Genomic DNA, 656,068 nt, shown 5'->3' with positions numbered 1-656,068 from the left:
CTGAATAGCCCCTAGTTTCTTAGACACCTTGGGCTTTCCAATTTTGCTGCCGTTCGAACTCGACGGGCGACAGCAGACCGTTGTTACCATGCTTGCGTTTTGGGTTATAGAAAAACTCGATGTAATCAAAGACGTCCTGCCGAGCTTCTGTGCGGTCCCGATACGTCCGTCGCCTGATCCGTTCCCGCTTGAGGAGCTGGAAAAAGCTTTCCGCGACAGCATTATCGTGACAGCTCCCCCGTCTGCTCATGCTGGCTTCCAGATTGTGGGTCTGCAGGAACTTCTGCCACTCATGACTGGTAAACTGGCTTCCCTGGTCTGAATGGATGATCACCTTCGATCTTGGTTTACGCCGCCAAACGGCCATTAGAAGTGCACTCAGAACCAGATCCATATGCATGCGGGACTGCATCGACCAGCCGACTAGGCGGCGAGAATAGAGATCAATCACGACAGCCAGATACAGGAAGCCTTCATGGGTCTTGATATAGGTGATGTGACGTAAACGTCTGCTTCGCAAGCCGTCACCCAGGTCTGATCAGGCCGCGCTGCATCAAACTGTTGCTACAAATGGTTGGGGGCCACGATTGCTGGCGATCCGCCATAGCTGCCGGGCCGACGACGGTAACCGACCTGTGCCTTGATGCCTGCCAGCTGGGTCAATCGCCATACCCGCTTCGGACAGCAGGTCTCGCCGATGGACCGCAGATCATCATGGATGTTGCGGTAGCCATAGACACAGCCGCTCTCAAGCCATACCTGCTTGATCAGGCCGGTAAGACGTCTGTCATCCTTGGCCCGGTTGCTCATCGGCGAGCGCAGCCAGGCATAGAAGCCACTATGCTGCACCAGCAGCACGCGGCACATCACGCGCACCCGGAAAAGGCCCCGGTGCGCTTTGATGAAGGCGTACTTTACTTGGCTTCTCTTGCGAAGTACGCCGTGGCCTTTTTTAGGATGTCCCGTTCCTCGGTAACCCGGGCCAGTTCCGCCTTCAGTCGGCGTATTTCGGCGGCCTCCGCAGCTTCCTGCCGGATCTGTCGCTCTGGCTTGTGATAGCACTTCTTCCAGTCATAGAGCGACTTGGTGCTAATCCCCAGCCCCGTCGCAACTTCCAGAACCGAATAGCCCCGATCAACCACCTGTGCGACCGCATCTCGCTTGAACTCTTCCGTATAACGAATACCTGACGACATACATCAACTCCTTGCTTCATTTTTACCAAGCAAGGTGTCTAGAAATCTAGGGGCTATTCAGAGACTAGGGCTATTCAGTTCGTCCGATCCGAAACACTCAGACTTGTGGCCAAGATGGCGAGATAGGTATAGGAAACCGCTGGCATCTGTAGCGAAAAATCAACTAGTGAATGGAGGCCAATTTGTATACTCGTAGTGATTCCCAGCAATATCAGTGGACGCGATTTGTTGGAAGACTTTAGAGCGCGAAACAAGCGGTACAAAATGTGGCAGACTAGCCAGAAGATAAGTATTGCAGCGGGGAGTCCTACTGTCATTACCAGTTCTAAAATGTCACTGTGGGCACGGTCAAAAAACGAATACATTTCAGGCGTGCGGAAAACCCTGAAAACATCGATGAAACTTCCGAAACCGTATCCTGATAGAGGTTGGTGCTTGATAGCATCCAAAATTAGAGGGTAGGCAAAAAACCGCTGGTCTGCATTATCAAGCTGTTGAAAACGACCAAGGATACTGTCGCCACTGATCTCGAGCATAAGGCCGACAACAAGCAGGAACAACGCCGAGCCAGTGATGGATCGTATCATTGAACGAGTTTGGGTCCCCGAATGCACAAGATATGCCACAAAATATATTGTGGTTGCAATAAAACTGCTTAGCATACCCGCCCTTGACCCGCTTAATATAAGAGCAGTAGCAGTAACGAATATAGCAAGGATCAGTATCGCTCCACTACCTGCCATTACTTGTAGAAAGGCAATCATGTGCGATCTAAAGCCGGCTTCGTTCGTTTCTCGGCTACAAAAAGCATAGGCGAGAAGGGCTTGCAGTCCAAGGCCGCAAAAGGCAGCGAAACTGTTTCTATTCACAAAAGTGCTGGTAAGGCTCTCGTGATACGCCCATTTCTCGTACCAGAGGACTGTGCTATTGCCAGCAAAATAGGCCACAAGACCATATGAGGCATAAAGCGCGCAAGTAATACCGATGAAGCGGACAATGTACTTAGCATCGCGGATGGAACGCGAAATATCGAAGATAACTGCAAACCAGATGGCGTGGGATAGCAGGAATAAAACAGATATTCCTCGATGGCCCGTAACAAACTCCAGCGATGTGCCGACCTCTGGTTTAGGTAGCGACACCGGCGGGGTGGCGGTAGTGCCCAGGACCATATCAGTCCATGTCCAGACAACGATTGCTATTGAGATTAGTAGAAAGGTTGCGACAAAGCCACTATTCTTACGTTCTGATGGACGCGTAAGTGAAAAATGCCAGAGAGATAGTATCGCTATATATATGACCCAGAACCACTGAAATACCGGCCGGTTGCTAGCAAGAGGAAAGGGCACAGCTAAAAGTAAAAAGTATAACATAAAAAAGCGGTAGCGTAATCCACCGACTGGACGTTTTGAATATGGCTGGTCAATCACTTGTCTATCCGTTAGCCGAGTGCTTTGTGAGTTGCCGCCCAGTCACCAACTGAACAGCCCTTAGGTGTCTAGTCATCATGCTCCGCAAAGATGGCTCACAGTATCCAAGCATATCATCAGGTGTTCGCCATAAAAAATAATTCCAACATGACATGGTGTTGCAAGTTGTTCCTTGGCGATTAAGGAAGCCACTTGACTAGAGATAAGTAGCAAATCGCTTCATAGTGAAATATGTCCGATTGCGAGCTGGAGCGAAGAACCGGCAGAAGCTCACGGGCATGACCGAGAGCTACCATATAATGGCGGACAAAGCCCAAAAAGCCAAAAACAATCCTCGAGAAAGACCTCCGCGTACCTCACGAAACGTACTGCTGGTCAGCAACTTGCTGATCCACCTGACATAATAGGATTATTGCAAGGAGCAATTAATGTATCATAAACGGAAAAAGTGCGTTCATTCAGGCAGCAATTGATTTAATGACAAGCGGTGAGCCCAGTGCGCGAGAAAGGCGAAAAATCTCTCTTTTTGTCATGCTCGCGTATCGCACCGGCATGCGTCGCACTGAACTCGTGAAGCTGCAATTGAAAGATGTGGAGAGCTCACAAGACTGTGTCATTTCGATCCGGGACAATCAATTCGGCAACAATAAATCGCGCGCTGGCCGGCGGCAGATAAACCTAGGCGTTTTCCTCGATGATAGGGAGATGGGTGAGTTTAAATCGCTGATGGCACAATATGCCAGAAAGACAAACCGCAACCTTCCTGTCTTTTCCTTTGGCAGCACAGGAGCGCCGTACCATGGAGGGCAAATTTCCAAAATGTTCTCCCAGGCAATTGAGCAAGTCACGGGTGATGCAGATGTCGTTTTTCATAGCCTGCGCCATAGCTGCTTGTCCTGCCTGCACGCAACGCTTGAGGGCGAGGCCGAAATTGCACACATGATTGCTGGCTTATCGGTGGAAAAAATGGAAGCAATTCGGAAATACTTGGTGGGTCACCTCGACAACCGCATGGGCCTTTATTACACACTCGCGGCCTTTGCCGGTCATGCTGGCCCCAGGGAGACGATGCTGAGCTATTTGCATCTCTCTGACCTAATCATTTTCTCCAAGCTTCAAAGGCAGCCGCTGGAAATTGGTACCGACAAACTGGCCCAAATCGCAGGTGTACAAGGTTCGAAGATCGCAGACCTCGACTCTACTGAGCGCCATCAATATTTGGTTCGGCACAAGGTACCCGCCATCGCTTCATCACATCCATTTGTGTTGCCCGCCGACCAGAAGCTTTTCTCAATTGGTTCAGAAGAGAGTCACACGACACAGGCCAAGCATGACTTAATGCTGGTTGATGAGATCTTACGCGCGCTGCAAGAAGGCTCCAAAGCGCGAGATCTGGCTTTCCAATACGACGTGGACAGGGAAGTGATCGAAAAGTGGCACCAAAATGCCATCGAGCTCCAATCCCTTAGAACGCGCCGCGGAAATTCTCGGCTGTTTGGAAAAGCCAAAGAAGCCTCCATTCGTCTCCGGGCACGGAACGATAATCGAGTGAAAACGGAACTCGACCGGGTTTGCCGTGGCATGCACGCAAAATTGGACTGCTGGTCAGCGAAAGAGATCGAAAGATTTATGAAAGCCATTCTGTTGGCATCATCGCCAGACGCACGATCATATCGAATTCATGATCCAATGTTTGCCGCCGAAATCGTCGAATTTTTCCTGCCCGAGATTCCCGTTGGGAGATGGAGAATGGAAATCGACATCCCCGAAGGTCCGGACTTCAAGGCGTCCAGGGACAGATGGAAGCTGCACAACCCATGGCTTTCAGAGAGCGACTTTAGATCACGTCCGCAAAAGATTTCTGCGCATCACCAGGATGGTATCGGGCTTTTGCGTCTAACCCACCCAGCCAAATCCGATAATTCCAGTCTCCCAAAGCTGGTCGCTTACCTGGTATCCGTTTCATATGACGAGGCCGATTAATTTTTGCTCGAGCTAGCCATATGTAAAGCCATTCTTATCAATATTGATATTGATATTTTTTGCGGTTGGACTTCCGCCCGTTAGGGTACTATTAAGTGACAAAAGGATGGGCAGCCCTGCGGAAAAATACGACGAGGCAGTTGTCCTGACCGGTGATGGCGGATAATCTGCGTTGGCACCGGGTCGGTTATATTTATTGATGGGGATTTAATAATGCAAAAGCAGGCTCTTGTCCTTGGAGCGGGCGGTTTTATCGGTAGCCACCTTGTAAAACGGCTGAAGGCTGAAGGCTTCTGGGTTCGCGGTGTCGACCTGAAGTTCCCTGAATTTGCCGAAACCGAAGCGGATGACTTTGTCATCGGAGACCTACGCGAGCAGTCGATCTGCCGCGAGGTCATCGACCGCCGCTTTGATGAAGTATACCAGCTTGCGGCCGACATGGGTGGCGCCGGTTATATCTTCACCGGCCAGCACGATGCCGACATCATGCACAACAGCGCGACCATCAACCTCAATGTAGTGGATCTCTGTCACAAGCGGAACATCAAGCGTGTGTTCTACAGCTCGTCCGCCTGCATGTACCCGGCCTATAACCAGGAAGACCCCGACAACCCGAACTGCGCCGAGGATTCTGCTTACCCGGCGGCCCCCGATAGCGAATACGGCTGGGAGAAGCTCTTCAGCGAGCGTCTTTACCTCGCCTACAACCGAAACTTCGGCATGCAGTGCCGTGTCGCACGTTTCCACAATATCTTCGGCCCCGAAGGCACATGGACGGGCGGCAAGGAAAAGGCCCCGGCGGCTATCTGCCGCAAGGTGGCGTCCGCGGCGCAAGGTGGCGAGATCGAAATCTGGGGTGACGGCACGCAGACCCGCTCCTTCCTCTTCATCGACGAATGTGTCGAAGGCATCCTGCGCCTGACCCGTTCCGATTTCGAAGGCCCGGTCAATATCGGCTCCGACGAGATGGTCAGCATCAACCAGCTCGTGGACATGGTGTCAGAGATTGCCGGCAAGCCGCTCAGGAAGCGGCATATCGATGGGCCGCTTGGCGTGCGCGGCCGCAACTCAGATAACCGCCTGATCGAAGAGAAACTCGGCTGGAGACCGAACCTGCCGCTTTCCGAAGGCCTGAAGCAGACCTACGCTTGGATCGAGCGTCAGGTCAAGGGCAACAGGTAGTCAAGGTTCAGCACGACCAACGACACAGTTCGGACCTAATTATCTGCACGTAACAGACCTAATACGCTTTTCAGGATTGTGAAAATATTCAAATAACCTCGCGACATTGCGTGCGTCATCAAGGGCCGAATGATGTCGGCCCTCGAAGGTCAGGTTGACCAGCTCCAAGGCCTTCAAAAGCCCGACCTGCCTGCCTTTGCGGATATGCTGTTTCTGGAACAGCTTCTTGGCATTCCGGTGTGGCGGCAGAGGAAGAACAAGGTTGGATCTTTTGATACTCGCGTCCAGTTCGAGCTGCTTCAGGTCATAGTTGCCCCAGGAATACCAGCAATCTGGCGACGCCGGTAAACCGGACAACCACCGTCGCAGTGCTTCCATCATGTCGGCAAAACCCGGTGCGTCAGCCAGCGTATGCGCCGTGATGCCGGTTACGTCCGTGCAGTAAGGAGAAACCTCGGTATATGCCGGTTTGACATATGAATGAAACTCACCAACACCTTCCCCGGCCTCATCAAGGGCAATCACGCCGATTTCGATCGTTTCCATATCTTCGACCGTAAGATCACGACCAAGGGTCTCCCTATCAAAGCAGGTAGCTTCCAAATCAATGCAGAGAAATGTTTTCATCTGGCTATCCTGTTTCATAGTCGCCAATTGGCTCATAAGTGAAGGGCAGAAAGTTGCGGTTTCGGTCCAACTCGATCCGCTGCTGAAGGTTCGCCTCAAACTCTTCGAGGGACTGGCCAATCTCAACCATGGTGAGCCGTCCATTTCTGAAGCCCGCGCCTGTATCCAGGTAGATTACGTTCCCCAAGCGCAAAATGGCGTTATTGGACGTATGGCCGACCAGTACGAGATCCACGTTGGCAACTGAAGTCTGATCCTTGTCCTTAATGCGCCTTCTGCCCCATAGGGTTTCCATGCGTGGTTGGCGCCCCTCTGCCGCGGCGTACCAATCAGTTGGGGCATCGGCATGCATGAGGCCAATCTGGGAACCGTCAGGCAGTATCAAGGTCATGCTGAGCGGTAAGCGCTCGACATAGTGGTCACAGAGATGTTGCACTTCTTCCTGCTGCTCTTCATTCAACAGATCGAACCAACCGCCCCCGTTGACGCGCCAGAAATGTTTATCGGAGCGAGGATTGACGGCATTGAGCATCATTTCATCATGATTGCCGAGCACGCTATGAAACCAGGGCTCGGCAAGCAATTTGACGCATTCATAATTCTTGATGCCCCGGTCCGTCAAATCGCCAAGAACGATAAGGTGATCCCGGGCTCTATCGAAGCCAGCATAATGCATTTCCTGCAGGAGCTCATCGTAGCATCCATGAAGATCGCCACAGACAAACGTTCGTCCATCCCCAGCTACAGATACTACCCGGTGGTTGGGGTGAATTTTGTTCGGTAGCTTCGGCATCGCAGGCCTCAATCTTCATACATATCTCAGAGCTCGCTGCGCCTAATAGAAATACATTGGCATCAATGTCCCAGCGAGTAAAACATCATGGCGCATGCATGAGAGATGAATACGAGCAGCCATAAATTCAACCCGAAGGTAGCTTGGCGGAAGACCCGAGAATTGGTTTCTTTCCAGTTGGAAGGTAGGGTCTGCCGCTGTGATGAGCCTGGAGGTAGCGCACGATCCAGAGAACGGAGGCTCGTCTCGCCTTGCCTTTTCCCCTTACCTTGGGGTTTATAGTGTAGTGACCCATTCGCTGGGCCAACCCCTCGCTTGAACTCTAGACATAGTCGTCGCCTTGGTTCTGAAAACGGCACCTGCTTCAGCTTTCGACCGAAGCAAGGTATCGAAATCGATACCTTTTTGTTGAAGGGTACCGAAAAGGATACCATACCAATACCATAACACATTCAAGGTATGGAAATCGGTACCAAGGAAGCTCTCAGACAAGGCATCGTAACCCTCATGTGGCATAAAGTTGGACATCTTGAGGAAGTTCCCGAAGGTGGCGCCGCATTCATATATGATGCCCACACACCTGAAATTTGCTGCTCGCTGCCCCGTAAGGTGGACCGCCATGCCTACCGTGCCAGTGTGCATCCAATTTTGAGTAACCTTGCACATGAATATACACAAGTATAACTATGTATAGTCCGCTTGCGATATACTTGGTTATACTTCGTTAGAAGCGATTGGGCTTAGCTCCATCGATCTGGGAGATTGCACGGCAGGCAGGACTGCCTCGCAATACTATTCGCAAATATTTGCAATCAATTGCCTCCTCGGGCCCTGCCACTGATTGGCGATAATTTCCTCAGTTGCAGTGCCTATCCTCGGCGGGCAACTCGGCCCAGAACGCGGATCATCACCAGAACATCAGCCATCAAAGTCGGTGTCAAGCACGCTCTCTATACGCTACAGCGCATATTTCTACTTTATACTCTATAGCGTATATTGAAAAAATATGCGCTGTAGCGTATATGCTGTCTTAACTGATCATATGAGGCAATTATGGATCATCAGCTTGTCAGGTCGGCCAAGGATATCGGGATCGCGCTCCGGCGTCGGCGTCGTAAGCACAATCTCACACAAGCAGCGCTCGCGCAGCGTGCTGGTCTCAGGCAGAGCACGGTCTCTCAGGTCGAGAACGGCCTCGAGACGGTAAAGCTCAGTACCATCATTGAGCTTATGCGCGTGCTTGATCTTGAAATCCAATTGCAGCCGCGCAGCAAAAGCACCCCCCAGGATATTGAGGACCTGTTCTGATGGCGCGGCAAAAAAGGACGTCCCGCCTCCTGGTCGCCCTCAATGGCCGACATATGGGCAATCTTGACCGCTCGAACAACGGTGCCGTCAGCTTCACCTATGCAGCCGATTGGCTTGCGGATATGCGGCGGGCTATCCCGGTTTCCCTGTCCTTGCCTCTTCGCGAAGAGCGCTATGTCGGCGCGCCCGTCTTGGCTTATTTTGACAATCTGCTGCCCGAGAACGATCCCATCAGACGCAAAGTTGCCGAAAGGGTCGGGGCTGAGGGCACGGACGCTTTCAGCATGCTTGATAAAATCGGCCGGGATTGTGTGGGAGCCCTGCAGTTCGTACCGGACGGAGACGATATTGCACCGCCGGGTCCCCCCGAAGGGGAACCGGTGGATGACGCAGCAGTCGCCGGCATCATCCGCAATCTGGCAACGGCGCCGCTTGGCATCCGCACAGACAAAGACCGCGACTTCCGAATCTCGCTTGCAGGGGTTCAGGAGAAGACGGCTCTTCTATGGACGAACGGATGGCAAATACCGAAAGGGGGCACACCGACCACCCACATTCTCAAACCCCAACTCGGTAAGCTGCCGAACGGCCTTGATATGTCGGACAGCGTTGAGAATGAGCATTTTTGCCTCACACTGTGCGCCGAGTTTGGCCTCGATGTGGCAGGTAGCCAGATAATCGATTTCGAGGACAAGCGCGTTCTGGTCGTGGAGAGGTTTGACCGGCGCCACACAAAAGATGGCCGGTTGCTGCGCTTGCCGCAGGAAGACTTCTGCCAGGCTCTTGGCGTGCCGGCGACCCGAAAATACAATAATGAAGGCGGACCCGGTATCGGCGAATGCCTGCATCTATTGGGCGGCAGCGACTATGCCGATGAGGATCGCCGGCATTTCCTCAAAGCCCAGATGCTTTTTTGGCTCCTGGGGGCAACTGACGGGCATGCCAAGAATTTCAGCCTGTATCTGGCGCCGGGCGGCGGATACCGGATGACTCCTTTTTACGACATCATGTCGGCCGAGCCCAATCTGGCACGGCATGAACTGCGCCGGCAGGAGATGAAGCTGGCTATGGCGGTTGGCGACAGACGGCATTATCCTATCGACACCATCTATCCTCGGCACTTTCTGCAAAGTGGCAAGGCAGCCGCGATGGACCCCGGCGAGATCGAGGAAATCTACGCATCGATACAGGAGGCCGCCGATGGCGCGGCCGAGCGCGCCAGGACAAAAATGCTACAGGACCTGCCTGAAGAAGTGGTGGTAAGAATCTCGGAGGCTGTTCAAATGCGGCTCCGCAGACCAATACAGGAACTATGAACACTGCATCGGTCGAATGAGGTGGGTCGGGTTCTTGATTGCAGGCGGTTCAGCACCGGAATTTTCCACAGACTGCTGGGTGTCAAAGCTCATCTCATTTGAGCCTCAGCTCTAGTTTGTATAGGTATCAAAACTTGAAATATCAAAATTTTTTCAATAAAAAAAATGGGACCATTTTTTAAACTTTTTTTATTTGGCAGCAAAATTCGAGACGGATCGGCGTTAACAGACCAAAAAAGTAAAATAATATTTATTCAATAAATTCAAAGCATTATATAATTAGAGTCGTTTAAAACCACTTCAAAACAATAGGCAACTTTACATTGGTATACACTGGCAGTGTAGAGGTCGTCGGTTCGATCCCGATCGGCTCCACCAAGATTTAAAGGGCTCAGGAAGCATTTCCTGGGCCCTTGTTCTTTTCCCCAAAAATTCGTGATTTTGGCCTATGCCAGATGCGGACAGCCTAGCGGCCCCAACAATAGCGCATTTCGCATCGGGGCTCGGCTAACGGCGAAGTGCTAACAGGTATCAGCGCTTGTTCTTCACCCGGTGATCATCATCCAGCGCGATCGACAGCAGGAATACGAGGAAGGGAGTCAGCAAAATGCTGATGGCAAACACCCCTGCGAATCCGAAGCGGCGGTGACGGCCGTAATAGGCAACAACGATACACAGGAACAGATAGATAACGAGAAGGAAGGGAAGCATGATATTCGCTCCTAGACTGTTGGATGTGAGCCCTGCTGAATAGGGGTTTGATTCTGAAATTTGCCGATTAACCAGCGCAGCTGGCTGCGACCGTGTGCCCTCGTTGATGTCTGTTGGGCTGGTCAGGCCATCGTTCTGATTCTTCTCCGCCAACATGCCGTCCGTATTTGTTGTGTCGGTCAACCCGTCAGCGACCTCATTTGGCGCAATGAGGCCATCGGCCTCAGCACTCGTGGCGTCAACCTTCTGCGCCTTTGTATGGCCTGCCCCCTCGGGCTGAGTTCCTGCCGGCTTTGTTTTTTTCGATCCGTCGCCTTCAACGCCAGTCGCTGGCTTTTGTACGCCGGTTGTTGAACTCTCATCTTCCGGGAAAAGTTGCGGCAGATTCTCAAAATCGAGCGCCGGTGCGTCTGACTCAGACATTGATTTGATTGGTGGTGCCTGCTGCAGGTTATGGATGTCGCTGCCGAGGATCAGCGGCAACTGCTTTTCACCTGAGCCGACAATTACGACTTTGGAGTTTGGCGATTTCGCCAGTTCCACAGTTGCTTCAATGCCGCGCCATGTCAGCAGGTTTTTGTTAAGCGCGCCGGAGACAATCGAATAGAAGTTTTGTACCCCAAGCGCCTTGATCCGAAGCCGCTCCGCCTCCTGCCGCTCAGCTTCGAGGCGGAAGGTGAAGGACGCAGCAACTTGTTCCTGCACCAGTTTTTCCTCGATAGAGTTCGCGATAGCTGGCGGAATGATAATTTCGCGGATGATGAGGTCTGTAAATTCAAAATACTGGGAATATTCAGACAGTTTCACAATCTGGTAGAGGTCATTTTCCAGCTGTTTGTAGTTGCTGGTATAGAGCTCAACTGAATTGTAGCGCGACAGTACTTCCCGCACCGCACCTGTTGTCAGCGGAATGACAACACGTTCGCGGTACTCTGGTCCGATACCCTGCAACAACTCACCAGCTTGGTCGCTTTTCACCCGGAAAAGCACTGACAGTTTCACACGGACTTCCATACCTTCGGCACTGAGCGCGAGAACTTCTTCATTTGCCGCCTGTACCCGGGTCTCGAAAACATAGATCCTGTTCCACGGCAGCTTCATGTGGAAGCCTTCACCCAGTTCCGAATAGACTTGGGTACCGCCAAAAAGCCAGCTGTAGAGAACGCCCACGTTACCGGGCAGAATGGTCACAAATATATAGCGCCAGAACACCAGCAGGAGAAACCCGATCGCCAGAATGGTGCCAATGACATGCACCATATGTTTCGGCGGTGATTTCCTGCGAGCTTTCTTGGCTGGCGGTGTCGGTGTGCTTGTCGCTTCGGCAGTCATAGAGAATTCTCGGTCTGTGTTGGCCCCGCCGGTTGCGGGCGGAGGTTGATAATCTGGTCAGCCATTTCTGTCAGGGCACCTTCACGGTGAACCGCCAGCACAACGGTTGTTCCTGCCTGCTTGAGGCGTGGCAGTATGTCGTTATGCAGCTTGTTTGTGAACCACTCATCCTGCCCGGCTTCAATATCGTCAAGAATAAGCACGGGCCGTTTTTGAACCAGGGCGAACGCCAGCATAAGCCGGCGCTTTTGAGCCGGTGAGAAGTGACGCTTGAGATCCGCGGCCGTGGCCACCAAGCCTTCATCAATACCAAGCTCAACCACTGTCTCGTAGAAAGCTTGCTTTTCCTCTTCGCTCACCCCGTAAAACCGGTCGAAAAGGTGGCTATCGAGAAAAACAGCGGCAAACAGGCTGCGGTAGGCGCTTCCTTGGTTCTCATGCAACTCTTCACCATCCACAAGCAGACGGCCACTGCCGGGATGAACAAGCCCGCAAATCAAACGCAACAGGGTGGTTTTACCGGATCCGTTTGGACCATTGACCGCGATGATCTGGCCCGGCTCAAATTTAACGGACACGGGGCCAAACCCAGGTACTCCCCCGCGCGGATCAAAGGATACCGTACAGTCTTCCAGCGCAATGGATTTGAAGCTCGCCAGCGCCGCAACATCCGCCCCATCACCTTGACGGGCATCGCGCAGGGTTGCTTTCACCTGTTCAAGCTCCGCCAACGCCTGATTGGCGCGCGAGAGCATGGGAATCGCACGCAGCACAATGTTCAGCGTCGCGATCTGGAAAATGGCGATGTAGGTGATTTTGCTGACCGTTTCCGCGCTATCGATATATTGAGGCACCGCGAAGACGATGGCGGAAACAAGAACATAAAAGCCGACATAGATCGTCATATAGGCTTTGCTTGAGGTACGGGAGGCGCTGTCTTTCTCCGCATGGGTTTTTGCAGCGGCTGCCGAGATATAATTGGTCTGCAGATCATCCCCCGCCCGACCGTTGAGCTTCACTTCCTTCAACCCATCCAGAAGCTGGATGAAGAGGTTCATGTAGGTACGTTCGGTGACCTGCGCCTTGTAGACGTCAGGCGCTGCACTCTCGATGTAGTAGCGCGCGACGAAGGCGGTCGCGGCGACCGTGACAATGATCACAATGAAGGTCAGCGGCGACAGGTAAAGCGTGTAGAGGCCAATGCAGGTGGTCACTCCGCCGGTGATCAGCGCAAATATGACAGGGGGTCCGGCTTCGGTCAGGATTGCCGTAGTGCGGTTCAACAGCCCATAGAGCTTGGTGGTGCTGAGAGCCTCGACCGTCTTCAGATCTGCGTAGCGGATCGCAAGCGCAAATTCGCGCCGCTGGATTTCGACGGCGGTTTCGCAAGTGTCAACCGTCAGACCGGTGACATTGAATTGACTGTAGATCAACACGGCCGCAATGATCAGGAACATGCCGAGCGACTGGAAATCGACACCATTTTCGGTGCCACCCGCGACGGTGGATGTGACGAGCGCAATGGTCGCGACACTTGAAAGCGCAGCCGCTAAAAGCCACGCGAGCAGATAAACTCTGTTGCGGTTATGCCGACCCAACAGCAGCGTTATAAAGCTGGTGGTAGGGGTGGCTGGCGTGTTTGCTGGAGACATTGTTTTCATTTTAAATCTGACGCGATCATCTGCTAAGTCCCTGCAACTCTGTCTCTTTTTCCACGTTATGCCAAGCGCTTTGAGGTGCCATCGTCGAATTTACCGCCATTTGCTCGCCCGTTGAGAGAGGCGATGAATTTTCGCCCATGGAGTAGAGCGCGCTGATCCGCCCCCGTTCTGAGGGACCCAAAACATATTGAAGGAGAGTGGCAAGCGTACCGCTGGGGCTGCAGTCAATGTAGCGCGGCCTGTTCAGGTCGGCTTCAACCTTTGAAACAGTTGTAGAGAAGTGAATGGGCGCTTCTACGATCCGCCAGAGATTTTCCACGTCCGGATACCATCTTTCACCTGCAAGGCTACAGCCGTACACCGGACATGCTGTACCGCCCAAGCTGATCTCACAGGCAATTGCATCAAATCCCGGCCGCATGGCCATGACTGCAGGACCATGAAATCCGAACGGAATATTCAGCAGGAACGCTGGCACACTGATTTTATCGAGCGCTGCACGGCAAGCCTCAATTGATGGCCGCGTACCGGACACCACGATATGCCGCTCAAAGTTATCCGCCGCGAGCGCACAGCCTTTAAAAATGTCCGGGTTCTCATGAAAAAACCCTGCACCCGCCAGGACAGTCATCATGCCGCCCGGCTCCAGGATTTTACTTGCCGCGCTGGCTTGGCCAACAATCAGGTCGAGAATATGCTCAAACGTCGCGGCTCCGGTATGCACAAGCGCCACAAATTCGCCTAGGCTGGCCCCTAAACACGCGTCAACCCGTACGCCCCGTTTTTTCAGGCTCTCCCCCGCCGCCCATTGCTGTGCGAAAATAGCCGGATGGGTGACGGCAATATCGTTCAGCCAGTCTTCGGACGGGCCAAAAATGGTCTCGATCAGGTTTACCCCGGTGCGGCGGCGCACGCAGCGATCGGCATAAAATAGCCTGTCCCGAAAAACGGGGTCCGCCTCAAATGCTGCTGACCCCATTTTCGGAAAATGACTACCTTGCCCCGCAAAAAGCAGAACTGTTTTAGCTGATGATTGCTGGCTCATCACCGGGGGACTCCCATCCTGTGCCCCACACCGCGTGACAAACCTTAAGCTTCAGCTTGTGGCTCTGCCGCAGGTTCGTCTTCGAATTCTTCATCCGCTGGCGCGAAGGCATAAAGGAAAATTGCGCCCAGAACCGGTGTGAACACAAGGCTCAGCAACAAAGTGCCGAGGAACCCCGCACGTGTTTCGCGACCATAAAGAGCAACCCAATAGGCCAGCCCGATATAGACCAACAGGAAAATGATTTGTGCCATGTGAATGCTTCCTCTCAAGCTTCAGGTTGAAGTAAGGATGTTTACGCACATACAAAACTGGTGGTGTCGAAACCGTGACCCCCTAGCAGCCGGATGCTAGCGAATGATGCCGCCGGAAACAAGGCTGGCGAGCTGTATCCCCCTGATTTTGAAGATAATACCCAAATTTGCCTTCGCGGATGAGGGTATTCTGCAAGCGCCGCCCAAAAGGCCGACACATGGCTCCCAAAAAGCGCAGAAAACCAATAGTTCAAGGGTGTTTCACCGGCGTCAAAACCGCCCTAAATTACTGTTCATGGTACACTTTTCGGCCCCGAAATCACCCTGAAGCCTAGGTCGGATTTGTTTCAGGTTTGAGTACTCTTGCCATCCTAAACCACTAGCATATTTGAGTAATTTTGCCTTTGTCTCCGGCTTTTAACCTCAATAAATACTTGAGGTTTGAGGGAGGACATGATTAGCTAAAATCCAATATGTTGTGCTTTTAGTCCTTAACATTGAGCCTTCAATCACACGGATATCAAACAATGGCTGACACTCAGAATATGACAGTGCTCTCGAACGGCGCTAAACTTGTAGGCGAATCTCTGCTACCTGGCGCGAGCCTGATGATGGACGGCAAGGTTGTGAACGGTGCGGCCCACGCAGTCGTTGGTCTTGGCGCAAAAGCGCTGCTTGGCCCGTTTGGCCTTGCGCTGGTTGCTGCTGACTCCTTCTCGAAGTCGCTGACCAACAAATACATCTGGGACCATGTTTCAGAAATCTACACGGACCAGAAAAGCCGTTACCACGCCAAGCGCGCAACCGCCGCGGAAATCACCGACGAAAGCGTGACAGTCGAGGCGCCGGCCAAAAAACCAGCAGCAAAACGGCCGGCACGTACCCGCAAGGCAAAAGCTGACTAGAAACCAACCGCGGTCGCGCCATTTTATGGCGCACTCAGTTGGTTGTTGCGCATTTTGGGGCGTGGTCATATCTGACCTCGGGGGAGACAGACGTTGCTTTGGTTTTTACTGCTTTTGGCACTTGGCTTGATTTATCTCGCGCTGACCCAGCGCCTTCGGGCGATGGAGGAGCGTGTTTTGCTTTATGTCGATAAGGCAAAATCAGCTTTTGAATTCGTGAAAGAAGACGTTCAGGACGTTGAAGCGGAGCTGAACGACGATGTCGTTGCCTCTGTTGAGGCTGAGCTTGAACGCGAAGTGATGAAACGCCGCCAATCTGGCGCTGATGCATCCGGCGCCGACAGCGATGCGAGCAACTCCGGACAAACAACTCATTAAAACTGGCCACCCTCCAACCCGGTTTGAACCATGACAGCAGCAGCTCTTAGAGATCGCCTTAATCTCTCGCTCACGTCGGTGACCGGTACTGGGTCCACGCGCCAACGGTGGCAGAGCCGCCACCTGATCGGCCGACCGGTCCTCGCCGCGCGGCTAAGCATGATCATGGGCGGCAAGGATGATGTTGGCCATGCCGAGGCAAATCCGCGGACCGGTCGCATACTGCTGCGCGATGTAAAGGTGCCCGCTGCGCAGATCGAGCCGGAAATCCGTGCTGCCCTGCACAAGCTGCTACTGGAGGAAATCCGCACCAAAATCACCATGGGGCCGGACGAACTCTCCACGGAACCAATCCAGCTCCTGCCTGCACTCAAGCAAGTCACGAATCCGCTGAAGGCCAACAGCCCGCAGGACGGCGCATTCCGTGAGCTGTTGAAACAGTTTCCGCCGGACAAACGTGAATTCGTCAAAGCGACATCCTATTCGCTTGGCAATACGCTGGTGAACTTCGCGCCGGAGCTCGCGCTTATTGCCATTGTCAACATCGTGAATGGCAAGAAAATTGGCCTTCTGACCAAGATCGGCTTGGGGACTATTCGCGGTCAGGTGTTGACCATGGGCTTGGCTGCGGGTGCAGCATTTGCGTTCGAGCTTTATGTCGAACGCAACAAACGCCGCAAGTGGCGCAACCTCGCCCGCATGATGGAACATGAAGTCAGGACCGAAACCTACGATCACCTGCAGCGCATGGATATGGCGCACATTGACCGCAAGAGTTCAGGCGAGCATTTGAACCTGCTGTGGGACGCGACAGGCAAGATCAGGACCTTCATGGAATCCGGCGCTGATGACATGCTACAGCGCATTTTTGTTGCCGTGATCATTGTCGCAACGCTTGGCTTTGTGTCACCGCTTCTGGCGCTGACCACCCTTGCGCCGCTGCCAATAATCATTGCGGGTTCGCGCTATGTATCCAAACGGGTCGAAGAACCCTATGCGATCCAGCAGAAATGCGAGGAACTTATCCAGAAGTTCCTGTCTGCAAATCTGATTGACCTTTCCGTGATCAAGAGTTTCACCGCGGAAGATATTGAAGCTGAGAAGCTGAACACCTTGAGCGCGCAGGTGCGTGATACGTCATCGATGGCGCATGAGACCAGCTCACAATACACTGACTTGATGCGCCTCCTGATCTCCGTGTCCTTCGCACTGGCTGTCATGATCGGCGGTTTCCTTGTGGCGCGCAAATCCATCACAGCCAGCATGTTCACGCTCATCCTCTTCTTCGTGCCAAAACTTCTGGTGCGCATGGAAGGCATGGGTGTGAGCTACGACCAGTACAAACTGGCCAACCAGTCCGCGCGCGCAATCCTTGATGAGCTGGGTGCGAGCGCTGAAATCCATTCCGGCCCTGTTCACCTGCCGCGTGAGAGCGTCGCTGGTGCAATCACCTTCCGCAATCTGGACTTCGGCTATAGCGCTGACAGGAAAGTGCTCGAGAATTTCAACATGGAGATCCCTGCGGGCTCAACCGTCGCCATCGTTGGCTCGACGGGAGCCGGCAAGTCTACTGTCATCCGCCTTATCAACCGCTTCTATGACCCACTGGATGGTGCCGTGGAGCTTGATGGCCTTGACCTCCGCGAGGCCAACCTGACTGATCTTCGCCGCAATATCGCAACCGTGAGCCAGGAAACTTTCCTCTTCGATATGAGTGTGCGTGAAAACATCCTGTTTGGCCGCCCGGACGCAACCGATGAAGAGGTGATTGAGGCAGCAAAGGCCGCCGAAGCACACGAATTCATCGTTGATCTCGCACAAGGCTACGAGACCAAAATTGGCGAGCGCGGAAAGGCGCTCTCCGGCGGTCAGCGGCAACGTATTGCGATTGCGCGCGCGATACTCAAAGACGCGCCCATCCTGATTTTCGATGAAGCCACAAGCGCGGTCGACAATGAAACCGAAGCCGCGATCCAGCGCTCCATCGACGCATTTGCAAAAGACCGCACCGCCATTTTGATTGCGCACCGCCTCTCGACCGTGCGCAATGCAGACTGCATTCATGTTATGAGCCACGGCAATGTTGTCGAAAGCGGCACCCACGATGCACTCATCAAACAAAACGGCATTTATGCCGAGCTGTGGCGGGTTCAGACCGGCGAGGCGGTGAATGCTTAGCCTTGTGGATGACACGGCCAGCCAGCTGTCCGGTGCCCAAATTTGGTCGGACACCCTTGAAGTTCTCGCGCTCAGCTGCGGATATAGCGACGCACGCACCGATCTAACCGGCCAGCTCTCGCTGGCGATGACAAAAGCCGATCTATCAGCACTGTCCCGCGCACAATCCGACTTTCTCGCGCCTGCTGAAGCACAGGCTTTGGCAGCCATGAAGCTCGACCGCCGCCGCACCAGTTTCCTGCGCGGCAGGGCTACCGCGAAAATAGCGCTCTGTAAGGCGTTTGGTGGTGCTCCCACAAAGTGGGACATCCGTAGCGGCGTATTCAATCAACCCGTTGCCGCTTACCGGGGCGGCGAGAAGCCCCCCGTGCATGTTTCCATCAGCCACAGCAATGAGGCAGGGGTTGCGGTGTCTTCCCCGCAAGAATGGCCGGTTGCGATCGATATTGAAACGGTATCCGCACAGAACAGGCCTGCCCTTGAAAGCCAACTCACAGCGCGGGAACGCGAATGGTGTGAAAATGCGCCGTGCGCCTTAAATGCGGCCACCGCGCTCTGGGCCTTGAAAGAGGCGGCATCAAAAATTCTCGGCGGCGGGCTGGCCCTTGATTTCAAGGCACTTGAAACGGTCCCAAGCCTCTCCGGCGACACCGTAAACTGCACATTCGTGAACGCGGGGCATCTTGCCGGCGAGGCTGTGCTAAAGGATGGCGTCGTTCTGGCGCTTGTTATGTCCTCCCAGTCAGTGCTGACCGACAGCAACTTCCTCTCGCGCGCTGCTAACATGCTTAGCTCTTCACTTGGCGCACGCAATATCTGTGGGGAGACGGAACCATGACAGTCTGGATGTTCCCGGGGCAAGGTGCCCAAGCGAAAGGCATGGGCGACGACCTGTTTGACCGGTTCCCCGTTGAGACCGCCCAAGCGGATGAGGTTCTCGGCTACTCAATTGCTGACCTTTGCCGCCATGACCGCGACGGTCTATTGCGGCGTACCGACTATACCCAACCTGCACTTTATACCGTTTGTGCGCTATCCGTGCTCGCGCGTCACGCGGACGGCGAGCCTGAGCCTGACTTTGTCGCAGGCCATAGCTTGGGCGAGTATGCAGCCCTGTTCGCAGCCGGGGTGTTTGACTTTGCCACAGGCCTGCGCCTCGTAAAAAAACGGGGGCAACTTATGGCCGAGGCGTCCGAAGGCGGCATGTTGGCCATCATTGGCCAGGATGAAGCGGCGCTAAAGCCGTTTCTCGAGCGTCACGGCTTCGGTGGTATCGATATCGCGAACCTGAACAGCCCCAAACAAACCGTACTGTCCGGCGTAAAATCCCAGATCATGGACTGTGCGAAAGTATGTGAGACTGAGGAAATCACAGCGATTCCGCTGAATGTATCCGCAGCCTTCCATTCGCAACTTATGGAAGACGCCGCAAAAGCCTTCGCTGATTTCCTGAAAGATACAAATTTTGCGCAGCCGCGCATCCCCGTGATCGCCAACGTGACCGCGAGACCCTATGGAAACGGCGACACGCAAGCCATTGTTCGCGAACTGCTTTCGCGCCAGATTGCCGGCACGGTACGCTGGCGGGATACCGTGGATTATCTGCACAGCATCGGCGAAAGGGACTTCATAGAAGTTGGCCCCGGCGTCGTGCTAACGCGTATGCTGAAAGACTTCCCGGCCCCTGCTGCGCCCACGCCCAAAGCCGCTGTCAGCGCGCCTGCACCAGCGCCAGAGATGAGGCCGAGCGCGAAAGTGGTTTCCATCGAGCCCAAAAAAGCCACGCGGCCTGCTGATACAGCCGCGACAGAAAGCCCCATTGGGGCACCATCATTCATGGAGCGTTATGGTCTTGAGCATGCCTATGTCACCGGCTCAATGTACCGCGGTATCGCGTCGTCTGACATGGTAATTGCCATGGCAAATGCAGGCTGTATGGGCTTCCTTGGCACTGGCGGCATGCCGGCGCGGGATGTTCAGGATAACATCGGGAAGATCAAAGCTGCCCTTGGCGCGAAACGCAACTGGGGCGCAAATCTGTTGAGCCACCCCGATGCCCCGCAGGCAGAGCTGGCGCTTGCAAAGCTTTATGTCGCGGAGGATGTACCGGTTGTTGAGGCTTCCGCCTTTGTAACGCTGAGCCGCGCGCTGGTCTATTACCGCTACGCGGGTGCAAAACGCGCGTCCGACGGATCGTTTCAAGGTGTGCGGCGGGTCATCCTGAAAGCGTCAAGGCCCGAAGTGGCGCGCCAGTTCCTCGCACCAGCACCTGCTGCCATGCTGGACAGCCTGATTGCAGACGGCCTTCTGGATCAGGAAGCCGCTTATGTGGCTGAGCACATGCCAGTGATAGACGACCTGACGGCAGAAAGTGATAGTGGCGGCCACACAGACCAAGCTTCGCCCTTCACACTGATCCCCACATTCCTGCGCGTTCGCGCGGAGGCGGCAAAAACATTTCCCGACCATCATATCCATGTGGGCGCTGCGGGTGGTATCGGTTCACCGGAGGCAATCGTCGCGGCGGTTGCGCTCGGTGCAGACTATATCGTGACTGGCTCCATCAACCAGTGCACCACGGAATCCGGCATGAGCCCGACGGCAAAAGACATGCTTCAAGCGCTGGATATTGGTGACTTTGCCTACGCGCCCGCGGGCGACATGTTCGAAATTGGCGCGAAGGCACAAGTCGTGCGCAAGGGAAGCTTTTTTGCCGCCCGCGCGGAGCGGCTTTACCAACTCTACCGCCACTATGACTCACTTGATGACTTGCCGCCGGACGTACGCACCCAAGTCGAGGATCGCTTTTTCATGCGCTCATTCGATGACGTATGGCAGGGCGTTGTCGAATGGCTTTCGCGTACCGACCCGGACCTCCTGGAACGTGCCAAGGCCCGGCCGAAGGTGAAAATGGCGCTCGTTTTCCGCTGGTACTTCAAATATAGCGCCGACCTCGCGCTAGATGGTGATGCCTCGGGCAAAGTGAACTACCAGCTTCATAGCGGCCCGGCACTTGCTGCCTTTAACTCATGGGCGCGGGAGAATAATCTCACCGACTGGCGCACCCGTCACTGCGCGGACATTGCGATGCGTTTGATGGGTGAGGCCCGCGCGCGTCTGTCGGGCAGCAAACATAGCGATAACAAGCTTGGGCAGGGAGCACCCTCGTGACTGAAGACCAATTGATCAAGGTAATGGTGGCGGAAATCAAAGACCTGCTGCCAGAACTTGAAGACACCGATATTTCCGGCACCGACAGCCTGGTCGAGCTTGGGCTTAACTCCATGGACCGCATCGATGTCATCATGGCCGCCCAGAATGAGGTTTCGGCCAACATCCCCATGACAAGCTTTGCGCCCGCCAAATGCATCGCCGATATTGCGCGCATCATTCAGGACGCCAACGCCTGATGCAAGACGCCTTGGGGGAGCTGGTTATTACAGGGTGCGGCGTGTTTGGTGCCGTTGGCACCAACTGCGCTGAACTGTCCGACCGCCTGCAAACCGCAAACCTTGACCACCTCACCCGGCGCACCGACCCACGCGTCCTGGAGCCGTGGATTGCAGGCATTATGCCTGATCCTGACCCGGAAACCGCTGCCAAATCCCTTTTTGACGACGACACCGCGAAAAAGGTTCGGCGGTTGACCCGTGCCGCTGCAAACGGCCCACGGGCGGGCCTCACCGCCGCGCTTCAGGCATGGCAGGATGCCGCGTTGCCCATGGGACCTGTCACGGAGGACGCCAGCGTATTTGTGGCCGGCCAGAATACGGCAAACGAAGTGCTTTTGTCTGCAAGTGAGGCGTTCACAAGTGAGGGCCGACTATCCGCTGGACGGCTGATGCAGATGGGGCACGACTCGTTTCTCGTGTCGCTCCTGAGCGCTGTATTCGGGATTGCTGGTGACGGTGCCGTTGTGGGCGGCGCGCAAGCCAGCGGCCATATCGCCATCCTGCAGGCGGTGCGCGCACTGCGGAGTGGCGAGACTGAATTAGCCCTTGTTGTGGGTGCGCCAACAATACTGTCGCCGCTCGAAGTCGCGGGATATCAAGCCTTGGGCGCACTGGCCAACGGTAGCGAAGACACACTTGCTGCCGGATGCCGGGCATTTGACACCGGCGCTGCGGGCTTCGTGCCGACAGAAGCCGCAGCAGCCCTCGTTCTGGAAACAGCAGCTCACGCACAAGCACGCAACGCCAAGGTAAAAGCCAGGATTTCCGGCTGGGCCAGCGCCATGCACCGCTCAGTTGAGCCGGGTCCCGACTGTGCAACAGCTGTGCGGGTTATGCGCAACGCCCTTGCCATGGCAGGTGCGCGCAAGCCTGATATGGTCAGCGCCCATGCAACCGGCACACCCGCTGGCGACAGTGCCGAGGCGGAGGCCTTGGCCGCAGTGGTGGATGCCCGCACACCGGTCACCGCCCCCAAAGCCGTCCTCGGGCACGGATTGACATCCGCCGGAGTGCTGGAGACCGTAGCCGCGATAGTGCAGATGGAGCAAGGTTTCCTGCACGGCAGCCCCGGCCTCCTTGAACCTATCGCGCCGCTGCTTGACCATGTGCGGGAAAGACGTGATAGCCTGTCCATTGGCCGGGTATTGAATAATGGCTTCGGCTTTGGCGGGTTCAACGCCGCCATTGTGCTTGATCAACCAGATTTGGGAGCATAAACGCGTGTCCGCCACTAACCGTGCCATAGGAATTGAATATCTGAATATATACGGCGGCCGTGCCTATGTGACCGTCGACGATATCTTCGATGCACGCGGGCTCGATAAATCGCGCGCTGCGAACCTGATGATGCGCTCAAAGGCGGTTGGCATGCCCTATGAGGACAGCGTCACCAACGCCGTCAACGCCGCAAAACCTATCATCGACCAGCTTTCAGATAGCGACCGCGATGCCATTGAACTGCTGATCACCGCTTCCGAGTCTGGCTTGGATTTTGGCAAAAGCCTTGCCACGTGGGTGCACAAGTACCTTGGTCTGTCGCCGCGGTGCCGGGTTTTTGAAGTCAAGCAAGCCTGTTATGGCGGCACGGCGGCCCTCCAGATGGCGGCGGGGCACCTGAAGAGCTCGCCAAATCCCAATGCAAAGGCGCTGGTGATCGCCACCGATATGGCACGGCCATCGGTGAAGCTCTCCTACGCGGAGCCGTCACAAGGCGTGGCCGCCGCTGCTGTGCTGGTGGGTTCCGACCCCGTCGTTCTGGATCTAGACCACGGCGCGACAGGCATTCATAGTTTCGAAGTCCTAGATACCTGCAGGCCTGACCCGGATGTGGAGACCGGCGATCCGGACCTTTCGCTGATGAGCTATATGGATTGCCTGAACGGCGCGGTTGCTGACTATATGGCCACCGTTGAGGGCGCTGACTTCAAGGCGAGCTTCGATTATCTTGCCTTCCACACACCATTCGCGGGCATGGTCAAAGGAGCGCACCGCAACCTCCTGCGCCGCACCTACAAGGATAAACCGGCCGATATCGATGCGGACTTTGATGCCCGGGTGACACCCTCACTGGGCTACTGCCAGGCGGTGGGCAACGCGTATTCAGCCACTATCTTTGTCGCACTTGCGAGCCTTATCGACACGGTTGGCGAAGTGGGGCGCGCCTATCGTGTCGGACTGTTTTCCTACGGCTCCGGCTGCTGCTCCGAGTTTTATAGCGGCGTCGTATCAGCGGAAGCCGCCAAACGGCAGGCTGGCTTTGATATTGGTGCACACTTGGCCGCGCGCGCGCAGCTACCTATGGCACAGTACGATCAAATCATCGATCTCAACAAAGCGTGGATCATGGGCGGAACAGGCACCTCGATGGAGTTTGGCGCGGCGCGGGATATTTACGACACCTCGTTTGCGGGATCAGGACTGCTGACCTTCATGGGGTTAAAGGGTTATGAGCGGCAATATGAGTGGGCATGAACAAACAGGCGCGCCTCTCACGCGCCACGATAGCGAGACGATGACCACGCTCATGCTGTCGCATGAAGCACTCAGCGTGGATCTGATGCACGGCCTCAAGGCCGAGATTGAGACACTGCGCGGCTCTGGCAGGCTTCTTGTGCTGCGTGGCAGCAACACCGTTTTCTGCCGCGGCATGGCCGTTGAAACACTAGCGGATTGGCCGAGCAGCGAGAGCACCCGGACACTTCATCAAAGCTTCCAGGACCTGCTTGTCACTATACAGTCCTATGATTCAGCGACGCTGGCGGCTGTTGAAGGGGATGCTTTTGGTGGCGGCGTGGCCCTCGCGGCAGCATGCGATTTCCTCGTTGCTACTGAGACCGCCCGCTTTGCCCTGCCGGAACTCCTGTGGGGGTTGTTGCCCGCAAATGCTGCGCCCTTTGTGGTGGGCCGCATGGGTATCGGCGCTGCCCGGCGCATGGCCCTGTTGACAGAACCGCTTGCGGCTGATCTGGCACATGCGCAAGGCCTCGTGGACTTTGTGGTCCCTTCTGGCGCCAAATTTGATGGCATTATCCGCCGACTTGCCCTCAGGGCGAAACGCCTGCCAGATGGTGCGGTCATCGGCGTGCGGAACCTGTTTCAGAAACTGCAGGAAGATCCTGACTCATACCCTCAATATGCCACCGATATCATGACGAACCTGACAGACGATCCGGTTTTCCGGCAGACTCTTTCGGAAAAATTCAAACAGATAGTGGAGCCCTGACGAATGGCTGACCCATTGAACGTAGCGCCCGATAGCCCCGCCAAGGTTGTGCTGGATGTGTGGGAAGAGATTTTCAACCAGCATAATCTGGAAGCCGCCGACCGTTTGGTCTCGGAAGATTATGCGCAGAACACCGAGGGTGTTCCGGGCGGCCGCGCAGGCTTCAAGGCCGCGTTTTCCATGTATCTGGAGATGTCCCCCGATTTGCGCGTCGAACCCAAATCCATTGTGACAGTGGATGAGGACATCGTCATCATCCGTGGCAAGGTATTCATGGACAACCCACCGCCGGGCTATACATCACCCATTGAGGTTGTGGATATTTTCCGTGTCAGGGACGGAATGATCCAAGAACATTGGGAAGTCTAAGCCCATTGTATTAAAATGCACTTAATGGTATAAAATATACATCTAATAGATGTGTTGTTGTATTCAGGACGTTTTTCACGGTGCGCAACCGGAAAAAAGTTGCCGCGCCAACTGACATTATCTAAGCTACTAATCTGGCTAGGTAAATTATCGCTTCCCAAACATATCAGCTACGAAAACCGCATTGGGTTAGCGACGGGGACGAAATGGGGGATGGCTTCCAGCACTTCCAGTGAGAAGCGCGGCGCCACGAATAAGGCGGCGCTAATCGGGCTGTCCGGCAGGTTCCCGGGAGCGCCGACGGCTGACACCTTGATCGAACGGCTCGAGGCAGGCTACGACGGCATCTCCGAAATCCCGGCAGACCGCTGGGACTGGCAGCAATTCTACAGCGAAAATCGTAAAGTCGCGAACAAGTCGGTCAGCCGATGGCTTGGCGTGGTGGACGACATCAACGCCTTTGATCACGGCTTTTTCGGCATTTCCGCCAAAAATGCCCGCACCATGGACCCCCAGCAGCGCTTGCTACTTGAGGAAGCCTGGCACTGCCTTGAAGATGCAGGCGTCTCCGCCTCGGAACTCGCCGCGGCGCGCACCGGTGTCTATGTAGGCGTCATGGCGACCGATTATCAGCAGGTGCTTTCCGACCCGCGCATGACCGTCGACGCAACCGCATGCCTTGGCACCTACGGCGGCATTCTGGCGAACAGGGTATCACATGAACTCAAGCTCAACGGCCCAAGTGTCACGGTAGACGCCGCCTGTGCTTCATCGCTCATTGCCCTTGACCAAGCCCGCCGCGCCATAGAGGACGGCATCTGTGACTTCGCGCTTGTCGCGGGCGTCAGCCTCAATCTAGACCCCTGGAAATACCTCAGTTTCTCGCGCGCGGGCATGTTGAGCGCGACCGGGCGGTGCCACACGTTTGATGTTTCGGCCGACGGTTATGTGCCGGGCGACGGCATTGTCACCGTGCTGCTTGAGCGCAACGACCTTGCGCGGCGAGAAAGACGCAGGATTTATGCCCTTGTGCAGGGTTCGGCGGTGAACCACTGCGGCGAGACAGGCGGCATCACCCGCCCCTCCAAACAGGCGCAAGCCGATGTGATTTCGCAAGCCCTTGGCGAGGCCGGTTTGGGCGCGCACGAATTGGGGTACTGGGAGGCGCACGGCACCGGCACCTCACTCGGTGATCCGATTGAGGTTGCAGGCCTTGCTGAGGTCTATACCCGCACCAAGCCGCGGTACGCCAAAGCATCCAAAACGCCACGCTACCTTGGCTCGCTCAAAAGCAACATCGGTCACCTTGAAGCGGCGGCTGGCCTTGCCGGCGTCGTCAAGGTAGCGAAGATGATGCAGCGCCGGCGTATCGTACCCACGGTTCAGCTATCCGAACCCAACCCGCTTCTGGACCTGGATGGCGCAAATCTTCACCTTGCACGGGACGCAACCCATTGGTGGCCGCTTGCCAAAGGTGAGCCGCTGCGCGCTGGCGTCAGTTCGTTTGGCATGGGCGGGGCAAACAGTCATGCCATTTTGCAGTCGGCAACCCGGCTGCCGACCCGGATCAAAGGGCCAAGGGCATCAGGCGAAGCATTGCCTTTCCTCCTGTCGGCCGCCAGTCCATCCGCGCTGGCCAACCTGCTGTCCGACTGGCAGGCGTTTACCAATACTGCCGATTTTGAAGCGCTGCCTCTCAAGGATATTTGCGGCACCCTGGCTGTTGGTCGCGAAGCATTGTCCCACCGCTACGTCACATGGGTGAAAACGCACAACGACCTGCGGGAAGCGCTGAAGTCCGCCGATCTCGCTAAAACAGGCCAAGCGTGCCTTGGCTTCTCGCTCCGGAACGAACCCCTCCCTGAGGCTGAGTTCAAAGCGTGGCAGAAGGTCCTGAAGCAGAAGGCAGAGCCTCGGAAACCGGTCATCGAACTTTGGTCTGAGTTACTGGATGCCTTCGCGGTCAAGGGGGCCACTGTGACAGCCTGGTCGCATGCGGCTGCCAACGTTGATGTCCTTGGTTCCAGCCGCCAAATTCTGTCGCCAGTTGACGGGAGCTACTATCCCGCAGTCGCACTGAACGCCGCCTACTTCTCGGAACTGAAAGCCCGCCTGGATGCTGAAGTGCCAGACCAGTTCGCCCCGCTCGTGAAGCGCGGCAAGGTTTTGCTTGGCCATCAGGTGACCTTCGGACGGTTCCTTGATGAATGGGCTGGGGCGTTGGCGCATCACGGGCTACCAACACCCCGCCAGCTTTTGACCGATGGCGATGCCCGCGGTACGCTGCTGCCACTGATCGTACTCGACTGCGTGACGAAACTTGCACTCAAATGGTCGCTGAATGCTACAGCTGAGCTCGACCTCACAGCGCACCGCGAAGTGGTCTCGCTTTTGCAACTTGGGTTGCTGGACCATGCGGCGGCGGTGGCTCTTTTGCTGGACGGTACTTTACCAGTTCTAGGCATGACCGATATCGCGATCAACGATTTGCCTCCCTTGGCAGCGCAATTTTCCAGAGAGACACAAGGCAAGAGCGACCTCGCATCCTGGGCCAGCCTTGAGCGTCCGACCATTGATGTCGTGCCGGTGGAAAGCCCTGCGCTTGACCATGCACTTGAAGCCTTGACAGCGGTGTGGCAGCGCGGTGCAGAGGCCAATTGGTCAGCCCTGTTTCCGAAAGGCAGTTACAAGGTCTGTTCGCTGCCACGCTATCCGTTCGAGAAACACCTGTTTCCGGTGTCAAAAGTGGATTTCCATCTGTCGGATTTCGGCGCGGTGCCCGCAGCAGAAACGGTTCCCGAAGCGCCCGTGACCGACGAGCCTGCCGCCGGGACACGAGCCATTAGTCACGACAGCATTGAAGCGCAGCTGATTGCTGACATCGCCGCCATCACTGAACTGAATGCCCTCGACATCGACACCACACAGAACTTTCTGGAGATGGGTATCGATTCACTTGAGCTGCAGGAATTCACTGACCGGCTAGACAAACAGTTTGTCGGCGTGTCGCAAACGGTACTCTATAATTACACAACCATCGCCGCATTGGCTGAGCATCTCGCGGGCCTTCCGCCCAAGGCGGACTATGCGGTCAAGCCAGCAGCAACGCCACCAGTGCCGAGCCTGAGATCATCCGCCGCGCCCACGCCACGCACTGCGTCGATCACAAATGACGGCGATATCGCCATTGTCGGCATGAGCGGACGGTTCCCGAAAGCACCTGACATCTGGGCATATTGGGACAATCTGGCTGGTAGGCGGGACTGTGTGGTCAAAGGCGGTGCCCCTGTCTGGAGCCGGGCACTGGGCGATGGGCCTAGCGGCCCCCGCAACCGGGACCGCTGGGGCGGTTATATTGAAGGCGTCGACATGTTTGACGCCATGCTGTTCAAGATTGCTCCCAAAGACGCCAATCTGATGGACCCACAGCAGCGCCTGTCCCTTGAATGTGCATGGAGCACGTTGGAGCACGCGGGCTATGGCCACGCGGAGGCGATGCGCGGCGCGTCTGTCGGTGTCTTCTGGGGAAGCATGTGGGGCGAATACAGCCTGTATGCAGCTGAGCAAGGCTATCTGCAGGGCGCTTATGGTGGCCCCGGCGCCATCAACTGGGCGATTGCCAACCGCATCAGCTATTTCTTCGACTTTACGGGACCGAGTCTCATGCTCGATACCGCGTGTTCTTCGTCGCTCACCGCGCTTCATATGGGCTGTCAGGCAATCCGCGCGGGCGACTGCGAAGCCGCGCTTGTGGGCGGCGTAAACCTCTCCCTCCATCCCGCAAAATACGACTATCTCTCTGAAGGCATGTTCCTGAGCGCGGAAGGGAAATGCAGAAGCTTTGGCGATGGTGGTGATGGCTATGTGCCGGGCGAAGGTGTGGGCGCGGTCCTTCTCAAGCCGCTTTCCCAAGCGCTGAGCGATGGCGATCATATTTACGGGGTGGTGAAAGCGAGTGCGGTCAACCATGGCGGCAACGCTGCGGGCTTCACGGCGCCCAACCCACGTGCCCAGCAGGCCCTGATTGAAAAGACACTTACGCGCTCCGGCCTCGAGGCCACCGATATTGGTTTAATAGAATGCCACGGCACCGGTACGGCCCTTGGCGATCCGATCGAGATTGAAGCGCTCACCGCCGCTTATGCGGGCGGTAGCAGCATCCCCATAGGCTCGGTCAAATCCAACATCGGCCACCTTGAAGCTGCCGCAGGTATTGCGGGGCTGATCAAACTGTTGCTTGCATTCGAGCAAGACTGGCGACCTGCATCGCTGCACCACGATCCGGTCAATCGCCGCCTCGATTTCAGTAAAACGCCGTTCCGGCTGCTGTCAGACGGGGAGCCATGGGCGCGGGAAGCGGGCACGGTTCGGCATGCCGCCATCAGCTCTTTTGGCGCAGGCGGCTCCAACGCACATGTCATCCTAAGCGGCCCCGAAGCTGCGCAACCGGCGACCATTGCTGCCAAAGTTCCAAGCCAGGCTGTGTTGAGTGCACGGTCGGAGAAATCCTTGCGCGCGCTCGCGCAACAATTGGCTGACGTGCTTGGCAAGCGGAACGATTGGCAATTCGCCGACGTAGCCCATTCGCTGGCCCGGCGGGCGACAGCCGCGTTCACGGCGGCAATACCGGCAGGAAGTCCGTCCGCGGTTCTTGCCCATCTGCGCGCGATTGCGAGCGGTTCACCGCAACCGACCGCACAGCATACAGATGTTCCGGTGGAAGCCGAACCGCGCCTACTGTCACTCCCACCCACGCCATTTGAGCGGCAGGCCTATTGGATACCAACGGTCACAACGCAGCACCAAAAGCAGGCGTCGCCGTTCCCGCTGCTTCGCCAAGCAGATGCGAACACTGTTGCTATTCACCTTGACGCAAACCAGCCATGCCTCCGCGACCATGAAATCGGCGGCGCGCCGGTGCTGGCAGCCGCCATGGGCATTGAGCTTGCCATAAGGGCACAGCGCATCATCAACCCTGCTGCATCGGCAAATGCGCACTTGAGCAAATTGAGCTGGGCGAAACCGGTTATTGCAAAAGATGCGGCAGAAATAGAACTGACAAGCGCCGGGCCTGACTTCAAACTCCAGGATGCTGGTGGCCCATCCATGCGTGGCTGCTGGAGCGAGGAAAGCGCCCCTTGGCCCAACCTGAACGTCAACCTGAGTAGCGCATCACTCGATATTGAAGCAGAGTACAGGGCGCTGGCTGCCGCTCGCATGAAGTACGGCCCATCGTACCGCACCATCAGCGAAGTGAAGTTCGACGGGCGCTTCATGGAAGCCCGTATCCGCGAAACCGAAGCGTCGAGCTGGACGCATGGCTCCACCTTGTCACCGGTGCTGGTGGATGGTGCGCTGCAGGCGCTGCTTATGGCGCTCAGGTCCAATAATACAGTTATTGCTGCGGTGCCCGTGTCCATCGAGCGGGTGCAATGGCGCGCTTCGCTACCAAACGAGATTCTCGTGCGCGCTCATATCGAACCTGCGGCGATGAAAGAGGTGTTCAAGGCTGACATCCTGCTTTGCGACCCGTCAGGCCCAGCCATTGCCATGCTGGGTGGTGTCATGCTGCGCAGCATTGATCCCCGCACTATGGTTCCGGAAAAAGCGACATCCGAAGCACGGCAACCCATCGCTTACCATAATCTCGTTTGGGCTGACCTTCCGGACGAAGCTGTCACAGACACCACTACCGTGCGCGCAGCGGAAGTACCCCATTGGTTCCAGAAGCTCAGCTCAGCCTTCCCTGTATGGCAAGGCGCGCAGCCAAACGGCGTGACTGAAACACTGATCCTGCCACTGCCTGACCCGGCAGGATCGTCAGCCCCTGAGTATCTGTGGCAAGCCGTCTCGGCTGTGCAAAAACATATCGCCGACGGTGCAAAACGTATTTTGCTCGTAGCGCCCCATGGCCTGCTGAGCGAAGCCGTTGGCGGCATGGTGCGAGCCATCCTCAAGGAACGCCCGACCTTGGAAATGCGGCTTCTGCTCACACTGGGTACGCCCGATGCCGGTGCTATAGCCGCGCAAGCGCGGAAGCGTTGGACAGGAGAGCCGGAAGTTCTGCTTGCAGGCTTGTCAGGCCAGCAGCGCATAGAGGCGCCCGTCCACGTTCCTGACGCACAGCAGTTTGCAGCCCGGGGTGCATGGTTGATCACCGGTGGCCTGGGTAAATTGGGCCTGCTCTTCTGTGAACATCTGGCATCTCTTGGTGCGCGGGAATTCCTGCTTCTTGGCCGCCGGATAACAGACCTGCCTGCGGACACAATGCACCGCATTCAGACCCTTGAGGAGAAGGGCATCGCTGTCACGCTCAAATCGGTCGATGTGGCCGATGAACCGGCGATGGCAGAGCTGCTGACGGAGTTTGGCAAGCCGCTAAATGGCATTGTGCACTGCGCCGGTGTCACCCGCGACAAGCTGTTACTCGGCAAAACAGAACAAGACTGCATGGATGTGGCGCGCGGCAAAGTGGTCGGCGCCGCAGTGCTCGATAGACTAACCAGCGACATGCCGCTTGATGCGTTTATTCTTTTTTCATCCATCGTGTCGGTGCGGGGGAACCTTGGGCAGAGCGACTATGCATACGCCAACCGCGCGCTGGACCTGTTGGCCGAAGAACGCCAGCACCTGGTGAGCGCGGGCAGGCGCAGCGGTATCAGCCTTTCTCTAAACTGGCCGCTTTGGGCAGAAGGCGGCATGAGTGTCGCGGAAGACCGCCTTGACTGGCTGGTGAAAAACCTGCGCTCAGAAGTCCTCTCGACGGAGGCGGGCATCCGAGCGTTTGACGAGGCTCTCTGTGCGCAGGCGGCGCAGGTACTGGTGACGGTACCACTTGCGGATGACATTCAGGAAACCGTGGATGCTGCTGCCAGTGAAAGCATCAACGTAGACGTGCTGAAGCCCCAGTTGCGCGACCATTTGATTGATATTCTCGCTGACGAAACAAATTTTGACCGCGGCCTGCTCGACAGCGCCACCAGCTTTGACAATTACGGTGTCGATTCCGTGATTTCTGTCGCCATCGTCAATCGGCTGGAAAAAGACTGCGGCAAACTATCAAAGGTCCTACTGTTCGAGCATCCGACCATTGATGCCCTGTGCGATTATCTCTGTGCGGAACACAGCGGCGCTGTGAGTAAAATGGTGGCACCGCAAGCTGGCACTGCGCCAGCCATGGCCGAGCGCACCCCACCTGCGCCAAGCAGGCAGAGCCCAACCTTGCACGAAGCCGCGCCAGAGGTGAGTGCCGCACCCTCAAGCTTACCGATACTGGATGATATCGCCATCATCGGCCTCGCTGGCCGGTACCCTGACGCAGAGGATATCGAGACTTTCTGGTCCAACCTCAAGGCCGGGCGGGATGCGACGGGTCCGGTACCAGCCGATCGCTGGCATACCGGCAGCCAGGTGCTTGGGCATAATGGGGAAGGTGCTTTCGGTGCTTTCCTCTCAGACATCGACATGTTCGACCCGCTCGTATTTGGCATTTCGCCAAAAGACGCACGGTTGATGGACCCCCAGACCCGACTGTTTCTAGAGGCGAGCCTGCATGCGCTTGAAGACGCGGGTTATGCTGGACGGGTCAAAGCGCAGAACGTCGGTGTTTATGCCGCTGCGATGTGGAGCCAATACCAGATGGCCGGTACTGGTGTTGCCGAAGGCGCTGTACCCAATTCCTCCTTCGCTGAGATTGCCAACCGCGTATCGCACTGCTTTGGCCTTTTTGGCCCCTCCCTGACTGTCGACACCATGTGTTCGTCGTCGGTGACTGCACTCCACCTTGCCTCTGACGCGCTCCGGACCGGTCAATGCGATATGGCACTTGCCGGCGGAGTGAACCTGTCACTACGCCCGGAGAAATACCGCCAGCTCATTGAAGGCAGCTTCCTGAGCGCAGACGGTAAATGCCGCAGCTTTGGTGATGGTGGTAGCGGCTATGTGCCAGGCGAGGGTGTTGGTGTGGTTGTGCTCAAGCGCCTCCGCGACGCGCGGCAAGACCGGGACCGCATCCTCGCTATCATCAAGGGGAGCGCTCTGAACCACGGCGGCGGCGATGGTGGCTTTACCGTACCGTCACCGGGTGCGCAGGCGCGGGTTATCTCGCAAGCGCTCAAGCGCGCACAAGTGCACGCTGAAGACCTCGGCTACATTGAGACGCACGGTACGGGCACATCGCTTGGCGACCCGATTGAAGTGGCAGGCCTCACCAAAGCTTTTGAGAGCGCGCGAACACGCGCACCGCACAAACGCTGGCCCATCGGCTCGGTAAAAAGCCAGATTGGCCACCTCGAAGCTGCTGCAGGCATGGCTGCACTCACCAAAGTAATTTTGCAATTTGCGCACAAAACCCTCGCTCCGTCCCTGCACGGAGATACTCTGAACCAGAATATCGATTGGGCAGCGGCACCTTTCGACCTCGTGCGGCAGGCCCGGCGCGCCGATGACATAGACACTGTACTGATTTCATCGTTTGGGGCAGGCGGGAGCAACTCGGCCCTTGTGGTCAGCGCAGCGCCCGCAAGCAGCGTGGGTAGGGTTGAGGCCGCGGTTGGCCCCTACCTGTTCCCGCTTTCGGCCCGAACCGAAGCATCTCTGAAGGAAAATGCAACCAACCTCGCGCGGGCACTGCGCGGTGCCAGCCCTGAAAGCAGCGCCATCAACCTTACGGAGCTGATTGCAGAAGTACTTGATGTTGAAGCTGATAGCATTTCCGATGATAGCCTCATTGAGGACCTTGGGCTGGATATGGTCGCGGCCCGCAGGCTGATTGAGCTTCTCGTGGCTCACACCGGGCAGCCAGTGCGCACCCATGATCTTTTTGGCCATCATACAGTTGGTGAGCTCGCGGCGGCCCTTGGGGTGGCACCGGAAAAACCAACGACCCAGCCTGATCTCGCCGCCACAGCATTCACACTTCAGGTCGGGCGCCTACCGCTGCAGAAACGCGCCGTCATCACCGCACACAGCACCGCGGAACTATTGGCAGCGCTTGATGCGCTTGCGGCTGGGGCCACACATCCCGCGCTCATGTCACCTGAAGGCTTCTCACAAAAAAGCCAAATGGCAGAAGACAATGGGCTAGACCCTTCGGCGCTTGCCGCAGCATGGGTCAGTGGTGCGCGCGTAGATTGGCTGCGTCTCTACAGGGCTGGCACACCGCGCCCCGTTGCATTGCCAGGCTATGCATTCGATAGAAAATCCTATTGGTTTGAAGCGAATACGGCTCAGCATACTGGAGCCGCGCCCGTCGCAACGGCGCCCTTTGTTGCAACCAGTACGCCCGCGCTTGCCGCGCCTGATGACTGGAAGCAGAGGGCACGCGGTTTCACACCATCGGTGGTCGACCTGACATTTGACGGCGGCATCGCGCTTGTTCGCATGCGCTCGAAGGCCCGCAACATGTTTGACGACGAACTGACACTTTCGCTCATTGCCACGTTTGAGAAAATTGCAGCTCATCCGGACGCGCGGGTGGTCGTGCTTGCCGGAACAAGCGAAGTCTTTTCCATGGGTGGCACCCCGGAAATGCTGAAAGCCATCGCGGCAGGTACTGCCAACTTTACCGATGTACCTTTCTATTTCCGTGGCCTTGGCGAATTTCCGCTGCCCGTGATCGCAGCGATGGAGGGCCACGCCTATGGCGGCGGGCTGCTGTTCGGGCTTTATAGCGATATTCCGATTCTTGCGCGCGAGTCGCTCTACTCCGCCGTTTTCGCGGATTACGGGTTTTCGCCCGGCATGGGTGCGACACAGCTGCTGCCGGAACGTTTCGGCACGACACTCGCGACCGAGATGATGTACAGCGCACGCGCCCTGAGCGGCGCGGAACTGGAGCGGCGCGGCGTTTCTGTCAAAATTGCTGACAAAGCATCGGTGCTCGGCGAAGCGATGCAACTTGCGCGCTCGCTCGCTCAAAAGCCCAAGGTCACGCTGGAGACCATGAAACGCGGCTTTGTGGAGGCGCGGCTTGCGACCCTGCCGCAGACCATTGCCGCCGAAGTTGCGATGCACGCCAAAACCTTCACCCAGAAGGAAGTACGCGAGCGACTGGATACCCTGTTCAAAGACCCTATGGTCACGACAAGCGCAGCAGTCACGCGCCAGGAGCCAAAACGGGTTAGTGAGCCAGTCAAGATCAGCGCGGCACCAGCGCAACCGGCGCATCCAACCAAGGTTACTCTCCGCCCGGTCTGGGGGGGGCAAAATACGTCCGCGGGCACAACGCAAACACTCGCCACCATTCGCGAAGCGCTGGCTCGTATCCTGATGACCGAGACGGACGAGATCGACAATGAAACCACCTTCCTTGATCACGGCCTTGATTCCATTGGTGCGACCGAACTGATCCGGGATTTGAACGCAAGCCTTGCAGCAAACTGCGAGGCAGCGAGCCTCTATGATTATCCGACGCCCGCACTGCTTGCCGGACTTTATGCACAGGAAGGTAGTTCAGTCGCGCCAACCAGGATCGCAACCCCGGCACAGGTTGCGGAGAAAGTACGGTTGCGCCCGCTTGATGCCGCGCGAGCTCACCCCGCCTTAAATATCAAGGCAACACCGGATGCGGGCGAACCAACCCTTCCACCAGCACCGGCACGGTCAGCTAGCCTGCCGAAGGGTGATGTGTTGGCGGATATCGCTGCAACAGTATGCAGGCTACTGCAGATGGACCGAGAGGACCTTGATGTTCATGAACCCCTCATGGACCAGGGACTGGATTCCATCGGCGGTGTGGAACTGGTTCGTGAGATTAATGGGCGCTGGCAATGTGGCCTGGAAGCCGCTGACCTGTATGACTATGCAACCATCGCGGCGCTCAGTGAGTATGTTAGCCAGAATACGGCGGCACATGTTGCCGTGGCCGCAGAGCCTGCCACCGCCGCAGCAGAGGAAACGCCACAAACCGCCGCCCCTGCCGAAGAGCAGCCCGCCCAAAGCGTAAGCGCTGAGAAAATTGCGATAATCGGCATGGCATGCCGTTATCCTGGCGCTGACGATCATATAGCGTTCTGGCGCAACATTATGGCAGGTGCCGACTTCGTTGACACCGTACCTGCTGACCGGTGGGACGCAGATGCCTTCTATGACGCTGACCCGGAAGCGGAAAACAAGTCCGTCACCAAAACTGGCGGCTTCCTGTCGGACATCAAACGTTTCGACGCTGATTTCTTCAAGATATCGCCACTGGAAGCGCGCGCGATGGACCCGCAGGCGCGCATCACGCTTGAGGAGTGCTGGCATGCGCTTGAAGACGCGGGGCTTGCACCGGAGAAGCTCAAGGGCGTGTCCTGTGGGCTATTCCTTGGCGCCGCCAACGGCGACTATGAAGACCTGCTCGCAAACGCGGAGGAAAGCTGGACAGCCGAAGCATTCACCGGCCTGTCGCCCGCTGTTCTTGCCGCACGTATTGCCTACCTGCTTGACCTCGTTGGCCCCGCTGTATCCATTGATACGGCCTGCTCGTCCTCGCTTGTGGCGGTGCATCAGGCGCGCCGTGCGATCCTTGGCGGCGACTGCGACATGGCAATCGCGGGTGGCGTGATCATTACCGCCACGCCCAAACTGATGGTCAAAAGCTCGAAGGCGGGCATGCTGAGCCCAACCGGGCGCTGTCGCCCTTTCTCCTCGGATGCAGACGGTATCGCGCTTGCGGAGGGTGTTGGCCTTGTTGTGCTCAAGCGGTTGGACGCGGCGCTGCGAGACGGCGACCCGATCCATGCCATTATCGAAGCAAGCGGGGTCAACCAGGATGGCCGCACGAACGGGATCACAGCGCCGAGCGCAAAATCCCAGGCTACGCTAATCCGCAAGGTTCAGACGGAGGCTGGTATCAGCGCAGACGAGCTGGACTATATTGAAGCGCATGGCACGGGCACCAACCTTGGGGATCCCATTGAGGTTAAAGCCCTGCGCGAATGTTTTGCGGAACGCAGAGCACTTGCCCCCCTCTATCTTGGCTCGGTGAAGGCCAATATCGGCCACAGCACGGTGGCCGCCGGTGTCGCCGGGCTGATCAAGGCGGTAAAAGTCGTACAAAGCGGCCAGGTTCCGCCGCAGCGCTATACAGAAAGCCTCAACCCCCGGCTTGGCCTGGACGGCAGCGCACTCACCATTTCGACCTGCGGTGAGCCACTGGCAACGTTGCAACGCCCTTACCGTGCGGCAGTCAGCTCGTTTGGGTTCAGTGGCACAAACGCGCACGTTATTCTCCGTGGCCCAGACGCGCCGCAGGTGGCACGGACCACAACTACCGAGCCCCTTTCCTTCCCGTTCACTGCAAAGAGCAAAAGTGCGCTGAAAGCCAGTTTTGCGCAGCTGGCGCATTGGCTGGAAAATGAGGGCAGCCAGCATAATTTGGCGGACATCGCTTACACCCTGTATCATGGCCGCCAGCATCATGACCATGTGGCGGTGGTCGTGGCCACGGATCACGCGACACTGATTGCAGCGCTGCACAAAGGCCCTGATGGCTGCATAACCACACTACCAACCGAACCTGTGACTGGCCGACGCGTGCACCTACCGGGCTACGTCTTCGAAGGGGACCAACACTGGGTAACGGCCGTGACGCGCGCGCCAGCTCCCACTGCGAAAACACAGACCGCTATTCTGGATACCGTGACGGTGCAGGACGGCATCATCACAACTGTCAGCCGCTTTAGCCAAAGCGAACCCATCATGGATGACCACCGTGGCCCCGACGGTGTGATCCTTGCCGGTGCATCCTACGCCGCGCTGGTGCTGGAAGCCGCTGCCCAGGCGCGGCTCGGCACATCCATCACACTCACTGACCTCACATGGCGGCTTCCGCTCGGTGCGCGGCCGGACGGCAAAATTCCAGACCTCGTGACCTTGATCCGCAAGATACCGGACCATGACGCCTACGGATTTTCGGCCTGTTCAGCAGAAGACGATCACGCTTTTGGCCGCATCCATGTCACGAATGAAGACGCACATGGCCTTGCGGCACCTGTAGACGTGGCGCGGCTACAAGACGGCACAAACCGAAGCTTTGGTCATGAGAAATTCTATGAGGCCTTTGCGGCAAAAGGCCTGATCCTGAAAGGCACATTCGCGCAGGTGGAATGTGTTTACGCGGCAGATGACTTTGCGACCGCAAAGCTGGGCCCGCCTATGGTCGAAAACTACGGTGTTTGTGACCCCGGCAGACTTGATTCCGCGCTGCAGGTCGTATCTGCGCTGATTGACCCCACGCTTGGAGGCACCACGCTTTACCTGCCCGTTGGTATCAAGAAACTAAGGCTTCCTAACGGCTCGCGGGATATCCAATATGTGGTCGCCCGGCGTGCCGAAGGCACTGAGGGTGCGCTGCTTCACACCTTTAACCTCGACTTCCATGATGGTAATGGCCACTGCGTTGGTTTCGCGCATGGCTTTACCCTGCAAGCGATAGAACGGAACCAGTCAGACACGACGGTTCTGTATGTACCACACTGGGAGCATGTTCCAATTGCCGAAAGTGCTGCACCACGGTCACGCACGGCGTTCCTTGCTGAGGCGAATGCCGCCACCCTCTATCATGAGCTCCGCACGCTGATTATTGCGGAAGCGGACAAAGGCGGACATCTGGTTCTCATCACAGACCAAGAAAATGCAGCCCATGCACTGGCGGGTTTCGCCCGGAGTTTCATGCTGGAAGACCCCCGCCTGCGTCTCTCCGTTCTGCTGAACGAAGGCCCGGCGGTGAATGAGGCCATACTTGGGACCATTGCGGCAAACTCCTGTCAGCGCCATTGTCTGTTTGATGCACGCGGACCCTTCCTCAACCGGCACACGCTTATACAAGCGCCGGCGCGCAACCCGGCTCAACCAGCCAAGGGACCAGTGTTGATAACCGGTGGGCTTGGCAATATCGGGCTTTTACTGGCGGAGCACCTCGCAAGTGAGGGACTTGAGACCATTCTCGTCACACGGCGTGCGCCAAGCACCGCCGAACAGCAACGACTGGATGCGCTGACACCAGCACCGCGTGTCATTATTGCCGACATTATGGACGCACAGTCCGTGCGTGGCGCGTTTGCGGACATACCTACGGTCGCGCGTGTCATTCACTGCGCCGGGGTGCTGCGTGATAGCCTCCTGATCAACAAATCTTCAGAAGATGCGTCGTCGGTCATCAGCACCAAGGTCGAGGGCCTTGAGAATGTGCTAGCCGCGCTCCCGAATGAACCGACAGGCGGCGTTACCTGCTTCAGCTCCGTGGCCGCAAGTTTTGGGCAACGCGGTCAAACCGACTATGCCTTTGCGAATGGTTGGCTTGACGGCACCTCAGGCGTCTCGTCCATCAATTGGCCCTGGTGGCAGAGCGGCGGCATGCCGATGTCGGAAGATGCGCAGGAAAGTGCCAAGCGCGAAACCGGTATAGCACCCCTCTCCACAGAGGCTGCCTTGCATGCTTTTCAGGCTGTTGCGGGCCTTGAGCGCGCAGTTGTCCTGCACGGAAATACACAGCGGATAGGCCGCTGGCTTTCCGAAGAGCAACCGGCGAGCACAGCCGATAAAAAAGAAGGGTATGCGCCATCTGGTGCCGGCACTGAGCAGGTGATGGCAGCGCTTGGTGATATCCTCATCGATGTGCTCAAGCTGAAACCCGATGGGCTGGCCCCTACCAAGCGCTTTGAAGACTACGGCTTTGATTCGATCACCCTGACCCGGTATGCGAACCGCATCAGCCGCCGCATGGACATTGCCCTGTCGCCCGCGGTCTTTTTTGAGGCCGATACTCTTGCTGGCCTGAGCCAACTGGTGGCGGACCGTTTCCCGCAAGCGACACTGCCAGACCAGAACCCAAGTAGCGCACCAGTTGCCAACACCCCTCCGAAGCTGCCCGAACAAGCACCCGCTGTAGAAGTCATTGCCAAGCCTCAGAGAAATGATCTCGACGGCGTTGCTGTTGTCGGCATGTCCGGGCGTTTCCCCGGTAGCCCTGATATCGCAAGTTACTGGAATAACCTTCTGGCGCAGGCTGATCTGGTCGGCGAAATTCCTGCCACGCGCTGGGACGCCGAAAAGTATTATGGCCCGATTGAACCGGGGGTCGAGCGCACCAATTCCAAATGGGGCGGCTTCATTGAGGATGTCGACCTGTTCGACGCCAAGTTCTTTGGCATCAGCCCGCGCGAGGCAGAACTGATGGACCCGCAGCAACGTCTGTTCCTTGAAACGGCGTGGCACGCGGTTGAAGACGGTGGCACGAACCCCCGGGATTTGGCGGGCAGCAACACTGGCATATTCGTTGGTGTGGCAACGTCGGATTATTGGGAGCTGGTGATGCGCGCCGGGCTGCCAATTGAACCGCATATCGCCACCGGCCTGAGCCATAGCATGCTGCCCAACCGCATTTCCTTCCTGATGGACCTGCATGGACCGAGCGAACCGGTTGACACGGCCTGTTCCTCATCGCTTGTGGCAATTTCCCGCGCGGTAGCAGCGATCCAGCACGGCGACTGTGATGCGGCCATTGCAGGCGGCGTCAACATCATGCTGTCGCCCACGCTTTATCTCGCCTTCGGGCAAGCGGGCATGCTGAGCCCGACAGGGCGCTGTCATACCTTCGACAAGGCGGCAGACGGCTATGTGCGCGGTGAGGGTGTTGGTGCCGTCTACCTGAAATCGCTCTCCCGCGCTGTTGCAGACGGTGACCCCATTCACGCGGTTATCAAGGGTATTGGCGTCAACCACGGCGGCCGCGCCAATAGCCTCACAGCACCAAACCCCAAGGCACAAGCCCAACTCATCCGGGATGTGATGGAACGGCATCGCATTTCGCCGCTGTCGGTCGGGTTTGTTGAATGCCACGGCACCGGCACACAGCTTGGTGATCCGTTAGAATTGATCGGTCTCTCGCAATCTGTCGCGGCAGAAGGAGGGCGGGAACACCCGGTGTTCCTGAGCTCAGTAAAAAGCAACATCGGGCATTTGGAAGCCGCCGCGGGTGTCGCGGGCATGATCAAGGCAGTGATGGCGGTGCGCGAAGGCATGATGCCAGGTCTTGTTCATTTCCATGAGATTAACCCGCACGCCCAGTTCGATGCCACGCGTTTGCAGCCTTTGGCTAAAACGCAGGCCTGGCCAACTGGGCAGTATCAAACACGGCGCGCCGGTGTCTCCTCATTTGCGTTTGGCGGCGCAAACGCCCACGCAATTGTCGAAAGTTTCGACCCCGCATTGCGGCATGGCTACCCCGAGCCGCGGCCACGCCTTACCCCAACCGCGTTTGAGCGCAAACGTTTCTGGGCACCGGGACTACAGAGTGTTGCGACATCACCAAAGGAACAGCAACCTGCAGCCCTCGCACCACCATCTTATGACGGACACCACTTCCGGATTGAATGGAAACCGGTAGAAGCAAATACGGGCGGCCCGACCCATGATGGCAATATTCTACTGGTTCGCGGGCCGAACGAATGGGATGCAGCGCTGTCGCGCTCGCTCACGGAACGACTGTCGGTGACCGTAAGGCAAGTGTCGCTTGATGACTGCGACCTCGATGCCTTCGGAGAAGAACATCTGGTGCTTGTGGCGCCCGCAGAGGGTGATGAAGGTGGGGCTGACGCATTCCTGCAGTCGTACGCAACTGTGGTGGAGCCTCTGCGGCAGCTACTACAGCGCCGTGCGGCGGCTAACAGGCCGCTCACCATCACCGTGCTTTATCAGGAAGGCAACGCACTGGGCGCCGCCTTGTCAGGTCTGGCGCAATCCGTTGCGCACGAAATGCCGGGTTGGACAATCCGGTCCATTGAACTGACGGGTGACCCATCGCCAGCAATTTTGGCGTCGGCCTTGAAGCCCACCGATGGTCACGGCGAGGTTCTGCGGCTTGACGGTAACGCGCTGCTTGAACGGTCCGTGGCGGCATTCCCTGAAACCGCGGAAGGCGCGGCCGACCTCAGTGGCAAAGTTGTTGTGGTGCTGGGTGGCTCAGGCGGCATTGCAGGCGCGCTGATTGATCCGATACTTGAACGCGGTGCGGGCGCCGTGGTGCTGATGGGTCGTCGCTCCATTGATCAGGACATCGCACACCGGTTGCAGATGATCAAACGCACCGGCTGCCGGGCGGAATATATCAAGGTTGACGCAACTGATGGTTCCGCGCTTCACCATGCCTTCCAGCGTACCCGCCTCAAAATTGGAGAACCCGGGCTTATCATCAACGGCACCATGGTCCTGAAGGATGCCGCATTCATAGACATGTCCGCCGAGGACTTCCGGAGCGTCTTCTATGCCAAGGCCCTCGTTGCCGCGAACCTCGAGAAAATCCTGACACAAGGTTGCTTCCATCCGGATGCCGTCCTGCATATGTCTTCGGTCCAGAGTTTGATCGGGAATGCGGGCCAGGCCAACTATGCCGCAGCCTGCAACTATCTGGATGCGACGGCCGCAAGAAGCCACTTCAACACAAGCGTCATCAACTGGGGTTACTGGGGTGAGGTGGGTGCCGTTGCCGACGAGCATCACCGTGCCCTGATGCAGGCCGCAGGTATCCAGTCAATTTCCATCGAAGATGGCATACGCGCCATAGACCGTTGCTTGCGTGAACGCATCCCGCAGCTGGTCGTCGCAAAAGGCAAAGCACAGGCGCTCGCGCGACTTGGTTTCGCTTCAGCCGACGCGACCGGAACTGCGCTTGAAGCGCTGGACCAGCTGACGGTTTGCGCAGTGGCCTCTGCGCTGAAGGCACATGCCGCCAATCCCCCTCACTGGGGCGATGTTGCGGCATGGCGAGACATGCTTGAAGTACAGCCAAATCAGGAAAAGCTGTTGCGCGCCCTCCTCTCCCATATTGAGAGCGCTCCCCACGATATCATCGCGCCTGATTGGGAAACGACACGCCAAAACCACCCGGAATTTTCTGGTCATGTCGCGCTACTGAAAGCAGCTGTCGCTGGCCTGCGCGATGTATTGAGCGGCGCGAAAGCGGGCGCCGACATATTGTTCCCGGAGGGTTCACCGCACCTGATTGAGGCCGTTTATCGCGGCAACGTGCTGGTTGAACACGCCAACACGCTTGTTGGTGAACATGCCAGAGCGCACAGAAAAGATGGGGCTGCGCGCCTGATCGAGATTGGCGCTGGCACCGGCGGAACCTCGCGCACGGTGTTGCGCGCCCTCAAGGACGCAGGCGGTGTTGATGAATACCGCTACACAGATGTGGGACAGAATTTTGTGTTGCGCGCCGAGGCTGAGCTTGGCGGGGAGTATGATTTCCTCAAAACATCCTTGTTTGACATCCGCCGCAATAGTGAAGCCCAAGGCATCGACAAGGGTGAGTACGACATCGCGATTGCCGCAAATGTACTTCATGCCCTGCCAGACGTGACGGAAGCCCTTCGCCAAGCAAATGGTGTACTGCGCAAGGGTGGCACCATCGCCCTTGTGGAGCTGACCGAAGTACTAGCGTTCAACACCGCCGTATTTGGTCTGCTGCCTGACTGGTGGTCGGCGACAGATACAGCACTTCGCATGCCACATAGCCCCCTTCTTTCAGGGAATGCGTGGCGCCAGTGTCTTGCTAATGCGGGCTTCGGTGATGTGGAAATCTCGAATGCCAGCGGCCCGATAAGCGTCATTACCGCGACGAAAAATACGGACGTGCGCGCGGTGCACGTTCCTGAAAGCAGAAATATCACACACCAAGCCACAACTGTAAAAACCGGTGCCGGTGCGCAAGGCGCCGTGCGTGACAAGGTTCGCGAGGTGTTTGCCGTCGTCCTCCGTATGGAGGCAGATCAGATTGACCTGCATACCTCTATCTCCGACATGGGGATCGATTCCATTCTGGCAGGGGAAGCCGCGCGGCGCCTTGGTCAGGTGTTTGACATTGAGGTCCGGCCGACAGAATTGTTCAACTATCCCAGCATCGAGAAACTGAGCACCCGCATCTCGGAACTCGCCCCCGCGCGCACAGTGACTGCGCAAGAAGACGTGGAAACCGAACACCACACGCCCGGCCTGGCAAAAGATGAAGACCCACTGATGGACCTGCTGATCGCACTTGAGGCTGAAAATGGTGACGATCTGGTGCCCCCTACGACTCTGAGGCAGGCCAATGAGTAGAACTCCTATCACCGCCAAGGAACTGAAGTCCGGCGGTACCGGGGGGCGCCGTGCCAGCTCGGGTCGTGCACAGGGCGCGCGCTCGAATACCGGTACGCGCGACCAGCTCGGCAGCCAACACATCGGCGCCGATGACATCGCCGTGGTGGCAATGGCAGGTCGCTTCCCGGGCGCAAATTCGGTCGATGCGCTTTGGCAGAACCTTGTGGACGGTGCGGACAGCGTCACAGAAATGCCGAGCGACCGCTGGGATGTCAGCGCCCTTTACGCGCCGGAGCCCGGTCCGGGACAAAGCAACAGTAAATGGGGCGGGTTCGTTGGCAACATCAAGGACTTCGACCCTCATGCCTTTGGCCTTTCCGCCAAAGAAGCCCTGCACATGGACCCACAGCAGCGCCTGTTCCTGATGGAAGCCATGCACGCGCTTGAAGAAGCGGGCTACGCTGGCACGGCGCTTGATGGCCAGTCCGTCGGGCTTTATGTGGGTACTGCCGAAAGCGGATATGCAGGCCTCCTCAAAGATGCGGGCAAGCTCTACACGCCACAGGCGTTTCTTGGCAATGCAGCATCCATCCTTGCCGCGAGGGTGTCGTATATGCTGAACCTGCGCGGTCCCGCCATCGCGGTCGAGACGGCTTGCTCCTCATCCCTGGTAGCCATCCACCTTGCGTGCGAAAGCTTGCGCCGCGGCGAAACGGATGTGGCACTGGCCGGTGGTGCGTACCTCCTTGTGACCCCACAACTCTACCAGCTTGCCACATCGGCGGGCATGCTTTCACCCACTGGGCGCTGCCATGCCTTTGGCGCTGACGCTGATGGGTTCGTGCCGGGCGAGGCAGTTGCTGTTGTGGTCCTGAAACGGCTTGCTGACGCGGAGGCTGACGGAGACCAGATCCTAGCCGTCATCGCTGGCTCAGGCATCAATCAGGACGGCCGCAGCAATGGCATGACCGCACCTAATGCGCACTCGCAAGCGGATCTCATCCGGGATGTCATGTCACGCTATGGCATCAATGAGAACAGCGTCGGCTATGTGGAGACCCATGGGACGGGCACCAAGCTCGGCGACCCGATCGAAGTTGAGGGGCTGAACGCAGCCTATGCGGAACGGACTACCGACACGCCCTGTTACCTCGGCTCCGTGAAAAGCAATATTGGCCATACGCAGTTATCTGCCGGTATCGCCGGTTTTATCAAGCTGGTGCAGTCCCTGCGCCATGGCTTTATTCCTCAGACCCTGCATGCCAGCCCCGTCAACGCCCTGCTGCCGCTTGATGAGCGCAAATTCCAGGTGGCGTCGCAGGCAATCAATTGGCCGGAGCCGACAAGTGGTGACCTGCGCCACGGTGCGGTCAGCGCGTTTGGCTTCAGTGGCAGCAACGCGCATGTGGTGGTGCGGGAGTATAAGCAGCCGCCGAATAAGGTGCCCGAAATACCAGCCACGCTGTTGCTGCTCTCTGGCCGCGACGCGGCCGACCTGGAGGACAAATGCAGTTCGCTCGCGGCGACGCTTGAAACCAATCCAGCACTCGATCTTGCCGATGTCGCCTACACATTGATGACCGGAAGGCCAGCACAAGCAGTGCGGCGCGCTATCGTCGCCAAGGATGCTGCGGACGCCGTCAAACAGTTACGTGCTAAACCTGCCCCGCCGCCGCGCCGCAAGGCACTGGATGATGAGCAGATAGGCTCGGTACTGGCCCTGATGCCTGCGCAGATGGAGGATATACGCGCCAGCTTCGCGATTGCACTATCGGTGCTGGCCAATGCCTTTGAACAAGGCTGCACGACCGACGAACGCTGGCTTGCCATATTCGTGAACCGGACTTTGCGCCGGGTAAAATTGCCGACAACACAATACCGAACCGAAGACTTCTGGGTAGGACCCGCAACCACGAGCCATGCGAAAGACCTCGTGTCCTTCGCCGCAGATGACCCTATTGCTTTTGAACACACGGTAGGGGGCAAGCCGCTATATCCGGGTACAGCCTTGCTGGGCGCGCTTATGGCAGCAACCGGCTCAACATGTTTGCGCGGCGTCTCATTTGAAACGCCGTTGCTCGCCCGTGCGCATTCGGCGGCAGCATTGAAGCTGGAAGCCGCAGGCGATGAACGCAGATTATGCACGGTGGACGGCACTGTCGTCCTCAAAGCGCTAAGCACACGTGAAGTACCTTCGTCCGGCACGCTCCCGGTTCTGGGCGAGACGGCCAAAACAATAGACACCGGGACATTCTACAAGCGTTTCAGTGATGCAGGCCTTGAGTATGGCCCCATGCTGCGCGGGCTTCGCGACATCAGGCGTGATGGCGATGCGGTGGAAGCCCGTATCGCGCTGCAACAAGCTGGCCACAGCAGGCCCGGCAGCTCGCTTGTGTCAGCCGAGCTTCTGGATATGGCATTCCAGTGTGTCGCGGCATTGACTGAGCTGGATGCGCCGCTTCCGCTGATGGTGCCTGTGGGATTAACACAGATTACGGTGTTGAAACCGCTGTTGACGACCGGTCGTGCCGTCATCCGCCGCAACGGTGCTACATCCACAGTACCCGGCATCAGCGTTGATGTTTGGGTGCTGGACGACAGCGGTGCGATTTGCGTGCTTGTGCAAGGCCTGACCTTCGCTGCTCTGCACAGCAAAGCTGCGGGCGATGGTCTGCTGCTGTTGCGCCCTGTATGGAAATCGCTGCCGACACCTGAGACGGTCAGTCTTGCTGGAGTCACCGTTCTGTCCAACGGCGAAGGCCCCGCTGAGGCGGCGGCGCTGTTACAAAGCGGCAAACGGCATTTTGTGCAACTTTTCCGCCCTGGCGATATCCTCTCAGCTGCGATGCGTGGGTTCTGGGCCTCAGCCGCCAAAGAGTATGGCGATATTCGTATCGCGCTTGTTGAAACAAACACACCTGACGCAGCTGCACAGGCTTATGGACTGACTGTTGCGGGCATTCCTGTCGTATTGCGCACCCAATCTGGCAACTGGTGCGAGCGCAAGCTTGAACCTACGGATGCAGCGCAGACTAAAGCCATTCGACTGGCAGCCGACGATGTAATCCTGGTCACTGGTGGCACGGGTGGCATCGGGCGCCTTCTCTGCCAGCACCTTGCGGATTTGGGTGCGGGTACCGTAATTGCTGCGGCACGCCGTGCACATACAGGCATGCAGGATGGTGCCAGCACAGAGTGGTCGTGTGACTTGACGAAGCTGTCCGACGTCGAGCGGATGGTCAGCGATGTAGAAAAACGCTTCGGCGTAATTACGGGCATCGCACACTGTGCCGGTGTTGCAGATGACCAGTTGATTACCGGGCTGGACACCGCGACTGTGGCCGCGACCGTGGAGGCCGACGTCAAAATCGCTGGCACGAACAATCTTGCAGCCTGCGTCGATGATAAAAGTTTGCGCTTCTTCCTGCTTTTTGGTGGCCTTGTATCAGAGGTTGGGAACCGCGGTCAGGCCCTATACGGCTATACCAACGCGTACCTGAGCGAGTTCGCAGAGCAAGCAAGCAACCGGCACTGCATTTCATGGCCACTCTGGTCAGACGGCGGCATGGCGATGCCTACCGATGTGCGCGAACACCTGGAACACACCACCGGCCTTAAGGCTATGCCCGCGGAAGTGGGAATGGCCGCGCTTGAAAGTGCAATCGCGAGCGGAAGCAACCAAAGCGTGGTGCTATATGGCGACACTGACAAGCTGCAGCACGCCATCGGACAACCGCGAGCAAAGGCGCAAAGCGCAGAGACCGGCGTAGACACACGCAGCGGCGCGCTCAGACAGGCTTTGGTCAAACCAGTGCTTGAGCTCTTGGCCAACTCGGTTTCCATGCAAGCGTCTGACATTGACGAGACCATGGCAACTGCCGACATAGACCTTGATTCTCTTACGGTCATGAGCCTCAAGGACGACCTGCACCAAAGCTTCGGCGTAGCGATCGCACCCTCCGCGTTTTTCGAATTCAGAACCATCGGCGCCATGATCGACCGGATCGCTGAACTTGGTGGATCCGCGCTTGCTGACCGCCTTGGCGTCGAGGCACGGCGCGTGCCTGCGCCGCCGATGCCTGCGCCAAAGACGCATGTGCCCCAACCCGCCGCGCAAGGTGAAACGTTTGAACCGGCTCGGGCAATTGTCCCGCACCCGAGCAGGCAGGAAGATATCGCCATCGTCGGCGTGGATTGCCGTTTCCCCAAAGCGGACGGCATGGAGGCATTCTGGCACAATCTGCTCAACGGTGTAGACGGCATCAGCCAAGTGCCCGATGAGCGGGCCGCTGAATGGCGCGCAGTACCCGAGAGTGTGCGCGCTCAGGCCGCCATGAACTGGGGTGGCTTCCTCACCGACATTGACCAGTTCGACGCCGCATTCTTCGGCATCTCACCTGCGGAAGCGAAACTTATGGACCCGCAACAGCGCCTGCTTTTGCAGTCGGTTTGGCGGGCGCTTGAAGCGGCGGGCTATGGCCCGAGATCGCTGGGTGGTAGTCGCACAGGTGTCTTCGTAGGGTGTGCGGGCTACGACTATGCCAATGTCATCCGGCAAGCTGGCGCAGCAATTGAGGCCTTCACGCCAACGGGCATTTCGCCATCACTCCTCGCGAACCGACTGTCGCACATTTTTGATTTCACCGGCCCCAGTGAAACACTGGATACCGCTTGCGCCAGTTCGCTCGTAGCGCTCGACCATGCTGTCGAGGCGATCCGCCGAGGCGCCTGCGAGGGTGCCGTAGTCGCGGCTGCAAACCTTATTCTACTTCCTGATCTTCATCAGGCATTTTGCCGTGCCGGGCTTCTGAGCACGTCAGGTGCCTGCCGAACGTTCGACGCCGATGCGGACGGTTATGTGCGTAGCGAAGGCGTCGCCGCACTTTACCTGAAGCCACTTTCGCGCGCGCAGGCGGACGGTGACCGCATTATGGGCCGCATTCTCGCGACCGCCGTAAATCATGGTGGCAAGGCAACATCGTTGACAGCCCCAAGCCCAAGCCAACAGGCAGCCGTCATCACTGACGCATGGCAGGCGGCAGGTCTTGAGCCCGACCAGATCGACTATGTTGAGGCTCACGGCACCGGCACGCGGCTGGGTGACCCGGTCGAGATCTCAGGCCTTAAAATGGCGCTCTCTGGCCCGCGCTGGACCCGTCGCCGCTGTGCGGACCAGCCACTTGTGGTCGGCGCGGTCAAAAGCGCTATCGGCCACACTGAGGCCGTCTCGGGCCTCGCTGGTGTTATCAAGGCACTGCAAGTGGTTTCAACTGGTGTAGTGCCGGCAAACCTTCACCTCGGTGCCCTCAACCCGGATATCGAAACAGCTGGTACGCCGCTTGAGCTCGCGTCAAGCCGGAAAACACTACGGGGCGAAAAACTGATAGCTGGAGTCAGCTCCTTCGGGTTCGGCGGTACCAACGCGCACGTTGTGATCGCGGGTGAACCTGCGCCACGCGCGACCGATAATACGGCCGACACAAGTGCCTATCTGATCCCCTTGTCCGCGCGGTCGAATGACGACCTGCGGCGGCGCGCTCAGGATATGCACACATGGCTTGAGATACATGCAGCCGACACGCCGCAGGCTATGCACCCGCCAGCGGTTGACCATGCCGAAGTGATCGCGCACATCACATCACATCTCTCTGACATGCTGCATATCCCTGAGAATGCAATAGACCCCGACGAGGCCTTCGCCGAACTCGGCCTCGATTTCCTTGAAATGCGTCAGCTGGTGCAGAAGCTGTCACAGACCTACCCGGGCGCCCTGTCGCGCGACCAAGTAACGGTGGAAAATACCGTACGTGATGTCGCCGCAGCACTCGCGAGCATGCACAAACCCCTGCACGCAGTGGCGGACCACAGACCCGCTGTCAGTTTGGCAGCGATTGCTTACACGCTTCAGACCGGGCGGGACGCCATGGCATGTCGCCATGCTTTTGTCTGCAGTTCGCTTCAGGAACTGAAATCAGCGCTTGCTGCCTTCCTTGGCGGTAAGGCCGAACAGTCTGGCAAGTCTTCCAACATACCTGCTTCCGTTCGCCGCTTGCTAAGCGGAACCAGTGGACCGGGTTTGATACGTTCCATGCTCGCGGATGGTGACCTCGGGTCTCTTGCTGCCATCTGGCAGGACGGCGTCGACATTCCGTGGCAAGCCCTTTGGGCTGACAAGCATCGCCCTCAGAAAATTGAACTCCCCGCCTACACTTTCACCGGCGCACGGTACTGGGTCGACCACCGCCATGATGCTGGCGCGCAAGTAGCCCCGTCACCTGACAGGCAAACCTACCTGCGACCAAGCTGGCATGCCCTGGCTGGCGCGACAGCTACACCCCAATCGCCCACAGACCTTGCAACCCAAAAGTCCCTCGGTGTGCTTCTGGAAGAAGTCGCCCGGTTGGCCTGTGCTGGTGAAGCGCGGCTATACCGAACTGCGGACCTGGCCACAGGCATGGCAGTCGCAGCACTTTTGCGTACTGCGGCCACTGAATTCGCCCGTGACTGCGGCAGTGTCCTTGTTGACGAAAGCACCATCTCAGAAGTGCACATACCGACCGTCAAGCCAGGGTCTGTACTGCGCAAACAAGCAACGGGTTTCGAGGTTCTCGGCCTTGAGGCGACGGACCTGCTTTCAGGCAAAGTAAAAGCCTACCAACAGGCGGTGATACTGGGCGGAGCAGGTGGACTTGGTCTCGCGCTCGCAAAACATTTAGCGCGCAAAGGCGAGGTGGCGCTGACCCTGGTAGGCCGTCGTCAGGAAGACGAGACACTACGGGACGCTCTTAACGCAGTTCGAGCACTCGGCGCAAAAGTCACCTACCGTTCGCAGAATATCGCCGATCCACAGGGCATGACTGCCCTGCTGCAGGATATTGAGGGGCACAGCGGCAGGATCGACCTGATAGCACACTGTGCAGGCATACAGGATGACCAGCTTTTATCGTCTGCTGACAGGCTCGCGATTGAGCGCGTGCTTGATGCCAAAGTTGGTGGTGTTGCAGCCTTGCGCACCGCCATCAAGAGCCTTGAACGCCGCCCACTGGTTGTGACCTTCTCATCCCTCGCGGCCTGGATGGGCAATCCGGGTCAGGCGACCTATGCCGCCGCAAATGCCTTTGAGGATGCTGTCGCCTTTGAGGAAGAGAACTGGAAATCGGTCGCGTGGCCCCTGTGGGACGGCATTGGCATGGCACCGCCTGCGGGTGAGCTTGGCCGCCTGGCTCGAAAAACAGGCCTCAAGGCACTTCCTGAGGCTATCGGGTTTGAAGCTTTTGACCGTATTCTCGCCTCCGGTGAAGCTATTGTTGGCGTGGCCTACGGCCCAGCGGATGCACCGCTCCTTCATCAACTGACCGAAACGCCTCATGTATTAGCCAGTGCGAACCGGGCCGAGGGCACCACCGCTGCAGACCTTCTCCTTGAAGCGCTGGAAGGCGATTCACATCCGGATGACGTAGATACGCTGGACGAAATTGGCTTCAATTCCTTGACTGCGGCGCGCCTTTCCCAGTTGGTCACCGAACGCACAGGTACGGAAGTCACCACGGCACGCCTTGTCGAATGTAAGACCGTCGGCCAACTGCGGACGCTTATCGACGGCCTGTTCGCTAGCCGCCCGGCCCCCAAACCAGAAGATGCGCCGGAACCCGCGCGCACAGATGGTCCACTTCTCGCCTCGCGACAACAGCTCCCAATCTGGCGGCATTACCGCCTGGCGCCGTCGTCGTTCGCATACAATATGCCCGTTTTCATTCGGTTTGGCACCAAGGTAGATATAGCGCAGCTGGAGGCCGCAATAGATGCACTGGTTGCCCGCCATGAAAGCTTGCACCACTGCTTTGACGAGGATGCGCAAGGCAATGTAATCAGGCGTTCTGTCGCTGCTCGCCCCGCGCTGAGAACTCTGCCGCTGCCCGCCAGTCGAGCGCAAGAAGACACCCTCGACGCGCTACGGGAACGGGTGCGTGCGCCCTTTGACCTGCGTGCCGAGGCCCCCTGCCGGTTCGACTATATCCCGGATTGGAATGGGCAGCCGCACCTCTTGTGTGTTTTCCATCACATTGCCATGGACGGTATCAGCCTGCGTATCCTGATGACCGAACTGGAGCAGCTGCTGGGCGGGCGCTCACTGGCGCCGCTTGACGCAAGCTATAGCGAGTTTGTTACAGACGAAGAGAACTACCGACAAAGTGGTACTGCAGATAGAGATCACGCCTTCTGGACACAGCACCTGCGGCGCGACGTAAGGCCGCTTGATTTGCCGTCGTGCCGCGCCAAAAAACCAAGTGCCGTGTATGAAGATGCGGCCACACACACGCGCACGCTATCGCCCGACTTGCGCAAGGGTCTACTGGCAAACGGCAAACCGGGGCAGTTGTTCGCGACTACCGCAACCGCGTGGGCATGGACGCTGGCACCATATGTGGAAGACCACTTTGTTGGCCTTATGGTCCCTTTTGCAGGGCGACACGCCAGCAAGTTCCAGGAAACCGTTGGCTGCCTGATGAACCCCGTCATTTTGCAAACTGACCTCGGCGTGCATGAGACCTTCAAGGATGCGCTTGCGGCTTTTGACGAAGGCTACAAACTGTCACTTGAGCATAGCAGGCTTGCCCTTGCTGATGTGCTTTCCGCGGTTGGCGCAGCCGGCAGGCCCGCCAATGCTGCGGCTAAAGCCCAATCTGCATTCTATTTCCAAAGCTGGCTTGGTGCCGCAACAGGTCATGCTGGCGACATTCAAATGGAACGGCTGGACCTTCTGCATCATGAAGGCGAGTACCCGCTCACTTTGGAAGTGGTCGATGACGGGTCACGCTTCGCTCTCAAGCTGAAGGTCGACAGCAGTTACTGCGACAGCGCTACAGCCGAGTTGCTGCTCGCTCGCTATGAAGCTGTGTTGTCGTCGCTCATGAGCGGTGACGACCCGGACCGCACGCCTCACACCGCGCAAGACCGTGAGATATATGATGCGTGGCAACATACAGATCTCGAGCCAGTGATTGACCGCTGCGTCCATCACGCCATATTTGAGCAGGCGCGCGCCACACCTGCAGATGCCGCTGTCATGGTTGCGGACGAGACGCAAAGCTATGGTGAACTCCTAGACCAGGTTGCGTGCATAGCTTCCGGGCTTCTGGGGGCAGGCGTGAAAGCGGGTGACACTGTCGCGGTTGTGCTTGAGCGCGGCATCTCCTTGCCTGCCACGCTGCTAGCCGTCATGTCGGTGGGCGGCACCTACCTACCGATGGACCCGGCCTTCCCGGCAGAGCGGAACCGCTTCTATCTTGAAGATAGCGGCGCCCAATTTGTCATCTGCTCCGAGCTCACTGACGCGGCCGACGCTACACAGCTTCTGCTGACTGACCTGCTGACCACCGAGCCTGTGCCCGATTGGGACCGCGCAACAACCGAAGCCGGCGACCCTGCCTACATCATCTATACTTCCGGCTCCACTGGCAAACCGAAGGGGGTTGTTGTATCCCACGGCGCGCTCAGCAATTTCATCATGGCGATGGTGGATGTCACCGGGCTTGACGCCTCTGACCGGCTGCTGGCTGTAACCACCGTCGCATTCGATATATCGGGGCTCGAGCTTTTCCTGCCGCTCTGGCAAGGCGCAAGCGTGGTCATCAGCACCGGATTTGAAAGCAAGGACCCCTACAGACTTTGGGATATGGTGGCCAAGCACAAGGTAACCACCTTGCAGGCGACCCCCAGCACCTGGCGCCTGATGATGCGGGCACATAAAGGCGGCGTCGGATTGAAGCGAATTCTTGTCGGCGGCGAAGCATTGCCTGCTGACCTTGCGCGTACGCTGTGTGCCGTCGGGGAAGACGTGATCAATGTCTATGGCCCCACAGAAACAACGATCTGGTCCACTGCCGCACACGTTGACGCGCGCGAACGTGTGCACATCGGCAAGGCAATCAAAAACACGCTTCTGCGTATCGTGAATGAGAGCGGCGAGGACTGCGCCATCGGCATGGCCGGAGAGCTTTGGATTGGCGGCCACGGCGTGGCAAACGGCTACTGGCAGCGCCCTGACTTAACCGCCGACAGGTTTGTTGAAACCACGAGCGGACAAAAGTTCTACCGTACAGGAGACCTTGTGCGCTTCCTTTCCGATGGCAACCTCCAGCACCTTGGGCGACTGGATACACAGGTAAAGTTGAACGGCTTCCGCATTGAGGTTGGTGAAATTGAGGTGCAGGTAGTTGAGAAACTCGGCTTCACTGACTGTGCTGTCATACCCGTGACAACCGAAGGCGGTACTGACGGTTTGGTGGCCTTTGTAACGGGGTCCGCGAAGGAGCAAAATACTGCCCCGGACTGGGAAGGCTGCAAAACTGTACTACGCACGACCCTGCCCGAATACATGGTGCCGGGCGCATGGGTACAGCTTGAGGCCCTTCCAAGCACCAACAACAACAAAGTGGACCGCCAGAAGCTCACCGCGCTTTATGCGGCGCAACAAGCCGATGCAAACATAAAACCTGAGCACGTGCACACCCCTGTGGATCAGATATCGCGCGACCTCAGGCAAATAGCAGCTGAGATCATAGGCCTGCCCGCGCAAGTGCTTGATGCGTTGCAACCGCTTAACCTGCAGGGCTTTGATTCGCTCGCCATCATCAAGCTGACAGAACAACTGAACGAAACCTTTGGCCTGCAGCTGTCGCCCGTCGACCTGTATAACGCACCTACCCTTCGGGAGATCAGTGCCCTGTTGCCAAGGGCTGCGACAGCAGCGCCCATAGCTTCAGCGGATATAAAACGGGGCCGTATACAGGACGGCGCTGTTGCCATCATTGGTATGGCTGGCCAGATGCCGGGCGCGAAAGACCTCGCTACCTTCTGGGACAACCTGAATGAAGGACGTGTGAGCATCTCAAATGTGCCGAGCGGGCGGTGGCAGGACACGGATGCAGCACAAAACCATAAAGCGGGTTTCCTGGAGGGTATCGACCTCTTTGATGCGCCCTTCTTTGGCATGACAACCCAGGAAGCGGCGAGTACAGACCCGCAGCAGCGCCTTTTCACCCTGAATTGTTACCGCGCTATCGAGGATGCCGGTATTGACCCGGAAAGCCTCAAAGGCCGGAAAGTGGGCGTTTATGCTGGTGCCGCGCTCGGCGATTATCAGCGGCTACTCGAACAGGCGGATGGTTTCAACGCCTTCAGCATGATTGGCATGAGCCCGTCGATCATTCCGGCGCGTATCGCCTTCCATCTCGACCTTAAGGGTCCGACTGAAACGGTGGATACTGCCTGCTCATCTGCCCTCGTGTCGGTACACAACGCGGTTAAGGCGTTGCAGGCGGGCGATATCGAGATGGCTTTGGCGGGCGGTGTTTACCTCATGACAACGCCGCTCGGGCAGATGATCTCGGCTCAGGCTGGCATTATAGCAAACGATGGGCGCTGCAAACCCTTCGACGGCCGTGCTGATGGTATCGTGATTGGCGAAGCCGTGGGGGTGCTGACCCTGAAACGGCTTGAGGATGCGGTGCGCGACGGCGATCCCATTCGCGCAGTCATTCGCGGAGTGGCCGTTAATCAGGATGGTCGCACAAATGGTATCACCGCGCCTTCCTCAAGCGCACAAGCCGCGCTGATCGGCAAAGCCACTGACGTCGACGGGCTCAGCGCAGACGATATCAGCTATGTGGAGTGCCACGGCACAGGCACCAAGCTTGGCGATCCGATCGAGATTGAGGGTCTTCGCCGCGCATCGCTTGGTGAAAATGCGCCCTGCTGGCTCGGCTCGGTGAAGGCGAATGTCGGCCACTGCTATCAGGCAGCCGGGGTCGTGGGCCTTATTAAAGCGGTCCTGTCGCTTGAGCATCAGCGCCTGCCTGGGCAACCAGACTTTGGCGAGGAAAATCCGCTCCTGAAGCTCGGCACCGGCGGCCTGCGGATACTGAAACAGGCACAGTCGTGGGATGTTACCGAAGGACGGAAGCGTGTTGCTGGTGTTAGCGCCTTCGGCTTCAGCGGTACAAACGCCCATGTGGTGGTGGAAGAATGGCCTGCCGCGGCAAGCTCACCACGCCCGAACAAACACCATGCGTTCAACCTCACGTCCTATTGGCCGCAGGTCTCACCGGCGGCTGCGCCGCTTGTCAGCAAACCCGCCGGAACAGGCGATACTTCGGACGCGCGGCGCATGGTTCTCATGGAACTGTCAGCGCTGAGCGGTATTCCGGCTGCCGATATTCCCGCTGACGCCAGCCTCGAAGCGGACATTGGAATGGATTCGATCAAGCTCATGGGCCTCATTGCGAAGCTTGGCCGCATGATCGACCTTCCCCAAATTGATGCAGCAGGCATCGCGCGCATCACAACCGTCGCAAGTTTGCTGGACCTGCTGCCAAAGGCGCAAAGCACAAACGGCGATGCCCTTCCGGAAGCGCATGCGTTGATCATGGCAGAGTTTGAGGCTTTGTCCGGTATTCCGGCGGCCAATATCAGCCGTGATGCCAACCTTGAAGCCGATATCGGCATGGATTCGATCAAACTGATGGGCCTTGTGGCGCGTCTCAGTCGGATCGCGGGCACAGCATCGCTCGAGGCTAGCAACATCGCAAAAATTGTTACCGTCGGCGACCTGTTGGACGCGATTTCGCTGTCGAGTGGCAGCACAGCTGCACCTTCTGCCACCCTTGAGAGCTCGCCTCATACAGCGACAGCTCAAGTCACCCACTGTGCAGACGGGCGCCTACCGATCAGCATTCCCTACGCAGGGTATCTCTTCTTGCTGGGGCATCACCTGATACGGTCAAGTTCACTTTGTTCATGGCTTAGGCTTGAGGGACCACTCGATACAGGGGCGCTTCAGGAGGCGTGGCAGCGTGTCGTTGATAGCCAGCCCGGTTGTCGCCTGATTTTCGAGCGTCGGGGCAGCAGCGAAACCTTCTCCGACTATCAGGGCGTACTGCTAGAAAACCCACAGGTGCCGCAGATTGCCGTTACTGACCTCAGTGCACTGACACCGGCTGAGCAGGACGATGCACTGCAGCAAGCCTTTGATGCCGCCCTGAACGCAGAATGGTCGCTAGAGAGCTGGCCACTGCACCGGTTTGATGTTTACCGCATGGGTCCAAACGAACACGCGGTCTTCCTCATTAACGAACACTGTGTCAGCGACGGCATCGGCAACCAGCGACTGCTCGCAGCCTTGATGCAGGCCTACAGCGAGGTACAACACGGTGATGCGGCAACCGCACCTGTCATAAGTGACGGCGAATTCGCGACACTCATGTCTCGTTTCAACGACGCTGCGGATAGTCTCTCCGAACCCATGCCAATATCTGAGGAGCATGGCCCATATTTCTGGAACCCGGTGGGCAGGGAGATAGAGAATTTCCAGCCGGACTTCACGGTAGGTGTCACAGTTAAATCGGGCGCTGAAACTGACACACTCATCAGCGCGGCGTCTAACCTTGGCATGTCGCTCAATCAGTTGCTGGTGCTTGCCATGGCGCGCGCCAGCCACACCACGTCCGGCGACGATCATGTCAGCGTACAAATGCCGACAGGCGGACGCACAATTGACGGCATTGATGCGCACGATCTCGTCTGCTGCCTCGCACAGAACCTGCCGGTCGATTTCAGTGCGGACCTCCTGTCTTCGAGCTGGGAGCTGGCTGGGCCGCTTTTCGCCGCAAAGCTCGCGCGCACACTTGCGGCAGAGAGCGATTGGCACGTCACCAAGGCAATGGCGACGACAATAGCGGGCGATATCCCGCTCGACCCTGATGCATTGAGGGGCGACCTGCGGCCACTCTTCAGGGGACGGTTGCGGTCCAATATCTACGTGCCCTATATCGGCGACACGGGTATCGCGACCACCTATAGCGACCTCAGGGTCACAGCCTACCGCGCAGGCACGGTGAATGGACCCGCAACAGTTGATGTGCTGCACGAGATTTTTGACGGTCAGTTGCATGGGTCGTGGAACTATGACCGCGGCTTCTTTACGCCTGACGAGATCATGCGCCTCCGCAGCGCATTTGAGCAGGAACTGGCGGAAGCAGTTGCTGCGGGTTCGAAGCACCGTGTCTCACGCGAAAAGACCGCCACCACGACCGAACTGCCGCCCGTCCTTGTTGAGGCGGTGCAGGCAGTACTGGGCCCTCACGTGAACAGCAGCGATGCTCATGCGCTAATTGACCGTGACTTGGGCCTCGATTCCCTGCAGCGCATCCGCATTCTCAGCAAACTGCCAGCGGTATACCGACGTGATGCCACCCGGCGTGCTGCGCTGTTGACCGCACCAACCTTGGCTGCCATGGCGGACTTGATGTGTGCGGACGACGGTGTCGATACGCCTGATACCGGGAGTGATGTGCCACCCACTGCGGGGGAGGAAGGCGCTAGCGCCGCTGCTTATGACTATGATGAGCTTCCGATCGACCGCATTATCAAACAAATGGCGGCAACACCCGATGCTGTGGCGGTCACTAGCGCAAATGGCCAGCTGACCTATGCCGAGCTTGATGACAAGAGCCACCGCATCGCCAGCTACCTGATTGAGGCAGGCTGTGAGCGCGGTGCACGCATTGGCATTCTGATGGACCGTGGGTGTGCTTTCATCGCTTCAGTAATTGGTGTGCTGCGGGCGGGCCTTGTCTATGTTCCCCTGGACCCGAGCTTGCCGACAGACCGCCTGGGCTATATCGCGGACCATGCGAAGCTCGCGCTTGTGCTATGTAAACCGGTTCACCAAAATCTACTGAACGGCAGCGCCGCAGGTGAAAGCGGCCAGCCAAAAGTGGCGTTGGTGTCCGAAGCGTTTGCCACATCGCCTGCACCCAAAAACACGCTGCCGACTGCGGCGCCAGAAGATGCCATGCTCGTGCTCTATACCTCAGGCTCAACCGGACGACCAAAGGGCGTACAACTGAACCACGCGGGCTATGCCAACAGGCTGGCATGGCACCAGAAACAGTTCGAATTGAAGCCGGGCGAGGGCGTGCTGCACAAAACCACAATTTGCTTCGACGTATCTGTGTGGGAGATATTCTGGCCCCTTATGTACGGCGGTATCCTGCATACTGTTGGGTCAGAGGTTGCGCGCGACCCTTGGGCACTCGCGCAGGCGATGCGGGACAAAAAAATCGCCGTGCTGCATTTCGTGCCCTCCATGTTTGGTGAATTTCTAAGCGTGCTTGACGCAGATGCACCGCACGCGCCATTCGACCATCTGCGCTGGGTTGTGCTTTCAGGCGAGGCCTTCCCCGTTGCGCAGGCCCGCAAATGGTTCGAGCTTTTTGGCAAAAGGGCGCGCCTCGCGAACCTTTATGGCCCGACCGAAGCCTCGATTGATGTGACCTGCCAAGTAGTGGCTGAGGCCCCGCCTGAAAACTGGGCGCGTGTTCCCATTGGCTGGGCAACCGATAACGTGGAACTGACCATCCTCGACGCAAGCCTGAAACCAGTGCCGGAAGGAGAAGACGGCGAGCTGTTCATCGGCGGTGTTCAACTCGCGGACGGTTACCTGCATGCTGAAGACCTCACCAGCAAAGCCTTCATGATGATCGACCCGGACGGCCATGGCGCCCGCCGGTTCTACAAGACTGGCGACCTTGTGCGCCGCCTGCCGGGCGGTGCCTATGACCACCTCGGGCGTCTGGATAGCCAGGTCAAATTGCGCGGCTACCGGATAGAACTTGGCGAGATTGAAGCAGTGCTGAGCGATCATGCCGATGTCAGGCAGGTTGCTGTGCTGGTCGAGAATGATGCCCTGGTTGCCCATATCGCGGGGAACGGAGAGGACCAGCAAAGCTATCTTGAACACTGCGCGAAAAAACTACCGCACTATATGGTGCCGCATAAGGTCACGCTGCATGCGCAACTGCCCATCAATGCAAACGGCAAGCTGGACCGGCGTGCAGTACAGGCTGGTGAATTTACCCCAACAGCAGTCGAAAGCTGCAGCCTTCTACCCGCACAAAGCTGGATGCTGCAGCATTTCCCGGCGCCCTACCGCTGGTGGGGTACCAGCCGGTTCACTGTAAACCGTGCCCTTGATATGGACCGCGTGAAGGCTGCTTTTGCGACCCTCGCCGCCCGTCATGATGCGCTCCGCACAGTGTATGCACAAAACGTTGACGGCAGCTGGCGCCGCCGCGTCATCGCGCCTTCGGAGGCTGGGTCGCTTGACCTGCGCATTATCGATGTTCAGGCCACCCCAGGTGACGAGCGCGAGGACATGATCGCCGAAACGATGCACAACTGCTGCATGGCATACGCCATTGACCGGCTGCCGCTTGATACCGCCGTGATCCTTCAGGAAGGACCGGCGCGCTATACCTTCTGCCTGGCAAACCATCATGTGAATGGTGATTTTGTCTCCGGTACCATCCTGTTCAAGGACTTTTGGGATCTCTACGAGGGCAAAGAACTCGCGCCCCCTGCACAGCAGCAGGGCGACATTGCCAAACTGCTGGAAGGCACAGACCTGAGCGCCGACCAGGCTTACTGGCAAAAACTTGCCGGCCGGGAAACCACACCTCCGGCACTGGTTACCGACCGCGGCATAGCGAACCTCGAACGCCAGGAGGTCGCGACAGAGAGATATCTCACTGCCAGCGAAACCAAAAGGCTGTCCACCACGGGGCGCGCCAATAGCGGCACCGCACTCTACCCGCTTCTGGCTGCGGCATTTTACATGGCATTGACTGAGCAATCCGGCAGGCGGGATGCGATCATAAGCCACCGCATGATGGGCCGCGTGCTGGGCAGCAACCTGCCGGACTTCACCGACACAGTGGGCAACTTCGCTGTGCATTTCCCGCTGGTGGTCAAAACTGGTGAAACCTTACCTCACACAGCCAAAAGTGTCGCCAGCGCGCTCGCAGAGGTACCGCATGGCGGTGTTACCTATGACTGGCTGGCGGCACAGGCACACGGCGCACCGTCGTTCCCGTATCCAGACGAGCAGGTGACGGCACTGCGGCTCAATTATCTCGGCCAAATATTGCCCCGCACAGATGGTGACTTTGAGTTCAACGCCAGCCAACTTAACCAGCGCTTTGCCCCGGATGATTTGCCTCGCTCCGCCGAAGTGGAGGTGCACCTGAGTGTTGAGAAGAGCTGCCTCAAGATACGCGCGAGCTTTGTTGAGGGTCGCCACAATGGCGCGCTGATCAACGAGCTCCTCGACCGCGTTAAAGTCATTTTGACCGAGCTTTAACACCCCCCGGCACGCCTATCACCTTAATATGTCACGGTACAATGGGTTGCCATTGCCCCAGCAGGTGCTATCGTACGAATTCATATGTGAAATGAGGTAGTTGCACACTTGTCCGTGCAGCACGGGGTTCACGGGCGCTGTCCCTGTTCATTTTTGGTTCAGCATGGGGCGGCCTTAATCGGATGACCTTTTAAGCGAAGTATGGGGGAAATCATGAACCAGTGGATGAAATGGTCAAAGGCCGCAATTAGCACTTTGATCCTTGTCACCCTTGCCGCATGTTCCAGTGGCAATGATCAACCAAGTGAAGATGACATCAAGAACGCCGTAGCCTTCACCCTGCCAAGTGGGCTTGAAGTCGCCGATGTGGAAATTCTGGTAACCGAAAATGCAGGCACGCAAGTCGAGCCACTGATCCGCAACCGGTCCAACATCACACTCGAATTCACCGACGATTTTGTCATGCCGGTCGCGCGCTATGACGACAAGGTGGTGCTGAAGAAACTCTATGAGAAGGGGCAGGAGCTTAAGGGCACGCTCATCTCATCGGCGCGGCTCAAAGGCGACAGCTGGACCGTCAGCTCTGACCGGTTCGACATCACCCGCGTGCAAGGCAATGCGCTCAGCCAATATGCCGAAGGCTCCTATGCCTTTGAAGGCACGGACGAGGCCGCGACCTTCAAGAAAGACTATGAAGACGCGCTGGTGAAGGCTGAGGAAGAACGCCAGGCTGCCATCGCCAGGGCCGCAGCAGAAAAAGCTGAGCGTATCGCTGCCTTCCGCAAGTTTCTCACAGGCACCTGGACGGCCTCCGGCCCGATGATGCGCAATGGCGGCGTGCATACCGGTCGTGACGGTAGGGCCACCGCCGGGCTTGAAATGACCTTCCCGGAAGGCGATGAGGCAACCGGCGTAGTGCCCATGACACTGTATGTGCAGGATAATCCGGTCGACAGCGTGCCTGTGAACGCTGGATTCACCGTGTCAGATGATGGGAAATCCGTCAAAATCCGCGCACGCAGCAACACCCACAAGGCGCTGAACATCTATATGAACGAAGTCTGGACCATGGGCGAAGACGGCGTTCTGCAAGCAGGCGGCCGCGACCGCTGGACTATCCAGATGGAGAAGGATGGTGAAGCAACTGCCGCCAAAAAAGCTGCCGTCGAGAAAATCACGGCCCATGACAATGCACTCCGGGAACTGGCGACCAAACACAGCGCAGGTATGGCACCAAGCCGCTTCCGCGACATGCGCATGAACCAGAACACCTACACCAATGTGATCCTTGAAGCGACACCACGTGAGGGCGCACGAGTCTTCGGCGCGGGCGAATATGACGAAGATTCAAACATTGCGCTCACAGCCATTCATGCAGGGGTGCTCAAGGAAGGCGAGGCAGGTGTCGTCAAGATTACCTACCGCCGCTACAAGGACCGCCCCTATATCCAGGGCACGACCGCGAACGGTGTAACGTCCGAGCGCTTTACCGACTATGGTCGTTACAGCATTGAGCTGGTCGAAAAGCTTAAATAGAGCAAAAGATTTGCCGGTGTCGCCACGTGCGGCACCGGTTCCCGCCAGCACCAATACCTATAGCCCGCCAAAATTCCGGTACGCCCACGCCGCACCAAAGGGCGACAGAAGCCAGACCAAAGCCGCGCAATTGATAAACACAGTGCCCCAAAAGGTGCTACGGAATGACCGCTTACGGGTTTTATGTCGCAAAAGCCGCTGCGCCAAAATAGCCCCCGGCCACCCACCGAGGATGCCAAACATATGAAGTGTATCCTCTCGCACCCGCCATCCCCTCCGGATCGCTGCCATCTTATCGAAGCCATAGACCAAAAAGGTCAACAGGCTGAAAGCGACGTATAGGCATGCGATTGCGACCAGCATTTTGTCATAAAATTCTGTCACGCAGTTCGCTCTAGCAGCGCTGAAACATAGTCCGCGATGGCGAGGCTCGAGGTCAGGCCCGGTGATTCAATACCAAACATATGGATCTGGCCGCGCGCGCCGTGCTCACTTGGTCCCGCAATGATGAAATCCTGTTCCCCGCCCCCCCGCGGCACGATTTTCGGGCGCACGCCGGCAAAAGCGGGCTGCAGCCGGTCCTCAACCACGCCGGGCCAGTAGCGCTTGATGGCCGCAGCAAACAGCGCCCGGCGCTCGGCTCTCACCACAAAGTCCGGCGTTTCGCACCAGACCACATCCGGCCCGAACCGGGCACTGCCCGCTAGATCAAGTGTCAGGTGAACGCCGAGGCCGCCGGGCTCCGGCAACGGATAAATGAGCCGCCCAAACGGCACCTTTCCGCTATAGGCGAAATAGTTTCCCTGCGCATAATATGCCTTTGGTATGGCCGCGCCCGGCATGGCATCAAATCTTGAAGCAAGCGCCTGTGCACCGAGCCCGGTCGCATTGATGACCCACTGTGAGTGCAACTCGATAGTGTCCGCCTCATCACCCGAACTGATGTGAAGAAGCGTGCCACCGCCCGTCGCCTCACCTCGCTGCACCTCGGCATGTTTCACAAAGGTGCCGCCTGCATTCTCGAAATCCGCCAGAAGCGAGAACATCAAGGCATGGCTGTCGACAATGCCTGTCGATGGGCTGAGGAGCGCGGCACGGGCCCCAAGGGCTGGTTCAAGCGCCACCACGTCATCTGGCGACAGGCGCTCAAGGTCATGCACGTTATTCGCTCTCGCTTTTTCGAGGATCAGGTCAAGCTGCGCGGCGTCCTGATCCTGGCCGCACACAATCAGCTTGCCAATACGCTGGTGCGGCACATGATGCTCACGGCAATAGGCGTAAAGCATGTCGCGCCCGCGTACGCACAGGTCCGCCTTCAGGCTACCCGCCGGATAGTAGATCCCGGCATGGATGACTTCGCTGTTGCGGGAGGAAATGCCGGTGCCGAAATCAGCCTCCTTTTCAAGGAGCAGCACCTCATGACCAGTGAGCGCAAGGGCGCGGGCAGTGGCAAGGCCCACAACGCCAGCACCGATGACAACACATTCGACCTGTTCCATGATTTTCCCCCGCCGGTCCCCCATGCTATTGCCACCGCTTCCGCGCCGCAAGAAATAGCCGATGCAAATCGATTAAATTTTATCATTTATTATCAGAACATTAGGCGAAAAAGCCGCGCAATCCTTAAGGCCACTTTTACCGGCACCGGTTAAGACTCGACGGTGAAAACACTCCCGATCAGGCAATTTGGAGACTAAAGATGCGCGTTATCGCCGTCACGTCACAAAAGGGGGGGTCAGGCAAAACCACCCTCACAGGTCACCTTGGTGTGGCCGCAGAACGCGCGGGCGCTGGGCCCGTCGCACTCATTGATACAGACCCGCAAGGCAGCCTTTCCGACTGGTGGGCCGAGCGCACGGAAGGCGGCCCGTATTTTGCGCGTGTGGCCATCGGCTCGCTGGCGCAGGACCTGCAGATGCTGCGCGAGCGCGGCATCAAGCTGGTGTTTATCGACACGCCGCCCGCCATCACCCGTTCTATTCAGGCGGTCATTCAGAAAGCCGACCTTGTGGTGATACCCACCCGGCCTAGCCCGCATGACCTGCGTGCAGCCGGCGCCACCGTTGACCTTGTGGAGCGTGCGGAGAAGCCGCTGGTGTTTGTGGTGAACGCCGCAACTGCACGGGCGAAACTCACGGGCGAGGCCGCCATCGCGCTGTCGCAGCATGGCACTGTCGCACCCACCATCATCCACAACCGGCAGGATTTTGCCGCCAGCATGATTGACGGCCGCACCGTGATGGAAGCTGCACCTGGCGGCAAGTCCGCGGAAGAAATTGACGCCCTATGGGCTTATGTGGACGACCGCATCAAGCGCCTGCCGGTCAAAGCCAGCTTCAAGGCAACGCCGGTACACCGCGCAGCATTTGGCACACGCGCCTTCAGTGCAGCACCGCAGTTTTAAGACGAAAGGGTCAAAGAATGACGATGGCATCCCTGAGCGCATCCCTGATCAGCCGCAACAGCACGCGGCAGGTGGAGCGCAAGGCGGGCGAACTGGTCCTTCTGCCGCCAAAAGTGAAAGCAACACCGCCCGCGCCGCCGAAGCCCATCCAGGTTTCAACCGTAAAAGCGAAAGCGCGTACAAGCGAGCAAGCGGCCCCAAAACGGTCGCGCACGGAGGGCCAGAAACCGGCACGCCAACGCAAGACCCTGCGGCTGATGCGCGAAACCCACCGCGCGCTGCGTACGCTTGCCGAAGAAAAAGGCGTGAGCCAACAGTCGCTGATGGAGGAGGCGGTCGAGAGCCTTTTGCAGCAGGAGAACAAGGACAGCGCCCGGCACTAGGCTGTGGCGTTATTCCTCGCGCGGGGGTTTGGCAAAACAGTCATGCCCCGCGCGCTTGAGCGCAACACAGTGGCGCACGGCCTCCTGCATGGAGGCGACGGGTCCGAACACCAGCCGGTAGAGCCCTTCCCTGTTCGCGTTATCTACCACGTCCGAGAACATATCCTGCACATCGGTCTTGGGGTTCGCGATAATCTGCGCCTGAAGCTTCTTTATATCTTCTTCATTCATCGCGAAGCCCACCTCAAGGTGCCAGACTGTGTTCCAGTCCTCCGGCTTCTCGCGTTTGTCGCGCGCTTCCTCATAAGTTTTTATGATGGTGTCCGCATCGTCCGTCACCAGCTCAAGCGCCAGCGGCTTGTCATCAAATCCGGTGACTGCAATCTGTTCTGAGTATTCGAGCGCCTTGGCGCGGGCATCGAGGCTGAGTTGCTCCCGCATCGCGGGTTCCGCCTCAAGCGCGGGCGCATATTGCAGCGCCGACGCGCGGTGCATCAGGCCGTAAGCCCGCACGGGGTCTGGCAATACGCCACCCTCGCCGTTCCAATAAACCATACCGAGGAGATACATGGCCTCAGCGTCACCCTCGAGTGAATATTGCTGCCAGATATCGATGGCCTCCTTGTAGTCGGCCTCGGTATCATTGCTGGTGCCCTCAAAAAACAGGATGTTAGCCAGACTAAGCGCCGCGCGTTTGTGACCAAGGCGCGCCGCAAAGCGGTAATACATAAGCGCCACTTCTTCCGATGCTTCCTTGCCGGCACCGAGGCGGTTGATCTCGGCCAGATGGAAAAAAGCGTCCGAGTTCCCGAGTTCACCAAGGCGGCGCAGGCGCTCGACCGCAGCATCAACCTGGCCTTCGCGCACAAGGGCGAGGGCATCATCAATTTCGTCTTGCTCGAGCGTTGGACCGGTCTGCACAGGCACCGGCGGCGGCGCATCATCCTCGATTTCCTGCGCGTGAAGTGGCAGCGTGAAAGACGCTGTCAGGAGCAGAATGGGTAGGGCAGCCTTGATCGCCATGGCAGATTTCTCGAATTTTAGCTAACTTTAGCGAAATTACACGTAAAAGAAGACGCGTCAATTAAAGCTTCCTTTAAAGCTGTCCGCTAGTCTTGCCTTTAGTAAATCAGGCAAACCACGCTGAAAAGCGAGACAGTTATGAGATATTTTGGATCCGCAAAGCGGCTTCTTCTGGGCAGCGCCATGGTTGGTTTGGCTGCCTGCAACGGTTCAGACCGCGACATTCAGGCAAGCATGCCGCAGGCTGCGCCCGCTCAGAACGGTGGCATTCTCGCCATCGCTGACGAACTTTCCGCAAAAGGTGACCATAGCGCCGCTGCCCCTCTCTACCGGCATGCGGCGACCACCACTGGCAACCCCTACGCGCTCACCGGCCTTGCCCGCAGCCTTGCGGCCCTCGGCCGCTATGACGAAGCTGAGAATATCCTTGAAGACCTCGCGCTGCGTGGCGGTATGGGCTTCGAGGGTTGGTACCTGCTTGGCAAAAGCCGCATTGCGCTTGGCAAATTTGATACAGCACTCATTGCACTTGATAGCGCCGCAAGCCTTGCACCCATGGACAGCCGTGTTGTTTCGGCCCGCGGTATATCACTCGCCGCCCTTGGCCGTGTGGGTGAAGCCATCGCTGCGTTCCAGAATAGCGCGGACGCCACCAGCCTCAGCAATATGGCGCTGGTGTTTGCCATGACCGGCAACCCGGAAGCGGCGGTCAATATCCTTGAGCCGCTCGCGCAAAGCAATAAAGTCACCGCGCAAGGCCGCCAGAATCTGGCCATGGCCTACCTGATGGCGGGGCGCGAGCGCGAAGCCCGCAACATGGCGCGCATCGACCTTGACGCAAAAAGCGTGGATGACACCTTCACCTTCTACCGCACGCTGGCAAGCCTGCCCGTTGAGCGGCGCATGCAGGCGCTGACCACCGGCGTGATCGCACCGGACTGGACCAAGGAAGAAGCTGGCAACCTGATGCTGGCGGAAAACAGCGACCGCGAAGCTGCGGCCGCGCGTATTGTGCAGCAGCCTGTCATAGCTGAAGTCGAGGAAGAAAAAGCCGAGACCGTCGTGGTTGCTGAAGCGCCGAAGCCGGAACCGGAAGCCAAAGTTGACGCTGCAAATTACGAGCTGACCGAACTGCCACCGCTTGTGGAGCCACATGGCTGGGCGCTGCAGATTGGTGCCTACCGCACGGAAAAAGCACTGATGCGGGGCTGGACCATCCTTTACCGCGCCAATGCGGATTTGCTTGACGGCATCCCGCCACGGCGCTCCGAAGTTGATTTTGGCGACCGTGAGGAAGGCAAGCCGCGCGGCTTCTATTACCGCCTGAACGCAGGGCCGCTGGGCAGCCTGTCGGAAGCGCGGGACCTGTGCCGTGAACTGCTCTCCCGCGGGACAGAATGCTGGGTCCGCCCGCCGGAAAAAAGCGAAGGCAAAGTGACCGCCCCTGCTGGTGATGACGACATGGTGCGCGACGTCAGCACCGCAAGTGCTGCAGAGCCGTCCGCGACAGATCGCTGAAAAGGCGCGATTTAACCTTGAATATTGGGCCGTCCATGCCCAGACTCTGGAATGCGGGTCGCCTCTCACCGGGGCCCGCATTTTCCGGTTTCGCTTGTTCAAGGAGACACCCGATGTCGCGTATGTCCATCTTCAACAGCCCTTTCCTCCTTGGTTTCGACCAACTTGAGGACGTGCTCGACAAAGTGTCGAAAAACGCGGGTGACGGCTACCCTCCCTATAATATCGAACAGATTGGCGATGCAGCCATCCGCATCTCGCTCGCGGTTGCGGGCTTCGCGCGTGAAGATCTCGATATCGCGCTCGAGGGCAACCAGCTCATTATCCGCGGCAAGCAGAAAGACGATGCCGGCGAGAAAGCCTACCTGCACCGCGGTATCGCGGCCCGCCAGTTTGTGCGCAAATTTGTGCTCGCTGACGGCATGGAAGTCTCGGACGCCTTCATGGAACACGGCCTTCTGCACATTGACCTTTCCCGCCCGCAAGCGCAGGAACTGGTGCGCACCGTTCCCATTCGGTAAGACCTCATGCGGCAGGCAACCACCAACATTCAGGTCAGCACTCGCGGCCTTGGGCTTTATGAGTTCACGCGGGAGCTGGCGGCCTGGGTTGTCGACACCGGCATGCGTGAAGGCCTGCTCACGCTTTTCATCCGTCACACCAGCGCGTCCCTGACCATTCAGGAAAACGCGGATCCGGACGTGCAAACCGACCTTCGGGATGCGTTTGACCGTCTGGCACCGATGAAACCCGCGTTATACCGGCATACCGCGGAAGGGCCCGACGACATGCCCGCCCATATCAAGGCAGCGCTCAGTGATGTGTCGCTGTCCATCCCGGTGATGGACGGGCGCCCAACCCTTGGCACATGGCAAGGGGTCTATGTGTTCGAGCACCGCACAAGCCCGCACCGCCGCACGGTCAGTTGCCACCTTCTGGGTGAATAGAGGCCATAAAAAAAGCCCGCAACTGCGGGCTTCTCACATCGCGTATCTACGCTCGATTAGAAATCATAGACCAAGGTTGCGCGCGTTGCAGTATCCCATGCCGATGTGCCGATAGGCGCAAGCGAATCGTATTTCACTTCAAACGACAGGCGCGCCTGCATGTGCGAATTGATGCGCGCGGAGAATTGCGCCCAGTTTTCAAGCGTTGTGGACTCCGTGCCGTAAATCGCCGAAACCCGGTCCTTGAACGACAGATTGTCCGTCAATTTCAGTTCATAGGTGCTCGACACACGGCCAAGGAATTCTTTCGATGTGTGCGCGGGTACCAGCACGCCGTTTTCAAGCGACGCTTCGACACCGCTGATCCGGATACCGGGGCCGCCTTCCACACGCAGGCTCTGGTTCGCGGAGCGGAACACCTCGGTACCGAGCGCGACGTTCTCCACCACGCGGTAATCAAAGCCGGAGAATTTATCGAGCTCAAGCTCGGTGAAATTCAGGAGAAACACATTGGTCCAGGGTTTCCACATCACTTCATATTGGCCGACAAAACGCTGGCGTGTCGTCACACCTTCCGAGCGGCCGAAATCAAATTTGAAGTTGAAGCTGTGGTTCCATTTGGGGCCGAAGGCACGCTCAAAACTGAGTGCGGCCGACAGGCCCTGCTCGTCACTGTCACCAGAGCTGGTGCTGCCACCAAGCTGGGCCTGACCTTCCCACAGTTTGGGATCGAGGTAATACATGATACCGCGGGCGCGTGATGCCGCCTCTGCGGCTTCCTCAGCCGCTTTTGCGGCAGCAAGCTCGTCAAGATAGGGTTGCGGCATCCATGTTTCGCTGATGGTGCGCGCGGACTTGAGGAGCGTGATGCGTTTCGATGGCCATGTCTTGAGCGCTGTTTCAAGGAGTGTGTCGAATGTATCCTTATCGTTGGCGGCAGCTGCCGTTTTGAGCATTTCCACCACACCTGCTGACGGATCGGTCGCCGCCACAGCCGGGAAAGTGGGAAGAATGCAGGCGAGCAAAGCAATTGCCGCCAGTTTTTTCGTCATCACATTGCCAAAAAGCCGCATGAAGGTAATATTCCTCAATAGACACACTGAACTTGCCTGTGCTTAACCGCTGGAGTCTGAAAACTCAAGCTTTGAGCGGATCTCCGGCAAAATTTGGGCAAAACAGTCAGGGAATAAATTATGCCAACCGCATTTGTCACCGGCGCCACCGGGTTTCTGGGCCGCCATCTCATTGATGTGCTGACCGAAGAGGGGTGGGATATCCACATTCTGGTGCGCGACCGCAAGGCCGCTGAGACGCTGTTTGGCAACCGTGTTTCCTATGTTGAGGGGCGGCTGTCACAACCCACCGGGTACGCATCAAAAGTGCCCAATAAAATCGAGGCCATCTTCCACCTCGCTGCCAATACAAGCACCTGGAAGGCGGAATCCGCCAAACAGCGCATTGTGAACGTGGACGGCACAGCCGCGCTTTTACAGATGGCGACCGACAAGGATGTGGGCCGCTTCATCCACTGTTCGAGCACCAGTGTGTACGGCATCCATCAAGAGCCTGTGAAAGAGGACACAGAGAAGCTGGGCGCCTCAAGCTGGGTATCCTATGTGCACACCAAAACCTTTGCCGAACGTAAAGTGAAAGAAGCCACATGGCGCGGCATGGACGCGGTGATCGTGAACCCAACCCATATTGTGGGCAAATACGACAGCCATAACTGGGCGCGGCTGATTATCCGCCACGCCAAAGGAGACCTGCCGGGCACGCCGCCAGGTGCCGGCAATTTCGCCAATGCGCGTGCCGTAGCCGAGGGCATTGTTGCCGCCTACCACAAGGGCCGCACGGGGGAGAATTACATCCTCGGCGGGCCTTATGCGACCATGTATGAATTCCTCGCCCTCGCATCCGAGAAGCTTGGCCTGCCGGAGCCTAAGAACCCCACACCCGCCTTCCTCCTCAAGCTGGCGGCGGAGTTTTTCTCACTTAAAGCCAGTTTCAGCGGCAAGCGGCCAACCGTCACCCGCGAAGAAGCGTATTTTGCCTGCGAGACCGTGGACGCGCTCAGCGACCGCGCGGTGGATGAGCTGGGCTACCGCATCGTACCGCTTGAAGAAAGCGTGGCAGAATGTGTCGACTATCTCAAAGCTGAAAATTTAGTTTAACTTTTTCGCAACCTGTGCTCTGGCATAGCTGGTATAGTGGCGCGGCTGCTTCTTCCCGGGATCAGGAGGGAGGAACTGCCCATATTGACTGCCTGCCTGAATTGGTTGACCATGCGCCGCAAGGCTGGGGTGTGATACGCGTAGAAGCGGTGAGAGGAGAGTTAGGTGTCGTTGAGCCAGAGCGTCCATTATGAAATCATGGGGCGACGCGGCACGCGATGGACAATTGTCGAAGTTGTGAACGACCGGAAAATCGCCGTTGAAAAGGCGGAAGATTTCTGGGGCTCCAAAAAATACAGCGGGGTCAAGGTTCTCAAGGAAAGCTACGACAAAGAATCCCACGAGTTTGCGAGCGTCGAGATTTACGCCCGCGGCGGCAACCGCAAGACCTCCAAATACGACCAGACCGGCAAGATCTCGCCTTGCCTGACACCCGATGACCTTTACCGCCCGGATGGCCGCCGCGCGATCTGGGAACTGCTTGGCAATACGCTCTCGGACTGGATGATCACACCGACTGAGCTGCTGCACAGCCTTGAGCATTATTTCAAGCTTTATAACGCTGGCACCAAACTGCAGAACGCCATTCAGCGCACCGCTGTCGCTTATGAGGACGACAACAGCTCCATACAGGAGCGCATGCGCAAGATCACCAAGGTGGTGGATACCGCCATTGAGATCATGAAGGCGAACCAGCCCACCGTGCCGTCGCTGGAGGTTGGGCGGCTGAAGCCCGTTATTGAGGTGCTGCAGGACAAGGGCAACAAACGTTTCCTCTTGACCTCCGCCATCACAGAATACCTGCGCCCCGCTGTCACCCTGTCGGACAAAATGGGCCGCCTGATCGCCATGCTCAGCGGCTCGCGCCCCGCATGGGTGCTTGAAATCCTTGACCAGATGATCGCCGAACTGTTCCTGCACCCCAGCATTCTGGGTCAGATGCTCGGTGAGCCAGAGGACCGCGGGCGCTTCATGATCTGGCTTTCCCACCTGCAGGCCGGTCGCCTCAACCTGATGGGTGAGGACGAACATTCGCCGGTCTTCTCGGATGAGATCCTGCGCCTCAACGGATTTCTGTCCGAAGGCAAGATGCCACAGGTTGCGCGCGCGCTCTTTAATCGCCTCAAAATCGAGATCGACCTGTCGAAACCGATTTGCCCGGGTGGGCTTGTGGCGCAGCTCAAAGGCCTTGATGAGCTCAAACGCGCGATAGACGCGCTGCAGAGTGATGTTGGCGCCATTGAAAGCCTTGAGGAAGCGCTGGCCTCACGCTCGAGCCGCCTGCTCAATAGCCAGGCCGTGGGCGAAATGCTCTATGATACCAAAAGCCCGATCGACCAGCTCAACGCGCTGCTGGACCTTGAAAAATATACCATCGGCCATTCAAACAAACGCATGGTGGCGAACTTCATGCTGCCAGTGCTGACCCGCCCTGAATACGAATCCATCTTTGTCGGCCTTGATGGCGGCCAACCCATGCAGCGCATGCATGACCTTGTGATGCTGCAAAAGCGTATCATGGAAGCCGACCTCACGGAGATGCACCGGCGCAAGATTGCCGAAAAGCTGGACGGTTTCTGCCGCGCCATTCTCGACAACACCCAAATCCTGAAAAAGCTGCACAACCTCAATATCAGCCTGCAGGACAAGGCCAAGAAAATCCTCGGCCTGCTGGCGGACGGTTATTTCACGGCCGGTGACTGCGCGACACGCGCCGATCATCAGGTACGGCTATATATGAAACAGCCGGGCTTCACCGAAGGGCTGATCACGGGCCTTGACCGCGCAGCAGCGGAAAAGGAACTCAAGGCGTTTCGTGACCTGCTGGAGCGCGCAGGCATTGCGCAAGGCCAGCAAGCCAAAGCGCCAGAGCACGAAGAGACTGAAGAAACCGAAGCTGCAGAAGATGCAGAAAGTTCAGGGGAAACGGGCGATGCGGCCGAGACGACAGAGCCTCAGGCCTGATCAGAAATCAGAGATGATGCCGTTCTTTTCCCAGTCGCCATAGCGGGTGGGTTCAGGGCCTTTGCGGCCGCCAACTTCCTTCGGTGCAGCGGGCTTGTCGGCTTTGTCCACATGCGGGGCGTCTGCCGTTTCGTCCTTCGCCTGACTTTGCTTGTCACTCATGCTGCATCCTCTCGCTGTTTGGGGCTGCCGGTCAGCCCTTCACGGTAAGCGCGCAACAACACATAAAGCGCAAAAAGCGCCACGACAAGCGGCAGCAGCACACCAAATTCACCCGCGTAGCGCCATGTGCCCTCATATTTGAGCGTGATGCGCTCAAAGAGGCTCAGGATGAAGATATTATGTGCCGCGTGCATCACCGCCCCGGTCCACAAGCTGCCGGATTTAACCCGCAGGTACCCCATGATCATGGAAATACCGACGCAGAGAAGGGTGAAATTGGCGATCTGGATGCCAAGGTCATTCGGGCCCGCGTTATATTTTGTGTAGAGGATGATGGGCACATGCCACAGGGCCCACATAAGCCCGGTGATGAGCGACGCCACAGGCAGGCTGAAAAAGCGCATCAGGGCAGGCGTTAGGAAGCCGCGCCAGCCGATTTCCTCGCCAAGGCCTGAGGCCAGATGCCATGTCATGCCCACAACAGCGAAAATGAAAATCGCCATCAGGAGGGTCGCATTCTCCGACCAGCCAACAAGGCCGAGGTGATAGCCCGCTTCTTCAATGAACTTGGGGTCAATGGCGGTCGCGAGCCCGGTGCCCCACAGAATGCTGTAAGCCGTCAATCCGTATAGGAGCGGTGTCAGATAAGCGGCGGCGTGCCAGCGCGCTTTACCCCAACCCCAGCCGAGGCTTGAGAGCGGGATACCCGCCGCTTTACAGGCAATCAGCGCACCAAGGCCGGGTGTCCACATCAGGAGCACCATATAGTGGCGCTTTATCCCGATATCGATCACCAGCATGGACGCCAGCGCTGCGAGGATGCCGGTTGCGACTACAAAGACGACAAGCGCCTTTGAAACCGTCGCTTTCGGCAGTATTTCCAGTTGACCTTCTCTCGACATCATCCTGTCTTCTTACTCGTATTTTGGGCTTCGGTCATCCGCCTGTCCCCATGTGCCCTGACATGCGATTTCACTTGAAGCCAACCCCCACGCTGCCCAAATATGACTTAATTCGCAAGTCAAACGCGACCAACCGACGGATGAATGAGCTATGATGAGTTACGCGCGTACTGCCCTTTTGATGGCTGCCATGACAGCACTTCTCATGGTGTTTGGCCTTATGCTGGGCGGCCAGGGCGGTATCATGATCGCCCTCATAATCGCCGCCGCGATGAACTTTTTCGCCTATTGGAACGCAGATAAAATGGTGCTGTCCATGCACGGTGCGCGGCAGGTGAACGAGCAGGAAGCGCCGGAACTGTTCGGTATCGTGCGCCGCCTTGCCCGCCGCGCGGAGCTGCCAATGCCGAAGGTCTATATTATCGAGAGCAACCAGCCGAACGCCTTCGCCACAGGCCGTAACCCGCAGAATGCCGCTGTCGCTGCCACCACCGGCCTCTTGCGTATCCTCAGCCATGATGAGGTTGAAGGTGTGATGGCACACGAGCTCGCGCACGTTAAAAACCGCGACACACTGACAATGACCATCACCGCCACCATTGCTGGTGCCATCTCCATGCTGGCGAACTTTGCGCTGTTTTTTGGCGGCAACCGCAACAACCCGCTTGGCATCATTGGCACCATCCTGATGATGATCCTCGCACCTATGGCTGCCATGCTGGTGCAGATGGCAATTTCGCGCACCCGTGAATACGCGGCTGACAAAGAGGGTGCCGAGATCTGCGGCAAGCCGCTGGCGCTCGCCAGCGCACTCGCACGCCTCCATCAGGGTGCCGCGATGAACGTAAACCCACGCGCCGAGGAAAACCCGGCCACCGCGCACCTCTTTATCGTGAACCCGCTCAAGGGCGGTTCGATCGACAGCCTATTCTCCACGCACCCGCGCATGGAAGAGAGGATCTCCCGGCTTGAGGCCATGGCCGCAAGCGGCGATTATACGCCCATGCCGCGCGCCACTGGCCGCCGCGTGTCAGGCGGAACCAGCGTGCCCACGACTGAAGCCGATGTGCACGAAGAAAGCCCCAGGAAAGGTCCCTGGGGCTGATACGCTTGCGTGGATTCGGGCTTAAAGTCCCAGGTCTTCCGCAGCCAGTTTCTTGAGGTTCACCTCAGGCCGGGCGCCGAGATGCGAAATCACCTCAGCGGCAGCAAGGCCACCAAGCCGCGCACAGTCTTCAAGGCTTTTGCCTGACGTATAGCCAAACAGGAAACCAGCCGCATAAAGATCACCCGCGCCTGTGGTATCGATCACCGAAGCCGGGTGGGCCGCTACTTCAACCATACCGTCCTGGCTCAGCACCACTGACCCCTTTTCGGACCGGGTGAGCGCCGCAAGCTTCACGTGCGGGCGCAGGCGTTCCATTGCTTCCTCGAACGTATCGGTCTGGTAAAGCGATTTGATCTCGGCTTCGTTCGCGAACAGGATGTCCACGCGGCCCTCCACAAGCTCAACAAACTCGGCGCGGAAACGGTCCACGCAGAAACTGTCAGAGAGCGACAGTGAGACAAGCTTGCCATGTTCGTGCGCCACATCCATCGCCTTCAGCACGGCTTCCTTCTGGTTGTCGCGGTCCCACATGTAGCCTTCGATGTAGGTAACATCAGCGCGGGCAACTACGCTTTCATCAATGTCGGCAAGCGCAAGCTCGCCGCAGGCACCAAGATAGGTGCTCATGGTACGCTGTGCGTCAGGGGTGACGAGGATCATGCTGGTGGCCGTGGGCGCACCCTCTGTTGCCGGTTCGGTTTCATAGTGCACACCGATGGCGCGGATATCATGGCGGAACACAGTACCAAGCTGGTCAGCATGCACTTTGCCCATATAGGCCGCGCGACCACCGAGCGAGGCAATGCCCGCCGCCGTATTGCCCGCCGACCCGCCGGAGCGTTCCACCGCGGGCGGCATGGCATCATAGATCCGCGCCGAGGTTTCTGCATCCACCAGCATCATGGAACCCTTGATGCGGTCATGGGCGTCGAGGAAATCATCCTCAACCCGGGCAAAAATATCGACAATCGCATTGCCGATACACAGCACCTGAAAATCGCTCAAATCATTGTCTCCTCAAGGGGCACACCCCATCTGTGCGCGCCGCTAAACCGTTCCCGGCACCATAGAAAAGCCATACCTTATTGCAAGCCTTGATCGCCTTTCCTATGTTTTAGGGACAGAAAAAGACGGCCTAAGGCCTGAAAAATAAGATCGGCATGGCCGAAACGCGAGGATGGAACCATGATAGGGCAGGCGCTTAACCGCACGTGGCAGCAGCTTTTACACCCCAAATTCAGAAGTGTGTTTTTCACCGGTGTTCTGGTGGCCTTTGGCACACTGGCGGGGCTCATATACCTTCTGAACATATATTGGCCGCAGGATTTTTCCTTTGGTTACAGCTGGCTTGAATGGCTGGACGAATTCGGCTTCTGGTCGGTTGCCATTATCGGCAGCTATATCCTGTTCCCGGCCATCTCCACCACCGTCATGGGCTTCCTGACCGACAAGATCGCGCTCGCGGTTGAAGAGGAATATTACCCCAACCGCATCGGCAGCCGGAAAGTCTCGGGGCTTGAGGTTGTGCTTGGTTCACTGCAACTGATGGCGATGGTCATCATCATCAACCTGATTGCGCTGATCCCCTATATCCTGCTGATCTTTACCATCGGCGGCACCTTCCTCTTGTTTGTTGCGGTGAACGGATTGCTTCTGGGCCGCGAATATTTTGAGATGGTCGCCATCCGCCATATGGACGCCCGCGAGGTACGCCGGTTCCGTAAACGCTATAGCGGCAAGATTTTTATCGGTGGTGCCATGATCGCGGTCTTGTTTGCCATCCCGTTCGTGAATATTCTGGCACCCATCGTCGGCACGGCGATGATGACCCATATATACCACAATCTAGCTAGTGGCCGTGCGTGAGGGGGCAAAGGAGAGAGAGTGAAAAAGCTGTATCACCGCTTGCCCCGCCCCTATGCCGCCGCCCTGCTGCCATGTCTGGCGCTTGGGCTACTCAGCGCCTGTGGTCCAACGGCCGAAACCGCGCCGCCTGAAAAAGTGGCCACACCCGCGCCTGAGCTGACGCCGGAGCCTGTGCCGCTCGCGGAAATGCACCCGCGTCCAGCCGCCGAGCCGCTGCGCCTGATGGGCCTGAGCCCGCACGATGTGCAAATCCTGATGGGCGACCCCACGCTTGTGCGCCGGGAAGACACCATGCAGGTCATGCTCTATGAGAATGCCGGCTGTGTTTTTGAGGTGGTATTCTATGAACCCACACTCGGCGAATATTTTGAAGCGCGCCATCTTGCCGCGCGCAGCCCAAGGGGCGAGAATGTCGATATCAAGGCATGCCTTGCCTCGCATCTACCGGGCGGGCACTGGCCCGATGAATAAAGCACGCATGAGCCAAGGGAGCTTTCATGAAACTTGACGCCGGAACCATCATCAAACTGGTGATCTACAGCTTCCTTGTGGGCGCATTCCTTTATTGGCTGAACTGGAGCCCGGGGGACGTGTATGGCTGGATAGCCAATCGCGTGGCCGAGGTATGGGATTGGCTCGTGGGCTCGGGGCTTAAGTATGTGCTTCTGGGCGCTACCATTGTTGTGCCTGTGTTCCTTCTCATGCAGTTCAGTAACCGGCGCAAAAGCTGATGGCGGGCTTCTTCGACCCACAGACGAAGGACGCCGGGAGCGACATTCGCCTGCACGCGCCTGCCACAGAGCGCAACCGCGGTGTGATCCTTGAGCTTCTGGAAGCCTGCATGCCAAAGGATGGCGTGCTCCTTGAAGTGGCGTCAGGCACCGGCGAACACGCGTCCTTCATGGCCCCGCGCCTGAAGCCGCTTCTGTGGCAACCCACCGATATCGACGACCGCCACCTCGCCAGCATCGATGCCTGGGCGGAGCATGTGGGCGCGGACAATCTGTTGCCCGCACGGCGCTTCAACGCGCTTGAGGATAGCTGGGCGTTTGACGGCCTGCCCGCGCGCGTCAGCGCCGTGGCGGCCATCAATCTTATCCATATTGCGCCGTGGGAAGTGGCGGAAGCCCTGATGAAAGGCGCAGGCAAAGCGCTGCAAACCGGCGATATCCTATACATGTATGGCCCCTACAAGCAGCATGGTGCTCATACGGCCCCTTCAAACGCCGCGTTTGACCTGTCGCTCAAACGGCAGAACCCGGATTGGGGGGTGCGGGACCTTGAAGCCGTGATGGACCTCGCGGACAACGCCGGTTTTTCAGGCCTCGATATCGTCGGCATGCCCGCCAACAATTTCTCGCTGATTTTCACCAAGGGCTAGGGCTCAGTAGAGCTCGTTCTTGAAGCCGTCGACGATGCGGTCGAGATCCTCGACCGGCATTTCAAGTTCCATATGGTCGCGGAACATCTCGCCCGCGCTCGCAAGCGCTGAACGCTCGGGCCAACTATCTGATTGCCAGAGCTTGGAGCGCAGGAACGCCTTCGAGCAGTGCAGGAAAGCGCTTTTCACCTCAACCGAGATGACCGAGAGCGGGATTTTGCCCTTGGTCTCGAAGCGCGCGCGCAGCTCCTCGTCCACGATAATGCTGGCACTGCCGAGCACCCGCAGGGTCTCAGACACATTGGGGATGAGGAATATGAGGCTCACATTCGGGTGCGCCAGAATGTTCGAAAGCGAATCGAGCCGCCGGTTACCCGGCCAGTCGGGCACAAGGATTGTGCTGTCACCCACCACCTGCACACTGCCCGGCGCGTCACCGCGTGGTGTCACGTCCACCTTGTCACCGTTTGTGGTGGCGAGCATGAGGAACGGCGACAGCTCAATGAAACGCTTGCAGTGCTTGTCGAGCGCGGAAAGTTCCTTCTCCACGCCCTTGTCACTCGGGTAGCCGTAATGCGCCCGGAGCGCCTCAATCGTCTCGATACGACCCTGCGCCATGGGCTTAAAGCGCCGCGGCCTGGGCGTCCGCCGTGTCGTTGGCTTCCGCGCCCATGTCATAGTGTTTGGAGTAGCGGCTGGCGATGCGCTCAACCGGCAGCAGGATGAACACATCCGTGGTGCCGAACTGCTTGTCCACCACCGCACCGTCACCGATGAAGCAGCCAATGCGCAAATAACCCTTGATGAGCGGCGGCAACGCGCGGCGAGCGCGTTTCACGTCAATCTCATCCGCCGGCATGGTGTTCATGTTCACGAACTGGCCATCAAGCGCCTTCACATGGAAATCATCGGCCACAAGGTGGTTGTGGTAAAGGTAAGCGAACGCTTCCTTGAATTCCTCGGGGTCGGTGCCTTCAAAGGACGCACAGCCAAACATATAGGCGATGTTGTGTTCCTTCAGGTATTCCGCGATGCCCTTCCACAGCATGTTGATGGTGGAAGTGGCGCGGTAATCCTTGTGCACGCACGAGCGGCCAAGTTCCAGCAGCTGGCGGCCTTCGCCCATCTGTTTCCGGAACGCGGGTGAGTTCATCGGCGTGAGGTCAAACTCACTACCGGAATAAAAACCGTTGTGCGCGTCAGCAATTTCCTGACGCAGAAGGCGGTAGGTGCCTACGACACGTTTGCCCTTCTTACGGTCATGGTCGATCACCAAGAGGTGGTCACACACGGCGTCATAGGGGTCGATGTCGCGCTTGGTCATGCGCATGCGCCAGTCGGGCTTGGCCTGCATTTCTTCGTAGAAAATCTTGTAGCGCAGTTTTTGCGCCCATTTGATTTCCTTGAACGACCGCGCGAGGCGCACTTCAAGGCTGCCCTGCCGCACATATGAAGGGGCACCGGCCAATGTCTGGGCTGCTGCCACCCGTGGGCGAATGCGTGCATATTTTTTCATAAGGCAATCCTAATAGGCGTGCACCGTGGCGATATTGTTACAAGTGCTTGAACAATCCATGACATAGACTTCATATGTCGGCCTTCCCATCGCCAGTTGCAAGGTTACCCGTTCCGACATCCTTTTTCCAGAGAATGAACAACAGGATAAGCCCCGGTAGCGCGACGGCTGTCGCATACAGGAAAAATTCCACCCAGCCAACGGCTTCCGCAACATATCCGCTTGGCGCGCCAAGAATTGTACGCGCCTGGTTACCGAGCGACGACATCAGCGCAAACTGTGTCGCGGTAAAATTGGCGTTACAAAGCCCGGCATAGTAGGCGATCACCACCGTGGTGCCGAGGCCAGTGGCAAAATTCTCGAACCCGATGGTGACAGCCAAACGCCAACCCTCCGTCGCCCCCATGGACAGCCACGCAAAGCCAAGGTTTGTCAGCATCATCAGGATGCCGGTGAACAGAAGCGCGGGGTATATGCCGATGCGCTTATATAGCACTGCCCCAAGCCCCACACCCACCATCAGCGTGATGAAACCCACGGTCTTGTTCGCGGTCGCGATATCAAGGTCGGAGAAGCCCATCTCAACAATCAGCGGGCCGGTCATGATGGCAGTGACAGCGTCACCCGCTTTGAAGAGGAGAATGAACAGCAGCACCAATAGCCAATAGTCGCGGCGGGAAAATTCCTTGAACGGCAGCCACACTGCTTCGCGCAGGCGCTCAAGCACCCGCGGCATCTTGCTGTTGCTTTGCCGCTCCTCGGCGAGGAAATCGCTTTCGTCCCGCGCCTTTGGCTCACCAATAAACAGGGCTGCCAGAAAACCGGGCAGCAGCAGCAGCGGCAGCAGGGATATCGCCAGCGCCCAACCATAGTAGTTGGCAATCAGCAGCACGCCCACACCCGCAATATAGTTTGCGGTGCGGTAGCCAAACACATAGGCAGCGGCGCTATAACCCTGTTCTTCGCGGTCGTCGATTATCTCGATCCGGTAGGCGTCAATCACGATATCCTGGCTCGCGGACAGGAAGGCGATGGCGGCACATAGCACTGCCACAGAATATAGCTGTGTCGAAGGTTCCAATCCGGCGACAGCAAAAATACAAACCGCCATCACCGCCTGAATGGTGAAAAGCCACCCCCTGCGCTGCCCAAAGAGCCGCGTGATAGGGCCAAGCGGCAGCCGGTCAATCGCGGGCGACCACAGGAATTTCCATGTGTAGAAGGTGGTGATAAGCGCAAAAAGCCCCACATCCGCCTTGCTGACATTCTCCCGCGAGAGCCAGATGCCCAGAAGCGAGATGACGAAAGTGAGCGGAAAGCCGCTCGACATGCCCAGCCCAAAGGTGGCAACGATACGGCGGTCACGGTACGGCTTGAGCGCGGCCCAAAGGTCTTGTGCTTTCGACAACCGCCTAACCCTCCGCTTTCACGCGCTCGGCGTCGACGACGATCCACAGGCCCTCGGCCTTGGCGACCATGTTGCCGTCTGCGTCAAACACCGCCGTGCCGCAGCGGCGCTTACGGCCTGAGCTGCCTAAGTCCCAGCCAATCACGGTGGCTTCGCCCTCGGCTTTCAGTTTGCCAGTAATCTCAGCCGTCAGGCGGCCAAGGAGCGCAGCCTCACCAGCCGCGCAGGCGAAATAGCCGGGGCAATCAAGTGCCGCCCACAGCATAAGGTCAGAGACATTGCCGTCTGCGTCCGCGAAACTCTCATGCAGCTGCCACTTGGCGGCGACCATGCCCGGCACACCTTCAACCAGTTTGGCGTGAATGCACAAGCCGTCCGGGTGGTTGCGGTCGTGACCACAGACAAAACAGGTCTCGAACGGCTCAAACTTCTTCGGCCGACCCGGCGCGTCGACCGGGTTGCCACCAAGAACAAGCGGCGTCGGCAGTGCGGGTACTTCGAGCGCAAGCGTGGCAGGCTTGGCGACACCAAGCACGGCATCACCCTGCAGCAGCGCGCTGCCGTCATCGGTCTTTTTGAGGCTGAGGTCGATATCAAGGGGTGGCGGTGCCTTGAGGCTGGCTTCCGCCGGGCCTTCAATCAGGCTCGCGAGCAGGCCGCACACATAACCGCCGTTGCCGCTGGTCGGTGGTCCCTTGAAGCGCGATGCAATCATCACTGTCTGGTGCATTATGTCCTCCCCGCGTATGTACCTTTTCCTCTAAGTAAGGGGCAAAATGGGCCATAGGCAAGGCAATCCTGCATACATGCGCGCTTTGCCTTTGCCTTCCGCCGCGCGCGGGGGTATGAAGCGCCATGATGAAAACGCCCAAAAACCCGGAACAGTCTGAGAAAACCCCAAGCGCCCGCCTCGCCGCGGTGCGTATCTTCATGGCTGTGACCCTCAAAGGCCGCCCCTTTGATGTGGCGCTTGATGATATCACCGAAGGCCTTGATGGCCGCGACCGCGCCTTTGTTATGCAGCTTGTGATGCTGTGTCTGCGCCGTCTTGGCTCCCTTCGCGTTTTGATGAGCGAGCTGATTGACCGGGGCTTGCCACGCAACGCCACATGGACGGATGCTGCGCTCCTGACCGGCCTCGCACAAATCCTGTTCATGCGCACCGCAGACCACGCGGCGGTGAATGAGACCGTGACGATGGTCAAAAACCTCTCGGGCAAGGAACGGGGTTTTTCCGGCCTCGTGAACGCCGTGCTGCGCCGCGCGGTGCGCGAACGCGATGCGCTAGCCAAGAAGCTTGACGCCATGCCCGAAGCAGACCTGCCGGACTGGCTGCAAAAAAGCTGGGCGAGGGCGTACGGGCAAGACGCGATGCAAGCCACCGCGCGCTGCCTGCAGACTGCACCGCCGCTTGATATCACGCTGAAGCCCGGCGAAGACCGGGCGGCATGGGCTGAACGGCTTGAGGCCACCATCATGCCCAACGGCACCCTGCGCCGCGCACTCACCGACGTGTCCGAGCTGCCGGGTTACACCGACGGCACATGGTGGGTGCAGGACATGGCGGCAAGCCTGCCGGTCATGCTGCTGGGTGATGTTGTTGGCAAACATGTGCTGGACATGTGCGCGGCACCGGGCGGCAAGACCATGCAGCTCGCGGCTGCGGGTGCTATCGTTACAGCCGTGGACCGCAACAAAAACCGCCTCAAGCGGCTTGAGGCCAACCTCGCCCGCACAAAGCTGGTTGCCGATGTGCATGTAGCAGATGCTGCCGCATTCACGCCCCAAAAGCCTGTGGATCATATCCTCCTTGATGCGCCGTGTTCGGCCACCGGCACACTCCGGCGCAACCCGGATGTGATCTGGACCAAAGGCCCGGCGGATGTTGAAAAGCTGGTAGCCCTGCAGGCCAAAATCCTTGACCACGCCTTCAGCCTGCTGCCCACCGGCGGCAAGCTCGTTTACTGCGTCTGTTCGCTTGAGCGCGCGGAAGGTGAAGACCAGATCACTGCTTTCCTTGACCGCCATAAAAACGCCAAACGCATGGCTATATCTGCCGATGAGCTTGGCGGCATGAGCGAGCTTATGACAGCAGAAGGTGACATGCGCTGCCTGCCCTCCATGATGGCAGACGCTGGCGGCATGGACGGCTTTTTTGCCGCGAGAATTGTAAAAGACTAACCAGCCCGGTATATGCGGGCTAACATGGCCCAAACGCTTGCGAGCTTTGGGTCAAACTGATATGGAAGCGCCATGAAAAAGCCTCTCAGAATCGCCCCTTCCATCCTGTCGGCTGATTTTGCCAAACTGGGTGAAGAAGTCCGTGCCGTTGACGCCGCTGGCGCCGACTATATCCACATCGACGTGATGGACGGCCATTTTGTGCCCAACATCACCATCGGCCCTGATGTTGTGAAGGCGCTCAGGTCCCACAGCGACAAGGTGTTCGACGTTCACCTGATGATCGAACCGGTGGACCCCTATATTGAGGCATTCGCCAAGGCTGGCGCCGATATCATCACCGCGCACGTGGAAGCGGGCCCGCACACCCACCGCACACTGCAGGCCATCAAGGCCGCGGGTGCGAAGGCAGGCATTTCGCTGAACCCGTCCACGCCCGAGAGCACAATCGACTATCTTTACGAGGAGCTTGATCTTATCCTCGTGATGTCGGTGAACCCGGGTTTTGGCGGCCAGAGCTTTATTTCCTCGCAACTGAGGAAAATCGAAGCCATCCGCAAGCGTATTGATGCGCTTGGCCTTGATATCGACCTTGAAGTTGATGGCGGCGTGAATGCGGCCACCATCCAGTCGGTCGTGGACGCGGGCGCGGATGTGGTTGTGGCCGGTAGCGCTACCTTCAAGGGCGGGCCGGACATGTATGCAGCCAATATCAAGGCGCTTCGGGTTTAAGCGGAACCGGTACCGAGATTTCAACAACCAAGGACAGGGAGCAGGCGGCGATGAACGCGGCCTTTGATCAGATCGCAGAATATGCAGCCAGAACGCCGATGTCGCGTTCCACGCTGAGACGCGATCAGAGCCCCCATCTTGTGCTGAACCTCCTCAAGCGCAGCGGCCAGAAGCTGCGCGAATGGGGCTATTCCACCTCGCTCTATAGCTACCGCCTGCGTGGCCGGCATCCGGGGCAGCTTCTTGGCAGCCCTGACGACCCGGCACCCGGTAATGCAACCCTCGGCTCCGCCATTTTTGGCGGCGACATGCTGCATGAGGGCGAACAGCATGTAATCAAGGAAGATTTCTGGCTGCGCATGGAAAATGCCAGCATGAAATTCCGCCGCTACGCGCACAGCTTCCACTGGCTGCAGGATCTGGCGCAAGTGAGCGACCAGGTGAAAGCGCGGGACGCGGCTGAAACCATGCTCGGTTGGTGGCTGCCCTACGGTGAAGACTGGTTCAAGGACGCGTGGGAGGCTGAAACGCTTGCGCGCCGCCTGATCAACTGGCTCACCCACGCGCCGCTTATCCTTTCAAGCGAAGACCTCGTATACCGCTCCAAGGTGCTGACAAGCTTCGCGCGCCAGACCCGGCATTTGATGCGGGTATGGAAAGACGCGCCCATGGGCCTGCCGCGGGTCTATACCACCACGGCGCTGACGCTGTGTGGCCTGCTGCTGCCCGGCGGCAACGGTTGGCTGAACCGCGGTAGTGCAGAGCTTGAGCGCACACTTTCCGCTTTCATCCTGCCGGACGGCGGGCCAATGAGCCGCAACACGGCGGACGCCATCCGCACCATGCAGCTTCTGATCCTCGTGCGCGGGGCGTACCAGGACCGCGGCAACGACCTGCCAGCATGGGTGCTGACCACCCTTGACCGTATCGCACCGTTCATCCGCGCCATGCGCCACGGTGACGGCAGTTTCGCACAGTTTGGCGGCGTCACCGCTGAAGGCGGGCATGGCACCAATGCCATCCTTGCGGCAAGCGAAGCCAAGGGTAAAGCGATCGAGAATGCGGCACACACCGGCTTCCAGCGTGTGGTTGCGGGCAAGGCCTGCCTCATTATGGACGCCGGGCCCCCACCACCCGCCGCGTTCGCCGCACGTGCGCATGCCAGCACCGGCGCCATCGAATTCTCCTGCGGGCAGGAACGCATTATCGTGAGCGTCGGCCCGGCCGCCAAACGTGGCCCGATGCCGCAGCTTGCCACGCTCGCGCGCACAACGGCCGCGCATTCGACCCTTGTGGCGGGTGACCGCAACTCGACACGGCTGATGGATGATGGCCGTCTTGGTGCTGGCGTTAGCGAAACACAGATGGTGCGCGAAGCCACGGAAGACAGCCAGCGTCTGCGCCTCACCCATGATGGCTACCTCAAGCGTTTTGGTGTGAAACACGAACGCCATATCGAGATCGCCGCCGACGGCAGCCGCATCAAGGGCAGCGACCGTCTGTTTGGCCCGAAAGCCGCAAAGCTGAAGGGGCAGGAAGTGCTGCTGCGCTTCCACCTGCACCCGCACATCCGCGCGATGAAAGCGCCGGACGGGCGTATCACGCTTGAGACACGCTCGGGCAAGACATGGATTTTTGACGCTGACGGCGGCAAGGCCGAGATTGAGGACAGCCTTTATCTCAGCCGACCCGACCGTCCGGAAGCCGCGAAGCAGATTGTTGTCAAACTTGCGCGCGGTTCGGGAAGCGGGGGACAAGAGCAACCCATTTGCAGTTGGGTTTTAAGCGAAATGGACCTCTGAGACGCACCTATGGCCTGATGGGTGGCCATGCGTTTCAGGGGTCTTCTATTTTTAGAGGCGACCAGGACTTATGGATAAAGTAACGATTAAACGCGCCCTTCTGTCGGTATCTGACAAAACGGGGCTGGTGGAGCTTGCAAAAGCGTTGGCGGACAAAGGTGTCGAGCTTCTCTCGACTGGTGGTTCCGCGAAGGCGATCCGTGATGCGGGCCTGCCGGTCAAGGAAGTGGCCGAGCACACTGGCTTCCCCGAGATGATGGACGGCCGTGTCAAAACCCTGCACCCCAAAATCCATGGTGGTCTACTCGCTCTCCGCGACAACAAGGAACACGTCAAGGCGATGACCGACCATGAGATCGGCGCCATCGACCTTGTTGCGATCAACCTCTATCCGTTTGAAGCCACCGTCGCTTCCGGCGCGGATTTCGAGACCTGCATCGAGAATATCGACATCGGTGGCCCGGCCATGGTGCGCTCAGCCGCCAAAAATCACGGCTTTGTCACCATCGTGACCGACCCGGCAGACTATGCCACTGTCATCGCGGAAATCACCGAGACCGGTGGTACCACGCTCGCGACCCGTCGCCGCCTCGCTGCCAAGGCCTACAGCCGTACCGGTTCCTATGACGCCGCAATCGCACAGTGGTTCGCCGAACAGAACGGTGAAACCTTCCCTGACCGCCTGCCGTTCGCCGGCGTGAAGGTGCAGGAATGCCGGTACGGTGAGAACCCGCACCAGGTTGCCGCTTTCTACAAGAACGCCGAGAACCGCCCGGGCATCGCCACCGCGACCCAGCACCAAGGCAAGGAACTTTCCTACAACAACCTCAACGACACCGACGCGGCGTTTGAGCTTGTGAGCGAGTTTGACCCTGCGGTGCCGACCGTCGCCATCATCAAACACGCGAACCCGTGTGGTGTGGCGCAAGGCACCAGCCTTGTGGACGCCTACAAGAAAGCGCTGAAGTGCGACCCGGTTTCCGCCTTCGGCGGTATCGTTGCGCTCAACGGCCTGCTGGACGCTGAAACGGCGGAAGAGATCATCAAGGTCTTCACCGAGGTGATCATCGCGCCGGAAGTGACCGATGAGGCCAAAGCCATCATTGGCGCGAAGAAAAACCTGCGCCTCCTGACCACCGGCGGCCTCGCAGAGCCGACGCAAGCCGCGAAAATGGTCAAGTCCGTTGCGGGCGGCTATCTGGTGCAGAACCGCGATACGGGCCGGGTGAGCCTTGATGACCTCAAGGTCGTCACGAAACGCGCGCCCACGGATGCTGAGCTTAAGGACATGCTGTTCGCCTTCCAGGTTGGCAAACATGTGAAATCAAACGCCATCGTCTATGTGCGTGACGGCATGACCGTTGGCATTGGCGCGGGGCAGATGAACCGCCGCGACAGCAGCCGCATTGCCGCCATCCGCGCCGGTGAAGCCGCTGAGATGGCAGGTGACGCTGAGAGCTTGGCCAAAGGCTCGGTGGTGGCGTCTGACGCCTTCTTCCCGTTCGCGGACGGCCTGCTGGCAGCGGCTGAAGCGGGCGCGACCGCCATCATCCAGCCGGGTGGTTCCATGCGCGACGAGGAAGTGATTGCAGCGGCAGATGAGGCTGGTCTTGCTATGGTCTTCACCGGCATGCGCCACTTCCGCCACTAGGGCGAGGTCCGCAATTAAATTGACACTGCGAATCAGCAAATGATATAATTTATATCAGCGGCTCCTGCTTTTTTCGAAGCCTTTAGTTCCACTAGGGGTAGTAAGTAGAAATTAGCGGGTGCCGCTATTTCTTTTTAGACGGAGCATCATGATTTATTCGAGAATCACTGGGAATAAATAGCCAGTGCCGATACTCGTGATGCCATCGATTTGAATACTCTCCCCTCACCCCCGTGCTAATACCAATGTTAAAATTGGCGTGAAATTTTCGAATGCGTTGAAGAACGTGCTTGTAGAGCTTCTCTTTAGCAATCGTTCTTTTTCCACGACGCCTTTGACCCTCAGGTATCGCCTTATGCATGTCGTTAAGTCGGAACTGCATCGCACCCAAAACAACGTCTGTTGCTTGCAATATCACGTGCCTTTTTGAATCTACATGCGTGATGTCTTCGCGGCTCAAGGTTAGATTCCTTGCGCGGAAGATTGGGTTCCTGCTTAGACCTGCCAGATAATCTTTAAATATTTCGTATTTCTCACTTTTGTCAGGAACATCGTCCAGAAACAGTGTCAAGTCAACTCGATCAGCATCGCTCTCAATGTAACGCAAGCCAAACGCATGCTTTATGAATTGGTAGTATAAGAGATAATATTGATTATCGACCTTATACTCTTCATCAATTTCAGGGACAAATCTGTTCTGAGTAAACATTATCCTCAGCTTTAATTTATCCTCCTCTAAAAGATCAAAAATCACATCTACAAATGCGATATACTTTTTAAGGTATCCCTCTGAGACTTTAGTCCATTTGATTTCACTGGTAAGCTGGACAGCCTCTCTACAAGCATTCAGCCGGTCTTCCACTTCGCGTTGGTAGTGAGAATCTAGTAACGCTCCCCCGTAAAAGTTAGAGAAGTATTTCCCCTTCTCAGCAGACTCATCGCAATAAATCAGGAAACGTTTTTTCATATCATTCGCAACACCCTTTTCTCGTAATAGTTTAAAATTGGTCAGAATATTTAATCAATAGACAAAAACGGGACTCTGCTCCGGCTTTTTTGTTTAGCGCGGCACAGTGCGCAGATGTTCGCGCAGGTGTTCAATACGGGCGCGTTTCACGTCTGCCTCATAGGGCACGGCGGGGGTTTTACCCCATATGGGGCCTGGCCACGCTGGGTCACCCTCATAGCGCGCGATGACATGGATATGCAGCTGCGGCACCATATTGCCAAGTGCCGCCACATTCATTTTGTTCGCGTCAAACGCCAGTTCCATGATGCGCGCGACCGCCGTCATCTCCCGCATCAGGGTTTGCTGGTCAGCTTCCGACAGCTCATGGATTTCGCGGATGCCCGCACGCTCCGGCACCAGAATGAGCCACGGGTAGGTGCTGTCATTCATCAGAAGCACACGGCAAAGCGACAGCGTCTCCACCCATTCGGTGTCCGCTGCCAGTTGTGCGTGCAGTGAAAATCCTGTCATAGTAGCGCTCCAAAGCTCGACCAAGGTAGTGTCATGACCTCATTCCATCGTACCCGTCTCGCCACCGAAGACGATATCTTTTTTATCCGCGCGTTGGAGATGGACCCGGCCAACCAATATGTGCATCAGTGGAATGAGGAACAACATGCAACTAAGTTGGCTGACCCGACTTATCGGTATCTCATTGCGGAGAATGTTGAAGGCAAGCCCATCGGCTTTGCCATCCTGAACTACAATAGTGCCGACCGGCTGGAGTGGCGGCGCATCATCGTTGCGCGCCGCGGCTTTGGCATTGGCCGCGCCTTCATGCGCGATGTGCTGGCCTATTTCGCGCAGGATGAAGCGCTTGAGACCATCTGGCTCGACGTTTACGCCCGAAACGAGCGCGCGGTGCATGTATACACATCACTCGGCTTCAAACAGACGGGTGAGGACCTCACCTCCGTGCCCGGCGAGCAGCTTCTGGTCATGGAGTACCAGCTGCCATAAAAAACCGCCCCGAAACCAAGGGCCGGGGCGGTGTTTTCATCAAGGCTGGACAATCAGAGCGAAGGATCTTCATCCTCGTCACTGTCATCATCATCCTTTTCTTTTTCTTTTTTCGCCTTTTTGTCTTTCATGTCCTTGGCATGTTTCTTGTGCTCTTTGGCCATGTCTTTGGCATGTTTTTTATGTTCTTTCGCCATATCCTTGGCGTGCTTTTTGTGTTCCTTGCCCATGTCTTTGGCGTTTTTCTTGTGGGCTTTGGCGATAGCCTTGTCGCACTTGGCCTGGGCTTTGGCTTTATCCTTATCAGACCCGCCTTCAGCCTTCTTCATCGCTTCGTCGCACTTGGCTTGCGCTTTTTCCATCGCCGCCTTGTGCATATCGTGCATCTCGCCCTTCTCACCCTTCCCGTGGTGATCAAGCGCCTGCGCGGCACCCATGCCCGCAACAGCAAAGCAGGCAGCAAAAACAGTGGTAATAACCGGGAGCTTTTTCATATTTGCCCTCCTCAAATGACCTTCAGAACTCTGAACAGCATGGCGGCCATGATAACGCACTTTAAAGCCCGCACCTATCGCTGAGCGCAGACGTTCACGCATTAGTGCTATTCGCCTGCCGAGCGCCGCATGAGTTTCTCGAAGAAGTCCACTTGGCGTGCGATTACGGCGATCGGCACGGCCTCATTGGTGCCGTGAATACGTTTGAGGTCTTCAGGTTTGAAGACAAAAGGCATGAAGCGGTACACGCCGTCAGCCACAATGTCATAATGCCGCGCGTCGGTGCCTTGCACCGTGAGCGTGGGTGCGATGGGGATATCGCCGAACTCGTCCGCGATGGTGGCTTCAATCGCCTTGTAACCCTCACCCATGGGGTCAGACATGCTGGTGGCTTCACGGCCACCGCCAAGGTTGGTGATTTTCACCCGCTCGTCATCCACGAGTGCGCGGGCGCGTTCGGTGACACTTTCAACCGTGTCGCGCGGGTGGATGCGGTAGTTCACCACCGCCTCGCCATACTGCGGCAGAATGTTGGTTTTGGTGCCCGATTTCATCATGGTGAACGCCGTGGTGGTGCGCATGAAGGCTGCCACCGTCGGGCTTTTCGCGAGTTCCGCTTCCATCAGCGGGCGCGTGAGCCAAAGGTTGGCGATCATCAGGCGGTTGATGAACGGCTGTTCGGGCGCGATGGCGAAGAGGAACTCCTCAAGGTGTTCATCGAGGATCGGCTCATAGGGGTTGTCCATCACAGCCACACCCGCTTTGGCGGCGAGGCTGGCGGCCGTGAACTCTTTCGGTGCGCTGGAGTGCCCACCTTCATCCTCAGCCGAGAATTTGAGCGTGACCGAGCCCTTTTCACCAAGGCTGACGAGCGCCACCGGGCTTTTGATGCCGGGCACAATGCCGTCGGTCATGGCCGAACCTTCGTCCATCGCCCAGGCAAGCTGCACACCGCGCGCCTTGAGGATTTCTGCCATCTTCACGGCACCATTGTCGCCGCCCAGTTCCTCATCGTGACCGAAGAGGAAATAGATATCGCGGTCTGGCGTGAAGCCCGAAGCCGCCATACGTTCCGCCGCTTCCATGAGGGAAATCAGGATGCCTTTATCATCGAGCGCGCCCCGGCCCCACAGCACACCGTCCGCATCAATCACACCGTGGAAGGGCGGGTGTTTCCAGTCCTTCAGGCCATATTCCGGCACCGGCACCACATCCATGTGCGCCAAGAGCGCGATGGGCTTTTTGCTGGCGCCTTCAGCGGCTGGCCAGCGGTACATGAGTGAGTAGTCTGAGACGACTTCTTTTTCCATCACCCTGTGGGCATTGGGGTAGGTGTCCTCCAAGAACTTGTGGAAGCCTTTGAAGGCCGCATCATCGGGCGCGGTATTCAGGTCCCGGCTGATGGTCTCATAGCGGATGGCGGCAGCGAGGTTTTCACCAATGCGGCGCACTTCTGTCTCATCCAGCGCCGCACTTTTCAGCACCCGCGCCTCACCCGCCGGCAGCAGCATGAAGGTACGCGTGACCATCACCGTGCCAATGATCACCACCGCCAGCAGCAGCAAAAGCCCAAGAGTTTTCAGAATACGCATTAGGGTCCCCCGATTGAATTTCGGCTAATATTAGACCGGACAGTCCAGTTGTCGAGCGATTTACGCGCGCGATATCGGAAGGGTCAGGGTACCGGGGGTAGATACGGCATCAACAAGTCTGCAATCAGCCTGCCTGCACGGTCTGACTTCCGTATGAGGCCTAGAGATCCACCCTGCTCCATAAGGTGAGCTTGCGAGGCTCCCGACCGGACATTCATTTCAACGAGGCAGCCATGGCCCCCATCAAATTCGTTCCACGGCAGGAACTCGTCTTTCACCTGCTTGCCGGTTTCGGTCTGCAACAGGGCAGCTACCCTCGGCCACAAATCATCGTGGGTATGCGTGACAGTCAATTGAGGCGCTTTGCCGTATCGATGCACCTTCCTTACCATCGTTCCGTCGGGCAACAGAAACAACTGCTGGGAAAAGGTTTCGCATGTTGCCTGATATGACACGCCATTCGCCCGTGCCCCCAAACCCGATACATCAGGCGTGGGGTTAGAAACACACCCCATCATGAGAAACGTCAGTAAAATTAGAAAACGCTGCTTCAAGTGTCTTTTCCTTGCACTGGCAGGTGTCAGCCCGCTGACATTTGGCTTGGTCTAGTTACGAGACTTTTGATCGAATGACTCCGCCAGTTCCCTGAAAATGTTCACTATCTCCCTACCAGCGGCATCATGTTTTTCTATACGCTCTTCGCAAGGCATCGCATCGAAATGATAGTAGGCCGTTTTCTCGCCAACCCGGACATAAAGATACTCGTATCCACCATCACAGATGGCATTCTCATCGGTCGTAAGGTCTAACGGCTCCTCGCCACCTTTTTCCTGCACAATCTTTGCCACGCGAAGCCACAAAGCTCGGTCGATGTATGTCCTTTCCTGACCAAGGCGCATGCTTGTTGTGCCTCCTTCATACCTGCGGTGCACAGTGCCTGAGGGATACACATAAATATACGGCCCGCCAAATAGCCAGCCAGTGCCATACCGCGCACCCTCAGTGGTTTGCCCAAGCGATTGTCGCGCTTCCCAACCGCCGGAACAGGCTGTCAGCAGCAAGAAGCCAACAAGCACAAGGTATCTGATCAAAGTGTCTTTTCCTTATAAAGGCAGATATCGGTGAGCTTGCATTTGGTGCAGTCGGGCTTGCGGGCCTTGCAGATGTAGCGGCCAAGCAGAATGAGCCAGTGGTGCGCGTGCAGGCGGAAGGGTTCTGGGATGACCTTTTCAAGCGCCAGCTCGACCTTCAGCACGTCCTTGCCGGGCGCGAGGCCGGTGCGGTTCGACACCCGGAAGATATGCGTATCCACAGCACAGGTCGGCTGGCCGAAGGCAATATTCAGCACCACATTGGCGGTTTTGCGGCCAACGCCGGGCAGGGCTTCAAGCTCCTCCCGCGTTTCCGGCACCTTGCTGCCGTGGTTCTCGATCAGCATGCGGCAAAGCTCGATCACATTCACCGCTTTGGAATTATAGAGCCCGATGGTTTTGATGTATTCCTTCAGACCATCGACACCGAGCGCATACATCTTCTCCGGCGTGTCCGCCACGGGCCAGAGGTTTTTGGTCGCCTTGTTGACCCCCACGTCGGTCGCCTGCGCCGACAGCACAACGGCGACGAGCAGTGTGAACTCGTTCACATAATCGAGCTCGCCTTCGGGATTTGGATTGTCGTCCGCCAGCCTTCTGAAAAACTCGAAAATCTGCTCCCGGTTCAGCTTTGAATATTTGCCCGCCATTATTTCAGCCCTTCCGCGAGGTTACTGACCACGCGCACGAGGCGCGCGAGGTCCACATCGCGCGACAGCCGGTGGTCGCCGCCGGGCACGAGGATGACTTCCGTGTCCTCACCCGTCAGGTTATCCGCGATACTGAGGGCCGTTTGCCACGGCACGTCAGGGTCCAAAGTGCCCTGAATGAGGCGTACGGGAATATCGAGATGGATCGGGCCGTGGTTCACGCGGCTCCTGTAGCCGTCCTCGAACAGGTCGCGGGTGAACACATAAGGGTCGGGGCCGTATTCGGATGGCACCAGCAAGCGGCCTTCCGTCATGATCGTTTCGCGTTCCGCGTCCGTCAGCGCATCCCAGTGCCAGAGCGTGAAATCGGGTGCTGCGGCGATACCGACGAGCGCCTTCACCCGCGCACGGCGCGCCTTGGCGGCGAGGAGGGCGATCCAGCCGCCCATGGAAGACCCCACAAGGATTTGCGGGCCCATGGTCAGCCGGTCAATGACCGAAAGCGCATCCTTGAGCCAGAGGCCGATGGTGCCGTCGGCAAACTTGCCGGACGATTGCCCATGCCCCTGATAGTCGAAGCGCACAAAGGCGCGGCCTTGCGCTCTAGCCCACTCCTCGAGCGCGAGCGCTTTAGAGCCTTCCATATCGCTCATGAACCCGCCAAGGAACACCACCCCCGGCCCCGCGCCATAGGTGCGGTGATAGGCGATACGGGTTCCGTGGTCGGTTTCAACGAATGATGGCTCAGCCATGCGCAAATTCCCCTCAGATGCAAAGTGTTGCCCGAGCGTGACCCTAGCAGGGGTCTTTTTACGCCTCAAGACGCATAAAAGCCAAGGCATTGCTTGACTTCCGCGCGGCGCATAGTTAACTCGCCAAGGTCTGTAAATTTGTTTGTTATATGGATAACGAGCAATCTGGAAAAACATTTTAGGAAACCCTACCGATGAACGAGAACGCGAGTGTCAAAAACCCGGTCAACCTGCGCCTGCCTGATGGCAGCGTGCGCACGTTTGATGGCCCGGTGACCGGCACTACACTCGCCTCGGATATCGGTCCGGGGCTCCTCAAGGCTGCGCTGGCGATCAAAGTGAATGGCGAGCTGTGGGACCTTGGCCGCCCGATCGAGGCGGACGCCGATGTTTCCATCATCACCAAGAAGGACGACGACGGCCTTGAGCTGATGCGCCACGACGCGGCGCACATCATGGCTGAAGCCGTGCAGGAACTTTTCACCGGCACGCAGGTCACCATCGGCCCCGTGATCGAGGACGGCTTCTTCTACGACTTCGCGCGCGACAAGCCGTTCACCGAAGAAGACCTTGAGGTGATCGAGAAGCGCATGCACGAGATCGTGGCGCGTGACGAGGAGATCATCCGCGAGGTTTGGGACCGTGACGAAGCCGTGGCCTACTTCAAGAAGATTGGCGAGCTGTATAAAGCCGAGCTGATTGAGGCAATCCCGGCAGGCGAGGCGGTAACAATTTACCGGCAAGGTGAGTGGCTTGACCTCTGCCGTGGCCCGCACCTGCCCTCGACCGGTAAACTGGGTGACGCGTTCAAGCTGATGAAAGTCGCGGGCGCTTACTGGCGCGGCGACAGCAAGAACGAGATGCTGACCCGCATCTACGGCACCTGCTGGCGCGACAAGAAGGAACTGAACGCCTATATCACGCGGCTTGAAGAAGCCGCGAAACGCGACCACCGCAAACTGGGCCGCGAGATGGACCTCTTTCACCTGCAGGAAGAAGCGCAAGGCAGCGTTTTCTGGCACCCGCAGGGTTACACCATCTGGCTGGCGCTTGAGAAATACATCCGCACACGCCTTCAGGGCGCGGGCTATGTGGAGGTGAAAACCCCGCAGCTTCTCGACAGCAAGTTCTGGGAGCAATCCGGCCACTGGGCGAAGTTCCGCGAGAATATGTTCGTGGTGCCGGACGAGATCCCGAACACCGAGGAAGACGGGCCAGTACTGTCGGGCGACGCCAAACTGATGGCGCTCAAGCCGATGAACTGCCCGGCCCACGTGCAGATCTTCAAGCAGGGTATCAAGTCCTACCGCGACCTGCCGATCCGCATGGCGGAGTTTGGCTGCTGTCACCGGAACGAGGCGCACGGTGCGCTGCACGGCCTGATGCGTGTGCGCCAGATGACGCAGGACGATGCCCACATCTTCTGCCGTGAGGACCAGATCACCGCGGAGACGATCAACTTCTGTAACCTGCTGTCGTCGGTCTACCGCGACCTTGGCTTCCCTGAATTCAAGGTCCTGCTGGCTACCCGCCCCGAAAAACGTGCGGGCACGGACGAGGAATGGGACAAAGCGGAAGCCAGGCTTGAGGCTGCGCTCAAGGAAACCGGGCTCGATTATGATTTCGCGCCGGGTGAGGGTGCCTTCTATGGCCCGAAACTTGAGTTCCACCTCAATGACGCCATCGGCCGTACCTGGCAGTGCGGCACGCTTCAGCTTGATCCGAATATTCCGGAACTCCTGGACGCGAGCTATATCGGTGAAGACGGTGCCAAACACCGTCCGGTGATGCTGCACCGTGCCATCCTTGGCACGCTGGAGCGTTTCATCGGCATCATGATCGAACACTATGCCGGCAAGATGCCGCTGTGGATGGCACCGACACAGGTTGTTGTGGCGCCCATCACCTCGGACGCTGACGGCTATGCCACCAAAGTGGCCGAAACCTTGAAAGCCAAGGGCATGCGCGTGAACACTGACCTTCGGAACGAGAAGATCAACTACAAGGTTCGCGAACACAGCCACGCCAAGGTGCCGGTGATCCTTGTGGTTGGCATGCGCGAGGCGGAAGAAGGCAAGGTGTCCATGCGACGCCTTGGCTCAAACGATAATACGGTACTGCCGCTTGACGAGGTGGCCGAGGCACTGGCCGCTGAGGCCCAGATGCCAACCGGTAACTGACAATTTGGCAACGGGGGTGTGCAAATCAGTGACACCTGTCAAAACCCCCCGTTTTCAAGGCTTTGCATAAGGCGCGTTTGCGGCTATAGTGACAAAAGTGCAAGGCGGACCCTGGGACATGGGTCCGCCACTTAACTTCGATAGGAGAATCGACCATACGTAAAGGGCAATTTGCGGCTCCGCCCAAACAGGAAGGGCCGCGCGTCAACGATCAGATCCGTGTCAAAGAGGTACGCCTGATCGGAGCTAATGGTGAAAACCACGGTGTCGTGACAGTCGGCCAGGCGAGGAATCTCGCGGATGAGGCTGGGCTTGATCTTGTCGAGATCTCGCCGAACGCGGAACCGCCCGTATGCAAGATTCTCGATTACGGTAAGTTCAAGTACGAGCAGCAGAAAAAAGCCAACGCTGCACGGAAAAACCAGAAAACCCAGGAAGTCAAAGAGATCAAGATGCGTCCCGGCATCGATGTCCATGACTACCAGACCAAGATGAAGAAAATTCACCAGTTCATCGAAAAAGGTGACAAGGTGAAGGTGACCATCCGTTTCCGCGGCCGTGAAATGGCCCACCAGGACCTGGGCATGGAAGTGCTGCAGCGTGTCGTGGGTGAAATGGAAGAGGAAGCCAAGATCGAGGCACGCCCCAAGATGGAAGGCCGCCAGATGATCATGGTCATCGCGCCGAAATAACGCCGCGCTTCACGTGGAACAATTAAGAAACCGCCCTCTCCGGGGCGGTTTTTTGTTTTGGGGTGAGGCGGTCGCGTGAGCAGGGGTGCGGGAAAGCCTCACCCCTTCGGGGAAAACCCTTCCGACCAGCGGTGTTATTTCACCGTATAGTCGCGGCCTTCAAGGCAGGCGCCGATTGCGCGGTCATAGTCGGCCGTCTTGACGGTGCGGTGCTGCTGGCTGGCGGTAAGGTCAGCCTCATAGGCCTGTTCCGCCTTCTTCTTGTCGCGCCGGTTCTTGAGGCCGGAGCCAAGCAAGCCGGCACCGCCGCCGATCAGCGCGGACTTGCCGATATCGCTGCCGGTAATTGCACCCACCGCCACACCAAGCGCCGCGCCGCCCACAGCACCGCGCAGCGGACGACCCCGACCATCTGTCTCAGCCGGGGGCACAGGCACATCAAGGCCCGCGCGACTTGGGTCAAAACCGGTCTGGCCCACGGCCCAGCTATGGCATTCATAGCGGTCCCGGTCCTGCTGCGCCTTGTCCTGCCCTGAATTGGGATAAATGAAGATATCACTGGCGGCGACCGGACCAGCGAGAGGGGAAAACGCGAGCGCGAGGGCAACAAAAGCACCAAGCAACTTTGCGGGGCGCGGGGCATGGCCCCGCACCATTGGGGGTGAAACAGTCATGGGAAAATTCCTTTTCGGCATAAACAATGTGTCTTTGCCTATTGGACGACACGTGCGCCGCCTCCATTCCCCACTAACCGCATAAAAAGTCAGTTGCGCACTTTCGCCAGCCGGCGGCGGATACGGTCGCGCGCTTCATGCCAGCGCTGCATTTGCTCTGGCGTCAGCCGGGTCTCCAGTTCGCCTTCCATACCGTCGAGCAGGATCATGAATTCCTGCTGCTGATACTGCACGAGGCTTTCCACCTCAAGACCCGTAGCCTCTAGGATGGCATTCACCTCCGTCGCCTGCTCGGGCTCTACCGGGCCGATCAACCGGCTGACATGGCTGACAAACCCGTCCGCGGTGCGCATATCTTTCAGCACTTCAAGCTTGCCGCGCAGCACCGCACCCAGCACCAGCGCACCCATGAGCATGCCGACAAGGAAAGTGGCCCCCAGCATGGCTGTAACTTTGAAGATTGGTTTTGGTGAACTCATGGTTGTCTTGTCCTTCAAAGCGAAAGTGCAGCGTCCGCGCCCGTGGGCACAAGCGCGAAGATGGCATCAATCAAATCATCCGGCGGGCCATAGGCACTGGTCTGGCTGACAGTGACATTATAGGCCGCCAGCAGGAAACAGAGCGCCACCGCAGGTACGGCCATGCGCCGGAACATGACCGCCATGGTCACGGCAATCAGATTGATGCCGCCCGGTACAGGAGCATTCGCCAACGCGTCCTCACGCACGCGCGCCATCACGCGGTCGGCAAAGCCCGGCGCGAAGTGTCGCGCATGATGGTCGGCCAACCTGCGGGCGAGCGGGTCATCCGTCTCTTTGGCATTATCAGTTGTGCGGTTGTCAGCCATTTTCATATCCCTCCAGTTGCGCAGCGAGGTGTTTCCTTGCCCGCGCCAGTCTTGAAAGCACCGTGCCCTCGGGCACATCCAATATCTCAGCGGTCTCAAGCGTTGAATGCCCTTCAATGAGACGGAGCACCACAACGCTGCGAAACGCAGGTTCGAGACTCGCCATCGCGCGCATCACCGCCTGCCGTTCCTCCGCCCGCCCGGTACGGTCCATGGGGTCGGGCTGCGCTTCATCCAGCGCATCGTCCATGGCTCGGAAGCGGCGGAAAAAACGTTTGCGCTTCTTCAGATGGTCGAGACAGCAATTGATGGCGATCCGGGTCACGAAGGTCTTGAGGCTCGCCTCATGCCGGAAGGTGCTGAGTGCACCATAAAGCTTGACCATCGCCTCCTGACCAACATCATCCGCATCGGCATCATGACCGAGCATGCCGTGCACCACGCCTGCGACCGTGCCCTCGAACCGCTCCACAAGCGTACGGAAGGCCAACCGGTCGCCCGCCAGCACACGGTCAACCAGCACAGTGTCGCCTGCTGGGTCGTCACCCGCCGTGGTCTCGTCCTTGCCGCCGCTCAATACCAAACCCTTCCTGTCCCGTTCGCGAGATGCATGACCCACTATAAACCGGTTTCAGGTCCGCCACGTCCCAGAAAGCACCGCTCCTCCAGTTCCGTGGGCGCTGGCCGCCATCCCGGCCGCGCAAGGACATAGAGAAGCCGTTCTTTGAAACCCTTGGCGTGCCATATGTCGCTCAGCATGCGCTGCCACTCATGGAAGGCGATACGCACGGGGTTCAGGTGATGGTGCGGCGATACAAGGCCGTATCGCGGGGCTTCTTCTTCGCGGGCGAATGTCCCGAACAGCCGGTCGAAGATGATGAGCACGCCGCCATAGTTTTTATCGATATACGCAAGGTTGGTTGCGTGATGAACACGGTGGTGGCTCGGCGTATTGAAAACCCACTCGAGGGGGCCCAGTTTGCCGATCAGCTCAGTGTGCAGCCAAAGCTGGTAAAAGAGATTCACAGCAAGCATCCCCACAATCAGGAAGGGCGAATAGCCCATGATGGCAAGCGGGGCAAAAAAGAAGGCTGCACCGGACAGCACGCCCGTCCAACCCAGCCTGTAGGCGACGGTCAGGTTCATATGGTTGGCGCTATGGTGCACACTATGGCTGGCCCAGAACCAGCGCACCTCATGTGCGGCCCTATGGTACCAGTAATAGCTCAGCTCAAAGACGAAGAAAAAAACCAGCGCGTCAAAAATGCCCCCAATCTCCCGGTCGGTCACACGCAGTTCATAAAACATGCCGAGGAGCGACATCGTAAGCCCCGCGCTCAGAAGGCCAGTCAGGCGACGACCGATGCCCACACCGAATGAGGCAATGCTTTCCGCCCATGGATACGCCTGACGGCGAACAAAGCGTATGTAAAGCGCTTCAAGGATCACGGCGAGAAGCACAAAAAGCGCAACCACAAGCGCCGCGCGGCCATATTCTGCTGGCATATCAGCCTCCCTCAAGCGCCGACTATCGGCACAATGTTTCGCATTCCTGTTTTTGACGATACGAAATTCGTGTTTATTCCCGCCGCGCCAAAAAAAATGCCGCCCGATGGGGAAGGCGGCATCAAGTCAACCCAGGTGGAAGTGTTCCATCACTTACGCGATTTGATATATTTCTTGAGCTGCTCGCGCCGCTCATCCTGGATGTCTTTATAAACCTTCATCTGGCTATCGCTCAGATGGCGCGAAAGCGCGGCTTCGGTGTCTTGCCGAACCGCTTTCATCTCCTTGGCGAGGGAAAGTTTCTCCCTCAGCGACAGGGACGGCTTGTTCCCGCGGCCAAAGCCATGCCGCTCAAGAATGGCAAGGCGCTTGTCGCGTGCGCTTTCAAGGATGGGTTCAACCTTGGCTTCCTGTTCAGCGCTCAGGCCAAGGCGGGCCTTGTTCTCCTCCGCGCGCTCCATCAGTGCTTCAAGGGTGGCGTCATCAATCTGCCGGTCTGCCGCATGAGTAGCAGCAGGCCCCATAAAAATGAGGATGAAGGCCACGAGGGCCAGTTTGCTTTTTAACACCGTACATCTCCGCTTCAGCGTGTCATTCGGGCATTTGACGCTGGCTGTGCGGAATTCATTCCCGGGCGGTGAAGATTTTTTTCAGTAAAGCGCGGCGCAGCTCATGCCGGCGTCGACCGCGATGTCCTGTCCGGTGATGGTGGTGGCGGCGCTGCTGGCGAGGAAAAGGCAGGTGCGGGCCACGTGGCTCGCGGGTACGAGGCGCCCCAGGGGCGCGCGGTCCCGCCACGAAGTGACACCTTCGGGCCAGCTTGTCTCAATGCCGTTCCGGGCCACAAGACCGGGTGACACGCTGTTGACCCTGATGCCATAAGGCCCAAGCTCCTGCGCGGCGGCGCGGGTGAACATCAATAGCGCAGCCTTGGCGCTGGAATAATGTGCCATCGCCGTTTGCGGGCTGTGGGCGGCGAGCGAGCCGATGTTCACAATCGCCCCACCACCCCCTGCTTTCATTGAGAGGGCGGCGCAGCGGGTCACGGTCACGGCACTTTTGAGATTGGCCTCAAACATCGCGCTCCAGTTGGGGGCAGAGAGCGCAACAAGCGGCGCCACCGAGTAGGCACCCGCATTATTGACCACAACATCCACCCGGGCGCCTCGGGTTTCCATATTGTAGAACATGCGGGCCACGCTGGCGTCATCCGTCAGTTCTCCCTGTACCGCGACGGCTGCGCCGCCCGATGCACAAATTGCCTCGACCACTGCCGCGGCACCTTCTGCATCATTCCTGTAGTGAACAAAAACCTTGGCACCTGAGGCGGCGAACAGCCGCGCGGTCTCAGCGCCGATCCCGCGCGACGCACCCGTCACCAGTGCCCGTCGCCCCCTCAGGTTGAGGCTGTAGCCGGCATCCGGGTCAGTCATACCGCTTCTTGCCACGGCGCATGATAGAAGCCGTCAAATGTCCGGCCTTCACGCACCACCACATCATGCAGGCTGCGTTCGTAAAATTTCACGGTGTAACCGCTCCGAAACACCACCAGATGTGGCTGGCAATGCGGCCCCATATCCTGCGCGTAACTAAACAGATGTTTGTGAATATCGCAGAAATCGGCAAAGCCTTTGCCAACAACAAAACCCACATGTTCAAGGCCCATGGGATAGTCGAACAGGTGCACTGGCGGGATCAGCTCAATCAGTGACGTTTCATGATCGGCATCAAGCTTCAGCGGTTCCTTCAACAGGATTTTGGAGATGGGACGACCACGCCAGACATTCTCCACATTGGCAACAGCCAGTGCTTCAAGGGCAGTGCGGGTCTTCAGATATTCTTCCCATGTCGCTGTACGGTAGGCCAGATGGCTGACCGGCATGGGCGAAATACCAAATCCCGCATCCCACAGGTCTTCAAGCTGGGCGGCAAAAAAGCCGCGATAGTCACCGATGATCTGTTCCATCCTGTCGTGCATTGGGTCCTCGCTTCTTTCTTTTTGGCTTGCTGGTTTGCTTTTTTGGCAACCATACGCAAATAAAAAGCTTGGAAAAGTATGTGAATTTGCAAAACTGTTTGAGAAAAACTCAAACACGGATGTTCACTATGGATAGCGTATCGCGCCTGAAGGCACTCCCGAACCTCACAGCCCTCAAGGCCTTTGATGCGCTGGTACGCTCTGGCTCAGTCAGCCGCGCGGCGGATGCGCTGGGCGTCACGCCGGGTGCCGTCAGCCGTCAGGTCAAGCAGCTCGAGGAAGAACTGGGCTTCGCACTTTTTGACCGTAGCGGCGGCAAGTTGACCTTGAGCCCTGGTGCAGATGATTTCGCCGCGTCCATCGCCGGGGCCTTTGACCAGATGGCAATGGCAACCACCACGCTCAAGGCCGAGGTCAGGCAGAACGAGCTGGTGATTGCCTGCTCCCCCTCCTTCCACTTTTGCTGGCTGCTGGCGCGCCTGCCGTCGTTTGAGGCCGCCCACCGCGATATCCGCGTTGTGGTGCATACAGCGCTTTCGACCCACGCTGCCACCACCCAGCCGGACGCCATCATTGGTGTGGGCCACTGGCCGACCGACGGCCGCCTGCGCCAGCGCGGTTTTATGGAACTGCATAGCGGGCCGGTGATGGCGCCAGCGCTGGCCGCCCGGATCTCGCCTGCAGGCCCACCACTCGCGAACATTCGGCATCTGCGGCTGCGGCGGGACAGCACCATCTGGCGCGACTGGTATGAGGATGCGGGTGTGCCGCCCGCTGACGCACCCGACGAGGCCGCGTTCGACCATCTGTTCCTCACCATTGAAGCCGCGCGCGCAGGCCTTGGTGCCGCCATCGCGCCCTATGCCTATGTGGCGGACGATATTGCCACCGGCCTTCTGGCCGCACCCTTCGGCTTCCTTGAGCGCAAAGTGCCCTACCATATTGCCTGGGCGGGCGGCATCGAGCCCAAAGCAGCGCTCCGCGTCTTCACGGAATGGCTGGTGGAAGAAGGTCGCCGCACGCCGCAGCCGAAAAAAAGCTGACAATATTCCCGAAAAGTCGGTTTATTCCGCTATATTCATCTGGCATTCCCGAGGTGACTTCAAAAGACTGTGCCGTGTTTTCAATGACCTAACGCCCGCAAAGGGCGGCAAAGGAGACCAACATGAAGTTTGGTGACTACTTGCGCGAAAAGCGTGAAAAACACGGCTGGACCCAGCCCGAGGCCGCAGCGAGGGCCCAGATCGAACAGTCCTATCTCTCGAAACTCGAGACCGGGAAATCCTACCCGTCGGAAGATATCTTCTCCCGGCTGGTGAAAACCTACGACATCGACTTTGAGGACATGAGCCGCACCGTCTTTGCGGCCGAACTTGATAAACTGCGTGAAATCAGCGCCGTTCGCGCGATGGTGCTGAAGCGCGGGCAATCGGAAGCCCGGTTCATGCGGGCCTGGCTTGTGGCGGGCCTTGTCATGATCATGCTGGGCGGCGGCATGTTTGGCCTTGCCGCCTCCATCCCGGCGGAGGGGCATTTCCATTATCTCTACCGCTCGGAAGGGGTGATCAAACCTGACGAATCGCCCATGCTCTTTGAGTTTCTCGCCGTTGGTGGCCCGGATGCCTCGGGCGGTAAACTTGGTGACCGGCTGGACTATAAGTATGAGACTTTGGACCAGAACAAAGGCCCAAGCTATATCGAGCAGGTTGAAGGCGGCTTCCGCAAATTCACCCTCTATGACACCGAGAAGCAGCACGCACCGGTCGCGATCAGTTGGCACTATAGCTTCGGTGCCATGTTCCTGATGGGGGGATTGGCCTGTTTCTACATCAGCCGTCGCTGGCGCTAAGACACCCCTAAAACCCGTGAAAGCTGCGCACAAACGTTGCGCAGCTTTTGCACATATCCCGCACAGTTTCCGCACACATTCTGCGTATTTGCCGCACAGGTTTTGCACACACGTGCGGCCCAAAAGCCGTTTTCTGTTGCGTATTTGCGAACACGATATAAGGATTGTATCCCGTCCCTTCAACCCGTGAGGAGTGTGATACACCATGGACCTTCAAGCCATCCGCACCTTCTGCCGCGCGGTTGAAACCGGCAACCTCACGGCGGCCGCCAAAGCCATGCATATCACCAAGTCCGTTGCCTCGCGCCGCATCCAGTCGCTTGAGGACGAGCTTGGCGTGCGCCTACTCGCGCGCACCACCAAAGGCGTGGCACCCACCGATGAAGGCACCCTGTTTTATGAACGCGGGCAACGTATCCTTGATGACCTTGAGGACGCGGCGCAGGCGGTGAAATGTACTGAGCAGGCGCTTGTGGGCACACTCCGCATCACCGCGCCGCGTAGTTTTGCTGACCTTTTCCTCGGTGAACCCTTGATGGAATTCATGAAGGCGAACCCGGACCTGAGTTTCGAGATGAACCTGACCGACGAGCGGGTAGATATCCTTGGCGGCGGCTATGACCTTGGCATCCGTATCGCGCGGGAACTCGATGACACCAGCCTCGTCGCCCGCAAGCTGGCCGACATGACCAGCCATATTGTCGCGAGCCCCGAATATCTGGCGAAAAACGGCACGCCCGAAAGCCCTGAGGACCTCCGCAACCACGACTGTGTTTTCTATTCAAACGTTGAAGCGGCCAAACAGTGGCGCTTTGGCGACGGCGCGAATGGCGAGTCGATCCGTGTGCGCGGGCGGCTGAGCTGTAATTCCGGCCAGATGCAGATGGAAGCAGCGCTGCGCGGTATCGGCGTCTGCACGCTCCCGCGCTTTTTTGTCCACGGCGCGCTCGAAAGCGGCAAGCTTGTCAGCCTGCTCGACGACTTTGGCACCCCGAAGATGACGCTTTATGCGCTCTACCCCGAAAAGCGCCTGCTGCCGCGCAAGGTGCGGGCGCTGATTGAGCATCTGGCCGACTGGTGCAGCCGGCAAAACGACGCCTGCGCCGAGCCAGGCGGCTGCCCGGAATAACCCCGACCTGCCGTCACACATCTGGCCCGTGTTCGATCTGACGCAACACAGGCTTGCCAAGGCTGTGCCTACAATCCGCCATCCCGATCGCCTACCTTAGTCCCAAGACAGCAACAGGATTTAAGAAAAAAGGAGGCAAATCATGGGTTTGCTCGTAGACGGCAAATGGCACGACAAATGGTATGAGACCAAGGACGGGCGTTTCAAACGCCAGGACAGCGTGTTCCGCCACTGGGTCACCAAGGACGGCAGCGCTGGCCCTTCCGGCGACGCCGGGTTCAAGGCTGAGGCTGGTCGCTACCATCTTTATGTCTCCCTCGCCTGCCCGTGGGCGCACCGCACGCTCATCATGCGCAAGCTCAAAGGGCTTGAAGATATGATCGACGTGTCCGTTGTCGGCATGCAGATGCTGGAGCATGGCTGGACGTTCGACAAGAAGGACGGCAGCACCGGCGACCCACTGTTTGGTGCCACTTATTTGCATGAGATTTATACCAAGGCACTCGCGGACTATACCGGCCGGGTGACCGTACCTGTGCTGTGGGATAAAAAGACAAACACCATCGTGTCCAATGAAAGCGCCGAGATTATCCGCATGTTCACGGAAGCTTTCGACGACATTGGCGCGAAGGACGGTGACTATTACCCGGAAGCCCTGCGCCAAGAGATCGATGCGGTGAACGAGCGCATCTATGACACTGTGAATAACGGTGTCTACAAGGCCGGTTTCGCAACTACGCAGGAAGCCTATGAAGAGGCTGTTCAGCCGCTGTTTGAAAGCCTTGACTGGCTTGAAGAACGGCTGGCCGAGAACCGCTACCTGATGGGTGAGCAGCTCACGGAAGCGGATATCCGCCTCTTTACCACACTCATTCGTTTTGACCCGGTCTATGTGGGCCACTTCAAATGCAACGTGCGCCGCATCGCGGATTACCCGGAACTGAGCGCCTATATGCGCGAGATTTACCAGATGGACGGCGTGGCCGGGACGGTCGATATGACCCATATCAAGACCCACTATTATGCGAGTCATAAGACCATCAACCCCACGGGCGTGATCCCGACGGGGCCTGTACTTGACCTCGACGCCCCTCATGGGCGCGACTGGCTTTGAAGGAGGCCATGATGACAACAGCACGCAAAATTGCTCACCTCTATCAGGCGGTTGCCACGCCGGAAGGTCAGGGTGTTACCGTCCACCGCACGATCGGGCGGCCCGACCTGTCGGTGCTTGACCCCTTCCTGCTGCTGGATGAGATGGAGCTGCCCAAGGAAGCCAAGGGCGCCGGCTTTCCCGAACACCCGCACCGGGGGTTCGAGACCGTGACCTATATGCTGACGGGCCGCATGGAACATGGTGACCGGGTCGGTAACCACGGCATCATCGGCCCCGGCGATGCGCAGTGGATGACCGCAGGTCGTGGCATCATCCACTCGGAAATGCCGGTGGCATCGGGTGAGGATGCCCGCGGCTTCCAGCTTTGGGTGAACCTGCCAGCCGCCAAAAAGATGATCGCGCCGCGCTATCAGGATGTCTCGAAGGACATCATCCCGACCGTGAAAGGGGAAGGCTATGAGGCGCAACTGGTAGCGGGTGAACTGTTGGGCCATGAGGGTGCGGTGAAAGAAATCGCGGCCAAGCCCTTCTTCGCGGACGTAACCCTGACGGGCGACGATGAAGTGACCCTACCAGTGGAAAGCGGCCATACCGCGTTCCTATACGGCATCAAGGGCGGTTTTGTTGTGGACGACCAGTCAGTGCCGACCCGCACGCTTGCGATCCTGTCGGACGGTGACTTCGTTAAGGTGCGCGGCAAGGCCGGAACCCGCTTCCTTCTGGTGGCAGGCCGACCCAACAACGAACCTGTGGCCCGCTACGGCCCGTTTGTGATGAACACCCGCGAAGAAATTATTGCGACAATCGACGACTGGAACAAAGGACGCTTCCTGAGCGCTACGTAACAGTTCCGCGCTGATAAAGTGCGTTTCCTTCTGAAGCTCTTCAAACCCCTTTTTGAGCTTCTTGCCCCGGGCTTTCTCCTCCCCCTAAGTCCTACTTGAGAGCCCGGGGTTCCCAATCAGAAAAGCAAAGAGGCCGCAAACGCGGCCTCTTCCTATTTCTGCTGTGTTGCTTCTGCTTAGCGCAGGATCGAGCGCAAGTGGCGGGTTGCGAAGCTGAGCTTTGCGACCGTGAGGCCGCCTGAGGACGCGAGGTCCTCAATCAACCGTTCGGCGCGGATGATCTGGGTTGCCTGGCTGGCAGCCCAGTCCTTCGTTGCCTGCTTGGCCGACTTTTCACCCGCTTCAAGGCAGACACGCTCCACGAGCGCGCGCTGCTGGTCGGCAAGGTCTTCAAGCTCGGACCGCACGGAAAGCACGTCCCAGTGGTTTTCCGGCTGGATACGGTCAGCCCGCTGGCGGAGCCAGTCGAAACCAAGCCGGTCACCGAGCGCGAAATGCACCGCAGCCACATAGTCCACGCGCTTACCGGCTTTCTCCGCCACCTCGATGATATCGGGGCCGGACGCCAGAACCTCAAACGCAGCAACAAAGGTTGCGAGGTCATGCCCCACACCGGCTTTCTTGAGCGCGTCGCGGCGGCTGACAAACACATCCTGCGCAGGCTCGGACAGGATTTCCTGCTTGATACCAAAGAGCTTTTTGACCGGGTCGGAGAAACGCTCCACCAGCGCGCTGACGTTGAACGGACGCGGCAGGTTGCGAAGCACCCACATCACCTGCTGTTTCATCGAATCCGAGACAGACTGGTGCATGTCGTACTGCACGGTCGCCGGGACCTTGTAATCAAGCTCGTTGATGGCTTCCCATTGGCCCTGCAGGCCGTAAACCTCGCGCACGATCACGAAGGCCGCAACGATATCTTCAACGCCAAGGCCGGTTTCTTCCTTCACCTCGTAAACGAAGGTCAGGCCGGCCCAGTTTACCACTTCGTTCGCGAGAACAGTGGCGATGATTTCGCGTTTCAGGCGGTGCTCTGAAAGGTCTTCACCGAACTTCTTACGGAGCTCGCTCGGGAAGCCCCACTCAAGCTCAGGCCTGAGGACCGGGTCTTCGATGAGCTTGCTTTTGACCAGAATATCGAGAAGCGACATTTTGGCATAAGCCATGAGGATCGCGATCTCAGGGCGGGTGAGGCCAAGCTCGTTGGCGGCAAGTTCCGCAAAACCCTCGTCTGACGGCAGGTTCTCGATATCGCGGTTCAGATTGCCGTCACGCTCCAGCGTGCGCATGAGGCCGAGGTGATATTCGCGGTTGCGGATGGCATTGGCTTCCGCAAGCGAGATTGCCTGCGTCTGCAAATAGTTGTCCGACAGCACGATGTCCGAGACCTCGTCGGTCATGGATTCAAGGAGCTTGTCCCGGTCCTCGGCTTTAAGGTTCTTGTTCTGGATCGCACGGGTCAGAAGGATCTTGATGTTCACTTCCTTGTCCGAGCAGTCCACACCGGCCGAGTTGTCGATAAAGTCAGTGTTGAGGCGACCGCCACGGCGGGCAAACTCAATCCGTGCCTTCTGGGTCATACCAAGGTTGCCACCTTCGCCGATGACTTTGACCTTCAGTTCAGGCGCGGTAACCCGGAGGCCATCGTTCGCGCGGTCACCCACTTGGGCATTAGTCTCGGTCGTGGCACGCACATAGGTCCCGATACCACCGAACCACAACAGGTCCGCTTCCGCCTTCATGATAAGGTGGATGAGGTCTGTCGGTGTCATGGCGTCGGCTTCGACCTTTAGCCATTCCTTGATCTCAGGCGTGAGCGGGATGGACTTCGACGAACGCGCGAAGATGCCGCCGCCCTTCGAGATCAGCTTCTTGTCATAATCTTCCCATGAGGAGCGCGGCATATCAAAAAGACGTTTGCGCTCTTTCCAAGCGGCTTTGGTGTCACCCGGGTTAGGGTCGATGAAGATGTGCATATGGTTGAAGGCAGCCTTCATGCGGATGGTTTTCGAGAGCAGCATACCGTTCCCGAATACGTCGCCCGACATGTCACCAACACCAATGACGGTGAACTCGTCCTTCTGGACATCGATCCCCATTTCACGGAAGTGACGCTGAACGGAAACCCAGCCACCCTTCGCGGTGATGCCCATTTTCTTGTGGTCGTAGCCGTTGGAGCCACCGGAGGCGAAGGCATCACCAAGCCAGAAACCATGGTCAACCGAAATGCCGTTCGCGATATCCGAGAAGGTGGCCGTGCCCTTGTCGGCGGCAACCACGAGGTAAGGGTCATCCCCGTCGCGGCGCACCACGTTTTTCGGCGGCACAACCTTATTGCCTTTGAGGTTATCGGTCACCGACAGCAGGCTGGAGATAAAGCTGCGGTACGCGGCGATACCTTCAGCCATATAAGCCTCACGGTCGCCCATGCCCGGCAGCTGTTTCGGGAAGAAGCCACCCTTCGCGCCTTGCGGCACGATCACGGCGTTTTTCACCTGCTGCGCTTTCACGAGGCCAAGCACTTCGGTCCGGAAATCCTCCCGGCGGTCAGACCACCTGAGGCCACCACGGGCAACCGGGCCACCACGCAGGTGCACACCTTCAACGCGCGGGCTATAGACCCAGATTTCCGCAAACGGTTTCGGCAGCGGCATCTCGTCCACCTGGCGGGAGCGGATCTTGAACGCAAGCGCGCGTTCGTCCACACCCTCAAGCACACCTGGCTGGTAGAAGTTGGTGCGAAGGGTTGCGCGCATCACATTGCGGTAAGCGCGCAGGATGCGGTCATGGTCAAGGCTCGACACACCGTCCATCAGACTGCGGATGTCAGTGACGATATTCTCAGCCATATTGTCGCGGTTTGCGGCTTCATAGGCCGGGTCAAACTGCGCCTTGAATAGCGCCACAAGTTGCGCGGCGATCTGCGTGTTCGCGACCACACTGTCGGCAATATAGTCCGGCGTATAACCCATGCCGAGCTGACGCAGGTATTTGCCGTACGCGCGCAGGAGCTGGATTTCACGCCAGTCCATCGCAGCCGTCAGCACCATTTCGTTGAAGCCGTCGTTCTCGACCGTGCCGGCCCAGACGCGGATGAACAGCTCCTCGACAATCGGTTTCAGACGCTCAAGCGCGAAGGGGCTACCCTCCGGGCGGTCAAGCGAGAAGTCGTGGATATAGCTCGTGACCTTGCCGGCAACCGAATAGGAATGCTCGGACAGTACACGGAAGCCCATGTTTTCAAGGATCGGCATACAGTTGGTGAGCGCGATGAGCTGGGTGCCGTGATAAATCTTGAGACGGTAGTGGTTGTCGCCGTCGTCACGGTGGCGGTAGAAGTCGACACGCACATCGTCTTCGCCTGCCACGTCCTCAAGCTTGTCCACATCATACGCGGCTTGGGCTGGCGTGAAGGTCTCACGGTAGGTAACGCTGAAACGACCTTTATAGAGGTGATTGAGGCGGCTGCCTTTTTCCTCACCGTGGTGGCTGATCAGTTCCGCATGCAGGCGGTCAACCCAGCCTTGCGCGGCTTCTGCGATTGCCTTGTTGATGTCTTCCACATCCGGCTTGCGCACATCACCCGGGAAGGTCCTGATGATGAAATGCCAGCGCGCCAGAGCTTCGTCCGTCAGGTTGGCGTAATAAACCGAAACCTCACCATTATAGGACTTGCAGAGGATATCCGCGACTGCTTGCCTGAGCCCCGAATGGTAGTTCTCACGCGGTACATACACCATGGCGGAGACAAAACGCTCAAACTGGTCCGGGCGCACAAAAGCACGCGGGCGCGGGCGCTCGGTCAGTTGCAGGATGCCGAGTGCGGTTTCGAACAGCCAATCCTCGTCCACCTGGAACAGCTCGTCACGCGGGAAGGTTTCCATGATGTGCGCGAGCGATTTGGCGGCATACGAGCGCTTCGCGAACTTGGAGCGCTTCATGATGTTGGCAACCTTGCCGCGGATAATCGGCACATCTGTCGCAAACTTGCGGTAGGAGAGCGACGTGAAAAGGCCGACAAAGCGGCGCTCGCCAACGGCTACGCCTTCGTCGTTGAAGATTTTGACGCCGATATAATCCATGTGCGACTGGCGGTGCACCATGGATTTCACGTTCGCCTTGGTGATGATGAGCGGGTCAGGCGAGGAGAGGAAGTGCCTGATCTCGGGCGACATGGGCGTGAGGCCCTCTTTGTCCCGAAGCACGTTCCGCTCAGGGTCGCGCAGGATGCCGAGGCCGGAACCGTCCACACGGTTGAAGTCAAACTTCGCTGGGTCGCCCTCAAAGCGATATTCCCGGAAACCGAGGAAGGTGAAATGGTCAGCGCCCAGCCAGCGCAGCAGGCGGATGGTCTCGTCCACCTCTTCCTGCTCAATTGGTGGCGGGTTCACGGTCAGGGACGCCACAGTCTCGTCGATCTTGGCGAGCATGGCTTTCCAGTCGGAGACAGCCGCGCGCACATCGGCAAGCGTGGTCGCAAGCGTGTCTTCGATTTCCTTGAGCACAGCCTTGTCGGACTGGGCATCAATCTCGATGAACATGTAGCTTTCGGTGACCTCGGTGCCTTCACCTTCCTTAACCCGGTTGCCCTTGTCGTCACGCCAGGTTTTGAGGATGGGGTGGTGCATCATATGGATGCGGCAGTGCAGGCTGACAGCCAGGCAGCCCGTGGTCGAATCCACAAGGAAAGGCATGTCGTCGTTGACGATCTGGAGCACGGTGTGCTTCGTCGACCAGCCGGACTTGCCGCCCCGCGGGTTCATCATCTTGATCTGCGGTTTGCCGGTTGGGCGTTTTTCCGCCATTTGCCACATATTGCGCGCGATCGCGAACAGGGCTTCAGGCTCAAACGCCATCAAGTCGTCCGGTGCCTGCTCATAGAACTGAGTCAGGAACTTGTCGAACGCTTCCCATTCTTCGCCCGACATGGTTTCGACCGCGCGGCGGCCGATCTCTGCCATGATCTGCTTATACTGCTCATCATTGGTCACTTTTTTGGTCCCTTCCAAACCTGGTCACCCGGTTTTTTTATAGCCTGGGGGTCTTTATAAATTATTGTTATCGGTCACTTTTTCTGGTGAAGGCGCCGGATGGCTGCTTCCACCTCGGTGGGCGGACAATCCGCCACGCCGATTGCCTCAAGCCCGCCGCCATCTGCGCGGCGTGCGAGCACGAGACAGAACTCATCGTCACTTGCAAGTGTGGTCAAATCGTGGGCTTTCGCTGCACGCATCGCCTCGGTGGCAGCGCGCTGCCGCTCTTCCGCCGGCGTACCCTTGCGCCCGCGCCGTGCGGCGCGCTCGGCCCGCACACAGCCTTTGATGCCGCCCGGTTGCGCGCGCAGGAATGCAGCGAGCGTATCGGACGTCTGGCCTTCGCGTACCGCAAAGGCGAGCGCGGATGCATATTCCGTCAGCCGTGTTTTGTCATAGTCGCGCCCGAAGGTGAGCTTGAGCACCGGTGTGTAGGGCGCGCGGGTTTGCACCTTCAAGCCGTTCGCAACGAGTAGTGCGTCATACGCTGCCGGATTGAGGCTCGCTTCTTCATAAAGACGAAGCGCGGCGGCCAGCGCGTGATAAAGGTTATCACGACCGCCGCCATCAAGGTGCGCGACCTGCGACACCGCCTCCTCGCAGGCATCAAGCGGGGCACGGAGCGCTTCTGCAAGCGCCGCATCCTCAGCAGCTTCAGCCGCCTCTTCAGCTTCAGTAGTGCCTGCACCTTCAGCGTCAGCGCCGTGGGTCGGGCTCCACTCCTCACGCTGGCGGAAGCTCACGACCACCATCAGGAAATTAGCGTCCTCGCCCGTGCGGCTCAGCGGCAGCATGATGCCCCTGCAATCAAGGAAGTCTTCGACAAATTCAAATTCTGCGGCCCGGGTGCGGGCTTCGGCATCTTCAAACTGGCCAAGCAGCGCGCTTGCGAACGGGGAATGCGGCAGATCCTCAAGCCGGGCGCCGGGTGTTACCTCTGTCTCCATCAGGCTGACAATACGGTCACCGGCGAAACGCACAGTGGCACCAAACACGCTGAACTCCAGCAGCAGGCTGTGTTTCTTGAAGGGTGCGAGGCCCGCCGGGCTCAGGTCTTTGAATAGGGGATAGGTGCGGTCACCCTTGAGCGCATGCCAATAATCGAAGGCGCGCAAATGCAGGCGGCGTTCGTGGGCGTCGGCTTCGGAGGTCGAAAAGTCGTCCGGACCACTTTCGGCGCGGGCGGTTTCTCGAATATCGTCAGATTGATCTTCTTGCGTGCCGTTCATGGCCAACAACCGTAATCCGTTTGCGCGTCAACACCGTGTCGCATGGCTCGGGTATGGCACCCTCATCCTGCACTTGCAAGAAAGATCGGGCACAAAGAGACAACTTTTTGTGAACGCACCACCACACGGGCTTTTGACAGCGCTGACAGCCATCTGCGCTTGCCCCCTCAACGATTTTGCGCCAAAAAGAGCGAACCCTTGGGAAGGGGGCATAAGTGGGAGAGACGACAAAATGCCGGACAAGCGTTGGCAAAGCCTGACCGCGATGTTTTTTGACCAAGCCGAAAAGCTTGGGGATAAGCCTCTTTTATGCGCGAAGCGCGGCGGCAGTTGGCAATCGCAGAGCTGGCGTGAAGTCGCGGAAACCATCACAAAACTGGCCCGCGCGCTCGAACGCCTAGGCGTTGAGCCCGGCGACCGCGTGGTGCTGGTCTCGGAAAACCGCCCCGAGTGGATGATTGCCGACTTCGCCATCATGGCGACAGGCGCGATCACGGTGCCGGCTTACGTGACCAACACAGCGCGCGACCATTTGCATATTCTCGAGAACAGCGGCGCCAAGGCGGCAATCGTTTCCACCAAACAGCTCGCGCGCACGTTCCTCAAAGCCGCGCACCAGTCAGACGAGCTTGAGCATGCCATCACCATGGAACCTGTGAAGCTGGAGCAGCAGGTCAATGTGGGTTTGCATCACTGGGACGAAGTGCTGGCCGCCGAGCAGGCCGATGTGGACCACTACCGCAAGCGCGCACAGGATGTTTCGCGCCACGATATCGCCTGCCTCATATATACATCCGGCACCGGCGGCGCACCGAAGGGTGTGAAAACCCACCACGGCGCTATCCTGCATAACGCCGAGGGTGCGATTGAGATTTTCCGAGAGCTCGGGCTTGAAGGGAACACCTTCCTCTCGTTCCTGCCGCTCAGCCATGCCTACGAACACACGGCCGGCCAGTGCTGGCCGCTGACCATCGGCGCTGAAATCTGGTACGCCGAAAACCTTGAAAAGCTGGCAACCAATATGGCGGAAGCCAAACCAACCGTGATGGTGGTGGTGCCGCGCCTATTTGAGATGCTGCGCACCCGCATCAGCCGTGCGATCGAGAAGGAAGGCGGCACCAAAGCCAAGCTTTTTACCCGCGCCATCAAACTTGGCACCAAGGTCGCGAAGGGCGAGCAGCTCGGCTTTTTTGAAAAGCTTGAGAATTTTTTCCTCACCCTCACTGTGCGGCGTAAAGTACGAGGCCAGTTTGGCGGTCGCATCAAGGCGCTCGTGTCGGGTGGTGCACCGCTCGCGCCCGATGTAGGCTATTTCTTTGAGGCGCTTGGCCTGCCGCTCCTGCAGGGGTACGGCCAAACCGAATCCGGGCCGATCATCTCGGTCAACCCGCCGGCGGCACCAAAGGCGCATACCGTGGGTCTTGTATTCCCAAATACCGAAGTGCGCATCGCCGAGGACGGTGAAATCCTCGTGCGTGGCGAACTGGTGATGAAGGGCTATTGGCGCGACGACCGCTCAACCGAGAAAACCCTCGTTGACGGCTGGCTGCACACCGGCGACATCGGCTGCTTCGATGAAGACGGCCACCTGATGATCACCGACCGCAAGAAGGACATTATCGTCAACGACAAGGGCGATAACGTGTCCCCGCAGCGGATCGAGGGCATGTTGGCGCTTGAGGACGAGATTGCACAGGCCATGGTATATGGTGACCGCAAGCCCCACCTCGTTGGGCTTATTGTGCCGGACGCCGAATGGGTGCGGGGCTGGGCGAAGGAAGCAGGCAAGAACCCGGACGGCATTGACCTCAGTAGCGATACCGATCTTCACCGCGCGATTGACAAGGCAGTGACCCGTATCAACGCGCGGCTCTCGAACCTTGAAAAGGTGCGCAAATTCATTGTGGCCGAAGAGCCGTTCTCTATTGAGAATGAACAGCTTACGCCGACACTGAAACTGAGGCGGCATGTGGTGGGCGGCGTGTACGGCGACAGGCTCGAGGCCCTTTATCACCGCGGGAAAGCGAAAGACGCATGACCGACAAACTTGACGAGCGTATCGCGGACCTTGAGGTGAAGTTTGCCTTCCAGCAGGAAACTATCGACATCCTCAATGATACCGTCACCAAACAGTGGGCGGCCATCGACCGGCTGTCCCGCGCGCTTGACCGTGTGCAAAGCGATGTGGCCGATATGGAAGCCGGGCAGCGGGACCCCAAGGGCGAACCACCGCCGCCTCACTATTGATGACCAGGACCTCTGCTGCATACTCGCGAAGCACTGATGAAGTGGCCAGCCCCTGCACAAAGGTTTGCAAGCTGGACCCAAGCGGGCAATATTGCACCGGTTGCTTGCGCACCCGGGATGAGATTGCCTGCTGGTCGAGCGCAAGCAACGATATGAAACGCGCCATCCTGAACCGCATCGCCGCGGCCGGTGGCGCGGGCAGGTAACCAGCTGGATTTTCGATGCGCCGTAGCAAAATATCCCCTCGCAAACGCATGATGACCGCACTGATCGGCCTGTCGTCCCTTGTGATGCTGGCCTTTGCGCTACCGCAACTGATGTCTGAGCTGTCACGCGTGCCGGGGAATGAAAGTGCGAAGTTGCTGCGAAGCGGCGCCGTGCCCGACCTGCCCACAATCGAGATGGTCGAAAGCACGCGCACAGCCGCGCTCGGCTTCGCTGATCGCCCCAAGTCGCGTATTGAGCTCGCCCTTGCCTTTCTAGCCAAAGCCCAAAGTGCCGAAGGTGATGAAGCCAAGGCCAAACTATACGCGGGTGCAGAGCGTGAACTGGTTCAAGCGCTCAGTATCGCACCCATCGATGCGTACGGGTGGCTTTTGCTGACCCGCGCACGATACCTGCAGGGGCCCGCGCATTATGCCGATGCGGTACAGTCCTGGCAGAAGTCCATCGAGGTGGCCCCCATGGCGCCCTACGCCATGTCAGAGCGGATCCATTTCGGCATTCTTCTTTATGACTTCATGACCGTGAAGGAGCGTGAAATCCTGAAAGAAAATGTTCGGTATGCCTTTAACTGGTATCCGCAAAAGCTTCGGGTATATGCCGATCGGAACAATTTGCTTAAGTGGTTGCAGTTCCTGAGCGAGCCGGATGCCGGCATGGTGCGCTACTTCACGCCGCGCTAATGGTTTGAAGACTTATGTTTTGAAAACTGCAGAAACACGAAAGGCCGCCCCGAGGGACGGCCTTTTCCGCATTTCCCCCGAGGGAGAAGATGGAGCGGGCGATGAGATTCGAACTCACGACCCTAACCTTGGCAAGGTTATGCTCTACCCCTGAGCTACGCCCGCTCATCGCGTAACAGCCTTGCGGCTGTAGGGGTAACAGGCGGCGGTGCCGTCTGCGTGGCGGGATAATAGCTATCCGCTTTCCCTTTGCAACACCTTTTTTTATTTTTTTATGAAATTGCGTCAACGCCATGAAATCATTTATGTTTTACTGGAAACCCGGTTCGGCTGACCACTATTTGATGGAAAAATTCGATGGAATCGCACCCTGACAAGCAGTCCCTTCTGGCCTTCCTTGACCAGCTTGGCATCCAGCACCTAACCTACCGTCACGACCCGGTTTTCACTGTCGAGGAGGCGCAGGTGGCACGCGTCAGCGCAGACGGCGGCATGCCCGGTGCCCACACCAAAAACCTTTTTGTGCGGGACAAGAAGAAGCGCCGTGCGCTTGTCACCATTGAAGAAAGCCGCAAGGTGGACCTTGCCTCACTTGCCGACGCCATCGGCCTGAGCCGCCTTTCGTTTGGCAGCGCGGACAGCCTGCAGGATTATCTCGGTGTAAAGCCTGGTTCTGTCACACCTTTTGGTCTTTTTAATGCGCGGGTAGAAGGCGGCGGGACGCCTCCTCTTGTCTTCGCCATAGATAGCGCCCTGCTTGATGCAGAGCTTATCAATATTCACCCGCTCCATAACGCCGCAACAACCGCGATCAAGCCTGATGATCTGATGACTTTTGTACGGGCCTGCGGCTATGAAGCAGTGCTCGTGAACTTTGACGGCGAATAAAGAAAGCGGCCCGGCGGCCAAGAAATTTTCATCATTCGCCACTAGAATTGACCGGCGCGACCGCCTATGGTCGCCAAAAGCGGGTATGGCCCGCCATGCTGTCACTGTTTAGCAAGAGTAGTAGAATGGAACCTATCGTCGGCAATGGGGCAATGGCCCCGGATACAGACATGATCAAGGATGCGGACATCCGCAGCTTCGGCGACGACGTTATCAAGGCGTCGCGCACCCGTCCGGTCATTGTCGATTTCTGGGCTGACTGGTGTGGGCCGTGCAAACAGCTGATGCCTGCACTTGAAGCCGCGGTGAAGGCCGCAGGCGGCGCTGTTGCCCTTGTGAAAGTGAATGCCGACGAAAACCAGACCCTATGCGCCCAGCTTCAGGTCCAGAGCCTGCCGACAGTGCTTGCCTTCTGGCAGGGCCAGCCGGTGGACGGCTTCCAGGGCGCTGTGCCGCCGTCACACCTCAAGCAGTTTATCGACCAGCTGGTGAAAATGTCCGGCGGTGCCGGTGGTGGCCAGGAGGAGAACCCGCTCGCGGAGGCTCTCGCGCACGCTGATGAGTTGATGGACGCGGGCGAATACATGCAAGCCGGCCAGCTTTACCAGCGCATCATGGAATATGATGAAGGCAATGTGCATGCCCTGATCGGTATCGCCGAAGCGTCGCTCAAACTGGGCCAGGGTGAGCAGGCCGGTGAAATCCTTGCATCGGTCGATCTAAATGCTGTCGAGGACGCTAAACTGAAAGAGCGTGTGGCGCGTATACAAACGGCGCTGAACCTCGCCGCGGAAGCGGAAGGAGCCGGTGACGCGGCCGCACTTGAAGCGGAGGTGGATGCCAATCCGCAGAACCATGAGGCGCGCTATAACCTCGCGCTTGCCTATCAGGGTCAGGGCAAGCTCGACAAAGCCGCTGAAGCGCTCCTAGGCATTATCATGCGCGAGCGTGAATGGAACGACGATGCGGCACGCAAGCAGCTCCTGAAGCTTTTTGAAGCGCAGGGACCTGCGGACCCCTTCACCGTGAAGTACAGGCGCCGCCTGTCTTCCGTATTGTTCAGCTAGGAGCCCGGTGTGACGGACCAAGAGCATAACTTTCCAGAGTTGCCGTCCGTCATCCCTGTTTTTCCGCTCTCGGGCGTTATGCTGCTGCCGGGCGCGAGCCTGCCGCTCAACATTTTTGAGCCGCGTTACCTTAAAATGGTGCGCGACGCGGAAAGCGGCCACAAGCTTATCGGCATGATCCAACCCCGTCACAAGGATGACGACAGCAAAAAGCCAGAGCTTTTTGACGTCGGCTGCGTAGGTATGATCTCGGAGCTCAAGGAAACCGGCGATGGCCGTTTCCTCATCCGCCTCAAGGGCATTTCCCGCTTCGAAGTGGAGGAAGAACTGAGCGTCACCACACCCTACCGGCAGGTGCGCGCCAACTGGGCTCCCTTCGCGGACGACCCATGGGGCGGCGGCAAAACCACGACTGTGGAGCGGGAGGAGCTGTTCACCTCGCTCAAGGCCTTCCTTGACCTCAAGGGGCTGGACGCTGATTTCAGCGCCATCGCCGAAGCACCTGATGATATCCTCGTCAACACGCTCTCGATGATCGTGCCCTTCAGCGCAGCGGAGAAACAGGCGCTCTTGGAGGCCGAAACGGTTTATATGCGCTCGGCGCTTCTCAGAAACCTGTTGACGATGGCAGCGACAAGCAGCATGAGGGGCGACGGCCCATCAGCCGCCCACTAGACGGAGCGAACCCATGAGCGAGCGCAGCAGCACCAACCCCAAGCTTCTTGAAATTCTTGTCTGCCCTGTCACCAAACAGCGTCTTGAGTATGACGCCGAACGCCAGGAACTTGTCAGCAAGGCCGCAAACCTCGCCTTCCCGATCCGGGACGGTATCCCGATCCTGCTGACCGACGAGGCGCGTGAGCTTTAAAGCCTGAAGGCTTTAGATCGTGCCTTCCCAGCCCTTGATGAGCATGGGGCCAAGCGGCTTGCCACCAAAGATGTGAATATGAAGGTGCGGCACTTCCTGGTGCGCGTGCTCACCCGCGTTTGCAAGCGTGCGGTACCCCGGCTCCACCAGCCCAAGCTCATCCGCCGTCTTGCCGACCGCACGCATGAAACCCACAACAAGCTCCTCCGGCGCGTGTGCCGTGAAATCCGCCATGGAGACATAAGGCCCCTTCGGGATCACCAGCACATGCACGGGCGCCTGCGGGTTGATGTCATGGAAGGCGAGCGCGAAATCATCCTCATAGACCTTCTTGCACGGAATCTCGCCCCGCAGGATGCGCGCAAAAATATTATTCTCGTCATACGCCATGAAATGCTCTCCGCTTGCTTGTCTGTTCTCGCCAGAAACTATAACGCCCCAATGCGCGGCGTCCACCGGGCAGTTGGGGCGTCATGAAACTTTCTGTGTGCCTTAAAGGATGAACTTCGAAAGGTCGGTGTCCTTTACCGCCATTTCACCCATGTTCTTGGTGACAAAGGCTGCGTCCACCTTGATGGTTGTGCCGCTCTGGTCGGATGCCGTGAAGCTCACTTCCTCCAGCACTTTTTCAAGCACCGTATGCAGGCGGCGGGCGCCGATGTTTTCGACCGTCTCGTTGAAGTGGGCGGAGATGCGGGCGATTTCGTCAATGCCGTCGTCGGTGAACTCAAGCGTCAGGTCTTCGGTGCCCATCAGCGCCACATACTGGCGGATGAGGCTATAGTCAGGCTCGGTGAGGATGCGCTTGAAGTCTTCTTCCGTGAGCGGACGGAGCTCGACCCGGATCGGTAAGCGGCCTTGTAGTTCGGGCAGCAGGTCCGATGGCTTCGCCAGATGGAAGGCACCCGAGGCGATGAACAGGATATGGTCTGTCTTCACCGCGCCGTATTTCGTGGAAACCGTGGTGCCCTCAATCAGCGGCAGCAGATCACGCTGCACGCCTTCGCGGCTCACGTCACCACCGCGCACGTCCTGCCGCGCGCAGATCTTGTCAATCTCATCGAGGAAGACAATGCCGTGGTTCTCCACAAGGCTGATGGCGTCGCGGGTCACAGATTCTTCGTCCACCAGCTTGTCGGCCTCTTCGGCCATCAGCACTTCATAGGCTTCCGCGACCTTCAGGCGTTTCTTCACCTTGCGGCTGCCCATGGCCTTACCGAACATGTCACCCAGATTGACCATGCCCATGCTGGCGCCCGGCATGCCGGGAATATCGAACTGGGGGAACGGGCTGGAAGTGTCTGCCACATCAAGCTCGATTTCCTTGTCCGCCAGTTCGCCCTCACGCAGCATCTTGCGGAACTTCTGGCGCGTGGCGTCACCCGCGCCGTTACCCACAAGCGCATCAAGCACGCGCTCCTCGGCGTGGATTTCCGCCTTCGCAGCCACTTCCTTGCGGCGCTTTTCCTTCAGCATCAGGATCGCATTTTCAATCAGATCACGAATGATCTGTTCAACATCGCGGCCCACGTAGCCGACCTCGGTGAACTTGGTGGCTTCAACCTTGATGAACGGCGCTTCGGCAAGCTTGGCGAGGCGGCGGGAAATCTCGGTCTTGCCGACACCCGTGGGCCCCACCATCAGGATGTTCTTCGGCAGCACCTCGTCACGCATCTGGCCGTCAAGCTGCTGACGGCGCCAGCGGTTCCTCAGCGCCACAGCCACGGCACGCTTCGCGTCCGATTGGCCGATGATGAAACGGTCGAGCTCGGAGACAATCTCCCGCGGGGAAAAATTGGACATAGTTACTCCTGACTGTCGGATTTCTTGGTGGTCGCGTCCATCGTCTCGACCACAATATTATTGTTGGTATAGACGCAGATATCGGCCGCGATCTTCATTGCCTTGCGCGCGATGTCTTCAGCGCTCAGGTCCTGGTCGTATAACGCGCGCGCAGCGGCAAGCGCATAATTCCCGCCGGAGCCGATGGCGACCACGCCGTGCTCGGGCTCCAGCACGTCACCATTACCGGTGACCACAAGGCTGGTGCCTTCATCAACCACGATCATCATGGCCTGAAGCTGACGCAGGTATTTGTCCGTGCGCCAGTCTTTCGCGAGCTCCACACAGGCGCGGGCAAGCTGGCCGGGGTGGCGTTCAAGCTTGGCCTCAAGGCGCTCGAACAGCGTGAAGGCGTCTGCGGTCGCACCGGCGAAACCGGCAATCACCTTGCCGCCCGCCAAATGCCGCACCTTGCGCGCATTGGCCTTCATTACCGTGTCACCAACCGACACCTGGCCGTCACCGGCGATCACAACCTTGTCGCCTTTGCGCACGCTGCAGATGGTGGTGGCATGCCATGTGGGGAGTTCCGAATTGAACTGGGTCATGGGAGATTAGTTTTCCTTTTGCGCTCTTTGTCTTTGCGAAAGGATATATGAACCGAACGGGGCGGTTACAAGCAAATAGGCGGAAAAGGCCCATAAAGCCTTGCGTTTCAGGCACTTTAACCCTAAAGGCATAGGGACTTGAAACCGGCGTGAAAACTGGTTTTCGCGCCTCAATACGCAATCGGAGCAAAGAATGCGCACGGCATCATGTGAAAGAAAGACCAAGGAGACTGAAATCTCCGTGACGGTAAATCTGGACGGTACGGGTTCGTACGATGTCCATACCGGCATTGGTTTTCTTGATCATATGATCGAACAGCTGTCGCGACATTCGCTGATGGATATCACCCTGCGCGCCAAGGGCGACCTGCACATTGACGGTCACCACACCACGGAAGACTGCGGCATCGTGATCGGTACTGCGGTTAAAAAAGCGCTGGGCGACATGAAGGGCATCACGCGCTACGCCAGTGCCTATATCCCGATGGACGAGACGCTTACCCGCGCTGCGATCGATATCTCCGGCCGTCCTTTCCTTGTATGGAAGGTGGACTTCAGCCGCGACAAGATCGGCGAGATGGATACGGAGCTCTTTGAGGAGTTTTTCCGCGCCTTTGCGTTCGCCGCTGGTGTGACGCTTCATGTGGAAAATCTTTACGGTGTGAATAATCACCACATCATTGAAAGCAGCTTCAAGGCGCTTGCCCGTGCGCTCCGCACCGCGACGGAGATTGACCCGCGCAAGGCAGATGCTGTCCCGTCCACCAAAGGCACGCTCGGCGGCAGCCTCTAATCTTTCGGGGACCAAAGATGACAGAAACCGTTGCCATCGTTGATTATGGCTCGGGCAACCTGCGTTCTGCCGAAAAGGCGCTGACGCGGGCTGCACTTGATAGCGGCCTTGACCGCAAGATTATTGTGACCGACCGGCCGGAACTCATCGCGAAAGCCGACCGTATTGTGCTGCCGGGCGTAGGCGCTTACGGCGACTGCCGCCGGGGACTTATGGCCATCGAAGGCCTCGCTGATACCATCGAAGAAGCTGTGCTGGAAGCAGGCAAACCCTTCCTTGGTATTTGTGTGGGCATGCAGCTTACAGCGCATGAAGGCCATGAACACGGGGTGCATGAAGGTTTTGGCTGGATTGACGGCGTGGTGGAACAGATGATCCCATCTGACCCCGCCCTCAAAATTCCGCACATGGGCTGGAACGAGCTGACGCTGACACCCGCGGGCGCCGCGCACCCGGTGTGCAAACACATCAGGCCCGGTGACCACGCCTATTTTGTGCACAGCTATCATATGAAGCTGACGACAGACGATGCGCTCCTCGCCACCACCGAACACGGCGGGCGAGTAACCGCCATCGTCGGGCGCGACAATATTGTCGGCACCCAGTTCCACCCGGAGAAGAGCCAGGCTGTCGGCCTCGCCCTTCTCGCAGCCTTTCTGGAGTGGCAGCCATGATCACGATTTATCCCGCCATTGACCTCAAGGACGGCAACTGCGTGCGCCTGTATAAGGGCGACATGAATGCCGCCACGGTCTTTAACGATAACCCTGCCGCACAAGCGAAGGAGTTTGTGGACGCGGGCTGCACCTGGCTGCATCTGGTGGACCTCAATGGCGCCTTCGCGGGTGAGCCGGTGAATGCGGCGGCTGTGGAAGCCATCCTGAAGGCCACAGACGTGCCCGTGCAACTGGGCGGCGGCATCAGGGACATTGCCACCATGGAACGCTGGCTGGAGGCAGGCATTTCGCGCCTTATCCTCGGCACTCTCGCGGTCAAGAACCCGGAGCTCGTCAAGGAAGCCTGCAAACTGTTCCCCGGCAAGATCGCGGTTGGCATTGACGCCAAGGGCGGCATGGTCGCCGTTGAAGGCTGGGCAGAGGCAAGCGAGCTGGAAGTCACCGAACTTGCGATGAAGTTCGAGGACGCTGGTGTTACCGCCATCATCCACACCGACATCGACCGTGACGGCACGCTGACGGGTGTGAACGCGGGTGCGTCATCCCTGCTCGCAAACGCGGTATCGATCCCGGTGATTGCCTCGGGTGGTGTGAAGGATATTGACGATATCCACGCGGTCAAATCGGCGGGTAACCTTGAGGGTGTGGTCACCGGCCGCGCCATCTATGACGGGCGGCTTGACCTGAAGGCCGCGCTGGGGGTCGCCAAATGCTGAAAGCCCGCATTATCCCCTGCCTTGATGTGAAGGATGGCCGTGTCGTCAAAGGCGTGAACTTCGTTGACCTTGTTGACGCCGGTGACCCGGTGGAGCAAGCCCGTGTTTATGACGCCGCGGGCGCTGATGAGCTTACCTTCCTTGATATCACCGCCTCATCTGAACGGCGCGATATCCTTCTGGATGTCGTCAGCCGCACGGCTGAAGCCTGTTTCATGCCGCTCACGGTCGGTGGTGGTGTGCGCACGGCGGAAGATGTACGCAAACTGCTGCTCGCGGGCGCGGACAAAGTCTCTGTCATGACCGCAGCCGTCAACCGCCCCGCGCTTATTGGCGAGCTGTCGGAGAAATTTGGCGCGCAGTGCATCGTTGTCGCTGTGGACGCCAAGGCGGTCGCGCCCGGCAAATGGGAAGTATTCACCCACGGTGGCCGCACCGCCACGGGCATTGACGCGGTGGAATATGCCAAGGAAGCCGCGCGGTTAGGCGCCGGTGAAATCCTGCTCACGAGCATGGACCGGGACGGCACCCGCGAAGGCTTCAACATTGAGCTGACGCGTGCAATCTCGGACGCAGTGCCAATCCCCGTGATCGCATCGGGCGGCGTGGGCACGCTTGATCACCTCGTGGAAGGCGTGCGGGACGGACATGCGTCCGCTGTGCTCGCCGCCTCGATTTTCCACTTCGGCGACTATACCATTGCCGAGGCCAAGGCCCATATGGCCGCGGCCGGCATTCCGGTACGGGAGACAGTGGCATGACACACACGCTTGAGACCTTGGCGAAGCTTGAGGCGCTGCTTGAGGAGCGCAAATCCGCAGACCCGGAAAAAAGCTATGTCGCGCGGCTTTACCATAAAGGTGACAAAAAGATCGCGCAGAAGGTGGGTGAAGAAGCGGTTGAGACAGCCATGGCAGTCGCCGCCAGTGACAATGGGGAGCTTGTTGCGGAAAGCGCGGATCTCCTCTTTCACCTGATGGTGCTCCTCCATGCGCGTGGCCTTTCGCTCGGCGATGTAGCAGTTGAGCTCGCACGCCGTGAAGGCCTCTCCGGCCTCGAAGAGAAGGCAAGCCGCACACCATAAAGGGAGACAGCACATGGCAAGCCGCTCAAGAAAACATCACCTCTTAGCTGCGCTTGCCTTTGTGCCCCTGATCCTTTCCGGCTGCGGTGAAAAAAGCAAAAGCGCGCCACCCCAAAACCCGAACGGCCTTGCCTTCCCTGTTGCCTGTACGCTGGGCGACGATTGCTGGGTCGCGCGCTATGTGGACCACGGCACGGCAGGTGAGGCGCGTGACTATCTGTGCGGTGCCCATACGCAGTCGGGCCACAAGGGCACCGATATCGCCGTGAATGACCTTGGCCGCATGCAAGAAGGTGTGGATGTGCTCTCGGTCCAGGACGGTCGCGTTCTGCGCCTACGTGACGGTGTGGATGATATTTCGGTGCGACAAACGGGTGATGACGCCGTCGAAGACCAGGAATGTGGCAACGGCATCGTAATCGCCCATGAAAACGGTGATGAAAGCCAGTATTGCCACCTCAAGAAAGGCAGCATCACCGTTCGTCAGGGTGACACCGTCACAAAAGGGCAGAAGGTCGGAGAAATCGGCCTGTCGGGCCAGACCGAATACCCGCACCTTCACTATACCCTGCGGCGCGCCGGTGACGTGATTGACCCCTTTGACAGTAGCCGCATGAATGACCACTGCGACGCCAGTGGCCCTATCCTGTGGGCCGTGGACATCCCTTACGAGCCCATCACGCTTTTTGACCTCAGCATCAACACAGCCCCACCCAGCAGGGAAACCGTTTGGGAAGCAGGAGTGGCGGAGGTTGACCACGATAGCCCCGCTCTTGTGATGACCGCCCGCGCCATGTTCACCGAGACCGGCGACACGTGGCACCTGCGCATCAAGGACCCCAAAGGCGAAATATTTGTGGAGCAGGAAGTAACACTCGATGACGGGAAGCAGTTTTACTACCAGTTCATCGGTCGCAAGCGCCCGGATGATGGCTTCACGCCGGGCATCTGGACTGGCGACCTGACCGTAACCCGGGAAGGCGAGGACGCCCGGAAACAGAAGGTGGAGTTTCGTGTGCGCTAGGGTGCATCAAGCCATGCGGCCTGTGCCCATGGTCAGGTGATGAAAACTGAAGGTGACCAGCAGTGCCATCACCACCGGTAGGCTGGCGGTAATCGTGAACGATGTGGGCCATGCCCCACCCGCGGACCAGTTTACAAATGCCAGATACGCAACACCGGCGAACCCGGCCAGCAGTGCAGAGGCAAAGACCTGTTTGGTCAGCAGCATGTTATAGCGCCGCCGCTGCCACAGCATGGCAAGGAACGGCCCCAAAAGCGCCGCGCGCGCGGCCCATGCCATCGGCGCCGGCATGAAAATCACAATGATAAGGGCGGCAGCCATGGCAAGGATGCCAACGATATAACGCAGACTTCTTGGCATGGTCAGAACTGGTCGAACATGACAACATTGCCGTCCGGGTCCTTGAGCACCGTATGGCACGGCCCCTCGTCACCTTCAGCACCCTTGTCGATGCTATAACCGGCTTCCCGCAGGGTTTTCTCAACTGTGCGGGCATCGAGCGGGTGGAAGGTGAGGATATTGTCCTCGAACATACCTTCAAACAGGCCGATCTTGGCGTCACCGTTGATCATGATCAGCCATTTTTGGGCTTCATCACCATGCTCGGCCTTGAAGCCAAGCGTTTCATAAAACTTGCGCGATGCGCCAATATCCTTGACCGCCAGGCTGACTGAAAAAATGCCCAGATCCATGGTGTTTGTCCCCCTCCGCCTGAAATATGCGATAGGGACAGTGTTGTCCAACACACTGTCCCTTTCAAGCGTAAACGGGCAAGACGCTCAGAAGGGCAACGCCGCCTGCAGCAGGAACGCATGATGCTGACCGGCCCTGTTCCCCGGGTTTTGCTGATAGAGCATATTTGCCCTGAGGGTGAACCCACTCTCCTGGGCAGCGAATTCATACATCAGTTCAAAGTCTTTCTGTCGGTCGTCTGGCGCGAGCTGACCAATCACACGTTCGTAGACAAGATCACCCGTTCGCCGGTCCTGCGACAGCGGCAAAAAAGCGGTGAAACTGCCGGAGGTAACGGCAAGCGGCTGGGATACCGACAGCACCAGCCGGTCCGCATAGGCCAACACACCCTGTTTCATGAGCTGCGCTGCAAATGCCTTGGTGCGAAGGGGCGTGACGGCTTCAACAAAACTGTCCTCTGCCATACGCGCGCTGGTGCTGCCAACAGTGTACCGCGCCCGCAGTGACCAACCGCCTACCCAGTGTTTTTCACCAGACGCAGAAACATAATAGCTTCTGCTGCCACTACTGAGCTTGAGTGCCCCACCAGAGCGAGAGGCGAGGAAACCTTCCGCTTCCTCCATCATGCCACCACCGAGTGCAAGCCGCCATGATGCCCCGCGCCAACCCAGTTCCTGCGCAACCGCAGCAGCTCGGGCGCGCGGGCTGCCCGCTGGTGTGAAGAGGGTCTCGCCGCCCTCACCCTGAGTTTCATACTGTGCAATGCTGGCGCTATAGGTCACACCCTTGCCCACTTGCCGGGTGAGTCCCAAGGCGCGGGACGAGCGGTAGAGAGTAGAGAAGGCATCCATAGATACGTCCGTACCGACAATGCTGCGCGCGGTGCGTGAACCGCCGGCCAATGGAAAAGCGCTGACACCACCACGGCCCATGCTGAATTTGATGTCGGTACGTGCATCCACCGATTGGCTGAAAGCGAAGCTGACATCACGAATTTCCTGCTGAGCAGTGCGTGCAGCATAGGGAAGCGCGTCCATAAGCGCGTGGTCCAGGCGCGCGGGCGCTGTGTAGGAGAAAGAGAACTGGCTATCATCCGAAAGCGAAACACGGCTCCAGCCATGACTGGCAACCTGATCCAGAAGACCGGATACATTGGGCCCGACCCGGCGGCTGGTGACAGCGCCCGCGAGGTTTTGCCGGTAAGCCCTTCTGTAGCTGTCGAGCGCGACCACCTGCAAAAGGGTTGGCATTTTGTCAAATGCGTCACCAAAAGCGGTGCTGGCCTCAATCATGGTGTTGGCCATTGTCACGGGCGAACCGGCGCGCGTCATGGCCGCAAGCTCGCCGCTGGGCTCAAAGGCTGCGGCGAGGTCGATCATGCCAAGGCCGTATATTTCATCCGTGCCGACAGCGCCAAGATCGCGCGCAGTTTCAAACAAAATCTCGGCGACTTCTGCAGCTGTGAGGTTCGGGAAAGCCTGCATCAGAAGCGCGGCCGCCGCGGCGACGTGCGGCCCTGCGAAGGAGGTGCCGTTTGATGTACCGGCCCATTGTGGCCGCCCCTCACCAATACCACGTGTTGGGGCCGTCGTCGTAACCCGGCTGGGTGCCACGACATAATAATCCTGTGCATAACCTGCGCGATTGGAGCGGTCATAAATCTGTTGTTCACGGTCCACCGAGCCCACAATGATGACCGAGCCCCGGTTCTTTTCTTCAAGGCCAAGCTGGGAAATGAAGGCGGTTGGCGCGCTGCCATACTCATTACCTGCGGGGATGACAATCAGCATGCCCGCGTCGATGGCGCGCTGGAAGGCCGCGCGGATAGGCTCGCGGTATTCTTGCGCGATATAATAGGCTTCATCGATCTGATGCTCGGCCCCGGCATACTGATTGGCGCTTTCGTCCCAGAATGCCCATTCTACCATCAGCACTTTGGCGTCATTGGCAATGGCGTGGTCAATGGCGTCCCCCACCGCCGCCTGGTTGAGGTCCTTGCCGCCCCATGACGCCAGCTCCGGCAGGTCCATGCGGAGCGCAAGAACCTGTGCCTCGGGCGCCACACCGTGCATGCCGGCACCGTTACGTTCAGCCACCATAATGCCAGCCACAGCGGTGCCGTGGATCACCGAGGTGATGATGTTCGGGTTTTCGCTGATGTCATACATGGTGTCGTCAAACAGTGCGCCACCGTTGCCGCCAAAATCACGGCTTTCAGGGTGGATATTGGCATCAAGATCAGGGTGCTGGTCGTCAATGCCGCTATCAAGCAGTGCAATGGTGACGCCGGTCCCGAAATATCCCGCTTCATAGGCACTGAGGGCCCCGATTTCCGCCAGCCCCGGATTACCCCGGAATTCCTCCGTGTTGTAATCAGGGGCTGGCGGCTCTGGTTCTGGTGAAGGGGGCGGTGCGACTACGGGTGGAGTCACTTGCCCATTGCCTCCCCCGCAGGCAGATACCAGAACCAATACCAGAAAAACCGAAACCACATGCCGATACCCCATAAACGCTCCCTCCAACGCTGTGTGTTGGCGCGATCAGACATGTCCGCGCCTGTTCGGGTCGTCCGAAAACATGAAATCGGTTATGGTTTTAAACCTAAGTTATGGACGCGGGGGGTCTGTTCCGCTGGTATGAAGTCTTATCAGGCGCGGGTGGGAGGAAAGAGGTGACACTGATCTATCTGGTGCTGGCATGTGTCAATGTGCTGCTCGGTATTTTCCTGACCGCATTCGCTGTCAAATTCCGGGCGCCCGTGGCAGTGCGTATCACCTTTGCGCTTGTTGCGGTCATCAGCTTACCCTTCCTCATCTTTTACATAACCGGCAATTCCGCAGGGCCTGTTGCCGCCTCACTGGTGCTTATGTGCCTTCACGGGCCTATCGTCTGGTGGCTGGTGCGCACCCAGATATCCGGTGCGACCGGATTGTTTTCACCGCTGCATCTGTTGCCTGCGCTGGTGCTTGTGCCAACGCTTGTATGGGCTTCGACCCAGCAGGTGCCCGCCATCGCCGCCCTCTGTTCCGCGCTGCGGCTCATCTATATGATTGCCGCTGCCGCAGCACTTGTGCAAAACCGCCATAGCCTCGCGGGTGAAGGTCGCCTGCTTTGGCTCTCGGCCGTCGTTATGGCAACCGCATCCGGGTCTGTGCTGAATATTCTAGGCTATATTCAGATGGTGTTAGGCATGCCGCTGCCGCCCGACAGCGCGGTTGATATCATCAAGGTCATCACTTCGAACGTTGTGACGCTATGCCTGATGTGGTGGGCGCTCATCCGCCCGGAAGTCTATCTCGACCAACGACCAGCCAGCGACAAAGCAACAGCGCCGGCAAGCGCATTCGACCGAGATGTGTTCGACCGTCTTGATGCATTGTTTCTGACCGATCGCCCTTTCCTTGACCCCACACTGAAGCTGGACACCGTGGCAGACATGCTGGCCGTCACCCCGCGGGAGCTCTCCAATGCCGTCAACCGGTGCGCGGGGAAAAGCTTCCGCGCCTATATGCGCGAATATCGCCTTGAAGAGGCCAAACACCTGCTTGCGGACCATGCCCGGGCGGACCAATCCGTCTATGACATTGCGATGGAGGCGGGCTTTGGGACCAAATCCACCTTCAATGACGCCTTCAAGGCCTTCACAGGCCTGACACCCTCAGCATTCCGTGAGACACAGCTGCAAAGCAGTGAACCAACACAAGGTTGATGTGCTATCCCGCTGCCGTCATGGCGATGTGCGGACTCATGCGACGGTAGGTGAGGGCTTCCGCGATGTGGTTGCCGGCGACATCTGCTGCACCTTCAAGGTCTGCGAGCGTTCGGGCAACGCGCAAAACCCGGTGATAGCCGCGGGCGGAGAGGCGCATGCGGTCGGTCGCACGTTCCATCAGCGTGCGGCCACTGGCATCAAGCGCCACGGCAGCTTCAAGGATTTTGCCGTCGGCGCGCGCATTGACCCGCACGGCGGCGGGCGCACCCAGACGCGTGTACCGCTCAGCCTGAATTTCGCGCGCGGCCAACACCCGCGCGGCCACATCGGCCGACTTTTCCGTCGGCGCAGGCAAGCTCAGGTCGCGGGCCGAGACCGCTGGCACATCCACATGCAAATCCATGCGGTCATAGAGCGGGCCGGATATTTTGGACTGATAATCCACCGCGCATTTAGGCGCACGACCGCACGCCAGTGCCGGATCATCCAGATAACCACACCGGCACGGGTTCATCGCCGCAATCATCTGGAAGCGGGCGGGATAGACCACATGGGCCTGCACCCGCGCGACAGCCGCCTCACCGCTTTCAAGGGGCTGGCGGAGCGCTTCAAGCGCGTTTCTATTGAACTCCGGGATTTTACGTTCTAGGACATAAGTCGTCCATTTTATCCGTGACTGGTGCTCAATTGTGCATCCTTTTGTTCGACTCTAATAAAGACCATCCTTCCGTCCCGACCAATTTCAGAAGAACAGCGAACGCAGCGGCAGTCAAGGTCGGTCAAAGACCGCCGCGAAGCGGTTACCTTGACAGAGCGAGTACGATGTTATTGTAAAAAAAGGCGGTGATACATAGACCAGTAGCTGGTTCTCTTATCCGGAAACGACCCACCGCGAACGATCTGATGGTTGGAGTAATCAAAGGTTGAGTAAACTGCACCAATGACTTGGCAACCGTGAGCTGAGGAAGTGATGGTGCTCGCCGCTTGCTATTGCACTTTCCAATGATCTGACCTCGTTTAGAACCACCCACGCGTTGTGAGCCGCGCGGGGCACGTAGGAAGAGTTGAGTTTCGCAAGGCGCTCCTCGACCGATGAGCAATGTTTACAGATCGGGCACAAGCAATTCTCCAAGAGCTCAATCTCTGCTTCGGTTAGCGCAGGACGAGTGTGTCGTGTCTTTATACCAGACTTTGTAGGAAAGCGTGCGGGGCGGCCGGGCAAATAAATTGTGCCAAAATTAGCAGCTGAGCGCCATCCGATAGAGTCCACGGAATTCACACCAAGCGCCATTAAAGATATAATTGTTGACGGTGCGCCTACACCAAAAGCATGAACGTTGTGTTCAGGAAACGCCTCTTTAGTCTGTCTGACTATTGAGGACACGTGTTCTCGGGCATGTCTTCCATCAGATAGCCGGCTATCATTTTTTTGCCGGAGCAGGGGCACTATTCCACCCACACCAACCCAAGCCCAAGAACTAGATCTAGCCTTTATCACATCAATATTTGCTGATACTTCATCAATCGTTCGCCCATGCACTACCGGAATTAGTTTCTCCGTTCCAAGCTCCTTGAGAAGAAACTCCAAATTCTCTTGAGTTCGTCTATATTTGTCTGATCGCTCCTGCTCCGTCTCGTCAAATCCAGGTGGAAAATCTAAGGAAATAAATAGATCTGCATCAGTACCTCGGTACACATCCGCTATAGTTTGAATTGGTAAAGCGCCGTCGGGGTTTGTCATCATGGTGAAGCCCCCTGAATCCAGCATCAATGGACCATCCACTCCAAACTGCGGCTTTAGTGGCTTAGAGAATATCTTTTGGAGGTATTGTGGCCTATGTACCGCCTCCCCTAGGCTCAGCATCAAAGGCTGACCTTTGAGTTCATCAAACTCTGCGCTTACAACGCGGGCGCGCACGCTTTGACCAAGCCACAACTGAAGTTTTTTTTCCTTTGAGTGCTTGGTGGGCGCATGCAAAAATTCAAACATAGGAGGGTGTCATTCCCGTGCGTAAACAAGCTGTTGGAGGTGATGACCTTATCGATAGACTGGGATAGTTCTTACCCGTAGCCCGTTCGGACGCTGAATTTTTTTAAAATGACCCTCCATGCCAAGAATGCTAACTAGGTCTCTGTATGGGCGAAAGCTCAAGCAATCTAGGGCCTCTTCATAAAAGCAATTTTTCAACAGCCGACGGCCCATAACCAGCATTCTATATAGGTCACGGACCCCCGTATCATACCTCATAACAATAGAATGCTCCCAGGTCTCCTTAGGAATAAAGCCGAGAGAAGTGACCACTACTTGATCATAATCTTCTAGGTCGTACCCTGCCTCAAATAGCCGACCCGTAAGATTCTTGTAGGTCGGCGATTGATGATAAGGGCGTTTTTTCCCGCACGGCAAAAGCAGAATCTTTTTGTTTTGCTGCTCAAGTGTTGGCACCTCCGCCTCAAATCGTCGGATGTCAGGGCGTAGATAAGAATGCCAATTGGAAAGAATTATTGGCTCGTCATATGAAGTTCTAACTTCCGAAATTGGATTTATTGGGCCTAATGATGCTTCGTCTATACGTTGAAGTGTCTCTGAAATTGTCACATCAACAGACGCGACGGCCTCAAGCAACAACCTTAATTGCCCATTTCTTTTCGCGGCCTCTATTTCATAAATGAGTGTTTCTTCTGTAAGCCCTGAGATGAATGGAACATATGTGTTGACATCAGTAGAGTTTTTCCAATCTAGGCCAAAATATTCAAATAGCGCCACCCAAGTCTTCGGAAAATTAATGAACTGAAAATTATCTGTGTTTTCTTTCATGCCCTGAACCGCGCGCCGAATAAAGCGAGACATGAGGTCGCCGTTTGCGTACCAATCTCTTCGTAGCTCCCGATAGTCAACCCGATTGAACGCGCTCAATTGGCCCCCCCCTAGATAGACAGCTTAATCTGCTTGTTGTCGTGATCTATTTGCCAACCATTTGCGTCTGGGGTTTTTCCAAGATGATAGATATATTGGTCTATACGATAGGTGATGTACCAATTGGGATCTGCTTTAAGCTTCTCCGCTTCCGCTTCTCGTGCAAGCCGCCAGTTCTTTACATTTGGGGTATTACTTCTCGTCAGCATTGAAAGGCTTGTCTCAAGCAGCGATTTCATTGAAAGGTCGAAGCAAATCTGAAATTGTTCCTCTTCATACTTAAAAAATTTCGCGGTTGTGCGCATGACACTTCTGTCCAATAGATACCGCGCCATTCCTGCATTGAAAGGAATAGCAAATACTTTTGGGCGTTTCATGTGAGGATGTAGATTCCAAATAATGGTAAGTTTTAAAAACTGACGTCGCATGCCCTTTGCCGCGAACCAACGAAACTTTTTCAAGTTGCTTTCCAGTTTCTTAGGACTACCATTACTGTACCAGAATCCCGTCGCTAGTTTCAGCGCCGAACCACTATAGTTTCGCCTGAGTTCGTCAACGGACTCATTTATAGATGTTGCAATCGCCTCTCTCCTCAACAAACCCGATATACCGCGCGTTTCGGTGCCTCCTATCGCTTCTGCAAGGGTGAAGGCGTAGCTTTTATCTTGCCAGATTGGGCTAGCAATGCCCTTGGAAGTGAACAAATCGCTATCAATTAGTGCCAAGGCACCAAGCTCTTGATAGAATGCAGTCCATTCCGTTTCCTTAAGCCATTGGTGCTCGTGCTGAAACCTCGCTTCAACAATGTGTCCGACGAATAGAATATTTGCGGCGACCTCATCGGTCAGCCCTTCAGGACGAATTGCGCGGTTGGGGTTGCTAGAACTAGTGACTAATACATCTATAATATTGCCCGCTACGCCTTCTATGTGATCGGTGTCGTTCGGGATGACTGCGGTGGCATGTTCTTTATACTCCGCATGCCATGACGCATTCGCCCACCCATAAGTATTTCGGGTCACGGCAAAACTGCCAAAAACCAGTCGTAGCAGCGCTGGTATGAACGCCAAGAAATCCAAGAGTGCAAAAATTAGCCACGCCAAAAAAATGCTCTGGAAGTGGTCATGTATAGATGCCGGAATTCCCAAAATACTTTTTTCAACAAGGCTAAACTCTTTGGCAAAATATATAACGGATGCCGCTGCCCCTGCTATATGAACTAACATAGTCAATTTGTATGGATATCGGTCAAGCACGCTAAAAAAAAGGCCCAATGATCCCAACTGCTGCTCTTGTTGCGAAGACCAGCTCAGCCACTTCCTTAAGGGGACTAAAGCTCGCCCCCCACCCCAGAATAGCTGGATTGCTGCGCTAAATATTGACACTGGAATCCCTCAACAATTTATTTGTTTATTTTTGCAACCTTTTATGGATCATTGCAAGCGTGCGTGCCAGAAAAAAGAACATAGGCGGAACATGCTGAAGTCCGTCCGATATTCAAGCTATTTCGATGATCTGAAATGCTGTTCTTGAAAGAGGTTATTACGAGTTTACAGGCATATCCGCTTGTGGCTCTAGGAACGTTCTTCTCTTCCATTGTCTTCGTCCGCTAGCGGACAGTATGCCATGGTACCACAACAGCTGTAATTATCTTTCCTAAGTGACTTGGTAAACTCTGTATCCAGCCGGCGGCGTTCGCTCTCGAGTATAATTAGCTGCTCGATGTCGGATCGGTGAGGACACGCGCGTCTGAGCTTATGTCTATGTGACTTATAGCAATTGCCCGCGCATTTCTGGATACCACAGCTATGCTTCTTAAATGGTGAGTGCAGTTGATGGCATTCGCGAGGGCACGGTGCCCGCCCGTTGACCAACTTCGAAGTTTTTTTCCTTAGTTTTGGCAGCTTTCCACCAAGCCACCCTTGGTGCCTGAAGATTCCCGAAAGAATTTCGTCGCGCCAACCCAGTCGATCAGCAATAGCCTCCATCTTCAGCTGTAATTCCGCAGCGCTTCCGTGGCTCAGCTGGGCAGTTATGGGCCACCTGCGGTGCTTATTGGCGTAATCCTGATTTACGAGGAAATCGCCCAAGGACTTCCACCAATCAACCGCTGGCTCCGGCCCCAGGATCGCAGCAGTTGAGCTGAGAAAGATGCAAAATGAACCCCCAGGATTGATGTGTCGTTCAGGGCAGCATTTCGGAAGCAATCGCTCACCTTCGCCTTCACGCACTGCCACTTTCCCCCCACTCGTTTCTGAAATCACCAGCGAATATTGCCGGGTGCTCGCCCCACTTGGCTTTGGCGGCGCAGCACGAAACGAAAGTCCTTTCTCACCTCGCTCAAGCGCAGAAACCCAAGGCGGTGCCGCATTCTGGAGAAATGAAATGGAGGTCATGAAATGTCGCAGTGCGCTCTCGATACATTTCCTGTATTTCGGGGAGGTGATGGAATATAGCTTGGCGCACTGATTTGCACCCCAAACGAACCCATGGCAGTTGCAATATCGTCGTATGTAAGATCTGAAGTCGAGCAATCACCATCAAATAGGTCCCGAACAGACGCTGGGATCAATAAACTCATCGCTGGGCCAACTCGCGTATCATTATGTCCACACTCACGTTGCATTTTTTCCGAGCGTGTTGTTGCGACGCTGGACGCCACCCGAACGGATCTTAAGCCTCGGATCCCTATTCGCGAGACCGGTGTCGCTCCGAACTCTAGGCCAATGGCTAGGCCGAGTGAGCTGAGTCCGGGCAAAGATGTTTGGCAAAGCTCGAAGGAAGAACGCAGCGCACCCGCACACTCTAGGCTTCGTTGCACACTAAGCTTGTCATCGGTAGTGGTACTGGAACCCTCCGCAAGCAGTGCATGGATGCAATCTCCAATAAAGCGTACCTTGCGTCCACCAAAGTCTTGCTCAATTACATTTTGGAACTCGGCGCGAATTACATAAAGCGCCTTTACAGCCAATGCGATGCTGTCTTGGGCAATCGCATTATCTATATAAGCTGTATAGCCGGATAGATCCGCAAATACCGACGCCAGCGGCATCCGGATTGAGTTGCTCGGTGACAACTCGCCATAATCAATATTTTTCAGGGGAGGCGCTTTGTAATGGAACGCAAAGCGAGCGATCACTGGGTCTGGCACATCGCGATTGGCGATCTCCTCTCTCCATTTCTCGACTATATTATCAGTTGATGGGCCGCTGCGAGGTTGTGCCCTCAAACTTAAGTCGCGTTCTTGCTGACGAGTAAGTACCCGCGAAATATCAAGATCACTAAGGGGTTTTTTATGCTCTAGGGCGCCTAGCTGCACTAAGCTCAGCCTTGCGCGTACCGCATCAGACACGAACACCCCGGGCTCAGTTCCCGCAGCCAGCTTTGCAGCATGATTGGCTGCGCTACCCAAGAACAACGGCTCCTGCTCGTTGCCAGTGCCATTGTTGATGGCAACGCATGGGCCAACATCAATCCCGACCCGAATTCTTGCGTCGAATTCATTCCTCGCAAGTTGACGATTTGCTTGTTCGGCCACTTTTTGAAAACGGAGCACAAAGGATAAGGCTTCTGCGATCGCCTCCTCTGGGTTGCTGTCCCCATTTTCATCAATAACCACAGCATGCATGCGGCTACCATGAAAGTCTACGCGTTGGGCGTCCGTGCCCTCTGTAGATCGATCGCATGCACTATAATACAGGTGTAGAAATCTTAAGGCGCGGTCATGAGACGATGCGGTCTCGGATCCGCTTTCTAGCCGGAAATCGTCGTAATTGGTAATGCAGATATAAATCTGAATGGTTTGAACCAGCACCGCGCTACTCTTGGGAAGGTTATGTAGTGGTGGCGCGACGGCCTTGCTCTCAGCTTGCAACATGGCTGCGCGAAGTTTGTAGTGAGGCAAATAGTCGTCCCTAAAATTCCGGACATCTACTGCAGGTGCCTCTCTTATCAGCTTGTCAATGCGCCTTTGCGCTACGTCTTTACGCCAAAGCAACGTGGCCTCCTTGGTTTTGCTAGCGCATCAAGCCCCCCCATCTATTCGCGCACCGATTCTTTTGAATGATGCTATTTTATAGTAGCATTGTATAAAATGTCAATATACTATTAATTGGATGTATTTTGGAGGCGTCATGAGCAGACTAGATGTAAGAGAGAATGTCCGACAACGATTTGAGTTTATTGAGTTCCAATTGAAGTGGGAAGGTGGCGTCGGCCGGAAGAAGCTGCAGGATAAATTTTTGATTTCGCCTCAGCAGGCCACAAAAGATTTGACCGCCTATGCTGACACTTGCCCTAACAACATGGTCTACGACCCAAGGCGAAAGACATATATTCCTACTGAACGCTTCGAATCCTGTTTTGCCGAGGGCACGGCAGCAGAGTACCTTCATCATCTCGACATGATAAGCCGAAGGCATGTTTCAGTTGATGAGACCTGGATTAATGAGATTCCGACTTTTGAAGCGGTGAATATACCATCACGCGAAATCAGGACAGACACCCTCGAGACGATATTAACAGCCATAAGGAACAAAGCTGGTGTTCGTGGCCGCTATGTCTCAATGGCTTCGGACAATACAGAATTTCGTACGCTTTTTCCTCACGCCCTAGGGTGCGATGGCCATCGTTGGCACGTAAGAGCTTTTGACTTTGAAAACGCGCGATATTCAGACTTTGTGCTATCTCGACTAATGGAAGTCGAATTAACAAAAGTTTTGGACAGGGAGCTTCCCGAGGACACTTCTTGGAATACTCATATCACGGTAATTCTTCGTCCAGATCCTAGTCTTCCCGCAGCAAAAGCACAACAACTGCAACTCGAGTATAATATGGAAGGTGGACAGCTTCACCTTTCGGTTAGACAGGCAATGCTATTTTACTATTTGAGAAACTTCGGATTTGACCCTCGCAAGGTGAAGGACGAGGTAATGAGAAACGAAAGCAGCTACCTGCTGACGATTGAGAATATCGAGGAAATTGAGAAATGTATTGGGCGCAGAGGCTAGCTCGAAAATTCGGATTCGCAACATCCAGAACTCATGAGGGCATGTTCGATCGAGATCATGGCGCCGAGCAACTCCTTCAAATCCTGTGCAAGAATAGAGCGGTTGGCGGTGATGAAGCTATCGCAAATCAGCTGATAAAAATTGGAGAACTGGCCCATTTTCAGAAGGGCGAGAAGCTTATTTCTCAAGGGCACCACGATACAGACGTATATTTCTTGATCGCTGGTGAGGTCGATGTGTTCGTAAAGTCTAAGCGCATCACCATACGCTCTTCTCCTAACCAAGTTGGTGAGATGGCTGCAATGGACTCTGGTCACCCTCGGACCGCAGATGTCTTCGTCAGGTCGGCGGAATTAACCGTGCTTCGCGTCCCTGGCGCAAAATTCAAACAGTTGCTAGATCAGTACGACGGCTTCTGTAAACGCCTCAATGAGGAACGTTTTAGCCGACAACGAGAGCAACTTGCAGCCAAGGCTACTGCTGAGGCAAATAATTCCTGGCAGTGGCTAGCGGGGGGGCTAGTTATAGGCCTATTGAGCGGCGTCCTAGCTGGGTGGCTGATGCCGATAGATTGGTCACTCGAGGCAAGAGTACTTGGGTCAATTACTGCGGGATTGCTAACCTTTATCATTGTGTTGTTTCACAACCCCGCGTACGCGTATCGGCGCTCATTCAACACTGCACTTTGTGCGACTATTGTTTTTATTGGGACCGACAAGTTCGTGCGCTTTGACGTCGATCACGGTATTACCAAATTAAATGTCGTAATAGATGCTACCGGAGGGGACTGGGCTTCGAGCTTGGTGGTGACAGCGCCGATCGTGCTCTTCGGATTGATGTGCGCCTATATGGACAGGCATATTAACTAGCGGCAAATGCACTTTTACCCATTTGAAACAGGACACCGGGAACAGAGCGGAACTCGCCCGACGACCGATCACATGGCCTTCAACCCGCTTTTTACTGGGAGCGGCCTGACGCCTCCACAGCGACTACTCCAGATCGATATATGCGGCATAAGGGTGCAATAATTAACCACCATGATAGGTTGAATTCACCTAGTCGAGAACCGCATCGATCATACGAAGTATTTTGTCTGGGTTAAAGCCGACTACTCTGGCCATGCGCACAAACTCAACAACATCAAGTCGGCGTTCCCCTGCTTCAACCTTCGAGATGTCAGCTTGCCTCCACCCCATTCCTTCCGCAACGCTTAGCTGAGATAGCCCTGCTTGAACACGAGCCGCCTTCAGGAGCTTTTGCAACTCCATCTGAGCAGGCGAGCGTAACGTCTTGATGCGGGACATTGGGCATTGGCTCCTTTCCCACACCTACTAATCGATATTGCGTTGTATTCGATTTTCGAATATTCTTACCTAATGACACGATATGATATGGCCACCGACCAGCGACAAACCGCTAATGCAATCAAGGATGCACTCCGGGTTTTGATTGAAACAGCACTTGTCAAAAACGGAACCTCGCAGGCGAATTGCATCCTTGCCGCATTCGTGGAGGTAAGCGCTGAGCTGGGTTTGAGTTGCGTTGGAAAAGCGCCAACATTGCGTGTGTTTCGCGAAGCCACGCGTCACATTCAGCACTACAAGGCACCGTCGCGACCAAGCACCCATTGAGTGGTTCGAACGCTATGACATATACGCTTAGGCGGGTTGCAGATGGGGCAGGCGATATTGGCGCTGTGTCGAAATTGCTGAAACGCGGTCCCGATGGCTCTACTCTTTCTAAGCACGGACGACCAGAACTCGGTTTTTGTGTTCTTGTGGGCGCTCAAAATGCGCGGACCTATCAGGTCCAAGATTATTGGATAACCACCCCTGTGGTGGAAATAATCGAGGATCGTGGAAATTACGTCCGATTTCGGACTGACAACTCGGTCTATGAATGGACCTGTGGCGTGGGCGATAATTAGTGCGCAAAGGACCGTTAACGTCTACTGAGGGGCGGCTGGTTTTCATAGATTTTGAGGCCTCCAGTCTGTCTCGTCATAGCTGGCCTATTGAACTGGGGTGGGCAGTTGTCGAAAGTGGAGTTGAATATCTCTCAAAGTCTCGCTTGATAAAGCCGGCTCCAACATGGGACCTGACTGACTGGTCTTCAGCTTCGGAAGAGCTTCATGGCATTACATTGGCCATGCTTGTGCATGAAGGCCGGACCGCTGATGCAGTGTGGCAAGAATTTCAAAGTGACTTGACCGGAGTAGACACTCTCTTTTGTGACGCTCCCGCTTACGATGGGTTCTGGTACCGGCGCCTAGCGGATGCGGCCGGAGCGACCGATCAAGAACTCTCCGCCCGACATTTTGCCAATCTATTTTCGGACATGAACCGTGCATTAAGGGAGTGGGCGAAGGTACTGCGGCAAAGCACAGCACATCGCGCAGGGCCAGACGCACTGCAGCTTGCGCGCTTTTACATTGGACACTCCGAACTGGCTGAGCACTTGCCACAGCTGACCACCAGCACTGTATGAAGTGGTATTCGCGGGCATATCTTTATTTCCGAGAGAGAACCTCGCGCCAACGGTTCATATTACTTCGGAGAACCTTTTTCCGGCACACCTTCTTTCCAAATTTAAAATCAAGTGAGGCAACTCCGGTTAAGAAACAAACTTCATCCCCCGATGACCACTGGATATTCGCGCAGTACTAGCCTGTGACAGAGGACCGGCGTCTTAATCGAGTATGCGCTTCATCTGAGACCTGCTTAAATTTGTACGGTGGTCACTGCTCAAATGGCACCCGAAATCCAACGCCGCAGCTAACCTTTGTTGTTGGTAGCATCGAAAGGTTACTTATATCGTAATAACTGTATAGATTCTTTTTTTTGTTCTTTATATGTTCTCATTTGTAATGAGGAGCCAGATCATGTGTGGACGCATGCAAAGCAAGAACCCACCGACCTGGGCGGAGATACACGCCTATTATAGCGCTTTCACCATCAAGAAGAGCCACCCGGACTGGCGACCGGGCGATATGAATCCGGGCGATCCTGTGCCCATTGTGGCGCTCCGGGACGGCGAGCGCCGCGTCACTACAGCGCGCTGGTGGCTGGTGCCCAGTTTCGCGACTGAGCTCAAGAGCCACTATAAAATGTTCAATGCCCGGGCGGACAATCTGATCGAGCAGTATCGCTGGTGGCAGGCCCTGCCACCCTCGCTCCGCTCGCATAAGGGTTCAGCCTATCTTGCTCCGTTCAAAGAAGGGCGGCGCTGCCTGATGCCGGTCAATGGCTATTATGAGTTCAAGAACGGCAAACCCTATCTGTTCACGCTCACCGACCAGTGGATATTCTCGGTCGCGGGCCTTTGGGAGTGGGCTCCTAAGGTGCGCACACCGGATTGGCCGAAAGGAGTGATTTCCTGCACCATGATCACTACGGAGCCCAATGCCATTGCGGCGCCCATTCATGACCGCATGCCCGTGATCATCAGGCCAGAAGATTATGATGTGTGGCTTGATCCCAAGCGTGACATGGAAGAGGTGATTGCCTTGATGCGGCCCTATGACGGAGACAACTTTGCGGTTCGGGCGGTCGCGCCACCCATGTCGCGCTATGACACCTTGCAGCCCAGCATGTTTTGAGCGCACAGCGTCCCAGCCCTTCTTGTCACCCAAACTATTTCTAGTTCGCGATTAAGGAGAGTTTTGCTACTATGCCGCCTTAGAGGGAGAAGGGGGCTAACGATGAACTCTCATGGTTTGCGGAATATTGTCCGTGGCTTGGCGCTGGCACTGACCCTGTCGGCATGCCAATCACTAGTTCATGCTCAAGCCATTCAAGTTAGGCAAGTATCGAGCGCATCCGATTTATCGACAACGCCGCCAGATGCTGGGCACTACCGTTTGCATCTGATTGACGTTGGAACCGGGCTATCGGTGCTCGTTCAAGGCCACGACTGGAATCTGCTCTATGACGCAGGGTCTGCCGACGATAAGTCTGGCAACCAATCGAGTGGTCGCAGCAAAAGTCGGGTTATAGCCTATTTGTATGCGGCGATAGGCCCATCTGGCGCTAAGAAATGTGTGCCGGATAGTGACCCCTGGCCGGTCGCAGACCTCCCGGAGCGCCGCATTGACCATATGGTGCTGTCACACCCCCACGACGATCACGGTTCCCTGATGGACGATGTATTCGACTGCTATGCAGTCGCGAATATGTGGGACAGTGGTGCCATCAACGACACCGTGTTTTATGACCGCATTATCGAGCGGGTCGCTGCAGAGCAGGGGCTCGCATACAACACAGCCCTGGCGCCGTCGCAGCCGCCTCAGATCAAGGTCCGGAAAAACCATGACCTTTCCGGCCACACCTGGCGGCAGTTTGCCGAGGGTGATGTGATCAAACTTGATGACACGGCCAGCTTCACCATTCTCCACGCCAACGGTCATGCAGGCGGTGACTATAACGAGAACTCCATCGTCATCCGCATGGACCTTGGTGCCAAGTCGCTGCTTCTGGTCGGGGACGCAGAGTCCGGCCCGCGCGAGTTGCCGTCTGCGGCACTTGGCGATGTGGAAAAGCATCTTGTCGAGCATTACCCGGCGCTCATTGACGTCGATATCCTTCAGGTTGGCCACCATGGAAGCAAGACATCCTCGCGAGCTGAGTTTGTGCGCCGGGTGTCGCCCGAGATTGCGCTGATTTCGGGTGGGCCAAAGAAGTATCAGACGGTTACGCTGCCTGACGCAGAGATCGTGTCGTTCTTGGAAGGTGAGGGGATTCAGGTTCTGAGAACGGATGTAAGCGATGGGACCGGCTGCGCCATTACCGACCGTTTTGGAAGGGACGAGGACAGGCCCGGCGGGTGCGATAACTACGTGCTGGAGTGGTAGTGTTATGGGACTAAATGAAGCCACAGCATCGGAAGACCTGCCGCCCGTAATCATTGACTTGCAGGGGCTAAATATACCCGTCGCAGCCGCTCAAAGCGCATTGGTGAGGTTCGCCTACCTATATCCGCAACATCAAGCAACCCTCGACCATGATATCGTTACCGTTGTGATAGGGAGCCAATCAGAGAGAAGCGAAATCGAGAAAGAGGTAAATTACCTCCTGTACCGCGAGATGATACGACTACGATATGAGAATCAGCGGGCGACACTTGTTCAACATCTATATGGAAAACGCCGGTGATACCGTTGCGTTTCAAAGATACGAGCCGCGGCGATGGGGACCTGATCTTTGTCGACGACGGTGGACAAAGCTTCCTAGCCAGTCAAAGCTTTCTGAACCGCTACATCTTTCAGAACTTGAACGAAAAGGATGTGGATTTTCTCCGCGCCGAGGGGTTTCCGGGATACTCAAACACTGGCCATCCGTCAGTTGCAAATGCATATCGCTATGCCCAGCGCCATCATTTGCCAAACACGATTGACTATTTCATCCTCGTACCTACGCTTCGGTGCAATCTAGCTTGCAGTTACTGCCAGGTTTCCCGGGTCGCGGAGAACGCGCAAGGTTTCGACTGGACCGCCCAGATTGCAGATGATGCGATCAAGTTGATTTGCACCACCGGTGCCCCAACAGTGAAGCTAGAATTTCAGGGAGGAGAACCCACACTTCGCCTCGACCTGATTAAACGCGTTATAGATTCAGTTGAAAAAACCGGTCGGAACGTAGAGGCGGTCATCTGCACGAACCTTGGCGAGCTTTCACCAGATTTGAGAACGCTCTTAGGCCGAGGCAATGTCTATATCAGCACTTCATTCGATGGCTCGAAGAAGAAGCACACAGTGCAACGCACGGGATCCGCTGAAGCAACGGCCCGTACGCTCAAAAACATCAAAGATGTGATTGAAAATTTCGGCCAATCCCGCGTTTCAGCATTGCCAACTATTGATGCCAATTCGCCTCCTGATGCGGATACGTTGATAGATGAATATCTTGCATTGGGGATGAACTCTATCTATCTCCGGCCCATCAACTTCCAGGGATTTGCCCGCAAAAAACATGACGCCGCGCGCACAGGTCAGGAGCGATGGTTCGACTATTACCTCGCCGTCGTCAGGCGCATGATCGAGCGAAATTTTCACGAAGGTAAAGCGCTGGAAGAATTCTACATGGCACATTGCCTGCGCCGCATTTTCCGTCCACGCGCCAACGGCCATGCCGATCTGCGGAATCCAAACCCTCTTGGTTTGGACTATTTTGTCATCGATCATGACGGCCGCCTTTTTCCATCAGACGAGGCTCGGATGATTGATCGGACTGGCGATGTAGACATGTCGATCGGGGACGTTCATTCCGGATTGGACGGATCGCAAGTGCTCGCTCTGTCGGAACTGGCTCTCAATGACTTCGATCCTGATTGCATTCACTGTGCGTATCAGCCGTTTTGCGGCAGCGATCCCATCGACAGCATTTCTCGCTACGGCCGCACAGACCAGCCTCGTCACGATCAATATTTTTGCCAGCAACAGACCATGATCTTCGACTTCCTTTTCGAGATGTTGGCGCAGCCAACTGCTGAGGAAGCGCATACGCTTGCGCTTTGGCTCGACCTGCCAGCGATACCGGATACGTTCCTGAAGGTGCACCATGATTGAGTTGCAGCTCCCACTTGAAGGAATCGACCCTAATGTTCCGGATTTCGTGGTGCGTCTGGCTGGCTCTAACTATGAGCAGTTGAGCGATTTTGATGCGGCTTTGGTCGCGCAGGATAGTGCGTTGTCCATATATCGCTATGGGGAGCATCAATTTGTCATTCGACAACAGTCAGGCGAAGACATGTTAGGCGATGTAGTACTGGTTTCTCCATCTTCAAAGACCGTTCATCGGTGGATAAGAGCTGGATCTCAACACAACACACTCCTTATAACCGAGCGCTGCGACCAGTTGTGTATCATGTGTTCGCAGCCGCCAAAGAAAACGCATGTCGATCAGTTTGAATATTTTCTGCAGGCCTGTTCTCTCGCACCAGCAAACAGCACGATCGGTCTATCCGGTGGCGAGCCAACGCTGTATAAGCAACAGCTTTTCGAGCTATTGCTTGCCATGCAGTCACACAGGCCCAGTCTAAAATTCCACGTCTTAACAAACGGCCAACATTTTGAGCCGTCCGACACCGCCACACTGGCTCAACTACGAAACGTCGTTTGGGGCATACCGCTATACGCATCTGATCGAGAGCTCCATGACAAGATAGTTGCCAAATCAGGCGCTTTCGCCCGGCTGATGGCGTCATTTGAGCTGCTGGGGGCCACTGGAGCAGCAATCGAACTTCGCACTGTTTTGACCAAACAAAATGGCGGCGTGCTGCCCAACCTTGCGCGGTTCGTGGTAGGCCACCTGCCATTTATCGACGTGTGGGCTATCATGCAACTGGAAGCAACGGGATTTGCCCGCCGGGCCTGGCGGGACCTTTTCTTCGACAGTTCTGTCGACTTTGACCCCATCAAGGAGGCGATATTACATGTCCAAACGTACGGACAGGATGTTGCCTTGTACAATTTTCCGCTTTGTACTGTGCCCTCATCATTCAGGGGCTATGCCGCCAGATCAATATCAGATTGGAAGAACCGATTTTCCAAAACCTGTGATCCCTGCACTTTGAAAAATGACTGCTGCGGCTTTTTTGAATGGCACCCGGACGATCACACCTATCAGGAGATCCGAGCGATATGAAATCTACACGCTACAGAAAAACCTGGGCCATGCTGGGCATCGGTACGATTGGCACTCATGCGGCATCGACAGACGCCCCACAAGCCCTTCTGCTGGAAGATCCATCAGGCCAAGACGAGGAGCCAGTCCTGGCAGACGTCATGCGGCTGGACCATGTTTATACTCTGGCGATGCACCGATCTCATTCCAGTCACCGTTCGCATTCGAGCCACCGGTCACATCGGTCAAGTTCTGGCGGATCACGACCCGTCTATACGCCACCTGCAGCACCTTCCCGAAATGAGAATAGCACGCCGGACCAGTCGGTACTGCCTTCCTCTCCCTATGTGGCCTTGAGACAAGAAAAGCAGGATTTCGAAGATCATATCGAAGTAGTGCAAAAGGTTCAGGCCCGGCTTTGGGTGGATAAGTTCTACACCGGAGATATCGACGGGCTTCCCGGTCCAGAAACTCAGGCAGCAATTGGCAAATTTGAAAAAGCCCACGGCATGCCGGTTACGGGGCGTATAACGGAAAAGCTGCTACGCGCTATGGACATCCGGCTGTCCCTGATATTCGACAAAGGAGGATATCTTAAGCAACTACCCGGCAACTCCGCAAAGTTTAGGCACATCGTTCAAGAGGTCCAGGTCGTCTTGTTTTTGTATGGCTACTACAAGGGAGTTATCGACGGCGTATTGGGAGTGCAAACACAGACAGCCATTAAGCAGTTCCAAGAGGATTTTGACATCATACCGTCGGGTATACTTGATGGCAGGACACTAGATGCACTTCGTATCCGCGCATCCTAAATCTGCCGCTGCTGCATTTCTCGCGCTTGGCATAGCCCTTGGTGTCGGCTTGCAGCCAGCCTACCGAATACTGCTGAGTGGCGTTACGCAAGATACATACTCAAAGCTTATGTATGATTGCGATCACTCCATGCGCACTCACTTGGTTGCCAAACTCGCTTTTGCTGAAAATGCGTCCGATCAGAAACTCGAGAATCTGCGCGCTGCAGAGGTCGGCCTATTGAGTTGCCAAGATTACGACCTTTACCAGAAGCGACTGATGCAGTTCGGGCTCAATGCGGAAGACCTATCACGCATGCGCCTTGTCGCCTTCGAGGAACGGGGCCAGGACCTTCTTGATGTGGTGAAAGAACATGAATTTCGGTACTAGGGTCAGTGTTATCGCCTCGTTGGTCGTGTTCTGTTCATGCGACAACCATGCAAGCCAGGACACACTTCGAGAGCGCATATTAAAGGACCGCGCAATCGAGTCAGGGCTCACTCCCGTTGAAGCTCTCACGCCAGCGGTCGATCCCGGACTCGCTGCGGCCGGTCAAAAACTGTTTGAAGCAGAGTATCTCAGCCTGAATTCGAAAGTCTCCTGCCGCAGTTGCCATCTTCCGCAATTTTCATCGGCCGATGGACTGCCCAATGCTATTGGCGTCAGGGGCAAAGGGGAAGGCATTTCTCGGCTATCGAGTGGCGGAGCCATTGTCCCCAGAAACACCTTGCCACTGTGGGGGCGCGGCAGTGTCGGCTTCGATACGTTCTTTTGGGATGGCAAAGTCGAGAGAAAGGCGTCGTCGGGCGTCATTGTGAGTCAGTTTGGCACTGTGTCTCCATCTGACGATCCGTTAGTTGTTGCCGTTCACTTGCCACCCGTCGAGTTCAGAGAAATGCTCGATGATCTACAGGCTGACGTTCTGGCTTATGAAACAGAAACGACGGAGAGCGCCGAGGCAATCTACCAACTTCTCGCAGGGAGAATTCGAGAGGACAAACCTCTTGCAACAGAGTTAGCCCACAGCCTGAATAAGGACCCTGAAGAGCTGAGCTTTGAAGACGCCGCCATGGCGATTGCTGCCTTTATCAGGACGGAATTCCGCATTCGAGAAACAGACTTTCATCGTTTTGTATTCGGGCAAGGAGAGCTTTCAGAAGATGCAATTGACGGCGGCCTCATTTTCTACGGAAAAGGCCAGTGTTCAATGTGCCATAACGGCCCCTTCTTTTCAGACCTAGATTTCCATGCAATACCAATGCCTCAGCTCGGGTTTGGCAAGAACGGGTTCGGCGTGGACTATGGTCGATACAATGTCACTTTTGCGCCAGCTGATCGGTATAGGTTCCGAACGCCTCCCCTGTATAACGTTCAACACACAGCGCCCTATTCTCACTCCGGCTCACTTTCACTTTTGCAAGACGTAATTGCCGCGCACCTTGATCCACTAGCACTACTGCAAACGCAAACCATGAATTCTAGTGAACGGCAGGAATTCTATGGGCGCCTTCTTGCTTGGTCTGGTGAGGCAGTCGAGCCGATTGCTCTGTCAGATCGTGAAATCGCAGACCTTGTCGCTTTTCTAAAAGCCCTCTCTTTCTGCGCTCCACCGGCACGTAGTTCTTGCACCGAGTAATTTCAAGCGCATTGTGGATGAGGCTTTTGCATGATGGAGATCTACAGAAGCTCTACCTTGGTAGGCCATTGATTTTCTATTTCCCTCCAGCCTCCTACTAACAGGTAGGCTGGTGTTGCAACGGAGATTGAAATCCTTCAAGTTGAGGCCAGCTGCATCACTTTAAACGAAGTGTGTTTAAGCATAGGCGCTTTCGAACGTGATCTCTTGCCAATATCGGGCGGGCTGATCAAAAACATGACCTTCCTGCAGAAAAGCCATGGTTGACCTTGCGTCATCTTCTGGCTCTTCCACATGGCTGGCAAACATCCACAAGTCGTCTTCAATCACGGCCTGCGGTGCCGCCTGTGGTGCGACGCCAAGTAGTTCCCCAAATTCGATTGGCTGACTACCCGCATTGAAGGCACCAATCTTCGCATTAAAATTCGAAATATAGGCCGCTATTTCTTCGCTGTCCGTATAGTTGTCATAGGTTGCCTGTTGGCCATAGTCGTCTAGGGTGATGCCGAAATCGCCATTCGTGAAACCTGTAATTGTCAGATCCAGATAGACCTCGCCCGGATCAAACGGAGAACTTCCTGGAATAGACCAGCCAACATAAACTTCTGGTCCCGGCCCCTCGTAGTAGGCGAGGTCCGCGTTTGCCCAATAGCGCCCAGGGTCATTGTAATAGGGGTCGCCTCCATCGTGTTCCCAAAGATTGATGCTGGGAAGAACCAGGTCGAAGAACGTTAAATCATTTGGTGCGAAACGCATTGCGCTCGATATCGGGAGGTACTCGTCGTCCCACGGGCTGAATGCCATGGCCATTCCGCCAATCAAAGGCATGAGTTCGGTACTGGCTTGCAGACTGGTCGCTCCGGGGTCGCGGGTTACGTATATGGAAGTATCGCTAACATCGTCCAACCCGACGAGTTCTAGTGCATCATCCCGTGGCAGGATGATGATATGCTCGATGCCGCTTACATTCACCACGGCATCTTGGTCTGTATCATAGATGATCAGTATATCTTCGCCGTCGCCGCCGTCGACGGTACAAGCCGAACCATTCATCAGCAACTGGTCATTTCCGGCCCTGCCAAAGAGATAATCCTCGCCGTCTCCGCCATCCAAGGTGTCGTCGCTGTCCCCACCCAACAGTGTGTCGTTCCCCGTGCCGCCTGAGAGAGAGTCCGCGCCCATCCCGCCGATCAGGACATTGGCCCCTGCGTTGCCTGTGAGCGTATCGTTATAGTCGCTCCCTATAACGTTTTCGATAGCTGCAAGGGTGTCCCCTTGTGCGATATCGCCGCTGACGGCGCCACCTGCCAAATCGACTGACACACCACTATTGCTGTTTTTGTATGAAACGCTGTCCTCTCCGGCGCCTCCGTCCATCGAGTCATTGCCGTCACCTCCAATCAGAAAGTCGTTGCCTGCGCCTCCGAGTAACGTGTCATCCCCTCCGACGTTTGTGGCTGTGCTGCCGTGACGCTGATCAATATTGCCAAAAATCAGATCATTCTGGGTGGTGGAGGTTCGGTCTACAGTGTGTTCATCCACCTCGGCACTGCTGCCTGGTCGTTGAGGGCCTTGTTCTGGTGCGGCGACCCATACCCAGTCCACCTCTTGCGTAAGGCTTCCAGTATAGCCGGCGGTCACTAAATCGGCGCTGTCTGAAGTTTCGAGCTCTGTGAACTCCGTTTTCAACAAATCGAAGACCTTGCGGTCCTCAAGCACATCTTTAAGCTCATCGACACCTTGATCACGGCCAATAGCGTAGAGATCCTGGTTCGCATTCAGCATTACGTTTTCGCCGTATGCTGTCTCATAGTCCTTTATCCACTGCTCATGTTTCGTGGCGACGCGGAATGCCAGCAATGCTTCGCCAACAGATGTGACATCAGCGGTTGCATCATCGAACAAGCCGAAAACTTCGCTCTCGACATACCGGCGTTTGCCTGCAACCCCGTCACCGTTCGAGCGGTAGCGAATTTCGAACCACGCCTCTGCACGGTCTGAATCGCTAAGAGCATCGTGCAGCGAAGGGCCGAGAAGTGGGTTTGCTGTCGACTGATTGTAGGTTAGCGATAGCAGCGCAGCGCGTTCGTCAGAAACAGGGATATTCGCAAAAAAGGTATCGATATCATTTTCAAAGTCCTGTTCATCGACAACTTGTGGGAACAGGTTGGTTATCTCGGCTTGGGTGAGGGTAAATGTATCCCGATTGGCGTCACCTACGTCAAGCGCGTCAGCCATCAGATTATTTACGTCGGTAAGGCTGACATTACCCTCCAAGATGTCCTCGATCTGAGTTGCAAAATTGCGGTCTTCCTCAATCACATCGCGTAGCGCAAGCGCATTAAATACCAGTTCGCGTATTGCGGATACTCGCAGGTTGAAGCCAATTCCGATTGTGGGTATTCCGTCGGTATCCAAATAGAGGTTCGATACTTTGCCTTCAAGTTGACCGATTAAATTGGTCGCAAACTCATTATATTCTCCATGGTTGTTTGTAGTACCCCAATTGGTTGTGCCGGTGGATGTACGCCAGTTGATCATTGCCTGATATCCTTTGCTGCCTGTGGTTATTGCTTGGGAAAGAGGTGGAACGTGCATAGCGGTTTTGTGCCGCCGCCGCGATCGAACCTAATACGCGAGTATCCAGTACCGTTATCGGAGGACATGTGGAGCGTCTGCTGCCAGAAGAAAATGTTNTTGCTGGANCGGTGACCTTGTCCCGCAACCAGGTTATCGAAAAGGCCCGGCGCGATCGTGGGTTCGTAATAATACATATAGGGACGGTCTGGGCCGGGGAGGCCTATATTCGTGCATGGTCTGGCGAATGAACGCGAAAGCGAGGACAGTACCTTTTGTCGTTCGCCTGTTTCNGTTTTTCTGTAGTGGCTCACACGATAAAGCGGGGTCATGCGGTAGAGCGTGTCGGGCAGGCCATCACCGTTGAGGTCAATGTGTGCGACAGCCAGTTCAGCCNTGAGAAGCTGTGCGTCAAGTTCCTCCGCAATCCCGTCCATGAGGCGGGCCCTTATNTCCGGCGGAATCTGGCCCGACCTGATGATCTCATTCAGTTCCGTAAACTTCAGTTGCCGGTCCGGATCGGCGGTGTTGATATCCAGGCTGTTCCAGAGNACAGCCGTTCGCATCAGCTCCTGGTGTTCAGACGGCTCAAGNGATTGCCATTCGGGGAATGAAAAATCCTCGGAGCCGGGAGGAACCGCGACACCGCAGAAGTTCAGTTTGGTGAGTTGAAGCGCTTCGAGCCCGCGGGCGATCTCGCTACAGAAGGGACCACCACCAAAACCGTCATAGGTTTGTTGCAGTTCAAACTTGTTCGGCGTGTTATCTGAATTCTGAGCGGGTGAACTCTCATCCGCGCCGGTGAGGTTGCAGGCCGTTGCGGCGGGAGCCATGGTAGCCGACCAAAAGCATATCGCCACGGACCACATGACGGCCTTGAGGCCGCGCCCTGTGCTTTCTGAAGTAAAGCCTGTCGTGCGCTGGAATGTTTTCATTACAGCATCTCTTCAAAATATGTGCCTGATGAACAGATGCTACCCAGCAGAACCACAATTGCAACTTACGAGGTTAATTTTAAGTAAATTGATAAACGCTGGTATACGAAAGCACCGACGATTTCCCGAGCTACCTTTGGCGCACACTAGTCCGCGCGAACTGCGCGAAAGGCAGATTCAGGGCATTTGCCAACTCACTGAGGAGGGCAGCTCGCAGGGTTCCTCATCCCACGCGCGACGACGAATATACATGCCCAATGACTGTGCCGTCCTGAATGCTGGGATTGATCTTTATTACCCACATTTCGTATGGCCCGAGGAAGCTCTTTCCATTTTATGGCATGAAGCTATGTTGACGCCTGACATCGAAAATTGCTTAACCACGAGCATGTTATGTCTTTGACCTACTTCGTTAGGTCATCACCACACAGTCGGAAGCCGTCGCCATGAGAATTTATCACTTCGATATCTTGGAGAAAGATCTCAATGTTATTTTTTGTGGTATAAATCCCGCTCCAATGTCGCACAACAAATCGAATAACTTCTCCAGCAAAAGCAACAGATTTTGGACCGTTCTGCACTTGGCAGGCTTCACGCCACACAAACTGGAGCCTCAACAAAGCTGTCCGCAAGAAAGTTTTCGAAGGCCCTTCTGCTAAACAGTACGAAAACAAATCAGCTGACCTTGTTCGAAACGCTTTGACCGGAACAAATCGAGCGGCATTCAGAGAAATCCTCCGGTGGGCACCTTTGATTGAAACTCACGTATATGCGTATGCGAATAATGTCTCAATGACGCTCGATAACATGCGAGAGGAAGTTAAATTCTTAAGCAAAGAATCGGCGGCGATACTTGGGGTTCGGTCGAGCGTTCATCATTGGCGCACACCAAGTATACCCACTAGTTTATACTGCGGGCAATTTGCCATGCCTGTAGGGCTGCCAAAAGCGCGCGCTACCATTTTGAGCCCATCATGCGCCGGTATTTCGTCTTGAGGGGAAGCTGCAATGAATGAACTCAATTTAGCGAGATAAAAAGCTCGACTGAGGTGCGATGTACCAGATAAAATTTCTCTTATGTCTTCAATGGTAATGCGTTTGTTTTTGCACCGTATTTGCAGTTAAAATATTAGTCGCCGATGCCCAACAGCTTCGTAGCTTTCTCCCACAAACCTTCTGGCTTCTCGCTATCGTTCGCTATGGATTCCCGACGAATAAATAAGCCACGTTGGTCCCTGTAAACGGTGTAACGCGTGCTCACATCGATCTCAGCATATGCACCACTTCCATATTCAGTGTCGGCAAAGAAGTTGTATTCCATCAAAAAATCCGGCACCGAACCTGCGATGCCAGTAGACAGATCATACGCTACCCTGGGCTGGGTATTTTCCAGAACGATGTCACTGTAACGGCCCGCAAACCTGTCCAACTTATAGTAGGCATCAAGCCCCAGAACGTTGGCCCAGGGCTTTAGTTTCACGAAATCGGCACCGATCTCCCACTGATCTCCACGAATAGGATATACTTCTGGCTCGGCATTCACCCTAGTTTGCAAATGTGCCTCGAATTCCATTTCACCCGTTTTGACAAAAGTAACGGTCGCGATAGGCTCTTCAAAGGTCAACCGGCTATATGTCTGCACCATGAGACCCAGGAGTCCAAATGACGTGAGGCAATAAAGCACCGAGAGTGCGAATGTCAGTTTTACAAGCTTCACCATGCTTTCAATCCCTCTGGTATCACTCTGTAGCTATTTCTTCACTCAAAGGCCATCTGACAATATCCAGGTTCGTCGCGGCCGAGGCAAAAACACCTGCACGTGACCAATGCTGGTAATGCCCAATGACATATATAACCTTCTTTGCTCGAGTGGCCGCGACATTCAGAATATTTGGTGTTCCACCCGCCCAGTTCCGAGAACCTCGCTTTTCCTCCGCCGAAGCACCAAGTACCAGGAACACCGCCTCTGCTTCCTTGCCCTGGAAGGTATGTACTGTCCCGACATGATCCTCCGCCCATTTTTTCTGGCTCCGGCTATCAATGCCCAGTGGGCCCAGCACCCCACTTTTAAGGATATAAGCCCGCAGTTTGTCCGCCACTTCGCGAAAGGGCGAGATAATATAGAGGCTGGGTTTGGAGATGCCCTGTTCAGCAAGCTTGTTCATTAGTGTTACGACGGCCTCGCCCTCCTTTGGGCTCCATTTCTCGGAACTCGAACGCACATCGATCCATGCGCTGCCGGGAAACCAAGATTGGAGCGCTTCGCCTATAGCAGAATATGGGTCCCCCGGCGCATGAACCATCAACCCGCCGTAAGCAATTTCGTTTGAGATAGAGAACATCGGGTCCTGGCATCGCCGATGAACAAGGAGCGGCAAACCGATCTCCCTCGTGGTCATGCCTTCGCCCAAAGCAGCCACCAAGTGGCTCGCTGCATCGGCCAGTGTTTGAACAGAAGCCTTTGGGGCCGACCAAATATCCGGGTGAACATCTCGACTGGTGCAAATCGCTCGAACGAGGCCGGTTGGCGCTGTCGCAACCGGTTCGATCTGCAGAGGGTCTCCGATGATCAATGCGCGCCGCGATCGCCACACAGCACCAACTCCGGACTGTGGTGTGGCCTGTCCCGCCTCGTCGACAATCAACCATCCAATGGCTTCCTGGCCTAGCCCATCGAGCAGCCGATCTACAGATGCGAAGGTGGTAGAAATTAACGGGACCATGAGAAAAAAAGTGTCCCAGAGATCACCAAGGTAAGCGTCGGCCCCAGAGGGAATACGCCGCCCCTTTATATGCTGCATGATCAGGCCCAGGTTCGACTTCAATGGCCAGGCTGCCGCATCAATGAAGGCGCGGTGAAGGTTGATTGCGGCTACAAACATACGATCGCGCGCAGCAGTAAACTTTTCGTCCATCCAAGGACTAGCCACGTGGATTTCCTCATGACTTCCATTCCAGAATTCAGATCCAATATGGACACCTGAGCACTCGAGCTGAGCTTCCGCCTCGACTTCCTGAAGCGCCTTCAGTTCCGTCTGTTTTTTCTCCAGAACTGATACCGCAGCCTGTGCATCGGCTTCTGCCTGACGCGCTCTTTCCTCGGCAGCTAGTCGTTCAACTTCCGCGTTCTTACGGTCAGAGACAGCGACGCCCATCTGCTCCAGTTTTTGTTCCTGGATCAGGCGCCATTTGCGGCCCATACCCAGCAACTGGAAAAAGGCATGCGGCTTGAGGGCCGTGTGACCATCAAGCATTAGCCGGGCGTCTTCCAATGCTTGACCTGCAGCGGCCAACGCTCGCTCCGCCGCGCTGTAAGTGGCTTTGGCAGCCTCGGAGCGAAGAGATGCTGCCTCCCAGTCGGATTGCGCTCTTGAGGCTGCCTGATGTGCCTCCGCGCTCGAGGATAATGCAATGCGGAACTGTTCCCGCATTCTGATCATCAAACCAACTTTGGTTCGGCTCTCTCTGTATTCCAGACGGGCCTGCTTCCATCGCTCCATTGCCGCGCGCTTGTTGGCAGGCGGGTCTTCTGCAGCAACGATGGCGGGCGGTTCCTCTCCCTCTTTCTTAGAGCGTCCACGGGTAATCGCGCCCAAGTATTTTTCAAGGCCCCAGTCTGAATGCCACCAAGCCTCTTCAATGAAATCTGAGCGGTTTTTCTGGTTACCGAGAACTGCTGCAATTAGCCCCCAGCAACTATTACGCCTGCCGTGAATATTGTCGGCCGTGCCAGCAAAAAACTTCAAATCTAATTCGCTGGAAACTGCATCAGCGCGCGGCAGTTCGGCGCTGACATTTCGAACTGCCCCGTTGTTTGATGAAGCCACAACCATACCAAACCCACGAAGCCGCGGATCCAGAGCACTGACCCGCGAGCGATAACCACCATCGGCCACGATATCTTTTTCTTCAAAGGCTCTTTCAGGGTGGCTGAACTCCGCCATCCGGTCAGCCCGTTCACAGATCACTGCTGCCACGATATCCCGAAGGAGTGTGGTTTTGCCTGTTCCCGGCGGCCCATTGACAGCCAGAAGGCCGCCGTCGGCCAGATCTTTTGTTGCCGCGTTCACAGCAGCCTGTTGCAATGTTACCAGCTTTGTAGGCATCGGCGCTGGCCAACGCGCCAACGGAAAGTTTCGCGGGGCAAGCAATTCTTCGAGAACAGTCTGATCGTTCAAGACATCTTTTTTGGCGGAGGGCAACGCCTGCGCCAGATACGCTTGTAGCGCTGCGCCCATGCAATCATCTGCGGTTGCCGCCTTCACTCGATAAAGGTCTCGGAGGTAAAAACTGTTGATGATGTCGACAGGGTCTTTTTCTGTGTCTCCAATTACACGGATCGCAACCCTTGGACGCTCAAGAATGTCTTTTGGTAGTCTCAAGACTTCCATGGCTTTTGCCATGCATTTCTTAAAGGCCTTCACACTTGTCGGAATCTGGAGCCCATCTTCTGCTGTTTCAACGAGAGTGTCGGCAATTTCCCGGCGGAGCTCTTCTTCTACCTCGTTGTAACGATGCAGTTCGTCGAGACTTCCCGCCAGAACCATCCCGCAGGCCCAGCCGAAGCTCGAGAGGATCAGTCCTGACGTCACAGGAAACCCTTTCTCATCGAAAGGCACCATGGCCAAAATGGATACGCCAGACGCAACCTCACGCTCAGGCCCCTCTGGCTCAAAGCCCGCGACCAGCATCTCAGTGGCTGGTTTCATCCGGATAAATGCTATCGGTAGGTACCATCTGATTTTGTCATCATCGGCCAGCCCGATGGATTGCCGATCACCGACCGTTGTATCCCACGGCATAACACCTGACGAAATATCGAATTCCACGCGCAGACGCGCTGGCACCTTTGCTGGCTTCTGGCGGCCGCGGCGGGGAACTTCATCTTTCAGTATGGCTTCCTGTTTGACAAAGGTTTGCGGCTGCAACGCCTCAATCGCCAACCATGCATCAAGAAGATTTGAGGGTTTTGGGGTATCCGGCATCAAGAGAACTCAACATTATTGCCACGCTGGGATTGGTGGTTTTCACACTGCGATAGAGTTGAGCTCAATACAATCCGAGAATGAAAAATGTCGTGTGGCAGTTCGCGAACCAGCTGCAGGTATGACGAATAGTCCTATAAGTGCTGCACAGATAGCTGCTTACTCACCAGTTTTATGAATTCGCGGAAACGCCTAGGTTCAGCGCCATAGCATATCCAAATGTAGAACGCGATGCTACGTAGCGCAGCATCCGCAATTGGCGGACCGACGACTGATGTATTCGAATGTCCGTTTCTGATCGCAAGCAGCCATTAGCAACCACAAGAAGAGAAAATGCTCTAGATCTCGTGGGCGAAGGAGTTCAAATGGTGGCGCGTATTATTTAGTGGCAATAGTCACGACTCTCAACAACTGCATTATTCGTTGGCACGCCGATACAGGGGGAATTGAAGCCTATATTCCAGCGATAAGACCGCCATCACTGACGAATATGCTACCTGTTACATACGGAGCTTCACTTACCGAGGCCAAAAGGACATAGAGTCCTGTGTGGTCCGCGGGCATTGATACGTACTTGAGCGGGATATGGGTTGCCATGGCCGATACGCGCGCCTTGTCCGCATTCATTTCGCGGTCGCGCTGTTCAAGAGCGGCGCTGCCTGAAAGACCGGTATCAGTCGCGCCCGGTGCAACGCCGTTTACCCGCACGCCGGGCGCCATCTCAAGCGCGAGTTGCTGGACAAGGCCCCGCAACGCGAACTTAGAGGCGGTATAGAGAACCCCGCCGCCGCCCGCACGAAAACATGCGTTTGACCCTGTCACGATGAAGGTGCCCCGCGATGCCAGAAGGGCTTCCGCCGCAGCATGAGCCGCAAAAAGTGGTGCCCGAAAGTTGACGCTCATGATGTCCTCATAGGCGGAGGCGAGTGTTTCAGAGGACATTTTGCTCAGGCGTTTATGAAAATCCCACACACCTGCGTTGGCAATGAAGGCGTCAAGCCCGTCGAAACGCTGCTTCGCCGCCTCGACCGCCCGTTTATTGGTGTCATAGCTCGCGACGTCGCCCACGATAATCTCCACATCGGGATGATCCCGAAGCTCCGCCAGGTCGGCATCATTGCGGATAACGCAGACAACCTGTGCACCCTCGGCGAGGAAACGTTCTACGATTGCCCGGCCGATCCCGCTGCCTGCGCCTGTAACAATCACTCTGCGTCCGGCCAGTCGTCCCATGTTCTGTCCCCTTAAAAAAAGACGTTCAGATTTTTGCTCATCAATGTGGATTGTTGCAGCAGGATAAGTCGACCTGCGATGCGGAAGTCGCCATTGCGAAGCCGTAATATGTCGCGTCGCCGACCCATGAGGTGGGAATCGTCGCGGTCGGACCGGTTGCGATAGAGATGAAAGACGGAATGAACCTCAAGGTCATCGTCTGTTTCACGGCAAAAGCATTCGATGTTGGAGACGCTATAGACATGGCGGGTCGGCGGGTCTTCTGACCAGACCATCCCACTTTCTACTCGCCCGAGCCTGAGGTTAATGGAGGCCTTCGTTTCATCGAATAGGGCCACGGAATCGCTCCGTATTTCCGCAGTTCTGTCGCGGCGGAAGCGGTTTTCACGCAAGGGGGCCCAGTAGCACAGGTCTTCATCAAGCAAGTCAAACCATTCCCTGAAACGCTCCTCGTCGAGCAGACGGGCCTCCATCGCGAGGAACTGGCTCACCCGGAACGCGAGAGCCAAATCCGTCATCGGGCCAGCCGCCCGGAGTTCAAGCAACTGTTCTTTTGTCACCATGTTATGGCCCCCTGGCTTAAGGGTTTGCTGATCGGGTCCAGCGGAATCTGGCTCCAGTCCTCCGCCATCATGAATTCAAGCCATCTCTTGTAGAAAAGCCGTTGGTTAGCATCATTGAGCTGGCCATGATGGACCCGTCCGGGCAGGACGCTGTCTTTTTCCTGTGCGCGGGGGGCCATGGTATAGCAAAGCTTCTGCTGCCGTGTGATCGCTCCTGCGTTGGCCGTGGTGGCGTGTTCCCAGTTTTCGCCGTCGTCCATCTCCAGGATTCCGCCCGGCGAGAAGGTGCGCATGGCGCCGATGCGCCAACGATCCTTCAGTTCATCCGAGACCGCGCTAGGTACAAGCGTCCAGGCGTGAAGTTCGATCTCGTGCGGTCCTTTCGGCTGGAACAGGCGGAAGGTAAAATATCCAGGCAGAAAGGCGAAGTTCGGGAAAATATTGGCAGACCCGACCGACCCCCACATTTTCGCCCTGACCTTGCCAAGGCGCTTCTCCATGGCTTCATATTCGCTGCGCATATACCGGACGATTTCCCGGTCCCCCATCGTGGCGGCATTGCCGAAGTTATTCTGCACCGAGAATTCCCACCCGTGCCCGTTCACGCTGGCCTGGTAGGAGGTGTCATTATCGACCTTTACGCCGCCGAATGGTCCGAGGGTGGGCTCAGCTCCGCCCAGATGGGTCCAGAGAGCGTGATAGATATCGCCGACAAAATTGTCCGCCGGAAATTTCCAGTTGGTTTTGAGGGCTGACCGCGTAGTGCCCGGCAGAAACTCAGTCCCGCCATCGGCGCAGTCCAGAATGGCATCAAGATACCAGCGGAAATCGCCGAGATAGTCGTCAAGCCCCGGCGCATCTGGGGCAAAGGTTGCAAATACCAAACCGCGATAGCTTGCTACCCGCGCCTTGTGAAGGCCCCAGTCCTCTTTTTTGAAACCGGGTGTATGGTCATAAAGCTCGTTGTTGGGCATCCCATTGAGCGCACCATCGAGGCCAAATGCCCACCCATGGTAATTGCATACGAAAGAGCGGATTTTCCCTTCCCCTGCAAAACAGACGCGGTTGCCCCGATGCGGGCAAGAGTTCAGCATCACATGGATATTCTTGTCCTTGCCTCGGGCCACGATAACAGCGTCTTCACCCATATAGGTTGTCACGAAATCGCCGGGATCCTTGACTTGGCTTTCATGAGCGACAAAAAGCCAGGCACGGGCAAAAATTCGTTCAAGCTCAAGTTGGTAGATCGTATCGTCCCAGAAAACGCGACGATCGATGATACCCTTCTCATGATCAATCAGTGCGGATAAGTCCTGCATTTTCAATCCTTTCTCAACATACGTATGCGTATGTAGGAGTCAAAAAACTACGCGTTCCGCGCTAACAGGAAACGGAGCGATTGGCGGTTGGCACCGGGGACGGCATGAAGCTGTTCAATCAGGTCCGCCCATCGTTCCGTCAGTCGCCGCTGATTGAGATATCCCTTGTCGGTTATCTCGCCGGTTGCGAGGCTCGGAAGGTCGGGTAGGATGCCGCAGCGCGCCACCTTTGTGCTGCTGCGCGGATGGTCACGGTTGTAGATATCGAGCGCCTGCTGTACGGCTTCACGGACCGTGGGAACGGCAAGCGCCTCCGCCGGTATATCGTCCGGGTTCATGACGGGTTTCAGTGCAGCGGGGTTGGGCACGAGCAGCAAACCGATATCGTGCCGGTTATGGCCGGTGACAACGGCATCCGTGAAATAGGGACGCAGCAGCGGGAGTATGCCGAGGCGTACCTTGTTCACATTGACCCACGTGCCGGACAGCAGCTTGAAATTCTCGGATAGCCTGCCGTTGAAGACGATGCCGTCGGCCGGCCGTTCCGCATTCAATAGTTCACCCGCATCTCCCATTCGGTAAAAACCATCTGCATCGAAGGCCTCGCGGGTGGCGGCGCTATTGCGCCAATAGCCGGGGGTAACATTCGGGCCTTTTACCGAGAGGGCAAGCTTTCCCTGATCTGGTGTCAGCTTAACCGAAGTTCCTGGGATGGGGATACCGATATTGTCAGCCCGATCGCTTGCGTCATGAACACAAGTGGAGAAGGGCGCTGTTTCGGTTGATCCCCACCCTGCGGAGAAGACAACCGGGCGTCCCGTCGCCTTGAGGCCCGCCTGCGCCACGCGGTCGCGCGTTTTTTGCGGCAGGGCTGCCGCGGCCACGAAGAAGACCTTGAGGTCGACAAAAAATCTTCGCGCAAACTCCGGGTCATTTTCCAGAAAGGGGAGCAGGGCTTCCACCCCGGCGGGGACATTGAAATGAACCGTTTGTGCAACATCGCGGAAATTCTGGACGCTGCGCTCGATCAGACCCGCCGCCGGTTTGCCGTCATCGATATAGAGGCTGCCGCCGTTGAAGATGACACTGTTCAGGCATACGTTGCCACCGAATGTGTGGCTCCAGGGTAGCCAATCAAGCAGCCGGGGAGGATGTTCAGCCAGAAAAGGCCAGACCTGCCGCAACGCAATCTGGTTGGACGACAGCATTCTGTGGGTATTCATCACGCCCTTGGGTAATCCGGTAGAGCCCGAGGTGAACAGAATCTTGGCAACAGAGTGTCCGTCGACCCGTGTGCGAGCAGCGGCGACAGAAGATGCAGGTGCTTTTTCAAGTGCATCAAAAGCTACAACCGCATTGGTATCGTCGTTCGTCGTGCCCAGTACCTGCAGCCCTGTTTTCGCCTTGATCGCTTCAACCGCGTCGGCAAAGGACGGGAGCGGATCGACATATATGGCGCCTGGCCCGAGAATCTCCACAAGCTGTAAAAGCCGTGCATAGTCGCCGCCTGCTGTGCCATATGCCGGCGAGATGGAAGACACGGGAATACCTACCATCATGCAGGCGAACATCGTGACCGCATGTTCAATACTGTTCGGCGCAAGGACCATCAGCGGACGATCGCCATTACAGTCAGCGTTCAGAAGTCGAGAGGCCCGGGCCTCAACACGAGACCAGAAATCCCCATAGGATGCCGAGCGCCACTCCCCGTCTCGTTTTTCGGCGAACAGGGTTGCGTCCGGCTGCTTTGCAACCCAGCTCTCCAAAACATCAACTACCGTGTCCGGCACGTCGGCGAGGGGCATCGTATTCTCGACCAGCATGGAGCCGTCGCATTGCCGCGATACTGTAACTGCCGCCGGTGCAAAAATTTCGTCCGCCGTATCATTATCGGCCATTCTTTATCCCTCCCGATCGTATCAGCGCTTGTACGGGCCTTTCCGTCCGTACCCGTCAACTCCAGTGCCTGAGCGCTTCCTGTGTCTGGAGAAGCCAGTTCCAGTCCTGTTTCAACCCGTCCACTACGCAGAAAAGATCTTCAATGGAAGTGGTGGCCCCGACGCCCTGGCCAGCGCCCCAAATATTTTTCCAGGCTTTCTGGTCGCCCTGAATATTGGAAAAATCTATCTTCTTCGTCTCGTCGACCTGGGAAAAGTCGAAGCCGCTCCGCTCAAGACTCTCGCGCATCCAGTTGCCCTTCACACCCGAAATCGCTGCAGTCGTAATGATGTCTTGCATGCGGGCCCGGATGAGCATCTGCCTGTAGTCATCCGAGACGAGGCTCTCCCGGCAACCGATAAAGCGGGTCCCCATATAGGCGCAGTCTGCCCCCAGATTGAGCATGGCCATAACGCCTCGGGCGTTTGACACCGCACCGCCAGCAATCAAAGGGCCATCCCAGAAAGACCGCACTTCCTCAACGAAGGCAAAAGCCGAGTAATTGCCTGTATGTCCTCCTGCGCCCGCACATACCAGCACCAGCCCATCGGCACCAGCATCAACAGCTTTGCGTGCCTGCTCGGCATTGATGACGTCGGAGAATACTTTCCCGCCGAACGCGTGCACCTTGTTCAGCGCTCGCTTCGGGCTGCCGAGGGCCGTGATGACGATCCGCGGTTTATATTCGGCCACCATCTCGATCTCCGCATCGAAGCGGTCGTAGGTGCCGTGAACGATCATGTTGATCGCCCATTGACCGGATCGGCCTGCGGTAGAAAGCTCGCCCTCGATGCGGCCCAGCCAGCCGGAAAGATCCTCAAGCGTCCGGGCGTTGGGGGCCGGAAACGCCCCCAACAGACCCGCCTTCCCGGCCGCGATAACCAGGTCAGGACCGGAAATGAGAAACATTGGGGCTACGACGACAGGAAGGCTCAAGCCTCTGTTAAGGTCGGTGATAACGGATGATGAGTTCATGCTGACGTCCTTCTGGCTGCGTTGACCGCTTACTCCGCCGGTGCCTGCGCACGAGGCGGGCGCTGGAAGCGATGCCCCCATGCCGAATTTTTCCTATGGGTCCTGATGTGCCACTCGTCTTCGTCAACCGCTAGGCCGCCCCAGCCGTATTCAATGTCGAACCCGGAGGGAGAGAGCACATAGAAGGACAGCATCTCATCGTTCGAATGGCGCCCAAGTGTGAAAGAAAGATGATGCCCTGCGTCGGTAGCGCGGTACATCGCCCGCCCAACCGCGTCCACATCGGTAACTTCGAGCATGAAGTGCACGAGTCTTTTCGGCAGTGGCACAGGTGCCAGCGCCAGTGAATGATGGCGCGCATTGCAACGCATAAAGCTGAGGGTAATGGGACGGCCAGGGATCACCTCCGTGTTGATATAATCGGACACCCTGAAACCAAGGATCGAGCGATAGAAATTTTCCTGCGCCTTGATATCCTTTGCGGTGAGTACAATATGCCCAAGCCCTTGGCTGCCTGTCTTGAAGGCAACACCATGCGGGCTTGCAAACGGCTTCTCCGTCAGTTGCAGAGGGCCGCAGAAGGCTTCGAGCTGCAACCCCTCGCAGTCGGTGAAGGAGAAGAGTTCGAGAGCACCACGATCTTCGGCGTGCGACGCGGAGGCCCAACGGACCTCGACATTCTGGTTCTGCAAATGCTCGGCGAGCAGACGGAGCTGTTCGGGTCCGGCCACCTCCCACCCGGCGAAGACGAGATCATCTTCCTCACCTTGAATCAGACGGATACGCCAGGCATAGCTATCGCAACGGACGTCAATGCTGCCGTCAGCCCGCGTGTGGCACGAAAGGCCGAGGATATTCTCGGCAAACGCTACCCAGGCATCAAGATTCCGGACAGACAGACCGATATAGCCGAGTGCTGAAATATACGACATTTTCACTTCCCCTTATCTTGCCTGAGTAAACTGCGCATATCGAAACCTGTATCCCGCAACAGGGTGGGGGATATATGAGCATCTGCGCGGATAAGGCGCATGGCGAGCCGTACCGCGTTAGGGTTGTTGATGCTGGCCGCACCGACGATCCGCCCGTCTTTCATCTCATAAGCAACGAGGCCCTTTGCTTCATTGCGCAGGATGGTCTCGTCGCCCTTCTTTCCGGCCATTTCCACATGCAGGTCGCCCTGGTCGGACCAGAACCATGGTATCGGCGTTTCAGGGACCGGCAGGCCCAATATCGCCCGGGCTGCTGCCATCCCCTGATGTTCAGCCGATTTCCAGTGCTGGTTCCTGCTATAAGTACCGGCGCCCAGATACAAGGAGGCAACATCGCCTGCGGCATATATGCGGGGGTGGCTGGTGCGCTGTTTTTTGTCCACAGCAATGGCTCCCGCCGCGAGCGCGAGCCCTGCCGAACGGGCCAACCGGGTATCAGGAACCATGCCGACACCGAGCACGACCATATCCACCGCTATACGCTCGCCATCCCCGAGCTCAAGACATACACCCCCCTGCGGGCTGTTGTCTCTTATCGCACCGATTCTGACATCCGTCCGTAGGGAGGCGCCCGCCGAGACATGATGGGCGATGAGATATTCGGCGATGGGCTGCGGCAGTACATGGGCAAGCGGCTGTGCAGCCCCGTCCAGCCAGCAGACTTCTTTCCCCAGCTTCAGGAACGATGCCACGGCTTCGGCACCGATCAGCCCGCCTCCGATCACCGCAATGCGCCCGCTGTCTTCGAGTTTCTCCCGGATGCGACGTGCGTCGGCTGCGGAGCGGAGGACATGCACCAGACCCCCGTCTCCACCGGGGACAGGCAGGCAACTGGCCTTGCCGCCGGTGGCAAGCAGGATGACATCGGCGTGAAGGGTCCTACCGTCCGTGAGTATCAACTCGCCGGTTGCTGCTTGAAGGTCGTCAACCCCGATTCCAAAATAGGTGGCTATATCGAGCGTCTGGCATTCGTCTGCGTTCAGGAGCTGGGCCGCAGAAAGATCGAAACTTTCCGCGAGAAGCATCTGCTTGGACAGGGGCGGGCGCTCGTAGCACCCGTCTGGATCCCGGTCGATAAGGGAAATTCGCCCCCGATAGCCTTCCTGCCGCAGGACCCTTGCGGCCGCCGCACCCGCGGCACTTGCGCCCACGATCGCCACGTGTGCAATGTCAGCCACGACTGATCTCGACATAGATATCGCCATCTATCAACTCAACCCGATGGGTTTTTACTGGAACGGTGGCGGGCGGGCAGCTTGGTTGGCCGGATTTGAGGCAGAAGAAAGCCATATGAAGGGGGCATTCAACTGCGTCTCCCTCCACGAAGCCTTCCGACAGGGAAGCATCCGCATGGGTGCAGGTATCATCAATAGCAAACACGTCGCCGCTTTCCCCCCGTATAACTGCCACCGGAGGCTGGACGTCCAGCTTGATCGCTCCGCCAATGTCGAGGTCGTCTAGCGCGCAAACCTTCATCCTCATGGCCTATGCTCCCTGACTGAAATGTCGTTTCGCCAGATCGATGAAATCTTTGGTTCGCTCGGCCTGTACCCAGTGACCGCATTGCGGAAACAGATGCAGTTCTGCCCTTGGCATATTGGTCGCGAGGCGCAGGGCCATTTCCATGGGGATGACCCGGTCTTCGCGACCCTGCAGCACCAGGGTCGGATGTCCAATCTGGCTGACAACCGCTTCCGGCATGCCGGAAAGAATGGTCTCTCCGTCGTCCGAGGGCTTGGCCAGAAGATTGCGCAAACCTTCCTGAGCGCCCGGAATAAGGCTGGCCTCATACCGCTCGCGCACGAGTTCGTCCGATACCGTGGCCGGGTTATAGGGAAAATGCATCATGACCGATTTCATGTTCTCGAGACCAGGCTCATAATCCCATCCGGCCCGCAGGCCCGCAGTCATGGCAAACTTGCCGCAAGGGGTGCCCATCAAACAGATGCGTTTGAACCGCTCTGGAAACCGGGCCGCCACCGCGAGCGCCAATGAGCCACCGAATGAATTGCCCACCACATGCACAGGGCCGAGTTCAAGGGCGTCAAGGAAGCCCAGTAGATGCTTGCCCCAGTTCTTGATGTCGTATGTGAAATCATCCGAACGTTCGGTATAGCCAAACCCGGCGAGGTCTGGTGCAAGTACATGAAACTTCTCCGCAAAGGCGGGCATGACCCGGCGCCAGTTGGTCCAGGCCGAAACACCGGGGCCGGATCCATGCAGCAGCAGCAAGGGCTCGCCGGAGCCAGCTTCAAGATAGTTGGTTTCAAGGCCAAAGGCCTTAACGCGCTTTCCGCGCCCACCTGCGACAGTTTCAAGAGACATGCTTTTCCCTCCGTTTAACCTTGGGATAATTCTTCACGAGATTTGATTATTGTCAATACGGTACCGTATGTTTTTTACATTTTTGGATTATATTGTTGCCTATTTCTTTGACTTTTTATGCGGGAGGCATTAGCTAGAGTGTAATGTTTTCAAGGCATTGAGAGGTGTTCGTGCGCAGGAGTAGCAAGACAATCGGCCCACTTGACACAAACAGTTGGGTGGATGCGGCAATGGATGTTTTGGCCAAAAAGGGCATTGATGCCGTGCGGATTGAGCCGCTTGCTCTCAAGCTCAAGGTCACGAAGGGGAGTTTTTATCATCATTTCAAGGATCGCCCTGCGCTGTACCAGGCCATCCTCAGCAAGTGGCGCCAGAAAGCCACAAGTCAGATTATTTCCCGGCTTAACAATGCACAACTTGGCCCGCAGGAACGACTACAGGAACTTCTGAACCTGCCTTACAGCAGCAAAAAGGCTAATGATGGTGCAGATATTGAACTCTCTATCAGGCATTGGGCGTCCCGCGACCCAATCGCCGCAGCCGCAGTGGCCGAGGTGGACACGCACCGGCTGTCATATATCGAGGGGGCGTTTCAGGACATGGGGGAAAGTCGAGAATCGGCGAGAGTACGAGCGTTCCTCACCTATTCGAGCCTGCTTGGGAGCGCAATGATCCGCGCTGCGGCGGCTGAGACGCTTGCCAAGAGTTCACAAGCCTACCTTCTGCGCCATCCCTAATAGGCCATCCCTAATAGCAAGTACACAAAAGATACGCTAGCGCATGCCAGTCCGCGAATCCAAATCAATCTGGTCATTCCGAGACTGAATGCCCTACGAATGTTGCCGAAGGCAGCTTGGCCTTTAGAAGCGTGCGCATCCATTTGTGCGCCGGGTCGGTGTGAACCATGGGCGGCCAGATCATCTTGTAGTCGAATGTACCCAGAGGCAGCGGTGGCTCATAGCATCGTATGGGAAGTTCACGTGCTTGCAGGCGAGCCATCCGTTCCGGTATTGTGGCGATGAGCTCCGACACCGCCACAAGCCTGGCCGGTGCCGAAAAGCCCCGGGTGGCATGTTGAACGGTGCGTTCCTGCCCCCTTTCTGCGAGCATCTCGTCAACCAGCCCGCGTCGCTTGCCGTTTGGGCTGATGAGAACATGTTTTTCCGCAAGATATTGCTCAAGGGTCAAGGAGTTCTCCCGCAAACGTGGGTGATCGGCAGCAGCAATCACAACAAATTTTTCCTGCCATAGGACAGCCTGATGGAATTGCGACGGCACTTTTTCAAACCGCCCGAAAGCCAAGTCCACCGAGCGCCCCATCCGGCCCAGATGATTGTCGAAGGTAGGTAGTGACACGATGTGGATGCCGGGTGCCGCCTCCGCCAACAACTTCACAATTGTAGGCATGCAAATCGCTTCTACATAGTCGGTCACCGCCAGGCGAAAGACACGATCTGAGATGAGCGGGTTAAAATTGCCGCTATTCCGCAGGGTCTCCCCCAGTACGGCCAGGGCAGCCCCTACAGGTTCAGCCAGTTCCAGCGCGCGGACGGTGGGCTGCATTTCATGCCCCACGCGTACAAACAGGGGGTCGTCGAATAGCCGCCGCAGACGGTTGAGGTTATGGCTCGTGGCCGACTGGGTGACCGACAGAAGTTTTGCTGCTCCTGAGACGCTGCGGGTTTCCATCAGCGTGTCAAATGTCACAAGAAGTGCCAAGTCTGCTCCATTAATTTTACTCATAGAATATAGAAATATATTAAATTTGACCAAGTGGCAGCCTTTTTTGATGCTCTGCCCCGTTTGTATAAAAGGGCGTCTCTCATGAAACTGGTTGCACTATGCACCTCGCTTTTGTTGGCTGCAGCCCCGGTGCAGGCCGAATGCAGCTTCAAAGATGAAGCCGGACTTGCGTCTGCAGCAGCAGATGAAGCCCACCGCTCACTCCCGCTGCTGCGGGAATTACTGAGTATTCCTAATGACGCACATTTCCCGGAGCAGATAGCGAAGAACATCAATTGGATTTCAGGGCAGTTCAAACGCCGGGGCTTTTCGATTCAGGAGATCAAGACGCCAGGCAGCCCCCTTTTGCTCGCGTCTCGTGAGATTGACCCACGCCTACCAGCCATCCTTGTTTACCTTCAGGCGGATGGGCAACCGGTGGATGAAAGCAAATGGGATCAATCGTCACCTTTCGAGCCGGTCCTCAAGGTGAGGGACGGAGCGGGGTGGCAGCAGAGATCCTGGCCCGAGGCAGGAGAAATCCTGGAGACTGAAGCCCGCATTTTTGCCCGTTCCGCCTCCGATGCCAAGGGACCGATCGCCATGTTGCTGGCGGCGCTGGACAGGCTGGCGGACTGCAAGCGGCAACCGAGTTTCAACCTGAAAATCGTGCTCGATTTTGAAGAAGAGCTGGGCTCGCCCAACCTTCCTCAAGTGGTGACGGACAATCCCGATCGCTTCGCGGCGGATCTGCTGCTCATTCTCGACGGTCCTCGTCACCACACTGACCGGCCCACACTGTTTTTCGGTGCCCGTGGTATAGCCCGGCTGACACTGACCACCTTCGGCCCTCTCTTCCCGCAGCATAGTGGCACGTTTGGCAACTATGCGCCCGACCCTGCCCTAGGTATGTCCAGGCTCCTCACCTCCATGAAGGACACGCTGGGGCGGGTCACCATTCCCGGTTTTTATGAAGGGGTTGACCTGACGGAGGCCGAGCGCGCGGTGCTCGCCGCCGTTCCGGACAACGAGGCAGATATCCTCGCGCATCTCGGTGTGAAAGTTCCTGACCGGGTTGCCACTTCCTATCAGGAAGCCATGCAATATCCCTCCCTTACCATTCTGGGCCTGCAGAGTGGATGGACGGGTGCGCAGACAAGAACCATCGTGCCTGCTACCGCCGTGGCAGAACTTGATATCCGGCTCGTTCCGGAAATACCGGCGGAGCGGCTGGTAGCACTGATCAAGGATCACATCAGGCACCAGGGGTTCCACCTGATTGCAGGCCAATACCCGACCCCGGAGGAGAGAGCCAGCCATGCCAATCTGGCAAGGCTTGAATATCGCGTTGCCTATAACGCGTTTCGTACACCACTGGCATCTCCGGCCGCTGCCTGGGCCCGGAGCGCCCTTACGCGCGCCTTCTCCGAAGAACCGGTCCAGATCCGGATGATGGGCGGATCAATCCCGATTGCGCCCTTTGTGGAAGCTCTTGGCATCCCCGCAATCGGCGTGCCGACGGTCTATCTGGAAAACAATCAGCACAGCCCGAACGAAAATCTCCGTTTTGGTAATTATGTCGAGGGAATCCAGACATTTATGTCCCTCCTGAGCGAACCGGTCACCTTCCGATGAAAAAAATTCTCCTTCCCCTGCTCACGCTTCTATTGGGCACATCCGGACACACACTTGTCCATGCTGAGGTTCAGCCGATTGAACTGCAGCCCTGCATGGGTGAACTGGACGGCGAGGTTGTGTGTGGCACGGCTCATGTGCCCGAAAGTCGCAGCAAAACCGGCAGCAGAACCATTGCGCTGAATGTGATTGTGGCCAAAGCCCTGAAGCCGCAGAGCCGTGTGGCAGACCCGGTTGTGTTTATCGCGGGCGGCCCCGGCATAACCGTGACCGACTCGGTTGGCTGGCGCACAAAAAGCTGGGCGCCCGCGCGCCAACACCGAGATCTCGTCTTTATCGATGCGCGCGGCACAAGTGGGCGAGACAAACTGGAGTGTGCTCTCACGCATGAGCCTGATGCGGTGGGTGCCTATGTTGGACAGAGCTGGTCGGTGGAACGTTTCCGCGCGTGCCATGAAGAGCTTTCCAAGCGGGCGGACCTTAGTCAGTATACCACTCCAGATATTGCCGATGACCTTATCGACATCCTGGGCAGGCTCGGATATCGCCCCGCCAACTTCGTCGGCTCGTCCTACGGCTCCCGTGTGCTGCTCGATCTCATGGCGCGGTATGGCTCGTCTGTCCGCTCTGGTGTGACAATCGGGCTTGCCACCTTGTCCGAAAGAGGTATCAGCGATATCGGGACCCATTTCCGGAACATTCTGGATTACCGGATGCGCCAATGCGAACAGGATGCTGAATGCCGGGATGCCTATCCCGGCTTCGCAGAGAAATTCCTGTCGATTGTCCGCAGGTTGGAAGACACACCCCTGCAGATGAAAGTTACGTCCCCTGCCTCGGGCGCAACGGAAACCCTGTCCGTCAACAAGGGAGCCTTCCTGCATGTGGTGCGCAGCCTTCTATACGATGCACAGCGTTCCGCCCTGCTGCCCGAGTTGACCGAACAAGTATACGCCGGCAACCATGCTGACCTGCTTACTGACCTCATCATTCGCACGGAGCGCGCTCAGGCCGCCCTCCTGAGTGAAGGTAGCTGGGCCTCCATCCAGTGTAGCGAGGATTTCCGCGGTACCGATATCAATGCTGCGCAGGCGGCCGAGGCCCGAAATCTTTATGGCATGGACCGGATCAGAAATATTTCCGAGATATGCTCATTCTGGCCGCAGGGCCAGGCGCCCACCGCCCATCTCTATCGTCCTTCATCGGACCGGCCGCTGTTGATCCTCAATGGCACAGCCGACCCGGCCACACCGCTGGCATGGGCACAGGATGCGCAACCGGGCCTGAAAAACAGCACCATTGTGGCAGTTCGAGACGGTTCCCACAGTCTTGGATTTGTCTGGGACACCTGTCTTGTTCCCCTCGCGACCGAGTTTTTTGACACTCTCCGCCCCAATGCTGTCTATCAGGAATGCTTGGAGGGGATTCCTCCCCCGCGGTTCCGGAAGCCTGACGGGCAAGGGGGCCAGTCATGAAAATATTCCTGACAGGCGCATCCGGTTACATTGGCCGACATGTCCGTTCCACATTCCTGCGTGCGGGATATCAGGTTGTGGCGCTTACCCGGCAAGCCTGTCCGCCGGATGCAAACACCAAAAATCTTGAATGGCTGCAGGCAGACCTGCGTGATCTATCGCGGCATCTCGAGGTGATGAAGCGTTGCGATGTCATTGTGCATACCGCCATGGAATATTCCGAGGACGGCGAGGTCGCTGGGGCTGATCTGCGCGCCTGTGAGGCGTTCAGCCACACGACGCTTCCCATTATCTACACCGGTAATCTGTTTTCCTCACTGTCCGGGACTGACGGCACCATTGCTGAAGCCGCCCTGTTCAATGGGCCGGAAAGGCTTTCGGATGTTGATGCCGGTTCCCGACATTGGCGCAATCAGGTGGAGCGGGTACTGCTGCGGCTGCCTAACCGTGTAGCCATTATCCGGCTCGGTTTTGTTTATGGCGGGATTGGGAGTCATCTGTGCGATATACTACCGCGCAGCAACAGTGGGGCCTATGTTTATTATGAGGGGTCACAGCATGAATGGCCTATGGTCCATATTGCAGATGTCTGCGCTCTCTATCTTGAGGCTCTGACCGCCGATGCGAATGGTATTTTCCACGCCGCGCAACCCGGCACCCTGATCAGCGATGTGGTGCAGGCTGCCGCAAGGCACGCGGGACGTAGCGCCGAAGCTCGAAACGCCGGTGACCCTGACCTGCGTGATGACGCCAGCGCGTTTCTTGAACGCTCAGTGACGGCGCACAACAGTCGTGCCCGGGCGATAGGATGGCAACCGCGCATCCAGTTTCCGGATTTTCTCGATTCCAGTCCGGATGTGGATTTTTCAGAGAGGAGACGGCACGCATGAAGGCGGCCCTATGCACCATTTCCCTGCTATTCCTCGCATGCACGCCTGTTTGTGCTGTCGCCGAGGAGGCAGAGCACCCGACCATCACGCGGCTGAAAGCCCTTCATGAGGATACAGACGACCTTGCGGTTGCCTATTACCTTGCGCGGGTTAATAACCTGGTGGGCCACGAAGGCGCTGCACTTGACTGGTTGCAATATCTGGTGGCGCAGAAGTGGCGCATGGGCGTCGACCCTACGGATTTTGTCTGGAAATCGCACGCCGCCGCCGCGGGCCCTGTCATTGATGACCTGCAGGAACTGATGCGTTCCGCAGCGTCCCCCGGAACAAGCGACACCAGCCTTGTTTTGCCGAATGAGACTCTGCTGCCCGAGAGTGTAGCCTTCGATCCGAGAACCGGAACCCTTTATGCCGGCAGCCTGAGAGAAAACCTGATCGAGTTTCTCCGGTTGGCGGATCCTTCTGGCCAGCCTGGTAGTTTGCAGCCGGCCGATGGCCGGGGAGTTTTCTACGGCCTCAAATATGCCACCGACACAGGTGACCTTTGGGCTCTCAGCAATCCCGTTGACCTGGCGGGGGACGTTCCGCCGGCGGTCATTATTGTAAATACGGCAGACAATACGGCTCGCTCAATCGATGGGCCGGTAGGTGCCGAGCTTAATGATCTGTGCCTGACATCCAGCCACGCTTTTGTAACTGACAGTCGCCAGCACAAGATATTTGTGGCGAGCAGGGAAAATCCATCCGCCATGTTGACGGAGCTATATTCCGACGAGGATATCCGTTACCCGAACGGCATAAGCTGCACGGTGGACGGCACCCGCCTTTATATCGGCGATTATCGGAGTGTCATACGCCTTGACCTGGCCGTTGGCTCGGACGGAGAGGTGGGAGCGCAGGGGCATGTACGCCTCAAGACCCCTGCCGGTATCTCACTCGGCGGCCTTGACGGACTGTATCTCTGGCAGGATACCCTTGTGGGAGTGCAGAATGCGCTTGGAGCCCCCAAGATCGTCGTGACCCAGTTGGCTGGCGACGATACGGTACAGGTGAAGAATGCTGAGCTGCATGACCTGTTTCATCCGGCATATCGCATTCCAACCACCGGCTTTATCGAGGGTGGTTGCCTTCACTATATCGCCAGTTCATCCATGGACGCCTTGAAACCGGACAGAAGCTTAGATCCCGATGTGGCAGCCCCGGTGCCGTCGACTCTCCTCGGTTTCAATCTGGGAAAGACCGGCAACAAATGCATATTGACCGTCCGCTAGACTTCGATAACCTGAGTATTCATTTCGTTCCTGCCATCTGGTGCTTCCTTAGCGACCGGTGGTCTTGGCAATGGACCGCACATGATTGATATCAATGCCATCCGAGCCGAAACCCCTGGCTGCCGTCATCTCCTGCATTTCAACAGCGCTGGGGCGGCACTGATGCCTCTACCGGTCTATGACACCGTCCGGCGCCACCTTGAAATCGAACGGGATTTCGGCGGATATGAAGCGGAGTTTCGCGCGAAGGAACAGCTTGAAAGTTTCTACACCGAATTTGCCGCGTTACTGAAAGTAAGCCCTGACGAAATAGCATTCGTGGAAAACGCCACTCGGGGGTGGGACATGGCATTTTATGGCCTGCCCCTTGAGCGTGGAGACCGCATTATCACCCACGCTTCCGAATATGCTTCCAATTTTCTCGCGTTTCTCCATCTTGCAAAACGGCGCGGCGTTGAGATCGATGTTGCGCCGTCGGATAGCTTTGGACAGATTGATGTGGTGGCCATGGAAAAATTGGTCACCTCGCGTACCCGTGTCATTGCGATCACCCATGTTCCGACACAGGGAGGGCTTGTGAATCCCGCTGCCGCTGTGGGGAAAATTGCTCGGAAACACGGTCTCGTCTATATTCTCGACGCCTGCCAATCGGTCGGGCAAATCGAGCTCAATGTTCCCGCTATCGGCTGTCACATCCTCACCGGCACCGGACGAAAATATCTGCGCGGGCCGCGCGGTACTGGCTTTCTGTATGTCAAACGGGAGCTGGCCGCGCAACTCGATCCTCCGTTCATCGATTTGCATGCCGCAAAATGGACGGGTGTCCGTGATTTTGAGCTCATGCCAGGCGCAAAACGGTTTGAAAACTGGGAAAGCAACGTTGCGGGTCGGGTAGGACTGGCGGCAGCGGTCAGATACGCCCGCACAATCGGTCTGAAGGCGATCGAGGAGCGGGTCACAACCCTGGCCGACCGGCTGCGCGGGGCGCTTGGTGAGATCCGGAGCATAAACCTGCACGACCAGGGACAACGCAAGTGCGGTATCACAACCTTCTCAAAAGATGGTAGGGACAGCCACGCAATTGCAGCGGCCCTACGGCAGCAGTCGATCGATGTATCTGTCTCTAGTGTAGAATACGCACTCCTTGATCTTGGCGCTCGGAACACCGGGCCGGTCGTACGGGCATCCGTCCACTATTACAACACAGAAGCTGAGGTCGAGCGCTTTGCAAGGGCTCTCGCTCGACTCTAGTCCGCCACAAAATATCCCCTCAGTTGCGGGATCAGGAAGTCCGGTCATACAAGGTTAAGCTTCGCGGGCAGGCTGGATGGGCCACCCGCTTACGGGTCGGCGCGGTTGCAGCCGCGACGAAGCGACCTGTGGAGGGGAACATGAAAGCGATCAGTATAATACTTTGGAGTGCGGCCCTGGTTGTTGGAGTAACGGTGACCAATAATGTCGTTTCCGTGCATGCAGAGCAAATTAGTCAGGTACAGGGCAGCAACGCCAGTGCCTATCCGCCCATTCTGGAAAAGGCATTCAAGACGAAACTCGTGAACGAAGTCGCACTGTCGCCGGACGGGGAAAAAATTGCAGCTGTCATCATCGACTACAGCCGGGAAACTCCGGGACGCTCCCTGCGGATTATATCAGGTAGCGGAAAGGCATCGCTGATTTATGGGCTGGGCGCGCCTTCTGCGCCTGCATGGTCTCCCGACGGTGACAAACTTGCTGTTATCAGTGCGGGTGCTCTCAAACTGATCAATCCCGCTGACGGCACCATCACAGCACTCGACCTTCCCTTGTCGGTTCGGGCCTTCAAATGGTCGCCTGACGGACAGACCCTGGCAATCGTGGCCTCTTCGCCCGAGAAACCGGCAAAAGAAGAGGCCCAGCAGCACAATCCGGATTGGCGCGCGCCTACTCCTCCGCTCAACGCTTTGTATATAGTGAACCTTGGAGCCCCCCAAGAAAGCCTGCGCAAGCTCTCCACCGATGAGCAGCATGTCGCACATGCCCTCGCGCCCGGTTTCGACTGGTCGCCGGACGGGCAGGCCATCGCTTTCTCCTGGACGGACGAAGCCTTGGCCAGCGCGTGGGGGCAGTCGCGCATTTCCATGGTCAATATTGCCACCGGCGAAACAAACACCGCGTCCGGGCTGGTGGCCGCCTTCAATCCGCTTTATTCCCCTGATGGCAAGAAGCTCGCCTTCCTGAAGGTGGATGACGGCCCAAGCTCGCACCGTATTCTGAGAACCCATATTCTGGATATTGCGTCGGGCGGGATTATTCCTTTTGCCAATACCCCTGACCAGATGCCCTACCTCCTGTCCTGGACCAGCGACAGCAGCGGTGTGTTCTTTGCTGAAACACATCGCACCCTTTCGACTTTCGGTATTGTGCGGGAAGGCGGCGTAAAACGCCTCGATATTGGAGAGAGACTTATTTCGTCTGTACACCTGATCCCGGTTGGACATCCTGTCGATATATCCCGGGACGGCACGCGCGCGGCATTGGTGCTTGAAAAAAGCAACCAGCCGCCGGAAATTTATGTGCACAGCTTGGGTGAGGGGCAGCCAAATCCTGTCAGTGAAATCAATGCAGCAGTTGTAAAAGAGGGCTATCCCAGTTCACAGACTGTCGAATGGCAAAACAGCGAAGGGGACATGATTGAAGGGCTATTGACGCTCCCCTTGGGTCATGTGCCGGGCACTCCGCTTCCTGTTCTGACTTTTGTCCATGGTGGGCCTCCGAACGTGTCGCAGGATGTATTCCTGTCTGCGCCACATATTTTTCCGCGCGGGGCGCTCCTTGAAAAGGGCATTGCCATCTTCAGTCCCAACTTTACCGGATCTTTGGGCTATGGCGGCGCTTTCCGCCGTCATCTGGCAGGTGCCCTTGGTCAGCGGGACATAGACGATGTGCTGACCGGCGTGCAGCATCTGGTGGACACCGGCATTGCCGATCCCGAGAAGCTGGCCATCGGTGGCTGGAGTTATGGCGGTTATGTCTCGAGCATGGCAATCCGGAGAAGCGACCGGTTCCTCGCCGCATCTATCGGTGCCGGCCCGTCAAACCTTGTCAGCTATATCGCAACCAGCGACTTCAGCCAGCTGTTTGAAGATTATTTCGCGGGCGCCCGACCCTGGCAGGCGGTCGAGGCGTTCTCAGAAGCGTCTCCTGTAGCGCACCCAGCCGCTGGTAAGTTGAAGGTGTTGATCCAACATGGAGAAAGTGACCAGCGTGTACCGTTCAGTCAGGCTATTGAAAACCTCTACTCCCTGAAGACCAGCGGTGCCGATGTGCGACTGAGTGTGTTTCCGGGACGGGGGCATGTGCTCTTCACGCCGGCCGACTTGCGCGTATCCTCGTGCGAAAATTACATTCTTTTCACGTCCGTGCTCCTGGCGGAAAATTCCACCGGGGACGCGATGAATTGCGGGAAGTAGCGATCGGCAACCCTGCGGCGGGGCTTTGGAAACCCTGCCGCCTTCACACAGACGACCGCGCCAGCCAGGCCTTGGCAAGCGCCACCCAGTATTGGGCGCCGTTCTCAAGTATGGCGTCATTGAAGTCATAGTCGCTGCTGTGGAGAAGGCATCCACCCTGCCGCGAGCCATTACCGATCAGCATGTAGCAACCAGGCCGCTCCTGAAGCATGAAGGCGAAGTCCTCCGACGCCATCTGAGCGGCGCAATTGCCATTGATACCGTCTGTACCGAACAGGTCTTGCGCGACCTCGCTTGCGAACAGGGTCTCTCTTTCACTGTTGATGGTAGCTGGGTAGGCAACTTCGAAACTAGATTCTATCGATACGCCGTAGGCCTCAGCTACACCCCGACACACGGCCAGCACACGGTCAATAATCGCAGTGCGTACCTCGGGGGTGAAGGACCGGATAGCGCCCTTGAGAGAGGCCGTATCCGGCAAAACATTATAGGTCTTTCCTGCCTCGACTGCGGTGACAGAAAGGACAGCCGCATCGGCAGGCGAAACATTTCTGCTGATGATGGTCTGCAACACGCTGATTAGGGCACCTGCTGCAACAATAACATCGGAGGAATTTTGCGGGAATGCGGCGTGACCGCCCCTTCCCGCTATTCTGATGTCAAAAAGGTCGAGCGCCGCCATGATAGGTCCTGTACGCGTGGCGAAGCTACCAGCTTCCAGCCCCGGGACATTGTGCAGCCCAAAAACGGCCTCCATGGGGAAACGATCGAACAAACCGTCGCGTATCATGGCGGCTCCTCCGCCCGCGCCTTCCTCGGCAGGCTGGAATATGAAATATATACGCCCATCCGGCTCCTCCCCGCTTGCCAGTTCGCGCGCGGCGGCAAGAAGCATGGCCATGTGACCGTCATGTCCGCATGCATGCATGCAGCCCTCTCTCTGGCTGCGATGGGGGAAATCATTGGTTTCGGTGATGGGAAGGGCATCCATATCGGCCCGCAGGCCGATCGCGCGATCTGTCAGGCCTTTCCCCAGAATCCCGACAACGCCGGTCTCTGCGATACCGGTATGCACGTCGCACCCGAACTCGCGCAGTTTCTCCGCAATGAAGGTGGCGGTATGCACCTCATCGAAGGCAAGTTCGGGTCTTGAATGCAGATATCTTCGCCAGGCAGTTATCTCATCGGCGGAAGGGAGGACGCGGTCAGACTGCATGGTTTTTGCGGTGAAGGACACCCGCTCCCAGAAAACCGCCATCCACCCCGAAAACCTGTCCGCTTATATAAGCGGCTTCCCGCGAGGCCAAGAAAAGCGCGGCGGAAGCAACCTCCTCCGGCGTGCCGTAACGGTCCATGGGAATGGCCTGGCGATAGACCTTGCGCGTCTCTGCCGAATGCATTTTCTTCACCAGGTCGGTTTCAATTGCGCCGGGAGCAAGGGCATTTGCCGTCACACCGTATTGGGCAAGCTCAACCGCCATGACCTTGGTGAGCGTAATGACACCACCCTTGGCTGCACCGTAGGCTGCGCGACCGGTGCCCCCGCGCACACCCGCCGTTGAGGCAAGAGTGACAATACGGCCGTAACCCGCATCAGCCATGACCTGCGCAACCGCCTGACATGTGATGAACGTGCCCGTGAGGTCGATATCGATCACGCGTTGCCAGTCCGAGAGATCGGTTCCAAGAAAACTCTTCTCGAGCCCAATGCCGGCGCTGTGAACCAGTGCGTCGAGACGTCCATAGTTTTCGCACGCAGCCGCAACAACCTGCTGAACCTGCTGGACATTTGTGACGTCCGCCGCGAGGAGCAGGCACCGGTTGCCGATCACGTCCTCAAGGCTGGCGGTCAAGGCCTCCATATTGCGGTCGATCGCCACAACATTGGCCCCGTTCTGCAGGGCACCGCGCAAAACGGCAAGGCCAATTCCGCTTGCTGCACCGGTAACCAACATTGTCTGGCCTTTGAAATCTATCATGTTTGCATCCGTTATTTTATGGCACCAAAACGGCGTCCAATCGCCGCAAACTGGTCGACCGCCCAATCCACGTCCGCCACGGTGTGCGCGGCAGACAGCTGTACGCGGATTCGAGCCATGCCCTGCGGCACGACCGGATACCAGAAGCCGACGGCATATAAACCCGCCTCAAGAAGCGCTGCCGACATTTGCGCGGCCAGCCTTGCATCTCCGAGCATGACCGGGCTGATGGGATGTTCGTTTCCGCCAAGCGAAAAGCCGTGCGCTGTCATTTCAGTCCTGAAGCGCGCCGTCACCTCCTTAAGATGACGCAGGCGCCAGTCCTCGGACACGAGCAGTTCAAAGGCTTTCAAGGTACTCGCCACAATGGGCGGGGGCATGGCGTTCGAGAAAAGGTAAGGTCGTGACCGTTGCCGCAGCAGCGACACAACCTCATGCCGCCCGGCAATGAAACCGCCACAGCCGCCCCCCAGTGCTTTTCCGAAGGTGCCAGCAAATATATCAACCCGCCCCAGGACGCCCTGATGCTCCGCCGAGCCGCGCCCTGTTGCTCCGATGACGCCGAGGCCGTGCGAATCGTCCACAAAAACCAGAGCGCCGTATTTTTCTGCCAGGTCACAAATGTCAGCGAGTTTCGCGATCTCGCCGTCCATGGAAAAAACACCGTCGGTGGCGATAACTTTGCGGCGACAGTCATCAGCGGCTTTCAGACATGATTCAAGCGCGTCCATGTCGCCTGACGGATAGCGATGGCGCTGCGCCTTGGAAAGCCGGATACCGTCAATGATGCTGGCATGATTGAGCTGGTCACTGATAACCGCATCTTCGCTACCGAGAAGGGTTTCAAAAAAACCCGTATTCGCATCGAAACAGGAATTATAGAGGATCGTGTCATCCACCTCGAGAAACTGGCTGACTGTCTTTTCAAGGGCAATATGCAGGTCACTGGTGCCGCAGATAAACCTGACAGATGCCATGCCGAGGCCGTGGCTATCGAGCGCGGCGTGCGCCGCCGCACGAATATCCGGATGATTGGCAAGACCGAGATAGTTGTTGGCACAGAAATTGAGCGCCGAACTCTGCCTGTCTGGCCCCACGGTAGAGACTGAACGGTCCTGTGGTGTCGTGATAACACGCTCTGTCTTGTAAAGGCCGTCGGCCTTGATGGCGTCGATCTCACGGCGCATCTCGGCCGCGAAGCTGCTTACATACATGGATGTTGCCTTTGGTCAAGATTTGGGCGGCCCGCTTTAAGTGGAAGTCGGGGGCGAGCCGCCCAAAGGGGGAGGACCCCGACTAGAACCGGTACGTCACGCTGACCCGGTAGGTTCGCGGCAGGCCATACCCGACAAATGTCCGGCCTGTACCCAGAAGGTCATCATTGACGGCACCGGTGATATAGTCCTTGTCAAAGATATTCTTCACGTCTAGCGAGACATCCCAACCGTCAAATGAGGAGAGCGTTACGTATCCGTTGGCAATCCCGTAGCTCGGCATATAGAGCCTGCTGAGGTTTTCCGGTGTCGTGAAGGACGACGCACGTGACTGGTATTCTGCCCTGAGCAGCAACTCAAAGGTTTCGCCAACCGGAGTGCTGTAATTGCCGCTAAACGCCGTTGTCCATTTGGGCGAATTGGGCAGTTCGTTTCCGGCGCAACTGGGCACAGCAGGCGTGCAGTTGGCGTACTCGTCAAATGTTGCATCCACATAACCGATAGCAGCATCGAAGCGGAACGAGGCTGAGGGCTGAAGCACCAGTTCAAGTTCTGCGCCCTTGATTTCAGCCTTGCCGGCGTTGGTAATCACGGTGCCGCCATTCAGGACACCCAGGAACTGGGACACCTGCAGGTTGCTATAGTCGGTGTAGAAGACTGCGAGATTGGATACCACCTTGCGACCTGCAAATTCAGCCTTCCAGCCGAGTTCGTAATTGATCGCCTTCTCGGGTTGGAACGCGAGGTCGTCGCCGGCGAAGACGCCGTCTCCATCCGGGCTGTTCACGGCACCGGCGATGAAAGAAGATCCGACGAAATCGGCGTTCCAGCCCCCGCTTTTGTAACCCCAAGTGACCTTGCCGTAGACGGTCATGTCCTCGTTCGGCTGATAGCTGAGGCCGACTAGGGGCGACAGATCATTGTCGCTGAGGCTGTCGGTGACACCCGGGATGGGTTCGAATACCGCTCCCGGCAGCAATGAACCGAGCTGGCTGTATTCAAGTGCTTTCTTCTCATGGGTATAGCGCAGGCCGGCCAAGAGGGTGAGCTGGTCCGTCAGGTGTACCTGAAAGTCACCATAGGCGGCGTAGCTTTTGGTGGTCACACCGCCAATGCTGTCGATATTAACGGGCGTTCCGCCTGTGAGAGGAAAATCCGCACCGAAGATGCCGCGGTGGAAGGCATTCGAGTCCTGCCACAGATAGAAAAGGCCAAGTGCATAATCGATAAACTGTTCCCCTGGGGAAACGAGGCGGATCTCCTGGGTGAACAATTCCTGCTCGTCTGCAAAGTCGGCAATCAGGATACTGGCTGCAGTATTGTCGTTGTCGTTTGCGGTGCGGTTCTCGTTCTTGCGGTAGCCTGTGATGCTCGTCAGTGTCGAGCCGTTGGCGAGTTCCAGGGAGCCTGTGAGACCAAGCCCTTGTATTGTGCGCTCCTCCACAGGGACATAGTCGTTGACGAGGCTGCGCGGGCCAGGAGCCGCAGGGTCGTCCAGCACTTCGGGGAAGGCCTGTGTGCGGTTCTCGTCCAGATAGTCGCCGCTCAGGTCGAAAGTCAGCCGCTCGTTAGGTTCAAAGCGAACCTGAACCCGGCCGCCCCAGGACCCTTCGTCGTTATATTTGTCGCCGTTCAAGACGTTTGTGACAATCCCGTCCCGGTCGCGCCCGTAGGCACTCACTCGTACCGCCAGCTTGTCGTCTACCACAGGCATATTCAGGGTTAGACTACCGGCAAGATTGTCAAAGCTGCCATACTCGGCCGAAACCTGCCCCCCGAACTCGTAATCCGGCTTCTTGGTGGTGATGCTGATGGCGCCGGCAATAGTGTTCTTGCCGAACAGCGTTCCTTGCGGCCCACGAAGGACTTCCACACGGTCGATATCGACAAAGTCTTGGTTAAAGCTGAGCGGTCGGCCCGTAAAGACGCCGTCCACATAAACGCTTACCCCGGATTCAAAGCCCACGTTCCGTGCATTGGTCGATATGCCACGAATCGTCAGGTTGGTATTGCTATTAGAGTTGGCCGCATCGGAAAGCGATACGTTAGGCACTAGCGCAACCGCATTCTTAACTCGCGCGACACCTCGCGCCGCCAGTCCGTCGCCTTGCAAGGCAGTCACAGAGATCGGAACATCTTGAAGGCTCTCTGCACGTTTGCGTGCGGTGATGACAATCTCCTCAAAGGAGAAACTGTCGTCAGTGCTGGACGCTGTTTCTTCCTCGGCAGACTGTGCATAGGCACCGGACAGGGAAATCAGGCTGCTCGCAGTGCCTGCCAACAGCGATAACCGAAGAAACTTTCTACCCGAGACAACGATCTTGCTCATGTTACCCTCCACTTGTTCCTCACCAGAGCGGGCAGTCGTCGTCCTGCCGCACTCCCCATGGGCCACGCTCGGCCCCTCCAAGAGGAAGTCTTTCATCAGGCGGGAGCGGTCGCATATCCCCAACTTAAGGGGGGTGGATAATGCTTTAACGTTATAGTTAGATTGTAACCTGTAGTGTAGCTTGGTTTGGCACTCAAGCGCGAGCGCAGGATGGAGGCTCATAGATGGACCAACAGCCACCAGAGCATAATTACACGCACGTCGGTCAAGGGCTTCCTGGCGAGGTGACCAAGATTCTGACCTCCATCCAGAATGTCGGTTTTCATGCTTTCATGTATTGTGTGAACAAAACCGATGAGACTGGTCTCGGTCTCAGCAACGCCCCTCAGTCGGTGTTGAGTTACGGTTTCCAGAAACTGTCGGCCCGCGACTGGGGCAAGGAGAAATACCAGCAGGACCCCATCCGCCGGCTGTTTGCAAACGGTATTCTCAAGTCGGGCACGACACTTCCTTTCGTCTGGGAAAACAATGATGGCCACCTTGATATCAGCGGGGAGCGGCTGAATGCCGATGAATATGCGTATCTGAAACATTGTTACGCCTGCGGGGTACGCACTGGCATCAATGTACCAGTCTACAGCCGTTTCAACAGGCTCGCCATCGTATCCTTCTATTCAGACCTGCCTGCCAAGAAGTTCCGAGACGATCCTGACTGCATGGCTCGGCTTTTCTATAGCAGTCATCATATCCACAATATGCTGGCCCATCAGGCGGGTAACGCAGACCGGAAAACAAACAAGCCCCTCTCGCCCCGAGAACTGCAATGCATGCAGTGGGCGGTGAAGGGCAAAAACTCGACCGAAATTGCGCAGATTCTGGGCCTGTCAAATTACACCGTTCGAGACCATTTCAAGAATGCCGCCCAGAAACTGGGTGCCTCCAATCGTGCACAGGCCCTGACCAAACTACTGCTGATGGGGGCGATCGAGCCCTGACCCCCCATCTGCGGGATGGCCCTCTCTGACGGCTCGCGTTCAATCTGTCTCCTCAGCAAGATATGCGAGGAGAGGTAGAGTGAAGATTGAAGTCAATGGTGTCCGCATCTTCTTTGATGTTGATGGGTTGCAATGGCCGGCTGACGGGCCACGCCTAAAAGAAAAACCCACTCTTTTGCTTGTGCACGGGGGACCCGGGTTCGACCACGCACCCTTCAAACCCTATTTCTCCCGATTCAATGATATTGCCCAGGTCGTTTACATGGATCTGCGCGCGAACGGTCGCAGCGAGAGTGGCCCGACCGAGAGCTGGACGCTGGACCAGTGGGCAGACGATGTGAGAGGTCTTTGTGATGCGCTGGACATTGTCTCGCCGATTGTGCTTGGAGTCTCGTTCGGTGGCTTTGTGACAATGAACTACGCACGCCGGCATCCGGGGCACGCCAAAGCCCTTGCTCTCATTAATACGGCCATCCATACCAACCTCGAACGAAAGCTCGACTGTTTCGAGAAACTGGGCGGCCCCGATGCACGGGCGGCGGCAGACGCATTCTGGCGCAAGCCCGAACCTGCTGCGGTCGAAAAATACATGCAGCTCTGCATGCCGCTCTATTCCCCTGCAGATCACGACCCCGAGGTTGCCGGGCGCGCCACCATGCGGCTAGAGTCCTTTTTCACCTTTGCAGGCGAAGAGAACGAGATGTTCTCCTATGACTACCGGGGCAAGCTGGATGATGTGACCTGCCCGGTTCTTCTTGTCTCGGGCGATATGGACCCGATTACACCGCCAGCCGACGCTGAGGAAATCGCGGCAAACCTGCCAAACGCCGCCACGCAGCTCAAGATTATCGAAGGGGCGGGTCATTCGGTCGAACGCGCCAAACCGGGAGAGTTTGAAAGCATACTTCGGTCATTCATCCATTTACTGGTCTAGTCCCTGAACTGAAGCGGGAGAATGCATTCGCAATTCCCGCTTCTTTTTTGCACGGTTTTCTTACCGGCCAGCCAGATCCAGCGCGACATCCACAATCATGTCCTCTTGGCCGCCGACCATTCGGCGTCTGCCAAGCTCGACCAGAATATCCCTGACATCCACACCATAATCCACCGCCGCCTTCTCGGCGTGTCGCAAGAAACTTGAATAGACACCGGCGTATCCGAGGCTGAGGGTCTCGCGGTCTACCCGGACGGGCCTGTCCTGCAGAGGACGGACCAGGTCTTCCGCGGCGTCCATGAGCTTGAATAAAGAACATCCATGCCGCCATGCCTTTTTGTCCGCTGCGGCGATGAAAACCTCAAGCGGCGCATTGCCTGCCCCCGCACCCATGCCCGCGAGGCTTGCGTCCACCCGGCACGCTCCTGCCGAAACCGCAATCATCGAATTTGCGACGCCAAGGGAAAGGTTGTGGTGGGCATGGACCCCCCGTTCGGTCTCCGGCTTGAGAACCCGGTCATATGCCTCAAGGCGCGCGCGATATCCGTCCATATCCAAGGCGCCACCACTATCGGTAACATACACACAGGTCGCGCCGTAGCTTTCCATGAGCTTCGCCTGTGCAGCAAGGGCATCCGGCTCGATCATATGGCTCATCATGAGGAAACCGACGGTATCCATGCCGAGGTCACGGGCAGCAGCAATATGCTGTCTCGAAATATCCGCCTCCGTACAGTGCGTCGCGATACGCACAGATCTGATCCCAAGACGATAGGCCTGCTTCAGGTCTTCGATCGTGCCAATGCCGGGCAGCAGAAGGGTGGTGACCACTGCCTTCTCCACCACATCGGCTGTGGCCTCGATCCATTCCCAGTCGGTACAGGCACCAAACCCGTAATTGAAGGACGACCCGTTCAGGCCATCGCCATGCGCGACCTCGATGGCGTCTACGCCGGCCTCATCAAGCGCTCGGGCGATCTTCATAACCGCATCGAGACCATACTGATGGCGCACGGCATGCATGCCGTCACGCAGCGTTACGTCCTGGATATAGAGATTTTGGTGAAGCGGATCGAAGGTCATTTTTCTACTCCAGCGGCGATGGACCGGCATGCTATCCTCTCAGCGGTCGCTAGCGCGGCCGAGGTCATGATGTCAAGGTTGCCTGCATAAGCTGGCAGATAATGGGCTGCCCCTTCAACCTCAAGAAAGACGGTGGTTTTCAAACCCTCGAACACACCGAGCCCTGGAATGCGCACGGGATTGTTGGACCCGAAACGCTCAAACTGAACCTTTTGCTTCAACCGGTAGCCCGGTACATAGGCCTGCACGCGCGTTACCATCCTTTCAACGGCAGCCGCAATACTGTCCTCATCCGCACCGGAGGAGAGCGCCATTACAGTATCCCTCATGATCATCGGAGGCTCAGCCGGATTCAGAACAATAATGGCTTTGCCCTTTTTGGCGCCGCCCACACTTTCGATTGCCTGCGATGTCGTTTCGGTGAATTCATCAATATTTGCCCGCGTGCCCGGTCCCGCGCTTTTGGAAGCGATAGATGCAACAATTTCAGCGTAGTGAACCTCAGCCACACTGGATATCGCCGCGACAATGGGGATCGTGGCTTGTCCGCCGCACGTCACCATGTTGACATTGGGTGCTGCGATATGCTCATCGCCGTTGACCACCGGCACCACATAGGGCCCGATGGCGGCCGGGGTCAGGTCCACCATTACCTTGCCGGCAGCCGTGACCGCGGCATTGTGAGCCGCATGGGCCGAGGCCGAAGTCGCGTCAAAGACAATATCGACATCTGCCCATTCCTTCATGCGGAGCAGGCCGTCCATTCCGCCCCAGGTAGTAGCCACACCCATGCGCTCAGCCCGAGCCAGCCCGTCTGACGACGGGTCGATACCCACGAGAACGGACATCTCAAGCAGGTCGGAAGTACGGATGATCTTGACCATCAGGTCTGTGCCGATATTGCCTGAACCCAGAATAGCGACCTTCTTCCTGGAACTGGTCATTGATTTTCCTCTTCGAAAGAGAAGGAGCAGGCGCCCAGCCCCCCAATCTGGGTGCGAACGGTGTCGCCGGTTTGCATGGCTATCATGGGCCCCAGGGCGCCCGTCAGGATGATATCGCCTGCCCTGAGGGTCTCGCCCCGCTCAAGAAGGGTGTTCGCGAGCCAGACCGCAGCGGCCATCGGATGCCCGAGACAGGCCGCGCCGGCCCCTATGGATGCCACCTTTCCGTTGACCTCGAGCACCATACCGCAACTATAAAGGTCAAGATTTTTAAGGGATCTACGATCTTCACCTAATACAAAAAACGCGGAAGAGCCGTTGTCGGCAACCGTGTCCGCGAAGGTGATCTGCCAGTTGCTGATGCGACTGTCGACAATCTCGATCGCTGCCACAGCGTAATCGGCCACCCGCAGGATATCGGCGATAGTGCAATGATCCTGGTCCAGATCCCTGGCCAGCACGATTGCAACCTCGGCCTCCGCCTTGGCTTGAATGACATCGCATGACCGAAGGACGCCGCCATCGGGGATGCGCATATCGCTGAACAGCACGCCGAAGTCCGGCTGATTGACCCCAAGCTGCTTCTGTACGGCTGTCGATGTGAGGCCAATCTTTCGGCCTACAATCTGTCGACCTGCCTGTTTCCAGTATTCGGTGTTCAGCGCCTGCACGGCATACGCGCCTTCGATATCATCAGGCGCGAGGCCATCCCGCAGGGGCGCAGTCCCTTTGGTGCCATAAGCTTCCCGCAGCCGTACCGCCAGTTGTTCAAGTGTTGTCATTCGTTGGTCCATTCCGTGATTTTGCGAAGTCACGCTAGGCAGCTTTTGCAAGATTCGCAATTTTCTGATCAAAGATATTCTCACAGTGTAAGAATCGCGAATAAGGATAGGCCAAGCGTAGCTGTCATGGCCATCCAGCAGAAGAGGGACGTGGTTTCATGACATCAACAGCAAAGGCAGTCGCCCTTTTTTCCCATATTGTATCGAATCCGGGTACTACCGTGGAAACTGCGGCGAAGGAACTGGCGCTGCCGGTGTCTACGGCATACCGTCTCCTTGTGCCCTTTTTTCGCGCCGGTCTTCTCGCGCGGCCGAAAAACGGCGAGGTCATGCCAGGTATCCCGCTCATGCTTTCGCTCTCGCAGGCTGATATAGCCGGCATATTGGGGGCCTTGGCCCGGCCTCATCTCGCCCGCCTCAGTAAAACACTGAAAATGACCAGCCATCTCGGCATCTTCGAAAATGATATGGTCACCTATCTCGTGAAAGTTCCACACGGGGAAGAGCAGGTGTTCACCCGGGAAGGCATGCAGCTTGAAGCCTATTGTTCCGCCATAGGCAAGGTTCTGCTGTCGGAATTGTCGACAGATAACCTCGCCGCTTATCTCGCTGGAGGGCCTTTTATCCGGTTGACTCCCCACACCGTAACCGATCCCCATCACATGCACAGCCACCTGATGGATGTATCGAGACAGGGGTACGCCACGGATATCGAGGAAATAAGCCTGGGTCTTCACTGCATGGCCATGCCGGTTTTCGGCCCGGCGAGACGGGCGCTTGCTGCGATCTCCGTTTCATGCGGGGATAAGGCGAAGTTGCTTGCTCCCTCGACTCGTGAGCAACTGAAACAGACTGCCGCCCAAATCAGCGGCGCCTGCCAGCCCGGCTTATAATCCCGCCGGGTATGGTGTGCTTATGTGCCCCGCAAGTGGGGGATTTCCCGCAGAGGCCTCAAGGCTAGCCTGATGCCATAGCAAACCGCATGAGGAAAGATGGGAGGTGGTGCTATGGTAGTTGCAGAAAAGGAATCGGCCTCAAGGGGCCATGTTGTCATTATCGGGGCCGGCATTGCCGGCCTTGCCAGCGCGCTCAAGCTGGAGGAGCTGGGCTTCCGTGCAACAGTGCTGGAAGCGACGGAGCGGCCCGGTGGCCGTATCCAGACCCTGCGGGTTTTCTCTGACAGTCTTTATGCCGAAGCCGGCGCCACCTATATCCCCGGCGTCCATGACCTGACGAACGATTATATCAAGCGATTTGAAGTCAAGCTCCATCCCATTCCCGAGGACAAGCTTTTCACATGTTGGACAATCGGCGGGCGCCGCGTCAGGGTCGGTTCCGTATCCGAAGATTGGCCGGTAGATTTAACGGAGGAAGAGCGTGCCCTTGGACTTGTGGGCATACTTGAAAAGTATGTCGGGGAAGTCGCTGCCGCGCTTGGCGATACGCGGGATCCGGCATGGCCCAGCGAGGATCTCCGCCCCTATGACGAAATGAGCTATTGCGATTTTCTCAGGAGCAGGGGCGCCTCAGACGGTGCAATCTCGCTTATCCGGCGAATATTCCCGGACATCCACGGAGAGGGTATCGAAAATGTTTCCGCGCTCTTTTGCCTGAGAGACTTCCTCAACGAAGGCGGTGGCTGGTCCCTGATCGAGGGTGGCAGCGAGACGTTTCCCAAGAAAATGGCCGCCGCACTTGAAGGACGCATTCATTACGGCGCTTCGGTCAAGGCTGTGGCACATGATGCAGAAAAGGCGACAGTTCACTATGAGCAGGGCGGCCAACACCGGGAGCTTACAGCCGATCGGGTGATCTTTGCACTGCAGTTCAGCGCCCTTAAAATGATCTCCGTCACCCCCGCTCTTTCAAGCGCCAAACAAACGGCAATAACCCAACTCGGCCATAGCTCGGTCACCCGTGTATTCCTCCAGATGAAGGAACGCTATTGGGGGGACAATGGACCGGAATATATGGGGATTTCAGATACGCCGGCCTTGGGGGTGCGCGACGCCACATTTGCGCTAAAAGGTCGCCGCGGCGTGCTTGAGTGCTACATCCCCGGGGTTGCCGGACGCCGCATTGCGGAAATGGATGCAAAACAGCAACTCGCTACTGCCCTCGAGTATATCGAGGCCGTGGTGCCAGGTGCCAGTGAGCATGTGGAACTCTCAGCGGTCAAAAGTTGGGATGCCGATCCGAATATTCGTGGCGGCTACGCCTATTTCCGGCCCGGCGAAATGTTCAGCCTCATGCCGCTGATCAATATTCCTGAAGGGGTGTTCCATTTCGCGGGCGACCATGCGTCCCCGTGGCCTTCCTGGATTCAGGGTGCTCTCCATTCTGCGCACCGTGTGGCAGACGAAATTGATGCTGCATTCAAATAAGTTCCCAACCGTGACAAAGGAAACCGACCATGACCAAATGGCCTGATGCCGATCCCGCCGATGTGAAATCCGTTGAGGCGGTGATCGCAGCATTCGATGACACACTCAGCTTTAATCCGGGTGCCTTCCTGTATAATGACGAGCGCCTGCGCTCGCTCTTTGTTCCAACTGCCAGCATTCTATGCCCGGCACCCTGGAACATCCAGCTAAGTCCACTTGAGTGGGGCGGTTTCTTCGCTCAGGCGGCAAAAGACCTTGGCTTTACCGAAACCGGTTTCGCCGAGAAAAATCATATCCGGAAGCTGACAACCATCGGCCATGTCAGCTCCGTCTATACATTCTACACGCTGCATTCACCGCCAGCCTCCGAGGCCGTGGGACAAGGGATCAATATGTGGCATATTGTGAACCTGAGCGGACGCCACGCGATTGCCAGCCTGATCTGGGAAGATGAGAGTGAAACGGCCGTCACACCCCCGGAACTGATGGCATAGGGTCCGCCAAGCGGAAGCGAAAAACTGGCAAAAGGCCCGCGTATTTTCTACTGCGGGCTTTTTCCGGCGGTGAGAATCGGCGGATGGGCGAGACTATTCCAACGGGCCGGGCAAGCTGCCGATTACAGCGCAAAGAGCCGCAAGGAATTCACCGCAGGCGAGGCCGTCAAGGGCGCGATGGTCCACGGTCAGCGATAGGCCCATGTAGGGCTTTGAGATCAATTCTCCATCAGTTCCCAGTTCCGGCTGCTTCCAGATTGCCCCTAGCCCCAGAATGGCCACCTGCGGCGTATTCAGAATGGGAGTGAAATACTTCACGCCCGTCATGCCGAGGTTGCTGATCGTGAAGGTGCCGCCTGTCATCTCCTCCACACTCAGCGCCCGAGCACTCGCACGCTCGATCAGGTCGCGCCTTGCAAGCGCGATATAGTCGACATCCTTTTCCTGCACGTTGAAGACCGCCGGTGCCATAAGTCCGTCCGGCGCAGCAATGGCGAAGGCGATATGTTGCGCATCCTGATAGTGAATGATGTTCTCGACCAGATGGGCATTGAATGCCGGAAAACGGCGCAGAACCTGGGACAGGCTTTTGCATATCAGGTCTTCGTAGGACACTCTCCGGCCCGCCTTTGAATAGGCTTCACGAGCCGTGATGAGGCTACTGACATCGCAGTCCATATGAAAACTGAGTTGTGCCGAACCTTGAAGGCTCTCCTGCATCTTGCGGGCAATAATGCCCCGGATACCCGCAAGCCTGACGTTTTTTGTGTCTGTCATGATCTATTGGTCAATCGTCGCGATGACCATGCCCTTTTTAAGCGGCACTTCGGCTTCCATCTCGATATGAATAACGCCCGAACAGGGCGCTTCTATCTCCATCTGAACCTTGGCGAGCATCATTTCCGCCACGACGTCACCTTCGGCCACTTCCGCACCATCATCCACGAGCCAGGCGGTAATGACCGCTTCGTCGTCACCCTGCCAGAAATCGTCTTCAATCTTGATCTGCATTACAGCTTCCTGCTTTTTAAACCGATACAACACTGTTCATCAGGCTGAGGACGGCCGCCTTCACCTTCTCCGCATTGGGCAACAGGAATTGCTCCATGGGACGGGCGAAGGGTACCGGTACATCCGGGTAGGCAATGCGACGCGCAGGGCATTTGAGCGCAATGCCGGCCTCTGCCACGCTGGCAATCACTTCACCTGTCCAGCCATAACTCAGGTGATCGTCATCGACTGCCAGAAGCCGCCCGGTTTTGCGCACCGATGCAAGAACGGTCTCCCGGTCAAGCGGCGCCAATGAGCGAAGGTCCACCACCTCGGCGGAAATGCCCTCCAGCGCCAGATCACGAGCCGCGTCAAGCGCATGGTGAACCGTATTGCCAAACCCTACCACCGTGATATCGCTGCCTTCCCGGGAAATGTTCGCCTTCCCGAGTGGCACTTCATAAACGGTTTCCGGCACATCCACGATGGCACCCTTGGCAGTGCCCAGCCACCCCATGCCCTGAAGGCTCTTGTGGAAGATGAAAATGACTGGATTATCGTCATTGATGGCCGCCGTCATCATGCCCTTGGCGTCATAGGCGTTCGAGGGCATCACTACCTTCAGCCCAGGGAGGTGGGCAAAAGTGGTATAGAGGCACTGGCTATGTTGGCCTCCGTCACTGTAGCCGCCGCCGGCAGAGGTCATGAGCACCATGGGAACGGCCTGCCGCCCACCGGAGAAATAGCTGTTTTTGGCGGCAAAATTATAGATAACGTCCATGCAGACGCCGAAAAAGTCGATGAACATCAGTTCGACAACCGGTCGCATGCCCATGACGGCAGCACCCGCAGCTGCGCCGATAAAGCCGGTTTCGGAAATCGGCGTATCGCGTACCCTGTCCGGGCCGTATTTGTCGAAAAGGCCGGTCGTGGTGCCAAACACGCCACCAAGCTTGCCGACATCCTCCCCCATGACAAATACGTCGGGGTTTGAGGTCATCGCCTGATCAATCGCCTCGGACATTGCCTTGGCGATTGTGAGTTTTCGTATTCTCTTTTTTTCGGCAGCCATCATATCGCCCTTCTCTCCACGGTTTAGTCGTGTCAGACAAAAACCTTTTCAAGCGCCTCTTGAACGGGCGCATAAGCTTCTGCTTTGGCAAAGTCGATAAGCTCTGCGACACAGGATTTTGCGTCTTCCTCAATCCATAAGAGGTCGTCACTGCTTGCGGCGCCAGCGTCGACCAGTTCCTGCCTGAACTTTGGGATTGGATCGCGGGCGAACAGGGCATCCTTTTCCCCCGCCGGCCTGTATGATTCTGCATCACCCATGAAATGCCCGGCAAGACGATAGGTCTCGATTTCGATAAGGCTGGGCCCCTTGCCAGCGCGGGCCCGCTCGATCGCTTCTCCTGCCACCTCGTAGATGCGAAGTGGATCGTTGCCCTCCACATGATAACCGCGGATACCGTAAGAAGCGGCCCGCACATCGTTATGCAGGACGGATGTCGCTGCGCCCTTGGGGACCGAAATGCCATAGGAATTGTCTTCAATGACGCAAACGAACGGCAGGTTCCATACGGCCGCAAGGTTCAGCGTTTCATGAAAAGCGCCCTGGTTCGCGGCACCTTCGCCGATAAAGGCGACAGCAATGCCATCTTCACCCCGCATCTTCCGTGCGAGCGCGGCGCCAGCCGCGGGGGCAAGACCCTCGCCAACAATGCCCGTACAGGCAAAATTGACGGCAGGATCAATCAGATGCATGTGCCCGCCGCGACCGCCCGCCAAGCCGGTCTGTTTACCGAAAATTTCCGCCGTCATTGCACGAAGGTTCACGCCTTTGGCAATTGCGATATGGTGTGGCCGATGGGTGGCTGTAACGACGTCGTGATCCAACAGATGCGCACAAACCCCGACCGCACAGGGCTCCTGGCCGTTGGAAAGGTGCATTTCTCCCGGGAGTGGTCCATTCGCCATATTGAAGAGCGGCTGCTTGCCCTCGAGATACGCCTCGGCAAGCGCTTCTTCGTAGCGGCGGCTGAGCACCATATGCTTGTACATCCAAAGCATCGTCTGAATGTCCGGTTTTCGTGACATCAACCAACCCTTCCCAGTTGTGCATTTTTCCCACCCTAGATGTCTGCATTAGAAGAGAATATCCCGCAGATGGTGGGGAGCGTATGTTCCTTACAGTGTCACTGATGTGGAAAGGCCGTGTTCGCGGGACCCGCCCTTTGACCTGCAACTCGCTTCGAAACAACATCATTGATCTAAAAATCAACGGGCACTAGCCCAACCATTTTGTCGAGAAGAACGCTTGAAACAATGGTACTTACGGCTTGGTTTTTTAGTTATTTTCACACAACACCCGACAGCAAAATTCAGCGAAGCGGAAATGCCTTGGATTAGCGTAAACGGGGTAAACTATGACAAATCAATATTATCGCCCATAAATAGTAGTGCAGAAGCGCAAACCTACATGCACAACCTCCATAAAGCTCATAAAAACATACTGCGAAAAAATAGTATTTTTCGCACAAGTTATTGATATTAAATACTTTTCATATATTTCAACGACTTATATTAAAATATAGGCTCCTGCGACATTGAAGTGGGTGCAGCTATAGAAATATCCCACCAACTCATCTACAGGTTGGATGAGTCGAACAATAATTGGAGGGATACATGGACAGTAGTTCTGCACTCGAACACAGGTTGAACCAACACTTACAGGACGTGATGACCGCGCTCGAGTTTCTTGATGAAGAGCAGGGCCGTATAGAAAAACAGATCGGCGATCTTCGGTCCAAGCTTTCGAAAACAGAAGATAAAAAAAAGATCCAGCAGATCCAACTGGAGACACTTGAAGCCCTCAGGGAGCCGGAGGACCTGCCTTCTGATGCAGACACACCAGCTCGCGGCAGATTGGGCCCGATGCAACAAGCTGCCCTGGATGCACTGCCGGAGCATCCAAACGCAGCGCTACCGGTTGCGACCCTGAAAGAGAAGCTGAACTCACAGGGGTATTCAATAAAAAGGACGCAAGACGTTCATAAGGTGCTCCTCAAACTGGAGGACCGGCACTTGGCCAACTACGTCAAAAGAGGGAGAGCACATTTCTGGTACAAAACTAAACCTTAACCGCCCAACTCATATGAGCAAAAAAGCCACTCGGAAATGGGGATTTCCGAGCAGCCTTTATGTTTAGTTCCGCAACCAATCTAAAGTGGAACTTCTCATAGCTTGCTCACTTTTTCAATCAAAACGTCGAATTTAATACGTTCGGCGAACGGAGAAGTTATGACTAAAATCCTTCTGCAATCAGAGTCCAAGGGACTCGTATTCGCTATTCTCTTTCGTATCCACAGGAAAAACACCGTCCAGATTGCGGACATAGCAGGATGCGCTAGATCCACAGTAGCTCGGAAAATGCGCCCAACACTGGCCAAAATTGACGGCATGAGCCCCGGGGAAAGCCGCTTGTTCAGAAGATGGGCGACGTCAATTTCTCAAAATGACCTTCTGGAGATCATCAGAAAGCCGGACCCAGCGCTATGGCACAGGCTTGGAGAGAGGCCTCCATCAACGGTGGCGTAGGTAGTCGGCAACAAACTGCTTAATTTCCGGCGCCGAATAGGTCGCATCTATATAAACGTAGAGGGACTGGGCAGACCGATGCCCGGTCCACTGCATGAGCTCCCGCTGAAGTGCCAGATTGTTTTGCAACGCTCTTGTAAACTCATCAGCGCTTTCAAATCTGTATCGCTCTCTTATCGCCACGAATATTTTCGTGATAAATCGATGCCTCAACAGGTGAGGAGACACCGCGCTCCTTAAGCCTGCGTGCCGCCCTAAATTTCTAAATTCTGCTGTGATTGTGTCCGTAGTAAGTTGGCGGCCTGTTCGCGCGTTCAAGAAGAGGAAGCCAGCATCCTCACCTTTAAACCCAAGTTGGCGTCTCAGTACACGACGGCTCACCTCAATATACTCGTCCACAAACTCCAGATCTGAGCGGTTCACTGGAATTTCGCGCATCTCGATACGATTACCGCCTTTCTTCAGTGAAGGAACCCGGAGCATGGGTTGCGAGAGCCGAAGCGCTCGCCGAATGTCGTGGGTCTTGATGCCGTTTAACTCCGCTCTTCGGCAACCCGTAACCTCAAGGAGCAAAATCATGGCGAGGCGCCGCATGAGTATAAAGTGGCTGCCGCCGCTGCATTCTATTGCGGCGGCCTTTAATGCTTCGAGTGAATCGGTTCCGATCGGTTTCTTATTATTTATCGGTTCAGGCGCAGGGAAGCTACGATGGTGCCATACAGCGCTCCACCCATGTCTCCTGCGGTCTTTTACCTGTCGAATTTCTGCATTTATTTTCCCCTGAGCTCCTACGAGAGGCGTGTCACACAGGTGTCGACCCAGAAAATCCAAAAACCTCAGTGCTAGGCGACCAATATTTAGAACGGTCGTCGCGTTTCTCTCGGGCACGGCGGGCTGGTGCGAGTTTCTTGAGAGTGAGAAGACAAAATCAGTGAAATCGTTATCGGTAAGGTCCAAAAAGTCCATGCCTCTCGAATAACAATACGTGACAAGATGGTTCACCTGAGAAGCGTAGGTGGTGATGGTACCTCCTCCGTCGATCGTCGATTTGTTATTCTCGATCAAATCGACCAAAAATGCGTTTGCAGCAAAACACCATCTGCCGTCGGGCCAATAAATTGGCGAAACTTTGCCGGCAAGAATAGTGCTAATAGTTCCGTCCGACCGTAATGCGAACGGGAGTTCAAAATTCGATTTAGCGCTTCTGGACATTTTTCAGGTCTACAACGTTGTCAAATCGGGCAAGCGCCTCATCCGTGCTAATGCCATGCATGAAAAGGGCAAGTAGCTCCCGTCGTAATTTTTGATAACGCGCCAGCTCCTTGCTGTCGCCACAACGCCTCACTACTTCCTCGAATTCACGCAAAATGCGCCGTATGCAATTGGTGGAGACCATCAGTTCGCCATGAAGGCTTTGTAATCTTTCCCGGAGCCGCGTGTTGGTTCGCTTCAGGTCACGAACGGTGTCTCGAGAAATGCCGGATCGAACATCGCGTTTTTTGTTCAAACGGATATGTACCGACCTGCGCAATTGCTCCAGCGCGAGAAACCCTCCCTCAAGCACAGCATCTGCCTGCCGTTTTAACGCGTTCAAGGACATCGCCATGTGGTGTTCGTTGGTAAAAGCCGCAAACTTTACCTGGGATGAAAGGGCATCAAGCACTGCTGTGTCATCAGTGTACTGATCAATCGAGTGGTTGATTGTCTCCAGCCACTCCTTGCGCGCAATAACGGCTTCTTTTCGCTGTTGAATTCTTGTCATACGCCGGCGTCCGACGGAGAGATTTTGACGCACATCCGGTATCTTTTCCCTCCTTCGCTCTCATAGAAGACCGGTTCGAGATCGACCGTACCATCTTCAAGCAGCGCCTCAAGATAGTCATTCAGCTCATTCTCGGTCAAAAGAGTAAACTTCTTCACGCCGAAACGCTGAAACATCAATGCTTCCAGGTCTTCTTTCCAAGGAGCGTCGTGCCCAACCATGGCACTAATCGTGCCCGCCTTGATTGTTCGCAAGACCTCGCCCGTCGTTTCCTCCGTGATATATCGGTAAAGATGTTCAGGATCGGTATGGGCAAGAAACCAACTCAAGGTATCCTCTCCGGACGGCGTGCCAGACCAGAAGAATGCCATCGCAAAAAAACGCCTGAGTTGGTGAGTGCGAATATAGTAGCGAGTTCCCGTACCATCGCCGGGCATGTCGAAAAAATCACAGAAGCGGTTGATGTGCACTTGAGATCTAACAGTAGCTACTGAAACAAGGCCAACACCTAGGACCTTGGGAACACAAAGAAACGGCACGTAAGCTGGCAAACATTCAAGCTTTATAAGCTCTGTCTGGAACTGCTTTATCTGTCCTATCATTTTGGAAACGATTGTCGGAACCGGCCTGATTTTTTTAGCCCGATATGGCCCAGCGCCAGATTTTCTGTTGTAGAACACGAGAAAGCTCTCGGTGGCATCGAGACAACGATCTACCGGCATGCTTAAAAACTCGGATATTCTGCGTGCCGATAAGGCACCGACTGTAATATGAATTGCGCCAAACAACACCTGAATCAGGTTTATCAGACCAGTCACTTGCTTCGGCTCGGCAGTTGTATGATGCGCTGTGGGTGACGTTCTATTGTCTAAAAACCAACCTGCGATAGCAAAATCAGACAAGCTATCAAAAGCCCCATCTTGTAGGGCAATCGCTAAAGCGTCATCATAGGAAAGGTCGGGCTGCTTTTTTCTTATCTTACAGCATAGGACATAAGCATTTAGCAGGTCAGACCCGTAGCGTAAGTAAAACTCCATGCCAGATCTCAACGCGTAGGTCACCACGCGATGTGGAACAGTCTTGAATCTACCAGTTTCGACCGCCTTGTTCGAAGCTACCTTCGTGGCGTCATCAATGTCTTGTTCTGTGATTCCCTCCAGACCCAGGTTCAAACGCACAAAAGCCCGGAGTGAAGCGGCATACCGGGCCAGCTCTTGTTTGAGCAACGGCCGCGCGCCTTGAGCTTTGACCGATACCGCGTCAAATCGTTCCACCTTGGGCATGGCCCGCCAAATTTCCAGCTCCGGCGGAGCGGGGTGATTAAATCCACCCTTGAATAATTCAGAGAAAACCCGATCTGCCAAACTCCTTCGCTTCACGGAGAAAAGCCGCTTAGGATCTCCGCGCTGACAATAAAGACCCATTGCCCAAAGGTACGCTCTGTAGGCGAAAATCTCGCCTTCGGACGAGGTCCACCAACGATCTTCCTCAGGTACCAAACCACTCAACAAAACTGGATGATCGCTTAAAATCCGATCCGCGTCGAAACCAACGATGCACCGATCAAGATAGCATTTCAGTTCGATCGGCCAGCGGTAAACGCTGAGACTGGAGCACGAGCTTCGGACAAGATCTTCCATCAAATTGCGAATGTCGTTGATACTTACGAGAGAGAGGCCAAACTTCGACAACTGAAATTGCTCGGCTCTAAGGAGAAAGTAGTCCATAAGCGCCAGTGTAGTAGAGATTTTCCTGTATCGAGACGTTCCCCTGAGTACGCCAACGTTGGTTTCACTTCGTTCAACTGCACTCACTATCCAATGCTTGAAAACATTGAGCAGGTCGAAATTTTGAGGCTCAAGCAGGCTACTGCCATCCTCCAGCCTCTTTCCGAAGTTAATTGACATCACACCTTGCTGACCCAGATCAATTATCCAATCATTGTCCGCAAACCTGCTGATCAACCAATTCGGTGATGGATCATTTTTGCCTGTGCCATTGACAAGAAACTCGATCTCTCGCTGAAATTTGATAGCTTCATTCATGACAAGAACCCTCGGATCAGAGATGGGCCCTTTTTATCGCGCACTGAAGCCAACATCTTCTGGATGTCCGGCCTCAAAAACTCGGCGCTTTCAATGTGCGAAATCAATTTATCTGCGAATTGGTGCCAGAAATGGAAAGTTCTGCCTGCAGCTTCCGCATCCGCCTCGGAGACCTGCGACAAGGCACAATAGATACCAAGTACGTCCTCATTGATGCCTACAACCACATTACCCACCTGACCGATAGTTTCATCGACGGTGATTTCTTCGTCTGGGAAAGTGATGGCATGGTTACGGAGAAATGCATCCATCTCCGCAACACTCTGAAAACCGGAAGCTTCCATTAAGTAATCAGAATCTTTCATGACTTCGCAAACGATCCCCAACTGAAAAATACGAACCCACCGTTCTTCAAAGAAACGCCGGATTGGCTCAGGGAGATAGTGGTCGATCAGTGCGGTCTTGAACTCTTTGTGGCCAAGGGCGCTTGCCATAGCGGAGATACTGGTTGTGCGTAAGTACTCAAGCGTTGCCGCGCTTGCTCTTAGGCGTGTCAGGGTAAAGGCATGAGCCAAGCGTTCGGTTACAGAGTTCGGAGCTCCAAGTTCTTTCATGTCCGCAGAAAATTCCCTGCGCAACTCATGGCGGTAGGAAATCTCATCATTTTTTATCGGCTTTGGCGGGGCAAAAGTGTTTCCCGATCCTAGAAAAAGGTAACGCCAGTTATCGTCTCCTTTCTTCCGCAAATAATCTCTTAGAGGCTGAGTTACTTGAATTGCTTGTTGTACCAATGCAGATGTGCGCTCATTTAACTGCGTTGATTTTTGTGCGTTGCTCGACCCCGCTCTGGGTTTATAGCTGATCAAAAACGCCTGTCCGTCTCGTTCTTGATATCCGGTCATATAGCCGTTCTTATCGTACAATTTCAGAGACAGAAGTGCTGACCGGGTGAGGGCTGGATGCTCAATTGTTAGAAGAGCGCAATATGCCAAAATAACCCTGGTGGATGGCATACCGAGCTCTCGTGCCGCCGAGACTCTATTTTCATATAGCTGCTGCAACCCCAAATCGTCGCCTGTTAGATATCCGTGCTCTTCAAATGTCGCGGCCATGTCGTTAGCAACATGAGGATTGGATGACGAACGCCGCCAAGTGTTCGGCATTGACCTCTCGACAGTATGGGACGACATGTGGCGTGGCAGAGGAATGGCGACGCCTGTTTCAGCCAAGCGTTTTCGGCGCACGACGTTGTCCCACACGGTGCCGGTTACAAATTCAGCCCAACTTCTTATCCAGCCAACATCTTTCTCAATACCGTCAAAGAGTATTTCAACGGCATTGCGATCTGTAACCTCCAGAGGTACCTCAGTAATGAGCTTTGCTTTTATTTTTTCGCCAGACGTGCTCACTCGAACATTTGTGTCAGCGCCGCGAATACGTTCTCCGCGGGGCATTGGAAATTCCCCTTCAGGGCGTGCCAGCAAACCGGCGGGTATAAGGTAATCCTGAATAAAAGTCCGAAACTGGCATCGCCATTCAATTGCAGCAGATGCATACTGTTTGGGATTTTCCGCATTCTTGGATTCCGAGAGGAATCGGACTAATAAGGTACGTAAAAAAGCTGCCGCGTGCTGTGGAGACTTCAAGTCTTCAAGCTTCCCCTCGGCACCCCATTCCGCATAGCCGTCTATCAGAGCTTGCCAGGTACCATGTAAGCCCCGTTGCCTAGTTCGAAAGAATTCATCCAACGTTGCATAGAGCTTCTTTGTGAAATCCTTTCCACATGTGGACAATACTTCTTGCAAAGGAAAATACCTTCGAGAGCCAGACTTAGAGACCGACGGCCAACCCTTCCAATATTCCAGCAACTCCAGATCGAAAGGCAAATCATGTAAATCCTGCGCAACCGCTTCACGATACTCATCGGGATACTTCAGTGACAGGCGAAGTGGACTGGTATCCACATAGTTTAGGGCGTTGGCACATTGGAGAAAATATCGTGCCATAAGCACGTTACCATACTCGCTCCGGTCAAACATTTTTCCCTGAAAAACCAACACGCAGTATTGCTCTACAATCTGCCTGTTTGATGCGGAATGCTTTGCTGATTTTTTCAGTGTTCGATCATATAGCTGACAGAAACACTCCAGCCCAATGAGGGCTAAAGACATGTTATCCGAAAACCAGGGTACAACGGTTGCTACGGTATTAATAAAGTCAGCGCGTACGTCCGCAGGGACGTTCTTGTATTCGTAATTACGTAGATCGTGGCGCTTGCCATTGATGATGCTCATAAGACCTCCAAAATTAAAAGGTCTACCCAATAGGAACATGTTTTTTGAAAAAGCAACACGTGCACCCAAAAAAGTGCGTTGCATGTGCCGAGCCGAAAAGAAAAAATGGACCATCGTCCATTTTTTTACTGCTGCTGGAATAAACTAATTAATTGCATTGTTTAATGTTTTTGGAGAATGGACGAGCGTTCAAAAACTTTAAAGTTCCAGCTCATCGAGGAAGAGCACCCCATTGTGCGCGAGCGAGACTTCGCCGGGTCGTGCTTTCTGCCCACCACCAATAAGTGCCGGTTGGCTTGCGCTATGGTGGGGCGAACGAAAGGGCCGTGCGCGGCTGATGCGCCCGTCCTTGAGGAGCCCCGCGACCGAGGCAATCATGCTTGTCTCCAGCGCCTCTGTTGGCGTCAGCGGCGGCAGTATTGAGGGCATGCGCGCCGCCAGCATGGACTTGCCCGAACCGGGCGGCCCACACATGAGCATATTGTGCCCGCCCGCCGCGGCGACCTCGAGTGCGCGTTTTGCGCTTTCCTGCCCTTTAATGTCGGCAAGGTCTGGCAGGTCACGCTTATCAAGCTCGGGCTTGGCCTTGGGTTTGGGCAACATCTGGTTGCCGCGGAAATGGTTGATCAGCGCCAAAAGGCTTGCGGGTGCGAGCAGATCATTGCTTCCAGCCCAGGCGGCCTCCGCGCCTACGGCTTCAGGGCAAATGAAAGCAGCGTCTCGTGCATTGGCGTGAATGGCAGCAGGCAAGGCCCCCGCCACCGCGCGAATGCTGCCATCAAGCCCCAGTTCCCCCATCACGACAGCACCCTCAAGCGAGTCGCTTGGCAGTACATTCATGGCGATGAGAGTGGCGAGGGCGATGGGCAAATCGTAATGACTTCCCTCTTTGGGAAGATCAGCGGGCGAGAGATTGACGGTGATACGTTCCGCCGGTAGCGCAAGACCAATGGCGGACAGCGCCGCCCGCACCCGTTCGCGCGCTTCGGACACAGCCTTATCAGGCAACCCTACAATGGTGAAAGACGGCAGGCCGCTTGCGATCAGCACCTGCACTTCAACGGGGCACGCCTCGATGCCCTCAAACGCCACAGTCTGCACAGATGCAACCATAAAGCCCCCACTTCCCTATGCTCGGTAGTGGAGATTAGAACAAACAGGAAACGAATGCCAGCCGAAAGAATCTATTCAGCCCGCGCGCGGTTGATCGGAGAGGAAGGCCAGCAGCTGGTCAAGCTCGCGGTCGGTCAGGCGGCCAATACGCTGGGCAAGGAGATTGGCGGCGCGGGTGGCGCGTTCGTCCATGCCGCTCGTATCGATCGTGACCTTGGGTTTCGAGAGCCGGGCAAGGTCATGCAACCGCTCGGCATCGTCCCAGATAAGGCCGAAATACTGGATCACCTTCTGCATAAAGGCCCACGAGGGTGCGCCGCGTTTGCCGTGCTCGAGCGCCGAGAGGTAAGCCGGGCTGACATCAAGCGCGCTCGCAAGCTCCGCCTGGGTCATGCCGCGCGCGTCCCGAAGGGCACGGAGTTTTTCACCAAACGGGGTCATGTGGACCGGTCCTTCCGGCTACCGGGCATACGCCGTCTGAGGATGACATAAAGCGCACCGTCACCACCATGGTCGGGCGACGCGGTGCCATAAGACTGGATGAAGGGTTTGAGGTCCGGCCCCTCAAGCCACAGCGGCACCATGCGCCTGAGCACACCGCCAAGCTGGTCAAAATCCGCTCGGGTACGGTAGGCCGCAGGTGTGGCGTCAAGCTGGTTGAAGCGCCTGCCACCTTTGCCCGTGACCACCAGAAGTGTTTTGTCGCCGCGCTTGATTGCGCCCTCAATCGTGCGTTTGAGGGTTGCAAACGCACGGTCCTGCGTCATGCCGTGCAGGTCAACCGACCGGTCCACCTCCTGCCGGCCGGTCGCGATCTGGCGCTGCATGCGGCGGTCAATGCTGTTGTCAGGCTTCGGTGAAGGGCGGGTGTGCCACTCCATCGGCAGGCTTCGTGTCTCTTCCTGAATGTAGATTTTCGGCAGCGGCGCGAGCGGCGGCGCATCACCACGCTTACCCAGCGGCTGTACACTCTCGGTTACCTTCTGCCAGATCTCCCGGTCCCGCGCGGATAGCGGGTCCTTCTTCCTAGCCACCGTTCTGGCTTTCAAGAAGCTTGGCGGCAAGCGGCGTGGGCAGCAGCAGCCAGTAGCGGCCCTTGTTGGCCATACGGCCGGCGATTTCCTCCGCCTCTGCGCCAAAACCCCAGAACACATCACCGCGGATTTCACCGCGGATGGCGCCGCCGGTGTCCTGCGCCACCATCAGGCGCTCAAGCGGCAGCGGTTCCGCCTCCCGGCTAGTAGGGTCTGGGTATGTGGCTGAAAGCCAGACGGGTACATGAAGCGCAAGGTGGCTCATGTCCACTGCGAGCGAGCGGCCAGCTGTCAGCGCCACATTGGCTGAACCAAACGGCCCGTCGCCGTCTTCAAGCAGGCGGAAGAATACGTAGGACGCGTTTGAGTTCATAAGTTCATCCACGCGGCCCGGGTTCGCTTCAAGCCACGCGCGGATTGCCTGCATGGACATCTCTTCGCGCGGGATGGCGCCCTCGGCAATCAGTTGCCGCCCAATGGCAGTATAGGCGTGACCGTTCTGGCTGGCGTAGCCCACACGCACGAGGCGGCCATCTTCCATCAGCACCCGGCCGGAGCCCTGAATATGCAGGAAGAACGCATCAACCGGATCATCGACCCACAGGAGCTCAAGGTCGCGACCATCAAGTGCGCCGGTGGCGATGGCTTCGCGGTCATAATAGGGCACAAGCCTGTCGCCCTGAACTCGGCCTGCGATACGGCGACCCTTGAGGTCGGACCGGAAGGCACCGAGGTCCACGCTCACAAGCTCTGGCGGTTTCACGTGAAGCGGCGTGCTGTAGCGCTCACTTTTCGCCATGCTGCCCTTGAGGAGGGTTTCATAATAGCCGGTGAACATGCCTGCCGTGTCACCGCCGAGCGAGACTTCAAGCGGCTGGAACGCACTTTCAAAAAAGCTGCGCAGGTCGCTTTCCGGCCCGGCGGAAAGGATAACCTCACACACCTCGGCCCAGTCGCCCATTGTGCCTGCAATCTTGGCGCCAGGCAGCGTCCGCGCATCCGGTTGGCGGCGCATGCTATCACAGCTTTTACGGAGCGCGGGCAAGGCTTCATGCAGGTCATCCGCACGCCAGCCCGGCAGCTCTGCAAAGGGCACAGCGCGGAAATGCAGCCCCTCGGGCTTTTTGTCCATCATCAGAAAAAGCGCCACCAGAAACGGTAGCGCTACAAGGGCGAGGATGCCGAGATATCGGAAAACGCGGCCGGCCATCGTTAGCCTGCGCGGGTGGCAACCAGAAGCCAGTTCGGGTCGCGGGATTTGGTGTCGCGCGCGAAGGTCCAACGGTCGTTGACTTCAACAGCGTCCGAGAGGTCACCTTCCACAAGATTGCCGTCCGCATCCTTGGTGACGGCGATCAGCTCGGCCTTGAAGTGCACAGTGATCTCGGCAGTGCGCCCTGTCAGCTGTGCCTTGATTATGTTGGCTTCGTCAATATCGATCAGCTTGTTTTCAACCCGGTAGCCGTTCTGCTCACGCGCATCAAGCGCCGCGGAGAACTGGTTGAAAACGCCGTCATCAAGGAATTCCTTCAGCGTGTCGCGGTCCCCGGCCCAGAAAGCTTCGAGGATCATCTCATAAGCTGCGCGGGCACCTTGCACAAAAGTCGGCACATCAAAATTGTGGTCCGCACGGCGAATATCCTGATAGCCGCGACGCAGGCCTGCGTCTTCTTCCATGTCGATGACGTTATCTTCGCGTGCCGGCGCAGTGCTGCGCTGGTTCGCTGCAGTACCGCCCTGTTCACCACCATGGGACGCACGAGGTGCGGCAGGCGGCAACGGTTCGTTGCCTGTCTTTTTACCCAGTTCCGAACGCAGCCGGAGGATAATGAAACCGGCAAGCATAGCGAGAAGAATGATGTCTAACATGATGTCCTGTCTATCGGGTTCAGCCTAAATCTTGTCCATTTAAGACAACATACTATTGAAGATGCGGCCACTTATGCCCTTATAGATAGGCGGAATTGAGAGAAAGAACAAGGAATGCCCTTACTCATATTGTTGTTAATTTTGGCGATCCCGGTCGTTGAACTGTCTATCCTCATTGATGTTGGCGGCGAGATCGGTGCCCTTCAGACGGTACTGCTGTGCCTTCTGACGGCGGCTGTCGGCCTCAGCATTGTGCGAGCACAGGGGCTTTCCACGCTCAGGAACCTTCAGGGGCAGCGTATCGGCACACAGATTGTGCACGCCGGTTTCCTTGCCCTTGCCGGGTTTTTCCTGCTGATCCCCGGTTTCATGACCGACTTCCTTGGCGCCCTTCTCCTCATTCCGCCGCTCAGGCTTTGGCTCGGGCGGGGTATTACGCGCTGGATGATGACCAACCGGTCAGACACCATACGGCGCAACAACATCATCATTGAAGGCGAGTTCTGGAGTGATGGGGAGCGCGTTCAGGACGTCGAGGTCCTGCCGCCGGAGAAAGCCGACACTGATAGGCATAACACAGACCGGCCAAAAAATTAGGAAATCCGCCACTTCCGGCATAATTGCTTATTGTTCAACCGTTCAAACCGTGCTAGCCGTTTGCCCAGATTCGCCAACCCAGGTGGTTTGGGGGGGTGGCAGACAAAAAAGAGTGACAAAATGGCTGATAATGAATTTGGGAATGACCAAACGCCAGTAGGCGGCCCGGCACCGGCTGGTGCGGAAGGCCCGCAAGCAGGCGTCATTGCACAATATGTAAAAGACCTTTCGTTTGAAAACCCGAACGCCCCGGCAAGCCTTCAGGCTCTCGCTGGTGCAAAACCGGCCATTGACGTGAACGTCAATGTCGGCGTTCGCAAAATGAACGATGAAGTTTACGAGGTTGAGCTGAAGATCTCCGCCAAAGCAACGGCACCAACCACCGACGGTGGCGAGCAAGTTGCTTTCGTGGTTGAGCTTGCTTACTGCTCCCTTTATGGCATCCGCAACGTTCCGGAAGAGGCACTGAAGCCCTTCCTGCTCGTGCAGGCGCCAATGATGATGTTCCCGTTTGCACGCCGCATTATTGCGGATGCAAGCCGCGATGGCGGGTTCCCGCCGCTCCTTCTGGAGCCAATCAACTTCGAAGCGCTTTACCGTGCCCAAACGGCACAGGAAGCGCAACAAGGCGGGTCAGCGAATGCTGGCGCGTCAAGTAGCGAAGACCCTGCCCCGATTAATCTCAATTAATCAGGCAGTAAATTTTCCGAAATGCAGGCCGGCTGATGGGTTTATCTCATCAGCCGGTTTTCGTTTGTGAAGGCCATCAGGCCGCAAAATTACCCACGGCTGCGCGCCGTCGGTCCAGCCGTTCGCGCATGATGGTACCGACCGCCGCGACGATCTCAGGCTCCGCTACATCAGGGTGACCACCAACAAAGGGCGGCGCCGGGTTATATTCAAGCCCGAGCTGGATCATCTTCGCCACCTGTTCACCCACAAGCTCTGCCGCGACGGAGATGGCAAAATCGATCCCCGCGGTCACGCCGCCGCCCGTGATACGGTTCCGGTCCTTGACCACACGGCCTTTGGTCGCGACCACGCCGAAGTGGGACAGCATGTCTACCGATGTCCAGTGCGACGTGGCTTTGTAGCCCTCAAGGAGCCCTGCCGCGCCAAGGATGAGCGAACCGGTGCAGACGGACGTGACATATTTGGCGCCGTCACCCTGCTTCTTGAGGAACGACAGGGTTTCTGTATCACTGAAAAGAAAATCCACATGCGGGCCACCGGGCACACAGAGCACATCAAGCTGCGGGCAGTCGGCAAACGTCGTGTCAGGTAGGAGCCGCAGGCCTTTGTCAGCCGTGACGGCATCAATGGACTTGGCAACAAGGTGAACCTTTGCGCCCGGTACTTGCGAAAACACTTCAAAAGGCCCGGCAAAGTCCAGGTTGGTCATGTCGGGGAATAGCAGGAAGCCAATGGTGATGCTCATGATCTTATCTCGCTGTTATGATCGGGATCTCTGAAAAGCTTACGCTTGATCCCTTTTGGCAGATATGACATTTTATTTATGATTTCTGCCAAAGGGCTAAAGCCATGAGCACCAAAAAGCTGGTTATTCTTTGTTTTGATCATGCCCAGATACTGGACGTGACCGGCCCCGCGCAGGTCTTTGCCTCCGTGAACAAAGCTTATGGCCGCGCGGAGTATGACATCACGCTGGCGAGCCCGGAGGGCACCTCCACCGCCATGTGCTGTGGCATCCGGCTTGAGACTGTGCCCTATACGGAGATAGCAGGCCCGGTACACACCTTCATTGTGGCAGGCGGTGACGGCATTCGGAAAGCCGCTGAAGACAACGCTTTGCGCGCATGGGTCAAAACCATGGCAGACGGGGCGGAGCGGGTGGCGAGCGTATGCACAGGCACATTCCTGCTTGCGGCGGCTGGCGTGCTTGCGGGCAAACGGGCGGCCACACACTGGCGCTCGACCCGCGCACTCGCGCGCCTTTACCCGGACATCAAGGTGGATGAGGAAGCGCTTTATGTGGAAGACGGGCGATTCTGGACCTCGGCTGGTGTGACCGCAGGTATCGACATGAGCCTTGCCATTGTGGAGCGCGACCATGGCCGCAAACTCGCCATGGAAATTGCCCGACGCCTTGTGGTTTATGCCCGCAGGCCTGGTTTCCAGAGCCAGTTCAGCGCGCTTCTTGAGGGACAAGTGAAAAGCACCTCGACGATTGCAAAGGCAGTAGACTGGATGAGCCAGAATATGGGCGGGAATATCAGCGTGACTGACGCCGCAGACGCTGCAGGCATGAGCGAACGCAGCTTCCACCGCAAGTTTGTCGCCGAGATGGGCACGACGCCCGCGCGTTACCTTGAGCGCCTGCGCCTTGATGCTGCCCGCGCGCTGCTGGAGAAGCCAGATATGCCGGTCAAATCCGTCGCCGCGTCATCTGGCTTCGGCTCGTCGGCCCGGCTTATTCAGGTGTTTGAAAAACGCTTCGGCCTCAGCCCCACGGCCTACCGCAAGCTGCACGGCATGCAGGCGTCAGTTTAATCCTTCAACCACGCCTGCCACTCAGGGCTTTCTTCCACAAGGCTTGCAACAAGCTCGTACCCCATCGCACCGGGGTGGGCACCGTCCGCAGCCATGGCTTCCTCGTGCCACATGGATGCGGCGTTCACGGCCTCAAAGATATTCACATAAGGCGTTTTATGAAGGCGCGTGAAGGTGATGAGCTGCCGCGCCATCTCGCCAATACGGGTGGTGGCCGCTTTGTCACCAGCGATGGGAAGCGGGCTCACGAACAGCACAGGTGCAACACGCGCCGCATCCACCATCAGGGTTTTGGCGATCTTGAGGCGGTCCACCTGCCCCACACGGATGCGCTTACGCTCGGTCAGCAAACAGTCATTGGCGCCAAAGGAGAATACAATACGGTCAAGGTGTGCGCCCTCGGCCTCACGCCGCCAGCGTGCGAGGATATCTTCCCCCGTGTCGCCGCCCACACCGAAGTTGATGGCGGTGATGCCCGCGCGCTCACACACGCGACCAACCCAGCCTTTGCCTTCAGGGTCGCCAATGCCAGCGATGAAACTGTCACCAAAAAAGCCGATGCGCATGGTCATTTCGCCGCCTTGGCGAGGCGCAGGAGCGCGCGCGCACAAATCACATCCGCCGGGTTGCCGGTGGTCTTGCAGTCAAGCTCGGCCTCAAGCAGGATTTCAAGCGCCATCTCGACCTTCCTTGTACCCCAGCGACTAACTTCGCCGACAAACCGGTCACGCTCACCAAAAAACACCGGCGGGCGCAGCTTGCCGACAGCATCGTTTGCGCTCATACCCTGTTCCATATAGCCACGCGCCAGATGGATACGCATCATGCGGTTCTGGAGCGTGCGGATGATGGCGATGGCACTTTCGCCTGCCGTCCACGCGCGCTCAAGGAAACGTTCAAGCTGCTTGAGGTTGCCTGCCGTCACCGCTTCCGCGATCTGGTTAAGGCCAAGCGCAGCCGTGTCGCCCACACAGGCCTTGGCATCCTCGATCGTTACCTGCCCACCGCCCGCGCCCATATAAAGCACCAGCTTGTCGAGCTCACTTCGCGAGACCATGCGGTCACCACCAAGGTTATCAACAAGGTAAGCCACCGCATCCTGTGTGGCACTGAGCCGTGCCTCTGAAAGCACCGACTGCACGAGGCCCATCAAGTCCTGCGCGCTGTCCTCGTAACAGGCGATGGCGATGCCGTTTTTGGCACCTTCCATGAGTTTCCTGAGGCTTGAAGTGGGCTTGAGGTCACCCGCTGTGATAACCAGAAGGCCATCACCGAGCTCACTATCCAGCACAAGCTTGACCGCATCTGTCGCCTCATTGCCTGCACCTTCAAGGCGGATGAGGCGCCTGCCGCCCATCATCGAAAGTGCGGCGACTTCGTCGAGCAGGATGCTCGGGCTTTCCTTGATGTCTGATGCTGTGGGGCGCGCGACCTGAAAGGGGTCAGAAAGGTCAGGCGTGATCTGCTTGCCGATCTTCTCGGCGCGCTCACGCACGAGGCCGTCATCCCGGCCGAAAATCAGCACCGCTCGAACCTTGGGGTCAAGCGACTTGAGGATCGCCGGTATGTCCCTTGGCTTCGGTTTCACTCTTCTGCGTCTGCTTTGCTGAAGTGGATGGCGAGGCGGCGGTGGATACGTTCCGCGAGCTCAAGCACAAGGCGGCGCGCGCTATCCTCACGCCGGGTCAGGATCGCATAGTCCGAAAGCACGAGGTCATAGGACGTGGTGGAGCGCATGTTTTCCTCAAATACCAGCCCCTCGCCGTTCAGGTCCACCAGTTTAACGGTTGCGAACATGGTCAGCTGTTCCTGCGTCGCGGCAGCGTCAGGGCGGATGCCGTAACCTTCGCTTTCCTGCGCGAGGCTGACCTCAAGCCGGTAACGCGGCACACCGCCGGTGTTCAGCCGGTCGAGAAGCCGGTTGCGCATCTGCTGGCCGAGGCGGTCCGGAATGGGTGCCACCTCGATACTGGCCAGATGCTCCTGCATTGCGCCCGAAGAACCGTCCGCCTCATAGAGCGGACGGAAACCGCATGCGGTCAGAAGAAGCAGGAGAGCAAACGCGCCAAGTTTTTTCATCAGCCTACCACGATGTTGACGATGCGGCCCGGCACCACAATGACCTTGCGGATCGTGCCTTCATCCGTGAACTTTTTCACATTCTCGGACGCGAGGGCGATTTTCTCAACCTCTTCTTTCGGCATGTCCTTGGGCACCTCAATGGTGTCACGCAGTTTGCCGTTCACCTGCACCGCCATCTTGACCGTGTCGTCCACGGTGAAAGCCTTCTCAGCCTTCGGCCACGGCGTGTTGGCAACCAGTTCCTTGTGACCAAGCTTCTTCCAAAGCTCTTCCGCGAGGTGCGGCATCATGGGTGCGACGAGCAGCACGAGCGCTTCAAGCGCCTCACGCAGTGCTTCGGGCGCGCCATCGCCGGTGCATTTGCCGCCCACGGCATTGGCGAATTCATAGAGGCGCGCAACGGCCTTGTTGAAGTGCAGGTTCTCGATATCCGCGGTCACACCTTCGATGGTCTTGTGTGTGGCTTTACGCAGATTTTCTGCCGTTTTCGAAAGCTCGGCAGGCGGTTTCACGCCGTACGCGCCAATCGGTGCCGGCGGCGTGTCCACAAGGCGGAATACACGCTGGGCAAAACGCCATGCGCCTTCAATGCCTGCTTCGGTCCAAAGGAGGTCCCGCTCCGGCGGGCTGTCCGAGAGCACAAACCAGCGCGCGGTATCAGCGCCGTACTGGTCGATGATGTCATCGGGGTCGACCACGTTTTTCTTCGACTTGGACATCTTCTCAATGCGGCCTTCGGTCACTTCAAGACCGTTATCCGACCGGTAGAGCGAGCCGTCATCCCGCGCACGCACCACTTCCGGGAACACCCATTCGTCGTCGCTGTCCTTGTAAGTGGCGTGAGTGACCATGCCCTGCGTGAACAGGCCGTCAAACGGCTCCGCGATATTGGTGCGGCCCACGTGCTTGAGCGCACGGGTGAAGAACCGCGCATAGAGGAGGTGCAGGATCGCATGCTCTACACCGCCAATATACTGTTTGACCGGGAGCCATTCGTTGACAACGTCGCTTTCAAACGGCGCGTCGGCGTCCGGCGTACAGAAGCGCAGGAAATACCAGGACGAATCGACAAATGTGTCCATCGTGTCGGTCTCGCGCACCGCTTTTTTGCCGCAGGACGGACATTTAGTGTGCTTCCAGGTCGGATGATGCTCGAGCGGGTTGCCCGGTTTGTCGAAGGAGACATCCTCCGGCAGTTTGACTGGCAGCTCGTCACTGGGCACCGGCACCACGCCGCAGTCGTCGCAGTGCACAAACGGGATCGGCGTGCCCCAGTAACGCTGGCGGGATACACCCCAGTCGCGCAGGCGGTAATTGACGGTACGCTCACCCCAACCTTCGGCTTCTGCCTTGTCGATCAGCGCCGCTTTGGCGTCCGCGGCATCCATGCCGTCGAGGAAGCGGCTGTTGAACATCTTGCCGGGGCCGGTGTAGGCCTCGGTGCCGATCTCATAAGTACTCGCGTCTTCGCCTTCCGGCAGCACCACCGGGATCACTGGCAGGTCGTATTTGCGGGCGAAATCAAGGTCGCGCTGGTCACCGGCAGGGCAGGCGAAAATCGCGCCCGTGCCATAATCCATCAGCACGAAGTTCGCCACATAGACCGGCAGCAGCCAATCCTTATCCAGCGGGTGGCGCACATGAAGGCCGGTGTTGAAGCCGCGCTTCTCTGCTTTCTCGATCGCCTCTTCCGTGGTGCCGGTCTTGCGGCACTCCTCGGCAAACGCCGCCAGTTCTGCGTTTTCTTCCGCCAGCTTCGCGGCAAGCGGATGGTCGGGCGCAATGGCACAGAAGCTCGCACCAAACAGCGTGTCGGGGCGGGTGGTGTAGACCGGCAGGGTCTCGCCGGTTTCCGCAATCTCGAAGCCGAATTTGAGGCCTTCCGAACGGCCGATCCAGTTTTCCTGCATCAGGCGCACTTTGTCGGGCCAGCGCTCAAGCGTCTTGAGACCATCGAGCAGCTCTTCAGCAAAATCGGTGATCTTGAGGAACCATTGGCTCAGTTTCCGGCGCTCAACCTGCGCGCCAGACCGCCAGCCCTTGCCGTCAATCACCTGCTCGTTCGCGAGCACGGTATTGTCCACAGGGTCCCAGTTCACCCAGCTTTCCTTGCGGTAGACAAGGCCCGCATTGAAAAAGTCGATGAAGATCTGCTGTTCTTTGCCGTAATACTCGGCGTCGCAGGTCGCGATTTCGCGGTCCCAATCAATCGCGAAGCCAACCTGCTTCAGCTGGTCGCGCATGTTGGCGATATTGTCATACGTCCAGTCAGCGGGGTGGACCTTGCGTTCCATCGCCGCGTTCTCCGCCGGCATACCAAACGCATCCCAACCCATGGGGTGCAGCACCTCATAGCCGTTTGCACGGCGGTAGCGCGCCACAACGTCACCTAGCGTGTAGTTCCGCACGTGACCCATATGGATACGGCCCGATGGGTAGGGGAACATCTCAAGCACATAATATTTGGGCTTGTCTGACTTGCTGTCCGTCTTGAAGGTTTTGCCCTCACTCCAGACTTTCTGCCATTTGGCTTCGGTGGCCTTAGCGTTATAGCGCGACATGTTTTTTGGTCTCGGTCAGGATGGCTGCCTGTGGTCAGGCGGCATGTTGTAAAACTGCAAGAGCCGGGCAAACGCCCGGCGCATGATGAAACTGGTATGGCCCGGCTGCGACCAGCCGGGGCGCAAGCCTTGGTTAGCCGCGTTTCGCGATGCGAAGCTGGCGGGCACGGGCGAGGATGGATTCCTCAACCTGAAGCTTGGTGGACGCCTGCACGGGCACCGTGAGCCACGCACCACCTTCTTCACGCTCCTGGCGCACGATGGAAACGCGGATCGCGTCCGAGCGCAGGTCTTCCGACAGGAACTGCACCGTGACTTTCACGCGCTCGTTCGGCGCATCAGCCGTGGAGTGCCAGTCGGTCGTGATAACACCGCCCGAAGGCTCAACCTGATCAAAAGGCATGAAGGACAGGGTGTCGAGCGTTGCCTGCCAGAGGTAACCGTTCACACCAATCGCTGTCGTGCGTGGGGCAAGCCCCGCGCCTTTGTCATCCTTGCCGCCAAACAATCCGGAACAGGCACCAAGCGCAAGTACAAGCGACAGCGCCATAACGGTCCGGGCAAAATTCTGCATGCTACACCCCGTAGATTCGTTTTTATCGTCACACGGGTGCTACACTCGAAATGTGGAGCAACCATGGCTTAATGCGGGTTATAGCGACCATAAAAGGCCCTGACCAGACAGAAAGTGGATGAAATAGTGGCAGCGAGGACACAGGCTGCCCTATTTTTGCCCAGCCATCTTGCATATTGGGGGCTAGAGTCCTTACCATGGAAGGAACGACGAGAGCGAGTCTCCCCAAGGTCATGAAGTACGTATTGAAATCGGTAATTGCCGCCCTGATGGTTTGCGGCACCTCAGTTGCCTCCGCAGCCGAGGATAAAGCTCGTTTTGAAGCGACCGGTTTCATGCAGAGCCTCGATCTCTTCATCGCCGAGCAGGTAGCAAAGATCCGCTCCACGGACGAAAAAGAAAAATCCGGTGAAATCAAGGACTTGGAACTGAGCCTGCGCGATACTTCTGGCGCGAAGGACAATGGTTTCTTTTACCTTCGCGACCGCAGCGCGCCGCAGCCCGGCATGGGTGTGATCGGTAATGCGGGCGAGCGCCCTGATTTCTCCTCGCTTCTCGCGCCTGACGGACTCGTGCGCGGTGCTTATGGCCAGGACCTGTTTGACGCGTCCTCGCGCACCGGGTTCAGCCTGCCGCTGAGCAGCAACCCGCATGCTGCCGGGCTTGAGATCTCGCTCGAGAGCAACTACCGGCTGTCGATGCAGGGTATCCCTTCGCTTTCGCCACTCGCGACCAGCGACATGGCGGAGCGGAACTATAATTTCGGCGTGACCGTTGGCTACTCCGGCTTCAATCTGGACGCGTCGATGATGCGCCAGGAAAGCCTTTTCGAGCGTGACATTTCCGGTTACGGCGTTGGCTTCTCCTACCAGGCGACAAGCTGGGCCGCGCGCCTCAGCCTCAATGAATACAAGGAAGGCGCAGACCTTTACGGCATTGAGAATGAAGCCCGCAACATCATCTCGGTTGAGCTTGGCGCGAGCTACCGCCTGTCCGGCAATATCGGCCTGCAGGGCGGCGTGCGCTACTATGACTATGGCAGCCGCATGATGCTGCACCCGGAAGCGGGCGAGAAGTCGCAGATGGTCTTCCTCGGCGGCAAGCTGAGCTTCTAAGCCCTTATTATCAATCAGATAATCCGTCTATCGCCGCAACACCGGCGAGACCTAAACCACGCAACACACGCCCTGTTCGCACGTTCACGCCACCGAGCGCAATGTGTGCGGAAAGTGTGCGGGATGTGAGCCGCGCATAACGGTGCGGGCCAAGGGTACGGGCATTCGCGTGGCTGCGCGTGCTAAACACCGGTGAAACAAGGATAAAATCCACGCCAAGCTGCTCCGCACGGCGCATGGCCAACTTGCCATGACAGGCCGCGGTCACAAGGCGAAAACCACTGAGTATGTGGCGCGCGCCAAGCATATACTCCGGCAGGTGAACACCGTCCGCGCCCACGCGCCGCGCCAGCGCCACATCGCCTGCAACCAGCAGAAACTGGCCATTTTTATGGGTGATGGCGCGCAGCTCACGCGCATAAGCCTCCCGGTCCGGATGCTCATAATCACGGCAGATAACGATGCTGCCCTGGGGCAGTTTTGCGATCACTTTGGCAGGGTCCGGCACGCGTGCGGCATCTGTGCAAAAGACGAGCATGTCCACACCCGCCGCTTTGGCGAGCGGATGAAAACGGAACTGCCGATTTTTTTCGCGCATGAACTTGACCATAGCCGTGTGGTAGCACATAGGGTGCATAAGCCAAATATGAACCTTATAGCCCCCGGGAAGGCCGCTGCCATGATGCCTGACATCAAAGCCAATATCGACGCTGTCCGCCACGAGATTGAACGCACTTGCAAACATGTGGACACCGCCATTAACCAGCCAAAGCTGATTGCGGTCTCCAAGGTGCAGCCGATCGAGAAAGTACGCGCCGCGCTTGAGGCCGGGCACCGGGTGTTTGGCGAAAACCGGGTCCAGGAAGCGGAAGAACGCTGGGGGGAGCTTAAGCCCGACTATAAGGATGTGGAACTACACCTGATTGGTGGCCTGCAAACCAACAAGGCCTCAAATGCGGTCGCACTTTTTGACGTAATCCACTCGGTTGACCGCCTCAAGCTCGCAAAAGCGCTCGCGGGCGAGATGGAGAAGCAGGGTAAAAAGCTGCCGGTCTATATCCAGGTGAATACGGGGCGTGAGGAACAGAAGGGCGGCTGCGCGCTTGAGGAACTGCCGGAGCTACTGGCAGGCTGCAAGGCGCTTGGCCTTGAGGTTGTCGGCCTGATGTGCATCCCACCCGCAAACGAGGACCCAACCATGCACTTCGCGCTTCTCAAGAAGCTGGCGAAACGCCATGGGCTGCCGCGCCTGTCAATGGGGATGAGCGGGGATTATGCCTTAGCTGCCGCCATGGGCGCGACGGACATCCGTGTCGGCACCGCCATCTTTGGCGCGCGCGACTACCGCTAACCGATTTTGAGGCTATCGTCAGGGCCGACCTGCCGCAGGAAGCGGGTGAGGTCTTTGAGGGTGAGCGCAACGCAGCCTTCCGTGGGCGTATAGCCTTCCCGCGCTACATGCATGAAAATGGCGCTGCCAAGGCCCTTGATCACCGGGCTGTCATTGTGGCCAATGACCACCACCACATCATAGACATCGTCATCGCGCCACATCTTCTCATGGCTTGGGCCGAAGGGCAGGCGCACGAGCCTGTTGTAGTGCGCACTTGAAGCGTCATCACACCAGCCATAGTCCGGCTTCAGCATACCAACCGGCACGCCTGACATGGGGCGTGGGACCTTGTCTGGCCGATAATAAACCTGCCGGAACGGATAGGTGCCCATGGGGCTGGCGCCGTCACCCTCGCGCTTGGCGTCCGCCGGGATCATGCCGGTGCGGCCAAGTGCACAGGGTGCATCATACATGGGGCCGATAAGCCGCCCGCGCCTTGGGTCGTCTTCACTTTGAATGACGGTCCAGACTGTCATGGCTTAAAGAAGATGCCCGGTGCGGGCCTTCTTGGTGGCGAGGTAATTTTCATTATGCGGGTTGGTGGGGAACTTGTGCGCCACACGCTCCGCCACTGTCACGCCAAAACGCTCAAGCCCCGCGACCTTGTCCGGGTTGTTGGTCATCAGCCGCACGGCTGGGAAACCAAGTGCCTTGAGCATCTCTGCCGCTGGCGCAAAAACCCGCTCGTCCACATCGAAACCGAGGCGCGTGTTGGCGTCCACGGTGTCATAACCCTGGTCCTGCAGCGCATAGGCCTTCAGTTTGGAGATAAGCCCGATGCCCCGGCCTTCCTGCGCGAGGTAAAGGAGCACACCACCGCCTGCTTCGCCAATCGCCTTGATGGCGCCGCGCAGCTGTTCGCCACAGTCACACTTGAGCGAGCCCAAGAGATCACCAGTGAAACATTCGCTGTGGATACGCATCAAGACCGGGTCATGCCGGTTCGGCTCACCAATCACGATGGCGATATGCTCAATGCCGCCCACGAGCGGACGGAAGGAAACAAGACGAGTATTCTCCGCCCCCGCAAGCGGCACACGGGCCGAGGCCACCTGCCGCAGCTTGGCGGCTTGCGTATAGTCCGCCTCAAGCGCCACCGTCGCGGGTACACTCAGGAAGCCATGTTCACTCGCGAAGCCAAGCGGCACTTCCGCCGCCACCACCGCCGGCAACAGCCGCGCCCATTTGACCAGCTTCACCGCCGCACGGTCCACCGCTTCATCCGGGTGATTGAGCCGCTTGAACGGGCCCTTGAGCGGGGTGGAAAGATCGAGCGTCGGGTCGGCCATCGCCACAATATCCGCCGCACTCATCCAGGCGGGGCGCGCGATACGCACCACCGGCCAGTCTTCGCCCGCCACCTTGAGGCTGGCGGCGCGGTTGTTGGTCAGCAGGATGAAGGAGCCCTCAGTGAACTCGTCAAAACGCGCGAGCGAAGGGGTGTTCGCAAGCTCCGCCGGGATCAGCGCAACCGCACGGCTGCCGTCCGACACCACGGCCATATAGCCGCGGCGCAGGTCGTCTGCGGCACGCTCAAGCGTCAGGAGGTCCTTGTCCAAATCTGTCATGCACCCTCATATAGGGGAAAATGCGACAATGTCAGTACTGGATTTCGCTTATCCGTCACGACATGATCAATCAAATGTGAGTGTGTGTGATGGTACGAAAGCTTTCGGCTTCTTATATAGGGCTGGTTAACGCATACTGGAAAATAATTTTCTACCCGCACGCGGAGGAGTGAAAAATATGGCTGTGAGGAAACTGCTTCTTGTTGATGACGACGTGGACCTTCGTGAAGGCCTTGCGGACCAGCTCGCGCTTTGTGATGAGTTTTCCACGACGGAGCAGGGCAACGCCGCCGACACGCTCGCCTTCCTCAAGGACAATCAGGTTGATATGATCATCCTTGATGTGGGCCTGCCGGACATGGATGGCCGTGAGCTCTGTAAACGTATCCGCAAGCAGGGCATCTCGGTGCCGATCCTGATGCTGACCGGCAACACGTCCGACGCGGACACCGTGCTCGGCCTTGACGCTGGCGCCAATGATTATGTCACCAAGCCGTTCAGCTTCACTGTGCTGCTCGCCCGCATCCGCGCCCATTTCCGCCAGTATGAACAAAGCGAAGACGCCACCTTCGACATCGGCCCCTACCAGTTCCGCCCCTCAGGCAAGATTCTCGAGGAAAAGGAAAACGGCAAGAAGGTGCGCCTGACCGAGAAAGAGACCGCGATCCTCAAGTATCTTTACCGCGCCAACGGCAAACCCGTGGGCCGCGAGGAACTGCTGACGGAAGTGTGGGGCTATAACTCGGGCGTCACCACCCACACCTTGGAGACCCACGTATACCGCCTGCGCCAGAAGATCGAACCGCAACCCAACCTTGCGCGCATCCTGATTACTGAGCCGGGAGGCTACAGCCTGCAGGGGCTGGGGGCTTAACGGCTACCCCAACTCAAACGTGGTGATGCCGAATATCTTCTCGTTGGCGATGTCGGGCATGCCCTTCTGGTACATGCGCGCGGTGGCGAAGACTTTTTCCATGCCGTAGCGGGTGGCGAGGCTCACTGCCGCCGGGTTATTTTCCGGCGTGTCGAGGATGATGAGCGCGCCTTTGATGTCCGCCTGCAGCGCATCGAAGAGCGCCCCCGCAATCTCCGCATCATCAGCGAACAGCGGGCCGACCTTGTAGCCCTCCCGGCACTTGCGGCGCACGGCATAGCCCTTCACTGCGCCGTCTTCCACATAAGCCACTGTGCGGGCTTCCTGTTGGCCAAGCCAGGCGTTCAGGAACGCGTCCCGGTGCGCAGGAAAACACTGGCGATCATAGGCGCGGATGGTGGCGAGGCTTGTGGGGCCGAGGTCTATGATAGCGGACGCGATAGCACCGCTTGCATTGGCTTCACCGTGGAAGCGGCAGTTCTCATAGAAGGCCGTGTAGCCGATGCGCTCGTAAATTTTCACATTCTCGAGCACGCCATCGATGCCCACATTGCGGTCGCCGCAGTAGGCGAGGCGGGCTTTTGTGAGCGCGAGGCCATAGCCCTTGCCGCGGTGTTCGGGGGCCACGATATAAAGCCCGCAGAAAGCGTAGCTGTCATCATAACAAACCGCACTGCCGGTCGCGACGGTCTCGCCACTCAGCACACCTTTGAAAAAGCCGGTCGGGTCAGCCTGATAGAAGCAGGCGGCGTCATTCAGGCCGGGGTTCCAGCCCTCACGCGCCGCCCATTCGATCGCGGTTTCCACGTCATCGCGGGTCATTGTTTCAATGTGGTACTCACCCGCCATGGCCTTGCTCGCTTGTTCCTAGAATTTGAAATCCACCAGTACCGGCGCGTGGTCGCTTGGCTTCTCCCAGCCCCGTGCGCCGCGCAGCACTTCCATATGCACCGGCGTGTGCTTCAGGCTGGGGCTGACCCACACGTGGTCGAGCCTGCGGCCTTTGTCAGCCGCATCCCAGTCACGCGCGCGGTAAGACCACCAGCTAAAGAGCTTCTCGGGCAGCGGGGTAAATTCGCGCATCACATCGACCCAGTCATGGGCTTTCATCATCGCGATCATGCCTTCGGTCTCGATCGGTGTGTGCGATACGACCTTGAGGAGTTTCTTGTGGTCCCACACGTCATTCTCGTGCGGCGCGATATTGAGGTCCCCCACCAGAATGCTGGGTTCCTTCAGTTCCTTCGACCAGGTGGTCATCTCTTCCACAAACTTCAGCTTGTGGGCGAATTTGTCGTTGATCAGCGGGTCCGGCTCATCACCGCCTGCGGGCACATAGAAGTTATGGAGCGTCGGCCCTTCCTTCAGCTTGATGGCGATATGGCGCGCGTCGCCCATGCCGCACCAGTCGATATGGAAGCTGTCATCAAAGGGTGCCTTGGCGACCGTGGCCACACCGTGGTGACCCTTCTGGCCATGGATGGCGAGATGGGGCATGCCCATATCCTCGAAGAAGCCGCGCGGGAACATGTCGGTCTGTACCTTGATTTCCTGCAGGCACAGCACGTCGGGGTTATACTCCTCGATGAGTTGGCGCACGATATCAAGCCGTGCCCGGACCGAGTTGATGTTCCAAGTGATGATGCGCATGAAGGCCTCCCCGCCAGAATGTGTTTTTGCCGAATTTTTTATCAGAATATCAGGAAACTATTGCCAATCACGCCGATAGGCCAGCGCCCTTTTTCAAAGAGCTGGAAGCGCAGCACAAAGGGATGATCCTCATCCGCACCCGTGATCGCGGCGAGCGTGGCCTGATACACAGCCTGAACGGCAGCGCCCGAGACCGCGCGCACAAACTCTTCGTCAAAGATGCGAAGCTCCTGGGCTGCTTCCATCGCTGCCTGCTCAATGGCCTCAGACGTTTCGGTCGCCACATGGGTCATGACCATCTCGAGCGTCTGCTCGTCAAGCACATCCAGTGCATCGTCGGTGAGGGCCGCGCGCAGTTGCTCTTCCGCTTCCCAGGCCGGGCTGTTGATTTCGGTATTCTCGGCGGCATCGGCGGCTTCTTCCCAGTCGGCGAGGAAAGCGGGGTCCGCTTCGGGGAAACCGAGCGCGTCGACGTAGGCGCGGGCGATGTCGACTGTGCGGCGGTCAGGGTCTTCACCAAGCGCCCTGAACCAGTGCACACTTGTCGCCAGCTTGAGGAAGGGTGCGACCGCCTTCAGCCCCGGCGATTCTTCAAAAAGCTCGGAAATATCGTCTTCTTCGATCGTCATTTTCAGCCTTTTTCCTGCATGATTCCCACGTGAGATATAGGCAAAGGCCTAGCCCGCACAAGAGGTGCGCGCAAGCGGAAATGCGGGACGAACGCGAAAGATCAGGCCAAAAGTCAGGCCAGAGATCACGGACGAACGCGGCGGCGTTTTGAAAGCCCGCGCGGGTCCTCGAAGGTCCAGAGCTTGTCTTCAATGTCCACATTGATCTGCGGGTCGCGGATTTCCACATAGGTCACCCGGTCCTCCGCGTCCACCACCGCCCAAGAGGTCAGCTGCAGGCCGCCCTTGGTGTCGTTGATCTTGCGGAAATAGAGCGTGATGGTGCCAAGCTCGGGCCGGTCGTTATCCTGCGCCGTCAGCGCAATCACGCCCTTGGCGCCCGCGGGCTCAAGCTCGATATGCGCACCAAGCGCGGCGAGGTCGACCGAGTTGCCGAGGAGCGCACGAAGCGGCGTGTCCTTGACCGGCCACTTGCTCACCTGCCCGATTTCATAGTCGACAAAATTGAGCGTCTTACCGTCCGCCACCACAAGGAAGGGTGTGTCGTCGGTATAGTCGAAGCGGATATAACCGGGACGCTCAAGGTATAGCGTGCCTTCCGCCACCGTGCCGTTAGGGCTGTGCTGGCGGAACTTGGCCTTGATGCTGGTGACCGCCTTCATATAGTCCTGAATGTCGCCAAGCGCGCGCAGGTTCTGGTCCCCCGGCAACACTTTTTCCTCGAGTGGCGGCAGCTCGTCCTCCACCTTCTGCTGCGCGGCGGCAGGCAGGCTGAGGGCCATCATGAGCGAAAACATCACGCCAAAGCGCATTCATCTATCCTTCACTGGAGAGGCGAAAAGGCCCCTCTTTTAAAATTCTTCGTCGCGGTCCGGCACCAGCACTTCGCGCTGGCCCTTATGGTTGGGCGCACTGATGACGCCTTGGTCTTCCATTTCCTCAATGATCGAGGCCGCCTTGTTGTAACCGATCTTGAGCCGGCGCTGGATATAGCTTGTCGACGCGCGTTTGTCGCGGATCACAATGGCCACCGCCTGATCATAGAGGCTGTTGTCATCATCACTACCACCGCCAGATGGACCGGGGATGAACGGACTGTCAAAGCCCTCTTCAGGTTCTTCGGTCACTTCCGAAAGATACTCGGGCGCGCCCTGTTTCTGCAGGTGGGTAACAACCTTTTCCACTTCCTGGTCGGCGACAAAGGCACCGTGCACCCGCGTGATGCGTCCGCCACCGGCCATGAACAGCATGTCCCCCATGCCCAGAAGCTGCTCCGCCCCTTGTTCACCAAGGATGGTGCGGCTATCGATTTTCGAGGTTACCTGGAAACTGATACGCGTCGGGAAGTTGGCCTTGATGGTGCCGGTGATCACATCCACCGATGGGCGCTGGGTCGCCATCACAAGGTGGATGCCCGCCGCCCGCGCCATCTGCGCGAGGCGCTGCACTGTGGCTTCCACATCCTTGCCCGCCACAAGCATCAGGTCGGCCATCTCGTCGATCACGATCACGATGAAGGGCAGCGGCTGGAAGTCGAACTCCTGCTGCTCCATAACCGGCTGGCCGGTTTCCTTGTCGAAGCCGGTTTGTACTTCGCGCGACAGCCGCTCGCCATTTTCGCGCGCTTCCTGAATGCGTTTATTGAAGGCCGCGAGGTTGCGCACGCCAAGCTTGGACATATTCCGGTAACGCTCTTCCATCTCCCGGACCGCCCACTTGAGCGCGACCACAGCCTTCTTCGGCTCGGTCACCACAGGGGTCAGGAGGTGCGGGATACCGTCATAAACCGAAAGCTCGAGCATCTTGGGGTCGACCATGATGAGGCGCAGGCTTTCCGGGCTATGCCGGTAGAGAAGCGACAGGATCATGGTGTTGATACCGACCGACTTACCGGAACCGGTGGTCCCCGCGACAAGGAGGTGCGGCATCGAGGCGAGATCCGCCACTACCGGCGCGCCGCCAATGTCCTTGCCGAGCACAACCGGCAGCCGCGCCTTGGTGGCTTCATAGTCGCGGCTCGCCAGCAGTTCCCGCAGGAAGACGGTCTGGCGGTCGCTGTTCGGTAGTTCGATACCAATGGCGTTCCGGCCCGGCACCACCGCCACACGGGCGGAGATGGCGCTCATCGAGCGCGCGATATCGTCAGCAAGGCCAATCACGCGAGCAGACTTGGTGCCGCGCGCGGGCTCTAGCTCGTAAAGCGTGACCACAGGGCCGGGGCGCACGTCATTGATGTCACCCTGCACGCCGAAATCATCCAGCACACCCTCAAGCATGCGGGCATTCTGCTCGAGCGACTCTTCGCTGATACGGCCCAGTTTCTCGGGCGGCGGCGGTGGTGCCAGCAGTTCAAGCGGCGGCAGGCCAAAGTCGCCCGCATCACCGAAATCGAGCACCGTTTGCGCTTCCTTGGTTTCGCGCCTGCCGCGTTCAGGCTTGGCCTGCGGTTTGACGCGTTTCTCCGGCACCACAGGCTTTTTCGCCTTGGGCCGGCGCGGTGCCAATGGTTCGCGGGTCTCATTCACCTCGAACGGCGGTTCATCATCGTCGATATAGTCTTCCCGCGCATCCGAGCGGCGGAAGACGGCGGAGAAGGTCGCCGCAACACCGCTCGCGATCATGCGGCCAGTCCACGCGAGGCCGCGCCCCATATTGGTGATCCCCCACCAAAGCGCGCGGCCAATACGCGCCCACTCTTCTTTTGTAAAAGCAAAAGTGAAGGCATAGGCCGGAATGCCAAGTACCGCGAACACAAGGCCATACACCCACGCCGGGATGACAAAACCGGCAAAAAGCTCAACAAGCAGCAGATAGAGCCGCTGGCCAAGCGCGCCGCCATAGCCCGCCTGCACGACAAAGTCAGGCGCGGGGGCAACCACACTTAGCGCGATAGCGATAAGGATAAGGCTGACCGGCACAAAGGTGAGGTTGAGCCAGAACTGCGGCAGCCACTTGAGCCACAAGAGCTTGAAGCCCCAAAGTGCGATGGGAAGCGGCAGCAGGTAAGCGGCAAGCGCCAATGTCTGCATCAGCACGTCGGCGATGTTGGCACCGTATGCACCAAGCCAGTTGGTGGCCTCCCGCGTGGCTTCATTATTGATGGTGGGGTCGGCCGGGTTATAGCTGATGAGCGAGACAAGCACACTGAGCGCAAAGGCGATGAGCGCGAGGCCGAGCGCACGCCATGCGGTGCTTTTGAGAAAGACGACAAAAGCCGGTGGCAACAAGGGTGCCTTGTCTTTTGCCGATTTAGCCGTTTTTGCCCCCGTGGCGGCTTGCCTACGCGCTGACACTGATCTGTTGCTCCCTCGGGCTTCACCCGTCTTGCCCGGCGCACCCCAAACAAAAAGAGAGCGGCCAGGGCAATGTTCTTGTCCTGTTCGCTGCACTTTAATGCGGGACAAGGGTCTAGGACAAGAGCGGCAATTTCATGGCAGCAATTTATCGGCCAAAAAGGTGGCAAAATCCTGTGCTGCGGCATCAGGTCCCTTTACAACCAGGCGCGCGCGGGCCTACATGAAGACCAAGGAGACAGGCTATGGCGGCGAAGAAAAAGCAGACGGAAATCTCGTGCGACGTGACCATCGTGGGCGGCGGGCTTGCGGGCCTGACGGCGGCCATCGGCCTCGCGCAGGAAGGGTTCGAGGTTGCGGTCATCGACATGGCACCGAAGGGCGACCTGACGGCGGTAAGCTATGACGGCCGCTCAAGCGCACTTGCCTATGCCTCCTGCCAGCTTTTTGAGGCGCTTGGTATATGGAAACATATGGAGCCCTTCGCACAGCCGATCCTCGAGATCCGCGTGTCGGATGGCCCGTCGCTCCTGCACCTGCATTTCGACAATGAAACACTTGGCGATGGCCCTCTTGGCCATATGGTCGAGAACCGGCACACCCGCCTCGCGCTTTTCAAGCGGCTTGAGGAGATGGAAGGCATCCACCTGCTCGCACCCGAGAAGGTCGCGAAGATCGAGCGCAACAGTGCCCGCGCGACCGTCACGCTCGAGAGCGGCACCGTGATCCACGCGCCGCTCCTGCTTGGCATTGACGGGCGCGGCTCGATTGTGCGCAAACACGCTGGCATGGCGGTGTCAAAAATCGATTACCAGCAGCACGGTATCGTATGCTCGGTTGAGCACGAGTTCAGCCACTGCGGCATCGCACATGAACGCTTCCTGCCTTCAGGCCCCTTTGCGATCCTGCCGCTCACTGGCAACCGGTCTTCGCTTGTGTGGACAGAGAAGAGCCATCTGGTTGAGACCATCATGGGCCTCTCCGAGCGCGCGTTTGAAAGCGAAGTAAGCCGCCGCATCCGTGACTTCCTTGGTGAAGTAAAAGTCATTGGCGGGCGCTGGGCGTACCCCTTGAACCTGCAGTACACACAAGAGTATGTCGCCGAACGCCTCGCGCTCGTCGGCGACGCCGCACACGGCATCCACCCCATTTCGGGGCAAGGCCTCAACCTCGGCATCAAAGATGTTGCGGTGCTCATTGAGGTACTGACCGACGCACGACGCGTGGGACTTGATATCGGCTCCACTGTCGTGCTGGAGAACTATGGCCGCTGGCGCACCACCGATAATGCCAGCGTCTACGCCATCACCGACATTTTCAACCGCCTGTTCTCGAACGACATCGGGCCGGTCAAGCTGGTGCGGGACCTTGGCATGGCCGCGATCAACGAAGTGACGCCGCTCAAGAATTTCTTCATGAGCCATGCACGCGGCACGGTGGGTGAGCTCCCGAAACTGTTACGCGGCGAGCGGCCCTGATTGCTGCTATAATGCGGTCATGGCAAAAACCCACGAGCATAACGACAGCCACCATGACGCCCGTGAGGGCGAAAGCGCGCCGCAGCCGAGGGCGCGGCGCTTGCATTTTGACGCCACGCTATATGCCCACCGCTCGCTGAAGAAAAAGAATTTCAACCGCATGATTGGCGTGCTGGCCGCTTTCTGTGTGTTTGCCGCCATCCGCTTCATCATGATTGGGGCCTGGCCGGTGGTGATTTTCGTTGCGATCGACCTAATTGCGCTGTGGCTGGCGTTTTTCCTAAACTACCGTTCTGCACAGCGCTTTGAGACAGTGCAGCTTACCGACACGGACCTGCTCCTCACCCGTGTTCACCCGAACGGCCGCTCTGAAACCTGGCGGTTCGAGCCTTATTGGGCGCAGGTGAAATTGAGAAAACTGGGCGGAGACGATAATGAACTCTCTCTGCGCTCTCATGGCGAACAGGTGGTATTTGGCCGCTTCATGCTCCCGGCAGAGCGCAAGGGGTTTGCACGTTCACTTGAAGGCGCGCTGGCGCAGTGGCGGCACCGTATTCCCATCGACGAGATCGTCTGATCAGTCTGCCTTGCAGTAAACCTGCGCGATGGTACGGTCCGCCCGCAAGCGGTTGCCTTTCTCTGCAAAGTTTTCCCGCGTTACACCGCCTGAGAGCGCGTGTTGCACATCGCCCCGTTCGGTGTTGAGGAAACCTGTGTCGCCAAAAACCCGCGGATGGGTGGTATAGACGCGGCCACGACGCGGCGCACCTGCTACCACAGTTCCCACCACAAAGCCCTCACTATCAAAAACCGGCCCCCCTGAGATGCCGCCAAGCGACCCGGCGAAGGCGGGTTTGCGCTCGCGCTCGACCCAGGCGATGACCGGTTCGCGCATGCGGTAGCGCCCCACCGAGCGCATTTCGGTTGCGCCAACCACTGTGGCGCGTACATCAGCGGGGCTACCTTGCGGGAAGCCCATCATAAAGCCGTCTTCGCCCCGCTTCGGGCTGCGGCGCGAGAGGGCAACATAATCCGGTTTCAAGCGGGCAGCGCGCACGACCGCGAAATCTCGGTTCTGTTCCGATGTTGCGGATGTGACTGGCTCTAGCGTGCGCGAACCCCGAACAAGGAACACTTTGCCGCACCCATCCACCACATGCCGGGCGGTGATGAAGGTGCCATTGCTGTCCACAGCGAAGGCCGTTCCGACACCGTTTTTCACCTCGGCATCCAATTCCACCACAACAGTACCACGGTCGTTACCTGGAAGGGGCTCTCCTTCTGGCACCAATACCGGCGTATCGGGCTCTGACGGCAGGCCGGGCGCGGGCCGGCGCGGGCCATCACCACCTTCCGCCGCGTAGCGGATGATGACGACAACAATGATCAGCAGATACAGGAAAACTTCCCGGCTCAGTCGCATTGGCCCACCCTAGGTCCGCTAACCCGCAATGGCGGCTGCGTTGATAAAGGCTGTCGCCAGCTTGAAGGAGACGAGAATAACCGCAGCCCCCATTTCACCCGCCTCAATACGGCGGGAGATGTCCTTGAGCACAAGGTCAACGATGCGGAAGGCAACAATTTGCAGCACAAAGGCGACAATGCCCCAGATAACAAGGTCCCAGAGCGTCACGGATGCCGCGAGCGAAAAAGCAATAGGCAGGGCAAGACCGACGATGGCACCGCCAAGCGAAAGGGCCGCTGCTACATTGCCTTCACGGATGAGCTTGATCTCGTCATGCCGCGTGAAGCGCATATAAATGGCTATACCAAGCGCCAGCAGCACAAGGCTGGTGGCTGAGTGCACCAGAAAGACAGGAAAGCCTTCCTGCAAGGCAAGCAGTGCTTCTTCCATTTTATTCCCCCTTATCTTGGCGGCCTAGAGGCCAAGCACATCCTTCATCGAATAACGCCCCGGCTTCTGGACCGCGAGCCACGCGGCCGCCTTGACGGCACCAGCGGCAAAAAGCCCCCGATTTTCCGCCTTGTGCGACAGCACGAGCCGCTCATTCGCGCTTGCGAAGATCACTTCATGTTCGCCGATCACGCTGCCGCCCCGAAGCGCTGCAAAACCGATTGAGCCTTCCTTGCGTTCGCCCGTGAGGCCCTCACGTGCAGGTGTGCGCACCTCGCCAAGCGGTTTGCCGCGCCCGTCGGCGGCGGCTTCACCAAGCATGAGCGCTGTGCCCGAGGGCGCATCCACCTTGTGGCGGTGGTGCATTTCAAGAATATCGATATCCCAATCAGTCCCGAGCTTTGACGCGGCTTCGCGCACCAGCGCCATCAGCAAATTGACACCAAGCGAATAATTGCCCGCCTGCATCACGGGTACTACCTCTGCGGCCTTATTGAGTGCCGCTTCGTCCGCACTGCTAAGACCCGTAGTGCCCACAACGATGCCCTTGCCGTGTTTGGCGGCCAGCGCTGCATGTTCAGCCGTCGCGCCCGGCGGCGTGAAGTCAATGACCACGTCGGCTTCCGCGAACACCTGAGCTGCGGCGGAGACAAGCGAAGCATCCGCACCCGGATATGGCTTGCCGACCTGCGTGTGGTCCGGACGGTCGCACACAGCCACAAGCTCCATGCCATCAGCCTCAATCACCTCGGCAGCAATTGCGCGGCCCATGCGGCCCATCGCACCCAGAATGCCAATTTTTACCAGTGCCGCCATCGCTCGCCCTTCCGTAAAATACTGTGTCTCTTTGCTATCAGGCAGTGGGGCAAAAGAAAAGGCCGGGCGATACCCGGCCTTCTGCATTTTTGCTTTTGCGCTGGTTTAGAAACGCGCGGTCAGGTCAATGCCCCACGTGCTCGGTTCCATGAGCGTAGCACGCGGTGCACCGAAGGTATCAACCGCCAACCCGCTCGCGCCACCACGGTAGCGGTGGCCAAAGATATTGCGGGCAAAGAGCGAGATGCTGAGGTCATCATCCGGGTTCGACCATGTCACACGCGCGTTGGTGAAGTTCCTCGCCTCACCGGTTTTCCATGTGACACCGCCCCACGTAACGGTGCCGCAAGTGCCGTCGCCGATACATTCACCGTTTTCACGGCGCGCACTGGTGTAGCTGTGGTCCGCATGGAAGGTGATGGCACCCACCGTGTCACCAAGTGACATGGTATAGTCACCACCGAAGGACACGCGGGTGGATGGTTCGCCGGTCGGGTCACCAACGGCACTATCACCGCAGCTTTCCGTACAGGTGATGTCCTGATAGCCGCCGTTCGCGAAGAAACGCAGGCCCGCGAGCGGAATCCAGAGCATTTCCACATCAAGACCCTTGCCGGAGACATCCTGGTTCTGGGTGACATATTGCGGCACGCTGGCGCCGTCTACGTCCACAAGACGGATCGACTGCTTGTCATTATACTTATACTTCCAGACAGCCGCGTTGAACCGCACCCGGTTATCGAACCACTGCGACTTGATACCAGCCTCGATGTTCCAGACTTTCTCATTGTCGAAATAGCTGTTCACCTCAACCGAGTTGAAGCCACCCGCCTTGTAGCCCCGCGCGTAGGACGCGTAGAACATGGCGTCGTCACTGAACTGATAGTCGATGGCGACACGTGGGCTCAGGTCATCCCAGCTGTCCTTCCTGGTGTAGTGAACGCCTTCAAGCCCGCCGACATCAAAGACGATATCGCCTGACGCGGTTGGCCCGAGGAACTGCTGGAAAATGCCCGTAAGGATCTGCTGGTGGATGTCAGCAAGATTACCCACACCGGGGATATCAAGCCGCTCGTAACCGGAGATTTCACGGCGGCCGTTGTACCACTCCCACGATTTTTCATCGCGCGTGTAGCGTACACCGGCGTTGACGTTGAACCGGTCTGTGACTGCATAGGTCACGTCCGCGAAGGCAGCGTATGCCTTGAAGGTGCCCTCACCATACATGGTTTCGGTCCATGTGCGGCCACTCATGGTGGTCAGACCAAGGTTGGCGATATCTTCAAGCGAGAGCGCCGGCAGGCTGCCGTCAAAGCAGTTGAGCGGCGTGTTGTTGAAGGAAATGAAGCCACCGAGCGAATCCAGGAACAGGCTCTCGCACGCGTTGATACCGTCCGTCGGGTCAAAACTGGCTGCCAGCACGCCCGGTGTGATGCCGATGTTATAGAGAACCGTATCGATGCTATCGAGCGTCGCATGGGTCTGGGACTGTTGCTTCGCGTTTTCCCAATAGTAGCTGAGGCCCGTGGTCCACGTGAGCGGACCGTTCACACCGTTGAGGCGCAGTTCCTGATAGAAATGCTCGTTCTCTTCCACGTTGTCGGTATCAAAGTAGAAATCCGGATCGGCGGTGCCGTCCTCGTCCTGCAGGTTGTTCGAGGTGAACTTCTTGAAGGCCGAAATAGATGTCAGGGTCGCCCAACCGAAATCATGGGTGATGTTAAGCGTGATGCCGTCAAGATCACGGTTTTCTTCGCCGTTACCGATATCGCTGGCGATGGGGCCAAACGGATTGGCACCGCCGACACTGCGTGCATCGCGGAAGAAATTCCAGTCCGCATTCGGGTTGGAAGGTGAGTAGCCAAACGCCCCAAAGCCCGCATAAATGGCGGGAAGCGGAATACCGTAGAGCACATCAAGCGGCGTTTCCTTGGTGATGGGCAAGCCGAATAGCGGCGCGACAGCGGCAAGGAAATCGCCGTGACCCGGCAGGTCGCCCACAGTTTCAGCGCCCACTGGCGCGCGCAGCTTGCCATTTGAGACACCAAGGATGGGTTGATCCTCATCCTGTTCGGTGTGGTCAAACTCATAGGCGAGATTGACGGCGGTTCGGTCGTTCGGTTCCCAGCGGAACTGCACCCGGCCGGTCACGTTGTCTTGACGGCCATAATCCTCGCCGGTAATCGCATCCTTGACGTAGCCGTCCTGCTTGTTGACCAGAAAGTTCGCGCGCATGGCGATGGTGTCAGTAAGCGGCAGGTTGATCATGCCGTCAAATTGGCGTTTGTCGAAACGACCATAGCGCAGACGCACCTGGGCTTCGGTTTCGTCCATCACCGGTTTTCTGGTGATGACCGAGATGGCACCCGCTGCGGTGTTACGACCAAAAAGCGTGCCTTGCGGGCCCTTCAGCACCTCAACGCGCTCAATATCCGAGAAGAAGACGATCGCCGCGCCCGAACGGGAGGCATAAACGCCGTCAACAAACAAGCCAACGGCAGGGTCGGTGCCCACACCGAAGTCGCTGGTTTCAACACCGCGCAGGCGGAAACGCGGCTGGGTAACACCGTCGATCTCGAGGCCTGGCGTGTAGGCGGTGATATCACGCAGGTCCTCTGCGGCGATGGTTTGTAGAAAATCGCCGGAGAAGGCGTTCAGGGTAATCGGCACATCCTGCGCGGACTGTTCGCGCTTCTGTGCGGTTACCGTGATTTCCTCAAGCGTGAAGCTGGTGTCGTCCTGTGCGGACGCCTGCATGCTCACGGCACCAAGCGCACCGGCGCTCGCGCTCAAAAGCAGCAGGCTTTTAAGGTAACTGTTGGTCATGGGCTCCCCTCCCGATATGGCGGCACTCTGGCAGGCCGCGATGATTTAGTCCCCTACAGGCGGACGCGCCCCCCACTTGAGCGCAGCGCCTGTTTCCTCACTGTTACTCAGTACTCCCTACTCGATACTGGCAATCCATTCCTTCAGAAGCGCGATGCCTTCCTCGTGCACCATGGTGCGTCCCACCTCAGGCATCATCACTCCCGGATCAAGCGACTGCAGCCGGTACACAAGGATCGACTGGTCGGGCTTGCCCGGCATAATGTCATAGTCAAGCCCACCGGAGCCGCGACCCGCAGCAACGGGCCGTTTTTTGTAGCCCCACTGGGTTTTGTTGGCCTCATCCCATGTGAGGAACAGGCCGGAGGTGCTTGCCGGGCCTTCAAGGCGGTGGCAGTGCGCGCAGTTCACATCAAGATAGGCGCGGGCGCGGGCATCAACAGGCGCACTGGCGTCAAGGAAATCAGGCACACGCGGCGCATCAGCGGGCGCTGGCGCACCTTCAAGCACGCCAACGCGCGACCAATGCGCAAGCTGGTTTTCGGACCCTGCGGGATATTTGTAATCCATATTCAGGTTCCGCGCCTTGGGGCCAATGGGGGAGAATTCCTTATTGTAGGTGTGGCAGCCTTTGCACTGGTTCTTGTTCGGCACCACATAATTGGTCGACCGCGCGTTGCCTGCTTCATCGGTCCATTCAACCGGCAGGGTTTTACCGGCGACCTTGAGGACCGCGTCCTTCAGCTCCTCATCATAAACATAAGCCCAGGCGTTCCAGCCCTTTTCCTGACGGATCAGCAGACGCGTCTCAATGATGCGGATGTCTTTTTCAGGGGCGCGGAAATCGGCGGGGTAGGCGAAGGTTTTCACCAGCACAGACCCAACCGGGAAGTTCATCACTTCCTTGGCGTCATAGGTGGCGTGTTCGCCCTTCGGCACATAAACAAAGCGGAACTTGTGTGCATAGTCGGTAAAAAGCGGCGTGATCAGCGCGTAGGGGACAACACCTTCAGCAGGCATCTGGTTCGCATAATCACTGAAAAGCCCGTATTCAGACAGTAGTTTAGCCGGCCGCGCCGCCAGAAGCGCAGCATCGTTGATCTCGGCCCGTGCCACCGCAGCGATGGTGGTCATACTCAAAAGGGCGGCGGCAAGAACACTCAAAACACGTCTGAACAAGGGCTTTCCTCCTATTCTCCTTATCGAAACAGCTTTTTATTTTTCCTGCGGCAGGGTAACCGCAGCACGCGACGGCAATTCGCCGGCATAGTCTTCAATATCGGTATCCACGGACGCACCCCACGGCAGGATCATGTCCTTGACGAACTGCAGGTTGGCGAATGTGGTGCCCTCAGGCTCGCTGATATAAATCGCGTTTTCATCATCGGGACCAAAGAACGCCGCCCAGATACCGTCCACCGCACCGTCCCAGACAATATGCGGTACCGGCGTGCCAGTGCGCGGTTCAATGATGTCTTTGACAGCCTGGTCAGGCGCAAAACCTGCTTTTCCGTGTTTGTTACCGTGCACATAAATGGCGCGCGGCAGCGGGTTGTAGGTGGGGTCATTATATTCGCGTGGGTAAGCGACCAGAAGAATGTTCGTTGACGCATTGTCAGAGAGTTCGTTGTCGAAAATCTCAACTTCACGGTTCGCCATCACCATGATGCCGGTGCCCATGGGCACGGTTGCCACGATATTGCCGGGAGGGGCAAAGTTCGGCGTATCGTTCGCAACTACCTTGTTATTATAAACCTTCACACTGTGGCCGCCCATTTGCGGCAGGTTGGGCAGGTCAAAGACCAGAATGCCGCCTGTGTTGTGGGTGGCGACATTGTTGTACACATCCGCGAAATAGCTGTTCTCGATCTCGATACCGGCCACGTTCAGTTCCGCACGGCTGTTGCGCACGATGATCTGCTGGCTTTGGCCCACATAGATGCCCGCGTCCGAAGCACCTTTGACCACACAGCCATCAATCAGCACGTTTTTGCTCTCGACCGGATAGAGGCCGTAAGCACCGTTTTCAGCATTCGGGCCACGGGTCCATTCCACGCGCACATCCTTGAAGGTGACGATATCAACACCCTTGGCCTTGATGCCGTCGCCGGGCGTATCTTCAACCGCCAGTGCTTCAACACGCGCGCCACCCGCGGTGATCAGGAGCCCTTCGGACCCCGAGGTCTGACCTGCAAACGACAACACAGTCTCGTTCATACCAGCACCGCGCAGGGTGATGTTTTCAACATCGAGGGAGAGACCACCGGTAAATTCATAGCGGCCGGCTTTAAGCTCGATCACGCTGCCGGGTTCGGCCATGATCAGCGCTTCCTGAAGCGCTTCCTGCACGCCTTCGCCAGGCTCGATCTCAATGACGGATTGCGCCAGCGCGAGCGGCGTGGCCACAACAGCAAAAATGACGGCCAAAAAGGCCTTCACGGTGTTTTTCATCATTTCCCCCTCCCGCTTCCATCACGCAGATGCAATGGAAGCCATTAAAACTTAAGTGCAGCATGCGCCCTTGTTTGTCATTCGTCAAGAAAAAGTGAAAGCGTTTCATTTTATCATTATTTGACGCCCCCGCTTTTGCAGCTAAGCTGCCGGGGATTGGGCGATGACCGGAAGGCGGTGAGGGGCACTTGAGAACACGACCACCAAAGAAGATCCCGACACAGGCGCGGGCGATCAAGCGGCGCAATGCCATTTTGCTTGGCGCGGAGAAGCTGCTTGTGGAGGAAGGACCGCTTGCGGTCACCACCACGGGTATCTCCAGCAAAGCGGGCGTACCCGTGGGATCGGTGTACCAGTATTTCGAAGACCGGGATGATATCCTGTCGAACCTTTATGACACCGCTTACAATGAGGTGGAGCAAAAGGTGGCTGAAGCGCTGGCCGCAACACCGCCCGGCCAGTCTGTCCGCATCACGCTGGAGGAGCTGATCCGCACCTTCTGGCTTGCCGCGCGTGAGCACCCGAGCTTTCGCCCGCTGACCCGCTGGGCCAACAGCCAGCGCTCGCTTTGGGAAGTGACACCGGGCCTCGACAGTAGCCTCGCAGCGATGGTGCGCAATATTCTCGCGGTCTCGGGGGTGAGCCTGCCGGACCACCGCGAAGCCGCCATGATGCGAACCATGGTAACCACGGTGTCCATCCTGGTAGATCAGGCGATTGAGGAAGACGACGAGGCGGAAGCCGACGCGCTAATCCTTGAAATCGCCCGGCTCTTGAGTGCTTATGTGAGCTAACCCCGCCTTTATGACCAACCTCAGTACATCTGTGTTTGTCATCGGCAGCCTTGCGCTGATTGCCGTCGCAATCCTGCTTGCGTCCCCGGTGACACGCTGGCTGCATGCCCGCCATCAGTGGAAAATGTTGCTGCTGACCTATATGGTCACCTGCACCTTCGTATTTCTGGTATGGGGTGGCATCACCTGGGCATCGCCGCTGCAGGTTTACCTTGGCATTGGCGCGGTCGCTTTTGCGCTCACCGTTGGTGCGGCAGCTGATATCATGCGGGCGGCCAACGGGCTGGGGCTGGTTCCCATGAATTTCGGGCGTGCGCTTCTGCTCCTCGTCATGGCTACGCTCTCTGCCGTATGCCTTGGTCGCACGGCGCTCGAACTGGGGTTTACCAACAACAGCCCGGTTTTTGAGCGCGATGTAACCACAGTTCAGTTCACGATTGTCTATGGTGGGCGCGAGATTCCGGCAACCGTTACGACGGTGGAGGAACGCGCGCTTGATGTGTGGGTGCAGCGGCATGAATTCTGGCCTCGCGTCGTGCCCTATGGCCGCGGTCAGCGTTTCCTTTTCCCGAAAATCGAGGCTGACCTGCCGTTTGACCTTTATCTTGCGACCACCAGCACAATCAAACAGCCGTCGATCAAAAATGGCCGGGTGGTCACCACTGTCTCGCACACCATCGGCGATGTGGCGCTGGTGACTTGCGCGCCGGACGCGGACAAATGTTTTGCCCTGCGCCCGATAGCGCAGGCATACCCTGAACGCACAAGCTCGCTCACCGACAGCGCTAAACCATACGAGCGGTTTACCTTTGCGCTCCATCTGCCCGAAGGGCTTGGCCTACCGCGTGAGAGCACACTCACCTTCAAGGACTTCTCCCTGCGCCCAGTGAAATCCGGCCCGCTTGTGGGCGCGCCTAAGGGTGGCAACATTTGGCTGCTGCGCGCGTGGGAATGGTTCCCGAAGCGCGTGCGTGAGCACTGCAACAACTGGGGAAAACTCGCCGAATGGCGGCTCTGTGATATCTCGTCCGACACATGGCAGGCCATTGAGGCCAACAAGAAAAAAGCCGCCCGATGAGGCGGCTTTTTATCGTTTGAACTCGTTAGACCGCTATTCGGTGAGGTCGTCCCACAGTTCCTTCACTTTCGAGAAGAAACCTTCTGAACGCGGGGAAACATTATCGCCGCTTTCAGCCGCGAACTCTTCCATCAGCTCACGCTGGCGTTTGGTCAGGTTCATCGGCGTCTCGACCTGCGTCTCGATGATCATGTCACCGGTGAAACCGCCGTTAAGCTCAGGCATACCCTTGCCGCGCAGGCGGAACTGGCGGCCACTTTGCGTGCCTTCCGGTACCTTGATGCGTGCACGTTTGCCTTCAATTGTCGGCACCTCGATGTCACCACCGAGGGTGGCTGTCGCCATCGGGATCGGCACCTGGCAATAGAGCATGTCACCGTCGCGTTTGAAGATGGGGTGCGGGCGGATGGAGAGGAAAATATAAAGGTCACCGGGGGGTGCACCGCGGGTGCCCGCTTCGCCTTCACCGGCAAGCCGGATGCGCGTGCCTTCTTCAACCCCTTGCGGGATTTTGACCTGAAGCGTCTTTTCCTTGCGTACACGACCCGCGCCACCGCAGGACTTGCACGGGTTGATTATCACGCTGCCGGTGCCTTGGCACGTGGGGCAGGTGCGTTCCACCATGAAGAAGCCCTGGCTCGCGCGCACTTTACCCGCGCCGCCACAGGTGCCGCAAATCTCTGGCTTGGAGCCCGGCTCCGCGCCGGAACCCGAGCACGGCTCACACGCCACACTTGTCGGTACCTTGATTTGGTCGGTCTTGCCGCGGAAAGCGTCCTCGAGCGTGATTTCCATGTTGAAGCGCAGGTCGTTGCCGCGGCCACTTGCCGCGCCACCGCCACGCCGACGGCGACCGCCGCCACCGCCCATGAAATCACCGAAAAATTCTTCGAATACGTCTGAGAAATCAAAACCGCCTGCACCCGCATGCCCGCGGCCACCGCCACCCATGCCATGCTCGAACGCGGCATGACCATAGCGGTCATAAGCGGCGCGCTTCTCCGCATCCTTGAGGACGTCGTAAGCTTCGCCGATTTCCTTGAACTTTTTCTCAGCTTCCGCATCGCCCGGGTTTTTGTCCGGGTGATACTTCATCGCTGCCTTACGGAAGGCAGCCTTGAGCACTTTTTCGTCCGCATCCCGCGCGACGCCCAAGAGCTCGTAATAATCCTGTTTTGACATAAGCGGCTCCCCGCGCTGTTTGCCTCGCCACACCGTGCCCGCTTTCCCTAAAAAGCGCGCCAGCCCCGGAAGTCAGACGCCGCCCGCCACAAATGTGGGAGGCGGCGCCCATGTTCCGGATGGCTTCAGGCAGCCATCTTATTTCTTGTCGTTTTCGTCGACTTCTTCAAAGTCCACGTCAACCACATCGTCACCGTCATCAGCTGCTTTCGCCGCCGCGTCGGCCTGTGCGGCGTCTGCTGCATCAGCGTCTGCGCCACCTGCTTCCTGGCCAGCTTTATAAATCTGCTCGCCCATCTTCATGGTGGCTTGAGCCAGCACTTCGGTCTTTTGCTTGATGGCGTCGACATCGTCGCCTTCAAGCGCGGACTTAAGGTCGGTGATCGCGGCGTTGATGGCACCCTTGTCAGCGTCGGACACTTTGTCCTTGTGCTCATCAAGGTTTTTCTCAGCCGAGTGGATCAGCGCTTCAGCCTGGTTCTTGGCTTCCACCAGCTCCTTACGCTTCTTGTCCGCGTCAGCGTTGGCTTCGGCGTCCTTGACCATCTTCTCAATGTCAGCGTCAGAGAGGCCACCAGATGCCTGGATGCGGATCTGCTGCTCTTTGCCCGTGCCCTTGTCCTTGGCGGACACGTTCACGATGCCGTTCGCGTCAATATCGAAGGCCACTTCAATCTGCGGTACACCGCGTGGTGCCGGCGGGATGCCCACAAGGTCAAACTGACCGAGCATCTTGTTGTCGGCAGCCATCTCGCGCTCACCCTGGAAGACGCGGATGGTTACTGCACCCTGATTGTCTTCCGCGGTGGAGAAGACTTGAGCCTTCTTCGTCGGGATCGTGGTGTTGCGGTCGATAAGGCGTGTGAACACACCGCCGAGCGTCTCGATACCGAGCGACAGCGGGGTCACGTCGAGAAGAAGAACGTCCTTCACGTCGCCCTGAAGAACGCCAGCCTGAATGGCGGCACCCATGGCAACCACTTCGTCCGGGTTCACGCCCTTGTGCGGCTCGCGACCGAAGAACTCTTTCACGACTTCCTGGATTTTCGGCATACGGGTCTGACCACCCACGAGAACAACATCGTCGATCTCGCCCGCGGCAAGGCCAGCGTCCTTGAGCGCTTTTTTGCAAGGCTCAAGCGTGCGTTTGATCAGGTCTTCCACAAGGCTTTCGAGCTTGGCGCGGGTCAGCTTGATCTGAAGGTGCTTCGGCCCAGACGCATCAGCGGTGATGAACGGCAGGTTCACTTCCGTCTGCGTGGAGGAGGAAAGCTCGATCTTCGCTTTCTCAGCCGCTTCCTTCAGACGCTGCAGCGCCATACGGTCGCCCTTGAGGTCGATGCCGTTTTCTTTCTTGAATTCAGCCGCCAGATACTCAACGAGGCGCATGTCGAAGTCTTCACCGCCGAGGAAGGTGTCACCGTTCGTCGACTTCACTTCAAATACGCCGTCACCGATTTCGAGAACCGATACGTCGAAGGTACCGCCACCAAGGTCAAACACCGCAATGGTGTGGCCGTCTTCTTTTTCGAGACCGTAGGCAAGCGCGGCTGCCGTAGGCTCGTTGATGATACGCAGCACTTCAAGGCCCGCGATCTTGCCGGCGTCTTTGGTTGCCTGGCGCTGCGCGTCGTTGAAGTATGCCGGAACGGTGATGACCGCCTGATCAACCGTCTCGCCGAGGTAGCTCTCTGCCGTTTCCTTCATTTTCTGAAGGATCATGGCCGAGATCTGGCTCGGGGAATATTTTTCGCCCTTGGCTTCAACCCACGCGTCGCCACCGTCCGCCTTCACAATATTGTAGGGGACCATGTCCTTGTCTTTTTGCGTGGTCGGATCGTCGAACGTGCGGCCGATAAGGCGCTTGATCGCGAACAGGGTGTCCTGCGCATTCGTTACAGCCTGGCGCTTTGCGGCCTGACCAACGAGACGCTCGCCACCGTCGGTGAAACCAACGATCGACGGCGTGGTGCGCGCACCCTCGGAGTTTTCAATAACTTTCGGCTTGGAGCCGTCCATGATGGCTACGCACGAGTTTGTCGTACCCAAATCGATACCGATTACTTTACCCATATTACCTTTTCCCTTCGTCAAGCCGACTGCCTGGGCCCTATCGGCACCCTTTTACAGCCTCTTTGGGTTCATGTTTTTGGTTCATCTGCTGGGCGCCAAAACGACCGGCCTCCAGCGTCTTTCTCGGCCTATATAGGTGTGGGTAAGGCACGCCGCAAGGGCGGAGGTGCATAAATTTTGCCTGATCCTGCAACTAAAAAGCTCATTGCAGAGAATATGTTGTCCCCTTACATAAAAGCCACAGGCAGGTTTCAAATCGCCGCACACCCCAAAGAAAGATTGAAAATGGGAAGGTGCGGGCTAAACTCGCTTTCAAATGGACAAAAGCCAGAACGATAAAAAATCCAAACTCCAAGGGGCGGGGACCATATGACAACCGACGCCAACAAGGCACCCGAGACTAGTCAGGCAAGCAGTAAGGCAGACGCGGAAGAGCCCGCGAAGAATGAGGCGCTCGTGCTTCTCAAAGACCTTGTTGTCATTGTTCTTTTCTACCTGATTTTCACCACCTTCGGCTGGGGTAGCTTCCACATTCCGTCAGGCAGCATGGAACCCACGCTTGAAGTCGGGGACCGGATTTTTGTTTCCAAACTGTCCTATGGCTATAACCGCTATTCCTTCCACTTCGACCCCGACTTCATCCCCGAAGGCCGCCTGTTTGACGACGCGCCGGACCGCGGAGATGTAGTGGTCTTCACGCTGCCCTACCGGGACCACAATGATTTCATCAAGCGGGTGATCGGCCTGCCGGGCGACACGGTGCAATTGAAACACGGCCGCCTTTACATCAACGGCACGCTGGTGGAGCGCACTTTCCTCCGTGATGTGAACTACACTGATTATAATGGCCTCGACCAACGCGTGAAGGAATATGAGGAAACCCTGCCAAACGGGGTCAAACACCGTATTTATGAGCGCACAGACAAGGGCGATTATGACGACACATCGCTTTATGTCGTGCCACAAGGCCACTATTTCATGATGGGTGACAACCGCGACGCCTCCAGCGACAGTCGGGTGCTCTCGAACATGGGGTATGTGAAACACGCCTATCTCGTGGGCCGCGCCGACATTACCACCTTCAGCCTGTATGACTGCGACCAAGGCAAGGATGTCTTCTGCCCCGCCGGTGTACCACTCGGCCGCTTCTTCACCCTGATCGACTAAAAGAAAAAGCCCCCGAACATTTCGGGGGCTTCTTTAATTCCGTTCACGCCGATGGACTAGACCATGCGGTGGAGCGCGCAAATCTTGTTGCCTGACGGGTCGCGCAGGTAGGCGAGGTACATTTTCTGGCCCGCACCCTCGCGTACACCTGGCGGGTCTTCGATCGCCTTGCCGCCATGCTTGAGCCCGGCTGCGTGCCACGCATCAACCATTTCCGGGCTGTCGGCAACAAAGCCGATGGTGCTGCCGTTGCCGCAGCTGGCTGGCTGGCCGTCAATCGGCTTCGAGAGGCTGAAAACGCCGGTTTTCTCGAAATAGAAGCAGCGGCCTTTTTGGTCCATCACGCCGGGGCGGTGCCCCAGCGTTTCCATCAAGGCGTCGTAGAATTTTTTCGACTGGGCGACATCATCGGCCCCCAGCATGACATGACTGAACATCTGCAGTCCCTCTCCTGACTTAAGTGATGTGTTGGTGGGGTTTATGTAAGGCTGAATGCGACGCGGTCAACGCGCCGTCATGCATTCCAGATGGCATCGCCGAGCTTGCCGACGAACGCCTTATGGGCTTCAAGTTCGGCCTCGCTCACGGTGAAACTGCGGGGTTCGCGCTTTTTCTTCTCGCGCACGATATGGCCAGTGCCGCTATCGACCGCGAGGTCAAGCCCCGCCTGCCTGCCGCCCAGAAGCTCGATATAAACATCGGCGAGGATTTCAGCGTCAAGGAGCGCGCCGTGGAGTGTCCGGTGACCGTTCGAGACCCCGAAGCGTTTACAGAGCGCGTCGAGCGAGTTGGCAGCACCCGGGAATTTATTGCGTGCGATGGCAAGAGTATCAACAAAGCGCTTCACATGGATGATGGGTTTGACCGCATTCTCCAGCTCCCAGTTGATAAAGCGCATATCGAACTCGGCATTGTGCGCCACGAGTACACTGTCAGTGCCAACAAACTCGAGAAACTCGTCCGCCACATCGGCGAAAACCGGCTTGTCACGCAGGAAATCCGTAGTGATACCGTGTACACGTACAGCAGATTCCGGCACGTCGCGCTCCGGGTTCACATATTGGTGATAGTGTTTGCCGGTCAGGACCTTATCAACCATTTCCACAAGGCCGATTTCGATTAACCGGTCACCGCTCATCGGGTCGAAACCCGTGGTCTCGGTATCGAAAATCAGCTCCCGTACGCTCATTGGTCCTGCTCCAGTTCTTTCACGATTTTTTCGACCTGCGCGAAGGCATGCTCAAGGCCTTTGTCCGTCTCGATGATATAGTCCGCGCCTGCGCGTTTGTCACTGTCCGGCACTTGCCGCGCAAGGATGTTTTCAAACTTTTCCACTGTCATGCCGGGGCGCGCCAGCACCCGTTCGCGCTGCACACCTGAGGGAGCCGAGACCACAACAACCTTGTCGCAGGCTTTGTTGCCGCCGGTTTCAAACAGAAGCGGCACATCGAGCACGACAAATTTGGCACCCGCTTTCTCAGCCGCGTCAAAAAACGCAATGCGGGCATCGGTGACCATGGGGTGCATGATAGCCTCAAGCCGCTTTTTGGCCAAAGGGTCCGCGAACACCAGTTCACCCAGTTTTGTGCGGTTGAGCACACCACTCTCAACCACCCCGGGGAAGGCCGCGTCAATGGCAGGGATCGCCGGGCCGTCCTTGACCTGCAGCTTGTGTACCTCAGCATCCGCATCAAAAACCGGCACACCAAGACGCGCGAACATCTTGGCCGTTTCCGACTTGCCCATACCGATGGAACCCGTAAGCCCGATGATTTTCATCTGAACACCGCCTCCAGCCGTTCGCGCAGCTCGTCGTCATACTCGGGCATGATATCAAACCACACTTTGAAGGCCGCGGCGGCCTGGTAGACCAGCATACCAAGGCCGGTTACGGTACGAAGGCCATGGGCTTCAGCGTCCTTGAGCAGCGGGGTCACAAGCGGCTGGTAGACGATATCGTACACAACCGTATCCTTCGCGCATTTGGATATATCGAGCTCAAGCGGATCATTGCCGTGCATGCCCAGCACCGTGGTGTTGACGATCAGCCCTGCGGTCAGCGCCACATCATTGCGCTCTTTCCAGTCGACCACCACCATACGGCCACGGCCGATTTCCTTGGCGATAACTTCCGCCTTTTCGCGCGTGCGGTTGGTAATGACTACAAAGGGCAGGTTTTCGTTCAACAGTCCAAGCGCCGCCGCACGGGCTGCACCACCGGCGCCAATCACCATGGCGGGCCGATCCTTCGGCCAGGACGGCAGGTTTTGCTGCAGGTTTGCCATCAGGCCAATGCCGTCGGTGTTGAAACCGGTTGTTTTGCCGTCCGGCTCGATTTTGACCGTATTCACCGCCCCCATGAGGCGTGCGAGCGGAGCCAGTTTATCCAGATGCGGGATAATGGCTTCCTTATGCGGCACCGTGATGTTGAAGCCCACAAGGCCCTCAGCTTTCATGGCTGCAAGCGCGTCGCCAATGCTGTCTGGTGCGACCGGGCGTTTTTCATAACAGCCGCTGATGCCGTATTTCGCCATCCAGTGATTGTGGATAACCGGCGACAGGGTGTGGGTCAGCGGCCAGCCAATAACGGCGGCTTTTTTGAAATCTCGTTCACTCATAACGGCAATACCTCCCGGCGACGGAGAAAGTCGAGCACCGGCAACAGCGGCAAGCCAAGCACGGTGAAATAGTCGCCGTCCACACGGGTGAACAGCTGCGCACCAAGCCCTTCAAGCTGGTATGCGCCAGCCGATGAATAAGCCGCTTCGCCAATCTGGTCCAGGTACCAGCTTATATAATCGTCCGAGAGCGGCCGCATGCTCAGTTTCACACTTTGCGCCGCACGCCAGATGGGCTGGCCGTCTTCATATATGACCGCAGCTGAAATCAGTTCATGCGTGCCGCCTGAAAGACCCTTAAGTGTGGCAATCGCATCCTCACGGTTTGTGGCTTTGGAATAAAGATCGCCGTCCTTCCAGATGACCTGATCGGACCCCAGCACCAGCTTGCCCATGTGGGCATAAGAGACATTCCGCGCTTTCACGTCCGCCAGCGCATCGGCAATATCGCGCGCGGGCGCACCGTCGGCAAGCAAGGCTTGTTTGATCGCATCTTCATCCACGGCCGGTCTGACCGCACTGAACGGCACCCCGGCAGACGTCAGCATATCGGCGCGGGTTTTACTGCCTGACGCCAGTATGAGCTCAGTCATGCGTCGGCGCACCTTCGGTCGGTCGGTCGAGCCACGCTGTATAGCGGCTGATGATGGCGGCGGCAGTTTCCTCAATCGACCGGCGGGTCACATCAATCGTGGGCCAGCCACGCTGGGTGCAATATTTGCGGCATTCCTTGATCTCCTCCTGAATGTGGGAGATGTCGGTATAGTCACCTTCCTCATCCTGATTGATCGACCGCAGCCGATTGGTACGAATGGCCACCAGTCGTTCGGCGCTTGTGGTAAGGCCGATGACAAATTTACCGCGGATTTCATCCAGTTCCCGCGGCATCGGGCAACCAGGTACAAAAGGCACGTTGATGGTCTTGTACCCCTTGTTGGCGAGATAAATACTCGTCGGTGTTTTGGATGAACGCGACACACCGACAAGAATGATATCCGCCTGCGGCATGTCCTGCACAAGCTGGCCGTCATCATGCGCCATGGTGAATTGAAGCGCGTCGATGCGTTCAAAATAGTGGGCATCCAATTTATGCTGACGACCCGGTTTGTGGGAGGCCTGCACACCGAAGTAGGACCCGAGCAGATTGATCACCGGATCAAGGATCGAGAGCACCGGCAAGCTGGCTTCCATGGCCTCCCGCTCAAGCGCTTCGCGGATCGGCACATTCACCAGCGTATACATGATGAGACCCGGCTGTTCGCGGATATCTTCCATCAGGCGGCTCATCTGCATGGCGGAGCGCACAAGCGGCCAATAATGTTTTTTAACATTCACCCCTTCAAACTGCACGAGCGCAGCCTGCACGATGGCCTCCAGGGTTTCACCTGTGGAATCCGAGACCAGATGCAGGTGAAATTCATCATCGCGGCTCGAAATGGCGCCTGCGGGCGAGACAGGATCGGGCATGTTTTCCTCGTTTGGCACGGGTGGAAGACTCATGGGAATAGCCTGTGGATAACTTGTTGATGGACCGGTTGAAAACGAGCCTAAGGCCTTTACCCCCAATTTGTGAAGTGTTTGTTCGACAAACTGTCAGGCTTGTGCACAGACGCGGGCTTACAGGGAAAAGCGATGCCAAAAAACACCAGATTTTGATGTTTTCCCCATAATCCACAGGCTATGTAGGGTCACAAATTCGCCATTTGTGTAAATATTCCCATGGTTTATACACAGGCTACGCGATGCAGTGCCGCAGGTGGCTTGTTTGTGTACAAGATTGTGGATAAATCGTTTTCCACAGGATTCACAGGCATTCACTACAACTACAAAATATATATACATATATTTATTAGTATGTTGTCTGAGCCTCGCAGGCCGACCGAGTATCAATAACAGGAAGCTTTCATGGCAAAAATTCTTCTCGAGACTCTCAAGGGAAACCCCTCTGACCGTGTCCCCTTCTGGTTCATGCGTCAGGCAGGGCGTTATTTGCCGGAATACCGTGAAGTGAGGGCAACAGCACCATCCTTCATGGATTTCTGTTACAGCCCGGACAAGGCCACGGAAGTGACCCTGCAACCGATCCGCCGGTTTGGGATGGACGGTGCCATCCTGTTTGCCGATATCCTTGTTGTGCCGGACGGACTTGGCCAGGACGTGTGGTTCGAAGCAGGCGTTGGCCCACGCCTCAACCCGGTGACAGACAAAGCATCCTATGATCGCCTGTCGCTGGGTGCTTTCCACGAAAAAGTGGGCAACGTGTATGAAACCTTGCGCCGCTTGAAGGTCGAATTGCCTTCAGATGTGACCTTGCTTGGTTTTGCAGGCGCGCCCTGGACGGTTGCCACCTATATGATTGAAGGCGCGGGATCTAAAGACCACGCAGCCGCCCGCCAGATGGGCTATGGCGACCCGGAGCTGTTTGGCAAGATCCTCGACCTTCTGGTGGACGCAACGGCGGAATATCTGATCGCGCAGATCGATGCCGGTGCAGATGCTGTGCAGATTTTTGACAGCTGGTCCGCCGCGATCCCGGAACCCATGTTCGAGAAATGGGTGATTGAGCCGACCCGCGCGATTGTGGACAAGGTGCGGGCGAAACACGCCGAGACACCGATCATTGGTTTCCCGCGGCTTGCTGGCGCCATGCTGCCGGAATTTGTTGCGCGCACCGGCGTGAACGCTGTGTCGCTTGATACCGGTGTGCCACTCTCGTGGGCGGCGGAGCATGTGCAAAGCCAGGTGTGTGTGCAGGGCAATATGGACCCGCATCTGGTGGTCGCCGGTGGCCAGCCCATGGTGGATGAAGCCAACCGTATCTTGGATAAGCTCAAGGGCGGCGCGCATATTTTCAACCTTGGTCACGGTTTTGTGCCGCAGACACCACCAGAGAATGTTGCGCTTCTCTCGGAAACCATTAAGAATTTCCGCCGGTAGAACTTCAGTTACCACATAAGGGGAAGGGTCAATGGAAGGCTATCTGGGCGAGTTTTATCTCTGGACCAAGGCGCTGCATATCGTCTTTGTCATCTTCTGGATGGCGGGCATGTTCATGCTGCCGCGTTACCTGGCCTACCACTGCCAGTGCGAGGTAGGGTCGGAAGAGGACCAGAAATGGATCGAGCGTGAACGCCGCCTGATGCGCATCATCATCAACCCGGCGATGACGATCACCTGGATTCTTGGCATCATGCTTGTTTTTAATATTGGTTTTTCGGCCGGTGGCTGGCTCCATGCCAAACTTTTGCTGGTGTTCCTGCTGTCCGGTTTCCACGGCATGTTATCCAAGCACCGCAAGGCTTTTGAACGCGGTGAACGGCCAAAGGATGAGCGTTATTACCGCCGTATCAACGAGGTGCCAGCGCTGTTTATTTTTGCGATTGTTCTTCTGGTGGTACCAAAAGCTTTCTGATTGTTTCCAATCATCCCGCATCGGGACCAAATGGCTTGACAGCTTAAGCCATCGTGATAGCCTGAAAATATCGAGGCGCGCTATCTCTGGCGCGTGTCTGCACAAATTCCCAAAAAATGCCGGATTTTGCATCGAGTATACCGGCTGATCAATTTCCGAAAGACTTGGGCGAAAAAGCCCCAATAATCTGGAAAACCTCCTTGAATAACAACAAATTGGACGATCCCATGCACTTACAGGATCTCAAGAACAAGACACCGGCTGATTTGCTTGCACTGGCAGAGGACGCGGGCGTCGAAAACGCGAGTAGCATGCGCAAACAAGACATGATGTTTGCGATCCTTAAACAACTGGCCGAGGACGATATCGAAATCTCTGGTGGCGGCGTGATCGAAATCCTCTCTGACGGATTTGGTTTCCTGCGCAGCCCCGAGGCGAACTATCTGCCGGGCCCTGATGATATTTATGTGAGCCCGAGCCAAATCCGCCGTTTTGCGCTCCGGACCGGTGACACGGTTGAAGGCCAGATCCGCGCGCCGAAGGATGGCGAGCGGTATTTTGCGCTTCTGAAGGTCTCCTCCATCAACTTCGATGAGCCTGAGAAGACCAAACACAAGGTTCACTTCGACAACCTGACGCCGCTTTACCCGGACGAGAAACTGAAGCTCGACCCCGATGATCCAACGGTCAAGGACAAGTCACCACGGGTGATCGACCTTGTCGCCCCGATCGGCAAAGGCCAGCGTGCGCTCATCGTCGCGCCGCCACGGACCGGTAAAACTGTTCTCTTGCAGAACATCGCGAAATCCATCACCGCCAACCACCCTGAGTGTTACGTGATCGTTCTGTTGATCGACGAACGCCCGGAAGAGGTGACGGACATGCAGCGCAGTGTGCAGGGCGAGGTGGTATCCTCCACCTTCGACGAGCCCGCATCGCGCCACGTCCAGGTTGCTGAAATGGTGATCGAGAAAGCCAAACGGCTGGTGGAGCACGGTAAGGACGTTGTGATCCTGCTTGACAGTATCACCCGTCTCGCGCGCGCCTATAACACCGTTGTGCCGTCATCGGGCAAAGTCCTCACCGGTGGTGTGGACGCCAACGCGCTGCAGCGCCCGAAACGTTTCTTCGGTGCCGCCCGGAATATCGAGGAAGGTGGTTCGCTTTCGATCATCGCGACCGCGCTTATCGAGACCGGCAGCCGCATGGACGAAGTGATCTTCGAGGAATTCAAAGGTACGGGTAACTCCGAGATCGTGCTCGACCGCAAGGTGGCCGACAAGCGTGTATTCCCGGCGATCGACATCCTCAAGTCCGGTACGCGGAAAGAGGAACTGCTCGTCGACCAGGGCACCTTGTCGAAAATGTGGGTACTTCGCCGTATCCTCACACCGATGGGCACTGTCGATGCGATGGAATTCCTCCTTGGCAAGCTCAAGGAAAGCAAAAACAACGAGGATTTCTTCACCAGCATGAACAATTAATTTCGCTGGGATTTGAGATCAAACCCGTTAGGGTAAAGGGCTTGCAGTTTTGCAGGCCCTTTTTTTATTTGAAGGATTTTCACGGTGGCAGAGACAGCCCTTTTGATCATCGACGTGCAGGAAGCGATTGACGACCCCAAGTGGGGCGCGCGCAATAACCCTGATGCAGAAGGCAATATCTCCAAGCTCCTGAGCTATTGGCGAAATGGCGGCTCGCCGGTCATTCATATTCGCCATGACAGTCAGGAACCCGGCTCACCATACCGCCCCGGCCAGCCCGGCCATGCTTTCAAGGATGTGGCGGAGCCCTTCGCCCATGAGACCGTGTTTGGCAAAAAGACCAACAACGCGTTTGTCGGTACTGGGCTTCATGATCATCTGTTTGATCATGATGTGGATACCCTGGTGATATGTGGCGTGCTGACACAGCATTCGGTCGATACCACGGCCCGTATGGCTGCAAGTCTTGGCTACAGGGTTGTTGTAGTGTCGGATGCGACCGCTGCGACCGGTGTTACCGACGCTCGCGGTCAGGTCTGGACGTCGGAAGATGTGCATGCCCTTACGCTCACCCATCTCGCGGCGGATTATGCCACCATCGCCTCAACGGAAGATATTCTCGCGGGCTTTGAGGTATGAAAATCATTGCCTATGAAGTGCGGTACAGGGATGCAGTGAGGGACCTGATTGTACCCATCCAGCGCGAGGAATTCGGCATTGATATCAGCTATGAGGATCAGCCAGACCTCGCTGATATTGAAGGTTTTTACCAGAAGGGCGAGGGCGGTTTCTGGCTCGCGATTGTGGATGATGCGGTTGTCGGCACCATCGCGCTTATTGATATCGGTGAAGGCCGGGTGGCACTGAGGAAAATGTTTGTGGCTGCTGAATATCGCGGGCGGGCTTACGGTACAGCGCAGGCGCTTCTCGACTATGTGACAGCCCGAGCGAAGGCACGCGGACTGTCTGAAATTCTGCTCGGCACAACGGCAAAGTTCCTCGCCGCACACCGCTTCTATGAGAAGAACGGCTTTGACCTCGTGGAAGCGTCAGACCTGCCGGACAGGTTCCCGCGCATGGCGGTTGATACCCGCTTTTACCGGCTAACGCTTTAGTCTTTAAGGCCTAGTGGACCCGTGCGTCTGACACGCCAAATTCCGGCGACCAGATAAAATGCTGCCGTTTCAGCTGGTGGTTTTCCCAGTGCAGGGGCTGCAGGTTATAACTGTCCGCCGAACCGCCGCGTGAGAGCGGGAGGATCGTGTCGATATTCCAGCCGAACTGGCTTTTTTTGCCGTGATCCATATAGCGGATCGTGCGGCCGCAGCTGTCCTGCCGGTAGATATCGGGGTCGTGGCCGGCGATTTTGCTGGCCTTATTCCAGATTTCGGACTTCAGCGCTTCACGTGCGTTACGGAACCGATAGCCGTCAAATTCACCATACATTTCCAAGCTCCTCAGACTAATTTGTCCAATTACCGGGTGCTCATCAACAAAGGCTGCCAATGACATCTATATCTTGATTTATCTAATATAAGATTAACAACATGTAGTGAGCTGCATTCATAAAGGATCGATAAAGATCGGGGATGCAGTGCTTGGGTGAGGGCAAGATCAGTGGCAGATATTCTTAAGAAGTGCGGCCATTTCTTCGGGTGCCTCGAGCGGGATCATATGGCCTGAGCCTTCGACAGGATGGAGCGTGATCTTGCCGCTTGACCCTAAAACCAGCTTTTCAATCGCCCTGAATGGTACCATAGCATCCGCCCTCGCCATGATGAAATGCACCGGCATATCAAGCGCGAGCAGTTCCGCTTTCACATTCGGCCGCTCGATGGGCGCGATCAGCTGGCGGATAAGCTCATTCTGCCCAAGGTCATGCTCCATCGCGAGGATGGTGCCACTGATGGCTTCATCATCCAGATGCGCTTCCGCCACAAACTGTTTGAGCCGCGCTTTCGACATGCCGCGGTAGGTGAGGCGGGTGAGCATCTCGGCATTGCGCTGCCTGAGCGCCTTCTCGTCATCGGACAAGCCGTAAGGCGAAGCGGCAATCACGGTCAGGCTTTTAAAACGCGAGGCTGCGTGGGTTGCGGCCATCATGGCGAGATACCCACCAAGCGAGAAACCAACCAGATGGCAGGGCTCGTTCGGCGCGCCGTCCATCACCTTCTCAAGCATGGCCTCCATGGTCTCCGACCCCGTATAGTCAGCATGTGCGACATTAGCGCTGTTCATATGCGGCAGCATGCGCCCCCACAGCCGGGCGTCACACATGGTGCCGGGGATCAGGTATAAGGGGGTATGAGCGCTCATGACGGCTCTCAGGGCAACAGGATCGTCTGACCGGTGGTTTCGCGTGCCTCGAGCGCCCTGTGGGCTTCCGCGGCATCCTTGAGCGCGTAACGCTGGTTGATATCCGCCTTGATGTGGCCTTTGGCGATGGCGTCGAACACGCGGCCTGTGCAAAGCTCCAGATCCTCGCGGGTGGCGACATAGTCCATCAATGTGGGACGCGTGATGTAGAGCGAGCCTTTTTGCGCGAGAAGACCGGGCGAGAAGGGGTCTACGGGGCCGGTCGCGTTGCCGAAGGTCACCAGCGTGCCGCGGCGCTTCAATATCTCAAGCGAACCCCGGAAGGTATCCTTGCCCACACTGTCATAGACAACAGGCACACCTTCACCCTTCGTGATTTCCATCACACGTGCGACAAAATCTTCGCTCGCATAATTGATGGTGTGGTGGCAGCCGTGTGCGCGGGCAAGTTCGGCCTTCGCGTCACTACCCACCGTGCCGATGGTGGTAACACCAAGGGCGTTGAGCCACTGGCAGGCAATCAGCCCCACACCGCCCGCGGCCGCGTGGAACAAAACGGTGTCACCGGGTTTCACCGCAAACGTGCGGAAGATGAGATATTCGACCGTGCAGGCCTTGAGCATGAGGGCGGCGGCATCTTCGTCCGACACTCCGTCCGGCAGCTTCACAAGTTTGGCGGCGGGGAAATTGCGTTCCTCCGCATATGCACCAACCGGCCCGGCGGGGTAGGCCGCGCGGTCACCCACCTTGAAGGTTGTGACACCCTCACCGACCGCTTCAACCACGCCAGCGGCTTCAAGCCCTGGCACGGCAGGCAGCGGTAGCGGGTAAAGCCCGGTGCGGTGATAGGTGTCGATGAAGTTGAGGCCAATGGCTGTTTGGCGCAGGCGCACTTCACCGGCGCCCGGACCGTCCAGCGACCGTGAGGACCATTTGAGAACATCCGGCCCGCCGGTTTTTTCCATCACGATCGCATGGCTCATGGTTTTAGCCTTTCAAATGGTTTTCAAAGAATGCACTGGTGCGGGTGTTGGCGAGCGTGGCTGCTTCACCGTCCCAGTTCACGCCGTCAGGGCGCGCGAAGGCATGGTCGACACCGGCATAGTCGTGGATCGAAACTTGGCCAACGCCATCAAGTCCCTTGTGTATTTTCGCCTGTGCGTCCTTGTCGACAAAACCATCTTCCTCGGCGATATGCATCAGGAGCGGTTTCTTGATATTCGCAGCTTCCTTGAGGAAGGTGTGGATGTTGACACCATAGTAGGACACGCAGGCATCGGCGTCCGTGCGGGCGGCGGTGAGGTAGGCGAGCAGGCCCCCAAGGCAGTAACCAACCGCACCCACTTTGCCGGTCGAACCGTCCATACCGCGCACCACATCGATGGTGGTTTTGATGTCTTCAACACCCTTGCCGAGGTCGAAGCCCTGCATCAGCTTGAAGGCCTTGTCCCACTCTTCCTGGCTTTTGTCGGTGATATCCACACCGGGTTCCTGGCGCCAGAAAAGGTCGGGGCAAATGGCGATATAGCCTTCCTTGGCGAGGTCATCACAGATCTGGCGCATGCCACCGTTGACGCCAAAAATTTCCTGGATCGCGACCACAGCCGGGCCTTTGCCGCCTTCGGGCTTGGCCACATAAGCCTTGAAACTGCCGCTGCCGTCCGCCGCCTTGATATCGATATAGTCTGCCATTTTGTCCCTCCTCGAGGCTTGGGGTTCCCTCAGTTATGTCTAGACTTAGTCAAGCGCGCCCGATGCTTCAAGCGCCTGGCCTTCTTCAACGCTCAAAGCGCCCTCAAGAACAAGTAGGGCGCGTTTGGTGTAGAGACCACCGTCACCGGAATATCCGCCAAGCTTGCCGGCGGACGCCACCACGCGGTGGCAGGGCACAAGGATCGGGATCGGGTTACGCCCGCACGCAGTGCCGATTGCTTGCGCTGCCGAGCCGATCTCTTTTGCCATATCGCCATAGGTTCGGGTTTCTCCATAGGGGATTTCGCGCATGGCCGCCCAGACCTTCTCCTGATGTTTGGTGCCCATGGCGGCAAGCGGCAGGTCAAACTCCGTCAGCTCACCGTCAAAATAGAGGTCGAGCTGGCGTTTGGCTTCAATGAGCAAGGGTGTGCTTTCCTGAAACGGACTCCATCCCCAGTCGAGCGAGACAATGGCGCCGTCAAACTCGGTGATGGTGATATCAATGACCGGGGTGTGCATGGAGAGTTGCGACATGAAAGCCCTCGCGATATGGATAAGCTGAACCTGAAAAATGATTGTCTTTCTTATAAGCCCATCGGGTGTGAGGATACCAGCGTGACCAGCCTGCATGACGACACAATTTTTGCGCTCTCCTCCGGCGCCGGCACTGCCGGGGTTGCTGTGGTGCGGCTTTCCGGTCCGCGCTCGTTTGCAGCACTAGAGGCGCTGACCGGCAAAGCGGTGCCCAAGGCACGCTATGCAGCCCTCCGTCTTTTGCGTGATCCTGAAAGTGGTGCGCGGCTTGATGAAGCGCTGGTGCTGGCGTTCAAGGGCCCGGCCTCATTCACCGGGGAAGATGTGGTCGAACTCCATCTGCATGGTGGCCGTGCGGTGGTTATGGGGGTCTTGGATGCGCTTGACCGTATCGAAGGGTTGCGCCCGGCCGAGGCTGGCGAGTACAGCCGCCGCGCGTTTGAGAATAACAAGCTCGACCTCACCGAGGCTGAAGGCCTCAATGACCTGATCCACGCCCAGACCGCGGCGCAGCGCGAACAGGCGCTCCGGCAGATGGACGGCGCGCTCAGGGAACTCTATGAGGATTGGCGCTCCCGCCTCGTTGGACACCTCGCGCATCTCGAAGCCGACATCGATTTCCCGGACGAGGACCTGCCGGAGGGTGTTGCAGGTGCTGTAAAACCAAATATAGCGGCTCTTTGCACGGAGATAACACAACATCTTGTGGATGGCCGCCGTGGTGAGGCTTTACGCGAAGGCTACCGCATCGTCATCATGGGTGAACCCAATGCGGGCAAGTCCACACTCCTGAATGCGCTGGCCAAATCCGATATTGCAATCGTTTCTGACGAAGAAGGCACCACGCGCGACGTGATCGAAATCCAGCTCGACCTTGGTGGCTTCCCGGTCCGGCTGATCGACACCGCTGGTGTGCGCGAAAGCACGGGCGCGATTGAACAGGAGGGTATCCGCCGTGCGCTCAAACGCGCCGAGGAAGCCGACCTTCGCCTCGTGCTGGTGCGCGCCGATGACTGGCCCATCCTGCCGACGTCGATGGAAAAATGGCTCGATGAAAAAGCCATGCTGGTGATCACCCAAACCGACAGGGCGGACATGTTTCACGTGAAACATGACAAGCTGCCGGGCAAGGTGATCGACGTGGCTTATGTCTCAGCCAAAAAATCACATGGCCTTGATGACTTGTTCAAGCGGCTTGAAGACCATGTGCGGGATGCAATGGCGCCGCGCGAGGCACCGTCACTCACGCGCGTGCGTCACCGGCGAGCACTCGAGGAAGCGGTCGAGCATCTCACCCGCTTCGATCAGAACGCAGGCTTCGATGCCGTGCTGGCGGCAGAAGATGTGCGCATGGCGGCGCGGGCGCTTGGCCGTATCACTGGGCGTGTCGGCGTCGAGGACATCCTTGACGTCATTTTCTCCGACTTCTGTATCGGGAAATGAGCTACCCGATGTTTCACGTGGAACATCGGATTTTTGGCCTGCGTCCTTAACTTTGACTTAAAGCTCATTCTCTATTATAGACACCGCAAAACAGGGGCTCTGACACGGGCCTCTTTTTGTGTTTCTATGCATCGGATGGATGAGCAGGCATATGACGGATTTTGATGTCATTGTAATCGGGGGTGGCCACGCCGGCTGTGAAGCGGCGGCGGCATCTGCGCGCATGGGTGCGAATACGCTGCTGATTACCCATAAGCCTGAAACCATCGGTGAGATGTCCTGCAACCCCGCCATCGGCGGTTTGGGCAAGGGCCATCTGGTGCGCGAGATTGATGCGCTTGACGGCATCATGGGCAAGGTTGCGGACGCCAGCGGCATCCAGTTCCGTTTGCTCAATCAGCGTAAGGGACCAGCGGTTCAAGGACCGCGCTGCCAGTCTGATCGCAAGCTTTACCGTGAAGCCATGCAGGCGACATTGAACGGTTACCCGTGCCTCACCATCGAGGGTGGGGCAGTGGAAGACCTGATGCTTGACCGCGCGGGCGACAAGCCGGTGGTGACGGGTATTGTCACCGCGGGCGGCAAAAAGATCACTGCTAAATCGGTGATCCTGACCACGGGCACATTCCTGCGCGGGCTTATTCACCTGGGTGAAAAGAAGATACCCGCGGGCAGGGTAGATGAAGCGCCATCGCTGGGTCTCTCGGATACGCTCGAAGAAATCGGCTTTGAACTTGGTCGTCTCAAGACCGGCACACCCGCGCGGCTTGACGGCAAAACCATCGACTGGTCGGTGTGTGAAGAACAGCCGGGCGATACGCCGCCGGTGCCGTTTTCGTTCCTGACAAGCGAGATCACCGTGCCGCAGATCAGTTGTTATATGACACGCACATCTGACCGCACGCATGAAATCATTCGTGAGAACCTGCACCGTTCGCCGATGTATTCCGGTCAGATCGAGAGCAAGGGCCCGCGCTATTGTCCGTCGATCGAAGACAAGATCGTGCGCTTCGCCGACAAGACAAGTCACCAGATTTTCCTTGAGCCCGAAGGCTTGGATGATGACACCGTCTACCCGAACGGCATCTCCACAAGCCTGCCGGAAGAAGTTCAGGACGAACTGATCCGCTCGATCCCGGGGCTTGAGAATGTACGTATCATCCGCCACGGCTATGCGATTGAATATGACTTTGTCGATCCGCGCGAACTAAAGGTGACGCTTGAAACGCGCCGCGCGCCGGGGCTTTTCCTCGCGGGGCAAATCAACGGAACCACGGGATATGAGGAAGCAGCGGCACAAGGCCTGATGGCGGGCGTGAACGCAGCGCTTCGGGCAAGGGGCGAGGGTGAGACCTTTGTGCTTGACCGCGCTGACGCCTACATCGGTGTGATGCTCGATGACCTTGTCACCCAAGGCACCCGCGAACCCTACCGCATGTTCACCAGCCGCGCGGAATACCGTTTGCTGCTGCGCGCCGATAATGCTGACCAGCGCCTGACCGGCAAGGGTATCGATATTGGCCTTGTGCATGACGAACGCGCAGAAGCTTATACCGCCAAGAAAGCGGCACTCGACGCTGGTCATGAAACGCTCAAGTCGCTGTCGCTGACACCAAATGAGGCCGCCAAGGTTGGCATCCAGATCAACCAGGACGGCGTGCGCCGGAACGGCGAAGCGCTGCTTGCATTCTCAACTATCGACTTCGACAAGCTGCGTGAAGTGTGGCCTAATGAGCTTGGCGGCATCGACCCTGATATCGCACGCCAGCTCGAGATTGATGCCATGTACGCTGGTTACCTTGAGCGGCAGGCGCAGGACGTTGCTGCCTTCCGCAAAGATGAAGCGCTCGAGATCCCGGAGGATCTGGACTTCGCAACCATCGTTGGCCTCTCGAACGAGATGCGGCAGAAGTTCGGTGACGCCCGTCCGGCCACACTTGGTGCCGCAGCACGAATCGCAGGTGTTACGCCGGCGGCACTTTCGCTGCTGCTCGCCCACGTCAAAAAACGCCGTGCGGCGTAAGAGGCTTTATGTATTCCGCTGACGATCTTGCCCGCGATCTCGATGTTTCACGTGAAACGCTGGACAAGCTGAAAATCTATGCCGGTCTTCTCGCCAAGTGGCAGAAGGCTAAAAATCTGGTGGCAAATTCGACACTCGATGCTATGTGGCAACGGCATTTCCTTGATTCGGCACAAATGGCGCCGCTGCTGCGTAAAGCTTATGGTGACCGTGACCTGACGATGCTGGACATCGGCTCTGGCGCCGGTTTTCCGGGTCTGGTTCTTGCGGTTATGGACGTTGGTCACGCGCATATGGTTGAGGCCAATGGCCGCAAATGCATCTTCATGAGCCAGGTTTCACGTGAAACATCGGCGACGGCCACGATCCATAATGAGCGAATCGAAGCGCTGGAGCCATTTCCCATCGATATTGTCACGTCCCGCGCCTGCGCGCGTGTGCTACAGCTTATCGAATGGGCATCACCGTTCCTTGGCAACACCACAGAAATGTGGCTCCTCAAGGGGGAAGGCGCGGATGAAGAATTGACCGAAGCGCAGGCTTGTTGGAAGATGGATGTGACAAAGCACAAAAGCCTTTCCGACCCCAACGGGGTTATCCTGAGGCTTTCAAAGCTCGAACGACTGTAAAAGTTGCATGGGCCTGCATCCTGTAGGCTCAAGAGGGGAGAGTGACGGCTATGCCGGTGGACCAGATGACGGGTGGGGCCCATATCATCGCAGTGGCGAACCAGAAAGGTGGCGTGGGCAAAACCACGACGACCATCAATCTTGCAACCGCCATGGCTGCGGTCAAAAAACGTGTCCTGATCCTTGATCTTGACCCGCAAGGCAATGCCAGCACCGGGTTTGGTATCGACCGTAAGGCCCGGGAAATCACGTCCTATGACGTGGTTCTGGGTGCGGCTCCGCTGGGTGACGCCATTGTACCAACCGAGGTACCCGGCCTTTCCATTGTCGCCTCCACCGTTGACCTTTCGGGCGCTGACCTTGAACTGGCAGAGCTTCCGCACAGGAATTTCCGCCTGCGTTATGCGCTCGAGAAGGCCGTCGCACGGCAGGAATATGATTATATCCTCATCGATTGCCCGCCGTCCTTGTCGCTCCTGACCATCAACGCGCTTGTCGCTGCTGATTCGGTACTAGTGCCGCTGCAGTGTGAGTTTTTTGCGCTTGAGGGCCTGAGCCTGCTTCTTAAAACCATTGAGCAGGTGCGCGCGAGCCTCAACCCGCGCCTCACCATCAATGGTGTGGTGCTGACCATGTTCGACAAACGCAATAACCTCTCCGAACAGGTGGCGTCGGATGTGCGCGAATACTTGGGTGAAAAAGTCTATAAAACAGTGATCCCGCGCAATGTGCGCATTTCGGAAGCGCCAAGCCACGGCAAGCCTGCGCTTCTCTATGATCACCGCTGTGTCGGTAGCCAGGCCTATATAAAGCTGGCAAGGGAGCTTCTGGGTCGCGATAAAAAAGTCGCGGCTTGAGGTAAAAATACAAATAAAAACAAACTGTTAGGTTGATTTCATGAGTAAAGCTGCACGTAAAGGCCTCGGCAAGGGTTTATCAGCACTTCTGGGCGATGACCGCCCGGTATTCGAGGACGGCCCCGAGGGCCCGGCACAAGCCGCAGGTGGTCAAGCCGGTGGCCGCCGCCTGTTGCCGATCGAGTTTCTGGAGCGTAATGCAGGCCAGCCGCGCCATCATTTTGACGAAGACGCGCTCGCTGATCTTGCGGAAAGCATCAAGCAGAAGGGCTTGTTGCAGCCGATTCTCGTGCGGGAGGTCGGCCCCAACCAGTATCAGATTGTCGCCGGTGAGCGCCGCTGGCGCGCGTCGCAGAAGGCTGGCATCCATGAGGTACCGGTGGTCGTCAAGGAACTGACCGACCGCGAAGTGCTCGAGATCGCGATCATCGAGAACATCCAGCGCCAGGACCTGAGCGCGATCGAGGAAGCGAGCGCCTACAAGAAGCTGATCGAGGAATTTGGTCACACGCAGGAAGTAGCGGCCGAGGTTGTCGGCAAGAGCCGCAGCCACGTGACCAACCTGCTGCGCCTGCTGAACCTGCCGGAATCGGTGCAGAAAATGGTCGATGACGGCAAACTCTCGATGGGCCATGCCCGTGCGCTCATTGGCGCTGAAGACCCGGCCGCAATCGCAAAACGTATTGTCGCTGAAGGGCTTAGCGTGCGCCAGACCGAAGCGCTGGCCGGTGAAGCCAAAGGCCGCAGCAAGCGTGAACCACGTCCGGGTGGCTCGGGCTCGTCTGGTGCCAAGAAAGACGCTGACACCGTCGCGCTTGAGAAGGACCTGACCGCGGCCATCGGCATGAAGGTGCTGATTGACCACGCAGGCGAGGGCGGCAAGGTCACCATCTCCTACGAGACGCTTGAGGAACTGGACGAGCTCTGCTCCAAACTGGGTGTCTGCGGCTTCTAAGCCATTCAAGATAAAAAAAAGGCCACGCACCGGTGATCGGGCGTGGCCTTTTTTGTGGGGGATCAGCGGTTTAAAGCTTGGCTTCAATCGCGTCCCAGATGTCGGCCTCCAGCTTCACGCCGTCAAAACGGTTCACCGCCTGCAGGCCGGTGGGCGAGGTGACGTTGATTTCCGTCAGCCAGTCGCCGATCACGTCGATACCAACGAAGATGAGGCCACGTTTCTTGAGTTCGGGCTTGAGCCGCGCGCAGATTTCCTCCTCGCGTGGTGTCAGCTTCGACGCCTCTGCCATGCCGCCCACGACCATGTTGGAGCGCACTTCGCCTTTGGCCGGCACCCTGTTGATGGCACCCGCTACCTCACCGTCGATCAGGATGATGCGTTTGTCACCATGGCGTACTTCCGGCAGGAACTTCTGCACCATGACCGGTTCGCGGCTCTGGATGAAGAAAAGTTCCAGCAGGCTTGCCAGGTTGCTGTCGTCTTCTTTCAGGTGGAACACACCGGCACCACCGTTACCGTATAGCGGCTTCACGATAATCTCGCCGTATTTGGCGCGAAACTCGCGCACGTCATCAGCACGGCGCGTGATCAGGGTTGGCGGCATCAGGTCGCGGAACTTGGTGACAAACAGCTTCTCCGGCGCATTGCGGACTTCTGCGGGGTTGTTGACCACGAGCGTGTCGGGGTGCACCAGTTCAAGCAGATGGGTTGCGGTGATATAGGCCATGTCAAATGGCGGGTCCTGCCGCATCCACACAACATCCATGTCGCTGAGGTCAATGCGCTCCGGCGTGCCGAACTCAAAGTGGCGGCCGCCGTCTTCTCGCTGCACCGTCATCGGGTGCGCGACGGCAGACACCTTGCCTTCATTATAGCTGAGGTCCTGGGGCAGATAGTGCCAGAGCTTGTGGCCGCGTGCCTGCGCCTCCAGCGCAAGCACAAAGCTGCTGTCGCCCTTGATGTTGATGCTGTGCATCGGGTCCATTTGAAAAGCGACTTTAAGCCCTTGTTTGCCCATGAAAAAACCTCGTTCTTAAACTGAATTCTTTAAAGCGTTGCTTGAACGTTTGCGCGCCAGGCGTCCTTGATATGGGACGGTAGGCGCGGCCATGCAATGGCAATCACATCAAAGCGAAGTGATAAGTGCTGTTTTTTGTGTTTTGCGACCCACAGGAGCGCGGCGCGCTCAATACGGCTGCGCTGTTTTGCGGTGATGGATTCAAGCGCGGCAGCCCTGGTTCTGCGCTGTTTGACTTCCACAAAAACCAGCGTATTGCCGCGCGTGGCGATGATATCAATCTCACCGACCGGGGCGCGCACACGTTCAGCCAAAATGCGGTAGCCCTTGAGGCGTAGAAGCGTGCACGCGATCAGCTCGGCCCGGCGCCCGCGTTTCTCCGCTGCTTTGCGCCCGCCTGCCAAGCCTAATCGCCCTTTGTGAGCTCAAGCGCGCGGCTATAGAGTACTTTTTTGGGTACGTCCGTTAGCTCGGCCACAAAAGCGGCGGCGGATTTGACACTCATATGCTTGAGCGCGGCCTTGAGTAGGGTTTCTGCATCCAGCGCGGTGCTGTCGCCCTCATCCCCGTGCGGAGGCGGCCCGATGACCACAACAATCTCGCCCTTGGGGGCTTCACCGGCGCCGTAGAAGGCGGCGAGACCACCCAAGTTGTCTCGCCTGACTTCTTCATAGCGTTTGGTGAGCTCGCGGCATACGGCACCCTGCCGGTCGCCGAGTACACTTGCCGCATCCGCAAGACAGTCGGCAACCCGTTTGGCGCTTTCGTAAAACACCAGGCTTGCTTTGGTGCGCAGCTCCGCACGGAACCAGTCCTGCCGCGCCTTGGTCTTGTTCGGCGGGAAACCCATGAACAGGAAACGGTCCGTCGGCATACCGGCGAGCGAGAGCGCCATGATGGCGGCACACGGGCCCGGCACGGCGGAGACATAATGCCCGGCGTCCTGCGCCTCAGCCACCAGCTTGAAACCGGGGTCTGAAATCAGCGGCGTGCCGGCGTCCGAGACAAGCGCGACCTTCGCGCCTTCCGCGAGGCGCGCCATGATTTTTGGCCGTGCGACCGGGCCGTTATGTTCGTGATAGGGCACCAGCGGCTTTTTGATCAGGTTCGCGGTCAACAGCTTGGCGGTGACGCGCGTGTCTTCGCAGGCAATCAGGTCAACTTGCCCTAGCACATGTTTGGCGCGCGGGCTGAGGTCCCCCAAATTGCCGATAGGCGTGGCGACCACATAAAGCCCCGGTTTCAAAATCTGCTGAGACCCGAATTCGGCCATTTTTCATTCCCATACTTGCACTTGTGGTTCAAAAAGCGTCATGCTTTGGCGAGGCGCCGATTTACAGCCGCATGAATTCGAACTAGGGTCAGCCATCGTTGGGCGATCCCCTTCTGGGGCCAGATAACACCAAGGTTGGATATGCTTGCAAGCCGCTTCTTCCATTACTGCCGAGCTTTAGGAGCGATTGCGCTAATTCTGGCCGTTGCCGCCTGCTCAAGCGACACGAGCACAAGCAAAACGCCGCGCACCCGTAGTGGCGATGTGCCGCCGCGCCCTGAAAAACAGGTAGACCTTGGTGAACAGCCACAGGCACCTATCCGCGACGGCATGACCGGCATGGAAAACGCCGAGAAAATCCGTATTGCGATCTTGCTTCCACTCACTGGCCCTGAGGCACAGACAGGCAATGCGTTGCTGCGCGCGGCCACCATGGCGCTTTTTGACGCTTATGACCCGCGTCTTCTGTTGATGCCGTTTGATACCAAGGCGGATTATGCCACCAGCGAACAGGCGGCACGCAAGGCGATAGAGGCCGGTGCGAGCGTTGTGCTTGGCCCGCTTCTGGGTGCCAATGTGAAGGCGGCCGGAGATGTGCTTGCGCCGGCAGGTATTCCAATGATCGGCTTCTCAAACGACCAGAGTGTTGCGGCCCCCAACCGCTATATCATTGGCTTTATCCCCGAAGGCGAAGTGGACCGGGTTGTGGATTATGCCATCGATACCGGCTACCGGCGTTTTGCGGCGCTATTGCCGGAGGGCCTATACGGCAACCGTGTGCGCACGGCCTTTGGTGACACCATCGCCGATAGTGGCGCGCGCATCACGGCGATGGAAAGCTATCCGCCCGACCCTGATCAGGTATTCGGGCCGGTTAAACGCCTTGGCAACTATGACGAACGCCAGCGTGCGCTCAAGGACGAGATCCGCTTCCTGCGCAGCCTGAATGACGACATGACCAACGAGGTCGCGGACCGGCTTGAGAAAGCCGAAGCGCTTGAGCCTGTACCGTTCGATGCCGTGATTGTGCCCGAAGGTGGGGAACTGTTGCGCACGCTCGCACCGCTATTGCCCTATTATGAGATTGACCCCAACAAGGTGAAACTTCTGGGTACGGGCCTCTGGAACGATGAAAGCATCCTCAGGGAGCCGCCGCTCCAGAACGCCTGGTTTGCAGCGCCCATGCCGGAAAAGCCTGCGGCGCTGCTCGCGCGCTACAAAGCCACCTATGACGAGGATGCCCCGCGGCTTGCCACTATCGCCTATGACGCCATGGCGCTTGTGGCCGCACTGGCGCGGGATGAGGGTGTACCGGCGGAATATCGTTTCTCGGCTGAGCGGCTGACGAATCCGTACGGCTTTGTCGGTACCGACGGTCTGTTCCGCTTCCTGCCCGACGGCACCAATGAACGCACACTCGCGATCCTTGAGGTGCACCAGAAAGGCTTCACCGTCGTGGACCCCGCGCCAACGGCCTTCCCAAGCTTCGGCTATAGCCTCCGCTCACACCGCCGGGACTATTGATCCGGCACCTAGCCTCGCGCTAGCCCTCAATCACTGACCCGGATCACGCCGCTTGGGCTCGCGGCCTCTTCGCGGTAGAGCGTTTTGCCGTTCACATAGTCGGTGATTTCAAGGGTCATGCGGAGGCCTGCGCGGCTGCTGGTTTCCGCGCCAATTTCGAAATCATGCATCAGGAATACGTCGAGATAGTCACGCCCGGCTACGTCCTGCGCGCTGTAGTATTTGATTTCAGTGCCGCTCCTGACATTGATGCCGCCGTCGCGGCCAAGGCACACATAAAGCGCACCAATGTTGCAGCTGAACCGCGCACGGTAGGGGTAAAGTTCTGCGACACGCTCGCGCTCGGCTTGTGCTTCAGCGGCGCGCTGCGTTGCAATTGTTGAGCGTTTCTCTTCAAAAAGCCGATGCCAGCTTGCGACGCGGTCTTTCGCCATCGCGAAATCCTGACCAGACAGGTTGGCTCGATAAAACGCCGATTTAGTGGGCTGTTTTTCATCAAGGCTTACAAAGGCCGCGCGTTTGAGGCTGACTGTCTGCGCGCCCGGGTCAATGCTGAAGGCAAGCACGAGGTCTGCCGCTTCAAGCACAGGCTTTGCCGCACGCGCGTCTGCGAGCGGGACCGGGATTTCCACACGTGCGGCGGCAAGGCCGTTGCCGGTCACAATTTCCGCCGTGAACACCTGCCGGTCTGCGTTATAGCTGATGTTCCGGGCATCAAAGCCACCCGTTGACGCGGCGATATAGTCATCAAGGTCGGTATAGTCCGGCGTGCCGTCATCTTTATGCGTTTCGTCATAGGCTGTTTTGGCCGCCGCGACGCGCGCGGCGTGCTGTGCTGTGGTTTCAAATTCGTCTTTGACGGGCGGTTTGAAAGCATCAGCGGCGGCGCGGTTGGCGGTGTTTTCATGCCAGGCGGCAAAGGCATACATAATGGCGTCCGCAAAGGTTTCGCCCTGCTCGGGGCGGAAAATCGTGCGGCCAGTGCCTTTGCTGACGGTGAAGCCGACTTCGATGCCACTAAACAGTGCTGCCGTGACTTTCTCCTCAAACGCTCCAGCCTCCGCGTCAAGTTTCGCCTTCGCGTCAGCCTGTGCTTTGGCCTTCGCTTCCGCATCCTCCGCTTTTGCCCGCGCTTTGGCCTCAGCAGCTTCTTTGCGGCGGGCCTCAAGAAGCGGGCGATCAGCCCTCGCGGCCTGACCGCGTTCCGCGCGGCTCATGCCAATGCGGGCATAGCCGCGGTCTGTAGTTTCTGCCATGAATTTCACGGCTTCGCCTACCATCTGCTGCCGGGTCGGGGTGAGTTTTGACAGGTCGACAAATTTGAACTGGCCAACACGGCCGTAGATCGCAATCAGTTCGGTACAAAGTTTGTTCTGCGTGTCGCCGGCATAATAGTCCGGCAGGGAATAAAGCCGGTCGGACGCTTCCTTGGCTGCGGCGTCGAACCAGTCAGCGATTGCTTCAGCATCCTTGTTGTTGCAATTCTTGTTCTTCGCACATGCGGGTAATTCAAGCGGGTTACGGTCATATTTCGCAAAATCGACAGTTGCGGCGCGGCAGAGTTCCGGTATTTGGAATGCAGCAAACGCCGATGTGGAAAAAAACGCGGAAAAAAGGGCAATGAATACTGCAGACAGCTTGAACGGCATGGAGAATTTCTTCGTAACAATTGGCGGGATAAACAAAAGTTAGAAGATAACTTATTGGTGTGGCAAGCGTTTTTGTTGCGCCGCCTTCAAGCCACCAGTTTACCGAGGATGAAGTTCAGAAGTGGGCGCCCTTGGCGTGTGAGCCAAATGCGGTCGTTCAGTTTATTGATATATCCACCCTGTATTAAGTCCTCGAGTGCATCTCGGTCGATGGTACTGTCCATCTGTGGGCGATCAGAATAACCGACGTTATACAAGCTGATACCATCCGAAAGACGTAGCCCCATCAACAGTCTCTCCATTTGATAGTCGGCTAAGGGAATGTCTTCGATTTGGTCTGTGCCGTGACCATGAAGTTCTACCGCTTCAAGCCAATTCTCAGGGCGCTTGATCTGTGAGTGGGCAAGTGTACCGTAATAATTATCCATAAGCCTGCCATGTGCACCTGGTCCGATTCCCAGGTAGAGCCCACCTTTCCAATAGGTAAGGTTATGTTTTGACTCCTCTCCTGCGCGGGCATGGTTGGAAATCTCATAGGCTGGCAGGCCCGCCGCCTCGGTCATGTCCTGCGTCAGCTCAAATAGCGCCGCAGCCTCATCCTCGTCCGGCAGTTTGAATTTGCCGCGGTGGAACTGGTGATAGAAGGCGGTGCCTTCCTCAATGGTGAGTTGATAGAGCGACAAATGGCTGGTACCAAAGCTGAGCGCTTCAGCGAGCTCTGCTCGCCAATCCTCAAGTGATTGTTCAGGCCGGGCGTAGATGAGGTCAAAGGACACACGCTCAAAGTTGGCTTGCGCGACTTTAAGTGCTTTCAGCGCTTCTTCCGCTGAATGCAGGCGGCCAAGGAATTTGAGCACATCATTGTTGAGCGACTGGATGCCTACGGAGATACGGTTGACACCCGCAGCCCGGTAGTCGCGGAAACGCGCGGCTTCCACGGAAGATGGGTTGGCTTCCAGCGTGATCTCGATATCCGATTGGCCCCAATGGTGGCGTACGCGGTCGATCACAGCCGCGACCGTTTCCGGTTCCATCAGGCTTGGCGTACCACCACCAAAGAAGATGGAGCTGGCCTCAAGGCTGGGGTAATGGGCGGCGAAGGTATCAATCTCGCGCACGAGGGCTTTGCGCCAGCGCTCGTGGCTCACCTCGTCGCGCACGTGGCTGTTGAAATCGCAGTAAGGGCATTTCTTGAGACAGAAGGGCCAGTGCACATAAATGGCGGCTGGCCCTTTGTAGTCACTCGGCGCGAGCGCCGGGACATCAGTTGGTTTTAAAGCAGGCATCGATCAGTTGCTTGAACGCGTGGGCGCGGTGGCTCATGGCGTGTTTGGCCGCGGGCTCCATCTCGGCAAAGGTGGTCTCGAAGCCGGTGGGCACAAAAATGGGGTCGTAGCCAAAGCCTTTTTCGCCGCGCATCGGCCATGTGACGGTGCCGAACACCTTGCCTTCAAAGCTTTCCATATGCCCGTCAGGCCATGCGAGGGTCAGTGCGCAGGTGAAGTTGGCGCTACGGTCAGCGGCGTCACCCATTTTCTCCACCACGTCTTTCATTGCGATATTGAAGTCCTTCGTCGGGCCTGCCCAGCGCGCGCTATAGATGCCCGGCTCACCGCCAAGGGCAGCAACTTCAAGTCCGCTATCGTCCGCCAGCGCAGGCAGGCCGGACGCTTTGGCAGCGGCCAAGGCCTTGATCTCGGCATTGGCGATGAAGGTCAGGCCGTCTTCAACCGGCTCATCAAGGCCAAGCGCACCGGCAGAAATGGTCTCCACGCCAAAAGGCTCCAAAAGTTCGCCAATCTCGCGCACCTTGCCCTTGTTGTGGCTGGCGATCACCAGCTTGTTGCCGTCAAACGAGCGTGCCATCAGCTTATTGCCCCAGCGCTTTGGCTTGTGCTGTCTTGATCTCGTCGCAGCCGATGCGCGCGAGACGCAAGAGGCGCAGGAATTCTTCTTCCGAGAAAGGCTCTTCTTCCGCGGTGCCCTGAATTTCCACAATGCCGCCCTTGCCGGTCAGCACGAAGTTGGCATCGGTCTCTGCTGCGCTGTCTTCGTCATAGTCAAGGTCCAGCACCGGGTTGCCCTGATAGATGCCACAGGAAATGGCGGCGATGCTGTCCGTGAACGGCATCTCTGTGATGTGACCTTCCTTGATCATCCAGTCGAAACACTGGTGCAGCGCCACATAGGCGCCGGAGATGGACGCCGTGCGCGTGCCGCCGTCAGCCTGGATCACGTCGCAGTCGATGCGGATCTGTTTTTCACCAAGTTTGGTGAGGTCAACAACGGCGCGCATGGCACGGCCGATCAGGCGCTGGATTTCCTGCGTGCGGCCAGACTGTTTGCCTTTGGCTGCTTCACGCGGCATGCGGCCATGGGTCGAGCGCGGCAGCATGCCATATTCTGCTGTCACCCAGCCTTTGCCGGTGTTACGCAGCCATGGTGGCGTCTGGTCCTCAAACGTTGCGGTCACAAGCACGTGGGTATCGCCGAATTTGACAAGGCAACTACCCTCAGCATGTTTGGCAAAGCCGGGGGTCATCTCGATCTGGCGCATTTCGTCGCTGGCGCGTCCGCTCGGTCGCATGGGCTGTCCTTCTATCTGTTCCTGACATTTGTTGGCTCCTTCTACTCCCTCTTGGGGGGCGAGGTCAAAGCTGTGATGGCGCCTTTGCACACCCGCCGCACACTTTTGAACGCAGAATGGCGGAAATGGCGGCTTTTCGGGCACACCCCTCCGCACACTTTCCGCACAGATGCCGCACAGTGTGCGGGCAATTGACGGACGGCGATCGCATACCTACATTCAGCCCTGTAGATGAGGGTAAAGTTGCATGTCGCTTGCTGAACTGAACGAACGCTCGAAAGCCATTTTCCGCCAGATTGTCGAGACTTATCTCGAAACCGGCGATCCTGTTGGCTCGCGCACGATCAGCCGCACGGCGGGGCTTGGCGTCTCGCCCGCGACCATCCGGAATGTCATGGCGGACCTTGAGGAGGCCGGGCTTCTGGCGGCGCCCCATACCTCCGCCGGGCGTATCCCGACCGACATCGGCCTGCGCTTTTTTGTCGATGGCCTCATGGAAATTGGCAACCTCACCAAGTCGGAACGGGAGGCCATCCGCGGCAAATGCTCGTCCACTGGCCGCGCGATGGAGGATGTGCTTTCCGAGGCAACCCGCGCGCTTTCCGGGCTTTCGCGCTGCGCGTCTGTCGTCATGGTGCCCAAGCAGGAACTGACGATCCGCCATATCGAATTTGTGCCCATCGCGCCTGGCCGCGCCCTTGTCGTGCTGGTGTCCGAGGACGGTAGCGTGGAAAACCGCATCATCGACTTGCCGCTCGGGCTCCCGGCCTCTGCACTGGTGCAGGCGGCGAATTATCTCAATGCCCGGCTTGTGGGCCGCACGTTTGATGAAGTTGGCAGCACCATTCGGGCTGAGCTTTCAGCCAGACAGGCCGAGCTCGACGCGCTTACCTCCAAGGTGGTTGAGGACGGTCTTGCGGTCTGGACGGGTGGTGACGCGCCGGCGTCGCTCATTGTCTCAGGACAGTCGAACCTGCTTGAGAGTGTGCAGGCCGCCGAAGACCTTGAGCGAATCCGCCGCCTTTTTGACGAGTTAGAACGCAAAAAAGACTTGATCAAACTCCTCGATCTCGCCAAAGACGGGCGCGGTGTGCGCCTGTTCATCGGGGCGGAGAACAATTTATTTTCGCTTTCGGGTTCTTCTCTCGTGGTTTCTCCCTATATGAATGGCGCGAACAAGATTGTCGGCGTGATCGGTGTGATCGGCCCGACAAGACTGAATTACGCCCGCATCGTGCCGATGGTTGACTATACAGCGCGCGTGGTGGGCCGCTTGCTCTAGGCAAAGCGCAAACAAGAAAACAGATTTGGGTAACGGACAGAAAATGAGCCAGGAAAACAAGACGAACGAACAGGCGGAAGAGCAGGAAGCCAAGCTTGAGCAGGAGTTCACGGCAGAAGAATTTTCTCCCGAAGAGCTCGCGGGCGGTGGTGACGAAGTCGCGGCCCTCAAGGCTGAAGTGGCGAACCTCAAGGACCGGTTGCTGCGCACCATGGCGGAGACGGAAAACGTACGCCGCCGCGCGGAGAAGGACAAAGCTGACGCTAGCGCCTATGCGGTGACGAACTTCGCCCGCGACATGCTGAACATTTCCGATAACATGCGCCGCGCGCTGGATACCATGCCGGAAGAAATCCCGGCTGACCTCAAGGCCTTTGTTGACGGCATCGAGATGACCGAGCGTGAGCTGCTGAACATTTTTGAGCGTCACGGCATCAAGAAAGTGGACCCCAAGGTGGGCGAAAAGTTCGACCACAAAGTCCACCAGGCCATGTTCGAAGTCCCAACGACCGAGCATGTGCCGGGCAGCGTAATGCAAGTGGTTGCTGCGGGTTATGTGATCCGCGATCGTCTGTTGCGCCCCGCCATGGTGGGTGTCGCCAAAGGCGAAGTGCAGAAAGTGGACACGGAAGTCTGACTTCGCACGGCGACCCGCACAAAAGTTTCAAAGCCCGGCTTTTCGCCGGGCTTTTTTGTTGCACTGTCACAGGAGTTTCATCACTGTCACGCTATGGCAAGGTGAGGAAACTTTGAGGATAATCATGCGGAATTCGGTTTTGGCTTTTGGTATTGCGGCAACCATTGCGGCGCCAGCGCTTGCGGATGTGGATTTTGTTGCCTTTGGTGACATGCCCTACACAAAAGACCAAGTCACCATGATGAAAAAGCTGGCGCATGATCCCAGGCTTGATGGTGCCGAATTCAGCATTTTCTACGGCGATACCAAATCCGGCGGCACGCGCTGCACGTTTGAGGAGCTAAGTGGCAACAAGAAGCTGATTGAAGACATGGTGGATGTGCCACTCTTTTTCACCCCGGGCGACAATGACTGGACCGACTGTGACAGGAAGGGCGATGACGAGCTCAAGATCCTCGATCAGGTTCTCATGCCGCTCTATTTCGCCAAAGACATGCGCCCTGAGGCGGACCCGCGCTCAAAGCCGGAGTGGAATATAACCCGGCAGGGCGGCCAGCTTGAAAATGCGCGCTGGTCCGCGGGCGGGGTGACCTTCGCCACCTTCCATATTATCGCGACCGGCAATGGCCGTGACGAGATTAAAATCGGCGACAAGGCGATGAACTATGCCCGCGTGGATGCGCGGGACGCCGCCAACCTCACATGGCTCGCGGAAAGCTTCCGTGCCGCAAATGAAGCTGGGTCGGAAGCCTTTGTGCTCGCCATGCACACTGACCCGACCAAAGTGCCGGGCGGCCTGCCGGTCTGTGATCAGACAGTGCACACAGACTGTGACCCCTACAAGCCGTTCCTTGATGCGCTGGCTGAGAAAGCGGCGGCTTTCGGCAAACCCGTGCTCGTGATCCACGGTGACACGTCGCCCTATTGTGAGCAGAAAGAATTCCTCGGCGTGCCTAACATGCAGCGGCTCAATGGTACCGGCGATTATGTGCCCGGCGTCACCCGCGTGCGCTACGCGGACGGGGCCTTCAGTTTTACCGTGGTTGGTCACAACCGCGCGCCCGAGGCAAGCTGCCCCGCCAAGGGCGAATAACTCCTACTGTAAAAACATAACGACTTTTTGTAAAGCTCGCTTGACAATGCTTGCTTGAATGTTTATGTAAAGTGTCATTGACATAATGTCATGGACGCAAGACAGGACGATGGCGATGAAACAAGCAGCTAAAACCTATTATAAAAACTTCTTCCTCTCGATGGCGCTCTACATGGTGACCATTCTGGCCACGGTGTATTACCTTCGGCACAACGAGGTCGCCATGTGGCTTCAGGTTATCCTCGTGCTGATACCGGTTATCCCGGCGCTCATGGCGCTGAAGGCCGAACTCACCTACTACCGCTCGCTCGATGAGCTGCAACGCCAGCAGGCGATGGAAGCGGTGCTGATCGCCTTCCTTGTTGTCGCCTTCGGCACCTTTGCATACGGCTTTCTTGAGGGCATCGGCTTTCCAAAGCTCGACACTATCTTCATCCTGCCCATCATGACGTTTGCGTGGGGTTTCGGTCGGGCACTGACAGCGAGGAAATACAAATGAAAAACCGGTTGAAAGTCCTTCGGGCCGAGCGGGACTGGTCGCAGGCGCACTTAGCCGATCAGCTTGATGTCTCCCGCCAGACGGTGAATGCGATCGAGACCGGGAAATATGATCCCAGCCTGCCGCTCGCCTTCAAGATCTCCGCGCTTTTTGCGCTCTCGATCGAAGAAATATTCATGCCGGACTAAAACCCGGCATTGCCCGAGTAATGACAGCGAAATATAAGAAAAAAGGCCGCCCTTATGAGGCGGCCTCTCATGTTTCACGTGGATCGCGCGGTTTTACGCGACCGCTTCACCCTTGATGGCCTTTTCCACCATCTCAAGCGTTTCCTTGATGCCGTATAGTGCGATGAAGCCACCCATGCGCGGACCTTGGCTCTGGCCGAGCAGTACTTCATAACAAGCCGCAAACCAGTCACGCAGGTTTTCAAACTGCGCGTCCTTGCCGGCGGAATAGACCTCGGTCATGATCACCTCGGCGTCGGTCTCGTTTGCATCCAGGTCCTCAAGGCGGCGCTTCAGGCTCTCAAACGCGGCACGTTCCTGCGGGTTCGCGAGGCGGTACGACTTGTTCGGCTTCACGAAGTCCTCATAGTAGCGGATCGCGTAACCCATAAGCTTGTCGAGCGCCGGGTATGTCTCGGCATTCGCGCCCTCGGCATAGCGGCCAACAAAGCCCCACAGCGCCTCGCGGTCCTCGGCATTTGCGGCCGACACGAGGTTGAGGAGCAGCGCGAAGGAAACCGGCAGCTTGGCTTCCGGTACCTTGCCGCCGTGGATGTGCCACGCTGGGTTCTTGTACTGGTCCGCCAGTTCCTGCTCGTGGAACTTCTCGACAAAGGTGTGATACTCGTCCACGGCCTTCGGGATCACGTCAAAATACAGGCGTTTCGCTTTCTTCGGTGCCTGGAACATATAGAGGGACAGGCTCTCCGGGCTGGCGTAGGACAGCCATTCTTCAATTGTCAGGCCGTTGCCTTTGGATTTGGAAATTTTCTGGCCGTTCTGGTCGAGGAAAAGCTCATAGTTGAAGCCCTCTGGCGGCTGGCCACCAAGGATACGGCGAATGATGGACGAGAGCTTCACGCTTTCAATGAGGTCGGCACCCGCCATCTCATAGTCAACATCAAGCGCATCCCAGCGCATGGCCCAGTCCACTTTCCACTGGCATTTCACCTTGCCACCGGTCACGAGCGTTTCAACCCGCTTGCCGCTGGCGTCCTCGAACGAGATCAGGCCCGTTTCCGGGTCCTCGATGCGCACTGGTACCTGCAGCACCTCGCCGGTTTCCGGGCTCAGTGGCAGGAAGGGCGAATAAGTCTGGCGGCGCTCTTCACCAAGCGTCGGCAGGATCACATTGATGATCTTGTCGTAGTTCTGGCAGATTTTGATGAGTGTTTCATCAAAACGGCCGGACTTGTAACACTCGGTCGCGGAATAGAACTCATATTTGAAACCGAACTGGTCAAGGAAGGCCTGCAGGCGTGCGTTATTGTGCGCACCAAAGCTCGGGTGCGTGCCAAAGGGGTCCGGCACGGATGTCAGCGGCTTGCCAATCGCCTTTTGCAGCAGTTCCTGGTTCGGTACGTTGGAAGGCACCTTGCGGAGGCCATCCATATCGTCGGAGAAGCAGACCAGCTTCGTCGGGATATCCGAGATTTCCTGGAAGGCGCGCATCACCATGGTCGTGCGCGACACTTCGCCAAAGGTGCCGATGTGCGGCAGCCCGGACGGCCCATAGCCGGTTTCAAAGAGCACATAGCCCTTCTCGGGTTTGCCCGATTTATACCGTTTGACAAGCTTCTCTGCTTCCTGGAAAGGCCAAGCTTTGCTGGAGAGGGCTAGATCAATATTACCGGTCATTATCGGTCACCTTAGATTGGAGGTTAAAAAACGCGCGGAAGCTAGGCTCTGCGCGCGGTTCCGTCAAGATATACTGCATTTGGCGATAAGCAACATATTCACCTGTTTTTTGTGAAACTCTGACGATATGCTCCCGCCCCATGGAAGATCTTGTTGTCAGTGCCGAAGCGGAAAGTACCGACCTCGACCGCCTGCCCGTGGCTGTCGTGGGGGTGCGGCACGTGCAGTTTTTGACCGAAGACGGCGCTTTTGAAGCTCTTGGGCTAGAGGAAGCCGCGGAGCGCATCAGCAAGACAACCCACCTTCTGGTGAACCGCGTTGTGGCGGCGCGCCGCTTGCGCCTCGGCTTTATTCGCGCTTTTGACGCGCTGGAGCTATACGCCTTCGTGCGGCCCGCGCGCTTCTGCCTGCCCACGGTGCAGGGCCTGAGGGACGCGCTGCATATCGACATGGCGCTGGAGTCGGATGAAGACCGCTGCCTTTGTGTACGCGAAATCGCGAAGCGGTTGATTGCCGACATGGAAGCGCAGACCTACCGCTATAGGGCCGGTGGCGCCAAGGTAGCCATGATGATGGCGCGCGCCGCATGGCCTTGGGGCCCGCTTGTGCTGCGCGCGATTGAGACGTATGCCGACCATAGCCGGGAGGATGGCCTTGCCGTCTGGTCCGCGCTTACGGAATGGGAAGATGGTGGCCCGCCGCCACAGCCGGGTGACGACGGTGTCGCGCCAGATGAGGCAAAAAGTCGTTTGGCCGAACTTTTGGGCGAAGGGTCTGAGAGCCGGGAGGGGCAGGTGCGGTTTGCTGCTGCCGCCACCCACGCCTTCCGTCCGCGTGAGTTTGAGGAAGGACCCAACCTTCAGCTTCTGGAAGCGGGCACAGGTACGGGCAAAACCCTTGGCTACATCGCGCCCGCGAGCGTGTGGGCACAGAAGAACGACGGTGCTGTCTGGCTTTCGACCTACACCAAAAACCTACAGCGCCAGCTTGATCAGGAACTGTCGCGCCTCTACCCCGACCCGCGCATCAAGGCCAAACGCGCGGTGATCAGGAAGGGGCGGGAGAATTACGCCTGCCTTCTCAATATCGAGGAAACCCTGCGCGCAGTGATGATGCGCGCGCAAGCTGGCCCGGGCGGGGAGCAGGACCGGCTGCTCATCGGCCTTGTGGTGCGTTGGGCGCGCTTCACCCGCGACGGTGATATGATTGGCGGGGATTTCCCCAGCTGGCTGGGCGGCCATTTTGGCGCGGGCCGTATAGCAGGACTTACCGACCGGCGCGGTGAATGCCTCTATTCGGCTTGTGCGCATTTCCGCAAATGTTACATCGAGAAAACGGCACGCAAGGCCAAACATGCCGAACTGGTGGTCGCGAACCATGCGCTTGTGGTGGCACAGGCAGCGACGCGGGCGGGTGACCCGGACCTTCCCAAACGCCTTGTGTTCGACGAGGGCCACCATGTGTTTGAGGCCGCAGACAGCGCCTTTTCCGTACATCTTTCAGGCCTTGAGGGGGCGGAGCTTCGCCGCTGGCTCAGGGGCAAGGAAAGCGGCGGCTCGACCCGCGCACGCGGCCTCAAGTCGCGCATCGAGGAACTGGTGGTCGATGACATGGACGCCAAGCGCCTTCTGGATGACGTGCTCGAGGCCGCGCGTATCCTGCCTTCCGATAACTGGGTCGGCCGGGTGACGGGTGCTGCGGCCATGACCCGGTTTGAAAATTTCCTAATGCTGGTGCGTGCGCAAGTGCTCGCGCGATCGGACGCACGGGGCCTCCATTCGCTTGAAGCCACCACCAATGACCCGATCGAGGGGCTGACGGACGCCGCCCATGCGCTCGCCGAGGCGCTCAAAAGCCTTGCGCTGCCGATGCAGGCACTGGCAAACGCGCTTCTGAGGCGCCTCGATGAAGACGCGGAGGTGTTAGATAGCGGCGCGCGTGGCAGGCTTGAGACCAGCGCGCGCTCGGTCAAACAGCGCGCGGATATGGTCGCCACATGGGCGGCGATGGCAGAAGGGTTCGGCGGGCCGCTTGATGACAGCTTTATCGAATGGCTGGAGGTTGACCGCTTTGATGGCCGCGACCGCGACATGGCGCTCTGCCGCCATTTTGTTGATCCAACCAAACCCTTTGCCGATGTGGTGCTTGATCAGGCGCATGGGGTGGTGATCACCTCCGCAACCCTGCGCGATAAGGCGGCGGACGCGGATGACTGGTCATCGGCGGATATGCGAACCGGCGCGCAGCACCTTCTTATTCCGCCCAAACGCCTGTCGGTACCGTCGCCTTTTGATTATAAGGCCAACACCAAGGTTTTGATCGTCGGTGATGTGAACAAACATGACCCCAAACAGGTGGCAGCGGCCTACCGTTCGCTTTTCCTTGCGTCTGGCGGAGGGGCGTTGGGGCTTTTCACCGCCATCAGCCGTTTGCGCGCGACCTATGAGCATATTGTCGGGCCGCTTGAAGACATGGACATCCCGCTCTATGCCCAGCATGTGGACCCGGTGGATACAGCCACCCTCGTGGATATCTTCCGCCACGAGGCGCATGCCTGTCTCTTGGGCACCGATGCTGTCAGGGACGGGGTGGACGTGCCGGGCGAAAGCTTGCGCCTGATTGTGTTTGACCGCGTGCCATGGCCGCGCCCGACGCTGCTGCACCGCGCGCGCCGCGCCGCCTTCGGCGGGCGGCAATATGATGAGATGCTGACGCGGCTCAAGCTCGCGCAGGCCTATGGCCGCCTTGTGCGCCGTGCCACGGACAAGGGGCTTTTCATCATGCTGGACGGCCAGACGCCGACACGGCTTCTGGATGCCATGCCTGAAGGGGTGGAGGTAGAGCGCGTGGGACTGGCCGAAGCGGTGAAAACCGTGTGTGAATTTTTCCCGCAAAGCGCTTGAGACAAAGCGCGTTTCGCCCTAACGTGAGGGCCAATACTTTAGAGGAAAAATCATGTCGACTATTAGCCCAGAAACCGCGCTTATCTACACGCTTGTTACCGTTTCCGCCTCAGACGACGAAATGACGGATACCGAGCTCAACCGCATGACCGGTATCGTTGGCTACCTGCCGGCCTTCCGCAACTATAACGTTGAGAAGCTGCGTTCGGATACCAATAGCTGTATCGAGCTTTTGCAAAGCGAAGAAGGGCTGGACGCCGTGATGGGCCTGATTGAGGAAGCCATCCCGGAAAGCCATTCGGACCTTGTGTACGCGCTGGCATGTGAAGTTGCAGCCTCAGACGGTGCGCTCAGCCAGGAAGAGCTGCGCCTCCTCGAGATGATCCGCCATGTGCTTGATATCGACCGGCTGACGGCGGCGGCGATCGAACGCGGTGCAGCGGCGCGGCAGAAAACTTTCGGCTAAGCCTACAACGCCGGAGCAAAAAGAATGGGCGCCAGATGGCGCCCTTTTTCATTGTGCGGCGTTATAATTCTCGAGCGGTTCGAGCGGGAACCGCGTTTCCATATCGCGCATGTCGGCGAGGTCCCGGAAAGCTGCTGTGCGCTCAACCGTGTCACGCGCGGCTTTTTTGTCATCGGCTTCGAGTGGGACAATGAGTTCCGCGAGGCGCGCGAGCATGATTTCCTCAGCCGCGTCATCGGGTTTGATCGCGAGTGTTGCGCGCAGCTGCTTCAGTGCTTCCTTGCGGTCGTCCTTACCGCCGCGCGCGAGGAAACGCACATATTCAAACCGGGTCCCCACCGAGCGCGGGTCAAGCTCAATTGCACGTTGGAAATAAGCTTCAGCGTCTTTCCTGCTGCCGCCCAGCGCGACACGGGCGAGGAAGCCTGCGTTGCTGACGGCAGAATGCCAACCGCCAAGCGCCGCGGTCACGAGCGGATCATCGGGATGGTGCGCGAGGCAATGCTCTAACCGCTCGCGCGAGGCCTTGATATAGGATGCCTTCTTGAGGCGTTTGCCCTCATACCCGAGCGCGAGCGCATAGCTGACGCTTGCGACAATATTGTGGGGGTCCATATGCAGGGCTTCGCTGCAGTCCTCAAGCGCGCGGTGGAGCGAGACGACGGATGCTTCGCCCGTTTGCTGGAAACCGCCGATGACAAGGCCGCTGCGGCAGGCAAGGGCAAGGCCGTCGGCAGTATGGCTTGCGGCTGCGCGCTCACGCGCGTTTTCAAATGCACCGGAGACAAAATCCTGCCAACCTGGCGTATCAGCGGGTTGCCAGCTTGAAAGGGCGAACATCAGAAAGACAGCGGTTTTCATACGCTCCAGACTATCAAATTCAACCTGAACGGCAGCCTAACGGAATTACCTTACGCACGCCAGAAGCGCGGTGAAAAAAGTACGAGTACTGAAAATACTTCAAGCCGCCCGATCAGCATACCGAAGGACATCAGCCATTTTGCCATGTCGGTCAGGCCGCCAAAATTGCCTGCAGGACCCACCTTGTCCCCAAGGCCCGGCCCCACGTTTGCCATGGCGGTGCCAGCGCTTGAAAGCGAGGTAATCCAGTCTTCGCCCGTCATCGCGATGCCAAGCGACAGCAGCAGGAAAATGACAAGAAAGAGCGTCATGAAATTCATGACCGAGGCGCGAACATCATCCGGGATGGGGCGGCCATTATAGCGCGCGATGAACACACCGTTCGGCTGCACCATACGTTCCATCCAGCTGCGCATGCATTTCAGCAGCACCTGAAAGCGGAAAATCTTGATCCCGCAACTGGTGGAACCGGCGCAGCCACCAATGAACATGGCGATGAAAAAGAGCGTGATGGCAAAGGCGCCCCACTGGCCATAGTCGGTCGAGGCATAGCCGGTGCCGGTAAGCACCGAGATGATGTTGAAACTGCCGTATCGGAACGCTTCCTCGAGTGTGAAGCTTTTCCAGACCATCAGCCAGATGGTGACACTGACACAGAGGAACAGGACAAGCGCGAGGAAACCGCGCGTCTGCTCGTCCCGCCAGAGCGCGAGGGGCCTGCCACGCAGAACCTGCAGGAACAGAATGAACGGCATGGAGCCGACAATCATGAAAATAAGGCATACTGTGTCGGTGCCTAGATGGTCATATTTGCCGAAAGAACTGTCCGAGTTCGAGAAACCGCCGGTAGAGATGGTGGTCATGGCATTGACGAGCGCATCAAAGGATTCCATGCCGGTCAGCATGTAACAGAACATGCAAAGCGCGGTGAAGGCGACATAGATGCCTGAGATCAGACCGGAGATTTGCGCGGCGCGCGGCAGGATTTTCTCGACCGTTTCAAAACTCTCGACCTTGAAGACCTGCATGCCACCGACCTGAAGCATGGGCAGCACAGCCACAGCCATCACCACAATCCCGATGCCGCCAAACCACTGCAGGAGCCCACGCCACAAAAGAATTCCCGGCGGCGCATAATCAAGGCCGGTAATGACCGTGGAGCCCGTGGTTGTCAGCCCGCTCATGGCTTCGAAATAGCCGTCGGTGAAGCTGAGGTCGAGCTCGGAGAAGGAGATCGGCATTGCTGCAAACGCGGGCAGGACGGCCCAGGCGCCAGTTGTCAGCAGGAATGCCTGCCTGAGGTTCAGATTGTCGCCGCTACCGCGGGTCGACAGCATGAGCATGCCGCCAATGAGCGCCGTGAGGCACATGGCGATGGCGAAGGTCTGCCAATCCGGGTTGCCGGCGACAAGGTCCACAATCATCGGCAGGATCATGCCCACAGCGAGGAGCACAATCAGCGACCCGAGGGTATATAGGACCGGTCTGAGATCGATCACCGGGCGTGCCTCAGTTGATGTTGAGCGAAATGTGTGGGCTGTCGAGCGAGAAGGCGGGGACCGTCGCGCGGAAAAGCACACCGTCCGCGCGCTGCATCTCATAAGAGCCGCGCATGATGCCCGATGGGGTGCTGAGCGGCGTGCCGCTTGTGTAGACAAAAGCATCACCGGGGTTGAGCACAGGCTGTTCGCCCACGACGCCCACACCCTTCACTTCCTGCGTGCCACCGACACCGTCCGTGATGATCCAGTGCCGGTTCAACAATTGCACGGTGTGGTCGCTATCATTGGTGATGCGGATGCGGTAGGCCCAGACAAATTGCTGGACCTCCGGCTTTGATTGCTCAGACAGGAAGTAGCTCTGAACGGCGATATGGATGCCTTCGGTGGTTTCCTCGAAGGTCAGGACCCCGTCGATCAGTTCATCGTCTACCATAGTGTGTTCATGCTCCCCACGCGCGGGCCGGATTACACTCCGGCCTTATCCAGCGCCTGGTTCACATCCTGAACGAGATCGTCACTATCCTCAAGCCCTACCGAGAAACGGATGAGGCCCGGCGTGATACCAAGCTCAAGCCGGCTTTCTTCCGCCAGCGCCTTGTGTGTGGTGCTCCAAGGGTGGGTGGCGATCGAACGGCTGTCGCCGAGATTGTTGGAAATATCCACAATCTCAAGCGAGTTCATGAACTTGAACGCCTGTTCGCGGCCGCCCGGAAGCTCAAACACGACCATGGTACCGCCGCGGGACATCTGGCTGAGGGCCAGGTTCTGCTGTTCAAAGCTCGCGAGCGCGGGGTGGCGCGTGTCGGTTACACGTTTGGCGATGGACGCGGCCACTTTCTCCGCATTGTCGCACATGGCGTGTACGCGCAGGCTCAGGGTCTCAAGGCCTTTCAGCATCACCCATGCATTGAACGGTGACATGGCACAGCCGGTGTGGCGGTAGAAGGGGTAGAGATGTTCTTCGTCAAATTCCTTGGAGCACAGCACAATGCCGCCAAGGCAACGGCCTTGGCCGTCAATATGTTTGGTGGTGGAATAGGCGACAATGTCTGCCCCCAGTTCCATCGGGCGCTGAAGCACCGGTGTTGCGAACACATTGTCGACCGCCAGAAGTGCGCCCGCATTGTGCGCAAGGTCAGCAAGCGCGCGCAGGTCCACGATCTCAAGCGTCGGGTTCGCTGGTGTTTCGGTGAAGAAGATCTTGGTGTTGGGGCGGATGGCGGCTTTCCATGCGTTCAGGTCAGTGCCGTCCACCACAGTGGTCTCAATGCCGTAGCGCGGCAGCAAGGTGTCCATCAGCCAGCGACAGGAACCAAAAAGCGCGCGCGCGCCGACCACATGGTCGCCCGCCTTGAGGCTTGCGAGCAGCGCCGCTGTCATCGCGGCCATGCCGGTGCCGGTCGCCCGGCCCACGTCCGCGCCTTCAAGAACCGCCATACGGTGTTCGAACATGGCAACCGTCGGGTTGGTCTGGCGTGAATAGGTGAAACCTTCCGCGCGGCCATCAAAGCGCGCTTCCGCTTCTTCCGCATTCTCATAGGCAAAAGCGGACGTGAGGAACATGGCTTCGCTCATCTCGCCATAGTTGGAGCGCATCGAACCCGCGCGTACCATCTGGGTCTGACGTGACCAAGTGGAAGTGAGGCTTTTGTCTAGGCCTGCGCGCTGTTTCATTTGTCTGTCTCCTGACGATAAACCAATTGCTTGCCCCGCATGAAAGGGGCGGCGCCACGTTGCTTTGCCCTGCGCCTGTCGTCAAGCCTTTCGGTGGCCTCGCGCGCTATCATTTCTTGCTTTTTCCAAAAGCTCTGTTAAATGCTTGGGCCTCAGTCGGGCGTGCGGGTGTAGCTCAATGGTAGAGCAGAAGCTTCCCAAGCTTAAGACGAGGGTTCGATTCCCTTCACCCGCTCCATGAGCCTGCCCGCGACTGCACCTCAGCCTTGCCGACGACATATTCACGCGCTAAACCCTTGGAAAAGTTCTAGATCAAGGGAGTTTAACCTATGAGCGTCACCATCTGGCATAACCCGCGCTGCAGCAAGTCGCGCCAGACCCTCGCCCTCCTTGAGGACAGCGGCCTTGAAGTCAATGTACGGCTGTATCTTGAGCATCCGCCAACGGCGGACGAGATCAAGCATGCTCTCAAGCTCCTCGACATGGAACCGCGCCACCTGATGCGCAAGGGCGAGGCGGAATACAAGGAACAGCAGCTCGATGAAAAAGAGGGCGATGCGCTCGTGGCGGCGATGGTGGCAACACCAAAGCTGATCGAACGCCCGATCGTTTTCAACGGGCACAAGGCTCGTATTGGTCGCCCGCCGGAAGGCGTGCTTGAGATCCTTTAAGCGCCAGATTGGCTAGTCGCCCGTGAGGCGACGTTCAATGCGGGGGTAATAAACTGCTTGCGCGAGCCCCCGCATACCGTTGAAGACCGCCATCGCGACCCAAAGGCCGACAAGCCCATACCGGTCCGTGAGCGGGTACAGCACCACCAGGAAGCAGAAGGCCGCCACGGCGACAGTGCCCAGCATGGCGCCGCCTGCGGTCGCACCAATATAGATGCCGTCATAAAGGTAGCACCAGAAGGCAACAACGGGCAGCAGCGCCAGCACGGGTAGTGCCTCAATAGCGGCGGCACGCACCGGCTCAATGTCGGTCAGCGCGCGAATGATCGGCGCGCCAAAGAGCGCGAAACCGGCGGTGTAGATCACCGCAGCGATGGCTGACCATATGAGGCCATAGCGCACCCACGCCCGAAACTCGCCGCGTGAATTGCGCCCGAATGCGGCGCCCGATAGCGCTTCGGCTGCATAAGCGAAACCGTCAAGCCCAAGGGCGATCAGGATAAGGAAGGTGCTGAGCACATGATTGGCGGCCAGTGGTACCTTGCCAAGCGCCGCCGCCTCGCGCGTCATCAGCGCAAAAGCAAGAATGAGCAGCAGCGTGCGCATAAAAATATAGCCGTTCACGCTCAGGAGCTTTTTCATCTTGGCCATATCATAGGTGACGCGGCTCATCGCGGCTTTGATGAGGGTGCCTGCGCCTAGCCCGCGCGCCACAAATGCGAGACCAACAAGCGCCGCCAGCCATTCGGCGATCAGTGAGCCGAGCGCCACGCCGCTGACGCCAAGGCCAAGGCCCAGCACAAACACGAGGTTCAGCACACCGTTCGTGATATTGAGCACAAGCTGCACATAAAGCGCTTTTGTCGCCTGCGCAGTGCCAATCAGATACCCGGTGATACAGTAAGCAATGAGTGCCGCTGGCACCGCCCAGACGCGAATATCAAAATAGGCTTCGAACAGACCGACCGTATCTGAGGGCGGGTCAATGGCACGCAGCACAAGATGATAGATCGGCCCCTGCAGGAGAACGATCAGGCTGCCGATCACCAAGGCGGTCAACAGCGCGCGGGTCATCACACGCGCGACTTGGTCGCTGTCGTCGCGCCCGTGGGCCTGCGCCACAAGCCCCGTGGTGCTCATGCGCAGGAAGCCGAATGCCCACGAAAGGTAGCTGAAGATCATCGCGCCCACGCTGACCGCGGCCAGATAGGCCGCGCCCGGAAGGTGGCCGATCACCCAAGTGTCTACGAGACCGACAAGCGGAGCGGCGCTATTGGCGATGATGGCTGGGCCAGCGATGGCCCAGATGCGTTTGTGGGGGTGTGCGAGCGCAACCCCTGCCGTCACGCGCCGCGCCCGATACCTGTGTAGCGGAAGCCGTGTTTCGCCGGGTCCGCCTTCGCATAGATGTTGCGCAGGTCGACCAGAACACCGTCTTTCATCAGGCCGCGTGCACGGTCGAAATCGAGCGCACGGAACTGGTTCCACTCGGTCAGGACCACAAGCGCGTCTGCGCCGTCCATCGTGCTATAGGGCTCGTCATGGAACGTAACGTTCTTGAGCATCTTGGCAGCTTCTTCCGCACCCTTCGGGTCATGGGCGTGGATTTCAGCGCCTGCGTCCTGCAGTGCCGGGATAATGTCGAGCGACGGGCTTTCGCGCATATCGTCGGTATTTGGCTTGAACGTCAGGCCAAGGATAGCGAGGCGTTTGCCTTTAACATCGCCGCCGCAGGCCTTGATAACCTTCTCGGCCATGGCGCGCTTGCGCGCTTCGTTCACTTCAACAACCGACCGCACGATCTTGAGCGGTACACCATATTCGTCCGCTGTGGACACCAGCGCACGGGTGTCTTTCGGGAAACAGCTACCGCCGTAGCCCGGCCCCGCGTGCAGGAACTTGCTGCCAATGCGGTTATCAAGGCCGATACCGCGCGCAACTTCTTGAACGTCCGCGCCCGCTACCTCACAAAGGTCAGCCATCTCGTTGATGAAGCTGATCTTGGTCGCGAGGAAGGCGTTGGCTGCGTATTTGATTACTTCAGCGGTTTCGCGGTTGGTGAATACAATTGGTGTTTCGTTGATGTAAAGCGGGCGGTAAAGCTCCTTCAGTACATCGTGCGCACGCTCGCTATCAACGCCGCATACAACGCGGTCGGGGCGCATGAAATCTTCAATGGCCGCGCCTTCGCGCAGGAATTCAGGGTTCGACGCAACATCGAATTTGTCAGCAGGCAGCAGTTCCGTCAGGCGCGCCTTGATGCGGGCGCCAGTGCCCACAGGCACGGTCGACTTGGTGACAACAACCGTATAGTCCTCGATGTAACCTGCAGCTTCCTCGACCGCGGCAAATACATACTGAAGGTCAGCGTGGCCGTCACCGCGGCGGCTGGGTGTACCCACAGCAATGAACACCGCTTTGGCGCCCTTCATTGCTGCCTTGAGGTCAGTGGTGAAAGTCAGGCGGCCGGCCCCAACGTTGCGGGCCACAAGGCTATCAAGCCCGGGTTCATAGATCGGCATGATGTTGTTCTCGAGCGCCTTGATCTTGCCTGCGTCTTTGTCGACGCACGTGACCTCATGCCCGAATTCAGAGAAACATGTGCCCGAGACAAGGCCTACATAACCCGTGCCAATGACCGCAATTTTCATAACCTAACCTTCAATTCTAGCCTTTGGCTTAATTGCGACTTTCGCCGCGCGCCAAATCCCATCAATATAATGACACCTGTCATACTGTATGACGCCACATGCGCATAGGCCGAAATTGTTTCGGTTTTATGTTTAAAACGAGGCGCGTGTGCGAAGGGTGCCTCACTCATGGTGCGTATCAGGTGCAGGTTGTTGAACGAAATGACATAAAAAACAAGAGTAGTGGTTTGGCGATTGAAGCTGAAGAACCGACGGACGAGGCCCTGATGGGCCGCGTTGCGACAGGGGACCGTACCGCCTTTGGCATGCTGGTCAGGCGGCATGCACTGAGGTATCGCGCCCTTGCGTACCGCTACCTCGACGACGTCGCCCGCGCGGAGGATCTGGTGCAGGAAGCCTTCACCAAGATATGGACCCACGCGGACCGGTTCGACAGCACAAAAGCCCGGTTTACCACTTGGTTCCACCGAATTGTGGTCAACCGTTGCCTTGACGAGAAACGTCGCCGCAAGGTGGACCAGTTGCCTGAAACATTTGACGAGGCGGACGACCGGCCCAACGCCGAAGCCATCCTCGGGGAAGAAAGTGGCAAAGCGCAGCTTCATGCAGCGCTCACCCGCCTTCCGGACAGACAACGTATCGCCGTGACGCTCAGCTATTTCGACGGACTGTCGAACATCGAAGCGGCAGAGGCGATGGAGATGAACCTGAAAGCCTATGAATCGCTACTGGTGCGGTCACGGGCAAAGCTCAGGGAGTTTCTCATGAATGACCGTGAGCAGCTTTTTGAAGCATTAGGATAGGAGGGCAAAAATGGTGCCCATGAATGAACAGGAATATGACCTTCTGCGCGCCCGCTTCGGCGCTGACAGTGCCAACTGGCCAGAGGCAGATGCCCGCCGCGCGGAGGCTTACCTTGGCTCGGACGCCGGGCAAAAGCATGCGCGGGCAGACGCAGCGCTGGACGCACTTTTTGCGCGCGAACATTCAGTGCCGGGTGACGCGGATGCGTTCCTCGCCCGCCTGATGGATATTCCGGCACAGGAGGCTGCGCGCCAGAGCAGTGAAGCTGACGGCTTCCTCGCGCGCCTTTTCAAAGGGTTTGGCGGTCGTGTGGCCTTCGCGTCGCAAGCGGCGGCTTATGTGATTGTCCTTGGCGTTGGTATCGCCATCGGCATGCAGGGCGAGGCGCCCGCGGGCGATACAGACGCCGAAGCCGTTGACCTCAGCGCACATTTCTTCGCAAGTAATGCGGAACTCTATCTGGAGGACGAGTAGAATGGCTTTCAAGGTAACCTGGGTACATGGTTTGCTCGCAGCGTCGCTGGCAGCCAATATCTTTGTGGGCGGCTATCTGCTTGGTAAGGAGATAAGGCCCGACCGTCCACACCGCGAACACCGCATGGGTGGCGGTAAGGAGCTTTTCAGCATGCGCCGCCTCGCGGCTTACCTGCCGGAAGAGAAGCGGGAGGAGCTCAAGGAGCTCATGGAGGGTCACCGCAATGACCTGCGGGGGAACTTCCAGGGCATTCGCGAAAGTGAAGAGAAGGTTCGCGCTATCCTGCTCGCGGAAACGGTGGACAAAAACGCCCTGCGCGCCGCACTCACGGACCTCGAAGCCAAAACCCGCATGCTGCATGGCCCGTTGAAAGCAATCCTCCTGGATATCGTTGCGGACCTTGACCTTGAAACACGTCAAAAGCTCGCGGAGGATATGTACAAGCGCCGCAAATGGCGCATGAAGCGCGAAGGTTTTGGCCGTGATGACGACGATATGCCGCCACCGCCACCACCGGGCGGTTTTGATGACGAAGGGCCAGAAGGCGGACCGGAAGAAGGACCGGGGAACCGGTTTTAACGCAGGCTTTTTGCTTGCATAAAAGCCCAGTAGGCAAAAACCGCGCTTTCCGCTAAAATAGGCCCATGACAAGCGCGGTTATATTGCCGTCCATCGGGCCGCCGCCCCCCGGGCTCAAACGCCCCGATGTGCCGGAAAATTTGAAACCGAAGCTGCCGGGCGCTGATAGTGGTGCCCCGGCAACCCCTCAGCCGCGCCCAGCGGCTACGCAGGAAGGCGCTGTTCAACCGCCGCGAAATTACCTGTCCGGCAGTACCCAGAATTTGGGTGGTGCGGCTGCTGTTTCCATTCAGGTTGACGAGGGGCGTATCCCGCCAGCGCCGGAGCCGACACCCGCAGCACCTGCAGAGGACACCAGCAAGGAAGGCCCCAAGCTTGCCAGTGAATTATCCGAAGATGAACGCGCGCAAGTGAGTGACCTTAAGGCGCGCGACCGTGAAGTGCGCGCCCACGAGGCCGCACATGCGGCAACCGGGCAAGGCTATGCTGGTAGCCCGCAGTTTGAATATGTCCGCGGGCCGGACGGCTTCCAGTATGCAGTGGGTGGTCATGTGAGCATCGATACCTCAAGCGTGCCGGATGACCCAGAAGCCACGATCGAGAAAATGCGGGTCGTGAAGGCGGCGGCGCTCGCGCCGGCACGCCCATCGGGTCAGGACCGGGCAGTAGCTGCGCAGGCGGAGGCTTCAATCCGTCAGGCGGAAGCGGACCTCAGCGCCAAACGGCAGGAAGAAGCGGGGGCCGCGCTTGAAGGCGGCCAAGCGCCGGAACGTGAGGCTGATCAAGCCGCATCAAGGCCTGATGCGGCCATCGGCGGTGGATTTGGTGAAGCTGCAAGTGCCGAGCTCAATCCGCGCACGACTGTGACGGATACCACGTCACTGCTGCGCCCACTCGTTGCAGCAGGCAGTGGTCTGAACCTGATCGCTTAAGCGTCAGTCCCAACAGCATCAGAAACCGAGCTGAAGCCGTCAGCCTTAAGGCGCGCGGTCAGGTCGCGTTTGATTTTGGTGACCAGGCCCGGCCCATCGTACACCAGCGCGGAATAGAGCTGCACAAGCGACGCGCCCGCACGAATTTTTGCATAAGCGTCCGCGCCAGAGGCGATACCGCCCACACCCACGAGCGGCACTTTGCCCTCTGTCGCGTTGTATACAGCTTTCAGGATTTCAGTAGATGGTGCCATGAGCGGCGCGCCAGAAAGGCCACCAGCTTCGCCTTTGTCTTTGCTCACGAGGCTATCGGGCCGTGCGATCGTGGTGTTGCTGACAATCAGGCCGTCGATGCCGCTTGAAAGCGCAATGTCGGCGATGTCGCGGATGTCCGCGTCCAACAGGTCTGGTGCGATTTTGACGAGGATAGGGATATAGCGGGCGCCCGCTGCAACCTTCGCTGTGCGCGCTTCAAGCACGCGGCCCACCAGTTCCTCAAGCGCCGCTTTTGACTGCAGTGCCCTGAGGCCGGGTGTGTTGGGGCTTGAGATATTGACGGTGAAATAGTCGCTCAGGCCATAAAGGCGCTCGATCCCCGTCACATAGTCTGCGGTGCGGTCGTCACTATCCTTGTTGGCGCCCACGTTCGCGCCAAAGACACCGCGTGTTGCCGGCAGGGCTTTGAGCCGATCTTCAAAATAGTCGAGGCCGCGATTATTGAAACCAAAGCGGTTGATGACCGCGCGGTCTGCGCTCAGGCGAAAGAGGCGCGGGCGCGGGTTGCCGTCCTGCGGCTTCGGCGTCACGGTGCCAGCTTCTGCAAAACCGAAGCCCATTTTGTGTGCCGCGGTGATGACTTCGGCGTTTTTATCAAAACCGGCCGCCAGGCCAACGGGGTTCGGGAACGACAGGCCAAAAGCGGTGGTGGCCAGCACCTTGTCATCGCTCGCGCGGCCAATCTGCCCCGTGAGGCCAAGCTTCAAAGCCTTGATGGTGGCATTGTGCGCGGCTTCGGGGTCGAGCGCGTGAACAAGGGGTTTCGCAATCGGGAAAAGGTCGATCATCGCGCCCGGTCTTTCGTTATTTCTTCTTTGGTTTCTTGTCGTCAAATATGAAGCGGAAATCGAAGCTGCCATCAATGCGGCGCGACAGCGAGAAACGTTCCCGCGCGCGTGACACATCAAGCGGTGCATAGAGGTGCGGGAACAGGGCACCACCACGCGACTTTTCCCACTTCAGATCGTCGCCAAAGTCCTCGGCGTCAAAGCCAAGCAGGTGGATTTTATCCGCGTCGGTGAAATGTTTTTCCGCTGTTTCGCAAACCTGATCCTTGGTGGAGAAATGCACATAGCCGTCGGCCACGTCCACCGGCGCACCGGCGAAGCTTTTGCTTTCAAGCGCTTCCGCCCATTCATGCGGACGCAGGATTTTGTAGATCATGCTGGACATGGCCTATTCTCTAGGCGCTTGCGCTCGGGCGTGCAAGGGCTATCCGATATTGCTTGCCGCTAAGGTCTCTCGCGCTAATCTCCTATATTCAAGGGGAGAGTATATATATGGCGATACCGTATCGGTTGTTTCACGAATATCTCGACAGTCATGCACGCGAATTCCAAAGCAAAGTGGCGATTGATTGCGGCGGGGACACAGTCACCTACGGCGCACTCGCGGCAAACAGCCACAAAGCGGCGGCAGTGCTGCAGGGTGTGGGGCTGAGGGCCGGTGACCGTGTCGTTTACCTTGGCCGGTCGAGTATCGCTTTTTTCGAACTTCTCTATGCCTCAACCCGGCTTGGGCTTTGTTTTGTCAGCCTCAATTGGCGCCTGACCGCGCGCGAAATCGCTGATCAGTTGGATGACAGCGCCCCCGGCATTATTTTCGCGGATCAGGCGTTTGTGGCGGGTGTGGAGAGCACCAAGCACAAAGCCGTACCCCTCGTTTGCCTTGATGAAGCAGGCACGTATGCTGCCTGGCGTGACGCTGATGTGCCTGCTGCCAATTACGGCGACATTGACCCCGGCGCGCCGGCGCTGATGATGTATACCAGCGGCACCACGGGCCGCGCCAAGGGGGTGGCAGTGTCGCAGCAGGCGATCCTCGCTTCACGTGAAACGCCGGAGGTGGACGGCCCCTGGAACGCATGGCATGCAGAAGATGTGCAGATGGTCCCCACACCGCTTTTCCATATCGCGGGCTGTGGCTGGGCCCTGATCGGGCTTTATTACGGCATGACAATAGTTGTGCTGCGCGACTTTATTCCGGCTGAGGTGATCAGCACCATTGCGGAAAAGCGCATTACCCGCACCATCTTTGTGCCCGCCATGCTGGCCTTCCTCCTGAAGGAGCCAAGCCTTGCCAGCACCGACCTTTCCTCGCTCAAATACCTGTCCTACGGGGCTTCTCCCATGCCAGCGCCGCTTCTCAAGGCCTCCATGGCGGCATTCCCGGATGCTGGTTTTGTGCAGCTATATGGCATGACGGAAACGTGCGGTTACGCAACTGCGTTGCCACCGGAGGATCATGGGGCCGCCCATGAATATCGGCGCGCCAGTGTGGGCCGCGCGTTCCACAATGTGGAACTGAGCATCCGCGACCGGGACGGTAATGCGCTTCCCATCGGCGAGTTTGGTGAAGTCTGGATCAAGACACCCAGCGTGATGAACGAATATTGGCGCAACGATGAAGCCAGCGCCGAAGTGCTGAGGGATGGCTGGTATGTGACCGGTGACGGCGGTTATCTCGACCAGGATGGCTACCTCTATCTCAAGGATCGCATCAAGGACATGATCATCACCGGCGGCGAAAACGTGTTCCCGAGCGAGGTGGAGGCGGTTTTTGCTCGCCACCCGGCGGTGGCGGAGGTTTCTGTCTTTGGTGTGGCGCATGATGTGTGGGGTGAGCAGGTGCAGGCGGCGGTAGTTTTGCGCGCGGGCCAGACTGCAACGGCGGATGATCTGATAGCCCATGCCGAGGCCGACCTCGCGGGATACAAGATGCCGCGGGCGGTGCATATACTGGAAGCGTTGCCGCGGAACTCTACTGGCAAAGTGCTGAAACGGGCGCTCAGGGACGAGTTTGAGGCGGTCTAGTGCCTAAGGCTTTTCCGAAGGATCGTCTTTCTCATCGCCCGGCGCATGGTCGATCATAGTGAAGCTGTCAATTCGGCAGGGCATGCCCGACCGGCTGACCACATCATCAAACTTGGCGCATAACATGCCGTTTACCGGCTGGTATGAGATATAGCCGTGGTAATGCAGCTGCGGGCAAACCTTGCGCAGCCTTGCGATTACGTCATGGTCCTTGAGTTCAAAGCGGATCAGTTCATCCGATATGGTATGATAGGCTTTGATGTCTTCGGCCATGATGCAGCGCCCGGCGGCGTCCTCCGGCAAGGGACGCTCGGATGGGTCTGCTTCCTGCGCCGTGGACGGCAAGGCAACCATGGCGGCAATAAACGCCGAAGCGGCAAAGGTTTGGGCGTGCATATCACGGGTCCCGGACGGATTTGACGATATTATCCCATCAGCATGATCGCTTGTGGCTTAACTGTCCATGAATGAAATGGGGTCAAGCACTTGTTTTTGCCACGCTAAACGACGACATTATGGAAAGCGGGGCGCACACCATAATTTGCGCGCGTGAGGACAGGGAGTGGGACAATGGCGCAAGAAATCTGGCTTTGGATCAAGGAAAAATTTGTGGCGTTTTTCGCCATGATCGGTCGTGGCCTGAAGGCGCTGTGGGCCTATTTCACCGGCTGGGTTGTGACTGTCTCTGGCAGCACCTGGCGCAAGGTGGCGGTCGCTATTCCGCTTGCTTTCATCCTCTACATCCTCATCGGCATGCCCATTGTGCACCGGGTTGACGACAACCTGAACCTGCCGACGGTGACCAAACCCGGTGGTTCGCGTGCGGTGACAGACCTCATCTATCTCGTGAAGCGGGAGACCGTGGACCACGGTTGGACGCCAAATGACCCCATCTTCCAGCCCGGCTGGTGGCTTGACAACACCCCGAACTACCAGAAAGGCATGATGGGCGCGCTGAGCCGTTTTGCCTTTGAACTCAGGGACCAGCTTGGCCGCACCCGTGGCTCAAGCGCGGAAGACGATGACCTCCTTAAAGCGTCCGGCAACCTCTCAAAGGAGCCAGATCGCTGGGTGATCGATTTCTCGACCTCCATCCTGCCGACAACGCCGTCTGACGCTTATTACCGCGAAGCAATCGAACAGTTAGAGCGCTATAACGCGCGCCTCGCCTCCGGTGATGCAGTGTTTGAGCGGCGCGCCGACAACCTGCTGGCGACCCTCGACCGCATCGCGCTTGACCTTGGTGCGTCTTCGGCGGCGCTCGAATCCTATATTGGCGAACATTCGGGCGGTGTGCTGCCGGATTTCGGCGCCGATGATCTCTTTTATCAGGTCAAGGGCCAAGTCTACGCCTATACCATCATCCTTGAAGCGTTGCGCGAGGACTTCTCCAACGTGATTGAGGGTCGTGAGGTGTCGGTACTATATGGTGAGCTTCTGAAAAGCCTGCGCGCGGCGGCCACGCTTGACCCTCTGATTGTTGCCAATGGCGCGATTGATGGGGTGCTCGCGAACCACCTGTCGATGCAGGGCTTTTACCTGCTGCGGGCGCGTACGAAACTGCGTGAAGTATCCAACATTCTCCTCAAATAGTGGCGTGCAAATAGGCTTGCCTACGGCGCATCATGCTGACAGAGTGACAGCTCAAGAGGGAAGAAAATCGTGGTTGAAACTGTAACGGAAGAAATCCACGGGCCTTTGCGTCCGGTCACCAAGCGGTGGCGCAAACTTCTGGTGGTCGTTGACGGCTCGCCAGAGTCGCAAGTGGCTATTCGCTTTGCGGCTGCACGTGCCGCGCACATCACCGGTGGCGGGCTTATTCTTTTCCACTGCATTCGCCCCGGCGAATTCCAGCACTGGATGGCGGTGGCTGACCGCATGCGCGAGGAAGCCTATGAAGACGCAACCCAGCTTCTGAAGGAAATGGGTGAGCGGCTGCATGCATACTGCGGCGTGAAGCCTGAGAAGGTTATCCTCGAAGGTGAACCGAAGGATGAAATCCGCAAGTTCATTGAGGAACGCAAGGATGTGTTCGGCCTTGTGCTTGGTGTCGGTTCTGAAGGTGGGCCGGGCCCGCTGGTGGATTATTTCACCCACGAGCTTGCGAGCAACCTGCCGTGCCCGCTGTTCCTTATTCCCGGTAACATGACGTACGAGCAGATCGACGCGATGGCCTGATCAGGTCTTGGTCTCAAACGCCACAAGGTCTTCAAGCGCGCTCTCAAATGTCGGGTATTTGAGCGTAATACCAAGCTCTTCCTTGATGCGCATATTCCGCACACGTTTGCTTTCGGCATAAAAGCTGCGCGCCATGGGGCTCAGGTCCGCGTCCGCGAGCGGAATCAGCGGTGGCACCTCCATGCCAAGACGTTTGGCCGCGATCTCGATAATATCCTGTGGCGCTGCGGGTGCGTCGTCGGCGAGGTTGAAGACGCGGGACGACAGGTCCGCGTTCATGGCGCGCCATACGGTTTCCTCGATGTCGGCCACATGTATGCGGCTGAAAAGCTGGCCTTCCTTGTAGATACGCTTGCCGCGACCATCGAGCATGGTGCGCACGGCGTTGCGGCCCGGGCCATAAATGCCGGCAAGGCGGAAGATGTGGAGTGGCACACCCAGGCTTTCAGCCAAAGCCAACCAGTTGTTTTCCGCCTCAACCCGCCGTATGCCACGATCAAGGTTTGGGCTAGCTGGCGTGCCCTCATCAACCCAGGCGCCGCCATGGTCGCCATAAACATTGGTGGAGGACAGGTAGCCGCACCATTTCAGATTATTAAGTTGTCCTGCACAACTTTTCAGGAAGGGCAATACGGGGTCGCCACCAGGCCCGGGGGCCACAGATGTCAGGATGTGGGTCGCGTCTGAAAGCGCTGATTTCAGTGCTTCCGGTTCCAGTGCAACAGCATTGTATCCCGCCTTGCGCAGACCATCGACTTTAGTGTCGTCGCGGTAACTTGCGCTGACGGTCCAGCCCTCGCTCAGCGCGCGTTGGCCGATATATCCGGCGGTGTAGCCGGGCCCAAAGATGAATAAATGCTCGTTTGCCACTACTGCCCTGTCTTCTGCCTTGAAATTGCCACGGCTTTTGCGCACTTTGCGCGCATGAGAATGACGCCAACATTACTGATTTCGCTCGCGATTGCCACCACCATGCTTTCACCCTTTCGTGTAAGCGCGGCAGAGGGCGGCGAGGAACGTTACCGGGCCTGTGTCGATATGATTGACCGCTCGCCTGATAAAGCCATCAACCTTGCGCTTGAATGGCAGGCAGCTGGCGGCGGTGTGCCTGCGCGCCACTGTGAAGCGCTTGGGCTGTTTCATTTGCAGGAATATGCCGAAAGCGCTGTGCGCCTGATGCGCATTGCCGAAGATATTCGGGTTGGCAAGGGCATGCCGGTACTCGGTAACCAGCGCCTTGTGGCTGACGGCGTGCTGATCGCGGATATGTATGGTCAGGCCGCGAACGCGTGGCTGCTGGCCGGCGAAATTGTCCGTGCGGAGGACGCGATTGAGCTGGCGCTCGCAGTCGTGCCAAGTGGCACCGCGCAGGAGCGTGAACTGCTGGTTGACCGCGCCCGCATAGCGGCGGCGGACCATGACTATGAATATGCGCTGCAGGACCTTGAGGCTGTGCTTAAGGCAGATGAAGACCGGGAGGATATCCTCCTCCTCATCGCGTCAGCCGCACGCGGTATCGGTAAGCTTGACCGCGCAGAAGCCGCACTTGCCCAGTACCGAAAGGCCTACCCGGGCGATATCGCCGCACTTCTTGAACTTGGCAACCTTCGTTTTGCGCAAGGCCGCAAGGATGAGGCACGCAAGGCATGGCTTGATCTGCTGCTGAAAACAGAAGAAGGCCCGGACGCTGACGCGGCGCGGGCCAATCTGCAAAAGCTTGATGTCAAAACAGGCGAGACCCCAGAAGGTTAGAGAAGCTGGGGGTTAGAAGCGAATCACCGCTTCATAAAGGTCCGGCAGGTTATTCTCGAAGAGTACCGCGTCGCCCGCATGCCAGTGCGCCTTCACCCATTCTTCCGCGTCGGCCTGTTTGTCATAGGTCATGACAGTGACCCTGCCGTCATTGGCCTTATTGAGCGCGTCCACAAAGGTTGGAATGCGGTTTGATGTCACCACCAGCACGATATCGCAGTGTTTGGCCGCAAGCGCGCCAAGGTTGGCGTGCTCTTCATCGTGTTTGTCACCCAGTTCGACCATGCCCGGGGTCACGAGAATACGGCGACCGCCTTCACTCACCAGCACATCAAGGCATTCAAGTGCAGCCTTGAAGCCAACAGGGTTCGAGTTGTAGGCATCGTTGATAATCGTCGGACCGCCCGAGGATTTGCTGACCTCAAGCCGGTGTTTGATTTGCGGCACAGACGCAAGCGCGCCTTTGATCGCAGCCCACGGCAGTCCAAGCGCCCGCGCGCTCGCCGCCGCCAGCGCTACGTTACCAGCCTGGTGGTCGCCGAATAACGGCGCCTTGAGGGTATGGCTTTCGCCCGCGTCATCGATGGTCACTTCAAGCCCCGAAGGTGTCATGCGGTAACCGGTGATCACCACGTCGCCCTCCGCACCCACGATGCGGTAATTGCCGGGCACATGCTCAAGCCGGTCGGCCAGCAGATGCGGCGCGATGCCGTCCCGGTTCACAACAACCTGCCCACCTTTTTCAAATACGGCTTCTGCCAGTTCGAATTTGGCGCGCGCGACGGTCTCAAGCGTTTTGAACCGTTCATAGTGCGCGGCGCCGACAGCAGTGATGAGGCCAACGTCAGGTGGTGTCAGGCGGCAGAGGCGCGCGATGGAGCCGGGACCATAGGCGCCCATTTCGACAATGAAAAACTGGTGTTTGTCGGTCAGCTGTTCGCGTATGACACGGGTGATGCCCATCTCGGTGTTCACACTGCCGGGTGTGGCAAGCGTGGGGGCCGCGGCACCGAGGATATGGCTGAGGATATGCTTGGTCGACGTTTTGCCAAACGAGCCGGTGATGGCAACCACCTTGGGCTGAAGCTTGGCAAATTTCTCAGTCGCTTCCGCGCGGAACTTCGCTTTCACTCGCTCTTCAGCGGGTTCAAGGATCTTGTTGGCGACCACCAGCATGAAAGGCGGCAGCTGCAGGTAAGGCAGCATCAGGATGGCTGCCAGCACAACCTGCCAATTATACGGTAGGCTCGCGAAGCCAATGCCGTCCATATCCACAGCGACAGCGTAGTGTGTGCCCTTGGGGGCAAGCACAGCAATGAGCAGTACCAGCAGGTAAAGTGCTGCCATGCCGGCCATGTAGACGGTCAGAATGCGTTTGACGCGCGGCGTCATGACAAGCGGCTTTTTGGACGCCAACCGGTTCGCGCGCGAAAGCATGGAGCCGTGAATGAACGCACCCGCCATCAGTGGCCATATGAGGAAGGCCGCCATGCCTGCGGCAGCGCCAAGGTTTCCGATCAGCGTGCTTTGCGAAATGAGGCCGATAACCACAGCAGCGAGGAGCCAGATGCTGGCGCGGCGGTCAAATGCCATGCTGGCTTTGTACCAGGCGAGGAAGCGCACATCGTCATACTCTTCCTGCTGGAAGATCATCATGAAGGTTTTGCCGCGTTCATAGGCGAACAGCAGCACCAGCGGCGCAAAGGCTATCGCAGGCCAGAAGTTGAGAAGAAAATCACTCATCCTTGAGGTCATCCATGAATGTCCGGATCAAAGCTTCACATTGGTAGGCACCGCGGCCGAGAATATCCCAGTGGTCGAAGCCTTTGACTTCAACAAAACGCGCGATGGGGATCAGGCTCTCATAGCGGCGGCCAATTTCTGGCGGTGCTTCCGTATCGTCCGATCCGTAAATCAGCAGCGCGGGGCAGCGTACGGTTTTAGCGGGCAGCGACAGGTCTTCATTAACCACGCGCACGAATGTGGGCCGAAGCGGCCCGGCGTTTTTATAGTCGGCGCTGCCGAAACGCTCCACATAGGCGTCGCGGAATTTGGTACCAAACAGGTTATCGAGTAGTTGCGCGGTCCGGCCCATGAGACGAAGGCAGCGCGCGCGGATTTTGAAGGCGAGCGAACGGCGGCGCTGCAGCCCCGCGCCGCCAATCAGCACAATGGCTTTCACCAGATGCGGGTGCCGCGCTGCCATCTGCACAGAAACACGGCCACCAAAGCTGTGACCAATCAGGATGTGCGGTGCGCCCGGCACATGCTCAAGCTCGCGCGCGAGCATATCGGCATAGTCTTCCGTGCCAGCGCCGTCCGCAAGTCGTGGCGTCTGGCCAAAACCGGGTTGGTCATACAGTGTGTTAGCGTGGGTCGTCTTGAACAGGCTCGCGAGGCGAAGGAGCGACGCATGCTCCATGCCCCAGCCGTGCAGCCATATGAGCGACTGGCCATTTGTGCCTTCAACCTTATGAAACCAGCGTTTTGTGGTCATGATGGTTTGACCCTCGGGCAACGTATCAGCTCCGCGAGAAGATGGTGGCGCCGCCGGTGGCGGTATCGGTGTCCCCAAGGCGGTCGCCGGACAAGCGGAAGCCTTCTTCAACCATTTCGCCCGAAAGTTTGAGGAAACTCAAGGGCTCGCTTGCTGCTTCCCAGAGGAAGTAGGCGAAGGAGCCCGGGATGGTGTTGACTTCATTGAGCCAAAGCTCGCCACTGTCGCCGTTACACAGGAAATCAACCCGCACACTGCCGGCAAGGCTGAGCGCATCAAAGATGCCGCTTGCGCTGCCGCGAATGAATTTGTCCTGCGCGTCTGTCAGCTCATCAGGGTTCAAGACGCGGTTGAGCGAGGCCATGCCTTCGCTGGGGCCGGTATCAAGCTTCGGCCCGCCGGGTGTGCCGCCTGCGAGATATTTGTTTTTGAAGTCCAGCAGTTCGGCGTCACGCAGCGGGCGCTCAATCGCCGATGTCACTGTCTTGCCGTCTGCGGTCTGGCGTACAGCGATGTTATATTCCACAAGGTTCGCGACAAATGGCTCCACAATCACTTCGCTGTCCATGCGGAAAGCGGTCATAAGCGCGGCTACAAGGCCGTCCATGTCGTCTGCTTTGCCAACACCGACACTGGAGCCGAGGTTGCAGGGCTTGACGATGAAAGGGAAACCAATTTCGCCAAAAGCCTCATGCAGTTGTTTCTTGAGCGCATCGGGGTCAAGAAACTCACCCTTTTTCGGACGCCTGAGCAGCAGTTCGGGCAACACCTTGATACCAGCTTGGGCAGCGACCTTCTTGGCAAATACCTTGTTCATGGTGGCGGCGGCGCCGAGCGTGCGGCAGCCGGCATAAGGGATGCCGGCAAAATCAAGCATGCCTTGAAGCGTGCCGTCTTCACCGTTAGAGCCATGGATCGCAGGGACCATCAGATCAAACGGGATGGTGGTGCGCTTTTCGCCCATCAGGCCCTTCGAGAAAGCCACAAGCTGCGGTCGGCCGCTCGCGGGTGTCGCGAGGTCCAGCATCACTTGTGTCAGGTCTTTCGGGCTGTCTTCAAGGGGATAGCGGCTGCGCCGGGTGAGCGGTGCGCCGGTCCACCACTGGCCAAGCGGGTCGACATAAACCGGGATACCGTCATACTTGCCGGGGTCAAGCGCCTCAAGGAACTGAAGGCCTGTCAGTACGCTGACATCATGTTCAACACTTCTTCCGCCGAAAATGACGGCAATGACCTTCTTTTGGGTCACGGGAGCTCCCTTCACCTGACTGATTGCGGCCTATTCATTCATGTAGCCAATTCGGGCGCGGACGGCAAAGGCAAATGCACCCTTGGCCGCACTTTAACGCACCAAGCATGGCAGCTTAAGGGCGAAGTGCGAGAAATTTGCCGCCGCACGGGTGTGCGGCGATCCCCTATGTGTCTCGCCCTTCAAGCAGTTGTCATTTGACGCCCCCTGCCACCACTTTAAACTGGCGTGCATTGGGGATGACATTTCAAACTTTAACGGAGCATGAATGATGATCATCAGGGGGGCGATGCTGGCGGCAATTCTGGCGGCAGGCAGTGCACAAGCGCAGGACAGCTGGGATCAGGTGCAAATCCGGACGGAGCCACTTTCCGGCAACATCCATATCATATACGGCGCTGGCGGGAACATTGGTGTCTCGGCAGGCGAAGACGGTGTTTTTATCGTCGATGACCAGTTTGCACCGCTGACTGAGCGCCTGAAGGCGACAATCGCGGGTATTTCTGACAAACCGATCCGCTATGTGATCAACACCCACTTCCACTATGACCATACCGGCGGCAATGAGAAGCTGGGCAGTTCAGGCACGGTGGTTGTGGCGCATGATAATGTGCGCCAGCGGCTGAGCGCGGGTTCCTTCATCAAGGCGTTCAATCACACCGAAGCACCGCAAACTGGGCCGGCGCTGCCGGTGGTGACGTTCAGCGAAGAAATGTCCTTGCACCTGAATGGGGAAGACGCGCGCATCATCCATATCCCCAACGCCCATACGGACGGGGACAGTATCATCCATTTCCGCACCTCCAATGTCATTCACATGGGTGACACGTTTTTCAACGGCCGTTTCCCGTTCATTGATACCTCCAATGGCGGCACCATTGACGGTGTAATCATGGCGGCATCTCGCGCTCTTGAAGCGGCAGACGAGAACACCAAAGTGATCCCCGGCCACGGTAAATTGACCGACAAGGCTGGCCTTCAGGCCTATCACGACATGCTGGTAGAAGCGCGCGCACGCGTGAAAGCAGCCAAGGATGCTGATGAAATTCTGGAGGACATCATCGCCGCAGGCCCCTTGAACGACATGGAAGGCTGGGTGAATCCGAAGGATGACGGCCCCACCAAGCTGTTCATCAAAACCATTTTCGACACGCTCGACTAAACTTATTAAAAAAGCCCGCACAAGCCATGCCTGTGCGGGCAAATGCCCCAGGATGAAGGGCGGGAAACGGTAGCCCTAATGCAGGGTGATTTTCTGTGCGCTGCCGGTGTCCGGTAGCTCAAAGGCGGCGTCGGTGAACTTGGGTGGGCCAAAGCGACCAACCGCACCGCGTGACATGCCGTATGGCTCTTGCGGGATGCCCATGAAGTTCTTGTTCAGCTCTCCATCGCTATCCATATCGTGAAAGACGGAAACCGCATAAGTGCCGGCATCAAGTCCCTTGAAGGTGTGGCTGACGCCGCCAGCATTCGCCTTCAGCTTCATGCTCACCTTCATGCCGCCATCGGCAAGGAAGCGGTCAGCCTTGTCATAGACGGCGATGAGGATATTCCCGCTTTCCGTCTTGATATTGCCGACATCTACCGTGAGGTCTGCTGCTGCCGCGCGGTCCGCCAGCCAAAGTGCAGCGCTGGCCATTGCAAACACCTTCCAGAAATTTTTCATCAGTTTATGCATACTATCCTCCTGTCGTGTCTCGGGCCGCATGGCTTTATGCTGTGCCCTGGTTGCTGTCGTCGTGATATTGGTGCCCGCTTTATTGTGGGCTTTTAGTTGTTGGTCTGTCCCAGCATGGCGGCGATGCCGTCCACATAGGTTTTGAAGGCTTTACTGCCGTCTTCTGTTATCTCGACCATGGTTTGCGGCTTGCGGCCGACAAAACCTTTCTCTGTTTTCACGTATCCGTGGTCCTCAAGTTTCTTGAGGTGGGTGCTGAGGTTACCGTCCGATACCTTGAGCACCTTTTTTAGTTCGGTGAACTCGGCCGCGCGGGCGGAAGCGAGGTAGGACATGATCGCAAGGCGTACCCGGGAATGGATCACATCATCGATGGTGCGGTAGTCAAAATCCGCCATGGTTATTCCCCGCTGTTGTAAAGCCGCCTCATCACAAAGCCCGGCAGGGTGAGGAGAAGCGCGCTCGCCGCCGCCATCACTAGCAGCATTTCGCCGTCATAGACCGTAAGCGAGGTGGCGTAGGCCAGCACCGCCCACCAGCCAAGCGCAATATATTTGAGCCAGCGCACGCCGGTCACAACCGCCGTCACCCAGTAAGCTCCGCCCATCAGCGCGGCCGACAGCAGGGTGATGGCCTTGGGATCAAATGTTTTCGTCAGCACCGACACCGCGAAATACACAAGCGTGCCGAGTCCCACCACGGTCCAGGCGGAAGAATGGGCCACAACAGCAAGGTTTGATGTCCGTGTGGGCGGCGGGCAGCGCCGCGCGAGCCAGAATTCAATACCCCAGCCGATGGCGAACATCGGTGCCCAGATCTCCACCATCATCGGCGGCAGGTAGCCATAGACGCTCAGGTACTGAACAAAAAACGCGATGGTCAGCAACATGCCCCACAGGATGAAGTGCACGCCGCTTACCGCCACACGGTCGCGGCCCGCTTCCATCATCTGCCGAATGAGGGCCAGATCATCTGCCGGGTTCATCGGCCGGTCGTCGTTCAGGTCATTTACCATCTTCATGTATCCTTTTTTGCGCCATGCAAAGTACTTTGAATTACAAAGTATGTATTTTTGTACATAAGTCAAGAGGGCAAATTCGGATGCAGTACTGACTCCTGAAAATGCGTGGGGCTGCCGTCTTTGATCATAGACAACAACCTTGCAACTGCTTCGCGCGCGCGCCATCTTCAATAATCACGTATTTCTGCCAACAGGAACATTCGACCGGTGACAACCGACCTATCGCCAGCGCAAAAACATGCCCTGCTCACAGATTTCGAAGAAGACGAGCTTCTGGCCGGGCACCAGGTGCTGGATTTTATCAACACCCTCACTGGTTGGTCGCTTGAAGAGCCCCTTGATCGGTTGGACAATTACATCCGGTTTGCCCAGTGGTCGGTCGTGGCAGGTGTGATGGAGCCGGAACTGGCCGATATCATTGCGATGAAAGCAAGCCTTGAGCCGGAAGAAGCGTCACAGGCGCTCACATTCGCAAAGAACCTGCGCGCGCTAATGCACCAGATTTTGGCGGCCTTCGCCGCAGGGCAGCAGCCAGATTATGACGATATGGTCGCCTTTGAAGCCTTCTGGCAGCATTCGGTGGCTGCACACAGGCTTGTGTTCCTTGATGACCATATTGAGGTGCAGCCAGTGGCGTTCACTGATCTTACCATCATCATGGATCTGCTGACCCGTGATGCGCTCGACCTGATGAAACGCCTGCCGGACAAACGACTCGCCGTGTGCGGCAATGAAGCTTGCGGTTGGCTTTATTTCAAGTCATCCCCGCGCGCGAAAGAACCCTTCTGTGGGGGTAGTGCGTGCGCGAGCCAAAAGCACCTCGCATAAAGAAAACCCCCGGCCAGCCGGGGGTTCTTATTCATCCAACAAAGCGCGTGGATTATTTTTCGTCGCCGAGGTCCAGCTTGATGTGGCGGGTTACGCCGCTTGGGCCAGGGAAGTCCGTGAACAGCGCTTCGGCGAGGTGTGGAACAACTTCCGGGATTGCGCGGTTGCGGGTTTCGGCTTCGGCGCGGCCCTCGAACAGCAGTTCACCGTCCGGCTTACGGATCTCGAGCCACAGGGTGGCGGTGTAGACCGTGCGAGTCACAAGGCGGTCATCGTAAAAATCGACGCCCACAGGGTAGACCGGGTGCCAGTAGCGGCCCCAGTACCAGTAATTGCGCCAGTAGAAGTCACTGCGCGCACCCGGCATGGCGGAGACTTTTTCGCGGCCGTCGCTGATCTGTACGTCAAAGCCGACAATCAAGTCAGGGTCCTTCTCGCCCGTGGCTTTATAGCCCTCATGGCGCAGGTGATTGGCAAGAATGGCCGCATATTGCTGGAACTCAAGGCTGTCCTTGCGTTCCTCATTCATGGGCACAAGCATCAGGCGCTCGCCCTCGGGCTGCGGAAGCTTGTGGAAGGTGGCGACATCGCTGCGGAACGTGCTGGAACATGCGCTCAGTGCAACAAGTGCCGCCGCAAGTACAATATTCTTGAGGGATTTTGCTGTCATCATGCTGGCCATCTGCGTGTTTTCCGTCCTTTTGCTGGCTCTTGACCGGGCCAGTGTATCAAGCCTCGCTCGCGCAGCAAGACTTGATCGCTGTTTCAAATTATCGCAGGCAGCATACAGGGCGAAGCCTGAACGCAGACTGAACGGCCTTAACGCATGAAGCCAATGGCATCCTTGACTTCATTGAGGATGGGTTCGGCGATCGCGTGGGCACGCTCGGCCCCCGCACGCAGGACGCTGTCGATGTACGCTTCGTCCTTTTGCAGGCGCGCCATTTCCTCGGTGATTGGCGCGAGGCGTGTCACGGCAACATCCGTGAGCGCTTTCTTGAAGTCGCCAAAGCCCTTGCCTTCATATTCCGCACACACAGCGTCACGGCTCATGTCCGTTAGGGCGGCGTAGATGGAAACAAGGTTCTGCGCCTCGGGGCGGCCTTCGAGCAGGTCAGCCTTGGCGGGCAGCAGCTCAGCGTCCGTCTTGGCCTTGCGGATTTTCTGCGCGATGGTGTCAGCGTCGTCATTGAGGTTGATGCGGCTATATTCCGACGGGTCGGATTTCGACATCTTGTTGGTGCCGTCGCGCAAGCTCATCACCCGGGTGCCTTCGCCCTGAATGATCGGCTCAACAACCGGGAACAGCTCAATGCCGTAATCGTTGTTGAACTTCTGCGCGATGTCGCGGGTCAGCTCAAGGTGCTGCTTCTGGTCCTCGCCCACCGGTACGTGGGTGGCTTTATAAAGCAGAATGTCCGCCGCCATCAGGTTCGGGTAAACATACAGGCCCGCTGATGCCTTCTCGCGGTTTTTGCCCGCCTTGTCCTTGAACTGGGTCATACGGTTCAGCCAGCCGATGCGCGCAACACAGTTGAAAATCCAGGCAAGTTCCGCATGGCCTGCCACACGGCTCTGGTTGAAGAGGATGGATTTGTTCGGGTCAACGCCCGCGGCTATATAAGCGGCTGCGGCTTCGCGCACTTGGGCGCGCAGGTCTGCCGGGTCTTGCCAGACGGTGATCGCATGCATGTCTACCACGCAGTAAATACACTCAAAGTCGTCCTGCAATTTCACCCAGTTGCGGAAGGCACCAAGATAGTTGCCAAGATGCATGTTACCGCTGGGCTGGGCGCCCGAAAAAACGCGTTTTGTCACCAGAATTCTCCATAATGACGTGGCGGACACCTTTGGACCGGGCCGCTTCCAGAAGCAGCGTTATGGCGTGCGGGCGAAAGCTGGTCAAGCGGGCAACGCGCCTAGCGCTTCATAATTTGCCGCAGTTCCGCAATGCGGATGCCGCCAATGGCGAAGGCGGTGGCGAGATAGGCCACACCGCCCGCAGCAATCAACCCAACCAGATGAAGGATGCGGTTCATGCCCGCGCTTGAGAAGGCAGGCGAATAGAAATGCAGGTACACGAGCAGTGCAGCCGCCATCACCGCGCAGGCCGCGGCCGATTTGAAAATTGCAATCCATGTTTTGCCTGTCAGACTGAAGGCGAAGCTACGGCGCAGGCCAAAATACAGCAGCGCCACATTCACCCAGGCCGCAACAGCGGTGGCGGCGGCCAGCCCCACATGGGCAAAATCCCAGATCAGCGCGAAATTGAGGGCGGTATTGACCGCAAGTGAGACCATGGCAAAACGCACCGGCGTTTTGGTGTCCTGCCGCGCGAAATAACCCGGCGTCAGCGCTTTGGCGACCACGTACGCGGGTAGGCCGAGTGCATAGATGCTGAGGGCGGCTGCGGTGGCTGCGGTGTCGCTCGCCAGAAAGGCCTCACGTTCAAAAAGTGTGGCAATGATCGGCGAGGAAATCAGTGCGAGCGCGACCGCAGCGGGCAGGGTGATGAGAAGCGTGAACTCAATGGCACGATTCTGCTGGCGCGCGGCGCCGGCGTCGTCCCCACCCGCGATCAGGCGGGAGATGCCGGGCAGCAGCACGGTACCAACGGCAATGCCGATCACACCAAGCGGTAGCTGGTTCAGCCGGTCAGCATAAAAAAGCCAGGACACGGAGCCCTCCGGCAAAAAGCGTGCTGCCAGCAAGGTATCCAGAAGTAGGTTTACCTGCAGAATGCCCGCGCCAAGGGCCGCGGGCCCGATCACGCGGAACAGCTCCTTGATCTCGGGGCTCAGGCGCGGTCGTGGCAGGCCCACGCGAATGCCTGCGCGCCTCGCGGCGACATAGACCCACAGAAGCTGCCCGGCGCCGGAGGTTGAGACAGCGATGGCAAGCCAGCGGGCTTTCTCCACCTCGGTCTCGCCCATGAACAGAAGCGCGCTGATCATGAAGATATTGAGGATCACCGGCGCGAACGCCGCGGCCGAGAAACGGTCCCATGCGTTCAGCATGCCGGTGAAAAAGGTCATCAGCGAGATAAGCGCGAGGTAGGGGAAAGTGTACCGCCCAAGCTCGACCGCGAAGTTGAATTTCTCGCTGTCACCATCAAATCCGCCGGAGAGACCAAACATCACCGGCACCATGGCCACTTCCATGCCGGCTAGGAACAGCAAGAGGACGGGTAATAGCCAGGAGATCACCTGACCCGCAAACGCGTCCGCCGCAGCTTTGCTCTCAGGCGTGATGTCCTTGCCAAGAAAACGGGAATAGAGCGGCACAAAACCAACAGTGAAGGCACCTTCACCAAACAGGCGACGGAAAAAATTCGGCAGCTTGAACGCGATGAAAAAGGCGTCAGCCGCCATGCCTGCGCCAAGGTAGCGGGCCACCAGCATATCGCGCACAAAACCAAACAGGCGGCTCAGCAGAGTGAAGCCGCCAACGGTGGAAATCCGCTTCGCGAGGCTCAAACCACCGTCTCCGTATGTTTGTTCTTATGGGTGAAGATGGGCTCGCCCTTGGCGGCTTTCAGCAGCTTTTCCTCAATATTCCTCAGCCTGATCTTGTTGCTGATTTTCTGGCCAACAAGGTCGCGCACATAAAATACGTCAATCGCGCGTTCGCCGTAGGTCGCCACATGTGCGGAGTAGATGGAAAGCTTCAGCCGGTAGAGCGCATAGGCGAGGTCGTAAAGCAGGCCGGGCCGGTCCTTGGCGTTCACCTCAATAACGGTGGACCAGTTCGATGCCTTGTTGTCGATCAGCACCACTGGCTCAACTTCAAAGGCGGCGTCTTTTTTGCCAAAGATGCGTTTTTCCTTCAGTTGCTCCTTGGGCCGCACATTGCCGCGCAAGGTCTCAAGGATGGTACTCTCCAGTTTCGCGAGTGCATGTTGGCTGTCGAACGCGCGGCCATCCATGTCCTGCACCGCAAAATTGTCCATCGCCATGCCGTCTTTGGAGGTGTGGATCTTGGCATCCATAATGGTCGCACCCGCAACACCCAGCGCGCCCACAACGCGGGCAAACAGGCCAGGGTGGTCGGCGGTATACACAGCCACCTTGGTCATGTCCTGGAAGGCTTCAACGCGGGCGGTCACGCCAAATGCGCCGCCACGGTCGTCGGTTTCCTTGATGAGGCGGGCGTTCTGTTCAATCGTATTCGGGCCTTCGGCAATCCAGTAAGCGTCCGACATGCGGTTGGCGTGACGGGCGAAGGTCTTGTCGTCCCAGTCCTTCAGCACTTCGCGCAGGCTTTCCTGCTTGGCTTTCACACGCTCGCCGCGGCCCACATTCACGTGGCCCGCCACCAGCACTTCTTCCGCCGCGTAATAAAGCTCGCGCAGCAGCTGGCCTTTCCAGCCGTTCCAGATGCCGGGGCCCACGGCGCGGATGTCCACCACGGTCAGCACCAGCAGAAGGCGCAGGCGCTCCGGGCTTTTCACCAGCTCGCAGAAATCATGGATGGTCTTGTGGTCAGAGAGGTCGCGTTTGAACGCGGTGTTGCTCATCAGCAAGTGCCAGCGCACGAGCCACGCGACGGTCTCTGTCTCAGCGGGTTTGAGGCCGAAACGCGGACATAGATATTCGCACACTTCAGCCCCGATGACCGAATGGTCGCCGCCGCGCCCTTTGGCGATGTCATGCAGAAGTACCGCCACATAAAGCACACGGCGTGAGATGACCTTCTGGATCACGTCGGTCGATAGCGGGTGTTCGTCCGCCAGTTCGCCAGCTTCGATCTTGGCCAGCAGACCAATGGCACGGATCGTGTGCTCGTCCACCGTATAGTGGTGGTACATGTCATATTGCATCTGCGCGACGACGCGGCCGAAGTCGGGGATGAAACGCCCGAACACACCGGCCTCGTTCATACGGCGCAGGTTGATTTCACCTTCCTTCTCGCTCGTCAGCACGCGCAGGAAGTCCTCGTTCGCACGCTCATCGTTTCTGATCTTGTCGGTGATGCGGTGCAGGTTCAGTTTGATCAGGCGAAGCGCGTCCGGGTGGATATCGAAGCCCTTGTCGTCAGCGACCGCAAAGATGCGGATCATCAGGGTCGGGTCTTCTTTCAGGTCGTCGGGTGAGCCGAAAGAAAGTCGTCCGGCCTCAATAACAAATTCCTGCAGCTTCTTGGTGCGGCGGAAGCGGGCGAGGAAGGTGCTTTTTTGCTGCCGCGCCTCAAGCACGGCGCAGAAGATGCGCGTCAGGTCACCCACCTGTTTGGCGACAAGGAAATAGTGCTTCATGAAGCGCTCAACCCCGCTTGCGCCGGGGTGGTCCTTGTAGCGAAGCTGGTCCGCAAGCATGCGCTGATAGTCAAACGTCAGGCGTTCCTCCGCCCGGTTCGCCATATAGTGTAGCGCCACCCGCACAGTCCACAGGAACGACTCGGCCTTACGGAACTGGCGGTTTTCCGTGGCGGTCAGCATATCCTCCGCCACCATGGTGTCGCGGGTGAGGCCGCCATATAGGTAATGCGCAATCCACCACATAGTCTGCAGGTCGCGAAGGCCACCCTTGCCGTCCTTGATATTGGGCTCCACCACATAACGGCTGTCGCCCATCTTTTTATGCCGGTTGTCGCGCTCCTGCAGCTTGAGGTCGACAAACTCCGCCCCGCTTGGCGCCACCACGCGGCGGATGAAGCGCTTGGCAGCGGTATGGAACAGCTCCTCCTCCCCCCAAAGGTAGCGGGCTTCAAGAAGCGCGGTGCGGATCGTCAGGTCTTCCTTGGCGAGGCGGGTACATTCCTCCGGCGTGCGGGTCGCGTGACCGACCTTGAGGCCAAGGTCCCACAGCACATAGAGCATATATTCCACTACATTCTCCGCCCACGGTGTCGATTTGTAGGGAATAAGGAACAGGAGGTCGATGTCAGAATAGGGTGCCAGTTCGCCGCGGCCATATCCGCCCGTCGCCACAAGGCATAGCTTTTCGGACGAAGTGGGGTTCGAAAGCGGATAAACATGGGTGGTGATGAAGTCATAAAGTGTGCGCAGCAGCTGGTCCATCACGTAGCAAAGCGACTTGGCGGCCGTGCGCCCATTCTCTGCCTCGTCGATGAAGCGGCGTTTCACCTCCTGCCAGCCCGCTTGGTGCGCGGTCTTGAGGATGCCGGTGGCCGCCAGTTGCCAATCGCCCTGCGGTTTGTTCTCCACCATTTCCGCAAGGGCTATGGTCAGCTCCTTGCGGTTGATAAGCGCGCGACGATTTTTGATCTGGCTCATAAAGCGGCTTTCTGGCGGGGCCTGATGTCAGCCCTCAAGTTCGTCTTTGAGACTATAAAGGATTTCAAGCGCTTCCCGTGGCGTTAATTGGTCCGGGTTGATATCACGCAGTTTTTCTTCCAAGGCGCTTGGGCCCTCTGGCTCTTTAACCCGTGAAACTGGTGCGCTTTGGAAAAGCGGCAAGTCGTTGATGAGGCCTGTGACCTTATCGCCCTTGTCGCTATTCTCAAGGTGGTCAAGCACTTGCCGTGCGCGGTCAATTACCCGCGTGGGCAGGCCGGCAAGCTTGGCGACCTGAATACCGTAGGAACGGTCCGCCGCACCCTGCGCTACCTCGTGCAGGAACACCACATCACCCTTCCATTCACGCACCTTCATCGAGCGCAGGCTGACAGCCTCAAGCGTTTCCTTGAGTGCCGTGAGCTCGTGATAGTGCGTGGCAAAAAGTGCGCGCGACTGGTTGATGTTATGGAGGTTCTCAACAGCTGCCCAAGCGATCGAAAGCCCGTCATAGGTCGCGGTGCCGCGACCAATCTCGTCAAGGATCACCAAGGACCGTGGCCCGGCCTGATTGAGGATGGCGGCGGTTTCCACCATCTCAACCATGAAGGTCGAGCGGCCATGCGCAAGGTCATCCGATGCGCCGACCCGGCTGAACAGCCGGTCCACCACACCTACCTGCGCATAATCCGCCGGCACATAGGAGCCCATCTGCGCCATGACGGCGATGAGCGCGTTTTGCCTGAGGAACGTACTTTTACCCGCCATGTTGGGGCCGGTGATCAGCCACAGGCGGTCATCGGGGCCGAGGTCGCAGTCGTTGGCGACAAAGGGTTTGTCGCTCGATTTCTTGAGCGCCTTTTCCACCACCGGGTGCCGCCCACCCTGAATGTTGAAGGCGAGGCTGTCGTCTACCTCAGGCCGGGTGTAATTTTCATTCTCTGCAAGAGTGGCAAGGCTTGTCGCCACATCAAGGTTCGCCAGCGCCTCGGCGGCGGTGGAGATAGGCTCGGCATGCGAGAGCACATCCGCCACAAGGCCCGCGAACAGTTCCTGCTCAAGCGACAGCGAACGGTCACCCGCTTCTGAAATCTTGCCCGCGAGCTTCGAAAGCTCGCTTGTCGAGAACCGTACGGAGTTCGCCAGGGTCTGGCGGTGGATGAAGGTTTCGTTCATCGGCGCGGACATCATTTTGTCCGCGTGCTTTGCCGTCACGTCCACGTGGTAGCCAATGACATTATTGTGCCGGATCTTGAGCGCGCTGATGGCGGTCAGGTCCTGATAGTCTTTCTCAAGCCCCGCGATCAGGCGGCGGCTTTCGTCGCGCAGCATGCGAAACTCATCCAGCGCGGTGTTGTAACCCTTCTGGATGAAACCTCCGTCACGCGCCAGAAGTGGCGGTTCTTCCACCAGCGCGCGGCCCAGTTCGTTGATGAGGTCCGTGTGCTCGCCAAGGTCGGTTGCGGCGTCGGCCACAAGGTCCGGCATGTCTTCAAGCGCGTCCTTGGGCGCGAGAAGATAGGATTTGACCGCGCGTGCGGCCTCAAGCCCGAGGCGCATGGCAAGTAAGTCGCGCGGGCCACCCCGGCCGAGTGACAGGCGAGCCAGCGCACGTTCCATATCCGGCGCAGCCTTGAGTGCGGCACGGATGTCCGCGCGCAGGTGCGGGCGTTCGATCATGTAGGCCACAGCGTCAAGCCGCTCGTTTACCCGCACGGGATCGGTGAGGGGTGCCGCAAGGCGTTTTGCCAAAAGGCGCGCACCAGCGCCCGTCACTGTGTTGTCGATCACGGAAAGCAGGCTGCCTGCTGTTTCCCCCGTTTGCGTGCGGGTCAGCTCCAGGCTCCGGCGCGTGGCGGCATCGATCATCATGGTGCCGTCAGCCGACAGGCGGCGCGGCGGGTAAAGCCGCGGCATCTTGCCCTTCTGGGTATCCTCCAAGTAGTCCACCAGCGCACCGGCGGCGGCGAGGTCGGCCCGGCTCAGGTTCGCGAAACCATCAAGCGTCGCGACATCGAATAGCTCCTTCAGGCGGCGGGTGCCGAAAGTGCTGTCGAAGCGGTGCGGCTCCATCGGACTTGTGATGCTGCGCCAGTCAAAAAGCGCGGCCGCGAGCTTTTCGTCTGACTGGATATCATTCGGCAGCAGCAGCTCACCGGGGTTGAGGCGCGCGAGGTCCGCATCCAGCCGCCCGGCCTTGGTGGGCAGGATGAAAAACTCACCGGTCGAGATCTCAACCACCGCAAGCGACAGGTCGGCCTGCGCGCGGCCAAGTGCGACAAGATAGTTCGCAGCGCGGGCGTCCAGCAGGTTTTCTTCCGTAATCGTGCCGGGCGTCACAAGCCGGATCACCTCACGGCGCACCACGGATTTGGAGCCGCGCTTTTTGGCTTCCGCTGGGTCCTCGGTCTGCTCGCACACCGCGACCTTGAAACCCTTGCGGATAAGGCGGGAGAGATACATCTCGCTTGCATGCACCGGCACGCCGGCCATGGGGATGTCTTCACCCTGATGTTTGCCGCGTTTGGTGAGCGTGATGTCGAGCGCTTCCGAGGCGCGTTCCGCGTCCTCGAAGAACAGCTCATAGAAGTCGCCCATGCGGTAGAAAAGCATGCAATCGGGATAGTCTGCCTTGATCTCAAGGAACTGTTGCATCATCGGGGTAATGCCGGGTTCACGCGCGGCGCGTGCCCACTTGTTGTCAGGCTTGCCGGCCATGCCTGGCGCCTGTGCACCCTCTGCTGTCGCGTTAGCCCCCAACTGCGCGCTACCTTCCATTTTGTAAACAAACTCCCGGTTAACTGCCCGATTTCAATTGTCAGCCGCTTTATGCCATAGTATGCCGCATAACATACCCCGCTTCTAAAGCATTCTTTAATCTGTCGCCACCCAAAGAAGACCAAAGATCAGAGGATTCCCCATGGCCAGCAAATCTTCCAAATTCACGGATGCGGAAGCTCTCCGGTTTCACTCATCGGGACGCCCCGGCAAGATTGAAATCACCGCCACCAAGCCCATGGCTACGCAGCGCGACCTGTCGCTTGCCTATAGCCCCGGTGTGGCAGTGCCGGTCAAGGAAATCGCGAAAGACCCGGATACGGCCTACGACTATACCGCCAAGGGCAACCTTGTTGCGGTTATCTCGAACGGTACGGCAATCCTTGGCCTTGGTAACCTTGGCGCGCAGGCTTCGAAGCCGGTGATGGAAGGCAAGGCGGTACTTTTCAAGCGCTTCGCCGATGTGGACTCGATCGACCTTGAGGTCGAAAGCGAGGACATTGATGAGTTCGTGAACTGCGTGCGTCTCCTTGGGCCGTCCTTTGGCGGCATCAACCTTGAGGATATCGCGGCGCCTGAGTGTTTCATCATTGAGCAGCGCCTGCGCGAAGCCATGGATATCCCGGTTTTCCATGATGACCAGCACGGCACGGCGATCATCACGGCGGCGGGTTTCATCAACGCGCTTGATCTGACGGGCCGCAAGCTTGAGAACACCAAAGTGGTGGCCATCGGCGCGGGTGCCGCATGTATCGCGTGTATTGAGCTCATTAAGGCCATGGGGCTGCCGCATGAGAATGTGACCATGGTAGACCGCACTGGCGTGATCTACGCTGGCCGTACCGAGGGCATGAACCAGTGGAAATCGGCCCACGCGATCAAGACCGACGCACGCACGCTTGAAGAAGCCATGGTGGGTGCTGATGTGGTCATCGGCCTCGCGGCCGCTGGTGCCATCACCAAGGACATGGTCAAGTCGATGGGCGAAAAACCGATCATCTTCGCCATGGCGAACCCGGACCCTGAGATCACGCCTGAGGATGCGCGCGAAGCACGCCCGGACGCGATCATCGCCACCGGCCGGTCGGACTATCCGAACCAGGTGAACAACGTTCTTGGTTTCCCCTATATCTTCCGCGGTGCGCTTGACGTTCGTGCGCGCACCATCAACGAAGAAATGAAGATTGCAGCCGCCCAAGCCATCGCAGAGCTGGCACGTGAAGATGTGCCGGACGAAGTGGCTGCAGCTTATGGTGGCCAGCAGCCACATTACGGCCCGGAATATATCATCCCGGCACCGTTCGACCCGCGCCTTATCCGCCGCATTCCGGTGAAGGTGGCACAGGCCGCGATGGACACCGGCGTTGCGCGTAAACCGATCGCCGACATGGAAGCTTATGAGAAAGAGCTCGCCGGTCGCCTCGACCCTACGGCAGACACGCTCTCGGCCATGTTCGAGGACCTCAAGCGCCGTACGCCCAAGCGTGTGGTATTCGCCGAAGCTGAGGAAGAGAAAGTCCTGCGCGCAGCCATTGGTTTCAAGAACGCTGGCTACGGTGTGCCGGTGCTCGTGGGCTATGAAGCGCCGATCCGCGAAAAGCTGCGTGAAATGGGTGTGGACGACCAGGCGTTTGAAATTGTCAATGCCGCCAATACCCCGCGCACCAACGACTATGTGGATTATATCTACGAGCGTCTGAACCGCCGTGGCTTCCTGCTGCGCGATGTGCAGCGCCTTGTCAAACGTGACCGGAACGTCTTCTCGGCGTGCATGGTGGCGACGGGTGATGCGGACGCGGTTGTGACCGGTGTGACCCGCCACTACTGGCGCGCGCTCAAGAACATCCGCCGCGTGATCGACCCGCTGCCGGGCATGCGCCCGTTTGGTATGTCGATCGTGGTGACCAAATCACGCACGGTCTTCATGGCAGACACCACGGTGAACGAACGCCCGGGTGCCGAAGACCTTGCCGACATCGCGCAGAATGCAGCTTATTTTGTCCAGCGCCTCGGCCACGAGCCACGGGTGGCGTTCCTGTCGTTCTCGAACTTCGGCAACCCGCCGTCGGACAAGACAAAACACATCCAACAGGCTGTAAACATCCTCAACGAACGCAACGTGGACTTCGAGTTTGACGGTGAGATGCAGGCTGACGTGGCACTCAACCGCAGCCTCATGGAACAATATCCGTTCATGAACCTCTCGGGCCCCGCAAACGTGCTTGTGATGCCTGCGCTCCATAGCGCCAACATCGGCTACAAGCTGCTGGCGGAACTTGGGGGTGGCCGGGTGATCGGCCCGATGCTTTTGGGCATGAGCCACTCGATCCAGATCGCGCGCATGACTGCGTCTGCGTCCGACCTTGTGAACATGGCAGGCCTTGCAGCCTCGACCGCGCATGCGCTTGAAGGCGTTCGCAAGGAACTGCTGGGCGAAGGCGAAGACGCATAAATACTGTAGAGCTCAGATCAAAGAGGCTGGACGGTAATCGTCCGGCCTTTTTCTGTTAAAGGGTCAGTGCTCACTCTCGCGTGGGGCGATAAGGCCGCGAGCGACGATCACCGCGTTCCGCACCGCGAAAAGCGCAATCACACACCAGAAAATATTGAGCGCGACCGAAGGGTAGGCGCCATAGTAGCCGCTATTGATGGCAATGCCCGCGGCGCCAAAGAAATTGAGCGCGGTTACTGTAAGCGTCCGGTCACGGAAGCGCGCATCTGTGCTGCAATAATAGGCGGTGAGCAGCAGGATGCTGCCAACAATACCGATGATGTTGATGATCAGTTCAAGGCTCATGCCCTGTCTCCGTAAATGGCGGCTGTCAGCGCCTTATTTTAGTTGTTCGGGTGACCTTGGGTTTGGGTGAGGCTCAGGCCTCCTCCCATTCCTTCAATTTGCGGTAGAGGGTTGAGGGGTTTACCTCAAGTTTTTTGGCGGCCTTGCGCACCTTGCCGCCCATCAGGCTGATGGCATGCTCGATAATGCGCCGTTCTGACACGGCCAGTGGTTCAATCTCTTCCGCGCTGATCGGCATGGCGGAAAAGGCGGCGGGGGCAGGTGCCGGGCGTGCGGGTGCGGCCTCGGGGATACCGGCTTCGGCGCGTAGGCGGCGGGTCGGCCCCATCAGCCGTTCCAGCATTTTGGTCGTCAGCACCGGGCCGTCATTGAGCACGACGGCAGAATGAATGACGTTGCCAAGCTCACGCACGTTGCCGGGCCAGCTGTGGGCCTTCAGTCGCGCTTCTGCTTCGGGCTCGATCTGGTCGAAGGTCTTGGCCTCTTCCGCGGCATATTGTGCCAGCAGGTGATGCGCGATCAGCAGCACATCATCGCCGCGCTCGGCCAGCGGCGGCAGGTGAATAGGCACCACATGCAGGCGGTAATAAAGGTCCTCGCGGAAACGCCCGGCCTCCACTTCTTCCCATGGGTTGCGGTTGGTGGCGCAAACAAACCGTACATTTACGTTGCGGGGTGTGTTGCTGCCCACCGGCACCACCTGGCCTGTCTGGATGAAGCGCAGCAGCTTGGCCTGCAAATCGAGCGGCATTTCGCAAATCTCGTCGAGGAACAGGGTGCCGCCGTCCGCTGTTACCGCTGCACCGTCACGGTCGGCGGTCGCGCCGGTGAAGGCCCCCTTCTTGTGACCAAAAATCTCGCTTTCGATCAGGTTGGCCGGGATGGCGGCGCAGTTGAGGGCGACAAAACGTTTGTCCTTGCGCGGGCTCTGGTTATGGACGGCCTCAGCGCACAGTTCCTTACCCGTACCCGAAGGCCCCATGATGAAGACGGACGCCTTGGAGGCAGCACAATCCTCAATCATGCGGTAAACCGCCTGCATCGCGGGGCTTGAGCCGATGAAGCGCTCGAACTTTTTGGCGCGGCCACCCGCGAACTGTTCCACAAGGCCGGACAGGCGGTGGATTTCAAGCGCGTTGCGGACAGTGGTAAGGATACGTTCGGCCGAGAAAGGCTTGAGAAGAAAGTCCGTCGCGCCTTCGCGCATGGCGTCAACGGCCACTTTGACCGAGCCGTGCGCGGTGATAACGATGACCCGCACATCACGTTTTTCGTCATGCAGTCGCTTGAGGATTTCAAGCCCGTCCATATCCGGTAGCATGAGGTCGAGGAGGATCACGCTCGGCAGTGCCGCATCGATTTTTTTGAGTGCCGTTTCACCCGTTTCGGCAATCTCCACTGGCAGGCCGAGCGGGCGCAGATATTCGCGGTATGTCAGCGCGAGTGTCGGGCTGTCTTCAACGATCAGGATACTTGAGCTGCGTTCCATTCTATCCCCGGCCATTGCCTGTAAGCCTGCGCGGATGCCGCACATTTCCCGCACAGTTTTCGCACACATTGCTGCATTTTGCGACACAGATTTCGCACATCGCGACAAAGGTAGCTTGGCGGGTATTTTCCTCAAATTGCATCTTGTTGGTGACGATTGATTCACATGTCATTGCTAGACTGACCCAATGATATCAGGCAAAATGCCAGCTCAGTCGTTTGAGAGGGCCTCCTATGGCACAGGAAAAACATGACACCCAGACAGATGCGGACCACCGGCGGCACCGGCGGCGGTCGGTCTTGTGGCCTGCCAAACTGACGGTCGGAAAACACACCGTTTCCTGCCAGATCTGGAACCTGTCGCTCGGCGGCGCACGTGTGCGCGTTGACCTTCCGCTCAAGGAAGGCTCCGAGATTACCCTCTCCGTCGCGGACCGCGGGGATATCCCGTGCGAAGTTGCCTGGGCGCGCGATGCCTCGCTTGGTATTTCCTTCAAGGTTCCTGAAGATCATATCCGCAAAATGTTCGCTGACCGGCTTCATGTGCTTGGCCTTGAAGAAGACGCCCTTTAGGCCATTCTCCCGCTTCCGCTTGACCTTAAACGTTCCCGGCCCTCATATGAGGGCATGATGGACGACCGGCTGCCGACAAAAATCTGGATCGACGCGCATGTGCGCACCTGCCATGCGCAGGGCTCCCCGGCCTTTGTGGTCGCTAAGGGTGATGAAGCGCGCGGCGGCATCCTGCTCAAGGTGAACCAGTTCGGCAAAGGTGTGCATCTCTATGAGCAGTCGCGCGATTTTGACGGCAACCGCATCTGGCGTCGCCTTGGCCCTGAAACGGGCGAGGCGGAAGCGGACGCAGACGCCCGCGTGCGCAAGAAGCGCCAGTTTGACAGCGACCTATGGGTTGTCGAGATTGAAGATATGCATGGCAGTTATAGCTGCGATGCGCCGGTTTCCGCGCTTTGATGCAGCTTTCGGCTTGACGGCAGGCATGTGCGTCCATAGGTAATGCGGGAACAGATAAAGCCTTTTGGAACTATAGCTATGGCCAAACTACCGATCATCAATGTGCCCGATCCTCTTCTGAAGACCATGTCCGACAAGGTTGGACAGGTGGATGACGATCTGCGCCGTCTGATGGATAACATGCTCGAAACCATGTATGACGCGCCGGGCATTGGTCTTGCCGCCATTCAGGTTGCGGTTCCAAAACGCGTGATCGTGATGGATACCGAGGGCGACGAAGATACAGGCCGCAAGCCCGTGTTCCTCGTGAACCCTGAAATCACGTGGGAATCGGAAGAATTCAGCGTCTATAACGAAGGCTGCCTCTCGGTGCCCGAGCATTATGCCGAAGTAGAGCGCCCGGCCAAGGTGAAGGTCAAATATTTCGACTATCACGGCAAGCAGCAGGAAGAGCTGATGGAAGGCCTGAAGGCAACCTGCGTGCAGCACGAGATTGACCACCTGAACGGCGTTGTGTTCATCGACTATCTGTCGAAGTTGAAGCGCAATATGATCATCAAGAAGGTTCGCAAGGCAACAAAGGACGTTGAAGTCCTTTAGCCGCCTGCGGCAGGAGCACGGCAGCATGCGCGTTGCATTCATGGGCACCCCGGACTTTGCGGTGCCAACCCTGAAAGCACTGATTGATGCCGGGCACGAGCTTGTTGGTGTCTATAGCCAGCCGCCAGCGCCTGCCGGGCGAGGCAAGAAACTGCGCCCATCACCGGTTCATGCTTTTGCGGAAAGCCATGGCCTGCCGGTGTTCACGCCAAAATCCATGCGGGACGCCGAGGCGCAGGCCGAATTCGCTGGCCTGAAGGCTGACGTTGCCGTGGTCGTGGCTTACGGCCAGATCCTGCCACAAGTGGTGCTGGATACGCCCAGGTTCGGCTGCGTGAATGTGCATGCAAGCCTGCTGCCACGTTGGCGCGGTGCTGCCCCCATTCACCGCGCGGTCATGGCTGGGGACACCAAGACCGGCGTGTGCATCATGCAAATGGAAGCCGGTCTTGATACTGGCCCCGTGTTGATGCGTGCGGAAACTCATATCGCAGCGCACGACACCACGCTCAGCCTGCATGATCGCCTTTCCGAGATGGGCGCGAGCCTTATTGACGCGGCAATCACCGGCCTCGCGGATGGCACACTCAGCGCAGAGGTGCAGGGTGAAGAAGGCGTCACCTACGCCAAAAAAATCGACAAAGCGGAAGCACGGACCGATTGGACCCGACCAGCGGTAGAGATTGATCGCCATGTGCGTGGTCTGTTTCCATTCCCCGGCGCCTGGTCCGAGATGGCGGGCGAGCGTGTGAAGATTTTGGCAGGTGAAATCGTTGATGCGGAAGGCGCAGCAGGTACCGCACTTGATGACGAACTCCTTATCGCTTGCGGCGAAGGCGCCTACCGCATCACGCGTGCCCAGCGCGCGGGCAAGGGGCCGATGGACCGCGGAGACCTTCTGCGCGGCTTCAAGGTGCCCAAAGGTACAAAAGTTGGCCTGGACGACTGATGCAGCGCTTCAAGCTCACCATTGAATATGATGGCAGGCCCTATGTGGGTTGGCAGCGGCAGGAGAACGGACCGTCCGTTCAGGCCGCGCTTGAGGATGCCTGCAAGGGCTTTGCGCCCAATGAGGACGTGAAGGTTATGGGCTCGGGCCGCACAGACGCTGGCGTGCATGCTACCGGCCAGGTTGCCCATCTCGATCTTGAGCGCCCGATGACGGCAGATGCCCTTCAGGGCGCGCTAAACTATCACCTTCGGCCAAACCCGGTTGCTGTGGTGGCGGTGGAACTGGTGGATGAGGAGTTTCACGCTCGCTTCTCAGCGCTCAAGCGGCATTATACTTATAAAATCCTCAACCGGCGCGCGCCGGCAAGTTTCCAGCGTGGCCTGATGTGGCAGGTGAAAACACCGCTTGATCATGAAGCCATGCATGAAGCGGCGCAGCATCTGGTGGGGCAGCATGATTTCACCACCTTCCGCCATGCGCATTGTCAGGCCAAAAGCCCGGTCAAAACCATGGACTACCTGACGGTGGAGCGCTTTGGTGAGGAAGTGCACATCCATGCAGGCGCACGCTCGTTCCTACACCACCAGATCCGGTCAATTACCGGAACACTCAAACTGGTGGGGGAAGGCAACTGGACGCCCGCTGATGTTAAAGCCGCGCTTGAAGCGCGCGACCGTACCCGGCTTGGGCTCAACGCCCCGCCGGATGGTCTTTATTTCCGCAAAGTGGAATTCTAGCTACGCTGCATTGCTCGTGGGTTGCGCCAGCATGGCGTAAAGCGCGCCAGCGTCTGCGGTTACACGCAGCTTGTTGAGCGTGTTTTCATCCCGCAGAAGGCGCGAAATACGCGCGAGCGCCTTCAAGTGGTCCGCGCCAGCGTCCACGGGGGCAAGCAGCATGAAAACGATGTCGACCGGCTGGTCGTCCACGCTGTCAAAGTCGATAGGGGATGCCAGCCGCGCGAACAGGCCGACAATTCGGTCAAGGCCTTCAATGCGCGCATGGGGAATAGCAACACCCTTGCCAACACCCGTGCTACCCAGGCGTTCGCGTTCCAGCAAACTTTCGAAAACAGTACGGGGGTCGAGGCCGAGCCCGTCGGCGAGCTTGCGCGACAGTGCCTGAATGGTCTGTTTTTTACTCGATGCTCTGAAGTCGGCGAGAACATTCTCAGCCGCAAGCAAATCTTCGATCTCCATGATCTCTCTCTTGTCCGGGCCCAGGACAGTCGGGCCCGGAAACCTTTCTGGCTTAAGTCCTATCAGTTCCGAAAGGCGCTAACTGCTGGCACCGGGGCTTATCCACCCGATATTGCCATCCTGGCGGCGATAGACCACCTCCAGCGTTTCGCTCTTACGGTTTCTAAAGACGAATGCGTTGGCGTCAGCCAGGTCCATCAACATCACAGCATCACCCACGGATACCCGCGGGATCTCCTTCTTGCTTTCCGCGATGATGATCGGCTGATCGTCATGCCCATTTACGGCCTGTTCGTTCCCGTCATCGTCTTCCTCCTCCGGCGCGATAATCGTATCGCGGGCCAATTCCATGGCCACTTCGCGCTGCGGAGTATGGTGGTGGTTCTTAAGCCGTCGTTTGTAACGACGCAACTGTTTTTCTACTTTCTCGGCTGCATCCTCGAAAGCAGCATAGGGATCATCGGCTTCGCCCCTTGCCTGGAGGCTGATTCCCTGATTGGCGTGGAGTGATATATCTACTCGGGTAAGGTGACCCTCCTTTACGAAGGTGGTTGTAGCATCAATGGTGCGGCTGAAATATTTATCTGCGATTGTTTCGAGGCGTTCTTCAACATGGCTGGTGAGTGCTGCGCCTACATTCATTTTCCGTCCGGTTACATTGATATCCATAGGTGCCAATCATCCTTTCTCTGGCTGCCGGGGAGGCAGCCTTCTTCGGTAACACGGGTCATTGCAACCCGCCTTGCGGCACATTGGTCCGATGCCTTTCCCCGTCCGACATCGGGGCCGCTGTCAGCTATTGCGGCTAACAAAAATAGCCTACCACAAAAGATGGTTTAAGTGTGGTTAATGGGGAATGATTTATGTCAAATTTTTGAAACTAAACGGCAATTGAAGGGCGCTCGGGCAGGGCGTTGGGGCATCGTGTGAAAACGACTCACGAACCCATGTTCTTGAGGCGGCGGCGTTGCACCGAGGACGGGATGCGCATCGCCTCCCGATATTTGGCGACTGTACGCCGCGCGATGTCGATCCCCTCGGCCTGCATCATGTCCACGAGCTTGTCATCGGAAAGGATCTTTTTCGGGCTTTCGGCGTCAATCAGTTCCTTGAGGCGGAATTTGACCGACTCGGATGAATGCGCGTCACCACCGTCGCCCGCGTTGATGGCGGATGTGAAGAAATACTTCAGTTCAAACATACCGCGCGGGCAGGACATGAACTTGTTGTTGGTCACACGTGACACGGTGCTTTCATGCATGCCGATCTCGTCCGCGATGTCCTTGAGCGTGAGCGGCTTGAGAAAGCGCACACCGTGCTCGAAGAAATGCGCCTGCGTTTTTACAAGTGCAGTCGAGACCTTGAGGATCGTCCGTGCCCGCTGATCGAGCGCCTTCACCAACCAGTTGGCCGACGACACACAGTCAGACACAAAGGTCTTCGCTTCCTTGCCGCTCGCGACTTCCGTAAGCTCCGACAGGTATTGCTGGTTCACCAGAACTTTGGGTAGCGTATCGGTATTCAACTCAACCACCCATGTGCCAGCGCGGCTTTTGTGGACAAAAATATCCGGCACCACCGGCTGAACCGACGCGGTGCCGAACGCGAGGCCCGGTTTGGGGTTCAGCGCGCGGATTTCCTTGACCATATCGGCGATATCGTCCTGATCCACACCGCACAGGCGCTTGATGGCTGCCATGTCGCGTTTCGCGAGCAGGTCGAGGTTATTGATCAGCGCTTCCATGGCCGGATCAAAGCGGTCCAGCTCACGCAGCTGGATCGCGAGGCATTCACCAAGGGTGCGCGCGAACACGCCCGATGGCTCGAGCGACTGGAGCACCGTGAGAATACGGTCTACCTCTTCGGCTGTCGCGCCCAGTTGCTCAGCAGTCTCGTCAACGGCTTCAGCACGAATGTAGCCAGCTTCGTCAACAAGGTCGATCAGGTGGGTCGCGATCATGCGCTCAATGGGGCTATGAAGCGCCACCACCATCTGACGCATCAGATAGTCCTGCAGGCTTTCTTCGCCTTCGAGGGTCTGGTCAAGACCGCGTTCATCGAAACCGCCGCCTGAGCCTTTGACCGAGCCGCCACCATCGTATGACAAGCTGCCAGATGACAGCCCTTCGCCGCCGTCGCCCACACGGTCGGAAACGGCATCGCTATTATAGATATTGGTTTCATAGTCGGCGTCGAGCGCGCCGTCATTGCCGGACGAAGTGTCCATCTGGCTTTCAAGGCCGCGGTCAGCCGCGATGATGCCGTCGCTACCGTCACCGCCCGCGTCGCCACCTTCGCGCAGGTAATCGTCTGTCGCGGTGCCGCCCTGTTCGCCGCTTTCTTGCGCGATGGGACCGTCGGATGGGTCGCCAACTTCCAGAAGCGGGTTGCGCTCGACTTCCTGGGCCACGTAGTCGGCGAGCTCAAGGTTCGAAAGCTGCAAAAGCTTGATCGCCTGCTGCAGCTGGGGTGTCATCACCAGCTGTTGGCTCTGTCTTAGATCAAGCCTTGGCGTTAAAGCCACGATACCCCCTCCTAAAGGCTGAAACTCTCACCCAGGTACACCCGGCGTACATCCGGGTCCTTGAGCACAGCTTCTGCGTTCCCCTCAAACAGCACATGCCCGTCATAGATAATGTAGGCGCGGTCGATGATATCGAGTGTTTCGCGCACGTTGTGGTCGGTAATCAGCACGCCAATGCCGCGGTCTTTCAGGTGGGCCGTCAGGTCGCGGATGTCCGCGATGGCAATGGGGTCGATGCCCGCAAATGGCTCATCCAGCAGCACGAAGCTTGGCCGTGCCGCCAGCGCGCGAGCGATCTCGCAGCGCCGCCGCTCACCACCCGAAAGTGCAAGCGCGGGTGTGTTGCGCAAATGGGTGATCGAAAATTCGTCAAGAAGCTCGTCGATCATGGAATCGCGCAGTGCGCGGTCCTTCTCCACCACCTCAAGGATGGCACGGATGTTTTCCTCAACAGTCATGCCGCGGAAAATGCTTGTTTCCTGCGGCAGGTAGCCGATACCAAGCCGTGCGCGGCGATACATGGGCAGATGTGTTACGTCATGGCCGTCAAGCTCGACACGGCCATGGTCGGGCGCGATCAGGCCTGTGATCGAATAGAAGCAGGTGGTTTTGCCGGCGCCGTTTGGCCCCAGAAGGCCAACCACTTCGCCGCGGTGGACGGAAAGGGACACATCCCTAAGGACCGGCCGCCCGCTATAGGCTTTGCCGATACCGCGTACATGCAGGCCTTCGCTCTCGCGCTCAGTGTTGCTGTTCGCGTTCGACGTTTGACTGCTTGCGCTGCCATTCACACTCATAAACCATCCCTTATTGCGGGCCTTCCGTGTCAGGTTTTCCCCGGCCTGATCACCCGCGAAGCTGTTTGGCTCATTTTATGCATGAGCTTTATCAATAAATCATGAAGATGGGCGCGATGCTAGAGAAAAGCAATGCCCGGACACTAAATTACCGGGGCTTTTGCCAGTGTAAAGAAGCGCTTAAGTGCGCCACCGTTCACTCTTGGTCGTCTTTTTTCTCTTTTTGACCGGGCACGCTGAACTGGCCGCGAACACGTCCGTCTTCGCTTGCCTTGCCGTCGAGTTTCGCGAGGCCGGACACCAGATCAAACTCCAGCCGGTCACCTTTGAGCGTGTTGTCACCCTGCTTGAAAGTCACGTTGCCACCGAGGGTAATGAGCCTGCGGTCAACATCATAGACACCCCAGTCGCCGGTCAGTGTTTCGCTATCGGACGCCAGTTTGACGGCGCCTTCCGCGTCAAGGCGGGAGATAGACGGGTTTTCGACGCCGTTTTCGGTCTGGTAAAAGACGGTCAGCGCGTCGGCATTCAGGGTCATATCACCCTGTTTGACCGAAACAGCCCCTTTGAAGATGGCGCGGCCTTCCTTTTGCTTCATCTCCAGCCGTTCGGCGGTGATGTCGATCGGCTGGTAAGTGTCATGGTTCTTGAGGACCGACTGCGCGGACACGGCGCCCGATAGCGCGAGACCGGTGGCAATGAAAAGCGGAAGGGTTTTTGCACGAAAAGTCATAACTTGCCTCACGAGCCCGCAAACTGGCTGCGGTGGTTATTGGGGTGGCTGGTCAGGCGCGGCGCCTTGGGGCCGTTTGCCTCAGGTCTGCGTGGCACAAGGGACATCTTGACCCCGCCCTCAAACACGCCTTCCTGTGTATCAACCAGAATTTCCATGGTGTTGGCCTGCAACTGGCCAACCTCTGATGCGCCGCGGATATTGCCGCTGCCAACCGCTTTGTGGGCTTTGAGGTCAATCTCCGCGCCGTCCATCTCAAGCTGGTAGCCGGCGGCGGACCTTAGCGACACACCGCCGATAAGAGAAAGTGTGCTGTCTTTCATGCGGTAAATGCCGGTGCGGGCATGCACAAATGCCGGGTTGCCAGGCTGCAGTTCCATTTGGGCACGGATGTCGCTCAGGCGAATGCGGGGAGAACTTGCGTCCTCCTGCCTGCCTGTCGTCGCTTCAACGCTGAAAAGCCGGTTGCCGGAATCAGTGCCCACATAACGCGGGTTGGTCATATGAATGACGCCGTCACTTTTTGCAACTTCCTCACGCGACAGGGTGAAGCTGACTTCTTTTTCATTAATGAACGGCCAAAGAATGGTCGTTGCGCCCACGATTACCGCAAGAACTGGCAATAGCACCCGCATCACCACGATGAAGCGGTCCCAGCTGTCACCTTGCGGCACAATTGGCAGCGGCGACAGTGCATCGCGGGCACGTTCACGTGCCGCGTCGCGACTGCTGAGATGGTCCTGTGCGGGCTGTGCCATGCGGTTCAGGGGTCCTTAGTGCGAAAAAATATCCATGGGTTCAAAACCCTTGAGGTCGAGATCTGCCCGTGTTGGCAGGAAGGCAAAAGCGGCGGCGGCCAGTTCGGTCCGGCCTTCGCGAGCCAGCATCATGTCGAGCTTCGCCTTGCACGCATGAAGGTATAGCACGTCCGAGGCGGCATATTCCTGCTGCGCGGAGGTAATCTCATCAGCGCCCCAGTCGCTGGACTGCTGTTGCTTGTCGAGATCAACACCCGCCAGTTCGCGCACAAGGTCCTTGAGGCCGTGCCGATCCGTATAGGTGCGTGCAAGCTTGGAAGCGATTTTGGTGCAATAGACCGGGCTGGTGTCGACGCCCAGGTACTGCTTCATCACAGCCACGTCAAAGCGCGCGAAGTGGAAAAGCTTGAGCACATTCTTGTCGGTAAGCAGGCGGCACAGGTTCGGCGCGTTATATTCGCCCTTCCTGAAGCGCACCAGGTGCGCATTGCCGTCGCCGCTTGAAAGCTGCACCACGCACAGCCGGTCGCGGTGCGGGTTCAGGCCCATCGTCTCGCTATCGATTGCCACAACAGAGCCAAGGTCAAGCCCGTCCGGCAGGTCGCCCTCATAGAGATGGATGGCCATATATACTCCTGAAACTTTCTAACCCGTTGATCTTGCACATATTCGGGCCGCCCGTAAACCCATGCACAAAGGCATCGTGTTGGTACCTGCCAGAATTTGACAGGCGGTGCGGCCATTATAAAGACCCTTGTGGCAGAAAAAAGGACTATATGCGAGGACTTTGCAGGCTATGTTTCACTGCAAGGGGGTCATACAGAAATGCATGCTTGTCGTGTGCAGACATGGGTCTATCTGTAGCGGTACATCCATGCAAACGCGGTCCCGCCCGAATGTATTTAGGAGTTATTATGCAGGAACGAAATTTCGCCGACATTCTGAATGACATCGGCGGCATCGACGCCCGTGCAGACCTGACCGAGGGCTGGACACAAGGACGCGCGGTATTTGGTGGCCTTGTCGCGGCGCTTCTCGCGCGAGGTATGACGCACACGCTCTCGGCGCCCAAATCATTGCGCTCACTTATGGTATCGTTCATTGGGCCAGCGCCTGCCGGTACTGTGCGGGTTCAGTCGGAGCTCCTGCGCGAAGGGCGTAATGTGACGCAGGCAACGGCGCGGCTTTATGACGGCGACGCTGTGTGCGCGCAGGCGATGGCGGCATTTGGAACTGACCGCGAGACCAAGGCTGTCGCGTCAGAACTGCCGTTTGCGCCAGAAGCGCGCGACAGTGTGCCGCCCATGGACAGTGCTGTGCGCCTGCTGCCTGCATTCCTCAAACATTTCGACGTGCACTGGACCGGTGGCGGCATTCCCATGTCGAACCAGAAGGCGCGGCGGCTTGGCAAATGGGTGCGCCATAAGGACGATATGTCGGCCATGCCGATGGAAGCGCTGGTTGCAGTGGCGGACATTCCGCCGCCCGTGATGATGTCGCACTATGACAGGCCGGTGATGGCAAGCTCGCTCAGCTGGTCGCTTGAATTTGTAACCCCTCCCGAGAGCGTGAAACCGGGATGGTTCTATCTTGATTATAGCCTTGAGGCTGCCGCGGGTGGTTATAGCCAGCAGTCCGGCCGCATCTTCACCGAAGGTGGCGACCTGGTGGCGCTATCGCGCCAGTGCATGGTCTATTTCGAATAGGGTACCCTATCAGCCCTGCAGTGGCAGCGTTTTATAGAGTTTTACCGGGATGCCGCCGTGTGAGAAAGCAGTAGTGCGCTTGACGAACGAAAGCCCGGTCGCCCGCACGAGGTCAGCCGAGTTGGTGACGATGCCGACACGCCAGCCCTTGAAGCGGCTATTCAGTGTGTTCCCCAAAGCCTGATAAAGCGGCATCAATTTTTTGGTGTCGCCAATGCGGCCGCCATAGGGCGGATTGACGATAATGAGGCCGGTTGGCCCTTCAGGGGGCGTGAGGTCGCTGATGGCCTGGCGTATGAAGTGGGTGTGGGAGCCGACGCTGGCGCGGTCCGCGTTTGCCACGCACATGGTAATGGCGCCCGCATCACGGTCAAAACCGTAAAAACCCTTGTCGCTTTCGCGGGGGCTCGTGTCTGCTTTCATGGCCTGCCATGCGTCTGCTTCAAAGCTTTTGAGGTCTTCAAACGCGAAGCGGCGGCTGCGGCCGGGATAAAGACCATGCGCAATTTCTGCTGCTTCAATTACAAAAGTGCCGGATCCGCACATGGGGTCGATCACTGGCTCGGTGCCTCTGTAACCACATTCCCTTAAAAGTAGCGCGGCCAGATTTTCGCGCATTGGCGCCTTGTTGACCGCTTCCTTGTGCCCGCGTTTGTGAAGCGGGTCACCGGAAGTATCGACACTGATGGTGCAGAGGTCATCGATAATGCGCACCTTTATGCACAAGTCAGCATCCGACGAAATGGTTGCGCCGGTGGTGGCAGCAATTGCCTTCTCAAAGCGTTCAGCGGCGGCCTTGTCGTGATAGATGCGGGACTTTTTGCAGCTGACTTCAACACGCACCGGTATATCGCCGCGCAAGGTGTCGGACCAGGGGAAACTGTGCGCGCGCTTGTCGAGCTTTGCCAGGTGTTGCGCACGGAACTCCCCGAGGCGGGCGAGCACGTGGCTCGCGCCGCGCACCATAAGGTTGGCGCGCCATACATCGGGCCAGCCGCCGCGAAAGCTCACACCGCCATGGGTGGGAGTCGCGCCTTCAAAGCCCTTTTCCTGTACTTCGGAAAGCAGCGGACGCTCAAGGCCCGGTACGGTGGCGAGGAATATTTCAAAGTCAGATGTGCTCATGTGCGCCTACTAGCTGGTTTTAAAGGGTCCGTCGACAGTTTCGGTGCTTCGCCACCGTTTATTCCCATTCGATCGACTCGTCGGCTGTCAGCAGGGTTTGTAGCTCCACCTTGCGGCGCGCGCTGTCTTCCCAGAAGGGCCTGAAATCTTCAAGCCATTCGGCGACGAGCTCCAAGGGGGCCGCTTCCAGTTTGCGCGGGCGGCGCTGCGCATCGGCGCTGGTGGTGACAAGACCCGCGGACGCCAGCACCTTGAGGTGTTTGGACAGCGCAGGCTGGGAAATGCTGAGTGGCTCCAGCAGTTCACTGACCGTCGCGTCCCCGTCGCGCAGGCGTGCGAGGATAGAGCGCCTCGTGGGGTCCGCGAGGGCAAAAAGTACGGTACTGAGCGCAGGTTCGGCCATGATCCACCTATATATCCAGGTGGTTATATTATTTGAAAAACCAGTGCTTTGACAGGGTTATTTAAGCGCGTGGTCAATATAGTAGCGCACTGCGTCCTGCACATGGCGGAAGCGGTCACCGCCCAGATGTTTGCCGCCATACCAGCGCGTGACCACAACGATATGATTGCGGATATCTTCGCGCTCCAGCATGCGCACGATCACCATGCCCGCGCCGCTTTCACCGTCATCGTTTTTCACCGGTTCATCGTCTGCAAGGAAGGCCCATGTATTATGGGTCGCCTTGGCGAACTTCTTTTTGCGGCAAAGCTCCTTGATAAACGCCTTGGCGTCGTCGGGGGTATGGCACTCGCCGCCCGAAACCGCGTATTTCGATCCTCGGTCTGTTATTATGCCTTCGAATATCTGCATGGGGTTTCTATGCTGCAGCAGCGCCTCGCTGTCAAATGCACGGCTTTAATGGATGGGCCAAAAAGCAAAAACCCGCCTGAAAGGCGGGTTTTGAATGGTGCCCAGAAGAGGACTCGAACCTCCACGTCCATACGGACACTAGCACCTGAAGCTAGCGCGTCTACCAATTCCGCCATCTGGGCACGCAGTAAATTGGTCGGCGGGATTTAGCGCGGGCGGGGGGTGGCTGTCAAGCGCTCACATTCAAAAAAGCATCATGAGCCTCATAATTTTGCCGCGTCATCTGGTCCCAGTGTTCGCGCGTATGCAGAATTGCCACATTTTTCGTGTGGGTTTAGACTGAATGGCGAAAAAAACTTCTACCCGGCACAGGAGGTTACAGTATGAAATCCCGGCATGTGACAGTGATTGGAGGCTCAGGCTTCATCGGGCGCTATGTGGTGGAGAAGCTGGCGGCGCGCGGCGATGTGATTCGCGTGGGGGTCAGGCGTCCCCATGAGGCGCAGTTCCTCAAACCCCTTGGTGACTTGGGCCAGATCGAGATTCTGGCGACCAATATCAAAAATGAGGCTTCCCTCAAGCGCGTGGTCAAGGATGCGGACTGTGTGATCAACCTTGTGGGCGTGCTTTATGAAAGTGGCGGCCAAACCTTTGATGCGGTCCAAAACGAGGGGGCAGGCATGGCGGCAAGGCTCGCCGCCGAGGCCGGCGTGAAGACTTTCGTACAGATGTCAGCGCTTGGCGCCGATGCGAGTTCGCCGTCTGTGTATGCCCGCAGCAAGGCCGCCGGTGAAGCAGCCGTGTTGGAGGCGTTCCCAACTGCCACAATCCTGCGCCCGAGTGTGGTTTTTGGCCCGGAAGACGGTTTCTATAACCGCTTTGCCTCACTCGCGGCCAAGCTGCCGTTTCTGCCATTCCCGGGGCTGAATACGAAGTTCCAGCCTGTCTATGTGCGGGACGTGGCCGAGGCTATCGTACGCGTGAGCCTGGGCGGCAAAGGGGTAGAAGGCCAGACCTTCTCGCTCGGTGGCCCGCAGGTGAAAACCCTGCGCGCGCTTCTGGATGAGATGATGGACTATACCGGCGTGCGCCGGCCCATGTTCAATGTGCCCATGGGCCTCGCGATGATGAAAGCAACATTCCTGGGTCTCCTGCCGAACCCGCCGCTCACACGCGATCAGGTCAAGCTTCTTGGCACAGATAACATCGTGCCGGAAGGTGCCAAGGGCATGAAAGACCTCGGTATCACGCCCACACGTATCAGCGCGGTGCTGCCCCTTTATATGGAGCATCACCGTCGCCACGGCCAATTCAAGGACGCTTGAGGTAAAGTGGCTGCACTGACGCGATGAAGCCGCGCTGGATTTTGCTGTCCACGCGCTCATCGCAGCGGGCAGTCGCGGCGTATATCAAGTTCGCGCGCACCAGCACCTTGATATAGCTGCGCTGGTGGCTGACCGATCCGAAGCTGTCGGCCGTCAGGCGCACCAGCATCTCGCGCCCCTTGATACCCTCGTTTGAAATGCTTACATCGCTCAGAATTTCGTCGTCGGCGCTATAGCTCTGGAGGAGCGCCCACTCAACCGCCTTCTCGGGATTGGTGAAAACGCGCCCATCACCGCCAAAAAACTCGGCCACGGTCAGGTTGAAGGTGCAGAAATTTTGCCCCGTGCCGTATTCGGTAAAGTCCCAGCCGGTAAACTTGCACTCGGGCACGTCCGGGCAGGCCTCTGTGGCTGTGTAGTCGGGCGTGTCCGGGAATGTTGCCGTGATGGCGAGCCGCGTGTCGGAGACCGTATATGGCTGTGCGGCCGCAGAAAAAGGCGTACCCGCAATAAGCCAGCCAGCGGCGGCAAGTGAAATCAGTTTTTTCAAGATAGTGTTCCCCACCGAAGAAACATTGCGATGGGGAAGAGTAGCGCGGCCCTCATGAACAGCAAGTGAATTCAGATGGTGCCTGCCGCGATGAGCGCGAACAGGAAAAGGCCGAGCGCCACGCGGTAAATCACAAAGATGGCCATGCTGGCGTGCGCGAGCCATTTCATAAGGAAGTGGATGGCGGCAAGGGCCGCGAGGCACGACAGGCCCGCCGCGATGCCAGCCTCCGCCCAGACGATGCTGTCACCGCTCGTGGCCACATCTTTGCCAAGGAGAACGGCCGCACCAATGATGGTCGGGATCGACAGGAGGAGCGAGAAACGCGCACTGTCCTGCCGGTTGAAACCAAGGTAGCGCGCCGCAGTCATGGTAATGCCCGAACGGCTGGTGCCGGGGATGAGCGCAAGCATCTGTGCGAGCCCGATAATCAGTGCTGGTTTGATTGCCATACGTTCAAGCGACTTTTCCGTCGCGCCCACGCGGTCCGCCCAATAGAGCAGAAGGCCAAACACGATGGATGTGGTGGCGATCACGGCCGCGCCGCGCATGAGGTCTACAGTGCCGGTCACCTTCAGCATGAAACCGACGATGACAGCGGGGATGGTCGCGATGACAATGGCCCAGAATAGCTTGCCGTAGATGGTGCCTTCTATCGCGCGGCGGGCGGGGGCGATGCCAATGCTGCCAAGGCCGGCGAGGAACAGGCCCTTGGTATCGTCCCGGAAATAAACCAGAACGGCCACAAGTGTGCCCACATGCACCGAGACATCCATCATCAGCCCCTGATCGGTCCAGCCGGTGAGAACCGGGATCAATACCAAATGGCCACTGGAGCTGATGGGCAGGAATTCGGTAATACCCTGAACAATCGCCAGGATGAAAAGATGCAGTGCCGTCACAGGCCGGTCCCTCCCCAAGAAAATATCGCATAGCCCTTATAACAAGTCCGCATTTTGGGGGCGATAGCCTATATAGTACAATAATGGTACTAAAAAACGCTGGAACGCCCCGAAAAGAATCGTTAAATTTAAGTGGCTTACAAAAAATAGGTCAGTATATGTTACCTATTATGCATTTTTTGCGTGAAATTTGGTATTTTTGAATTTATAATGCGCGGCATCGGAATCGCGGACAGCAAAATTTCTCGGCGACACAGAGTAACTTGCACGCCCCGACAAAGACTGGAGCCAAACTGGCTCACCATGATCTTTCGGGACCGTCACGCTACTGCGTTTGAGAACGCTGTCCATCGCTCCGGGCCAATAAAATACGGCTTGCAGGCCTTCGCCTGCGGGCTTCAACTGTCAGACTGAGAAGGGTGCCCTATGGCCGACGATCTGCTCAAATTTGTTTCGATCGACCAGAAAATGCCGGACAAGCGCAAAGCGGAAGAGCGCAAGCAGGACTTTTCGGAAGTTTATGCGCGCTACAATATCGACGGCGCCAAGGAACAATCCAGCCGCTGCAGCCAGTGCGGTGTGCCTTTCTGCCAGATTCACTGCCCGCTAGGGAACAATATCCCCGACTGGCTGCGCCTCACGGCTGAAGGCCGCTTGCAGGAGGCGTATGAAATCTCCTCCGCCACCAACAATATGCCGGAAATCTGTGGCCGCATCTGCCCGCAGGACCGCTTGTGTGAAGGCAACTGTGTGATCGAGAAGGATTTCGATTCGGTCACCATCGGCAGTGTTGAGAAATTTATTACCGATAACGCTTGGGATAATGGCTGGGTGAAACCCATCACCCCGCGCCGCGAACTTGACCAGAGTGTTGGCATCATTGGCGCGGGTCCTGCTGGCCTCGCAGCCGCCGAAGAGCTGCGGAAAGCAGGCTATCAGGTTCATATCTATGATCGGCACGATCGTGCTGGCGGCCTCCTTATATATGGCATCCCCGGCTTCAAGCTCGAGAAGGACGTTGTGGGTCGCCGCACCGGTCGGCTTGAGCAATCGGGCATCACCTTCCACCTTGACTTTGAAGTGGGCGACAAAGAAGGCCTGTCGGAACTGCGCGAAAAACATGACGCTATCCTGATCGCGACCGGTGTTTACCGCGCCCGCGGCCTCAAGGTGCCGGGTGTTGGTCTTGGCGGCATCCGCGAAGCGCTCGATTACCTGATCGCCTCCAACCGCAAGGGCCTTGGTGACAAGGTGCCGGAGTTTGAAAGCGGTGCCCTCGACGCCAATGGCAAGAATGTTGTCGTTATCGGCGGCGGTGATACCGCGATGGACTGTGTGCGTACCGCTGTGCGGCAAGGCGCCAAGTCGGTCAAATGCCTTTATCGCCGTGACCGGGCCAACATGCCCGGTTCTGTGCGGGAAGTGCAGAACGCCGAGGAAGAAGGCGTTGAATTTGTCTGGCTCTCGGGGCCTGAAGCTTTCCTTGGCGACAAGGAAGTTGAAGGCGTGCGCGCTTACGAGATGCGCCTCGGCGCACCTGACGCCACTGGGCGCCAAGCGCCGGAGCCCGTGCCGAACTCGTCCTTCACGCTTGACTGTGAGCTTGCGATTCTCGCGCTCGGGTTTGAGCCTGAGGACCTGCCCGCCCTCTTTGGTGCGCCCGAACTTCGGGTCACACGCTGGGGCACGGTCACGGTCGACCATAAAACCATGATGAGCAATCTGGATGGTGTGTTTGCCGCAGGCGATATCGTTCGCGGTGCGTCACTTGTTGTTTGGGCCATCCGCGATGGCCGCGACGCCGCCGACCAGATCAAAACCTACCTGCGCGAACGCGCAACTGTTGCCGCGTAAAGAAGGGAAGCCAGAAGATGCAGATGTATAACGAGCATGTACCGGGCCCCATCGGCCTCTATGACCCGGCGGACGAACATTCCTCCTGCGGTGTCGGCCTTGTTGCAGCCATGAACGGCAAACCCTCGCGCCGTGTGGTGCTGATGGGGATCGAGGCGCTTCAGGCGATCTGGCACCGCGGTGCGGTGGACGCTGACGGCAAAACCGGTGACGGCGCGGGTATCCACGTTGAAATCCCGCAGGAGTTCTTCAAGGAACACGTGCGCGCGACCGGCCACGTGCCCGCGGAGGGCCGTTTGGCTGTCGGCATGGTCTTCCTGCCGCGCGTCGACCTGTCGGCACAGGAAGTCTGCCGCACGATTGTGGAAAAAGAGATCCTTGCCTTTGGCTATACCATCTACGGCTGGCGCCAGGTCCCGGTCGATATCGATGTGATTGGCCAAAAGGCCGAAAGCACCCGCCCCGAGATTGAGCAGATCATGATCGCCAACTCGAAAGGTGTGGACGAAGAAACGTTTGAGCGTGAGCTTTATCTTGTGCGCCGCCGCATCGAATCCGCCGTGATCCGCGCGCAGGTGGGGGATTTCTACATCTGTTCGCTTTCGTGCCGTTCGGTCATCTACAAAGGGCTATTTCTGGCCGAACAACTTTCGACCTTCTACCCGGACCTTGAGGATGAGCGTTTTGTCTCCTCCTTCGCGATCTACCACCAGCGTTATTCCACAAATACTTTCCCGCAGTGGTGGCTCGCACAGCCCTTCCGCATGCTGGCGCACAACGGCGAGATCAACACCATCCGCGGCAACGTGAACTGGATGCGCAGCCACCAGATTCGTATGGCTTCGATCGCTTTTGGCGAAAACTCGGAAGATATCAAACCGGTGATCCCGAAGGGGGCGTCCGATAGCGCGGCGCTTGATGCGGTTTATGAAGTCATGGTGCGCGCGGGCCGTTCGGCACCCATGGTGAAAACCCTACTGGTGCCCGAGGCCTGGACCAACAAGGAAAGCATGCCCGAAGCGCACCGCGCCATGTATGCTTATACAAACTCGGTGATGGAACCATGGGACGGCCCGGCAGCACTCGCCGCCACCGATGGCCGCTGGGTTGTCGCGGGCCTCGACCGGAACGGCCTTCGTCCGATGCGCTTCACCGTCACCAATGATGGTTTCCTCGTGGTGGGGTCCGAGACCGGCATGGTGGTCGTGGACGAAGAAGATGTGATGGAAAAAGGCCGCCTCGGCCCGGGCCAGATGATTGCGCTCGACCTTCAGGAAGGCCAGTTCTATCACGACCGTGAAATCAAGGACAAACTGGCCGCCTCCCAGCCGTTTGAGGACTGGGTGCAGGATATCCGCGGTATTGATGAACTGCCGGGTTTCCGTGGCCCAGAGGAGCCTGCGTTTAAAGGCGAAGAACTGAAGCGCCGTCAGATTGTGGCGGGCCTCAGCCATGAAGACCTTGAGCTGATCCTGCATCCGCAGGTGGCGACGGCTAAGGAAGCCATCGGTTCGATGGGTGACGATACGCCGCTTGCCGTGCTGTCGTCCAAATACCGCAACATGTCGCATTTCTTCCGGCAGAATTTCAGCCAAGTGACTAACCCGCCGATTGACAGCCTGCGTGAACACAGGGTGATGAGCCTCAAAACGCGCTTTGGCAACTTCGCCAACGTGCTTGATGGCGGCCACACGCAGGCGGGAGCCATCGTGCTCGACAGCCCGGTGATCTCCAACCGTGAGTGGAACACGCTCGTTGAACACTTCGGTGACGCAGCCCAGGTGATCGACTGTACGTTTGACGTACATGGCGGCAAGGGCGCGCTCCGCGAAGCGATTGACCGTATCCGCCGCGAGGCTGAGGATGCCGTGCGCGCGGGCCGTGGCCACCTGTTCCTGACCGACGAGAATATCACCGAAGACCGCGCGCCGGTGCCGATGATCCTCGCGACCGGCGGCCTGCACACACACCTTCTCAACGAGGGTCTACGTACATTCACCAGCCTGAACGTGCGCGCGAGCGAATGCCTTGACCCGCACTATTTTGCCGTGCTGATCGGCGCGGGCGCTACGACCGTGAACGCCTACCTGGCGCAGGACGCCATCGCGGACCGTCACGCCAAAGGCCTCTTTGGTGACATGAGCCTCAATGACGCCATCTGGCGCGCATCCGAGGCCATTGATCAGGGCCTGCTGAAAATCCTCTCCAAGATGGGGATTTCGGTCATCTCGTCCTACCGGGGTGGTAACAACTTCGAGGCGCTTGGGCTCTCGCGCTCGCTCGTCGCGGAGTTCTTCCCTGGTATGCCGACCAAAATTTCCGGTATCGGCCTCGCCGGTATCCAGAAAAAAGTGCTGGAGCAGCACGCCAAAGCCTTTGCGGATGACGCGCTGGTGCTGCCGATTGGTGGCCTCTACCGCTATCGCCGTGGCGGTGAGGTTCATGCCCATGATGGCCAGCTTATTCACCTGCTGCAGTCAGCAGTTGGGCAGGACAACTATGCCAAATATCTCACCTACTCCCGCGGGCTTCACAAGCTGCCGCCGGTGAATCTGCGTGACCTGATGGATTTCCGCCGCCCCGAAAAAGGTATGCCGATCGACGAGGTGGAATCGATCACCCAGATCCGCAAACGGTTCATCACGCCGGGTATGTCCCTTGGCGCACTGTCGGTGGAGGCACACGAAACGCTTGCTATTGCCATGAACCGCATTGGCGCCAAGTCGGTTTCCGGTGAAGGGGGCGAGGACAGCAAGCGCTACAAGCCCTATGAGAACGGCGATAACGCCAACAGCCCGATCAAACAGGTGGCCTCCGGCCGCTTCGGGGTGACCGCGGAATACCTGAACGCGTGTGAAGAGCTTGAAATCAAGATCGCGCAGGGCGCCAAGCCCGGCGAGGGCGGTCAGTTGCCCGGTTTCAAGGTGACGGAGATGATTGCAAAACTGCGTCACTCCACACCGGGCGTGACACTTATATCCCCGCCGCCGCACCATGATATCTATTCAATCGAGGATCTGGCGCAGCTGATCTACGACCTGAAGCAGATCAACCCGCGTGCCAAAGTGTGCGTGAAGCTGGTGTCTTCGGCTGGTATCGGCACGATCGCAGCCGGTGTCGCGAAGGCGCATGCAGATGTGATCCTGGTAAGTGGTCATTCAGGCGGCACAGGCGCAAGCCCGCAAACCAGCATCAAATATGCCGGTACGCCGTGGGAAATCGGCCTCGCCGAGGTCAATCAGGTGCTGACGCTCAATGGCCTTCGCCACCGGGTGAAGCTCCGCACGGACGGCGGCATCCGCACCGGTCGTGACGTGGTGATCGCGGCCATGCTGGGCGCCGAGGAGTATGGCGTCGGCACGGCTTCCCTCGTGGCGCTTGGCTGTATCATGGTACGCCAGTGCCATTCGAACACATGCCCCGTGGGCATCTGTACGCAGGACGAGGACCTCCGCAAGAAATTCGACGGTACGGCGGAGAAGGTTGTGAACCTCTTCAGCTTTATCGCCGAAGAAACCCGTGAAATCCTCGCGGAGCTCGGCGTCGAGAAGCTTGATGACATCATCGGCCGTACCGACCTGTTGCATCAGGTCAGCCGCGGTGCGGAACACCTTGATGACCTCGACCTCAACCCGCTTCTCGTGCAGGTGGGCGGGCGTTCGCACCGCTCCGTCTGCACGCTTGAGGGCCGCAACGAGGTGCCGGATTCGCTCGATGCCCGCATGCTTGAGGATGCCAAGGCCGTGTTCACAAAAGGTGAGAAAATGCAGCTCACCTATTCGGTGCAGAACACTTTGCGCGCCATCGGCACACGCTTCTCGTCCGAGATCACGCGCACTTTCGGTATGTATGGCCTTCGGCCTGACCATGTGACCGTGCGGCTGCGTGGTTCGGCGGGCCAGTCGCTGGGCGCGTTTGCGGTACAAGGCCTCAAGCTCGAAGTCGCGGGCGACGCCAACGACTATGTGGGCAAGGGCCTCTCGGGCGGCACTATCGTGGTGCGGCCATCGAACCGGGCGTCCTTCAATTCGAAAGACAATACGATCATCGGCAACACTGTGCTTTACGGCGCAACCGCGGGCAAACTGTTTGCAGCCGGTCAGGCCGGTGAACGTTTTGCGGTTCGTAACTCGGGCGCGAGTGTGGTGATTGAGGGCTGTGGTGCCAACGGCTGTGAATATATGACCGGCGGCACAGCGGTGATCCTTGGCTCCGTCGGTGACAACTTCGGTGCTGGCATGACCGGCGGCATGGCCTTCGTGCTCGATGATGAAGGCACGCTTGAAGAACACATCAACAATGACACCGTGCTTTATAGCCGCCTTGCCAGCGAACACTGGGAGTCGGTGCTCAAGGCGCTCATTGAGGAACATGTGGCGGAAACCCATTCACGCTGGGGTGCGACCGTGCTCTCTAACTGGGACGCCAAAAAGGGCATGTTCTGGCAGGTTGTGCCAAAGGAAATGGTGAACCGGCTCGAGCATCCAATCAGCGATGAAGCGGTGGACGAGAAGCTGACAGCCTGACGCACAAAAATATATTGCACGCGTTACGCAAATTCCGAATTGGCGACCCCTGAAACATACGTTATGTAAGGGGTCGCCATGCCGACACTTTATCATCACTGGCTTAGTCCATCCGCTCGCTTTGTGCGCGTGCTTCTCGCCGAGAAGCGCGTCGATTTCACTTTGAAGCTGGAGCGGGAGTGGGAACGCAGGCCTGCCTTCCTTGCGCTCAACCCCGCGGGTGAAGTGCCGGTGCTGGTGATGGATGACGGCCACGCCTATTCAGGCACCATGGCAATTGCCGAATATCTTGAAGAAGTGATCCCCGAGCCGCCGATGCTGATCGGCGACGCGGATGAACGCTATGAGATCAGGCGCCTCGCCGGCTGGTTCCATTCCAAAGTGGGCACCGAAGTCACGCGCCATACGGTGTCGGAGAAGCTGTTCAAGCGTTTCCTTGGCATGGGGGAGCCGGATTCGGAAGCGATCCGCTGCGCGTCTCATAACCTCAAGGTTCACCTCAAATACATCACCTATCTGGCCGAACGCCGCCACTATCTGGCGGGCCAGCAGTTCACCATGGCTGATGCGGCCGCGGCGTCCCACATCTCGGTTGTCGATTATTTCGGTGACATCAACTGGGAACAGTGGCCGATGGTGAAAGAATGGTACGTGCGGGTGAAATCGCGCCGCTCGATCCGCGCGCTGCTCACGGATCGTATCACCGGCCTCACGCCGCCGAAACATTACCAGGAACTGGATTTCTAAGTGGCTGGGCCCGGCGATATCCGCGCCGAGCTTGAAGCCAAAGCGACCGAGCTCGGGTTTGATGCCTTCGGCATTACCGAGGCTGAATTGCGCGATGACGTGGCCGAATGGCTGCATGGTTTTGTCGCCGAAGGCCGCCACGGCACCATGGAATGGATGGAAACCCGCCTGCATCACCGTGCCAGCCCGCGCGCGCTGTGGCCGAATGCGAAGTCCGCCATCATGCTCGGTGTCAACTATGGCCCCAAAGATGACCCACGCCTGCTATTAGATGCGCCCGAATACGGCAACATCTCCGTCTATGCGCGCGGCAAGGACTATCACGACATCATCAAGAAACGCCTCAAGGCTTTTGCGCGCTGGATTGTGGAGACGTACGGCTGCGAGTTGAAGGTGTTTGTCGACACGGCACCGGTGCCCGAAAAACCGCTGGCGTCCGCTGCAGGTCTTGGCTGGCAGGGCAAGCACACCAATATGGTCAGCCGCGAGTTTGGCAGCTGGCTGTTCCTGGGGGCAATCTATACCGATATGGATCTGGCCCACGATAGCCCGCACCGCGACCAGTGCGGCTCCTGCCGCGCCTGCATCGAGGCCTGCCCGACGGACGCTTTCCCCGCGCCTTACCAGATTGATGCGCGGCGCTGCATTTCCTACCTCACGATTGAACACAAAGGCCCGATCGCGGAGGAATTCCGCCGCGCGCTTGGCAACCGCATCTATGGTTGCGATGATTGCCTCGCCGCCTGTCCGTGGAACAAGTTTGCGCAAGCAAGCCATGAGGCCGCCTTCCATGCCCGTGTGGAACTGGGCGCGCCTGCGCTCAGTGACTTGGTGGTGCTGGATGACGCAAGCTTCCGCGAAGTCTTCTCCGGCAGCCCAATCAAACGCATCGGCCGTGACCGTTTTGTGCGCAATGTGCTTTATGCCATCGGTAATTCGGGCAACACGGGCCACTTGCCAGCGGTCAACAATCTTTGCCATGATGCCAGCGAAGTGGTGCGCGACGCAGCCCTGTGGGCCAAGGCGCAGCTTGGGGGGAAGGCATGAAAGTACCGGGATGGCGGCTTGCGGCCGCGCTTTTGATTGTGGTGCTGGCAGCATGGTTCACATTCCGGCTGCCTGAAGTACCAACACGGGTGGTGACAGCCGAAGTGGTGTCGCTCGAGGATCTTGAGGGCGGTTGGCGCGCCATTACCGTCAAATTTAAAGACGGTAGGCTAGAGCGAATTGAAACGCTGACACCTTTCTTCTTCAAACCCGGCTATCCGGTCCATGTCGGTGTTTATGAACGGCTCCTCTTCGCCGATCATTATGACATCGTAGCCGAGTCCAAATACTCCGCTAATCCCTGATTAGCATCACCGGTGTCACGGCAGGTGGCTCCATCCCTTGGCGGATAGCGCCGCTCTCTCCGTATTTGGGCCACTGGCTTGCGGCAATATAGTAGATGCCGTGTTTGCCGCTGACACCAAGCGTAGGTTCATCCCAGCCCTCAAGCCCCTGCGCCAGCACCGTGGTGCCGGTGATGGCATCACCATCCATGTGTATCTCTATAATACGCTGCGGCGTAACGCCGTTCTGGATCGCGATCAGGCGGCCGTTATGAGCAACCAGCCCATCGATCCCAAGAAGAGATGTGTCTGCTGGGGTATCCAATAAAGTCGCCTCGCCTGACTTTTCATCAAGCTTCCAGATGCCGCGGCCATAGTCGGCCATATAGAGGCCTTTACCCGGCAGGTCGGCCATGCCCTGCGGGCTCATGAAACCCTTGTGGTTGAAGGCAGGCAGCAGTGTGTCACCTTCAACCCGGTATATCTTTTTACCCTGGGCGTCGCTCACGTAGATGGTGCCGTCTGATGTGATGGTCAGATCAGCGAGTTGTTGGCCTTCGGTGCCGTCCGGCAAGGTCCAGACGGTGATCACATCGCCCGTTTCCGGGTTGATTTTGGCAAGGCCTGTCTGGCCTTCGCCCGGTACAAAGCCGGGTGTCTGCTCGACCCGCGCGAAGGTCGCGTAAAGGCTGCCGTCATGCATGGCCATGCCAAAGAAGCTACCGAACTCATGGTCTCTGGCATCAACCACCATGGTCGCTTTATGGCCGTTCATGCGATAGATGCCGCCAGACACCACGGTACCGACATAAAGGGTGCCGTCCTCTGCCATGGCGATGCCTTCTACGAGGCGCAGGTCCGCGGGTAGCGGCGTGTCGATGTCAGCAGTTCCGATCGTACGGGTATTTCGGGCGAAGGCATCCTGGAGTGTTTGCCATGCATCATAGGCGACAGCTTCCTTCACTTTGGCCTGAATTTCATCACCAGGAACCAGGCCAAGCGCCGCATAGGCCCGCAGTGCTTCAGCCGCGCGCTGGCCGTCGCCGGTTGACGCTGCAAGATATGCCACATTGCCAAGAAGGCCCGGGTGTGTGGGGCGGAACGCCAGTGCTTCCTCCATCGCTTTGAGCGCGGCAGCCAGTTCACCAGCGCGGAAGGCCTCTCCGCCTTTTGCGCGGGCTGCTTGACTGGCTTCAAATGACGCTTCATCTTCCCCGGCGGCGGGCAGCGATGGTGCTGCGAGGCTTAGGGTAAGGGCTACGGCTAACCATTTGTTCATAGCTTGGTCCTATCTTGCACAGTCAACGGGGACTCGGGAAAGTCACATCAGTATGAAGCCAGAAGTGGGTGATAGCAAAGGCGCTTCGTCAAGCCGCTTGCGGCAGGACGATTATCAGGCGCGCACTCACGGTCTGGCAGACCTTGAGGCCAATAGCGCCGTTGATGCCGCGCTCTGCCGGTTTGAAAGCGTGACGCCCCTTTGGGCGGGTGGTGTAATACCGCCCAGAAAAGCACTCAAATTCCAGCATTTTGTTGGCTGGCATGCCCGTATGGTCGTGTCGGACCTGCTTGAGAATGGCGACCTTCGCTTCCGCATCATTGGCGACAGGGTGATGGACATGTTTGGCCGTCGCCTGAAGGCGGGCGACCTGTTTTCAGGTCTGCCGCATGTGACGTTTGATGATTATGCCGATTATTTCAAGGCGATCAGGGCGGGTGGGGCTTATGGCCGCTATTCGGGTGTTATCCCGTTCGAGGGGCAGGATCACCGGTCATTTGAAGTGCTTGACCTGCCTGCCGCAAACGAGGAAGGCCAGCCGGCCTTCCTGTTCAGCTTTTTCTTTTTAGGTCGCGCGCGCTAGTTAAGCGGAGCGACGCTTGAGTGGCTGGTTGCCGCCAACCTTCGCTTTGCGTGGTTTGCCAAATGCGGGCTTGCCAGCTTTGCTCATTGGCTTGCCTCCGGCTTTGCCAGCATGTTTCTTGGCTGCGCCCGGTTTGCCACCAGCGAAGTCACCAGCTTTTTTGCCGCCCTTGGGGCTGAATTTACCAGCAGGCTTCGAGAAGGTTTTGCCATCGTCCGACTTGCGGCCCTCGGCTTTGCGGCCTTCGCCTTTCCAGTCGCCATCGCGCTTACCTTCGGTTTTCCAACCGCCTTCACGCTTGCCTTCGGACTTCCAGTTGCCCTCGCGCTTGCCCTCGGATTTCCAGCCGCCTTCGCGTTTAGCTTCGGACTTGAAGTCACCGTCGCGTTTGCCTTCAGTCTTCCAACCGCCTTCACGCTTACCTTCAGCTTTCCAGCCACCATCGCGCTTACCGTCGGTCTTCCAATCGCCAGAGCGTTTGCCTTCGCCTTTTTTCGCGAATGGCTTGTCGCCAAACGGTTTGTCACCGCGTTTGCCTTTGCCGGCGCCTTTCGCAAAGTTGCCTTTGCCGAAACCGCCTTTGGCCCCGCGCGAACCCGGACGAGCTGAAGGCTTGAACTTCTTGCGCTCGATCACCAGCGGGAACGGGTTGTTCTGCTCAACCTCGATTTCCATCTTGATCAGGCGTTCGATGGCTTTCAGAAGGCCAAATTCGCCTTTGGAGCAGAAGGTGAAAGCTTCGCCAGACTTGCCGCCGCGGGCCGTACGGCCAATGCGGTGCACGTAGGATTCGGCTTCAACTGGTACGTCAATATTGAACACGTGGCCGATGTCCTTCACGTCGATGCCGCGCGCGGCAACGTCTGTCGCCACGAGGAAATCCGTGCGGTCGGTCTTGAAGGAGCGGATGATGCGCTCACGCTGACGCTGCTGTTTGTCGCCGTGAATCGACTGGGCGTTCAGGCCTTGCTCAAGCATATAGTCTGCCAGCTCATCAGCTTCGCGCTTGGTGCGCACGAAGATGAGCGACTTCGATACCTTGTGCTCTTCGATCATGTGGAGCAGGAGGTCATGTTTCTTGTCATACGGCACGAACAGGACCTTGTGGGTCAGGTTGTCTGCCACCGTTGCTTCGCGGGCGACCTCGATATGCTCCGGGTCGGTCAATAGGGAGCCAGCAAGCTCACGGATACGGTGATCCATGGTGGCGGAGAACATGACCGACTGGTGGTCGTTCATCATTTTGGCTGCGATACCGCGTACATCGTCAACAAAACCCATGTCGAGCATGCGGTCAGCCTCGTCGAGCACGAAATAGCTGGCTTCATCAAGATAGATGTTGCCTTGTTTCATGTGGTCAATAAGGCGGCCCGGGGTCGCGACCAGGATATCCACGCCGCGGCGCAGGATATGGGTCTGGGTGCGGTAAGGCGCGCCACCGAAAATGGTGCAGTTCTTGAGCTCGGTGAAGCGGGTGAGGGCTTTCACGGTCTCGGAAATCTGCAGGGCAAGTTCGCGTGTCGGCGCAAGGATAAGCGCGCGCGGCATGCCGCTTTTCGGCTTGTCTTCATAGGTCATCAGGCGCTCAATCATTGGCACGACAAATGCCGCGGTCTTGCCGCCGCCAGTTTGTGCGATACCAATAACGTCCTGGCCTGCCATCAAGGTCGGGATGGTGGCAGCTTGAATTTCGGTGGTGGTGGTAAAGCCGAGATCGTCAATAGCACGAAGTACCGGCGCGCTGAGGCCCAGCGTACTGAAGTCTGTCATAAATGTCCTAGCATCGGTTAAGGCCCCCATTCAGGGGCGTTTATCAAATGGCGGAACGCCTTTTCCTTAACCGCTAGTAGTAGGGACGGGGCTTTTTCGCCTATCCCGGGACACTTATGGTCTTGTGCGACTTCGCACGGAAACTTCGTTCATATGGGCCGGTCATCCGACCCCTTCGCCGCTGGCCCATCAGGGGCCGCGATCAATTTCGCCGCGCGCTCTATGACGGCTGAACGCGCAAATGTCAAGAAATCTGTGCGGGGTGTGTGTCGAATCTGTGCGGATAATGCGCGGGATGTGTGCGGGGTATGCGCGGAAAGTGCGCATGGTTTGTGTGGAGAAAGCCTAGTTGCTGAGCGACGCTTTGGTAACCATCTCGGGCAGCGCCATGCTGGCAGCACCGATGATGGGGCCGTGGCCATATTCATCATGAATGAGGATGGCGACATGGTCAGCGCCCGCCGCGCGACCCTCTTCAAGGTCAATGGTCAGTGACTTCGCTTTGCCGGACCAGTCCATGTCGATCACGTCGGACGCCCGCACCACATTGGTGTAATGGAGGCGGCGGCCCGCGTTTTCACCGTCGCCGATCTCAACCTCGGCATCGGCGAGATACCAGACTATGCGAACAGCAGCTGTGCTGTGCACCGCGCCGCCGGGTAGCGCGACCGCGAGGCTATCACCTGCGGCAGCAAGCTCAGGCGTAATCCACATATGATTGAGTTCACGCGCCTTGGTGATGGCGGTGCGGACTTTCTCGGGCTTCGAGCCAACACATTGCACACGACCGTCCACAATCATCTGCGGGGTGAAAACACCGCCGCGGCCAAGGCGTTTGTTGTAGGCAGCCTGGCGCATGGCGTTGTGGGGATGGGCAAAGGTGTCTTCCCAGCCGAGGCGATCCCAATAATCAACCGGCCATGAGAGGGTGAGCACGCCCGGACGGTCCCGGAGTGATTTGAGTGCAGCATCCGCAGGCGGGCAGGAAGAACAGCCCTGGCTCGTGAAAAGCTCCACGACCGTCAGGCGGTTGTCATCGTCCGCACGTGCGACACCCATGGCAGCTGTTATACTACCAAGAACAATAATTGCTGCTGTTAACCACTTTCTCATGTTTCTAGCTTACGAACTGTATAAGTCACTTGCCAATCACCTGTATGTGAGTATGGAACGCTATAACCGATGGACAGCCTGGATCTAACAAAAAAATCGTTCGGCGCAGTGACGGCAACCAATGACACGGGTGAAACCGCACCTGTGAAAACCGTGAAACGGGAACACGGCGAACTGCTTTACTACCCGCTTCAGGAAAAGTTGCCGCTCATACCTGCGTTTGACCCGATCATCAAACTTTATGGCCAGAAGCGCGACGGGTCCGTTATGCCCAGCCGCAAGGCCTTCACTTTCCAAGACCTGCGGGGCTGGCACGCCAGCTTCTTCCTCATCGACTTTGAAGACGACCTGTCGGACGGCAGGCTCTCAATACTCGGCGAGCTATACCGCACGCTTTTTACCGGCATTCTCAGGCAAAACATGCGGGTGTCCGAGATGAAGAGCGAGGCGCTCACTGGCGTCGAAGGTTATTTCCGCGAACTTTTGACGAGCCCCTGCATTGGTCGCTACCGCGGCAACATTCCCCATATGGGGCGTGAGCATGTGGGCGTGGATATCCTCGACCTGCCGGTCCTTGATGAGTTTGGCAAACCGCGCTACCTGATGTCGTTCGTGCGCGAGAACGTCAAACGCGGCAGCCTGCCGCGCCGCCTTGCGGTGGGCTAGAAACGCCAAGACCTTATTCTGACAAAAAAGGCGGCTCAACGGCCGCCTTTTATCGTTTGGTGTCGGTGGTTCAGAGGCAAGCTTTGCTTTTTCTGACCTTACCCCACATTTTCAGGACGTTGCCATTTGCCGACCAGGAGGGAAAACCCCTGACAATCTTGACTGTTGCCTGTTTTTCGGTTGCCGACTGCACCTGCATGATCATACTCATGCCGTCGTCTTTCAGAAGGCCAAGGTCAATCGGAAACAGCGGAATGCGCAGTTCGGGACTGGTTGCAAAATCGGAAACGCAATATTCGGCAATGTCCAATGATTCCGACGTGGCAGGATTCACCAGTTTCTGTGTGATGATCACCTGATTGTTGCGCAAACCTGCATAGTATAGCTCGACACTCAGGGCGCCCCCGTTTTCCACCTTGGTCGGTCGATATGGCGCAGCCGGGTCCAGCGTCCGCTTGTTGTTAAGGTCGTTGCTAAATACATAAATCTCATCAAATTTTTCATCCTCATCGACATCTCTGAGGCAAGAAAAATTGAATGGCCCGGTGAAGGGGTCGATATGCGTTTTGCGTTGGGTACAGAAAAAGGCTTCGCCCTCACTGACGCGGCGGACCAGCCTCTCTCCCGCAGGGACATCGTGATGGGTGAGAACGGTTCTGGCCTTGACTGGTGCCAACAGTTCCGCACCGTCAATCATGGCTCCGTTGCTTTCAGAATAGAGCAGATCGCCTTTCTCTGCTGTCACCAGTGTTTCGGCCGCTACACTCGCGCTGATCTGGCTTGAACTGATATCGAAGGTCCGCGATGAGCAGGCTGGCAGCGTGAGCATAAGAGCAAGCACGACGGTTGGTTTGATGAACGTCATATAATCCCCCAATCAAATCACGACTGTTTACGAACTAATCTCTGGCTCCTTTCGCTGCAACAAAAAAGGCGACCGTTTGGTCGCCTTTTGTCGCTTGATGTCTTTGGTGCCTCAGGACGCCAGACGGCGCAGCACATAGTGCAGGATGCCGCCGTTCTTGTAGTAGGCGACCTCATCTTCCGTATCGACACGGCAAAGCACGGTGATCTCTTTTTTGCTGCCGTCAGCATAATGGATCATCACTGTCACGTCCTGGCGTGGTTTGATCGTGCCTTCGATACCGGTGATATCGAAGGTTTCCGTGCCAACAAGGTTCAGGCTTTCGCGGTTATCGCCTTCCTTGAACTGCAGCGGCAGCACGCCCATGCCCACGAGGTTGGAGCGGTGGATACGCTCGAAGCTTTCCACCAGCACGGCCTTCACGCCAAGGAGATTGGTGCCCTTCGCCGCCCAGTCGCGGCTTGAGCCGGTGCCGTATTCCTTGCCGCCGATCACCACGAGCGGCGTGCCTGCTTCCTGATACTTCATCGAGGCGTCATAGATGCTCATCACCTCGCCCGACGGCTGGTGCGTGGTCCAGCCACCCTCAGTACCCGGCGCCATCAGGTTGCGGAGGCGAATGTTCGCGAACGTGCCGCGCATCATCACTTCATGGTTGCCGCGGCGCGAGCCGTAGCTGTTGAAGTCAGCGACCGCCACATTCTTCGACTGCAGGTACTGTCCCGCAGGGCTGTCCGGCTTGATCGAGCCCGCAGGGCTGATGTGGTCGGTGGTGATGCTGTCCCCCAGAAGAGCAAGCGGGCGCGCGCCGATGATGTTCGACGTGTCTGCCACATCCGTGCTCATGCCCTCAAAATAAGGGGGATGCTGCACATAGGTGGACTTACTGTTCCATTCATAGGTTTTGCCCTCGGCGACTGGGATGGCCTGCCATTCCGGCGTGCCGGTGAACACATCCGCGTAACGTTCGATGAACATGTCGCGGGTGAGCGAGGCGGCGATGGCGTCCGCCACCTCCTTGTTCGACGGCCACAGGTCACGCAGGTAAACGTCATTGCCGTCCTTGTCCTGCCCGAGCGGCTCTGTGGTGATATTGGTGCGGATCGAGCCAGCAATCGCATAAGCCACCACAAGCGGCGGCGAGGCGAGATAGTTTGCCTTCAGGTCCTGGCTCACGCGGCCTTCGAAGTTCCGGTTGCCAGAGAGCACACTCACGCAGACCATGTCATTCTCGTTGATGGTCTTGGAGATGGGACCGTCCAAGGGGCCGGAGTTGCCGATACAGGTGGTGCAGCCGTAACCCACAAGGTTGAAGCCAAGCGCATTCAGGTGTTCGGTCAGGCCCGCCTTGTCCAGATAGTCTGTCACGACCTGCGAACCGGGCGCGAGCGAGGTTTTAACCCATGGCTTGCGGCTCATACCAAGCTCATTGGCTTTTTTGGCCACAAGGCCCGCAGCAATCAGCACACCGGGGTTTGAGGTGTTGGTGCAGCTGGTAATGGCCGCGATGCACACGTCACCATTGTTGAGTTTGAAGTCTTCACCTGCAACGTCATATTCGCGGTCGCCGGTTTTGTCGAACGAGGCCAGTACCTCGTCAAACTCGGCAGCGGCGTTGGCAAGCTCCACCCGGTCCTGCGGCCGTTTGGGGCCAGCGAGCGACGGCTTGACGGTGGAAATATCCAGTTCCAGCGTGTCGGTGAACACAGGCTCGGGCGCGTTTGCGTCGCGCCACATGCCTTGTTCCTTGGCGTAGGCTTCCACAAGCGCGATGGTCTCTGCGTCGCGGCCCGTGAACTGCATATAATCGAGTGTCGGTTGCGAGATGGGGAAAAAGCCACAGGTGGCGCCGTATTCCGGCGCCATGTTGGCGATGGTGGCTTGGTCTGCGATCGTGAGCTGGTCGAGGCCATTGCCGTAAAATTCGACAAATTTGCCCACAACGCCGCGCTCGCGCAGCATCTGTACGACCGTCAGCACAAGGTCTGTCGCGGTGATGCCTTCTTGCAGTTTGCCGGTCAGCTTGAAGCCGACAACTTCCGGGATCAGCATGGACACGGGCTGGCCGAGCATGGCGGCCTCAGCCTCAATACCGCCAACACCCCAGCCCAGAACCGCAAGGCCGTTCACCATGGTAGTGTGACTGTCGGTGCCGACACAGGTATCCGGATAGGCGACCGTGCGGCCATTCTCTTCAGACGTCCAGACCGCTTTGGCGATATACTCAAGGTTTACTTGGTGGCAAATACCGGTGCCGGGCGGCACAGCGGAGAAGTTGTTCAGGCTGTTCTGGCCCCATTTGAGGAACTCGTAGCGCTCGGCATTACGTTCCATCTCAAGGTCCACGTTCTGCTTGAACGCCATCGGGGTGCCGAACTTGTCCACCATGACCGAGTGGTCGATAACAAGGTCACACTGCGCGAGCGGGTTGATCTTCTCCGGGTCGCCGCCCATGGCGGCCATGGCGTCGCGCATGGCGGCAAGGTCCACCACGGCAGGCACGCCCGTAAAGTCCTGCATCAGTACGCGGGCTGGGCGGTAAGCAATCTCATGGTCAGAACGCTTGTTTTTCTGCCAGTCGGCAAGCGCCTGAATGTCCTTGGTGGTCACAGACGTGCCGTCCTCGTACCGCAGCAGGTTTTCGAGCAGAACCTTGAGGGTATAGGGCAGGCGCGAGATGTCGCCGATCTGCTCGGCCGCGGCCTTCAGGCTGTAATAATCATATTCCCGGCCGCCCACAGTGAGGGTGCGGCGGGTCTTGAGTGTGTCATGGGAAACGGATGCCATGTGATCGATCACTCCACTTAAAAGGGTTAAAGTAGGTCGATTTTGCACTGAGGATAGGGCAAAAATTGGCCGAAACCTGATGTTTTTCAAGCCGAACCATCTTGCAAGCAAGGGGCTGTTGAAATAATATCCGCGCCGGCCCGCTTTTCCCTTGCTCAGCACTCCAGTCTGTGGCCCGGGTTTCAAGCTTCATCTAACACTTTTTGTCAGGATAGTCATGGGTTTGTACACCGAATATTTGAACGAGATCGAGACGCGCAAAAGCCAGGGGCTGAATCCGAAGCCTGTTGAGGATGCCGCGCTCGTTGAAGAAATCATCGCCCAGATCAAGGACGAGGGGAACGCGCACAGGAAAGCGTCCCTCGAGTTTTTCATCTACAACACGCTGCCGGGCACCACGAGTGCAGCTGGCGCGAAAGCCCGCTTCCTGAAGGAAATCATCCTCGGTGAGGCTGTTGTGGCTGAAATCACGCCGGACTTCGCGTTTGAGCTTCTCTCGCACATGAAGGGTGGCCCGTCGATCGGGGTGCTGCTTGACCTTGCGCTCGGTGATGACGCCGCGATTGCTGCCAAAGCAGCGGACGTGCTCAAGTCGCAGGTCTTCCTCTATGAAGCCGACACTGACCGTTTGGCTGCCGCCTATAAGGCAGGCAACGCGGTGGCGAAGGACATTCTCGAGAGCTACGCGCAGGCGGAGTTTTTCACCAAGCTTCCGGACATTGACGAGACCATCAAGGTCGTGACCTACATTGCTGCGGAAGGCGATGTGTCGACCGACCTCTTGTCGCCCGGCAACCAGGCACACTCCCGCTCGGACCGTGAGCTGCACGGCAAGTGCATGATCTCGCCTGCGGCACAGGCTGAAATTCAGGAACTGCAGAAAAAGCACCCCGACGCCCGCGTGATGCTGGTGGCTGAAAAAGGCACCATGGGTGTGGGCTCCTCCCGTATGTCGGGTGTGAACAACGTGGCACTCTGGACCGGCAAACAAGCCAGCCCCTATGTGCCGTTCGTGAATATCGCGCCAATCGTTGGTGGCACCAACGGCATTTCGCCGATCTTCCTCACCACCGTGGGTGTGACGGGCGGTATCGGCCTCGACCTCAAGAACTGGGTCAAGAAAACCGGTGCTGACGGCAAGCCGGTGCTGGACGCGAACGGCGACCCGGTGCTGGAGCAGGTCTATTCAGTTGAGACCGGTACGGTCTTCACCATCAACACCAAAACCAAAAAGCTTTATGACGCGTCTGGCGAAAAAGAGCTGGTGGACATCTCCTCCGCGCTGACGCCGCCGAAGGTGGAGTTCATCAAGGCTGGTGGCTCCTATGCTGTTGTGTTCGGCAAGAAGCTGCAAACGTTCGCGGCCACCACGCTTGGTGTGGATGCGCCGCTCGTATTTGCGCCGTCCAAGGAAGTGTCGCACGAAGGTCAGGGCCTGACGGCGGTTGAGAAAATCTTCAACAAGAACGCGGTGGGCGTTGCCAAGGGCAAGGTGCTGCACGCGGGTTCTGACGTGCGTGTGAAAGTGAACATCGTTGGTTCGCAGGACACCACGGGCCTGATGACCGCGCAGGAACTTGAAGCAATGGCCGCCACGGTGATTTCACCGACGGTGGACGGCGCCTACCAGTCCGGCTGTCACACCGCATCGGTGTGGGACGCCAAGGCGCAGGCCAACATCCCCAAGCTCATGAGCTTCATGAACAAATTCGGCCTTATCACCGCGCGGGACCCGAAGGGCGAATACCACGCGATGACGGACGTGATCCACAAGGTGCTCAACGACATCACCGTGGATGACTGGTCGGTCATCATCGGTGGCGACAGCCACACCCGCATGTCGAAGGGCGTTGCTTTTGGTGCGGATTCGGGCACCGTGGCGCTCGCGCTCGCAACCGGTGAGGCGACCATGCCGATCCCGGAATCGGTGAAGGTTACCTTCAAGGGCAGCCTTAAGTCGCACATGGACTTCCGTGATGTAGTGCACGCAACCCAGGCGCAGATGCTGAAAGAGTTCGGTGAGAACGTCTTCCAGGGCCGCGTGATTGAAGTTCATATTGGCACCCTCATTGCCGACCAGGCCTTCACCTTCACCGACTGGACTGCGGAGATGAAGGCAAAAGCCTCCATCTGTATCTCCGAAGATGCGACACTGATCGAATCGCTCGAGATCTCGAAAAGCCGTATCCAGATCATGATCGACAAGGGCATGGACAATGCGGCGGGTACCCTCAAAGGCCTGATCGCGATCGCGGACAAGCGTATTGCCGAGATCAAGTCCGGTACACGTCCGGCGCTGCAGCCTGATGCCAACGCCAAATACCATGCCGAGTTTGTTGTCGACCTCGACCAAATCGTCGAGCCGATGATCGCGGACCCTGACGTGAACAACGCGGACGTATCGCGCCGCTATACGCACGACACCATCCGCCCGGTTTCCTTCTACAAGGGTGAGAAGAAAGTCGACCTCGGCTTCGTGGGTTCCTGCATGGTGCACAAGGGCGACATGAAAATTGTCGCGCAAATGCTCCGGAACATCGAGAAGCAGAACGGCAAGGTGGAGTTCAAGGCGCCGCTCGTGATCGCACCGCCAACCTATAACATCGTGGACGAGCTGAAGGCCGAAGGCGACTGGGAAGTGCTGCAGAAATACGCGGGCTTCGAGTTTGACGACAACGCGCCCAAGAACAAGGCACGCACCCAGTATGAAAACACGCTCTATCTCGAGCGTCCGGGCTGTAACCTTTGCATGGGCAACCAGGAAAAGGCTGAGAAGGGCGACACCGTGATGGCGACCTCGACCCGCCTGTTCCAGGGCCGCGTTGTGGAAGATTCGGCTGAGAAGAAGGGCGAGTCGCTCCTCGCGTCCACGCCTGTTGTGGTGCTCTCCACCGTTCTTGGCCGTACGCCGAAGATCGAAGAGTATGAAGCCGCGGTTGAAGGCATCAACCTCACCAGCTTCGCACCGCCCCTTGGCAAGCCGCCAGTGACGGCGACGCACCACTAAGCGTCTGCAAAAACGAGAAATTTGGACCGGCAGTGCACCTCATGCGCTGCCGGTTTTCTTTTGTACCCACGCTTGACGCGCTGAAATGGCCGCGCCTGGAAAAGCGCACTGTGCGCCAAACTCACCCCATTTCCTTCACGTTCCTGCCTTATTGGCCGCCCACATTGGCTTCATCAAAACCAATAAAAGCAATGACGGGATCAAGAAATGACCGAATTCACGACCGCAGAATATCTCCTCTCCATCGCCCTTCTGGGTATTTCCTTCGCGGGTTTTGCGCTTACGCGCCTGCAGTTGGTGCGCGGCAAGGCATAACGCCACCAAACTGTCACTGCCCGCCATATTGACAAGGCCCCGCCACTGCCCCATTTTCGGCGCGATGACTGGTGGGGGTTCTTGTGGCAAAAGTATATATCTGTGATCCGTGCCTCGCGCACATGGGCGGGCATCCAGCGGTGTGGACCTCGCGTTTTGCGTCGCTTTTCCTCGGCACCGGGCACAGGGTTGCCATTCTCTCCCACGGCAATTTCCCTGAAAGCCAGATTGACGGTATCCCTGTCATCAAACACTTCACCCGCACGGCATGGCACAGCGACGACCGGACCGATCCGCTCGTCAACTGGGATAAATATTTCAAGAATAACGGCCGCATGGTTGAGGACATGGAACGCCTGCAAAAAGGCATTCACCTCACGCCCGATAACCGTTTTGCAGACCCACATGTGCCGCTGGAGCCGGAAGACCTGCTCATCTTCACCACCATCACCGAATATCAGATGGCGGGCCTTACCACATGGTATCGCGGCCTTGAGAAAGACCGGCGCCCGACCCTTATCTGTTCACTGATGGCCCCAAGCGGTTATGTGCTCGAGGGGGATAGCGGCGAGGGGCGAATTTACGCCTGGGATACTGCACGCTTTTACAAGCTTGCCTTCCGCAACGTTGAACCGGACGGTGACAAGGTACATTTCATCGCGCTTGGTCGCGCCCATGCCGCTCAGTACAGCTATCTCGCAGGCAAACCGGTGCCGCCGTACCCCGCGCTCAACACCGCCATCCAACCGGACGGGCCGCTCAGGGACACCCCGGGCAAAAATGTGCTGCTTTACGCGGGGGCAGCTACGCCGACCAAAGGCGCACATCACCTGCCAGATATTCTCGATATCCTGTGCCCACGCCACAGTGACTGGCAGTTCACGGTGCAAACCGGCAACGGGGTTGCCACCAAAGACAGCGTCGCGCTGGATGAACGCCTGCAGGTGGCGGACCGGAAGTATAGCAACTTCAACTATATCGACCACCGCCTGGACGACACGGCCTATTGCCAACTGTTCAACGACAGCGACCTTGTGCTGGTGCCTTATGACCCCGACTATTATTACAATCAGTCGTCAGGCCTTGTGTGGGAAGCCATTGCCACGGCGAACATGCTGGTGGTGCCGGAAAACTGCTGCCTTGAATGGGAAGCAAAAAGCCAGAACGCCGGTTTTGAAACATTCGAGAGTTTTACCCCGGCATCCATCGCTGAAGCGGTGAGTCGCGCGCTCGCCCCTGCAATTACCAGCCGCGCTACACGTCTTGCCAAAGCAAAACGGTTCAAAGCAGAAAACCACCTGGACGCGCTAAAGAAACTGCTGTTTTCAATGTGGAAAACTGGCTGACGCCTGCGCCAAATCTTCAGTATTCGCACAGTGCTTTACTGGAAATATTATTGGGATATTTACGCTGTTGGATTGTATTTCGTCCGCCAGACACTTTTGTTTTTTAACTTATTGTTGTAAAAGTAGACATATAAATATGACACGGCCTGTTTTCACGAATGATAAACAGGCGTCGTCATGCCGATTGGGATGGGGGAAGACAGATGGCACGAAACTGGGCCATAGTCCTTATTGTCTTGGCCTTGGCTCTCATGACCGGGGAGGTGCTCCTTGGTGACGGCTTGGTCACAGCTATCGGCTATAGCCTCATCGGATTTGCCTTTCTCCCCTTTGCGCACCGGATACGGTTGCCAGTATTTGCAACGATTGTGGCCCTTCTCATGTTCCGCAGTGTGATGTCGGCTGACGATCTTCAAAAGTATTTCGCGGTCCTCAATGTTTTCCTGTTCGCCACACTCATATTCTTGCACCGGCAACTGGGGCGCACCCATTCAAACCAGCTTGAACGTAGCAAAGCGCAACTCGATGCGCTTTGGTCCACCATCGTTGAAGGCCTTGTGGTGATTGATAAACGTGGCCGGATCGTTGCTGTGAACCCGGCGGCAGAACATATCTTCGGTTACACGGAATATGAACTGGTTGACCGCAACGTGAAGGTCTTGATGCCGGAACGGTATGCCCTCAATCATGATGGCTATCTCAAAAGTTACGTGCAGGGCGGCCAGGCGAAAATCATCGGTATTGGCCGTGAGGTGGAAGGGCGCCGCAAGGACGGCAGTGAATTCCCGCTCTATCTCGCCATCAGCGAGTTCGACGTTCAGGGAGAGAAGTTTTTTGGCGGTATCCTGCGTGACATGACCGCGGAAGCTGCAGTGAAACGTGAATTGGTGAACGCCAAGGAAGCGGCGGAGAACGCAAACCGCGCCAAAACCGTGTTCCTCAGTTCCATCAGCCATGAAGTGCGCACGCCGCTCAATGCCATTCTCGGCTTTGCACAGCTTTTTGAACTGGGCAGCAAGGAAGAGCTGACAGACAAACAGCGCGACTATCTGGGCCATATTCGCAGAAGCGGTGAAAACCTGCTGTCGCTGATCAATCAGGTGCTTGATCTCGCACAGCTTGAGGTGGGCGAAGTGCACCTCAGCATCGAAGGTATCTCAGTGCAGGGCATTCTCGAGGAAACCATTGAAATGCTCGCCCCTATGGCGGAGCAGTATCACGTTACCTTGGAACCCCTGCGCAGTATGGGCGAGGACGTCGCTGTGCGCGCGGACCGCGTGCGTTTCCAGCAAGCGCTTCGGAACCTGATTTCCAACGCCATTAAATATAACCGTGACGGCGGCAGCGTTGGCTTCGAGGTGAGCGAGCCGGTGCCCGGCATCATGCGTACCACTGTCATCGACACTGGCAGCGGCATCCCCGATGACCAGTGGGAGCAATTATTTGAGCCCTTCAACCGGTTGGGTCGCGAGGCCTCGATCATCGAAGGCTCGGGCATTGGCCTCACGGTTTCCAAAACAGTGATTGAGGCCATGGGCGGTAAGATCGGGCTTTCGAGCGAACTTGGCGTTGGCACACGCTTCTGGATCGACCTGCCGGTGGTGAAATCCAGGACCCGGCGCGACAAGCCCGAAGATCTGGTGTTTGAGCGCCGTGCACGGCGCAGCATGGCCCAGTCACGGCAGGGTGTTTCCACCATCCTTTATATTGAAGATAATCCGGCAAACTCGGACCTGATGCAGCAGTTCCTTGGTGACATCTCGGGCCTGAACCTGATTACGGTTCAGACGGCGGAGGACGGCATTGCGGTCGCGCGTGAACGCAAGGTTGACCTCATCCTCATGGACCTGAACTTGCCGGGCATGGACGGATTTGAGGCACAGGTCGCGCTCGCATCAGATGGCAGAACGCGTGAAATTCCGGTCATTGCTGTCAGTGCGGATGTAAACTCAAGAACCATCCAGCGCGCGATGAACTCAGGCTTCCGCCGCTTTATCACCAAGCCCTTCAATTTGAAGGAAGCGCATCAGGCCATTATCTCAATGCTGCCGCCGTCAGAAAGCGTGCACTAAGGCGTATCGGCCTTGATCGAGAGTGCATGAATGGGGCCTTTGAGCTCTTCCCTGAGGGCATCCATCACGAGGCGTTGGCGCGCAACCCGGCTCTGGCCTTCAAAAGCGCTTGAGCGAATCACCACACGAAAATGGCTCTCGCCGCCCTCTCTGAAGCCCGCATGGCCGCGGTGGCCCTCGGATTCGTCAATCACTTCAAGGTGAGTGGGAGCAAGCGCATCGCGCAGCTTTTTTTCGATGGTATTGGTGACTTCACCCATATTCGACATACTTTCCTCTGGTGTGCGACTGGCATGAATACGCTTGTGCGGCCTATGGCCACAACATTAAATGCGCTGTTTCATATTGACCCAGTCACTGGTAAACCCAAGATGCATTCCTTAGAATGGTTATCAAAAGTATTTTAACAAGAGGATAGAGTTGATGAGCGCTGCTGCGGCCGAAAAGCTTCCAAGCCTGACCCTGCCAGAGAAGAAAGTTTCCGTACGGGAGGTCTTTGGCCTTGATCTCGATATGGAAGTTCCCGCTTTCGGGGAGCGCACGGAACATGTGCCGGACGTTGATTCCACCTATGTGTTCGATCCCGACACCACGCTCGCTATCCTTGCAGGTTTTGCCCACAATCGCCGCGTGATGATCCAGGGTTATCACGGCACGGGTAAATCCACGCACATTGAACAGGTGGCCGCGCGCCTCAATTGGCCGACCATCCGTGTGAACCTTGATAGCCACATCAGCCGGATCGACCTTGTCGGCAAGGACGCCATCGTGCTCCGTGACGGTAAGCAGATTACCGAGTTTCAGGAAGGCATCCTGCCGTGGGCCCTGCAGAGCCCGACTGCAATTGTGTTTGACGAGTATGACGCCGGCCGCCCGGATGTGATGTTCGTGATCCAGCGTGTGCTCGAAGTTGAAGGCAAGCTCACGCTTCTTGACCAGAACCGCGTGATCCGCCCGCACCCGGCCTTCCGTATTTTTGCGACCGCCAACACCGTGGGCCTTGGTGATACCACGGGGCTTTACCACGGCACGCAGCAGATCAACCAGGGCCAGATGGACCGCTGGAACATTGTGGCGACCCTCAATTACCTGCCGCATGACACTGAAACCGACATCATCATCGCCAAGGAACCGGGCTATGACACGGACGAAGGCCGCAAGGCTATCGCCAATATGGTCAGCGTGGCGGACCTCAGCCGCACAGGCTTCATGGCGGGTGATATCTCCACAGTGATGAGCCCGCGTACGGTGCTCACATGGGCGCAAAACGCACGCATCTTTGGTGACATTGGCTTTGCGTTCCGCGTCAGCTTCCTCAACAAATGTGACGAGGCTGAACGGCCGATTGTGGCGGAATATTACCAGCGCGCCTTTGGTGAAGAACTGAAGGAAAGCGCCAGCAACCTCGTTGTGAATGCCTGAAGCATCATATCCCTGAGTATATAAGGTAGTCTGAATGGCCGACGGCAGCCAAAACCCCAAAGAAGCTTTTGAGCACGCCCTCGCCGCCACGGCGCGGGCGGTGGCGGAAGACAAGGCACTTGAGGTCAAGTTCACCGCTGACGTGCCAGGCTACGTACAGGGTGAAATGCGCATCTCGCACCTGCCGCACAAAGTGCGCATGAGCGATGTGGCCGAAGTGCGCGGGCAGGCAGACAGCTATGCGCTCAAGCACCGGCACCATGACGCCAAACTGCACGCCAAGCTCGCGCCCGGCGGTGCCATTGGCCGCGCCATTTTTGATGCGGTTGAGCAAGCGCGCTACGAGGCCATCGGCGCCCGCGCCATGGCGGGTGTCAAAGGCAACCTCGCTGCCGTGACCGAACGCCGCGCGCTTGAGGCAGGCCTCGCTCGCCCGTCCACGGACGACGAAGGTCGCCTGTCCCACGTGCTTGGCCTCTTGGTGCGCGAACGCCTGACCGGCGCGCCGCCGCCTGAAAGCGCGGTGGTGGCGGTCGAAAGCCAGCGCAAATGGCTTGAAGAAAGTGTCGGTCACCTCCTTGATACGCTTGAAGCGAAGGTGGAAGACCAGCGCGGCCTCGCGGTGATCAGCCGCACCATCATCTCTGAGCTGATTGGCGACGGCGAAGGCGACAAGCGCGACCGGGAGGACGAGGAAGACGCCTCGGACGACAGTGACGGTGGCTTGCCCGATAGCCCTGAAGGTGAAGCGGGAGAGGATGAGGACGGCGAATCCGATGGTGCAGAGGCGTCGGACGATCAGGACGGCGAAACCACCGAAGACGATGCTTCATCTGACGCTGCAATGGAAGAGGTGGACGACACCGAAGCCGAAGCAGGCGAAGGTAAACATGAGGGCACCATTCCGTGGCGCCCCAACCGCCCGCTAGACCAGTTGCCTGATACGCCTTTCTACAAGGTGTTCACCGAAGAGTTTGACGAAGTGCTGCGCGCTGAGGAGCTTTGCGACACCGAAGAGCTTGAGCGCCTGCGCAAATATCTCGACCAGCAGATGGCACACCTTTCGGGCGCCGTGTCGAAACTCGCGAACCGCTTGCAGCGCCGTTTGCTTGCGCAGCAGCGCCGACACTGGCAGTTCGACCTTGAGGAAGGCATTCTTGATGCCGGGCGCCTCGCGCGTGTCGTGTCCAGCCCGATGAAGCCGCTCTCCTACAAGCTTGAGAGCGAGACCGAGTTCAAGGATACGGTAGTGACGCTCCTTCTTGATAACTCCGGCTCCATGCGTGGCAGGCCGATTTCCATTGCTGCCATTTCGGCAGACATTCTCGCGCGCACGCTGGAACGTTGCGGCGTGAAAGTGGAAATCCTCGGCTTCACCACCAAGGCTTGGAAAGGCGGCCAAAGTCGGGAGAAATGGCTGCAAGCAGGACGGCCCAAGGCGCCGGGCAGGCTCAACGATCTGCGGCACATCATCTATAAAACAGCAGACGCGCCGTGGCGCCGGTCGCGACGCAACCTCGGCCTGATGATGCGCGAAGGTCTCCTCAAGGAAAACATCGACGGCGAGGCGCTGATGTGGGCGCACAACCGGCTTATGGGCCGCGCGGAAGAGCGCCGCATCCTTATGGTGATCTCGGACGGAGCACCGGTTGATGACAGCACGCTCAGCGTCAATTCGGGTGTTTATCTTGAGAACCACCTGCGTCAGGTCATTGGCTGGATCGAGGACCGTTCACCGGTGGAACTGATCGCCATTGGTATCGGCCACGATGTTACGCGCTACTACAAGCGCGCAGTGACAATCCTGGATGCGGAGCAACTGGGCGGCGCCATGACCGAGCAGCTTGCCTCCCTGTTTGCCGAGACGATACCCAGCCCCCGGCGCCTCCGGTAAAGCGTCATGTCGCGGCACTTTCCAAAACTTGTGATGCTGGTGACTGCGGCTCTCATGGTGACGGCTTTCACCGTGTATCGCGACCTTATTGGCAACAAGCCCGAAGAGGTGTTGGTTGCCGATGTGCCGGTCAAAATAACGGCGCGGCCGCTGCCGCTTCTTGAGACGGACCGGTCTGTTTTCATCGCAGGAAAACTGCGCTACCGGGCAGGTTGGGCGCTGACCGCTGACAACGAAAATTTTGGCGGCTTCTCCGGCCTTGTTGTGACGGCTGACGGCAAACTCGTCGCCATCAGCGATCGCGGCGACTGGCTTGAGGCGGAGTTCGACCCAAACAGTGACGCGCCGCTGACCGCGGCGCACATGCGGCCATTTTCCGCAGAAGCGCAGGGCATGAGCAAACATGCACTCGATTCCGAAAGTGTGGTTGCCTATGGGGGCGGCTATCTTGTGTCATTCGAAGGAGACCATCGCCTGCTTGAAGTGGCAGCTGACCGCACGGTGAGGCTGTCAGGCTATTCCGCGCACCTCGATGTCAGTGGTGTGAACCACAACAGTGGCTTTGAGGCCATCACACTGCTTGGCGATACGCTCGTTGCACTGCCTGAGCGAGGGGTCGACTACCACGGTAACATGCTAGGGCGCTTGGTGACGCCAAGTGGCAGCGATAGTTTCTATTTCCGGCCACCAACCAATTTTGCCCCCACCGATGCCGCCACCATGCAGAATGGCGATATACTGGTGCTGCTGCGCAGCTATTCGCTCCTGAACGGCGTGGCGGCCAAGCTGGTGCGCATCCCGGCCGGTGCGATCAAACCGGGGGCCTCTGTGACGGGTGAGGAGCTCCTGCATCTCGACCCACCCTATACGGTCGATAATATGGAAGGGCTGGATGTGATTGAGCGCGACGGTGAAGCACCGCTCATCGTGCTTATATCAGACGATAATTTCCGTTCCAGCCAGCGCACTCTCCTCCTTGTTTTCAGCCTTGAAACAGCCTAATCAACGGTCATGGACCAGAAACGCAACGATCAGGTAACGGCGTGCATTGCCCGCGCGGAGGAACTGCTGCTCAATGAAAAGCTGCAGGAGGCCTTTGCCCTCGTGAATGCGGCGGCGGACGAGCATGACCATGTGCGCCTGTGGCGGTTCAAGAAGCGTGTGCTTCTGATGATGGGTGAGGAAGAGGCAGCGCGCGAGCTGATGACGCGCATCATTGATGTGGTGCACCGGCCAACGCCGTCTGAGCTGTCGCTCGTAGGTTCGCCCAAGTCGTCTTTCACGCTTCTCAAGGACCGGAAGTTTTTTTACCTGCATGTGCCGAAATGCGGCTCCACCACCGTGAAGGATATGCTTTACCACATCCTCAAGGGCCGAACGGTGGAAGGGCATTCGCACACCAAAATGCTTGAGGAAGCGCCCTATCGCATCATCGATCGGGGCCGCCTGCAGCGCGACTTTAGCGACTGGTTCAAATTCCTTGTGGTGCGGGACCCGATCTCGCGCCTCAGGTCCTACTACCGCTTCAATCTGGTATTTGCGAATGATCTCGCGCAGGAAGTAGGCAAGCGCGAAAGCTATCTGGGCCTCAAGCTGCAGCCAAGCTACCACGAATTTCTCGAAAAGTTACCGGAGTACCGCCGGGTATTCCGCACCCTGCGCGCGCACACCAATGGTGTTGCCGACATCGCGGGCGACGATCCTACCGTCTTTGACTGGGTTGGCCCGGTGAAGGATATGGGCGTGCTGCGTGAACGGCTCTGTGAACTGACAGGCACTTCGATCCCGTCCATTCACAATTTCCGCTCCAAGGACCTTGTGGCGTTTGAACCAGCGGAAGACCTTGAAGACAAATTGCGCGCCAATTATGCGCGGGACTATGAAGTCTACGGCCGCTATTTCTAGGCGCTGCACCGGGCGCTTTCCATTTTACGCATACAAAAGCAAAACGCCGCGGCATCTCTGCCACGGCGTTTCTGAAACTTGCGCTTAAACTTCCGAGGAAGTTTTGCCCTTAGGCGTTAGCAGCCTGTTTCTTCTTGATTTCCCGCTTCAGCTTCAGTGCAGCAGCCGAAAGGTCTGCATCACGAGCTTTGAGGAGGAAGTTATCAAGACCGTCATTGTGCTCAACAGAGCGCAGTGCGTGGGTCGAGATACGCAGGCTTACAGAGCGGCCCAGCGTGTCAGAAATCAGAGTTGCTTTGGTCAGGTTCGGCAGGAAGCGACGACGGGTTTTGTTATGTGCGTGAGACACATTGTTACCAGTCATTACGCCTTTGCCAGTCAGTTCACATACGCGCGACATGTTCGTTATCCTTGTTTTTCTGCTCGAGGGTTTCCCCCCGGGAATCTTTATGATCCATGTTCGCTAAAGACCGTCATTGGGCAATAGCTGGCGCGGTAGGTAGACGATTCGCCTGCCCCGGTCAAGCGTTTTGACTCTCTAAAGGCAGCATTTGTGCGGCTTTGCGCCTTTTCACACGTCCCGGTTCAGGCTCTCGAGAAGCGTGGTGCGGTTGGCGTCGAAATTGGCGGCACGTTCAAGCAGGCGGCCAACGCCAATCAACTGGTCTTCGCGGAACAGGTTGCCCCACAGCGTGAAGCCGTATGGCACGCGGCGTTCGAACCCCAGTTTCTTGTCATCTTCGCCCGTGAGCGGGAAGGTCTGGCGCTTGATCAGCCCAAGCGGCAGCGAAAGACTGGGATGCCCGGTATAATTGGTGATCACCAGCATATCGCCCGCGAAATTGGGGCAGGCGATGAGGTCGACCTGCTCATAGATGCCGTCCATCATTTCCATGACCTGACGGCGGAACCGGTCCAGCTGCACATATTCAATAGCGCTATGGAAGCGTGCGGCGCGCAAAGTATTGGGCCACGCCTTGTCGCCCTGCCAGACGAGCGTGTCGTCCTGGTCTGAAAGCGTGAGTTCCTCGAACGCGGCGGCGGCTTCCACTTCCACGGTGGAAAGCAGCGTGGAATAGGGCAGTTTGGGCAGGGAAATCTCCGTGAGGGTGAAGCCCATGTCCTTGAGCTGGTCGAGCACCTGACGGTCAAGGTCTGTGGCGTCCTTGCCGGTGAACCATGTGGGGTCATAACCGATTTTGAGGTCTGCGGCGGCGGCTGATGTGCCGTCATAGGCAAAGCCCCAGTCAAGGGAGCCGGGGTCACCGGCGTCATGGCCGTTGATGGCTTCAAGTACCAGCGCCGTATCCTCGACCGTGCGGCAGATCGGCCCGATTTTGTCGAGCGACCAACAAAGTGCCATGGCGCCCGTGCGCGGCACGCGGCCAAAGGTGGGCCTGAGGCCGGTGGCGCCGCAGCGCGTGGACGGCGAGATGATCGAGCCCATGGTCTCGGTCCCGATGGCGAAGCTGCAAAGCGCGGAAACAGTCGCCGCCGCAGAGCCGGCGCTGGAGCCAGAGGCGCCCTCATCCAGATTCCACGGGTTGCGGACCACGCCGCCAAACCACAGGTCGCCGTATGCCAGCGCGCCGAGCGAGACTTTGCCAAGGAGCACGGCACCCGCGTCGCGCAGCAGTTTGGTCACCGCCGCGTCCTCCTCCGCCACGCGGTCCTTATAGGGTGTGGCGCCCCAGGTGGTTTTGATGCCCTTGGTATCAATGATGTCCTTGAGGCCATAGGGAATGCCATGCAGCGGCCCGCGGTAGCGGCCGGAGCGGATTTCAACATCCGCTTCATAAGCCTGTTCGCGCGCGACCTTCTCCGTCACCGTGATGAAGCTATTGAGCTTGCTGTCATACTTCTTGATGCGGGTGATATAGATGTCTGTCAGGCGGCTTGAGGTCAGCAGGCCGTTTTTGATCCAGTAGGCCTGCGCGCTCACGGGCGCGAAGGCGATACCCTCGTCACCCGGAAGCGGGCTCGGGTTTTCACGCGCGAGGCGCACCCCGCCGGACTGCACATCATAGGCTTTGCCGGGCAGGCGCGGGTCGAATGCCATGGCAGGCGCGTCCGAGTTTTTGAGTTTGACCCCTGCGCGCCGCCGCCTGAGGCGGTCCAGCATGTCCTCAAGCTCGTCAAGGATCATCGCACGTTCGTCAGGCGTGTAATGCACGCCCGCAATACGTTCGGCGATGGCAAGGTCTGCCGGGGTCTTTACCGGTGGGTTTGGGCTTTCGGGCACGTAGGCATAGGCCGCGCGCGCGGCCGCAATTCCACCTAATATGCCAGCACCTTTAAGGATTTGCCGCCTATCCAGTCTTGTTCCCGACATACACGCTCCCGTTTAATTGTGATTATAGGGTTTCACTTTCTGGCAGGGAACCGTTATCTAAAACTTTACTATTAAGTCACTGTTAGGCGTTTTTATGGCTGGCATCATCAAGGCGGTTCTTGGCCCCACCAATACGGGTAAAACCCATTATGCGGTGGAGCGTATGATGGGCTATGCCTCCGGTATCATGGGTTTTCCGCTCCGGCTTCTCGCGCGGGAGGTTTATGACCGCGTGGTCGCAGTGAAGGGCAAAAACCAGGTGGCGCTGGTGACCGGCGAGGAACGCATTGTGCCCCAGGGCGCGCGCTATTTCCTCTGTACCGCCGAAGCCATGCCGCGCCATGCGGTGGCGGACTTTATCGCGCTTGATGAAATCCAGATGGCGGCGGACCCGCAGCGCGGCCATATTTTCACTGAGCATCTTTTGCATAGCCGTGGCACACACGAAACGCTGCTCTTGGGTGCGGATACCATGCGCGACATTATCCGCCGCCTGATCCCGGAGGCGGAGATCATCTCCCGCCCGCGTTTCTCCGAGCTTAAGGCTGTGCGCGCGAACAAGCTGTCGCGCCTGCCGCGCCGCTCTGCCGTTGTGGGGTTCTCATCCGCCGACGTGTACGGCATGGCCGAGCTGATCCGCCGCCAAAAAGGTGGCGCGGCGATTGTGATGGGCGCGCTCAGTCCCCGCACACGGAATGCACAGGTGGAGATGTACGCATCAGGCGAGGTGGACCATCTTGTGGCGACCGACGCCATCGGCATGGGGCTCAACCTCGATATCGGTCATGTATCCTTCGCGGGGCTATCGAAGTTCGATGGCCGGACCTACCGGGAGCTAACAGCCGCCGAGGCTGCGCAGATCGCGGGCCGCGCCGGGCGCTATAAAAAAGACGGCAGCTTCTCCACGCTTCAGGGTGGCGAGCCGATGGACCCCCTCATGATCGCGCAGATCGAGGAACATCAGTTTGAGCCCGTGAGGCGGCTTTTCTGGCGGAATCACCGGCTTGAATTTACCACCGTTCCGCGCCTCATTCGCTCGCTTGAGGAGCCCACACGCACCGACGGCTTGCACCGCACGCGGGACGCGATTGACCTTATGGCACTCAAGCGGCTTGCGGCGGATGATGAGATATCAGGCCTTGCCGCGCATCCGGAGGCGGTCGAAAGGCTTTGGAATGTTTGCCAAATTCCTGATTTCAGAAAATTGTCACACGATGATCATATCTCTCTCCTGCGCCGCATTTTTGTCGACTTGATGGGCCCAAATGGCACAATCCCGCACGATTGGGTCGCCCGGCAGGTGAAGCGCCTTGACAATACAAGCGGCGATATAGATACCTTGGCCGGTCGAATTGCCAGTATCCGGATATGGACGTACGTCTCGCACCGGAAAGACTGGCTGAAAGATGCGGCCCACTGGGCCCATGTAACGCGCAGCGTGGAAGACAAATTGTCCGACGCGCTGCATGAAAAATTAACCCAGCGTTTTGTGGACAGGCGTACGGCTGTTCTCATGCGCTCGCTCAGGCATAGGGGCGAACTTAGCGTGAGCATTGATGAAGAGACAAACCAGGTTTCGGTCGAAGGACACGAGATCGGTGAACTGAATGGATTTTCCTTCCGCGTTGAACCGGGTGCTGCCCGTGACGACCAGAAGACCCTGAAGGCAGCAGCCGAAGCGGCGCTGCAGGTAGAGCTGACCCGCCGCGCGAAGCTGTTTGGCAACGTGGGCTACAAGACGCTCAGTTTCGATTTTTCGGAAGGCCTCGCTTTCCCGAAACTCGTGTGGGAAGGCGCGCCGATCGCGACCCTGCACGACAGTGGCGCCCTGTTTGCGCCGCGCGTGAAACTGGTGGCGTCCACGCTCCTCCATGGCGAGAACGCAGACCTCGTGCGCGACAAGGCGCAAGAGTGGCTCGACACCCGCATTGCGGAGAAGCTTGAGCCGCTCCTGAAGCTCGCGGGTGAGCTGAACGGTGACACCGAAGCGCCTGAGGGTGCGGCACCGCTTTCGGGTCTTGCCCGCGGCGTGGCGTACCGCCTTCTGGAGAACTACGGGGTTATCTCCCGCGCGCTTGTGGACGGTGACCTGCGGCAGCTTGACCAGGATGCAAGGAAGGGCCTGCGCCGCTTTGGCATCCGCATCGGTGCAAGCTCGCTCTATATCCCACTCATCCTCAAGCCGCACGCCAATGAGCTTCGTCTGATGATGTGGGCGATGGCCGGCAAGCTTTCCGCACTGCCGCCGCTGCCCACCCCGGGCATGGTATGGGTTGAGACCAAAGACTCTGCCCCGCGCGAATTCTATGAGATGGCTGGCTTTCAGGTTTGCGGCAAAAAAGCCGTGCGCATGGACATGCTTGAGCGCCTCGCGGACGCTGTGCGCCCCTTGGGTCAAGGCGGTGACTGGTTCGAAGTCACGCCGGAGATCATGGGCCTTGTCGGCCTTTCGGGCGAAGACTTTGCCGAGGTAATGGCAGCTGCGGGCTACAAAAACGAAGTCCGCAAGGTAGCACCACCCGCGAAGGAAGAAGCTGCACAGGAAGAAGCGAAACCGTCTGAAGGCGATGAGGCCAAGGCGGATGACGCTGCTGAAGCGCAAGCTGAAGCACCGGCTGAGGAAGCGGCGGCACCTGCCGAAGCGCCCACTGAAGAAGCTGCACCGGCGGAAACTACTGAGGGTGAAGTCGCGGAAGAAGAGCTTGTTGAGCGTTACTTCTTCGCGTGGGCACCGAAGCGCAAGGCACGCCCGGCTGGCGGCGAAGGCCGCAAAGGTGGCAAGCCGTTCGCGAAAGGTGAACGTGCAGGCGGCGAGCGGCCAAAAGGCGATCGTCCCCGCGGTAAGGGCAAAGGCCCGCGCGGCAAGGACGGCAAGCCGCAAGGCCCACGTGTGCATACTGCACGCCCACCCCGCCGTGAGAAAGAGGCTGACCCGGATTCGCCCTTTGCGGCGCTGGCCGGGCTCAAGGAAAGCCTCACGAAAAAGAAATAGCCGCACGCTATGGCTGAAAATACTGAAACCGGGCAAATCAGGCTGGACAAATGGCTCTGGCATGCCCGGTTTTTTAAGTCCCGCTCTATTGCCAGCACGGTCTGTAAGGCCCGCAAGGTGCGCATTGATGGCACGGTGGCTGAAAAAGCCTCTGCCACTGTGCGTCCCGGCCAGGTGCTGACCTTCCCGCAAGGCGCTTATATCCGTGTCGTCAAAGTGCTGGCGCCTGGCGTGCGCCGTGGCCCGGCCGCGGAAGCACAAAGCCTCTATGAGGACCTTTCACCGGTTGACGAGCAGAAGGAATCTGTTTTGGCAGAGAAAAAATCCGCCGTCGCCGTGCGCGAGACTGGCGCAGGCCGCCCCACCAAAGCCGAACGCCGCGCCACCGACAAATTACGCGGTCGTGACTAGCCAAGCCTGACAATTAAGTTAAAGTAACGAGACACGTGCGCCGTAAGTAAAACATTCTGTGCACATAAGAATCTATTGCAGATAAAGGCGTTGCGCCGGTTTTCGCTTTTCGGCATAAAGCCAGAGAACGTAATAAAGACGGTATCCGCCACTCGGGACCTGTCCGTCGCGGAACGAAGGAGACACTCATGACCTACATCGTCACTGAGGCCTGCATCAAATGCAAATACATGGACTGTGTGGAAGTCTGCCCGGTTGATTGTTTCTACGAGGGTGAAAACATGCTCGTGATCAACCCGAATGAATGTATCGACTGCGGCGTGTGTGAACCTGAGTGCCCGGCCGAAGCCATCCTGCCCGATACCGAAGACGGTCTCGAGGAATGGCTTGAGCTCAACACCAAATATTCCGAAGAGTGGCCGAACATCACCGTGAAGGGCGAACAGCCCGCCGACGCGGACGAGTGGAAAGACAAGGAAGGCAAAAAAGAGCTCTTCTCCCCGAACCCGGGTTCGGGCTCTTAAGGCGGAAAACGGCGCTTTTGCTGTAATATTCTTGCTTCTGCATCAAACGCTTAAATTGAAAGCCGGGCAATTTGTCCGGCTTTTTTCGTGCGGCGAAATGCCGCGAACATAAGCGTCAGCGCCAAATACAGCTAATTTCACTGTAAAATTCACGAAAATTGTGTTACAAGAGGAGATTGCGCGAGCCCCTCTCGTCTAATCACGGGCTGCGCTTGGTGGCTGGACCGCCAAAATTTGACGATGCTGATCTGAGGCCCGACTGTGCCTCCCTACACAGGGTGGTGCAAGGGTTTTTTTGACGCGGATTGAAAAGAAAAGCGTGTGTTGTGCTTTTCTCAAGGGTTTCCGCAGCCTTGGTGCGCCGGGTAATTTCCCCAGATGCGGAGCGAGGACCGTGCCCGTCGGGGACCCGAACGATTATGGCTGGCAAATCTCCCACACGGATTTGCCTGTTTTAGATAAGAAGGACATAGAACCACTATGGCAAAATCCAACAAGCATCCCTTTGCAGTCGGTGATTACATTGTTTACCCCAAGCACGGCGTGGGCCGTATCACGGAACTGGAAGTCCAGGAAATTGCTGGTCTGAAGCTTGAACTGTACGTGATTCGTTTTGAAAAAGAGCGTATGACGCTCCGGGTGCCGACCGGCAAAGCGGAAGCCAGCGGCATGCGCCGTCTGTCGAACGATGCCACGCTCAAGGAAGCGTTCACCACGCTCAAGGGCAAGGCACGCATCAAGCGTACGATGTGGAGCCGTCGCGCGCAGGAATATGAAGCAAAGATCAACTCCGGTGATCTTGTTTCCATCGCGGAAGTCGTGCGCGACCTTCACCGCGGTGCTGACCAGCCGGAACAGTCCTATAGCGAACGCCAAATCTACGAATCGGCCCTGAGCCGTCTTGCGCGTGAGCTCGCTGCTGTCGAGGATATCGATGAAGCAGCCGCTATGGTGAAGCTTGAGAAAGAACTGGCTGCCTAAGCCGCTCTTTTAAGCCTGAGCCTAAAAGCACTGAGATAAAAAGCCCGCCCCGAGCATATCGGGACGGGCTTTTTATTTGTTCGGGCTTTGAGGTGGCCGGCCTACCGGTCCTCAGGCTCTGTCGGCTCGCTTGCGCCCTTCTTGCGCAGGTATTCCGCAATATCGCCGTGCTCGTAGCGCAGTGCTTGGCCAAGTGGCGTGCGGTATTCGCTCTTGTTCCGGCTTTTGTAATAGTTGTCGCCGGTGCGCACACGCGCATTCACATCAGCGCCCTTGCCGGTGAGATATTCGACCACCTCCATATGGCCGCCACGGGAGGCGGCGATCAGCGGTGTTTCGTCACCAAGCACGAAGGCATTCACGTCTGCGCCGGCATCCACAAGGCGTTTGACCATGGCGAGGTCGCCAATGGCGGAGGCCATGATGAGCGCATTGCCATCACCCGGTGCGGCCTTGTTGACCTCGGCCCCGGCTTTGAGGAGCTTTTCCACCATCACCATGTCGGAGGCCTGAACGGCAGCCACGAGCGGTGTGCCGTCACCAGCGGAATAGCCGTTCACGTCGGCGCCTGCTTTGAGCAGCTTGTCGACCATTACGGTGTCACCACTGCGTGCAGCCACGAGAAGCGGTGTACCCTCACCCGGTGCGGCCTTATTCACACTGGCACCAAGCTTGATGAGTTGGTCAACCACCTTTGTCGCGCGGCGCTGTACGGCGGCGGTCATCGCGGTGCCGTCGCCGGGTGCTACCATATCAAGCTCAGCACCACCTTCGAGCAGCACTTCCATGATGGCAGGGCTGTCGCTGTCAATCGCGGCAAGGAGCGCAGTGCCGTCACCGGGCGCAACCTGGTTGACTTGTGCGCCAGCTTCCAGCAGCAGTTCCACCATCTCCTTGTCGCGGCTGCGGGCAGCGGCAATCAGGGCAGTACCGTCGCCGGGCGAATAAGCGTTCACATCGGCACCAGCCTTGAGAAGGGCTTCGACCATCTCCCTGTCACCACTGCGTGCAGCCACCAGAAGCGGCGTGCCGTCACCGGGGGCGACTTTGTTGATATCCGCGCCTGCCTTGATCAGAAGGTCGACCATTTCCCGGTCGCCGACCATCGCGGCCACAGAAAGTGGTGTGCCGTCGCCCTTGCGGTGATAGTTCACATCCACGCCAGCCTTGAGGAAGGCCTCCGCGTGGTCGCGCCGGCGCTCCAGAATCGCATCAACAAGGGCAGCGCCCTGCGCTTCCTTGAGCGGATCGACTTGTTCGCTATCCCCACCTGTATCCATGTCTGCGCTCACAAAGGTATCGAGCGCGACGGGGCTCGCTTTGCTGCCGTCCAGATACACGACTTGGGTTGCCAGTGTCGCCCATGCGGCAACACCGGTCAGGCTGGTGGCACCGAGCAGCAGTCCAAAGCCTGCCATACGGCGCGCGGGGCTCAGCTCCCGGCGGGCAAGGCGCGCAACCCGGTCCTTGAGCGGATGACGGGTATCACCGAACCAGGAGCAGCCTAGCGGTGCACGTTCACCCATAAGCTGGGACTTCAGCAGTGTTTCCGCATAGGCCCGGCGGTGTTTGCCGTGACTGCGCATCACCCGTTCGTCACACGCCAGCTCCTGATCAGTACGAAACAGGCCGTAAGCGACATAGGCAAGCGGGTTGAACCAGTTAAGGCTACGGATCGCGATGGCGAGCGCGTTGGTTTGCATATCACCGGCCCGAATATGGGCTTGCTCGTGCGCCAGAATAAGCTTGCGTTCAAGCGGGCTATAAGCGTCACGGAAGTCATGCGGCACCACAATGCGCGGGTTCAGGAAACCAAGCACCGCTGGCCCCACATCGGCATGGCGCGCCACACGGGATTTGCCAAGGCCGGGCTTGAGGCCATGGCGCTTCATGAAACGGCGTTGACCAATGGCAAGCGCACCAAGGCTGACGCCCGTGCCCGCAATCCAAAGGGCAAAGAGAAGCGGCGTTGGCACTTCAGGAAGCTGGAAGCTTGACTGTGTTTCCGTGCGCGCGACCGGTGCCGCTGTTTCCATATCGGTTGCGCGCGCTTCGGTTGAGATTTGGTCGTTAGTAGGCTGTGTAACAGGGCGGCTCAGGTCGCGTTCCACCGGTTCACGCACAACAAAGTCGGCGGGCAGCAGGCTCGCGACCATTGCGATGGGCACAAGCAGCCACAAGGCGTAGGCCGTGCGGGCGCCAAACGCTGCCAGCACGCGCTTGCGTGCCAGCATGACAAGGAGCATGGCGGCAGATGCGCCGAGCGCGCTTTGCGCCATCAGGAAAAGAATATCACTCGTCATCGTCCAGCTCCTTTATCAGTTTTTTAAGCTCGGCAATATCGTCGCCGCTCAGTTTTTCGTGCCGGGAAAAGTGGGTCAGAAGGGAGGAGACTCGGCCGTCAAAAAGACGGTCCAGCATGCCTTGCCCCTCTCGGGTCATATAGTCGTCGTGACTCAGGACCGGGCTATAGAGGTATCGCCTGCCGTCCTTCTCAGCCGAGATCGCGCCCTTGGACAGCAGCCGGTTGAGAAGCGTTTTGACGGTGCCAACGCTCCAGTTATGTTCAGTGGTGACATCGCCTGCGATGTCCTCCGCGGTGAGGGGATGGGCCCGCCATAGCGATTCCATCACCTTGCTTTCAGCTACGCTGATCTGTTTTTTATCCTCGCTCATGACTCAACGTTTACACATGTAATCGATAAAGGCAAGCATTATGTTTACATATGTAAACGTTAGTGGTTACAGCTGGGAATCCAGGCAAGCAGGGAGAATAGCTTGCCTGATCCTGCGGATTTTTGGGCCTCACACCGATTTTATCGGGTGCGTCAAAAAAGTTGCTGCAAATGACATTAAAACTCGTCATAATGCACAACATTAATCAAGGTCATTAAAAATTGGGAGGTGAGAGTGAGCCGAGGAAACTGGGCCACTGGGGAAGATCGCCGCTTGATTCGTTTCGCAATGCGTGCGCCGATGCTCGACCGGGAGGAAGAGGGCGAGCTGGCACTGGCATGGCAAATGGAACGGGACGAAAGGGCGCTCAACCGCCTGACAGAGGCGCACTTGCGTCTGGCAATCGCTGCAGCCAGCCGGTATCGGCACTATGGGCTGCCCGTAGCAGATCTTATCCAGGAAGGTACCGTCGGCCTGATGGAGGCCGCGTACCGTTTTGAACCGGAGCGCGATGTGCGCTTCTCAACCTACGCCAGCTGGTGGGTACGCGCCGCCGTGCAGGACTATGTTCTAAGGAACTGGTCCATCGTTCGCACCGGCACCACAAGTGCCCACAAGGCACTGTTTTTCAACCTGAAGCGCCTGAAGGCCCGTATGGGGGTAGACCCCGACCGGCCACTTTCGATGGGTGCGCGCAACCAGATCGCTGATGAGATGGGTGTACGCCTTCGGGATGTCGAGGCCATGGAAGGCCGTCTTTCCGGGGTTGACCGTTCGCTCAATGCGCCCGTCGCTGACGAAAGCGCACAGGAATGGCAGGATCTTCTGGTGAGCGATGTGCCCCAGCCTGATGAAATCTTCATGGAGCAGCATGACGGCAATAAAAAAGCCGCCCTCATCGAGAAAGCCATGGGCCAGCTCACAGAGCGCGAGAGCTATATCATCCGTGAGCGTCAGCTCAAGGAAGACGGTGTAACCCTCGCGGTTCTCGGCACCCAGCTCGGTATCTCGAAAGAGCGGGTTCGCCAGCTTGAAGCACAAGCGCTCCTCAAGCTGCGTCAGGCGCTGATGGCCGATGTGGGTGACCCGGTAATGGCAGGGCTCGCCGGCAGCTAATCGCGAGCGGATTATTCATAAAGTATGGAGCCAGCCTATTCGGGCTGGCTTTCTTTTTGTGGCTCGGCGTCAGCGATCACACGCACCTGTCCCGGCCCTTGCAGCAGAAGGCGCGGGCCCGACTTATTGTCAATCCAGCCGCGTCCCTCGAGGGTTTTACCCTTGAAGCTCTCGGGGTCGATGCTCAGTTGGCTGAATTGGCGCACCACAAGCGGTGGGATCTCGATGGTGAAATCCGTGCGCCAGTCTGCCCCGAAATTGAGATAATAGGTGCCGCGCACAATGCCCACATCCTGCACAGTGCCGCGCACGATCTGGAACCAGCCGGGTTTTACCTGCCCACTATCCGCCATAACGGTATTGAGGTTCTTGTATTTCCACAGGCCTTTGCCTGCCGCCTTGGCTTCTTCCTCAGCCTCATAAAGCGTCGAGAGGCCCTGCTTGCGGGTAGCGCCGGGGAAGACAAACACATGGCCTTCACGCACGAGCTCAAGCGCGAGCCAGCCGCCATCAGGCATGATCACATGGGCCACCAGTTCACCAAGCCGGTTGGTTTTTTGACCTTCGCAATAAAGCGTAACAGTCTTGCCGGCGACTTTTTCCTGCAGCGCCTTTTTGGCGTCAACCGCGTGCGGCCAGCTGGAATATTGCGCGCCCGGTTCCCAAAGTTCAGGTGCTTTCACGAGCGCGCTTTTGATAACCTGCCCTTCGGCTGACATGAAGCGCGCACCGCCGATAGCGTCACCTGCAACCGTTTCGCCGCAAGGTTTGAGGGTAGTGGTATCGAGCGCTTGCCCAAAGGCAGGCGTGGCTAACACTCCCAAAAACAGGATTGCAACACCCAGTCGCATGTTTCATCCTCCCATCCGTATGGTTCAGAGTCTCACCAACGCACGGATTTGACAAGAAAGAGAAAATATCTTGGCCCACGGTACCCATGACTATGTCGACGATCCTCGCAACCGCGATATCCTCATCAATATCGGCGGCGAGTTGTTCCCGCGCGAGGAAGCAAAGGTCTCTGTCTTTGATAGCGGCTATATTCTTGGCGACGGCGTGTGGGAGGGCCTTCGAGTCAAGGGCGGGGTGATCATGTTCCTCGATGCACACATGAAGCGGCTCTATGAAGGCGCGAAGGCCATCGATATGGATATTGGCATCAGCAAAGACGCGCTCAAGAAGCGGCTTTATGACACGCTTGATGCCAACAAGATGGTGGACGGCGTGCATATCCGCCTCATGGTGACACGCGGTATCAAGGCAACGCCGTATCAGGACCCAAGGGTGACCATCAGCCCGGCCACCATTGTCATCATCCCTGAATTCAAGGAAGCGATGAAACAGACGCTTGATCGCGGTATTCGCCTTTTCACCGCCCATGTGCGGCGCGGTTACCCGGATGTACAGGACCCCAAGCTCAACAGCCACTCCAAGCTCAACTGCATTACCGCGTGCATTCAGGCCGCCAAGGCGGGCGCGGATGAAGCCCTGATGCTCGACCCGCACGGTTTTGTTGCCACCTGCAACAGCACGCATTTCTTCATTGTGCGCGACGGCGAGGTCTGGACATCGACAGGTCGTTACTGTCTTGGCGGCATCACACGCGGCATGGTCATCAGCCTCGCACGCGAAGCCGGCATTCCGGTCTATGAGAAAGATTTCAGCCTGACGGATGTCTACGGCGCTGACGAGGCATTTGTGACCGGCACCTTCGCCGGTCTTGTGCCTGTGGGTGAGGTGGACGGCCGCACCATCGGCGAAGTTGGTGCCGCTATGCCCGGGCCCATGGTCAAGCGGCTGCGCGAGCTGTACCTCGCGCGCACGCAGGCGGAGGCTGAGAAAGGGCGCGGGCTATGACAGAGTGCATCCGCATCGCCATGTGGTCCGGCCCGCGTAACATCTCGACCGCGATGATGCGCTCGTTTGAAAACCGGCCCGACACCGTAGTGGTCGATGAACCGCTATACGCTTGTTACCTCGCCGACACCGGCATGCACCACCCGGGGCGGGAAGAGGTATTGGCCTCGCAACCCACCGACTGGGAGACGGTGACAAAGAATCTGGTCGGCAAGGTGCCGGATGGCGCCAAGGTCTATTACCAGAAACATATGGCGCACCACCTGCTGCCGCACATGGGCCGCGACTGGACGGAGAAGCTCACGCATGCCTTCCTCATTCGCGACCCCCGGCTCATGCTGGTGAGCTATGTGAAAACGCGTGAGGAGGTCACCCTGGCGGACCTCGGGCTTGAAGCCCAGCTTGAGATTTTTGAGCGCGAGGCAGACCGCCTTGGCACCGCCCCGCCGGTGGTTGAGAGCGCAGACGTGCTCAAGAACCCGAAGGCGAAGCTCACGGCGCTTTGTGAGGCACTCGGCATCCCGTTCGATGACGGCATGCTCAAATGGCCCGCGGGCCCGCGCGAAAGTGACGGCGTCTGGGCACCTTACTGGTACAAGAATGTAGAAGCCTCAACAGGCTTCAACAAGCCGGACGACAAAGCCGCGCCCAGCCTGGAGCCGCGCCTGCAGGCGATCGCAGATGAAGCGATGCCAATCTATGAGATGCTGCAGGAATTCAAGCTTTAGCGGCCAGTGGCGGCTTCACACATGGGGGTCATGGTCATAGAGCGGGAAACCGACGGTGACCTTGGTGCCCACGCCGGGCGTGGACTGAATGTCGAAGGTGCCGTCAAGTAAGTCGACAAAGCGGGTGACAAGCGGCAGGCCAAGGCCAGTACCCTTGTGGCTGCGGGTCATATTGTCGTGCACTTGTCCAAAGAGCGAGAGCGCAACCTCGATCTCGCTTTTGCTCATGCCGATGCCACTATCCTCCACAGCTATGGTATAAAAGCGGCCCTTGATCTTGCCGGTAACCGTTACCTTGCCATGGGGTGGGGTGAATTTAACGGCGTTTGACAGCAAGTTGATCAGCACTTGCCGCATGATACGTTCGTCTGACAGCACATCACCGGGCAGGCAGTCGATCTCAAGGTTCAGGTCTTTTTCCTTGGCGGCAGTTGCGACCATTTTGCCAGCCGCACGCGCCACTTCCCGCGGGTCGACCCGTTCGGCATAAATTTCGAAGCGCTCAGCCTCCAATTTGGAGATATCCAGAATGTCGTTGATGATCGACAGCAGGTGCTCGCCGCTTTCACGAATGAGCTGCAGATATTCCTTGTTTTTCTGACCTTCGACCTTGCCGTATAGCTCAAGCGAGATCAGTTCAGTGAAGCCGATGATCGAATTGAGTGGCGTGCGGATCTCATGGCTTGTTGACGCCAGAAACGCCGATTTTGCCTTGTTGGCCCGCGCCAGCTCTTCCACGAGGCGGCTCGCGCGGCGCACAAAACGGGTCATGGCAGCTGCGACAATCATGAGAAGGATAAGCGCTGGCACAATGAGGTAGCGGATCATCTCGGAGCCGGGTGCTGCCGCTGTCCAGGCCAGATAGCCCGCTGCGCGGTCGTTGGCGCCGGGGATGAGCTGGAAGGTGCCGCCGGCGGGTGCTTCGGTTTGGTAGGTCAATGCCCGGAGCGCATTGTTTTTACCAACGGCCTCAATGTCATCCGCACCAACGTCCGAGATGAAGACAATCGCGGGTAGGCGTTCAAGGTCGATGTCCGGCAGCTTGTTTGCGCCTGTAGCCTGTACCATGCTGGCACCAAAAGCGATCAGGCGCCCTTCAACTTGCAGGTATCCTGACCGCGTCAGCGGCACGAGGTTTTCCCTCGGGCCCATTGCCCGTACCACTTCGATGAGGCCTTCATCCAGTATGGCGTGCGGCGCTGGCAGGTCGGTCGCAAAATTGGCATAGGCCATTGTGCCGTCGGTGCGAATGACGAACACACCATCGACTTGACTGATGCCCATGACGGATTCACCGAGTGTGCTGTCGATCCAGGCAATATTCTCGGTGATATGGATATTTTCGACAGACGCATCCCACCAGGCGTTGTCCTCAACAAGAACAGCAAGCGCCTCATGGATGGCGCGCATTTCCTGCGCTACAACCTGGTTTTCAGCATCAAGCGAAGCAGCGTCCTGCCGTGATGCAGCAAAGACGACAAGCGCCATAAAGGCCGCGATACTGACCGCGACCGCCAAGAACACCGGCGCAACAAGTCTGCGAAAACTCACAGCTATTCCCTATGCGACCCCCAAGTCAGCATCGCGCCCATAAGACGCCCGAAAGGTTAATTAAGGATAAAATGATCCTGCCAAATACAAAAGGATTTTGGTGATTCAGTCGTTATTTGCGTGAGGGAAATGACATACCTTACGGCAGCAACTAAAATTCAATAATGCACTATTCTTCAGAGTCTACCGTAGGATCAGGGTTGTTTGTCCCGTTGGTTCCAATGAGTCAATATTGCGAAAAAAGATTTTTGTGCTAAAAGCGACGAGGCATTGCTCAGGCAATGGGGGCTAGCTCGGGCGGTGCCACGAAGGCCATTTTCATATAAAATATTGACAATAAAGGCTAAATCGGCCCCGTAGCTCAGCAGGATAGAGCGACAGATTCCTAATCTGTAGGCCACTGGTTCGAATCCAGTCGGGGTCACCAACATGCCAGTTCTTAGGTTTTTCGAGATACGATTCCCCGCCGCGCCACCGTACATAGCGGTGTCGGCACACCTCTTCGGTATGATGTTTTCTCGCTGATGTTCGTAAAGAGCTTTGCGTCCCGCCATTGAAATCTGTTCTGGAAAGGGATCAGAGTGACATCAAAACACAGGCAATATTTCATCGCGGACGTCTCTGTCGCTCTTGCCTGAATACCGCATGCTGAACGCGATAACTGCCCTGATGATGGGATGTTTTGGCGTGCGGGCAGTGTTGTGCGGTCTTGTGATTGCTACACGCGAATTCCGGGCACGTACATTTCTTGTCTTTGGCCTCGTCGGTTGACTGCCGTTTTTTGCCTTCAACGTCTATTTCTATCTTGCCCCCCAATGTTCACGCCATGGATGTTGCTGGATTTTGGCGGTAACATCGTCATTCTTGCAGCCGGGCTTTTCGGATACCTCCTTAAGCGCGCTGAAGTGCGCGCACTCGATTAAGCGTTGTCTAGTGCTTCTTCGATATGGGATTGCAAGCGCCTGGGGTGCACGATCCAACGACCGCGCGTATCTTCGTCAGACTTTATGAATGCAACCTGCTTGCCAATTGTTTCCTGAATCGAGGGGTGCAGCATGTTGAAGCGGGGTTCTGTCTGCATGACCATGAGGTTGGTGGGCGCCATGGCGAGATTATGGAGTGCTGAGCTATCGAGCCCGACAACAAGTTTTGCCTCTCGCAGGCGGTTGAGGAGAGCGGGAAGCGCGAGCTTGAGGGGGTCAAGCACCTTGCCACCCATATCTTCCACCGCCGCAATCAGCGCCTCCTCATTCGCTATCTCTCGCCCGGGCGCGGAGGTCAGCGCTGTGTGTTTGAGATAAACAAGCTCCGCCGCGGGCGGCGTTTTTTGCCAGCGCCGCAGATGGCCCCAGCCGTAGCTAATGGCCGAAAGTCTACGGAACATCTGCCGTGCAAAAGTGACCGGTAAGGTGCCTTTGTGGTGCTGGCTTAACGTTGTGGGCATCAGAAGGTGGCAGACCTCGAATATGTGCGACTTGTCCAGCTCGACAATCCTGTCCCGCGGCACGCCGTAAGCGGCAAGGAAAGGGTCCATCCATTTTGCGTGTTTGGGCAATAGGAAATGATCGATGGCGGCAACATCGTGGTTGGCGGCCAGGAGTTCGAGCCTTGCGCACATGTCGGTAATCCAGTGGCCATAGGTATAGGCGCCGGGAAAGCTGAGGAGCGCAGCTGTACCTTGAAGCGTCACCGAGTCATGCGCATGTATATCTAGCGCATAGTTGGTGTCTGCGGTCCGGCTGATATGTCCCATCTCAGCGAGATACTCGAACTGATCGTGGGTCCAGCCAAAGCCGCTGATGCTGTTTATGAGGAAAGACCCATCGTTAGGCAGCACGAGGCCCCAGTCGTCGGTCACGCGCACGTCGCGTGCTTCGAGGATACCAATGCGGATGTCGCTGGTGTTCTGCCGGCGATAATAGTCTGCCAGCCAGCTGTTGGTAAACGGTGAGTGCAGCAGCGTGAGCGCCTCTTGCCTTTCCGCCGTCGTGAGTGCAGGTGCCTGATAGGCGGGGCCATAGGGCTTGAAGCTCAACCCATGGGCCGCGCGGGCGGAGTCGAATTCCTGCGGTGTGTGGCATAGGTCGGGTTTGAGCGGCAATAACGTCATGGTCAGGCTTGGGATTTCAGAGTTTTCATGACTTCTATCTACCGCCAGCCCGCGCCCGCGCCAAGCCAAAAGAAAAGAGGCTACCTATTCGAATGGTGGTTCAGCGTCCCAATCGAGGCCCGGCACGGGGCCGTTTGATACTTTGTCCTTGAACTCTGGTTCGCGCTTTTCAAGGAAGGAGAGCACACCCTCGCGCCCGTCGTGCATGCTGGTGTGCAGCATGGTGCGGCTTTCGGCCTTGTGGGCTTCCATCGGGTGCGCGGCGCCCATCATGCGCCAGATCAGCTGTCTGTTGATCGCGACAGACATGGCACTGGTGCGCGCTGAATAGCTGTGCGCAAGCTCAAGCGCTCGCGCGATCAAGTTGTCTGGCTCAACTATCTCACTGATGAGGCCACCAGCCAATGCTTCCTCTGCCTTGAACACCCGCCCGCTCAAAGACCAGTCGAGCGCTTGTGCCACACCCACAAGCCGCGGCAGGAACCAGCTTGCACAGCTCTCCAGCGTGATGCCGCGCTCGGCAAACACAAAGCCGAACTTGGCGAAGGGCGACGCAATGCGCGCATCCATGGGCAACTGCATGGTGGTGCCCACGCCAACGCTCGCGCCGTTGATCGCGCCAATCACCGGTTTTTTCATACGGAAAAGCCTCAGCACCACACGCCCACCGGTGTCGCGGTTGTGTTCCATCTCGGGTGAGGCCGGGTCGATGCTTTCATCAAGGCCAAACACATTGCCCTCGGCAGACAAGTCCATGCCCGCGCAAAACGCCCGCCCGGCGCCGGTGACAACAAGCGCGCGGATGCTATCGTCCGCATCAACCTCGTCAAAGGCGGCGATCATCTCCTCCGCCATGGTGGGCGTGAAGGCGTTCATGCGCTCGGGCCGGTTGAGGGTCAGGATAGCAGTGCTGCCGTCCCGGTCCAGAAGCAGGGTTTCATAGGTCATGCTGGTCTCCGCAAAATCGTCTTGGCTTATGAACTAGCGCATGATTGCGCAGAGGGAAGGCCTGCATTCGCTTGACCAGCTGGACCCATCAGTCCATTTTATGCGGCAGGGGAATAACACCATTGGGGAGACACGGGATGAAAAACTGGTTTTATGAGCAGATGGCCATGTATTCGGCCTATCACCGCGACGGTCGCAACCAGGCCACGCACCATGTGGGCGTGCCGATGATTGTCTTCTCCGTGCTGGTGATCACCTCAACCATCCCGCTTGTAACGACAGTAGAGGGCCCCATCACCGTGGGTGCGGCGCTGATGGCACTTCTTGTGCTATTTTACATCATCGCCGCGCCGCTTGTCGGCACCATCGCAGCACTTCTTTATGGTGCGCTCAGCTTTGGCGCCGCACAAATTGCCGCGATGGGAGAGGGTATCCCGATGAAGGTGTTCCTCACGCTTTTCATCGTCGGTTGGGCCATCCAGTTCTGGGGCCACAAATATGAAGGCCGCAAACCCGCGCTTTTTGACAATCTGCTGCAGATTTTCATGGCGCCTTCGTTCCTGATTGCCGAAATCCTCTTCTCGCTCGGGTTAGAAGAAGGCCTGCAGGCCGAGATTAAATCCCGTATGGGCAAATACCTGCCGAAAGAGGGCTAGAGGTAAGGGCTCGCCAGCCAGAGCACGCGGCCGAAGGCACGTTGCAGGCGCGGGCGGGTGCGGAAATCTTCGCGGGTCATCTCGGTTGCGGCCTCGAAGCGGGGGTGTACCCAGTCTGACATCGCAGTCGCAAAGCCGCGATCATAGGATTCCACGTTGAATTCGAAATTGAGCTTCAGTGAACGTGCGTCCCAGTTCGAGGAGCCGAAGAACACCCAGTCATCATCGACAATCATCAGCTTGGTATGGTCAAAGGGTGGGGCTGAGAGAAACAGCCGACAGCCCGCATCCACCAGTTGCCGCGCGCCGGAAAGTGCGGTCAGCATGAATAGCGGCAGGTTGTTTTTGGCCGGCACCAGGATATCCACCTCCACACCCCTCAGCGCCGCCTGTTTGAGCGCGGTCACCAGCGCCTGTTCGGGCAGGAAATAGGGGGTGATCACCTGCACCCTTTTGCGTGCACTCGCAAGCGCACTTTCCATGATCATGGCCGAGCGTTGGCGCGGCTCGTCCGGCCCGTCGGGTACCGCGCGGGCGGGAATGCCGGCGCCAGTGGGCGAGACGCGCGGCAGCCATTTTTCTTCCGGCAGTTCTTCGCGTGTCGAGAAAGCCCAGTCGTCCGCAAAGGCTTCCATCATCTGGCTGACGATTGGGCCTTCAAGGCTGAAATGGGTGTCACGCACGCGCTGGGTGCCGTCCTCATTCTCAAGATGATGTTTGCGGATGTTCATGCCGCCCGCGAAGCCCTTGAGGCCATCGACAATCAGCAGTTTGCGGTGGGTGCGCAGGTTAAAAAACGCAAGACGCCACGACAGCCGCGCCGGGTTGAAGGTGGCGACCGGGATGTTGCGGCGGCGCAAGAGGTTCGACACGGGTTTGAGGCCATAAAGGTTGCCCACAGCGTCGACGAGCACACGTACCTCGACACCGCGCTCATGGGCACGGGCAAGGGCGCTGACGAACTTGCGGCCCGCCTGGTCGGCCTGAAAAATATAGGTGGTGAGCGCGATGGTATGTTCGGCCTTCTCGATGGCGTCGAGCATGGCGTCATAGGCTGCGCGGCCCCCCCCAAGCGGGGTGATCTTGTTGCCAAGCGTGAGCGGCAGCCCGGTCACGCGGCCCGCGAGGCGGCTGTGCGCATGCCAGCGGTTGGCGGCGTCGGGCATGGCGTCATAGAGCGTGGGGCCATCAGGGTCGGTGGCGAGGTCGCGGCGCGCGGGGCGGCCGCGGCGCATACGCGCGCGTTTCGCCTGCCGCTCGATGCGGTTGATGCCAAAGAGCAGATAGAAGATCAGGCCAAATACGGGCGCAAGCCACACAAGGCCGATCCAGCCCACGGCGGCGCGTACATCGTCCTTGTGCCGGAGGATGTGCGCGCTGGCGAGCATCTGGAGCACGAGGATCGCACCGGCGACCAGAAGGCCGCCCTGCCATATATTCGCATATTGATCCATAAGCCCCCATCAGCCTGCGCAGCCGGGATGCGCGTTGTCCCTTAATGATCATATAGGCATGTTTGCCCGCAAGTGAAGCTGCCATGCGCTTGTGGGCACATTATGGCGGCGCGCTGGCGTGCGACGCCGTGCCGCCCTGCGCTCCGCCGGTTTTGCTTGAGCGCGGCGATGCGAGCCGCTAGCTTAAGCCCAAGTTTTGCAACCCTTTATCCGGAAATCCGCCCGCTTATGACGGCCGACCATATACCGCGCTATAATGCACCGGCCCTTGTGGCCGATGGCCTCGCCACCACGCGGGGCGGCAGGCGGGTATTTGAGGGGCTGTCGTTTACCGTATCGAGCGGTGAGCTTCTTTACCTGCGCGGGCCGAACGGCAGCGGCAAGTCCACGCTCTTGCGGCTGATTGCGGGTTACGGCAAGGCCCATGCGGGCAGCCTGATGTTTGGCGACAGCGACTGGACGGAAGCGAGCCCCGCCTTTGATGGTGCGATGATCTATGCGGGGCATGAAAACGCGCTCAAACCGGTGTTGACCCTGCGGGAGAATGCAGCGGCCTACACGGGTGTGATGACCGGCCAAGCGCCAGATGATGCGCGGCTTATGGCGGGCGCGGCGCTTTTTGGCCTCACCACGCTTCTGGACCGCCCGGCGCGTTTCTTCTCCAGCGGGCAAAAACACCGCGCCAACCTGTTGCGCTTCACGCTTCTTGACCGCCCGCTCTGGCTCATGGACGAACCCACCGTGGGGCTTGATGCCGCCAACCGGGATGTGCTTGCGGACCTGATGAAGCGCCACCTGAAGGCAGGCGGCATGATCATCGCCGCGACCCATGACCCCATCGGGGTGGAAGGGCGAGAACTTGCGCTGGACGACTTTTCACCAAAAGTGGTGATTGACGAGGACTGGCTATGAGCGGCGGCGTCAATACCTCAGCCATCTTCCGCGCTATTTTCATGCGCGATGTTCGCCTTGCATGGTCGCAGGGTGGCACAGGCACCATGGCGCTCAGTTTCTTTCTCATTGCCGTCACGCTTTTTCCCTTCGGCGTCGGGCCGGAGCCGCAAACGCTGGCGCGTATCGCGGCGGGTGTCATCTGGGTGGTGGCGCTGCTTGCGTGTCTCCTCTCGCTCGACCGGCTTTATCAGGCCGACTATGAGGACGGCAGCCTTGATGACCTCGCGCTGTCGCCGCTGGGCTTGACCGGTGTGGCCGCGGCCAAAATCCTCGCGCACTGGGTCGCGACCATCCTGCCGCTTGTGGCGCTGTCGCCCATCCTCGGCATGCTGATGAACCTGGACGCGGGCGCATACGGCATGCTTGTGCTCTCGCTTCTTGTTGGCACACCAGCGCTCAGCCTTATTGGCAGCGTCGGTGCGGCGCTCACGGTCTCTGTCCGGCGGGGCGGTGTGCTGATGTCGCTGCTGGTGCTGCCACTTTATGTGCCGACCCTCATTTTTGGTGTGGGGGCGATTGATGCCGCCGCTGGCATGACAGACCCGCTGCCGCACCTCGCCTTCCTCGGCGCTGTCACCCTTGTGGCGCTTGTGATCGGCCCCATAGCGAGTGCTGCCGCGCTCAAGCTGTCGCTGGAGTAATGGCATGCGCATTTCCCGCACATATTTCGCACAGCTCTTGCGCACATGGGCGCGCGTGAGGCATCACGTCGCACTTGCCCGCCTGCGCGCTTCGGGATAGGAAATGCCCATGCACAGATTCGCCAATCCCGCTGAATTCAACCGCCTGGCAGACGCCATTCTGCCGTGGGCGAAAATTATCATGGCGGCGGCGTTTGCCTATGGCCTCTATCTGGCGCTTTTCACCAGCCCGCCTGACTATCAGCAGGGCGAAAGTGTACGCATCATGTATGTGCATGTACCGGCGGCCTGGATGTCCATGTTCACCTATATGGTGGTGGCAGCCGCCTCCTTCACCGCGCTTGTATGGCGGCATCCGGTTGCGCTGCTTGCGGGCAAGGCAGCGGCGCCGATTGGCGCGACCTTCACTGCGCTTGCGCTTATCACCGGCATGCTGTGGGGCAAGCCGATGTGGGGCACATACTGGGTGTGGGACGGTCGGCTGACCTCCGTTCTGGTGCTGTTTTTCCTCTACCTCGGCTATATGGCGCTGTGGCGCGGGCTGGATGAAGAGGACAAGGCGGGCCGTGCAGCTTCTATCCTCGCGCTTGTGGGTGTGGTGAATATCCCGATCATAAAATTCTCGGTCGACTGGTGGAACACGCTCCATCAACCATCCAGCGTCATGCGCATGGACGGGCCAACCATGCCCGCTGAAATGCTATGGCCGCTCCTGACCGTGGCGCTCGCGTTCAAGGCCTATTTCATTGTGGTGTTCCTTTACCGCATGAAACTTGAGATCAACTTGCGTAAACTGACCGTACTGAGCAGCATTGAGGCCCGTGGATAGATGACCGAATTCCTTCATATGGGCGGCTACGCCACCTTTGTCTGGACCGCATATGGTCTGACGGCGGCGGCGCTCATTGTGCTCGCGCTCAGCAGTATCCGCGGCGCGCAAAAGACACGCGAGCGCGTTGAAGCCCTGCGTCCGCGCAGGCGGAAAGGCGAATAGATGGCTGGCCTCAAGACACGCAAAAAACAGCGCCTCGTGGTTGCGTCCGTGGCCGTGGCCGCGGTAGCGGGCGCCATTCTCCTTGTGCTGTTTGCGCTGGGCGGCGATAGCCTCAGCCTTTTCCTGCAGCCGAGCGCCGTGCACGCCAAGGAAATCGAAGTGGGCAAACGCTTCCGCCTTGGCGGCCTTGTGGCGCCCGGCTCATTTGTGAAGGCAGAAGACGGGCTGACCTACAATTTCACCATCACTGACTGTGCGGCTGATGTCCCCGTAAGCTTCAAGGGTATCCTGCCGGACCTGTTCCGGGAAGGCCAAGGCGTGGTGACCGAAGGGCGCCTGAACGCTGACGGTACCTTTGTGGCTGATACCGTGCTCGCCAAACATGACGAAAATTACGCACCGCCCGGCACGATGCCGAAAAATGCTGAAGCCTGCACGCACCCGGAAGGGCTTGATAGCGGCTACGGCAATAGCTCGGGTTCGCGCTGATGATTGCCGAGCTTGGCCATTTTGCGCTGATGATCGCGCTTGCCTTTGCGCTATTGGGTGCTGTGGTGCCGCATATTGGCATCGCACGCGGCAATGCCCGGCTGGTAGCGGTGGCGGACAATGCGGCCATCGGCCAGTTCGTTATGGTGTTCATCTCCTATGCGGCGCTGACCTATTCTTTCATCATTTCCGATTTCTCGGTGATGGCGGTTGCGTCCAACTCACATACGGCCAAGCCGCTCCTCTATAAAATTTCGGGTGTGTGGGGCAACCATGAGGGCAGCCTCATGCTCTGGGTGATGATGCTCACACTTTTTGCCTGCGCGGTTTCCTTGCGCGGCAAATACCTGCCCGCGCGGTTCCGTGCCCGCGTTCTCGCGGTCCAGAGCGCGCTTGCGCTTGGTTTCCTGCTGTTCATCCTGCTGACCTCGAACCCATACCTCAGGCTTGATCCGTCACCGGTTGAAGGCAACGGGCTTAACCCGCTGCTGCAGGACCCCGGCCTCGCCTTCCATCCGCCGATGCTGTACCTCGGTTATGTGGGACTATCGGTGGCGTTTTCCTTCGCAGTAGCTGCGCTTCTTGAAGGGCAGGTGACGCCGCTCTGGGCACGCTGGGTGCGGCCGTGGACCTTGGCGGCGTGGGTTTTCCTCACCGGTGGCCTCGCGCTTGGCTCCTGGTGGGCTTATTATGAGCTCGGCTGGGGTGGCTGGTGGTTCTGGGACCCTGTGGAGAACGCGGCCTTCATGCCGTGGCTCGCGGCAACGGCGCTGCTCCATAGCGCGATTGTGGTCGAGAAACGCGACGCGCTCAAAAGCTGGACCATCCTTCTGGCCATCGTTGCTTTCTCCTTCTCGCTGCTCGGCACCTTCCTTGTGCGCTCTGGCGTGCTTACAAGCGTGCATGCCTTCGCGGTTGACCCCGCACGCGGTATTTTCATCCTCGGCTTCCTCGCTGTCGTGGTCGGCGGGTCGCTCACGCTGTATGCCTGGCGCGCACCGAAGCTGACACCAGGCGGCGTGTTCGGGCTCGTCAGCCGTGAAAGCGCGCTGGTGCTTAATAATATTCTTCTCTCCACCTTCGCGGCGGTGGTGCTTGTGGGCACGCTCTATCCGCTCTTTGTGGAAGCGTTCAACGCGGGGCAACTGAGTGTCGGCCCGCCGTTTTTTGAATATGCCGCTGCTGTGCTGATGAGCCCGCTTATCGTCGCCCTCGGCTTTGGCCCATTACTCGCATGGAAGCGGGGGCGAATTGGCCGGGCGGCGCAAATCCTGCTGCCCGCGCTTGGTGTGGCGCTTGTGGCTGCGATCACCATCTATTGGCAGTCCATCGGCGGTGCGGTGATGACCGCATTCGGCCTTGGCCTCGCCACATGGCTGACGGTCAGCGTGTTTCTTGAAATTGCCGAACGCATCCAGCTTTTCAAAAAGCCTGAAGGCGCGCTTTCCCGCCTGCGCGGCCTGCCGCGCGCGAGTTGGGGCATGAGCTTCGCGCATTTGGGCCTTGCCGTCATCCTGTTCGGGATCACCATTTCTGAAGCCTGGACCGAGGAAGATCTTGTGGTCATGGCCGCAGGCGACACGGAGGAAGTGGGCGGTTACAGCTTCACTTTCCGGGGCGTGGCGCCTGTGGCCGGGCCGAACTTCACCGCAGTGCGCGGCTTTTTTGACGTGGCGCGTGGCGGTAAGACCCTCACGACCCTGATGCCGGAAGACCGGCTTTATACCGACCCGGTGATGAATACGACCGAGGCGTCCATTTACCCGCTGGTGCGCGGCGACCTTTATGCCGTGATCGGTGAGGCCGCGGGCGCGGGGCGCTGGTCTGTCCGGCTCTATTTCAAGCCGTTTATATCCGGCCTTTGGATCGGCTCCCTGATGATGATGGTAGGCGGCCTTCTGTCGCTCAGTGACCGGCGGCTGCGAATCGGCGCCCCCAAAGCCAAACGGGCGGAGGGCTAAGCCATGCAACGTTTCCTGCCGCTGATTATTGTCGTCGCGCTTTTTGCCATCTTCCTCCAGATGATGACGGACGGTGACCGCAACCCGAATGAGATCAAAAGCGTGATGGTCGGCAAGCCTGTGCCCACTTTCACCTTGCCAGCTGTCGTGGACGGTGAGGGTGAACTTAGCGATGATTTCCTGAAGTCCGGCCGGCCGATGCTGGTGAACTTCTTCGCCAGCTGGTGTGTGCCTTGCCGCGCCGAACATGAGAATCTGATGAAGCTCGCGAACGAGCACGGCATCACCATTGTGGGCATTGCCTACAAAGACCGCCATGCTGATGCGCTTGCTTTCCTTGATGAGCTTGGCAACCCCTTCCGCCGCACGGCGCTTGACCGGGATGGCCGCCTTGCCATCGACTTTGGTGTGACCGGTGTGCCCGAAACCTTCGTGATTGATGGCAATGGCATGATCACCTACCGCCACTGGGGCCCCATTGTAGGCGACGGGCTTGAGGCCAAGCTTTTGCCAGCTTATGAGGCCGCGCAATGAGCCGCCTTTTCACAGCGCTGATCGCCTGCCTCTTGCTCACCGGCGTGGCCTTTGCCGTCGCGGTTGATGAAAAACCGCTTGAGGATCCGGTGAAGGAAGCCATGGCGCGGGAGCTGATGAAAGATATCCGCTGCCTTGTGTGCCAGAACCAATCGATCGAGGATTCGAATGCCGATCTCGCGCGTGACCTCCGGCAGATTGTGCGGGAGCGTATCGCCATGGGCGACAGCCCGGAGAATGTGCGCGCCTACCTTGTCGACCGCTATGGTGACTGGGTGCTTCTGGAGCCGCCGGTAAAGCCGCAAACCTATTTCCTGTGGGCCTCGCCCTTCCTGTTTCTGGCACTCGTGGCGGTCGCAGTCGCGCGCCGCCGCAAAGCCGCGCCGCCCGCGCCCCTGAGCGCTGACGAGGAAGCAGAGCTCGCGCGCATCATGAAAGAGAAAGGCGAGGACAAATGATCTGGCTTTTCCTTATCCTCATGCTCGTAAGTGCTGCGCTGATCCTGCTGCGCGGGGAACGCAGAACAGCGGCAGGACTTGACCCGGTCGCACACTATAAAGCGCAGCTTCAGGAGCTTGAGGCCGACCGCGCCCGCGGGGCGATTGACGACACATCCGCCGCTGCCGCCAAGGTGGAGATCGAACGCCGCATCCTCAAGGCCGCCCGCGCGGATAGTGACAGCACGCTGAAGGCTGGTGCGCGCAGCACGGTGATACCGCTTCTTGCCGTGCTTATCGGACTGCCAGCCACCTTTTATGCGCTTGCCGGCAGCCCAGACCTGCCCGCCAAGCCCGGTTTTATTGCCGAGGGGCGGCATATGCAGGTGGAAGAAGGTGGTCCGACGTTCGATGAGGCGATGGAGGCCATTCGCGCGCACCTGAAAGACAGCCCGGACGACAAGAAGGGTTGGGAAGTGCTGGCGAAAACGGCGCGCGCAGTGCGCGACTATTCGGTTGCCGCCAACGCGTTTGACCGGCTCGCGGAACTGGAGCCTGAGGATGTAAAGTGGCGCGTGCAGCAGTTTGAGGCCATGCTGGCCATGGCGGGCGGGCAGGTGACCCCGGCCTCGCGTCTTGTGCTCGCACGTGTGCTGAACGAGGAACCGGGCCACCCGGCGGCGCAATATTATCTTGGCCTCGCGTATGAGCAGATGGGCCAGCCAGACAAGGCCCGCGCCACATGGACAGCACTTGCCGATCGCTCGGCGCCCGATGCGCCGTGGATGGGCCCGCTCCGCGAAAAACTGGCGGGGCTTGGCGTGAACCCGCCCAAATTGAGCGCGGATGAGATGGCTGCGGTCAATTCCATGAGCGTGGAAGACCGCGAAGCCTTCATCGCCAGCATGATCGAGCGGCTTGCCACCCGGCTTGAAGAAAACCCGGATGATGCGGAGGGCTGGATGATGCTGGCGCGTTCACAAGCGTCGCTCGGGAATCGGGAGGCGGCGATTGCGGCACTTGAGCGTGGGATCAGTCTGATGGATCCCAGCAAGGCTGCGCCGCTGCAGGCCATGCTTGACAATCTGCGGGCAAGACCCAATCTTTAACACTCTGGTGACGATTTGCGTTTAGCATGTCACCACGATTCTGATCGTGGCCAGCGAAGAACTCTGCGGCCTTCAAGCGCAAAAAATTGCCCCAATCTGTTGTCAGTATTTTTGTGTAGTGATCGAAAACCATGGTTGAAATCAATTCAGGTAATTCTGGCCTTGGGGCCCAGTTGCAGGCTCAGCTTCAGGCAGGCAACAGCAAACGCGCCGCGCGTTCGGGCGTGGACCTGACGCCGCGCGCAACAGATGTTATCCGCGATCAGCTCAAGGGACGGCAGGGCATCCGCTCAGAAGCGGACCGGCAGGCACCAGCCCAGCGCTCCAGCCGCTCGGACGAGCTTTCGTCCTCCCGCGAACTGCAGGTGGCATCTGAGAAAGTGGCATCGCTGAATGCCAACAACCGGGAAGCGCCAGTGGGCCGCTTGTCCACGCAAGCGGGTGTGCAGCGTGACATCCCCCTCGGCCAGATTGTCGACATCCGCGTCTAGCCCCGCATTTTAGCGCTGGACCACACGCGGCCATGGCTTATCTTACTCCCTATGGTAAACGGTCCCGGCATCCCAGACACATTCAAACGGCAAGTCCCCGAGGGCGACGACCGCGAACGGCTGGTGTGCAGCGACTGCGGTTTCATCAATTATGAAAACCCGCGGGTGATTGCGGGCTCTGTCGTCGAACACGAAGGCAAGATCCTCCTGTGTCGCCGCGCCATTTTCCCGCAAAAAGGCCGCTGGACCATCCCTGCTGGTTTCCTCGAACTGGGCGAGGCCCCGCATGAAGGCGCGGCGCGTGAAGCCTATGAGGAGGCGACGGCGAATATCGAGATTATCGATCTGCTCGCGGTCTACTCTGTCCGGCATATTTCACAGGTGCATATGATGTACCGCGCGCGCCTCAGGTCGCCCGACATCGCGCCGGGCATTGAGAGCTTGGAGGTGGGGTTGTTCGCCTGGGATGACATCCCGTGGGATGAGCTCGCCTTCCCCAGTGTGCACTGGGTGCTGGGGCACTACCGTGAAGTGCAGGGCAAAACAGGCTTTGCCCCCTTCACCAACCCGGATGAGCGCTACTAGGCTTTCCCGCCGTCCTCGTCTTCGTCGGGCATATATTTCATCAGCATCGGCATCTGCGCGAGGATGAAAACAAAGGTCGCGCCCATATAGCCGAAGGTCTTGAAGTTGACCCAGAAGTCGTCCGACTGCGTGCGCCAGATCAGCTCGTTGAGCACGGCCATGACAGTGAGGAAAATCACATAGTTGCGCGTGAGCTTGCGCCAGCCGTCGTCGTCCATCTCGAACGCCAGTTCCATCACCATCTTGATATAAAGCCGCCCGGTCAGAAGCCCGCCCAGAAGCACAACAGCAAAAAGCGTGTTGATCACCGTCAGCTTCATTTTCACGAAGGTTTCGTCCTGCAGGTAAAGCGTCAAGCCGCCCATCACCATGACGATGACAAAGGTCACCTTCAGCATTGGCGCAATCTGGCCCGTCAGCACGCGGGAGGCGATCATCGCCACCACGCTGGCCACCATGAAGGCACCGGTCGCGACAAACATGTCACCCAGCTTGAAGCTCAGGAAAAAGACAAGGAGCGGACCAAAGTCGATGGCGAGCTTTACCCAGGGCGATGTTGCTTTTTTATCAGCCATTGTGATCACAAAACCTTTACTGGCGGGGCTCTGCGCCTATCGACACTTGCCGCACGGCACCTGCCGTGGCTAGATGGCTGCCCTCGCCGGACTTTATTCAACGGACCCCTGTTATGCTGCAGCTTCTGAAAGATCGCAACTTTCTCCTGTACTGGCTTGGCCAGTTTATTTCCGTTATCGGCGACCATGTTACCGTGCTTGCTTTCCCTTGGCTTGTTCTACAGCTTACGGGCAGCGAGCTTTTGATGGGCCTTGTGTTCGCGGCGCAAGGCTTGCCGCGTGCGGTGCTTATGCTGTGGGGCGGTGCGCTGGTGGACCGTACGGACCCGCGCCGGGTCATGCTCTGGACCAATATCCTCCGCCTCGCCTTTGTGATGGTGCTCTCATATCTCCTCTATATCGACCATGTGACCATTGAGCTGGTGTTCATCGTCGCCATCGCCTTTGGCCTGGCCGATGCCTTCTTTTATCCGGCCACCACCTCGATTGTGCCGAGCCTCGTGAAAAAAGACGACCTGCAGGCGGGCAACTCGCTGGTACAGACCACTATGTGGCTTGGTGTGATTATTGGTCCCGTGATCGCGGGCATCGTGATCGCGGGGGAGGCGTCAACCATGAGCCATGCTCCTGCAGACGCGGGCGGCAACTATCAGGAAGACCGCATGGGCCTCGCGCGTGCGTTTTTCCTTGATGGCCTCACGTTCGCTTTCTCCTTCCTCACGCTTCTGTTTGTGCGCATCCGCGCTTATGAGAAAGACGAAGAGGATAGCGGCCAGTCCATGGCGTCTGCCATCTGGCAGGGTATCCACTGGGCGTGGTCGAACCCCACTGTGCGGCTCGGTTTCATTGGTATCGCCATCCTTGAGACCTTCTTTCAGGCGCCGATTTTCATTGGCCTGCCGGTGCTCGCTGACATGCGGTTCGAGGAAGGCGCTTATGTTTACGGCCTTGAGATCGCAGCCTACGGCACCGGTGCGCTATTGGGTGCGACCGCAGGCGGCTTCTTCAAATGGCCGAAGCCGGAGAGCGTGGTGCGGGTAATGTTCCTCATCTTCTCCTTCTCGGGCGCGACCATCGGGCTTATCGTGCTTTACCCGCCTTACTGGTGGGCGATGCTGGTGTTTTTCATCGCGGGCTGCGGCGACAGTTACATCTGGGTGCATTTCACCACCTACCTGCAGCGCGCCACGCCGGAAAAACTGCTCGGCCGGGTGATGAGCATCCTGATGTTCATGGCCGTGGGGCTGTTGCCGATCGCCAGTATCGCGGCGGGTTTTGCCTTCCAGTGGAACCTTGAACTGTCGCTCCTCATCGCGTCAGCCATCCTTGTCACCTCCTGCCTTTTGGCAGCGGCGCATCCTTATGCTAAAGCAAAGCCCGAAGAAATCCGTGCGGGTGATCAGGACGTGAGCACGCCAGCACAAAACGCGGGAGATTAGGCAGCCAATGCGAGGCTATTTTGGTATCGGGATCGACGGGGTCTCAAAAGAAGGCAACATGGGCAACCTGATCAGGACGGCCCATGCCTTCGGTGCGAGTTTTGCGTTTGCCGTGAACCCCAAGGTGGTGGCGCACACCGGCGCACAGGTAACGGCAGACTTCGCCGACACGAGCAAAACCCACACGCAGATCCCCTTTTATACCTATGATAGCCCCGAGGCTGTTGAGGTGCCGCACGGCTGCAAGCTAGTGGGGATCGAGATCACCGATGACGCGATAGACCTGCCAAGCTTTCGCCATCCGACGCAGGCGATCTATGTTCTTGGCTCTGAACGTAAAAGCCTGTCGGACGAGATGGTGGCACGCTGTGACCACATCATCAAAATCCCGACAAAGTTCAGCCTTAACGTGGCGACAGCCGGTGCTATAGTGATGTATGACCGTTTGCGGGTGTTGGGGCGTTATGCCGAACGGCCCGTCATGGCAGGGCAGGAGCCGATTGAGCGGCCCGCCCATGTGCATGGCGGTATGTTCAGCAGGCTGGCGCGCCGCGCCAAGCGTGAAGCGGATGAAAGTTAAGGTGCGGGCATGGCTCACACCGCTCGGGTCGATGGGACGACAGTAGAAGAGGGACGTATGCGATTTTCACTTCTCCTTGCAGGATTGATGGTTGGCTCGGCAGTGCTGAGCGCGGGCGCTGAAGCACAGGGTAAACCCAAGCTTCTGGGCAGTTACCGCGATTGGGACGCCATGGTAGGGACCATGCCGGACGGCAGCAAAACCTGCTATATGATCTCAACCCCCAAGCGCAGCACCGCGAACAAGAAGAACGTGAACCGCGGCCAGATTTACATGACCGTTACGCACCGGCCCAAATTTGGTGTGAAGGGTGAAGTGAACGCTGTTGTGGGTTATCCCATCCGCAGCGGCAGCGAAGCCAAAATCTCGGTCGATGGCCGGCACAATTTCAGCTTCTTCACCGAAGGCTCCGGCGCATGGGCTTATGATCCGAAAGACGACGCCGCTGCGGTGAGCGCAATGAAGGCAGGCTCGAACCTTGTGGTGAAAGCCTCATCGTCACGCGGTACCGACACGACGGACACCTATTCCCTTTCCGGCTTCACCGCCGCCTATAACGCCATCAGCAAAGCCTGCTACTAGGCCCGAGCGACAGGAGCGCGCGTATGAAAAGCCTTATTGCCACCCTCGCGCTCTCGCTCATCGGCGGTGCGGCAAATGCGCAGGATATCAAGCTCTGCCATATCGCGAATTCGGGCTTCATGGCCGAGGGGCGCAACAGTGCGGTGCTTTTTGATGCCGTGCGGTTGAAGGACACCTTCGACGGTGACTATGCCATGCCGCGCAAGAAGCTGACGGGCAAGATGATCAGCGGCGAAGCGCCGTTTGATAAGGTCACGGTCGCGCTCGTGAGCCACAACCACAATGACCATTTTGACCCCGTTGGCACGCTCCGCCACCTGCGCAAGAATAAGTCCGTGCGCTATGTCATGCCGCCTGAGGCGTTTGAAATGCTGAAGGCCGGGAAAGCGCGGCCCGAGGACCTCGCGCGGGTGAATGTGGTGCTGCCAAGCGAAGACGCAGGCCCCATCACGCAGCAGATCGGCGATGTGACCATTGAGGCTTACCGGGTAAGCCACGGTGAGGGCGGGCCGCAGAATATCGGTTACCGGGTCTCGCTTGACGGTGTGCGCATTTTCCACACCGGCGATATCGCGGCGGACAAGAAAAGCCTGCGCCGCGCCGGCCTTCGCCACACGGAGGTGGACATCATGCTGATGCCCTTCTGGTACGGCCTGAATAATGCGGAGCAAAGCGAAGCCGCCGCCTTCGCATGGCAAATCGACACCGTTGTTCCCATGCACTTTGCCCCTAAGGAAGAAAAGTGGATGAAGGAATATGGCGGCTTCGACATGCTGGTGAAACATGTGCACGACCAGTGGCCAAAAAGCCGGAAGGTTCTGGGCGAGATGAAGTGCGAGCGCTTTAGCTACTGAAGGCCTGAACTTTCCCTACCCAACCGTTCTCAGCCGTCTTTGTTGCCATAACGAGCGCCACTTCAGTGTCGTCCATGATGGCGACCTGGTGGCCGCTCTCATCCCAGATGGCGCTGCCGCCGGGTGGGATATAATCGCCGCTCTGGGTCGCGTAATTTGCCAGCATCACCGCCATGCCGTGCTCTCGCGCATACCCTTCCAGCATTTTGGCTTCGCGGGCGTAGCCGTTCGTTGAAATGAGCGCGCTGGCGGCATAAATCTCCGCGCCGCAGTCGGCGGCTTTGGCGGCGTGGCTTGCATGGTTGAGGTCGGCGCAAATGGCAAGGCCGATGCGTGCGCCTTTATGTTCAATCAGCCCCACCTTGTCATCGCCTTGGAAATAGGGTGCCTCGCTCTCGTGCACATGCACCTTATTGTAGGTGACCGGGGAAGCGCCGCCGAAGATGATGGAGCCGATATAGGGTTTGCCACTTACAGCCTTGAGCGGCATGCCCACCATCACCCGCATGTCGTGTTGGGCAGCAAGCGCCTGCAAGGGCGCGAAGGCGGCGTCATGCGCGGTGGTCTGCAGCGCGTCGGCCAAGTCCATCTCATACCCGGTGAGGGACAGTTCGGGGAAAACGAGGAAATCCACACCGGCTGCTGCGGCCGCTTCGGTCATACGCAAATGGCTGTCCAGATTCGCGTGAATATCGCCGCGCCGTGCGGAATATTGCGCGCTTGCGATGGTGTAACCGGTGGGCACGGGCATGGGGTGTTCCTCGCATCCTTGATTGTTTGCCGGAGCTTATGGTGCGGCCCTCGCGCCGTCAATCGGTGCGCTTTACTTTATAGCCCATGAGGCGTATAACGCGCGCCAACATTGAACCCGCGCGGTGGTGGAACGCCCCGTGCCTGAAACGCCCTGGCGTGAGTGCGCTCACAAAAGGCAGGAGTTAAAAGATGCAGATCACCCCGAACGGCCATGAGCCGATCATCTCCCCGCGCGTAAATCTGGCCGCTGAAGGCAAACTTAACCTGCTTGGACTCGACCGCGAGGACCTCAAGGCCGCGATTGCGGGCATCGGTGTGCCCGAAAAGCAGGTCAAGATGCGCGCTGGTCAGGTCTGGCACTGGGTCTATCACCGTGGTGTGACATCGTTTGATGACATGAGCAATGTATCCAAGGACGTGCGCGCCAAACTGGCTGAGCATTTTGTCATCGAGCGCCCGCAGATTGTGGAAGCACAATATTCGAACGACGGTACACGCAAATACCTCATCCGCTTCGCGGACGGTAACGAGGCCGAGACGGTTTATATCCCCGAAGAAGACCGCGGTACGCTTTGTGTGTCGTCACAAGTGGGTTGCACGCTCAACTGCAAATTCTGCCACACCGGCACCATGCGCCTCGTGCGCAACCTGACGGCGGGCGAAATCGTGGCGCAGATGATGATCGCGCGGGATGATCTTGATGAGTGGAAAAACCCGACAGAAGGGCGCCGCGTTACCAACATCGTGATGATGGGCATGGGTGAGCCGCTTTATAACTTCGACAACGTCAAAAAGGCGCTTGAGATCATCATGGACGAGGAAGGCATCCAGCTTTCCCGCCGCCGTATCACGCTTTCCACATCCGGCGTGGTGCCGCACATGGAACGCTGCGGCAAGGAAATCGGCGTGAACCTCGCGGTCAGCCTCCACGCTGTGCGCGATGACGTGCGGTCGGACATCATGCCGATCAACAAGAAATATTCGCTCGAACAGGTGCTGACGGCCTGCGCCAACTACCCCGGCGCCCACAATGCCCGCCGCATCACGTTTGAATACGCCATGCTGAAGGGCGTGAACGACAGTGACGCTGACGCGCGTGAGCTTGTGCGCCTCATCCGCAAATACAAGCTGCCGGCCAAAGTGAACCTCATTCCGTTCAACCCGTGGCCGGGTACGGAATATCAGTGTTCGGACTGGGACCAGATCCAGCGTTTCTCCGATATTGTGTACGAGGGCGGCATTTCTGCCCCCATCCGCACACCACGCGGCCGTGACATCATGGCGGCGTGCGGCCAGCTCAAATCCGCGTCCGAGAAAAAATCCAAGGCGCAGCTCGCGCGTGAGGCAGCCGCAAACGATGCCCCGCACATGGAAGCAAGCGACAGCGCCCTCGGTTGGGTGACCGGTTAGGCCCGCGTCAGATATAAAATTGAAAAGCCCCTCCGCTGATGCTGAGGGGCTTTTTGTTTGGCCTAGGCCTTTTGCTCACGTTCTTTTGCAATCGCGCAGGCCTGCTGCATGAAGGGCCACAGGTCGGGGCTGAACGGAAGGGCCGGGCCATCCTTCGGCCAGGCATCCATGTTGTTGTATAGCTTGCCCGCGCTTTTGGATAGGTCCGGGTTGATGGACGTGAGCACGCCCACAAGCGCGTTCCACTCCCGGGCCACTTCCTGCGCCGCATCGCTCGCCGGGTCACCGCCCTTCAGCTTTTCGGCGCGGGCGATCACCGCCATCCAGCGCGCGTTATAGTCCTGCATCTGGTCACCACTGATCGCGTCCTTGGCGTCCCGCCATGCGGCTTGCTCGTCGTCGGTATAGAATTTGTCCCACACCTTTTGCCACTTTTCCTCGCTCATATGGTCTTCTCCTTGTTTGATGAGCTGACAGAGGGAGGACAAGTCGACCGGCGCACCCGCGTCCACCGCCTTGAGGGCGAGGGAGGTGGCCTCGATGGCGCGACCAAGCCGCGCTGCTTCCGCCTGCATGACCGTGAGCTGGGTGCTGAGAAGCGCACGCGCGTCCGGCCCCTTGCCTTTTGTCATGCTGCGGATGGCCGAGAGGGTGAAGCCCGCACGTTTGAGAAGCTGGATTTCCTGCAGACGCAGGATGTCCTTTTCCCCGTACACTCGCTGTCCTGACTCGGTGCGGGCGGGTGCCATAAGCCCCACCGTCTCATAATGCCTGAGCGCGCGCTCGGTCACGCCCGAACGCTTCGCCAGTTCACCGATCATCATTGTATGTGCGGGCTTTTTCACACTCGTCTCCTTGTCCGTGACAAAGGGCGTAAGGCCTGACGTTACGTCAGGGGCAAGCGCTTTTTCCAATTTTTTTGCGTGACGCCAAATTCTCCATTCCCAAAAACAAGTTTTTCTGCGTTAAAGTCCTAGAAAATAAGTCGTGAAGGCGATTGACCGGCGCGGTCGCGAACTTATACTCGCCCCCGCAAAATGCATTACCGGAGTTATTCAATGTCGGACCAAGTCAAAAAAGTTGTGCTTGCCTATTCGGGCGGGCTTGATACCTCGATCATCCTCAAGTGGCTGCAAGTGACCTACGGCTGTGAAGTCGTGACCTTCACCGCAGACCTTGGGCAAGGTGAGGAGCTTGAGCCGGCACGACGAAAAGCGGAAATGCTCGGCATCAAACAGATCTTCATCGAAGACCTGCGCGAAGACTTTGTCGCGAACTATGTGTTCCCCATGTTCCGCGCCAACACGGTTTATGAAGGCCTTTACCTTCTGGGCACCTCGATCGCGCGGCCGCTGATTGCCAAGCGCCAGATCGAGATCGCGCGCGAAGTGGGTGCGGACGCCGTGTGCCACGGCGCAACCGGCAAGGGCAACGACCAGGTACGGTTCGAGCTCGGCTATTATGCGCTGAACCCTGACATCAAGGTGATCGCCCCCTGGCGTGAGTGGGACCTGCATAGCCGTACGGACCTGATCGATTTCGCTGAGAAGCACCAGATTCCGGTTCCCAAAGACAAACGCGGCGAAGCACCCTTCAGCGTGGATGCGAACCTGCTGCACACATCCAGCGAAGGCAAGGCCCTTGAGGACCCGTGGGTGGAAGCTGAAGAATATGTCTACAGCCGCACCGACAGCCTCATCACCGCACCGAACGAGCCCGAGTATGTGGAGGTTGAGTTCAAACGTGGCGACGCGGTGGCCATCAACGGTGAGAAACTGAGCCCGGCTGAACTGCTGACCAAACTGAATGACATGGGCAAGCGCCACGGTATTGGCCGCCTTGACCTGCTTGAGAACCGTTTTGTCGGCATAAAGTCCCGCGGCATTTACGAGACACCGGGCGGCACCATCCTCCTGATGGCGCACCGCGGTATTGAACAGATCACGCTTGACCGGGGTGCCGCGCACCTCAAGGACGAGATCATGCCGAAATACGCTGAGCTCATCTATAACGGCTTCTGGTTCTCGCCGGAGCGTGAGATGCTTCAGGCGCTGATCGACAAGAGCCAGGAGCATGTGGAAGGCACCGTGCGCCTGATGCTCTATAAGGGCGCTGCCCACGTTGTTGGCCGCAAGAGCGACAAGAGCCTCTATTCCATGGCACATGTGACCTTCGAGAAGGACGAGGTTTACGACCAGCGCGATGCACAGGGCTTCATCAAGCTCAATGCCCTTCGCCTGCAGCTCCTGAAGCGCCGCGGCGCTGTGCCGGTACCACCGGCCTATGAATAAGGCGGCCTTCCATAGGCCGATAAGGAAAGCGGGGCTTTGTGGCTGATATCCTCACCATCATTGCCCCGGTTTTCCTGCTGATCATACTCGGGTATGGCCTTGGCCGTACCCGGCTCTTCCCCGAAGGCTCCAGTGCCATCCTCATTGCCTTCGTCTGGTATATTGCCATTCCAGCCCTTCTGTTTGGCTCCCTCGCCCCACGTGAGTTGCCGCACGCGAGCGAGCTTGTGCTTGTGGGCGCCTATTATGGCTCCCTCGCCGTACTTTATGGTCTTGCCATGCTGGTGGCGCGCTTTGTGTTTCGCCTGACACTCGGTGAGCAGGGTATCTTTGCGCTTTCCGCCTGCTTTGCGAACGGCGGTTTTGTCGGCATTCCGATCATCGAGGGCGCATACGGCGCCGAGGGGGTGCGCATGTTCCTTGTGCTCCTCAGTTTCCATTCGCTCACGCTCCTGCCAACGACCACCATCGTGATGGAACACGCAAAGGGGCGCGGCGAGGCTGGTTCGCACATTCTGGTGCGCACTTTCATGAGCATCCGGCATAACCCCATCATCCTCGCGCTCGTCACCGGGCTTACATGGTCCGCGCTCAGCCTGCCGTTTCCGGAGTGGCTCGAACGTCTTGTGGGTTTGCCGGCAGCGTCAGCGTCGCCGGTTGGGCTGTTTGCGGCGGGGCTCGCGCTTTCACGTGTGCAGATTTCGGGCGACCTGAAGCAGGCTGCTGTCGCCATGGTGCTCAAGCTTTTGCTGCTGCCCGTGGTGGTGTTCGCCGTTGCGCACTTCTGGCTTGCGCTGCCCGACATGTGGGTGGGTGTGGCAACGCTGATGGCGGCGCTGCCGTCGGGCATGATTGCCTATACCTTTGCCATGCAGCATGGCATCGGCTCACGCCGGGCGGCAACAACGGTGCTGATTTCAACCGGGGGCTCTGCGGTTACGCTGTCGGTGGTGCTGCTTGCCTTGCGCGCCTTCGGCTACTCGGACTAGGCCTCAGCCTTCCACACGCAGGAAGTAGGTATCCCGCCCAACCATATCAATGCGAATGATCTGGCGCGGCTTTTTCATGCTGACATACATGACATTCTCAGGTGTCGCGCCGCGCACCTCTACTCGGTAGGTGTCATAGATGCCTGCGGGCACTTTCACCCGGGCGCGACCATTTGTGCGCACGTGGATGCTCTCTGTGCGGTCTTCGGTGGCATTATACCAGTTGAGCTTGGTGGAAAAGCGGTCCTTGAGCGGCAGGGCAGCCACAAGGCCGAATACGGACATCCTTAGCGGTGCGTCGCTATCGTCCGTGCGGCGGATCTCATCCACCTTCTCACCCTCATCAAGGCTGCGGCGCATGATCTGCCCCTGGCGCATGCCGTCCGCCCAGCGCAGGTCCACATTCATCAGATTATCACCGCGCGTGTATTTGACCGCCACATTGTGCGGCAGGTAGCTGCGAGCATCAATGAGCGCGCTTGCGGTTTCAAGGATGTTGGGGGCCATGTGCGTGCGGTATTCGACAAGGTAACGACTGCCGATGCGGGTCCAGCCATATTCCATGGCGCCCACTTCAATGCCCTCATTGACCACAATCATTCGGAAAAGGCTCAGGTCGGCGTCCGCAAGATCTAACCCGTCGCGCCAATCATCGGCACGTGCGGCAGCGGAGGTGAACATGCCTGCAATCAAAACGACGGCAGCAATGCGCCAAGTCATAACCCTGTCCTACTAAAAGCCCATCTGACAGACTAAAACGCCCGGTTTCATCGTGAAAGGGGGACATTCGTTTAGCCACATGCCTCAGTTAAGGCAGTTCCTGACCAGCGGGCAAGAAAAAAGGCGGCCGAAGCCGCCTTTCCCAACTCACTTGCATGAGCAATTCTAGTACCGAAAGCGCAGGGTCAGGCCGTAGGTGCGCGGGTCACCCACATAGGCGTTGAGGCTGCCGCCCGGAATGGTCGAATCGAACGTGTCGAGGATATAGGCCTCGTTAAACAGGTTCCGTGCCCACAGTTGCAGCGACCATGCACCGTCGATGTCACCCACGCCAACACTTGCGCCCACCAGCATGTAAGCGTCCTGGAACTGACGCTCGTCCTGGCTGACGGAGAGGTTGGTGTAGCTGTTGTAGAACAGCTCGGTACGCAGGAAGCCTTCAAGGTTGTCATTGATGGCGCGGCGGTAGGTTGCCGTTGCGTTACCGGAGAACTTCGGCGTTTCCGACAGGCGTGAGCCGGTCAGGTTCTGCAGCGGACGCAGGATGCCGCCACCTTCAGGCGCTACGAACGTACAGCCCGAGGTGTCATGCGCAGGGCAAGGACCGTTCGGGAAGTTGTCGTATTCTGCTTCCCAGAGCCAGGTGAAACCACCGGTGAGCAACAGCTCAGGCGTTGCCTGGAACTTGCCGTCAAACTCGAGGCCCTGTGCTTTTGCATCCACGTTGCCCGGCACGAAGCTCGAACCTGTGAAGATGTTTTCCTGGAAGCCGTCCACCTTCTGGTCGAAGAGCGCGAAGTCGAGGCTCATGCGGTTGTCCATCAGGCGTGCCTTGAGGCCGAGTTCCCAGCTGGTGGAAACTTCTTCATCAAAGCGGAAGTCGCCAACCCGTGCTGCCGCACTATCAAGCGCAAAACCACCGGCCTTGAAGCCGCGGGAATAGCTTGCGTAAACGGTCAGGTTATCATCGAGCTCCATGTTCGCGATGATGTTGCCCGACAGGTTGTTGTCGGAGAAGCTGTCATTCACGTTCGCCGCAGGCGGGAAGAACTGGAGACCGGTGAGCCCGAGAAGCGGGTTATAATCCGGGTTGGTGGCCACAGCACTGGCTTGCGCCGTTGCTTGCGGGATCACCACGTTCTGGATCACTTCTGGCGGTACACCTTGTGAAGCTGCTTGTGCTGCTGCTTGCTGTACTGCCTGGCCCACGAAGATTTGTACGAAATCAAGCGCCGCGAACGGGTCGTTGATCACGATGTCCGAAACCATGGACTTCTTCTCGTGGGTATAACGGATACCACCCGTGAGGGTGAAGCGGTCGGTTACGTGCCAATCAAGCTGGACAAACGCGCTGTAGCTTTCGTTGTCCTGATTGAAGAGACCGCGCTGCTGGCCGCTGCCGTCAGCAAGGAAGGTCCCTGCAGGCACACCAAGACCAGCTTCAAGCTGGCTGATGGCGCCGCCCGTCAATACGTCCGCGAACGGACGCAGGCCCGGGCCCTGGATCGTCTGGTTATCAGCGGTCAGGTCCTGATTGTAGTAGTAAACGCCAGCCATCCACTCAACCGGACCATCGGTGGTCGAAGTGACGCGGATTTCCTGCGTGAAGGTGTCATAGTCCTGATCAAGGACACGGCGCTTGTTCAGCTGAAGGTCAGAGAAGTCAGCGTCGATGTCTTGCAGTTCGCGGTAGCCACGGAATGCGGTGATCGAGGTCAGGGTGAAGGTCTCGAAGTCGATGTCGACCTGACCGGAAACGCCGTAGCTCTCAAGGTTGCCAACAACGACTTCACCGTCGATTGCCGTCTGGCGGTCTTTCACGGCTGGTGCTCCAACAATGTCGGAACCCAGTACGGAAAGGGCCAGTTGCGACTGATCAGTGATCACATAGAAAGGTGCTGCGCAGCATTCTTCATTCAGGTCGCTATAGTCACCGATGATACGGACGCTGGTACGGTCCGACGGCTCCCACAGAATCTGGCCGCGAAGGCCGTAGCGGTCACGCTCGTTGAGCTGGCGACCGTCGAGGTTATCAATGGTGCCGTCGCGCTTGTTGACGTTCACATCAAGGCGCATGGCCAGTTGGTCTTCAATCAGCGGTACGTTGACCGCAGCCTTACCAACTTTGGCGTCATAGTTGCCGTATGTCAGCTCGCCTTCAACTTCAAAGTCGTAGTGCGGGGCTTTGGTGACATAGTTGATCACACCAGCGGAGGTGTTTTTACCGAACAGGGTCGACTGCGGGCCACGCAGAACCTCAATACGTTCGATACCGAGGAAGTCATTGACCGAGGCACCGTTACGCGAACGGTAAACGCCGTCCACGAACACGCCAACTGCCGGCTCGAGGCCGAAGTTGAAGGTCGAGGACCCGATACCGCGAACCGAGAAGCTGGTGTTCGATGCCGAAGCACGCTGAACGATCTGCAGGCTTGGCACAAGCGTTTGCAGGCTCGTGAGGTCACGTGCCTGAGCAAGCTCCATGGTGCTGCCGCCGATGGCCGAGACCGCGACCGGCGTTTCCAGAAGCGTGGCTTCCCGCTTTTGTGCGGTTACCAGAATTTCTTCGAGTTGATAGCCCTGACTAGAGCTTTCGCTTTCTTGTGCGAGTGCCGCACCGGTTGCCATCACCGCGGCAGCCGCCGTTGAAAGCATAAGTTGAGCGGAGCGCATGCGCGCACGCCGTCCATTGCTGAATTGCATACATCCCTCCCTTGGACCTTGGAACCGGATCGGGCTGGCACCCGTGACCACCGGTTTGGCGCAATAGTGCCTCCCGATTTACGTGCGCGTCAAGCAGCAGGTGTATCATATTTGGCTAATTGAACGCCCGGTGTCACCCTTGGGGCACACCGGAAAACCGGGCTTTCGCATCAATACTGTCCCCAAGGTCAAGATTCCGTAGCGTCAAATTATTTCAGCATTCTTGACCTATCGGGTGAGGGTGGATTGAAGGGCCGTTCAAAAAAAGTTTTGCGCGCGGGCTTTTTTCTCAGTGGCATGAGCGGGTTAAGATAATCGGTACCCATGGGCGCGTGTAATACGGGCAAATTGCGTCGCGCTCTACGGTGGTTTGCGCGAGTATCTGGCTTCAGGTGTTAGCCCGATGAAAAAAGGGGCGGAAAAACCGCCCCTTCTTCAATCTCTGACCATCTGGCTGGCTTAGAAAGTTGCAACCAGTTTTGCGTAGACCATACGGCCGCGCGGATCGTGGGTACGGCTTTCATAACCACCGTTCGTCGACACATATGGCGGTGCCTTGTCGAACGCGTTGATCACACCGAACTGCAGGCTTGTGCCATCCATGCTGTCGCTGAAGGCGCTCATTTGCAGGGTGTATTGTGCGTCAACCGTGGTCATGGAAGCTACGCGGCTCCCTGGGTTCTGGTCGTCGTCCATGCCGCTGATGTGGCGAACATAGAAGCGGGCATCGTGATGCTCGTTACCCCACGCAACACCGGTGTTGATACGCCATTTCGGCGTTGGGCTGCCGAAGTTGGCGAAGTTACGGTTACCCGCACCATCAACATTGCCCGCTTGCGGGTCATCAAGGTCATACTTCAGTACGTGGGTTGCTTCGAAGAACGGCATGAAGGTGCCCATGTCGGTGTCGATGTTATATTTGATCGACGTATCGAAGCCTTGTGTTTCCACGCTCGACGCGTTCAGGAAGTCCACAATCACCATGATGATGCTGCCAGACGTGCCGCCGGAACGGATAACGCGGTCCGGGTCCGTCGGGTTGGCATTCACCACAGCCTGATAGTTTTCCTGAATGATCACGTCGGAGAACTTGTAGTTCCAGTAGTCGAAGTCGATGTCGAGACCATCAACCGGCGACCAGGTCGCACCGAAGTTCCAAGCTTTGCCTTGTTCCGGACGGATGTTACGACCGCCAGTTGGAGCCACTGAGCGTACAGCTGCGAATGCGGTGCCGCCAAGCGGGTCCGTTACCTGGTTCAGCGACGTGCCGCCACCGGATACCTGAAGCACCGACGGTGCACGGAAGCTGGTGGAGTAGCTACCACGCAGTGCAAGGCCATCATTCGGGCGGAACAGCAGCGAGATTTTCGGGTCAGTCGTCGAACCGATGTCACCGCCATACATCTCGTGACGCAGTGCGAGCGAGAGGTCGAGTTTGTCGGTAATCGGAATGAGCGATTCGGCGAAGATGCCAACAGCGGAACGGTTTTCGCCGAAGTCGGCGTTACCGATCACAAACGCGAAGCCGTCAGCATTCGAGATATCGTCATAGTCGCGACCCCAGAACTCGTCCCGGATCTGCAGGCCAAGAGCAAGGCCGATATCGCCAGCTGGCAGCGAGCCGATGGTGCCCGAGAAGACTGCGTCATAAACGGTGGTTTTGGACGTACCGTCAATGATCTGCTCGCCGATCACATAATCGAGGACCGACTGGCTGTTTGGCGCTGTGGTGTAGCTGGTGGCAAACGGGTTGAAGAATTCACAGCCGTTTGCACCCGGAACACCAAGACCTGCCTGACAGTTCGCGCCGCCGAAGCCTGCGAGCGCTGCCTGGAAGTTCTGCGTGATCACGTCACGGGTTGCGATCTGGTAGCTGTTTTTCGCGTGTGTCATTGCGAAGTCGTAGCTCCAGGTGTCGCTCAGGTCACCGGTCAGCTCGATGTTGACGCGGTAGGTCTCGGAATTGAAGCGGTTGTTCGACACTTCGCCGCCGTTACCAATGGCACGGCCGAGGAAGCTTACGCCTTGGCCAAACGGGTTTTCCGGGTGGTAAGCCGGAACGCCAGCAGACCCGATCTGAAGATACGGGAAGGTTGGCGAGTTGCCGCGGATGGCGTTGGTGTCGGCCCAGCCGCCTTCGATACGGAGCTGGTGACCATCACCAAGGTCCTGCGTGAGCACGGCATAAGCCTGTTTGCGCTCTTCTTCCGGCACGAGGCTGTAGTAGCTGCCGAAGTCGAAGCCGCAGGTACCGATGTTGAGGCCGCCACCAAGCGGTACCGCAACGTTCGGAATACCGCCGAACTCTTCACAACCATATGGGTCGATCACTGGCACGGTCTGGCCAACGGCTGCGATAATGGACGGCACATAGTAGGAACCCGGATTACCGAGAACCGAGCTGTCATTTGCTGCGGTCGAGAAACGACGCTCAGCGGTGGTAAGCGGAGAACGGTCATAGTAGCTGAACGCGCCCATGATGTGCGTGTTCTCGCCGCCGAAACCGAACTTGGCTTCATAAAGCTGGTCGCTCTGGCTGCCTTCGTCGGTCACGGCCTGATACTTGGCGCTGACCTGGATGCCTTCAAACTGGTCGTCGGTGATGAAGTTCACCACGCCTGCCACTGCGTCCGTACCGTAAATGGCGGCAGCGCCGTCTTTCACGATCTCAATCCGCTGAACAGCGATTTGCGGCACCAGCGAGGACGTATCAACAAAGGCGATACCGTCGTTCGTCGTGGTACCCGCAACCACCTGACGGCGGCCATTGAGAAGCACGAGCGTTGAGGCCACACCGAGGCCGCGCAGGTTGAAGTTCGAGGTACCGGACGTGCCGTTCTGGGTGAAGGCGTCCGGGTTGTTCTGCGCACCGTTGTTGATGGTGAGCGTCTGAACAAGATCTGCCACGTTGCTGGCGCCGATCTGGCTCAGGTTCTGTGCACCGATCACAGCGATCGGCGACGGGCTGTTGAACTGGTTCTTACCTTTGAGATAAGTACCCGTGACCACGACTTCCTCGATTTCCATACGGGAATCGGCTTCGTCCTGGGCAAAGGCTGGGCTGACTGCAAACAAACTTAAACAACCGGCTGCAAGCGCGGTTGAGTTAAACAGGCGGTTCTGGCGCATGTTTCCCCTCCGTAATGTTAAAAGCAAAATGCTTTTCCTTCCCAACAGTAATTGGATAGGTCGAAAGCAATAGCCGTCAAGGAGGCGAAAAAGATTCTAATACGGAGGCATTAAGGTGTGGCATCGTTGCCACAGTTTTGGGCCGAAAACCGCCTCATAAAGCGGTTTTGACGAGGTTAGTTAGGATGGATGAGTGCTTGTTTGACAAACACTTCCGCCTTTCCTTTGCCCAAACGGTGCTCCAGATACGGAGTCAAATAGGCCTTTACGATGTCCGGATCGATGGGCCGATTGACGTTGAAGTGCTGCTGCGCGAGCACTGAAAGTGCCGTATTGAAGTCCGAGCGCACCTGAGGCAGGCGCGAGCGCACAAATTCGAAGTCGACAGTATTTTCCGTGACCAGCACAAGCTGCAGTGTTGCCTGACCTTCCACAACACCACGTTTGATGACCGAGAAGTTGAACGGCTGCATATCCAGCTGCGGCTTGCCGACGGTCTCCGCAGCTTGTTCCTCCTCCTCGCTTGCGGAGGCGGGCAAGCTTGCTGGAACCATAAGAGCCAGTGCAAGGGCGGAGAGGGATAGTCTGGATGCCATTTTCATGAGCCTATATTATATATAAAGTGCGAAACCGGTCGTCGATTGGCTGTATCATGACAGACCATGCTGAATGCGGGCTTAATATGCAAGGCATGGGCGCGGGAAATGTCTTTGGCATGACAAAGCGCACACAAGCAGATTTGTTGCTAAATGCAATAAATGTTGCATATTGCAGTAATAATATGTCTCTAAATGCGTCATTTTATATGCCAAAAGTTTATGTCTCGCGAGACATACGATTAAGTATTTGAAATTAAACAGATTTTTTTTGACCGATTTTTTGGCACGGCGCTTGTATATATTCAAGTACCTCTCGAGCAGGGGTGCGGGAATGGGTAATTTATTTACTCGACCCCCAATCGTGCACCTGTTCCCGCGAACCCCCGCCGAGAGGTCCTTATCTCCAAGAGATTCCTGTGAGCCGCGCAACCTTGTGCGGTTTTTTCTTTTCACGCCCCAAAAACAGCGGTCGACGCGCACCGCTTAGCAGCGCACAACCGGTTGGCTTCATCGCTTAAGGATGTTTCTGGCGTGTTTAGGCGAAAATGCTGAGGCTTGAGGACGACGCACCGCTTTGCAGCCGGGCAAGCCCGGTTTGCAGGTTAGCGAGCTGTGCCGCCTGATAGGGCGACGCAGAGCCTTTGTTGGCGTTGGCGTTCTTCAGTTCTTCAATCAGCGGGTTATAGGTCAGCGAGCGGTAGGCACGCTGCACCGTCGAGATCGCGCTATCAAGAAGGCCAAGCACATATTTGGCGGTCTGTTTGTCGTTGAGGTGGATCGCGCCGTCGATACCGAGCGCAAACACGCCGCCCACGTCTTCCTCAGGCGGGATGTCCTTGTCGGCGTCGGTTTTAATGTCGAAGACTTCATTCTTCGGCAGGATACGGCCCGGTTCAAGACCGATGCGCTGCAGCAGGTCGCGGCCTTCCTTGCCGGAGAAAAACTCAATCGGTACACCGTCATCAAGCGCGCTGATTTTCAGCTTCTCGCCTTCCGCGGTGGAGGACACTTCCACGTCCAGCTTGCCAAAACCAGCGATGCGCAGCTTGCGCGCCAGGTCCTTGAAGGTGTCGCCTTCGTCCAGCTCAATGCGCTTTTTGACGCCACCACCGACCGAGATATAGAAGAAATCATCTACCTTGGCGCTGGTTTGCGTCTGGATATCGCGTGTTTCATCAATCTGGACGGAGCCTTGCGGCAAGCCCAGTTTGGAAAGTACGGAATCACCTTTGCTGGTGAAGGCAACGCCACCCACATTGGTGCCTGCAAGGCCTTCACCGAACTGTTCGATATCTTCCACGGTGCCGGCGCTGCCGTCGATGCGCGCCACAAAGCCGTCGGTCGAGCCGCGCGACTGTTCGCCCGAGAAGGTGCCGCCCGTGGAGCCCGCCACATACACCTTACCGTCAGAGACGGTCACATCGGCAATGCGGTCGGTGTCGCTGGTGGCGAGATAGCTGGTGAAATCGGCACTCAGGCTGCTGCCCGACAGTGTCAGCCCGCTGACAAAACCGTCATAGCCGCCCGCGGTGGTGCCCACGGTGCTGGCGCTGCCGCCTGCATTGAGGCTGCCGTTTGTGGTGGTGCCGGCGATATAGACCTTGCCATTGTCGTTATCGATGGTGATGCCCTGGATGGCACCGCCGCTACCCAAGCTGCCGAAATTGACGCTCGCGGTCTGGTTCGAGAGGTCGCTGCCGTCAATGCGGCGCACAACGGCGCTGCCGTTCTCCTCGCTGGCGACAACAAGGTTGCCGCTTGCGTCAACCGCAAGGCCTTTGATGGCTTCATTGTCGCTGGTGCCGAAAACGGTGCTGTCCGTCAGCTGTCCGGAAGCCGACAGCTTGAGGATCAGTGCATCCTGACCACCCGAAAAGCCGGAGGTGGCGCTGATGCCGGATTTGGTATAGCCGCCAACAAAGATTTCACCGGCCGAGTTGACTGCCACGCCGGACGCACCGGTTTCACCGAAGGTATCCAGCTGGTAGCGGAATACTTCATCGCCGCGTTTGCTGATCTTTTGCACAAAAAGGTCGGTGCTGTTCACCACATCGCCGGATGAGAGCGCGCTGTCGGTCTGGCCAACAAGAATAACGTTGTCGTCCGCGTCTACCGTAATGCCCGAAACATTCGAGGTGCCGGACGTACCCAGAAGGCGCGAGAAGACCACATTGCCTTCGCTGTCAAACTTGGTCAGGAACACATCTTCGCCCGACGCGGTGTTGAGCTGGTGGCCAAAGCTGCCCGATGAGGTGCCCACAACATAGATGCCGCCTTCACTGTCGACCGCAACACGTTTGGCGCTTGTGTCGGCGTTCACCTTGTTGGCGCTATCGATATTGGTCAGCGACGACGCGTTGTCGGTGTCCTCGGCCTCATCAGTGTCTTCATCGTCCTTGGTGACACTCGCCAGCGCATCGGCCAGCATCTTGTCGCGCATCTCCTTGATCTTGGGGTCGACGTCGTCGTCTTCCTCTTCTTTCACAAGGCCTTTGATCGCGGTTGCTTCATAGTCGATCGCGGCGAAGGACGTGGTGTCGTCCAAGGTGATGGTGCCATCAAGGCCATTGAACTCGCTGATGCGGCTGGTGATGGCATAATCGTCATCAAGCTGTTTCACCGCGCTCGCCACATAAAGGGTGGGGGCGCTCGTTGCCGCAGACAGTTTCACTTCTTCCGTGATCGTACCGTCAATCTGCAGCGAGTAGCGGCCGGTGCTGCCGTCACGGCGCACGTCAAACCGGGTCTGGTTCTTGATATATTCTTCACCTTCATCATCAAGGGCCGTTACAGCCTCGATCTTGCTGTTCACAAAATCCTTGATGTTGTTGAGCGAGAGCGTGCCCGACATTTCACTGAGGTCGATGGTGATATCGTCCGTCGCGCCCGACTTGGTGATCGAGACGGTGAACACTTCATTGCCGGTGATGCCGTTCAGGGCGGCGTTGGGGTCGTCCGTCACGAGGCTCGCGTCATAGGACGTGCCGTTCTTGCCAAGGCGTGTCGATGTCTCGGTCTTATACTGTTTGTCACCGAGGAACAGTTCAAGCTTTTCGAGGTCCGCGGTCGACAGATAGTCCCGCACTTCCGACAGGCCGCTCTGGAACTGGTCATTGAGGCGCGACAGCGACGACGAAGACGTCGAATCGCTCGATGCATATTCAGCAAGAATGCGCAGGTTCGACAGCGCTTTGAAAAGCGCGAAGGTCGCCTGTTTGTCCGCGTTATCTGAAACGGATTTGAGGTCAGCAGCCTTGAGGTCGATGAATTTGGTAAGTTCGCGGACTTCGCGGATCTGCTGGTTGAGGGTTTTGGTTTCCTCAACCTGCTGCCACGGCGGCGTCACACCGTCGGTGGTGGAGCCGAAGTTATAGGCCGCGCGGTCTTGTGCCGACAGGGAAGCGATAGAGCGCTGCGTCAGCTTGGCATCAAAAGACGCGGAGATGAGTGAATAGTCCACCCCCACGATCTGGTACGAGCTGGTCTGCTGGCCGCCTAAGCCAAAAAGTCCGCCCGATGATGTGCCAAAAAACGCCATTTCTTCAGTCTACCAGCATTCTGCCTTGTCCAAAAGACCCACAACATCCAGCAACTGACCGGCAAATATTGCCGCATAGGCATTATTTTCCCCACGTTAATTCCGATATTGTCGAAAACGACTCGGAATCTGGGGAATTATTTGCCCTTCAATTGCTTTTTGTCGCAATTCTCCCTACATCTCTTGCAAGGAACGTGACAATTGCCGCAAAACAAAAGCGGCATGCAGAGGATAGATAGGGAACCACCGCAATGAATGCGCTTTTTACGCTTCTTGACAGCCTGCTCGGCTTTTATGCGCTTATCCTCATCATCAGTGTGGTGATGAGCTGGCTTGTATCCTTTGGTGTGGTGAACACCTACCAACCGTTTGTGCGTTCGGTGATGAATTTCCTCTATGCGGTGACGGAGCCTGCGCTCAGGCCCATCCGCCGGTTCCTGCCCAATATGGGCGGGGTGGATATATCCCCCATCATCCTCTGGTTTGTGATTTACGCGCTGCGCATTCTCCTCAAGCACGATATTGCGCCCATGTTTGGCGTGCATGTCTACTGACACACTGCCGGCCTATCTTGTGGCCGTGCCTGAAGGGGTGCGGCTCCTTGTCCGTCTCACGCCGAATGCCAGCAAGGACAGCCTTGATGGCCCTGCAGCGGCGGCAGACGGCGTGCGCCTGAAGGCCAGCGTCACCGCCATACCGGAAAAGGGCAAGGCTAATGCGTCCCTTGCAAAGCTGCTGGCCAAAAAACTCAGGTTGCCCAAGACTTCCATTCGCCTTATAGCGGGGGAGCAATCCCGGAATAAGACCATCCTGATTGAGGGTGAGCCGGAAGAATTGATGTCAGCGCTGGACGAAAAGCTGCGTGCGCTTGGGCTTTTGGGTTGAGCCTTCGCCGGTTGTGAGCGTCTCGGTGCTTCAAGGAGACGCCCATCCATGACCAGCATCCCTCAGGACAAGATTATTGACGGCAAGGCTTTTGCGGCAAAAGTGCGCGAAGGTGTGGCAGCCGATGTCACCAAGCTTAAGGCCAGCCACGGCCTTACCCCCGGCCTCGCGGTTGTGATCGTGGGCGAAGACCCGGCCAGCCAGGTTTATGTGCGCAACAAAGTGAAGCAGACCGCGGAAGTTGGCATGCTGAGCGTGCATCACGAACTGCCCGCCGACACCACACAGGAAGCGCTGGTCGCCAAGGTGCGGGAGCTGAACGCAGACCCTGCCATCCACGGCATTCTTGTGCAGCTGCCGCTGCCGAAACACATCGATGAAGCGGCTGTCATCGAGACCATCGTGCCGGAGAAGGACGTGGACGGTTTCCATGTGGTCAACTCAGGCCTTCTCGCCACCGGCGGCAAGGGCATGGTGCCCTGCACCCCGCTTGGTTGCCTGATGATGCTCAAGGACCGCCTTGGTGACCTCTCTGGCAAAAAAGCCATCGTGGTTGGCCGCTCGAACATTGTCGGCAAGCCGATGGCGCAGCTGCTTCTCGATGCCAACTGCACCGTCACCATCGCCCACAGCCGTACCGCGAACCTCGCAGACGAAGTGCGCGCCGCAGACATCGTTGTGGCAGCCGTTGGCCGGCCTGAGATGGTCAAGGGTGACTGGATCAAGGAAGGCGCCACGGTCATTGATGTGGGCATCAACCGCATCGACGCGCCCGAGCTCGGTGAAGGCAAGTCCCGCCTTGTGGGCGACGTTGAGTTTGCGGCGGCTGCCGATCGCGCGTCCGCCATCACCCCGGTCCCGGGGGGTGTCGGGCCCATGACCATCGCGTGCCTCCTCAAGAATACCGTCACCGCAGCCTGCCGCCAAAACGGTATCGACCCCGAAAGCCTTTAAGGCTAAGCTCTTACCCTCAGGGGATAAAATTGGCCGGTACGGCATGGGGTGAACGCCATGCCGCGCCGGGTAAAATGGGGACCAAGCCTTATGTATGAAGCTTTCATCGCCGCATTCATCGGCCTCTTTGTGATTGTCGACCCCATTGGCATCGCGCCGGTCTTTGCCGGGCTCACGCAAAACATGCCCAAGGCCGTGCAGCACAAGATGGCCATCAAGGGCACGGTCATTGGCACCCTTATCCTCATTTTCTTCGCGCTTGTCGGCAAGCCGTTCCTCAATGCGCTTGGCATCTCGATGGATGGTCTGCGGGTCGCGGGCGGTATCATGCTCTTCATCATCGCGCTTGAAATGGTGTTCGAGAAACGGACCGAACGGAAACAGGAATCGGCTGAAAAACTCGATGACTATTTCGAGGATATCTCTGTCTTCCCGATCGCGCTGCCGCTGCTCGCGGGCCCGGGTGCCATCGCCACCATCATGCTGACCATGACATCCTACGAGCATAACATCGAGGCGCAGGGCGCGGTGCTCGTGGCGCTCGCGCTTGTCATGCTCATCACACTTGTCGTCTTCTATACCGCAGGCAAGGTGATGGACCTTCTCGGCCCCACGGTGAACGCGGTCCTGACCCGGCTTCTCGGTGTCATTCTCGCCGCACTCGCAGCGCAATATATTCTCGACGGGCTCAAGAATACCTTCCTCGGCTGACACGGGGTAAAACGCGCACAGTTTCCGCGCAGGTTTTGCACAAAGCCCGCACATATCCCGCACAGCTTCAAGGACTTAAGCGGTGTTTTTCCGCACACTTTTCGGCCTGTCGCACGCACTGCACGGCCTGTGGCATGCGGCACCTGCCCGCGTTGACACCGGGGCTGCTTTCCGCCACTCTCCCCGCCATATTACACGATCAGGGGAGCTTTTTCGTGAAAAAACTGCTGACAGTTTCCGCGTTGGTGCTCAGCCTCGCCGCTTGTGGTGAGAGCGGGCAGAACGCTGGAAAAGAAGAACAAAATCAATCCTCTACCGGTTATGAGATGAGCGCTGATGCGCTGGCCGAGCACGTCAAGATCCTGGCATCGGACGAGTTTGGCGGTCGTGCCCCAGCCTCGCCCGGCGAGGAACTGACGGTCCGGTATATCGAGACCCAGTTCCGCGAAGCGGGCCTGAAGGGCGCAAACGGTGGCAGCTTCATTCAGGATGTACCGCTTGTATCGGTTGAAACCCTTGAAAACCCTGGGGTTACGCTCAAAAAAGGCGATGAGACAGTCGACCTTGCCTTCCGCAATGACCAGGTGATCTGGACCCGTCATCAGTCCGGTGAGGCCACCTCGGTCGCGGATAGTGAAATGGTGTTTGTCGGCTACGGCATCAACGCGCCGGAGCGCGGCTGGAACGACTATGAAGGCATTGATGTAAAAGGCAAAACCGTGGTCATCCTCGTGAATGACCCGGGCTTTGCGACCCAGGACCCGGCGGTGTTTGAAGGTAACACCATGACCTATTATGGCCGCTGGAACTATAAGTTCGATGAAGCCGCCCGTCAGGGTGCCGCCGCGGCCCTCATCATCCACGAAACCAAGCCCGCCGCCTACGGCTGGGGCACAGTCGACAGCAGCTGGACCGGCCCGCAGTTTGACATGGTCCGCGCTGACGAAGGCGCCTCGCTCGCAAGTGCTGAGGGTTGGATCACGACCGAAGCGACGGACAAACTGTTCACTCTCGCCGGTCTTGACCGCGCGGCGCTGAAAGAGGCCGCAGCCCAGCCCGGCTTCAAGGCTGTGCCTATGGGTGTCACCTTCTCCACCGCCTTTGATAGCAAGACTAACCACATCAATTCCCGCAACGTGGCGGGCTACGTGGAGGGTTCCGAGCACCCGGACGAGGTCTTCATCTATATGGCGCACTGGGACCATATCGGCACCGACCCGACCGCTGAGGGCGACGGCATCTATAATGGTGCGCTTGACAACGCAAGCGGTACGGCAGGCCTGATTGAACTGGCCCGTAAATACGCGCACGCGGCGGAAAAGCCGAAACGCTCCGTGCTGTTTCTTGCAGTCACGGCGGAGGAGCAAGGCCTTCTGGGTTCCGCCTTCTATGCAGCCAACCCCCTGTTCCCGCTGGATAAAACGGTTGGTGGCCTTAACATGGACGGCCTCAACTACTATGGCCCGACCCATGATGTGACGGTGATCGGCCTCGGCAATTCTGAGCTGGATGACTACCTCAAACAGGCCGCAGATGCGAAAAGCCGGGTGCTTATGGGCGATCAGGAACCGGAGAAGGGCTACTTCTACCGCTCCGACCATTTTGAGCTTTCAAAGCGCGGCGTGCCGATGCTCTATCCGGGTGCGGGCACTGACCATATCGAGAAAGGCCGCGCCTTTGTGCAAGGGCTTGAGGCCGAGTATCTTGAGAATCGCTACCATTTGCCAGCGGACGAATATGACGATAGCTGGGACCTCACGGGTGCGGTTGAAGACCTTCGGCTTTACTATGATACCGGCCGCCTGATTATCGATTCCACTGTCTGGCCAAACTGGCGAGAAGGCAGTGAATTCAAGGCGATGCGTGACGAACAGCGCGCCGGAAAATAGTCCCGAAACAGATAATGAAAAGGCGGCCTTGACGGTCGCCTTTTTTATCGCCTCCAGAAATTTGACATTTTTGTTACATTTTCGCCGCGCGCTGTTATAAGGCGCGAAAAGCGGCTAAGGGGGGTCTTGTGCCGCAAATTGGAAGGGCAAAGCATGGAAAAGCATAAGGTCAACGTAGACCTGGAGAAGCTGCAGGGCTTTCGGGCAGGTGCAAGGGAACAGGGGCGCCAGGTTGTCAATCTCGGCTTCGCAGTCGTTTTCCTCGTACTTGTACTGATTTACGCGGCAACCACACAGGCCGACAGTCCGACCGGCATCTTTGTGATCGCTGCGGCCGTCATCGGCGCCTATATGGCTATGAACATCGGTGCGAACGATGTGGCCAACAACATCGGCCCGGCCGTTGGTTCCAAGGCACTGACTATGGTCGGCGCGCTGTTTATTGCGGCCATTTTTGAAGCTGCGGGCGCGATTATTGCCGGCGGTGATGTGGTTTCCACCATCCGCAAGGGCATTGTTGACCCCGCCGCCATGGCCGACCAGATGACCTTCATCTGGGCCATGATGGGCGCGCTTCTGGCTGCTGCCCTCTGGCTCAACCTCGCCACATGGCTTGGTGCGCCGGTCTCCACCACGCACTCCATCGTGGGTGGTGTTGTGGGTGCGGGTGTCGCCGCCGCAGGCATGAACAGCGTGGACTGGGGTCAGATGTCGGCGATTGCCGCCAGCTGGGTGATCTCTCCACTGCTTGGCGGGGTGATCGCGGCAGGTTTCCTGTTCATGATCAAGAAGCTTATCCTTGCCAAGGATGATATGCTCGAAGCATCGCGCACCTGGGTGCCGGTTTTCATCGCGATCATGGCTGGCGCTTTCTCCATGTATCTGGTGATGAAGGGCCTGAAGAAACTGTGGTCGCCGGGCATTGGCCAGCTGTGGCTGATCGGTATTGGTGGTGCAGCTGTTACATGGGCCGCGACCAAGCCACTGGTGGCCAGAAGTTCCCGCGGGCTTGAAAACCGCCGCAAATCGGTGGCCAAGCTCTTTACCGTACCGCTCATTTGCTCTGCTGCGCTGCTCTCCTTTGCGCACGGTGCAAACGATGTAGCAAACGCGGTTGGCCCGCTCGCGGCTATTGTCAGCGCGGCGCAAAGTGTGGACATGGGCACGGGTAAAGTGGCCCTGCCGTTCTGGGTCATGGTGATTGGCGCGATCGGTATTTCGATCGGCCTGCTGCTGTTTGGTCCCAAGCTTATCCGCACCGTAGGTGAAAAGATCACCAAGCTTAACCAGATGCGCGCCTTCTGTGTCGCGCTGTCTGCTGCCATCACGGTGATTGCCGCCAGCTGGCTCGGGCTGCCGGTCTCCTCCACCCATATTGCTGTGGGCGGCGTGTTTGGTGTGGGCTTCCTGCGCGAATATCTGTCCACGCGTCCAAATGCGAAGATCAAAAGTAAAAGCGACAAGAAGAAGCGTGAGCGCCGCCGCCTCGTGCGCCGCCGCGAAATGCTGACCATTGGCGCAGCGTGGGTCATCACGGTCCCGGCGTCCGCGTTTCTGTCAGCGGCACTGTTTTACGTGTTCACGCACTTCCTTGCCTGATCTCATGGGGACAAGAATAGAAATGGGCGGCCCCAGGGGCCGCCCTTTTTTGTTTGTTTTATGCCCTACGCAGCGGCTTTTCTGGCCGGACCTTTGGTCATGCGGGCGAACAGGTTAGCGATCACCGCTCCTGACAAAATGATCAGACATAAGGGCAGCGGGTCAGCCGCGTGAATGATGCCCACTGCGCCTGAGAATACAAAGGAGAGCGAAAATTGCAGGCTGCCTGCCAGTGCACTCGCCGCACCCGCGCGCCGTGCTTCGCCTTCTAGCGCCCCCGCCATACCGTTGGGTGAAACCACACCAAGCGATGCGATATAGATGAACAGCGGGATGAGGAAGACCCACAGCGGTACGCCCACCACACCACAGATCGCGAGCGCGATGCCCGCGCCGAGAAGCACCTTGAGTGCCGTGTGGAAGATGACCTTGTAGCTGAAGTGCTTGAGGAGCCAACGGTTAAGCTGGCTCATGACAATGAAGCCCGCCGCATTGGCACCGAAATAGAATCCAAAATCCTCCTGCGCAACACCATAATAGTCGATGAGCACAAAGGCAGAGCCTGTGATATAGGCGAACATGCTGGAAAAGGCTGCGCCGCCTGCCATGGAATAGCCAAGGAAATGCCGGTCCTTGATGATGTCGCGGTAGGTGCTGAACGTGGCACTGAGACGTACGCCGGGGTTGGGCTCGCGCGTTTCAGGCAATAGGAAGCTGACCGACAGGATGTCGATAACGCACACCGCAGCGATCAGGTAGAAAATAGATTGCCAGCCAAAATTGATCGCGAGTTGCGCCCCAACGATGGGGGCAAGGATAGGCGCCACACCCATGACCAGCATCAAGAGCGAAAAGAATTTCGCGACATCAATGGGTTCAAACATATCCCGCACAATTGCGCGTGAGATAACACCGCCCGCACACATGCCAAGCGCCTGGAAAAAGCGGGAGATGACAAACAGTTCAACGCTCGGTGCCACCGCGCAGGCCAGTGACGTGACTGCCGCGATGGACAAGCCAATGATCAGCGGGATGCGGCGGCCGTATTTGTCTGCCAGTGGGCCATAGACAAGCTGGCCCAGCGCCACGCCAATGAAATAAACGGTAAGGGATAGTTCTACCTGCGACTGTACGGTGCCGAAATGAGCACCAATGTCGCTGAAGGCGGGGAGGTACATATCGATGGAGAGCGGCATAAGCGCCACTACGCTGCCGAGCAAGAGCGCAAGCCCGGCCGTATTTTCTTTGCTCAGGTGCATAAAATGCCTCGCTGTCTTTATGAGGCGGCGCCGGAATAAATCGCGCCGTCAGAAAAACGCGGCCGAGTTTGGGGAGGGCCGTGCGACCGGTAACATGAGCCTGAAACCGTGCTTAGGCAAGGCCTGTTAAGGATTTGCCGGGAAAAAAGTTAACAGAAGGTCGTCAATAAGTGGGTGCCAATTGTCCCACTCATGGCCGAAGGGTACCTCGGTATAAGTCACATCATAGCCCTTGCGCTTGAGTACCTTATGAAACTTGCGCGCTTCCTTGGTGTTATCGTTTTTGGTGCCCGTGGAGAAATACATTTTGAGCGGCAGTTTGTCCTGCTTGCCGTACATATCCGCCAGCAGCTTGAGGTGTTCGCCGCTTGCGGGCGAATGCATGCCGATATTGGCAAAACTGTCTGGTATCATCAGGCCAAAGCAGGCGGCGTTCAGTCCGCCGAACGATAGGCCCATGATCAACCGTTCTTCGCGGGTTTTGCCAACGGGGAAAGCGGCCTCTACTGTCGGGATCAGTTCATCCCGGTAAAACTGCGCGTAGGTGGGGTTGCACATGAACTGGTCGTTGCGGCGATTGTTCTTGGGGTTCCCTGGCTCGCCGCTGTCGACAAAGATCGCGATCACCGGCTTCAGGCGGCCGGCTGCAATCTCGGCATCCAGCACCTCTGCCATTTGGCCGTCGCCAAGATACCACTGGCCGTCGGATACAAAGACCACCGGCAGGCTGTCATCCTTCTTGGTGCCTTCAGGAATATAGGCGCGGAACTGCATCTCGTAGCCAAGGATCTGGCTGTCGAATCTTATGTTGTCCGAGAGGGTGCCAGCAGCAAATGTAGGTAGGCTAATCATCAGTGCAGCAAGCGTCGCGGTCCAGATGTTCTTCATACAAATCCCCTTAATCCCCCACAAACCAGTATGGCCAGCGGGCGTGGGGTCGTCACTTCACAAAAGCGTTGGCGGCTTAGTGGGCTTCCTGCCAGTTTTTGCCGGTGCCGCAGTCCACATCAAGCGGCACAGAAATCTCAAGCGCTGGCAGGGCCGCGTTTTCCATGGTTTCCTTGATAACCGGGATGGCTTTTTCCGTCAGCCCCACGGGCGCTTCGAAGACCAGTTCGTCATGCACTTGCAAGAGCATGCGCACGTCAGAAAGGCCAGCGTCCTTCAGTGCACCCGGCATGCGGATCATGGCACGGCGGATGATGTCAGCCGCCGAACCCTGAATGGGCGCGTTGATCGCCGCACGCTCGCCAAAGCCGCGCTTCATCGGGTTCTTGTCGGTCAACGCCGAGATATGGCACTTGCGGCCAAAGAGCGTGGTGACATAGCCGTGTTCTTTCGCGAACTCGACAGTCTCATCCATATAGTTGCGGATGCCGGGAAAACGCTCGAAATAGGCGTCGATATAGCCCTGTGCGTCGCCGCGGCTGATGCCCAGCTGGCGTGCGAGGCCGAAGGCCGAAATGCCGTAGATGATGCCGAAGTTGATCGCCTTGGCCTGACGGCGCACCATCGGGTCCATGCCTTCAATGGGCACGCCGAACACTTCAGAGGCCGTCATGGCGTGAATGTCCGTGCCGTCGGCGAATGCCTGCTTGAGCGTGCCGATGTCCGCGATGTGGGCCAAGAGGCGAAGCTCGATCTGGCTATAGTCAGCCGCGATCAGCACATTGCCTTCGTCGGCGATGAAAGCGCGGCGGATCTTGCGGCCTTCCTCGGTACGGATCGGAATGTTCTGCAGGTTCGGATCGTTTGACGACAGGCGGCCTGTGGTGGTGCTTGCCAAGTGGAAACTCGTGTGCACCCGGCCCGTACGCTTGTTCACTTCGTTCTGGAGCGAATCCGTATAGGTGCTCTTGAGCTTTGAGAACTGGCGATATTCCATCACCTTCGCGGGGATTTCATGTCCTTCGGCGGCCAGTTTTTCAAGCACGTCCACATTGGTTTGCCACGCGCCGGTTTTCGATGACTTCTTGCCGCCCGGCAGGCCCTGTTCGTCGAACAGGATTTCGCCAAGCTGCTTGGGCGAATTCACGTTGAACGGCCGCCCGGCCATCTCCTGGATTTCCTTATCGAGCCGCTCGATGCCCGCGCCAAACTCGTTCGAGAGTTTCCGAAGCACGGATACATCAACCTTGATACCCTCCCGCTCCATGGCGGACAGCACAGGGACGAGCGGACGCTCGAGCGTTTCATAAACGGTTGTCACCTTCTCAGCCGCAAGGCGGGGCTTGAGGATACGCCACAGGCGTCCGGTGATGTCCGCGTCCTCGGCGGCGTAGTGGGTGGCTTTATCAAGTGGGACCTGATCGAAGGTGATCTGGTTCTTGCCGGTGCCCGCCACTTCCTTGAACGAGACCGGCGTGATGTCGAGATGCAGGCTAGAAAGCTCATCCATGCCGTGGCCATGTTTGCCTGCGTCGAGCGCGTAGGACATCAGCATGGTGTCGTCGATCGGGTCGATCATGATGCCCTCGCGGGCGAGGATCGACATATCGTATTTGAGGTTCTGGCCAACCTTGAGCACGCTCGGATTCTCAAGCATCGGCTTGATCGCCTTGATCACAGCCGCCTTATCGAGTTGGTTGGGTTTTTCGGCCAAGAGGTCAGCGCCGTTTGCCGCGTGGCCCACCGGGATGTAACAAGCCTTGCCCGGGTCGACAGAGAGCGAGATGCCGACAAGGTCGGCTGCTGCGGTGTTCAGAGATGTGGTCTCGGTATCCACGGCCACGAGGCCGTTCTGTTCCGCCATCTTGATCCAGCGCTCAAGCGCGGCCAAGTCGGTCACGCACTCATACTCGGTTTCTTCAACCGTGAGGGCGTCGGTTACCGGGTCAGCGCCGACATCGACACCGTAATAGTGCGTTGCCTTGACCTTGAGCGAACGGAAGTTCTGCGTATCGAGGAACGCCATCAGGGGTTCAGGTGCCGGGTCCTCAAGCTGCATGTGCGTGATCTCGAACTCAACCGGCACATCCTTGGCGAGGCTCACAAGCTTGCGGCTGATGCGTGCCATCTCGGCATGCTCGATGAGGCTCTCGCGCCGCTTGGGCTGTTTGATCTCGCCCGCGCGTTCGAGCAGCGTGTCCAGGTCGCCATATTCGGTAATCAGCTGTGCGGCGGTCTTGATGCCAATGCCCGGCACACCGGGCACGTTATCCACACTGTCACCGGCAAGCGACTGCACATCCACCACGCGCTCGGGCGGCACGCCGAATTTCTCGACCGCGCCCTCGGGCCCGAAGCGTTTGTTCTTCATGCTGTCGAACATGTCGGTGCCATCGTCAAGGAGCTGCATCAGGTCCTTGTCGGAGCTGACGATGGTCACGCGCCAGTTTTTCTCCCGCGCCTGATGGGCGTAGGTGGCGATGAGGTCATCAGCCTCATAACCTTCCATCTCGATCGCGGGCACACCAAAGGCGACAGCTGCGTCACGGATGATGGAGAACTGCGGTACAAGGTCCTCTGGCGCCGGTGGGCGGTGGGCCTTGTAGTCGGCATAGATATCGTTGCGGAAGTTCTTGCGCGCGGCGTCGAAAATGACCGCAAGGTGGGTCGGTTTCTCGCCGTCGTTCAGGTCCTGCAGCAGTTTGAACAGCATGTTGGAGAAGCCGTATACGGCGTTCACCGGTGTGCCGTCCGCGCGGGTCATGGGCGGGAGCGCATGATAGGCGCGGAAAATGTAGCTGGAGCCGTCAATCAGATAAAGATGCGGCTCTTTGCCGTTTGCTGCGGACATGAAAAATCCCGGAATTGAATTGTGTCGGACCTGAGGAGCTTAAGCTAAAAATTCCTCAGGCGTGAGTTTAGAAAAAAGCCGACACATTCACTTGTTTGTGTCTGACGGGCCGCCTTGCAAAATGTAAAGTCGGTCACAATATGGGCACTCTACCTTCCCGTCGTGGTCCATGGTCAGGTAAACGCGCGGGTGACCGAGGGCGCCCTCATCGCCATCACAGGCGACTTTTTTAGTGGTAACCAGTTTGGTTTCAGGAGCTTCTACCGTCATGAGGCTTCTCTTTTTGGAAATTGAACGCGTGCATTTGAAATTTAGCCTTATATAACCAAGCGAGGCAGCGTGAACAAGCACCTTAGGATGCCATTGTTCGCGTGATTTCCCGCTTCGTGGTATTTTAAGCGCGACAGTTAAAGATTGGGTTGAAGCAGTGGCAAAAAATGCGATCGAGATCAAAGGCCTGAAGAAAGTCTACAAGGGCCGTGGCGGCGCGCCGGACAAGCTGGCGCTCAAGGGCATTGACCTTGAAATCCCGCAAGGGTCCATGTTCGGGCTTCTGGGCCCCAACGGTGCCGGCAAATCAACCACGATCAATATCCTCGCGGGCCTTGTGAATAAAACCGAGGGCAGCGCCAGCATCTGGGGTTTCGATATTGACGACAACCCCCGGAACGCGCGCGCCAATATCGGCATTGTACCGCAGGAACTGATGTTCGACGCTTTCTTCACCCCGCGCGAAATGCTTGAGGTGCAGGCCGGCATGTACGGCGTGAAGCCCGAAGAACGCCGCACGGAGGAACTGCTCAAAGCAGTGCATCTGTTTGATAAGGCGGACGCTTATTCGCGCACGCTCTCGGGCGGCATGAAACGGCGTCTTCTCGTGGCCAAAGCCATGGTGCATAACCCGCCGATCCTGATCCTTGATGAGCCGACCGCCGGTGTGGACATCGAGCTTCGTCAGCAGCTTTGGGATTATGTGCGCGAGCTTCATCGCCGCGGCACCACCATTGTGCTGACCACCCACTACCTCGAGGAAGCGGAAGAGCTCTGCGACACCATCGCCATCATCAACCATGGTGAAGTGGTCGCTTGTGAACCCACCAAACAGCTCCTGAAACGCATCGACGAGAAGGAAGTGATCATCGAGGTTGCGGAAACGCTCGACGCTGTGCCAGCGGCGCTCGCCTCCTTCACTGCCGACGTTCGGGACAGGAACAAGCTTGCCGTGCAGCTGTCGCAAGCCACCGGCAATGTGGGGCAGGTACTGCGCGCTGTGCAGGACGCGGGCCTGACGATCAACGATATTTCCACTAACGAGACCGACCTTGAGGATATCTTCCTACAGCTCACGAGCGACAAGGCGGCAAAGAAGGACGCGGCTGAATGAGGCGCACCTATGACGTTGTCATCGTCGGAACCGGTGCCGCGGGGCTGACCGCCGCGCTCAAGCTCGCGCCGCACATGCGGGTGGCAGTGCTCTCGAAGGGGGAACTGTCTGGCGGCTCGACCCGCTGGGCGCAGGGCGGCATTGCCGCGGTGCTTGAGGCGACAGACACCATCCAGTCTCATATCGATGACACACTTGTCGCGGGTGCCGGCCTATGTGACGAGGAAGCTGTCCGCTTCATGGTCGAGCGCGGCCGCGACGCCATTGAAGAACTGATCAACCGCGGGGTCGAGTTTGACCGCGTCAATCAGGCGCACGAGGACGGATACGACTATCATCTCACGCGCGAGGGCGGCCACAGCCACCGGCGTATCATTCACGCAGCTGACGCCACGGGCAAGGCGGTGCAGAACACACTCAATGACCGCGTGCTCGAAGAACCCAATATCGACGTCTATGAGCACCACATGGCCATTGATGTCATCACCAACCGCCACCTCAAGAGCCCGGCCTCCTATAACGACCAGGCGCACGGCGTTTATGTGCTGAACCTCGAGAAAGGCCGCGTCGAGACCTTCACCGCGCGCGCTACTATCATCGCGACCGGTGGCGCCAGCCGGGTGTATCTCTATAGCTCGAACCCCGATGCTTCCACCGGTGACGGCATCGCCATGGCGTGGCGCGCGGGTTGCCGGGTCACGAACATGGAGTTTAACCAGTTCCACCCCACCTGCCTTTATCACCCTGACGCCAAAACCTTCCTGATCACGGAGGCTATGCGCGGTGAGGGTGCGGTACTCAGGGGGCGGGACGGCGAACGTTTCATGCCGGATTATGACGAACGTGCCGAGCTTGCACCGCGGGACATCGTCGCCCGTGCGATCGACGCCGAGATGAAGCGCAAAGGCCAAGACTGTGTGTGGCTTGATATCACGCACAAGGAGCCGGACTTTGTCATCTCCCACTTCCCGACGATTTATCGGCATTGCCTTACGCTTGGCATCGATATCACCAAGGACATGATCCCCGTGGTGCCGGCGGCGCACTATACCTGCGGCGGCGTGCACATCGACCTGCATTCCCGTACGGACCTCGACCGCCTTTATGCGGTGGGTGAATGCGCGCACACTGGCCTGCACGGTGCCAACCGCATGGCGTCCAACAGCCTCCTTGAATGCCTTGTGATGGGGAACGCCGCAGCGGACGACATCCTTGAGAACATTGGCGGCCACCCCGCGGCCACCATTGTGCGCGACTGGGACGAAAGCCAGGTAACAGACTCGGATGAAGAAGTTGTGGTTACCCACAACTGGAAGGAACTTCGCCGTTTCATGTGGGACTATGTGGGCATCGTGCGCACCGACAAGCGCCTCGCCCGCGCCAAACGCCGGGTTGACCTGCTGGCTGCCGAAATTCAGGAATATTACGGCAACTTCCGCGTGACCGCGGATCTGCTCGAACTCCGGAACCTTGTGACGGTAGCGGATCTCATCGTGCGGTCGGCCCAGATGCGCAAGGAATCGCGCGGTCTGCACTATACCGCCGACTATCCGGACCTCGCAGACGAGGCGCGTGATACCACGCTCATACCCTTTGGGCGTGCGGTCTCTGATCGGGTCGCCTAAACACAACGATACTCCTGAACGAAAAAGGCCTGCACGAGCGATCGCGCAGGCCTTTAATCTTGTCCGCTCGCGGGTGCGATTAACGCAGCGACCACTCAAGCGGCAGGATGAAGCTCAGGTCGCCCTGGCCTGCGGGCAGTGCCGGCAGCGGGTTCAGTTTGGCAACGAGTTTGGGGATCTCGCTGTCCAGAACTTCTTCACCGGTGCTTTCCACGATTTCGTGCGCGGTGATCGAACCGTCAGCAGAAACTACAAGACGGACTTTTGCTTTGCCTTCGATTTCACGAACCTGTGCGGACCGGGGGTATTTCTGGTTCTTCACGAGTTTCGCGGTAACAGCCTTTTTCCAGCTGTCCATGTCGTCAGCAAAAGCCGGGGTCGCGATGGAGGAGAAAATGGCACCAGCAACGAGTGCGGCAATCAGGGAGGTCTTTTTCATAATATTCAAACTCTCGAGGGGGTTAATTCTGCGGCAAGCATATGCGCTAAATAGATTAACCAATGGTTACCGTCAGTTAGCTAAAATTTTAACAATATTTCAGCGCTAAAATAACGCGGAAATCAGCCATTTTTACGGGGTATCAGCCGGTCGCCCTTTCCGCTACGGAACTGGGGATATTAGGCCGGATCGAAGTGTGTTGTGATTCGCTCAGAAGTTTCTCTCTGCGCAAAGAAAAAGCCCCGGCGATATGCCAGGGCTTTTCTACTCGTAACGAATGGGATGGTCTCGAAACTGGAACCGTTAGTTGAGCGACCAGGTGAGCGGCAGCAGGAACGACAGTTCCGTCTGACCACCCGGCAGTGCGGGCAGCGGGCTCAGCTTTTCAACAAGTTTCGGGATCTCGCGGTCGAGAACGTCTTCACCAGTAGGCTCGACCACTTCGTGGCTGGTGATCGTGCCGTCAGCGGCAACAACGAGGCGTACTTTTGCCTTGCCCTCAATTTCGCGGGCAATGGCGGAACGCGGGTAGCGTTGGTTTTTGGCAACGGCCTTGATGACCTCAATCTGCCAATCTTTCATATCATCAGCATGAGCGGGCGCACTTGCGGCCGTGAAAACAAAAGTGAGCGCGATCAGGCTGGCGACGAGGGCGTTAAACTTCTTCAACATGTTTCCCATCCAATTTTCTAGGTGGTTTTAATTTGTCGCGGAAGGTGGGCGGGCCAGACTACTGCGCGACCCCCAGCGCAACACTTTTCAAGGGTTTATAAGGGATAGGCCCTTAATCATAGGTAATTAATTCGCTAAAATTTTATCTATATAGGGCGCGAAGGCGTAATTTGTTGATTTAAAAGTATAAATTTTTTGAAGTTTATTCGCATTTGTCGGCGACACGACGCTTTCGGTTGCACGGATGTAACCGGTGTCAGGGTGGGTGTGACCGCGCCGCGCGCGACCGGCAAGCGCCGGGTCTTTCAAGCGAACACTGATCGCTTGTAACCCCGGGGCGCAATTAGGCTTGCATGGCTGCCAGTGCACGTGTACTGTCCGCGCCGAAATCCGGCCCTGCCGGACAGCGGGCGATCCCATCGCCCAGCCTGCACATTTTGGCTCAGGCACCCGTAGCTCAGCTGGATAGAGCGCTGCCCTCCGAAGGCAGAGGCCAGGGGTTCGAATCCCTTCGGGTGCGCCATTTTTCATTAAATATTCCAATGATTATGCGTAACACTCAGATTATTCGGCGTGGTGTCGCATGGTTTTTGGGACAGTAGGACAAAAATGATTGGTTGGCGCAAATTCCAGAAAGTAGATTCCAGGTTCACCGACTGACAGTGCCGTGAGCCGCATCAAAGCCCTCCCGGCCCTGTTAGGCCACATCATCCGAGCGCCTTAGACCAGAAAATTCTCTTCAAACTTGGGTGGTCGACCCGTCGTGGCACCATTGGACAACCTATCGGATCGTCACCGCTGGCGAACCTCCATACCTCCGGACCGTGGAACATTGGCCATCCCGCCTTCAACCGAATTTGTGGGATACAAGGAAACCTTATGGAAAGGGCGACCGTGAAGTCGCCCCTTGCTGTCGTTTCTCCGTGCCATGGTCAGAATGTGACCTGCGCGCCGGACAGTTCATCCAGGTTAATGCCCGCGATAAACACACTTTCGCCGCTCCCCAAGTCGATCAGCACACCGTCTGTGCCGTTCTGGCTTGTCGCTGTTGCGGCTGCAACCAATTCATCCGAACTGTCAAAGCGGCCGTAGAATTCCAGTGCATCTACTGTCACGTCGAAGTCGGTGATGGTGTCGTTCCCCACCGTTGCGCCAAAGACGAATGTATCCGAGCCGCCGCCGCCCGTTAGTATATCATCGCCTACACCGGCCCATAGGCTGTCATCGCCCGAGCCGCCATCAACAGTGTCATCGCCGCTACCGCCATAGAGAACGTCATCTCCATTACCGCCTAATAGGCTGTCATTGTCGTCGTTCCCAAAAAGGGTATCATTACCGCCCAACCCCTTCAGTGTATCAATACCGGAGCTGCCGCCGATCAGATCACCTCCGCCAGAGCCCGCCGCGATGTCCTGGCCGCTACCGGCCCAGATGCGGTTTTGATCAGGATCGGTCTCAACCTCTTCACCGTCGGTGTACCACCCATCATCGCTGACAAGGTCATCGTTCCAGCCGCCGCCAAGGATAGTATCATCACCCGAGCCGCCAAGGATGGTGTCTGAGCCACGATCAGTCGGATCGCTGTCTTCATCAAGCGACTGACGTGTTGCCCCATCAGTTGCACCACCACCCACGACAAAGTCATTACCGCCGCCAGCGTTGATACGGTCGTTGCCCTCACCGCCCACGATGATGTCTTGGCTGTCATCGTCATCATTTTGCATGATCACGTCGTCGCCAGCGCCACCATTGAGTTGGTCGTTGCCCCCGCCACCCATAAGGGTGTCAGCGCCCGTAGAGCCGCGCAGCGTATCACTTCCTGTACCACCGTTCTGCGTAGTACCGCCCTCATTTACAATATTGATGATCGGAACTTTAATGAATGCAGAACTATACAAGCCCTCCTCGTCACTGGCGGAGATGCGCACGGTGACCGAGGTCTGGCTTTCATAGTCGAACGAAGTGCCGCTTGAAAGGTAAAGCCTGTTGCCATCAACGCGGAACCGGCTGTCGTTCACAAAAAAGGTGACAGGACCACCTTCCGGGTCAATCGAACTCAGGGTACCAACAAAAGCACCAACATCATTTTCCGTGACGCCACTTGTCTGAAGGCGTGGGCCCGACGGTGCGTCATTGCTACTTGAAACATCCAGCGACATTACCACAGGTGCCGCACTCCACTCCGTCCCATCGTTGACACTGAAGGTGAAACTGCGTGTAGCATCGTCATCATCTACTGGTGTGTATGTCAGGTTCGGAATATTGGCGACAGATATCACCTGTCCTGCGGTTACCGCCACACCGGACAACCGAAGCACACCCACCGAAGGCAAGGTCTCAATTCGGATAGCCTGTAGACTGTCCCCCGTATCCGCGTCGGTGAAGGCAAAATCGGAGGCCGCAAAGGCTGTCGCCTCTCCCTCTGTCGCTTCGACACTGCCGCCAGCAGACTGCGGTGCATCGTTGACACCGGTGATGGTAATGGTGATGGCCTGTGTGGTGCCATCCGTCGAAGAGACAGTGACCGTGTCACCGAGCGTATCACCAGCACCAAGCGCCTGCACGTCAGTTTCATCATTGTTGAGTGTATAGACCCAGTCGCCTCCGGTATTAATCGTGAGGCTACCATAGGTCCCATCAAGCGTGTCTGCACTGAAGTTTGCTTCGCCGCTGTCCACATCGGCAACGGACGCTGTTCCGCTTACGGTGGTGCCATCTTCCACGACACCACCCGAGAGTGTACCACCGAATGACGCCACATCATTTACACCAGTGATGGTGATCGTGATGCTCTGCGTCGTGCCATCGGCAGAAGAAACGGTGACCGTGTCATTCAGCGTGTCTCCCGCGCCAAGCGCCTGGACATCGGTCTCGTCGTTATTCAGTGTGTAGACCCAGTCACCATTCGCAGCAATGGTCAAACCGCCGTAAGAGCCATCGAGCGTGTCAGCACTGAAGCTGGCTTCGCCACTGTCTGTATCCGAAACGGAAGCAGTACCGGCGACCGTCGTGCCTTCTTCCACCACGTTGCCGGTAAGGGTGCCACCAAAGCTGGCGGCGTCGTTGACGCCGGTGATCGTAATCACGATGTCCTCGCTTGTGCCATCCGCCGAGGAGACCGTAAGCGTATCGCCAATAGTATCGCCGGCGTTAAGCGCCTGCACATCCGTGTTCGCCTCGTCAAGGTCATAGACCCAGTCGCCATTCGCTACGATTGTAAGGTCACCATAGGTGCCGTTCACGGTCGTTGCATTGAAGATGGCTTCACCGCCATCGACATCGCTCACCGTCGCGGTACCGGAAACTGTATTCGTATCCTCATTCATATTGCCGCTGAGCGTTCCGCCAAAACTCGCGCTATCGTTCACGCCGGTAACGGTGATGGTGATATCCTGCGTGGTGCCGTCGGCAGACGAAACCGTGACGGTGTCATTGAGCGTATCGCCTGCCCCTAGTCCCTGAATGTCGGCCTCATCATTGTTCAGGGTATAGACCCAGTCACCATTCGCGGCGATTGAGAGACTACCGTATGCGCCGTCAAGAGTATCAGCGTTGAAGCTGCTTTCGCCGCTATCGGTGTCTGACACCGAGGCGGTGCCACCAACTGTGGCGCCTTCTTCCAAGATATTACCCGTGAGTGTGCCGCCAAAGGTGGCCGGGTCATTTACGCCGGTGATGGTAATGGTGATATTCTGGCTGGTGCCGTCGGCCGATCGTACTGTCAGGACGTCGCTGAGCGTACCACTGGCACCAAGTGCCAGTACGTCCTCATTGCCGTCATTCAGGTCATAGACCCAGTCACCGTTTGCAGCAATCGTCAGGTCGCCATAACTTCCGGTTACCGTATCAGCATTAAAGGTGTCAGCCCCGTCAACGTCTGACACGGTCGCTGTACCACCAATCGTATCTGTGCTTTCACTCACACTACCGGCAAGGGAACCGCCAAAACTCGCTGCATCGTTCACACCATTTATGGTGATGGTGATGGTTTGTGTTGTGCCGTCCGCCGCAGATACCGTCAGCGTGTCACCAAGGGTGTCACCCGCTGCAAGTGCCTGCACATCCGTGTTGGCCTCATCAAGATCATAGACCCAGTCGCCGTTCGCCGCGATGGTCAGGTCGCCATATGTGCCATTGACAGTATTGGCGGTGAAACTGCTTTCACCGGTATCGACGTCACTGACAGTAGCGGTACCGCCGACCGTATCCGTATCCTCCGTGAGGCTGTTGGAGAGCGTGCCCCCGAAAGACGGCGTATCATTGACACCGTTGATGGTGATGGTGATGGTTTGTGTCGTGCCGTCCGCTGCAGACACCGTCAGCGTGTCACCGAGCGTGTCGCCAGCCGCAAGTGCCTGCACATCCGTGTTGGCCTCATCAAGGTCATAGACCCAGTCACCATTTGCCGCGATTGTCAGGTCACCGTAAGAGCCAGTTAAGGTGTCGCCATTGAAAGTGTCCGCGCCATCGATATCGGTCACGGATGCAGTCCCTGCAACCGTGTCAGTATCTTCGTTCAGACTTGCGCTCAGCGTCCCGCCAAAGCTCGCCGCATCGTTGACGCCGTTGATCGTGATGGTGATGGTTTGCGTAGTGCCATCGGCCGATGAAACTGTCAGTGTGTCACCGAGTGTGTCGCCTGCTGCGACTGCCTGCACATCCGTGTTGGCCTCATCAAGGTCATAGACCCAGTCACCGTTCGCTGCGATCGTCAGATCGCCATAGCTGCCGTTGACGGTCTCGGCATTGAAGCTGCTGTCGCCACTGTCTGCATCCGTCACGGTTGCGGTGCCACCCACACTGTCCGTGTCCTCGTTCAGGCTTGTGCTCAGAGTGCCGCCAAATGACGGTGCGTCATCGGCGCCGTTGATGGTGATCACAATATTCTGCGTGGTGCCATCGGTCGATGAGACAGTCAGAGTATCGCCGAGCGTGTCCCCGGTGCTAAGCGCCTGCACGTCCGTGTTGGCTTCATCAAGGTCATAGACCCAGTCACCGTTCGCTGCGATCGTCAGATCGCCATAGCTACCATTGACGGTCTCGGCATCGAAGCTGCTTTCACCGGAATCAACATCCGAGACTGTTGCTGTCCCCGTTGCGTTGACCGTATCATCCTCGCCGATACTGCCGGTAAGAACGCCGCCGAAGGACGGCGTATCATTGACTGCATTGACGGTAACTGAGGCCGTGTCGGTCGCTGACGAAAAGGCTGTAGTGCCCCCGTTTGTCGACACGTCGGCCGTGCCGCCTGCGCTGCCGGAGGTTTGATCCCAGGCGCGGAAAGTGATCTCCGCGCTGCCGTTATAGTTCTCATCCGGCACAAAACGGACGAGGTGACTGCTCGACAGCAGCCGCGCGGAAGACGCGGAGACACCGGAAAGGTCCAGCCACGTGCTGCCGCTGTCGGTGGAATATTGCCAGGTACCGTTGGTCTCATCGACCGCAGTAACCGCGATGGCTTCAACCGCACTGCCGTCGGCATCGGTGATTGATGCATCCACAACCATGTCTGAGACTGTGGTGCCCGTGTTACTCGCGTCCAGGACGTCCTCGTCGATGGCCGTCAGGGTCGGGGACTGTGTGTTGTCCAGCACCGGCGCATCGTTGACGGCTGTCACGGTAACGGTCGAACTCAAGCTGAGGCTCGTTGTATCAACACCACCGTTGGCAGTGCCGCCCATATCGCTGAGGCTGGTGATTGTAACGACGCGGGCACCAGCGGTCGGGGCGTCGCTCGTATTCTCGTAGCTCAGGTTCTCGAGAATGATCTGGTTTGCCGCTGGCGAGCCACTCGAATCGACAAAATCAATGGTTGCCGTCGTACCGGAAACTGAGACTGTGTAGGTGATTGTGCCACCGTTGAGGGTTCCTGTGGTGCCTTGCGTCAGCTCAATTCCAACACCATCGGCATTGATAATCTCACTATCGCCATCATCCACATTGCTGACCGTGATTGTGTATCCGGCGACGCCGCCCCCATCGACGGTAGAGAGGGCGACGCTACTGAACAGATCAACAGCAGACCCATTTTCGGTAAAGGACGGATCGTTACCGGTTGCGGTCAGGGTAGGCGCATCGTTGACAGAGTTGATCGTGACGGAGGCTGTGTCGGTTGCAGTGGAAAAGGCTGTCGTTCCGCCGTTGGTTGATACATCCGCTGTGCCGCCGATACTGCCGGAGGTTTGATCCCAGGCCCGGAACGTGAAAGTGGCAGTGCCGTTATAATCAGCGTCCGGCACAAAGCGAACAAGGCTGGTACTGTCGAGCAACCTTGCTGAGGAAGAGATGTCTACCGAGGTGCCCGTGACGCCGGAGAAATTGTTCCAGCTGGTGCCGCCATTGGTCGAATATTGCCAGACACCGTTGGTGTTATCCACCTCGGTAACAGCAATGGCCTCGCTCGCGCTGCCATCCACATCGGTGATGGAGCTGTCGACAACGATGGTGGCCACCGTGGTACCTTGGTTGTTGGCATTAGCAGACGCATCGTCGTCACCATCAGAACCTGAACCATCGTCGTCCCCCGCATCTTCATTGATCGCCGTCAATGTCGGCGACTGCGCGTTATCGAGCGCTGGCGCATCGTTCACGGCAGTCACGGTTACATTGACAGTGATGGTGTCTGTACCGCCATTGCCGTCCGAGACATCGACAGTAAAGGTATCGCTGCCGCTGAAATTGGCATCCGGGGTGTAAGTAAAGCTGCCGGACGGCAGGTCGCCGGACGAGCCGGAAGCACTTGTCGTGCCGGAAATTGTCACCGTACCGTTGCTGGCGGTAGTTGACCCTTCAGACCATGTCAGCGTATCGCCTGAATCCGTGTCGGTTACGCCAAGGCCACTTGCGCCGTCAGTGATCGACTGCGCGCCACCATCTTCGGTGACCGTAATCGAGATAGTATCGTCCGCATCATCAAACTCGGGCGCCGCGTTGGAAGCGACCGCCGCCGAGACATCGATATCGTCGATCGCGAAACCCCCGCGGCCTGCACTCCCGGAGAAACCGATACTGACAGAGTCAACGTTCTGATATGTACTGCTGAATGAAAATACACCATAGTAGGCGTCGTCCGCGATATTCCCACTGTCTGCACCACCAAAGGTATAGGTAATGCCGTCGCTCGAACTCGACGTCGAAAGATCAAACGTACCGGAGCCGACTTCGGTCACGCCATCATAAACCGTAATCGTGACCGTTGTATCACCACCGGCCAGGATGTTCTGAAAGTCAAAAGAGTTGAGCTGAAAATTACTGCCGTCGGTCGCCCCGAAAGTGTAGTCAGACACCGCGTTGAAGTTATTGTTGACGGCCAGCAAAAAGTCACCCGCGCCGCCGTCCGAGTTGAGCTGCATGGTAAGTTCGTCGGTGGAAAAAGTAGCAAACTCAACGTTGGCATCTGCTGTAAATGTCCATTCATTCACAACATAGGATGTGGTGTTGGAATTAAAGGCGAAACCCTCGGCATCGAAGGTTTCGTCAGTCGGGGTCGCCAAAAGGCCGCCGAAGCTCTCAAGCATTGAAAGGTCAAGTTGTTCGCCCGCTTCAATGTCGCCAGTTTGGACTTCAAGGTCCCAATCACCACCAAGGCCCGAGGCGCCGGTGAGGTCGTCAGAGGCTGCGACATCCGCCCCCGTGAGTTCAGCCAACTGACTGATGAAATCGGCGCCTTCTCCCCCGTCACCGATACGGCAACCAAAAAGCAGCAGGTCGCCGTCGTCACTGAGCGTTGCGCCGATCCGTGCCCACAGTTCAGCATTGTCGGCGAGGGATGCGGCATCAACCACCTCACCTCCCAGGCTGAACTGCCCAACAGCACCATGCGAAAGTATCTGGATTGATTCGACCCCGCTTCGGCCATCAAGCGCATCGGCGAGTTCGGCCAGACCACCATCACCAACAAGGATAACGTCCGCACCTGGCGCCACGCTGTCGAGCAGGGATTCATAGCCTTCGATTGTGCTGTCAATCACGACCACATGAACCGCGCCGCCCGGTGCCGCACCGTGAGTTGCAAATTCATCGTTTGCTTGACTGCTGGTAGGATTGAAAAGGCCGGTTTCGAATGCCATGAAGAGCTACCCCTGTTTCGTGCCTGATAGTCCGCCCTGGAAATCCAGAAAGACCAAAACTCTCCCGAAGAGAGTACTATCACAATCTATCCCGGAACAGCCGAAAGAAGCAACCCCTCCGTACACTAACTCAAGTGTACGGTCAGGTGTGTCGGCGCGAACCGGCAGCGCAAAATTGCAACAGAATGAGTTTTAATGGCCCTTAGGGATACATTTGGCTGCAATCCTTTTCAAGATAATCCCGCGACAGTAAAACCCATAATTGTTCTGACAATTTTACTTTGGTTCCGAAAATATATCTCCGGAAACATGAGGAGAGTATCTCATGTGCCGCCCGAAATCGAGGTACATCAAGGCACAATGGGAAACTTTATCTAATGGATGATTATCTCGTCGGATGCCATGCCATGATTGTGTAATACAAATATAAATTGACTGTTAGTGTACGATGGCGTTCAATGAGACCTCCCGTTATGAGTGAATATTAACCTCTAATTCGGGAAAAAAAGGGGGATCTTGATGTTTGACACGTACATGGGCGTCATCCAGGCGCTCGGTTTCAAGTTCGCGCCGGCAAACTGGGGATATTGCGCAGGCGCAATTGTCGCCATCTCGCAATATAACGCGCTGTTTTCACTTCTTGGTCAGCGATTTGGCGGTAGCGGACAAGTCTCGTTCGGCCTGCCGGATCTGCGCGGCCGTTCGGCAATGGGACAGTTTCAGGGACCAGCCACAAGCAACTGGCCGATGGGCTACAAGCCGGGATTTGAAGTCGACTCCCTGAGCGACTCTCAACTACCAGCTCATACCCATGTGCACACATATGGAGCCTCCGGTGGTGGCGGGGGTATCGACGACGTTGTGGTCGAGGTCGCAACAGTGGCTGGCCAAAACGCCACAGCGACCACTGGCGATTATCTCGCCGCCGTAGCGACTGCGACGGGCGCCATCAACACGCGCGGCTTTATTGCTCCAGCCGACATACCCGCCGGCCAAACAGAACTGATTGGCGGTGTGTCAGGTGGTGGTGGCAGCGGTCAGTTCGACAATAGCCTGTTCACAATCGAAAACAATGGCGGAGGCACGAGCTTTTCCCTGATGCAGCCTTGCACAGTAGTCAACTTCTGCATCTGCATTGACGGTCTTTATCCGAGCCGCAGTTAAGCCAACCCACTGTTTTGCCAAATGCCGAACACGATCGTTCGCAAAGGAGATTCACCATGCTGGACAAGCTTACCCCTGACAGTTTCAAGGGCATCCTCGGCTCAGACGTCACTGTAACGGTTACAAATGGACCAGACCTGGTTTTGACGCTGGAGGCCGTGAACGTCGCTGTGCAAAAAGAGGGCTGCTGTCCGCCGGAAGGATGCCGTGCTGCCGCCTTCACCTTGACACTCAGCGGCCCCGATTTCCATCAGGTGCCCGATGGCATCTATGACCTGAACTTCGAAAAGGTTGGCGTACTCACGGGCATTTACCTAGACAACAAGGCTAACGCCCCAGGTGGCGACCCGGACGGGAAGAAGACCCTCCCACAAACCGAAAAACAAGACGACATCAGAGTCAAATACGAGATCGTTTTTTCCTGAACCACGAGACGTGGCCCACGCGGTCACCAGTGGTCATCATGACGCCGGCATCCGGCGATAAGGAGGACATAACATGCAAGACGGATATATGGGTGTAATTCAGGCACTCGGTTTTCAGTTCGCGCCACTTAACTGGGCTTATTGCGCTGGCCAGCTTATCAGCATCGGCCAGCAGAGCGCTCTATTCTCCCTTCTCGGTTGCGAGTTTGGCGGAGACTGCCGCTCCGTATTCGGGTATCCCGACCTGCGCGGGCGCACCCCGATAGGCCAATTCCAGGGGCCAGGGTTAACCAACCGGGTCATCGGCCAAATGCTAGGGCAGGAATATTTCTACATGTCCCTCGCACAGATGCCGACACACACCCACACGCACAGCTATGCGGGCTCCGGCGGCGGTGGCAGCGGCCTCCCTGCGTCGGTTGAAGTCGCGACGGTTGCTGGCAATAAGGCCACCCCCGACGCTGGTGACTATCTTGCCGCAGTTGCAACGGCGACGGGCTCCATCAACACCCGTGGCTTTATCGCCCAGACTGATATCCCGACTGGCCAAACTGCCCAGATCGGCGGCGTGTCCGGTGGCGGCGCGCCAGGCGGCTTCGACAACACCCAGTTCTCGATCCAGAATGCAGGCGCAAGCTCTGAGATTGGCCTGATGCAACCATCTCTTGTTATCAACTACAGCATTTGTGTAACGGGTAACTACCCATCTCGTTCGTAGAGACCAAGGGGCGCTGATACAATCAGCGCCCCACCACTAGTGGTTGACCAACACTCCCGATTGAACGATAACAGAAGCGAGATAGGGGGATATTTCATGCATAACGAAAAATCAGACAACCCAGAGATAGCGTCCATGACGTCCGATCTGTTTGCACACAGGCTGGACGAAGAATTTCAGATTATATCCGGCGATCTGTCGATGCCCGTGCGTCTGGTTTCATGCACGGAAAACCCGGATGGTGCAGGGCCTGACAGTATTCGCACGCCCTTTAGCCTGCTTTTCCGCGCTGAAGAGGACAATAGTCATCCGATGCAGCATGCACAGTCGTTCGATTGCTCGGTGGCCGGACTTGAGGCTGGACCAGTGGAAAGCGTCCACATCAGCCGGACCCTCCGCCCCCCGCGACAGCAGGCCGGTGCCTATTTCCAACTATCCTTCAACTAACCAGAGGGGGAACCGATGATCACAGGCTCCGTCAACTTGCCGCATGGCATGTCTGCGCGCCCGGCACGTGCAAGCGACAAGGATTTCCTCGCCAAAATGTTCCGTGAAAACCGGGATGATATCCGCATGGCCGACAACAGCCCCGATTATATCGAGAGCGTGATCGACATGCAGTTGCGTGCCCAGGAAGGAGGCTATGGAAGCCAGTTTCCAAACGCCGTCTATATGGTGATCGAGAAGAATGGTACGCGTATCGGCCGTGTCACTCTCGACATCGGGCCGGTGGAACTGCGCCTTGTCGATCTTGACTTCATCAAGAAGGTCCAGGGAAAGGGACTTGGCTCCAGCATCCTCCTGTGGCTCATGAAAGCGGCGGCACAAACCAAACGCCCCCTGCTTGTCCCCATGCGCCGGGATGACATTACGATGGGTCGCTTTCTGGAAAAATACGGCTTTGTCGAAGACATCAGTGCCTCAGATAGCATGTACGCCCGCATGAGCTGGTTCCCGAATGCGGATGAAATGGCCGGCATAACCGACATCAAGCCGCGGGCCGCCATGGCTGGCACGGTCTGAACCGCACCGATCCTTACGTCACGTGCCTCGTCCCGCGTGGCGGCAACCTGCACCGTAACCGCTTTCGGCATGCCAAATAGCTGGACAGCCTAGCCATTAGGTGGGGGCCAAGGTCAAACAGGATATCACTGTCCTCTTGCGTCGAATCATTCATGACGAGCACAGGCGGGATGGGGAGTTATTCGATACGAAATGAAATATTTTTTGGGACAAATTTGCGACACGACCTCATAAGATGCATGTCATTAAATGACATTGGATAGAATACTAATGTATTGTTTTGTATAAGTAATTATAAAATTTTCTGATACAGAATGGCGATCACAACACCCTGCCGAAGGCAGAGGCCAAGGGTTCTGGTCCCTTCGGGTGCGCCATTTTTTCTGTTCTCTTAAGCTAGTCTGTTAATCCCGGCCCCCGGATGCAATTCCATTTGTCGGAGCAGGGCCATAGAGATGGCGTTTGCCTGCGCGCGGACGCTGGGGTCCCTGGCGTCACACCGTTCAGCCATGCACGAGACCGCATGAATACTGCCGTCGAAGCGGCGGAGCGGCATGACAAAGCCTTCTGTCACATGGAAGTCTTTTGCTTCGCCCAGCATGGTGCTGATGCGCTGGTCGTGCCGGTGAGACGCATTCAAAATATCAGACCAGAAAAACGGCAAATGCCGCTGTGCTGTAGCATATAGCATGGGGTCATAATCGGCAAAGCTGCGGCTGTGGTAATGTGTGAGCCAGCCGAGCGGCGCGTGATCAAGCTGGCGTGTAGCCCGCATCTGTGGTGCCGGGAATGCCTACGGTCCAGAAACCGGCAGCGAGCAGGAGGGTTTGTTTATCCTTCGGGGACAGCGCTAACGCCGCGGCAAGCTTTTCAATCATCGCCCTGCTTGGACGCGCGCGGCCGGTTTCCAGAAAGCTGACGTGGCGCGTGGATACGTCAGCGTCGAGCGACAGCGTAAGCTGTGAGAGCCGCCGCTTTTTGCGGAACTGTGCGAGCACAGTGCCAAAACTGTGCATGTGTTCGCCCATAAGGTGATTCATTGCCTAACCTCTGTCGCTATCTGCCGGTGCTGCATTGGTACAGCGTAATGGGTATTCCTGCAGCTGTTCCAGCGAAATTCCCTGGTGAAGCTGTTGCCGAAAAATAAAGCGCCTGCATCTGCTTTGCCATTACCTGAGCGGTAATTGACCTTAGACGAGCGACGCCATACCCATACCGATAGTTCGATTTCGCAAGGAGAAAGACGATGCGTCGGAGGGACTTGTTTGGGCTTGCGCTGGCGGCGGGTGCGGCAGGTGTATTGGGATCGGTAAGCGCTGAGAAGGCCGTTGCAGCATCACTTGCGCAGACTGGCCGGCCGGACCATGTCACGACACCGGACGGCACCCGGCTTTTTGTGCGCGATTGGGGCACGGGCGCGCCAGTACTGTTCCTTGCGGGGTGGACCTTGCCATCTGATTTCTGGGCCTACCAAATGATGGCCTTGGCCTCAAGCGGCTACCGCGCCATCGCCTATGACCGCCGCGGTCACGGGCGCTCATCAGATCCCGGTCGTGGGTATGATCATGACCATCTGGCAGATGACCTGAAAGCGGTCATCGACAGCCTTGGGCTTGAGAATGTGACCCTTGTAGCCCACTCCATGGGCGGGACCGAGATTGCGCGCTATTTCGCCCGGCATGGTGGCAAGGGCGTGGGCAAAGTGGTGATGGTGGGCACAATAACCCCCTTCCTGATGCAAACGGGCGACAATGCCATGGGCCTCCCGCGGGAGGTGCTGGCGAGCTTGCGGGCACCCATTGTGCGGGATTTCCCGGGCTGGATCGAGGCCAACGCCAAGCCGTTTTTCGTGCCAGAGACGTCCCGCGATATGATTGAGTGGGGCAAGGCGCTGATGCTGCAAACATCGCTCTACGCTGCGCTTGAGCTCGCGCGCGAAAATGCTGAAACCGACTTCAGGGCCGACCTTGCCAAAGTAAATGTGCCGACACTTGTGATCCACGGCGACAAGGATGCGTCCGCCCCGCTTGTGATGACAGGGGCCGTGAGTGCCAAGTTGATGCCAAACGCGACCCTCAAGGTCTATGAGGGAGCGCCGCACGGCTTGCCGCTGACCCATATCGAAAAACTGAACGCAGACCTGCGTGCCTTTATCGCCGGTTAAGGCGTTGGGGCCAAAAGAGCACATCTTCCCGAAAAAATGCACGCGGCGCGTGATCTGTCCGTTTTTTTACCATAATTGGTGGCAACACTCTAATAAGCCATGACGCTCTGTCATGGCTTATCTGCCAGATGGGGGACACCATGCGCCGCTTATTCGCCAGCATCGCCATTGCTTTTTTTGTGAGCGCCATTGCGCTTGTCATCACCGCGAACCGGGCTTGGGCCGCGTCCCCTCCCACCATCGATAGGCACGCGGCAGAGGCTGACCGCCTGCTTGAAAAAAGTGAAGCCTATGCGGCGGAGCTCAAGGAACTGCAGGCAGGTGCCAGAATTGAGGGCATGAGCCTCGCGGAAGTGCTGAAACACAAGGGACTTGAGGCCGATATCGCGAGCTTTGTTCAGTTGCACCGCATTGAACTGAGCCTTGCTGAGGCACCCGCTTCCGCGAAACGCTGGATGGAGGTATCGCAGGAGCTGGCGAAAACAAGCAGAACGACAGAAGCCCGTGCGGCGGCATGGAAAGCCTATGACCTCGCGACAGAAAACGTGCTGAAGGCCGATGCGGTTGAGGAACTCGCCAAATATTTCAGGACCGAACAGAACCTGCAGCGCGCAATTGAATATCTCGAATATGCCGTATCACTCGATGACACCAAGCCGCGCCGCGCCCATCTTGATGCCGTGCGTTCGCAGGCGACTTTGCGCATTAACGACGTGGCGGTGGACGTGGAATCCTTCACACCGTCCGCCTGCTTGGTCATGTCGTCCGAGCTGTCCCGTGGCCGCACGGCTGAAATTGAAGATTATGTGCGCCTTGAAGGCGCCGCCGATGTGAGTGTGCGCGCAAACGGCAAACGTATTTGCCTGAGTGGCCTCACGTATGGCGCATCCCTGAAGGTCACTCTGCTTGCGGGGCTGACGGGCAGTGATGGCAGCCGCTTGTACCGAGATGTCAGTCGCACGGTCACTGTTCCAGACCGCAAGGCGCGCATCAACTTTGGCAATGGCACCTATATCCTGCCCAAAGTCGGGGATGAGACGGTGCCGCTTAAAACCGTCAATATGACCAGCGTGGAGCTGAAGCTTTACCGGGTGTCTGACCGTGGTCTGGTGCCGCTTCTGAACAGCGGCGTGAAAAGCGATGCTTTCTATCAGTGGGAAGAAGAGCGCCTTGGCAACGAATATGGCACCCTGATCTGGGAAGGCGCGATGGATGTGGAAGGCACGCCGAACAAGGATGTCACCACGCTTGTCCCGATCCGTGATCTGATCGACGGCAAGGGCCCAGGTGTTTATGCCCTTGTGGCCAGCGACCCGGCAGAGGATAAAAAACAGCGCTACCGCTATGAACATCAGGCGCAGTGGCTGCTGGTGTCTGACCTGGGGCTGATGACCCTCTCTGGCGATGACGGCCTGCATGTTTTTGTGCATTCGCTTGAGACCACCAAGCCGGTGCGAAGCGTGACCCTCAAACTGGTCGCGCGCGATAACGCCATTCTGAGTGAGACGAAAACCGACCGCAGCGGCCATGGGCAGTTTGCGGCTGCTCTCCTGCGCGGCAAGGGCGGGGCCATGCCTGCGGCCGTGGTCGCGGAAACCGACAAGGGCGACTATGCCTTCCTCAGTCTCGACGGTACAGCGCTTGACCTTAGCGACCGGGGCACATCCGGCCGGCACGCCGACGGCCCGCTCGACGCTTATGTCTTTACTGAGCGCGGCATCTACCGCCCTGGCGAGACAGTGCACCTGTCTGCGGTGCTGCGCGACATGCGGGCGGTTGCGGTACCCAACCTGCCGCTGACCTTCAAGGTATTCCGGCCCGACGGCATGGAAGCCCTCAAGACCAAGCTGACCGGTGACCAGTTCGGCGGCTATGCGTATGAGCAGAAACTCTCGCTCGGCGCGCGCACCGGACAATGGCGGGCAGCCTTCTATGCCGATGACGAAGACAAGCCGGTTGGCGACGCTCGGTTCATGGTTGAGGATTTTGTACCCGAACGCCTGAGCGCCACGCTGGAGGCCGGTGTGGATGCCGTTACCTCCTCAAATCCAGTGGATGTGACGGTACAGGCCGATTTCCTCTATGGCGCTCCCGGTGCTGACCTCAAGGGGCAGCTGTCTGTCTCACTTGAGAAGGACCCGCAACCTTTCCCCAATTTCAAGGCCTACAGCTTTGGTCTCGTGCAAGATGAGTTTCAGCCGCAGCCGCCCAAGCGGCAGGATTTTGTGACCGACGCAAATGGCACGGCCCGCGTGAGTGTCGCCTTTGCTCCGCTTCCTGATACCAGCCATGTGCTGCGGGCGCGGGTGGCAGCAGAGGTGACGGATGTGGGCGGCAGGCCGGTTGCGGACCTGATTGCAATGCCGGTGCGGCAAAGCACCGTGTTCCTTGGAGTGAAAACCGAGGGGCGCGGCGGTTTTGATGAAAGTGATGCGGCGAAGCTCTCTGTCGTTGCACTGTCGAATGAAGGCGAGCCAATCGCGGAGCACGGTGTAAACGCTGTCTGGGTGCGCGAGCATTATCAATATAGCTGGTACCGGCTTGATGGCAGCTGGCGCTTCCGTAGCTCGGTCGTGGACGAAGTGATTGCGGAAGAAACGCTTGAGACCGGGCAAGACGGCACAATTGAGCTGGAACGTATGTTGGCCGGTGGCCGTTACCGCCTTGATGTGTTTGACGCAGAGGGCAAGGCCGCTTCAAGTAGACGCTTCCATGTGGGTTGGTGGGCAGCGGCCACGTCACCGGACGTGCCGGATGCGCTGGAGCTGACGGTAGATGAAACCGCGCTCAATGCCGGTGACCGCCTGCGGGGGTTTGTGAAAGCACCCTTTGAAGGGCGCGCGCTTATTACGGTCGTGAACGAACGGCTGGTGGACTATAAACTCATCACGCTTGAGAAAGACGGCAGCACATTTGATTTCAAGGTCGGGGCCGATTGGGGGCCGGGTGCTTATGTGCTGGCAACCGCCCTTCGCCCGGATGCAGGTGAAATTTCACGGCTGCCCGTGCGGGCAACGGGTCTCAAATGGTTCAGCGTTGGCCGGGCCGCCAAGGTGCAAAAGCTCAAGATTGACGCGCCCGAAGTGACCCTGCCGGGCCGCGCTGTTGATATTCCCGTTACCGTCGAAGGCGGCAAGCCGGGTGAAGCGATGAAAGTTATCGTGGCCGCAGTGGACGAGGGTATTCTCAACATCACGCGCTTCAAAAGCCCGAACCCGGACACGTTTTTCTACGGCCAGCGGGCGTTCGCGATGGACCTCCGCGATGTCTACGGTCGCCTGATCCGGACGGAAGAGGGCACACGCGGCACCTTGCGCACCGGCGGCGATAACCTTGAGGAAGTCATGGTAACCGGCATGCGCCGGGCAGCGGACGGTGAAGATGAAGCGAACAATATGTTCGCGGCGCTCAGCCGCACGAGCCGCACCGTCGCCCTTATCCGCCGTGATATCGTGCTCGACGAAACAGGCAGCGCGACGGTGTCGTTTGACCTGCCTGACTTTGCCGGAAAGCTGCGGTTGATGGCGGTGGCCTATGGCACCACAATGCTGGGTGTTGGGGAAGCGAACATGACAGTGCGCACCCCGGTGGTGGCGGAGCTGATATTGCCGCGCTTCCTCGCACCCGGTGATAACGCGGTCGCGATGCTGAGCGTGCAGAACCTCTCCGGCAGTGAGAAAGCACTGCGTATCGCGCTTGATGCCAAAGGTAGTGCTGTCAAACTGGCGGACCCTGACATGAGCGCCATTACGCTCGCGCAAAAGGAACGCCGCGACATTCCGGTTGTCATCAATGGCATGGAGCCGGGCGATGCGGCCCTGCATCTCGCCCTTTCTGCAGACGGGATTGAGGAGATTCGCCGCGAATGGGGCATTACGGTGCGCGCCGCATGGCCTTACGCCACCAAACGAACGCAAGCTGGCATCGTGCCCGGCGCATCCCATACTTTTGCAGCGACCGACACAAGCGATTTCTACCGGGTGACAACATCTGGCAGCTTAACGCTCTCGACCCGTCCGAACCTTGAGGCGAACCGCATGATGCGGGAGCTGAACGCCTACGCCTACCGCTGCACGGAACAGACCGTATCACGCGCTTTCCCGTCGCTGTACCACGACCAGCTTTCCGCGCTTTATGGGGACATGCCGGTCAGCAAAACCGACGCAGCCAATCTGATTGACCGCGCGATTGTCACCATCATGGACCGTCAGAAAAGCGATGGCGGTTTTGGTATCTGGTCGCTTTTGGGCGGCAACAGCCCGTGGCTTGATGCCTACACAACCGACTTTCTGCTGCGTGCGGCAGAAGCGGGCTATGAGGTGCCAGATGCGGTAACGTCGCTTGCCCTGAACAGGTTGCGGAGCATCGTCAATATTCGCAACTATCAGTATCCACATGCGCAAGCCTATGCCTTTTATGTGTTGGCGCGTGTTGGGGACGTGTCTGCAAGCGAAGTGCGCTATTTTGCTGACCACGCCCTCTCGAAAGTGAATACACCGCTGGCGCTGGCGCAGATGGCAGCGGCGCTTCATCATGTGGGTGAGCGGGATGCGGCGGAGAAGATGTTCATCAAAGCCTATAAATTCTCGCGGCCGAAGGCCTATTACAGCGACTATGGCAGTAGCATCCGTGACAATGCGGCCTTCGTTAGCCTTGTTGCCGAGGTCATGCCAAATTCGGCACTGGTTGCCGACCTGTCAGATGTGCTCGAACGATTTGTGAGCGAGAAAAGCTGGCTCAGTACACAGGAAATGGCCTGGATTTCCCGTGCGGCTGCCAGTTTCGCGGACGACAGCGGTACGAACCTGAGTGCCAGCATCAACGGTGACAAGGTCTCGAGTGCAAAGGGCATCTGGGCGGGCACCATTGGTAAAACGGTGCCGGAGGGCGAACTGACAATAGCCAACGAAGGCGCGGTTACGCTGCGTGCCGTCAAGCTATTGCGGGGCGTGCCCAAGGCCGCACCAGAGGCCAGCGATAACGGCCTTAAAATCACCCGGCACTATTTCGACATGGACGGCAAGCCGGTGAATATTGCCGAGGTCAAGCAGAACGACCGTATCGTGGTACTGCTGGACGGCAAAGCCACCATACCGGCGATACGTGACACCTTGGTGGTGGATCTGTTGCCGGCAGGCCTTGAGATCGAGACCACCGATGTCAGCAGCCTCAAGTTCCTGCCGGATCTCTCGGGCACCGAGTTTGAAGACGCGCGGGATGACCGTTATGTCGCAGCCCTGAAGCTTGGTGAGTACCGCGGCTGGCGCAACAACCAGATCCGTCTGGCCTATATTGTACGGGCCGTCACGGTCGGTGACTATGTGCAGCCTGGTACCTTTGCTGAAGACATGTATCAGCCCGAATATCACACACAAGGCGCCGTGAGCCGGGTTCGGGTGGTGAAATAACATGCTCGCCACCCTGTGGGCATATCGGAAGTGGGGCCTCGCCGGTGTGGCGGGGCTCTTCTTCGCATTGATTGCAGGGTTTTTTATCCTCGACCATCTCTATCCGCCCAACCTAACGCGGTATGAGAATACGAGCGACGAAATGCATGCCGCCGATGGGCGGCTTATGCGGCTTTTCAACGTGGAAGACGGGCTTATCCGGCGGCAGGTTTCCTTTGAAGAGGTTGATCCCCTATATATTCACATGCTGGTCGCCTATGAGGACAAACGCTTCTTTGACCATGCGGGGGTCGATATCTTCGCGCTTGGTCGCGCGCTCTGGCAAGCTGTCCGGCATGGTGAAATAGTCTCTGGCGCGTCTACGCTGACCATGCAAACAGCCCGGCTGCTGGAGCCGCGTCCGCGCACACTTTCTTCCAAATTGATCGAGATGTTCCGCGCCCTGCAGCTGGAGCGGCAGTTCACCAAGCGCGAGATTCTGGAGATTTACCTCACCCTCGCGCCTTATGGCGGGAACCTGGAGGGTATCAAGGCCGCATCTGAGGCCTACTTCGGCCACGAAGCGGCGCGCCTGACACCGGACGAGGCTGCGCTTCTTGTTATTTTGCCGCAATCACCCACCCGGCTCCGGCCCGACAGGCGTGCGGAAAGTGCGCGGGAAGCGCGCAACAAGGTTTTGCACCGTGTCGCGGATGACATTGGCCTCGCGCCTGACCTTCGTGATCTTGCACTCGCCGCCCCGGTGCCGAATGCCCGGCACGAGATTCCTGTGCTGGCACCGCACCTTGCGGTGCGTCTGGTGCTGGACGGGCTGGGTGGGCAGATGGACACCACGCTGGACTACGGCCTGCAACGCCAACTCGAACGGTTGGTGAAAGTGCGTGCAAGCGATGTGCATGCGCGTGCAAGTGCGGCGGTCCTTGTGGTGCATAATGAAAGCCGCCGCGTGCTGGCCTATGTGGGTTCCGCCGATTTTGGCGACACGGATCGCCGCGGCTATGTGGATATGGTCACCGCTATGCGTTCGCCCGGTTCAACCCTCAAGCCGTTTATTTACGGCATGGCGATCGACCGGGGCCTTGTGCACGCCGAAACCCATGTGCGGGACGAACCCCGCAGTTTTGGTAATTATGCGCCGGGCAATTTCATGGACCGGCACTATGGTGAAATTTCCATCCGTGAGGCGCTGGTGCGGTCCCTGAACGTGCCCGCAGTTGCCGTGCTTGACCGCATTGGCCCTGTGGCCTTCACCGAGGAGCTGCGCGAAGCCGGTGCCATGCTGAGGCTGCCGGGCACCGAACCCGCAGGTCTCGCTGTCGCGCTGGGCGGCGTCGGTACCAGCCTTGAAAGCCTGACCGAGCTTTATAGCGCGCTGGCGAGCGACGGTGTGTTGCGCCCGCTTGTGTATCTGGTGGATGCACCGGCGGTTATTCCGGTAAAGGGTGAGATCATGTCCGCGGGTACACGTCAGACCATTGGGAACATGCTTTCTGATGCCCGCCCGCCGGAGGACCGCTTGCCGGAAGCCTACCAGAAGCGCAGCCGCCCGGTGGCCTATAAGACCGGCACCAGCTACGGCTTCCGCGATGCGTGGGCCGTTGGCTACGATGCGGACTATACCGTGGCTGTCTGGGTTGGCAGGGCTGACGGCACGCCGCTTCCCGGCCAATTTGGTGCTGGTACCGCAGCGCCTATACTCTTTGATGTGTTTGACCGGCTGCCGACAGGTGACGCAGCCGAATGGGCTCGTACGCCCGGTGACCGGCGTGCGTTCGCCGACCTGCCGCCCGCACTGAAATACTTCGACCGTCCGGAGCGGCTGATGCTGGCGGGTGCCGGGCATGAACGGCTTGATATCGCTTTCCCGCGTGACGGCAGCGTGCTTGAACTAAAAGACGGTAGCCTGTCGCTTGCACTTGAGGCAAATGGCGGCGTGCGCCCCCTTCAGTGGTTCGTGGACGGCAAACCGCTCATGAGCAACCGTTGGTCACGCCAGATTAGCTACACGCTTGAGAGCGAGGGTTTTTACCACCTGACGGTCAAGGACGCGGGCGGCCAGAGTGTGACGGTGCAGGTGCGCGCTGTCAGTCCCGCACGGTCACGCTAGCCGCTCCCAGTTAGTTTGCGCCCACAAGGATCAGCCGGAAACCGACAAGCTTGTTGCGGCTGTCAAACGCCATTTCCTGCCGTGCCTGAATGGCCAGCAGCATGGGCACGGTCATGTTGGTGGTGCCGCGCACCACACCACTTGTACACTTCTCCAGCACCGGTGCGGCGCTGAATTCGGGGCCCCAGCAATCGTCCACCCATTCAGCTGCATTGCCCAGCATGTCATAGAGCCCAAAGCTGTTGGGTGCCGCCCGGCCCACGGGGAAAGTGGCGTCCGCGCCCGCGCGGTCGTCACAGTCGGCACAAACTTGTGAGGCTTTATCGAACGCGGCTTTTTGCGCTGTGATCTGGCTGTTGCGGCCGCGCGCCATATAGGCCCATTCCACTTCGCTCGGCAGTCTCCATGTGCCGCGTCCCCCGGCGGCTTGCCACTTCTCATTCATCCACGCGGTGAAGGTATCCACGTCATGACGCGTGACATTGATCAGCGGGCGGCGCACACGGCCCCAGCCCTGGTCTGACGGGCCATCTTGCGCGCACGCAGCATCGGCCACGCACCGGTCCCACATGTCAAAGGTGACTTCGGTGGCCATCGCGGTGAAGGGCTTGCTGACCTCAAAGGTCCTGGTGTCGGCGCGCGGGGTTCCGGGCGCACTGACTCGGTAAACATAGACGCCCGCGGGAATGATAACCGTGGGGCCTGACAGTGCGCGCAGGGGCGCACGGGCTTCCGCCGCAGTCAGGGATTTTTTAGCCTCGTTGCGGAAGGACCCGTTTGGATACCGCGCAAGGAAGGCTTGCAGCGCTGACACAGACCCATCAGTTGATGCCCGAGCGTAGGCAAGCGTTTCTTCGCGCTGCATGGCCTGTAACAGGTACGCACCGCGCGGGTAGCTGCTGGCATAAAGCTGATAGCTTTCGACCGTATTCTGTTGCCGTGCTTCCCGGAAGGCTGCGAGGTCCGCGCTTTTTTCCGCGTCGGCTTTGAATTTGCCGTCCGGCCAATAGTGCAGATAGCGCTGGTAGGAAATCTCAACGTTCACTTCCTTGGCGCGGCGGTAGCTCAGAAAATCGGCCTGTTCCACGCTTGCGCTTTTTGGGTAAGCGTCACGAAAGGCGGCATATGCGAAGATTGTGTGCTGGCGCTGGGCATAATCAAATGCCGACTGTTCTGATGCTTTGAAGGCGGCAATGGCTTCGTCAATCGCAACTTTCAGTTTTACCGCTTCAGCAGCATATACGCCGATGGACTGGAAGCTGCTATAACGCGTGACCAAGTCTTTCGCGCGTTCATACTGGCCGCTGCCGTAAGCTGCCCATGCGGCAAAATAATAGACTTCCTGATTTTGCGGCTGCTCAGCCAGGATTTGCTGCAAAATCTGGTCTGCGAGGCGGAATCGGCCAACATCAATGGCCTCAATGGCGTTCTCTAAGGTCGGTTCCTCCTCCCGCGGGCCCAGTTCCATTTCGGCAGGGTCGGCGGCAGCCATCAAGAGCATGGCGGTGAGAAGAAGCGCGAAAATCCGTGTCATGCGTAACCCCATTGTTTCCACATCGGTCCGGTCTTGAACTCTATGCGAAAGAGTAGGGTCAAATTGGGGCGTAGTGCCAGAATTATCGTCCCGCTATTTGCTGATATGTCCAAACAGCCGCAAGCGGCTGATACCGCCGTCCGGGTAAATATTCACCCGGATGTGGCTGATGGGGCCAATGCCTGCGAGCGGGCGGAAGCTGTGCTCCGCGTCGGCGGAAAGCGGCTGTTTGTCCAGAAGCTCGGACCAGAACTGGCTTTGCACTGGCAGGCTGTCGTCCGTGCCGCCTGTAACAAGCGCGGCCTGAATGGAAATGTGGCTCGGGAAGTTACCTTTGAAAAAGGCGGTGTCGACAAGGATTTCATCAACGGTGCCTGCATGGCCAAGCGCCAGGATCGACCAGTCGTTCCCCGGCTCACGCCGGCGCCTGGTTTCCCAACCATCGCCCATGTTCAGCCCCTTGCCCGGCAGGGTGATGTTTGAGAGCACACCAAAATGCTCGTCGTTGGCGATAATACCGCGCCCGCCATTTTCCATCGCCAGCAGGTCGATGCGCTCACGCGCGTCAAAACCGTTCCAGTCCCGGTAAATCTCACCAAACACGCGGAGGCGCGCCACGCCGCCATCCGGGTAGATATTGAGCCTGATATGGGTCCAGGCCTCGCCACTGTCGCAAGGCACAAAATGGTGGCTGTTGCCACTGAGGTTCATGGACGGCACCAGCGTGGTCCAGACCGCAGCGTCACCGGGCACATCCTCGTGCGAGATGCAGGCATCAATGCTGGCGGCAGGCGGAAAGTTGCCGGTGAAATGGCTGGTGTCGATGTCGAAGCCGTGTACCACGCCGCGTGCACCGAGGCGCACAACGGCATGATCATAACCGGTGCCGCGTTTGCGGCGGCTTTCCCAGCCGTCCATCCACTTGCCGTTATCGTCATATTTTCCGGGGATGAAAACAGCGTCAGCGGGGTCGATCAGGCGGGATTTGTCCGCGAAAAAATCATCAGTCGCGAAGGTGACCTTGGCGCCGATGCGGGGGTTCGCAAGGTTGATGCTGCGGCGGAAATCGGTCTGAACGGCGGTGGACATCTTGTGCACTTTCTAAAGCGCGGCGAGGGCTTCAAGCCTGAAGCGCGCGATTTTATGTATCTCGGCAAGCGCGGTTTTAAACTCGCGCTCGCGGTCATGATTGAGGCGCGCTTCAAAGGCGGCCAATATGCTATGGCGGTTGTGGCCCTTCACCGCGATGATGAAGGGGAAACCGAACTTGTTTTTGTAGGCTTTGTTCAGGCGCTGGAATTCTTCGAACTCATCCGGCGTGCAGGCATCAAGCCCCGCGCCGGATTGTTCTGCTTTTGATTCGGCGGTTAGCTCGCCCTTGATCGCCGCTTTGCCTGCAAGATCAGGGTGCGCGCAAATAAGCCGCTCCTGCTTCTCTTCCCCCGCCACATCAACCGCATGGGCCATAGCGCGGTGCAGGCCTTCGACAGTGTCGAGCGACGTGCCATCGCGCCCATCCCAGGCGGCTTCTGCCACCCAGCGGGAATGTTCATAAATGCCGCCGTAAAGCGCGAGGAAACGGTCGCGTTCAAGCGCGCTTGGGCAGTCCTGCAGCATCATGGTTTGGCCCCTACATAGGGATGATGCTCATGCCAGTGGCGAGCGATATCGACGCGCCGGCAGAACCACACATCCTTGAAGCCGCGCGCGTAGTCGAAGAAGCGCTCCAGCGCGCGAATGCGGCCAGGGCGGCCAATTAGGCGGCAATGCAGGCCAATGCTCATCATCTTGGGGCGGGTCGCGCCTTCCTCGTAAAGCGTGTCGAAAGCGTCGCGCAGGTAGGCGAAAAACTGGTCGCCGGAATTGAAGCCCTGCACGGAGGCGAAACGCATGTCATTCACATCAAGCGTGTAGGGCACAATGAGGTGTGGACCATCCTCCATGCGGGACCAGAAGGGCAGGTCGTCTGAATAATCGTCCGCGTCATAAAGGAAACCGCCATGTTCATGCACCAGCCGCCGGGTGTTGGGACTTGTGCGCCCTGTGTACCAGCCAAGCGGGGCTTCGCCGGTGATGTCCTTGATGATGCGCACCGCCTCGCGGATATGCGCGCGTTCCACGTCTTCCGGCACATCCTGATAATTGATCCATTTGAGGCCGTGGGAGCATATTTCATAGCCCCGGTCCGTGAAGGTTTTTGCCATCTCGGGGTAGCGTTTCAGCGCTTCCGCGACCGCGAAAATGGTGACCGGGATATCGTATTTCTCGAACAAGCGTAGAAGCCGCCACACACCGGCGCGGCTGCCATATTCATAGATGGATTCCATGCTCATGTGGCGTGCGCCGCTGATTGTTGGAGCGTTTACGATCTCTGACAGGAATGTCTCGGCCCCCTTGTCGCCATGCAGAATGCAGTTTTCGCCGCCTTCCTCGTAGTTCAGTACCACCTGAACCGCGATGCGTGCACCGCCCGGCCAATTGGCATGGGGCACGTCTTCGCCGTAGCCCCTAAGGTCGCGTGCATAGTCGCTTGTCATCGGTCGTGCCTCCTTGCCTCAGCTCGCGTGCGCCATACCAAAAATCTGGTGCAGGTCACCGCCAGCGGCGCTGCGGTCAAAATTGAGGGTGCTTTCGATCTCAGATAGATGCTCGGCCATCACCTTATTCGCTGTCGTACTGTCACCCGTTTCAAGGGCGTCGACGATGCGCGTGTGTTCATCCCCTTTGCAGGAGTGGGCCGCGCGGCCATGGCGGCCATAAAGTGTGATGATCAGGGAACTCCGGAACACCAGTTGCTCAAGGAACTGGAACAAGGGGTCATTGCCCGCGATTTTGGCCAGGTGCAGGTGAAACTCACCGGTCAGCCGGATCCAGCGGGCAATGTCCGCCGTGCTGAGGGCGTCTTTTTCCTTCGCCAAATGGGCGCGCAACTGAGCAATATCGGCCTCGCTTGCATTCTCGGTCGCGCGGGCAAGCAGTGCTGCTTCCACGGTGCGGCGGGCTTCAAATACTTGCCGCGCCTCGTCGGGTGAGGGGGAAGCAATCACCGCGCCCTTGTTGCGCTGCAGTTCGACAATATTGTCCCGGCTCAGCAGCAGGAACGCGCGGCGCACGGTGGTGCGACCGACACCAAACACACCGCACAGCGATTCTTCCGTCAGCTTGGTGCCGGGGGCAAGGCGCTGTTCGAGCACACTGTCGCGCACGCGCTGGCAGATGTCTTCCTCCGTGAGGGCCTGGGCCTTCGGTCCTTCGTGTTTCATCAAATCAACCCGGTTTGTTGCGGTGGATAAAGTGTGCGGACCCGATCTTGCTTCCCTTCAAGACGCTGTACCCCTCTTGTTGGCGCAGGGGCAGCTTGGCCCGGATATTCATCCGTTACAGCCGAATTGTCGCCGCTTCACATAAATTGTCAACAATTTAATATCTTCTTTGTTGATCATATTCTTTACAAATTGGCAATCATCGGTCAGTCTTAAATTGAGGAACCAAGAAAGGGAGACGGGGCGAATATGGGACGCTTGACCACCCATGTGCTGGACACCGCAAACGGCTGTCCCGGCGAAGGCATTGCCGTTCGCCTTTTTTGCGTTGGCGTCGACGGTGGGCTGACGCTGATCGCGGATGCTCGCACCAATGCGGATGGCCGGGTGGATGGCCCGCTTCTCGAAGGCGACGCCTTCAAGATTGGCATCTATGTGCTTGAATTTGACGCCGGGGATTATTTCCGCGCGCGCGGCACTGCGCTCACTGAACCTGCTTTCCTTGATATTGTGCCCATTCGTTTCGCCATTGCGGACGCTGGCGCGCACTATCATGTGCCGCTTCTCATCTCGCCTTATGGCTATAGCACCTACCGGGGAAGTTAGATGACAGGCACGGTCAGGTTCCTGCTGGACGGCGAATATCACGAGCTGCGCGACGTTGACCCCTCGCTCTCGGTGCTGAATTTCCTGCGCTACCAATTAGCGCGGACGGGCACCAAAGAGGGCTGCGCGGAAGGCGACTGCGGGGCCTGCACGGTCGTGCTTGGCGAGCTGGTGGGCGACCGCCTCCGCTACCGCGCGGTGAATGCCTGCATTCTTTTTGTGCCTACGCTTGATGGTAAAGAGCTGATCACGGTTGAAAGCCTGAAGGCGAAGGACGGTAGCCTGCACCCGGTGCAGCAAGCACTTGTGGACAGCCATGGCTCGCAGTGCGGCTTTTGCACGCCGGGTTTTGTTATGTCGCTCTATGCGCTTTATGAGGAAGGTGAGACCCCTGACCGGGCGCGTTTGAATGATGCGCTTGCGGGCAACCTGTGCCGCTGCACGGGGTACGGCCCCATTGTCGAGGCGGGCCTGCGCATGACCGAAGCGCGCGTGCCGGTGGATGCAGACGCGCTGCAGGAACGGGTCGATGCGCTCAAGTCGCTCAAACGGCATGAAACGCTCAAGCTCAGCCACAAGGACCGCCTTACCGGTAACGAGAAGGTTTATTTCGCGCCGGTGAATCTGGAGGGCCTTGCTGATATTTCGCTGGCGTACCCGGACGCGACCTATCTGGCGGGTGGCACCGATGTTGGCCTGTGGGTCACCAAACAGCACCGGGAACTCGCGCAAATCATCTATGTCGGTGACGTGGAAGATATGAAACATATCGACATTACTGACCGATCGGTTGAAATTGGCGCTGGTGTTTCATACACAGACGCGGTGGAGGTGCTTGCGCGCCACTATCCCGACATGGGAGAGCTGATCCGCCGCATCGGTTCGGTGCAAATCAGGAACAGCGGTACCATCGGTGGCAATATCGCAAACGGTTCTCCCATCGGCGACAGCATGCCCGCGCTTATCGCTGCGGGTGCGACCGTGACCTTGCGCATGGGTGCGCTTGAACGCACCATGCCGCTTGAGGACTATTTCATCGACTACGGCAAACAGGACCGGCAACCGGGCGAATTTGTCGCGCGGGTTTCGGTGCCCCTGCCGAATGAGAACCTGCACTACCGCGCCTATAAAATCTCCAAACGGTTCGACCAGGATATCTCCGCCGTGTGTGCGTGTTTCGCGTTCGAGGTGAACAAGGGCAAGATTGAAGAGGCGCGCATCGCCTATGGCGGCATGGCGGCAACACCAAAGCGCGCTGCCGCAGCCGAGCGGGCGCTTGTTGGCGAAGCCTTTGATGCCGACCGGATTGAGCAGGCGGTTGCCGCACTTGCGGAAGATTTCAGCCCGATCAGCGACATGCGTGCGAGCGCGGACTACCGCATGGCCGTGGCGCAAAACCTGCTCCGTAAAGCCTTTATCGAAATGAGCGGGGAGGCGGATATCCGCCTTGTGGGCGAGCGGGAGGCAGCGCATGCCTGATAACCGTCAAAGCGACAGCCCCGTGCTCTCAGACATCAAAGGTGCGGTACACAAGGAACTGCGCCACGACAGCGCGCACAAACATGTCTCGGGCGAGGCGGTTTATATCGACGATATGCCGGAGGCCAAGGACCTGTTGCATATCTATGTCGCGATGTCGGAGAAGGCGCATGCGCGGGTAACTGCCATGGACCTCGCGCCCGTGCGCCGGTCAAAAGATGTGGCGCTTGTGATCAGCGCTGAGGATATCCCCGGCCACAATGATGTCAGCCCTTTTGCAGGTGATGACCCGCTGTTTGCGGACGGTTTGGTGGAATATATCGGGCAACCGATATTTGCCGTTGCGGCCAAAAGCATTGAAGCCGCGCGCGCTGCCGCCAAAAAAGCGGTCGTGGACTATGAAGAACTGCCTGCGCTTATCACGCTTGAAGATGCGCTCGCCGCAGACAGCGCGATTGAACCCATGCAAACCATGGCGCAAGGTGATGCGGAAGTCGCGCTTGAGAGCGCCGCGCACCGCCTACAGGGCAGTTTCAAGATTGGCGGGCAGGACCATTTTTACCTTGAAGGCCAGATCGCCCTCGCGACACCGGAGGAAGACGGCGATGTGCATGTCTTCTCCTCAACCCAGCATCCAAGCGAGGTGCAGCACTTGGTCGCGCATGTTCTGGGTGTGCCCACGAACGCGGTCACGGTTGAAGTGCGCCGCATGGGCGGTGGGTTTGGCGGCAAGGAAACGCATCCGGCGATGTTTGCCGCGATGGCGGCGCTGGTGGCAGTAAAGACCGGTCGCCCGGCCAAGCTGCGCCTCGACCGAGACGACGATATGGTCATGACCGGCAAGCGGCATGATTTCCGCTATAGCTATGACATTGGTTTTGACGCCGATGGCCGCATCACCGGTGCAGCGATTGAGCTGGCCTCCCGCTGCGGACGCTCAACCGACCTGTCGCCCGCCATCAATGACCGCGCCATGTTCCATACCGACAACTGTTATTTCCTTGGTGATGTTGAGATCACCTCGCACCGGCTCAAGACCCATACGGTGTCGAACACTGCGTTCCGCGGCTTCGGTGGCCCGCAAGGCATGCTGGGGATTGAGCATGTGATTGAGCAGATCGCGCACCATCTGGGCAAGGACCCTTTAGAGGTGCGGCGCGCTAACCTTTATGGCGCGGACGGGCGCAACACCACACCCTTTGGCATGACGGTTGAGGACAATATCGCGCCTGAGCTGATTGAGGCGCTGGCGACGGATGCTGACTATGCAGCCCGGCGTGCTCTGATCAGGGCGCACAATGCGAACAGCCCTTATCTCAAGAAGGGTATTGCGCTGACGCCAGTGAAGTTCGGCATCAGTTTCACCACCACCCACCTCAACCAGGCTGGCGCGCTGGTGCATGTTTATGCAGATGGCAGCGTACACCTGAATCACGGCGGGACAGAGATGGGGCAGGGCCTTTTTGTGAAGGTCGCGCAGGTGGTGGCGGAAGAATTCCAGATCGATGTGGACCGCATCAAAATCACCGCAACAACGACCGCCAAGGTGCCAAATACATCGGCGACCGCAGCGTCTTCAGGTTCAGACCTGAACGGCATGGCAGCGCTTGACGCCGCGCGGCGCATCAAGGAACGGCTGGTCGCGTTTGCGGCGGAAAAATACGATTGTCCGAAGGACCGGGTCACCTTCCGCAACAATCACGTCTATGTGGAAAACCGGGAGATCCCCTTCGCTGAACTGACGAAGCAGGCCTACCTTGGCAGGGTGTCGTTGTCCTCGACCGGTTTCTACAAGACGCCGAAAATCCACTACGACCGCAGCAAGCACAAGGGTCGGCCGTTCCTCTATTTCTGTTACGGTGCAGCGGTGTCTGAGGTGACGATTGATACTCTCACTGGCGAATATAAGGTCGACCGGGTTGATATCCTTCATGACACCGGCAGGTCCCTCAATCCAGCGATTGACAAGGGCCAGATCGAGGGCGGTTTCATTCAGGGCATGGGCTGGCTGACGACCGAGGAACTGGTGTTCGACAATCAGGGCCGGTTGCGCACACATGCGCCCAGCACCTATAAAATCCCCGCCTGTAGCGACCGACCGGCGGAGATGAACATCGCGCTTTATGCCAAGGGGCGTAATGCGGAAGCGACGATCCACCGGTCCAAAGCGGTGGGTGAGCCGCCGTTCATGCTTGCCAATTCAGTCTTCCTTGCGCTGGCGGATGCGGTATCTGCGGCGGCGGACTATAAAACGCGTGTGATGATGAACGCCCCCGCGACACCGGAAGAGGTGCTCAAGTCCATCGTGCGGGCCCGCCGGGACGCGGCAGCGAGCTGATGACAAGCGGTGATGACAGCATAGGGGTGCGTGTAACGGTGTCAGAGACCAAGGGCTCCGCGCCGCGCGACGCAGGCACAAGCATGTGGGTCACGGCTGAGGGGCAGCAGGGCACCATCGGCGGCGGCAAGCTGGAGTTCCAGGCGACCGAGCAGGCGCGAAAACTGCTGGCGAGCGACACCCAGACCAGTGTGACACAGACCTATGCACTCGGCCCGCTACTGGACCAATGCTGTGGCGGCACCGTAGTGCTGACGCTTGAGAAGATGCCTGAGGCGGCTTATCTGGCGCAGGGTGAAATTCCCAATCGCCACGCGCTATATATGTTTGGTGCGGGTCATGTGGGACGGGCGGTATACCGCGCGGTTGCACCGCTGCCCTTTGACCTGCACTGGTTTGATGAGCGCGTGGATGAGTTCCCGCCTGTGGAATGTGGGCACGTCAACACTCACGGCCTGCAGGACCCCGTCGCTGCGGTGAATGCGGCGCCAGCGGGAGCGCTCTATCTGATTTTCACGCACAGCCACCCGCTTGATTATGAGCTGGTGAAGGCCGTGCTGGCACGTGGTGACGCGCGCTATTGCGGGCTTATCGGCTCCAAAACCAAACGCGCGCGGTTTGAAAACAAGCTGCTGCGGGAGCGGGTGGTCACTGAGACCGGGTTAGAGGCTCTGACATGCCCCATCGGGGTTACTGGCATTGACGGCAAAGAGCCTGAAGTGATTGCCGCAGGGGTGGCGGCGCAACTGTTGCAGCATATTTGACACCACTAGGCGGTGCATGAGCCGGAGGGGGCTGAATGGAACTTGATATTACACCTTGGCTGAATCTTGTGATCCGCTGGCTGCATTTCATCACCGGCATCGCCTGGATTGGCTCCAGCTTCTATTTTGTCTGGCTCGATAACCACCTTGAAGAGCCGCGCGAGAAGAAAAAGGGCATGTCAGGCGAGCTATGGTCGGTCCATGGTGGTGGCTTTTACCACAAGCAGAAATATGCCGTCGCGCCTGAACAAATGCCGGAGAAGCTGCACTGGTTCAAATGGGAAGCCTATTTCACCTGGATGAGCGGTTTTGCCCTGCTCGCGATCATCTATTATCTCGGTGCTGACATATTCCTGATCGATCGGTCGAAAATGGAACTTGCGCCGTGGCAGGCCATCGGTATCAGCCTTGCGTTCATCCTTGGTGGCTGGGTGGTCTATGACGGGCTATGCCGTTCGCCCATTGGCCGCAACAACAAGGCGACGGGGGTTATCTGGTTTCTGCTGTTGACGGCGGCCGCCTATGCCCTAACCCATATTTTCAGTGACCGCGCTGCCTTTATTCACGTGGGGGCCATGGCAGGCACGGCGATGGCGGCCAACGTGTTCATGGTCATTATCCCCAACCAGAAAAAGGTGGTGGCGGCACTGACTGCGGGCGAGGCACCGGACCCACGGCTGGGGCAAATCGGCAAGCAGCGAAGCCTGCACAATAATTATATGACCCTGCCGGTCCTGTTCCTGATGATCTCGAACCACTATCCGATGACATTCTCGAACCCCTATAGCTGGCTCATCCTCGCGGGTATTGCGCTTGTGGGTGTGATGGTTCGGCACTTCTTCAACCTGCGGCACAAGGGGCAATCGAGCCCGGCACTTGTGGCAGCAGCGATTGCGCTTCTGGTGGTGATTGCCATGTTCGCGGCGGACGCCGAGAAAGCGGCCCGCCCCGCGCCTGCAAGTGGCGATGTGTCATTTGCTGATGTGCAAGCTGTCATCGGCAAGCATTGCACGTCATGCCATGCGGCGCGCCCAAGCCATGAGAGTTTCGATGAAGCCCCGGGCGGCGTTCGTCTCGATGATCCGGCGCTCGTGGTTCAGTATGCACCGCGGATTTTAGAGCAAGCCGTTAAATCCGATATCATGCCGCTTGGCAATGAGACAGGCATGACCGATGAAGAACGTGCCCTGATTGGCAAATGGATTGAGGACGGCGCCAAAAGATGAGCCTACGCACGCTCCACGTGGAACAATTGACAGCTGAAGCCTTCGCACCCTTTGGCGATGTTATCGAGGCCGGCGCGCACACGCGCCGGATTGATATCAACTACGGGAACACGGTGCGATTTCACGACCTTGCGACGCTGGACCTGAGCACGGATAATGGGCGCGCGGGTGTTTCCATTTTCCGCAGCAAACCGCTGCCGCTGCCTATCAAGATAGAAGTGATGGAATATCACCCAAAGTCCTCGCAGGCGTTTGTGCCTTTGTCACCCAACCCTTACCTCGTGGTGGTCGCGCCGAAGGGGCCCTTTCATGCGGCGTCGATGCGCGCTTTTCTTGCGCGGCCCGGGCAAGGTGTGAACTATCACGCCGGAACCTGGCACCATTTCAGTCTTGCGCTCGAAGGAGAAAGCGATTTTCTGGTGATTGACCGCATCGCGGATGATGACAACTGTGTCGAACACCAGCTTACGGCGTCTGAACAGGCGCTTATTTCGCTGCAAGCGTGACCAGCCCCATTTTGGCGAAGACGGAAAGCACATAGCTGACGCCGTCGATGCCGGCACCAAGTGCAGTTGTAAGGTCGCCCACACTTATGCCGGGCTGTTCGGTGAGAATAGTAAAGACACGCTGCGCGCCCTGAGGGGTTACGAGCATTGAGGCGCCGTAATTATAGACCGCAAGTGCCATCGCCGCGGTGTATGCCGCGACCGGGTCAGCCTCCCGCAAGGTGACTTTTGTCTCGGGGCCTATGGTGTGGCTGGGGTAAGACGCAAAAGCCCTGTAAGGGTTCATGCGGGCGGGCGCCTCCATCACGGCTGGACCGGAGATGTTGCTGTGTTCTGATGCCTGACGCCGCGCGCCAAGCTCGGCCCAAAGTGCCTGATACTGCGGGTATACCACTGTCCAGTCATAGTGTTCGCGGGCATGAGTGCGTCCCGCCTCGCCAAGTTTTTTTCTTAGTTCGGCGCTTGTCGCCAGTTCCGTGATGCGTGCTTCAAGCGCTCCGTGATCGACCGATACTGTCAGGCAGGTGTAGCCGGAGTAGCGGTCATAGCTGTCGATCTCCGCCTCGTAGCGGGCACCAAATTTGTGCGCGTCGTCACTTGCGATCGTCCATGTCGGGATACGGAAGCCTGTTACACCATCGGGCACGGTGTCCTTGTATCCGTCCCAGTCACTTACAATGACAGGCAGGCCCGCAGCCATTGCTTCAAGCGGTGTGATTCCAAAGGTTTCCTGAAAATTGTCGGAGAGAGAGATAAATACGTCAGCCGCCGCCCAGCTTGCGTCCCGCGTGTTGCGGTTGCGCCCGTCCGTGAACAGGCATTTGACGGAAGGGCAAACTTTGGCAGCAACGTCGCGGAAGTCTTGTTCGAGTGTTGGGTTCGCGAACCAGCCGCACTGCAAGATTGCGATGGGTTTGCCGGTTTGCTGCGCTACTTTTTCAAGGGCCAGCATCATTGCGTGGGGATGTGCTTTTGCATGATAGGACAGGCGGCCGACAAACAGGAAGGCGACGGTGTCCTCGTCAATGCCAAGGGCTTGTCGGGCCTTGATTTTTTGCGCCTGAGAGAATGAGAAATCGTCGCACTGTATAGCAAGTGGGATCACTGGCAGTTGTGGCAAGGGTGGGTTGACTGCTGTGCCCATGCGCCAGCTCAGCAGTTCCTGCTGCTCATGCATCAGGGTTTGCACCGAACTGCGTACAGCGTTTGAGGTGCAGATCAGCGCATCCCACGGCATGACCGGCGCGCTTATGATGCCAGTGATCGCGTCCATCGCGCTGTGGGTTGAGATGGTATGGGTGACGCCGCACAAGCTGTACGCGCCTATGCCTGCCCTTAGCCGCTGGCCGGCAAAGGTGCCGAGGTTTGGGCCGGGCAGGTACAATGTGCCGGGTTCAGAAAGCCGGTGAACCTGATGAGCCGGGCACCATTCGGTTTTGACCGTTGGGTCTATCGACCGTGTGATTTCAGCAAATACCGCCGCTGATTTTTGCCGGGGCGTGTAGCACCAAAGAGGATGCTCGCCGGCATGCTCAATGGCCGCGCGCAGGAAACTGTTCCCCGCCGCCTGGCGGCCCATGATCTTGTCACCCGCCAGGACATAACCGTCCGGCTCAAAAACAATCGCGGCGGTCCTTAACCCCTGCATCCGATCCCCCATCAAGATAGCCCGGGTCAAAAATCTTTCATAATCGCGATTTTTGCAAGACAGGAGTGTGTTATGCGCGCGCCGGTCGCCACATCAGCCATAGCGGCGGGCAGCCCTTTGCGGGTGTCGCCTCCTCCATCACTTCAAACCCGTGATGGCGGTAAAAGCCAAGGTTTTCGTGTTTCGAGTTTTCGAGGTAAGCGGGCATTCTCTCGGCGTCAATGCGTTCCAACGCGGCGCGCATTACCTGACCGCCAAGCCCCTTGCCCTGATGTGTGGGCAACGCCGCAATGGCAAACAGGTAGTAGTGCGGCGGTAACGGTTTGCGGTTCCGTGCCATGAAGCCATCAATCACGAGCGAGTTATTGAGGGCCCGGGCGCCGCCATGCTTCAGGATATGCCAGCCAAGGGTAAGGTTGCCTATGCCATATGCTTTGGGCGCGCCGGGCGGTAGCCACAGTGACCCCGCCGTGCCGTCCGCCATCACATGGCCAAAGCCGCGCTTGAGGTAGAGGTGTTTTGCCATTGCGGTAAAAGCCGGGCGCATCGCCCCCGTGCCGCGGAAGGTCCAGAGATTAACCGGGTCATCGGCAAAACCGGCGGCAATGATACTGCCGATCAGGTCATCGTCCGCGGTGTTCAGGGCGCGCAAAGGCATACACACTCCATAAAATGAAAGTAATTCACTTTATGGAGTGTTGCATAGCTGCCGCTTCTCCTCAAGGCTGAGGATGGTCTAGCGGCGTGCTTCTTCGATGAATTTGCGGGTGTTGCGGTCGCGCACAACCATGATGGCCCATACCGCGAGGATGACCCACATGATGAAGCCGGCACCAAAAACGACCGCTGTGAGCCATGCAATAATCCAGAGTATCGCAGACAGAATGGCCTGAAATGGCTTGCCGCACAGCAGCAAGGCAAGCGGCGGTATCAGAAGGGCAATCAGATAAAGCATAAGGCTCCCCCAGACAGGCCGCAGTTAGACCTGCGGCAAATCTTCCTCAAGAACACAGATGGACATGGCGTAGGAAACCTCGCCCTCGTCCTCGTCCCGGTACACAACGCCCAGAAACTCTTCGCCCAAAACTACCTCGACCGAGTCTTTTGCCTTCGGGCGGCGGACCAGCTTCAGCATGTTGTTGTTGAATTTCGCTTGCAGGTAGGCCTGCAACCGAGCGATTTCATTCGGCGTCACTGTATGCTCCTTGCGAATCTCGTGTTTGCCAAGGTTTATCTAAGGCATGACCTGCAATGCAAGTAAAACTGCCGGGATTTTGCGGACGAGCACAATTTTGGCTCTAATGTCTTGTTAATTTTGTAGAATTGATAACAATACACCGAGGGGGCTTTGACAGAAGAAGACCGATGCCAAGCGATAACAGCGACTATACATATGCCGAAGACGAGGAATTGGTTGGCCAGTTCCTGACCTGGACGGGGGATGCCGTCGCGGAGCTGCGCACCATTGCCGACAGCCTCGAAGACAACCAGCCCAGCAATTCAGAAGCCGCTGACCGCATCTATGATTTGTCCCACAACATCAAGGGCATGGGCAGTAGCTTCAACTTCGACCTCATGACCAGTGTGGGCACCTCGCTTTGCCGCTACATCAAACACGGTGGTGCCACCATCAGCCCGAAAGTGATTGACGCCCACGTGCGCATTTTTGAAGTCGTGCTTGCGAACCGCATCATGGGGGACGGCGGCGAGAAGGGCCAGGCACTGCAAACCCGCCTGAGCGAAATCATCGCCAGCGAAAGCTGAGCCATTTCTTTTTGTTCCTAATTTGTTCTTTTTTGTTGCGACGCGGAAGTTCGCTTGCCATCATTTTTGCCTGATTCGCAAACTAGGGGCCTGCAGCATGACCAGTACGGAACAGGTGACACGCGGCGCCATGCGCTTTTTGCTTGAGCTTGGGTACGCGCCCATGACCGAGGTCTCGCTCACCAACGGTAGGCGCGCTGATATTGTGGCGCTTGACCGCGCAGGCCGCACCATCATTGTGGAGGTGAAGTCCTCCCTTGCTGACTTCAGGAGCGATAGCAAATGGCAGGAATACCTCAGTTACTGTGAGGAATTCTTCTTTGCTGTCGACGGCGATTTTCCGCGAACCGTGCTGGACGAAGACGGCAGTTTGCCATCGGTGACCGGTGTGATCCTCGCGGATGCTTATGGGGCGGACATCGTGCGCCCGGCGGCAACCAGGGTGGTGAATGCCGCCAAACGCAAAACCTTGACGCTCAAGATGGCACGGCTTGGCGCCATGCGGCTAACGGATGATATCAAGCCGCTGGCTGCCGCCCCCCGTATTACGAGCCTTCTTTGACGAGCTCGGCATAGGCAGCCCAGCGTTCACGTCCGCCCTTGTTTTCAAGGATATTCTGAAGTGCAGCGACCGTGCGGCGCTCGTATTTCTTGCCCGCGTCACCGTTGAGAATATCAAGCGCCTTGTCGAAGCCGAGGCCTGAGCGGTGCGCGCGCGCCGAAACCATGCCGACAAATGCGTTCGCAACAGAGAGAATGCGTGCGCCCGGTTCGATCTCATCACCCTTGCGGCCGTCTGGTTCGCCACTGCCGTCCCAATTTTCGCGCATCTGCGCGAGGGTGGCGGCAACCGGTCCTTTGAAATCAAGGCCAGCCACAAGGCTCGCGCCCTTCTGCATGCTGTCGCGCACCAGCGCAAACTCATCGTCAGAAAGCGCCCCCTGTTTGGTCAGGATTTCAGTCGGCACAAAAATCTTGCCGAGGTTCACCAGTTGCCCGGCGATGCGCACAGCTTCCGCGCTATCTGCGTCCCAGCCCATCTCAAGCGCGATGGCACCTGCCACATCTGCCACACGAACCGAGTGGTGCTTGGACCAAGGATCACGCGCATCAATAATTTGGGTCAGGGTGCTGACCAGCTGTTTGAAGAGCGATTCTGATCGTTCCTGCGCCGCCACAAGAGAGGAGATATCCTGCATCACGAGAAGCGCGTTTGCGTTGCGGTCGCCCGCCGCATTGAGCGGTAGGAGCTGGGTCTGGTAGATGCGCTCATCACCATCTTGATCAAGGCGCAGGCGCAATTCATTTGCACTCCCTGCTGCGGCCTCGCGCACTTTCGTGCGCAGTTTATCCGCCACCTCATTCGGGAATGCGGTATCGAGCCGCCGGTCATTCAGTGCATCCACCGGCAGGTTGATCACTTCACCGAGCTTTTTGTTGGCAAAACGAACCTTGAGATCGTCATCCAGTGCCGCGATTGCCGTGGGTTGGCTGTCGCTCACGCTTTGCAGGAACTTGCTCAGGCTTTCGTTCTGTTTCGAAAGGCTCGCCTGTTCGCGGTAGCTGGCCTCAAGCCGGCGCGACACACCGTGCCGCCACACAAGCACAAGGGCGGCGAGCACAAAAAGTGCCGCCATGGAGAGGGTGATGATCATGCTGTTGCGGCGGGCGTTGATCTCGGCCAGCGCTTCATCCGCGGCGATCGTGCGCACGAGTACCCACGGTACAGGTGCGGCCAACTCTCGGCCTGTCACCAGCACATTGGTGCCCGCGTAATTATCATGAATGGCAAAAGCGCCGGGTGTTGCTGCCGCGAATGCGGCGGCTTCGTCCTGCCGGGCTTCGCCAATACGGCCGCCTTCCACCAGTGGCGTGAGCGGGGTGACAAGGCTGCCTTCACCGCGCACAACGATGTAGGTCTGCCCGCTTTTACTGGCCGCACCGGGCTGTTCGAGCGTTTTGAGGAAGTCCCCATCAAGCGGACGCGCACCGATTACCCAGTTCACGCCTTCACCACGGCCCAGCATGCCTTCGTCCGCGACTATGGGGGCGCCAAAAATCACCAGCGGTGTTTTGTCTTCAAGTTGGGGGCCAACGGCAATGAAGGAGCCGCGGGCGTCAGACGGCCATTCACCGGGGCGCAGGAGCGGCATGCCGCTTGTGGCAACCATGGGGCTGCCGTCAGACCGCAGGATGGCAAGGCCGGCGCGCTGGGGGCGCTTGATATTGGCGGCAAGCTGGTCGATGGCAGTTTTTTCATGGAATCCGTCGCGTTCCGCCGCGGCAGACAAAAGGGCAAAAACATAACCGCGCTGGCCTTCGGCCGCTTCCGGCATGTCGTCCATGCCGCCACCGGCATAAAGCTGGATGGTGGCGTCACCGGCCAGTTTTTCAACGTTGGCGAGATAGCGGTTCAGCCACACGGAAACTTCCGTCGCGCGGCTATCGGCAACGAGATTGAGCCGGTCCTGCCAGCGCGCCATATTCTGGTCGGCCTCGGAGGATGCGAACTTCAGGATGCCCAGGAAACCAAGCGCTGCGACAATGACGATAACGGCGCCTGTCACAAAAATGGATTTGTTGTTGCCCTCTTCACCCGACATAAACTGCCCCTTTCATGTATGGGTTTGATGCCCTTTTATCCCATATCTTCATCCCTTTGAAGGGCGTCATGTGCATCATCAGTTTCATGAAGCACTTGGAACATGGATGGCATGCCTTTATGTTTAACCGCTCAGGCCGTTGGCTCAATCTTTTTCGGTACAGGACTTTATGCGCCGCCTCTCACTTCTGATGATGTCGATACTCCTCTGGGCCGGGCTTATGCTCGCACCAGCGGCATCAGGTCAGATGGCGAAGGGCCTGTTTGGCAGCATGGAACTGCGGTCAACCAACATGACCAAGTTCGACAAATGGACCGAGATGTGGCGGCGCTACAACCTGCCGCGCAATAATGCGAGCCCGCCAAAAGGCACTGCGGAAGACCGCTGCCGCGGCCTCGGCCGCATCCAGTGCAGCCGCGAAGCATGGGACGCCTTCATCGAGGAAAACCGCGAAACGCCGGAGCGCGAGCTGCTCGACAAGGTCAATGCCTATATGAACCGCGCGGCTTATATTGTCGATCCGGTGAACTGGGGTATCCCCGACTATTGGGCAACGCCGGACGAGTTTTTCCTCAAGGATGGCGACTGTGAAGATTACGCCATCAGCAAATACATCACGCTCAAGCGGCTGGGTGTCGACCCAGAGAGCATGCGGCTCGTGATCCTGCAGGATGAGAACCTTAATGTTGCCCATGCCATTTTGGCGGTAAAGTTGGGGGAGGAGTATTTCATCCTCGACAACCAGATCGATGCCGTCTTGCCGGACACGCAGATTTTACATTACAGACCTGTTTATTCGATCAATGAAACGGCATGGTGGTTGCACCGTGTGCGCAAGTTTTCAGGTTAAGTTAAGAATTGGCTCCTAATATGCGCGGCGGAAACGTTTCGGTTGCGAAGGCAGAAAATCCTAAGTGAATAGTGAAGTTACAGCCCTTGACCGTATGGTCGATTATGTGAAGCAGTTGCGGCGCCATACTGAGGCGCGGCGCGCTGTTCATATCCGCCTGTCTGCGCTCGAAAAACACTTCAGAGAAGAGCATTACCGCCTGTTTGCGGCCTCTGCGCTGCGCGGTGTGATCACCCGTTTTGGTGCCACCATGTTCGCGCTGCCGAACACAGATCTCGTGCTTATCACCAAAGACGCCAACATTGATGACATTGATCCCGCGCTGAATACGATTCGGCGCAAGCTGCGCGATTCGTCCCTCATTTCGTCGCTCGACCCTGTGCAAGGGGTGAGCGACGAATTTGTCGTCTGGTTCGATATCGAAGAGTCTTATGAGGAATTCAAAGACTATGTCGAACAGCTGGCCGCCTTGCTGCAGCTTGGCGAAGCGGCGAACGTAGCGGAAAGCCAGGCGATGGAAGGCCCGATCAAGAAGATCAGGCGCCCGGCGCATACCGATGCGCCTGTGGTGCTGCGGACCCCCAGTCATGTACGCATGATGCCGGTTAATCCGCTGCCCAAGGAATATCAGGACCGGCACCTCGACCCTGAAATGCTATTTGCGCTCACAAAAGCGCTGCAGGGTGCGGATGTTGCGGGGATGCTGCGTCGGCAGCTTGTGAAAGCCATTCTTGGCGATGCGCCGCCCATGCCGGTGCTAGAGCACAAGTTTGTGCCGCGCACGCTGGTCTATGAAACCTTGCTGACCAACAGCCGCGTACTGTCAGAAAATCGCTGGCTTTACGGTTATCTTGAGGATCACCTTGCCCATCAGGTGCTGGCATCCACACCGTCCATGAGCAACGAAGTGTCGATGGCGTCGAGCATCAAGGTGACGAGTGGTTCGATTCTCTCGGCGTCTTTTGACCTGTTTGAAAAATCACTCGGGAAACATCCACGTTCCAAGGTTGTTCTGGAATTTGGTCCTACCGACATTCTGGCCAACCCGGTCGACTATCAGGAAGCCAGCCGCCATGTGATCGCGCTCGGTTACCGCATTTCTGTGGGCAATCTTCATCCGCTTGCGTTCCTGTCGCTCGATGTCGAGCCGATGCAGGCCGCCTTCGTCAAAATCCTCAAACCCATGGGCAGTATTGGCGATTGGCTGAACAGCAAGACGGAAGTGGCGATCCAGAACAAGATCGAACGTGTCGGTAAGGCGCGTGTGATCCTGGATGGCTGCGAGGACAAAACGGACATCGACCTCGGCCACCTTCTCGGCATCACCCTGTTCCAAGGCCAGGCCGTCGATCCGATGACTGAGGTCTAGCGCCCGTTTTATTGCGGAGACCGCTTGGCGAGGATTCGTTGCAGCGTACGGCGGTGCATATTCAGCCGCCGTGCGGTCTCGGACACGTTGCGGTCGCACATTTCATACACACGCTGGATATGTTCCCATTTCACCCGGTCGGCCGACATGGGGTTTTCCGGGATGGGCGGCGTTTGCCCTTCAGGCGTGAGGAGGGCAGCCGCGATCTGGTCAGGGTCCGCCGGTTTGGCGAGGAAGTCCACAGCACCGGCTTTCACGGCGGCGACAGCACTTGCGATATTGCCGTAGCCGGTCAGGATAATAATCCGCATGTCGGGGCGCATCTGGCGGAGGCTTGGTACAAGGTCAAGGCCGTTGCCGTCCTGCAGTTTCATGTCGACGACTGCAAAGCGTGGCCTGTTGTGTGCCGCGAGCACCGCACCTTCTTCCACGCCTTCAGCGGCATATACTGTGAAACCGCGCCGCTCCATGGACAGCGCGAGACGTGAGCGGAAAGCTTTGTCGTCCTCGACAATCAGCAAGGTTTTTTCAAGTGCGCTTGTGTCCGTGTCTGGCATTCTCGTGTCCTTCTAACCTTGTGGACCTTTCAGTCCTTGTTTTCCAGCCGTTCACGCGGCCATTCAACCAAAATTTCGGCGCCGCCGTCGGGGCCTGTACCAAATTCTACCGTCGCGCCCGAGCGTTCCAGCAGGGTTTTCGCAATAAAGAGGCCAAGCCCAAGGCCACCATCCCGCCCCGGTGTGGGTTGCCGGGTGGTCACATAGGGTTCGCCCAGCCGTTTGATGATCTGGGGGTCAAAGCCGGGACCATCATCCACTACGGCGATGGAAACAGTATCGTCATCCCAGCCGGCGCTGACCTGCACCTTCTTGCGGGCGTACCCTACGGCATTTTCCACAATATTGCGGAAAGCATGGATAAACTCGGGCGAGCGTTTGGCCTTGAGTTGTTCCTCGCCCACGACAGCATAAGTGATCTGGATGCCGCGTCCTTCATGGGGGCCCGCGGCCTCGCGGAGCAGGGCCTCAAGGTCAACGGCTGTAAAGTGGCTCGCGGAGCCAGCCTTTCGGTGTTCGCGTAGCTCAGAGAGGATATCGCGGCAGCGGCTTGTCTCGGCAACGATCAGTTCCAGGTCAGTGCGGGTGGCATCGTCTCCGTCCCATGTATCGAGCAGTTCTTTGGCCGCCAGCAGGATGGTCCCAAGCGGTGTGCCCAGCTCATGGGCTGCGGCTGCGGCAAGGGTGCCCAGTGCGGCGAGCCTTTGTTCCTGCTCCAGCGCGGTTTGGGTGGCAGCAAGAGCGCGCGCGCGGTGGCGCCCCTCGCGCCCGACCCGCGCCATGTAAAGCGCAAGGAATACCAGCGTGAAACAAAGCGCAACCCATACGCCTGCGAGCAGCACGGGTGGCAGCTCCGGCGGTTCGCCTTTCCACGGCAGCTTGAACGGCGTGAATGCCAGCGCGGTCACGAGTACGAGTGAGATGGCAATCAGGAATTTCGTACTGCGCTGGCCGAGGATAGACGCCGAAACGCTTGTAGGCGCAAGCATCAGCAGCGCGAAGGGGTTGGCAAGCCCACCGGTTACAAACAGAAGGAGCGAAAGGTGAATGAGGTCGAAGGCCAGATGCGCCGCCGACTGTTTTTCATCAAGCCGCGCGTTCCGGTCCGCGCGGAAGGAGAACCACAGGTTCAGGAGCGCTGAGACCAGCACAATCGGGATGGTCAGGTGAACGTGGAGGTCAAAATCCAGACCCCAGCCCACGATCAGGAGGGCGAGCAACTGCCCCGCAACTGCCATCCAGCGGATAAGCACAAGGGTACCGAGCCGGACCCCGCCACCATGCGGTGTCTCGAGGTCGACCAGAATAAGCTCGTCCGTATCCCGCTCATACGCGGTCATAAACTGTCCCCTACCTAACGGCCGGTAGCATACACCATCAGGATAAGGCCAAGCATCGCCATTGTCACAAAACTGAGCCCACAGGCTGTGAGCATCAGTTTATGCGCGAGGCGCAGGTCATCGCTCGTCAGCTTTGCCCGTCCCTGCTTTGGCCCGATCCATGTGGATGCACCGTCACTCCTCTTGCTGCGCGTGGCAAAAGAGAAGTTGAGTGCATATGCCACAACTGTCAGCGGAATGACGCGTGACAAAATGCCACGAAGGCGCACTGCCGCGAATCCTGCGATGGCGGTGAGCTGTGTGCCGGGCACAAAGATGGTGCTGAAGGCAAACAACAATGCCGCCCATATGCTGCCCATGAGCGCCGCGAGGTCAAACAGCGGGATGAATGCGCGCTCGAAATGGCTTGATGGTTTTGTGGTGCCGGTACGCTCACGCTGGTTTGTCACGGCGCTGAGGAAACGAAAGGGCAGCCACAAAGCAAAACCGCCGAGCGTAAAAAGCACAGCAGTGCTGAGCCAATCCCGTGCGAGGGTATGGGTTATGGTCTCTGTCCATCCTCGGGCAGCTTCGGCCATTATGGCGACCGATTGGCCGTTGTCCCAAGCACTACGGAACGCAATCGTGCGGGCAAGTATGAGCGCCGCAACCGGTGGGCCTATATACGGTAACGCCACGAAGGCGTTCAGGTATACGCCGATGATGAACGCGAGCGGCAGGAAAACACACTGCGCAAGGACCGCGCGCCACATCAGTGCCTGTGGGCTGCGCTGCGCGCGATCAAGCCGTTTGGCGACCGGCGCAAACAACAATCCCAGAAGGGTGTCCACATGGGGCAGGCGACCAAGGCCGCCTTTGCCGCCAATAACAAGATCAAGAAGCAGACCCAGCCCAAACAGAAATAGCCAGGTCAGGTAGGGACTTTGGTGAATGGCCGAAAGCTCGTTAATACGTGGCCCCCGCGTCTTCTAACGCCTTCACCAGGCGGCGGTTGCGGTCAAGCTTGGCGTATTCCAGCGCGGTCTTGCCGGTCAGGTCCTGCACGTTGGGGTCGGCACCGGCCTCAAGCAATACTTCAACCGCTTTGGTTTTACGGCTGCGCACAGCTTTGATGAGGGCCGTTTCCTGGCCGATGTCAGCGCGATTCGGGTCGGCTTTATAGGACAGCAGCAGTTGAAGCCCCGCAGTATCGCCTGCAATAGCGCGCTTCATCAGCGCTGTTACACCGCGGGTGCGGTCCGCAAGGTCAGGGTTCGCGCGGTGGTCAAGCAGCAGCTTGAGCATGGCAAGGTTGCCCTTCTCGGCGGCGATGAGGATGGCGGGAATCTGGTCGCTGCGACGGCGGGTGTCAGGATTTGCGCCTTTGGTCAGCAGATCTGTCGCTTCATTAATGTCATCCTCTTCCACAGCTTTGAGAAGGTCATATTGTGGATTGATTGCCATGACCGGGACCGTGGCAGCGCCAAGGCCCAGTGCGAAGAAGGCAAGCAAGAGGGTGCGTTTGATCGCTAACATCAGGTACTCCGTTTTCAATTGTTTGTCATTCGGCGATAAAAATGCCGCATGCAAGGTGACATCTGTCCTGCATATTTCTATAACAACCCCATGATCACAAGCCCCTTGGCCTCGTTTTTCTGTGGGCGGGCGATCAAATTATGGAGATGTGGCATGAAAGTAATACGCATTGTGGCCTGGGCAGCCGTCGTTGCGGTCGCAATTTTTCTACTGGCTCAGCGTTTTGTAAATAGCCAAGAGGCGACAGATCGCCTCGGCGGAGACTTTACGCTGACCGCGCATACGGGTGACCGTATGTCCAATAGTGATTTTCGCGGTAAATACATGCTCATCTATTTTGGTTACAGCTTCTGTCCGGACGTTTGCCCGCTTGAACTCGCCAAAATGACCGCTGGCCTCAACATGCTTGAGGAAGAAGGGTATAATACCGCACCGCTGCAGCCGCTTTTCATCACCGTCGACCCGGAGCGGGACACGGTCGAAGCGCTCGCCAGCTATGTGCAGGATTTCCACCCAAGCCTGATCGCGCTCACCGGCACGATGGAAGAAATTCAGGACGTGGCGAAAAAATACCGCGTCTATTTCAAAAAGCGCCAGCAGGACGGTATCGAAGGCTATTTGATGGACCACCAGTCGTTCATCTTTGTCATGGGCCCTGACGGCGACTATGTGCGCCTGTTCTCCGCCAAGGACCAGCCAAGCGATATAGCCGCCGCGCTCAAGCCGGTGCTGGAGAAAGCCCGTAAATGAGCTTCTGGAAAGAAAAGTCGCTTCAGGACATGACTCGCGAGGAGTGGGAAAGCCTGTGTGACGGGTGCGGGAAATGCTGCCTGCACAAGCTTGAGGACGAAGATACCGGCGAAATCCATTATACGGATATCGCCTGCCGCTTCCTTGACCCGGAAAACACCAGCTGTGGCAAATATCTCGTTCGCCAGCGTTATGTTGGCAACTGCGTGGTCATGAGCCCGGATTTGCTGGATAAATTGCCATGGATGCCTTCCACATGCGCTTACCGTCTCTTATATGAAGGGAAGGAGCTTTTTGACTGGCATCCGCTGATTTCGGGCAGGCGTGAAAGTGTGCATGAAGCTGGCCATTCAGTGAAAGGCCGCGCGGTGGATGAGCGGGTGGCCGGCGACTATGAAGACCACTTGGTGGACTGGCCAGCCTGACAGAACGGCATCCAACTGGCATCTCAGGGGGACTAGATGTTTGGTGCGATAATTTCTTCGATTTTCCAGGTCATGATCCCGGTGGCGATCACGGCCTATCTGCTACTTGGATGGATGCTCTATTCCGGCAAGATCGAGCCTTTCGGCGACCGTAAGGATCTCGACCTCAAGCTGAAAACACTCAAGAAAACGCGGAAGGAAAAGAAGGAAAAAGAAACCAACTTCGCCCTCAAGAAGTGGATGACCTTTGGCGGTGGCTTCTACGGCACAGCCGCCTTCTACACCTATTTCATTATTGAACTGAAAGAAGTTTTTGGCTTCATCATCAAGATGCTCGATCCCGCCAACTGGCACTTCAGCATCACCATCGAACTGATCGTTAATTTCATCATCAACAGCGTGATGAACTTTGTTTCCGCCATCCTCTGGTTCCAGTATTGGGACGGCGACGGCACCAGCAATGCCCACATCTGGGTGAACTTCATCACCGCATATCTTGGCTATATGGCAGGCACCAAGCTGGCAAACATCCACCTGTCCGAGAATGTGGGTCACCCCCAGCTTTGGCGCTGGATGGAGGCGAAAAAAGCGCAAAGGGCGGCCGCACGTGCTGAAGCTAAGGGCAAGTGATCCTGAAAGCATCACCCTCGCAGGTGAAGAGGTGCCAGTCCGTATTCGGCGCAGTGCCAGCGCCAAACGCATGATCCTGCGCATCTGCGATATGACTGGTGACGTGAAGCTCACCGTGCCCAAGCGGGCGTCTGTGCGCTCCGCTGTGCGCTTCATGGATGAAAACAGTGCATGGCTCACCAAAACCCGCGCCGCGCAGACACGGGCCGAACAGGTGGAAGACGGCAACCACATTCACTTCCGCGGGCGGTCCTTGCAGCTTGAATTCACGGGCACCAGCCCGCGCCGTGTGGTGCTTGAGGGTGATCGCCTTGTGGTAGGTGGCCCAAGTGATCTTGCCGGAAAACGTCTGCTCACTTGGCTGAAGGCGGAAGCGCGTGCGCAAGTGCAAACCGCGAGCGAGCGACACGCGGAGACCCTGGGCACCCATTTCACCCGCATCGGCATTGGCGACATGCGCAGCCGTTGGGGAAGCTGTTCGAGCGCGCGCACCCTCAAGTTCAATTGGCGGCTTATCATGGCGCCAGATGAGGTGCTCGATTATGTTGCCGCACACGAGGTGGCGCATCTTCTGGAGATGAACCACAGCCCGCGTTTCTGGTCGCATGTGATGCGCTGTTGCCCCGAATTTGACCGCAGCCGGAAGTGGCTGAAATCAAAGAACGGTCAGGCGCTCTTCAAGGTGCGGTTTGATTGAGGCCTTGGGGGCGGTAGAACAGCCCCATCTTGAGACTGTTGGCAATGCGGTGGGCTTTCTCGGTCGCTTGGTTCGCGAGGTTTGCGGGCAGCGTGTCTTTGGCCGCGGCCTCAAACAGGGCCAGCCAGTCATCAAACTGATGCTCAGCCATTTCCTCAATTTTGCGGTGAACGTCAAAAGGATTGCCGCGGTATAATGTGCCGCCGCCCAGCATGGTCATCCAGAAATCGGTCAGCCGTTCCATGTGGCTGTCCCACGCGCCCCCTAACCGGCGTTCAAAAATAGGGCCCAGTTCCGGGTGTTTCCTGAGCCGCGCGTAAAACTCCACCACAAAGTGGTGAATGATGGCGCGGTCTAGCGGTGTATGTGTGGCCGTCGGCATGGTGTTTCTCTTTCCGCGACTGCATATGGCAGCGCGAGCGTCCCGGTGCAAGATGGGCGGACCATATGCCGCAGTGGCTAGCGGGTTGCGTCTATCCAGCGTGTCGCCAGCTGACGGAACGCTTCCTTTCGGGCATCAAAGTCGGCCCGGTCGCGGAAGTCCACAATGCCGCGGTCTAGCGCTGCCCATTTGGCAATGCCATCCGTGTCTTCAAACGCGAAATCGGCTGGCGTCTTGGCTTTAGCGCCGCGGTGTAAAATAACCTGCACCTGGCCCTTGGGCTGAATGCGCAGGGTTATGCGGTCGTCGCCGTCCACACAGAAACTGGGCGCATTCCATTTCACCTGCTCGGTGATATCGGGATTGAGCGCAAGAAGCATAGCGCGCAGTTCTTCAATTTCCGCCTTACGCGGGTGTTCAAGCTTGGCCATGAACGCATCAACTGACATCAACCTCTCCCGGGAAAATCATCCATTCAGGTGAATATTGATAAAGCCTTGTCAGTTGCCGAACAAGCGACTGAGGAAGCTCTTTTTCTTTTTCTGCTTTTTCAGGTCTTCATGCTCGTTGTCGTCGCTCGCGGCGGCACGGTAAAGCCCTGCGTCGGCCAGCAGCGGGCGCACCGGCGCACCCGCGTGGGCCTCAATCATGAAGTCTGCCCACACACGCGCGGGCAAACCGCCACCCGTTACGTCTTTCATGGGGGTGCCGTCATCATTACCAACCCACACGGCAGCGGTCATGTCGCTTGAGAAACCAGCAAACACGGCATCGCGACTATCTTGCGACGTGCCGGTCTTGCCGCCAACGGGGCGGTCAATGCGCGCGTTGCGGCCTGAGCCGGATTGCACCACCTCGCCCAGCATGGCTGTCATGTCTTCAACCACTTTGTAGGACAGTACCGCACGCGGATTCACTGGCGTACGCCGGTAAATGACCTGCCCTTCAAGGGTGGTCACCTCCACAATGCCGTAGGGGTGTGCTTCAAAGCCGCCATTCGCGACAGCGGCATAAGCACCAGCGAGATCCAGGAGTTTCACTTCCTCGGTGCCCAGCGGCAAGCTGGCGAGCGGCATAACCGATGTGCTGATGCCAAGGCGTTTCGCCATGGCGGCGACTTTTTCCCGGCCCGCTTCCTCGGCTACCTGCACGGCGACGGTGTTGATCGAGCGTGCGAAGGCCTCATGCAGTTCCATCTCGCCGTTAAATATGCCGGTGTAGTTTTTGGGCGACCAGCCGTCGATATTGATTTCGCGGTCTATGAACCTGTCGTTTGGGTCGATACCGGATTCGAGCGCAGCCAGATATGAGAACAGCTTGAAGGCGGAGCCCGGCTGCCTCAGTGCTTGCACGGCGCGGTTATACTGGCTTTTGCCGTAATTTTCGCCGCCCACCATGGCGCGTACGGCGCCGTCATGGTCTAGCGCCACGATCGCGCCCTGGCTTGCACCGCGTTTTTTTCCCTCGCCCGATAAGCCGCGCTCAAGCGCCATGGCGGCGGCACGCTGCACGCCGGGGTCCAGCGTGGTGTAGATGACGAGGGATTTGCCTTTGGAGGCGGGTGCCACCTCGCTTGTTTGGCTGAGAACCCAGTCAGTGAAATATCGCACATCGCGGCCAGAGACCGCACCCATGATACGGGGGGGCTGTTTTTTGATCTTGTCGGCGGCTTCCGGGGTCAGCGCGCCGGTATCGGCCATGGCGCCCAGCACGACACGGGCACGTTCCCACGCGCCGTCCGGGTTGATGTGTGGCGCCAGCGATGAAGGTGCCTTTACGAGACCCGCGAGCAGGGCGGATTCTGCAACCGAAAGCGTGGTCGCACTATGGCCAAAGAACTTGCGCGATGCCGCATCAATGCCATACGCGCCGCCACCAAAATACACCCGGTTCAGGTAGAGGGTCAGGATTTGTTCCTTGGTGAACTTCTGCTCGAGCCAGAAGGCGAGCAGCAGTTCCTGTGCCTTGCGCTTGATGGTGCGTTCGTTCGACAGGAACAGGTTTTTGGCCAACTGCTGTGTGATGGTGCTGCCGCCCGCGCGCACACGCCCGGCCTGCACGTTCGAGATTACAGCGCGACCAAGGCCGCGGAAATCGATGCCAGCGTGTTCAAAGAAATACCGGTCTTCGACTGCGAGGAAAGCACGGATGATGGCATCAGGTGCCTCGCTTGCCGGTATCCAGTCCCCGTAAATGGGGCCTTGGGTCACAAGCGTTGCACCGTTCGCGGCCTTGATGACGACAGCTTGGTCCGCTGCACCCGGTGCGGGCAGGTTATCAAGGTCCGGCAGGTCAAGGGCAAGGAAAGCGAGCGTGACAAGACCCAGCATGAAACTCCAGACCGCGGCCACGGACAGGCCGTACACCACCCGGCGCGCCCGGCGCTTGGGCGGTTGTTTTTCAGACTGCACACCCATTTGCTTGCGGGACGATGATGCTTTGCCGCCTGTTGGTGCTTTTTTCTTCCCGGACGTTGGCGTTGCCGCCGGTTTCTTCGGGGTTGGTTTTTTACTCACGCGGGTACTGTCCTTCTTGACCATGAAGCGTGTTTTACCATGGCTTTGAATTGGGGCAAAGTTGCGAAACACCGCCTTTTTGCCATGTGGCGGTATTCGACCGTTTATTTTAACCGAACGATTGGTTAGTATTGGTGCATCAACTGCGGGAGGGTGTTTTGCCACGCATCGCCAAATATTCACGGACTGCAATGGCGGAACGGTTTGTCTCTGTCTTCAAGACCTATGGGTATGAGGGGGCAAGCCTGTCTCTGCTCGCGGATTCTGTTGAGCTTTCGAAAGCCAGCCTCTATCACCACTTCCCCGGTGGCAAGGAACAGATTGCCGCTCAAGCGCTTGCACACTCGGGCGCGCGGCTTCAACGCCTTGTTCTTGCGCCGCTTGCGTCCGCCAAGGCCGGGCAGGAAAGGCTACAGTTGTCCCTCAGGGGTGTCACAGAATATTACGATGGCGATGTGCCGGTATGCCTGATGAACAGCCTGCTGCTTGGTGAAGGGCGTACGCTTTTTGGTAGCCAAATCAAAGCCGCGGTGGACGCATGGACCAAGGGCCTCGCGCGGGCCACAACTGAGGCGGGGTTATCCAACCCTGAGGCATGGGCGCGGCAGTCTCTTGAACAGATACAGGGTGCGCTGGTGATCTGCCGTGTGGTTGGTAACCGCTCGCCGCTCCATGCCTGTTTAGAAAAGCTGAGCCATATTTAACCTGATTTTGCTTGACCTTCAGGGCCCGAGCGCCCACATGGAGGCTAAATCAAGAAGGATTTAGTCATGTTTATCGAAACCGAAGTCACCCCGAACCCGGATACTCTCAAATTCCTGCCGGGCCGCGCTGTACTGGAGACCGGAACCGCCAACTTTGCATCCCCTGAAGGTGCGGATGCGTCACCGCTTGCAGAAGCCATGTTTGCGCTTGATGGTGTGAAGGGCGTTTTCCTTGGTTCCGATTTTGTGACCATCACCAAAGCGACCGAAAGCGAATGGCAGGATATCAAGCCGTCCGTGCTGGCGGCGCTCATGCAATTCTTCTCCTCTGGCGCGCCGGTGATGCATGACATTGAAGGTCCCGCACCTGAACTCGCTGTAGATGAGGACGATGCCGACGCCGATATCGTTGAGCAGATCAAGACACTGCTTGATGAGAAAATCCGCCCTGCTGTTGCTGGCGATGGTGGTGACATTATCTATCGCGGCTTCAAGGAAGGCGTGGTGTACTTGCAGATGCAAGGCGCATGCGCGGGTTGCCCCAGTTCCACGATCACGCTCAAGCACGGTATTGAGAACCTGCTCAAATACTATGTGCCGGAAGTGGTGGACGTTCGCTCCGTCGAATATTGATCCCAATTTCCGGTTGGCCTAGTCCAACTCGCCACCCGGAATGTAGAAGAACTGGCCGTGCCAATACCAACGCCCCCCGCCTGCGGGCAGGGTGCAGTTGATGCGCGCGCGGCCTTTCGGGAACGGTTGCTCGAACCGGACCTCCACACGATTGCCGTCCAGCCGGATCAGCTCAGCGGGCTCACGCATATGGCTTGGGTAGCAGGCGAGAGTGGATGCCCCGCGCACACTTTCATCAAGCGTAAAGCCAAACACCGGCGGGTTGCGATCTTCCGCGAGCACCGGCTCAAGCGGGGCAACGTCGCTGACCGGCAGTGCCATGGCCTGGCTGATCAGTTTGAAGCGGTCCATCTCGCCGTAGCGTTCATTCACCGGGAAACGCGGGAGGCTGAACGGGTCTGACCAGATGGCTGCCGGGCCCGAAACCTGCGCAAAAGCCGCCTCAAAACCCTCAGCTATCATGGCTTTGCGAAGCTCCAGATTATATTCACCGTAAGGGTAGGCAATGAGGGGTGGTACCGAACCAAGCTCAGCCTTGAAGCGGGCGCTTGCCTTGCGCACGTCCTCGACCGCGGCTTTCACGCCAGCGTCGATCATATGCAGGTGGCTGGCGCTATGGTGACCAATTTCCACGCCCTCAGCCTTGAGGCGGCGCACGTCGTCCCAGTTCATGTAATTTGATGTGGCGTTGTCGACCGCATCTGTGGCGACAAACAGGGTCATGGGGATGCCGGCGCGTTTTAGGCGCGGCCATGCCTCTAGGGCGACGGATTTGTAGGCGTCATCTACTGTGATCACGACCGTGCGTTCAGGCACGCTTTTGTTGGCCTTAAGGTGCGCGACCAAATCACCCAGTTTCATGAAATGATAGCCGCTTTCCTGCATCATCTTGATCTGAGCATCGAACTGCTCCAGCCGGATGTTGGTGCTGGGGTAATCGTCTTCGCCAAAACGGTGATAAAGCAGTATGGCGGCAGACTGATCCGCAAGCGCTGATACCGCACTGCTGGCGGCCAGAATGCAGGCAGTGAAAAAGCGGGCTATACTTTGCATATTAGTGTCCTTCCTTGCGGCATAGTCTTGCCTTGTTTGCGGCAAACTGGCAAGACGGGCGCGACCGGCAACAGTGATTGGACCAGAAGTTTGACCATAAAGCGGCCAACTAACCCAGAAGGCATGACCGTACTGTCCATCGATACTTGCGAGGGCAGTTGTTCGGCTGCGCTTGTGCGCGCAGGCGTCGCGGTTGCCGTGCGGCAGGAAGCCATTGGTCGTGGCCATGCCGAGCGGCTGTTGCCCATGCTTGATGAAATGATGGCCGAAAGCGGCCTGGGTTATGACGCAGTGGACCGCATTGCCGTGACCATTGGTCCCGGTACTTTCACCGGGCTTCGTATCGGGCTTTCCGTGGCGCGTGGGCTTGGCCTCGCGCTTGATGCGCCGGTTGTTGGGGTTACCAGCCTGCAGGCGCTGGCTGCGGGCGGTGAGGGCACAGTGCACGCCGTTGTTATGGGGCGCGGCGGGCAAGGTTATCACCAGTGTTTCAGTGTTGCTCCGGGCATGGTGCCGGAGGTGCGATCCGAGGCAGGATGCTTTGACGGCCCGGATATTGAAACACGTGTGGCGGCGACGCCCGGACAGGTGGTGGGTAGCGGTGCGGCGCTCGCAGGCATGGCTTGCGCGGGCGATGCAGTTGACCCGGTCGTGCTCGCCCTACTGGGTGCGCAACTTGATGCCGCTTCAAATCCGCCAGAACCAGCTTATCTCCGTGACGCCGATGCCGCCAAGGCCAAGGCGCTTTTGCCGGTAGAATAGTCATGACATTTGAGGTTAGCGATATCGACGTCGGGGCCGAATGGGTGCTGCCGGCGCTTGAGGCAATGTATGCAAGCGCATTTACCGCGATGGATGAGCGTGCCTGGACCGCGGATGAGTTTCGCGCTCTGATTGATATGCCTGGCGTTTTCGTGAAAATCGCGCATGAGGGAAATAATCCTGTCGGCTTTATTTTATACCGTGCGGTACTGGATGAAGCCGAACTTATTACAGTTGCTGTATTTGAGGGTTCACAAGGAAAAGGCGTCGCCAGCCTTTTGATGCGACAGATGATTTCGCACTTGAGATATATGGCTGTAACACAAATTTTCCTTGAGGTGCGCGAGGATAACAGCCGCGCAATCAAGCTCTATGAGCAATTTGGCTTTACCGAAACGGGAAAAAGATCGGGCTACTATATGACACAAAGCGGCAGTCGTTTTGATGCTCTATGTTTGTGTTTATTTTTAAACAACTCGCCAGACGACAAAGAAAAATAAATAAAAAGCCGCCTTATCTATTTACTTCAATTTTAAGTAGGGTTACCTGTACGTAGTCGTTTGACTGCGGTTCATTCGGTTTTCCGGGCTCGGGGGTAATGGAGGCCGGGTCAACCAGTTCTTCCAAGAGAATGGTGTGACCAAGAGACCTGATGGAGCGAACAAGCGGCTCGTTTGAGGGGGTTGCCTCATAGACGATTGTGGTGATGTCGCCGCTGGACAGCGCGTCCAGGTGGAGTCTGGCTTTGACGAAAGCCATAGGACAGTAGGCACCAAGTAGGTCAAGCATTTGTGGGGGATGCTTTGTCATGCAGTGTTTCCGCGTTTGTTGGAGGCAGTGCATCATTTTAGGTTGTTGAGCAGCTGTTGCGCAACATTAAGAAGTTCCAGTTAAACCTGGCAAGCCGGACTGAGGGATATGGAGCAGGACAAAGTACATAAGGAAGATCTTTTGGCGCTGACGGTTGAGATCGTCTCCTCGCATGTGTCAAATAATTCCGTCGCAGTGGATGAGTTGCCAAACCTGATCGGGCAGGTTTTCAAGACGCTGAGCGATCTTGGTGAAAAAGGCGCCATTACTGAAGATACGCCGGAACCCGCTGTTCCGGTCAAGAAATCGATCACACCAGACTATCTGGTCTGCCTTGAGGACGGCAAGAAGCTGAAGATGCTGAAGCGTCACCTCAAGACACGTTACAACATGACGCCGGATGATTATCGCGAACGCTGGAATTTGCCTTCCGATTATCCGATGGTTGCCCCGAATTACGCGAAACAGCGTCGTGACCTCGCCAAAAAAATTGGCCTTGGGCGCGGTAAAAAAAGCTGATTTCCCAAGACTAGCTAAAAACATGGCGGCACAGCGGCCCAAATTAGGCCAGCTGTGCCTTGCGCTTGGCTACTCCCTGTGCCATCTTCCGAGCATATTTCCGAGAGAGTTGAATACGTGAAGGAGTGCCTGAGGGTCATGAATATGGAACGTCCGAATATTGAAGACCTGTGCCTCGAAAAAGGCATGCGCATGACGGACCAGCGCCGCATCATTGCCAAGGTGCTGACCGAAGCCGAAGACCATCCGGACGTGGAAGAGGTGTATCGCCGCTCGACGGCAATCGATTCCGGTATCAGCATTGCAACCGTCTACCGCACGGTGCGGCTCTTTGAGGAAGCAGGAATTCTGGAACGTCACGACTTCAGGGATGGCCGCTCGCGCTATGAACCCGTGTCGGATGAGCACCACGACCACCTGATCAATGTGGAAACTGGCGAAGTGCTCGAGTTTCACAATGATGAAATAGAAAAGCTGCAAATTGAGATCGCGCGCAAGCTGGGCTTCAAGCTGGTAGACCACCGCATGGAGCTTTACGGCACGCCGATCAAGAAAGCAGACTGACACACCGCGTCCTCGGCGGTGTGATGAAGCGGAGCGAATGACATGGCGGAGGAATATGCGGGCTTGAGGTCGAACCTCGGCGGCGAAGGCTGGACCCTGCTGGGGGTCAGTCGTATTTCCCTCGTGATCCTTATGTCAGTTTTTATACTGCCGGTGCAGTATGTCGCTGTGCGTTTCAAGTCGCGCGGCTGGTGGACATTTGCGGGCCTTTGGCACCGCGCAGTGTGCCGTATCCTTGGTATTCGCATCAACATCAGTGGCATCAGGCACGACCATAAAGGCCCGGTGCTTTATGCGTGCAACCATATTTCCTGGCTCGATATCCTTGTGTTGGGCGGGCACCTGAGGAACGCCAGCTTCATCGCCAAATCCGAAGTGGCGGGCTGGGGTTTCATCGGCTCGCTGTGTTCGCTCCATAAAACCGTTTTTGTCAATCGGGAGCGCCGGTCGGAAAGCGCGCGCCAGCGTGATGCACTCAAGGAACGTGTGCAGCTTGGCCATAGCCTGATCCTGTTCCCGGAAGGTACCTCCACTGACGGCATGCGCGTGGCTCCCTTCAAGTCAGCGCTCTTTTCTGTCGCTGAGCGGGCTGACGAAGCCAGCCACCGTGAGCTCCTCATCCAGCCGGTCACCTTGGCCTATACGGGCGTGAACGGCATGCCACTTATCCGCTCGCAAAAGCCGGTTGTTGCGTGGCTTGGCGATGTGGAACTTTTTGGCCACCTGCGCCAACTGATGGGCCGTGCGCGCATTGAAACGCTGATCGAATTTCATGCGCCGGTTACGGTCGCTGAAGCGGGGTCCCGCAAGGCCCTCGCGACTTACTGCGAGGAAGAAGTGCGCCGTGGGCTTGAGCGCGCGCACAGGGCAGAACTGAAGATGGGCCCACAGTTGCCGCTTCTCGTAGCGGCAAGCGACGACGGCGCCACTGGCCCAACCCTCGGCCCGGCCTGAGTTTCCGCGACTTCCGTACCGCTGCATTCTTGACTCTGGAGGCTTTGATGCTAGTCTCCGGCACCTTTTTGAGACATGGCGCAATCATGTGCGCGATCGAGTGATCCCGCGCATCGCGGGGCAGGAGCAGTGCGGTGAGTAAAAAAGTCTTCATCAAAACCTACGGCTGTCAGATGAATGTGTATGACAGCAAGCGGATGGCGGACGTGCTGAAACCCCACGGCTACGAGCAATCCGAGAGCGCGGAAGACGCTGATCTCGTGATCCTCAACACCTGCCACATCCGCGAAAAAGCAGCCGAGAAGGTCTACTCCGAGATCGGCCGCCTGCGCACCGAGAAAGACGCCAAAGCCGCTGAAGGCAAGAACATGTTCATCGCGGTTGCCGGCTGTGTGGCCCAGGCCGAAGGGCCAGAGATGATGAAACGTGCGCCTGCGATCGACATGGTGCTCGGACCCCAGACCTATCACCGCCTGCCGGACATGCTGAAAGCGGCGGAGGAGCAGCGCACCGGTGGTCGCATGTCGGCTCGCGTGCTGGATACAGAATTCCCGGTCGATACCAAGTTCGACCATCTGCCAACGGACGAAAGCGGTTTTGAAGGCACCGCCGCCTTCCTTACCATTCAGGAAGGTTGCGATAAATTCTGCACCTTCTGTGTGGTGCCCTATACCCGCGGCGCTGAATACAGCCGCCCGGTCAGTGATATTGTTGAGGAAGCCAAACGCCTTGTGGCGCGCGGCGTGATGGAAATCACCCTCCTTGGTCAGAATGTGAACGCCTATCACGGCACAGCGGCTGATGGCAGCACTGCAACACTTGGTGGCCTGATTGCGGAACTGGACAAGATCGACGGCCTGACGCGCATTCGCTACACCACGTCGCATCCACGCGACATGGACCAGGAACTGATTGACGCGCACCGCGATATTGCGTCCTGCATGCCTTACCTGCACCTGCCTGTGCAAAGCGGTTCGGATCGTATTCTTGACGCCATGAACCGCAAGCACACGCGGGAAGAATATTTCGCGGTGATTGACCGCTTGCGCGCTGCGCGGCCTGACCTCGCGCTTTCATCCGACTTTATCGTTGGTTTCCCGGGCGAAACGGATGAGGATTTCGAGGACACGCTCGACCTCGTGCGCCGGGTAAAATATGCGCAGGCCTATAGCTTCAAATATAGCCCGCGTCCGGGCACGCCCGCGAGCGTGAGCAAGGAACAAGTGCCCGAAGATGTGAAGTCCGAAAGGCTCGCGCGCCTGCAGGCGCTCATCAATGAACACCAGATCGAATTCAACGAGGGTTTCATCGGAAAAGAGATGGATGTTCTTCTGGAGCGGTTCGGCAAACGTGATGGGCAAATGATCGGCCGCAGCCCCTACTTGCAGTCGGTCTATGTGGATGTTCGAAATGACCACAATGCGCTGGACGCGGCGGGCGATAAAACATACACTGATTACATGGGCAAACTGGTTCGGGTCAGGATCCTTGAAGCTGGGCCAAACAGCCTTAAAGGGGAACTTGTAAGGGCCCTGCATTAAAGGCGCATTCGCGTGCCTGCCGGGTCGGCAATAAGGAGCCGCAAACTGCACGATATGTATGCCAAGGCCAGCCACGCGCCCAAATCGTCGGGCACCACGTCTCAAGGTCACCAACCAGCCCGGAAGGTGGTCGAATTCGAAGACAACCGATTAGCCGCAATCGTCTTCGGCCAGCATGACAAGAATCTAGCGCGCATAGAGCAACGCCTCGGCGTTGTTATCATCAACCGGGGTAACCGGGTTGCGATCGAAGGCGCGCAAGACCGCGCAACACTTGCCAAAAAAATCCTTGAAGACCTTTACCGCATGGCCTCCACCGGCCAGGCAGTGGATATCGGCGAAGTCGATGCTGCTGTTCGTATGGCGGAAGGCGTTCCCGCACCCAAGACCGAAAGTGTCAGTGCTCGCGCCGGTGGGCCTGAGCCGGTGGGCGACAATCTTAAAATCACCACCCGCAACCGGGTCATCGCACCACGCTCGCCGGGGCAGGTGGACTATATGTCCAAGCTGCTCAGGCACGAGATGGTTTTTGGTGTCGGCCCGGCGGGCACAGGCAAAACCTATCTCGCCGTTGCCATGGCTGTTGCGCGTATGCTCGCGGGCGAGATTGACCGCATTGTGCTCTCGCGTCCCGCAGTAGAAGCGGGTGAGAACCTCGGCTTCTTGCCGGGTGACCTGCGTGACAAGGTGGACCCCTATCTTCGCCCGCTTTATGACGCCCTCTATGACATGATGCCGGCGGAGCAGGTTGAAAAACGTATTGCCAGTGGCCAGATTGAGATTGCGCCACTCGCGTACATGCGCGGACGTACGCTCGCGAACGCTTTTGTCATCCTTGATGAGGCGCAGAACACCACCCCGATGCAGATGAAAATGTTCCTCACCCGCTTCGGTGAAAACTCCCGCATGGCGATCTGTGGTGATATCACGCAGGTCGACTTGCCGCGGGGAACTCGCTCTGGGCTGAGGAATGCGCTTGACATTCTGCGCGGGGTCGAGGGTATTGCGGTTACCCGCTTTACCCAGCGTGACGTGGTCCGCCACCCGCTTGTGGGCCGCATTGTAGAAGCGTATGGCGACGAAGACGGCCGTTAAGAGAGAGATATGAACGACGACCCTTCATCTAGTAGCAACGACCGGGAGGCATCTTCGGCGCTCCCCGGTCTCACACTTGATTTTGACATGCGTGATGGTGGCCTCGGGGACGGGGCCTCTGTATTCCAAGAGGTCGAGCAGGCTGTAGTGGCTGCGATCCGCGCATCCGCTCCCAAAGTCGCGGCGCCCATGGACCTCTCCGTGATCATAACGGGCGCTGATGAGAGCCGTGATCTGAACCGTGATTATCGCGGTAAAGACAAACCAACCAATGTCCTCTCTTTCCCCGGCCTGGAGCCTGATGAGCTTGATGAAGCTTTCCGCTTCGCGCTCGCGGGTGGGCCACCAGCCATGTTAGGTGATATGGTCATCTGTGTGCCTGTTGTCGTGGATGAAGCGGCGGAGCAGGGCAAGCCGGTCAACCATCATTTGGCCCATTTGTGTGTGCATGGGGTTTTACATTTGATGGGTTACGACCATATCGATGATGATGAAGCAGAAGAAATGGAAGCGCTGGAGCGGGAAATTCTTGCGGGCCTCAATATCCCGGACCCCTATCTGGTGCCAATGACGATGGAAGCGATCGATGACTGACGAGGGCGTGAAGAACGGTGGAGGCTTCATGCGTTCCCTGAAAGACATGCTGGGCATTCGCCCGAGCGAGACAACCTTGCGTGAAAGCCTTGAAGAGGCGCTTGAGGAGCACGAGGAAGAAACCCGTGGCCCGAGCCTGAGGCAGGAAGAGCGCGAGATGCTCTTCAACGTGATCGAATACGCGGCACTGCGTGTGGATGACGTTATGGTGCCGCGCGCGGATATTGTCGCGGTGAACTATGATATTTCATACGCTGACCTCGTGCGTGTATTCGCCGACGGTTCGCACTCCCGTATGCCGGTCTACCGTGAAACGCTCGACGAAGTTGTCGGCATGGTACACGTGAAGGATGCGCTCAAGGTTATCGCGGACGGGGTGGAGACGGAAAGCTTCAAGGTGGAGAGCATTCAACGGCCAGTATTGTTTGTACCGCCGTCCATGAAGGTGATCGACCTATTGGCCAAAATGCGCGTGGCGCGCACCCACATGGCGCTGGTGGTGGACGAATATGGCGGAACTGACGGCCTGGTGACAGTAGAAGACATCGTCGAAGAGATCGTTGGCGAGATCGAGGACGAACACGACACCATCGAGGAACCCTATCTGACCGCGCTTGAGGGTGGCGGTTATGACGCCGATGCCCGTATCGAGATTGACGAGCTTGAAGACGAGCTCGGTATCGACCTGCTGCCCGAAGAAGATGAGGAAGACGTGGACACGCTTGGTGGTCTTGTCTTCTCGCTCGCGGGCTCTGTGCCTGAGATTGGCGAGGTGGTGACCCACGATAGCGGCTATCGTTTTGAGGTGGTGGATGCAGACCCGCGCCGGATCTATAAGGTACGTATCCATGTGCCGGGTGAAGACGCGGCAGCGGCAGACAAAGAAACAGCAGCCGAGAATGCAGGAAAATAACCAGGTGGCGGGGACGGCGGAAATGACTGCGCCGGCGCGCTATGTTGCGCGCTTTTTTGACTGGCTTGAGGCCAAGGGACGCTTTGGCATGCCTGCCTTCGCCTTCCTTGTGGGTGTTGTGCTATCGCGCGCTTTCCCGCCGCTTAATTTCTTCCCCGGCCTATTGATCGCCTTCCCGCTCATGCTGGTGATGATCGACCGCGCCAAAAGTCGCGGTGCTGCCTTTGCTTACGGTTGGTGGACGGGTTTTGGGTTCTTCTCAGTCGGCCTCACGTGGATTGGCCATTCCTTCACGCAGCAGGATGCTATTCCGGCAATCCTGGCGCCGTTTGCCATTACGGCGCTGTCGGCTATTCTCGCTATCTATATCGGCATCGTGTTCTGGATCACTTACCGCCTGCGCTCGCAAGGGTTATTCCGCATGGTGGTGTTTGCCAGTGCGTGGGTGATGTTCGAATTTGCCCGCGGCACATGGTTCACCGGTTTTCCATGGAACCTCATTGGTACAGCATGGGCGAACTGGCTACCGGTTGCGCAGGCCAGCTATTATATTGGCGCACATGGGCTTAGTTTTATCACCATCCTGGCAGCGGTCGCGTTCACGAGCCTGATTGACGGCACCGTGGGGTGGAAGCGTTTTCTCGCGCCCATGCTGGCGGTTGTTGCCTTCAGCGGTATCACCATGCTCGGACAAGTGCGCCTCGCGGACAATGAAACCCGCTTCCATCTGCCCATCTCGCTCAGGCTGGTGCAAGCCAACGTGAAACAAAGCGAGAAGTGGCTGTCGAGCCTGATTGAAGACCATTTCGACAAACATATGCGCCTCTCGCGCGATGGGGACGAGGAAGGGCGGGCGCGGGGTGTGCGGCTGCTCATCTGGCCGGAGACCGCTGTGCAGTCAGAAAAGTTTGACCGCGAGGGCTCACTGCACCGCTGGCGATTGTCGAAGCTCCTCGACTACGGTTCCTTTGCGCTTGTGGGCGCGCCGCGCTTCACGGTCGAGGACGGCGAGGTGAATTTCTACAATAGCCTCTTTGCCATCAACTCGCAGGCAGATCTTTATGCGCGATATGATAAGGCGCATCTGGTGCCGTTCGGCGAATATATCCCGTTCGAGAAAACCCTGAACCAGTGGGGTATCAACCCGCTGACGGGCGCGCAGTCCTGGGCCAGCGGGCGCGGGGTTGATACGGTCGAGATCCCCGGTATCCCGAGTTTCTCGCCGCTGATATGTTATGAGATTGTTTTCCCCGGCGCGGTGGTGTCACCCACCAAGCGACCGGAATGGATCCTCAATATCACCAATGACGCGTGGTTCGGCATGACGGAAGGGCCATACCAGCATCTGGGTCAGGCCCGCATGCGGGCGATTGAGGAAGGCTTGCCGCTTGTGCGTGCCGCAAGCACAGGCGTAAGCGCGGTGATTGACCCTTATGGCCGCACGGTACAAAGCCTTGGTCTCGGTAAACAGGGGCTCGTGGAAAGCCCGTTGCCGCAAGCAATTGAGGCTGCGCCGCTTACGAGCCAGATGCGCGGCATGCTGACGGCGCTTCTTTGTGCCTTTATCCTGTTCGCGCGGCTTATATATGTGTGGCGGCGCTAGGCCGCACACTGTGCACGAAGTGTGCGGGATATGTGCGGAACTTGTGCGGCGACTGGGCCAAAAAACTTTGCATCCGCGCCTCTTTCGGCTATAGGCACCGCCATGACAAAAGATGCCAACATTCCTGACGATCTCCCCGAGGGTTTCCATCTGCCGGAGCAGCGCTTTTTTGGCCGCCGCAAAGGCAAGGCGCTCTCGGACCGTCAGCAGTCGCTGATGGACGACTTTTTGCCCACCATCGGTGTACCGATCCCGGACGGTGAGGGTCAAACGATTGATCTCGATGCCCTCTTTGATGGCAAGGTGGATGATGTCTGGCTTGAGATTGGTTTCGGCAAGGGTGAACACCTTGCCTGGCAGGCCGAACATCACAAGCGCACCGGCGTGATCGGCTGCGAGCCGTACCTCAACGGCGTGGCCGGCCTCTTGGCCCATATTGTCGATACCGACACCAGCAACATTCGCATCTATGGTGACGATGCACGCCATGTGATCTGGAAGCTGCCGGAGGCGTCGGTCTCCCGCGTGTTCCTGCTGCACCCGGACCCGTGGCCCAAGACCCGCCACGCCCGCCGCCGTTTTGTGAACCGCCATAACCTTGATGATCTGGCGCGAATCATGAAGGACGGTGCGGAGCTCCGGATCGGCACCGACCATCCGATCTACCGCGAATGGACCATGGTGCAGATGAGCCTGCGCGACGATTTCGAATTTCTGGCCGAAGGGCCTGAGGACTGGCTCAAGCGTCCCGCCGACTGGCCCGAGACCCGTTATGAGGTCAAGGCGCTTGAAGGCCACGCCACCTATTTCCGCTTCAAAAGGCTGCCCCGCAAGTAAGGGATACATTCCTCCGACTCGGGTGTTTCACATGAAACGGCACGCATCACACGCGCAGGCTCAGCTCTGGCGCGGAAATCCTGCATTTCGGACTTGCGGGCAAGGCCACATGAAGGTATATAGGGGCCGCTTCTCCTAGATGATTGGTCAACTTTCACAGGAGTGGGAAAAATCCCACTGCCCGCGATGACCCACATCCATAGCCTTTTTCTGGCGTGCGGAGAGCGCGGTTTTGAGTGACTTTTGGCAAGATATGCCAACGAGTTTTGAGTGCCAAAAGGTTTGAGTATCTGGCGACGTTGAGGCCAGAAGCGAGATGGAAGAAGGACAGGATCGGTGAGCGACGCAGCAACCAATATTGCCGAGATCATTGAACCAACGGTATCGGCCCTCGGGTTCGAGCTTATCCGCGTGACCTATGGCGGTGGCCGCAAGCCGACGCTGCAGATCATGGCGGAACGGCCTGACGGCACCATGGGTGTCGAGGATTGCGCTACCCTGTCCCGTGAGATTTCGCTGATCCTTGATGTTGAGGACCCGCTGCCGGGTGAATACCTCCTTGAGGTAAGCTCTCCGGGTATTGACCGGCCGCTGACCCGGCCGAAGGATTTTGAGCGCTGGCTTGGTTTCGAAGCCAAGGTGGAGCTCGGGAGCCAGCTTGACGGTCGCCGCCGTTTCCGTGGTCGTTTGATCGCGTTCGATGGTGAGACTGTAAAGATCGATACAGAAGATGAGGGCGAAGTGGAGCTGGCGTTCGGCGAAATTGCCAAAGCCAAGCTTCTGCTGACCGACGAACTACTTGAGGCAGTGCAGAAAAAAGCTGCCGCAAACAAAGGTGCTGAGGCCGCGGACGGCAAATAAGCCGTGCGCGGGTGAATAAGTTTTAGCACGGGGCCCGGATGCGTTCCGGGTGGCCATGCCCTGAAACGACGGAGTGAAGATGATGGCAGCTGCTGTCAGTGCAAACAGGTTGGAACTGCTGCAAATTGCAGACCTCGTAGCGCGCGAAAAATCGATCGACAAAGACATCGTTCTCGAAGCGATGGAAGAAGCGATCCAGAAAGCCGCTCGCTCGCGCTATGGCGCTGAGAACGAAATCCGCGCGCAGATCGACAAAAATACCGGCGACATCCGTCTTTTCCGGGTTCTTGAGGTTGTGGAAGAGGTTGAAGAACCTGCGGTTCAGATCAGCCTTGAAGACGCGCGCTATGACAAGCCGGACGCCGAGATTGGCGATTACCTCGCTTCCTCGCTCCCGCCGATGGATTTTGGCCGTATCGCAGCGCAGACCGCGAAACAGGTTATCGTTCAGAAAGTGCGCGATGCAGAGCGTCAGCGCCAGTATGACGAATACAAAGACCGCGTGGGTGAAGTTGTCACCGGCGTGGTGAAGCGCGTTGAGTATGGTAACGTGATCGTAGACCTTGGCCGCGCGGAAGCTATCATGCGCCGCGACCAGGTTATCCCGCGTGAGCATATCCGCCAGAACGAACGTATCCGCGGCATCATTTATGAAGTGCGCCGCGAGAACCGCGGTCCGCAGATTTTCATGTCCCGCACCAAGCCGGACTTCATGGCAGCCCTGTTCGCGCAGGAAGTGCCGGAAATCTATGACGGCATCATCGAGATCCGCTCCGTAGCCCGCGACCCGGGTAGCCGCGCGAAAATTGCCGTTCTCTCGAACGATGGTTCGATCGACCCGGTTGGCGCATGTGTTGGTATGCGCGGCAGCCGCGTGCAGGCCGTTGTAAACGAACTGCAGGGCGAGAAGATCGACATTATTCCATGGTCGGGCGACGTAGCTTCCTTCATCGTGAACGCGCTTCAGCCTGCTGAAGTATCGAAAGTTGTTCTCGACGAAGAGCGCTCCCGCGTTGAAGTTGTTGTGCCTGATGACCAGCTTTCCCTCGCCATCGGCCGTCGTGGCCAGAACGTGCGTCTGGCAAGCCAGCTCACCGGCTGGACCATCGACATCATGACCGAAGCGGAAGAGAGCGAACGCCGTCAGGAAGAGTTCATGTCGCAGTCGAAGCGCTTCGTTGAAGCCCTTGACGTTGACGACACGCTTGCCCATCTGTTGGTGGCGGAAGGCTTCACCGAGGTTGAGGAAATCGCCTATGTTGAGCCCGACGAGCTTCTCTCCGTTGAAGGCTTCGATGATGGCCTCGTGGAAGAACTGCAGCGTCGTGCCCGCGACTTCCTTGAAGCGGAAGCCCGTGCGGCTGACGAAAAGCGTATCGAGCTAGGCGTTGAAGACGACCTTGCCGACGTTGAAGGCCTGACCCCGCAGATGCTTGTGGCTCTTGGTGAAGCTGAAGTGAAGACCCTTGAGGACTTCGCTGGCTGCGCCGCGGACGAGCTTACCAGCAAGGAAGACGGCATCCTCAAGTCCTTCGGTCTGGCACAAGATGAAGCGAGCGACATGATCATGTCCGCGCGTGTTGTTCTTGGCTGGATTTCCGCTGAAGAAGCTTTCGGCAATGCCGAAGAAGAAGCTGAAGAAGCGGTAGAAGGTGAAGAAGGCGCAGACGTTGCAGTCGAAGCTGAAGCAGCCGAAACGGCTGAAGAAGGAAAAGAGTAATTCCTTCGGCACCGCGAGCAGGAAATGACGCCATGCGCGAGAGGCGGTGCATTTTAAATCATGAGACGCGACCGGAAAGCGATCTGGTCCGTCTCGCGCTCGGCCCCGATGGCACCTTGGTGCCTGATGTGGCCGCCCGGCTGCCCGGCAGGGGCATGTGGGTCAGCGTGGAGGGTGCGGCACTCAGGGCTGCTGTCAAGGACGGCAAGCTTGCGAAGGCCGCCAGCCGCTCGCTGAAAACCACAGTGAAGCGGGAAGCGGTGCCTGATGATCTGGTTGATCTGATTGACCGCCTTCTCGCGCGTCGCTGTCTGGACCGACTGGGGCTTGAGCAGCGTGCAGGCCATCTGGTGACCGGCTTTGACAAGATCAAGGCGGCACTCAGTAAAAAAGGCACAGGGAAACCTGCGCTGTTGCTGGCCGCAACAGATGGCGCCGAAGACGGGCGCCGCAAAATCAAAGCGGCTGTGGGCGATGTGCCCGCGGCATCGCTGTTTGACCGTGAAGCGCTTTCTGGCGCGCTCGGTCGCGAGAATGTGGTTCATGTGTTGCTGATGACAAGCGGCGGCACTGATATACTTAAGGCCGATATTGGCCGATTGATGAGGTTGCGCGGGGTAGACCCGCTGACTTGTGAAGCGCAAGGGAACGAAGAGTAATATGAGCGACGAAAAGAAACTGACATTGTCCGGCCGCGGCACTCTTGGAGTAGGCAAGGGGGTTGAGTCCGGTCAGGTTCGTCAAAGCTTCAGCCATGGGCGCAGCAAGGCAGTGGTTGTCGAGCGTAAGAAAAAGCGGATGCTTCACAAAGGTGGCGCGGAAACGCCAGCCGCTCAGGAAGCTCCGGGTCAGCGCAAGGCACCCAGAGCCTATGTGCCCAAGAAGCCTGCCGGTGAAGGTGCGCAGAACCTGACGAACACCGAACAGGAAACCCGCATCCGCGTGCTTGAAGAAGCAAAACGCCGTGCGGAAGAAGAAGCCAAGGAACGTGCAGAACGTGAAGCACGCGAAGCCAAGGAAGCTGCCGAGCGCAAGATGCGCGAAGCGGCTGAAGCTGCTGCGCGTGACGATGAAGCTGAAGCACGCATGAAGGCGGAAGCCGACATGAAGGCGAAGAAAGAAGCTGAGGCGAAGAAAAAAGCCGAAGCTGACGCCGCCAAAAAGGCTGAAGAAGACATCAAGGTTAAAGAGAAAGCCGAAGCGGAAGCCCGCAAGAAGGCTGATCTCGAAGCCCGTGCCGTGCAGCTCAAGAAAGCGACGGAAGCCCGTCATGCGGGCGGCGGCAAGGAAGAAGAAGATGACGAGCGCAAGCCGCGCTCCAAGCGCAAGGACAAAAAAGGCGGCGGTGCAGCGGCACCTGCGACGCCTGAGCGTCCGGCGCGTGGCCGTGGTCGCGGCGACGACCGTCGCTCCGGCCGCCTGACGATCTCTGGCGCGCTTTCGGGCGGTGATGAGCGTCAGCGCTCCATCGCTGCGTTCAAACGCGCACAAGCGAAGAAGCGTGCGGCGCACGATACCAGTGCGAACCAGCCCAAGCAGGCCCGTGAGATCACCATTCCTGAAGCGATTACCGTTCAGGAACTGGCGAACCGTATGGCTGAAAAAGCCACGTTCGTGATCAAGACCCTGATGGGCCTCGGTGTTCTTGCCACCATCAACCAGACGCTTGATCAGGATACGGCTGAGCTTGTGGTGACAGAGATGGGCCACACGCCGAAGCGCGTAAGCGACGCAGACGTTGAGATTGGTCTTGTTGGTGAGGCAGATCATGAGGACGATCTGGCACCACGTGCGCCGATCGTGACTGTGATGGGCCACGTTGACCATGGTAAGACCTCGCTCCTTGACGCCCTTCGCAAAGCGAATGTGGTATCGGGCGAAGCGGGCGGTATTACCCAGCACATCGGCGCCTATCAGGTATCGGTTGGTGACAACAAGATCACCTTCCTCGATACGCCTGGCCACGCCGCCTTTACGCAAATGCGGGCGCGCGGCGCAAGCGTGACCGATATCGTGATCCTTGTGGTTGCAGCCGACGACGGTGTGATGCCGCAAACCATTGAAGCAATCCACCACGCGAAAGCGGCGGGTGTGCCGATCATCGTTGCCATCAACAAGATGGACCGCGAAGGCGCGAACCCGGACCGCGTGCGCCAGGAACTGCTGCAGCACGAAGTGGTGACCGAGACCTTCTCCGGCGATACGCAGGAAGTTGAAGTGTCGGCCAAGACGGGTGCCGGTCTTGACCAGCTCAAGGAAGCGATTGCCCTGCAGGCTGAGATCCTGGAACTGAAGTCAAACGCTGACCGCGATGCCGAGGGTGTGGTTGTTGAAGCCAAGCTCGACAAGGGCCGCGGCCCGGTTGCGACGGTGCTTGTGCAGCGTGGTACGCTGCGTGTTGGTGACATCTTCGTTGCTGGTCCTGAATGGGGCCGCGTGCGTGCGCTCGTGAACGACAAGGGTGAGCAAGTAACTGAAGCCGGGCCGTCTGTGCCGGTTGAAGTTCTTGGCCTCAACGGTACGCCGGGTGCGGGTGACGACTTTGCTGTTGTCGAGAACGAAGGCCGGGCGCGTGAAGTAACGTCCTACCGTCAGGACATGCAGCGCAAGAAGCGTCAAGCGGCTGCTGCTGCACCGAAAACGCTCGAGAGCATCTTCTCCAAACTCAAGGAGAGCGCTGGCGTTCAGACCTTCGATGTGGTGATCAAGGGCGACGTGCAGGGTTCGGTGGAAGCTATCACCCAGTCGCTTGAAAAAGCTGGTAACGACGACATCAAGTGTCGCGTAATCCACGGCGCGGTTGGTGGTATCACCGAGACCGACATCACGCTTGCGCAAGCTTCTGGTGCGCTGGTGATCGGCTTTAACGTTCGCCCGAACAAACAGGCGCGTGAAGCGGCTGAAGCCGAAGGCATCACGATCAAATACTACTCTGTGATCTATGACCTTATCGACGAAGTGAAAGCGGCGATGGCTGGTCAGCTCGGTCCGGAATACAAAGAGAACGTGGTGGGTCAGGCCGAAATTCGCGAAGCCTTCCAGGCTGGCAAATCCGGCAAGGCAGCAGGCTGTTTTGTGGTCGACGGTTCGATCCGCAACGACCTCAAGGCCCGTATCCTGCGCGACGATGTCATCATCTACGAAGGCCAGATCGACAACCTCCGCCGCTTCAAGGACGACGTCAAGGAAGTGCGCGCGGGTCAGGAATGTGGTCTCACGTTCGAGAACTACGATGACTTCAAAGCCGGCGACGTGCTTGAGGTTTATGAACTCGTGGAAATCCAGCGCAAGCTCTAGGGCTTGCACTGGCCTCCCGGTCCAGACGCTAGGGTAATATCCGATGTCCAGGTCTCAACATGCCAAGGGCCCGAGCCTGCGCCTTCTGCGCGTGGGCGAGAACGTGCGCCATGCCATCTCGGCCATCCTCCAGCGCGGTGACGTGCAGGATGCTGACCTCGCGACCGCAAGCGTGACGGTATCCGAGGTGCGCATCAGCCCTGACCTCAGGAACGCGACCGTGTTTGTGATGCCGCTCGGCGGTGACCCGAACGGCAAGGTGACCAAGGCGCTCAACAAAAATTCCGCCTTCATCCGCGGTGAGATGAGCAAGGTCGTGCATATGAAATATATGCCGCGGCTCAAGTTCATCATCGACGAAAGTTTCGACGAAGCCAGCCACATCGACGCCATCCTGCGCGACCCGCGGGTACAGCGTGACCTCGCGCACGACGAAGATGATGACGTCGATGCCGATGAGCTTCCGGACGACGAGGAAGAATAGGTGGCACGGCGCCGCAAGGGTGAGAAGGTCGACGGCTGGATGATCGTCGACAAACCGCTCGGGATGTCGAGCGCCAAGGTCGTTGGTCGCATCAAGTTTGTCACCAAAGCGCAGAAGGTTGGCCACGGCGGTACGCTCGACCCGCTGGCGTCGGGCATTCTGCCTATCGGGCTTGGCGAAGCCACGAAGACCATGCCCTTCATTGTGGACGCATCGAAAGACTATGCCTTCACTATTCGTTTTGGCAGTGCGACCGATTCGGACGACCTTGAAGGCGCCATCATCGCATCTGGCGGGCGAATCCCTTTGGAAGCTGAAATTCGTGAAATCCTGCCGCAGTTTACCGGCACCATCATGCAGGTGCCACCCGCCTATAGCGCCATCAAGGTGGACGGGCAGCGTGCCTATAAGCTGGCGCGCGACGGCGAAGAGGTGATGCTTCAGGCAAGACCTGTTGAAATTCATACACTTAAGCTTGATGACTATAACGCGGAAGCAGGCGAGGCCACGCTTTTTGTCACCTGCGGCAAGGGCACCTATGTGCGCTCGCTCGCGCGTGATATTGCCGAAGCGCTTGGTACGCATGGGCATGTGAGGATGCTCCGGCGCTTGCGGGTAGGTCCGTTCGGGCTTGAACAGGCGATTTCGCTGGAAAAGCTGGATGAGTTGGGCCATAGTGCGCGCGCTGTGGACTACCTATGTCCGATCACGACGGCGCTGGACGACATCCCGGCGGTTGCCGTATCGGAACCGGAGGCGGATCGCATACGATGCGGGCAAACCCTCCACCTGCCCACGGCTAAGCAAGGAACCATTGTGTTGATGTGTGGCGACGCGCCGCTGGCGGTTGCTGAAAACACAGACGGCATTGTGAAATCCTTGCGGGTCTTCAATATGTAATTTTTAGGAGAAGATCGATGTCGATCACTGCTGAACGGAAACAAGAACTGATCAAAGAATACGCCACCAAAGAAGGCGACACCGGCTCCCCAGAGGTGCAGGTTGCTGTCCTGTCTGAGCGTATTTCCAACCTGACAGAACACTTCAAAGACCACAAAAAAGACAACCACTCCCGTCGTGGCCTCATCAAGATGGTAAACCAGCGTCGCAAGCTGCTCGATTACCTCAAAGGCCAGGACGAAGCTCGTTACACGACGCTTATTGGTCGTCTGGGTCTTCGGAAGTAATTCCGGGTACAGTTCAAGGGGGCCGGTTCATGTGAACCGGCCTTCCTTTTTCCGGGGGGCATTGCTGCCCCTTTGGCATTTAAGAAAGCACCTTGGCCTCTAATCCGGGAGGCCCGGGGTATATATGAAAAAGCGGGGCGTCTTCATACGGGAGGCGCCGAGGTTATCCGGCAGGTAAAGTGCGATACCCGGGTAGCCGCTGAAAGGTTAGAAAATGTTCAATATTCATCGCAAAGAAATCGAATGGGCTGGCCGTACCCTGGTTCTCGAAACCGGCCATGTAGCAAGACAAGCAAGTGGCGCCGTAATGGCCAAATATGGTGACACCGAAGTGCTCTGCACCGTGGTGGGCGCCAAATCCGTGAAACCGGGTCAGGACTTCTTCCCGCTCACGGTAAACTACATCGAAAAATTCTACGCAGCCGGCAAAATCCCGGGTGGTTTCTTCAAGCGCGAAGGTCGTCCTTCCGAAAAAGAAACGCTCGTCAGCCGCCTGATCGACCGTCCGATCCGCCCACTTTTCCCGGATGGGTTCAAAAACGAGGTACAGGTTATCTGTACGGTCCTGAGCCACGACCTTGAAAACGATAGCGATATCGTTGCCATGATCGGCGCTTCGGCAGCTCTCACGCTCTCCGGTCTCCCGTTCATGGGCCCGATCGCTGGTGCGAAAGTTGGCTACAAGGACGGCGAATACATCCTCAACCCGACGCTTGAAGAAGTGAAGGAAAGCGAGCTTGAGCTCGTTGTTGCCGGCACCTCTGACGCAGTTCTGATGGTTGAATCGGAAGCAAAAGAGCTTTCGGAAGAAGTGATGCTCGGTGCTGTGTCCTTCGGTCACGACGCTGCGAAAAAAGTGATCGACGCGATCATCGAACTCGCTGAAGCTGCGGCGAAAGAGCCTTGGGAACTTTCCGAAGGTCCGGACATGTCCGCGCTCAAAGCTGCTATCGCAGACGCTGGCGAAGACGACCTCCGCGCTGCCTACACGATCACCACCAAGCAGGACCGTGTAGCGAAAATCAGCGAAGCCAAAGTGAAAATCGCCGAAGCTGTTGCGCCGATCCTCGAAGCAAACCCGGACCTGACCGCTCAGATGGTTGGCGACCTCACGAAGAAGCTCGAAAGCTCCATCGTGCGCGGCAACATCCTTGAGACCGGCAAGCGTATCGACGGTCGTTCGCTCGACCAGGTTCGTTCGATTGTATCCGAAGTTGGCGTTCTGCCACGCAGCCACGGCTCCGCGCTTTTCACCCGCGGTGAAACGCAGGCACTTGTTGTTGCAACCCTCGGCACTGGCGAAGATGAGCAGATCATCGACGCGCTCGAAGGTAGCTGGCGTTCGAACTTCATGCTGCACTACAACTTCCCGCCGTTCTCGGTGGGTGAGTGTGGCCGCGTTGGCTTTACCGGCCGCCGCGAAGTTGGCCACGGCAAGCTTGCTTTCCGTGCCGTCAGCGCAGTTCTGCCGCAAGGCGAAGAGTTCCCCTACACCATCCGCCTCGTATCAGAGATTACCGAATCAAACGGTTCCTCCTCGATGGCAACGGTGTGTGGCGCTTCGCTCGCCATGATGGACGCAGGCGTTCCAATCAGCCGTCCGGTTTCCGGTATCGCCATGGGCCTCATCAAGGAAGGTGATGACTTCGCAGTTCTCTCCGATATCTTGGGTGACGAAGACCACCTCGGCGACATGGACTTCAAAGTTGCGGGTACCGAAAAAGGTGTTACCGCACTGCAGATGGACATCAAGATCACGGGCATCACCCGTGAGATCATGGAAAAAGCGCTACACCAGGCACATGCTGGCCGCGCCCACATCCTTGATGAGATGAACAAGGCGCTGACCGGTGCTCGTACCGAGCTTTCCGAGCATGCACCGCGCATTGAAACCATGAAGATCCCGACGGACAAAATCCGTGAAGTGATCGGTACTGGCGGTAAAGTGATCCGTGAGATCGTTGAAACCACCGGTGCGAAGATCAATATTGAGGATGACGGCACGATCAAGATCGCGTCCAGCGTAGCATCTGAAATTGAAGCTGCGAAAAACTGGATCATCGGCATTGTGGCTGAGCCTGAAGTTGGCGTGATTTACCATGGTAAAGTTGTCCGCATCATGGACTTCGGTGCCTTTGTAAACTTCATGGGCAGCCGTGACGGCCTCGTTCACATCTCCGAACTGGTTGAAGACCGGGTAGAGAAAGTGACCGACGTCGTGAACGAAGGTGATGAAGTCTACGTCAAGTGCCTCGAGATCGATGGCCGCGGCAAGGTTCGCCTCTCCATGCGGGTGGTTGACCAGGAAACCGGCGAAGAGATCGCCGATGCCCGTCCGCCGAAGGCTTCGCCTCCGCCGAAAAAAGGCGGCAAGCGCGACTAAAAGCACCCTCAGAGGTGTGAATTAATTGAAATGAAACCGGCGTGTGCTACCATCACGCCGGTTTCGCCCTTTAGGGAGGGCGCTCAGGGAACGTTACGGAACCCTGAAGTTTGGGAGAGTTTGATGAGTTTCAGTTTGAATTCCATCCGCCTTGGCGGCAAGGAAGTGCTTCCACTGATCGAAGGCGGCAAGGGGGTCGCTATTTCGACAGGTGCTAGCTCCGGCCCATGGGCAGCAGCGGGCGGTATCGGTACTATTTCGGCCGTGATTGCAGACCAGTATGACGCGCATGGCAATGTAGAGCCACACGAATACCTTGGCCGTACACGGAAAGATCGCCATGAAGAGATGGTCCAGTATTCGATCAAAGGCACGATCGACCAGGTCCGCAAGGCGTGGGAACTCTCCAAAGGCGAAGGCCTGATCAATATCAACATGCTTTGGGAAGTCGGCTCCGCGCAGCGCATCCTGCACGAAGTCTTGGAGAAAACCAAAGGCATGATCCACGGCGTTACGTCGGGTGCCGGTATGCCGTTCAAGCTTGGTGAGCTCACCAGCAAATACGGCGCACACTATTACCCGATTGTCTCCTCAGGTCGCGCATTCGGCCTCTTGTGGAAACGCGCCTACAAGAATTTCGCAGAACGCCTTGGCGGCGTTGTTTATGAGGACCCGTGGCTTGCGGGCGGCCATAACGGCCTCTCGAACGCGGAAGATCCCACCAAACCGGGTGACCCTTTCCCACGCGTGCTGGAACTCAGGCAGATCATGCGCAAGCTCGGTCTCGACCATGTGCCGATCATCATGGCCGGTGGTGTGTGGAACCTCAAGGAGTGGAAAGACTGGATCGACAACAAGGATCTCGGTCCGATCATGTTCCAGTTCGGTACCCGCCCGCTCGTGACCAAAGAGAGCCCGATTTCCGACAAATGGAAACAGAAGCTTCTGAGCCTCAAGCCGGGTGACGTGCTCTTGCAGAACTTCAGCCCGACCGGTTTCTTCTCATCCGCACTCAAAAACAGCTTCATTGGTGAGCTGGTGCAGCGGAACGACCGTCAGGTTGAATTCCGTACCGAGAAAGATGGCGAGTTTGATACCGAGCTGGTGGTCGAGCGTAAAACCTACATCGTGCGCCGTGCGGACGAGGGCAAAGTGCGTGACTGGATCGCCGCAGGTTATGAGCGCGCAATGAAAACGCCGGACAACAGCCTCATCTTCGTCACGCCTGACAAGTGCGCCGAAATCCGCAAGGATCAGGCTGACTGTGTAGGCTGCCTGAGCCAATGCCGTTTCTCAAGCTGGGCGACCAACGAGAAAAACTCGACCGGCCGCCTCGCTGACCCGCGCAGCTTCTGCATCCAGAAGACGCTTGAAGACGTGGCCCACGACGGCAGCGTGGACGAGAACCTCGTCTTCGCTGGCCACAACGCGTTCCGCTTCGGCTCTGACCCGTTCTACTCGAACGGCTTTATCCCGAGCGTAAAACAGTTGATGGACCGCATCGTTAGCGGCGACTAAGGTGCACGTGCATAGAATTCCAGAAAGGCGGGGCTTGTTTCCCGCCTTTTTTGTTGTGCGAGCAATCTAAAGTCGCAGTTGACATATCACTGTCATCGTTGTTTGTTAGGCGAACTAACTGAGCGCTAGCTGTGTTCTGAGTAGGGCGCCAACACTCGAGACTTTGAAATTCACCCGACAACTCTGGGGGCAGAGGGGTATGAGTAAGGCTGACTGGCTGGAACAGGTGCACAGGTTCCTCACGCTTGAATGGGCTAACGCCGCAAGTGAGGGGCGAACCTTCAATGAATTTGCGTATCTGCGCACCATTGGACTTCTGGAATCTGACGTGCAGCGCGCGGAGACCGAGACGGAACGGTTTGGCCCGCGCCTCAGTGATTTGGCTGACGCCATGGCGGTACGCCGCGCGTCCGCGAGCACGATGCTGACCAAGCTTGAAAAAGAAGGGCTGGTGGAGCGCAAGCATAGCCGCCTTGACGCCCGCACCCAGCACATTCGTCTGACTGATGAGGGCAAGGTTGCGGTGCGGGACGGCCTCAAGCTGTATGAGCGTTCGGCCTCCCAGCTACTGGCCGCCATTGGCGACCACCAGGCAGATATCCTTGCACTGTCTGCGGGACGCGCTGCCAAGCGTGCGCGGGAAGCGCGCCGGGCAGGGCCGCCTGCCGCGCCTTCGCAAGGCTAAGTCCAGGGCTCAACCATCCCGATTCCAAGGTGTTGGTTAGAATTGCTAACACTTTATTAACCATAAAGCAGGGCAGCATTTATCGCCCTAAAGCGCCTTGCGCATATAGACCACGTCGTCCTCGGGGTTGAAATTATAGGGCTCTATCTCCTCGAACCCGAGCTTGACGTATAGCGCGACCGCCGCGTCAAGCCGCCTCAGGCTGTCCAGCAGCATCACCTTGTATCCGAGCGCCTTGGCGTCAGCCATCAGCCGTTCGCAGATGGCGCGGCCTGCACCGGTGCCCTGCGCCTCGGGCAGCATGTAAAGCCGCTTCATTTCGCAGGTATCCTTATCATGTTCTTTCAAGGCGACAGCACCTACTGGTTTGCCGTCCTTCTTCGCGATCAGCAGGTGTACATATCCCACCGGGAAACGCGCCATCTCTTCCTCGAAATTCTGGAAGCCAAGGTCAATGGGCAGCCATTCTGAGAAGGCGCGGAACACCTCCTTGCAGGCTGCGATGTCTCCGGACGTTTGCGCTTTGTGGATGACGACCGCGGGCGCGCGCCATTCCATATAGCAGTCCGTACCTGCATAGCCGCCTGCATCCGGATTGGTTGTCAGTTCAAAGCCCAGTTTTTTATAAAGCCGCATGGCGGGCTTGAGCTTTGTATGGGTTTCAAGGAACAGGGTCTTGCCGCCGCGCTCCAGAAACCAGTCGAGCACTGCTACGCACAATGTGCGGCCAATACCGCCGCCTTGCGCCGAAGGGTCCACACCCAGTTTGGTTAGCTCAAACCGGCCCTCACCAAGGGCACGCACCGCAACGGTGCCCACGACTGTATCGCCCTCCAGTGCAAAGAACACCTCACCGCCGGGCGCGATGATAGTGCCTTCGGGGTTATCCAGCACCTTGAGGTGCACAGGCTCAACCGTGAAATATTTTTCAAGCCAGGCGAGGTTCAGGTCGCGGAACGCCTGCGCGTACTCTGGCTTATAGGTAACGATCTTCATTCCGCCTGCTCCCGCCATTCCATGTAATAGTTCGCGCGTTCATAAGGACTTGGCACCGGTGGGTCCATGGCGACAAAGCCGATCTTGTCATAAAGCGCGATGGCGGGCGCCAGTACGGTGTTGGTCTCGAGATAGAGCGTTTTGCCGCCGCGCGCGCGGAAACGTTCGATGACCTTTTCGCACAGTGCGCGGCCCATGCCGCCTTTGCGCACCGTGGGGTCGACGCCAAGTTTTGTAAGCTCAAAACGTCCGTCGCCTTCGGCCTTCATCGCCACGGCACCGACAGCCTTGCCGTCCGCCACCGCGAAGAAGATCTCCCCACCTTTATCGAGGATGGTGCCCTCAGGGTCGGACAGGACCTTTTCGTCAATGGGTTCCACTTTGAAATACTGGCGCACCCAGGCAATGTTGAGGTCATAAAACGCCTGCCGATAGGCCATGTCATAAGGCACAATCTCGAACGGAGGCTTGTCGCGGATCACCTGTTCCTCGCGCAGGCGGTCGTACATGCTTTTGCCTCTCAGAGCATTTTCAAGCCCGTCAAGAGCGGCGAGAAGGTCAACATTTGCCTCGCTCATCGCGGTTTTCACTGCACGTTCGAGGCCAAGCCAAAGCGGCATAAGCTCGTCGATCAGCTTGTTGCCGGCGTCCGTGAGTGACACCAGTTTCTGGCGGCCATCCTCAGTCGAGCAGGTCTCGAGCCAGCCGAATTTCATCAACTTCTTCACTGTCTGGCTGACAGCCGAGTGGGAGAATCCTGCCAGGCGTGAAATTTCGGAAATCGGCATGCTGCCGCGCTTATGGAGAGCGAAGACCACATAAAAATAGCCGACCCGGAAGTCGGTGCCGGTTTCCTTATAGATCCGGTCAGCGTCCGCGCTCATCTGCTCATAAAGCCGGCGCATGCGTGTACCGATACCAAGTTCAAAAAACAGTTCGTCTGGAATGCTCATGATTGCCTCCCGCCAGAGTCTTATGTGACATGAACCCCTTCGTTAATATATGTAAGAACTTATATAAGTTCGTCAATAGACAAAAAGCAAGGGCTGGCGAAAGTGCGCCAACCCCTTGCTTCACCGTTTGATTTCTTACTTTTTACGCCAGATGCGCACCCCGGCGGCGGGCACTGCAAGGCTGTGTTTTTTACCACCCTGCAGAGTCGCATGTGCGCCCGTGACACCGTTCACATGGTCGACTGCATCATCGGTCGCGATCAGCATCCACTCGCCGTCTGGTAGCCGTACATCCGAGAAGTCGCCGTCCGCTTCGCCTACGTTCAAGAGCACCAACACTTCGCCGCCGACGATATAACCGAGCAGGCTTTCATCTTCAGGTAATATCCACTGATACAGGCCGTCAATGTGCTCCGCATTGCGGAACACCTTGCCGGCATCGGACAGGCGGAAATCAATGAGCCCTTTCCAGAAGGCGTGCATGGCCTTGTAGTTGTTCGGCCCTTCGGTCTCGCCCACCTGTTCCCACTGGAACCAGTTGGGTGCGCGCTGGTTATAGGTGTCGTCCCGTCCCTTGAGGCGTACTTCGCCGGAAGACGAGAATTTCACCACATCCTCGATTTTCGACAGGCCCTTGCTGCGCATGATCTCAGACCCGCCATGGATAACGATGGGCCCTTGGCTTGTGAACAGCAGCGTTGCAGCGATCCGGTAATTGCCCGCGTCCACGCCCTTGCGGCCGTCCCAGTCCGATGTGGCAAACCGGTCCGCCAGCGCCCAGTTGTCGTGGATATCGAGGTAATTCAGGCCCTGATTGGGGCTTTTGCTTTCTTCCTCGTAATCGTTGGCGAGCGCTTTCATGGCGTCCTTGCGCAGGCTCGCGTTGCCGCCTGCATAGCCGCGGTCAGTGCGTTTGTTCTCGAGCACAAAGGGGGAGCCTTTGAAGGCATTGCGGGCAGTGTCCTGGAAGAAGGTGATGGGCGCATCTTCCTTATACCAGTCCCAGTCCGGGTTAGCGCGGATATATGGGTCGGTCACGTCAATCCATGGTTCGCCATAGATGATGATATCGTCACCCACTTCCGCGCGAAGTTTGATGAGCGTCTGTTCGTCAAGCTGGCCGGCGAGGTCGATCCGGAAACCGTCAAAACCGAATGCACCGATCAGGTGTTTGGCCTGGTCGATAAGCCAGCGCTGCACCATGGGCCGGTCTTCGGTCTTCACCTCATTGCCGTAAGGCCCGATGTGTTTGCCCGCATCATCGGTGCGGTAATAATACATCTTGTCGAAGCCGTTCCAGTTGAGCGGCACCTTGCCGCCGCGCATGTCCTCGCCCGTATGGTTGGGCACTATATCAACAATCACGGCGATGCCGCGCGCATGGAAGGCGTCAATCAGGTCGGCGAGCTGTTGGCGCTCAGCCCCATGTTCGCTGCCTCTTTCGCGGTAGCGATTCTCAATGGCGAAGGCATGGGTGGTGCTGTAGCCCCACTGGTAGTTCTCAGCTGCCACAGCAAGCTCGGCCATCTCGGGGTCATCTCCAAATTCTGCCTGCCATTCGCTGTCCGGGTAATGGTGAAATTCCTGCATTGGCATCAGGTGCACCACATTGACACCAAGATCTGTGAGGTAATCGAAGCCGATAGGCTCGCCTTTACTATTGGTGAGCCCGGGCGCCGCCATTGCGGGAATGGTGCCTTTCTGGTTGTCTGGCACGGGCAGCAGGTCGGTGAAATCCTGGATATGGACTTCATAGGCGACCACGTCCTCCATCTTCGGGCGGCCGTGCGCCAGCGGACGCGCGGGCTTTATGGTGTCCCACACCCGGCTTTTGCCGTAACTCTCGTTCTGCACCAGCGCATAGGGGTCGTTGATGTGTATGGGGATTTTCTCATAAAATTCATTGCCGGGGTCCGACGGGCCGTGGGCGGTGAAGTCATACCATGTGCCCTTCAGGTTGCCGGGCAGGGTTGCTTCGAACACACCATCGCTGTCACGCGTCATGGCGATGGACTCGCGCGCGCCGTCAGGCTTGTCATCCTTGTCGTCATAGAGGTAGAGCTTCACGCCAGTGGCGCGCGGCGCAAATACACGGAAGGTGGTTGACGCACCGTCTTCAGCGATGGTCGCCCCCAAGGCTTTGTCTGAATAGAGCGTGCGGAACCAGCCGTCAAAGCGCACCCGCACTTTGAGGCCCAGGCTCGGCACCGCGGCATAATAGACCCGGCGCGGGTCAATGGGGCTTGCCGGGGTGAGAAGGGCCGTGTCGCGGGTGTTGGGCAGTACGCTCGCGAGGGGAACCGCAGTTCCTTCCGCGTCGGTCAGTTGCCAGTCACTCACCGCTATCGGCAGATCATGATTCATCAGGTGAACCCATACCGCTGTGTCCGTCCGGACCTCTGCGCGCAGATAAGGCGCCGCCATCTCCTGTGCGGCAGCAGGTGTGGTGCCAACCACAAATGCGCTCAATGCAAAACTGCAAAAAACTGCTGAAATCAGCGTTGATCTGGACAATCTTCCCTCCCCGAACTTTCAAACCCATTGGTTTTTAGCAGTTCGGGGAATGCAAAAATATTGCAAAAGAAGTGGTTCGGTGTGTGCGGCTTATTTAAAACGGTCCGGCATGCGGTCCAGATAGGGGAAAAGGTGGAACCATGGTTTGGCTTCACTAAGCACACGTGCAACAGATGGTCGCGCAATGAGGCGCTCAAAATAGGCTGTCACGTTGGGGAAGTCAGTTGTGGGTACCATGATGCTGCCATAGAAAAGCGCAGGCACCGCTGCGCAGTCAGCCATGGTGAAACTGTCGCCTGTTACCCACTCTTTACCCATCAGATGCGCATCAAGCATCCCGTATGCGGTCAGCATGGTGCCTTTTGCCTGTTCAACGCCGAACGGGTCCTTCGCGTCATCGGGCCTGAAACTGTCACCGACGATCCGTTGCATCTCGTTCTGGATATAGAGGTCGAAAATGCGGTCCCATTTGCGGACTTCAAGCGCGTGGTCGGTATCCTGAGGGATCAGCTTCTCTGCCCCAGGGTAGTGCGTATCCACATACTCGATGATCACGCTGCTTTCCGCTGTATTGGTGCCGCGCGCATCGTCAACAAGCACAGGCATCTTGCACATTGGCCAAAGCTGCTTCAGCGCTTCCTGTACCTCAGGGTTCGAGAAGTCCAGATGATGGGTGCGGAAGTCTGTCCCCAGTTCATAGAGAGCCACGAGAACCTTGTGGCAATAGGATGAAAGCGGGTGATAGTGCAGCGTGAGCGTCATGACATTTCCTCTTTTTCTGTCGGTTCGAATACATTGATGTATATATAAGTTGATATCAACCTAAACGCTCAATTTAACCGCAAGCGCTAAGGCATGAGGGTATCAGTCGATCATTTCGTCGGTATAGAGGCCCCAGAGGAAGCGGCGTTCGATCCATGCGCGGGTGCCGTCGATCTCCATCAGGCACCAATGCGAATCACATTCAAGGACAGCGCCAATCACACCGGCATCGGCGGTCAGGCGCACGGCGGTTTGCCGGTCGGGTTCGTGGAACAGCTTGCGTGCGCCGCCTGTGATCATGGCGGTGCGTTTGCTTGAGAGCAGGCGCACATGCATCCAGCCTGTCACGCCTTCAAAATCACGCACCTGCCGCCATGCGCCGTGTTCGTCAATCACCTCAAGCGGCAGGTTGTCGCGCGAATATACCCACATCACCGGATACTGCAGACCGGGGCCGGTGCGCATATAGGCCTTGTCAGCGGCGAGCGAGATGAAGCGCGGCAGCGGATTGCCGCTTGGCCCGATATCACGCGCTGTGGCATGTGTGGCTGATATGCCCAATAACAGAAGAATCGCAAAAAAGCGGCGCATCGCGTATGGTCCCAGATCGCTTGGCGTTTGATTGAACCCGCGCCTTCTGGTACAGAAGCCCGTAAGTTTCCGGCGGGGGCAAATCCTCGCCCGTCAGAAAAGGTTATTTTGCTCTATGAGTCAAACAGGAAACCGGCAACGCCCCAAGGTCATTGTCACGCGGAAGCTGCCTGACAGTATTGAGACCCGCATGGCCGAACTTTTTGACGTGACGCTGAATCTCAGCGACAAGCCGCTCGACAAAGAAGCGCTTAAAAAAGCGGTGGCGAGCGCCGACGTTCTTGTGCCTACGGTGACCGATAATATTGACGCCGAGGTGATTGAGGCTGCAGGCAAAAAGCTGAAGCTGATCGCGAATTTCGGTGCGGGTGTGAACCACATTGATGTGGCCGCCGCGCAGGAAAAAGGAATCGCTGTCACCAACACGCCGGGCGTGCTCACGGAAGACACTGCAGACCTTGCGATGGCGCTGATTCTTTCTGTGCCGCGCCGCCTGTTTGAGGGTGAGAAAATCCTGCGCTCGGGCGAGTGGACTGGCTGGACACCAACTTTCCTTATGGGGCGCCGCATTCAGGGCAAGCGCCTTGGCATCATCGGCATGGGCCGTATCGGCAGCGCGATTGCGCGCCGCGCAAAGGCCTTCAACATGGCGGTGCATTACCACAAGCGCAAACGCCTGCCGGCCGAGGTAGAGCGTGAGCTTGAGGCAACCTACTGGGATGACCTTGATGAGATGCTGAGCCGGATGGACTTTGTGTCCATCAACTGCCCGCTGACCGAAGAGACACACCACCTCATGAACCGTGCGCGCCTCAAGAAGTTGCAGCCGCACGCTGTGATCATCAACACCGCGCGCGGTGAGATCATTGATGAGGAAGCACTGGCCGATCTCATCGAAGTTGGGCGCATCGCGGGCGCGGGCCTTGATGTGTTCGAGCAGGAGCCGGAGATCAACCCGAAGCTGTTGGAGCTTGATAATGTCGTGCTTCTGCCGCATATGGGCTCCGCGACCGTTGAGGCGCGCATGGCAATGGGTGAGAAGGTGCTCATCAACATCCGCGCGTTTGTCGATGGGCATCGCCCGCCAGACCGCGTTCTGCCTTACTGAGGCATGCGAGCGGAATAGAAGAATTCAAGCAGATGGGCCGCCGCAACGCGGCCCGAACTGTAGTAACCAAGAACATAATTTGGATGTAACAGTACGGCCATGACCGAGCTAAAGAACATACGCAACTTTTCCATCATCGCGCACATCGACCACGGCAAATCCACGCTGGCCGACCGCCTGATTCAAAGCACAGGCGCGCTTACGGACCGCGAGATGAAAGCCCAGGTGCTTGATTCGATGGATATCGAGCGCGAGCGTGGCATCACCATCAAGGCACAGACCGTGCGGCTTGAATATAAAGCCAAGGATGGCCAGAATTATACGCTGAACCTGATGGACACGCCTGGTCACGTTGACTTTGCCTATGAGGTCAGCCGCTGTCTGAGCGCGTGTGAAGGTTCGCTCCTTGTGGTAGACGCCAGTCAGGGCGTGGAAGCCCAGACGCTTGCAAACGTCTATCAGGCGATCGAGAACGACCATGAGATCGTGCCGGTCCTTAATAAAATCGACCTGCCTGCGGCCGAGCCAGAGCGTGTGCGCGAACAGATCGAGGATGTGATCGGCCTTGACGCCTCTGAAGCCGTCATGTGTTCGGCCAAGTCCGGCATCGGTATTGCGGAAGTGTTGGAAGCTATTGTAACGCGCCTGCCAGCGCCCGAGGGCAACCCGGATGCGCCGCTTAAGGCGATGCTGGTAGACAGCTGGTACGACAGCTACCTCGGCGTGATGGTGCTTGTACGCATCGTGGACGGCAAGCTCAAGAAAGGCCAGACCATCAAGATGATGGCGGCTGGCAGTGAGCACTATGTTGAGCGCGTGGGTGTGTTTACACCAAAAGGTGTCTTGGTGCCTGAGTTGGGTCCGGGCGAGGTTGGCTTCTTTACCGCAAGTATCAAGGAAGTGGCGGACACCAACGTGGGTGACACCATCACCGACGCCAAGAAACCATGCGACAAGGCACTTCCGGGCTTCAAACCGAGCCGTTCGGTGGTCTTCTGTGGCCTGTTCCCGGCTGATACGTCAGAGTTTGAACGCCTGCGTGACGCGCTTGCGAAGCTGCGCCTCAATGATGCAAGCTTCGAGTTCGAGATGGAAAGCTCGGCAGCTCTCGGTTTCGGTTTCCGCTGCGGTTTCCTTGGTATGCTGCACCTTGAGATCATTCAGGAGCGCCTGAACCGCGAGTTTGACCTCGACCTCATCACCACGAGCCCGAGCGTTATCTACAAAATCCACAAAACCGACGGCACAATGGTTCAGCTCCACAACCCGGCTGACATGCCGGACGTGGTTAAGATCGACCGCATCGAGGAGCCGTGGATCAACGCGACCGTGCTGGTGCCTGATGAGCATCTGGGCGCCGTGCTCAAGCTCTGTGAAGACAAGCGTGGCATTCAGACAGACCTCACTTACGTTGGCAACCGCGCGATGCTGAAGTACAAGCTGCCGCTCAACGAAGTGGTTTATGACTTCTATGATCGCCTCAAGTCCGTAAGCCGTGGTTATGCGAGCTTCGACTATGACATGGCGGGCTATGAGGAATCGGACCTCGTTAAAATGTCCATCCTCGTGAACGCAGAGCCAGTGGACGCGCTTGCCATGCTGGTACACCGCAGCCAGGCCGAAGGCCGTGGCCGTGCACTTTGTGAGCGGCTGAAGGAGCTCATCCCCCGGCAACTGTTCAAGATCCCGATTCAGGCAGCGATTGGTGGCCGCGTCGTGGCCCGTGAAACCATCTCCGCCATGCGTAAGGACGTGACCGCAAAATGTTATGGCGGTGACATTACCCGTAAGAAAAAGCTTCTGGAAAAGCAGAAGAAGGGTAAGGCCCGCATGCGCATGTACGGCAAGGTGGAAATCCCGCACACTGCCTTTATTGCGGCACTGAAGATGCGTGAAAACTGATCCGCACGGAAATAATTCCGCTAGTTAAGGAAAAAGCCGCCCTTTGGGGCGGCTTTTTTGTATTCAGCAAGTAACTGAAAAATAAGACCGTTTCGGACCAATCGAAAAAATTTTCGACTATTTTATAAAAAATGTGTTTTTCGGCGCCTTGTTTACCCGTTGTTAACAGGCTTCGTTCTATAAGGAAGATGCTGATACAGCCTAATAGCTCCCTTGATCTGACTGTGTCGCCGCGGAACCGCATGTCCTCCCCCGAAATGCGGTTCCGCTTTTTTATTGCCCCCTGAAACTTTCCCCCGTGACACCGCTTGCATGCTTGCAACTGGCCCCAAGATGAACTTGAATAGGCCCCGTGGGTCGGTTGGGATTATTTATGGCATTGACGGTTTCGCGGATGGGGATTCGCATCAAAAAATTCACAGTAGTTGCGTTTCTTGCGCTCATACCGATGTCGCACAGTTTTGCGCAGGGCATTCTGCCGCTCGAGCAGGACCCACGCCAAATGGCGCTCGACGTATTTGCGGGCGTCAATCGTGGGTCGCCACCTGAAACCATTGCACTCAAGCTGTCGCAGCTTATCAACGCCTACCGCTTCCGTTGCACGCGCCTCACTGACTATCAGGTGTTCAAGGCACGGCCGAACATGATCGACATCAAAGCCAAATGCAGCGGTGACCCACTTTACGGGATCACAGTCGCATCAAACGGCTATGTGGCGGTTTATGGTGGCAACGGAATTGTCTCCCAGCTTGACCGGCGCGATGCACTGATCGTCAGTTTCGGGGCCGACGGTCGCGTCGAGTCCGATTCCCGCTTCACCGCGGGTGAGGCGCTTGATGAGACAGTGGAGCGCCTCGAGCTCGGTGACGACTATAACCTTCTCTATGCGCTTTCTTTGTTCGCGGTGTTGCTCGCTATCGTGAGCGTGATCACTTTTGTCTGGTACCGCATGTGGAAAATGCGCAAGGGCAAAAAACGCAAACACCGCGGCATCAAACCCATGGCCAAACACGCGGTGGCAGCCACGTCGCTGGTGAAGGACCAGCTTCTGGATGAGAGCACGCAAGTTGCCAAACGCATCTATAAGCATCCGTCCGGCACCTATATCGGTAAGGGCAAATATGGCAAGCGCCGCTTCTTCACGTCGCTGTTCTGGACCACGATGTATGTGAAGCTGGGCTGGCGCATGTTTGAAGTCAGCGCCCCTGAGCCGATCAACGAGCCGGACCTTTCCGGCGCGTCTGAAGAAACAGCGCCAGACTAAAAGGGTCTGCCGCCTAGCGCATGAAGGGCGGCTTCCATTCAACGCCGGTAAGCAGTGCAATAAGGTGTGCGGCGAAAACAAACACGCCGACAAGGGCGGCGAACTGGATGTAGAAGGGCGGGATAAGGGGCACGATGCCCATCACCTGGCGTTTCTCGCGCCAATAGCCGAACACCCAAAGGGCGGCACAGGCCACAAGGCCGATGATCGTGCTGGTCATATCCATGAATTAAGGTGCCCAGTTACATGTTGCGCGAACCGGGCACCCTTCTAGCCTAGTTGACCGGGGCGCCCTAGTCTTTTTCTGGGGCTGTGGCGATAAGCGCGCGCTCACCTGTGATGCGCGGCAGGATTTCGCCGGTCAGGAACGCTTCCGCCGCTTCATGCATGCCGCGGGTGTTATAGTCGGTCTTGGTGAGCACGACAGTGACACCATAGTCCGGCAGTACCCAGACCCGGTTACCACCATTGCCGTTCATGGCAGCTGTTCTGACAGCTGTTCCGGCCACATCATAGGTTTTCAGCCACCACAGATAGCCGTATTGCCAATTGTCACGGTGCAGGTCCGCGTGAGGGGTGAGGGATGCTTTGCCCCAATCCTCGGAAAACACAGTGCCGGTTTCGCCAGCGCCAAACTTGCGGCCAACCTCGCCCAGCTTGCCGAGCGCGCGGGTGGACAATAGCAAGCCACCGCCCAAATGGGCTTCACCCTTGCCGTTATAGCGCCACACAAAATCGCGCACACCGGCGGGCTTGAACACATGCTCTTCGATGAAACGCGGTGCCGTCTCGCCTACCGCGCGGCCAACAGCCTGCCCCAGCAGTTGCACTCCCGCAGTGCAGTAGGAAAAGCTGCGCCCCAGTGCTTCCTTACTTGGTGGTGTCTGCCACGATGGGTAGCCACGCAGCGGCAATGACCAGTAAAAGGCCGTCCAGTCGTCGGTGATATACATGCGCTCCTCATTGCCGCGGGAAAACTGGTTCCAGTCATCACACTCAAGCGGCCCGCTCATGGTCAGCAGGTCCTCAACCGTGATGGCGGCCTTGCGTTTATCTGTGCCGGTCAGCTTCTTATAGTCCGGGAACAGGGGTGCGAGTTTTTGCGCGGGGCCCGTCATCTTGCCCGCCTTGATCGCTGCCCCCACGGCCATGCTTACCACCGTTTTGGTGGCGGAGCGGGTGTCATGCAGGGTGCTGGCGTCTGCCCCATGGAAGTAACCTTCATAAAGTGTCTCGCCGTCCCGCATCACGAGCACGCTGGTGACATTCTGGTACTGCCCGGCTTCAACGTGGGCCGTAAGCATTTTGCTGTCCTCCGGCGTCCAGGCAGTGTCATCGGCCTCGGTGGGAAGGGCATTTGCGGTTATGAGCGTCGCGGCAAGATAAATGTGTTTCACTGTCGTTTCCTCCTGTCGGTTGCACGCAGCTGTCTGGCGCTGCGATTGATGTTGCAAATAAGGGAGGGACAGCCAAAAATGTCACATGAAGAAACTTGAATTTTCCTGAAGGTGCGTAAAAAGCCCATGCCAGACAAAGACATAAGGCTTCACGGTGACCTTGAGGTGCATATGGCATCGCGCAAGGTTTTGCGCGCTGGCACACGTATTGACCTGCCGGACCTGACCAGCCGCTTGTTCTTTGCGCTGGCGGAGGCGAGCCCCAAGCCTGTCTCCGCTGAGCAGCTGTCCGCGGAGGTGTGGGACGGAGGTTTTGTCAGCGATGAAACCATAGCGCAGCGCGTGAAACTATTGCGGCAGGCGCTTGGTGATAGTGCCCGAACACCTCGTTATATTGAAACAATGCGCGGTCGTGGTTACCGGCTCGTGCCGGGGAAAGTGGTCGAACGCCGACCCGTCTGGCATATGGCTGCCGTATTGGTGGCCGGAGCGCTGCTTGCTGCCGTTGTTGTCTGGAATATGTCGGAAGGCAGTGGACCAAATCGGGCAGAAAATGTGGCGCCAGCGGATGAAGCCAGTATTGAGCGTGTGCTTGCCCAAGCCGAGCGTTACCTTGCGACCCGCCGCGCGGATGATGTGGATGCGGCAATCAACCTGTTCTGCACTGCGCTTGAGAGCTGGCCGAACGAGAACCAGAGCCGTATCGGCCTGAGTTTTGCGCTCTCAACGCGCGCGACGAAGATCAGTGGCGAGGAAGCGGACGCGGTGGAGGCCGAAGCGCTCGCGCGTCACGTGGTGGAGGCTGAACCTCACAATGACGAGGCATGGCACGCACTTGCCTACGCGCTTGATGCACAGGGCCGGGTGGATGATGCCATCACCGCTTACATGCGTGCGCATGAGCTGGCGCCCGAGAAGCCCTCTGCGGCATCCAGCGCAGCCTATCTTCTTGCCATTCGGGGGCGCTTTTATGACGCGCTCAAACTGGAGCTTGCAGTGCTTGGTGGTCGCGGTCAGTCCCGCTACGCGGACACGCAGGTGGCTGAGGTGCTGGATTTGCTTGGTTACACGGGTGCCGCCACGCGCTGGCGGGATAAAGCACTTTTGCTCAGTCCCGGCGATGCCGTGGTGACAGGCGGTGCCATCGTGTCGGCGCTGCGTCACGGCGACAGCGCGCGGGCGAAAGCGCTATTCGCAGCGCTACCCACCGATGCTCGCGAGACTAAGCGTTTGCGCCAAATAAGCGGCCTCATCCATCTCGCTAACGGTGATCTTACTGCTGCAAGTGCTGCGTTTGTGGACGCAGACCCATTGTTATATGCTGCCACTGTCGCGGCGCTTGGTAGTGAAGCCCCGCCCATTGATCTCAGTGTGCCTGACAATGTGACATGGCCGGGCCAGTATGTGGATGAGGCGGCCTATCTGGCGGCATCCGGGCAGCGTGCAGCAGCGCTCAAGTCGCTTGAGCGCGCAGTGGACCTCGGCTTTCGTGACCACCGACACCTTGGTGCGCTGCCGTTTTTTTCCTCGCTCAAAAACGACCCGGCATATGAGGCGATTGTCGCACGCATAAAGGAAGACATCGCCTTCCAGCGCAAGCTGCTGCAGTCAGACGACACGCTTATGCGCGCCCTGGGGCTCACAGTCGATCGCAGTTAGTCTGTTTTGGGGGAGAAGTCCGGCTTGCCGAAGTGGTAGCCTTGTGCAAAGTCGACCCCAAGTGAGCGCAGGAAATCAGCCTGGAAGCGGTTTTCCACATGTTCGCCGATGGTTTTGACCCCAAGGTCTGCACATAGGCGTACGATCGACAGCAGGAAGGTGGGACGGTAACCCGGGCTGTTCATGTCGCGCACATAGTCACCGTCGATTTTCACATAGTCCACATTGAAGGCGCGCAGGTATTGGTAGCCGGCAGCCCCCGCGCCGAAGTCATCAAGGCAAATGCGGTAGTCCATTTTCTTGAGGTCGGCGAAAACCTTCTCAGCTTTTTCAAGTTTGGTGATTGCTGCCGTTTCTGTCAGCTCAAGCAGCACCGAACGCGAGACATCCTTCGCGCTTTTGAAAACTTCCATCAGTTCCGACAGGTGGCGTTCGCTCTCAACCGTGCGGCCCGAGAGGTTGATGGCAAGCGTGAGCGGCGTGCCCAGCTTCTTCATCTTGCGCACATAGTCGATCGCCTTCTTGCTGATGGCGATGTCAAATTCCTCAATGATACCGACTTCCTCGGCAAAGCGGATCACCTCAAGAGGTGTGCTCGCGCCCATGCGCTCATCAAAGCGGCTGAGCACTTCGTTGTGGTGAATTTCACCGGTGGTGAGAGAGACAACAGGCTGGAAGGCGATGTTGAAGCTGCCGGTCTCGATCATGCTGCGCATCTGCACGACACGGCGCTGTGCTTCGCCGGCCATGTCTTCATAGGCAGATGAGAGCGATTCGAAATCGACCTTACCTTTGGCAGAAACAAATTGGTTCAGCACGTAGGATAGTGTGCGCAGGATCTGGTCTTCCGACACGTCGCCAAAGTCTGATGCGAGGGTGGAATAGGCGGCCTTCAGTTTGATCTTGTCATCCACGTTTTTGAGCGTGGCTTCCAGCTGCTTGCCGTCGCCCTTCGCGCGGTGGAGGAAGGCAAAATGCCGGTCGTCGATCTGGCCCGCGATCTCACCATCCACCGAGAGGGTCTTGAGGTGCGCCGCCACCCGGTTGAGGAGCTTGTGCATATATTGCGGGCCAAATTTTTTCTTGGCCTCTTCAATGCCGTCTACCTCGACTGCGGTCATGTAAAGATTGCTGCCCACAGGGTTATCACCCATGGTCTCCGCTGCCAGCTTCATGAAACTTTCGCGGGTCAGGAGGCCTGTTTCAGGGCTCACCGCCACATCGCTTGAGCCACCGCCACCAAGCGGTGCGGCGCGCAGCGCGAGAAAAATACGGTCGGCTTCCGCTGGCATGCGCAGGGCAAAAAGCCGAAGCGCGTGGCCGCGGCCGGAACCCGCTGCAAAACGCACAGGTATTGGCCCAATGCGGCCCTTGTGTTCAAGGTGCATGAGGAGGGCGGAGAAAACGTCACGGTCATCAGGGTCGATGTGGTCGTAGATATTTTCGCCCACCAAGCTGTTGCCCGGCTTGGCGCCAATGCGGTCTACCGCGCCGCCTTCAAAGACGATTTTGCCCTTGGCATCGATCTCGAAAAACAGTTCAGCGGCCGCAAAAGCAAAGGCGACAAAACGCTCGCGCTCTTTTTTCAGTTCGTCAATCGATCCGGACATAACTTCCCTGCGTCGTCTTTGGGATGCATGGCATCCCTTTTCCTTGACTGTATAGTCGCGGCCCCCTGCAATGCCATCATTAATGTGCAAACGTAAAAAAATTGTGCAAGGTCGCAGATGCGGGCGCGACATTTTAACTGTTACTTTGCACACGCCCACCTCAGTGCTAGGCTCCCTCCGCCACAGTGGGGTGGACAAGATCAATAAAGGGAAAATCTCATGAAGTTGAAAGCTTTGGGCTTCACGGCGCTTGCTGCAGCCATCAGTGTGCAGGCTGTCGCTGACGAGGGGGCTTTAAAAACCTTCGATTATGAAGATATCTTCAATCTGGAATATGCCACGGGTGCACGGCTGACGCCGGACGGCAAATCTGTCGTCTATGAGCGCCGGTCCATGGACATCATGACCGACAGCACACGCACCAACATCTGGCAGGTCGGCCTTGATGGCAGCGGGCACCGGCCTGTGCTTTCGGGCAAGGACAGCTACCGCATGCCGCGCTTCTCACCGCAAGGTGATCGCATGGCCTATGTCTCGGCGGTGGACGGCAAGTCGCAGATTTATGTACGCTGGCTCGACAGTGGTGAGACCGCGCGTGTGACGGACCTGCAGTACGGCCCGAGCGCGCTTTCATGGTCGCCGGACGGCAAGACTATCGCTTTCACCATGTTTGTCCCCGCAAGCGCCAAGCCGCTTTTCAACCTGCCGGCCAAGCCGAAAGGTGCTGAATGGGCTGGCCCCGCCAAGGTGATTGACCGCGTAACCTACCGCGCAGACGGTGCCGGTTACCTGCCGCATGGTTTCACCCATGTGTTTGTGGTGCCGGCTGACGGCGGCACGCCGCGCCAGATTACATCGGGCGACTTTAGCCACAGCGGCCCCATCAGCTGGACCGAGGACGGCAAAGGCCTGATCCTCTCCGCCAACCGCAACGACGATTGGGAACTGAACCCGCTCGACAGCGAAGTGTACCGCGTTGATGTGGAAGCAGGGACCTATACCGCGCTCACAGACCGCGACGGCCCGGACGGCGGCCCGGAAGTGTCACCTGACGGCAAGAAAATCGCCTATGTGGGTTATACCGATACCAAAATGTCCAACCAGATCGCAGTCCTCAGTGTGATGGACGCTGACGGCTCCAACAAGAAGGACCTGACGGCTGACCTTGACCGTAGTGTGAATGGCTTCCAGTGGGCGCCGGACGGCAAAGGCCTTTATTATTCCTACGATAATGAGGGTAAAACGCTGGTTGCTTACGTCAGCCTTTCCGGCAGTGGCCGTATCCTGACAGACCAGGTTGGTGGCACCACGCTTGGGCGGCCTTACACCTCGGGCGATTTCCGTGTATCGAAAGATGGCAACCTCATTTTCACCCTGTCGCGCCCTGACCGCCCGGCGGACCTCGCGGTCGTCAACCGTATCGGCAAGGTCACGCCGATCACGGACCTAAACAGCGATATCCTTGGCCACAAGAAAATGGCCAGCGTGGAGGAAATCCGCATCAACTCAAGCGTTGATAACCGTCCGCTTCAGTTCTGGCTCGTCAAGCCCGCTGATTTTGATGCGAGCAAAAAATACCCGCTGATCCTCGAGATCCACGGTGGCCCGCACACGGCGTATGGTCCGCAGTTCTCGGCTGAGATCCAGATGTATGCGGCCAAGGGCTATATGGTGGTCTACGGCAACCCGCGCGGCAGCACGTCGTATGGTAATGAGTTCGCCAACACCATTCACCATAACTACCCGTCCAATGACTATGACGACCTGATGAACGCGGTTGACGCTGTCATCGCGCGCGGCAATGTGGCGACGGATGAGCTTTATGTCACCGGCGGCTCGGGTGGTGGTGTGCTCACGGCATGGATTGTTGGCAAGACCGACCGGTTCCGCGCGGCAGTTGTCGCCAAGCCGGTGATCAACTGGGCAAGCTTCGTGCTGACGGCCGATTTCAGCCCCTTCTTCACCAAATACTGGTTCCCGGACATGCCGTGGAACGCGATGGAGCATTACTGGAAACGCTCGCCGCTTTCCCTTGTGGGCAACGTGAAAACGCCAACCATGCTGCTCACGGGTGAAGTGGATTACCGCACCCCGATGTCGGAGACGGAGCAATATTATCAGGCCCTCAAACTGCAGGGTGTGGATAGCGTGATGGTGCGCATCCCGGCATCCGGCCACGGTATCGCCTCGAAGCCGAGCAACCTTATCCAGAAAATCGGCAACATCCTCGCCTGGTTCGAGAAATACGATCCGGAGCATGACAAGGAAGCGGATGCTTCCGAGGGTGAAACGGACAGCGAAAGCTGAGAGTGAGAAAAGCATAGCCCCCGGCTTACGGGCCGGGCGGCAAAGCGCTAGGTGTTGGCTAATGAAGAATGTTCAAGTCATAGATGGCGCTGATAATTGCGCTTATGATATTTTTTCGATCTCAGATGAGCAGTTTCTAATTCTGTTTCCCGAGAAGGGGCAGAATATAGAGTTTGTTGAAGATGTTATTGAAAGGCTTGGAGACGAGGTTGCAACTGCTACTCTCAGAGGCCTTTGGGAACGCCCTTGCCCCAAATCAACGGTGCAAGGCATTCACGGTACATTATTCTTTCAACTCGCGGGCAAGAGGCAGTATTACCCTTCTAAGCAGGAAGCCGACCTGAACCTAGGTGGGCGGGGTTGGGCTTACCCGGAGGAATAAGAATCGTATCTGTTTCCCTCGATGAATTTCGCCTCATGTCGCCGGGGCTGGCAAATTGTCTCAGGGCTTGCCCCTGTGGGGGTGAGAGGCTAGGGTGCGGCGCGAAACGGCCCGGTGGCCGGAATAATAGTCAGGCCACTGAGTATGACCCCACGAATTGTATTCTTGCATATTCCCAAAACGGCGGGCCAGTCGGTACGGCGTACGCTTGGCAAAACTTTCGGGCAGGATGCGCTCGCGCCGGTGTTGGTGAACGACCATTTTAATGAGCATCCACCGGAGAGCCTTCTGGACTATCAGATATTCACCGGCCATCTGAATTGGGACCGGCTTGATTTTGTGCCGTCGCCCAAGGTGGTCTTCACCATCCTGCGTGAACCGCTCGAGCGTATCGCGTCTTTCTATCTGTTCATGCGGCGTGAGGCTGAGAGGCATACCGCAGAAGAACTGGAGTTGCCGGAACTCCGCGGCCAATGGATGGCTAAAAACCTCAGCATTGATGATTATTTCTGCAAGAAAGATATCGAAGGCCGCAATTTCATCGATGGCCTCTATGATAATTTCTACACTCATTTCCTGGCCGGCCGCCGCTATGGTGCCCGCAACAAACTTCGCGCCAAATACGGTACCGACGCGGCGGGTGACGAAGCCATTTTGAAACAGGCGCTGTCGAATGCCGAGCAGCTTGATCTGGTCGGCCGGGTCGAGGACATGGCTGGTTTTTCCGAGCGGCTCAGCACTCTCCTCGGGCAGCGGATCGATTTTGTGAAGCGCCGGGTGAATGTGAACGCCGAGATTGAACCCAGCGCCTCCCGGTTCCAGGTCCTTCTGGACATGAAACCGCGGGATGAGACAGTTGAACGGCTGCATAGCTATGCCCGGATGGATTCCGAGCTATACCGCAGGCTTTGCCTTTAGTGTTTCCACTCTTCCTTGAGGAACATGGCTTCCTCACCGGTCAGTGAAACCTCGTATTTGCTTTCCTTGCCAGCGTTATCGCGCACAAAAAACTCATAGACGATGGTGCCGTTGTCCTGGTCGCTTTCGATAATGCGGTCAGGCTTTATGCCGGGCACATTCTGCATCAGCTCTTCCTGCACGAGGGTGGGTACCACTTCCCACATCACGTCACGCTGGATTTCCACAACGACCCAGCCGGTTTCGCCGTGCATAAGGTCCAGCTCAATCACATTGCCGGTGTCATCATGACCTTCAAGGTCGATATACTCATGCCCACCACGCATTTCTCTCTCGGCTTTGGTGAACGTAAGCGCAGGGCGCTTCTCGCGGGCGACAGCCATGGCTTCAGCCGGCACGTTCGCGATCGCCACATCGCTTTTTTCATGCAGGGTGGCACCCACTTCCTGATCATCGGCTACAGCTTGCGGCGCAATGGGAACAAGGCTCATCAGAACAAAGGTAACGGCAGGGGCTTTCAGCGAAAACATAGACGTATCCTTCCGGTTTTCTGGTCATATATCCAGACGATCGCACGAAAATAGGGCTGAAATGGGTACATAAATTTCTGCCGTGCGTGCCCGATAACCAAAAGTTTACTGTTTTCACGCTACGTTCCGCAAACGATTGCGGGGGCAACGGATTTCAGCCGGGTGTGTGATGAAAATCAAATACAAGATTCCAGTGACAGTTGTTTCCTTTCTTCTTTTGCTAGCATCAGCGCTCGTAACCGTCGGCGTTATGCAGTTCCGTACGGTTTTGCTGGATGAAGCTGAGGCGAAGCTTGCCGTTGCCCGTTCATCGAAAGGCGTTGAGCTGCATCAGTATCTGGATGCAATTGCAGAAGATATCATCATCGTCGCTGGAAACCCGAACACGGCTGAGGCGCTGGCTGCTTTCAAAGCGGCATGGGCTGAACTGGGCACGGATCAGACAGCCACCCTGCAAAATCTCTATATCACCGCGAACCCGAATCCGACGGGCGAGAAAGACAAGCTTGATGACGCGGGTGACGGCAGCAGCTATAGCGCCGCACATGCGCAATATCACCCCTGGTTCCACGAATTGCAGCAAGTACACGAATATTATGACGTGTTCCTTTTCGATATGAACGGTGACCTTGTCTACACCGTATTCAAGGAGTTGGACTATGCCACCAACCTCCTGACCGGGCAGTGGAAAAACAGTGGCCTTGCGACCGCTTTCAAGGCCGGCCGGGACGGTATTGAGGGCAAATATTATTTTGTCGATTTCGCGCCCTATGAACCAAGTTATGGCGCGCCTGCGAGCTTTATTTCCACACCTATTTTCAGCAGCGATGGCCGCCAGCGTGGTGTGCTTGTGTACCAGATGCCGATCGACCGCATCAATGCGACCATGCAGGAAGCCACCGGCATGGGCCGCACAGGCGAAAGCTATGTTGTTGGCCAGGACAAGCTGATGCGCACCGACAGCCGTTTTTCCAAGGAAAGCACCATCCTGAAAACCAAGGTTGATAATGATTCGGTTACACAGGCACTCAAAGGCAATAGCGGCTTCATGCAAGTGGTGGATTACCGCGGGGAACGTGTGCTGTCTGCCTACCAGCCATTTGAGTTTGGTGGGGTGAAGTGGGCACTTCTGGCGGAGATTGATTATGCCGAGGTGGCGGAGCCCATCAATGCCCAAGTTTGGCAACTCATTGGCACATCAGCCGTTGTAATCCTTATTCTTGGCGGCCTTGGTTTTGTCATTGGCTGGCGGCTGGCCGCACCCGTGGGCCAAATTGCAGAGACCGCTGAAGCGCTTGCTGACGGCAAACTGGAAACCGAAATCCCTTATGATGACAAACGGGATGAAATCGGCGCGCTTGCCCGTGCCATCAGCCTGTTCCGGGACAGCGTGCTTGAAGCCAATGCGCTCCGCGACAAAGCCAAACAAGCGGAACTTGAACGGCTTGAGGCCGAGCAGCGCGAAATACAAGCCCGCGCCGAGCGACAGCAGGAACGTGAACGCCTGCAGCAGGAGCAGGAGCGCGAGGCGGCAGAACGGCAACGCCAACTGCGTATGGATATGGCGGCAGAGTTTGAGAGCAAGGTCTCCGGCATTCTGATGCAGGTGATGGAAAAGGCGAACATTCTGCAGCAATCAGCGAATATGGTGGGCCAGTCCGCCAACGATACAGCCCAGCGGTCCGAGGAAAGCGGTGCCGAATCACAAAAGGCGGGCGAAAGCGTGCAAACTGTTGCCGCGGGTGCCGAGGAAATGACGGCTTCCATTAATGAGATCAGCGCACGGGTGCAGGACGCGTCCGATACCAGCCGCACAGCGCACGAGGCGGCGTCGAGTGCGGTGGCGCAGGTGGATGCGCTTGGCAATGTTGCCCAGAACGTGGGTGCGGTCGTGAAACTTATCAACGACATCGCTGAACAGACCAACCTGCTGGCGCTAAACGCGACCATTGAGGCGGCGCGTGCGGGTGATGCGGGTAAAGGTTTTGCGGTCGTGGCGTCCGAGGTGAAAAGCCTCGCGAACCAGACCGGGAAAGCAACGCAGGAAATCGAAAGCCAGATCGAAGGCATGCAGTCTGCCACCAAAGCGGCTATCGAATCCGTTCGCGGCGTGACAGAACGCATCCGCCAGATGGATGAGATTTCAGGCAGCATTTCCGCCGCTGTGCACCAGCAAGCTGCGGCCACGAATGAAATTGGCCGGGCTGCCGCAACGGCCGCCGAGATCACCGTGAAAGTGGTGGATAGCATCGATTCCGTGGGCCTCGCGGCCCGTGCAAACGCCATGACCATGAGCTCGGTGGACGAAGCGGCAACGGAGCTGTTGTCGCTTGCCAACTCGCTCGAGGATCAGGTGCAGAAGTTCGTCGGAACCATGCGCGCCTAAACAAATTCGTTCAATTTCGGGGGTCAGACATGAGTAGAGGAGAATGCTTGTGCGTTTCACCCCCGTCTTTGGCGCCTGTGTCGCGCTTGCTGTTATAACACCTGCCACCCTAGCCGACGGTATCGAGTTGTCCGGCGATGTATCGGTCGTATCGGAATACCGGTTCCGGGGTCTGTCCCTGTCGGACAAGGACCCGGCCTTGCAGGGTAGCATCAATGCTTCCATGGGAAATTTCAGCGTAGGCGCCTGGGGCTCCAGCGTAGCCAACTCTGTTGTCGGGGCCGATGCCGAGATTGATATCGTTGCAGGCTATGGGTTCGAGCTCTCAGAAACCTTGAGTTTCAGCGTGGGCGGCACGGCCTATCTCTATGCCGGTGGTGGTGACCTTGACTATGGCGAACTGAACGCAGTGTTTACCTATGCGGTGGATACATTCGATGTATCCCTCGGGCTCGCCTACGTACCGTCGCAAGCGAACAGTGGCAACCGCGACAATACCTATATCTTTTCCTCCGTAAATTATCCGGTCAGTGAAAAACTGGGTGCATTCGCTTCACTTGCCTATGAGGATGGCGCGTTTGGTGACGGTAAATGGGACTGGTCCTTGGGCGCGTCCTATGACCTTGGTTTTGGCTCGGTGCGGCTTAGCTACGTTGATACCAACAAGGGCGGCATTGGTGCCGCCGGTGTTGTGGGTGGTATCAGTGTTGCGTTTTAGGTTTATAAATTCCTGAAATATTACAATATCTTGCCTGCTCTCACGTAAGCGTGATGTGATCTGTGATCGTTTGCTCGCCGTAGCGAATGCATCACAGTTCACTTACGGAGAGAGACATGACAAAGAAACTTCTGACCCTGGCCTGCGCGCTTGTTATGGGCTTCATACTGCCCGGTGTGGCAAGTGCTGACCATCACGGCAAAATGAAAGCCGACATCGTTGATACGGCGGTAAGCGCGGGCAGCTTTGAAACACTTGTGGCGGCGGTGAAGGCAGCCGGGCTTGTCGAAACGCTCAAAAGCGATGGCCCGTTCACTGTATTTGCGCCAACGGATGACGCATTTGCCAAACTTCCTGCCGGCACCGTGGATATGCTCCTGAAGCCCGAAAACAAAGACAAGTTGGTCGCTATCCTTACCTATCATGTGGTGCCAGGCAAGGTGATGTCTGCTGATCTCGCAGGCAAGAAGCTCGGTGCCAAAACCGTTCAGGGCAGCGACGTAAGCATCGATGCAACTCATGGCGGCGTCATGGTAGATGATGCAAAGGTCATCAAGGCGGATATCGCTACCTCCAACGGCGTTATCCACGTGATCGACCAAGTGATCATGCCGAACTAACACACTACATAGCTTGCCGGCTCTGGCGCCTCCTGTCCAACGGCGGGGGACGCCATGCCCGTTTTGCCATAAAATGCTTGTTGCTGAACCCAGGCCGCTCTCCGAGGCTTGTTTGACAAAAAATGGCACTTGTGGCATAAGGTGGCCAGCTAACACGTTGACATTTAAGGCCTCTGCATTGCAGGGGCCTTAATCATTTGGGCAATCGCGCACTCGTCGGGCCGCAGGGATGCGGCCTTAAGTTTGCGCCGTTTGAGCGAATAACAGGAGAAAGACATGGAAATCGGTACACTGGTCTCACTGGCGTTATATTTTATCGCCATGCTCGGGATCGGACTGTATGCCTACCGCACCTCAACGGATGATGTGTCCGGCTATATGCTGGGCGGGCGGAAACTAAGCCCGGGGCTTACCGCACTCTCCGCCGGTGCGTCGGACATGAGCGGATGGCTGCTGATGGGGCTGCCGGGAGCCGTGTTCATTTCCGGTTTTTCCAATATGTGGCTGGGGCTTGGACTGTTTCTGGGTGCATTCGCCAACTATATCCTCGTGGCCCCGCGCCTCCGTGTTTATACGGAGGTCGCCAAGGACGCCATCACCTTGCCTGAGTTCTTCGAGAACCGGTTCGAGGACGGCTCCCGCTTGCTCAGGGTTATCCCTTCAGTGGTGATCATCATCTTCTTCACGCTCTACACGTCGTCCGGTGTGGTTGCTGGCGGTAAGCTGTTCGAAAGCTCCTTCGGCCTTTCCTATGAGCTTGGGCTTTATATCACCGCGGGTGTGGTCGTGACCTACACACTGTTTGGTGGTTTTCTTGCCGTCAGTATGACCGACTTTGTGCAGGGCTGTATCATGTTCGTGGCACTTATCATGGTGCCCATCGTGGCTTTCTTCGATTTCTCCAGCACCAGTGAGCTGATGTCTGTTGCGCGCGGTATTGACCCCACGCTGACCAGTATCACAAGCGGCATCACCATTGTGGGTATCATCTCCGCCATGTCGTGGGGCCTCGGGTACTTTGGTCAGCCGCACGTGATTGTACGCTTCATGGCCATCCGTTCGGTGGGGGATGTAAAAACCGCGCGCCGCATTGGCATGAGCTGGATGTTCGTGTCCGTCATTGGTGCCTTGTCAACCGGTTTCATTGGCCTCGCCTACATGACCAAAAACGGCCTGTCGCTTGAGGACCCGGAGACGATTTTCATCGTGCTGTCGCAGCTTCTGTTCCATCCGCTTATTGGCGGTTTCCTGCTGGCGGCAATCCTGGCGGCTATCATGAGCACGATCTCAAGCCAGCTTCTGGTGTCTTCAAGCTCGCTGACCGAAGATTTTTACAAGCTTTTTGTGCGCCGTTCGGCAAGCCAGAAGGAACTGGTGCTGATTGGCCGCCTGTCGGTGGTGGCGGTGGCGCTTGTGGCCATTGGCTTTGCCTATGACCGGTCATCAAGCGTGCTGTCGCTCGTCAGTAATGCGTGGGCTGGTTTTGGTGCCGCCTTCGGTCCCCTTGTGGTCATGAGCCTGTTCTGGAAACGCATGAACGCCAAGGGTGCGATTGCGGGCATGATCGCGGGTGCCGTGACGGTGCTCCTGTGGATTTATGGCCCCATCACCATTGGCGGCGCGCATTCAAGTGCGGTGCTTTATGAGATCATCCCGGGTGTGATTGTCTCCACGCTGACCACGATCATTGTCAGCCTGCTGACCGCACCGCCGGGCCCGGGCGTGCGGGAAAGCTTCGCCAAGATGGAAAAAGCCCTCGAAGACGGGCTGGCTTCTTAAACCTCCAAAAAACAAGGCCCGGACGCGCAAGCATCCGGGCCTTTTTCATGTGTGCAATAGGTGTGCACGATCTGTGCATCAGTCCTTGAGGTAAATCACCTCGCCGTCCACCATGGTCATAACGGCTTCACCCTTTGGAATGGCCGAAGGCTCAGCGGTCATCAGGTTGACGGAGAAAGCGGTCAGGTCCGCTTTCTTGCCAACGGTGATGGAGCCGATTTCATCTTCCTGGAAAGACGCCATGGCGGGCCAGAGAGTGAACATCTTGAGTGCATCGGCGCGGCTGACCGCTTCTTCCGCGTGCCAGTTTTCGCCCTGGAAGCCCGCAAGGTCATGCCGGTAGATGGCAGCATAATATTCAATCAGCGGGTCACCGCGCTCAACAGGCGCATCTGAGCCACCCGCCACGATCACACCGCTGTTGATGAAACTTTGCCACGCGTATGCGCCCACAAGGCGTTCCTCACCGAGGCGCGCCGGCGCGAAGTGCAGGTCGCCGATGGCGTGGCTTGGCTGCATGGACGGGATAACACCGAGCGCCTTGTAGCGCGGGATATCTTCTGGGCTCACGATCTGGGTGTGTTCGTCGCGCCAACGCGGGTTGGCGACTGCGCGTTCGATGGTTGGCACTTCCTGCATGACCTCCTCGTACCAGTCGAGCAGCAGGCGGTTGCCCCGGTCGCCAATGGCGTGTGTGTTCACCTGAATACCAAGGGACATTGCCTTCCTCAGGATTGGCATGGTGTCTTCCTTGGTGGTCAGCAGAAGCCCGGAGGTTGCCGCATCGGCATAAGGCTCCAGAAGTGCCGCGCCGCGGCTCCCGAGTGCGCCGTCCATATATAGTTTGATCGCGCGGGTGATAATATGCCCATCCGTGCTCATGCGCTTACCGCCAATGAACAGCTGGTCGGCGTCACTGGGCTCAATGGAATTATAGACACGGATTTTCACGTCGCCTGTGCCTGTCAGCATTTCAAGCGCTTCAACGTGCGTCCACGGCACGGACATATTGTGCATGCCGGACCAGCCGTAGCGCGCGTAAACCTCACTCGCGACTGTCAGTTGCTGGTTGAGGTCAGCATCAGTTGGCTCTGGCTCGAGCCCGCGCACGAGGCTCATGGCTGCGTCAATCAGCATGCCGGTGGGTTCGCCCAGCGCGTTTTTGAGGATATCACCGCCAAAAGGTGGCTCGGTCGTGCCGTCAACACCGGCAAGCTCAAGCGCTTTGGAGTTGGCAACAACAGCGTGGCCGTCCGCGCGGGTCAGGATGACCGGCACGTCCTTCAGCACGGCATCAATGTCCCACCGTGTGGGGAAACGTTTCTCGGGCCAGTGGGTTTCAATCCAGCCGCGGCCAATGATGATCGGCGCGCCTTCATGGTCAGCAGCCCATGCTACAAGCGTTTCCTTGAGTGCGGCGATCGACGGTGTGCCCTCAAGGTTGAGGGTCAGCTCACGTTCGCCAATGCCTGCCATATGGGCGTGGCTGTCGGTGAAGCCCGGGAACAGCGCAGCACCGTCAAGTGACATGACGGTGGTGGCGTTGCCCACAAGCGCTTCAGCGCCCGCGCGCGAGCCGACGTAAACAAATTTTCCGCCCTTGATGGCAATGGCTTCAGCCTCGGGCATGGTATCGTCAGCGGTATAAATGGGGCCGCCCCAAATGACGATATCGGCTGCGTTTTCGCTTCCCGACACCGTACTATCTTGGGCCGCGGCTGCCTGCGCACCGATGATGAGCGCGGCAATAAGCCGGATGAAGTGGCGCATGTTGGTCCTCCTGCAATGGTGGCACCATGCTATGGTTTCAAAAAGTACTGTCAAGCGATACACTTGCATGTGATGGGTGCGATCTGCCAAAGTGCCCACGGGTTGATGTTCTAAGATCGGGGAAAAAGGCTCATGCGCGGCGCCATCGTTGCCTTGCTGTTGTTCATGTGGATGCCATTCATCCTCTTCAAGCCCTATATCGGCGTTCTGCTGTGGGACTGGATTTCACACATGAACCCGCACAAGCAGTCTTACGGCTTCGCAACGACATTCCCATTCCTTGACTTTGTCGCGGCAATGACCCTCGGGGGGCTTGTCCTCAGCAAAGATAACAAGAGCCTTCCAGGACATCCCATCATCGCAGCGATGCTGATTTACCTGTTCTGGACACTTTGCACCACGATGATGGCGTTCGAACCCAATCATTCGTATGGCAAGCTGATCTATATTTTTAAGGTCATGCTGTTTGCGATGGTGGCTGTAATGGTCATGAAGTCACCAATTCGGCTGAAGGCGTTTATCTATGTCATGATGGCGTCACTGGCGTTTATCGGCATCAAGGGTGGGCTCTTCACGATTATGACCGGTGGTAGCGGCCGGGTTCAGGGCGCGGGCGGCATGATGGAAGACAACAACCAGCTCGCCATGGCCATGGCCATGCTGGTGCCGCTGTCGATCTTCTTTGTTCAGCACCCGCCGCACAGGCTTCTAAAGTGGCCAGCGATTGGATCAACCGTAGCAATCATTCTTTCGGTTATCGGGACCCAGTCCCGTGGCGGGTTTGCAGCGCTCGCAGGCGTTCTAGGCATGATCCTGATGAAGTCCAAATACCGTTTCAAGATGCTGGTGTTGATGATCCCACTTGTCGTGGCTGGATATTATTTCGTGCCCGACAGCTGGAAAGCGCGCATGGAAAGTACCGGTGAGGCAACAGAGGATACGAGCTTCCTTGGCCGTGTTATCATGTGGCGTTTCTCTTCCAACGTGGCAGACGACAATCCCATGGAAGGGGGCGGCTTTAACATCTTCTATCTGCGCCGGGCGCAGGAACTTTACATGCCGCCGGGACGTACTCCACGCGCGCCGCACTCATCCTATTTCGAGGTGCTGGCGGAACATGGTTACGTTGGGCTGGTTCTTTATCTCACCATGCTGTTTACCGCCTGGTATGCTGCGGGGACAAATGCGAAAAGGTTTCGACCCTATGAGCAAACGCGATGGATTGGGGATCTATGCGCTGCCATCCAGCTGGGGCTCGTGGGGTATGCGCTGGGCGGCCTTACGGTAAACATCGCAACATTCGACCTATTCTACCATTTCATGGCCGTGATCGTGATGTGTTCTGTCGTGGGCGAGAAAATGCTGACAAAAGACCTTACGACGCAGGTGGGTGGCGTGTCGGTCAAGGTGTCCACCAAATGGGCGCCGCCAGGCCATGCCGCCAAGCGCGAAGGGAATACCGGAACCTCTCCCGGCAGTTGACAGGTCAGGGTCTGTCGGTTGGGTCCTGGTCTTGCTGCGCGGCGTCGTCTGACTGGAAGCGCATGAAGGCGCTTTTGCTTTTTCTGGTGCGGCCGCGCAGGAACGCGATGATGAGCCCGAGCGCGGCGCCCGCTGCAATCACTCCTGCGAACATGATGAAGAAGCCCAGCACCCATGTGAACAAGCTATAGAGGCTCTCACATTCACCCTCGCACAGTACATCGTTTGGGTTACCGACCCAAAGCTTGAACGCGGCGAAAGCCACAAGGCTCAGCACCACGAGGCCGATGATGTTGCGCGTGTTCAGGAGGAAAGTGGCTTTCCTGCGGGAGCGTTGGCGCTTCTGAATGAACGGGTTCTCTGACATGGCGGCACTATGGGGCCGGGCTGCATGGGCGTCAAGCCGCGTTAGAGCAGGCCGTGTTTCTTGAGGCTATGGCGCAACTGGTCATAGCTCAGGCTCAGGTAATCTGCCGCCGCGCGCTGGTTGAAGCGGTTTTCCTTGAGCGCATGCTCGAGAAGGCGTTTTTCCTGCGCGGCCACCTCCGCGCGCAGGTCGAACGGGCCGTTGGGCAGGTCCGGTTTTTTCTCAGCTGCCGGCATGGGAAGTGTCGGTGCCTCCGCCGTGGCGGCCTTGCGGTTGCGTTTTGTCTTGGGTCGGAAAGGGCTGTCGAAGGGGTCGAACGTGATATTGCAGATCGGCTGCTCACCGTCCCATGCGCGGTATATGGCGCGCTCCACCACGTTTTTCAGCTCCCGCACGTTGCCCGGCCAGTGATGCTCCATCATCGCTTCCGTCGCCAGGTCGCTGAAGCCTGGGAAGGTTAGCCATTCAAGTTCGCGAGCCATGTTGCGACCAAAATGTTCGGCAAGGGTCATGATGTCCTCGCGCCGCGCCCGCAGGGGTGGAACGGTCAGCACGTCGAAGGCCAATCTGTCCAGAAGGTCGTGGCGGAACTCACCCATCTCCGCCGCTGCAGGCAAGTCAATGTTGGTGGCGCCGATCACACGCACGTCCACCTCAATGGTGTCAGTGCCGCCCACACGCTCAAACTCACCATATTCAATCACGCGCAGCAATTTCTCCTGCGCTGACATGCTCATGGTGCCAATCTCGTCAAGGAACAGGCTGCCTTCGTCCGCTGCCTCAAAGCGCCCGGCGCGGCGACCACGTGCACCGGTGAAGGCGCCTTGCTCGTACCCGAACAGTTCGCTTTCCAGCAGGGTTTCAGCGAGTGCTGCGCAGTTCATCTTCTGGAACGGCTTGTTCCAGCGGTTTGACAGATAGTGCAGGCGGGCTGCGATCAGTTCCTTGCCGGTACCGCGTTCACCGATGACAAGAAGCGGGCGGTCAAGGGGCGCGGCTCGGCTGATCCGGTCCATAAGGTCCAGAAACGCGGCTGATGAGCCAATGATTTGATCCTGCCTGATTTCCATATGCCAATATATAGTGAAAAATACCAACTATTGGCAATTATAATTGGAGAAAATTGCCATTATTCAAGAATGGAAATTTATTTTCCATATTTTTCAATGACTTAAAATTTTTTCAAAAACTGGCACGGGGGCTGCAAATATAGGGTCGTCAGCGAGAGATGAACAAAACAACAAGCTGACATAACAAAAAAAGACAGCGAACTTAGACTAGAGGACAGAACGATGAATAAGATGTTGCAACTCAGCTCGGCACTTTCCAGCATCAACCGGACAAGCGAGGAAGTTGATGGCCTGATCGCCAGCTTTGGCCTTATCCGCCAGTCGGAAGGCCGGAATACAACTGGCCGCCGCGGTCGCCGCATCGAGCGTCGTCGTCGCCGTCTGCACTAGTCACCTTTGGCCCGGTGTCGTGCGAGGGGCACCGGGTCAGCGACTTAAAAGAGGCTAACTATAATAAAACAAGTGGCCCAGGTTGCACCGATGCAAAATCGGGGAGGACGTCCCAAAGAAATGGCCGCGAAAGCCACCCGGGACACGTAGCGAGGAACACAAGAAAGGACTTGTAAAATGGGTATTTTTTCACGACTGACCGACATCATTAACTCGAACATCAACGCAATTCTCGACAAGGCGGAAGATCCGGAAAAAATCATCCGCATGGTCATCCAGGAAATGGAAGACACGCTTGTTGAGGTACGCTCTTCGGCTGCCAAAACGATTGCGGACCAGAAAGATATCGAGCGTCGGATCGCCAAGGTGAAAAAAGCGCAGGCCGAATGGGAGAAGAAGGCGGAACTCGCCATCTCCAAAGGCCGGGACGACCTTGCAAAAGGTGCGCTGATTGAAAAGTCCAAGGTTGCCGACATGGAAGCTCACCTCACTGAGGAACTGAAGCACCTGCAGGAAGCGCTGACGCGCAACGAGGAAGATGTCATCAAGCTTGACGCCAAGCTTCGTGAAGCCCGCGCCAAGAAGGCCAGCATTCAGGCGCGCCACAAATCGGTTACGAACCAGGTGCGTGTGCGCAAGAACCTCTATGATGGTCGCATCCAGGACGCGTTTGACCGCTTCGACAAGGTTGACGCCCGTCTGGACCGCCTTGAAGGTGAAGCAGAGGCCATGAACATCGGTCGCGGTGAGAACCTTGAAGATCAGTTCCGGGCCCTTGAAGCGGATGACGATATCGAGCAGGAGCTCGCGGCCCTCAAAGCCAAAGCTTCCGGCAGCGCCACCAAAGAAGCCCCCAAGCCTGCTGCAAAGAAATCGGCGTCGAAGTAATTCGGCGCCGGCCACGGCAGGCAAATAAAAAGAACAAAAAACGGGAGAGGCCCAAATGGAAGTAATACCGATATTAATGCTGGTGATCGTTGCCCCGCTCTGGATCATCTTCCACTACATCACGAAGTGGAAACAGATGAAGGGGATCACCGCCGAAGATGAAGCGTCGCTGAGCGACCTGCGCACCGCCGCTGACCGACTGGAAGACCGCCTTCGCACCATGGAACGCATCATGGATGACGAAGTACCAGACTGGAGGAGCCGCCATCATGACAAATTTTAAGAACCGCCCAACCAAACTGTACAAGGTCCCGCAAGAGGGTCGCATCATGGGGGTTTGTGCCGGGATTGCAGATTACCTCGGCGTCAAAGTTGGCCTGGTTCGGTTCCTCACCATCGTCGGCGCAGTATTCACCGGTTTCTGGCTCTTCATCATCGGTTACCTTGTTCTGGGCCTCGCGCTCGATCCGATGCCGGAAGGCCTCTACCGCGACGACGAAGAAGAAGAGTTCTGGCGTCAGACGCGTAAAAGCCCGGACTATACCGCAGCAGAGCTGCGCCGCCGCTTCCGCGATATCGAACGCCGTACCTCTGACATGGAGGCCTATATGACCAGCAAGCGCTTTCGCCTTGAGCGCGAACTGAGGGCCCTCGAAGACTAGGACTTAGGCACTCTCTTTCCGGACCTCTCCGGACCAGAAAGACACGGGCGGAACCGAATATGGTCCCGCCCTTTTTTTATGATTGTTCCACATTGCCTGATCTGATTTGCACCACTAGAATGCCCCTGTCATCCTAGGGGCGCGTATATGCAAAAGAGTATTCAGGAAAATCCGATCTTCAAGGCGGTCTATGAGGTTTGGGACAGCCTCCGGACAGGTGATGAGCTGGTGCCGACGCGGGACAAGTTCAACCCGATGGCGCTTGGCGCAGCACTGCCGAACGTGGTGTTGGTGGAGCGTGTGAGCCGCGCCCGCTATGAATACCGCGTGATGGGCACGGCCGTCAGTGCGCGCCAGCAGGAAAACCCCATCGGCTTCAATATGCTTGAATATTTCGTGCCGGAAGTGCGGGAATTTCTGTCCAACTGGTTCGAAGCCATGACCTTCCAGCCGTGCGGCACCATCACCAGCATGGACCTGATTTATAATAACGACCCGAAGCGCGGCGCACAGGCGCTGGGCCTGCCCATGCTCGGCAAGGGCGGCATGCACGACTATTACCTGTTCGGAAACTATGCCTGGGGTGAACATCACCCGGACGACCTTGGCGGGCTTGTGAGCGCGGGTGCCAATAAACTCAGCTGTGTTGGCATTGATATTGGCGCGGGGCTGCCCGGCCACCTGACCGACCAGCCGGACCGCTAGGGTCAATTGGTCTCGTGGTTATGAAAAAGGCGGTGAATTCACCGCCTTTCTGTTTTTGGCACCTCTGTAAGGGCGCATCTTATTCGGCACGCGGCGCGTTTGCGATCGCCAGCGGTTTATCCGGGTTCATGCCTGCTTTCACCTTGGCGTCGCGCACCATGGCGCGCACATCCGCACGCAGCTTGAAGGCGTCATAGACAATGCCGTCCTTGATGGTCCAGCGCACGCCACCGACGCGCTCGACAAGGCCGGTCTCCTTGTTCAGCTTCACCGCACCGGTGCCATAGAGCACCTTGAAGTTATGCAAGGGGTTTTCATCGACGACCACTAGGTCGGCCTTCTTGCCAACCTCAACCGCGCCAATCTCATCCTCCATGCCCATCTCCTCCGCGCCGATGGTGGTGGCGGACCGGATCACCTCAAGCGGGTGGAAACCGGCTTCCTGCAGCAATTCGAACTCCTGAATATAACCAAAGCCGTAGAGGCTATAGATATAACCCGTGTCGCTGCCCACGCCGATCTTGCCGCCGCGGTTCTTGTATTCATTGATGAACTGCATCCAGATTTTATAGTTTTTCTGCCACTCCACCTCATGCCCTGTGGTCCAGTCAAACCAGTAGGAGCCGTGGGCTTCCGCGCTCGGGCGGTAGAAATCCCACAGCGCTGGCATGGTGTATTCGTCGTGCCAGATGGCGCGGCTCATACGCATCAGGTCGCGCGAGGCAACATAGATGGTGAAGGTGGGGTTGATGGCAAAGTCGCGCGCGAGCAAGGTTTCCATCACCTCGTTCCATTTGTCGGACCCTGGCTTGGCGGCCTGTTTCCAAAGTTTGCCCGCCTCGCCAAAGCGGTCCATCTCATCCGTGTAGATATAATCCGCCGGATAGTCCTGGATCAGCCGGTCCTCGAACATCGCTTCCGGCAGGCCGTACCAGTGTTCCATGCTATCGAGCCCGTGCGCCGTGGTGTCGAGCACGTTGGCGTCTGTCACCGCGGTCTGACTATGGTGCATGGTGGTACGGAGGCCCAGTTTTTCCGCTTCATCAAGGCCGGCGATCAGCGCCTTCTTCGGGTTGCCGACGAATTTCACGCCGTCAGAGCCGATTTTCTTGAAGCGCTGGATGGTTTCGCGCGCCTGTTTCTCGGTTTCAATGCCAGCGAAGGATGAATAGGCCACGATGCGCGGCGCGGTGATTTCGTTTTTCGCGCTGCGGCGTTTGAAATCAACCGTGCGTTCGTCTCCGCTGAAGCCCACAATACGCGCGGTTGTAACCCCGTGCGCGAGCCACAGCTTGAAAATATATTCGGGGCTGACGCCCTGACCGAAGTCTTCACCGTGGATATGAGCGTGCACATCCACAAAACCGGGCAGAATGTATTTGCCAGTGGCATCAATTTCGCGGTCGCCTTTCGCGGGCCGACCCTCTGGCTTGATCGGGTTGCCGGGAGTGCCAACAACCTTGATCTCGGTAATGCGGTTTTTCTCCACCACCACATCAGCGGGGCCATAGGCGGGCGCGCCGGTGCCGTCGATGATGTAAGCGCCGCGCAGCACAAGGCGGCCATACTGGCCTTCGCCTTCCTGCGCGTCTGCCAGTTCGGATTTGGTTTCCCCATCGGCCATCAAGCCCATGGTCATGGAAACGCTGGCAAGCAGCGCGAGGCCCATTTTGCGGAAATTACGCATTATTATCTCCCCTCAAAAATCTGGTGCACAGGTTACATGTTTTTGCGCGCCCGTACAGGGCAAAGCGCCCGCAGCTTTTTCGCGTGAAGTTCAACATTTCTTAACCGCAGGCACGGCATGAAGAAGGTGGGTAAGCACTATAACTTGTTGGGGCACATGGGTTTATGAGTACGGAAAGCCGGTTCGAAAGATTTAATGACATCTGGTCATCATTCCTGCGACCGGGCGCTATCGTGCCGCGCAAAAGTGACATTCGCCCCATGGCGTTCGGCGACCTGCTGCCCGATGTATCCCTCGTGCAGTGCCATGCGCCGGGTGACTACCGCTTTCGCCTGCTTGGCTCCGGCATCAATCAGCGTATGGGCAGCGACCCGGTGGGTGAAAATGTGCTGTCGCTGATGCACCCACGCACCCACGACTATATCGTTCAATGGTTCGAACTTTCGATGGCGCAGCCGAACGCAACTGTCAGCGAAGCCGATATTCTGTTTGAGCGTGACGGCAGTCACATCGTGAAGTCACTCGCCCTGCCGCTGGCGGACGATGAAGGCAAGGTCACCAGCTTCATCTTCATGAATGATGCGTGGAAGCCCAGCGTGCAGGACAACTTTGGCGCTTTTCAGTCGTTAGGGTCGCGCCTGTTCGTGATCACCCCGGTCGATATCGGGGCAGGAGTGCCGGACCCGTCGGTCCGGCCACAGGGTATCTAGGCGGCTACCCGCCAATCGCCTTCAGGCGTGCTTCTTCCTCTTCCACCGCTTTTGCATAGGCCTTGCGGCCCCACAGGAAGGTGCCGATGCCCACAGGCACAGTGATGAGCGCGAGCAAGAGGAACGACAGGTTCAGCTTCATCTCGTCACCAAAGATATAGTCAGTGAAGAAACCCAGCGCGAAGGGCCCGGCACCGTAGCCAATGATGCTGGTGCACATCACATAGATGGAGATGATCTGCCCGCGCATCTGGTTTGGCGTGATGATCTGCAAGCTTGCATATGCCACACCGGACGGTGAGTTGATGAAGAAGTTGGAGAAGGCCAGCACGACCCAAGCCGTTGTGGTGTCCTGAATGAAGGGCAGGGTGAAGGACGGAATAGCAAAGCCAAGCGGTGCCGCCATCAGCGCCAGAATATGCGCATCCTTACGGCCTTTCTTGTACAGCCTGTCCGCGAGCCAACCGCCAAACAGCAGCCCCAAGGGGCCAGTGACCAGCGAGATAAGGCCAAAGGTGATGCCCACATCAGCTGGTGCCATCTGGTGATAGCGCACGAAAAAGAAGGGCAGGAAAATCACGCTGCCGAACCCAAGCGCGGCGTTCATCGATACGCCGATACAGATGCTGGAATAAGCGCGTGCCTTGCTGCCGAAATACTTGAGCACATCGCGCACGGGGATGCTCGCACCGGTGCCTGTGGCACCTTTGCGCGGCGGTTCCTTGATGGTGAACATCAGCACAGTCAAAAGAAGGCCGGGCAGGCCCACCATCAGGAAGGCTTTCTGCCAGCCACCCATCAGGCCGTAACCCGGCACCTCGATGTCCGGCAGCTTCTCAGCGAAGTCGATCACCGCGCCGCCCACGATAAAGGCGAGGGCGGAACCCACCGGAATACCCATGGAATACACGCTCAGTGCGGTCGAAAGGCGCTCTTTCGGGAAACTGTCCGCCAGCATGGAGTTGGCGGCAGGCGCAAGTGTCGCTTCACCGACACCCACGCCCATGCGCAGGAGGAAAAGCGACATGAAGCTGCGGGCAAGCGACGACGCCGCCGTCATCAGGCTCCAGAGAAAGAGGCCAATCACAATCAGCATGCGGCGGTTGCCGCTGTCGGCGTAGCGCGCACAGATAAGGCCGAAGGCCGTATAGAATACCGCGAAGGCGAAACCGGTCAGGATGCCGAACTGGGTATCCGAGATGCCGAAATCCGCCTTGATGGCCGGGCCCAAGAGGCCGAGAATCTGGCGGTCGATGAAAGAAAAGGTATAGATAACGAGCAGAAGCACGACCATATACCAGGCATAGGCGGGGCGTGGATAGCCCGGTTCTTTGGATGACATTCAGCGCTTCCCCTCGCTTTGTCGTGCAGTTTTTGGCCTTTAACTCACGGGCCTGATCCTTTAGACACTCGACATTAGGTCGGCCGATTGGCCTGACTGTCAAGCTGCCCTTAAGTTATGGATAGATGATGTCACTGGAAAATACAACGATCGTTGAAATTTTGGACACCTTTGAATTCCTCGAGGATTGGGAAGACAAATACCGCTACATCATCGACCTTGGCCGCAAACTGCCACCGCTTGATGAGAGCGAGATGACCGAGGAATACAAGGTGCGAGGTTGCCAAAGCCAGGTGTGGCTGGTGCCGGAAGTGGCGGATGACGGTCGCATCCATCTGCGCGGTGACAGTGACGCCCATATCGTCAAGGGCCTTGTAGCCATCATGCTGCTGATTTTCTCAGGCAAGACTGCGGCAGAGATCAGAGAGACAGACGCCCGAGCGATCCTGGACCAGCTTGGCCTTGCTTCGCACCTGTCGCCCCTGCGCGCAAACGGCTTGTTCGCGATGGTGGAGCGTATTTACGCGATCGCGGAAGCCGCATAAGCGCCGCGCATTTCCCGCACATATTTCGCACACAGTGCGCACAAAAAAGGGGCCGCGTGGCCCCTTTTCCATATTCTTTGTGTCTAGGCTTAGCCCATCATCGGTTGGATGATCGTGTCATAGATGATGTTCACAAACACTGCGAAGATCGCCACTGGGCAGATGAAGCGCACGAGGAAATACCAGATGCGGAAGTTCTTATCCTCGATTGCCAGCTCATCCATCATGGCCTTGCGGCTGACGAACCAGCCCACGAAGATCATCATGAACATGGCGCCGAGCGGCATGATGATGTTGTTGGTGAAATAGTCCTTCACGTCCATGATGGTCATGCCACCAAAGAAGGTAAGGTCGCCAAGAAGGTTGCCTGGCTGACCGAAGGACGACAGCGTGCCCAGAAGGAAAGCCGCAAAACCGATGGTCGCCGTTACTTTCTTGCGGCTCCAGCCCGTGCGTTCCTCGATGTAGGATACACCTGGCTCGAGAAGCGAGATGGAGCTTGTGATCGCGGCAACAGCAAGGAGCGCGAAGAAGAGCGGGCCGATAATCTCGCCCATCGGCATCTGACCAAACGCAATCGGAAGCGTCATGAACACGAGGCCGCCGCCGCCGCCCGGGTTCAGGCCATAGGCAAACACGATCGGGAAGATCGCGAGGCCAGCCATCAGCGCAACCGCGCTATCGGCACCAGCAATGGTGATCGCGGATTTCGGGATGTTCACATCCTTCGGCAGGTAGGAGCCGTAGGTCATGATTGAACCCATCGCGAGCGAGAGCGAGAAGAAAGACAGCCCAAGGGCATTCAGTATCTTGTCGCCCGTCAGCGCATGGAAGTTCGGACGGAACAGGAAGTTCAGCGCCTCACCGAAAGCACCGGTTACTGCAGAGTAGATCATCAGCATCACAAGGATGGCGAACAGCGCCGGCATCAGCACGGTTACGGCTTTCTCAAGCCCGCCCTGCACGCCACGCGCCACGATACCCACGGTGATGGCCATGAAGGCAAAGTGGGCCACAATCGGCTGCACCGGGTCTGCGATGAAGGTCAGGAATGTCTCGGTCGACTTGGCGGCATCAAAGCCGCCGAAACCCATGGCTGCCTTGACGATATAGGCCAGCACCCAGCCACCCACCAGCGAATAGAAGCTGATGATGATGAAGGCACCAACGATACCGGACCAGCCCAAAAGGCCCCACATCGTGCTGCGGCCTTCTTCGGTCGCGATGGATTTCATGGTGTAGACCGGGTTCTTCTGCCCACGACGGCCGAGCGACAGCTCAGCGATCAGGCAGGGTGTGCCGATGATAAAAACAAAAAGCAGGTACAGTAGGACGAATGCACCGCCGCCACCTTCACCTGCTTCATACGGAAATTTCCAGATATTGCCGAGGCCGACAGCACTGCCGACAGCGGCCATGATAAACGCCCAGCGGGATGACCACTGTGCGTGTTGAGTTCCAGCCATTTATTTCCCTCTCCCCAGAGTACGCTTCACGGGGGCGCATACATCCGCGCCTGTGTCTTATACATCTGCTGTAGTGTGGCAATATCCCCTACCGCCACAAGCTGCTTTAAAAAGGTGGCACAAGAGGCCACGCCTTATAAATCGGGCGCCATCTTATGCGGATGACGCCCCGACTACCAGCCCGAATTTAGCCCGTCAACTGGCCTGCGCTCAATGCAGACTTTAGAGACAGGTTCATAAGTTATTCTGATGTATCCATAACCGCGCAATATTCGCCCTGGCTTTTGACCTGCGCGCACAAGTTGCTGGCGTCGCCTTTCTCACTGGTGCGCACACCAAGGCGGAGTGCATAACCGTTCACGTTCACTTCCCACTGGTCGATGATGCCGTCTAGCGCCGGGTATTGTTTGGTCAGGCTTTCCTTGCCCGCGTTGGCGTGGTCGTAAGACCGGTAGGAAGCCAGATGCGCGAACCAGCGGCCGAGCGGTGAACTGCTTGAGGGCCGCGTTACATCACGGCGCGGGCCGTTCCCGCCAGCGGCAGGCGCCGTGCGTGTGACGTCGGCTGGCTTGCTTGTGGTGGGAGGAAGACCGGGGCCAAAGCGCATGGGCTCATTGCGGGCCACATCCATGGACTGGAGCTGCGATGCGATCAGCGCGAGGCGGCGGCCGGCTTCAGCACTCACCGGGCCGTCGGCCAGAACCACACTGCCGCAGTGCGCGAAAACGCCGTCCTGCGCGCCGGACGACATCAGGGTTGCGTAGATCTGCCGTGCCGCGATCGGACGTCCGCTTTCTTCAAAGGCGAGACCGGTGTAGAAACGGTCAGCAGGCGAGAGGAGCGGTTCCGAGGTCATGATGCGGGCCGCATCTGCCGCGCGGCCTTCACATAGTGCCTGTTCAACCATGGGGTTGATACGCTGGGTGGTGGTGCCGCCCGCCATGCGGCTTGGCCCATTGCCGCCACAGGCGGCAAGGGCAAGGACGGTCATCAACAGGGCAGCAGGCCGGAACCCCGCCGCTCTACGAATGTCAGTTTGGCAGTGCATCTAGGATCATCCGGTTGTTGCGCGGCTGCAGGGGACGCGCGTTTTCCCCCATGATGCCGCGCAGGGTGGCTATCTGCTGGCTCGAGAACTCTACCGGTTCCTTCATTACGTACCAATTCACGCCCTCGCTGCAGGGCGGTGTCGTCAGGGACCCCATATACCGGTAATAGGCGTGATCGTTTGGCATCAGGTCACGCGCATTCACCTTGACCTCGGGCCGACGGCTCGTCTGGTCAGGTTCTAGCGGTACATAGGGCAAAATCTCTTCCGCCGCTGCATTGGGGCGACCTTCCTTTACGAGCACAGCAATGCGGGCCAGTGAGCCGTCCGCTGCCTTGTGATCGAAATGGATTTCAAGCGGGAAGCTTGTGGTCAGCACCTTGTGCTCTGCCGGGGTATGGAAATGGAAATTCATCAGCTCAAAGAGCTTGGGGCCAACCTTCATCACACTGCCGGAGGCATAGTTGAACTTCACCGTGTGGCGGTCATTGACCATATCAACGGGCGCGACGCTATACAGCGTCTCCAGCCGGTTCATATAAACCGCTTCCGTGCCCTCGATCACGATGGGCGACTGCATGGAACCATTGGCGCATACGCTTGAGAGAGAACCCCAGCTATCGGCGCCATTTGATCCGGAATAACTCCAGTCATCCTGTGCAAAAGCTGCTGCGGCCAGTGCAGATGCCGCCAAAAGTGAGCCCAGCGATTGTCTGAAATTCATAACTCTCTCCTGAATACCGGTGCTTAGCTGTGTGGCCCCATTCGCTGCACGCTTGTCCACGCGCTTCACCCCTTGGCGCATAGGCTACACCGTGGGAAAATTTATTAAAAGCCCGTTTGTTGATTGAGGATGGCTGCCAACTCTTTGACCCGGCTCTCGATTTCGCGTTCGGGGATGTTGGCAAAGCCAAACAGCAGGCCCTGCCGCGGCGTGCACTGGCTATAGGTGCCGGAAAGCGGGGATGCGCCGATGCCCGCCCGCCCCACAATGATCGCGAGGCGTTTATCGTCCGGCAGCTCGGCACCGTCGCGGCAGAAGCCGACGATATGAAGGCCGGTGTCAGAGGCGGGTATCTCAAACCACGGATTGAGGTAGGTTGCCGCGGCACCAAGGAAGGCAGCCAGGCGTTTTTTATGGACCGCGCGCAATCGCCTGATATGCCGGGCAAAATGCCCTTCTTCGATGAAGCGCGCCAGCAGCATCTGGTTGCTGATTGAGGGGAAACTGTCTGTCGCCATGCGTTGGCGCAGGAGATTTGGCACCATATCCTTCGGTACCACGAGGTAACCGAGCCTAAGGGCGAGAAACAGGGTTTTCGAGAAGCTGCCGCTGTAGATAACCCGTTTGCCGCCATCAATGCCCTGCAGCGAATTGATGGGTCGCCCGGCATAGCGAAATTCGCTGTCGTAATCGTCTTCGAGCACATAACAATCTTGCGCCTTCGCCCATTCAAGCACCTCAAGTCGCCGCCTGAGCGGCATGGTGTGCCCAAGGGGATACTGCCGTGACGGGCAAGTGACAAAAATGCCGACAGGGCCACCAATGTCAGGGATCAGGGCGCCATCCCGGTCGATGGGGGTAAAATGCAGCGGGTGGGGCAAGGTCGCCGCCGCCGCTGCCATGCCGGGGTAGCCTGGGTCCTCGAGCACGATGGCGCGTTCAGGTGCGATCACCCCACCCGACAGCAAGTGGAAGCCCTGCTGGATGCCGGAGGTGATGATCACCTGATCGGCATCCGCCACCACACCGCGTGCGGCGGACAGGTATGTCGCAATTGCCTGCCTGAGTGGCAGGTAACCCGCAGGGTCGTTATAGAGCAGCTGGCTTTCGGTTGCGCTCCGCCACACGCTGCCTGAAAGCCGCGACCATATATCGATGGGGAACTGGTCAAGCGCTGGCATGCCGGCGAGTGGCCGCTTGAGCGGGCGGGCATGAAGGCCTGTCACTGGTGCCTGCTCGACCGCGCGTACCTGCAGGGACGTGTCCGGCAGGTCGGTGCTGACATAGGTGCCGGCGCCCTGCCGCGTCTCAAGATAACCTTCGGCGATCAGGTGGTCGTAAGCGGCGAGCACCGTGTTGCGCGACACCTCCAGCCGCTCGGCGAGCGCTCGGGTCGCGGGAAGGCGGCGGCCAGAGGGCAAGCGACCATCAAGAATGGCACCGCGCAGCATGGCCTGAAGCTGCTCATTCAACGGTGCTGCGCTTGCCGTATCAAGTCCCGGCGTAAACAGGGTTTCAAACATGCCGTCCATAAATTGGTACCATGGATTTGACGATATTGGTTCTTTCAGGGGTATCAATATAGCCGCAATCTGCGCTTACGGAAAAGCACCAAAATGCCGAACCCCAGCGGCAGCGAGGATAGTAGAATGAGTGAGTTTGCGAAAACCGACAGGAACCGCGTCAAGCGGGGCCACAAACGTGCGCTTTATGATGAGGATACGGTCCACCGCATCCTTGATAGCCACTTCCTGTGCCATGTGTCTTTCGAGATTGCAGGCCAGCCCCATATTGTGCCCACCAGCTACTGGCGGGAGGGTAACCGCCTTTACTGGCACGGCGCGTCAAAAAGCCGGATGATCCAGCACCTCTCAGGCGGCAACCCGGCCAGTGTGTGCGTGACGCAGCTTGATGGGCTGGTGCTTGCGCGTTCCGCTTTCAACACCAGTGTCAACTACCGCTCGGTCATCTGTTTTGGCGTGCCGGAACTGGTGACCGACGACGCGGAATTTGATCGCCAGATGGAACTGTTTTTCGACCTTCTCGCACCCGCGCGCTGGGGCCAGCTTCGGCCCATGACCGCGCAGGAGCGCAAGGCCACCGGCATGGTTGTGATGGAAATTGAAGACGCGAGCGCCAAGGTGCGCGCGGGCGGCCCCGGTGACGCGGATGAGGCTGACTGGCCCATCTGGGCCGGGCATGTGGACATTCACACCGTTTCGGGCAGCGCGCATGAGGCGCCCGAGGGCGCGCAGGCACCGCTTAATCACGGTGTGCTGCCAACATATCACCGTCTGCGGCAGGAGAAATAAGATGCTGGACCTGAGACCATCCTGTGAACATTGCGACTGTGACCTGTCACCTGAGAGCAGAGATGCCATGATCTGTTCTTTTGAATGCACTTTCTGCAGCACCTGCGTGGATGAGGTGCTGAAAGGCGTATGCTCCAACTGCGGCGGCAATTTTGTACCGCGTCCCATTCGCCCTGCAAAAGAATGGCGCGAAGGTGTCTCGCTCGCGCGTTTTCCCGCCAGCACCAAAAGGGTGCACAAACCAAAAGACCCCGCCGAACAAACTGCCTTTGCGGCATCCGTCGCCACTGTTGCGCCGGAGAACAGATAAGCGAGACATGTGATGAGTGACCTATCAAACTGGAAGCCCTGTGCAACACCGGGTCGGGTGGCGCTTGACGGCACCTATACGCGGCTTGAGCCGCTGAACTGGGACACACACGGCGAGGGCCTCGCGACGGCGGTCGCCGGGCATGATAGCGATGAGCTGTGGCACTATATGGCTTATGGCCCGTTTGAGGGCGTGCACGACCTGCGGCAGGCATTTGATGCAGCTATTCGTGCGCAGGGTTGGTGCACCATGGTGATCCGTGCACGGGCGAGCGGTGAAATCCTTGGTATGGCCAGCTATATGCGCAACCGCGAAACCATGGGCAGCACCGAGGTGGGCTGTGTGACATTCGCCAAGAAACTGCAGCGCACCACGATCGCGACCGAAGCCATCTACCTCATGGCGCGGCACGTGTTCGAAGACCTTGGCTACCGGCGGTTCGAATGGAAATGCCATGCGCAGAATGCGGCATCCATGCGTGCGGCTGTTCGCTTTGGTTTCATATATGAAGGCACGTTCCGCAACGACATGGTTTTCAAGGGCCGGAACCGGGATACGGCCTGGTATTCCATGATTGATAGCGAATGGCCTGATCTCGACGCTGCATTCCGCGCCTGGCTCAGTCCTGAGAATTTTGACGAGGCCGGCCAGCAGCGCGCGACGCTGGAAGCCTACCGTAAGGCGCTACAGGCAGCTTAAAAAAAAGGCCTGAGCCGCCCCTTGGGGGCATGCTCAGGCAGGGTGCTGGGTAAAGAGGTATCCTCTGGTGTGTTGGGGGAGAGGCTTTACCCGGAGGGGTTAAGACACCTCTGGCACATGCGCGGTGTCCCGCTTGCGCCGAATGGGTTTGATGCGGATGCCAAGGGCAATGGCAATCCCGGCCATGATGGTGATCAGGCCTGCGAACTCAATCAATGTTGGCACTTCATCGAGCATCAGGAACGACAGCAGCACCGCAATGACCGGCGTCAGCGCATTGATGATCGACGCACGGCCTGAGCCCAATATGCCCACAGCCTTGTTGAACAGCAGCAGTGCGACAGTGGCGGACAGAATACCCTGCCACAAACCCTGCAGCGCGAGGGTTTCAAGGGGGAGCGAGGTCAGGCCCTCGCCGTAGCCCGCAAGCGCCAACCCACCCACAAGAATGAGAGAGAGGAACGCCACGCGCGAGGCAACACGAAGCCCATCCATCGGCCAGCGGCGCAGCAGGAAGGTGTAGGTTGCCCAGCTCAGGCCACCCGCCATCAGTAGCATGTCGCCGAACATGGTGCGCAGGCCACCCGCTGCACCACCCGCAAGGCCACCAAGCCCGATGAGAATGAGTACAGCACCGAAGGCGCGCAGTTTGGTGAGCCGGTCACCAAGCCAAAGGTGCGCGGCCATGAGGCTCACGAGCAGTACCGTTCCGGGGATGATGACACCGCCGTGGCTCGCCGGCGCATATTCAAACGCGCTGGTGACGAGAAGCGCATAGGGCGTGCCTGCAAAAAGCGCGAAGACGGCAGCCTTGCCCCAGTCCCGAAGGGTGGAAGGACCACGCAGTGCAAAGGGAGCAAGCAGGATACCGGCAACAAGAAAGCGCAGCATCACCACCTGCACAGGGCTGATGTTCGCCTTGACGCCCATGGTGGTAATCACCGGCCATGCGCCCCAGATAAGGGCGGCACCAAGCCCGCAGGCAATGCCAAGGCTCGCGCCGGGTGTGGGGGTGCTCATGTCTTGCTGCATGGCGCTATTCCTGCTGTCGTTTCTCGCTTTCCTTAAATGTAGGTGTGTTCGCGCATTTTTTCTTCGCAAATTTCCTTACTTTGCGATAAAAAAATTCTTCCTTATGCGAAAATGTGATGGAAAAAATTAAAAATGGCCGAACTTGATAGTTTTGACCTCAAAATTCTCGATTTGATGCAGGAAAACAGCCGCCAGACTGCCGAGGTCATCGGCGAAAAAATTGGTTTGTCGCCTGCGGCGACCCAGCGCCGCATCAAAAAACTGCGCGAAGAAGGCACGATCAAGAAGGAAGTGGCCATCCTGTGTCCGAATGCGCTCGGCGGTCGCACAACCCTGATTGTGCAGATCATCTGCTCCTGCGGTGGGGAGGCGACGATCGAGACCTTCAAGCAGCAGATGCTTCAGGTGCCGGAGGTGCAACAGTGCTACTATGTGACCGGCTCGACCGACTTCATCCTCATCATGACCGTGAAGGACATGAAGGACTTTGACCGCATCACGCGCAAATGGTTCTTCTCCAACCCCTCTATCGGGCGGTTCGAGACCATCGTGGCGATTGATACATTCAAGGAAGGCTTCAGCATCCCGCTTGGGCAGGCCGCAAGCACCTAATAGCTCTTTTCCTTCAAAAGGTCATAGGCTGTCTGGATTTGGTGGAAACGTTCCGCGGCTGCGGGGTCGCCGGGGTTGGCGTCCGGGTGGTAGATTTTCGCGAGCTTACGGTACTGCTTCTTGATCAGTTCCTGGCTGGCGCCGGGGTCGATCTCAAGCGTGTCATAGGCCGCGTTCTCGGTTGAGGTGAAACCGTCCGCGTCCGTCGCGCCGCCCCACTCGAACGTGCGGGAACTCGCAAATGCGTCTGAGCGTTCGCCACTGTCGTTCATGTGGCGCTTGGCTTCCTCGTCGCTCATGCCCTGGAAAAAATCCCAGTTCTTGTTGTATTCGGCGGCGTGCGGGCGGCAGAAGTACCAGCGCTCATTCGAACCCGGTGCCTTGGGGGCCGGGTGTGCGCCCTTCTCGGAGCAGCCCGAATAGTCGCACATGCGCACAGGCTCTGCGTCCTTGTCGCGCCCATACTCGCCCCAACGGGGGAAACCGAAACTTTTAATGTAGTCGCTTGCCATGGGATCATTATAAGCCGCAGGGGCTTTTCTGTCTTGTGTTCTTGTCCATAAACCGGGTCCGGTAATCTGGTGGAGGGGGGCGAGGATTGCAAGGCCTAGTTTGTGGTGCACGCCTGCGCCGCCTTGGTGCAGGGCTGGGCCAATATGAGGCTTGCTGCCCCCGCCGCACCACCCTAGGCTTGCGAAAACGACAAGGGGAACAGGCCATGAGAACATATGACGAGATTTTTGCCATAGCAGTAGAACGCAAAGGCAGCGTAGCGGCCGTTGAAGCGCAGCTGCCGCAGGTAAAAAGCGCGGATGAGATTACCGCCATCGGTGATGACCGCATCCTCGCGGGCATGACCCGCGCCATTTTTCAGGCCGGTTTCAGCTGGAAAGTGATCGACGCCAAATGGCCGGGTTTTGAGGAAGCGTTCGAGGGCTTTGTGCCCGTGCGCTGGAAATTCATGTCGGACGATGATCTGGACGACCTCCTCAAGGACAAACGCATTGTACGGAACGGCCCCAAGATCATGACCGTGCGCGATAACGCCATTCTCTTGTGTGACCTTGAGGATGAATACGGCTCCGCCGCCAAATGTATCGCGGACTGGCCAATGGAAGACTTTGTCGGGCTCCTTGAGATGCTCAAGAAACGCGGCAGCCGGCTTGGCGGCAACACGGGGCCTTATTTCCTGCGTTTCCTTGGCAAGGACGGTTGGGTTCTGGGCCGCGACGGCGTGGCAGCCCTCATCCGCGAAGGCGTGGTGGACAAGGAACCCACCGGCAAAGGTGCCCTGCGCGCGGTGCAGGAAGCCTTCAATGAGTGGGCGGCGGACAGCGGCCGCAGCTTTGCGCAAATCTCCCGCACCCTTGCGATGAGCATTGATACGTAACATCTATGCCTGACAAGAAACGAAAAAACACGACGGAGGAAATTTGGTATGCGGCATATGATGATGGCGCTGGCGCTCGGGTGCGCCCTCACGCCAGCATCGCTTGCGGACGCAGGCGAAGCGCTGTTTTCGGACAAGCGGTCTTACCCCGTGGGGGCGGAGAATTACCGCACAGCGGGCCTTGCGCTTGGCGACGTGGATGGGGATGGCGACCTTGACCTTGTCGAGGCCAATGGCCGCCACTGGGCGCAGCCAAGCTATATCTATTATAACGCCGGGAACCGTTTCACCTCACGTATGAAACTCGGTACGCTTGAGGTCACGAGCTATACCGCTCACCTCGCGGATATCGACGGCGATGGTGACCTTGATGTGATCTCGGCGTCCGACCGCTACGCCAACCAGATTTACCTGAATGACGGCAAAGGCAACTTTGGCGAGCCCATATGGTTTGGGGAAGGCTCATCTGCTACCCGCAGCATCACGGTGGCCGATGTAAACGGCGACGGTGCGCTTGATATCCTTGAAATATGCCGCGGCAGCGCGAACCATATTTTCCTGAACGATGGCAGGGGCGGCCTATCGGCACCAATCCCGTTCGGGAACGGCGAAGATTCGACCCTCGATGTCGCGGTGGCGGACATGAACGGCGACGGCAGCATGGACCTCGTGCTCGCGAACCGGGACGGTCAGCAGAACCAGATCCTGCTTGGTGTGGGCGATATGACGTTCGGCCACGCCATCCCCTTTGGACGCGGCAACGATGATACCCGCGGTGTGGTGGTTGCAGACATGAACGGTGACGGCCTTCTGGATATCGTGACCGCGAACATCGAAGCCGCCAATGACGTGATCCTCAACAAGGGTGACGGCTCCTTTGAGACCATCTCATCCTTTGGTGGTGAGGCGGACGCAACCTATGCCATTGTCGGCGCGGATATTGATGGTGATGGGGACACCGATATCGTGGTCGGTAACGACGAAGGCGTGAACCAGCTTTTCCTCAACGACGGAAAAGGCGGCCTGACTCTGAATGCAGAGTTTGGCGAGCCGGATTCAGCCACCTATGCCATCACTGTCGGCGACGTGAACGGCGACGGCAAGCTTGATATCGTCACCGGCAATTCAGACAGCCAGAACTGGACCTATTACCAGCACAAATAAAAACGGGGCCGCCAGGGCCCCGTCTCGTTCATTCTTTTAAGATGCCTTACGCGGCTTTTGGTGCGGCGGCGATCACGCTCGCGTCCACATGGCCCGCGAAGGTCTCGAAGTTCTTCACGAACAGGCTCACGAGGTAGGACGCTTTGGCGTCATAAGCTGCCTTGTCCGCCCAGGTTTCGCGCGGGTTCAGGATCTGCGTGTCCACACCCGGCACAACCTCCGGCACTTCGAAGCCGAAGTTCGGGTCAATGCGCATCGGTGCCATGTTGAGGCTGCCGTCAAGCGCGGCGTGCAACAGCGCGCGCGTTACCTTGATCGGCATGCGGTTGCCGGTACCGTATTCGCCGCCGGTCCAGCCGGTGTTCACGAGCCAGCAGTTCACGCTGCCTTCCGCGATTTTCTTGCGCAGCAGGTCGCCATATACACTCGGGTGACGCGGCATGAAGGGCGCACCAAAGCAGGTGGAGAATGTCGCCTGCGGCTCTTTCACGCCAATCTCGGTGCCCGCAACCTTCGCGGTGTAGCCCGAGAGGAAGTGATACATCGCCTGCTCCGGCGTTAGGCGTGCGATGGGCGGCAGCACGCCGAATGCGTCAGCGGTGAGCATGATGATATTCTTCGGCTTACCGCCGCGGTTATGCTCAGACGTGTTCGGAATGAAACCTATCGGATACGCGCCGCGGGTGTTCTCGGCGAGCGTGTTGTCGTCAAGGTCCAGTTCGCGGGTTTCCTCGTCCATCACTACGTTTTCGAGGATGGTGCCGAAACGCTTGGTGGTGGCGTAAATCTCAGGCTCGGCTTCTTCCGACAGGCGAATGAGCTTGGCATAGCAGCCGCCCTCGAAGTTGAACACGCTGTCGTCCGACCAGCCATGCTCGTCATCACCGATGAGCGTGCGGCTCGAGTCCGCAGAAAGCGTTGTCTTGCCGGTGCCGGAAAGGCCGAAGAAGATCGCCACGTCACCCTCGTCACCAATGTTGGCGGAACAGTGCATCGGCATGATGCCTTTTTCCGGCAGCAGGTAGTTGAGGATAGAGAAGACGGACTTCTTGTTTTCGCCCGCGTATTCGGTGCCGCCAATAAGCACGAGGCCTTTGGAGAAGTTTACTGCAATCACGGTCTCGGACCGGCAACCCATGGTGGCTGGGTCAGCGCGGAAGCTCGGCAGGTTGATGATGGTGAACTGCGGTGCCATCGTTGCAAGCTCTTCCCGCTCAGGGCGCACAAGCATGGTGCGGCAAAAGAGGCTGTGCCAGGCGTATTCGCCCACGGTGCGCACGGCTACGCGGTGCTCAGGGTCAGAGCCGCCCCAAAGGTCCTGAACAAAAAGATCCTTGCCTTTCATGTGGGCAAGGAACGCTTTGTGGAGGGTCTCGAACTGTTCGGGGGTCATCGGGCGGTTTACGTCGCCCCACCATACGGTGTTCTCTGTCATCTCGTCGCGAACGGTGAATTTGTCATTCGCGGAACGGCCGGTGTGTTTGCCGGTTTTGACAACCAAAGGGCCATCCTTGGCCATTTTGCCTTCACCGCGACGAATCGCTTCTTCATAGAGCTGTGCGGTTTCGAGATTCCAGTATTGGTTACCGGTGTCGGTGATACCTTGCGCATCAAGACCGACATTGCTTAGACGGGCGCCAAAGACTTGCAACGTCTTGTCCTCCAAGTGATTATTGGGGCCGCTCCATGCTGGCCGTAGCCGGTACAGAGCACTAGTGCCGGGCGGTTTTTATCTGGTGCCTCGGCTTATTATTATCGCGCGCCTGAGGCGCGTCGGAGAGCCAAACTTGCGGAATTGAACCCGGAAATCAACTTGAATCTGACGCCCCAAAAAATGATAGCGCTGTCAATTCTGATTGTGCCGACACCGTGCCCAAACTTGGGCCATTTGTGTGCCACTATTTTGTCTTAAAGTGCTCTTAACCCTTTACCTTGATCCGGATTCAGGCAAAGACTTGTTATTGCTTCGGAAATAACAGGGAGGCTCCCGGATCAGGGTGAACGGTACATGGAAGAGGGAAACAAAATGACCGCACAAATTGCGCTCGTCGATGACGATCGTAACATCCTGACCTCGGTAACCATCGCGCTTGAGGCTGAGGGTTTTCGCGTGCGCACATATCCTGACGGCCAGAAAGCATGGGACGCACTCTCCAAGAACCCTGCAGACCTTGCAGTGCTGGATATCAAGATGCCGCGCCTTGATGGCATGGAGCTTCTGCGCAAGCTGCGTGAAGTGACCGATATGCCGGTGATTTTCCTCACCTCCAAGGACGAAGAGATTGACCAGGTGCTTGGCCTTCGCATGGGTGCAGATGATTACATCGGCAAACCCTTCTCGCAGCGCCTGCTGATTGAACGTATCCGCGCGCTCCTGCGCCGGATGGAAATGATCAAGAAGTCGCCGGAAGAACTGGTGGACGAGAAAGAGGAAGTGCTGATCCGCGGTAACCTGACGCTCGATCCCCTGCGCCACCGCGTAACGTGGAAAGACAAGGACGTGACCCTGACGGTGACCGAATTCCTGATCCTGCAGGCGCTTGCCATGCACCCAGGCCACGTGAAAAGCCGCGACCAGTTGATGGACACCGCCTATTCGGACGATGTCTATGTGGATGACCGCACCATCGACAGCCACATCAAACGCCTGCGCAAGAAATTCCGCGCGGTGGCTGATGACTTCGATGCGATTGAGACCTTGTACGGTGTGGGCTATCGCTACCGCGACGCCTAAAGCATAGCGTAGAGCGCGGGGTAGACCCCCGCGTTTTTCACCCGGGGGCCAGAAATTGCGACAGCAGGTAAGTGACCGCGCAGAAAACGGGCGAGGGCGAACAACTCGCCCGCGTCACTATACGCGCGGCCTGTCGCCTCTCATGGTGCGCATCATGGTTGTGAACTCCATGGCGCTCCTCATTCTTGTGGGCGGTGTGCTTTACCTCAACCAGTTCCGCCTCAACCTCATCAACGACCGTATCGACACTCTCCTTATTCAAGGTGAGATCATTGCCGGGGCTTTAGGTGAATCTGCCGTGGGCGGCGCGGAATCAACCGAGATTGATCTTGCCCCCGCTCGTCAGATTTTAACCCGCCTCGTGGGGCCGACCGACAACCGTGCGCGTGTATTTGCGACCGATGGCCGCCTGCTCGCGGACAGCCGGTTCCTTGCAGGTGACAAGCGCCTCATTGAAGAGGAACTGCCGGCCCTTGAAGCCAAGCCCGGCTTTTTCGAGCAGCTCGAGGACGGCCTACACCGTTTGCTTGATGGTCTGGCGCCGCGCCCCGAAGCGCCGGTGAGCGTGGACCGGCCCGGCATGCGCGGGGCTGACTTCATGGAAGTCACAACCGCCATGGAAGGCTTGCCCACCTCGCAGTTGCGCACACGCGCTGACGGCAAGCTGGTCATCAATATCGCCGTCCCCATCCAGCGGTTCCGCCGGGTGCTCGGGGTGCTGTTGCTGACCGCGCAAACCGAGGACATCGACCGTATCGTACGCGCGGAACAGATGTTGACGGTGAAGGTTTTTGGCGGTGCGCTTCTTGCCACCATCCTGCTGTCCTTCTTCCTTGGTCGTACGCTTGTGCGCCCCATCCGCGTGCTGGCGCGCGCGGCGGAGCGGGTGCGGGGTGCCATCGGGCGCGAAGAAAACATCCCCGAATTTGCTGAACGCATGGACGAGATTGGCGATCTCTCGCGCTCGCTTTCTGATATGACGCGGGCGCTTTATAACCAGATCGACGCGGTAGAGCAGTTTGCCGCCGATGTGGCGCATGAGATCAAGAACCCACTCTCAAGCATGCGCAGCGCGCTTGAAACCCTGCAGATGACGGACAAGCCGGAAGTGCAGGCGCGGCTTTTTGCCATTCTGCGCGACGATGTGAAACGTATCGACCGCCTGATCACCGATATTTCCGCCGCGTCCCGTCTTGATGCGGAACTGACCCGCGGCGAGATGGAGGAGTTTGACCTCGCCATCATGCTCAAGATGCTGGTGGATGCCTATACGACCGCCAACAACCGCCGCGGTGTGGAGGTGATCCTGCCTGACTATGAAGCCGGTGTGTTCATGATCCGCGGCATTGAAGCGCGGCTTGGGCAGGTGTGGCGTAACCTTATAGACAACGCCATCAGCTTCAGCCCGGAAAGTGGCAAGGTCACTATCGCAGTGATGCGCACGGGCGGTCGGGTCACTGTCACGGTCGAAGATGAAGGCCCCGGCATGCCGGAAGGCGCGGAGGAAAAAATCTTCAACCGCTTCTACTCCGAGCGGCCGGACACGGAAGCCTTTGGTTCTCATTCCGGGCTTGGGCTGGCCATCTCGCGTCAGGTTGTGGAAGCCCACGGTGGGCATATTTTTGCCGAAAACAAAATTGCCGATGATGGGTCTACCTCCGGCGCGCGCTTTGTCGTAGAGTTGCCCCTCCTGAGGACATAAGCCTGTTTCAAATGCAGGTGTTGGCCTGAAAATGAGGGCGAGGGCAGTGCAAAACTCCATTCATGGAACAGTTGTTGATGTAGCGGGCGTAGGGGTGCTTCTGCGTGGGCCATCAGGCGCGGGCAAGTCTGACCTCGGGCTCAGACTCATTGACCGCGGCGCGGTGCTGATTGCCGATGACAGGGTGTGCCTGCGGCGCGGCAGCCGCGGCATTGTGGCATCCGCCCCAGATAATATTTACGGTGTCATTGAGGTCAGGGGACTTGGGCTGATGTCTATCCCCGCCACGAAATTCAGCCTCGTGAAGCTTGTTGTCGACCTCGTGGACGCGCATGAGGTGCCACGCCTTCCTCTCCGTCAGACGACGGTGCTGGAAGGTGTTGAGTTGCCGCTCGTTAATCTCCATGCGTTCGAGATTTCAGCGCCGGTGAAGATCGAACTGGCCTTGCGTTACCCGGACCAGATCGGCGATGTAAGGGCGATGAGCGAGCGGAGAAAAAAACGATGATGCAAGGCGAGTGCAGGCAGGTCGTGATTGTGACCGGGCTGTCGGGGGCGGGCAAGTCATCCGCGCTGCATGCCTTCGAGGATATCGGCTTTCAGGCCATCGACAATCTCCCGCTGACCATGCTCTCCAACCTTGTTGATGAAGCCATGGCGGGCGACAGCTCCTCGCCCATTGCGGTGGGAATTGATTCGCGCACCTTGCATTTTTCTCCCGCACAGTTTGCGAAAAGTGTGCAAGACCTGCGCACGCGGGATGATATTTCGCTGCACGTGCTTTTCATGGACGCGTCCGACGATGTGCTGATGAAGCGCTTCTCCGAAACCCGCCGTGTTCACCCCTTAAGCGAGGGTCAATTGCTGCGCGCGGCCATCCATCAGGAGCGCGAACAGATGGTGCCGGTCCGCGAACTGATGGACGGCCTCATTGATACCAGCCACCGCACCGGAGCCGAGACAAGGCGCATAATCCTCAACCGTTTCAACGCTGTAAACGTGCCGAACATGGTGGTCACGCTTATGTCCTTCGGCTTTGCGAATGGCGTGCCGCGCGACGCGGATATGGTGCTTGATGTGCGGTTTTTCAGGAACCCGCATTATGTCGCTGAGCTCAAACCCAAAACGGGCCTTGAGATTGAGGTCTCGAGTTATGTGAAAGAGGATGAAGGCTTTGAACCCTTCATTGAAAAGACGCTTGAGCTCATCAATTTCCTGCTGCCGCGCTACCGGGATGAGGGAAAATCCTATCTCACGCTTGCAATTGGCTGCACAGGCGGCAAACATCGGTCGGTAACGGTGGTGGAGCATATTGCAGGTCAATTGGCGCTCGACGGCATGACGGTCAATCGCTACCATCGTGAAATCGCCGGGGACACGGGACGGTAGGCCCCCATCAGGCTAATAATAAGAGGTCATGTGTATGATAGGTATGGTGTTGGTAACGCATGGGCGTCTTGCGGATGAGTTTATCGCCGCAACCGAACATGTGGTGGGTGCGCAGGAGCAGATCCGGGCAATCTGTATCGGCCCCGATGATGATATGGAACAGCGCCGCCAGGAAATCATGGATGCGGTCAAGGACGTGGATAGCGGCAGCGGTGTCGTTCTGCTGACCGACATGTTCGGCGGGACGCCGTCGAACCTTGCTATCTCGCTTCTCGAGAAAGACCGGGTTGAGGTGATCGCAGGTATCAACCTGCCCATGCTGATCAAGCTTGCAAGCGTGCGTCACGGCGCCAGCCTGCAGGAATCGGTAGAAGCCGCCAAGGAAGCAGGCATTAAATATATTAACGTCGCCAGCCAGGTGCTGGGCGGCTGAGTTTCGGAGTAGGGGGAGTACTGAGTATGTCAGACGACAATCTTTCAAAAACTGTCGGGATCGTGAACCAACGCGGCTTGCATGCGCGGGCCAGCGCACGGTTCGCGACCGAAGCCGGGCGCTACAACGCCGATGTCGCGGTCTCGAAGGACGGTGTGCAGGTGACCGGCACGTCCATCATGGGGCTTATGATGCTGGGCGCCGCCAAGGGGGATGAGATCATCATTTCCGCGGGCGGCGATGAAGCATTTGCAGCTGTCGAGGCGCTATCGGCGCTGGTGTCCAACCGCTTCGGCGAGCCGGAATAAGAATAAAAGATTTCGTATATAAAGAAATCTTTATCTTTTCTTTATCTTTATCGTGTCTCCTGCTATAAGCACATCCAAACGACGCGGGGCATTGCTGTGCGCGGCCCCTTCCGATTGACGAGTTAGTGAGCAGGACATCCCATGACCGATTATAAAGTTGCCGATATTTCGCTGGCCGAGTGGGGGCGGAAAGAAATCAATATTGCTGAGACCGAAATGCCGGGCCTGATGGCGCTGCGCGAAGAATTCGGTGCCTCGCAACCGCTTAAGGGCGCGCGCATCGCGGGCTGCCTGCACATGACGATCCAGACCGCGGTTCTGATTGAAACGCTGACAGCGCTTGGCGCTGAAGTACGCTGGTCCAGCTGTAACATCTTCTCCACGCAGGATCAGGCAGCGGCTGCGATGGCTGCGGCTGGTATCCCGGTATTCGCCTGGAAGGGTGAGACGGAAGAAGAAGCAGAATGGTGTATCCACCAGACCATCAAGGGTCCAAACGGCTGGGTGCCGAACATGATCCTCGATGATGGTGGCGACCTCACGGTCATCATGCACAACGACTATCCTGAGCTGATGGAAGGCGTGAAGGGCATCTCGGAAGAGACCACCACCGGTGTGATGCGCCTCTATGAGATGGCCAAGGAAGGCCGCCTCAAGGTTCCGGCGATCAACGTGAACGACAGTGTCACGAAGTCGAAGTTCGACAACCTTTATGGTTGCCGCGAAAGCCTCGTGGACGGCGTCAAGCGCGCGACCGACGTGATGATCGCGGGCAAGATTGCTGTTGTGTGCGGTTATGGCGACGTGGGTAAAGGTTCAGCAGAATCGCTCCGCAGCCAGGGCGCGCGCGTGATGGTTACCGAGATCGACCCGATCTGTGCACTGCAGGCCGCGATGGAGGGTTATGAAGTCACCACCATGGAAGACGCTGCCTCCATCGGCGATATCTTCGTCACCGCGACCGGCAACAAGGACGTGATCCGCCTTGAGCACATGCGCGAGATGAAAGACCGCGCGATTGTGTGCAACATCGGTCACTTCGACAGCGAAATCCAGATCGCAAGCCTGCGGAACTATGTCTGGGAAGAAGTGAAGCCGCAGGTGGATGAAGTTGTTTTCCCGGATGGCAAGCGCCTCATTGTGCTCGCCAAGGGTCGCCTTGTGAACCTCGGCTGCGCAACCGGCCACCCGAGCTTTGTGATGTCCGCATCCTTCACCAACCAGGTGCTGGCGCAGATCGAGCTTTGGAACAACCATGAGAATTACGGCATCGACGTTTATGTACTGCCGAAGCATCTGGACGAGAAAGTGGCATCGCTTCACCTCGCCAAGCTTGGCGCGAAGCTGACCAAACTGTCGGCGGAGCAGGCGAAGTACCTCGGCCTTCAGGTTGAAGGTCCGTTCAAGCCGGAACATTACCGCTACTAATCCCCGCCGGATGAAAGGCACAGGCTTATGAAAGAGTATGTATTTACGAGCGAATCGGTTTCCGAAGGCCACCCGGATAAGGTAGCTGACCGGATTTCTGACGGCGTTGTTGACCTTTACCTCGGTGCGGCACCTGAAGCGCGTGTGGCGTGTGAAACGATGGTGACCACCAACCGTATCATCCTCGCGGGTGAGGTTCGTGGCCCTGAAAGCATCACCGCCGACGATATCGAGGAAGTGGCGCGCGGCGCGGTGCGCGAGATCGGGTACGAGCAGGAAGGCTTCCACTGGAAGAATGCCGTGTTCGAGAACCACCTGCATGAGCAGTCCGCTGATATCGCGCAGGGCGTCGACGCGGCTGGAAACAAGGACGAAGGCGCGGGCGATCAGGGCATCATGTTCGGGTACGCCTGTGACGAGACCGAAAGCTTCATGCCGGCACCGATTGACTATTCGCACCGTATCCTGAAGTCGCTGGCTGCTGCTCGCCACTCCGGCGAAAGCCCGGAGCTGGAGCCCGACAGCAAAAGCCAGGTGACGCTCAAATATGTGGACGGCAAGCCAGTGGGTGCGACCAGCATCGTGGTGTCCACCCAGCACAAGGAAGGTGTCACGCAGGAAGCTCTGCGCGCGCTCGTGCGCAAGCACGTCGAAGGGGTTTTGCCCGAAGGCTGGATGTGCCCCGAGGACGAGTTCTATGTGAACCCGACGGGCAAGTTCGTCATCGGTGGTCCTGATGGTGACGCGGGCCTTACGGGCCGCAAGATCATCGTGGATACCTACGGCGGCGCAGCACCGCACGGTGGTGGTGCCTTCTCCGGCAAGGACCCGACCAAGGTGGACCGTTCGGCGGCTTATGCTGCGCGTTACCTCGCGAAAAACGTGGTGGCCGCGGGCATTTCCACGAACTGTACCATCCAGCTTGCCTATGCCATTGGTGTCTCCAAGCCGCTCGCGGTTTATGTGGACCTCTGGGCCAATGAGGCGGGTATTGACCCGCACCGCCTGTCCCGCGTTCTGCAGGATATGGTGAACCTCAGCCCGCGCGGCATTCGTGAGCACCTGCAAATGAACAAGCCGATTTACGCGCGCACCGCAGCTTATGGCCACTTTGGCCGCAAGCCGACGGAAGATGGCGGCTTCTCCTGGGAGAAGACCGACCTCGCAGCCGCGCTCAAGTCCGAGTTTGGCCTCTAGGCTTCACGAAGCCGTCAACTGATTGAAGGCGCGCCTCCCCTCCGGTACGGTCACCGGAAAAGGGAGGCGCGCTTTTGTCTGTTAAACGTATCGTCTGCAACATCGCGGCAGAACAACCGGCGGCGGCTATTGGCTTTTACCGGGACCTTCTGGGGCTCGATCTCGCAATGGACCAGGGCTGGATTGTCACCATGGCGGCGCCCGCCACATCCCATATGCCGCAGGTAAGCTTCATGTCTGAAGGGGGTTTCGGCACGCCGGTTCCCGATATGTCTATCGAGGTGGAGGACGTCGATGCCGTGTACGCCAAGGCGACGGACATGGGTGCTGAGATTGTCTACCCCATCACTGACGAGCCTTGGGGTGTGAGGCGCTTTTTCGCGCGCGACCCCATGGGCAAGACCCTTAACATTTTGAGTCATCTCTGAAATCGCTGCCTTGTCTCGACCCCTTTTCGGGCTTACTCTCGGATAGCTTTGAAGGAGGGGACATTTACCGATGGGCGAGGCTGAGCTGTCATCATTGGCCCTGTGGGGCATCGTGGCGAGCGCAGCCCTTGCATGGATTGTCCTTGGCCTGAGTGCGCTGTGGCGCGCCGGCCGCCTCACGGACCGTGCCAACGGCCTTCAGGAGCTTACCCATTTTCTCGACAGCATGATCCGGTCCGACCGGCGGCATCCCATCTGGCTTTGGGCTGACGGTCGCATTCAGGCCGACATGGGGTCGCTTGCGCTTGTCGGCCTCGGTGACAGCGCCAGTCATGTGGACGAATTGGCGGCGGATGGTGGGGTCATCCCGCACGATATTGTCAGTGCGCTCAAGAAAGACATGAAAAATGGCACGGATGGCACCTCGCCCTATGTGATTTATCAGGGCAAGGACAGGCCCCGCCTTATCCTCGACGTACAGCCGCTGCCCACCAATGACGACCGCTGGCCCGCCAGCGTGCTCTGGGTTGAAGAAGTGCGCGACCGGCCGCAGCGTGGCTACCGGCAGGGTGTGCGCGCGCTTGAGCTCAGGCTTGAGGACCTCAGCCGCGCGTTCAACAGCCTGCCGTTCCCGGTGTGGGTGCGCGGGCCGGACTTCTCCCTCCTTGAAGTCAACAGCGCCTATGTGGACGCGGTGGACGGGGAAAATGTGTTCGATGTGGTTGAGCGCGGGGTGGAGCTTTTCGACCGTGGCAGCCTCTCAAGCGTGCGCAAGGCACGTGAGAGCGGCATGCGGGTGCGCGAACGCCGCTTTGGCGTAATCGACGGCCAGCGCCGCGCCTTCACTGTTATCAACACACCGATTGACGAGGCGGGCAATATCCTCGGCGTTGCGGTGGACGTGACGGGGGAGGAGGAAGCACTTTCGGAGCTGTCCCGCGTGCTCGAATCCCAGTCCGAAACCCTGAACCGGCTCAGAAGTCCGGTGGCGATTTTTGGTCCCGGCCAGACCTTGCGGTTCTACAACAGCGCCTTCGCGCGGCTGTCGCACCTGTCGGAAGATCTGCTGTCGTCCGAGATCCGCCATGGCGAGCTCTTGGATGCCATGCGCGAACTGCGCCGCCTGCCAGAGCAGATCGACTTCCTGCAGTGGAAGAAAAACGTGCTTCGGCACTATACCACGCTCCTGGAACCCTATGAGGAGATGTGGCACCTGCCGGACGGCACCGCCCACCGGGTGGTCACGCAGCCGCACCCGCTTGGTGGGCTTCTGATCCTCTTTGAAGATGTGACCGACCGCTTGGCGCTCGAACGTTCCTACAACACGCTTATCGCCGTGCAGCAGGAAACGCTCGACCACATGCGGGAGAGTATCGCGGTGTTCGGTTCGGACGGTCGCCTGCAACTCTCGAATCCCGCGCTCAAGGACCTGTGGCAGCTTGATGATGAGCTCCTTGAAGGCAAGCCGCACCTCTCCATGCTCGCGATCGATATCCCGCTTGATGAAGCCCGGCCCGGCTATCAGGACGAGGAAGATATCCGCGCTCGCTTGCCTGCCTGGGTGTCGGACCGCAAACACCGGTCCGGGCGCTGGTACCGGAAAGACGGGCTTGTGATCGACTACGCGCTTGTGCCGCTACCGGACGGCGGCGTCATGCTCACGCAGAGCGATGTCACAGACAGCTTCAAGGTGGAACAGGCGCTTCGGGAACGCTCGAACGCGCTTGAAGCTGCTGACCGCCTCAAAAGCGAGTTCATCACCAATATGTCCTATGAGCTCCGGACCCCGCTCAACTCCATCATCGGTTTTGCCGAAATGCTGGACCAGAAGATATTTGGTGAACTGAACGCCCATCAGGCCGACTATGTGAAAAACATCCTCAGCGCGTCTGACGACCTCAAGGTCCTGATCGCGGACGTTCTTGACCTCGCCGTGCTCGATGCGGGCGAAGCGCAGCTTGAACTTGAAGACGCGGATGTGAAAAGCGAGCTGGCGGACGCCGCCACACTCGCTGCCGATATCGCCCGCAAGGTGGATATCACCCTCAATATGGACGAATGCGACGACGTGGGCAGCATCATGGCCGACCGCAGGCGCCTCAAGCAGATTTTCTACAACATGGTCTCGTCCATGCTGAACTTCGCGCGCTATGGCGGCACGCTGTCGGTCAAACTTGAAGGCGGGGACGGTGATGTGAAGGTCACCATCTTCAATCCGGATTCGGGCCTTACGGTGCGGGAACGCGACCGCCTTGTCGCCACTGTTGCCATGGGTGCGTCGCCGGGTGGCAGGCGTGCGACAGGCCTTGATCTCGCGCTGGTTCGCAGTATTGTCGGCCTCCACAAGGGCAGTATCGCACTTGACGCTTACGGCGTTGAAGGGCTAGCCCTAAGCTGTACCCTGCCGCGTGTGCAGGCAGACCCTGCCATTCATGAATAAGCCGAGCATCCAAGACCCGACCATGCCAAACGAGACGCTTCTAGACCTTGTCTGCTTGAGCGAACAGGACACCGCCGCCTTTGCCGCGCGCCTTGCCGCTCACCTTGAAACGGGTTCGCTTGTTGCGCTGACCGGTGACCTTGGCGCCGGCAAAAGCACACTCGCCCGCGCCTTCATCCGCGCACGCCTTGAGGACGATGAGGCCGAAGTGCCAAGCCCCACCTTTACCCTTGTGCAAACCTATGATGCCCCTGATGGCACCGAGGTATGGCACGCCGACCTTTACCGCCTGACCGACCCGGAAGAGGTGTATGAACTTGGCCTTGATGAAGCGCGGGACGACGCCATCTGCCTCATTGAGTGGCCGGACCGCATGCCGGAAAGCTGGTGGCAGGACGCGCTTGAAATCACCTTGGAGATAGGCGACGCCGGCGCGCGCCAGCTCAGCCTAAGGGGCGATAAAACCCGCTGGAGCAAACTTGTGGCGGAGGTTGCAGCGTGAGGGGGATCATCCTGTCAGCGGGGCTCGGTACCCGCATGGGCGACATGTCCAGGCGTATCCCCAAGCCGCTTGTCGAAGTAGCGGGCCGCACGCTGATTGACCGCGCGCTCGACCGGGCGGACGCGGCTGGCCTCGACCGCGTGGTCGTCAACGTACACCACCATGCAGACCAGCTTGAGGCGCATCTGGCGCCGCGCATCGCTGCAGGCCACGTGGTGATCTCTGACGAGCGAGACTGCCTGCTTGAGACTGGTGGCGGCGTGAAAAAGGCGCTTCCGCTTCTGGGCTCACAACCCTTTTTCGCCATGAATAGCGATGCGCTATGGCTTGACGGTGCGGGTTCCACGCTCCTGCGCCTCGCATCCCACTTTGATGCCGCGCGCATGGATGCACTCCTTCTGCTGATCCCGACACCGGATGCCCTAGGCTATGACGGGGTGGGCGACTTTATCCCCTTCGCGGGCGGTATGGCGCCGGTACCGATCGCCTTCCGGGGCGACGCCCCCGCGGCCCCCGTTATGTTCGGCGGCATCATGATGATCCGGCCCGAACTTTATGACGGTACGCCTGACGGCGCCTTTTCCAACCGTGTGGTGTTCAGGAAGGCGGTCGAGAATGGCCGCCTGTTTGGCATCGTGCACGACGGGCACTGGATTCATGTAGGCACCCCTGAAGGCGTGGTGGACGCGGAAGCACGGCTCAAAGAACTTGGGGCTGCCTGATGACTGTGCGTGCGCCCAAGGTCTATACCATCTCCCCCGCCTATTCCTTCACGGACGCGCTGGCGGAAGGGGTGATGGCCATGGCGGGCGGCGACCCGACCGAGCTTTCTGAAATCACCATCCTTGTGCCCAACCGGCGGGCGCAACGGTCGCTGCGCGAGGCATTCCTGCGCATCATGGGCAAACGCCCGATGGTGCTGCCGACCATGCGCCCCATTGGCGACGTGGACGATGATGAGATCGCCTTCCTTGGCGCGGGCCTCGGGCTTGACCCGTCTGACATTCCGCCCGCCATATCCGGCGTGCGCCGTCAGGTGCTTCTGATGCAACAGGTCATGAAGTGGGGCGGCGCGGGGGAGACTGGCCTTGCACCAGCACAAGGCTGGCGGCTCGCCGGTGAACTTGCCAAACTGATGGACCAGCTTGAGACCGAAGGCCTACCGTTTGATGGCCTCAAGGATCTGGTGCCTGAAGGTCTCGCGCACCACTGGGATATTACCCTTCAGTTCCTGCAAATCGTCTCGGCCCACTGGCCCACCATTCTGGAAGCTGAAGGCGCGATCAATCCGGCTGCGCGACGCGATACGCTCTTGCGCCTACTGGCTGACCTGTGGGAGGCGCAGCCGCCACGGGGCAAATTGATTGCGGCGGGCTCCACCGGTTCCATCCCGGCAACCGCCCGCCTGCTGTCTGTTGTTGCGCGCCTGCCGGACGGTATGGTCGTGCTGCCGGGGCTTGATACCCGTATGGACGATGCCGCGTGGGAGGCGGTGGACGCCAGCCACGGGCAGGGTGTTGTGAAGGCACTGCTTACTGATATGTCCGTCAACCGCCATGAGGTGCGGGAATGGGACGTGGGCCATGCAAGCGAGACCGCAACCCGCGCCCGCCTGTTCCGTGATGCGCTGTTGCCGTCTGTGGTCACCGACCGTTGGATGAGCCTTGGTTACGATAGCCTGCCGAAGGACGAGCTATTCCGGGGCCTGAGGAAAATCGTTGCGCCAACGCGGCGGGAAGAAGCAGCGGCCATTGCTATGGTCATGCGCGAGGTACTGGAGGTGCCGGAACGCACAGCCGCACTCGTGACACCAGATCGGGCGCTGGCGCGCCACGTGCGCGCCGCCCTCGCGCGCTGGGGCATTGATGTGGATGATACGGGCGGTGACAGGGTGCTCAATACTGTACCCGGCCGCTTCCTTGGCCTGATCGCCAGCGCCGCGAGCGAGGGTTTTGCGCCTGTGCCGCTTCTCGCGCTCCTGCAGCACCCCTTTGTTTCTGCGGGTGGTGACAGACGGGCCTATCTCGCTGCTATCCGGCGCTTTGACATGTTTGTCATGCGCGGCGTGCGCCCGGCGGGCGGGCTTGATGGCCTGATGGCCCGCGCCGAAGCGGCAGTGGATGACAAAAAGGCAGACTTCAACAAGGATGACCTTGTCATAGTGCGCGCGGTGACCGACTGCCTGCGCCCGCTCGAGCAAGCGCTCGCGAACCGTGAGCCGCTCGACATGCTGCTCACCACGCACCTGTCGGTTGCGGAAGCCTTGGCAGCGGAAGACGGTGTGGCGGGCACCGACAAGCTCTGGAAGGGCGAAGAAGGTCATGCGCTGGCGGACGCGGCGGCCGAACTGACGCAGGAAACCGGCGCCATCCGCGACGTAACGGCGGACGGCTATGCCGCCCTGTTTGCTGAGCTTTTTTCGGGTGTCACCGTGCGCCCGGTGTGGCGCAAGCACCCGCGGCTTTATATCTGGGGTACACTTGAGGCGCGATTGCAGCGCGCGGATGTGATGATCCTTGGCGGGCTGAATGAAGGCACTTGGCCGGGCGAAGTGAAGCCGGACCCATGGATGAACCGCCCTATGCGCAAGGAGTTTGGCCTGCCGCCCCTCGAACGCCGCACAGGCCAAGCAGCGCATGACTTCATGCAGGCCGCCATGGGGGACGAAGTGATCCTCACCCGTGCCGAGAAGGTGGACGGCGCACCCACAGTGCCAAGCCGCTGGCTGTTCCGGATTGAAGCGCTCGCAGGCGCCGGCATCCCCGAAGCGTCGCATTATCTCGGCTGGGCCCATGCGCTCGATGCTGCCGCCAAAGCCCGGCCGGTGCTGCCGCCTGCACCCAAGCCACCCGTCGCGGCCCGGCCAGTGCGCCTGTCGGTCACGCAGGTAGAAAGCTGGATGCGGGACCCCTACGGCCTTTATGCCCAGAAGGTGCTGAACCTCAAGCCGCTCGACCCCATTGACGACAGGCCCAATGCGTCCACGAAAGGTACGCTGCTCCACGAGGCACTAGAACGTTTCCTCGCGGAAGAAGGCCCGCGCAAGGGTGACACAGGATACGCGAGGCTCATTGCCGTCGGGCGCAAGGTGTTCGAACCGGTGCTGACCCAGCCTGCGGTTTATGCTTTCTGGTGGCCGCGTTTTGAGCGCATCGCCGACTGGTTCATCGCCAACGAAGCCGAGCGCGCGGAAACCTTTGAGGTCGCGGCGGTGGAAGAGTGGGCGGAGGCTGAACTCGCTGGCTCAGGCTTCACGCTTTTCGCCAAGGCTGACCGCATCGACCGCAACAAGGCAACCGGCGCGCTTACCATCATCGACTATAAAACCGGTAATATCCCCTCCGCCAAACGTGTCGCGGCTGGCTTTGCACCGCAGTTGCCGCTTGAAGCCTGGCTCGCGGAGCGCGGTGCCTTCAAAGGGGTGGACGCCGCGCCTGTGGACGATCTTGTGTTCTGGGAGCTTAAAGGCGGTGACCCGGTGCAGAAACAGCACCGGCCAATCAAGGATGTGGTGGAATCCGTTACGGAAGCGGAACAAGGTCTCAGGGGTCTCGTGAAAACCTTTGCCGATGAGAGCGTGGCCTACCTCTCGAACCCGCGGCCCAAAGAAGCCGGATACGGCGATTATGACCATCTGGCCCGGGTGAAGGAGTGGCGCAACACCGCCGACCCGTTTGACGGGGGTGACACATGACGAAGCCCCGTATGACAGATGCGCAGGCGCGCGCCACCTTGCCCATGCTCACGGCATGGGTCGGCGCGTCGGCAGGCACCGGCAAAACCCACGTCCTCACCGCGCGGGTGTTAAGGCTTATGCTCAATGGCGTGAAGCCTGAAAACATAGTGTGCCTAACTTTCACCAAAGCCGCCGCCGCGGAGATGAAAAACCGCATTTTTGAGGAACTTGGCCGCTGGTCGATGATGCCGGATGATGCGTTGGCGGCGGAGATCAACCGCAGGACTGAGGAAGTCGCGGACGCCGAGATGCTGACCGGTGCGCGGCAGCTGTTCGCACAGGTGCTGGACCTTTCCGGCGGGCTGCAGATACAGACCTTCCACAGTTTCTGTCAGGCGCTTCTGGGCCGCTTCCCGCTCGAAGCTGGCATGGCGCCGGGCTTTGAAGGCATCGACGATGCGGTCGCATCCGAGATGATGGCGAGCGCGAAGGACGAGATGCTGGCGCTGACGCGCACTGCACAGGGTTCGCACATTCGCCGCGCACTTGACCATGTGGCGGGCATGGTGACGGAAAATACGTTTGACGAGGTCATCGGGCGCTTGTCGTTCGAGGCGTCCACCCTCGATACCGCCCGCCGCGCCTATACGGAGGAAGGGCTGACACCCGCCCTTTACCGCGCGCTGGAGCTGACACCGGGCGAAACGCGGGACGTGGTGCTGAACGCCGCCATCGCCGATGATGCGTTTGATATTGAAGGCGTGCGCGCCCTTGGTCGCGGGCTCCTTGAGGGTACTGCCCCCGAAGGTAAACTTGGGCAGGCGATCCTTGATTTCACCGCCGCGGAAGGTGAGGCACGCAAAGCGCTCTATGAAGCCTATTCGCTGGTATTCCTCACCGCGACCGGCGGGGCACGCGCCCGCATCGCCAATAAAAAAACGCTGGAGAATAACCCCACGCTCGAGGCGGTGATCGAGAAAGAACAGGCGCGCATGCTGCGGCTGAACGACCGTCTGTTGCGTATCACGGCGGCGGAGGCGACCGTGTCGCTCCTCACCCTGGGCCTTGCGCAACTGAACCGCTACCGGCACCTCAAGGCCGAGCGCGGCATGGTCGACTTTGACGACATGATCGACCGCACGGTCAAGCTGCTGGCGCGTACGGACGTCGCGCCCTGGGTGCTGTTCAAGCTTGATAACAGCATCGAGCATATCCTCGTCGATGAAGCGCAGGACACCAACCGGGAGCAGTGGCGCGTGGTCGAGGCGCTGACGGCCGAGTTTTTTGCCGGGGAAGGCGCGTCCGAGGTGATGCGCACGGTCTTCGCCGTGGGCGACGCCAAGCAGTCCATCTTCTCCTTCCAGCGTGCCGACCCGCGTGAGTTTGTCGCCGCCCGTGACCGGGTGTTTGACCGCGCCCGCGCCGCTGACTGTCTGGCGGAAAGCGTCCCGCTCAATCTCTCCTTCCGCTCGGGTGGGGCTGTGCTGTCGCTGGTGGACGCGGTGTTTGACCGTGAGGCTGAGGCCTGGCACGGCCTGTCCGCGGATCATGAAATTGTGAAACACGACTTTACCCGCAAGGGCCATGGCGGCCTTGTGGAGCTGTGGCCGCTTGAGGCACCAGCGCCTTCGGGCGACGACGATGATGCGCAGGGCTGGGTGCCGCCGCTCATACAGGAACAGGCGGATGACGCCGAAGGCCGCACCGCGTGGCGGGTGGCGCGGCGCATCAAGGCGATGATCACAGGGCGCGAGATGCTCGAGGCGCAGGCGCGCCCCATCGAGGCAGGTGATGTGCTCGTGCTCGTGCGCAGGCGCACCGCTTTTGTCGACCATCTGGTACGCGCGCTCAAGTTCCTCGGCGTGCCGGTCGCGGGCCGGGACCGCATGGTGCTGACGGATGAGCTGCCGGTGATGGACCTGCTCGCGCTCGCGCACGCGGCGCTACTGCCGACCGACGATCTCACGCTTGCCACCGTGCTCAAAAGCCCCTTCATCGGCTTTGATGACGATATGTTGTTCCGTCTTGCCTATGGCCGTAAAGGTGCGCTTTGGCACGCGCTGCAGGCGAAGGCGAGTGAGGACGCAGCGTTTGCGAGCGCGCTTCACTATATGCAGGACGTGGTGCGTGGCGCTGACATCCGCACCCCGTTTGAGTTCTTCTCCCACGTTCTGACGGAGCTTGGCGGGCGGCAAAAGCTCGCCGCGCGGCTCGGTGAAGAAGTGCATGACCCGATCGATGAGCTGCTCGAAGAAGCGCTCAGGTTCGAGCATACGGGCACCGCGTCCTTGCAGGCCTTCATCCACCGGGTCGAGCATGGCGGTACACAAATCAAGCGGGATATGGAAGCCGCGGGCGGTCAAGTGCGTATCATGACGGCGCATAGCTCCAAAGGTTTGCAGGCGCCGATTGTCTTCCTCTCTGACCTTGTGAGCATGCCTAATACCGGCAAGGAAGGCCGCGTGGTGCCGATTGATGGACCAAGCCCCAATATGCCGCCGCTCCTCCTGTGGACCTCACCCGCGGCAGGCCTCGGGCTCGCGGAGGAAAAGAAAGCCGCGCTCAAGGAACAGGCACAGCATGAATACCGCAGGCTTCTCTATGTGGCGCTGACCCGCGCCGAGGACCGGCTGTATATCGCCGGTTGGCAGGGCGAGAAGGAGCCGGACAAAGGCTCGTGGTTCGGCGCGATTGAGGATGGTTTCAATCGTATCGGTTCCGAAACTATATTGCTTGAGGGTGGCTATGAGGTGAAACGCTTCACCGTGCCGCAGACGGCAGAGGTTACGCGCAAGGCGAAGGCTGAGGTGGAGGCTGCGCCAGTACCGCCGCTGCCCGCATGGGCCCGCGCGCGCATGCCGGATGAACCAAGCCCGCCAAAACCGCTCGCCCCCTCAAGGCCGGATGAGGAAGAACCCGCGGCCACCAGCCCGCTCGCACGCACCAAAGCGGCGCGGTTCGAGCGTGGCCGGCTTATTCACAGCATGCTCGAATGGTTGCCGGATATGGCCGCGCCGATGCGCGAGGCGGCGGCAATGCGTTTCATGGCGCGCGCAGGGCTTGATGATGCGACTGCCACAACCTTCTGGCGTGAGGTGGAAGGCATCCTGAATGACACAGCGTTTGCCCCCATCTTCGGCCCCGGTAGCCGTGCGGAAGTACCGATTGCGGGCCTCGTGGGTGGTCGGGCGATTTCAGGCCAGGTAGACAGGCTTCTGGTCAGCGAATCGGAGGTGCTGATTGTCGACTACAAGACCAACCGCCCGCCGCCGCGTGATGCTGCGCTGGTGCCAGAGATTTACCTCAAACAGATGGGGCTTTACGCCCGCGCGCTGGAGGATATCTACCCCGGCCGCCGCATCCGCGCGGCGCTTCTGTGGACCGATATAGCATTCCTGATGGAACTACCAAAAAGCCAGATGGATGAAGCACTTGGCCGCATGGGGCTTTAAGCCATATGTGGTGAAATATCACACAGCCGTTACTAAACCTTGACCATGCAAGGGTGCCTACTTACCTTAACGACTGTGACGAGACCAAAAGGCCCGCGACCGGGCCCCGCGTGAGGCCCAAAGCGCCATCACCGGTTAGCGAAGAAAGAGTAAAAAGATGGCAACCATCACCGTAACTGATGAAAACTTTGAGGCCGAGGTCCTGAAATCCGACAAGCCAGTGCTCCTTGACTTCTGGGCGCCATGGTGTGGCCCTTGTAAGATGATCGGCCCGGTTCTGGAGCAGATCTCCGGCGAGCGTGACGATATCATCATCGCGAAAATGGACATCGACGAGAACCCCGAGACCCCGACGTCCTTCGGCGTTCGTTCGATCCCGACCATGCTGATCTTCAAGGGCGGCGAAGCCGTGGCAACCACCATGGGTGCCAAGCCGCGCGCGCAGCTTGAAGCATGGATTAACCAGTCGATCTAAGGCTGGCGACAGTTTGCTAGGAAAAGGCGCCGCTTTGTGGCGCCTTTTTTATGGGGGAAGAATGGAATATTTAGCGCTTATTCTTGTTCTGACCGCCGTTCCATGGACGGCGAGGTTGATCGCACCTGACCACGACAGTGGAATGCCATTTGTTCTGGCAGCGCCCATCATCGGCACTGGTGTGTTTCTATATCTGGAATACCTGCGCGAAGGTCATTTTGGCGCGTTCGCCATTGTGACATTTGTTGCGACCTTTGTGGCATCATGCGTCGCCGTGGTGGCCCTCGAAGGGGGGCTTTATGCAGCACGAGCTCATTGGTGGAGGCTTCCCGCAGACCAGCGAAGGCACTTCACAGGAGTGGGGGCGGCGGTCCTTGTCGTAGGTGGCTGGATCATGCTGGAGCCCGGAATTTCGCGCGACATAGATTTTCGGAACGCGATCTATGATGGGCTATATCAAGACTCGGTACAAATAGCGGAAAGCTATTTAGAGGCGCAGGGTATTACCATCCCCAACACGAAACCGAAGCTGGTTGAGCACGAAGATGATCCTCTCAAATTTACGGTTGTGTATGAAACGCGGGAGGGTGAAACGCTGGCGGTCGTTGTTTCCCTCCGCACCGATGAAGCGGTTACGCTCAAGTAGCGCAGCCGTCACGCTGGCAACTCGCCCGTCATCTTGAGCACATTGCCTGCGAGGTAGAGGGAGCCGCCGATAAGCACGAACGGCGGGCGTTCGGGGTGGGCGCGCTCAGCAACCATCTTGAGGGCTGAGGGCACGTCCTTGGCGACGATGCCGCTGATGCCCGCGTCTGTGGCGGCAGCGGCGAGGAAACCGGGTTCAGCCGGGTCTTCATCACATTCAATTGGCACCGCAATCACGCGGTCGACCACACCGGCAAGCGGCTTCAGGTAGCCCTTGGCGTCCTTCCGGTTCAGCATGCCCATGATGAGGGTAACAGAGCGCTCAACCGGGTCAACCTGGGCCAGAAAGCCTCTGATCACTTGCCCGGCGGCCGGGTTATGGCCGCCGTCGAGATAGAGGCTCGCGCCCTCCGGCAGGAAACCGTTGAGCGGTGTGCCCACAAGCTCCTGCAGGCGTGCGGGCCAGCGCACCCAACCGAGGCCAGCCTTGATGGCGGCATCGGGAATGGCGACAGCCTTTTGCGCGCGGGCGAGGGCGATAGCGAGCCCCGCATTGATCATCTGGTGTTCGCCCACAAGGCTTGGGGCGGGCAGTTCCATTTCAGTGCGGCCATCGGTGTAGCGGAAGCTGCCGCCTTTGACATGCGGTAGCACGTGCCAGTCTTCATCAAACACCAGCGGCATGACGCCCAGTTCAGTCGCACGCGCGCGAATGACAGGCAGCGCTTCCGCGTCCTGCGGGCCGACAACCGTGGGCACACCAGCCTTGATGATGCCCGCCTTCTCGCCCGCGATGGCCGCAAGCGTGTTCCCGAGGAAGGCCTCATGGTCCATGCTCACGGGCGTGATGCCAACGGCAGCGGGCCTCGCAATCACATTGGTGGCGTCCAGTCGTCCACCAAGACCGACCTCGAGGATACAGAGGTCCGCCGGTGTGCGCGCGAAGGCGAGGAAGGCGGCGGCGGTGGTGATCTCAAAGAAGGTGATATCATCGCCCGCGTTTTTGGCTTCGCATTCCTCGAGGATGGCGGTGAAATCGTCTTCCGCGATGATCTGCCCGGCGACACGGATACGCTCGGCAAAGCGCACAAGGTGGGGGGATGTGTAGACATGCACCCGGTGCCCGGCAGCCTCGGCAATCGCGCGCAGGGTCGCGACGGTGGAGCCTTTGCCGTTGGTGCCCGCCACATGGATGACGGGCGGCAGTTTTTCGTGCGGGTTATCCAGTTTCTCAAGCAGGCGGTACAGCCGGTCAAGCGACAGGTCTATCTCGACCGGGTGTAGCTTCCTGAGGCGCGCGAGCACCTTGTCACTGGCAGTGGTGTCCATAAAAGGCCCTCGCGCGGATGATGTGCGGCGTGTCTATTCAGCCGCTTTTTTGCGGGTGCGACCACCCATCAGCATGGCCAGCACGCTGCCCAGCTTTTCCTTCAGTTCATGACGGTGAACCACAAGGTCCACCATGCCGTGTTCCTGCAGGTATTCGGCGGTCTGGAAACGCTCCGGCAGTTTTTCGCGGATCGTTTGTTCGATCACGCGTTTACCCGCGAAGCCGATCATCGCCCCCGGCTCGGAGATGTGCAGGTCACCCAGCATCGCGTAGGAGGCCGAAACGCCGCCCGTGGTCGGGTCGGTCAGCACCACGATATAAGGGAGGCCAGCGTCGCGCAGCATCTGGATCGCGACCGTGGTGCGCGGCATTTGCATCAGCGAGAGGATACCTTCCTGCATACGGGCGCCGCCCGATGCGGTCAGGATAACAAACGGTGCCTTGATCTTGAGCGCTTCCTTGGCGCCCGCGATGAAACCTTCACCCACAGCCATGCCCATGGAGCCACCCATGAAGAAGAAGTTCTGGATGGCAACCACGGTGGTCACGCCGCCGATCTTGCCAACAGCAACCTTGATGGCGTCCTCGTCACCTGTGGTGTTGCGCGCGGCCTTCAGGCGCTCGCTATAGCGTTTGGTGTCGCGGAACTTGAGTGGGTCCTGGTTCACGCTCGGCAGCGCGATCAGGTCATAGGTGCCGTTATCAAACAGGTTGTCAAAACGGTCTTTAGGCGGCACGCGGTCATGGTGGTCACAGTGTGCACACACATACTGGTTCGCGATGAACTCTTTCTGGAAGATCATCTGCCCGCAGTTTTTACACTTGTGCCAGAGGTTATCCGGCGTGTCCTTCGGGTTCAGAACCTTACGAAGCTTCGGTTTGACATAGTTGGTGAGCCAGCTCATGCGCCTCAACCCCTTCCTGTTTTGTGCTTACCGTTTGGCACTGCGGACACCGTCCGCAAGCTTTCTGGTGAAGGCAAGCACGTCCTTGCTCATGCCCTTGCCGGGCTTATTGTCATCATCGAGGCCACCTTCGATCAGCGATACGATGGCGGAACCGACGACAGCCGCATCCGCAACTTCCGCTACGGCTTTGGCCTGTTCAGGCGTGCGGATACCGAATCCGACGGCAACTGGCAAGTCTGTATGCGACTTGATGCGTTCGACCGCCGCGCCGATATCATCCGCAGTGGCGGACTTGCCGCCCGTCACCCCTGCAACAGCAACATAATAAACGAATCCGCTCGCGCCGGAAAGGATTGTGGGCAAACGCTCATCATCCGACGTTGGCGTGGCGAGGCGAATGACATCAATCCCGGCCTTGTTCGCGGGGATGCGCAGCTCTTCATCTTCCTCTGGCGGCAGGTCAACGATGATGAGGCCGTCAGCGCCTGCGTTCGCCGCGTCAGCGCAGAAACGCTCAATGCCATAAGCATAAACCGGGTTGAAATAGCCCATCAGCACGATGGGCGTGCTGTCGTTGCCCGCGCGGAAGCGGCGCACGATCTCAAGGGTTTTCACCATCGAACCACCAGCGGCCAGCGCGCGCTGGGCGGCGCGGTCAATGGCCGGGCCGTCGGCGGACGGGTCGGTGAAGGGCATGCCAAGCTCGATGATGTCGGCGCCCGCGTCCGGCATGCCGGCCACAATCTCGAGCGAGGTATCAAAATCCGGGTCGGAGGCGGTCACAAACGTGATGAAGGCGGCGCGGTTCTCGGCGCGCAAACGGTCAAAACAGGCGGTCAGTCTGCTCATGGCTTTTGGCTCCCTGCTTCTCAGATTTCAGCGCCGAGCGCTTCGGCAACGGTGAAGATGTCCTTGTCGCCACGACCGGACATGTTCAACACACAGATATGCTCACGCGGAAGTTCAGGTGCCATACGAATGACATGGGCAAGCGCGTGGCTACTTTCAAGCGCCGGGATGATGCCCTCGGTGCGGCAACACATCTGGAAAGCATCAAGCGCCTCCTTGTCGGTCGCGGAAACATAGTTCACGCGGCCCTGCTCATGCAGCCACACATGCTCCGGCCCGATACCGGGGTAATCAAGGCCGGCTGAGATGGAATGGGCCTCGGTGATCTGGCCGTCCGCGTTTTGCAGCAGGTAGGTGCGGTTGCCGTGCAGCACACCCGGCGCGCCGCCCGCGATCGAAGCCGCGTGTTTATCGGTGTCTACACCGTGGCCTGCCGCTTCAACGGCAAACATGTCCACCTCTTTATCGTCGAGGAATGGGTGGAAAAGGCCGATGGCGTTTGAGCCACCCCCTACGCAGGCCACAAGGCTGTCCGGCAGGCGGCCCTCTGCGGCCATGATCTGTTCGCGGGTTTCGCGGCCAATGATGCTCTGGAAGTCACGCACCATCATCGGGTAGGGGTGCGGGCCCGCGACCGTGCCGATGATGTAGAAGGTGTCATGCACGTTCGTCACCCAGTCCCTGAGTGCGTCGTTCATCGCGTCTTTGAGGGTGGCGGAACCGGAGGTCACCGGCTTCACCTCGGCACCCAGAAGCTTCATGCGAAATACGTTGGGTTTTTGCCGCTCAATGTCCACAGCCCCCATGAAGACCGTGCATTTGAGGCCGAAGCGCGCAGCCACTGTGGCTGTTGCAACACCGTGCTGGCCCGCGCCGGTTTCGGCGATCACACGGGTCTTGCCCATGCGTTTCGCCAAGAGCACCTGGCCGATGGCGTGGTTGATCTTGTGCGCACCGGTGTGGTTCAGTTCCTCGCGCTTGAAGTAGATCTTCGCGCCGCCCAGTTCTTCCGTCAGCCGCTCGGCAAAATAAAGCGGGCTTGGCCGGCCGATGTATACGCGGTTCAGCTCATCCAGCTCCTTCAGGTAAGCCGGGTCCTGGATCGCCTCGCGGTAGGCGGCCTCCACCTTGTGCACAAGTGGCATCAGGGTTTCGGACACATAGCGTCCGCCAAATTTTCCGAAGTGGCCTTTTTCGTCGGGGCCGGTGCGATAGCTGTTGAGAACCATGGTGATACCCTACTACTCGAGAAGAAAGCGGAAGACCGTATCTATACGTGCCAACTTACCTAACGGCTTTTGCGGCGCGAAGAAAGGCCTCAATTTTTTCGCCGGATTTTTGCCCCGGCGCATCTTCGACGCCTGAGGAAACATCAACGGCATGGGCGTTACTTTGTGCTATGGCTTCAGGCAGGTTAGAAGCCGTCAGCCCCCCCGCAAGTAACCACGGGAACGTGAACTTCTGTTCCATCAGGATATGCCACGGGAAGGAGACCGCGTTGCCGCCGGGAAGGTCGGCGCCCTTCGGGGGTTTGGCGTCAAAAAGGATGGCATCCACATGCGGGGCGAAGGCGTCAGCCTCAGCGAGGTCCGCGCGTTCGCTCACGCCAATCGCCTTGATGACGGAAACACCCATCCGGTCGCGGATCAACTGGGCTTCGTGCGGGTATTCGTCCCCGTGCAGTTGCACCCAATCAAGGTCAAGCGCGTCCACAGCGGCCTCGATAAAATTATGTTCGGCATTCACAAATACGCCCACACGTTCCGCCCGCTTGGGCAGGTGACGGCGCAAGCTGTGCGCTTCCTGCAGGCTCAGGTTCCTTGGCGAGCGCTCGAAAAACACAAAGCCGAGCCAGCGCGCGCCATAAAAGGCGGCAAGGTTGGCGTGTTCGGCGGTCGTGAGGCCGCAAATCTTCGTTGATACGGGCATGGTGTGGCTCAGCTGGAGGCAGTATGGGGCCCGTCAGGCAGCCAGATGCGGATGAACCGGCCCTTGCTGTCTGTTTGCGCGCCAAAAAGGATGAACAGGATATCCAGCAGCCAGCCGATGCCAAAAAGCCCGAAGGTGATGATATAAAGGATACCGGTCAGCCAGCGGCCGACATAGAAGCGGTGCACGCCGAAGTAGCCGACAAAAAACGCCAGCAAGAGCGCCACAAGGCGGCTTTTGGGCGAGAAGCGCGCAGCGAGCGCTTCGCTTTGTGTGCGGTAAGCGGATGGCTTCGCGTCGCCGCCCTTGGCGGTCTCACCTGTCTCATCCGGGCTTTCGCCTTTCGATAGCGCAGTGATGGCGTCCGCAATCTTGCGCGCGGCAGCTTCCTGAATGGCCATCACATCATCGCCGGTCATGTTGATGCGGTCGGACCAGAGCGTGGCGGACGTACGGTCAAGCAGCTGCACCGTGATGCGGTAGCGGTTGTCCTGCATGCGGATGCTGCCCTCAAGCACAAAACTTGTGCCCAGTTCACGCGCCACCTCGTGTGGTGCCATGCCGTCCGCGGCCAGTTTTTCGGTCGCGCGTTTGGCGGGGGTGGCAAACTTGGCGGCCTGCAGGTCGGCGATCAGGTCATCCATCAGGCCTTCGGCAAAATGGTCCGGCAGCGCGCCCATTTCCTTGAACGGCATGACAGCGACTGCCGTGCGGCCACCATATTCTGGCGCGGGCGGAGCGGCGTCGACAAAGCCAAGGCCGGGCAGGCTCGCGCTGCTCAGGCCCTCGCCGCGCTTCTTGGCCGTCCAGCGTTCATACATGGTACGACCATTGGTGAAGAGGAACATGGTGAGCGCGCACAGGGTACCAAGGCCGCCCATGAGGTCGGCGTTTTCCTGTACCCAGGCTATGAAAGTCTCAAACATCCCCAAATGTCCTCTCAGGCACCCGGGGAGCCTATGGGCGTCACGCCGGGGCGTCGCTTGCCAGCAGCGGTGCAAACTCCGCAGTTTGCCGCGTCAGCGTCGCGGTCGCTGCTTTCATCAGGTCTTCACCGAGCAACATACCGCTATTCCATGTTGCAACATAGTCCAGACCGTCCGCAACCGTATGGTCGCGTGCATAATTCAGTACCGCTTTTGTACCGCTGACGGCAAGAGGGCTTTTGGATGCAATTTCTTGTGCGAGGCTAAAGGCAGCCTCAAGTGTCGCGTCCTTGTCTGCGTGCACATGGTTGATGAAACCAAGCCTATGGGCTTCATCCGGCAGCATCTTGCGGCCGGTAAAGGCCAGTTCCTTGAGGATGCCGAGGGGCAATAGGTAAGGCGCACGCTGGAGGGTGCCGAGGTCCGCGACGATAGCCACATTGATTTCCTGGATGGAGAACCAGGCATCTTCGCTTGCTAATCGCATATCGCAGGCGGCGATGAGATCGATCCCACCGCCCACACAAGCGCCGTGGATAGCGGCAATCACCGGCACGCGGCAATTATCCACCGCATTGAAGCTGTCCTGCAGCCAGAGGATATGACGGCGGAGCTTGTCGCGCACCCGCGCGGGGTCGCCTTCGGCGCCGCCCAGCACGCTCGCGCTTTCCTTGAGGTCGAGGCCCGCGGTGAAATGTTTGCCGTTGCCGGAAAGCACTACCGCGCGTACGTCCGGGTTGGCATCAAGGGCTTTAAACGCCTTGCCCACTTCCGAGAAGAAGGTGCCGTTCATGGCATTCAGCTTCTCGGGCCGGTTCATCGCCACATGGGCAACACCGTCCTTGATGGTGACGTCAAGCGTTTCATAAGCCATGGCAAACCTCCCTCATGTGCGACTTGCCCATGAATATTGGCCGAAATGCTTTGAGGGCCAGCAAACTTAGCGATAAAGCTTCAGAAGCTCCGCATATGTTTTGGCCTTTGAGAGGTCCTTGCCCGCGCGGCCCTTCTCAAACCAGTTTTGCACCAGCTTTTTGGCCTGTTTCGACGGCAGCGTGCGCGTCAGATAGTCGGCCACGGTGGCAAAGTCCGTATAGCCTGCGCCCATCTCGGAGCGGAAATCGCGGATGATGGACCAGAAAGCCTCATCGCCCAGCATGTCATGCAGCATGGCGTAGGCGAGGGTGCTCATCGCATCGCTTTCAGCCCTGAGGCCAGCGGCGGTGAAGTCGGTGAGCGGGGTTTTGCCCACGGTCGCATTTGTTTTCACAAGCGCGAGCGCGTCACCAAACAGCTTTTCCTTGAGCGCTGGCAGCGCCGCGCTATCGGCCTCATGGCTGCGGATGAGGGTGTCGATGCCGGTGGCCCAGTGGCCTTGCACTTTTGCGGGGTTCAGCATCCACATGTCGGTCAGCGCATGGCCAAGGCTCAGTTCCGCGCCGAACCGGCTATCGGGCACCAGCGCAAGGCCGGGGCCAAAGCTGCTGCCGTAGCCATCCCGCACACTGGCGACGGTGAGTTCCGCACCACTGCGCGGTTCGCCGTACACGTTGGTCAGCGCAGCGATGTCGCTACCCACACGCTCAAGCACCGCATCGGCCTCTGTGCGTTGGCCCGCGCGGTAGGCTACAAGCAGGTTGCCCGACCGCAGGTTTTCATAGTCCCCGACCGCAAGGGTGAGCGGCGCCACCGGCTGCGCGCTTTTGAGTTCATAATTGATTTTGGAGCCGTTCAGGGTCTTCTCAGCCACCATAAGGTTGCCAACGACCTTCTGTTCCCCGTTCACTTCCACAAAGGCGACCTGATGGAAAGGCGCGTGGTGCCATGCGGCTTCAATGGAGGCAAAATCAGCGTCCGCGAACACAGGGTAGGCGAAGCCCTCCGCGCGCAGCATGGTGAAATCGGGGTTCAGGATTTCGCGCACTTCCTCCAGCCCCATCAGCGAAAGGTCTTCAAGCTTGCCGCTATAATGCACCACAATCTCGTACCGGCTGCCCGCGTTCACGGGTTCGGCGAGGGTGATGGTGGTGGCATCAAGGCTGAGGCCCGGTTTGCCCGCAATCATCGCCGTGCGGCTTGCGGTGCGCAGTGCTCGCCCGCCGGGACCCTGTACTTTCATGACCTTGAGACCGGGGTTCAGTAGCACGGTCACCCGGCTCAAGGGCTCTGTGCCGGTGTTGCGGAACGTTACCTGATAGGCACCCAGCATCTGCGCGCGGCTCTCGCTGCGGTCCAGATGCAGTTTTGTGATCAGGGTTGCATTCAGAAGTTCTGTGTCGTCCGCATGCGCGGCGGCACCTGACATTAGAAGGGTGGCAAAACAGGCGGCTGTCTTGGCGAAATGCCCGAGCGAAGAGGTGATCCCCATCCTTATCCTCAAAATATGTAACAAAGTAACAAAATTATTTAAGCGGCTGAATGTGTGGCGGTCAAGGCACCTTAGTGCGCGGGCGCGCAAAAACCTGTGATCAGGGTGTCAGCAATTTCGGCCGCTGCCTCCACATGGGCGATATCGATATTGAGACCATAGACCACAAAAATCAGTTTGCTCGCGCCCTCTGCGACCGCCGTGCGGGTGCTGTCGGAAAACGGGCTACCAAACGGGCCGCGTTCGTCCGCGAGGAGGGGCAGGCCTTCAAGGTTTACCTTGCCGCGGCCAATGCCGTCATAACTTTCACCCGCCGCACCGATGGTCAGGCGAATGTCGCCCTCAATCTTGTCGGCGTCATAACAGCCAATGGGAATGCCGGTCATCAGCGAGACAAGGTTGCCGCTGTCGACCACATTATTGACCTTATAGAGCCCTTTGCCCGCAATCACCCGGCGGGTGAGGCTTTCTGAGGAGGGCCGATAGCGGCTCGGGTCCTTGCCGCAGGCCTTGAAGGCGGCACGAACGCCCGCAATCACCGGGTCGGTGCTTGCTGCTTCACCCATCAGTTCCTCGATCCTCAGGCCCGCGCCGTCTGCAATGGCGTTCGTGAGCGTGTCATCGCTCGGCCGCACCTCAATGCTGTAGTCAAGCATGCCCACATGTACGGGGAAGCCTAATTCCTGGAAACGGGGGTCGATCGTGAATGCCATAGGGACCTCTTGAACGCGGATACGCCCCCAGCATAACGACTGTGCGGAGCCTGTGCAAAGTGTGTGCGTATCAAATTCGGGCGCGCGGACCTAAATTCCTTATAGTTGTAAAAAATCACGCATTTTGCTAAAAGTGTCGCGAGGTGGCTTGGGGAAAATCGCATGAGACTGATGCCTGTTCTGGGGCTATGTGCGCTCATGCTCGCGCCTGCCTGCGCGAGCGTTCACCTCGCCGACGGCGAAGGTGACGCGGAAACCCACCGGTATTTTGGTTTTGTTGAGTTGAAGGTGCCGTCGCGCGACGGCCGCATCCATGCCTATGCGGTCAAAAGCGCGGGTATTGCCCTTGAAGATGGCCTGATGATCGGCTGGCGCGAGAGCGAGCAGGTCATCGTGCCCATCCCGCTTGGGGAGGGCGAAGCGCCCTCTGACGAGGCACCCTGTAGCCTGATTGTAATTGTGCGTTCTGATGCGCAAGCAAAACACGCCCGTGAGATCCTCTCCGGGTTAGACGGGGAAAAGATATGCCTGACATCGTTCCAATGAAGGTGTTCAGCCGTGTGCTCATAGGCACCGTGGCCTTAAGCCTTGCGGCTTGTACGCAAATGACCAAACATTCCAACACACTGGTGTTTGGCACCAACACCACCCTTGGCGTCAAGGTGGGGCAGGACGCGAACCAGACCCCAACCATCGAAATTGGGTATGGCCGTCAGGAAGCGGCATTTGTGCCGGTGCTCGCCAATACGGGCGTGTCCACGGGTGGCGATCTTACTCCCTGCCCGGGCACCGCAGTTAATGGCTCAGGCGGCGCGGTGAAGGTAGACCTTTCCACCTGCAAGTTTGAAGCAAGCCATGACGGGACGGACAAGGACAGCTATTCCACGCTCGCTTCCTTTGGCGCGGATGTCGGTGCAACGGCCAATAGCGGTGAAGTAACCTTGGCGCAGTATTTTGCCACCGGCATTGCGGCACAGGCGCTGGCGCTATCGGGCGGTGCGAACGTTGTGCAGGCTGGTGGCGATACGGCGGCCAAGGCGGATGCGGCGGGCAAAGCGGCTGATGCCATGAAGGCGGAGGCTGAAGCGCGCATTGCGGCTGAGAAAGCCAATGCTGCCAAATATGCTGGCACCATCGATGCGGGCGAATTGGCCGCGAAGGCGATTTTGGGTGCTAACGCAGACCCGGTAGACCCTGCCAAACGCGCGGCACTTGCCAGCAAAATTGGCGTTGGTGCCTGTGATGATGCGGCGCTCTCGGCGCTCGACCAGCACAGTGTCAAACAGTTCCTTGCCGAGATGAAGGCCCAAAAGTTCCAGTGCCTGGCACGGCTCGCGACTGAAGTTCAGAAATAGGGGGGAACCATGGCGAAACTTGAAACCTATGACTCGGAAGCAGGCGCCATCGGTGCGCGCGACCACTACAACCATAACCTTGGCAAGCGGGCCACGGTGTTCAAGGTTCCAGCCGCTGCTGGCAGTGTCTCCGACTATGGCGGTGGCGGGGCTGACCGCATCTTCAAGGACCCGATCGACCCCGGCGCATGGGTTCTGGTGGTAGAAGACTGACGAAACACTCAGTCTTTACTGTCTTCGTCAGGTGTATCACCGCCATATTGGAACACTTCTTCAAGCGGGGCATTCAGCGCGCGGGCAATCTCGAACGCGGCTTCGAGGGAGGGCGAATAGCGCCCCTGCTCGATGGCAATGATGGTCTGGCGTGTCATGCCGATCTTCTTCGCAAGCTCGGCTTGCGTCATCTCGCCCGCCATGAATCTGAGCGTGCGGATGTTATTGCTGATCTTGGTTGCTTTCGCCATCTCACGCGCCCTTGCGGTAGAGGTACAGCCGCATGCTGAAGGAGATGATGACACTCACGGCCATCACGGCAAGAATGGTGTGAGCGATAGCGAAGCTGCTGTATTCCAGCATCACCAGCACAAGGACCGCAAACAGGCCGCAACCCTGCATGTAGCTGCCGATACGTTCGGCCTTCATTTCAATGATATTGTCACGTTCATCAAACTCCAGCTCTTCACCTTTTCGGCGGCTGAGGATCGCGGTCAGGACCATCATCGCTATCACGAGCACAATATGGGCGGCGACCATGGTCCACATGGTGGGGCCGAATTGGCTGATAGCCGTTTCACCAGCGCTCGCAAGCCCATATGCCTCAATGAAATACCAGCCGTAAACCAGAACGGTGGCGACGAGCACACCGATATAACTTCTCTCATTAAAACCCATTGTATTGCTCCTTGCCTCGCTTGGCCCCGCTGTCGTTTTCCCGGGCCGTGTTATCGGTTTTTATCCATGTCAAAAATCCTGTCCTTGATGTCAGGTATTTTTTACATAGTCACTATGTAAGCGTAGGCAGACATGATGTAAAGAATTTTGTACATTGCTAGGCGTAAAAAAACCGCCCCGTGGGAAGCCACGGAGCGGTTTCTTTTACTCGGCACACGCCAGATAAGACGGATGCGGTGTGATGTTTAGGCGGCTTTTTTGCCTGGGATGCGACCGCGGCTGTCGCCTTTGGTGTAGAAAGTCTCACCGTTTGCGGCCATGTCACGCAGCAGTTGCGGCGGCGTGAAGCGGGGGCCGTAGGTCTGGGCAAGTCGGTCAGCCTCGCGCACAAACTCGTCCACGCCCATGGTGTCGATGAAGCTGAACGGGCCGCCGGTGAACGGTGCGAAGCCCCAACCGAAGATGGCACCAATGTCGCCTGATGCGGTGTCACGAAGTACACCTTCCTCGAAGCAGCGTGCACATTCGATGGCCTGGCGGATCATGAGGCGGGATTTCACCTCATCCACGCTGGGCTGGTCGTCGGCGAGCGGGAAGTGTTCGCTCAGGCCCTGCCACAGGTGTTTCGGGCTGCCGTCCTCGGGGTACACGTAGGCACCCTTGCCGTTCTTGCGGCCGAAACGCTCAAGCTCGGTGACCATTTTCTCGACAAAGCCGTCCGCGGGCGAGGGCACATATTTGTCGCCGAGCGCCTTGCGCGTCGCCATGCCCACCTTGTAGGACAGGTCGATCGCTACTTCGTCACCCACTGCCAAGGGGCCAACCGGCATGCCGGCCATCTTGCCTGCGTTCTCAATGAGCGCCGGGTTCACGCCTTCCTTGACCATCGCATAACCTTCCTGCACGTAGGTGCCGAAGCAGCGGCTGGTGTAGAAGCCGCGGCTGTCGTTCACGACAATCGGCGTCTTGCGGATTTGGGAAACGTAATCAAGCGCGAGCGCGAGGGTTGCGTCGTCGGTCTTCTCACCCATGATGATCTCGACCAGCGGCATCTTCTCAACCGGCGAGAAGAAGTGAATGCCGATAAACTGGTGCGGACGGGTGAAGTTCTTGGCGAGGCCGGTGATCGGCAGCGTCGATGTGTTTGAAGCAAACACAACATCCTTGCCGATAACGGCTTCGGTTTTCTCGGTCACGTCCTTCTTGATGTCCTCGGCTTCGAACACGGCCTCGATGATGAGGTCGCAGTCCTTGAGGTCATCATAATTGTCGGTCGGGATGATACGCTCAAGGAAGGCATCGCCTTTTTCCTTGGTGAGCTTGCCGCGGCCGATGTCTTTTTCAACGAGCTTGCGGCTGTAGTCCTTGCCTTTTTCAGCCGAAGCCATGTCACGGTCCAGAAGTACCACATCCATGCCGCCCTTGGCGGACACATAAGCCACACCTGCGCCCATCAGGCCCGCGCCCAGCATGCCAAGGCGCTTGACGGTCTTGCGCTCAATGTTTTTCGGGCGCAGCGACCCTTTTTCAACCGCTTGCTTGTTGATGAAGAGCGAACGGATCATGTTCGGCGCCACGGAACCGGCAAGCAGCGTCATGAAATATTTGCTCTCGATGCGGATCGCGGTGTCGAAATCAACAATGCCGCCTTCATAAAGGCACGACAGGATCGCCTGCACAGCCGGGTAGTTGTGCTGGGTCTGCTTCTGCGCCATGGCGTTTGCGCCGATGAAGGTTTGAACGGCTGCCGGGTTCATGGCACCTGCGCCGCCCGGATATTTGAAGCCCTTCTTGTCCCACGGTGCCAGCGCGGATGGGGATTTCTTGACCCATGCCTTGGCTTTTTCAACCACCTGGTCGGTCGGTGCCATCTCCTGAGCGATACCAAGGCCGAGGGCAACCTGGCCGTTATAGGGCTTGCCGGTGGTGATGGCTTGCGCCGCTGCCTGAATGCCGACAAGGCGCGGCAGGCGCTGGGTGCCGCCCGCGCCCGGCAGCAGGCCAACCTGCACTTCCGGGAAGCCAAGCTGCATCTTCGGGCTGTCGGTGATCACACGGTAGTGGCACGCGAGCACAAGCTCGAACCCGCCACCGAGCGCGAGGCCGTTCACAGCTGCCGCGAACGGCTTGGTGCCCTGAAGCGCCAGTTCCTTGCGCGGCTTGCCGCCGGTCTCAATGAGACGGAGGATTTTATTGAGGCGGAACGCGCCTTCAAAAGCTTCCTCTGGCGTCTGCTCGGCACCCGCTTGTGCGCCCAGCATGTTGAGGTCAGCGCCCGCGAGGAAAGCTTCCTTGCCCGAGGTGATGACAGCGCCTTTGACGGCGTCATCTTCAAGCACCTTGTTCACGCAGGTCTCGAGGTCTTCGATCAGTTGCGCGTTAAATACGTTCATACCGGTGTTCGGCAGGTCGATGGTCAGAAGCGCGATGCCGTCGCCATCAACTTCGTAGCGAATGGTCTCAGTCATTATGGTCTCTCCCTTTCGCTTTGTTATACGCGTTCGATGATGGTGGCGGTGCCCATGCCCGCACCGATGCAGAGCGTGGCAAGCGCGGTGGATTTACCCGTGCGCTCAAGCTCATCCAGCACCGTGCCGAGCACCATGGCGCCAGTGGCACCCAGCGGGTGACCCATGGCGATGGCGCCGCCGTTCACGTTGATATCCTTGTGGTCGATATTGAGCGCTTCCATGAAACGCAGCACCACGGACGCGAAAGCCTCATTGAGCTCCCAGATGTCGATGTCGGACGTGCTCATACCAGCGCGTTTGAGCGCTTTTTCAGCCGCGAAGGATGGGCCGGTGAGCATGATGGTCGGCTCGGAGCCCACAGACGCCATCGAACGGATGCGCGCGCGGGCCTTCAGGCCAAACTTCTCACCCATTTCCTTCGAGCCCACGAGGATGGCGGCAGCGCCGTCCACGATGCCGGAGGAGTTACCGGCGTGGTGCACGTGGTTGATACGCTCAATCTCCGGGTATTTCTGGATCGCGACGTTATCAAAACCAAATTCGCCCATCTGCGCGAACGAAGGCTTCAGCGCACCGAGCGACTGCATGGTGGTCTCCGGGCGCATGAACTCGTCATGGTCCAGCACGGTCATGCCCACAACGTCCTTCACCGGGATGATGGATTTCGAGAAACGCTTGTCGTCCCACGCGGCTTTGGCGCGCTTCTGGCTTTCAACCGCGTAAGCGTCCACATCGTCACGGCTGTGGCCGTATTTGGTGGCGATAAGGTCAGCGGAGATGCCCTGCGGCACGAAGTAGCTGTGGAACGCCACGCTGGGGTCCACCGGCCATGCGCCGCCGTCGCTGCCCATGGGTACGCGGCTCATGCTTTCGACACCGCCACCGATGGCCATGTCAGCCTCGCCGGACATAACTTTTGCCGCCGCGATGTTCACAGCCTCAAGGCCGGATGCGCAGAAACGGTTGACCTGGAAACCGGCTGTGGTTTCAGCGTAGCCCGCGTTGATGGCGGAGACACGCGCGATGTTCGCGCCTTGCTCACCCACCGGCGACACGCAGCCGAACACTACGTCGTCAACGTTCTCGGTATCGATTTCGGTACGTTCACGGATGGCTTGCAGCACTTGCGTGCCGAGCTGAACCGGGGTGATTTCGTGGAGCGAGCCATCAGCCCGGCCACGACCGCGCGGTGTGCGCACGGCATCATAAATATAAGCTTCAGTCATTTCGTCTATAACTCCCTTGTCTTCCCGTCAGGGGTTTAGAAATTGGCGGCGTCGAGGGCCATTACGTCTTCCGCACCGGTTTCGATTTCGGCGAGCAGCGCCTTGATCTCCGGCATGCGGCGTTTGACGTAGTAACGGCCGGTTGCAATCTTGTTCTCGTAGAAACTAGCGTCGCCCGTGCCTGCGTCCAGTGCATCAGCGGCAACTTTCGCCATTTGGGTCCACATCAGGCCCAGAAGCACATGACCAAAGAGGTGCATGTAAGGCGTGGAGGCAGCACCCGCGTTATCCGGGTTGGCCATGCCGTTCTGCATCAGCCACATGGTGGCTTGCGTCAGGTCCTTGAGGCCGGAGCCGAGTGCGTCGGTGAAGGGGCGCAGGCGGTCATCGCCTTTGGCGCTTTCACGGACTTCAGCGGCATATTTGAAGAAGGCTTGCACAGCCCGGCCACCGTTTGCCGGCAGCTTGCGACCGACAAGGTCAAGCGCCTGAATGCCGTTTGCGCCTTCATAGATCTGGGCGATACGTGCATCGCGCACAAACTGTTCCATGCCGTGCTCGGCAATATAGCCGTGACCACCGAACACCTGCTGGCTGGAGACGCAATACTCAAAGCCACGGTCGGTGAACACACCCTTGATGATCGGGGTGAGGAGGCCAACCATGTCTTCCGCCCACTGGCGTTCTTCCTCGGTTTCGGCGCTGTGCATCAGGTCAACAAGCACACCACACCACAGCGATGCCGCGCGTGATGCCTCGTTGAATGCCTTCGCGTTCATCAGCATGCGGCGCACGTCCGGGTGCACGATGATCGGGTCTGCCGGGCCATCAGCGTTCTTCGGTCCGGTGAGCGAACGACCCTGAATACGGTCACGCGCATATTCCGCCGCGTTCTGGTACGCCACTTCCGAGTTGGCGAGGCCCTGCATGCCCACACCAATACGCGCCGCGTTCATCATGATGAACATGGAGCGCAGGCCCTTGTTCAGTTCACCAATCAGGTAGCCCTTGGCGCCGTCGTAGTTCAGCACGCAAGTGGAGTTGCCGTGAATGCCCATCTTCTCTTCAATGGAAGCAGTGTTCACATTGTTGAACTCACCCACGCTGCCGTCCTCATTCACTGTGTATTTCGGCACGATAAAGAGGGAGATACCCTTCACACCGCCCGGTGCATCAGGTGTGCGCGCGAGTACAAGGTGGATGATGTTCTCGGAGAGATCATGGTCACCGGCGGAGATGAAAATCTTGGTGCCGGAGATTTTGTAGGAACCGTCGGCCTGTGGCTCGGCCTTCGTGCGCAGCATGCCAAGGTCGGTACCGCAATGCGGTTCGGTGAGGTTCATCGTGCCGGTCCAGGTGCCTTCAACCATTTTCGGCAGGAATTTCTGTTTCTGCTCGTCCGAGCCGTCAATGGAGATGGCCGCCATAGCGCCTGCCGACAGGCCCGGATACATGGCGAACGCGTGGTTCGAGGAGATCATCATCTCTTCAAAACAGAAGCCAAGCACGTGGGGCAGGCCTTGGCCGCCGTATTCAGGGCTTTGGGTCAGGCCGGACCAGCCACCCTCGACAAATTTCGCATAGGCTTCCTTGAAGCCCTTCGGCGTGGTCACCGAACCGTCGTCATGGCGCGTGCAGCCTTCACGGTCGCCGCTGTAATTAAGCGGTTGAAGCTCGTTTTCACAGAACTTGGCGCCTTCCTCGAGGATGGCGGAGACAAGGTCCGGGCTCACTTCCGAATAACCCGGCAGGTTCGAATATTTGCCGATGTTCAGCACTTCATTCAGGATGAAGTTCATGTCTTTCACGGGGGCACGATAGATTGGCATTTTTTACCTCAACTATGTCTATGACGATTGTTGTTTGATTATGTGACTGCGCGAACGTTGCGCTTTTCAGTGTGTCATCAGTTTCGGATCAGTTTCTGGGCGGATAATGGCGAAGCGGTTCGCCGGTATCGCGCCTGATCCACTGGTCGTTTTTATTGTCCCGCACGAGATTCGCGATCAGCTCGCAGAACTCCTGCAGTTCATCGATGGTGGCGTTGATGTCGTCCCGCTGCTCTTCAAGCGCGCGGATGCGCGACCGGCACTTCTCAACCGTGACCGAGCGCTGGGTCTCACGCCCGTCGCCGATGTCATAAAGGTCGAGCATCTCGCCGATTTCCTGAAGGGAGAAACCCACGCGTTTGCCGCGCAGGATCCACGCCAGCCGCACGCGGTCATTGGCATGGTAGATACGGTTCTGGCCCTGGCGCTCTGGGGTTAAGAGGCCCTGGTCTTCATAATGACGGAGCGTGCGCGGCGTCACGCCAAATTCGCACGCCAGTTCCTTGATGGAATAGGTGTCGGATTTCACCGCTCGCATTGGTAACCTTCCCTTTAATGTGCCTCATTACGTAGTTTACGTTTACGTCAACGTCAAGTGAAGCGGATCGGAAATTTGCTACATGCCTGCTTTCGCACTATATTTTCTGGACGTTGCAGTTTGATTAGAGCGGGCCATCCAGCCCGTGGGGGAGTGAAATCAGCGCGACTCGCGCTATCGGGAGGCAATTATGGCACCAAAATTCGACAGTTTCCGGGAGTTTTTCCCCTACTATCTGGCTGAGCATTCAGACCCGGTCTGCCGGGGTTTGCACTATGCTGGCACCCTGATCGCGACCGCTATTTTCCTCTACGCCATCTTTAGTCAGACATGGTGGCTGCTGCTGGTGTACCCGGTTGTGGGCTACGGTTTCGCCTGGGTTGGTCATTTTGTTTTTGAAAAGAACCGCCCTGCAACCTTCGATTATGCGCGCTGGTCGCTTATTGGCGACTATAAGATGCTATCGCTTTGGCTCACGGGGCGCCTCGCACCCGCGATGGAAGATGCGCTTGCCCGCCACGGCCGCCGCAATTCCAAAGGCGCCGAAGCGCTCTAAGGTGGCAAATCCGGAACCGAGATAAATCATGAAGGGGAGCGGCAGTGTTTGCATTCCGGCGCTAGTTTAGGTAGGAAAAATACATAAACCTTTGCTGGCCTGTTGGGATCAGTCTTCATATGCCGCTTTACCTGCCCATCGCCGAACTTTCGATGAATATCTTCATCGTGATTGGCATGGGGGCTATTGTCGGTTTCCTTTCCGGAATTTTTGGTGTGGGCGGCGGCTTCCTGATGACGCCGCTTCTTATTTTTGCAGGCGTTCCGCCCACGGTCGCGGTGGCTACGCAGTCCAACCAGATTACGGCGGCAAGTGTCTCGGGCGCGCTCGCGCACTGGCGGCGGCAGGGTGTCGACGTCAAGATGGGCATTGTGCTCATTGCGGGCGGTGCCGTTGGTGCCTTTGTCGGTGCACAGGTGTTCACCTATCTGCGCCTGACAGGGCAGGTGGACCTGATGATCGCCATCGCCTATGTGCTGTTCCTTGGCGTCGTGGGCGGCCTGATGCTGTGGGAAAGCCTGCGCGCCATCATGTGGCAACGCCGCGGCTATGTGCCGCCACGCAAGCCGCGCGAGGATCGGCACAAGGCATGGATTCACGCGCTGCCGTTTAAAATGCGCTTCCGCAAATCGCACCTTTATATTTCGGCGCTGTTGCCACTCGCTGTCGGTTTTTTTGTCGGCTTCCTTTCGGCCATCATGGGGGTGGGCGGCGGCTTCGTAATGATCCCGGCGATGATCTATCTTCTTGGCATGCGCACCAATGTGGTGGTGGGCACCAGCCTCTTTCAGATCATATTCGTCACCGCGCTCACGACTATCTTCCACTCCGTCAATACCCAGACGGTTGATATCTTCCTCGCGCTCCTGCTGCTGCCGGGTGCCGTGATCGGCGCGCAAATCGGCGCGCGCATCGGCCTCCGCCTGAAGGCTGAGCAGTTGCGGGCGCTCCTCGCCCTCATGGTACTGCTCGTCGGCGTCAAGATGGGCCTTGGCCTTGTGGTGGAGCCGGACGAGCTTTATTCCGTCGCGGAAGTCACCAGTTTCGAGGGGGCACAGTGATGCGGTCCCTCGTGCTCTTCGTCTCGCTTCTCATCGGTCTTGCCGGTAGCGCTCAGGCGCTGGTGACCGACCTCTCGAGCCGCCGTATTGAAATTCGCTATAGCTTCAACGGGGCGGAGCTCATCCTGTTTGGCGCCGTGGGGGCCACCAGTATCAACACGCTGCGCGATGAGTATGACGTGGTGATCGTGGTGCGTGGGCCTGAAGAACCGGCCATTGTACGTCGCAAGGAACGGGTTGGCGGCATCTGGGTCAATAGCGATGCCATGCGCTTCCCTTCAGCACCCGGGTATTATGCGGTGGCGGCCTCCCGCTCGCTCGAGGAAATTGCCTCGCCTGTGGCGTTTGCAAGTTACGGTATCGGGTTCAAGAACCTGCCGCTTGTGGCTGACAGCGGCACTGGCCGTGGCCTTACTGTGCCACCGCCCGAATTCCGCGACGCACTTTTCCGCCTGCGTACCGGCGAGGGCCTCTATAGGCAGGAGCTCGATACCGTAGCGATTGTTGACGAAGGCCTTTTCCGCACCGACGTGCATTTGCCCGCCAACGTGCCGATCGGCGAGTTTATCGTCGAGACATTCGTGTTCCAGAAAGGCAGCATGAAAGCCCGCCACCGCATCAATATGCATGTGGACAAAGAGGGTTTCGAGCGCGCGGCCTATACCTTTGCGCACGAATGGCCGTTCTTCTATGGTTTGGTCGCGGTGTTTGTGGCGCTTGGGGCTGGTTGGCTCGCGGGCATCATGGGCAAGAAATAATCGCCCACCGGTTTTACGCGGCGTCCTTCCCTTTGCGGATCTCATAGTGATATTGGCCTTCTTCCACACGCGCCATAAGGAGCGTGTGCCCTGCCATTGAGCAGAAGGCCGGCATGTCATGCATGGAGGCGGGGTCGGACGCGATCACGAGCAGCAACTCGCCCTCGGCAATCTCATCCAGCTTGCGGCGCGCCCGCAGGACCGGCATCGGGCAGGCGAGCCCGGTGGCGTCCACGGTTGCGGAAAATCTCTCGTCTATTTGTTCCATGGTACCCAAAACCTTGAATGCGGGGAGAACACGCCCACATGTCACACATCGTCGTTGATAGATTTCACAGTAGCGAAAATTTCTCAATAGGCGGTTAATGACGCGTGCAATTCTTGCGCGCGGAACTTGCACAAAACCCGCGCACATTCCGCACAAAAGCCGCACACTTTCCGCACAGTGTGCGGACACGCGAAAATCAGTCGTCGAGGATACCGAGGCGCATGGCACTCGGCAGGATTTCACGGGTGGAGGTGACGGCCAGCGCTTCCTTCAGTTCCTTGATATGGAAGGACACGGTGGGTGCGCTCACGCCAAGGCGCAGCGCGATCTGTCCGTTTGTCAGCCCCGCGTTGAGCTGCTGCAACACCTCATGCGGGCGGCCCTTGATACCAAGGCGCGCCGCGCGCTCCTTCCGTTCCAGCGGTTGGTAGAATGTGTGCATATAGATGCTGGCGAGGTGAACCTCGTCCCCATGCATCTTCATGATTTCCTTCAGTTTATCAATGCGGTGGGCGGCATGGAGCGTAACTTCCCCGTGCCCGCGACCAAACGCGTGACGCAGCGGAAAACCAACGGCGGAGAAGATGCCGTAATGCTCGGCGCGCTGCAGGATAAAGTCGAAACCCTTGAAGTTCGGGTCGTTGGGATCAAGAAGCTCCCGCGCCATATAGAGCGGCTGCATGGAGCGTTTCTCGATCTGGTGGATCATCGGGTCCACCTTTTCGTAGTGGCGGCTCTGGTATTCTTCCACGCCTTCCTTGGGCATGGAGGTGATCCAGGTGCGGCCAGCGAGTGAGACACGAACATGGGTGTCCTTGCCGTTCTCTTCTTCAACGGGGGTGTTTATCGGCGCGTAGGAATAGCCATAGGTGGCGCATTTGAAGCCCCGATCCGCAATGAAGTCGAGGAAATGCTGCCATACTTCATGGCTGGTCGTTGCTGTTTCCAACTGGCCAATGAGCGTGCTCACATTGTCCACAAACAGTCTCCAACTGGTGATCTGATCTTATAGGCTTTGGCAGGAAGTAGTGCACAACCTCCGCACATCAAGCAAGTGAAAGATAGATGAAAAATTCAAGATTTGTCAAAAGTGTGGGAAAGTTTCCCAAGAAAAGGTAAAGCCCGCCCCTTGGGTGAGGGGCGGGCTGGTGACCGGGATTGGGTATGTCCCGGTCGAAGGACAGGCCGGTTGGGTGCCGGGTGCTGAGAGTGGCCCGTCCTTATCTCGGTAATTCTAGTGGTAGACCGTGCCGTCGCTTCTGAAGCAATCCGCGGCTTTGGTCGTCAGGTGTTCGTGGATGGAGAGCCAGAGGTCGAAACCTTCCTTGTCACCGATCGCTTTCATCTTCGAGAGCGCCTCGTCAGCATAGACCAGCGCTTTGGGCCCCAGGTTTTTCAGCAGATTGTCAGCGACAAGGCCAAAATAATAGTTGGGGTCAAACGGCAGTGACTGTTGCATGATCCGGGTCCTCTGAGCAGTGCTTGGCAGCAGTTGAAACTTGAACCCTTATCAGCAATGGCCGTGCCAGTTTGCCGAGCATAGGGATTTCAAGGTCTTGCCGGGGATGCCGGGAACGTGGATGCGGGCACCGGGTCAAAGCTGCCGGGCAGGGCATGCCGCCAGCCGGTAAGGCTTGCCGGATGTGGGTATCAAATACCGACCAGCGGCAGCAGGTCGGGCGCGTGCCGCCATGGCCGGTCGGCCTTGATGCGGGGGATGGTGAGGGTAGGCACGCCGGTGAGCGAGGCGATCTCGCGTGCGGTGCGCTCAAGGTCCGGATGCTCGTCACCCGCGCTTTCGCTGACGATTATGCCTCGGGTCTCCAGGCCGCGTGCCCGCATGGCTTCAAATGTCGCCACCGTGTGGGAGATGGTGCCCAGATAGCTGCCCACCACCATCAGGGACGGCAGGCCAAGGTCGGATATCCAGTCGGTCACCAGCGTTTTGCCCACAAGCGGCACAAACGACCCACCGACCCCTTCAACAAGGGTGAAGGGGTTCGCTTCAAGGCTGTTGCGGCACACGCCTATAAGGGCATCATAGTCCAGCGTGCGGCCTTCAAGTTCCGCCGCCATAACGGGCGCGAGCGGGGCCTTGTAGCGGAAAGGCGAAATTTGGTTCACCACATCCGGCGTCAGTTCAAGGCCGAGGCCGTCCGCGATGATCGCGGTGTCCGTGCCTTCCATCGCGTCATCGGTGACGCCGCTGATGATGGGCTTGAGCGCCGTCACCGGCTTGCCTGCCTGCCGGAGCTGATAACAAAGTGCAGCGGTCACCAAGGTTTTGCCGATCTCGGTCCCGCTGGAGGTGATGAAAAATCCGCTCATGCGTTCCCTCCAAGGCCAAGCGCGCGGCAGGTCTCGATAAGCCGGTCGACATCCGCATCGCGGTGGCTGGCCGAGAAGCTGAAACGCAGGCGCGAGGTGCCCTCAGCCACCGTTGGTGGACGGAAGGCGATGACTTTGAAGCCTTGCTCGGCTAATGCGGCAGAGGCGGCAAGTGCGTCGCTTTCAGTTCCGATCACCAGCGGCACAATCGGTGTCTCTGGGCGCGGCAGATTGAGCGCGGCAGCAAAACCTTGTGCGAGCCTCGTGGGCCGGGCCACCAGTTCCGCGTCATTTTCAATCAGTTCCAGCGCTTTGATGGCCGCACCCACTGCGGCAGGCGGCAGGCCGGTTGTGTAAATGAAAGACCGCGCACGGGTGCGCATGAGGTCAACGACCGGTTCGCTGGCGGCCAGATAGCCACCATAGGAGCCGACGGCTTTTGAAAGCGTGCCCATCTGCAGCGGCACCAGATGCGCGGCGTCGCACGCGTGTGCGCTGCCGCGCCCGCTGCCGATGGTGCCAAGCGCGTGCGCATCGTCATTCATCAACCAGGTGTCATAGTCTGCTGCGAGGGCACCCAGCTCTTTGAGCGGTGCGATGTCGCCGTCCATGGAATAGACACCGTCCACCACGATGAGTGCGCGGCCAAAGCTTGCACGCTCGGCCTGAAGGATATCGCGCACGTGCGCCACATCGCTGTGGCGGAAGAAGCGTACCGTAGCTTTGGATAGCTGCATGCCCGCATGGATGCAGGTGTGCACCAACTCGTCCGCGATGATCAGGTCACCCGCGCCGACAAGGGTGGGGATGATGCCCACATTGGCGAGGTAACCTGAGCCGAACACACAGGCGTCCTCCGTGCCCTTGATACGGGCGAGGCTTTCTTCAAGCGCGGCGTAAAGCGGGTGGTTGCCGGTCACAAGGCGGCTCGCGCCCGCGCCGGCGCCAAAGCGGCTGGTGGCTTCCCGCGCGGCCTCAATCACCTCAGGGTGGGTGGAGAGGCCAAGGTAATCATTATCGGTGAAGCTGATGAGCTCCGGCCCGCCTTCCACGCGCATGGCCATGCCGTCCGTGCGCGCGCTTGAGACAAGGCGGCGGCGTTGGTTTTTGGCTTCAAGCGCGTTGAGCTTCTCGGTCGCGAAGGCATCAAGGCTTGCGGGTATGCGGGCGCTCATTTTCATGGCGCTTGGCTTACGGGCTTCTGGCGCTGCCGTCAAGCAAGCTTCCGCTACGCGCTGCTTAGGTAAATTTACTTGACTTGCCCCCGCCCAGCCGCGATTTTCCCGGCAACAAAAGGTCGAGGAGTTAATCATGAACGCACCCGTTTCCGTCTCGCTGACCGAGGCTCCCATCCGGCACGACTGGACCCGCGATGAAATCATGGCCCTGTTTGCCATGCCCTTCATGGACCTGGTGTTTGAAGCCCAGCGCGTTCACCGCATTTACCACGACCCCAACAAGGTACAGCTGAGCCAGCTGATTTCCATCAAAACTGGCGGTTGCGCGGAAGACTGCGGCTACTGCTCCCAGTCCGCCAAGCACGCAAAAACCACTGGCCTGACGGCAACCAAGCTGATGGAAGTCGAACGCGTTTTGGCCGCGGCCAAAAAAGCCAAGGAAGGCGGCGCGACCCGCTACTGCATGGGTGCGGCGTGGACAAGCCCAAAGGACCGCGACATGGACGCGATTGTGGCTATGGTGGAAGGTGTCAAGGCGCTCGGCATGGAAAGCTGCATGACCCTTGGCATGCTCGATGATTGCCAGACCAAAAAGCTCAAGGAAGCGGGCCTCGACTATTATAACCACAATGTGGACACGTCCGAGGAGTACTATAAAGAGATCATCACCACGCGCAGCTATCAGGAACGTATCGATACACTGAACCGTGTGCGCGACGCTGGTATCAACGTGTGCTCCGGCGGTATCGTTGGTATGGGTGAGCGTCAGGAAGACCGCGCGGGCATGCTGATGACGCTCGCGAACCTCGAACACCACCCGGACAGTGTGCCGATCAACATGCTGGTGGCTGTGCCGGGCACGCCGCTTGAGCATGTTGAAAAGCTCGACCCGTTTGAATTTGTGCGCACCATCGCGGTTGCGCGCATCATGATGCCGAAGGCGGAGGTTCGCCTCTCTGCCGGTCGTCAGGAAATGAGCGAAGAGACGCAGGCGCTCTGCTTCCTCGCGGGGGCCTCGAGCATCTTCTACGGCGAGCAGCTCCTCACTACGCCGAACCCTGAAAACAACAAGGATATGGCCCTCTTCAAGAAGCTGGGCCTGAGCCCGGCGCAGCATGCCTGAGACACCTGACTGGTTCGAGAGCGGCATTAGCCATATCTGGCTGCCCTATACGCAGATGAAAACAGCGGTACCGTCGCTGCCCGTCAAATCGACGGACGGCGTGCGCCTGACGCTCGCTGACGGGCGGCAGCTGATTGACGGCATCTCCTCCTGGTGGGCGGCAGCGCACGGCTATAACCACCCCCATATCATAGAGGCCATGAAGGCGCAGATTGACGCCATGCCCCACGCCATGTTCGGCGGCATGGTCAACGAACCTGCGCTCACGCTCGCGAGACGCTTGGCTGCCATGCTGCCGGGTGACCTTAACCGCGTTTTCATTGCAGAATCCGGCTCGGTCTCCGTTGAGGTCGCGATGAAAATGGCGCTGCAATATTATTTCAACCGCGGTGAGAAACGCACCAAGTTCGTGCATTTCCGCGGCACCTACCACGGCGATACCTTGGGCACCATGGCGGTGTGCGACCCGGAAGAGGGCATGCACGGCCTCTTTGGTGACGTGCTGGCGAAGAACCTGCTCACTGACCTGCCGCGTACCGCTGAGCAGGCGGAACAGTTCGCTGACTTCCTGAAGGCTAATGCGGCTGATGTGGCGGCGGTGATCACCGAACCCCTCGTGCAGGGCGCGGGTGGCATGGTGTTCCACACCAATGATACCCTGCGCTGGCTTCGTGAAGCTTGCGACGCTGCTGGCGTGCTGCTGATTGTCGATGAAATTTTCACCGGCTTCTACCGCACTGGGTCCCGCTTCGCCATTGAGCAGGCAGGCATTGTGCCGGATATGGTAACCCTGTCCAAAGCGCTCTCGGGTGGTGTGTCGCCGCTATCGGCCTGTATCGCCCGGGATGAAATTTTCGCCGCTTTCTATGACGATGACCCGATGAAGGCGCTGATGCACGGCCCCACCTATATGGGCCATGCGCTGGGGTGCGCGGCGGCTAATGCCTCGCTAGACCTGTTTGAACGTGAAGATTATGCAGCCAAAGTGCACGCGATCGAGGGCCAGTTGATGGCGGAGCTCGCGCCTTGTGGTTTCGTAGAGAACGTCAAAAGCGTGCGCGTGAAGGGCGCCATCGGTGTGGTGCAACTGCATGACGCGTCAGGGCTGGAGAAACTGAAGCCCGAGTTCGTGAAGCGCGGCGTGTGGGTGCGCCCCTTCCGGGATATCGTCTATCTCACCCCGCCTCTGGTGATTGGTGAGGATGATCTTAGCGCGCTTACCCATGCCATTCGCGATGTGCTGGGCGCGTAACTAGAACCAGCCGCTGCGGCGGAAGAACAGCGCCAGCACGCCAGCGATGGCCGCACAGCCACCGCACACCCACCAGAAGGCGGTGGTGTCTTCAACGCCTGGCATACCACCCACGTTGATGCCAAAAAGGCCCGTGAGGAAGCCAAGCGGCAGGAAAATCGCCGCCACGATCGAGAGCGTGTACATGTTCCGGTTCAGCCGGTCGGAAAGAACTGTCACCAGCTCTTCCTGCTGGAACTGCAGTCGGTCGCGGGCGGTATCAAGGTCTTCAAGGTGGCGCGTCAGGTCGTCATGCGCGTTCCTCAGCCGCTTGGTATATTTCTCACCGAGCCAAGTGGCCGCCAGTTCCTTGAGCACACCAACAGCCGCGCGCAGTGGATTGAAGTAGCGCCTGAGCAGCAACACCTTGTGCCGGAGGTCAGCGAGCGCGGTGCGATGCTCCGTCTTGCCGCCGTCAATCATCTCCAGCTCAAGCTCGTCAATCTCTTCCATGATCTCGGCGATGGGGGCGGCCATATTGTCGATAATGTTGACCGTCAGTGCCACAATCACTTCGGACGAACTCGCGGGGGTTTCCTCCGCCTTCAGCTTGGCGGCCAGCTTGCGCGCGGCGAATACCGATCGGCGCTGTGCGCTGATCACATGGCTGCCGTCAGACCAGATGCGCAGGGACACCATGTCCTCCGGGTCTTCCTCAGGGTTCAGGTTGATGCCGCGCAGGATGACGAGATATTCGTTTTCGAACTCCTCCACCCTTGGGCGGGTGTCGGTTGCGCACAGGGCGTCGATCATCACGTCGTCGATATAGGGTGCGGCTGCCTTGATCTCGGCTTTAGCGTTTGGCCCGGCCACATTGAAATGCAGCCAGATTGGCCCGTCCTTGCTTTCAGTTGCAGCATGACGGCCGGTATCGGCGCCGTCACGAAGTTTGATCGCGTGGATGAGGGCATTGTCGCTCATGCCTTGTCTCCCGTGCCGCTGCCGTCATTGGCGGGCTTGCCCAGCATGTCAGCCGGCACGGTCTTGAGGTGCAGGTCACGCTGCGGGAACGGGATCTCGATCTTGTTGGCGGCGAACTTGTGCCAGATGGTGAACAGCACATCGCTCTTGGGTCCGCGCCTGCCTTCGGTCACATCCGCGACCCAGAAGTGCAGGGTGAAATTGATCGAGCTGTCGCCAAAGCCGTCCAGATAGCATACGGGCTCAGGTTCCGGCACGCAGCGCTCATGCTCTTTTGCGGCTTCAAGCAGTAGCGTGCGTACAAGCTCAAGGTCAGAGCCGTAAGCGACACCTACCTGAATTTCCACGCGGCCGTGTTTGCTCGTAAGCGTCCAGTTCACCACTCGGGCGGTGATGAAATCCTCGTTCGGCACCATCACTTCCTTGCCGTCGAAGGTTTCAACAAGGCTGTAGCGCGCGCCGGTGTGGCGCACAAAACCCTGCGTGCCGTCGCCAAGCTCAATAAGGTCATCCACCTCAACCGATTTTTCGGCCAGCAGGATGATGCCGCTGATGAAGTTCGAGGTAATTTTCTGCAGGCCGAAACCGATACCGATACCAACAGCACCACCAAGCACCGTGAGCGCTTTGAGGTCGATGCCGATCATATCGAGGGCGGCGACGAAGAAGACGAAATAGATCAGCAGGGTCGCGGCTTTCGAGAGCAGCTCGCGGTTGCTGACCCGCATCCGCGTGAATGTGGCGATGCGTTTCTCGACCTGCGAGGACACCAGCGACGATACCCAGAAGAAACCGAGGATGACGAGGAGACCCTTCAAAATGGTGTAGGGCGAGATGTTATAGTCCATGAACGTCAGCGTCATGCGCTCGTCGCTCAGGAAATCGCGGATCGGGGTCAGGTGCCCCTCATGCCCCGCCCACATGAAGAAGGCGATGAAGGAGATGACAAAAACCTTCGCGATCAGTGAGCGCGGATGAAAAAACTCTGATGTGACGGACATGGTAGGCGTCTCACTCCCTCGGGCTTGCGGCTATGCCTGTGCCGCTTTCCCATATTGTTGCGGAAAGCGCGCGTCAAGTCACCGGTTTTTTAAGCGGCGTCGGGGGCTTAGACCTTGAGTATGATGCCCTTCTTCTTCATGAGTGCGACCGGCAACCACGAGGCAATGACCACAAGCATGACCGGCAACAGCATGGCAAGCGCTGGCGGCATGACGCCCGCGAGTGTGTTTTGCGCCAAAGCGGTTACGCCGTTCAGCAGCAGTGGCCCCATGGCATAAGTGTGTACCACATAGGCGGTAATGGCGTTGATGCCGAAGGCTTGCGCGAAGGTGGCGAGCGGCCCACGCCAGCCTCTCATATCAAGGCACCAGATGAGCGCGGTGAAGGTGATGAGCGCGAGGCCGGTGGTCACAAGCACGAAAGTGGAGGACCATGTGGCCTTCACGATGGGGTGTAAGGGCGCCAGCGCGACACCAAGGGCTGTGAGGGCGGCGCCAGCCAGCAGCATGTATTTGAGCGTGGCAGCCGTACAGCCCTTTGCGCGGATCAGCTTGCCAGTCAGCGCGCCCAGAAGCGCTTGTGCGATGCTGGGCAGCGTGCCGAGGATGCCTTCAGGCTCAAACGGCACAGGCGCATTGCGCGCATAAACATGGTCACCCAGCACAGCGCGGTCAAACCAGCTGGAGAAGTTCTGGCCCGGCGCATAGAGGTCAAGCGCTGTGTCCGGCACTGGTAGCAATTGCAGGACATGATAGCCCAAAAGAATGGCGATGATGATGCCCACAAGCGCACGGGTGCCGCAGGTGAGGTAAATGACGGCGGCGAAAAAGAAGGTGAGGCCAATGCGCTGCAGCACCCCAAGAAGGCGGATCGGTTCACCCCAGTCCGCGAAGGAAAGGGTGAGGCCAAGGCCGATGAGGAAGAGGAGGGTAGCGCGCTTCAACAGCTTGAGGGTGACGGCTGTAGTAAGCCCCGCACCCTCTTTGGTGGTCGAAAGCGCGAAGGGTAGCGACACACCAACCATGAAAATGAAGAAGGGGAACACGAGGTCCGCGACCGTCAGGCCAGCCCAGTCGGCATGGAGGAAGATGCCATACGCCGGCACGTCGGCACCATAGTGGAACACCGCGACGCTGTTGACGAATATCATGCCGATGACGGCAAGCCCGCGAAATACATCAAGCGACAGAAGGCGCTGGTTTGCCATGCCCCTATCCTCCCCTGGAAAATGACAACGTTAGACAAAATACGCCACTTCACAGGATTTGCAATGCTTTCATGCGCGTAAACAAAAAGCCCGGCTGGGGGGCCGGGCTTTCGTATTCATTTTTGCCTTGTCTCTGGCGTGCGCGATTATTCGCGGTTGCCTAGGAACTGAAGCAGATACATGAACAGGTTCACGAAATCGAGGTACAGGCTCACGGCGCCCATGATTGCACCTTTTGCCACGGCCTCGCCCGTTGCCATCATGTAATAGGTTTCCTTGATGCGCTGGGTATCATAGGCGGTAAGGCCTGCGAAGATCAGCACACCCGCGACCGACGTGATGAACTGCAGCATCGACGACGCGAGGAAAATGTTCACCACGCTTGCGATGATCAGGCCGATAAGCCCCATGAACAGGAACGTACCCATGCCCGACAGGCTTTTCTTGGTGGTATAGCCGTACAGGCTAAGCGCACCGAAGGTTGCTGCGGTGATGAAGAAGGTGCGGGCGATGCTGGTGCCGGTATAAGCGGCAAAAATCCAGGACATCGACAAGCCCATGGTGGCTGCGAATGCCCAGAAGATCATCTGAAGTGCGCCGGACGACAATTTGTTGACGCCAAAGCTCAGCACCAGAATGAAGGCAAGCGGTGCCAGCATGACAATCCACTGCAGGCCGCTGCCATAGATGGCGTTGAGCATGGCTGGGCTGTTGCCAACCAGAAGCGCGACAATGCCTGTCAGCAGCACGCCGGAGGTCATGTAGTTATAGACCTTCAGCATGTAGGCGCGCAGGCCCTCGTCAAATTCCGCAGATTGCGCACGTGATTGAGCGCCATATTGCGTTTGATAGCGTTGTACCATTTCTGCTCCTCGTGAGCTGGTTGTTACTTTGTCACCTAATATGGCGACGATGCCCGACGCTTTCAACAGCAATCGGACATCGCTCACACCGATTTTATTCGGCTTTTCGGCCCTATTCGGTACGCAGTACCTGGTTGGGCTTGATCGAAAGCGCCCGGAAGCTGGAGCCAAGACCAAACAGCACCGTCACAAGCAAGCTGACGCCAACGGTAAAGAGCATGGGCCAAGGCAGGAAGCTGAATTCCATCTCCATGACCTTCTCAACCACCAGCCACCCGGCAAGGGAGCCGAGCGCGAGGGCGATAACCGCCGTGATCAGGCCGATCAGTGCGTATTCAAGCATATAGGCACTCAGGATTTGCGACCGCACGGCACCCACCACCTTGAGGATAACGGATTCGTACACCCGCTGGCGGAAGCCCGCAGCAATTGCGCCGGCAAGCACCAATATGCCCGCAACAATCGCAACGGCTGCTGTGGCGCGCACCGCAATGCCGATTTGCTCCATCATGGTGTTCACGCTGGAAAGCACTTCTTTCATGCGCACTGCTGTCACCCCCGGAAACTTGGAGGTAATGGCACGGTGAGCCGCGACTTCCGCGTCCCCATTTGCCTTGAGGGTAGCCATATAGGTGTGCGGCGCAGCCTTGAGCGTGTTGGGGTCAAAGAGGATCACGAAGTTGAAGCCGAATGTGCCCCAGTCGATTTCCCGCAAACTGCGGATGGTGGCGGTGATATCGCGGCCCAGCACCGATATGGTGATGGTGTCTCCGATTTTGAGACCAAGCCCATCGGCGACTTCCTTGCCCATGCTGACTTCAGGGCCGCCACTATAGTCCGCAGGCCACCACTCGCCGTCCACAACTGTGCTGCCATTGCCAAGCTCGTTCATGTAGCTCAGTCCCCGGTCACCGCGCAGAACCCAGCGAACTTCCGGGTTTACTTCCACGTCCTCGGCTTTCACGCCATTGAGCATGGTCACGCGGCCACGCAGGTTCGGCACTGTCACAAGGTCTTCGACACCGTCCACACTGTCGACCGTTGCTTCAAACTCCGGCAATTGTGCGCGCTGGATATCGAGGAAGAAGAAGGCTGGTGCCTCATCCGGTACCTGTTCGGTCAGCCGGGCTTCAAGGTTGCCTTCAATCAGCGCAAGGCTCGCAAAAAGTGTGAGGCCAAGACCAAGGGAAAGCACCACGGCGCCGGTGGCGGCACCCGGGCGGTGCAGGTTCGCAATCGCCATGCGGCGCAGCGCGTTTTTGGAGCGTGGTGCCTTGGCGGCCCCGCGTTCGATCAGCCAGCTGATGCCGCGCAGGATACCAAGGGTGACACCGGCGCCAATCATGAAGCCTGCGGCAAGAACGCGGTTGTCAGACATGCCGACCGCGAGCAGCACAACAACAAGCGCGGCGCCAAAAATGGTCGCCATATAGATGAACCGCGGCCAGCGGCGTTCAGGTGACACAAGTGCCCGGAACAGGCGTACAGCCGGCAGGTCCCGCGCTTTACCAAGCGGCCACACGGTGAACGCCACGGTGATCATGAGGCCATAAAGTGCCGACAGCACGAGCGCGAGCGGGTAAACACCACCGTCCGGTTTCACGGGCAAGGTATCCGGCAGGAACATGGCCAGTACGCCGGGTAGGAAAGCACCAATCACCATGCCGATGGCAATGGCAACAAGGCCCATCAGGAGGACCTGCAGGAAGTAGGTTTTGAACACCACGCTGCCGTCCGCACCCAAAATCTTGAGCGTGGCGATTGTGCGGGTCTTGCGGTCCATGTAGCCCTTCACGGCGTTACCCACCCCCACACCGCCGACGACAAGGGCCGAGATGCCGACAAGGGTCAGGAACATGCCCATCTGGTCAATGAAACGGCGAAGGCCCGGCGCACTGGTGGCACGGTCGCGCACGCGCCAGTTCTCGTCCGGGAAGGCAGCCTTGAGGCTTTCTTTCGCAGCCGCGATTTCAACGCCGGGGTTCAGTTTGACCTTGTAGTAGTGGTCGATCAGGCTACCGGTGGTCACAAGCCCGGTTTCCGCCAGTGCCTTGTGGCGGATCATCACGGTTGGGCCAAGCTGGAAGCCAAGGTTGGCTTTGTCTGGCTCACGCTCGATGAAAGCGCGCACATCGGCTTCAACCTTGCCGAAGGTCAGGGTGTCACCAAGTTTGACGCCAAGACGGTCCGCGAGCAGCGGGTCAATCGCCGCGCCCCAACGTCCGCCACGTTCTTCAAATAGGGCGTTGTTATCAAGCTGCGGGGTGGTTTTGAACTCACCGTAAAGCGGATAGAGCCCGTCAACCGGGCGCAGCTCCACAAGGGTGGAGGTGCCGCCGGCCTTGAAATGCGCCATGGTGCGCAGGCGCGAAGACACGGAAATGGTGCCCACGTCTTTCGACCATTCCAGAAGTTCCGGCCCGGCCTCACGCTGGAAAATATTGATCTCGATATCGCCGCCAAGGATTGATTGTCCCTCACGTTCCATGCCCTCCTTGATGGCGTGGGTGAGCGAGCCGACCGCCGCAATGGCGGTCACGCCCAGAATGAGGCAGGCCATGAAAATGCGAAATCCCGAGAGGCCGCCACGCAGCTCCCTCAGGGCCAGTTTCAGCGCCACTGGCATGGCGGGGCTGCGCGTTATCATTGGCTGCCCTTCACGTTCGCTTTGGCTTCATCCTTGATCTGGACCGATTTTGTGTTGCCGGTGTCGTCCACAATATTACCGTCAGCCATGGAAATCACACGGTCGCAGCGGTCCGCCAGCGCCGGGTCGTGGGTGACGAGCACGAGGGTAGACCCGCGCTGTTCCGACAGGTCGAAGATAAGGTCGATGATGGCGCGGCCGGTTTTGCCGTCCAGGTTGCCGGTGGGTTCATCACCAAAAAGGATTGTGGGTTCGGGCGCAAGTGCGCGGGCAAGGGCTACACGCTGCTGCTCGCCCCCGGAAAGCTGTGCCGGATAGTGTTCCATACGGTGCGCGAGGCCAACTGCCTCAAGCTCACGCGCGGCGCGGTCAAACGCGTCGTTCACGCCAGCCAGTTCAAGCGGTACTGCCACGTTTTCAAGCGCGGTCATGGTCGGGATAAGGTGGAAGGCCTGCATCACGATGCCGACGCGGCTGAGCCTGTGGCGCGCCAGTGTGTCTTCGTCCGCGCCGCCGAGGGAAAGGCCATCAACCTCAACCGTGCCACCTGAGGCTTGCTCAAGCCCGGTCATCAGGCTCATGAGGGAGGATTTCCCGCTGCCCGAAGGGCCGACGATGCCCACGGTTTCGCCTTCCGTGATGCCAAAAGAGATGCTTTTGAGGATGTTTACAGGACCCGCGCCGCTTTCAAGCGTGAGAGAGACATCCTTGAGTTTAATGATTGCTGCTTTGTCTTCAGCCATTGAAATTTGTTTCCTTCGCTGCCAGATATTTTTGTTCAGGATTTTGTTTTGGTACGTTTATAGCTAGGAGCTGGACCAATGATGGTCAATTCCCGCCCTCTAAATAAAATTTTTAGCGCAATTGTGGCTTTGTGCGCAATTTTTGTCGCACACAGCGCATCCGCGCGGGCAGAGGGGGAGGACGTGGTCCAGGTCATGGCCTTTGGGGACAGCCTCACGGCGGGCTACGGCCTCGCGCCCGGTGAAGGCTTTACCGACCAGCTTGAGAAATGGCTGAACGCCAATATGGACCGCCCTGTGAGGGTCACAAACGGCGGTGTGTCGGGCGACACGTCGTCAGGCGGGCGGGCGCGGCTTGATTGGGGGCTTGCCCCCTTTGGTGAAGAAGGGCCGGACCTAGTTATCCTAGAGCTCGGTGCCAATGACGGCCTGCGCGGCATTGACCCCAATATCACCGCTGAAAATATCGACGCCATGGCGGCTTATCTCTCGGACCGCAACATCAATGTGCTTGTCGCTGGCATGATGGCCCCGCCCAATCTGGGCGAGGAATATGCGCAGATTTTCAATCCAATCTTCAAGGAAACGGCAGAGAAATACGGCTTGCCGCTTTATCCTTTCTTTCTCGACGGCGTTGCCGCCGACCAAAGCCTGAACCAGTCGGACGGTATGCACCCGAACGCGGAAGGCGTTAAAATCATTGTGGAAAAAATCGGCCCAGTGGTGATTGCGGCGCTTGAGCTTGGTGCAGCCGGTCGTTAGGCCGCCACGAGCCCCAAGCTGCCTGCGACGGCAACGCCGGTGAACAATATCCAGTGCGGTAGCCGCAACAGACGCTGGCGGAAATATAGCGTAACCCCAAAGCTGAAGGCGGCAAGAAGTGCTGCAAGCGCAGTGTTCACGACTGCCAGCTCTTTGGCGCCCGGCGCCGTGGCTGCCCACAGAAAGCCCACCGCAACGCCGAGATACAAAAGCGTGAACGCATGCCAGCAGCCATAAAGCACAGCTTTAATGGTACCGTTCAGGTCTGTTGATTGCAGCATCGGCCTGACCACTCGTTTGCCACCGGCAATGCAGTGGAAGCCAGTAGTGATGACCACCAGAAACGCAGCAAGTGCAAAATAACCGTTCATCGTATCCCCCATTTTGATGAAGCAAATTAGACCGGCGACAGCCCCCTCACAATGAGGAGAATTGCCGCAGCCCGGCAGGCTGTCACAAAAAATTCACGGGCATTCCCTGATTCCCTTTGATGAAAATATGCGCTACAGTTGGTAGGTCGCGATGCTTTGGTCGCGATATCTTGATTGAAGGGGACAGGCCATGGTGCGTTTATTCGTCGGCCTGGAAATTCCGGATACCATGAGGGATGCGCTCTCAGAAGTGCGCGGCGGCGTTGAAGGCGCGCACTGGCAACGGGATGACCAGCTCCACTTAACCCTCGCCTTTATTGGCGAAGTTCCCAAAAAGACCGTCCATGAAATTGAAGGCGAACTGTCGCGAATTTCCTTCGCGCCGTTTGAGTTTGCCCTCAAGGGTGTCGGCCTTTTTGGAAAGCCCAAACAACCGAAGTGCCTTTGGGCGAGTGTCGAAGACAAGGCACCGCTTGTGCACCTCCATGAGAAAATCGGCCATGCGCTTGCACGTGTCGATGTGGAGGTAGAGCGGCGCAAATACAAACCCCATGTTACGCTTGCCCGGTTCCGCCGGGGTGCACAGGCGCGAGTGGGGGACTGGCTGCACTATAATGAAAACCTGTGGACGCCGGGGGAGATGGTGCAGCATTTCACGCTGTTCTCCAGCCAGCTGACCCACGACGGGTCTTACTACACCGTTGAAAGCCGGTTTGGCCGCTTGCTTGAGGCAGAGCCGGAAGCGGACGATATGGCAATGGCCTATGACATGGCGTCAGACTACGGCTGGACATTTAACCCGGCCTGAGCTTCGTGCGCGGGTGGCTGTGCCTCAAGGTAGCGGTCACCCCAGTTCCGGAGTTCCATGATAATCGGCATCAGGGTCTCACCGCTTGGGGTGAGGCTATACTCTACACGCGGCGGCACTTCAGGGTAGACCTTGCGGTGCACGATGCCGTCATCCTCCAGCTCCCTGAGTTGGCGCGTCAGCATGCGTTGTGTCACCCCCGGCATGCGGCGCCGAAGTTCACTGAAACGCAGCGTGCCAAACGACAGGTGATAGAGGATTACGCCTTTCCATTTGCCGCCGATAAGCTCAAGCGTCGCTTCCACGCCGCAGGTGGTTTGCAGAATGCGGGTACCGACTTTCTCACGCATAGTCGCCTCTTCAATAGTATACAAACTGATACTACTGCACAAAACTGTGCATACTTTTCATATGTATATCACTTCCCATATCGGCAATACCCCACTTTAACGGAGACAAAGAATGAAAGTTTTTGGGTTTAAAAAAGCATTGCCGACCAGCGAGGCAGCCGCCTTTATCGAGGTGGAAATGGAGACACCGGTACCAACCGGTCATGACATTCTGGTGGATATCAAGGCCGTGTCGGTTAACCCGGTTGATACCAAGGTGCGCCGCGGCAAAGAGGATGATGGCGCGCTCAAGGTCGCCGGGTATGACGCCGCCGGTGTGGTTGTGGCGGTCGGGCCCGAGGTGACGCTGTTCAAAGTGGGCGACGAGGTCTGGTATGCGGGCGATATCACGCGGCCCGGCAGCAATGCGGAATTCCAGTTGGTGGATGAACGTATTGCCGCGAAAAAACCGACACGCATGAGCTTCGCCGAAGCGGCGGCCATGCCGCTCACCATCCTCACCGCGTGGGAAGCGCTTTATGAACGCCTCGCCATCAGCCGAGACGCAAGCGCAAACAAAGGGCGGAAACTTCTGATCATCAACGGGGCTGGCGGTGTTGGCTCGGTCGCGATCCAACTGGCGAAACGAGCCGGCGTGCATGTAACCGCGACGGCGTCGCGCGCGAATAGTCGGGATTGGTGCCTTGATCTCGGTGCTGACGCGGTGATCCCGCACAAGGACACGGAGACCATGGGCGACAGCGCCTTCGACTGGATTTTTGTGTGCCACAACACGGATGACTATTTTGATATCGCAGCCCGTCTTGTGAAGCCAGGCGGTGCCGTTTGCATGATCACGGGTGCTTCTAAGCCGCACAATATTCAGGCGCTGATGCACAAGTCCGCGCGGCTCGTTTGGGAATATATGTTCACGCGCTCAACCTACCAGACGGACGACATGGCCGTGCAGCATGAGATTCTCACCAACGCGGCGGCACTTGTCGATGCTGGTGAACTCAAGGGCACGCGCACGAAAACACTGTCGCCCCTCAGCGTGGGCACACTGGCGGAGGCACATGCTACGCTCGAAGCCGGTGGCATGATTGGCAAACTGGTGATTGAGGCCTAGACGCCAAAACGGTCAAGGATGTGGGACACCTGTCCCACATAGCCGCCGCCGAAAAGCCGCACGTGCACGAGCAGCGGCCAAAGCTGGTAGATGGCTATGCGGTCTTCAAAAAAGCCGGGCTCGATGGCGCGGTGGGCGGCGTAGGCGTCAAAGAAATTGCGCTCCAGCCCCCCCATCAGCGCGATGAAGGCGAGGTCCATTTCCGCATGCCCGTATGAAATGGCGGGGTCGATGAACCCGGCGGCACGGTCGCCGTCAATCAGCATATTGCCGGCCCAAAGGTCACCGTGCAGGAGGCTTGCGGGGGGTGTACCCGGCAACAGGGTCGGTAGTTTGGCGGCGATGGCCTCAATGCGTGCCATCATGCCCGCCTCAAACCTGCTGGTGCGCAGGCAGGACTGCGCCATGGCGAGAAGCCGGTGATCACGAAAGAAGCTGGCCCAGTTCGCAGACTGTTTGTTGCGTTGGTTCAAGGGGCCGATAAATGTGTCTTCGGTAAAGCCATAAGGCTTGGGCGCATCCCCGGCCAAACAGTCGTGCAACGCCGCAACATGGATGGCGACACTTTCAGAAGCTTTCACCGCATCTGTCACACCGGCATGGGCGACATGTTCCATCACCAGAATACCCGCACTTTGAAACAGTACCCTGGGCACCGGCACCGGCGAATGCGCGGCCAGATGGTTCAGCATCATGGCTTCAGTGGCTGTGGTGTCCGGCTGGTCGGCGCGCGGGCGTTTGGCCACCACTTTGCGGCCATCCTTCAAGGTCAGGCAGGACACATCGGCAATGTCACCGCCGCGCATGGGCCGCGAACCCACCACGGGTGAGCCCAGTGCCTTTTCAAGCAGTAATGCGAGGGGGGACGGCATGCTTAAAGTCTCTCCGCCCGGATTTTCTCCAGAAGCCCCACGGACGCATCCATCGCCGCCAGATAACATGTGTCAAACTGGTCGCGGTGGCCATAGTAGGGGTCCGGCATTTCCTCAATACGCAGGTCGGGCGCATGGGGGAGGAAAAGGCTAATGCGGTCTTGCAGTTCGGTGGGGCAGCGGTCCAAAAGGTCACTCAGATTATCGTGGTCCATGGCGAGGATATAGTCGAACACGGCGAAATCCTCATCTGTCACCTTGCGGGAGCGTTGGCCGGTGATATCAACACCGCGTTTTTTCGCGGTGGCAATGGCGCGGTCATCCGGCGCGGAGCCAGCGTGGTAGCCAATGGTGCCTGCACTGTCGATCATGAAACTGTCGGTCAGCTTGGCTTCATCCACGGCCTTGCGGAATGCACCCTCGGCCATCGGTGAGCGGCAGATATTCCCCATGCAGACAAACAGGACTTTGACCGTCATCGTGACTTCACCTCATGTTGGAACGTCGGGTACGGCTCAATACTTGGTACCTGATTGTGCCTTTAATAAAAAGCCTCGTCCATGGCTCAGGAGAAGATTGTTGTGCACCGCCGCGGCGAAGGCGTTTGCGTTCGGTGGAAAGTGTGGGGCTTGGGTTCCGGTCAATGCACACCGGAGACGCCACCGGGCAGACGCCACCGGGCCAGACTCACATGAATCCGGCCCGGTGTTAAGGTTTTCGTCCTGCCCGAGCGCGCACGGCGGCGGCGCGACAGGCGGAGGGATTTTATTATTCAGCGGATGCCTTTTTGGTGAAAGGCAGGCCGCTGAATTTTACTTGAGTCAAAGCACCGGCGTCGTTCAGCGTTGGCTGAAGATAGTTTGAGCTTGGCAGTTCCGGGTTGTCGGAATCGTGCACTTTCAGGCAGCCTTCGCCCGTGACGCTGATTTTTGATGTGTTGACCCCAAGGGTTGCCATATAGCCGTCATCCGCCTTGGTAATCGTGAGCGGGAAGAGGCCTGGCAGCGAATACTCACCCGGCAGCGCCGCAAGGGCGGTGTCAGAAAATGCGGGGCACGCTTTATCTTCCGGCTTATCCTTGCCGTGATAAACGGCATACAGCTTTTCGGACCAATCCTCGGCAGGCTTGTCCAGAAGGATGTCCAACACTGTGTACATCATGGCATGGCGGTACTCGATATGATCCGCGTTGATGAAGGCATATACACCTGCCTTTTTGCCGGGGACGATGGCATTGATGGCCGACATGCCGTCAATGCTGCCGGTATGCATCACAATCTTCTCACCCTTGTAGTCATAGACAAACCACGCAAGGCCATAGGAGTAGTAGGAATGATCAAGCGTCGCCGCAGCGGGGTAGATGGTGCTCGGGTCCATCAACATCTGCGGTGCGAACATCTCTTTCATCGCAGCTTCCGAAACCAGCCGTTTGTCACCAACCATGCCGCCGTTCGCGAGGAAGCGTAGCCATTTCGCCATGTCGGATGGCGTTGAGTTGATCATGCCCGCAGACTGGCTGTATTCAATGTAGGGATATTCAATCTGATAGAATTTGCCGTCGATATACTGGTGGGCTTCCGCACGGTTTTTGCGTGCTTCTACCTCAGCGTCCAGCAGCAAGGTCTCGGTCATGCCGAGGGGGGTAAGGATACGTTCCTTGACAAATTCATGGAACGGTTTGCCGGTGACTTTTTCAACGACCAGGCCCGAGAGGGCAAAGATGGTGTTGTTATAGTCCCATGCCTGACGGAAGCTGGTTTGCTGCGGGTTGTTTGGCAGCATCTTCCATGCGTCCGGAAGACTTTTGCTGAGGAACACGTTGATGTTGCTGAGCTGGGAAACGCCGCTGCGGTGGCTCAGAACATCACGGATTGTCATGTTCTTTTCCACATAGTCTTCGTTCAGGTCCAACTCCGGCACATGTTTGATGATCGGGTCATCCCAGCTCACCTTGCCCTCGTCCACCAGCAGCGCAAGCGCCATTGAGGCAAAGGCTTTGGTGGTTGAACCAGCTTGGAAGAGCGTGTGTTCATCGACCGGATTATTGTTGAGAACCGATTTGATGCCGTACCCGCGGCTGAGCAGGACTTCCCCATCCTTGACGATGGCGAGGCCAAGGCCCGGCGCATGCCATTTCTCCATCGCGGTTGTGACTTTGGTGTCGAAGTCTTCAGGCAAGTCGCCGGCAAATGCGGCGGGGCTTGTCGCGGCAATAGCAAGTGTCAGACAGACGATTTTTTTCATGGATTGTCCTCCCTTCAGGCAGTGTTTATTTTTAAAGGGCCTGAGATACTCTGCGGCAGCGCAATCGGTTGCGCACCTCAAATCTCCCGGCGTCAACAAGGCCTTCCGGTTTTTGCCGTCACCTCAATCGCTTCGGCAAGCCACGAATGCCTTTCATTCGGATATTTCAGTTCCAGATGACACAAGTCTATAGCTGCCTTAATGCTTATTCAAAGATATTTTGGCAGCCTTAAACAATATAAATTGCAAATTAATGCAGATTTATATTCGCGCGGTGATCATATGCACAACGAAGCCGCAGATATTTGAGAGAGATGCTCGACCGAGGACCGAACCTCCTCAACACGTCAGTGACCATGGACGAGCGGGCATGCATGTGCGACAACTCGTTGAGGAGCTATTGGCCTATCAAGCCAGTTTGAGAAGGGAATTATCATGAGTACACGACCGACACAGCTTTCCGCCGATGAACGAGATGCTGCGCTCGCCGCACTGGACGGCTGGGCCTACGATGCAGACGCAAAGGCGATCAAAAAGGATTTCCGCTTCGAAGATTTTTCTGCCGCTTGGGGGTTCATGAACCGCGCCGCGCTGCTGGCTGAAAAAATGGATCACCACCCCGAATGGTTCAATGTCTACAACAAGGTTGACGTGATGATGACCACGCATGATGCGGACGGGGTTACGGATCTTGATATCAAAATGGCGACCGCGATGAATAGTTTCGAGGCCGCAACGAAATAGGAAAAAGGCCATGTTCAAGCCACTTCTGACGCTTGCACTTCTCGTCACCACGCCTGCCTATGCCGGGGTGGAGGAACTGATGAAAGCGGACGCTGACATCCTCGGTAACCCAATCACCTATGCGAATGGCGACGCGGCTGAAATTACCAGCATCATGATCACCATGCAGCCGGGCGAAAGCAATGGCTGGCACAGCCATCCCGTTCCCACCTTCGGCTATGTGCTTTCAGGTGAATTGACGGTGGAATACGAAGGCGGCGCGGTGAAAATCATGCGACCGGGCGAGACTGTTGTGGAAGCCCAGCATACACCGCATCAGGGTCATAACCGGGGTGATGAAGTGGTGAAGATCGTGGTCTTTTATGCAGGAAGCAAGGGCGTGCCGACCACGGTCCGGGGGAAATAGGGACCCGTGGCCGGCAACCGCATTCAAAGACAATAGGTGGTGCCGGCGAGGCCGGAATAAGCGCGGGCGGTGCGCCGCCCGAAATTCATCACCATCATAACCTTGTCTGTCTTTTTGTGGTCACTCGCGAGCGGAAGGTAGAGGATACCGGCCTCCTTCTCGCCTTCTTTCACAATACCGCATACATCGGTCCAGTAATTGGGCCTGCCTTCATCGCATATCTGCGTCAGGTGGTCCCAGAACGGGCTTCCCGGTCCTTTGCCGGGCACTTCCGAGAAGCGGCAACCGGTATAGTCGCGGTCTAGTTCGTCGGCTACGTCCTGCCCAATCAAACGGTACTCATAGTCGCGCGGGTCATCCTTGATATCGATGATGATGATCTTGGATGCATGGCGACCGATGTCTTGTAGCCTGATGTCCGCGCGGGAGGGGAGATCGCCTGATCGCATGGACAGTTTGGTCCAGTGGCTCAACATTTGCTGCTGAGGTTCGGACATATTCATAGACGCCTCCAATTGTTAATGGTTACGCATCTACTCATCGACCCCTGAACAAGTCTTAACAAGATGTTTACACTAACACGCCGCGAAGTACCGGCAGAGTCTTTTTGGAAAATTTTACTTTAATTCGACATGTTTAACGGATTTGTGATTGCGTTTTACTGCGTCTTGCAACGCAACTGTTGCAAGTGCAAAACTTTATACGCATCCCTTGGTGTCCGGATCACTCTTCAGCGAGCCAGAGCTCCAACAAATTGTGTGCAATGGCGAGGGAGGGCGGGAGAATCAGGTTTGGGGTCTCACCCGCGACGGCGCGACGGGCTTCTTCCCTCGTGACCCAGCGTGCATCCTCAATCTCGGTGGTGTCCGGCGTGATCTCGCCGTCTTCCACCCAGGCGAAGCAGCCGATCATCAGGGTGGATGGCCAGGGCCATGGCTGGCTGGCCTTGTATTCCACCTTTGTGGCCTTGAGGCCAGTTTCCTCCATCAGTTCCCGCGCCACAGCTTCCTCGATGGTCTCGCCCGGCTCCATGAAACCTGCCAGGGCGGAATAAATGCCGGGCGGCAGGTGGTAACCGCGACCGACAAGTGCGCGCTCATTGTTGCCCCCCTCCGGGAAGGCCAGCATGATCACAACGGGGTCGGTGCGCGGGAAATGGCTCGCGCCGCAGGACGGGCACTTGCGCTCGTAGCCTGCTTTCACAAGCTCTGACTGGTGCCCGCATTTGGCGCAGAAGAGGTGGCTTTTGTGCCATGCCAGCATGGATTTGGCCTGGGCTACAATGCCGAGGCTCGGGTGTGCATGGCCAAATTTCATGGCCACTGCACGGCCCTCGCGGAATTTGGCGGGCGCGAACATGTCGCCAAACTCCTCAGCGCTGCCGTCAAGCGTGGCGGCATAGCGTGGCGCGTCGCCCTCAAGGCCGAGGAAAATGGTGGTACCAAGCGGCAGGAAGCGGCACCGGCCCGGTGTCATCCAGGCGATATCGCCAAATTCGTCGGTCAGCACCCGGTCATCGGCAAAGAGCACGAATCGTGCGTCATCCCGCCGGGCCCAGTCGCCAAGGATCTCAGCATCATTGCGCAGATGGTCGGCGCGGTTGAGCGGATTACCGGAAAATGCTGTCGTTACAGTGCTTAAGGCCACGCCTTCCTCCCATTATTCTTTGTGCATGAAGCTAGTGCGGACACATTCCCCTTGCAAGTGTGAGCAAGAATCGCCATATACAGCCGCGGGAGAGCCGGCGGACATTCCGCTCGCCAACCCGGTCAGGTCCGAAAGGAAGCAGCCGTAACGAGTTGTGCATGGGTCGTTTTGGCCCTCCCACCCTACCTTCATTTTTATCTCCATTGCCCGGTTTGTTTACAAGCCGGTGACAGTGTGCGTGATCTGTGCGGGCTATGTGCATTTTCCTGATGCATTTTCCGGCCCAGCCTCTTTCCCGATGGGTTCAATCCTGCTAGTCATGATCAACACCATCCACGGGGGACAGACACGCCCATGAGCGACAGCACTGAAAAGCAGAATTACCGGGTTCTTGCCCGTAAATACCGCCCATCGGATTTCGATAGCCTTATCGGGCAGGAAGCCATGGTGCGCACGCTTTCCAATGCGATCGACAGTGGCCGCCTTGCCCATGCCTTTGTGCTGACCGGGGTTCGCGGGGTGGGTAAAACCACAACGGCGCGCATTATCGCCAAGGCACTGAACTGTACCGTGCATGACGGCCCGTCCATCAACCCGTGCGGCGCGTGCGATAACTGCAAGGCCATCGCCGAAAGCCGCCATGTTGACGTGCTGGAGATGGACGCCGCCTCGCGCACCGGGGTGGATGATATCCGTGAGATTATCGAAAGCGTGCGCTATGCGCCGGTTTCCGCCCGCTACAAGATTTACATCATCGACGAAGTGCACATGCTCTCGAAGAACGCGTTCAACGCGCTTCTTAAAACCCTTGAAGAGCCGCCCGAGCATGTGAAGTTCATTTTTGCGACGACTGAAATCCGCAAGTTGCCAGTGACGGTGCTGTCGCGCTGTCAGCGCTTCGACCTCAAGCGGGTTGAGGCGGATGTGCTGATTGCCCACCTCGCCAAGCTTGTCGACCAGGAAGGCTGCAAGGCTGACGAGGGCGCACTGAAGCTGATCGCGCGCGCCGCTGAAGGTTCGGTGCGCGATAGCCTGTCGCTTCTCGACCAAGCCATCGCGCACGGCGCGGGTGAAGTCACCGAGGGTCAGGTGCGTGATATGCTCGGCCTTGCCGACCGGGCGCTGGTGCTTGACCTGTTTGAGCAGCTTATGAAGGGTGATGTTGCCACGTCGCTTGGCACCCTGCGCAAACAATATGATTCTGGCGCGGACCCGTCAGTGGTGCTCAACGACCTTCTTGAGGTCACGCATTGGCTGACGCGCCTCAAGGTTACGCCTGACACCGGCACCGATACGCTTGTCTCCGAAGCGGAGCGCAAGCAGGGCGGCGAGATGGCCTCAAAGCTCGGTATGCCGCACCTCACCCGCGCGTGGCAAATGCTGCTTAAGGGCCTTGGTGAAGTCAAAACCGCACCCAGCCCCATTGCTGCGGCTGAAATGGTGCTCATTCGTCTGTGTTACGCGGCCAACCTGCCAAGCCCGGCTGACCTTGTGAAACAGGTGCAGGGCGGTGGCGGTGCGCCAGCGGGTGGCCCATCGGGCGCGCCCGGCGGTGGTGGTGGCAATGTGCATGCGATCGCAGGCCAACAGGCGCCGCAAGCCTATGGTGGCGGTGCGCCAACGGCAGCACACAGTGCGCAGGTGCTCGCCTTCCGGCAGGATGCCGGGCAGGGCGCGGACCATCCCAAACACCCGATGCCGGTGGACTTTGAAAAACTCGTCGCGCTTTTTAACGTTGAGCGCGAACCCACGCTCGCGGTGATCCTGAAGGACCATGTGCGGCTGGTGAACTATAAGCCCGGCGCGATTGAGATGCGCACGCTCAGGCAACTGCCGCCTGACTTCATGATGCGGGCAAAGTCCTGCCTCAAGCTCTGGACCGGGGTGGACTGGCAGATTACCGTCACCCGCGAGGCCGAGGGTGAAGAGACCATCCGCACCAAGGAAATCGTGCGCGAGAAGAAGCGGCGCGATGAAGCGCTGGCGGAGCCGATTGTGAAATCCCTGCTCGCCGCCTTCCCGGACGCGGAGCTCATTCACGTGCGTGACAGCCGTGCCGAGGAAGAAGACCTGCCGAGCATGGATGACGCCCTTGAAGGTGTGTCCTTCGATGATGATATGACCGACGGGTCCGATTTTGATTTTTAGGTCTGGAGTGAAGCCATGAAAAACCTCACTGAAATGCTGAAAAAAGCGCAGGAAATGCAGTCCAAGATGGGCGACATGCAGGCTGAGCTGGACCGGGTAGAGGTTGAAGGCACCGCAGGCGCCGGCATGGTGAACGTTATCCTTACCGCCAAGGGCGACATGAAATCCGTCACCATCGACCCAAGCCTGTTCTCATCGGAAGAAAAAGATGTGGTTGAAGACCTGATTGTCGCCGCGCACAAACAGGCGCGTGAAAAGGCAGCCGACGCCATGCAGTCGCGCATGAAGGACCTCACCGGCGGCCTCGACCTGCCGCCCGGATTTAAAATGCCATTCTAGGCATACCGGCTATTGCCGCCATAATGCCTTGATCGTGCGGGAAGTTTCACCTTAACGTTGGTGAAACTCAGGGAAGGGGGCGAGCGTGGCATCCAGTCAGACACTCCAGGACTTTGTTGGCAAAGCGCTAGAGGCGGGCAAAAGCCGGGCTGAAATATCGGCTGTACTCACGGAAGCCGGCTGGCAGGCGGATGAGATTAGGAAGGCGCTCGCCGCCTATCACCCGGCTGAGTTTCCCGTCCCGGTCCCGGCCAAGCATTATTCGCTCACCGCGCGGGATACGGTGTTTTACCTTTCGCTTTTTGGTGCGCTCTACCTCGCCTGCTGGGGCGTGATCATGCTGGCATTCGATATTCTGGACCTTGTGATCCGGGACCCTGCCGCGCACGACAACACCGGTTATATCGAAAGCAACATCCGCTACTGGATGGCCTGGACCATTGTTTTTGCACCCACCTACCTTGCGCTCGCCTACAAGGCGGAACAGCGTGTGAAAGGCATGGTCAGTGCGCCTATGTCCGGCGCGCGGCAGTGGCTGACTTACCTAACGCTTTTCTTTGCGGGACTCACCGCCCTCGGTGACCTCGTTGCTGTGCTCTATCATTTCCTTGGTGGCATGGCGACGTCGCGTTTCCTGCTCAAGGTGCTGGTGGTGGGTTTTGTATCGGGTTCGGTGCTGACCTATTATTTCCGTTCCATCCGGCAGGCGGAAGATGCGGAGGCGGGTGATGAAAACGCCTAGCAGCGGCAAGCTGTTCCTGCTCGCAGGTACGTTTCTCGTGGCCGGGCTTGTGGCGCTTGGCGCGTCGCTCGTGCGCTCACCCGCCGAGATGCAACTCGCGCGGCTTGATGACCGCCGGGTGTCTGACCTGCGCGAAATTAACCGCGCGGTGCACCAATATTATCGCCGCTATGACGAATTGCCCCGAAGCCTTGATCAATTGCCATCTGCCACACCACAACGCGGGGAGATGGTGGACCCCATCACGGGCGAGCGCTACGCTTATCAGATAACCGGCGATCTGGACTTCAACCTTTGCGCCAAATTCGACCTTGCGGATAGCGGTCGCCGGGGCGATTACCCGCATTTTTACGACACCGACCTTGGCGTCGACTGGCGGCACGACGCGGGGCCATTCTGTTATGCCCTGACGGTCAGGGAGCGTGACCCTGAGTGAGTTTGACTATCCCTGTTTTGTTTATGTGCTGGCCTGTTTTGATGGTGCCAAAGCCCGAACCTATGTGGGCTGGACGACCGATGTAAACAAGCGCCTCGCCGCGCACAATAGCGGCACAGGCGCCAAATCCACCCGTGGGCGAACGTGGGTCATTCTCCACACCGAGGAGTTTAAAACGCGCGGCGAGGCCATGAGCCGCGAGTGGCACTTGAAACGTGACCGGAAATTCCGCAAAAAGCTTCTGGACACCTATTCAGGTACATCAGACTAGCGGGGCAGGGAACATGAGCGAACAAGCAGAAGCAACAGCACCAGCGAAGATGCTTCCGTATCTCAGCACATTCGCGAGCTGGTATATTTGCCTGATGCTGGCCATGACCGGGGTCAGCTTTGGTTTCGGCATCAATTTTGGCGAGCTTGGCAAGCTGTTGATCATCGTCGCCGCCGCTGTCATGACCGGTTTCCGTTTCGCCGAGGAACAGGAACGCGGTTTTGTTGGCGCGGAGAAATGGAAGCTCGGGCTTATTGCCCTCTTGGTGCTGCATGTCGCCAACACGCTGAATACATTGCTGATCGCCCATGTGTTCCTGACCGAAGAACGCCGCGCGCATTTTTATGAAGTGCTGACCTCCGCTGAGCCTCAGGTGATGGCCTTCTCCCTCGCCATTGTTTCCTTCTTTTATTATGTCGCCACGGTGCTGTTCCTTGGGGTGGGGGTGAAAAGCCGCCTCAAGAAACTTGGTAAAGCGGAGTAGAGCCTGATGCCGCGCAGTCACGGTAGTGAAATTGATACACTGATCCAGCTTCTGGCCAAACTGCCGGGGCTTGGTCCGCGCTCGGCCCGGCGCTCCACGCTGCAGCTATTGAAGAAGCGTGACAGCGTCATGGTGCCGCTTGCCCGCGCGCTTGAGGATGTGGCCGCGAAAATCGTCATCTGTGCGTCTTGCGGCAATATCGACACAAGCGACCCCTGCCATGTGTGTGTGGACGGCCGGCGCGACCGCAGCACCGTTTGTGTGGTGGAGGATGTGGCCGACCTTTGGGCGCTTGACCGGTCGGAGACCTATCGCGGCCTCTACCATGTGCTTGGCGGCACCCTCTCTGCCCTTGATGGCATCGGGCCGGATGAGCTCAACATCGCGCCGCTGCTTGAACGCGCGCAGTCGGGCGAGGTGACGGAAGTCATCCTTGCCCTCAATGCGACGGTGGACGGCCAGACCACGAGCCATTATCTGGCCGAACGGCTGGCGGACACGGGTGTGAAAGTCACAGCGCTGGCGCACGGTGTGCCGGTGGGCGGTGAGCTTGACTATCTGGATGACGGTACGCTCGCGGCAGCATTGCGTGCCCGTGGTGCGGTAAGCTGATGACCGAAGTTATTTATACCGTCAAAGTGTGGGCGGACCCGGTTGCGGGCCGAGGTTATATTGATTGGCTCACGAACGGCCATGTGGCGGCGGTCGCGGCTGACCCCGGCGTGAAATGGGCACGGCTGACAAAGCTTGAGGAAACGTCGCCTGACGGATGGGCTGGCTTTATGGCCGTTTATGCATTCAAAAGCCGGGCGGCGCTCAGCGCCTATCAGGCCAGTGAGCTGTTCCAGTCCTTCACGCCGGTCTATGAAAAATATAACGGCCTGTTCCGTGTTGAACGGGCGCTTGGCGAGGTGATTGAGAGCCATGGCTGATAAGGTAACCCACAAAGGCGGCTGCCACTGCGGTACTGTGACGTTCGAGTTTGATGGCCCGTCCGACCTGAAGGCCGTAACCTGCACCTGCAGCATGTGCGCGCGCACCGGTTTCATCCATTATTTCGCGACACAGGATGAGTTTCGCATCACCTCCGGCGCGGACAACCTGACGGAATACACCTTCAATACCCGCACGGCGAAACACCTGTTTTGCAAAACCTGCGGCGTGAAATCCTTTTATGTACCGCGCAGTCACCCGGATGGTTGGTCCATCAACACCAACTGCATTGATATGGCGACGGTAACGAGCCTTGATATCGGTGAATTTGACGGCGCCAACTGGGAAGCCAATATCGAAAGCCTAAAAGCGGAGGACTAAAGCCGGGCTGGGCGCAGGATTGAATAAAGGGGTCTGCGGGAGGCGCAGACCCCTTTAACTTTTGAGCACCCGAAATGTAGGGCATTGGGGCTCAGGGGAGCAAGGTTCACATCGGCGTTTCAGTGCAACCGCACCGGGAGGGGCCCCTGGGGCAGAACCGTAGGGACGGCGGGGCGTGACCCCCAGACCTCTGCAAACCGCAATAGGATAATAGGCAGCACCGCGTACCCGCGAAACTAGAATTAATTTAGGTTTGTGTGACAGATTCACTAAGTCCCTGTTTGGGCTTAGCCGATCAGCCTGTCCAGCATGTCTTGATAGACGTCCGCCAGCGCTTCAACGTCGGCCACGGCGACATGTTCGTCCACCTTGTGCATGGTGGCACCCACAAGGCCGAACTCGATCACCGGGCACATATCCTTGATGAAACGGGCATCGGACGTGCCGCCGGTTGTTGAAAGCTCGGGCTTTTTGCCGAAGCGGGCTTCCACGGCGGCAACGGCGGCGTCTGAGAGCGGCCCCTCCTCGGTGAGGAAACTGTCCCCTGACAGCCACCAGTCGATCTCATAATCCACACCCGCCGAATCCATGCGCGCGAGCAGAGTGGACTTCAGGCTTTCAGGCGAAAATTCATTATTGAAGCGCACATTGAAGCGCGCAGAAGCTTCCGCCGGGATTACATTGTGGCTTTCATTGCCCACATGGATGTTGACGATCTCAAGGTTCGAAGGCTGGAACTTCTCGTTACCGCCATCAAGCGGCACTTCAAGCGTGGCCAGCACCTTCACAAGGTCCGGGATCGGGTTTTTGGCGAGGTGCGGGTAAGCCACATGGCCCTGTGCGCCCTTGACGGTGACGACACCGTGCAGGCTGCCGCGACGGCCGATCTTGATCATCTGGCCCATCTCGGTCGGGTTCGTGGGTTCTCCCACGATACACATGTGGATCTTCTCGCCCTTGTCATTGAGCCAATCGAGCACCTTCTTTGTACCATTGATGGCCATGGCTTCTTCGTCGCCGGTGATGAGGAAGGAGATGGAGCCCTTGGGCTTTTTCTTGCGGCCTTCAAGGAAACGTTCGGTCGCCACGACAAAAGCGGCGATGGCGGCCTTCATATCAGCCGCGCCGCGGCCATAAAGCTGGCCGTCGCGCACTTCCGCCTTGAAGGGGTCAACCGTCCATTGGCTTTTGGCACCCACCGGCACCACATCGGTGTGGCCGGCGAAACAGACGTTCGGACCCTTCTTGCCGAAGCGGGCGTAAAGGTTTGGTACCGGCTCTGTGCCCTCCTCCTCGAACACCAGCTTGTGGCATTTGAAGCCCAAGGTGGTGAGGACCCCGGCCAGGAAATCGAGCGCATCGCCCTTGTCGGGGGTGATGCTTTCACGCCGGATAAGATGCTGCGCGAGGCTGACGGGGTCGAGGGTGAGCATATACCTAATCTCTCAAAAGGTCGTTGATCGAGGTTTTCAACCGGGTGCGCTCGTCCACGCGTTTCACAATCACCGCACAAGCGAGGCTTGGACCCATGGAGCCGTCAGCCATCGGCTTGCCCGGCAAACTGCCCGGCACGACCACACTATAGGCCGGAACGCGGCCCATGAATATCTCACCTGTGTTACGGTCGACAATTTTTGTCGAGGCGCCAATGAACACGCCCATGGAGATAACGGCGCCTTCCTCGACAATTACGCCTTCCGCCACCTCAGACCGCGCGCCAAGGAAGCAGTTGTCTTCGATGATGACGGGGCCAGCCTGCAGCGGCTCAAGCACGCCGCCGATACCGGTGCCGCCCGAAATGTGAACATTCTTGCCGATTTGCGCGCAGGAACCAACGGTGGCCCAGGTGTCCACCATGGTGCCTTCGCCAACATAGGCGCCGAGGTTCACGAACGACGGCATCAGCACCGCGCCCTTCGCGATATGGGCGGAGCGGCGCACAATGGCACCCGGTACGGCGCGGAAGCCTGCGGCCTTGAACTGGTCAGCACTCCAGCCTTCAAACTTGCTTGGCACCTTGTCCCACCAGTGGGTGTTCGCGCCCGGGCCACCAGCGATCATTTCCATATCGTTGAGGCGGAAGAACAAGAGAACCGCTTTTTTGAGCCACTGGTTCACCACCCATTCGCCGCTGTCCTTCGAGGCCACGCGGAGGGTGCCGCTATCCAGCAGGTTCAGCGCTTCCACAACAGCGTCGCGGACTTCGCCCTTGGTGGAGGCATTGACCTCGTCACGGTTGTCGAAGGCGGTGTTGATGGTGCTTTCAAGCGCAGCATAGGACATGGGCGGGTTTCCTGATGGTCAAAGGGGCCAAAAAATCCCGAGAACAATAGCGGCGGCCCCCGTGAAGTCAATCACAGGCGGGCCGCGTGCGCCCTAGAATTCCTAACCTAGCGGTTTAAAAAACCGTGCAGCCAGTCGGTGAGTATCTCGGTTTCGGCATGAATGAAGCCGGGGTCATGGTCGGCTTGCCCCCACACGCTGCCGGTGTTGACCCAGACCGTTGCCATGCCAAGGGCATGCGCGGGCTTCAGGTTGCGGGCCATATCCTCGAACATCACAGCGCGGTTGGGGTCGATACCGTGGTCGGTGATGAACTTGTCATAGACCGCGGCCTTCGGCTTGGGCTCAAGCTCGGCGGCATGAATATCGAAGATCGCCTCGAACTGGTCTGCAACACCCAAGCGGTCGAGCACTTTTTCAGCGTAGGTGAGGTCCGCGTTCGTGAACACCAGTTTACGTCCCTCAAGTGCCGACAGCAGGTCGCGCAACTGGCCGTCCGCTGTGATGGGCGAGAAGTCGATATCATGCACATGGTCCAGATAGTGGTGCGGGTCTATCTCATGGTTTGCCATCAGGCCCTTGAGCGTGGTGCCATGCTCAAGCAGGTAGCCTTTCTGCACCTTGCGCGCATCGTCCGGCGACAGGCCAAGCAGGTTCTGCACATATTCGCCGATCTTGATGTCGACCTGAGCGAAAAGATTGCATTTTTCCGGATATAGCGTGTTGTCGAGGTCGAAGACCCAGACATCGCGGCTGTCATCAAATACGGGGTGGAATTTTTGTGTCTGCACTTTGAACATAGTCCTACATTTATGCGCAAATGACTGTTAAATCTACATTAACAGTCAGAAACTAGACTGTGTCGCAAAAGTAGCATTGGAAATCCGTTCGTGAACACATTGGCGAAATTTGTCTCGTCCTGGCGTAAGTCGGGCGATGACGCGAACCTTGGCGATGCCGAGGCCTGCGCCATGCGTATTGCGCCGGACGGAAGTGTGCTTGACCGCTCGCCTTCTGCTGCGGGCCTTGTGGACCTTTGGGCGAACCGGGACAGCGCGCTAACTACCTTGATAGAAAAGGCTTTCCGGTCTGGCGTGCCGGTTGAGGCGCGGCGCGAGGACGCTGGCTCGAACCACTGGCTGGTAGCAATGCCGCAGGGCGGCAATGTCACTCTGGTCGCGCGCGATACGACCCTTCATGACAAAGTCACCGAAGCGCTGATGAAAAGCCGGACCCTTCTTAAAGACCTGCTCGATTCGGCCGCTGACCTCGCATTTGAGGTGGACGGTGACGGTATGTTCCGTTTCCTGACCCCGGCCGAGGCTTTCGGGTTCAAGACCGAAGCTTGGCTCGGCCGCGATGCGTACCGGCTTTTCTGGCCTTCGGGCGACGTTCCGGCCCGGAACCCGTTTGCTTCCTCCGCGGTCGCGAGCTTTGACGCCGTACCTGTGCAGATGGACGGGCAGGAAAAGCGCTGGATGCATTTTGCCGTGCACCCCAAGTTTGACGATAATGGCACCCGCATCGGCCTTCGGGGCACGTGCCGCGACATGACGGCGCGCTATCTTGCCGAACGCAAGGCACGGCAGGACAGCCTGCGTTTCACCCTGCTGCAGCGTATCACCAATGGCCTGAATAGCTATGACAACGCGCAGGATTTGATGGACAATGCGTCCGAAGCGCTTCTCGATGTGCTGCGTGCCGATATGGTATGGGCTGTGGTTCAATATAGCGCGGGGCTTGTGCCGATCTCCATGATGGGGACGCGCCATGAAATCCTGAACCTTGATGGCATCTGGCGTTCGCTCGAAGGGCATGAAGCCGTCTGTACCATTGTTGAAGGTGAGGACCGCGCACATCTTGCGATCCGGCTTGAGTTCGGAGGCAGCGCGCTTGGCATGGTGATCATCAGCCGTGACACAGTGGCCAGCCCATGGTCCGTGCAGGAACGGCAGCTTCTGGACGGTGTCGCCGGTGTGCTAACAGCGGCTTTCACCAAGGCGCAGCTCATTGACCGGCTGTACCGGCTTTCAAGCAAGGATGACCTCACAGGGCTTCTTAACCGCCGTGCGCTTGTGGAAACCATTGAAGCGCGGCTCAAGCATCAGGCCCGCACCGGCCAATGTGGCTGCTTGCTGTTCATCGACCTCGACCACTTCAAGGAAGTGAACGACACGCTCGGCCACCAGGTGGGTGACCAGGCGCTGAGGCTTGTGGCCGAAAAACTGCAAAGCATGATCAGGCCTTGTGACTATGCCGGACGCTATGGCGGTGACGAGTTTGTGCTCTGGATCGAGGATGTCTCGACCGACGTGGCGAGCGAGAAGGCGCGGGCGCTGCTCGAGGCTATGCCGGGTATCCGTAAAGCCATCGGCGACCCGTCACTGCGGCTCAATGCCTCTATTGGTATTTGCCAGTCGCTGGCTGGCGCGGATTTTTCGTTTGAAGACCTTGCGGACCGGGCGGATGCGGTCCTTTATAATGTGAAAGCGTCCGGCCGCGGCGATATCGCGGTGGAAGAAGACACGCAGCGCGCGGTGGGGGAACACTGATATGCTCAACAAGCTTAAATCGCTTTTTGGCGGTACTGAGAAAAAGGCACCAGCCGCACAAAAAAGTGCGCAGCTGCCGGCGACGCTGACCAAGGAGCATGAGCAGAAAATACTGCAGAGTGGTACGCCGACTGAGCGGCAAGCGCTGGCTGCCCGCCATGATGCGCGCCCGGAAGTGCTTTATTATCTCGCTGAAGACGCCTCGCCCGCCGTGCGCCGCGCCATTGCACAAAACCCCGCGACCCCTATTCAGGCGGCCGAGAAACTGACCTCGGACGATGATGAGGAAGTGCGCGAGGAATTGGCGCGTAAGATCGGCCGTTTGGTGCCGGGCCTTGCCCCCGGCGAGAAGGATGCGCTGCGCGAGAAAGCCATCAAGGTTCTTGAAACCCTTGCGCAGGACCAACTCCCCAAAGTGCGCGCGATTATTGCGGACGAGATTAAATCCAGCGGCGAAGTGCCGAAGGACTTGATCGACCGACTGGCGCGGGACGTGGAAGAGATTGTCTGTGGTCCGATCCTCCAGTATTCGCCGCTGCTGAACGATGATGACCTGCGTGAGATTATCGCGGCAGGCATCAGCTCCGGTGCGCTCAAAGCCATTGCGAGCCGGGCGCATGTGCCGGCGGATGTTGCGGATGACATTGCGGCCACCCTCGATGTGCCTGCAATTGCGTCGTTGCTCGCGAACGCGAACGCACAAATCCGGGAAGATACGCTGGACCAGATCATCGATCAGGCACAGTCGGTTGAGGAACTGCATACGCCGCTTGCGCTCAGGCCACAGCTCTCCATCCGTGCGATGAAGCGCATTGCGGGCTTTGTCGCATCTGCGCTTGTGCATGCGATGATGGACCAGGCGGCGTTGCCGGAAGAGCAGGCCGAGGACCTGTTGGAGCGTGTGCGCGAACGCTTGTCGTCCGAACGTGTGGGTGATGATGAGGAAGCCGAACTGGCCGCCCGCGCGCTCGACTATTTCCAGAAGGGCATGCTGAACGACAAGTTTGTGCATGAGCAGATTGAGGCCAACCGCCGCGAGCTGTTGTTGCAGTGCCTTGCCGTGATGGCAGACCTGCCAGCCGCGACCGTGCGCCAGATTGTGCACTCCAAGAGCGGACGAGCCGTTACCGCGCTGGCTTGGAAAGCAGGCCTGACCATGCGCACGGCCTATGAACTGCAAACCCGCTACGCGCTTGTGCCAACCGCCCAGCTTTTGAGCGCCAAGGGCGGCGAGGATTATCCGATTGATGACAATGAGCTCGATTGGCATCTGAGCTATTTTGTGGAACAGGCCTAAATCTCACCAAAGTCACGTCTATCCTTGTGGGGAGGAGGTAACGATGGCCAACACACGTACAGAATCTGACAGTATCGGCCCGGTGGAAGTCCCGGCGGACCGGCTTTGGGGCGCGCAGACCGAGCGCTGCCTGATGAATTTCCCTATCGGCACCGAGAAGATGCCGCTAGCCTTTGTGCATGCGCTGGGCATGCAAAAGCATGCTGCCGCGGCGGCCAACAAGGCGCTGGGCCTATTGGACGACAAACGTGCTGACGCGATCATCAAAGCGGCGTCGGAGGTGCATGGCGGCAAGCTTGATGCGGAGTTCCCTTTGCCGGTGTGGCAAACCGGCAGCGGCACGCAAAGCAACATGAACGCCAATGAGGTAATTGCGAACCGCGCCACTGAAATTCTGGGTGGCAAACGGGGCGACAAGTCGGTGGTGCACCCTAATGACCATGTGAACATGGGCCAGTCATCGAACGATACGATCCCCACCGTGATGCTGATCTCTGCCGCGCTGATGACTGAACGTACGCTCAGGCCCGCGCTTGAGGGTATGATCGCCTCGCTCGACCAATTTGGTGAAACCTACGGCCATATCATCAAGCTGGGCCGTACCCATATGCAGGACGCCACGCCCATTACGCTTGGGCAGGTTTTCTCGGCCTATAGCGCGCAGCTTTCCGCCGTCCTTGGTGCACTCAATGACCTGATGCCGCGCCTTTTGAAGCTGCCGCAAGGCGGCACAGCGGTCGGCACGGGCATCAACTGCCATGAAGATTTTCCCCTCGAGTTCTGCAAAGCCCTTAATGAGGTCGCGGGCTTCACTTTTGAACCAGCGCCCAACAAGTTCGCCGGCATCAGCGCGCATGATGAGCTCGTTGCGCTTTCAGGGGTGCTGAATAGCGCCGCGGCCGCGCTTTATAAAATCGCCAACGACATCCGCATGATGGGTTGCGGCCCACGCGGTGGGTTTGCCGAACTGGTGCTGCCAAAGAACGAGCCCGGCTCATCCATCATGGCGGGCAAAGTGAACCCAACGCAGGTGGAAGCGCTGACGATGGTGTGCGCGCAGGTGATGGGTAACCACACCACGGTAACGGTCGCGGGCAGCCAGGGGCAGTTTGAGCTGAATGCCTATAAGCCTGTCATCATCTACAATGTGCTGCAGTCGCTTGCGCTTCTGTCGGACAGTGTGGCCAGTTTCACCGAGCGCTGCCTTGATGGCCTGCAGCCGGATGAGGAGCGTATCGAGGAACTGCTCAAGGGTTCCCTCATGCTCGCAACTTCGCTTGTGCCGCATATCGGCTATGACAAGACGGCTGAGATCGCGGGCAAGGCGTCAAAGGACAAATCCACCCTGAAGGCGGCTGCGCTTGCTCTTGGCTATGTCTCTGAAGAGGATTTTGAGCGCTGGACCGACCCAAGCCAGATGGTCGGCCCAGACAGGCGGGACTAGGCTCAGTCCCGCTCGCGGATAAGGGTACCCGCACCGCGCTCTGTAAAGATTTCAAGCAGCATGGCGTGCTTGATACGGCCGTCAAGGATAACGGCACCCTTCACACCACGATCAACGGCGTTGAGGCAGGTCTCCACCTTCGGCAGCATGCCGCCATAGATGGTGCCGTCCTCAATAAGCGCGTCAATATCGTCGCTATCAAGCTCGGTCAGCAGTTCCTTGTCTTTACTCAGCACACCCGGCACATCGGTCAGTAGGAAGAAGCGGCGGGCACCAAGCGCGCCCGCGATGGCACCGGCCATCGTGTCGGCGTTGATGTTGTAGGTGTTGCCGTCTTCGCCCGGTGCGATGGGGGAGATGACAGGGATATACCCGTTCGCAAGGCACTGGGACACAAAGCTTGCGTCTACGGTTGCGGGGTCGCCAACAAAGCCGAAGTCGATGACTTTCTCAATATTCGAATCCGGGTCCTTCTTGGTGCGGGAAACCTTCTTCGCCGTCACCATGGAGCTGTCCTTGCCTGAAAGGCCCACAGCTTTGCCGCCCGCTGCATTGATATCAGCCACAATGGATTTGCCGATGGCACCAAGGACCATCTCCGCCACATCCACGGTGTTCTGGCAGGTTACGCGCAGGCCGTCCACGAAGCTGGTCTCGATGGAAAGGCGGGAGAGCATCTCACCGATTTGCGGGCCGCCGCCGTGCACAACAACAACATTGATGCCCACCTGCTTGAGCAGCACCACATCTTCCGCGAACTGTTTCGCGAGTTCCGGGTCCCCCATGGCGTGACCACCGTATTTGATCACGAAGGTCTCGCCCGCGTATTTGCGCATATAGGGCAGCGCCTCCACAAGGGTGGAGGCTTTTTTCTGAAGCTTTCTCTTGTCCTGGTCCACTTTGATCATGACCTTTGTCCTGAAGAAGAAGGCCCCTTAATGGGGAAGGCCGGCCTTCTAGTCAAATCGATAACCGCCAGAATAGGCGGGGCGGTCGTCGGTCAGCATGACACCCAGCGTTACCATGAACTGGCTCAGGTAATAGCTGGCCCACACAAAATAACCGACAAATTCGGGCACGCTCATGAACTGTCGCGCGCCAAGCGCCGCGTCTGAAAAGACGAATAGTACGGCACCGATACCCACAAGACGGGGCGGAAACCTGCTCAGGATAGCGGTTGACGCCATCAGCACGAGCATGGCGGTATAGCCAAGTACATAGTTGCGCATCTCACCAAGCGCATCATACATCCAGAAGCCTGCCACAAAGGCAAAGGCCCACAGAAGCAGCACGTAGCGTAACCTGCTTGCACTAATTCGGTCAAATCGCTGCCCGTTGATGAGATACATGAGGATGAAAATGATGTGCGCCACACCAAAGGCCATAAGGCCATAGAGGAACGCGCCGTCTTGCGGCAACACCAGCATCACATCGCCCGTCACAGAGGCCACGAGTGCGAGCAGCAGGAGGAAGTGGGTGAAACTGCGCAGGTTGATACCAACAAAAAGCACCAGGAAGCTGACTGCGCTCATTTTTACAAGCGCCTGCCAGAGGATGCCTTCAGGGTACAGCCCGACGCCGTAGGCGATAGCGCCAATCATGGACAGAATGACAAAAATCTGCCCAATTGCCTCGACAATCGGTCGTTTGCGCTCACTGAAAATGCGGGTCACGAAAGTCCCTCCCTCACGCCACTATAGGCAGGCGTTGTTGTGTGCCACAAGCCTTTGATTCAAATGTATCAATTTCATGGCAAACGATGAAGTTCTTTCCTTAAAGCCGCGCCATTAGTTTGGCCGCCACCGGCAAAATCAGCAGGTTGGCAAGCGCGTATATCAGCAGAACATGGGATGATGTCAGTCCAAGGGTGATCAGGATGGCGGCAATGATGGTGCCGCCAGTCATGAAGCCGCTGTTGACGATATTGTTCGCCGCTATCATGCGGGAACGCTCAGTGCGGTCTGAACGGTCCTGCAAAATGGCGTAGAAAGGCACAATCACCATGCCTGCTGCCATCGCAACACCGATCAGGAGCGCGAGCGACACCCAGTTTGACGTGGCGTCCATGAAAAGCGCGAGGTCCATGGGTTCGGTCGCGTTCACGCCGTTTTCACCCGGCAGTGCCAAGTAAAAGAGCGTGCTGAGTGTGGCGAGCGCGAGGAGTGCGGGCCGCGCCAGCTTGGCAGAAATCTCACCCTTAAGAAGGCGCGAGCACAGGAGCGAGCCAACACCGATACCGATTGAGAAACAGGCGATGATCACCGTCACCACGGTCTCGTCACCGCCAAGGCGGTTTTTCACGATATCCGGGATTTGCGTGATGTAGATTGAGCCGTATAGCCATATCCAGCTGATGCCGATAATGGCAGGACGCGCCACATCATTTTGCCATGCCGCCTTGAGCTGTTGCCCTGTGGCGCTGAAAATATTGAGGTTCAGCTTAAGCGCGGGTGCTGCCGCACCCGTGCGCGGTACAAGGCTGCCGGAAATCGTGCCGATGATGGCAAGGCTGATCATTAGATAGGCCATCTTCTCGGTGCCGCCCGGTTGCAGGACCAGCAGGCCACCCACCAGAAGGCCGAGAAGGATGGCAACAAAAGTGCCCGCCTCAATCAGGCCGTTCGCGCCCAGCAGCTCTTCTTTCGTGGTCAGCTCCGGCAGGATGGAATATTTGATCGGGCCGAAAAAAGTGCTCTGCAGGCCAAGACCGGACAGCACGCCAATCATCATGGGCAGGCTCTCAAGATGGAACGCAATTGCGCCCGTCAGCATCAGCCCCACTTCCCACAGCTTGATCCAGACAATCTGTTTCGATTTATCGAACTTGTCCGCCAGTTGGCCGGCAAGCGCCGAGAAGATGAAATAGGGCAGGATGAAAAGCCCGATGGCCAGATTGTTCAAGACCGCCGGCTGCATCGCCATCTCTTCCGCGATGCGGTAGGTGATGAGCATGATGAGCGCCTGCCGGAACAGGTTGTCGTTCATGGCGCCAAGAAACTGGGTAATGAAAAGCGGCAGGAAGCGCCGTGTGCCAAGGAGTGAGAATTGTGCGCGCCCCATGCCTTCGGCCTACTCGGCCGCGGCGTGGTGATGATGGTGCGCCAGTTCCGCGCGCGCCTGCCGGATAATCTGGAAGGAGCCGGAGAGGAAAATCGTCGCCATGATGCCTGCGACAATCAGGTCGGGCCAGCCAGTGCCGGTTGCCCATACGCCAGAGGCCGCCACCATCACCATGATGTTGCCAATGGCGTCATTACGGCTGCAGAGCCAGACCGAGCGCACATTGGCGTCGCCGTCCTTGAAGCGTACGAGCAGCAGCACGCTTGCCACATTGGCCGCGAGCGCCGCCGCGCCAACCGATCCCATGATAAAGGCCTGCGGCTGATTGAGATAAAGCACCGTATAAAGCGTGGAGCCGAGGACCCAAAGCCCCATGGCTGAAAGGCTGAGGCCCTTGAGGAGCGCGGCTTTGGCACGCAGGGTGCCAGCCTTGCCGATTACATAGAGCGAAAGGGCATAGGTACAGGTGTCGCCAAAAAAGTCGAGTGCGTCGGCCTTCAGTGCCTGGCTGTTGCCGACAAATCCCATCGGCATTTCCACAAGGAACATGATGGCATTGATCAGGATCACTAGGATCAGCGCGCGCTTGTAGCGCGGGTCCATTCCCTCGAACTTCACCTCATGACAACAGTTTGCACCCATTGGCGGGACTCCTTTCCCTGTAATCTGACATCAGGGACCGGGGGCGTGCAACCCAAATTTCCGTGTATTCCCAAACTGATGCGAGGCTGTGCTTTGAATTGGGCATTGCACACCGCCGGAGCGATCTGCGATGATGCGAGCATAGAGATTCGAGAGGACCCCCACACAATGCGCTCAGCCATGCGCCCACTGATGAAACGCTTTTTGCTGCTTGCCCTTATGGCTTGTGCAGTAACGGGCGCTGTACGCGCGGCAAATGTGGGTGATGTGCCCATCATCAGCAAACTTGATGTGGCTGGCCTCAAAGAGGGACGTCACCATTTTTACCTGAACGCGGGCCGGGGTGCGACGGGCCTGCCCAACCTTGTGCCCGTTATTGTCATGAAGGGGGCGGGTGAAGGTAAACAACTGCTGCTGACCGCCGCCGTTCATGGGGATGAGCTCAACGGTATCCGTGTCATTCACCGCCTGATGGACGAGCTGGACGCATCAAAACTGACGGGCACCATTGTAGCTGTGCCAGGTGTCAACCAGGCAGGCATGGAAGTGCACAGCCGCTATTTTGGCCTGCGGGGCGGGGACCCGAACCGCGCATTCCCGGGCAGCGAGAAACGCGGCGAGGCCGAAGCGCGTTTTGCCTACCACCTGTGGCATAACCTTGTGCTGCCGGGCACCGACCTCGCGGTTGACCTGCATACCCAAACGACTGGCACAAGCTATCCCCTGTTTGTGTTTGCCGATTTCCGTAACGCGACCGCGCGGGACATGGCCTATTCCCTCCACCCGGACATGATCAAGAACGACCCGGGCGAAGAGGGCACGCTTGAGACCAGCCTGATCAAAAAGGGCATTCCCGCAGTGACGTTCGAGATTGGCGGCCCCAAGGAATTTGAAGCGCGCATGATTGACCGCGCGCTGGCGGGGCTTGAGAATTTCCTCAATTCGCAGGGCTTTCTCTCGGACGGCGCGCGGCCCGCGCGGGAGCAGCCGATTGTGGGCACCAATTTCACCAACGTGTATGCGGATGAGGGCGGGCTTGCCGTCATTGAAGTGGGTCTCAAGGACCATGTGAAAAAAGGCACGCGGATCGCCACGCTCTATGACCCCTTCGGGCAACCGCTCAGGCACTATTATGCGCCGGTGAGTGGTGCGGTGGTCGCCATCGCGACGGACCCGGTGCGCGACGCAGGCTCTATGCTGGTGCGCATTCTGCACTGAGGTCAGCCGATTAAAGAAATCGCGTTTTTTTGTGAGCCACGCGCGGCAAAACAGCGTAGAACTGTATCAAAGACAATCACTTACCGAGTGCGAGCGATATGAAAACTGATCATCCGGACATCAAACACGGCAAGCTCGGCATCCTGCTTCTGAGCCTTGGCACACCGGACGCCCCGACCTATGCCGCCACCCGGCGCTATCTGGCGGAATTTCTGTCGGACCCACGGGTGATCGAGACACCGCGCGCCATCTGGTTGCCAATACTCTATGGCCCGATCCTGACGTTCCGTCCGGCGAAATCAGCCAAAGCCTATGCCAAAATCTGGGATTATGAGCGCGGTGAAAGCCCGCTTCGCACCCACTCGCGCGCTCAGGCAGAGAAGTTGCAGGCGATGATGGGTGAGGCGGCGCATGTGGAATGGGCGTTCCGCTACGGCCAACCGAATACGGAGCGGGGGCTTGAAGCCCTGCGCGCCAAAGGCTGTGACCGTATCCTCCTGTTCGCGCTTTACCCTCAGTATAGCGCCACAACAACCGCAACAGCCTACGACAAGTGTTTTGAGATCCTTGGCAAGATGCGTTGGCAACCGGCCGTACGCACTGTGCCGGCTTATGTCGACCATCCCGCGTTTGCGGATGAGCTTGCCGCGTCCGTGAAAGAGGGCCTTGCCACCCTCGACTGGCAACCGGAGAAGGTGCTCGCCTCCTACCATTCAATCCCGAAATCCTATTGGGACAATGGTGACCCGTACCCGTGCCACTGCTTCAAGACGAGCCGCCTCTTGAGGGAGAAACTGGGCATGGGCGAAGACACACTTCTCACCAGCTTCCAGTCCCGCGTCGGGCCGACCGAATGGGTCAGCCCCTATACGGACAAGACGGTGGAGAAACTGGCGAAAGAGGGTGTGAAGAAGCTCGCCGTACTCGCTCCCGCGTTCAGCTCAGACTGTCTCGAGACGCTGGAGGAGATCAACATGGAACTGCGGGAGACTTTCCTGGAACATGGCGGCACGCACTTCCACTATATCCCCTGCCTGAACGCGACGGAGCGCGGCATGCGGGTGATAGATAGCGTTGCGCGGCACGAGTTGCAGGGTTGGCTCTAGCGCCTATTCGGTGAGGCCCATCATACCGGTGACTTCAACAACCACCGGCGTTTTGCCTGCGTGCTCAAAATCAAGGGTGACGGTGAACACGTCGCCTTCCGCGAGCGGCTTTGTGAGGCCCATCAGCATCACATGATAGCCACCGGGTGCGAACGCCAGCGTCTCGCCCGGTGCGATCGGCAGTTCTTCCACATGGTCCATGCGCATCACGCCGTCCACTTCGCGGCTTTGGTGGATCATTGACGTTTCCGCGATATCGGTGCTGACACCGTTCAGATAGTCAAGCTCATGGCTGTCATTCTTGATGGTGAAATAGACGGCAGTGGAGATCGTGCGGCTGGTCTTGCGCGCCCACGCTTTTTCGATCACAAGGCCATGGGCTTCGTCTTCATGGGCAAAGGCTGGCAGGCTCATCATGATGAGGGCACAAAAAGCAAGGATCAGACGCATGTAAATTCTCCGCAGAAAGTCTGCGCCTTTGCTAGCGGGCTTTGCCCACACGCGCAAGGGGCAGATTGGCGCACCTGACTTGCCTAGATGGCGTCTGTTGCGCAGATCAGCTCATGCTGGATCGCGGGTTCAAAGGCTGAGTGACCGGCGACCGGTACAATCTTGAGCGACGCCCAAGGCATGGCTTTCGCGAGGTCATAGGCGCTTTTTGGTGGGCAAATGGCGTCATATCGGCCCTGCACGATGATGATGGGAATATCCTTCAGGATATGCGCATCGCGCAGGATCTGGTCATCGCACTCAAGGAAACACTGGTGCAGGAAATAGTGCGCCTCAATGCGCGCGAAGGCGAGGGCGAACACCGGGTCAACCGAATGCGCGCGCTGTTCCTCGTCCGGCACCAGGGTCACGGTGCTGCCTTCCCACAGGCTCCATTCCTTGGCGAACAGCAGCCGTTCGCGCTCAAATTCTGGTTCAGTAAGGCGGCGGTGATAGGCCTTGATGAGATCGTCGCGTTCGCCTTCCGGTACCAGCTCGGCAAATCGGGTCCAGGCTTCGGGGAACAGCGAACGGGTGCCGTTCTGGTAGAACCAGTCCAGCTCTTCCTTGCGCGAGAGGAAGATGCCGCGCAGGATAATGCTGCGCACACGCTCAGGGTGCTTCTGCGCATAGATGAGCGACAACGTACTGCCCCAGGAACCACCGAACAGCACCCAGCTTTTGATGCGCAGGTGCTCGCGAATAGCTTCCATATCCGCGACAAGGTCCCATGTGGTGTTATTCTCAAGCGAAGCGTGCGGGCGGCTACGGCCACAGCCGCGCTGGTCAAACAGAATGATGCGAAACTTGGCAGGGTTGAAAAAACGCCGCTGGATGGGGCTTGTGCCACCACCCGGACCGCCATGGACAAAAAGAATGGGAATACCGTGCGGGTTGCCGGACTGTTCCACATGCACCTCATGCCCGTCAGATACGGGGATGCGCTCGCTGATATAAGGCTCGATCGGCGGATATAGAGAGCGGAAGGTGGTGGTGCTGTCGGCGCGCACGGGTCTATCCTTCTGGTTCTTGACGGATGCAACCAGAATAGGTTGCAAGCGTTAAGAAAACAAGAATAGCCTTCACGCTAGGCCGCGCTTGTTATACGCGCGGCCCGGTGGGGTCGTATTACTGTGCGGCTGTCGCGTGGCGCGACTGCAGAATGCGTTCCGTCAGCGCAAAGTCGCCCGGATTATCCACATCAATCGGCGCGTCCGCGAACGGCATACGAATAACCTGCACCCGCAGTTTCCAGCGCTTGCCCAGAATGCGCGCAAGCTGGTCGATCGTGGCAAGCTTGTAGCGGTAGAGCACCATGAACATCAGGCCAAAGGCCTTCAGGATGCGTTGCGGCTTTTTGCCGAACTGGCCGCCACCTTCAAAAATGCGCGCGCTGACGAGTGCTTTCGGGCCCGTGAGCGCATAAAGGTTACAGCTCGACCAGCCACCGTCCTTGAGGTTGTGGAACGCGCGCTTGCCGTCCGGGTAGGTGGCGAGGATAACATCCGCCGGTGTCATACCCACAGCAGCGTCCGCGCCGCCCGTGAACAGTTCATCACAGAAATGGTCAACCATCTCGGAGGTATGCAGTGCGTTATCGCCAGTGGTGATGATGAGAGGCCATGGGTCCTCAATATCCTCAACGCCACGCAGGACGGAGAGATAGAGGTTTTCCGCGCTCTGCAGAAACTTGATTTCGCCGCGGTCCATCATCTCATTCAGTGCCGGGACGGAGCGCAGAAGTTCTTCGCTCTCGATCGAGACATAAACTTGGCCGACATTTTTTGCTGCCAGCACTTCGCGCACAACACGCTCCAGCATCACAACGCCATCCAGCGTCACGAGACATTTGTGGCTCACGCCCTGGATTTGGGCGACGGTATCTTCCGCACCGCGCCGGCTTGCCGCGAGCACAAGCGCAGTTGCCTTTTTGTTGCCAGTCATGGTCCTAATCCTTTGCCCTTCAACTAACCTTCAAATACCTTATGCCGCCTGTGTCAGCATAGACATTAATTTGCGAACGCTGCCTTCGCGCTCAAGCGACAACAGCATGGTTTTGACTTGTTTGGCGCGTTCATCTGCCATGAAACCGGCAACGCAGCCGTCAAATTTTTCGATCAACTGATCTTCCGACAGCGGCCGCGCGCTTGATCCAACCGGCATCTTGACGCTTGTCGATACCGTCTCGCCGCTCACGAGCGTCACATGCACTTCGGTCGGGAAGTCGCTTTCAAGTTTTTCAACATACTCTTTACGTACCAGCGGCAGCAAAGCCGTCACTTGGTTGCGCTCAATTGCGTCTGGCTCATAATCCGCCAGCGTGGCATTGCCGGACAGAAGGCCAACCGCGAGGCCATATTCAAGGCTGAATTTGGCCTCCATCGGGTTTGTTGGCCGGTCGTACATCAGGTTGCGCAGATGCGCTGCCGGTGCGCGCACAAAAATCTCTTTCACGTCTGCAGGACCGAAGCCGTGCTTTTCGCGCAGTTCGAGAAGCCCGTCAAGGGAGCGGTGCACGCTGCCGCAGTTCGGGAAACGTTTGACCTTGAGGCCATATTTCTCGATGTGCAGCGGCTCGCCGATATCGGTGGTCGCAAACTTCACCTTCTGGCCGTGTTCGTCCTTGTCCGCCATGATGGCGCGCAGTTCTTCCACGTCCTGGCCCACCATCAGGGTGCCCATGCCGTTTGCACCGTGCAGGGTCTGGCTACCGGCGGTGATGCCAGCTTCGGCAAACAGCGCCGCTTGGACCGCGCCTGCCGCAGCCATGCCGGCGTGAAGCGGTTTGGTCATGGTGCCAAACTGGCTCATGAAGCCGCCGGCGAAGCTGGTGGAAAGGGAAATGGCGTGTGCGGTTTTGTCTGTATCAAGGCCAAGAAGGCGGGCGCAGCCTGCTGCCGTGCCGACGGTGCCCACCGTTGCGGTCGCGTGCCAGCCACGGCTGCGGTGGAAGGGGTTCACCCCTTGTCCGACCCGGCCAATGATCTGGAGGCCAACGATATAGGCGTCGATCAAATCTTCGCCCGATGCGCCACGTGCGTCCGCGAGCGCGAGAAGTGCGGGGGCGAGCACAGCGGTGGCGTGAGCCTTGGCGGGGTCGAAATTGTCGTCAAAATCCAGCGCGTGGGCAGCCGTGCCGCCCACCAGCGCGGCCATGGGCGCCGACAGTCCACCCGCAAATCCAATGCTGTGGCAATCACCGCGACCCCAGCTCTCGGCAAGGCGGAAAACAGTACGGGTAACTTCTTCCGCAGCACCCGGTACCATCACGGCGATAACGTCTATAAAAGCGTCACGCGCACGTGTCCGCGCAAGCTCTGACCAGTCACGCGGTACCGTTGCCGTCCATGCCGCGAAGGCATGCAAGGGATTCTCGGTGTCGATTTTCATTTGTCCCGTGGTCTTGTAAGGGTTGTTTATTGGCCTATAATCGGCGAACTTCTTTATACTAAATTTGCTTGTGCAGATAAAGCTTTGCGCGCCCTATATGTAAGCGTGCCCGACAATTATCAAGGGTCTCATCGCGGTGCCGGATACCGTTTTCGATAATGAATATGTAACTGTGACCGCCGGGACACCCTCGGCGATGGTCGCGCTCAAGGGCGATTGGACCATCGAGAGCGCAGAAGATATCGACGCGGTTATGCTCAAGGTTGCAAAGGTTTGTGGCAGCAGTGCGGTGCTGGATTGCTCTACTCTTGGCCACCTTGATACCACCGGTGCTGTGCTGATCCGTCGCTACGCTGCGGTGCTTGAAGAACGCGGTGCCGCCCTGCTGACCGGCGTGAAAGCCGACCATAAGATGCTGCTTGAGGTGATCTCAAGCTGCCCGCCGCCCGCACCCATCGCGCCTGAGGGGGTGGCGTGGTACCTTGCGCCGCTGCTGCAGGTTGGAACGGGCACCGTCCTTGGCTTGCGGTCAAGTGGCAGGCTTCTGAGTTTCCTTGGTCTCGTGCTGATCCGCTTGTTTGGTTCTTTCCTCGACCCATCCCGCATTCGCCTTGTGCCGCTTGTGCACCAGATGGAAATTGTTGGCATGCGCTCCATGGGTATTGTGGGGCTGATCGCCTTCCTCATTGGCGCGGTGACGGTCAATCAGGGCGCTATCCAGCTCGCGAAATTCGGCGCGGATATTTTTGTTATTGATATGCTTGGCATCGGTCACCTTCGCGAACTTGGCATCCTGCTCACCGCCATCATTGTCGCTGGCCGGTCCGGCAGTGCCTTTACCGCAGAGATCGGCTCCATGGTCCTCCATGAAGAGGTGGACGCGATGAAAACCCTTGGCATGGACCCCATCGACGTGTTGGTGCTGCCGCGCCTCCTTGCGCTCGTTATCTGCCTGCCGCTTCTCGGGTTCTATGCCGATATTGTGGGTATCGCAGGGGGCGCCATGATGGCGTGGATCCAGCTTGATATCACCCCGGCCAACTTCCTCGTTTACTTCCGCGAGGTAATCACGATTGAGCATTACTGGGTCGGTATCATCAAGGCGCCGTTTTTCGCCGCGATTATCGCAACCGCGGGCTGCTATAACGGCCTCAGGGTTGAAGGCAGCGCGGATTCGCTCGGTGGGCGTACCACACGGGCGGTCGTGCAGTCCATTTTCATGGTGATCGCGCTTGATGCGCTTTTTGCCATCTTCTTCACAAGCGTGGGGCTCTAGGGTGACGGCAAGCAATTACAAAGGCGAGTTCGCCATCAGGGTTCGCGGCCTCAAGACAGCGTTTGGCCCCCATGTGGTGCATGAAAACCTCGACCTTGACGTCAAACGCGGCGAAATCCTCGGCGTTGTTGGCGGGTCCGGTACTGGTAAATCGGTGCTGTTACGCGCGATCATCGGTCTTCTCACGCCGGTTGCGGGCGAGATTGAAATCGGTGGCCGCAACAAGTCCGAGATGACGGACGAGGAAGATCGCCTTTCCCGCCGGGACTGGGGTGTGCTCTTTCAGGATGGTGCGCTTTTCACCTCGCTCACGGTTGCGCAGAATGTGCAGGTGCCCCTGCGCGAACATTTCCATATGTCGCAGGATCTGATGGATGATCTGGCGCTCAGCAAGCTCACCATGGCGGGGCTGCCGATTGACGCGGCGGTCAAATACCCGTCGGACCTCTCGGGCGGTATGCGCAAACGGGCGGCACTTGCGCGCTCGCTCGCGCTCGATCCCAGCATCCTTTTCCTTGATGAACCGACAGCGGGGCTTGACCCCATCGGCGCATCGGCGTTTGACGAACTGGTGCAGGAACTCAGCCGGTCACTTGGCCTGACGGTCTTTCTGGTGACACACGACCTCGACACCTTGGTCAGGGTGTGCGACCGTGTGGCAGTGCTTGGGGACAGGAAAATCCTTATCAATGCGCCACTTGCAGAAGTGCGCAAGTTTGACCATCCTTGGGTTCAGGAATATTTTGGCGGGCCGCGGGCCAGGGCCGCCGGGATTGAAAAAAGTTAGTCGGGGGCGCTTCAGGCGATGGAAACACGTGCATCACATATACTGGTAGGCGCTTTTGTGCTGGCGTTCCTCTCGGGCCTGATTGCCTTCGCAATCTGGATCGCGAAGGTGGATCTGGACGCCGAATACCGCGACTATGACATCTATTTCAATGGCACGGTTTCCGGCCTTTATAAGCGCAGCGTTGTCTATTACCTCGGTATCCCCGTGGGTGAAGTGCGCGATATCCGCGTGGCGGAGGAGGACAGCAGCAAGGTACATGTGCTTGTGCGCCTGCGCGATGAAGTACCGGTGACGGAAACCACGACCGCGCGGCTGGAGTTTCAGGGCCTCACCGGTGTGGCTTATATCGAGCTCAAAGGCGGCTCCGCTGGTGGCAAGGCGCTTACCCCGCCTGCCGGGCGTGAGCGGGCGGTAATCCCGTCCGAGGCCTCGCCGCTTCTCGAATTTTATGAAAGCGCGCCGAACCTGATCAATGAAGCGATTCTGGCGATCCAGCAGGTGCAAAAGCTCTTGAGCGACCAGAACCTGCAGAAGGTGGCCAATATCCTCGGTAGTGCTGACAAGGTTACCGCGAATCTCGCTTCCGGTACCGAGGACCTCGATGCCCTTGTGGCGGACATGCGCGGCGTGATGGCACAAATTGGTGAGACCACCACCAAGCTCAATACGCTGGCCGATAACGGCAACAAATTCATGACCGAAGACGCTACGCTTTTGATTGCCGAGGCGGTGAAAGCAGTCAACGCGGCAGAGACTACCCTCAACCGCATCGATGGGCTTGTGGCCGCAAACGAGGGTAACATCACCCAGTTTGTCGGCACCAGCCTGCCGGAGGTCAGCCGCATGATTGTGGACCTGCGGCGCACCGCGCGTTCGCTTTCCCGGCTCGTGAGCCGGATTGAACGGAACCCGAGTGAAGCGCTCTTTGGCCCGGCGGAAAGCAAATACGACCTCAAAACCCGCAAGGAAGAGGAGAAGAAGAAATGAGTAAACTGACCTCTTTCCTGCCAAAACCGATTGCTGCCGCAGCACTGATTGCCGCGACGGCACTGTCTGCCTGCGGGCCGCTCATCTCCTTCGGCGATGATGGGCCGGGGGACACGGTCTATTCGCTTAAATACGCAGGTGACTTCGGCACCAACGCCGCTGACGCGCCGGTGATTTATATTGATGAACCGCATATGGCGGACGGCCTCGCGGGCCAGCGCATCACCGTTGTGCTATCGGGGGACAAGCGCAGCACGCTCTCTGGCGCGCGCTGGTCAGCGCCGCTCAGTGCTTTGGTGCGGGACTATGTTGCCCGCGCGCTCTCAGACAAAGCCGGTGCGCATATGATCGGCGAAGGCGGGCTTGATATCCACGCCACCTGCCGTCTTGGTACCAAGGTCTGGTCGTTTGAATTTGTGCCGTCCGATAGTGCAGCGGGTGACAAGGTGAACATCGCGATGGAAATGTCCCTCGTGCGCCTCGCCGACGGCAAACTTCTCTCACACCCTACCTTCACCAAAAGCGCGCCGGTGCGCGGCGCGGACGGTGACGCGGTGGCGAACGCATTCGCAGCAGCGATGCAAGATATGGGGGATGAGATGGGCAGTTGGCTGAAGGCGCAGTCAGCGTCCTGCGCGGGAAGCTGAGGCTTATACCCTCATTGCGCCAAGGCGCCTGACCTCATAGATCGCCCACACAAAGACGATGCTGCCCGTCAGCGCGACGGCGAGGTACGGCGTGTCCGGCGAGAATCCTTCAAAGAAGAAGCCACCGGACAGCGGGCCAAATACGCGGCCAAGGGCTGACACACCGCTTGAAAGCCCAAGCGCCGTGCCCTGAATGCGCTTGTCCGAGCGCTGGGATATCAAACTGTTGAGCGCGGGGAATGATATGGTCAGCCCGCTCATGATCATGGGGAAGGCGATAATTGCCGTCACCGGATGGGCGGGCGCGGCGAACAGGATGATGATGCCAACAAGGTGCGTGACCGCACCAAGGATCAGCGACCTCACCTCACCAAAAATACGGAACAGCGGTCCCACGCCGAGGGACTGGATGGCCGCCACGCATAAGCCTACGCCCGCCAGCAGGAAACCCACTTGTGTCTGGTTCCAGCCCAATGTGGCGTTGGCCCAGAAAGGCGTGATGGCGAAACATATGCTCTGGCCGATGGCGGTAACAAAAAACATCACATAAAGCGCGAGCGTGCCGTGGGTGCGGATTACCTTGGTCCAGTGCGGCAGGGGCTCAGGCGGGCCGTCGCTCGCATCCTCAACCCTGTGCTTACTCGTTTCGGGCATGAAACGAGCAGTCAGCACCATGGCGCAGAAGGAGAAGCCCGCCGCCGCAAGGCCGGGCACAAAGACATTTGCCTCACCGCCCACGCCGCCCAACAGGCCACCAATGAAGGGACCGAAGGCGAAGCCGAGGCCGAAGGACGCGCCGATCAGCCCCATGGCGCGGCCGCGGTTCTTCTCGTCCGTCAGGTCGGCCATCGCTGCCATGGCGATCCCAACATTGCCTGCCATCATGCCTGACATGGCGCGCGCCACAAACAGCATCACCAGGCTGTCTGACATGGCGAGCATGATATAGGCGATGGTGGAACCAAAGAAGGTGGCCGCAAGCGCGGGCCTGCGGCCGATACGGTCCGACAGTCTGCCCCAGATGGGCCCCGCGGCAAAGGTCGCCAGTGAATAGATTGACATCAGCGCCGCGCCAATGAAGGCATCCCCGCCGTACTTGAGGGTCAGGAACGGCAGGATCGGAATGATGATGCCAAACCCAAGCAGGTCAATGAATACAGCGAAGATGATGACGGGCATCGGGAATTATCCTGCAAGCGCAACTGTTTGCCTGAGCATACAGAGTTTGGCTGGTTTGAGGATCACAAGATCGCGAAACTTCCGCGAGCGGTGGGGCGCGCTCAGTTCGACAGCGCGTCCACCTTTTCCTTGAGCGCGGCAAGCTGCGCCTGAAGGGCGGCGATCTTCTCGTCCTTTTCCACTCCGCGGCTGGCGGCGGGTTTGCTCGCGCTTGGTGTGGCCTTGCCGGTGGTGCGGCTTGTGAACACACGCATGCTTTCCTCGAACAGCGCCATGTTCTGGCGGGCGATTTCCTCAAAGATCGGCATGAAATTATTCTGCGCGCCCACGTCACCACACGCCTTGCGGATCTGGTCCTGATTGCGGGTCAGCACTTCCATCGCGCTCTGCAGGTAGGTGGGCACCATGGCCTGAAGGCCGTCGCCATAAAGGCTGATCAGCTGCCTCAGGAACGAGAGCGGCAGCATGTTCTTCTCGTTGGTTTCTTTTTCAACGATGATCTGTGTCAGCACGGTACGCGTCAGGTCCTCGCCTGTTTTTGCATCATGCACGATAAATTCTTCGCCGCCTTTGATCATCTCGGCAAGATGATCAAGCGTCACGTAGCTCGACGTCTCGGTATTATAGAGCCGTCGGTTTGCATATTTTTTGATGACGATCGGTTCGCCTGGCTCACGCTTCTTACGCGCCATTTTGTCCACCCTTTTTGTGCCCGGCACCAACCCTATGTTTCAAGGGAAGGTTACATTTCTTGCGTGCTCGCCCGTTGCAGTGCAAGAAAAGTCTAACTACTTAAATAAGCGTGGAATTAAATGGTATTTGGTGCGCTGCCGCAAGGAAAATTGTGCATTTGCTCACATAAATACCTGTTGCGCTTCCGCGAGCTTCCTTTAGGGATTCTCTCATGCTTGATGAGGACATAGACAAGGCCGCAGACATTTTCCTGACCCTCTGGCAGGAGAATATCCGCCTTTGGGCGACGGAGAAGGAGCTGCTGACCCCGCAGGAGCTCGCGGCGCTACTCGAGGCTGCGAGCGCGGCCGAGAAAGGGCAGGCGCGTGGCTGACATGCCCGATAAACGCTTTGATCTCGCGAACATCAAGGGGCCGCGCCCCATGGCGCTGCACCTGTCGAACGCGCTCAGCATCTGGCGCGAAGCGCCCATGGGCGCGCGCCGCATGATGGAAACGCTCGACGGCTGGCACCCCAGCCTTTCGGGCGATATTTCGGCGTTGCACAGCTGTGTGCAGGCGCTTGGCGGCTGGGACAAGTTCCTGAATGCGGTGGAAAAGAAAGCCTCCGCGCGCTCTGACGCGGTGTTGAGCGGCATCAGCGACTATCTTGCCCACAGCTACACGCGTGCGGAAAGTGCGCAAGAGATGTGCATGAAAGTGGGTAGTTGTGAGCTGTATGATTTTGGCGGCGACGGCCAGCCTATCCTCCTCGTACCCAGCCTCGTGAACCCGCATTATGTGCTCGACCTCAAACCCGGGCGCAGCATTGCGGCTTACCTTAAGTCCAAGGGCTTCCGCCCGTTTGTGGTGAAATGGTTCGATCCCGGCGCGGAGGAACTCGGCTTCGGGCTCAGCGACTATATCATGAAGCGGCTGATGCCGTTCCTTGACCATATTGTTACCGTGGGCGGTGGGCCTGCGCCGGTGCTGGGGTATTGCATGGGTGGTACGCTTTGCACGGCACTTGCGGCACGCGCGCCTGATAAAGTCTCCGCGCTCGCGCTGGTGGCCGCGCCGTGGGATTTCGCGAGCGAGATACCGCACGCGGGCCGCCGCTACGCCCACGTGATGGCCGACATCCTGGACCGCCTGCCGGACGGCATGCCGGTGCCGGTGGATATGTTGCAGGTGTTTTTCACCAGCGTTGACCCAACGCTCACAGACCGCAAGTTCCGCAAATTCCTTGGCCTCGATAAAGCAAGCGAAGCGGCAGAGTTTTTTGTCGCGCTAGAAACCTGGGCCAACACGGGCGCACCGCTGCCAAGGCAAGCCGCGACCGAGGTGATCCGCGGCTGGTATATGGACAATGCACCGGGCCGCGGCGTGTGGGAAATTGACGGTGCGCCCGTGAAGCTCACGGACGTGACCTGCCCGGTCTGGATCGCGGCACCGCCCGAGGACCGGCTTGTGCCACAAGAGAGCGCCTACGCAATGCTCGAGCAGTTGCCGGACGCCATCTGCCATGACCCCAAAGCGGGGCATGTGGGTATGATGGTCGGCTCCAAGGCGGAGGCGGGGCTGTGGTCCCCGCTCGTGACCTGGCTAAGGGCAAAGGAGGTGGCGAATGCGGCCTGAGGTCCTGCAGCTATACCGGTTTTACGCGAGCCCGCTTGGCCAGACGGTCGCGCCCATCATCTCGCAGCGCATCGAAGGCCTTCTCGCGCCGCGCACCGGTTCGGTCACCGTCGGGCTTGGTTTTGCGCTGCCTTACCTCAGCCATCTTGAGGCGCGGGAGGCGGACGAGGCATCGCGTTACCTCGCCTTCATGCCGGCGCAGCAGGGTGTGTGCCACTGGCCCGGCACGCACGGTAGCCGCACGGCACTCGTTGAAGAATATCACCTGCCGATGCCCGACAGTTCGGTCGACCGCGCGGTGCTTGCGCACTCGCTGGAGCATGCCAACAGGCCCAAACACTTGCTTCGTGAACTGTGGCGCGTGCTTGCGCCCGGCGGGCAGGTGGTGATGATCGTGCCGAACCGCCGCCGCAGCTGGTCGGCACTTGAGACCACACCCTTCGGCCACGGCAGGCCCTATTCCAGAAGCCAGCTTTATGAACTGATGAGCGAACAGATGCTGCCGCCTGACGGGTGGGATACGGCGCTGATGATGCCGCCCTTCAAGTGGCCGGGTGGGCCGCGGGTGGTGCGTTATGGCGAACGGGTCATCCACGGCCTTGGTCGTGCGCTTGGCGGTGTGCTGATCGTCAGCGCACGCAAGCAGGTGTATGGCGCGCTGCCCAAACAGGGCAAACGGGTGCCGGCGATGCCGGTGCTGACCGGGCCGGGGGCTGGCGCCTAAAGGTTGCGCGCCCACATGGGCGCAAGCGCGGGCATGTCATCAAGTCGCTTTGCGATAGCGTAAATCTTCGGGCAATTGTCCCTGAACCAGTCCCGCCGCGGCCGCCAATGGCTCATGATAGTGAGGTAAAGGTCGATGGCGGTCAGCCGCTCGCCCATCGCCCATGGTGCGGGGTCCAGCCGCGCCTCGAGCTGCTGCCACATGGCCTTTCGTTTCTCGTCCGTTGCTGTCCGCAAGGCTTTGGCTTCTGGCATATCCCCGAGCCAGCGCTCCGGGTGGTCGCCGTAGCTGAAGGTGGGATACACACTCGCCACCAGCCATATCAGCGTGCGCAGGAAGGGTACATATTCAGTCGTGGCTGTGCTCGGCACAAGGCCGCTTTCCGGGTACTTGGCGCCAAGCCATATGGTGATGGCCGCACTTTCGGTGAGGATGCTGCCGTCTGGCAACACAAGCGTCGGCACTTCGCGCATGGGGTTGATGCGCGCCAGCTCGCCGTCTGCGCCATGAAGTTCATCCCACGCCAGATAGCGCCGCTCGTAAGCCACGCCGATGATATCAAGCTGCGCTTCAATGATGGCCGAGCCGCCACCCTTGGCCGCGAATAACACCATGCTGCTGTCTGATGTCACCATTCCCTCCCGTTTTCCGGCATCCTAGCGATGTGGCCGCCGCACCGCCATTCACAAAGGGCGGAGGGGTGCAGTCCTGCCACGCCATTGTCATTTTGCCGCGGCAAACTAGCTTTTGTGTTATCCGGACAGGGTAGAATCGCCTTGAATTATTATTGCGTATTTTATATGGTCTGGGTCATAAAATTATTCATAACAAGTCAAGAGCGGAGAGCCCCATGACGACTGATACCCCGAAGGAAACGAGCATGAGCGACGACAAGGAAATGGCTATTCGGCAAGTGGCGAATGCGCTGCACCGCCTGAACGACGCCGTGATCGGTGCCGTGAGCAAAGGGGTAACGGTGGAACTGATGCGTGCCTCGCGCTACCACAATGAAGAAGGCGCCTGGGGTGACATGCTGGTGCCAATCATTCACAAGCAGGACTAGGAAGCCAGACAGGCGGTAAAGACTGACAGCAGGACGGAAAATCATCATGCCCCTTGGCCGGATCAATAAACCGAAACTCGCCACCGCTGACGTGTGCGATGCCATGGGCGATGCTGTCTCTGTCCTGCCGGTCGACTTTCATGATTTTGGCGGCACGCTCGACTTCGCCGGGCCTGCCGTCACCCTCAAAACCTTGGATGACAACACCAAAGTACGCGCGCTCCTTGAAACCAAGGGCGAAGGCCGTGTGCTGGTGGTGGATGGCGGCGGCTCTAGCCGCGTGGCGCTTGTGGGCGGCAACCTCGCCGCGCTTGCCGCGAAAAACGGCTGGGAAGGCGTGGTCATCTATGGCCGCGTGCGCGACCGGCACGAGCTCGCGCTCGAAGACGTGGGCATCAAAGCCCTCGGCTCCTGCCCGCAGAAAAGCGAAAAGCTTGGCCGGGGACAGGTGAATGTCGAAATCGCCATCGGCGGTGTAACCATCCACCCCGGCAACTGGGTCATCGCCGACGCTGACGGCGTGGTCATCGCCAAAGAGCTTCCCAGTCTCTAACTATTTTTCCAATAGAAACAGCGCCTGATCCGCTGACCAGTTGGCGCGGGTGGGGCCGTAGTTCAGGCGTTTGCCAGCGGCGGTGTGCGGTACAAACTCGCGCACGTTAAGCCCCAGCTCATCAATGAGGTCGAACAGGTCGAGGATGGTACAGAAGTGGATGTTGTCCGTGTTGTACCATGTCTTGTCGAGCGCTTTGGTGACCGGCATGCGGCCGCGGGTGACAAGGCTCATGCGCACACGCCACTGGCCGAAGTTCGGGATGGTGACAACGGCATGTTTGCCGATGCGGAGTAGTTCCGACAGCACAAGCTGGGGCCGGTGCACCGCCTGCAGGGTTTTTGAGAGGATCACATAGTCAAAGCTGGCGTCCGGGTATTCCTTGAGGTCATTGTCCGCATCACCTTGAATAACGAACAGCCCCTTGGCCACACAGTCGTTCACGCCCTGTTGGCTCAGTTCAATACCGCGGCCATCCACATTCTGTTTGTGCACAAGATAGTCGAGCAGTTCACCATCACCACAGCCAACGTCCAGCACGCGGCTGCCGGGCTCAATAAGGTCGGCGATCAGTTTGAGGTCAGGGCGCAGGTTATGCATCGTCCACCTCCAGCCCGTTGGTTTTGGCGGCTGCCTTCACAAAGCCGGTGAGCAGATGGTCCATCTCCGGCACTTCAAGGAGGAAGGCGTCATGGCCGAACGGGCTGTCGATCTCCGCAAAGCTTACCGGCACCCCGGCGGCATTCAGCGCATGCACGATGCTTTTGTTCTCCACGGTCGGGTACAGCCAGTCAGACGTGTAGCTGATCACGCAGCAGCGCACGTGCGCGGCCCCCTTGAAGGCATCAGCCAGCCGTCCGCCATGGCGCGCGGCGATATCAAGGTAATCCAGCGCGCGGGTGACATAGAGGTAGCTGTTGGCGTCAAAGCGGTCGACGAAGGATGAACCTTGGTGGCGCAGGTAACTTTCCACCTGAAAGTCGGCATCGAAACCGAAGGTCAGTGCTTCGCGCTCCTGCAGGTTGCGGCCAAACTTGGCGGTCAGCGCATCTTCGCTGAGGTATGTGATGTGCGCGGTCATACGCGCGACCGACAGGCCCTTGGCGGGCTTGACGTCATAGTCATAGTAGCGGCCTTCGCGCCAGTCGGGGTCGGCCATAATGGCTTGGCGCCCAACCTCATGGAAGGCGATATTCTGCGCGGTGTGGCGCGGTGCAGTGGCCAGCATCACAGCGGAATGCACACGCTCAGGGTACGTTGTCAGCCATTCCTGCACCTGCATGCCGCCCATCGAGCCGCCGATGGCCATCATCAGCTTGCCCACCTTCAGGTGGTCCAGAAGGGCTGCCTGCACGCGGACCATGTCGCGCACGGTGATGACGGGGAAATCGATCCCCCACGGTTTGCCGGTGGCCGGATTGTCTTGCCATGGCCCTGTGGTGCCAAGGCAACTGCCCAGTACGTTGGAGCAGATGACAAAATACCGGTCCGTATCAATCAGCTTGCCGGGGCCCACAAGGCGTTCCCACCAGCCCGGTTTGCCGGTGATGGGGTGGGTGGAGGCGACATACTGGTCGCCTGTCAGCGCGTGGCAGATCAGCACGGCGTTATTCGCGGCTGCATTGAGGGTGCCATAGGTCTCATAGCCCACGGTCACGGGCGACAGGGTCGCGCCGCCATCAAGCGTCAGCGGTGTGCTTTCAAATAGCACCGCGGTTTTGCCTGCATCCGTGTTCACTTGCCGCTCCTTCTGGCATCACTGAGGGCGCACAGAAAAGCCCTCGCGCGTGCGCCTGTCAATCTTCCTAATCTAACTTGAAGCATTAGGAAACTTTCCTTTGCCTTTAGGGGGCGCGCACATTAACTCTAAACCGCCCACGAGGGGCAGATATTCAGCGATTTTTACCGGAGGAAACCGAAGATGCCCGCGCCTAAAGCACATGACTGGATCATGGACCTGAACGCTTATGTTCCGGGTCGCGCGCATGTGCACGGGGTGAAGGACCCGGTGAAGATGTCTGCGAACGAGAGCGCCTTTGGTCCGAGCCCCAAGGCGGTTGAGGCGATCAAGGCCGCTGCCGCCAAGGTGATGCGCTACCCGGACCCGGCCTCCGCTGACCTGCGCGACGCCATCGCCGAGGTGCATGGCCTCAAAGCCGAGGGCATCATTTGTGGTGCGGGCTCTGACGAGGTGCTCACACTCCTCATCCACACCTATGCAGGGCCGGGGGACGAAGTGATCTTCAGCCAGCACGGCTTCATGGTGTTCCCGATTCAGACCCAGGCGGCAGGCGCCACCGGCGTGGCTGTGCCCAACAAGAACTGGGCCGCGGATGTGGACGGCATTCTGGCCGCAGTCACCCAGCGCACCAAGATCGTGATTGTTGATAACCCCAACAACCCCACGGGTGCTTACCTGCCGTGGTCTGAGATTGAGCGCCTGCACGCGGGCCTGCCCGAACATGTGCTCCTCATTCTTGACGCGGCTTACGCCGAATGTGTGACGGCGTCGGATTACGAGGCTGGTGAAGCGCTTGTGGAAGCCGCGCAGAATGTGGTGATGACCCGCACGTTTTCAAAAATGTATGCGCTTGCCGCGCTACGTGTGGGCTGGCTTTATGGCCCGGCGCATGTGGTGGATGCGCTCAACCGCTGGCGCATGCCGTTCAACGTCTGCTCCACAGGGCAGGTGGCGGCGCTTGCGGCCGTGCGTGACCAGAAGCACCTTGACGCTGCCGTGCGCCACAACAACACCTGGCGTGACTGGATGACGGCGGAACTCTCGTCCCTCGGCCTCGATGTGGTGCCGAGCGAGACCAATTTCCTGCTGGTGGAATTCCCATCAGAGAGCCCGTTTACCGCGCTTGAATGCAATGAGTATTTGACCAAGAACGGTTATCTCGTGCGCGCGCTGCCAAGCCTCAAAAAACACCTGCGTATCTCCATCGGCACGGATGAGCAGAACCGTGCAGTGACGGCCCTCATCCGCGCGTTCATGAACGGCTCGCCCGAGGGGATGCGTGATGACTGATGGTATCGTATTCGACCGCATCACCATCATCGGCGCGGGGCTCATCGGCTCCTCAGTCGCGCGGGCAATCCGGCGCGGGAAGCTGACGGCGCATCTGGCACTGGCGGACGCCAGCGCGGAAGTGATCGCTGAGGCCGAAAGCCTGAAGCTTGCCGACAGCTACCACGCCAGTGTGGCTGACGCAGTGGCGGATAGTGACCTTGTCATCCTCGCGGTGCCCGTGGGCGCCATGGCGTCTGTGGGTGCGGCGATGGCTGCACACCTCAAGGAAGGCGCGATTATCTCTGACGTCGGCTCGGTGAAGGAAAGTGTGTTCAAGGCGCTGGAGCCGCTGCTGCCGTCGCACGCACACCTCATCCCCGGTCACCCCGTTGCGGGCACGGAGCAGTCTGGCCCTGCCGCCGGTTTCGCCACGCTGTTTGATGGCCGCTGGTGCATCCTCACACCGCCTGAAGGCGTGGACGAGGGCGCGCTTGAGAAGCTGACCGCCCTCTGGCGTGGTATGGGCAGCACGGTCGAGATCATGGACGCACGGCATCATGACCTCGTGCTCGCCATCACCTCCCACGTGCCGCACCTGATTGCCTACAACATCGTAGGCACAGCGTCCGACCTTGAAGAGGTGACACGCTCTGAGGTGATCAAATATTCCGCCGGTGGTTTCCGGGATTTTACCCGTATCGCGGCGTCTGATCCCACCATGTGGCGGGATGTGTTCCTCAACAATAAGGATGCGGTCCTTGAAATGCTCGGCCGTTTCAGTGAGGACCTGACGGCGCTGCAGCGCGCGATCCGCTGGGGTGACGGCGACGCGCTGTTTGAGCTGTTCAGCCGTACCCGTGAAATCCGCCGCCGTATTATTGACGCGGGCCAAGACGACGCCAAACCGGACTTCGGCCGCCCGCACGAGAACTGAAAATCAAAGGCCGGGTCACCCCGGCCTTTTCTCATTTTTACCATACCTTCATCACTTCGGTCGGCAGTCGTTCGACCACCTCGTCGGGCACAAAGAAATCGGGCACCAGCGGGCCGTCCGCGTCAGGCGCGTATTTGGTGAAGTCGGTCACGCCCTCAGCGCGCAGGACTTCTTCATCGATAAAGAAATTACCGCTGCATTCCTTGGCGCTGCGCACAAGGATGGCGTGTGCTGCGTCGGCCATGATTTCGGTCGTGCGGCTGTTTTTCGCCATCTCGTCCCCGCCGATCACATTCCTGATCGCCGCCGTATCAATCGCGGTGAAAGGCCACAGCGAGTTGACGGCAATACCCGCCGCCTTGAACTCAGCCGCCATGCCAAGCGTGCACAGGCTCATGCCGTATTTGGCGATGGAATAGGCCACATGCGGCGCGAACCAGCGCGGGTTCATATCAAGGGGTGGCGAGAGCGTGAGGATATGCGGGTTGTCCGCCTTCTTGAGGTGCGGCAGGCAAAGTTTGGAGACCATGAAGGTGCCACGCGTGTTGATGTTGTTCATCAGGTCGTAGCGCTTCATGTCGGTCATCTGCGTGTTGGTGAGCGAGATGGCGGACGCATTATTGATGCAGATATCAATGCCGCCGAAGGTTTCCACCGTCTTGTCGACGGCGGCCTGTACCTGCTCCTCGAACCGGATGTCACAGATAAGCGGCAGCGCCTTGCCGCCCGCCGCCTCGATCTCTTCTGCCGCCGTGTAGATGGTGCCGGGCAGCTTGGGGTTCGGTTCCGCCGTCTTGGCGCCGATGGCGACATTGGCGCCGTCCTTCGCTGCCCGCAGCGCGATGGCGAGGCCGATACCGCGGCTGCCGCCGCTCATGAAAATGGTTTTGCCTTTAAGGCTCATGACCCTTGCTCCTCTTCCCGAAAGTCCATGCCTATATAACATAGGCTATGCGCGTGAGAGGAAAGAGAAAGCGTGAAAGTTTTTGAGCCCTAGTCGATCACCGGTTTCATCATGGCGATGGGGGAGGAGCCGATATTGAGCTGCCCCATTTGCGCCATCACCGAAATGCTCTCGGCCTGCGTGCCCATCTCTTCAAGCGAGCTGGCTTCCTCAAAGCCCATATCCATGAGGTATTTGGCAAGCGCCGGGCCGCCGGCGATGGCAAGGCTGGCACTGCCAAGCGGCTTGAAATCTTCATCAATGGTCAGGCTTGCGTTGCCCTTCGCGCGTGCACCGCGGATTGCAAGGTCGATACTGTCGAGCTCCAGAAGGCCACCAGCGTCCCGCCATGCGCCAAGGGCATCACGGGTCCAGTCCAGCAGGGGCGGACCCATCACGCCGCCCGCCAGTTCCAGCCGGTTACCACTATCGAGCGTCAGCTTGAAATCAAGGAAACGTTTTTCATAAAGCCCATCAGATGCCTCCGCCGTGCCGTCATAGCGCAGGAAAAGTTGCCAGTTCTTTAGGCTCGTGGGTGCCTTCAGCCCCGGCGCGGCTTCAAGCAGGAAATCTTCGGTCTCGTAGGAATCAACCGCGATCACCGCCTGGTCTTCACCATGCTGTTTGTAGCTCGCGCGCATGTAACCGTCAGTGAATTTGACCGCCTCATCAGCGAAGGCGGCGCGAACCTCGCGGCCTTCCACCATCCAGTGACCGGGGGTCCAGAGATGGCTGATCAGGGTCACGCTATTGGCGCCAAAGTCCATGCCGGGCCCGCGCGTTTCAACACTGAGGCCGTCAATCGTCAGCACAATGCGGTAAGGAAAACCGGAAAGTTTGATCTTGCCGTGTTCAACCTTGAAGCCCTTGTCGCGCAGGTCGGCCAGTTCGCGGGCGGCTTGCTTTTCTGCCTTGAAGGCAGCGGTATACCAAAGCCCGCAATACACGAGGATAGCAATGAAGATAAGCCCCAGAAGGGCGCGCGCCTTATTCATGATTGCTCCCAAACATCACTTTTACTGGCATCACTTATGCTGCCCCGCATGGGTGATCAGCGTGACGACATATTTACTATATTCTTTGGCGAGAAAAAGGACAGGCCAATCACCGGACACCGGATGCGCAATAATGCGCACGCCCGGCATGGCTTTCCGGAACAGGATCATGCTGCGGGGGATATGATAGTCCGCCGTCACCAGCACGATCGAGGTGAAGCCATATACATTGGCCCAGTCCGCTGCTTCTTCCGCGTTACTTTTGGTGTTGGTCGCCATTTTGCCTAGGTCGACACAACAGTTGAAGGTTGCCTGCTCGGTGCCGGTGATTGCACTCAACTCGCCGCTTTTGACCACAGGGTTCACGCCCGAGACCAGCATGCGCTTGGCGACCTTGGCCTCAAGGAGCCTGAGGCCAGCCTCAAGCCGCCCGGCACCGCCGGTCAGCACCACAATGGCGTCCGCGCCCGGCATCTCCGCCGGTTCTTCGGGCAGGGTCAGGTAGAAATAGCCGAACCCGAGAAGCCACGCGACCGCGAGGTACAGCAGTCCCCGGAACAGATATTTCATGCCTTTTGCCCTGCCTGCCGCCATAAGAGACATCCGTTACATCAGTTTCAACAGGGCCCTGCGCACAGTGATGCGCGCGGTCAGCATGGTGAGAAGGGCCGAGACAATGGGCAGAAGCCCAAGCCAGATGAGGCTGTCCGCCGTGGGCAGGGACGCGGTCAACAGGCCTTGGCCCATGCGTTCCGCCATATGGGCAACAAAATAGAGCGTGAGGGCCGCGAGCAGCACACCCACAAGCCCGCCCTTGAGACCGTGGGACATATACCGTTCGTCAAATGCGCGCGAGATGGTCGCGTCTTCCGCGCCCATCAGGTGCATGATCTCGATACTCTCCCGGTGGGTGGCAAGCCCCGCGCGGCAACCAAAAATCACAATGGCGACCGTGCTCATGACCACCATGACCACGATACCCGCAAGCAGCAGGCGCACAACGGCGGCGAGGTCCAGCACTTGGCTCATCCATTCCTGATGGTCGTCAAGTTGCGCGCCGGGCGCGGCGGCAATCAGGCGTTCCCTGAGGCCCAGTGTGCTGACGGCGTCGGGGCGTGACAGTTTCACGTCAATCAGGGTCGGGATCGGCAGGCCGGTATCAAAGGGCATTTCACCAAGCCACGGGCGCAGAAGGGCAACAACGTCAGCATCCGCCAGCACATTGGCTTCCACAATGCCGGGTGTAGCCCGCAGGAGCGTGAGCGCCGCATCCGTCTGTTTTGCGCGCTCGCGGTCGTCAAGGACGGCGATCTGAACGGTCAGGTTGGTGGTCAGCCCCGCGCTCCAGCGTTCAAGGCCGCGGCCAAGCGCAAGCCCGCAGGCAAGCGCAAGGGTGCACAGGAACAGCATCACGCCAATCACCCACGGTAGCAGGCCTTCGCGCATGTCCTTCGGCAGGAACTGTAGTGTGCGGCCCCACATATTCATTCTCCCGGATCCACCGGTCGGCCGCCCGGAATGAAGCTGAGTTCACCCTTGTCGAGTTTGAGCGTAGGGGCCGCCATTTCGCGCACCAGCGTGTCATCGTGGGTCGCGACCACAATGGTGGTACCTTCCTTGTTGAGCGCCACAAACAGGTGCATCAGCCGGCGGGACATCTCGGGGTCCACGTTACCGGTGGGCTCATCCGCCACCAGAAGGTCGGGTTTGTTGATGATGGCGCGGGCGATGGCCACACGCTGCTTCTCCCCGCCTGAAAGCGTGGCCGGGCGCGCGTGCATGCGGTCTTCAAGGCCAACCCAGGACAGCAGCTCTTCCACATGGTCGGCGACCTGCGCCTTCTTCGCGCCCTGAATGCGCAGCGGCAAGGCCACATTCTCGAACGCGGTCATATGGTCAAAAAGGCGGAAGTCCTGGAACACCACACCAACGCGGCGCCTGAGGCGCGGCAGCACCTCGCGCTCAAGTGTCATCAGGTCGCGGCCAAAAAAATTGATCAGCCCGCGAGACGGGCGGTGCGCAAGGTACAGCAGTTTGAGGAGGGTGGTTTTACCCGCACCCGACGGTCCCATGAGAAAATGAAACGAGCCCTTTTCCAAGGTGAAGCTGATGTCTTTCAGAACCTCAGCCCCCATGCCGTAGCGCATGCCAACATTTTCAAAGGTAATCATTACTGCTCCCACCGGTATCGCGCGCAGAATTGCATATGCCATGCGCTGCGTCCAGTTGGCATTTTAACTGGTTCCTGCCCTTATGTCCTTGATGCCTGTGACAATATTATGGCTTTGGCGCGATATGATGACGCCAGACGCTTGAGTTTTTTGTGTGCTTTCATATACAGTTGAAAAACCTACTTCGAACGAGCCGTGTGCCTACTGCGCTGGCTAAAGGAATGTCCGGGCCGATTTATGATCCTAGTTTGTCCGTCGTGTGAGGCTAAATTCAACGTTCCCGACGGGGCCATTCCGCCTGAGGGGCGCACCGTGCGTTGCGCCAAATGCAAACACAGCTGGAAGGCGTCGCCCGCGCAGTTGAAGCGCACGCCGCCACCGGCGCCGCCGCGCCCTGCTGCGCCGCGCCCGGCAGCTCCCGCCCCGCGCATGCCAGACCCAGACATGGACGCAGGCCTTGCGGCCCGTGCGGCTGCCGTGCGCAATGTGGTCTCCAGTGGTTTTGATGACGCACCGCCACCACCGCCGCCCGTGGATGAAGATATCTACGATGATGACGGTGATGTGCGCGCGCCAGCCCCGATGGCTGCGTCACGCGATGAACACTTGCCGGACGACGACGATTTTGGTGTCGCGCAGGCGCTCAAGCAAACGCTGGGTAACGACTTCGGCTTCGACGACGATGATGATGAAGACGCTGCACCCGCTAAATCCGGCAAGGCAGGTACGGAAGACGACTATGACGAAGATGATTTCCTCGCCCGTCGCCGGTCCGAACAGCGCCGCCAGTCGGAGCGGGATGCCAAGGCGCGCAAGCGCAAGGTGCTGACGGCAGGCTGGGGCCTGCTGGTCATTTTCTGGCTTGTGGTGCTATACCTCCTTGTCTTCATGAAAGAAGAAGTCATCTACAAAATGCCGGGCATGGCCGGTTTCTATGAAATGTTCGATGGCGTTGAAGACATTGAGCGTTTCCGCGAGGAACAAACGGAAGACGGTGAGCCGCTCTCCAAACCGCTTGCGGAAGAAGAGCCTTATATTTCTGCCAAGCTCCATAACGACCGCACGCGGGTTGAGACTGTCGATGGCCGCAACACGCTCATGGTGCGTGGCTTTATTGAGAATACGAGCGACCGCACAAGCGCCACGGTGCCGAAGGTGCAGGTGCAGGTGCTTGATAAGGATGGCCGCCAGCTTACCAGCTGGGTGGTCGACCCGCCGGGGCAAATCATGCGCCGCAAAGCCCGGCTCAATTTTGAAACCAGCCTTTATCCCATCCCGAGCGGAGCCGCCAATGTGAAGGTGGATGCCATCAAAGGCTCACGCTCCGACGCAGAAGCACGGTCTAGCGAATAATGGATCATTTTTTTGACTGGAATAAAGCGGGCGATGCACATCACGGCATCGAACCGGTGTTTACGGCTGACGAAATCGTGGCGAAGGTCGATGACCTCGCCGCCCGCCTGACAAGGTGGTTCGACACCGAACCTGTCGCACAAGTGCTGATGAACGGCGCCATGATGTTCGCCGCGGACCTGACCCGCGCCATGTCCGCCCGCGGATGTGTGATGGAGATGGATTTCATTCGCCTCGAAAAAGACAGAAAGTCCGGCTCTGTTAGCCTCATCTCGGCGTCTGACCTGCCTGTTGAGGGCCGCGATGTTTTGGTGATCGACGATATATTCGAACACGGCAAAACGTTGGAGTTTGCACGGAAATATTTTCTCGCCCAGGGGGCAGAAAGTGTAACAAGTGTTGTATTGCTTGACAAAAGCCAGGGACAGTTAACAAATATTAACCCTGATTTTGTTGGTTTCGAGTGCCCGGATATATTTGTTATCGGATATGGAATGGATATTGCATATCGGTACAGAGAGTTGCCGTTCATCGGCAAAATGGGGCGTGCATAACGGCGCTCCGTGATTTTAGCGGGAGTGCCGGGTGTGGCAAGGGTGCTGGTAGTCGAAGATGAAGAAGCGGTGCGCGACTATGTTTGTCGTGTGCTGACCCTGCATGGCCACACGGTTCTTGTAGCCCACGACGGCGCACAAGCGGTCGAGCAGATGAACGAACATCACTTCGACCTTCTTGTCAGCGATATCGTGATGCCACTTATGGACGGTATTTCGCTTGCGCTCAAAGTCCGCGCCACACGGCCGCATGTTCCCATCATCCTGATGACCGGTTACGCCAATGAGCGCCAGCGCGCGCACAATCTTTCCCTGCTGATTGAAGGGCTTCTCTCGAAACCCTTCACCATGGACCAGCTTCTGAGCACAGTGAATAAGGCGCTTGCCGCCGCACGTCAGCGTGCAAAGGAAGACGACATGGATGAGGTTGAGGATAAGCCTCGTCAGTCCTCAAGCCATGACGGGACGCTATCGAGCGACAGCAATTCCTGAAGCGTCTGCCGCTTCCTGATCACCGCAAACCTCTCTCCGTCCACCAGCACTTCCGGCACCAGCGGGCGGCTGTTGTAGGTTGACGCCATCACCGCACCGTATGCACCCGCGGATTTGATCGCCACAAGGTCACCCGCTTCAAGGGGCGCTGTCTTGCGGTCTTTCGCGAACACGTCACTGCTTTCGCAAACGGGCCCGACGAAATCCGCCGTCATCTTCTCGCTGCCCGCAGGCTCGGCAACCGGTACGATGCCGTGGTAGGCGTCATACATGGCGGGGCGCGCGAGGTCGTTCATCGCCGCATCCAGGATATAGAAGGTGCGGTTTTCGCCCGTCTTCACGTAAATGGTGCGTGTCAGCAGCACACCGGCGTTGCCCGCAATCAGGCGGCCGGGCTCAAGGATGATGTCGCAGTCCATATCGCCCATGACCTCAAGGATCATCTCACCATAGGCAGCAGGGGCGGGCGGTGTCGCGGCTTCGGGGTCATAGGGAATGCCAAGCCCACCGCCGAGATCGACATGGCGGATGTCGTGGCCTTTGGCGCGCAGGTCCCGCACAAGGCCGAGCACACGCTCAAACGCTTCGCGGAAGGGTTCAAGCTTGGTGAGCTGCGAGCCAATATGCAGGTTCACCGCCACGGCTTTCACGTGCGGCAATTCCTTGATGCGGGCATAAACCGCATCAGCGCGCGTCCAGGCGATGCCAAACTTGTTTTCCGACTTGCCGGTGGAGATTTTGGCGTGGGTCATGGCGTCCACATCCGGGTTTACCCGGATGGAGACAGGCGCGATTTTACCCACACGGCCTGCCACAAGGTTAAGCGCTTCAAGTTCCGCTTCGCTTTCGACACTGAACTGCTTGATGCCGGCTGCAAGCGCGGCTTCCATCTCTTCCTCGGTTTTACCAACGCCGGAGAAGACGATGCGCTCACCCGGAATGCCCGCGTTGGTGGCGCGCATTAGTTCACCAAGGCTTACAACGTCCGCGCCCGCGCCCTCGCGGGCGAGCGTCTTCAGAACTGCCTGATTGCTGTTGGCCTTGACCGCAAAACAGATCAGCGGGTTCACGCCGGCGAACGCCTCACGGAACACACGGAAGTGCCGTTTGAGCGTGGCGGAGGAATACACATAAACCGGGGTGCCCACGCTTTCGGCAATGTCCGCAAGCGCCACATCTTCGGCCATCAGTTGGCCGTCTCTGTATTCAAAATGGTCCATGGGGTTCTGCCCGGTCCTAGTCGTTCTGGTAGCTTGGTGGCGGCTTCACGTCACCCTTTTTGCCGCAGGCAGTGACGCCCAGCGCGCTTGAGGCCAGAAGGCCGATGATCAGGGTGGCCTTGAACAGCTTTTTCATCAGAGCTTCTCCCGCGCGGCTTTGACCGCTGCTTTCACATTCTCAGGGGCGGTGCCGCCAAACGATGTGCGGCTGGTGACAGATGCTTCCACGCTGAGCACCGAATAGATGTCTGCCGTGATGAGCGGCTCAACCGCCTGCATGGCGTCAAGCGGCAGGTCTTTGAGATCCACGCCGCGTGTCTCGGCTTCCTTGACCACAGCACCGGTTACATGGTGCGCATCGCGGAACGGCAGGCCAAGCACGCGTACAAGCCAGTCGGCAAGGTCAGTCGCGGTGGAGAAACCAAGGCCCGCAGCCTTCAGCATCTCATCCGTGCGGGGTTTCAGGTCCTCGATCATGCCGGTCATCGCGGCGATACAGAGCACATAGTCGTCTACAGCCTGGAACACCGGTTCCTTGTCTTCCTGCATGTCTTTCGAATACGCAAGCGGCAGGCCCTTCATCACCATCATGAGGCCATTCATACAGCCCGAGATGCGGCCCACCTTGGCGCGCACAAGCTCGGCCGCGTCCGGGTTGCGTTTCTGCGGCATGATCGACGAGCCGGTCGAAAAGCCGTCAGACAGCTCAAGGAATTTGAACGCCGACGTTGCCCACAGCACGATCTCATCGGCAAGGCGTGACAGATGCACGGCGGAGATCGAGAGGACCGACAGGAACTCAAGCGCGAAGTCGCGTGCGGAGACTGCATCGAGCGAGTTGGCGAGCGGGCGATCAAAACCAAGCGCTTTGGCGGTCATGTGGCGGTCGATCGGAAAGCTGGTGCCGGCAAGCGCCGCCGCACCCAGCGGGCTTTCGTTCACCCGTTTGCGGCAGTCGGCCAGGCGCGCACGGTCGCGCGCGAACATCTCGTGGTAGGCCATCAGGTGATGGCCAAGGGTCACGGGCTGTGCGGTCTGCAGGTGCGTGAAGCCGGGCATGACGGAGCCCGCGTGTTTTTCAGCCTGGTCAAGAAGTGCGGCGAGCAGGCCTTCAAGCCCCTTATCAAGCGCATCACACTGCGCGCGGGTCCAGAGGCGGAAATCGGTCGCGACCTGATCGTTGCGCGAGCGGCCTGTATGGAGGCGCGCACCAGCGTCACCCACCAGTTCCCGTAGGCGACTTTCCACATGCATGTGGATGTCCTCAAGCGCGGGGTCGAATACCATTTGGCCGGCTTCAATCTCGGCCTTCACTTGGTCCAGCCCTTCGTGGATGGCTTTCACATCATCCTTCGAGATAATGCCTTGTTCGCCAAGCATGGTGGCGTGCGCCTTCGAGCCCGCGATGTCTTCGGCATAGAGGCGTTTGTCGAAACCGATGGAGGCATTGATTTCCTGCATGATGGCGGAAGGTCCGCCGCCAAATCGCCCGCCCCACATGGCTTGTCCCTTGCCAGCGGTTTTCGGGGTGTTTTGGCTGTCGTCTTTGTGATCCATGCCTCTATTGCCTTTCGTACCAACGCTACTATGCTTGCCGCCGAAATGCGGCCTTGAAACCCGGAGTATCGGATGTCGAAGAAAATTCTTCTCGCTATGTTTGTAACTGTCGCCCTTTTGGGCGTTGCAGCTTATCGGGTGTTTACACCACCGACAACGCCAGATGCACCGATAAATTCTTATCTGAAAGGCGAAATGGCAAAGTTGACCTTGCCCGAGACACCGATGAGCCTGCCTGCGCACGAAATCATCTTTGAGGACGGCTCCAAGGCGCCGCTGTCGTCCCTCAAGGGCAAGGCGATGCTGGTGAATGTCTGGGCCACGTGGTGTGCACCCTGCCGCGCCGAGATGAAAGAGCTCGCGAACCTCCAGAAAGAGCTGGGCGACGAGAATTTTGAGGTGGTTGCCATCACCGTTGACCGCGGCGGTATCCCGCAGGCGCGCGAAACGCTGGAGGAATGGGGTGTGGAAGGCCTGGGCCTCTACGCGGAACCCACCATGAAAATCGCCTTCGACCTTGCGGACGGCAAGCTGCCGACAAGCTATATCATCGGACCTGACGGGCAGGTGAAAGCGCTGTTCCTCGGCCCGCTCAAGTGGGATGAGCCGGAAGCCATCGCGCTCTTTACCGCGCTCAAGGAAGGCAAGCTTTAGGGCTGCTGCCCGGCGATACGAAAGCAGCGGTCGCACCCCGCTACGCTATAGGGTGCTTTGTCGCCAACGGTCATGTCCATGATCACCTTGCCGGCGGCGGGCCGGAAGTGGCCCGGCTCGTAATAGTATGTCGGTCGGAACTGAGGCTCGGAATCGCGTGCGGGCTGCTCTTCTGTCAGCCACCAACGCCCGGAAAAATCCCATAGCTCAACGCTGGTTTGCGTTGGAGTGGCTGCAACGGCAGCCTCAGCTTGATGCAGCCACGCGTGATAAAGAGGCAGCCGTCCCTGTTGTTCGATGAGGGACATGATGCTGGCGTGATAGGGTGGGACCAGGAAGGTGACCGTGGCCCCTTGCGCCGAGGCCGCCTTCGCCGTCACCTCCACAATGAAGCTGACGAGCGGTCGGCCTTCCGGCATCTGGGAAGGCCGGCCCTGATTTTGGCCCAGCTGTTGTTTCACCTTGGCGAGATTGAGGCGATAGGACGGTTCCTGCCCTTCGCGCGCGAACAAGCCTTCATAGGCCGCGCCGGGGTGAAAACCGTTAGCGCGCATGGTATCCGCATAGGGACGTGCCCGGCTGGCGAGTGTGACAGCAGCATCCGATAACGCCGATGTGGAGAACCAGAGGGTCAGATTGTCCACGCGGTCAGGAGGCAGGAAAGGCCCTTGTGGGTCGCGCCCGATAAAGTCGAGAAAGTCGAGCAGCACATAAACATGTTTGATGTCTGGCTGCTCGTTCAGGAGCTCAGGCAAGCGCAGCGCCGACTGCAGAATGCCTTCCCCCGGTATGCCGTAGTTGAAAGCGGGTTGCAGGTGTTCTGGCAGAGTTTCAGGGTCGATGCCGACATCAATGCGTGAGTTTCCGATGAAAAGGCTTTTCGGCTGCGCTCTCCCGAAGCGCGCGGCCTTCGCAGCGGCGGCCTGGTTATAGGCCTGCGGTTTTGCACCCGGGACCACGTCGTGGCCCAGTAGGCCGTATGGATCGGTGAGCATGATGACGCCTAGAACCGCAAGTGCCATCAGCACAGCTGTGAGCGTCAGGGTGCGCAGATATGTGGCAAAGCTCATCATCGTCAGAACCGGAAATAGAGAAATTCGCTCACCTGCGTGAGACTGAGGACAGACAGGATGAACAGCAGCGCCGCCAGTCCCGCATAGGCCTTTGTCGGGCGCCAAGTGAAGCGCGCAGGCATATAATCGGCGCCTTCGAAGTGCGGCCGATACCGCCGCATGAACTGCGCCGTGGTTGGCATGAAGAAGCAGATGGCGCCCCCCGCCGCGATCCACAGCCAGGCAAGGATAAACTGGCCGCCACCGCCGTCATGGGTCGCGATGCCAAGGCTGTCACAAAGGGCTTTGAGCCACGGCAGCTGGTTGACGATGCCATAGGGCAGGCTGGCGCCAGCCATGCCACCCATGCCGCCCAGAAGCGACAGCGCGGTGTTGAAACTCTCCGCCCGGAAAAACACCCAGCCAACGACCACCGCCAGGAAGGTAAGCAGTTGCCCTGCAAGGGGAATGGCCGGAAGCATAATGCCCGCAGCGCTGAGCCGCCTCACGACATAGTGCCAGCTGTGGTTGACGATCAGGTAAAAGCCGTGCAGGGCACCCCAGAGCACAAAGGTCCATGCTGCGCCGTGCCAAAGCCCACCCAGAAGCATGGTCACAAAAAGATTGAAATGGCGCCGCAGCCGCCCGCGCCGGTTGCCGCCAAGCGGAATATAGAGATAGTCCCGCAGGAAACGGGATAAGGTGATATGCCATCGCCGCCAGAAGTCGATGATCGAGCGTGCCTTGTAGGGCGCGTTGAAATTGAGCGGGAGGCGAAAGCCGAACATCCGTGCAAGGCCAATCGCCATGTCACTATAACCGGAAAAATCGAAATAGAGCTGGAAGCTGTAGGCCAGCGCCCCCTGCCATGCAGCGAAAATATCCACCGGTTGCCCGGCATCTGCCGCGGTAAATACGCCTGTGGCGAAGGGGGCCAGATTGTCAGCCAGTACACACTTCTTGAAAAGCCCGACCGCGAAAATGGTAAACCCGACTGCGAGATTGCTGCGCGTCTTCTCGCGAATGCGGTTGTGCGCGAACTGCGGCATGATTTCGCTGTGGTGGACAATCGGCCCCGCGATGAGCTGTGGGAAGAAACTGATAAAAAGCGCGTAGTCGCGCAGGCTCTTCTCACACCGGCCTGTCCGGTAGCAATCCACCAGATAGGCGATTTGCTGGAATGTAAAGAAGGAGATGGCAAGCGGCAAGGCGATGGCCTCGATCACGAAAGCTTCGCCGCTGATGTCGCTGGCGACCGACATCAGGAAACCCGCATACTTGAAGTAGGCGATGGTGCCCAGATTGATAATGACAGCGAGCCAAAGCCATGCCCGGCGTGTGTGTCCACTTTTTCTGGCCTGGCCGGACACCAAATAGCCGAACAGGTAGTTGAGCAGAATCATCGGCACAAGCAGGCCGAGGTAGGCGGGATTCCACCAGCCATAAAAGAAAAGCGAACTTACAAGGAGCCAACTGAAGGCGACCGCGCGTCCGTACCATCCCACAAGCAGGTAATAGGCCGCGAGCGTGACAGGCAGAAACGCAAAGATGAATTCATAGGAATTGAATAACATGAATCTGTAGTGCCCTGCCCCCTCAAGCCTGCACTACCGTAGCAGTAATACCCTACCGTGCAATAGGGTATCACCGGTAGGTGCCCTGCAAGCGCCCATGACGATGATTTAGCGCGCCTGCAGAGGTGATTTGTTGCAAGAGAGACCCTTAGCCGAGGCGTTTGGCATCCAGCGCGACTTGGTCATGTTCAATGACAGCAGTCTCTTGCGCTGCGTCCTTGTACCAGGCGTCCACAAGCGGATGGTTGCGCACGGCTTCCATGTAGCGGGTGGATGTCTCGCTCAGCTTCATGCCGTAGGAGAGGAAGCGGGTGACGACGGGCGCGAACATCATGTCGGCGGCGCCAAACTCACCAAACAGGAATTCACCACCGTCGCCGAAACGCTCGCGCGCGGTGGTCCAGCGGTTGTCGGCCTTGGTCACGTCGCGCTGAACGGCTTCAGAGAACTCAAGCCCGGTCCAGCTATCGCGCAGGTTCATCGGCGCGTGGGTGCGCAGGCCCATATAGCTTGAGTGCATTTCCGCCGCGATGCTGCGGGCATAGCCGTAGGCGGCGGTCTCGCTCGGCCACCAGTTCTTCTCCGGGCTCAGGCGCGCGCAATAATCGATGATCGCGAGCGAATCCCAGATAATCTCACTGCCGTGGTGGAGGGCAGGCACCGTGCGGCTTGGCGACAGCGCGCCAATGCGCTCGTGAAAATCAGGGGTGTCGAGCTGTAGCAGTTCTTCCTCAAACACGAGGCCGGAGTGGGCAACCGCTAGCCAGCCGCGCAGCGACCAACTGGAATAGGTTTTATTACCGATAATGATTTTTAGGGCAGGCATGTCGTGACAATCCTTCTTCGAAATACTTCTCCTCGCGCGGGGCGGGAGCCGTGCGGATGGTCCCATCGCTCTTAGCATGAGGCGGGCGCGCGGGCGACGGATTGTTTTTAAGCTTCACGGCAATGTGCGCTAATGCAGATTCGGCGTTGCAATTAAGAATGATTATTAATAATAATGATGATGCAGACGCACTGCCAATATGTCGGCAGGCCCAAGGAGGCCCAAAGGTGCCTCGCGACGAAACAGATCAAAGGGAGGAGACCCGCATGTCCTGCTGCCACAAAGTGACTCGTTCCAAGCCCATCATGGGGGATGTGATCTCGCTTTCGACCCTTGGGGTGCACGGCGCCTGTGCCATGCGCGCCATGCGGACAGCCTTTGCGCAGCTTGAGGGTTTTGCGGCCAGCATTGATACCGATAGCGCGGATAGTGAGCTGATGCGCCTGTGTGCGAATGTGCCGGGTGTGCCGCATCCGGTCTCCCGCGCACTCTGGTATATGCTGCGCCTCGCGCAGGAAGTGGCCTACCGGTCTGACGGTGTGTTCGATGTGGCGGCCACGGGCACCGGCGGCGCGGCGGACTGGATGGACATCGACCTCTCGGTGCAGGGGTTTGTCACCCTCCGTCGTCCGCTGATGATTGACCTTGGCGGTGTGCGTAAAGGCTTCGCCGTTGATCTTGCGGTGCAAGCGCTCAGGCAAGCCGGGGTGCGGCGCGGCATCGTTGACCTTGGCGGCCATATCCGCGCCTTTGGCGCGCAGGAATGGCGCGTGCAGTTTCACTTGCACACGTGCGGCAAGGATGAGGGACTGCCGGTAATGCTCAACAACGGTGCCATATCGGGTT

At 58.0% G+C, this 656,068-nt stretch carries 590 protein-coding genes, 5 tRNA genes, 1 other RNA gene and 5 pseudogenes (1 of these 601 running past the window's edge); 308 read left to right on the top strand and 293 right to left on the bottom strand.

Features of this window, described 5'->3' with window-relative positions:
* Positions 1 to 19: 19 nt before the first annotated feature.
* Together B150_RS19805 and B150_RS0104880 are read right to left on the bottom strand one after the other, a co-directional pair.
* Positions 20 to 1,196, bottom strand: a pseudogene (locus B150_RS19805) (IS3 family transposase).
* A 74-nt stretch (positions 1,197 to 1,270) separates the two neighbouring features.
* The gene (locus tag B150_RS0104880) at positions 1,271 to 2,626 is read right to left on the bottom strand and encodes an O-antigen ligase family protein (RefSeq protein WP_155859929.1); all 1,356 of its coding nucleotides are present in this window, start codon (positions 2,624 to 2,626) and stop codon (positions 1,271 to 1,273) included.
* Between the two features lie 477 nt (positions 2,627 to 3,103).
* On the opposite strand from B150_RS0104880, the gene B150_RS0104875 reads away from it, so the two are divergent.
* The gene (locus B150_RS0104875) at positions 3,104 to 4,609 is read left to right on the top strand and encodes a tyrosine-type recombinase/integrase (RefSeq protein ID WP_026168207.1); all 1,506 of its coding nucleotides are present in this window, start codon (positions 3,104 to 3,106) and stop codon (positions 4,607 to 4,609) included.
* A 213-nt stretch (positions 4,610 to 4,822) separates the two neighbouring features.
* Positions 4,823 to 5,791 (top strand): NAD-dependent epimerase/dehydratase family protein, encoded by a 969-nt coding sequence (locus B150_RS0104870; RefSeq protein ID WP_020398772.1) that lies wholly within the window; start codon positions 4,823 to 4,825, stop codon positions 5,789 to 5,791.
* Between the two features lie 39 nt (positions 5,792 to 5,830).
* Here B150_RS0104870 and B150_RS19800 read toward each other — a convergent pair whose 3' ends face one another.
* Positions 5,831 to 6,418: a 3'-5' exonuclease gene (locus B150_RS19800; RefSeq protein ID WP_020398771.1), complete on the bottom strand. Its 588-nt coding sequence runs from the start codon at positions 6,416 to 6,418 to the stop codon at positions 5,831 to 5,833.
* A gap of 4 nt (positions 6,419 to 6,422) precedes the next feature.
* Positions 6,423 to 7,211 carry a metallophosphoesterase gene (locus B150_RS22985; RefSeq protein WP_020398770.1) on the bottom strand — a complete coding sequence of 263 codons (789 nt, stop codon included), beginning with the start codon at positions 7,209 to 7,211 and terminating at the stop codon, positions 6,423 to 6,425.
* 1,053 nt (positions 7,212 to 8,264) lie between these two features.
* Here B150_RS22985 and B150_RS0104850 point away from each other — a divergent pair.
* Together B150_RS0104850 and B150_RS0104845 are read left to right on the top strand one after the other, a co-directional pair.
* Complete coding sequence (locus tag B150_RS0104850; protein WP_020398768.1) at positions 8,265 to 8,519, top strand: helix-turn-helix domain-containing protein; 255 nt, start codon at positions 8,265 to 8,267, stop codon at positions 8,517 to 8,519.
* Positions 8,519 to 9,835, top strand: coding sequence for a type II toxin-antitoxin system HipA family toxin (locus B150_RS0104845; protein ID WP_020398767.1), 1,317 nt, complete (start codon positions 8,519 to 8,521; stop codon positions 9,833 to 9,835). Before B150_RS0104850 ends, B150_RS0104845 begins: the two co-directional genes overlap by 1 nt.
* 531 nt (positions 9,836 to 10,366) lie before the next feature.
* On the opposite strand, the gene B150_RS22150 is transcribed toward B150_RS0104845, so the two are convergent.
* From B150_RS22150 to B150_RS0104825, 4 genes are read right to left on the bottom strand one after another with little or no spacing between them, the layout of a single operon-like run.
* The gene (locus B150_RS22150) at positions 10,367 to 11,878 is read right to left on the bottom strand and encodes a prohibitin family protein (protein WP_020398766.1); all 1,512 of its coding nucleotides are present in this window, start codon (positions 11,876 to 11,878) and stop codon (positions 10,367 to 10,369) included.
* Entirely contained in the window at positions 11,875 to 13,539 is a 1,665-nt protein-coding gene (locus B150_RS0104835; protein WP_020398765.1) for an ATP-binding cassette domain-containing protein, read from the bottom strand. Before B150_RS0104835 ends, B150_RS22150 begins: the two co-directional genes overlap by 4 nt.
* 16 nt (positions 13,540 to 13,555) lie before the next feature.
* Positions 13,556 to 14,584: an acyltransferase domain-containing protein gene (locus B150_RS0104830; protein ID WP_081611319.1), complete on the bottom strand. Its 1,029-nt coding sequence runs from the start codon at positions 14,582 to 14,584 to the stop codon at positions 13,556 to 13,558.
* A gap of 44 nt (positions 14,585 to 14,628) precedes the next feature.
* The gene (locus B150_RS0104825) at positions 14,629 to 14,838 is read right to left on the bottom strand and encodes a hypothetical protein (protein WP_020398763.1); all 210 of its coding nucleotides are present in this window, start codon (positions 14,836 to 14,838) and stop codon (positions 14,629 to 14,631) included.
* Positions 14,839 to 15,365: 527 nt separating this feature from the next.
* Here B150_RS0104825 and B150_RS19785 point away from each other — a divergent pair.
* From B150_RS19785 to B150_RS0104760, 13 genes are all read left to right on the top strand, one after another.
* Positions 15,366 to 15,743 (top strand): DUF6072 family protein, encoded by a 378-nt coding sequence (locus tag B150_RS19785; protein WP_020398762.1) that lies wholly within the window; start codon positions 15,366 to 15,368, stop codon positions 15,741 to 15,743.
* A gap of 93 nt (positions 15,744 to 15,836) precedes the next feature.
* Positions 15,837 to 16,121, top strand: coding sequence for a hypothetical protein (locus tag B150_RS0104815; protein ID WP_020398761.1), 285 nt, complete (start codon positions 15,837 to 15,839; stop codon positions 16,119 to 16,121).
* A 30-nt stretch (positions 16,122 to 16,151) separates the two neighbouring features.
* Complete coding sequence (locus B150_RS19780; protein ID WP_081611318.1) at positions 16,152 to 18,299, top strand: ABC transporter ATP-binding protein; 2,148 nt, start codon at positions 16,152 to 16,154, stop codon at positions 18,297 to 18,299.
* Positions 18,292 to 19,137, top strand: coding sequence for a 4'-phosphopantetheinyl transferase family protein (locus B150_RS0104805; RefSeq protein ID WP_020398759.1), 846 nt, complete (start codon positions 18,292 to 18,294; stop codon positions 19,135 to 19,137). The genes B150_RS19780 and B150_RS0104805 overlap by 8 nt, the downstream gene beginning before the upstream one ends.
* The gene (gene fabD / locus B150_RS19775) at positions 19,134 to 21,470 is read left to right on the top strand and encodes an ACP S-malonyltransferase (RefSeq protein WP_020398758.1); all 2,337 of its coding nucleotides are present in this window, start codon (positions 19,134 to 19,136) and stop codon (positions 21,468 to 21,470) included. Before B150_RS0104805 ends, fabD begins: the two co-directional genes overlap by 4 nt.
* Entirely contained in the window at positions 21,467 to 21,709 is a 243-nt protein-coding gene (locus tag B150_RS0104795; protein ID WP_020398757.1) for a phosphopantetheine-binding protein, read from the top strand. Before fabD ends, B150_RS0104795 begins: the two co-directional genes overlap by 4 nt.
* A complete protein-coding gene (locus B150_RS19770) occupies positions 21,709 to 22,968 on the top strand; it encodes a beta-ketoacyl synthase N-terminal-like domain-containing protein (protein ID WP_020398756.1) in 1,260 nt (419 codons plus the stop codon). The genes B150_RS0104795 and B150_RS19770 overlap by 1 nt, the downstream gene beginning before the upstream one ends.
* Positions 22,969 to 22,972: 4 nt before the next feature.
* Complete coding sequence (locus B150_RS0104785) at positions 22,973 to 24,223, top strand: hydroxymethylglutaryl-CoA synthase family protein (protein ID WP_020398755.1); 1,251 nt, start codon at positions 22,973 to 22,975, stop codon at positions 24,221 to 24,223.
* Complete coding sequence (locus tag B150_RS22145; RefSeq protein ID WP_202899757.1) at positions 24,210 to 24,974, top strand: enoyl-CoA hydratase/isomerase family protein; 765 nt, start codon at positions 24,210 to 24,212, stop codon at positions 24,972 to 24,974. The genes B150_RS0104785 and B150_RS22145 overlap by 14 nt, the downstream gene beginning before the upstream one ends.
* 3 nt (positions 24,975 to 24,977) lie before the next feature.
* Positions 24,978 to 25,343 (top strand): nuclear transport factor 2 family protein, encoded by a 366-nt coding sequence (locus B150_RS0104775; protein ID WP_020398753.1) that lies wholly within the window; start codon positions 24,978 to 24,980, stop codon positions 25,341 to 25,343.
* Positions 25,344 to 25,556: 213 nt separating this feature from the next.
* On the top strand, positions 25,557 to 44,423 hold the full coding sequence (locus B150_RS23185) for an SDR family NAD(P)-dependent oxidoreductase (RefSeq protein ID WP_020398752.1): 18,867 nt from the start codon (positions 25,557 to 25,559) through the stop codon (positions 44,421 to 44,423).
* A complete protein-coding gene (locus B150_RS23180; RefSeq protein ID WP_020398751.1) occupies positions 44,416 to 61,605 on the top strand; it encodes a non-ribosomal peptide synthetase in 17,190 nt (5,729 codons plus the stop codon). Before B150_RS23185 ends, B150_RS23180 begins: the two co-directional genes overlap by 8 nt.
* 213 nt (positions 61,606 to 61,818) lie before the next feature.
* Positions 61,819 to 63,141 carry an LCCL domain-containing protein gene (locus B150_RS0104760; protein WP_162139650.1) on the top strand — a complete coding sequence of 441 codons (1,323 nt, stop codon included), beginning with the start codon at positions 61,819 to 61,821 and terminating at the stop codon, positions 63,139 to 63,141.
* A 57-nt stretch (positions 63,142 to 63,198) separates the two neighbouring features.
* Here the strand turns inward: B150_RS0104760 and B150_RS23605 are convergent, their stop codons facing one another.
* Positions 63,199 to 63,504 carry a DUF1294 domain-containing protein gene (locus tag B150_RS23605; protein WP_155859945.1) on the bottom strand — a complete coding sequence of 102 codons (306 nt, stop codon included), beginning with the start codon at positions 63,502 to 63,504 and terminating at the stop codon, positions 63,199 to 63,201.
* Positions 63,505 to 63,521: 17 nt separating this feature from the next.
* Positions 63,522 to 64,640: an NAD(P)/FAD-dependent oxidoreductase gene (locus tag B150_RS0104750; RefSeq protein ID WP_020398748.1), complete on the bottom strand. Its 1,119-nt coding sequence runs from the start codon at positions 64,638 to 64,640 to the stop codon at positions 63,522 to 63,524.
* A gap of 200 nt (positions 64,641 to 64,840) precedes the next feature.
* Here B150_RS0104750 and B150_RS0104745 point away from each other — a divergent pair, with 200 nt between their 5' ends.
* Together B150_RS0104745 and B150_RS0104740 are read left to right on the top strand one after the other, a co-directional pair.
* On the top strand, positions 64,841 to 65,545 hold the full coding sequence (locus B150_RS0104745) for a ParA family protein (RefSeq protein ID WP_020398747.1): 705 nt from the start codon (positions 64,841 to 64,843) through the stop codon (positions 65,543 to 65,545).
* 17 nt (positions 65,546 to 65,562) lie between these two features.
* A complete protein-coding gene (locus B150_RS0104740) occupies positions 65,563 to 65,928 on the top strand; it encodes a ribbon-helix-helix domain-containing protein (RefSeq protein ID WP_155859928.1) in 366 nt (121 codons plus the stop codon).
* A gap of 9 nt (positions 65,929 to 65,937) precedes the next feature.
* Here the strand turns inward: B150_RS0104740 and B150_RS0104735 are convergent, their stop codons facing one another.
* The gene (locus tag B150_RS0104735) at positions 65,938 to 66,951 is read right to left on the bottom strand and encodes an SPOR domain-containing protein (protein WP_020398745.1); all 1,014 of its coding nucleotides are present in this window, start codon (positions 66,949 to 66,951) and stop codon (positions 65,938 to 65,940) included.
* Positions 66,952 to 67,089: 138 nt separating this feature from the next.
* Between B150_RS0104735 and B150_RS0104730 the strand changes: the two genes are divergently transcribed.
* From B150_RS0104730 to B150_RS0104720, 3 genes are all read left to right on the top strand, one after another.
* Complete coding sequence (locus tag B150_RS0104730) at positions 67,090 to 68,469, top strand: SPOR domain-containing protein (protein WP_020398744.1); 1,380 nt, start codon at positions 67,090 to 67,092, stop codon at positions 68,467 to 68,469.
* Between the two features lie 113 nt (positions 68,470 to 68,582).
* Complete coding sequence (locus B150_RS0104725) at positions 68,583 to 68,990, top strand: Hsp20 family protein (protein WP_020398743.1); 408 nt, start codon at positions 68,583 to 68,585, stop codon at positions 68,988 to 68,990.
* A 6-nt stretch (positions 68,991 to 68,996) separates the two neighbouring features.
* Positions 68,997 to 69,416 (top strand): secondary thiamine-phosphate synthase enzyme YjbQ, encoded by a 420-nt coding sequence (locus B150_RS0104720; protein WP_020398742.1) that lies wholly within the window; start codon positions 68,997 to 68,999, stop codon positions 69,414 to 69,416.
* A 56-nt stretch (positions 69,417 to 69,472) separates the two neighbouring features.
* On the opposite strand, the gene B150_RS0104715 is transcribed toward B150_RS0104720, so the two are convergent.
* On the bottom strand, positions 69,473 to 70,489 hold the full coding sequence (locus B150_RS0104715) for a DUF481 domain-containing protein (protein ID WP_020398741.1): 1,017 nt from the start codon (positions 70,487 to 70,489) through the stop codon (positions 69,473 to 69,475).
* A gap of 120 nt (positions 70,490 to 70,609) precedes the next feature.
* On the opposite strand from B150_RS0104715, the gene B150_RS0104710 reads away from it, so the two are divergent.
* Together B150_RS0104710 and B150_RS0104705 are read left to right on the top strand one after the other, a co-directional pair.
* Positions 70,610 to 71,587 (top strand): NAD-dependent epimerase/dehydratase family protein, encoded by a 978-nt coding sequence (locus B150_RS0104710; protein WP_020398740.1) that lies wholly within the window; start codon positions 70,610 to 70,612, stop codon positions 71,585 to 71,587.
* Positions 71,588 to 71,752: 165 nt separating this feature from the next.
* Positions 71,753 to 73,552, top strand: a complete 1,800-nt coding sequence (locus tag B150_RS0104705; RefSeq protein ID WP_020398739.1) for a hypothetical protein — start codon at positions 71,753 to 71,755, stop codon at positions 73,550 to 73,552.
* On the opposite strand, the gene B150_RS23370 is transcribed toward B150_RS0104705, so the two are convergent.
* Positions 73,553 to 73,714 (bottom strand): DUF1674 domain-containing protein, encoded by a 162-nt coding sequence (locus B150_RS23370; RefSeq protein ID WP_020398738.1) that lies wholly within the window; start codon positions 73,712 to 73,714, stop codon positions 73,553 to 73,555.
* A complete protein-coding gene (locus tag B150_RS0104695) occupies positions 73,711 to 74,619 on the bottom strand; it encodes a CPBP family intramembrane glutamic endopeptidase (protein ID WP_020398737.1) in 909 nt (302 codons plus the stop codon). Before B150_RS0104695 ends, B150_RS23370 begins: the two co-directional genes overlap by 4 nt.
* Positions 74,620 to 74,770: 151 nt before the next feature.
* On the opposite strand from B150_RS0104695, the gene htpX reads away from it, so the two are divergent.
* Entirely contained in the window at positions 74,771 to 75,721 is a 951-nt protein-coding gene (gene htpX / locus B150_RS0104690; protein ID WP_025897167.1) for a zinc metalloprotease HtpX, read from the top strand.
* A 21-nt stretch (positions 75,722 to 75,742) separates the two neighbouring features.
* On the opposite strand, the gene B150_RS0104685 is transcribed toward htpX, so the two are convergent.
* Positions 75,743 to 76,729 carry an adenosine kinase gene (locus B150_RS0104685; RefSeq protein ID WP_020398735.1) on the bottom strand — a complete coding sequence of 329 codons (987 nt, stop codon included), beginning with the start codon at positions 76,727 to 76,729 and terminating at the stop codon, positions 75,743 to 75,745.
* Between the two features lie 180 nt (positions 76,730 to 76,909).
* On the opposite strand from B150_RS0104685, the gene B150_RS19755 reads away from it, so the two are divergent.
* The 4 genes from B150_RS19755 to B150_RS0104665 are packed head-to-tail and all read left to right on the top strand — an operon-like array spanning position 76,910 to position 78,971.
* Complete coding sequence (locus B150_RS19755) at positions 76,910 to 77,590, top strand: EI24 domain-containing protein (protein WP_020398734.1); 681 nt, start codon at positions 76,910 to 76,912, stop codon at positions 77,588 to 77,590.
* Positions 77,591 to 77,608: 18 nt separating this feature from the next.
* Positions 77,609 to 78,061 carry a hypothetical protein gene (locus B150_RS0104675; protein WP_020398733.1) on the top strand — a complete coding sequence of 151 codons (453 nt, stop codon included), beginning with the start codon at positions 77,609 to 77,611 and terminating at the stop codon, positions 78,059 to 78,061.
* A gap of 26 nt (positions 78,062 to 78,087) precedes the next feature.
* Positions 78,088 to 78,321 (top strand): DUF6460 domain-containing protein, encoded by a 234-nt coding sequence (locus B150_RS0104670; RefSeq protein WP_020398732.1) that lies wholly within the window; start codon positions 78,088 to 78,090, stop codon positions 78,319 to 78,321.
* Complete coding sequence (locus B150_RS0104665; protein ID WP_020398731.1) at positions 78,321 to 78,971, top strand: DUF938 domain-containing protein; 651 nt, start codon at positions 78,321 to 78,323, stop codon at positions 78,969 to 78,971. The genes B150_RS0104670 and B150_RS0104665 overlap by 1 nt, the downstream gene beginning before the upstream one ends.
* A 3-nt stretch (positions 78,972 to 78,974) precedes the next feature.
* On the opposite strand, the gene B150_RS0104660 is transcribed toward B150_RS0104665, so the two are convergent.
* The 4 genes from B150_RS0104660 to B150_RS19745 form a co-directional block, all read right to left on the bottom strand.
* Complete coding sequence (locus tag B150_RS0104660; RefSeq protein ID WP_020398730.1) at positions 78,975 to 79,589, bottom strand: MSMEG_1061 family FMN-dependent PPOX-type flavoprotein; 615 nt, start codon at positions 79,587 to 79,589, stop codon at positions 78,975 to 78,977.
* A gap of 4 nt (positions 79,590 to 79,593) precedes the next feature.
* On the bottom strand, positions 79,594 to 80,487 hold the full coding sequence (olsB, locus tag B150_RS0104655; protein WP_020398729.1) for a l-ornithine N(alpha)-acyltransferase: 894 nt from the start codon (positions 80,485 to 80,487) through the stop codon (positions 79,594 to 79,596).
* 70 nt (positions 80,488 to 80,557) lie between these two features.
* Entirely contained in the window at positions 80,558 to 81,895 is a 1,338-nt protein-coding gene (locus B150_RS19750; RefSeq protein ID WP_020398728.1) for an AmpG family muropeptide MFS transporter, read from the bottom strand.
* 4 nt (positions 81,896 to 81,899) lie between these two features.
* Positions 81,900 to 82,625, bottom strand: a complete 726-nt coding sequence (locus B150_RS19745; RefSeq protein ID WP_020398727.1) for a hypothetical protein — start codon at positions 82,623 to 82,625, stop codon at positions 81,900 to 81,902.
* A 125-nt stretch (positions 82,626 to 82,750) separates the two neighbouring features.
* Here B150_RS19745 and B150_RS0104640 point away from each other — a divergent pair, with 125 nt between their 5' ends.
* From B150_RS0104640 to purH, 4 genes are all read left to right on the top strand, one after another.
* Positions 82,751 to 84,076 (top strand): RsmB/NOP family class I SAM-dependent RNA methyltransferase, encoded by a 1,326-nt coding sequence (locus B150_RS0104640; protein ID WP_020398726.1) that lies wholly within the window; start codon positions 82,751 to 82,753, stop codon positions 84,074 to 84,076.
* A 72-nt stretch (positions 84,077 to 84,148) separates the two neighbouring features.
* Complete coding sequence (gene rpe, locus B150_RS0104635) at positions 84,149 to 84,808, top strand: ribulose-phosphate 3-epimerase (protein ID WP_020398725.1); 660 nt, start codon at positions 84,149 to 84,151, stop codon at positions 84,806 to 84,808.
* Positions 84,809 to 84,858: 50 nt separating this feature from the next.
* A complete protein-coding gene (locus B150_RS0104630) occupies positions 84,859 to 86,610 on the top strand; it encodes a heparinase II/III family protein (protein WP_020398724.1) in 1,752 nt (583 codons plus the stop codon).
* A 70-nt stretch (positions 86,611 to 86,680) separates the two neighbouring features.
* Positions 86,681 to 88,261, top strand: a complete 1,581-nt coding sequence (purH, locus tag B150_RS0104625) for a bifunctional phosphoribosylaminoimidazolecarboxamide formyltransferase/IMP cyclohydrolase (RefSeq protein ID WP_020398723.1) — start codon at positions 86,681 to 86,683, stop codon at positions 88,259 to 88,261.
* 124 nt (positions 88,262 to 88,385) lie between these two features.
* Here purH and B150_RS0104620 read toward each other — a convergent pair whose 3' ends face one another.
* Positions 88,386 to 89,228, bottom strand: a complete 843-nt coding sequence (locus B150_RS0104620) for a DUF3800 domain-containing protein (RefSeq protein WP_020398722.1) — start codon at positions 89,226 to 89,228, stop codon at positions 88,386 to 88,388.
* A 93-nt stretch (positions 89,229 to 89,321) separates the two neighbouring features.
* Positions 89,322 to 89,741, bottom strand: a complete 420-nt coding sequence (locus B150_RS0104615) for an HIT domain-containing protein (RefSeq protein ID WP_020398721.1) — start codon at positions 89,739 to 89,741, stop codon at positions 89,322 to 89,324.
* 33 nt (positions 89,742 to 89,774) lie between these two features.
* On the opposite strand from B150_RS0104615, the gene B150_RS0104610 reads away from it, so the two are divergent.
* Complete coding sequence (locus tag B150_RS0104610) at positions 89,775 to 90,230, top strand: GNAT family N-acetyltransferase (RefSeq protein WP_020398720.1); 456 nt, start codon at positions 89,775 to 89,777, stop codon at positions 90,228 to 90,230.
* Between the two features lie 53 nt (positions 90,231 to 90,283).
* On the opposite strand, the gene B150_RS0104605 is transcribed toward B150_RS0104610, so the two are convergent.
* The 6 genes from B150_RS0104605 to B150_RS0104580 form a co-directional block, all read right to left on the bottom strand.
* Positions 90,284 to 90,826 (bottom strand): hypothetical protein, encoded by a 543-nt coding sequence (locus B150_RS0104605; RefSeq protein ID WP_155859927.1) that lies wholly within the window; start codon positions 90,824 to 90,826, stop codon positions 90,284 to 90,286.
* 5 nt (positions 90,827 to 90,831) lie between these two features.
* Entirely contained in the window at positions 90,832 to 92,316 is a 1,485-nt protein-coding gene (locus B150_RS0104600; protein ID WP_020398718.1) for a M20/M25/M40 family metallo-hydrolase, read from the bottom strand.
* 83 nt (positions 92,317 to 92,399) lie between these two features.
* Complete coding sequence (locus B150_RS0104595; protein ID WP_020398717.1) at positions 92,400 to 92,870, bottom strand: hypothetical protein; 471 nt, start codon at positions 92,868 to 92,870, stop codon at positions 92,400 to 92,402.
* A gap of 51 nt (positions 92,871 to 92,921) precedes the next feature.
* Positions 92,922 to 93,407, bottom strand: coding sequence for a hypothetical protein (locus B150_RS0104590; protein ID WP_020398716.1), 486 nt, complete (start codon positions 93,405 to 93,407; stop codon positions 92,922 to 92,924).
* The gene (gene nth, locus B150_RS0104585; protein WP_020398715.1) at positions 93,404 to 94,057 is read right to left on the bottom strand and encodes an endonuclease III; all 654 of its coding nucleotides are present in this window, start codon (positions 94,055 to 94,057) and stop codon (positions 93,404 to 93,406) included. Before nth ends, B150_RS0104590 begins: the two co-directional genes overlap by 4 nt.
* Positions 94,057 to 94,809 (bottom strand): alpha/beta fold hydrolase, encoded by a 753-nt coding sequence (locus B150_RS0104580; protein WP_020398714.1) that lies wholly within the window; start codon positions 94,807 to 94,809, stop codon positions 94,057 to 94,059. The genes nth and B150_RS0104580 overlap by 1 nt, the downstream gene beginning before the upstream one ends.
* A 194-nt stretch (positions 94,810 to 95,003) precedes the next feature.
* Here B150_RS0104580 and thrS point away from each other — a divergent pair, with 194 nt between their 5' ends.
* Together thrS and infC are read left to right on the top strand one after the other, a co-directional pair.
* The gene (thrS, locus tag B150_RS0104575; RefSeq protein WP_020398713.1) at positions 95,004 to 96,989 is read left to right on the top strand and encodes a threonine--tRNA ligase; all 1,986 of its coding nucleotides are present in this window, start codon (positions 95,004 to 95,006) and stop codon (positions 96,987 to 96,989) included.
* Between the two features lie 155 nt (positions 96,990 to 97,144).
* Positions 97,145 to 97,681, top strand: a complete 537-nt coding sequence (gene infC / locus B150_RS0104570; RefSeq protein ID WP_026168203.1) for a translation initiation factor IF-3 — start codon at positions 97,145 to 97,147, stop codon at positions 97,679 to 97,681.
* A gap of 134 nt (positions 97,682 to 97,815) precedes the next feature.
* Here infC and B150_RS19740 read toward each other — a convergent pair whose 3' ends face one another.
* The 8 genes from B150_RS19740 to B150_RS0104530 form a co-directional block, all read right to left on the bottom strand.
* On the bottom strand, positions 97,816 to 98,355 hold the full coding sequence (locus B150_RS19740) for a hypothetical protein (RefSeq protein WP_155859926.1): 540 nt from the start codon (positions 98,353 to 98,355) through the stop codon (positions 97,816 to 97,818).
* A gap of 89 nt (positions 98,356 to 98,444) precedes the next feature.
* Positions 98,445 to 98,834, bottom strand: coding sequence for a hypothetical protein (locus B150_RS19735; RefSeq protein ID WP_020398710.1), 390 nt, complete (start codon positions 98,832 to 98,834; stop codon positions 98,445 to 98,447).
* A 14-nt stretch (positions 98,835 to 98,848) separates the two neighbouring features.
* Positions 98,849 to 99,202, bottom strand: a complete 354-nt coding sequence (locus tag B150_RS0104555; protein WP_020398709.1) for a hypothetical protein — start codon at positions 99,200 to 99,202, stop codon at positions 98,849 to 98,851.
* Positions 99,195 to 99,779, bottom strand: coding sequence for an RNA polymerase sigma factor (locus B150_RS0104550; RefSeq protein ID WP_020398708.1), 585 nt, complete (start codon positions 99,777 to 99,779; stop codon positions 99,195 to 99,197). The genes B150_RS0104555 and B150_RS0104550 overlap by 8 nt, the downstream gene beginning before the upstream one ends.
* Before the next feature lie 41 nt (positions 99,780 to 99,820).
* Positions 99,821 to 100,708 carry a sterol desaturase family protein gene (locus B150_RS19730; RefSeq protein WP_020398707.1) on the bottom strand — a complete coding sequence of 296 codons (888 nt, stop codon included), beginning with the start codon at positions 100,706 to 100,708 and terminating at the stop codon, positions 99,821 to 99,823.
* A gap of 149 nt (positions 100,709 to 100,857) precedes the next feature.
* Entirely contained in the window at positions 100,858 to 101,277 is a 420-nt protein-coding gene (locus B150_RS0104540; protein WP_020398706.1) for a hypothetical protein, read from the bottom strand.
* Positions 101,278 to 101,358: 81 nt separating this feature from the next.
* Positions 101,359 to 102,141: an SDR family NAD(P)-dependent oxidoreductase gene (locus B150_RS0104535; protein ID WP_020398705.1), complete on the bottom strand. Its 783-nt coding sequence runs from the start codon at positions 102,139 to 102,141 to the stop codon at positions 101,359 to 101,361.
* The gene (locus B150_RS0104530; RefSeq protein ID WP_081611314.1) at positions 102,138 to 102,686 is read right to left on the bottom strand and encodes a VOC family protein; all 549 of its coding nucleotides are present in this window, start codon (positions 102,684 to 102,686) and stop codon (positions 102,138 to 102,140) included. The genes B150_RS0104535 and B150_RS0104530 overlap by 4 nt, the downstream gene beginning before the upstream one ends.
* 128 nt (positions 102,687 to 102,814) lie before the next feature.
* Between B150_RS0104530 and B150_RS19725 the strand changes: the two genes are divergently transcribed.
* The 5 genes from B150_RS19725 to B150_RS0104505 all read left to right on the top strand — a co-directional run bounded on the left by B150_RS19725 (position 102,815) and on the right by B150_RS0104505 (position 107,626).
* Positions 102,815 to 103,729, top strand: coding sequence for a LysR family transcriptional regulator (locus B150_RS19725; RefSeq protein WP_020398703.1), 915 nt, complete (start codon positions 102,815 to 102,817; stop codon positions 103,727 to 103,729).
* Between the two features lie 122 nt (positions 103,730 to 103,851).
* Entirely contained in the window at positions 103,852 to 104,535 is a 684-nt protein-coding gene (locus B150_RS0104520; RefSeq protein WP_020398702.1) for a helix-turn-helix domain-containing protein, read from the top strand.
* A gap of 205 nt (positions 104,536 to 104,740) precedes the next feature.
* Positions 104,741 to 105,664: a LysR family transcriptional regulator gene (locus B150_RS19720; RefSeq protein WP_020398701.1), complete on the top strand. Its 924-nt coding sequence runs from the start codon at positions 104,741 to 104,743 to the stop codon at positions 105,662 to 105,664.
* Between the two features lie 142 nt (positions 105,665 to 105,806).
* Positions 105,807 to 106,778, top strand: a complete 972-nt coding sequence (locus B150_RS0104510) for a glutathione S-transferase family protein (protein WP_020398700.1) — start codon at positions 105,807 to 105,809, stop codon at positions 106,776 to 106,778.
* An 8-nt stretch (positions 106,779 to 106,786) separates the two neighbouring features.
* A complete protein-coding gene (locus B150_RS0104505; protein WP_026168202.1) occupies positions 106,787 to 107,626 on the top strand; it encodes a pirin family protein in 840 nt (279 codons plus the stop codon).
* A 176-nt stretch (positions 107,627 to 107,802) separates the two neighbouring features.
* Here the strand turns inward: B150_RS0104505 and B150_RS0104500 are convergent, their stop codons facing one another.
* Positions 107,803 to 112,617 (bottom strand): NAD-glutamate dehydrogenase, encoded by a 4,815-nt coding sequence (locus B150_RS0104500; RefSeq protein ID WP_020398698.1) that lies wholly within the window; start codon positions 112,615 to 112,617, stop codon positions 107,803 to 107,805.
* A gap of 986 nt (positions 112,618 to 113,603) precedes the next feature.
* Positions 113,604 to 113,888, bottom strand: a pseudogene (locus tag B150_RS23600) (PAS domain-containing protein); the annotation flags it as partial.
* A gap of 232 nt (positions 113,889 to 114,120) precedes the next feature.
* Between B150_RS23600 and B150_RS0104490 the strand changes: the two are divergent.
* From B150_RS0104490 to B150_RS0104475, 4 genes are read left to right on the top strand one after another with little or no spacing between them, the layout of a single operon-like run.
* The gene (locus B150_RS0104490; protein WP_020398696.1) at positions 114,121 to 115,926 is read left to right on the top strand and encodes an AMP-dependent synthetase/ligase; all 1,806 of its coding nucleotides are present in this window, start codon (positions 114,121 to 114,123) and stop codon (positions 115,924 to 115,926) included.
* Complete coding sequence (locus B150_RS0104485; RefSeq protein ID WP_020398695.1) at positions 115,923 to 116,135, top strand: SlyX family protein; 213 nt, start codon at positions 115,923 to 115,925, stop codon at positions 116,133 to 116,135. The genes B150_RS0104490 and B150_RS0104485 overlap by 4 nt, the downstream gene beginning before the upstream one ends.
* Positions 116,135 to 116,341: a DUF1289 domain-containing protein gene (locus B150_RS23595; protein ID WP_020398694.1), complete on the top strand. Its 207-nt coding sequence runs from the start codon at positions 116,135 to 116,137 to the stop codon at positions 116,339 to 116,341. Before B150_RS0104485 ends, B150_RS23595 begins: the two co-directional genes overlap by 1 nt.
* 15 nt (positions 116,342 to 116,356) lie before the next feature.
* Positions 116,357 to 117,040: a hypothetical protein gene (locus tag B150_RS0104475; protein ID WP_155859925.1), complete on the top strand. Its 684-nt coding sequence runs from the start codon at positions 116,357 to 116,359 to the stop codon at positions 117,038 to 117,040.
* A gap of 90 nt (positions 117,041 to 117,130) precedes the next feature.
* On the opposite strand, the gene B150_RS0104470 is transcribed toward B150_RS0104475, so the two are convergent.
* Positions 117,131 to 117,205 (bottom strand) — tRNA-Gly (locus B150_RS0104470).
* A gap of 192 nt (positions 117,206 to 117,397) precedes the next feature.
* Between B150_RS0104470 and B150_RS0104465 the strand changes: the two genes are divergently transcribed.
* From B150_RS0104465 to B150_RS0104450, 4 genes are all read left to right on the top strand, one after another.
* Positions 117,398 to 117,928 carry a prolyl-tRNA synthetase associated domain-containing protein gene (locus tag B150_RS0104465; RefSeq protein WP_020398692.1) on the top strand — a complete coding sequence of 177 codons (531 nt, stop codon included), beginning with the start codon at positions 117,398 to 117,400 and terminating at the stop codon, positions 117,926 to 117,928.
* A gap of 125 nt (positions 117,929 to 118,053) precedes the next feature.
* Positions 118,054 to 118,995, top strand: a complete 942-nt coding sequence (locus tag B150_RS23550) for a tetratricopeptide repeat protein (protein WP_020398691.1) — start codon at positions 118,054 to 118,056, stop codon at positions 118,993 to 118,995.
* A gap of 9 nt (positions 118,996 to 119,004) precedes the next feature.
* Positions 119,005 to 119,670, top strand: coding sequence for an LON peptidase substrate-binding domain-containing protein (locus B150_RS0104455; RefSeq protein WP_020398690.1), 666 nt, complete (start codon positions 119,005 to 119,007; stop codon positions 119,668 to 119,670).
* A 13-nt stretch (positions 119,671 to 119,683) separates the two neighbouring features.
* Complete coding sequence (locus B150_RS0104450; RefSeq protein ID WP_020398689.1) at positions 119,684 to 119,863, top strand: Trm112 family protein; 180 nt, start codon at positions 119,684 to 119,686, stop codon at positions 119,861 to 119,863.
* A 12-nt stretch (positions 119,864 to 119,875) separates the two neighbouring features.
* On the opposite strand, the gene B150_RS0104445 is transcribed toward B150_RS0104450, so the two are convergent.
* From B150_RS0104445 to hslV, 3 genes are all read right to left on the bottom strand, one after another.
* Positions 119,876 to 120,253: a histidine triad nucleotide-binding protein gene (locus B150_RS0104445; protein ID WP_020398688.1), complete on the bottom strand. Its 378-nt coding sequence runs from the start codon at positions 120,251 to 120,253 to the stop codon at positions 119,876 to 119,878.
* Positions 120,254 to 120,355: 102 nt separating this feature from the next.
* Positions 120,356 to 121,666 (bottom strand): ATP-dependent protease ATPase subunit HslU, encoded by a 1,311-nt coding sequence (hslU, locus tag B150_RS0104440; protein WP_020398687.1) that lies wholly within the window; start codon positions 121,664 to 121,666, stop codon positions 120,356 to 120,358.
* Between the two features lie 2 nt (positions 121,667 to 121,668).
* On the bottom strand, positions 121,669 to 122,253 hold the full coding sequence (gene hslV, locus B150_RS0104435; protein ID WP_020398686.1) for an ATP-dependent protease subunit HslV: 585 nt from the start codon (positions 122,251 to 122,253) through the stop codon (positions 121,669 to 121,671).
* A gap of 193 nt (positions 122,254 to 122,446) precedes the next feature.
* On the opposite strand from hslV, the gene hisB reads away from it, so the two are divergent.
* The 6 genes from hisB to B150_RS19710 are packed head-to-tail and all read left to right on the top strand — an operon-like array spanning position 122,447 to position 126,547.
* A complete protein-coding gene (gene hisB, locus B150_RS0104430) occupies positions 122,447 to 123,046 on the top strand; it encodes an imidazoleglycerol-phosphate dehydratase HisB (RefSeq protein ID WP_020398685.1) in 600 nt (199 codons plus the stop codon).
* 17 nt (positions 123,047 to 123,063) lie between these two features.
* Positions 123,064 to 123,720 (top strand): imidazole glycerol phosphate synthase subunit HisH, encoded by a 657-nt coding sequence (gene hisH / locus B150_RS0104425; protein ID WP_020398684.1) that lies wholly within the window; start codon positions 123,064 to 123,066, stop codon positions 123,718 to 123,720.
* Positions 123,717 to 124,439, top strand: a complete 723-nt coding sequence (gene hisA / locus B150_RS0104420; RefSeq protein ID WP_020398683.1) for a 1-(5-phosphoribosyl)-5-[(5-phosphoribosylamino)methylideneamino]imidazole-4-carboxamide isomerase — start codon at positions 123,717 to 123,719, stop codon at positions 124,437 to 124,439. Before hisH ends, hisA begins: the two co-directional genes overlap by 4 nt.
* A complete protein-coding gene (gene hisF, locus B150_RS0104415) occupies positions 124,433 to 125,200 on the top strand; it encodes an imidazole glycerol phosphate synthase subunit HisF (RefSeq protein WP_020398682.1) in 768 nt (255 codons plus the stop codon). Before hisA ends, hisF begins: the two co-directional genes overlap by 7 nt.
* Positions 125,197 to 125,523 (top strand): phosphoribosyl-ATP diphosphatase, encoded by a 327-nt coding sequence (locus B150_RS0104410; protein WP_020398681.1) that lies wholly within the window; start codon positions 125,197 to 125,199, stop codon positions 125,521 to 125,523. The genes hisF and B150_RS0104410 overlap by 4 nt, the downstream gene beginning before the upstream one ends.
* A 13-nt stretch (positions 125,524 to 125,536) precedes the next feature.
* Positions 125,537 to 126,547, top strand: a complete 1,011-nt coding sequence (locus tag B150_RS19710; RefSeq protein WP_020398680.1) for a M23 family metallopeptidase — start codon at positions 125,537 to 125,539, stop codon at positions 126,545 to 126,547.
* A 6-nt stretch (positions 126,548 to 126,553) separates the two neighbouring features.
* Here B150_RS19710 and B150_RS0104400 read toward each other — a convergent pair whose 3' ends face one another.
* The 3 genes from B150_RS0104400 to B150_RS0104390 form a co-directional block, all read right to left on the bottom strand.
* The gene (locus B150_RS0104400) at positions 126,554 to 126,907 is read right to left on the bottom strand and encodes a hypothetical protein (protein WP_020398679.1); all 354 of its coding nucleotides are present in this window, start codon (positions 126,905 to 126,907) and stop codon (positions 126,554 to 126,556) included.
* Between the two features lie 2 nt (positions 126,908 to 126,909).
* Entirely contained in the window at positions 126,910 to 127,239 is a 330-nt protein-coding gene (locus tag B150_RS0104395) for a VOC family protein (RefSeq protein WP_020398678.1), read from the bottom strand.
* An 87-nt stretch (positions 127,240 to 127,326) separates the two neighbouring features.
* On the bottom strand, positions 127,327 to 129,672 hold the full coding sequence (locus B150_RS0104390) for a S8 family peptidase (protein WP_020398677.1): 2,346 nt from the start codon (positions 129,670 to 129,672) through the stop codon (positions 127,327 to 127,329).
* A 239-nt stretch (positions 129,673 to 129,911) separates the two neighbouring features.
* Between B150_RS0104390 and B150_RS0104380 the strand changes: the two genes are divergently transcribed.
* Positions 129,912 to 130,949, top strand: a complete 1,038-nt coding sequence (locus B150_RS0104380; protein ID WP_020398675.1) for a helix-turn-helix domain-containing protein — start codon at positions 129,912 to 129,914, stop codon at positions 130,947 to 130,949.
* A gap of 4 nt (positions 130,950 to 130,953) precedes the next feature.
* Here the strand turns inward: B150_RS0104380 and B150_RS0104375 are convergent.
* From B150_RS0104375 to B150_RS0104350, 6 genes and pseudogenes are all read right to left on the bottom strand, one after another.
* Positions 130,954 to 131,592 (bottom strand): annotated as a pseudogene (locus B150_RS0104375) (ATP-binding protein); the annotation flags it as partial.
* Between the two features lie 276 nt (positions 131,593 to 131,868).
* Positions 131,869 to 132,942, bottom strand: coding sequence for a tRNA guanosine transglycosylase family protein (locus B150_RS0104365; protein WP_020398672.1), 1,074 nt, complete (start codon positions 132,940 to 132,942; stop codon positions 131,869 to 131,871).
* Positions 132,943 to 132,990: 48 nt separating this feature from the next.
* A complete protein-coding gene (locus B150_RS0104360) occupies positions 132,991 to 133,869 on the bottom strand; it encodes a DUF5591 domain-containing protein (protein ID WP_020398671.1) in 879 nt (292 codons plus the stop codon).
* A gap of 11 nt (positions 133,870 to 133,880) precedes the next feature.
* Positions 133,881 to 135,254: a hypothetical protein gene (locus B150_RS0104355; protein ID WP_020398670.1), complete on the bottom strand. Its 1,374-nt coding sequence runs from the start codon at positions 135,252 to 135,254 to the stop codon at positions 133,881 to 133,883.
* Between the two features lie 189 nt (positions 135,255 to 135,443).
* A complete protein-coding gene (locus B150_RS23590; protein WP_025897839.1) occupies positions 135,444 to 136,265 on the bottom strand; it encodes an E2 domain-containing protein in 822 nt (273 codons plus the stop codon).
* Complete coding sequence (locus B150_RS0104350) at positions 136,262 to 137,866, bottom strand: adenylate/guanylate cyclase domain-containing protein (RefSeq protein WP_020398669.1); 1,605 nt, start codon at positions 137,864 to 137,866, stop codon at positions 136,262 to 136,264. Before B150_RS0104350 ends, B150_RS23590 begins: the two co-directional genes overlap by 4 nt.
* Positions 137,867 to 138,002: 136 nt before the next feature.
* On the opposite strand from B150_RS0104350, the gene B150_RS0104345 reads away from it, so the two are divergent.
* Entirely contained in the window at positions 138,003 to 138,878 is an 876-nt protein-coding gene (locus B150_RS0104345; RefSeq protein ID WP_020398668.1) for a WYL domain-containing protein, read from the top strand.
* A gap of 41 nt (positions 138,879 to 138,919) precedes the next feature.
* Positions 138,920 to 139,747, top strand: coding sequence for a Crp/Fnr family transcriptional regulator (locus B150_RS0104340; protein ID WP_162139649.1), 828 nt, complete (start codon positions 138,920 to 138,922; stop codon positions 139,745 to 139,747).
* Positions 139,748 to 139,936: 189 nt separating this feature from the next.
* Here the strand turns inward: B150_RS0104340 and B150_RS0104335 are convergent, their stop codons facing one another.
* Entirely contained in the window at positions 139,937 to 140,185 is a 249-nt protein-coding gene (locus B150_RS0104335; RefSeq protein WP_020398666.1) for a helix-turn-helix domain-containing protein, read from the bottom strand.
* 1,577 nt (positions 140,186 to 141,762) lie between these two features.
* Here B150_RS0104335 and B150_RS22140 point away from each other — a divergent pair.
* From B150_RS22140 to B150_RS0104290, 7 genes are all read left to right on the top strand, one after another.
* On the top strand, positions 141,763 to 142,479 hold the full coding sequence (locus tag B150_RS22140) for an SOS response-associated peptidase (protein WP_051078128.1): 717 nt from the start codon (positions 141,763 to 141,765) through the stop codon (positions 142,477 to 142,479).
* A gap of 261 nt (positions 142,480 to 142,740) precedes the next feature.
* A complete protein-coding gene (locus B150_RS0104320) occupies positions 142,741 to 143,730 on the top strand; it encodes a ComEC/Rec2 family competence protein (RefSeq protein WP_081611307.1) in 990 nt (329 codons plus the stop codon).
* A gap of 306 nt (positions 143,731 to 144,036) precedes the next feature.
* The gene (gene hxsB / locus B150_RS0104310) at positions 144,037 to 145,443 is read left to right on the top strand and encodes a His-Xaa-Ser system radical SAM maturase HxsB (protein WP_162139648.1); all 1,407 of its coding nucleotides are present in this window, start codon (positions 144,037 to 144,039) and stop codon (positions 145,441 to 145,443) included.
* A complete protein-coding gene (hxsC, locus tag B150_RS0104305) occupies positions 145,436 to 146,521 on the top strand; it encodes a His-Xaa-Ser system radical SAM maturase HxsC (RefSeq protein WP_020398660.1) in 1,086 nt (361 codons plus the stop codon). Before hxsB ends, hxsC begins: the two co-directional genes overlap by 8 nt.
* Positions 146,518 to 147,312, top strand: a complete 795-nt coding sequence (locus B150_RS22830; protein WP_162139647.1) for a peptidoglycan-binding protein — start codon at positions 146,518 to 146,520, stop codon at positions 147,310 to 147,312. Before hxsC ends, B150_RS22830 begins: the two co-directional genes overlap by 4 nt.
* Positions 147,287 to 147,682: a TIGR03982 family His-Xaa-Ser system protein gene (locus B150_RS22825; RefSeq protein WP_025897856.1), complete on the top strand. Its 396-nt coding sequence runs from the start codon at positions 147,287 to 147,289 to the stop codon at positions 147,680 to 147,682. The genes B150_RS22830 and B150_RS22825 overlap by 26 nt, the downstream gene beginning before the upstream one ends.
* Positions 147,666 to 148,928, top strand: a complete 1,263-nt coding sequence (locus B150_RS0104290) for a His-Xaa-Ser system-associated MauG-like protein (RefSeq protein ID WP_020398657.1) — start codon at positions 147,666 to 147,668, stop codon at positions 148,926 to 148,928. The genes B150_RS22825 and B150_RS0104290 overlap by 17 nt, the downstream gene beginning before the upstream one ends.
* A gap of 177 nt (positions 148,929 to 149,105) precedes the next feature.
* Here the strand turns inward: B150_RS0104290 and B150_RS23520 are convergent, their stop codons facing one another.
* A complete protein-coding gene (locus tag B150_RS23520) occupies positions 149,106 to 151,469 on the bottom strand; it encodes a calcium-binding protein (protein WP_020398656.1) in 2,364 nt (787 codons plus the stop codon).
* Positions 151,470 to 152,886: 1,417 nt separating this feature from the next.
* Between B150_RS23520 and B150_RS23585 the strand changes: the two genes are divergently transcribed.
* On the top strand, positions 152,887 to 153,099 hold the full coding sequence (locus B150_RS23585; RefSeq protein ID WP_155859922.1) for a uracil-DNA glycosylase family protein: 213 nt from the start codon (positions 152,887 to 152,889) through the stop codon (positions 153,097 to 153,099).
* Positions 153,100 to 153,569: 470 nt separating this feature from the next.
* Here the strand turns inward: B150_RS23585 and B150_RS19690 are convergent, their stop codons facing one another.
* From B150_RS19690 to B150_RS0104225, 11 genes are all read right to left on the bottom strand, one after another.
* Complete coding sequence (locus B150_RS19690; RefSeq protein WP_020398654.1) at positions 153,570 to 154,160, bottom strand: hypothetical protein; 591 nt, start codon at positions 154,158 to 154,160, stop codon at positions 153,570 to 153,572.
* Positions 154,161 to 154,179: 19 nt separating this feature from the next.
* Entirely contained in the window at positions 154,180 to 157,425 is a 3,246-nt protein-coding gene (locus B150_RS0104270; protein ID WP_020398653.1) for a DEAD/DEAH box helicase, read from the bottom strand.
* A gap of 453 nt (positions 157,426 to 157,878) precedes the next feature.
* The gene (locus B150_RS0104265; RefSeq protein WP_026168197.1) at positions 157,879 to 158,658 is read right to left on the bottom strand and encodes an SDR family NAD(P)-dependent oxidoreductase; all 780 of its coding nucleotides are present in this window, start codon (positions 158,656 to 158,658) and stop codon (positions 157,879 to 157,881) included.
* 11 nt (positions 158,659 to 158,669) lie between these two features.
* Positions 158,670 to 159,221, bottom strand: a complete 552-nt coding sequence (locus B150_RS0104260; RefSeq protein ID WP_020398651.1) for a 3-phenylpropionate/cinnamic acid dioxygenase subunit beta — start codon at positions 159,219 to 159,221, stop codon at positions 158,670 to 158,672.
* A complete protein-coding gene (locus B150_RS0104255; RefSeq protein WP_020398650.1) occupies positions 159,215 to 160,540 on the bottom strand; it encodes an aromatic ring-hydroxylating oxygenase subunit alpha in 1,326 nt (441 codons plus the stop codon). Before B150_RS0104255 ends, B150_RS0104260 begins: the two co-directional genes overlap by 7 nt.
* A gap of 47 nt (positions 160,541 to 160,587) precedes the next feature.
* Positions 160,588 to 162,438, bottom strand: a complete 1,851-nt coding sequence (locus B150_RS0104250; RefSeq protein WP_020398649.1) for an AMP-binding protein — start codon at positions 162,436 to 162,438, stop codon at positions 160,588 to 160,590.
* A 55-nt stretch (positions 162,439 to 162,493) separates the two neighbouring features.
* Positions 162,494 to 163,453 (bottom strand): NAD(P)H-dependent flavin oxidoreductase, encoded by a 960-nt coding sequence (locus B150_RS19685; protein ID WP_020398648.1) that lies wholly within the window; start codon positions 163,451 to 163,453, stop codon positions 162,494 to 162,496.
* A 29-nt stretch (positions 163,454 to 163,482) separates the two neighbouring features.
* Complete coding sequence (locus tag B150_RS0104240) at positions 163,483 to 164,385, bottom strand: VOC family protein (protein WP_020398647.1); 903 nt, start codon at positions 164,383 to 164,385, stop codon at positions 163,483 to 163,485.
* A gap of 2 nt (positions 164,386 to 164,387) precedes the next feature.
* A complete protein-coding gene (locus tag B150_RS19680) occupies positions 164,388 to 165,623 on the bottom strand; it encodes an NAD(P)/FAD-dependent oxidoreductase (RefSeq protein WP_025897709.1) in 1,236 nt (411 codons plus the stop codon).
* Positions 165,616 to 165,927 (bottom strand): bifunctional 3-phenylpropionate/cinnamic acid dioxygenase ferredoxin subunit, encoded by a 312-nt coding sequence (locus B150_RS0104230; protein ID WP_020398645.1) that lies wholly within the window; start codon positions 165,925 to 165,927, stop codon positions 165,616 to 165,618. Before B150_RS0104230 ends, B150_RS19680 begins: the two co-directional genes overlap by 8 nt.
* Before the next feature lie 3 nt (positions 165,928 to 165,930).
* Entirely contained in the window at positions 165,931 to 166,770 is an 840-nt protein-coding gene (locus B150_RS0104225; protein ID WP_020398644.1) for an alpha/beta fold hydrolase, read from the bottom strand.
* Positions 166,771 to 167,000: 230 nt separating this feature from the next.
* On the opposite strand from B150_RS0104225, the gene B150_RS19675 reads away from it, so the two are divergent.
* Positions 167,001 to 167,507 (top strand): TetR/AcrR family transcriptional regulator, encoded by a 507-nt coding sequence (locus B150_RS19675; RefSeq protein ID WP_155859921.1) that lies wholly within the window; start codon positions 167,001 to 167,003, stop codon positions 167,505 to 167,507.
* A gap of 73 nt (positions 167,508 to 167,580) precedes the next feature.
* Here B150_RS19675 and B150_RS0104215 read toward each other — a convergent pair whose 3' ends face one another.
* Positions 167,581 to 168,489, bottom strand: a complete 909-nt coding sequence (locus B150_RS0104215; RefSeq protein ID WP_020398642.1) for a LysR family transcriptional regulator — start codon at positions 168,487 to 168,489, stop codon at positions 167,581 to 167,583.
* A 105-nt stretch (positions 168,490 to 168,594) separates the two neighbouring features.
* Here B150_RS0104215 and B150_RS0104210 point away from each other — a divergent pair, with 105 nt between their 5' ends.
* From B150_RS0104210 to B150_RS0104185, 6 genes are all read left to right on the top strand, one after another.
* Positions 168,595 to 170,127, top strand: coding sequence for a M20/M25/M40 family metallo-hydrolase (locus B150_RS0104210; RefSeq protein WP_020398641.1), 1,533 nt, complete (start codon positions 168,595 to 168,597; stop codon positions 170,125 to 170,127).
* Positions 170,124 to 171,602 (top strand): alpha/beta hydrolase, encoded by a 1,479-nt coding sequence (locus B150_RS0104205; RefSeq protein ID WP_020398640.1) that lies wholly within the window; start codon positions 170,124 to 170,126, stop codon positions 171,600 to 171,602. The genes B150_RS0104210 and B150_RS0104205 overlap by 4 nt, the downstream gene beginning before the upstream one ends.
* The gene (locus tag B150_RS0104200) at positions 171,599 to 172,492 is read left to right on the top strand and encodes an NAD-dependent epimerase/dehydratase family protein (protein WP_020398639.1); all 894 of its coding nucleotides are present in this window, start codon (positions 171,599 to 171,601) and stop codon (positions 172,490 to 172,492) included. Before B150_RS0104205 ends, B150_RS0104200 begins: the two co-directional genes overlap by 4 nt.
* Positions 172,489 to 173,763 (top strand): SMP-30/gluconolactonase/LRE family protein, encoded by a 1,275-nt coding sequence (locus B150_RS0104195; protein WP_020398638.1) that lies wholly within the window; start codon positions 172,489 to 172,491, stop codon positions 173,761 to 173,763. Before B150_RS0104200 ends, B150_RS0104195 begins: the two co-directional genes overlap by 4 nt.
* Positions 173,764 to 173,844: 81 nt before the next feature.
* On the top strand, positions 173,845 to 175,014 hold the full coding sequence (locus tag B150_RS0104190; protein ID WP_025897703.1) for an aminotransferase class V-fold PLP-dependent enzyme: 1,170 nt from the start codon (positions 173,845 to 173,847) through the stop codon (positions 175,012 to 175,014).
* A 140-nt stretch (positions 175,015 to 175,154) separates the two neighbouring features.
* Entirely contained in the window at positions 175,155 to 177,212 is a 2,058-nt protein-coding gene (locus B150_RS0104185) for an alpha/beta hydrolase family protein (protein WP_020398635.1), read from the top strand.
* A 43-nt stretch (positions 177,213 to 177,255) separates the two neighbouring features.
* On the opposite strand, the gene B150_RS0104180 is transcribed toward B150_RS0104185, so the two are convergent.
* From B150_RS0104180 to B150_RS0104165, 4 genes are all read right to left on the bottom strand, one after another.
* Entirely contained in the window at positions 177,256 to 178,428 is a 1,173-nt protein-coding gene (locus B150_RS0104180; RefSeq protein WP_020398634.1) for a M20 aminoacylase family protein, read from the bottom strand.
* Positions 178,418 to 179,191 carry an SDR family NAD(P)-dependent oxidoreductase gene (locus B150_RS0104175; RefSeq protein WP_020398633.1) on the bottom strand — a complete coding sequence of 258 codons (774 nt, stop codon included), beginning with the start codon at positions 179,189 to 179,191 and terminating at the stop codon, positions 178,418 to 178,420. Before B150_RS0104175 ends, B150_RS0104180 begins: the two co-directional genes overlap by 11 nt.
* 11 nt (positions 179,192 to 179,202) lie before the next feature.
* The gene (locus B150_RS0104170) at positions 179,203 to 180,405 is read right to left on the bottom strand and encodes a glycine C-acetyltransferase (RefSeq protein WP_020398632.1); all 1,203 of its coding nucleotides are present in this window, start codon (positions 180,403 to 180,405) and stop codon (positions 179,203 to 179,205) included.
* An 82-nt stretch (positions 180,406 to 180,487) separates the two neighbouring features.
* Positions 180,488 to 182,734, bottom strand: coding sequence for a TonB-dependent receptor (locus B150_RS0104165; RefSeq protein ID WP_020398631.1), 2,247 nt, complete (start codon positions 182,732 to 182,734; stop codon positions 180,488 to 180,490).
* A 224-nt stretch (positions 182,735 to 182,958) separates the two neighbouring features.
* Between B150_RS0104165 and B150_RS0104160 the strand changes: the two genes are divergently transcribed.
* Positions 182,959 to 183,729, top strand: coding sequence for a helix-turn-helix transcriptional regulator (locus B150_RS0104160; protein WP_020398630.1), 771 nt, complete (start codon positions 182,959 to 182,961; stop codon positions 183,727 to 183,729).
* A 79-nt stretch (positions 183,730 to 183,808) separates the two neighbouring features.
* Positions 183,809 to 184,663 carry an alpha/beta fold hydrolase gene (locus B150_RS0104155; RefSeq protein ID WP_020398629.1) on the top strand — a complete coding sequence of 285 codons (855 nt, stop codon included), beginning with the start codon at positions 183,809 to 183,811 and terminating at the stop codon, positions 184,661 to 184,663.
* A 60-nt stretch (positions 184,664 to 184,723) separates the two neighbouring features.
* On the opposite strand, the gene dmpG is transcribed toward B150_RS0104155, so the two are convergent.
* The 3 genes from dmpG to B150_RS0104140 are packed head-to-tail and all read right to left on the bottom strand — an operon-like array spanning position 184,724 to position 187,472.
* Entirely contained in the window at positions 184,724 to 185,746 is a 1,023-nt protein-coding gene (gene dmpG, locus B150_RS0104150; RefSeq protein WP_020398628.1) for a 4-hydroxy-2-oxovalerate aldolase, read from the bottom strand.
* The gene (locus tag B150_RS0104145; RefSeq protein WP_020398627.1) at positions 185,743 to 186,690 is read right to left on the bottom strand and encodes an acetaldehyde dehydrogenase (acetylating); all 948 of its coding nucleotides are present in this window, start codon (positions 186,688 to 186,690) and stop codon (positions 185,743 to 185,745) included. Before B150_RS0104145 ends, dmpG begins: the two co-directional genes overlap by 4 nt.
* Entirely contained in the window at positions 186,687 to 187,472 is a 786-nt protein-coding gene (locus B150_RS0104140) for a 2-keto-4-pentenoate hydratase (protein WP_020398626.1), read from the bottom strand. The genes B150_RS0104145 and B150_RS0104140 overlap by 4 nt, the downstream gene beginning before the upstream one ends.
* A 158-nt stretch (positions 187,473 to 187,630) precedes the next feature.
* Between B150_RS0104140 and B150_RS19670 the strand changes: the two genes are divergently transcribed.
* From B150_RS19670 to B150_RS0104125, 3 genes are all read left to right on the top strand, one after another.
* On the top strand, positions 187,631 to 188,365 hold the full coding sequence (locus tag B150_RS19670) for an IclR family transcriptional regulator (RefSeq protein WP_020398625.1): 735 nt from the start codon (positions 187,631 to 187,633) through the stop codon (positions 188,363 to 188,365).
* 114 nt (positions 188,366 to 188,479) lie between these two features.
* Positions 188,480 to 189,856 carry a flavin monoamine oxidase family protein gene (locus B150_RS0104130; protein ID WP_020398624.1) on the top strand — a complete coding sequence of 459 codons (1,377 nt, stop codon included), beginning with the start codon at positions 188,480 to 188,482 and terminating at the stop codon, positions 189,854 to 189,856.
* A 29-nt stretch (positions 189,857 to 189,885) separates the two neighbouring features.
* A complete protein-coding gene (locus B150_RS0104125; RefSeq protein WP_020398623.1) occupies positions 189,886 to 190,350 on the top strand; it encodes a hypothetical protein in 465 nt (154 codons plus the stop codon).
* Between the two features lie 93 nt (positions 190,351 to 190,443).
* On the opposite strand, the gene B150_RS0104120 is transcribed toward B150_RS0104125, so the two are convergent.
* The 4 genes from B150_RS0104120 to B150_RS0104105 are packed head-to-tail and all read right to left on the bottom strand — an operon-like array spanning position 190,444 to position 193,437.
* Positions 190,444 to 191,127, bottom strand: coding sequence for a 2-oxo acid dehydrogenase subunit E2 (locus B150_RS0104120; protein ID WP_020398622.1), 684 nt, complete (start codon positions 191,125 to 191,127; stop codon positions 190,444 to 190,446).
* Positions 191,128 to 191,130: 3 nt separating this feature from the next.
* Entirely contained in the window at positions 191,131 to 191,361 is a 231-nt protein-coding gene (locus B150_RS0104115; RefSeq protein ID WP_020398621.1) for a lipoyl domain-containing protein, read from the bottom strand.
* A 16-nt stretch (positions 191,362 to 191,377) separates the two neighbouring features.
* Entirely contained in the window at positions 191,378 to 192,415 is a 1,038-nt protein-coding gene (locus B150_RS0104110; RefSeq protein ID WP_020398620.1) for an alpha-ketoacid dehydrogenase subunit beta, read from the bottom strand.
* Positions 192,416 to 192,444: 29 nt separating this feature from the next.
* A complete protein-coding gene (locus tag B150_RS0104105) occupies positions 192,445 to 193,437 on the bottom strand; it encodes a thiamine pyrophosphate-dependent dehydrogenase E1 component subunit alpha (protein ID WP_020398619.1) in 993 nt (330 codons plus the stop codon).
* 588 nt (positions 193,438 to 194,025) lie between these two features.
* Between B150_RS0104105 and B150_RS0104100 the strand changes: the two genes are divergently transcribed.
* A complete protein-coding gene (locus tag B150_RS0104100) occupies positions 194,026 to 194,481 on the top strand; it encodes a hypothetical protein (RefSeq protein ID WP_020398618.1) in 456 nt (151 codons plus the stop codon).
* A 441-nt stretch (positions 194,482 to 194,922) separates the two neighbouring features.
* On the opposite strand, the gene B150_RS0104090 is transcribed toward B150_RS0104100, so the two are convergent.
* From B150_RS0104090 to B150_RS0104050, 9 genes and pseudogenes are all read right to left on the bottom strand, one after another.
* Positions 194,923 to 196,149 (bottom strand): tyrosine-type recombinase/integrase, encoded by a 1,227-nt coding sequence (locus B150_RS0104090; RefSeq protein WP_020398616.1) that lies wholly within the window; start codon positions 196,147 to 196,149, stop codon positions 194,923 to 194,925.
* Positions 196,133 to 196,699, bottom strand: coding sequence for a hypothetical protein (locus B150_RS0104085; RefSeq protein WP_020398615.1), 567 nt, complete (start codon positions 196,697 to 196,699; stop codon positions 196,133 to 196,135). Before B150_RS0104085 ends, B150_RS0104090 begins: the two co-directional genes overlap by 17 nt.
* Positions 196,696 to 198,744 carry a hypothetical protein gene (locus B150_RS0104080; protein WP_020398614.1) on the bottom strand — a complete coding sequence of 683 codons (2,049 nt, stop codon included), beginning with the start codon at positions 198,742 to 198,744 and terminating at the stop codon, positions 196,696 to 196,698. The genes B150_RS0104085 and B150_RS0104080 overlap by 4 nt, the downstream gene beginning before the upstream one ends.
* Positions 198,741 to 201,038, bottom strand: a complete 2,298-nt coding sequence (locus B150_RS0104075; protein ID WP_040565138.1) for a hypothetical protein — start codon at positions 201,036 to 201,038, stop codon at positions 198,741 to 198,743. The genes B150_RS0104080 and B150_RS0104075 overlap by 4 nt, the downstream gene beginning before the upstream one ends.
* Positions 201,039 to 201,245: 207 nt before the next feature.
* Positions 201,246 to 202,151 (bottom strand): annotated as a pseudogene (locus B150_RS19665) (YifB family Mg chelatase-like AAA ATPase); the annotation flags it as partial.
* A gap of 75 nt (positions 202,152 to 202,226) precedes the next feature.
* Entirely contained in the window at positions 202,227 to 202,592 is a 366-nt protein-coding gene (locus B150_RS0104065; protein ID WP_020398611.1) for a helix-turn-helix transcriptional regulator, read from the bottom strand.
* Positions 202,589 to 203,185: a Smr/MutS family protein gene (locus tag B150_RS19660; RefSeq protein ID WP_020398610.1), complete on the bottom strand. Its 597-nt coding sequence runs from the start codon at positions 203,183 to 203,185 to the stop codon at positions 202,589 to 202,591. The genes B150_RS0104065 and B150_RS19660 overlap by 4 nt, the downstream gene beginning before the upstream one ends.
* Entirely contained in the window at positions 203,178 to 204,395 is a 1,218-nt protein-coding gene (mltA, locus tag B150_RS0104055) for a murein transglycosylase A (RefSeq protein WP_020398609.1), read from the bottom strand. The genes B150_RS19660 and mltA overlap by 8 nt, the downstream gene beginning before the upstream one ends.
* Positions 204,396 to 204,397: 2 nt before the next feature.
* A complete protein-coding gene (locus tag B150_RS0104050) occupies positions 204,398 to 205,054 on the bottom strand; it encodes a Tim44/TimA family putative adaptor protein (protein WP_020398608.1) in 657 nt (218 codons plus the stop codon).
* Positions 205,055 to 205,168: 114 nt separating this feature from the next.
* Between B150_RS0104050 and B150_RS22130 the strand changes: the two genes are divergently transcribed.
* Positions 205,169 to 205,651 carry an FxsA family protein gene (locus B150_RS22130; RefSeq protein ID WP_025897542.1) on the top strand — a complete coding sequence of 161 codons (483 nt, stop codon included), beginning with the start codon at positions 205,169 to 205,171 and terminating at the stop codon, positions 205,649 to 205,651.
* A 120-nt stretch (positions 205,652 to 205,771) separates the two neighbouring features.
* Entirely contained in the window at positions 205,772 to 206,341 is a 570-nt protein-coding gene (gene secB / locus B150_RS0104040) for a protein-export chaperone SecB (RefSeq protein WP_020398606.1), read from the top strand.
* 76 nt (positions 206,342 to 206,417) lie between these two features.
* Here the strand turns inward: secB and B150_RS0104035 are convergent, their stop codons facing one another.
* Positions 206,418 to 207,089: a DJ-1/PfpI family protein gene (locus tag B150_RS0104035; protein WP_020398605.1), complete on the bottom strand. Its 672-nt coding sequence runs from the start codon at positions 207,087 to 207,089 to the stop codon at positions 206,418 to 206,420.
* A gap of 104 nt (positions 207,090 to 207,193) precedes the next feature.
* Here B150_RS0104035 and B150_RS0104030 point away from each other — a divergent pair, with 104 nt between their 5' ends.
* Complete coding sequence (locus B150_RS0104030) at positions 207,194 to 208,162, top strand: GlxA family transcriptional regulator (protein WP_020398604.1); 969 nt, start codon at positions 207,194 to 207,196, stop codon at positions 208,160 to 208,162.
* Here B150_RS0104030 and B150_RS0104025 read toward each other — a convergent pair.
* The 5 genes from B150_RS0104025 to B150_RS0104005 form a co-directional block, all read right to left on the bottom strand.
* Positions 208,159 to 208,734 carry a GDSL-type esterase/lipase family protein gene (locus B150_RS0104025; RefSeq protein ID WP_020398603.1) on the bottom strand — a complete coding sequence of 192 codons (576 nt, stop codon included), beginning with the start codon at positions 208,732 to 208,734 and terminating at the stop codon, positions 208,159 to 208,161. The genes B150_RS0104030 and B150_RS0104025 overlap by 4 nt on opposite strands.
* A complete protein-coding gene (gene holA, locus B150_RS0104020; RefSeq protein WP_020398602.1) occupies positions 208,731 to 209,750 on the bottom strand; it encodes a DNA polymerase III subunit delta in 1,020 nt (339 codons plus the stop codon). The genes B150_RS0104025 and holA overlap by 4 nt, the downstream gene beginning before the upstream one ends.
* Positions 209,747 to 210,241, bottom strand: coding sequence for an LPS assembly lipoprotein LptE (gene lptE / locus B150_RS0104015; protein ID WP_020398601.1), 495 nt, complete (start codon positions 210,239 to 210,241; stop codon positions 209,747 to 209,749). Before lptE ends, holA begins: the two co-directional genes overlap by 4 nt.
* Complete coding sequence (leuS, locus tag B150_RS0104010; RefSeq protein ID WP_020398600.1) at positions 210,241 to 212,805, bottom strand: leucine--tRNA ligase; 2,565 nt, start codon at positions 212,803 to 212,805, stop codon at positions 210,241 to 210,243. The genes lptE and leuS overlap by 1 nt, the downstream gene beginning before the upstream one ends.
* 133 nt (positions 212,806 to 212,938) lie before the next feature.
* The gene (locus B150_RS0104005) at positions 212,939 to 213,379 is read right to left on the bottom strand and encodes a DUF3576 domain-containing protein (RefSeq protein ID WP_020398599.1); all 441 of its coding nucleotides are present in this window, start codon (positions 213,377 to 213,379) and stop codon (positions 212,939 to 212,941) included.
* Positions 213,380 to 213,624: 245 nt separating this feature from the next.
* On the opposite strand from B150_RS0104005, the gene B150_RS0104000 reads away from it, so the two are divergent.
* Positions 213,625 to 214,494, top strand: coding sequence for a porin (locus tag B150_RS0104000; protein ID WP_162139646.1), 870 nt, complete (start codon positions 213,625 to 213,627; stop codon positions 214,492 to 214,494).
* A gap of 10 nt (positions 214,495 to 214,504) precedes the next feature.
* Here the strand turns inward: B150_RS0104000 and B150_RS0103995 are convergent, their stop codons facing one another.
* Complete coding sequence (locus B150_RS0103995; protein WP_202899795.1) at positions 214,505 to 215,092, bottom strand: thiamine phosphate synthase; 588 nt, start codon at positions 215,090 to 215,092, stop codon at positions 214,505 to 214,507.
* Between the two features lie 81 nt (positions 215,093 to 215,173).
* Between B150_RS0103995 and B150_RS0103990 the strand changes: the two genes are divergently transcribed.
* Positions 215,174 to 215,845: a YggS family pyridoxal phosphate-dependent enzyme gene (locus B150_RS0103990; RefSeq protein WP_020398596.1), complete on the top strand. Its 672-nt coding sequence runs from the start codon at positions 215,174 to 215,176 to the stop codon at positions 215,843 to 215,845.
* Here the strand turns inward: B150_RS0103990 and B150_RS0103985 are convergent.
* Both B150_RS0103985 and ribA read right to left on the bottom strand, forming a co-directional pair.
* Complete coding sequence (locus B150_RS0103985; protein WP_155859919.1) at positions 215,842 to 216,363, bottom strand: L,D-transpeptidase family protein; 522 nt, start codon at positions 216,361 to 216,363, stop codon at positions 215,842 to 215,844. The genes B150_RS0103990 and B150_RS0103985 overlap by 4 nt on opposite strands.
* Before the next feature lie 3 nt (positions 216,364 to 216,366).
* Entirely contained in the window at positions 216,367 to 217,455 is a 1,089-nt protein-coding gene (gene ribA, locus B150_RS0103980; protein WP_020398594.1) for a GTP cyclohydrolase II, read from the bottom strand.
* 178 nt (positions 217,456 to 217,633) lie between these two features.
* Here ribA and B150_RS0103975 point away from each other — a divergent pair, with 178 nt between their 5' ends.
* Positions 217,634 to 218,329, top strand: a complete 696-nt coding sequence (locus B150_RS0103975; protein WP_020398593.1) for a response regulator transcription factor — start codon at positions 217,634 to 217,636, stop codon at positions 218,327 to 218,329.
* A gap of 3 nt (positions 218,330 to 218,332) precedes the next feature.
* Here the strand turns inward: B150_RS0103975 and B150_RS0103970 are convergent, their stop codons facing one another.
* The 5 genes from B150_RS0103970 to B150_RS0103950 form a co-directional block, all read right to left on the bottom strand.
* Positions 218,333 to 219,178: a GNAT family N-acetyltransferase gene (locus B150_RS0103970; protein ID WP_020398592.1), complete on the bottom strand. Its 846-nt coding sequence runs from the start codon at positions 219,176 to 219,178 to the stop codon at positions 218,333 to 218,335.
* A gap of 18 nt (positions 219,179 to 219,196) precedes the next feature.
* Complete coding sequence (gene xth / locus B150_RS0103965) at positions 219,197 to 219,979, bottom strand: exodeoxyribonuclease III (protein WP_020398591.1); 783 nt, start codon at positions 219,977 to 219,979, stop codon at positions 219,197 to 219,199.
* A 41-nt stretch (positions 219,980 to 220,020) separates the two neighbouring features.
* Positions 220,021 to 220,608, bottom strand: coding sequence for a hypothetical protein (locus B150_RS0103960; RefSeq protein ID WP_020398590.1), 588 nt, complete (start codon positions 220,606 to 220,608; stop codon positions 220,021 to 220,023).
* Positions 220,609 to 220,733: 125 nt separating this feature from the next.
* On the bottom strand, positions 220,734 to 221,420 hold the full coding sequence (locus B150_RS0103955; RefSeq protein ID WP_020398589.1) for a LolA family protein: 687 nt from the start codon (positions 221,418 to 221,420) through the stop codon (positions 220,734 to 220,736).
* Positions 221,421 to 221,459: 39 nt separating this feature from the next.
* Positions 221,460 to 223,832 carry an FtsK/SpoIIIE family DNA translocase gene (locus B150_RS0103950; RefSeq protein WP_020398588.1) on the bottom strand — a complete coding sequence of 791 codons (2,373 nt, stop codon included), beginning with the start codon at positions 223,830 to 223,832 and terminating at the stop codon, positions 221,460 to 221,462.
* Between the two features lie 314 nt (positions 223,833 to 224,146).
* On the opposite strand from B150_RS0103950, the gene B150_RS0103945 reads away from it, so the two are divergent.
* Together B150_RS0103945 and B150_RS0103940 are read left to right on the top strand one after the other, a co-directional pair.
* Positions 224,147 to 225,379 (top strand): UbiH/UbiF/VisC/COQ6 family ubiquinone biosynthesis hydroxylase, encoded by a 1,233-nt coding sequence (locus tag B150_RS0103945; RefSeq protein ID WP_020398587.1) that lies wholly within the window; start codon positions 224,147 to 224,149, stop codon positions 225,377 to 225,379.
* Positions 225,380 to 225,398: 19 nt separating this feature from the next.
* Complete coding sequence (locus tag B150_RS0103940) at positions 225,399 to 225,956, top strand: DUF2244 domain-containing protein (protein WP_020398586.1); 558 nt, start codon at positions 225,399 to 225,401, stop codon at positions 225,954 to 225,956.
* On the opposite strand, the gene B150_RS22125 is transcribed toward B150_RS0103940, so the two are convergent.
* The 6 genes from B150_RS22125 to B150_RS0103910 all read right to left on the bottom strand — a co-directional run bounded on the left by B150_RS22125 (position 225,957) and on the right by B150_RS0103910 (position 233,330).
* Entirely contained in the window at positions 225,957 to 226,802 is an 846-nt protein-coding gene (locus B150_RS22125) for a S1 family peptidase (protein WP_020398585.1), read from the bottom strand. It abuts the gene before it with no gap.
* An 18-nt stretch (positions 226,803 to 226,820) separates the two neighbouring features.
* Positions 226,821 to 227,234, bottom strand: a complete 414-nt coding sequence (locus B150_RS0103930; RefSeq protein WP_020398584.1) for a DUF350 domain-containing protein — start codon at positions 227,232 to 227,234, stop codon at positions 226,821 to 226,823.
* Positions 227,235 to 227,258: 24 nt separating this feature from the next.
* Complete coding sequence (dapB, locus tag B150_RS0103925) at positions 227,259 to 228,050, bottom strand: 4-hydroxy-tetrahydrodipicolinate reductase (RefSeq protein ID WP_020398583.1); 792 nt, start codon at positions 228,048 to 228,050, stop codon at positions 227,259 to 227,261.
* Between the two features lie 105 nt (positions 228,051 to 228,155).
* Positions 228,156 to 230,876, bottom strand: coding sequence for a TonB-dependent receptor (locus B150_RS0103920; RefSeq protein ID WP_020398582.1), 2,721 nt, complete (start codon positions 230,874 to 230,876; stop codon positions 228,156 to 228,158).
* Positions 230,877 to 230,993: 117 nt separating this feature from the next.
* Positions 230,994 to 232,055, bottom strand: a complete 1,062-nt coding sequence (locus B150_RS0103915) for an SO2930 family diheme c-type cytochrome (protein WP_211205920.1) — start codon at positions 232,053 to 232,055, stop codon at positions 230,994 to 230,996.
* Positions 232,056 to 232,091: 36 nt separating this feature from the next.
* Positions 232,092 to 233,330, bottom strand: coding sequence for a parallel beta-helix domain-containing protein (locus tag B150_RS0103910; protein WP_020398580.1), 1,239 nt, complete (start codon positions 233,328 to 233,330; stop codon positions 232,092 to 232,094).
* A gap of 185 nt (positions 233,331 to 233,515) precedes the next feature.
* Between B150_RS0103910 and B150_RS22120 the strand changes: the two genes are divergently transcribed.
* Together B150_RS22120 and B150_RS0103900 are read left to right on the top strand one after the other, a co-directional pair.
* Positions 233,516 to 234,121, top strand: a complete 606-nt coding sequence (locus B150_RS22120) for a TetR/AcrR family transcriptional regulator (protein ID WP_020398579.1) — start codon at positions 233,516 to 233,518, stop codon at positions 234,119 to 234,121.
* 10 nt (positions 234,122 to 234,131) lie between these two features.
* Complete coding sequence (locus B150_RS0103900; protein ID WP_020398578.1) at positions 234,132 to 235,199, top strand: hypothetical protein; 1,068 nt, start codon at positions 234,132 to 234,134, stop codon at positions 235,197 to 235,199.
* A gap of 33 nt (positions 235,200 to 235,232) precedes the next feature.
* Here the strand turns inward: B150_RS0103900 and dnaJ are convergent, their stop codons facing one another.
* Together dnaJ and dnaK are read right to left on the bottom strand one after the other, a co-directional pair.
* Positions 235,233 to 236,381, bottom strand: coding sequence for a molecular chaperone DnaJ (gene dnaJ / locus B150_RS0103895; RefSeq protein ID WP_020398577.1), 1,149 nt, complete (start codon positions 236,379 to 236,381; stop codon positions 235,233 to 235,235).
* Between the two features lie 138 nt (positions 236,382 to 236,519).
* Complete coding sequence (gene dnaK, locus B150_RS0103890) at positions 236,520 to 238,454, bottom strand: molecular chaperone DnaK (RefSeq protein ID WP_020398576.1); 1,935 nt, start codon at positions 238,452 to 238,454, stop codon at positions 236,520 to 236,522.
* A 369-nt stretch (positions 238,455 to 238,823) separates the two neighbouring features.
* Between dnaK and lepB the strand changes: the two genes are divergently transcribed.
* Positions 238,824 to 239,621, top strand: coding sequence for a signal peptidase I (gene lepB / locus B150_RS19640; RefSeq protein ID WP_020398575.1), 798 nt, complete (start codon positions 238,824 to 238,826; stop codon positions 239,619 to 239,621).
* A gap of 56 nt (positions 239,622 to 239,677) precedes the next feature.
* On the opposite strand, the gene B150_RS0103880 is transcribed toward lepB, so the two are convergent.
* From B150_RS0103880 to B150_RS0103855, 6 genes are all read right to left on the bottom strand, one after another.
* The gene (locus B150_RS0103880) at positions 239,678 to 240,058 is read right to left on the bottom strand and encodes a VOC family protein (protein ID WP_020398574.1); all 381 of its coding nucleotides are present in this window, start codon (positions 240,056 to 240,058) and stop codon (positions 239,678 to 239,680) included.
* Positions 240,059 to 240,135: 77 nt separating this feature from the next.
* On the bottom strand, positions 240,136 to 240,810 hold the full coding sequence (gene dnaQ, locus B150_RS0103875) for a DNA polymerase III subunit epsilon (RefSeq protein WP_020398573.1): 675 nt from the start codon (positions 240,808 to 240,810) through the stop codon (positions 240,136 to 240,138).
* Positions 240,807 to 241,400 carry a dephospho-CoA kinase gene (coaE, locus tag B150_RS0103870; RefSeq protein ID WP_020398572.1) on the bottom strand — a complete coding sequence of 198 codons (594 nt, stop codon included), beginning with the start codon at positions 241,398 to 241,400 and terminating at the stop codon, positions 240,807 to 240,809. Before coaE ends, dnaQ begins: the two co-directional genes overlap by 4 nt.
* Positions 241,397 to 242,239, bottom strand: a complete 843-nt coding sequence (locus tag B150_RS0103865; protein WP_020398571.1) for a shikimate dehydrogenase — start codon at positions 242,237 to 242,239, stop codon at positions 241,397 to 241,399. The genes coaE and B150_RS0103865 overlap by 4 nt, the downstream gene beginning before the upstream one ends.
* The gene (locus tag B150_RS0103860) at positions 242,236 to 242,832 is read right to left on the bottom strand and encodes a Maf family protein (protein ID WP_020398570.1); all 597 of its coding nucleotides are present in this window, start codon (positions 242,830 to 242,832) and stop codon (positions 242,236 to 242,238) included. The genes B150_RS0103865 and B150_RS0103860 overlap by 4 nt, the downstream gene beginning before the upstream one ends.
* Positions 242,825 to 243,706 (bottom strand): pyruvate, water dikinase regulatory protein, encoded by an 882-nt coding sequence (locus tag B150_RS0103855; RefSeq protein ID WP_020398569.1) that lies wholly within the window; start codon positions 243,704 to 243,706, stop codon positions 242,825 to 242,827. Before B150_RS0103855 ends, B150_RS0103860 begins: the two co-directional genes overlap by 8 nt.
* Positions 243,707 to 244,144: 438 nt before the next feature.
* Between B150_RS0103855 and hemE the strand changes: the two genes are divergently transcribed.
* From hemE to B150_RS0103830, 5 genes are all read left to right on the top strand, one after another.
* The gene (gene hemE, locus B150_RS0103850; RefSeq protein WP_020398568.1) at positions 244,145 to 245,176 is read left to right on the top strand and encodes a uroporphyrinogen decarboxylase; all 1,032 of its coding nucleotides are present in this window, start codon (positions 244,145 to 244,147) and stop codon (positions 245,174 to 245,176) included.
* Positions 245,177 to 245,207: 31 nt separating this feature from the next.
* Complete coding sequence (locus B150_RS0103845) at positions 245,208 to 245,651, top strand: CopD family protein (RefSeq protein ID WP_020398567.1); 444 nt, start codon at positions 245,208 to 245,210, stop codon at positions 245,649 to 245,651.
* Positions 245,652 to 245,878: 227 nt separating this feature from the next.
* On the top strand, positions 245,879 to 247,135 hold the full coding sequence (gene rho / locus B150_RS0103840; RefSeq protein ID WP_020398566.1) for a transcription termination factor Rho: 1,257 nt from the start codon (positions 245,879 to 245,881) through the stop codon (positions 247,133 to 247,135).
* A gap of 84 nt (positions 247,136 to 247,219) precedes the next feature.
* Positions 247,220 to 247,774, top strand: coding sequence for a cysteine hydrolase family protein (locus B150_RS0103835; protein ID WP_020398565.1), 555 nt, complete (start codon positions 247,220 to 247,222; stop codon positions 247,772 to 247,774).
* A complete protein-coding gene (locus B150_RS0103830) occupies positions 247,771 to 248,250 on the top strand; it encodes a GNAT family N-acetyltransferase (protein WP_020398564.1) in 480 nt (159 codons plus the stop codon). The genes B150_RS0103835 and B150_RS0103830 overlap by 4 nt, the downstream gene beginning before the upstream one ends.
* A 10-nt stretch (positions 248,251 to 248,260) precedes the next feature.
* On the opposite strand, the gene B150_RS19635 is transcribed toward B150_RS0103830, so the two are convergent.
* The 5 genes from B150_RS19635 to B150_RS0103805 all read right to left on the bottom strand — a co-directional run bounded on the left by B150_RS19635 (position 248,261) and on the right by B150_RS0103805 (position 251,680).
* Positions 248,261 to 248,581, bottom strand: a complete 321-nt coding sequence (locus B150_RS19635) for a catalase (protein ID WP_020398563.1) — start codon at positions 248,579 to 248,581, stop codon at positions 248,261 to 248,263.
* 168 nt (positions 248,582 to 248,749) lie between these two features.
* The gene (locus B150_RS19630) at positions 248,750 to 249,451 is read right to left on the bottom strand and encodes an alpha/beta fold hydrolase (protein WP_025897487.1); all 702 of its coding nucleotides are present in this window, start codon (positions 249,449 to 249,451) and stop codon (positions 248,750 to 248,752) included.
* An 8-nt stretch (positions 249,452 to 249,459) separates the two neighbouring features.
* Entirely contained in the window at positions 249,460 to 250,434 is a 975-nt protein-coding gene (locus B150_RS0103815) for a quinone oxidoreductase family protein (protein ID WP_020398561.1), read from the bottom strand.
* Positions 250,435 to 250,438: 4 nt separating this feature from the next.
* Entirely contained in the window at positions 250,439 to 251,143 is a 705-nt protein-coding gene (locus B150_RS0103810) for a dienelactone hydrolase family protein (RefSeq protein ID WP_020398560.1), read from the bottom strand.
* 45 nt (positions 251,144 to 251,188) lie between these two features.
* Positions 251,189 to 251,680, bottom strand: coding sequence for a methylated-DNA--[protein]-cysteine S-methyltransferase (locus tag B150_RS0103805; RefSeq protein ID WP_020398559.1), 492 nt, complete (start codon positions 251,678 to 251,680; stop codon positions 251,189 to 251,191).
* Between the two features lie 81 nt (positions 251,681 to 251,761).
* On the opposite strand from B150_RS0103805, the gene mnmE reads away from it, so the two are divergent.
* The 5 genes from mnmE to B150_RS0103780 all read left to right on the top strand — a co-directional run bounded on the left by mnmE (position 251,762) and on the right by B150_RS0103780 (position 257,587).
* Positions 251,762 to 253,123 carry a tRNA uridine-5-carboxymethylaminomethyl(34) synthesis GTPase MnmE gene (gene mnmE, locus B150_RS0103800; protein WP_026168189.1) on the top strand — a complete coding sequence of 454 codons (1,362 nt, stop codon included), beginning with the start codon at positions 251,762 to 251,764 and terminating at the stop codon, positions 253,121 to 253,123.
* Between the two features lie 151 nt (positions 253,124 to 253,274).
* A complete protein-coding gene (mnmG, locus tag B150_RS0103795; protein ID WP_020398557.1) occupies positions 253,275 to 255,146 on the top strand; it encodes a tRNA uridine-5-carboxymethylaminomethyl(34) synthesis enzyme MnmG in 1,872 nt (623 codons plus the stop codon).
* A gap of 8 nt (positions 255,147 to 255,154) precedes the next feature.
* Positions 255,155 to 255,775 (top strand): 16S rRNA (guanine(527)-N(7))-methyltransferase RsmG, encoded by a 621-nt coding sequence (gene rsmG, locus B150_RS0103790; RefSeq protein WP_020398556.1) that lies wholly within the window; start codon positions 255,155 to 255,157, stop codon positions 255,773 to 255,775.
* Between the two features lie 50 nt (positions 255,776 to 255,825).
* Positions 255,826 to 256,632 carry a ParA family protein gene (locus tag B150_RS0103785; RefSeq protein ID WP_020398555.1) on the top strand — a complete coding sequence of 269 codons (807 nt, stop codon included), beginning with the start codon at positions 255,826 to 255,828 and terminating at the stop codon, positions 256,630 to 256,632.
* A 40-nt stretch (positions 256,633 to 256,672) separates the two neighbouring features.
* Complete coding sequence (locus B150_RS0103780; RefSeq protein WP_020398554.1) at positions 256,673 to 257,587, top strand: ParB/RepB/Spo0J family partition protein; 915 nt, start codon at positions 256,673 to 256,675, stop codon at positions 257,585 to 257,587.
* Positions 257,588 to 257,657: 70 nt separating this feature from the next.
* Here the strand turns inward: B150_RS0103780 and gshB are convergent, their stop codons facing one another.
* The 3 genes from gshB to rsmI are packed head-to-tail and all read right to left on the bottom strand — an operon-like array spanning position 257,658 to position 259,881.
* Positions 257,658 to 258,608, bottom strand: coding sequence for a glutathione synthase (gshB, locus tag B150_RS0103775; protein WP_020398553.1), 951 nt, complete (start codon positions 258,606 to 258,608; stop codon positions 257,658 to 257,660).
* Between the two features lie 29 nt (positions 258,609 to 258,637).
* Positions 258,638 to 259,012, bottom strand: a complete 375-nt coding sequence (locus tag B150_RS0103770; RefSeq protein WP_020398552.1) for a YraN family protein — start codon at positions 259,010 to 259,012, stop codon at positions 258,638 to 258,640.
* 2 nt (positions 259,013 to 259,014) lie between these two features.
* Positions 259,015 to 259,881 carry a 16S rRNA (cytidine(1402)-2'-O)-methyltransferase gene (rsmI, locus tag B150_RS0103765; RefSeq protein ID WP_020398551.1) on the bottom strand — a complete coding sequence of 289 codons (867 nt, stop codon included), beginning with the start codon at positions 259,879 to 259,881 and terminating at the stop codon, positions 259,015 to 259,017.
* Between the two features lie 141 nt (positions 259,882 to 260,022).
* Between rsmI and B150_RS22115 the strand changes: the two genes are divergently transcribed.
* Positions 260,023 to 261,405 (top strand): penicillin-binding protein activator, encoded by a 1,383-nt coding sequence (locus tag B150_RS22115; RefSeq protein ID WP_020398550.1) that lies wholly within the window; start codon positions 260,023 to 260,025, stop codon positions 261,403 to 261,405.
* Positions 261,406 to 261,431: 26 nt separating this feature from the next.
* On the opposite strand, the gene B150_RS23365 is transcribed toward B150_RS22115, so the two are convergent.
* The 4 genes from B150_RS23365 to rph all read right to left on the bottom strand — a co-directional run bounded on the left by B150_RS23365 (position 261,432) and on the right by rph (position 265,641).
* Positions 261,432 to 263,054 carry a hypothetical protein gene (locus B150_RS23365; protein ID WP_020398549.1) on the bottom strand — a complete coding sequence of 541 codons (1,623 nt, stop codon included), beginning with the start codon at positions 263,052 to 263,054 and terminating at the stop codon, positions 261,432 to 261,434.
* Between the two features lie 86 nt (positions 263,055 to 263,140).
* Positions 263,141 to 264,340: a radical SAM family heme chaperone HemW gene (gene hemW, locus B150_RS0103750; RefSeq protein WP_081611298.1), complete on the bottom strand. Its 1,200-nt coding sequence runs from the start codon at positions 264,338 to 264,340 to the stop codon at positions 263,141 to 263,143.
* Complete coding sequence (gene rdgB, locus B150_RS0103745) at positions 264,318 to 264,920, bottom strand: RdgB/HAM1 family non-canonical purine NTP pyrophosphatase (RefSeq protein ID WP_020398547.1); 603 nt, start codon at positions 264,918 to 264,920, stop codon at positions 264,318 to 264,320. Before rdgB ends, hemW begins: the two co-directional genes overlap by 23 nt.
* 4 nt (positions 264,921 to 264,924) lie before the next feature.
* Positions 264,925 to 265,641 carry a ribonuclease PH gene (gene rph / locus B150_RS0103740; RefSeq protein ID WP_020398546.1) on the bottom strand — a complete coding sequence of 239 codons (717 nt, stop codon included), beginning with the start codon at positions 265,639 to 265,641 and terminating at the stop codon, positions 264,925 to 264,927.
* Between the two features lie 247 nt (positions 265,642 to 265,888).
* Here rph and hrcA point away from each other — a divergent pair, with 247 nt between their 5' ends.
* The 5 genes from hrcA to B150_RS0103715 all read left to right on the top strand — a co-directional run bounded on the left by hrcA (position 265,889) and on the right by B150_RS0103715 (position 269,340).
* Positions 265,889 to 266,923, top strand: coding sequence for a heat-inducible transcriptional repressor HrcA (gene hrcA, locus B150_RS0103735; RefSeq protein ID WP_020398545.1), 1,035 nt, complete (start codon positions 265,889 to 265,891; stop codon positions 266,921 to 266,923).
* Between the two features lie 43 nt (positions 266,924 to 266,966).
* Complete coding sequence (gene grpE / locus B150_RS0103730; protein ID WP_020398544.1) at positions 266,967 to 267,560, top strand: nucleotide exchange factor GrpE; 594 nt, start codon at positions 266,967 to 266,969, stop codon at positions 267,558 to 267,560.
* A gap of 124 nt (positions 267,561 to 267,684) precedes the next feature.
* A complete protein-coding gene (locus tag B150_RS19615) occupies positions 267,685 to 268,653 on the top strand; it encodes a hypothetical protein (RefSeq protein WP_020398543.1) in 969 nt (322 codons plus the stop codon).
* A gap of 115 nt (positions 268,654 to 268,768) precedes the next feature.
* Positions 268,769 to 269,152: a hypothetical protein gene (locus B150_RS0103720; RefSeq protein ID WP_020398542.1), complete on the top strand. Its 384-nt coding sequence runs from the start codon at positions 268,769 to 268,771 to the stop codon at positions 269,150 to 269,152.
* Entirely contained in the window at positions 269,149 to 269,340 is a 192-nt protein-coding gene (locus B150_RS0103715; protein ID WP_020398541.1) for a helix-turn-helix transcriptional regulator, read from the top strand. Before B150_RS0103720 ends, B150_RS0103715 begins: the two co-directional genes overlap by 4 nt.
* A gap of 93 nt (positions 269,341 to 269,433) precedes the next feature.
* Here B150_RS0103715 and B150_RS0103710 read toward each other — a convergent pair whose 3' ends face one another.
* Positions 269,434 to 271,017 carry a lysine--tRNA ligase gene (locus tag B150_RS0103710; protein WP_020398540.1) on the bottom strand — a complete coding sequence of 528 codons (1,584 nt, stop codon included), beginning with the start codon at positions 271,015 to 271,017 and terminating at the stop codon, positions 269,434 to 269,436.
* Positions 271,018 to 271,157: 140 nt separating this feature from the next.
* On the opposite strand from B150_RS0103710, the gene B150_RS0103705 reads away from it, so the two are divergent.
* Positions 271,158 to 273,920, top strand: a complete 2,763-nt coding sequence (locus B150_RS0103705) for an ATP-dependent DNA helicase (protein WP_020398539.1) — start codon at positions 271,158 to 271,160, stop codon at positions 273,918 to 273,920.
* Between the two features lie 52 nt (positions 273,921 to 273,972).
* Entirely contained in the window at positions 273,973 to 274,386 is a 414-nt protein-coding gene (locus B150_RS0103700; RefSeq protein ID WP_020398538.1) for a tellurite resistance TerB family protein, read from the top strand.
* Positions 274,387 to 274,434: 48 nt separating this feature from the next.
* Here B150_RS0103700 and B150_RS0103695 read toward each other — a convergent pair whose 3' ends face one another.
* The 4 genes from B150_RS0103695 to metZ are packed head-to-tail and all read right to left on the bottom strand — an operon-like array spanning position 274,435 to position 278,423.
* Positions 274,435 to 275,247, bottom strand: coding sequence for a tetratricopeptide repeat protein (locus tag B150_RS0103695; RefSeq protein WP_020398537.1), 813 nt, complete (start codon positions 275,245 to 275,247; stop codon positions 274,435 to 274,437).
* Positions 275,248 to 275,297: 50 nt separating this feature from the next.
* Positions 275,298 to 276,746, bottom strand: coding sequence for a TrkH family potassium uptake protein (locus B150_RS0103690; protein ID WP_020398536.1), 1,449 nt, complete (start codon positions 276,744 to 276,746; stop codon positions 275,298 to 275,300).
* A gap of 10 nt (positions 276,747 to 276,756) precedes the next feature.
* Positions 276,757 to 277,182, bottom strand: a complete 426-nt coding sequence (gene apaG / locus B150_RS0103685; RefSeq protein WP_020398535.1) for a Co2+/Mg2+ efflux protein ApaG — start codon at positions 277,180 to 277,182, stop codon at positions 276,757 to 276,759.
* Positions 277,183 to 277,214: 32 nt separating this feature from the next.
* Positions 277,215 to 278,423, bottom strand: a complete 1,209-nt coding sequence (metZ, locus tag B150_RS0103680; RefSeq protein ID WP_020398534.1) for an O-succinylhomoserine sulfhydrylase — start codon at positions 278,421 to 278,423, stop codon at positions 277,215 to 277,217.
* Between the two features lie 164 nt (positions 278,424 to 278,587).
* Between metZ and B150_RS0103670 the strand changes: the two genes are divergently transcribed.
* Together B150_RS0103670 and arsC are read left to right on the top strand one after the other, a co-directional pair.
* Positions 278,588 to 278,661 (top strand) — tRNA-Gly (locus tag B150_RS0103670).
* Positions 278,662 to 278,752: 91 nt separating this feature from the next.
* On the top strand, positions 278,753 to 279,094 hold the full coding sequence (gene arsC, locus B150_RS0103665; protein ID WP_020398532.1) for an arsenate reductase (glutaredoxin): 342 nt from the start codon (positions 278,753 to 278,755) through the stop codon (positions 279,092 to 279,094).
* Between the two features lie 12 nt (positions 279,095 to 279,106).
* On the opposite strand, the gene B150_RS19610 is transcribed toward arsC, so the two are convergent.
* Positions 279,107 to 280,441, bottom strand: coding sequence for an MATE family efflux transporter (locus tag B150_RS19610; RefSeq protein WP_020398531.1), 1,335 nt, complete (start codon positions 280,439 to 280,441; stop codon positions 279,107 to 279,109).
* Positions 280,438 to 281,745, bottom strand: coding sequence for a UDP-glucose dehydrogenase family protein (locus B150_RS0103655; protein ID WP_020398530.1), 1,308 nt, complete (start codon positions 281,743 to 281,745; stop codon positions 280,438 to 280,440). Before B150_RS0103655 ends, B150_RS19610 begins: the two co-directional genes overlap by 4 nt.
* A 227-nt stretch (positions 281,746 to 281,972) precedes the next feature.
* Here B150_RS0103655 and B150_RS19605 point away from each other — a divergent pair, with 227 nt between their 5' ends.
* The 4 genes from B150_RS19605 to B150_RS19600 all read left to right on the top strand — a co-directional run bounded on the left by B150_RS19605 (position 281,973) and on the right by B150_RS19600 (position 284,535).
* Positions 281,973 to 282,548 carry a sigma-70 family RNA polymerase sigma factor gene (locus tag B150_RS19605; RefSeq protein ID WP_020398529.1) on the top strand — a complete coding sequence of 192 codons (576 nt, stop codon included), beginning with the start codon at positions 281,973 to 281,975 and terminating at the stop codon, positions 282,546 to 282,548.
* A 10-nt stretch (positions 282,549 to 282,558) separates the two neighbouring features.
* Positions 282,559 to 283,023, top strand: a complete 465-nt coding sequence (locus B150_RS0103645) for a hypothetical protein (RefSeq protein ID WP_020398528.1) — start codon at positions 282,559 to 282,561, stop codon at positions 283,021 to 283,023.
* 1 nt (position 283,024) lies between these two features.
* Entirely contained in the window at positions 283,025 to 283,603 is a 579-nt protein-coding gene (locus B150_RS0103640) for a periplasmic heavy metal sensor (protein WP_020398527.1), read from the top strand.
* A 65-nt stretch (positions 283,604 to 283,668) separates the two neighbouring features.
* Entirely contained in the window at positions 283,669 to 284,535 is an 867-nt protein-coding gene (locus B150_RS19600) for a putative metalloprotease CJM1_0395 family protein (RefSeq protein WP_020398526.1), read from the top strand.
* On the opposite strand, the gene B150_RS0103630 is transcribed toward B150_RS19600, so the two are convergent.
* Together B150_RS0103630 and B150_RS19595 are read right to left on the bottom strand one after the other, a co-directional pair.
* The gene (locus B150_RS0103630; protein WP_020398525.1) at positions 284,532 to 285,599 is read right to left on the bottom strand and encodes a quinone-dependent dihydroorotate dehydrogenase; all 1,068 of its coding nucleotides are present in this window, start codon (positions 285,597 to 285,599) and stop codon (positions 284,532 to 284,534) included. The genes B150_RS19600 and B150_RS0103630 overlap by 4 nt on opposite strands.
* 16 nt (positions 285,600 to 285,615) lie before the next feature.
* A complete protein-coding gene (locus B150_RS19595) occupies positions 285,616 to 285,984 on the bottom strand; it encodes a DUF952 domain-containing protein (protein WP_020398524.1) in 369 nt (122 codons plus the stop codon).
* A gap of 107 nt (positions 285,985 to 286,091) precedes the next feature.
* On the opposite strand from B150_RS19595, the gene B150_RS0103620 reads away from it, so the two are divergent.
* Positions 286,092 to 287,624: a long-chain-fatty-acid--CoA ligase gene (locus tag B150_RS0103620; protein WP_020398523.1), complete on the top strand. Its 1,533-nt coding sequence runs from the start codon at positions 286,092 to 286,094 to the stop codon at positions 287,622 to 287,624.
* A 3-nt stretch (positions 287,625 to 287,627) separates the two neighbouring features.
* On the opposite strand, the gene B150_RS0103615 is transcribed toward B150_RS0103620, so the two are convergent.
* Positions 287,628 to 288,020, bottom strand: coding sequence for a DUF6491 family protein (locus B150_RS0103615; RefSeq protein ID WP_020398522.1), 393 nt, complete (start codon positions 288,018 to 288,020; stop codon positions 287,628 to 287,630).
* Between the two features lie 174 nt (positions 288,021 to 288,194).
* On the opposite strand from B150_RS0103615, the gene B150_RS0103610 reads away from it, so the two are divergent.
* Both B150_RS0103610 and B150_RS0103605 read left to right on the top strand, forming a co-directional pair.
* Positions 288,195 to 289,217 carry a DUF2333 family protein gene (locus B150_RS0103610; protein ID WP_020398521.1) on the top strand — a complete coding sequence of 341 codons (1,023 nt, stop codon included), beginning with the start codon at positions 288,195 to 288,197 and terminating at the stop codon, positions 289,215 to 289,217.
* Positions 289,218 to 289,286: 69 nt separating this feature from the next.
* Complete coding sequence (locus tag B150_RS0103605) at positions 289,287 to 289,802, top strand: universal stress protein (RefSeq protein WP_020398520.1); 516 nt, start codon at positions 289,287 to 289,289, stop codon at positions 289,800 to 289,802.
* Here the strand turns inward: B150_RS0103605 and B150_RS0103600 are convergent, their stop codons facing one another.
* Positions 289,803 to 290,672: an SDR family oxidoreductase gene (locus tag B150_RS0103600; protein WP_026168187.1), complete on the bottom strand. Its 870-nt coding sequence runs from the start codon at positions 290,670 to 290,672 to the stop codon at positions 289,803 to 289,805.
* Between the two features lie 60 nt (positions 290,673 to 290,732).
* Between B150_RS0103600 and B150_RS0103595 the strand changes: the two genes are divergently transcribed.
* A complete protein-coding gene (locus B150_RS0103595) occupies positions 290,733 to 291,554 on the top strand; it encodes a tetratricopeptide repeat protein (RefSeq protein ID WP_020398518.1) in 822 nt (273 codons plus the stop codon).
* A gap of 12 nt (positions 291,555 to 291,566) precedes the next feature.
* Here the strand turns inward: B150_RS0103595 and B150_RS0103590 are convergent, their stop codons facing one another.
* The 3 genes from B150_RS0103590 to B150_RS19585 are packed head-to-tail and all read right to left on the bottom strand — an operon-like array spanning position 291,567 to position 295,300.
* Positions 291,567 to 293,297, bottom strand: a complete 1,731-nt coding sequence (locus B150_RS0103590; RefSeq protein WP_020398517.1) for a Mur ligase family protein — start codon at positions 293,295 to 293,297, stop codon at positions 291,567 to 291,569.
* A complete protein-coding gene (locus tag B150_RS22110) occupies positions 293,290 to 294,051 on the bottom strand; it encodes an alpha/beta fold hydrolase (RefSeq protein ID WP_020398516.1) in 762 nt (253 codons plus the stop codon). The genes B150_RS0103590 and B150_RS22110 overlap by 8 nt, the downstream gene beginning before the upstream one ends.
* 25 nt (positions 294,052 to 294,076) lie before the next feature.
* Entirely contained in the window at positions 294,077 to 295,300 is a 1,224-nt protein-coding gene (locus tag B150_RS19585; RefSeq protein WP_020398515.1) for a D-alanine--D-alanine ligase, read from the bottom strand.
* Between the two features lie 268 nt (positions 295,301 to 295,568).
* On the opposite strand from B150_RS19585, the gene B150_RS0103575 reads away from it, so the two are divergent.
* Positions 295,569 to 296,462 (top strand): MBL fold metallo-hydrolase, encoded by an 894-nt coding sequence (locus tag B150_RS0103575; protein ID WP_020398514.1) that lies wholly within the window; start codon positions 295,569 to 295,571, stop codon positions 296,460 to 296,462.
* A 75-nt stretch (positions 296,463 to 296,537) separates the two neighbouring features.
* Here the strand turns inward: B150_RS0103575 and B150_RS0103570 are convergent, their stop codons facing one another.
* The 3 genes from B150_RS0103570 to B150_RS0103560 all read right to left on the bottom strand — a co-directional run bounded on the left by B150_RS0103570 (position 296,538) and on the right by B150_RS0103560 (position 297,993).
* The gene (locus tag B150_RS0103570) at positions 296,538 to 296,978 is read right to left on the bottom strand and encodes a DUF2141 domain-containing protein (protein WP_020398513.1); all 441 of its coding nucleotides are present in this window, start codon (positions 296,976 to 296,978) and stop codon (positions 296,538 to 296,540) included.
* 92 nt (positions 296,979 to 297,070) lie between these two features.
* Entirely contained in the window at positions 297,071 to 297,376 is a 306-nt protein-coding gene (locus B150_RS0103565) for a winged helix-turn-helix domain-containing protein (protein ID WP_020398512.1), read from the bottom strand.
* A 2-nt stretch (positions 297,377 to 297,378) separates the two neighbouring features.
* Positions 297,379 to 297,993 carry a hypothetical protein gene (locus B150_RS0103560; RefSeq protein WP_020398511.1) on the bottom strand — a complete coding sequence of 205 codons (615 nt, stop codon included), beginning with the start codon at positions 297,991 to 297,993 and terminating at the stop codon, positions 297,379 to 297,381.
* A 213-nt stretch (positions 297,994 to 298,206) separates the two neighbouring features.
* Here B150_RS0103560 and B150_RS0103555 point away from each other — a divergent pair, with 213 nt between their 5' ends.
* Positions 298,207 to 298,827: an ABATE domain-containing protein gene (locus B150_RS0103555; RefSeq protein ID WP_020398510.1), complete on the top strand. Its 621-nt coding sequence runs from the start codon at positions 298,207 to 298,209 to the stop codon at positions 298,825 to 298,827.
* Positions 298,828 to 298,879: 52 nt separating this feature from the next.
* Here B150_RS0103555 and B150_RS0103550 read toward each other — a convergent pair whose 3' ends face one another.
* The 5 genes from B150_RS0103550 to mutS form a co-directional block, all read right to left on the bottom strand.
* Positions 298,880 to 299,500 (bottom strand): DUF4136 domain-containing protein, encoded by a 621-nt coding sequence (locus tag B150_RS0103550; RefSeq protein WP_162139645.1) that lies wholly within the window; start codon positions 299,498 to 299,500, stop codon positions 298,880 to 298,882.
* A 146-nt stretch (positions 299,501 to 299,646) separates the two neighbouring features.
* Positions 299,647 to 300,645, bottom strand: a complete 999-nt coding sequence (gene trpS, locus B150_RS0103545; protein ID WP_020398508.1) for a tryptophan--tRNA ligase — start codon at positions 300,643 to 300,645, stop codon at positions 299,647 to 299,649.
* 101 nt (positions 300,646 to 300,746) lie between these two features.
* A complete protein-coding gene (gene murJ / locus B150_RS0103540; RefSeq protein WP_020398507.1) occupies positions 300,747 to 302,303 on the bottom strand; it encodes a murein biosynthesis integral membrane protein MurJ in 1,557 nt (518 codons plus the stop codon).
* On the bottom strand, positions 302,300 to 305,062 hold the full coding sequence (locus B150_RS19580) for a [protein-PII] uridylyltransferase (protein WP_020398506.1): 2,763 nt from the start codon (positions 305,060 to 305,062) through the stop codon (positions 302,300 to 302,302). The genes murJ and B150_RS19580 overlap by 4 nt, the downstream gene beginning before the upstream one ends.
* Before the next feature lie 27 nt (positions 305,063 to 305,089).
* On the bottom strand, positions 305,090 to 307,780 hold the full coding sequence (mutS, locus tag B150_RS0103530; protein ID WP_020398505.1) for a DNA mismatch repair protein MutS: 2,691 nt from the start codon (positions 307,778 to 307,780) through the stop codon (positions 305,090 to 305,092).
* 202 nt (positions 307,781 to 307,982) lie between these two features.
* Between mutS and B150_RS23515 the strand changes: the two genes are divergently transcribed.
* Positions 307,983 to 310,292, top strand: a complete 2,310-nt coding sequence (locus B150_RS23515; protein ID WP_020398504.1) for an NADP-dependent malic enzyme — start codon at positions 307,983 to 307,985, stop codon at positions 310,290 to 310,292.
* A gap of 63 nt (positions 310,293 to 310,355) precedes the next feature.
* Here the strand turns inward: B150_RS23515 and B150_RS0103520 are convergent, their stop codons facing one another.
* Positions 310,356 to 310,637, bottom strand: a complete 282-nt coding sequence (locus tag B150_RS0103520; RefSeq protein WP_020398503.1) for a CBU_0592 family membrane protein — start codon at positions 310,635 to 310,637, stop codon at positions 310,356 to 310,358.
* 73 nt (positions 310,638 to 310,710) lie between these two features.
* Positions 310,711 to 312,126: a sigma-54-dependent transcriptional regulator gene (locus B150_RS0103515; RefSeq protein ID WP_020398502.1), complete on the bottom strand. Its 1,416-nt coding sequence runs from the start codon at positions 312,124 to 312,126 to the stop codon at positions 310,711 to 310,713.
* A 233-nt stretch (positions 312,127 to 312,359) separates the two neighbouring features.
* Between B150_RS0103515 and B150_RS0103510 the strand changes: the two genes are divergently transcribed.
* From B150_RS0103510 to truA, 5 genes are all read left to right on the top strand, one after another.
* Positions 312,360 to 312,698, top strand: a complete 339-nt coding sequence (locus B150_RS0103510) for a PilZ domain-containing protein (RefSeq protein WP_020398501.1) — start codon at positions 312,360 to 312,362, stop codon at positions 312,696 to 312,698.
* Between the two features lie 54 nt (positions 312,699 to 312,752).
* On the top strand, positions 312,753 to 313,097 hold the full coding sequence (locus B150_RS0103505) for a DUF1491 family protein (protein ID WP_081611290.1): 345 nt from the start codon (positions 312,753 to 312,755) through the stop codon (positions 313,095 to 313,097).
* Positions 313,098 to 313,175: 78 nt separating this feature from the next.
* Positions 313,176 to 313,697, top strand: a complete 522-nt coding sequence (gene def, locus B150_RS0103500) for a peptide deformylase (protein ID WP_020398499.1) — start codon at positions 313,176 to 313,178, stop codon at positions 313,695 to 313,697.
* Between the two features lie 25 nt (positions 313,698 to 313,722).
* Complete coding sequence (gene fmt, locus B150_RS0103495; RefSeq protein WP_020398498.1) at positions 313,723 to 314,646, top strand: methionyl-tRNA formyltransferase; 924 nt, start codon at positions 313,723 to 313,725, stop codon at positions 314,644 to 314,646.
* The gene (gene truA, locus B150_RS0103490) at positions 314,646 to 315,386 is read left to right on the top strand and encodes a tRNA pseudouridine(38-40) synthase TruA (protein ID WP_020398497.1); all 741 of its coding nucleotides are present in this window, start codon (positions 314,646 to 314,648) and stop codon (positions 315,384 to 315,386) included. Before fmt ends, truA begins: the two co-directional genes overlap by 1 nt.
* Here truA and ptsN read toward each other — a convergent pair whose 3' ends face one another.
* The 7 genes from ptsN to B150_RS0103455 all read right to left on the bottom strand — a co-directional run bounded on the left by ptsN (position 315,387) and on the right by B150_RS0103455 (position 321,287).
* A complete protein-coding gene (gene ptsN / locus B150_RS0103485; RefSeq protein ID WP_020398496.1) occupies positions 315,387 to 315,848 on the bottom strand; it encodes a PTS IIA-like nitrogen regulatory protein PtsN in 462 nt (153 codons plus the stop codon).
* A 78-nt stretch (positions 315,849 to 315,926) separates the two neighbouring features.
* Positions 315,927 to 316,517, bottom strand: a complete 591-nt coding sequence (gene hpf, locus B150_RS0103480; RefSeq protein ID WP_020398495.1) for a ribosome hibernation-promoting factor, HPF/YfiA family — start codon at positions 316,515 to 316,517, stop codon at positions 315,927 to 315,929.
* Between the two features lie 268 nt (positions 316,518 to 316,785).
* Positions 316,786 to 318,372: an RNA polymerase factor sigma-54 gene (rpoN, locus tag B150_RS0103475; RefSeq protein ID WP_025897632.1), complete on the bottom strand. Its 1,587-nt coding sequence runs from the start codon at positions 318,370 to 318,372 to the stop codon at positions 316,786 to 316,788.
* Positions 318,373 to 318,383: 11 nt separating this feature from the next.
* On the bottom strand, positions 318,384 to 319,169 hold the full coding sequence (gene lptB, locus B150_RS0103470; RefSeq protein WP_020398493.1) for an LPS export ABC transporter ATP-binding protein: 786 nt from the start codon (positions 319,167 to 319,169) through the stop codon (positions 318,384 to 318,386).
* A gap of 196 nt (positions 319,170 to 319,365) precedes the next feature.
* Positions 319,366 to 319,902 (bottom strand): lipopolysaccharide transport periplasmic protein LptA, encoded by a 537-nt coding sequence (lptA, locus tag B150_RS19575; RefSeq protein WP_020398492.1) that lies wholly within the window; start codon positions 319,900 to 319,902, stop codon positions 319,366 to 319,368.
* 8 nt (positions 319,903 to 319,910) lie between these two features.
* A complete protein-coding gene (locus tag B150_RS0103460) occupies positions 319,911 to 320,660 on the bottom strand; it encodes a hypothetical protein (RefSeq protein WP_020398491.1) in 750 nt (249 codons plus the stop codon).
* Between the two features lie 15 nt (positions 320,661 to 320,675).
* Positions 320,676 to 321,287: a ribonuclease D gene (locus tag B150_RS0103455; RefSeq protein ID WP_020398490.1), complete on the bottom strand. Its 612-nt coding sequence runs from the start codon at positions 321,285 to 321,287 to the stop codon at positions 320,676 to 320,678.
* Between the two features lie 287 nt (positions 321,288 to 321,574).
* Here B150_RS0103455 and B150_RS0103450 point away from each other — a divergent pair, with 287 nt between their 5' ends.
* Positions 321,575 to 322,366, top strand: coding sequence for a thioesterase family protein (locus B150_RS0103450; RefSeq protein WP_020398489.1), 792 nt, complete (start codon positions 321,575 to 321,577; stop codon positions 322,364 to 322,366).
* A 9-nt stretch (positions 322,367 to 322,375) separates the two neighbouring features.
* On the opposite strand, the gene B150_RS0103445 is transcribed toward B150_RS0103450, so the two are convergent.
* The 4 genes from B150_RS0103445 to B150_RS0103430 form a co-directional block, all read right to left on the bottom strand.
* Entirely contained in the window at positions 322,376 to 323,491 is a 1,116-nt protein-coding gene (locus tag B150_RS0103445) for a THUMP domain-containing class I SAM-dependent RNA methyltransferase (RefSeq protein ID WP_020398488.1), read from the bottom strand.
* 58 nt (positions 323,492 to 323,549) lie between these two features.
* The gene (locus tag B150_RS0103440) at positions 323,550 to 323,894 is read right to left on the bottom strand and encodes an ArsR/SmtB family transcription factor (RefSeq protein ID WP_020398487.1); all 345 of its coding nucleotides are present in this window, start codon (positions 323,892 to 323,894) and stop codon (positions 323,550 to 323,552) included.
* 57 nt (positions 323,895 to 323,951) lie between these two features.
* Positions 323,952 to 324,305: a YigZ family protein gene (locus tag B150_RS0103435; protein ID WP_020398486.1), complete on the bottom strand. Its 354-nt coding sequence runs from the start codon at positions 324,303 to 324,305 to the stop codon at positions 323,952 to 323,954.
* 95 nt (positions 324,306 to 324,400) lie between these two features.
* Positions 324,401 to 324,487 (bottom strand) — tRNA-Leu (locus tag B150_RS0103430).
* A 201-nt stretch (positions 324,488 to 324,688) separates the two neighbouring features.
* Between B150_RS0103430 and B150_RS0103425 the strand changes: the two genes are divergently transcribed.
* Entirely contained in the window at positions 324,689 to 325,630 is a 942-nt protein-coding gene (locus tag B150_RS0103425) for a complex I NDUFA9 subunit family protein (protein ID WP_020398485.1), read from the top strand.
* Here the strand turns inward: B150_RS0103425 and B150_RS0103420 are convergent.
* Positions 325,617 to 326,180 (bottom strand): hypothetical protein, encoded by a 564-nt coding sequence (locus B150_RS0103420; RefSeq protein WP_020398484.1) that lies wholly within the window; start codon positions 326,178 to 326,180, stop codon positions 325,617 to 325,619. The genes B150_RS0103425 and B150_RS0103420 overlap by 14 nt on opposite strands.
* Before the next feature lie 71 nt (positions 326,181 to 326,251).
* Positions 326,252 to 327,082: an undecaprenyl-diphosphate phosphatase gene (locus B150_RS0103415; protein WP_020398483.1), complete on the bottom strand. Its 831-nt coding sequence runs from the start codon at positions 327,080 to 327,082 to the stop codon at positions 326,252 to 326,254.
* A 426-nt stretch (positions 327,083 to 327,508) separates the two neighbouring features.
* Between B150_RS0103415 and B150_RS0103410 the strand changes: the two genes are divergently transcribed.
* The 5 genes from B150_RS0103410 to B150_RS0103390 all read left to right on the top strand — a co-directional run bounded on the left by B150_RS0103410 (position 327,509) and on the right by B150_RS0103390 (position 335,561).
* The gene (locus tag B150_RS0103410; protein ID WP_020398482.1) at positions 327,509 to 328,936 is read left to right on the top strand and encodes an NAD(P)-dependent oxidoreductase; all 1,428 of its coding nucleotides are present in this window, start codon (positions 327,509 to 327,511) and stop codon (positions 328,934 to 328,936) included.
* A 17-nt stretch (positions 328,937 to 328,953) separates the two neighbouring features.
* On the top strand, positions 328,954 to 333,462 hold the full coding sequence (gltB, locus tag B150_RS0103405) for a glutamate synthase large subunit (protein ID WP_020398481.1): 4,509 nt from the start codon (positions 328,954 to 328,956) through the stop codon (positions 333,460 to 333,462).
* A 78-nt stretch (positions 333,463 to 333,540) separates the two neighbouring features.
* Positions 333,541 to 334,209, top strand: coding sequence for a glutathione S-transferase family protein (locus tag B150_RS0103400; RefSeq protein WP_020398480.1), 669 nt, complete (start codon positions 333,541 to 333,543; stop codon positions 334,207 to 334,209).
* Complete coding sequence (gene queG, locus B150_RS0103395; RefSeq protein ID WP_020398479.1) at positions 334,210 to 335,256, top strand: tRNA epoxyqueuosine(34) reductase QueG; 1,047 nt, start codon at positions 334,210 to 334,212, stop codon at positions 335,254 to 335,256.
* Complete coding sequence (locus B150_RS0103390; RefSeq protein WP_020398478.1) at positions 335,253 to 335,561, top strand: hypothetical protein; 309 nt, start codon at positions 335,253 to 335,255, stop codon at positions 335,559 to 335,561. Before queG ends, B150_RS0103390 begins: the two co-directional genes overlap by 4 nt.
* Here the strand turns inward: B150_RS0103390 and B150_RS0103385 are convergent.
* Positions 335,551 to 336,819 (bottom strand): SMP-30/gluconolactonase/LRE family protein, encoded by a 1,269-nt coding sequence (locus B150_RS0103385; protein WP_020398477.1) that lies wholly within the window; start codon positions 336,817 to 336,819, stop codon positions 335,551 to 335,553. The two genes, B150_RS0103390 and B150_RS0103385, sit on opposite strands and share 11 nt — an antisense overlap.
* Before the next feature lie 64 nt (positions 336,820 to 336,883).
* Between B150_RS0103385 and B150_RS0103380 the strand changes: the two genes are divergently transcribed.
* Entirely contained in the window at positions 336,884 to 337,402 is a 519-nt protein-coding gene (locus tag B150_RS0103380) for a PAS domain-containing protein (RefSeq protein WP_155859918.1), read from the top strand.
* On the opposite strand, the gene B150_RS19570 is transcribed toward B150_RS0103380, so the two are convergent.
* Positions 337,403 to 339,172, bottom strand: a complete 1,770-nt coding sequence (locus tag B150_RS19570; protein ID WP_020398475.1) for a DEAD/DEAH box helicase — start codon at positions 339,170 to 339,172, stop codon at positions 337,403 to 337,405.
* A 345-nt stretch (positions 339,173 to 339,517) separates the two neighbouring features.
* Positions 339,518 to 340,231, bottom strand: a complete 714-nt coding sequence (locus tag B150_RS19565) for a DUF1223 domain-containing protein (protein WP_020398474.1) — start codon at positions 340,229 to 340,231, stop codon at positions 339,518 to 339,520.
* 123 nt (positions 340,232 to 340,354) lie between these two features.
* On the opposite strand from B150_RS19565, the gene B150_RS0103365 reads away from it, so the two are divergent.
* Positions 340,355 to 340,951 carry a PAS domain-containing protein gene (locus B150_RS0103365; RefSeq protein ID WP_020398473.1) on the top strand — a complete coding sequence of 199 codons (597 nt, stop codon included), beginning with the start codon at positions 340,355 to 340,357 and terminating at the stop codon, positions 340,949 to 340,951.
* Between the two features lie 70 nt (positions 340,952 to 341,021).
* Here B150_RS0103365 and B150_RS0103360 read toward each other — a convergent pair whose 3' ends face one another.
* Both B150_RS0103360 and acnA read right to left on the bottom strand, forming a co-directional pair.
* Positions 341,022 to 341,816, bottom strand: coding sequence for a hypothetical protein (locus B150_RS0103360; RefSeq protein ID WP_155859917.1), 795 nt, complete (start codon positions 341,814 to 341,816; stop codon positions 341,022 to 341,024).
* A 111-nt stretch (positions 341,817 to 341,927) separates the two neighbouring features.
* Complete coding sequence (acnA, locus tag B150_RS0103355) at positions 341,928 to 344,603, bottom strand: aconitate hydratase AcnA (protein ID WP_020398471.1); 2,676 nt, start codon at positions 344,601 to 344,603, stop codon at positions 341,928 to 341,930.
* Between the two features lie 217 nt (positions 344,604 to 344,820).
* On the opposite strand from acnA, the gene B150_RS0103350 reads away from it, so the two are divergent.
* The 3 genes from B150_RS0103350 to B150_RS19560 all read left to right on the top strand — a co-directional run bounded on the left by B150_RS0103350 (position 344,821) and on the right by B150_RS19560 (position 351,343).
* Positions 344,821 to 347,610, top strand: a complete 2,790-nt coding sequence (locus B150_RS0103350) for a bifunctional aconitate hydratase 2/2-methylisocitrate dehydratase (RefSeq protein WP_020398470.1) — start codon at positions 344,821 to 344,823, stop codon at positions 347,608 to 347,610.
* A gap of 398 nt (positions 347,611 to 348,008) precedes the next feature.
* A complete protein-coding gene (locus B150_RS0103340; protein ID WP_020398468.1) occupies positions 348,009 to 349,271 on the top strand; it encodes a glycosyltransferase family protein in 1,263 nt (420 codons plus the stop codon).
* Between the two features lie 203 nt (positions 349,272 to 349,474).
* Positions 349,475 to 351,343 (top strand): hybrid sensor histidine kinase/response regulator, encoded by a 1,869-nt coding sequence (locus B150_RS19560; protein ID WP_162139644.1) that lies wholly within the window; start codon positions 349,475 to 349,477, stop codon positions 351,341 to 351,343.
* Here B150_RS19560 and B150_RS0103330 read toward each other — a convergent pair.
* Positions 351,340 to 351,612 carry a BolA family protein gene (locus B150_RS0103330; RefSeq protein WP_020398466.1) on the bottom strand — a complete coding sequence of 91 codons (273 nt, stop codon included), beginning with the start codon at positions 351,610 to 351,612 and terminating at the stop codon, positions 351,340 to 351,342. The two genes, B150_RS19560 and B150_RS0103330, sit on opposite strands and share 4 nt — an antisense overlap.
* Positions 351,613 to 351,766: 154 nt before the next feature.
* Here B150_RS0103330 and cobS point away from each other — a divergent pair, with 154 nt between their 5' ends.
* Genes cobS through B150_RS0103310 form a run of 4 tightly spaced genes read left to right on the top strand, consistent with a single transcriptional unit; the run spans position 351,767 to position 356,564 of the window.
* Positions 351,767 to 352,765: a cobaltochelatase subunit CobS gene (gene cobS / locus B150_RS0103325; RefSeq protein ID WP_020398465.1), complete on the top strand. Its 999-nt coding sequence runs from the start codon at positions 351,767 to 351,769 to the stop codon at positions 352,763 to 352,765.
* 34 nt (positions 352,766 to 352,799) lie between these two features.
* Positions 352,800 to 354,659, top strand: a complete 1,860-nt coding sequence (gene cobT, locus B150_RS0103320; protein ID WP_020398464.1) for a cobaltochelatase subunit CobT — start codon at positions 352,800 to 352,802, stop codon at positions 354,657 to 354,659.
* 6 nt (positions 354,660 to 354,665) lie between these two features.
* Positions 354,666 to 355,661, top strand: coding sequence for an esterase-like activity of phytase family protein (locus tag B150_RS0103315; RefSeq protein WP_020398463.1), 996 nt, complete (start codon positions 354,666 to 354,668; stop codon positions 355,659 to 355,661).
* A gap of 9 nt (positions 355,662 to 355,670) precedes the next feature.
* Complete coding sequence (locus B150_RS0103310) at positions 355,671 to 356,564, top strand: sulfotransferase family 2 domain-containing protein (RefSeq protein WP_020398462.1); 894 nt, start codon at positions 355,671 to 355,673, stop codon at positions 356,562 to 356,564.
* Between the two features lie 109 nt (positions 356,565 to 356,673).
* On the opposite strand, the gene rpmB is transcribed toward B150_RS0103310, so the two are convergent.
* The gene (rpmB, locus tag B150_RS0103305; protein ID WP_020398461.1) at positions 356,674 to 356,964 is read right to left on the bottom strand and encodes a 50S ribosomal protein L28; all 291 of its coding nucleotides are present in this window, start codon (positions 356,962 to 356,964) and stop codon (positions 356,674 to 356,676) included.
* Between the two features lie 171 nt (positions 356,965 to 357,135).
* Positions 357,136 to 358,896, bottom strand: a complete 1,761-nt coding sequence (locus tag B150_RS0103300) for an amidase (protein WP_020398460.1) — start codon at positions 358,894 to 358,896, stop codon at positions 357,136 to 357,138.
* A 94-nt stretch (positions 358,897 to 358,990) separates the two neighbouring features.
* Here B150_RS0103300 and B150_RS0103295 point away from each other — a divergent pair, with 94 nt between their 5' ends.
* The 4 genes from B150_RS0103295 (at position 358,991) to B150_RS0103280 (ending at position 363,804) form a co-directional block, all read left to right on the top strand.
* Complete coding sequence (locus tag B150_RS0103295) at positions 358,991 to 361,888, top strand: helicase-related protein (RefSeq protein ID WP_020398459.1); 2,898 nt, start codon at positions 358,991 to 358,993, stop codon at positions 361,886 to 361,888.
* 9 nt (positions 361,889 to 361,897) lie between these two features.
* Complete coding sequence (locus B150_RS0103290; protein WP_020398458.1) at positions 361,898 to 362,299, top strand: RNA-binding S4 domain-containing protein; 402 nt, start codon at positions 361,898 to 361,900, stop codon at positions 362,297 to 362,299.
* Positions 362,300 to 362,487: 188 nt separating this feature from the next.
* Positions 362,488 to 362,823 (top strand): ferredoxin FdxA, encoded by a 336-nt coding sequence (gene fdxA, locus B150_RS0103285; protein WP_020398457.1) that lies wholly within the window; start codon positions 362,488 to 362,490, stop codon positions 362,821 to 362,823.
* Between the two features lie 480 nt (positions 362,824 to 363,303).
* Positions 363,304 to 363,804 carry a CarD family transcriptional regulator gene (locus B150_RS0103280; protein WP_020398456.1) on the top strand — a complete coding sequence of 167 codons (501 nt, stop codon included), beginning with the start codon at positions 363,304 to 363,306 and terminating at the stop codon, positions 363,802 to 363,804.
* 101 nt (positions 363,805 to 363,905) lie between these two features.
* Here B150_RS0103280 and B150_RS0103275 read toward each other — a convergent pair whose 3' ends face one another.
* Together B150_RS0103275 and B150_RS0103270 are read right to left on the bottom strand one after the other, a co-directional pair.
* The gene (locus B150_RS0103275; protein ID WP_020398455.1) at positions 363,906 to 366,107 is read right to left on the bottom strand and encodes an ankyrin repeat domain-containing protein; all 2,202 of its coding nucleotides are present in this window, start codon (positions 366,105 to 366,107) and stop codon (positions 363,906 to 363,908) included.
* The gene (locus tag B150_RS0103270) at positions 366,097 to 366,480 is read right to left on the bottom strand and encodes a BlaI/MecI/CopY family transcriptional regulator (protein WP_020398454.1); all 384 of its coding nucleotides are present in this window, start codon (positions 366,478 to 366,480) and stop codon (positions 366,097 to 366,099) included. Before B150_RS0103270 ends, B150_RS0103275 begins: the two co-directional genes overlap by 11 nt.
* Positions 366,481 to 366,714: 234 nt before the next feature.
* Here B150_RS0103270 and B150_RS0103265 point away from each other — a divergent pair, with 234 nt between their 5' ends.
* A complete protein-coding gene (locus B150_RS0103265; RefSeq protein WP_035922547.1) occupies positions 366,715 to 367,596 on the top strand; it encodes an RNA polymerase factor sigma-32 in 882 nt (293 codons plus the stop codon).
* A 35-nt stretch (positions 367,597 to 367,631) separates the two neighbouring features.
* On the opposite strand, the gene B150_RS22105 is transcribed toward B150_RS0103265, so the two are convergent.
* Positions 367,632 to 368,447 (bottom strand): thermonuclease family protein, encoded by an 816-nt coding sequence (locus B150_RS22105; protein WP_020398452.1) that lies wholly within the window; start codon positions 368,445 to 368,447, stop codon positions 367,632 to 367,634.
* Positions 368,448 to 368,517: 70 nt separating this feature from the next.
* Between B150_RS22105 and B150_RS0103255 the strand changes: the two genes are divergently transcribed.
* Both B150_RS0103255 and B150_RS0103250 read left to right on the top strand, forming a co-directional pair.
* Complete coding sequence (locus B150_RS0103255) at positions 368,518 to 369,453, top strand: aminotransferase class IV (protein ID WP_020398451.1); 936 nt, start codon at positions 368,518 to 368,520, stop codon at positions 369,451 to 369,453.
* Positions 369,450 to 370,181, top strand: coding sequence for a sulfotransferase-like domain-containing protein (locus tag B150_RS0103250; RefSeq protein WP_020398450.1), 732 nt, complete (start codon positions 369,450 to 369,452; stop codon positions 370,179 to 370,181). Before B150_RS0103255 ends, B150_RS0103250 begins: the two co-directional genes overlap by 4 nt.
* A gap of 15 nt (positions 370,182 to 370,196) precedes the next feature.
* Here B150_RS0103250 and B150_RS22100 read toward each other — a convergent pair whose 3' ends face one another.
* Positions 370,197 to 371,732, bottom strand: a complete 1,536-nt coding sequence (locus B150_RS22100; protein WP_020398449.1) for a sensor histidine kinase — start codon at positions 371,730 to 371,732, stop codon at positions 370,197 to 370,199.
* Between the two features lie 350 nt (positions 371,733 to 372,082).
* Here B150_RS22100 and B150_RS0103240 point away from each other — a divergent pair.
* Positions 372,083 to 372,159, top strand: a tRNA-Arg gene (locus tag B150_RS0103240).
* A 492-nt stretch (positions 372,160 to 372,651) separates the two neighbouring features.
* Here B150_RS0103240 and B150_RS0103230 read toward each other — a convergent pair.
* Together B150_RS0103230 and B150_RS0103225 are read right to left on the bottom strand one after the other, a co-directional pair.
* Positions 372,652 to 373,842 carry a glycosyltransferase family 61 protein gene (locus tag B150_RS0103230; protein ID WP_081611286.1) on the bottom strand — a complete coding sequence of 397 codons (1,191 nt, stop codon included), beginning with the start codon at positions 373,840 to 373,842 and terminating at the stop codon, positions 372,652 to 372,654.
* Between the two features lie 84 nt (positions 373,843 to 373,926).
* On the bottom strand, positions 373,927 to 374,790 hold the full coding sequence (locus B150_RS0103225; protein ID WP_020398446.1) for a crotonase/enoyl-CoA hydratase family protein: 864 nt from the start codon (positions 374,788 to 374,790) through the stop codon (positions 373,927 to 373,929).
* Between the two features lie 137 nt (positions 374,791 to 374,927).
* Here B150_RS0103225 and B150_RS0103220 point away from each other — a divergent pair, with 137 nt between their 5' ends.
* Positions 374,928 to 375,446 (top strand): Mpo1 family 2-hydroxy fatty acid dioxygenase, encoded by a 519-nt coding sequence (locus B150_RS0103220; protein ID WP_020398445.1) that lies wholly within the window; start codon positions 374,928 to 374,930, stop codon positions 375,444 to 375,446.
* On the opposite strand, the gene B150_RS0103215 is transcribed toward B150_RS0103220, so the two are convergent.
* Positions 375,443 to 376,900, bottom strand: coding sequence for a phospholipase D-like domain-containing protein (locus tag B150_RS0103215; protein ID WP_020398444.1), 1,458 nt, complete (start codon positions 376,898 to 376,900; stop codon positions 375,443 to 375,445). The two genes, B150_RS0103220 and B150_RS0103215, sit on opposite strands and share 4 nt — an antisense overlap.
* Positions 376,901 to 377,128: 228 nt before the next feature.
* Between B150_RS0103215 and ccmA the strand changes: the two genes are divergently transcribed.
* The 11 genes from ccmA (at position 377,129) to B150_RS0103160 (ending at position 385,095) form a co-directional block, all read left to right on the top strand.
* On the top strand, positions 377,129 to 377,812 hold the full coding sequence (gene ccmA / locus B150_RS0103210; protein ID WP_020398443.1) for a heme ABC exporter ATP-binding protein CcmA: 684 nt from the start codon (positions 377,129 to 377,131) through the stop codon (positions 377,810 to 377,812).
* Positions 377,809 to 378,495, top strand: a complete 687-nt coding sequence (gene ccmB / locus B150_RS0103205; RefSeq protein WP_020398442.1) for a heme exporter protein CcmB — start codon at positions 377,809 to 377,811, stop codon at positions 378,493 to 378,495. Before ccmA ends, ccmB begins: the two co-directional genes overlap by 4 nt.
* A 109-nt stretch (positions 378,496 to 378,604) precedes the next feature.
* Positions 378,605 to 379,324, top strand: a complete 720-nt coding sequence (locus B150_RS0103200; RefSeq protein ID WP_020398441.1) for a heme ABC transporter permease — start codon at positions 378,605 to 378,607, stop codon at positions 379,322 to 379,324.
* On the top strand, positions 379,325 to 379,489 hold the full coding sequence (gene ccmD / locus B150_RS22815; protein ID WP_020398440.1) for a heme exporter protein CcmD: 165 nt from the start codon (positions 379,325 to 379,327) through the stop codon (positions 379,487 to 379,489).
* Positions 379,490 to 379,978 (top strand): cytochrome c maturation protein CcmE, encoded by a 489-nt coding sequence (gene ccmE / locus B150_RS0103190; RefSeq protein WP_020398439.1) that lies wholly within the window; start codon positions 379,490 to 379,492, stop codon positions 379,976 to 379,978.
* Positions 379,978 to 381,939, top strand: a complete 1,962-nt coding sequence (locus B150_RS0103185) for a heme lyase CcmF/NrfE family subunit (protein ID WP_020398438.1) — start codon at positions 379,978 to 379,980, stop codon at positions 381,937 to 381,939. Before ccmE ends, B150_RS0103185 begins: the two co-directional genes overlap by 1 nt.
* A 3-nt stretch (positions 381,940 to 381,942) precedes the next feature.
* Positions 381,943 to 382,473 carry a DsbE family thiol:disulfide interchange protein gene (locus B150_RS0103180; protein ID WP_020398437.1) on the top strand — a complete coding sequence of 177 codons (531 nt, stop codon included), beginning with the start codon at positions 381,943 to 381,945 and terminating at the stop codon, positions 382,471 to 382,473.
* The gene (locus tag B150_RS0103175; RefSeq protein WP_020398436.1) at positions 382,470 to 382,931 is read left to right on the top strand and encodes a cytochrome c-type biogenesis protein; all 462 of its coding nucleotides are present in this window, start codon (positions 382,470 to 382,472) and stop codon (positions 382,929 to 382,931) included. Before B150_RS0103180 ends, B150_RS0103175 begins: the two co-directional genes overlap by 4 nt.
* Positions 382,928 to 384,019, top strand: a complete 1,092-nt coding sequence (gene ccmI / locus B150_RS0103170) for a c-type cytochrome biogenesis protein CcmI (protein ID WP_020398435.1) — start codon at positions 382,928 to 382,930, stop codon at positions 384,017 to 384,019. The genes B150_RS0103175 and ccmI overlap by 4 nt, the downstream gene beginning before the upstream one ends.
* Before the next feature lie 131 nt (positions 384,020 to 384,150).
* A complete protein-coding gene (locus tag B150_RS0103165; protein WP_020398434.1) occupies positions 384,151 to 384,510 on the top strand; it encodes a hypothetical protein in 360 nt (119 codons plus the stop codon).
* 51 nt (positions 384,511 to 384,561) lie between these two features.
* Positions 384,562 to 385,095 (top strand): NUDIX hydrolase, encoded by a 534-nt coding sequence (locus B150_RS0103160; RefSeq protein WP_020398433.1) that lies wholly within the window; start codon positions 384,562 to 384,564, stop codon positions 385,093 to 385,095.
* On the opposite strand, the gene B150_RS0103155 is transcribed toward B150_RS0103160, so the two are convergent.
* Complete coding sequence (locus tag B150_RS0103155) at positions 385,092 to 385,670, bottom strand: septation protein A (RefSeq protein ID WP_020398432.1); 579 nt, start codon at positions 385,668 to 385,670, stop codon at positions 385,092 to 385,094. The two genes, B150_RS0103160 and B150_RS0103155, sit on opposite strands and share 4 nt — an antisense overlap.
* A gap of 113 nt (positions 385,671 to 385,783) precedes the next feature.
* Here B150_RS0103155 and B150_RS0103150 point away from each other — a divergent pair, with 113 nt between their 5' ends.
* The 4 genes from B150_RS0103150 to B150_RS0103135 are packed head-to-tail and all read left to right on the top strand — an operon-like array spanning position 385,784 to position 389,125.
* Positions 385,784 to 387,109, top strand: a complete 1,326-nt coding sequence (locus tag B150_RS0103150) for an MFS transporter (protein ID WP_020398431.1) — start codon at positions 385,784 to 385,786, stop codon at positions 387,107 to 387,109.
* A gap of 7 nt (positions 387,110 to 387,116) precedes the next feature.
* Positions 387,117 to 387,689: an RNA methyltransferase gene (locus B150_RS0103145; RefSeq protein WP_020398430.1), complete on the top strand. Its 573-nt coding sequence runs from the start codon at positions 387,117 to 387,119 to the stop codon at positions 387,687 to 387,689.
* A gap of 57 nt (positions 387,690 to 387,746) precedes the next feature.
* The gene (locus tag B150_RS0103140; RefSeq protein WP_026168176.1) at positions 387,747 to 388,271 is read left to right on the top strand and encodes an invasion associated locus B family protein; all 525 of its coding nucleotides are present in this window, start codon (positions 387,747 to 387,749) and stop codon (positions 388,269 to 388,271) included.
* Between the two features lie 23 nt (positions 388,272 to 388,294).
* Complete coding sequence (locus B150_RS0103135; RefSeq protein ID WP_020398428.1) at positions 388,295 to 389,125, top strand: MBL fold metallo-hydrolase; 831 nt, start codon at positions 388,295 to 388,297, stop codon at positions 389,123 to 389,125.
* Here the strand turns inward: B150_RS0103135 and B150_RS0103130 are convergent.
* Complete coding sequence (locus B150_RS0103130) at positions 389,115 to 389,876, bottom strand: carbon-nitrogen hydrolase family protein (RefSeq protein WP_020398427.1); 762 nt, start codon at positions 389,874 to 389,876, stop codon at positions 389,115 to 389,117. The two genes, B150_RS0103135 and B150_RS0103130, sit on opposite strands and share 11 nt — an antisense overlap.
* A gap of 191 nt (positions 389,877 to 390,067) precedes the next feature.
* Here B150_RS0103130 and rlmN point away from each other — a divergent pair, with 191 nt between their 5' ends.
* On the top strand, positions 390,068 to 391,288 hold the full coding sequence (gene rlmN, locus B150_RS0103125; RefSeq protein WP_020398426.1) for a dual-specificity RNA methyltransferase RlmN: 1,221 nt from the start codon (positions 390,068 to 390,070) through the stop codon (positions 391,286 to 391,288).
* 62 nt (positions 391,289 to 391,350) lie between these two features.
* Here the strand turns inward: rlmN and B150_RS0103120 are convergent, their stop codons facing one another.
* On the bottom strand, positions 391,351 to 392,133 hold the full coding sequence (locus B150_RS0103120; RefSeq protein WP_155859916.1) for a MerR family transcriptional regulator: 783 nt from the start codon (positions 392,131 to 392,133) through the stop codon (positions 391,351 to 391,353).
* 213 nt (positions 392,134 to 392,346) lie between these two features.
* On the opposite strand from B150_RS0103120, the gene B150_RS0103115 reads away from it, so the two are divergent.
* Together B150_RS0103115 and B150_RS0103110 are read left to right on the top strand one after the other, a co-directional pair.
* Positions 392,347 to 393,579, top strand: coding sequence for an argininosuccinate synthase (locus B150_RS0103115; protein ID WP_020398424.1), 1,233 nt, complete (start codon positions 392,347 to 392,349; stop codon positions 393,577 to 393,579).
* 38 nt (positions 393,580 to 393,617) lie between these two features.
* On the top strand, positions 393,618 to 394,568 hold the full coding sequence (locus B150_RS0103110; protein WP_020398423.1) for an AEC family transporter: 951 nt from the start codon (positions 393,618 to 393,620) through the stop codon (positions 394,566 to 394,568).
* A gap of 3 nt (positions 394,569 to 394,571) precedes the next feature.
* On the opposite strand, the gene B150_RS0103105 is transcribed toward B150_RS0103110, so the two are convergent.
* The 5 genes from B150_RS0103105 to B150_RS0103085 all read right to left on the bottom strand — a co-directional run bounded on the left by B150_RS0103105 (position 394,572) and on the right by B150_RS0103085 (position 405,257).
* Positions 394,572 to 395,288 carry a DUF3108 domain-containing protein gene (locus tag B150_RS0103105; RefSeq protein ID WP_020398422.1) on the bottom strand — a complete coding sequence of 239 codons (717 nt, stop codon included), beginning with the start codon at positions 395,286 to 395,288 and terminating at the stop codon, positions 394,572 to 394,574.
* Between the two features lie 165 nt (positions 395,289 to 395,453).
* Complete coding sequence (locus B150_RS0103100; RefSeq protein WP_020398421.1) at positions 395,454 to 397,991, bottom strand: TonB-dependent receptor; 2,538 nt, start codon at positions 397,989 to 397,991, stop codon at positions 395,454 to 395,456.
* 459 nt (positions 397,992 to 398,450) lie between these two features.
* Entirely contained in the window at positions 398,451 to 401,120 is a 2,670-nt protein-coding gene (locus B150_RS0103095) for a TonB-dependent receptor plug domain-containing protein (RefSeq protein WP_020398420.1), read from the bottom strand.
* A 176-nt stretch (positions 401,121 to 401,296) separates the two neighbouring features.
* Entirely contained in the window at positions 401,297 to 401,716 is a 420-nt protein-coding gene (locus tag B150_RS0103090) for a hypothetical protein (protein ID WP_155859915.1), read from the bottom strand.
* Positions 401,717 to 402,254: 538 nt separating this feature from the next.
* Positions 402,255 to 405,257: an SBBP repeat-containing protein gene (locus B150_RS0103085; protein ID WP_020398418.1), complete on the bottom strand. Its 3,003-nt coding sequence runs from the start codon at positions 405,255 to 405,257 to the stop codon at positions 402,255 to 402,257.
* A gap of 251 nt (positions 405,258 to 405,508) precedes the next feature.
* Here B150_RS0103085 and B150_RS0103080 point away from each other — a divergent pair, with 251 nt between their 5' ends.
* The 6 genes from B150_RS0103080 to B150_RS0103055 all read left to right on the top strand — a co-directional run bounded on the left by B150_RS0103080 (position 405,509) and on the right by B150_RS0103055 (position 411,295).
* Positions 405,509 to 405,811, top strand: a complete 303-nt coding sequence (locus B150_RS0103080; protein ID WP_020398417.1) for a YggT family protein — start codon at positions 405,509 to 405,511, stop codon at positions 405,809 to 405,811.
* The gene (locus B150_RS0103075) at positions 405,801 to 406,142 is read left to right on the top strand and encodes a DUF167 domain-containing protein (RefSeq protein ID WP_020398416.1); all 342 of its coding nucleotides are present in this window, start codon (positions 405,801 to 405,803) and stop codon (positions 406,140 to 406,142) included. The genes B150_RS0103080 and B150_RS0103075 overlap by 11 nt, the downstream gene beginning before the upstream one ends.
* Before the next feature lie 48 nt (positions 406,143 to 406,190).
* Positions 406,191 to 407,096, top strand: coding sequence for a bifunctional methylenetetrahydrofolate dehydrogenase/methenyltetrahydrofolate cyclohydrolase FolD (gene folD / locus B150_RS0103070; protein WP_020398415.1), 906 nt, complete (start codon positions 406,191 to 406,193; stop codon positions 407,094 to 407,096).
* Positions 407,097 to 407,153: 57 nt separating this feature from the next.
* Complete coding sequence (locus tag B150_RS0103065) at positions 407,154 to 407,807, top strand: MarC family protein (protein WP_202899747.1); 654 nt, start codon at positions 407,154 to 407,156, stop codon at positions 407,805 to 407,807.
* Between the two features lie 215 nt (positions 407,808 to 408,022).
* Entirely contained in the window at positions 408,023 to 409,696 is a 1,674-nt protein-coding gene (locus tag B150_RS0103060; protein WP_020398413.1) for a M28 family metallopeptidase, read from the top strand.
* A gap of 153 nt (positions 409,697 to 409,849) precedes the next feature.
* Positions 409,850 to 411,295 carry an inorganic phosphate transporter gene (locus B150_RS0103055; RefSeq protein WP_020398412.1) on the top strand — a complete coding sequence of 482 codons (1,446 nt, stop codon included), beginning with the start codon at positions 409,850 to 409,852 and terminating at the stop codon, positions 411,293 to 411,295.
* A gap of 65 nt (positions 411,296 to 411,360) precedes the next feature.
* Here B150_RS0103055 and B150_RS0103050 read toward each other — a convergent pair whose 3' ends face one another.
* From B150_RS0103050 to B150_RS23580, 4 genes are all read right to left on the bottom strand, one after another.
* Entirely contained in the window at positions 411,361 to 412,554 is a 1,194-nt protein-coding gene (locus B150_RS0103050; protein ID WP_020398411.1) for a Bcr/CflA family multidrug efflux MFS transporter, read from the bottom strand.
* A gap of 126 nt (positions 412,555 to 412,680) precedes the next feature.
* The gene (locus B150_RS0103045; RefSeq protein WP_020398410.1) at positions 412,681 to 413,442 is read right to left on the bottom strand and encodes an alpha/beta hydrolase; all 762 of its coding nucleotides are present in this window, start codon (positions 413,440 to 413,442) and stop codon (positions 412,681 to 412,683) included.
* Positions 413,443 to 413,518: 76 nt separating this feature from the next.
* A complete protein-coding gene (gene polA, locus B150_RS0103040; RefSeq protein WP_020398409.1) occupies positions 413,519 to 416,293 on the bottom strand; it encodes a DNA polymerase I in 2,775 nt (924 codons plus the stop codon).
* Positions 416,294 to 416,380: 87 nt separating this feature from the next.
* The gene (locus B150_RS23580; RefSeq protein ID WP_020398408.1) at positions 416,381 to 416,563 is read right to left on the bottom strand and encodes a zinc-finger domain-containing protein; all 183 of its coding nucleotides are present in this window, start codon (positions 416,561 to 416,563) and stop codon (positions 416,381 to 416,383) included.
* Positions 416,564 to 416,720: 157 nt separating this feature from the next.
* On the opposite strand from B150_RS23580, the gene B150_RS0103030 reads away from it, so the two are divergent.
* Entirely contained in the window at positions 416,721 to 417,677 is a 957-nt protein-coding gene (locus B150_RS0103030) for an ABC transporter ATP-binding protein (RefSeq protein ID WP_020398407.1), read from the top strand.
* Positions 417,674 to 419,302, top strand: a complete 1,629-nt coding sequence (gene nadB / locus B150_RS0103025) for an L-aspartate oxidase (RefSeq protein ID WP_020398406.1) — start codon at positions 417,674 to 417,676, stop codon at positions 419,300 to 419,302. Before B150_RS0103030 ends, nadB begins: the two co-directional genes overlap by 4 nt.
* A gap of 79 nt (positions 419,303 to 419,381) precedes the next feature.
* Here nadB and B150_RS0103020 read toward each other — a convergent pair whose 3' ends face one another.
* Complete coding sequence (locus tag B150_RS0103020; protein ID WP_020398405.1) at positions 419,382 to 419,741, bottom strand: energy transducer TonB; 360 nt, start codon at positions 419,739 to 419,741, stop codon at positions 419,382 to 419,384.
* 303 nt (positions 419,742 to 420,044) lie between these two features.
* Entirely contained in the window at positions 420,045 to 420,413 is a 369-nt protein-coding gene (locus B150_RS0103015; RefSeq protein ID WP_020398404.1) for an energy transducer TonB, read from the bottom strand.
* Between the two features lie 446 nt (positions 420,414 to 420,859).
* Between B150_RS0103015 and B150_RS0103010 the strand changes: the two genes are divergently transcribed.
* Positions 420,860 to 420,936 (top strand) — tRNA-Arg (locus B150_RS0103010).
* A gap of 409 nt (positions 420,937 to 421,345) precedes the next feature.
* On the opposite strand, the gene B150_RS22095 is transcribed toward B150_RS0103010, so the two are convergent.
* Positions 421,346 to 428,482 carry a VCBS domain-containing protein gene (locus B150_RS22095; RefSeq protein WP_020398403.1) on the bottom strand — a complete coding sequence of 2,379 codons (7,137 nt, stop codon included), beginning with the start codon at positions 428,480 to 428,482 and terminating at the stop codon, positions 421,346 to 421,348.
* Positions 428,483 to 429,001: 519 nt separating this feature from the next.
* Between B150_RS22095 and B150_RS22090 the strand changes: the two genes are divergently transcribed.
* The 5 genes from B150_RS22090 (at position 429,002) to B150_RS19535 (ending at position 431,812) form a co-directional block, all read left to right on the top strand.
* Positions 429,002 to 429,646 (top strand): phage tail protein, encoded by a 645-nt coding sequence (locus B150_RS22090; protein WP_020398402.1) that lies wholly within the window; start codon positions 429,002 to 429,004, stop codon positions 429,644 to 429,646.
* 56 nt (positions 429,647 to 429,702) lie between these two features.
* Positions 429,703 to 430,071 (top strand): DUF6916 family protein, encoded by a 369-nt coding sequence (locus B150_RS0102995; protein WP_020398401.1) that lies wholly within the window; start codon positions 429,703 to 429,705, stop codon positions 430,069 to 430,071.
* A gap of 73 nt (positions 430,072 to 430,144) precedes the next feature.
* On the top strand, positions 430,145 to 430,789 hold the full coding sequence (locus B150_RS0102990; protein WP_020398400.1) for a phage tail protein: 645 nt from the start codon (positions 430,145 to 430,147) through the stop codon (positions 430,787 to 430,789).
* A 96-nt stretch (positions 430,790 to 430,885) separates the two neighbouring features.
* Complete coding sequence (locus B150_RS0102985) at positions 430,886 to 431,236, top strand: DUF6916 family protein (protein ID WP_020398399.1); 351 nt, start codon at positions 430,886 to 430,888, stop codon at positions 431,234 to 431,236.
* Between the two features lie 15 nt (positions 431,237 to 431,251).
* Positions 431,252 to 431,812, top strand: a complete 561-nt coding sequence (locus B150_RS19535) for a GNAT family N-acetyltransferase (RefSeq protein ID WP_020398398.1) — start codon at positions 431,252 to 431,254, stop codon at positions 431,810 to 431,812.
* 391 nt (positions 431,813 to 432,203) lie between these two features.
* Here B150_RS19535 and B150_RS0102975 read toward each other — a convergent pair whose 3' ends face one another.
* Positions 432,204 to 432,587 carry an autoinducer binding domain-containing protein gene (locus tag B150_RS0102975; protein ID WP_020398397.1) on the bottom strand — a complete coding sequence of 128 codons (384 nt, stop codon included), beginning with the start codon at positions 432,585 to 432,587 and terminating at the stop codon, positions 432,204 to 432,206.
* Complete coding sequence (locus B150_RS0102970) at positions 432,565 to 432,852, bottom strand: helix-turn-helix domain-containing protein (RefSeq protein WP_081611284.1); 288 nt, start codon at positions 432,850 to 432,852, stop codon at positions 432,565 to 432,567. Before B150_RS0102970 ends, B150_RS0102975 begins: the two co-directional genes overlap by 23 nt.
* Positions 432,853 to 433,058: 206 nt before the next feature.
* Here B150_RS0102970 and B150_RS0102965 point away from each other — a divergent pair, with 206 nt between their 5' ends.
* The 3 genes from B150_RS0102965 to pbpC all read left to right on the top strand — a co-directional run bounded on the left by B150_RS0102965 (position 433,059) and on the right by pbpC (position 441,491).
* A complete protein-coding gene (locus B150_RS0102965; RefSeq protein WP_025897078.1) occupies positions 433,059 to 433,976 on the top strand; it encodes an alpha/beta fold hydrolase in 918 nt (305 codons plus the stop codon).
* Between the two features lie 140 nt (positions 433,977 to 434,116).
* Positions 434,117 to 439,384: an alpha-2-macroglobulin gene (locus B150_RS0102960; RefSeq protein ID WP_020398394.1), complete on the top strand. Its 5,268-nt coding sequence runs from the start codon at positions 434,117 to 434,119 to the stop codon at positions 439,382 to 439,384.
* Position 439,385: 1 nt separating this feature from the next.
* Positions 439,386 to 441,491 (top strand): penicillin-binding protein 1C, encoded by a 2,106-nt coding sequence (gene pbpC / locus B150_RS0102955; protein ID WP_020398393.1) that lies wholly within the window; start codon positions 439,386 to 439,388, stop codon positions 441,489 to 441,491.
* A gap of 10 nt (positions 441,492 to 441,501) precedes the next feature.
* Here pbpC and B150_RS22085 read toward each other — a convergent pair whose 3' ends face one another.
* From B150_RS22085 to B150_RS0102930, 5 genes are all read right to left on the bottom strand, one after another.
* Positions 441,502 to 443,025, bottom strand: coding sequence for an SUMF1/EgtB/PvdO family nonheme iron enzyme (locus tag B150_RS22085; protein WP_020398392.1), 1,524 nt, complete (start codon positions 443,023 to 443,025; stop codon positions 441,502 to 441,504).
* A 93-nt stretch (positions 443,026 to 443,118) separates the two neighbouring features.
* Positions 443,119 to 444,114, bottom strand: coding sequence for an allantoicase (gene alc, locus B150_RS0102945; RefSeq protein WP_020398391.1), 996 nt, complete (start codon positions 444,112 to 444,114; stop codon positions 443,119 to 443,121).
* 12 nt (positions 444,115 to 444,126) lie between these two features.
* Entirely contained in the window at positions 444,127 to 444,645 is a 519-nt protein-coding gene (uraD, locus tag B150_RS0102940) for a 2-oxo-4-hydroxy-4-carboxy-5-ureidoimidazoline decarboxylase (RefSeq protein WP_020398390.1), read from the bottom strand.
* Complete coding sequence (gene puuE / locus B150_RS0102935; protein ID WP_020398389.1) at positions 444,642 to 445,562, bottom strand: allantoinase PuuE; 921 nt, start codon at positions 445,560 to 445,562, stop codon at positions 444,642 to 444,644. The genes uraD and puuE overlap by 4 nt, the downstream gene beginning before the upstream one ends.
* Before the next feature lie 18 nt (positions 445,563 to 445,580).
* A complete protein-coding gene (locus B150_RS0102930) occupies positions 445,581 to 446,288 on the bottom strand; it encodes a GntR family transcriptional regulator (RefSeq protein WP_020398388.1) in 708 nt (235 codons plus the stop codon).
* Positions 446,289 to 446,537: 249 nt separating this feature from the next.
* On the opposite strand from B150_RS0102930, the gene uraH reads away from it, so the two are divergent.
* From uraH to B150_RS0102900, 6 genes are read left to right on the top strand one after another with little or no spacing between them, the layout of a single operon-like run.
* Positions 446,538 to 446,894 (top strand): hydroxyisourate hydrolase, encoded by a 357-nt coding sequence (gene uraH, locus B150_RS0102925; protein WP_020398387.1) that lies wholly within the window; start codon positions 446,538 to 446,540, stop codon positions 446,892 to 446,894.
* On the top strand, positions 446,895 to 448,373 hold the full coding sequence (gene xdhA / locus B150_RS0102920) for a xanthine dehydrogenase small subunit (protein ID WP_020398386.1): 1,479 nt from the start codon (positions 446,895 to 446,897) through the stop codon (positions 448,371 to 448,373). It begins immediately after the preceding gene.
* Positions 448,366 to 450,711 carry a xanthine dehydrogenase molybdopterin binding subunit gene (xdhB, locus tag B150_RS0102915; protein WP_020398385.1) on the top strand — a complete coding sequence of 782 codons (2,346 nt, stop codon included), beginning with the start codon at positions 448,366 to 448,368 and terminating at the stop codon, positions 450,709 to 450,711. The genes xdhA and xdhB overlap by 8 nt, the downstream gene beginning before the upstream one ends.
* Positions 450,711 to 451,475: a xanthine dehydrogenase accessory protein XdhC gene (xdhC, locus tag B150_RS0102910; RefSeq protein ID WP_020398384.1), complete on the top strand. Its 765-nt coding sequence runs from the start codon at positions 450,711 to 450,713 to the stop codon at positions 451,473 to 451,475. Before xdhB ends, xdhC begins: the two co-directional genes overlap by 1 nt.
* Before the next feature lie 35 nt (positions 451,476 to 451,510).
* Positions 451,511 to 452,701, top strand: a complete 1,191-nt coding sequence (locus tag B150_RS0102905; protein WP_020398383.1) for a urate hydroxylase PuuD — start codon at positions 451,511 to 451,513, stop codon at positions 452,699 to 452,701.
* Positions 452,698 to 453,207, top strand: coding sequence for an ureidoglycolate lyase (locus tag B150_RS0102900; RefSeq protein WP_020398382.1), 510 nt, complete (start codon positions 452,698 to 452,700; stop codon positions 453,205 to 453,207). The genes B150_RS0102905 and B150_RS0102900 overlap by 4 nt, the downstream gene beginning before the upstream one ends.
* On the opposite strand, the gene B150_RS19525 is transcribed toward B150_RS0102900, so the two are convergent.
* From B150_RS19525 to B150_RS0102880, 4 genes are all read right to left on the bottom strand, one after another.
* Positions 453,188 to 454,855, bottom strand: coding sequence for a glycosyltransferase family 4 protein (locus B150_RS19525; protein ID WP_020398381.1), 1,668 nt, complete (start codon positions 454,853 to 454,855; stop codon positions 453,188 to 453,190). The two genes, B150_RS0102900 and B150_RS19525, sit on opposite strands and share 20 nt — an antisense overlap.
* Before the next feature lie 70 nt (positions 454,856 to 454,925).
* A complete protein-coding gene (locus B150_RS22080; protein WP_020398380.1) occupies positions 454,926 to 455,513 on the bottom strand; it encodes a GNAT family N-acetyltransferase in 588 nt (195 codons plus the stop codon).
* Positions 455,514 to 455,591: 78 nt separating this feature from the next.
* The gene (locus B150_RS22075) at positions 455,592 to 455,810 is read right to left on the bottom strand and encodes a hypothetical protein (RefSeq protein ID WP_020398379.1); all 219 of its coding nucleotides are present in this window, start codon (positions 455,808 to 455,810) and stop codon (positions 455,592 to 455,594) included.
* 24 nt (positions 455,811 to 455,834) lie between these two features.
* Positions 455,835 to 456,050: a DUF3126 family protein gene (locus tag B150_RS0102880; protein ID WP_020398378.1), complete on the bottom strand. Its 216-nt coding sequence runs from the start codon at positions 456,048 to 456,050 to the stop codon at positions 455,835 to 455,837.
* A gap of 170 nt (positions 456,051 to 456,220) precedes the next feature.
* On the opposite strand from B150_RS0102880, the gene B150_RS22070 reads away from it, so the two are divergent.
* A complete protein-coding gene (locus tag B150_RS22070) occupies positions 456,221 to 456,619 on the top strand; it encodes an Hpt domain-containing protein (RefSeq protein ID WP_020398377.1) in 399 nt (132 codons plus the stop codon).
* Positions 456,620 to 456,716: 97 nt separating this feature from the next.
* Positions 456,717 to 457,181, top strand: a complete 465-nt coding sequence (locus B150_RS0102870) for an MmcB family DNA repair protein (RefSeq protein ID WP_020398376.1) — start codon at positions 456,717 to 456,719, stop codon at positions 457,179 to 457,181.
* Here the strand turns inward: B150_RS0102870 and B150_RS0102865 are convergent.
* Positions 457,165 to 459,222 (bottom strand): HD-GYP domain-containing protein, encoded by a 2,058-nt coding sequence (locus B150_RS0102865; protein WP_020398375.1) that lies wholly within the window; start codon positions 459,220 to 459,222, stop codon positions 457,165 to 457,167. The two genes, B150_RS0102870 and B150_RS0102865, sit on opposite strands and share 17 nt — an antisense overlap.
* A gap of 169 nt (positions 459,223 to 459,391) precedes the next feature.
* On the opposite strand from B150_RS0102865, the gene B150_RS19505 reads away from it, so the two are divergent.
* On the top strand, positions 459,392 to 460,072 hold the full coding sequence (locus B150_RS19505) for a transglutaminase-like cysteine peptidase (RefSeq protein ID WP_020398373.1): 681 nt from the start codon (positions 459,392 to 459,394) through the stop codon (positions 460,070 to 460,072).
* Between the two features lie 64 nt (positions 460,073 to 460,136).
* Positions 460,137 to 461,441 (top strand): hypothetical protein, encoded by a 1,305-nt coding sequence (locus B150_RS0102850; RefSeq protein WP_020398372.1) that lies wholly within the window; start codon positions 460,137 to 460,139, stop codon positions 461,439 to 461,441.
* 8 nt (positions 461,442 to 461,449) lie between these two features.
* Here the strand turns inward: B150_RS0102850 and B150_RS0102845 are convergent, their stop codons facing one another.
* From B150_RS0102845 to B150_RS0102830, 4 genes are all read right to left on the bottom strand, one after another.
* On the bottom strand, positions 461,450 to 461,998 hold the full coding sequence (locus tag B150_RS0102845) for an ActR/PrrA/RegA family redox response regulator transcription factor (protein ID WP_020398371.1): 549 nt from the start codon (positions 461,996 to 461,998) through the stop codon (positions 461,450 to 461,452).
* Positions 461,999 to 462,027: 29 nt separating this feature from the next.
* Positions 462,028 to 463,338, bottom strand: a complete 1,311-nt coding sequence (locus B150_RS0102840; protein WP_020398370.1) for an ActS/PrrB/RegB family redox-sensitive histidine kinase — start codon at positions 463,336 to 463,338, stop codon at positions 462,028 to 462,030.
* 14 nt (positions 463,339 to 463,352) lie between these two features.
* Complete coding sequence (locus tag B150_RS0102835) at positions 463,353 to 464,168, bottom strand: hypothetical protein (protein WP_020398369.1); 816 nt, start codon at positions 464,166 to 464,168, stop codon at positions 463,353 to 463,355.
* A gap of 115 nt (positions 464,169 to 464,283) precedes the next feature.
* A complete protein-coding gene (locus tag B150_RS0102830) occupies positions 464,284 to 464,853 on the bottom strand; it encodes an ankyrin repeat domain-containing protein (protein WP_020398368.1) in 570 nt (189 codons plus the stop codon).
* A 153-nt stretch (positions 464,854 to 465,006) separates the two neighbouring features.
* Between B150_RS0102830 and B150_RS0102825 the strand changes: the two genes are divergently transcribed.
* From B150_RS0102825 to B150_RS0102810, 4 genes are read left to right on the top strand one after another with little or no spacing between them, the layout of a single operon-like run.
* Complete coding sequence (locus B150_RS0102825) at positions 465,007 to 465,603, top strand: SCO family protein (protein WP_020398367.1); 597 nt, start codon at positions 465,007 to 465,009, stop codon at positions 465,601 to 465,603.
* Positions 465,600 to 466,028: a YcgN family cysteine cluster protein gene (locus tag B150_RS0102820; RefSeq protein ID WP_020398366.1), complete on the top strand. Its 429-nt coding sequence runs from the start codon at positions 465,600 to 465,602 to the stop codon at positions 466,026 to 466,028. Before B150_RS0102825 ends, B150_RS0102820 begins: the two co-directional genes overlap by 4 nt.
* 36 nt (positions 466,029 to 466,064) lie before the next feature.
* Complete coding sequence (locus B150_RS0102815) at positions 466,065 to 466,658, top strand: hypothetical protein (protein WP_020398365.1); 594 nt, start codon at positions 466,065 to 466,067, stop codon at positions 466,656 to 466,658.
* Complete coding sequence (locus B150_RS0102810) at positions 466,636 to 467,355, top strand: M48 family metallopeptidase (protein WP_020398364.1); 720 nt, start codon at positions 466,636 to 466,638, stop codon at positions 467,353 to 467,355. Before B150_RS0102815 ends, B150_RS0102810 begins: the two co-directional genes overlap by 23 nt.
* Here B150_RS0102810 and B150_RS19500 read toward each other — a convergent pair.
* From B150_RS19500 to B150_RS19495, 3 genes are all read right to left on the bottom strand, one after another.
* Positions 467,336 to 467,737: a group III truncated hemoglobin gene (locus B150_RS19500; RefSeq protein WP_020398363.1), complete on the bottom strand. Its 402-nt coding sequence runs from the start codon at positions 467,735 to 467,737 to the stop codon at positions 467,336 to 467,338. The two genes, B150_RS0102810 and B150_RS19500, sit on opposite strands and share 20 nt — an antisense overlap.
* Positions 467,738 to 467,814: 77 nt before the next feature.
* Positions 467,815 to 468,186, bottom strand: coding sequence for a DUF1801 domain-containing protein (locus B150_RS0102800; RefSeq protein WP_020398362.1), 372 nt, complete (start codon positions 468,184 to 468,186; stop codon positions 467,815 to 467,817).
* Between the two features lie 51 nt (positions 468,187 to 468,237).
* Complete coding sequence (locus B150_RS19495) at positions 468,238 to 470,253, bottom strand: transglycosylase domain-containing protein (protein WP_162139643.1); 2,016 nt, start codon at positions 470,251 to 470,253, stop codon at positions 468,238 to 468,240.
* Positions 470,254 to 470,411: 158 nt separating this feature from the next.
* Between B150_RS19495 and B150_RS19490 the strand changes: the two genes are divergently transcribed.
* Both B150_RS19490 and B150_RS0102785 read left to right on the top strand, forming a co-directional pair.
* Positions 470,412 to 470,957 (top strand): TetR/AcrR family transcriptional regulator, encoded by a 546-nt coding sequence (locus tag B150_RS19490; protein WP_051078124.1) that lies wholly within the window; start codon positions 470,412 to 470,414, stop codon positions 470,955 to 470,957.
* 66 nt (positions 470,958 to 471,023) lie between these two features.
* Positions 471,024 to 471,590 carry a NifU family protein gene (locus tag B150_RS0102785; protein WP_020398359.1) on the top strand — a complete coding sequence of 189 codons (567 nt, stop codon included), beginning with the start codon at positions 471,024 to 471,026 and terminating at the stop codon, positions 471,588 to 471,590.
* An 18-nt stretch (positions 471,591 to 471,608) separates the two neighbouring features.
* Here the strand turns inward: B150_RS0102785 and B150_RS0102780 are convergent, their stop codons facing one another.
* Positions 471,609 to 472,643 carry a polysaccharide deacetylase family protein gene (locus B150_RS0102780; RefSeq protein ID WP_020398358.1) on the bottom strand — a complete coding sequence of 345 codons (1,035 nt, stop codon included), beginning with the start codon at positions 472,641 to 472,643 and terminating at the stop codon, positions 471,609 to 471,611.
* 123 nt (positions 472,644 to 472,766) lie between these two features.
* Here B150_RS0102780 and tsaB point away from each other — a divergent pair, with 123 nt between their 5' ends.
* Both tsaB and rimI read left to right on the top strand, forming a co-directional pair.
* On the top strand, positions 472,767 to 473,405 hold the full coding sequence (gene tsaB, locus B150_RS0102775) for a tRNA (adenosine(37)-N6)-threonylcarbamoyltransferase complex dimerization subunit type 1 TsaB (protein WP_020398357.1): 639 nt from the start codon (positions 472,767 to 472,769) through the stop codon (positions 473,403 to 473,405).
* A gap of 2 nt (positions 473,406 to 473,407) precedes the next feature.
* Positions 473,408 to 473,905 carry a ribosomal protein S18-alanine N-acetyltransferase gene (gene rimI, locus B150_RS19485; protein ID WP_020398356.1) on the top strand — a complete coding sequence of 166 codons (498 nt, stop codon included), beginning with the start codon at positions 473,408 to 473,410 and terminating at the stop codon, positions 473,903 to 473,905.
* A gap of 13 nt (positions 473,906 to 473,918) precedes the next feature.
* Here rimI and B150_RS19480 read toward each other — a convergent pair whose 3' ends face one another.
* Positions 473,919 to 474,215, bottom strand: a complete 297-nt coding sequence (locus tag B150_RS19480; RefSeq protein WP_025897109.1) for a sulfurtransferase TusA family protein — start codon at positions 474,213 to 474,215, stop codon at positions 473,919 to 473,921.
* 108 nt (positions 474,216 to 474,323) lie between these two features.
* Here B150_RS19480 and B150_RS0102760 point away from each other — a divergent pair, with 108 nt between their 5' ends.
* The 19 genes from B150_RS0102760 (at position 474,324) to B150_RS0102670 (ending at position 494,970) form a co-directional block, all read left to right on the top strand.
* Positions 474,324 to 474,734, top strand: coding sequence for a Ros/MucR family transcriptional regulator (locus B150_RS0102760; protein ID WP_020398354.1), 411 nt, complete (start codon positions 474,324 to 474,326; stop codon positions 474,732 to 474,734).
* Positions 474,735 to 474,872: 138 nt separating this feature from the next.
* Complete coding sequence (locus tag B150_RS0102755) at positions 474,873 to 475,298, top strand: Fur family transcriptional regulator (RefSeq protein ID WP_020398353.1); 426 nt, start codon at positions 474,873 to 474,875, stop codon at positions 475,296 to 475,298.
* A gap of 42 nt (positions 475,299 to 475,340) precedes the next feature.
* A complete protein-coding gene (locus B150_RS19475) occupies positions 475,341 to 476,252 on the top strand; it encodes a lysophospholipid acyltransferase family protein (RefSeq protein ID WP_020398352.1) in 912 nt (303 codons plus the stop codon).
* A gap of 134 nt (positions 476,253 to 476,386) precedes the next feature.
* Positions 476,387 to 477,793, top strand: coding sequence for a tRNA (N6-isopentenyl adenosine(37)-C2)-methylthiotransferase MiaB (gene miaB / locus B150_RS0102745; RefSeq protein WP_020398351.1), 1,407 nt, complete (start codon positions 476,387 to 476,389; stop codon positions 477,791 to 477,793).
* A gap of 54 nt (positions 477,794 to 477,847) precedes the next feature.
* Positions 477,848 to 478,888 (top strand): PhoH family protein, encoded by a 1,041-nt coding sequence (locus B150_RS19470; protein WP_020398350.1) that lies wholly within the window; start codon positions 477,848 to 477,850, stop codon positions 478,886 to 478,888.
* An 87-nt stretch (positions 478,889 to 478,975) separates the two neighbouring features.
* A complete protein-coding gene (gene ybeY, locus B150_RS19465; protein ID WP_025897115.1) occupies positions 478,976 to 479,482 on the top strand; it encodes an rRNA maturation RNase YbeY in 507 nt (168 codons plus the stop codon).
* Positions 479,475 to 480,395 carry a hemolysin family protein gene (locus B150_RS0102730; protein ID WP_020398348.1) on the top strand — a complete coding sequence of 307 codons (921 nt, stop codon included), beginning with the start codon at positions 479,475 to 479,477 and terminating at the stop codon, positions 480,393 to 480,395. The genes ybeY and B150_RS0102730 overlap by 8 nt, the downstream gene beginning before the upstream one ends.
* Complete coding sequence (lnt, locus tag B150_RS0102725) at positions 480,382 to 481,998, top strand: apolipoprotein N-acyltransferase (RefSeq protein ID WP_020398347.1); 1,617 nt, start codon at positions 480,382 to 480,384, stop codon at positions 481,996 to 481,998. Before B150_RS0102730 ends, lnt begins: the two co-directional genes overlap by 14 nt.
* Positions 481,999 to 482,100: 102 nt before the next feature.
* Positions 482,101 to 482,835, top strand: coding sequence for a tRNA (guanine(46)-N(7))-methyltransferase TrmB (trmB, locus tag B150_RS0102720; protein WP_020398346.1), 735 nt, complete (start codon positions 482,101 to 482,103; stop codon positions 482,833 to 482,835).
* Between the two features lie 336 nt (positions 482,836 to 483,171).
* Positions 483,172 to 483,696, top strand: a complete 525-nt coding sequence (gene rimP, locus B150_RS0102715; protein ID WP_020398345.1) for a ribosome maturation factor RimP — start codon at positions 483,172 to 483,174, stop codon at positions 483,694 to 483,696.
* A gap of 79 nt (positions 483,697 to 483,775) precedes the next feature.
* On the top strand, positions 483,776 to 485,416 hold the full coding sequence (gene nusA / locus B150_RS0102710; protein ID WP_020398344.1) for a transcription termination factor NusA: 1,641 nt from the start codon (positions 483,776 to 483,778) through the stop codon (positions 485,414 to 485,416).
* A 32-nt stretch (positions 485,417 to 485,448) separates the two neighbouring features.
* Complete coding sequence (locus B150_RS0102705) at positions 485,449 to 486,075, top strand: DUF448 domain-containing protein (RefSeq protein WP_020398343.1); 627 nt, start codon at positions 485,449 to 485,451, stop codon at positions 486,073 to 486,075.
* Between the two features lies 1 nt (position 486,076).
* Positions 486,077 to 488,713 (top strand): translation initiation factor IF-2, encoded by a 2,637-nt coding sequence (infB, locus tag B150_RS0102700; RefSeq protein ID WP_020398342.1) that lies wholly within the window; start codon positions 486,077 to 486,079, stop codon positions 488,711 to 488,713.
* 43 nt (positions 488,714 to 488,756) lie between these two features.
* Positions 488,757 to 489,197, top strand: coding sequence for a 30S ribosome-binding factor RbfA (gene rbfA / locus B150_RS0102695; RefSeq protein ID WP_020398341.1), 441 nt, complete (start codon positions 488,757 to 488,759; stop codon positions 489,195 to 489,197).
* Positions 489,198 to 490,097: a tRNA pseudouridine(55) synthase TruB gene (truB, locus tag B150_RS0102690; RefSeq protein WP_020398340.1), complete on the top strand. Its 900-nt coding sequence runs from the start codon at positions 489,198 to 489,200 to the stop codon at positions 490,095 to 490,097. It abuts the gene before it with no gap.
* A gap of 17 nt (positions 490,098 to 490,114) precedes the next feature.
* Positions 490,115 to 490,384, top strand: a complete 270-nt coding sequence (rpsO, locus tag B150_RS0102685; protein WP_020398339.1) for a 30S ribosomal protein S15 — start codon at positions 490,115 to 490,117, stop codon at positions 490,382 to 490,384.
* Between the two features lie 214 nt (positions 490,385 to 490,598).
* A complete protein-coding gene (gene pnp / locus B150_RS0102680; protein ID WP_020398338.1) occupies positions 490,599 to 492,767 on the top strand; it encodes a polyribonucleotide nucleotidyltransferase in 2,169 nt (722 codons plus the stop codon).
* 123 nt (positions 492,768 to 492,890) lie between these two features.
* Entirely contained in the window at positions 492,891 to 494,285 is a 1,395-nt protein-coding gene (locus B150_RS0102675) for an NAD(P)H-dependent flavin oxidoreductase (protein WP_020398337.1), read from the top strand.
* A 199-nt stretch (positions 494,286 to 494,484) separates the two neighbouring features.
* Positions 494,485 to 494,970, top strand: a complete 486-nt coding sequence (locus tag B150_RS0102670; protein WP_020398336.1) for a MarR family winged helix-turn-helix transcriptional regulator — start codon at positions 494,485 to 494,487, stop codon at positions 494,968 to 494,970.
* A gap of 87 nt (positions 494,971 to 495,057) precedes the next feature.
* On the opposite strand, the gene B150_RS22065 is transcribed toward B150_RS0102670, so the two are convergent.
* The 5 genes from B150_RS22065 to B150_RS0102640 form a co-directional block, all read right to left on the bottom strand.
* Positions 495,058 to 495,966 (bottom strand): GNAT family N-acetyltransferase, encoded by a 909-nt coding sequence (locus tag B150_RS22065; RefSeq protein WP_020398335.1) that lies wholly within the window; start codon positions 495,964 to 495,966, stop codon positions 495,058 to 495,060.
* Positions 495,963 to 496,919 carry a bifunctional helix-turn-helix transcriptional regulator/GNAT family N-acetyltransferase gene (locus B150_RS0102655; RefSeq protein ID WP_020398334.1) on the bottom strand — a complete coding sequence of 319 codons (957 nt, stop codon included), beginning with the start codon at positions 496,917 to 496,919 and terminating at the stop codon, positions 495,963 to 495,965. Before B150_RS0102655 ends, B150_RS22065 begins: the two co-directional genes overlap by 4 nt.
* Before the next feature lie 135 nt (positions 496,920 to 497,054).
* Positions 497,055 to 499,388, bottom strand: a complete 2,334-nt coding sequence (locus B150_RS0102650) for an alpha-amylase family glycosyl hydrolase (RefSeq protein WP_162139642.1) — start codon at positions 499,386 to 499,388, stop codon at positions 497,055 to 497,057.
* A 135-nt stretch (positions 499,389 to 499,523) separates the two neighbouring features.
* Positions 499,524 to 500,195: a glutathione S-transferase family protein gene (locus B150_RS0102645; RefSeq protein WP_020398332.1), complete on the bottom strand. Its 672-nt coding sequence runs from the start codon at positions 500,193 to 500,195 to the stop codon at positions 499,524 to 499,526.
* Between the two features lie 102 nt (positions 500,196 to 500,297).
* Complete coding sequence (locus tag B150_RS0102640) at positions 500,298 to 500,786, bottom strand: SH3 domain-containing protein (RefSeq protein WP_020398331.1); 489 nt, start codon at positions 500,784 to 500,786, stop codon at positions 500,298 to 500,300.
* 115 nt (positions 500,787 to 500,901) lie between these two features.
* On the opposite strand from B150_RS0102640, the gene B150_RS0102635 reads away from it, so the two are divergent.
* The 3 genes from B150_RS0102635 to B150_RS0102625 all read left to right on the top strand — a co-directional run bounded on the left by B150_RS0102635 (position 500,902) and on the right by B150_RS0102625 (position 505,060).
* Positions 500,902 to 501,894, top strand: coding sequence for a 2-hydroxyacid dehydrogenase (locus B150_RS0102635; protein WP_025896916.1), 993 nt, complete (start codon positions 500,902 to 500,904; stop codon positions 501,892 to 501,894).
* A gap of 99 nt (positions 501,895 to 501,993) precedes the next feature.
* Positions 501,994 to 503,796: a translation elongation factor 4 gene (gene lepA / locus B150_RS0102630; RefSeq protein WP_020398329.1), complete on the top strand. Its 1,803-nt coding sequence runs from the start codon at positions 501,994 to 501,996 to the stop codon at positions 503,794 to 503,796.
* A 373-nt stretch (positions 503,797 to 504,169) separates the two neighbouring features.
* Positions 504,170 to 505,060, top strand: a complete 891-nt coding sequence (locus B150_RS0102625; protein ID WP_155859910.1) for a hypothetical protein — start codon at positions 504,170 to 504,172, stop codon at positions 505,058 to 505,060.
* A 13-nt stretch (positions 505,061 to 505,073) separates the two neighbouring features.
* On the opposite strand, the gene B150_RS0102620 is transcribed toward B150_RS0102625, so the two are convergent.
* On the bottom strand, positions 505,074 to 505,286 hold the full coding sequence (locus tag B150_RS0102620) for a hypothetical protein (protein ID WP_020398327.1): 213 nt from the start codon (positions 505,284 to 505,286) through the stop codon (positions 505,074 to 505,076).
* Positions 505,287 to 505,353: 67 nt separating this feature from the next.
* Positions 505,354 to 506,457, bottom strand: coding sequence for a serine hydrolase domain-containing protein (locus B150_RS19455; protein ID WP_020398326.1), 1,104 nt, complete (start codon positions 506,455 to 506,457; stop codon positions 505,354 to 505,356).
* A 126-nt stretch (positions 506,458 to 506,583) separates the two neighbouring features.
* Here B150_RS19455 and B150_RS0102610 point away from each other — a divergent pair, with 126 nt between their 5' ends.
* Positions 506,584 to 508,116, top strand: coding sequence for a winged helix-turn-helix domain-containing protein (locus B150_RS0102610; protein ID WP_020398325.1), 1,533 nt, complete (start codon positions 506,584 to 506,586; stop codon positions 508,114 to 508,116).
* On the opposite strand, the gene B150_RS0102605 is transcribed toward B150_RS0102610, so the two are convergent.
* Positions 508,113 to 509,726, bottom strand: a complete 1,614-nt coding sequence (locus B150_RS0102605; protein WP_020398324.1) for an EAL domain-containing protein — start codon at positions 509,724 to 509,726, stop codon at positions 508,113 to 508,115. The two genes, B150_RS0102610 and B150_RS0102605, sit on opposite strands and share 4 nt — an antisense overlap.
* Positions 509,727 to 509,945: 219 nt before the next feature.
* Here B150_RS0102605 and B150_RS0102600 point away from each other — a divergent pair, with 219 nt between their 5' ends.
* From B150_RS0102600 to B150_RS0102590, 3 genes are all read left to right on the top strand, one after another.
* Positions 509,946 to 512,033, top strand: coding sequence for a S9 family peptidase (locus B150_RS0102600; RefSeq protein WP_020398323.1), 2,088 nt, complete (start codon positions 509,946 to 509,948; stop codon positions 512,031 to 512,033).
* Between the two features lie 61 nt (positions 512,034 to 512,094).
* Complete coding sequence (locus B150_RS0102595) at positions 512,095 to 512,415, top strand: hypothetical protein (RefSeq protein WP_025896926.1); 321 nt, start codon at positions 512,095 to 512,097, stop codon at positions 512,413 to 512,415.
* 144 nt (positions 512,416 to 512,559) lie between these two features.
* Positions 512,560 to 513,333 carry a sulfotransferase family 2 domain-containing protein gene (locus B150_RS0102590; protein ID WP_020398321.1) on the top strand — a complete coding sequence of 258 codons (774 nt, stop codon included), beginning with the start codon at positions 512,560 to 512,562 and terminating at the stop codon, positions 513,331 to 513,333.
* On the opposite strand, the gene B150_RS0102585 is transcribed toward B150_RS0102590, so the two are convergent.
* On the bottom strand, positions 513,330 to 513,863 hold the full coding sequence (locus B150_RS0102585; RefSeq protein ID WP_020398320.1) for a hypothetical protein: 534 nt from the start codon (positions 513,861 to 513,863) through the stop codon (positions 513,330 to 513,332). The genes B150_RS0102590 and B150_RS0102585 overlap by 4 nt on opposite strands.
* A 169-nt stretch (positions 513,864 to 514,032) precedes the next feature.
* Between B150_RS0102585 and B150_RS0102580 the strand changes: the two genes are divergently transcribed.
* The 4 genes from B150_RS0102580 (at position 514,033) to putP (ending at position 519,366) form a co-directional block, all read left to right on the top strand.
* Positions 514,033 to 516,249 carry a methyl-accepting chemotaxis protein gene (locus tag B150_RS0102580; protein ID WP_020398319.1) on the top strand — a complete coding sequence of 739 codons (2,217 nt, stop codon included), beginning with the start codon at positions 514,033 to 514,035 and terminating at the stop codon, positions 516,247 to 516,249.
* 49 nt (positions 516,250 to 516,298) lie between these two features.
* On the top strand, positions 516,299 to 516,967 hold the full coding sequence (locus B150_RS19450; RefSeq protein WP_162139641.1) for a TorF family putative porin: 669 nt from the start codon (positions 516,299 to 516,301) through the stop codon (positions 516,965 to 516,967).
* Positions 516,968 to 517,083: 116 nt separating this feature from the next.
* Entirely contained in the window at positions 517,084 to 517,587 is a 504-nt protein-coding gene (locus B150_RS0102570) for a fasciclin domain-containing protein (protein WP_020398317.1), read from the top strand.
* A gap of 276 nt (positions 517,588 to 517,863) precedes the next feature.
* Complete coding sequence (gene putP / locus B150_RS0102565; RefSeq protein WP_020398316.1) at positions 517,864 to 519,366, top strand: sodium/proline symporter PutP; 1,503 nt, start codon at positions 517,864 to 517,866, stop codon at positions 519,364 to 519,366.
* 78 nt (positions 519,367 to 519,444) lie between these two features.
* Here the strand turns inward: putP and B150_RS0102560 are convergent, their stop codons facing one another.
* The gene (locus tag B150_RS0102560) at positions 519,445 to 521,136 is read right to left on the bottom strand and encodes an amidohydrolase (protein ID WP_020398315.1); all 1,692 of its coding nucleotides are present in this window, start codon (positions 521,134 to 521,136) and stop codon (positions 519,445 to 519,447) included.
* 132 nt (positions 521,137 to 521,268) lie between these two features.
* On the opposite strand from B150_RS0102560, the gene B150_RS0102555 reads away from it, so the two are divergent.
* Entirely contained in the window at positions 521,269 to 522,618 is a 1,350-nt protein-coding gene (locus B150_RS0102555; protein ID WP_020398314.1) for a putative O-glycosylation ligase, exosortase A system-associated, read from the top strand.
* Between the two features lie 4 nt (positions 522,619 to 522,622).
* On the opposite strand, the gene B150_RS0102550 is transcribed toward B150_RS0102555, so the two are convergent.
* Together B150_RS0102550 and pspF are read right to left on the bottom strand one after the other, a co-directional pair.
* Positions 522,623 to 522,985: a hypothetical protein gene (locus tag B150_RS0102550; RefSeq protein ID WP_020398313.1), complete on the bottom strand. Its 363-nt coding sequence runs from the start codon at positions 522,983 to 522,985 to the stop codon at positions 522,623 to 522,625.
* A 41-nt stretch (positions 522,986 to 523,026) separates the two neighbouring features.
* Positions 523,027 to 524,055, bottom strand: coding sequence for a phage shock protein operon transcriptional activator (pspF, locus tag B150_RS0102545; protein WP_020398312.1), 1,029 nt, complete (start codon positions 524,053 to 524,055; stop codon positions 523,027 to 523,029).
* Positions 524,056 to 524,277: 222 nt separating this feature from the next.
* Between pspF and B150_RS23160 the strand changes: the two genes are divergently transcribed.
* From B150_RS23160 to B150_RS0102520, 5 genes are all read left to right on the top strand, one after another.
* Positions 524,278 to 524,445, top strand: coding sequence for a hypothetical protein (locus B150_RS23160; protein WP_020398311.1), 168 nt, complete (start codon positions 524,278 to 524,280; stop codon positions 524,443 to 524,445).
* Between the two features lie 177 nt (positions 524,446 to 524,622).
* On the top strand, positions 524,623 to 525,333 hold the full coding sequence (pspA, locus tag B150_RS0102535) for a phage shock protein PspA (RefSeq protein WP_020398310.1): 711 nt from the start codon (positions 524,623 to 524,625) through the stop codon (positions 525,331 to 525,333).
* Positions 525,334 to 525,388: 55 nt separating this feature from the next.
* Positions 525,389 to 525,616, top strand: a complete 228-nt coding sequence (gene pspB / locus B150_RS0102530) for an envelope stress response membrane protein PspB (RefSeq protein WP_025896933.1) — start codon at positions 525,389 to 525,391, stop codon at positions 525,614 to 525,616.
* Positions 525,603 to 525,995: an envelope stress response membrane protein PspC gene (pspC, locus tag B150_RS0102525; RefSeq protein WP_020398308.1), complete on the top strand. Its 393-nt coding sequence runs from the start codon at positions 525,603 to 525,605 to the stop codon at positions 525,993 to 525,995. The genes pspB and pspC overlap by 14 nt, the downstream gene beginning before the upstream one ends.
* Positions 525,996 to 526,142: 147 nt before the next feature.
* A complete protein-coding gene (locus B150_RS0102520) occupies positions 526,143 to 526,700 on the top strand; it encodes a PAS domain-containing protein (protein ID WP_020398307.1) in 558 nt (185 codons plus the stop codon).
* A 79-nt stretch (positions 526,701 to 526,779) separates the two neighbouring features.
* Here the strand turns inward: B150_RS0102520 and B150_RS0102515 are convergent, their stop codons facing one another.
* Positions 526,780 to 528,387, bottom strand: a complete 1,608-nt coding sequence (locus tag B150_RS0102515; protein ID WP_020398306.1) for an amidohydrolase family protein — start codon at positions 528,385 to 528,387, stop codon at positions 526,780 to 526,782.
* A gap of 164 nt (positions 528,388 to 528,551) precedes the next feature.
* Between B150_RS0102515 and B150_RS0102510 the strand changes: the two genes are divergently transcribed.
* Positions 528,552 to 529,097: a PAS domain-containing protein gene (locus tag B150_RS0102510; RefSeq protein WP_020398305.1), complete on the top strand. Its 546-nt coding sequence runs from the start codon at positions 528,552 to 528,554 to the stop codon at positions 529,095 to 529,097.
* Between the two features lie 4 nt (positions 529,098 to 529,101).
* Here the strand turns inward: B150_RS0102510 and B150_RS0102505 are convergent, their stop codons facing one another.
* Entirely contained in the window at positions 529,102 to 530,439 is a 1,338-nt protein-coding gene (locus tag B150_RS0102505) for a spinster family MFS transporter (RefSeq protein WP_020398304.1), read from the bottom strand.
* Positions 530,440 to 530,567: 128 nt separating this feature from the next.
* Here B150_RS0102505 and B150_RS0102500 point away from each other — a divergent pair, with 128 nt between their 5' ends.
* Positions 530,568 to 530,984 (top strand): SufE family protein, encoded by a 417-nt coding sequence (locus tag B150_RS0102500; RefSeq protein WP_020398303.1) that lies wholly within the window; start codon positions 530,568 to 530,570, stop codon positions 530,982 to 530,984.
* Positions 530,985 to 531,073: 89 nt separating this feature from the next.
* Here B150_RS0102500 and B150_RS0102495 read toward each other — a convergent pair whose 3' ends face one another.
* From B150_RS0102495 to pdxR, 4 genes are all read right to left on the bottom strand, one after another.
* Complete coding sequence (locus tag B150_RS0102495; RefSeq protein WP_026168160.1) at positions 531,074 to 532,450, bottom strand: sodium-dependent transporter; 1,377 nt, start codon at positions 532,448 to 532,450, stop codon at positions 531,074 to 531,076.
* A 241-nt stretch (positions 532,451 to 532,691) separates the two neighbouring features.
* Entirely contained in the window at positions 532,692 to 533,498 is an 807-nt protein-coding gene (locus tag B150_RS0102490; RefSeq protein WP_155859908.1) for a hypothetical protein, read from the bottom strand.
* Positions 533,482 to 534,222: a carbonic anhydrase gene (locus B150_RS0102485; RefSeq protein WP_020398300.1), complete on the bottom strand. Its 741-nt coding sequence runs from the start codon at positions 534,220 to 534,222 to the stop codon at positions 533,482 to 533,484. The genes B150_RS0102490 and B150_RS0102485 overlap by 17 nt, the downstream gene beginning before the upstream one ends.
* Positions 534,223 to 534,326: 104 nt before the next feature.
* Complete coding sequence (pdxR, locus tag B150_RS19445) at positions 534,327 to 535,754, bottom strand: MocR-like pyridoxine biosynthesis transcription factor PdxR (RefSeq protein ID WP_020398299.1); 1,428 nt, start codon at positions 535,752 to 535,754, stop codon at positions 534,327 to 534,329.
* A 117-nt stretch (positions 535,755 to 535,871) separates the two neighbouring features.
* Here pdxR and B150_RS0102475 point away from each other — a divergent pair, with 117 nt between their 5' ends.
* Genes B150_RS0102475 through B150_RS0102465 form a run of 3 tightly spaced genes read left to right on the top strand, consistent with a single transcriptional unit; the run spans position 535,872 to position 537,543 of the window.
* The gene (locus tag B150_RS0102475) at positions 535,872 to 536,534 is read left to right on the top strand and encodes a pyridoxamine 5'-phosphate oxidase family protein (RefSeq protein WP_020398298.1); all 663 of its coding nucleotides are present in this window, start codon (positions 535,872 to 535,874) and stop codon (positions 536,532 to 536,534) included.
* A 1-nt stretch (position 536,535) separates the two neighbouring features.
* Positions 536,536 to 536,844, top strand: coding sequence for a DUF1272 domain-containing protein (locus B150_RS0102470; protein WP_020398297.1), 309 nt, complete (start codon positions 536,536 to 536,538; stop codon positions 536,842 to 536,844).
* A gap of 12 nt (positions 536,845 to 536,856) precedes the next feature.
* Complete coding sequence (locus tag B150_RS0102465; RefSeq protein WP_026168159.1) at positions 536,857 to 537,543, top strand: GNAT family N-acetyltransferase; 687 nt, start codon at positions 536,857 to 536,859, stop codon at positions 537,541 to 537,543.
* A gap of 99 nt (positions 537,544 to 537,642) precedes the next feature.
* On the opposite strand, the gene B150_RS0102460 is transcribed toward B150_RS0102465, so the two are convergent.
* Positions 537,643 to 538,575 (bottom strand): DMT family transporter, encoded by a 933-nt coding sequence (locus B150_RS0102460; protein WP_020398295.1) that lies wholly within the window; start codon positions 538,573 to 538,575, stop codon positions 537,643 to 537,645.
* Between the two features lie 132 nt (positions 538,576 to 538,707).
* Between B150_RS0102460 and B150_RS0102455 the strand changes: the two genes are divergently transcribed.
* Positions 538,708 to 539,187, top strand: a complete 480-nt coding sequence (locus B150_RS0102455; RefSeq protein WP_020398294.1) for an Lrp/AsnC family transcriptional regulator — start codon at positions 538,708 to 538,710, stop codon at positions 539,185 to 539,187.
* Here the strand turns inward: B150_RS0102455 and B150_RS23510 are convergent.
* Positions 539,184 to 539,699 (bottom strand): J domain-containing protein, encoded by a 516-nt coding sequence (locus B150_RS23510; RefSeq protein WP_020398293.1) that lies wholly within the window; start codon positions 539,697 to 539,699, stop codon positions 539,184 to 539,186. The genes B150_RS0102455 and B150_RS23510 overlap by 4 nt on opposite strands.
* Positions 539,700 to 539,905: 206 nt before the next feature.
* On the opposite strand from B150_RS23510, the gene B150_RS0102445 reads away from it, so the two are divergent.
* Positions 539,906 to 540,577, top strand: a complete 672-nt coding sequence (locus B150_RS0102445; RefSeq protein ID WP_020398292.1) for a DNA-3-methyladenine glycosylase I — start codon at positions 539,906 to 539,908, stop codon at positions 540,575 to 540,577.
* A 48-nt stretch (positions 540,578 to 540,625) separates the two neighbouring features.
* Positions 540,626 to 541,741 carry an FG-GAP repeat domain-containing protein gene (locus B150_RS0102440; protein WP_020398291.1) on the top strand — a complete coding sequence of 372 codons (1,116 nt, stop codon included), beginning with the start codon at positions 540,626 to 540,628 and terminating at the stop codon, positions 541,739 to 541,741.
* 46 nt (positions 541,742 to 541,787) lie between these two features.
* Here B150_RS0102440 and B150_RS0102435 read toward each other — a convergent pair whose 3' ends face one another.
* Entirely contained in the window at positions 541,788 to 543,392 is a 1,605-nt protein-coding gene (locus B150_RS0102435; RefSeq protein ID WP_026168157.1) for a phosphoenolpyruvate carboxykinase, read from the bottom strand.
* A gap of 375 nt (positions 543,393 to 543,767) precedes the next feature.
* Here B150_RS0102435 and B150_RS0102430 point away from each other — a divergent pair, with 375 nt between their 5' ends.
* The 16 genes from B150_RS0102430 to B150_RS0102355 all read left to right on the top strand — a co-directional run bounded on the left by B150_RS0102430 (position 543,768) and on the right by B150_RS0102355 (position 562,551).
* Positions 543,768 to 544,475, top strand: a complete 708-nt coding sequence (locus tag B150_RS0102430; RefSeq protein ID WP_025896950.1) for a response regulator transcription factor — start codon at positions 543,768 to 543,770, stop codon at positions 544,473 to 544,475.
* A gap of 55 nt (positions 544,476 to 544,530) precedes the next feature.
* On the top strand, positions 544,531 to 546,177 hold the full coding sequence (locus B150_RS0102425) for a HAMP domain-containing histidine kinase (RefSeq protein ID WP_026168156.1): 1,647 nt from the start codon (positions 544,531 to 544,533) through the stop codon (positions 546,175 to 546,177).
* A gap of 46 nt (positions 546,178 to 546,223) precedes the next feature.
* Positions 546,224 to 546,685: an HPr kinase/phosphorylase gene (locus tag B150_RS19440; RefSeq protein ID WP_202899739.1), complete on the top strand. Its 462-nt coding sequence runs from the start codon at positions 546,224 to 546,226 to the stop codon at positions 546,683 to 546,685.
* Positions 546,682 to 547,566, top strand: a complete 885-nt coding sequence (rapZ, locus tag B150_RS19435; protein ID WP_020398286.1) for an RNase adapter RapZ — start codon at positions 546,682 to 546,684, stop codon at positions 547,564 to 547,566. Before B150_RS19440 ends, rapZ begins: the two co-directional genes overlap by 4 nt.
* 34 nt (positions 547,567 to 547,600) lie before the next feature.
* Positions 547,601 to 547,999, top strand: a complete 399-nt coding sequence (locus B150_RS0102410) for a PTS sugar transporter subunit IIA (RefSeq protein ID WP_020398285.1) — start codon at positions 547,601 to 547,603, stop codon at positions 547,997 to 547,999.
* 26 nt (positions 548,000 to 548,025) lie between these two features.
* Entirely contained in the window at positions 548,026 to 548,307 is a 282-nt protein-coding gene (locus B150_RS0102405) for an HPr family phosphocarrier protein (RefSeq protein WP_020398284.1), read from the top strand.
* 141 nt (positions 548,308 to 548,448) lie between these two features.
* Entirely contained in the window at positions 548,449 to 549,735 is a 1,287-nt protein-coding gene (gene ahcY, locus B150_RS0102400) for an adenosylhomocysteinase (protein WP_020398283.1), read from the top strand.
* 27 nt (positions 549,736 to 549,762) lie between these two features.
* Positions 549,763 to 550,932 carry a methionine adenosyltransferase gene (gene metK / locus B150_RS0102395; RefSeq protein WP_020398282.1) on the top strand — a complete coding sequence of 390 codons (1,170 nt, stop codon included), beginning with the start codon at positions 549,763 to 549,765 and terminating at the stop codon, positions 550,930 to 550,932.
* Between the two features lie 74 nt (positions 550,933 to 551,006).
* On the top strand, positions 551,007 to 551,360 hold the full coding sequence (locus B150_RS0102390; RefSeq protein ID WP_020398281.1) for a VOC family protein: 354 nt from the start codon (positions 551,007 to 551,009) through the stop codon (positions 551,358 to 551,360).
* A 70-nt stretch (positions 551,361 to 551,430) separates the two neighbouring features.
* Positions 551,431 to 553,800: a sensor histidine kinase gene (locus B150_RS0102385; RefSeq protein ID WP_020398280.1), complete on the top strand. Its 2,370-nt coding sequence runs from the start codon at positions 551,431 to 551,433 to the stop codon at positions 553,798 to 553,800.
* Positions 553,793 to 554,302: a tRNA (adenosine(37)-N6)-threonylcarbamoyltransferase complex ATPase subunit type 1 TsaE gene (gene tsaE, locus B150_RS0102380; RefSeq protein ID WP_020398279.1), complete on the top strand. Its 510-nt coding sequence runs from the start codon at positions 553,793 to 553,795 to the stop codon at positions 554,300 to 554,302. Before B150_RS0102385 ends, tsaE begins: the two co-directional genes overlap by 8 nt.
* On the top strand, positions 554,299 to 555,024 hold the full coding sequence (locus B150_RS0102375; RefSeq protein ID WP_026168153.1) for a nucleotidyltransferase family protein: 726 nt from the start codon (positions 554,299 to 554,301) through the stop codon (positions 555,022 to 555,024). The genes tsaE and B150_RS0102375 overlap by 4 nt, the downstream gene beginning before the upstream one ends.
* Positions 555,024 to 557,996, top strand: a complete 2,973-nt coding sequence (gene addB, locus B150_RS0102370; RefSeq protein WP_020398277.1) for a double-strand break repair protein AddB — start codon at positions 555,024 to 555,026, stop codon at positions 557,994 to 557,996. The genes B150_RS0102375 and addB overlap by 1 nt, the downstream gene beginning before the upstream one ends.
* Positions 557,993 to 561,430, top strand: coding sequence for a double-strand break repair helicase AddA (addA, locus tag B150_RS0102365; protein ID WP_020398276.1), 3,438 nt, complete (start codon positions 557,993 to 557,995; stop codon positions 561,428 to 561,430). Before addB ends, addA begins: the two co-directional genes overlap by 4 nt.
* Before the next feature lie 157 nt (positions 561,431 to 561,587).
* The gene (gene trxA, locus B150_RS0102360) at positions 561,588 to 561,905 is read left to right on the top strand and encodes a thioredoxin (protein WP_020398275.1); all 318 of its coding nucleotides are present in this window, start codon (positions 561,588 to 561,590) and stop codon (positions 561,903 to 561,905) included.
* 61 nt (positions 561,906 to 561,966) lie between these two features.
* Complete coding sequence (locus B150_RS0102355; RefSeq protein ID WP_020398274.1) at positions 561,967 to 562,551, top strand: hypothetical protein; 585 nt, start codon at positions 561,967 to 561,969, stop codon at positions 562,549 to 562,551.
* 8 nt (positions 562,552 to 562,559) lie between these two features.
* Here the strand turns inward: B150_RS0102355 and B150_RS0102350 are convergent, their stop codons facing one another.
* The 9 genes from B150_RS0102350 to B150_RS19425 form a co-directional block, all read right to left on the bottom strand.
* Positions 562,560 to 563,879 carry a bifunctional folylpolyglutamate synthase/dihydrofolate synthase gene (locus B150_RS0102350; RefSeq protein ID WP_020398273.1) on the bottom strand — a complete coding sequence of 440 codons (1,320 nt, stop codon included), beginning with the start codon at positions 563,877 to 563,879 and terminating at the stop codon, positions 562,560 to 562,562.
* Positions 563,880 to 563,912: 33 nt separating this feature from the next.
* Positions 563,913 to 564,785, bottom strand: a complete 873-nt coding sequence (gene accD / locus B150_RS0102345; protein ID WP_020398272.1) for an acetyl-CoA carboxylase, carboxyltransferase subunit beta — start codon at positions 564,783 to 564,785, stop codon at positions 563,913 to 563,915.
* A gap of 27 nt (positions 564,786 to 564,812) precedes the next feature.
* Positions 564,813 to 565,637 (bottom strand): tryptophan synthase subunit alpha, encoded by an 825-nt coding sequence (trpA, locus tag B150_RS0102340; RefSeq protein WP_020398271.1) that lies wholly within the window; start codon positions 565,635 to 565,637, stop codon positions 564,813 to 564,815.
* Between the two features lie 20 nt (positions 565,638 to 565,657).
* Positions 565,658 to 566,866, bottom strand: a complete 1,209-nt coding sequence (trpB, locus tag B150_RS0102335) for a tryptophan synthase subunit beta (protein ID WP_020398270.1) — start codon at positions 566,864 to 566,866, stop codon at positions 565,658 to 565,660.
* Positions 566,867 to 566,921: 55 nt separating this feature from the next.
* The gene (locus B150_RS0102330; RefSeq protein ID WP_020398269.1) at positions 566,922 to 567,566 is read right to left on the bottom strand and encodes a phosphoribosylanthranilate isomerase; all 645 of its coding nucleotides are present in this window, start codon (positions 567,564 to 567,566) and stop codon (positions 566,922 to 566,924) included.
* A gap of 8 nt (positions 567,567 to 567,574) precedes the next feature.
* Positions 567,575 to 568,492: an NINE protein gene (locus B150_RS23355; RefSeq protein ID WP_211205916.1), complete on the bottom strand. Its 918-nt coding sequence runs from the start codon at positions 568,490 to 568,492 to the stop codon at positions 567,575 to 567,577.
* A 40-nt stretch (positions 568,493 to 568,532) separates the two neighbouring features.
* The gene (locus tag B150_RS0102320; protein ID WP_020398268.1) at positions 568,533 to 569,366 is read right to left on the bottom strand and encodes a crotonase/enoyl-CoA hydratase family protein; all 834 of its coding nucleotides are present in this window, start codon (positions 569,364 to 569,366) and stop codon (positions 568,533 to 568,535) included.
* Between the two features lie 66 nt (positions 569,367 to 569,432).
* Positions 569,433 to 570,860: a gluzincin family metallopeptidase gene (locus B150_RS0102315; RefSeq protein WP_020398267.1), complete on the bottom strand. Its 1,428-nt coding sequence runs from the start codon at positions 570,858 to 570,860 to the stop codon at positions 569,433 to 569,435.
* 71 nt (positions 570,861 to 570,931) lie between these two features.
* Positions 570,932 to 571,573 carry a B3/B4 domain-containing protein gene (locus B150_RS19425; RefSeq protein ID WP_020398266.1) on the bottom strand — a complete coding sequence of 214 codons (642 nt, stop codon included), beginning with the start codon at positions 571,571 to 571,573 and terminating at the stop codon, positions 570,932 to 570,934.
* Between the two features lie 162 nt (positions 571,574 to 571,735).
* Here B150_RS19425 and B150_RS0102305 point away from each other — a divergent pair, with 162 nt between their 5' ends.
* From B150_RS0102305 to B150_RS0102295, 3 genes are read left to right on the top strand one after another with little or no spacing between them, the layout of a single operon-like run.
* Complete coding sequence (locus tag B150_RS0102305) at positions 571,736 to 572,119, top strand: hypothetical protein (protein WP_020398265.1); 384 nt, start codon at positions 571,736 to 571,738, stop codon at positions 572,117 to 572,119.
* Positions 572,098 to 572,928 (top strand): hypothetical protein, encoded by an 831-nt coding sequence (locus B150_RS0102300; protein WP_155859905.1) that lies wholly within the window; start codon positions 572,098 to 572,100, stop codon positions 572,926 to 572,928. The genes B150_RS0102305 and B150_RS0102300 overlap by 22 nt, the downstream gene beginning before the upstream one ends.
* Before the next feature lie 9 nt (positions 572,929 to 572,937).
* On the top strand, positions 572,938 to 573,141 hold the full coding sequence (locus tag B150_RS0102295; protein ID WP_020398263.1) for a hypothetical protein: 204 nt from the start codon (positions 572,938 to 572,940) through the stop codon (positions 573,139 to 573,141).
* A gap of 8 nt (positions 573,142 to 573,149) precedes the next feature.
* Here the strand turns inward: B150_RS0102295 and B150_RS0102290 are convergent, their stop codons facing one another.
* The 6 genes from B150_RS0102290 to B150_RS19415 form a co-directional block, all read right to left on the bottom strand.
* Positions 573,150 to 573,392, bottom strand: coding sequence for a helix-turn-helix transcriptional regulator (locus B150_RS0102290; RefSeq protein WP_020398262.1), 243 nt, complete (start codon positions 573,390 to 573,392; stop codon positions 573,150 to 573,152).
* Position 573,393: 1 nt separating this feature from the next.
* On the bottom strand, positions 573,394 to 573,819 hold the full coding sequence (locus B150_RS0102285) for a hypothetical protein (protein WP_020398261.1): 426 nt from the start codon (positions 573,817 to 573,819) through the stop codon (positions 573,394 to 573,396).
* A gap of 245 nt (positions 573,820 to 574,064) precedes the next feature.
* On the bottom strand, positions 574,065 to 576,287 hold the full coding sequence (locus B150_RS23505; protein WP_020398260.1) for a 3-hydroxyacyl-CoA dehydrogenase NAD-binding domain-containing protein: 2,223 nt from the start codon (positions 576,285 to 576,287) through the stop codon (positions 574,065 to 574,067).
* Positions 576,288 to 576,310: 23 nt separating this feature from the next.
* The gene (locus tag B150_RS0102275) at positions 576,311 to 577,516 is read right to left on the bottom strand and encodes an acetyl-CoA C-acetyltransferase (protein WP_020398259.1); all 1,206 of its coding nucleotides are present in this window, start codon (positions 577,514 to 577,516) and stop codon (positions 576,311 to 576,313) included.
* A gap of 35 nt (positions 577,517 to 577,551) precedes the next feature.
* Entirely contained in the window at positions 577,552 to 579,345 is a 1,794-nt protein-coding gene (locus B150_RS0102270) for an acyl-CoA dehydrogenase C-terminal domain-containing protein (RefSeq protein WP_020398258.1), read from the bottom strand.
* A gap of 88 nt (positions 579,346 to 579,433) precedes the next feature.
* The gene (locus B150_RS19415; RefSeq protein ID WP_020398257.1) at positions 579,434 to 579,883 is read right to left on the bottom strand and encodes a MerR family transcriptional regulator; all 450 of its coding nucleotides are present in this window, start codon (positions 579,881 to 579,883) and stop codon (positions 579,434 to 579,436) included.
* A 190-nt stretch (positions 579,884 to 580,073) separates the two neighbouring features.
* Here B150_RS19415 and B150_RS19410 point away from each other — a divergent pair, with 190 nt between their 5' ends.
* The 3 genes from B150_RS19410 to B150_RS0102250 all read left to right on the top strand — a co-directional run bounded on the left by B150_RS19410 (position 580,074) and on the right by B150_RS0102250 (position 582,258).
* Positions 580,074 to 580,439: an Mpo1-like protein gene (locus B150_RS19410; protein WP_020398256.1), complete on the top strand. Its 366-nt coding sequence runs from the start codon at positions 580,074 to 580,076 to the stop codon at positions 580,437 to 580,439.
* 119 nt (positions 580,440 to 580,558) lie between these two features.
* A complete protein-coding gene (locus B150_RS0102255) occupies positions 580,559 to 581,500 on the top strand; it encodes a sulfite exporter TauE/SafE family protein (protein ID WP_020398255.1) in 942 nt (313 codons plus the stop codon).
* Complete coding sequence (locus B150_RS0102250) at positions 581,500 to 582,258, top strand: TIGR02186 family protein (protein ID WP_020398254.1); 759 nt, start codon at positions 581,500 to 581,502, stop codon at positions 582,256 to 582,258. Before B150_RS0102255 ends, B150_RS0102250 begins: the two co-directional genes overlap by 1 nt.
* A 13-nt stretch (positions 582,259 to 582,271) precedes the next feature.
* On the opposite strand, the gene tusA is transcribed toward B150_RS0102250, so the two are convergent.
* From tusA to B150_RS0102225, 5 genes are all read right to left on the bottom strand, one after another.
* Positions 582,272 to 582,526, bottom strand: coding sequence for a sulfurtransferase TusA (gene tusA / locus B150_RS0102245; protein ID WP_025896990.1), 255 nt, complete (start codon positions 582,524 to 582,526; stop codon positions 582,272 to 582,274).
* A gap of 196 nt (positions 582,527 to 582,722) precedes the next feature.
* On the bottom strand, positions 582,723 to 583,505 hold the full coding sequence (locus B150_RS0102240; protein WP_020398252.1) for a helix-turn-helix transcriptional regulator: 783 nt from the start codon (positions 583,503 to 583,505) through the stop codon (positions 582,723 to 582,725).
* Between the two features lie 255 nt (positions 583,506 to 583,760).
* Positions 583,761 to 583,985, bottom strand: coding sequence for a hypothetical protein (locus tag B150_RS0102235; protein WP_020398251.1), 225 nt, complete (start codon positions 583,983 to 583,985; stop codon positions 583,761 to 583,763).
* A gap of 191 nt (positions 583,986 to 584,176) precedes the next feature.
* On the bottom strand, positions 584,177 to 584,854 hold the full coding sequence (gene bioD, locus B150_RS19405; RefSeq protein WP_020398250.1) for a dethiobiotin synthase: 678 nt from the start codon (positions 584,852 to 584,854) through the stop codon (positions 584,177 to 584,179).
* Positions 584,851 to 586,029 (bottom strand): aminotransferase class I/II-fold pyridoxal phosphate-dependent enzyme, encoded by a 1,179-nt coding sequence (locus tag B150_RS0102225; RefSeq protein ID WP_035922090.1) that lies wholly within the window; start codon positions 586,027 to 586,029, stop codon positions 584,851 to 584,853. Before B150_RS0102225 ends, bioD begins: the two co-directional genes overlap by 4 nt.
* Before the next feature lie 136 nt (positions 586,030 to 586,165).
* On the opposite strand from B150_RS0102225, the gene bioB reads away from it, so the two are divergent.
* Entirely contained in the window at positions 586,166 to 587,155 is a 990-nt protein-coding gene (gene bioB, locus B150_RS0102220; RefSeq protein ID WP_020398248.1) for a biotin synthase BioB, read from the top strand.
* A complete protein-coding gene (locus B150_RS0102215) occupies positions 587,148 to 588,407 on the top strand; it encodes an adenosylmethionine--8-amino-7-oxononanoate transaminase (protein ID WP_020398247.1) in 1,260 nt (419 codons plus the stop codon). Before bioB ends, B150_RS0102215 begins: the two co-directional genes overlap by 8 nt.
* Here B150_RS0102215 and B150_RS19400 read toward each other — a convergent pair whose 3' ends face one another.
* The 6 genes from B150_RS19400 to B150_RS19395 all read right to left on the bottom strand — a co-directional run bounded on the left by B150_RS19400 (position 588,408) and on the right by B150_RS19395 (position 595,829).
* Positions 588,408 to 589,367, bottom strand: coding sequence for a zinc transporter ZntB (locus tag B150_RS19400; protein WP_020398246.1), 960 nt, complete (start codon positions 589,365 to 589,367; stop codon positions 588,408 to 588,410).
* Positions 589,364 to 590,368, bottom strand: a complete 1,005-nt coding sequence (locus B150_RS0102205) for a mechanosensitive ion channel family protein (RefSeq protein WP_020398245.1) — start codon at positions 590,366 to 590,368, stop codon at positions 589,364 to 589,366. The genes B150_RS19400 and B150_RS0102205 overlap by 4 nt, the downstream gene beginning before the upstream one ends.
* A gap of 107 nt (positions 590,369 to 590,475) precedes the next feature.
* Positions 590,476 to 591,576 (bottom strand): acyltransferase family protein, encoded by a 1,101-nt coding sequence (locus B150_RS0102200; protein WP_020398244.1) that lies wholly within the window; start codon positions 591,574 to 591,576, stop codon positions 590,476 to 590,478.
* 146 nt (positions 591,577 to 591,722) lie between these two features.
* Entirely contained in the window at positions 591,723 to 592,439 is a 717-nt protein-coding gene (locus tag B150_RS0102195; RefSeq protein ID WP_020398243.1) for a Bax inhibitor-1/YccA family protein, read from the bottom strand.
* 112 nt (positions 592,440 to 592,551) lie between these two features.
* Positions 592,552 to 595,086, bottom strand: a complete 2,535-nt coding sequence (locus B150_RS0102190; protein ID WP_020398242.1) for an ABC transporter permease — start codon at positions 595,084 to 595,086, stop codon at positions 592,552 to 592,554.
* Positions 595,083 to 595,829 carry an ABC transporter ATP-binding protein gene (locus tag B150_RS19395; protein ID WP_020398241.1) on the bottom strand — a complete coding sequence of 249 codons (747 nt, stop codon included), beginning with the start codon at positions 595,827 to 595,829 and terminating at the stop codon, positions 595,083 to 595,085. The genes B150_RS0102190 and B150_RS19395 overlap by 4 nt, the downstream gene beginning before the upstream one ends.
* 78 nt (positions 595,830 to 595,907) lie before the next feature.
* On the opposite strand from B150_RS19395, the gene B150_RS0102180 reads away from it, so the two are divergent.
* A complete protein-coding gene (locus B150_RS0102180; RefSeq protein WP_020398240.1) occupies positions 595,908 to 596,591 on the top strand; it encodes an arylesterase in 684 nt (227 codons plus the stop codon).
* Here the strand turns inward: B150_RS0102180 and B150_RS0102175 are convergent.
* Complete coding sequence (locus B150_RS0102175; protein ID WP_020398239.1) at positions 596,588 to 596,962, bottom strand: hypothetical protein; 375 nt, start codon at positions 596,960 to 596,962, stop codon at positions 596,588 to 596,590. The two genes, B150_RS0102180 and B150_RS0102175, sit on opposite strands and share 4 nt — an antisense overlap.
* 190 nt (positions 596,963 to 597,152) lie before the next feature.
* Here B150_RS0102175 and thpR point away from each other — a divergent pair, with 190 nt between their 5' ends.
* Positions 597,153 to 597,770, top strand: coding sequence for an RNA 2',3'-cyclic phosphodiesterase (gene thpR, locus B150_RS19390; protein WP_020398238.1), 618 nt, complete (start codon positions 597,153 to 597,155; stop codon positions 597,768 to 597,770).
* Here thpR and B150_RS19385 read toward each other — a convergent pair.
* On the bottom strand, positions 597,743 to 598,120 hold the full coding sequence (locus B150_RS19385; protein WP_020398237.1) for a winged helix-turn-helix transcriptional regulator: 378 nt from the start codon (positions 598,118 to 598,120) through the stop codon (positions 597,743 to 597,745). The two genes, thpR and B150_RS19385, sit on opposite strands and share 28 nt — an antisense overlap.
* Before the next feature lie 112 nt (positions 598,121 to 598,232).
* Here B150_RS19385 and B150_RS0102160 point away from each other — a divergent pair, with 112 nt between their 5' ends.
* The gene (locus B150_RS0102160) at positions 598,233 to 599,228 is read left to right on the top strand and encodes a zinc-binding alcohol dehydrogenase family protein (RefSeq protein WP_020398236.1); all 996 of its coding nucleotides are present in this window, start codon (positions 598,233 to 598,235) and stop codon (positions 599,226 to 599,228) included.
* Here B150_RS0102160 and B150_RS0102155 read toward each other — a convergent pair.
* The 3 genes from B150_RS0102155 to B150_RS0102145 all read right to left on the bottom strand — a co-directional run bounded on the left by B150_RS0102155 (position 599,225) and on the right by B150_RS0102145 (position 602,344).
* Positions 599,225 to 600,100: a fructosamine kinase family protein gene (locus tag B150_RS0102155; RefSeq protein ID WP_025897003.1), complete on the bottom strand. Its 876-nt coding sequence runs from the start codon at positions 600,098 to 600,100 to the stop codon at positions 599,225 to 599,227. The two genes, B150_RS0102160 and B150_RS0102155, sit on opposite strands and share 4 nt — an antisense overlap.
* A 2-nt stretch (positions 600,101 to 600,102) precedes the next feature.
* On the bottom strand, positions 600,103 to 600,579 hold the full coding sequence (locus B150_RS0102150; protein ID WP_020398234.1) for a low molecular weight protein-tyrosine-phosphatase: 477 nt from the start codon (positions 600,577 to 600,579) through the stop codon (positions 600,103 to 600,105).
* Positions 600,580 to 600,868: 289 nt separating this feature from the next.
* Positions 600,869 to 602,344: a serine hydrolase domain-containing protein gene (locus tag B150_RS0102145; RefSeq protein ID WP_020398233.1), complete on the bottom strand. Its 1,476-nt coding sequence runs from the start codon at positions 602,342 to 602,344 to the stop codon at positions 600,869 to 600,871.
* A 435-nt stretch (positions 602,345 to 602,779) separates the two neighbouring features.
* On the opposite strand from B150_RS0102145, the gene B150_RS0102140 reads away from it, so the two are divergent.
* Together B150_RS0102140 and B150_RS19380 are read left to right on the top strand one after the other, a co-directional pair.
* Entirely contained in the window at positions 602,780 to 603,088 is a 309-nt protein-coding gene (locus B150_RS0102140) for a 4a-hydroxytetrahydrobiopterin dehydratase (protein WP_020398232.1), read from the top strand.
* Between the two features lie 10 nt (positions 603,089 to 603,098).
* Complete coding sequence (locus B150_RS19380) at positions 603,099 to 603,494, top strand: cupin domain-containing protein (protein ID WP_020398231.1); 396 nt, start codon at positions 603,099 to 603,101, stop codon at positions 603,492 to 603,494.
* 23 nt (positions 603,495 to 603,517) lie between these two features.
* On the opposite strand, the gene B150_RS0102130 is transcribed toward B150_RS19380, so the two are convergent.
* Together B150_RS0102130 and nudC are read right to left on the bottom strand one after the other, a co-directional pair.
* On the bottom strand, positions 603,518 to 603,997 hold the full coding sequence (locus tag B150_RS0102130) for a PAS domain-containing protein (protein ID WP_020398230.1): 480 nt from the start codon (positions 603,995 to 603,997) through the stop codon (positions 603,518 to 603,520).
* A gap of 220 nt (positions 603,998 to 604,217) precedes the next feature.
* Positions 604,218 to 605,141, bottom strand: coding sequence for an NAD(+) diphosphatase (gene nudC / locus B150_RS0102125; protein WP_020398229.1), 924 nt, complete (start codon positions 605,139 to 605,141; stop codon positions 604,218 to 604,220).
* Between the two features lie 86 nt (positions 605,142 to 605,227).
* On the opposite strand from nudC, the gene ffs reads away from it, so the two are divergent.
* The 10 genes and pseudogenes from ffs to B150_RS0102080 all read left to right on the top strand — a co-directional run bounded on the left by ffs (position 605,228) and on the right by B150_RS0102080 (position 610,875).
* Positions 605,228 to 605,324, top strand: an RNA gene (ffs, locus tag B150_RS22805) — signal recognition particle sRNA small type.
* Positions 605,325 to 605,489: 165 nt separating this feature from the next.
* Positions 605,490 to 607,289: pseudogene (locus B150_RS0102120) on the top strand (DNA polymerase III subunit gamma/tau); the annotation flags it as partial.
* A gap of 15 nt (positions 607,290 to 607,304) precedes the next feature.
* On the top strand, positions 607,305 to 607,628 hold the full coding sequence (locus B150_RS0102115) for a YbaB/EbfC family nucleoid-associated protein (RefSeq protein WP_020398227.1): 324 nt from the start codon (positions 607,305 to 607,307) through the stop codon (positions 607,626 to 607,628).
* A gap of 85 nt (positions 607,629 to 607,713) precedes the next feature.
* A complete protein-coding gene (locus tag B150_RS0102110; RefSeq protein WP_020398226.1) occupies positions 607,714 to 608,370 on the top strand; it encodes a DUF5671 domain-containing protein in 657 nt (218 codons plus the stop codon).
* Complete coding sequence (locus tag B150_RS0102105) at positions 608,357 to 608,806, top strand: hypothetical protein (protein ID WP_020398225.1); 450 nt, start codon at positions 608,357 to 608,359, stop codon at positions 608,804 to 608,806. The genes B150_RS0102110 and B150_RS0102105 overlap by 14 nt, the downstream gene beginning before the upstream one ends.
* Positions 608,793 to 609,077: a GIY-YIG nuclease family protein gene (locus B150_RS0102100; RefSeq protein ID WP_020398224.1), complete on the top strand. Its 285-nt coding sequence runs from the start codon at positions 608,793 to 608,795 to the stop codon at positions 609,075 to 609,077. The genes B150_RS0102105 and B150_RS0102100 overlap by 14 nt, the downstream gene beginning before the upstream one ends.
* Positions 609,078 to 609,090: 13 nt before the next feature.
* The gene (locus B150_RS0102095; RefSeq protein ID WP_020398223.1) at positions 609,091 to 609,561 is read left to right on the top strand and encodes an ABZJ_00895 family protein; all 471 of its coding nucleotides are present in this window, start codon (positions 609,091 to 609,093) and stop codon (positions 609,559 to 609,561) included.
* A gap of 6 nt (positions 609,562 to 609,567) precedes the next feature.
* A complete protein-coding gene (gene recR / locus B150_RS0102090) occupies positions 609,568 to 610,173 on the top strand; it encodes a recombination mediator RecR (protein WP_020398222.1) in 606 nt (201 codons plus the stop codon).
* On the top strand, positions 610,173 to 610,493 hold the full coding sequence (locus B150_RS0102085) for a DUF4286 family protein (RefSeq protein WP_020398221.1): 321 nt from the start codon (positions 610,173 to 610,175) through the stop codon (positions 610,491 to 610,493). Before recR ends, B150_RS0102085 begins: the two co-directional genes overlap by 1 nt.
* Positions 610,486 to 610,875: a GFA family protein gene (locus B150_RS0102080; RefSeq protein WP_020398220.1), complete on the top strand. Its 390-nt coding sequence runs from the start codon at positions 610,486 to 610,488 to the stop codon at positions 610,873 to 610,875. The genes B150_RS0102085 and B150_RS0102080 overlap by 8 nt, the downstream gene beginning before the upstream one ends.
* Positions 610,876 to 611,162: 287 nt before the next feature.
* On the opposite strand, the gene dapE is transcribed toward B150_RS0102080, so the two are convergent.
* The 3 genes from dapE to B150_RS0102065 form a co-directional block, all read right to left on the bottom strand.
* A complete protein-coding gene (gene dapE / locus B150_RS0102075) occupies positions 611,163 to 612,308 on the bottom strand; it encodes a succinyl-diaminopimelate desuccinylase (protein ID WP_020398219.1) in 1,146 nt (381 codons plus the stop codon).
* Between the two features lie 4 nt (positions 612,309 to 612,312).
* Positions 612,313 to 613,158, bottom strand: coding sequence for a 2,3,4,5-tetrahydropyridine-2,6-dicarboxylate N-succinyltransferase (gene dapD, locus B150_RS0102070; protein ID WP_020398218.1), 846 nt, complete (start codon positions 613,156 to 613,158; stop codon positions 612,313 to 612,315).
* Positions 613,159 to 613,265: 107 nt separating this feature from the next.
* Positions 613,266 to 613,958, bottom strand: coding sequence for a pyrimidine 5'-nucleotidase (locus tag B150_RS0102065; RefSeq protein ID WP_020398217.1), 693 nt, complete (start codon positions 613,956 to 613,958; stop codon positions 613,266 to 613,268).
* A gap of 90 nt (positions 613,959 to 614,048) precedes the next feature.
* Here B150_RS0102065 and B150_RS0102060 point away from each other — a divergent pair, with 90 nt between their 5' ends.
* Genes B150_RS0102060 through B150_RS0102050 form a run of 3 tightly spaced genes read left to right on the top strand, consistent with a single transcriptional unit; the run spans position 614,049 to position 618,451 of the window.
* Positions 614,049 to 615,710: a sensor domain-containing diguanylate cyclase gene (locus B150_RS0102060; RefSeq protein WP_025897784.1), complete on the top strand. Its 1,662-nt coding sequence runs from the start codon at positions 614,049 to 614,051 to the stop codon at positions 615,708 to 615,710.
* 1 nt (position 615,711) lies between these two features.
* Complete coding sequence (locus B150_RS0102055) at positions 615,712 to 617,007, top strand: DUF2336 domain-containing protein (RefSeq protein ID WP_020398215.1); 1,296 nt, start codon at positions 615,712 to 615,714, stop codon at positions 617,005 to 617,007.
* A 43-nt stretch (positions 617,008 to 617,050) separates the two neighbouring features.
* A complete protein-coding gene (locus tag B150_RS0102050; RefSeq protein WP_020398214.1) occupies positions 617,051 to 618,451 on the top strand; it encodes a class II fumarate hydratase in 1,401 nt (466 codons plus the stop codon).
* A 2-nt stretch (positions 618,452 to 618,453) separates the two neighbouring features.
* Here B150_RS0102050 and argB read toward each other — a convergent pair whose 3' ends face one another.
* The 4 genes from argB to B150_RS0102030 all read right to left on the bottom strand — a co-directional run bounded on the left by argB (position 618,454) and on the right by B150_RS0102030 (position 622,153).
* A complete protein-coding gene (gene argB, locus B150_RS0102045; protein WP_020398213.1) occupies positions 618,454 to 619,359 on the bottom strand; it encodes an acetylglutamate kinase in 906 nt (301 codons plus the stop codon).
* A 48-nt stretch (positions 619,360 to 619,407) separates the two neighbouring features.
* On the bottom strand, positions 619,408 to 620,124 hold the full coding sequence (locus tag B150_RS0102040) for a lysoplasmalogenase (protein ID WP_020398212.1): 717 nt from the start codon (positions 620,122 to 620,124) through the stop codon (positions 619,408 to 619,410).
* Positions 620,125 to 620,224: 100 nt separating this feature from the next.
* Positions 620,225 to 621,511, bottom strand: a complete 1,287-nt coding sequence (locus tag B150_RS19375; RefSeq protein ID WP_020398211.1) for an MFS transporter — start codon at positions 621,509 to 621,511, stop codon at positions 620,225 to 620,227.
* Positions 621,512 to 621,520: 9 nt separating this feature from the next.
* Positions 621,521 to 622,153 (bottom strand): cation efflux transmembrane domain-containing protein, encoded by a 633-nt coding sequence (locus B150_RS0102030; RefSeq protein WP_020398210.1) that lies wholly within the window; start codon positions 622,151 to 622,153, stop codon positions 621,521 to 621,523.
* A 192-nt stretch (positions 622,154 to 622,345) separates the two neighbouring features.
* Here B150_RS0102030 and B150_RS0102025 point away from each other — a divergent pair, with 192 nt between their 5' ends.
* Complete coding sequence (locus B150_RS0102025) at positions 622,346 to 623,371, top strand: succinylglutamate desuccinylase/aspartoacylase family protein (protein WP_162139640.1); 1,026 nt, start codon at positions 622,346 to 622,348, stop codon at positions 623,369 to 623,371.
* A gap of 98 nt (positions 623,372 to 623,469) precedes the next feature.
* Positions 623,470 to 624,477, top strand: coding sequence for a ferrochelatase (hemH, locus tag B150_RS0102020; RefSeq protein WP_020398208.1), 1,008 nt, complete (start codon positions 623,470 to 623,472; stop codon positions 624,475 to 624,477).
* A gap of 3 nt (positions 624,478 to 624,480) precedes the next feature.
* On the opposite strand, the gene B150_RS0102015 is transcribed toward hemH, so the two are convergent.
* The 4 genes from B150_RS0102015 to B150_RS19370 all read right to left on the bottom strand — a co-directional run bounded on the left by B150_RS0102015 (position 624,481) and on the right by B150_RS19370 (position 628,356).
* Complete coding sequence (locus B150_RS0102015; protein WP_020398207.1) at positions 624,481 to 624,927, bottom strand: copper chaperone PCu(A)C; 447 nt, start codon at positions 624,925 to 624,927, stop codon at positions 624,481 to 624,483.
* 83 nt (positions 624,928 to 625,010) lie between these two features.
* The gene (pip, locus tag B150_RS0102010) at positions 625,011 to 625,976 is read right to left on the bottom strand and encodes a prolyl aminopeptidase (protein WP_020398206.1); all 966 of its coding nucleotides are present in this window, start codon (positions 625,974 to 625,976) and stop codon (positions 625,011 to 625,013) included.
* A gap of 118 nt (positions 625,977 to 626,094) precedes the next feature.
* The gene (locus B150_RS0102005; RefSeq protein WP_020398205.1) at positions 626,095 to 626,910 is read right to left on the bottom strand and encodes an NTP transferase domain-containing protein; all 816 of its coding nucleotides are present in this window, start codon (positions 626,908 to 626,910) and stop codon (positions 626,095 to 626,097) included.
* Positions 626,911 to 626,949: 39 nt separating this feature from the next.
* The gene (locus B150_RS19370) at positions 626,950 to 628,356 is read right to left on the bottom strand and encodes an MmgE/PrpD family protein (protein WP_020398204.1); all 1,407 of its coding nucleotides are present in this window, start codon (positions 628,354 to 628,356) and stop codon (positions 626,950 to 626,952) included.
* A gap of 136 nt (positions 628,357 to 628,492) precedes the next feature.
* Between B150_RS19370 and B150_RS0101995 the strand changes: the two genes are divergently transcribed.
* Genes B150_RS0101995 through B150_RS0101980 form a run of 4 tightly spaced genes read left to right on the top strand, consistent with a single transcriptional unit; the run spans position 628,493 to position 632,056 of the window.
* Complete coding sequence (locus B150_RS0101995; RefSeq protein ID WP_020398203.1) at positions 628,493 to 629,632, top strand: ABC transporter permease; 1,140 nt, start codon at positions 628,493 to 628,495, stop codon at positions 629,630 to 629,632.
* 1 nt (position 629,633) lies between these two features.
* Positions 629,634 to 630,419 (top strand): ABC transporter ATP-binding protein, encoded by a 786-nt coding sequence (locus tag B150_RS0101990; protein WP_020398202.1) that lies wholly within the window; start codon positions 629,634 to 629,636, stop codon positions 630,417 to 630,419.
* An 18-nt stretch (positions 630,420 to 630,437) separates the two neighbouring features.
* Positions 630,438 to 631,409: an MlaD family protein gene (locus B150_RS0101985; protein WP_020398201.1), complete on the top strand. Its 972-nt coding sequence runs from the start codon at positions 630,438 to 630,440 to the stop codon at positions 631,407 to 631,409.
* The gene (locus B150_RS0101980) at positions 631,406 to 632,056 is read left to right on the top strand and encodes an ABC-type transport auxiliary lipoprotein family protein (RefSeq protein ID WP_020398200.1); all 651 of its coding nucleotides are present in this window, start codon (positions 631,406 to 631,408) and stop codon (positions 632,054 to 632,056) included. Before B150_RS0101985 ends, B150_RS0101980 begins: the two co-directional genes overlap by 4 nt.
* A 3-nt stretch (positions 632,057 to 632,059) precedes the next feature.
* On the opposite strand, the gene B150_RS19365 is transcribed toward B150_RS0101980, so the two are convergent.
* Positions 632,060 to 633,235, bottom strand: a complete 1,176-nt coding sequence (locus B150_RS19365; RefSeq protein ID WP_020398199.1) for an MFS transporter — start codon at positions 633,233 to 633,235, stop codon at positions 632,060 to 632,062.
* A 101-nt stretch (positions 633,236 to 633,336) separates the two neighbouring features.
* Positions 633,337 to 633,927 (bottom strand): polyhydroxyalkanoate synthesis repressor PhaR, encoded by a 591-nt coding sequence (gene phaR / locus B150_RS0101970; protein WP_020398198.1) that lies wholly within the window; start codon positions 633,925 to 633,927, stop codon positions 633,337 to 633,339.
* 212 nt (positions 633,928 to 634,139) lie between these two features.
* On the opposite strand from phaR, the gene B150_RS23155 reads away from it, so the two are divergent.
* From B150_RS23155 to B150_RS0101955, 3 genes are read left to right on the top strand one after another with little or no spacing between them, the layout of a single operon-like run.
* Positions 634,140 to 634,301: a hypothetical protein gene (locus tag B150_RS23155; protein WP_020398197.1), complete on the top strand. Its 162-nt coding sequence runs from the start codon at positions 634,140 to 634,142 to the stop codon at positions 634,299 to 634,301.
* A gap of 1 nt (position 634,302) precedes the next feature.
* Positions 634,303 to 635,544: an alpha/beta fold hydrolase gene (locus tag B150_RS19360; protein ID WP_051078122.1), complete on the top strand. Its 1,242-nt coding sequence runs from the start codon at positions 634,303 to 634,305 to the stop codon at positions 635,542 to 635,544.
* Complete coding sequence (locus B150_RS0101955; protein ID WP_020398195.1) at positions 635,534 to 636,268, top strand: class I SAM-dependent methyltransferase; 735 nt, start codon at positions 635,534 to 635,536, stop codon at positions 636,266 to 636,268. The genes B150_RS19360 and B150_RS0101955 overlap by 11 nt, the downstream gene beginning before the upstream one ends.
* On the opposite strand, the gene B150_RS0101950 is transcribed toward B150_RS0101955, so the two are convergent.
* Positions 636,265 to 636,903, bottom strand: a complete 639-nt coding sequence (locus tag B150_RS0101950; protein ID WP_020398194.1) for a glutathione S-transferase family protein — start codon at positions 636,901 to 636,903, stop codon at positions 636,265 to 636,267. The two genes, B150_RS0101955 and B150_RS0101950, sit on opposite strands and share 4 nt — an antisense overlap.
* Positions 636,904 to 637,118: 215 nt before the next feature.
* On the opposite strand from B150_RS0101950, the gene B150_RS0101945 reads away from it, so the two are divergent.
* Both B150_RS0101945 and rraA read left to right on the top strand, forming a co-directional pair.
* Positions 637,119 to 637,331: an SMc00767 family acetate metabolism repressor gene (locus tag B150_RS0101945; protein ID WP_025897800.1), complete on the top strand. Its 213-nt coding sequence runs from the start codon at positions 637,119 to 637,121 to the stop codon at positions 637,329 to 637,331.
* A 46-nt stretch (positions 637,332 to 637,377) separates the two neighbouring features.
* A complete protein-coding gene (gene rraA / locus B150_RS0101940; RefSeq protein WP_020398192.1) occupies positions 637,378 to 637,884 on the top strand; it encodes a ribonuclease E activity regulator RraA in 507 nt (168 codons plus the stop codon).
* On the opposite strand, the gene metW is transcribed toward rraA, so the two are convergent.
* Positions 637,885 to 638,484 carry a methionine biosynthesis protein MetW gene (gene metW / locus B150_RS0101935; RefSeq protein WP_020398191.1) on the bottom strand — a complete coding sequence of 200 codons (600 nt, stop codon included), beginning with the start codon at positions 638,482 to 638,484 and terminating at the stop codon, positions 637,885 to 637,887. It lies immediately after the preceding gene.
* Positions 638,477 to 639,622 (bottom strand): homoserine O-acetyltransferase MetX, encoded by a 1,146-nt coding sequence (gene metX / locus B150_RS0101930; protein WP_020398190.1) that lies wholly within the window; start codon positions 639,620 to 639,622, stop codon positions 638,477 to 638,479. The genes metW and metX overlap by 8 nt, the downstream gene beginning before the upstream one ends.
* Before the next feature lie 183 nt (positions 639,623 to 639,805).
* Here metX and hisC point away from each other — a divergent pair, with 183 nt between their 5' ends.
* A complete protein-coding gene (gene hisC, locus B150_RS0101925) occupies positions 639,806 to 640,915 on the top strand; it encodes a histidinol-phosphate transaminase (RefSeq protein ID WP_020398189.1) in 1,110 nt (369 codons plus the stop codon).
* Positions 640,908 to 641,831, top strand: a complete 924-nt coding sequence (locus tag B150_RS0101920) for a prephenate/arogenate dehydrogenase family protein (RefSeq protein ID WP_020398188.1) — start codon at positions 640,908 to 640,910, stop codon at positions 641,829 to 641,831. Before hisC ends, B150_RS0101920 begins: the two co-directional genes overlap by 8 nt.
* A gap of 37 nt (positions 641,832 to 641,868) precedes the next feature.
* Here B150_RS0101920 and B150_RS0101915 read toward each other — a convergent pair whose 3' ends face one another.
* The 5 genes from B150_RS0101915 to ftsE form a co-directional block, all read right to left on the bottom strand.
* Positions 641,869 to 642,735: an SDR family oxidoreductase gene (locus B150_RS0101915; protein ID WP_020398187.1), complete on the bottom strand. Its 867-nt coding sequence runs from the start codon at positions 642,733 to 642,735 to the stop codon at positions 641,869 to 641,871.
* A gap of 89 nt (positions 642,736 to 642,824) precedes the next feature.
* A complete protein-coding gene (locus tag B150_RS0101910) occupies positions 642,825 to 643,769 on the bottom strand; it encodes a DUF2125 domain-containing protein (protein WP_020398186.1) in 945 nt (314 codons plus the stop codon).
* Positions 643,770 to 643,799: 30 nt separating this feature from the next.
* Positions 643,800 to 644,363: a YdcF family protein gene (locus B150_RS0101905; protein WP_020398185.1), complete on the bottom strand. Its 564-nt coding sequence runs from the start codon at positions 644,361 to 644,363 to the stop codon at positions 643,800 to 643,802.
* A 12-nt stretch (positions 644,364 to 644,375) separates the two neighbouring features.
* Entirely contained in the window at positions 644,376 to 645,257 is an 882-nt protein-coding gene (locus tag B150_RS19355; protein ID WP_025897809.1) for a cell division protein FtsX, read from the bottom strand.
* The gene (gene ftsE, locus B150_RS0101895) at positions 645,254 to 645,940 is read right to left on the bottom strand and encodes a cell division ATP-binding protein FtsE (RefSeq protein WP_026168141.1); all 687 of its coding nucleotides are present in this window, start codon (positions 645,938 to 645,940) and stop codon (positions 645,254 to 645,256) included. The genes B150_RS19355 and ftsE overlap by 4 nt, the downstream gene beginning before the upstream one ends.
* A gap of 237 nt (positions 645,941 to 646,177) precedes the next feature.
* Here ftsE and B150_RS0101890 point away from each other — a divergent pair, with 237 nt between their 5' ends.
* From B150_RS0101890 to B150_RS0101880, 3 genes are read left to right on the top strand one after another with little or no spacing between them, the layout of a single operon-like run.
* Positions 646,178 to 647,293 carry a zinc-ribbon domain-containing protein gene (locus B150_RS0101890; RefSeq protein WP_081611270.1) on the top strand — a complete coding sequence of 372 codons (1,116 nt, stop codon included), beginning with the start codon at positions 646,178 to 646,180 and terminating at the stop codon, positions 647,291 to 647,293.
* Positions 647,293 to 647,847, top strand: a complete 555-nt coding sequence (locus tag B150_RS0101885) for a phosphoribosyltransferase (RefSeq protein WP_020398181.1) — start codon at positions 647,293 to 647,295, stop codon at positions 647,845 to 647,847. Before B150_RS0101890 ends, B150_RS0101885 begins: the two co-directional genes overlap by 1 nt.
* Positions 647,848 to 647,880: 33 nt before the next feature.
* The gene (locus B150_RS0101880; RefSeq protein ID WP_020398180.1) at positions 647,881 to 648,339 is read left to right on the top strand and encodes a response regulator; all 459 of its coding nucleotides are present in this window, start codon (positions 647,881 to 647,883) and stop codon (positions 648,337 to 648,339) included.
* Here B150_RS0101880 and lysA read toward each other — a convergent pair.
* From lysA to argH, 3 genes are read right to left on the bottom strand one after another with little or no spacing between them, the layout of a single operon-like run.
* Complete coding sequence (gene lysA / locus B150_RS0101875; RefSeq protein ID WP_020398179.1) at positions 648,291 to 649,559, bottom strand: diaminopimelate decarboxylase; 1,269 nt, start codon at positions 649,557 to 649,559, stop codon at positions 648,291 to 648,293. The genes B150_RS0101880 and lysA overlap by 49 nt on opposite strands.
* Positions 649,560 to 649,575: 16 nt before the next feature.
* Positions 649,576 to 649,695, bottom strand: coding sequence for an LPS translocon maturation chaperone LptM (gene lptM, locus B150_RS23575; RefSeq protein WP_020398178.1), 120 nt, complete (start codon positions 649,693 to 649,695; stop codon positions 649,576 to 649,578).
* Positions 649,695 to 651,116, bottom strand: a complete 1,422-nt coding sequence (gene argH / locus B150_RS0101865) for an argininosuccinate lyase (RefSeq protein WP_020398177.1) — start codon at positions 651,114 to 651,116, stop codon at positions 649,695 to 649,697. The genes lptM and argH overlap by 1 nt, the downstream gene beginning before the upstream one ends.
* 195 nt (positions 651,117 to 651,311) lie before the next feature.
* Here argH and B150_RS19350 point away from each other — a divergent pair, with 195 nt between their 5' ends.
* Positions 651,312 to 651,770, top strand: coding sequence for a TlpA disulfide reductase family protein (locus B150_RS19350; RefSeq protein WP_162139639.1), 459 nt, complete (start codon positions 651,312 to 651,314; stop codon positions 651,768 to 651,770).
* Here B150_RS19350 and B150_RS0101855 read toward each other — a convergent pair.
* The 3 genes from B150_RS0101855 to B150_RS0101845 all read right to left on the bottom strand — a co-directional run bounded on the left by B150_RS0101855 (position 651,767) and on the right by B150_RS0101845 (position 655,222).
* Positions 651,767 to 652,843, bottom strand: a complete 1,077-nt coding sequence (locus B150_RS0101855; protein ID WP_020398175.1) for a hypothetical protein — start codon at positions 652,841 to 652,843, stop codon at positions 651,767 to 651,769. The two genes, B150_RS19350 and B150_RS0101855, sit on opposite strands and share 4 nt — an antisense overlap.
* Positions 652,844 to 652,845: 2 nt before the next feature.
* Positions 652,846 to 654,396, bottom strand: coding sequence for an MBOAT family O-acyltransferase (locus tag B150_RS0101850; RefSeq protein ID WP_020398174.1), 1,551 nt, complete (start codon positions 654,394 to 654,396; stop codon positions 652,846 to 652,848).
* Between the two features lie 148 nt (positions 654,397 to 654,544).
* Complete coding sequence (locus B150_RS0101845; RefSeq protein WP_020398173.1) at positions 654,545 to 655,222, bottom strand: glutathione S-transferase family protein; 678 nt, start codon at positions 655,220 to 655,222, stop codon at positions 654,545 to 654,547.
* Between the two features lie 266 nt (positions 655,223 to 655,488).
* On the opposite strand from B150_RS0101845, the gene B150_RS0101840 reads away from it, so the two are divergent.
* On the top strand, positions 655,489 to 656,068 hold the 5' portion of the coding sequence (locus B150_RS0101840) for an FAD:protein FMN transferase (RefSeq protein ID WP_020398172.1). Its footprint extends 239 nt past the window's final position; 580 of the gene's 819 nt are visible here — the first part of the coding sequence; its start codon is at positions 655,489 to 655,491; its stop codon lies beyond the right edge, outside the window.

This window comes from Kordiimonas gwangyangensis DSM 19435 = JCM 12864 (assembly GCF_000375545.1).
In the GTDB taxonomy this organism is placed as follows: Bacteria; Pseudomonadota; Alphaproteobacteria; order Sphingomonadales; family Kordiimonadaceae; genus Kordiimonas; species Kordiimonas gwangyangensis.
The sequence above is the reverse complement of the archived record's forward strand: the minus strand, read 5'-3'. Positions and strand labels throughout refer to the sequence as shown.

What these genes read in the sequence shown, in the direction of transcription:
- B150_RS0102580 (WP_020398319.1), top strand. Translation starts at nt 514,033, where the DNA reads ATGAAAATCAAATACAAGATTCCAGTGACAGTTGTTTCCTTTCTTCTT.
- B150_RS0104075 (WP_040565138.1), bottom strand. Translation starts at nt 201,038, where the DNA reads ATGAGCATCATCAATGGCAAGCGCCACGATCTACGTAATTACGAATAC.
- B150_RS0102050 (WP_020398214.1), top strand. Translation starts at nt 617,051, where the DNA reads ATGGCCAACACACGTACAGAATCTGACAGTATCGGCCCGGTGGAAGTC.
- B150_RS0103215 (WP_020398444.1), bottom strand. Translation starts at nt 376,900, where the DNA reads ATGGATCAATATGCGAATATATGGCAGGGCGGCCTTCTGGTCGCCGGT.
- B150_RS19710 (WP_020398680.1), top strand. Translation starts at nt 125,537, where the DNA reads ATGGCAAGCCGCTCAAGAAAACATCACCTCTTAGCTGCGCTTGCCTTT.
- B150_RS0104175 (WP_020398633.1), bottom strand. Translation starts at nt 179,191, where the DNA reads ATGATAGATTTCAAAGGCCAGACAATGTTGGTTACCGGTGCAGCAAGC.
- B150_RS0103860 (WP_020398570.1), bottom strand. Translation starts at nt 242,832, where the DNA reads ATGACTGAGCTCATACTGGCGTCAGGCAGTAAAACCCGCGCCGATATG.
- B150_RS0102290 (WP_020398262.1), bottom strand. Translation starts at nt 573,392, where the DNA reads ATGGCGAAAGCAACCAAGATCAGCAATAACATCCGCACGCTCAGATTC.
- B150_RS0104225 (WP_020398644.1), bottom strand. Translation starts at nt 166,770, where the DNA reads ATGTCTCTTGAAACTGTCGCAGGTGGGCGCGGAAAGCGCGTTAAGGCC.
- tusA (WP_025896990.1), bottom strand. Translation starts at nt 582,526, where the DNA reads ATGGAACAAATAGACGAGAGATTTTCCGCAACCGTGGACGCCACCGGG.
- B150_RS0103080 (WP_020398417.1), top strand. Translation starts at nt 405,509, where the DNA reads ATGAATGCGCTTTTTACGCTTCTTGACAGCCTGCTCGGCTTTTATGCG.
- B150_RS0103710 (WP_020398540.1), bottom strand. Translation starts at nt 271,017, where the DNA reads ATGACCGGTAATATTGATCTAGCCCTCTCCAGCAAAGCTTGGCCTTTC.
- B150_RS0102080 (WP_020398220.1), top strand. Translation starts at nt 610,486, where the DNA reads ATGGCTGATAAGGTAACCCACAAAGGCGGCTGCCACTGCGGTACTGTG.
- B150_RS0102320 (WP_020398268.1), bottom strand. Translation starts at nt 569,366, where the DNA reads ATGGCTTATGAAACGCTTGACGTCACCATCAAGGACGGTGTTGCCCAT.
- B150_RS19425 (WP_020398266.1), bottom strand. Translation starts at nt 571,573, where the DNA reads ATGGCATTCACGATCGACCCCCGTTTCCAGGAATTAGGCTTCCCCGTA.
- B150_RS19560 (WP_162139644.1), top strand. Translation starts at nt 349,475, where the DNA reads ATGGCACGAAACTGGGCCATAGTCCTTATTGTCTTGGCCTTGGCTCTC.
- lepA (WP_020398329.1), top strand. Translation starts at nt 501,994, where the DNA reads ATGACCGAGCTAAAGAACATACGCAACTTTTCCATCATCGCGCACATC.
- B150_RS0104130 (WP_020398624.1), top strand. Translation starts at nt 188,480, where the DNA reads ATGGTAGTTGCAGAAAAGGAATCGGCCTCAAGGGGCCATGTTGTCATT.
- tsaB (WP_020398357.1), top strand. Translation starts at nt 472,767, where the DNA reads ATGACCGTACTGTCCATCGATACTTGCGAGGGCAGTTGTTCGGCTGCG.
- B150_RS0103715 (WP_020398541.1), top strand. Translation starts at nt 269,149, where the DNA reads ATGAAAAACCGGTTGAAAGTCCTTCGGGCCGAGCGGGACTGGTCGCAG.
- B150_RS22065 (WP_020398335.1), bottom strand. Translation starts at nt 495,966, where the DNA reads ATGAAGATCGTTACCTATAAGCCAGAGTACGCGCAGGCGTTCCGCGAC.
- pbpC (WP_020398393.1), top strand. Translation starts at nt 439,386, where the DNA reads ATGCTCGCCACCCTGTGGGCATATCGGAAGTGGGGCCTCGCCGGTGTG.
- B150_RS0103805 (WP_020398559.1), bottom strand. Translation starts at nt 251,680, where the DNA reads ATGTCGCAACTCTCCATGCACACCCCGGTCATTGATATCACCATCACC.
- B150_RS0102030 (WP_020398210.1), bottom strand. Translation starts at nt 622,153, where the DNA reads ATGGGTGCAAACTGTTGTCATGAGGTGAAGTTCGAGGGAATGGACCCG.
- B150_RS0102500 (WP_020398303.1), top strand. Translation starts at nt 530,568, where the DNA reads ATGTCACTGGAAAATACAACGATCGTTGAAATTTTGGACACCTTTGAA.
- B150_RS0102150 (WP_020398234.1), bottom strand. Translation starts at nt 600,579, where the DNA reads ATGACGGTCAAAGTCCTGTTTGTCTGCATGGGGAATATCTGCCGCTCA.
- B150_RS0103145 (WP_020398430.1), top strand. Translation starts at nt 387,117, where the DNA reads ATGCGAGGCTATTTTGGTATCGGGATCGACGGGGTCTCAAAAGAAGGC.
- B150_RS0104340 (WP_162139649.1), top strand. Translation starts at nt 138,920, where the DNA reads ATGTTCGATCGAGATCATGGCGCCGAGCAACTCCTTCAAATCCTGTGC.
- B150_RS0102105 (WP_020398225.1), top strand. Translation starts at nt 608,357, where the DNA reads ATGAAAACGCCTAGCAGCGGCAAGCTGTTCCTGCTCGCAGGTACGTTT.
- rph (WP_020398546.1), bottom strand. Translation starts at nt 265,641, where the DNA reads ATGCGACCGAGCGGACGCGCCAGCGACGAAATGCGCCAGATCGAGATG.
- B150_RS23590 (WP_025897839.1), bottom strand. Translation starts at nt 136,265, where the DNA reads ATGACCTCCATTTCATTTCTCCAGAATGCGGCACCGCCTTGGGTTTCT.
- B150_RS0103780 (WP_020398554.1), top strand. Translation starts at nt 256,673, where the DNA reads ATGAGTAAAGCTGCACGTAAAGGCCTCGGCAAGGGTTTATCAGCACTT.
- B150_RS0102820 (WP_020398366.1), top strand. Translation starts at nt 465,600, where the DNA reads ATGAGCTTCTGGAAAGAAAAGTCGCTTCAGGACATGACTCGCGAGGAG.
- B150_RS0102155 (WP_025897003.1), bottom strand. Translation starts at nt 600,100, where the DNA reads ATGCCGTCCCCCCTCGCATTACTGCTTGAAAAGGCACTGGGCTCACCC.
- B150_RS0104450 (WP_020398689.1), top strand. Translation starts at nt 119,684, where the DNA reads ATGAGCGAGCGCAGCAGCACCAACCCCAAGCTTCTTGAAATTCTTGTC.
- B150_RS0104005 (WP_020398599.1), bottom strand. Translation starts at nt 213,379, where the DNA reads ATGCAGAATTTTGCCCGGACCGTTATGGCGCTGTCGCTTGTACTTGCG.
- B150_RS0104200 (WP_020398639.1), top strand. Translation starts at nt 171,599, where the DNA reads ATGAAAATATTCCTGACAGGCGCATCCGGTTACATTGGCCGACATGTC.
- B150_RS0104195 (WP_020398638.1), top strand. Translation starts at nt 172,489, where the DNA reads ATGAAGGCGGCCCTATGCACCATTTCCCTGCTATTCCTCGCATGCACG.
- B150_RS0104850 (WP_020398768.1), top strand. Translation starts at nt 8,265, where the DNA reads ATGGATCATCAGCTTGTCAGGTCGGCCAAGGATATCGGGATCGCGCTC.
- B150_RS0103645 (WP_020398528.1), top strand. Translation starts at nt 282,559, where the DNA reads ATGGTGCCCATGAATGAACAGGAATATGACCTTCTGCGCGCCCGCTTC.
- B150_RS0103865 (WP_020398571.1), bottom strand. Translation starts at nt 242,239, where the DNA reads ATGAGTGAACGAGATTTCAAAAAAGCCGCCGTTATTGGCTGGCCGCTG.
- B150_RS0103955 (WP_020398589.1), bottom strand. Translation starts at nt 221,420, where the DNA reads ATGCGCTTTGGCGTGATGTTTTCGCTCATGATGGCCCTCAGCCTGCCT.
- B150_RS0102410 (WP_020398285.1), top strand. Translation starts at nt 547,601, where the DNA reads ATGATAGGTATGGTGTTGGTAACGCATGGGCGTCTTGCGGATGAGTTT.
- B150_RS0102515 (WP_020398306.1), bottom strand. Translation starts at nt 528,387, where the DNA reads ATGCGTAATTTCCGCAAAATGGGCCTCGCGCTGCTTGCCAGCGTTTCC.
- nusA (WP_020398344.1), top strand. Translation starts at nt 483,776, where the DNA reads ATGATGGCAGCTGCTGTCAGTGCAAACAGGTTGGAACTGCTGCAAATT.
- puuE (WP_020398389.1), bottom strand. Translation starts at nt 445,562, where the DNA reads ATGACAAGCGACTATGCACGCGACCTTAGGGGCTACGGCGAAGACGTG.
- B150_RS0103705 (WP_020398539.1), top strand. Translation starts at nt 271,158, where the DNA reads ATGGAAGATCTTGTTGTCAGTGCCGAAGCGGAAAGTACCGACCTCGAC.
- B150_RS23515 (WP_020398504.1), top strand. Translation starts at nt 307,983, where the DNA reads ATGGCCAGCAAATCTTCCAAATTCACGGATGCGGAAGCTCTCCGGTTT.
- trpA (WP_020398271.1), bottom strand. Translation starts at nt 565,637, where the DNA reads ATGAGCAGACTGACCGCCTGTTTTGACCGTTTGCGCGCCGAGAACCGC.
- B150_RS0102485 (WP_020398300.1), bottom strand. Translation starts at nt 534,222, where the DNA reads ATGAATTTCAGACAATCGCTGGGCTCACTTTTGGCGGCATCTGCACTG.
- B150_RS0103700 (WP_020398538.1), top strand. Translation starts at nt 273,973, where the DNA reads ATGTCGACTATTAGCCCAGAAACCGCGCTTATCTACACGCTTGTTACC.
- B150_RS0104875 (WP_026168207.1), top strand. Translation starts at nt 3,104, where the DNA reads ATGACAAGCGGTGAGCCCAGTGCGCGAGAAAGGCGAAAAATCTCTCTT.
- hemH (WP_020398208.1), top strand. Translation starts at nt 623,470, where the DNA reads ATGAAAACTGATCATCCGGACATCAAACACGGCAAGCTCGGCATCCTG.
- hisH (WP_020398684.1), top strand. Translation starts at nt 123,064, where the DNA reads ATGACAGAAACCGTTGCCATCGTTGATTATGGCTCGGGCAACCTGCGT.
- B150_RS0104365 (WP_020398672.1), bottom strand. Translation starts at nt 132,942, where the DNA reads ATGTTTGAATTTTTGCATGCGCCCACCAAGCACTCAAAGGAAAAAAAA.
- B150_RS0102405 (WP_020398284.1), top strand. Translation starts at nt 548,026, where the DNA reads ATGTCAGACGACAATCTTTCAAAAACTGTCGGGATCGTGAACCAACGC.
- B150_RS22145 (WP_202899757.1), top strand. Translation starts at nt 24,210, where the DNA reads ATGAGTGGGCATGAACAAACAGGCGCGCCTCTCACGCGCCACGATAGC.
- B150_RS0103940 (WP_020398586.1), top strand. Translation starts at nt 225,399, where the DNA reads ATGGCAAAAACCCACGAGCATAACGACAGCCACCATGACGCCCGTGAG.
- B150_RS19595 (WP_020398524.1), bottom strand. Translation starts at nt 285,984, where the DNA reads ATGTCCAGCATGATCTACAAAATCCTGCGTCCGCATGAATGGGCGGAA.
- B150_RS0104080 (WP_020398614.1), bottom strand. Translation starts at nt 198,744, where the DNA reads ATGAATGAAGCTATCAAATTTCAGCGAGAGATCGAGTTTCTTGTCAAT.
- B150_RS19735 (WP_020398710.1), bottom strand. Translation starts at nt 98,834, where the DNA reads ATGAGTTCACCAAAACCAATCTTCAAAGTTACAGCCATGCTGGGGGCC.
- dmpG (WP_020398628.1), bottom strand. Translation starts at nt 185,746, where the DNA reads ATGACCTTCGATCCGCTTCACCAAAATCTCTATATCCAGGACGTAACG.
- B150_RS0102115 (WP_020398227.1), top strand. Translation starts at nt 607,305, where the DNA reads ATGAAAAACCTCACTGAAATGCTGAAAAAAGCGCAGGAAATGCAGTCC.
- B150_RS0102675 (WP_020398337.1), top strand. Translation starts at nt 492,891, where the DNA reads ATGAGTTTCAGTTTGAATTCCATCCGCCTTGGCGGCAAGGAAGTGCTT.
- B150_RS0103830 (WP_020398564.1), top strand. Translation starts at nt 247,771, where the DNA reads ATGAAAATCATTGCCTATGAAGTGCGGTACAGGGATGCAGTGAGGGAC.
- B150_RS0103085 (WP_020398418.1), bottom strand. Translation starts at nt 405,257, where the DNA reads ATGGCGTTTTTTGGCACATCATCGGGCGGACTTTTTGGCTTAGGCGGC.
- B150_RS0103845 (WP_020398567.1), top strand. Translation starts at nt 245,208, where the DNA reads ATGGAAGGCTATCTGGGCGAGTTTTATCTCTGGACCAAGGCGCTGCAT.
- B150_RS19365 (WP_020398199.1), bottom strand. Translation starts at nt 633,235, where the DNA reads ATGCCCGTCATCATCTTCGCTGTATTCATTGACCTGCTTGGGTTTGGC.
- B150_RS0102760 (WP_020398354.1), top strand. Translation starts at nt 474,324, where the DNA reads ATGGAGCAGGACAAAGTACATAAGGAAGATCTTTTGGCGCTGACGGTT.
- uraD (WP_020398390.1), bottom strand. Translation starts at nt 444,645, where the DNA reads ATGATGCTGCAGGACTGCCCAAGCGCGCTTGAACGCGACCGTTTCCTC.
- nth (WP_020398715.1), bottom strand. Translation starts at nt 94,057, where the DNA reads ATGGCGGGCAAATATTCAAAGCTGAACCGGGAGCAGATTTTCGAGTTT.
- ccmA (WP_020398443.1), top strand. Translation starts at nt 377,129, where the DNA reads ATGACGGCCGACCATATACCGCGCTATAATGCACCGGCCCTTGTGGCC.
- B150_RS19690 (WP_020398654.1), bottom strand. Translation starts at nt 154,160, where the DNA reads ATGGTGAAGCTTGTAAAACTGACATTCGCACTCTCGGTGCTTTATTGC.
- B150_RS0101890 (WP_081611270.1), top strand. Translation starts at nt 646,178, where the DNA reads ATGATCCTAGTTTGTCCGTCGTGTGAGGCTAAATTCAACGTTCCCGAC.
- B150_RS23605 (WP_155859945.1), bottom strand. Translation starts at nt 63,504, where the DNA reads ATGCTGGTCGCAATCGCATGCCTATACGTCGCTTTCAGCCTGTTGACC.
- B150_RS0103510 (WP_020398501.1), top strand. Translation starts at nt 312,360, where the DNA reads ATGGCACAGGAAAAACATGACACCCAGACAGATGCGGACCACCGGCGG.
- B150_RS0104100 (WP_020398618.1), top strand. Translation starts at nt 194,026, where the DNA reads ATGGACAGTAGTTCTGCACTCGAACACAGGTTGAACCAACACTTACAG.
- fdxA (WP_020398457.1), top strand. Translation starts at nt 362,488, where the DNA reads ATGACCTACATCGTCACTGAGGCCTGCATCAAATGCAAATACATGGAC.
- dnaK (WP_020398576.1), bottom strand. Translation starts at nt 238,454, where the DNA reads ATGGGTAAAGTAATCGGTATCGATTTGGGTACGACAAACTCGTGCGTA.
- B150_RS0104510 (WP_020398700.1), top strand. Translation starts at nt 105,807, where the DNA reads ATGGGTTTGCTCGTAGACGGCAAATGGCACGACAAATGGTATGAGACC.
- B150_RS0102830 (WP_020398368.1), bottom strand. Translation starts at nt 464,853, where the DNA reads ATGTTAGCGATCAAACGCACCCTCTTGCTTGCCTTCTTCGCACTGGGC.
- B150_RS19755 (WP_020398734.1), top strand. Translation starts at nt 76,910, where the DNA reads ATGATAGGGCAGGCGCTTAACCGCACGTGGCAGCAGCTTTTACACCCC.
- B150_RS0103300 (WP_020398460.1), bottom strand. Translation starts at nt 358,896, where the DNA reads ATGTCGGGAACAAGACTGGATAGGCGGCAAATCCTTAAAGGTGCTGGC.
- B150_RS0102620 (WP_020398327.1), bottom strand. Translation starts at nt 505,286, where the DNA reads ATGGATATGACCAGCACGATCATCGGCCTTGTGGCCTGTGCCGCCCTT.
- B150_RS0101905 (WP_020398185.1), bottom strand. Translation starts at nt 644,363, where the DNA reads ATGGCGGCAGGCAGGGCAAAAGGCATGAAATATCTGTTCCGGGGACTG.
- B150_RS0103075 (WP_020398416.1), top strand. Translation starts at nt 405,801, where the DNA reads ATGTCTACTGACACACTGCCGGCCTATCTTGTGGCCGTGCCTGAAGGG.
- B150_RS0103815 (WP_020398561.1), bottom strand. Translation starts at nt 250,434, where the DNA reads ATGAGCCATGCGATCGTGATGGAAAAAACCGGCGGGCCGGATGTTCTC.
- accD (WP_020398272.1), bottom strand. Translation starts at nt 564,785, where the DNA reads ATGAGCTGGCTCACCAACTATGTCAAACCGAAGCTTCGTAAGGTTCTG.
- B150_RS0103620 (WP_020398523.1), top strand. Translation starts at nt 286,092, where the DNA reads ATGGCGATACCGTATCGGTTGTTTCACGAATATCTCGACAGTCATGCA.
- ccmD (WP_020398440.1), top strand. Translation starts at nt 379,325, where the DNA reads ATGACCGAATTCCTTCATATGGGCGGCTACGCCACCTTTGTCTGGACC.
- B150_RS19475 (WP_020398352.1), top strand. Translation starts at nt 475,341, where the DNA reads ATGGCGGAGGAATATGCGGGCTTGAGGTCGAACCTCGGCGGCGAAGGC.
- B150_RS0103910 (WP_020398580.1), bottom strand. Translation starts at nt 233,330, where the DNA reads ATGATGAAAAACACCGTGAAGGCCTTTTTGGCCGTCATTTTTGCTGTT.
- B150_RS0102315 (WP_020398267.1), bottom strand. Translation starts at nt 570,860, where the DNA reads ATGGGGATCACCTCTTCGCTCGGGCATTTCGCCAAGACAGCCGCCTGT.
- B150_RS0103385 (WP_020398477.1), bottom strand. Translation starts at nt 336,819, where the DNA reads ATGAACAAATGGTTAGCCGTAGCCCTTACCCTAAGCCTCGCAGCACCA.
- B150_RS22095 (WP_020398403.1), bottom strand. Translation starts at nt 428,482, where the DNA reads ATGGCATTCGAAACCGGCCTTTTCAATCCTACCAGCAGTCAAGCAAAC.
- B150_RS19780 (WP_081611318.1), top strand. Translation starts at nt 16,152, where the DNA reads ATGACAGCAGCAGCTCTTAGAGATCGCCTTAATCTCTCGCTCACGTCG.
- B150_RS0102960 (WP_020398394.1), top strand. Translation starts at nt 434,117, where the DNA reads ATGCGCCGCTTATTCGCCAGCATCGCCATTGCTTTTTTTGTGAGCGCC.
- B150_RS0104555 (WP_020398709.1), bottom strand. Translation starts at nt 99,202, where the DNA reads ATGGCTGACAACCGCACAACTGATAATGCCAAAGAGACGGATGACCCG.
- B150_RS0104535 (WP_020398705.1), bottom strand. Translation starts at nt 102,141, where the DNA reads ATGACTGACCCGGATGCCGGCTACAGCCTCAACCTGAGGGGGCGACGG.
- B150_RS0103425 (WP_020398485.1), top strand. Translation starts at nt 324,689, where the DNA reads ATGAAATCCCGGCATGTGACAGTGATTGGAGGCTCAGGCTTCATCGGG.
- B150_RS19400 (WP_020398246.1), bottom strand. Translation starts at nt 589,367, where the DNA reads ATGAGCGACAATGCCCTCATCCACGCGATCAAACTTCGTGACGGCGCC.
- B150_RS0104825 (WP_020398763.1), bottom strand. Translation starts at nt 14,838, where the DNA reads ATGGCACAAATCATTTTCCTGTTGGTCTATATCGGGCTGGCCTATTGG.
- folD (WP_020398415.1), top strand. Translation starts at nt 406,191, where the DNA reads ATGACCAGCATCCCTCAGGACAAGATTATTGACGGCAAGGCTTTTGCG.
- pdxR (WP_020398299.1), bottom strand. Translation starts at nt 535,754, where the DNA reads ATGGACGGCATGTTTGAAACCCTGTTTACGCCGGGACTTGATACGGCA.
- B150_RS0104190 (WP_025897703.1), top strand. Translation starts at nt 173,845, where the DNA reads ATGATTGATATCAATGCCATCCGAGCCGAAACCCCTGGCTGCCGTCAT.
- B150_RS19630 (WP_025897487.1), bottom strand. Translation starts at nt 249,451, where the DNA reads ATGAGCGCTCATACCCCCTTATACCTGATCCCCGGCACCATGTGTGAC.
- lysA (WP_020398179.1), bottom strand. Translation starts at nt 649,559, where the DNA reads ATGGACCATTTTGAATACAGAGACGGCCAACTGATGGCCGAAGATGTG.
- B150_RS0102330 (WP_020398269.1), bottom strand. Translation starts at nt 567,566, where the DNA reads ATGCCCGTATCAACGAAGATTTGCGGCCTCACGACCGCCGAACACGCC.
- B150_RS0104240 (WP_020398647.1), bottom strand. Translation starts at nt 164,385, where the DNA reads ATGTCGTATATTTCAGCACTCGGCTATATCGGTCTGTCTGTCCGGAAT.
- B150_RS0103450 (WP_020398489.1), top strand. Translation starts at nt 321,575, where the DNA reads ATGCAGGAACGAAATTTCGCCGACATTCTGAATGACATCGGCGGCATC.
- B150_RS0103630 (WP_020398525.1), bottom strand. Translation starts at nt 285,599, where the DNA reads ATGATCGACCTTTTCCCGATTGCGAAACCCCTTGTTCACGCGCTCGAC.
- rsmG (WP_020398556.1), top strand. Translation starts at nt 255,155, where the DNA reads ATGTATTCCGCTGACGATCTTGCCCGCGATCTCGATGTTTCACGTGAA.
- B150_RS0104335 (WP_020398666.1), bottom strand. Translation starts at nt 140,185, where the DNA reads ATGTCCCGCATCAAGACGTTACGCTCGCCTGCTCAGATGGAGTTGCAA.
- B150_RS19410 (WP_020398256.1), top strand. Translation starts at nt 580,074, where the DNA reads ATGGCACCAAAATTCGACAGTTTCCGGGAGTTTTTCCCCTACTATCTG.
- B150_RS0104760 (WP_162139650.1), top strand. Translation starts at nt 61,819, where the DNA reads ATGAACCAGTGGATGAAATGGTCAAAGGCCGCAATTAGCACTTTGATC.
- B150_RS0104180 (WP_020398634.1), bottom strand. Translation starts at nt 178,428, where the DNA reads ATGCAGTCTGACCGCGTCCTCCCTTCCGCCGATGAGATAACTGCCTGG.
- B150_RS0103505 (WP_081611290.1), top strand. Translation starts at nt 312,753, where the DNA reads ATGATGGACGACCGGCTGCCGACAAAAATCTGGATCGACGCGCATGTG.
- B150_RS0103220 (WP_020398445.1), top strand. Translation starts at nt 374,928, where the DNA reads ATGAAAAACTGGTTTTATGAGCAGATGGCCATGTATTCGGCCTATCAC.
- B150_RS19670 (WP_020398625.1), top strand. Translation starts at nt 187,631, where the DNA reads ATGACATCAACAGCAAAGGCAGTCGCCCTTTTTTCCCATATTGTATCG.
- B150_RS23520 (WP_020398656.1), bottom strand. Translation starts at nt 151,469, where the DNA reads ATGATCAACTGGCGTACATCCACCGGCACAACCAATTGGGGTACTACA.
- polA (WP_020398409.1), bottom strand. Translation starts at nt 416,293, where the DNA reads ATGTCCGCAGCAAACGGCAAAGAGCCGCATCTTTATCTGATTGACGGC.
- B150_RS0104050 (WP_020398608.1), bottom strand. Translation starts at nt 205,054, where the DNA reads ATGTTAGACATCATTCTTCTCGCTATGCTTGCCGGTTTCATTATCCTC.
- B150_RS0104125 (WP_020398623.1), top strand. Translation starts at nt 189,886, where the DNA reads ATGACCAAATGGCCTGATGCCGATCCCGCCGATGTGAAATCCGTTGAG.
- B150_RS0103250 (WP_020398450.1), top strand. Translation starts at nt 369,450, where the DNA reads ATGACAGAGTGCATCCGCATCGCCATGTGGTCCGGCCCGCGTAACATC.
- hemE (WP_020398568.1), top strand. Translation starts at nt 244,145, where the DNA reads ATGGCAAAAATTCTTCTCGAGACTCTCAAGGGAAACCCCTCTGACCGT.
- B150_RS0102250 (WP_020398254.1), top strand. Translation starts at nt 581,500, where the DNA reads ATGCGGTCCCTCGTGCTCTTCGTCTCGCTTCTCATCGGTCTTGCCGGT.
- B150_RS0102355 (WP_020398274.1), top strand. Translation starts at nt 561,967, where the DNA reads ATGGAATATTTAGCGCTTATTCTTGTTCTGACCGCCGTTCCATGGACG.
- dnaJ (WP_020398577.1), bottom strand. Translation starts at nt 236,381, where the DNA reads ATGTCAAAACAGGATTATTACGAGCTCTTGGGCGTCGCGCGGGATGCG.
- B150_RS0102930 (WP_020398388.1), bottom strand. Translation starts at nt 446,288, where the DNA reads ATGAAACACGAAGGACCGAAGGCCCAGGCCCTCACGGAGGAAGACATC.
- B150_RS0101910 (WP_020398186.1), bottom strand. Translation starts at nt 643,769, where the DNA reads ATGAATAAGGCGCGCGCCCTTCTGGGGCTTATCTTCATTGCTATCCTC.
- dnaQ (WP_020398573.1), bottom strand. Translation starts at nt 240,810, where the DNA reads ATGAGCGTACGGGAGCTGATTTTCGATACCGAGACCACGGGTTTCGAC.
- rlmN (WP_020398426.1), top strand. Translation starts at nt 390,068, where the DNA reads ATGCAGATCACCCCGAACGGCCATGAGCCGATCATCTCCCCGCGCGTA.
- pspA (WP_020398310.1), top strand. Translation starts at nt 524,623, where the DNA reads ATGGGTATTTTTTCACGACTGACCGACATCATTAACTCGAACATCAAC.
- B150_RS0103720 (WP_020398542.1), top strand. Translation starts at nt 268,769, where the DNA reads ATGAAACAAGCAGCTAAAACCTATTATAAAAACTTCTTCCTCTCGATG.
- B150_RS0102175 (WP_020398239.1), bottom strand. Translation starts at nt 596,962, where the DNA reads ATGAACGGTTATTTTGCACTTGCTGCGTTTCTGGTGGTCATCACTACT.
- B150_RS0104145 (WP_020398627.1), bottom strand. Translation starts at nt 186,690, where the DNA reads ATGACCAGTTCCAGGAAGAAGGTCGCTATTCTGGGTTCAGGCAATATC.
- B150_RS0102200 (WP_020398244.1), bottom strand. Translation starts at nt 591,576, where the DNA reads ATGGCAAACCAGCGCCTTCTGTCGCTTGATGTATTTCGCGGGCTTGCC.
- tsaE (WP_020398279.1), top strand. Translation starts at nt 553,793, where the DNA reads ATGAATAAGCCGAGCATCCAAGACCCGACCATGCCAAACGAGACGCTT.
- uraH (WP_020398387.1), top strand. Translation starts at nt 446,538, where the DNA reads ATGGGACGCTTGACCACCCATGTGCTGGACACCGCAAACGGCTGTCCC.
- B150_RS0102640 (WP_020398331.1), bottom strand. Translation starts at nt 500,786, where the DNA reads ATGCGCCGCTTTTTTGCGATTCTTCTGTTATTGGGCATATCAGCCACA.
- B150_RS0102440 (WP_020398291.1), top strand. Translation starts at nt 540,626, where the DNA reads ATGCGGCATATGATGATGGCGCTGGCGCTCGGGTGCGCCCTCACGCCA.
- B150_RS0104160 (WP_020398630.1), top strand. Translation starts at nt 182,959, where the DNA reads ATGGACCAACAGCCACCAGAGCATAATTACACGCACGTCGGTCAAGGG.
- recR (WP_020398222.1), top strand. Translation starts at nt 609,568, where the DNA reads ATGCCGCGCAGTCACGGTAGTGAAATTGATACACTGATCCAGCTTCTG.
- B150_RS19505 (WP_020398373.1), top strand. Translation starts at nt 459,392, where the DNA reads ATGCGCCGCCTCTCACTTCTGATGATGTCGATACTCCTCTGGGCCGGG.
- B150_RS0104720 (WP_020398742.1), top strand. Translation starts at nt 68,997, where the DNA reads ATGCGGCAGGCAACCACCAACATTCAGGTCAGCACTCGCGGCCTTGGG.
- B150_RS0104170 (WP_020398632.1), bottom strand. Translation starts at nt 180,405, where the DNA reads ATGTATGTAAGCAGCTTCGCGGCCGAGATGCGCCGTGAGATCGACGCC.
- rsmI (WP_020398551.1), bottom strand. Translation starts at nt 259,881, where the DNA reads ATGGCCGAATTCGGGTCTCAGCAGATTTTGAAACCGGGGCTTTATGTG.
- B150_RS22130 (WP_025897542.1), top strand. Translation starts at nt 205,169, where the DNA reads ATGCCCTTACTCATATTGTTGTTAATTTTGGCGATCCCGGTCGTTGAA.
- nadB (WP_020398406.1), top strand. Translation starts at nt 417,674, where the DNA reads ATGAGGCGCACCTATGACGTTGTCATCGTCGGAACCGGTGCCGCGGGG.
- alc (WP_020398391.1), bottom strand. Translation starts at nt 444,114, where the DNA reads ATGTCCACCGCCGTTCAGACCGATTTCCGCCGCAGCATCAACCTTGCG.
- B150_RS0102095 (WP_020398223.1), top strand. Translation starts at nt 609,091, where the DNA reads ATGAGCGAACAAGCAGAAGCAACAGCACCAGCGAAGATGCTTCCGTAT.
- B150_RS0102985 (WP_020398399.1), top strand. Translation starts at nt 430,886, where the DNA reads ATGCATAACGAAAAATCAGACAACCCAGAGATAGCGTCCATGACGTCC.
- hslV (WP_020398686.1), bottom strand. Translation starts at nt 122,253, where the DNA reads ATGACCCAGTTCAATTCGGAACTCCCCACATGGCATGCCACCACCATC.
- B150_RS0102065 (WP_020398217.1), bottom strand. Translation starts at nt 613,958, where the DNA reads ATGTTCAAAGTGCAGACACAAAAATTCCACCCCGTATTTGATGACAGC.
- B150_RS19785 (WP_020398762.1), top strand. Translation starts at nt 15,366, where the DNA reads ATGGCTGACACTCAGAATATGACAGTGCTCTCGAACGGCGCTAAACTT.
- B150_RS0104400 (WP_020398679.1), bottom strand. Translation starts at nt 126,907, where the DNA reads ATGCCAAGAAGTCTGCGTTATATCGTTGGCATCCTTGCCATGGCTGCC.
- B150_RS22140 (WP_051078128.1), top strand. Translation starts at nt 141,763, where the DNA reads ATGTGTGGACGCATGCAAAGCAAGAACCCACCGACCTGGGCGGAGATA.
- B150_RS0102995 (WP_020398401.1), top strand. Translation starts at nt 429,703, where the DNA reads ATGCTGGACAAGCTTACCCCTGACAGTTTCAAGGGCATCCTCGGCTCA.
- B150_RS19380 (WP_020398231.1), top strand. Translation starts at nt 603,099, where the DNA reads ATGTTCAAGCCACTTCTGACGCTTGCACTTCTCGTCACCACGCCTGCC.
- B150_RS0103930 (WP_020398584.1), bottom strand. Translation starts at nt 227,234, where the DNA reads ATGGAAGAAGCACTGCTTGCCTTGCAGGAAGGCTTTCCTGTCTTTCTG.
- B150_RS0102635 (WP_025896916.1), top strand. Translation starts at nt 500,902, where the DNA reads ATGAGTCAAACAGGAAACCGGCAACGCCCCAAGGTCATTGTCACGCGG.
- B150_RS0101980 (WP_020398200.1), top strand. Translation starts at nt 631,406, where the DNA reads ATGAGTAAACTGACCTCTTTCCTGCCAAAACCGATTGCTGCCGCAGCA.
- def (WP_020398499.1), top strand. Translation starts at nt 313,176, where the DNA reads ATGGCCAAACTACCGATCATCAATGTGCCCGATCCTCTTCTGAAGACC.
- B150_RS0102215 (WP_020398247.1), top strand. Translation starts at nt 587,148, where the DNA reads ATGCCTGAGACACCTGACTGGTTCGAGAGCGGCATTAGCCATATCTGG.
- B150_RS0102140 (WP_020398232.1), top strand. Translation starts at nt 602,780, where the DNA reads ATGAGTACACGACCGACACAGCTTTCCGCCGATGAACGAGATGCTGCG.
- B150_RS0104025 (WP_020398603.1), bottom strand. Translation starts at nt 208,734, where the DNA reads ATGACCATGCGCATCGGCTTTTTTGGTGACAGTTTCATCGCTGGCATT.
- B150_RS0103090 (WP_155859915.1), bottom strand. Translation starts at nt 401,716, where the DNA reads ATGGCATCCAGACTATCCCTCTCCGCCCTTGCACTGGCTCTTATGGTT.
- B150_RS0104110 (WP_020398620.1), bottom strand. Translation starts at nt 192,415, where the DNA reads ATGATGGCTGCCGAAAAAAAGAGAATACGAAAACTCACAATCGCCAAG.
- B150_RS0104035 (WP_020398605.1), bottom strand. Translation starts at nt 207,089, where the DNA reads ATGAGCATCACCATTGGCTTCCTGCTATTCCCCGACATGACCAACCTG.
- lnt (WP_020398347.1), top strand. Translation starts at nt 480,382, where the DNA reads ATGCAGGAAAATAACCAGGTGGCGGGGACGGCGGAAATGACTGCGCCG.
- B150_RS0103135 (WP_020398428.1), top strand. Translation starts at nt 388,295, where the DNA reads ATGAAAAGCCTTATTGCCACCCTCGCGCTCTCGCTCATCGGCGGTGCG.
- B150_RS0102130 (WP_020398230.1), bottom strand. Translation starts at nt 603,997, where the DNA reads ATGAATATGTCCGAACCTCAGCAGCAAATGTTGAGCCACTGGACCAAA.
- B150_RS0102555 (WP_020398314.1), top strand. Translation starts at nt 521,269, where the DNA reads ATGCGCGGCGCCATCGTTGCCTTGCTGTTGTTCATGTGGATGCCATTC.
- B150_RS23180 (WP_020398751.1), top strand. Translation starts at nt 44,416, where the DNA reads ATGAGTAGAACTCCTATCACCGCCAAGGAACTGAAGTCCGGCGGTACC.
- B150_RS0103975 (WP_020398593.1), top strand. Translation starts at nt 217,634, where the DNA reads ATGGCTGTGAGGAAACTGCTTCTTGTTGATGACGACGTGGACCTTCGT.
- B150_RS0102670 (WP_020398336.1), top strand. Translation starts at nt 494,485, where the DNA reads ATGAGTAAGGCTGACTGGCTGGAACAGGTGCACAGGTTCCTCACGCTT.
- B150_RS0103985 (WP_155859919.1), bottom strand. Translation starts at nt 216,363, where the DNA reads ATGACAGTCTGGACCGTCATTCAAAGTGAAGACGACCCAAGGCGCGGG.
- B150_RS0102965 (WP_025897078.1), top strand. Translation starts at nt 433,059, where the DNA reads ATGCGTCGGAGGGACTTGTTTGGGCTTGCGCTGGCGGCGGGTGCGGCA.
- B150_RS0102385 (WP_020398280.1), top strand. Translation starts at nt 551,431, where the DNA reads ATGGGCGAGGCTGAGCTGTCATCATTGGCCCTGTGGGGCATCGTGGCG.
- rapZ (WP_020398286.1), top strand. Translation starts at nt 546,682, where the DNA reads ATGATGCAAGGCGAGTGCAGGCAGGTCGTGATTGTGACCGGGCTGTCG.
- B150_RS0102845 (WP_020398371.1), bottom strand. Translation starts at nt 461,998, where the DNA reads ATGCCAGACACGGACACAAGCGCACTTGAAAAAACCTTGCTGATTGTC.
- grpE (WP_020398544.1), top strand. Translation starts at nt 266,967, where the DNA reads ATGAGCCAGGAAAACAAGACGAACGAACAGGCGGAAGAGCAGGAAGCC.
- B150_RS0104120 (WP_020398622.1), bottom strand. Translation starts at nt 191,127, where the DNA reads ATGACAGACACAAAAAACGTCAGGCTTGCGGGTATCCGGGGCATTATT.
- B150_RS0102235 (WP_020398251.1), bottom strand. Translation starts at nt 583,985, where the DNA reads ATGCAACAGTCACTGCCGTTTGACCCCAACTATTATTTTGGCCTTGTC.
- thpR (WP_020398238.1), top strand. Translation starts at nt 597,153, where the DNA reads ATGGTGCGTTTATTCGTCGGCCTGGAAATTCCGGATACCATGAGGGAT.
- B150_RS0101885 (WP_020398181.1), top strand. Translation starts at nt 647,293, where the DNA reads ATGGATCATTTTTTTGACTGGAATAAAGCGGGCGATGCACATCACGGC.
- mltA (WP_020398609.1), bottom strand. Translation starts at nt 204,395, where the DNA reads ATGGCCGGCCGCGTTTTCCGATATCTCGGCATCCTCGCCCTTGTAGCG.
- hemW (WP_081611298.1), bottom strand. Translation starts at nt 264,340, where the DNA reads ATGCCTGCTTTAAAACCAACTGATGTCCCGGCGCTCGCGCCGAGTGAC.
- B150_RS0102085 (WP_020398221.1), top strand. Translation starts at nt 610,173, where the DNA reads ATGACCGAAGTTATTTATACCGTCAAAGTGTGGGCGGACCCGGTTGCG.
- B150_RS0102455 (WP_020398294.1), top strand. Translation starts at nt 538,708, where the DNA reads ATGGCCGAACTTGATAGTTTTGACCTCAAAATTCTCGATTTGATGCAG.
- B150_RS0104345 (WP_020398668.1), top strand. Translation starts at nt 138,003, where the DNA reads ATGAGCAGACTAGATGTAAGAGAGAATGTCCGACAACGATTTGAGTTT.
- B150_RS19635 (WP_020398563.1), bottom strand. Translation starts at nt 248,581, where the DNA reads ATGTATGGTGAATTTGACGGCTATCGGTTCCGTAACGCACGTGAAGCG.
- B150_RS0103590 (WP_020398517.1), bottom strand. Translation starts at nt 293,297, where the DNA reads ATGAGTGATTTTCTTCTCAACTTCTGGCCTGCGATAGCCTTTGCGCCG.
- B150_RS0102460 (WP_020398295.1), bottom strand. Translation starts at nt 538,575, where the DNA reads ATGCAGCAAGACATGAGCACCCCCACACCCGGCGCGAGCCTTGGCATT.
- B150_RS0102705 (WP_020398343.1), top strand. Translation starts at nt 485,449, where the DNA reads ATGCGCGAGAGGCGGTGCATTTTAAATCATGAGACGCGACCGGAAAGC.
- fmt (WP_020398498.1), top strand. Translation starts at nt 313,723, where the DNA reads ATGCGCGTTGCATTCATGGGCACCCCGGACTTTGCGGTGCCAACCCTG.
- B150_RS0104505 (WP_026168202.1), top strand. Translation starts at nt 106,787, where the DNA reads ATGATGACAACAGCACGCAAAATTGCTCACCTCTATCAGGCGGTTGCC.
- B150_RS0102585 (WP_020398320.1), bottom strand. Translation starts at nt 513,863, where the DNA reads ATGTTTTCGCTGAAAGCCCCTGCCGTTACCTTTGTTCTGATGAGCCTT.
- B150_RS0104185 (WP_020398635.1), top strand. Translation starts at nt 175,155, where the DNA reads ATGAAAGCGATCAGTATAATACTTTGGAGTGCGGCCCTGGTTGTTGGA.
- B150_RS0102055 (WP_020398215.1), top strand. Translation starts at nt 615,712, where the DNA reads ATGCTCAACAAGCTTAAATCGCTTTTTGGCGGTACTGAGAAAAAGGCA.
- B150_RS0103440 (WP_020398487.1), bottom strand. Translation starts at nt 323,894, where the DNA reads ATGGCCGAACCTGCGCTCAGTACCGTACTTTTTGCCCTCGCGGACCCC.
- B150_RS0104485 (WP_020398695.1), top strand. Translation starts at nt 115,923, where the DNA reads ATGACCGACAAACTTGACGAGCGTATCGCGGACCTTGAGGTGAAGTTT.
- B150_RS0103175 (WP_020398436.1), top strand. Translation starts at nt 382,470, where the DNA reads ATGAGCCGCCTTTTCACAGCGCTGATCGCCTGCCTCTTGCTCACCGGC.
- B150_RS0102255 (WP_020398255.1), top strand. Translation starts at nt 580,559, where the DNA reads ATGCCGCTTTACCTGCCCATCGCCGAACTTTCGATGAATATCTTCATC.
- ccmI (WP_020398435.1), top strand. Translation starts at nt 382,928, where the DNA reads ATGATCTGGCTTTTCCTTATCCTCATGCTCGTAAGTGCTGCGCTGATC.
- B150_RS19570 (WP_020398475.1), bottom strand. Translation starts at nt 339,172, where the DNA reads ATGACAGACTTCAGTACGCTGGGCCTCAGCGCGCCGGTACTTCGTGCT.
- B150_RS0103455 (WP_020398490.1), bottom strand. Translation starts at nt 321,287, where the DNA reads ATGGCCATCCATCTCTATGAGGGCGACCTGCCGGACGGGCTTGACCTT.
- rpsO (WP_020398339.1), top strand. Translation starts at nt 490,115, where the DNA reads ATGTCGATCACTGCTGAACGGAAACAAGAACTGATCAAAGAATACGCC.
- ribA (WP_020398594.1), bottom strand. Translation starts at nt 217,455, where the DNA reads ATGACAGATTTGGACAAGGACCTCCTGACGCTTGAGCGTGCCGCAGAC.
- B150_RS0104265 (WP_026168197.1), bottom strand. Translation starts at nt 158,658, where the DNA reads ATGGGACGACTGGCCGGACGCAGAGTGATTGTTACAGGCGCAGGCAGC.
- B150_RS0104090 (WP_020398616.1), bottom strand. Translation starts at nt 196,149, where the DNA reads ATGTCCAGAAGCGCTAAATCGAATTTTGAACTCCCGTTCGCATTACGG.
- B150_RS0104750 (WP_020398748.1), bottom strand. Translation starts at nt 64,640, where the DNA reads ATGGAACAGGTCGAATGTGTTGTCATCGGTGCTGGCGTTGTGGGCCTT.
- htpX (WP_025897167.1), top strand. Translation starts at nt 74,771, where the DNA reads ATGAGTTACGCGCGTACTGCCCTTTTGATGGCTGCCATGACAGCACTT.
- B150_RS0103575 (WP_020398514.1), top strand. Translation starts at nt 295,569, where the DNA reads ATGATGATCATCAGGGGGGCGATGCTGGCGGCAATTCTGGCGGCAGGC.
- lptA (WP_020398492.1), bottom strand. Translation starts at nt 319,902, where the DNA reads ATGACTTTTCGTGCAAAAACCCTTCCGCTTTTCATTGCCACCGGTCTC.
- B150_RS0103565 (WP_020398512.1), bottom strand. Translation starts at nt 297,376, where the DNA reads ATGGCGGATTTTGACTACCGCACCATCGATGATGTGATCCATTCCCGG.
- B150_RS0103615 (WP_020398522.1), bottom strand. Translation starts at nt 288,020, where the DNA reads ATGCACGCCCAAACCTTTGCCGCTTCGGCGTTTATTGCCGCCATGGTT.
- B150_RS19615 (WP_020398543.1), top strand. Translation starts at nt 267,685, where the DNA reads ATGCGGAATTCGGTTTTGGCTTTTGGTATTGCGGCAACCATTGCGGCG.
- B150_RS19355 (WP_025897809.1), bottom strand. Translation starts at nt 645,257, where the DNA reads ATGAATATGTGGGGCCGCACACTACAGTTCCTGCCGAAGGACATGCGC.
- B150_RS0103185 (WP_020398438.1), top strand. Translation starts at nt 379,978, where the DNA reads ATGATTGCCGAGCTTGGCCATTTTGCGCTGATGATCGCGCTTGCCTTT.
- B150_RS0103065 (WP_202899747.1), top strand. Translation starts at nt 407,154, where the DNA reads ATGCCGCGCCGGGTAAAATGGGGACCAAGCCTTATGTATGAAGCTTTC.
- truA (WP_020398497.1), top strand. Translation starts at nt 314,646, where the DNA reads ATGCAGCGCTTCAAGCTCACCATTGAATATGATGGCAGGCCCTATGTG.
- ftsE (WP_026168141.1), bottom strand. Translation starts at nt 645,940, where the DNA reads ATGATTACCTTTGAAAATGTTGGCATGCGCTACGGCATGGGGGCTGAG.
- B150_RS0104210 (WP_020398641.1), top strand. Translation starts at nt 168,595, where the DNA reads ATGAAACTGGTTGCACTATGCACCTCGCTTTTGTTGGCTGCAGCCCCG.
- B150_RS0102520 (WP_020398307.1), top strand. Translation starts at nt 526,143, where the DNA reads ATGCAAAAGAGTATTCAGGAAAATCCGATCTTCAAGGCGGTCTATGAG.
- B150_RS22115 (WP_020398550.1), top strand. Translation starts at nt 260,023, where the DNA reads ATGCTTGCAAGCCGCTTCTTCCATTACTGCCGAGCTTTAGGAGCGATT.
- B150_RS23550 (WP_020398691.1), top strand. Translation starts at nt 118,054, where the DNA reads ATGGAACCTATCGTCGGCAATGGGGCAATGGCCCCGGATACAGACATG.
- B150_RS19370 (WP_020398204.1), bottom strand. Translation starts at nt 628,356, where the DNA reads ATGAAAATCGACACCGAGAATCCCTTGCATGCCTTCGCGGCATGGACG.
- hisF (WP_020398682.1), top strand. Translation starts at nt 124,433, where the DNA reads ATGCTGAAAGCCCGCATTATCCCCTGCCTTGATGTGAAGGATGGCCGT.
- pnp (WP_020398338.1), top strand. Translation starts at nt 490,599, where the DNA reads ATGTTCAATATTCATCGCAAAGAAATCGAATGGGCTGGCCGTACCCTG.
- secB (WP_020398606.1), top strand. Translation starts at nt 205,772, where the DNA reads ATGGCTGATAATGAATTTGGGAATGACCAAACGCCAGTAGGCGGCCCG.
- B150_RS0103270 (WP_020398454.1), bottom strand. Translation starts at nt 366,480, where the DNA reads ATGAGCGAGGATAAAAAACAGATCAGCGTAGCTGAAAGCAAGGTGATG.
- B150_RS0102815 (WP_020398365.1), top strand. Translation starts at nt 466,065, where the DNA reads ATGTTTGGTGCGATAATTTCTTCGATTTTCCAGGTCATGATCCCGGTG.
- B150_RS0102475 (WP_020398298.1), top strand. Translation starts at nt 535,872, where the DNA reads ATGAGTGAGTTTGCGAAAACCGACAGGAACCGCGTCAAGCGGGGCCAC.
- B150_RS0102270 (WP_020398258.1), bottom strand. Translation starts at nt 579,345, where the DNA reads ATGCCAATCTATCGTGCCCCCGTGAAAGACATGAACTTCATCCTGAAT.
- B150_RS19500 (WP_020398363.1), bottom strand. Translation starts at nt 467,737, where the DNA reads ATGCCGACGGCCACACATACACCGCTAGACCGCGCCATCATTCACCAC.
- B150_RS0103275 (WP_020398455.1), bottom strand. Translation starts at nt 366,107, where the DNA reads ATGACGAGTGATATTCTTTTCCTGATGGCGCAAAGCGCGCTCGGCGCA.
- B150_RS0103290 (WP_020398458.1), top strand. Translation starts at nt 361,898, where the DNA reads ATGGCTGAAAATACTGAAACCGGGCAAATCAGGCTGGACAAATGGCTC.
- B150_RS0104270 (WP_020398653.1), bottom strand. Translation starts at nt 157,425, where the DNA reads ATGCCGGATACCCCAAAACCCTCAAATCTTCTTGATGCATGGTTGGCG.
- B150_RS0103435 (WP_020398486.1), bottom strand. Translation starts at nt 324,305, where the DNA reads ATGCAGATATTCGAAGGCATAATAACAGACCGAGGATCGAAATACGCG.
- B150_RS0103515 (WP_020398502.1), bottom strand. Translation starts at nt 312,126, where the DNA reads ATGGAACGCAGCTCAAGTATCCTGATCGTTGAAGACAGCCCGACACTC.
- argB (WP_020398213.1), bottom strand. Translation starts at nt 619,359, where the DNA reads ATGATCAAAGTGGACCAGGACAAGAGAAAGCTTCAGAAAAAAGCCTCC.
- B150_RS0101955 (WP_020398195.1), top strand. Translation starts at nt 635,534, where the DNA reads ATGCGGCCTGAGGTCCTGCAGCTATACCGGTTTTACGCGAGCCCGCTT.
- B150_RS0102825 (WP_020398367.1), top strand. Translation starts at nt 465,007, where the DNA reads ATGAAAGTAATACGCATTGTGGCCTGGGCAGCCGTCGTTGCGGTCGCA.
- B150_RS0104870 (WP_020398772.1), top strand. Translation starts at nt 4,823, where the DNA reads ATGCAAAAGCAGGCTCTTGTCCTTGGAGCGGGCGGTTTTATCGGTAGC.
- B150_RS22825 (WP_025897856.1), top strand. Translation starts at nt 147,287, where the DNA reads ATGCACTTCGTATCCGCGCATCCTAAATCTGCCGCTGCTGCATTTCTC.
- B150_RS23185 (WP_020398752.1), top strand. Translation starts at nt 25,557, where the DNA reads ATGGCTTCCAGCACTTCCAGTGAGAAGCGCGGCGCCACGAATAAGGCG.
- B150_RS0103900 (WP_020398578.1), top strand. Translation starts at nt 234,132, where the DNA reads ATGACCAACCTCAGTACATCTGTGTTTGTCATCGGCAGCCTTGCGCTG.
- B150_RS0103015 (WP_020398404.1), bottom strand. Translation starts at nt 420,413, where the DNA reads ATGTTGAAGAAGTTTAACGCCCTCGTCGCCAGCCTGATCGCGCTCACT.
- B150_RS0104670 (WP_020398732.1), top strand. Translation starts at nt 78,088, where the DNA reads ATGAAACTTGACGCCGGAACCATCATCAAACTGGTGATCTACAGCTTC.
- B150_RS0102495 (WP_026168160.1), bottom strand. Translation starts at nt 532,450, where the DNA reads ATGGCTGGAACTCAACACGCACAGTGGTCATCCCGCTGGGCGTTTATC.
- addA (WP_020398276.1), top strand. Translation starts at nt 557,993, where the DNA reads ATGACGAAGCCCCGTATGACAGATGCGCAGGCGCGCGCCACCTTGCCC.
- rpmB (WP_020398461.1), bottom strand. Translation starts at nt 356,964, where the DNA reads ATGTCGCGCGTATGTGAACTGACTGGCAAAGGCGTAATGACTGGTAAC.
- purH (WP_020398723.1), top strand. Translation starts at nt 86,681, where the DNA reads ATGGATAAAGTAACGATTAAACGCGCCCTTCTGTCGGTATCTGACAAA.
- B150_RS0102840 (WP_020398370.1), bottom strand. Translation starts at nt 463,338, where the DNA reads ATGACCGCGTATGAGCGGGATACGGACGAGCTTATTCTGGTCGACCTC.
- metK (WP_020398282.1), top strand. Translation starts at nt 549,763, where the DNA reads ATGAAAGAGTATGTATTTACGAGCGAATCGGTTTCCGAAGGCCACCCG.
- lptM (WP_020398178.1), bottom strand. Translation starts at nt 649,695, where the DNA reads ATGAAAAAGCTGTTCAAGGCCACCCTGATCATCGGCCTTCTGGCCTCA.
- B150_RS19580 (WP_020398506.1), bottom strand. Translation starts at nt 305,062, where the DNA reads ATGAGCCAGATCAAAAATCGTCGCGCGCTTATCAACCGCAAGGAGCTG.
- B150_RS0104105 (WP_020398619.1), bottom strand. Translation starts at nt 193,437, where the DNA reads ATGTCACGAAAACCGGACATTCAGACGATGCTTTGGATGTACAAGCAT.
- B150_RS0102655 (WP_020398334.1), bottom strand. Translation starts at nt 496,919, where the DNA reads ATGAGCATTCCAGACGAACTGTTTTTTGAACTTGGTATCGGTACACGC.
- ybeY (WP_025897115.1), top strand. Translation starts at nt 478,976, where the DNA reads ATGCGTGATGGTGGCCTCGGGGACGGGGCCTCTGTATTCCAAGAGGTC.
- B150_RS19415 (WP_020398257.1), bottom strand. Translation starts at nt 579,883, where the DNA reads ATGCGAGCGGTGAAATCCGACACCTATTCCATCAAGGAACTGGCGTGC.
- B150_RS0104665 (WP_020398731.1), top strand. Translation starts at nt 78,321, where the DNA reads ATGGCGGGCTTCTTCGACCCACAGACGAAGGACGCCGGGAGCGACATT.
- B150_RS0103560 (WP_020398511.1), bottom strand. Translation starts at nt 297,993, where the DNA reads ATGGTAAATGACCTGAACGACGACCGGCCGATGAACCCGGCAGATGAT.
- B150_RS23370 (WP_020398738.1), bottom strand. Translation starts at nt 73,714, where the DNA reads ATGAGTGACAAGCAAAGTCAGGCGAAGGACGAAACGGCAGACGCCCCG.
- B150_RS0101855 (WP_020398175.1), bottom strand. Translation starts at nt 652,843, where the DNA reads ATGATGAGCTTTGCCACATATCTGCGCACCCTGACGCTCACAGCTGTG.
- B150_RS0103295 (WP_020398459.1), top strand. Translation starts at nt 358,991, where the DNA reads ATGGCTGGCATCATCAAGGCGGTTCTTGGCCCCACCAATACGGGTAAA.
- B150_RS0103330 (WP_020398466.1), bottom strand. Translation starts at nt 351,612, where the DNA reads ATGTCGAATATGGGTGAAGTCACCAATACCATCGAAAAAAAGCTGCGC.
- apaG (WP_020398535.1), bottom strand. Translation starts at nt 277,182, where the DNA reads ATGGTAGACGATGAACTGATCGACGGGGTCCTGACCTTCGAGGAAACC.
- B150_RS19745 (WP_020398727.1), bottom strand. Translation starts at nt 82,625, where the DNA reads ATGCACCAGACAGTGATGATTGCATCGCGCTTCAAGGGACCACCGACC.
- coaE (WP_020398572.1), bottom strand. Translation starts at nt 241,400, where the DNA reads ATGAAAATCATCGGGCTTACGGGTTCCATCGGTATGGGCAAGTCGGAA.
- B150_RS0103130 (WP_020398427.1), bottom strand. Translation starts at nt 389,876, where the DNA reads ATGCCCGTGCCCACCGGTTACACCATCGCAAGCGCGCAATATTCCGCA.
- B150_RS22985 (WP_020398770.1), bottom strand. Translation starts at nt 7,211, where the DNA reads ATGCCGAAGCTACCGAACAAAATTCACCCCAACCACCGGGTAGTATCT.
- B150_RS22830 (WP_162139647.1), top strand. Translation starts at nt 146,518, where the DNA reads ATGAAATCTACACGCTACAGAAAAACCTGGGCCATGCTGGGCATCGGT.
- B150_RS0103020 (WP_020398405.1), bottom strand. Translation starts at nt 419,741, where the DNA reads ATGAAAAAGACCTCCCTGATTGCCGCACTCGTTGCTGGTGCCATTTTC.
- B150_RS0101985 (WP_020398201.1), top strand. Translation starts at nt 630,438, where the DNA reads ATGGAAACACGTGCATCACATATACTGGTAGGCGCTTTTGTGCTGGCG.
- B150_RS23580 (WP_020398408.1), bottom strand. Translation starts at nt 416,563, where the DNA reads ATGACGGTAGAAGCTCCTGAAACCAAACTGGTTACCACTAAAAAAGTC.
- B150_RS0103595 (WP_020398518.1), top strand. Translation starts at nt 290,733, where the DNA reads ATGACGCCAACATTACTGATTTCGCTCGCGATTGCCACCACCATGCTT.
- bioB (WP_020398248.1), top strand. Translation starts at nt 586,166, where the DNA reads ATGAACGCACCCGTTTCCGTCTCGCTGACCGAGGCTCCCATCCGGCAC.
- leuS (WP_020398600.1), bottom strand. Translation starts at nt 212,805, where the DNA reads ATGTCGCGCTATAACGCTAAGGCCACCGAAGCCAAATGGCAGAAAGTC.
- B150_RS0102190 (WP_020398242.1), bottom strand. Translation starts at nt 595,086, where the DNA reads ATGATAACGCGCAGCCCCGCCATGCCAGTGGCGCTGAAACTGGCCCTG.
- B150_RS0104605 (WP_155859927.1), bottom strand. Translation starts at nt 90,826, where the DNA reads ATGCGTGAACGTCTGCGCTCAGCGATAGGTGCGGGCTTTAAAGTGCGT.
- B150_RS0102870 (WP_020398376.1), top strand. Translation starts at nt 456,717, where the DNA reads ATGACCAGTACGGAACAGGTGACACGCGGCGCCATGCGCTTTTTGCTT.
- B150_RS19565 (WP_020398474.1), bottom strand. Translation starts at nt 340,231, where the DNA reads ATGGGTGTCGCACGTGCGGACGATGACAACCGCCTGACGGTCGTGGAG.
- B150_RS0103390 (WP_020398478.1), top strand. Translation starts at nt 335,253, where the DNA reads ATGAAAGTACCGGGATGGCGGCTTGCGGCCGCGCTTTTGATTGTGGTG.
- B150_RS0102490 (WP_155859908.1), bottom strand. Translation starts at nt 533,498, where the DNA reads ATGCACTGCCAAACTGACATTCGTAGAGCGGCGGGGTTCCGGCCTGCT.
- B150_RS0101950 (WP_020398194.1), bottom strand. Translation starts at nt 636,903, where the DNA reads ATGGTGACATCAGACAGCAGCATGGTGTTATTCGCGGCCAAGGGTGGC.
- B150_RS0102755 (WP_020398353.1), top strand. Translation starts at nt 474,873, where the DNA reads ATGAATATGGAACGTCCGAATATTGAAGACCTGTGCCTCGAAAAAGGC.
- B150_RS0104725 (WP_020398743.1), top strand. Translation starts at nt 68,583, where the DNA reads ATGTCGCGTATGTCCATCTTCAACAGCCCTTTCCTCCTTGGTTTCGAC.
- pspB (WP_025896933.1), top strand. Translation starts at nt 525,389, where the DNA reads ATGGAAGTAATACCGATATTAATGCTGGTGATCGTTGCCCCGCTCTGG.
- B150_RS0102610 (WP_020398325.1), top strand. Translation starts at nt 506,584, where the DNA reads ATGCCAGACAAAGACATAAGGCTTCACGGTGACCTTGAGGTGCATATG.
- B150_RS23595 (WP_020398694.1), top strand. Translation starts at nt 116,135, where the DNA reads ATGACCAGGACCTCTGCTGCATACTCGCGAAGCACTGATGAAGTGGCC.
- B150_RS23160 (WP_020398311.1), top strand. Translation starts at nt 524,278, where the DNA reads ATGAATAAGATGTTGCAACTCAGCTCGGCACTTTCCAGCATCAACCGG.
- B150_RS0103155 (WP_020398432.1), bottom strand. Translation starts at nt 385,670, where the DNA reads ATGGCTGATAAAAAAGCAACATCGCCCTGGGTAAAGCTCGCCATCGAC.
- B150_RS0104610 (WP_020398720.1), top strand. Translation starts at nt 89,775, where the DNA reads ATGACCTCATTCCATCGTACCCGTCTCGCCACCGAAGACGATATCTTT.
- B150_RS0103165 (WP_020398434.1), top strand. Translation starts at nt 384,151, where the DNA reads ATGGTTGAAATCAATTCAGGTAATTCTGGCCTTGGGGCCCAGTTGCAG.
- B150_RS0104030 (WP_020398604.1), top strand. Translation starts at nt 207,194, where the DNA reads ATGAGCACCAAAAAGCTGGTTATTCTTTGTTTTGATCATGCCCAGATA.
- bioD (WP_020398250.1), bottom strand. Translation starts at nt 584,854, where the DNA reads ATGAGCGGATTTTTCATCACCTCCAGCGGGACCGAGATCGGCAAAACC.
- rpe (WP_020398725.1), top strand. Translation starts at nt 84,149, where the DNA reads ATGAAAAAGCCTCTCAGAATCGCCCCTTCCATCCTGTCGGCTGATTTT.
- B150_RS0104065 (WP_020398611.1), bottom strand. Translation starts at nt 202,592, where the DNA reads ATGACCCCGTTTGGTGAAAAACTCCGTGCCCTTCGGGACGCGCGCGGC.
- B150_RS0102505 (WP_020398304.1), bottom strand. Translation starts at nt 530,439, where the DNA reads ATGTCATCCAAAGAACCGGGCTATCCACGCCCCGCCTATGCCTGGTAT.
- B150_RS22150 (WP_020398766.1), bottom strand. Translation starts at nt 11,878, where the DNA reads ATGACTGCCGAAGCGACAAGCACACCGACACCGCCAGCCAAGAAAGCT.
- metZ (WP_020398534.1), bottom strand. Translation starts at nt 278,423, where the DNA reads ATGAAACAGCGCGCAGGCCTAGACAAAAGCCTCACTTCCACTTGGTCA.
- B150_RS0102350 (WP_020398273.1), bottom strand. Translation starts at nt 563,879, where the DNA reads ATGGACACCACTGCCAGTGACAAGGTGCTCGCGCGCCTCAGGAAGCTA.
- B150_RS0103460 (WP_020398491.1), bottom strand. Translation starts at nt 320,660, where the DNA reads ATGGCACAGCCCGCACAGGACCATCTCAGCAGTCGCGACGCGGCACGT.
- trxA (WP_020398275.1), top strand. Translation starts at nt 561,588, where the DNA reads ATGGCAACCATCACCGTAACTGATGAAAACTTTGAGGCCGAGGTCCTG.
- B150_RS0103610 (WP_020398521.1), top strand. Translation starts at nt 288,195, where the DNA reads ATGGCGCAAGAAATCTGGCTTTGGATCAAGGAAAAATTTGTGGCGTTT.
- B150_RS0101845 (WP_020398173.1), bottom strand. Translation starts at nt 655,222, where the DNA reads ATGCCTGCCCTAAAAATCATTATCGGTAATAAAACCTATTCCAGTTGG.
- B150_RS0104115 (WP_020398621.1), bottom strand. Translation starts at nt 191,361, where the DNA reads ATGCAGATCAAGATTGAAGACGATTTCTGGCAGGGTGACGACGAAGCG.
- B150_RS23355 (WP_211205916.1), bottom strand. Translation starts at nt 568,492, where the DNA reads ATGTTTGAGACTTTCATAGCCTGGGTACAGGAAAACGCCGACCTCATG.
- B150_RS0103225 (WP_020398446.1), bottom strand. Translation starts at nt 374,790, where the DNA reads ATGACCTATGAAACCCTGCTTCTGGACCGGGACGGCAGCACTGCTATC.
- B150_RS0103785 (WP_020398555.1), top strand. Translation starts at nt 255,826, where the DNA reads ATGCCGGTGGACCAGATGACGGGTGGGGCCCATATCATCGCAGTGGCG.
- B150_RS0104600 (WP_020398718.1), bottom strand. Translation starts at nt 92,316, where the DNA reads ATGCGTATTCTGAAAACTCTTGGGCTTTTGCTGCTGCTGGCGGTGGTG.
- B150_RS0102305 (WP_020398265.1), top strand. Translation starts at nt 571,736, where the DNA reads ATGAGACTGATGCCTGTTCTGGGGCTATGTGCGCTCATGCTCGCGCCT.
- B150_RS0103315 (WP_020398463.1), top strand. Translation starts at nt 354,666, where the DNA reads ATGTCGCGGCACTTTCCAAAACTTGTGATGCTGGTGACTGCGGCTCTC.
- B150_RS0103810 (WP_020398560.1), bottom strand. Translation starts at nt 251,143, where the DNA reads ATGGCAGACTATATCGATATCAAGGCGGCGGACGGCAGCGGCAGTTTC.
- B150_RS22090 (WP_020398402.1), top strand. Translation starts at nt 429,002, where the DNA reads ATGTTTGACACGTACATGGGCGTCATCCAGGCGCTCGGTTTCAAGTTC.
- cobT (WP_020398464.1), top strand. Translation starts at nt 352,800, where the DNA reads ATGGCCGACGGCAGCCAAAACCCCAAAGAAGCTTTTGAGCACGCCCTC.
- B150_RS0104735 (WP_020398745.1), bottom strand. Translation starts at nt 66,951, where the DNA reads ATGGCGATCAAGGCTGCCCTACCCATTCTGCTCCTGACAGCGTCTTTC.
- B150_RS0104490 (WP_020398696.1), top strand. Translation starts at nt 114,121, where the DNA reads ATGCCGGACAAGCGTTGGCAAAGCCTGACCGCGATGTTTTTTGACCAA.
- putP (WP_020398316.1), top strand. Translation starts at nt 517,864, where the DNA reads ATGGAAATCGGTACACTGGTCTCACTGGCGTTATATTTTATCGCCATG.
- B150_RS0102785 (WP_020398359.1), top strand. Translation starts at nt 471,024, where the DNA reads ATGTTTATCGAAACCGAAGTCACCCCGAACCCGGATACTCTCAAATTC.
- ahcY (WP_020398283.1), top strand. Translation starts at nt 548,449, where the DNA reads ATGACCGATTATAAAGTTGCCGATATTTCGCTGGCCGAGTGGGGGCGG.
- B150_RS0103400 (WP_020398480.1), top strand. Translation starts at nt 333,541, where the DNA reads ATGCCGACACTTTATCATCACTGGCTTAGTCCATCCGCTCGCTTTGTG.
- B150_RS0102180 (WP_020398240.1), top strand. Translation starts at nt 595,908, where the DNA reads ATGATGGTCAATTCCCGCCCTCTAAATAAAATTTTTAGCGCAATTGTG.
- B150_RS0103140 (WP_026168176.1), top strand. Translation starts at nt 387,747, where the DNA reads ATGCGATTTTCACTTCTCCTTGCAGGATTGATGGTTGGCTCGGCAGTG.
- gltB (WP_020398481.1), top strand. Translation starts at nt 328,954, where the DNA reads ATGCAGATGTATAACGAGCATGTACCGGGCCCCATCGGCCTCTATGAC.
- B150_RS0102645 (WP_020398332.1), bottom strand. Translation starts at nt 500,195, where the DNA reads ATGACGCTCACGCTGCACTATCACCCGCTTTCATCCTATTGCCACAAG.
- trmB (WP_020398346.1), top strand. Translation starts at nt 482,101, where the DNA reads ATGACAAAAGATGCCAACATTCCTGACGATCTCCCCGAGGGTTTCCAT.
- B150_RS0103410 (WP_020398482.1), top strand. Translation starts at nt 327,509, where the DNA reads ATGGCCGACGATCTGCTCAAATTTGTTTCGATCGACCAGAAAATGCCG.
- dapD (WP_020398218.1), bottom strand. Translation starts at nt 613,158, where the DNA reads ATGTCCTATGCTGCGCTTGAAAGCACCATCAACACCGCCTTCGACAAC.
- B150_RS0104445 (WP_020398688.1), bottom strand. Translation starts at nt 120,253, where the DNA reads ATGGCGTATGACGAGAATAATATTTTTGCGCGCATCCTGCGGGGCGAG.
- B150_RS19470 (WP_020398350.1), top strand. Translation starts at nt 477,848, where the DNA reads ATGTATGCCAAGGCCAGCCACGCGCCCAAATCGTCGGGCACCACGTCT.
- rbfA (WP_020398341.1), top strand. Translation starts at nt 488,757, where the DNA reads ATGTCCAGGTCTCAACATGCCAAGGGCCCGAGCCTGCGCCTTCTGCGC.
- B150_RS0104255 (WP_020398650.1), bottom strand. Translation starts at nt 160,540, where the DNA reads ATGCAGGACTTATCCGCACTGATTGATCATGAGAAGGGTATCATCGAT.
- B150_RS0102990 (WP_020398400.1), top strand. Translation starts at nt 430,145, where the DNA reads ATGCAAGACGGATATATGGGTGTAATTCAGGCACTCGGTTTTCAGTTC.
- B150_RS0102465 (WP_026168159.1), top strand. Translation starts at nt 536,857, where the DNA reads ATGAGTGACCTATCAAACTGGAAGCCCTGTGCAACACCGGGTCGGGTG.
- hslU (WP_020398687.1), bottom strand. Translation starts at nt 121,666, where the DNA reads ATGTCCAATTTTTCCCCGCGGGAGATTGTCTCCGAGCTCGACCGTTTC.
- B150_RS0101920 (WP_020398188.1), top strand. Translation starts at nt 640,908, where the DNA reads ATGACTGATGGTATCGTATTCGACCGCATCACCATCATCGGCGCGGGG.
- B150_RS0104805 (WP_020398759.1), top strand. Translation starts at nt 18,292, where the DNA reads ATGCTTAGCCTTGTGGATGACACGGCCAGCCAGCTGTCCGGTGCCCAA.
- B150_RS0103880 (WP_020398574.1), bottom strand. Translation starts at nt 240,058, where the DNA reads ATGTTCAGTCATGTCATGCTGGGGGCCGATGATGTCGCCCAGTCGAAA.
- B150_RS0103100 (WP_020398421.1), bottom strand. Translation starts at nt 397,991, where the DNA reads ATGCAATTCAGCAATGGACGGCGTGCGCGCATGCGCTCCGCTCAACTT.
- B150_RS23365 (WP_020398549.1), bottom strand. Translation starts at nt 263,054, where the DNA reads ATGCCGTTCAAGCTGTCTGCAGTATTCATTGCCCTTTTTTCCGCGTTT.
- B150_RS22075 (WP_020398379.1), bottom strand. Translation starts at nt 455,810, where the DNA reads ATGCTTTATCTGATTGCCCTTCTGATACCGCCGCTTGCCTTGCTGCTG.
- argH (WP_020398177.1), bottom strand. Translation starts at nt 651,116, where the DNA reads ATGGATCACAAAGACGACAGCCAAAACACCCCGAAAACCGCTGGCAAG.
- B150_RS0102510 (WP_020398305.1), top strand. Translation starts at nt 528,552, where the DNA reads ATGAGTACGGAAAGCCGGTTCGAAAGATTTAATGACATCTGGTCATCA.
- B150_RS0102005 (WP_020398205.1), bottom strand. Translation starts at nt 626,910, where the DNA reads ATGACTGGCAACAAAAAGGCAACTGCGCTTGTGCTCGCGGCAAGCCGG.
- B150_RS19375 (WP_020398211.1), bottom strand. Translation starts at nt 621,511, where the DNA reads ATGGGGCGCGCACAATTCTCACTCCTTGGCACACGGCGCTTCCTGCCG.
- B150_RS0103115 (WP_020398424.1), top strand. Translation starts at nt 392,347, where the DNA reads ATGTCGGACCAAGTCAAAAAAGTTGTGCTTGCCTATTCGGGCGGGCTT.
- B150_RS19800 (WP_020398771.1), bottom strand. Translation starts at nt 6,418, where the DNA reads ATGAAAACATTTCTCTGCATTGATTTGGAAGCTACCTGCTTTGATAGG.
- B150_RS22085 (WP_020398392.1), bottom strand. Translation starts at nt 443,025, where the DNA reads ATGACACGGATTTTCGCGCTTCTTCTCACCGCCATGCTCTTGATGGCT.
- B150_RS0104740 (WP_155859928.1), top strand. Translation starts at nt 65,563, where the DNA reads ATGACGATGGCATCCCTGAGCGCATCCCTGATCAGCCGCAACAGCACG.
- ccmB (WP_020398442.1), top strand. Translation starts at nt 377,809, where the DNA reads ATGAGCGGCGGCGTCAATACCTCAGCCATCTTCCGCGCTATTTTCATG.
- B150_RS0101945 (WP_025897800.1), top strand. Translation starts at nt 637,119, where the DNA reads ATGACGACTGATACCCCGAAGGAAACGAGCATGAGCGACGACAAGGAA.
- B150_RS0104710 (WP_020398740.1), top strand. Translation starts at nt 70,610, where the DNA reads ATGCCAACCGCATTTGTCACCGGCGCCACCGGGTTTCTGGGCCGCCAT.
- rraA (WP_020398192.1), top strand. Translation starts at nt 637,378, where the DNA reads ATGCCCCTTGGCCGGATCAATAAACCGAAACTCGCCACCGCTGACGTG.
- B150_RS0103855 (WP_020398569.1), bottom strand. Translation starts at nt 243,706, where the DNA reads ATGCCCGATCCTGTCTCGCCCGCAGGCGCCATTTCGAGCCGCGATGAT.
- B150_RS0101915 (WP_020398187.1), bottom strand. Translation starts at nt 642,735, where the DNA reads ATGAGCCTTAAAGGCAAAACCATTTTCATGAGCGGCGGCAGCCGCGGT.
- B150_RS22070 (WP_020398377.1), top strand. Translation starts at nt 456,221, where the DNA reads ATGCCAAGCGATAACAGCGACTATACATATGCCGAAGACGAGGAATTG.
- B150_RS0104465 (WP_020398692.1), top strand. Translation starts at nt 117,398, where the DNA reads ATGGAATCGCACCCTGACAAGCAGTCCCTTCTGGCCTTCCTTGACCAG.
- mnmG (WP_020398557.1), top strand. Translation starts at nt 253,275, where the DNA reads ATGACGGATTTTGATGTCATTGTAATCGGGGGTGGCCACGCCGGCTGT.
- B150_RS0102625 (WP_155859910.1), top strand. Translation starts at nt 504,170, where the DNA reads ATGGCATTGACGGTTTCGCGGATGGGGATTCGCATCAAAAAATTCACA.
- B150_RS0102025 (WP_162139640.1), top strand. Translation starts at nt 622,346, where the DNA reads ATGAAACGCTTTTTGCTGCTTGCCCTTATGGCTTGTGCAGTAACGGGC.
- B150_RS19385 (WP_020398237.1), bottom strand. Translation starts at nt 598,120, where the DNA reads ATGCGTGAGAAAGTCGGTACCCGCATTCTGCAAACCACCTGCGGCGTG.
- ptsN (WP_020398496.1), bottom strand. Translation starts at nt 315,848, where the DNA reads ATGGAGATCGAAGATTTGCTTGCGGCTGAGAATGTTCTCGCCGACTTC.
- B150_RS0103055 (WP_020398412.1), top strand. Translation starts at nt 409,850, where the DNA reads ATGGAAAAGCATAAGGTCAACGTAGACCTGGAGAAGCTGCAGGGCTTT.
- B150_RS0104660 (WP_020398730.1), bottom strand. Translation starts at nt 79,589, where the DNA reads ATGGCGCAGGGTCGTATCGAGACGATTGAGGCGCTCCGGGCGCATTAC.
- B150_RS19725 (WP_020398703.1), top strand. Translation starts at nt 102,815, where the DNA reads ATGGATAGCGTATCGCGCCTGAAGGCACTCCCGAACCTCACAGCCCTC.
- B150_RS0104745 (WP_020398747.1), top strand. Translation starts at nt 64,841, where the DNA reads ATGCGCGTTATCGCCGTCACGTCACAAAAGGGGGGGTCAGGCAAAACC.
- B150_RS19740 (WP_155859926.1), bottom strand. Translation starts at nt 98,355, where the DNA reads ATGACTGTTTCACCCCCAATGGTGCGGGGCCATGCCCCGCGCCCCGCA.
- pspF (WP_020398312.1), bottom strand. Translation starts at nt 524,055, where the DNA reads ATGGAAATCAGGCAGGATCAAATCATTGGCTCATCAGCCGCGTTTCTG.
- xdhB (WP_020398385.1), top strand. Translation starts at nt 448,366, where the DNA reads ATGCCTGATAACCGTCAAAGCGACAGCCCCGTGCTCTCAGACATCAAA.
- B150_RS0103095 (WP_020398420.1), bottom strand. Translation starts at nt 401,120, where the DNA reads ATGCGCCAGAACCGCCTGTTTAACTCAACCGCGCTTGCAGCCGGTTGT.
- B150_RS0102275 (WP_020398259.1), bottom strand. Translation starts at nt 577,516, where the DNA reads ATGACTGAAGCTTATATTTATGATGCCGTGCGCACACCGCGCGGTCGT.
- B150_RS0104165 (WP_020398631.1), bottom strand. Translation starts at nt 182,734, where the DNA reads ATGAGCAAGATCGTTGTCTCGGGTAGAAAGTTTCTTCGGTTATCGCTG.
- B150_RS0102605 (WP_020398324.1), bottom strand. Translation starts at nt 509,726, where the DNA reads ATGTCCGGATCGATTGACGAACTGAAAAAAGAGCGCGAGCGTTTTGTC.
- xth (WP_020398591.1), bottom strand. Translation starts at nt 219,979, where the DNA reads ATGCGCATCATCACTTGGAACATCAACTCGGTCCGGGCACGGCTTGAT.
- B150_RS22110 (WP_020398516.1), bottom strand. Translation starts at nt 294,051, where the DNA reads ATGACCACAAAACGCTGGTTTCATAAGGTTGAAGGCACAAATGGCCAG.
- B150_RS0103045 (WP_020398410.1), bottom strand. Translation starts at nt 413,442, where the DNA reads ATGAAGAACATCTGGACCGCGACGCTTGCTGCACTGATGATTAGCCTA.
- B150_RS23510 (WP_020398293.1), bottom strand. Translation starts at nt 539,699, where the DNA reads ATGGCAAGCGACTACATTAAAAGTTTCGGTTTCCCCCGTTGGGGCGAG.
- B150_RS19720 (WP_020398701.1), top strand. Translation starts at nt 104,741, where the DNA reads ATGGACCTTCAAGCCATCCGCACCTTCTGCCGCGCGGTTGAAACCGGC.
- B150_RS0103230 (WP_081611286.1), bottom strand. Translation starts at nt 373,842, where the DNA reads ATGACGTTATTGCCGCTCAAACCCGACCTATGCCACACACCGCAGGAA.
- B150_RS0102160 (WP_020398236.1), top strand. Translation starts at nt 598,233, where the DNA reads ATGAAAGTTTTTGGGTTTAAAAAAGCATTGCCGACCAGCGAGGCAGCC.
- B150_RS0104845 (WP_020398767.1), top strand. Translation starts at nt 8,519, where the DNA reads ATGGCGCGGCAAAAAAGGACGTCCCGCCTCCTGGTCGCCCTCAATGGC.
- B150_RS19350 (WP_162139639.1), top strand. Translation starts at nt 651,312, where the DNA reads ATGGCAAAGTTGACCTTGCCCGAGACACCGATGAGCCTGCCTGCGCAC.
- B150_RS0102975 (WP_020398397.1), bottom strand. Translation starts at nt 432,587, where the DNA reads ATGCGGGCTACACGCCAGCTTGATCACGCGCCGCTCGGCTGGCTCACA.
- B150_RS0104395 (WP_020398678.1), bottom strand. Translation starts at nt 127,239, where the DNA reads ATGGATCTGGGCATTTTTTCAGTCAGCCTGGCGGTCAAGGATATTGGC.
- B150_RS0104715 (WP_020398741.1), bottom strand. Translation starts at nt 70,489, where the DNA reads ATGCGGCTTTTTGGCAATGTGATGACGAAAAAACTGGCGGCAATTGCT.
- B150_RS0103520 (WP_020398503.1), bottom strand. Translation starts at nt 310,637, where the DNA reads ATGAGCCTTGAACTGATCATCAACATCATCGGTATTGTTGGCAGCATC.
- lptB (WP_020398493.1), bottom strand. Translation starts at nt 319,169, where the DNA reads ATGAGTGTGAATGGCAGCGCAAGCAGTCAAACGTCGAACGCGAACAGC.
- rho (WP_020398566.1), top strand. Translation starts at nt 245,879, where the DNA reads ATGCACTTACAGGATCTCAAGAACAAGACACCGGCTGATTTGCTTGCA.
- B150_RS0104620 (WP_020398722.1), bottom strand. Translation starts at nt 89,228, where the DNA reads ATGAAAAAACGTTTCCTGATTTATTGCGATGAGTCTGCTGAGAAGGGG.
- ccmE (WP_020398439.1), top strand. Translation starts at nt 379,490, where the DNA reads ATGGCTGGCCTCAAGACACGCAAAAAACAGCGCCTCGTGGTTGCGTCC.
- B150_RS0102730 (WP_020398348.1), top strand. Translation starts at nt 479,475, where the DNA reads ATGACTGACGAGGGCGTGAAGAACGGTGGAGGCTTCATGCGTTCCCTG.
- rdgB (WP_020398547.1), bottom strand. Translation starts at nt 264,920, where the DNA reads ATGGCACGCTCGTTTGACGGCAACAAGCTGGTGATCGCCAGCCACAAC.
- arsC (WP_020398532.1), top strand. Translation starts at nt 278,753, where the DNA reads ATGAGCGTCACCATCTGGCATAACCCGCGCTGCAGCAAGTCGCGCCAG.
- B150_RS23155 (WP_020398197.1), top strand. Translation starts at nt 634,140, where the DNA reads ATGCTTGATGAGGACATAGACAAGGCCGCAGACATTTTCCTGACCCTC.
- thrS (WP_020398713.1), top strand. Translation starts at nt 95,004, where the DNA reads ATGAACGAGAACGCGAGTGTCAAAAACCCGGTCAACCTGCGCCTGCCT.
- B150_RS0102445 (WP_020398292.1), top strand. Translation starts at nt 539,906, where the DNA reads ATGAGAACATATGACGAGATTTTTGCCATAGCAGTAGAACGCAAAGGC.
- mutS (WP_020398505.1), bottom strand. Translation starts at nt 307,780, where the DNA reads ATGGCCGGCAAGCCTGACAACAAGTGGGCACGCGCCGCGCGTGAACCC.
- hpf (WP_020398495.1), bottom strand. Translation starts at nt 316,517, where the DNA reads ATGGATATCAATGTAACCGGACGGAAAATGAATGTAGGCGCAGCACTC.
- cobS (WP_020398465.1), top strand. Translation starts at nt 351,767, where the DNA reads ATGAGCGCTGCTGCGGCCGAAAAGCTTCCAAGCCTGACCCTGCCAGAG.
- B150_RS0103945 (WP_020398587.1), top strand. Translation starts at nt 224,147, where the DNA reads ATGGCGGCGAAGAAAAAGCAGACGGAAATCTCGTGCGACGTGACCATC.
- B150_RS19600 (WP_020398526.1), top strand. Translation starts at nt 283,669, where the DNA reads ATGACAAGCGCGGTTATATTGCCGTCCATCGGGCCGCCGCCCCCCGGG.
- B150_RS0103570 (WP_020398513.1), bottom strand. Translation starts at nt 296,978, where the DNA reads ATGCATAAACTGATGAAAAATTTCTGGAAGGTGTTTGCAATGGCCAGC.
- B150_RS0103350 (WP_020398470.1), top strand. Translation starts at nt 344,821, where the DNA reads ATGGGTTTGTACACCGAATATTTGAACGAGATCGAGACGCGCAAAAGC.
- B150_RS0102430 (WP_025896950.1), top strand. Translation starts at nt 543,768, where the DNA reads ATGACCGCACAAATTGCGCTCGTCGATGACGATCGTAACATCCTGACC.
- gshB (WP_020398553.1), bottom strand. Translation starts at nt 258,608, where the DNA reads ATGGGCAAACAAGGGCTTAAAGTCGCTTTTCAAATGGACCCGATGCAC.
- acnA (WP_020398471.1), bottom strand. Translation starts at nt 344,603, where the DNA reads ATGGCATCCGTTTCCCATGACACACTCAAGACCCGCCGCACCCTCACT.
- B150_RS0102800 (WP_020398362.1), bottom strand. Translation starts at nt 468,186, where the DNA reads ATGTCAGTTGATGCGTTCATGGCCAAGCTTGAACACCCGCGTAAGGCG.
- B150_RS0103200 (WP_020398441.1), top strand. Translation starts at nt 378,605, where the DNA reads ATGCACAGATTCGCCAATCCCGCTGAATTCAACCGCCTGGCAGACGCC.
- B150_RS0103445 (WP_020398488.1), bottom strand. Translation starts at nt 323,491, where the DNA reads ATGAGCACATCTGACTTTGAAATATTCCTCGCCACCGTACCGGGCCTT.
- B150_RS0103310 (WP_020398462.1), top strand. Translation starts at nt 355,671, where the DNA reads ATGGACCAGAAACGCAACGATCAGGTAACGGCGTGCATTGCCCGCGCG.
- phaR (WP_020398198.1), bottom strand. Translation starts at nt 633,927, where the DNA reads ATGGCGCGTAAGAAGCGTGAGCCAGGCGAACCGATCGTCATCAAAAAA.
- B150_RS0102865 (WP_020398375.1), bottom strand. Translation starts at nt 459,222, where the DNA reads ATGTCGGGTGAAGAGGGCAACAACAAATCCATTTTTGTGACAGGCGCC.
- B150_RS0102195 (WP_020398243.1), bottom strand. Translation starts at nt 592,439, where the DNA reads ATGGTACAACGCTATCAAACGCAATATGGCGCTCAATCACGTGCGCAA.
- B150_RS0102900 (WP_020398382.1), top strand. Translation starts at nt 452,698, where the DNA reads ATGAGCCTACGCACGCTCCACGTGGAACAATTGACAGCTGAAGCCTTC.
- B150_RS0104290 (WP_020398657.1), top strand. Translation starts at nt 147,666, where the DNA reads ATGAATTTCGGTACTAGGGTCAGTGTTATCGCCTCGTTGGTCGTGTTC.
- olsB (WP_020398729.1), bottom strand. Translation starts at nt 80,487, where the DNA reads ATGAAAAAATATGCACGCATTCGCCCACGGGTGGCAGCAGCCCAGACA.
- B150_RS0104260 (WP_020398651.1), bottom strand. Translation starts at nt 159,221, where the DNA reads ATGGTGACAAAAGAACAGTTGCTTGAACTCCGGGCGGCTGGCCCGATG.
- infB (WP_020398342.1), top strand. Translation starts at nt 486,077, where the DNA reads ATGAGCGACGAAAAGAAACTGACATTGTCCGGCCGCGGCACTCTTGGA.
- B150_RS0103360 (WP_155859917.1), bottom strand. Translation starts at nt 341,816, where the DNA reads ATGACGTTCATCAAACCAACCGTCGTGCTTGCTCTTATGCTCACGCTG.
- B150_RS0102285 (WP_020398261.1), bottom strand. Translation starts at nt 573,819, where the DNA reads ATGGGTTTTAATGAGAGAAGTTATATCGGTGTGCTCGTCGCCACCGTT.
- B150_RS0102550 (WP_020398313.1), bottom strand. Translation starts at nt 522,985, where the DNA reads ATGTCAGAGAACCCGTTCATTCAGAAGCGCCAACGCTCCCGCAGGAAA.
- hxsC (WP_020398660.1), top strand. Translation starts at nt 145,436, where the DNA reads ATGATTGAGTTGCAGCTCCCACTTGAAGGAATCGACCCTAATGTTCCG.
- B150_RS19525 (WP_020398381.1), bottom strand. Translation starts at nt 454,855, where the DNA reads ATGCAGGGGTTAAGGACCGCCGCGATTGTTTTTGAGCCGGACGGTTAT.
- dapE (WP_020398219.1), bottom strand. Translation starts at nt 612,308, where the DNA reads ATGCTCACCCTCGACCCCGTCAGCCTCGCGCAGCATCTTATCCGGCGT.
- B150_RS0104410 (WP_020398681.1), top strand. Translation starts at nt 125,197, where the DNA reads ATGACACACACGCTTGAGACCTTGGCGAAGCTTGAGGCGCTGCTTGAG.
- hisA (WP_020398683.1), top strand. Translation starts at nt 123,717, where the DNA reads ATGATCACGATTTATCCCGCCATTGACCTCAAGGACGGCAACTGCGTG.
- B150_RS0103960 (WP_020398590.1), bottom strand. Translation starts at nt 220,608, where the DNA reads ATGACGATCGAAGAAGACGATATTTCCGAGCTTTTTGAAGAATCGCCG.
- B150_RS0103695 (WP_020398537.1), bottom strand. Translation starts at nt 275,247, where the DNA reads ATGAAAACCGCTGTCTTTCTGATGTTCGCCCTTTCAAGCTGGCAACCC.
- hisB (WP_020398685.1), top strand. Translation starts at nt 122,447, where the DNA reads ATGCGCACGGCATCATGTGAAAGAAAGACCAAGGAGACTGAAATCTCC.
- B150_RS0102905 (WP_020398383.1), top strand. Translation starts at nt 451,511, where the DNA reads ATGGAACTTGATATTACACCTTGGCTGAATCTTGTGATCCGCTGGCTG.
- B150_RS22125 (WP_020398585.1), bottom strand. Translation starts at nt 226,802, where the DNA reads ATGCGACTGAGCCGGGAAGTTTTCCTGTATCTGCTGATCATTGTTGTC.
- B150_RS0102600 (WP_020398323.1), top strand. Translation starts at nt 509,946, where the DNA reads ATGAAGTTGAAAGCTTTGGGCTTCACGGCGCTTGCTGCAGCCATCAGT.
- xdhC (WP_020398384.1), top strand. Translation starts at nt 450,711, where the DNA reads ATGACAAGCGGTGATGACAGCATAGGGGTGCGTGTAACGGTGTCAGAG.
- rimI (WP_020398356.1), top strand. Translation starts at nt 473,408, where the DNA reads ATGACATTTGAGGTTAGCGATATCGACGTCGGGGCCGAATGGGTGCTG.
- B150_RS0102470 (WP_020398297.1), top strand. Translation starts at nt 536,536, where the DNA reads ATGCTGGACCTGAGACCATCCTGTGAACATTGCGACTGTGACCTGTCA.
- B150_RS0104250 (WP_020398649.1), bottom strand. Translation starts at nt 162,438, where the DNA reads ATGGCCGATAATGATACGGCGGACGAAATTTTTGCACCGGCGGCAGTT.
- B150_RS0104230 (WP_020398645.1), bottom strand. Translation starts at nt 165,927, where the DNA reads ATGAGGATGAAGGTTTGCGCGCTAGACGACCTCGACATTGGCGGAGCG.
- B150_RS0103180 (WP_020398437.1), top strand. Translation starts at nt 381,943, where the DNA reads ATGCAACGTTTCCTGCCGCTGATTATTGTCGTCGCGCTTTTTGCCATC.
- B150_RS19395 (WP_020398241.1), bottom strand. Translation starts at nt 595,829, where the DNA reads ATGGCTGAAGACAAAGCAGCAATCATTAAACTCAAGGATGTCTCTCTC.
- B150_RS0103550 (WP_162139645.1), bottom strand. Translation starts at nt 299,500, where the DNA reads ATGATGACAGCAAAATCCCTCAAGAATATTGTACTTGCGGCGGCACTT.
- B150_RS0104640 (WP_020398726.1), top strand. Translation starts at nt 82,751, where the DNA reads ATGATGAAAACGCCCAAAAACCCGGAACAGTCTGAGAAAACCCCAAGC.
- B150_RS19685 (WP_020398648.1), bottom strand. Translation starts at nt 163,453, where the DNA reads ATGAACTCATCATCCGTTATCACCGACCTTAACAGAGGCTTGAGCCTT.
- B150_RS22105 (WP_020398452.1), bottom strand. Translation starts at nt 368,447, where the DNA reads ATGCGACTGGGTGTTGCAATCCTGTTTTTGGGAGTGTTAGCCACGCCT.
- addB (WP_020398277.1), top strand. Translation starts at nt 555,024, where the DNA reads ATGACTGTGCGTGCGCCCAAGGTCTATACCATCTCCCCCGCCTATTCC.
- B150_RS0103970 (WP_020398592.1), bottom strand. Translation starts at nt 219,178, where the DNA reads ATGGCGGGTGAGTACCACATTGAAACAATGACCCGCGATGACGTGGAA.
- B150_RS0103150 (WP_020398431.1), top strand. Translation starts at nt 385,784, where the DNA reads ATGCTGCAGCTTCTGAAAGATCGCAACTTTCTCCTGTACTGGCTTGGC.
- metW (WP_020398191.1), bottom strand. Translation starts at nt 638,484, where the DNA reads ATGCATAACCTGCGCCCTGACCTCAAACTGATCGCCGACCTTATTGAG.
- B150_RS0104205 (WP_020398640.1), top strand. Translation starts at nt 170,124, where the DNA reads ATGAAAAAAATTCTCCTTCCCCTGCTCACGCTTCTATTGGGCACATCC.
- B150_RS19360 (WP_051078122.1), top strand. Translation starts at nt 634,303, where the DNA reads ATGCCCGATAAACGCTTTGATCTCGCGAACATCAAGGGGCCGCGCCCC.
- B150_RS0102570 (WP_020398317.1), top strand. Translation starts at nt 517,084, where the DNA reads ATGACAAAGAAACTTCTGACCCTGGCCTGCGCGCTTGTTATGGGCTTC.
- hrcA (WP_020398545.1), top strand. Translation starts at nt 265,889, where the DNA reads ATGTCGCTTGCTGAACTGAACGAACGCTCGAAAGCCATTTTCCGCCAG.
- B150_RS0103365 (WP_020398473.1), top strand. Translation starts at nt 340,355, where the DNA reads ATGGACAGCCTGGATCTAACAAAAAAATCGTTCGGCGCAGTGACGGCA.
- B150_RS0103655 (WP_020398530.1), bottom strand. Translation starts at nt 281,745, where the DNA reads ATGAAAATTGCGGTCATTGGCACGGGTTATGTAGGCCTTGTCTCGGGC.
- fabD (WP_020398758.1), top strand. Translation starts at nt 19,134, where the DNA reads ATGACAGTCTGGATGTTCCCGGGGCAAGGTGCCCAAGCGAAAGGCATG.
- lepB (WP_020398575.1), top strand. Translation starts at nt 238,824, where the DNA reads ATGACAACCGACGCCAACAAGGCACCCGAGACTAGTCAGGCAAGCAGT.
- B150_RS0102780 (WP_020398358.1), bottom strand. Translation starts at nt 472,643, where the DNA reads ATGCAAAGTATAGCCCGCTTTTTCACTGCCTGCATTCTGGCCGCCAGC.
- xdhA (WP_020398386.1), top strand. Translation starts at nt 446,895, where the DNA reads ATGACAGGCACGGTCAGGTTCCTGCTGGACGGCGAATATCACGAGCTG.
- B150_RS0102145 (WP_020398233.1), bottom strand. Translation starts at nt 602,344, where the DNA reads ATGAAAAAAATCGTCTGTCTGACACTTGCTATTGCCGCGACAAGCCCC.
- B150_RS0103920 (WP_020398582.1), bottom strand. Translation starts at nt 230,876, where the DNA reads ATGACCAACAGTTACCTTAAAAGCCTGCTGCTTTTGAGCGCGAGCGCC.
- hisC (WP_020398189.1), top strand. Translation starts at nt 639,806, where the DNA reads ATGCCCGCGCCTAAAGCACATGACTGGATCATGGACCTGAACGCTTAT.
- B150_RS0103990 (WP_020398596.1), top strand. Translation starts at nt 215,174, where the DNA reads ATGATGCCTGACATCAAAGCCAATATCGACGCTGTCCGCCACGAGATT.
- B150_RS0102595 (WP_025896926.1), top strand. Translation starts at nt 512,095, where the DNA reads ATGAAGAATGTTCAAGTCATAGATGGCGCTGATAATTGCGCTTATGAT.
- B150_RS0104475 (WP_155859925.1), top strand. Translation starts at nt 116,357, where the DNA reads ATGCGCCGTAGCAAAATATCCCCTCGCAAACGCATGATGACCGCACTG.
- B150_RS0102590 (WP_020398321.1), top strand. Translation starts at nt 512,560, where the DNA reads ATGACCCCACGAATTGTATTCTTGCATATTCCCAAAACGGCGGGCCAG.
- B150_RS0104695 (WP_020398737.1), bottom strand. Translation starts at nt 74,619, where the DNA reads ATGATGTCGAGAGAAGGTCAACTGGAAATACTGCCGAAAGCGACGGTT.
- B150_RS0101850 (WP_020398174.1), bottom strand. Translation starts at nt 654,396, where the DNA reads ATGTTATTCAATTCCTATGAATTCATCTTTGCGTTTCTGCCTGTCACG.
- B150_RS0104775 (WP_020398753.1), top strand. Translation starts at nt 24,978, where the DNA reads ATGGCTGACCCATTGAACGTAGCGCCCGATAGCCCCGCCAAGGTTGTG.
- B150_RS0104615 (WP_020398721.1), bottom strand. Translation starts at nt 89,741, where the DNA reads ATGACAGGATTTTCACTGCACGCACAACTGGCAGCGGACACCGAATGG.
- lptE (WP_020398601.1), bottom strand. Translation starts at nt 210,241, where the DNA reads ATGAAAAAACTTGGCGCGTTTGCTCTCCTGCTTCTTCTGACCGCATGC.
- B150_RS0104140 (WP_020398626.1), bottom strand. Translation starts at nt 187,472, where the DNA reads ATGACAACACTTGAACAACTGGCGGTACGGCTGCGGGAAGCTTATGGC.
- B150_RS22080 (WP_020398380.1), bottom strand. Translation starts at nt 455,513, where the DNA reads ATGCCTTTGCGCGCCCTGAACACCGCGGACGATGACCTGATCGGCAGT.
- B150_RS19675 (WP_155859921.1), top strand. Translation starts at nt 167,001, where the DNA reads ATGGATGTTTTGGCCAAAAAGGGCATTGATGCCGTGCGGATTGAGCCG.
- B150_RS19730 (WP_020398707.1), bottom strand. Translation starts at nt 100,708, where the DNA reads ATGCCAGCAGAATATGGCCGCGCGGCGCTTGTGGTTGCGCTTTTTGTG.
- B150_RS0103160 (WP_020398433.1), top strand. Translation starts at nt 384,562, where the DNA reads ATGGTAAACGGTCCCGGCATCCCAGACACATTCAAACGGCAAGTCCCC.
- B150_RS0102970 (WP_081611284.1), bottom strand. Translation starts at nt 432,852, where the DNA reads ATGAATCACCTTATGGGCGAACACATGCACAGTTTTGGCACTGTGCTC.
- B150_RS0102225 (WP_035922090.1), bottom strand. Translation starts at nt 586,029, where the DNA reads ATGAGCGCCCGCATACCCGCAAGCCTTGATGCCTTCGCGACCGAGAAG.
- B150_RS0102295 (WP_020398263.1), top strand. Translation starts at nt 572,938, where the DNA reads ATGGCGAAACTTGAAACCTATGACTCGGAAGCAGGCGCCATCGGTGCG.
- trpB (WP_020398270.1), bottom strand. Translation starts at nt 566,866, where the DNA reads ATGGTTCTCAACAGCTATCGCACCGGCCCCGACGAAAAAGGCCACTTC.
- B150_RS0104730 (WP_020398744.1), top strand. Translation starts at nt 67,090, where the DNA reads ATGAGATATTTTGGATCCGCAAAGCGGCTTCTTCTGGGCAGCGCCATG.
- B150_RS23505 (WP_020398260.1), bottom strand. Translation starts at nt 576,287, where the DNA reads ATGACTGAGACCATTCGCTACGAAGTTGATGGCGACGGCATCGCGCTT.
- B150_RS0102560 (WP_020398315.1), bottom strand. Translation starts at nt 521,136, where the DNA reads ATGCGCCACTTCATCCGGCTTATTGCCGCGCTCATCATCGGTGCGCAG.
- B150_RS0103105 (WP_020398422.1), bottom strand. Translation starts at nt 395,288, where the DNA reads ATGACTTGGCGCATTGCTGCCGTCGTTTTGATTGCAGGCATGTTCACC.
- B150_RS0103280 (WP_020398456.1), top strand. Translation starts at nt 363,304, where the DNA reads ATGGCAAAATCCAACAAGCATCCCTTTGCAGTCGGTGATTACATTGTT.
- B150_RS0103640 (WP_020398527.1), top strand. Translation starts at nt 283,025, where the DNA reads ATGGCTTTCAAGGTAACCTGGGTACATGGTTTGCTCGCAGCGTCGCTG.
- B150_RS0102015 (WP_020398207.1), bottom strand. Translation starts at nt 624,927, where the DNA reads ATGCGTCTGATCCTTGCTTTTTGTGCCCTCATCATGATGAGCCTGCCA.
- B150_RS0104830 (WP_081611319.1), bottom strand. Translation starts at nt 14,584, where the DNA reads ATGAGCCAGCAATCATCAGCTAAAACAGTTCTGCTTTTTGCGGGGCAA.
- dapB (WP_020398583.1), bottom strand. Translation starts at nt 228,050, where the DNA reads ATGGCGGCACTGGTAAAAATTGGCATTCTGGGTGCGATGGGCCGCATG.
- B150_RS0103050 (WP_020398411.1), bottom strand. Translation starts at nt 412,554, where the DNA reads ATGCACCTGAGCAAAGAAAATACGGCCGGGCTTGCGCTCTTGCTCGGC.
- B150_RS23585 (WP_155859922.1), top strand. Translation starts at nt 152,887, where the DNA reads ATGAGAATTTATCACTTCGATATCTTGGAGAAAGATCTCAATGTTATT.
- B150_RS19535 (WP_020398398.1), top strand. Translation starts at nt 431,252, where the DNA reads ATGATCACAGGCTCCGTCAACTTGCCGCATGGCATGTCTGCGCGCCCG.
- B150_RS0104085 (WP_020398615.1), bottom strand. Translation starts at nt 196,699, where the DNA reads ATGACAAGAATTCAACAGCGAAAAGAAGCCGTTATTGCGCGCAAGGAG.
- B150_RS0104520 (WP_020398702.1), top strand. Translation starts at nt 103,852, where the DNA reads ATGAAGTTTGGTGACTACTTGCGCGAAAAGCGTGAAAAACACGGCTGG.
- B150_RS0104835 (WP_020398765.1), bottom strand. Translation starts at nt 13,539, where the DNA reads ATGAAAACAATGTCTCCAGCAAACACGCCAGCCACCCCTACCACCAGC.
- B150_RS0103995 (WP_202899795.1), bottom strand. Translation starts at nt 215,092, where the DNA reads ATGCGCGAAAAAAATCGGCAGTTCCGTTTTCATCCGCTCGCCAAAGCG.
- B150_RS0102300 (WP_155859905.1), top strand. Translation starts at nt 572,098, where the DNA reads ATGCCTGACATCGTTCCAATGAAGGTGTTCAGCCGTGTGCTCATAGGC.
- B150_RS0104580 (WP_020398714.1), bottom strand. Translation starts at nt 94,809, where the DNA reads ATGGCTGAGCCATCATTCGTTGAAACCGACCACGGAACCCGTATCGCC.
- B150_RS19770 (WP_020398756.1), top strand. Translation starts at nt 21,709, where the DNA reads ATGCAAGACGCCTTGGGGGAGCTGGTTATTACAGGGTGCGGCGTGTTT.
- B150_RS0104530 (WP_081611314.1), bottom strand. Translation starts at nt 102,686, where the DNA reads ATGCACGACAGGATGGAACAGATCATCGGTGACTATCGCGGCTTTTTT.
- B150_RS0102205 (WP_020398245.1), bottom strand. Translation starts at nt 590,368, where the DNA reads ATGTCCGTCACATCAGAGTTTTTTCATCCGCGCTCACTGATCGCGAAG.
- pspC (WP_020398308.1), top strand. Translation starts at nt 525,603, where the DNA reads ATGACAAATTTTAAGAACCGCCCAACCAAACTGTACAAGGTCCCGCAA.
- B150_RS19480 (WP_025897109.1), bottom strand. Translation starts at nt 474,215, where the DNA reads ATGACAAAGCATCCCCCACAAATGCTTGACCTACTTGGTGCCTACTGT.
- B150_RS0104630 (WP_020398724.1), top strand. Translation starts at nt 84,859, where the DNA reads ATGAACGCGGCCTTTGATCAGATCGCAGAATATGCAGCCAGAACGCCG.